At 65.9% G+C, this 841,549-nt stretch carries 797 protein-coding genes, 6 pseudogenes and 1 riboswitch (1 of these 804 cut by a window edge); of the genes and pseudogenes, 418 read left to right on the top strand and 385 right to left on the bottom strand.

Features of this window, described 5'->3' with window-relative positions; all coding sequences use genetic code 11:
* Positions 1 to 811: 811 nt before the first annotated feature.
* Positions 812 to 1,306, bottom strand: a complete 495-nt coding sequence (locus tag ACIP5Y_RS26520) for a class I SAM-dependent methyltransferase (RefSeq protein WP_400353905.1) — start codon at positions 1,304 to 1,306, stop codon at positions 812 to 814.
* A 389-nt stretch (positions 1,307 to 1,695) separates the two neighbouring features.
* Between ACIP5Y_RS26520 and ACIP5Y_RS26515 the strand changes: the two genes are divergently transcribed.
* From ACIP5Y_RS26515 to ACIP5Y_RS26500, 4 genes are all read left to right on the top strand, one after another.
* On the top strand, positions 1,696 to 2,244 hold the full coding sequence (locus tag ACIP5Y_RS26515) for a ferredoxin (RefSeq protein ID WP_400353790.1): 549 nt from the start codon (positions 1,696 to 1,698) through the stop codon (positions 2,242 to 2,244).
* Between the two features lie 164 nt (positions 2,245 to 2,408).
* Positions 2,409 to 2,870, top strand: coding sequence for a dihydrofolate reductase (locus ACIP5Y_RS26510; RefSeq protein WP_400353788.1), 462 nt, complete (start codon positions 2,409 to 2,411; stop codon positions 2,868 to 2,870).
* A 188-nt stretch (positions 2,871 to 3,058) separates the two neighbouring features.
* Positions 3,059 to 3,418: a hypothetical protein gene (locus ACIP5Y_RS26505; protein WP_400353786.1), complete on the top strand. Its 360-nt coding sequence runs from the start codon at positions 3,059 to 3,061 to the stop codon at positions 3,416 to 3,418.
* Between the two features lie 260 nt (positions 3,419 to 3,678).
* Positions 3,679 to 4,194, top strand: a complete 516-nt coding sequence (locus tag ACIP5Y_RS26500; RefSeq protein ID WP_400353785.1) for a GrpB family protein — start codon at positions 3,679 to 3,681, stop codon at positions 4,192 to 4,194.
* A 135-nt stretch (positions 4,195 to 4,329) separates the two neighbouring features.
* Here ACIP5Y_RS26500 and ACIP5Y_RS26495 read toward each other — a convergent pair whose 3' ends face one another.
* Both ACIP5Y_RS26495 and ACIP5Y_RS26490 read right to left on the bottom strand, forming a co-directional pair.
* On the bottom strand, positions 4,330 to 4,857 hold the full coding sequence (locus ACIP5Y_RS26495) for an AAA family ATPase (RefSeq protein WP_400353783.1): 528 nt from the start codon (positions 4,855 to 4,857) through the stop codon (positions 4,330 to 4,332).
* 21 nt (positions 4,858 to 4,878) lie between these two features.
* Positions 4,879 to 5,358 carry an AAA family ATPase gene (locus tag ACIP5Y_RS26490; RefSeq protein WP_400353781.1) on the bottom strand — a complete coding sequence of 160 codons (480 nt, stop codon included), beginning with the start codon at positions 5,356 to 5,358 and terminating at the stop codon, positions 4,879 to 4,881.
* A gap of 220 nt (positions 5,359 to 5,578) precedes the next feature.
* On the opposite strand from ACIP5Y_RS26490, the gene ACIP5Y_RS26485 reads away from it, so the two are divergent.
* Positions 5,579 to 6,964, top strand: coding sequence for an amidase (locus ACIP5Y_RS26485; RefSeq protein WP_400353903.1), 1,386 nt, complete (start codon positions 5,579 to 5,581; stop codon positions 6,962 to 6,964).
* A 595-nt stretch (positions 6,965 to 7,559) separates the two neighbouring features.
* On the opposite strand, the gene ACIP5Y_RS26480 is transcribed toward ACIP5Y_RS26485, so the two are convergent.
* The 4 genes from ACIP5Y_RS26480 to ACIP5Y_RS26465 form a co-directional block, all read right to left on the bottom strand.
* Positions 7,560 to 7,811, bottom strand: coding sequence for a hypothetical protein (locus ACIP5Y_RS26480; protein WP_400353779.1), 252 nt, complete (start codon positions 7,809 to 7,811; stop codon positions 7,560 to 7,562).
* Positions 7,812 to 7,868: 57 nt separating this feature from the next.
* A complete protein-coding gene (locus ACIP5Y_RS26475; RefSeq protein WP_400353778.1) occupies positions 7,869 to 8,789 on the bottom strand; it encodes a TY-Chap domain-containing protein in 921 nt (306 codons plus the stop codon).
* A 235-nt stretch (positions 8,790 to 9,024) separates the two neighbouring features.
* Positions 9,025 to 10,185, bottom strand: a complete 1,161-nt coding sequence (locus tag ACIP5Y_RS26470; protein ID WP_400353776.1) for an IS110 family transposase — start codon at positions 10,183 to 10,185, stop codon at positions 9,025 to 9,027.
* 768 nt (positions 10,186 to 10,953) lie between these two features.
* Entirely contained in the window at positions 10,954 to 12,408 is a 1,455-nt protein-coding gene (locus ACIP5Y_RS26465; protein WP_400353774.1) for an FAD-binding protein, read from the bottom strand.
* Positions 12,409 to 12,601: 193 nt separating this feature from the next.
* On the opposite strand from ACIP5Y_RS26465, the gene ACIP5Y_RS26460 reads away from it, so the two are divergent.
* Positions 12,602 to 12,856: a hypothetical protein gene (locus ACIP5Y_RS26460; protein ID WP_400353772.1), complete on the top strand. Its 255-nt coding sequence runs from the start codon at positions 12,602 to 12,604 to the stop codon at positions 12,854 to 12,856.
* Positions 12,857 to 13,358: 502 nt separating this feature from the next.
* Complete coding sequence (locus ACIP5Y_RS26455; RefSeq protein ID WP_400353770.1) at positions 13,359 to 14,099, top strand: class I SAM-dependent DNA methyltransferase; 741 nt, start codon at positions 13,359 to 13,361, stop codon at positions 14,097 to 14,099.
* Positions 14,100 to 14,178: 79 nt separating this feature from the next.
* Here the strand turns inward: ACIP5Y_RS26455 and ACIP5Y_RS26450 are convergent, their stop codons facing one another.
* Positions 14,179 to 14,820: a TetR family transcriptional regulator gene (locus ACIP5Y_RS26450; RefSeq protein WP_400353768.1), complete on the bottom strand. Its 642-nt coding sequence runs from the start codon at positions 14,818 to 14,820 to the stop codon at positions 14,179 to 14,181.
* A gap of 64 nt (positions 14,821 to 14,884) precedes the next feature.
* Here ACIP5Y_RS26450 and ACIP5Y_RS26445 point away from each other — a divergent pair, with 64 nt between their 5' ends.
* Positions 14,885 to 16,312, top strand: coding sequence for an FAD-dependent monooxygenase (locus ACIP5Y_RS26445; RefSeq protein ID WP_400353766.1), 1,428 nt, complete (start codon positions 14,885 to 14,887; stop codon positions 16,310 to 16,312).
* Between the two features lie 276 nt (positions 16,313 to 16,588).
* Here the strand turns inward: ACIP5Y_RS26445 and ACIP5Y_RS26440 are convergent, their stop codons facing one another.
* The 5 genes and pseudogenes from ACIP5Y_RS26440 to ACIP5Y_RS26420 form a co-directional block, all read right to left on the bottom strand.
* Positions 16,589 to 17,818: an alpha/beta fold hydrolase gene (locus ACIP5Y_RS26440; RefSeq protein ID WP_400353763.1), complete on the bottom strand. Its 1,230-nt coding sequence runs from the start codon at positions 17,816 to 17,818 to the stop codon at positions 16,589 to 16,591.
* A gap of 769 nt (positions 17,819 to 18,587) precedes the next feature.
* Positions 18,588 to 18,710, bottom strand: coding sequence for a hypothetical protein (locus ACIP5Y_RS26435; RefSeq protein WP_400353917.1), 123 nt, complete (start codon positions 18,708 to 18,710; stop codon positions 18,588 to 18,590).
* Positions 18,711 to 18,752: 42 nt separating this feature from the next.
* Positions 18,753 to 18,800, bottom strand: a pseudogene (locus tag ACIP5Y_RS26430) (Dabb family protein); the annotation flags it as partial.
* A complete protein-coding gene (locus tag ACIP5Y_RS26425) occupies positions 18,788 to 19,102 on the bottom strand; it encodes a hypothetical protein (RefSeq protein WP_400353915.1) in 315 nt (104 codons plus the stop codon). The pseudogene ACIP5Y_RS26430 and the gene ACIP5Y_RS26425, both read right to left, overlap by 13 nt.
* Positions 19,099 to 19,632 (bottom strand): hypothetical protein, encoded by a 534-nt coding sequence (locus ACIP5Y_RS26420; protein ID WP_400353762.1) that lies wholly within the window; start codon positions 19,630 to 19,632, stop codon positions 19,099 to 19,101. The genes ACIP5Y_RS26425 and ACIP5Y_RS26420 overlap by 4 nt, the downstream gene beginning before the upstream one ends.
* A 172-nt stretch (positions 19,633 to 19,804) precedes the next feature.
* Here ACIP5Y_RS26420 and ACIP5Y_RS26415 point away from each other — a divergent pair, with 172 nt between their 5' ends.
* Entirely contained in the window at positions 19,805 to 22,381 is a 2,577-nt protein-coding gene (locus ACIP5Y_RS26415) for a hypothetical protein (protein ID WP_400353760.1), read from the top strand.
* 817 nt (positions 22,382 to 23,198) lie between these two features.
* On the opposite strand, the gene ACIP5Y_RS26410 is transcribed toward ACIP5Y_RS26415, so the two are convergent.
* The 4 genes from ACIP5Y_RS26410 to ACIP5Y_RS26395 form a co-directional block, all read right to left on the bottom strand.
* Complete coding sequence (locus tag ACIP5Y_RS26410; protein ID WP_400353758.1) at positions 23,199 to 23,684, bottom strand: DUF4442 domain-containing protein; 486 nt, start codon at positions 23,682 to 23,684, stop codon at positions 23,199 to 23,201.
* A gap of 274 nt (positions 23,685 to 23,958) precedes the next feature.
* Complete coding sequence (locus tag ACIP5Y_RS26405; RefSeq protein WP_400353756.1) at positions 23,959 to 25,056, bottom strand: hypothetical protein; 1,098 nt, start codon at positions 25,054 to 25,056, stop codon at positions 23,959 to 23,961.
* 3 nt (positions 25,057 to 25,059) lie between these two features.
* Complete coding sequence (locus tag ACIP5Y_RS26400) at positions 25,060 to 25,224, bottom strand: hypothetical protein (RefSeq protein ID WP_400353754.1); 165 nt, start codon at positions 25,222 to 25,224, stop codon at positions 25,060 to 25,062.
* 263 nt (positions 25,225 to 25,487) lie between these two features.
* A complete protein-coding gene (locus ACIP5Y_RS26395; protein ID WP_400353752.1) occupies positions 25,488 to 25,973 on the bottom strand; it encodes a hypothetical protein in 486 nt (161 codons plus the stop codon).
* 224 nt (positions 25,974 to 26,197) lie between these two features.
* Between ACIP5Y_RS26395 and ACIP5Y_RS26390 the strand changes: the two genes are divergently transcribed.
* The 3 genes from ACIP5Y_RS26390 to ACIP5Y_RS26380 all read left to right on the top strand — a co-directional run bounded on the left by ACIP5Y_RS26390 (position 26,198) and on the right by ACIP5Y_RS26380 (position 28,831).
* The gene (locus ACIP5Y_RS26390) at positions 26,198 to 26,986 is read left to right on the top strand and encodes a hypothetical protein (protein WP_400353750.1); all 789 of its coding nucleotides are present in this window, start codon (positions 26,198 to 26,200) and stop codon (positions 26,984 to 26,986) included.
* A gap of 375 nt (positions 26,987 to 27,361) precedes the next feature.
* A complete protein-coding gene (locus tag ACIP5Y_RS26385) occupies positions 27,362 to 27,967 on the top strand; it encodes a dihydrofolate reductase family protein (protein WP_400353748.1) in 606 nt (201 codons plus the stop codon).
* 405 nt (positions 27,968 to 28,372) lie between these two features.
* Entirely contained in the window at positions 28,373 to 28,831 is a 459-nt protein-coding gene (locus ACIP5Y_RS26380; RefSeq protein WP_400353747.1) for an MBL fold metallo-hydrolase, read from the top strand.
* 54 nt (positions 28,832 to 28,885) lie between these two features.
* Here ACIP5Y_RS26380 and ACIP5Y_RS26375 read toward each other — a convergent pair whose 3' ends face one another.
* Entirely contained in the window at positions 28,886 to 29,926 is a 1,041-nt protein-coding gene (locus tag ACIP5Y_RS26375; protein ID WP_400353745.1) for an Lrp/AsnC family transcriptional regulator, read from the bottom strand.
* A gap of 95 nt (positions 29,927 to 30,021) precedes the next feature.
* Here ACIP5Y_RS26375 and ACIP5Y_RS26370 point away from each other — a divergent pair, with 95 nt between their 5' ends.
* From ACIP5Y_RS26370 to ACIP5Y_RS26355, 4 genes are all read left to right on the top strand, one after another.
* On the top strand, positions 30,022 to 30,732 hold the full coding sequence (locus ACIP5Y_RS26370) for an SDR family NAD(P)-dependent oxidoreductase (protein WP_400353744.1): 711 nt from the start codon (positions 30,022 to 30,024) through the stop codon (positions 30,730 to 30,732).
* A 117-nt stretch (positions 30,733 to 30,849) separates the two neighbouring features.
* Positions 30,850 to 31,344 (top strand): hypothetical protein, encoded by a 495-nt coding sequence (locus ACIP5Y_RS26365; RefSeq protein WP_400353742.1) that lies wholly within the window; start codon positions 30,850 to 30,852, stop codon positions 31,342 to 31,344.
* On the top strand, positions 31,334 to 31,723 hold the full coding sequence (locus ACIP5Y_RS26360) for a hypothetical protein (protein WP_400353740.1): 390 nt from the start codon (positions 31,334 to 31,336) through the stop codon (positions 31,721 to 31,723). The genes ACIP5Y_RS26365 and ACIP5Y_RS26360 overlap by 11 nt, the downstream gene beginning before the upstream one ends.
* 624 nt (positions 31,724 to 32,347) lie before the next feature.
* The gene (locus tag ACIP5Y_RS26355) at positions 32,348 to 32,845 is read left to right on the top strand and encodes a barstar family protein (protein WP_400353739.1); all 498 of its coding nucleotides are present in this window, start codon (positions 32,348 to 32,350) and stop codon (positions 32,843 to 32,845) included.
* Positions 32,846 to 33,080: 235 nt separating this feature from the next.
* Here ACIP5Y_RS26355 and ACIP5Y_RS26350 read toward each other — a convergent pair whose 3' ends face one another.
* The 3 genes from ACIP5Y_RS26350 to ACIP5Y_RS26340 all read right to left on the bottom strand — a co-directional run bounded on the left by ACIP5Y_RS26350 (position 33,081) and on the right by ACIP5Y_RS26340 (position 37,360).
* Complete coding sequence (locus tag ACIP5Y_RS26350) at positions 33,081 to 34,760, bottom strand: glycerol-3-phosphate dehydrogenase/oxidase (RefSeq protein WP_400353738.1); 1,680 nt, start codon at positions 34,758 to 34,760, stop codon at positions 33,081 to 33,083.
* 115 nt (positions 34,761 to 34,875) lie between these two features.
* A complete protein-coding gene (gene glpK, locus ACIP5Y_RS26345) occupies positions 34,876 to 36,402 on the bottom strand; it encodes a glycerol kinase GlpK (protein WP_400353736.1) in 1,527 nt (508 codons plus the stop codon).
* A gap of 127 nt (positions 36,403 to 36,529) precedes the next feature.
* Positions 36,530 to 37,360 carry an MIP/aquaporin family protein gene (locus ACIP5Y_RS26340; RefSeq protein WP_400353734.1) on the bottom strand — a complete coding sequence of 277 codons (831 nt, stop codon included), beginning with the start codon at positions 37,358 to 37,360 and terminating at the stop codon, positions 36,530 to 36,532.
* 253 nt (positions 37,361 to 37,613) lie between these two features.
* Here ACIP5Y_RS26340 and ACIP5Y_RS26335 point away from each other — a divergent pair, with 253 nt between their 5' ends.
* The 4 genes from ACIP5Y_RS26335 (at position 37,614) to ACIP5Y_RS26320 (ending at position 40,466) form a co-directional block, all read left to right on the top strand.
* Positions 37,614 to 38,405 carry an IclR family transcriptional regulator gene (locus tag ACIP5Y_RS26335; protein ID WP_400353732.1) on the top strand — a complete coding sequence of 264 codons (792 nt, stop codon included), beginning with the start codon at positions 37,614 to 37,616 and terminating at the stop codon, positions 38,403 to 38,405.
* A complete protein-coding gene (gene glpK / locus ACIP5Y_RS26330; protein ID WP_400353730.1) occupies positions 38,402 to 39,919 on the top strand; it encodes a glycerol kinase GlpK in 1,518 nt (505 codons plus the stop codon). Before ACIP5Y_RS26335 ends, glpK (ACIP5Y_RS26330) begins: the two co-directional genes overlap by 4 nt.
* 130 nt (positions 39,920 to 40,049) lie before the next feature.
* A complete protein-coding gene (locus ACIP5Y_RS26325; RefSeq protein ID WP_400353728.1) occupies positions 40,050 to 40,268 on the top strand; it encodes a hypothetical protein in 219 nt (72 codons plus the stop codon).
* Between the two features lie 57 nt (positions 40,269 to 40,325).
* The gene (locus ACIP5Y_RS26320) at positions 40,326 to 40,466 is read left to right on the top strand and encodes a hypothetical protein (RefSeq protein ID WP_400353726.1); all 141 of its coding nucleotides are present in this window, start codon (positions 40,326 to 40,328) and stop codon (positions 40,464 to 40,466) included.
* 370 nt (positions 40,467 to 40,836) lie between these two features.
* On the opposite strand, the gene ACIP5Y_RS26315 is transcribed toward ACIP5Y_RS26320, so the two are convergent.
* Entirely contained in the window at positions 40,837 to 41,754 is a 918-nt protein-coding gene (locus ACIP5Y_RS26315; protein ID WP_400353724.1) for a DMT family transporter, read from the bottom strand.
* Positions 41,755 to 42,274: 520 nt separating this feature from the next.
* Here ACIP5Y_RS26315 and ACIP5Y_RS26310 point away from each other — a divergent pair.
* Positions 42,275 to 42,703 (top strand): pyridoxamine 5'-phosphate oxidase family protein, encoded by a 429-nt coding sequence (locus ACIP5Y_RS26310; protein WP_400353723.1) that lies wholly within the window; start codon positions 42,275 to 42,277, stop codon positions 42,701 to 42,703.
* 148 nt (positions 42,704 to 42,851) lie between these two features.
* Here ACIP5Y_RS26310 and ACIP5Y_RS26305 read toward each other — a convergent pair whose 3' ends face one another.
* Positions 42,852 to 44,228, bottom strand: coding sequence for a serine hydrolase domain-containing protein (locus tag ACIP5Y_RS26305; protein WP_400353721.1), 1,377 nt, complete (start codon positions 44,226 to 44,228; stop codon positions 42,852 to 42,854).
* 333 nt (positions 44,229 to 44,561) lie between these two features.
* Positions 44,562 to 45,212, bottom strand: coding sequence for a Rossmann-like fold-containing protein (locus ACIP5Y_RS26300; protein ID WP_400353720.1), 651 nt, complete (start codon positions 45,210 to 45,212; stop codon positions 44,562 to 44,564).
* A 547-nt stretch (positions 45,213 to 45,759) separates the two neighbouring features.
* Between ACIP5Y_RS26300 and ACIP5Y_RS26295 the strand changes: the two genes are divergently transcribed.
* From ACIP5Y_RS26295 to ACIP5Y_RS26275, 5 genes are all read left to right on the top strand, one after another.
* On the top strand, positions 45,760 to 47,397 hold the full coding sequence (locus ACIP5Y_RS26295) for a flavin monoamine oxidase family protein (protein ID WP_400353718.1): 1,638 nt from the start codon (positions 45,760 to 45,762) through the stop codon (positions 47,395 to 47,397).
* A 42-nt stretch (positions 47,398 to 47,439) separates the two neighbouring features.
* Positions 47,440 to 48,216, top strand: coding sequence for a hypothetical protein (locus ACIP5Y_RS26290; protein ID WP_400353717.1), 777 nt, complete (start codon positions 47,440 to 47,442; stop codon positions 48,214 to 48,216).
* A gap of 50 nt (positions 48,217 to 48,266) precedes the next feature.
* Positions 48,267 to 49,235 (top strand): hypothetical protein, encoded by a 969-nt coding sequence (locus ACIP5Y_RS26285; protein ID WP_400353715.1) that lies wholly within the window; start codon positions 48,267 to 48,269, stop codon positions 49,233 to 49,235.
* A 54-nt stretch (positions 49,236 to 49,289) separates the two neighbouring features.
* On the top strand, positions 49,290 to 49,874 hold the full coding sequence (locus ACIP5Y_RS26280) for a GNAT family N-acetyltransferase (RefSeq protein ID WP_400353714.1): 585 nt from the start codon (positions 49,290 to 49,292) through the stop codon (positions 49,872 to 49,874).
* Positions 49,875 to 50,086: 212 nt separating this feature from the next.
* On the top strand, positions 50,087 to 50,536 hold the full coding sequence (locus ACIP5Y_RS26275) for a hypothetical protein (protein WP_400353712.1): 450 nt from the start codon (positions 50,087 to 50,089) through the stop codon (positions 50,534 to 50,536).
* A 108-nt stretch (positions 50,537 to 50,644) separates the two neighbouring features.
* Here the strand turns inward: ACIP5Y_RS26275 and ACIP5Y_RS26270 are convergent, their stop codons facing one another.
* On the bottom strand, positions 50,645 to 51,766 hold the full coding sequence (locus tag ACIP5Y_RS26270) for an FAD-dependent oxidoreductase (protein ID WP_400353710.1): 1,122 nt from the start codon (positions 51,764 to 51,766) through the stop codon (positions 50,645 to 50,647).
* Between the two features lie 168 nt (positions 51,767 to 51,934).
* On the opposite strand from ACIP5Y_RS26270, the gene ACIP5Y_RS26265 reads away from it, so the two are divergent.
* From ACIP5Y_RS26265 to ACIP5Y_RS26240, 6 genes are all read left to right on the top strand, one after another.
* The gene (locus ACIP5Y_RS26265) at positions 51,935 to 52,414 is read left to right on the top strand and encodes a hypothetical protein (protein WP_400353709.1); all 480 of its coding nucleotides are present in this window, start codon (positions 51,935 to 51,937) and stop codon (positions 52,412 to 52,414) included.
* Positions 52,415 to 52,637: 223 nt separating this feature from the next.
* Complete coding sequence (locus ACIP5Y_RS26260) at positions 52,638 to 53,372, top strand: multiprotein-bridging factor 1 family protein (RefSeq protein ID WP_400353707.1); 735 nt, start codon at positions 52,638 to 52,640, stop codon at positions 53,370 to 53,372.
* 35 nt (positions 53,373 to 53,407) lie between these two features.
* Entirely contained in the window at positions 53,408 to 53,830 is a 423-nt protein-coding gene (locus tag ACIP5Y_RS26255) for a hypothetical protein (protein WP_400353706.1), read from the top strand.
* Positions 53,827 to 54,645 (top strand): alpha/beta fold hydrolase, encoded by an 819-nt coding sequence (locus tag ACIP5Y_RS26250; protein ID WP_400353704.1) that lies wholly within the window; start codon positions 53,827 to 53,829, stop codon positions 54,643 to 54,645. Before ACIP5Y_RS26255 ends, ACIP5Y_RS26250 begins: the two co-directional genes overlap by 4 nt.
* A gap of 3 nt (positions 54,646 to 54,648) precedes the next feature.
* Positions 54,649 to 55,200, top strand: a complete 552-nt coding sequence (locus ACIP5Y_RS26245) for a hypothetical protein (RefSeq protein WP_400353702.1) — start codon at positions 54,649 to 54,651, stop codon at positions 55,198 to 55,200.
* Entirely contained in the window at positions 55,191 to 56,306 is a 1,116-nt protein-coding gene (locus tag ACIP5Y_RS26240) for an MAB_1171c family putative transporter (RefSeq protein ID WP_400353700.1), read from the top strand. Before ACIP5Y_RS26245 ends, ACIP5Y_RS26240 begins: the two co-directional genes overlap by 10 nt.
* Before the next feature lie 150 nt (positions 56,307 to 56,456).
* Here ACIP5Y_RS26240 and lspA read toward each other — a convergent pair whose 3' ends face one another.
* On the bottom strand, positions 56,457 to 56,993 hold the full coding sequence (gene lspA, locus ACIP5Y_RS26235; protein ID WP_400353698.1) for a signal peptidase II: 537 nt from the start codon (positions 56,991 to 56,993) through the stop codon (positions 56,457 to 56,459).
* A gap of 92 nt (positions 56,994 to 57,085) precedes the next feature.
* Between lspA and ACIP5Y_RS26230 the strand changes: the two genes are divergently transcribed.
* Both ACIP5Y_RS26230 and ACIP5Y_RS26225 read left to right on the top strand, forming a co-directional pair.
* A complete protein-coding gene (locus ACIP5Y_RS26230; protein WP_400353696.1) occupies positions 57,086 to 57,820 on the top strand; it encodes a TetR/AcrR family transcriptional regulator in 735 nt (244 codons plus the stop codon).
* The gene (locus tag ACIP5Y_RS26225; RefSeq protein ID WP_400353694.1) at positions 57,817 to 59,346 is read left to right on the top strand and encodes a glycosyltransferase family 39 protein; all 1,530 of its coding nucleotides are present in this window, start codon (positions 57,817 to 57,819) and stop codon (positions 59,344 to 59,346) included. The genes ACIP5Y_RS26230 and ACIP5Y_RS26225 overlap by 4 nt, the downstream gene beginning before the upstream one ends.
* Positions 59,347 to 59,433: 87 nt before the next feature.
* Here the strand turns inward: ACIP5Y_RS26225 and ACIP5Y_RS26220 are convergent, their stop codons facing one another.
* Positions 59,434 to 60,000 (bottom strand): TetR/AcrR family transcriptional regulator, encoded by a 567-nt coding sequence (locus tag ACIP5Y_RS26220; protein ID WP_400353692.1) that lies wholly within the window; start codon positions 59,998 to 60,000, stop codon positions 59,434 to 59,436.
* Positions 60,001 to 60,150: 150 nt separating this feature from the next.
* On the opposite strand from ACIP5Y_RS26220, the gene ACIP5Y_RS26215 reads away from it, so the two are divergent.
* Positions 60,151 to 61,620 (top strand): MFS transporter, encoded by a 1,470-nt coding sequence (locus ACIP5Y_RS26215; RefSeq protein ID WP_400353690.1) that lies wholly within the window; start codon positions 60,151 to 60,153, stop codon positions 61,618 to 61,620.
* A 201-nt stretch (positions 61,621 to 61,821) separates the two neighbouring features.
* Here the strand turns inward: ACIP5Y_RS26215 and ACIP5Y_RS26210 are convergent, their stop codons facing one another.
* Complete coding sequence (locus ACIP5Y_RS26210) at positions 61,822 to 63,201, bottom strand: ATP-binding protein (protein ID WP_400353688.1); 1,380 nt, start codon at positions 63,199 to 63,201, stop codon at positions 61,822 to 61,824.
* Positions 63,202 to 63,727: 526 nt separating this feature from the next.
* Complete coding sequence (locus ACIP5Y_RS26205; protein ID WP_400353686.1) at positions 63,728 to 64,111, bottom strand: hypothetical protein; 384 nt, start codon at positions 64,109 to 64,111, stop codon at positions 63,728 to 63,730.
* Positions 64,112 to 64,242: 131 nt separating this feature from the next.
* On the opposite strand from ACIP5Y_RS26205, the gene ACIP5Y_RS26200 reads away from it, so the two are divergent.
* Positions 64,243 to 64,680 carry a GNAT family N-acetyltransferase gene (locus ACIP5Y_RS26200; RefSeq protein WP_400353684.1) on the top strand — a complete coding sequence of 146 codons (438 nt, stop codon included), beginning with the start codon at positions 64,243 to 64,245 and terminating at the stop codon, positions 64,678 to 64,680.
* A 202-nt stretch (positions 64,681 to 64,882) separates the two neighbouring features.
* Here ACIP5Y_RS26200 and ACIP5Y_RS26195 read toward each other — a convergent pair whose 3' ends face one another.
* Entirely contained in the window at positions 64,883 to 65,392 is a 510-nt protein-coding gene (locus ACIP5Y_RS26195) for a hypothetical protein (RefSeq protein WP_400353682.1), read from the bottom strand.
* 198 nt (positions 65,393 to 65,590) lie between these two features.
* Here ACIP5Y_RS26195 and ACIP5Y_RS26190 point away from each other — a divergent pair, with 198 nt between their 5' ends.
* A complete protein-coding gene (locus ACIP5Y_RS26190; RefSeq protein WP_400353680.1) occupies positions 65,591 to 66,166 on the top strand; it encodes a chloramphenicol phosphotransferase CPT family protein in 576 nt (191 codons plus the stop codon).
* Positions 66,167 to 66,292: 126 nt separating this feature from the next.
* Here ACIP5Y_RS26190 and ACIP5Y_RS26185 read toward each other — a convergent pair whose 3' ends face one another.
* A complete protein-coding gene (locus tag ACIP5Y_RS26185; protein ID WP_400353678.1) occupies positions 66,293 to 67,267 on the bottom strand; it encodes a helix-turn-helix transcriptional regulator in 975 nt (324 codons plus the stop codon).
* A gap of 62 nt (positions 67,268 to 67,329) precedes the next feature.
* On the opposite strand from ACIP5Y_RS26185, the gene ACIP5Y_RS26180 reads away from it, so the two are divergent.
* Entirely contained in the window at positions 67,330 to 67,683 is a 354-nt protein-coding gene (locus ACIP5Y_RS26180; protein WP_400353675.1) for a YybH family protein, read from the top strand.
* 149 nt (positions 67,684 to 67,832) lie between these two features.
* Entirely contained in the window at positions 67,833 to 68,957 is a 1,125-nt protein-coding gene (locus ACIP5Y_RS26175; RefSeq protein ID WP_400353671.1) for an FAD-dependent oxidoreductase, read from the top strand.
* A gap of 363 nt (positions 68,958 to 69,320) precedes the next feature.
* Here the strand turns inward: ACIP5Y_RS26175 and ACIP5Y_RS26170 are convergent, their stop codons facing one another.
* The 5 genes from ACIP5Y_RS26170 to ACIP5Y_RS26150 form a co-directional block, all read right to left on the bottom strand.
* Complete coding sequence (locus ACIP5Y_RS26170) at positions 69,321 to 70,277, bottom strand: NADP-dependent oxidoreductase (RefSeq protein ID WP_400353669.1); 957 nt, start codon at positions 70,275 to 70,277, stop codon at positions 69,321 to 69,323.
* Positions 70,278 to 70,929: 652 nt separating this feature from the next.
* Positions 70,930 to 71,220, bottom strand: coding sequence for a hypothetical protein (locus tag ACIP5Y_RS26165; RefSeq protein ID WP_400353667.1), 291 nt, complete (start codon positions 71,218 to 71,220; stop codon positions 70,930 to 70,932).
* A 389-nt stretch (positions 71,221 to 71,609) separates the two neighbouring features.
* Positions 71,610 to 71,945, bottom strand: a complete 336-nt coding sequence (locus tag ACIP5Y_RS26160; protein ID WP_400353665.1) for a hypothetical protein — start codon at positions 71,943 to 71,945, stop codon at positions 71,610 to 71,612.
* Positions 71,946 to 72,035: 90 nt separating this feature from the next.
* Positions 72,036 to 72,332, bottom strand: coding sequence for a DUF6412 domain-containing protein (locus tag ACIP5Y_RS26155; protein WP_400353663.1), 297 nt, complete (start codon positions 72,330 to 72,332; stop codon positions 72,036 to 72,038).
* 490 nt (positions 72,333 to 72,822) lie between these two features.
* Positions 72,823 to 73,491 carry an alpha/beta fold hydrolase gene (locus ACIP5Y_RS26150; protein ID WP_400353662.1) on the bottom strand — a complete coding sequence of 223 codons (669 nt, stop codon included), beginning with the start codon at positions 73,489 to 73,491 and terminating at the stop codon, positions 72,823 to 72,825.
* A gap of 267 nt (positions 73,492 to 73,758) precedes the next feature.
* Here ACIP5Y_RS26150 and ACIP5Y_RS26145 point away from each other — a divergent pair, with 267 nt between their 5' ends.
* On the top strand, positions 73,759 to 74,616 hold the full coding sequence (locus ACIP5Y_RS26145; protein ID WP_400353660.1) for an ADP-ribosylglycohydrolase family protein: 858 nt from the start codon (positions 73,759 to 73,761) through the stop codon (positions 74,614 to 74,616).
* Between the two features lie 267 nt (positions 74,617 to 74,883).
* On the top strand, positions 74,884 to 75,243 hold the full coding sequence (locus tag ACIP5Y_RS26140; RefSeq protein ID WP_400353658.1) for a hypothetical protein: 360 nt from the start codon (positions 74,884 to 74,886) through the stop codon (positions 75,241 to 75,243).
* Positions 75,244 to 75,371: 128 nt separating this feature from the next.
* Here ACIP5Y_RS26140 and ACIP5Y_RS26135 read toward each other — a convergent pair whose 3' ends face one another.
* The 5 genes from ACIP5Y_RS26135 to ACIP5Y_RS26115 all read right to left on the bottom strand — a co-directional run bounded on the left by ACIP5Y_RS26135 (position 75,372) and on the right by ACIP5Y_RS26115 (position 78,874).
* Complete coding sequence (locus ACIP5Y_RS26135) at positions 75,372 to 76,199, bottom strand: hydrolase (protein ID WP_400353656.1); 828 nt, start codon at positions 76,197 to 76,199, stop codon at positions 75,372 to 75,374.
* A gap of 130 nt (positions 76,200 to 76,329) precedes the next feature.
* Positions 76,330 to 76,689, bottom strand: a complete 360-nt coding sequence (locus tag ACIP5Y_RS26130; RefSeq protein WP_400353654.1) for a hypothetical protein — start codon at positions 76,687 to 76,689, stop codon at positions 76,330 to 76,332.
* A 221-nt stretch (positions 76,690 to 76,910) separates the two neighbouring features.
* On the bottom strand, positions 76,911 to 77,654 hold the full coding sequence (locus ACIP5Y_RS26125; protein WP_400353652.1) for a VOC family protein: 744 nt from the start codon (positions 77,652 to 77,654) through the stop codon (positions 76,911 to 76,913).
* Positions 77,655 to 77,803: 149 nt separating this feature from the next.
* Positions 77,804 to 78,376 carry a DUF2867 domain-containing protein gene (locus ACIP5Y_RS26120; RefSeq protein ID WP_400353650.1) on the bottom strand — a complete coding sequence of 191 codons (573 nt, stop codon included), beginning with the start codon at positions 78,374 to 78,376 and terminating at the stop codon, positions 77,804 to 77,806.
* 84 nt (positions 78,377 to 78,460) lie between these two features.
* A complete protein-coding gene (locus tag ACIP5Y_RS26115; RefSeq protein WP_400353648.1) occupies positions 78,461 to 78,874 on the bottom strand; it encodes a MarR family winged helix-turn-helix transcriptional regulator in 414 nt (137 codons plus the stop codon).
* A 119-nt stretch (positions 78,875 to 78,993) separates the two neighbouring features.
* Between ACIP5Y_RS26115 and ACIP5Y_RS26110 the strand changes: the two genes are divergently transcribed.
* Complete coding sequence (locus ACIP5Y_RS26110; RefSeq protein WP_400353646.1) at positions 78,994 to 79,785, top strand: class I SAM-dependent methyltransferase; 792 nt, start codon at positions 78,994 to 78,996, stop codon at positions 79,783 to 79,785.
* Positions 79,786 to 79,795: 10 nt separating this feature from the next.
* Here the strand turns inward: ACIP5Y_RS26110 and ACIP5Y_RS26105 are convergent, their stop codons facing one another.
* On the bottom strand, positions 79,796 to 80,359 hold the full coding sequence (locus ACIP5Y_RS26105) for an SgcJ/EcaC family oxidoreductase (protein WP_400353644.1): 564 nt from the start codon (positions 80,357 to 80,359) through the stop codon (positions 79,796 to 79,798).
* A 382-nt stretch (positions 80,360 to 80,741) separates the two neighbouring features.
* Between ACIP5Y_RS26105 and ACIP5Y_RS26100 the strand changes: the two genes are divergently transcribed.
* Positions 80,742 to 82,373: an ABC-F family ATP-binding cassette domain-containing protein gene (locus ACIP5Y_RS26100; protein ID WP_400353642.1), complete on the top strand. Its 1,632-nt coding sequence runs from the start codon at positions 80,742 to 80,744 to the stop codon at positions 82,371 to 82,373.
* A 383-nt stretch (positions 82,374 to 82,756) separates the two neighbouring features.
* Positions 82,757 to 82,999, top strand: coding sequence for a helix-turn-helix domain-containing protein (locus tag ACIP5Y_RS26095; protein WP_397003959.1), 243 nt, complete (start codon positions 82,757 to 82,759; stop codon positions 82,997 to 82,999).
* Between the two features lie 64 nt (positions 83,000 to 83,063).
* Here ACIP5Y_RS26095 and ACIP5Y_RS26090 read toward each other — a convergent pair whose 3' ends face one another.
* From ACIP5Y_RS26090 to ACIP5Y_RS26075, 4 genes are all read right to left on the bottom strand, one after another.
* Complete coding sequence (locus tag ACIP5Y_RS26090) at positions 83,064 to 84,023, bottom strand: hypothetical protein (RefSeq protein WP_400353640.1); 960 nt, start codon at positions 84,021 to 84,023, stop codon at positions 83,064 to 83,066.
* A gap of 11 nt (positions 84,024 to 84,034) precedes the next feature.
* A complete protein-coding gene (locus tag ACIP5Y_RS26085) occupies positions 84,035 to 84,496 on the bottom strand; it encodes a hypothetical protein (RefSeq protein ID WP_400353638.1) in 462 nt (153 codons plus the stop codon).
* A gap of 193 nt (positions 84,497 to 84,689) precedes the next feature.
* A complete protein-coding gene (locus ACIP5Y_RS26080; protein WP_400353636.1) occupies positions 84,690 to 85,106 on the bottom strand; it encodes an acyl-CoA thioesterase in 417 nt (138 codons plus the stop codon).
* Positions 85,107 to 85,261: 155 nt separating this feature from the next.
* Positions 85,262 to 85,762 carry a cupin domain-containing protein gene (locus ACIP5Y_RS26075; RefSeq protein WP_400353634.1) on the bottom strand — a complete coding sequence of 167 codons (501 nt, stop codon included), beginning with the start codon at positions 85,760 to 85,762 and terminating at the stop codon, positions 85,262 to 85,264.
* A gap of 70 nt (positions 85,763 to 85,832) precedes the next feature.
* Between ACIP5Y_RS26075 and ACIP5Y_RS26070 the strand changes: the two genes are divergently transcribed.
* Positions 85,833 to 86,339, top strand: coding sequence for a MarR family winged helix-turn-helix transcriptional regulator (locus ACIP5Y_RS26070; RefSeq protein ID WP_400353632.1), 507 nt, complete (start codon positions 85,833 to 85,835; stop codon positions 86,337 to 86,339).
* A 380-nt stretch (positions 86,340 to 86,719) separates the two neighbouring features.
* On the opposite strand, the pseudogene ACIP5Y_RS26065 reads toward ACIP5Y_RS26070, so the two are convergent.
* Positions 86,720 to 86,836, bottom strand: a pseudogene (locus tag ACIP5Y_RS26065) (PadR family transcriptional regulator); the annotation flags it as partial.
* On the opposite strand from ACIP5Y_RS26065, the gene ACIP5Y_RS26060 reads away from it, so the two are divergent.
* Positions 86,789 to 87,451 (top strand): alpha/beta fold hydrolase, encoded by a 663-nt coding sequence (locus tag ACIP5Y_RS26060; RefSeq protein ID WP_400353630.1) that lies wholly within the window; start codon positions 86,789 to 86,791, stop codon positions 87,449 to 87,451. The pseudogene ACIP5Y_RS26065 and the gene ACIP5Y_RS26060 overlap by 48 nt on opposite strands.
* Before the next feature lie 172 nt (positions 87,452 to 87,623).
* On the opposite strand, the gene ACIP5Y_RS26055 is transcribed toward ACIP5Y_RS26060, so the two are convergent.
* The 3 genes from ACIP5Y_RS26055 to ACIP5Y_RS26045 form a co-directional block, all read right to left on the bottom strand.
* A complete protein-coding gene (locus ACIP5Y_RS26055; RefSeq protein WP_400353628.1) occupies positions 87,624 to 89,399 on the bottom strand; it encodes an amidohydrolase in 1,776 nt (591 codons plus the stop codon).
* Positions 89,400 to 89,479: 80 nt separating this feature from the next.
* Complete coding sequence (locus ACIP5Y_RS26050) at positions 89,480 to 90,046, bottom strand: TetR/AcrR family transcriptional regulator (protein ID WP_400353626.1); 567 nt, start codon at positions 90,044 to 90,046, stop codon at positions 89,480 to 89,482.
* Positions 90,047 to 90,295: 249 nt separating this feature from the next.
* Complete coding sequence (locus ACIP5Y_RS26045) at positions 90,296 to 93,088, bottom strand: aconitate hydratase (protein ID WP_400353624.1); 2,793 nt, start codon at positions 93,086 to 93,088, stop codon at positions 90,296 to 90,298.
* Positions 93,089 to 93,292: 204 nt separating this feature from the next.
* Here ACIP5Y_RS26045 and ACIP5Y_RS26040 point away from each other — a divergent pair, with 204 nt between their 5' ends.
* From ACIP5Y_RS26040 to ACIP5Y_RS26015, 6 genes are all read left to right on the top strand, one after another.
* Positions 93,293 to 93,844 (top strand): DUF6676 family protein, encoded by a 552-nt coding sequence (locus tag ACIP5Y_RS26040; protein ID WP_400353622.1) that lies wholly within the window; start codon positions 93,293 to 93,295, stop codon positions 93,842 to 93,844.
* Between the two features lie 226 nt (positions 93,845 to 94,070).
* Complete coding sequence (locus tag ACIP5Y_RS26035) at positions 94,071 to 95,492, top strand: NlpC/P60 family protein (RefSeq protein WP_400353620.1); 1,422 nt, start codon at positions 94,071 to 94,073, stop codon at positions 95,490 to 95,492.
* Positions 95,493 to 95,750: 258 nt separating this feature from the next.
* Positions 95,751 to 96,995: an MFS transporter gene (locus ACIP5Y_RS26030; protein ID WP_400353618.1), complete on the top strand. Its 1,245-nt coding sequence runs from the start codon at positions 95,751 to 95,753 to the stop codon at positions 96,993 to 96,995.
* Positions 96,996 to 97,228: 233 nt separating this feature from the next.
* Entirely contained in the window at positions 97,229 to 98,194 is a 966-nt protein-coding gene (locus ACIP5Y_RS26025; protein ID WP_400353616.1) for an amidohydrolase family protein, read from the top strand.
* Positions 98,195 to 98,212: 18 nt separating this feature from the next.
* Entirely contained in the window at positions 98,213 to 99,697 is a 1,485-nt protein-coding gene (locus ACIP5Y_RS26020; protein ID WP_400353614.1) for an aldehyde dehydrogenase family protein, read from the top strand.
* A gap of 70 nt (positions 99,698 to 99,767) precedes the next feature.
* The gene (locus ACIP5Y_RS26015) at positions 99,768 to 100,019 is read left to right on the top strand and encodes a hypothetical protein (RefSeq protein ID WP_400353613.1); all 252 of its coding nucleotides are present in this window, start codon (positions 99,768 to 99,770) and stop codon (positions 100,017 to 100,019) included.
* Positions 100,020 to 100,045: 26 nt separating this feature from the next.
* Here the strand turns inward: ACIP5Y_RS26015 and ACIP5Y_RS26010 are convergent, their stop codons facing one another.
* Complete coding sequence (locus ACIP5Y_RS26010) at positions 100,046 to 100,573, bottom strand: hypothetical protein (protein WP_400353611.1); 528 nt, start codon at positions 100,571 to 100,573, stop codon at positions 100,046 to 100,048.
* Between the two features lie 85 nt (positions 100,574 to 100,658).
* On the opposite strand from ACIP5Y_RS26010, the gene ACIP5Y_RS26005 reads away from it, so the two are divergent.
* Positions 100,659 to 102,038: an FAD-binding protein gene (locus ACIP5Y_RS26005; protein ID WP_400353901.1), complete on the top strand. Its 1,380-nt coding sequence runs from the start codon at positions 100,659 to 100,661 to the stop codon at positions 102,036 to 102,038.
* 31 nt (positions 102,039 to 102,069) lie between these two features.
* Positions 102,070 to 102,579, top strand: a complete 510-nt coding sequence (locus ACIP5Y_RS26000) for a hypothetical protein (protein WP_400353609.1) — start codon at positions 102,070 to 102,072, stop codon at positions 102,577 to 102,579.
* Here ACIP5Y_RS26000 and ACIP5Y_RS25995 read toward each other — a convergent pair whose 3' ends face one another.
* The 5 genes from ACIP5Y_RS25995 to ACIP5Y_RS25975 all read right to left on the bottom strand — a co-directional run bounded on the left by ACIP5Y_RS25995 (position 102,580) and on the right by ACIP5Y_RS25975 (position 107,353).
* Entirely contained in the window at positions 102,580 to 102,978 is a 399-nt protein-coding gene (locus ACIP5Y_RS25995) for a VOC family protein (RefSeq protein WP_400353607.1), read from the bottom strand.
* Positions 102,971 to 103,759 (bottom strand): phosphosulfolactate synthase, encoded by a 789-nt coding sequence (locus ACIP5Y_RS25990; protein WP_400353605.1) that lies wholly within the window; start codon positions 103,757 to 103,759, stop codon positions 102,971 to 102,973. The genes ACIP5Y_RS25995 and ACIP5Y_RS25990 overlap by 8 nt, the downstream gene beginning before the upstream one ends.
* Positions 103,741 to 104,955 carry an acyltransferase gene (locus ACIP5Y_RS25985; protein ID WP_400353603.1) on the bottom strand — a complete coding sequence of 405 codons (1,215 nt, stop codon included), beginning with the start codon at positions 104,953 to 104,955 and terminating at the stop codon, positions 103,741 to 103,743. The genes ACIP5Y_RS25990 and ACIP5Y_RS25985 overlap by 19 nt, the downstream gene beginning before the upstream one ends.
* Positions 104,952 to 106,481 carry a class I adenylate-forming enzyme family protein gene (locus ACIP5Y_RS25980; RefSeq protein WP_400353601.1) on the bottom strand — a complete coding sequence of 510 codons (1,530 nt, stop codon included), beginning with the start codon at positions 106,479 to 106,481 and terminating at the stop codon, positions 104,952 to 104,954. Before ACIP5Y_RS25980 ends, ACIP5Y_RS25985 begins: the two co-directional genes overlap by 4 nt.
* A gap of 104 nt (positions 106,482 to 106,585) precedes the next feature.
* A complete protein-coding gene (locus ACIP5Y_RS25975; RefSeq protein ID WP_400353599.1) occupies positions 106,586 to 107,353 on the bottom strand; it encodes an SGNH/GDSL hydrolase family protein in 768 nt (255 codons plus the stop codon).
* A gap of 237 nt (positions 107,354 to 107,590) precedes the next feature.
* Here ACIP5Y_RS25975 and ACIP5Y_RS25970 point away from each other — a divergent pair, with 237 nt between their 5' ends.
* The 4 genes from ACIP5Y_RS25970 (at position 107,591) to ACIP5Y_RS25955 (ending at position 111,612) form a co-directional block, all read left to right on the top strand.
* Positions 107,591 to 108,613 (top strand): alpha/beta hydrolase, encoded by a 1,023-nt coding sequence (locus ACIP5Y_RS25970; protein ID WP_400353597.1) that lies wholly within the window; start codon positions 107,591 to 107,593, stop codon positions 108,611 to 108,613.
* Positions 108,614 to 108,804: 191 nt separating this feature from the next.
* Entirely contained in the window at positions 108,805 to 109,569 is a 765-nt protein-coding gene (locus ACIP5Y_RS25965; RefSeq protein ID WP_400353595.1) for an ATP-binding cassette domain-containing protein, read from the top strand.
* Positions 109,566 to 110,606 carry an ABC transporter permease gene (locus ACIP5Y_RS25960; protein WP_400353593.1) on the top strand — a complete coding sequence of 347 codons (1,041 nt, stop codon included), beginning with the start codon at positions 109,566 to 109,568 and terminating at the stop codon, positions 110,604 to 110,606. Before ACIP5Y_RS25965 ends, ACIP5Y_RS25960 begins: the two co-directional genes overlap by 4 nt.
* A 31-nt stretch (positions 110,607 to 110,637) precedes the next feature.
* On the top strand, positions 110,638 to 111,612 hold the full coding sequence (locus tag ACIP5Y_RS25955) for an ABC transporter substrate-binding protein (protein WP_400353591.1): 975 nt from the start codon (positions 110,638 to 110,640) through the stop codon (positions 111,610 to 111,612).
* Between the two features lie 12 nt (positions 111,613 to 111,624).
* Here the strand turns inward: ACIP5Y_RS25955 and ACIP5Y_RS25950 are convergent, their stop codons facing one another.
* Positions 111,625 to 111,927, bottom strand: coding sequence for a hypothetical protein (locus ACIP5Y_RS25950; protein WP_400353589.1), 303 nt, complete (start codon positions 111,925 to 111,927; stop codon positions 111,625 to 111,627).
* Positions 111,928 to 112,394: 467 nt separating this feature from the next.
* Here ACIP5Y_RS25950 and ACIP5Y_RS25945 point away from each other — a divergent pair, with 467 nt between their 5' ends.
* The 3 genes from ACIP5Y_RS25945 (at position 112,395) to ACIP5Y_RS25935 (ending at position 115,469) form a co-directional block, all read left to right on the top strand.
* A complete protein-coding gene (locus tag ACIP5Y_RS25945; protein ID WP_400353587.1) occupies positions 112,395 to 113,999 on the top strand; it encodes a TROVE domain-containing protein in 1,605 nt (534 codons plus the stop codon).
* A gap of 94 nt (positions 114,000 to 114,093) precedes the next feature.
* Positions 114,094 to 114,879, top strand: a complete 786-nt coding sequence (locus tag ACIP5Y_RS25940) for an MBL fold metallo-hydrolase (RefSeq protein ID WP_400353585.1) — start codon at positions 114,094 to 114,096, stop codon at positions 114,877 to 114,879.
* A gap of 11 nt (positions 114,880 to 114,890) precedes the next feature.
* The gene (locus ACIP5Y_RS25935; protein ID WP_400353583.1) at positions 114,891 to 115,469 is read left to right on the top strand and encodes a hypothetical protein; all 579 of its coding nucleotides are present in this window, start codon (positions 114,891 to 114,893) and stop codon (positions 115,467 to 115,469) included.
* A gap of 30 nt (positions 115,470 to 115,499) precedes the next feature.
* Here ACIP5Y_RS25935 and ACIP5Y_RS25930 read toward each other — a convergent pair whose 3' ends face one another.
* The 11 genes from ACIP5Y_RS25930 to ACIP5Y_RS25880 all read right to left on the bottom strand — a co-directional run bounded on the left by ACIP5Y_RS25930 (position 115,500) and on the right by ACIP5Y_RS25880 (position 130,748).
* Positions 115,500 to 117,305 (bottom strand): dipeptide ABC transporter ATP-binding protein, encoded by a 1,806-nt coding sequence (locus ACIP5Y_RS25930; RefSeq protein WP_400353581.1) that lies wholly within the window; start codon positions 117,303 to 117,305, stop codon positions 115,500 to 115,502.
* 10 nt (positions 117,306 to 117,315) lie between these two features.
* The gene (locus ACIP5Y_RS25925; RefSeq protein WP_400353579.1) at positions 117,316 to 118,374 is read right to left on the bottom strand and encodes an ABC transporter permease; all 1,059 of its coding nucleotides are present in this window, start codon (positions 118,372 to 118,374) and stop codon (positions 117,316 to 117,318) included.
* Positions 118,371 to 119,327: an ABC transporter permease gene (locus ACIP5Y_RS25920; protein WP_400353577.1), complete on the bottom strand. Its 957-nt coding sequence runs from the start codon at positions 119,325 to 119,327 to the stop codon at positions 118,371 to 118,373. Before ACIP5Y_RS25920 ends, ACIP5Y_RS25925 begins: the two co-directional genes overlap by 4 nt.
* A 6-nt stretch (positions 119,328 to 119,333) precedes the next feature.
* Positions 119,334 to 120,962 (bottom strand): ABC transporter substrate-binding protein, encoded by a 1,629-nt coding sequence (locus ACIP5Y_RS25915; RefSeq protein ID WP_400353575.1) that lies wholly within the window; start codon positions 120,960 to 120,962, stop codon positions 119,334 to 119,336.
* A 5-nt stretch (positions 120,963 to 120,967) separates the two neighbouring features.
* Positions 120,968 to 122,596 (bottom strand): ABC transporter substrate-binding protein, encoded by a 1,629-nt coding sequence (locus tag ACIP5Y_RS25910; protein WP_400353573.1) that lies wholly within the window; start codon positions 122,594 to 122,596, stop codon positions 120,968 to 120,970.
* Between the two features lie 57 nt (positions 122,597 to 122,653).
* Entirely contained in the window at positions 122,654 to 124,435 is a 1,782-nt protein-coding gene (locus ACIP5Y_RS25905) for a gamma-glutamyltransferase family protein (protein ID WP_400353571.1), read from the bottom strand.
* Positions 124,435 to 125,028, bottom strand: coding sequence for a GTP-binding protein (locus ACIP5Y_RS25900; RefSeq protein ID WP_400353569.1), 594 nt, complete (start codon positions 125,026 to 125,028; stop codon positions 124,435 to 124,437). The genes ACIP5Y_RS25905 and ACIP5Y_RS25900 overlap by 1 nt, the downstream gene beginning before the upstream one ends.
* Positions 125,012 to 125,449: a DUF742 domain-containing protein gene (locus ACIP5Y_RS25895; protein WP_400353567.1), complete on the bottom strand. Its 438-nt coding sequence runs from the start codon at positions 125,447 to 125,449 to the stop codon at positions 125,012 to 125,014. The genes ACIP5Y_RS25900 and ACIP5Y_RS25895 overlap by 17 nt, the downstream gene beginning before the upstream one ends.
* On the bottom strand, positions 125,446 to 125,874 hold the full coding sequence (locus tag ACIP5Y_RS25890) for a roadblock/LC7 domain-containing protein (protein WP_400353565.1): 429 nt from the start codon (positions 125,872 to 125,874) through the stop codon (positions 125,446 to 125,448). Before ACIP5Y_RS25890 ends, ACIP5Y_RS25895 begins: the two co-directional genes overlap by 4 nt.
* Complete coding sequence (locus ACIP5Y_RS25885) at positions 125,871 to 128,738, bottom strand: nitrate- and nitrite sensing domain-containing protein (RefSeq protein ID WP_400353563.1); 2,868 nt, start codon at positions 128,736 to 128,738, stop codon at positions 125,871 to 125,873. The genes ACIP5Y_RS25890 and ACIP5Y_RS25885 overlap by 4 nt, the downstream gene beginning before the upstream one ends.
* A 603-nt stretch (positions 128,739 to 129,341) precedes the next feature.
* Positions 129,342 to 130,748 carry a purine-cytosine permease family protein gene (locus ACIP5Y_RS25880; protein WP_400353561.1) on the bottom strand — a complete coding sequence of 469 codons (1,407 nt, stop codon included), beginning with the start codon at positions 130,746 to 130,748 and terminating at the stop codon, positions 129,342 to 129,344.
* 255 nt (positions 130,749 to 131,003) lie between these two features.
* Here ACIP5Y_RS25880 and ACIP5Y_RS25875 point away from each other — a divergent pair, with 255 nt between their 5' ends.
* Positions 131,004 to 132,038 (top strand): NAD(P)-dependent alcohol dehydrogenase, encoded by a 1,035-nt coding sequence (locus ACIP5Y_RS25875; RefSeq protein ID WP_400353559.1) that lies wholly within the window; start codon positions 131,004 to 131,006, stop codon positions 132,036 to 132,038.
* Between the two features lie 80 nt (positions 132,039 to 132,118).
* Positions 132,119 to 132,889, top strand: coding sequence for a TY-Chap domain-containing protein (locus tag ACIP5Y_RS25870; RefSeq protein ID WP_400353557.1), 771 nt, complete (start codon positions 132,119 to 132,121; stop codon positions 132,887 to 132,889).
* Positions 132,890 to 133,257: 368 nt separating this feature from the next.
* Here the strand turns inward: ACIP5Y_RS25870 and ACIP5Y_RS25865 are convergent, their stop codons facing one another.
* Complete coding sequence (locus tag ACIP5Y_RS25865) at positions 133,258 to 133,845, bottom strand: TetR/AcrR family transcriptional regulator (protein WP_400353555.1); 588 nt, start codon at positions 133,843 to 133,845, stop codon at positions 133,258 to 133,260.
* A gap of 116 nt (positions 133,846 to 133,961) precedes the next feature.
* On the opposite strand from ACIP5Y_RS25865, the gene ACIP5Y_RS25860 reads away from it, so the two are divergent.
* Positions 133,962 to 135,041, top strand: a complete 1,080-nt coding sequence (locus ACIP5Y_RS25860) for a Gfo/Idh/MocA family protein (protein WP_400353553.1) — start codon at positions 133,962 to 133,964, stop codon at positions 135,039 to 135,041.
* Positions 135,042 to 135,097: 56 nt separating this feature from the next.
* Here the strand turns inward: ACIP5Y_RS25860 and ACIP5Y_RS25855 are convergent, their stop codons facing one another.
* On the bottom strand, positions 135,098 to 135,700 hold the full coding sequence (locus ACIP5Y_RS25855; protein WP_400353551.1) for a DinB family protein: 603 nt from the start codon (positions 135,698 to 135,700) through the stop codon (positions 135,098 to 135,100).
* 148 nt (positions 135,701 to 135,848) lie between these two features.
* Between ACIP5Y_RS25855 and ACIP5Y_RS25850 the strand changes: the two genes are divergently transcribed.
* Together ACIP5Y_RS25850 and ACIP5Y_RS25845 are read left to right on the top strand one after the other, a co-directional pair.
* Positions 135,849 to 136,685, top strand: coding sequence for a GNAT family N-acetyltransferase (locus tag ACIP5Y_RS25850; protein ID WP_400353549.1), 837 nt, complete (start codon positions 135,849 to 135,851; stop codon positions 136,683 to 136,685).
* Between the two features lie 68 nt (positions 136,686 to 136,753).
* On the top strand, positions 136,754 to 137,218 hold the full coding sequence (locus ACIP5Y_RS25845) for a hypothetical protein (protein WP_400353547.1): 465 nt from the start codon (positions 136,754 to 136,756) through the stop codon (positions 137,216 to 137,218).
* Between the two features lie 78 nt (positions 137,219 to 137,296).
* Here the strand turns inward: ACIP5Y_RS25845 and ACIP5Y_RS25840 are convergent, their stop codons facing one another.
* Complete coding sequence (locus ACIP5Y_RS25840; protein ID WP_400353546.1) at positions 137,297 to 137,878, bottom strand: dihydrofolate reductase family protein; 582 nt, start codon at positions 137,876 to 137,878, stop codon at positions 137,297 to 137,299.
* A 223-nt stretch (positions 137,879 to 138,101) separates the two neighbouring features.
* On the opposite strand from ACIP5Y_RS25840, the gene ACIP5Y_RS25835 reads away from it, so the two are divergent.
* On the top strand, positions 138,102 to 139,115 hold the full coding sequence (locus ACIP5Y_RS25835) for a sigma-70 family RNA polymerase sigma factor (protein ID WP_400353544.1): 1,014 nt from the start codon (positions 138,102 to 138,104) through the stop codon (positions 139,113 to 139,115).
* A 79-nt stretch (positions 139,116 to 139,194) separates the two neighbouring features.
* Positions 139,195 to 139,953: an SDR family NAD(P)-dependent oxidoreductase gene (locus ACIP5Y_RS25830; protein WP_400353542.1), complete on the top strand. Its 759-nt coding sequence runs from the start codon at positions 139,195 to 139,197 to the stop codon at positions 139,951 to 139,953.
* 83 nt (positions 139,954 to 140,036) lie between these two features.
* On the opposite strand, the gene ACIP5Y_RS25825 is transcribed toward ACIP5Y_RS25830, so the two are convergent.
* Positions 140,037 to 140,894, bottom strand: coding sequence for a helix-turn-helix domain-containing protein (locus tag ACIP5Y_RS25825; RefSeq protein WP_400353540.1), 858 nt, complete (start codon positions 140,892 to 140,894; stop codon positions 140,037 to 140,039).
* Positions 140,895 to 140,967: 73 nt separating this feature from the next.
* Positions 140,968 to 142,089 carry an alpha/beta hydrolase gene (locus tag ACIP5Y_RS25820; protein WP_400353538.1) on the bottom strand — a complete coding sequence of 374 codons (1,122 nt, stop codon included), beginning with the start codon at positions 142,087 to 142,089 and terminating at the stop codon, positions 140,968 to 140,970.
* Positions 142,090 to 142,766: 677 nt separating this feature from the next.
* Here ACIP5Y_RS25820 and ACIP5Y_RS25815 point away from each other — a divergent pair.
* From ACIP5Y_RS25815 to ACIP5Y_RS25805, 3 genes are all read left to right on the top strand, one after another.
* Positions 142,767 to 143,885: an LCP family protein gene (locus ACIP5Y_RS25815; RefSeq protein WP_400353536.1), complete on the top strand. Its 1,119-nt coding sequence runs from the start codon at positions 142,767 to 142,769 to the stop codon at positions 143,883 to 143,885.
* A gap of 405 nt (positions 143,886 to 144,290) precedes the next feature.
* Positions 144,291 to 145,127, top strand: a complete 837-nt coding sequence (gene erm / locus ACIP5Y_RS25810) for an ErmE/ErmH/ErmO/ErmR family 23S rRNA (adenine(2058)-N(6))-methyltransferase (protein ID WP_400353534.1) — start codon at positions 144,291 to 144,293, stop codon at positions 145,125 to 145,127.
* A 101-nt stretch (positions 145,128 to 145,228) separates the two neighbouring features.
* The gene (locus tag ACIP5Y_RS25805; RefSeq protein ID WP_400353532.1) at positions 145,229 to 145,579 is read left to right on the top strand and encodes a chromate transporter; all 351 of its coding nucleotides are present in this window, start codon (positions 145,229 to 145,231) and stop codon (positions 145,577 to 145,579) included.
* 2 nt (positions 145,580 to 145,581) lie between these two features.
* Here the strand turns inward: ACIP5Y_RS25805 and ACIP5Y_RS25800 are convergent, their stop codons facing one another.
* Both ACIP5Y_RS25800 and ACIP5Y_RS25795 read right to left on the bottom strand, forming a co-directional pair.
* Positions 145,582 to 146,304: an SMI1/KNR4 family protein gene (locus tag ACIP5Y_RS25800; protein WP_400353530.1), complete on the bottom strand. Its 723-nt coding sequence runs from the start codon at positions 146,302 to 146,304 to the stop codon at positions 145,582 to 145,584.
* 204 nt (positions 146,305 to 146,508) lie between these two features.
* A complete protein-coding gene (locus tag ACIP5Y_RS25795) occupies positions 146,509 to 148,464 on the bottom strand; it encodes a hypothetical protein (protein ID WP_400353528.1) in 1,956 nt (651 codons plus the stop codon).
* A gap of 317 nt (positions 148,465 to 148,781) precedes the next feature.
* On the opposite strand from ACIP5Y_RS25795, the gene ACIP5Y_RS25790 reads away from it, so the two are divergent.
* Positions 148,782 to 148,916 (top strand): hypothetical protein, encoded by a 135-nt coding sequence (locus ACIP5Y_RS25790; RefSeq protein ID WP_400353527.1) that lies wholly within the window; start codon positions 148,782 to 148,784, stop codon positions 148,914 to 148,916.
* Between the two features lie 758 nt (positions 148,917 to 149,674).
* Positions 149,675 to 150,415, top strand: a complete 741-nt coding sequence (locus ACIP5Y_RS25785) for a hypothetical protein (RefSeq protein WP_400353525.1) — start codon at positions 149,675 to 149,677, stop codon at positions 150,413 to 150,415.
* A gap of 74 nt (positions 150,416 to 150,489) precedes the next feature.
* Here ACIP5Y_RS25785 and ACIP5Y_RS25780 read toward each other — a convergent pair whose 3' ends face one another.
* A complete protein-coding gene (locus tag ACIP5Y_RS25780; RefSeq protein WP_400353523.1) occupies positions 150,490 to 151,428 on the bottom strand; it encodes a hypothetical protein in 939 nt (312 codons plus the stop codon).
* Between the two features lie 492 nt (positions 151,429 to 151,920).
* Here ACIP5Y_RS25780 and ACIP5Y_RS25775 point away from each other — a divergent pair, with 492 nt between their 5' ends.
* Complete coding sequence (locus ACIP5Y_RS25775; RefSeq protein WP_400353521.1) at positions 151,921 to 152,262, top strand: HD domain-containing protein; 342 nt, start codon at positions 151,921 to 151,923, stop codon at positions 152,260 to 152,262.
* Positions 152,263 to 152,359: 97 nt separating this feature from the next.
* Here ACIP5Y_RS25775 and ACIP5Y_RS25770 read toward each other — a convergent pair whose 3' ends face one another.
* Positions 152,360 to 152,827 carry an NUDIX hydrolase gene (locus ACIP5Y_RS25770; RefSeq protein ID WP_400353518.1) on the bottom strand — a complete coding sequence of 156 codons (468 nt, stop codon included), beginning with the start codon at positions 152,825 to 152,827 and terminating at the stop codon, positions 152,360 to 152,362.
* Positions 152,828 to 152,840: 13 nt separating this feature from the next.
* Positions 152,841 to 153,581, bottom strand: coding sequence for an XRE family transcriptional regulator (locus tag ACIP5Y_RS25765; protein WP_400353516.1), 741 nt, complete (start codon positions 153,579 to 153,581; stop codon positions 152,841 to 152,843).
* 116 nt (positions 153,582 to 153,697) lie between these two features.
* Here ACIP5Y_RS25765 and ACIP5Y_RS25760 point away from each other — a divergent pair, with 116 nt between their 5' ends.
* Together ACIP5Y_RS25760 and ACIP5Y_RS25755 are read left to right on the top strand one after the other, a co-directional pair.
* A complete protein-coding gene (locus ACIP5Y_RS25760; RefSeq protein ID WP_400353514.1) occupies positions 153,698 to 154,264 on the top strand; it encodes a hypothetical protein in 567 nt (188 codons plus the stop codon).
* Between the two features lie 62 nt (positions 154,265 to 154,326).
* Positions 154,327 to 154,953 carry a DUF5753 domain-containing protein gene (locus ACIP5Y_RS25755; RefSeq protein WP_400353512.1) on the top strand — a complete coding sequence of 209 codons (627 nt, stop codon included), beginning with the start codon at positions 154,327 to 154,329 and terminating at the stop codon, positions 154,951 to 154,953.
* Positions 154,954 to 155,080: 127 nt separating this feature from the next.
* Here ACIP5Y_RS25755 and ACIP5Y_RS25750 read toward each other — a convergent pair whose 3' ends face one another.
* Positions 155,081 to 155,395 (bottom strand): hypothetical protein, encoded by a 315-nt coding sequence (locus ACIP5Y_RS25750; RefSeq protein ID WP_400353510.1) that lies wholly within the window; start codon positions 155,393 to 155,395, stop codon positions 155,081 to 155,083.
* Positions 155,396 to 155,941: 546 nt separating this feature from the next.
* Between ACIP5Y_RS25750 and ACIP5Y_RS25745 the strand changes: the two genes are divergently transcribed.
* On the top strand, positions 155,942 to 156,961 hold the full coding sequence (locus tag ACIP5Y_RS25745; RefSeq protein ID WP_400353509.1) for a GlxA family transcriptional regulator: 1,020 nt from the start codon (positions 155,942 to 155,944) through the stop codon (positions 156,959 to 156,961).
* A gap of 76 nt (positions 156,962 to 157,037) precedes the next feature.
* The gene (locus ACIP5Y_RS25740) at positions 157,038 to 157,940 is read left to right on the top strand and encodes an aldo/keto reductase (protein ID WP_400353507.1); all 903 of its coding nucleotides are present in this window, start codon (positions 157,038 to 157,040) and stop codon (positions 157,938 to 157,940) included.
* 196 nt (positions 157,941 to 158,136) lie between these two features.
* On the opposite strand, the gene ACIP5Y_RS25735 is transcribed toward ACIP5Y_RS25740, so the two are convergent.
* Positions 158,137 to 158,721 carry a TetR/AcrR family transcriptional regulator gene (locus tag ACIP5Y_RS25735; RefSeq protein ID WP_400353505.1) on the bottom strand — a complete coding sequence of 195 codons (585 nt, stop codon included), beginning with the start codon at positions 158,719 to 158,721 and terminating at the stop codon, positions 158,137 to 158,139.
* 137 nt (positions 158,722 to 158,858) lie between these two features.
* Between ACIP5Y_RS25735 and ACIP5Y_RS25730 the strand changes: the two genes are divergently transcribed.
* From ACIP5Y_RS25730 to ACIP5Y_RS25720, 3 genes are all read left to right on the top strand, one after another.
* Complete coding sequence (locus tag ACIP5Y_RS25730) at positions 158,859 to 159,584, top strand: alpha/beta fold hydrolase (protein WP_400353503.1); 726 nt, start codon at positions 158,859 to 158,861, stop codon at positions 159,582 to 159,584.
* A 127-nt stretch (positions 159,585 to 159,711) separates the two neighbouring features.
* Entirely contained in the window at positions 159,712 to 160,494 is a 783-nt protein-coding gene (locus ACIP5Y_RS25725; protein WP_400353501.1) for a MerR family transcriptional regulator, read from the top strand.
* Positions 160,495 to 160,792: 298 nt separating this feature from the next.
* A complete protein-coding gene (locus ACIP5Y_RS25720; protein ID WP_400353499.1) occupies positions 160,793 to 161,821 on the top strand; it encodes a methyltransferase in 1,029 nt (342 codons plus the stop codon).
* An 82-nt stretch (positions 161,822 to 161,903) separates the two neighbouring features.
* On the opposite strand, the gene ACIP5Y_RS25715 is transcribed toward ACIP5Y_RS25720, so the two are convergent.
* The gene (locus ACIP5Y_RS25715; RefSeq protein ID WP_400353497.1) at positions 161,904 to 162,395 is read right to left on the bottom strand and encodes a hypothetical protein; all 492 of its coding nucleotides are present in this window, start codon (positions 162,393 to 162,395) and stop codon (positions 161,904 to 161,906) included.
* Positions 162,396 to 162,498: 103 nt separating this feature from the next.
* Positions 162,499 to 163,284: a TetR/AcrR family transcriptional regulator gene (locus ACIP5Y_RS25710; RefSeq protein WP_400353495.1), complete on the bottom strand. Its 786-nt coding sequence runs from the start codon at positions 163,282 to 163,284 to the stop codon at positions 162,499 to 162,501.
* A 163-nt stretch (positions 163,285 to 163,447) separates the two neighbouring features.
* Here ACIP5Y_RS25710 and ACIP5Y_RS25705 point away from each other — a divergent pair, with 163 nt between their 5' ends.
* The 4 genes from ACIP5Y_RS25705 (at position 163,448) to ACIP5Y_RS25690 (ending at position 165,414) form a co-directional block, all read left to right on the top strand.
* Complete coding sequence (locus ACIP5Y_RS25705; protein WP_400353494.1) at positions 163,448 to 164,032, top strand: flavodoxin family protein; 585 nt, start codon at positions 163,448 to 163,450, stop codon at positions 164,030 to 164,032.
* 208 nt (positions 164,033 to 164,240) lie between these two features.
* Complete coding sequence (locus tag ACIP5Y_RS25700) at positions 164,241 to 164,495, top strand: hypothetical protein (RefSeq protein WP_400353492.1); 255 nt, start codon at positions 164,241 to 164,243, stop codon at positions 164,493 to 164,495.
* Positions 164,455 to 164,871, top strand: coding sequence for a hypothetical protein (locus tag ACIP5Y_RS25695; protein WP_400353490.1), 417 nt, complete (start codon positions 164,455 to 164,457; stop codon positions 164,869 to 164,871). The genes ACIP5Y_RS25700 and ACIP5Y_RS25695 overlap by 41 nt, the downstream gene beginning before the upstream one ends.
* 273 nt (positions 164,872 to 165,144) lie before the next feature.
* On the top strand, positions 165,145 to 165,414 hold the full coding sequence (locus tag ACIP5Y_RS25690) for an SHOCT domain-containing protein (RefSeq protein WP_400353488.1): 270 nt from the start codon (positions 165,145 to 165,147) through the stop codon (positions 165,412 to 165,414).
* A gap of 87 nt (positions 165,415 to 165,501) precedes the next feature.
* Here ACIP5Y_RS25690 and ACIP5Y_RS25685 read toward each other — a convergent pair whose 3' ends face one another.
* Entirely contained in the window at positions 165,502 to 166,119 is a 618-nt protein-coding gene (locus tag ACIP5Y_RS25685; RefSeq protein WP_400353486.1) for a TetR/AcrR family transcriptional regulator, read from the bottom strand.
* 95 nt (positions 166,120 to 166,214) lie between these two features.
* Between ACIP5Y_RS25685 and ACIP5Y_RS25680 the strand changes: the two genes are divergently transcribed.
* The 5 genes from ACIP5Y_RS25680 to ACIP5Y_RS25660 all read left to right on the top strand — a co-directional run bounded on the left by ACIP5Y_RS25680 (position 166,215) and on the right by ACIP5Y_RS25660 (position 172,569).
* Positions 166,215 to 167,978 (top strand): CocE/NonD family hydrolase, encoded by a 1,764-nt coding sequence (locus ACIP5Y_RS25680; protein ID WP_400353484.1) that lies wholly within the window; start codon positions 166,215 to 166,217, stop codon positions 167,976 to 167,978.
* A gap of 9 nt (positions 167,979 to 167,987) precedes the next feature.
* Positions 167,988 to 168,770, top strand: coding sequence for a cyclase family protein (locus ACIP5Y_RS25675; protein WP_400353483.1), 783 nt, complete (start codon positions 167,988 to 167,990; stop codon positions 168,768 to 168,770).
* Entirely contained in the window at positions 168,767 to 169,744 is a 978-nt protein-coding gene (locus tag ACIP5Y_RS25670; RefSeq protein ID WP_400353481.1) for a fumarylacetoacetate hydrolase family protein, read from the top strand. The genes ACIP5Y_RS25675 and ACIP5Y_RS25670 overlap by 4 nt, the downstream gene beginning before the upstream one ends.
* 308 nt (positions 169,745 to 170,052) lie before the next feature.
* A complete protein-coding gene (locus tag ACIP5Y_RS25665) occupies positions 170,053 to 171,210 on the top strand; it encodes an epoxide hydrolase family protein (RefSeq protein WP_400353480.1) in 1,158 nt (385 codons plus the stop codon).
* 474 nt (positions 171,211 to 171,684) lie between these two features.
* On the top strand, positions 171,685 to 172,569 hold the full coding sequence (locus ACIP5Y_RS25660; RefSeq protein WP_400353478.1) for a hypothetical protein: 885 nt from the start codon (positions 171,685 to 171,687) through the stop codon (positions 172,567 to 172,569).
* 64 nt (positions 172,570 to 172,633) lie between these two features.
* On the opposite strand, the gene ACIP5Y_RS25655 is transcribed toward ACIP5Y_RS25660, so the two are convergent.
* Positions 172,634 to 173,329 (bottom strand): DUF1877 family protein, encoded by a 696-nt coding sequence (locus tag ACIP5Y_RS25655; RefSeq protein WP_400353476.1) that lies wholly within the window; start codon positions 173,327 to 173,329, stop codon positions 172,634 to 172,636.
* Between the two features lie 33 nt (positions 173,330 to 173,362).
* Here ACIP5Y_RS25655 and ACIP5Y_RS25650 point away from each other — a divergent pair, with 33 nt between their 5' ends.
* Positions 173,363 to 173,875: an SET domain-containing protein gene (locus ACIP5Y_RS25650; RefSeq protein ID WP_400353474.1), complete on the top strand. Its 513-nt coding sequence runs from the start codon at positions 173,363 to 173,365 to the stop codon at positions 173,873 to 173,875.
* A 21-nt stretch (positions 173,876 to 173,896) separates the two neighbouring features.
* Here ACIP5Y_RS25650 and ACIP5Y_RS25645 read toward each other — a convergent pair whose 3' ends face one another.
* Positions 173,897 to 174,406, bottom strand: coding sequence for a hypothetical protein (locus ACIP5Y_RS25645; RefSeq protein WP_400353473.1), 510 nt, complete (start codon positions 174,404 to 174,406; stop codon positions 173,897 to 173,899).
* Between the two features lie 144 nt (positions 174,407 to 174,550).
* Between ACIP5Y_RS25645 and ACIP5Y_RS25640 the strand changes: the two genes are divergently transcribed.
* The 4 genes from ACIP5Y_RS25640 (at position 174,551) to ACIP5Y_RS25625 (ending at position 178,869) form a co-directional block, all read left to right on the top strand.
* The gene (locus ACIP5Y_RS25640) at positions 174,551 to 175,891 is read left to right on the top strand and encodes a helix-turn-helix transcriptional regulator (RefSeq protein ID WP_400353471.1); all 1,341 of its coding nucleotides are present in this window, start codon (positions 174,551 to 174,553) and stop codon (positions 175,889 to 175,891) included.
* Between the two features lie 32 nt (positions 175,892 to 175,923).
* Positions 175,924 to 176,781 (top strand): phosphotransferase enzyme family protein, encoded by an 858-nt coding sequence (locus tag ACIP5Y_RS25635; RefSeq protein ID WP_400353469.1) that lies wholly within the window; start codon positions 175,924 to 175,926, stop codon positions 176,779 to 176,781.
* A gap of 126 nt (positions 176,782 to 176,907) precedes the next feature.
* A complete protein-coding gene (locus ACIP5Y_RS25630) occupies positions 176,908 to 177,549 on the top strand; it encodes a PhzF family phenazine biosynthesis protein (protein ID WP_400353467.1) in 642 nt (213 codons plus the stop codon).
* A 93-nt stretch (positions 177,550 to 177,642) separates the two neighbouring features.
* Entirely contained in the window at positions 177,643 to 178,869 is a 1,227-nt protein-coding gene (locus tag ACIP5Y_RS25625; protein ID WP_400353465.1) for an NAD(P)/FAD-dependent oxidoreductase, read from the top strand.
* A gap of 160 nt (positions 178,870 to 179,029) precedes the next feature.
* On the opposite strand, the gene ACIP5Y_RS25620 is transcribed toward ACIP5Y_RS25625, so the two are convergent.
* Together ACIP5Y_RS25620 and mqo are read right to left on the bottom strand one after the other, a co-directional pair.
* Entirely contained in the window at positions 179,030 to 179,902 is an 873-nt protein-coding gene (locus ACIP5Y_RS25620; protein ID WP_400353464.1) for an LLM class flavin-dependent oxidoreductase, read from the bottom strand.
* Between the two features lie 45 nt (positions 179,903 to 179,947).
* Positions 179,948 to 181,414, bottom strand: coding sequence for a malate dehydrogenase (quinone) (mqo, locus tag ACIP5Y_RS25615; RefSeq protein ID WP_400353462.1), 1,467 nt, complete (start codon positions 181,412 to 181,414; stop codon positions 179,948 to 179,950).
* A gap of 94 nt (positions 181,415 to 181,508) precedes the next feature.
* Between mqo and ACIP5Y_RS25610 the strand changes: the two genes are divergently transcribed.
* Together ACIP5Y_RS25610 and ACIP5Y_RS25605 are read left to right on the top strand one after the other, a co-directional pair.
* Positions 181,509 to 182,429: a LysR substrate-binding domain-containing protein gene (locus tag ACIP5Y_RS25610; RefSeq protein ID WP_400353460.1), complete on the top strand. Its 921-nt coding sequence runs from the start codon at positions 181,509 to 181,511 to the stop codon at positions 182,427 to 182,429.
* 74 nt (positions 182,430 to 182,503) lie between these two features.
* A complete protein-coding gene (locus ACIP5Y_RS25605) occupies positions 182,504 to 183,952 on the top strand; it encodes an MFS transporter (RefSeq protein WP_400353899.1) in 1,449 nt (482 codons plus the stop codon).
* On the opposite strand, the gene ACIP5Y_RS25600 is transcribed toward ACIP5Y_RS25605, so the two are convergent.
* Positions 183,843 to 185,081 (bottom strand): MFS transporter, encoded by a 1,239-nt coding sequence (locus ACIP5Y_RS25600; protein WP_400353459.1) that lies wholly within the window; start codon positions 185,079 to 185,081, stop codon positions 183,843 to 183,845. The genes ACIP5Y_RS25605 and ACIP5Y_RS25600 overlap by 110 nt on opposite strands.
* 90 nt (positions 185,082 to 185,171) lie before the next feature.
* Here ACIP5Y_RS25600 and ACIP5Y_RS25595 point away from each other — a divergent pair, with 90 nt between their 5' ends.
* Positions 185,172 to 185,516, top strand: a complete 345-nt coding sequence (locus ACIP5Y_RS25595) for an ArsR/SmtB family transcription factor (protein ID WP_400353457.1) — start codon at positions 185,172 to 185,174, stop codon at positions 185,514 to 185,516.
* A gap of 156 nt (positions 185,517 to 185,672) precedes the next feature.
* Here ACIP5Y_RS25595 and ACIP5Y_RS25590 read toward each other — a convergent pair whose 3' ends face one another.
* Positions 185,673 to 185,819, bottom strand: coding sequence for a hypothetical protein (locus ACIP5Y_RS25590; RefSeq protein ID WP_400353455.1), 147 nt, complete (start codon positions 185,817 to 185,819; stop codon positions 185,673 to 185,675).
* A 10-nt stretch (positions 185,820 to 185,829) separates the two neighbouring features.
* On the opposite strand from ACIP5Y_RS25590, the gene ACIP5Y_RS25585 reads away from it, so the two are divergent.
* Positions 185,830 to 186,183: a hypothetical protein gene (locus tag ACIP5Y_RS25585; protein WP_400353454.1), complete on the top strand. Its 354-nt coding sequence runs from the start codon at positions 185,830 to 185,832 to the stop codon at positions 186,181 to 186,183.
* 45 nt (positions 186,184 to 186,228) lie between these two features.
* Here ACIP5Y_RS25585 and ACIP5Y_RS25580 read toward each other — a convergent pair whose 3' ends face one another.
* Complete coding sequence (locus ACIP5Y_RS25580; RefSeq protein WP_400353452.1) at positions 186,229 to 186,639, bottom strand: DUF4345 domain-containing protein; 411 nt, start codon at positions 186,637 to 186,639, stop codon at positions 186,229 to 186,231.
* Between the two features lie 108 nt (positions 186,640 to 186,747).
* Here ACIP5Y_RS25580 and ACIP5Y_RS25575 point away from each other — a divergent pair, with 108 nt between their 5' ends.
* Both ACIP5Y_RS25575 and ACIP5Y_RS25570 read left to right on the top strand, forming a co-directional pair.
* A complete protein-coding gene (locus ACIP5Y_RS25575; protein WP_400353450.1) occupies positions 186,748 to 187,344 on the top strand; it encodes a TetR/AcrR family transcriptional regulator in 597 nt (198 codons plus the stop codon).
* 12 nt (positions 187,345 to 187,356) lie between these two features.
* Positions 187,357 to 188,544 (top strand): cation:proton antiporter, encoded by a 1,188-nt coding sequence (locus ACIP5Y_RS25570; RefSeq protein WP_400353448.1) that lies wholly within the window; start codon positions 187,357 to 187,359, stop codon positions 188,542 to 188,544.
* Here ACIP5Y_RS25570 and ACIP5Y_RS25565 read toward each other — a convergent pair.
* Complete coding sequence (locus ACIP5Y_RS25565; protein ID WP_400353446.1) at positions 188,532 to 188,996, bottom strand: NUDIX hydrolase; 465 nt, start codon at positions 188,994 to 188,996, stop codon at positions 188,532 to 188,534. The two genes, ACIP5Y_RS25570 and ACIP5Y_RS25565, sit on opposite strands and share 13 nt — an antisense overlap.
* A 256-nt stretch (positions 188,997 to 189,252) precedes the next feature.
* Between ACIP5Y_RS25565 and ACIP5Y_RS25560 the strand changes: the two genes are divergently transcribed.
* The 8 genes from ACIP5Y_RS25560 to ACIP5Y_RS25525 all read left to right on the top strand — a co-directional run bounded on the left by ACIP5Y_RS25560 (position 189,253) and on the right by ACIP5Y_RS25525 (position 196,272).
* Positions 189,253 to 190,479 (top strand): AAA family ATPase, encoded by a 1,227-nt coding sequence (locus ACIP5Y_RS25560; RefSeq protein WP_400353444.1) that lies wholly within the window; start codon positions 189,253 to 189,255, stop codon positions 190,477 to 190,479.
* 22 nt (positions 190,480 to 190,501) lie between these two features.
* The gene (locus tag ACIP5Y_RS25555; RefSeq protein WP_400353443.1) at positions 190,502 to 191,473 is read left to right on the top strand and encodes a DUF58 domain-containing protein; all 972 of its coding nucleotides are present in this window, start codon (positions 190,502 to 190,504) and stop codon (positions 191,471 to 191,473) included.
* Complete coding sequence (locus tag ACIP5Y_RS25550) at positions 191,473 to 192,498, top strand: VWA domain-containing protein (RefSeq protein WP_400353441.1); 1,026 nt, start codon at positions 191,473 to 191,475, stop codon at positions 192,496 to 192,498. Before ACIP5Y_RS25555 ends, ACIP5Y_RS25550 begins: the two co-directional genes overlap by 1 nt.
* Before the next feature lie 49 nt (positions 192,499 to 192,547).
* Positions 192,548 to 193,267 (top strand): 3-oxoacyl-ACP reductase FabG1, encoded by a 720-nt coding sequence (fabG1, locus tag ACIP5Y_RS25545; RefSeq protein WP_400353439.1) that lies wholly within the window; start codon positions 192,548 to 192,550, stop codon positions 193,265 to 193,267.
* A gap of 76 nt (positions 193,268 to 193,343) precedes the next feature.
* Positions 193,344 to 194,183 carry an NADH-dependent enoyl-ACP reductase InhA gene (inhA, locus tag ACIP5Y_RS25540; protein ID WP_397003846.1) on the top strand — a complete coding sequence of 280 codons (840 nt, stop codon included), beginning with the start codon at positions 193,344 to 193,346 and terminating at the stop codon, positions 194,181 to 194,183.
* 136 nt (positions 194,184 to 194,319) lie between these two features.
* Positions 194,320 to 195,306 carry a ferrochelatase gene (locus tag ACIP5Y_RS25535; RefSeq protein ID WP_400353897.1) on the top strand — a complete coding sequence of 329 codons (987 nt, stop codon included), beginning with the start codon at positions 194,320 to 194,322 and terminating at the stop codon, positions 195,304 to 195,306.
* Between the two features lie 64 nt (positions 195,307 to 195,370).
* Complete coding sequence (locus ACIP5Y_RS25530) at positions 195,371 to 195,610, top strand: hypothetical protein (protein WP_400353436.1); 240 nt, start codon at positions 195,371 to 195,373, stop codon at positions 195,608 to 195,610.
* Positions 195,611 to 195,690: 80 nt separating this feature from the next.
* Complete coding sequence (locus ACIP5Y_RS25525; RefSeq protein ID WP_400353434.1) at positions 195,691 to 196,272, top strand: hypothetical protein; 582 nt, start codon at positions 195,691 to 195,693, stop codon at positions 196,270 to 196,272.
* 27 nt (positions 196,273 to 196,299) lie between these two features.
* Here the strand turns inward: ACIP5Y_RS25525 and ACIP5Y_RS25520 are convergent, their stop codons facing one another.
* A complete protein-coding gene (locus tag ACIP5Y_RS25520) occupies positions 196,300 to 197,022 on the bottom strand; it encodes a hypothetical protein (RefSeq protein ID WP_400353432.1) in 723 nt (240 codons plus the stop codon).
* 96 nt (positions 197,023 to 197,118) lie between these two features.
* On the opposite strand from ACIP5Y_RS25520, the gene ACIP5Y_RS25515 reads away from it, so the two are divergent.
* Positions 197,119 to 197,550 (top strand): hypothetical protein, encoded by a 432-nt coding sequence (locus ACIP5Y_RS25515; protein WP_400353430.1) that lies wholly within the window; start codon positions 197,119 to 197,121, stop codon positions 197,548 to 197,550.
* A gap of 58 nt (positions 197,551 to 197,608) precedes the next feature.
* Here the strand turns inward: ACIP5Y_RS25515 and ACIP5Y_RS25510 are convergent, their stop codons facing one another.
* The 5 genes from ACIP5Y_RS25510 to ACIP5Y_RS25490 form a co-directional block, all read right to left on the bottom strand.
* Entirely contained in the window at positions 197,609 to 198,010 is a 402-nt protein-coding gene (locus ACIP5Y_RS25510) for a nitroreductase family deazaflavin-dependent oxidoreductase (RefSeq protein WP_400353428.1), read from the bottom strand.
* Positions 198,011 to 198,019: 9 nt separating this feature from the next.
* A complete protein-coding gene (locus ACIP5Y_RS25505) occupies positions 198,020 to 199,255 on the bottom strand; it encodes a serine hydrolase domain-containing protein (protein WP_400353415.1) in 1,236 nt (411 codons plus the stop codon).
* Positions 199,256 to 199,319: 64 nt separating this feature from the next.
* The gene (locus tag ACIP5Y_RS25500) at positions 199,320 to 200,582 is read right to left on the bottom strand and encodes an RNA polymerase sigma factor (RefSeq protein ID WP_400353413.1); all 1,263 of its coding nucleotides are present in this window, start codon (positions 200,580 to 200,582) and stop codon (positions 199,320 to 199,322) included.
* Positions 200,575 to 200,916, bottom strand: coding sequence for a YciI family protein (locus ACIP5Y_RS25495; protein ID WP_400353411.1), 342 nt, complete (start codon positions 200,914 to 200,916; stop codon positions 200,575 to 200,577). The genes ACIP5Y_RS25500 and ACIP5Y_RS25495 overlap by 8 nt, the downstream gene beginning before the upstream one ends.
* Before the next feature lie 83 nt (positions 200,917 to 200,999).
* Complete coding sequence (locus ACIP5Y_RS25490; RefSeq protein ID WP_400353409.1) at positions 201,000 to 201,866, bottom strand: MinD/ParA family protein; 867 nt, start codon at positions 201,864 to 201,866, stop codon at positions 201,000 to 201,002.
* A 346-nt stretch (positions 201,867 to 202,212) separates the two neighbouring features.
* Here ACIP5Y_RS25490 and ACIP5Y_RS25485 point away from each other — a divergent pair, with 346 nt between their 5' ends.
* Both ACIP5Y_RS25485 and ACIP5Y_RS25480 read left to right on the top strand, forming a co-directional pair.
* Positions 202,213 to 202,812: a hypothetical protein gene (locus ACIP5Y_RS25485; RefSeq protein ID WP_400353408.1), complete on the top strand. Its 600-nt coding sequence runs from the start codon at positions 202,213 to 202,215 to the stop codon at positions 202,810 to 202,812.
* Positions 202,813 to 202,822: 10 nt separating this feature from the next.
* Complete coding sequence (locus ACIP5Y_RS25480; protein WP_400353406.1) at positions 202,823 to 203,398, top strand: GNAT family N-acetyltransferase; 576 nt, start codon at positions 202,823 to 202,825, stop codon at positions 203,396 to 203,398.
* Positions 203,399 to 203,559: 161 nt separating this feature from the next.
* Here ACIP5Y_RS25480 and ACIP5Y_RS25475 read toward each other — a convergent pair whose 3' ends face one another.
* The 3 genes from ACIP5Y_RS25475 to ACIP5Y_RS25465 form a co-directional block, all read right to left on the bottom strand.
* The gene (locus ACIP5Y_RS25475) at positions 203,560 to 204,042 is read right to left on the bottom strand and encodes an acyl transferase (RefSeq protein WP_400353404.1); all 483 of its coding nucleotides are present in this window, start codon (positions 204,040 to 204,042) and stop codon (positions 203,560 to 203,562) included.
* A 273-nt stretch (positions 204,043 to 204,315) separates the two neighbouring features.
* Positions 204,316 to 205,554: an FAD-dependent oxidoreductase gene (locus ACIP5Y_RS25470; protein ID WP_400353895.1), complete on the bottom strand. Its 1,239-nt coding sequence runs from the start codon at positions 205,552 to 205,554 to the stop codon at positions 204,316 to 204,318.
* A gap of 249 nt (positions 205,555 to 205,803) precedes the next feature.
* Positions 205,804 to 206,637, bottom strand: coding sequence for an SAM-dependent methyltransferase (locus ACIP5Y_RS25465; protein WP_400353403.1), 834 nt, complete (start codon positions 206,635 to 206,637; stop codon positions 205,804 to 205,806).
* A 237-nt stretch (positions 206,638 to 206,874) separates the two neighbouring features.
* Between ACIP5Y_RS25465 and ACIP5Y_RS25460 the strand changes: the two genes are divergently transcribed.
* A complete protein-coding gene (locus ACIP5Y_RS25460) occupies positions 206,875 to 208,239 on the top strand; it encodes a serine hydrolase domain-containing protein (RefSeq protein ID WP_400353401.1) in 1,365 nt (454 codons plus the stop codon).
* Between the two features lie 165 nt (positions 208,240 to 208,404).
* Here the strand turns inward: ACIP5Y_RS25460 and ACIP5Y_RS25455 are convergent, their stop codons facing one another.
* Positions 208,405 to 209,067: a TetR/AcrR family transcriptional regulator gene (locus tag ACIP5Y_RS25455; RefSeq protein ID WP_400353399.1), complete on the bottom strand. Its 663-nt coding sequence runs from the start codon at positions 209,065 to 209,067 to the stop codon at positions 208,405 to 208,407.
* A 223-nt stretch (positions 209,068 to 209,290) separates the two neighbouring features.
* Here ACIP5Y_RS25455 and ACIP5Y_RS25450 point away from each other — a divergent pair, with 223 nt between their 5' ends.
* Positions 209,291 to 209,929 (top strand): hemerythrin domain-containing protein, encoded by a 639-nt coding sequence (locus ACIP5Y_RS25450; RefSeq protein WP_400353397.1) that lies wholly within the window; start codon positions 209,291 to 209,293, stop codon positions 209,927 to 209,929.
* Positions 209,930 to 210,460: 531 nt separating this feature from the next.
* Here ACIP5Y_RS25450 and ACIP5Y_RS25445 read toward each other — a convergent pair.
* The 3 genes from ACIP5Y_RS25445 to ACIP5Y_RS25435 form a co-directional block, all read right to left on the bottom strand.
* Positions 210,461 to 211,009, bottom strand: a complete 549-nt coding sequence (locus ACIP5Y_RS25445) for a YciI family protein (protein WP_400353395.1) — start codon at positions 211,007 to 211,009, stop codon at positions 210,461 to 210,463.
* Between the two features lie 82 nt (positions 211,010 to 211,091).
* A complete protein-coding gene (locus tag ACIP5Y_RS25440; RefSeq protein ID WP_400353393.1) occupies positions 211,092 to 211,778 on the bottom strand; it encodes a response regulator in 687 nt (228 codons plus the stop codon).
* Positions 211,775 to 212,875: a sensor histidine kinase gene (locus ACIP5Y_RS25435; RefSeq protein ID WP_400353391.1), complete on the bottom strand. Its 1,101-nt coding sequence runs from the start codon at positions 212,873 to 212,875 to the stop codon at positions 211,775 to 211,777. Before ACIP5Y_RS25435 ends, ACIP5Y_RS25440 begins: the two co-directional genes overlap by 4 nt.
* 45 nt (positions 212,876 to 212,920) lie before the next feature.
* Here ACIP5Y_RS25435 and ACIP5Y_RS25430 point away from each other — a divergent pair, with 45 nt between their 5' ends.
* Positions 212,921 to 214,120, top strand: coding sequence for a serine hydrolase domain-containing protein (locus ACIP5Y_RS25430; protein ID WP_400353389.1), 1,200 nt, complete (start codon positions 212,921 to 212,923; stop codon positions 214,118 to 214,120).
* Positions 214,121 to 214,190: 70 nt separating this feature from the next.
* Here ACIP5Y_RS25430 and ACIP5Y_RS25425 read toward each other — a convergent pair whose 3' ends face one another.
* Entirely contained in the window at positions 214,191 to 214,829 is a 639-nt protein-coding gene (locus ACIP5Y_RS25425) for an NADPH-dependent F420 reductase (RefSeq protein WP_400353387.1), read from the bottom strand.
* Entirely contained in the window at positions 214,826 to 215,641 is an 816-nt protein-coding gene (locus ACIP5Y_RS25420) for an inositol monophosphatase family protein (RefSeq protein ID WP_400353385.1), read from the bottom strand. The genes ACIP5Y_RS25425 and ACIP5Y_RS25420 overlap by 4 nt, the downstream gene beginning before the upstream one ends.
* On the opposite strand from ACIP5Y_RS25420, the gene ACIP5Y_RS25415 reads away from it, so the two are divergent.
* Positions 215,640 to 216,680 (top strand): LysR family transcriptional regulator, encoded by a 1,041-nt coding sequence (locus ACIP5Y_RS25415; protein ID WP_400353384.1) that lies wholly within the window; start codon positions 215,640 to 215,642, stop codon positions 216,678 to 216,680. The two genes, ACIP5Y_RS25420 and ACIP5Y_RS25415, sit on opposite strands and share 2 nt — an antisense overlap.
* Positions 216,681 to 216,694: 14 nt before the next feature.
* Here the strand turns inward: ACIP5Y_RS25415 and ACIP5Y_RS25410 are convergent, their stop codons facing one another.
* Positions 216,695 to 217,126, bottom strand: coding sequence for a pyridoxamine 5'-phosphate oxidase family protein (locus ACIP5Y_RS25410; protein ID WP_400353382.1), 432 nt, complete (start codon positions 217,124 to 217,126; stop codon positions 216,695 to 216,697).
* Between the two features lie 389 nt (positions 217,127 to 217,515).
* Here ACIP5Y_RS25410 and ACIP5Y_RS25405 point away from each other — a divergent pair, with 389 nt between their 5' ends.
* Positions 217,516 to 218,307 (top strand): SGNH/GDSL hydrolase family protein, encoded by a 792-nt coding sequence (locus ACIP5Y_RS25405; RefSeq protein ID WP_400353381.1) that lies wholly within the window; start codon positions 217,516 to 217,518, stop codon positions 218,305 to 218,307.
* Positions 218,308 to 218,346: 39 nt separating this feature from the next.
* The gene (locus tag ACIP5Y_RS25400) at positions 218,347 to 218,913 is read left to right on the top strand and encodes a PadR family transcriptional regulator (protein ID WP_400353379.1); all 567 of its coding nucleotides are present in this window, start codon (positions 218,347 to 218,349) and stop codon (positions 218,911 to 218,913) included.
* Positions 218,914 to 219,100: 187 nt separating this feature from the next.
* On the opposite strand, the gene ACIP5Y_RS25395 is transcribed toward ACIP5Y_RS25400, so the two are convergent.
* Positions 219,101 to 220,351 (bottom strand): PucR family transcriptional regulator, encoded by a 1,251-nt coding sequence (locus ACIP5Y_RS25395; RefSeq protein ID WP_400353377.1) that lies wholly within the window; start codon positions 220,349 to 220,351, stop codon positions 219,101 to 219,103.
* 116 nt (positions 220,352 to 220,467) lie between these two features.
* Between ACIP5Y_RS25395 and ACIP5Y_RS25390 the strand changes: the two genes are divergently transcribed.
* The gene (locus ACIP5Y_RS25390) at positions 220,468 to 221,949 is read left to right on the top strand and encodes a long-chain fatty acid--CoA ligase (protein ID WP_400353375.1); all 1,482 of its coding nucleotides are present in this window, start codon (positions 220,468 to 220,470) and stop codon (positions 221,947 to 221,949) included.
* 140 nt (positions 221,950 to 222,089) lie between these two features.
* Positions 222,090 to 223,412, top strand: a complete 1,323-nt coding sequence (locus ACIP5Y_RS25385) for a lipase family protein (RefSeq protein ID WP_400353374.1) — start codon at positions 222,090 to 222,092, stop codon at positions 223,410 to 223,412.
* Positions 223,413 to 223,466: 54 nt separating this feature from the next.
* Here the strand turns inward: ACIP5Y_RS25385 and ACIP5Y_RS25380 are convergent, their stop codons facing one another.
* From ACIP5Y_RS25380 to ACIP5Y_RS25360, 5 genes are all read right to left on the bottom strand, one after another.
* Positions 223,467 to 224,105: a TetR/AcrR family transcriptional regulator gene (locus tag ACIP5Y_RS25380; protein ID WP_400353372.1), complete on the bottom strand. Its 639-nt coding sequence runs from the start codon at positions 224,103 to 224,105 to the stop codon at positions 223,467 to 223,469.
* 42 nt (positions 224,106 to 224,147) lie between these two features.
* Positions 224,148 to 225,383 (bottom strand): FAD-dependent monooxygenase, encoded by a 1,236-nt coding sequence (locus ACIP5Y_RS25375; protein WP_400353370.1) that lies wholly within the window; start codon positions 225,381 to 225,383, stop codon positions 224,148 to 224,150.
* Between the two features lie 217 nt (positions 225,384 to 225,600).
* Positions 225,601 to 226,569 (bottom strand): TauD/TfdA family dioxygenase, encoded by a 969-nt coding sequence (locus ACIP5Y_RS25370; RefSeq protein WP_400353368.1) that lies wholly within the window; start codon positions 226,567 to 226,569, stop codon positions 225,601 to 225,603.
* Positions 226,570 to 226,646: 77 nt separating this feature from the next.
* Positions 226,647 to 227,762 carry a hypothetical protein gene (locus ACIP5Y_RS25365; protein ID WP_400353366.1) on the bottom strand — a complete coding sequence of 372 codons (1,116 nt, stop codon included), beginning with the start codon at positions 227,760 to 227,762 and terminating at the stop codon, positions 226,647 to 226,649.
* 320 nt (positions 227,763 to 228,082) lie between these two features.
* Positions 228,083 to 228,334, bottom strand: a complete 252-nt coding sequence (locus ACIP5Y_RS25360; protein ID WP_400353364.1) for a hypothetical protein — start codon at positions 228,332 to 228,334, stop codon at positions 228,083 to 228,085.
* Positions 228,335 to 228,669: 335 nt separating this feature from the next.
* Between ACIP5Y_RS25360 and ACIP5Y_RS25355 the strand changes: the two genes are divergently transcribed.
* The gene (locus ACIP5Y_RS25355) at positions 228,670 to 229,923 is read left to right on the top strand and encodes a cytochrome P450 (RefSeq protein ID WP_400353362.1); all 1,254 of its coding nucleotides are present in this window, start codon (positions 228,670 to 228,672) and stop codon (positions 229,921 to 229,923) included.
* A 117-nt stretch (positions 229,924 to 230,040) separates the two neighbouring features.
* On the opposite strand, the gene ACIP5Y_RS25350 is transcribed toward ACIP5Y_RS25355, so the two are convergent.
* Positions 230,041 to 231,111 (bottom strand): metallophosphoesterase, encoded by a 1,071-nt coding sequence (locus tag ACIP5Y_RS25350; RefSeq protein ID WP_400353360.1) that lies wholly within the window; start codon positions 231,109 to 231,111, stop codon positions 230,041 to 230,043.
* Between the two features lie 384 nt (positions 231,112 to 231,495).
* Here ACIP5Y_RS25350 and ACIP5Y_RS25345 point away from each other — a divergent pair, with 384 nt between their 5' ends.
* The gene (locus ACIP5Y_RS25345; RefSeq protein ID WP_400353358.1) at positions 231,496 to 232,194 is read left to right on the top strand and encodes a TMEM175 family protein; all 699 of its coding nucleotides are present in this window, start codon (positions 231,496 to 231,498) and stop codon (positions 232,192 to 232,194) included.
* Positions 232,195 to 232,420: 226 nt separating this feature from the next.
* Here ACIP5Y_RS25345 and ACIP5Y_RS25340 read toward each other — a convergent pair whose 3' ends face one another.
* Entirely contained in the window at positions 232,421 to 232,999 is a 579-nt protein-coding gene (locus tag ACIP5Y_RS25340) for a hypothetical protein (RefSeq protein WP_400353356.1), read from the bottom strand.
* A 579-nt stretch (positions 233,000 to 233,578) separates the two neighbouring features.
* Here ACIP5Y_RS25340 and ACIP5Y_RS25335 point away from each other — a divergent pair.
* The 5 genes from ACIP5Y_RS25335 to rocD all read left to right on the top strand — a co-directional run bounded on the left by ACIP5Y_RS25335 (position 233,579) and on the right by rocD (position 240,073).
* Complete coding sequence (locus ACIP5Y_RS25335) at positions 233,579 to 234,511, top strand: glucosyl-3-phosphoglycerate synthase (protein ID WP_400353894.1); 933 nt, start codon at positions 233,579 to 233,581, stop codon at positions 234,509 to 234,511.
* A gap of 35 nt (positions 234,512 to 234,546) precedes the next feature.
* Positions 234,547 to 235,962: a condensation domain-containing protein gene (locus ACIP5Y_RS25330; protein WP_400353354.1), complete on the top strand. Its 1,416-nt coding sequence runs from the start codon at positions 234,547 to 234,549 to the stop codon at positions 235,960 to 235,962.
* A gap of 10 nt (positions 235,963 to 235,972) precedes the next feature.
* Positions 235,973 to 237,637, top strand: a complete 1,665-nt coding sequence (locus ACIP5Y_RS25325) for an MFS transporter (protein ID WP_400353352.1) — start codon at positions 235,973 to 235,975, stop codon at positions 237,635 to 237,637.
* A 379-nt stretch (positions 237,638 to 238,016) separates the two neighbouring features.
* Positions 238,017 to 238,868: a dimethylargininase gene (gene ddaH / locus ACIP5Y_RS25320; RefSeq protein WP_400353350.1), complete on the top strand. Its 852-nt coding sequence runs from the start codon at positions 238,017 to 238,019 to the stop codon at positions 238,866 to 238,868.
* Positions 238,865 to 240,073: an ornithine--oxo-acid transaminase gene (gene rocD / locus ACIP5Y_RS25315; protein WP_400353348.1), complete on the top strand. Its 1,209-nt coding sequence runs from the start codon at positions 238,865 to 238,867 to the stop codon at positions 240,071 to 240,073. Before ddaH (ACIP5Y_RS25320) ends, rocD begins: the two co-directional genes overlap by 4 nt.
* Positions 240,074 to 240,129: 56 nt before the next feature.
* Here the strand turns inward: rocD and ACIP5Y_RS25310 are convergent, their stop codons facing one another.
* Positions 240,130 to 241,185, bottom strand: a complete 1,056-nt coding sequence (locus ACIP5Y_RS25310) for a LysR family transcriptional regulator (protein WP_400353346.1) — start codon at positions 241,183 to 241,185, stop codon at positions 240,130 to 240,132.
* A 135-nt stretch (positions 241,186 to 241,320) separates the two neighbouring features.
* Between ACIP5Y_RS25310 and ACIP5Y_RS25305 the strand changes: the two are divergent.
* Together ACIP5Y_RS25305 and ACIP5Y_RS25300 are read left to right on the top strand one after the other, a co-directional pair.
* A pseudogene (locus ACIP5Y_RS25305) lies at positions 241,321 to 241,572 on the top strand (alpha/beta fold hydrolase); the annotation flags it as partial.
* A 149-nt stretch (positions 241,573 to 241,721) separates the two neighbouring features.
* The gene (locus ACIP5Y_RS25300; RefSeq protein ID WP_400353344.1) at positions 241,722 to 242,330 is read left to right on the top strand and encodes an alpha/beta hydrolase; all 609 of its coding nucleotides are present in this window, start codon (positions 241,722 to 241,724) and stop codon (positions 242,328 to 242,330) included.
* 453 nt (positions 242,331 to 242,783) lie between these two features.
* Here ACIP5Y_RS25300 and ACIP5Y_RS25295 read toward each other — a convergent pair whose 3' ends face one another.
* Entirely contained in the window at positions 242,784 to 243,278 is a 495-nt protein-coding gene (locus tag ACIP5Y_RS25295) for a hypothetical protein (RefSeq protein ID WP_400353342.1), read from the bottom strand.
* A 369-nt stretch (positions 243,279 to 243,647) separates the two neighbouring features.
* On the bottom strand, positions 243,648 to 244,379 hold the full coding sequence (locus tag ACIP5Y_RS25290) for an SDR family NAD(P)-dependent oxidoreductase (RefSeq protein WP_400353340.1): 732 nt from the start codon (positions 244,377 to 244,379) through the stop codon (positions 243,648 to 243,650).
* An 803-nt stretch (positions 244,380 to 245,182) separates the two neighbouring features.
* Between ACIP5Y_RS25290 and ACIP5Y_RS25285 the strand changes: the two genes are divergently transcribed.
* The 3 genes from ACIP5Y_RS25285 (at position 245,183) to ACIP5Y_RS25275 (ending at position 246,671) form a co-directional block, all read left to right on the top strand.
* On the top strand, positions 245,183 to 245,527 hold the full coding sequence (locus tag ACIP5Y_RS25285) for a hypothetical protein (protein ID WP_400353338.1): 345 nt from the start codon (positions 245,183 to 245,185) through the stop codon (positions 245,525 to 245,527).
* Positions 245,514 to 245,888: a hypothetical protein gene (locus tag ACIP5Y_RS25280; protein ID WP_400353336.1), complete on the top strand. Its 375-nt coding sequence runs from the start codon at positions 245,514 to 245,516 to the stop codon at positions 245,886 to 245,888. Before ACIP5Y_RS25285 ends, ACIP5Y_RS25280 begins: the two co-directional genes overlap by 14 nt.
* Positions 245,889 to 246,089: 201 nt before the next feature.
* Positions 246,090 to 246,671, top strand: coding sequence for a WD40 repeat domain-containing protein (locus tag ACIP5Y_RS25275; RefSeq protein ID WP_400353335.1), 582 nt, complete (start codon positions 246,090 to 246,092; stop codon positions 246,669 to 246,671).
* Positions 246,672 to 246,761: 90 nt separating this feature from the next.
* On the opposite strand, the gene ACIP5Y_RS25270 is transcribed toward ACIP5Y_RS25275, so the two are convergent.
* The gene (locus ACIP5Y_RS25270) at positions 246,762 to 247,433 is read right to left on the bottom strand and encodes a GntR family transcriptional regulator (protein ID WP_400353333.1); all 672 of its coding nucleotides are present in this window, start codon (positions 247,431 to 247,433) and stop codon (positions 246,762 to 246,764) included.
* A 71-nt stretch (positions 247,434 to 247,504) separates the two neighbouring features.
* Between ACIP5Y_RS25270 and ACIP5Y_RS25265 the strand changes: the two genes are divergently transcribed.
* A complete protein-coding gene (locus ACIP5Y_RS25265) occupies positions 247,505 to 247,927 on the top strand; it encodes a VOC family protein (protein ID WP_400353331.1) in 423 nt (140 codons plus the stop codon).
* Entirely contained in the window at positions 247,924 to 248,685 is a 762-nt protein-coding gene (locus ACIP5Y_RS25260) for an SDR family NAD(P)-dependent oxidoreductase (protein ID WP_400353330.1), read from the top strand. The genes ACIP5Y_RS25265 and ACIP5Y_RS25260 overlap by 4 nt, the downstream gene beginning before the upstream one ends.
* Here the strand turns inward: ACIP5Y_RS25260 and ACIP5Y_RS25255 are convergent.
* Positions 248,668 to 249,246 (bottom strand): TetR family transcriptional regulator, encoded by a 579-nt coding sequence (locus tag ACIP5Y_RS25255; RefSeq protein WP_400353328.1) that lies wholly within the window; start codon positions 249,244 to 249,246, stop codon positions 248,668 to 248,670. The two genes, ACIP5Y_RS25260 and ACIP5Y_RS25255, sit on opposite strands and share 18 nt — an antisense overlap.
* Before the next feature lie 93 nt (positions 249,247 to 249,339).
* On the opposite strand from ACIP5Y_RS25255, the gene ACIP5Y_RS25250 reads away from it, so the two are divergent.
* Together ACIP5Y_RS25250 and ACIP5Y_RS25245 are read left to right on the top strand one after the other, a co-directional pair.
* Complete coding sequence (locus ACIP5Y_RS25250) at positions 249,340 to 250,575, top strand: MFS transporter (RefSeq protein WP_400353326.1); 1,236 nt, start codon at positions 249,340 to 249,342, stop codon at positions 250,573 to 250,575.
* A gap of 56 nt (positions 250,576 to 250,631) precedes the next feature.
* On the top strand, positions 250,632 to 251,018 hold the full coding sequence (locus ACIP5Y_RS25245; protein WP_400353324.1) for a nuclear transport factor 2 family protein: 387 nt from the start codon (positions 250,632 to 250,634) through the stop codon (positions 251,016 to 251,018).
* 28 nt (positions 251,019 to 251,046) lie between these two features.
* Here ACIP5Y_RS25245 and ACIP5Y_RS25240 read toward each other — a convergent pair whose 3' ends face one another.
* From ACIP5Y_RS25240 to ACIP5Y_RS25225, 4 genes are all read right to left on the bottom strand, one after another.
* Positions 251,047 to 251,565 carry a nuclear transport factor 2 family protein gene (locus tag ACIP5Y_RS25240; RefSeq protein WP_400353322.1) on the bottom strand — a complete coding sequence of 173 codons (519 nt, stop codon included), beginning with the start codon at positions 251,563 to 251,565 and terminating at the stop codon, positions 251,047 to 251,049.
* A gap of 394 nt (positions 251,566 to 251,959) precedes the next feature.
* Positions 251,960 to 252,343: an FG-GAP repeat domain-containing protein gene (locus ACIP5Y_RS25235; RefSeq protein ID WP_400353320.1), complete on the bottom strand. Its 384-nt coding sequence runs from the start codon at positions 252,341 to 252,343 to the stop codon at positions 251,960 to 251,962.
* Positions 252,344 to 252,348: 5 nt separating this feature from the next.
* Positions 252,349 to 252,522 (bottom strand): hypothetical protein, encoded by a 174-nt coding sequence (locus tag ACIP5Y_RS25230; RefSeq protein ID WP_400353319.1) that lies wholly within the window; start codon positions 252,520 to 252,522, stop codon positions 252,349 to 252,351.
* A gap of 220 nt (positions 252,523 to 252,742) precedes the next feature.
* Positions 252,743 to 253,522, bottom strand: a complete 780-nt coding sequence (locus ACIP5Y_RS25225; RefSeq protein ID WP_400353317.1) for a hypothetical protein — start codon at positions 253,520 to 253,522, stop codon at positions 252,743 to 252,745.
* A gap of 222 nt (positions 253,523 to 253,744) precedes the next feature.
* On the opposite strand from ACIP5Y_RS25225, the gene sph reads away from it, so the two are divergent.
* The 4 genes from sph (at position 253,745) to ACIP5Y_RS25205 (ending at position 257,475) form a co-directional block, all read left to right on the top strand.
* The gene (gene sph / locus ACIP5Y_RS25220; RefSeq protein WP_400353316.1) at positions 253,745 to 254,728 is read left to right on the top strand and encodes a sphingomyelin phosphodiesterase; all 984 of its coding nucleotides are present in this window, start codon (positions 253,745 to 253,747) and stop codon (positions 254,726 to 254,728) included.
* A 522-nt stretch (positions 254,729 to 255,250) separates the two neighbouring features.
* The gene (locus ACIP5Y_RS25215; protein ID WP_400353314.1) at positions 255,251 to 255,559 is read left to right on the top strand and encodes a hypothetical protein; all 309 of its coding nucleotides are present in this window, start codon (positions 255,251 to 255,253) and stop codon (positions 255,557 to 255,559) included.
* A 230-nt stretch (positions 255,560 to 255,789) separates the two neighbouring features.
* Complete coding sequence (locus tag ACIP5Y_RS25210; RefSeq protein WP_400353312.1) at positions 255,790 to 256,302, top strand: DUF3558 family protein; 513 nt, start codon at positions 255,790 to 255,792, stop codon at positions 256,300 to 256,302.
* A 585-nt stretch (positions 256,303 to 256,887) separates the two neighbouring features.
* Positions 256,888 to 257,475 carry a hypothetical protein gene (locus tag ACIP5Y_RS25205; protein ID WP_400353310.1) on the top strand — a complete coding sequence of 196 codons (588 nt, stop codon included), beginning with the start codon at positions 256,888 to 256,890 and terminating at the stop codon, positions 257,473 to 257,475.
* A gap of 109 nt (positions 257,476 to 257,584) precedes the next feature.
* Here the strand turns inward: ACIP5Y_RS25205 and ACIP5Y_RS25200 are convergent, their stop codons facing one another.
* Complete coding sequence (locus ACIP5Y_RS25200) at positions 257,585 to 257,926, bottom strand: DUF6188 family protein (RefSeq protein WP_400353309.1); 342 nt, start codon at positions 257,924 to 257,926, stop codon at positions 257,585 to 257,587.
* A 204-nt stretch (positions 257,927 to 258,130) separates the two neighbouring features.
* On the opposite strand from ACIP5Y_RS25200, the gene ACIP5Y_RS25195 reads away from it, so the two are divergent.
* The 3 genes from ACIP5Y_RS25195 (at position 258,131) to ACIP5Y_RS25185 (ending at position 260,912) form a co-directional block, all read left to right on the top strand.
* Positions 258,131 to 259,240: a hypothetical protein gene (locus ACIP5Y_RS25195; protein ID WP_400353307.1), complete on the top strand. Its 1,110-nt coding sequence runs from the start codon at positions 258,131 to 258,133 to the stop codon at positions 259,238 to 259,240.
* Positions 259,241 to 259,268: 28 nt separating this feature from the next.
* Positions 259,269 to 259,583 carry a DUF4189 domain-containing protein gene (locus tag ACIP5Y_RS25190; RefSeq protein ID WP_400353306.1) on the top strand — a complete coding sequence of 105 codons (315 nt, stop codon included), beginning with the start codon at positions 259,269 to 259,271 and terminating at the stop codon, positions 259,581 to 259,583.
* 474 nt (positions 259,584 to 260,057) lie between these two features.
* On the top strand, positions 260,058 to 260,912 hold the full coding sequence (locus ACIP5Y_RS25185; RefSeq protein WP_400353304.1) for an esterase/lipase family protein: 855 nt from the start codon (positions 260,058 to 260,060) through the stop codon (positions 260,910 to 260,912).
* A gap of 342 nt (positions 260,913 to 261,254) precedes the next feature.
* Here the strand turns inward: ACIP5Y_RS25185 and ACIP5Y_RS25180 are convergent, their stop codons facing one another.
* Positions 261,255 to 261,788 carry a hypothetical protein gene (locus tag ACIP5Y_RS25180; RefSeq protein WP_400353302.1) on the bottom strand — a complete coding sequence of 178 codons (534 nt, stop codon included), beginning with the start codon at positions 261,786 to 261,788 and terminating at the stop codon, positions 261,255 to 261,257.
* Between the two features lie 213 nt (positions 261,789 to 262,001).
* Between ACIP5Y_RS25180 and ACIP5Y_RS25175 the strand changes: the two genes are divergently transcribed.
* Positions 262,002 to 262,385 (top strand): hypothetical protein, encoded by a 384-nt coding sequence (locus ACIP5Y_RS25175; protein WP_400353300.1) that lies wholly within the window; start codon positions 262,002 to 262,004, stop codon positions 262,383 to 262,385.
* Positions 262,386 to 262,418: 33 nt separating this feature from the next.
* Here ACIP5Y_RS25175 and ACIP5Y_RS25170 read toward each other — a convergent pair whose 3' ends face one another.
* Positions 262,419 to 262,712, bottom strand: coding sequence for a hypothetical protein (locus ACIP5Y_RS25170; protein ID WP_400353298.1), 294 nt, complete (start codon positions 262,710 to 262,712; stop codon positions 262,419 to 262,421).
* Between the two features lie 457 nt (positions 262,713 to 263,169).
* Between ACIP5Y_RS25170 and mptB the strand changes: the two genes are divergently transcribed.
* From mptB to ACIP5Y_RS25155, 3 genes are all read left to right on the top strand, one after another.
* Complete coding sequence (gene mptB / locus ACIP5Y_RS25165; protein WP_400353296.1) at positions 263,170 to 264,867, top strand: polyprenol phosphomannose-dependent alpha 1,6 mannosyltransferase MptB; 1,698 nt, start codon at positions 263,170 to 263,172, stop codon at positions 264,865 to 264,867.
* 290 nt (positions 264,868 to 265,157) lie between these two features.
* Positions 265,158 to 265,559: a hypothetical protein gene (locus ACIP5Y_RS25160; protein ID WP_400353294.1), complete on the top strand. Its 402-nt coding sequence runs from the start codon at positions 265,158 to 265,160 to the stop codon at positions 265,557 to 265,559.
* 679 nt (positions 265,560 to 266,238) lie between these two features.
* On the top strand, positions 266,239 to 266,409 hold the full coding sequence (locus ACIP5Y_RS25155; protein ID WP_400353292.1) for a hypothetical protein: 171 nt from the start codon (positions 266,239 to 266,241) through the stop codon (positions 266,407 to 266,409).
* A gap of 144 nt (positions 266,410 to 266,553) precedes the next feature.
* On the opposite strand, the gene ACIP5Y_RS25150 is transcribed toward ACIP5Y_RS25155, so the two are convergent.
* The 5 genes from ACIP5Y_RS25150 to ACIP5Y_RS25130 all read right to left on the bottom strand — a co-directional run bounded on the left by ACIP5Y_RS25150 (position 266,554) and on the right by ACIP5Y_RS25130 (position 271,541).
* Positions 266,554 to 267,789 (bottom strand): MFS transporter, encoded by a 1,236-nt coding sequence (locus ACIP5Y_RS25150; RefSeq protein ID WP_400353290.1) that lies wholly within the window; start codon positions 267,787 to 267,789, stop codon positions 266,554 to 266,556.
* The gene (locus tag ACIP5Y_RS25145; protein WP_400353288.1) at positions 267,776 to 268,321 is read right to left on the bottom strand and encodes a flavoprotein; all 546 of its coding nucleotides are present in this window, start codon (positions 268,319 to 268,321) and stop codon (positions 267,776 to 267,778) included. The genes ACIP5Y_RS25150 and ACIP5Y_RS25145 overlap by 14 nt, the downstream gene beginning before the upstream one ends.
* A 146-nt stretch (positions 268,322 to 268,467) precedes the next feature.
* Entirely contained in the window at positions 268,468 to 268,938 is a 471-nt protein-coding gene (locus tag ACIP5Y_RS25140; protein ID WP_400353286.1) for a cupin domain-containing protein, read from the bottom strand.
* A gap of 725 nt (positions 268,939 to 269,663) precedes the next feature.
* A complete protein-coding gene (locus ACIP5Y_RS25135; protein ID WP_400353285.1) occupies positions 269,664 to 270,074 on the bottom strand; it encodes a DUF6086 family protein in 411 nt (136 codons plus the stop codon).
* A gap of 285 nt (positions 270,075 to 270,359) precedes the next feature.
* Positions 270,360 to 271,541 (bottom strand): helix-turn-helix domain-containing protein, encoded by a 1,182-nt coding sequence (locus ACIP5Y_RS25130; protein ID WP_400353283.1) that lies wholly within the window; start codon positions 271,539 to 271,541, stop codon positions 270,360 to 270,362.
* Between the two features lie 405 nt (positions 271,542 to 271,946).
* Here ACIP5Y_RS25130 and ACIP5Y_RS25125 point away from each other — a divergent pair, with 405 nt between their 5' ends.
* Complete coding sequence (locus tag ACIP5Y_RS25125) at positions 271,947 to 272,213, top strand: hypothetical protein (protein WP_400353281.1); 267 nt, start codon at positions 271,947 to 271,949, stop codon at positions 272,211 to 272,213.
* Between the two features lie 174 nt (positions 272,214 to 272,387).
* Here ACIP5Y_RS25125 and ACIP5Y_RS25120 read toward each other — a convergent pair whose 3' ends face one another.
* On the bottom strand, positions 272,388 to 272,855 hold the full coding sequence (locus ACIP5Y_RS25120; RefSeq protein WP_400353279.1) for a MarR family winged helix-turn-helix transcriptional regulator: 468 nt from the start codon (positions 272,853 to 272,855) through the stop codon (positions 272,388 to 272,390).
* A 149-nt stretch (positions 272,856 to 273,004) separates the two neighbouring features.
* Between ACIP5Y_RS25120 and ACIP5Y_RS25115 the strand changes: the two genes are divergently transcribed.
* The gene (locus ACIP5Y_RS25115) at positions 273,005 to 274,432 is read left to right on the top strand and encodes an MFS transporter (RefSeq protein WP_400353277.1); all 1,428 of its coding nucleotides are present in this window, start codon (positions 273,005 to 273,007) and stop codon (positions 274,430 to 274,432) included.
* 63 nt (positions 274,433 to 274,495) lie between these two features.
* On the opposite strand, the gene ACIP5Y_RS25110 is transcribed toward ACIP5Y_RS25115, so the two are convergent.
* The 4 genes from ACIP5Y_RS25110 to ACIP5Y_RS25095 all read right to left on the bottom strand — a co-directional run bounded on the left by ACIP5Y_RS25110 (position 274,496) and on the right by ACIP5Y_RS25095 (position 278,263).
* Entirely contained in the window at positions 274,496 to 275,251 is a 756-nt protein-coding gene (locus tag ACIP5Y_RS25110; RefSeq protein ID WP_400353276.1) for a hypothetical protein, read from the bottom strand.
* On the bottom strand, positions 275,248 to 276,351 hold the full coding sequence (locus tag ACIP5Y_RS25105) for a terpene synthase family protein (RefSeq protein ID WP_400353274.1): 1,104 nt from the start codon (positions 276,349 to 276,351) through the stop codon (positions 275,248 to 275,250). Before ACIP5Y_RS25105 ends, ACIP5Y_RS25110 begins: the two co-directional genes overlap by 4 nt.
* A gap of 157 nt (positions 276,352 to 276,508) precedes the next feature.
* On the bottom strand, positions 276,509 to 277,561 hold the full coding sequence (locus ACIP5Y_RS25100) for a polyprenyl synthetase family protein (protein ID WP_400353892.1): 1,053 nt from the start codon (positions 277,559 to 277,561) through the stop codon (positions 276,509 to 276,511).
* Between the two features lie 336 nt (positions 277,562 to 277,897).
* Positions 277,898 to 278,263 (bottom strand): hypothetical protein, encoded by a 366-nt coding sequence (locus ACIP5Y_RS25095; RefSeq protein ID WP_400353272.1) that lies wholly within the window; start codon positions 278,261 to 278,263, stop codon positions 277,898 to 277,900.
* 313 nt (positions 278,264 to 278,576) lie between these two features.
* Here ACIP5Y_RS25095 and ACIP5Y_RS25090 point away from each other — a divergent pair, with 313 nt between their 5' ends.
* Together ACIP5Y_RS25090 and ACIP5Y_RS25085 are read left to right on the top strand one after the other, a co-directional pair.
* On the top strand, positions 278,577 to 279,128 hold the full coding sequence (locus ACIP5Y_RS25090; protein ID WP_400353270.1) for a cysteine hydrolase family protein: 552 nt from the start codon (positions 278,577 to 278,579) through the stop codon (positions 279,126 to 279,128).
* Positions 279,125 to 280,054, top strand: coding sequence for a GlxA family transcriptional regulator (locus tag ACIP5Y_RS25085; RefSeq protein WP_400353268.1), 930 nt, complete (start codon positions 279,125 to 279,127; stop codon positions 280,052 to 280,054). The genes ACIP5Y_RS25090 and ACIP5Y_RS25085 overlap by 4 nt, the downstream gene beginning before the upstream one ends.
* 27 nt (positions 280,055 to 280,081) lie before the next feature.
* Here the strand turns inward: ACIP5Y_RS25085 and ACIP5Y_RS25080 are convergent, their stop codons facing one another.
* The 4 genes from ACIP5Y_RS25080 to ACIP5Y_RS25065 form a co-directional block, all read right to left on the bottom strand.
* Entirely contained in the window at positions 280,082 to 280,906 is an 825-nt protein-coding gene (locus ACIP5Y_RS25080) for a hypothetical protein (RefSeq protein WP_400353266.1), read from the bottom strand.
* Between the two features lie 218 nt (positions 280,907 to 281,124).
* Complete coding sequence (locus ACIP5Y_RS25075; protein ID WP_400353264.1) at positions 281,125 to 282,312, bottom strand: MFS transporter; 1,188 nt, start codon at positions 282,310 to 282,312, stop codon at positions 281,125 to 281,127.
* A gap of 80 nt (positions 282,313 to 282,392) precedes the next feature.
* On the bottom strand, positions 282,393 to 282,818 hold the full coding sequence (locus ACIP5Y_RS25070) for a nuclear transport factor 2 family protein (protein ID WP_400353262.1): 426 nt from the start codon (positions 282,816 to 282,818) through the stop codon (positions 282,393 to 282,395).
* 78 nt (positions 282,819 to 282,896) lie between these two features.
* Positions 282,897 to 283,772 (bottom strand): PhzF family phenazine biosynthesis protein, encoded by an 876-nt coding sequence (locus tag ACIP5Y_RS25065; RefSeq protein ID WP_400353260.1) that lies wholly within the window; start codon positions 283,770 to 283,772, stop codon positions 282,897 to 282,899.
* Between the two features lie 110 nt (positions 283,773 to 283,882).
* Between ACIP5Y_RS25065 and ACIP5Y_RS25060 the strand changes: the two genes are divergently transcribed.
* On the top strand, positions 283,883 to 285,373 hold the full coding sequence (locus ACIP5Y_RS25060) for a glycosyltransferase 87 family protein (RefSeq protein WP_400353258.1): 1,491 nt from the start codon (positions 283,883 to 283,885) through the stop codon (positions 285,371 to 285,373).
* Between the two features lie 12 nt (positions 285,374 to 285,385).
* Here ACIP5Y_RS25060 and ACIP5Y_RS25055 read toward each other — a convergent pair whose 3' ends face one another.
* The 8 genes from ACIP5Y_RS25055 to ACIP5Y_RS25020 form a co-directional block, all read right to left on the bottom strand.
* Positions 285,386 to 286,402, bottom strand: a complete 1,017-nt coding sequence (locus tag ACIP5Y_RS25055) for an aldo/keto reductase (RefSeq protein WP_400353256.1) — start codon at positions 286,400 to 286,402, stop codon at positions 285,386 to 285,388.
* Complete coding sequence (locus ACIP5Y_RS25050; RefSeq protein WP_400353254.1) at positions 286,399 to 286,677, bottom strand: MarR family winged helix-turn-helix transcriptional regulator; 279 nt, start codon at positions 286,675 to 286,677, stop codon at positions 286,399 to 286,401. The genes ACIP5Y_RS25055 and ACIP5Y_RS25050 overlap by 4 nt, the downstream gene beginning before the upstream one ends.
* On the bottom strand, positions 286,674 to 286,907 hold the full coding sequence (locus tag ACIP5Y_RS25045) for a hypothetical protein (protein WP_400353252.1): 234 nt from the start codon (positions 286,905 to 286,907) through the stop codon (positions 286,674 to 286,676). The genes ACIP5Y_RS25050 and ACIP5Y_RS25045 overlap by 4 nt, the downstream gene beginning before the upstream one ends.
* 64 nt (positions 286,908 to 286,971) lie before the next feature.
* The gene (locus ACIP5Y_RS25040; RefSeq protein ID WP_400353251.1) at positions 286,972 to 288,396 is read right to left on the bottom strand and encodes an MFS transporter; all 1,425 of its coding nucleotides are present in this window, start codon (positions 288,394 to 288,396) and stop codon (positions 286,972 to 286,974) included.
* Positions 288,383 to 289,081 (bottom strand): dienelactone hydrolase family protein, encoded by a 699-nt coding sequence (locus ACIP5Y_RS25035; RefSeq protein WP_400353249.1) that lies wholly within the window; start codon positions 289,079 to 289,081, stop codon positions 288,383 to 288,385. Before ACIP5Y_RS25035 ends, ACIP5Y_RS25040 begins: the two co-directional genes overlap by 14 nt.
* 18 nt (positions 289,082 to 289,099) lie before the next feature.
* Positions 289,100 to 289,624, bottom strand: a complete 525-nt coding sequence (locus ACIP5Y_RS25030; protein WP_400353247.1) for a GNAT family N-acetyltransferase — start codon at positions 289,622 to 289,624, stop codon at positions 289,100 to 289,102.
* A 1-nt stretch (position 289,625) separates the two neighbouring features.
* Positions 289,626 to 290,858 (bottom strand): MFS transporter, encoded by a 1,233-nt coding sequence (locus tag ACIP5Y_RS25025; protein ID WP_400353245.1) that lies wholly within the window; start codon positions 290,856 to 290,858, stop codon positions 289,626 to 289,628.
* Between the two features lie 34 nt (positions 290,859 to 290,892).
* Positions 290,893 to 291,540 carry a disulfide bond formation protein DsbA gene (locus ACIP5Y_RS25020; protein WP_400353244.1) on the bottom strand — a complete coding sequence of 216 codons (648 nt, stop codon included), beginning with the start codon at positions 291,538 to 291,540 and terminating at the stop codon, positions 290,893 to 290,895.
* Between the two features lie 112 nt (positions 291,541 to 291,652).
* On the opposite strand from ACIP5Y_RS25020, the gene ACIP5Y_RS25015 reads away from it, so the two are divergent.
* The 9 genes from ACIP5Y_RS25015 (at position 291,653) to ACIP5Y_RS24975 (ending at position 302,452) form a co-directional block, all read left to right on the top strand.
* On the top strand, positions 291,653 to 292,525 hold the full coding sequence (locus ACIP5Y_RS25015) for a LysR substrate-binding domain-containing protein (RefSeq protein ID WP_400353242.1): 873 nt from the start codon (positions 291,653 to 291,655) through the stop codon (positions 292,523 to 292,525).
* A gap of 116 nt (positions 292,526 to 292,641) precedes the next feature.
* A complete protein-coding gene (locus tag ACIP5Y_RS25010; protein ID WP_400353240.1) occupies positions 292,642 to 293,619 on the top strand; it encodes an aldo/keto reductase in 978 nt (325 codons plus the stop codon).
* An 869-nt stretch (positions 293,620 to 294,488) separates the two neighbouring features.
* The gene (locus tag ACIP5Y_RS25005; protein ID WP_400353238.1) at positions 294,489 to 295,466 is read left to right on the top strand and encodes a LuxR C-terminal-related transcriptional regulator; all 978 of its coding nucleotides are present in this window, start codon (positions 294,489 to 294,491) and stop codon (positions 295,464 to 295,466) included.
* A 380-nt stretch (positions 295,467 to 295,846) separates the two neighbouring features.
* Positions 295,847 to 296,113 carry a response regulator transcription factor gene (locus ACIP5Y_RS25000; RefSeq protein WP_400353237.1) on the top strand — a complete coding sequence of 89 codons (267 nt, stop codon included), beginning with the start codon at positions 295,847 to 295,849 and terminating at the stop codon, positions 296,111 to 296,113.
* Between the two features lie 148 nt (positions 296,114 to 296,261).
* Positions 296,262 to 296,384: a class III lanthipeptide gene (locus ACIP5Y_RS24995; protein WP_400353235.1), complete on the top strand. Its 123-nt coding sequence runs from the start codon at positions 296,262 to 296,264 to the stop codon at positions 296,382 to 296,384.
* 77 nt (positions 296,385 to 296,461) lie between these two features.
* Positions 296,462 to 299,182, top strand: a complete 2,721-nt coding sequence (gene lanKC / locus ACIP5Y_RS24990; protein ID WP_400353233.1) for a class III lanthionine synthetase LanKC — start codon at positions 296,462 to 296,464, stop codon at positions 299,180 to 299,182.
* Positions 299,182 to 300,459, top strand: coding sequence for an MFS transporter (locus ACIP5Y_RS24985; RefSeq protein ID WP_400353232.1), 1,278 nt, complete (start codon positions 299,182 to 299,184; stop codon positions 300,457 to 300,459). Before lanKC ends, ACIP5Y_RS24985 begins: the two co-directional genes overlap by 1 nt.
* 10 nt (positions 300,460 to 300,469) lie before the next feature.
* A complete protein-coding gene (locus ACIP5Y_RS24980) occupies positions 300,470 to 301,531 on the top strand; it encodes an LLM class flavin-dependent oxidoreductase (protein WP_400353230.1) in 1,062 nt (353 codons plus the stop codon).
* 399 nt (positions 301,532 to 301,930) lie between these two features.
* On the top strand, positions 301,931 to 302,452 hold the full coding sequence (locus ACIP5Y_RS24975) for a nuclear transport factor 2 family protein (protein WP_400353890.1): 522 nt from the start codon (positions 301,931 to 301,933) through the stop codon (positions 302,450 to 302,452).
* Here the strand turns inward: ACIP5Y_RS24975 and ACIP5Y_RS24970 are convergent.
* From ACIP5Y_RS24970 to ACIP5Y_RS24930, 9 genes are all read right to left on the bottom strand, one after another.
* Positions 302,366 to 302,869, bottom strand: a complete 504-nt coding sequence (locus ACIP5Y_RS24970; RefSeq protein ID WP_400353913.1) for a hypothetical protein — start codon at positions 302,867 to 302,869, stop codon at positions 302,366 to 302,368. The two genes, ACIP5Y_RS24975 and ACIP5Y_RS24970, sit on opposite strands and share 87 nt — an antisense overlap.
* A 10-nt stretch (positions 302,870 to 302,879) precedes the next feature.
* Entirely contained in the window at positions 302,880 to 303,200 is a 321-nt protein-coding gene (locus tag ACIP5Y_RS24965; RefSeq protein ID WP_400353228.1) for a hypothetical protein, read from the bottom strand.
* A 297-nt stretch (positions 303,201 to 303,497) separates the two neighbouring features.
* Positions 303,498 to 303,620 (bottom strand): hypothetical protein, encoded by a 123-nt coding sequence (locus tag ACIP5Y_RS24960; protein WP_400353226.1) that lies wholly within the window; start codon positions 303,618 to 303,620, stop codon positions 303,498 to 303,500.
* Between the two features lie 216 nt (positions 303,621 to 303,836).
* Positions 303,837 to 304,055, bottom strand: coding sequence for a hypothetical protein (locus tag ACIP5Y_RS24955; RefSeq protein WP_400353224.1), 219 nt, complete (start codon positions 304,053 to 304,055; stop codon positions 303,837 to 303,839).
* A complete protein-coding gene (locus ACIP5Y_RS24950) occupies positions 304,052 to 304,570 on the bottom strand; it encodes an anthrone oxygenase family protein (protein ID WP_400353222.1) in 519 nt (172 codons plus the stop codon). Before ACIP5Y_RS24950 ends, ACIP5Y_RS24955 begins: the two co-directional genes overlap by 4 nt.
* A gap of 223 nt (positions 304,571 to 304,793) precedes the next feature.
* Positions 304,794 to 305,039, bottom strand: a complete 246-nt coding sequence (locus tag ACIP5Y_RS24945) for a ferredoxin (RefSeq protein ID WP_400353220.1) — start codon at positions 305,037 to 305,039, stop codon at positions 304,794 to 304,796.
* Positions 305,036 to 306,298: an NADH-ubiquinone oxidoreductase-F iron-sulfur binding region domain-containing protein gene (locus tag ACIP5Y_RS24940; RefSeq protein ID WP_400353218.1), complete on the bottom strand. Its 1,263-nt coding sequence runs from the start codon at positions 306,296 to 306,298 to the stop codon at positions 305,036 to 305,038. The genes ACIP5Y_RS24945 and ACIP5Y_RS24940 overlap by 4 nt, the downstream gene beginning before the upstream one ends.
* Positions 306,295 to 306,858, bottom strand: coding sequence for a ferric reductase-like transmembrane domain-containing protein (locus ACIP5Y_RS24935; RefSeq protein WP_400353216.1), 564 nt, complete (start codon positions 306,856 to 306,858; stop codon positions 306,295 to 306,297). Before ACIP5Y_RS24935 ends, ACIP5Y_RS24940 begins: the two co-directional genes overlap by 4 nt.
* 4 nt (positions 306,859 to 306,862) lie before the next feature.
* On the bottom strand, positions 306,863 to 307,819 hold the full coding sequence (locus ACIP5Y_RS24930) for an FAD:protein FMN transferase (protein ID WP_400353214.1): 957 nt from the start codon (positions 307,817 to 307,819) through the stop codon (positions 306,863 to 306,865).
* A gap of 402 nt (positions 307,820 to 308,221) precedes the next feature.
* Between ACIP5Y_RS24930 and ACIP5Y_RS24925 the strand changes: the two genes are divergently transcribed.
* The 3 genes from ACIP5Y_RS24925 to ACIP5Y_RS24915 all read left to right on the top strand — a co-directional run bounded on the left by ACIP5Y_RS24925 (position 308,222) and on the right by ACIP5Y_RS24915 (position 310,741).
* Positions 308,222 to 308,905: a response regulator transcription factor gene (locus tag ACIP5Y_RS24925; RefSeq protein WP_400353212.1), complete on the top strand. Its 684-nt coding sequence runs from the start codon at positions 308,222 to 308,224 to the stop codon at positions 308,903 to 308,905.
* Positions 308,902 to 310,122 carry a sensor histidine kinase gene (locus ACIP5Y_RS24920; protein ID WP_400353210.1) on the top strand — a complete coding sequence of 407 codons (1,221 nt, stop codon included), beginning with the start codon at positions 308,902 to 308,904 and terminating at the stop codon, positions 310,120 to 310,122. Before ACIP5Y_RS24925 ends, ACIP5Y_RS24920 begins: the two co-directional genes overlap by 4 nt.
* Before the next feature lie 88 nt (positions 310,123 to 310,210).
* Positions 310,211 to 310,741: a hypothetical protein gene (locus tag ACIP5Y_RS24915; RefSeq protein WP_400353208.1), complete on the top strand. Its 531-nt coding sequence runs from the start codon at positions 310,211 to 310,213 to the stop codon at positions 310,739 to 310,741.
* Positions 310,742 to 310,790: 49 nt separating this feature from the next.
* Here ACIP5Y_RS24915 and ACIP5Y_RS24910 read toward each other — a convergent pair whose 3' ends face one another.
* On the bottom strand, positions 310,791 to 311,768 hold the full coding sequence (locus tag ACIP5Y_RS24910; RefSeq protein WP_400353206.1) for an NRDE family protein: 978 nt from the start codon (positions 311,766 to 311,768) through the stop codon (positions 310,791 to 310,793).
* A 41-nt stretch (positions 311,769 to 311,809) separates the two neighbouring features.
* Here ACIP5Y_RS24910 and ACIP5Y_RS24905 point away from each other — a divergent pair, with 41 nt between their 5' ends.
* The 3 genes from ACIP5Y_RS24905 (at position 311,810) to ACIP5Y_RS24895 (ending at position 314,808) form a co-directional block, all read left to right on the top strand.
* Positions 311,810 to 312,061 carry an AbrB/MazE/SpoVT family DNA-binding domain-containing protein gene (locus tag ACIP5Y_RS24905; RefSeq protein ID WP_400353204.1) on the top strand — a complete coding sequence of 84 codons (252 nt, stop codon included), beginning with the start codon at positions 311,810 to 311,812 and terminating at the stop codon, positions 312,059 to 312,061.
* A 556-nt stretch (positions 312,062 to 312,617) separates the two neighbouring features.
* Positions 312,618 to 312,971 carry a DUF190 domain-containing protein gene (locus tag ACIP5Y_RS24900; RefSeq protein ID WP_400353203.1) on the top strand — a complete coding sequence of 118 codons (354 nt, stop codon included), beginning with the start codon at positions 312,618 to 312,620 and terminating at the stop codon, positions 312,969 to 312,971.
* Positions 312,972 to 313,245: 274 nt separating this feature from the next.
* Positions 313,246 to 314,808 (top strand): cation:proton antiporter, encoded by a 1,563-nt coding sequence (locus ACIP5Y_RS24895; protein ID WP_400353202.1) that lies wholly within the window; start codon positions 313,246 to 313,248, stop codon positions 314,806 to 314,808.
* A gap of 49 nt (positions 314,809 to 314,857) precedes the next feature.
* Here ACIP5Y_RS24895 and ACIP5Y_RS24890 read toward each other — a convergent pair whose 3' ends face one another.
* Positions 314,858 to 315,433, bottom strand: a complete 576-nt coding sequence (locus ACIP5Y_RS24890; protein WP_400353200.1) for an NUDIX domain-containing protein — start codon at positions 315,431 to 315,433, stop codon at positions 314,858 to 314,860.
* A gap of 192 nt (positions 315,434 to 315,625) precedes the next feature.
* Between ACIP5Y_RS24890 and ACIP5Y_RS24885 the strand changes: the two genes are divergently transcribed.
* Entirely contained in the window at positions 315,626 to 316,075 is a 450-nt protein-coding gene (locus ACIP5Y_RS24885; RefSeq protein ID WP_400353198.1) for a DUF3592 domain-containing protein, read from the top strand.
* Between the two features lie 24 nt (positions 316,076 to 316,099).
* Here ACIP5Y_RS24885 and ACIP5Y_RS24880 read toward each other — a convergent pair whose 3' ends face one another.
* Both ACIP5Y_RS24880 and ACIP5Y_RS24875 read right to left on the bottom strand, forming a co-directional pair.
* The gene (locus ACIP5Y_RS24880; protein ID WP_400353196.1) at positions 316,100 to 316,912 is read right to left on the bottom strand and encodes an alkaline phosphatase family protein; all 813 of its coding nucleotides are present in this window, start codon (positions 316,910 to 316,912) and stop codon (positions 316,100 to 316,102) included.
* A 228-nt stretch (positions 316,913 to 317,140) separates the two neighbouring features.
* Positions 317,141 to 317,401: a hypothetical protein gene (locus ACIP5Y_RS24875; protein ID WP_400353194.1), complete on the bottom strand. Its 261-nt coding sequence runs from the start codon at positions 317,399 to 317,401 to the stop codon at positions 317,141 to 317,143.
* 196 nt (positions 317,402 to 317,597) lie between these two features.
* Between ACIP5Y_RS24875 and ACIP5Y_RS24870 the strand changes: the two genes are divergently transcribed.
* Positions 317,598 to 317,840 (top strand): acyl carrier protein, encoded by a 243-nt coding sequence (locus ACIP5Y_RS24870; protein ID WP_400353193.1) that lies wholly within the window; start codon positions 317,598 to 317,600, stop codon positions 317,838 to 317,840.
* A 7-nt stretch (positions 317,841 to 317,847) separates the two neighbouring features.
* On the opposite strand, the gene ACIP5Y_RS24865 is transcribed toward ACIP5Y_RS24870, so the two are convergent.
* Both ACIP5Y_RS24865 and ACIP5Y_RS24860 read right to left on the bottom strand, forming a co-directional pair.
* The gene (locus ACIP5Y_RS24865; protein WP_400353191.1) at positions 317,848 to 319,662 is read right to left on the bottom strand and encodes a fatty acyl-AMP ligase; all 1,815 of its coding nucleotides are present in this window, start codon (positions 319,660 to 319,662) and stop codon (positions 317,848 to 317,850) included.
* A gap of 29 nt (positions 319,663 to 319,691) precedes the next feature.
* Positions 319,692 to 321,899: a hypothetical protein gene (locus tag ACIP5Y_RS24860; RefSeq protein WP_400353189.1), complete on the bottom strand. Its 2,208-nt coding sequence runs from the start codon at positions 321,897 to 321,899 to the stop codon at positions 319,692 to 319,694.
* A gap of 351 nt (positions 321,900 to 322,250) precedes the next feature.
* On the opposite strand from ACIP5Y_RS24860, the gene ACIP5Y_RS24855 reads away from it, so the two are divergent.
* Genes ACIP5Y_RS24855 through ACIP5Y_RS24845 form a run of 3 tightly spaced genes read left to right on the top strand, consistent with a single transcriptional unit; the run spans position 322,251 to position 327,008 of the window.
* Positions 322,251 to 324,059, top strand: a complete 1,809-nt coding sequence (locus ACIP5Y_RS24855) for a 1-acyl-sn-glycerol-3-phosphate acyltransferase (protein ID WP_400353188.1) — start codon at positions 322,251 to 322,253, stop codon at positions 324,057 to 324,059.
* Complete coding sequence (locus tag ACIP5Y_RS24850) at positions 324,046 to 325,563, top strand: HAD-IB family hydrolase (RefSeq protein ID WP_400353186.1); 1,518 nt, start codon at positions 324,046 to 324,048, stop codon at positions 325,561 to 325,563. Before ACIP5Y_RS24855 ends, ACIP5Y_RS24850 begins: the two co-directional genes overlap by 14 nt.
* Positions 325,560 to 327,008, top strand: coding sequence for a wax ester/triacylglycerol synthase domain-containing protein (locus tag ACIP5Y_RS24845; protein ID WP_400353184.1), 1,449 nt, complete (start codon positions 325,560 to 325,562; stop codon positions 327,006 to 327,008). The genes ACIP5Y_RS24850 and ACIP5Y_RS24845 overlap by 4 nt, the downstream gene beginning before the upstream one ends.
* On the opposite strand, the gene ACIP5Y_RS24840 is transcribed toward ACIP5Y_RS24845, so the two are convergent.
* Positions 326,950 to 327,372, bottom strand: a complete 423-nt coding sequence (locus tag ACIP5Y_RS24840; RefSeq protein WP_400353888.1) for a helix-turn-helix transcriptional regulator — start codon at positions 327,370 to 327,372, stop codon at positions 326,950 to 326,952. The genes ACIP5Y_RS24845 and ACIP5Y_RS24840 overlap by 59 nt on opposite strands.
* Before the next feature lie 306 nt (positions 327,373 to 327,678).
* Here ACIP5Y_RS24840 and ACIP5Y_RS24835 point away from each other — a divergent pair, with 306 nt between their 5' ends.
* On the top strand, positions 327,679 to 333,576 hold the full coding sequence (locus tag ACIP5Y_RS24835; RefSeq protein WP_400353183.1) for an SDR family NAD(P)-dependent oxidoreductase: 5,898 nt from the start codon (positions 327,679 to 327,681) through the stop codon (positions 333,574 to 333,576).
* Positions 333,577 to 333,609: 33 nt separating this feature from the next.
* Entirely contained in the window at positions 333,610 to 341,052 is a 7,443-nt protein-coding gene (locus ACIP5Y_RS24830; RefSeq protein WP_400353182.1) for a beta-ketoacyl synthase N-terminal-like domain-containing protein, read from the top strand.
* 231 nt (positions 341,053 to 341,283) lie between these two features.
* Here ACIP5Y_RS24830 and ACIP5Y_RS24825 read toward each other — a convergent pair whose 3' ends face one another.
* Together ACIP5Y_RS24825 and ACIP5Y_RS24820 are read right to left on the bottom strand one after the other, a co-directional pair.
* Entirely contained in the window at positions 341,284 to 341,637 is a 354-nt protein-coding gene (locus tag ACIP5Y_RS24825) for a hypothetical protein (protein ID WP_400353181.1), read from the bottom strand.
* The gene (locus ACIP5Y_RS24820; protein WP_400353180.1) at positions 341,634 to 343,205 is read right to left on the bottom strand and encodes a peroxidase family protein; all 1,572 of its coding nucleotides are present in this window, start codon (positions 343,203 to 343,205) and stop codon (positions 341,634 to 341,636) included. Before ACIP5Y_RS24820 ends, ACIP5Y_RS24825 begins: the two co-directional genes overlap by 4 nt.
* Before the next feature lie 342 nt (positions 343,206 to 343,547).
* Here ACIP5Y_RS24820 and ACIP5Y_RS24815 point away from each other — a divergent pair, with 342 nt between their 5' ends.
* Genes ACIP5Y_RS24815 through hemC form a run of 3 tightly spaced genes read left to right on the top strand, consistent with a single transcriptional unit; the run spans position 343,548 to position 347,559 of the window.
* A complete protein-coding gene (locus tag ACIP5Y_RS24815; protein ID WP_400353179.1) occupies positions 343,548 to 345,182 on the top strand; it encodes a PfaD family polyunsaturated fatty acid/polyketide biosynthesis protein in 1,635 nt (544 codons plus the stop codon).
* A gap of 34 nt (positions 345,183 to 345,216) precedes the next feature.
* Positions 345,217 to 346,494: a cytochrome P450 gene (locus tag ACIP5Y_RS24810; protein ID WP_400353177.1), complete on the top strand. Its 1,278-nt coding sequence runs from the start codon at positions 345,217 to 345,219 to the stop codon at positions 346,492 to 346,494.
* A gap of 51 nt (positions 346,495 to 346,545) precedes the next feature.
* A complete protein-coding gene (hemC, locus tag ACIP5Y_RS24805; RefSeq protein WP_400353175.1) occupies positions 346,546 to 347,559 on the top strand; it encodes a hydroxymethylbilane synthase in 1,014 nt (337 codons plus the stop codon).
* A gap of 81 nt (positions 347,560 to 347,640) precedes the next feature.
* Here hemC and ACIP5Y_RS24800 read toward each other — a convergent pair whose 3' ends face one another.
* Positions 347,641 to 348,240 carry a GntR family transcriptional regulator gene (locus ACIP5Y_RS24800; RefSeq protein WP_400353173.1) on the bottom strand — a complete coding sequence of 200 codons (600 nt, stop codon included), beginning with the start codon at positions 348,238 to 348,240 and terminating at the stop codon, positions 347,641 to 347,643.
* A 512-nt stretch (positions 348,241 to 348,752) separates the two neighbouring features.
* Here ACIP5Y_RS24800 and ACIP5Y_RS24795 point away from each other — a divergent pair.
* Both ACIP5Y_RS24795 and ACIP5Y_RS24790 read left to right on the top strand, forming a co-directional pair.
* The gene (locus tag ACIP5Y_RS24795) at positions 348,753 to 349,202 is read left to right on the top strand and encodes an SRPBCC family protein (RefSeq protein ID WP_400353171.1); all 450 of its coding nucleotides are present in this window, start codon (positions 348,753 to 348,755) and stop codon (positions 349,200 to 349,202) included.
* A gap of 76 nt (positions 349,203 to 349,278) precedes the next feature.
* Positions 349,279 to 349,695: a nuclear transport factor 2 family protein gene (locus ACIP5Y_RS24790; protein WP_400353169.1), complete on the top strand. Its 417-nt coding sequence runs from the start codon at positions 349,279 to 349,281 to the stop codon at positions 349,693 to 349,695.
* Positions 349,696 to 349,743: 48 nt separating this feature from the next.
* Here ACIP5Y_RS24790 and ACIP5Y_RS24785 read toward each other — a convergent pair whose 3' ends face one another.
* A complete protein-coding gene (locus tag ACIP5Y_RS24785) occupies positions 349,744 to 350,472 on the bottom strand; it encodes an SDR family oxidoreductase (RefSeq protein ID WP_400353168.1) in 729 nt (242 codons plus the stop codon).
* A 69-nt stretch (positions 350,473 to 350,541) separates the two neighbouring features.
* Here ACIP5Y_RS24785 and ACIP5Y_RS24780 point away from each other — a divergent pair, with 69 nt between their 5' ends.
* The 3 genes from ACIP5Y_RS24780 (at position 350,542) to ACIP5Y_RS24770 (ending at position 352,655) form a co-directional block, all read left to right on the top strand.
* A complete protein-coding gene (locus ACIP5Y_RS24780; protein ID WP_400353166.1) occupies positions 350,542 to 350,916 on the top strand; it encodes a MerR family transcriptional regulator in 375 nt (124 codons plus the stop codon).
* A gap of 290 nt (positions 350,917 to 351,206) precedes the next feature.
* The gene (locus tag ACIP5Y_RS24775) at positions 351,207 to 351,794 is read left to right on the top strand and encodes a class I SAM-dependent methyltransferase (RefSeq protein WP_400353165.1); all 588 of its coding nucleotides are present in this window, start codon (positions 351,207 to 351,209) and stop codon (positions 351,792 to 351,794) included.
* Between the two features lie 45 nt (positions 351,795 to 351,839).
* Entirely contained in the window at positions 351,840 to 352,655 is an 816-nt protein-coding gene (locus ACIP5Y_RS24770; RefSeq protein ID WP_400353163.1) for an FAD-binding protein, read from the top strand.
* A gap of 143 nt (positions 352,656 to 352,798) precedes the next feature.
* Here ACIP5Y_RS24770 and ACIP5Y_RS24765 read toward each other — a convergent pair whose 3' ends face one another.
* Complete coding sequence (locus ACIP5Y_RS24765; protein WP_400353161.1) at positions 352,799 to 353,023, bottom strand: hypothetical protein; 225 nt, start codon at positions 353,021 to 353,023, stop codon at positions 352,799 to 352,801.
* An 849-nt stretch (positions 353,024 to 353,872) separates the two neighbouring features.
* Between ACIP5Y_RS24765 and ACIP5Y_RS24760 the strand changes: the two genes are divergently transcribed.
* Both ACIP5Y_RS24760 and ACIP5Y_RS24755 read left to right on the top strand, forming a co-directional pair.
* Entirely contained in the window at positions 353,873 to 354,661 is a 789-nt protein-coding gene (locus ACIP5Y_RS24760; protein WP_400353160.1) for a DUF5753 domain-containing protein, read from the top strand.
* Complete coding sequence (locus ACIP5Y_RS24755) at positions 354,658 to 354,846, top strand: DUF397 domain-containing protein (protein ID WP_400353158.1); 189 nt, start codon at positions 354,658 to 354,660, stop codon at positions 354,844 to 354,846. Before ACIP5Y_RS24760 ends, ACIP5Y_RS24755 begins: the two co-directional genes overlap by 4 nt.
* Before the next feature lie 330 nt (positions 354,847 to 355,176).
* On the opposite strand, the gene ACIP5Y_RS24750 is transcribed toward ACIP5Y_RS24755, so the two are convergent.
* The gene (locus ACIP5Y_RS24750) at positions 355,177 to 355,476 is read right to left on the bottom strand and encodes a hypothetical protein (protein ID WP_400353156.1); all 300 of its coding nucleotides are present in this window, start codon (positions 355,474 to 355,476) and stop codon (positions 355,177 to 355,179) included.
* Positions 355,477 to 355,838: 362 nt separating this feature from the next.
* Between ACIP5Y_RS24750 and ACIP5Y_RS24745 the strand changes: the two genes are divergently transcribed.
* Both ACIP5Y_RS24745 and ACIP5Y_RS24740 read left to right on the top strand, forming a co-directional pair.
* Positions 355,839 to 356,453 (top strand): TetR/AcrR family transcriptional regulator, encoded by a 615-nt coding sequence (locus tag ACIP5Y_RS24745; RefSeq protein WP_400353154.1) that lies wholly within the window; start codon positions 355,839 to 355,841, stop codon positions 356,451 to 356,453.
* Between the two features lie 40 nt (positions 356,454 to 356,493).
* On the top strand, positions 356,494 to 356,967 hold the full coding sequence (locus ACIP5Y_RS24740) for a VOC family protein (RefSeq protein ID WP_400353152.1): 474 nt from the start codon (positions 356,494 to 356,496) through the stop codon (positions 356,965 to 356,967).
* A gap of 72 nt (positions 356,968 to 357,039) precedes the next feature.
* Here the strand turns inward: ACIP5Y_RS24740 and ACIP5Y_RS24735 are convergent, their stop codons facing one another.
* The gene (locus tag ACIP5Y_RS24735) at positions 357,040 to 357,318 is read right to left on the bottom strand and encodes a hypothetical protein (protein ID WP_400353151.1); all 279 of its coding nucleotides are present in this window, start codon (positions 357,316 to 357,318) and stop codon (positions 357,040 to 357,042) included.
* 173 nt (positions 357,319 to 357,491) lie between these two features.
* Here ACIP5Y_RS24735 and ACIP5Y_RS24730 point away from each other — a divergent pair, with 173 nt between their 5' ends.
* On the top strand, positions 357,492 to 357,683 hold the full coding sequence (locus ACIP5Y_RS24730) for a hypothetical protein (RefSeq protein ID WP_400353150.1): 192 nt from the start codon (positions 357,492 to 357,494) through the stop codon (positions 357,681 to 357,683).
* A 60-nt stretch (positions 357,684 to 357,743) separates the two neighbouring features.
* Here the strand turns inward: ACIP5Y_RS24730 and ACIP5Y_RS24725 are convergent, their stop codons facing one another.
* Positions 357,744 to 358,319 carry a MarR family winged helix-turn-helix transcriptional regulator gene (locus ACIP5Y_RS24725; protein ID WP_400353148.1) on the bottom strand — a complete coding sequence of 192 codons (576 nt, stop codon included), beginning with the start codon at positions 358,317 to 358,319 and terminating at the stop codon, positions 357,744 to 357,746.
* Between the two features lie 68 nt (positions 358,320 to 358,387).
* Between ACIP5Y_RS24725 and ACIP5Y_RS24720 the strand changes: the two genes are divergently transcribed.
* Both ACIP5Y_RS24720 and ACIP5Y_RS24715 read left to right on the top strand, forming a co-directional pair.
* Positions 358,388 to 358,837, top strand: coding sequence for a carboxymuconolactone decarboxylase family protein (locus tag ACIP5Y_RS24720; RefSeq protein ID WP_400353147.1), 450 nt, complete (start codon positions 358,388 to 358,390; stop codon positions 358,835 to 358,837).
* A gap of 52 nt (positions 358,838 to 358,889) precedes the next feature.
* A complete protein-coding gene (locus ACIP5Y_RS24715; RefSeq protein WP_400353145.1) occupies positions 358,890 to 359,297 on the top strand; it encodes a RidA family protein in 408 nt (135 codons plus the stop codon).
* 65 nt (positions 359,298 to 359,362) lie between these two features.
* Here the strand turns inward: ACIP5Y_RS24715 and ACIP5Y_RS24710 are convergent, their stop codons facing one another.
* Both ACIP5Y_RS24710 and ACIP5Y_RS24705 read right to left on the bottom strand, forming a co-directional pair.
* Positions 359,363 to 359,722 carry a hypothetical protein gene (locus tag ACIP5Y_RS24710; protein ID WP_400353143.1) on the bottom strand — a complete coding sequence of 120 codons (360 nt, stop codon included), beginning with the start codon at positions 359,720 to 359,722 and terminating at the stop codon, positions 359,363 to 359,365.
* A gap of 161 nt (positions 359,723 to 359,883) precedes the next feature.
* Positions 359,884 to 362,271, bottom strand: a complete 2,388-nt coding sequence (locus ACIP5Y_RS24705) for a phosphoketolase (protein WP_400353141.1) — start codon at positions 362,269 to 362,271, stop codon at positions 359,884 to 359,886.
* Positions 362,272 to 362,579: 308 nt separating this feature from the next.
* Between ACIP5Y_RS24705 and ACIP5Y_RS24700 the strand changes: the two genes are divergently transcribed.
* Positions 362,580 to 362,924 (top strand): lipopolysaccharide assembly LapA domain-containing protein, encoded by a 345-nt coding sequence (locus tag ACIP5Y_RS24700; protein WP_400353139.1) that lies wholly within the window; start codon positions 362,580 to 362,582, stop codon positions 362,922 to 362,924.
* A 4-nt stretch (positions 362,925 to 362,928) separates the two neighbouring features.
* Here ACIP5Y_RS24700 and ACIP5Y_RS24695 read toward each other — a convergent pair whose 3' ends face one another.
* The gene (locus tag ACIP5Y_RS24695; RefSeq protein ID WP_400353137.1) at positions 362,929 to 363,585 is read right to left on the bottom strand and encodes a universal stress protein; all 657 of its coding nucleotides are present in this window, start codon (positions 363,583 to 363,585) and stop codon (positions 362,929 to 362,931) included.
* Positions 363,586 to 363,587: 2 nt separating this feature from the next.
* Positions 363,588 to 365,717, bottom strand: a complete 2,130-nt coding sequence (locus tag ACIP5Y_RS24690) for a glycosyl hydrolase family 65 protein (RefSeq protein ID WP_400353135.1) — start codon at positions 365,715 to 365,717, stop codon at positions 363,588 to 363,590.
* Between the two features lie 526 nt (positions 365,718 to 366,243).
* Here ACIP5Y_RS24690 and ACIP5Y_RS24685 point away from each other — a divergent pair.
* From ACIP5Y_RS24685 to ACIP5Y_RS24675, 3 genes and pseudogenes are all read left to right on the top strand, one after another.
* A complete protein-coding gene (locus tag ACIP5Y_RS24685; RefSeq protein WP_400353133.1) occupies positions 366,244 to 369,066 on the top strand; it encodes a cation-translocating P-type ATPase in 2,823 nt (940 codons plus the stop codon).
* Between the two features lie 97 nt (positions 369,067 to 369,163).
* Positions 369,164 to 369,544 (top strand): annotated as a pseudogene (locus tag ACIP5Y_RS24680) (ketopantoate reductase family protein); the annotation flags it as partial.
* Positions 369,545 to 369,637: 93 nt separating this feature from the next.
* Positions 369,638 to 370,081 carry a hypothetical protein gene (locus tag ACIP5Y_RS24675; protein ID WP_400353912.1) on the top strand — a complete coding sequence of 148 codons (444 nt, stop codon included), beginning with the start codon at positions 369,638 to 369,640 and terminating at the stop codon, positions 370,079 to 370,081.
* A 16-nt stretch (positions 370,082 to 370,097) separates the two neighbouring features.
* Here the strand turns inward: ACIP5Y_RS24675 and ACIP5Y_RS24670 are convergent, their stop codons facing one another.
* Entirely contained in the window at positions 370,098 to 370,433 is a 336-nt protein-coding gene (locus tag ACIP5Y_RS24670) for a three-helix bundle dimerization domain-containing protein (RefSeq protein WP_400353131.1), read from the bottom strand.
* Positions 370,434 to 370,593: 160 nt separating this feature from the next.
* Positions 370,594 to 371,745, bottom strand: a complete 1,152-nt coding sequence (locus ACIP5Y_RS24665) for an FAD-dependent monooxygenase (RefSeq protein WP_400353129.1) — start codon at positions 371,743 to 371,745, stop codon at positions 370,594 to 370,596.
* A 119-nt stretch (positions 371,746 to 371,864) separates the two neighbouring features.
* Between ACIP5Y_RS24665 and ACIP5Y_RS24660 the strand changes: the two genes are divergently transcribed.
* Together ACIP5Y_RS24660 and ACIP5Y_RS24655 are read left to right on the top strand one after the other, a co-directional pair.
* Positions 371,865 to 372,200 (top strand): ArsR/SmtB family transcription factor, encoded by a 336-nt coding sequence (locus ACIP5Y_RS24660; protein ID WP_400353127.1) that lies wholly within the window; start codon positions 371,865 to 371,867, stop codon positions 372,198 to 372,200.
* A 260-nt stretch (positions 372,201 to 372,460) separates the two neighbouring features.
* Positions 372,461 to 373,165, top strand: a complete 705-nt coding sequence (locus ACIP5Y_RS24655) for a methyltransferase domain-containing protein (protein ID WP_400353125.1) — start codon at positions 372,461 to 372,463, stop codon at positions 373,163 to 373,165.
* A 93-nt stretch (positions 373,166 to 373,258) separates the two neighbouring features.
* On the opposite strand, the gene ACIP5Y_RS24650 is transcribed toward ACIP5Y_RS24655, so the two are convergent.
* Complete coding sequence (locus ACIP5Y_RS24650; protein ID WP_400353123.1) at positions 373,259 to 373,471, bottom strand: hypothetical protein; 213 nt, start codon at positions 373,469 to 373,471, stop codon at positions 373,259 to 373,261.
* A gap of 227 nt (positions 373,472 to 373,698) precedes the next feature.
* On the opposite strand from ACIP5Y_RS24650, the gene ACIP5Y_RS24645 reads away from it, so the two are divergent.
* Positions 373,699 to 374,013 (top strand): hypothetical protein, encoded by a 315-nt coding sequence (locus ACIP5Y_RS24645; RefSeq protein ID WP_400353121.1) that lies wholly within the window; start codon positions 373,699 to 373,701, stop codon positions 374,011 to 374,013.
* Positions 374,014 to 374,057: 44 nt separating this feature from the next.
* Here ACIP5Y_RS24645 and ACIP5Y_RS24640 read toward each other — a convergent pair whose 3' ends face one another.
* The 6 genes from ACIP5Y_RS24640 to ACIP5Y_RS24615 all read right to left on the bottom strand — a co-directional run bounded on the left by ACIP5Y_RS24640 (position 374,058) and on the right by ACIP5Y_RS24615 (position 378,176).
* Positions 374,058 to 374,726, bottom strand: a complete 669-nt coding sequence (locus ACIP5Y_RS24640) for a DUF998 domain-containing protein (RefSeq protein WP_400353119.1) — start codon at positions 374,724 to 374,726, stop codon at positions 374,058 to 374,060.
* 211 nt (positions 374,727 to 374,937) lie between these two features.
* Positions 374,938 to 375,552 carry a DUF899 family protein gene (locus tag ACIP5Y_RS24635; RefSeq protein ID WP_400353117.1) on the bottom strand — a complete coding sequence of 205 codons (615 nt, stop codon included), beginning with the start codon at positions 375,550 to 375,552 and terminating at the stop codon, positions 374,938 to 374,940.
* A gap of 105 nt (positions 375,553 to 375,657) precedes the next feature.
* Positions 375,658 to 375,873: a hypothetical protein gene (locus ACIP5Y_RS24630; RefSeq protein WP_400353116.1), complete on the bottom strand. Its 216-nt coding sequence runs from the start codon at positions 375,871 to 375,873 to the stop codon at positions 375,658 to 375,660.
* A 96-nt stretch (positions 375,874 to 375,969) separates the two neighbouring features.
* Positions 375,970 to 376,125 (bottom strand): DUF6131 family protein, encoded by a 156-nt coding sequence (locus tag ACIP5Y_RS24625; RefSeq protein WP_400353114.1) that lies wholly within the window; start codon positions 376,123 to 376,125, stop codon positions 375,970 to 375,972.
* A 349-nt stretch (positions 376,126 to 376,474) separates the two neighbouring features.
* Positions 376,475 to 377,338, bottom strand: coding sequence for a YihY/virulence factor BrkB family protein (locus ACIP5Y_RS24620; protein ID WP_400353112.1), 864 nt, complete (start codon positions 377,336 to 377,338; stop codon positions 376,475 to 376,477).
* Positions 377,339 to 377,510: 172 nt separating this feature from the next.
* Positions 377,511 to 378,176 carry a chemotaxis protein CheB gene (locus ACIP5Y_RS24615; protein ID WP_400353110.1) on the bottom strand — a complete coding sequence of 222 codons (666 nt, stop codon included), beginning with the start codon at positions 378,174 to 378,176 and terminating at the stop codon, positions 377,511 to 377,513.
* A 171-nt stretch (positions 378,177 to 378,347) separates the two neighbouring features.
* On the opposite strand from ACIP5Y_RS24615, the gene ACIP5Y_RS24610 reads away from it, so the two are divergent.
* From ACIP5Y_RS24610 to ACIP5Y_RS24590, 5 genes are all read left to right on the top strand, one after another.
* Positions 378,348 to 378,908: a hypothetical protein gene (locus ACIP5Y_RS24610; RefSeq protein ID WP_400353108.1), complete on the top strand. Its 561-nt coding sequence runs from the start codon at positions 378,348 to 378,350 to the stop codon at positions 378,906 to 378,908.
* Positions 378,905 to 379,438 carry a hypothetical protein gene (locus ACIP5Y_RS24605; protein WP_400353106.1) on the top strand — a complete coding sequence of 178 codons (534 nt, stop codon included), beginning with the start codon at positions 378,905 to 378,907 and terminating at the stop codon, positions 379,436 to 379,438. The genes ACIP5Y_RS24610 and ACIP5Y_RS24605 overlap by 4 nt, the downstream gene beginning before the upstream one ends.
* Before the next feature lie 228 nt (positions 379,439 to 379,666).
* Positions 379,667 to 381,064: a wax ester/triacylglycerol synthase family O-acyltransferase gene (locus ACIP5Y_RS24600; protein ID WP_400353105.1), complete on the top strand. Its 1,398-nt coding sequence runs from the start codon at positions 379,667 to 379,669 to the stop codon at positions 381,062 to 381,064.
* Positions 381,065 to 381,135: 71 nt separating this feature from the next.
* On the top strand, positions 381,136 to 381,711 hold the full coding sequence (locus tag ACIP5Y_RS24595) for a hypothetical protein (protein WP_400353103.1): 576 nt from the start codon (positions 381,136 to 381,138) through the stop codon (positions 381,709 to 381,711).
* A gap of 118 nt (positions 381,712 to 381,829) precedes the next feature.
* Complete coding sequence (locus ACIP5Y_RS24590) at positions 381,830 to 382,666, top strand: SigB/SigF/SigG family RNA polymerase sigma factor (protein WP_400353101.1); 837 nt, start codon at positions 381,830 to 381,832, stop codon at positions 382,664 to 382,666.
* A 35-nt stretch (positions 382,667 to 382,701) separates the two neighbouring features.
* On the opposite strand, the gene ACIP5Y_RS24585 is transcribed toward ACIP5Y_RS24590, so the two are convergent.
* Both ACIP5Y_RS24585 and ACIP5Y_RS24580 read right to left on the bottom strand, forming a co-directional pair.
* Positions 382,702 to 382,893, bottom strand: coding sequence for a hypothetical protein (locus ACIP5Y_RS24585; RefSeq protein WP_400353100.1), 192 nt, complete (start codon positions 382,891 to 382,893; stop codon positions 382,702 to 382,704).
* Positions 382,894 to 382,947: 54 nt separating this feature from the next.
* Positions 382,948 to 383,121 (bottom strand): hypothetical protein, encoded by a 174-nt coding sequence (locus ACIP5Y_RS24580; protein ID WP_400353098.1) that lies wholly within the window; start codon positions 383,119 to 383,121, stop codon positions 382,948 to 382,950.
* Between the two features lie 188 nt (positions 383,122 to 383,309).
* Here ACIP5Y_RS24580 and ACIP5Y_RS24575 point away from each other — a divergent pair, with 188 nt between their 5' ends.
* On the top strand, positions 383,310 to 383,465 hold the full coding sequence (locus tag ACIP5Y_RS24575) for a DUF6131 family protein (RefSeq protein WP_400353096.1): 156 nt from the start codon (positions 383,310 to 383,312) through the stop codon (positions 383,463 to 383,465).
* A gap of 287 nt (positions 383,466 to 383,752) precedes the next feature.
* Positions 383,753 to 384,511, top strand: a complete 759-nt coding sequence (locus tag ACIP5Y_RS24570; RefSeq protein ID WP_400353094.1) for a DUF1206 domain-containing protein — start codon at positions 383,753 to 383,755, stop codon at positions 384,509 to 384,511.
* A 231-nt stretch (positions 384,512 to 384,742) separates the two neighbouring features.
* Here ACIP5Y_RS24570 and ACIP5Y_RS24565 read toward each other — a convergent pair whose 3' ends face one another.
* Together ACIP5Y_RS24565 and ACIP5Y_RS24560 are read right to left on the bottom strand one after the other, a co-directional pair.
* Positions 384,743 to 385,054: a hypothetical protein gene (locus tag ACIP5Y_RS24565; protein ID WP_400353092.1), complete on the bottom strand. Its 312-nt coding sequence runs from the start codon at positions 385,052 to 385,054 to the stop codon at positions 384,743 to 384,745.
* Positions 385,055 to 385,130: 76 nt separating this feature from the next.
* A complete protein-coding gene (locus ACIP5Y_RS24560; RefSeq protein WP_400353091.1) occupies positions 385,131 to 386,210 on the bottom strand; it encodes an agarase in 1,080 nt (359 codons plus the stop codon).
* Between the two features lie 191 nt (positions 386,211 to 386,401).
* Here ACIP5Y_RS24560 and ACIP5Y_RS24555 point away from each other — a divergent pair, with 191 nt between their 5' ends.
* The 6 genes from ACIP5Y_RS24555 to ACIP5Y_RS24530 all read left to right on the top strand — a co-directional run bounded on the left by ACIP5Y_RS24555 (position 386,402) and on the right by ACIP5Y_RS24530 (position 393,144).
* Entirely contained in the window at positions 386,402 to 386,857 is a 456-nt protein-coding gene (locus tag ACIP5Y_RS24555) for a nuclear transport factor 2 family protein (RefSeq protein WP_400353886.1), read from the top strand.
* A 571-nt stretch (positions 386,858 to 387,428) separates the two neighbouring features.
* Positions 387,429 to 388,625, top strand: a complete 1,197-nt coding sequence (locus ACIP5Y_RS24550; RefSeq protein WP_400353089.1) for a serine hydrolase domain-containing protein — start codon at positions 387,429 to 387,431, stop codon at positions 388,623 to 388,625.
* Between the two features lie 65 nt (positions 388,626 to 388,690).
* Positions 388,691 to 390,118 carry a glycosyltransferase family 39 protein gene (locus ACIP5Y_RS24545; protein ID WP_400353087.1) on the top strand — a complete coding sequence of 476 codons (1,428 nt, stop codon included), beginning with the start codon at positions 388,691 to 388,693 and terminating at the stop codon, positions 390,116 to 390,118.
* 161 nt (positions 390,119 to 390,279) lie between these two features.
* Positions 390,280 to 390,774 (top strand): hypothetical protein, encoded by a 495-nt coding sequence (locus tag ACIP5Y_RS24540; protein WP_400353085.1) that lies wholly within the window; start codon positions 390,280 to 390,282, stop codon positions 390,772 to 390,774.
* Positions 390,775 to 391,046: 272 nt separating this feature from the next.
* A complete protein-coding gene (locus ACIP5Y_RS24535; protein ID WP_400353084.1) occupies positions 391,047 to 392,246 on the top strand; it encodes a cytochrome P450 in 1,200 nt (399 codons plus the stop codon).
* 28 nt (positions 392,247 to 392,274) lie between these two features.
* On the top strand, positions 392,275 to 393,144 hold the full coding sequence (locus ACIP5Y_RS24530; protein WP_400353082.1) for a class I SAM-dependent methyltransferase: 870 nt from the start codon (positions 392,275 to 392,277) through the stop codon (positions 393,142 to 393,144).
* Between the two features lie 14 nt (positions 393,145 to 393,158).
* Here ACIP5Y_RS24530 and ACIP5Y_RS24525 read toward each other — a convergent pair whose 3' ends face one another.
* Positions 393,159 to 393,731, bottom strand: a complete 573-nt coding sequence (locus tag ACIP5Y_RS24525; protein WP_400353080.1) for a TetR/AcrR family transcriptional regulator — start codon at positions 393,729 to 393,731, stop codon at positions 393,159 to 393,161.
* Between the two features lie 89 nt (positions 393,732 to 393,820).
* Between ACIP5Y_RS24525 and ACIP5Y_RS24520 the strand changes: the two genes are divergently transcribed.
* The 3 genes from ACIP5Y_RS24520 (at position 393,821) to ACIP5Y_RS24510 (ending at position 402,921) form a co-directional block, all read left to right on the top strand.
* Positions 393,821 to 394,663 (top strand): NmrA family NAD(P)-binding protein, encoded by an 843-nt coding sequence (locus tag ACIP5Y_RS24520; protein WP_400353078.1) that lies wholly within the window; start codon positions 393,821 to 393,823, stop codon positions 394,661 to 394,663.
* A gap of 29 nt (positions 394,664 to 394,692) precedes the next feature.
* The gene (locus ACIP5Y_RS24515; protein ID WP_400353076.1) at positions 394,693 to 395,637 is read left to right on the top strand and encodes an alpha/beta hydrolase; all 945 of its coding nucleotides are present in this window, start codon (positions 394,693 to 394,695) and stop codon (positions 395,635 to 395,637) included.
* Between the two features lie 117 nt (positions 395,638 to 395,754).
* Positions 395,755 to 402,921, top strand: coding sequence for an SDR family NAD(P)-dependent oxidoreductase (locus ACIP5Y_RS24510; protein WP_400353074.1), 7,167 nt, complete (start codon positions 395,755 to 395,757; stop codon positions 402,919 to 402,921).
* Here the strand turns inward: ACIP5Y_RS24510 and ACIP5Y_RS24505 are convergent.
* The 10 genes from ACIP5Y_RS24505 to ACIP5Y_RS24460 all read right to left on the bottom strand — a co-directional run bounded on the left by ACIP5Y_RS24505 (position 402,910) and on the right by ACIP5Y_RS24460 (position 412,291).
* Positions 402,910 to 403,806 carry a methyltransferase domain-containing protein gene (locus tag ACIP5Y_RS24505; protein ID WP_400353072.1) on the bottom strand — a complete coding sequence of 299 codons (897 nt, stop codon included), beginning with the start codon at positions 403,804 to 403,806 and terminating at the stop codon, positions 402,910 to 402,912. The genes ACIP5Y_RS24510 and ACIP5Y_RS24505 overlap by 12 nt on opposite strands.
* Positions 403,807 to 405,036, bottom strand: coding sequence for a glycosyltransferase family 4 protein (locus tag ACIP5Y_RS24500; RefSeq protein WP_400353070.1), 1,230 nt, complete (start codon positions 405,034 to 405,036; stop codon positions 403,807 to 403,809).
* Positions 405,033 to 405,746: a 7-cyano-7-deazaguanine synthase QueC gene (queC, locus tag ACIP5Y_RS24495; RefSeq protein WP_400353068.1), complete on the bottom strand. Its 714-nt coding sequence runs from the start codon at positions 405,744 to 405,746 to the stop codon at positions 405,033 to 405,035. Before queC ends, ACIP5Y_RS24500 begins: the two co-directional genes overlap by 4 nt.
* The gene (folE, locus tag ACIP5Y_RS24490) at positions 405,743 to 406,336 is read right to left on the bottom strand and encodes a GTP cyclohydrolase I FolE (RefSeq protein ID WP_400353066.1); all 594 of its coding nucleotides are present in this window, start codon (positions 406,334 to 406,336) and stop codon (positions 405,743 to 405,745) included. Before folE ends, queC begins: the two co-directional genes overlap by 4 nt.
* Positions 406,337 to 406,340: 4 nt before the next feature.
* Entirely contained in the window at positions 406,341 to 407,117 is a 777-nt protein-coding gene (gene queE, locus ACIP5Y_RS24485) for a 7-carboxy-7-deazaguanine synthase QueE (protein WP_400353064.1), read from the bottom strand.
* The gene (queD, locus tag ACIP5Y_RS24480) at positions 407,114 to 407,563 is read right to left on the bottom strand and encodes a 6-carboxytetrahydropterin synthase QueD (RefSeq protein WP_400353062.1); all 450 of its coding nucleotides are present in this window, start codon (positions 407,561 to 407,563) and stop codon (positions 407,114 to 407,116) included. The genes queE and queD overlap by 4 nt, the downstream gene beginning before the upstream one ends.
* Positions 407,564 to 407,611: 48 nt before the next feature.
* Entirely contained in the window at positions 407,612 to 408,226 is a 615-nt protein-coding gene (locus ACIP5Y_RS24475; protein ID WP_400353060.1) for an HAD family hydrolase, read from the bottom strand.
* Positions 408,219 to 409,448 (bottom strand): MFS transporter, encoded by a 1,230-nt coding sequence (locus ACIP5Y_RS24470; RefSeq protein WP_400353058.1) that lies wholly within the window; start codon positions 409,446 to 409,448, stop codon positions 408,219 to 408,221. The genes ACIP5Y_RS24475 and ACIP5Y_RS24470 overlap by 8 nt, the downstream gene beginning before the upstream one ends.
* A complete protein-coding gene (locus ACIP5Y_RS24465) occupies positions 409,435 to 410,508 on the bottom strand; it encodes a polysaccharide deacetylase family protein (protein WP_400353056.1) in 1,074 nt (357 codons plus the stop codon). Before ACIP5Y_RS24465 ends, ACIP5Y_RS24470 begins: the two co-directional genes overlap by 14 nt.
* Positions 410,509 to 410,581: 73 nt before the next feature.
* Entirely contained in the window at positions 410,582 to 412,291 is a 1,710-nt protein-coding gene (locus ACIP5Y_RS24460) for a carbamoyltransferase N-terminal domain-containing protein (protein WP_400353054.1), read from the bottom strand.
* Between the two features lie 379 nt (positions 412,292 to 412,670).
* On the opposite strand from ACIP5Y_RS24460, the gene ACIP5Y_RS24455 reads away from it, so the two are divergent.
* A complete protein-coding gene (locus tag ACIP5Y_RS24455) occupies positions 412,671 to 413,909 on the top strand; it encodes a glycosyltransferase (protein WP_400353052.1) in 1,239 nt (412 codons plus the stop codon).
* Between the two features lie 152 nt (positions 413,910 to 414,061).
* Here the strand turns inward: ACIP5Y_RS24455 and ACIP5Y_RS24450 are convergent, their stop codons facing one another.
* The 8 genes from ACIP5Y_RS24450 to ACIP5Y_RS24415 all read right to left on the bottom strand — a co-directional run bounded on the left by ACIP5Y_RS24450 (position 414,062) and on the right by ACIP5Y_RS24415 (position 426,066).
* Positions 414,062 to 415,291 (bottom strand): DegT/DnrJ/EryC1/StrS family aminotransferase, encoded by a 1,230-nt coding sequence (locus ACIP5Y_RS24450; RefSeq protein WP_400353050.1) that lies wholly within the window; start codon positions 415,289 to 415,291, stop codon positions 414,062 to 414,064.
* Positions 415,292 to 415,308: 17 nt separating this feature from the next.
* Entirely contained in the window at positions 415,309 to 415,929 is a 621-nt protein-coding gene (locus tag ACIP5Y_RS24445) for an HAD family hydrolase (protein ID WP_400353048.1), read from the bottom strand.
* Positions 415,926 to 417,428: a GMC family oxidoreductase gene (locus ACIP5Y_RS24440; RefSeq protein WP_400353046.1), complete on the bottom strand. Its 1,503-nt coding sequence runs from the start codon at positions 417,426 to 417,428 to the stop codon at positions 415,926 to 415,928. Before ACIP5Y_RS24440 ends, ACIP5Y_RS24445 begins: the two co-directional genes overlap by 4 nt.
* A gap of 13 nt (positions 417,429 to 417,441) precedes the next feature.
* Entirely contained in the window at positions 417,442 to 418,191 is a 750-nt protein-coding gene (locus tag ACIP5Y_RS24435) for an SDR family NAD(P)-dependent oxidoreductase (RefSeq protein ID WP_400353044.1), read from the bottom strand.
* Positions 418,188 to 419,393, bottom strand: a complete 1,206-nt coding sequence (locus ACIP5Y_RS24430; RefSeq protein WP_400353042.1) for a sedoheptulose 7-phosphate cyclase — start codon at positions 419,391 to 419,393, stop codon at positions 418,188 to 418,190. Before ACIP5Y_RS24430 ends, ACIP5Y_RS24435 begins: the two co-directional genes overlap by 4 nt.
* Before the next feature lie 92 nt (positions 419,394 to 419,485).
* Positions 419,486 to 422,404, bottom strand: coding sequence for an AAA family ATPase (locus ACIP5Y_RS24425; protein WP_400353040.1), 2,919 nt, complete (start codon positions 422,402 to 422,404; stop codon positions 419,486 to 419,488).
* 134 nt (positions 422,405 to 422,538) lie between these two features.
* A complete protein-coding gene (locus ACIP5Y_RS24420) occupies positions 422,539 to 423,261 on the bottom strand; it encodes a hypothetical protein (RefSeq protein ID WP_400353038.1) in 723 nt (240 codons plus the stop codon).
* A gap of 138 nt (positions 423,262 to 423,399) precedes the next feature.
* The gene (locus tag ACIP5Y_RS24415; protein ID WP_400353036.1) at positions 423,400 to 426,066 is read right to left on the bottom strand and encodes a LuxR C-terminal-related transcriptional regulator; all 2,667 of its coding nucleotides are present in this window, start codon (positions 426,064 to 426,066) and stop codon (positions 423,400 to 423,402) included.
* Positions 426,067 to 426,571: 505 nt separating this feature from the next.
* Between ACIP5Y_RS24415 and cqsA the strand changes: the two genes are divergently transcribed.
* Entirely contained in the window at positions 426,572 to 427,738 is a 1,167-nt protein-coding gene (gene cqsA, locus ACIP5Y_RS24410; protein WP_400353034.1) for an alpha-hydroxyketone-type quorum-sensing autoinducer synthase, read from the top strand.
* Between the two features lie 9 nt (positions 427,739 to 427,747).
* Here cqsA and ACIP5Y_RS24405 read toward each other — a convergent pair whose 3' ends face one another.
* Together ACIP5Y_RS24405 and ACIP5Y_RS24400 are read right to left on the bottom strand one after the other, a co-directional pair.
* The gene (locus ACIP5Y_RS24405) at positions 427,748 to 430,411 is read right to left on the bottom strand and encodes a LuxR C-terminal-related transcriptional regulator (protein WP_400353032.1); all 2,664 of its coding nucleotides are present in this window, start codon (positions 430,409 to 430,411) and stop codon (positions 427,748 to 427,750) included.
* A 454-nt stretch (positions 430,412 to 430,865) separates the two neighbouring features.
* Entirely contained in the window at positions 430,866 to 431,501 is a 636-nt protein-coding gene (locus tag ACIP5Y_RS24400; protein ID WP_400353030.1) for a TetR/AcrR family transcriptional regulator, read from the bottom strand.
* Positions 431,502 to 431,524: 23 nt separating this feature from the next.
* Here ACIP5Y_RS24400 and ACIP5Y_RS24395 point away from each other — a divergent pair, with 23 nt between their 5' ends.
* From ACIP5Y_RS24395 to ACIP5Y_RS24375, 5 genes are all read left to right on the top strand, one after another.
* Positions 431,525 to 432,280 carry a DUF998 domain-containing protein gene (locus ACIP5Y_RS24395; protein WP_400353028.1) on the top strand — a complete coding sequence of 252 codons (756 nt, stop codon included), beginning with the start codon at positions 431,525 to 431,527 and terminating at the stop codon, positions 432,278 to 432,280.
* Entirely contained in the window at positions 432,277 to 433,047 is a 771-nt protein-coding gene (locus ACIP5Y_RS24390; protein ID WP_400353026.1) for an SDR family NAD(P)-dependent oxidoreductase, read from the top strand. The genes ACIP5Y_RS24395 and ACIP5Y_RS24390 overlap by 4 nt, the downstream gene beginning before the upstream one ends.
* A gap of 339 nt (positions 433,048 to 433,386) precedes the next feature.
* Positions 433,387 to 434,277, top strand: a complete 891-nt coding sequence (locus ACIP5Y_RS24385; RefSeq protein WP_400353024.1) for an alpha/beta fold hydrolase — start codon at positions 433,387 to 433,389, stop codon at positions 434,275 to 434,277.
* A 100-nt stretch (positions 434,278 to 434,377) separates the two neighbouring features.
* Positions 434,378 to 435,106: an alpha/beta fold hydrolase gene (locus tag ACIP5Y_RS24380; RefSeq protein ID WP_400353023.1), complete on the top strand. Its 729-nt coding sequence runs from the start codon at positions 434,378 to 434,380 to the stop codon at positions 435,104 to 435,106.
* A gap of 112 nt (positions 435,107 to 435,218) precedes the next feature.
* Complete coding sequence (locus ACIP5Y_RS24375; protein WP_400353021.1) at positions 435,219 to 436,253, top strand: aldo/keto reductase; 1,035 nt, start codon at positions 435,219 to 435,221, stop codon at positions 436,251 to 436,253.
* Between the two features lie 82 nt (positions 436,254 to 436,335).
* On the opposite strand, the gene ACIP5Y_RS24370 is transcribed toward ACIP5Y_RS24375, so the two are convergent.
* Positions 436,336 to 437,886, bottom strand: a complete 1,551-nt coding sequence (locus tag ACIP5Y_RS24370) for an FAD-dependent monooxygenase (protein WP_400353019.1) — start codon at positions 437,884 to 437,886, stop codon at positions 436,336 to 436,338.
* 44 nt (positions 437,887 to 437,930) lie between these two features.
* Here ACIP5Y_RS24370 and ACIP5Y_RS24365 point away from each other — a divergent pair, with 44 nt between their 5' ends.
* On the top strand, positions 437,931 to 438,407 hold the full coding sequence (locus ACIP5Y_RS24365) for a MarR family winged helix-turn-helix transcriptional regulator (protein WP_400353017.1): 477 nt from the start codon (positions 437,931 to 437,933) through the stop codon (positions 438,405 to 438,407).
* A gap of 131 nt (positions 438,408 to 438,538) precedes the next feature.
* On the opposite strand, the gene ACIP5Y_RS24360 is transcribed toward ACIP5Y_RS24365, so the two are convergent.
* Positions 438,539 to 439,141: a TetR/AcrR family transcriptional regulator gene (locus ACIP5Y_RS24360; RefSeq protein ID WP_400353015.1), complete on the bottom strand. Its 603-nt coding sequence runs from the start codon at positions 439,139 to 439,141 to the stop codon at positions 438,539 to 438,541.
* Positions 439,142 to 439,303: 162 nt separating this feature from the next.
* Between ACIP5Y_RS24360 and ACIP5Y_RS24355 the strand changes: the two genes are divergently transcribed.
* Positions 439,304 to 439,702 (top strand): nuclear transport factor 2 family protein, encoded by a 399-nt coding sequence (locus tag ACIP5Y_RS24355; protein ID WP_400353013.1) that lies wholly within the window; start codon positions 439,304 to 439,306, stop codon positions 439,700 to 439,702.
* A 290-nt stretch (positions 439,703 to 439,992) separates the two neighbouring features.
* Here the strand turns inward: ACIP5Y_RS24355 and trxA are convergent, their stop codons facing one another.
* Together trxA and ACIP5Y_RS24345 are read right to left on the bottom strand one after the other, a co-directional pair.
* The gene (gene trxA / locus ACIP5Y_RS24350) at positions 439,993 to 440,343 is read right to left on the bottom strand and encodes a thioredoxin (protein ID WP_400353011.1); all 351 of its coding nucleotides are present in this window, start codon (positions 440,341 to 440,343) and stop codon (positions 439,993 to 439,995) included.
* A gap of 162 nt (positions 440,344 to 440,505) precedes the next feature.
* Positions 440,506 to 440,943, bottom strand: a complete 438-nt coding sequence (locus tag ACIP5Y_RS24345) for a winged helix-turn-helix transcriptional regulator (protein ID WP_400353009.1) — start codon at positions 440,941 to 440,943, stop codon at positions 440,506 to 440,508.
* A 48-nt stretch (positions 440,944 to 440,991) separates the two neighbouring features.
* On the opposite strand from ACIP5Y_RS24345, the gene ACIP5Y_RS24340 reads away from it, so the two are divergent.
* Positions 440,992 to 441,921 carry an NADP-dependent oxidoreductase gene (locus ACIP5Y_RS24340; protein WP_400353007.1) on the top strand — a complete coding sequence of 310 codons (930 nt, stop codon included), beginning with the start codon at positions 440,992 to 440,994 and terminating at the stop codon, positions 441,919 to 441,921.
* Positions 441,922 to 442,004: 83 nt separating this feature from the next.
* Here ACIP5Y_RS24340 and ACIP5Y_RS24335 read toward each other — a convergent pair whose 3' ends face one another.
* Entirely contained in the window at positions 442,005 to 442,958 is a 954-nt protein-coding gene (locus tag ACIP5Y_RS24335; RefSeq protein WP_400353006.1) for an Lrp/AsnC family transcriptional regulator, read from the bottom strand.
* On the opposite strand from ACIP5Y_RS24335, the gene ACIP5Y_RS24330 reads away from it, so the two are divergent.
* Both ACIP5Y_RS24330 and ACIP5Y_RS24325 read left to right on the top strand, forming a co-directional pair.
* Positions 442,911 to 443,912, top strand: a complete 1,002-nt coding sequence (locus tag ACIP5Y_RS24330; RefSeq protein ID WP_400353004.1) for an SDR family oxidoreductase — start codon at positions 442,911 to 442,913, stop codon at positions 443,910 to 443,912. The genes ACIP5Y_RS24335 and ACIP5Y_RS24330 overlap by 48 nt on opposite strands.
* Positions 443,913 to 443,953: 41 nt before the next feature.
* On the top strand, positions 443,954 to 444,415 hold the full coding sequence (locus tag ACIP5Y_RS24325; protein ID WP_400353002.1) for a DUF6640 family protein: 462 nt from the start codon (positions 443,954 to 443,956) through the stop codon (positions 444,413 to 444,415).
* 81 nt (positions 444,416 to 444,496) lie between these two features.
* Here the strand turns inward: ACIP5Y_RS24325 and ACIP5Y_RS24320 are convergent, their stop codons facing one another.
* The 9 genes from ACIP5Y_RS24320 to ACIP5Y_RS24280 form a co-directional block, all read right to left on the bottom strand.
* Positions 444,497 to 444,661, bottom strand: coding sequence for a hypothetical protein (locus ACIP5Y_RS24320; protein WP_400353000.1), 165 nt, complete (start codon positions 444,659 to 444,661; stop codon positions 444,497 to 444,499).
* 4 nt (positions 444,662 to 444,665) lie between these two features.
* Positions 444,666 to 445,598 carry a LysR family transcriptional regulator gene (locus ACIP5Y_RS24315; protein WP_400352998.1) on the bottom strand — a complete coding sequence of 311 codons (933 nt, stop codon included), beginning with the start codon at positions 445,596 to 445,598 and terminating at the stop codon, positions 444,666 to 444,668.
* Between the two features lie 43 nt (positions 445,599 to 445,641).
* A complete protein-coding gene (locus tag ACIP5Y_RS24310) occupies positions 445,642 to 446,850 on the bottom strand; it encodes an acyl-CoA dehydrogenase family protein (protein ID WP_400352996.1) in 1,209 nt (402 codons plus the stop codon).
* A 37-nt stretch (positions 446,851 to 446,887) separates the two neighbouring features.
* Entirely contained in the window at positions 446,888 to 447,382 is a 495-nt protein-coding gene (locus tag ACIP5Y_RS24305; protein ID WP_400352994.1) for a flavin reductase family protein, read from the bottom strand.
* Between the two features lie 164 nt (positions 447,383 to 447,546).
* The gene (locus ACIP5Y_RS24300) at positions 447,547 to 448,887 is read right to left on the bottom strand and encodes a PucR family transcriptional regulator (RefSeq protein WP_400352992.1); all 1,341 of its coding nucleotides are present in this window, start codon (positions 448,885 to 448,887) and stop codon (positions 447,547 to 447,549) included.
* A 99-nt stretch (positions 448,888 to 448,986) separates the two neighbouring features.
* On the bottom strand, positions 448,987 to 450,261 hold the full coding sequence (locus ACIP5Y_RS24295; protein WP_400352990.1) for a DUF3500 domain-containing protein: 1,275 nt from the start codon (positions 450,259 to 450,261) through the stop codon (positions 448,987 to 448,989).
* A 17-nt stretch (positions 450,262 to 450,278) separates the two neighbouring features.
* Positions 450,279 to 450,767 (bottom strand): nuclear transport factor 2 family protein, encoded by a 489-nt coding sequence (locus ACIP5Y_RS24290; RefSeq protein WP_400352988.1) that lies wholly within the window; start codon positions 450,765 to 450,767, stop codon positions 450,279 to 450,281.
* Positions 450,764 to 451,513: an HpcH/HpaI aldolase/citrate lyase family protein gene (locus tag ACIP5Y_RS24285; RefSeq protein WP_400352986.1), complete on the bottom strand. Its 750-nt coding sequence runs from the start codon at positions 451,511 to 451,513 to the stop codon at positions 450,764 to 450,766. The genes ACIP5Y_RS24290 and ACIP5Y_RS24285 overlap by 4 nt, the downstream gene beginning before the upstream one ends.
* Positions 451,510 to 452,355 (bottom strand): hypothetical protein, encoded by an 846-nt coding sequence (locus tag ACIP5Y_RS24280; protein WP_400352984.1) that lies wholly within the window; start codon positions 452,353 to 452,355, stop codon positions 451,510 to 451,512. The genes ACIP5Y_RS24285 and ACIP5Y_RS24280 overlap by 4 nt, the downstream gene beginning before the upstream one ends.
* Before the next feature lie 293 nt (positions 452,356 to 452,648).
* Here ACIP5Y_RS24280 and ACIP5Y_RS24275 point away from each other — a divergent pair, with 293 nt between their 5' ends.
* Positions 452,649 to 453,536, top strand: a complete 888-nt coding sequence (locus ACIP5Y_RS24275) for a DODA-type extradiol aromatic ring-opening family dioxygenase (RefSeq protein WP_400352982.1) — start codon at positions 452,649 to 452,651, stop codon at positions 453,534 to 453,536.
* An 89-nt stretch (positions 453,537 to 453,625) separates the two neighbouring features.
* Positions 453,626 to 454,561, top strand: a complete 936-nt coding sequence (locus ACIP5Y_RS24270) for an NADP-dependent oxidoreductase (RefSeq protein WP_400352980.1) — start codon at positions 453,626 to 453,628, stop codon at positions 454,559 to 454,561.
* Positions 454,562 to 454,609: 48 nt separating this feature from the next.
* On the opposite strand, the gene ACIP5Y_RS24265 is transcribed toward ACIP5Y_RS24270, so the two are convergent.
* Positions 454,610 to 454,744 (bottom strand): hypothetical protein, encoded by a 135-nt coding sequence (locus ACIP5Y_RS24265; protein ID WP_400352978.1) that lies wholly within the window; start codon positions 454,742 to 454,744, stop codon positions 454,610 to 454,612.
* 124 nt (positions 454,745 to 454,868) lie between these two features.
* On the opposite strand from ACIP5Y_RS24265, the gene ACIP5Y_RS24260 reads away from it, so the two are divergent.
* Positions 454,869 to 455,825, top strand: a complete 957-nt coding sequence (locus tag ACIP5Y_RS24260) for an alpha/beta fold hydrolase (RefSeq protein ID WP_400352976.1) — start codon at positions 454,869 to 454,871, stop codon at positions 455,823 to 455,825.
* A gap of 94 nt (positions 455,826 to 455,919) precedes the next feature.
* Here ACIP5Y_RS24260 and ACIP5Y_RS24255 read toward each other — a convergent pair whose 3' ends face one another.
* A complete protein-coding gene (locus tag ACIP5Y_RS24255) occupies positions 455,920 to 456,492 on the bottom strand; it encodes a TetR/AcrR family transcriptional regulator (RefSeq protein ID WP_400352975.1) in 573 nt (190 codons plus the stop codon).
* A 130-nt stretch (positions 456,493 to 456,622) separates the two neighbouring features.
* On the opposite strand from ACIP5Y_RS24255, the gene ACIP5Y_RS24250 reads away from it, so the two are divergent.
* Positions 456,623 to 457,174 (top strand): cupin domain-containing protein, encoded by a 552-nt coding sequence (locus ACIP5Y_RS24250; RefSeq protein WP_400352973.1) that lies wholly within the window; start codon positions 456,623 to 456,625, stop codon positions 457,172 to 457,174.
* 199 nt (positions 457,175 to 457,373) lie between these two features.
* Here the strand turns inward: ACIP5Y_RS24250 and ACIP5Y_RS24245 are convergent, their stop codons facing one another.
* A complete protein-coding gene (locus ACIP5Y_RS24245) occupies positions 457,374 to 457,841 on the bottom strand; it encodes a MarR family winged helix-turn-helix transcriptional regulator (protein WP_400352971.1) in 468 nt (155 codons plus the stop codon).
* A gap of 312 nt (positions 457,842 to 458,153) precedes the next feature.
* Here ACIP5Y_RS24245 and ACIP5Y_RS24240 point away from each other — a divergent pair, with 312 nt between their 5' ends.
* Together ACIP5Y_RS24240 and ACIP5Y_RS24235 are read left to right on the top strand one after the other, a co-directional pair.
* Complete coding sequence (locus ACIP5Y_RS24240; protein ID WP_400352970.1) at positions 458,154 to 458,933, top strand: NAD-dependent epimerase/dehydratase family protein; 780 nt, start codon at positions 458,154 to 458,156, stop codon at positions 458,931 to 458,933.
* Positions 458,930 to 460,219, top strand: coding sequence for a M24 family metallopeptidase (locus ACIP5Y_RS24235; RefSeq protein WP_400352968.1), 1,290 nt, complete (start codon positions 458,930 to 458,932; stop codon positions 460,217 to 460,219). Before ACIP5Y_RS24240 ends, ACIP5Y_RS24235 begins: the two co-directional genes overlap by 4 nt.
* 130 nt (positions 460,220 to 460,349) lie before the next feature.
* Here ACIP5Y_RS24235 and ACIP5Y_RS24230 read toward each other — a convergent pair whose 3' ends face one another.
* Complete coding sequence (locus tag ACIP5Y_RS24230; RefSeq protein ID WP_400352966.1) at positions 460,350 to 460,547, bottom strand: three-helix bundle dimerization domain-containing protein; 198 nt, start codon at positions 460,545 to 460,547, stop codon at positions 460,350 to 460,352.
* A 175-nt stretch (positions 460,548 to 460,722) separates the two neighbouring features.
* Between ACIP5Y_RS24230 and ACIP5Y_RS24225 the strand changes: the two genes are divergently transcribed.
* Positions 460,723 to 461,169 (top strand): hypothetical protein, encoded by a 447-nt coding sequence (locus ACIP5Y_RS24225; protein ID WP_400352964.1) that lies wholly within the window; start codon positions 460,723 to 460,725, stop codon positions 461,167 to 461,169.
* Between the two features lie 482 nt (positions 461,170 to 461,651).
* Here the strand turns inward: ACIP5Y_RS24225 and ACIP5Y_RS24220 are convergent, their stop codons facing one another.
* Positions 461,652 to 461,954 (bottom strand): hypothetical protein, encoded by a 303-nt coding sequence (locus ACIP5Y_RS24220; RefSeq protein WP_400352962.1) that lies wholly within the window; start codon positions 461,952 to 461,954, stop codon positions 461,652 to 461,654.
* Complete coding sequence (locus tag ACIP5Y_RS24215) at positions 461,941 to 462,330, bottom strand: hypothetical protein (RefSeq protein ID WP_400352960.1); 390 nt, start codon at positions 462,328 to 462,330, stop codon at positions 461,941 to 461,943. Before ACIP5Y_RS24215 ends, ACIP5Y_RS24220 begins: the two co-directional genes overlap by 14 nt.
* Positions 462,331 to 462,561: 231 nt before the next feature.
* On the opposite strand from ACIP5Y_RS24215, the gene ACIP5Y_RS24210 reads away from it, so the two are divergent.
* From ACIP5Y_RS24210 to ACIP5Y_RS24200, 3 genes are read left to right on the top strand one after another with little or no spacing between them, the layout of a single operon-like run.
* Positions 462,562 to 463,443 carry a helix-turn-helix domain-containing protein gene (locus tag ACIP5Y_RS24210; protein ID WP_400352958.1) on the top strand — a complete coding sequence of 294 codons (882 nt, stop codon included), beginning with the start codon at positions 462,562 to 462,564 and terminating at the stop codon, positions 463,441 to 463,443.
* Positions 463,433 to 463,660: a DUF397 domain-containing protein gene (locus ACIP5Y_RS24205; protein WP_400352957.1), complete on the top strand. Its 228-nt coding sequence runs from the start codon at positions 463,433 to 463,435 to the stop codon at positions 463,658 to 463,660. The genes ACIP5Y_RS24210 and ACIP5Y_RS24205 overlap by 11 nt, the downstream gene beginning before the upstream one ends.
* Positions 463,657 to 463,869, top strand: coding sequence for a DUF397 domain-containing protein (locus ACIP5Y_RS24200; RefSeq protein ID WP_400352955.1), 213 nt, complete (start codon positions 463,657 to 463,659; stop codon positions 463,867 to 463,869). Before ACIP5Y_RS24205 ends, ACIP5Y_RS24200 begins: the two co-directional genes overlap by 4 nt.
* A gap of 126 nt (positions 463,870 to 463,995) precedes the next feature.
* On the opposite strand, the gene ACIP5Y_RS24195 is transcribed toward ACIP5Y_RS24200, so the two are convergent.
* The 5 genes from ACIP5Y_RS24195 to ACIP5Y_RS24175 all read right to left on the bottom strand — a co-directional run bounded on the left by ACIP5Y_RS24195 (position 463,996) and on the right by ACIP5Y_RS24175 (position 468,484).
* Positions 463,996 to 464,493, bottom strand: coding sequence for a DUF3558 family protein (locus ACIP5Y_RS24195; protein WP_400352953.1), 498 nt, complete (start codon positions 464,491 to 464,493; stop codon positions 463,996 to 463,998).
* A 167-nt stretch (positions 464,494 to 464,660) separates the two neighbouring features.
* Positions 464,661 to 465,158, bottom strand: coding sequence for a DUF3558 family protein (locus tag ACIP5Y_RS24190; RefSeq protein WP_400352951.1), 498 nt, complete (start codon positions 465,156 to 465,158; stop codon positions 464,661 to 464,663).
* Positions 465,155 to 467,680: a hypothetical protein gene (locus ACIP5Y_RS24185; protein WP_400352949.1), complete on the bottom strand. Its 2,526-nt coding sequence runs from the start codon at positions 467,678 to 467,680 to the stop codon at positions 465,155 to 465,157. Before ACIP5Y_RS24185 ends, ACIP5Y_RS24190 begins: the two co-directional genes overlap by 4 nt.
* Positions 467,677 to 467,982 (bottom strand): hypothetical protein, encoded by a 306-nt coding sequence (locus ACIP5Y_RS24180; protein ID WP_400352947.1) that lies wholly within the window; start codon positions 467,980 to 467,982, stop codon positions 467,677 to 467,679. The genes ACIP5Y_RS24185 and ACIP5Y_RS24180 overlap by 4 nt, the downstream gene beginning before the upstream one ends.
* An 85-nt stretch (positions 467,983 to 468,067) precedes the next feature.
* Complete coding sequence (locus ACIP5Y_RS24175) at positions 468,068 to 468,484, bottom strand: YbaB/EbfC family nucleoid-associated protein (RefSeq protein ID WP_400352945.1); 417 nt, start codon at positions 468,482 to 468,484, stop codon at positions 468,068 to 468,070.
* Positions 468,485 to 468,578: 94 nt separating this feature from the next.
* Between ACIP5Y_RS24175 and ACIP5Y_RS24170 the strand changes: the two genes are divergently transcribed.
* The 7 genes from ACIP5Y_RS24170 (at position 468,579) to ACIP5Y_RS24140 (ending at position 474,852) form a co-directional block, all read left to right on the top strand.
* Complete coding sequence (locus ACIP5Y_RS24170) at positions 468,579 to 468,920, top strand: hypothetical protein (RefSeq protein ID WP_400352943.1); 342 nt, start codon at positions 468,579 to 468,581, stop codon at positions 468,918 to 468,920.
* A 450-nt stretch (positions 468,921 to 469,370) separates the two neighbouring features.
* The gene (locus tag ACIP5Y_RS24165) at positions 469,371 to 469,535 is read left to right on the top strand and encodes a hypothetical protein (protein WP_400352941.1); all 165 of its coding nucleotides are present in this window, start codon (positions 469,371 to 469,373) and stop codon (positions 469,533 to 469,535) included.
* 61 nt (positions 469,536 to 469,596) lie between these two features.
* The gene (locus ACIP5Y_RS24160; RefSeq protein ID WP_400352939.1) at positions 469,597 to 470,673 is read left to right on the top strand and encodes a RimK family alpha-L-glutamate ligase; all 1,077 of its coding nucleotides are present in this window, start codon (positions 469,597 to 469,599) and stop codon (positions 470,671 to 470,673) included.
* A complete protein-coding gene (locus ACIP5Y_RS24155) occupies positions 470,666 to 471,739 on the top strand; it encodes a SagB/ThcOx family dehydrogenase (RefSeq protein WP_400352937.1) in 1,074 nt (357 codons plus the stop codon). Before ACIP5Y_RS24160 ends, ACIP5Y_RS24155 begins: the two co-directional genes overlap by 8 nt.
* A 5-nt stretch (positions 471,740 to 471,744) precedes the next feature.
* Positions 471,745 to 473,037 (top strand): MFS transporter, encoded by a 1,293-nt coding sequence (locus tag ACIP5Y_RS24150; protein ID WP_400352936.1) that lies wholly within the window; start codon positions 471,745 to 471,747, stop codon positions 473,035 to 473,037.
* Positions 473,034 to 473,618: a rhodanese-like domain-containing protein gene (locus ACIP5Y_RS24145; protein WP_400352934.1), complete on the top strand. Its 585-nt coding sequence runs from the start codon at positions 473,034 to 473,036 to the stop codon at positions 473,616 to 473,618. The genes ACIP5Y_RS24150 and ACIP5Y_RS24145 overlap by 4 nt, the downstream gene beginning before the upstream one ends.
* A gap of 7 nt (positions 473,619 to 473,625) precedes the next feature.
* Positions 473,626 to 474,852 carry a Dyp-type peroxidase gene (locus ACIP5Y_RS24140; RefSeq protein ID WP_400352932.1) on the top strand — a complete coding sequence of 409 codons (1,227 nt, stop codon included), beginning with the start codon at positions 473,626 to 473,628 and terminating at the stop codon, positions 474,850 to 474,852.
* On the opposite strand, the pseudogene ACIP5Y_RS24135 reads toward ACIP5Y_RS24140, so the two are convergent.
* The 5 genes and pseudogenes from ACIP5Y_RS24135 to ACIP5Y_RS24115 form a co-directional block, all read right to left on the bottom strand.
* Positions 474,764 to 475,039 (bottom strand): annotated as a pseudogene (locus ACIP5Y_RS24135) (Scr1 family TA system antitoxin-like transcriptional regulator); the annotation flags it as partial. The gene ACIP5Y_RS24140 and the pseudogene ACIP5Y_RS24135 overlap by 89 nt on opposite strands.
* Positions 475,040 to 475,136: 97 nt before the next feature.
* Positions 475,137 to 477,437 carry a carbamoyltransferase HypF gene (gene hypF / locus ACIP5Y_RS24130; protein ID WP_400352930.1) on the bottom strand — a complete coding sequence of 767 codons (2,301 nt, stop codon included), beginning with the start codon at positions 477,435 to 477,437 and terminating at the stop codon, positions 475,137 to 475,139.
* Positions 477,438 to 477,446: 9 nt separating this feature from the next.
* Positions 477,447 to 478,463 (bottom strand): hydrogenase expression/formation protein HypE, encoded by a 1,017-nt coding sequence (gene hypE / locus ACIP5Y_RS24125; protein ID WP_400352929.1) that lies wholly within the window; start codon positions 478,461 to 478,463, stop codon positions 477,447 to 477,449.
* Positions 478,460 to 479,044 carry an isochorismatase family cysteine hydrolase gene (locus ACIP5Y_RS24120; RefSeq protein ID WP_400352927.1) on the bottom strand — a complete coding sequence of 195 codons (585 nt, stop codon included), beginning with the start codon at positions 479,042 to 479,044 and terminating at the stop codon, positions 478,460 to 478,462. Before ACIP5Y_RS24120 ends, hypE begins: the two co-directional genes overlap by 4 nt.
* A gap of 14 nt (positions 479,045 to 479,058) precedes the next feature.
* Positions 479,059 to 479,814, bottom strand: coding sequence for a hypothetical protein (locus ACIP5Y_RS24115; protein WP_400352925.1), 756 nt, complete (start codon positions 479,812 to 479,814; stop codon positions 479,059 to 479,061).
* Positions 479,815 to 480,470: 656 nt separating this feature from the next.
* Between ACIP5Y_RS24115 and ACIP5Y_RS24110 the strand changes: the two genes are divergently transcribed.
* Positions 480,471 to 480,770 carry a hypothetical protein gene (locus tag ACIP5Y_RS24110; RefSeq protein ID WP_400352924.1) on the top strand — a complete coding sequence of 100 codons (300 nt, stop codon included), beginning with the start codon at positions 480,471 to 480,473 and terminating at the stop codon, positions 480,768 to 480,770.
* 11 nt (positions 480,771 to 480,781) lie between these two features.
* The gene (locus ACIP5Y_RS24105; protein WP_400352922.1) at positions 480,782 to 483,865 is read left to right on the top strand and encodes a (Fe-S)-binding protein; all 3,084 of its coding nucleotides are present in this window, start codon (positions 480,782 to 480,784) and stop codon (positions 483,863 to 483,865) included.
* A gap of 75 nt (positions 483,866 to 483,940) precedes the next feature.
* Here ACIP5Y_RS24105 and ACIP5Y_RS24100 read toward each other — a convergent pair whose 3' ends face one another.
* A complete protein-coding gene (locus ACIP5Y_RS24100) occupies positions 483,941 to 484,801 on the bottom strand; it encodes a haloalkane dehalogenase (RefSeq protein WP_400352920.1) in 861 nt (286 codons plus the stop codon).
* Between the two features lie 355 nt (positions 484,802 to 485,156).
* Between ACIP5Y_RS24100 and ACIP5Y_RS24095 the strand changes: the two genes are divergently transcribed.
* The 10 genes from ACIP5Y_RS24095 to ACIP5Y_RS24050 all read left to right on the top strand — a co-directional run bounded on the left by ACIP5Y_RS24095 (position 485,157) and on the right by ACIP5Y_RS24050 (position 497,435).
* Entirely contained in the window at positions 485,157 to 486,056 is a 900-nt protein-coding gene (locus tag ACIP5Y_RS24095) for a UbiA family prenyltransferase (RefSeq protein WP_400352919.1), read from the top strand.
* Positions 486,053 to 487,111, top strand: a complete 1,059-nt coding sequence (locus tag ACIP5Y_RS24090) for a pyridoxal phosphate-dependent aminotransferase (RefSeq protein ID WP_400352917.1) — start codon at positions 486,053 to 486,055, stop codon at positions 487,109 to 487,111. The genes ACIP5Y_RS24095 and ACIP5Y_RS24090 overlap by 4 nt, the downstream gene beginning before the upstream one ends.
* Entirely contained in the window at positions 487,099 to 490,341 is a 3,243-nt protein-coding gene (locus ACIP5Y_RS24085; RefSeq protein WP_400352915.1) for a thiamine pyrophosphate-binding protein, read from the top strand. The genes ACIP5Y_RS24090 and ACIP5Y_RS24085 overlap by 13 nt, the downstream gene beginning before the upstream one ends.
* Positions 490,342 to 490,372: 31 nt before the next feature.
* Positions 490,373 to 491,077, top strand: a complete 705-nt coding sequence (locus tag ACIP5Y_RS24080; RefSeq protein ID WP_400352913.1) for a class I SAM-dependent methyltransferase — start codon at positions 490,373 to 490,375, stop codon at positions 491,075 to 491,077.
* 11 nt (positions 491,078 to 491,088) lie between these two features.
* Positions 491,089 to 492,513, top strand: coding sequence for a cytochrome P450 (locus tag ACIP5Y_RS24075; protein ID WP_400352911.1), 1,425 nt, complete (start codon positions 491,089 to 491,091; stop codon positions 492,511 to 492,513).
* Between the two features lie 36 nt (positions 492,514 to 492,549).
* A complete protein-coding gene (locus ACIP5Y_RS24070) occupies positions 492,550 to 493,179 on the top strand; it encodes a class I SAM-dependent methyltransferase (protein WP_400352909.1) in 630 nt (209 codons plus the stop codon).
* A gap of 134 nt (positions 493,180 to 493,313) precedes the next feature.
* On the top strand, positions 493,314 to 493,979 hold the full coding sequence (locus ACIP5Y_RS24065) for an ABC transporter ATP-binding protein (protein ID WP_400353884.1): 666 nt from the start codon (positions 493,314 to 493,316) through the stop codon (positions 493,977 to 493,979).
* Entirely contained in the window at positions 493,976 to 495,139 is a 1,164-nt protein-coding gene (locus tag ACIP5Y_RS24060; RefSeq protein ID WP_400352907.1) for an ABC transporter substrate-binding protein, read from the top strand. The genes ACIP5Y_RS24065 and ACIP5Y_RS24060 overlap by 4 nt, the downstream gene beginning before the upstream one ends.
* 26 nt (positions 495,140 to 495,165) lie before the next feature.
* Positions 495,166 to 495,936 carry an ABC transporter permease gene (locus ACIP5Y_RS24055; RefSeq protein WP_400353882.1) on the top strand — a complete coding sequence of 257 codons (771 nt, stop codon included), beginning with the start codon at positions 495,166 to 495,168 and terminating at the stop codon, positions 495,934 to 495,936.
* A gap of 23 nt (positions 495,937 to 495,959) precedes the next feature.
* The gene (locus tag ACIP5Y_RS24050) at positions 495,960 to 497,435 is read left to right on the top strand and encodes an MFS transporter (RefSeq protein ID WP_400352905.1); all 1,476 of its coding nucleotides are present in this window, start codon (positions 495,960 to 495,962) and stop codon (positions 497,433 to 497,435) included.
* A gap of 345 nt (positions 497,436 to 497,780) precedes the next feature.
* Here the strand turns inward: ACIP5Y_RS24050 and ACIP5Y_RS24045 are convergent, their stop codons facing one another.
* A complete protein-coding gene (locus ACIP5Y_RS24045; RefSeq protein WP_400352903.1) occupies positions 497,781 to 497,981 on the bottom strand; it encodes a DUF397 domain-containing protein in 201 nt (66 codons plus the stop codon).
* Positions 497,978 to 498,880 (bottom strand): helix-turn-helix domain-containing protein, encoded by a 903-nt coding sequence (locus ACIP5Y_RS24040; RefSeq protein WP_400352901.1) that lies wholly within the window; start codon positions 498,878 to 498,880, stop codon positions 497,978 to 497,980. Before ACIP5Y_RS24040 ends, ACIP5Y_RS24045 begins: the two co-directional genes overlap by 4 nt.
* Before the next feature lie 686 nt (positions 498,881 to 499,566).
* On the opposite strand from ACIP5Y_RS24040, the gene ACIP5Y_RS24035 reads away from it, so the two are divergent.
* The 3 genes from ACIP5Y_RS24035 (at position 499,567) to ACIP5Y_RS24025 (ending at position 502,336) form a co-directional block, all read left to right on the top strand.
* On the top strand, positions 499,567 to 499,917 hold the full coding sequence (locus ACIP5Y_RS24035) for a hypothetical protein (protein WP_400352899.1): 351 nt from the start codon (positions 499,567 to 499,569) through the stop codon (positions 499,915 to 499,917).
* A 190-nt stretch (positions 499,918 to 500,107) separates the two neighbouring features.
* Positions 500,108 to 501,514 (top strand): nitrilase-related carbon-nitrogen hydrolase, encoded by a 1,407-nt coding sequence (locus tag ACIP5Y_RS24030; protein ID WP_400352897.1) that lies wholly within the window; start codon positions 500,108 to 500,110, stop codon positions 501,512 to 501,514.
* 144 nt (positions 501,515 to 501,658) lie between these two features.
* A complete protein-coding gene (locus tag ACIP5Y_RS24025) occupies positions 501,659 to 502,336 on the top strand; it encodes a TetR/AcrR family transcriptional regulator (protein WP_400352895.1) in 678 nt (225 codons plus the stop codon).
* Positions 502,337 to 502,404: 68 nt separating this feature from the next.
* On the opposite strand, the gene ACIP5Y_RS24020 is transcribed toward ACIP5Y_RS24025, so the two are convergent.
* From ACIP5Y_RS24020 to ACIP5Y_RS24010, 3 genes are all read right to left on the bottom strand, one after another.
* A complete protein-coding gene (locus tag ACIP5Y_RS24020) occupies positions 502,405 to 503,415 on the bottom strand; it encodes an alcohol dehydrogenase (protein ID WP_400352893.1) in 1,011 nt (336 codons plus the stop codon).
* A gap of 31 nt (positions 503,416 to 503,446) precedes the next feature.
* On the bottom strand, positions 503,447 to 504,196 hold the full coding sequence (locus tag ACIP5Y_RS24015; protein WP_400352891.1) for an SDR family NAD(P)-dependent oxidoreductase: 750 nt from the start codon (positions 504,194 to 504,196) through the stop codon (positions 503,447 to 503,449).
* Between the two features lie 177 nt (positions 504,197 to 504,373).
* Entirely contained in the window at positions 504,374 to 504,925 is a 552-nt protein-coding gene (locus ACIP5Y_RS24010) for a TetR/AcrR family transcriptional regulator (RefSeq protein ID WP_400352889.1), read from the bottom strand.
* 118 nt (positions 504,926 to 505,043) lie between these two features.
* Between ACIP5Y_RS24010 and ACIP5Y_RS24005 the strand changes: the two genes are divergently transcribed.
* The 3 genes from ACIP5Y_RS24005 (at position 505,044) to ACIP5Y_RS23995 (ending at position 507,226) form a co-directional block, all read left to right on the top strand.
* A complete protein-coding gene (locus ACIP5Y_RS24005) occupies positions 505,044 to 505,478 on the top strand; it encodes a nuclear transport factor 2 family protein (protein ID WP_400352887.1) in 435 nt (144 codons plus the stop codon).
* 199 nt (positions 505,479 to 505,677) lie between these two features.
* Positions 505,678 to 506,292, top strand: a complete 615-nt coding sequence (locus ACIP5Y_RS24000; RefSeq protein WP_400352885.1) for a TetR/AcrR family transcriptional regulator — start codon at positions 505,678 to 505,680, stop codon at positions 506,290 to 506,292.
* A gap of 46 nt (positions 506,293 to 506,338) precedes the next feature.
* Positions 506,339 to 507,226: an SDR family oxidoreductase gene (locus tag ACIP5Y_RS23995; RefSeq protein ID WP_400352883.1), complete on the top strand. Its 888-nt coding sequence runs from the start codon at positions 506,339 to 506,341 to the stop codon at positions 507,224 to 507,226.
* Here ACIP5Y_RS23995 and ACIP5Y_RS23990 read toward each other — a convergent pair.
* Positions 507,214 to 507,804 carry a TetR/AcrR family transcriptional regulator gene (locus tag ACIP5Y_RS23990; RefSeq protein WP_400352881.1) on the bottom strand — a complete coding sequence of 197 codons (591 nt, stop codon included), beginning with the start codon at positions 507,802 to 507,804 and terminating at the stop codon, positions 507,214 to 507,216. The genes ACIP5Y_RS23995 and ACIP5Y_RS23990 overlap by 13 nt on opposite strands.
* Positions 507,805 to 507,862: 58 nt before the next feature.
* On the opposite strand from ACIP5Y_RS23990, the gene ACIP5Y_RS23985 reads away from it, so the two are divergent.
* Positions 507,863 to 508,213 carry a VOC family protein gene (locus ACIP5Y_RS23985; RefSeq protein WP_400352880.1) on the top strand — a complete coding sequence of 117 codons (351 nt, stop codon included), beginning with the start codon at positions 507,863 to 507,865 and terminating at the stop codon, positions 508,211 to 508,213.
* A complete protein-coding gene (locus ACIP5Y_RS23980) occupies positions 508,192 to 509,208 on the top strand; it encodes an LLM class flavin-dependent oxidoreductase (protein WP_400352878.1) in 1,017 nt (338 codons plus the stop codon). Before ACIP5Y_RS23985 ends, ACIP5Y_RS23980 begins: the two co-directional genes overlap by 22 nt.
* A gap of 82 nt (positions 509,209 to 509,290) precedes the next feature.
* Here ACIP5Y_RS23980 and ACIP5Y_RS23975 read toward each other — a convergent pair whose 3' ends face one another.
* On the bottom strand, positions 509,291 to 510,145 hold the full coding sequence (locus tag ACIP5Y_RS23975; protein ID WP_400352877.1) for an SDR family NAD(P)-dependent oxidoreductase: 855 nt from the start codon (positions 510,143 to 510,145) through the stop codon (positions 509,291 to 509,293).
* Between the two features lie 82 nt (positions 510,146 to 510,227).
* Here ACIP5Y_RS23975 and ACIP5Y_RS23970 point away from each other — a divergent pair, with 82 nt between their 5' ends.
* Both ACIP5Y_RS23970 and ACIP5Y_RS23965 read left to right on the top strand, forming a co-directional pair.
* Positions 510,228 to 510,689 carry a MarR family winged helix-turn-helix transcriptional regulator gene (locus tag ACIP5Y_RS23970; protein ID WP_400352875.1) on the top strand — a complete coding sequence of 154 codons (462 nt, stop codon included), beginning with the start codon at positions 510,228 to 510,230 and terminating at the stop codon, positions 510,687 to 510,689.
* Between the two features lie 136 nt (positions 510,690 to 510,825).
* Positions 510,826 to 511,113, top strand: a complete 288-nt coding sequence (locus ACIP5Y_RS23965; protein WP_400352873.1) for a putative quinol monooxygenase — start codon at positions 510,826 to 510,828, stop codon at positions 511,111 to 511,113.
* Between the two features lie 102 nt (positions 511,114 to 511,215).
* Here ACIP5Y_RS23965 and ACIP5Y_RS23960 read toward each other — a convergent pair whose 3' ends face one another.
* On the bottom strand, positions 511,216 to 511,449 hold the full coding sequence (locus ACIP5Y_RS23960; RefSeq protein WP_400352871.1) for a hypothetical protein: 234 nt from the start codon (positions 511,447 to 511,449) through the stop codon (positions 511,216 to 511,218).
* 549 nt (positions 511,450 to 511,998) lie between these two features.
* Between ACIP5Y_RS23960 and ACIP5Y_RS23955 the strand changes: the two genes are divergently transcribed.
* The 6 genes from ACIP5Y_RS23955 (at position 511,999) to ACIP5Y_RS23930 (ending at position 520,002) form a co-directional block, all read left to right on the top strand.
* Positions 511,999 to 515,157 carry an FAD-dependent oxidoreductase gene (locus tag ACIP5Y_RS23955; protein WP_400352870.1) on the top strand — a complete coding sequence of 1,053 codons (3,159 nt, stop codon included), beginning with the start codon at positions 511,999 to 512,001 and terminating at the stop codon, positions 515,155 to 515,157.
* Positions 515,158 to 515,352: 195 nt separating this feature from the next.
* Positions 515,353 to 515,628, top strand: coding sequence for a transposase (locus ACIP5Y_RS23950; RefSeq protein ID WP_400352868.1), 276 nt, complete (start codon positions 515,353 to 515,355; stop codon positions 515,626 to 515,628).
* 220 nt (positions 515,629 to 515,848) lie between these two features.
* The gene (locus ACIP5Y_RS23945; RefSeq protein ID WP_400352866.1) at positions 515,849 to 517,429 is read left to right on the top strand and encodes a hypothetical protein; all 1,581 of its coding nucleotides are present in this window, start codon (positions 515,849 to 515,851) and stop codon (positions 517,427 to 517,429) included.
* 759 nt (positions 517,430 to 518,188) lie between these two features.
* Positions 518,189 to 518,545 carry a regulator gene (locus ACIP5Y_RS23940; RefSeq protein WP_400352864.1) on the top strand — a complete coding sequence of 119 codons (357 nt, stop codon included), beginning with the start codon at positions 518,189 to 518,191 and terminating at the stop codon, positions 518,543 to 518,545.
* A gap of 318 nt (positions 518,546 to 518,863) precedes the next feature.
* Complete coding sequence (locus tag ACIP5Y_RS23935) at positions 518,864 to 519,205, top strand: PLP-dependent transferase (protein ID WP_400352862.1); 342 nt, start codon at positions 518,864 to 518,866, stop codon at positions 519,203 to 519,205.
* 50 nt (positions 519,206 to 519,255) lie between these two features.
* Positions 519,256 to 520,002, top strand: a complete 747-nt coding sequence (locus tag ACIP5Y_RS23930; RefSeq protein WP_400352860.1) for an SDR family NAD(P)-dependent oxidoreductase — start codon at positions 519,256 to 519,258, stop codon at positions 520,000 to 520,002.
* A 31-nt stretch (positions 520,003 to 520,033) separates the two neighbouring features.
* Here the strand turns inward: ACIP5Y_RS23930 and ACIP5Y_RS23925 are convergent, their stop codons facing one another.
* The 3 genes from ACIP5Y_RS23925 to ACIP5Y_RS23915 are packed head-to-tail and all read right to left on the bottom strand — an operon-like array spanning position 520,034 to position 521,782.
* Positions 520,034 to 521,200 (bottom strand): epoxide hydrolase family protein, encoded by a 1,167-nt coding sequence (locus ACIP5Y_RS23925; RefSeq protein WP_400353880.1) that lies wholly within the window; start codon positions 521,198 to 521,200, stop codon positions 520,034 to 520,036.
* 34 nt (positions 521,201 to 521,234) lie between these two features.
* Positions 521,235 to 521,369 carry a hypothetical protein gene (locus ACIP5Y_RS23920; RefSeq protein WP_400353910.1) on the bottom strand — a complete coding sequence of 45 codons (135 nt, stop codon included), beginning with the start codon at positions 521,367 to 521,369 and terminating at the stop codon, positions 521,235 to 521,237.
* Positions 521,370 to 521,413: 44 nt separating this feature from the next.
* The gene (locus ACIP5Y_RS23915) at positions 521,414 to 521,782 is read right to left on the bottom strand and encodes a nuclear transport factor 2 family protein (RefSeq protein WP_400352858.1); all 369 of its coding nucleotides are present in this window, start codon (positions 521,780 to 521,782) and stop codon (positions 521,414 to 521,416) included.
* A gap of 159 nt (positions 521,783 to 521,941) precedes the next feature.
* Here ACIP5Y_RS23915 and ACIP5Y_RS23910 point away from each other — a divergent pair, with 159 nt between their 5' ends.
* The gene (locus ACIP5Y_RS23910) at positions 521,942 to 522,784 is read left to right on the top strand and encodes a MerR family transcriptional regulator (RefSeq protein ID WP_400352857.1); all 843 of its coding nucleotides are present in this window, start codon (positions 521,942 to 521,944) and stop codon (positions 522,782 to 522,784) included.
* On the opposite strand, the gene ACIP5Y_RS23905 is transcribed toward ACIP5Y_RS23910, so the two are convergent.
* The gene (locus tag ACIP5Y_RS23905; protein WP_400352855.1) at positions 522,773 to 523,615 is read right to left on the bottom strand and encodes a helix-turn-helix transcriptional regulator; all 843 of its coding nucleotides are present in this window, start codon (positions 523,613 to 523,615) and stop codon (positions 522,773 to 522,775) included. The genes ACIP5Y_RS23910 and ACIP5Y_RS23905 overlap by 12 nt on opposite strands.
* Before the next feature lie 315 nt (positions 523,616 to 523,930).
* On the opposite strand from ACIP5Y_RS23905, the gene ACIP5Y_RS23900 reads away from it, so the two are divergent.
* From ACIP5Y_RS23900 to ACIP5Y_RS23880, 5 genes are all read left to right on the top strand, one after another.
* Positions 523,931 to 524,476, top strand: coding sequence for a hypothetical protein (locus ACIP5Y_RS23900; protein ID WP_400352853.1), 546 nt, complete (start codon positions 523,931 to 523,933; stop codon positions 524,474 to 524,476).
* 55 nt (positions 524,477 to 524,531) lie between these two features.
* The gene (locus tag ACIP5Y_RS23895; protein ID WP_400352852.1) at positions 524,532 to 524,960 is read left to right on the top strand and encodes an alpha/beta fold hydrolase; all 429 of its coding nucleotides are present in this window, start codon (positions 524,532 to 524,534) and stop codon (positions 524,958 to 524,960) included.
* Positions 524,957 to 525,319: a hypothetical protein gene (locus ACIP5Y_RS23890; protein WP_400352850.1), complete on the top strand. Its 363-nt coding sequence runs from the start codon at positions 524,957 to 524,959 to the stop codon at positions 525,317 to 525,319. The genes ACIP5Y_RS23895 and ACIP5Y_RS23890 overlap by 4 nt, the downstream gene beginning before the upstream one ends.
* A 551-nt stretch (positions 525,320 to 525,870) precedes the next feature.
* On the top strand, positions 525,871 to 527,679 hold the full coding sequence (locus ACIP5Y_RS23885) for a ThiF family adenylyltransferase (protein WP_400352848.1): 1,809 nt from the start codon (positions 525,871 to 525,873) through the stop codon (positions 527,677 to 527,679).
* Complete coding sequence (locus tag ACIP5Y_RS23880; RefSeq protein ID WP_400352846.1) at positions 527,676 to 528,710, top strand: 3-oxoacyl-ACP synthase III family protein; 1,035 nt, start codon at positions 527,676 to 527,678, stop codon at positions 528,708 to 528,710. Before ACIP5Y_RS23885 ends, ACIP5Y_RS23880 begins: the two co-directional genes overlap by 4 nt.
* A 120-nt stretch (positions 528,711 to 528,830) precedes the next feature.
* Here the strand turns inward: ACIP5Y_RS23880 and ACIP5Y_RS23875 are convergent, their stop codons facing one another.
* From ACIP5Y_RS23875 to ACIP5Y_RS23860, 4 genes are all read right to left on the bottom strand, one after another.
* Complete coding sequence (locus ACIP5Y_RS23875) at positions 528,831 to 530,408, bottom strand: deoxyguanosinetriphosphate triphosphohydrolase family protein (RefSeq protein ID WP_400352844.1); 1,578 nt, start codon at positions 530,406 to 530,408, stop codon at positions 528,831 to 528,833.
* A gap of 149 nt (positions 530,409 to 530,557) precedes the next feature.
* Positions 530,558 to 530,752: a hypothetical protein gene (locus tag ACIP5Y_RS23870; RefSeq protein WP_400352842.1), complete on the bottom strand. Its 195-nt coding sequence runs from the start codon at positions 530,750 to 530,752 to the stop codon at positions 530,558 to 530,560.
* Complete coding sequence (locus ACIP5Y_RS23865; protein WP_400352840.1) at positions 530,749 to 532,323, bottom strand: M1 family metallopeptidase; 1,575 nt, start codon at positions 532,321 to 532,323, stop codon at positions 530,749 to 530,751. The genes ACIP5Y_RS23870 and ACIP5Y_RS23865 overlap by 4 nt, the downstream gene beginning before the upstream one ends.
* A 246-nt stretch (positions 532,324 to 532,569) precedes the next feature.
* Positions 532,570 to 533,820 carry an amidohydrolase gene (locus ACIP5Y_RS23860; RefSeq protein ID WP_400352837.1) on the bottom strand — a complete coding sequence of 417 codons (1,251 nt, stop codon included), beginning with the start codon at positions 533,818 to 533,820 and terminating at the stop codon, positions 532,570 to 532,572.
* Positions 533,821 to 534,037: 217 nt separating this feature from the next.
* Between ACIP5Y_RS23860 and ACIP5Y_RS23855 the strand changes: the two genes are divergently transcribed.
* Positions 534,038 to 534,829, top strand: coding sequence for an SAM-dependent methyltransferase (locus ACIP5Y_RS23855; protein ID WP_400352835.1), 792 nt, complete (start codon positions 534,038 to 534,040; stop codon positions 534,827 to 534,829).
* A 116-nt stretch (positions 534,830 to 534,945) separates the two neighbouring features.
* Positions 534,946 to 535,092, top strand: coding sequence for a hypothetical protein (locus ACIP5Y_RS23850; protein ID WP_400352833.1), 147 nt, complete (start codon positions 534,946 to 534,948; stop codon positions 535,090 to 535,092).
* Positions 535,093 to 535,147: 55 nt separating this feature from the next.
* Here the strand turns inward: ACIP5Y_RS23850 and ACIP5Y_RS23845 are convergent, their stop codons facing one another.
* Positions 535,148 to 535,978: a glycosyltransferase gene (locus tag ACIP5Y_RS23845; RefSeq protein ID WP_400352831.1), complete on the bottom strand. Its 831-nt coding sequence runs from the start codon at positions 535,976 to 535,978 to the stop codon at positions 535,148 to 535,150.
* Positions 535,979 to 536,071: 93 nt separating this feature from the next.
* Between ACIP5Y_RS23845 and ACIP5Y_RS23840 the strand changes: the two genes are divergently transcribed.
* Positions 536,072 to 537,316: a hypothetical protein gene (locus ACIP5Y_RS23840; protein ID WP_400352830.1), complete on the top strand. Its 1,245-nt coding sequence runs from the start codon at positions 536,072 to 536,074 to the stop codon at positions 537,314 to 537,316.
* Between the two features lie 19 nt (positions 537,317 to 537,335).
* Here ACIP5Y_RS23840 and ACIP5Y_RS23835 read toward each other — a convergent pair whose 3' ends face one another.
* Positions 537,336 to 538,562 (bottom strand): acyl-CoA dehydrogenase family protein, encoded by a 1,227-nt coding sequence (locus tag ACIP5Y_RS23835; protein WP_400352828.1) that lies wholly within the window; start codon positions 538,560 to 538,562, stop codon positions 537,336 to 537,338.
* A gap of 364 nt (positions 538,563 to 538,926) precedes the next feature.
* On the opposite strand from ACIP5Y_RS23835, the gene ACIP5Y_RS23830 reads away from it, so the two are divergent.
* The 3 genes from ACIP5Y_RS23830 (at position 538,927) to ACIP5Y_RS23820 (ending at position 541,193) form a co-directional block, all read left to right on the top strand.
* Positions 538,927 to 539,388: a hypothetical protein gene (locus tag ACIP5Y_RS23830; protein WP_400352826.1), complete on the top strand. Its 462-nt coding sequence runs from the start codon at positions 538,927 to 538,929 to the stop codon at positions 539,386 to 539,388.
* A gap of 136 nt (positions 539,389 to 539,524) precedes the next feature.
* Positions 539,525 to 540,433, top strand: a complete 909-nt coding sequence (locus tag ACIP5Y_RS23825) for a hypothetical protein (RefSeq protein WP_400352824.1) — start codon at positions 539,525 to 539,527, stop codon at positions 540,431 to 540,433.
* 376 nt (positions 540,434 to 540,809) lie between these two features.
* Positions 540,810 to 541,193 carry a VOC family protein gene (locus ACIP5Y_RS23820; protein WP_400352822.1) on the top strand — a complete coding sequence of 128 codons (384 nt, stop codon included), beginning with the start codon at positions 540,810 to 540,812 and terminating at the stop codon, positions 541,191 to 541,193.
* 99 nt (positions 541,194 to 541,292) lie between these two features.
* On the opposite strand, the gene ACIP5Y_RS23815 is transcribed toward ACIP5Y_RS23820, so the two are convergent.
* The 3 genes from ACIP5Y_RS23815 to ACIP5Y_RS23805 all read right to left on the bottom strand — a co-directional run bounded on the left by ACIP5Y_RS23815 (position 541,293) and on the right by ACIP5Y_RS23805 (position 545,296).
* A complete protein-coding gene (locus ACIP5Y_RS23815; RefSeq protein WP_400352820.1) occupies positions 541,293 to 541,706 on the bottom strand; it encodes a hypothetical protein in 414 nt (137 codons plus the stop codon).
* A gap of 232 nt (positions 541,707 to 541,938) precedes the next feature.
* Positions 541,939 to 544,740 carry a BTAD domain-containing putative transcriptional regulator gene (locus ACIP5Y_RS23810; RefSeq protein WP_400352818.1) on the bottom strand — a complete coding sequence of 934 codons (2,802 nt, stop codon included), beginning with the start codon at positions 544,738 to 544,740 and terminating at the stop codon, positions 541,939 to 541,941.
* A gap of 223 nt (positions 544,741 to 544,963) precedes the next feature.
* A complete protein-coding gene (locus ACIP5Y_RS23805; RefSeq protein WP_400352816.1) occupies positions 544,964 to 545,296 on the bottom strand; it encodes a hypothetical protein in 333 nt (110 codons plus the stop codon).
* Between the two features lie 285 nt (positions 545,297 to 545,581).
* On the opposite strand from ACIP5Y_RS23805, the gene ACIP5Y_RS23800 reads away from it, so the two are divergent.
* Positions 545,582 to 545,752, top strand: coding sequence for a CsbD family protein (locus ACIP5Y_RS23800; protein WP_400352814.1), 171 nt, complete (start codon positions 545,582 to 545,584; stop codon positions 545,750 to 545,752).
* Between the two features lie 439 nt (positions 545,753 to 546,191).
* Here ACIP5Y_RS23800 and ACIP5Y_RS23795 read toward each other — a convergent pair whose 3' ends face one another.
* The 5 genes from ACIP5Y_RS23795 to ACIP5Y_RS23775 form a co-directional block, all read right to left on the bottom strand.
* Positions 546,192 to 546,536 (bottom strand): hypothetical protein, encoded by a 345-nt coding sequence (locus ACIP5Y_RS23795; RefSeq protein WP_400352811.1) that lies wholly within the window; start codon positions 546,534 to 546,536, stop codon positions 546,192 to 546,194.
* A 123-nt stretch (positions 546,537 to 546,659) separates the two neighbouring features.
* Positions 546,660 to 547,154, bottom strand: a complete 495-nt coding sequence (locus ACIP5Y_RS23790) for a general stress protein (protein WP_400352809.1) — start codon at positions 547,152 to 547,154, stop codon at positions 546,660 to 546,662.
* Between the two features lie 355 nt (positions 547,155 to 547,509).
* Positions 547,510 to 547,689: a hypothetical protein gene (locus ACIP5Y_RS23785; RefSeq protein WP_400352807.1), complete on the bottom strand. Its 180-nt coding sequence runs from the start codon at positions 547,687 to 547,689 to the stop codon at positions 547,510 to 547,512.
* Positions 547,690 to 547,989: 300 nt separating this feature from the next.
* A complete protein-coding gene (locus ACIP5Y_RS23780; protein WP_400352805.1) occupies positions 547,990 to 549,012 on the bottom strand; it encodes a nitroreductase family deazaflavin-dependent oxidoreductase in 1,023 nt (340 codons plus the stop codon).
* A 670-nt stretch (positions 549,013 to 549,682) separates the two neighbouring features.
* Positions 549,683 to 550,672, bottom strand: coding sequence for a zinc-binding alcohol dehydrogenase family protein (locus tag ACIP5Y_RS23775; protein WP_400352802.1), 990 nt, complete (start codon positions 550,670 to 550,672; stop codon positions 549,683 to 549,685).
* Between the two features lie 517 nt (positions 550,673 to 551,189).
* Here ACIP5Y_RS23775 and ACIP5Y_RS23770 point away from each other — a divergent pair.
* On the top strand, positions 551,190 to 551,675 hold the full coding sequence (locus tag ACIP5Y_RS23770) for a cupin domain-containing protein (protein ID WP_400352800.1): 486 nt from the start codon (positions 551,190 to 551,192) through the stop codon (positions 551,673 to 551,675).
* 106 nt (positions 551,676 to 551,781) lie between these two features.
* On the opposite strand, the gene ACIP5Y_RS23765 is transcribed toward ACIP5Y_RS23770, so the two are convergent.
* The gene (locus ACIP5Y_RS23765) at positions 551,782 to 552,222 is read right to left on the bottom strand and encodes a cupin domain-containing protein (protein WP_400352798.1); all 441 of its coding nucleotides are present in this window, start codon (positions 552,220 to 552,222) and stop codon (positions 551,782 to 551,784) included.
* Positions 552,219 to 553,085, bottom strand: coding sequence for a fumarylacetoacetate hydrolase family protein (locus ACIP5Y_RS23760; RefSeq protein WP_400352796.1), 867 nt, complete (start codon positions 553,083 to 553,085; stop codon positions 552,219 to 552,221). Before ACIP5Y_RS23760 ends, ACIP5Y_RS23765 begins: the two co-directional genes overlap by 4 nt.
* A gap of 177 nt (positions 553,086 to 553,262) precedes the next feature.
* On the opposite strand from ACIP5Y_RS23760, the gene ACIP5Y_RS23755 reads away from it, so the two are divergent.
* The 5 genes from ACIP5Y_RS23755 (at position 553,263) to ACIP5Y_RS23735 (ending at position 559,778) form a co-directional block, all read left to right on the top strand.
* The gene (locus tag ACIP5Y_RS23755; RefSeq protein ID WP_400352795.1) at positions 553,263 to 553,667 is read left to right on the top strand and encodes a RidA family protein; all 405 of its coding nucleotides are present in this window, start codon (positions 553,263 to 553,265) and stop codon (positions 553,665 to 553,667) included.
* Between the two features lie 105 nt (positions 553,668 to 553,772).
* Complete coding sequence (locus ACIP5Y_RS23750; RefSeq protein ID WP_400353879.1) at positions 553,773 to 555,386, top strand: AMP-binding protein; 1,614 nt, start codon at positions 553,773 to 553,775, stop codon at positions 555,384 to 555,386.
* Between the two features lie 78 nt (positions 555,387 to 555,464).
* Positions 555,465 to 557,879 (top strand): bifunctional salicylyl-CoA 5-hydroxylase/oxidoreductase, encoded by a 2,415-nt coding sequence (locus tag ACIP5Y_RS23745; protein WP_400352793.1) that lies wholly within the window; start codon positions 555,465 to 555,467, stop codon positions 557,877 to 557,879.
* A gap of 85 nt (positions 557,880 to 557,964) precedes the next feature.
* Positions 557,965 to 558,870, top strand: coding sequence for an acyl-CoA thioesterase (locus ACIP5Y_RS23740; protein ID WP_400352791.1), 906 nt, complete (start codon positions 557,965 to 557,967; stop codon positions 558,868 to 558,870).
* Between the two features lie 23 nt (positions 558,871 to 558,893).
* Complete coding sequence (locus ACIP5Y_RS23735; protein WP_400352789.1) at positions 558,894 to 559,778, top strand: PaaX family transcriptional regulator C-terminal domain-containing protein; 885 nt, start codon at positions 558,894 to 558,896, stop codon at positions 559,776 to 559,778.
* 236 nt (positions 559,779 to 560,014) lie between these two features.
* Here the strand turns inward: ACIP5Y_RS23735 and ACIP5Y_RS23730 are convergent, their stop codons facing one another.
* Positions 560,015 to 560,602, bottom strand: coding sequence for a TetR/AcrR family transcriptional regulator (locus ACIP5Y_RS23730; protein ID WP_400352788.1), 588 nt, complete (start codon positions 560,600 to 560,602; stop codon positions 560,015 to 560,017).
* A 107-nt stretch (positions 560,603 to 560,709) separates the two neighbouring features.
* Between ACIP5Y_RS23730 and ACIP5Y_RS23725 the strand changes: the two genes are divergently transcribed.
* From ACIP5Y_RS23725 to ACIP5Y_RS23710, 4 genes are read left to right on the top strand one after another with little or no spacing between them, the layout of a single operon-like run.
* Entirely contained in the window at positions 560,710 to 561,855 is a 1,146-nt protein-coding gene (locus ACIP5Y_RS23725; RefSeq protein ID WP_400352786.1) for an FAD-dependent monooxygenase, read from the top strand.
* A gap of 18 nt (positions 561,856 to 561,873) precedes the next feature.
* Positions 561,874 to 562,542 (top strand): MBL fold metallo-hydrolase, encoded by a 669-nt coding sequence (locus ACIP5Y_RS23720; protein ID WP_400352784.1) that lies wholly within the window; start codon positions 561,874 to 561,876, stop codon positions 562,540 to 562,542.
* A 52-nt stretch (positions 562,543 to 562,594) separates the two neighbouring features.
* Positions 562,595 to 563,062: an ester cyclase gene (locus ACIP5Y_RS23715; protein ID WP_400353877.1), complete on the top strand. Its 468-nt coding sequence runs from the start codon at positions 562,595 to 562,597 to the stop codon at positions 563,060 to 563,062.
* 55 nt (positions 563,063 to 563,117) lie between these two features.
* Complete coding sequence (locus ACIP5Y_RS23710; protein ID WP_400352782.1) at positions 563,118 to 563,663, top strand: 2,4'-dihydroxyacetophenone dioxygenase family protein; 546 nt, start codon at positions 563,118 to 563,120, stop codon at positions 563,661 to 563,663.
* Between the two features lie 73 nt (positions 563,664 to 563,736).
* Here the strand turns inward: ACIP5Y_RS23710 and ACIP5Y_RS23705 are convergent, their stop codons facing one another.
* The gene (locus tag ACIP5Y_RS23705; protein ID WP_400352780.1) at positions 563,737 to 564,105 is read right to left on the bottom strand and encodes a hypothetical protein; all 369 of its coding nucleotides are present in this window, start codon (positions 564,103 to 564,105) and stop codon (positions 563,737 to 563,739) included.
* A 52-nt stretch (positions 564,106 to 564,157) separates the two neighbouring features.
* Here ACIP5Y_RS23705 and ACIP5Y_RS23700 point away from each other — a divergent pair, with 52 nt between their 5' ends.
* Entirely contained in the window at positions 564,158 to 564,694 is a 537-nt protein-coding gene (locus ACIP5Y_RS23700; RefSeq protein WP_400352778.1) for an oxygenase MpaB family protein, read from the top strand.
* Between the two features lie 391 nt (positions 564,695 to 565,085).
* A complete protein-coding gene (locus tag ACIP5Y_RS23695; RefSeq protein ID WP_400352776.1) occupies positions 565,086 to 566,159 on the top strand; it encodes a Fic family protein in 1,074 nt (357 codons plus the stop codon).
* Between the two features lie 348 nt (positions 566,160 to 566,507).
* On the opposite strand, the gene ACIP5Y_RS23690 is transcribed toward ACIP5Y_RS23695, so the two are convergent.
* The 3 genes from ACIP5Y_RS23690 to ACIP5Y_RS23680 all read right to left on the bottom strand — a co-directional run bounded on the left by ACIP5Y_RS23690 (position 566,508) and on the right by ACIP5Y_RS23680 (position 569,904).
* On the bottom strand, positions 566,508 to 567,851 hold the full coding sequence (locus ACIP5Y_RS23690; protein ID WP_400352774.1) for a DNA mismatch repair protein: 1,344 nt from the start codon (positions 567,849 to 567,851) through the stop codon (positions 566,508 to 566,510).
* 158 nt (positions 567,852 to 568,009) lie between these two features.
* Positions 568,010 to 569,641 (bottom strand): hypothetical protein, encoded by a 1,632-nt coding sequence (locus ACIP5Y_RS23685; RefSeq protein ID WP_400352772.1) that lies wholly within the window; start codon positions 569,639 to 569,641, stop codon positions 568,010 to 568,012.
* Positions 569,638 to 569,904 (bottom strand): hypothetical protein, encoded by a 267-nt coding sequence (locus ACIP5Y_RS23680; RefSeq protein WP_400352770.1) that lies wholly within the window; start codon positions 569,902 to 569,904, stop codon positions 569,638 to 569,640. The genes ACIP5Y_RS23685 and ACIP5Y_RS23680 overlap by 4 nt, the downstream gene beginning before the upstream one ends.
* 234 nt (positions 569,905 to 570,138) lie before the next feature.
* On the opposite strand from ACIP5Y_RS23680, the gene ACIP5Y_RS23675 reads away from it, so the two are divergent.
* The 8 genes from ACIP5Y_RS23675 (at position 570,139) to ACIP5Y_RS23640 (ending at position 590,877) form a co-directional block, all read left to right on the top strand.
* The gene (locus ACIP5Y_RS23675) at positions 570,139 to 571,149 is read left to right on the top strand and encodes a BPSS1187 family protein (RefSeq protein WP_400352768.1); all 1,011 of its coding nucleotides are present in this window, start codon (positions 570,139 to 570,141) and stop codon (positions 571,147 to 571,149) included.
* Between the two features lie 3 nt (positions 571,150 to 571,152).
* Positions 571,153 to 572,358: a hypothetical protein gene (locus tag ACIP5Y_RS23670; RefSeq protein ID WP_400352766.1), complete on the top strand. Its 1,206-nt coding sequence runs from the start codon at positions 571,153 to 571,155 to the stop codon at positions 572,356 to 572,358.
* A gap of 558 nt (positions 572,359 to 572,916) precedes the next feature.
* Entirely contained in the window at positions 572,917 to 574,248 is a 1,332-nt protein-coding gene (locus tag ACIP5Y_RS23665) for a lipase family protein (protein ID WP_400352765.1), read from the top strand.
* 1,647 nt (positions 574,249 to 575,895) lie between these two features.
* The gene (locus ACIP5Y_RS23660; protein ID WP_400352763.1) at positions 575,896 to 589,026 is read left to right on the top strand and encodes an amino acid adenylation domain-containing protein; all 13,131 of its coding nucleotides are present in this window, start codon (positions 575,896 to 575,898) and stop codon (positions 589,024 to 589,026) included.
* An 89-nt stretch (positions 589,027 to 589,115) separates the two neighbouring features.
* Positions 589,116 to 589,421, top strand: a complete 306-nt coding sequence (locus tag ACIP5Y_RS23655; protein ID WP_400352761.1) for a hypothetical protein — start codon at positions 589,116 to 589,118, stop codon at positions 589,419 to 589,421.
* 267 nt (positions 589,422 to 589,688) lie between these two features.
* A complete protein-coding gene (locus tag ACIP5Y_RS23650) occupies positions 589,689 to 589,841 on the top strand; it encodes a hypothetical protein (protein WP_400352759.1) in 153 nt (50 codons plus the stop codon).
* Positions 589,842 to 590,085: 244 nt separating this feature from the next.
* Positions 590,086 to 590,457: a hypothetical protein gene (locus ACIP5Y_RS23645; protein ID WP_400352757.1), complete on the top strand. Its 372-nt coding sequence runs from the start codon at positions 590,086 to 590,088 to the stop codon at positions 590,455 to 590,457.
* A 90-nt stretch (positions 590,458 to 590,547) separates the two neighbouring features.
* A complete protein-coding gene (locus ACIP5Y_RS23640) occupies positions 590,548 to 590,877 on the top strand; it encodes an ArsR/SmtB family transcription factor (RefSeq protein WP_400352755.1) in 330 nt (109 codons plus the stop codon).
* A gap of 59 nt (positions 590,878 to 590,936) precedes the next feature.
* Here the strand turns inward: ACIP5Y_RS23640 and ACIP5Y_RS23635 are convergent, their stop codons facing one another.
* Complete coding sequence (locus ACIP5Y_RS23635) at positions 590,937 to 592,706, bottom strand: hypothetical protein (protein WP_400352753.1); 1,770 nt, start codon at positions 592,704 to 592,706, stop codon at positions 590,937 to 590,939.
* 335 nt (positions 592,707 to 593,041) lie between these two features.
* On the opposite strand from ACIP5Y_RS23635, the gene ACIP5Y_RS23630 reads away from it, so the two are divergent.
* Genes ACIP5Y_RS23630 through ACIP5Y_RS23610 form a run of 5 tightly spaced genes read left to right on the top strand, consistent with a single transcriptional unit; the run spans position 593,042 to position 596,993 of the window.
* On the top strand, positions 593,042 to 594,994 hold the full coding sequence (locus ACIP5Y_RS23630; RefSeq protein WP_400352751.1) for a hypothetical protein: 1,953 nt from the start codon (positions 593,042 to 593,044) through the stop codon (positions 594,992 to 594,994).
* 34 nt (positions 594,995 to 595,028) lie between these two features.
* Entirely contained in the window at positions 595,029 to 595,481 is a 453-nt protein-coding gene (locus ACIP5Y_RS23625; protein ID WP_400352749.1) for a hypothetical protein, read from the top strand.
* Between the two features lie 10 nt (positions 595,482 to 595,491).
* Entirely contained in the window at positions 595,492 to 596,052 is a 561-nt protein-coding gene (locus ACIP5Y_RS23620; RefSeq protein ID WP_400352747.1) for a hypothetical protein, read from the top strand.
* 17 nt (positions 596,053 to 596,069) lie between these two features.
* Positions 596,070 to 596,525 (top strand): hypothetical protein, encoded by a 456-nt coding sequence (locus ACIP5Y_RS23615; RefSeq protein WP_400352745.1) that lies wholly within the window; start codon positions 596,070 to 596,072, stop codon positions 596,523 to 596,525.
* 6 nt (positions 596,526 to 596,531) lie between these two features.
* A complete protein-coding gene (locus ACIP5Y_RS23610) occupies positions 596,532 to 596,993 on the top strand; it encodes a hypothetical protein (RefSeq protein WP_400352743.1) in 462 nt (153 codons plus the stop codon).
* Positions 596,994 to 597,032: 39 nt separating this feature from the next.
* On the opposite strand, the gene ACIP5Y_RS23605 is transcribed toward ACIP5Y_RS23610, so the two are convergent.
* Positions 597,033 to 597,887 carry an SMP-30/gluconolactonase/LRE family protein gene (locus ACIP5Y_RS23605; protein ID WP_400352741.1) on the bottom strand — a complete coding sequence of 285 codons (855 nt, stop codon included), beginning with the start codon at positions 597,885 to 597,887 and terminating at the stop codon, positions 597,033 to 597,035.
* Between the two features lie 402 nt (positions 597,888 to 598,289).
* Between ACIP5Y_RS23605 and ACIP5Y_RS23600 the strand changes: the two genes are divergently transcribed.
* Together ACIP5Y_RS23600 and ACIP5Y_RS23595 are read left to right on the top strand one after the other, a co-directional pair.
* Positions 598,290 to 598,484: an RGCVC family protein gene (locus ACIP5Y_RS23600; RefSeq protein ID WP_400352739.1), complete on the top strand. Its 195-nt coding sequence runs from the start codon at positions 598,290 to 598,292 to the stop codon at positions 598,482 to 598,484.
* Between the two features lie 25 nt (positions 598,485 to 598,509).
* The gene (locus ACIP5Y_RS23595) at positions 598,510 to 598,977 is read left to right on the top strand and encodes a nuclear transport factor 2 family protein (protein WP_400352737.1); all 468 of its coding nucleotides are present in this window, start codon (positions 598,510 to 598,512) and stop codon (positions 598,975 to 598,977) included.
* A gap of 74 nt (positions 598,978 to 599,051) precedes the next feature.
* Here the strand turns inward: ACIP5Y_RS23595 and ACIP5Y_RS23590 are convergent, their stop codons facing one another.
* Positions 599,052 to 599,573 (bottom strand): hypothetical protein, encoded by a 522-nt coding sequence (locus ACIP5Y_RS23590; protein ID WP_400352735.1) that lies wholly within the window; start codon positions 599,571 to 599,573, stop codon positions 599,052 to 599,054.
* 202 nt (positions 599,574 to 599,775) lie between these two features.
* Here ACIP5Y_RS23590 and ACIP5Y_RS23585 point away from each other — a divergent pair, with 202 nt between their 5' ends.
* Positions 599,776 to 601,197: an MFS transporter gene (locus ACIP5Y_RS23585; RefSeq protein WP_400352733.1), complete on the top strand. Its 1,422-nt coding sequence runs from the start codon at positions 599,776 to 599,778 to the stop codon at positions 601,195 to 601,197.
* Here the strand turns inward: ACIP5Y_RS23585 and ACIP5Y_RS23580 are convergent.
* From ACIP5Y_RS23580 to ACIP5Y_RS23570, 3 genes are read right to left on the bottom strand one after another with little or no spacing between them, the layout of a single operon-like run.
* On the bottom strand, positions 601,184 to 602,065 hold the full coding sequence (locus ACIP5Y_RS23580) for a PaaX family transcriptional regulator C-terminal domain-containing protein (RefSeq protein WP_400352731.1): 882 nt from the start codon (positions 602,063 to 602,065) through the stop codon (positions 601,184 to 601,186). The two genes, ACIP5Y_RS23585 and ACIP5Y_RS23580, sit on opposite strands and share 14 nt — an antisense overlap.
* The gene (locus ACIP5Y_RS23575) at positions 602,046 to 603,281 is read right to left on the bottom strand and encodes a kynureninase (RefSeq protein ID WP_400352729.1); all 1,236 of its coding nucleotides are present in this window, start codon (positions 603,279 to 603,281) and stop codon (positions 602,046 to 602,048) included. The genes ACIP5Y_RS23580 and ACIP5Y_RS23575 overlap by 20 nt, the downstream gene beginning before the upstream one ends.
* A 2-nt stretch (positions 603,282 to 603,283) precedes the next feature.
* Entirely contained in the window at positions 603,284 to 604,159 is an 876-nt protein-coding gene (locus ACIP5Y_RS23570; protein WP_400352727.1) for a tryptophan 2,3-dioxygenase, read from the bottom strand.
* 99 nt (positions 604,160 to 604,258) lie between these two features.
* Between ACIP5Y_RS23570 and ACIP5Y_RS23565 the strand changes: the two genes are divergently transcribed.
* Both ACIP5Y_RS23565 and ACIP5Y_RS23560 read left to right on the top strand, forming a co-directional pair.
* Positions 604,259 to 605,350, top strand: a complete 1,092-nt coding sequence (locus tag ACIP5Y_RS23565; protein WP_400352725.1) for an alpha/beta hydrolase family protein — start codon at positions 604,259 to 604,261, stop codon at positions 605,348 to 605,350.
* Positions 605,351 to 606,050: 700 nt separating this feature from the next.
* Positions 606,051 to 607,661, top strand: coding sequence for a glycosyltransferase (locus ACIP5Y_RS23560; RefSeq protein WP_400352723.1), 1,611 nt, complete (start codon positions 606,051 to 606,053; stop codon positions 607,659 to 607,661).
* A gap of 74 nt (positions 607,662 to 607,735) precedes the next feature.
* Here the strand turns inward: ACIP5Y_RS23560 and ACIP5Y_RS23555 are convergent, their stop codons facing one another.
* Complete coding sequence (locus ACIP5Y_RS23555) at positions 607,736 to 607,852, bottom strand: ClpX C4-type zinc finger protein (RefSeq protein ID WP_400352721.1); 117 nt, start codon at positions 607,850 to 607,852, stop codon at positions 607,736 to 607,738.
* A 242-nt stretch (positions 607,853 to 608,094) separates the two neighbouring features.
* Between ACIP5Y_RS23555 and ACIP5Y_RS23550 the strand changes: the two genes are divergently transcribed.
* Positions 608,095 to 609,333 (top strand): AbrB family transcriptional regulator, encoded by a 1,239-nt coding sequence (locus ACIP5Y_RS23550; protein ID WP_400352720.1) that lies wholly within the window; start codon positions 608,095 to 608,097, stop codon positions 609,331 to 609,333.
* Positions 609,334 to 609,521: 188 nt separating this feature from the next.
* Here ACIP5Y_RS23550 and ACIP5Y_RS23545 read toward each other — a convergent pair whose 3' ends face one another.
* The gene (locus tag ACIP5Y_RS23545) at positions 609,522 to 610,673 is read right to left on the bottom strand and encodes a hypothetical protein (RefSeq protein WP_400352718.1); all 1,152 of its coding nucleotides are present in this window, start codon (positions 610,671 to 610,673) and stop codon (positions 609,522 to 609,524) included.
* 41 nt (positions 610,674 to 610,714) lie between these two features.
* Positions 610,715 to 610,840 carry a hypothetical protein gene (locus ACIP5Y_RS23540; RefSeq protein ID WP_400352717.1) on the bottom strand — a complete coding sequence of 42 codons (126 nt, stop codon included), beginning with the start codon at positions 610,838 to 610,840 and terminating at the stop codon, positions 610,715 to 610,717.
* A 390-nt stretch (positions 610,841 to 611,230) separates the two neighbouring features.
* Here ACIP5Y_RS23540 and ACIP5Y_RS23535 point away from each other — a divergent pair, with 390 nt between their 5' ends.
* From ACIP5Y_RS23535 to ACIP5Y_RS23525, 3 genes are read left to right on the top strand one after another with little or no spacing between them, the layout of a single operon-like run.
* The gene (locus ACIP5Y_RS23535) at positions 611,231 to 612,850 is read left to right on the top strand and encodes a PfaD family polyunsaturated fatty acid/polyketide biosynthesis protein (RefSeq protein ID WP_400352715.1); all 1,620 of its coding nucleotides are present in this window, start codon (positions 611,231 to 611,233) and stop codon (positions 612,848 to 612,850) included.
* A 21-nt stretch (positions 612,851 to 612,871) separates the two neighbouring features.
* Positions 612,872 to 619,291 (top strand): SDR family oxidoreductase, encoded by a 6,420-nt coding sequence (locus ACIP5Y_RS23530; protein WP_400352714.1) that lies wholly within the window; start codon positions 612,872 to 612,874, stop codon positions 619,289 to 619,291.
* 2 nt (positions 619,292 to 619,293) lie between these two features.
* Entirely contained in the window at positions 619,294 to 626,844 is a 7,551-nt protein-coding gene (locus tag ACIP5Y_RS23525) for a beta-ketoacyl synthase N-terminal-like domain-containing protein (RefSeq protein WP_400352712.1), read from the top strand.
* Positions 626,845 to 626,904: 60 nt separating this feature from the next.
* Here the strand turns inward: ACIP5Y_RS23525 and rfbC are convergent, their stop codons facing one another.
* A complete protein-coding gene (gene rfbC / locus ACIP5Y_RS23520; RefSeq protein WP_400352710.1) occupies positions 626,905 to 627,474 on the bottom strand; it encodes a dTDP-4-dehydrorhamnose 3,5-epimerase in 570 nt (189 codons plus the stop codon).
* Positions 627,475 to 628,047: 573 nt separating this feature from the next.
* Between rfbC and ddaH (ACIP5Y_RS23515) the strand changes: the two genes are divergently transcribed.
* Positions 628,048 to 628,896 carry a dimethylargininase gene (gene ddaH / locus ACIP5Y_RS23515; protein ID WP_400352708.1) on the top strand — a complete coding sequence of 283 codons (849 nt, stop codon included), beginning with the start codon at positions 628,048 to 628,050 and terminating at the stop codon, positions 628,894 to 628,896.
* A 19-nt stretch (positions 628,897 to 628,915) separates the two neighbouring features.
* Entirely contained in the window at positions 628,916 to 630,436 is a 1,521-nt protein-coding gene (locus ACIP5Y_RS23510) for an amino acid permease (protein ID WP_400352706.1), read from the top strand.
* Positions 630,437 to 630,553: 117 nt separating this feature from the next.
* Here the strand turns inward: ACIP5Y_RS23510 and ACIP5Y_RS23505 are convergent, their stop codons facing one another.
* Positions 630,554 to 631,402, bottom strand: coding sequence for a hypothetical protein (locus ACIP5Y_RS23505; protein ID WP_400352704.1), 849 nt, complete (start codon positions 631,400 to 631,402; stop codon positions 630,554 to 630,556).
* Between the two features lie 394 nt (positions 631,403 to 631,796).
* Between ACIP5Y_RS23505 and ACIP5Y_RS23500 the strand changes: the two genes are divergently transcribed.
* The 16 genes from ACIP5Y_RS23500 (at position 631,797) to ACIP5Y_RS23425 (ending at position 647,789) form a co-directional block, all read left to right on the top strand.
* The gene (locus ACIP5Y_RS23500) at positions 631,797 to 633,038 is read left to right on the top strand and encodes a methyltransferase domain-containing protein (protein WP_400352702.1); all 1,242 of its coding nucleotides are present in this window, start codon (positions 631,797 to 631,799) and stop codon (positions 633,036 to 633,038) included.
* Positions 633,035 to 633,823, top strand: a complete 789-nt coding sequence (locus tag ACIP5Y_RS23495; RefSeq protein WP_400352700.1) for a glucose-1-phosphate cytidylyltransferase — start codon at positions 633,035 to 633,037, stop codon at positions 633,821 to 633,823. Before ACIP5Y_RS23500 ends, ACIP5Y_RS23495 begins: the two co-directional genes overlap by 4 nt.
* Positions 633,820 to 634,470, top strand: a complete 651-nt coding sequence (locus tag ACIP5Y_RS23490; RefSeq protein ID WP_400352698.1) for a PIG-L deacetylase family protein — start codon at positions 633,820 to 633,822, stop codon at positions 634,468 to 634,470. The genes ACIP5Y_RS23495 and ACIP5Y_RS23490 overlap by 4 nt, the downstream gene beginning before the upstream one ends.
* Complete coding sequence (locus tag ACIP5Y_RS23485; protein WP_400352697.1) at positions 634,471 to 635,490, top strand: NAD-dependent epimerase/dehydratase family protein; 1,020 nt, start codon at positions 634,471 to 634,473, stop codon at positions 635,488 to 635,490.
* Positions 635,490 to 636,584: a class I SAM-dependent methyltransferase gene (locus ACIP5Y_RS23480; protein WP_400352695.1), complete on the top strand. Its 1,095-nt coding sequence runs from the start codon at positions 635,490 to 635,492 to the stop codon at positions 636,582 to 636,584. Before ACIP5Y_RS23485 ends, ACIP5Y_RS23480 begins: the two co-directional genes overlap by 1 nt.
* Positions 636,585 to 636,638: 54 nt before the next feature.
* Entirely contained in the window at positions 636,639 to 636,830 is a 192-nt protein-coding gene (locus ACIP5Y_RS23475) for a hypothetical protein (protein ID WP_400352693.1), read from the top strand.
* On the top strand, positions 636,830 to 637,669 hold the full coding sequence (locus tag ACIP5Y_RS23470) for a glycosyltransferase family 2 protein (protein WP_400352692.1): 840 nt from the start codon (positions 636,830 to 636,832) through the stop codon (positions 637,667 to 637,669). Before ACIP5Y_RS23475 ends, ACIP5Y_RS23470 begins: the two co-directional genes overlap by 1 nt.
* Positions 637,670 to 637,701: 32 nt before the next feature.
* Positions 637,702 to 638,769: a glycosyltransferase family 4 protein gene (locus tag ACIP5Y_RS23465; RefSeq protein WP_400353875.1), complete on the top strand. Its 1,068-nt coding sequence runs from the start codon at positions 637,702 to 637,704 to the stop codon at positions 638,767 to 638,769.
* The gene (locus ACIP5Y_RS23460; RefSeq protein WP_400352690.1) at positions 638,766 to 639,908 is read left to right on the top strand and encodes a glycosyltransferase family 4 protein; all 1,143 of its coding nucleotides are present in this window, start codon (positions 638,766 to 638,768) and stop codon (positions 639,906 to 639,908) included. The genes ACIP5Y_RS23465 and ACIP5Y_RS23460 overlap by 4 nt, the downstream gene beginning before the upstream one ends.
* Positions 639,905 to 641,188, top strand: a complete 1,284-nt coding sequence (locus tag ACIP5Y_RS23455) for a lipopolysaccharide biosynthesis protein (RefSeq protein WP_400352688.1) — start codon at positions 639,905 to 639,907, stop codon at positions 641,186 to 641,188. Before ACIP5Y_RS23460 ends, ACIP5Y_RS23455 begins: the two co-directional genes overlap by 4 nt.
* Complete coding sequence (locus tag ACIP5Y_RS23450; RefSeq protein WP_400352686.1) at positions 641,185 to 642,189, top strand: glycosyltransferase; 1,005 nt, start codon at positions 641,185 to 641,187, stop codon at positions 642,187 to 642,189. Before ACIP5Y_RS23455 ends, ACIP5Y_RS23450 begins: the two co-directional genes overlap by 4 nt.
* 30 nt (positions 642,190 to 642,219) lie before the next feature.
* A complete protein-coding gene (locus ACIP5Y_RS23445; protein ID WP_400352684.1) occupies positions 642,220 to 643,572 on the top strand; it encodes a hypothetical protein in 1,353 nt (450 codons plus the stop codon).
* An 11-nt stretch (positions 643,573 to 643,583) separates the two neighbouring features.
* Entirely contained in the window at positions 643,584 to 644,882 is a 1,299-nt protein-coding gene (locus tag ACIP5Y_RS23440) for a protein tyrosine kinase (protein ID WP_400352682.1), read from the top strand.
* Positions 644,879 to 646,237 carry a glycosyl hydrolase family 28-related protein gene (locus tag ACIP5Y_RS23435; protein WP_400352680.1) on the top strand — a complete coding sequence of 453 codons (1,359 nt, stop codon included), beginning with the start codon at positions 644,879 to 644,881 and terminating at the stop codon, positions 646,235 to 646,237. The genes ACIP5Y_RS23440 and ACIP5Y_RS23435 overlap by 4 nt, the downstream gene beginning before the upstream one ends.
* A gap of 42 nt (positions 646,238 to 646,279) precedes the next feature.
* Entirely contained in the window at positions 646,280 to 646,600 is a 321-nt protein-coding gene (locus tag ACIP5Y_RS23430; protein WP_400352678.1) for a hypothetical protein, read from the top strand.
* Between the two features lie 61 nt (positions 646,601 to 646,661).
* Entirely contained in the window at positions 646,662 to 647,789 is a 1,128-nt protein-coding gene (locus ACIP5Y_RS23425) for a glycosyltransferase (protein WP_400352676.1), read from the top strand.
* Positions 647,790 to 647,814: 25 nt separating this feature from the next.
* Here the strand turns inward: ACIP5Y_RS23425 and ACIP5Y_RS23420 are convergent, their stop codons facing one another.
* Positions 647,815 to 649,314, bottom strand: coding sequence for a sugar transferase (locus tag ACIP5Y_RS23420; protein ID WP_400352674.1), 1,500 nt, complete (start codon positions 649,312 to 649,314; stop codon positions 647,815 to 647,817).
* Between the two features lie 301 nt (positions 649,315 to 649,615).
* Between ACIP5Y_RS23420 and ACIP5Y_RS23415 the strand changes: the two genes are divergently transcribed.
* Positions 649,616 to 650,518: a DUF5995 family protein gene (locus ACIP5Y_RS23415; protein WP_400352671.1), complete on the top strand. Its 903-nt coding sequence runs from the start codon at positions 649,616 to 649,618 to the stop codon at positions 650,516 to 650,518.
* 20 nt (positions 650,519 to 650,538) lie between these two features.
* Here the strand turns inward: ACIP5Y_RS23415 and ACIP5Y_RS23410 are convergent, their stop codons facing one another.
* Positions 650,539 to 651,225: a helicase associated domain-containing protein gene (locus tag ACIP5Y_RS23410; RefSeq protein ID WP_400352669.1), complete on the bottom strand. Its 687-nt coding sequence runs from the start codon at positions 651,223 to 651,225 to the stop codon at positions 650,539 to 650,541.
* A gap of 1,108 nt (positions 651,226 to 652,333) precedes the next feature.
* On the opposite strand from ACIP5Y_RS23410, the gene ACIP5Y_RS23405 reads away from it, so the two are divergent.
* Both ACIP5Y_RS23405 and ACIP5Y_RS23400 read left to right on the top strand, forming a co-directional pair.
* Positions 652,334 to 652,495, top strand: coding sequence for a hypothetical protein (locus ACIP5Y_RS23405; RefSeq protein ID WP_400352667.1), 162 nt, complete (start codon positions 652,334 to 652,336; stop codon positions 652,493 to 652,495).
* Between the two features lie 60 nt (positions 652,496 to 652,555).
* On the top strand, positions 652,556 to 652,816 hold the full coding sequence (locus ACIP5Y_RS23400; RefSeq protein ID WP_400352665.1) for a hypothetical protein: 261 nt from the start codon (positions 652,556 to 652,558) through the stop codon (positions 652,814 to 652,816).
* A gap of 41 nt (positions 652,817 to 652,857) precedes the next feature.
* Here the strand turns inward: ACIP5Y_RS23400 and ACIP5Y_RS23395 are convergent, their stop codons facing one another.
* Complete coding sequence (locus ACIP5Y_RS23395) at positions 652,858 to 653,364, bottom strand: hypothetical protein (protein ID WP_400352663.1); 507 nt, start codon at positions 653,362 to 653,364, stop codon at positions 652,858 to 652,860.
* A 580-nt stretch (positions 653,365 to 653,944) separates the two neighbouring features.
* Here ACIP5Y_RS23395 and ACIP5Y_RS23390 point away from each other — a divergent pair.
* Both ACIP5Y_RS23390 and ACIP5Y_RS23385 read left to right on the top strand, forming a co-directional pair.
* Complete coding sequence (locus tag ACIP5Y_RS23390) at positions 653,945 to 654,289, top strand: hypothetical protein (RefSeq protein WP_400352661.1); 345 nt, start codon at positions 653,945 to 653,947, stop codon at positions 654,287 to 654,289.
* On the top strand, positions 654,249 to 654,491 hold the full coding sequence (locus ACIP5Y_RS23385; RefSeq protein WP_400352659.1) for a hypothetical protein: 243 nt from the start codon (positions 654,249 to 654,251) through the stop codon (positions 654,489 to 654,491). The genes ACIP5Y_RS23390 and ACIP5Y_RS23385 overlap by 41 nt, the downstream gene beginning before the upstream one ends.
* A 48-nt stretch (positions 654,492 to 654,539) precedes the next feature.
* Here ACIP5Y_RS23385 and ACIP5Y_RS23380 read toward each other — a convergent pair whose 3' ends face one another.
* Positions 654,540 to 654,767, bottom strand: coding sequence for an ATP-binding protein (locus tag ACIP5Y_RS23380; RefSeq protein WP_400352658.1), 228 nt, complete (start codon positions 654,765 to 654,767; stop codon positions 654,540 to 654,542).
* A gap of 132 nt (positions 654,768 to 654,899) precedes the next feature.
* On the opposite strand from ACIP5Y_RS23380, the gene ACIP5Y_RS23375 reads away from it, so the two are divergent.
* The gene (locus tag ACIP5Y_RS23375; protein WP_400352656.1) at positions 654,900 to 655,400 is read left to right on the top strand and encodes a hypothetical protein; all 501 of its coding nucleotides are present in this window, start codon (positions 654,900 to 654,902) and stop codon (positions 655,398 to 655,400) included.
* A 288-nt stretch (positions 655,401 to 655,688) separates the two neighbouring features.
* On the opposite strand, the gene ACIP5Y_RS23370 is transcribed toward ACIP5Y_RS23375, so the two are convergent.
* The gene (locus ACIP5Y_RS23370) at positions 655,689 to 655,913 is read right to left on the bottom strand and encodes a WhiB family transcriptional regulator (RefSeq protein ID WP_400353873.1); all 225 of its coding nucleotides are present in this window, start codon (positions 655,911 to 655,913) and stop codon (positions 655,689 to 655,691) included.
* 194 nt (positions 655,914 to 656,107) lie between these two features.
* A complete protein-coding gene (locus tag ACIP5Y_RS23365) occupies positions 656,108 to 659,920 on the bottom strand; it encodes a hypothetical protein (protein ID WP_400352655.1) in 3,813 nt (1,270 codons plus the stop codon).
* 363 nt (positions 659,921 to 660,283) lie between these two features.
* On the opposite strand from ACIP5Y_RS23365, the gene ACIP5Y_RS23360 reads away from it, so the two are divergent.
* Complete coding sequence (locus tag ACIP5Y_RS23360; protein ID WP_400352653.1) at positions 660,284 to 661,372, top strand: AraC family transcriptional regulator; 1,089 nt, start codon at positions 660,284 to 660,286, stop codon at positions 661,370 to 661,372.
* A gap of 26 nt (positions 661,373 to 661,398) precedes the next feature.
* Here the strand turns inward: ACIP5Y_RS23360 and ACIP5Y_RS23355 are convergent, their stop codons facing one another.
* From ACIP5Y_RS23355 to ACIP5Y_RS23345, 3 genes are all read right to left on the bottom strand, one after another.
* On the bottom strand, positions 661,399 to 661,902 hold the full coding sequence (locus ACIP5Y_RS23355) for a LysR family transcriptional regulator (protein ID WP_400352651.1): 504 nt from the start codon (positions 661,900 to 661,902) through the stop codon (positions 661,399 to 661,401).
* 120 nt (positions 661,903 to 662,022) lie between these two features.
* Positions 662,023 to 662,679 (bottom strand): serine protease, encoded by a 657-nt coding sequence (locus ACIP5Y_RS23350; protein ID WP_400352649.1) that lies wholly within the window; start codon positions 662,677 to 662,679, stop codon positions 662,023 to 662,025.
* Between the two features lie 11 nt (positions 662,680 to 662,690).
* Entirely contained in the window at positions 662,691 to 663,464 is a 774-nt protein-coding gene (locus ACIP5Y_RS23345) for a DsbA family protein (protein ID WP_400352647.1), read from the bottom strand.
* Between the two features lie 391 nt (positions 663,465 to 663,855).
* Between ACIP5Y_RS23345 and ACIP5Y_RS23340 the strand changes: the two genes are divergently transcribed.
* From ACIP5Y_RS23340 to ACIP5Y_RS23320, 5 genes are all read left to right on the top strand, one after another.
* Positions 663,856 to 664,368 (top strand): hypothetical protein, encoded by a 513-nt coding sequence (locus tag ACIP5Y_RS23340; protein WP_400352645.1) that lies wholly within the window; start codon positions 663,856 to 663,858, stop codon positions 664,366 to 664,368.
* 99 nt (positions 664,369 to 664,467) lie between these two features.
* Entirely contained in the window at positions 664,468 to 664,758 is a 291-nt protein-coding gene (locus ACIP5Y_RS23335) for a hypothetical protein (protein ID WP_400352644.1), read from the top strand.
* On the top strand, positions 664,748 to 665,326 hold the full coding sequence (locus tag ACIP5Y_RS23330; RefSeq protein ID WP_400352642.1) for a hypothetical protein: 579 nt from the start codon (positions 664,748 to 664,750) through the stop codon (positions 665,324 to 665,326). Before ACIP5Y_RS23335 ends, ACIP5Y_RS23330 begins: the two co-directional genes overlap by 11 nt.
* 17 nt (positions 665,327 to 665,343) lie before the next feature.
* On the top strand, positions 665,344 to 666,975 hold the full coding sequence (locus tag ACIP5Y_RS23325; protein ID WP_400352640.1) for a hypothetical protein: 1,632 nt from the start codon (positions 665,344 to 665,346) through the stop codon (positions 666,973 to 666,975).
* A gap of 298 nt (positions 666,976 to 667,273) precedes the next feature.
* On the top strand, positions 667,274 to 667,753 hold the full coding sequence (locus ACIP5Y_RS23320) for an SRPBCC family protein (RefSeq protein WP_400352639.1): 480 nt from the start codon (positions 667,274 to 667,276) through the stop codon (positions 667,751 to 667,753).
* Positions 667,754 to 667,775: 22 nt separating this feature from the next.
* On the opposite strand, the gene ACIP5Y_RS23315 is transcribed toward ACIP5Y_RS23320, so the two are convergent.
* Entirely contained in the window at positions 667,776 to 668,174 is a 399-nt protein-coding gene (locus ACIP5Y_RS23315) for a hypothetical protein (RefSeq protein ID WP_400352637.1), read from the bottom strand.
* Between the two features lie 578 nt (positions 668,175 to 668,752).
* Between ACIP5Y_RS23315 and ACIP5Y_RS23310 the strand changes: the two genes are divergently transcribed.
* The 7 genes from ACIP5Y_RS23310 (at position 668,753) to ACIP5Y_RS23280 (ending at position 686,185) form a co-directional block, all read left to right on the top strand.
* Positions 668,753 to 672,082: an MnhB domain-containing protein gene (locus ACIP5Y_RS23310; protein WP_400352635.1), complete on the top strand. Its 3,330-nt coding sequence runs from the start codon at positions 668,753 to 668,755 to the stop codon at positions 672,080 to 672,082.
* A gap of 108 nt (positions 672,083 to 672,190) precedes the next feature.
* Positions 672,191 to 673,402 (top strand): lipase family protein, encoded by a 1,212-nt coding sequence (locus tag ACIP5Y_RS23305; RefSeq protein WP_400352633.1) that lies wholly within the window; start codon positions 672,191 to 672,193, stop codon positions 673,400 to 673,402.
* A 143-nt stretch (positions 673,403 to 673,545) separates the two neighbouring features.
* Complete coding sequence (locus ACIP5Y_RS23300; RefSeq protein ID WP_400352631.1) at positions 673,546 to 675,048, top strand: acyltransferase domain-containing protein; 1,503 nt, start codon at positions 673,546 to 673,548, stop codon at positions 675,046 to 675,048.
* A gap of 9 nt (positions 675,049 to 675,057) precedes the next feature.
* Positions 675,058 to 680,931: an SDR family oxidoreductase gene (locus ACIP5Y_RS23295; RefSeq protein ID WP_400352630.1), complete on the top strand. Its 5,874-nt coding sequence runs from the start codon at positions 675,058 to 675,060 to the stop codon at positions 680,929 to 680,931.
* A gap of 1 nt (position 680,932) precedes the next feature.
* Positions 680,933 to 682,312, top strand: coding sequence for a cytochrome P450 (locus ACIP5Y_RS23290; RefSeq protein ID WP_400352628.1), 1,380 nt, complete (start codon positions 680,933 to 680,935; stop codon positions 682,310 to 682,312).
* Positions 682,309 to 684,777 carry an SDR family NAD(P)-dependent oxidoreductase gene (locus ACIP5Y_RS23285; RefSeq protein ID WP_400352626.1) on the top strand — a complete coding sequence of 823 codons (2,469 nt, stop codon included), beginning with the start codon at positions 682,309 to 682,311 and terminating at the stop codon, positions 684,775 to 684,777. Before ACIP5Y_RS23290 ends, ACIP5Y_RS23285 begins: the two co-directional genes overlap by 4 nt.
* Before the next feature lie 7 nt (positions 684,778 to 684,784).
* Positions 684,785 to 686,185 (top strand): flavin-containing monooxygenase, encoded by a 1,401-nt coding sequence (locus tag ACIP5Y_RS23280; RefSeq protein ID WP_400352624.1) that lies wholly within the window; start codon positions 684,785 to 684,787, stop codon positions 686,183 to 686,185.
* A gap of 19 nt (positions 686,186 to 686,204) precedes the next feature.
* Here the strand turns inward: ACIP5Y_RS23280 and ACIP5Y_RS23275 are convergent, their stop codons facing one another.
* Genes ACIP5Y_RS23275 through ACIP5Y_RS23260 form a run of 4 tightly spaced genes read right to left on the bottom strand, consistent with a single transcriptional unit; the run spans position 686,205 to position 691,137 of the window.
* The gene (locus ACIP5Y_RS23275; RefSeq protein ID WP_400352623.1) at positions 686,205 to 687,353 is read right to left on the bottom strand and encodes a hypothetical protein; all 1,149 of its coding nucleotides are present in this window, start codon (positions 687,351 to 687,353) and stop codon (positions 686,205 to 686,207) included.
* 9 nt (positions 687,354 to 687,362) lie between these two features.
* On the bottom strand, positions 687,363 to 688,136 hold the full coding sequence (locus ACIP5Y_RS23270; protein ID WP_400352621.1) for an acyl-[acyl-carrier-protein] thioesterase: 774 nt from the start codon (positions 688,134 to 688,136) through the stop codon (positions 687,363 to 687,365).
* Between the two features lie 43 nt (positions 688,137 to 688,179).
* Complete coding sequence (locus ACIP5Y_RS23265) at positions 688,180 to 689,310, bottom strand: YncE family protein (protein WP_400352619.1); 1,131 nt, start codon at positions 689,308 to 689,310, stop codon at positions 688,180 to 688,182.
* Positions 689,311 to 689,322: 12 nt separating this feature from the next.
* The gene (locus ACIP5Y_RS23260) at positions 689,323 to 691,137 is read right to left on the bottom strand and encodes a lipoxygenase family protein (protein ID WP_400352617.1); all 1,815 of its coding nucleotides are present in this window, start codon (positions 691,135 to 691,137) and stop codon (positions 689,323 to 689,325) included.
* A gap of 979 nt (positions 691,138 to 692,116) precedes the next feature.
* On the opposite strand from ACIP5Y_RS23260, the gene ACIP5Y_RS23255 reads away from it, so the two are divergent.
* Both ACIP5Y_RS23255 and ACIP5Y_RS23250 read left to right on the top strand, forming a co-directional pair.
* Entirely contained in the window at positions 692,117 to 692,830 is a 714-nt protein-coding gene (locus tag ACIP5Y_RS23255) for a hypothetical protein (protein ID WP_400352615.1), read from the top strand.
* Positions 692,831 to 692,924: 94 nt separating this feature from the next.
* Positions 692,925 to 693,839 carry a cutinase family protein gene (locus ACIP5Y_RS23250; RefSeq protein WP_400353871.1) on the top strand — a complete coding sequence of 305 codons (915 nt, stop codon included), beginning with the start codon at positions 692,925 to 692,927 and terminating at the stop codon, positions 693,837 to 693,839.
* Positions 693,840 to 693,855: 16 nt separating this feature from the next.
* On the opposite strand, the gene ACIP5Y_RS23245 is transcribed toward ACIP5Y_RS23250, so the two are convergent.
* Positions 693,856 to 694,128 carry a WhiB family transcriptional regulator gene (locus ACIP5Y_RS23245; RefSeq protein ID WP_400352614.1) on the bottom strand — a complete coding sequence of 91 codons (273 nt, stop codon included), beginning with the start codon at positions 694,126 to 694,128 and terminating at the stop codon, positions 693,856 to 693,858.
* A 249-nt stretch (positions 694,129 to 694,377) separates the two neighbouring features.
* Here ACIP5Y_RS23245 and ACIP5Y_RS23240 point away from each other — a divergent pair, with 249 nt between their 5' ends.
* From ACIP5Y_RS23240 to ACIP5Y_RS23225, 4 genes are read left to right on the top strand one after another with little or no spacing between them, the layout of a single operon-like run.
* Entirely contained in the window at positions 694,378 to 696,006 is a 1,629-nt protein-coding gene (locus ACIP5Y_RS23240) for an MFS transporter (protein WP_400352613.1), read from the top strand.
* 38 nt (positions 696,007 to 696,044) lie between these two features.
* A complete protein-coding gene (locus tag ACIP5Y_RS23235; RefSeq protein WP_400353869.1) occupies positions 696,045 to 698,387 on the top strand; it encodes a glycerol-3-phosphate 1-O-acyltransferase in 2,343 nt (780 codons plus the stop codon).
* A gap of 13 nt (positions 698,388 to 698,400) precedes the next feature.
* A complete protein-coding gene (locus ACIP5Y_RS23230) occupies positions 698,401 to 699,855 on the top strand; it encodes an HAD-IB family hydrolase (protein ID WP_400352611.1) in 1,455 nt (484 codons plus the stop codon).
* A gap of 29 nt (positions 699,856 to 699,884) precedes the next feature.
* On the top strand, positions 699,885 to 700,439 hold the full coding sequence (locus ACIP5Y_RS23225; protein ID WP_400352609.1) for a hypothetical protein: 555 nt from the start codon (positions 699,885 to 699,887) through the stop codon (positions 700,437 to 700,439).
* Positions 700,440 to 700,481: 42 nt separating this feature from the next.
* Here the strand turns inward: ACIP5Y_RS23225 and ACIP5Y_RS23220 are convergent, their stop codons facing one another.
* Entirely contained in the window at positions 700,482 to 702,542 is a 2,061-nt protein-coding gene (locus tag ACIP5Y_RS23220) for a CocE/NonD family hydrolase (protein WP_400352607.1), read from the bottom strand.
* A gap of 187 nt (positions 702,543 to 702,729) precedes the next feature.
* Between ACIP5Y_RS23220 and ACIP5Y_RS23215 the strand changes: the two genes are divergently transcribed.
* The 4 genes from ACIP5Y_RS23215 to ACIP5Y_RS23200 all read left to right on the top strand — a co-directional run bounded on the left by ACIP5Y_RS23215 (position 702,730) and on the right by ACIP5Y_RS23200 (position 706,422).
* On the top strand, positions 702,730 to 704,019 hold the full coding sequence (locus ACIP5Y_RS23215) for a fatty acid desaturase family protein (protein WP_400352605.1): 1,290 nt from the start codon (positions 702,730 to 702,732) through the stop codon (positions 704,017 to 704,019).
* Positions 704,001 to 705,080, top strand: coding sequence for a ferredoxin reductase (locus ACIP5Y_RS23210; protein WP_400352604.1), 1,080 nt, complete (start codon positions 704,001 to 704,003; stop codon positions 705,078 to 705,080). The genes ACIP5Y_RS23215 and ACIP5Y_RS23210 overlap by 19 nt, the downstream gene beginning before the upstream one ends.
* Positions 705,081 to 705,180: 100 nt before the next feature.
* On the top strand, positions 705,181 to 705,594 hold the full coding sequence (locus ACIP5Y_RS23205) for a hypothetical protein (RefSeq protein WP_400352602.1): 414 nt from the start codon (positions 705,181 to 705,183) through the stop codon (positions 705,592 to 705,594).
* A gap of 615 nt (positions 705,595 to 706,209) precedes the next feature.
* Positions 706,210 to 706,422: a helix-turn-helix domain-containing protein gene (locus tag ACIP5Y_RS23200; protein ID WP_400352601.1), complete on the top strand. Its 213-nt coding sequence runs from the start codon at positions 706,210 to 706,212 to the stop codon at positions 706,420 to 706,422.
* A gap of 232 nt (positions 706,423 to 706,654) precedes the next feature.
* On the opposite strand, the gene ACIP5Y_RS23195 is transcribed toward ACIP5Y_RS23200, so the two are convergent.
* Positions 706,655 to 707,797: an acyl-CoA dehydrogenase family protein gene (locus ACIP5Y_RS23195; RefSeq protein WP_400352599.1), complete on the bottom strand. Its 1,143-nt coding sequence runs from the start codon at positions 707,795 to 707,797 to the stop codon at positions 706,655 to 706,657.
* A 74-nt stretch (positions 707,798 to 707,871) separates the two neighbouring features.
* Here ACIP5Y_RS23195 and ACIP5Y_RS23190 point away from each other — a divergent pair, with 74 nt between their 5' ends.
* Together ACIP5Y_RS23190 and ACIP5Y_RS23185 are read left to right on the top strand one after the other, a co-directional pair.
* Positions 707,872 to 708,468 carry a TetR family transcriptional regulator gene (locus ACIP5Y_RS23190; protein WP_400352597.1) on the top strand — a complete coding sequence of 199 codons (597 nt, stop codon included), beginning with the start codon at positions 707,872 to 707,874 and terminating at the stop codon, positions 708,466 to 708,468.
* Between the two features lie 94 nt (positions 708,469 to 708,562).
* On the top strand, positions 708,563 to 710,086 hold the full coding sequence (locus ACIP5Y_RS23185; RefSeq protein ID WP_400352595.1) for an FAD-dependent oxidoreductase: 1,524 nt from the start codon (positions 708,563 to 708,565) through the stop codon (positions 710,084 to 710,086).
* Between the two features lie 4 nt (positions 710,087 to 710,090).
* Here the strand turns inward: ACIP5Y_RS23185 and ACIP5Y_RS23180 are convergent, their stop codons facing one another.
* Complete coding sequence (locus ACIP5Y_RS23180; protein ID WP_400352593.1) at positions 710,091 to 710,855, bottom strand: S1 family peptidase; 765 nt, start codon at positions 710,853 to 710,855, stop codon at positions 710,091 to 710,093.
* 125 nt (positions 710,856 to 710,980) lie between these two features.
* Between ACIP5Y_RS23180 and ACIP5Y_RS23175 the strand changes: the two genes are divergently transcribed.
* Together ACIP5Y_RS23175 and ACIP5Y_RS23170 are read left to right on the top strand one after the other, a co-directional pair.
* Entirely contained in the window at positions 710,981 to 711,472 is a 492-nt protein-coding gene (locus ACIP5Y_RS23175; protein WP_400352591.1) for a pyridoxamine 5'-phosphate oxidase family protein, read from the top strand.
* A gap of 89 nt (positions 711,473 to 711,561) precedes the next feature.
* Positions 711,562 to 712,311: a helix-turn-helix domain-containing protein gene (locus ACIP5Y_RS23170; protein WP_400352589.1), complete on the top strand. Its 750-nt coding sequence runs from the start codon at positions 711,562 to 711,564 to the stop codon at positions 712,309 to 712,311.
* 38 nt (positions 712,312 to 712,349) lie between these two features.
* Here the strand turns inward: ACIP5Y_RS23170 and ACIP5Y_RS23165 are convergent, their stop codons facing one another.
* Together ACIP5Y_RS23165 and ACIP5Y_RS23160 are read right to left on the bottom strand one after the other, a co-directional pair.
* Complete coding sequence (locus ACIP5Y_RS23165; protein WP_400352587.1) at positions 712,350 to 712,739, bottom strand: VOC family protein; 390 nt, start codon at positions 712,737 to 712,739, stop codon at positions 712,350 to 712,352.
* Between the two features lie 78 nt (positions 712,740 to 712,817).
* Positions 712,818 to 713,627, bottom strand: coding sequence for a hypothetical protein (locus ACIP5Y_RS23160; protein WP_400352586.1), 810 nt, complete (start codon positions 713,625 to 713,627; stop codon positions 712,818 to 712,820).
* 268 nt (positions 713,628 to 713,895) lie between these two features.
* Between ACIP5Y_RS23160 and ACIP5Y_RS23155 the strand changes: the two genes are divergently transcribed.
* Entirely contained in the window at positions 713,896 to 714,090 is a 195-nt protein-coding gene (locus ACIP5Y_RS23155; RefSeq protein WP_400352584.1) for a hypothetical protein, read from the top strand.
* Between the two features lie 4 nt (positions 714,091 to 714,094).
* On the opposite strand, the gene ACIP5Y_RS23150 is transcribed toward ACIP5Y_RS23155, so the two are convergent.
* Both ACIP5Y_RS23150 and ACIP5Y_RS23145 read right to left on the bottom strand, forming a co-directional pair.
* Positions 714,095 to 714,799 carry a gamma carbonic anhydrase family protein gene (locus tag ACIP5Y_RS23150; RefSeq protein ID WP_400353867.1) on the bottom strand — a complete coding sequence of 235 codons (705 nt, stop codon included), beginning with the start codon at positions 714,797 to 714,799 and terminating at the stop codon, positions 714,095 to 714,097.
* 81 nt (positions 714,800 to 714,880) lie between these two features.
* Positions 714,881 to 715,402 (bottom strand): PaaI family thioesterase, encoded by a 522-nt coding sequence (locus ACIP5Y_RS23145; RefSeq protein ID WP_400352582.1) that lies wholly within the window; start codon positions 715,400 to 715,402, stop codon positions 714,881 to 714,883.
* Between the two features lie 55 nt (positions 715,403 to 715,457).
* Between ACIP5Y_RS23145 and ACIP5Y_RS23140 the strand changes: the two genes are divergently transcribed.
* Positions 715,458 to 715,892 carry a winged helix-turn-helix transcriptional regulator gene (locus tag ACIP5Y_RS23140; RefSeq protein WP_400352580.1) on the top strand — a complete coding sequence of 145 codons (435 nt, stop codon included), beginning with the start codon at positions 715,458 to 715,460 and terminating at the stop codon, positions 715,890 to 715,892.
* A gap of 89 nt (positions 715,893 to 715,981) precedes the next feature.
* On the opposite strand, the gene ACIP5Y_RS23135 is transcribed toward ACIP5Y_RS23140, so the two are convergent.
* The gene (locus ACIP5Y_RS23135) at positions 715,982 to 716,161 is read right to left on the bottom strand and encodes a hypothetical protein (protein WP_400352579.1); all 180 of its coding nucleotides are present in this window, start codon (positions 716,159 to 716,161) and stop codon (positions 715,982 to 715,984) included.
* Here ACIP5Y_RS23135 and ACIP5Y_RS23130 point away from each other — a divergent pair.
* Positions 716,136 to 716,330, top strand: a complete 195-nt coding sequence (locus tag ACIP5Y_RS23130; protein WP_400352577.1) for a hypothetical protein — start codon at positions 716,136 to 716,138, stop codon at positions 716,328 to 716,330. The two genes, ACIP5Y_RS23135 and ACIP5Y_RS23130, sit on opposite strands and share 26 nt — an antisense overlap.
* A 30-nt stretch (positions 716,331 to 716,360) precedes the next feature.
* Here ACIP5Y_RS23130 and ACIP5Y_RS23125 read toward each other — a convergent pair whose 3' ends face one another.
* The 3 genes from ACIP5Y_RS23125 to ACIP5Y_RS23115 form a co-directional block, all read right to left on the bottom strand.
* Positions 716,361 to 717,542: a serine hydrolase domain-containing protein gene (locus ACIP5Y_RS23125; RefSeq protein ID WP_400352575.1), complete on the bottom strand. Its 1,182-nt coding sequence runs from the start codon at positions 717,540 to 717,542 to the stop codon at positions 716,361 to 716,363.
* A gap of 117 nt (positions 717,543 to 717,659) precedes the next feature.
* The gene (locus ACIP5Y_RS23120; RefSeq protein WP_400352573.1) at positions 717,660 to 718,436 is read right to left on the bottom strand and encodes a methyltransferase domain-containing protein; all 777 of its coding nucleotides are present in this window, start codon (positions 718,434 to 718,436) and stop codon (positions 717,660 to 717,662) included.
* Positions 718,437 to 718,541: 105 nt separating this feature from the next.
* Complete coding sequence (locus ACIP5Y_RS23115) at positions 718,542 to 719,285, bottom strand: class I SAM-dependent methyltransferase (protein WP_400352571.1); 744 nt, start codon at positions 719,283 to 719,285, stop codon at positions 718,542 to 718,544.
* An 83-nt stretch (positions 719,286 to 719,368) separates the two neighbouring features.
* On the opposite strand from ACIP5Y_RS23115, the gene ACIP5Y_RS23110 reads away from it, so the two are divergent.
* The gene (locus ACIP5Y_RS23110) at positions 719,369 to 719,899 is read left to right on the top strand and encodes a phosphoribosyltransferase family protein (RefSeq protein ID WP_400352569.1); all 531 of its coding nucleotides are present in this window, start codon (positions 719,369 to 719,371) and stop codon (positions 719,897 to 719,899) included.
* Positions 719,900 to 719,931: 32 nt separating this feature from the next.
* On the opposite strand, the gene ACIP5Y_RS23105 is transcribed toward ACIP5Y_RS23110, so the two are convergent.
* The 3 genes from ACIP5Y_RS23105 to ACIP5Y_RS23095 all read right to left on the bottom strand — a co-directional run bounded on the left by ACIP5Y_RS23105 (position 719,932) and on the right by ACIP5Y_RS23095 (position 722,104).
* Complete coding sequence (locus ACIP5Y_RS23105) at positions 719,932 to 720,207, bottom strand: hypothetical protein (RefSeq protein WP_400352567.1); 276 nt, start codon at positions 720,205 to 720,207, stop codon at positions 719,932 to 719,934.
* A gap of 152 nt (positions 720,208 to 720,359) precedes the next feature.
* A complete protein-coding gene (locus tag ACIP5Y_RS23100; RefSeq protein WP_400352565.1) occupies positions 720,360 to 721,064 on the bottom strand; it encodes a hypothetical protein in 705 nt (234 codons plus the stop codon).
* A 221-nt stretch (positions 721,065 to 721,285) separates the two neighbouring features.
* Positions 721,286 to 722,104 (bottom strand): MBL fold metallo-hydrolase, encoded by an 819-nt coding sequence (locus ACIP5Y_RS23095; RefSeq protein ID WP_400352564.1) that lies wholly within the window; start codon positions 722,102 to 722,104, stop codon positions 721,286 to 721,288.
* Positions 722,105 to 722,237: 133 nt separating this feature from the next.
* On the opposite strand from ACIP5Y_RS23095, the gene ACIP5Y_RS23090 reads away from it, so the two are divergent.
* Positions 722,238 to 722,825 (top strand): helix-turn-helix domain-containing protein, encoded by a 588-nt coding sequence (locus ACIP5Y_RS23090; protein WP_400352562.1) that lies wholly within the window; start codon positions 722,238 to 722,240, stop codon positions 722,823 to 722,825.
* A 77-nt stretch (positions 722,826 to 722,902) separates the two neighbouring features.
* Here the strand turns inward: ACIP5Y_RS23090 and ACIP5Y_RS23085 are convergent, their stop codons facing one another.
* Positions 722,903 to 723,727, bottom strand: coding sequence for a DUF3097 domain-containing protein (locus ACIP5Y_RS23085; protein WP_400352560.1), 825 nt, complete (start codon positions 723,725 to 723,727; stop codon positions 722,903 to 722,905).
* A 195-nt stretch (positions 723,728 to 723,922) separates the two neighbouring features.
* Here ACIP5Y_RS23085 and ACIP5Y_RS23080 point away from each other — a divergent pair, with 195 nt between their 5' ends.
* Both ACIP5Y_RS23080 and ACIP5Y_RS23075 read left to right on the top strand, forming a co-directional pair.
* Positions 723,923 to 724,354 (top strand): NfeD family protein, encoded by a 432-nt coding sequence (locus ACIP5Y_RS23080; protein ID WP_400352559.1) that lies wholly within the window; start codon positions 723,923 to 723,925, stop codon positions 724,352 to 724,354.
* On the top strand, positions 724,354 to 725,598 hold the full coding sequence (locus tag ACIP5Y_RS23075; RefSeq protein ID WP_400352557.1) for an SPFH domain-containing protein: 1,245 nt from the start codon (positions 724,354 to 724,356) through the stop codon (positions 725,596 to 725,598). The genes ACIP5Y_RS23080 and ACIP5Y_RS23075 overlap by 1 nt, the downstream gene beginning before the upstream one ends.
* A gap of 93 nt (positions 725,599 to 725,691) precedes the next feature.
* Here the strand turns inward: ACIP5Y_RS23075 and ACIP5Y_RS23070 are convergent, their stop codons facing one another.
* The 6 genes from ACIP5Y_RS23070 to ACIP5Y_RS23045 form a co-directional block, all read right to left on the bottom strand.
* On the bottom strand, positions 725,692 to 726,627 hold the full coding sequence (locus ACIP5Y_RS23070; protein WP_400352555.1) for a TauD/TfdA dioxygenase family protein: 936 nt from the start codon (positions 726,625 to 726,627) through the stop codon (positions 725,692 to 725,694).
* Between the two features lie 25 nt (positions 726,628 to 726,652).
* The gene (locus ACIP5Y_RS23065; RefSeq protein ID WP_400352554.1) at positions 726,653 to 727,999 is read right to left on the bottom strand and encodes an LLM class flavin-dependent oxidoreductase; all 1,347 of its coding nucleotides are present in this window, start codon (positions 727,997 to 727,999) and stop codon (positions 726,653 to 726,655) included.
* Between the two features lie 27 nt (positions 728,000 to 728,026).
* Positions 728,027 to 728,800: an ABC transporter permease gene (locus ACIP5Y_RS23060; RefSeq protein ID WP_400353865.1), complete on the bottom strand. Its 774-nt coding sequence runs from the start codon at positions 728,798 to 728,800 to the stop codon at positions 728,027 to 728,029.
* 289 nt (positions 728,801 to 729,089) lie between these two features.
* The gene (locus ACIP5Y_RS23055) at positions 729,090 to 729,929 is read right to left on the bottom strand and encodes an ABC transporter ATP-binding protein (protein ID WP_400352552.1); all 840 of its coding nucleotides are present in this window, start codon (positions 729,927 to 729,929) and stop codon (positions 729,090 to 729,092) included.
* Positions 729,926 to 731,002 (bottom strand): ABC transporter substrate-binding protein, encoded by a 1,077-nt coding sequence (locus ACIP5Y_RS23050; protein WP_400352550.1) that lies wholly within the window; start codon positions 731,000 to 731,002, stop codon positions 729,926 to 729,928. Before ACIP5Y_RS23050 ends, ACIP5Y_RS23055 begins: the two co-directional genes overlap by 4 nt.
* 294 nt (positions 731,003 to 731,296) lie before the next feature.
* Positions 731,297 to 732,022 (bottom strand): IclR family transcriptional regulator, encoded by a 726-nt coding sequence (locus tag ACIP5Y_RS23045; protein ID WP_400352548.1) that lies wholly within the window; start codon positions 732,020 to 732,022, stop codon positions 731,297 to 731,299.
* Positions 732,023 to 732,474: 452 nt separating this feature from the next.
* Between ACIP5Y_RS23045 and ACIP5Y_RS23040 the strand changes: the two are divergent.
* A pseudogene (locus tag ACIP5Y_RS23040) lies at positions 732,475 to 732,807 on the top strand (transglycosylase family protein); the annotation flags it as partial.
* A gap of 81 nt (positions 732,808 to 732,888) precedes the next feature.
* On the opposite strand, the gene ACIP5Y_RS23035 reads toward ACIP5Y_RS23040, so the two are convergent.
* The 9 genes from ACIP5Y_RS23035 to ACIP5Y_RS22995 all read right to left on the bottom strand — a co-directional run bounded on the left by ACIP5Y_RS23035 (position 732,889) and on the right by ACIP5Y_RS22995 (position 742,892).
* A complete protein-coding gene (locus ACIP5Y_RS23035; protein WP_400353864.1) occupies positions 732,889 to 733,671 on the bottom strand; it encodes an ABC transporter ATP-binding protein in 783 nt (260 codons plus the stop codon).
* A 113-nt stretch (positions 733,672 to 733,784) separates the two neighbouring features.
* On the bottom strand, positions 733,785 to 734,843 hold the full coding sequence (locus ACIP5Y_RS23030) for an ABC transporter substrate-binding protein (RefSeq protein WP_400352547.1): 1,059 nt from the start codon (positions 734,841 to 734,843) through the stop codon (positions 733,785 to 733,787).
* Positions 734,840 to 735,667 (bottom strand): ABC transporter permease, encoded by an 828-nt coding sequence (locus ACIP5Y_RS23025; protein ID WP_400353862.1) that lies wholly within the window; start codon positions 735,665 to 735,667, stop codon positions 734,840 to 734,842. The genes ACIP5Y_RS23030 and ACIP5Y_RS23025 overlap by 4 nt, the downstream gene beginning before the upstream one ends.
* Before the next feature lie 180 nt (positions 735,668 to 735,847).
* The gene (locus tag ACIP5Y_RS23020; RefSeq protein WP_400352545.1) at positions 735,848 to 737,398 is read right to left on the bottom strand and encodes a flavin-containing monooxygenase; all 1,551 of its coding nucleotides are present in this window, start codon (positions 737,396 to 737,398) and stop codon (positions 735,848 to 735,850) included.
* Positions 737,395 to 738,009 (bottom strand): SRPBCC family protein, encoded by a 615-nt coding sequence (locus tag ACIP5Y_RS23015; RefSeq protein WP_400352543.1) that lies wholly within the window; start codon positions 738,007 to 738,009, stop codon positions 737,395 to 737,397. Before ACIP5Y_RS23015 ends, ACIP5Y_RS23020 begins: the two co-directional genes overlap by 4 nt.
* A gap of 29 nt (positions 738,010 to 738,038) precedes the next feature.
* Positions 738,039 to 739,601, bottom strand: a complete 1,563-nt coding sequence (locus tag ACIP5Y_RS23010) for a flavin-containing monooxygenase (protein ID WP_400352542.1) — start codon at positions 739,599 to 739,601, stop codon at positions 738,039 to 738,041.
* Positions 739,598 to 741,148, bottom strand: coding sequence for a flavin-containing monooxygenase (locus tag ACIP5Y_RS23005; protein ID WP_400352540.1), 1,551 nt, complete (start codon positions 741,146 to 741,148; stop codon positions 739,598 to 739,600). The genes ACIP5Y_RS23010 and ACIP5Y_RS23005 overlap by 4 nt, the downstream gene beginning before the upstream one ends.
* Before the next feature lie 8 nt (positions 741,149 to 741,156).
* Complete coding sequence (locus ACIP5Y_RS23000) at positions 741,157 to 742,038, bottom strand: SDR family NAD(P)-dependent oxidoreductase (RefSeq protein ID WP_400352538.1); 882 nt, start codon at positions 742,036 to 742,038, stop codon at positions 741,157 to 741,159.
* Positions 742,035 to 742,892 carry an SDR family NAD(P)-dependent oxidoreductase gene (locus ACIP5Y_RS22995; RefSeq protein WP_400352536.1) on the bottom strand — a complete coding sequence of 286 codons (858 nt, stop codon included), beginning with the start codon at positions 742,890 to 742,892 and terminating at the stop codon, positions 742,035 to 742,037. The genes ACIP5Y_RS23000 and ACIP5Y_RS22995 overlap by 4 nt, the downstream gene beginning before the upstream one ends.
* 274 nt (positions 742,893 to 743,166) lie before the next feature.
* Here ACIP5Y_RS22995 and ACIP5Y_RS22990 point away from each other — a divergent pair, with 274 nt between their 5' ends.
* The 3 genes from ACIP5Y_RS22990 (at position 743,167) to ACIP5Y_RS22980 (ending at position 745,877) form a co-directional block, all read left to right on the top strand.
* Complete coding sequence (locus ACIP5Y_RS22990) at positions 743,167 to 743,838, top strand: TetR/AcrR family transcriptional regulator (protein WP_400352535.1); 672 nt, start codon at positions 743,167 to 743,169, stop codon at positions 743,836 to 743,838.
* Between the two features lie 50 nt (positions 743,839 to 743,888).
* On the top strand, positions 743,889 to 745,283 hold the full coding sequence (locus ACIP5Y_RS22985) for an ABC1 kinase family protein (RefSeq protein ID WP_400352533.1): 1,395 nt from the start codon (positions 743,889 to 743,891) through the stop codon (positions 745,281 to 745,283).
* Between the two features lie 117 nt (positions 745,284 to 745,400).
* Positions 745,401 to 745,877 (top strand): NUDIX domain-containing protein, encoded by a 477-nt coding sequence (locus tag ACIP5Y_RS22980; protein ID WP_400352531.1) that lies wholly within the window; start codon positions 745,401 to 745,403, stop codon positions 745,875 to 745,877.
* 31 nt (positions 745,878 to 745,908) lie between these two features.
* On the opposite strand, the gene ACIP5Y_RS22975 is transcribed toward ACIP5Y_RS22980, so the two are convergent.
* Both ACIP5Y_RS22975 and ACIP5Y_RS22970 read right to left on the bottom strand, forming a co-directional pair.
* Entirely contained in the window at positions 745,909 to 746,733 is an 825-nt protein-coding gene (locus ACIP5Y_RS22975; protein ID WP_400352529.1) for an MBL fold metallo-hydrolase, read from the bottom strand.
* 29 nt (positions 746,734 to 746,762) lie between these two features.
* Positions 746,763 to 747,152, bottom strand: coding sequence for a pyridoxamine 5'-phosphate oxidase family protein (locus ACIP5Y_RS22970; RefSeq protein ID WP_400352527.1), 390 nt, complete (start codon positions 747,150 to 747,152; stop codon positions 746,763 to 746,765).
* 135 nt (positions 747,153 to 747,287) lie between these two features.
* On the opposite strand from ACIP5Y_RS22970, the gene ACIP5Y_RS22965 reads away from it, so the two are divergent.
* The gene (locus tag ACIP5Y_RS22965) at positions 747,288 to 747,980 is read left to right on the top strand and encodes a L,D-transpeptidase (RefSeq protein ID WP_400352525.1); all 693 of its coding nucleotides are present in this window, start codon (positions 747,288 to 747,290) and stop codon (positions 747,978 to 747,980) included.
* A 12-nt stretch (positions 747,981 to 747,992) separates the two neighbouring features.
* Here ACIP5Y_RS22965 and ACIP5Y_RS22960 read toward each other — a convergent pair whose 3' ends face one another.
* Complete coding sequence (locus ACIP5Y_RS22960; RefSeq protein ID WP_400352524.1) at positions 747,993 to 748,721, bottom strand: TVP38/TMEM64 family protein; 729 nt, start codon at positions 748,719 to 748,721, stop codon at positions 747,993 to 747,995.
* A 170-nt stretch (positions 748,722 to 748,891) separates the two neighbouring features.
* On the opposite strand from ACIP5Y_RS22960, the gene ACIP5Y_RS22955 reads away from it, so the two are divergent.
* Genes ACIP5Y_RS22955 through meaB form a run of 3 tightly spaced genes read left to right on the top strand, consistent with a single transcriptional unit; the run spans position 748,892 to position 754,154 of the window.
* On the top strand, positions 748,892 to 750,751 hold the full coding sequence (locus ACIP5Y_RS22955; protein WP_400352522.1) for a methylmalonyl-CoA mutase family protein: 1,860 nt from the start codon (positions 748,892 to 748,894) through the stop codon (positions 750,749 to 750,751).
* A 2-nt stretch (positions 750,752 to 750,753) separates the two neighbouring features.
* A complete protein-coding gene (scpA, locus tag ACIP5Y_RS22950; RefSeq protein ID WP_400352520.1) occupies positions 750,754 to 753,051 on the top strand; it encodes a methylmalonyl-CoA mutase in 2,298 nt (765 codons plus the stop codon).
* Positions 753,048 to 754,154: a methylmalonyl Co-A mutase-associated GTPase MeaB gene (gene meaB, locus ACIP5Y_RS22945; RefSeq protein WP_400352518.1), complete on the top strand. Its 1,107-nt coding sequence runs from the start codon at positions 753,048 to 753,050 to the stop codon at positions 754,152 to 754,154. Before scpA ends, meaB begins: the two co-directional genes overlap by 4 nt.
* 1,301 nt (positions 754,155 to 755,455) lie before the next feature.
* Here the strand turns inward: meaB and ACIP5Y_RS22940 are convergent.
* The 3 genes from ACIP5Y_RS22940 to ACIP5Y_RS22930 all read right to left on the bottom strand — a co-directional run bounded on the left by ACIP5Y_RS22940 (position 755,456) and on the right by ACIP5Y_RS22930 (position 756,696).
* The gene (locus tag ACIP5Y_RS22940) at positions 755,456 to 755,743 is read right to left on the bottom strand and encodes a toxin (protein WP_400352516.1); all 288 of its coding nucleotides are present in this window, start codon (positions 755,741 to 755,743) and stop codon (positions 755,456 to 755,458) included.
* A 13-nt stretch (positions 755,744 to 755,756) separates the two neighbouring features.
* Positions 755,757 to 755,981 (bottom strand): hypothetical protein, encoded by a 225-nt coding sequence (locus ACIP5Y_RS22935; protein ID WP_400352514.1) that lies wholly within the window; start codon positions 755,979 to 755,981, stop codon positions 755,757 to 755,759.
* Between the two features lie 178 nt (positions 755,982 to 756,159).
* Complete coding sequence (locus tag ACIP5Y_RS22930; protein ID WP_400352513.1) at positions 756,160 to 756,696, bottom strand: hypothetical protein; 537 nt, start codon at positions 756,694 to 756,696, stop codon at positions 756,160 to 756,162.
* Between the two features lie 376 nt (positions 756,697 to 757,072).
* Here ACIP5Y_RS22930 and ACIP5Y_RS22925 point away from each other — a divergent pair, with 376 nt between their 5' ends.
* A complete protein-coding gene (locus tag ACIP5Y_RS22925) occupies positions 757,073 to 757,297 on the top strand; it encodes a hypothetical protein (protein WP_400352511.1) in 225 nt (74 codons plus the stop codon).
* Between the two features lie 3 nt (positions 757,298 to 757,300).
* On the top strand, positions 757,301 to 757,741 hold the full coding sequence (locus tag ACIP5Y_RS22920) for a GNAT family N-acetyltransferase (protein WP_400352509.1): 441 nt from the start codon (positions 757,301 to 757,303) through the stop codon (positions 757,739 to 757,741).
* Here the strand turns inward: ACIP5Y_RS22920 and ACIP5Y_RS22915 are convergent.
* From ACIP5Y_RS22915 to ACIP5Y_RS22890, 6 genes are all read right to left on the bottom strand, one after another.
* A complete protein-coding gene (locus ACIP5Y_RS22915) occupies positions 757,669 to 758,268 on the bottom strand; it encodes a hypothetical protein (protein ID WP_400352508.1) in 600 nt (199 codons plus the stop codon). The genes ACIP5Y_RS22920 and ACIP5Y_RS22915 overlap by 73 nt on opposite strands.
* Positions 758,269 to 758,636: 368 nt before the next feature.
* Positions 758,637 to 759,782: an FAD-dependent oxidoreductase gene (locus tag ACIP5Y_RS22910; RefSeq protein ID WP_400352506.1), complete on the bottom strand. Its 1,146-nt coding sequence runs from the start codon at positions 759,780 to 759,782 to the stop codon at positions 758,637 to 758,639.
* Between the two features lie 384 nt (positions 759,783 to 760,166).
* Positions 760,167 to 760,517, bottom strand: coding sequence for a hypothetical protein (locus ACIP5Y_RS22905; RefSeq protein WP_400352505.1), 351 nt, complete (start codon positions 760,515 to 760,517; stop codon positions 760,167 to 760,169).
* Between the two features lie 140 nt (positions 760,518 to 760,657).
* Positions 760,658 to 761,539: an amidohydrolase family protein gene (locus ACIP5Y_RS22900; RefSeq protein WP_400352503.1), complete on the bottom strand. Its 882-nt coding sequence runs from the start codon at positions 761,537 to 761,539 to the stop codon at positions 760,658 to 760,660.
* Positions 761,536 to 762,585 carry a nucleoside hydrolase gene (locus tag ACIP5Y_RS22895; RefSeq protein WP_400353860.1) on the bottom strand — a complete coding sequence of 350 codons (1,050 nt, stop codon included), beginning with the start codon at positions 762,583 to 762,585 and terminating at the stop codon, positions 761,536 to 761,538. Before ACIP5Y_RS22895 ends, ACIP5Y_RS22900 begins: the two co-directional genes overlap by 4 nt.
* A 146-nt stretch (positions 762,586 to 762,731) precedes the next feature.
* Complete coding sequence (locus ACIP5Y_RS22890; protein WP_400352501.1) at positions 762,732 to 763,943, bottom strand: FAD-dependent monooxygenase; 1,212 nt, start codon at positions 763,941 to 763,943, stop codon at positions 762,732 to 762,734.
* Between the two features lie 110 nt (positions 763,944 to 764,053).
* Between ACIP5Y_RS22890 and ACIP5Y_RS22885 the strand changes: the two genes are divergently transcribed.
* Positions 764,054 to 764,626, top strand: coding sequence for a TetR/AcrR family transcriptional regulator (locus ACIP5Y_RS22885; RefSeq protein ID WP_400352499.1), 573 nt, complete (start codon positions 764,054 to 764,056; stop codon positions 764,624 to 764,626).
* A 55-nt stretch (positions 764,627 to 764,681) separates the two neighbouring features.
* Here ACIP5Y_RS22885 and ACIP5Y_RS22880 read toward each other — a convergent pair whose 3' ends face one another.
* Both ACIP5Y_RS22880 and ACIP5Y_RS22875 read right to left on the bottom strand, forming a co-directional pair.
* Positions 764,682 to 766,244 carry an MFS transporter gene (locus tag ACIP5Y_RS22880; protein WP_400353858.1) on the bottom strand — a complete coding sequence of 521 codons (1,563 nt, stop codon included), beginning with the start codon at positions 766,242 to 766,244 and terminating at the stop codon, positions 764,682 to 764,684.
* Between the two features lie 149 nt (positions 766,245 to 766,393).
* On the bottom strand, positions 766,394 to 767,767 hold the full coding sequence (locus ACIP5Y_RS22875; RefSeq protein WP_400352497.1) for a CoA transferase: 1,374 nt from the start codon (positions 767,765 to 767,767) through the stop codon (positions 766,394 to 766,396).
* A gap of 37 nt (positions 767,768 to 767,804) precedes the next feature.
* On the opposite strand from ACIP5Y_RS22875, the gene ACIP5Y_RS22870 reads away from it, so the two are divergent.
* Positions 767,805 to 768,563, top strand: a complete 759-nt coding sequence (locus ACIP5Y_RS22870) for a thioesterase II family protein (protein ID WP_400352494.1) — start codon at positions 767,805 to 767,807, stop codon at positions 768,561 to 768,563.
* Positions 768,564 to 768,569: 6 nt separating this feature from the next.
* On the opposite strand, the gene ACIP5Y_RS22865 is transcribed toward ACIP5Y_RS22870, so the two are convergent.
* The 5 genes from ACIP5Y_RS22865 to ACIP5Y_RS22845 form a co-directional block, all read right to left on the bottom strand.
* Positions 768,570 to 769,277: an O-methyltransferase gene (locus ACIP5Y_RS22865; RefSeq protein WP_400353856.1), complete on the bottom strand. Its 708-nt coding sequence runs from the start codon at positions 769,275 to 769,277 to the stop codon at positions 768,570 to 768,572.
* A 38-nt stretch (positions 769,278 to 769,315) separates the two neighbouring features.
* Positions 769,316 to 769,693 (bottom strand): DUF2784 domain-containing protein, encoded by a 378-nt coding sequence (locus ACIP5Y_RS22860; RefSeq protein ID WP_400352490.1) that lies wholly within the window; start codon positions 769,691 to 769,693, stop codon positions 769,316 to 769,318.
* A gap of 358 nt (positions 769,694 to 770,051) precedes the next feature.
* On the bottom strand, positions 770,052 to 771,512 hold the full coding sequence (locus ACIP5Y_RS22855; RefSeq protein ID WP_400352488.1) for an SDR family NAD(P)-dependent oxidoreductase: 1,461 nt from the start codon (positions 771,510 to 771,512) through the stop codon (positions 770,052 to 770,054).
* Positions 771,513 to 771,616: 104 nt separating this feature from the next.
* Positions 771,617 to 773,149, bottom strand: a complete 1,533-nt coding sequence (locus tag ACIP5Y_RS22850) for a hypothetical protein (protein ID WP_400352486.1) — start codon at positions 773,147 to 773,149, stop codon at positions 771,617 to 771,619.
* Positions 773,146 to 773,361, bottom strand: a complete 216-nt coding sequence (locus tag ACIP5Y_RS22845; protein WP_400352484.1) for a hypothetical protein — start codon at positions 773,359 to 773,361, stop codon at positions 773,146 to 773,148. The genes ACIP5Y_RS22850 and ACIP5Y_RS22845 overlap by 4 nt, the downstream gene beginning before the upstream one ends.
* A 189-nt stretch (positions 773,362 to 773,550) precedes the next feature.
* Here ACIP5Y_RS22845 and ACIP5Y_RS22840 point away from each other — a divergent pair, with 189 nt between their 5' ends.
* From ACIP5Y_RS22840 to ACIP5Y_RS22830, 3 genes are all read left to right on the top strand, one after another.
* Entirely contained in the window at positions 773,551 to 774,249 is a 699-nt protein-coding gene (locus ACIP5Y_RS22840; protein ID WP_400352483.1) for a TetR/AcrR family transcriptional regulator, read from the top strand.
* A 99-nt stretch (positions 774,250 to 774,348) separates the two neighbouring features.
* The gene (locus ACIP5Y_RS22835; RefSeq protein ID WP_400352481.1) at positions 774,349 to 775,494 is read left to right on the top strand and encodes an acyl-CoA dehydrogenase family protein; all 1,146 of its coding nucleotides are present in this window, start codon (positions 774,349 to 774,351) and stop codon (positions 775,492 to 775,494) included.
* A gap of 1 nt (position 775,495) precedes the next feature.
* Entirely contained in the window at positions 775,496 to 776,134 is a 639-nt protein-coding gene (locus ACIP5Y_RS22830) for a TetR/AcrR family transcriptional regulator (RefSeq protein ID WP_400352479.1), read from the top strand.
* A 41-nt stretch (positions 776,135 to 776,175) separates the two neighbouring features.
* On the opposite strand, the gene ACIP5Y_RS22825 is transcribed toward ACIP5Y_RS22830, so the two are convergent.
* Positions 776,176 to 777,222, bottom strand: coding sequence for a saccharopine dehydrogenase family protein (locus ACIP5Y_RS22825; RefSeq protein ID WP_400352477.1), 1,047 nt, complete (start codon positions 777,220 to 777,222; stop codon positions 776,176 to 776,178).
* Positions 777,223 to 777,370: 148 nt separating this feature from the next.
* On the opposite strand from ACIP5Y_RS22825, the gene ACIP5Y_RS22820 reads away from it, so the two are divergent.
* Positions 777,371 to 778,252: an AraC family transcriptional regulator gene (locus ACIP5Y_RS22820; RefSeq protein ID WP_400352476.1), complete on the top strand. Its 882-nt coding sequence runs from the start codon at positions 777,371 to 777,373 to the stop codon at positions 778,250 to 778,252.
* 49 nt (positions 778,253 to 778,301) lie between these two features.
* Positions 778,302 to 779,138 (top strand): LLM class F420-dependent oxidoreductase, encoded by an 837-nt coding sequence (locus ACIP5Y_RS22815; protein WP_400352474.1) that lies wholly within the window; start codon positions 778,302 to 778,304, stop codon positions 779,136 to 779,138.
* A 20-nt stretch (positions 779,139 to 779,158) separates the two neighbouring features.
* On the opposite strand, the gene ACIP5Y_RS22810 is transcribed toward ACIP5Y_RS22815, so the two are convergent.
* Entirely contained in the window at positions 779,159 to 779,296 is a 138-nt protein-coding gene (locus ACIP5Y_RS22810) for a hypothetical protein (protein ID WP_400352472.1), read from the bottom strand.
* 83 nt (positions 779,297 to 779,379) lie between these two features.
* Positions 779,380 to 779,817, bottom strand: a complete 438-nt coding sequence (locus tag ACIP5Y_RS22805; RefSeq protein WP_400352471.1) for a hypothetical protein — start codon at positions 779,815 to 779,817, stop codon at positions 779,380 to 779,382.
* 99 nt (positions 779,818 to 779,916) lie between these two features.
* On the opposite strand from ACIP5Y_RS22805, the gene ACIP5Y_RS22800 reads away from it, so the two are divergent.
* A complete protein-coding gene (locus ACIP5Y_RS22800; protein ID WP_400352469.1) occupies positions 779,917 to 780,633 on the top strand; it encodes a hypothetical protein in 717 nt (238 codons plus the stop codon).
* 194 nt (positions 780,634 to 780,827) lie between these two features.
* Entirely contained in the window at positions 780,828 to 782,447 is a 1,620-nt protein-coding gene (gene murJ / locus ACIP5Y_RS22795; RefSeq protein ID WP_400352467.1) for a murein biosynthesis integral membrane protein MurJ, read from the top strand.
* Here murJ and ACIP5Y_RS22790 read toward each other — a convergent pair.
* Together ACIP5Y_RS22790 and ACIP5Y_RS22785 are read right to left on the bottom strand one after the other, a co-directional pair.
* Positions 782,433 to 783,254 (bottom strand): SAM-dependent methyltransferase, encoded by an 822-nt coding sequence (locus ACIP5Y_RS22790; protein ID WP_400352465.1) that lies wholly within the window; start codon positions 783,252 to 783,254, stop codon positions 782,433 to 782,435. The genes murJ and ACIP5Y_RS22790 overlap by 15 nt on opposite strands.
* A gap of 5 nt (positions 783,255 to 783,259) precedes the next feature.
* Positions 783,260 to 784,585: a diguanylate cyclase domain-containing protein gene (locus ACIP5Y_RS22785; protein ID WP_400352463.1), complete on the bottom strand. Its 1,326-nt coding sequence runs from the start codon at positions 784,583 to 784,585 to the stop codon at positions 783,260 to 783,262.
* 467 nt (positions 784,586 to 785,052) lie between these two features.
* Between ACIP5Y_RS22785 and ACIP5Y_RS22780 the strand changes: the two genes are divergently transcribed.
* Both ACIP5Y_RS22780 and ACIP5Y_RS22775 read left to right on the top strand, forming a co-directional pair.
* On the top strand, positions 785,053 to 786,060 hold the full coding sequence (locus ACIP5Y_RS22780) for a hypothetical protein (RefSeq protein ID WP_400352461.1): 1,008 nt from the start codon (positions 785,053 to 785,055) through the stop codon (positions 786,058 to 786,060).
* Positions 786,061 to 786,128: 68 nt separating this feature from the next.
* Positions 786,129 to 787,862, top strand: a complete 1,734-nt coding sequence (locus tag ACIP5Y_RS22775) for a hypothetical protein (RefSeq protein ID WP_400352460.1) — start codon at positions 786,129 to 786,131, stop codon at positions 787,860 to 787,862.
* Between the two features lie 75 nt (positions 787,863 to 787,937).
* Here the strand turns inward: ACIP5Y_RS22775 and ACIP5Y_RS22770 are convergent, their stop codons facing one another.
* The gene (locus tag ACIP5Y_RS22770; protein ID WP_400352458.1) at positions 787,938 to 790,970 is read right to left on the bottom strand and encodes an alpha-mannosidase; all 3,033 of its coding nucleotides are present in this window, start codon (positions 790,968 to 790,970) and stop codon (positions 787,938 to 787,940) included.
* Positions 790,971 to 791,062: 92 nt separating this feature from the next.
* On the opposite strand from ACIP5Y_RS22770, the gene ACIP5Y_RS22765 reads away from it, so the two are divergent.
* Positions 791,063 to 791,749, top strand: a complete 687-nt coding sequence (locus ACIP5Y_RS22765; RefSeq protein ID WP_400352456.1) for a hypothetical protein — start codon at positions 791,063 to 791,065, stop codon at positions 791,747 to 791,749.
* 158 nt (positions 791,750 to 791,907) lie between these two features.
* Positions 791,908 to 792,237 carry a hypothetical protein gene (locus tag ACIP5Y_RS22760; protein WP_400352454.1) on the top strand — a complete coding sequence of 110 codons (330 nt, stop codon included), beginning with the start codon at positions 791,908 to 791,910 and terminating at the stop codon, positions 792,235 to 792,237.
* A gap of 85 nt (positions 792,238 to 792,322) precedes the next feature.
* Here the strand turns inward: ACIP5Y_RS22760 and ACIP5Y_RS22755 are convergent, their stop codons facing one another.
* From ACIP5Y_RS22755 to ACIP5Y_RS22735, 5 genes are read right to left on the bottom strand one after another with little or no spacing between them, the layout of a single operon-like run.
* Positions 792,323 to 793,405, bottom strand: a complete 1,083-nt coding sequence (locus tag ACIP5Y_RS22755) for a DNA polymerase domain-containing protein (protein ID WP_400352452.1) — start codon at positions 793,403 to 793,405, stop codon at positions 792,323 to 792,325.
* Positions 793,402 to 794,484, bottom strand: coding sequence for an ATP-dependent DNA ligase (locus ACIP5Y_RS22750; protein ID WP_400352451.1), 1,083 nt, complete (start codon positions 794,482 to 794,484; stop codon positions 793,402 to 793,404). Before ACIP5Y_RS22750 ends, ACIP5Y_RS22755 begins: the two co-directional genes overlap by 4 nt.
* A 51-nt stretch (positions 794,485 to 794,535) precedes the next feature.
* Positions 794,536 to 794,934 (bottom strand): cold-shock protein, encoded by a 399-nt coding sequence (locus ACIP5Y_RS22745; RefSeq protein WP_400352449.1) that lies wholly within the window; start codon positions 794,932 to 794,934, stop codon positions 794,536 to 794,538.
* Positions 794,935 to 794,977: 43 nt separating this feature from the next.
* On the bottom strand, positions 794,978 to 796,084 hold the full coding sequence (locus ACIP5Y_RS22740; RefSeq protein ID WP_400352447.1) for an SPFH domain-containing protein: 1,107 nt from the start codon (positions 796,082 to 796,084) through the stop codon (positions 794,978 to 794,980).
* Positions 796,085 to 796,140: 56 nt separating this feature from the next.
* Complete coding sequence (locus ACIP5Y_RS22735; RefSeq protein WP_397014938.1) at positions 796,141 to 796,359, bottom strand: hypothetical protein; 219 nt, start codon at positions 796,357 to 796,359, stop codon at positions 796,141 to 796,143.
* Between the two features lie 169 nt (positions 796,360 to 796,528).
* Between ACIP5Y_RS22735 and ACIP5Y_RS22730 the strand changes: the two genes are divergently transcribed.
* Both ACIP5Y_RS22730 and ACIP5Y_RS22725 read left to right on the top strand, forming a co-directional pair.
* Complete coding sequence (locus tag ACIP5Y_RS22730; RefSeq protein WP_400352445.1) at positions 796,529 to 796,699, top strand: hypothetical protein; 171 nt, start codon at positions 796,529 to 796,531, stop codon at positions 796,697 to 796,699.
* 79 nt (positions 796,700 to 796,778) lie between these two features.
* Positions 796,779 to 798,332, top strand: coding sequence for a DHA2 family efflux MFS transporter permease subunit (locus tag ACIP5Y_RS22725; protein ID WP_400352443.1), 1,554 nt, complete (start codon positions 796,779 to 796,781; stop codon positions 798,330 to 798,332).
* Between the two features lie 102 nt (positions 798,333 to 798,434).
* Here ACIP5Y_RS22725 and ACIP5Y_RS22720 read toward each other — a convergent pair whose 3' ends face one another.
* A complete protein-coding gene (locus tag ACIP5Y_RS22720) occupies positions 798,435 to 798,740 on the bottom strand; it encodes a hypothetical protein (protein ID WP_400352441.1) in 306 nt (101 codons plus the stop codon).
* A gap of 416 nt (positions 798,741 to 799,156) precedes the next feature.
* On the opposite strand from ACIP5Y_RS22720, the gene ACIP5Y_RS22715 reads away from it, so the two are divergent.
* Positions 799,157 to 800,116 carry a hypothetical protein gene (locus tag ACIP5Y_RS22715; RefSeq protein ID WP_400352440.1) on the top strand — a complete coding sequence of 320 codons (960 nt, stop codon included), beginning with the start codon at positions 799,157 to 799,159 and terminating at the stop codon, positions 800,114 to 800,116.
* Positions 800,117 to 800,129: 13 nt separating this feature from the next.
* Here ACIP5Y_RS22715 and ACIP5Y_RS22710 read toward each other — a convergent pair whose 3' ends face one another.
* Both ACIP5Y_RS22710 and ACIP5Y_RS22705 read right to left on the bottom strand, forming a co-directional pair.
* Positions 800,130 to 800,810: a class I SAM-dependent methyltransferase gene (locus tag ACIP5Y_RS22710; RefSeq protein ID WP_400352438.1), complete on the bottom strand. Its 681-nt coding sequence runs from the start codon at positions 800,808 to 800,810 to the stop codon at positions 800,130 to 800,132.
* Positions 800,811 to 800,977: 167 nt separating this feature from the next.
* A complete protein-coding gene (locus ACIP5Y_RS22705) occupies positions 800,978 to 801,553 on the bottom strand; it encodes a hypothetical protein (protein ID WP_400352436.1) in 576 nt (191 codons plus the stop codon).
* A 214-nt stretch (positions 801,554 to 801,767) separates the two neighbouring features.
* Here ACIP5Y_RS22705 and ACIP5Y_RS22700 point away from each other — a divergent pair, with 214 nt between their 5' ends.
* The 4 genes from ACIP5Y_RS22700 to ACIP5Y_RS22685 all read left to right on the top strand — a co-directional run bounded on the left by ACIP5Y_RS22700 (position 801,768) and on the right by ACIP5Y_RS22685 (position 805,402).
* A complete protein-coding gene (locus tag ACIP5Y_RS22700; RefSeq protein ID WP_400352434.1) occupies positions 801,768 to 802,943 on the top strand; it encodes a cytochrome P450 in 1,176 nt (391 codons plus the stop codon).
* Between the two features lie 463 nt (positions 802,944 to 803,406).
* Positions 803,407 to 803,994, top strand: a complete 588-nt coding sequence (locus ACIP5Y_RS22695) for a TetR/AcrR family transcriptional regulator (RefSeq protein WP_400352432.1) — start codon at positions 803,407 to 803,409, stop codon at positions 803,992 to 803,994.
* 17 nt (positions 803,995 to 804,011) lie between these two features.
* The gene (locus ACIP5Y_RS22690; protein ID WP_400352430.1) at positions 804,012 to 804,788 is read left to right on the top strand and encodes an alpha/beta fold hydrolase; all 777 of its coding nucleotides are present in this window, start codon (positions 804,012 to 804,014) and stop codon (positions 804,786 to 804,788) included.
* On the top strand, positions 804,785 to 805,402 hold the full coding sequence (locus ACIP5Y_RS22685; RefSeq protein ID WP_400352429.1) for a carboxymuconolactone decarboxylase family protein: 618 nt from the start codon (positions 804,785 to 804,787) through the stop codon (positions 805,400 to 805,402). The genes ACIP5Y_RS22690 and ACIP5Y_RS22685 overlap by 4 nt, the downstream gene beginning before the upstream one ends.
* A 122-nt stretch (positions 805,403 to 805,524) precedes the next feature.
* Here the strand turns inward: ACIP5Y_RS22685 and ACIP5Y_RS22680 are convergent, their stop codons facing one another.
* The 6 genes from ACIP5Y_RS22680 to ACIP5Y_RS22655 all read right to left on the bottom strand — a co-directional run bounded on the left by ACIP5Y_RS22680 (position 805,525) and on the right by ACIP5Y_RS22655 (position 811,249).
* A complete protein-coding gene (locus tag ACIP5Y_RS22680) occupies positions 805,525 to 805,767 on the bottom strand; it encodes a hypothetical protein (RefSeq protein ID WP_400352427.1) in 243 nt (80 codons plus the stop codon).
* Positions 805,768 to 805,844: 77 nt separating this feature from the next.
* Positions 805,845 to 807,164 (bottom strand): nitrate/sulfonate/bicarbonate ABC transporter ATP-binding protein, encoded by a 1,320-nt coding sequence (locus ACIP5Y_RS22675; RefSeq protein ID WP_400352426.1) that lies wholly within the window; start codon positions 807,162 to 807,164, stop codon positions 805,845 to 805,847.
* 11 nt (positions 807,165 to 807,175) lie between these two features.
* The gene (locus tag ACIP5Y_RS22670) at positions 807,176 to 808,915 is read right to left on the bottom strand and encodes an ABC transporter permease (RefSeq protein ID WP_400352425.1); all 1,740 of its coding nucleotides are present in this window, start codon (positions 808,913 to 808,915) and stop codon (positions 807,176 to 807,178) included.
* Entirely contained in the window at positions 808,912 to 809,619 is a 708-nt protein-coding gene (locus tag ACIP5Y_RS22665) for an MgtC/SapB family protein (RefSeq protein WP_400352423.1), read from the bottom strand. The genes ACIP5Y_RS22670 and ACIP5Y_RS22665 overlap by 4 nt, the downstream gene beginning before the upstream one ends.
* Before the next feature lie 195 nt (positions 809,620 to 809,814).
* Positions 809,815 to 809,989: riboswitch (M-box (ykoK) riboswitch) on the bottom strand.
* A 141-nt stretch (positions 809,990 to 810,130) separates the two neighbouring features.
* Complete coding sequence (locus ACIP5Y_RS22660; protein WP_400352421.1) at positions 810,131 to 810,757, bottom strand: TetR/AcrR family transcriptional regulator; 627 nt, start codon at positions 810,755 to 810,757, stop codon at positions 810,131 to 810,133.
* Between the two features lie 78 nt (positions 810,758 to 810,835).
* A complete protein-coding gene (locus ACIP5Y_RS22655; RefSeq protein ID WP_400352419.1) occupies positions 810,836 to 811,249 on the bottom strand; it encodes a hypothetical protein in 414 nt (137 codons plus the stop codon).
* Between the two features lie 363 nt (positions 811,250 to 811,612).
* Here ACIP5Y_RS22655 and ACIP5Y_RS22650 point away from each other — a divergent pair, with 363 nt between their 5' ends.
* From ACIP5Y_RS22650 to efeB, 4 genes are all read left to right on the top strand, one after another.
* Positions 811,613 to 812,956 carry a ferric reductase-like transmembrane domain-containing protein gene (locus tag ACIP5Y_RS22650; RefSeq protein ID WP_400352417.1) on the top strand — a complete coding sequence of 448 codons (1,344 nt, stop codon included), beginning with the start codon at positions 811,613 to 811,615 and terminating at the stop codon, positions 812,954 to 812,956.
* Positions 812,957 to 813,097: 141 nt separating this feature from the next.
* Positions 813,098 to 813,727: a LysE family translocator gene (locus ACIP5Y_RS22645; protein ID WP_400352416.1), complete on the top strand. Its 630-nt coding sequence runs from the start codon at positions 813,098 to 813,100 to the stop codon at positions 813,725 to 813,727.
* Positions 813,728 to 813,805: 78 nt separating this feature from the next.
* Positions 813,806 to 815,869: an iron uptake transporter permease EfeU gene (gene efeU, locus ACIP5Y_RS22640; RefSeq protein WP_400352414.1), complete on the top strand. Its 2,064-nt coding sequence runs from the start codon at positions 813,806 to 813,808 to the stop codon at positions 815,867 to 815,869.
* Positions 815,870 to 815,895: 26 nt separating this feature from the next.
* Positions 815,896 to 817,131 (top strand): iron uptake transporter deferrochelatase/peroxidase subunit, encoded by a 1,236-nt coding sequence (gene efeB / locus ACIP5Y_RS22635; RefSeq protein WP_400352412.1) that lies wholly within the window; start codon positions 815,896 to 815,898, stop codon positions 817,129 to 817,131.
* A 72-nt stretch (positions 817,132 to 817,203) separates the two neighbouring features.
* On the opposite strand, the gene ACIP5Y_RS22630 is transcribed toward efeB, so the two are convergent.
* Positions 817,204 to 817,809 (bottom strand): TetR/AcrR family transcriptional regulator, encoded by a 606-nt coding sequence (locus ACIP5Y_RS22630; protein WP_400352411.1) that lies wholly within the window; start codon positions 817,807 to 817,809, stop codon positions 817,204 to 817,206.
* 73 nt (positions 817,810 to 817,882) lie between these two features.
* Between ACIP5Y_RS22630 and ACIP5Y_RS22625 the strand changes: the two genes are divergently transcribed.
* A complete protein-coding gene (locus ACIP5Y_RS22625; protein WP_400352409.1) occupies positions 817,883 to 818,845 on the top strand; it encodes a TauD/TfdA dioxygenase family protein in 963 nt (320 codons plus the stop codon).
* On the opposite strand, the gene ACIP5Y_RS22620 is transcribed toward ACIP5Y_RS22625, so the two are convergent.
* Entirely contained in the window at positions 818,782 to 819,819 is a 1,038-nt protein-coding gene (locus ACIP5Y_RS22620; protein WP_400352407.1) for a GlxA family transcriptional regulator, read from the bottom strand. The genes ACIP5Y_RS22625 and ACIP5Y_RS22620 overlap by 64 nt on opposite strands.
* A 74-nt stretch (positions 819,820 to 819,893) precedes the next feature.
* Between ACIP5Y_RS22620 and ACIP5Y_RS22615 the strand changes: the two genes are divergently transcribed.
* Both ACIP5Y_RS22615 and ACIP5Y_RS22610 read left to right on the top strand, forming a co-directional pair.
* On the top strand, positions 819,894 to 820,739 hold the full coding sequence (locus ACIP5Y_RS22615) for a dienelactone hydrolase family protein (RefSeq protein ID WP_400352405.1): 846 nt from the start codon (positions 819,894 to 819,896) through the stop codon (positions 820,737 to 820,739).
* A gap of 26 nt (positions 820,740 to 820,765) precedes the next feature.
* Positions 820,766 to 821,323, top strand: a complete 558-nt coding sequence (locus tag ACIP5Y_RS22610; protein WP_400352404.1) for a nitroreductase/quinone reductase family protein — start codon at positions 820,766 to 820,768, stop codon at positions 821,321 to 821,323.
* A gap of 12 nt (positions 821,324 to 821,335) precedes the next feature.
* Here ACIP5Y_RS22610 and ACIP5Y_RS22605 read toward each other — a convergent pair whose 3' ends face one another.
* Positions 821,336 to 822,115, bottom strand: coding sequence for a helical backbone metal receptor (locus tag ACIP5Y_RS22605; protein ID WP_400352402.1), 780 nt, complete (start codon positions 822,113 to 822,115; stop codon positions 821,336 to 821,338).
* 228 nt (positions 822,116 to 822,343) lie between these two features.
* On the opposite strand from ACIP5Y_RS22605, the gene ACIP5Y_RS22600 reads away from it, so the two are divergent.
* Both ACIP5Y_RS22600 and ACIP5Y_RS22595 read left to right on the top strand, forming a co-directional pair.
* Positions 822,344 to 824,389 carry a phosphocholine-specific phospholipase C gene (locus ACIP5Y_RS22600; protein ID WP_400352400.1) on the top strand — a complete coding sequence of 682 codons (2,046 nt, stop codon included), beginning with the start codon at positions 822,344 to 822,346 and terminating at the stop codon, positions 824,387 to 824,389.
* Positions 824,390 to 824,440: 51 nt separating this feature from the next.
* On the top strand, positions 824,441 to 825,442 hold the full coding sequence (locus ACIP5Y_RS22595) for a Gfo/Idh/MocA family protein (RefSeq protein ID WP_400352398.1): 1,002 nt from the start codon (positions 824,441 to 824,443) through the stop codon (positions 825,440 to 825,442).
* A 25-nt stretch (positions 825,443 to 825,467) separates the two neighbouring features.
* On the opposite strand, the gene ACIP5Y_RS22590 is transcribed toward ACIP5Y_RS22595, so the two are convergent.
* Positions 825,468 to 825,953, bottom strand: coding sequence for a MarR family winged helix-turn-helix transcriptional regulator (locus tag ACIP5Y_RS22590; protein ID WP_400352396.1), 486 nt, complete (start codon positions 825,951 to 825,953; stop codon positions 825,468 to 825,470).
* Positions 825,954 to 826,086: 133 nt separating this feature from the next.
* Here ACIP5Y_RS22590 and ACIP5Y_RS22585 point away from each other — a divergent pair, with 133 nt between their 5' ends.
* Together ACIP5Y_RS22585 and ACIP5Y_RS22580 are read left to right on the top strand one after the other, a co-directional pair.
* Positions 826,087 to 826,566, top strand: a complete 480-nt coding sequence (locus ACIP5Y_RS22585) for an SRPBCC family protein (RefSeq protein ID WP_400352395.1) — start codon at positions 826,087 to 826,089, stop codon at positions 826,564 to 826,566.
* A 26-nt stretch (positions 826,567 to 826,592) separates the two neighbouring features.
* The gene (locus tag ACIP5Y_RS22580) at positions 826,593 to 827,441 is read left to right on the top strand and encodes an LLM class flavin-dependent oxidoreductase (RefSeq protein ID WP_400352393.1); all 849 of its coding nucleotides are present in this window, start codon (positions 826,593 to 826,595) and stop codon (positions 827,439 to 827,441) included.
* Positions 827,442 to 827,470: 29 nt separating this feature from the next.
* Here the strand turns inward: ACIP5Y_RS22580 and ACIP5Y_RS22575 are convergent, their stop codons facing one another.
* The gene (locus tag ACIP5Y_RS22575) at positions 827,471 to 828,292 is read right to left on the bottom strand and encodes a helix-turn-helix transcriptional regulator (protein ID WP_400352392.1); all 822 of its coding nucleotides are present in this window, start codon (positions 828,290 to 828,292) and stop codon (positions 827,471 to 827,473) included.
* A 69-nt stretch (positions 828,293 to 828,361) separates the two neighbouring features.
* On the opposite strand from ACIP5Y_RS22575, the gene ACIP5Y_RS22570 reads away from it, so the two are divergent.
* Positions 828,362 to 829,435, top strand: a complete 1,074-nt coding sequence (locus tag ACIP5Y_RS22570) for a zinc-binding dehydrogenase (protein ID WP_400352390.1) — start codon at positions 828,362 to 828,364, stop codon at positions 829,433 to 829,435.
* A 71-nt stretch (positions 829,436 to 829,506) separates the two neighbouring features.
* Here ACIP5Y_RS22570 and ACIP5Y_RS22565 read toward each other — a convergent pair whose 3' ends face one another.
* The gene (locus ACIP5Y_RS22565; RefSeq protein WP_400352388.1) at positions 829,507 to 830,148 is read right to left on the bottom strand and encodes an FMN-dependent NADH-azoreductase; all 642 of its coding nucleotides are present in this window, start codon (positions 830,146 to 830,148) and stop codon (positions 829,507 to 829,509) included.
* A gap of 175 nt (positions 830,149 to 830,323) precedes the next feature.
* On the opposite strand from ACIP5Y_RS22565, the gene ACIP5Y_RS22560 reads away from it, so the two are divergent.
* Positions 830,324 to 830,662: a winged helix-turn-helix transcriptional regulator gene (locus ACIP5Y_RS22560; protein ID WP_400353854.1), complete on the top strand. Its 339-nt coding sequence runs from the start codon at positions 830,324 to 830,326 to the stop codon at positions 830,660 to 830,662.
* Between the two features lie 8 nt (positions 830,663 to 830,670).
* Here the strand turns inward: ACIP5Y_RS22560 and ACIP5Y_RS22555 are convergent, their stop codons facing one another.
* Complete coding sequence (locus tag ACIP5Y_RS22555; RefSeq protein WP_400352386.1) at positions 830,671 to 832,176, bottom strand: FAD-dependent oxidoreductase; 1,506 nt, start codon at positions 832,174 to 832,176, stop codon at positions 830,671 to 830,673.
* A 30-nt stretch (positions 832,177 to 832,206) separates the two neighbouring features.
* Between ACIP5Y_RS22555 and ACIP5Y_RS22550 the strand changes: the two genes are divergently transcribed.
* Positions 832,207 to 833,256, top strand: coding sequence for an Lrp/AsnC family transcriptional regulator (locus tag ACIP5Y_RS22550; protein WP_400352385.1), 1,050 nt, complete (start codon positions 832,207 to 832,209; stop codon positions 833,254 to 833,256).
* On the opposite strand, the gene ACIP5Y_RS22545 is transcribed toward ACIP5Y_RS22550, so the two are convergent.
* The 8 genes from ACIP5Y_RS22545 to ACIP5Y_RS22510 all read right to left on the bottom strand — a co-directional run.
* Positions 833,232 to 835,097, bottom strand: coding sequence for a Na+/H+ antiporter (locus tag ACIP5Y_RS22545; RefSeq protein WP_400352383.1), 1,866 nt, complete (start codon positions 835,095 to 835,097; stop codon positions 833,232 to 833,234). The genes ACIP5Y_RS22550 and ACIP5Y_RS22545 overlap by 25 nt on opposite strands.
* A gap of 78 nt (positions 835,098 to 835,175) precedes the next feature.
* Positions 835,176 to 835,496 (bottom strand): hypothetical protein, encoded by a 321-nt coding sequence (locus ACIP5Y_RS22540; protein WP_400352381.1) that lies wholly within the window; start codon positions 835,494 to 835,496, stop codon positions 835,176 to 835,178.
* A 20-nt stretch (positions 835,497 to 835,516) separates the two neighbouring features.
* Positions 835,517 to 836,260 (bottom strand): hypothetical protein, encoded by a 744-nt coding sequence (locus tag ACIP5Y_RS22535; protein WP_400352379.1) that lies wholly within the window; start codon positions 836,258 to 836,260, stop codon positions 835,517 to 835,519.
* Between the two features lie 31 nt (positions 836,261 to 836,291).
* Positions 836,292 to 836,894 (bottom strand): hypothetical protein, encoded by a 603-nt coding sequence (locus tag ACIP5Y_RS22530; protein ID WP_400352378.1) that lies wholly within the window; start codon positions 836,892 to 836,894, stop codon positions 836,292 to 836,294.
* A gap of 335 nt (positions 836,895 to 837,229) precedes the next feature.
* Complete coding sequence (locus tag ACIP5Y_RS22525) at positions 837,230 to 838,564, bottom strand: pyridoxal-phosphate dependent enzyme (RefSeq protein ID WP_400352376.1); 1,335 nt, start codon at positions 838,562 to 838,564, stop codon at positions 837,230 to 837,232.
* The gene (locus ACIP5Y_RS22520) at positions 838,561 to 840,018 is read right to left on the bottom strand and encodes a decarboxylase (RefSeq protein ID WP_400352374.1); all 1,458 of its coding nucleotides are present in this window, start codon (positions 840,016 to 840,018) and stop codon (positions 838,561 to 838,563) included. Before ACIP5Y_RS22520 ends, ACIP5Y_RS22525 begins: the two co-directional genes overlap by 4 nt.
* Positions 840,015 to 841,301 carry a heavy-metal-associated domain-containing protein gene (locus ACIP5Y_RS22515; protein WP_400352373.1) on the bottom strand — a complete coding sequence of 429 codons (1,287 nt, stop codon included), beginning with the start codon at positions 841,299 to 841,301 and terminating at the stop codon, positions 840,015 to 840,017. The genes ACIP5Y_RS22520 and ACIP5Y_RS22515 overlap by 4 nt, the downstream gene beginning before the upstream one ends.
* Positions 841,298 to 841,549, bottom strand: the 3' portion of a protein-coding gene (locus ACIP5Y_RS22510) for an aminotransferase class V-fold PLP-dependent enzyme (protein WP_400352371.1). It continues 1,023 nt past the right edge of the window; 252 of the gene's 1,275 nt are visible here — the last part of the coding sequence; its start codon lies beyond the right edge, outside the window; its stop codon occupies positions 841,298 to 841,300. The genes ACIP5Y_RS22515 and ACIP5Y_RS22510 overlap by 4 nt, the downstream gene beginning before the upstream one ends.

Here is an 841,549-nt window from a genome sequence, read left to right as displayed (position 1 = left end):
CCCGTCCGTTGTCCCGCAGGTCCTGCCCTGATCCCACACCCAGCGGATCGGTGAAACGGCCGCGCACCCCAGGGGTGCGCGGCCGTTCGCGTTCCAGGGAAACTCCCAGGCTGATTTCAACCATCTTTTCCCAGCCGGAGAGGTGTCCGCCCACTCTTGGTGGAGTTGTCAGCCGCCGCTGTGCATGACGTCGGCCGCGGCGGGCAAGCGGCAGCGCGGGAAGGTCAACGGGTCGAGATTATCTCGGCCCGGCGAACGTCCTGAACTGCCGAATGCGGGATATTCGGATGGCCGTCCGCATTGCAGAGACAACATCTCAACGCTAGTTTTTGCGCTAACGGAGACGGCGGGGCGGCGGCGGCGGACAATGATCACTGCACATCTCCTTCCCCCTTCCTGCACGGAGGTCAGACGATGGCCGAGCCCACCGATCCCAACGACGAGTTCCGAGCGAAGCTCGCGTCTCTCGGGGTGAACATCTCCATGTTGGGCGCCACGGGCTCCGTCCCGTGGGCTGATCGCGAAAGAGTCAACGGAGACGAGAAGCCGACAGACGGCGAGATACCGCCCCCAAGCTCAAAGTGAGGCCAGGCCAGTTCGCAAGCTGGTAACGGTCCGCGACGCCGCGCTCGGGAACGTTCGAATCTCCCGCGACCCGCGCGTTCCGGCGCGGTAGACAGCACTCCGCCGAAGACCAACGGCCCGAAGTGAACTCGGGCCGTTTCAGTGCGCGCTCATGCCGAATTCAGGACACCCAGGACAGCCGCATTGCTGATCTGGGCGGGGCATTCGACGCTGCCGAAACAGTGATTCAGTCGGCGATCTTGCGGCGCGCGAGGATGATCCCGCCGAGCGCACTCTCGGCCGAGGTCAGAGTTCTGTCGGCTTCGATGACGAAGCCGGCATCGTCGAGCCACGCGCGCATTCGGCTGTGCTGGCGGCGATGGACACGAAGATGCATCGGATGGCCTCCGTAGCCTTGGGTCCTCAATTGCGAATCGTCGCCAACATGGAAGCCGACTAGCAGCGGCCCGCCGGGGCGAAGCACTCGCTGGAAGTGGTCGAACACGGAGCTCAGCTCCTCATCAGGGACGTGGATCAGTGAGTACCACGCGACCAGGCCGGTGAGCGAGCTGTCGGCGAGAGCGAGGTTCGTCATGGAGCCGACCTCGAACCGGATGTCGGGGTGATCGCGGCGGGCCACGTCGATCATGCTGGGCGACAGGTCGATCCCGAATGCGTCCACATCCAGTTGACGCAGGTGAGCGGTGATCCGCCCCGCCCCGCAACCCACATCCGCAACCAGCCCCCGCCCTGGGCACGCACCACCTCGGCGAACGACGCCAAGGCTGAACGCTCTTCGGGTGTTTCGTCCAGGAGATGACGGGTGAGGTCCGCATACGAAGTCGCAACGGTGTCGTACGACATCCGTGTGTCATCCAGCCAGCCGTCACCGTTCGATCCCATTCCCACGATCGAAGGCTACCCAAGGGCCCGAGCGGAGTGCCCCTCAGTTCGGCGCTGGTCGCTTGCAGCACAGCCGATCCCAATATCGGCCCACGCCGCCCTTACGCAGCTGTTCGGACCAGCCAGGCCGCAGCCTGCCGAATGCACCAGCGTGCGCGCATACAGAGCGCGATGGCCGAAGACCGACACTCATCGCCTGCATACCGCGTAATAGGGAAAGCTGGTGACGTGAGCGAGCTACCGCAACGCTGGGATCCGATGACTTCGGTTCGGCGCGATCTCAACGATTCCGTCTACCACGGTGACAAGTGGGAGGATCGGCATTGGATGAACGTGCCCGGTCCCTTCTACACTGCGCAGACCGATACCTGTTGGACCGGAAGGATTCACGCGCCGCGCAACGTGCTCTACGGCGGTGAGTACTACAACGAGTTCGTCTATCGTCAGCCGACATCGCCGGTCGAGGTCGAATGCCTGCTGGAGGCAGCGGATGCCGACCCGTTCGACGGCTACGCTTGTGACGGGGACTCGCGGTGGACTCCCGCGGTCGTTCGTGCGTGGTGGAGTGGCCGCGGCAAGGTCGCCGAGCACCTTGCGCAGTTGCTCGCCGAGTACACGAAGGAAGGCGCTGGCACCTTGAAAGGCGAAGCGGCAGAGGGTGTCCGGGACTTCCTCACATACCTGGCCACCGACCTCGAAACCGATCTGCGGAGGTATGTGTTCAGATTGGAAAACGATCGATACCCGGCCGCCGACGACCCGCTGCCGAATCTGTAACAAGGTCCTTCCAGACATCCGCTGATACCGCGGACCGCGCTGACCGAACCGGCCAGTACCCGCCCTCGAAGATCAACGACCAGAGCCCATCTCAAGTCGTCGAAGTGCGCTGAAATGCCGAATGCAGCGCCTTCCCATCGCCGCTGGCAAGGCATGATGTACCGGTGACCTTGACGCTTATTGCATCGGTGGCTCAGAACGGCGTGATCGGCCGCAGCGGGGACCTGGCATGGCGTGACCGTGATGATCTCCAACGAGTCAAGCGAATGACTCTACGGCGGACGCTCGTAATGGGGCGTCGCACATTCGATTCCATCGGCCGACCGCTACCCGATCGGCGCACTATCGTCGTCACCCGCCGAAACGATTGGGCGCCAGACGGAGTTACGGTTGTAGGGTCGATCGACCAAGCTATTGCCGCAGCTGGTGACGGCGAGGTCATCTGTTTCGGCGGCGGTGAGCTCTATGCACAGCTCATCGATCACGCCGACCAGCTCGAGATCACTGAAATCGAGTCCCCGCTTGATGGTGATGTCTACTTCCCGCCGATCGACCCGACCCGCTGGGTCGAGACAGAACGATTGCACCGAGAAGGCTACAGCTGGGTCACCTACAGAACGCACTGATCTGCCGCTGACCGCGCTGACTGAACCGGCCAGTGCGGGGTGGCCGGAAGATCAAGGGGCCGAGGCGAACAGCCGTCAGCCGAACACGCTGACATGCCGATAAGGAGTTGCCAAAAACTCGCCACGCCGCGCCGCTCGTCGAGCATAGTGTTACGTATCACCTGTTCCTATCTGGCTAGGAGACCTCCGTGTCCGGATCTGATGGTTGGACTGCCAGCCCCATATATCTGAACAAATTGCCGAGTGGCCGCTTGGCCTCCATCGACGGGCGCGGGACAGCGCCGGCCACCGAAATCGGGAAGAACTACGAGCTATGGATTCGAGAGCCGGGTGTCACCGAGGGCAACGAGACGTCGTACAAGATTCTCATTGGTGCACCGATCAAGATCAATAATGATGGGCGTGGGGGCGGCATCTTCGAGTACAGCCAGAGTGTGTTTGACAAGCAGGCGAAGTACGGTGCCGACTACGACTACGAGATCGCAATCCGACCGATGTCGGGTCCTTACGTCGTCATAGGGACTGGCAAAACCAACGTCCGGTTCTGAGGCAGCCTGATTGCTGGCCTCTGACAACGAGTTTCGGGTCCACTCATGCCGCCCCAGCGCAAGCTTTATCGCACAGGACGGCGCGCGCTCATGCCGCGACCCGCGAGTTGGTCGGCCGCCCAAATTGGTTGGCCACCAGCGCTTCCAAACGTCCGCAACTGCCGGGACCCGCGTGGACCGGATCGGCCATCCGGCGGCTGGACAGCCGCACCGCACCCTCGATGTCGTATCGTTTTCTGCCTAGGATTGGGAGGGCGCGCGTGAACGATCGGGTGGAGATCGCCGAGTACGACCCGCAGTGGCCACTCACCTTCGACGAGATCGCCGGCGAGCTCGTCACCGCTCTCGGACCACTCGCACTGCGCATCGAACACGTTGGAAGCACCGCGGTTCCGGGCCTGGCAGCCAAACCGATCATCGACATCGATGTGGTCATCGAGTCCTGGAACCATCTTCCTCGCGTCACCGACGCATTACGGCCACTCGGCTACCAGCACGCAGGGAACCAGGGCATTGCACAGCGCGAAGCATTCACCACTCCGCCCGACCGCCGGGCCCACCATCTCTACGTGTGTGCGACCGACAGCCGCGAACTCGACCGCCACCTCACTTTCCGCAACACGCTGCGCAACCATCCCGACACTGCTCGCACCTACGCGCAACTGAAGAAGGACAACGCTCGCCGATTCGGCACCGACCGCGTCGCATACACCGAAGCCAAGTCCGCGTTCGTCGAGGACGTACTCACTCGGTCGGGCCGTACCAATCCGAGCTGATACAGCCGGACGGAGCTACATACCCACGCACGATAATGCCGCGTGGCGCGCTGACCGAACCAGCCAGCGAGTCGCGGCGGAGATTGGTGAGCGGTGTCGATCCGAGGCCGGCATGACGCACTGAACTGCCGAGCGTCAACTCTGTGTGGTGCGAAGTGCGTCGGCGGCGATGAGTGTGGCGACCTGGCTGGGTCGGAGGTCGGTGGTGTCGATGACGTGGGCCTCCTGGTGATGCCAGGCTCGGGCGTCGTCGTAGTCATCGAGGTGTTCCAGGCGCCATGTGGAGTTCGGCATGGTGGAGTCGGTTTCGATGCGCCGGAGAAGTTCGTCGCGGTCGGCGTGGAGAACGAAATGCCGTAGCGGGATGTCAGCGGTTTCGAGTCCGGCGCGGATTTCTCGCCAATATTGGTGGACCAGAACCGATTGGGGCACGACCAGGATCCCGCCGACGTAGTCGAGGATCTGTGTTGCTGCGGCGACGACCAGTCCCCGCCAGGGCTGCCAGTCTTGGAAGTCCCGGACGGGTTCGGTGGAGAGGACGTGACGGAGCATGACACCGACTTCTTCGGTGTCGAAGAGACGCGATCCGGGTAGAAGCGCGATCAATTCCTTAGCTGTGGTGGTCTTTCCGGCTCCGAAGGTCCCGTTCAGCCAGACGATCATGGAGCCGAGCGTAATCGGTTTTCACCTGGCGAAGGCCGCCAGCTGGGCGGTCACATCCGCGGGTGGTCTGCGGGTGTCGATCTCCACCGTGGCCGCGGCGCGGAGTAGTGGAACAACCTGAACAGTGTCAGCCGCGATCCGCTCGCGATCCTCGACAGCCTTGCCGAAGGGGTTGGTGTCACGAGCGGCAATCCGCGCGAGCATCACATCGATGGGTGCACTGAGCAAAACGACATGGTCGAACCGTGGATAGAACTTGTATTGGTTCCACACCGTTCCCCCGATGAACAGCAACTCGCCCGAACGCTCATGCTCGGTGAGGAGGGCATCGATGCGAGCTTCCCGCCACTGCCGTTCACCCCCATCGCCATCGGGTGTCGGCGCTTCTTCGATCCAGCCGCCGACATCGGTGTCTACCACCCGGAATCCCTGTTCTGACAGCAGATTCAGCACGGTGGATTTCCCCGTACCGGACATCCCCGTCACCAAGATCAAGGCCACAATCCCACCCTAGCGAGTCCCCCGCTCTCCATCGCCGCAGCGGACGGATGTCCGCGGCCCGGCAAACGCACTACCTTGCCGCTGAGCGCTTGGAGTGGGAACGGTCGGTTGCCTATCTGGAATATCAACGCGCCGAGATCATCTCGGCTTTTTGTGTTAGCCTGCGGGCCGGGGAATCGGGGAGGATCTTCGCGTGGACGAGCGGGTCAGTAGTGCGGGAATGGATCTGCAGCAGTGCAGTTCTGCCCTGGCTGGCAGTCAAATCAGTTCGGTGCGGTTGGTTGGTGAGGCGCTGGACCGGATCCGTGAAAGCCAGCCCACCGTCAATGCCTTCCGTCTGGTATGCCGGGCGGCTGCGCTGGACGAGGCCGCGGTCGCCGATCACCGTCTCGCGGCTGGGGAACGTCTGCCGCTGCTCGGAATCCCGATCGCGATCAAGGACAACATCGACATCGCCGGAGCGCCCACCGCTTTCGGCTGCGGCGGTGAGTTCGAACCCAAGGCGACCGATTCGGAGGTCGTGCACAGGCTCAAAGCCGCCGGGGCGATCGTGATCGGCAAGACCAACACTCCCGAACACTGCGAATGGCCCTTCACCCACGGGCCCGCGTTCGGCCACACCCGCAACCCCTGGCATCATGATTACACCCCGGGCGGATCCTCCGGCGGCAGCGCCGCCGCGGTCGCTGCCCGCCTGGTCCCGGCCGCGCTCGGCTCCGACAGCGGCGGATCCATCCGCGTCCCGGCCGCGTGGACCAACTTGGTCGGCATCAAGCCCCAACGCGGACGTGCACCTCTCGCTCCCGACAACAACGACTGGCACGGCGTCACCGCCGTCGGTCCCCTGGCCCGCACCGTCGCCGATGCTGCCTTGCTCCTCGACATCATCTCCGGCACCCACGGCTCCGATTCGCCGGTGCCGAGCTCGTTCACCCAAGCTGCCCGCCGAGACCCGGCCCGGGTGAAGATCGCTCTTTCCCAGGCCATTCCGTTCACCTTCTTCCCCGCCGCACTCGATCCGCAGGTGCGGCACGCGGTCGAAAAGATCGCGACAACCTTGCGCGAACTTGGTCACCAGGTCACCGCGGCCGACCCCGACTATGACCCACGACTGATCCTGTCGTGGAGTTCGCGATCCAGCAGTGGCATCGCCCGCGCACACCGCGACCTGCCATCGGCCACACAGATCGCCGGGCACACCCGCTGGAACGTGCGCTTCGGCCGCCTGAGCGGGTCGGTAGCCCAATGGGCCCACGAGGTCGTCGAACCGATACTCGCACGCAAGATCGGGAGGATCTTCGACAGGTTCGATGTGGTCCTCGCCCCAACCACCGCAACACCCCCACCAACCGTCGACGCCATCGATGGGGTATCGATCTACACCGCGTACCGCAAGGCCATCACCAGCTGCCCGTATACCTTCGCCTGGAACGTCCTCGGCTGGCCCGCCATCAACATCCCCGCAGGCTTCACCGTCGACGGCCTGCCCGTCGGCGCTCAGCTGATGGGCGGCCCTGACAGCGAAGCGACACTGATATCGATTGCCTCGCAACTGGAATCCCGACTGCAGTGGCACCGCCACCGGCCCAAGACCCTCCCGAATTAGCAGCGACCAGCCACGTTCAGCTCGTCCATCGGTTGTCTGAACCACCTGGGCAGTGGACGGCCATGGATAGCACTCACCTAACACACTCACCAGCCGCGACCCGGGCGTTCCGGACCGGCCGCGGGCTCGACCGGCGAGCGCACGCACATGCCGATTACGCGACGTATGGCCCGCTGTTCTGTGGCAGGTGCGTCATAGGGTGCCCCGGTAGTTCAGGGGCCGGGTCTGGTTCTGATTCAGTCTGGGTGTGCGGGTCGGGGCGGCCCGGGGGTCGCCAGCCGAGTTCGTCGGCGCGTAGGACAAGTAGGTCCATGCAGTCGTGAAGGTGTGGAAGAGGTTCGCCGAGATGTTCACGGGCCGAGCGGATGGCATGAACGGGTTTGCCCGACATCATCAGATGGTCGAATTCGGCTCGGGCCTGTCTCGACATCTGATCCCATAGTTGTTGAGGCGAAACGCGTCTGGTCACTTGGGCACATCACCACATCCTCGGCCGGATGGCCAATCAGTTTTGTCGACGCAACAACCTCGACTACCGAATGGTGGGTGCACTGCGTTACTCGAACCACGGCGGAACACGTCGGCGCACTGCGATTCAGTTCATGCTCGTGCAGCGCACCCCAGCGCGCTGGGCCAGCCGTTCGTTTCCGACGAACAGGTGCAGGTAGTTGGCCTCGTCGATCCTGCTGGCGTGGTCGAAGTCCTGCCGAGCCAGTCTCCGCACTGTCGCGCTGATTGTGCTGGCGAAGTTCTCGGGCCATCGGATGGTGCGTACGGCCACCACCGGTGCACGATCGACGTCGGCCAGGCCGACCGAAACCGCCAGATGCACCGAATCGGCGGGCACGAAAACTCGGAAAGCCAACGGGCACTGGGCATCCGACGTCCGGACAACTGCCGGGGACTACGGGGTGGCGGCTGTGTCGGGACGTCCGTCAGGCCGGCACGGAATGCCGAGTTCTCTGCTGATATAGGCCTGGCGGCCATTGACGACGACCGTCTCCGGTCCGGTGATGGCGAGGTCTTGTGGACTGTTCACGCCGAACACGGTGCGGAAGGTGTCAATCGTAAGTTGTGGGATCTTGTCGAGTCGGCGATCGAAAAAGCCGGCGCTCGAGCAGAAGGGGCCGTACCACCATTCGGTGTAGCCGGTTCCCTTGCCGTCCAATTCCTGCCAGCCGGTTGCGCGTAGTTGCAGGTCCAGGTTGTCGAGGTCAGGCCCGGTGACGGTGTCGAGCATGATGATCACCGCTTCCAGATCTCTCGCTTCCTGCAGGAATTGGATCGCGCTGAGGCCCTCCACCGCAGGGGCTTCGAGAGTCACGATGTCGTAGCCGGGCAGGGTTCGCAACACCCATTCCAGGCGCTCGGCGAAATCGGCCCAGTCGGTGCAGCGGTCGGGCGCACCACGTTTGGTGGGCTGTTCAGCGGTCAACACGTTACGCAGCGCCCACGGTCCGGTGTCGAACCCGGATTCGTCGCCGGCGGTGTAGCGGGTGCGCTGTAATTCCATGCCGAGCCCGTCGCGCATGACCGCGACGACCGCAGCCGATACCTCCCGAAGTTCGCTGGGTTCGGAATGGCTCGGGCTCCACCGGGTTTCGAAGCGTTGCTCGTTGTAATAGGCCTGAAACCATACCGGCTGGGTTTGTAGCACGCTCAGCAACCGCTGCGCGGCAACCGGATCCGGCGGGATCGTGACCGTGGCCTCGACTGCACCGCCGTTCTCATAAATCATGATGTCGGTGCCGGTACCGCTGTCACGCAACCGGACGAACGCCCATTTCTGGATCAGGTTAGCGTCATCGTCGAATTCGATGTCCACCAGCTCCGGAATCGTGGCGCGCAGCTCGTCCCAACCCTCAGTGGTCATGATCGTCCCTCCCATACTCTCTCTCACCGCAGAACGTATCCGCCGCCACCGACAACGCCGCCCCCCAGTAGGTCGCGATGACCGACAGTCCCGAATCTCACGCGAGCCAGAGCCACCATGCAGCAACACACCGAGATCTGGCACAAACCTGCCCGCAGGAAACGCACTCAACTGGCACCCCTCTATGTCAAGACGTCGGGGTGGGTGCGGGGCTAGCCTTGTGAGTGGGTCCGGGATGTGGCTTGTCCGAAGGGCTGGTGTGCGGGTTGGAGCCGGTCGCGCTGGAGTCAGTAGTCGTTCCCGATTGCCCTCCCGGGCCTGCTAATTCGCGCCTCCGATGATCGGTGAGCATCCGGGCGTAGACGACATTCGACAGTCGTCGTTTGAGGGCGCGCAGGGCTTCCATCGAGGTCTTCCCGCCGGTTTTGCGGCTGTCGTAGTAGAGCCGGCCCGGGGTGCGGTTGCGTAGTTGAACGATGGCCATGATGTGCAGGACTCGGTTGATCTTGCGGTTGCCGGCGCGGGAAAGCCGGTGTCGCTGTTGATCTCCCGAAGACGCGTCCAGTGGTGCGGTGCCGTTCCAGGACGCGAACCGGTCCCGGTCGGCGAAGCGGCGGATGTCGCCGGTGTCGGCCAACAGCCTTGCTGCGGAGGACGGTCCGATCCCGTGCAGGTCCATCAAGGTCGAACCACGGTCGGTGACCAGCTGCCGCAGTTCCTTGTCCGCGGCCCTGGTCTTGCGGTCGATGGTTTCCAGGTCCTCGATCAACTCCACCACCAGCCGCAGCCGGACCCGCGCTGCCGCATCTTGGGGGGTGATCGGGGCGATCAGCTCGCGGGCCTGCCGCGACGACAGGAAGGTCTTGGCGCCACCGGGAATCAGCTCCAGGAGCAGCCTGTGCATCCGGCACAGGGTTTCGGTGCGGGCGCGGCCGAGTTGGTCGCGGTGATCGGCGAGCATGCCCAGCACGATCAGATCCGGATCGGCCTCGACTCGTCGCAGATTCGGTGCGTGCAGTGCGGCGAGCGCGACCGAGTGGGCATCGACCGGGTCGGTCTTGCGTCCGTTGCCGGTCGCGAACACCCGCACCTGCGCCGAGAGCTTCGCCGGCACGTCGATGACAACTTCGCCGTCGTGGACCAGACGGTGCGCCAAGTGCCGTCCGATGCCGTTGCACCCTTCGACAGCCCAGATTCGGTCGGTGAATCGTTGTGCAGCCGTGAGCATTTCCGCATATCCGAGGTTGTCGGTGCTGTATCGACCGGTGGCCATGATCTTGCCTGTCGGGTCGATGGCTTCGATGGTGGCGGAGCGTTTGTGTGGATCCATTCCGATGATGACGGTCATCGCCGGTTCCTCCCGTGCTCGACATGGTGGTGTCCGTGCGGGAGGGCACCGCTAGTTCGAGCATGGGGCAGGCCCCTCTTCAGCCACTCCCTGCACGGCACCCGATGGGAGGCAAGCCAATTGAGAGCCACACCAATCCAGACGGCGGGCAGCCGCATAAAGGGAGCATCCCACCGGGCACCTGGATCAAATCCTGGCCGGGATCCGATCCTGACACCAGTCTCTAACTAGCCGCATGTCGCGCTCAGCGGACCGGCCAGCGCGGGCGCCGGAAGATCAAGTGGCCGTGTCCATCCGGGGCCGGCTGAACCCGCACCGATATCAGCGCGTCTGTGAGCTACCGCCCGGCCGATCCCTCGGGACCGGTTGCGTGTTGCTCTGGACTTCACCTGCTACGTGCCGTTGATCCGCGGCGCGTGGCATGCACGGGGAGTGTGCTTGGCCCGCAACCGATCCGACTTGGGCAGACGGGTCGAGGGGGCCGGGGAAGCGCTGCCGATGATGATTGCCGGACGTTGGGCAGCTCTTGTGGTCCGTCAGGCCCTGGAACGCGAGAATTCCCCGTTCGTATCATTGCGAATATCCGGTAACCGTCGCTCAGCTCCAGGCCGAGGGCCACGAGATCCGGGACGAAGACATCGCCCGGCTCTCCCCGCGAGCACTGCACCCTGAACCTGTTCGGCCGCTACAGCTTCGCAGCCATTCTTCCGGCCGCCGGCGCCGTGGAGGAGATGGATGTGGTGGGCGAAAGCGATGCTGCGGACGCGATCAGCGGTTCGGGGGGATGCTGAGTTTGTGGTGGAACAGGTTGGTGGGGTCGTATTTTCGTTTGAGTTCTGACAGGCGGACCAGGTGATCGCCCCAGTAGGCGGTCCAGATGTCGTCGGAGGTGGCGTTTTCGGCCATGTCGTCATCGCCGATGTAGCCGCCGACGCTGTACGGGCGGAAGACGTTGTAGGCCTCGTTCAGCCAGCTGTCATTGGCTTGTCCGGCCTGGATGAGGCTGTCTTCGTCGGGGAATTCCGCGAGCTCGAACCAGCTGGACATGCCCATCGCCCAGGTGGCGCCGCGGACCGGGATCGCGGTGGTCTCCAACAAGGGGCCGTCGTCGGGGTTCAGGCTGACCAGTTGGATTCGGCTGCCGGTCAACGGTTGTCGGGCGATGACCTCGGCGAGGTGGTCGATGCATTCGGAGTTGAGCGGTTCCCGGAGGAATCCGGCGCGGATGGTCATGTAGCGCAGGTGTTCGTCGCGTTCACGTTCAATGGCGCTCAGGTCGCTGTACCAGGGCGCCGAGGTTTGGGTCAGTCCGAAGTCGCGCACCGATTCCAGGAATGTGACCGCCTCGACCTGTTTGTCGGTGGTCGGCGGCAATGCGGCTTCCAGGTCCGCGAGCAGAGTGTCGCGGTCGGTTTCGGTATCGGTGAGCACGGCACCGACGAACTCCACCTCACCGAGCCAGACACAGATCCACGGGTTGGCGGTGCGCGGCATCGACAGCGCGTAGTGCTGTAACAGGGTGAAATGCTTCGAGAAGTCGATTTCGGAGCGTTTCCACTTGTAGGAGAACCGCGCCACCGCTCGTGGGGCCTTGGTCAGTTTGATCTTCGCGCGGGTGATGATGCCGAAGGAACCGGTGCCGTTGCCGCGGACGGCCCAGAACAGATCGGGGTTGGTGTTCTGGTCGGCCACCCGCAGTTCACCGTCTGCGGTGAGGATCTCGACCTGCAGGATCTGGTCGGTGAGGATGCCGGCGGTGCGGGAGTAGTGGCCGTAGCCGCCGCATTGCAGTTGTCCGCCGACCCCGACGGTGACGCAACTGCCCGCGGGCACCATGAATCCGCCCTGATTGAACGCCTCCCGATACAGGTCGCCGAGCAGAACGCCGCCTCCGACGATCGCTACCTGCTCTTCGGAGCGGATCTCGATTTCGTTGAATGCCGCCATGTCGATGACCAGGGCCTTGTCGTCCTCGCCGCCGAGACTCAACCCCTCGAACGAGTGTCCGCCTGAACGAGCCACTACCCGTGCGCCGGCACTCCCGCGCACAGTGTCGAGCACAGCCTGTATCTCTTGGACGGTCGTCGGCTGCACGATGCCCAGCGGCCGATAGCGGTTCCGCACGTTCCAGGTGGCCCGGGCCCGGTCGAAGTCGGGATCGCCGGGAAAACTCATCCGCGTCGTCGGCAGCTTGCCCTGAAGAAGCGTCCGGATCTCGGTCACGAACTCCCTCTCGTCGGTGATACACCCGTTCTCACCGCCAACAATGCAGGCCGATCGCCGCCGAGCCGTTCAGTTTGCCGCGCGTGTCGCAAGGGTATTCACCGCAGCCGTCAACTGTGAGGGCCGGAGTTCCAGGCCCCGCCTCCAGCCCTCCGGCCGGTGCTAACGTGTGGTCGGGGGAGGATCTGGTCCGATGCCGGATGTGGGGATGATCTACGAAGAGCGATACAGCTTCAACCCGAAGACATCCTTGTTTCTGCTGGTAGCCGGGGTCTTTGTGGCATGTGCGATCTTCACACCCGGAGGTTCGCTGGCTCTGCGGATCGCCGTTGCACTGCTGTTCAGCGTCGGCGGTCTGCTGGCGCTGGCGACCTCCCTGTCACGCAAGGTGGCGCTGCGCGTCGATGTAGCGGAGATCAACCGGCCGGACCGATTCGAGGTCGACTGAACGCACCATAGCGCCGATGGTGATGCCTTCGAAGTCCTCTGCTATCCGGTCTGGACTGCAATAATCGTTGTGGGGGAGCGGATCTGATTAGCGGAGGTAGTTCCGATGGGTAATGATCCAGCCGCCGACGAGAACGAACCGGTCACCGGCACCGAACTTGAAGAAGATGCTCAGGAACCCGAACAGCGGACTCCGCCGCCCCGTGTAGGCGCGGTTCCCGACTCCGTGGTGTTCATTCAGCCCCCGCCTGTCACCTAGGCTCGCTGCCGTCCATGCGGCGTTTTTCGTACCCCCGGGACGGAACGCGCTATTCCAGCCCGGTACTTCGGGCCTGGCTGCTTGATCGACGAAAAAGCTTGGGGGAGGGGCAAACTCCGCAATCTGCCGACCCACGCTGCTGCTGATGAACGCACCGTCATGCTGCGTGTCGCACGCTGTGATCGGGACGGGTGGAGGGAAATACGTCGACAGGCTCCCTCGGCCCCCGGCAGAGTGGCTGTCCGTGACCAGCAGTGAACTGTGGACCCGTGCGACTGCCGAGCGCTACGACGCCGAGGAGACCGAGATGTCCTCGGCCGCCGTACTCGGGCCGACTCTCGCGTTCCTCGCCGATCTTGCTGGAGCCGGCCGGGCACTGGAGTTCGCCATCGGAACCGGACGAGTGGGGGTTCCGTTGCGCGAACGTGGTGTGCCGGTTTCAGGTATCGAACTGTCCGAGCACATGGTCGCGGTCCTGCGTCGAAAGATCAACGAGAGCAAGCTCCCGGTGACCATCGGGGACATGGCCACCACCGTCGTGCCCGGCGAATTCGCCCTGGTTTACCTCGTGTACAACACCATCACGAATCTGCTCACCCAGGACGAACAGGTCGAGTGTTTCCGCAATGCCGCACAGCATCTCGCGCCTGGCGGCCGGTTCGTCATCGAGTTGGGCGTGCCGCCGCTGCGGTTCTTGCCACCCGGCCAGATCGCGGTTCCGTTCGACGTTTCCGACCGGCATCTCGGCTTCGACACCTTCGACGTGGTCGAACAGATTCTCGTCTCCCACCACTTCACCCGCGAGGGGGACGACGGCCGCTACCGTCGCAGCAGCTCTCGGCACCGATACGCGTGGCCGGCAGAACTGGACCTCATGGCCCGGATCGCCGGCCTCGAACTGGAACGTCGCGTCGCGGACTGGAACGGAGCGCCGTTCACCCAGGACTCCGCGAAGCACATTTCGGTGTGGCGCAAGCCAACCTGAGATCAACACTTGGCTGTCGTCCAAAGGTTGCCTGCAATCCCGAACGCACGTTAAGGGCCGAATCGAGCGCGGGTCGGGGTCAGATCCGGTCCGTTGGAAGGAATTCGAGGCCGTCGCGCAGGAGGTCGAACGCGTGATTGGTGGCGCGGATCGCTTCCGGGTAACGGTCCGCTGCGGACTCGCCGTCGACGAGGCTTTGATGATTCATGAGGGCGAGTTCGCGCTGTACCACGATCACCTGGGCGGCGGTGAGGCGCGCGGTGAGCCCATCGAAACCGTTCTCGCGCAGGGCATCGGCGAGTGTGTCCACCCCGCGTGCGGTGTAGCGCAGCAGCCTTGCCGCGAGAGTTTCGGTGCCGGAGACCAAGCACAGGAAGGCCATGATCTCGGGGTCGTCGTTCAGGCCGGAGTTGGGGTCGCGCCGCCGCAGCGCGTCCAGTTGCGCTTCTCGCAGCGCGTCCAGCGGCGGTTGCCCGCTTCGCCGTGCCCGGACCGTTCTGGCGGCTTCGTCCTCGTGGTCGGCGAACCGTTGCAGAACGAGATCTTCCTTGGTCGGAAAGTATGCGAACAAGGTTCGCCGGGAGACCTCCGCTGCTCGCGCGATATCGGTGATCGAGACCTGGTCGAATCCCGCTTCCAGGAACATGCGGATCGCCGTGGCCGCGATCGTCTCGCGCAGGCGCACCTTCTTGCGTTCCCGCAGTCCCATCGGTTCGGTCACGGCCTCATCGTAGCGCATTAGTAGATCGGGTATATTCTTGCACTAAGTCTACTTAGGGGATAGCGTGCGAACCGAAGTCATTGTGGTCGGAGCCGGGCCGACCGGCCTGATGCTGGCCACCGAGCTCACCCTCGCCGGAATACCGGTCGTCGTGCTGGAAAAGCAGCACACACGCAGTACCCAGTCCCGGGCAGGCGGACTGCAACCACGCACCGCAGAGGTACTCGACCTGCGTGGATTGCTGGACCCGCTGCTCGATCGCGCGCTGCCCCGCGGCGAGTTCGGTGGGCATTTCGCCGGACTTCCCGTCGAATTGGACACTCGACGGTGGCAGACCCGCCACCCGTACCCGGTCGCCATCCCACAGGCCCGGCTCGAAGCCTTCCTCGAACAGCGGCTCCTGGACCGAGGTGTGCCGGTGCTGCGCGGATCCGAAGTATCGGCCATCGAACAGGATTCCGACGGCGTCACCGTCGCCGGCATTCGCGCCAGCTACCTCGTCGCCTGCGACGGCGGGCACAGCACGATCCGCAAGCTGCTGGGTGTGCCGTTCCCCGGCACTGCGGGCACCACGTCCTCGGTGGTGGCAGACCTGACGCTCGCGGCCCGATCCGCGGCGGTCCCCAGCACGTCCGAACACTTCAGCCGATACATCAAGTCCGCGGGCGGATTTTTCAGCGTTCTGCACCCTATCGAGGGTGAGCTGTACCGGATGATATTCGGCACGCTCTCCGCGGAGGGGCCCGACCGCGACACCCCCGTCGCGGCCGAGGAAGTCGAGGAAGTCCTGCAGGTGGTATACGGGCCCGGAACGAAACTCGGTGAGTTGCGCGCAGCATCCCGATTCAGCGACGCCACCCGCCAGGTCGAGCGCTATCGCGAGGGACGAGTGCTCTTCGCCGGAGACGCGGCCCACATCCACCTGCCGATCGGAGGCCAGGGCGTGAACCTCGGCATCCAGGACGCGGTCAATCTCGGCTGGAAACTCGCCGCGACGGTTCACGGGTGGGCACCCGACGGATTGCTCGACAGCTATCACACCGAGCGCCATCCCGTCGCCGCGCGGGTACTGCGCACGACCCGCGCACAGGGCGTGATCATGAACCCGAACCAGGACGAGGACCTCGCCGCGGTCCGCGACCTATTCACCGACCTGCTCCGGCTCCCCGACACCAACCACGTCATCTCAGGCATGATGTCGGGCCTGGACATCCGATACCCCGGGGTCGGTCCACGCATGATCGACCTCGACCTGACCACTGCACACGGCCCGAGCCGAGTCAGTCGGCTGCTGCACTCCGGCCGTGGCCTGCTGCTGTGTTTCGACGACACACCACGGTCGATCGACCGCTGGACCGACCGGGTCGACCAGGTCATCGCCGAGACCGGCGACGACGCCACCACCGTCCTGATCCGGCCCGACGGCTACATCGCCTGGTCCGCGACCGATACCGAACCACTCGAATCCGCACTCACCCGATGGTTCGGCTGAACAGCGGCCGAACCGGCCAGCCCAGGGCATGGAAGATCAACTGGGACTGTCGATCCGGCGCCACTGAACGCACCATACTGCCGAATGGCGCGCTGATCGAACCGGCCCGGCGTGGTGGCCGGCACTGAGACAGACCGCAGCGCAGAACCATTCGTAATGCCTACTCGGGCAGGATCGACCGGCGCCGAACGACCCTGCGGTACCACGTGATCCTCGCCCGTCCGTGAGGGGAACCTTGCGGGTATCAGAGTCTCGCAGGGTTCCCCTCACGACCCGTCAGACCCGGCCGCGGACCAGGTCGATCAACCGCCCGAGCACGTGATCGCCTGCCGCGCGCAGGCCGTTGTGTTCGTACTCGTTGGTGATCCACGGTCGCAGCGTCGGGATCAACCGGGCGGTCTCCTCGGAGAACCTCCGCTCGACGTACATGTCGTTGGCGTAGATCGCGGCCGCCGCCGGGACCGTGCACTCGCGCAGCACGTCGGCGTCATACAGCCGCGGCCACTGGTGTGCGGCGAGCAGCTCGGCGGTCTGCTTCATCGGCCGGAGACCGTGGAAGTCGTCGAAGAGCCAAGGGAACACGTGTTCACCGGTGAACAGCGTCCGGTCGGTGCGGAACTCGTCCGGCAGCACGCGCTCGGCGGACCAGTGGGTGGCGAATCCGTCGGAGTAGGACGACTCGTGGATCACCGAGTACAGCGGATTTCGCGCGGTGAACGGCAGCGAGTTGGCGACGTCGTGCGCGAAGGCGGAGGACTTCGGGTCGCGTTCGAGCAAGTAGTGCAATACCTCCTCGCCGCCGCCGGCACCGAGGACATACCCGAGCTGCTGGAACAGCCGCGCGGTGAGCGGACTGCCGTCGGGCAGCACGACTGCCCCGTCGTCGAGCATCGGCAGCAGCGCCTCGACCCGGCCGCGATCGCCCGGATAGCGGCGGTAGTACTGGCGATTGCGCTCGATCAGATTGGCGAACGTCGCGGTGTAGACCTCGTCGGGATGCCGCGCGATCGGCGGCAGCCCCCCGGTGAAGAAGGCCTCGGCCAGGCTTTCGGGAGTGTGGGAAAGGTATGCGAGCGTGCAGAACCCGCCGAACGACTGACCGAGCACGCTCCACTTGTCGACGCCCAGCTGCCGTCGCACGAACTCCGCGTCGCGGACGATCGCGTCGGCACGGAAGTGGGTGAGGTATTCGGCCTGCTCGGCCGGAGTGCCGGACAACGTGCCGACCGGCGTAGACCGCCCGGTGCCGCGCTGATCGAGCATCAGCACCCGATATTCTTGCAACGCCCGCGGCAGCCAGCTCGGCGCCCCGCGCGACGGCCGCGGCGCCTCGTGCCCGGGCCCGCCTTGGAGGTAGACGAGAAACGGTCGGTCGCGCCCGTCCGGATCGGCGATCTCCCGAGCGAAGACGGTGATCTTCGGGCCGTCAGGGCGGGAATGGTCCAGGGGGACGGAGAATTCGTGCTCGGCGAGCACCAGGCCGGGGATGCACACGCTGGTTGACATACGCGCGATCCAACCAGACCGGACGCCAGGCCGGCCACGAGAATTCAACCCCGGGAGTCCATTGTATTCGGCCCGTTCGCAGGCGAGTCGGGCACGAACGATGGACGTACCATCCAGAACGCAGATCAGCAGACCACGCCCCACCTGCGCGGTTCATATCGGCCACACGGCAAGCTCGAAGATCAACGCGCAGAGATCATCTCGGCGAGTCGAACGTACACTCCTGCACCGCGGACCGCGCTGACCGGACCGGCCAGCGTGTCGCGGCGGAAGATCAACCGGCTGTGCCGATCTGACGCCGGACGGACGCGCCATATTGCCTCAATGCTGAATGGTCGTTAACGAGCACGAGGCCCCAGCACGCCGCGACTGAGGATCGTTAGGGACTGCTGCGGGAATAGGTGTCAACCTGATCTTGCAGCAGTCCCGTTCGTCACGGATGTCGACACCATCGCTGGTGCGGCCAATCTCATTCGGCGGTATGGCTATAAGGCTGACCCTGAAGGCATCAAGCTGCACAAAGCTCTTGCTGACCAAGTGCAGGAATTCGCAGGCTGGCTCGGCCTCGGCCTGGAGCGGTGAACGCACTGTGCCGATTGCAGGATGGGTTGGGTTGCCCCTGGTCGGGCGCACTCGGACCTGGCACGTGAGCGCGGAGACCGGAGCTTCCTGAAACATTCATTCGCACAATAGCTTCAGCCCGGCCCCCGGCGCGTCGTCAAGTTCGTGGCGAGTGCTCGCCGTGCCGTCCGGGCGCCGCGCTGCCCTGCTACTCGCCGAGATCGGTTACCAGTTGGGCGACTTCGGGGTAGTTGTCGTAGCGCCGCTGGTGCAGCGCGGCGATTTTCGTGCCCAACTCGGGGTCGGGATCGTCGGTGATGTCGAAGGACACGAACCTGTCCACCAGTGGAAGGCCGATGCGGTCGGTGTGCAGATGGGCCGGGTGGATGAGGTATTCCCAGTAACCCGCTAGATCGTCGATGACGTAGACCGCGCCGTAGTCGTATTCGCCGCCGAAGTCGGGTCCGAGGTGAAGTGCTGGACCGACGCAATCTGGCCGCCTCGGTTGCGCAGACTCTCCAGGGCTTCTTCGAGCTGTTCGCTCGAGACGCCGGGCTTGATGGTGAAGCGATTGCCGTGGTAGATCATCGATTTCGAGCCTTTCGGGTGGCGTTCTCGGGTCACGAATGCGGTAGCGGCCCAAACGAATCGAAAGATCGACGAGCCGAGGGTATCTCGCCAGCGCAGCGGCCCACCGTCATGCCGACCGATGAGCGCACTCAAAGGAAAGCCTCCAGAACGGTTTCACAGAAGGCGATGTCGACTGCATCGTCAGCGATGAACCGATCCGCCTCGGCCAGCAGAGCCAATGCCCGGTCTGTCACGTCCATGTCTACGAAATGGTCGAGCTCGAAACATGCCATGCCCTCCCAGATGAGCTCCTCAGCCCTGTCTCGGGGTTCGTGATCGCGGATGTGCCACCACATGCGGTCCAGACGCACTGTCGCCGTGAACTCATCGAGAATTCCGAGTCGCCATGAACGTCCGATCAGCCCGCAGACTGCACTCCAAAACCCCAATGCCGGCAGTTCTGCCAGGTCCTGCTCTGATTGCACCCGTAGATGGTGGACAGCATCATCGATGCTCGGGCGCCAGATCGAGGGCATGGCAGCCAGTGCGAGCGCGGCAGGCCAATCGCCTCCGAGCGCCACGACAGGCTTGGCGAGATCCATCCAGTCCACGTCGTCGAAACAGGCACCGAACTGTGAATCAGTCAGGGAGTGAACCACTTGCGCCAATCCAGCCCCACCCACCCGCCGGAGCGTAGCAGCGTCACGTTCTCGGACCTGAATCCGGGCGAATCACGATCATCTACATGACATAGCGGCAACATCCTCTTTCTGCACCGCAGACCGCGCTGGCCGAACCGGCCAGCGCGGTGCAGCGGAGCGCTGGATGTCAGTGCCCTTTGCGACAATTCGCTGCATGTCGATCTTGCTGCCGTCCGATCCGTTGAATTCGAGACTGTATTCGGACTGGGTGCGCCGGTTCGATTCCGGCATGATCGAGTCCGCCGAGGAACTGGTAGGCACGCTCGTGGTGCAATTCCGGAGGACGCAGAAGCCTGGTGCATTTGTCGATCAGATCGGTTGGCGGGCACGGGACCTGCCCGAGGCGCATCGTCCTTGGTTTTGGGACATGATCGGTCACTGGCTGAGTGCAAGCGTGGGTGATCGGTACCTGGGTAAGCGTTTTCGCACAGCGGCGATGACCGTCTACGGCCTGGCCAGGACCGCCGAACGGGAGCACTCCCTGCCGGTGCATGTGGATTACCACCGGGAAAACACGCTGCTGTTCGCTCGGGCGGGCGCACTCCCGGTCAAAGAGGTAACGGTCCACCAGCACTGGCTGGGCACAGTGGGATCCGCAGCGGATGCACACCACGAGTTCGTGCGACTGCTGGTAGCGCTTGCGCACGGCGGAGCAGCACTCGGTGCAGATCTGCATCGGCGCGTGCGGGCCTCGGCCAAGGCCGCAGGGCTCGGCGTGGATGAAGATGCTCGCGTGCTGCGGGATGTCCTCGCCGCCTGTACGTCCGCGAAGGTGCCGAACGGGCTACTCGACGGTGCGGCAAAGGTCTTCGCTCAGACACCGGTGGCCGACGCCGCACTCCTCCTGGATCTGTTCCCGGCGACTGCCACCGACGGCGCGGCGTTGCTGCGCATGCTCGATGCCGCCGGTGCAATCGCTGGCATGGCTGACGGAACACTCACGCCCGCAAGGGGGCTGGCGGGTTGGATCAGCCGGTTCTTCCATATGTACTGCTACGTCAAGGTGGCCTACGGCGGTATCACCATGCAGCAGATGCCTCCGGAACTGTTCGCCATGATCGAGCGAATCGGCCCACGACTGCGGGAATCCAGTGAGCGAATCGCCATGTCGTCAGGTCGATACAACTCCGCCTACATCGACGCCGATCTCGCCGACGCACTGGTATCGGTAGGTGTCGGCATAGACGGCCCACGCCATGGCGAAATGCACGTCTGGGGAGCGGCATCTCAGCGCGATCTGGTCGCCCTGGCCGCTGATCCGGTCCTGGGTCCGAAGCTCGAGGCCACCATGTACGCCGATGACAAAACCACGAGGTCCGTGATCGCCCGGCTGCCGGGGAATCCCGGAATCGAACGCTTGGTGCAAGCCAGGATCAGCGCTCTCATCGACCGAGTCGCGGCCGGCGGGCTCGTCGATGCCGAACTGGCCCTCATCGAACTCGACAAGCTGCTGGATCTGCCGACCGCCCAGGCACTCGATGGCATCGACGAAGCGCTGGCCGCCTTGGATGGCGTCGGCCCACTGCTAAACACACTCCGCGCGGGTATTCCCGACGAATTCTGTTGGCCTGCACTGGAAAACACCATTGCCGACCTGGGCGAGGTGCAGGGTGCCACGTCAACTTGGCCGCTGCTCACTATCTACAACGCGGACCGAGCCCTGGTAATCGATCCGCATGGACCGGTCGCCGACACCACCTTCACACTGCCTCCACACACGACCTCGCACGTAGTGTTCTACGCGGGCGGCGACTTCCTCGTCGGCTACACGCGCGGTAAAGGCCGCCCGGAGAAGGCGTTCTGGACCAGCGCACCCGCCGACATTTTCACTCCGGCCGAGACCTCCGGAATGACACCCTGTCGAGGCTGTTACGGCGGCGGCCTCGGGTACCAGTTCACAGCCCCCGGAGGGCGTCACGACGGTGCGGGAATCCTCCGCCCAGGTGATCGTCGCGGCATCGGAGAATGCCGGCTGCAGTTGAGCGACGGTGCGCGAGTGTGGAGTTACGCGGCATTCCGCACGGGACTGGACTACTGGGCGGAGGTCGACCCCGCGACCGGTGAACGTGCCGAATCCGGCTCGCTTCCGGACTTTTTCGCTGGCCACCCAATCCCCGATGGTAAGGAACTGGCGCGGTACGTCCAGTCCCACGCACGCCTGCCGGAAAGCATCCCCGACTCGCCGCTCGGCTCCACCGCGGGCGTAGTCGGGTATCGGATCACGCAGGATCGCCACGGCCCGACGGGATACCTACTCGAAGGCATCGACGGGCGCCGCGCCACCTACGCGGGCGGCCAGCGTACCGACGACCCGTGGGGAGTGATTCGCATGCCGGAGGGCGGTGCCGATCTGCTGCTGACCTATGGCGCGTGGACCGATCCGGTGCTGATCCGGGCGTATGACGGAGAGCGGGCCGTGTGGGAGGTGCGCACACTCGGCGACTCCCACACGAATATCACCGCCGGCCCGGAACTTCCGCCGATGTTTCCGCCGCCCGCCTTCTGGCACTTCCTCACACCGCGTGATGCCGAAGGCTCGCGGGTACTGCGCGATCTGGATACCGCCCATGTCAAGGACCTGCTCTCCACCGGCGCCCTTCCCCCCGGGATCCGCGACACCACACTCGCTACCGGCGTGCGGACGCAGGCCGCCCGGGCTTCCCGCCTGCTCCACCATCGCGAGCGAATCTCTCAGCGAGTAGCGATTATTCGATCGGGCGAGCCTGGGTGACTTGATCATAAGACATCCTCAAATGCCGCAGGCCGCGCTGTTCGGAACGGTCAGCGCGGGCCTGTGGATGATCAACCTGACTGTAAAGGGACACCGCGTAGCGGTGGAACTTGCCGGAGAATCCGGAGCAAGGTATCACTGGGAAGCTGTCTATGAATCGGGAAAACACCTGGTGGGCAAAGCGAGACGGTTCGGGGGGTGCTATGAACTCACATTTCTGGGGTGAAGCGCGTGCGGTAAGTGCAGTGTTGCTTGCTGTTAACTTCCTTGTCGGCGCAATGCTCATCGCTACCCGTCGCGGTGCCTGGTATCGGTATTGGCCGGCTCGCGATCAACGATCCCGCGCCACCCAACGGGTAGTGGTACTGACATACGGTGGCGCGGGGTGTCTCCTGCTGTTGTCGGCGCACTGGCCGCTGCTGGCATTTCCAGCGTTCGGAGGCCTCGGCGCTACTTTGTTCCTGACGGCGCGACGCCCGGAAATAGGTAATCGTGGGCGGCGCGGAATGAAAGGCGCGTAAGGCCACCGGTGACTTTCTTGGCGGGCACAGGGCCCGAGGCACACGGTCCCCACAGCTCCGCAGTCACTTGATCAATCCATTCTTGACCCACGAGAATCATTGCATCACACAATATCTGCTACTGCCGCTGATCGCTCGGTTCGAAGCGGCCACGAGTCGGCCTCGAAGATGAACGGGCCCACGGACTCCCGGCCGCGCACCGTATTGCCGAATTCCATGCAATTGCGTGGATTGTCCAACATGTGGCACGCGGTCGGGGCTCGGGTCCGTGACGTGCTATCAGGCCCGTGGCCGTACTACCGAGCAACAGATGGAGCATCCGCATCGGTACGAGCCGGACGGACATATAAGTCCTGGGTTGCGCGAGCGACGATCTTCCCGTCCGAATCATAGATCGTGGCAGTATGCGCGGTGATCGACTTTCCGCCGTCGCGGGTGACCTGACGGATCTCCTCGACCTGCGCACGGGTGAGTTCCATTGTGGTGGTGACAGTCCCGCGTCCAGGTGCCAGGAACTCGATACCGGCGGCGGTGTTCCAGACGCGGTATCGATCGCCGAGCTGTCCCTGTGGCATGAGCCCGAAGAACGGGTCGGTCATGGAGAACAGTGTGCCGCCGAATGCCGCCCCGTTGTGGTTGCGGTTCCAGAACCGGACTCGGAGTGCCACCCGGACCGAGGTCCAGTCGTCTGCGACATGCTCGACCCGCACACCAGCGAACAACAACGGCGGATATGCGCTCATGGCATACCGAAACACACGTGCCGAAGGCAGCCGCACCATTTCCCCAATTCTGGCCATACTGAGGCGTCTCCGGCCGGGCAGCTGTGCATTGTGCTGTTGCACAGCAGACTTGGGAGCCACCACGACCATCAGCAGAGTAGTTCAGATCCATAATGTGCGCTACGTTCACCGTAGCTCGCGGATAGCGCCAGCGCTGCCTAGTGAGGACATCGCGGAGGATCGCCGAACGCTGTGGTACCCAGATGCGAAACGCGGCAGCCCACTTTCTGCTCCAAACACGTATGGCGGGTGGAGATTCCGGGTGCCGAACGGGTCAGGCGCGCTGGTCCGGTTCGGTCTCCTCTTGTGCGTCGAGGCTTACGCGCGGCGCTGTGCTCGCCATCCCGCGCGCTGGCGTGAATTTATGGGCGTTGGCTTTGGCCCAGGCTCTGATCGCGTCGCTCTGTTTCGGGTTCATGCGCGGTGTCCAGCAGCCGATTCGAACGCTTTCAACGCCAATTTTCTGGCCGGTGAGAAGCTCTGAGAGCTGTTCGTACTGGGACGGTGTCACGAAGGTCAGGTAGTAGTCTCGGCCGGAATCCAGCGATGCCAAGACAGTGCCGAGGTCGAAGGCGTGCTCACCGATCTCTTCGAGGAACGCTTGGGTGTAACCGACGCGATCGTCCTCGGCATGCTCGGTCTCGAAAGCGGCGACCCAATCCCAGGGCAGCGCCGTGGGATGGGAGCTCAGCGATGTCAACTGCTCGCGGATGGACTCGGGGTCGGCCTCGTGGGAGATGACGGCCATGCCTGCGATCCCTTCCGGAGATTCGGCGTCGCCTGACGATTCGGCATCGGGGGTGAGGAGTGCCCGTTGTTGCGCCATGACGGCCCGCACTATGGAATCGAAAGCTGGTTGCTGGCGGGCATAGTCGTGGCTGTAGGCCGCAGCTTGCGAGGTCTGGCGCACTACGCGGTCCGGCTCGGGTGGGGAAGGCCAGAACTGCAGGAGGTAGCGGTCCAGTAGTGGCTCACCGTCGAGTCTGACGTCCTTCTCCCGCGCCTGGTCCATGCCCTGCGCGCAGTACCGTACCCGATAGTCGAGCCCTTCTCTCAAATCCAATTCCCAGCGGGCTTCGCCTGCCCATTGCACCAGGAAGCTTCGATCCGAGGCCGGGTAGAAGGAGACCTCCACGACGTCTTCCCATGCCAAATCCAGCGGGGGAGCCTGGTCGTGCACTTCGACGGTGAAGCCGACCTCGCCGGTGTGCAGCCCGGTGAGCAGGAAGAGCTTGCCGGGTACCGCGGCGCCGCACAGTCCTGACCGCTGCCCGGCGAACGCGTCGTGCATGCGCGAGTTGATGCCTCCTACAACACTTTCGACATAGACCTGACTGTAGGAGACACCGACTTCCTTCTCTAGCCTGAACACTTCTCACACCATCCCGACCGGCGAGAGCTCGACATCGTCGGGCAGCGTCGTGCGCAGTGAGAGACCAGATGACGAGGCGGCAGTGCTCTCAGCGGGATCGGTGCCGACCAGGTCGAGGGCGAAGGGGGCGACCGATATGTAGTGCGGGCTGGTCCGGGAACAGGTCATGCGGGCAGCGTAGAGAAGCCCACTGACACAACGACTCCCGAAACCTTGCGGCACGAACAATCGGAACCGGTTCACAGAATTCGAACCTGCGCGGTGCGCGCAGGCGGGCACCGCTGCCGAATGAGGTCCGCGCTGATGCGCTGCAAGCGCTCGGAGTCTCGGCTTCGAACGTACTATGCCGCGGACCGCGCTGACCGAGCCGGCGGATGGTAGGCGGGTTTCTGTGGGGAAGGCTCGGAGTCGATCGCCAGTGTCAGGTGGTGTTATCCCATCGGTTCCACGTCGTCGGTGTTCCCTCTCGTGGCTGGGGTGATGTTGGCGATCGCGTGCATCAGCCGTGACGCCGCTTCGCCGGGGTCGTGAATCGATAAGGCCTGGTTGACGATCAGCCAATCCGAGATGTCGTCACCGCGGACGTGCTTGCGATAACAGTTGTAGACCGCGTAGTAGGCGTACTCGATGGGATCGGGGAAGCTCAGATCGCCGTCTTGCAACGCGGTAATGGGCTCGAGATAGCGGTTGCCGATCTCGGCAAGATCCACCCCTGCGCGAGCGCAGTGAAGGGCATCGGCTGGAAGCGTGCTATCCACGGTGTGCCGCATCCCGACAACCGAGTCGCGGTAACGAAGTGAGGCAGGCTTTTTCTGGACGTAGTCGATCCAGCTCGCCAGGGCATCCTCGCACAGCGATAGGTGAACCTGCCGTCGCTGATCGGCCAGCAGTTGGAGGAAGAGTTGGTCCGGCGCCACGAGCGATTCTAACGATCGGTAAGAACCCAGCCGACAACGTGCACGGCGGCGGAGGAGGACCCACGCGGTCGAAGGCCGCAGGGGAAGCCTTCGAAAGGTTAACGAGCCGAGACGGTCTCAGTTCGCCGGATGCCCTGAGCCGAATTGAGCGTGTCGAACTGGACTGGTGGCATGCGGTTTGGTTGATGAGCGAGTGTGTCGGACAGGCCTTCTAGGATCACGTCATGCCCGACCGGTCCATCCAGGCCGTCCTCAAGGACGGGCTGATCAATCACAGCCACATCATCGAAACCACCGGATCGACACTGGAAGCAGACCCGCTGCTCGCGGAGCTGGCCACGCTGATCGAGGACGCCGACGATGCCGACGTGCGGGAGGCGGTGCTGTGGGCACTGAACTCTCCCGAGTGTGAGCACGTCGGCGAAGCACTGCAGTACTTCGGGCACGTATTCAGGTGGGAGTGGCTGCGAACCGAGATCCAGCAGCGTTTCGACGAGGCGACCTCCAGGCACGACCTACGAGCGATGCGCAGCCGGGAATGGGTTCTCGAGGCCTTCGAAGACGATTGGGAAGACCTCGAGCTGTATCCCTCCCTCGAAGCCCGTGCCGCAGCTCATCTCGTGTTGGTGCCCCGAGGCAACGTTCGGTTCTTCACTGGCGCAACACCGGTACTGGTGGTGGCAGGAGCGCCCATACACGAGGCACTGCCTGTGCTGACCATGTCCGACGGTGTGGCCTCGCGATGCGACGGATGGACCCTGCGGTCACTGATGACCGTGTGCGTGGTGGACGGACCGGGCGATCTCGGCTGTGCGATTCAAACCGCGATCGACCCCCGCGATCTACACGACGCGGATGTACACGAAGCGGCAACGTGGTGCGACGACGTCGATGCTGCCGGTGGTGCGCTCGTCATATCGCTGCCGGATCTACCCGCATCCTTTGATCGGGATCGGATCTACTCAGCAGGATTCGCGCGGGGCGGCACGATCCGAAATGCTATCGGAGCGTAGAACAACCCAGCGCACCGCACCACAAACGTCCTGTCTTGCCGCATGTCGCGCTGACCGAACCGGCCAGCCCTGGGCCTGGAAGGTCAACTGGGACTACTGATCCGGGGCTGACCGAACGCACCATATCGCCGATTTCAGGCTCGCATCAATGTGGTTCGGCGACCGCCGAGAGTTGAGCGGGCGGGGCCGGCGGACCGGCACGGTCAGCGTCTCGACGTTCCTGCGACCAGCAGCGCTTGCCACGCTGTCTCCCACTCCTCGGAGGAGACGATCGTGGTCAGCGTCATGGGGTTCCTCGTTACCCCACAGCGCGGCCGATGAGTTTGTGGCTCCTGGCCGGTCAAGGCTCATGACATTCTAGGAAAGGACACCGCCATGTCGGAGCTTCTCGTCGACTTCATCACCTCCCTCGACGGCTACGCATCGGGAGAGGGATGGCCCGGGTTCTGGGGCCTCGAGGGCCCGGAGTACCTCGCGTGGCTCGGCGAGCAGCCCGAGGCCACCCATCTGATGGGAGCGAACACCTACCGCCTCATGTCGGGCTTTGCCGCCGGCGAGGTCCCGAATGGCCAAGACGAGTTCAGGCCCGAAGAAGAGGCGTCCGTCGACGAGCTCACCCAAGCGTCGAAGGTGGTGTTCTCCTCTTCACTCGCGGAGCCACTGACGTGGGCCAATTCCACGCTCGTCCGCGACGACGCCGTCGAGGCGGTCCGCGCCATGAAGTCGAGTGGCGCGGGGCTCCTCAGCACGATCGGCAGCCTGAGCCTGTGCCGATCCCTGCTACGAGCCGGACTCGTCGACCGGTTCCGGGTCGTGATGTTCCCGGTGATCACCGGTGCCACGGGCGCAGAACGCATTTACGACGGCTATCCGGATGTTGCGCTCGAGATGATCGAGCACCGCACCTTCGACGGCGGCATCCAGCTGGTCGAGTACAAGGCCCGGGTGCTCGAGCACCCGCCGCTCGGCGCTCCTGCGTGACGTCGCCCATCCGCCGGTCTGGACCGAAGCGATGCTGAACGCATGAACTCATGAGCCAAGCACCCGACGCACTGTTATGCCGCGGACCGCGCTGACCGAACCGGCCGGCCCTGGACCTGGAAGATCAACCGGGACTGCTGATCCGGGGCCGACCGAACGCGCCGTATTTCCGATGGGGCAGTCCCGATCGACCGTGTGCCAGACGCTGTGTTGTCGATTGTCTGGTCTGTTCGGCATGTGAGACTCGAGCAGTGATGCGACGTGTACGGGTCCTTGGAAGTTGCGGCGCGTATCCGGAGCCAGGCCGGGCGTGTAGTGGATTCCTGATCGAATGGGATGGCTTCCGACTCGTGCTCGACCTCGGTTACGCGACGCTGCCGCGTCTTTTGTCGCATTGCCCGGACGGTGTGGTGCACGCTCGAACCCGACACCGACCTGCGGACCGTGTTCGATGTCTTCGAGTTACCCGGCGCTTATCGAGTCGGTCCGTTCGAGCTCACGGGTGTGCTGCTGCCTCACTATGTACCCAATGTGGGGGTCCGGTTGCAGGCCGGCGAGGTCGCTCTCGCCTATACCGGCGATACCGGTCCAGATCCGCTTCTTGCCACGCTCGGCCGCGATGCCGATGTGTATATCGTGGACGCGACAGACCGCGAAGCTGAACTCCTCCAACCCGATCGGAACCTGCTCACGGCGACCGAAGCCGGATATTGGGCAACCCGTGCGGGGGCGCGCAGACTCCTGCTCACCCATTTCTGGCCGGGCAACGACCGCGAAAAAGCCGCGGCCGAAGCACGATCCGTATTCGACGGCGAGGTAATCATCGCCGAGGAAGACCTCGATATCCCGCTCCCCGCACACTGACCACCCACTCGCCGGGCCTTCACCCGCCTCCACAGTTGACGCTGTGGGGTCGGGTCACGGGGAACACTTCACCACAAGTCGATCGCCGGACAGGAGCGTGCCCGCCTGCTTGACGTGTTGGAGTATCGGCGAGACTTCCATGCTCTGCATTCCCGGGAGGGATCCGATACGGTCGGTGGTGAATTCGAACAGTTCGTCGAGGTCGCGGCAGTGGGCCACCGCATGGAGGTTGTGAGGACCGGAAACGGCGGCGACGAAGGCTATTTCGGGCTCCTGTGCCAGGGCGCGTCCGACGCTTGTGATTGCCGATGGGTGCACTCGCAGCCACAGGTTCGCCCGGGCTCGGTAACCCAGTGCGGCCGCGGCGATTTCGACATCGATATGGACCACACGGCGTTCGAGCAGGGTGTGTAGTCGGCGTGCCGCGCGCCCGGGCGTGAGATCGGCTGCCGCGGCGAGATCAACGAAACCGGCGCGACCGTCCGCGGCCAGGAGATCGAGCAGCTTCTCGTCCTCGGCGGCCAGCCGGACCGGATCCCGTACGACGACAGGGGATTCGGCGAAAGGCGTGCCGGGGTCTGCGAGCATCGCTTCCTGCTCCGGAGTCAGCACACCACGCAACGCCGCCCAATAATGACCGCGGCCACCGAGAAACTGACGCAGTACCACGGAGGCGTTGATGTCGAGCACGGCCGATGTGCGCGGCAATCGCCGCCCGAGAAGATCGTCGCGCTGCTGCTGCGTGCGGGACCGGACCGCGCACGTGATTTCCGAGCCCGCGGCGCCGAGGGAGATCCAGCTGACGTCGTCACGCTGCGCGAGCGCGTCGGCGATGGCGCCGACACTGCCGGGGCGGCAGCGCAATCGCACCATCCACCGGCTCTGTCCCAGCGCCCCCGGATCGACGATGCCCGCGACACGGATCACCCCGTCGGCACACAGGCGCCGATAGCGGCGGCGCACGGCCCCTTCGGACAGCCCGACCGCAGCCGCGATGGACGCGAAGGAGGCACGTGGCGCGGCTTGAAGTGCCCGAATGATTCGCACATCATCAACCTCCAGATCAATGGATTCGGCCACTTTCGCGTCTGTCATGAGCGCAATCGTACAAATCTGAGCATCACACTCGCATCGACGGACGACATGGCGAAAGACTGGACGCACCTCCCGGACGAAAGGAGATGACGCGAGTGTCATCAATCAACCCGGACCGGCAGACCGCCCTCGTCATCGGGGCGTCGCGCGGTCTCGGTCTCGCGCTGGCGACCGAATTCTTCGACAGGGGATGGGACGTCATCGGCACGGTCCGAAACGCCACTGTACGAACACAATTGCACGATCTCGCGGACCGCTCCGGCGGCCGCGTCAGCGTCGAGCACCTCGACATCAACGAACCTACCCAGTCGGCGCTCCTGCACGACCGTCTCGCAGGCCGCGACATCGACCTGCTCTTCGTGAACGCGGGAACCACGAACAACGAACAGACGCCGATCGGTGTGGTGCCGACAGCCGATTTCGTCGATGTGATGATCACCAACGCACTCAGCCCGATGCGCGTGATCGAAGCCCTCCAAGACCTCGTGACCCCTACCGGCCTCATCGGTGCGATGTCCTCCGGCCAGGGCAGCATCACCAACAACACGAACGGTCTGCGCGAGGTCTACCGGGGCAGCAAAGCAGCTTTGAACATGTTCATGCGCAGCTTCGCTGCCCGCGGGTCGGAGACCGACCGCGCATTCGTACTCATGGCGCCCGGCTGGATCCGCACGGACCTGGGCGGGCCGGAAGCGCCATACACCATCGAGGAAAGCGTCCCACCGATCGTCGACGTTCTCTTGTCGAGACTGGGAAAGCCCGGGCTCGAATACCTGGATCGCTTCGGCCACACCGTGCCGTGGTGAGACGGCACGACCGGACCGGACCGTGACGGTAACGTCCGCTTCCGCCACCGGGCCGTCGACGGTCATTTGTCGAGATCAGTTGCCCGGCAAGGTCTTCGGACACACTCCTATGGCTCTGTGAGTGTGTCGGAGGCCTGCCCGTCCGCGATACTGGCTTTAGCCCAGGGTAATGCCGCGTGGCGCGCTGTACGAGACGGCCGGAGCGGCGCCGCGGAAGATCAACGGGTCGCGGGTATCTGGTGCCGGCCGAGCGCACGCTACCAGCCGAGGAGCGAAGATCTGTCGGTGGCGGGGGTTACCGTCGAGCCTGTGTCGGTGAATATCAATGTCTCGTTTTCGATTCGGGAGTTGCGGGTCGAGCGTGAGCGGGCGGGTGTGGCTGTGCTGCTCACCGATGTGCTCGAGAGTGAGGGTTTGAGCAGTGAAGTGTTCGTTACGTTCGGTGGGGACGGGGAGAGCTTGTCCGTGACAGTGGATTCCGACCGGCCAGTGATCTTCAGTAGGTTCTACAGCTGGCAGGACCCGTTCGAAGCGATGCTGACCAGCCGGGTGACCGCTCTCCTGCCGCATGCCGAGCTCGTATTCGATTGGGAGTACGCCGATGAGGACTGACCGTGGAGCCGCTGGTCCCTGGAGCGATGTGCTGCCGGCCGAGGCGCCGGTAGCGCACCGGAACTTGGAGGTGAATGTCGGTGCCCGGGAATTCACCACCCTAACCCGTGACCACCTGCGCTACTGGCTGACCAAAATGCCGTATGTGAACGGCGGACCGTTCATGACCGTGGCGCGAGCCGGGCAAGCCGGTTTCATTCAGACCTTTCGAGACGACGCGACCGGCTACGAGCTCGAGGTGCATTCCGGTGCGGGAGACGGGCAATACCTGCGGACCAGGGTGGACAGCCTCGACCGGGTCGCGCAGTTGATCTGGGATTGGTTGGAGGACGAGCGGGTTCGCCTCGACGAGATCGATTGGGAGCATTGCTCGTTCTAGCGGTCACGCCGACCGGGTAGCTGTCGGTCACCTTCTAGCTCTGGGAGTTTCGATTTTTCTGCACTATCCGCTGCCGGTGCGACACCCCATCGGCCCATCGGAAGATCTCGATCCGCTCCACCGCCACTCACGCCCCAGCAACACACGACTATGCCGCTCCCGTACTGGCCGAACCGGCTGGCGCGGGATCGGCCAAGTCAACTGTCCGTGCGGTTCCAGGATCAGCCGAACACGCACCCGTGCCGATGGCGGCTGCCGACATGTTCGTCAGTACGACATGTGGGCAACTACCAGGCCCATGAGTTCGTACAGCACGAATGCGAGCGGGGCCAGAATCAAACCGGTCATCAACACAAGTCCCAAACGAACATCCTCAATTGCCGATGACCGAGTGGTACCTGAGCGTGAGATTCGGGGGGGTGGATCTGACGCTCAGGTACCACTCGGCCACGCCGTCCATCACGCGCGAGACGACGAGAAGTACACGGCCGTGGCCGATTCGGGCAAATACCCTCGGCAGTGTGCTGATGATCTTTGCCGCGCCTCGGCCACATCCGGCGAACATCCAGAATTGTCGCGTTTCGTGCCGGTTACCCGGTGAGTTGGTAGGTAGTGTCCGCTGCGATGGAGGACTTCATTGTCGAGTTCGTGGCCTCGAGCCTCGTCGAGATCAGCCGAGTGCAGATCGGACTGATCGAGGCAGGGTTCCGGGCGATCCATGTCCGCGGAGATCGGATGGCGACTACGTCGGGCCTGTTCGACGAGTTCTCTGCGGCTTTTCAGTTCCCCTATTACTTCGGTCGTAACTGGGCTGGCTTCGCCGAATGCATGAGCGATCTCGACGAGTGGCTGCCTGCCGGCCGAGCAGGCTATGCGTTGCTCATCTGGAATTCCGGCACCGTATTGGCTGCCGAGAGCCGTGACGAGTTCGCGGTCTTCGTGAAGGTCTTGCAGCACATACGCACTGAGCACGTAGCCCGTACCGGGCTGATCTCCACCGGGGACGGAAAGGCTGTCGTGCCCGATCCGAGGGAGTTCCGGATCGTACTGCACAGCGAGCAGGACGAGGCTACCGCGACCGCCGGAAAGTGGACGGACGCGGGGGCTCGGATCCAGGTCTAACCGAGACTCGCGCTGAACGAACCGGCCAGCGCGGCCTTCGGCGGGATCGGAAGGTGGTCCATCCGAGAGCATCTCGGATGGACGAGCGCACTGAACTGGCTCATTGAGAGCGAAGGCGGTCGGGTATCTGGGTGATGTGCTTCGGAACGCGGGTACGCTTGGGTCTCTCGCTGAATGCTGTTGGTGCCCAAGATACTTCGGTACTCACCGCTCGCGCGGCGAGGTGGGGGAGGGGTCAGGCTACGGTGCGCAGGCGGGCGGCGTTCGCGGAGATATCGTCGTCGGCGGCGTTGGCGGCCAGCTCGGCCTGCACGCGATCGAGGTAGTCGGTCAGTTCGCGGGCGGTGGTCGCCGGGTCCCAGCCTTGGTGCGGGGCGATCAGGGTGGCGATGTGGGTGGCGGCGATTCGGCCTCGGTCGGGGACCTCGATGGAGATTCGGGTGCGGCGGGTGAGTATGTCCTCGAGGTGGAGGGCGCCCTCGTGGGTGACGGCGTAGATGGCCTCGGCGGCGAGGTAATTCTCGGCGCCGGGGATGGGGCGACCCAGTCCGGGATCGGCGGCGATCATGTCGAGCACGTCGGTGATGGCGGAACCGTATCGGCCGAGCAGGTGTTCGATGGTTGGCTGCGGCAGGTGGTGCTCTTGCGCGAGGCAGTCGATACGGTCTGTCAGCTCCTCGTATCCGACGGCACCGAGGATCGGGAGGTGCTCGGTTACCGACGGTGCGACCGCCCGGCCCAGTCCGTGCGCGGCGGCGTCCACTACGTCGGCGGCCATTACGCGGTAGGTGGTGTATTTGCCGCCGGCGATCACGAACAGGCCCGGAACCGGTTCGGCCACAGCATGTTCGCGCGAGAGCTTGGTGGTTTCGCTTGCGGCGGTGCCGGACAGCAGCGGGCGCAACCCGGCGTAGGTGCCGACGATGTCGGCCTCGGTCAGCGGGTCGAGCAGCAACGCGTTCACCCGGTGGAGGATGTACTGGATGTCGGCGCTGCTGGCGGCCGGATGATTCTTGTCCAGCGCCCAGTCGGTGTCCGTGGTGCCGATCAGCCAGTGCCGGCCCCACGGGATCACGAACAGCACGCTCTTCTCGGTGCGGATGATCAATCCGGTGCCGAGGTCCAGCCGCGGCCGCGGCACCAGGATGTGCACGCCCTTGGACATGCGCACCTGGAACGGGAATTCGACGCCGGTCAGCTCGCGCATCTCGCCGGTCCACACGCCGGTCGCGCTGATGACGCTGCGTGCCCGCACGGCGTGTTCGCGCCCCGATTCGAGATCGACGACCTGCGCGCCCACCACTCGCTCGCCATCGCGCAGCAAGCCGGTGACCCGGGCGCGGGTGAGTACCGTCGCGCCGTGCCGGGCGGCGGTGCGGGCGACCATCATGGTGTGGCGGGCGTCGTCGACCTGCGCGTCGTAATAGCGGATCGCGCCGATCATCGCGTCCGGCCGCAGCGCGGGCGCGAGCGCCATGGCACGGGAGTGCGACAGGTGCCGGTGCATCGGCAGCGCGCGGGCCCCGCCCAGGGTGTCGTAGAGGGCCACGCCCGCGCCGATATAGGCGCGTTCCCAGGTGTGCCGCAACGGGAACAGGAACGACACGGGGTGCACCAGATGCGGTGCCAGCCTGCGCAAGAGCAGGGTCCGCTCCTTGAGCGCCTCGCGAACCAGCCCGAAGTCGAGCTGCTCCAGGTAGCGCAGGCCACCGTGGATGAGTTTGCTGGAGCGGCTGGAGGTTCCGGCGGCGAAGTCGCGTGCCTCCACGAGGGTGACCGACAGGCCACGGGAGGCGGCGTCCAGGGCCGCTCCGGCGCCGACCACGCCGCCCCCGATGACCAGGACGTCGATCTCGTTGTCGCCCAGGGCTTCCAGCGCGGCGGCACGGTAGGCGGGATTGAGGCGGGCGGACATGGTGGTGCTCCTGCAGGGGTGGATGCGGGCCGGGTCTGGACATGGCGGCGGAAACCCTTGCGGCACAGTCCGATACGGTGCTGTGCCGCAAGGGCGGGGTTACCGGCTCATCGGATCAGTCCCGCTCGTCCTCGTCGATCCAGTCGAGCGTGCGGTTGACAGCCTTCTTCCATCGGCGGTAGCCGCGCTCGCGCTCGTCCACGCCGAGATCCGGGTGCCAGCGGGTCGACTCGCGCCAGTTCTTCTCCAATTCATCTGTGCTGCTCCAGAATCCGACCGCCAGCCCGGCCGCATAGGCGGCCCCGAGCGCGGTCGTCTCGGCCACCACCGGGCGCGATACCGGCACCCCGAGGAAATCGGCCTGCAACTGCATGCAGAGCTCGTTGGCGGTGACGCCGCCGTCGACACGCAGCACATCCAGGGTCACCCCCGAATCGGCCTGCATCGCCTCCACCACATCGCGGGTCTGGTAGCAGATCGACTCCAGGGTGGCGCGGGCCAGATGCGCGTTGGTGCTGTAACGCGACAGGCCGACGATCGCACCACGGGCGTCGGAGCGCCAGTAGGGGGCGAACAGCCCGGAGAAGGCGGGCACGAAGTACACCCCACCGTTGTCGGACACCTGGCTCGCGAGCGATTCGCTCTGCTGCGCACCGGAAATGATGCCCAGCTGATCACGCAGCCACTGCACCGCCGAGCCGGTCACCGCGATGGAGCCCTCCAGCGCGTACACCGGTTTGTCGCTGCCGAGCTGATAGGCGACCGTGGTGAGCAGCCCGTGCTGGGAGCGCACGATCTCGGTACCGGTGTTGAGCAGCAGGAAGTTTCCGGTGCCGTAGGTGTTCTTGGCCTCGCCGGGCCGGAAGCACACCTGGCCCACGGTGGCGGCCTGCTGGTCGCCGAGCACGCCACTCAGCGGCACCACGCCGCCGAACGGTCCGTCGGCACGCGTGCTGCCGAACAGGCCCGGGTTCGACGACGGCGCGATCGCCGGCAGCATCGCCCGCGGAATGCCGAAGATGCCCAGCAGTTCGTCGTCCCAGTCGCAGGTTTCGAGGTTCATCAGCATGGTGCGACTGGCATTGGTGGGGTCGGTGACGTGGACGCCGCCGTCGATACCGCCGGTGAGGTTCCACAGCAGCCAGGTATCGGTGGTGCCGAAGATCGCGTCGCCGCGTTCGGCGTCCTCCGCCACGCCGGGGACGTTGTCGAGGATCCAGCGCAGCTTGCCGCCGGAGAAATAGGTGGCCGGCGGCAGTCCGGCCTTGTGGCGGATGGTCGCGCCGTGACCGTCGCGCTCGAGGTCGGCGGCGATCTTGTCGGTGCGGGTGTCCTGCCAGACGATGGCGTTGCAGTACGGCCGGCCGGTGTGCCGGTTCCATACCACCGTGGTTTCGCGCTGATTGGTGACGCCGACCGCGGCCAGATCGGCTGCGGTGAGACCGGCCTGGGTGAGCGTGGTCTGGACGACGGCGCGGGTGCGCTCCCAGATCTCGGCCGGGTTGTGCTCGACCCAGCCGGCGCGCGGCAGGATCTGCTCGTGTTCGAGCTGGTAGCGGGCGATCTCATTGCCGCCGTGATCGAACACCATGAAGCGTGTGCTCGTGGTGCCCTGGTCGATGGCTCCGACGTAGCGGGTCATCGGCAGTCCTTTCGGGTGGTGCTGCGGGAATCGCAGTGCAGGAGAAGCGAGTCGGTAAGGGGCTGCCGGGTGGGCGCCCGCGAGAGGAGCGGCTCGCGGTGGCGAGCGGCTCGTAACGGCCGGTGGCTCAGAACAAGTGGGAGACGATACCGGCGAGCGCGCCGCCGACCAGCGGGCCCGCGACCGGCACCCAGGCGTAGGACCAGTCCGAGCTCTTGCGCGACGGTGCGGCGGTGACCGTCCGCTCGCCGGCGAGCTCGGCGAGTTCGCCTCCTGCGCCGCCACCGACCGTCGCGGCTACGCGCTCCGGCTGAGCGGCCCGCGTGCCGCCCGTCGGCAGCACCGCGTGCGCGATGCGCGGCCCCAGGTCACGGGCGGGGTTGATCGCATAGCCCGTCGGACCGCCCAATGAGGCGCCGATGCCCACGACCAGCAGCGCGACCGCCAGTGGGCCCAGGCCGCTCGGGGTGTGGCCGAACGCGATGATCACCAGCACCAGCACGAAGGTCGCGATCACCTCGGTGAGGAAGTTCCAGCGGTAGGAGCGGATCTCGGGACCGGTGGAGAACACGCCGAGCTTCTTACCCTCGTCGGGTTCGGCGTCGAAATGCTGCTTGTAGGCGAGGAAGGCGGCGCAGGCGCCGAGGAAGGCGCCGATCATCTGGCCGGAGAGGTAGGCGATCGTGTTTGCGGCGTTGACCGGAATACCCGGCGCGAAATCGTGTGCGCCGCTGAAGATCAGCCCGACGGTGACCGCCGGGTTCAGGTGGGCGCCGGATTTGTAGGCGACGTACACGCCCGCGAAAACACCTAGGCCCCAGCCGAATGTGATCAGTAGCCAGCCGCCGTCGAGCCCCTTGGACTTTGCCAGCAATACATTGGCTACCACACCGGCGCCGAGCAATATCAGAATGCCTGTGCCGAGCGCCTCGCTCAGGACGATGGATCCGAAGTTCACCGTTGAACCTTCCTCTATGGTGCCGGCCACCCTCATTGGCCGGCGGATTCGACGGTAGGGCTGCGTGAACTGCCTGAATACCTGGACCGTTCGACAACGTCGAACGGTGTCGATGGATATTGCGCCCGAATGGCACTATCGTCCGACTGCCGTGGAGGGACATATGCCGCAGGTCACATCCGCTTTCGGTGATGCCCTTCCGCCATGACAAAGCCGTTCGGCATTGTCGAATGATGAACAGATAGGTTGCTTCATGCCCGGCCCCATCCAGTCGATCGAACGTGCAGCGGCCGTATTGCGCTTGCTGGCCCGCGGCTCCGGACCCATCGGCGTCGGTGAGGTGGCCGGCGCGCTGGGGCTGGCCAAACCGACCGTGCACGGCATCCTGCGCACGCTGCAGGGCGTCGGGTTCGTCGAACAGGATCCGAGCAGTGACAAGTACAAGATCGGGCAGGGACTGCGCACGCTGAGCACCGGAACCCTGGACGCCAACGAGTTGCGTTCGCGCGCAATCAACTGGGCCGACACCCTCGCCGCGCGGACCTGCGAGTCGGTGCGCATCGGCACCCGCTCCGGTGACTCGGTCGTGGTGATCCACCACGTCTTCCGGCCGGACAAGACCCAGCAGACCTTGGAAGTAGGGGAGCACCTGCCCGCGCAAGCCACCGCGTTGGGCAAGGTGCTGCTGGCCTACGATGCCGGGCTGGCCGCGGTGGTCGGCGGCGGCGAGCTGCCGGCATTGACGCGCCGCACCATCGTCGATCGCCCCACACTGACCCGGGCGCTCACCGGCGTGCGGCAGGCCGGATGGGCCGGGCAGATCGAGGAATTCCGGCCCGGATCCGCGTGCATCGCCGCGCCGATCCGCGCACTCGGCGGCCTGGTGGTCGGCGCGATCGGCATCAGCGGACCGGTGGAACGGATCTGCGATGCGCAACTCAAACCCCGGCCGTCGCTCGTGACTCAGGTGCGCGAGGCCGCCCACGCGGTCTCACGCGATCTCGGCGGCGAACGCGGTCCGTCTCGACAGGAAGACGACCTGTGACACAGCGCTATGTGCTGGCTATCGATCAGGGCACAACCTCCACCCGGTGCATCCTGTTCGATCAGCGGGCCCGCCTGGTCGGCGTCGCCCAGCAGGAGCATCAGCAGCACTACCCGCGGCCGGGCTGGGTCGAACAAGACGCCGGTGAGATCTGGCGCAATCTGGAGCGGATCCTGCCGCGGGTACTGCGAGATTCCGGGGTGAGCGCGGATCAAGTTGCGGCACTGGGAATCACGAACCAGCGTGAAACCACCGTGGTGTGGGACCGGCGCACCGGAGTACCGATCCGCCGCGCCGTGGTGTGGCAGGACGTGCGCACCGAGGAGCTGGTGCGCGAGTTCGAAGCCCGGCCCGGCGCCGCCGCCCGCATCCGCGAACTGTGCGGGCTGCCACTGGCAACCTACTTCGCCGCGCCCCGGCTGCGCTGGATGCTCGACATCACGCCCGGCCTACGGGAGCGGGCCGAGCGCGGCGAGGTGCTCTTCGGCACCATGGAGACCTGGCTGATCTGGAAACTGACCGGCGGGCCCGACGGTGGCCTGCACGTCACCGACGTGACCAACGCCAGCCGAACCCTGCTGATGAACCTGGCCACGCTCGGCTGGGACACGGAACTGTTGGAATTCTTCGGCATCCCGGCGGCGATGCTGCCGCGCATCGAACCGTCCACCGGCAGTTACGGTTCCACCCGAGAGGTGGTGCCGGGCATCCGGATCGCCGCGGCGCTCGGCGACCAGCACGCCGCACTGTTCGGTCAAACCTGTTTCGCGCGTGGGGAAACCAAGTGCACCTACGGCACCGGCGCGTTCCTCATGATGAACACCGGCCGGGAACGAGTGCAGTCCGAGCACGGCCTCCTCACCACCATCGGCTACCAGATCGATCGCGAGCCGGTCTACGCACTGGAAGGCCCGATCGCCATGACCGGAGCCCTGGTGCAATGGGTGCGCGACAACCTCGGGCTGGTGGCCAGCGCACCGGAGATCGAAACCCTCGCACGCACAGTGGAAGACAACGGCGGCTGCTACATCGTGCCCGCCTACTCCGGGCTGTACGCGCCGCACTGGCGCAGTGACGCCCGGGGCCTGATCATCGGCCTGACCTCATACGTCACCAAAGGACACCTGGCACGCGCGGTACTCGAAGCGACAGCCTGGCAGACCCGAGAAGTGGTGGACGCCATGAACGCCGACTCCGGACTACAGGCCAGCACCCTGCGCGTCGACGGCGGCATGACCTCGGACAACCTGCTGATGCAGGTGGTGGCAGACGTACTCGACGTACCGGTGGTGCGGCCCTTCGTCGCCGAGACGGTGTCCCTCGGCGCCGCCTACGCCGCCGGCCTGGCGGTCGGATTCTGGCCGGACCTGGAAGGGCTGCGCAGCAATTGGCGGGTAGCCGCAGAGTGGCTGCCGCGCATAGACCCCCGCCGCCGCGCCGACGAATACGAGCGCTGGCAGCGCGCCGTAGAACTCACCTTCGGCTGGATGCACGCCGACCGGGCCGCGGGCTGAGCCTGCCCGAACGGTCGTCGCTCGAGCGCCTCGACCGTGGTGGCCCCGTCCACCGCAGCTGCGTTCGGTACGCCACTGCGCAGTCGAGGCGGATCCGGCGCTCGATGCGGCGCTGCGCGACTATCTTTCGGTGCCGACCACCAGCTACGACCGGCCGTTGCCACTGCTGCAAGGTGTTTCGGACACGGTGCAGCCGATGCCCACCACCGTGTTGCTGCAGCAGGAATTCCAGCAGGGTGGCGCGCAGAGCCGGTTGCGGCTCTATCCGTCGGCCACCCATTTCACCGTGCTGCGCGAGTCCGCACCGGACGCCGACGCCTTCCTGGTCGGCGTGCTGCCGAGCCGGTAATCCGATAGCCGGCGCGGTCGCCCGGCGAAATATCCATCCGTTGAATGAATCTCGCGATTGAAAGAAGACGCGATCCGCGAGTACTCCCGGCGCGTCGCGGAATCACCACTACGGCTGGAGGAGGAATACGAGGTTGAGGAGCTCTACCAGACCCAAGACCCGGAGGTGGTGATCGGGGATCCGCGTCCGGGAAGCTGACATGGATCGCGCAATTCGCGCGGAGACAACGGAATCGGCGCCCGACCCCGCTCGCGTCTGATTTCGTGTCGATCACTTCGAGATAGTGGCGGTGGCGGCCCGCTCGGTCAGTCCCTGGATGTCGTCAGCGTCCACGACCCGGTGGAGGTCTTCGGGCGAGCCGCACCGCGAACTCGATGCGGGCACCCACCCGCGACAGTCGATCCACAGCGTCCTGACTTGTCACGGATCACGTGGACCGCAGTCCATGTCGCTTTCCAGAACGAGCCGGAGTTGACAGGCCGGAGTCAACAGGTATGAGAAACACCTAAGAAAGCCCGCACCAGCACGGCATTCCACTACTGCACTATTCTCCCGAGTGCGGTGCGGTCTAACGGGGACGTTCCGACGTTTCTCGATACGTCGACGGTGGGTTGTCGTCGTGTCGCGGCGGTCGGTTGTCGATCGTTCGTCCCCAGTTCGTTCCAGTGAGGACCAGCAGGCCGCCGACGGAGCCGACCAGGGTGAGGTGGTCGCCGCCGACAAGGACGCCGCAAAATGCTGCCCAGAGTGGCTCGGTGCCCAGTAGCAGGCTGACTCGTGCGGGCGAGGTCCGACGTACTGCCCACATCTGGATGAAGAAGGCAAACACGGTGCAGGCCAGGGCAAGATATGCCGTCAGCAGCCATCCGGTGCCACTGAGGTCACGCGCGGTCCGGCCGAGACCCGCCCCGTTGACTGTGGCCAGCGCTGTGGAGATGACCAGCACGGTGGCGAGTTGAACCAGCGTGACCCGGCCTGAATCGACCTCTTTGCCGTGTGACACATGCGAAATCACGGTCACATGCACCGCACGGGTGAGCGCGGCCAGCAGGATCAGGACGTCGCCCATGCCGGGGCGCGACAGCCCGGCGTTCTCGGTCAGCAGCAGGACCCCGACCACGGCCATCGCGGCTGCGCCGTGGAAGGCCCGCGGTAGCACGGTCTTACGGATCAAGCTGTCCAGCAGCGGAGTGATGACGATGGTCAGGGAGATGATCAGTCCGGCGTTCGACGCGGAAGTCTGTGTGACGCCGAAGGTTTCCAGCACGAGGATCCCGCTGAGGATCAGCCCGAACGCCACGCCGCACGCGAGTTCCCTCCGGGTGAACCGGCGCAATCGCGGTGCCAGCAACAACGCCAACATAGCGACCGCGAGTCCGAATCGCAGGGCAAGGAACCCGAACACGGTCTCGGTCGTGGCGACCTTACGTGCAGCCAGATAGCTCGACCCCCACGTCATCGCAACCACGAGCAGCGCCCCGTCCACGGCCCACCGGCTGCCTGAAAGTGGTGCGGTGCTGAGTCTTCCGCTGACCGATCGCGATCGATGAGCCGTCGCCATCCGGCCCCCTCCACCTGTATCCGCCACATTCGATCTTGTGGTGGAGCTGATCCTGTCAGGCAGATTCAAGTAGAACCATCGAATCTTTTCGGCAGGAACTATGTAGTAGCACTTAACAATGCGGGACATCGTCGGCGTGACGGTAAACGCACTACGTTGCCGCATAGTGGGCCGACCGAACCGGCCAGCCAGACGCGGCGGAAGATCAACTGGCCGTGCCGATTAGAGGCCGGCAGGATGCACCAAATTGCATCGAGTTCCGGATGTTGTACGCGGCTGACAACACGATGGGCTATGGCAGTTGCGCGGCGACCGATGAAATCCAACCGCCGATGGCGTCTGTCCAGGTAACAAGACCTGGAGACCGAAGGAGCCATCGATGCCAACCGGCATACTGAATCCCGATTTCAGCTCACCCGGCACGGCGCCCGTCGAGTGGTCCGCCGTGGAAGCGGTGCTCGACAGCGCAGGAATCTTCTGGCTATCTACTGTGCGGAAAGACGGCCGTCCACACGTCACTCCTATTCCCGCGATCTGGCACCGGAACCGCCTGCACATCGCGACCGGAGTTCACGAGCAAAAGGCGAAAAACCTTGCTGCGGAACCCCGTTGCCTCCTCACCACCGGCACGAACCAGTTGGACAGCGGCCTCGACGTGGTGGTCGAGGGCACGGCGCACCGGGTCGTCGATCCGGCGGTCCTGCAAACACTCGCACGACTGTGGAAGTCGAAACTCGACTGGGATTTCACGGTGCGCGACGGCGGGTTCGGCGATGCCGAGGGGCGCGTCGCCCATGTCTACGCCGTCGCCCCGGACAAGATTCTCGCTTTCGGCAAAAGCGACGGATTCACCCAAACCCGCTTTCGCCTTTGACCTGCCCCAACCACTCCCAACCGAACACGAGCACCCGACCGGGTGAAGCAAGCGGCCCGAACGCGCTGTAGCCGATTACAGAGTGTCATTGCTGCCGCTGCACTCTGCCCGGCGCGGACGCGAGAAGGTCGCCGGTAGGGTCCTGGCTCTAGAGCCGCTCGCAGGCGATATCGCGCCCGTTCTGGATGAACGTGAGAGTGCTGCCATCCAGGCGTAGCGTCGTGTCGGTCGTGATCGAGGTGAACATCGGGGCCTGGTCGCCGTTCATTCCCATGAACGTGAACGTCATTGACGGTTGCCCGTCGAACGTGACTTGCAGGTCGTCGCGGACTGTTGTGATCGACAGCTCGAGTCCTGGACGCAGCCGGTAGCGGCCCGTGAACCTCGCGAGCGTTGACTCGGCGGGCAGGTCGGGATCGGTTACCTCGATCGGGCAGTCCGGCCAGTCGTGTGCCTTCGCAATCGCGGCGAACATGCGTTGCACCGCATAGGTTCCGAGGTCGCTGTTGGTCATCACCGCCGCGCCGGCGCCGATGTCTCGATAGGCCAGCAGGTGGCACCGGAAGCCTGCGTTCCCGCCGCTGTGCCCGAACCTCGCAGGCCCGCTGACGGAGAGGAACGGCCCGAGACCGACCGCGTCCAGCCCGCCGATCTGATCTGTCGTGGTCGTAAGTATTTGCGGGGTCAGCATTTCGCGCGCGCGGCGCTGCGGGATCAGCGCGCCCGGCGCGCCCGCGTAGGCGGCCTGCACCGCGAGGGCATACCTGCACAAGTCGCTGGGCGTCGTCCACAGCCCGGCGGCGGCCATCTCTGGGTAGACGTGCCAACCGCCCGTGACGACATCACCGGTCACGTTGTGCCCGGACGCCATCACGCCGTGCAGCTCCCTCGGCGGCGGCTGGGTGTAATCGCTGTCGGCCATGCCGATCGGGTCGAGCACGAGCTCGCGCATCAGCGCCGGGAACGGTGTACCGGTTACCTCCTCGAGCAGCAGCTGTATGGCAAGCGTTCCACCGCCGGAGTAACGGAACTGTGTGCCGGGGACAGTGTCCACACGTACGCCACACGTATTCGCCGGAGACATCCCGCGCAGGATCTGCACGGTGGTCGGCAGGTCATCGGCGCGCTTATACCCCGGGAACCCCGACATCGTCAGGCCCGCAGAGTGGCTCACCAGCTGGCGTAGCGTCACGACCGGCTGCCAGTCGTCATTGCGCGGCAGTCGCCATGAGCGAAGCGTGGTGTTGATGTCGGCGTCCAGGTCGAGCACGCCGCGATCGACCAGCCGCAGCATTGCCAGCGCCGCAACGGGTTTGCTGATCGAGCACGCCTGAAATCTGGTCGTGCTTGTCACCGGCCGCGCCTCGCCGGCCGTCTGGACGCCGGACACTCCGGCCTGTGCGATCTCGCCGCCGACGATCACCGCCCAGCTGGCTCCGGGCACGCCGAACTGCGCGAGCGCTTCGTCGAGGGCAGCATCGTAGGTGGGCTCACTCATACCGGGGTCTTCTTCGGCAGCTTGCATCGCCGACATCATGCGGTCAGCCGGGGCATCAGATCAAGGACATTTCGGCCCGGCCTGTACGTCGCCGATCAGGGTTACCCGCCGCGCACTCGATATCCAGGCGATTGCGTGGGCTGACCACAACCGCCGCATGAGTGCACGGAAGTGCCGCTGATCGCGCTGGCGTCACCAGCCTGTGCGGCTTGGTGCACGCCCTGCTTCGTTCACCCGTGAGACGGCAGCCCGACGGTTGTCTCGAATCGGTCCTGGGTGGCATACAACTGCCAGGAGGCTTCGGCGAGAGCGGCAGGGTCGAGGGGGCCATAGCCGAACGGCGCACGTAGCCGCCAACTCTCAGTTCCGATAGAGAATCCCGAGTTCGTCGGCGACGAACGTCGAGCCCCGATTGCGTGCGACCCACATCTGGCCGAGGTCGATATTGCGCACGTGCACGAGTCCGGCCTTCGTGCCGTATTCGGCGGCGAAGCTCGGGACCTCGAGCTGCATACCCGTCAATCGCAGATCGCCCTTGGGGTTCTTGCCGATATAGGGCCAGCCGACGGCGGTGATCAGGACCTGCCCGTTGGGGTTCAGGATCTTTCGGGAGTTCGCCAGCGCGGCCATCAGCAGCCGCTGATTGTCGGTGCTCGACACCAGATACGACGACATGCCGGGGTCCTGACCGTTGCCGTAGGTCCCGGTGTGCGGATTGCGGAAGACGATCAGATCGAATTGCCCGACGGAGTAGTGGCCGGTGGCGTCCATTTCGAATCCGACTGCGACACCGGCACTTCCGAGAGCCTGGACATTGGTGGCGACCACGTCGCCGTACACCTTGCGCAGTTCGTTCTCGCTGCGTAGCTCGGTGGCCAGCACATCGTCACTGGGATCGGCATGCGCCGCATCGACCGGCTGGAAAGCCGCGTACCCCAGCTGTTGCTTGATGAAGGACAGGGACTCGATCACATTGGAGAAGTCGCCGCAGCCGTAAAGAAGGATGCGCATGGTGATTTACCTGCGTTTCTGCATATTGTGCACGCTCCGGCACCGCGCCGGAAACTGCCCGCTAATTGTAGAAACGAATCACGTTGTGCCGCAGCGAATTCGGAGCCGCACGGCATAACGGCCGGTCGGAATGCCGCCGCGGCGACTCGACCTCACGCCGCGGCACCGTGCGGACCTCGCAGCCGTGGCCGCCCCCTCGAACCTGATGTCCATCGGACGCTTCTCCGCGCTAAGCCGAATTAAATGGCGCAAATGCCCGATCAGGTGATGTTCGGCGGGTCCTTGTGGCGTGTGCACATGCAGTTTGCGAAACATTTGCTATAACTCCTACTTGTACGCGCCGGATCCTCGTCTAGCTACTTTTCGGACTGGAAGGACTCGCAGAGGTATGTCGGAACGCACGATCGGGCGACGTAAGTTCCTCGCGTCTGCGGGCGCGCTCGCCGTCGGTGTAACCGCAGGTAGCCTTCGCACGCCATCCGCGTATGCCTTGCCGGCCTCAGCCACCGGAAATGCCCGCGGCACCTGCGAGGAATTAGCTCGTGAAATGCTGCAGGTGGGTGACAACAACTCGGATCTGACCTTGGACTACCTGAAGGTCCTCATCGACCACGGGTTGCCGAAAGCCACCGCTCCGAAGAAGGTGATCGTGGTCGGCGCCGGACCGGCCGGACTGACGACCGGCTGGCTACTGAAGAACGCCGGACACGAGGTGACCGTGCTGGAGGCCAACAGCAATCGCACCGGCGGGCGGGTCAAGACATTCCGCGGACGCTTCGACGACAAGCGACTCTACGCCGAGGCCGGAGCGATGCGACTGCCGGACAGCCACCCACTGGTGCTGGCCCTCTGCGACAAACTCGGCGTGAGACGCAGGCCCTTCTACAACAGTGACGTGCTGCCCGCCACGCCGACTCCTGCTGCCCCGCCACCGGTTTCGTACAGATCCTTCACCGGCGAGACATGGACCAATCACACCGGCGGACCTGCCTACCGCTCGCCCGACGCGGCCGGGCATACCCTGATCCGGGTCAACGGCGACCGGGTGACCCGCGCCGAATACGCCGCCGACCCGGCTCGGATCAACAAGGGTTTCGGCGCGTCGTTCACCACGACGACCCGGGCGGCCTTGGACGCCGCGGTCGGAAAGTACGCGGTACCCACCGACCAGCCGATCGACAAACAGATCAACGGCTGGACCTCGATGTTCACCGACTACGAACCGCTCTCGACCCTCGAGTTCCTGCACCACCAGGGCTGGGAGCTGCCGCAGATCCAGGCCGTCGGCACCCTCGAGAACCTGACCTCCCGGCTGCACTACGGCGTCATCCCCATGCTCGTCGACCATGCCTTGATCCGGCCCGACGCGACCTACTGGGAACTCGAGGGCGGCACCGCCACGCTGACCGATGCGCTGACCACGGCCCTCGGGCCGGCGATCCAGATGGGCCGGCTGATGACCCGACTGGAACAGACCGGCGCCGGAGTGCGGGTCACCACCGTCGGCGAGTACGACCAGGACGACGTCCCCAGCGGCGTCCCCGACTCCACCCAGACCATCGACGCCGACTACGCGGTCGTCGCGATCCCGCTCAGCGCCATCCGCTTCTGCGAATTCCAACCACCCCTGTCCTATGCGAAGCAACGCGCGGTCACCGCGACCCACCAGGACGCCGCGACAAAAGTGTTGCTGGAGTTCAAGACTCGATTCTGGGAACAAGGCGAGCGAGGCTTCCGTGGCGGCGGCTGCGTCACCGACAATCCCAACCGATTCACCTACTTCCCCTCCCATGTCGACGCACCCGACGGCGGCGACCAACCCCCGGGTGGTGTGGTGCTCGCCAGCTACACCTGGTCCGACGATGCCATGCGCTGGGACTCGCTCACCCAGGACGAACGCGTAGACCATGCCCTGCACGGAATGTCGGACGTCTTCGGCACCGACACGGTGCTGCGGGAGTTCACCGGAGTCGGGCTCTCGCAAAGCTGGATGCAGGCCCACTACGCACTCGGCGAGGCAGCCATTCCGATGCCCAGCCAATTGAGCGAACTGCACCAGGCGACCCGCACCGTCGAGGGCCGGGTGCACTTCGCCGGCGATCACACCACCCTCAAACCGGCGTGGATCGCGGGCGCACTGGAAAGCGCCGTACGGGCCGCGCTCGAGGTACACGCGCATAACTGACCGAAATCGGTTTCCAACGACGTTGACCGGGAACGGAATCAGATGACTCAAGAGTTGCTCGTTGCCTGCTGCGCGGCGGCGATCACGGTGGTGCTCTTCCTCGTCGGAGACCGGCTGCGACCGAAATCCTCGCGGCGAATCAGCGATGAATCCTCGGGCACACTGCCCCTCGACCTGGCCAAGACCTTCTTCACCGCGGTGGTCGCCTTCGTCTTCGTGGTCTGCTGGCAAGCACACCAGAGCGCCCACGACCACACCGTCACCGAGGCGAAGGGCCTGCTCGACACCTATCGCGCCGCCGCCGTCCTGCCTACGCCGGACCAGCAGCGGATACAGGATCAGGTGCGGAACTACGTAGGTCAGGTGCTCGACACCGAGTGGCCGATGATGCAGCATCAGAGCCGGCTCAGCGACCCCGCCGACAGCACACTCCTCGCGCTGCGCGGCACGGTGGCATCGCTGCGCTCCCCGGATTCTGTCGTCACCGATGCACGATCACGAGCGCTGGCAGGACTCGATCAGGTCGCCCACGCCCGCCACGACCGCGCCCTCGACCAGAACCGCGATATCCCCGAATTCCTCTACATCACAGTGTGTTTCGGCGCGGCGCTGGTGCTGCTGAACCCCGCCCTGTCCGGCATCGCCTTCACCCGGCGCAGCGTCGCGATGACCGCACTGCTCGGCGTCGTGGTCGGTTCGGCGCTGTTGGCGCTGCACGACATGGAGCGGCCGTACTCCAGCGTTCTCGGCATCTCGAACGACGCGTTCGTCTACGCCCGGTCCGAATGCCGGGACATGCCCGGCATCAGCACAGAATGAAGCCGCCGCAGCTTCGCCGCAATCGTCGAATACTCAGGATTGCAGCGGGTTTGGTGATAACGGGTGCGTTCCTACCGGCGGCGGTGCTGTCCGGGGGAGAGGCTGCCGCCGACTCGGTGGCGCCGGCTCCGCCGTTCATCGGCGATATCGCGACCGGGAGTACGGCACCGCCGGCCCCCGACAGCGGCAGCGCCGCACCGGCAAGCCCGCTCGCGCTGGGACCGACACCATTCTCTCTATCACTGCTCGAAACCGGAAGCACCGGTGGAACTCTCGAACCCACCGCAGCTCCGATCTCCAACGGTCCGATCGCGCTCGGCCTCGACGAGGGCGCACTGCTGGCCGCGTGCGGCGGCGTCGCGGCGGCGGGCGGCTCGGCGCTTCTGCTCGGCTCGGCCACCGGCAGCGGCCTGCTCGGGTCGGCGCTGCTCGTTCCGGGTTCGGCCGGTTGGGGATTGGGCTCGGCCGTACCCGGATTGCTGGGGTCGGCGGCTCCGGCGGTGACCGGCTCGGCTACCGCAGAAATGATCGGCTCCGCGACGGCCGCACTGCTCGGCTCGGCCGGCTCTGCCATGACCGGCTCAGCGATACCCGCACTGCTCGGTTCCGCAGTAGCGGCCACCGGCTCGGCCGCAGTCACCTATTCCGGAGCCACCGGGTCGGCCCTGACAGGTTCCGGTCTCGGGAGTGCCGCAGTGGGCAGCGCGCTTACCGGCAGCGCTCTGCTCCTATGCCTACTGGCCGTGCCGGTTGCCCCGCCGACTCCCGGAATCCCGCTCACCATCCCGTCGCCATCCGCCGCGGCGCCCGGCGCACCGTCACCCGTTCCCGCGTCCGCACCCATGGCCCCGATAGGCCCCGAACCCGACCCTGCGACGATCGCGCCGATCCTCGCCGAAGCCGAACTCACGCAACCGATCACGTGGGACACCCTGGAACTCATCACCGTGCTGATCTTGACCATAATCGCTGCCGCCTCCACTCCCTCGGCCGCAAACCGCCTGAACCCGCCCCGCTGATCGCACAGACCGAAACGCTTGCGGCTGTACCAGGACAGTGGCCACGATCCTGGCATGCGGAAAGGACGGTCGGCTGCCATTAAGCCCGGGATCACACCACCGGAACGGATCGAACTGGGTGATCTGCTGTTGCGTCGATGGCAACCAAAGGACCTCGTGCCGCGCTGGGAGGCGATGCTTACCTCGCTCGAGCACCTGAGCGCGTGGATGGATGGCATCGCCGAACTCGCGACCATCGAGGGCCAACGTGCCTACAGTGGCATCGTTTCGGACTGGCCCAACGCCGACGGCGACTACCGCTACGGCATCTTCGACACTGCCGGCAATGTCCTCGGCGGCATCACTGTGCACGATCGTCTCGGCTCCGCCGCTGTGGAACTTGGCTACTGGTGCCATGTCGCGCACTCCGGTCGCGGCATCATCACCCGTGCGGTAGCAGCATTGACCGAGACAGCGCTGAAGCTGCCCGGGATCGATCGCATTGAAATCCACTGCGACGCAGCCAATCGTCGCAGCGCGGCGGTTCCGCGGCGGCTCGGATACCAACTCGACCGAACCAAGCCACGCGAAAGGTGCACCCCCGCCGAATCCGGCGAGGAAATGTGCTGGGTCAAGAACGGCCCCATTACACACTCGTAGCGTTGATCTCGCACCAACGCACTGAACTGCCGCTGGTCGCGCTGACCGAACCGGCCAGTGCGACCGTCCGGTCATCTTCGTCGGACATGCGGCCCCGTCCACGCCGTGACGGAAATTGTGCCGCCCCAACCAAACTGACTTCGCAAACGATGCCCGACGCCTTCACAAACCACCGCAAGATCAGCCCACCGACCCGTGGAACCATCCGTTAAGTGGAATCCATAGACGTGTACGAATACGTGAGCCCCGAATGGCTCGACGCCGTGAGGTTGATTGTCGCCGACCTGCTGCAAGGCCAGGACCTCGGCTCTCTTGACTACGTCATCTGCGAGGACCTCGCGAGCCCACCACCCGGCCGGGCCAATACAGCCGCCGGCACACTCAGCTGGTACCTCCGCATCCGCGGCAACAACGTCGAGGTCCACGAAGGATCCGTCGACGACGCCGATCTTCGCGTCGTCGCCGATTATGCGACGCACCAAGAGCTTTCGCGGCGCATGTGGGCAGGCAACCCTGAAGCCATCGCCGCCTCTCAACACCAGCGCCAACTCGCGACAGCCAGTGGCAAACTTCGAATCGACGGTGATCTCACCGCCGCGCCGCCCGTCGTGCTGGAGTTGATCGCCCAACTCCACGACCCAGTCGCCGCGATTACCGCGTAGCCGCCACGCGCCACGCAAGATGCCTGGCTACAGCTAAGGCGAGTGAGTGCTCATGCTGATGTGCGTGTATCAATCCGCCGATCGGTTGTCGCGGATCCTGGGTTCGTATCAGGACCTGTCGCGTAGTTCGGCGAAGGTCGCGAATGCCTTTGCCGCAGTGGCGCGACCGAGCGCGGCGTTGTCGCACATGGTCGATTCGTAGGCACTCAAGGCTGGGATCAGGTCGGTGCCTCCGTCGCGGACATCGATCAGCTTGTGGCACAACAGCTCACCGTCCATCAACGCGAGATTGGCGCCGAGTCCGCCTGGCGGCGCCGGGTGCGCGGCATCACCGAGCAGTGTCACTGCCCGTGTCGGCCACGGGTGCACCGGGTCGCCTTCCCGGATCGGTCCGATCTCGCTGTTGGCCACGTCCGCTTGTCGAAGCAGTTCCCGCAGGTCGGTATCCCAGTCGTGGATCAGATCGAGGACCGGTGCAAGTGCGGTGTTCTGCGGTACCGCACCCGGCAGCATGAGCACCCAGCGCACATAGCTGGGTGTGTCGGGCAAGGTCACGTCGGGCGCAAGCTGGGCGGCCGCCTCGGCAGGTGGGCGTCGGAACACCATCTTGCCCAGCATCAGTTGCACGTCGCGAGTGGTGACGATCGTGCTCCAGCCCGGAATCAACGCAGCGAACCGATCGTTCATCGGAGTACGCCCGATCGCCCCGTACGTCGGCAGTTCGTGCACCTGGATTGCGGGCAGCAACTGTCTGCGGACCGTCGATCCCATGCCGTCGGCACCGACGACGACATCCGCGATCGTGATCGTGCCATCGGCGAAATGCAGTCGTACCCGGCCGTCCGGCAGCTCCTGATAGCGATCGAGCTTCATCCCGAACCGAACATGTCCGGCCACATCGCTGAACAACAGGTGCCGCAATACGTTTCGGTCGAACATGCGGCCCTCGTCACGAGGCTCGATTTCGCTGATCTGGTTCAGCCACGGGTCCACCACCCTGCCGGTCCCACCGACGAGCCCACTTACCGCGTCCAGCAACGGGTGCAGCCGAGTCGGCACGGCTCGTCGCAGCGCGGCCAAACCCGGTCCTTCGAAACCGATCCGGTAACCCTGACAACGCGCCGTGATTCCGTTGTCGCGCTCATAGATCGTTGTGTCGAATCCTTCGCGGAGTAGCCGCTGGGCAAGTCCGAGTCCACCCAGGCCGGCTCCGACGATCGCTACCCGCATTCCACACCGCCTGCTGTCCATACGAGCCGACCACCGACGAGTCGGAGACCGGCGATTACTGAACGATCTAGCCTCATGCCTGCACCTTGCGAGAGACGGCTTGCGTCGACCTTGCACACCGCTGTCGCCGAACAGATCCGGTGGGAATCGCGGTGGAGAATCGGGCAAGTGAGCAGATTCGCTGAGGTCATCGTTCTCGCCCGAGATGCCGAACATGTCATGCACCACTTGACCATTCACGATGAAGAAGACAGCTGCTTCGGCCTTTGGATGACCTACGACGGCAAGCTCACCGAGGTTCCGATGCCATGCGGCCCAGCGAACGGGTTTGTGCTCGTTGAGGATTCGTTCCGGAGCTACGGCGATGCGATGTCGCCGGGCGAAGGGGGGAGTTGCCCGGCGACATCGACAAAGAACGCGGTCAGCGACTCGCAAGACCCGAATGACCACCGTTATGGGCCAATTCTGTTGGGGGGTGAACAGCTGGCCCGCACAAGATCTTACGGGTACGTCCTGCCTGCAATGCAACCCATTCAGAAGCATTGTGAGAAAGCCGATTCCGCACCCGCCATCCTGGGATGGTCGCTCACCGGCCAGCCGTGGGGTGTCGACCCCCCTTCGGACGACACCCACTCGGATGGCCGGTGAACTGCTCATTTCCTCGGCCACCTCGTCGCGGAACAGTGCACCGGACTTCACTCACCGTCTACCGTTTTGAGGTGCTGTAAACATATCATGAGTCCCAATTGAGTGGACAGTGAGTACTTTTCGGCTCAGGCTGAGGGTTCTGTGAGTGGTAGGTGACGTCGTTGTTGTGAAGCCGAGGGTGGGAGGGAAGATCATCGAGGATGGGACGCATAAGGTTTGGCCCGTGGTGACGCAGGAACTGCAGGAGCGGTTCGGTCGGATTGTGGCCGAAAGGCGCGAGGAGCTCGGGCTCTCGCGGCCGGACGTGCGCATGGCCAGCGGACCTTCCGTCGCGACGATGGCACGGATCGAGAACCCGCAGTCGAGTACCGCACCGCCGAGTCCGGCAACGCTGCGCCTGCTCGACGTCGGCCTGCGATGGACCGAAGGCAGCGCAGCGAGAGCGCTCCACGGCGGCGACCCGATGAAACTGGGTGAACAGTCCTCGGTAGCGGATGGTCGCGGATCGCAGCCTCCAGGAAGAGGTGAACACGATCCGCTCGACTTCCGCGCGGTGGAGCTCGATGTCGAACTCGTGGATGCACTGATCGCCGCCGCGGATCGTTGCTTCCAGCTCTGTGACCGCGCCGATCTCCCCGATGCGGCTCGGGAAGCGGCACAAGCGGTGAAGGCGCAACTCGGAGTCGCCGTCGGCAGGCTCGCGGCCGCGCAGGCAACCGAAGTGCTGGAGCGGGCGGGAGGTCCGGGTAACGCACTGCCCAAGAACATCGAGAGACTCATCGGTGCGGTGCTGGCGTCGCCACCGACGGCCACAGGTGTCGAACGGGAGAACCAGCAGTACCGGCGCTGGCTCGCAGGCACTGCAACAGACTTGGATCCGATCCTCGTCGACAGCTTCTTCAGACGGTGGCGGTCTAAGCTGAACCGGATCAGTCTGATTGAGGGAGAAGGCGGTTGAGTCCGAGCAGCGGAGTCGTCCCGTTGGAGGAGCGGGTGAACCTACTGTTCGCCACCATCATTGACAACGATGGTGGCGAGGTTAGCACACTGACTGTGGCTCAGGCTCTTTCGAAATCCATGGGTCGCCAGGTGGCCGAGGAGGATATCGAGGCCCTTCGGCGCCCGGGGGCGCGGAGACCCAGCGACAGCCTGCTCGGTGGACTGGCGGGCTACTTCGATATGCCGGAGAGCTTCCTTTCCGACGAACCCGAGCAGTACTACAGTATGTTCTTGCAGCTGAGTTTGCTGATCATGCAGCGCGACAAAGGAATTCCGTTCATTGCCCTTCGTCCGAATTCGGATCACCTGGACGACAACGCGTTACACGTATTGACGCGCTACCTTGAATACCTCGACGAGAAGGCGTTGACGCCGTCACCGTTGGATTCCAAGCCAGACAAGGAGAAGACGACTTGACCGACTCTCATTCCGGGACGGTGCCGGTACCGGGCGGCTCGCTGTACTACGAGGTCCAGGGAACCGGCTGGGATGTCTTGCTGATTCAAGGCGGGATCGGCGACGCCAACGCCACCGGGCAGTTGGTCGAGCAGCTTGTCGGTGACGGTGCGCGCGTAATCACCTACGACCGGCGCGGACTGGGCCGCTCCACCGTGGACGACACATCGACCACCACGATCGGCCTTCACGCCGCCGACGTCGCCGCGCTGCTGACGGCAGTCGCCGGGGAACCAGCCGTCGTGGTGGGTGCCAGCATCGGCGCGGTGATCGCGCTCCAACTGGCCGTCGATCACCCAGACCTGGTGTCCGCGCTGATAGCGCACGAACCGCCCTTGCCGGACGTGCTGCGTGAACCGGATCGCGAACGCGAACTCGACCACGTGGCCGAACTCGCTCGCACCGACGTGCGCGCGGCTATCCGCCACATGGCCGGCCTCGCGGGCGAACAGCCCGAACTCGAACCCGGCGCCATGCCGGGCCGACCGCGCGGGGATATCAACGCCACACTGACCCGGTTCTTCGCCCATGACTTTCCGGCGGTGCGCACCAGCGGTGTCGACGCCGATCGGCTCCGCCCTGTCACCGCGAAGGTTCCCATCACCCTGACCGGCGGAACCGGCGGCAGCGAACGCTGGGAGTATCGCTGCGCCCGCACACTCGCCGGGGACCTCGGCGTCGAGTTCGTGCGCATCGATGGCGGCCACGAAGCCCCCGCAACTCACCCGCGCAGCACCGCGGCGGCAATCAGCAAACTCGCCGGGGTCCGGAGGTGACCGGTGCGCGCCGAGAACACCGGTCGCCGGCACTGGCGTAGCGAAGCGCACCTACGCCGAGGCGTGAAGCAGTTGCTCCGGCAACTCGACATCGGTGCTCCCCTCGATGTGCGCTTGCTGTGCGAGCGGCTGTCTGAGCACCGGGGCAGGACGATCAAACTCGTTCCCTACCCGCTGCCGACCCCCGGTGCCTTCGGGCTGTGGATCGGCACGCACACCGATGATTACGTGCTCTACCAGCGCGACACGACCCCGGCGCACCAGGAACACATCATCCTGCACGAACTCGGCCACATCATCAGCGAACACGGCGGCGACGAGGATGACGACGACCTGTGGGGGCAGATCTTCCCCGACATCCCCACCCGCGTCGTGCAGCGCATGCTGCGCCGGGAAGGCTACGGCGTCGTCGCTGAACGCGAGGCGGAGATGGTAGCCACCGTGATCAAGGAATGGGCTGTCCTGCTCGACGAGCTCGGTGCCGGAAGCCGGCCCACGACTGCGGCGGGCCGACGGCTCGGTGGCGCGTTCGACGCTCACCAGGGATGGCTATAGCGATGATCGTGCTGGGGATCATGTGGTGTGCGGCGGCCATGGCGGCGGCGTGGAAAGGATCGCAACTGGCCAGGATCCCTCACGATCGCGGCTTGCAGATCGTCACCACGTGCACGGTGCTCGTGCTCGCCGCGCTCACCGCCCAGCTGGTGGTCGCCCTGCCGGGCACCCACTTCCCTCGGCAAACGCCGGTACTGATCGAGTTCATCCTGCTCAACTTCTTCTTCGTGCTGCTGCTGGGTTTGTTGCGCACGACGGGAGGACGGTTCGACATCTCTCGCCGTCCCTTCCTCGCCGACCTCGGTTTGGCGATCGCGGCCGGTGCCATCCTGGTCATCACCTTCGTGATCACCGACCCGTCGAGTTCGAGCGCCAACTACGGGGACTACACGGAGGCGTCCGGGCCGGCCGGAGTGCTCGTCTTCCACCTGGTCGGCAACCTGTTCATGGCCTACGCCACCGCATGCGGCGCCTACCTCGCGTGGACGGCGGCACGGCACGCCCTCGCCCACACCCGCAAGGGGCTTCGGGTCGCCGCCGTCGGGCTGGCCATTGCATGTCTCGGCAACCACGTACCCCGAGTGGTCGCCGAGACCGGGCGCCTCACCATCGACGCACCCATCCTGCCCGCCACAGCGACCTGGACACCCGGTCTGCTCGCGGCGGGCGTGGCCCTGTTCTTCCTCGGCGTCGGTTATCCCGGTGCTCGCACCGCGATCGTCAAGATCCGCCTGTGGGTGCAGGCCAAGCGTCGCTACCAGGAACTCCGGCCACTGTGGGAGATCTTGTACCGCGAGTTTCCCACCATCGCCCTGCTTCCCGGCCGCAGCCCACGACGCGACTGGTTCACTGTCCGCCGGATGCGTATGCGCTACTACCGGCGTGTGATCGAGTGCCGTGATGGGCTCGTCTGCCTGAGCCCCTACATGTCGGTCTCCGTACTTTCCACCCACACCCCGGCAGAACAGGCAGCGCTGGTCCGCGTGGCCATCGAACGCCGCGCCGATGCCACCGCCCCCACCCACCCCACGATCATCGCCCCACCCCAGGAACCGGGCATGGAAGGCGATACTCGAGCCATCATCGCGCTCTCTCGCGCGCTGTGAGCGGTGGCAGAGCTCTGCCCGAGCAATGCGATCGTCGCGCCGAATCGGCCAATCCGGCCGATGACGCGGAAGCCCCCGAGTCGGGTGAGGTTCGCTGCCGTGGTCCGACGCCGCTCTGTCCGATCCGCGAGTCGACTGGGCCACGGCTGTTCACGCCGACTGTTCGAGATGATCGCGTTTACCGACAGGTCGGCGCGCTTGGGTAGATGCCCAGATCGCTAGGACGGCGCCGCAGCTGATCGCCCAGTCGGCGAGGTTCATGACGCTGAAGCCGCGGACGGCGATGAAGTCGACCACCGCGCCGGACAGGTCGCCCGGAGAGCGGAACACTCGGTCGGTGAGGTTGCCGAGCGCTCCGCCGAGCAGCAGTCCCAGCGCCAGTGCCCACGATCGGCTGGTCAACCGGCGCGACAACCGCACCACGACAACAGCCACGACTACCGCGAGTACAGAAAACACGATGGTGGCTGCCGAGCCGATACCGAATGCCGCACCGGGATTGCGCTGGACTCGCAGTTGCATCCAGGTGCCGAACACCGGCACCGCGGGCCGCCCCTCCAGTTCGGCTACCACCGCCGCTTTGCTCGCCAGATCGATCAGATAAACGACCACGGCCACGATCCGCAGCAGCCGAACCTGTTTGCCGCCCGAACCCGCGCTACTCGGTGTCTCGTCCACTGCTGCCACCGGCGCCTCCTCACTATCGCCCACCGAAGGTTGACCGATTACAGCACGCCGGGCCATGATTGACTGACCAAGTCAGTCAATCATGGGGTGAGATGATGCGTGGGCGTGTGGCAGCGCGGCCGTTGGCCGATATCGCTGATGCGGCGTGTCAAGTGTTCGCGGACAAGGGATTCCGCTCGGCCGGGATATCCGACGTAGCCGCGGCCCTCGGGCTCAGCCACGGCGCGCTGTATACCTATGTCGAGAGCAAACAGGCTCTGCTGCACCTTGCTCTGCTGCGGGCGCTGCGGCCCGGCGAGGTCGACATTCTCACGTTGCCCGTGGCCGCCGTTGCGCCGCATCGGCTTACCGAGATGTTCGATTCCTGGATTGCCGATCAGGCCGGCTTGCCGATCCTCGCGCAGTCCGCCGCCCGTCTGTCGGATCGACCGGTCGAGCAGGAGCTCGGCGAAATCATCGACGAGCTATACGAATTCATCGATCGCAACCGACAGGTCCTCGACCTTGTCGAGTGGTGTGCGAGCGAGTTGCCCGAGCTGGCCCAGACGTATTTCGTGCAGCGGCGCCGGGCAATGCTCGAGCAGCTGGGGGAGTTCTTGCAATCGCGAATCCACGCGCGCCGACTGCAGCCGGTTCCCGACGTCGGGGCGGCGGCCAGGTTCGTGGTGGAGACGATCGCCTGGTTCGCCATGCACCGCCACGGCGATCCCGACTCGGCGATGCTCGGCGACCTGAGCAGCCGCACCACAGTCCGCCATCTGCTGATGGCCGCGTTCGTCCCGGCCGCCCAGCCCGGGCCGGCGACACGGGGGAGGCGACACCGATGACCGAAATCGACCCTGCGGCAGCACAGTACAGTCCGGTCCCGTCACCTCGGTTCGAGCAGCGTCCGTACGGTCGCCCAGCGGTGGCCTGGCGCCCGGTGCTCGGGGTAGCCGCGGTGACGGCGATGGTGCATCTGCTGGTGGCCACTCGCTTCGGCTGGCATCGCGATGAGTTCTACTACGTCATTTCCGGTCGGCACCTGGACTGGGGGTATGTCGATCAGCCGCCACTGGTGCCGCTGCTGGCACGGTTGGCCGCCGACCTTCCGGGCGGGGTGCTGCCGCTGCGGCTGCTGGCGATCGCCGCCGAGATCGGGTGCGTCCTGTTGGCATCGGTGCTCACGGCCGAACTCGGCGGCCATCGGCGAGCCCAGATCCTGGCCGCGGCAGCGGTCGCCGCATGCCCGGTATTCGTTTCCGCCGCACTGTTTTTCGGCACGACGGTCGTCGATCAGCTGGTGTGGGTGGCCGTGCTCGTGCTGACAGCCAGAGCGCTGCGGCGATGTTCGACGCGAGCCTGGCTCGCCGCGGGCACGGTGGCGGGTCTCGGATTGCAGGCCAAGGACACCCTCGCGGTGCTGCTGGTCGGCATCGCGGTCGGCGTGCTGTTGTTTCGCCGCGACGCGCTGCGCAGCCGCGGCCCCTGGCTGGCATGCGGGGCGGCCGTCGTGATCGCCGCACCGAACATCATCTGGGATATGCGACACCAGTGGGCGAATCTGCGCATGGCTCGCGAACTCGCCGAACAGCAGGGCGGTGCACTGGGCGCGCTGACCCACGTGCCGGTACTGCTGGTGGTGCTCGCCGGCCCGCCGTTGATCGTGTTGTGGTATGCCGGTGTGCGCCAACTGATTTCGCGAGCTGGGTCCGAGCATCGCTGGCTCCTGGCCGCGACGGTCACGGTGGTGCTGCTGTTCACCGTCAGCGGCGGCCGGGTCTACTACGCTGCCCCGGCACTGGCCGCTCTGTTCGCGGCCGGAGCGGTACGAGTCGAAACCGCCGCGACCGCCCGCGGCCGATTCGGCTGGCCGGCCGCGGTCGCCACCACCGCGATCATCGCGCTCGTGATCGGATTGCCGGTACTCGGACCACGCGCATCGACAGAACTACGGCCGATCAACGCGCAGCCGATGGAAACCTACGGCTGGCCCCGATTCGTTGACCAGATCGCCCGCGCCGCAGCACCATTACCGGCCGATGCTCCTATCTTCGCCAGCAACTACGGCGAAGCCGGCGCGGTAACCATCCTCGGCCCCGCCAGGGGACTGCACCGGCAAGTCCTCAGTGGCCACAACAACTACCTGCTCTGGGGACCGCCACCGGGCACTCCCGACACCGTGCTGTGCGTGGGCCAATGGGACATCACCTACCTGCACCGCTTCTGGTCCAACGTCACCGAGATCGCACCCATCACGCTGCCGACCGGCCTGACCGACCAGGAAACCGCCCAGCACGCCGCCATCTACCTGTGCACCCAACCACACGGCACCTGGGCGCAACTCTGGCCCGGCCTACGACACCTCGACTGACAGCCGGTGGCTGGCCCAGTGCTCGCATTCAGCAACCAGGACAGCCAGGCATCTGCCACAACGCACTGAATTGCCGAATGCCGGCGGTCACAGTAATCGGTCGACCAGCCTGTCGATGTAGTCCGTGGTAAGCGGGCCCATGCCGAACAAGACGCGGATGTACATCGGGGCCAGGATGTGATCCAGCACGTCGAACGCGTCGGGTGCGTGCTCGCCGCGGTCGCGGGCGCGATCGAGCATGGACTGCAGTTGCCGCGTGCGTTCGGCGCGAAGGTTCTCACTAGCCTGCAGGCCCTGCTCGCCGTTGCTGGACAGGGCGACGGCTAGATGCAGCACCGCCGGGCCGTCGGGTCCGGTGATCTCGCGGGCCACTTGGGCCGCGTACGTGCGCAGGTCGCCGTCCAGGCTCCCGGTGTCGGGCATCGGTGACACTGCGTTGAGGCGGGTGAGCGCCACATCGCTGAGCAGAGTTTCCAGGTTGCCCCACCGGCGGTAGATGCTGCTGTCGGCTACGCCCGCGCGGGCTGCGATCTCACCGACGGTGAAGTTGCCGTAGCCGCGCTCGCCGATCAGGTCGGTGACGGCTTGGTGTACCGCCGCGCCGACGCGGGCGGCGCGGCCGCCAGGTCGCCGGACTCGTTGTCGCTCGTTCACACCCTTCACTTTAACGCAGTCAGGACTTGCGTTTGTGAGGCGCCATCCTTACAGTCATCTAACGCAGCCATTGGCTGCTTTAGCCCGCCCAGGTGTGCGCCACCCGCGTCAACCTCGGCTGGGCGAGACCAACGATTGAGAGGAATCCCCGTGACTCCATCGCATGCGGCCGTAGGCAATCGATCAAGCCGGGCCGTGCTGCTCGCGGTGACCTGTCTCGGCCAGTTCATGGTCCTGCTCGACAACACGATCGTCGGAGCAGCACTGCCCGATATGCAGCACCGGCTGCACACCGGCTTGACGGGTCTGCAATGGATCGTCGACGCGTACGTGCTGCTGGTCGCCATGCTGCTGCTGTCGGGCGGCATCTTCGCCGACCGGTTCGGCCGCAAACGGGTCTACCTGATCGGCGCGGTGGTGTTCACCGCCGCATCGGTGCTGTGCAGCCTCGCGCCCTCGCTCGGCTGGCTGGTCGCCGGCCGGGTGCTGCAGGGCATCGGGGCCGCGGCGCTGAGCCCTGCCTCGCTGGCCCTGCTCGTCGCCGCCTATCCCGTGCCGCAAGAACGAATCAAAGCTATCGGTCTGTGGGCCGGATTCAGCGGAATCGGCCTGGCCGCGGGCCCGGTGGCCGGCGGCGTGCTGACGGATGCCTTCGGCTGGCCCGCCATTTTCCTGGTGAATCTGCCCATCGGCGTGGTCCTGCTGCTGGTCGGTCTGTACAGCCTGGAAGAGACCCGCAATCCGAGCGCCCCCGCGATCGATATCCCGGGGACGGTGCTGTCAGTTCTGGGGGTGGGGGTGCTGACCTACGGGCTGATCGAGGGTGGTGCCCGCGGCTGGACGTCGCCGGTAATCCTGGGCAGCTTCACTACCGCGGTGATCCTCCTCGCCGCCTTCGTCGCCGTCGAAGCTCGTCGTTCCGCACCGATGCTGCCGCTGCGGCTGTTCCGGCAACGCCTGTTCACCGTGTCCAACACCGCCATGATCGTGGTGGGGTTCGCGCTCATGGGTTCGTCGTTCTTCTTCTCCCAGTTCTTCGTGTCCGTCCAGGGCAGCTCGATCCTGCGCGCCGGCCTGCAGACCCTGCCGGTATCCCTCGCCATGGTGATCGTCAGCCCGTACGCGGGCCGGCTCGCCGCCCGGTACGGCTTCCGAATCGTGGCAACCACGGGTCTGGCCCTGGCCGGCCTGGGACTGCTGGCGCTCGGCATGGTGCACGCCGACACCGGCTACGAGAACGTGTGGTGGCGGCTGGGCGTCGCCGGCATCGGCTTCGCCCTGACCATGTCCCCACTGACGGGAGCCGCCATCCAAGCAGTCAGCCCGCAGGAAGGCGGCCTCGCATCAGGCATCAGCAGCACAACCCGGCAGATCGGCGCGGTGCTCGGTGTGGCGGTGCTCGGGGCCATCGTCCGCGCCCGCCAATCCGGCGGCGCCTCCTTCGAAACCGGCCTGGACAGCGCCTTCGTCGCGGCCGGCGCCATAACCTTGGCCACCGCCGTGTTCACCGGCCTGTGGCTGGTGAGGTCCAAGCCCGCGGAAGCCTCCGCAGCGCCGCAACATTCCATCGACCCAGATACGGTCATCACGTCGAACGTGGCATCCACGAGCAGCCGTTGACAACAACCGGCTCGCCAGGCCTGTTCGTCGATCACTCCGCCGGGATGCACGTTGTCTTCCGCGACCCGTGTTGTCTCAAGCGGCCAGCGCAGGCCGCGGAAGATGACTGGCCGTACTCATCCGTGCTCGGCCGATGCCGTTTGGTGCGACGAGCGGCTCGGTAGTGCTGATGGATGGTTCCGCGTTCTGATCGGAGAACGACTATGTTCTTCCTTCGTTCCAGCGGCCAGGTTCTCCGGGTAAGACGATGCGGATCAAAGTGCCGTCGCGTTCGGAACCGTCGATGCTGATCGTCCCGCCGTGCTTGGTGACCACCTGTTTCACGATTGCCAGACCCAGACCTGAACCGGGCATGGACCGTGACTCGGTGGTCCGGTAGAAGCGTTCGAACACCAACGCGCGCTCTGCGGGTGGGATGCCCGGCCCGGCGTCGTCGACCTCGAATTCGAGCAGTCCGCGGCCGGTCTCACGCATGGTCACGAACACCTTCGCAGCAGCGGGGCTCCACTTCGCGGCATTGTCCAGCACATTCAGCAGGGCACGTTCCAAGCCCGCCGCGTCCCCGCGGACGATCCACGGCTGCATAGTGGCCTCGAACTCGATGCCGGTGTGGCGGTGCCGAACTCGTTCCAGCGCGCGTTCGGCCACGTCGGCGATGTCGACCTGCTCGTACACCGTCTCGGGCGCGTCCTCGCGGGCCAGGTCCACCAGATCGCCCACCAGCGTGGACAACTCCTCGATCTGAGCCATGACGTCGGAGCGCAGCTCGGCCATATCCTCGTCAGGCATCCGGGGCACGCTTGACCGGGAGGCAGCGATGAGCAGCTCCATATTGGTGCGCAAGGAGGTCAGTGGGGTCTTCAGCTCATGGCCGGCGTCGGCCACCAATCGGCCTTGTCGGTCCCGGGATTCGGCCAGGGCGCGCAGCATGGTGTTGAAACTGTCTGTCAGTCTTGCTTGTTCGTCGTCGCCGGTGACGGGTATCGGGGTGAGGTCGTCGGTGCGGGCCACCCGTTCGGTGGCGGTGGTCAGGCGGGCGATGGGCCGCAAACCGGTGCGGCCCACCGCGGTTCCGGCCGCGGCGGCCAGCATCACCCCGCAGCCGCCGACCACGAACAGCAGCCACGCCAGCCGGCCCAGTACCTCGGGGGAGGGTTGCAGGCGCTGGGAGACGACCAGGGCGGACCCGGAGTGGGTGCGCCGCGCCAGCACTCGCTGATTGTCGACGGTACGGAGCGAGAAGCCGATTTCACCACGCGCCACCGCCAGCTCTTGGGTGCCGATGGGCGGGTTCGTGCTCTGCGGCACCATGTACTGGGTGAGGTCCGGGAAGATCAACGCTACGCGGACGTCATTGGAGTACAGCCCCGCCAGCGCGATCGACTGGAAGCCGAGGCTGTCGAAGTTGTTGTCGATCATCAGCGAGGCCCGTTCGCGCAGTTGCGAATCCACATCGGAACGCAGCGAGCGCGCTTCCATCTCATAGGCGGCGATGGATGCGAAGGCGACGACCACGGACACCACCGCGGCGACAGACAGCGTTACCCGCCAGCGCAGCGGCACCGCCCGAATCACCTGCATCGATGGTCGGATCTGCCGCTTCAACGGACGACCGAGTGAGGCGATAACCGTCGATTCTGGTACGGACCTATCCACGAAAACCCTGCCCCATCCACCCCTTGAAGCGGCGTAACCACCAGCGTCACGGCGTGGATCGACGCCTAATCGTCCACTCCCCGAGCACACACCGGGAAGTATGCCGACCCGGACTGAGACCGGGCTGAGAAGCCCAGCCAGTCCACGTCTCGAGCTAGACAACCAACCGAGGCTCGCTCTGCACGTGGATCTTCTAACGAGCCAGTACTTTCGAAGGGTCTGGCGCAGAAGTGAAGACGTCGCTGGGTGCGGCGGCTGGTACGTCTGGAAGGGGCCGGTACAGCCTGTCGCGATGATGGACGGCGCTTTCGGAACTTACGAAGCAGCACAAGGCGATCGGACCGAGAGTCCCGGGTCTGCCTGCCGCTTGAAGTCGAACGCACTAGCCGCGGACCGCGCTGACCGAACTGATCACGGCACCTTCTGGCGGGCGCACATCAGGTCTCGTGTACTAGCCAGCCGACGCTTGATCGGCGTGGTAGGTGGTGCAGACACCCAATGTTTCGTTGTCGAGCGAGACGTGGTTGAGCTGGGGAATGTGTTGCACCAGTTCCTGGTACAGCCACCTGGTGACGAACTCGAACGTCGGGTGAGGATCGAACAGGTCGGTCCACTGATTGCCGGAGAGACGGGCCGCGTAAGTATCGAGAAGGTGTTCGAGAGTGTCGGTGTCGACGAACCGCTCGTTCTCATCGAGTTGGGTATCGGAGAAGGTGAAACCAACCCGCATGATCACGCTGACGACGGTGACCGGTGCGCGGCCGGACTCCCGCCACACCGGTGATGAGAGGCCCTGGCGGGCGTCGAAACGCCGCCTCATCTCGACGTTGAACACTGACCGACGATACCCACGACGTCGGCGCCGAGCATCGTCAGCGGGTAGCCGGAAACGCATGGTGCGACGAACGGGCATCACTGACTGACTCGAAAGCGGCGGCACGCGAGGGTAAGCAGTACAGTGCCGAGGTGCCTGTCACCGTGGAAACACTGACCGAGGTCGACGACGAAATCGTCGAAGCTTTCGACCGGCTGCTGCCCCAACTGTCGCAAACGGCGAATCGGTTGGACCGAGAAGCCTTGGCGCGGTTGGCCGCTACGGAATCGACCACCGTCTTGATGGCACGAAGTGATGGAAAGATCGTCGGGACACTGAGTTTGGTGATGTTCGCGATCCCGTCGGGCTTTCGAGCACGGGTCGAGGATGTGGTCGTTGACGACTCTGCCCGCGGTCATGGCATCGGTGCGGCCTTGATCGAGGAGGCGAAGGTTCGCGCCGGCGTTGCCGGTGCGCGGACGTTGGACCTGACCTCGCGGGCTTCTCGGTCGGCAGCCAATCGCCTCTACGAGAGGCTCGGATTCCATGCGCGCGAATCCCGTGTCTATCGCTTGGCGCCAACCGACTGATCCCGCACCGCCCGACCATCGGAACGCACTCTTATCAGCCGTATGGCGCGCTGACTGGTCCGGCCAGCGCGGGACGGCCGAAGATCAACGGGTCGCGCTGAATTGAGGCCGGCGGAGCGTTCGCTCCTGCCGAATTTTGCGCGCCTGGCGGGTAGGCGGACTTGGGTCGCGACTCCGAACGCCAGTTCGGACGAAGGCGCTGCTACGGCAGCGGGATCTTGAAGTCCAGACCGCCCTCGAGCGGTACTACGAACGGCACCAAGCCTGCTGGAACGGCCGCGACCTCCAGATCCGAGAAGATCAGCGAGAGGTTGTGGCCGTTGGTTTCGACCATTGCCTCATAGAAGGGCAGACCGAGTTGTCGCGACCAAGTGGAGGCTTCCTCGGAGTCAGGTCGAAGGGTGGCGCCCGGGTATAGGTTCTGCCAGCGCACACCCCACACGTAACCATTCATGTCGCGGCCCGTTTCGTTGTCGACGAGTCGCTCGTCGAGGGAACGGGCCCAGATTTCGGCCGTCAGCGCCGTCGTGGCTGTGGCACGGACGCAGTATTTGAAGCGATATCGCAGGTACTCGGGTGGTATGCCGGTCCGGGGATCAGCGGTCGCATAGATGAAGATGTCGTAGTCGCGCATGTAGTCGGCGTAGGCGTGAAACACGATGGCCTGGTCGCATACGTCCTCCAAGGCCTGAGCGATCTGCGCGGCATCCACCGAGTCATTTTCTGATGTTTGGTGCGGACCGCACTTCAGACACGCGCGCACCGCGCTGACTGAACCGGCCGGCCCCGGACTTGGAAGAACAACTGGGACTATCGATCCGGGGCCGGCCGAACGAGCCCCACTGCCAAGTTCCGTGTGACCGGATCAGGCTTTGGCGCACACGATGCGTCGACGTTCTACCGTGGGATCATGATCGCGGCCCCGAATGACGTTGTGCCTGGGCAGGTCATCCTGCTCAACGGTGTATCGAGTTCCGGTAAGACCAGCCTCGCCCGTCAGCTGCTCTGCGACCTCGATCGGCCGTTCTTCCATATTGGGGTCGACATGATCGGCGCGATGCGCTCCGAACCGCAGACCGATCGACTCGACCAGGCTGCTCTCCAGCAGGCGCTGTATCGGACCCGGGCCGGGTTTCATCGCGCTGTCGCGGGAATGGCCTTGGCGGGCAACGATATTGTCATGGACCACGTGTTCAGTGAACCGTGGCGGCTCCAGGATTGTCTGGTGGTCATGACCGGAATCGATGTGGTGCTTGTCGGCGTCCATTGCTCGGCGGATGAGCTGCTGCGCCGCGAGAAGCAACGGGGCGACCGCACGGTCGGTACAGCAGCCGCGCAGCTGGCCAGCACACATATCCACGGCATCTACGACTGCGAGATCGACACCAGTGCGCAGAGTTTGACCGACTGCTCGGCCGAGATTCGGCGGTGTGCCCGTGGCCCTGTGGCTGCTCGCGCCTTCGGTCGGCTCCGCGGTGAGCTGTAATTTCGGTTCCGAAAATCGTCCACAATTGCCGCGACCCGGGCGTTCGTGCCCGGCTGGCCAGGACCCGATCCTGACAGCAAGTGTCTAACTAGCTGGCGAGCGGGTGGTTCGCAGAGTCGGTAGCTCTCAGGATGATGTGCCGTACCAGGTGGCGATTTCGGTGGCGTGGTTACTCAGGGAGGTGCGTAACCATTGGGGTGCAAGGGCTTCCGCGTTGGTCGCGAGTTGCCACAGTGCCCATTCGGCGTGTCTGGGATCTTGGAAGGTGACCTGTAGTCGCAGCCAGCCGTCTGTGTCGGTTTCTTCGCTGCGGACGGCGAGGGCGGTGCTCAGTAGTTCCTCTCGCCGTGCCGGGTTTACTCGTACCAGCACGGTGAGGTGGTCGCCGCTCGTGCGGAACTGTGTGCTGCGTTCGTGCCAGGCCTGGTCCAGGTCGACCCGGTGGGGTCTTTGTGCGGGTTCGGGGAGCTCTTCGGCGGCCAGGATCCGCGAGAGCCGGTAGGTGCGGTCCGCGCCGGATCTCGTGGCCAGTAAGTAGCCCCGCTCGCGTACGGTGACCAGGCCGATCGGGTCTACTGTGCGCCACTTCGGGGCCTGGTCGACCGCCGCGTAATGGATGCGCAGCTTGCGTCCGGCCAGTACTGCGCGCCGAACTTCGGTCATGATGGCGTCGGGCACCTGCTGGGCCGCCAGCGGGAGCGAGAAGAGGTCGGTCGCTGGGTCGATGAGCAATCGCTGGGCCGAATCGGTTGCGGTATCGAGAGAGTTTTCGGGCAGCGCATCGACCACCTTGCGTATGGCCGAAGCGAGCGCCGAGCCGAGTCCGAATGTCTGTGTGCCGCGCCGTGATCCGGAGACCAGTAGGGCGAGTGTCTCGTCGTGGTTGAGTCCGGTGAGCTCGGTGTGGAAGCCGGGTAACAACGCGAAACCGCCGTGGCGGCCGCGTTCGGCGTACACCGGGATTCCGGCCGCGGAGAGCGCCTCGATATCGCGCAACACGGTGCGGGTGGATACCTCCAGCTCGCGCGCCAGTGCGGGCGCGGACAGCCGACCGTGCCGGCGCAGCAGCAGCACCAGTGAGACCAGTCGGTCGGCGCGCATACGAAAACCTTTGCAGCGATACATGACACAGGATGTCGTGATTCATTGGGAGCCTTGTCAGTATGACGAACAAGATCACGGCCACCGAGCCGAACGACCTGGGCAGGTACTTCATCGAGCGCGCCAACGCGGGCGACGTCGACGGGCTGGTCGCGTTGTACGAGCCCGATGCCGTGCTGGCGTTCCCGCCGGGCAGCCAAGCGAACGGACATGCACAGATCCGCAAGGTGTTCGAGCAGCTCGTCGCGGCCGCGCCGGTGCTCTCGCCGGGTAGGCAACATCCAGCTCTGGTGAGCGGAGATCTGGCGCTGACAGCGTCCACGCTGACCACCGGTCAGGTGAGCGTCGAGATCGCGCGTCGCCAGGCGGACGGGTCCTGGTTGTGGGCCGTGGACCAGCCGACACTCGTGCCGTAGCGGGCCGGTGTGACCGAGCCTCCGTCGGCGGCACGTATGGAGAAGTGTGCAGTTCAGCCGCCTGAAGCTTGACACGAACTTTGTTCGTCGAGTAGAACTTAGATCGTAGATAGTGAACTTAGTTCGTAACGGTGTCTCGGAGGTTTGTGATGCGAGTTTCGGTTATCGGAGCCGGTCTGGGCGGCCTGGCTCTCGCGCAAGGCCTGCGTGGCGGCGGGATCGAGGCCGACGTATTCGAGCGCGACCCGGGGATCGTCGCACGGTTCCAGGGCTACCGGCTCGTGTTGAACCCCATCGGTTTTCAGGCGGTACGCGACTGCCTGCCGACTCGCTGGCACCCGCTGCTGGACGAGATCGTCATGCACGCCTCCGCCGAGCAGCTGATCCTGGACCCGCAGCTGAACGAGATCGGCAAGCTCGGCGCGGGGCGCACCGGCATCGTCGTCGACCGGCAAGTGCTGCGGCACCTGTTGCTGACCGGCCTCACCGTGCACACCGACGCCGCGCTGACCAGCTACGACGTGCTGCCCGACGGCCGGGTCCGAGCCGAATTCGCCCGCCGCGACCCGGCCACCGCCGACCTGCTCGTCGGCGCGGACGGCATCACCTCCGCGGTCCGCGGGGCGTTGTCACCGCAGACAACCCCGACCGACACCGGCGTCCGTTTCGTCATCGGCCGCACCCCGTTGACCGACGAGTTCGCCGACCTGTCCAAGGCCTACGGCTCGAAGATCGCCGGCGACGGCGTCAGCTTGCTGCTCGGCGCGATGATCTTCCCGACTCCGCCGAAGCAGGCCGCCGAGCAGCTGGCCCCCGAAGTCACGCTGCCCGACATCGGCGACTACGTGCGCTGGGCCATGATCCTGCCGCCGAACGGCTCACTGGAAGACCTGACCGCACAGGACGCAGTGCTATCCCGAATGGAAGGCTGGCATCCGCAGCTACGCGCACTGATCGAGCAAGCCGACCCGGACAACAGCACACTGCTGTCCATCCGGGTGGTCAAGCCTGGTGAGCGTTGGGCATCCGGCCCGGTCACCCTGCTCGGCGACGCAATCCACGCCACGTCCCCGACCGGCGGCAACGGCGCGAACACCGCGCTGCGCGATGCCGACCTGCTGCGCCGCTGCCTGATCGAGGCCAACGAAGGCCGCCGAGATCTGCTCAGCGCGGTCGACGATTACGAGCGGCAGATGTTCGAATACGGCACCGACGCCGTCCGCAGCAGCCTCGAGAAACTGCCTGCCTTCGCTCCCGAAGCAAAACTGTCCTGAAGCCGAGACTCACCTCGCCCGCGACCGGATAGGTCCGGTCGCGGACACACTGATCCCGTGATCGGGCACGCCGGTTCCCCTGCGCTGCATGGCCACGGCGGCCTGTCGGTACGTAATCAGGCTCCAGCCAAAGGAATTCATTCGCCCGCCACCAGTTACGCCGTGAGCGGGACCCGGCGCCGGCCATGGCGCGCCGCAGCAAAGGCACGAAATTGATTGCGCTCGAGGCTTACCGTCCGCTGGATCGGCCGGGCCGGAGTCCGCCTCGTGCGGATGGGCGTTGTCGTCTCGGGGTGATCAGCGATCGGAGGTCCGCGTGCATCGGCGGCATCCAGAGTCCGGTTCGTGCGCTCAGTGCCGCGGTCAGAGGTCGATCACGACCTTGCCGCGGACGTGTCGGGCCGCCTGCAGCTCGACTGCCGCACGGATGTCCTCGACGGGGAAGGTCGCGGCGATGGGTACGCGCAGACGGTCGGATGCGACAAGGCGCGCGATGTTCTCGAGGGCATCGGGCGCGGCGTTGGCTCCGTTGGCGGCCGGGATCCCGTCGACCACCGCAGCGATGGTGCAGATGCGACTATCCGGAACTCCCAGCTCGCGTGCGACGTGCACAGTGTCTGTCCCGTGCAGGTCCAATGCCGCGGTGACAGGGCCAGCGTCGAGGTCGCGGACCCTGGCGATCAGGCCGTCGCCGTATGCGACCGGTTCGGCGCCGAGGCTTCGCAGATACTCCGCTGTCGACGGAGAGCCGGTCCCGATGACTCGTGCGCCCGCGATTCGGGCCAGCTGGACAGCGAACACGCCGACCCCGCCGCCCGCCCCGCCGACCAGCACCGTGTCCTCCGGACCGAGGTCGAGGACATCGAGAGCAGCGGCCGCGGTACTGCCCGCGATCGAGAGCGTGGCGGCGGTGCGATCATCGACCTCGTCCGGAGTGTGGTGAGCGATGCCGCTCGCGATGTTCCCGTTCGCGTCGACCACGACGAAGTCGGCGACGGCCCGGGACAAGGCCGCTCCGAATACCCGGTCGCCGACCGCGTAACCGCTCGCACCCGCACCGATCTGGTCGACGACTCCCGCGTAATCAGTGCCGAACCCGGCGGGCAGGCGCAGGCCGAACCTTGCCGCGGTCCCGGCGTCCGCGGTCATGAACCAGTCCATGGGGTTCAAGCCGGCTGCGGTGACTCGGACGCGGATCTGCCCATCGCCCGCCTGGGGTTCGGGCACGTCCTGGACGGTCAGTACTTCAGGGCCGCCGAATGATTCGAGCCGGACCGCCCTGCTCGTGCCGGCTCGGAGTCCGCCGTTGTGTTGCTGCATCTTTGCTGTCTCCTCGTGTTCGTGGAGCCATCCTGAAACGGGCTTTCGCTTCGCTGACAAAAACTTCGCAGCGTCAGGTGGTAGCCGAGGATCGTCGACGGCGCCGGGCTGCCACCGGAATCCGACTTCGGTCGGACCTGAGCCGCTCTCACCGGCATCGATCATTGCAGGATCGACCTCTCATCAACAAAGGCCACGGCAATCAGTTAGCAACTTGATATCACGCGCCTCGGAAGATCAACGGACCGCACGGATCTGATTCCGCTGCGGTCGTTGAAATCCGGTTGAAACTTGGTGCAGCACCGACAACTGCCTGGGCGGATCCGACCCGCAAGCCCCCGACGAGGGCCTCGGCGATCCGGACCGCTCGTGGGGAGTGAACCCGCGTATCGGGGAAGGACAGCAGGGCCTCACTCACTGCCACGTTCGCTGCCCGCGCTGAACCGGCAATTCAATAGCAAGCTGATCCGACGGTAGCCGGATTTACTGCGCACCATCCTAGGAGCCGGACCGGGGGACCGGCGAGCGACCATGCCGCCGCCTCGCCGACCGATCACCGCAGGTCGGCCACCAGGTCGTGATCGCTGCGGACGGTCGGATGCGTACAGCACACGACGCATCCGACCGCTGTCATGGATCACCGAGCCTGGAACTATTTGACGATGGTGCACTTCAGCGACTTGGATCCCTGCTGGCCGTCTTTGGTGGTGATCGTTACACCCACCTCCGCGATCCTGCCGACAAGATCGGCAGTTGCGTTGAACTGGGTCTGCTTAGCGTCTGCGGGCCACTCGTAGCCGTCGGGGTAGGTGGGCAGCCAATCCGGCCATGTCCAGGCATAGGTCGCGTCCATCGGCTGCACGGGCTGGCCGCTATCGTCCGTTGCAATCGCTGTGATCATGGCGGGTTTACCTACGGCAAGGGTCGCCGCGTCGTCGCTCACGCCTGCACCACCGAGAAATTGGATCCGCATTGTTCGCTCCGTCCATCCTTGATGAGATTTTCCACTCCGCCGCTGTGCAGGTGCCCAGGTAGCCGGCGAGTGTCGGTGCGCACGAAATGCCCGGCACCACTTCATGATCCGCTCGACTCGTGCATCAAGTCTCGGATATCCGCAAAGTTCGTCAGTCCGGGTTCGGACTCGCCTGGGTGCCGCGCCGCGCCATGATCACGCGCCTTGCGAGCGGTAATACAGTGGACGAATACGTGGGGCAGCCGCAGTCGTGAAAGCTCCCCGGGTCGGGTGTTTCCTAGACATCGAAAACCGCTCGGGCATGGAGGCTCGGCATCGGATCCGTACGGCTCGCTGGCTGTCATCGGTGAAATGTCTTGTCACTTGGCTGACTCGCGGTGCCGTCGTCGGCGGTACATGTAGACCCCCGCCATCACAATCACGATCAGCACAGCCCATTCCGGTGCAACGAGCGCGACCGTCGTGATCACATCCAGGCCGACGGCGATCTCGGCAATCGGGATCGCTACCAGCAACAACGCACCGGCCCACAGGATCACCGACGAAATCGCTTGCGCGGCAGAGAAGTAGGTCAGGGAAATGTATCCAGTGACTCGCGAAATTGCAGTGCGCAGACACTGCGCAGATCGCGCAAAGAAAGACATGATCGACAGAACCATCGAAACAACCCCAGGGACGTGCACCACGGCAGACATGCCGATACTCACCAGAGCAGGTGCGGGACAACAGGTACGGAAACGAACCTGGCCGGCGCCAATCCCCTCCGAGATCCTGCTGGAGAAGGTCTAGGCGGCCGCGATGCTCAGTCCTGGGGCGCGCGCTCGAACATGCCCGGCGGCACCGGGATCACTGTGCCTGCACGAGAAGGTTGTCAGGCCGCGGTTGCGTTGGTTGACCAGCGAGTAGCCCGTCGACCGTCCCGAACCACCGATCAGCGCGACCGCGACTGCCACCACAAGCACTACAACGGCCGCGGCCATCGCCTGTGCCGCGCTCCCGATGGTGACCGGCAGCATGAACAGCAGGATCGAGGCAGCGAGGAACTTCAGCACCAGAGCTTGGTCGCTGAAATCTATCGGCACACCACAAATGCTACAGAACCCACAGTCTCCCAACACAGCTCGTACCATCTCCGGTCTGCAGTGGACCTTTCGATATCGCTCGGAGGCTGCACCTAGCACTCCGGCGGAGGTCGACACCGGAGTACTGTCGGCTCTGCTGTCGGAATCCCTATCAAAGATGGCGCTTCCGCCACTGATCTGGCTGCTGGTCGCAGCCCTAAAGTCGCTGAGTGCCGGGGAGGATCCCCGGTCCCCACCCTGAACGCGCGAGCTACGCATCGTTCGTCACGTTCAGCGATCCCGACGGTAATGAGTGGCTGGTCCAGGAGATCACCGAGCGGGCACCTGGCCGAGACTGATACGACATTCTGAATCCGCTGCGCCACAACGACCTCCGCACACATGCCTCGTGTGCGGAGGTCTCGCAGTGCATGCCTCGACCTGCGCGAGGCATGGTCCGCAGCTGCCAGGCGCACGACCGGATGCCCCGTGATGCTGTTGCGGGCCTACGTCAGAGGTGGTCGCGGACTATGGCCACGACGTCGGCGGGCCGGCTCAGGAACGGGCAGTGACCGCCCGGCCAGGTCACGGCGGTGTCGCAGCGTTGGGTGAAGTGGGCGACCATTTCGGGCAGGATCGCCCGGTCCTCGGTCGTCGCGATGTAGGTCGAAGGGGTGTCCTTCCACGCCGCGTGTGCGGGTGAGTCGCTGAAGATCGAAGCAGGCTCGGGGCGTAGGAGTTCGATCGCTTGGTCCGCGACTTGGGTTGTGCAGTCGGCGAATAGGCCTTCGCGGGCACCAGCCGGATCGAGCCGGGTCATGCCCGCGTCATCGACGGTCAGTGGCAGCGGGGCACCTTGGCGGCCGGTCTCCTGTTCGATCCGCGCGATCCACTGTTGGGCGTTCTCGCCGACATCGAAGACGAAGCTCGACAGATACAGCAGGTGCGAGATGCCCTTCAGACCTGTCGCAGTGACCCCACCGAAGGAATGGGCCAGTACCACCGGCGCCTCAGCCGCTTGATCGACGAGTTCCTGGACAAGTAGGGTGCTGTCGGCGAGGGAATGGCCCGCCAGATCAGGCACCGTGACAGTGACCCCGTCGCCGCGCAGACGCTGGGTGACCTCATCGTAGTGAGCCGGTTGCAGCCAGGCACCGTGCAGGATTATCAAGGGGCGCATAATCATTCGTTATACACGCCGCGACATAACTCCCGCGTCAGAGCTGGATTCGGCAACGTCTGCTCGGCCACCAACGGCCCAGTGAGGCCTGAGCTCCGCACACCACGTAGTTCGCTTCCTCGAGGATATCGAACACTGCCACACTTCGACTGACGCGGCGGAGGCGATGGTTGCCCGGCCATTGCGGAAGTCGATCACGGTTGGCAGTATTGCCCTGGTATGCCGCAACTTCCCGATATTGCTCGTGACAGCCTCGATGGTTTGTCCGTGGGCGACGCACTCGGCGCCCAATTCTTCGTACCCGGCAGCTCGGTTCCCGACCTTCTCGCCGGCCGACCACCCGCCGGACCATGGCCCTGGACCGACGACACCGAAATGGCGTGCTCGGTGCACACCGAGATCCGTACCAGAGGCAGCATCGACCGCGGCGCACTCGCGACTGCCTTCGCCGACCGCTGCGAGCCCTATCGCGGCTACGGCGCCGGCACAGTCGTTGTGTTGCACCAGATCCGCGACGGGCGCCCCTGGGCCGAAGCGGCCGCGGCCGCATTCGACGGACGCGGTTCCTGGGGCAACGGCGCGGCCATGCGTGTCGCACCGCTCGGAGCCCATTTCGCCGGAAGCCCGGATCGGGCCGCCGCTGAGGCCGCCCGCTCGGCCGAAATCACCCACCGTCATCCCGAGGCCATCCTCGGCGCTATGGCCGTGGCGGTCGCGGCCAGCCACGCCGCGGCCACCCGCGAAACAGGCTGCACACCAGCAGAACTGCTCGGCGCCGTTGAGCCTTACTTGATCGACGGACATACCGCCGCCGGTATTCGCCGAGCCCGGGAACTGCTGGGTCACACGGTCGCCGCGGCCGCCTACGAACTCGGCAACGGTGCCCGGGTCAGTGCCCAGGACACTGTTCCGTTCACCCTCTGGGCCGCGGCCACCTACCTGCACGACTACCCGGCTGCTATCACCGCTTGCATCCAAGCAGGTGGGGATGCGGATACCACCGCCGCCATCGTCGGCGGCATCGTGGCCGCCTATACCGGTGTCGGGAACCGAGCCGACGTCAAAGGAATACCGCGAGAATGGCTTTCCGTCAGAGAGCCTCTCCCACAATGGATGATCCACTGAGTCGACGCCCCTTGCCTCCGTAGCGAACGGGCGATCGACGATACGGAATACACCCTTCTCGGGCTGCCGGAACCGGTCATGGTGCTGTCAGCCGAGCGTCTACTACTGCGGAGCCGATGCGAATTCCGGTGGCACGGTTCATCGCGACTGCTATGAAATGCTGGCTCGATGCGGTTGATCGATAGCGACGGATACGGAGTGGAGCTACGGGTTGCGGGCTACCAATTCCCGGATGCTGTCGACCCGCGAATGCGGCGGAGCTGGCTCATGATCGAAGGGACTGCCTACTCCCCGCAGGGCGACTGGTCCTTCCGCTGGCAGGCGCTGACACCACCGGAGGCTATGGCCTTGGGCCAGTGGCTTCAGCAGGCTGCGCAGGTGCCGGTCGCCAACGAACCCCGAATCACGCAATTGACGTTCACCGAGCCGAATCTGGTCTTCTCATTCTCCACGACGGATACGGAATTGATCGAGTTGAACATCAGCTTTGATCTGGAGTTCTCGCCACCGTGGCGACGGCACACTCGCGCAGGCGACCCGTACGTCGTCTCCTGTTGTCTCACAGGAGACTCCGTTTCGGCGGCGGCGACCGAGTGGGCCACTGAAGTCGAACCGTATCCGGGATGACAGGCAGCAAGCAGTTGGGAGCAAGGCTGACTTCCGTTCACACCGCGGACTGTGCAGTCTGCACCGGCCACATGAACCGGTGCAGCACAGAACATCCTGTATTGGCCGATGAGGGGCCGTTTCTGTGGTCAGCCGAGGTGGTCGTTGGCGCCGCTGACCCAGGCGATGTAGCGCTCGGCTGACCGCTGGACCGCGGCCTTGGCGTCGGCCGGGATCGTCCCGCCGAGCAAGCTGTAGAGACGTCCGAACTGATACGGCTCGAGCCGGTCCATGATCTGGCGTACCAGCCCGGCGGAGAGCGGGATACGGTTCGGATAGCTACGCATGAACGTCACCCACCCCTTGGCGGGTACCGGCAGGATCGTGTCGCCGGTGAGCAGGGTGCCCCGGCCATCGGACCCCGTGGCAATGTGTGCGACCGCGGCACCAGGGAAGTGTCCGCCGGCGGCAATGATGGTGACGCCGGGCAGGATCTGCTCGACGCCGCTCCATTCCCGGATGACCGGGTCCTCCCGCTGCACCCATCGGCGGTCCGCGGAGTGCACCAGCACGGGGATGTTCCCGAGTCGGTGACTCCAACTGACCTGTGAGCCGTACATGTGCGGATGACTGGCGACGATCATCGCGGCTCCGCCGAGCCCGCCGATCGTGTCGACCAGCCGCTGGTCGAGATGGTTGGGCGGATCCCATAACAGGTTGCCCTGTGGGGTCTGCACCAGATGCGTCCATTGGCCGATGGCGAACGAGGGTTCGCGGTTGAACCGGTGGAGGCCCGGTTCCAGCTCCTCGTGCACCAGTTCGTGACCGTCGGCAGCGAGTTTGTCCAGTGTCGTCCATACCTGACCGGTCTCGGGCACCCACTGTCGCTCGTCGGCGCAGATCTGGCAGGTGGTGGCAGGGGGCTGTTCGGTGTCGGGATGCTCGACTCCGCACGTTCCGCAGATCCAAATCGTCATCAGGCCAGTCTGAAACCTGCAGTCCGATTGAGGTCAAGTCCGGTGGCGCGCAAGCCGAAAGCGCAAAACTTCGGCAGCACCCCAACCCGGCCGCGAGCGAAACACAGCCAAAAACGTACTCTCCCTGCGTTCAGCAGTGGGCGCTCTTCCAGCTGACGAGCTTGTCGAGGTTGGCCGTGACCACCACCGCGGGCGGGTCCGGCATCGTGTGCTCCAGGTGGTCGACGATGATGGTTTCCATCTGCGAGTAGTTGAGGCTGATCTCGCTCGGCGCGTTCGGCCGGAAACTGCTGAGCCGCTGGATCTCTCCCCGCGGATTGCTGGGCGTTTCGCCTTGCTGCAGGGCCTGCGCGAGATCGATCTCGTGCTGCACCTCGTTGCACGCTTCCTTGGTCGATCCCGGCTTCGCGGCCGAACTGTCGGAGTCGCAGGCGCTCATCGTGACAGCTGCGGCGAGCAGAACAAGGCAGGCGCTGCCGACGCGCAACACGATGCCCCCCTGGAAAATTCGATCGGACTCTGCGGATTCGGTGCGACCTTACTGGGATCTATGAATTTCGTCTTGTTGAACCTGCGGGTTGAGGCGGTTGTCGCAACACTTCATGGAGTGCTTCTGCACCGATGAGCGAGCACTTAATCCGGTATACCTGATCTGCTGCCCAAATCGGACTCACCCTCGACGCTGAACCTCCATGACCGGACCCTGACCTTTCAACCTTTGTGAAGGTCGAATTGCCCTGGCGCGAGACTGCGGGACAGGCAGAATTCATTGCCCTCGGGATCGGCCAGCACCACCCAGGTCCGACCGTCGCCCTGACCGACATCGACTTTCGCCGCGCCGAGCGCTTGCAGCCGGTTGAGCTCGGTTTCCTGGTCGCTGTCGATCGGGCAGATGTCGAAATGCAGCCGGTTCTTGCCGCTCTTCGGGTCCCGCACTCGGACGAACATCATGTTCGGCACTGCGGGGCCGCCGCGCAGTTCGGCCAGCCGCTGGTCGTCGGGCACCTCGGGATCCGGCCCGATCTCTACCGTGCTGCCGTCCTTGTCCTGGTAGACAACGTAACCGAGCACGCCGCACCAGAATTCGGCCAGCCGCCGCGGGTCGGCGCTGTCCAGCGTCAGTCCTTCCAGCCGACTCGTCATCCACGCTGTCCTTTCACCAGGAAGAATTGCGGTGCCAGCAGCCGCCAGACGCCGGTTGACCTGCCCCTCGGTGTAGACGACCTCCGGCTCGAAATACGTGCGGGCGATATGGCTGAGCAACGCCTCCCGCAACGCGCGCCTGCGGGCCTTCATCGTTGGCATCGATACCAACCGGCCATCGCGATAGAGACGGTCGATAGCCGGATCGCTACTGCCGCTGCCGCCATCGGGCCGGGACCGAACCGGGATAACCCCCTTGCTCATGCTCCCACTGTCGCGCCCCGCCGCGTGCGGTCGCAACGGGATTTCCAACCAGCCATGTCAAAGTCCACGGCGACCGGCAGGCAGGTCGGAAGGACGGATACGAGGATGATTTCCCACTACCTAGGAGCGATCGCTGCGTGTCCGGTTCGCTGATCATTCGCCGAGTTCTCGGTCGCAGGCATGGAGTGCGGGCCCGATCATCTTTCTGATTCCGGCGGTTCGACTCGTGCCCGGGTGTGAAACGGCGTCGAGACGAGAACCGGGATGATCCGCTTGTGGAAGGGCTTGACCAGTGCGAAATAGGCACGTCCGATTCTGTCGGAGAATTGCACCTCGGTGCTGAAACTGCCGCGCTGCTGCACTGGGTCGACCTCGAACAGCGCCCGGAACACAAAATGCTTGTCGGTATTGCCGCACACCACCAGCTCCGGCGATACCGACTCGACGAGCAGCGGCCCGAACTTGCGGCCCACCTCCAGATGGACCGGCTGGCCGTAGTTCCGCTGCTGAGTGTTGAACCCGAACGGACCAGCGACCCGGTCGCGCAGGGACAGCACCAGGTCGAGCCAGCGCGGTGCGGACTCCAAAATCAGTGCGCAGAACCGGGGTGCGTCCATCGGTTCGGGGAGCGCGACACTGTATTTGTCGGCGTAGTCGATGCGGCCGAGCGGGCTTGTTGTCATGGCTGGGGACCCTTCCGATTTCGAAAAACAATTCGAGAGCGACTCGCGCAGGCGGCAATGCATGTCATCGTTGCGCCACCCGAGCATGATGCACCTTGCAAGCCGGTGTATTGAGCACCGCCGCCTACGTGCCGAATTCCCTGCGGTAACCCTGGTTTTCAGGTTTGGGGTTCATCGGATCGTTTCGTCGGCGAGGCGTTGCAGGTAGCCGGCGAATCGGTGGCGGTCGGGTTCGCTCCAGGTCGCGGTGAGCTGGTCGAAGCAGTGTCGCTGCCAGTCGTGTGAGGCAGTCAGGAGATTGTTTCCGTCGCTGGTGAGTTGGAGGACGACCCGGCGGCGGTCGTGGGTGGAGTCGAGGCGTGCGAGGTGTCCGGCTGCGATGGCGTCGCGGACCATGCGACTGGCGCCGGAGTGGTCGAGACCGAGTTGTTCGGCCACGGTGGTGACGGTGGCCTCGTCGCCGGTTCGCAGGGCGGCGGCGACGGCTTCCACGACCTGGATGTGCTGCACGCGCCGTAGTTCGCCGTCCGGCCCGGGGGCGCCCGGGGTGGGCGTGGCGTCTACGTACGCGACCCTGACGGCCACAGCTACGAGCTGTTCACGGCTTGAATAAGCCTGGGGGAGAGGCGGACTCCGCAATCTGCGCGTCGCCGACAAACAGAAAATCTGTTGCCGCCGCGTCCTGTGAAAGTTCAGCATGCTGTATGACTTCCGATTTCGTTCAGCAATATTCCGATCTGTCCGAACGTGACCGCCTGTCGAGATCCCCGCACGGCCGCCTGGAATTCCTTCGCACTCGAGAACTGATCCGGCGAGTTCTGACAACGCCGATGAGGGTGCTCGACATCGGTGGCGGGACCGGGGTTCACGCCGAATGGCTGGCGGGAGACGGCCACTCGGTCCATCTCGTCGACCCGATACCCGAACATGTCGAGGAGGCCGCGGCCCGGCCCGGGATCACCGCCGAGGTTGGTGATGCTCGGCGATTGACTGCCGCCGATCACAGCGTCGATGCCGCCCTGCGACTCGGGCCGCTATATCACCTCACCGAATCCCGAGACCGTGCAAGGGCGTTGGGTGAGGCAATGCGCGTCCTTCGCCCCGGCGGCATTCTGATCGCGGCCGCGATAAGCCGCTATCTCTCGGTCCTCGAAACCGGTAGCAACGGCAGGCTCGACGACACACTCACGCCTGCGGTGCGTGAGGCAATCGTCACGGGCAACTACGACGGTCATGTCGGCTTCGTGCAGACGCATTGGCACACGGCCGATGAACTGCGTATCGAGCTCGAGGCCGCAGGATTCGGGCACGTCGAGGTGTACGGGATCGAAGGTCCGACCTGGCCCACCCTCGATCGTGCCGGCCTCGACAACTTTCCGGCCCTCTTGCCGGCAGCGCTGCACTGCGCGCGACTGCTCGAACGGGATCCGCTGCTGATCAACACGAGCGCACACCTACTCGCGATCGCACGAACCGAACGCTGCATGTCGGAGTGATCCCGATGCGTCATCGTGTCAGGTCGTCGAGGCCGTTGAGCCGGGTGTTGTGCGCTGCCCGGATCAACCAGCGACCTGCCCGCTCGACGAGTACCAGAGTGATGAGACCGCGGCGGTTCTCACCGGTGGAAGCGCCAGGCAGGACGTGGTCAGGCCATACCCACTCGGTGTGAACGAGCGCGACTGTGGGGGCGATGGACTGGATGTCGAGGATGGTCTGACTGTAGTTCTTCTTCTGTGCAACAACGGATTCCGGCACATCTTCGTGGCCGCGCACGTTGTCCTCCCGTGATCGCCACCACAGGCCGCGGTGTGTGATGAAGTCGCAGTCCTCGGTGAACAACCGCCCCCACTCCTGCATCTCGTGCGCTTTCCAGAGTTCGGTATAGCGATCGAGCAGTTCGCGGATCGCAGTGGTGTCGGCATGCATGCAGCGAATTCTCAGACCACAACCGCAGTTGAGGTCAAGATGGCAGGTCGGTGAGCGAGGGGTGGGTGGAGCCTCCGGCCGCGTGGTGTGGTTGTGAATTGACGACAATGCGCAACCACTGCGCGCCCACGTCGAACCGATCATCAAGCGATCCGCCTCCGTCGTGATCGGCCGGGTATTCGGGACCTCTTACCGGACCACCCTGTGGGTGCTGCTGGCACTCACGACAACGGTCGGCGTGGCTATCCTGGGATTGCCGGCCGTGATCGGCAGGCCGACCGTCGAGTCAGTCGCCGATCATGGCTGGGGTGAGCGTCTGGTGGCCGACGGTCATGGATAGGTGCGAGCGCTCGAACGTCCCTGTCTGCCACGGTGAATCCGGTGTCCGGGTCGATCTCGATGCGGGATGGTGCCCCTGACCTTGGGCTCCGGGCGGTCTGAGATAAAATCGGTGGTTCTTGTGTGTCGAGGGGACGCACAATCGACCAGTTAATGACCGGCTTACGCCTGCACCGAGGAGACACTTGTGATCACCGCGACCGACCTGGAGGTCCGGGCCGGAGTCCGCACCCTGTTGACGGCTCCCGGCTCGGCGATGCGGGTGCAGGCCGGTGACCGGATCGGGCTGGTGGGACGCAACGGCGCCGGCAAGACCACTACGCTGCGCATTCTTGCCGGTGAGGGTGAACCTTACGCCGGGGCCGTGATCCGTTCGGGCGAAATCGGATATCTGCCGCAGGATCCGCGTGAGGGCGATCTGGACGTGCTGGCGAAGGATCGGGTGCTGTCGGCGCGTGGACTGGACAAGCTGCTCCGGGACATGGAGAAGCAGCAGGTGATCATGGCCGAGGTCGCCGATGACAACGAGCGGGACAAGGCCGTGCGCAAGTACGGGCGGCTGGAGGAGCGGTTCTCGGCGCTGGGCGGCTATGTCGCCGAGAGCGAGGCGGCGCGTATCTGCAACAGCCTGGGACTGCCCGAGCGGGTGCTGGCGCAGTCGCTGCGAACCCTGTCCGGTGGTCAGCGGCGCCGAATCGAGTTGGCGCGCATCCTGTTTGCCGCCTCCGACGGCAGCGGCGGCAAGTCCGACACCACGCTGCTGCTGGACGAGCCCACCAACCACCTCGACGCGGACTCCATCACCTGGCTGCGCGGGTTCCTGCAGAACCATGACGGCGGGCTCATCGTCATCTCCCACGATGTCGAGCTGCTCGCGGACGTGGTGAACAAGGTGTGGTTCCTCGACGCCGTGCGCGGGGAAGCCGACATGTACAACATGGGCTGGAAGAAGTACCTCGACGCCCGCGCGACCGACGAACAGCGGCGCGTGCGCGAGCGGGCCAATGCCGAGAAGAAAGCGGCCGCGCTCAAGCAGCAGGCCGCCAAGCTCGGTGCGAAGGCCACCAAAGCCGCTGCCGCGCACCAGATGGTCCGGCGCGCGGAGCGGATGCTGGCCGAGGCCGATGATGTGCGCGTGTCCGACAAGGTGGCGCGCATCAAGTTCCCCGAGCCCGCCCCTTGCGGCAAGACGCCGTTGATGGCGACCAACCTGACCAAGCTCTACGGCTCGCTCGAGATCTTCACCGGCGTGAACCTGGCCATCGACAAGGGCAGCCGCGTGGTGATCCTCGGCCTCAACGGCGCGGGCAAGACCACCATGCTGCGGCTGCTGGCGGGCGTGGAGACCCTCACCGCCGGGCAGATCGACCCGGGCCGCGGTCTGAAGATCGGCTACTTCGCTCAGGAACACGACACCCTCGACGATCAGGCGACGGTGTGGGAGAACATCCGGCATGCGGCTCCCGATGCGGGAGAACAGGATCTGCGCGGTTTGCTGGGCGCGTTCATGTTCTCCGGTCCGCAGCTCGAGCAGCCCGCGGGCACCCTGTCCGGTGGTGAGAAGACGCGTCTGGCGCTGGCCGGTCTGGTCTCCTCGGCCGCGAATGTGCTGCTGCTCGACGAGCCCACCAACAACCTGGACCCCGTCTCGCGTGAGCAGGTCCTCGACGCGCTGCGTAGCTACGCCGGTGCTGTGGTGCTGGTGACCCACGATCCGGGTGCTGCCGAGGCACTGAACCCGGAGCGCGTCATCATGCTGCCGGACGGCACCGAGGACCACTGGTCGCAGGAATACCTGGAACTCATCCAGCTCGCCTGACCGGCGAGAGTCGTTTCACCACAGCGGCGCCGCGTGTTCGACGCGCGGCGGCTGGCTGTGGGCTTCTCGAGAGTTTGCGGTCGCTCGAGTGTGCCTGCCGCGTTGCGGCGAAGGCCGAACCCGCGGCTCCTGTCGTTTTCGCGCGTGCCCGATCTTCGACGATATCGACTGTCTCGCAGCAGATTTGGAGACCCCCGCGGCCGACGCTACCCGCACGATCCGGATCCGGTCGCTATCGTAGATCGGGTGGGGATTTCCGTTGTCCGCGGGGCTGGGCGTCACAACCTCGGTACGCTGGTGATTCTCATCACAATGATTCGTTGATCACAGCCGTCCGAGTCTCTAACCTTGAATGAGGCGCCCACGGCGACTCGGAGGAAGCCATGAGTGACAGGCCCGCACAGGGTAAAGCCGTATTGGGTAAAGGCACGCGCGTCACCGGAAAGTCGCGGGATCGCTTGCAGACCCAACTGAAGAAGCAATACGAGGCAGGAGCCAGCATCCGCTCCCTGGCCCGGGAGACGGGGCGATCGTATGGCTTCATCCACAACGTGCTCGTGGAGTCGCATGTGCAGCTCCGCAGCAGAGGCGGTGCGAATCGCCGGAAAGCCGCGAAGAGCAAGTAGCCGCATGTGAGGCACGGTCGCGACCGGCGAAAGCCGGTCGACGACTTGCGGGTTCGCATGTGACCTAGCGGATGACGGTCCCGTCGCCGAAGACGAGCAGATTTGCGAGACTCTCGAAAATCGGTAGACCGGTCTTGATTTCGAGATAGGCGAACTGCCCTTGGGGGTTCACCTCCAGGAAGTAGAACTCGCCATCGAGGCCCACGCGCAGGTCGAGCACGCCGAAGGCCAGTCCCAGCGCCCCCATCAGGGTCGTGAGGGACTTGCTCACCGAGGCGGGCAGCCGATCCGCGGTGAAGGCGACGGATGTGTCCAGGCGCGAATCCACCCGTCCCACACCGGATTGCGAGTCGATCCGCACCACCCACTCGATGCCGTCCACCCACACGATGCGCAGATCGCATTCGGCGTGGATGTAGCTCTGGAAGATGGTGGGGGAGTTGCGGATCGTGCCCAGGCGGCCCAGATCGCCCGGCGTCACCACGCGCGTCTCGGTGAAGGCGCCACGGCCGGTGCCGGTGCGTTTGTAAACCACTGGGCCGGGCCGGGATTCGATGAACCCGCGCGCCTCGTCGGCATCATTGGTGACGAGGGTCTCGGGGACCGCGAAGCCGGCCCGGTACGCGGTCTCGAGCTGCACGATCTTGCGGTTGGCGGTGCGGTCCGCGCCCGGATCGTTCACCCACAGTGCGGGAATCGACCACAGCAGGCCCTGCAGGAAGCCGTCGCATTCGGCGCGGCGGTAATCGTTGTCCTCGGTGCTGGCGCCGGCGGGCACGCCGCTCGGGTGCGGCCGTCGCCACCATACCGAGGTGACATCGTCGAGGCCCATGATGTGGGACAGGCCGCGGTAGCTGCCGTCGCCGCCGAGCCGGAAAGTGCCGTTCTCGCGCGGGAAGTCGCGCATGTCCAGGCGGATGGCGTTGTGTCCGTGATATTTCCGCAGGGTGGCGGTGAGCGCGTCACCGTGGAGGTCGTCGGCCTCGGTGACGATGAGCACCGATCCTGTGGTGCGGGCGGCCATCGGCGTACCCGTCAGTCCAGGCTGTCGCAGGCCGTGCCGTCGTCGCTACCGTGGTGCGACCGGGTCTGGCAGCAGGTCATGGTGGCGCCGCCGACTCCGGGGTCGGGGGTGAGTTCCAGTCCGCGGGCCCAGGTTTCGGTGAGCCGGGCCAGTTCGTCGTCGCCGCGGACGGGGCTGTGATCCTGCGGGAGGGTCAGGGGGCGGTCGGTGAGCTCGATGCGGCGGCGCTGTGTGAAATCCGCGGTGGCGCCGTTGCGTATCCGCACCAGGACCGGGCGGCCATCGCAGATTCCCTGTGCGGCCGCAACTTCCCAGTCGGTGAGGTCGAGGATATCGGCCCGCCGGAATGTCCAGGTCCCGTCGCTCACGCGCACGCTGATACTTCGCTCGGTGGCTGCGACGAGATAGCCGGGTAGCGGTGGCGCGGTGGTCGCGATGGCGTTCGACCCGGGTCGGTGCAGGGCGCCGGTCATGCTGAACTCCGATCTGCTCGGGATTTGCTGCGGGGCCGAGCGTGATCTGAATCATATCCCGCGACACCGTCGATCCGGTCCGCAACGAAAGAATTCTGCCGCCCCGGCAAACGATGCGGGGGCGGCAGAAAGCGTTAGGGCCGAATAAAATTCGATGAATAACCGGGTGCCGTAATGGGTACCGACCGGGCGGTCAGAGACCGAGCGCGTCCGGTGAATCGGACAGTGCTCGCAGGGCGCCGGCTGGATCGGCAACCAGCTTGCGCGCCTTGAGATCCAAGATCCCGGTGACCACATCCACCTGCGCGGATACCGTGCCGTCCAGTTTTAGGATCTGCTGCCGAATCGTGAAAACCTTGCCGCCGGACCACTCGAATTCGCAGCTCACCGTGACCTCATCACCCAGATGCAGTTCCCGGAAATACTTGATGTTCTGTTCCAGCACCACCGGACCGATCCCGGCCGCCACCAGCTTGTCGCCCGGCAGCCCCGCCGCGCGCAGCAACTCCCATCGCGCGTGCTCGGCGTACTGCACATATACGGCCTGATTCAGGTGACCGTTGATATCGAGCTCGTACCCGCGCACGGTGATCGGAACAGAGAAAACCATGAACCACACAACGACGCTCGCGATCGCGCCCATCCCGGAATCGCAGTGGTATGACGCACAATCACGGCGATTGCCGGGCTACCGGCAGAGAAACCGTTCGGAAGGGTATTGCCGCAGGTTGGCGTGACCGCATCGGCGCAGGTCGACCGGCTTGTTCAGGCGCGGTTGGCATTGCGCTCGGCCCACCACTGAGGAATGTCGAGAAAGTGGTTGTCGTAATCCTGCTGGGCCTGTTCGATATCCGCGGGCGTGGCCTGGCCGAGGGCGAGGCGTTCCAGGAAACGGAAATAGCCGTGACGCTCGACGCCGGGCATGAGGGCGATGAAGATCCGGGCCGGGCTGTCGGGCGCCGCGCCGAAGGCGTGCGGCATGAACTTGGGCACCACGAGCGCCCCGCCCGCGCCCACGGTGACGATCTTGTCCCCGGCCCATACCTGCAGTTCGCCGTCGGCCACATAGAACAACTCGTCGGAGAGCGTGTGGTAGTGCGGCGTCGCACCGTCCGCGCCGCGCGCCATGGTGACCTCGACCGTGCTGCTCGAGCCGCCGGCCTCGTTGGAATCGATGAGCAGACGCACCGAGACCGGCTTGTCGGCGCCGATGGTGACGGAGTCCTCGGGGCGGCGGACGGCGGCGGGACGGGAAGCGGTGTTCATGACTATCTCCGAACTATTCGGTGATTGATAATTCGCTACCGAACTATATGGCATCGAATAGAGTGTGTCCATGGGTGAGAAGGACGCCGACGCGGTGGACATGATCGAAGCGCAGTGGCGGCGCGAACGGCCCGACCTCGACGTGGAGGCCATGGCGATCATCGGCCGCCTGGGCAGGCTCTACCTGATCGCCGGCCGGCAGATCGAATCCGTTTTCGGCGCACACGGACTGCAGCGCGGCGAGTTCGATGTGCTTGCGGCACTCCGTCGTTCGGGAGAGCCCTATGAGCTCAACCCGTCGGTGCTGGCCGACACCCTCATGGCCTCGCGCGCCGGGATGACCGGCCGCCTGGACCGGCTGGAGAAGGCGGGCCTGGTGCGGCGCAGCGCCGATGCGGGTGACCGGCGCGCGGTCAAGGTCGCGCTCACCGACCGCGGGCTGGAATTGGTCGACGTGGTGGTCACCGAGCATGTGGACAACGAAACCCGCATCCTCGCAGCGCTTTCCGCGCCGGAGCGCAAGGAGCTGGACCGTATGGTGCGGGTGCTCCTCGCCGGGCTCGGGGACCTCGACTGATCTCGGTGCTCTACCGGGCGTCCGCCGCGCGTTGTTCGAGGTCGGCGATCTCCGCGCGACAGCCACTCCTTGTCGGCCGTGCTGGTGGCCGCGGCCATGGTGAGCATCCCGCGCCGGAAGCGATCGGGCATCTCGGCGGCCTTCAGCGGCCGCCCCTGTTCGTAGAAGTAGCTCGCGGGCTCCTCGTGGAACGCCAGCCGGCGGCGCAGCACGGTGAGCTGGTCGGCCGGATCGGGCAGGAAGCGCAGGAACGCCAGCAGGATGAAGAAGTTGTTGCGGTCGGTGATCTCGACCGGGGCCGGATCCCGCAGCCGGCGCAGCAGATCCGCGCGCCCGGCCGCGGTGAGCGTGTAGACCTGCCGCCCGCCGTCATCGTCCTTGGTGAGCAGTCCCGACGTCTGCAGCCGTTTCAATGCCGGATACAGCGCGCCGTCGCTGACCGGCTTGATGTGGCCGGACAGTCCCGAGATGCGCTGGCGCAACTCGTACGCGTGCATGGGCTGCTCGAACAGGAACCCCAGGATGCTCACCTCCAGCATGCCGCCTTCATCGAGAAACTCGGACTCGGACCCGTAGCGATCATCGGTCACTCGCTGGGCGCGATCAATGCCTACCAGCTGGCCGCGCAACGCCCTGATCTGGTGGAATCCTTTGTCGCGATCGACTTTCCGGCCGAGGCGGGGGACTTCACCAACTCGTGGCTGGACGAACTACCACGACGGTTCGCGAGCCTGGGCCAGATGCACGCCACGATCCAGCGGCTGGCCTCGATCGGAGAACCGTTCCACTTCCTGGAGAGCGCGGTGCAGGACGCGGACGGCTGGTACTTCCGATGGCATGCCGAGGACATCCACGCCAGCAAGCGCGGCGTCATCGGCAGCTGGTGGGACGACTGGACGGGCAGCGCGTGCCCCGCATTGCTGCTGCGCGGTGGGGACAGCGCCGTGATTCCGCCGGAACACGCGCGAGAGATGGTGCGGCGCAGGCCGAATACGGAACTCGTGACCATTGCCGGGGCCGGTCACGACATGTATATCAGCCACCTGGACGAGACCGCCGCGCACATCGGCCGCTTCCTCTCCTCGGCCGCTACTCGCCGCGTTCCGTCCTGACGGGCCGTTTCTCGCCGCGTTCCAGCTGACGGGCGGCTCCTCGCCCCGGCCCGTCTTGAGGGCTACTACTCGCCGTGTTCCGTTCTGGCGGGTCGCTTCTCGCCGGTTCCGGCCCTGACCCGCTTACTCGCCGCTTCGTCCTTGCTGCGTGCGGCGTTCTGTACTCGCGCGGCTATTTGCGGCGCACCCCGCCCACCCAGGTCTGCTGGACCTGGATGGCGCCGAGGTCGGCGGAGCGCGGATCCGCGTCGAGGACCGTGAAATCCGCGAGCAGGCCGGGGGCGAGGCGGCCGCGGTCGGCCAGGCCGTGCTGGCGCGCGGCCTCGCTGGTGTACGCGGCGAGCGCTTCCGTCGGCGTAATGCGCTCGTCCGCGCCGAGCACGCGGCCCGAGGCGGTCCGGCGTTCGACGGCGTCGCGCATGGTCAGCAGTGGGTGCAGCGGGGTGACGGGGGCGTCGTTGTGCAGTGTCACCGAGACGCCGTGGTCGATCAGGCTGCGTGCCGGATCCATTCGCGCGGCGCGCTCCGGGCCCAGGAACAGTTCCACGTGCCGGTCGCCCCACACGTAGATGTGGCGGGCGAACACCGATGCGGCGATGCCCAGCGGCGCCAGGGCGGCGATCTGGTCGTCGCGCAGCACCTGGCAGTGCTGCATGAGCACCGGGACTGTGCTGCCGGTCTTTTCGCGTGCGGCGCGGGTGGCGGCGATGACGGCGTCGGCGGCCGCGTCGCCGTTGGCGTGGATGGCGGCGGGCAGGTTGCGACCGAACGCTTCGACGATGAGGTCGGTGAGTTCGGCTACCGAGGAACGCAATCGACCCGCCGGGCCTTGGGGCGGACCACCCTCGGGGAAGGTGTGATACGGCTCGGTGAGGGCGGCGGTCCAGCCCTGGATGGAACCGTCGGCGAAGCCCTTGACGCCCAAGGTCTGTACCCACGGCGCACGGTTGGGGGCCTTGTCGGCAGCCGTGCGCAAGGCTTGGAGGGTGTCGCCGTTGACCCAGAGTCCGACGCGCACTTGCAGATACCGGACTTGGGCGAGGGCGTTGTATGCGGTGACCAGCGCCGGGGTGGCCGCGGCATCGAGTGCGGTGGTGACGCCGACGGACAGGGCCGCGGAGGTCGCGGCGTCGAGCACGCCCAGCAGAGCGGTCGGATCCAGCGTCGGCAGTGCGGAATTCAGCGTCGCCGACGCGGCGGTCTCGTAGAGGATGCCATTCGGAGTGCCGTCGGGATTGCGGCCGTACTTGCCGCCGGCCGGATCCGGAGTGGCGGCGGTGATGCCGAGTTTGGCCAGGCCACGGGAATTCACCATGGCCAGGTGGCCGGAATCGTGCACCACAAGTAGCGGTCGGTCGGGGACGGTGGCGTCGAGTTCGGCCAGGGTGGGGAAGCGGCGTTCCCGGATGCCGGTGTCGTCGAACTGCTGCCCGAGCACCCAGACCAGATCGCCGATACCGGGATGGGTCGCCGCCTGCGTGCGCAGCCGGTCGAGGACCTCGGCGATGGAGTCCACCGAACCCAGCGGTGGCGCAGCCAGATTCGCGGTCAGTGTGCCCACGCCGATACCCAGGAAATGCCCGTGCGGATCGATGAATCCCGGTGTGGCGACCTGCCCGCCGAGATCGGTGACCTCGGTGCCACCGCGCTGCCGCAGTGCATCCTGCACCTCGGAATCGGTGCCCAGTAAGGCGATTCGATCGCCTTCGAGCAGCATGGCGGTGGTATCGGGTTGTGCGGGATCCATGGTGACGATGGTTCCGTTGATTACGGCGCGGACCGATGCGGGCGCGGGATCGAGCGCGCGAGGTTCGGCCGCTGCCGTGGCGGGACGCAGGGCCGCTGTCAGCCCCGCGGTCGCGGTGAGCGCGCCGGCGAAGCGGAGGGCGTCGCGGCGGGTGAATCGATCGGCCCGGAACCAGGGGAGCGGCTCGCACCCGTCACACATAAATCCCTACCTCCCAGCTGCAGTCTCACTGCAACTTAGCAAGCAAAGGTAAGGACCACGGCGGCGGGATCTCCGGCCGATCAGTTCCGGCGGCGGATGGAAGCTTCCACGAGATCGAGGACGGCTTCCAGATTGTCATTGGCGTGACCGGAAGCGATGCGGGCGATGAGGCCGTCGAGCACCAGGTCCAGGAAGCCGAGCAGCACCTCGGTGGGGACGTCGTCACGCAGGGCGCCCGCGGCCTTGCGGCGTTCCAGGCGGGCCACGGTGGCGGCGGTGAGCTCCTCGGAGCGCTCTTCCCAGTTGGCCCGGAATTCGGGATCGTTGCGCAGGCGGCGGGCGATCTCCAGGCGGGTGGCGAGCCAGTCGAAATCCTCTGGGCGCGCGAGCATGTCACGCATGACCTGGATCAGGCCCTGGTTGGCGGCGACCTCGGCCATGCGGGCGGCGTCTTCTTGTGCGAGCGCCAGGAACAGGGCGTCCTTGTCGCGGAAGTGGTGGAAGATCGCACCCCGCGACAGACCTGTCGCTTCTTCGAGGCGGCGCACGGTGGCGCCCTCGTAGCCGTATTCGGCGAAGCAACGGCGCGCGCCATCGAGGATCTGGCTGCGCCGGGCGGCGAGGTGGTCGTCACTGACCTTGGGCACTGGGCTCCTCCGAAACGTGTTGTGCGGGTTCTCCATAACGATCATGGGACCGAAACGGAGAACCCGCACTTGCGACGAGCGAAGCGATCCGCGAACGGATCGCGTGGTAGGTGAGGGCCGAGTCCGGGGACTACAGCCATCCTCCGCCACTTCGTCCCGGCTTCGAAACAGCCCTTCGATAGCCGGGACGCTGCGGTTTTTTCTAGCCGCGCATCATGGGGATCATCCCCGCGCGTGCGGGGAACGGCATCAGCCGCGGATCATGTTGCGCAGCACGAACTGCAGGATGCCGCCGTTGCGGTAGTAGTCCGCCTCACCGGGGGTGTCGATGCGGACGACCGCGTCGAACACGACCTTCTCACCGTTCACCTTGGTGGCGGTGACCTTCATGGTCTTCGGAGTCACACCCTCGTTCAGCTTGGTGATGCCCTCGATGTCGAAGGTCTCCGTGCCGTCCAGCTTCAGCGACGCGGCCGACTCTCCGGCCGGGAACTGCAGCGGGACAACGCCCATGCCGATGAGGTTCGAGCGGTGGATGCGCTCGAAGGACTCGGTGATGACGGCCTTGACGCCCAGCAGGCGGGTGCCCTTGGCGGCCCAGTCACGCGAGGAACCCGAGCCGTACTCCTTGCCGCCCAGCACGACCAGCGGGATGCCCGCGGCCTGGTAGTTCTGCGAGGCGTCGTAGATGAAGGCCTGCGGGCCACCCTCCTGGGTGAAGTCACGGGTGTAACCGCCCGAGACGTCGTCCAGCAGCTGGTTGCGCAGCCGGATGTTGGCGAAGGTGCCGCGGATCATCACCTCGTGGTTACCGCGCCGCGAACCCAGCGAGTTGTAGTCCTTGCGGGCCACACCGTGCGAGTCCAGGTACTGCGCGGCCGGGGTGCCCGGCTTGATCGGACCGGCCGGGGAGATGTGGTCGGTGGTGACCGAATCACCCAGCAGTGCAAGCACGCGCGCGCCCTTGATGTCCTCGACCGGAGCCGGATCCATCGACATGCCGTCGAAGTACGGCGCCTTGCGGACGTAGGTCGACTTCTCGTCCCACGCGAAGGTGTCGCCCTCGGGGGTGTTCAGGCCCTGCCAGCGCTGGTCACCGTCGAAGACGGTGGCGTAGGAGCTGGTGAACATGTCGCGGCTGATCGCCGACTTGATGGTGTCGTCGATCTCCTGCGGGGACGGCCAGATGTCCTTCAGGAACACATCCTTGCCGTCGGTGTCCTGGCCCAGCGGGTCGACCTCGAAGTCGAAGTCCATGGTGCCCGCGAGCGCGTAGGCGATGACCAGCGGCGGCGAGGCCAGGTAGTTCATCTTCACGTCGGGGGAGATGCGACCCTCGAAGTTGCGGTTACCCGACAGCACGGCGGTGACCGAGAGGTCGTTGTCGTTGATCGCGGCCGAGATCTGCTCGGGCAGCGGGCCGGTGTTGCCGATGCAGGTGGTGCAGCCGAAGCCACCGACGTAGAAGCCCAGCTTCTCGAGGTACGGCCACAGGCCGGCCTTCTCGTAGTAGTCGGCGACGACCTGCGAGCCCGGGGCCATGTTGGTCTTGACCCACGGCTTGGACGCGAGGCCCTTCTCGACCGCGTTGCGGGCCAGCAGCGCCGCGCCGATCATGACCGACGGGTTCGAGGTGTTGGTGCAGGAGGTGATGCCCGCGACCACGACGGCGCCGTGATCGAGCACGAAGTCACCGCGCTCGGGATCGGAGACCTTGATCGGCTTGGACGGACGCCCGGCATTGCCGTTGGCGGCGTTGGGAACCCGGGTCTCGTCGTTGGCGGTGCCCGAGGCGACCGGATCGCTGGCCGGGAAGGACTCCTCGATCGCCTCGTCCAGCGCGGTGTGCGGGACCGGGTCGTTGGTGTAGGTGCGGATGTCCTTGCGGAAGGCGGGCTTGCTCTCCGACAACAGGATCCGGTCCTGCGGGCGCTTCGGGCCGGCGATGGACGGCACCACGGTGCTCAGGTCCAGCTCCAGGTACTCCGAGTACGCGGGCTCGTGGTCGGCGTCGTGCCACAGGCCCTGTTCCTTGGCGTACGCCTCGACGAGCGCGAGCTGCTCATCGCTGCGGCCGGTGAGGCGCAGGTAGTTGATGGTCTCCGCGTCGATCGGGAAGATCGCTGCGGTGGAACCGAATTCGGGGCTCATGTTGCCCAGGGTGGCGCGGTTGGCGAGGGGCACCTCGGCGACGCCCTTGCCGTAGAACTCGACGAACTTGCCGACCACGCCGTGCTTGCGCAGCATGTCGGTGACGGTGAGCACCACGTCGGTGGCGGTGACGCCGGGCTTGATCTCACCGGTCAGCTTGAAGCCGACGACGCGCGGGATCAGCATGGAGACCGGCTGGCCGAGCATGGCGGCCTCGGCCTCGATGCCGCCGACGCCCCAGCCCAGCACGCCCAGGCCGTTGACCATGGTGGTGTGCGAGTCGGTGCCGACGCAGGTGTCGGGGTAGGCCTGGCCGTTGCGGACCATGACGGTGGGGGCCAGGTATTCGATATTGACCTGGTGGACGATGCCGACGCCCGGCGGGACGACCTTGAAGTCGTCGAAGGCGCCCTGACCCCAGCGCAGGAACTGGTAGCGCTCGCCGTTGCGCTGGTACTCCAGGTCGACGTTGCGCTCGAGGGCGTCGGCGGTGCCGAACACGTCGAGGATGACCGAGTGGTCGATGACCATGTCGGCGGGGGAGAGCGGGTTGACCTTGCTCGGGTCGCCGCCGAGGGCGGTGACGGCCTCACGCATGGTGGCCAGGTCGACGATGCAGGGGACACCGGTGAAGTCCTGCATGATCACGCGGGCGGGCGTGAACTGGATTTCGGTGTCGGGCTGGGCGTTCGGGTCCCAGTTGGCGATCGCGCGGACGTGATCTGCCGTGATGTTCGCGCCGTCCTCGGTGCGAAGCAGGTTCTCGGCGAGGACCTTGAGGGCGTAGGGCAGCTTCTCGGTGCCGGGGACAGCCTTGAGGCGGAAGATCTCGTAGGAGTTGCTTCCGACCTCGAGGGTGCCTTTGGCGCCGAAGGTATCGATACTCGTCACGTTCAGCTCCACTCGTCTGTGAATGGGGGCCACCGGCGGGGCTGTGCCGATGGCTCTCGTCGGGGCGCGAGGCCCCGTCCGGGTTCCGACCCTAACAGTACGCTTGTCCTGTGAGCACATCGGGAGGGGGTGCGACCGGGGTGACGGGCAACTTCTGCGTGGCGCGGTGAAGTGATACGACAAGTTGTGCCGTACTGTGCCTTCGTGACCGTCTCGCACACCTCGGTTTTCACGCCCATGAAGGCGGAACTACCGCCGAACACCGATCTGAAGGCCATCATCGCTGATCTGGCCGAGGATCACGTGTCTGCCCCCCAGGGTAAGAACAAGGATGGCCTCGTCGCCATCGCCACTGACGCGCGCGAGCACGGTATCCCCCTGGACATCATTGTCGTACAGGGCAATCCGGGCATCGAAGCAAATCTGCGTGATCTCGCGACCGAGGTCGGTACGACCGAGCACGGCACCGTGGTCGTCTTCAGTGACGACTGGGTCGGTACCTACAGTGATCAGTTCACACGGGCGCGGCTGGAGTGGGCCGAGGACAAGGCCAAGTACCACGGGCCCGATCACACGACGGATGCGGCGCGGACCTTCGTGGACCGGCTCGAACAGCCCGAGGGCGTGTCGTGGACGGTGATCGTCCTGGTGCTTCTCGGTGTGCTGATTGCCGTGATCGGTGGTCTGTACGTAGTGAAGTCGCGGCGCGCGGCGGCGGGGTCGACCGCCGGCGGCCCGCATTCTCCGGTCGCCTGACCAAGTTTCGTTCGCTGCACCCTTGCTGACACCCGGAAGGTTTTCCGGGTGCTCGGCTGTCGTGTCGTGCGGGAATTCGCTGCGCGAGCAGGCAACATGATGGCTATCCACGAATTACACGAATGTGATTGTGGCGTGGCGATCTCTCCCTATCCTTGACGTGCCGTACGGTTTCGCGTTGGCACGGTTGGGGATGAAGTGCCGGATGGGACTCCAGGGAGGTGCGATGCGACAACCGATGATGCGGGGACGCCGCTCGTTACGGGTCGCTACAGAGTTGCTCGTAGCGGTAACGGTGCTGGCCATAGGAATTGCCAGCGGACATGCCGTGCCACCGCCGCCGCCCAACCCCAGCGACAGCGACCTCAACAACGCCGGCGCGCAGGTCGACGCCGGAGTCGGAGAAGTGGGCGCGCTCATCAACCAGGTCGCCGCCGCCGAACAGCAGCTGCAGCAACTCGACGACGCCGTCGCCGCGCGCCGCGAAGCGGTCAACAAGGCACTCGTGGACCTACAGGTGGCCCGCGACGCCGCCGACGCCGCCGCGCGCACCGTCACCCAGTGCAAGACCGACCTCACCGACGCGGGCACGAAAGTCGATGCGGCGCACCGCGACTTCAACAAATACGTGGCCCAGGTCTACATGCGCCCCGGCTCCACCTCGCTGATCAACTACATGGCCGCACCGACCCCCGAAATCGCACTCAACCGCGCACAAGTACTGGTCATCGCCTCCAAGAGCCAGCAGCAAGTAGTGGACGGCCTGCGCCACGCCCAGGTCGACCAGGCCAACAAGACCTCCTCCGCCAAACAAGCCCAGCAGGCCGCCGACGCCGCCGCAGCCGACGCCGAAGCCAAGAAAGCCGACGCCCAGAACGCGGTAGCCGCCGCCCAAACCGCCTTCGACCAGCAAGCCTCCCAACGCAACAACCTTGTCTCCCAGCGCGATTCGGCCCAGCAACGCCTCGACACGGCCCGCGCCACAGTGGTCGGCCTGCAGAGCCAGCGCGATACGTTCACCGCCTGGGATCAGCAACGCCGTGCCGAGCAAGCCGCCGCCCGCGCCGCAGCCGCCGCAGCCGCCACCCGAGTCAAAGCCGACCGCGATTCCGCCGAACGCGCCTCCGGCCTCGCCCAGGGCCAACGCCCCCACACCCAGCTCGACAACGCACCACCACCCACAACCCCCCGCGGCGGCACACCGAACCGCCCCAGCGGCAACCGCTCCGACCTCGTCGAAATAGTGGTCGACCGAGCCATGTCCGAACTCGGCGTCGACTACGCCTGGGGTGGCGGCGACGAGGACGGCCCCACCCTCGGCATCCGCGACGGCGGCGTAGCCGACCGCAACGGCGACTACGCCAAATCCGGCTTCGACTGCTCCGGCCTCATGATCTACGCCTTCGCCGGCGTAGGCGTCTCCCTACCGCACTACAGCGGCTACCAATACAGCATGGGCACAAGGATTCCCGTCGGCGACCGCGAACGCGGCGACATGCTCTTCTGGGGCCCCGGCGGCAGCGAACACGTAGCCCTCTACGTCGGCAACGGCAAAATGGTCGAAGCCCCCCAATCCGGCGACGTAGTCCGCGTCTCCTCCGTCCGCGAAGACGGCATCATGCCCTACGCAATCCGCATCATCTCCTGACCGGCCACAAATCGGCTTCGGCCGGCACAACCAGCCGCTGTCAGTTGTCGGCGACGACGCCCGCATCCACATCGACATCATCACCGCCGACACGACCATCCATTTTGACGACGGTCGGACTGTCACCTTGGTCCGACTCGCGTCCAACCCTGATATCGCCCACCCTGTACTGGTGTGCGACAAGGACATCACCGGTGACTGCCGCAGCTCCGGCTGCGCGCGCGTCACCATCGACACCCGCAATCTCGGTATAGATGCATGACCGTCACTGATGTGGGCCGGGCGCCGTTGCGGTTGTATCTGAGCTCCAGGGCCCTTGCGCTGACCGGCGGTTCGGTTGCCGAGGCGGTGATTCCGCTTGTCGTGGTCCTCACCCTGGGCGGAGGGACCACGGCGGTGGGTGCGGTCACCGCGATCACGCTCGTCGTCAGCCTGGCAACCCGCATCCCGATTTCGGCGTGGGTCGATACCCGGCCCCATCAGATCCGGCTGCAGGCATACAGCCAGCTCACCGCGGCAGCGACTGCGGCGGTGATCCCTGTGTTGTGGTGGACTGGGGGGCTGTCGATCGTGACCCTGCTGGTCGCGGTGGTCCTGGTCGTGCTGGCGAAAACGCTCGTCTCGGCCTGCGGGCACGGCACTGTCAACCAACTCGTCCCCGTCGCCGATCGAGTGCGTGCCATCGGCACCCTCAACAGCTTGTCCAGCGCGGCAGATATCGTCGGTCAAACTGGTGGCCCGGCACTGCTGAAGCTGTTGCCGGCGCCACTGATTCTGCTGGCCGACAGTGCCATGAATGCGACCTCGGCAATCCTGGTCCGTCGGCTCGCGCGATTCGAGACGACCCCACCGCTGCATTCAGCCGACACCGACCTCGACGCAGACGGGCCGCCACAGAGTTCGCTCATACAGATTGCGCGTCAAGTCATTTCGAGCGGCCCGGTCCAGCTGTTGTGGCTCTCGGGCATCGCGGGCTCGGTCATCGCCCCGGTGACTCTCGTCTATCTCATCCGCACGCTCGGCGTCGATGCCGCGCTGGTCGGTGTCCTCTACGCTTTCGGCGCGGTCGGCGGTATCGGCGGCGGTCTGCTCGCGCATCGAGTCTTGACTCGGTTGCAGATGTGGCCACTCATCGCAGTGTCGAGCTTGCTCTCTGCCGGGGCTGCAGGCTCCCTATTAGCCGCCTCGCACCTGCCGTACCTGGTTTATCCACTGGTCATCGTGTTCGAACTATTGTCGGCGTTCGCCGGAACCCTGCTGGTGGCAGCGGTTTACGGTACCTTGCAGACTCGCACCGGCCACACACAGATCGCCCGCGTCATGTCGATCGCCAGCACCGGCATGGAAGGACTCGCCCTGCTCGGCATCGGCGCCGGCACCCTCATAGCCGCACGATGGTCCGAACATGCCGCGATCATGACCGCGACCATCGGATACCTCGCTATCAGCCTGATGGCGCTGACAGCTGTCTTCGGTACCCGCATCGATCCCGAGACCCCCTGAGCGCAGAACCCACCCATACGATATCGGTGACTTGACTGCGCTCGCAGTCATCTACCTCGTCTCGCGACGGGGCGATGAGCGCAATCCGCATCATCTCCTGACCATGCCGCTCGATGGGGTCTCAGTTGCGATGGATTGAATTCTGTTGTCGCATAAGTGAGTTCACATGCGATCCGGAATTCACCGGAATCAGGTGACGCTGGTTCACCGGGTCGGTCGCGACTCTGGAGGGCATGACCTTCACCGTGGATCTGCATCATCATGTGCTGCCGGACTTCTTCTGGCAGGCGACCAATGAGGGCGAGCATCCGGTGGGGGGTATCGCGCCGCCGGTGTGGACGCGGGAGGGGGCGCTGTCCTTTCTCGACGATGCAGGCATCGATATTGCGGTCACGTCCATCAGTACGCCGGGGGTGCATCTTGGTGATGATGCGGCGGCGCGGGGGTTGGCTCGGCGGTGCAATGAGTTTGCTGCCGGGCTGATTCGCGATCATCCGGATCGGTATGCGGGTTTTGCGTGCTTGCCGTTGCCTGATGTCGAGGGTGCGCTGGCTGAACTGTCCTATGCGCTGGATGTTCTCGAACTGGATGGTGTGATCCTGTTCAGTAACAGTCGCGGGATCTATCTCGGGGATCCGCTGTGCACACCGATTTTCGAGGAGTTGCAGCGGCGGCGGGCGGTGGTGTTCGTGCATCCGAATCCGTCGCCGGACAGCAGTGGGCACACCTCGATACTTCCGGATTCGCTCATCGATTTTCCGGTCGACACCACGCGTGCGGTTGCGCGACTGCATTACAGCAATACTTTCGCCCGCACTCCCGACGTCAAGTTCATCTTCTCGCATGCCGGGGGAGCGGTGCCGTTTCTGGCGGGACGGTTCGCGATTGTCGATGCGATGAATGTCGTTGCGGGAGCCGAGGAACGGGGGAGCGCGGCCGACACCTTTCGGCGCGTGTACTGGGATACGGCGCTGTCGTGGGGTGATCCGGTGTTGCGGATGCTGCGTGAGGTGGTGGGGATCGATCATGTCGTGTTCGGTTCCGACTACCCCTATCTGCGCAGGGATCTCGCGGTGCAGTGCCGTCAGGCCCTGGAATCCACGTCCGAACTTACTGCCGCCGAACGGAGCTCGGTGTTGAGTGGCACGGCGCTCGAGCTGCTCCCGCGGCTGGCGAAGCTTCACCCGGCCCAACGATAGTGATTTGGAGAGTGTTTCATGACCGACATTGATCAGTCCGGTTCATCGGCTGGTGCGGCTCGCAGTTATCGGTGGTATGCGGGCGGTGAGTGGCGTGATGCCCCGGATGTCTTCGACGATTTCGAGCCTTACACCGGCAAGGTCTTCGCCCATGCCCCGAATTGCGGGCCCAAGGAAGCGAAGATCGCGATTCAAGCCGCCGCCGAGGCGTTCCCAGCCTGGGCCGAGACTCTGCCGGTGGAGAAAGCGCGGCTGTTCTTCAAGGCCGCGGAGATTGTCCGCCGCCGGCGCGATGAGATCGCGATGATTCTCGCCCGGGAGACCGGTAGCACCTTGCCTTTCTCGGTATTCCAAATGGATCTCGTGGCCTCCACTTTGGAGCCGGCGGCGAATTGGGTGTATCTGCCGAAGGGTGAAGTGCTGCAGACGAATCTGCCTCGGACGCATTCGATCGGCATCCGGCGTCCGCTGGGTGTGGTTGCGAGCTTCACGCCGTGGAACGGCGCGAATATCCTGTCGTGGCGGGCGGTGCTGAATCCGCTGGCCGCCGGCTGCACCGTGGTGGTGAAACCCTCCGAGTACGCGCCGATTTCGGCGGGCGTGATGGTGGCGGAGGTGGCCGATGAGGCCGGTTTCCCACCCGGGGTGATCAATGTGGTCCCGCACGCGCCGGGCGCCGCCGCCGGAATCGCCGACGAGTTCTTCGCCAGCCCCGAAGTGCGGGCGATCAACCTTATAGGCGGCGTGAACACCGCCCGTGTGCTAGCCGAGCGGGCCGGTCGCACCCTCAAGCGCACTGTGCTGGAGCTGGGTGGCTACAACCCGATGCTCATTCTCGATGACGTCGACGTCGACTATGCCGTCCGCATGGCGACTTTCGGCTCGTTCTTCCATCAGGGCCAGATCTGCCTGAACACCCGGAAGATCATCATTCAACGCGGCATCTACGAGGAGTTCCTGGAGAAGTTCGTCGCGCGCACCGAAACGCTCCCGTCCGGCGATCCGCTGGATCCGCGCACGATCATCGGCCCGCTCGTGCATCAGGGTGCGGTTGACTTGATGGACAAGCGAATTGCCGAAGCGGTGGCGCTGGGCGCGACAATCCGGACAGGCGGGACACACGACGGGCTGGTCTATAAGCCGACGATCCTGACCGGAGTGCCCTACGAGGCGGCGGTGTCCAATGAGGAGACGTTCGGCCCGCTGGTGATCGTAGAACCCGTCGATACGCCCGAAGACGCCGTGGCAGTAGCCAATCGCGTCCAGTACGGCCTCACCTCGAGCATCTTGGCGGGCGACACCTACAAGGCGTTCGAACTGGCCCCGAAGATCCTGCACGGCATCGTGAACGTCAATTCCCCGACCGTGAACGACGAGATCCACGCCCCCATGGGCGGCGTCCGCGACAGTGGCTGGGGCCGTACCGGTCCCGACAGCATTGCCGACTTCACCGATGTGATCTGGATCAACGCCACCACCGCCGAACGCCAATTCCCCTTCTAGCGCCCGCCCGCACACGGCAAACTGGGACCGGTCACCCTCTCGAGCCTCGACCCGAACGGAGACCGGCCCCATGTCCGATGTCAACAAGCACAACCTGGTGTACTTCGAAAACCCGTCCATGCGAGGCCTTTACGACACCATCGAGGAGTGGCAGCAGTCCAACAACCGCCGCTTCCTCTCCCTGAGCGTCCAGCAGGACCGCGGCAACTACTGCTGCATAGCCCTCACCAACCCCGCCGAGGTCGTCATCACCAGCGTCGACGGCCACAATCACGCCAGCGTCAACCGTTTCGGCCTCCTCGCGGTGGACACCCAGCAATAACCTGTCGGGCCGACCGCGCTGTTCGGCTACAACCAGCCTGCGGCGCGGCGAACCTGTCGCGCTACGTCGACCGGTGACAGGCCGGACGTATCCACCACGACATCGTCGAGGGCCGCGGCATCCAACACTGCCGACAGTTCGCCGAATCGCGCCAGATGCCATGCCAGTCCCTCGGGGTCACCGGCGTGCCTGCGGCGCAACCGTTCCTCGGCTTGTGCGGGGTCCAACGTCAGCCGGGCCACCATCAAACCGTCGGCATTGGTCGCCTCCACATACCGGCTGACGTCGTGCGGTCGTTCGATCACGCCGGCGAGGATCAGGCGTTTCGCCCCCGCCGCACGGTAATTCGCTGCCATCGCCGCGAGGTTCGCCAGCTCCAGCTCGAGGTTGAACGGGTCATGGGCGGGGGCGGGCCAATACTGGCGAATGAAATCCAGGTCGATTACCGCATGCGGGGTGTGTGCGGCTTCTTCCAGTCCCGCAATGGCTTCGGCGACCGTGCTCTTGCCGACGCCGACGGTGCCGTTCAAGAACACTGTGTCGATAGCCGTCATGGCCGCGATTCTTTCATCGAGTGTGGTGGCGGCCCGCAGCGGTTGAGGCTAGCGTGGCGGCGTGAATTTCATCAGTGGGGGATCAGTGATCGATGAACGTCCGTTGGCCGGGTGGGGGCGGACCGCATCTTCTGTGGCGCAGGTGCTTTCGACACCCGATGTCGAGGTGGTCGCGAAAGCGGTGAGCGCGGCGGGTCCTCGTGGAGTTATCGCGCGCGGTTTGGGGCGCAGCTATGGGGATCCGGCGCAGAACGGCGGCGGCCTGGTCATCGATATGACCGCTTTCGACCGGATTCACAGCATTGATCCGGACAGTGGCATTGTCGATGTCGACGCAGGCGTCAGCCTGGACACCTTGATGAGAGCCGTGCTGCCGCAGGGACTGTGGGTTCCCGTGCTGCCGGGTACGCGGCAGGTTACCGTCGGTGGGGCGATCGCCTCGGATATTCATGGCAAGAACCATCATTCGCACGGCAGTTTCGGCAATCACGTAGTGTCGATGGATCTGCTGACCGCCGATGGCGCCGTGCGCACGCTCACCCCCGAGGGTGCCGAGTCCGAGTTGTTCTGGGCCACGGTCGGTGGCATGGGGTTGACCGGGATCGTGGTGCGGGCGCGAGTGCGCATGAAGCACACGGAAACCGCCTATTTCATCGTCGACAATGACCGCACGAACAACCTCGACGAGACGATGGAGCTGCTTACCGGCGGTTCGGATGACGGCTACGAGTATTCGATGTCCGTGCCGGACACCATCAGCATCGATGGCAAGCTCGGTCGAGCCGCCTTCAGCCGCGGCTCGTTGGCGAAGCTGGATCAGTTGCCGCCGAAGCTGCGCCGCGATCCGCTGAGATTCGATGCACCGCAACTGTTCACGGTGCCCGACATTTTCCCCAGCGGCCTGGTGAACAACCTCACCATCCGTCTCGCCGGCGAGGCGGCATACCGGTTCTATCCGCAGCATGCGCGCGGCAGTATCCAGAATCTGACGCAGTTCTACCACCCGCTGGACCTGCTGGGCGAGTGGAATCGCGCCTATGGCCGCCGCGGTTTCCTGCAATACCAGTTCTCCATGCCCTACGGTGCCGAGACGCAATTGGCCGCCGCCGTCAAAGCCATCGCCCATTCCGGCCACCGTTCGTTCCTGAACGTGTTCAAGCGCATGGGTCCCGCCAACCCCGCCCCGCTGTCCTGGCCGCACCCCGGCTTCATGCTCAGCCTCGACTTCCCCCTGAAGCCGGGCCTGGGCGAGTTCTGCGCCCGCCTCGATCAGCGCGTCCTCGACGCGGGCGGTCGCCTCTACTTCGCCAAGGACTCCCGCACCACCCCGGAAATGGTCCGAGCCATGTACCCCCGCCTCGAGGAATGGCGCCGCACCCGCGACGCGGTGGACCCCGATCGCATCTTCGTCTCCGACCTCGCCCGCCGCCTGCAACTCATCGAGGACGCCGGTAAGAGTCACTGAGGCGGGGCAGGGGTCGGCTATTGTCGGTTCGATGGAGCGAATCCGCAGGCTGGGATCGATCGGGGTGAGTGTCGGTGTCGCGCTGGTGGCGATCGGGTGCACCTCGGAACCGCATACCACCCCTGCCAAGGCGACGCCGGATCCTGTCACCTTCGTGACAACCGATGTGCCGCAGCCTGCCTCGCCGGTGCAGACGGTGGCGCCGCCACCGTCGACCACCAATCCGCCCGCCGTGAACGATGGCGACCCGGTGTATACCGTGCGCCGTTACCTGTCGCGGTGGACGGGGCATCCGCTGCAGCCCGACGACACGGAAGGCCGGTATCCGCTCGTGTGCCCCGCGTCGACGCTGGCGAACAACCCCGGACGGCTCACCGGCACCCTGTCTTTCGCGGCGGACAACATGACGTCGAACCAGGGTGCGTCCGGTGAGGTGGAAGTGTCGGTGCCGGTGACGAATTCGTCCTCGGTCACCACGACACTCACCTTCGATGTACGGAAGGGTCCGCAGGGCTACTGCATCGCCGATATCACCGGGTGATCAATACATCATCCGCGGATCCAGATAGTGCTTGAACTCCAGCAGGTTGTTGGAGGGGTCGCGCAACACCATGGTGAGGTGCTCCTCGACCAGTCCCGCGAATCGAGTGGTCGGCTCGGCGAAGAATGGCAGCTTCCGGGTCTCGGCGAGCCGCACGAGCCGGTCGAAATCGTCCTTCTCCCGGAAGGTCACGCCGAAGTGGCGCGGATACATTTCCGGATCGGTGTCGATGCGGTCGGACAGGTGGCACACCACTTGATCACCGAAGAAGTCGAGGGTGATGCGGTCGGCGTAGCGGCGGGCGAGTTTCGCGCCGAGCCCGCGGACATAGAATTCCTCGGCGGCGTCGAGATCCTGGGCGGGGATGGCGAGATGGAAGGCGTCGCGGCTCTCACGCATGGGCGGATTCCTCCGTACCGGGGAAGTCGGTGAGGGTGTCGGCGCGCAGCCCGAGACGCAGTGTCTCCAGGCCGATCACGTCACCGGTGTGGATATTGCCGAGATTCACCTGCGGGCCGAGTCGGCGCAGCAGATAGATCTGCAGGTCTTTGGTCGGCGCCTCGAACATCAAACGGTTGGGGTCGATGGGAGATTCGGCGATCTCCTCGATGAGCCCGTAGCGCAGTTCGCCATTGGGCCGGCAGATGCCGCTGCGGCCACTCTCTCGAGCTTCGGCGATCACCAGGTGTGCGCCGGCTTCGAGATCCTGCTGGATGTATTCGATCCAGCGGGCAGGGGAGAGGGTCTCGGAGCGGACGGGATCCTTGAATCCGACCTCGGACAGCACGGTGAACTCGTCGGCGAACCGACGGATGTACCCGGCCTTCTCGGTATTGGACAGCGGGATGGCGCCATTGGAGATCTCCACCACGGTCGCGCCCGCGTCGCTACAGAGCTTGTACCATTCGTCGACGCGATTGTTCAGCACGAACTTCTCGAAAAGCGTGCCACCGAAATAGAATTCGATCCCGTGCTCGCGGGCTGCCCGCGTCTTGCGGAGAATGTCCGGGGTCGCCAGGCAGGTGCCCCAGCCGAATTTGACGAAGTCGATGAGGTCACCGTAGCTGCTCACGATGTCGTCGAATTGCCTGCTCGGCAATCCGGGATCGATCACCATGGTCAGACCGCGCGTGCGGGGTTTGGCGTCGCGGCCGGGCAGGTTCAGGGTGTGGGTGAACATACGACCTCCTTGGAAGCGCCGTCGCTGGGCGCCGGACTGCGGAATCGCCGGGGGATGAGAATGGACGGGTCGGTGCGCAGCATGGGGCGTCCGGTGAGCCAGAGGCTGCCCGGAATGCGCCGCAGCACTTCGGTTGTGGCCAGTGCCAGCGCCACCACGGCGAGGTACAACAGAATGGTTTTCCACGGCTGCGGCCACGATGCGGGCAGTTGTGGCACCAGGATCTCGATGAACAGCGGATGCACCAGGAAGATCCCGAACGAGCGATCCGATCCGTAGCGGATCACCCGCGCCAGCACATGGTTCTCCTGCCGATGTATCGCCCAGCGGGTGCCGAGCAGATACAGGCCCGCGCAGACGGCCAGGAACCACACCGTCAAGGCCGGCAGGAATACATCGCTGGCCGTCCACGGCGGTATGCCGGTATGCACGAGATGCAGGTAATACCATTCGGCCGCAACGCCTGTCACGACCACCGCCGCCACCACGACCCCGCCGTACTTGCGCAGGAATGCGTGCACGGCCTCGATATGCCACGCGGTGATCGCACCGATCAACGTGAAGAACTGGTACGGCAGGAAACTGGCCGGCAGATGCGTCCAGATCTGCCCCGGAATCCCGGTCGAGAACGGCGGATTATGCAGATACCACAGCACGACCACATGAATCACGGCACTCACCGCGAGCACCCAGCGATGCCGTCCCGCGGTGGCCTGCAACAGTTTCCGCAGCAGCGGGAACAGCAGGTACACCTGCATGGTCACCAGCAGGAAGTACAGATGGTAGTACGCGGTGCCCCACACCAGATCCAGCCCGAGTCGGCTCAGCAGCCAGCCGATGGTCCCGTAGTTCTCGTGCAGGTAGATCGAATAACCCCAATACACCACCGACCACACGACATACGGGATGCCGACGAGCATGAACCGCCGCCGCCAGAAGCTGCCCGCCCGGAACCGATCCCCGGCGAATTGATACACGAGCACGAATCCGGTGAGCGCGAAGAACGCATTCCGCGTGAAATGCAGCAGCGTCAGCACGCCGTGCGCGGAGACGCTGCCCGGATTGTTGGCCTGGTCGATGACATGCACCGCGATCACGCACGCGAAGGTGAGCACCCGGAAAAGGTCGACCTGATAAAGATGCGGTCGCGCGGTCCGGCGGGGCGTCTCGGTTTCGCGAAGCGTGTCGCCGGTCATGATGCGGCTGCGTCGTCGCGCAGCAGATGTCGTCGGACCTTGCCGGTGGGGGCGCGCGGGAAGTCGTCGACGAAGCGAATCTCGACGGGACGCTTGTAGGGCGCCAGCTGGCGTGCGCACCGCTCGTGCAGGCGCTCGGACAATGCGGTCGTATCGTCCAGCGGCGATGTGGGAATTGCGAAAGCCATTGGCACACACCCGAGAACCGGATCGCTGCGCCCGACCACCACCACTTCACGCACGCCGGGATCCGGAAGTAGGACCTCCTCGATCTCTCGAGGATAGAGCAATTCGCCGCCGCGGTTGATGACATCGTCGCCGCGTCCGGTGAGATACACGAATCCGGAGGTGTCGAGGCGCCCGAGATCGCCGGTGTCGAGCCAGCCCTGCGCATCGAAGCGTTCGCGGTCGCGCCCGCCCAGGTAGCCGGAGATCACGCCCGCGCCCCGGATGTGCACGCGCCCTATGTTTCCCGGCGCCAGCACCGACCCGCGCCGATCACGCACCTCGAGCTGTACGCCGACCGGGCGCCCGCAGGATCCCGCGGGGGCGAATCCGTTCAAGGGGGTGGCGGTGATCTGGCTGGCGGCCTCGGTCATGCCGTAGCTCTCCACGATCGGCACGCCGGTGAGGTCGCTGATCTGCCCGCGCACGGCGTTCGGCAGCGGGGCCGAAGCCGAGCGGATGAACCGCAGTTCCGCGCCGCCGGGTGTCCCTTCGGCGGTGCCCAGCACCGAGAGCTCCGCGGTGCCGAGCACCGACAGCATGGCCGGCACGGCATTGAGCCAGGTGATGCGCTTATCGCTGAGCACCTGCCAGAAGCCGGAGGCATGGAAGCGCCGATCCAGTACCAGGCAGCCGCCCGCGATCGAAGTCGCCAGCAACGCAACGACTTGCGCATTGATGTGGAACAGCGGCAGGCAGTTGTAGCCGCGGTCCTGGTCGGTGAGCCGATTGTGCCGGGCCACCGCCCCGGCCACGTGCAGCAGCTGAGTCTCGGTCAGACGCACCGACTTCGGTTCGCCGGTGGACCCCGAGGTCGACAGCAGCACCGCGCCGTGCCCGGCATACGGGATCGCCTCGGAATGCGTTGCGACCGAGCCGGATTCCGGCGACAGCAGCGGAACGCCGAGGGCCGCGGCGAGTTCGGGCCGCGCGCCCACCACCGCGGCGGGCGCGATCGTGCGCAGCGTCCGGCGCAATTCGTCCAGGGGTGCGCGCGGGTCGACCGGCATGACGCAGCGTCCGGCCGCGATGAGCGAGAGGAACACGGTCGCGAACCGCAGCGGATCGTCGAGATCGACGACCACGACAGCGCCCGGACCTGCGCCGGTCGTGTCGAGCCGGCGCGCCCAGCCGGTCATGGCGGTCCATAACTGCCGGTAGGTGATGACTCGCCCGTTGCGCGCGTCCTCGGCGAAGGGCCGCCCACCGGACGTGTGGGATCGCTCGGCGACCATCACCGCGAGCGTGCCCGCCGGTGAGGGTTTTTCGCCTGGCTCGGGGAACTGGGCGATCGCTTCCATCTCACCAGCGTGAGCGTCGAAGCTGTGACATTTGCCCCTCATTTCTGTGAGGTTCCTGTGCGGCGCCGCCGAACGGGTGATCTAGCGCCGGGCGTCGCCCGTCGCTAGCTGTGCGCGGTGCGTACTGCCGGGACCGCTGCGGGATCGTGCAGCAACCCGTCGGCTCGCAGTCCTGATGCGAGCTGACCCGCTATCCAGCGATGCCCCGCGTCGGTGGGGTGCAAACCATCGGCGAGCCGTGGGAAATGCCATTTCGACACCAGCGGGTCGAAGACGAAGGTGTGCGGGTCCGCGGCCCGCGCCGCCGAGACGATGACCGAGTCGGTGTCCCACACGGCTTGGGCGGGGTGATCTCCGGTGGGGAACACGGTCAGCACCGCGATCATCGATTCGGGTGATTCGACGCGGATCTGCCGGATCAGGGCCTCGACGCCGGCGCGCAGTCGCGGCTCGGGCTGGCCCACGTCATTGTGACCGGACTGGATGATCACCAGGGCCGGATGCAGGTGCGGCAGATCGAGTTTCGGCAGCAGTCGATCGAGGGGACCCAAGGCGTGCGCTCCGCCGGCGATGAATCCGGCGCCCGGATCGGCGCTCACCACCGCACGCCAGCCGAGGGCCGAGGCCAGTACCTCGGGCCAGGCCTGCGCGGGGGAGCCCGCGCCCGTGCCGTAGGAGAACGAGGCGCCCAGCACCGCGAGCACGGGACGATGCGCATCGTTGATGGCGCTGTCGAGGATCGGCCCACGGACCTTGCCGGCGGCCGGGGCCGGATGGGATTCGGATCGGGTCACGGCCATATCGCATGTCACGAGGGACAGCGTCAGCACGGCGAATCCGGCGGCGAGCCAACGCGACAGGGTGCGATGCACGCGCTATTTCTATCGGTCGGCGGTGACCATGGTCAAGGTTAGTGGCCTCGACAACCTTATCCGCCGGCGTAACGGGCCGGTCGCCGGAATCGATCTTGTCCAAAGTGCCCCCGGAAATGCCCGATTGTTGAGTCTGTCGCAGCTGACGTAGCGTGTCGGGCAGTCGGGGCAATACGGACACGAACCAGCTCCGAGCAAGTTGCGCGATACGAAATTTCGAGGACCGAGGACTATTGGATGAAGGTTTCTGCACTACGTAGGTTTGCCGGTCTGCGGGCCGGAGCGGTGGCGCTCACCGCCATGCTGGGGGTCGCGTTGGCGGGTGGGACTGCCGCGGCCGATGATTCGGCCAAGCCGTCGTCGATCACCTCCATCACCAAGGACGGGCGCACCTGGCACCTGCAGGTGTACTCGGCCGCCATGGGCCAGAACATCCAGGTCGACGTGCAGCGTCCGGTCGATGAATCCCAGCCCGCGCCCAACCTGTGGATGCTGAACGGTCTCGACGGCGGTCTGGGTACCGCCAGCTGGAACGCGCAGACCGATGCGCTGAGCTTCCTGCAGGACAAGCAGGTCAATGTGATCCAGCCGATCGGTGGTCGCGGCAGCTATTACACCGACTGGCTGCGCCCGGATCCGGTGCTCGGGGTGAATCAGTGGAAGACCTTCTTCACCGAGGAACTGCCCCCGCTGCTCGATGATGCCCTGCACTCCACCGGGCTCAACGCACTGGCCGGTCTGTCCACCTCGGGTACTTCGGTGCTGCAGCTGGCCGAGGCCAAGCCCGGCCTGTGGAAGACCGTCGCCGCCTACAGTGGCTGCGCGCAGATCGCCGATCCCGCGGGCCAGGAGTTCGTGAAGCTCGCCACCAACACGTGGGCCGGCGGCAACACCGACAATATGTACGGTCCGTCCGACAGCCCGCTGTGGGCTCAGAACGATCCGGTCATCAACGCCGAGAAGCTGCGCGGCACCACGCTGTACGTCTCCGCCGGTAGCGGCATCCCTGTGATGAACGACGTCAATTACTACCTCAACGCCGCTCCCGGCCCCGCCGGTGGCGTCAACCTGGCTCTCGGCATGATCATCGAGGGCGCGGTGAACCAGTGCACGCACAACCTGAAGACCAAGCTGGACGGGCTGAACATTCCGGCCACCTACCGTTTCGACCCGGTCGGCACGCATTACTGGCCGTACTGGCAGGAAGCCCTGCACGATTCGTGGCCGCTGCTCGCCCAGGGCATGAACGTCCCGGCCTGATAGCTGTCGCGGCCTGACGGTCGCCGTGCGCGCCCCGTAGCGGAATCCGCTACGGGGCGTGTCGCGTTCGAAGCCCCCAATTCTGGTGTCGGCGAGCTTTCTTCGTATCGGCACGAAAAATTGGGGTGCGGACGTACTCTCGGCAAGCGGACCGGACGTCCGTTCAGTCAATGTTGCCGAGGTGATCGCCGATGTCTGCCGTGGTGCTGGAAGCCGAGGGGCTGGTCAAACACTACGGTGGCGTGGAGGCCTTGCGCGGCGCCAATTTTCAGGTGTTCGCCGGGGAAGTCGTCGCGCTCATCGGGGACAACGGGGCCGGTAAATCGACTCTGGTGAAATGCCTTTCGGGCGCCGAGCAACCCGACGGCGGGCGAATCCTTTTAGATGGGAACCCGGCTCGGATGAGCACGCCGACCGCGGCGCGGCGCCTCGGAGTGGAGACCGTCTACCAGGATCTGGCCGTAGCGCCCGACCTCGATCCGGCGGCGAATCTGTTCCTGGGCCGTGAACTGTTCCGGCGCGGAGTGCTCGGGCGGATCGGGATGCTCGATCGGCGGACCATGAAAAGCCAAGCCGCCGAACACTTCCAGCGACTCGGCGTGGTGCTGCCACGCGCCGATGTGCCGATCGGTTCGCTCTCCGGCGGGCAACGCCAGACGGTGGCTGTCGCGCGGGCGGTCATGTGGGCCAGCAAAGTGGTGTTCATGGACGAGCCCACCGCCGCACTCGGGGTGGTGCAGCGCGAGCGGGTCCTGGAAGTCATCGGCCGGGTGCGTGATCAAGGGATCGCGGTCGTGCTGATCAGCCACAATATGCCCGAGGTGCTGGCCGTGGCGGACCGCATCGAGGTGCTGCGCCTGGGACGGCGGGTCGCGCGATTCACCGCGGCCGACGCCACCCTCGAACAGTTGGTCGGCGCCATGACCGGCGCATTGAACACCGAGGACGCCGCATGACCGCGACCGAGAACGGGTCCCTCGACACCCCCGCACTGCCCACACCGACGTGGTGGCAGCGGCTGGCCGGGGCCGGGACGGTGTGGATCGGGCTCGTGCTGGTCGTGCTGTACGTCGCCTTCAGCATTGCGCGCCCGGACGCCTTCCCGACCCGATTCACCTTGCAGACACTGCTGATCGAGACCTCGGTGCTGCTGGTGTTGTCGATCGGGATGACCTTCGTGATCATCACCGCGGGCATTGATCTGTCGGTGGGTATGGTGCTGATCTTCTCCGGAGTGATCGCGTCCAAGACCATGGAATGGCTCAGCCCCGGTGGCGACGCCACCAACGCCGGCTGGGGGCTGATCGTGCTCGGGCTGGTGATATCGCTTGCGGGCGGGGCGCTCTGGGGCCTGATCAACGGATTCCTGGTGGCCAAGGCCAAGATTCCGCCGCTGATCGTCACTCTGGGTTCGTTCGGTGCGGCGCTCGGCGCCGCCCAGCTGATCACCGGTGGCGTCGACACCCGCACGGTGCCCGACAAGCTGCGCAACTCACTGGGTTTCGGCACCCTGGCGGGCGGGATCCCGGATCTGGTGCTGGTGGCCGCCGCGGTCACCCTTTTCGGCGCCTGGCTGCTGCACACCACACGCTTCGGCCGCTACACCTACGCGATCGGGTCCAGCGCCGAAGCGGCGCGCCGCGCGGGCATCAGCGTCGACCGGCATCTGATCCTGGTCTACCTCATGGCCGGATCGTTCTCGGGCCTGGCCGGTTTCATGAACTTGGCGTATTTCGGCACCACCACCATCGCCGGGCACGGCACCGACAATCTCGACGCCATCGCCGGTGTCGTGATCGGCGGTACCAGCCTGTTCGGCGGGGTCGGATCGGTGCTGGGCACGGTGATCGGCGTGTTCATTCCGTCGGTGCTGCGCAAGGGCTTTGTCATCGCGGGAGTGCCGGTGTTCTGGCAGCCGATCGCGGTGAGTGGCGTGCTCGTGGCCGCCGTGTGGTTCGACCAGATCCGCCGGCGGTCACGGGACCGGAAATGATCCGATGCATGTCGAAGGTGAGGGCCTGACGATGAGGACACGACGAGCGGCCGTACTGGCCGCGGTGACCGTGACAGCGACGGCGCTGGTGGCGGGTTGCGGTGGCTCGGTGAGTAGTTCGGGCAGCACCCACACGAAGAATCTGGTGCTCATCCCCGGCGTCGCCAACGAGCCCTTCTACATCTCCATGCAGTGCGGCGCGCAGGACGAAGCCAAGACACTCGGCTACACCCTCGACACCCAGGCGCCCACCCAATTCGACGCCTCCCTGCAGACGCCGATCGTCACCGGCGTGATCGCCAGCAAGCCCGGCGCGATCCTCATCGCCCCCACTCACGCCACCGCCATGGTCGCGCCCATCAAACAGGCAAAAGATGCCGGCATCAAGGTGATCGAGGTCGACACCGCACTCGACGACACCTCCATCGCCCTGTCCTCCATCTCCTCCGACAACGTGAAGGGCGGCCAACTCGCCGCCCAAACGCTCTCGAAGTTGGTGGGCGGCAAGGGATCCGTCCTGGTGATCAACACCAAGGCCGGCACCTCCACCACCGACCAACGTGCCCAAGGCTTCGAAAACGAACTCAAACAAAACGATCCGGGCATGACCTCCCTCGGCGTCCAATACAACAACAACGAAGCCGCCCAAGCGGCTTCGATAGTCACCGCCACCCTGGCCGCCCACCCCGACCTGGCCGGCATCTTCGCCACCAACCTCAGCTCCGCCGAAGGCGCCGCCACCGGCCTCCGCAACGCCGGCAAACTCGGCCAGGTCAAGGTAGTCGGCTTCGACGCCAGCCCCACCCAAATCCAAGACCTCAAACAAGGCACCGTCCAAGCCCTGATCGCCCAAAACCCCGCCGCCATCGGCAAAGACGGCGTAGACCAAGCCGCCGCCGCCCTCGAAGGCAAACCCGTCACCCGCAATATCAGCACCGACATGATCGCCATCACCCAGGACAACATGGCCAGCAACGAACAGTACTTCTACAAGTCCAAGTGCTGAGCAGACGCAAGTTCAACCGGTAACCGTCAGCCCGGCGAGTATCTCTCGCCGGTGGGCCAGGAACTCCAAACCGCCGACCTCTCCTGCCACGGCATCGGTCAGGGCCGACACTTCCCAGTACTCACCTCGAGTAATGGTCGGCCCTTCCACATGCAATGCAGCCAGCAGATTGTCTGCGCACTCCTCCCATTCGCCACCGACGATCATGGACTCGCACGCCTCCACGACATCCGGACGCAGGCGGTCGGACAAGCCGCGCAGGACGGCGGTGGCCCGGGACTCCCAATCCGACGCTTCCCATTCCGGTGCAAGCATTTCACTTCCGTTCTTCGTAGTCGGTGTCGGTTCAGTGGGTTCATCATTTCTACAGAAGCCGGGCCGGTGAGCTGTTGAAATATCGGTTCGCGCGTCGTTAATTCGGTGGCGTCGTCCGCGCGCACTCACCTACAGTTTGATCAACACAGCGAACGATGGTGTGAGCGGGCCGGATTCGGTCGGTTACCACTTCGGATGGGACGGTTGCGGGTTCGAACCCCGTCGGAGGCAATGCTTCCGTAGCTCAACCGGTAGAGCATCAGTCCGGTCGGAACACACACGACCGCTCACCCACGTTCGCTGCGACGAGCAGGACGGGCCGAAGCTCGGCCGGTTATCGGTTTCCAAGGTTCAACTCCTTGCCGGTGTGCGGGGCAATCCGCGCGCCGGTCCGGTCGGCACACCCATGCCCGTCCTCCCGCACGCCCCGCCAAGGGGCCGAACAATGAACGATAGAGGTGATGACCATGGACGTTTACGCAGGTGTGAATCTGCGCGCAACGCAGCAGTCGCAGCCGGCCGACTCGCGCCAGGTCAGCAACAATGCCGGCGGCTTCACCTTCGAAGTGACGCCCGAGGTGCGGCTGCGCCGCTTCCTGGTACTCGGCAGCGAGGCCGGAACGTACTACGTCGGCCCGGGTGACCTGACCAAGGAAAACGCCGCTGTCGTTATTGATTTCGCGCAGCACCGTACCCCTGACCTGGTCGCCGAGATCGTCGCGATCTCGACCGGCGGTCGCGCGCCCAAGCAGAACCCGGCCCTGTTCGCCCTGGCGGCCGCGGCCTCGCTCGGCGATGTCGACGGCCGCCGGATCGCGCTGGACGCACTGCCCCTGGTGGCCCGCACCGGAACTCACCTGTTCCTGTTCGCCCGCTACATCGAGCAGTTCCGCGGCTGGGGCCGCGCCCTGCGCCGCGCGGTCGCGCACTGGTACGCCGACAAGTCGATCGACGACCTCGCCTACCAGGCCGTGAAGTACCGTCAGCGCGAAGGCTGGACCCACCGCGATCTGCTGCGTCTGTCGCACCCGGGCACCGACGAGGATGAGCGCCGCCGGCTCTTCGACTGGATCTGCGGTCGCGAGGCCGCGCTCGACGGTCTGCGCGTGATCGAAGGCTTCCACCGTGCCCAGTCGGCCCCGCTGCACCAGATCCCCGATCTGGTCAGCGAATACCGGATGTCCTGGGAAATGCTGCCCGACACCGCCCTGAACGAGGCCGCGGTGTGGGAGGCGTTGCTGGACAACGGAATGCCGCAGACCGCCCTGATGCGCCAGCTGCCGCGGCTGACGCGCCTGGGTCTCCTCGCTCCGCTGGGATCGCGCACGCAGGCCGTCGCCGAGCAGCTGGCCGACCGCGACCGGCTGCGGAAGGCGCGAGTGCACCCGGTGAATGTGCTTGTCGCACAGCGCACCTACGCCGCAGGCCGCTCGGTCCGCGGTGAGAGCACGTGGGATCCGTCGCGTCCGATCGTCGATGCTCTCGACGCAGCCTTCTACGCCGCGTTCGGAGCAGTCGAGCCGACCGGCAAGCGACACCTGCTGGCCCTGGACGTCTCGGGCTCGATGTGCGCGCCGATCGCAGGGACGCCCCTGACCGCACGCGAGGCATCAGCCGCACTCGCCTTGGTCACCGCCTCGACCGAATTCGCCTACGACATTGTCGGATTCGCCTCGTCGAACGGCCACGGCGCACACAGCGGCCACGGCTTGACGCCCCTGCCGATCAGCCCGCGTCAGCGCCTGGACGATGCGATCCAGGCGGTGAGCAACCTGCCTTTCGGCGGCACGGACTGCGCCCTCCCGATGCAGTACGCGCTGCAGCGCAAGCTAAAGGTCGATGTGTTCGTGGTACTGACGGACAGCGAGACCTGGGCGGGCGGTATGCATCCGCATCAGGCGCTGCAACAGTATCGCCGCGTGATCAACCCGGAGGCGAAGCTGATAGTGGTCGGCATGACGGCGACGCGATTCTCGATCGCGGATCCTGCCGACCGCGGGATGTTCGATATCGCAGGCTTCGATTCTGCCGTACCGCAGCTGATTTCGGAGTTCGCTCTCGGCCGAGTCTGACGTGGTGCGAGCAGGTCGAACCGGTGCGAGCTCGCTCTTCCGTGTGTTCTCATCACTCCTGCACGAGCAGGAGTGATGAGCGGAGGGGATTTCGATGAAGGTCCACCATTTGAATTGCGGCACCATGCATTTGCCGGGTTCCGACCTGGTGTGTCATACGCTGCTGATCGAGGCTGCGAATGGCCTGGTCCTGGTGGACTCGGGTTTCGGGACGGCGGATATCGCCGACCCGGTCGGGCGGCTCGGATTCTCGCGCCGGATGAACCATCCGGCGCTGGATCCGGCCGAGACAGCGGTGCAGCAAGTGCAGCGCCTGGGCTTCGACACCGCCGACGTCCGCCACATCATCGCGACCCACCTCGATGCCGACCACATCGGCGGCTTGTCGGACTTCCCGACTGCGGTGGTGCATACCACCGCAGCCGAAGCCCTCGGTGCCATACACAATCCGACACGATCCGAGCGCACCCGATTCCGCCCGATCGCATGGGCACACCAGCCGACCATCGTCGAACACTCCTTCGGCGGCGAAAGCTGGCGCGGCTTCGCCGCCGCCACCGAACTGACCGAGATCGCCCCCGGCATCGTCTTGATCTTCCTCCCAGGCCACACCCGCGGTCATGCCGCGGTGGCCGTCGACGCCGGCCACCGCTGGGTCCTCCACTGCGGCGACGCCTTCCTGCACCGCGGCACCGTCGACGGCCGCACCCGAGTCCCCACCCTGATGGCAGGCTTCGAGAAGCTAATAGCCTTCGACCGCAACCAGGTTCGCAACAACCATGCTCGCCTCTCCGAGCTCTACCGCCGCAACGAGCCGGACCTCCTGATGGTGTGTGCCCACGACCCGGTCATGCTCGAACACGCCCAATCCACCGCGTAACGAAAGGTTCTATGGGACTCGACTACAGCTATGAGGTGTACGTCCACCGGGATTCCGCGCGTGGACTGTTGGAGACGCTGAAAGCGAACTGCCCGGCCAGGCCCGATAGGACTACTACCGTCGAGTTTCCGGACGGCCAGGTTGTCATGCCGTTCACTTCCCATTTCGCCTCCGGCACCACCGTCCGCTTCGACCCCGCCACCCTGCAGCGCGGCAGCCTCCTCGACCTGGACTTGTCGATCTCGTTCGAAGCGGACGATGAGCTGCTGGAGTGGGTGGACCGCGACCTTGCGCTGCGTATCGATGCGGACGGTCGCCGACTCTGCGACGTGGGCTACATCTACCTACATGTATGGCAGGCGTCGACGTTCCTGCCGGACCATCTGTGCTTCGATTTCATGGCGGCAACCACCCGTATGAGTCGCCTGTTCGCCCGCTCTGCATCAATTCGAAAGTGGTTCGTGGACTTGACCTTCGACCACGGTGGCCCACTGTGCCTGCTCGACCTCGAAGAGAAAGGTCGTATCACGATCACACTCGGGTCCACCGACTGCCAATACAACGTCGATTGGGCCGGGCTATATATCTGACGGCCCGGCCAGGCTCTGGACCTCGAGCTATTACGCGGATTGGCGGGTTTCTGCTTTCGCGGTGTTTTCGGCGCCGGGGATGGCTTCCAGGAGGCGGCGAGTGTAGGGGTCGGTGGGGGTGGTGAGGATTTGGTGGGCGGGGCCCTGTTCTACTACGTGGCCGTCCTTCATTACGACTACGTCGTGGGCGAGGGCTTGGACGACGGCTAGGTCGTGGGAGATGAAGAGGTAGCTGATGCCGAGGCGTTCCTGGAGGGTGGAGAGAAGGGTGAGGATTTGGTTTTGGACGAGGACGTCGAGGGCGGAGACGGGCTCGTCGCAGATTACGAGGCGGGGTTCGATGGCGAGGGCTCGGGCGATGGCTACGCGTTGGCGTTGGCCGCCGGAGAGTTCGTTGGGGTAGCGGTGGGCGAGGGTGGTGGGGAGGGCTACCTGGTCGAGGAGTTCGGCTACTCGGGTGCGGCGGGTGGATTGGTCACCGGTTGCGAAGGCGCGCAAGGGTTCCGAGATCAGTTGGGTGACGGTCCACATGGGGTCCAGGGAGGAGTAAGGATCCTGGAAGACCGGCTGCATGGCGCGGCGGGCGGCGCGTAGGCGGGCGCCCTCCAGGCCGATGAGGTCGACGCCGTCCAGTCGGATGGTGCCGGTGGTCGGGGGGACGAGGCCCAGGACCATGCGGGCTGTGGTTGTTTTGCCGGATCCGGATTCGCCGACGATTGCGGTGGTGCGGCCGCGGCCGATGGTGAAGGAGACGTCGTCGACTGCGCGGAGTTTGTCGGCGCGGCCGCGGATTCGGTACTCCTTGCCGAGGTGCGCAACCTCCAGGACCACCGGGGCGTCGGCAGTCTCGGCGCCGGATGCCGCTGTCGCCGAGTCGGTTTCGGACTCTGCCGCGACAGCTGCGGGTTCCACCGGGACCGGTTTGGTTTCGGGGCCTGCCGCGACGGCTGCGGGTTCGACCGCGACCGGTTCGGTCACCGCGCGCAGGGGTGCGATGCGGGCGGGAGCGGCCGCCACCAGTCGCTGGGTGTAGTCCTCCTTCGGATCGGTCAGCACCTCGCGCGCCGGGCCGGTCTCGACGATCTTGCCGTCCGACATCACCAATACCCGATCCGCGCGCTCGGCGGCCAAGCCCAGATCGTGGGTGACCAGCAGGAGTGCTGTGCCCAATTCCCTGGTCAGCTCGTCCAAGTGGTCGAGGATCTGCCGCTGGACTGTCACGTCCAGCGCGGAGGTGGGCTCGTCGGCGATGAGGAGGTCGGGGCGGCAGGAGAGGCCGATGGCGATCAGGACGCGCTGGCGCATGCCGCCGGAGAGTTCGTGCGGGTACTGGCGTGCGCAGCGGGCCGGGTCGGGGAGGCCGGCTTCGGCCAGCAGTTCGATGGCGCGGTCCCGCGCCGCACGCCGCGCCGCGATACCGTTTCTGAGGTTTGCCGCGAAACCGGTCTGGCGGCCGGCCCCGGTTTCGTCCTGCGCCACGATCCCGTGCGCCAGCAGCGTTTCCGAGACCTGGACGCCGACCCGCAACACCGGATTCAGGTTCGACATCGGGTCCTGGGGGACCGAGCCGATCTCCTTGCCGCGCAGGCCGCGCAGCCGGCGCTCGTCGGCGTGGGTGATGTCCTCGCCGCGCCAGCGGATGACGCCCTCGGTCACCCGGCCGGAGCCGGGCAGCAGGCCGGTAATGGCATGTGCGAGCGTGGATTTACCGGATCCGGAGGCGCCGACCACCGCGACTCGTTCGCCGGGCGCGATGACCAGGCTCGCGCCGTCCACTGCGCTCGTGTCGCCGTAGGACACCCGCAGATCGTTGATCTCCAGCAGTGATTCGGTCATGACAGCCCTTTCAGCGGCTGGTCTTCGGGTCGAGCGCGTCGCGCAGCGCATCGCCGAAAAGGTTGAATCCCAGGCAGATCAGCAGCAGCGCCACGCCGGGGAAGACACCCGGCCACGGTGTGCGCAGCAGATACTGCTGGGCATCGGAGAGCATGATGCCCAAGCTGGGCGCGGGCGGCTTGATGCCGAGGCCCAGGAAGGACAGGATCGCCTCGCCGAGGATGGCGGTCGGCATGATCACGGTGGCCTGCACGATGATCGGTGCGAGGGCATTGGGCAGGATGTGCTCGGCCAGGATGCGCCCCGACCCGACATGCATGGCACGGGCCGCGAGCACGAAATCGGTTTCCTTGAGCCGCAGCGTTTCCGCGCGCACCACCCGCATCATGACCGGCACCTGCGCGATGCCGAGCGCGATGGCGGCCTGCGTGAGTCCGCCACCGTAGATCGCGGTCAGCCCGACGGCGATCATCACGAAGGGGAAGGCCAGCAGCACATCCGCGAGCCGCGATAGCACCGCATCCAGCCACCGCCAATACCCGGCCAGCAGGCCCAGCGGTACGCCGATGACCACCGCGCACAACACCGACAGCGCACCCACCTCGAGCGAGGCCCGCGTGCCGTACAACACCCGGGACAGGATGTCGCGACCCAGATCATCTGTGCCCAAAGCGAATCCGACAGTGCCGGGATGCTGGAACGGGGTCGCGAAATGCACCGCGGAGGGCGAATACGGCGCCAGCAGGGGAGCGAAGACGCCGATCACGATCACGATCAACAGCAACACCGCGCCCACCATGCCCAGCCGATTGCCGCGCAACCGGCTCAACACGCGGCTACGAACAGCGCTCAGTGGCGCGGGCGCCGAAGTGGAAACTGCCACGGCAACAGCGGAACCGGCAACTGGTGTCGAAACGGGTTCGTCGACAGTGGAACCGGACTTTGGAGTCGAAACCTGCTCGGCAGCCGTGGTCGAATCGGCGTCCGTCGCGGCCGGCTTGCGTCCGGTCTTGTCGCTGTCCGTGCGGGCGTTGTCCCGTACGGGCTCTGTGTTCTCCTGGACACTCATTGCGCCCTCCCGGACACTCGCACGCGCGGGTCGATCACCGAATACAGCACGTCGACCAGCAGGTTGATCACGATGTAGGACAATGCGACCACCAGTACGACCGCTTGGACCACCGGATAGTCGCGGGAGAACACCGAATCCAGGGTCAGCTTGCCGATGCCCGGCAGGCTGAAGATGCGTTCGGTGACGACGGTGCCCGCGATGAGCAGGCCGAGCTGCAGCCCGATGACGGTGGTCACCACGATCAGGCTGTTGCGCAGCGCATATCGCACGATCACCGCGCGTGGCCCGAGTCCCTTGGCTCGCGCCGTGCGGACGAAGTCGGTGCTGAGCGTTTCGACCATCGCCGAGCGTGTCTGCCGCTGCACCACGGCGGCGTGGGTGACGCCCAGGATCAGCGCGGGCAGCGTGAGGAAGTAGAGGCCGCGTAGCGGATGGTCGAACGGGGACACGTACCCCGAGGCAGGGAACAGTCCCAGCCCCACCGAGAGGTAGAGCACGGCGAGCAGGCCCAGCCAGAAGGTGGGAACCGACAGTCCGACCAGGGAGAACCCGTTGGCGGCCCATTCCGGCCAGCGCCCCCGGTACACCGCGGCGAGCACACCGCCGAGCACTCCGGCCAGCACCGCGATGAGCATGGCGTAGAACGCCAGTTGCAGGGTGACCGGCAGCGTCGTGCCGATCATGTCGCTGACCGGTGTGCCGGTGCGGATGGACCGGCCGAAGTTCCCGGCCAGGGCGTGCTTGGCGAAATCGAAGTACTGCACCACAAGTGGCCGGTCGAGACCTAGCTGAGCGCGGACGGCGGCGATGGTGGCCGGGTCGGCCTGTTCGCCGGCCATGACGGTGGCCGGATCACCGGGTAGCGCCCGCACTCCGGCGAAGACGACGATCGAGACCAGCACAAGGGTGACAGCGGACTGCCACACTCGATGAAAGAGATACTGCACCATGAGTATTCAGCTATTCCGATCCGAGACGAACGCGGCCTTGCCGAGCCGCACGGCGCCGTCGGCGTACACCTCGATACCGGTGACCCGGTTGGAGTGCACGGTCAGGTTGCGCAGCCGGTAGGTGTAGATGTAGGGGTTTTCCCGCCCGATGAGCCGCACCGCTTGCTCGTAGAGGGCTCCGCGGCGCGCCGGGCTGGTGGTGTGCGCGGCCCAGGCCAGCACCTCGTCCATGGCCGGATCGCTGAATCCGCTGTAGTTGCCGGTGGATCCGGTGGAGAGGAAGCGCGCGATATTGCCGTCCGGATCGAGTCGCCCCGACCAGCCCAGCAGCAGCGCTTCGTAATTGCCGCTCTTCTGCGCCGCTAGCAGCGCCGAGTATTCGGTGGGCACGATCCGCAGATCGAAGCCGCCCGCGGCGACCATGGTCTGCAACTGCTGCGCGTATGCGAGCTGATCGGCGACATTCATCACCTGCATGGTGATCGGATACGGCGTCTGCACACCGGCGTCGGCGAGCAGTTTGCGCGAGCGGTCCGGATCGAAGAGCGGGCAGGCCGTATCGGCGGTGGTCGCGTAGGAGGTGCGCGGGGCGACGGGCGTGCACGCGGGTTCGTACCAGCCCTTGAAGGCCTTGTCCACCAACGCCTGCCGGTCGATGCTGAGCGAGAGCGCCAACCGTACCCGGTCATCCTTCGCCAGTGGCGTCTCGAGTGGTTTCACGGGTTTACCGGCGCCGTCCGCATTGCCGATATTGATGTAGAAGCCCTGGAAACCGAACGATCCCGACACCAGCAGATGCATCTTCGGGTCGGCCTTCAGCGCGTCGGCGTCCTGCGGGGACATGGTGTCCGCGACCTGGATCTCACCGGCGCGCAGGGCCGCCGCCCGTGCCGTGGCATCGGGCATGATGCGGTAGGTGATGGTGTCGAAGTGCACGTTCTGTGCGTCGTAGTACAGCGGATCCCGTTCCACCACAATGGAACTGCCCACCGTGCGCTGCTGGAACTTGAACGGTCCGACGCAGACGGGGTGGTCGCCGAAGTCCTTGCCTGCGTCCTTCAGCGCGGTGGGGGACATGATCATCCCGGCGCGGTCGGCGAGCGCGGCGGTGATCGGCGCGAACGGCGTGCTGTAGTGCAGGATCACGCTCTGGCCGTCGCTGTCGATGCCGGTGATCGGGCCCATCTCACCGGTGCGCTGCGATCCGTCCATGCTGAGGTGCCGTTGCAGACTCGTCTCGACCGCGGAGGCGTTGAACGAGGTGCCGTCGGCGAACTTGATGCCCGAGCGCACCGGAATGGTGACCGTCAGCCCGTCCTCGGAGAACTTCGGCAGATCCGATGCCAGCTGCGGCACCAGATTGCCGGAAGAGTCGTTGTCGTAGAGCTTCTCGCAGATCGTGCTCATGACGTAGCGCATGTAGAGCGAGCTGGAAGTGGTCGGGTCGAGGCGGTCCGGGTCGTTGGACAGCCCCATCACCAGGTCGCCGCCTTCGTGCACCGGCTGTGCACCCAGTGGCTGGCCGTAATCGTCGGCGTGCGTGGTGATCTGGACGGGCGCCTGCGCCTGCGAGCAGGAGGCCACCGCGACGGCGACGACGCCCAGCGCGAGCGCCCGGAACAAGCGGTAGCGCATCGGCGTCAGCTCCTGTCCGTGAGGTATGCGGCCTTGCCCAGCCGCACCACACCGTCGGGGTACATCTCGACGCCGGTGACCTGCGTGGAGTGCGCGGTCAGCAATCGCTCGCGGTAGGTGTAGAGGTAGGGGTTGTCCTTCTGGATCTGTTGCACCGCTTGGGCGTAGAGGTCCGCGCGTTTGGCGGTATCGGTGGTGCGGGCGGCCTGCCCGAGCAGATCATCCGCGATGGGGGAGCTGTATCCGCTGTAATTGCCGCTGGACTTGGTAGTCATGAACCGGGTGATATTGCCGTCCGGATCGATTCGCCCCGACCAGCCGAGCAGCATGGCCTCATAGTTGCCGCGCTTCTGCATATCCAGCATCGTGGAGTACTCGGTGGGCACGATCTCGATATCGAATCCGCCGGCCGCGGCACTGGCTTGCATCGCCTGCGCATAGCGCAGCCGGTCCTGAGAGGTCTGCACCGCCATTTTCACCCGATAGGGGAGTTGCACGCCCGCCTCGGCCAGCAACTGCCGCGACCGCTGCGGATCATAGGTGGGGCAATTGTTCACCGTGGGTGTCGCGAAGGTGCTCTGCGGCACGATCGGCGAGCACATCGGCTCGTACCAATTGTTGAACACCGTATCGACCAAGGCGCTTCGATCGATGCTCAGCGACAAGGCCTCCCGCACCCGGGCATCCTTCGCCAGCGGGGTGTCGATCGGCTTCGTCGGTTTTCCGACGCCGTCCACATTCCCGAGGTTCAGATACACGCCCATGAATCCGAGCGACCGCGTCTGCAGCAACCGCAGTTTCGAATCCTTCTTCAGCGCATCGGCATCCTGCGGGGAGATGTAGTCGGCGACCTGAATATCGCCTGACCGCAGATTGGCCGCGCGAATATTGGCGTCGACCATGATCCGGTAGGTGATGGTCTGCAGGTGCACCTGTTTCGCGTCGTAATACAGCGGATCGCGTTCCACCACGATGGAGGTCTGCGGCACCCGCTTCACGAACTTGAACGGGCCCACACACACCGGATGGTCACCGAAGTTGTCACCGTTCTTGGCCAGCGCGGCCGGCGACATGATCATGCCCGCCCGGTCGGCCAGCGCGGCGGTGATGGGCGCGAACGGCTTCTTGTAGTGCAGCACCACTTCCGAGTCGCCGGTGGCCTCGATGGATTCGATCGGACCCAGTTCACTGGTTCGCTGCGAGGTCTTCATGCTCAGATGCCGCTGCAGGCTGGTCCGCACCGCGGCGGCGTCGAAGGAGGTGCCGTCGGCGAACTTGATGCCGTCGCGCACCGGAATGGTGACCGTCAACCCGTCCTCGGACACGGTCGGCAGCGCCGTGGCCAGTTGCGGGACGAGATTGCCGGAAGAGTCGTTGTCGTAGAGCTTCTCGCAGATCGAGCTCATGACATAGCGGGTATAGAACGAGCTCGACGTGGTCGGGTCGAGGCGGTCCGGTTCGGAGGACAACCCCATGACGAGATCGCCGCCGTCGCGCACCTCCTGGGTGCCCACCGGTGTGCCGAAATCGTCTGTATGGGTAGAGGTTCGGTCCGGGTACTGCAGTTGCGCACAAGAAGCGAGCGTCACGGCGACCACGGCGAGCCCAAAAAGCCTGGAAAGGCGAACGAGCATGCGCAACAACCTACTTGAACGTTGCAGGGATTTCGCCCCGCAAGACACACTTTGACGTTATCGCCCCGAGGCGTAACCCTGCATTCCCCGGGGGTTTGCTCCAGCCGACAGCACACCGGTCTCGGGATCTCGTGCGACAGCGCACAATCGGCCCTCCGACCAGGCGCCACCGACCGTCACGCGATGGCCTCGGCGTTCGAGCTCGCCGATGACCTCCGTGCCGATCCGCGATTCCACCACCACCGCACCCGGATTCGTCACCCGTGGATAGAACGATCCCGGGAAGCTCTCCTGATGCCAATTGGGGGCGTCGATCGCACCCTGTAGATCCAGGCTGCCGCGCACCTGCTCGCGCAGGGCGACGGCGAGTAGGAAATGCGTATTCCACTGATCCTGCTGATCACCGCCGGGCGTACCGAAGGCCATGACCGCCTCACCGTCGCGCAGCGCCAGGGAGGGGCTCAGCGTGGTGCGCGGGCGCCGCCCGGGCGTGAGCGAGTTCGGCAGATCCGGCTCCAGCCATGCCATTTGCAGGCGGGTGCCGAGCGGGAAGCCCAGTTCCGGGATCACCGGATTGGATTGCAGCCAGCCACCGCTGGGCGTCGCGGCGATCATATTGCCCCAGCGGTCCACCACGTCGAGATGACAGGTGTCACCGCGGGTGGCGCCATTGGAAGCCACGGTCGGTTCCCCGGCGCCGATCGGAACCGCCACGGCCCCAGCGGAGTTGGACTTCGCGTACGCGCTCAGGCGCGGGGATAGTCCATCCGGGCTGCCCGGTCGCAGTTCCGCCGACGCCTGCGGGCCGATGAGCGTCCGTCGCTGCTTGTTGTATTCCGGGGACAGCAGCGTTTTCAGCGATGCCTGCGGGTTGTCGCCGTACCAGGCCTCACGATCGGCCATGGCGAGCTTCGAACCTTCGATGAGCACGTGGTAGTACTCCGGCGTGCCGTACTCCGGAACGACGTCCAGCAGTGCGAGCTGCTGGAGCAACGCCGGGCCTTGACTCCACAATCCGGGCTTGGCGATGGTCCACCCGTTCCAGGTGTAAGTGGCCGGATCCTCGTACGTGGCACGGTAATTCACCACATCGTCGGCGCTGAGGGTGCCCGCGTGCCGGGCGCCGGAGGTATCCATGGCGGGGCGCGCCGCCGCGGCGACGAGCGCCTCGGCGATGAAGCCCTCACGCCACACCCGCCGCGCCGCCTCGATCTGCGACTCGCGGTCGGTTCCCGCCGCTTCGGCCTCGGCCAGCACCCGTTGCCAGGTCTGCGCCAGCACCGGATTGCGCAGTAGCGCACCGGGAGCCGGCGGTTTGCCGTCCTTCAGGTAGACCGCCGCGGAGCTGGTCCATTCGGTTTCGAAGAGTTCCGCGACTTCCGCCACGGTCTGCCCGATCCGCTCCACCGCCGGAATCCCGTGCTCGGCATAGCCGATGGCGTACGACAGCACCTCCGACAGCCGCTTCGAACCGTGATCGCGCAGCAGCAGCATCCAGGCGTCGAACGCGCCGGGCACCGCGGCCGCCAGCGGCCCGGTACCGGGAACCAGCTCGAGCCCCAGTCCGCGATAGTGCTCGATGGTGGCGCCGGCCGGAGCGGGGCCCTGCCCGCACAGCACCTGCGGCGCCGCACCGGCGGGCGCGAGGATGATCGGCACCTCGCCGGCCGGGCCGTTGAGATGCGGTTCCGCCACATGCAGTACGAACGCCGCGGCGACGGCGGCGTCGAAGGCATTGCCGTCGGCCTCGAGCACCGCCATGGCCGTGGCCGAGGCGAGCCAGTGGGTGGACGACACCATGCCGAAGGTGCCCTGCAGGGTGGGACGCGTGGTGAACATCAGCGGACTCTCTCCGATACGCCGAGGCGGTGGAAAACCACCTGTTCCAACAGGGCCACGAGCGCGTCGCGCACCGAATTCCGGTCGCGCGCATCACATTCCAGCAGCGGGATCCAGTCCTCGAGTTCCAGGGCCTCCCGGACCTCGGCCAGGTCGTGCGCCGGTTCGTCCTCGAAGCGGTTGACCACCACCACGAACGGCGTCTGCTTGTCCTCGAAGTAGTCGAGCACCGGGAAGCAGTCGCGGACCCGCCCGGTATCCACCACGATCACCGCGCCGAGCGCGCCGTCGACCAGGTCGTCCCACAGGAACACGAAGCGATCCTGGCCGGGTGTGCCGAACAGGTAGAGCACCAGCGACTTGTCCAGGGTGATGCGGCCGAAGTCGAGGGCCACCGTGGTCTGCGTCTTCTGCTCGTGATGACCGGGATCGTCGACATCGACGGACGCCTCGGTCATGGCCGCCTCGGTGGACAACGGCTCGATCTCGGAGATCGCACCGATGAAAGTCGTCTTACCGACGCCGAATCCGCCGCTGATGACGATCTTCACCGACGACGGCGGAGCGGGGCGCGTGTCAGAGTGCCCGGACAAGGTCTCTGATCCTCTCGATGGCAGAAATGGAAAGTTCGGTGGCCTCGCGCACGGTGAGGTGCCCGGCGGCGGCGAGATCGCTCACGATCACCTTGGCGACACCGACCGGAATATTCAGCGCGGCACCGATTTCGGCGATGGACCGCGGCTCCTGGCACAACTGCACCACGGCGCGTTGCTCGAGCTGTAAGGGGGCTTGCATCGCCGCGCGCGGCGCCTGCACCATGGTCTCGATGCGCAGACCGTCGACCACCGGCGTGGTGCGGCCACCCGTGACGATGAAGGGACGGACGAAGTCGTCCTCACCCTCGGCCGCATGCTCGGCGGGCAGCGGGCGGAGGCGGTCGCGCTGGAACCAGCCGAAGTCGTGGTCCGGGTCCGGGCCGTGATGCTTCCCGTACGGGGGTTCGGAATCTCTCATCGGCGCAAAGTCTCCCGCAATTCGGACACCAGCGCCGGATCCAATAGCGATCCGGCGCGCTCGGCCAGCACCGACATCTCGTAACCGAGCAGGCCCACATCGCAGTTGCCGTCGGCGATGACGCCGAGGCAGCTGCCGCTACCCATGGCCGAGACCAGCAGGAAGCCGCGCTTCATCTCGATCATGATCAGCTTCAGGCCGTCGAACGAGTAACTGCGCGAGGCGCTCTTGGCCAGACTCGACAGGCCCGACACCATGGCCGCCAGCCGGTCGGCCGCGGTGCGGTCCAAACCGTCGGACATGGCGATGAGCAGACCGTCCGAGGAGACCGCGACGGTCTCCCGCACGCCCGCGGTATTGCGGACGAAATTGGCCAGCATCCAATTGAAGGAATGGATATCGGTGCTGGGCAGATTTGTCGTCACCAGTTCTCCTCTACGGTCGTCGCGGGCGTCCCGGGATGCGCCGGATCGGCTGTGCGCGAATAAGTTTCGGGAGCGTCAGGATACGGCGCGGCCGATGGTGGACCCGCCGCGGCACCGCGTTCGTGCCCTGCGCGGAAGGAATTCAGCATGCTGCGGGTCGCCTCCGGAGAGCGGTCGGTGACCGGCGCGGGCGGTGACATCGGATTCGGGCGGGGCTCACGATTGGACTGCACTGCGGGCGCGGCCCCGGCGCGAGCCTTCTTGTTGCGGCGTTCGAGTCCACTGCGTGTGGTGAGCGCGGTGCCACCTCGCGGGTCGGGCGTAGCGCCGCCTCGCGGGTCGGGCGCGCTGCCGCCTCGCGCGGTGGGCGCACTGCCGCTGCCGCGAGGCGTGAGGTCATTGCCGCTGCCGCGCGGGGTGAGGTCATTGCGGCCGCCCCTTGAATTGAGGTCATTGCCGCTACGTGGGGTGAGATCACTGCCGCCGCGTGGAGTGGTGGCAGTGCGGTCCGGAGCGGCGGTTCCTGCGCCTCGACCGGGCGCGCCTCCCACACCCTTGGCCTCCGAAATCATGGCTTCGTAGCTGCCGGTGCGCGGGCCGGACTCGGCGAATCCCGTGTTGGCGACGCCGAATCCGATCACCCCCGCGTCGGCGGTGGCGGGCCGCATGCCGATTCCGGTGTCGTAGCCACGCTCGCCTGTACCGGTGGTGGACGGCGGTTCGGTGACGAGCGCGTGCCGACCGGTGGTGTAGGGCGAGGGCAGGGCAGCGGTCTCGTGCAGTGACTCCGCCGGTGCCGGAAGGCTTCTCGCTTCCGAATCCGAACCCCAGGCCGGTTCCATCCCGGTAGCGGGCAGCAGCGCCTGCACCGTGGTCGTCGGCAGCTGCTCATCGTGCGCCGTGGCCAGCAATGCGCTGGGCAGCGTCATCCGCGCGACGATACCGCTCACCGGCGAGGTGGTCAGTTCCACCTCGATCCCGAGCCGCTGCGCGAGCTTGCCGACCACGTAGTGGCCCAGATAGCGCGTCGGCGCCACGATGAAATCGTCCTCACCGCGCAGCTTCGCATTCGACTGCGCGAGCGCCTCCGCGGACATGCCGACACCGTGGTCGACCACCGCGAGCAGATACCCGTGCGAGGCCGAACGGCCGTAGATCTCGACCTCCAGATCCGGTGGCGAGAAGGCGAGCCCGTTCTCGATGAGCTCGGCGAGCATATGGGAGAGCTCACTGGCCACCGAACCCACGATGAGTACATCCTCGACGCGGCGCAGCACCACGCGCCGGTAGTCGTCGACCTCGGACATGCCCGCGCGCACCACATCGATCAGGGTCACCGGGCGCGCCAACCGGCGCGGGCTGCTCTCGCCCACCAGCACCAGCAGGCTCTCGGCATTGCGGCGCATGCGAGTAGCGAGATGATCGAGTTCGAACAGGTTGGCCAGGCCCTGCGGGTCGAGTTCCTCCCGCTCGAAGGCGCTGATCAGCGCGAGCTGGCGGCGCACCAGATTCTGATTGCGTCGTGCCAGGTTGCCCATCGACTCGGTGGTATTGCGGCGCACCAGCGCCTGCTGCGAGGCGAGTTCGAAGGCGGTGGTCTGCACGCGGTCCAATGCGCCTGCGACAGCGGCGATCTCGGCACTGGACCCGACGGGGGTGCGCACCGGCGCCGGCGCCTCGGGCTGGCTCTCCTCGGCGTGCGACCAGGCGTCGATGACCTCGGGTAGTCGGCGCGAGGCCACATCGTCGGCCTCTTCGGCCAGGGTGTGCAGCGGTCGCACCAGGGCGCGCACCGAGGCCAGCACCAGCGCGATCATGGCGAGAATGGCGATGGCCGCACCTACCAGGAAGGCGATGAGTTCGGTCTCGGCGCTGCCGCGCAAATCCTCGGCGCGGGACTGGATATCGCTACCCACCGACTTCTGCACGGCACGCTGCGCATCGATGACGCCGGTCATCTGCGTCCACCAGGACGTCGCATCCACCGGGCGCGCCAGCGGCCCGTCTCCGGAGGCGAGCGCGACGCTCTCGGCCTGATCGGCCTGCGCGGCATGGTCGCCGCCCATCGCGGCGTCCAGATCGGCCTGGCGGGTCTTGTCGGCGTAGCGGGAGAACGATTGCAGCGCATCCTGTTTGGCGGCGCGGATCTCCATGAACTGCCCGTACTCGCCGCCGGAGAAGTGCCCGACGACGAAGACGCCGTTGAGGAAGCCGCGCTCCTTGTCGAACTGCGCTTTCGCCGCACCGAGTGCATAGAACGCCTGCAGGCCGCGTTGCAGTTCCGGGTCATTGGCCTGATCCAGGCCCAGTGTCAGCCGGTTCAGGGCGCCGACGGCATCGTTGTAGAACTGGAGCACGACGGGCCGGCTGATGCGGCGCGTATCGACCTGCGTGCGCGTATTGGTCAGCAGATTCAACTGTGCGAGCGCCGCCCGGACCTGGTCCGCTCCCGGCGCATTCGAGTCGGCCGCGCCCTTCACCGCATCGAGCGTGGCATCGACACTGTGCCGCTGCGCGAGCAACTGCTGCTGCAGACTGCCGTCACCGCTGAGCAACCCATTACTGAGGCCGAGTTCACGCTGGATCTGGTCGGTCAGATCCTGCACTCCGAGGGCCAGCGTGACCGCGCGCGTCGTGGCGTCGGACTCGCGATAGTCGGCGTACGCCCGCTGGACTGTGGCCGCCAGCAAGACCAGCACCAGGATCAGCGCAAACGCCAGAATTCGCGACAGCTGCCCGCTGATGGTGCGCGCTCGCAGGAACCCGCCCATGACGAAGTCGAGCACCCGATTCACCGCTGCAGGCCGTGCGGGCGCCGAATCGGTGCTGTCCCCGGACTTTTCCTGCCCTAGACGTAGACGCACTACCTGCCGCTCCTCCGAAAGACCAACCCTTTGTGCATCGAGCACACGTGAATCCGGGAGAAAACTCCCACATGCCCAATCCGCAGTCAACTCGGACGGTACCCAGGCCCAAACCCCCCACCCACCAGCCTCTCTCGCTCCTCGCGCATCGCCCGGCATCGCCGCTCAGAAGTTCACCGGCAACCCATACTCTTCGCATTTCCGCCAATTCGGGCGCCTTCCAGGTGAAGATCCGGTAGTCCCAACCCAAACAACTGGTCGGTACGAGTATTCTGCCCCGCCCGCGATGGTTTACATGACTACTATTTTAATTGCAGCGCAACTGAATTGCAGTGCAACGGCAATAGCTACGGTTGGCGACCGCAGAGCGTGGATGTCCAAGCTGTCGGCACACAGGCCGAACCGGCATAGAGTGTGTCGGCGTCGGGAGCCGACGGCTGGTCCGACTCAGCTGCCGGACGGGGGAGCGGGGTGGCGGTGAAAACCCCCGGACTATGCCCCCGAAAGTAGGGGCTTCGGTAAGCACGATGACAACAGGATTCGTGCTGGGCGCATTGGCTGTGAAGTACTGGCTTTGACGAAATACGTGCAACCCTGGTCGACTCAAAGCTCGGCACTGAGCGTTTCGCGGGGGACCGCGTGGGGTGGGTGCCAGAAGGTGGCGGCGAGCCCGTACAGGATGGCCGAGACCACGCCCGCGACCACCGGCAGCGGCAGGACGTTGTAGAAGAAGCTCGGCAAGAACTCATCACCCCAGAAGCCGAGGGCGAACCCGACGGCGACCGCGACGATCGCGGTGGGAACCACGCGTTCGTGCAAGGTGCGTGGAGGGTCGAAGAACGCGGTCGCGGGCGTGCGGCGGCGCTGCACGTACAGCCAGTCCACCAGGATTACGAAGATGAATGGCGTGGTGATGTCCCCGGCGTCGGTGATCAGCGTCTCGACATGGTTGAGGATGCCCCAGATCGCCAGGGCCGTACCGAGTATGCCGAGGCCGATGGTGGCTAGTGGCTGCTCCCAGCGGGTCGGCTTGTGGACGTTGTTGATCGCGACCAGCAGGCTGGCGGTCGAGGGGTAGAGGTTCATCGCGTTGGTGTGGATGACCGCCAGAGCGGCGCCGAGGGCGGCCACGAAACCCCATCCGCTGATGTGCGCGCCGAGCAGCGCGATGTTCCAGTCGCCCGTAGCCGACTGGGAGTACGCGCCGAGGACGCCGAACACCAGGACCGCGAGCATGATTCCGACCGAAGGCGCCAGGAAGTACGGAATCTTGGCGCGTCCCTTCGTCTTCTCCCACGGCACCGCGAACCGTGTCGTGGTGGCGAGGCTGTAGATCCAGCCGAGCACCGAGAAGGTCAGCACCGTGGTCAGCGCCATTCCCCAGTTCATCGGCGCGGTCTGGCCGGGATAGTGCAGCGTGTAATGCGTGACCAGATAAAAGGCGAGGGCCAGGTAAGCGGCGACCAGCAGCAGTGCGGTGTAGCGGTAGAACCGCTCCAGCCACTTCATGCCGAACAGCACCAGGATGATCTGTACCCCGCCGACGATCACGTCCCACATGTACACCGAGGAATGCGTGATGGCGGCCAGGATTTCGGCGCCGATCTGCGTATTCAGCCCGAACCAGCCGAAATTCACGACCGTGAACAGGATCGAGAACAACAGCGACCCGTCCCACCCGTAGGTCTTCCGGGCAACCACCAGCGTGTTCAACGGAACCTGCCGGCCCATCTCGGAGGTCAGCCCGGCCGGAATGAACGCGATCAGCCACGACACCACAATCGCGGCAATCATGTACGTCAGCCCGTACTGAAACAGCAGCGCCCCGATCAGCGGGGTAGTAGCCGACGCCGACGCCATCAACCAGACGATGAAAATCTTCCACGACGTCTGCGTCCGCTGACTCTCCGGAACCGGCGCCACCCCAACGGTCTCGATCTCGCCGCCGATCCTGCGCCCGAGCCCCGCCGAGCCCTCCGTCCCGCCCGTCCGACGTCTGATCTGCACCATGACGAAGACCCCACAATCACTGCGTCACTTGAGAATCCGGCAAGCCTACCAACCATCACGCACCGGGCGAGGCAAGATCACGCAGACCACCTGATCAGCGGGCAAGCACCCACACGGGTTGGCACGAGCATCGTGAGGCAGCCGAGCGATCCCGTGGAGCAGGTCCACGGCGGGCGATTCCTCGAGGGGAATTGTTGGGTGTCTGCGGTGCGGCGCAGGATCGTGTCCGATCGCTTCGGTGAGAGGAACACGACAATGAGCGAAGAGAATGCCCGAATGCGTTGCTATCGGCTGGATCCGGGGCGCGGGCTTAGTGGGCTGACACTGCAGGATCATGAGGTGCCGCGCCCAGGGCGTGGGCAGGTGCTGGTACGGATCCGTGCGAATGGGCTGGGCTACCGAGATTTGCTGGTGTTGGAGAACAACTATCCGTTGCCCATCACGCCGGGCGTGATCCCTGGATGTGAGGGAACCGGTGAGGTCGTGGCGGTCGGCGCAGACGTGACCCGGGTCCTGCCCGGTGATCGGGTGGCCGCGACGGTGTTCCCGCGCTGGCTCGACGGCCCGTTCCGGTTCGAGAATGCCGCTCAGCTCGGCACCATGATCGACGGTGTGCTCGCCGAATACGCGCTGCTCGACGAGCAGGGCTTGGTTCGTATCCCCGATCATCTGTCGTATGAGGAGGCCGCGGCGTTGCCGCTGTCCGCGGTGACCGCGTGGCATGCGGTGACCGTCGGCGGGCCGCTGCGACCGGGGCAGACGGTGCTGACGTTGGGATCGGGATCGGTGTCGCTGTTCGTGCTGCAATTGGCCGCATTGACCGGTGCACGCGTCATCGCCACCACCTCCAGCGTCGAGAAGGCGGAGCGATTGCGCGCGCTGGGCGCCGACGAGGTGATCGACTATCGCCGAAACCCCGACTGGCACACTCATGTTCGCGAGGCGACCGGTGGAGCCGGGGCCAACCTTGTCGTCGATTCGACAGGTCCGCTGCGGAAGTCGTTGCAAGCGGCTGCGCGGGGTGGCGAGATCGCGGTTGTCGGGTACTGGCTGTCCGGTGACGCGGGCACCGAGCCGATCGATCCTGTGACGATCTTCAGCAGCGGCGCGGTGTTGCGGCCGATCGCTACCGGCAGTCGTGCCCATTTCGACGCGCTCAACCAGGCTGTCGACTTCCACCGACTGCGCCCGGTGATCGATCGGACGTTCTCCTTCGATCAGGTCCCGGAAGCTTTGGGCTACATCGAAACCGGAGGTGGATTCGGCAAGGTGATCATCAGCCACAGTTGAGGCGCGGGCGACATCCGGGAGACGGCATCGTCAACCGGCTTCACCAGGTGGTGTCGGAAGGTGTTGGTACCGTTCGAATCGTGTCTATCAGTGTCGATGTCTGTTTCACCGTGTACGGATTGTCCCCCGGCCATGCCGAGGCGGTCGCTGCGCTGTTCGAGCAGGTGATGCGAGAGGAGCGGCTCGAGAACGAAGCCGTTCTCATTCAACGTGATTCGGTGATCGGGGCGGGTGTCGATGTGCGGGTGGAGTCCCCGGATCCGGTGATCTTCAGTGGCTTCAGCCGATGGCAGGACGATTTCGAGCCGCAACTGCAGCGGCGGGTCGAGCAAGTTGCGCCGGGTGCGAAGGTTGAATTCGAGTGGGAGTTCAGTTCCGAAGAGCAGTCAGCATATCTGGCACTGGCCTCGGAACCCGCTGCGCCACCGGCCACTTGGGCAGAATTCGCTTCGCGCCTCGCCATCGTACTGGAGGCCATGACCGAGCAGGCAGCAGTGACACTGGGAACGTCCGAAGGTTCGTGTATTCAGTTCCTGGGCCGCGGATTTGCGGACACAGGATCCGGATTCTCCTCCGTCAGCGCAAACGTCACCGCCGAGCAGGACCGCCTCCTGGCCGCTGCCGGATGGGTCATCGACCTGCCGGGAATCGGGGAACCGAATCGGTACCGCTGCTTCAGCGTCGACCAGGGGCATTTCCCGTATATCGCCGCCCGGGCCGTCGAGGCGATGACGGAGGTGCTTCAGATCGGCTCACCCTCCCAACTCACCGTCGACTCCTTCACTTACGCCAGCGGCGAACCCGATCCAGCGGTCGCCGCTCTCGGTTTGGAATCCACTTCGCGGTCGTAGACCCCTGCGAAGAAGTAGGGCAGCACATGTGTCGCTGCTGGTAGGGACTTCTACTGAGCCTCATTCGGATCCGGGTGAGGCTCAGTCGTTTCCGCGGCGCAGGGCGAGAGTGGATTCGACGCCGAAAAGTCTGTGCAGACGCTGTTCTCGCGACCGGAAGTAGCGCGTCGCTACCGAGTTGGGAATCACCGCGGGCTGAGCGACCTTGTAGGCATGATTGCCGATGACCAGCGTCGCCGAACCCGCGGCGAGAACGTTCTTCAGCCAATCGGTGCGTTCGCCGGTTGCTCCGGGGCGATATGGCGGGATTTCTGTGGAATCCCCTCCGTAGAGGCGTTGCGAGACAATAGAGTTCGCCGTTACGTGGCCTATTGTCCTTCGTCCAGGAGGGCATGCAGCGCCACGTTGGCAATCTGCCGTAGCTCATCGTGGCTGCGCCCGGCTGCGGCCTGGACGGCGATGCCGTCCGAGATGGTGTGGACGAGCGCGGCCAGGGCGGCGGGTTCAGGGTGGGAAGGCAGGTCGGTAGCCTGCTCGAGGCGCCTGCGCAGCGCGGTCTCGCTGGCTTTGCGTACCGCGACGGCCTCGTGCCGTACAGCATGAGAGTTGGGTCCGCAGGCCTGAACGGTCTTGACGCACAAGCAACCTTGGGGCGTGGTCTCGCCTGCGGTCAGGTCGACGGCGCCGAGGATCAACCGCTCGATGACTTCGCGCGCGGTGGACGCGTCCAGCGCGTCCGCGGCGTAAGCGCCGGGACCGTCGAGGTAGCGGGTCAGGACTTTCCCGAACAGTTCGTCCTTGTTGCCGAAGGCGGCATACAGGCTCGGTTTGTTGATGCCCATCGCGGCGGTCAGATCGGTCAGCGAGGTGCCTTCATAGCCGTTGCGCCAGAACACCTCCAACGCGCAGTCGAGCGCGGTGTCTGCGTCGAACGAGCGTGGGCGTCCGCCTGGCATGCCGTTCTCCCGTACTCTCTCCAGGTTTTTTTACCTATCGGTACATTACCTCTTGCATGCCGGAGCGGCGCCACCTAGTTTCTTACCAAACGGTACATAACTAGGGAGTGGTGCACATGATCCGAGTCGGAGTTGTCGGGGCCAGCGGTTGGGCAGACAGCTCGCACCTGCCCGCACTCACAGCGCTCGAGCAGTTCGATGTCACTGCGGTCGCGACTACAAACCAGGCCAGCGCGGACCGGGCGGCCGCCGCCCACGGCGCGCGGTATGCCTTAGCCGACTGGCGAGAACTCGCTTCACACCCTGAGGTCGACCTCGTCGTCGTTTCGGTGAAAGCATCAGGGCATGCCGCGGTGATCAAGGCAGCGCTCGCCGCGGGCAAGCACGTCGTGTCCGAGTGGCCGCTGGGCATCGACGTCAATGAAGCTGCCGAGCTGACCGAGGCCGCCATCGCCGCCGGCGCTGTTCACGCGGTCGTCCTCCAGGGCCACCACTCCCCGAGCGCCCACTTCGTCGCGGATCTGTTGGCCGATGGACGGATCGGCGCACTCGAATCAGTCACGCTGGTAGCGGAAGGTACCCCCTTCGGCGGCAGCCGGATATCGCCGGATCTGGTGTTCAGCCTGGATCCTTCAGAAGGAACCAACATTCTGACCGTCATGGCCGGTCATTTCCTGTCCGCACTCGAGCGGATCGCGGGCCGACTGACCGAAGTTTCCGCTCGCCTACCCCGCACACACGATCACGTGCTCGTCGCCGGGACCGAACAGACGGTGCCCAATGCCACGCCCAGCCATGTGCTCCTGCACGGACAGCTCGCCAACGGCGCGACAGCCTCCGTCGCCGTGCACGGCGGAAACGGGCCCGCCCGGGACGGATTCGTCCTCAGGCTCATCGGCAGCGACACAACCCTCACCGCCACACCGGCCCAGCCCGGGACATTCATCCACTGGGGCGAATGGGACATCCGGATCGACGAGGAGACCCTGCCCGTGCCCGACGCCTATCGCACCGTGCCCGCCAGCGTCCGGTCCGGCCCACCGGCCAACATCGCGGCCCTCTATCGGGAAGTTGCCCAAGCCATCACCGAGGCCAGGCAACCGCATCCCAGCTTCGAGACCGCCCTACGCCACCACCGGGTCCTCGCCGCCATCGAACAGTCCGCAGCCGATGGAATCGCCCGAAGCATCTCGTAACCGACACGCGGCGCAACCGAAATGCTTTGGCGGGCATCCATTTAAGGAGGCCGGGATTACTGAGTCTGCAGGAGCCCGGCGGCCTGTTTCGCGGTTTTCTCGAGCTTGTCTCGATAGTGCTGCCATTGGGTCGAGTCGCTGGAGGGCATGTTGTCGTTGCCGTCGACCAGGCCGGCGGCGCCGTCGATGAGCTCGCGGACGATGTCGGCGTGTCCGGCGTGCCGATGGGTTTCGGCGATGACGTGCACCAGGATTTGATGCAGGGTGACGGTGCGGTGCTCCTCGGACCACCAAGGGACCGAGCCTTCGGCGGTGAGATCGAGGCTGTCGATCGTGGTGTCGGCGTGCGCCCATGCTCGGCGGTAGAACCCGATGATGTCTTCGCGCGACTGTTCCGCGGTGGCCCACATATCGGCCGTTGGATCCGCCTCGAAGTCGTATACGGCCAGGGGTTCATCGTATGGGCGGGAGAAGGTGTCACCGAAGTAGCCGAGTTCGACGCCGCCGAGGTGTTTGACCAAGCCGAGCAGGCTTGTGCCGGTCGGGGTCATGGGGCGACGTACGTCGTACTCGGACAGGCCGTCGAGCTTCCACAGCATGGCTTCACGGGCAGAACGCAGGTAACGATGCAGATCCGCTTTGGGGCCGGGGACAGTCATATCGAACACTCTGCCAGGACACTCGCCCACCCTCGATCGACTTTTCTTCTCAGCCCGAAGCATTCACTCGATCTAACCGGTTGCTGCCGTGGGAGACTCGCAATCAATTGGGATGCGCCTCGCGCCTCGTTTCGGCAGCATGGGTGCCATGGGCTGGAACTTCACCGAAGATGTCGAGCAGTTTCTGGGGGCGGCCGGAGAGTTCCTGCGGTCTCGGCCTGCCGAGCACAATGTCGCGTTGACCGTGAGCGCGACCGTTGCCGCCGGCAATTCGCCGGGGTATCCGAACCCACCACTATTCGGTTGGTTGACGCGCGACGGTCAGGTCTTCGGCGCGCTCGTGCATACCCGGCCGTTCCCATTGGGCCTGTTCGGACTTGCCGCCGCCGACGCGGCCGAATTGGTCGCGGCACTGCACAACGCCGGTCACGATGTTGACTATGTTGTCGGCTCGGTCGATGTCGTGCGAGCTTTCGCCGAGGCCGCGCAGCGTGGATCCGAAGTCGTCGACCACCAACTTCTCTACCGACTGAGTCGCCTGGTGGCACCGCGCCCGACGGCCGGGCAGGCCCGGCTTGCCCAGCAGTCCGACCGGGAGGTGCTGGAGGATTTCACCAAGGTGTTCACAACGGAGGACACCTCGGCCGCGTTCGATCAGGTCGGTGAACGGCTGTCCTACAACGGCTTCTGGCTGTGGGAGGTCGACGGGCAGCCGGTGTCGGTCGCCTCGCTCTCGCGCAGCGTTGCCGGGATCGTACGGGTCGGCATGGTGGCCACCCCACCGGAACATCGCGGACACGGCTACGCGGCGGCGGTGACGCACCATGTGTCGCAAGCCGCGTTGGACGCAGGGAACCGTGAGGTTCTGCTGTTCACCGACAGGTCCAATCCCACGAGCAACGCCATCTACCAGCGGTTGGGCTACGAGATAGTCGAAGAGCAGATCCAGATGCAGCTCGGCGCACTCACTGTTCGCGAGCACTGAGGTCGCCGGTCGGCGCGTCGTGGAGACCACGAAGGTGAACACGATCGTTCTGTCCTAGGTTGCAGTGCATGACCCGGTACCAGGTGTTTCGTGCAGCGCACATCGCAGGCCATGCCTTGTGGTGGGTCTTCGTGGTGGCCACTATGCTGGCCGGAGGCATCACCTGGTTCAGCGATGGCGAGCAAGACGACTTCGGCTGGACCGCGTATACGCCCCTGCTGGATGTGCCCCGGCGGTATACGGATTACCTGCCGTCGGACGGGTTCGATCAAATCGATGTCATGTCGCTGATCGGGTTCTGCCTGCTGGTGCTGGCGACGCTGGTGGAAGCCGTGACTGTCCGGCGGCTGATCGCCGGAATCATCACCGTGGCAGTGCCGTTCGCGGCGGCGGTGCTGATCTGGTGCGCATTGCCGCGCGGGCATTGGAACTTCCACCTCGAGCCCCTCACCGCTCTGGCGGTAATCCTTGTGGCGGTGGCGATCCGGGAGATACAGGAGCGCCGGCTCGCCGCCACAGTCGTTCGAACATGACCAGCCGAGAAGATTCGAGAACGCACTGAATCCGCGGCCAGTTCAGTGCGTTCGGCCGGTGAAGGGGATCGACCTTCGTCACCGCCCGATTCCGTACACCATGCTCAGCCGACCTTCGGGGAGTTGCTCGACCTTGTGCAGCTCCATCGCGTGCCGCGCCGACGACGAGAACAACGCCTTGCCCTCGCCCACGATCAGCGGATAGACGATCAGGCGCAGTTCGTCCACCAGACCGGCGTCGATGGCGGCACCCGCAATCGACGCGCCGCCCATCAGGTAGATGTCCTTGCCATGTTCCTGCTTCATCGCCGCCACGGCGTCCAGGTCCGCCAGGATCCGGGTGTTCGGCCACGTCACCGACGTCAGCTTGCTCGACACCACGTAATGCGGGGTCTTCGAGGCGAACTCGCTCCATTCGACCTCCGCCGCCGTCGGCATGTTCCCGCTCAGTGGGTGAATCTCGTTCGGCGCGTCCAGGACCCGTGTCCAGTACTGCTCGTACAGCGGATACATCTGTCCACCGAGCACACACGCATCGATCTCCGTCGTCAGCCACGAACCGTACTCGTCGGGCCAGCCGTTCACCCAGTCCGGATATCCGTGCGGCGCTGCATATTTCCCATCGGCCGAGATCTTGAAAGCCGCGATGACCTTACGCATGGTCGTCTCCTGTTCGTGCACGCGGCCCGACACAGACCGCCGATATGAATACCTACGAACCACCGGCGCGGACCCGACTCGGACCGCCGTCGGCAGACCAGGCTGCCTTCGACCTTGCCCTTGACGAGCTCGATACCGTGTTCGTTGTAGTGATCCGAGCGATCGCGAAAACTCACCGCCAAGCGGAATCCGAGCCGCCTGGGAGTCCAGTTCGGAAGAGGGCGTGGCCGTGTCGATCGATAGCGAGGAGTTCGCGATCCTGTTCGCGCCGCACCGCCGGGAGTTGCTGGTGCACTGCTATCGCATGCTCGGCTCGGTGCACGACGCGGAAGACGTGGTTCAGGAGACGTATCTGCGGGCCTGGCGCTCGATCGGTGACTTCGAGGGCCGATCCCAACTGCGGCATTGGCTTTACCGGATCGCTACGAACGCCGCGTTGCGGGAGCTGGAGAAGGGCCACCGCCGCTCACTGCCATCCGGCTTGGGCAATCCGGTCGAGGAACCCACCGACGACCCCACACTCGAACGTCAGGATATTCCGTGGTTGGAACCGATCCCGACCGCTCTCCTGCACCCGACATCGGAACCACCGGATCCGGCAGACATCGTTGCGCAACGACAGAGCATCCGGCTGGCGTTTGTCGCAGCACTTCAGCATCTGCCGCCACGCCAACGCGCTGTATTACTGCTGCGCGACGTGCTGGCGTTTCGCGCAACGGAGGTCGCAGGACTGCTCGACATCAGCCCTGCGGCGGCCAACGGTTTGCTGCAGCGCGCCAGGGACAAACTGGCAGCAGCCGCACCAACAGAGCAAACAGTCAGCGACACACTCGAACCCGATCAACAGCATGTTCTGGATGAATACATCGCCGCGTTCGAGCGCGCCGATATTCCGGGCTTGCAACGCATGTTGCTGGCCGACGCATCCCTGGAGATGCCGCCACTGTCGGCCTGGTTCTTCGGCCGCGCCGCCATCATCGGCTTCTGGAAGTCACTGATTCTCACCGGGCCTGGCCGATTCCGAGTGGTCGCCACCTCCGCCAACGATCAACCTGCCGCCGCTGTTTATGTGCGGCACGCCGACGGTTCCTATCACGCCGACTCGCTCCACGTGCTCACGCTCGTACCTGGCGGGATCGCGCGAATAGTCGTGTTCCTCCAGTCCACGGTATTCGAACTGTTCGATCTTCCGATGACCATCGACCATGAAGGATCTGCTCACGACATAGCCCGGTGACGCCTTCGGCGGTGAGTTTTCCAGCTCGGTGGGATCAGTACCTGTGAGACACCGGTCAGCACTCACCCTTGGAGGAACAATGTCCACCCGAACCGCCATAGTCACCGGAGCAAGCCGTGGATTCGGGCGTGCAACGGCAATCGCCCTGATCAAAGCGGGTGTTCACGTCATCGGTGTCGCTCGCGACCAGGAACGGCTTGATGCCGTACGCGCCGAGGCCGGCGCCGAGTTCACACCCATTGCGGCCGACGCCGCAGACCCTGTCACCGCTGGTCGACTCGTCGACACCTATCGCCCCGACATCCTGGTCTTGAACGCAGGTGCGCAACCGCTGCTTCGGCCCGTGCACAAATACAGCTGGGAGACGTTCAGCAGCAACTGGGAAGTCGACGTCCGCCACGTATTCAACTGGACACGTGAGGCGCTGCTGGCTCCCCTGGATCCGGGGAGCGTGGTGGTCGCTGTCTCCAGCGGTGCAGCACTGCAGGGGTCCTCGATCGGCGGCGGATACTCCGGAGCAAAGGCAACCATCCTGTTCATAACAGGATTCGCAGCGGAGGAATCGAGCCGCGAGAAACTCGGTATCAGATTCGTTTCGGCAGTGCCCGGACTCAACCCGGGCACAGCCCTGGGCCACGCCGCAGCCACCGCACATGCTCAGCGCGAAGGAGTTTCGCTCGACCGCTTCTTACAGCACCTCGATCCCACACTGACCCCCGAGCGAGTCGGTCAGGAAATCGCCGCCCTGGCAATCGGCAGCGAATTCGATTCCCGCGCCTACCGGATCACGGCCACGGACTCACACCTGTTGACTGATCCACGATCCGACCGAGCATAACCTGGGTATTGGGAACGACTGTGGCGCAATCAAATCCGAGTCGCGTTGACGCCGTCTCACTGACATCGTTGGGTAGTCTGCTCTTATACCTCGCCTATTACGAGCGGCCTGCCCGCGCAGGCCGCGGCGAGTACATCGAGGGCCTGGGCGGATTCGCTGCCGGGCGGCGCGGTGAGGACGATGAGGCGCAGGTCGGTGCCGTGGGTGGTGAGGATGTCGCAGTCGAGCTGCAGCAGGCCCAGTTCGGGGTGGTCGATGGTCTTGTGTTCCTGCTCGTAGACGCCGACGCGATGGGTGTCCCAGAGGCCGCGGAATCTCGGGCTGGCTTCTCGCAGATCGGTGATCAGCTGGGTGAGGCGCTGGTCTGCCGGGTATCGGCCGGAGCTCGAACGCAGGTCGGCGACGATGGATTGCTCGAATTCGCGCTGCTCGTCAGGGGTCCGCAGGATTTTGGTGGGCAGGCCGTTGAAGTAACGCCACGCCATATTGCGTTCACGTCGGGGTCGGGCGAGAGGATCGCCGATCACATTGGCCCACAGTGCATTCCAGGCTATCGGGTACCAGCGCAGGTCGTAGACCGCTGCCGGGCTCGACGACAGTTGCGCCAGCAGTCGGCGGACGCTGTCGGGCAGCGTGTCGTGAACACGTCTATCGCCGGGAACCAGTTGCCCGGCCAGCTGGAACAGGTGGGCGCGTTCGGCGTCGGTCAGGCGTAGGGCACGCGCAAGCGCAGCCAATATCTGCGGTGAGGGCGCGGTCGCCCGGCCTTGTTCGAGCTGCACTAGGTAGTCGGGAGACACACCGGCCAAATGAGCCAGTTCTTGGCGGCGAAGCCCGCGCGCACGGCGGTTCGCATCGGTCGGCAGCCCGAGCTCTTCGGGGCTCAACCGGTCGCGCCAGCTGCGCAGCGTTGCTCCGAACTCGTTGATCGAAGTCGCCATGGCCCCGATCCTATGGCGCGCCGACCTCGGTGAGGTGCAGGCCGACGGTCTCGTAGCCATGGCACTCCTCGGATCACAAGTGCTCAGCGAACCAGTCGGCGATCAGTTGCCGGGCGGGATCGGGGTCATCGGCGTTGCAGTGCTCCACGCCGCCGTCGCCTGCCGCTACGGTGAACACTCGCAGTTCTTTGTCGCTGGAGCCTGCGGCGTGAAATGCCTTGCGCGCGTCGGAGAGTGGGATGGCTCCGTCGTCTTCACCGTGCACGATCAGCAGCGGCTGAGTGAGATGCGGCAGGGCGTCGGCGAGTGTCCACTGCTGGACCCGCTGCAGTGCCTGTTCCATGGTCTCGGTGCCCATCACCCAGGGCAGCTGCCAGAACGGCACCGACGTGGTCTTCGACCGGGTCGCCCAGCGATGCTGCCAGACTGCGCCGTAATCCCACACCCCACCCCATGCGGCGCACGCCTTGATCCGGTGCTCGAACGACGCGCCGCGCGGTGCGTAGTAGCCGCCGAGGCTGATCCCGAGCAGACCGATTCGCGTGCGGTCGATGTCGGGGCGCGTCTCGAGGTAGTCGACGATCGCGGCGGTGGGCACCTCGTAGTCCGGGCGGGAAGCGACATTACGCAGCCGCAGCGGCTCGCCGGTGCCGGGAGTATCGATGACCAGACAGGCAATGCCGCGGTCGGAGAACTCCTCACCGATGAACCCGTAGAGCAGTTCCTTGGTGACGTCGAAACCGTTGTAGAAGATGACGATCGGCGCCGGACCCCGCCGATCGCGGGCTGGGATGAGATAGCCGGGCAAAACACCGTCGGGCGAATCGATCTCGACCCGCTCGAGCGGTCGCGGCATGTACTCCACGGCCTTCGCGAAGGCAGTCAGCCCACACTGGTAGCTGTGTATCTTCGCCGGACCCGGCGGCGTCTGCCGCTCACCGGTCAGATAGTAATTCGACGCCCGCAGATAGCGTGCGCTCGCGCTGCGCCGATACCCGCGGCGCAGATCGTCCTCGGCATGCTCGACCTGCTGCGCACCGGCACTGTCCCACGCTTTGGTCCACCCATCGACATCCGTGTCGGCCTCACGTAGGGGAGCGAGCCAGCGGTCGATCTGTCCCAGATCCCCGCCGGCCATCAGCGACAACATCACTGCGGAAGACCACATGTAATTGCCCGGAAAGTAGTTGAACACAGCATCTCCCTTCCACACCTCGCTCTAACCCGACCGGAACGAGCCTAAGCCCGGATTACGCAGCTCAGACCGCTCAGAGGTAGTGATGTCAGTACCACCCACACTCCTGGTCGCAATGCTGAGACGACAAGAGGCGCGAAGTGTGGCCGGTGCGCTCGGATGCGGCGATACGGCTTAGCGTCCGGTGGCGATACCAATGGGGGGATCACGTGAGCCCCGCACATTGACACTCGGTACATTCGCGGGTCAGGCGCTTCGTTGCAGTAGGTCGACCGTATGCCCGTCATCGCTTCGATGCCGTACGTCTGAGCAAGTGAATCGGCGTAACTGGAGGACTCATGCGAGGCGACTGGTCAGGACGAGACGAAGAGCGTCGGCGGCCGGTGAATCCCGGCGTCCCGCCGCCGCGTCGGCCGTCGGGACCACCTGCGGGAGCACGACGGCAGCCACCGGTGAACCCGCCGATGCGGCGACCGGTGAATCCTGGTGTCCCGCCGCAGCGTTGGCCGTCGGGACCACCTGCGGGAGTGGGTCGGCAGGCGCCGGTGAATCCGCCGATGCGGCGGCCGGTGGATCCCGGCGCTCCGCCGCCGCGTCGGCCGCCGGAGGAACCCGCCAGCTCGCGGCGACGTTCTCCGCGGCGGTGGTGGCGGACGATCCGGCGGATTCTGGTGCTGGTGATCGTGCTGGTGTTGGCTCTGGCCGGGTATTACATCTACCTATTCGCGAGCATGTCCAGCAAGATGGCTTCCTCAGGTGCTCTCAGCGGCGCGCCCACCTCGTCCAACGGTACGAACGTCCTGCTGATGGGCCTGGACACCCGCAACGATCAGAACGGCCAGCAACTGCCGGCCACGATCCTGTCCCAACTGCATGCCGGGGACGGTGATCAAGGCGGTTACAACACCAACACCCTCATCCTCATCCATATCCCGTCGGGCGGCGGTAAGGCACAAGCGTTTTCGATTCCTCGCGACGACGCGGTGGAGGTGCCCGGCTACGGCATGATGAAGATCAAGGAGGCGTACGGGAATGCCAAAGCCGACGCCGAGCAGGCCGCGCGCAAACAGGGTGTGACGGACCAGCATCAGCTGGAGACCGTCGGCCGTGAAGCCGGACGCAAGCTGGAGTTGGCGACTGTCCGCAACCTCACCGGCGTATCCATCGACCACTTCGCCGAGATCAGCCTGTCCGGTTTCTACGATCTCGCCAACGCCCTGAATGGTGTCCAGGTCTGCCTGAACCAAGCGGTCGACGACTCCGACTATTCCGGCGCGGTGTTCCCGGCAGGCACGCAGAAGCTCGACGGCGCGCAGGCGCTGGCGTTCGTTCGGCAACGACACGGGCTTCCCAACGGCGACCTCGACCGCACCCACCGGCAGCAGGCATTCCTGTCGTCGGCATCGCACAACGTCCGTGGCGTCGGCACGATCCTCAACCCGTTCAAGATCGCCAACATGACGGACGCCGCGAAGCGGGATGTCGTCATCGACGATCGGTGGAACGCGCTGTCCATGGCATGGGAGATGCGCTCCCTCACCGGCGGCAACACGGTCTTCCAGACCCTGCCGATCGAAGGCTTCTTCACCCTGAACGGCGAAGACGCCAACCGCATCGACCCGGCCACGATCCGCGGAATCATCCAATCGACCTTCTACGGCAAGAGTTCGGCGCCCAGCACCAGCGCCGGTGCCCCCAGCAGCGACCCCGGCACCGGAACCGACGCATCCGCTCAAGGACCGAGCGGTGCTCCGGTGAAATCGGATTCCGACGGCGGCGTGCCCTGCGTCAACTAGAGCTGCCCTTGGGGGTTACGGCCGTGGTCTCGACTGCTGTAGGTGGTGCCGTTTCCTGCTGAGGGGGTTGGTTCTGGGTTGGGTTGGCGGACCGCGCAGCGGTCACACCGGTGCTCGTACCGCGCGGTGCTACGGCGCTGGTGGCAGCGATGGTCGGGTTGAGACGCTTGTCGATCCACGTCCCGAGGTAGTACACGCACATGGCCGGGCACCGGAAATCGATTGCGGGACCGGGTCGTTGTTCCTAGGGTGACGATCATGTGTTGCCACTTCTTCGTGCGTGTGCGTCGTAGCCGGGCGCTGGCCCGCTAGCCGTCGCAGGTAGTTCGTACCGGCGTCGGCAGGCGCGCTCAGGGCCCTTCGAGAGTCGTATTTCCTTCTCGAGGACCCGAAAGGGCAACTGCTGTGACGCAGAATCATGTTTCTCGTAAATCCGGATACCGGGACTATTCCCATACTCAGGGCAAGGTCGGCAAGGCCGCGGGACGCACCTCGCGAGACCGGGCACGCCGCGAACTGTCGCAGAACTTTCTGGTGGACAGCGACGCCGTCGAATCGATTGTGCGGGTGGCGGATCCGAACGGACTCGTGTGGGAGCCCGGTGCGGGCGAGGGAGCGCTCACCATCGCACTGGCGCAGCGTGGAGCGCACGTCATCGCCTACGAGATCGATCCGCTGCCGGCCGGCAGATTGGCGGCTCGCACTCGTGGCCACACCGGAATCCGGGTGGTGCGAGGCGATTTCACCAGGGCTCGGCCGCCGCGAGAACCCTTCGCGGTAGTGGGAAATATCCCGTTCTCAGCGACGGCCGAGATTGTGAACTGGTGCCTGACCGCACCCGCGCTCACCTCGGCGACGCTTCTCACCCAGCGCGAGTACGCGCGCAAACGCACAGGCGACTACGGCCGGTGGAGCCTGGTCACCGTGGCCACGTGGCCGTGGTTCACCTGGGAGCTGCGCGGCCGGGTGGATCGCACCGCGTTCCGTCCCGTGCCGGCGGTGGATGCGGCGATCCTGCGCATCGATCGCCGACCACACCCGCTCGTGGGAGATCGTGAGACCTTCAGGGCGCTGGTCGAATTGGGCTTCTCCGGGGTGGGCGGTTCGATCGGGGCGTCGCTGCGCACTCGTTTCCCGAAGGCGAATGCAGCGCTCGCGGCCGCCGGAATCGCACCGGACACCGTCGTCGCATATGTGCACCCCGACCAGTGGATCGCATTACACGCGGCGATCTTCGGGTAGCCCAGGACCGGCTTGGGCTCCCTCCGAACGGGTCTCGACGAACGCGGTCCCGCGTCCGTGGCCGGTTCGGTCATGACTCACCGAACCGAACATCACCACTCATGAGCGCAGAAGTTCGGCTGACAACGATCGCTCGGGACCGGGGACGCATCGGCTGCATCGGGTTCGGCGGCCCACCCACACACATCGCGCTGCTGCGGAGGTTGTGTGTCCGGGCCCGAAAGTGGTTCGCGGCCAGCGAGTTCGAGGACTCGATCACCGCCGGCCCGCCGCCGGCCGCCCTTTCCGAACGCGAATGCGCCGTGCGGGTCCTGCACTACGGACACGACAGGACCCAGGCCGACCTCGCCCGCCTACTGGGCATCTCGCAAATGTCGGTGTCGCGGATCAACTCATTTGGACGGCCGATCAACGCGCGGGTTGCGGCTTTATCGTTCATTCGTTTCGAGTGAAGTCAGCATGGAAAGGTGCGATGCGGAACGTCTTGCGCTGATTGCACGGCGTCGGGTATTTGGTTGGTGAGTTCGGCTTCGCTTCGGTCCAGCCACCGCCGATACCACTGGGCAAAGCCCAGCCTGGCTCCGGCGCCATCGACCAAGGGCTCGAAACCACGATCGTCGGCGGTGTTGTCGGCCCACATCTGCCCTCGCGCCTGCCCACTCACCACGAGCACTTCGCGTTGTGCGCAACCCACATGGCACAGATACAGCAGCCCGACCGAATGCTCTGGCCGGTAGACGATCTCGTCGTGCCTCTTCCTATACGCGTCCTCGGCAGTGTTGAAGGTTTCGACCGAGTCGAAGTCCTGCTCGTCGGGAGGATCGGGGAGCTCATCTGCCGGATTGAACGCCACGACGTACGGAAAGGGTTGCGCGAGCGTGTCCACCGCGGTCAGATCCGCGCCGTCACCCTCCCAACACCACCGCCCCTCCCTCCGGCCGAGGGTGAACAGCCCATAGGCCGGCCCGGCCCCACCGCGGCCGACGGTCAGCAGAAACGCGCGATACTCGTGCGGCAGTACCACCCCCACCTGGCTCTCGACCTCACCTAACTCGGCGATACTCAGCGGCGCCTCGAGAGACCACCGATGACCTTCCGCCCCGAAAACCTCGTGCACGCCAGCCGCTTCCGCAAGACACGCGATCCTGCGAGGGACATCCGACCAGTCATACGTCATGAACCGCACCGTATCCCGGGGAGCAGAACGACAGCTTGTCCGGGGAATTCGAACCGCCCGGGGCGGGCGATATGGGGCGTTCGGTCGGCCCCGGATCGACAGTCCCAGTTGATCTTGTAGAGACTTGATCATCCTTGCGACCCGCCGCGAATAGTGTTGCCGGCGCCCACACAATGACGTCGGCAATGTCATGATCCGCAACACCTAGGCCATGTTCTCCTGCAGCGCGCGCCGCCACGCCTGTTCGAACAACGCGGGCATCGCGAGCCATGGGATCGGATGGTTGGGCGTGGCCAGATTGGGTTTGTGCACAGGCAGATAGAGCGGCCACTTCCACGTCTCGAAACCGGGTTTCGCGGTCCACGGACCGGGCAGGAACACACTCCGCCCGGCTCTACGTCCGGCGTCCTCCACGACGAGCCCGGCGGCGAGCAGCATCGCCACGGCTTGCCGGTGTCGTGCGGGTTTCCACCGGTTCCAGGTGCGGACATTGCGGTCGGTGGGTGCGGGCAGCGCCAGGATCTGGAGGTAGAGCGCAGCCGCGTCGGAGTCGATGTCGAGTGATTTGCTCACGGTGGAAACCAGTTGTGGCGCACTAAGTGTCGGATCGGTCTCGTAGCTTCCGGCCGGGAGGGCGTCCGGCGCGCAGCGGGCAATCATCTGGTCGGCGTCGTCGCCGAACAGCCAACCCAGGAACTCGCGCGCCGGGCGTCCCTCCCTTGGGGAGAGTGGAATCACCTGGTCGTCGAATTCGGTGAGGCGTGCAGGCCGATAGGTGAGATTCCAGTAGCTCGTCCGCGTGTCCCGAAACGGCCAGGCCACCAGCACTCCGTCGTCGTATAGCCCGCCGGACAGCGGGTCCGGATGACTCGAATCCATTGCGGCATGCCGCAACCGATCGATTCGCTCAGTGTCCGACGTACCCGCCCGTATCAGCAGGTCCTCGTTGCGCATGCGGGCGCGGAGGAGTTCAAGGGTGCGCGGGATCCCGGCGCGAACCAGATCGCCGGCGGGGAGATTGCCGTATGCCCAGCGGCACGTGGTGATCAGCGGCTGCCACAGCCGAATCAGGTCGTCGTAGATCATGTCATCGGTGCTAGTGACGAGCTTGCCGTGGTCGGTGCGGAACTCGGGTGCGGTGCGCACATCGACAGTCAGGGCCGCGAGCTCGTCAGGAGCCGCCAGAATTCGGCAGAGCCGGGTCGGCGCGATGCCCCATTGACTGGAGCCGGGAGCGTGCAAGGCGGCTGTCACGGATACGGCTGCCCTGCAGGTGGATTCCGGGAGCGCCAGTTGTCGGCCGCACTGTTCGATCCAGGCGGCGGCCAACCTTTCGGCGAGGTCCCGCATCGCATGGGGTTTCCAGAGTTCAGCCGGGTCGGCGGGCAGCAGTCCGGTGTAGAGAGCCGGGACGGCACCGGGCCTGCCGTGGCCGTGTAATTCCGAGAGATCGGATACAGCGTCGTACGCCTCGGCCGGGGTCATTCCCTGGACAACGTATTTGTGTTTGTGCCGGGGCGCGGTCCCGATATGACCCCACAGTGCGAGTCTCGCCGCACGCGATGTCAAACCCGTTCTGCGGCTGAGGAGTTCGACGGCGTCGAGATCCTCGGTGACCGGTCCGTGCTCGTCGACCAAGGCGAGTACTGCGCGTAGCTGCTCAGCGTCACCCCAGTGCAGTGGCCGGGGAGCAACCTGGCCGACCACGCCCAAGGGTGGTGGGCCGAGTGCGCCGGTCCGGCGGTCGACGAAGAGCCAAGTTCCGGAATCTCGCGGGTCCAGCCGCACGCTGTATCCACCTGCGGTCCCGGCCACGACGTCCTGTGCCGCGACCGTGCCCACCCGTAACTCCGCTGTCCGATCGGCGAATATCGTTCCGGCCCAAGTCTCGAGCAGGGACAGCAGACCAGTCCGGTCGAGATCGGTGGTGATCGGCGCGACAGCCCGCACCGCGGCGACCTCGATGCGGCCGATCAATGCCGCCCAGCGGAAGCTGCCCAGCGAGTGCGGATTCCATTCGGCCACTTCCGGAATAGAGCCGGTGTATAGCGCATCCGACACGGTGCGGATCGCAGTCAGCATCCCGCCGTGCCCGCGCCCGGTGGAGGGTGCGGCGGCAACGCCGTCCAGTGCCTCCAAAATTCGATAACTGGGGTCCACAGATTCCCTTTCCGGCGTGGTGCCGCTGGTCTCCGCGGCGACACGGAAACGGATGATGTCACAGAGGACCGACGCGGCTCCGGACGTCGTGTTCGGGTGGTATCGAACCAGACTGAGGCGGGGTGGCCGGTGCGTTTCACACGAACGCGTTCGCCAGCGCGTTCGAAGTCAGGCAGGGTGCGGTTGAGGTTGCCCGAATCGGGTCTGCGGCGGTGGGGCGATGCTTAAGTGACCCATATGCGGCATATGTAATGCGTTTCGGTCGGCTGGAAATGCCGCACCGGCGATAGGTCGGAGCCTGCTGTTACGTTGCGATCATGCTCGCGCTTGTAGACCTGCGCGGCTTCCATTGCCTGCACGTCGAACAGTGCCGGGGCATCGGCGAGCACGCCCTCAACGACGACTTGTATGCACTTCGATCCGCAGTCGGTCTCCCGCATCCGGACCGCTGATCGCCAAGACGAACTGCCACTGGTCTCCGCAAGTCTCGGGCTTTGCCGTGGTAAGCGTAAACCGTTCGACACGGGTGCTGGAGTTGCCGTTTGATTCCGCTATGGGATTGGCGCGGAAAAGCACTCGGATCATCCATGTGGACGGAGTGGGCTATCGGTGGGTTGTACCCCCTCCCGACGAACCTGGGCTGACTCTCGTCGTCGAAGCCGCCGACGATCCGGCACAGCGCGTGGTCATCTCGTTCGACGAGGGCACGGTGATAACCCCGGGTCTGGTCGTAGAAGTGATTCGAACCTCGCTCCGCCGGGGATGGACACCCCATCAACGAGCAGTGCAGGTGACTTACCGGTGGGATCCTCTGGCCGCGTCGACCGATCGGGTCACAGCATGAGCGGATGTGACAGCCGCCAGTCAGCGCGATCGCGGCGATAGATCTGGGCGCAGCGATCAACCAGCGCCCCTGGACAGAGTGGTCTATTGAGGACTTGACGATCTATAGGACTATCGCAAGTCGATGGCTGCTGGGCTTCCCTCGCTGGGTGGACGAGGCTGATCGAAATTGATAGTGCCTATTCGACGCGAACGCTGCCTGGCTCCAACTCGCCTGCACCGCACGCCTTCTCGTATCTGACTGTTTGTGAGAAGTGTGTGTCTCCGTCTGGCTACGCTAGATGTCGGGCCCTTTCCGGGGCGGCTGTTGGTCTGCCACCCGGGGCGTGGGCCTGGGGCACCTGATGAGCGTGACGAGGAGTCTGTGATGCCGGCTGCCGACCCGAACATAGTGGCCTGGAGCCATGTCGTCGGAGATGCCACAGCTACCGGGACAGCCTCGCTGGGCGAGCCGTACACGCCCGAAAACCGTTCCCACACGGTGGTGAAAGAGACCATCAGGGGACGGTTGTCCGTCGCCGAGAACGCTTCAGCCACCTACGCTGTCGGCAGTCGCATGGCTTTCGAGGCCGTGCGCACGGACGTGATACGCAACCCCGGATCGGTGGTGGAGGCGTTGAGGCGGAAGCCGTACATCGCCGTCGCGGGACCGGGTGACACTGTCGATTGGTCCGATGACGAGGAAGCCATGCGGATCAGTGGTGTCGACGGGGACGGCCGGCCGCAGCTTTTTGCCGACGTCACCATCGTGATACTCGACCTCACTGATATCGGGAGCAACTCGGACGCACTGGGATACGGGGAGCAACGGGTCGTGTTCCCGCGTGCGGCGGCAACACCGACCGCCCGGATCACCGGGCGCGACACCCGGGAATGGGGAAGGGACCGGAGCGGCAACCTGTCGGTCACCGGCCTCTACCGTGTCCGCGGTACCGAACTGCGGATCAGCAAGACCGACTCGATCAGCCAGAGGATTACCTACCTCGTCGGCAGCACCTACCGCACCGGCACGTACCGCAAAGGCAGCACGCAGGCCGTGTACTACACGTGGTATCAGGTCGAAGACACCGGTGGCTACATCCGCAGCGACTGGTTCGACTGGCTGTAATCCGTCTCGGGATTTCTGATGGCGGAACAAGCGCGATCGTTCAGTCCAGGGCGATTGGGGGGCGCCTGCCCAACTCACTCCAGGTATTCCGCCGAGGCGGTGGGGGCGGAGACCGGTACGCCCCATCTCTGTGTCGCCACCTCCATGGCGGCAACGTAGTCGGGGCTCGAGGGCGGGTTGTGGCTTGAGTTGGCGTATTTCCAGTGCGTGAGATCCTCAGGGGCGGACTGGAAAGGGGTCAGGTAGCGGCGGTAGAGGCATTTGCCCAGGCGCTCTGGATCCTGATCGGGAAGGGCGCGGATTTCGGAGATCAGGCCGACCATGCGGGCCCGCGCGACCGGCTGTGCCGAAAACCACCTCGTGGACCAGTCCGGATAGCATTCGTCGTACCGGTAGCCGAGATGCACGGCATCGGCCAGGACGATGTGCGCCTCCTCCAGCATGTCCTGCAACAACATCGAGGGGTGTTTGGGGCGGTCGCTCAGGCCCGTCGCCGCTCCGGGTAGGTAGTAAAAGGAGGTCGAGTAGGGGCTGACATCCAGCAGCAGTACGCGGCCGGTGGAATCCACCAGCCAGGCGTGCAGGTCTATCACGGGTAGTTTCGACGGGATCTGGTAGGGGCACCAGTCCGAGGAATGGATCGGGTCGCCCACCATCGAGTGCAGGGACTGCCATACCGAGTAGAGTTCTGCGAGCTCCCGCTCCTCGGGGGAAAGCGGCTTCGGCGGCTCGGCCGGGGTGACCGGGATCGGCGGGGTGACTGGGATCGGCGGGGTGACCGGGATCGGCCAGCTGCCGACGGCTCGCAGCTCGCGCGCCGACCTATTCCATACCGAATACCCCGGCGTGACGAACCCGAAGCTCTGCCCCCGCTGGGCTTCTCGCTCGCGGTCATGCAGCAACCGGTCCTGCTGCAGCCACTGCTGTTGGTGGTACTGCTGCTGATAGTGCTGGTTGAGATGATGGTGTTGCTGATGGTGCTGGTGGTAGTGCGGCTGTGGATGGTGCCCCATCCCTTCATGGTGACACTTCGAATTCGATAGGCCCACTCCAATATCGGGAAGGTGCCGATGTGTGCATTCATTGGGATCGTTCAGTATGAGTCGACCTCCAGCAATACCATCCGCCCGCGGTCAGGTCGTCTGGCTCACACCGGATCAGGGCGGCCGCTCGTCCGGGCCGCCGCGAACACCGGTCGATCAGAACTGCGCCGCAACAGCATTCATGCCACTGCACGTGTACACATCGTCCGGTCCGGCACTGTTCTCATCATCACGGAAGGTCCGCGCCCGGTCGGCTACTTTCACGTGACCGAAGTCCTCGACACAGACTCACCCACTCACCCTGCAATCGCCACATAATCGGCAGTCCCAGTTGATCTTCCAGGCCCTGGGCTGGCCGGTTCGGTCAGCGCGGGATAGGCAGTTGAGTGCCCGAGGGTTCGCCGTAGGGCCAGCTCAAAGGTTCCTCCGCCAGGTGGTGATTCGAGGCAGTATGGTCGCGTGATGGTCGATCACGAATCGTCTTGGGCGTGGTGTCTGGCTCGGGGTGAACTGGAATTGTCGCTTCCGCAGCGATGGGCGCATTCCCAGGGTGTCGGGCGAGCGGCGATCGAGGTTGCGGCGAAGCTGGATTGTGACTCGGAATTGCTTGTGGCATCGGCGATTCTGCACGATGTCGGCTATGCGCCCAGGCTCGCGATGACCGGTTTTCACCCGTTGGATGGTGCGCGCTTCTTGCGTGACGAGTACCGGGCCGAGCAACGGCTTACGCAACTGGTCGCCAACCACACCTTTGCTCTGCCGGCATGCCGACCAGCGCAGCGGACCGTATACACGAAATCCTGACCCGCTACGGCCGGGACACGGTGGTCGGGCGGTTCATGCAGCGTGCTGCGGCAGACATCCTCGCGGCAGTCTTCCGCACCGAGGAAGCGCTGGCCGCTCAGCCCAGGTAGGGGTAGTTCCCCGACAGGAAGTGGGCGATCTGCTGACGCATGCTTGCGTGGATGTCGTACTGGTCGAGGTCTTCCGGGCGAACGAAGGCCACCCCGTCGGCTTCGTCGTTGATGGTCGGTTTTCCGCTGACTGGTCGGCCGATATAGCAGTTCTCGTATTGCTGGCGAATCTCGCCGTCGGTGTAGGCCACGATGTGGTTCGGATTGCTGTACACACCAAGGAAACCGGTGATTTCGGCGATAATCCCGGTCTCCTCCCGGCATTCCCGGACTGCGCATTCGGCGGCTGTTTCGCCCAGGTCCATGGCTCCGCCCGGTAGTGCCCACTGGCCGGTGTCGCGGCGGCGCTGAAGCAGAATCGCCCCGGAGTCGTCGGTGACGAGCAGATTGCAGGCCACTACAAGGGAATTCGGCTTGGGAGCTTTCGGGTCGTTGTAGTACTCGATTCTGCCCATGATCTGCCTTTCGTCAGGGTATCCAGGGCTGAGCGCGGGTCCAGATGGCTTCGAAGCTGTCGGAGTAGCTGTCGAACCAGGCGGAGTTGTTGACACGCTCGAGCTGAAATACCGGGTTCGCACTGGCGGGCTGCCCCCAGATATGAGGGTTGACCATAAGATTTCCGTCGTAACGAAACAGCGAGCTGTAGAGGGTCGTGTCATGCAGCCGGAGCTGGCAGCGCTCCTGGGAAAGTAGCGGGCGGTAGTAGCTCAGGGAGGCACGGATTTTCGCCGACGGGGTGTCGCCGATACCTTCCTCGTGGCCACGGGCGTCGACTGCCTGTCCGTTCGGGTCTCCGAAACACAGGCGAACCATCGTCCCCTTCTCTGCCTGTTCAGCAAGCATCTTCACGACCAGGGGGTTGGACTGGACGATGAATGTTCCTGAGAAGACGAGTATGTCAATCTGCTCGGAAGCGTTTCGCAGCAGCGACATCCATATGTCCCGGGGTACCTCGGCGCGGTTGGGATAGGTGGCAACCAGCTCGACGTTTCTGGGCACCGCGGTTGCCTCCGGAATCGGCGGCCACAGGAACTCCTCCTCGATATGGAGGTGCCGAGCGACGCTGCGACGGTGTTTCGGGTGCGGCACCCTGCCACCGATCCATCTGCTGACTGTCTTTGGGTCCACCTCGCACACGTCGGCCAGCGTCTCGGGGCGTATGCCTCGCTGGAGCAGCACGCTCTGTAGCCGCAGGTTCACAGTGTCCATGGAAGCCGACGCACCGCAGGTCGGCAAGGAAATCGCTGCGGGACGCCGGAAACGTCCCAGGACGTCTGCGGCGCGCTTGCAAACGCGGTTACAAGATCCCTTTCCTCGCCGCCACGATGGCTCTGAGCAGCGATGGAACAGGGGCCGAGATGACGTGGCGTACACGAATCTTCAAATTCACCGGCGGCGTGTTCGAACTCCAGAGTTACGGCGACGAGGCCGAGCACTACGCCGGATTCTACTTGGAATTCCTCGGATTCAGCGAAAACGATGGCGAGTACGGACTATCGCAAGGGGCGAATATGCGTTATAAGCCAACAGCATTGGGCTACCTCAGGACCGATGTGTCCGGGATGAGCAAACTCTGGGACGAATCGCAGGTCCGCAGACTGGCCGCCCGACTCGGCTACGACTTCACCGACATGGTCATATACGACCCGAACACAGGACGACCGCCCTTGGCGCGCCTGAAAGCGCAAGTAACCCGCTTACACGCCGAAGCCGTGATCGTTCCCAGCCCCGAGCACTTCGAGGGCGGACAGGTACCTGGATCGCTGGTGCGGCAACTCGACGTGATCACCGTCCACCCCGAGCAAACCTACGCGCGGTGCTCTTCGCCGCCGCTGAGAGACCAACCGACCATCACAGCCGACGGAGACCGAGACCGCCCGTGGTCCCCGTAGCGCAAATGGAGACAATTCGAAACATGCTGTTGCTCAGCGGCTTACGATCGAACAATCGCATAATGGCCGGCACACGCGAGGTGGAACAAATGCAGTACTCCCCTTGGCGGCGAACCTGCGCGACAGGACTCGCCCCCTTGCAGCGAACCATCCTCGAGGAGGAATCAGGCACCCGGCTGAACCGAACGTGGTTACCGGACCTGATCATCGGCCTGCTGCAGACCGAGGGATACGCGCGAGCGGTTCTGAGCGCCTGCATCGACGTGCTCGGTGTCCCGAACGACCTCGACGAGGTCACCAAGACGCGGATGCAGCGGCAACAGGTCCTGGACCATGACGGCCACGAGTTCCGGTTCCTGATCGGTGAAGCGGCCCTGCGTCGAACGGTCGGCACGCACAAGATCATGGCCGAGCAACTGGCCCACCTGCTCGCAGTGATGGACAACCCGCGTATCAGCCTCGGAATCGTGCCGCTGGACGCCGAATTCCGCGCACCCGGTGCAGGATTCGTCCTCCATGACGATTCGGAGGCTTCGACCGAACTGGTCGGCGGAGAAATCGTGATCGACGACCCGGAACAGATCGCTTTGCATGCGAAAACCTTCGACATCCTCGCCGGGCAGGCGAACTACGGAGACGAGGCAAAGCGGTTGATCGAAACGGCGCTGGAGGCGCACCGATCCCGTTGACCCGGTGCGGATCAGGAACTGGACCAGGCGCGTGATCCTGTCGGGCATGATGGGTCCGGTTATGGATAACACCAGTTCCAGCAGCGCCACGCGCCAGATGAGTGCGTTCGCCCCTGGCGTCGGATTCCTAGTCCCACGGAGGGTGTGGTGGATCGCCCTGGCCTTGGTCTTCGAAGATGAACTGATAAGCCCTGCTCAGGAACTCGTACAGCGCGTCATCGTCTTCGAAGTGGATGCCGGTCAGGTCGCTGTAGTCAAACTTGGTGAGGGGCCTGGTCCTGAGCAGCTCGGCGTACTGTGCTTGGACGCGGGCTGGGAAGTCTGGATTGAGCTCGCGGAACCGTCCGGAAGGGTTCGCAATCTGCTCGTGTGCAAGCGCTGACCACTCGTAGAAGAGCTCGTAATCCATCATGCCCAGCAGATACTCGAGCTCCTTTTCCATAGCAGTAATCGTAAGTTGCACCTCGCTGGTACTTGACGCGGTGGTGCCCGATCGCCCCTGTTCTCGGCATGGGCGCGCGTTGGAACTGCTTGCTGGCAATCGGTTTGGACAGTCCGTCAACGCGCGCCCGGTGGTATTTGCAGGATGTTCGCGTCCCGGCCGGGGTTTAGCTCTAATGACGAAACAAGCTGAAAGCTGCGGTGGTCGGGGGCGGGCTCGGATAGTAAGAATGGGTACGTGTCGGAAGATGTCGAGGAGGGCGCCCCTCGCGCGCGTAACCGATCGAGGAGGGCGGGTGACTGCGCCGCGAGATCCTCACCGCGGCCAGCCGGTTGCTGTGCGAGCTCGATTGGGAGGATGGGCTGAGCATTCATAGCGGCTCCGCGCCGCCGCGTCAGAGGCCATCTCCGGTCGATGATCGGGCCGGATGGCTCCTCAGCCGACGCGCCGACATCGCTTGCCGGCCAACGCCAGAGTTCACCGACAACCGATGTCAAGATCACCAGCGTAGCCACGTCCTGGCTCTGATCCGAAAGGTGCGAACTCGTGCGGGAAGAGGTTGTGCCGTCACCGGAGGCTGCGCACCGCGTCGCGGTCCTGAGCTTCGATGGCATCGGGGCGTTCGAGGTGGCGGTAGCGGTGCAGGTCTTCGCCTCGGCGAACGATAACGCGGGCACCGAACTTTACGAGGTCGCCGTGGCCGGACCGGCCGGGCCGACGGTCACCCGAACCGGGCGCGCCAGCAGCTATGCGCTGCTCCCGGACCGGACGTTGGCGTGGGCCGAGTCGGCGCACACCGTCGTCGTGCCCGCTGCCCCAAGGATTTACGATCCACCACCGGAGGTCGCCGCGGCCATGCTGCGCGCGCGAGCCAACGGTGCCCGCATTGTCGCGCTGTGCCTGGGCACGTTCCTCGTAGCCGCGACCGGTCTGCTCGACGGCCACCAAGCGACCACCCATTGGCATTGGGCCGACCAACTCGCCACCGCCCACCCGAAGATCCACGTCCACCCCGAGCGCCTGTTCGTCGCGGACGGTGAGATCTTCACCTCCGGTGGCGGCACCGCGGCAATGGACCTGCTCCTGCATCTGATCGAATGCGACCACGGCTCGGCGCTCGCGACCGAGGTCGCCCGGTTCCTGGTCGCGCCGATCCGTCGCGACGGCGACCAAGCCCAGCGGGCAGGCTGGGACGTTCCCGAGCCGCCCCGCTCCCTGACCGACACCTTGTACTGGGCCGAAGATCATCTCGCCGAGACCCTGACCGTCGCCATGCTTGCCCGGCACGCCGGGATGAGTGTGCGCACCTTCGCACGGCAGTGCCGCGACGCGCTGGGTATCCCCCCGATCGAATGGCTGCAGCGAGCCCGTGTCCGGCGTGCCCAAGAGTTGTTGCAGCGCACCACCTGGACCGTGCAACGCGTCGCCGAAGCCAGCGGTTTCGGCTCCGAATCGGCATTGCGTTACCACTTCACCAGACTTGCCGAGCTGACCCCGGGCGAGTACCGCAGCCGGTTCGGCGCAGCGCGGGGCAAGCGGCCCGCGACGGAGGACGTGGTGACCTGACCGGTGGCCTGATGTTGAACATCTGTGGCCGATAACGAGGCAGCGCATTTGTGGCGCGGTGCTCGAGAATTCGATCATGACTGACGCACTGACCACGATCGGTACCGCAGGCGAGGTCGAACTCGGCGGCAAGAAAGTGTTCCGGATGGCCTTCGGTTCCATGCGCCTGGGCGATCCCATGATCTGGGGGCCACCGGCGGACCGGGAGCAGTCGATCCGATTGGCCCGGCGCGCAATCGAACTCGGCGTCAACCACATCGACACCGCCGACAGCTACGGCCTCGGGACGGTCGAGGACATCCTGCGTGAGGCCCTGCACCCGTACCCGGACGACCTGCTCATCGCTACGAAGATCGGACAGGTGCAGCCGCGGCCCCTCGAGTGGGTGCCGATCGGCCACCCGGCCCTCCTGCGTCACCAGTGTGAGATGAGCCTGCGCCGGCTCGGCGTGGACCGGATCGACCTGCTCTACTTGCATCGCGCCGACCCGAACGTGCCCTTCGCCGACCAGGTGGGCACGATGCGAGAGTTGCAGCAGGAGGGCAAGATCGCGCACTTCGGGCTCTCGGAGGTCACGGTCGAGCAGATCGAAGCCGCGCGGTCGATCATCGATGTCGCTGCCGTCCAGAACATTTACAACCTGACCGTCCGCGGCTGGGACGCCGTCGTCGATTACTGCGCCCGCGAACACATCCCGTTCGTGGCCTGGTGGCCGGTCATGAGCGGCGCCCTCGCGCAACCCGGCGGTGTCGTCGCCGAGATCGCGGCACAAACCGGATCATCGCCTGCGCAGGTCGCCCTGGCCTGGTTGCTGGCCCGCTCCGACATGCTCTGCCCGATCCCCGGCACGTCCTCGATCGCCCACCTCGAGGAGAACGTCGCCGCGGCCGCGCTACGCCTGACCGACGAACAGATCGCCGCCCTCACGGCAGCAGGCAGATCGGACGGCGACTTCACCGGCCCGTATGTCGTGGTGTGATCGGCGCCTTCGAACGCTCGCACCGGAGGCTGGGACGGTCCTGAGTCAAGGGCCGTCGTCCTGCCACAGTCGGTGGAAAACGCACGCAGGGACGGCCTTTCGACCGCGGTGATGGCGCGGATCTTGGATGGATTCCTGATGTCCCAGGCGACTGCTGATCATGGTCGGACTCGACCCATACGACTCGAGTGGATGATCAGCGGCACAAACCCGCGATGAGTAGGCGGACCAGTCGGCGGGCGTTGTAGCGGGGATTGGCGCCGGCGCCCGCGCATAGGCCCCCGACACCGCGCATGAGTTCGTAGGCGTCCTGGCCTGCGGAAATCTCGCCCGATTCGGCTGCGGCATCGAGTAATTGGGTGCACACCGGCACGAGTCGCTCGAGGAAGTAGGAGTGCAGGGGGTCGAAACAGGGGTCGTCGGATTGCAGTACGGTGGCGAGGCCTTGTTTGGTGATCACGAAATCGGTGAACGCCTCGATCCAAATCTGCAGCGCCGCATAGGGACTCGCGCTGTCTGTGAGCAAGGCGGGGCCGGTCTCGGCGAGGGATTCGACCTGATGTCGGTAGACGGCGACGATGAGATCCGCGCGCGTCGGAAAGTGGCGGTAGATCGTCGCCGTCCCGACACGGGCCTGCGCCGCGATGTCGCGGATCGGCGCCTCCACGCCCGAGGTGACGAACACCGTAGCGGCAGCGTCGAGCAAGGTCTGCTCGTTGCGCCGCGCGTCCGCCCGTTTGGGTCGGGTCGCATGTTCGGCGGCCGCTTCGCTGTCTCGCATTGAATCCCTCTCTCCGCTACCGCGATTGATAAACGGGACAGTGTCCCGTATCTTCAACCGGGACGACGTACCGTTTATTCGATGAGTGTAGACGCAGCCGCCGTCGACCCAGTGGAACACCGAGGGGAGTACGAGCCATGTCGACATATCTGCTGGTACACGGAGCCTGGCACAGTGGTCAGTGCTGGGTGCGGGTGGTGCAGCCGCTGGCCTCGGCCGGCCACCGGGTCAGCACACCGACACTGACCGGCTATGGCGACCGGCAGCATCTGCTCGGCCCTCAAGTAGGGCTCGACACCCATGTCGAGGACATCGTCACCCTCCTCGTCGAGGAAGATCTCACCGAGGTGATACTCGTCGGGCACAGCTATGCGGGCCTTGTCATTTCGGCCGTCGCCAACCAGGTACCCGACCGCATCGCGCATCTGGTCTACCTGGACGCCATGGTCCCCGAAGACGGCGAGACCGCCGTCGACGTCCTGCCCGTCACCCAGAGCTTGATCGACCTCGCGCTGCAGTCCGACAACGGCTGGCGAGTCCCGCCGCCACCCGAGCTGCCGCCTCCCGCAGGCCTTTTCGGCGTCACCGACCCCACGGACATCGCGTGGCTACGCACCATGCTCTCCGATCAGCCGGTGCGCTGCCTTCAGCAAGCGGTCCGCCTGGACAACCCCGCCGGCCACTCGATCCCTCGAACCCACATCCACTGCACCGCACGCACATCACAGAGCCCGGACCGCCGCCCAGTCCCGACGACACAACCCAACGGCACTCCGGCGCAGGTCTGGGAACTGCCAACCGGCCACGACTGCATGATCACCATGCCGCTGGAACTCACCGAACTACTCCTGAAACTCAGCTGACCTCATGCCACCAGCGCTGTTGTCGCGAGATTCAGCAGGAAGTTTCGGCTTGCTCCTGACGTAGCGTCAGGTCCTAGCGTCGGGGGTGCCGGCGCGAGGTGCGTCGGTGGAAGTGAGATGGAAGCGGATGGGCGAGACCGGAATCGAGCAGGTGTGGAAGGTCGGTGAGCTTGCGGCCGAGGCCGGATTGACGGTTCGGACGTTGCATCATTACGACCGCATCGGGTTGGTGCGCCCGGCCGGGCGCACCAATACCGGTCACCGGCTTTACACCGAAGCCGATGTGCAGCGCTTATATCAGGTTTTGGCATTGCGCCAGCTGGGTCTGGGATTGGACCAGATCGCGAATGTGCTCGCGGGCACGGTGGCAATGGCGCGAGTGCTGGCCGCGCATCGCGATTATCTGGCTGCTCAGCTGGTTGCGACGCGGGACCTGCATGCCCTGGTAGCGGGGCTGGCGACAACCGCGGAGAACCGGCCCGACATCTCCGCAACTCACTTCCTGGGATTGATCAGGAGGACTGTCATGGTCGACGACACCGTCACGCAATACTTCAGCCAAGAGAATGCGACGGCTTTCACCACCCTCTACTTCGCGCAGCTCGCGGCCCAGCAACGCGCACTGGAGCTTTGGTATGCCGAAGATGCGCAACTCACGGTCGAGGACACTCCGTACGTGGGCACGACGGCGATCTTCGAGCAGCTCGTCCGATTCCCGCAGGCTGGGTACAACGTCAACGCGGTTGAGGTCCAGTCGGATACCGATATCTCTGCGCTCTTTCGGGTGACTGGCAATCTCATGGTGGACGGAGTTCCAGAGGCTCGTCCGTTCGAGATGTCCTTCACGCTGAACCGATACTCGGTGAACGACGCTTACGTTATCGCCAGCCAGACCTTCCAAGGCATCTGAATCGCGATTCGATGATCCCGCCAGCTCGTCGCGTCACGCCATGCCACGAATTGGCTGCAGCCGGTTGATCGTTCGGCGCGCAATCCCGCCCGTTTCGAACCGTGAGGCAGCGCGCGGCGACGGCGTCGGTGAAGTGCCGCGGTTGGTCGGAGTTCGGAATTAGGTGGCCGCGTGGTCTACGTAGTTTTCGCCGACGCGAAGACCATCTCCACGAGGGCATTGTCGGTTCCAGCACAGCGATGCTGGCGAACGCGGCGACAAAGGAGCCGCGCCGATATGTCCGAGGAGTGCAAGCGAAATGACCGAGACCGAGATTATTGCGGGACCGCCGCCGAGTGCGGTGATGGTGCAGTTGTTGGGTGGTTTCCAAGTGTCCCAAGCCATCTACGTGGTCGCCGACCTGGGAGTGGCCACGATCCTCGAACAGGAGGGACCGAAGACCATCGCCGAGCTCGCCGAACGCACCGGCGCCCAGCGTGATCCGTTGCGCCGGCTCCTGCGGGTCCTCGCTCCGCTCGGAGTCTTCACCACCGAAGGCGAGTACGTGGACGTCACGCCGGTCGGCGCCACGTTGTCGGAGAAGCACCCGCAGTCGCTGCACGGCATGGCTCGTATGTGGATGGAAACCCACTACCTGCCTTTCAGCGAGCTCGGCCACAGTGTGCGCACGGGCAGGCCCGGCTCGGACAAGTACCTCGGCGAGCGGTTCTTCGACTGGGTCGCCGCCGACCCGCAGCGAGAAGTCCTGTTCAGTCGGGCGATGGCCGACATCACCGCGAGCCTGCGCACCGGCATGTTCGACGGCTATCAACTCCCGGCAGGGCGCACCGTCGCAGACATCGGCGGATCCGACGGCAGCGTACTTGTCGAACTGCTCACCCAGGACCGCGACGCCGACCGTCGCGGCATCCTGTTCGATCGGCCCACCACCGTGGCCGCAGCTGACCGCACATTGGCCGCCGCCGGCCTCACCGACCGGGTCGAGGTCGTCGCCGGTGACTTCTTCACCGAGGTCCCCGCTGCGGACATCTACGTCCTGAGCTACATCCTCCACGACTGGGACGACCAGGAGAATCGACGCATCCTGGCATCGATCGCGGCCGCGGCTGTCCCCGGAGCCCGCCTGCTGATCATCGAGGGCGTGGTCCCCGACGGCGATGAACCGCACCTGACCAAGGCCATCGATCTGACGATGCTGGGCATGTTGACGGGTAAGGAGCGCACCGAGCAGGAGTATCGCGATTTGCTCCACAGCAGCGGCTTCACCCTCGACCGCATCGTCTCCACACCCAGCCCATTCTCGATCCTCGAAGCCACACTGCGCTGAACCGCGCACCGCGTCATCGAAAGACGGCGTGGGGCGGGACCGGTCGACCGGTCCCGCCCCACATCGCTGAGCAGTAAGGGACTCATTCACTGGACGTGGGATCGGGTTGACCCGCTGTTTCACCGGCTGTATCGGGTTCCGGGATCGCTGCCGCTGCGGTGTGCTGCGGACTGAGCGCGGTGATCAGGCGCTCGACCGATTCGATGGATGTGTCGGCCATTTCGATCGTTGTGCCATCGGGCAGAAGAACTTTCAATGACTTGATCCGGTAGCGGAGGACCCAGTCCCGCAAGATCTGGACGAGCATCTTCACTGCCCCGCCCGCACCCAGTGCTCCGAGTATCAGCCCGGTCATCTCCATCGCCGGGTCGGGCGGCCCTTGCAGAAACCACTCGTCTTTGATGAATGCGCCATTGCCCAAAAGCTTTGTGCGAGTCCAGAGATCGTCCCATAGTGTGTCGCTGGTGCGGTCGTCCGCCCAGTACCTGACCCGCAGTGAATCCTCGACCACGACGAAGCTCGCCGCGATATCGTGCTCGGCCTGTTCCGGCTGGCCCCCGCCGATCGTGCTCACGCCCAAAGCCTGCCACCGTCGACGCGATACCGCCCACCATAGGAGATCCCCCGGTGGTTTACGAGACCGAGCCAGGCTGAAACATCCACCGCGGCCGAACCATTCATTCGGGGAGCATTGTTCCTCCGGTCGTGGACCGACCGGATCGGTAGGCCCCGTCGAGTCGTGTGAGCCATTCGCGCAGCAGGCCGGCTTCGAAGACGCTGAAGCCGGCATCGGTCACCGGGTCGGCGTTGCCGGCGGGGGTGATGATTCCGAGTAGTGACTGCGCACGGTCGGCGATGGGGGAGTGGTCGTCGGCGCGGGGTGTCGGTGGCTCGGTGAGGGCGTCGAGCACCATGTCGCGCAGTGGCCGGATCAGCTGGGCGTGCCGCGCCTGTTCCGGCTGGGTCAGCAGGAGCAGTACCGCGCCTGTCGTGGACGCTTCGATGGCCACCGCGGCCGCCTCGACGGGTACCCGGAGCAGGCCTTGCGCGTTGGCGCGTTCGAGCATGCCGCACAGGATGGCCCGGTTTTCGGTTGCCGCCGCGGGCTGCTGGCCCGGCCGCACGTTTGCGTACATCAGCGTGTAGATGGCGGGGTTGGACAACCCGAACGCGACGTGCGCTTCCCAGCCTCGGCGCAGGTCCTCGATCGGGTCCTCGCTGGGCTCGAACGCGCGTTTTTCGGCGAGGTAGCTCTCGAAGCCGAAGCTGGCGACGGCGTCGAGTAGTCCGTCCTTGTCCACGAAGTGCCGGTACAGCGTGGGTGTCTGAACTCCGGCCGCTGTGGCGACTGCTCGGGTGGACAGCCCGGATGGTCCGGCGGTGGCGAGCAGTTTCACCGCGGCGCTCAGGATGTGCTCGCGTTGATCGTCCGACCCGCCGCTGCGTCGATCGTTCGGTGGCATGGGCCGATGATAACGGCATTCTGTTGACGTTGACAATGACAGTGTCACGGTTCTAGCGTTATCGCTGTCAACAATGTGCGGGGCGGAAGGGTCCGCCCGACATGACCGAGACCGCAGGCTCGCGCGAATTCCCCACCGGCCCTGCATGACCCAAGGATCTGACATGCCATTCGTTCACGTCGCCATCGCCTACTACTCCGGCTACGGCCACACCCTCGAGCTCGCCAGGGCCGTCCACGCCGGTATCGAATCGGTGCCCGAGGCTCGCGCCGACATCGTCGACGTAGCCGAGATGACAGACGCGAAATGGGCCATCCTCGATGCCAGTGACGCGATCATCTTCGGAACACCGACCTACATGGGATCGGCATCCGGGGCGTTCCACGCCTTCGCCGAAGCGACCTCGAAGCGCTGGATGACCCAGCAATGGCTGGACAAACTCGCCTCCGGTTTCACCAACTCCGGATCGATGAGCGGCGACAAGCTGCACACGCTGCAGTACCTGGCCCTGCTGGCCGCGCAGCACGGCATGCACTGGGTCAGTCTGGGTCTGCTGCCCGGCTGGAACACCACCACCAGCAGCGAACACGATGACAACCGACTCGGCTTCTACCTCGGCGCGGGCGCCCAAACCTGGAACGACCAAGGCCCGGACGCCGTCCACAAGGCCGACCTCACCACCGCACGCCACCTCGGAGCCCGGGTCGCAACCCAAGCCCTGCGTTACCAACATTCGGTCGCGTCCTAGATCTGCAAAACTCTCGACAACGGTGGGTTCGGGCGGCCCGGATCGGCAGTCCCGGCCCGCCGCCATCAGGGTCGCTGTCCCCGAAGCAACTCTTCAAGCTTCCCGACTCGTGGGGCCCGCCGGGTCCTCGACGATCGGCAGTGTCGCAGACCTGCTCGCTTTCGGACGCACACATCTCTGCGATGGTGTGGCTCCTTCCGGAAAACGGGTGCTGTCAACGGAATCGACGGCCCGCATGCAGACCATCACCCAGAGCATGGGCACCGTGCACGTGCCGCCGATCGGGCTGGGCTGGTTGCTGATGCCGTTCGGGGACATCACGGTGCTGCCGCACTCGGGCGCCTCCCCGGGCGGGGTGACGGTGCTGGTCGCGGTGCCCGGCCACGATCTCGTGTTCGCCGCGTACGGCAATGGCGCGCGCGATGGCGCTGTTCGACCGAATCCTGTTGTCACTCTTGCGTGATCGGCTCGGCGTCGCCGTGCCCGACCTGATCACCGGGCCGATCGAAGTCGCGGACCTGACCCCGTATGCCGGCACCTACCGGTCGAATCAGATGCGCGTGGACGTCCGGGTGGTCGACGGCGAGCTCGAGGAGACCGCCACCTACGAACCGGCCGACGAGGTGCAGCGCGGGATCTTCACCGCATTCGCCGGCGGCAGTGTCCCGTCCATGGCACGCCGGTTCGTTCCGGTCGGCAAGGACCTGTTCGCCCCGGCCGGATTGCCGCTGGAAATGTTCACCGGCTACTCGCGCCAAATGCTGTTCTCCTACCACGACATTCGCGAGGTCCAGGCCCGCTACCGCTCGGCCGGCGGCCGAATGACCCGCAGGGCATGAGAGCGGCCGGGGGTCTGCGGATTGGTGACGTTGTGCCCGTGGTTCCGGTCGTTGGCCCCTGTCGATGACCGGTTCCCGAGAGGGATTGTGGGGCAGTGGACGCAGACAGTCCCGAGTCGAGGAGGTGGGTGTCGTGAACATGCAGTCGCCGATGATGCAGATGTGCCACGCGATCATGATGTGGCTTCAGGCCCAAGGGATCTGCCCGCCCATGACGATGCAGATGTGAAGGTGCCCGACGCGGCGATATCCGTCGCGGAGAGGTGAACAGCCATGATGTGGAATGACGGTTACAGCTGGGGCTGGGGTGGCTGGGTCGTGATGGGCGGGATGATGATCCTGTTCTGGGCCCTCGTCATCGTGATCGGCCTCGCTGCCGTGCACTACCTGCGCACCACTGGCAGCGCCGGTCGATCCGATATGGGCGGCGGGAGCGGCCCGGGGTCCGGCGAGGCGTTGCTGGCGGAGCGGTTGGCGCGCGGTGAGATCGACGAGAACGAATACCGCAAGCTGCTCTCGGTATTGCGCGAGACCAAGCCCTGACCGGGCGCCGGAAACTGTTGCGGTTGCGGGACTTTCCGGGATCAGCCGCGCCGGATTGCGTTCGATGGTCTCGCCTATTTGCGAGTATTACGCCGTCGAGCTGTGCCTGCCGAAGGTGCCGTGGCCGGCGAGTCCGCCCAAGAGTGCGTCGACGAGGCGTCCGGGCAGGTCCGGGTCGAGTGGTTCGCGGGTGAATGCGACCTTGAAATGTATTGGGGCGACCAGCATTTCGATGGCGAGACGAACGTCGGTGCTCGCCGGCAGCTCGCCTCGTTCGATCGCCCGCTTCACGATCTGGCTCGAGTGTGCGAAGCGGGTGGTCCAATACCGATTGCGCGCTTCGCTGGCCGCGGGGTCGTCGCCTGCGGAGGCCAGTGCTCTGTCGAAAGCCGCGCCGACCGGGCTGCTCAGGTAAACCACGAGGTGGTCGGCGTAGGTGATCAGGTCCTGGCGAAGGGATCCGGTGTCCGGTATCGGGGCCAGTCCTTCGGCTTCGTCGAGTAAGGCATCGATCATGAGGTTCTCTCGTGTACCCCACCGTCGGTAGATCGAGGTCTCATGCACCCCCGCCCGCGCTGCGACGTCGGCGATTGTCAGCGCGTCCATGCCGTGTTGGTGCAGTACCTCGAGAGTGATGTCGAGGACCGCGCGGCGGATGCGAGCGGAACGACCGCCCGGGCGGCGGCGGATTCCTTGGTCGCTCATGAATTCACTCTAACGCTAGGCACTTGCGTTAGAGGCGTGACCCGGCTCATACTGCGCTAAAGCAAGTTACTGGACTTTAAGAAGGCGGATCGGCCATGAGATCGCAACCCAGTGCGCAGATCATCGAACGCAGCGAGACGGCGAACGGAATACACATCGGGTGGGACGTCTCCGTGCCGATGTCGGACGGCACGGTCCTGCGAGCCGACGTGTTCCGCCCCGACGACGAGGGCGTATATCCGGTTCTGATGACGCTCGGCCCGTACTCCAAAGGCCTTGCGTTCCAAGAAGGTTTCGCACCGATGTGGCACCAGCTGATCAGCGCGCACCCGGACGTGGCGGCCGGTTCGACCAACCGCTACCAGGTGTGGGAGACCGTCGACCCGGAGAAGTGGGTGCCCGACGGATACGTCTGCATCCGCGTCGACTCCCGAGGCACCGGCCGCTCGCCGGGACTACTCGACATGCTCAGCGAACAAGAGTCCCGCGACTACTACGAAGCAATCGAGTGGGCGGGCACCCAGGATTGGTCGAACGGCCGAGTGGGCCTGCTCGGGATCTCCTACTACGCGGCCAATCAATGGCAGGTCGCTGCCCTGCGGCCACCGCACCTGAGAGCCATCTGTCCATGGGAAGGTTTCACCGACTTCTACCGGGACCTCAACCGGCACGGTGGCATCCTGACCCGCTTCGGCCAGGCCTGGCAGGAACACCAGATTTTCACCGTGCAGCACGGAGTCGGCGAACACGGGCGGCGTAACCCCAACAACGGTGAGCTGGTCGCCGGACCACCGACGCTGACCGCCGGCGAACTCGCGGCGAACAGAGTCGACTCGATCGGAGAAGGCAAGCGCCGGGAGCTGATCGACGAATTCAGTTGGGCTCGAACACCGGATCTGACCCGGATCGAAGTGCCGATGTTGTCCGCGGCGAACTGGGCGCACCGACTGCACACCCGCGGCAACTTCGATGCCTGGGCCAAGGCGTCCTCACCGCAGAAATGGCTGGAAGTGCACGGTCACGAGCACTTCGCCGAGTTCTACACCGACTACGGTGTCGACCTGCAGAAGCGATTCTTCGGCCATTTCCTCAAGGATGAAGCGACCGGCTGGGAAGACCAGGCCCCGGTGCGGCTGAATGTGCGCCACCTCGACGGCTCGTTCGAGGGCCGCGACGAACAGGAATGGCCGCTGGCCCGCACCCGGTGGACTCGGTTCTACCTCGACGCCGCCTCCGCAACCATGAGCCCGACCGAACCGCTCACCGAGGACACAATCGAATTCTCGGCGCTGGGATCAGGTGCCGAATTCTGGACTGTGCCGCTGAGTGAGCCATTGGAGATCACCGGACCGGCCTCGGCCCGGGTTCGCCTCGCCTCCTCGACCACCGATGCGGACCTGATCGTCACTCTGCGAGTTCAGGATCCCGACGGGAACGAGATCTCGCTGCAGGACGCGATCGATCCGCACGGCGTGCTCGCCGTCGGCTGGCTGCGTGCATCGCATCGCGAGCTCGACGAGAAGGCCAGTCTCCCGTACCGCCCGTGGCATCGGCACACGAGCAAACAGCCGCTCATTCCAGGTGAGGCCGTCGATCTCGATGTGGAGATCTGGCCTACCTCCCTCGTCGTCCCGCCCGGCTATCGGCTCGGTGTCACGCTGGCCGGTCGCGACTTCGAAATGCCAGGCGACGGACCGTGGCCGGTGGTCTACGGAATTCAGATGCGCGGCAACGGATTGACCCCGCACGACGACCCGGACGACCGTCCCGCCGGAATCTTCGACGGCACGACAACGGTGCACACCGGCCCGGACTCGCGAACCTCACTGCTGCTCCCCGTGATCCCCATCCAGAAGTAAGGCCTCATCATGCGACGAATCATCGACCTGTCGGTCACCCTGCAAACGGGCATCGCCTCCGACCCGCCCGGGCATTTGCCCGAGATCGAGTACATCGACCATCAGCACACGAGGCAGGACCTGCTGCAGAGCTTCCCCGGCGCGCAGGTCGAGGACCTGCCCGACGGCGAAGGCTATGCCTTCGAACGGATTCGGCTGTCCACTCACAACGGCACGCACCTCGATGCGCCCTATCACTACGCGTCCACCATGGATGGCGGCAAACGAGCGATCACGATCGACGAGGTCCCGCTCGACTGGTGCTTCGGGCGCGGCGTCAAACTCGACTTCCGGCATTTCACCGACGGCTATGTCGTCACCCCCGACGATATCGACCGTGAACTCGACCGGATCGGCCACACGCTCGCCCCACTCGACATCGTCCTGGTCAACACCGCCGCCGGCGCCCGCTACGGTTACGACGATTATGTGAATACCGGCTGCGGCATGGGCCGCGAGGCGACGCTGCACCTGCTTGGTCAAGGCGTCCGGGTTACCGGCACCGATGCCTGGGGCTGGGACGCGCCATTCGTCTACACCGCCCGGCGATACGCCGAAACCCATGACGCGAGCATCATTTGGGAAGGTCACCGCGCCGGACGCGAAATCGGGTACTGCCACATCGAGAAGCTCGGCAACCTGGAAGCGATTCCCGCACTGGGTTTCCAGGTGGCCTGTTTCCCGGTGAAGATTCATCAGGCGTCGGCCGGATGGACCCGCGCGGTGGCGATCTTCGACGAGGAGCAGGCATGAAAATCGGTTCCCTGCTCGTCGACGGCGTCCAGCGCTACGGCATCGTCGACGGTGATCGCATCGACCTGCTGACACAGTCCGCCGACCTCTTCGAGGTCCTCGCGAGCGGTACCGCCGAGGATGCGACGGACGGTCGATCACTACCCTGGACCTCGGAATCGGCTGTGGCAGTGCCGGTTCCGATCGCAAGCATTCGTGATTTCATCACCTTCGAACAGCACACGGCAGGCTCGCTGCGTGCCGTCACCGGGGCAGGGGAGATTCCGCCCGCCTGGTACGAGGCGCCGGCCTTCTACTTCAGCAACCCCCATGCGGCGATCGGTTCGGGCACACCGGTTCCGATGCCGCCGGGGTGCGAGGTGCTGGACTTCGAGTTGGAAGTCGCCGCTGTGATCGGCATCGCGGGCTACAACCTGACGGTGGAGGAGGCCTTCGATCACGTCGCAGGATTCACCATCTTCAACGATTGGTCCGCACGCGATCTGCAGGGACGCGAAATGCGGGTGGGCATGGGGGCGGTGAAAGGTAAGGACACCGCCACCACCCTCGGTCCGGTCCTCGTCACCCCGGAGGAGCTCGCCGACTACCAGGTCGGTGGTCACTTCGACCTCGCCATGGAGGTCTTCGTCAACGGCACCCGCATGGGCGGCGACACCCTCGCGAACATGGCCTGGAACTTCGCCGAACTGATCTCCTACGCCAGCCGGGGCACCTGGGTGCGACCCGGCGACGTACTCGGCTCCGGCACCTGCGGCGGCGGATGTCTCGCCGAACTGTGGGGATGGGCCGGTGAGCGGCAACCGCCCCCGCTGCGCATCGGCGACACCGTGACCATGACCGTGGCAGGGATCGGCACGATACACAACACGGTGACCGCCGGCCCACCCCTGCATCCGGTTCCCCCGGCCACCCGCAGGCCCGTCTCCGCACCACCCGACAGCCTTCGCCCGCCCGGACAGGACCGCGGGCAATGAACGCGACCTCCGCCGATACTGCAGCGGGGCAGGCGAATCCGCAACCGGCCGGGACGCGGCGATGGCCGGCAAGTCTCAGTGGGTGCCGTCGCCGGCCGATATCGCGAGCGCGCAGATCACCGAACTGATCTGGCCCGGCGCGGCCCCGCGATTCGACCACCTACTGACCTGAAATGTCCCGATCCTGCCCTGGTTCGTCGATCGAGAAGCCTGTGAACATCACGTCTGTGTACCAGAACGCTGCAAGTTTGCCTGAGATTAGCGAGGTAGGACCGTAGTTGTCCTAGATCGATTTTAGGTTGGCGATCATGACCGAATCAGTGAGTCCTTTCCGGATCGATGTACCTCAGCACCAACTCGATGAGTTGCAGGCACGGTTGAGCGCGATGCGCTGGCCGCGGGCGTTGCCCGGCGACGACTGGGACAGTGGGGTTCCGGTCTGGTGGTTGCGGGAAATGGTCGAGTACTGGCGTACCGGGTACGACTGGCGTGCAATCGAGAAGCAGCTCAACGCCTATCCGGGGTTCATCACCGAAATCGATGGGCAGCGCATCCATTTCCTGCATATCCGCTCGGCCGAGCCGGACGCGCTGCCGCTGATCCTGACTCATGGCTGGCCGGGGTCGTTCGTGGAGTTCCTCGACATGATCGGGCCGTTGACCGATCCGGCCGCGCACGGCGGTGACCGCAGGGATGCGTTCCATGTCGTGCTGCCGTCGCTGCCCGGGTTCGGATTCTCCGGGCCCGAAGTGGTGCCCGAGTGGGACAACTACCGCACCGCTCGCGCCTGGGTCGAGTTGATGACGCGCCTGGGCTACGACCGGTTCGGGGTGCAGGGCGGCGACGCCGGTGGCGCGGTGAGTCCGTTGGTCGCGCAGGCGGCGCCGGATCGAGTGGTCGGCGTGCATCTCAACGGCGCGCCCGCACCCATGGCTCCCGGACCGCTTACCGCCGCCGAGATCGCGCAGTTGTCGGATCAGGAACAGCAGATCATCAAGGGGATGGGGGAGGCGATGGCGTTGGGCGCGGGCTACATGGCCGTGCAGACGACCAGCCCGCAGACCCTCGCCTACGCGTTCACCGACTCCCCGGTCGGGCAGCTGGCGTGGATCATGGAGAAGTTCAAGGCCTGGACCTTCCCGGAAGAAGCATTACCCGACGAGGTGATCGACCGCGACCGCCTGCTCACCAACGTAATGCTGTACTGGCTCAACGCCGCCGCGGGTCCATCGGCGTATCAGACCTACCATCAGCGCGGTGGATGGGGCTCGGAACCGAATTCCGGTATACCGACCGGCGTCATCCAATTCGCGGTCGATTGGGGGATCCGCAAGGTCGCCGAAACCTCCCACACCATCGTCCGCTGGACCGAAATACGTGACCGCGGAGGCCATTTCGCCGCACTCGAAGAACCGGAACTACTCACCACCGACATCCGCGCCTTCTTCGGCCCGCTCCGCAACTGATCCACCCGCCTCTCGCCGAACATCGACGGTCTCGTCCTGCGTGACGGGAAAGCGGTTGTCCGCACGAACCACTTCGATCCGCTGCCGATCTTCGCCACGGTTGCCGAACATCCCTCGGTGCGGTGGGCCACCGTCTCCGAGGGCTCCCAGTGCAAGACCTCGGTAGGTGACAGCATCCGACCAGTGATGACATCCGACCGTTGATCAGACAGCGACAACCCTGTTCCTTCCGAGAGATTCACGCACCGCCGCCAGTCTATGACGGCTCCAAGCCACCACAGCTATTGCCCAGCATCCCAAATATTGCAGTGCTCCCGGCCGGCCTGCACGGTTGTACGTTCGGCACAGGAATTCCCGACGGTCATCGAGTCGGGTCGAGGTGACACTGTGATCGGCCGGGAATGCTGTGCTGCGTTCGGCCGAATTTGGTTGACTGGAAACGTTTTCCGATGCCGGGATGAGGGAGAGCGTGTGATGGATGACAGGGCCGGCGATACGGTCGTCTCAGGCCAGACGGCGATGACACCCTTCGACGACATCTACGACCAGCCAGATCCTCGCGCCTACTTCCGGGCACTCGAAGCGTACGAGTATCGGACGCCCCATCACGCCCAACCGATCTTCCGTCGCGCGGTCACCGCCCGCGCGGGGGCCGGAGCCGGTCAGGGTGTGGAGCCGACGGCGGTGCTCGACATCTGTTGCTCCTACGGCATCAATGCCGCCCTGCTCAATTACGAGCTCACACTGGACGATTTGTATGCGCACTACCTTTCCCCGCGGGCATCCGCGCTGGGGACCGCTGAGCTGATCGAATGGGACCGCAGCTTCTATGCGGCCCATCGACGCCCTGATGCAGTTCCGGTTTTCGGACTCGACATGGCGGCCAACGCCATCGCCTACGCACGCGCCGTCGGCCTGCTCGACGAGGGGTTCGCCGAGAATCTGGAGACCGCGCCGCCGACCGCGGCATTGCTGGACGCCGCGCGACGTACACGATTGATCACCATCACCGGTGGGGCCAGTTTCCTGTCCGCCCGCACCTTTCAGTCGCTGCTGGTCGCCGAAGAGTCGGTGTGGGTTGCCGCGTTCGTGCTGCGCACCGGCTCCTATGGGCAGATCGCCGAGTATCTGGCCGAGGCCGGTCTGATCACCGAAAGGGTTACCACGCCGACCTTCCCACAGCGCCGTTTCACCAGTGCCCACGAACGCCGCTACGCCATCGACGCAGTGATCTCAACCGGCGAGGCCCCACACGGCAAGGAATCCGACGGCTACTTCCACACCGCGCTGCACCTGTCCCGCCCTGCGGTAGACGCCGGCCGGCATCCTGTCTCGGATCTGGTAGCCGAGGCGGTCTAGGCGGCTGGATGTCGTTGAAGCACTGTTGTTGTGACGTTCGTTCGGGCGCGGGGCTCCTTGCCGGTCAGTCGTGTTTGACGAGTACGCATTCGTCCAGGTCGGCAGCAGCCCGATACAGCCTGGCGTACTCGGCCAGCAAATCTATGAGGTAGTCGAGATCCCACGGTGCCTTGTAGACACCGGCCGCTTCCATTGCGTCCGGGTCGAACAGTTGTGGAGCGATCTCTCGCATGTCGTCCACATAGGTAGCCACGGTGCGTGCTGTGGCTGGCCGAACAAACCGAAGCGGAATCCCCTGTGTCGCAGTTGCACCCGACGCGAAGGGCTCCGCCCCGAATACTGCGATCTCGGCCAATCCGATTGGATTCCGCCCTTCCTGCTTCCGGCGGTTGGGTGCAAGCAGCCAGTACGCGGCGTCCCACGCCCGCGTGGAGAAAGTCCGGTCCAGAATGCCGGGCCGCTCCCTCACGATCTGACGAGCGACCGGGGCCAGCTCCAGCCAGATCGGATCATCCCAGTACGGCGAAGTCGCGACATCGTCGGTGGCCAAACTGCTGAAGAACTGGATAGCGTCCTCGGCGGCCTCGCGATCCCGCATCGCGCGTTCCAACAGCGGTTCGTAAGGAATTGCCCGATATCGAGCATCGATAGCCATCCCAAGATCATAGTTTTTGGCTATCAGATCAACTGATCCCCGCATCGTGTAACCGGCATGTGCGCGCTCAACCGACGGCCGGAAGGCACTCTGTCCGTTGCTCATCCGGAGAGCCGTGCCGCTGGGCAGGATGGGAAGATGGTCGAATCCTGGATCACTCCGAAGGCCGCCAAGGGCGTGGACAGCAGCATCGCCGGCCGCGGTCTCGTCGCCATCGCGCCGATCGTCGCGGGTGAAACCGTCGCGGTCAAGGGCGGACACATCGTCACCACCGACGAGCTGCACGAGCTGTCGGAACACTTGCAGAATTCGGAGATCCAGATCGACGACAACCTGCACCTCGTCGCACGCACCGACGAGGAGTACGAACGCGTGATGCTGTTCATCAACCACTCCTGTGCGCCCAACGTCGGATTCGCCGGGAACATCCTGCTCGTCGCCATGCGCGACATCGCCGAGGGCGAGGAACTGACCACTGACTATGCGCTATTCGACGACTACGACGGTTCGATGGATTGCTCCTGCGGTCATTCGACGTGCCGCCGGATGATCGACGGCCACGACTGGCAGCGCCCCGACCTGCAGGCCCGATATCACGGCTACTTCTCCCAGTACCTCGCCCGCCGCATCAACTCTGCGTCACCGGCGTAACAATCGGAGTGGCGTCGGCGGCTACGCACCATCTGCCTGGAGGGATGACGAGTCCCGGAGTGGTGGCATGGCGCGGCGGGCATAAGTTTCCTCGGGGTGCACGGTGATGACGTCGAGTTGCCGAACCAGCGATCCGGGGATCTGACCGTTCTCGAAGTGCTCAGGGCCGGGAACTACGACGGCCTCTGCGCTGAGTCGGGTCGCCTGGGCCTTCAAGCGGGCCAACGGCGGCCGTCCTGACCTCGGGTCGTAGAGGATCATTCCGGAGAAGTCGTACCCGAGCCTTGCCGCTAGTTTCCGCACCTGGGATTCGTCCCAGAGCTGGCCTGTTCCGGACATGTCTGTCCGGAGATACCCCAATGCCGTTGGCTTATAACGCATCGCCGCCCCTTCTCGCGGGAACTCGTGCTCGGCCTCGTTGAATTCGAGAAGTTCCAGATAGAACCCTGAATGGTCCTCGGACTCATCCCCGGTGACCTGAAGTTCGAACGCACCCCCGGGGAACCTGAACAGCCTGTTACCTCGATTCATCACAACTCCCTCGCCACTGGGGTGCGAGCCGGCTGATCGCGGCATCGCCACAACGAGCAAATCGCCGCGCCGGCGAGGCAAGAAAGATGGCAAGTCACACGAAAGCCGACTTGCCATGCCCTGGCGGTGGACCAGAATGGACCCATGAGCAGGGGGCCGACTGACTACCCGACCACCGAACTCGATCGGCAACCGCAGTCGGTCGCCGACGAGCTGGCACGTGAGATCAAGCGCCTCCGAAAAGGGGCGGGCATGTCTCAGCGCGTACTGGCATCCAAGATCGGCTACTCGCGCCAGTACGTCACGATGACCGAGTGGGAGGACTCGAATCTCCCCTCCTGCGAGCTTGTTGCCGCAATTGACAAGGCCCTTCAAGCAAACGGCGCACTGATCGCGCTTCGGGGCCAGGCCAGCAACGATCAGCAGGCGAGACGGCGTACGCACCCGAGCAAGCCGGATACTTCAGATGAGCCTGGTAAGGCGCTGACTGCCAACGTGTTCAGCCCGTTCAACCTGGAGTCCGTTCCTGCGAGCTACGCGCCTGATTCGTGCTCCGCCACAAGCATCGAGTGGTCCGACGTCGAGGAGGTGAAAGAAGCCACCCGCCGCGCTGCGAATGCTGAGAACCTTCATGGTGGAGGATCGGCGAAAACCATTGGCAGCGAACAGTTGTACAGGTTCGCGCCGCTTGTTCGTGGAAGAGCCGCGTCCGAGACCCGGCGGGCGTTGTTGGAGGCTGTCGGCAACCTGAGCGGCGTCGCCGCCTTCGCTGCCTTTGATGACGGCGACTTCTCCACCGCCGAGCAACACTTCCGATTCGCCCTCTGGTGTGCCGACTCCGCCGGATCGTGGGAGCTCCGAGCGAGCGTGCTCGCCGACATGGCTCGCGTGACGGCCTATACGAACGGCGCGGACGATGCACTCTCGTTGATCGAACTTGCTCAGGTTCGGTCCGACCGGCTGTCCGCTACGACCCGCGCAATGCTCGGTGCATTGCGTGCCCAGTTGCTTGCCGCGCTCGGTCGCAATGATGACGCCCTGAACCAGGTCGCGCGCTCGGACGATGACTTCGCCGACAGCGTGCCCGGCGAAAACGCGCCCTGGATGTGCTACTACGACGAAGCCGAGCACCTGGGTAGCACCGGCAAAGCACTGATCCCTGTTGCACTGGCACGGAATCAGATAGATCTCGCCGCACTCCGGATCAGCCAGGCAATTCGGAGACAGGGCCACGGCTACCCGCGGTCACGTACATTCTCGCTGACACGACTTGCCACCTTGACGATGCGCATCGGTGACCCTTGGGAAGCGGCCCATCTCGGTTTGCAAGCCGCGGGCGAGGCGAAAGAACTTCGGTCCCAACGTATACGCGATGAATTGCAGGTGCTGACACGGGCGTCAATAAAGCACCTTCGCATCCCCGAGGTTTACAGACTTTACAGCGTCCTCACGGATGACCCCGAGGCGATTGAGGTGCCCTTGTGAACCCTGCTGGACCCAAGACTACGGCCCACGAGGTGCTTTCCAGAGCGGCGAGAATCAGCAACATTGACGCGTGCGGCGCTGTGCCGATTCGCGACGGCTCGCACGCGATCTTCGAGTTACCGAATGGGATCGTGGCGCGGATCGGCAAACCTGACAGCTACAGGACGGCGCGTCGGGAACTGTATATATCGCAGTGGCTGAACCAAAATGGCATCGCGACAGTGCAAGCAGTGCACTCGATTCCGCAACCGACAGTGGTGAACGAACGGCCCGTAACCTGGTGGACCCTGATTCCGGACCACAGGTCGTCCACACCTGAAGAGCTGGGCAGGATGCTTCGGCGGTTGCATGCGCTGACGCCTCCAACTGACTTCCCGCTGCCGAGCTACGCACCATTCGACGGACTACGAGAACACATCGAGTCAGCGACCACGATCGATGAAGACGACCGCTCTTGGCTTCTGACGCAGTTCGTGAGGCTGCGGCAACAGTATGACGAACTTGACCATCCGTTGCCGCCGTGCGTGATACATGGCGATGCCTGGCAAGGCAATCTCGTCGTCCCGCGCACTGGTGATCCCATCGTGCTCGACCTCGACAAGGTATCCGTGGGTTGGCGAGAGTGGGATCTCGTTCAATTGGCGGTCGACTACACCGACTTCCAACGGATCACCGACAGCCAATACCAGAGCTTCGTCGACGCCTACGGCGGCTACGACGTAACTCAATGGCCGGGCTATCGAGTACTCGCCGATATCCAGGAGCTCCGATGGGTCGGATTCGCGCTCGGCCGATCGGATACCAGGAAAGCAGCAGCGATCGAAGCCACCCATCGCATCGCATGCCTGCGTGGAGTGATGCCGAAGCCCTGGACTTGGCAGGCACTCTGAGCAGGCTGCGGTAGTAAGTTTCGCTGTGTCAATCGATTTTGCCCTGCTCCCCGGTACCCGGTCGAGTCAGCTCGGCAGGCGGCCGGTTAGTCGCCGAGCAAGCACGATGTGCGGTTGACTTGTTCGGTGATCGACTACGAAGTTGTGCGCGTATTCTGCGGTCCCGGCGGGGAGTTCGGTAATCGGCTCGGTGTGGTTCGCGATGGCGCGGCGGTCGCGGAAGATACGGATCGGCTTGCGCTTGCGCGTCGGCTCGGGTTTGCGGAGACGGTGTTCGTTGATGACGAGATCGATGGAGTCATCGACATCTGGACGCCGTCGGTGCGGCTGCCGTTCGCTGGGCATCCCTGTGTGGGAGCCGCCTGGTTGCTCGGGTCGGCGGAATTGACGACTCGGGCCGGTCGGGTCGAGACTCGTGCTGATGGCGAATTCACCTGGATCACAGCGCAATCCGATTGGGCTCCGCCTCGTACTTTGAAGCAGTTCGATTCGGCCGCTGAAGTGGACGCGCTCGAGGTTCCACCGCCGGGGGAATGGATCTACGCGTGGGCCTGGCAGAGCGAGCCTGACGGTCGGATCCGGGCTCGTGCGTTCCCCGGCCGTGGCGACGGGATCGACGAGGATGAGGCGACAGGTGCTGCCGCGATGCTGTTGACCGCTGCGCTGAACCGTCCCTTGACTATTCGGCAGGGCCGCGGCTCGGAGATCGTGACGACTCCCTGTCCGGGTGGACGGATCGAGGTCGGTGGTCGCGTTCAGCGGTCATAACGATCCTGGCTCGACCATCGGTAATTCGGCTGTCGCCGATTAATTTGGCTCGCCCGACGTGTCTGTATTAGAAGGACCGTTGAGGGGGTGCCTGTGGCACAGGATGACTATGACGTGGTGATCGTCGGCGCGAGCTTGGCCGGGTGCACTGCGGCGCTGCTGTTCTCATCGATGGGTGCGCGGGTTGCGCTGCTGGAGAAGCGGTCGTCGATGGATGTGTACAAGGTGTTGTGTACCCATTCGCTGCATGCCAGTGCCATGCCGGTACTCGAGCGGCTCGATCTGGTGGAAGCGTTGCGGGAGGCGGGCGCGGTACCGAATTATGCGTCCTGGTGGGCCGAATGGGGGTGGATCACACCGGATCACGACGGGACGGTGCCATTCGGCTTGAACCTGCGCAGAGAGACTCTCGATCCGCTGTTGCGTCGGCGGGCAGCGGCCGCGCCCGGGGTCGACCTCATGTTGGGCAGTGCCGTCACCGCGATGCTCGAGCGTGACGGGCGCGTCTGCGGGGTGCGAGCTACTCACGGCAGCAAAGAGATCGAGCTGACCGCACCCCTCGTTGTCGGCGCCGACGGCCGCAATTCCGCGGTCGCCGCGGCAGCAGGTGTCCGGACCAGGGAATCACGCAATCTGCGATTCGGGTTCTTCGCCTATTTCCGCGACTTCCCTGACGATGATGGCCTCAGCCGCGCTTGGTACATGGGCTCGGACTGCGCCTTCTCGTTCATCAATGAGGACGGAATCCGCGTCATCGTCGCGACGCCGAACAAGGCCGACCACCTCGCCGCCTTCAAAGCCGATCTCGCAACATCGTTTCGCGACTACATCCGCGCACTCCCCGACGCGCCCCATATCGAGGACGCCCAGCAGATCTCGAAGTTCATCGGCGTCACGAACTTCCCCCTGTTCCAGCGGAATCCATCGCGTCCCGGCCTGGCCCTCATCGGTGACGCCGCCCTGGCCACCGACCCGGTATGGGGGATCGGAGGTTCCTGGGCCCTGCTCTCCGCCGAATGGCTCGTCGACGCCGTCGCCAAGTCCTTGGACAACGAGCGCGAACTCGACGCCGCGCTGGGCCGCTACGGCGCCCGCCACACCCGAGAGCTGCGCGGCCATCAAGCCCAGATCCGCCGATACGCCCGATCCCGACGCTTCAACTTCGCCGAACGACTCATGTTCTCCGCCGCCGCCCGCGACCAGCAAACCGCCACGCACCTCTACCGATTCGGTACACGCCTCATCACCCCGACCCAACTGCTCACTCCCCGCGCCGTGCTGCGAGCCGGCAAGGTGAACCTGATGCACGCGACGCACTGATCCACCGAGAGAGGGAGCCGGTGTGGCGTTTGGACTTCGATGGGACGCCGAGCGGGAACTGGTGGTGGGCTGGCACGGCGTGTCGCCGACACCAGTTCCCGGTCGCTGTTGTCCCGGTTGTGAGAGGCCCGGGTCGGTACGTGGTCATACCGATTGGAAGTCAGGGGATGAGTGGGCGGACCTGCTCTGCGACGAAGCGGATGAAGCCGGCTGGGTCCGGTTCGTCCGAGGTGGGTTGGAGGACAACGGTGGTGGCGCCTGCTTCGGACCAGCGGAGGACGGTGTCGGCAATCGCGCGGGCGTCGCCGGCTACGCCGACGTCGGGGATGGTGTCGCGGTCTTGGGTGCGGAGGTCGGCGGTGAGTCGGTCGGCGGCGTTGGGGCCGGTGGCGGCGAGGAGGTTCACGACGATTGGGAAGGGGTGGGGTGTGGCGGTGGCGGGGCGGGCGGCGTGGAGGATGTTGGAGGCGGTGCGGATGCCGTCGGCGGGGGTGGCGCTGGTGAGGATTGCGCCGTCGGCGGTTGCGCCTACCAGTTCGAGGGTTCGGGGGCCGGTGGCGGCGGCGAGGATCGGGGGTGCGGTGACGGGTGGCCAGTCGAGGGCTACGTCGTCGAGGTGGATGTAGCGGCCCTTCATGGTGATTCGGTTGCCGGCGAGCAGGCCGTGCAGGGCGTCGAGGTATTCGCGGAGGAGGGTTATCGGGGACGGGACTCGGGCGCCTACCTGGCCCATCCAGTCTTGGACGCCGTGGCCGACGCCCCAGACCGCTCGGCCGGGGAACATGCGTTCCAGGGTGGCGATTTCCATGGCGGTGAGGGCGACATTGCGCAGGGGGACCGGGAGGACGCCGATTCCTATGCGGATTCGGTCGCTCCAGGCGAGGGCGGCTGCGGCGGTGGAGATTCCGCCTTCGAAGAAGCAGTCCTCCCACAGCCACAATTCGTCGAGTCCGGAGTCCTCGGCTGCGCGAACGACCTCGCGCAGCCGCTCCGGAGGGTTCTGTGGCCTGAACACCGCACCGAGCGTCGTCATGCCTTCAGGATTACCAGACGGTACCGACAAGGTCATCACCGCTGTTCAGGATGCCAGTTGGTCGTTCGCGGCGCTGTAGCGGCCCGGCATGAGCTGGCGCAGCGCTGGATCCCAGTGCGAAAGGTGTTGCGGGAAGCAGCGATCCAGGAGGTCGGCCATGATCGCGGGGGCGGTGGAGGCGCCGGGGGAGGCGCCCAGTAGTCCGGCGATGGTGCCGTCGGCTCCGGTGACCAGTTCGGTGCCGAAGGTCAGGACGCCGAGGTGGTCGGGATCGGGCTTGACCAGTTGGGCGCGCTGACCGGCTTGTACGGGGTACCAGTCGGCAGGATCGGCCTCGGGGTAGAAGCGTTGCAGCTGAGCGAATTTGCGCCGCCGCGTCGAGAGTAACTGGCCGATGAGATAGCGGACCAGCGACAGATTCTGCACCCCGGCCGCCAGCAGCGGCAGGATATTGCCCGGCCGCAGGGTGGTGAACAGATCGGTGAGCCTGCCGTGCTTGAGCAAGCGGGTGCTGAAGGTGGCGTAGGGGCCGAAGAGCAGGGACGGTTCGCCGTTCACGATCCGCTTGTCCAGGTGAGGGACCGACATGGGCGGTGCGCCGAGAGCTGCTTGGCTGTAGACCTTGGCCTCGTGCCGGGCGACGATGTCGGGATTGTCGGTGCGCAGGAACTGCGCGCCGAACGGGAAGACCGCATAGCCCCGGACTTCGGGAATCTGGGCCTTCTGCAGCAGTTTCAGCGCATAACCGCCGGCGCCGACGAAGACGAATCTGGCACGGAGGGTGAAGCGGCGCTGCGTCTTTCGCGAGCGCCCACCACTGCGGTCGCGTCCGGTGATCGTCCAGAGGCCATCCGAATCGCGCCGCAGCCCGGTCACTTCATGTCGAAGCGCCACGCGCGCACCACTGTCGGTCATGGTCTGCACCAGTTCGCCCGTCAGCGCGCCGAAGTCGACGTCGGTGCCGCTCTCGATCCGGGTGGCCGCCATCGGTTCGGACCGGTCGCGCCCCGCCACGAGTAGCGGCGCCCACTGGGCGATGGTCTGCGGATCCTCGCTGTACTGCATGGCCGAGAACATCGGCAGCGCCTGCAATGTCGCGTAGCGCCGCCGCAGGTAGGCGACATCGCGTTCACCGAAGACGACGTCCATGTGAGGTGTCGGATTGACGAAACCCCCATCGGGGCGCGGGAATTCACTACGCGCTGCCAGACCTGCCCAGAACTGCCGGGACAGCTGGAACATGCCCGCGATCTCGGCGGCCTTGGCCGGGTCGCCGGGGTCGGGCATGTAGTTGAGTTCGCAGAATCCGGAATGCCCGGTACCGGCATTGTTCCAGGGGTCCGAGCTTTCGCCCGCGATCCGGTCCAGCCGTTCGAGCAGCGTGATCGACCAATCCGGTTGCAATGTGGCGATCAGCGCGCCGAGTGTCGCCGACATGATGCCGCCGCCGATCAGGACGACATCGAGAACCTCTGTCTGCGTGCCGGTTTCGGCGGCGGGTTGCGTGTTCATCGGGGCGTCCTCCTTGTTTTTCGCTGGTCCTGTCATCGTCACGCCGCACCGATTCATCCGTCCAATGTCGAATTCGACCGGATATGATCCAGATATGGATGAAATGTCATCAGCCCAGGTAGAGGCCCTGGTTCCGCTGCTCGCCGCCTTCGAAGCCGCGGCCGGTGAGGGCCACATCACACGCGCGGCCGAGCTGCTCGGAGTCCCGCAATCCTCCCTGAGCCGGCGTTTGAAAGCGGTCGAGCAGACCATCGGCGTGCAGCTGTTCCAGCCGGTGGGCCGCCGCGTCGCGCTCACCGCCGCCGGGCACGAGTTGTTCGAGCGCACGCGTGGTCTGGTGCGGTCCCTCGGTGATGCCATCGACGTGGTGCGCAGCAATGCCGACCCCGACAGTGGTCTGGTGCGTTTCGGTTTCCCGCTCACCCTCGGACCGGTCAGCATCCCCTCACTGTTAGCGGACTTCCATGCCGGCGCACCCCGCATCCGCCTGCACCTGGTGCAGGCGCACGGCAGCGCGCTGGTGGACATGCTCGGCGACGGACGCCTGGACCTGGCCGTCATGATCCCGGTCCCGGCCGAGCTGCCTTCGATCATCTTGGGCCATCAGCCGATTCACCTCTATGTCGCGCGCACTCATCCGCTCGCGGCCCGTACCGAGGTCGAGTTCGGCGACCTTGCCGGTGAGGAGTTCATCGCCAATCCGCCCAGCTTTCACCTGCGTCGACTGTTCGATTCCTGGTGTGCCGAGGCCGGATTCACCCCGCATGTCGCGTTGGAGACGACCGAATTCGAGACCCTGCGCGCCTTCGTCGCGCATGATCTGGGCATCGCTGTCCTGCCCGCCCCGGAGACCCCGCATCCGGACCTGGTCAGGATCGATCTCGCGGGTGAGCATGACCGCAGCATAGGTTTGGTCTCCGGTAATCATCGCCCGACTCCGGCGGTGGCGCGGCTGCGCGAGCATGTTGCCGCGCATGCCATGTCGTATCTGCCTCGCACCGATAAGACCGTCTAGTCTGGTTCGAGGCGCTGCGGCTCCTCGCGCCGAACTTCCACGGGCAAACCGATCCGGGGGGACAGGAGGCCGCAATCACGGCACCGGACACTGCGACAACGAGCGGGCGGCAGCCGCGCAAGCGACTGGTGCTGGCGATCTGCTGCACCGCGGTGCTGATGGCGAATCTCGACACCACCGCACTCAACGTCGCACTGCCGTCCATCGGCCGTGAGCTGCACGCCTCGGTCTCGAGCGCACAGTGGGCGGTCGCGGCCTACACGGTGGTGCTGGCGTGTCTGCTCATGCTGTTCGGGTCGATCGCGGATCGCATCGGCCGCCGCACCGTGTTCCAGGCCGGGCTGGTGGTCTTCGGCACCGGCTCGCTGCTGTGCAGCCTCGCGCCGAGTCCGGGCTGGCTGGTGGCCTTCCGGATGGTGCAGGCCGTCGGCGGGGCCATGCTCAATCCGGTCGCCATGTCGATCATCATCAACGTGTTCCCCCGGCCCGCCGAACGCGCGCGGGCGGTGGGCGCCTGGAGCGGCACCACAGGCATCAGCATGGCCGCGGGCCCGGTCATCGGCGGCGCGCTGGTGGATGCGATCGGATGGCGGGCGATCTTCTGGATCAACGTGCCGATCGCCCTGTGCGCCTTCGTACTAACCACGCGATTCGTGCCGCAATCGAGGGCCGCGGTGGCGCGGCGGCTGGATCCGGTCGGGCAGCTGCTCGTCATCGGGCTGCTCGGCCCACTGGTGTTCGCGATTATCGAAGGGCCGCACCGGGGTTGGGGTTCGCCGGTGACGATCGGGTGCCTGCTACTGAGCCTGGTGTGTGTGGTGGGACTGCTGAGTTACGAACCGCGGCGGACCGATCCGCTGATCGAGGTGCGGGCCTTCGCTTCGCCGCCGTTCGCGGGCGCGGTGGTGATAGCGATCTGCGCGTACATCGCCATGGGCGGATTCCTGTTCCTGAATACCTACTTCCTGCAAGGGGTTCGCAACGATCGGCCGTTGGTGGCCGGCCTCGAGCTGTTGCCGATGGCCGCGGCGATGCTGGTGGCGGGCCCGCTGTGGGGTCGCAGCACCGCTGAGCGGGGGGATCGCCTCACCCTCACCGTCGGCGGTGCGCTGACCACATTCGCTGCCGTCCTGCTCACCTTCACCTTCGACGGCGGCAATCAGGTGCTGCTGCTGTTCGGTTATGCCGTCTTCGGTCTCGGGATCGGCTACCTGAATACGCCGATCACGACCATCGTCACCTCGGGTTTGCCGCGTTCGGAGGCGGGAGTCGCCGCCAGCATCGCCACCACGTCCCGCCAGATCGGCCAATCGCTGGGTGTCGCGATCATCGGTTCGATTCTGGCCGCGACCCCGGGCGCCCTGGACTCGGTCGCGGCCTTCCACACACCGGCTCGCATCTGCTGGTCGGTGCTCACGGGTGCGGCACTGACGGCTCTGCTCGTTGCCCGCGTCGCACCAGCACGATCAGCATCCCCGCGCACGACATCGCGACGACGGCCGAAAACCACTGCACCGCAGTGAGCAGCCCCGCCGCGGTGGCGAGGAATCCGACGCCGATCACGGGGAGTCCGACGCCGAGGTAGGCGATGACATAGAAGGTCGACACCACCTCGGCATGCCGATCGACCGGAGCGGCGTGATTGATCGCGGTCAGACCACCCAGGAAGACCGATCCATGGCCCGCCCCGGCCGCGACAGTGGCTGCGAGCAGCATGGCAAGGGAAGAGATCTGACCGGCGATCGCCAGCAGGACCAGCCCGCCGGCCAACAGGGGCAGACCCGAGAGTTCCAGCGTGCGTGCGGGTTTCCCGTAACCGGCCAGCTGCGTCAGTGCCGAGCACGCCAGCAGCAATGCGACCGCCGCTCCGGCGACGGCCAGATTGTGGCTGCGCGACAGCGAGGTGACATAGGTGGGGATGAGGGTCAGGAACACCCCGACCACGGCGAAGCCGAGGAAGGTGACGGTCCCGCTGAAGGCGAAGATCGGTCCCATGCCCGCCGGAATGCTGGGCCGGCGCGGTCGCCACCGCACGTTCGGCCGGGTCTCCGGAGTGGTCGCGATGATGAACGCCGCAGGTACCAACAGCGCGATCTCGACCACGAACGGCACCACATGCGGGGCCGGAAGGTATTGCGCGAGAACACCTCCCAGCAGTGGCCCCGCACCGAGCCCACCGGCGGACGCCACCGTGGAAACCAGTGCGGCACGCCGCCGGTTCCCGGTCGGTTCGAGTTCGGCCAGTGCGGCAGTCAAAGCGCCGGAGGCTGCGCCCAGTGCAATGCCCTGCACTATGCGGGCGGCGAACAGCCACACCACATTCGTCGCCAGCGCGAATCCCAGCGCGCCCAATACCGCCAGCGCGGTGGCGGGCAGCAGTACGCGGCGGCGTCCGATCGCATCGGAGAGCGGCCCGGCCACCAGCAATGACGGAATCAGCACTGCCACGTAGACGGCGAAGATCAGCGTGACGACCAACGGGGAGAACCCGAAACGCTGCTCGTAGTCGCGATATAGGGGAGTAGGCAGGTTCGTTCCGGTCAAGAGGATCAGCAGCGTGTAAGCCGTGGCCCAGAATCGCCATCGGCCACGCGAATCGGGTTGCGGGGTAAGGAGATCGGTGCGCGCGGTATCGGCGTATGCGAGTCGCATGATGCAGCTCCAGACAGGAATCCATGTTCGGACTTCTCGAACATAGCATCATGTTCGAGAAATATGAACATGATGATTTAGAGTGGACCCATGGCAAGCCGAGCCGCCACCGCACTGGTGCACCCCGACCGCGAGGACATCCGATTCACCAATGTCCTGTCCGCCCTGGGCGACCCGGTGCGGCTGGCCATCGTCGCCCGCCTCGCCGAGGCCGGACCCGGTGAGGAACTGGCCTGCACCACCTTCGCGCTGCCCGTCAGCAAGTCCACGCAGAGCGGACATTTCAAGTACCTGCGCGAAGCCGGCGTGATCCAGCAGCGCGACGAGGGCATCCGGCGCATGAACAGCCTGCGCCGCGCTGACCTCGACGCCCTGTTCCCCGGCCTGCTGGACATGGCCATCGTGCAGGGCCGCGAGGTGATCGCCGGCTGGTGACCGGATCCGGGAAGCACCCGAATCTCTGTGACCCTCCTCAGAGTTCCTTGAAAGTCGGCGGGTAGGTTGGGGCCACTCGTGCGGAAACTGCCGGTCGGGTAGTGATGTGCGGGTGCAGAGCAGGCCAAACGACCGGAGGGATGAACATTTGAAGCTTCAGATGACCGGACGCGTCGCGGTCGCCGCGCTGGCTGTCGTTGCCGCGCTGAGCTTGTCGGCGTGTGGTAGCGGCAGCAAGACTTCGTCGACCGCCTCGTCCACCACGCATTCCGCCGCGACGACCAGCGCAGCGCCCTCGTCCAACGAGCCGCCCGTGCCTTCCGTCGCGGAACTGAATCAGGAACTCCAGCAGGTGCTGGATCCCAACGTGCCGGACAGCACCAAGGTCGGATACCTCGAGAACGGCGCGCAGGCGCTGCAGAAGGATCCGCAGATGATCGACAAGCTGGTGCAGGCCTACCAGCAGAACAATGCCAAGATCGATGTCACCGACGTGACCTCCCTGGGTGATTCGCTCTCGGCCACGGTGAACTTCTCCATCAACGGCGGCGCACCCAATGTGGCGACCGTTCCGTTCGTTGCGCAGGACGGCAAGTGGGTCCTGCAGATGAGCTGGGCGTGCAACGCCCTGCAGAACCTGAGCCAGAGCTCGCCCGCGTGCAGCTGAGCTGACCGGAGTGCGCCGGCATCCGCGTGGTGCGGATGCCGGTCCTCACCGGCTCGGCGCGACCAGGTCCGCGGCCGGGGTCCGGCCCGTAACGCGTTGCAGCAGTGGTGAAACCACCAGCGGCAACGCGAGTTCGAACACGATCATGGCCTTGAAGAAGGCATCCGGCCAGCCGACGTAGGCCACGGTCAGCAACCTGACCAGCCCGCCGACGAAGAACACGAGCATGAGCAGGTGAATCAGCCCTGCGTGCCGGTCGAGATCGCGCGCGGCCCAGATGCAGGCGAGGCCGTAGGCGAGGAACACCACCATCGCCATCCGAATATCCCCGTCGAGGCTCGGATTGGGCGTATTCGCGCCAGGAATGGTCTTCGGTCCGATGAATATGTGCGCCAAGGCGATTGCGCTGCACCCGATGCCGAAAACGATCAGGATCCATTGCACTGCGGTACGCATGACTGCTCCCTTCCCCCGAAGTGACACCACCCTTAGTGGATATGTGTCTACTAGCGTGCGGACAAGCCTACGACCGGTAGTAGACACGCGTCAACTAGTCTTGGGCGCATGCCACCCCGTCGCCGGCTCACCCCCGACCAGCGCCGAGCCGAACTGCTCGCCGCCGGAACGCAGCTGTTCGCCGAACGCCCCTACGACGAGGTCCAGATGGACGAGATCGCCGCCCGCGCCGGCATCTCCCGCGCCCTGCTCTACCGGCATTTCCCCAGCAAACGCGTCCTGTTCGCGGCGATCTACCAGCAAGCGGCCGACACCCTGGTCTCCGGCATCGAACTCGACCCCGCCGTCTCACTGCCCGACCAGGTCGCCGCCGGCCTGGACGCGCACTTCGACTACTTCGAGAACAACCGCCACACCGTGCTCGCCGCCAACCGATCCCTGGCCGGCGACCCGGTCGTGCAGGCGATCATCACCGCCGAACTCGCCTCGCTGCAGCAGCAGATGCTCGACACCACCGGCCTGACCGGCGCATCGCGCGAGATCACCGCCGCGATCCTGCTCGCCTGGCTGACCTTCGTCCACACCCTGTGCCTGGACTGGCTCGAAAACGACACCATCACCCGGGACCAACTGCGCGCCACCTGTATCGGCGCCCTGGCCGGCGCCCTCGGGGCCGCGCACGAATCAGCCGGAGACATTGTCTGACAAGATGACCGAGTGATTGCCTCGATCATCGTTGTAGCGGTTGTGGTGGCCCTTTGGGCTTTGCTGGCGGCTCGTTTGGAGCGCTGGCGGATCAGCGCACCCATGATCGTGGTGGCCGCCGGCATGGCCATGGGCCTGACAACGCACAACACCATCGGCGAGACCCTCAATACCCATGTCGCGCTGAAGGCCGCCGAAATCATCCTGGCGATCCTGCTGTTCGTCGACGCGACCGAAGTGCGCGGCGGCATGCTCGGCAAGGAACCCGGCGCCGCGCTGCGAGTGTTGTTCCTGGCCATGCCATTGAGCATGGCCGCGGCCGTGGTGCTGGGCTGGTGGCTGCTACCCGGAAACGGCTGGCCCGTCCTGCTGGTCATCGCCTGCGTCGTGATGCCCATCGATATGGCCCCCGCTGCCGCGCTGGTGCGCGATCGCCGCATCCCCGCGCGAGTTCGCAACGTGCTCAATGTCGAGAGCGGCTACAACGACGGAATCGCCTCTCCCATCATCCTTTTCGCACTCGCGCTGGCCGCCGACAATCCCGGCGGCAACACCCCCTGGGACGCGCTGGCCTCAGCGGGCCCGTCGGCCTTGAAAGCGATTGCCGTGGGCCTGGTCCTGGGCGGCGCGCTGGCCTGGTTGGTGAGCCGCAGCGAACGCGCCGAGCTGATGAGCGCGCAATCGAAACGCCTGGCGCTGGTGGCCGCACCGCTGCTGTCCTACGGCGTGGCCGTCGCGCTGTCGGGCAACGGGTTCGTCGCCTCGTTCGTGTGCGGATTCGTTTTCCACTACGCGCGCCGCGAGGCCGAGAACCACCGCGATCTCGAACTGCTCGACGATATCGGCTTCCTGCTCACGGTCGTCATGTGGTTCGTCTTCGGCAATACCATCGTCTTCGCGCTGTGGGGCGGGGTGAGCTGGCGCGTGGTCGTGTTCGCCGCGGCCGCCCTGACCGTACTGCGCATGGTCCCGGTCGCCGTGTCGCTGATCGGCTCCGGGCTCAAACGCGTCGAGGTGCTGCTGATCGCGTGGCTCGGGCCGCGCGGCACCACCTCGATCGTGTTCGGCCTGCTCTCGTTCAACATGCTGCACGATGCCGACGCGGACCTGGTGTTGTCCGTCCTGGTCGTCACGGTGCTGGGCAGCGTGCTGGTGCACGGCATCGGCTCGCCACTGACGATGCGCACCTATTCGCGGTAGTGCGTCAGGATCTCCCGGATCGACTTGGTGACGGGCAGTTCACCATCCAGCGGAACCCACCGGTACGCGGCGTAATTGGACAGCCGCACCGGCGCCGCGGCCGCCACATCGACCGCGAAATGCTCGCGCCGCACCGTTTTTCCCGCATTGTCCAGATAGTCGAAGCTGCCCAGGTGGCGCACCACATCGGCGACGGTCAGCCCGGTCTCCTCGCGCATGGCACGCGCCACCGCGGCAGCCAGAGGCTCGCCGGCGCGCACGATGGTGCCGGGTAGATAGAGCTGTTCGCGCACGGCCGCGTGATCGTCGCGGTCGAGTAGCAGTACCGCACCGTCGCGTTCCAGCACGACACCCACTCTGAGCGCGACCCCATCGGCCTCGGCCTGCTCCTGCAATTCGGACAGAACCGATTCACCGATGGACTGCTTCGGTGAAACCTCGAAATCCCACACTGCACACCACATCCCATAGGCCGGACGCCGTCGACCGGCAGTACTACCACGCTACTTGGGTGCAATCGGCCCGCGGCAGGGGTCTGTACGGAATTCGGTGCATCTCCACCGAACCGAGCCACAACCAGGAAATTCTTCTCAATTTGGACACGCCGAACCAGGGCCCCAGCCTTTTTGACCAGACCGGTTGCGGCAATCACGGCAGATACCTGGAATAGTTGGGGCTGCACGCACAGAGACCGAGGCGAAAGCGGGGATGTTGGTGACTTCGACTGACGGTGTGAGCGGGGTAAGCACGGTGAAGGAGACGCCGTCGCCGGCACCGAGCACCCTCGATCGCGATGTCCAGGTTCTGGAGAAAGCGATCTATGAAGTCAAGCGGGTGATCGTCGGCCAGGACCGGCTGGTGGAGCGACTGCTCGTCGGTGTACTCGCCAAGGGCCATGTACTCCTCGAGGGCGTGCCCGGTATCGCCAAGACCCTGGCCGTGGAGACCTTCGCGAAGGTCGTGGGCGGCAGCTTCTCCCGAGTGCAGTTCACTCCCGACCTGGTGCCCACCGACCTCGTCGGTACGCGCATCTACCGCCAGGGCCGCGAGGAATTCGACACCGAGCTCGGCCCGGTGGTCGCGAACTTCGTGCTCGCCGACGAGATCAACCGTGCACCCGCCAAGGTGCAGTCGGCGCTGCTCGAGGTGATGGCCGAGCGGCACGTGTCCATCGGCGGCAAGACCTACCCGATGCCGAACCCGTTCCTGGTCATGGCGACCCAGAACCCCATCGAGAGCGAAGGCGTGTACCCGCTGCCCGAGGCGCAGCGTGACCGCTTCCTGTTCAAGGTGATCGTGGACTACCCCTCGGTGGAGGAGGAGCGCGAGATCATCTACCGGATGGGCGTCACCCCGCCGGAGGCCAAGGCCATCCTCGATCCCGAGGAACTGGTGCGCCTGCAGAACGTGGCCGCCAGTACTTTCGTGCACCACGCGCTGGTCGACTACGTGGTCCGCGTCATCGCCGCCACCCGGAAGCCGCTCGACTTCGGCATGCAGGATGTGGCCGGCTGGATCTCCTACGGCGCCTCCCCGCGCGCCAGCCTCGGCATCATCGCCGCGGCGCGTGCGGTGGCGCTCATCCGCGGCCGCGATTACGTGGTGCCGCAGGACGTCGTCGAGGTGATCCCGGATGTGCTGCGCCACCGCCTGGTGCTGTCCTACGACGCGCTGGCCGACGAGGTCTCGCCCGACGATGTGATCCGCCGGGTACTGCAGACCGTGGGTCTGCCGCAGGTGGCCCCGCAGGCGGTCGCCCCGAACTCCGCCGCGCAGGCCGCGCCGGCGCTGGCCGCGCCGCCGGTCATGGGTCCGCACGGTGCGCCCGCGCCGGGTCAGCCGGTCCCGCCGCAGGCGCAGGGCGTTCCGTCGCAGGGCATCCCGCAGCCGCCGAACGGTCAGCCGTCCGGAATTCCCGGCCAGCCCCAGAAGTGAGGCGCCGGAACAGGTTGCGCCCGTGACTATTCCAACTCCCAGCGCTGCGTCGCACGCCCCGCCCTCCTTCGCGTCGGGGCAGTTGACCGACCCGAGGTTGACCGCGGCGTTGAAGACGCTCGAACTCACCGTGCGCCGCCGCCTGGACGGGGTGCTGCACGGCGACCATCTGGGCCTGATCCCGGGCCCGGGCTCCGAACTCGGCGACGCCCGCGAATATCAGCCGGGTGATGATGTGCGCCAGATGGATTGGTCGGTGACCGCGCGCACCACCCATCCGCACGTGCGGCAGATGATCGCCGACCGGGAACTCGAGACCTGGCTGGTGGTGGACCTGTCCGCCAGCCTCGACTTCGGTACCGCCCTGTGCGAGAAGCGGGATCTGGTGGTGGCGGCTGCGGCCGCGATCACCCACCTGACCAGCGGCGGCGGTAACCGCATCGGCGCGGTGGTGGCCAATGGCCAACAGCTGATCCGCATTCCGGCCCGCAGCGGCCGGGTGCACGCGCAGTCCATGCTGCGCAAGATCGCGACCACCCCGCACGCCCCCGACGGGGTGCGCGGTGATCTGCGCGGCGCCATCGAGGCCCTGCGCCGGCCGCAGCGCAAACGCGGCCTGGCCGTGGTCATTTCCGACTTCCTCGGCGAGATCGATTGGCAGCGTTCGCTGCGGGCCATTTCCGGCCGCCACGACCTGCTCGGCGTCGAGGTGCTCGATCCGCGCGATCTGTCGCTGCCGGATGTGGGGGACGTGGTCCTGCACGATCCGGAGACCGGTCATACCCGCGAATTCAGCGTGACCCCGTCGCTGCGTGCCGATTTCGCGCGCGCCGCGCAACAGCATCACGAGGAGGTCGAGGCCGTGCTGCGCAGTTGCGGCGCGCCCGTGATGACGCTGCGCACCGATCGGGACTGGATCACCGACGTGGTCCGCTTCGTGTCCACCCGGCGCCACACCTTCGGCGCCCCGAACTCCGGACGGGTGTCGCGATAGTGAGTATTTCCGGAACACCTTTCAGCATCTCGGGTTTCACCTCCGCGCTGTGGCTGGGCTTCATCGTCGCACTGGTCATCATCGCGTTGATCTATGTGCTGGTGCAGCGGCGCCGGCGCAAGCACATGCTGCGGTTCTCCAATATGGAGCTGCTCGAACAGGTTGCGCCGGTGCGGCCCAAGCCGTGGCGGCATGTGCCTGTGGCGCTGACGCTGGTCGGTTTGCTGTTCCTGACCATCGCCGCGGCCGGACCGACCGCGGCGAAGAAGGTGCCGCGCAATCGCGCGACTGTGATCCTGGTGATCGACGTGTCGCTGTCGATGGAGGCGACCGACGTGCCGCCCAGTCGCATTCAGGTGGCCCGCAAGGCCGCCAAGCAGTTCGCGGACGGGCTCACCCCGGGCATCAACCTGGGTCTGGTCACCTTCGCGGGTACCGCTTCGGTGCAGGTCTCGCCGACGACCAATCGTGAGGCGGTGAAGGCGGCCATCGACAATATGAAGCTGGCCGAGCGCACCGCGACCGGTGAAGGCATCTTCACCGCACTGCAATCGGTGGACACGCTCGCCTCGGTGCTCGGTGGCGCGGAGACGCCGCCGCCCGCGCGGATCGTGCTCATGTCCGACGGTAAGCAGACCGTTCCCGATGATCAGGATGTCGAGAATCCGCGCCACGGCTTCGTCGCCGCACGACTGGCGAAGCAGAAAGGCATTCCGATCTCGACGATTTCGTTCGGTACCACGTGGGGCACCGTCGATATCCCCGATCCGGACGGTAAGGGCTCGCAGCGGGTGCGGGTGCCGGTCGACGATGACGCGCTGCACGAGATCGCGAATCTTTCCGGCGGCGAATTCTTCACGGCGTCCTCGCTCGAGGAGCTGAGCAGCGTGTACGCCAAGCTCGATGAGCAGATCGGCTACGAGATGACGATGGGCGATGCGAGCCGGCCGTGGCTGTTGCTCGGTTTGCTCGTGACCGCCGCGGGTGTGACCACCGCTCTGGTCTATCGTCAGCGTCTGCCGTAACTCGGTACCGCGCGCCGACTCCCGAATACGAACAGATAGGTTTGCCTCTATGTCGAACATCACATCCCGGTCGGTATTGGTGACTGGTGGTAACCGCGGCATCGGCCTCGCGGTCGCCCAGCGCCTGCTCGCCGACGGACACAAGGTGGCCGTGACCCATCGCGGGTCCGGCGTGCCCGAGGGCCTCTTCGGCGTGAAATGCGATGTCACCGATAGCGAATCGGTCGATCGCGCGTTCACCGAGGTGGAGGCGCACCAGGGTCCGGTAGAGGTCATCGTGGCGAACGCCGGCGTCGTGGACAACACGCTGTTCATGCGCATGAGCGAGGAATCGTTCACCAAGATCATCGACGCCAACCTCACCGGTGCGTGGCGAGTCGCCCAGCGGGCCAACCGCAACATGCTGAAGAACCGCTGGGGCCGGGTCATCTTCCTGGGTTCGGTTGTCGGCCAGGTGGGTGCGCCCGGTCAGGTCAACTACGCGGCCGCCAAGTCCGGTCTGATCGGTATGGCGCGCGCCATCACCCGTGAGGTCGGCAAGCGCAATATCACCGCGAATGTGGTGGCGCCGGGCATGATCGACACCGATATGACCCGCGACGAGATGACCCCCGAGATGCGCAAGGCCGCCCTCGACTTCATCCCCGCGGCCCGCATCGGCCAGCCCGAGGATGTCGCCGCGGCGATCAGCTTCCTCGCCTCCGACGACGCCTCCTACATCTCCGGCGCGATCATCCCCGTCGACGGCGGAATGGGCATGGGCCACTGAGCCTTCGGCTCAGTTAGGCTCTGCGTTCTGAACTCCCCTGGCCACGCACTTTTCAACGAGGAGAACCGACCAACCCATGGGTGGATTGCTCGAAGGCAAGACCGTACTCATCACCGGCATCATCACCGATTCCTCCATCGCCTTCCATGCGGCCGCCAAGGCGCAGGAGCAGGGCGCGAAGGTGATCATCACCGGTATTCCGGAGCGGCTGCGGCTGATCGACCGGATCGCCAAGCGGCTGCCGCAGGAGGTTCCCCCGGCCATCGGCCTCGATGTGACCAATGAGGAGAACCTGGGCGAGCTGGCCGACAAGGTCCGCGAGCTGGCTCCCGAGGGCATCGACGGTGTGCTGCACTCGATCGCGTTCGCCCCGCGCACCCTGATGGGCCCGGAGGCCCTGCCGTTCCTCAACGGCCCGGGCGCCGACGCCGCCAAGGCCTTCGAGATCTCGGCCTGGTCGTATGCCTCGCTGGCCCGCGCCGTGCTGCCGGTCATGAACGAGGGCGGCTCCATCGTCGGCATGGACTTCGATCCGCGCACCGCGATGCCGTACTACAACTGGATGGGCGTGGCCAAGGCCGCGCTGGAGTCGGTCAACCGTTACGTGGCGCGAGAGGTGGGCGAGGCCAAGCGCATTCGCTCCAACCTGATCGCCGCGGGCCCGATCAAGACCCTCGCCGCCAAGGCCATCGCGGGCACCGCCACCGATGACGCCAAGCAGCTCAACATGCTCAACACCTACTGGGACGGCGCCTCCCCGATCGGCTGGGATGTCGACGACCCGACCGTGGTCGCCAAGTCCGTGGTCACCCTGCTGTCGGATTGGCTGCCCGGCACGACCGGCTCGATCATCTACGTCGACGGCGGCGCCAGCCACAACACCTGGTTCCCGGCGGACGGCTTCGGCGCCAACTGATCCGGACCCGGTACGAGTTGTAAGGAGGAGAGCAGTGGCCACCCGGTTGCAACCAGGTGAAGGGGAGCCCCAGGCTCGTGAAGTGGACGCCCTGCTACTGCTGTCCTTCGGCGGTCCCGAGCGCCCCGAGGACGTGATGCCGTTCCTGGAGAACGTCACTCGGGGCCGGGGCGTACCGCCCGAACGCCTCGCCGAGGTCGCACAGCATTATCTGCACTTCGGCGGGGTATCACCGATCAATGCCTTGAATCTGGACATCATCAAAGCCATCGAGGCCGAATTCGCTACCCGCGGCATCGATGTGCCGGTGTATTTCGGCAATCGCAATTGGCATCCGATGGTGGAGGACACCGTCGAGCGCATGCGCGCGGACGGAATCCGTTCCGCTCTGGTGTTTCCCACTTCCGCATGGGGTGGATATTCGGGGTGCAAGCAGTATCACGAGGACATCGCACGCGCCCGTGCCGCGGTGGCCGATGCCCCCGAATTGGTGAAACTGCGCCAGTATTTCGATCATCCGCTGCTGATCGACGCTTTCGCCGACGCCATTCGCGCCGCGGTGGCCGAACTACCCGCCGAGCGCCGCGAACGTGCCCGGCTGGTTTTCACCGCGCATTCCATCCCGGTGTCGGCCGACAATGCCTCCGGTCCGCCGGGGGAGCAGGCCCTCTACAGCCGGCAGGTGACCGAATCGGCGCGCCTGTGCGCCGCCGCAACCGGATTCGACGACTATGACGTGGTGTGGCAGTCACGCTCGGGCCCGCCGCAGGTGCCGTGGCTGGAACCCGACATCCTCGACCATCTCGACGCGCTCGGCGAGCGTGGCGTGGATGCCGTGGTGCTGTGTCCCGTCGGCTTCGTCTCCGACCACCTCGAGGTGATCTGGGATCTCGACAACGAAGCCAAGGAGCGCGCCGGCGAACTGGGCATGGCCTTCGCCCGTGCCGCCACCCCGGGCCCGGATCCGCGTTTCGCGCGCTTGGTCGCCGACCTGGTGGGCGAATACCGCACCGATGCGAAACCGCTGCAACTGAGCGATTTCCCGAGCCTGGGCTGCACCGCCAACGGTGTCACCTGCGTCGTCGGCTGCTGCGACATGCCCGCCCGCCCGCGCCGGTCATGAGCCTATTGCACCCCTCGACGAGCGCGTCGCTCCGGCGAAATGTAGTCTCGCGCCGGTGAATAGAGTGAGCAATGCTTCGGGGCAACGCAGGCAGGCCGGCTATTCGGGCGGGTCCCGCAGTGGCGGTGCGGCCGCCCAGAAGCGGATGTTCGGTAAACCCGACTGGTTCCTGGTCTTCCCGCTGCTGGGACTGTTCCTGGCCGCCTTCATCTGTGCGGTGCTGGCTGCCTCGACGATCATCGCCGTGGTGCTGGTGCTGATCGGTGTGGTGCTGGTGGTCGCGGACAGCTGGCTCAACCGCTGAGACCGGCTGCGGCCTCGATTCCATATCCGGGCGTTTCACCCGTTAACATCGCTGTGCAGCACAGACGATGAGGGGGAAGCGTGACCGCGCCTGGAAACGAGCCGCAGCCACAACGGATTCCGATCCGGGGTCCGATCATGGCGGCGTCGATTGCCAGTGCCGTGGCTGTGCTGGGAATCGGCGCGGCGATCACCTTCGGCGTTCTGTATTCCGGTGCGCACGATATTGCCGCCGACCGGGATTCGACGGTCGCCCAGCTGCAGCAAGAGGTTTCCGACAACGGCCGCAGCAAAGCAGCCACCAAAGCAGCCTGTGATTTCGCGGGTCTGGTCGGCACCTATGACGCGGAAAACCTCGACACCTACTTCACCGCGGTGATCAATGCCTCGACCGGCACCTGGCGCAAGAACTTCTCCGACGGCTCCGATGCGCTGAAGATCCAGCTCACTTCGCTGCAGGCGCGCAGTCAGGTGGCCGAAACCCATTGCGGGCTGGCCGCACTCGATGCGCACAGCGCGCAGGTCGTGGTGATCGTCAAGCAATCGCGGACGAATTCGGCGGTGCCGAACCCGGACGCGCTCACCGTCCCCATGGTGCTGACCCTCGATGAGCAATCCGACGGCCGCTGGCTGGTCAGCGGGTTGTCCTCGCCCGCGCTGTGAGGCGTTGCCGCAGGACAGGCCGCGGGGCTATTTCAGGACGTTCACCGCACGGGCGATGACCAGGCTCACCGTCACCAGCGAGATCGCGGACTGGACCATCATCAGCGTCTTCGCCCACCGCGACATCGGCATCACATCGGTGGGGCTGAACGCGGTCGCGTTCGTGAACGACAAATACAGGTAGTCCGGAAACTGCGGTTCCCAATTCGGGTCGGCCAGATCCTGGTTCTGCATCTGCACGAACAGGAAATCCGGATACGGCTTGCGCACATGAGCGCGCGCCGCCGGCCCGCCGCGGTCGAAATCCCAATACCAGAGCGCGAATACGAGCACATTCGACAGCCACACCCCGCCGCCCGACATCAGCAGGCCGGCCGCATTGTCACTGATACGGCCATCGATCAAGGCCCGGACCAGGTGAATGACCGACCAGATCATGGCGAAACCGAGCAATGCCATCAGCAGCAAGCCGATACGGCGCAGCCACGTCTCCTCGCGATCGAGGCGGAAGGGACTGGCGATGACCAGGACGAGCAGCATAGCCAACCCGATCGCCGGGACCAGCCAGCGCGGGCCTGCCGTGAACCCGGCGGGTAGATAGAACTGCAGGATCAAAAAGCCCACCATGGCCGCGGTCGCCCACCAGCGGGATTCACCGGCGGTACGCCGCGCCCATGCAGGTACCTGATCATCACTGTCGGGCGTATTGCTGTCGGGGGCGTCGCCGTTCTGGCTGTCCGTGGCGGTCACCCGAGCAGTATGCCCGTCTGTTCAACGCGATCGTTGGATGCGAGGATCATGAACATCCCACCCTTCAGAAGATCAGGTATCGAAAGGAGGACCCGCATGTTCGGTCATCGGCTCATCGCTCCGCTGCTGTTCACGACGGCGGCCACCTGCCTGGCACTCGTCCCCGTCACCGCCTCGGCCCAGGCCCCCGCCTCGATCAGCGTCGACTCGGCCCTCACCTACAACGTCACCACCCTCGCCATCGACGGCACCGCGACCTGCACCGGCGGCGGCACCGCCGGAGTCACGGTCGTGAACGCCTCGCTCGCTCAAATGTTCCAGGGCGGCGTCGGCGGCCCCATCGCCATCCAGCTCAACGGCCCGGTCATGGTCAATTGCGACGGCACCCAGCAAAGCTGGACCGGCCAGCTGGTCGCCCCCGGCCGCGCCCTGCCCAACGACTCGGGCGGCACCCTCACCGTCACCCTGGCCCAGGGCTCCAGCACCATCGCCACCACCGGCCCCCAACCCGTGCACATCACCACCTGATAGCGCCGGGTGACCTGAAATCGGCCGGGGGAGCGGCGATTTCAGGTCGATGGTGACCTCAGTGGATGGGTGCGATATCCGCGACGAACAGTTCGAGTCGCCGCCCGGCGACGCGCGCGGCGAGCGGCAGCCCCGGACCGGCCGACGCGCGGTCGACGACGCGGGGGTTGACGAGGTGATACTGCCGGAAGGCCGAGCGGGTGTCGGCTTCACCGGCGGCGAGGATGTTCTTCACCCAGTCGGTGCGGCCGTGGCCCAGCGCCACGTAGAACTTGTCCCCGGACCGGAAGGCGTTGACTGGTGTGGCGAAGGGGCGTCCGGATTTGCGGCCGTGATGCTCGAGGACGGCGAATCCGGGCAGGTAGGGCGCGAGCGGGCGGATGACCGGGTTCATGTACTTGGTCTGGAAGCGATCGAACCACGCGGGAAACATGCTGACTGGGCGGTCGGTTGTCGACATGTCGGCACCCTACGCCGCGGTCGTGCGCGCGGGAAGCTCCGCGGCGGTCCGCGCGGATCTGACGATGCTCGGAACGAGCATGGCCAGCAATGTCATATCGAGGGGCGCCCAGACCGCGGACATGCGATTGTGCACGAATCCCACGGAGACGCCGGAACCCGGATCGGTCCATCCACCGGATCCGAACGCGCCCAGATGGCCGTAGCCGTGCAAGGCCCGCGGTGCCGGGAAGGTGTGGAAACCCAAGTGCCAGAACGGAACTGCTAGGGCACGATCGAGCTGATAGGTCTCGATCTTCGCCGTCGCACGCACCGTATCGGTGGAGAGAAACGGCTTCCCGTCGACGAGGCCGTAACAGGCGTACGCGCCATACATCTTCGCCAATGCCCGGGCGGTACATACACCGTTGCCGGCAGGCAGTTGGGTCTGATGCAGGATCGGCGGCTGGTCTCCGGCGAAAATGCTTTCCAGGCCGGGCACGTAGATCATGCGCAGTGGTGCGCGGGTGGGTCCGGGCAGGGCGCGCGCGAACCCGGCCACGGGTGTGGCGAGGCGGCTGGTCATCACCGGTCGCGCAGAACCGACGAGATCCGCTCCCTGGGTGCGTGATCCGGCGGGCGGATATCCGAGATGGATGCCGTCGACCCCGAGGGGCTCGGCGACTTCGGTACGGTACAGCTCGCGCATATCCTTCCCCGTGACAGCGCGTGCCAGCCCGGCCATCAGCCAGCCGATGGTGAGCCCGTGATAGATCGGCTTGCCCAGCAGGTGATCCGGTGTCGCCGCCGCGAGCCGCTCCTCCATGAGGCGGTGATCGAGCACCTCGGCCGCCGAGCGTGCGGGTATCGCCGAGAGCCCGGCCCGATGGGAAAGCAACTGCCGCACCGTGATCGAGCCCTTGCCGCCGGCAGCGAACTCGGGCCAGTAGTCGGCGACCGGTGCGCTGTAATCGATCAGTCCGCGATCGGCGAGGCGGTGAATGACGGTGGCGCTCACACCTTTCGACGCGGAGTAGATCATGGCGCCGGTATTGCCGGTCCATGGCGTCCCCGCCTCGTCCGCGGCGCCCGCCCAGATATCGAGAACCGGTTCGCCGTCCCGATATACGGCCAATCCGGCGCCGTTGCCGGTCCGCCCGCCGAACAGCCGGGCAAAAATCCCGACCGCCCGCTGGTATTCGGGCCGGGCGAATCCGCTCACGCCGGAGGGGAGAGGCAGCGTTGCACTCTGCGGTGTGGTTTCCATCCTTGGAACGGTAAGCGCTGTGGGCCACCATGGACAAGAGTTGTCCCAGACAGATCGTCAACCGTCATCGATATGGACGGTTCGCAGTGCCTGTGGCCGTGACCGATAGCCGCCGCGCCGTCAGAAACTCGCGCTCGACCTCGTTGTGAGCGAGATCGATGGCGGCATCGTAAGCGATGACGGCCTCGGCGCTGCGACCGAGCCGACGCAGGAAATCCGCGCGAACAGCGTGGAAAAGCTGACTTCCCGGCAAATCCAGCCCGTCCAGCGCAGCGAGCGCCGTCTCCGGCCCAGACACTTCCGCTAGGGCCACCGCTCGATTGAGCTGCACCATCGGGCTGGGCGCAATCGCCATCAGATGGTCGTACAACTGCAGGATCTGCACCCAATCGGTATCGGCGGCCTCGATCGCGTCCGCATGCACCGCGGCAATGGCCGCCTGAAGCTGGTACGGCCCGGGCCGATTGCGCCGCAGGCATTCTCGCACCAGCACCTGCCCCTCCGCGATGAGCGCCCGATCCCATTGCCGCCGGTCCTGCTCCGGCAGCGGCACCAGCCGCCCGTCCACGGTGGTACGCGCCGCGCGGCGCGAATCGGTGAGCAGCATGAGCGCCAGCAGCCCCATGACCTCCGGCTCCCCGGGCATGAGTTCGGTCAGCAACCGCCCCAGGCGAATCCCTTCCGTGCACAGGTCCGTCCGGATCAATTGCGCACCGACGGTGGCGGTGTGCCCCTCGGTGAAAATGAGGTAGACGACGGCCAGCACAGCATCCAGTCGCGCGGGCAGATCAGCGTCGGCGGGCACCCGATAGGGGATACGCGCATCGCGGATCTTGCCCTTGGCCCGTGTGATGCGCTGCCCCACAGTGGTTTCCGAGACCAGGAAGGCGCGCGCGATCTCCGGCACGGACAACCCGCCCAGCAACCGGAGCGTGAGCGCCACCTGCGCCGGGCGAGCCAGCGCGGGATGCGCGCAGGTGAAGATCAGCCGCAGCCGATCGTCGGCCACCGCGCCGTGCTCGTCGCGTTCCTCGTGAGCGTGCAGAAGCGCGGCCTGGGCGTACTTGTCCTGGCGGGCGGCCTCGCGGCGCAATCGATCCACCGCCCGATTGCGGGCCGTGGTGATGATCCAGCCCGGCGGGCTCGGCGGCACACCGTCCTCGGGCCAGCGCTGTATCGCGGTGGTGAACGCGTCCTGCACCGCGTCCTCGGCAATATCGGCATCGCCGAAGATACGGATCAGGCTGGCGACGGCCCGGCCGTAATGCTCGGTGAACACGCCTTCGATGGCGGCGAGATCCATTCCGCCCGAACTCGACTCAGCCATCCTGCAGCGGCCGCACCTCGATCGGCAGCGTGATGATGCGCGCCATCCGCCGCCCCCATTCGAGGGCCTCGTCCAGGTCGGCGGCCGCGATGACGGTGAATCCGCCGATATGCTCGCGTCCTTCCGCGTACGGCCCGTCGGTGATGAGCACGTCCGCGCCCTTGGCCCGCAGCACGGTGGCCGTGCTCGGTGCGTGCAACCCGGCGGCGAACACCCACGCCCCGGCCGCCCGCATCTCGTCGTTGAGCTGTTCCAGCTCGCGCATGATCTCGTCGATATTCGCCGGCGGTGCGCCGCCATCCGGCTGATAGATGCTGATCAGGTACTGCTTCACTACGAGTCCTCCGTTCCGCGATCACCCGGCGGCGAGCCGGGCTCACCTCCTATACGAACGGGCGCAAGCAGATACGACAGTACTCAGCGCATCAGATTGACGACTTGGCGATAGGCGGCCCGGGTGGACTGCGCCATCCGCGACCAGGTGACGGGCCCGCCCGCGGCGAGGTGGGTGTCGTAGGGGATTTCCGCCACCGCGCGCACCACATCCTCGAGGTAGCGGCGGGCGTGGTTGGCGACGGTCGGCCCGTCCGACGGATGTTGCCTGGTCACGACGATGACCGAGTCCGCCAGATGGTATTGGCTGTAATTGTCGTCGAGCCAGATGAGGGCGGGTTTGAGCCGATTGATCGCGTCCGCGCGCGCGGCCACGGTGATCACCAGCGCGATCCGCGAATCGCACAGTAGCGGCGCGACCATGCGATTGGTGACATGCGCGCCACCGTCGTAGACGGGCAGGCATCCGGCCTCGCACAGATCGCGGTGGACCGAGGAGTAGCTCTCGCGCCGGGGCAGCGCTTCCGGGCCGCGTGGCAGGACCCCGACGCTGGCGCTGTTCTCGCCGCAGGCATCGAGTACCGCCGAGGGCAGGCTGCGATGGCTCATATTGAGCCAGCTCTGCACCGTGCCGGCGGCGTCGATGATGTCGCAGCCGCGGCGGGCCAGGTCACCGCCGGTCGGGGTGGCATCGACCACGACGGGGGAGTGTTCGCCGTAGTCGTAGGCCGCGGCGGCCGCGAGGCCCAGCGCGGTGGTGGTGGTTCCGGCGCCGCCGGAACTGCCCAGGACGAGCACGGACGGCAGGTCGGCCCACAGCAGGAACCCGTTGCCGCCGTGTAGTCGTACCCGGTCGGTGGGCGCCCCGGGCGGCGCGGAGCGCAGCAATAGGGCGAGATCGGTTGGCGTGGCGGAAAGCTCGGCTGGATGATCCGGGAAAATGACAGACACTCGAGATTCCTTCGTGCGGGCATCGTTCGGTTCTGCGGATCGGGTCGATCACCGCTTCGCACCCACACCGTGCCGGCGAGCTTCCCCTGCGCTACGACATGTTCGATGAATTCCTTCGATAACCTGCCCCCGCAAACCCCCTGCGTTCGCGTCGATACGGAACTCAAACAACTTGTGTTGCAACATATTCGAATGTCGCACGATCGTACACTGATCTTGGTGTCCGTGATGTCTCGATCGCGAATCCTGTTATACCCCTATCGCAACCCCCTACCGGGGTGGTCCCGCGTTAACCACCGGACCCCCATCGAGCGCGGAGTATCGTGCGCCTATGCAGCTCGATCACGTGTTCTGCCTGGTCGATCCGGCCGATGACTGGGCGGACCGGCTCGCGGGGGTGGGGCTCGAACTGGACGCGGGCATGCGCCATACCGGGCAGGGGACCCGTAATCGGCGGCTGCATATCGGGTCGATCTTCCTGGAATTGTTGTGGGTCTGTGACAAGGGAGAAGCGCAGCGCAATCCCCTGCGATTGGATCGGCGGGCCGATTGGGTGCGCTCGGGCGCCAGCCCATTCGGAGTGGGTCTGCGTGGACATCTTCCCGAGGAGCTGCATGACCATTACCGGCCCTACGCCGACCTGGGTTTCCCCATTTGGGTCCCGCGTGACGATCAGGATGCTCCCGAACGTCCCCTGGTGTTCGTACTGGACCCTCCGGCCAGACCGGTCGGAACTCTTTCGCGCGCAGATGTTTCGGGCGAAGAAAAGATCCATACCCTCTGGCTCGGGACTACATCGATGGCGGACATTCCCCTTTATGACGGTCCAGCGATCATCCAGGAAATAGGTGCCGTGCGCTTGGATGTGTTCCGCGACAGCGGACCCGAGGTGATCGTCACCGATATCCTCGCGCTGCACGGCCCCGATTCCACGGCCGATCATTAAGTTCGAAGTCATGGATATCGAAGTGTCACCGGCACTCTCACCCGGCATCACCCCGCCACAGCGAATCGAACTGGGAGATCTGCTACTTCGCCGCTGGGCGCCGGCAGATCTGATCCCGCGATTCGAGGCGATCACCGCCTCCTTCGACCACCTGCATCAATGGATGGATTGGGCCGCCCACCCGATCACCCTCGAACAGCAACGCGAATTCGACGCCGCCATGGGCGCGAGCTGGCCCAGCGCCTCGGGCAGCTTCAACTACGGAATCTTCGACACCGCGGGCACGGTACTCGGCGCCATCGGCATCCACGATCGCGTCGGCCCCCGCATGCTCGAGATCGGCTACTGGTGCCACGTCGACCACACCGGCCGCGGCGTGATCACCCGCAGCGCCGCCGAACTGACCCGCATCGCCCTGCACCTGCCCGGCGTCGACCACGTCGAAATCCATTGCGACGCAGCCAATACCCGTAGCGCAGCGGTTGCCGAGCGGCTCGGCTACCGCCTCGAACGCATCGCACCACGCCCGAAACTGGCTCCCGCCGAATCCGGGCAGGGCATGTGGTGGGTGAAAACCGCGAGGTAGCGTGAGTGTCAGCAGACCGGTCGGGGATTTCCGGCAAGGAGGCTATCGAATGTACGCGCGGATACCAGCAATGTTGGCGCGGAAGATCACAGGAGCCGGCCCGGCCGGCCGATCCGCGCCGGGAGTCCGAAGCAAGCGTCAACGCGGGGGTATCGAGTGGGTCAGTTCCAGGTTCCGCTCTCGACAACCCAGATGCCGTGACTGCCTTGCGTCACCGGTTGGACACAGTGCACGGCAACCTGACTGCCGTCCGGACCGGTGACGATAACGAAAGCCGCCACAGGCCCGGTCCTGGCCTGCGCGTCGGCCCATCCGAATCGCGCTTGCACGAAGGATTTTGCGACCTGGAGCTCATCGAGGCGCCAGGGTTGATGACCGTCGTTCACGGCGTTCTGCAGATCGGAGGCCTGTTGTGCGGTGAGGCCTTCGCCGGGGAAAGGCGTGCCCGCAACAGGATGGTCTGCGGTCGGCGCCGCGGCAGTCGTCGTGGGCACCGACGTAACCGGTTGCGGATCAGTTGTTTCGGCGGACATTGGCACGCTCGGAGATTGTGCCTGCGACGGCACCGCCTGATCGCCGGACGGGCCCGGCGCGCCGTTATCGCGCGACGGAGCGACGGTGACCGAGCTGGTGCTGGAGGCCACCGACGAACCAGGAGCCGATGTTGTCGCCGAGGTCGAGCACCCACTGATCGCGGCCACGCCGGCAAGCACAGCGAGAGCCATCACAGCCCGGACTCGTGAGGACCGATGGCATGCCTTCGGAGCGGGTCTGAACATGGATGATCCCCAATTCGGTGTGCTCTACAGCGGTTTCGCTGGATCGTCGTCTTGATGTCGCCCCATCCGACCGTATCGTTAACTCGCTCAGCGAAATTCACGTGCCATCTCCGGAATTATGGTCGATCATCGGCTTTGTCAGATGCTCCGGGCAGCAGCCCGTCTCACACGTGGGCCGGTGGCTGCGATGACTTCGCGGGTCAGTCGCGGTACCCAGGAGAGTTTGCCGGTGTCGAGAGAACTCCAGCGCGGAGAGACGAGCTTGACCCCGGTGCCGAGGCGGTGATGCATCGCGGTGGTCGGGTCGTCGATGTCGGCATCTCCGGGGTTGTAGACGATGCCTGAATGGACCCTGATCGGGGTGGCGGCGGCAATGCCGGGAATGAATTGCTCTGCACCGTAAAGGATTTCATCTACAAGCTGGTGGGAGTCCGCCACGGACCTGCGCAAGTCGGCACCATCGGAGAATTCGGCGTAATCGGCAGCCAGGGTCGTGGCGGGTGCGTAATCGAGCAGGCCGGTGCCGTCTCCGTGGTTGGCGAAGACAGCGTAGGGGCCGTGGATGACCATGCAGGACGGATGGTTACGCAGCACGGCGGGCAGCCGCACGTGCAGGAAATCCTTGCGGCGGTAGGCCGCAGGCGGCTCGGGCAGAGCTGCACGGCAGTGTCGAGCCATCACCTCATCGAGCTTCGCGCGCGAGGCCCAGGCGGCATTGACCACGCCGTGCGCGCGGATCGTGCTCAGGCTGCCATCGACGCGGCGCACGGTGATCAGAACCGGGGAATCAGGGTCGCCGAGTGTTTCGGGACGGGCATCGATGACCTCGTGGCCGGTGCGGATGCTGACCCTTCGGTGCCCTCGAGCGCGCGCGATGACGCGGGCGGCCAGCGCGTCGAGATCGACGAACGGTTCCAGTGTGCTCGCTGCCGCCACGATCTGATCGGAGTCGAGATAGGGGGTCCAGTCGGCGGGTTCGAGCGGGCGGAAGAATTCTTCGGCCGGGCCGAAGGTGGTGGCGCGTCGGTCGCATTCGGCGGCATAGTGCGCCCGCATCACTTCAGCACGGGGCAGAAGTTTGTCCCAGGATGTGAACGAGGTGCCCGCCACCGCGATCCACGAGGGGGGTCGTGTGCGCCGCGGAGCCAGGTGCAGCAGGTCACCGAATTCGTCGAGGAAGTCGAAGGCCGAGGAAATCGATTCCAGCGCGGTGGCCAGACTGCCGGCGAAATGCCAGCCGTGATGGATCCTCCCCCAATTGTGGCGACTGGCCCCGCTCATCAAGGCTGAATCGCGCTCGAACACCACCACCCGACATCCGACATCGGCTAACGCCGCCGCGCAATGCAATCCAGCGAACCCCGCGCCGATAACCACCCGATCGAATTCATCTGCCGCGTCGATGCCAACCTCCTGCGCTCGGTCACAACCGCGTCCACCACCAGGCACGTTAACTACTCGGGATGATCTCCTGGGCGCGACACACCCCGTCGGCTACACACACCATCGACAGGTCGAAGCACTCGGAGTTCGGCGTGCGTTCGCTGGTGGCCATGAGATGCTCGGTCCGTTTTTGGAGAGTAATCCGCTGGTGGGCTACCCGGTTCTGATGGCTGGAAGCTGCGCCTAGCGTTTCATGCCGACGCCACCCAGGATGCAGTGGCGAACGGCGGAGAGGGTGCGCAGGCGCGGGCCGTCGGGCCACCAATTGTCACAGAGAACCAGGCCGGGCTCGATCATGGACAGGTCGCCGAAGAGGGATTGAATCTGTGCGCGGGTGCGGAAGCGACCCGAGCCCATGGGGCTGTGGACGAATTTGTCTTCCATTGCGCGGGCCAGCTCACTGTATTCCGGGAGTTCCGGATCGTAGAAGTGGGCGATGGCCACATACGAGCCGGAGGGCAGCGCGTCGATGTAGGTGCGCATCAGCGTGTCCGCATCCTCGCCGAGGTAGTGGTGCAGGGTGCCGATCTGGAACAAGGCCAGCGGGCGACTGAAGTCGATTCCCTCTCGGACCTCGTGGTTCTTCATCACCTCGAGGGGCCGGAAGATGTCGGCCTCCCCGATGTCGGTGTTCGGATGCCCGGCCAGCAGCGCCCGGGCGTGAGCCAGCACCATGGGGTCGTTGTCGACGTAGACGACCGCCGAATCCGGATTGATCCGCTGCACGACCTGATGGGTGTTTTCGGCGGTGGGCAGGCCCGAGCCCAAGTCCAGGTACTGATCGATACCTGTCTCCCTGGCGAGGAAGCGGCTCACTCGAATGAGGAAATCGCGGTTGGCCCAAGCCAATTCGGCTACGCCGGGCGCCACGGTCCGCACCTGATCCAGCACTGCCCGATCGATGTCGAAGTTGTCCTTGCCGTTCAGCGCCGCGTCATAGACGCGCGCGATGCTGGCGCGAGTGATATCCACCCCCACCGGCGCCACGCTCGGATAGCTGGACGAAGGCTCGGGCATGACGATCTCCCCTAACGTATGTGGCTCGATCTCGAACTGCCCCCAGTCTCCCGCAGTTTCGTCGATTCGGGTCGACATCGTCCTAAGTAACGACGTTTGCCGCTCGATCTGCCCTGGCGGCGCAGAGGCGGCGCCGCAAGCGTCATGATCCGGTTCGAGACTCGTCAATACCTTGTGCAGCATGTCTTCTCAGCGTGGCTGGTGGCGGTGCCGTGAGGAAGAGCGATGATGCGAACAATGAATCTGTCCGCATCGGCGCTGTGTGAGATGCTGGTCGGGGTCGGGGAGGGGCATATGGACACCGATTTCGGGTCGGAGCTGGCAGCTCGCGTCGCGCGTGAACAGTCCGCGAATCGTTTACCCGGTCTCACCGTTGCGGTCGGTATCGGCGGAGTGCCGGTGGCCGAGGCATCGGCAGGCTTCGCCGATCTCGAGAACGGTGTTCCCGCCAGCAGTGAGAGCTGCTATCGCATCGGCTCGATCACCAAGACCTTCACCGCGGTACTCGCCTTGTCGCTGTGGCGGCAGGGCGATCTGGATATCGACGCCCCGGTCGGCCGATACCTCACCGGGATCCCGTTCGGTCACCTTCCGCTGCGGATGCTGCTGTCCCACAGCGGTGGGCTGCCGCGGGAAGTCCCGGTGGATATGTGGGAGAGCATGCGTGGACCGTCCACCCGTGAACTGTTCGAGGCTTTCGACCGGGTCGAATTGGTTGCCGAACCGGGGCAGCGGTGGCATTACTCCAACCTGGGGTACGCCGTAGTCGGGCAGATTATCGAACACGTCACCGGCCGGTCCTGCGAAGCCGCTATCGAGCAGACGCTGCTGGAGCCATTGGACTTGACCCGCACGAGCTGGACCACGCCAGCCGATGCCGCTGTCGGTTACCGTCTCGATCCTTATGCCGACATGGTCTACCGTGAGCCGGTCATGGATCTGGGCGCAGTCGATGCCGTTGGTCAAATGTGGTCCACGCCAGGCGATTTACTGCGGTGGGGGCACGCACTGTGCGGCGGCGAACCCGGTGTTGTTCCGCTTGCGGTGATCGATGCAATGCATACCTTGCAGGTCATGGTGGACACCCGCACCTGGAAGCGTGGCTGGGGATTGGGACTGATCCTCGACCGGCACGGCGATCGTGTGCTCAGCGGGCACACCGGTTCCATGCCGGGATTTCAGGCAGCGGTGAGTATCGACCGGACCAGTGCCACGGTCGTCGTCGCGGCCGCCAATTCCACTCGCGGCATCACTCTCAGCGACCTCGCTGCGGAGATCACGCTCGACGCGATCGCTGCGCGACCCGCACCGCCGGCACCTGTGTGGCGACCCGCACCCCCATGTCCGGAGGAGATGATGGCGCTGCTCGGCGGCTGGTGGTCAGAATCGGAGGAGGTCATCTTCCGGTGGTGTCACGACGGCCTGCACGCCCACCTTGCTTCCAGTCCGGCCACCACCGATACCCGTTTCGCCGTCGAGGCACCGGGACGGTTGCGTGCCGTCGCCGGGCGCCTGCAAGGTGAGCTGCTCGTCGTGACGAGCTCGCCGGACGGTATCGAATTGCGTTGGGCGACCTATCCACTCACACGTGCGCCACGATGAAATCGTAGGGCCGGTCCCGGATGGCGCAGAGCGCGTCGTCTGGACTGGCCGTGCGTAGCTTCGGATCGGCCGAGCGGAGCACGCGGATAACGGGGGCTGGCGAGGACGAAACACTCAACGCGACAGGGGAGTGTGTTCGGCTGCATCGGATGCCTCACGGCCCGTTCATCTTCCGTGATGTTGCACCGACCCCAGTGGGTCCGAATCTTCGTCTGTGTTTGCTCCGAGTACGGTGGCCGCGATCCCGGTGATCACCGGGACGGCGTCGAACAGGTCGCCGTCCGGTCCGGCCATGGTGTCGAATGTCTCGAAGCTGGTGAGTGCCAGCAGGATACGTACCTGTTGATCGGTGCTTTCTTCCGGCGGGTTCGTGCCGGCATTGATGAAGGGGGCGGACAATACCGCCAAGCCTTCGCGGCGCCGCTCGTCGCGGGCGCTGATGACGGCGTGGACTTCGGCGTCGAGGGCGGCGAGGGCGCGAAGTCGTCGCATGGCGGGGCGGTCGGCCTGCCAGAATCGCGCGAAGCAGGCGATGAATTCGGCGAGCGCCGCGAGTGGTGCGGGATTGGTGAACGCTTTGACCAGTTCGGATAGGCCGCCCGCTACGCCGAGATCATCGCAGACCGCTTCCAGCAGGCCCGTTTTCGACCCGAACTGGTAGTAGACCGTGGCGCGGGAGACGTCGGCGCGCTTGGCTACCGCATCCAGGGTGAATCCGGTGTAGCTGTCGGCCTCGCCCAGCAGTGCCCGGGCGGCATCGAGAACCTGCCGGCGACTCTGCTCGATCTGGGCGGTGCGCTTTCCCAGGTTGTATTGGCGTGGGCTCATGGCCTTGACAGTACCTGGCGAAGCTGATTTATTCATACAGTCAGTCTGACTAAATTAAAGGGCGGTCGGGATGAGTCGCCATCCGGCCAAAGAGCTTGCGCCGCTGCAGGTTCGAGTCAACTACGCGTCGCCTGTCACGATCGAGCACGAGCGCGGTCATGCCGTGAGCGGGCGGCTCTGAACATGCAGTAGCCCAAAGAGTTTCAACGAGAACGGTTTGCAGATGACCATGAACAGCCACAGACCAACCACGACAATCGACTTCTTCGGAATGTATCTGGCCCACGACGCCTGCATGCGCGACCTGATACGCCTCACGGCCGCCGCCTCCGAGGGCCGCCTCGCTGAGCCGTCGGTGCGGATCGGATGGGAGACGTTGCGCCGCCAGCTCGACCGGCATCACAGCACCGAGGATGCCGCGCTGTGGCCGCTGGTGCGTGCAGCGGCCACCGACCCGGCAGACCTGGCGATTCTCGACGATATGGAGACCGAACACGAGGGCATCGAGGAATTGCTGGCCACGGTGGAATCCGGCATCGCCACCTCCAACGGCGGCCAGGGCTTGCGGTCCGAGGTGGACGCCCTGGCCGCAGCCCTCGATACGCACTTCACCCACGAGGAACAGGTGGCGCTACCGCTCATCGATCGCACCGTCGGCGGGCCCGGATGGGCGGCATTCGGCACGGAAATGCGCAAACGCAACGGACTTCGCGCCGTAACCGAGTACCTACCGTGGGTGCTCGACGACGCACCCGCCGACGCACAGGCCAAGATGCTCGACTTCCTGCCGGCCCCGATTCGTGCCATCTACCACTACGTGCTGAAACCCCGCTATGCGCGCCCGCGCCGAGGCTGGTTGTAGCCCGGCGATGATGGGGAGAACAAGTTGAGCCCAACTAGAGAGGGTGCAAGCCGACACAGACCGAACAGCGCGTCCAGTGCTCGGGAATCGGGTGCGACCAAGGGAATCCGTGGGGAAGGAGCTTCTCGGCACCGCAGTCGGGTCGGCTGCTTCCGGGGGCGACGGCGTGGGCTACGGGCGGCCCGTCGTCAATAAGCTTGAAATTCGAGTACGGGTTGAGGGGGTCCGCTGGAAGTGTCGGGTCTGCAACCACTACCCGGATGTTCCCCCAGAACCACGTTTCATACTCCACCGCTTGATCGTATCCAGTTCAGCCGTCGATCATGATCTTCGGCTGGAATACCAGACGCGCATCTCTTCAGTGCTTACCGTTATCCGACCGCGAACACGAGACGTGTTGGGCAGGAGAGGTTTCGACGAGAACTGCCGCAGCACTGCGGCCGCTCCGAAAGAGTGACCGCAGTGTTCGGACGCGGAGCTGTTCGATCAGCTCGGCGAGCCCGTCTTGATGCTCTTCTCGGACGACGTTTCCTAAGGCCGTCCACCGAATTGCCAGTTGTGCACCTCGATGTCGGCGTACCGATCGGGTGTCAGGATGGCGCGTGCCGTGTCCGGGTCGGGCGCCCGGATCAGCGCCGCCGTTCCCAGCCAGGTGGTGTCGTCGTCGGACAGCAGCGGCCCGTAGGCGATCAGCTCGTCCTGGCCGGGTGGCACGGCGAGGTCGGCGGCCTTCCCCGTGCCGAGGCCGAGCACCAGGTACCGGTTGCCGCCGGTCCGGCCGCCGGGGAAGTCCCACATGGTTCGCCCAAGCGTGTTGCGCCACCGGCGCAGCAGCACATCCCGGTACGCGCCGGCCTGGTAGTTCGGCTCGTCGAAGGCGAACGCGCGGGCGGCGACGGGATCGGGCAGGTCGACGATATGCACGCTGCCGGTGGGGATGTCGCCGTCGTCGGCGAAGGTCGGGCCCCGCGCGATCATCGTTTTCGCGTACCGATCCATATAGGACCAGTGCTTTTCTCCCAGATCGTGGCGCAGTGCTACGGAGCCGGGCCGGTCGCGGTGATAGCAGAAGAACTCCATGCCATAGTCCTAGCCCACCTCGGCCTGATGACGGCTCTGAATTTCGGCGACATGCACCCAACCCACTGAGTATTTTCGTGATCTATGTGTGGCGATGGCCGGTCGGTGGGGAAGGGGTGATCAAGCCGCTCTCGTAGGCGGCGACGACGACTTGTGCACGGCTGGACAGACCGAGTTTGCCCATGACGCGCTTGACGTGGGTTTTGACGGTGGATTCGCTGAGGACCAGGCGTTGCGCGATCTGAGCATTGGTCAGGCCGTTGCCGATCAGTCGCAGCACCTCGGTCTCGCGGGGAGTGAGGTCGGCCAGTCGGGGGCCTGCGATGGCTCTGGTCCGGTGCTGGTGTGCATAGGTTTCGATCAGTCTGCGGGTGATCGAGGGTGAGAGGAGCATGTCACCGGCGACGATGGCCTGTACGGCGGTGATGATTCGCTGCGGCGGAGCGTCTTTCAGTAGAAATCCGGACGCTCCGGCGGCGAGTGCGGAGTAGACGTATTCGTCCAGATCGAAGGTGGTCAGGACGATCACCTGCGGTGGGTCGTCGTGCGGAGCGGCCAAAAGCTCTCGGGTTGCGGCGATTCCGTCGAGGACCGGCATGCGGATGTCCATGAGGATCACGTCCGGAGCGGTGTGGGCGGCGAGGTCGATCACCTGGCGGCCGTCGGCGGCTTCGCCCGCGATCTCGAATCCGGGTGCGGCGATGAACAGGGCGACCAGGCCGGCACGAATGAGGGCCTGGTCGTCAGCGATGAGCACGCGGATCGTCACTGGATCCCGTTCGTCGGCAGCCGCAGTTCGACGGCGAATCCGCCGCCTGTGCGCGGGCCCGCGGTCAGGACACCGCCGTAGAGTTCGGCGCGTTCCCGCATGCCTGCAATGCCGTGCGGGACAGTGGATTTCGTCGGCGGTCCGTCGGCGCTGCCGTTGTCGATCACCCGCATTGTCAGCGTATTTTCACCGTAGTCGAGATGAACCCGCGCGGTCGCAGGACCGGCGTGCTCGAGGACGTTGGTGAGCGCTTCCTGAGTCACCCGGTAGGCGCACAGGTCCGCTCCCGGCGGTAGGGGCCGGGCTCGCCCGGTGCGGATGAGTTCAACGGGCAGACCGGCTGCGCGGATGCGGTCGGCCAGTTCACTCAGCTGCGCCAAGCCCGGTTGCGGGTGGTAGTCCGCGGTGTCGTCCGGGTCGGTCCGCAGCACCTCGAGCATCCGGCGCATCTCGGCCAGCCCCTGGCGACCGGAATCGGCGACCGCGGCGAGCGCCGTCCGCGCGGCCTTCGGATCGGAATCCAGCACGTACTCGGCCACTCCGGCCTGCAGGGCGATGACCGCCATGTGATGGCCGACGATATCGTGCAATTCCCGGGCGATCCGTGCCCGCTCCTGCGCGGTGGCCTGCTCGGCGCGCTGGTCGGCCCGCTCGGCCCACCGCCGGAACGCATCGCCCAGTGCCCATGCGGCCACGGTCTGCAGTACCGCGTTTACCACATCCGACCACGCCAATCCGGCCGCGGTGGGCAGGTACGCGAGTATCACCGCGGCCATCGTCAGCACCCAGACGATCGCCACGATCCGCGTGGGTCGATGCCGTGCCACGCTGAACATCCCGACCAACAGCCCGATCCCGTAGATCGGGAAATCGCCGCCGTAGCCCAGCAGCAGATAGACGACCATCGCACCGCTGATGAGCAGCATGCATGCCACCGGCGCGTATCGGCGCACCACGATCGGTGCTGTCGACAACATCGCCAACACCACAGCCGGCGCGCTCATCCGATCCGACATCGGCATGCCGACCAGGGTCAAGGCCGTCAGTGTCGCCGCGAGCAGCGCGTCGATCAGAAATGGCCGAGGATTTGCCCACACTCGCCACACGATATCCACTCGGATCGGACACGTCGCCACTCGTGAGTGGTATCTCGCACTACCCCTGTGGGGGTAGCGACAATTCCCGTTCCGGGGCGACGACAGACAGTGTGCCGAGTTTCTAGCGTCGACGACATGAAGCGAGCTCTTATGTTTGTGGGTGCGGCCGTCGTTGTCGCGATCTCGGCTGTCACGGCGTGCGGCACCGGTGGAACACCGGATCGGGCGCGCTCGCTCCAACAGGCGTTGGATGCCGTTGTCCACACCGGTTTTCCCGGCGTGCAGGTCGTAATCAGCGAACACGGAAGGGACTGGACCGCGAGTGCAGGCGTAGGCGATGTCGCGACCGGTACGCGCTTTCCCGACGACGGCTACATCCGGATTGCCAGTATCACCAAACCATTCGTCGCCACGACCGTTCTTCAACTGGTATCGGAAGGGAAGGCTGACCTGGACGCGCCGCTCGACCGATATCTGCCCGGTATCGTCCGCGGCAACGGCAACGACGGCACCCGAGTAACCGTCCGAAACCTGTTGCAGCACACCAGCGGGCTACCCGACTACATAGAACTGCCCGAATTCCGGAGCGATATCGTTCAAGCAATGCAGCTGCGGTATGAGACCGCCGACCTCGTGGCCCGGGCGATGACCATGCCCTCGCATTTCCAGCCGGGAGAGAAGGTCGAATACAGCAGCACCAACTATCTGCTGGCCGGCATGCTCGTCGAGCGGATAACCGGGCAACCGGTCGATTCGGAGATCACCCGGCGCATCATCGAACCACTCGGACTGCATCACACCTACTACCCGGTCGCCGGTCAGCGAGCTCTGCGCGACCCACATCCGAGGGGGTACGCCCTCGATGCCGGACAGCGCATCGATGCCACCGAACTGGACCCGTCCCTGGGCGGTCCAGCCGGAGCGATCGTATCCACCGGAACAGACGTGAACCGGTTCTTCATCGCACTATTGGATGGCAAGCTGTTGCCTCCCACTCTGCTGAGCGAGATGAAGCAGAACAGCGTAGGCAAACAATCGCAGGGGCTAGGCTTGGGTCATATCCCAGTGCCCTGCGGCAACGACGTATACGGGCATTCCGGTGGAATACCGGGCTTCGAAACCTTCGCCGCCGCAACCACAACCGGGCGGGCGGTGACCGTGACGGTCAACCAATGGCCCGCGAACGATGAGGTTGAAGCCGCAGTCCGCAAGGTGTTCGATACCGCCGTCTGCACAGCACCCTGATCGCTTCGGGACCGAGCGGGAGCCCTGCTCGGGGCGGTCGTCTGGACCAGCCGTCGGAACGGCTTTCGCGTCACTTGTCGCTGCCGGCGATGGTCAGTGCGAAAGGTTTCATGCCGCGGTTGCGGACGATCGACGGCACCAGCAGCATCAATGCCTCGGTGCCGCGGGCGGTGGTGATGTCGCCGAGGTCTTCGATCCACTCCTTCGGCCAGCCCAGGTCGGACAAGAGGTCACCGACTGCTGCCTTCGCCTCGGCGTCGTTGCCCGAGAGGAAGGCGGTGGGCGGGGTGGCCAGGGATCGGGGCGCGGTCATGACGGTGAACAGCATCGTGTTCAGTGTCTTCACGACGTGGGTGCGGGGGAGTGCGTGCTGGATGCGCTCGGCCAGGCTGGCGTCAGTGTAGAGCAACCCGTTCGGCCGGCCTTCGTCGTCGCGGACGGTTGCGTTGGCGACATCGATGAGGATCTTGCCGGTGAGAACATCGCGGAGTGTGGACAGCCGCTCCACCGAGCCTGCGCCCGGGGTTGCGTTGATGACGATATCACCGGCACGGGCGGCTTGTTCCAGGCTCGCGAATGCGACCTGTGGTCCCGTCCAATTGTCAACGGCGCCACGGGTTCCGACGGTCACCTGATGCCCCGCTTCGACCAGTTTGCTCGCCAGGTTCGCCGAGACACGGCCTGCTCCGAGGATTGCGATCGAGGTCATCGCAGTGCCTCCGTCAGCACCTCGACCGCCGCCGCGTGCAGCGTCGGGGTGGCTGCCAGGAAATCCGGGCTGGCGGTGGTCCACGGATTGCCGGCGATATCGGTTACCGTGCCACCGGCCTCGGTGACCAGCAGCGCGCCGGCCACCAGCCCCGAGCGCACATCGCTGTGCTGCCAGAACACATCCATCCGACCGGCGGCGACCTGGATCAGCTGCAGCGTGGCGGGCACCGAAACCCGGGTCACCAGGGCTTTGTCGAGCATCGCTGTCACGGTCCGGCCGATCCGGAGGAAGGTGTCGCGGGTTTCTCCCGGCTTGGCCTGACCGGTGCCGACCAGCGCCGAGTCCAGCCGGGTCTTTGCCGAAGTCCGCAGGCGAGTCCCGTTCAGGTAGGCGCCCTGGCCGCGGATCGCGGTGTAAATGTCATGGGACAGTGGCAGATACACCACGGTGAGCACGGGTTCGTTGTCGCGCACGAGGGTCGCCGTCACTGCCCACTCGGTCATTCCGTGTACATGGTTGATATTGCCCTCGGCGGGGTCGGTCACCCACCATTCGCCTGCGGGGAGGGCGCCGCCTGCCAGCTCGTCCTCGGCCCATCCGGCGCCCGGGCGTGCAGCTTCCAGCGGGGCGCGCAGCAGGTCGAGCACTGCGGCGTCGTTGGCGTGGATCGCGGTGACGATTTCGTTCAGATCGGCTGAGCGCGTGTCGATGTCGAATCGCTCGCGTAGTCGGGCACCGGCGATCCGAACCGCGGCGATGACTTCGGGTAGCAACTGTTCGTCGGTGGCAACGGCAGCATGTGTGGACATGGTTTTTCCGGCCTTCGTCAGGGGAATTGGTTCGCGAGGCTCATTCGGTGCCGCGCTGACCTCAACGCTAGAAGCGGAAGTAGCTAACTTCAAATGCATGTTCGTCAGATCTAACATGACTGGCATGCATGTTGATCTGAATCTGCTCAAGGCGCTGGATGCATTGCTGGAGGAAGGCAGTGTGGTGGGCGCCGCCGATCGGCTGCACCTGACACAGCCTGCGATGAGCCGCGCATTGGCCAGGATTCGGCGAGTGATGAACGATCAGGTCCTGGTCCGCAGCGGCCACACCATGACGCCGACTCCGCGCGCGGTCGCGGTGCGCGAACAGGTCCATGCGCTGGTCCAGCAGGCACAGGCGATCCTGGCGCCCGAACACGAGATCGACCTGACCACGATCGAGCGCACCTTCACCCTCAGCTGGCACGACGCGATCACCACGGCGATCGGCCCGCGCGTGCTGGCGGCGATCACTCGGCAGGCGCCGGGAATTCGGATGCGCATGCTCGCCGAATCCAGCACCGACACCAGCGATCTGCGTCACGGCCGAGTGGATCTCGAAATCGGCGCCGCCATCCCGGACCAGTCTGACATCACCCACACCACCGTCGCTCACGACCGGCTCGTGGTCGTGACTCGACGCGACCACCCCATCACCGAGCTGACCCTCGAAAGCTACACCGGCGCACAGCATCTCACCGTGTCACGCCGCGGAGGCCTGCACGACCGCATCGACGACCTTCTCAGCGAGCACGGCCGGCACCGCGATGTAGTCGCGGCCGTCCCCACCAGCACCTCGGCGTTGCACTTCGTTCGACACAGTGATCTGCTGGTCGTCGTCCCAGAATCGATGTCCCGACCCATCATCGAGGACCTCGACCTGCTCGTTCGGCCGCTACCGCTCGACCTTGCGCCGGTACCGGTGATCATGGCATGGCATCAACGCTACGACGGCGATCACGCCCATGCCTGGCTCCGCGTACAAGCAGCAGCGGCGCTCGAACAGGTCTGCCTCGACCCCAGTAGCCATTCGCTATAGGGACTGAGCGGCTTTCAGAGCTCGCCGGAGTAGTCCTGGGTGATCCAACGGTCGGGGCGGATGGTGAACAGGACGGATTTGATGCCATCCATGCGGTCAGCGAAGGCGCGAGCGGCTTCCGGACCGAGGTAGCGGGTGGCGATTGCCTCTCGTACTTCTTGCGGAGCGGGAGTGGTGGTGTCGATGACGGTGCCCTCGACGATGACGTACTGGTACGGCAGCTCTTCGCGTTGGACGGTCAGGGTTACGACGCCGGCCTCCTGGATGAGCCTGGCCTTGCGTCGCCCGGCACCGGTGTTGATCCTGATGTCACCGCCGGGGCTGTAGTCGTACCAGATCGGGACGGACGCGGGCGGGCGCCCGTCGGTTGCCGCGACTGACAGGACGGCAACGTGCTTGCCCGCGAGGAATTCCTGGCGTTCGACCTCTGTGAATGGTTTCGGCACGCGGTTTCAAGCATTCCGGCCGGTGATGATATTCCCGCACTCCGCTGAAACACACTCGGTAGCCAGTCGATACGAGTGCAAGGGTTGGGTCCCGGCCAGGATTCGGACCAACCGCGGGGATCGGCATCGCTCGCCAGATCCCTACCCGCGCAGTCATTTTTGCTCGAACTGTGAACTTGCACGGTCGTTCGGCGTACCGGTCAGAAGCATCCGCGTCCGCCTTCATGGGGGCGCGGTCCTACGATCATGCGACTTTTGGCGAGGTGCCTATTCAATTAGTTGCCTATCCGGTCGTTCCGGCTTACTGTCGATCGGAGGGCGCTTCGAGCGCGGCGGACGAGCGGAAGCGATGGCTGGATGTGACTGGTACCTATTCCCGCTATGTTGCCTTGGGAGACAGTCAGACCGAGGGCGTCGGCGACGGTGACGATGCCACCGGCCTGCGAGGTTGGGCTGATCGGCTTTCCGAGCGCCTGGCGACCGCGAATCCCGAGCTGCGGTACGCGAACCTCGCGGTGCGTGGTCGGCTGGCCCATCAGGTCCACGAGGAGCAGTTGCAGGCCGCGCTGGATTTGAACCCGGATATCGCTACGGTCGTGGCCGGGGCCAACGACATACTGCGCCCCCGTTGCGATCTCGGGGTGGTCGTCGGTCACCTCGAGTCCATGTTCGCCGCATTGACGGCAAACGGGGCAGTGGTGGCGACCTTGACCTTCCCCGATCTGTCGCGGATCACGCCGCTGGCCCGGCCGGTTCGGGGCCGGATCGTCGAGCTGAACGAACGCATTCGAGTGGCTGCTCGACCCTACGGTGTCTACGTCGCCGAAATCGCCGGACACGACGCCGGTCTGGACCCGAGGAATTGGAGTTCGGATCGGTTGCACTGCAGCCCCATCGGACATCAGCGCATCGCCGACGCGATGGCTGAGGCATTGGGCCTGGCAGGTAGCGACGATGCCTGGACGCGACCGCTCCCGCCCGGCCCCCGCGTCGGCGCCCTGCATACGGTGACCACCGAACTGCGATGGGCGGCCGGCTTCCTCGGACCATGGCTCGGCCGCCGCGCACTCGGTCGTTCTTCGGGCGACGGACGCCAGCCGAAGCGACCGACCCTCTCGCCCATTGCAGGTCCGACAGTGAATTCCACTGCGAGTGCACCCTCGCTCCGGATAGGTAAGTAAGCAATTTATTGACCAACACCGCTCTGATACTCTCCGGCCATGGCGCTACGCAACGCGGTGCTGGCCGCGCTTCTGGACGGTGAGTCCTCCGGCTACGACCTGGCCAAAGGATTCGATGCGTCAGTAGCCAATTTCTGGATGGCCACACCCCAACAGCTCTACCGCGAGCTCGACCGCATGGCGATCGACGGACTCATCACAACCCGGGTGGTGCAGCAGGAACGCCGACCGAACAAGCGCCTGCACGCACTGACTCCCGCCGGCCGAGCCGCACTGCATGAATTCATTGCGGCACCATCCAAGCCGACAGCCATCCGTGACGAACTGATGGTCAAGGTGCAAGCAATGACTATCGAAGACAATCCCGAGGTGCGGACCTCGGTGGCCGGGTTCGCAGAGCGGGCGACCGCGAAACTGGCACGCTACGAACGCCTTCGGCTTCGCCTGCTCGACGGCCGCAGTGAGCAGGCCTTCTTGTCCGAGGCCGAACGTATCGGCCCCTACCTGACCTTGCTGCGCGGCATCGCCTTCGAACAAGAGAACGTCCGCTGGGCTCAGTTCGCACTCACGGTCATCGATACTCGGGCGGCCTCACAGCTCGAGTAGCACCGACAGCCCGCCAGGAGGTGCCGTCGCCCCCTTCAGGTCCCGGTGCCCGGCCGAGCGCGCGGGCCTACTACTGATCATGACTAGCGTGAGACGGGTAAGCCCCTCACCCACCAAGCGCCCCGGGCGTACGGGGGCTACTCGTCGGTGAGATCACTGGAGGGTTCGGTGTCCGGTCAGTCGGCCATTACGGGGTGTTGCCGCCGGGTAGCAGTGGGCGGTGGTCCAGAAGGCGTATCGCGATGAGGATTTCGAGGACGTCGCTGACGGCGCGTAGGTTGCGGCCGGTTTTGGTGGCGATTCGGTCGAGTCGGTTGTAGGCGGTGTTGACGTGCAGGTTCAGTTGGTCTGCTGCGTCCTTCGCGTTGAGGTCCGCGGCGATATAGGCATGGAAGGTGTCGATCAGGGTGTGTCCGGAGGTGATGTCGTTCTCGATGAACCGTCGTAGGTCCGGTTGTACGAGGCGCCGCACGGTCGGGTCGTCGCGCAGTATCAGGTAGTCGAAGGTGGATAGGTTCGAGAGCGCGAGAATGCCTGGGGTATCACGTAATCCACGTCGGACCTGGCAAGCTTCGGTATAGGCCGCAGCGATCTCGTCGGGCCCGGTGTGTACGGTGCTGACACCGACCGCGAAGCGTGACCCCCGCCCCGCCAGCTCGGCGAGCGTTCTGGTGAGGTTGCGGATGGTCGATTCGGTTGCGGCGCCGATGAATACGGCGACGATCTCTTCACGAAGAACCACGGCCAGACCGGAACCGGCTGATCGGATCGCCATCATCGATGCGGTCAGCGACTGTTCGTCGGGTTCGGCTCCGATCTGCATCACCGAGGCCACGATCAGCTGGGTGGACGTGGTGATGCCCACGGAACGGAGCAATGTCGCTCGCGAATCGGTCAGCGCGCGACCGGCGAGCAGGTCCTCCACCAATTCCCGCTGTCTGCGGTCGATTTCGGTGAGCTGATGTTGTTGTGCGGTCAGATATGCCTGCGCGGCAACCGAAGTCGATGTCTCTACGAACTGGAGCAGTGGTCCTGCGGTCGCCAGAGTGATGTCGGGGGAGATCGATTCACGGCGCGCGATCTTCTGCACCGAATCCCAGATCGACATCTGCCCGACCACGAAGGCTCGCAAGAAATCGGGCAGTTCGATTCCTTCCCGCAGTCGGTGTTGGGCCGCTGTGGCGGATGCGGCGAAATGCTCACTGCGTATCGGTCGTGCGTCGGACAGGACAGCGAGAAACGAGTCCAGGAGATTGTGGACGTGCTGGATCGTGTCGGCGTGGACGTGTGACTCGGCGGCAGTGGCGTAGGCCGGAACCTGCGACCAGATCGCGCCGACCGCATCGGCCACTATGTCGTCGATCGACTGTCGCAGCATCGTGACGAATGTCGTCAGCTGCGGATTCGTCGGACAGTTGTCGTCGACCATCGCGTTCATCCGCTCCCGCCTTGTGGTCGAACCACAACGTTCACCTGTTTCGACCCTATACCGGTCATCACTTGCCGCCGATAACGTGATTGCTGCCACAGATCGGTTTCCTCAGAAGGGTGCTCGTGAATCTCGCCGAACATCTCGAGCGCACCGCAGCCGCTCGACCCGACCACATCGCCATCAAACTCGACGATGCGACGCTCACCTACACCGAGCTCGACGCGGCATCACAGCAGATGGCCGGACTGCTCGCCGAGCGCGGGATCGGTCCCGGCGATCGAGTCGCGCTCATGGCGCCCAACGTGCCGCAGTGGGCGATCGTGTATTTCGGTGTACTGCGCGTGGGCGCGATTGCGGTGCCGATGAATCCACTGCTCAAGGAGCGTGAGGTCGCCTATTTCCTCACCGATTCCGGCGCCGGCCTGATGTTTGCCTGGCACGGCTTCCGCGACGAAGCCGAAGCCGGCGCCGAACTGGCCGGTACGGAAGTCATCGTGATAGATCCCGCCGAGTTCCCGGGGCTCCTGACGGCGACCACGCCGGTCGGCGGCGTCGTGGCACGCGAGGACGCGGATACGGCAGTCCTGCTCTACACCTCGGGCACCACCGGTGCACCCAAGGGCGCGGAGCTGACGCACGGAAACCTCACGCACAATGTCGAACTCGCGGTCAGCGATCTGCTCCATGCCACCTCCGACGACGTGATCTTCGGTGGTCTGCCGTTGTTCCACGTCTTCGGGCAGACCTGCGGCCTGAATGTGGCCGTCGCGGCGGGCGCGACACTCACCCTGCTCCCGCGGTTCGATCCCGCCAAGGCGTTGGAGGTACTCGTCCGCGACGGCGTCACGATCTTCGAAGCCGTGCCGACGATGTACACCGCCTTGCTGAACTATCCGGCACGCGCCGACTACGACCTGTCGAGTCTGCGAGTCTGCGCCTCCGGCGGTGCGGCCCTGCCGATCGAGGTGTTGACCGGTTTCGAGAAGGCCTTCGGCTGCCCTGTTCTCGAGGGATACGGTCTGTCGGAAACCTCGCCGATCGCCTCGTTCAACCTGCGTGACAGCCGCAAGCCGGGTTCGGTCGGCATGCCGGTCGCCGGAGTCGAGATGCGAGTCCTCGACGAGGACGGGACCGATGTCGCCGAGGAGGCGGTCGGTGAGATCGTCATCCGGGGCAAGAACGTGATGAAGGGTTATTGGGGCAAGCCCGAGGCGACCGCGGCGTCGATCAAGCAGGGCTGGTTCCACTCCGGTGACCTCGGCTACCGCGACGAGGACGGCTTCTATTTCATCGTCGATCGCAAGAAGGACATGATCATTCGCGGCGGTTACAACGTCTACCCGCGTGAGGTCGAAGAGGTCCTGCACGAGCACCCGGCGATCGCCGAGGCAGCGGTGCTCGGCACGCCGCACGCCGAGTGGGGTGAAGAGGTCTGCGCCGTTGTCTCGCTCAAACCGGGAGCGACAGCAGCGCCGGAGGAGATCCGCGAATTCGTGAAGGCCCGCATCGCCGCCTACAAATATCCGCGCATCGTCCAGGTCGTCGCGGCGCTCCCGAAGGGCCCGACCGGCAAGATCCTCAAACGCGAGATCTCGATCGCCTGAATCCCCAGCGGGACAGAAGATCTCGATTACATCTCAACGGAGAGATAATGATGAATATCGCAGGCCGCGAGTCTCGCGGCTTCCACTGGCGATGGATCTTTGTCATATCGACTATCGTCGCTGCCGTTGCCTGCGGTGTCGTGGCGGTGCCATCGGTGAACGCGGCGCCGCCACCGGACTCGTTCTACGACGCCCCGCCGGGATTCGAGACAGCGACACCCGGCACCATCCTGCGTAGCCGTGCGGTGACGGTCAATGCGTTGCAGGCGTTCCCGATTCGGGTGCAAGCCTGGCAATTGCAATATCGCACAACCGATTTCCACGGTGCTCCCTACACTGCCGTGACCACAGTGATGATTCCGGAAGGACCGGCGAAACCGCGACCGCTGCTCTCGTACCAGGTAGCGATCGATTCGGTCACCCACGCCTGCGCGCCGTCCTACAGCCTGCAGGACGGGAAGCTGGCCGACTTCACCGATCCGACCGGGCCGGTCACGGCGGGCACCGCGTCGGTCGAGATCGTTGCCGCGGCGGCGGCGCTGGCCCGCGGCTGGGCGCTGGCGGTTCCTGATCACGGCGGCGCCGACAACCGGTTCTTCACCCCGCGCGAACCCGGCTACGTCGTGCTCGACGGGATCCGCGCCGCCGAACAGTTCGCGCCCCTCGGACTCGCGGGCGTGAACACCCCGGTCGGAATGTTCGGCTATTCCGGCGGCGGCATCGCCAGTACCTGGGCCGCCGAAATGCAGCCGAGTTACGCACCCGAACTCGACATTGCCGGCATCGCCGCCGGCGCACCCGTCCCCGACCTCATCGCCGCACTGAAGAGCGTCAGCGGCCGTCTGACCGGTGGGCTCATTCCGGCAGCATTCGCGGCAATGGGTAAGGATTCCCCGGCCTTCGCAGACCGGCTCGACGGCTACCTCACCCCGGAAGGCCGGGCGGCCGTCACTGATGCGGCACCGCGGTGCGTGGCGCAGTCCGTGCTGTCGCGTCCATGGCTGGATATTCAGAAATACCTGACGGTTCCACTCGACCAAGTGATCGCCGATCCGGTCATTCACGCCACCATGGTCGAACGCAACCGCGGTACCGCTGCGCCCACCGCGCCCATGTATCTCTACGACGGTGTCACCGAGGAAGTCAGCCCGATCGCCGGCGTCGATGCGCTGGCCGGCTTCTACTGCTCGCATGGCACACCGGTCACCTACCGCCGCGACGAATTTCCCGATATTCCGGTAATCGGCACCACCCATGGAACCCTCGCCGTACTCGGTCTGCCAGGCGCTTTCGCCTGGCTCGACCAACAACTCGCCGGCACCGCTCCGAGGCCCGCTGGATGCGATATCCGAACTGTGTCCTCGACCCTGCTCGAGCCGGGTGCGTTGTCCGCCCTCGGTCCGGATTTCGTTGTCACTCCACTGCTGACTCTCCTGGGCCTGCCCATCGGCTCGGGCCACTGAGCCGGGCCGCGCTGGATTCGGCTGCTGGATCTGCATCGGTTTGTAAAAGGGGCTCTAGCCTGCGTCGATCGGTGTGGCCATGGTGCTGAGCAGGGTTTGGGCGAACTGGCGGTAGCGCTCCGGGGTGAACCGGTCCGGCTGTGAGATGACCAGTCGCGCAGCCTGTTCGCCCATGGCCAGGAGGGAGATCGCCGTCAGTTCCAGGTCCAGGTCAGCGAGGCCGCGGCGTCTATCTCGTCCCCATTCCAGTAGGTCGGTCAATCGGGAGAGGGCGAATCGGCGTCCGGTTTCGAAGCGCTCGCGAATCTGGGCCGGGGCGTCGCCGACGGGGAGGATCAGCAGTCGCCATGTCTCGGGGTTCGCGGCGACTGCTTGTAAGAGGTTGGTCAGTGCCGTCACCAGGATCTCGTCGAAACCGGTGCTGTCTTCGAATGCGGGCATGGCATCGGCCAACGCCGTCAGCGCGCGCTGTTCCTCGCGGTCGAGCAAGGCCACCAGCAGTGGCTCCAGGCCCGGGTATGCCGCGTACACACGGGGTTTGGCGAGGTTGACCTCTTTCGAGACGGCCTCCATGGTGAGCGCCGCGTACCCGTGCTGATTCAGCAGCCGCAGGGTGGCGTCGAGGACCTGCTCGCGGCGGACCTCGAGCAACATCCTGGGCTGCCGGGGGCGCTTTGCGGTTGGTGAGCTCACCCGTCCCACGTTAGTCATTCTGATTTCCGGCAAAGATCGCGCTCAGTAGAAGAGGCTCGATTTCGACGCTCGCAGGCGCGGCAGCTTGAGTTGGACCCCACCGTTGGCGAGCCAGAAACCGGCGGGCCAGACGACGGGTGCGAGGTGCGCGGCGATGGTGCGCTGTACACGGGTGAGCTGGTCCGCACCCCGCATTCTCCGCAGTCCTGCCGAGGACACGGCGCGGTTGCGCAACCCCCAGTCGCGACGGTCGGTGGCGCAGCGTTCGATCACCTTGCGCGCCTGCTCACGATCGGGTGCGCGCAGCGCCTCGGCGATGGCGGTGGCGGCGTCGGTGGCGTCGAAGACTCCGGAGTTGAGGCCGCGTCCACCCCAGGGGGCGAACAGGTGTGCCGCTTCACCGGCGAGGATCACTCGGCGATGCGGGTCGGTGTAGGTGTCGGCGACGACCTGGTGGAAGCGGTACATCGAGATCCATTGGATGTGCTCGGCATACCACGGGTCGACGACCTTGCCGACCCATTCCCGCACTCCTTCGGGGCTGGACAGGTACTCGGCATCGTCGCTTGGTTTGCACTGCAGGTCGACTCGCATTCCACCGGCGAAGGGCATGTACATGACATTGCGTCCGTCGAGTTCGGGGCGGTTGTACTGGAAGAAGATCGATTTGAGCGGGGTCGACCCGTCCGGGTGCTCATCGACATCGACGATGATGAACGGCGTCGGGTCGGTGTGACCCTCCATCGTGATGCCGAGCGCTTTGCGTACGACAGACCTCGCCCCGTCCGCGGCGATGAGATACGGGGTGTTGATCTGTTCCCCCGACTCCAATTCGATTGTGACTCCGTCACTGTGGGTCGTGACGCCGGTAACGGGTGTGGCCCAACGGAACTCGACCCCGAGTTTGATAGCCTCGGCATACAGAATCGCCTCCACCTTTTTCTGTGAGAGGGTCCGGGCGAAGTGCTTCGACAGCACCGGGTTGACCCGAATTGTGAAGACTCGCTTGTCGCCGTAGTAGGCCTCCCCACCGGCCAGCACGTTGCCCGCCTCGGCGATCGAATCGCCCATTCCCGGGCGGATCTTCTCCCATCGATTCACCGTGGGAATGAGGAAGGCGATCGCCCGGCTGCCCGTGCGGAGTCGGTCCTGTGGCTCGGCCTCCAGCACCAGTACCGGAAGACCCTTGCCGGCCAAGGCCACCGCGGCGGTGAGCCCGACCGGTCCGGCCCCGACGACAACACAAGGATCCTGCTCATCAGCTGACTGTGACGACATGGCTGCCTGCTTTCACTCCGGTTTCACCGCCTGTACGTGCGGTCCCGCACCGTTACTGCTCTAGCTACGATATCGTAACTACGGCTCCGTAACTAGATTGGCGCGATATATACCCCTGCAGAACTACGACACGGCGAATCTTCCCGGCGTCGATGACCAGGCGGCCACGATCAACGCCCCTGCCGCAGTGGACAGTCGCGCTCGGCTCACTCGGTCATCAACGAGTCAGCACGTAGCCGTCGTGTGGCCGGTGGTCGCGGGAGCTGCGCAGGTCGGCGATGGCGAAGGTGCGTTGTACCCAGCGGTCTGCGCCGTCGTAGCGGGGCTGGAAAGCGGTGCGGCCGTGGACGGTGACCCGATTGTCGAGAATTGCCATATCGCCGGGTATGAGGCGCGTGATGCGGGCGACGGTGTTGCAGGCTCGGCCGAATTCGGCGAGTGCGGCCTCGGCCCGTGGGGTCAGTGCCGTGGTGGCGATCGTGGCCATCCGGACATCCGGGTCCTCGACCGCGCCGGACAGCACCGCCTGTGGAGCGCGAATTCCCTTGTCCGAGGGGAAAGATGGCGGCGGGGCGGTAATGAACTCCGGCGCGAAGAGCACCTCCCGGCTCGTTGTCGTGAGTAGCGGCAGCGCTTCGCGCAGGCAGGCGGTGCGCAGACCGGCGATTCGGTCGTGGTCGGCGCGCAGGCACAGCAGCAGGACATAGTCGGGTTCGTGGCGGTGAAATGCGTTCTCGTTGTGGAAGGTCAGCAGCACCGAGCCGGCGTTTCCCGAGAACGTCTCCTTTCCGCGGACCGGCACGACATCTTGTACGAGGGCGCCGGACTTCTCGGCCAGATACGCGGCCGGATCACCGAGTCCGCACGCGAGCATGGTCAGCAGCGCCGCGGAGACAGTCGCCGTGCGCTGCACCGAATCCGGCGTGGACGGGGTAGCGGGCAGTGTCGCCGCATCGACCGGCAGGCCGTGCAGGACCAGCAGGCCGCGCGGGCCGGAGTGCCTGCGGAACCGGCGTACACCACGACGCAGCTCCAGCGGAAGCTCATCCCAGCTGTACCGGGCGCGCGCTACCCACTCGGGGGAATCCACCGGGTCCCGGCCGTCGGCGCACACCGCGCGAGCGAGTCGATCGACTTCGGTGCTCTCGGCTGGGCCCAACTCCAGGTCGGCGATCTCTTGAATCACGGCTTACTCCTGGTCCGGCGCTCCGGCTTTGATGGTGCCTGCTCGGAAATGTCCTGCCTGCTAATCGATTCCGGCTGCTATCCGTGTCGCAGAGCCGATACGGCATCGGCGATGTAGTGGTCCCCGAACTGGATCAGCGACGCGTATTGCGCCGCGCGCCGGTGCCGCATCCGCCGCAGCTCGCCGACGGCATTGTCGGGGCCGGTGGGCATCTGCGCGATGGAACGGCGCAACCGCACCATCGAATAGGCGAGCGTGACATGACGTTCGCTGTCCACGAGATCGGCCTCGAGCAGAGCGCTGCGGACGGCGGCGAGCTCCGGATCGCGGGCATTCAACTGCTCGTAGGAGTCCGGTACGACCTTCAGTAGCTCCTTCATCGCACCGCGGAAGGTCTTGTAGCCGCGATGTTGGCGTCCGCTCAACGGGATCGCCACGTCCGGAGGCTGCATCGTGGGGCGCACGGCCGCCATGTAGTAGTCCACCGGGATAGTGCTGGCGTGGGTCATCGCCGCGGGGAACCCCCGCACATACGTGGTGGCATGCGCGAGTCGTTCCAATGCCGCATCGGCCGCGCCGTCGCGGAGATGGTGCACGGCATCGGTCACCGCGACCGCCGCACAGATATTGAACAGCACATGGACCTGATGCCCGACCAGCCATCGCGCCGTCCACTCGCGCTCCAGCGAGACTTCCTCTGCCGGTGCGAATTCGGGGAAAGTGGTCTGTGATGGTTCGTCGATGGCCCCGGTGCCGGTGAGGTCGAGCGCGGCCTGCCGCATGCCCGCGACCTCCACCGCCAAGTCGGCCCCTGACAACGGTGCTCTGCACAGATCCTGTAGGCCGCGATGTATGACCAGGACGCCGTGCAGGGCCGCCTGCTGGTCGGATAGATCCACCTCACGGACCCGGAAGAACGACTGGCTCACCGAGTCGGCGGGCAGATCCTCACCGACGAGAGCCCTCGCCTCCGCCGACAGAGCGCGCACGAGCTCGCCTGCCGCTACCCCCGCTCGCTGTAAGGCGGCAGTGCGGTCCACCGGACCGGCATGAGTCGGTATTTCGGCCAGCACCAACGCGGTTCGCTGCGCCTCGGCCCGGACACGAACATCCAGATCCGGGACGGCACCCCCGACCCGCAGTCCCCTGAACACGGCCACTGGCGGGTGCGGTACTGCGACCGAGGTGCCCATGCCACAACGGTATCCCCGGACAAGGCCGCACCGCAGACATCTGACCAGGTTCGCCTGCGACGCCCCAAAAGGTCTGTCGAGATTGGTATTCCGGAACCAGCAGATACTGTTCGGTGGCTGCCATCTGAACCGCGACATCCGAGGTCTGCTCTCGGCCGCGGGGTTCGAAATCCGTGAACTGCACTGCTTTTACGAACAATCCGCGCCGAAGTTCTTCGCCGCATTGAACCTCGGTGTCGCCGTCTCTTCCTGATCGCTCGACCGGCGGCCCACGGACGGCCCGCGCGGGTGATCGGACCACGAAATTGCGGTGGGGACGTTCAGAGCATGGTGCAGCCTTGGGTGAGTTTCGGCTGTAGTGCGCACAGCACTAGGCTCCACAGATTCGAGAGTTCGGGGGAGTTGGCTGAACCGCTCGCGGATGATCCGGAATTGTCGCCGGCCGTGATAGGGGTCGACGCGGTCGGGGCCGGATTGTTCGGTGCAGCCTGCGCGGTGCCGGTGACGAGGGCGCCGAGGATCAGGGAAGCGGCCAATGTGGCTGGAAGCTGTTGTCGCAGTATCGATTTCATTGTCAATCCTAGTGGTTGGTGTTTGCGCAAGACTCTAGAAGGAGTTCGTTTCCTACGCTGCCGCAATTTCTGGGGGCCCGGAACAGCGGCGCTGCTCCGGATATCGCGCAATCGTATTCCGATATGGGCATGCGTCAACCCGGCGAGACTCGGGTCTTGCTGGATGGCGATCATGACGTACCTCTTCGGCTGCGCCTTCGTGCCGCGGCCTCCACCAATCGCTGCTTGGTGCTGTTGCCGGGCGCATCTCGACCGCAAGGCCGACCGGGGAGCTGTCACCACGAAAAGCCTAGTCACATCACATATTTGGCACCCACTGTATAGCGTGTATGGGCATGGCTGTATCACGCTCCTCTGCGGCGTTCTCGGCGGTGGATCTCACCAACCTCGACAACTTCGCCGCAGGCTTCCCACACGAGGTGTTCGCCGCGCACCGTGCCGACGCCCCCGTCTACTGGCACGAACCCACCGCGCATACGCCCGACGGCGAGGGATTCTGGTCGGTGGCCACCTACGCCGAAACCAAAGAGGTGCTGGGCGACCCGGTGACCTACTCATCGGAGACCGGCGGCGATCGGCCCTATGGCGGCACCGTACTGCAGGATCTGCCGGTTGCCGGCTTGATGCTGAACATGATGGACGACCCGCGACATGCCCGAATCCGGCGGCTGGTGTCGAAAGGCATGACCCCCAGGATGATTCGGACACTCGAGGAGGATCTGCGGGCGCGCACCGCGCGATTGCTCGACACCATTGTCAACGGCGCGGAACACGACTTCCTCACCGAGATCGCCGCGGAGCTGCCGATGCAGGCGATCTGTTTCCTGCTCGGCATCCCCGAAGCCGACCGCCACCGCCTGTTCGGTCTCCTCGAGCACGTCTTCGACATCCCCGAGGGGCAGGACTACCTGACGACGACTCCTCAACGGACCGCGGCGATGGCTGAGCTCTATGAATATGCGCTGGCTCAGATCTCCCAGCGACGCGAAAACCCCGGCGCGGACATGCTTTCGCTCGTCGTGCACGCCGAGATGCCGGATGAGGAACCGCCACGGCTCTCGGATGAGGAACTACGGTCTTTCTTCAATCTGCTGTTCTCCGGTGGCGCGGACACCACCCGCAATGCCATCGCTGCCGGACTGCTTACGCTCATCGAAAACCCGGCGCAACTGGCCGAATTGCGCGACGATCCAACGCTACTGCCCACCGCCATCGAAGAAATCGTGCGCTGGACCGCACCCTCACCGTCCAAGCGACGTACCGTCACTCGCACCACCGAACTCGCCGGGCACACCCTGGAACCGGGCCAGAAGGTGCTCGTGTGGGAAGCCTCGGCCAACCGCGACGAACGCGCCTTCGATCACGCCGGCACTTTCGACATTCACCGAAACCCCAACCCGCACCTCGGTTTCGGGCAAGGCGTGCACTTCTGCCTCGGCGCGCACCTGGCCCGGCTGGAAATGCGGGTGGTGTTCGAGGAGCTGTTCGCCCGCTTCGACGTTTTCGAACAGGCCGGACCGCCGGAGTGGACGCGCGGCAACCGTCACACCGGACTCCGTCATCTTCCATTGCGCCTCACCGCGCGTTGATTCACCCGCGCCGACAACGAGCACATCGCCCGAATGTCCCTGTACTACCGCCAAGTACCGCAATAACTCTCGGACGGGGTGTACGTCGATTCGACGCGCCACACCGACCGGATCGCGTCAGGCGATCCGTCGGTGGAATGCTTCCGTCGCGCCGCCGGCGGCGGGGTCGACCGTGAGGACGCGGAGATCAATTGCGTCGGTGGTGATGTCGGCGACCATATAGCCGAGCTGGTTGTAGGTTTCGAACAGCGTCTTGTGCCGGCCGGATCCTGAGCTCGTACCGTCGACCTTGGCGGCCGCGCCGCAGACGATCTGGCGAGTCCCCTTCGATTCCGGGGTCGCATCGAGCACTTGCAGACAATGATCATGGCCGGACATGAGGATATGGCACTTACCGATCACATGATCTTCGAAGAACTGTTTGGCATACACGCCGTTCATGGGGGCGACGGGTATCCCGTCGTAGTTTCCGGCATCGCCGGTCGGCCCATTGCTGAGGTAAGGGTGATGCGTGCACGCTATCTTCCACTTCGCCGGTGATTCTGCGATGGCCTGATCCAGCCAATTGCGTTGATCGTTCATGAACTGCCCGTCGACGGACCAGTACGGGGACAGAAACGGCGGGATATAGGCGGCCAGCGGGTTGATGTCGATGACGAAAAACTCGACCACCGGGATTTTTTCGGGAATCCGCACCGAATAGTAGCGACTCGGCATCCACCATCGCGGGGAGTTCGCGTGATACTTCACCTCATAGTTGCCCCGGTCCAGCCAGCCGCCGTCGCCGGGGGCCACCGCACTGTTGTCGTGGTTGCCCAGGGTCATCACCCAGGGGAAGTCCAGTCCGTCATTGGGCTTTTCGAATTTCTCCGCGAATTGCGGATCGTCGGCGTCGTCCGGCCCGTACTCGTAGATGTTGTCGCCCAGGCCGAGCGCGACCGATACCGGTTCACGACGGTGGAGATCACGTATCGCATCGGCGACCGCCCACTGGCTCCGTGTGCCGGTGCCCGCATCGCCGGTGATCAGCACCCGCAATGCGTCGCCGTCCGGGAACGGAAACTTGGTCACGCCCTGTGCCACCGGTACCGCATGGGCCGGTGACAGGCCGACCAGGGTCGCGCCCGCGGCCACGGCCGCCGCACCGATCAATAGTTCACGACGCCTGATATTCGATGCGCTGCTCATGCCTTGCCTCCATCATGTCGACGAAACCAGTTGCAGGACAATCCTGCTCGTCGCAACTGCACATCATGGGAACCTGGCTGGGCAAGCGTCGCCTCGACTGGGGATGCGCGGCAACCTATTTCGACACCGAGAGTTCATCGAGGCAAATCCATGGCGGCTCGGGCAGGGCTGCCGGGCAACGACTTTCGATATCGATTGGTCCGTCGTTTCTCGAATATCAACGTGCCGTTAGTTTTATATGTCGGGTGATTCCCCAGTTGAATGGAGAGCGTCGGTCCGCCTCGCCGCGGTCGGCCCGCCGCGGTACGTGTCGTCCAGCAGATGTCTGAATTGTCCGGTACGGTACTGGCGCGTACACGCCCATGGAGTCAGGAGTTCGAGATCGTGACCAGCCAGGAAACCTCCCGCCACGCACCTGTCGACTTCAGCGCTCAACGCATGGGAGCCTCCGCTGATGCGGTGCTGGCCATCGCTATCACGTTGCTGGTCATCGAGATCAAACGCCCCGAGGGCGACCAGCTGCACAGCACACACGCACTGGCCGAATTCCTGTGGCAGGAGAAGGCGTCGTTTCTGGCCTTCGTGCTGGCCTTCGGCGTGCTGTGGTCGGTATGGCGCCGCCATCACATGCTCATCGACAATGTCGATCGGCTCGATCGGGCCTCGGCGAGCTGGCATGCGCCGCTGCTGCTGTTCGCGGCCTTCTTGCCGTTTCCGACCGCCATGTTCGGTCACGCACCAGGCAACGAGCTTGCCGTGTGCCTGGACGCATTGACGGTGGCGGGGTTGTTCGGCAGCGAGGCGATAGTGAAGGAATTCGCCTGGCGCCGAGCAACATTGGCGCCAGGTGCGGATCCGGCCCAGATCCGCACCAGCGCCGACGGCTCCGCCGCTGTCGCCGTGTTCTTCCTGGCAAGCGCGATTCTGGCCTGGCTGACGCCATGGGTCTGGTTCGCCTGGTTCGCGGCCCCATTGGCCGCTCATTTCGGCGGAAAACTCATCGCCCGCCTGCGTCCCCCGCGACGTGGCAGCCCGCTCTGCTCTGCCGTCAAGATCGCCCGTCGCGCAGAGTCGGTCGGCTGATTCACGAAGAAGCCCTGCGCCAAGGCCGCTCGACATCCAGCACTGCCGACGATGGGCCATCGAGATCGTCGCGGTACTGGCCGCGCACCGCGACCTACCCGCCGCCGAGCCCGCCGACTAGGTCGCCACCCGCGCCTACCGCCCTACCCGGCCGTGCAGACAACGCACTGCCACTTCATTCGAGGCAACCTCCATGCGGGTGTTTCGGCCCGGGTGAGACGCCGATCTAGCGGAAAGACCAGCGTTGACCCGGCGCTCCCTTGGGTGCGCCCGTGAGATTCCCGTCGGTCAGTGTCAAATACAGCTGAGGTCCGGACGTGCCGTCACCCACCCAGAGGTAGGTTCCGTCGGTTTGCCACGTCTCCCCGCCGTCTCCCTGCGCCATGCCCACTCCGTATGTCCTCGGCGGCGGCGTCGAGGGAACCGAGTCGCGTTCCGGGACAGCGCCTTCCTCGATCTCGAGGATGTTTATGGTGGTGTCCTTCGGCATCATGGACTCGATCTCGGCGGCGGTGAGCCCGGCGAACAGACTCACCGACCAGCGGCCGAGTTTCCGCTGATCGACGGCGTAGCTCGTGATCTGCCCCTGATCGGGGCCGGAGGCGGTTCTGCGGAACCACAGCTCGTACACCAGCCCTGCGGGTGGGCGGACGATGACACCCGGATTCTCGGTGGTGGTGGTGTATTCGTAAGCGTTGCCGAGTCGGTAGTCGGCCCCGGTCTCGTATTTGCCGAGTGTGGCGTACAACGCGCCGCCGGTCTCGGTGTTGATGATTCGGAAGTTGCCGTCGGGAAATCCACCCATACCAGGCTCCTCTCGAGCGCCGCCGATCGTGAAACATGTTTGCGTCCAAGTGATTCGATCACTCGTGGATCAAGCGGACGTCGTCAAAGCTTAGCTGTTGCGCCGACCGGGCGCGGCGATTCGCCTCGCTTCCGGCCGGCTCGGTTATTGCATCAACATCAAAATCAAACCGAACCAGCGGACGGTGTGGTCAGCACTCGAAGTGCGTGAGCTGAGGCCGCTGCGGGTGGAACGTACGACCGCGAAGTATCTGTGAACCGTTGTCGTGGATCCGATTGGCTGTCAACATATTCGGGCGGGGTTCCGTGGTGCGCAGAATGAGCGATTCGCGCAGAATATTTGGATCCTTTCAGCCGTGGCTAATGCTCTGTTACTTCCATCTCAAAGTGTTTTCAGGTGTCGTCGGTTGTTGAATCTCGTTGTACCGTCTGCTCATCGCAGCGTTGCGGTACTGAAATCTCGACAATTCCTGAACTTCGATGGCGGGCGTTTGTGCGTTCTCGACGCAGCCGCCTTCGCGCACCGAGCGATTCGGCTGGAGCGCGGTATCCGAGGCCCAACTCTCGATAGGTGATCACTGTGGTTGATCTGTTGGCGAACGAATCTCGCGGCGGTATCCGCACGTGGTCGGAGCCGTACTGGAGTGCGGAGGATCTGATCGCCGCCAAGGGGAGGAGAACGGTGTCGGTGGTGCTTCCCGCGTTGAACGAGGAAGCCACCGTGGGGAATGTGGTCGAGGCCGTGCGGTCGTTGCCGGACGGGCTGGTCGATGAGCTGGTCGTGATGGATTCCGGGTCGACGGATGCGACGGCGCGGGTCGCGGCGGCCGCCGGAGCGACCGTGGTCAGGCGTGAGGACGTGCTGCCCGAGCATCCCCCGGTACCGGGAAAAGGGGAGGTGTTGTGGCGTTCGCTGGCAGCGATCTCCGGCGACATCGTGATGTTCATGGATTCCGACCTGATCGAACCCGACCCGCAGTTCGTGCCGAAACTCATCGGTCCGCTGCTGCTCGACGAGTCGGTCGTGTTCAGCAAGGGGTACTACCGCCGCCCGCTGCTGGTGGGCGAGACATTCGACGAATCCGGTGGGGGACGGGTGACCGAACTGGTGGCCCGGCCGCTGCTGGCGGCATTGCGGCCGGGGCTGCGGCATGTGGTGCAGCCCTTGGGCGGTGAGTACGCGGCCACGCGGGCGGCGCTCGAACGATTCTGGTTCGCACCGCATTACGGCGTCGAAATCGGTTTGCTGATCGATGTATTCGACCATTACGGCGCACATGCCATCGGCCAGGTCGATCTGGGCGTTCGGAAGCACCGTAACCGTCCATTAAATGAACTCGGGGTTATGAGCAGGCAAATCGTCGCCGCCGCGCTCGAACGCTGCGGGGTGCCGGATTCGGGCGCCGGAATCATTCAATACCCGCTCAGCACGGAGGGATTCGCGGCCCGCGAATTCACGCTGCACACCGAGCATCGTCCGCCCATGGCCTCGCTGCTCGAAATCGCTTCCTGAGCACACTTTTCGACAAAAGATGAGGGATCACCATCATGATGCAGAGCGGACTCATCGACGACTGGCGGCCCAAAGGTGGCCGGCTGACCGTCATCCGCCCCAGCGAGAGTGCGCGCGCGGCCGCCATCCGCGCCCCTATCGATGCCACCCCACCGTCGTTTCAGCAGGACGCCTACCTGGAAATGGCGCGCACGGCCAAACGTGACGGCCGCCGATTCGACCGGCTCATCCTGTGCGCCTTCACCCTGCAGGGCGCGCCCGATATCCCGGCGCTGGTACGCGCCCTCACCATCGTGGTGCGCAGGCACGACTCCTTCCACAGCTGGTTCGAGATCGACTCCGATCTCGGAGTGCAGCGCCGGGTGCTCGCCGCCGAGGATATCGAGCTGGTCGCCGACTCCTGGGGTGAGATCGACGGCCCGCTGGTGAGCCGGATCCTGCAGCGAGTCACGCCGGGGCCCAGTAGCTGGGACTGCTTCACCTTCGCGATCATCGACCACGGCGGGACGTTCACCGTCGTCGTCGCCAGCGATCACATCGCCTGTGATGCGGTGTCCGGCGGAATCATCAGCGCAGAGCTGACCCAACTGTATTTCGACCCGACCGCCACGGAGCGGCTGGCGAGCGCGCCGGCGGGCAGTTACCGCGAGTACTGCGAGGGCGAACGCTCCCGGGCAGCGGAACTGGAGGCCCGGTCACCGCAGATCGTGGCGTGGGCCGATCACATCGAGGCAAACGGCGGTCGGCTGCCGAGTTTCCCACTGCCACTGCGTGACCCCGATACCCGGGACACCGCGGCGGCCTCGGGCCGATGGGTGCTGCTGTCGGGCGCGCTCGCCGACCGGTTCGAGCAGGAATGCGCACGGGCCGGAGTCCGGCTGGTGGCAGGTATATTCGCCGCCGCCGCACTGGCCGAGTACGAGATCACCGGGCGGACAAGCTATTTCAACCTGTCGCCGAAGAACACCCGATCCACCGCGGGCGAACGGCGCTCGGTCGGCTGGTATGCCAGCCTCATCCCGATCGCGTTCGACTTCGATCCCGCCGAAGGCTTCCTCGACGTGGCCCGCCGCGCCGACGACGCCTTCGCCGCGGGCAGGTCGTTGTCGGCGGTCTCGCTGCACCGTGTCGTCGAATTGCTCGAATCCCGGGAAGGATTCGAGGTGCGGCGCGGCTGGGTGGCGCCCATGCTGTCGTTCCTCGATCTGCGCAAGGTGCCCGGCGCGGAACTGTTCTCCGCCATGGATTTTTCGTTCTTCGGCAGCCGTGGCACCTCCGAGGAGGTCTACACCTGGGTGCAGCGCACCGACGACATGATCTGGATGGCCTCGCTGTTCCCCGACACCGAGGTCGCGGCGGGATCGATGGCACGCTACAGCGGCCTGCTCACCCGGACCATGGAATCGATCGCGCGAGCCGGTTCGCCCGCGCTCTCCTGCGACGTGGCATAGCGGGCCCGCCATGAGCACAGTCGGAATACCACGGGAAACCGATGTCCCACAGGGGAATTCCTCCGGGGCGTGGGTGGGTTTGGCGGCGGTGTTCATCGCCGTGTTCATGCAGATGATCGACGCCACCATCGTGACCGTCGCCGTTCCCGATATCGTGCGTGACCTCGGCGCCAGCGCGGCCGAATCATCGCTCACCCTCACCGGATACACGGTCGCGCTGGCGTGTTCGCTGCTACCGAGTGCCCGGCTGGGCATGCGGTGGGGGCGCGGCGGGTTCTTCATCGGCGCGCTCGCCTTGTTCGTCGTGGCGTCGGTGCTGTGTGGCCTGGCACCGACACCGCTGGCGTTGATCGCGGCGCGGGTGGTGCAAGGCGCAGCGGCAGGCGGGGTTTCGGCCCAGCCGATCGCCTTGATCACCGCGCGCTTCGCCGACACCCGGCGCCGGAATCTGGCCTTCGCGCTGTACGGGGCGACCGCCGGCACCGCCGCAATGCTCGGTCCACTCGCCGGCGGACTGCTGCTGGGCTCCGATCCGCTCGGCCTGTCCTGGCGTTCGATCTTCTTGGTGAACGTGATTCCCGGCGCGGTCGCACTGCTGCTGGCCTTCCGCTACCAACGCCGATCGGTCGAATCCCAGCGCTGCCCACTGGATGTCACCGGTGCGGTGCTGGCGGCCACCGGACTGTTCCTACTCGTCTACGGCCTCTCGATCGGGCGCGAGCACAGCTGGTCACCGCCGATTCTCGCCATGCTGATCGCCGCCGCGGTAGTGCTGACCGGTTTCGTCGCCCATGAACGACGCCTCGCCGCGCGCGGCGGATCACCACTGATCGATCCCGCACTGTTCGTCTCCGCACGCTTCGGCTGGTGGATCCTGGGATGCCTGGTGGTGTACGGCATTTTCGCGGCTTACCTGTTCACCATGTCGGTGTCCCTGCAATTCGGACTCGGCTACACCGCGCTACGCACCGGAGTGGCGACGCTGCCCTTCTCCGTGGGCGCGGTGATCGGTGCGATATCCGCACCCAGGCTCGCGGGATTCGGGAACCGTTCGATCGGCGTGGGCATCGCCCTGTTCGGTGTGCTGCTGGCAGGCTGGCTGCTGGCAGTGAATCCGGACTCCACCGAAGTGTCCTGGCCGATCCTGCTGATCCCCTTGATACTCGGCGGATTCGGAGTCGGAGTGGCCGCTGCACGACTGCAGATCGCAGTCGTCGCAGCCGTACCGCCCCGATCCGTCGATTCAGCATCCGGTCTGGTCCCCACCGCCCAACAGGTCGGCAACTCCCTCGGAGTCGCACTGATCGGAATACTGTTCTTCCACTCCGTGGCATCAGCCGCCCCCGCCGCCGTCACACCCGAACAAACACGCCTGAAGCAAGAACTCGTGGCCGTCACCCCCTTCGCTCCCGCCATCTCCAACGAGTTCGCCCGCTGCGCCACCCTCCAACTGCAATCACCCACCCCCGAACGCACACCCACCGGCTGCAGCCACTCCACGACAGACGGCCCCGGCAACGCCGCACTGCGAAAACAAGTGACCATCGCAGTCGCCGAATCTGCCCGGCGGGTGGCTGCAAACGTCTTCGTGGTCGCGTTCCGCCACTCGACAGCAGTCCTGCTGACGCTGGTGGCCGCCGCACTCGCAGCAGCCCTGTTCCGCCGCCGTCGGTAAGTTGCGAGGCAAATTCGAGACGACTCCGCTGTCGACTCCAACCGGATTGCCATCTGGGCATTCGCGGGCGGTGAAATGCTCGCCACACCTTGGGTTTCCAACTCTCCACAGTGGCTGCGCTGCGTGTGTCTGAGTTTTCTGGTCCTGGCCGATCAAGCACCGGACTCGACGGCCCCGGCTCCGTGTGACCTGCTGGAGCCCGGACGGCCGATGTGACTGAATGGCGAATTGTATTGCGGGGGTTCGAGAACGAACGCCACTGATTAATGAATCACCGAAATCAGGGGCATCTGCGCAACAAATCGCTCTGTCGGCGTTCATATCTTGAAACATATCGTGGGCTCGACACGTGAAAGCAGCACAGATCATGAGGAGAGCGATGTCTTCGATGACCCTGCCGGTGGGCCATGCGTCCGATCGGCGCGAGCGCAGCGCGTCCCCCCGCCGGCTCGTGATGTGCCGACCGGATTTTTTCGAGGTCAGCTATTCGATCAATCCGTGGATGGACCCCGCCGAGCCTGTCGACCGCGGTCGGGCCATCGATCAGTGGGAACGGTTGCGGGAGACCTACCTCGACTTCGGGCACACCGTTGACACTGTCGCCGCGGTGCCGGGTTTGCCGGACATGGTGTTCGCGGCGAACGCGGGAATCATGTTTGGCGACAAGGCGATTGCCGCCCGATTCACCCACGCTGAACGCCGCGGGGAGACCGCCGCCTACGCGAGCTGGTTCCGCAGCACCTGCCCTGGCCCGGTCATCGAAGCCGCCGACACGAACGAGGGCGAGGGCGACTTCCTGCGGGTCGGCAATCTGATGCTGGCGGGCACGGGGTTTCGGACCTCCGTCGATTCTCATCACGAGGTCCGGCAGTTCTTCGGCCTACCGGTCATCTCCCTGGAGCTGGTGGACCCGCGGTTCTACCATCTCGACACCGCACTGGCCGTGCTCGATTCGGCGACGGTGGCCTACTACCCGCCGGCGTTCAGCGCCACGAGCAATGCCCTGCTGCGACAGCTGTTCCCGGACGCGATCCTGGCCACGGACGCCGATGCCACCGTGTTCGGCCTCAACGCCTTCTGCGACGGCCTCAACGTCTTCCTGACCGCTGCCGCGACCGCACTGCACGCCGCGCTGCGCGAACGTGGTTACAACCCGGTCGGAATCGAATTGTCGGAACTGCTGAAGGCCGGTGGAAGCGTGAAATGCTGCACCCTGGAGGTCCACTCATGACCACGACCACCGCGTCACTGACCGACCGATACGTCGCACACAACTACAATCCGCTTCCCGTGGTCGCCGAGCACGCACAAGGGGTGTGGATCACCGACACGTCGGGTCGTCGCTACCTCGATATGCTCAGCGCGTACTCGGCCATGAATTTCGGGCACGGTCATCCCGATCTCGTTGCGGCAGCACAGGATCAACTCCGGCGGATGACCCTTGTCAGCCGGGCCTTCGACCACAATCTGCTCGGTGGCTTCGCCGAAGGTCTGACGGCGCTGACGGGCACCGACATGATGATTCCGATGAACACCGGCGCCGAGGCCGTCGAGACCGCGATCAAACTGGCCCGCAAATGGGCCTACGAGAACAAGGGCGTGCCCGACGGCCGCGCTGAGATCATCGTGGCCGCGGGCAACTTCCACGGCCGGACCACCACCATCATCGGCTTCTCCGACGACCCGGACGCACGCAATGGATTCGGGCCCTACACACCGGGTTTCGTCCGCGTGCCGTATGGCGATGCCGACGCTCTCGGTCGCGCGCTGACCGCCGATACCGCGGCCGTGCTCCTCGAGCCGGTGCAGGGCGAGGCCGGGGTGATCATCCCGCCCGATGACTATCTCCCGCGGGTCCGTGAGCTGTGCTCGGAACGCAATGTGCTGCTCGTCCTGGATGAGATCCAGTCCGGACTCGGCCGCACCGGAACCACTCTGGCGGCCGAGCGCGTCGGGGTGGCGGCCGACCTGGTCATTCTCGGCAAGGCCCTCGGCGGCGGCATCGTCCCGGCCTCGGCCGTGACCGGCCGCAGGGAGGTGCTGGAGACTCTGCGTCCCGGCCAGCACGGCTCGACCTTCGGCGGCAATCCGCTCGCCTGCGCGGTCGGCAGCGCGGTGGTCACCCTCCTCGCAGACGGCCACTACCAGCAGCGCGCCGCCAGCCTCGGACGGGTGCTGGCCGAACGCCTCGAAGCACTACACGGCCGTGGCGTTCTCCGGACCAGGACGGTCGGGCTGTGGGCAGGCATCGATATCGACCCCGCGCTCGCCACCGGACGGCAGGTCTGCGAACGTCTGGCGCAGCGCGGCATTCTCGCCAAGGACACACATGGGTCGACCATCCGCCTCTCACCGCCACTGGTCATCGAGGAGGACGAATTGACCTGGGCGATCGACGAACTCGACGCCACCCTTCAGGAACTCCGACGCCGCTGAGGTCCGGATATCCGGTGGTGGCAGTCGGGTCACAGGTCGGGAATCGTGGGCGGCCGTTACATAGCCTGCTTCGGTTCGGTCAATGGAATCGGACGCAGTCTCTGTGCGATATGGTCGGCGAAGCGGCAAGCGGCCGGGCTGGCCTGGCCGCGCGGTAACAGGGCCAGGTCGAGACGCCGGTGGAAATCCAGGCCGGTGACCGTAATCGCGTGCACCAGCGGCGGGTTGTAGACAGGGTCGACCAATCCCCGTGGCACAAAGGCGATTCCGAGCCCGGCGGCGACCAGCTCGACGACCATCGGCCAATCGCTGACCTCGCACATGACGATGCGAGTCAGACTGGCGGCTGCGAACATCCGATCGGTGTAGACGCGGGTCGCCCATGTGGGTTGGGTCTCCACGAAGCGTTCCCCGTCGAGCTGGTCCAGCGTGATTTCGGTCGTCGTGAACAGTCGATGCTGTGGGGGGCAGATCAGCACCATCGGTTCGGAGGCCAGCGCCAGCAGCTCCAGGTGGTCGGGGTAGCCGGAGAGCGGCGTGACGACGGCGCAATCGAGGTCGCCGTCGGCGACCATCTGTACCATCTGCCGACTCGGCAGCCGCTGTACACGGATGCTCAAATCCGGATGCTCGGAACCGAATTCGGCGATCCATTCAGTCAAGGGCACCAGGTGCTGGGTACTGAAGTACGTGCCGACCCGCAGCGAGCCGGCAAGGAGTCCGCGAACCGCGTGGATCGCGTCGTAGGCGGCCGTTGTCGCATCGAGTATGCGTCGCGCAATAGGCAAGAGCGCCTCACCTTCCGCCGTCAATCGAACCGGGTGTGAGCCACGGCGATACAATTCCGCACCGACGTCCTTCTCCAGAGCGCGAATCGTGGAGGAGAGCCCCGATTGCACGATGTATTCACGCGCGGCGGCACGCGCGAATCCGCCCTCCTCTGCAAGGGCCACGAAACGACGCAGCTGACGGATCTCCACTTTGCTATTTTCTCTCGCGCAGATGAGTACAGTCCACAATTCATGTGTGTGAATTGGCAGATAGTTCGGTTTTCGAGGTTCGTACCGGCCTGGGCCACTTCGGTTTTCACGGTCATCTGCGGTGTAACTCATCGGCGGTCGCATCGCAGCAAAGAGGACTCGATGAGCAAGAAAAATGACATTTGCGACGGCATTTCGTGAAGATGTGCGCCACCCGCTTTGGTGGCATGTAGCGTTGATTGTGGGAAGTTGTCCGAAGGAGTGCATATGCCCGTCGGTTTTCCAATATCAAACGGTTCTGCTTTCGCTCGCCGTGCCGCGCTACGGTCGCGGAACTATGCCACCACCGGCCTGAATCCCGTTCCGTTTCCCGAGATAATTCCTGTCACCACCGCTGACGGGGCTCGGTTGCGAGTACACGCCTGGGGTCCCGCCACCGGGGATGTAGTTGTGCTGATCCACGGCTGGTCGTGCTGCATCGAATACTGGAACCCGCAGATCAACGCGTTCGCGGGGGAGTACCGCGTGGTCGCCTACGACCAGCGTGGACACGGCGAAAGCGAGCGCGGTACCGCGCGTTCGGGCCGGAGCAGCTCGCCGATGACCTGGCCGACGTACTTGACGCGGTGCTGGCGCCCGGACGGTGAGCGGTGCTGGTGGGCCACAGCATGGGTGGCATCACCATCCAGGCCTGGGCGCTGCGCTATCGCGAGCAGGTCGCCGAGCGTGCCTCAGCGGTGCTGCTCGCGGCCACCGCCGCGCGCAAGATTCCGACGCGGTCCACGATCCTTCCGATTCTCGACACGAGGTTCCCGGGCCGGGTACTGGAGGCTGAGGCGATATTCGGGGCACCGGTGCCGATACCGGGTACGGCCGCGATGCACCGGCTCTTCAAGTCGTGTGTCATGAGCCGGAACGCCAGCGCCGACCAGGTCGATTTCGTTCTGTCCATCGTCCGTTCGTGCTCACCCAGGGTGCGTGCGGCCACGGCTCGGGTTCTGGTCCGGTTGGATCTCGGTGACGCCGCTGCGAATCTCAGCGTGCCGACGAGCGTGATCGCCGGCGAGTTCGACAGGTTGTTGCCGCGAGTGCATTCCGAGGAGATCACCGCAGCGCTCGACAAGGCGGGGACGCTGGACCGTTTCACGATGCTGCCGACCGGGCACACGGTGAATATCGAAGCGCCCGAGGCGTTCAACACCGAGTTGACCCGGGTGATTCAGGTCGGAGCGGCGGTGTCTCGCGGTCTCCGGAAGCCCGGAATCACAGCGTCGTAGCCTCGGACAGGCCAAACGTTGTCCAGTACTACGTAGGCGACGCTGCTTGGTCCGAATTACCTTGTGGCGCAGGTAACTTGAGCAGCTCCTCGGCGTTGAGGTGGCCGATTTTTCGCGGTCGTCGCGGCTGATCGGCAGGCTGTCGAAGAAGGCCATGGCTTCGAGGTTGTCGCTGTAGGGGTAGTCGACGGAGAGCGCGATGCGGTCTGCGCCGATGGTGTGCATGGCGGCGGCGAAGAGGGCGTAGTCCCAGAAACCGCTGATGGTCACGTGGAAGTTCGTTCGCGTTCTCCGCCTCGATCGCGGCGGAGGCGTAGTGCTCCTCCAAACCGATGATCTTCATGCGGGAACTCCTTGGGGTGCGAGTGCGACGAAAGATGAGGACACCCGCGGCTTTACGGGCGCCCCCGCCGGCCGGGGCCGGCGGAGGTGCCTATCGCGTGACGATTCGGCTCAGCTGATGGTGATGCTGTTGACGGGCAATTGGATTGAGCGAGCCGCGTCGGCGACACACGGGCCGACGAGGCCGCCCGGGGTTGCGATGGCCTGCTGATCGACCACCAGCGTCCGGCCCGCGCCCGCGCCGCCGGTGATGTTGAGTCGATTGACTTCGGGTGCGCCGGTGGTGCCGCCGGGCACGTGGAACATGCCCGAGACATCGCTGGTGTCGCCGCCGGGCCAGCCGACGGTGCCATTGACTAGTGCGCGAACGTCGAAGCAGTTCGCGTTGTCCGCGGTGAAGTTCACATTGACCTGGCAGCCACCGATATTGCCGGACACGGTGCCGTTGGCCGGCGCGGCTGCCATGCCGATCGGGCTGGTATTGATGTCGAGCGTGCCGCCCGTGCAGGTACCGGGGTCTGCTGAGGCCGGGCTCGATGCCGCTATCGGGGCGACGACTGCTCCCAGCGCACAGGCGCCGGCCAAGAGCATTCGGTTGATTGCCATTCGAGCATCTCCTTCGATCGGGGGGTGATCTAGTGACGCAACTTCGGCAGCGATAACAATACGGCTCGTCCGAACCAGCCGATACTTCCGCCCTGTTCATGGCGCGCCTGTTGGCCGGAGATCCCGGCCGATGCCATGGCTCGGTACACCGTTAGGCCTAGCGATACATCGCCTGGATCAGCGGCGTCAACGACCACTCGGCTGACACTCAGCGGTCGATGCCGGCCATGTTCGCCTCGTCATGACGGGCACCGACCGCCGGTGTCAGCCGGTCGAGCCGCACGATCTGATCAGAACTGCGCACAGTAGTGCGTTCGTCGAGCCGGGATGATCTCTGAGTGTTTGATCTTCCTGGTGTCACGGTGGCCGTTACCAGGGCACCACGCCGTCTCGGCCGATGAACGAGCCGGAGAGGGCGTCGACCTTCAGCATCGCGGCTTCGATCACGGGCTCGGCGCCTTGTGCGGCGGTGAGTGGTGCCTGCGCACGGTTGATGGGTGAGAAGTCGGTTTGCACGAATCCCGGATCAACGGAGAACACGGTGATGTTCGTGTCCGCGAGCACCTTCGACAACGTGATGGTCAGGCTGTTGAGTGCCGCCTTGGAGGCTTGGTAGGCGGGCACCACCATATCGGCCGGATCGGCTTGCGCCTGCAGGGTCAGCGATCCCATGAACGACGACACGTTCACGATCCGGCCCGAGTCACTGCGTCGAAGCAACGGCAGCAAGGCCTCCACCGTGTGGAACACCCCGATCACGTTGGTCTCCAGCGTCCGGCGCACCGACTCCGGATGCGCGTATCGACTGGGACTGGGCGCATCCCATTCGGCGGCGATGCCGGCATTGTTCACCAGCACATCCAGTCGCCCGTGGTCGCGTGTGATGGTGTCGGCGAGGCGCTGCACCGATTCGAACGAGGTGACATCGAGCGCGTGGCCGTGCGCGTCGACACCCCGCTCGCGCAGTTGCTGCGCCGCTGCGATGGCGGCTTCCTCGGAGCGGCCAGTTACCAGGACCGTATATCCCGACAAGCCCAGTCCCAGCGCCGTCTCGAACCCGATACCACGAGTCGAGCCCGTCACCACTGCAATATCCGCCACACCGATTCCTCTCCGGATGCCTTGTCTCGAAAGACCTTCTCTCCCAGGATGGTGTGCAAGCACCGTCTGGCACCGGCGGAAAACCGACGTGACGCTCCATTGTTCGCGTAGTTCCGCCCATACGTCGGCCGGCTTCGGAGGAGTAGGAAACGTCCCCGTTTGCGGGTTCACCGAGCATCCAGTACAGGGCACAAAATGCATACAAACATCAATAACAACAGAGGATTTCAGCCAACAGTCGCTGCGCACTCGTCACCACCGCCTGGGACTGCCAGCATCAGGTGTGGTACCAGCGGAGTCGCTATCCCTGCGCTACTCGAAATATTCGATCGGATCCGACTCTGAGACGTCTCGCACTGCTTGAAAAGTGGTGATGCCAGTGAAGTCCCGATAAATTCGCGCGTCGATCCATCGGGGTGGCTGATCGGTCCCGGTCTCGACCTTGCACCTGACGAAGTAATTATGGCCGGCCACGACCTGCGTCCGATACGACCTTACCCAAACGGTCGCATCAGAACTGACCTCCATCTCTTCGACCAACTGGGGTTTGAACCGGTCAACCAGGTCTCGGATCAGCTCGTCGGAGGCATGCTCATGGCTCATAGCGCCCGGGCTGCCTAGATCGCCACGATTGGGCATGACAGTTTCCAACCTCGGGGCGAGTAGAGAAGAATCAGTTGACCATAGCAGCCTGTTCGGGCAGCGTCCGAGATAACGGCAAAATTGCTATGCGTCCCAATGGATTCCGCTGAACCCGTACCCACGAAGACTCCGAGATGAACTGGGGCCGCAGCTGGTTCCAAATGGATCTGGTCAAGCGGAGAAATGCTCTGGCACCACATTTTCCACACTCCCCGCGAGGCTCGTGCCGCGCCTATGGAGGCACGCTCGCCGCCCAGGGCGACGATGATGCCGAACTGGTCGGCGTGACGATCGCCGAACCGCTCATTGATTCCACGGAAATCGGCATGATGGGTGTAATCGGGCGGCCCGCGGCGTGGCCTCGCCCGAACAGCCTTGTAAGCGGTGCAGGTTCCGTGCGTCTCCCTGCATGTAAGCCGTTGCTGCACAGGATCGTTGGTGCTCGGATAGGCTATTCGGTGGCAAATGAGATCTCGATCAAGGGGAGTTCGGATGAGCCTGACTGAAGTAGAACTGATCGGCGCGACGGGGCTTTTCCTTCAAGCTGATCGGCGGTCCAGTGAGGAGTCGCGCACCGGCGAGGTGACCTACCGGTTTCGTGGCGTCGAGCTGAGTGATGAGACACCGGTCGCGCATGTGACGTTCGTGGCGTCGGCTGCGGGAACAGTGGTCGTGGAAGTCATCAACGAGCGGCGTGACGGCCATGGCGAGAATGAGACGTTTACTTACGAGGTCTCCGCAAGCGAGGTCGGGGAGAAGGTGACGATCTATAGGATCGCGGAGTACGTGAAGGTAGTCGAGCTGCCCGACGGCAGCCTGGACTTCAATCCAGCTCACGTTTTTGACGTGAAGGTCACAGTGTCATAGGACCCCTGGGGTGGAGTGTCCGCTATTGGTAGCCGCTGATCGCGCTGACCGAACCGGCCAGCGTTGACAGCGAAAGATCAACCGGCCGTGCTGATCTGTGTCCAGAGGGTGTGGAGCTACACAGGCCCCGATCACCCCGGACCGCTCAGCGCACCGGTTGTCATTACCTCACCGCGGCTGGGCGAAACCGGGATCCAAGCCGTGGCCAGCCTCGACGGCAAGGTTGCAGTCGTGCTCACCAGCAAGCTCGACGTGTGGGATTCCTCCCGCGATGGATCGCCCGCACTGCTGGGCAGCGTCCCCGCCACCCGGGCTTCGGGACTGTATGGGCTCGCAGTCAGCGCCGATCATCGCACTGCCGTCGCGGGAGTAGATTCCGGCACGGTAGCGCTCTGGGACATCAGCGACCCCGCCCGGATTTCGCAGCCCAGCGTGCTCCCGGCCACCAGAGGCGCCGTCTCCTCGGTCGGCATCAGTGCCGACAACAAATACCTCGCTGCCGGCGGGAGCGACTCCACCGTTCAGCTGTGGGACCTCTCCGACCGGACCCATCCCACGCCCTATGGCGAGTCACTCGCCCCATCCGGTACTGCGAACTGGAATATCACCTTCCACCCCAAGACCAACTACCTGATCGGCACAGCCGACCAGGGCATCCTGCGTCTCTGGGACCTCGACCCCGGCCGTGCCGAACAACGCATCTGCACCATTACCCGAGCCACGATCGCTACGGATCTTCACGTCTATCTGCCCGGACAACGTCTTCCGCCGCTCTGTAACTGACCACGCCGCCGACGCCCTTCCCGGACCCGAAATTCTCGGGAATCGTTGCTGCCCAAGGAATCTAACAACTAGGCGTCGGCTCTCGGGGTGTCACATACTCAGGTGGGCGAGGAGATTGCGGCGGGCGGTGTCTACGTGTTGCTCGGCGCAGCGGGCCAGCGACTCGCGATCGGCGGAGCGTAGCAGTGCGATCAGTTCGCGGTGTTCGTCGACGACCCGCTCGCGGTAGTGCTCGTATCCGGTTGTGACGCGGCGCATTTGGAACAGGTATACCTGCGAGCGCACGGCTTGCCAGGCCTGGCGGAGTCGTTGGTTGGCGGCGGCTTCGTAGATGTGGTCGTGGAATTCGATGTCCAGGGCGAGCAATCGTGGTCCGAAGGCCTCGCCGGCGAGTTCGTCAGCCATTGCCGTGACGAGTTCGTCCAGTTGCGTCAGCTGTTCGGGGCTGATTAGCGCTTGGGCGCTGAGCGCCGCCAGCCGATCCAGCGCACCGCGGAGCGCGTATACCTCCTCGACGTCGTGGGCGGTGATCTCGATGACGTTGCTGCCGCGATGCCAGCCGCCACGGACGAGGCCCTCGCGTTCCAGAAGTGCCAAGCCTTCGCGCACCGAACCTCGGCTGATGCCCAGCGCGGCCGCGAGTTCGACCTCGCGCAGCGGCGCGCCGGCGGCGAACTCGCCGGCGAAGATCGCCGCGCGGATGGCGTCGGCGGCGTCGTTGGCCAGTCCGCGGCGGGCCACCTTGGGGAGCGATGCAGTCATGTATGAATGTTGACATTCCGACATCGGCGGCGGCAAGGTGGGGGCACAGCTGAAGTGAAGGAGTGCCGATCATGCCTGCCCGCCCTTCCGTACACCTGGCCATTCCGGTCGACGACCTCGCCGCTGCCCGGCAGTTCTACGGCGAGGTCCTCGGGCTCGAGCAAGGACGTTCCACCGATCATTGGATCGACTGGAATCTGCACGGTCATCAGTTGGTGACACACGTCGTGCGTGGGGGAGCCACCGCGGTCGGGACCAGCGAGGTGGACGGACACAACGTGCCGATACCGCACTTCGGTCTGCTGCTGGCGCCCCGGCAGTTTCACGTGCTGGCTGAGCGTTTACGCACGGCGGGAACGCAATTCGTGATCGAGCCCTACTTGCGGTTCCCGGACCAGCCGGCCGAGCAGTGGACGATGTTCTTCCTGGACCCCGCCGGTAATGCGTTGGAGTTCAAGGCATTCAGCGACGAAACGCAGGTGTTCGCGCGATGAGACGAGTGCTGGTGACCGGCGCCTCGCGCGGGATCGGGCGGGCCGTGGCGATGCGCTTCGCCGAGAGTGGTGACCGGGTCGCGGTGCACTACGGCAGCGATGCGGAGGGGGCGGCACGCACGCAACGAATGCTGGCGGGGGACGGGCATGTCGTGGTGTCGGGTGACCTGGGCGATCCGGATGCGGTGCAGCAGGTGGTCGACGCGACGGTACGCGAGCTCGGCGGCGTCGACGTCCTGGTCAACAATGCCGCCGTCGCACCATCGGCCGGGACTCGGCATGCAGTAGCAGAGGTGGAATATGCGCAGTGGCAACAGATCTGGCATCAGATGCTCGACGTCAACCTGCTCGGTGCGGTGAATCTGACCTACGCTGTGGCCCGCCACCTCATCGACCGCGGCGCAACCGGCAGCATCGTCAACATCGGTTCGCGCGGTGCCTTCAAGGGCGAGCCGGATTTTCCGGCGTACGGCGCGAGCAAAGCCGCACTGCACGCCTTCGGGCAGTCGATGGCGGTGGCATTGGCTCCGCATGGAATCACCGTGGCGTCCGTGGCGCCGGGATTCGTCGGTACCGAGCGGCAGGCGGACAAGCTGGCGGGCGCCGATGGTGCGGCAGTGCGTGCGCAGAGCCCCTTCGGTCGCGTCGGGACGCCCGAGGAGGTTGCCGCCGCCGTGCTCTACCTGGCCTCGGCCGAGGCCGCGTGGGCCTCGGGAGCCGTGCTGGACCTCAACGGCGCCTCATACCTGCGGACCTGACGGGGTGCCGGACAAGGTTCGGACTGCCGAGGACACCGCGGTGCGGAGCTGGTCGAGGGTGTAATCCGGTCCGAGGACCATGCGCCGCAGTTGTGGCATGGCCAAGCTCCAGCCCACCAGGCCCATCGTGAAGAACAGCAGCGCTCGTGGGTCGTCGGTGCCGGTCGCGGTGGTTTCGGTCGCACGGAGTTTGTCGAGGTAGTGCTGGGTGCGGGCGTCCTCGTCGGGGACCTGGTCGGCACCGAACTCGAGGGCTTCCCAGAGCAGCAGCCGCAGGGCTTCAGGGTGCGTGCGGTGGTAGTCGTACAGCGTGGCGGAGTAACTCCCGAGGTCGGCATCCGCATCGGGTGGGACCGCTTCGGCCAGGTCGGCCATCAGCCGTTGCAACACGGCGGCGAACAGGGCGTTCTTGTCGCCGAAGTAGTCGTAGATGGCCCGCTTGTTGGCCTTGGCATTGGCGGCGATGCGGTCTACCCGGGCGCCGGCGACGCCGTAGGCGGCGAATTCGCTCGACGCCGCGCTGAGAATGCGTTCCTTGGTTGCCGTTGAGTCGTATGCCACGCCCGCAATTGTAACGAACCAGTTCGTTTGACAGCCTGACGTCCCGCCTCCTAGCATCCGAACTAACTAGTTCGATCGCTCTTGGAGATGGTGATGAACACGACCGAAACCCCACAGATATCCCAATCCCCGGCCGACGCCGGACGTTCGGCGCGGCCGCTGCTGTTCGCGCTGATGGCTATCTGCAGCGGCGTGACCGTGGCGAACGTGTACCTGGCCCAGCCGCTGCTGACCCTGTTCGCCCACAGCCTCGGCGTCGCGCCCTCGGCAGCCGGGCTCGTGGTGACGTGCGCACAGTTCGGGTACGCGGCCGGGATCCTGTTCCTGGTGCCACTCGGCGATGTGCGCCGACGCCGTCCGCTACTGACGGTGCTGCTGGCCGCGACGGTGATCGCACTGCTGCTGGCCGCGCTCGCCCCTGGCCTGTCGCTGCTGGCGGCGGCCGCGGCGTTGGTGGGCGGGTGCACCGTGGTCCCGCAGGTGCTGGTGCCCTTGGCCGCCGAGCTGGCCCCGCCGCAGCGGCGCGCCTCGGTCGTGGCGGGGGTGCAGATCGGGTTGATGACCGGCATCATCGGCTCGCGCGTGATCGGCGGTGCGGTGGGTGAGCTGTTCGGGTGGCGCGCTGTCTATATCCTCGCTGCCGTGCTGACCGCGGCGTCGGGACTGCTGACCGTGGCCCTGATACCGCGAGAACCCGTCCGCGCCAACGACATCGGATATGGGCGACTGCTGGCGTCGCTACCGCGGTTGCTGATCGAGGAGCCGGCGCTGCGCCAATCGTGCCTGCTGCATGCGAGCCTGTTCGGCGCCTATAACGCCACCTGGACCTCGCTGGTGCTGGTCATGACCCACGAGCCGTACCATCTCGGCACCGCGACCGCAGGGGCATTCGGTGTACTCGGGCTGGCGGGCGCGATCGCCGCGCCATGGGCCGGGCGGTTCATCGATCGCCGTGGCGCACTGCCCATTATCGCCACCGCGCTGGTGCTGATGCTGGCTTCGGCCGGGATGTACGCGCTCGGCCGGACCGCACTCGCGTTCATGATCGTGGCGATCATCGCGGCCAACATCGCGGTGCAATGGAGCCAAATCGCCAACCAGGCACGGAATTTCGCCTATCTACCCGACGCCCGCAGCCGCGCCAACACCGTCTACATGGTCGCGGTCTTCCTCGGTGGCGCGACCTGCGCGGCACTCGCGGCGGCCTGCTACAGCGGCTATGGATGGCTCGGCGTGTGCGTACTACAGGCCGCCCTCGCACTCGCCGGCCTCACGGTCCTGCCCTTCGCTCACCGATACGACCGACGCCGTCGCGCCGTAACACCGTGAGCGCCAACCCCTTTCCCGAACTCCCGTCACCAACCCTCAATATCAGGAGACCTTCGATGACCATGCCCGCGATGCCCGCTGCCGTGACCCAGTTCTTCACCGCCTCCCAAACCGGCGACGCCCAGGCCTGGGCGGATGCCTTTGCCTCCGAGGGCATCTTCCATGATCCGGTCGGGCAACCTCCGATCGTCGGCCGCACCGCCATCCACGCCTTCATCGCCTCGGTGCTGCCGAGCTTCAGCCCCTTCCTCGGCCTCACGCCCCGAGAGGCACACGTCGTCGGAAACTCCGTCGCTGTGTCCTGGAGCGGCGCAGCCGTCACCACGACAGGCACACCTGTGAACTGGTCCGGAATCAACGTCTACGACCTCGATGAGGACGGCCTCATCGCAGAAGCACGCGCATACTTCAACCGCGCCATCTTCCAAGCCCAACTCGGCTGACGAGGCCGCAGTACCCTGTCGGGCCAGTTCACGCAGCTGGTCCGGCAGGTTGGTCATTGGGCAGGTTCGTGACGACGTGTTTCATTTCGCGTTTCGGCGCGGTGCGCAGGGTTCCGCCGGCTTGTAGCCATTCGCCGACCACGCGAGGGGCGTCGCGGGCCGGGTTGTAGACGTCCTCCTCGGAGGAGAACAAACCGCTGCCGGCGTAGACGAGTCGGGTGATATTGGGGAAGCCGAAATGGATTCCGGGGTCGGTGGGGTGATCGAGGACGTTGCTGATGCAGATAACGACGGCGTCGTGGTCGTCGTCGAAGGCGGTCCAGCGGTGTTCGAATCGCATATGAGGGAACGGCGCCATGACATCGAGGATCCAGGCACGGACCTCCTCGCGGCCGTGGAAGGTGCCGTAGGCGTGCTCGATGTACTCGACGTCCTCGGTGAACAGGTCGGCGAAGGGGGACCATTCGCCTGTCTCGGAACACTTTTCGACGACCGTGTTGTAGTTCGCCAGCGCCTCTTCCAGTTCCGCGCGTTCGAATCGGCCCATTGCTGCCCTCCGTTGATCTGGAACAGGTTCCTGCTTCGGAATCGTATGTTCCAGGCCGAGGCGCGCCGGCGTTTTCCGAAATCCTTCGACGGAATCGGTTGTCCCGCAATGCGACGCTGGGTGCCGCTGATACTCGTTGCCGGCACGCCAACATGACGGTGCCGACGACCCCGCCGATAGCTCCGGCGCCTACGGCGGTGCCGATGGGTCAGCTGCGGTTCAGCGGTCGCTCGGCTGGGCGGTGTTCGAGGTAGTGAACTGAGGAGTTGCTGTCGAGGTCGTTTGCGGTGCTGAGTCGTCGGTGAAACGTTCCGGCTCGGCGGAAGCAGTAGACGTGGTGGTGGGTGTCGCAGTAGACGTGATTGTGGGCAGGGAAGGAGAGGCCGATCCCGGCTCATCGGCGCTGGACATACTCGCCAGGACTACGACGGCGCCTCCCACCAGCGCTGTACCGCCGAGTACGGCCAGGGTCTTTCGAGCGCTGCTTGGGGATACCACCATGCCCGTCGCCGTAGAGCACGTTCACCACCACGGCGAACCCGGAGGCGACGGCGACGTCGAGATTGCCGTCACCGTCGAAGTCTGCGGCGGTGACCGCGTCGGGCGCTATCCCGGTGAAGAGGTAGCGCGGCGGATCGAAGGTGCCATCGCCGCGGCCGTGCAAGAACTGGATGCCGAAACCGCATTCGTCGGTGACCACGAGATCCACCTGGCCATCGCCGGTGAAGTCCCCGTGCGCGATCGCCTCCGCGGTCGGGGAGACACCACACACGGTCACCGGGATCAACCGGCCCGGACGTACATCGAGCCCGAGTTCAGGGCGGAACCGGTATCCGGTGCGGCGTGGGCCAACCCGGCCACGAGCAGGGAGACGACCGTGGCAAGGATTGCCGCCGTGACGCCCCGCCCATGCGAGGAACGCTGTGGACGAGGACGCCAGGCCGACACGAACGTCATAGGCCGACTGTAGGTTTCCTGTCCTGCGGCCGATTCTCCTCGGACGCCAGGCTATTGGCACTGCGCGACAGGCTGGACAACGACCGCCACGACGACCTCATCAGCATGAGCGCACTATCCGAATCCGCCGCCGTGCTGCGCAACCGTATTCCACTCGATCCCGATGCAGGACAACAGAATCGATAACGACCCGCCCAAGGCTTCTTGGCAAGTTATGTGATTACCGGCCCGTGATATATTCATGGGCCTTTCGTAGATAGCCTTTCAGCATGTGGGTGCCGTCTGTCATGGCTTGTTCGAGCTGTCGCTCAGGGATGGGCAGGCCCGCGTTGCTCAGCAACGTGGTCATGGCTCGGTAATCCAGGCATCCGTGGAATTGTGTGCAATATATGCGGGGGAAGCCATGGCTATAATCGCGCGACGCGATTATGGCCGGTATCGATTGGCCTGCCTGGAGGCGTTCCGGCGAACCGTGCGCAATGATTTCGAGGTGCGGGAACTCTTTCTTTTGATTCTGTGCATCGGGCAGCTGCGGTAAGAGTCGGTGGAATTGAAAGCCGACCAGGCCGTCTTCGGTGTACATGTACGACAAACGCCTCCTTGCTGCCGTTGTCGGAACCACCGAGCATGGGCCGACTTCTCGCGCCCAGGCAAGGTCGGGGAGTAGCCGGCCTCCGGCAGCCTCGACGGCAATCTGCATTCCGGAGCACTCGCCGTAGAAGATCTTTTCGTTCGCGGGATCGGATGTCGACGTCAACGCTTGCCGGGTCAGCTCGATGAGGCCGGGAAAGTAGGCCATCTGCTGTGCATTCGGATCGGCCACACTACCGGGAACCATCAGGCCGACATATCCCTCGAGGCTGGTAGGGAGATCACCCAGCGTTCTGGGGCGCACGACATCGCAGTCGAACCCCGCATCCTCGGCGAAATCGACGATTCGATCGACCGGATAATAATGGTCGTGCTCCAGAACGAATAGCTTCGGCTTCCGTTCCGCCATGTATACACCGTAGTTGCAGTGCGCCGCGTCCTGGCCTTGATCGCCTGACTGTTGGCCACTGAGCCTGGATACGGACATATGGGATAATTCGGACAAGAGTCATCGCCCGGAAACGGGGCAATCATCTGGCGGTCATCTGTAGGTCGATCGGGCCGATTTCTATTCCCGCTGACCCGTCCGAGATCCGGGCGGGTGTCGTGTGGATCGAAGTAGGAGAACCGGATGCCGCTTGTCGGATGCAAGTCCGCTCGAACCCTCGTCGTCGCCGCTACCGCGGCGCTCGGCCTGGTCCTGCCACACTCGGCGCAAGCTATCGCCGCACCGGCCGCACCGGAGCTGAAAGTGTTGACTTACAACACTTTTCTGATGAGCACGAGTCTGTTCCCGAACTGGGGGCAGGAGCACCGAGCGAAGGCCATCGTGGCCGCGGACTTCTTTCAGGGCAACGATATCGTCGTGCTGCAAGAGGCCCTGGACAACGATGTGTCGGAGGCGCTGAAAGCTGATGCGGCGGGGCAGTACCCGCATCAGACGCCGGTTGTCGGGCGCAGTAAGAGCGGCTGGGATGCCACCAGTGGCAAGTACTCCAACTTCACCGCGGAGGATGGCGGCGTCACCGTACTGAGCAAATGGCCGATCGTGCGCAAGGAACAGATCCTGTTCGAGAACGGCTGCGGCGCGGATTGGCTGGCCAACAAGGGATTCGCCTATGTGGTGCTGAACGTCGGTGGCGCCACCGTGCACTTCGTCGGCACGCATGCGCAGTCGACCGACTCCCGCTGTCGGGCCGGTGAGGCGGTGTCGGATCGCGCCAAACAGTTTCGTCAGATCGGGGCGTTCCTGAGTGCCAAGAACATTCCGGCCTCCGAGGAGGTGATCGTGGCGGGCGATATGAACGTCGACTCGCACAGCCCGGAGTACGCGTCGATGCTCGAGAACGCGGGGCTCGACGCCGCTGATCAGCGCACCGGTCACCCGTATTCCTTCGATACGAAGAAGAATTCGATCGCTTCGTACCGCTATCCGAGCGATCCGCAGGAGGACCTCGACTACGTGCTGCACCGTAAGGGGCATGCCCGCCCGTCCGAGTGGAAGAACACGGTCCTCGTCGAACAGTCCGCCCCGTGGACCGTCACCAGCTGGGGCAAGAGCTACACCTACACCAACCTCTCCGACCATTACCCGGTGATCGCCGGCACTCGATAGATCGCACCAGGGCCGATCAGCGACCCGATCGCCGCGACGCGGCCGGGTCGCTGATCGGTGCGAGCGGCGAAAACCGTTGCCGGGCATCGGCTTGTCCCTCGGTGCGTGCCACCGTTGTCGACGTTGTGATGGTGGTATTGAAGCCCTGGCTACAGCATGAATATGTCCGACCAAGCTCGCGCGCTACGACCGGATAGTGCATCAGCGACCGCGACGCGTGTCGGGTTGTCGCTTGCCAGCGTGAAGGGGCCACCACGTTGCCAGTCGTGGGACTACCGGAAACGAATGCCCCTCCAGGGGAACGTGTTCCAGATTTGCCGTGCAGGCCGATCATGGCGACGGCGGTCCGGACATCCCATATTGCCGAATATCGGACACCCGATCGTCGCGCCAACCCTCACTTGTCCACTGGTCACAGGCGCGAGGGGTCTTGTCCGAATCGACCTCACTGGTATGCCATTCCGCAGAAGGTGGCGGTGACGACCGGCCGAGGTGTCGTACCGACACGGTAGGTTCCATCACGTGTCTGCGAACTGCGATCTCTACGCCACGGTTGAAGGCCTTGCCGATCTTCATGAAGCACAGTCTGTGAAGACTGCGGTCGAGCAGCTGTTAGCGGAGGAGTTCCAAGGTGGTTGGGACTTCAACGTGGAGGTCAAGCAGCGAAGCGATACCGAGGTCTACGTGGTGATCGAATCGCTCGATACGGTGATTATCAGCGGAAACGGCTCGTGGACAGACATATTCGATGACCTTCTCGCAGAGCGTGTTTCCGCCGTTGCGGCCCACGCCAAGACGGACACCGAGTGGACCTGGCCCGACTACCGCTAGCCGAGGAACAGAGCCGCTGCCGAGAACAGGGTCTTCCTGAGGTCAGCGCGCTATGCCGCATGCCGCGCTGGCCGAACTGCCAGCGCGGCGGGCGGACGGCCAGAGCGCCTGCGGGGCAGGAACATTCGCCGCCGCCGGCGTTCGTGGATCTGCGTGGTGGGTACAGTTGCGCCGGGTCGACTATGGTCAGTCCAAGATTGTTGGGCGAGAACCTGATTTACGGGGGATGTATGCGGGCGCCGCTGTCCGGTGTTGTCATTGCCGCACTCGCGCTGTGCGCGGTGAGCGGATGTTCAGCTTCCTCACCCAAGCCGACAGGAGCGTTCGACCCGTGCAAAGAAATCACGGACAGCACGATTCGTAACGCCGGGTTCGATCCGAATACGAAGAAGACCGTTCAGACCGTCGCTAATTACACGGTGCGTTGTGAGATCTCCTCGGCAGGCGGGCTCGGCACCCTGTATCTTGAGCACCCCAACGTCCTTGCTCCCATACAAACCTACGACGCCTATCTCGCATCCGCACGATCGGTCGTCGGCCAGCCCGGCGGAGAGGCACCTACCGTCACCACCATCAACGGCCGCGACGCCTACGTCGGCCCCCACACGATGCTCGGATGCGACGTCGCCCTACGAACCGCCATCAGTGTGATGATCGTCCAGGTCCGATACTCCGACGAGACCACCTGCGCCAGTGCGCAACAGGTTGCAACCCTCCTTGAGCCGAGCATCGGCAACCGCTGACCTCACCCCTGCCCGCCCAAGAAACCGAAACCACCACCAACATTTCTTTGTCGATAGACATCCTAAAATGCCGCGACCCGCGCGTTGGACGGCCGTCTAAACTGGTTGGCCGCCAGCGCTTCCCATCGCGCGCTATTGCCGATGAGCGCTCGACTATGCACTCACCTGAAAGCGTTGTCGGAACCAGACTGGGTGTACTTGGGGTTTGTTGCTCCGGTAACGATCTGCGATCCAGAAGTGCGAACTTTGGGCTCGGCGGGTTGAGCGTCGGGAGTTGGCTCAGGTTCGGCGTTAGCGTCGTCGGCAGGCTTGCCCTGGCTGGATTGGCTAGTGGTCATCTCGTGCCTCCTGAGAGTTGTGGCCAATGCCGTCAATCTATAACCCTGCACGCGTCCGGAGAACGGTTTTGCCAACGGGCTGAGTGGAGAGCGAGAAGGTCACCAAGCAGGGCGTATTCAACCACCCGATGAATATCCGCTACTGCCGCGGATCGCGCGGGCCCGGATCGCTATGGTGGCGGGAGTAGAAGACGCCACCATGGCGAATGTCGGCAAGGCTGACGAGCACTACCGTTAGGCTCGCCGGATGGCTATCGACGCCAGCTACCAGGCACTTCCATACGAGCCCTTGATCGAGCGCGCGATGCATGACCCGGGCACCGCTGAGGCTCTGCAGTTCTTCGACACGATAGCGACTGCCGACCTCGCACTGACTCCCTACCACGATGACCCGCTCTGGCTCGAACTCGCTCCGATCGCGCGACGGCTGGCCGACGAGCGCCCTGGCCTGCTCGAACGAGCCCTCGTGACCCGTTCCTGGGACGCCGTCTACTGGATGCTGGCACCCAATCGTCGAGCACGAGCCGACAGGAACCCGCAAGGGCTCGCCGAGATTGCTGTGTTCGGTGCCGAACCGTACCCCTGTAAAGCGGTTGCTACCCAGGGTGTCCTGTACCGCCTCGTCCGACCGGACACCGCGGCGGCGGTCGCCGATTACATCGAGGTCATGCTCGCCGATGCCCCGGCGCTGTTCGACGTGCAGGCAATGGAAGCCGCGCAAGTTTACAAGCTCCCCCACAACCGCGACCACGTCGTGAACCTCCTCAACGACTACGCGCGGTTGTATCGGCAGGCCGCAGAGATGGACGAATGGGTCCTCGTCACCCGAGACTGAACGCCTCCGAAAACGCACTATACTAGCCGCATAGTTGGCGGATCGAAGCGGCCACGAGAGACGCTCGAAGATCAACCGGCGAGGTCGATCTCACGTCTCCCACACATCGTCAGCGGGCTGACCAGATAGCGAGTTCGCCGCCGGGCATCGAGACAACGAGATATCCGCGGGGACCAGTGAGCGTCCACGCCTCGTAGTGCAGATCCGCCGGAACGCAGATTTGTTCTCCGCTGGTGAAGTCGATACGGAGGGTCTTGGCGTCATCGACCAGGGCCGCGCTGATGGCACCGGGCAGTCGCTGTGGCATCCCAGCGCTCCAGTCGCCGGCCGCTGGCGTGAAGAACGGTTGATCGGCGCCGGTGGTCACCCAGAATCCGGTTTCGATGCGAAAGCTGAACTCGCTGTCGGTGTTGATCAGCAGTGCGTAGTTCTCGATCTCGAGTTCGGCCATCGCGCCGATGATCGGCAACTCCATGTTGCGAGATCGTAGCGGCGCGGATCGCGACCAGCCGGTAATGCCGCATCCCGCGCGGTCGACGGCGGCCGAGCGCGCCTGTTGGGACGCCAACGGGCCGAGATCATCTCGGCCCTCAGGACGCCCTGAATTGCCGAATGCGAGACATTGTTCTGTGCAAATCAGTTGTGTCGAGGTTGGGTGACAAGCCCGGCGAAACAAACTCCGCGGTCACTGACGGTGAATGCCAGGTCTGTGGGAATCGCTGGGCGCGAGAGGGATTCGGATCAGACTGAGAAACACCGGCGCGGTGTCGGCGTGCGCGCGAGTCAGGACGAGACGATGACCTCCCCGAAAGAAACCAGCAAGAAGACAGCAGAATCCACCGAGCAAACAACAGTCACCGAGGAGACGGCCTCCGACGCGCCACCGCCACCGCCGATGGACGCGGAGCCGTCACCGTCCGAGGTACGCGCGAAGAGGCTGGCTTTGCTGGAGCCGGAGTACGACGACTGCGTGAAGGCCGGGCGTCGACGCGCCGACCTGATGGCGAAGGCGGCAGCGCTGCGCGGCAAGAAGCCGGACGAAGCCAGCGTCAAATCGCGCGAAGGCAAATTGGCGATTTTCCAGAAGGAGTACACGAACGAACCGAAGACCGAGAAGGTCACCGACGGACCGTACGTGGCCTCGTGGAATCGCACCACCAAAGAACACAGCTACTACGAGAACACACCCGAACCCAAGAACAATCGCATCCTGTGCTCGACGATCAACCGCTACGCGGAGAAGTCCACGGCGGAAAAGCCGATAGAGAATCCCATACAGGAGCCGCTGCGCAGCTCGGACATCTTCTACTTCCAGTATCTGGAGTCCGTGGGAGGGCAAGGTGCGCTGTTGACCACCGGCTTGCCGCAGTTGAAGACTCTGCGCCAGTCAGGTGTCGCCTCGGGCTCCGGCGCGGTGGTGGCCCTGTATCTGGCCGCGAAGGAGAACACCTTGGGGCTTCCCGCGGGCCGTTATGAATACGACTCCGAGGTCTACTACGCGCTGTTGGGCACCGAAAACGGCAGCGGCCCCACCTATCTCGTCGTCGACTGGACTCGCGAGCTGGGCATCACCGGCATCAGCGCGATCGAGGTCGACAGCGCCCTGAACATAACCTTCCATTTCACCCTGGCCACCGATACCGCTTGGTCCTCCTCGATGTCGAGTACGACATCGTCCTCTTCACCCTCGTCGACCTCCTCGAGTTCGAAGTCGTCGTCCTCGTCGTCTTCCTCCTCGAGTTCGAGCAGCTCGAGCTCGTCGTGATTTAGACCACCGGACTTCCGTTGCGGTCGTGGGAATCCGGCGTGTGGCCTGGAACTCTGCGAGTCAATCGGCTGCCGAGAGTGCCGCACTCAGCCAATGCGGTGGGGGCTCGTGTCAGGTGATCGTGAGCTGGTCCGACGGATGTGGCTCCGTCGTGGGAGGCGACGGTGAATCGGTCGTTGCGGGCGGTGTCGGTGCAACACCGGCGGAGGCCGAGCAGAACGCGATCGCCAACATCAAGATCAAGGATCCCGTTCTCTTCACGCCGCAACCGGCGACGGGAAGTGTTGCGGGCACGCCCGGAATGACACCCCACGTCCTCGTCACCAAGTGCACCGGTTAGGTCTCAGCCCTCTCTCTATCTGCCTGTCCTGGAAGGGAACCGGGTGGGTGTCGGCGGAGGGTGAAGATCCACACTCAACCTGGCAGTAGCCGCCAGAACGCACTATTTTGCCGCGGACCGCGCTGACCGAACCGGCCAGCACGGCGCTGCGGAAGATCAACCGGCCGTGGCGATCCAAGGCCGGCCGAACGTCCGCAACTGCCGAGTTTCGTACGGTTGGCCCCACCGCTGGAGCGGTGGCCTACGCGCGGAAAGGTAGGTAGGCGTGAGTGGTGTCGCGGGCTGAAGTGGGCTGTCGCGTACGCCAACTCGTGGCGCCTCGGCCTGGTCCTGCGGGCGCCGGTTTTCTGCACTCGTTGTATCGTCCTTTGCTGGTGCGGAACTCGCACGCGGTCGGGGGATCACAAAGATGATGCCGAGGGAGTTGCTCGAGAGATGAAAACCGCTGCGAAGTTCACAGCCGGGCTGATCGGGGTGGGCGTACTGGCGATAACGGCTGTTGGGCCTGCGGTGGCCGCGCCGGAAACCGGTTCCGGATCAGCAGTTATTCCGGCTGGTAGCACGATCGAACCGCCCATCGACTGCGCTCCTGATACCGCGCACCCGCATCCGGTCGTGGTGCTTCCGGGCGGTGACGGAACCACAGCCGACACCGCGACCCAGTGGGACACCATGCTGAGCACCTTGCGCGGGGCCGGCTATTGTGCGTTCTTGTTCCAGGGTGGAATCATCAACGGCAACCGCTGGACCGGTGACATTCCCAGTGCCGCACAGCAGGTCGCGGATTTCGTGACGAAGGTTCGTCAGACCACTGGCGCCGATCAGGTCGATATCGTCGCGCATTCGGCCGGAACGCTTGTCAGCAATTATTTCCTCAAAGTCCTCAGTGGCGCCCCGTCGGTCGCCGATGCGGTCCTACTCACGCCGGAAACACGGGGCTGTGACGGTGCCGGTTTCCTGGCCGCGTACGGCATCAAGAACCCACCCATCACACCGGTTCAGGTCGTCGCCGCCCTGCCCTTCCTGGGCACTGTCCTCGCGGCTATCGCCCCAGACAAGGCCAATCTCGTTCAGATGATGCCTTCCTCGCCGGTCTACCAGTCCGTCTTCAACGGTCGGGTCACCCAGCCCGGTGTCCGCTACTCAGTGCTGTCCACCCGCAATGACGAGCTCGCGACACCGGCGACGGTCTGCACACTGCTCGACGAGCCAGGGGTGAACATGAACTTCTATGAGGACCTGTTCCCCGGCGCCACACCGGTCGGGCACTCCAGCCTGCGATCGAGCCCCGACACTGCAAACTGGGTCGTCCAGCAACTTCAGTCCTGAAACAGATTGACATTCAACCGAATCGTCTGTGCACCTCTGGATCTGGCGGCGCTTATACCGATCGTCTACCCACACAGGGGTACCCATGACGGCCAGCGCTTATATGCATCGACTTCATGGGAGTTTCCGTCCATATCGGCAGCCGCGTCGAGCGCGTTCTTCGAGAAAGCCGTCTCCAACACGTCGTCAGCGGGTTTACCAGATAGAGAGTTCGCCACCTGCGCGCGCAGCGACCATCCGGTCATGCCGCTGACGGCTCGGTTCGGAGCGGCCGCGGCACCCACCGGCGAACGTACGGATTTCAGCCGAGTTGAGAGCGAACACCGCGAAGGTGCTTGGTTCTCAACGGACCGGCCATTCAAGGCCCAGAGCGTTGAACCATGGCATGAATGGGGTGCCCACTCGTCCTTGCGACTGCACCATCTCATCGAATCTTGATTCCACCGCTGTGGTCGCTGCAGGGTCGGCGTTCCAGAGATGGGCCATCTCAACCGCAGCGTCCGCGCCAGCGCGAGCGCTGGACGCCAACGTCGGATCTACGTTGCCCCCGGGAGATGAAAGGTACTTGCGGTAAACGATCGTCGGTTCGGAGTTCTCGATTTTCCAGGCTGTCCACACAACACCGAACTCATCCATATCGTCCGCGACCACCACACGGGCTGTCTCGGCTCCAGTGAACAGGCCAGTTCCGAGCATCTCCGCGACCGACATTCCGACGTATCCGCTTGCTCGCCACCATGATCCAACAGGCGTAACCGGATTGAGCGAGTGCCGGTCGACTGTCATCGCCGCCAGGGTCTTCAGGTTCGCGATCATGGCCTGTGCCTCGGCTTCGGTCGCAGTGTCGGCAATCACCGCTGTCCCGTATGTGCTCATGGTCCGATTGTTCGACACGACCGAGCCCACTCCGCCGTCGACACGCTGACCTGGATGGGGCGACCATCCGCTATGCCGCGGAGCGCTCGGTTCAGGACCGCGGTGGTGTCCGCTGGCGAACGCATTGATCTGCCGCGTCCCGCGCGGCTCTAACCGGTGCAGACACTACTTGGGCTGGGCGGATCTGCATTGGCGGCCGGGTAGGTTGGGCGCATGACCGAAGGGTGGCGTAATGGTCGTCTCGCTGAGTTCGTCGGTGCCCTCCGACGAGGAATAGAACCTCAGGGTGTCGAGGTCTACAGCTTCCAGGGTCTTGGAGAGTTCACTGCCAGCTACGAAGCCCATGAATACCAAGTCACGATAGTGCCAGTGCCGGTCAACAGACAGCCAGCGCCCTTCGACCAGACCGCCTACGACCAGCAGATCGCAGAGTACGGACGACAGTTCGTCACCGATGTCGACACCATCGCTGCCGCAGCCAATCTCATCCGCCGATATAGCCATAAAGCTGATCCTGAAGGCGTCCGCCTGGACAAGGCTCTCGCTGACCAAGTGCAGGAATTTGCAGACTGGCTGGGCCTGGGCCTTGAGCGATGAACGCACTATGCCGATTTCAGTGCATTGAGCTGTTTATTGTTCGAGCGGTGGCCAGATCATGAATTGGGCGTCTTCGATGCGGTACGTCATCTGCCGACCGCGCCGCTTCGGAGTCCATCCGTTGTCGAGGGCTTTGCGAATGACTTCCGCGACCGCACCGGGTGTGATGACCGTTCCGTGGTCGACCCAGGTGACCATGCGCTGCCCTTGGCCTTCGGCTATCTCGACAACGATGGCGAGACCGGGCTCGTCATCAGGTGCGACGACCCATCTGAAGCGCTCGCCGTCAATGTCCAGAATCCGCGTTCCCTTGCGTGCTAGACCCATCACCCCACTCAACACGATGACGCACCAGAACTCGAATATCCGCTACTGCCGCGGACCGCACGTTGGTCGGCCGTCCAAACTAGTTGGACGACAGCGCTTCCTGGTTCATCCGCGCCGGATCGTTTCGGCATGAGGTGAAACGCAGATATGGGTTGTCGTCCAGCGACGCCTTCAGCGGGAATTACGGTCGTGCGGTAGGTAACCCGGCCGGACTTCCTACTGTGCGCCGGCCCGTGGATCGGCCGCACCGTCGAGGTCCGGCACCTCGCCCCGGTCGGCTGGTCAGGCCCGGGTGTTCGTGATCGAGGCTGTGGCAGTGCGTGTGCTGGATCGGATGCTTTCGTCCTTCGTCCGGAACGTGGAGAAGCTCTCGAACCACTGACCCGCGGGTCGGCACCGACCTGACAAAACCAGGGGCAACCAACGCACCGATGTGGTGCGGCTAGGCTCGGGCGCTGTGGGGGTAGGAGAAAGCTTGCGGCGTGAGAGCACTGACCTGGGACGTCGAGTCCTCGGTCTGGACACAGGGCACGCCGATCGCACCGTGACCGCTCTGCACAGCGGCGAAGCAGAGACGCCGGGGTTGGATCGCCAGGAAGTTGTACAACTCAGGCGGATCCGGATACTCGGTGCCACGGGAACAGTATTGATGGCGATCAGTGCGCTGGGTGTGGGCGCTCAGCCGGTGCATCAGAACCTGGTGTCGGGCGTGCGGGTGATGGGATTGTTCGCGCGGATGCCGACATCCATGCTGGCGATGTGCATGATCGGCACGGTCGCCGTGGTGTTGGCATGGCTGCTGCTGGGCAGATTCGCGGTCGGCGGCAGCGGTATTGCGCCCGTGCGCCGGATCAGCCGTTCCGAGCTCGACCGCACTCTGTTTCTGTGGATCATTCCGCTGGTGATCGCGCCACCGATGTTCTCCAACGACGTGTATTCCTATCTGGCACAAAGCGAAATCGCGCAACGTGGCATGGATCCCTACGTGGTGGGCCCGGCAACCGGGCTCGGCCTGGACAACGTGCTCACCAACAACGTTCCCAACATCTGGCGTGAGACACCCGCCCCATACGGCCCGTTGTTTCTCTGGATCGGCCGCGGCATCGCTGCGATCACCGGCGACAACATCCTGCTCGGTGTGTGGTCGCATCGGCTGCTCGAACTCGGAGGGATGGCGCTGATCGTGTGGGCGTTGCCGCGATTGGCGCGCCGCTGTGGGGTGGCCGCGGTAAGCGCATTGTGGCTGGGCGCGGCCAACCCGCTGGTGCTGTTCCACCTGGTCGCCGGAGTACACAACGACACGTTGATGCTCGGACTCATGCTTGTCGGGCTGGAGTACTGCCTTCGCGCGCTCCCCACCGAACCCGGGTTGAATACCGGTTCCCCTCTGTTGTTGGACGCCCATGCCTGGGCACTGATGGGGTTCGGGACGGTGCTCATCACCCTCGCGGCCATGGTCAAGGTTCCGGCGATCATCGCGCTGGGGTTTGTCGGCGTGGTGCTGGCTCGCCAGTGGGGCACGGGTATTGGGCACATGCTTCGTGCCGCGACCGTGCTCGGTGCGATCGCCGCGGTAACCACCCTGTTGGTCTGCTGGGGTAGCGGACTCGGCTTCGGATGGATCTATACCCTCGGCACCGCCAACGCGGTACGCAGCTGGATGTCGCTTCCGACTGCTCTGGGCATCACAACCGGATTCGGCGGCGTACTCCTGGGATTGGGCGACCACACCACGTCGCTGCTGGCACTCACACGTCCGCTCGCACTAGCAGTGGCCGCCTTCCTGAGCCTGCGCATGCTGGTGGCCGCGTGGACCGGGCGCCTGCATCCGATCGGTGCGCTCGGCTTGTCGGTGGGTGCGATCGTGCTGCTCTCATCGGTGGTGCAACCGTGGTATTTACTTTGGGCAATCGTGCCGTTGGCCGCCTGGGCAACTACCCCAGCATTCCGGGTGCCGGCGGTGGCATTCTCCGTGGTGGTAGGAGTTTCGGTGATGCCGCGTGGTGCCGAATTCGGGGTCCTGCAGATCGTCGAGGCCGCCTTCGCCGTCGTCTTTGTGGCGGTGTTGTTCATCGCACTCACCCGCAACACGTTGCCGTGGCGAACAGGCTCGGGGATAGCTCGTCGGTCCCGAAGGCACTGCACCCCAGCATGAAAGAACCGTTCCCGCTGCTGGATCTCCAGAAACCCTAAAGCAGGCACACTGACGGTCACGGTCAGGAACGAGGCATGTCCATAACTGGATGAAGGCGCGAAGCGCCGTGGCGGTCCAGCATCCGGTCATAGCCGCGTTGCGCGCGGTTCGAACCGGCCCACACGGAACGTCCAAAGATCAACGCACAGAGATCATCTCGGCTGGCCGAACGCACCATCGCCGATGAGCGAAACGGTCCGGCCCATCTGTACCCGATGCACGACCGGCTTCGCCAGTAGGATCAGATGTCCATGACCATGGATCCGCCGCCAGACCTTACTGATCTCATCTGGCTGTTCCAAGCCGAGCCTCGATGGCCGCACCTCGAGGGGTTGTCGGGTCCGTACTCCGATGCGAGTTACGAAGCGGAGTTGTGGCCGTTCACAGCCGCTATATTCCGCCTGCAGCGCGGAAATACATGGGTAGAGATGGAGATCCACCCCGACCACGACCACGTGCGCCTGATAATGGGAGTGGGCAATGATCGGCTGGCTGATCTCGAACTCGACAGTGTGCGAACGGTGGCCGTCGAGAAGTCCTCGAGTTGGGAACGGCTTCGGACCGATTTCCGCGATCATACCCTCGGCAAAACGCTTCGGCTTCAAACCAAGCCGGACATCAGCCTGCGATGGACGGCTGACACCGAGGTGTGAGAAGCGCTGGCGTACGCACGAACATCTATTCCGCGACCTGCGCGCAAGGCGGCAGCCGGATAGTTCAGTCGTCTGCTCGAGCCGAAGGCGAGTTGTCATGCCGACTGCCCTGATCGGAGTGACTCTCGGCAGGAGCGCCTTCGGTCGAGTCGTAGCCCGAGACCCATACGCCGCCCTCTTTTTTCAGGGGCCGGTTGGTCAACTCGCCACGCTGTTGCTTGCCCCTGATTGCGTGCAAAGCCCACCAACAGGCGGCCAGCAGGGCCGCTGGCAATCCGATGACCAACACCAATTCCACAAGCGGTGAGCCTAGCTCTGCATCGCGGTGACCTCGATCAACGCGGCGGCAGGCTGCCCAGCCAGTTTCACCCGGCCCGAACATATCGGCCTGGCCACGAACGCACTGTCATGCCGCATACAAGTCGTTCGATAACGCGGCACCGGCCGATCGACCGTTGCGAGAACCTGTTCCACTACTGTGCTGTCGCCGGTGGTCCCACGGCTGGCATCCGTCTGGTGTGGTGACGCGAGTATCGGGATCAGAACTCGGTAGCCGGCCCAGGCTTGGGGCGTCTGCCGTCGGGAACTTCTGAGATCGTCCGCAGGTGCAGTCGCGTTGCGGGACGATTGAGAAAGCATGCTTGCGGCCACGCGAGCGGCCTCGACGGAAGGACCTGAAATGGCCGAAGACAAGATCTTGAACAACATGAACGAAGTGGTGGAATTCGACCGCAGCAAGAATCAATACGGGCTGAATTATGATGAACGCCCCAAGACGGAATCGGGCAGAACTATCGATCCACAGACTCTCATGGACGGGGCCGTTGACTACAAGCCCAAGCAGCCGTAAATCGGTGGAGGCGTACAGCAAAGTCCGACCTCTTCAGCTGCGGAGGGTACGGCGGCGGCGGGGGTTTCCGCCGGGGCTGTACCCCTTGGCGTGAACGAATCGTGGTCGGGTGAGCGATGGCCCACCCGACCACGGTCTTCCGACTCACGCCGACAGGCATTGCGCCGTGACCTCGGGCTCGCTCGCGGCCCGCCGGACCGCGGGCACCGCGACCGTCGCCAGACTGGCGGCGACCGCCACCGCCGCCATCGCCACCATGCCGGTCCGCAGCCCGAGGTACCCCGGCAGCTGACCCATCACCAAATAGGCGACGGGCGTCAGCAATGTCGATCCGAAGTCGTCGATCGATCGAACCCGCGACAGCACCGCCAGCGGTATCCGTTCCTGTAACAGGGTGCGCCAGTACACCATCGCCATCGACACCGCCGCCCCGGACAGCGCGCTGTAGGCCCCGACGGCCGGCAAGCCGAGACCGCTGACCAGCATGCCCGGCCGGGCCGCCGCGACTGCCAGCAGTGCCGCGCAGGCCGCGGCGGGTCGGGCGAGCGCGATCCGCAGCGCGACCGCGCTGCCTGCCACGGCCCCGGCGGCGAAGGTCGCCATGATCACCGCCCAGCCGTCGGGCCCGCCGAGATCCCGCTGTGCCACTTGCGGTCCCAGTACCAGGACTGCGGGCATGGCAACCGCGCCGAAGACAGTGAAGTTGGCGATCGACGCCCACAGCCAGGTCCGCGAACGTACCTCTCGCCAGCCCGTCCGCAGCGCGATCATCAGCGGCTCTCGCGCCACGCATTCGATCGCGGCGGGCCTGCGCACTCCCAGCAACGCTATCGCGCTGACCGCGAACGTCGCGGCGTCGGTGATCACTGCCGCGCCGGGCCCCGCCGCCGCGATGAGCACCGCGCCCAGCGCTGGACCGAGCACGCGAAACAGGTTGCTGGACAACGCCACCAACGCATTCGCCGCGCGCAGCGACGCCGCGGGCACGAGCTGCGGAAGGATGCCGCCCAGCGCCGGTTTGAACAGCGCCTCCGCACCGCCGTAGATCGCCTGCAGCACAACGACCTGCCACAGCTGCGCCGTCCCGGACAGGAACAGCACCGCAAGCACGGCCTGTGCGACCGCGCGCGTCGCATCCGAGACGATCATCAGCTCTCGGCGCGGAAACCGGTCGGCGAGAACGCCGCCCAGCAACAGCAGTCCGGTGAGCGGCACGAACCGCGCCGCCAGCACCGCGCCCAGTGCTGCGGGCGATCCGCCGAGGCCCAGCACGACGAATGTGATCGCCAGCATGGCCGGGGCGTCCCCGGCCATCGACGTCGTCTGCCCGATGAACAGCAGCAGGAAATCGCGCTGCCGCAACGGTTTACGCGCGTCCATCGAGCCACTCGTCGATGATGACGGCCGCCTTGTCCGGCGGAACCATCGAGACGCCGTCACCGCGCGCCCCGCGCCACATCTCGTACACGATGCGCGCCTCGGGTTCCACGACCGTCTCACCGGCCGCGCGCAGGGTCGCCACGTGCCGCTGGGTCACGGGCTTGTCCCACATCACCTTGTTCATGTGCGGGAACCACAGACACGGCCCGGGCGCGGCCAGCAGCGTGGTGGTCGCGGGCGTGGACGCCAGTCCCATTGCGCCCGCGGCCACGATATGCGCGGTCGCCGGCAGCACGACCAGGCCGTCGGAGGTCAGGGCGAGTTCGACCGGATTGAGCGTCGGATCGTCGGAGGTGATGACCTCCTCGGCCAGCCAGCCCACCACCTCACGCGGCACGAAGCGTTCCGCGCTGCGCGTGAGCAGGACGACGATCTCGCGCTGTTGTCGTTTGCGAAGCTCGGTCAGATACAGCGGCAGGACCAGGGATGCGCTGGCGCCCGCCGCGATCACCACGAGCGCACCGTGGCGCATGGCTGATCTCCTTGGAAGGGAATCGGAGGTGGGGATCGCCCCGAGGGGCGCTCCGGGCGATCCCCTGGGTTTTAGCAGGTGGGTCCGTCGTCAGGTGAAGTATCGACCATGGTGAACACCTCCTTTCGATTGTGTGGGAAGCGATTTCAGAACCGGCAGTTGCCGGGGTCCGGTGCGCTGACGCCCGAGGGCTGCCCGGAGGGGGTGATGAGGACGACGTCGAGGATCAGCGGCTTGTCGGTCTCGTTGTGCACGGTGTGTACGTGGTGTGGATGCTCGACCCAGCCTTGGCCGCGCCCGAACGAGGCCGGGGCGCAACGCGGGTCGTCGGCCTCGTAGCGGGTGGCGGTGCCGTCGGCGATGTTCACCAGCACATCGCCGGAATGCCAGTGCCAGCCGACGCTGCCGCCGGGATCGACCGTGAGCACGGTGAATTGGATGTCGACGGGGCCGTCGGGCGCGATGTGGACGTCATCGACAGTCGCGGTGCTCATCGGTTGGGCGCTTACGCCGACATTCGGCGTGGCCGCGGCGGGCAGCGTCGCGGAGGTCAGCGACACCGCCACTGCGGCCGCCGCCACCGTGCCGCCGAGCAGTCGCCTCAATGTTCCAGACATGCTGAAAGCATCGGACTTCGAACTTTCAGTCGCCTTACAGCCGTACTTCACGCGGCGGTGAAATCTCTTGTGGCAGAAACACACACGAACGTGCAGATTCAGTCGCGATACCGGCATCCAGCGACGACCAGGACACCCAGATCACCGCCTACGGCCAACCCGTCTGGCTATGATCTTCCCATCTATGTCGCGCGGCGTCCTATTCGGCGACGGTCCGCTCGACGTACGCGAGAACTGCTCGAACAAACCAGGCTCGCGATCCGACGATCTCCAACGAACACTGCCTCGGCTCGCCACGACCTCGAACCAAACGCGTTCAATTCGGCAGATCAGTGCGTCCGGCGGGCCGAGATGATCTCGGCGCGTTGATCTTCGGGCCGCTCGATTGACCGTCTCCGAACCGCCCTGGATGCGGCTAGTAGGACAGTGCGTTCGTAGCCAGGCCGATATGTTCGGCCCGCGTGAAACTGGCTGGGCAACCTGCCGCCGCGCTGATCGAGGTCACCGCGAGGCACAGCTAGGCTCACCACTTGTGGAATTGGTGTTGGTCATCGGATTACCAGCGGCCATGCTGGCCGCCTGTTGGTGAGCTTTCCACGCGATCAGGGGCAAGCAACAGCGTGGCGAGTTGACCAACCTGCCCCTGAAAAATAGAGGGCGGCGTGTGGGCGTGCCCGCCGTCGCTCCGGAACGCCCGGGCCGCGGCATAGAAAGACGTTCGAGCACTACTGCACGGGCAGCATCGACCAATAGTTCGCGGTCGCTTGGTCATGGCGGTCGAGCCACTGCATCCACCAATGTCTGCGCCGCTCAGGGTGTGGATCATGGCCGTAATCCGGTTCTCGGACGGTACCGCCGGAGCGCTCCAGCAGTATCCACGCGGTCACGATGTATCCGGGCATGAGGTTGTGCCAGAACCAGCTTCCGGTCCGGTAATCGTGATCGAGTAGCGCGTTGACGAACGTCTCGAACACTGGGACGTCGATTTCGCAATCATCGTTGTCCATTCCGCTGAGCCCGCTGGGCACCCTCAGCCGACCAGCGATGACCTCGGCCATGGAAGCGAACAAGGTCCCGTCGATCAGACCGGGTGAGTTCCACACCATCTGTTCGCCGGCGTTGAAGTATTGGCTCATGCAGCAATTATGGATTGGCGTATTCCCGCGCCTGCCGAGAGGTTCTGGGCAACTGTGCGTTGTCGCCCGGCGCGCAGATTTCGAGTTCTTCTGCTCGGGACGGACCTTCCGAAGGCGAATCCATCGCGACCACATAGGGTTGTGGTGCGCCGGTCCCTTCAAGACACGATCATCGCCAGAAGCGGGCGTTCGGCCGGCCGCGAATCAGGCACCGCCAGTTGATCATCCGCTGTCCTGCGCTGGCTGGTTCGGTCAACGCGCTATGCGGCATGACACGTCAAAGTATCAGGTTTCACGCTCTTGAAACGGGTGGTCACTATGTCGGTAGGTGTCTCGGAACGCTTCGCGAACCGTCGCGGCGTCCTCCGAGTCCCGATGCTCGATACCGGAAACCACCTCGGACACGCGCCAGAAGTTCGACGGCACCAAACGCCCGGATTCCACCGCCGTGAGCGCGACATGGGCCGCCTCATCCGGTTTGTCGGCAGCGACCAGCGCCAGCCCGAGATCCAGATTCGCGGAGGCGATCCGACGCGGCCGGACCGACACCGCCCCTGCAAGATCTCCGAGCACATGGCGCGCGTAAGACTCCGCCGCCGGGTCGCCCAGCCATGCCAGCGTGGTAGCAACGTAGGCATCCGATTTCGCTGGGTCGTATCGGAAATGATGCTCCGGTCGGTCTGGAACGTGCAGCCCGGACACCAGTCTGGCGACTCGCCGCAGGGCTGCGTACGTTCCCTTGCTGTCACCGAGCCGCGCCAGTGCGCGCCCTTCTTGGGCAGTGGCTTGAATGAACACCGAACTCCCTTCCGGTGCAAGGGATTGCGCGGCTCGGGACAGTTCCGCCGCCTCCGCGAACTCGCCTCCGGTGAGTTGCTGCCACGCGCGTGTCTCGAGACACCAGGCGGCGATCTCTCGGTGCCCCGCTTCCTCGGAGAGTTTCCACGCCAGGTGGCCGCGCGCCGCAGCGTCCGACAGTTGACCCATATCGACATGGCAGGTGCTCGCCAGCAGCGAGAGCCATCCAACCGAGACGAGTAATCGGCGGTGCTGGGTGAGGGTCTTCCGACTGTCCATCAGGCGTCCGGCATATCCGAGATGCTGCCGGATGCGCACCAGGAGTTCACCCGGTGGCGTGGTCGGGTACGCCGACGCTAGGTCGTCCACGGCCGACTCGAGGCGATCCAGGGTGTCTCCACCGGTGTCGGACGCTGTCGCCCGCTGTATCCACTCAGCCGCTGCCCGTCCACCGTCGGCCGGTTCGACGAACAGCACCGACCCGACCCCCAGCGCGTCGGCGTACGCGCGTACGTGCTCCGCATTGATCTGGCGCTCCCCGGTTTCCAGAAGTCCCAGCAGCGCCTTGCTGTAGTGCGTCCGCGCGGACAGGGCGGACAGGCTGAGTCCGGCCGCTTCCCGAGCAACGCGAAGGCGCTCACCTGTGACGTTCTCCCCACGGGGCTCCATGGAAACCACGGTAGCCGGACGTGCCCTCCGTTGTAGACGGTTGTGGACGGCCAAGCGGTTACAGGCTGGAAACCGCACGCATAGCGTGGTTTTCAGGCATCCGGACAAGCGAGTCAACGGCTCGCCGGGCGACGGATGCTCCTACAGGCGCACAGCGATCCAAGGAGGACCGATGGCGGCCGGAAGCATGGCGGAGGCGGCGGTACTACATGTACTCGTTCCGGGCGGGGCTCTCAGCGTCACACAGATCAGCGAACAGGCACGGATCACAGAGTGGTCGGCTCGCCGGGCGATCGGGCAACTGGAGTCGCGCGGCCTGATCATGGCCGCCCCGTATGCCCCTCGTTGGTCGATCACTCCTCGGGGCCGCGCGGCTTGGACCACGAAGTTCCGGCGGGGCGCGCAATGACCACGCCGGAGGAACCGGGAATATCGCCAGTAGCGCAGTCCGGCATGTGCTACATCGAGATTGGAGGTAACTACCTTCAGCACTCGGATGGGACGTGGTCTGTCGTCGGCGCGGACGGGTGGCCTACGCCGCTGGAGACGTACCTTGCTCAGCCTGCGGAACTGGAGACCGACCTATCCACTCTCGCGCCGCTGGGCGTGACCGTGATCAACGTGGAGCCTGAGAGCGTGCGAGACGTCCCGGTCCGCCGGGAACTCGAATGAGCGGTGGTGGATAGTGCTGATCCAGCCGTACTGTGCGTCCGCGCCACCAGTGCCCGTGGCTGAAGGAGGCCATCCATTCGCTCGGCATCCCGCCGGAATTCACGACTTGTCCGGCCTGGTCACCTCGCTGAAGCACCCGAGGGCGAATGGCGCAGTGGGCTATGGGCTTACGAATCACTGGCCGACATCGGGCCGGGTGTGGGGCGGCCGTGGCCAGGGTCGTCCGGTCAGCCTCTCGATGTCGGTGTTGAAGCGTTCGAGGTAGGTCGCGAAGGTGGTCACGTCTTCGGGGGTCCAGTCGGCCATGATTACGTCGAGGTCGTGCACGCTGTCGGTGCGGTCGCTGTCGAGTAGTCGTTTGCCCTCGTCGGTGACGCGGAATCGGCGTGCCATGCCGCCGTCGGGGTCTGGGATTCGTTCGATCAGGCCGTCGTTCATCATGGCAGTGGTCTGGCGGCGCAGGGTCGAGGCCTCCAAGCCGAGTGTGTCGCTGAGTTGGTTGATGGACATCGAGTCTGCACCGCTCAGGCGGCTGAGCAGGGTGTAGGCGCTGCGGTCCAGGCGGCGCTTGGTGCGCGTGACAAGGCTGTAGCGGCCGAGCAGCATCGACTCGAATTCGATCAAATGGGTGGGTTTTTCCATCCGGATCCTCAGCTCGGGGCCATTTACCTGCAGGTATATCACGCGATGCGTGTATGAACCACTCAGTGTGTATATTACACGCGACGTGTATGTTACACGCTGCGTGTGTTGCACACGTGCATCGGTTTGCTCGATCTAGGGAGAAACACGTGGACAGGCCCCCACCCACCATCCGGCCGAACGGCATCCTCGCCGTGCTCGCGGCAGCAGGCATCGTCGCCGCGCTCATGCAGACGCTGGTGGTTCCGCTGATCGGCGACCTGCCGCGACTGCTGAACACCACCGCCTCCAACGCCACATGGGCGATCACGGCGACACTGCTGTCGGCCGCGGTGGCCGTGCCGATCGCGGGGCGGCTCGGCGATATGTACGGCAAGCGCCGCATGCTGCTGATTTCCACGTTTCCGCTGATCGCGGGATCTGCGTTGTGCGCCATGGCTTCCGGTATCGTGCCGATGATCGTCGGGCGTGGTCTGCAGGGGGTCGGGATGGCCATCGTTCCGCTCGGTATCAGCGCCATGCGCGATCTGCTGCCGCCCGAACGTCTGGGATCTTCGATCGCGCTGATGAGTTCGTCGATGGGTATCGGCGGGGCCTTCGGTTTGCCGCTCGCGGCGGCGGTGGCGCAGAATTCCAGTTGGCGCGTGCTGTTCTGGGCCGCCACCGTGACCTGCGTCGTTGTCGCCGTACTGATCTGGATGTTCATCCCCGCCACCGAGCTCACCACCGCGGCCGGCCGCTTCGACTATCTCGGCGCGCTCGGACTCGGAATCGGCCTGGTTTGCCTGCTTCTCGCGATTTCCAAGGGTGCTGTCTGGGGCTGGTCGAGCGGGACCACCCTGGGGTTGTTCGCGGCCGCGGTCGTGATGTTGGCCGTGTGGGGTTGGTGGGAGCTGCGCATCACCGCGCCGCTGGTCGATCTCCGGGTGACCGCGCGGCCGCAGGTGCTGCTGACCAATGCGGCTGCTGTGGTGGTCGGCTTCGCGATGTACGCGCAGTCGTTGATCGTGCCGCAATTGATGCAGTTGCCGAAGGCGACCGGCTACGGGCTCGGGCAGTCCATGCTCGCGATGGGGCTGTGGATGGCGCCGTCGGGGCTGGTGATGACGGCGGTCGCGCCGTTGGGTGCTCGGCTGTCCGCGGCTCGCGGGCCCAAGGTCACACTGATCGCCGGATCCCTCGTTATCGCACTGGGTTACGCGTCCTCGCTGGTGCTGATGGGCTCTGCGGCAGGGCTGGCGCTGGTGACCTGTATCAGTTCCGCAGGGATCGGCATGGCCTACGGAACGTTGCCCGCGTTGATCATGGGCGCGGTGCCCCGGTCGGAAACCGCTGCTGCCAACAGTTTCAATACGTTGATGCGCTCCATCGGAACCTCGACGGCGGCCGCGGTTGTCGGCGTTGTGCTTTCGCAGATGAGTATCCACATGGGTTCGCACACACTGCCGTCGGAGAACGGGTTCCGTGTCGGCCTGCTGATCGGTTGCGGTGCCGCGCTTGCCGCTGCGGCCATCACGGTCGCCATCCCGGTTCGCCGCACCGCGGCTCCGGAACCGCGGTCTATGTCTCGGGTCTGAGCACGCGCCACCAGCCATATCCCGGTGCCCGCCGCCCGTTGACAAGCGTCGAGACAAGGCGGCTCACCGGGACGGCTGTCCAGCGCTGAGGCGGGCGCTGGTTGTGGCTGGGCGGAGCAGGGTGAGTCCGGTGGCGGCCATCCATAGGTACGCCGGCCCTGATCCCACGCAGAAGGCCCCGACGGAGATGGGTGACCAAGGGCCGGTGGGGACGAAGATCGAGGCGAGGCTGGCCCAAGAGGCTACTGCGGCGACCAGTGCGCCCGGTCCTGCCAACATGTGGGGCAGTACCGGATGGGCGCGGTTGGCGAAGTGAACGGCAATGAGCACTATTCCCAACGGGATCGAGCCCATAGCCCACAACACATTCGTCAGCTCCCAAAGTGTCTCTGCCAGGCGCTGATCCGACGGGCTGGCACCGAATCCCGGGTAGCCTCGGGCGATCATACCGATCATCATGTACACGCCGTCGCTCGCGAAACCGACTGCGGCCCACACGATTACTCCGCAAAGCATGAACCATCCCGGCAGCGAGCTGCCGCTCGCTCGATGTGTGTAGACAAAGGCCAGCAGCACGACGAAAGCGAGCCAGCAGCCGATGAACGCGATGGTGGCGAGGGTTTGGAGCTCGACGGCGTAGTGCGGCAGGGTGTAGTCGAGATAGACCCGGCCATCGACGCCGTCGTCGGGGTAGGGGAACGGGCGGATGGCCAGCAGCCCTGCCACGATCACAGGGCCGAACGGACCGATAAACCCCGCCCATCGCAGATACCTGCGCTCCTGTGTCATGGCCTCTGCACGGTCCGTTATCGCGGTCACGACTCGCTCCTGTGCGGGAACTTGTCGTGCATGTCCGGCGAACTGTCGGCGGCGGCGTGGTCCCCGTTCGCGGGCGTGAATTCAGTGCGGTCGGTGTGGAATGTGACCATTGCTTCGAGGTTTCCGTCCCAGACGAAACCGGGCCCATGATAGCGACTGCTTCCACGTTCGAAGGCGACGCTACCCAAGATCAGATAGCCCAGCTCCCGCAGATATGCCGCGATATCCGGGCGGCGGCCTCCCCATACGCTGATCAGTTCATCGCGAAGGGAGCAGAATTGCGATTCCAGGTCATCTGCGTGGCGGCAGACCTTGTCCACGGCGCTCTGCAGCGATAGCCCTTCGTTGCGTGCCGCAGTGATCACATTGGCCATCCAGTCCCCGGCGACGCATTCTTTTCGATAGGAGTACACGTCGTTGACGATCGCGGTTTGGGCACCGAGTATCCACGAGAGCTCTTCGAAACGCCGATCGCTGGTGAGCTTCGCGGGTATTTCTATGTTCATGGCATATTCGGTCAGCACCGCAAATGCGCGAGTGTGAATCGTTTCGCACCGAATACGAACCAGGGCATCGTAGTCGAGCAATTTGCCGTTTCGAAGATTGTCATGCTCCGCCGTGACGTGTCCACGGCATGCGCCGAGTAATTCCTTCCATCGCTCACTCACGCCCGGCGAGATGCGTGCTCGCATTCGGTTCCACAGGTCAGCGTACATTTGTGCGAGTGGCAGGTCGTCCGGGCAATGCTCGGCGCTGCCCGTGGTGATGATCCGTCCCAGCACCTCGCGCGCCATCTTGGTATCGGCGAAATCTCGTCCGGTGGAATTTGCATTCGGTTCGGAGTCCCGAACGGCGTCCCTTGTGAACGCGTCGTCGATTGATGTCAAACATTGAGCCATATCGGCTACATCAAGTGTTCTCGCGAGGCTGCCGTGTGGATAGCACACGGCGGCCCACCAGGCGCATAGCTGTTCCGTGAATAGTGCCGGCTCGCGGTCGTTGCGGAAATGGCGTGTCAGCCAGCTCGTAGTCCAAGCGTTGGATGCGAGTACTATCTGCGGTGCTGCGATGTGGTCCTCGATGGGAATCGTACGAGGCATGCTGGGAAGATAGTGTTGTACACCCTCGACCTCCTGCCTTTCCCATTGTTGCAATGCAGTTGCACTCGCAGCTCGTAATGCTCGCGGTTCTTTTTTGGCATACATATCGATTGCCTTCGTTACCGATACTGGCGAGGACGTCGCATGCATCGTGGCCTCACCGATTGCGGTGCACGGCAATGCGCGCCAATGCCGCGAGGTCGCCGGTGCGGGCGTGCTCGGGTAGAGCCTGGAGCGCGGCCGCCGATCGTTGTTCGGCCCAGCGGCGGGTCAGCTGCCTACCTCCGGCGGCCTCGATCAGCGCCCGCGCCCGCGCCACCTCCGACCCCGTCAGGGGGCCCGGTGACCTGTACAGTTCGGCCAGCTCGGCCGCGGTGCCTCCGCCGGATTCGACCGCGGCCGCCACGGGTAGTGTCCATTTGCGCCGGACCAGGTCACTGCCGACGGGTTTGCCGGTCACCGCGGGGTCGCCCCAGATGCCGAGCAGGTCGTCGGCGCACTGGAACGCCACCCCGAGCTCGCGACCGAACCGGTCCATCGCCGAGATCGTGTCCTCGGCGGCGCCCACGCACAGCGCACCCAGTGCGCACGCACACCCCATCAACGCCCCTGTCTTACCCGAGGCCATGGCCAGATACTCCAGCACACTCACCCGGTCGTGGGTCTCGAAGGCGCAGTCCTCGTGCTGGGCATGGGCCAGCTCGATCGCAGCCGACTCCATCCGGGCCACCGCGTCCACCGCCACCGCTGGTGGTAGCCGGGTGGCCAGCACCTGTAGGGCCAACGCGTGCAGGGCGTCGCCGAGCAGGATCGCGGCGGTGTTTCCCCACACCCTCCACACCGTGGTGCGGCCCCGCCGCAGCGGATCGGCATCCATCACGTCGTCCTGGACGAGGGTGAAGTTGTGCAGCAACTCCACCGCCGCCGCGGCCGGAACTGCCACCCCGGTGTCGCCACCGCACGCCCCCGCGGCAGCGATCGTCAATGCCGCCCGCTGCATTTTCCCCGATCCCGCCCCGCCCGCAGCGCCCGCGGTGCCCGCCTGGTCCCACCAGCCCAGGTGGTAGCCGGCCATGCGGCGCAACGGATCCGGCAGCAACGCCACCGACTCCCGCACCACCGGCTCGGTGACGCGGCAGGCATCCGCCAGAATCCCCGCGGCACTGCCGACCCTGATCGAGGATGCATGTGTCGTGACAGCCACTGCGATCAGCTCCACTCGGATCGAACACCGCAGGGCGCGGGAAGGACGGACCTGCACCCGATCCAGCGGCGCGGCGGCCGGGCCCCGATGCGTCGTCGAATCGCACAGGCCGAGCCTTGGAATTCGACCACAAGCTTTGCGGGGGTAGGCGCCGCCCGAACCAACTCCGGTTGCCTCAAAACCGAACGGGCGCCTGGAAACCAACTGGGGTTGGACCGGCTCCGAGGCTGCTCGGCCGCGGTGCCGGCGCCGAAACCGCGGCAGGCGCAGTGGGATTCGAAGACGCCCGCATGCTGCGCCGCCTTCGCACCCGCACGACAGTCGACAATGCGCTTCGATAGATTATTGGCCGAGGATGCTGGGGGAGGGGGTGGGTTGGGGGCCGCCCGGGAAGTTCGGTGAGGTGCAACTCAGGTTTGGGTTGCCGGCGACGTAGAGGTTGAGGGTGTAGCCGTCGGGTGGGGTGGCGTGGGTGTCGGGGGCGGAGTTCGGTTGCCAGCCCAAGGTTTGCCAGGCATTCTCGGTGGCCGATACGGCAGTCTGCTTGGTGTCGTCGGGTAGGCCCTGGAGCCAGTAGGCGATGTCGTAGAACGCGTCTTCCATGAATGCGCTGCCGGAGGGGCCCATCGGGACGGCCACCCCTGGGGGGAATTCGCTGCCGGGTAGGCCGCCGGGCACGTCCGATGTGAGGTATGTGCCTTGCGGCATGGCCCGGATGGTCTGTACGAGGTAGCCGATGCAGGTGTCTTGTGCTTGCTGTGCATTCGCTGGTGGAGCGGCTTGAGCTGGGGGCGCTAGTGCGGTGATCGTTAATAGCACACCGAGCACTGGCAGTGATCTGATAACAAGATTTTGCATAGGAACCACATCCTGAAATCCTGCTTGCTAAAAAATTGCTGATACGGAGTGTATCACCAATTTGGTTAGCGGCAAGAGCGGCGAGATGAGGTGACCGGATCGTTCCGCTATCAGGCCGAATCGGGTCTTCATCGGCGGATCATCCGTTGCCAGGATGTATTTCATGAAGCGAGCCCTGATCGTGATCGATGTCCAAGAGTCCTTCCGCGCACGCCCGCTGTGGGCGGAAATCGCCAACCCGGACATCGCGGAACCCGTCAACCGGCTGGTCCGGCTTGCCCGCGTCCACGGTGATCTGGTGGTGTGGGTGCTGCACTGTGAACCGGGCAGTAACGATGTGTTCGATCCGGCTTTGGGGCACGTGCGTCTGCTCGATGAACTGGAGCGGCCCCGCACCGGGGAACCGTTGCTGCACAAGACATCTCACAATGCTTTCACTACCACCAATCTGCAGCAGCTTCTCACCGAAGCGGGTGTGCGCGAACTGGTTGTCTGTGGCATTCGGACCGAACAGTGCGTGGAAACCACCACTCGGATAGGCGGCGATCTCGGCTACGACATGACCTTTGTCATCGACGCGACCACCACCAACCCAGTCGGCGGGATAAGTGCCGACGCCATCATCGAGCGCACCGAAGCGGTGTTGCGTGACCGGTTCGCTCGCATCACCACCGTGGCGGCGCTGGAAACCGAGCTGGGAGCATCGCTGGTGTGAGTCGTGTCGTCTTCGTACTGCTTCCCGGATTTCATCTGCTCGATATGGCCGGGCCCGCCCACGCCTTCTATGCGGCCGCGGCGTACGGGTATCGCTACGAGCTCTGCTATGTCGCCGAACAGGAACAGGTAGGCAGTGCGCAGGGCGTGCCGGTGACCGCCAAAACATCGTGGCCGCAGCTGACATCCGACGATCTGGTCGTGGTACCGGGCGGGTGTGTGCAGACCCTGAAGGATGGGCCGGCACTCCCGCCAACCCTGCAGGAGCACTTACGGGCGCACTATGCGGCCGGAGGTTTCGTCGTGAGCGTGTGTTCGGGAGCTGATGCGCTGGGCCAAGCCGGATTGCTGAACGGACGCAGGTGCACCACTCACCATGAGCTTCAGGACGAGCTCGCCTCCCGATACCCGGCGGCGACGGTGGTGCGAGATGTGCTGTACACCATCGACGAACGGGTGGCGACCTCGGCAGGTATTGCCAGCGGGATCGACCTCTCACTGCATCTGCTGGCAGTCCGGCATGGTCCGGCGGTTGCCAGCCGGGTGGCGCGGGAGATGGTCGTGTACCTGCGTCGCAATGGCGACGAGCTGCAAGCCAGTGCCATGCTGCGGCACCGCTCCCACCTCGATGACGTTGTCCACCGCGTACAGGACGTCATCGAGGCACGTTTCGCTGAATCGTTGCCACTGGCTTACCTGTCCGAGTCCGCCGGCGTCAGTGAACGTACGCTGACGCGTCTGTTCAGCCGTGCCACCGGCGGCCTCACTCCGCTGCGTTACCAGCAGACGCTACGACTCGAGCGAGCGGAGCATCTGCTCAGCCACGGTGCCACAGCCGAAACCGCGGCAGGCGCGGTCGGATTCGAAGACGCCCGGATGCTGCGCCGCCTCCGTGCACGGACGACAGTCGATACTGCACGTCGATGAGCAGCCGACCGTCCCGGCGCTGCGAGGTCAGTCTCGCAGTGCCGGGTTCTCGTGATGGGGGATCTCTGTCCGGACCTGCTGTTGGACATCGGATTTGGTGACGGACAGGTAGGCGACCAGCGCCACGATGAGCGCGCCGAGCACGGCGACGACAGGACCGTCGCCGAGCCCGACACCGTTGTGCTTGGACAGCCAGTCGGCCACGGAGGCGCCCAGCGGGCGGGTGATGACGTAGGCGGCCCAGAAGGACGCGATCGGATTCCAGTTCAGCCAGCGGTAGCCGGCGGCCGGGATCAGGATCGACACCGCGAACAGCGCCGCCGAGGCGGCATAGCCGAAATGCAAGGTGTAGGCGGTGAAGTCGCCCAGCGCGGTGCCCAGGGCGAAGGTGGCCATTACCGCCGCCCAGTAGAACAGCTCCCGGCGAGGGGTGTCGACGGCGTGAATCGACAGCGTGCCCTCGATGCGATACCAGAGCACGAACACCGCGGCCAGCGCGGCGGCATAGAACAGCGTGGAGATGGGGTAGGGGACGCCCAGCGCCACGTGCATCACGTCCGCGGCCATGGTGCCGAAGATGCCGACCATGACCACCGTGAGCCAGTACCGCCACGCGATGTAGCGTCCCGCGCGCAGCTGCAATACCAGGGAAGCGATCAAGGCCAGCAGGCCGGCGGCGACGGCGATCGGCGGGTCGATGGTCGTGACCAGCAGGTCGGAGCTGGATTCGCCCATGGCGGTGGACAATCCCTTGACGATCCAGAAGGCCGCGGTGATCTCGGGGACGCGCAGCGCGCCCGCAAGGGTCGGCGCGGACGGGGACGAATTCGGTCTACCGAACGTGGCACTCAACGGATCACCTTTGCGGAGTCGACGGACGCACACGGCTCTCGACACCGTGGACGTGCGCGAGTGTTCTCTCTCACCGCTGAGAGCACGCTGAGAAGGCTTGCGGCGAAGGAGTTGCCGACGATCGGAGAGGCTGCGCTCCGAACCGCGCGGGCTCGTTCGACACCCGTGCGCGCGTTGCGTCGGGATCGAGCATCTCCTCGGCTTTGATCGGCATGACCTCATCTCACTTGCGCGGTGTCGGGCACGCGCACGGTGGCGCTGCGGATCGGCCTGCGCAGCAAGGTAGCTGCGATCGTGGCGGCGGCGATTCCCAGCACCGCCGCCACGACGAAGGCGACCCGATAGCCCGCGGTCACCGCGAGTACGCCGCCGATCGGACCGGCCGCCAGAATCCCCAGATCCCAGCACGAGGTGACCGTGCCGACCACCGCACCCGGACGCGTGCTCGTGGTGCGGCGCAGGGTGACCGCCACGGTGGACGGATACATCAGTGCCAGACCGGCGCCCGCCAAGGTCGCCCCGACCAGCACCGCGGATTCGGACCGGATCAGACCCGCCAGCAACAGACCCGATCCCTCCACCGCGAGCGACCAGGTCGCGATCACGACTCCGCCGAAACGGTCGACCAGCGGACTGCCCGCGAATCGCGTCACCAGGAACGCAATGGCGAACAGCGAGAGCACTACCGCCTGGCCACCGCTGTGGAAGCTGCGCAAATACAGCACGGCCAGCGCGGACACGGTGCCGTAGCCGTAGGCCGAGAGCCCGAATGTCAAGCCCGGCAACCCGATTCCTGCGGGCGCCACATCGGCCAGGCCCCATGGCGGGATCGTCTCGGACGCCCGGTGTTGCTGGTTCGGGGTGGCGGCGGTGAGCCCGGCCGAGAACACCCCAAGTGCCACCACCATCCACCAGACGCCGTGATAGCCGGACGTGGAGTCCACCGCCGCGCCCAGCACCGGTCCCGCTGCCAGTCCACCCCACATCGACAGCCCGAACCACCCCGCTACCCGGCCCTGCCGAGCCGGATCCGCACCCGAGAGCACCCACGGCAGGGCACCCGAAAACAGTGCAGCCTCCCCGGCTCCCATGACCAGCCGGGACAGCAGCAGCACTGCGGGATCGGGTGCCACCAGGTGCCCGAGCCCGCCGAGCATCGTCAGGATCCCACCCAGCATCACCACTGCACGGGCCCGGCCGTGATCGGCGGCCGCGCCGGCGAAGGGCCGTCCCACGGCAGTGGCGAGGAATGCGATACCCACGGCGGTCGCACTCAGCACTGGGCCGCCACCGAACCGGTGTGCCACGAACGTAGGCATCTCCTGCAAAGTGGCGCCCAGTGCCAGATAACCCGCCAGCACCGCGAGCCATAGCCGAATCAGCGGAACCTTCGCTTGCGCAACCATTCTGAGACGATAACGATCGTTACCATCTCGGGTCAACCGTCGCCGACTAACACCCTGACCGGATGCTTTGGGGGCAACCGCTATTGGGTCGAGGGCTGGGATGCCGGGGTGATCTGTGTGCCCTGCGCAGAGACCAGGCGCCATCCGGCGACATCGTCGTAGCTGAAGACGTGGGTGTAGCGGCTGGCTGTTGTGAAGGTGGTGCCATCGGGATTGGTGAAATTCATGCTGGTCCGGCCCACGACGATGGCGACCTCGGCGATTCGGCGGACTATGGCCTCTGCGGGGTGGGACTCGATGGCCGGGAATCGTAGTGTCCCCGAGGCCATTACGGCGAGCAGGTCGGCTTTGGTGACGGTCGCGCCATCGTTGACGGCGACCAGGATGAAATCCTCGGCCAGCAGCTCGTTCAGGCTGTTGGTATCCGCGGCGACCAGGGCGTCGAAGAAACGCTGGTCTTGCTCGAGCAGGGATGTGCGGTCATCAAGGTTGGCGATGATGGTCACGAAGGTGTCCGTTTCTGCGATTTCACGACGAGTTGGCAAGACGTTTTCGGTCCTTGATGCGGCGTGCGCGGCTTCGGATCAATCGGGAAGTGCCACTGCGGCACCGGTGACTCGTACTCGCGAATCGCCGGCCCGCAATTCGACGCCGAGCACTCCTGGGCGACCGAGGTCATCTCCTTGATGCAGGGTCAGTTCGGCGGTCGAGCCGACCAAGCCCAGTTCGCGCAGGTAGCCTCCGAACGCGGCCGCGGACGCGCCGGTGGCCGGGTCCTCGACGATCCCGCCAACCGGAAACGGGTTTCGAACGTGGTAGACCTGTGCCGATTCCCGCCAGACCAATTGCACAGTGGTCCAATCTCTTGCCCGCATCAGTGCGGCCAGTCGGTCGAAGTCGTAGTGGAGGTCCGCAAGCCGGGACCGGGTCTTGGCGGCCAGCACCAGATGATGCGCACCGGCATAGGCGATTCGTGGTGGCAACACCGGATCCAGGTCAGTGGCAGCCCAATTCAGTGCGGCGAGCGCTTCGGCGAGATCGCCGTCGGTGACCGGCGCGACGGCGGGCTCGACACTGGTCAGGGTCGCGCGCAATTGGCCGCCCTCGTCTCGCGTGACCTCGACGGGCACGGTACCGACGGAGGTCGCGAAGACCAGTTCTCCGGGGCCGATCCGCTCCGCCAGTGCGACAGCGGTCGCGATGGTTGCGTGCCCGCAGAACGAAACCTCGGCTTTCGGGCTGAAATAGCGAACGGTGAATGCTCTGCCGGGGGTGCCGAAGCCGGGCGGCGGGGCCGTGAGGAACGCGGTCTCGGAGTAGCCGACCTTGTCCGCGATCGCGAGCATCGCCGCCTTGTCGAGTCCTTGGGCGTCGAGCACGATTCCCGCGGGGTTGCCCCCGGCCGGGTCGGTGGTAAAAGCCGCGTAGCGCAACACATCTGTGCCAGTCGAAGCAGTCATATCCGCTTTTGAACGCGGCTGGGTACCGTTCCCTTCCCGGGAGGCACTCGCGATCGGATTTACCCGTGCCGACGTCGCTCGGTTTCGATGACCCCGGTTATCGTGATCGGATGCATTCTGCGGCTGAGGAGAGCTCCATTACCGGTCTCGACCGCGATGTCGCGCCGCCCGAGGTCCGCTGGGACGGTGCTGATTCCGATGCTCGTTCCGAGGTGACCGGCCGGATGCTGCTCGTCGGGTTCGGGCTGGCGGTGGCGGTGCTCGTATGGCACGTGTACGGCATTCCCATCGGCGATCGGTATTACGGGCTGTTCAACAATGGTCTCGACCTGCAGGTGTATCAAGCCGGCGGGGCGGTGTTGCGGAGCGGGGACGGCCTGTACGACGGGCCGGTGGTGTTCGGGATGGAGTTCACCTATACGCCGTTCGCGGCGATGGTCTTCATTCCGCTGGCCGTGATTTCCTCGGTCACGGCGAAGGCGTTGTGGTGGGCGGCGACGATGGTGGCGCTGGTGGTACTCATCGGATGCTGCCTGCGCTCACTGGGTTACCGGAATTCGATGCGCACCTGGGTGTTTGCGGTGCCGGTCGCGGTTATCTGCACTGCCCTCGAGCCGGTGCGCACGACCCTCTGGCTCGGGCAGATCAATATCTTCCTCGTCTTGGCGATCACCTGGGATCTGCTTCGCCCGCCGTCGGCCAGACTGCGTGGCGTCGCGGTCGGGATCGCGGCCGGGATCAAGCTGACGCCCGCCTTCTTTCTCCTCTATCTGGCGTGCACCCGGCAGTGGCGCGCCCTGGGTGCGGCGAGCGGGGCGTTCGTGGCGACTATCGCGCTCGGCTTTCTGATGCGCCCGCACGACGCGTATTCCTATTGGAGTCGGCAGGTCAGCTCCGCGGGACGAGTCGGGGCCGTCGATTCGCCGGGTAACCAGTCCGTGAATGGTTTTCTCGCGCAAATGTTGCGGTTCCTCGAGGTGGATCGCTTCAAATCGAACGTGTTCGGAATGTCCGTGTTTCAGCCACCGACGTGGATGTGGCTGCTCGCGCTGCTGCCGGTAATCGGACTCGGGATCACTGCGGCGGTGCTGGCCCATCGCGCGGGTCGGGAACTGCTGGCCATCACTGTCACGGGTATGACGGCTGCGTGTGCGTCACCGTTCTCCTGGGGGCACCACTGGGTGTGGTTCGTGCCGTTGGCGATTCTCGCCTGGCAGCACGCCCGCACCACACGGACCTGGTGGGCTCGCCTGGCCGCAGTGCTCGTCTTCGGTGTCGGCTTCTGCTGGTGGTGGACCTTCTCCGACCGCTCACCCATCGAGGGCGCAGCGCACCCGATCGGGATCGGGTTGTTCATGTTGCCGCGTGCGGACAGCTCGGTGTGGTGGGCTTACATCACCGTAACCACCTATGCCGGAGCCTTTCTGCTCGTACAACTGGCGACCAGTTGCTACACCATCCACCGCTTCGGTCGATTCCCTTCAGGCGAGAAGTTGGTTGTCGCCTCGGCGAGCCCTGCTCGTCGGATCCACGAAACCGCACGCGGACAAGACAACCGGCCTCGCTATCCGAGTCGATGGGTTCGAGATCGAAGCACCTGAGCGGGGACGGAGTTACTCCCGTCCGGCGGAGGCGAAGGCCATATCGGAGTATCGGGTGCCGGCAACCCGGCTCGCGATCGGCTCCAGTGCAGCGAGTTCGTCGTCGGTCAGCTCGATCGTCGCCGCAGCCACATTCTCGATGACGCGTGCACGATGTCGGGTGCCGGGGATCGGCACCACCGACAGTCCGTGGCGGCGGGCCCGAGAATGCACCCAGGCCAAGGCGACCTGCGCGGTCGTGATCCCGCGTGCCTCGGCGATCTCGCGCACAGGGGCGAGTAGCTCTGCATTGGTGCGTGCGTTCGCGCCGATGAAGCGGGGGAGCGTTCGGCGGATATCGCCTGCGGGTAGATCGTGTTCGGCGATGATGTTGCCGGCGAGGAATCCGCGGCTCAGTGGCGCGTAGGCGACGAAGGTGACGCCCAGCTCCGCCGCCGCCGGCACCGCGGTGTTCTCCACGTCTCGGGAGAACAGCGACCATTCCGACTGGACGGCCGCGATCGGATGCACTGCGCAAGCTGCGCGGAGTTCGGGGCCGGTCACCTCGGACAGGCCCAACTGCCGTACCTTGCCTGCTGCCACCAACTCGGCCATCACCGCGACGGTGTCTTCGACAGGAACTCCGGGCTGTTTGCGGTGCATGTAGTACAGATCGATGACATCGATCCCCAGACGTCGAAGGCTGGCGTCGACCGCCTTGCGGAGGTATGCCGGTGAGTTGTCGATGCCGCGATAATCCGGGTCGTCGACGCGACGGACCAGGCCGAATTTCGTTGCCAACAGCACACTCTCACGGTGCGCCCGGATAAACGGGCCAACGAATTGATCGTTGTGCCCGATACCGTACGCATCGGAAGTGTCGAACATCGTGATGCCCAGGGACAGGGCCTGTTCCAAGGTGGCGCGGGCCTCGGTGGAGTCGGTGGGTCCGTAGAACTCACTGATTCCCATTGCGCCGTAGCCCTGTACGGACACGCGAGTGCCGTCCGAGCCCAGTGCCGTCGTCGGCAGGGCGGATGAGGTTGTCATTTGCGAAACTCCTTGTGTGGTACGGGGAGCCGTACCGTTTGTGAAGAGAACATCTCGTCGGGTGGATCGCCGAGGGATTCGGAGAACTTGCGGAGGAGGGGGACGAGGGCTTCGCGGTCGGCGGGAGAGAAGCCAGCGAGCAGGCGTTGCTCATTCGCCGTGTGTAGCGGGAGGATTCGGTCGATCAGGCTCCGACCGGAATCGGTGAGGTGGACGCGGATGGCGCGGCGGTCGGCGGTATGAGGGACACGTTCGACCCAGCCCTTGGCGGTCAATCGGTCGATGCGGTTGGTGATTTGGCGCCGGAGGTGCGCAGGGCGGCCTTGTACAGAGCGCCTGCGCTGAGGCCGGATTCGTTGCCTGAGCGGCGGAGGGTGCTCAGGACCTCGTACTCCCAGCGCTGGAGGCCCTGTGCGCGGAAGAAGTCGGACAGCTCGCGGTCGATGATGCGGGCCAGGTGCGAGATGCGGCCGAAGATCTCCGCGCAGGTGGCGTTGGTGGTCATTCGAATTCTCCTGCTTTACAGTCTTTTTCGGTGAAAGCTCGCCGATCTGTCGGTCGTGCCCGGGTCAATTACCAGGCGGGATGGCGGGTCGATCTGCCGGCAGAATCGCCGAGGCCGCCACCATGATCAGCGCCATGACCGTGACGCCGATGAATACCAACTGCACCGCGGAGTTCAGCGCCGCCGGAGTCGGGTGATCGTCATGGCCGATGTGGGAGTTCACCACTGCACCGAATACCGCTACACCCACTGCGCTGCCGATGTTGCGGGCGAAGGAATTCGCCGAGGTCACCACCCCACGTTCCGACCATTCGGCGCTGGATTGCGCCGCGATCAGGGTGGGGGTGGCGATGAGGCCCATGCCCATGCCGACGAGGAAACAGCTCGCCGCCACTCGGGGGAGCGTGGACGCTGCGCCGACCAGCAGTAGTGAGGCTGCCCCGAGGGCGGCCATCGAGCTGCCGATCAGGGCGGTCTTGCGGAATCCGATGCGCAGGTACAACTTTCCGGCCTGCGAGGCCGAGACCGGCCAGCCCAGTGTGAGCGCCCCCGAGGTGAGGCCGGCGACGAGCGCCCCGCTGCCGCGCACGCCTTGCGCGAAGGCCGGCACATAGGAGGTGAGCCCGAGCAGCACCGCACCGACGAGCAGGGACACCAGACTGGAAGCGACGATGATGCGGCGGGTGAAGATCCGCGGCGGCAGAATCGGATTCGCCGCATGCTGCTCGACCCAGCCGAACACCGCCAGTGCCGCCGCACCGCCTGCGAACAGCGCGATGCTGGTCATCGAGGTCCACGGCCAGCTTTGCCCGCCCTGCAGCAATGCCAGAATCAGCGTGCCCGCGCCGACGGTGAGCAGTCCCGCACCGAGGTAGTCGATGCGATGTCGTTGTCGTGGTGCGCTTTCGGTGAACCTGCGCTGGATCATCCACGCGGCCGCTGCCGTCAGCGGCAGGTTGATCAGGAAAATCCAGCGCCAGCTGATGTATTCGGAGAATATCCCGCCCAGCAGCGGCCCCAGTACCGAGGAGGCTGCCCACACGCCGGCCAGGTAAGCCTGTACCTTGGCGCGCTCGTGCAGGGTGTAGATATCGGCGGCGATGGTCATCGACATCGAACCGACCGCGCCTGCCCCGATGCCCTGCATGGCGCGAAATGCGATGAGCCCCACCATGCTCGTCGCCACACCGCACAGCAACGAACCGAGCGCGAAAACCGCGATACCGAACAGCATCACGGGCTTGCGTCCGAGCATGTCGGCCAGCTTGCCGTAGATCGGAACGGTCACCGCCTGCGCGAGCAGGTAGATACTGAACAGCCATGGGAATTGGGCGAATCCCCCCAACTGGTGGGTGATGGTCGGTACCGAGGTGGCGATGATGGTCGAATCCAGCGCCACCAGGGAATTCGCCAGCATGATCGCGGCCAGGATCGGCCCGCGTTCCGAGCGCAGGCCGATCGATCTCGCCTGTGTCTCAGTGGAGCGCATCGCGGAGGAATTCGAGGGTGCGCTGCCAGGCCAGGTCGGCGTGGGTCTGGTTGTAGTTGCCCGAATGGTTTTCCTCGTTGGCGAAGGCGTGACCGGCCGGGTAGAAGTACAACTCGACGGTGCTGTTGGATTGATTGCGTACAGCCGACGCCAGTTGCCGGGCTCGGTCCGGTGTCACCGAGGTGTCGTGTTCGCCGAAGTGACCCTGCACTGCCGCACGCAGCCCCGAGAAATCGGGATTCGCACCGGCATCGGCACCGTAGTAAGGGACAGCTGCGGCGATCTTGTCACCGGCCGCGGCGGCGAGCGCGATGACGAAGCCTCCGCCCATGCAATAGCCGATCGCCCCGAGCGTCTCGCCCGTCACGGCGTCGGAGGCGAGTAGATAGTCGACGGCGCTCGACAGTCGTGCGACGCCGCGTTCGATGGGCAGTTCGGCCATCCACTTGTGTGCGTCGGCGGCCTTGTGGGTCACCCGGCCGCCGAACAGATCCGGCGCCAGCGCGACGAATCCCTCGGCAGCCAACCGGTCGGCCACGCCGGCGATCTGGTCGGTGAGCCCCCACCACTCCTGGATGACCAGCACGCCGGGACCGCGTCCGCCCTCGGGTACCGCCAGATAGCCGTACCCGTCGCCGCTTTCAGTGGGGAAGGTGACGTTCTGCCGGAATGTCGCGGTACTCATCGAGTCGGATTCCTCTCGTCAGTGCTGGGGGTCGCTCGGATTCGACGGCGACGGAGGGGTTTCGGGCGGTCGTGGATCGAGAAGTCCCTTGCCGATGGCGGTTTCGGTGTCATGCCAGATGGCCATGGCGGTGGTCATCGGCAGGAAGCCCAGCCGCCGGTAGAAGTCCTCGGTGCCCGGGTTGGCGTACAGCAGGATCTTGCGGTGCCCACGACAGCGTTGGACCAGACGGTCGATGATGTCGGTGCCCAGTCCGTGTCCTTGATGACCCGGGTGGACCGCGATATCGGCGATATAGGCACAATCGAGCCCGTCGGCCAGCACGCGACCCGCGCCGACGAGCGTGCCCGCGGAGTAGACGAAGCTGACGAACCTGCTGTTGCCGAAGACGGTTTCCAGGATGTGGGGTGGTTTGTTGCCGAGCGGGGCGATCCGGTAGAGATTCGACAGCTCTGCCAGATCGATATCGGCAAGGTCATCGACCCACGAGTAGCTTTGTGCGGCAGTGCTTCCGACTCCCGCTGCGAGGTATCGGTCGTCCATCTCACGCCTCGGCAACCGCGTCGACGTGGTCGGCGGCCTGGTTCGCGACACTCGTGTCACCGCGCTTGCCGGCCTTGCGGCCCAAGGCGATGGTGAGCAGCAGCGAGGCCGCGGTCAGCGCCACGCCGAACCAGAGAGCGCTTCTGACCCCGAGGTTATCGGTGAGCAGTCCACCGAAGAGCGCACCGAGGGCGATGGACAGGTTGTAGCCCAGGGTGTTGATCGACATGGCGGCTTCGAAGGTGTCGGGTGCGGCGCCGAGCGTCAGGTTGATCTGGCACAGGTTCGCGGCGCCGAAAGAAACACCCCAAAGAGCCATGGAGACAATCGCTCCGGCCGGTGAGTGACCGATCGTGAGCAGCAACAGCAGCGACACCGCGAGCCCGCCGCATGCGAGCATGAAGTTGACTCGCGGATTCTTGCCCGCCATGTGGCCGGCGAGGAAATTGCCGACCGCGCCGCCGATGCCGTAGATGATCAGCAATCCGGTGATGAAGCCGGACGAGGCGGAATCGGTTTTCTCGAGGAAGGGCCTGATGAAGGTGTAGGCCCCGAAATGGCCGAGCACGTACAGGATCACCGTGAACATCACGGCGCGCAGCTGTGCATTGCGGACCGGGAGCGCGAAGACTTCCCGGACCGAGGCCGCGTTCTCCGAAGGCAGCGAGGGAATCGTCGCGAGCACCGCCAGCACACTCAGCGCGCTCCAGAGGAGAAACGTTGTGCGCCAGCTGGTAAGGCCACCGATGAGAGTGCCCAGCGGAATACCCGCCACCGTCCCGATCGAGATGCCCGACAAGGCGATCGCGGCCGCGCGACCGGCATGGCGTTCGGGAACCAGTCGCATGGCCATGCCGACGGCAATGGCCCAGAACATGCCGTGGGCGAATCCCATCACCAGTCGTGTCAGCAGTACCAGCGTGAAACTGGGAGAAACGGCGATAACGAGATTTCCCAGCGCCATGACCGCCAGCAGAATGGGCAGCAGCGCACGGCGATTGACATGCCGGGTCCAGGCGACCAGGAACGGGACGCCCAACCCGGCCGATATACCGAACAGCGTCACGATGAGCCCGGCGGTGCCCACCGCTACCTTCAAGCTCGAGCTCAACGGGGTGAGCAGCCCGACGGGCATCAATTCGGTGGTGACGAAAGTGAACAGACTTGCGGTAATGACAGCGACGCCCAGCCACGACCTGAATGGCGAGAGCGTAGGTGTACCGGGTGAAGACATGTTTGTTTCCGATCTTTTCGGGTTTGTCGGCCGTTTACGCCGCGTCGAACTTGGGGTCGCGGTTGCGGGCGCGCTTGAGTTCGAAGAAGCCGTCGGTGGCGGCCATGGCGAGCACGCCGTCCCACAGCCGTCCTGCCGCTTCACCGCGTGGGGCGGGGGAGAGCACCGGGCCGAAGAAGGCGATCGGTGCGCCGTCGGCGATCGGTACGTGGATGACGGGCGTGCCGACAGCGTCGCCGACCAGGTCCATGCCGGCGTGGTGGCTCGTGCGTAGGGCCTCGTCGTAGTCGGTCACGTCCGCCGCAGCGGCGAGTTCCGCGGGCAGACCTACCTCGGCCAGGGCGGAAAGGATCATGTCGCGGCCCAGCCCCGCCTTCTCATGGTGAATACGGGTGCCCATGGCCAGGTACAGCGGCCGCAGCACCTGCGGGCCGTAGTGCTGTCGCGCCGCTATGCACACGCGCACGCAGCCCCAGCCGTCGATCTGGCCCTGGCGGTACTTCTCCGGCAGTTCCCGGCCGTCGTTGAGCACCGACAGGCTCATCACATGGAAGTGCGTCTCGATGGCGCGCACCTGCTCGACCTCGAGCAGCCATTGCGTGGCGATCCAGGCCCACGGGCAGCGCGGGTCGAACCACAGGTCGATCGCGGTGACTGCCTGATCGGGTGAGGGGTTGGTCATTTCGGAAATCCTTTGTGCTGCTGGACTTTTGATACTCGAAGTTTCGCCCGCACCCGATCGATGAGTCCAACACATGTTTGTCAGCACATCAATCGTGATTCAAGATTGATCCATGGAGCTTCAGCAGATGCGGTACGTGCTCGCCGTCGCCGAGACCAACAGTTTCACCCGCGCAGCCGAGCGCTGCCTGGTCGTGCAATCCGCGCTCAGTCACCAAATCGCCCGCCTGGAAAGGGAACTCGGCGCGAAACTCTTCGAACGCACCAGCCGCCGGGTGCGGCTGACACCGGCCGGGGCGGCCTTCCTGCCCGCTGCCCGGCAATGCCTCGACGCCGCCGACCGCGCGGCCGCCGAGGTCGCCGCCGCGGTCGGCGAGATCCGCGGGCGCCTGGCAGTGGGCCTGATCCCCACGGTCGCGGCGGTCGACGTCCCGGCCGCGTTGCGCGAATTCCGCTCCCGGTATCCACACGTGCGCATCGGCCTGTGTGCCGGTGCGAGTGAGGATCTCATCGAGAAGGTCAAGGCCGGTGCCATGGACGTGGCCTTCCTCGGGCTACCGAGCACCGCGCGCCCGCAAGGCGTGCGCACCCGTGTCCTGGCTCGCGATCGTCTGGTCGCGGTGGTCGCCCCGGACCACCCGCTCGCGTCGGAATCCGCTGTCGACCTTGCGCGGCTCTCCTCGGAGGTCTTCGTGGATCTGCCGGCCGGGACGGCGGGACGCATCCAATCCGATCAAGCCTTCGCCGCCGCCGGCCTCACCCGCGATGTAGCCTTCGAGGTCACCACCGCCTACCTCATCTCTCGCCTCGTCGAGCAGCGCCTCGCCATCGCCATGCTCGCCTCCGCCTACGTCCCCCAGCTCACCGGCGTCGCCACCGTCGAGGTCACCGACGCCCCCACCCGCGTCGAATACATCGCCTGGAGCGGCGAGAGCAGCACCCCGGCCGCGACCGCCTTCCTTCGAATCCTGGACATTCCGAGCTAATGCGTCAGCCAGGCGGCTTACCAGCATCATCGAGTGGGTGAGAAAGAGGTGATGACAGCCAAAAGCCTTGGTGAGAGGCTTGACTTGGAGCGCGCTCCACGTCTTAGCCTCGAATTGTGAAGTACATCAAGGTGGGGGACCTGGACGTTTCCCGGATCGGCTTGGGCGCCATGGGGATGTCCGCCGCATACACCGGTGCGGGCACCGACGACGCCGAGTCCATCCGAACTGTCCACCGCGCGTTGGAACTTGGCGTCACCTTGATCGACACCGCCGAAACGTACGGGCCGTTCATCAACGAGGAACTCCTCGGCCGCGCCATCAAAGGTCACCGCGACGAGGTCGTCCTGGCGACCAAGTTCGGACGTATCTCCCACGCGCGCAACGGCGCTCGCATCCTGGACAGCAGCCCGGCGAACATCCGCATCGCTGTCGAAGGCTCGCTCCGGCGCTTGGGCACCGACCACATCGACCTGTACTACCAGCACCGCGTCGACCCGGACACTCCGATCGAAGACACTGTCGGCGCGCTGGCCGAGCTGGTGACCGAGGGCAAGATCCGCCATATCGGCCTGTCATCGGCCGGGGCTGGAACGATCCGCCGCGCCCACGCCGTGCACCCGATCGCCGTACTGCAGTCGGAATACTCGCTCTGGACCCGCGACCCCGAGCCGGAGGTGCTGACGCTGACGCGGGAACTCGGCATCGGCTTCGTGGCCTACTCGCCACTGGGCCACGGCTTCCTCACCGGGAAGATCCGCTCCACCGAGCACTTCGACGACGGCGACTGGCGTAAGAACAACCCGCGCTTCACCGGCGAGAACTTCCAGCGCAACCTGCGGATCGCGGACGAGGTGGAAGCGGTCGCGGCCGACGCCGGCGTCACCCCGGCCCAGGTGGCCCTGGCCTGGCTGCTTGCTCGAGGCGAGGACATCGCCGCTATCCCCGGCACCAAGCGGGTGTCCCGCGTCGAGGAGAACACCACCGCCGACGGCATCGAACTGACCACCGAGCAGATCGACAAGCTCGACAACTTCTCCCCAGCCTCCGGCAACCACCACGAAGACGCGGACATGCGGCTGCTCGGCCGTTGACCTCACCGCGCTCTACAGCGAAGGCGCGATCTGGCCACGACGCCTGGTGCGGTGGACCGAGCAGGTATGATGTTTGATTCGATCAAGCCTTCGCAGCTGCCGGCCTCGCCCGTGATGTCGCCTTGGAGGTCATCCGCCGCCCCCACGTGCGTCGAATACATCGTGTGGAGTGGCGACAGGCAGCGCCCCCGCCGCCTTTGTTCGAATCCTGGACATTCCGAGTTAGTTTGTCGGCCAGCCGGTTTGCTGGCATACGAGCATCCTCGAGTGGATAAGACCGCGTCGAACAGTCGACGAGCATCTGCCTGCCGGGCTGAGTAACCTATGGCGCCATTCCAGTTGTAGCAAGGAACTCGGAACGCGGCGTGAGGGTCGTGGAGGAGTTTGCGGGCGTTGGTGGTATAGCACCTGGCGGTGGACTCGTCGAGGCCGAAGGCCGCCGCCAGGTGCAATGGGTCGCCGCCGTAGACGAGGGCTTCTGTGAGTTGGCGGTCGATGCGCAACTTTTCCAGGTTCGTCGGCGGGGTGTGCCGGGCCCGAAGCTATTTGGCGCTGACTGGAACGGTCTGCAGCGCAGCATCCTTGCTGATGAGCAGGTGCAGGTTGGCGGTGCGAGGCCAGCGGCGGCGGTGGTCGAGCCATCCAGTGAGAATGCGGTGTTCGAATCTGGAAACCGAATACAGAGTCTGTCCGGTCAGGCACTGATACAGCAGACAACGCCAGCCGCTACATATGCGTGCCCGCATCGGCGTCGCCGATCGAGGGCCGTTCGGGCGCCGTTGACGCGAAGATGAGCGGGAGATGAGTATGTCTTGACGCGCCACCAGGCATAATCGAGCACTTCGATATTTGTCTGAGGGGATGCGTTCATGAAGGATATCGTGGGGCAAATTGGCCTGGACGATGATGTAGTAAGGGTCTACCAAGCCGTGGCTCAGTACCCCGACTGGGGGAGTGCGGATTTGAGTGCGCATCTCGAAGTTTCTGAAATCGATATTATTGCCGCATTGGATGTTCTCGTTGACTTGACACTGGTGCGTCGGTCGGTTGACAAAATGCAATGGCGCGTGATCGACCAGAAGTCGGCAGCACGGATAATGCTGGGCCGTTGCCGAGAAGAATTGTCGCGGCTGCAGCGGACTTTATGGACGATAGAGACCACCCTGATGCGTTTGGCCATCGATTCTGAATCTAATCAACCTGCCGATGCGGAGCGGCTACTCGGATTCGATTCCGTTCACACATTCCTCGAACAGATTGCAACAGAAGTCCGTGCGTACTGGTGGGCTTCCACGCTTACGGCGGTTCCCTCCGAGGCTATGCTGGAAACAATTCTGCAGCAACATATCGAAGCACTCAACCGCGGTGTCCAGCTGCGGAAAATCGTTCCGGATAGCGCCCATCGGGATCGTGCCACACGTCGTTATGCGGCGTCGATGGTCGAGACCGCAATCCAACTCCGTGTCACGCCCACGCTCTCGGCTCAAATGGTTGTAATTGATTCCACCATTGCACTGGTCCCGTTGAGTACGGGGGAGCTCTGGCACGGAGCCTTGGTATTGCGTGAGTCCACGACCGTGGCGGCCCTGGCTGCATGCTTTGAGCAGATGTGGGCACTCTCGACGCCGTTTGCTGAAGTGGCACTTGACGACAACATCGGGCTAACCGTACAGGAACGGCAACTGTTGCGCTTCCTCGCAGAGGGAATGACCGACGACGCGATCGCCAAGCGATTGGCGGTGTCAGCGCGGACCGCTCGACGGATCACCGCCAACCTCATGCAACGACTGGGCGCGCACAGTCGATTCGAGGCGGGGTTCAAGGTCGCCCGGCGCGGTTGGGTCTGACGCTTCGGGCCAGTGGACTGATCAGGCCATGTCCTAATCAGTCCAGTTCGATTTTGTTCACTCTCGGTTGAGCGACTGACATCATGATCACGGCGAACTGAAACGATTAGTGGCTGAAAGTTAGCGGAAAAAGCTGATTCCTTGGCCATGAAAAGAGGTGTACCTGAATCGACAGAAATCGTTAGTTATAACATATCGCCAATCGCCCATATCTATCGGCGATCTATGGGGATCTATGCGAAGAGTCTGGGGTCGTCGGACTTGAGAAATGTGAAGATATCGGAGATGTTCCAGAGCGACTCTATTTACCATCCATAGAGGCCCAATCTGCCGTCCGGAACGGCGTTTATCTCACGGGGGAGAAAAAGAGATTCCGAAAAGTGCCAATCAATGACATTGGGAACCCTATTTCAGCGCTTTCGCAACGTGAACGCGAGGTCCTCGCCCACGTTGGCGCAGGCCACACCTATGTACGGATATCTCGCTGCATGAATCTTAGTGTGCATACCATAGACACCTACCTTCGGCGGATACGCAGCAAGACTGGTGTCACTAATCGTGCGGAACTCGTGTCGCTCGCATTGCAGCTCAAGCCGTGTGACTCCGGCCGAGGTGCCAATGCGCAGTTCGGTACCGGAACCTCGTGACTGGTGGACGCATGGCCCACCGTAGCAGAGTTGTCCCTGCTGGCGGGAACAAATTCCGGCGGGTCGCCGAGGTTCAGGGAAAATTCCCGAGGTTCAGTGGTGACTGCTCGCCCGCAATCCGCAAACCAGTAGTGAAAGGAGGTGAATCATGTCCACGATCCTGAATTTGCAGAAGCTTGAGACTCGCAATGGCGGCTCCGGCACTGACGCCCTGAGCTGTACTTCCTGTGATAGCCAGAGCTGCGGCAAGGGTAGTACCCAGTTCGCATAGCCGGTTCCTCTGTTGGGCCGGGGGATGGTGCCCCCGGCCCGACAGACGCCGAATTTTTGGTGGAAGGAGAAGGGAAAATGCACGCCTGGGACAAGATTGACTCCTACAGCCAACACAGCTCACGATGGTTCGAGCCGGCTAGCCTGCGAGACGCTGGGGTGGAGCACCTAGCGGCGTTTCGGGCGGTTATGCCCGCGTCGTGGCGGCTGCGCCGCAGCGGGCTGTGGCTGGTCGCCGAGCCGCCAGACTCTGATATCCCGCCGCAGGGTTGGAAGCTGCACGTGAGTGCTTGCGCTGAGCGGAGTGTCGAGGTGTTGCGCGCGGTTCTGCCGGTGCTGCGGGACCGGACGGCAGTCCACAAGTTTTTGCTCGACTCCGCGTGTGTCTCGCAGACCACAGGCAAACTCTGGCCACGCGGCTCCAGCGGGAAGTTCATCACCGTCTACCCATCTGACGACACCGAGTTCATGGCACTGTCTAGGGAATTGACCGCGGCCCTGGACGGGTTCGATGGGCCCTACATCTTGTCCGACAAGCGGTGCCCTGGCTCCCGGGTTGTCTATTACCGCTATGGCGGGTTCGCGAGCATTCCCTCGTTGCGTTCCGATGGTATTCAGCAACTCAATGTTGTAACCCCGGGCGGTGTGCTCGTCGCGGACGACCGATTGCCTTATTGGCATGTGCCCGAATGGGCCAGCGACCCCTTCGAGACCAAGGATTCCCCCGACGGTGACCTGCTGCTTGGCGGCCGGTTCACAGTCGAGGAGGCAATTACGTTCTCTAACCGGGGTGGCGTGTACCGGGGCACGGACCGGGAGACTGGCGTGCCCGTCATTATCAAGGAAGCCAGGCCCTATGTTCGGATGAGCAGGGGTGGCGTGGATGCGATCGATGTCCTCGCCCGAGAGCATCGGCTGTTGACCAGGCTCGCGGACACCGGATACTTCCCCCGCCCGCTGGCGTTCGTACGCGAGTGGGAGCATGCGTTCCTTGTAGAGAGCGTGATCGACGGCGACAAGCTCAGCACGGACTCGATCAGCGCCAACCCACTGATCACTCTCGAACCCGATGGCGAGGCTACCCGCGCCTACTTCCTTCGTATGCGGTCGTTGTGGCGACAGATCGCTGAGGCAATCGCCGCCGCTCACGAGTGTGGTGTGCTGCTTGGTGACCTGTCATTCACCAATATCTTGGTCACCGACGACGGCCAGGCCCGGGTGATTGACTTGGATGGTGGGTTGGAAATCGGGGTTGACGACTATCTCGGTTTGTATACGCCGGGCCTCAGCAGCCCGCGAGCGGTGCGGGAATTCGATTACACAAGGGCGGATGACTACTACACGTTAGGTGCGCTGATATTCGGGTGCCTGATGGTCGTCAACACCGCAGTGGCTGCCGAGCCTGCGCTGATACCCCGTTTCCTGGGCGCGGTGTGTGCCGACCTCGCTGTCCCCGCTGAACTGCCGGCCCTCATCACCGACTTGATGAGCCTGGGGACGTCCACGCCGGACGCCGTTTTGATCCAGAAGCGGATTAGCGAGCTACCTTTTGGCGACCACACTGCATGGAGCAAGCCCATCCCCGCTGGGTGGCAGTTCAATTCTGCGCAGGTGCGCGACGAGGCGGCGGAGACTGTCGCTGGGGTGACCCGCTATCTTCGGGAAGTCGCGAGCCCTCAACGGTCGGACCGGCTGTTCCCCGCTGATCTGACTGTGTTCGAGACGAATCCGCTAGCACCTGCTCACGGTGCGACCGGCGTGTTGCGCACTCTGCACCAAGTAACCGGGGCACGGCCTGAGCAGCGGTTTCTTTCCTGGGTGTTGGGCCAGGATTTCGACGCGGATCGAGTTCCGCCGGGGCTGTATGTCGGCCAATCTGGGATCGCGTGGTCACTAGCAGACCTTGGGTATCAGGAGGTTGCCGAGCGGCTGCAGGACTCCGCCGCCGAGCACCCGCTGTTGTGGCAGGCCACGGGACTCTATTCAGGCTGTGCCGGGGTTGGGCTGGCTGCCCTGCGGTTGTGGCAGTGCTCAGGGCAAGACCGGTTCCTGGACACTGCAATCCGTATCGGCGAGCGGCTGCGCTCCACGGCCAGGCCCTCTCCTGCCGGGCCGCATTGGCCCGATACAGATGGCAAGGTTCCGATCGGATACGCCCATGGGGCGAGCGGGATCGCGCTGTTCCTGCTTTACATGAGTCTGGTCGCCGACGATCCAAGTTGGTGTGAGTTCGGCCGTGCGGCACTGGGGTTCGACCTGGCCCAACGCCGCCGCTACAACGACTATGTGGTCGCTTTCCCCGAACGAATCGACTCGCAGGCCGACGACGAGCAGGAGAGACAAACTCTGCGCGCTTATTGGGACGCGGGCACCGCGGGAGTGATCACCTCCTCGCTGCGTTACCACATTGCCACAGCTGATGACGAGCTGGTCGCACTGCTGCCCCAACTGCTGCCCGATATCTGCCGGAAGTACGCCGTGATGCCGCAGAAGTCCCACGGGCTGGCGGGGCTCGGGCAAGCGGTGCTCGACGCGCACGAGTTCACCGGGGACTACCAGTGGCTCACGGCGGCGGAGCGGACCGCCGCAGGCGTGCTGTTGTTCCGGTTCGATCGGCCCGAGGGAACCGCCTATCTCGGCGAGCAGTCTCTGCGGGAGTCGGCCGACCTCGCTACCGGCGCGGCTGGCGTTGCGCAGTTCTTGCACCGGCTCCCTGTGGCGAAGCCAGGCGGGCGAAGCAACCCGGACTTTCTCCTCGACGATCTTCTGCCGGCCGGCACCCGATCCCTGCGAATGTGATGAACGAGGGACTCGGTCAGCATCGACGACGTCGATGGGCCGCATTGGCCGGCAAGCGTGATTTCCGTCTTCTTTGGATCGGCAGCGCCACCTCTGAGCTCGGCTCGACCATCACCGGGGTCGCCCTCCCATTGCTGGCGCTGCACTTGACGGGTTCTGCCCTCGCCGCCGGGCTGCTCGGCACGGCGAGCAGCTTGACGGCATGGCTGGCAGCGTTGCCTGGCGGCTATCTCGCCGACCGTTACGGCAGCAGGGGCGTGATGGTTACCGCGGACGCGGTACGCGCCACAGTCCTGCTGGTCTTCACAATTGGGGCAGTCGCCGGTGTCATGCCCACATGGGCCATGGTGGTCGGCGTCGTAATCGCCTACGCGGCGGCAATGGCGTACCAGCCGGCTTCATCGAAAGCGCTGAAGCAGGTTACAGGCGAGTCGCTGGGTGAGGCGATCGCGGTCAACCAGGCACGGTCCTACACCGCCAGCATCATTGGGCCACCGATTGGAGGCATCCTGCTTGCCGTGTGCCGCCCACTGCCATTCGCTGTGGACACGCTGACGTTCTTGGTGTCGTTGGGCTGTGCTCTGGGAATACGTACACGGCTGTATCCGGGAGCCACTTCCGTTACCACAGGCCGCCTCTTCCCAGTCATGGGCAAAGGATGGTCGGTGCTCTGGCATGACCGGCTGCTGCGCGACCTCACCTTCTATTCCACCGCGATGAATTTCGCGGTCTCGACCGTGTTGTCCATCCTCGTTCTCGGCATTGGGCAGCAATCGCACGGGAGCATCGCCGTCGGAGTCGGGCTCAGCCTCTCCGCCGCCGCCGGTATTCTCGGCTCCCTACTCGCTCCCGCCGTTCTGCGCTGGGCGCGGTTGCGGTCCTTGCTGTTTACTATCGCCCTCGGTCGCGCCGTTCTGGTTTGCGCGGCGGCCGCGATCGGTAACGCCATCGCAGTGATCCTGGCGATGGCCTCGATCATGCTCATCACCCCCATACTGCGGGCAACTGCAGCCCGGATCCAGCTCGAGCGAGTGCCCGAGGATGTCCTCGGCCGCAGCGTCGGGGCCATCTCATTGCTCGGCGGAGCACTCCAACCTGTCGCCCCGATGACTGCAGGTGCGTTGACCACTTGGATCACCGCAGCACACGCCCTGCTCATCCCCGGGCTGCTCTGCCTCATCCCCGCCGGCCTGGCCTGGAGATCCCGCGCTCTCGAGCAGAAGCCATCAAATCCGACCGCCGATACCACCACACCGAACTCGCCCGTCCTCCCGTGAGGTGACCTCGATGACAAGCACGCCAAGGCTCTCCATACTCGACGCAACCCCTATCAGTGCGGGTGTGCCCGCAGAGCAAGCCCTCAGATGGACCACCCAAGTTGCCCAGGCCGCCGAAATCCTGGGCTACCACCGACTCTGGGTTGTCGAGCACCACGCGATGCCCACCATCGGTGGCAGCGCGCCCGCGGTGCTGATCGCCCACCTGGCTGCCAACACCGCTACTTTACGGATCGGTTCCGGCGGAGTCATGTTGCCCAACCATCCACCGCTGGTGATCGCCGAGCAGTTCAGCACCTTGCATGCCCTTTATCCTGACCGCATCGACCTCGGTATCGGGCGGGCCAACGGCGCACCCCCTGCGGCGCTCAAAGCGTTACGTTCCGATTCCGAGGGCCATGGAATGGCCGCATTCGCCGGTCAGCTCGACGACCTGACCGGGTTCCTCACCGACTCGCTACCCGCACAGCACCCTTGGGCCAACGTCCATATCTCCCCCCACACCTCGCCCCCACCGGTCTATCTGCTGGGCTCCAGCACCGCCAGCGCTGCCTTCGCTGGCCAGCGAGGAATGCCTTTCGCCTTCGCCCACCACCTCACGAAAGAGTTAACCCGCGAGGCGCTCGACGTCTACCGCGCGACGTTCGTTCCCTCGCAAGCCGTCCCAGAACCGTATGTCATGGTTACCGTCGGCGTGGTCTGCGCCGCCACAGACGAACACGCCCGACACGCTGCCACCGCAGCGACCCTCTACCGACTCCGCGCCGCACGTGCTCGGCACGACAGCCGTTCCATTGACGCCGAAGAGCTTTGGGATCCGACTTGCAGCGACAACGACCGCAGGGAGGCCGACGAAGCCCTCGCCGCAGGAAGATTCCTCGTCGGTGATTCCGTGAAGGTAACTAACGGACTTGCCGACCTGGCCAAGACAACTGGAGCAAACGAACTCATGCTGGCCAGCATCGAGTTCGACGGGCCAGCACGGATTAGGACCCTGGCCTCAATAGCCACCTCATGGCCTTGGGATAAGATCGGTCTAGAGCTGATTCACGATCATGCGAAATATGACTAGAGTGCGCGGATTTCAATACATCTGTCCCGGAAGTCGTTGCCGTACAGCAATTGTCTCGGGTAATTCCGTTGCGGAACGACTTCCGGGGCCGACTGAGAGCGGCGTGGGGACTTTCCTAAACGGTGCAGTCGGCTATACAGATATGCGAAGGCCACCCGACTCTGACCTTCGGCCCGGTGCACTCATTGTCCGTCTTCTGAAGGGGTACGGGAGGTTTTGTTTGCGATCGGTGAACTCGCCTATGCGAGTACGGAATACCTCTCATGCGAGATTCTCGTTGGTCGCGCGGCTGGACTGTCCGTAGTTTCGCTGGTGGTGAGCACCGTCGAGAACAAGACACTGATCCGCGGCATCTTCGACGAACTGGCCCAGGGCAACGGGCGCGCCCTGACCGACGCCATGTCCGAGGACTGCACTTGGACCTTCCCAGGCGAGTGGTCGCGGTCGCGCAGCTGGGGCGCGAAATCCGCTGTGGTGGGCGGTCTTTTGCGTCCGTTGATGGCCCAGTTCGCGAGTGATTATCGGATGGTGGCAGACCTGATCCTGGGCGATGCCGATCGCGTGGTGGTACAAGTGTACGGTCGGGGCACCACTGTCGACGGCACGGCCTACCCGCAGACCTACTGCTTCATTTTCCGGATCGCCGATGGCCGCATCGCCGAGGTCGTCGAGCACTGCGGCACCGCTCTGGTCGAGCAGGTATTGCACCCCCTGCCTGCGGCGCGACCGCCGAGGCTGGTTAGCGGGCGGTGGAATCGGGCTGAGCCCAAGGTTAATTCGACATCTTCCACGAATACATGCCCGGATCGCTCCAGGTATTCAGCAGACGCTGGGTTACGCCCATGGGACGCCGGAGCTGGAAGGCCCCGAGTAGCTGCACGTCGGGGGGCGGGGCGGATATCCGCAACCGTCGTCGGGTGAAACGTTGGTCGGCACGCAGTACCCGCCGGTGAGTTCCGCACCGTAGCGCACCCATACCGCAGTCAGATTCACTGCGTCGGTGGTGCATTGCACTGCGGACATGGGTTGATCCAAGTGCGTGCGGTCGTAGGCCAGGCAGTCACCGAGGCCGCTGCGCAGTTCCAACATCGGGCCATGGTCATCGATGATTATCCGGTCCCATTCCTGGTTCGCCGCGATATGCCCGTCCGCCCCGAAGTTGCACGCTTCCAGCGCAACCGAAGAGTCCCCACCCCGATCGGTGACACACCAGTCGGAGTAGAAGTTGTTCCGCAGGTAGGTGCCGGTCTGCCCAGCTGCCGAAGCCTGCGGGACCAGGACCCCGCACAGCCCGAGCATTCCGGCAACAATGCTGGAATATCTTGTGTGCGAGCGCATTCTCACTCCTTTATCCGCCCATGTTCCACTCGACCATGGCCGGCTGGTAATACTCGAGATGGTCGGCTTCGTCGGCCGTCACCTGCATCGGTCGGCTCAGTTGATAAGGTTCGAGCACGACGGTCTTCCCGCCGGGGACGCACTGCTGAGTCCACGAATACAGGCAGATCATCTGGCCGTTGGCAATCCATATGGTTCGCACAGTGCCGGCGCCGAGTTGCCTGGCCGCGAGCGGGTCTCCATACTTCCCCGAGGCGCCGACACCGAGCTCCAAGCTGTCGCCGAGCCCGCTGACCAGCTGAAAGTATCCCCCGCTGTTCGGCACGGGCACGCGTGCCCAGCGGATCCGGCCCTCGGAATCGAATTCGCACGCCGTGAGAGCAACAGTGACGCCGAGTCCCCGATCGGTAACACACCAGTCGGAGTACAAGCCGTTCTGCAAGAACGGTCCTGCATTATCCGCATTCGCCGAGCCCGCTGCCGCAGTTGTCACCAACACGGCGGCAACAGCGAATTGTGCTGCTCGTACCGCAAGTGGTGATGATATTCGCACGGTTTCCCTCCCCGATATCCCGCACGGCCCTATCGAGCATCGTCGATCACGCCGATTACAACGGGCTTACACGAATCAGCTGCCCTGATTCCAATATGTCATGGCGGGCTCGTAGAAATCCAGCGTCGTCGGGTCGCCGAAGGTGAGTTGCATCGGGCGGCTGTGCTGGAAAGGGATCAGGTAGTAGCTCGCCTCCATGGTGCAATCCCACTGCTGCTGCACGTAATTGCATGACCCGACCCGGAGGCGCTGACCGTCGGCCGTCCAGGCCGTCGTGGGCGTGAGAGTGCCTGCGTCGCATGTCTGTGCGTGCAGAGGGCCGGAGGGACTCGGACCGTGATCCGATTCCAGGCATCGGCCCTGACCACTGACCAGGACGAAAATCCCGGCTGCGCCGGGCACGGCGACGTGGTCTCAGCGCTGGTTCGAAGTGATGGCGCCGTTGGTGTCGAAGGTGCACGCCTGCAGCGCTGCCGTCGCGCCCTCACCGCGATCGGTGACGCACCAGTCGCTGTAGTACCCGTTCTGCAGATACGGGCCGGTGTCGGTGGCGTGTGCGAGGGGAGGGACTGCGTAGACGGTCGTCGTGGCGCACAGGGCGAGGAGGAGAACGATGCTGTTGGCGCTCTTCATCGGATCCGCCGCGGCGTGTCGAGGGCGGTGCGGGCGATGAGCAGGCTCGTGAAGGCGGCGACCGCGAATGCGGTGCGCAAGTCGTGCCAGGCCAGCCAGTGCGAACGAATGGTTTCCCAGTCCGCGGGTGGGTTATCGGGATCCCATGAATTCGCTTGGTGGTTCAGCGGTTCCATCCGAGTCACGGTCACCAGGATCGCCGCGCCGATCAGTGTTGCCGCGCCGAGTTCGAATATCCACACACGTCTTCCGTGCCGAGCGCCCATTGCGGCGCTCGCCACCACGGTCGCGAGGCAGGTGAGCAGCAGGATCGGCATGACCCGGCCGTAATCGTGGTTTTCCGCCTGCCAGAAGCTGATGTACGCGTGCGCGTCGAGATGGGTCACCGACGGGGCGAGGACGAAGCACACCACGCCACCCATGTATATCCCGACCAGCAGCAGGCCCAGATTCGCGATGACCTGCTCGGCCAACGCCGTAGTTCTGGTGCTCGATGTGGTGGCGATCGAGTTCATGGCGCTCCTCGAACGTTGTCCGCCATCCGATCCTCATGCGTGGACCGGACCTGATACCCAACTGTGCCGGTAGCCGATTTCATCGGCCTTACAGCCCATTACGGCGCGCCTCACCGGGACCGAACTTCTATTGCGCGGCGGGAAATATCGTCACGGTGGCGCTGATCGATGAATGCTCCGATCCAGGATCTGCTGTGCTGGTCGAAGCGGTTCCGCTCGGCAACTATTGGTGCCGGGGAGGGATGAGGGTGAGGGCGAGGCGGGGGCACAGTTCGACGGCGTCGCGGGCGGCGGTGAGTTGGTGTGGGGTGAGGGTGGGTTTGCGGGGGTGGTTGCGGGGGATGGGGTAGCCCCAGTCGTCGCGGTCGAGGACGTCCGGTAGTAGTTCGTTGCAGAGTCCGCGGCCGTCGCATCGGGTCCAGTCGATGCGCAGTTGCCATGTGGGGCTGCTGGATTCGGATCTGGTCACCGCATGCTCCCGGTTGCGGCCCTTGCGTGGATTACTTGGCAGGTGCCGCGTAGATGAAGTGATACGTCGTCGGCGAATACGGTGAGTGCCGAGCGTACGAAGCGGGCGGTGCCGTCGGGGTGGTGGCAGGCTCCGCGGCCGTCGACGAGGTGGGCCAGTCGCGTGATCTCGGCGGGATCGCCGGATCGTCCGTAGGCCAGGGCTTCGAGGGTGTCGGCGAGTTGGGGCAGGCCGTTGAGGCACGGACCGCATTGGCCAGCGCTCTGTGCGGCGAGGTAGGCGGTGATGTCGGCGCTGGCACGGAGTCCGCACTCGCGCAACGGAAGTACCCGCACGAGCCCGGCACCCGGTGTGGCGCGCAGTGGCCACAGCGCCTCGGTCGACAACGCAGCCCGAGGCAGTGCGCCGGCGGGGATCCAGGTGCCGTGGTATCCGCCGATCAGCACCGCCCGGACCGTGGCGGGGTCGGTTTCGCCTGTGCGAGTGAGCAGATCGAGCAGTGTGGTGCCGAAGGGCACCTCGACCACGCCCGTCCTCGTGGTGCCGGTGAGGGTGACGAGCATCGTGCCGGGCTCGTCGTGGGTGCCGACGCTGCGGAACCAGCGGGGTCCGTAGCGGGCGATCAAGGCGATGTGCGCGAGGGTCTCGACGTTGTGCACCAGTGTTGGTCGGCCGTGTAATCCTTTGTGCGACATGCTCACCGGTTTGTCACTCGGCAGGGCCGGACGTCCGGCGATGCCGTTGACGACGGCGGACTTCTCACCGGAGAGGAAGGTTTCCGGCGCTGCGGTGAGCTGGATGCGGTGCCCGTCGAGTCCCGCGGCATGACGTTCGGACAGTGCGCGGCGCACCGAGGCGAGCGCCGTTTCGGGGGCATAGAGATGACATTCGTGTGCGCCGATCGCGTCGGCGGCCAGCATGAGGCCGTCGAGCACCAAGTGCGGGGCGTGCGCGAGAAGCACTGCGTCCTTGCTGCTTTCGGGCTCTCCCTCGGCGCCATTGGCGATGACGATCGGCTTCCGGCCCGCGCCCGCGGCCGTCATCTTGCGTGCGGTGGGGAATGCGGCGCCGCCGTGACCGCGCAGGCCGGCGGCGGCGACCATGTCGATGAGCGCCTGTGGATCGGTGAGGGCGGGCAGCGGACCGTAGCAGGCGGTGTGGGCGTCCAGCTCCGGGCCGGTGGCGGCAAGTAGTCGGCGTGTGCCACCGGGCGGGGCGCTGACCGTGTCGTGGGTTGCCCGGCGGGCGGGTGCGCTCATCGGATGCTCCTCACCCGCCCGTATTCGGCGAAATCGTTGCTGATCCGCCAGATCGCGGTGACGATCACTCCGAGAACGCATGCGGCGGTGAACGCGAGCATCCACGGGTGCGTGACATCTGTGCCCGCGCCGAGTGCGTGTATCAGCGCCGCCGGCCACAAAACGTAAGTGGCCCAATGGACTACGCGAAATGCTCGCGGGCCCAGACGGTGGCGCAGCAGGGCGGAGACGATGATGGCGGCGAGCAGGTCCACCGCGACGGTTCCCAACCCCACCCACAACGGGCGGTAGTGTCCCGCGAACGGCACCAGCGCGTCGAGCAGGCGCAGCTGCGAGTCCGGGTCGGCGAGCAGGCTGAGGACATGCAGGCAGACCAGTGCGGTCGCGATCAGCGCGACACCGCGGTGCAATTCGGCCAGACCCACCCGCGGTAGCAGCAGTGTGCGTCCGGAGCGGGCGATGATTCCCACGATCACCGCCAAGCTCAGCATGGCCAGCGCGATTATGCCGCTACCGCGGCCGAACGCCCACAAGGCCTGGTCCAAGCTCGTCTGTCCCATCCGGTCATGCTCCTTGCTGCTCGGCGGGCCAGTGGCCCACAGTGCTGATCCGCCCGGCATGATCGACCAGCCGGGCGGGCAGCCCGCCGCGGCGCAGCTCCGCGACGGCGCCACGGCCTCGCACGATGGCGGCAGTGCTGGCGGCGTTGGCGGCCAAACACGATTGCGCGGCAACCGATACCGTGCGCCACACCGGATCGGCCGCGGCCGCGGTGCGTGGATCGACGATGTGATGCACGAGGCGCCCGCCGCGGGACCACCGCCGGCGCAGAGTGCTCGATGTGGCCAGCGCGGCCCCGGCCGGCAGCTCGACCTGGCAACTCGGTTCGGCGGGCCCGTCGCACACCTCGATCTGCCATCCGTTCGCCGGGGCCGGTCCCGCAGTGGCGATATCGCCGCCGAGAGATATCAGCACCCCGCAGCCGAGCCGGTCCGCGACCACGTGGGCGCAGCGGTCCGCGGCCATTGCTTTGGCAGTGGCGCCGAGATCGAGCAGCACGCCCTCGGGCACCGCCACAATGCGATCTTCGAGGGTGACCGACGACCAATCGGCTCGGCGGGTAACCACAACCGGCACAACGGTTTCGGCGGTGCCGATATCGGTGAGGAGTGCGAAGTCGCGGTCGTAGCCCAGATCGACCAGCATGGCCCCCACGGTCGGGTCTACGGCGCCGTCGGTGGCCTTCGCGACCGTGAGCGCGGCGTGCAGATACTCGGCCAGCAGGGCGCTGACCTGGACGGGCCGACCGCCGTGGCCGGCGAGCCGGACGATCTCGGAGTCACTGCGAAACCGGCTGCAGGCGCGATCGACCGCATCCAGATGGTCACAGACCAGCCGACGCGCCGCGACCAGGGCATCCGGTTCGGTGACGACCAGCCGCGCAGTAGTGCTCCACACGGGCCAGTCGACAGCAAACACCTGCCGCGCAGGTGTCGTGCCGAGCTGAAGGCGTGCAGTCATCAGGATCCATTCGATCGCGCATGCGAAGGGCCCGACCCGGATCCGAGTTGCGGTGTTGTGCCACCGGATATTCCATCGGAACCGGGTGAATCCGACGAGCCGGTGCCGAGCGGCGCTTGCGCCGGGGGAGCGGTGTGCGTGTCCGCGTAGGCCAGCGCGGAGGCGCCGATCGTGCCCACCACAGTCAGTGTCAGCACCACTTCGGTGGCGGTACGTCCCGCCCGGCGGCCTTGCGGTGATGACACCATCGGGTACCTCTCAACTCGGTGAAGGCGTTGCCGTCGGCGCGGACGGGAGCGCTGAACCACATCCTGCTCACCCACTCTTGGAACGCTCTGAGAATCGGCATCCCGACCGCTGCGAGCGGGGCCGCACCACGGCATTCGGTGGCAGGCTGGCAGCATGCTCGTTACCGACCCGGATGGACCCCGCGTACTACTGGTCGAAGACGACCGCCAACTCGCCGAAATGGTGTCGATGCTGCTGGTCGAGGAGGGATATCGGGTCGAAATGGCCCGCGATGGGCAGCAAGGGCTGCATCAGGGGTTGACCGGGGAGTTCGAGGTGATGATCATCGACCGCGGACTGCCGGTATTGGAAGGATTGGATCTGCTGCGGACACTGCGCGAGCGGGCCGTGCAGACTCCGGCGCTGATACTCACCGCGAGGGGCGCATTGATGGACCGAGTGGAAGGTCTCGACGCCGGAGCCGAGGACTACCTGGTCAAACCCTTCGAAATCCCGGAATTGCTGGCCCGCATCCGGGCACTGCATCGTCGCCATCTGGCCGCCTCGGGATCGCTTCCGGTCGGCGCACGCCGGCTACTTCCGGCCACGCGTACGGTGAGCGACCCCGCAGGCGTGCAGAGCGAAGTGCTGTTGTCCGAGCGCGAGTGTGAGTTGCTCACGGTGCTGGCGCGGTCACCGCGGCAGGTGTTCACCCGAACTCAGTTGCTCGACCTGGTTTTCGACCGCGCCGACACGGTCGGCACCGTGGACACCTACGTGCACTACCTGCGCCGCAAACTCGGCCGCGAGGTCATCGACACGGTTCGTGGTCTGGGCTATCGGCTCGGCAGCCGGTGAAGCTTCGCCGCCGCGGGCACCCGGCCGCGATACCGACCGAATTGACCGTGCTGCGCCACGCCGCGCGGACGGCCGCCATACAGTCGGCGCTCGCGCTCGCGGCGATGCTGGTCATGGTCGGCGCCGTGCTCTACGTCGTGGACTCACACATCCAACGCCACCAGATCGACGACCAGCTGTCACAGGTCGTCGCCACCGTCAACGACATCGACGACCCACCCCCGGGAATGGCGATCGGCATCGCCGAACACGGCCGGATCGCCGTCAGCGCACACGCACCCGCACCGACCGCCACCCTCGTTACCGGTCCGACCGGGTACCGGGATGTGCGTGCCGGCGATGTGGAGTATCGGGCACTGGTGGTCGACCACTCCGGTCGGCGCATCGCGGTGCTGCTGGATCTGACTCCCTGGCAGGAGGGCAGGCAGCGGCTGGTGGCAGCGCTACTGGCCGCGGAACTCGCGGGCCTGGCCGCGGCCGCCGGTGTCGCCGTGGTGCTTTCGCGTCGCGCGATCCGCCCGTTGGCGGCCGCGCTGACATTGCAGCGCCGATTCGTCGCCGACGCCTCCCACGAACTGCGCGCACCCTTGACCGTGCTGCACACACGCGCCCAATTGCTCGCCCGCCGCACCGACCTCGACGAAGACTTGACCACCCAACTGCACGGAATGGTCGCCGACACACGCGCGCTCGCCGATGTCGTCGACGACCTACTGCTGGCGGCATCCGCTCAACACGAACCCGACCGCCGCGAACGGGTCGACCTGTTCGAACTCTGCCATCAAGTGCGTGAAAGCGTTGCCGCACAAGCAGAGTCGCGCGGCATCACCATCGAGGTGACCACTGCGTCACCGACAGCGCAACTCGTCGTCGACGGAGTCCGCCCCGCACTGCGCCGGGCGGTGTTCGCACTGCTCGACAATGCACTGAACCACGAGCAGCCCGGCGGAACCGTCACCGTGCGCATCGCGCGGGCCGCCGCCGAGGTGAGCGTGACCGTCGCCGACACCGGTACCGGCCTCGACCCCTGTGACGCCGAACGACTGTTCCTGCGGTTCGCGCACGGCGACGGGCACAGTGCCGGAACCCGCGCGCACGGGATCGGATTGGCGCTGGTCCGCGAGATCGTCGACGCCCACGACGGCCGCATCACCGTCGACGGCGCACCCGGGCACGGCGCGACCTTCACCCTGCACCTGCCCGCCGCGGATCGATGAGTCCCCAAAGCTCCCAGAAACTTCCAAGAACCGGCCCATACGCTGCGCTCGACACACCCGCGCACCGCCACCGAGGAGCCGAATCATCTTGGGACCGACCACGATCAACGGGCTACCCGCCCACGTACTCCTGGTTCACATCGTCGTAGTGATGGTTCCGCTGACAGCGCTGCTGCTGGCCCTGTCGGTGCTCTGGCCCGCCGCACACCGCCGCCTCGGCCTCATTACTCCGCTCGCGGCATTCCTCACCCTCGTATCGGTACCGCTGACCACCCACGCCGGTGAGTGGCTCGAACACCACACCAGCCGCGACCCCTTGACCCGGCTACATGCCCACATGGGTGATCAACTGCTGGTCTGGTCGGCAGGGGTGTTCCTGCTGTCCGCCCTGTGGTGGGCCCTGCACAACGAGCAGATACGCACCCGCCTCACCAGATCGGTCGAACGCTCGAAAAGCGTTGGCGCGAACCGAATCATCGCCGTCGCGCTAGCGGTGCTCGCCTTGGGCGCATCGACCGGTTCCGTGGTAGAGGTCTACCGCATCGGCGACAGCGGCGCGAAAGCCGCATGGCACGACCGGACCACCGCGACCGTACCCGCACACAGCAACGGCAACTGAACGGGCAGGAGCACTCGCAAGGCTGCTGGGAATCGGGTCACGGCCGCTCTCATATGACAGTTGGATCCTCGTGGGTGCCCGTGTCGATATGGGCTCGGATGCTGGTTTCGCCGGTCTTGCGTACGCGGCCGAATCGACGTTCGGTCATATCGATTTCTCCTGAGCGGCGGATTCGAAGGACCGTGCTGGCCCGGGTGCCGTAAAACCCGGCGCGGATCATCCGGGGCGAGGACAACTTCCGCAGCGGAAACACGACGTCGATGTCGGGCAGGGGCGGCGCCGGGGCCAGGCGCCGAGCAGCCCGCCCAGACATCACCTCGAGGTAGTCATCGATCCAGCGGTCGGCACCGTCGTCGGCGTGGAAGACACGGCCGAAATCGGCTGCTCCACCAACCACTTTCGGCCATGACGGGTTGATCCGAGGCAGGATGCCGAGCCCATGCACACCCTCGGTCAGGGCCTCGGTGCGGCCACCGGATCGGTTGGAGGTCCACCACAGCTCGCCCGTGCGAAGGTCCCCGATCAGCAGATTGAACCCGTCGTACCTGACGCCATCGTCGGCGAGTCGTCGCGCGTACTGCGCGGGTGTCACGCTGGAGGCGAGAAATTCGGGAATCAGCTGCCCCCGCGAGCGGGTGCCCGGCTGGGCCGTGGGCCACCCGTTGCGAGTGGCGACGACGTCGGTCAGAACACCGAATCGTCCCGCGCCCGAAACACCCATCCACGTGCCGCCGCTGCCCACATCGAGCCCGCACAGCATCCGGACACCACCGATCTCGCGCCACGCCAACGGTTCGGTGGGCCTGCCGTACAACTCGTCACGGTTAGCCGCGATGACCAAGGCAAAGACCGGATGCAGCTGCCACCCAACGAAGACCAAACACATCGCAACCCCCTTGCGCAGCCCCATATTCGGAGTATGGCTCAGCATAGTAGGACGGGTGCTCTCTTGATCCGCTGCTCCAGCGGGTCCAGTTGCCGCTGTGACGCCGATGGCGGCGAGCTGCGGAAAATGCGCTTCGGACAACGTCTCTCACTATCCTTGCCGCGGGGATGAAAGGAGAAGTCTTGGACGCGATTGCTCGTTTGACATCGAAAGGCCAGCTCACGGTGCCGAAGGCGATTCTGGATGCGCTCGAACTGCATATCGGCGACAACGTGCTGTCTCGGGTCGAAGGTCGGTCTGTGGTGCTGGCGCGACCTCCGGACCTGCTCGAGCTGGCTGGCAGTGTGCCGGTGCCGTCACAGGTCCGCGGACAGTCCTGGGAGGAGATCCGCGACGCCGCATGGGCATCGCGATGGCGAGAAGGTGAGGCATGACGGCCAAACTGGACACCGATAAACCTTCGATGCCGATGCGGGAGCTGCCGGGAACTCTGATGCTCGGGATGCAGCTGTCGTCCAGGGCGAGCTCGTTGTATACAACACCGAGGACGGCCGCACCGAAGTGCAGCTTCGTACTGTGATGGAGGCAACTATTCGGAAATTCCGGATAGTTCGCGGAGCGGTCGATCACGAGATCGAGTACTTCAACCTCGACGTCATCCTCGCGGTCGGCTACCGCGTTCGTTCGCTGCGGGCAGATCAACGATCAAATCCATTTCTGGAGCATCGGTAGCCCCGACTCGGGGCTCACGTCGACACTCGTGGTGAGGCGAGGCGAACGGATAGTCGGAGTCGGGGCATGCAGCGGGCGAGTCGATCTCGCCGCCGATCACAGCGCATCCGGGAATTGTCGGCTGAGGTTACCCGGTCTGCGACCGGTGACGGATCGCTCCTCGCTCCGTTCCCGTAAAGATGCCGTGGGGACGCTGACATCGAAACCGAGGAGTAGCAGAGTTGCCATCGGTGGTGCGCCTCGGAAAGGGTGAGTTGGATGCGGGTGGCGGGCAAGGCATTACGGTTGACGGTCTTCATCGGCGACGGTGATACCTGGGGGCGTGAACCGGTGTGGCGGGAGATCGTGCGGCGCGCTCGTGCGGCGGGGCTGGCCGGCGCGTCCGTGTTTCAGGGGGTGGAAGGCTATGGGACACATCATCGGGGCCGCCGACGGCGCTTTCTGCCGCCGTCGAAGGATCTGCCGGTTGCGGTCGTCATTGTCGATGCCGAGGACAGCATCCGCGGCTTTCTTCCGCAGATCGACGAAATCGTCCCTAGTGGTTTGGTGACCCTCGATCCGGTCGAGGTGTTGATCCACTGCGTCGCTGACCGCCACGACGTGGCGCACTGACCTCGGGCGTCAGTCACGTTCGGCCGGGTGATCCGGACAGTCCCAAGCTGACTGGATTACCCCGTTCGATGCTGTGTATGCGTCAATAGACCGTTAAGGTTGGTACAGGTGTGCCGGGAAGTCTGGTCGGCGGTATGAGTGGTCGTTCGCTGCAACCAGGAGGGATACCCGTGCTGATGTGTGATGTCCGAGAGATTGACGACCACCCCGACCAGGTGTCTGTCCGCAGCGCGTGGTGTTGGATCCGTCATCCGGGCCGGTTGCTGTGAATGATGTGACCTCCTTTGCGACCGCATTGTTGATCGTCGCTGCGGTCGGGCTGGCCGCAGTGCTGTCGCATCGATTGGGTGATCGGTTCCCGGTCCCGGCGCCGGCGTTGTTCTTGTTGGGTGCGGCTGCGACCTCGGATGTATGGCCGCGGCTCGAGGCGGTGCCGGTCGATCAGGTGGAGCGGGTGGTCACCGTCGCGCTGGTGGTGATCCTTTTCGACGGGGGCATGCAGATCGGCTGGCGCAATGTTCGTGCCAATGCCGGGGCGATCGTGTGGATCGGTGTCGCGGGCACGCTGCTCACCGCGGTGGCGCTGGCGGTTGCCGCGCACCTGCTGTTCGGGCTGGACTGGCGTATCGCGCTGTTGCTGGGTACCGCGTTGTCGCCGACCGACCCGGCCGTGGTGTTCTCGGTGCTGGGGCGCCGCCAGATCAAAGGGCGCAGCGGCGTGCTGTTGCAAGGGGAGTCCGGCGCCAATGATCCGGTCGGGATCGCGCTGTTGGTGGTGCTGCTGGGCACAACCCATTTCGGCATCGCGGCAGTGGGTTCGGTGGCTGCGGCGTTCACGCTGCAACTCGTCGTCGGCGCGGTGGTCGGGGTCGTCGGCGGCATGGGATTGCTGTGGTTCATGCGCACCGTGGAATTGCCTGCGGCGGGACTGTATTCGCTGCGGGTACTGATGTGTGTGGTGGCGATTTACGCGCTCACCACGCTGGCGCACGGATCCGGATTCCTCGCGGTGCTCGTCGCCGGGATCATGGTCGGTGGCCAGCGTGCCCCGTACCGTGTCGAGATCGAACGATTCCATTCGGCCTTGGCGAACCTGGCCGAAATCGTCGCATTCGTCATGCTGGGCTTGACCATTCAGCTCACCGGCCCGCACGGCATCACCGAGGGGCATGCTCTGTGGATCGGGCTCGCGTTGGCGGCGTTGCTGGCGATCGTGATTCGCCCGCTGCTGGTGGGTGCGCTGTTGTGGCGGGTGGACCTCACGCGTGGTGAACGGCTGTTCGTGTCGTGGACCGGTCTCAAAGGCGCGGTGCCGATCTTGCTGGGCATGTTCATCCTGCAAGCCGGCGTACCCGACGCGAAACTCGCCTACGAGATCATCTTCGTGGTGGTGGCGTTCTCGGTCATCGTGCAGGGCGGCGCGGTGCCTGCACTGGCACGCCGACTCGGAATCCCTTTGCACACAGTCAATCCGCGACCGTGGGGGATGAACGCCCGCTTCGAGGAAGAACCCGAGAGCCTGCACCGCTTCATCGTCGCGCCAGGCTCGGCCGCCGACGGCACCACGGTCGCAAACCTCCCCTCCGACGATCTATGGGTCAGCGTCATCATCCGCCGAGGCCGCCTGGTCACCGTCACCGCCGATACGGTGGTGCGCGTAGGCGACGAAGTCCTCGTCCTCGCCGAACCCGACACCGATGTGGCATCGATATTCACCCGCACCGACATACCAGGACCCCCGCCCGCGCCGTCGGCCCGGCCACCTCACGCAACATCGAGCCGACCCAACTGGCTACGGCATGCACCGATGCGAGCAGTACTGCGAATGCGCCGATAAAACAGGCAGGTGCCACCCGGTTCGATTCAGCCCATCATGACCAGCATGCTCACACTTGGGCCTCTGCGAGTAGCACGCTATCGAGCTTGCGCACGAATCGGGACAGGTGTGGATCGGTCTCGGGCAGTCCATACGGATCGAGATCCCACCACTGTCCACCGTCGAATTCCACAGGGTCGAGCGAGTATTCACGGCCGCGATCGCCGCGGATTACGTGCCACAACGAGACGTCGACATGTCCTGCGGTCCGGCCGACGGTGGTGGTCGCGGTGAGGAAGAAGGGTTGTTCGCCGACCACGTCGAACGCGGGATCGATGCCCAGTTCCTCGCCGGCCTCGCGGCGGGCAGCAGTCAGCGGGTGCTCGCCGGGCTCGACATGCCCACCCATGGGCAAATGCAGTCCTGCCATCCGATGCCGCCCGAGATACACGCCACGAGCATCGGGATCAACCAACACGACATAGGCGACAAGGTGTGGTGAGGGGGTCGCCGGTTTGGCTCGCCGGAAGATGTCGTCGGTCGATTGGAGCCAACCCAAAGTTGTTGCGATGTGGTGTCGTTCGAGGTCATCGAAGGGGGAGATTCCCTCGACGATGTCGGCGACGACCGCAGTGGCAGGCTGCATAGCGGCGTACCTTACCGAAGCGGTCCGACAAGTTCCGCGTGGGAGGAGTTCACGGCTCGGTCGTGTCGATCGAGTGGCGATGATGATGCGTGACCGGTCCAAGGCTCGGACGACTCGGTGTCCGAATCGGGCTGAGCGCTGTCCGGTCGGTGGCGGTTGCCTCGGCAACGGTCCGGGATCACACTCGAACTCATGGGGACGGTCGGAAGTGTCATTTTTTGCTTGCTGCTGCTGTTGTTCTCCTTCGGATGTCTGGGCGTGGGCGCGGTTGGTATCCAGGAAGGCAGGAAGGAGAGATCCACGTGGAAGGCTGCACCGGGAACCGTGAAAAACAGCCAACTCCGCATCCAGAAAGGCAGCGCGCTCCCGTTCTATCCGACACGGGATCAGAAGTCCTACACCAACACCGTCGAATTCACCGCGGTCGACGGGCAGGCGTTCACTGTGGACCCGCACAATGGCGGCAAGGCGCTGCCAGCGAATCAATCCGTCACTATCCACTACGATCCGAAAGATCCCGAACATACCGCCAGGCTCGCCTCCCCGGCGGGAAGGCAGGCGTCCGGGTACGCCTTGCAAGTCCTCAGCGTGGTCCTCCTGCTCGCTGCCGCAGGAATCGGGTACGTCTCCTTCTTCGGATAACCGTCTCCGGCAGAAGGGGTTCGGTCAACGTTGCCAGATGTCGGTAATGGGCGTTCGCTGCGCATCCTCGCCGATGGGGGAGAGGCCATAGAGTGCGCCGAGTGTTCGGAGGAGTCGGTAGTGGTCCAGTAGTTCGGGGTAGCGGCCGGGCTGGACGCCCGCGCCGGTGATGATGGTCGGGATGTGGTTGTTCGCGCTGTTGTCGTCCTCGTCCCAGGTGATGATGAGCAGGCTGTCGTGGGTTCGTGCCCAGCCTGCGTAGTCGGAGAGGTTGGCGCGTAGCCAGTCATCGCCCGCGCTGACGGTGCCGTTGTGCATATCGTGGGCGAGGTTCGGGACTACGAACGATACCGTCGGCAGCGTGCTGTAGTCGTGTGGGAAGTCGGCCCAGGTGCGGTTCGCGGCGGCGGGCAGAGCGGGGAAGTTCGACCACGGGTTGTGCTTGCGGGCGTAATCGCCGCTGCCGCAACCGGCGAACCCGGTCGACGGCATCGATTCGGAGTATCCGGCGAAAGTGGCTCCCGCGGTGAGAAGTTCGGAACCGAGGTTCGGTCCGGTGAAGCTGTGCGGACATGAATCGTCGGTCAGGTTCTGTGTGGAACCGGAGAACAATGCAAGGTAATTGGGCTCGCTCGGATGGGCCACGGCGTAGGAGGCGGTGAACAGCGCCCCCTGCCCGGCCAGAGCGTTCAGATACGGCGCGCCGGAGGTGTCGATGATGTCGGAGTAGGAGTGGTTCTCCTCGACCACGACGACCACATGTGCCGGGCGTGGCAGCGCCACCGGACTGGACGGGTTTGCGGAGGTGTCGAGCTGTGCCGCCAGAGATTTCGCCACATCGGACGGTTCGGACGGCCCGCCGGACGAGCATGCGGTGAGGGGCAGTAACAGGAGCGCTACAGCGACGACTGCACCTACGGCTCGGGCCGAGCCTGTACGGTGCCGCGTCGAGGGTCGCGGAAGCATGGGGCCAGTCTGCCTCGGCCACAGCGCTCCCGATAGATGGTCGTCGGGGACAGTCGGGCGCGGCCACAGCGCGAGGCCACCGCCGGATCGGACTGTGAACTACGGTCTGCCCATGGGGAATCCGGGCTGCTGCACCGGCGCCCACCGTTGATGGCCCAGTTCAGGGGTGATTATCGAATGATGGCAGACCTGATCCTTGGCGATGCCGATCGAGTGGTGGTATAAGCGCACGCTCGGGGCACCACTGTCGACGGCGCGGCCTACCAGCAGACCTACTGCTTCATCTTCCGGATCGCAGATGGCCGGATCGCCGAGGTCGTCGAGCACTGCGACACCGTTCTGGTCGAGTGGGTATTGCACCCCCGGCCTCCGGTCTGACTGCCGAGGCGGCTCGAACCGTATGTGCGTGGAGCTGACCACGATTCGCCGCCATTCCGATGTGCACTGATACTTTCGATCCGGCCCTTTGGTGCTCTCGCCTATCGGATCGACTCTTGCAAAGATTCAAGCAGGCGCCGTTTTCGGAATTTCGTATCACATCGTGAGGAGAGCGGAAATGGGTAAAGAGAACACGGTGTGGGATGCGATCGCCGATGTCATCAGCAGACATTTTTCTATACCTCGAAATCGGATCAGGCCGGAGCTGACCTTCGCGGATCTCGACCTGGACTCTGTGGCACTGGTCGAGTTCGCCGTCGTTCTGAAGGAAGAACAGGATTTCGATGTGACCTATGTCGACTTCGTCATGGAGGACAGCCTGGGGCGACTCGCCGAACTACTCGCTGCCAGGCCGAGATAGGGCGAGGTCACGGGGTGGCTGAGGACTGCAGCCCGGAGGCCCCGGCCCCGCCCACGGTGATCGCGTCCGAGACCTCGCCGGCCAGATACATCGCCTTGCAGGTCTGTCGTCGTACCTTGCCGCTGGTCGTCTTTGCCACCAAACCGGGCCTGCCCACCACGATGGCCTCACAGGAGAGTTGATGATCCACGCGCAGGCATTTGCGGATCGCGCCGGCGATCTCCTCTGCCAGCGTTCTCTCCGGCGGTTCGGTCGGGTTGCCCGCGCCGGTTTCCACGAACATCACCATGTGCTCGGCAGCGCCATCGGGGGGAGCCACGGAGAAGGCTGCGATGCCACCGGGACGGATGAGTGGATGGCATTGGCGGACACTCTCTTCCAGGTCCTCGGCATGGTAATTGCGGCCGCGGACGATGATCACATCCTTGAGCCGGCCCGTGACGAACAGTTCACCAGCGGCGAAAAAGCCCATATCTCCCGTGCGTAGATAGCCCCGCGAATCGCGGCCGTCGGCCACCTTCGCGTGGAAGATCTTCGCCGACTCGCTCGCACGGCCCAGATAACCGGCCCCCTTGCTGGGGGAGTCGACCCAGATTTCTCCGACCTGGTTTTCCGGACACGGCAGACGGGTCTCCGGATCGATGATTCGGACGCGCGAGCCGGGCTTGGTTATCCGGCCGCAGCCGAAGTAGGTGGCGGCACGACGGATCGGGCGCTCGTCGATCGGATCGACAGGGACCACCGAGCCCGCGGCCAGTTCGTCGGCGTCCACGGTGAGCCTGGTCCTACCCCAGGAACTGACGCTCAATGCCGCTTCGGCCAATCCATACGTCGGGCAGAATGCCTGCCGGCGGAGCCCACAGACGGCGAATTCGTCGAAGAAGCGGTCGACGCTCCTGGGCAGGATCGGTTCCCCGGCGGACATGACCAGCTCCACCCGGCTGAGATCCCACTGCCGTCGCTGATCCGGGGTGGTGCGGCGGACCGAGAGATCGAAGGCGAAGTTGGGTACGGGGATGGCGGTGGCGCCCACTCTCGATGCCGTCTCGAACCAGATCGAGGGAGACCGGATGAAGTCCACGGGCGACATCAGATACATATGCCCGTGGCCGCTGAGCCCATTGAGAATCACGGCGATCAGTCCGAAGTCGTGATAATGCGGCAGCCACGAGACCCCGACGGTTTTCGGCCCCATGCCGTAATCGCTTGTGTTCGAATCCATCTCGGCCAGCAGTCCGCGATGGGTCATCACCACGCCACGAGGTGTGCCGGTAGAGCCCGAGGTGTACTGCAGGATCGCGGGCGCGTCACTGCTCACCGGTGAGTACCACCGCAGATCTCGATCGCCGGCGGAGTCGATGAACTGGTCGGTGGGGTACCACGGCACGTCGGGCCAGCGCAGTCCGCCGCGTGTCAGTCCACCACTCGTGATGACCGACCTACGGAGCTTGTCATACGCGGTACAGGTGAGCACGGCACGAGCCTGACAGTCCTGTACCGCGGTGATGAACCCCGACTCGCTCCCGCGACCGTGAACGGGGCCGGGCGGTAGCACCGGAGCGGGGACCACACCGGCCATGAGGCACGCCACCAGCGCAACTATGAATTCGGGCCCGTGCGGAAAGGCCAGGACCGCGCGATCCCCCGGAGTCAGCCCCGCGTAATCCAGCAGTCGGCGCACCCGCATCGCCTCGACGGCCAAGGAGTCGGGGGTCAGGACGAGTTGATCGCCTCCTGTCTTGTCCACGAAAGTGAATAGCGGCCGATCCGGATTGCGCTCACGATCCGCGGCGAACAGATCGAGAATCGAACCAGACATCATGCCTCCTGATGTATCGATGTCGGTGATGGTCAGGTAGTGAGCGGGGCTCCCGCCCCGATCCGCGACTGAAAGCCCCGGGTGGACAGACAAAGCAACGGTCGTGCGCCATTGAGCCCCAGCTCACGCAAGCGCTGAGCGATCGGCTCCTGCGACGGGCCGATGTGCAGCCGGGCCAACGACGCCGGATGCGCCCAGATCCTGCCCTTGATATCCATCTGCGAACGCTGGACGATTCTGCCGAGCCGTGAGTAGAACACCAGGTCGCGGGCCGGATACGGCACACTCGGGCCCAACAGGCCGGTCATGCCGAGGACCTGCCCGTCCTCCGCGTATGCGGCGACGGAAGCTCGGAGCGGTCCCACCGTGACCGTCACGTCGGCACGCAACGACGGATATCCCCACACCTCACGGTTGAGATCGTCGGCCTCCGCGGTCGTGACCATCATGCCGAGCGGGCGAATGCCGATCCCCCCTTGATCGGCGCTGCCGAGCAGCTCGGTAAGCGTGTGCCAGCCCGACTTCCAGGGGCCGGGCACCACCAGGCCGGCAGCGATACACCGGAACGGCGCAAGACTGCCGTCGCGCTGGTCCAGCGCCAGCATGGCCGCCAGCACCCGGCCCGGTCCGACCGGCACGAGCTTGCCCAGATCCCTGCTATCAGGCAGTGCCACAGCGGCTTTCGCCTCGGCCGCGAAGAAGGCGATCAGACCCCGACCGTCACTGCAGACGACCGGCAGCTGGACCGGACCGGATGTGGTCGAGATCGTTTGTGTCGGCACCGCGAGGAACGGGTAGCCGGGCGGTCTCGGTGGCTGGTCGTAAGTCTGGTAGAGCTGTGTCCTGCTCACCTCGCCGTGATAGGGGGCGAACTGCTCCTCCAGGTACTCCACCGCCTCCGGCAGGAGATGCTCCAGATCGTGGAGATAGTGTGCGGGGCTGTGACATTCGGGGAACTGGTGCGAGGGTTCGGTGTAGCTGACGATGCACCAGTCCGGGTGCAGGTCGAAGCAGCTCCCCGCACCCAGCCCGTCCAGTGACGGGACGATATCGTGCTGATTGGTGATGGAGGCCACCCACGTTTCAGGATCGGCGGGGTGCTTGTGGCTCACCGGGGAACCGATCGCGACGGCGTGCGTCACCCGGAAGCGCCTGCAGAACTCCGTTTCCTGAGTGAGATTCATGATGGCCGGCCCGCCCGCGCTGTGCCCGATCAGCGCGATCTCCGCGCCGTCCGGGATGCCGTACTGGTCGATCGCACTGTGCAGGGCGCCGCTATAGGTGGATTCGTTCTTCAGCGTGGCGGTGAACGCGCCGACCAGATCCTGCGGTGACTCGTTACGGGCTCGTCCGGGCCGCATCCCCGGCACCTGGACCACAAATCGCTCGACACCGTCCTTGGCCCGGATCGTCTGGATGACGATGCGCCCGTCATTGCCCAGCAGCACGATGTTGCGGAGGAATCCCAGCAACGAACCTTCATCGGCAAGGGCGGTCGATACATGGGGCCCGGCATCGATCGGCCTGGCCCCGCCCGCTCCCCGGTCGAGCCGGGTCATTACCGCGGTCGAGACCCCGAGGAGCAGTCCCGCGGTGGGACCCGCTTTCCCCGACGCCACACCCCAGGCCGAGACATCGTTCAACGGATTCTTGTCCTGCAGCGCCTTCACACAGAGGATCTCCGCGAACATCGGGGCCAGACCACTCAACCCGGTAACCGCCCCGCGATCCTTGAACAGCATCTGCAGGGCCTCGATGGTCTCGATCTCGTTGCCCGCGAAGGCCGCGTCGATGAACCTGACGAGTCGGGGATCCTCGGTGAGCTCCGGATGTATCAGCTGCAACGCCGCCAGCCGCAGGCTCAGGGAGCTCACCATGATCTGGACCGCGAGACTGGTCTGTCCGAACACGCCGCCCAGTGCGCCGGTGAGAGCGCCGACCAGACCACCGGTGAACGCGAAGCCGAGCCCTTTGCTGTTCGTCAGCGTCCCGAGCAGCCCGTATGTCATCGCCAGTCCCGTCTGCGGAGCGAACAGCGGCGGCGGTTGTCCTGCCAAGGACGTCGTGCGCTGAGACACCTCGCGCACGTTCTCGGCAATCCGGACCAACTCCAAGGCGGCGGCCTTGAGCTGTCGAATATCGTCCTCGTGTTCCCGCTCGTGCGGTGAGATGAACCGTGGCGGCCGCTCGCGGACAGTTTGGCCGTTCGGTTGCGCGACCGAAATCTTGCCAGTCTTCATGGCATCTCCTGCGAGACTTTGGAATTAAAGCTTCGGAGATAACGCTAATTTAATCGAGACTCCTCGGTCAATGGATTTCGGCTGGGTCGATAGTTGCAGGAATCGATCGTCTGAATCGTATGGGCTGATTCGTCGAACGGCGAAATGCCTTGGTGTATGCGGCATCAGTTCGCTTGCTACCGGCTGATATCCACCTTCGGTCGTGAATCGAATTACTCAGGGCATCCACGCGGGTCGTTCGAATATCCTGTCTTGGGAAAAGGCGGAACGGGTGAAAATTTTTCCGTTTCGAGGCGAGGATGGTGAACTCATGACATCTGCCCGGACGTCGAACAACGAAACAACGCACTCATGAACGCAATCGATCTGTCGTGGCTGGGTCCCGGCAGCCACCGTCGGGCGCGGACCGCAGTGGCGATCGCCCACCGATGGGTCGGGAGCAGAGAGATGGTGCGGCTGTCGGCCACGACGCACCTGCCCGGCCCCGAGGCCGAGCGGCTCTTGATCCATGACCTGCAAGGGCTTATCGCCGGGGGAGTCGGCGATCGGCAGTGGGCGCGGCGACTGTTGGCCGTTCTGCTGCATCCGATCGCAGGGACCACTTGGCAGCTACAGAACGACCCGGCCGGGCTGGCGCGAGTCCGGAAGCTCAGCGGGCGTTACCCTTTGGTCTTCCTGCCCGCACATCGCTCGTACGCGGACTCTCCGATTCTCGGCAGCGCCTTGCGGGATGCGGGATTCGCGGGCACCTACCGGCTCGCCGGCGACAACCTGTCGTTCTGGCCGCTGAGCGCGCTCGGCCGACGCGCCGGAACCATCTTCATCAGACGCGATTTCGGTCGCGATCCGACCTACCACCTCGCGGTCCGCGCATACCTGACCCAGCTACTCGAGCAAGGCGTGAACCTGGAGTGGTACCCCGAAGCGGGCCGGACGCGCACCGGGCGATTACGCCGGATCCGTCCGGGGCTGCTGCGAATCCTGCTCGATGCCTTCCGCGACGCTCGGATCGATGATCTGTACCTGGTACCGGTCTCGATCACCTACGACCTGTTGCCGGAGGCGCAGGCACTGGTACAGGAGGACCGGGACGGGACGAAGCAGCCGGAGGGATTATCCGCGATATTCCGTTACTACCGCCGCAATCGAGTCGCACGCGGTGGTACCGCTCGGCTGATCGTGGGCGAACCGATATCGCTACGGCACCAACTACTCTCGGCGGCGGGGGCCGGGGATTGGGCAGTGGTGGAGACCATCACGCGGGAGCTGGCGCATCGGCTCGACGCCGCGACGCCGCTCACGGTCGAGTCGGCTCTGACTCTGGTGCTCGCCGAAGGTGAGCGGGGTCCGCAAAACGTAGGGCAGATCAATCGCGCCCTCGAGCCACTGCTCGCCTTCGCCGCGGATCGTGGAATTCCGGTGACCGGTCTGAACCGGCTCCACGGGCCACGAGGTGTTCAGACTGTTCTCGACCGGTTGGTGCGCGCCGGAGTCGTGACCGCTGTGGAGGGGCAATTCCAGCCCAGCTACCGGATCGGTCCGGACCAGCACCAGCTGGCGGCGTTCTACCGCTATTCCGGCAGTCACTGGCTGATCATGCGTGCGATCGCCGAGCTGGCTCTGATGTCCGCGGCGGACTGCGGCGACCCGATCGTTCCCGCGATGCGCCTGCGCGGGCTGCTCGCCCACGTGTTCGTGTTGCCGCAGCCGGCGCAGTACACCGAGGCCCTGCGCGGCGAAGTGGCCGACCTACTGCGGCGCGGTCGGCCCGAGGATCCCAGCTCGGCAAGCCTCGTCACTCAGTCCTTTCTCCTGGCCCCGCGACTCCTCGGCCCTGTGCTGGAGGCATTTCACCGCGTTGCCGTATGGCTACGAGACGCTCCTGGGCCTCTCCGGGATCGGCGTCGCTGGTCGTGCCTTGAGGTGTTCGCAGACACTTCCGAGGCGCCGGTCCGTTGGCCGGAGTCGCTCTCGCGTGAACTGTGCCGGGCCGGGCTGGCCGCTGCCGCACAAGAGGGACTGCTGCAATCCACGCCTGCCGCCGCCGCGGCGCGCGCGGAATATGCCGACGAGCTGGCCGAATTCGTCGACCAACTGGCCCACCTCGTCCGATTCGACACCGTACCCGGCCTGCTGAGGGGATTGGATGAACGCCTCTGACTCACACGTCGAGCACATTCTCCGTGGGCAGAAAGGCCCTCAAACAGCGGCGTTCTTCGATTTCGACGGCACATTGGTGGACGGGCAATCCATCACCGCCTTCCTTTCGGTAGTGCTGCCGAATCTGCCCACGGTGCTGGCTCAGCGGCTGCAAGTCCCCGGGATCTCCTCGGCAGGGTTGCTGCGCGAGTGGTTCGAGACCGGATTGCCACTGTTCCAGCGGCTGATGCCCGCTTGGCTACGCGGCCCCGAGAGCGGCGAGGACATCGAGGCGGTCTATCGAATGGCGTTGCAGCTCTGCGCGGGTCGCCGCGAACAGGAACTTCGACTGTTGGGCGAGCAGGTCTTCGCGGAAACTCTCGCGGGCCGGTTGCGCGCTGATCTCTGGGCGCAGGTGCAAGCACATCAGCGGCGCGGTCACACCGTCGTACTGGTATCGGCCGCAACCCCGTATCAGCTGCTGCCGATGGCCAGGGCACTCGGTATCGACCATGTGTTGTGCACACAAATGGAGGTGGTGGACGGTGTGGTCACAGGTCGCCTCGCGGGTCCACCGCTGAACGGCCGGGCCAAAGCTGTCGCGGTCCAGGAATTCGGTGACGCCCATGGCATCACCCTCGCCTCCAGCTACGCCTATGCCGACTCCGTCGACGATGTGCCGTTCCTGGCGAGCGTGGGCAATCCGTGCGTAGTGGGTTCGGGGACAGAGCTTGTGGCTGAGGCGACCGCACGCGGCTGGGACGTGCTGCGGCCGGACCCGGAATCCCCGTCCGCGGCACTGACCGCCGTGCGTTCGGCAGCCGCCTACGGCGGACTCCTCGCCGGGGTGAGCACCGGCTTGTTCGTGGGGCTGCTCGGTGCGGACGGCCGGCGCGCGGCCGAACTCGGCGTGATGCTCGCGAGTGACACCTACCTCGGTCTCGCCGGTGTCCGGTTGCGGGTGACGGGCGCCGCGCATCTGCGGTCGCGGTGGCCCGCGGTGTTCCTGTTCAACCATCAGAGCCCGCTCGATGTCGCGATCATGATCAAACTGCTGGGGCAGGACTACACCGGATTCGCCAAGGCCGAACTGGCCGCGGCACCGGGTCTGGCACAGCTGGGCAGGCTGATGGATGTCATGTTCATCGATCGCGGGGCGCGCCGGCTCGCCCCGGACTTTCTCGTACCCGCGCTGGATTGTCTCGCCCGCGGGCTGTCACTGGTCGTCGCTCCGGAGGGAACCAGATCGCGGACTCCCATGCCGGGACCGTTCAAGAAAGGCGGGTTCCTTATCGCGCGCAAGGCGGGAGTCCCGGTGGTGCCCATCGTTATTCGCAATGCGGGCCGGCTGATGGCGCGCAATGGCTGGACAGTACGGTCCGGCCTGATCGACGTCGTAGTCCACGAGCCCATCGACGTAGGCACCTGGAAACTTCGTGAACTCGAGACCCGGATCGAGGAGGTCCGCCAGTTCTACCTGGACACCCTCATCGGCGTCCCCACCTCCGGGCCGGAGAACAGATGACGACGAGACTTTCCGGCCAATTCGGCGCCGGCGCCTGGAATCTTCCCCGGCAGCTGAATGCACTGGATTCCCTGATGTGGCGGTGCGAAGCCAACCCGAGGCTGCGTTCACCGCTGATCGGGCTCTTCTTGCTCGATCGGGCGCCGGACTGGGATCGGCTGCTCGCGGGCCATGACTGGGCCACCCGGATGGTGCCCCGGTTGCGGGAGCGTCCCGTGACTTCGTTACTGGTTCCCGCATCCCTCATATGGACAGCCGATCCGGAATTCGACATGAGTCACCACCTTCGCCGGGTTCGGCTTCCCGGGCCGGCCGGACGCCGTGAACTTCTGGGACTCGTCGAGACCATGGCCGCGGCTCCGTTCGACCCGAATCGACCACCGTGGGAGAGCGTGTTCGTCGAGGGCCTGCGATGGGAGGGCAAGTCGTGTGCCGCGGCCTGGATCCTGCGATTCCATCACAGCATGGCCGACGGCCAGGCCGCCGTCGCATGGCTGACGGCGCTGCTCAGCCGCGGACGTGAACCGAGGCACGACAAACCACAGCCGCCGATACCCCCGGTGTCGCGACCACCGTCGTCGTTAGCGTTGCTGCCCTCGCTTCTCGGGGTGGACCTCGGCTCCGCCGAGCTGACCCGGCTGGCGGAAGAGGCGTTACGGGCGGCCTTACGGCCACGGCATGCGGCCGTGGAATGCGCGCGGATGCTGTGGACGGCCGTGAACCTGGCGCCGCGGCCGGTCGGTCAGCTGTCGCCCTTGCTGAGCGCACGCGGAACCACCCGACAGCTCGACCTCATGACGGTGCCACTCGATGGTCTCCGAGCCGCGGCAGGCGCCGCGGGGGTCTCGGTCAACGATGCCTTCGCTGCCGCCATGCTGGGTGGTCTGCGCCGCTACCACGAGCTATATGGTGCGGTTCCCGAGACTCTGGCGATGGCGATGCCGATACAGGTCCGCGGGCGGCATCCGATGGCAGGCAACCGATTCGGTGGGATGCGGGTAGCCGGGCCGATGGCGGAAAAGGATCCGCTCGTCCGGCTTTCTGCTGTTCATCGTGTCCTGGCGGCGGCGCACGCAGCTTTCGACCCCGCCGGCCTGGACCTCGTCACGAATCTTCTCAATCGGCTACCCACCCCGTTGGTACTGGAGATTGCGCGAAGGATCGGGTTGAGCTTCGACCTGCAGCTGAGCCAGATTGCGGTCTTCGACCCAGGGTTCTATGTGTCGGGCGCGGCGATCGAGGACTTCTGGTGCTTCGGGCCGGTACCGGGATGCGCCGTTACCGCCATCATGATCTCCCGGCGGGCGGGTGCCTCGATCGGTGTGACGGCGGACGCGGCGTCGGTGACCGATCTTCCCGTCCTCATGGGGTGCATGGAAGAAGGATTCAAGGAGTTTCGAGAGGGCCGGCCCCGGCGCCGCGGCCGCTCAGGATCATTGCGATGACCTGTGCCCGCCCAGTGACCTTGAGCTTCATGAAGATCGAGTGCAGATGATTCTTCACTGTCGCCTCGGCGATACCGAGGGTTTTCGCGATCAATCTGTTGGTGAGCCCCTCGATGAGTAGACCGAGCACCTGCTGCTCGCGCTTGGTCAACCCCGAATCGGGGAGGTCTATTTCGAAGCGCGGTCGAGCAACCCCGTGTTCGCCGGGCCCGAGAGATATGTGGAGCATTTCATCTATTCCACGATGGCTGGCAGATTCCTCGAGCTTTTTGAGAATATCGATCAATTTGGATAATTGAGAGGATGCCTCCCGGGCCAGTTCAATGGTTGTGGCACTGCTTTCGAGAGGTTCGCGCATGGGCATCACGGTGTCACTCCTCCATTCCGGGACTGCACCATAGGGTGGAGGGGCGCGAAGGCGGATCATGGAGACTATGACTTGCGCACTATCACGGCATAATGACGAAAATATTGCGACGCTGTCACGATCAGCAATCTTGGCCAAGTAACCCTGAAATAGCAGTCGTCCCTTTGCGTACCGAACTGATTCTAAGTGTCCAGCTTGCTCAGCGGAAGCTATTCGACATGACTAGATAGCCTGGATAAGTCGCAGTCTACATCGTTCGGCCTAGTTCTCATTTCGCATTGTCCGAAGGATCGTCGGCTCGTTATGTTGCAAATCGTGAAGAACGCTCCTTCAAAAGACAAGGGTTCGCGCGGATCGAAGGCGCACCGTCTCGCCGTGGCGGTGACGGGTGTCAGTTCGTTGATGCCAGGCTCGGCCGACGTCCCCGGATTCTGGCGGGACGTTCTGGCCGGCCGCGACCTGATGACCGAGGTCCCGCCCAGCCATTGGCTACTCGCCGACTACCACGACCCTGATCCCCAGGCGCCCGACAAAACCTATGCTCGCCGGGGCGCGTTTCTGTCACCGACCGCCTACGACCCGCTCGCGTACGGCACCCCGCCCGCCACCCTGCCCGCCACCGATGTCGCACAGCTGCTGGCACTGCCCGTGGCCGAGCGCGCGCTGCGCGACGCGGCGCACGGCGGTGAGTTGTCTGCCGCGGTACGTGAACGCACCGGAGTGATCATCGGCACCGGCGCGCTCGAGCTGCTGCTGCATATGGCCTGTCGATTGCAACGACCGATCTGGCGGAAAGCACTGCGGGAGAGCGGGATTGCCGATATCCAGGCCGACAGGATCTGTGATCGCATCGCCGATCAGTACGTGCCGTGGCAGGAAGCGAGTTTTCCCGGACTGCTCAGCAATGTGGTGGCCGGGCGTATCGCAAACCGGCTCGACCTGCATGGCCTCAACTGCACGATGGACGCGGCGTGCGCGAGCTCGCTGGCGGCGCTGTCGACGGCGGTCAGCGAACTGGAGCTGGGCCGGGCCGATCTGATGCTCGTCGGCGGCGTGGACACCCTCAACCACATCACGATGTACATGTGCTTCAGCAAGACTCCTGCGTTGTCGCCGTCGGGTGATTGCCGCCCGTTCTCGGACCGGGCCGATGGGACGATGCTGGGCGAGGGCCTGGTGATGTTCGCGCTCAAACGGCTCGACGACGCGGAACGCGACGGTGACTCCATCTACGCGGTGTTGCGCGGGCTCGGCACCTCCTCCGACGGCCAGGGCACCGCGATCTACGCTCCGGCACCGGAAGGTCAGGCGCGTGCGCTGCTTCGCACCTACGCCATGGCCGGCTATTCACCGTCGACCGTCGAGCTGGTCGAGGCCCACGGCACCGGGACCAGGGCGGGGGACACGGCCGAAATGGCGGCGCTGGCCGGGGTCTTCGCCCAGGCGGGACAGCCGGATCAGCGGTGGTGTGCGGTGGGCTCGGCCAAATCCCAGTTCGGGCACACAAAGTCGGCGGCCGGTGCGGTCGGGCTATTGAAAGCCGTGCTGGCACTGCAGCATCGGGTGCTGCCGCCGACGATCAAGGTGGATCGTCCCAACCCTGAACTGCATCTCGAGGACGGGCCGCTCTACCTCAATACGCAGGCGCGGCCGTGGGTGCGGGGTTCGGATCATCCTCGCCGGGCTTCCGTGTCCAGCTTCGGCTTCGGCGGCAGCAACTTCCATGTGACGCTCGAGGAGTACGTGCCCGCGCAGGGCGGCCGGTCCGCGAATCGGATGTACCCCCTGCCTTCCCGGCTCGTCCTGTGCAGCGCCGGTTCCACCACCGAACTGGCCGACCGGATTCGCGCCGGTTCCACGGAAGAATTCGATTGGACCGATCCGGTACGGCTGGCGCTGGTAGCGGGCCCGGACCAGATGGCCGAATCCGTCCGTGAGGCCGCGGAGCGCCTCGCCGCTGATCCGCCCGAGTCGTTCGCCACCCCCTCCGGCATCCGATGCCGGATCGGTCCGGCCGCACCGGGCAGGATCGCTTTCTTGTTCTCCGGGCAGGGCTCCCAGTACGTCGGTATGGGAGCGGATCTGGCGATGGCCTTTCCCGAGGCCCTCACGGCGTGGGACGAGACGGCCGATCTGCGGTTCGCCGATCGGCCCGTGCATGAAATCGTCTTCCCACACCCGGTTTTCGAGAACGCGGATCGGCAACGGCTCGAGGAGGCGCTCCGTGCGACCGAGTGGGCACAGCCGGCGCTGGCGGTGCAGTGCGCGGCGCAGCTACGGCTGGCGGCGATGTTCGGACTGCGCGCGGATCTGTTGGGCGGGCACAGTTTCGGTGAACTGGCCGCGCTGCACGCTGCGGGCTGTTTCGATGTCCAGACCTTGGTACGGCTTGCCAGGCGGCGTGGTGAACTGATGCGTGCGGCCGCTGATCGGCCCGGCGGCATGCTGGTGCTCGCCGGCGATGCCGCGCTGACCACCGCCCTCATCGGTGACGTGGCCGAGCTGTGGACGGCCAATCTCAACAGCTCGGACCAGACCGTGGTGTCGGGAACCCTGGAGGCATTGGCAGGACTCGAGCAACGAGCGGCGGACCGCGGCCTCACCACCCATCGGCTGAATACCTCGACGGGCTTCCACAGCCCGCTGGTGGAACGTGCGAGCGCCCCCTTGCGAGCGTTCCTGGACGAGTTGGAGATCGAACCGCCGCGAGTTCCCGTGTACGGCAACAGCGATGCCGCCCTCTATCCGGGAGAACCGTCGGAGATCCGCAATCTACTGGTCCGCCAGCTCAGTTCACCGGTCCGCTTTGCCGAGCAGATCGAGGCCATGTACGACGCGGGGGCCCGCACGTTCGTGGAATTCGGTGCGGGCAGCGCACTCACCGGCCTCGTGGACCGGATCCTGGGGTCTCGCGATCATCTGGCCGTGGCTCTGGACCGCAAGGGGCACAACGGAGTCACCACGTTTCAGCATGCTCTCGGCGCGCTGGCTGTCCACGGCGTGGCCGTGAATCTCGCACAGCTCCCCGCACCGGCACGTGTCGAGGCACGGCCGCGCGAGAACCGGATGACGGTCGAGCTCCTCGGCACCAACTACGGAAAGCCTTATCCCGAGCCCGTCGACGAAGTGGAGATCCTCATGCCGAACCATCAGGCCGATCCGAACCCGACCGGGACGATCGGGCCGCACCCGGACAATGCCGGTACCCGCCCGATGGTGTCGTCGCGGACCGCGGCCGAGCCTGTCGACTGGCTGGAGGCACTCCAGGAGATTCAACGGCAAACCAGCGAGGTCCACTCGTCGTACCAGCGTGCACTGGCCGACGGTCACGTCGCCTACCTGCGGACCAGCGAAGCCACCCTGCACGGAATGATCACCGCGCTGGGCGGAACTCCGGTCGCCGAACATGTTGCCGCACCGGTCCACGAGCCGCCGTACACGCCCGCCGCGCTGGCGGCCGCCCCACCGGTGCCCGAGAAAACGGCCGGCAACGGCCACTCCACGTACATCCCGGCAATTCCGGCCCAGCACCGCGTGCGGGATCTTCCGAAATCCCCGGAACCGATGGCGGCCCCCGCAGCCGCCGGTCCGATGGCGCCAGCAGGCGCTGCCGTGGCCGGCGCTGCGGAAGATCTCGAGCAGATATTGCTGTCGGTCGTGGCCGAGCTGACCGGCTATCCGGTCGACATGCTGGGTACCGACATGGATCTCGAACACGATCTGGGTGTCGACTCGATCAAGCGTGTGCAGATCCTGTCCGGTATGCGTCAGCGCGTGCCTACCTTGCCGAAGGTGGATCCGGCCGATCTGGCTCGGTTGCGGACCCTCGGGGAGATCTCCGGCTACCTGCGCAGGCCCGAAGCAAGCCGCCAATCCGCCACCCGCGGCGGCGGCGGAGGTCGCAGCGGCGGGCACGATGATGAGGAGGGCGACGCAGCTGCCGGTCTTGCGCGATTGACGCCCGAACTGATTTCCGTCGCACCTCCCGGTCTGGCATTACCCGGCTTGCTGCGGGGCACGGTGGCCGTGACCGACGACGGCGGCGGCGTCGCGGAGGAGCTGATCGCCCAGCTCGGACAAGCAGGTGTGACCGCTGTGCTGTTCACCGCCGCGGACGCCGACACGGTCGTGTTCCTGGACACGGTCGTGTTCCTCGGCGGACTGCGTCGTTTGTCGACCCGAGAAGACGGCATGCGGGTGAATCGCGAGGCATTCCGGTGCGCGCGGGCGGTGGCGGCCCGCATGACGACCACCGGTGGGTCCTTTGTCGTCGTGCAGGACACCGGTGGCGATTTCGGGCTCAGCGGCCGATCCCCCGAGCGGGCATGGGCGGGCGGGTTGGCAGCTCTGGCCCGCACCTGTGCTCGCGAATGGCCGGCCGCGACCGTCAAAGCCATCGACTGCGAGTGTGCGTGGAGGACACCGGCCGCCGTCGCGCGAACAGTGGCCGCCGAACTGCTCGGCGGCGGATCCGCTGCGGAGGTGGGACTGCGTGCCGATGGTGGCCGAACCCGGCTGCAGCTGCGGGCGAGCCCGTTGGTTCCCCGGCATATCGACGACGAGATCATCGGCTCGGACTCGGTGATCGTCGTGACGGGCGGTGCCCGGGGAATCACGGCGGCGTGCGCTCATGCTCTCGCTCGCGCACGCCGGCCGCGACTGGCGCTGATAGGGCGGACCGTGCTCGGCGACGAGGCCCCGGATCTGGCGGCCGCTGCCGGTGCGAAGCAAATCCGGGAGGCACTCATCGCGCGTGCTCGCCGCGATGGTAGCCACCCGACGCCGGCGATCATCGACGACGAGGTCCGCCGCGTGCTCTCGGCCCGAGAGGTCCGCTGCACAGTGGACGAGCTGCGAGCCGCCGGCTCGCCGGCCCGCTATCTGGCCGCCGACATTACCGACCCGACTGCTCTGCGCATGGCGCTGAAGGAGATTCGCGCGGAGTGGGGGCCCATCACCGGTCTGGTCCACGGGGCGGGTGTGCTGGCCGACCGGTTGATCGGTGACAAGACCGACGAGCAGTTCGATGAGGTGCTGGGCATCAAGGTTGCCGGTTTCGGGGAGCTGTGCGAGCAGCTCGAGGCCGATCCGGTCCGGCTGGTCTGCGTTTTCTCCTCCGTCGTCGCCAGCTACGGCAACCCCGGCCAGTGCGATTACGCCATAGCCAATCGGATCCTGGAACACCTGGCATCACGCTGGCGTGCGCACGATCCGGGGGCCTCGGTGAAATCCCTGGCGTGGGGTCCCTGGCGTGGCGGGATGGTCGGCGCGGATCTCGCCGCGGAATTCCGCCGCCGCCACATCGAATTGATCCCGCCCGGGGTAGGGGCCGAATCCTTCGTTGCCGAGCTGACGTCGGGTACGCCCGAGGTGCGGGTACTCATGGCGGCAGGAGATCCCACCGCCATGGATCCCGCACCGGACGAAGTCACCACCGAGATCGCGCTCAGCGACTCATCCCACGCTCAGCTGCGCGATCACATGATCGCCGGACGTCGAGTGGTTCCGTTGGCGATGATGCTCGACTGGTTCGTGCGGGCTGCCGTCGATGCGTGCGCTGACGTGGCGGACCGCGTGTGGGTGCTTCAGGACGTGCACGTGCTCGCGAAAGCCACGGTGCCGGATGCGGGCCGGGTGGTGCTGATCGTGCGGACTCGCCGGACAGCGGGGGAGAACCTGCAGATCGAGCTGACCGGGCAGTACAGCGAGCGACACTGCCGGGCGACGCTGTTTCCCGGCACCATGGCCCGGCCGTCGTACCCCTGCGAGAGTCCTGCCGGGCTGACCCCGATCGACAGCACCGCCGTATATGCCGGGGCAGCACTTTTCCACGGCCCGCGATTCCAGGCGATCGCCGAGATCGAGGGAGTGACCGCGGCAGCGGCTGTCGGCACGGTCCATGGCGTGCGCCGCCTCGGCTGGGCCAGTGAGCCCTGGCGTATCGATCCGGCCGCCGTAGACGGCGCTTTTCAACTCGCGGTGCTCTGGGCCGAAAAGGCGCTCGGCACAACGACTCTGCCGATGTCGATTCGCAAGTGCCGTCTGAATTCCGGCTCGCCCGGCGATGAGCAATTGCGCTGTGTCGTGCGAGGAGTCGCGGTCAACGAGGCCGACGCGATCTGCGACATCGTCCTGCTCGGCGTGAATGGCGCGACGGTGGCCGAGTTCTCCGGGCTGCAACTGGTCGCACGTCCTCGCTGAGCGCTCCATCATCCATTCCTCTGGAGGTCGAGGATGCCTTCCTTTCCCGCCGTCGCGATCGTCGGGCGTGGTTGTGTCCTGCCCGGCGCGCTGTGTTCGTCCGAGCTGTGGGAGTTGGTGATCTCGGGGCGGACGAGCCTGGCCCACATCCCGGACGGCCGGTGGCGAGTGCCGCCGTCCGCGATGTCGACGCCGGGCTCCGATTTCGCCTGGCATGACATCGGTGGCTATGTCACCGGTTTCGACGAAATCTTCGATCCGACCGGTTTCGCGTTGCAGCCCAAGGATTTACACGCCTTCGATCCGGCCGTCCGCTGGGTCCTGGAAGCGGCGCGGCAGGCCTTGCGCGAGGCGGGAGACGTGCCGCTGGAACATGACCGGCGGGGCATGGTGCTCGGACACCTTGCGCTCCCCAGCACGACCATGGCGCGCTACGCCGAAAGCATCTGGCTCCGCGATGGATCCGCGCTCGACCCGCGCAGCCGGTTCTGGCCCGGTCTGACCGCGCATGTCCTTGCCCGCGCACTCGACTTGGGAGCCGGCGCGTTTGCACTCGATGCGGCATGCGCCTCGTCGATCTATGCGGTGAAGCTCGCCTGTGATCGCCTGCACGACGGCCGCGCCGATCTCATGCTTGCCGGTGCGGTGAACAGCGCCGATGCTTTGTTCCTCCAAACAGGTTTCACCGCGCTGGGGGCTCTGAGCCCCACCGGCAGGTCGCGGCCGTTCGATCGGGACGCGGATGGGCTGATACCCGCCGAGGGCGCCGCACTGGTGGCATTGATGCGCCTGCAGGACGCCGTCGATCGAGATCTTCCGATCCTCGGAGTGATCCGCGGAGTCGGGCTCGGAAACGACGGACGCGGGAACGGATTGCTGGCTCCCGACGAATCGGGACAGGATCGGGTGATGCGATCGGCTTATGCCGCAGCAGGATTCGGCCCGGAGACGGTATCGCTGCTGGAGTGCCATGCCACCGGAACGGCGATCGGGGATCGGGCCGAAATCCGCAGCACGGCTCGCGTCTTCACGGCGTCGGCGGATCTGCCGGTGGGCTCCTCGAAAGCGAACTTCGGTCATCTGATCACGGTGGCAGGGGCCGCAGGTCTGCTGAAAGTACTGGGCGCGATGCAGGCCGGCGTCCGGCCGCTGACCCCGGGAGTGGAACGGCCACTGTCCGCACTGGATGGAACGCCGCTGCGGGTCGTGCGGAGCAACGAACCCTGGAACGGTGCGCGCCGGGCCGCGGTGAGCGCGTTCGGATTCGGGGGAAACAACGCACACCTGATCGTCGACTCATGGGCGCACGGTCCCGATGACCTGACCGCCCGCACGCCGGCGCGTCCCCGTGGAGCTGAAACGCCGGTACGAAAGTCGCGGAGGCAGGTGGCGGTGGTCGCGCTCGGCGCCCGGGTCGGCGACGGCCGCGACACTGCCGATTTCACCGAATCCCTCCTGACCGGTATCGCACCATCGGCCGCCAGGCAGACCGTCGAGATGCAACTCGACGGGCTGCGATTCCCACCTGCGGACCTCGGCGCCGCCCAGGCCCAGCAGTTGCTGATCCTGGAGGCCGCTCGGGAGGCCGCCGGTGGCATCCGTCTGCCCCGCGATCGGACCTTGGTATTGATCGGGATGGGTTGTGACCCAGAGGTTTCCCGCTACATCCTGCGTTGGCGGGTGCTGGCTGGATTGCCGGGTATCGCCCCCGAATCGGCGGACTCGGTCGCACCGGCGCTCAGTGCTGCCGGTGTGCTCGGCTGTCTGGCCAATGTGGTGGCGAATCGGATCAGCCGGCAGTTGGATCTGCAGGGTCCCAGCGTCGCGGTGTCCGCCGAGGAGGCATCCGGACAGGTCGCACTGCAGTTGGCTGCGCGGGCCATCGGAGCCGGTGAGGCAGATGCTGCCCTGGTCGGGGCTGTCGACCTTTCCGATGAGCCGGTGCATCGCGCGGCCACCGCCGCGTTGGGGCTGGATCGCGAGCCCGGCGACGCCGCCGTGGTGATCGCGCTGAAGAACCTCGATCTCGCTCGTCGTGATGGCGAGCCGGTGCTGGCGATCCTGGATCCGGACGAGTCGCAGGGAGCCGGGCTGGTGCTGGGGTCGCAGATCGGGGCTGTGTTCGGCTCGGCGCATGCCGCGCAGGGGCTGGTGTCGGTGGCCGCGGCGGTGCAAGCGCTACACCATCGGGCCCGGCCATTTGCCGGTGCTCCGGCTCAGCCGTGGCTTGCGGGTGCTGCTGTGGAGGTGACGACGGGCCCGATCGCGGCCGCGCCCATCCGGACGAGTGTGCGGGTCGGGGAGGTATCGGGCTGGCTGCAACGGCCCGCTCTACGACCGTTTGTGTTCTCCGGCGCCGATCGAGCCGATGTCATCGCCGCTCTCGAGCAAGGCCGTCGGTCGAGTGCAGGCCCTGCTCGGCTGGTCATTCTCGCCGAGAATCCGGATCGGCTCGTCGATCGGCGACAGCGGGCGGGTCACTGGTTGCGCGGGGAGACGCCACAGCCGGACTGGGCGGTATTCCGTGAGCAGCCCCTCTCGGGCGAGATCGCGTTCGTCTATACCGGTGGCGCCGCCGCCTACCCGGGTATGGGGCGAGAACTCACCCTCGCATTTCCGCACGCGGTAGGTGACCTGATTGCTCGCTGCCCGTCGCTGCCCGAGGCGATCTCCTGGCTGTACGACGGGAATGCGCGGCCCAGCGATGCGGTACTACGGATCTGCGGGGCGACCTACCTGAGTCATCTCCACACGCATATCACGCGTGACGTTATGGGTGTCGCACCACATGCGGCCCTGGGCTATTCGTCGGGGGAGAGCGCGGCGCTCACTGCGCTGGGAGCGTGGCCCGACCTGATGGATCTGATCCGCGATTTTCGGGAATCTCCTTTGTTCACAAGAGAACTCGCCGGAGAGTTCGAGGCGGTACGCCGGGTATGGCGGCGTGCGGGCATCACCGGTACGCGATGGGTCGCGTATCTGGTCGCCGTGGGGCCCGAGCAGGTGAGACAAGCTCTGCAGGACGAGCCGGCGGTCTATCTCATGGCGGTCAACTCACCCGTCTCCTGCACCATCGGTGGCGAACCGGCCGCCTGCGATCGGGTGCTGGCCCGGCTCGATCCCGACTACGCGCTCCCGCTGGACTATGAGCTGGCAGTGCACGCGTCGGTGCTGTCGGAGGTGCACGACGAGTGGCGCGCGCTGCATCTGCGCCCGACCGCGCCGGTGCCCGGCGTCCGCTTCTACAGTTGCGGCCGCGGCGACTGGTTCAGCGCCGATGCCGACGCGGCCGCCGATGCGAGCGTCGCTCATGCCCTGAACGGTGTGGACTTCGCCGGCACGGTCGAGCGGGCCTGGGCGGACGGCGTCCGGATCTTCATCGAGCACGGCCCGCGGGCCATGTGCACCGAATGGATCGGCCAGACACTCGGCGACCGCGAGTATCTCGCGGTGGCACTGGGCGGAACCGGCCGGGACGAGATGGACCAGCTGGCCCGATGCGTGGCGGAGTTGATCGCCGCCGGAGTGGACCTGAACGTCGATGCCCTCTACTCGCAGCTGACGGCGTGTAGTCCGGAACCCCGAGACGGGTCGGATCGGTTGCTGCGCTTCACAGCACATCCCCCGGCCATTGCGCTGTCCATCCATCCCGAGCCTGCGGCGGCTGCGCCCTCATCGATCATCGAAGGGGTGCGACCGCGAACCGATGCGAGGCCGGACCGGTCGGGCGTGGTGCTCGGTGCGGCGCTGAGTGCACACCACGCGTGCGTCAGCCGGGTCCATCGGGATTTCGTTGCCCTGCAACATGATTTCCAGCATCGGTTCCTCGCTCATCGAGTGGCGGCGACTGCTCTGCTTCGATGCGAGCCGCGAAATGGGGTGCTGTACAAGGGGTTCAGCGGCGCTGTCATCGACAGGCAACAGTTGGAGTTCCTCGCGACCGGATCGGTCTCTGCCGTATTCGGGCCGATGTTCGAACCGCAGGACGGGCATCGACGGCAGACCAGGATGCCTGCGCCGCCCATGCTCCTCGCTGATCGGGTCGTGCGGATCGATGCGATACCGGGCTCGATGGGCACGGGGACCATATGGACCCGAACCGATGTGCGGCTCGACTCCTGGTATCTGGACCCGGCCGGCCGGATGCCCGGCGGAATCATGATCGAAGCCGGCCAGGCCGACCTGCTGCTCATCAGCTGGCTCGGCGTGGATCTGCGAAATGACGAGGAACGGGTCTATCGGCTGCTCGGCATGGAGCCGACCTTCCATGGCAATCCACCCGTGCCCGGTGAAACGCTCACCTACGAGATCACCATCGACGGCCATGCCGACACCGATGGGGTGCGGCTGTTCTTCTTCCACTACGACTGCCGGGTGGATGGTGAGTTGCGGCTCAGTGTCCGCAACGGCCAGGCCGGCTTCTTCACCGACGAGGAGCTGCGCAATTCCCGGGGAGTGCTCTGGACTCCGGCCGAGCTCACCGCATCGGCGGAGCTGTCCGATCCGCCTGGCGTCCGTACCGGGATTCGCACGTTCGGCCCCGACCGCGTGGCCGCGTTCGCCGCAGGCCGGCTCGGGGATTGTTTCGGTCTGTCGTGGGCGAAAGCCGGTGCCCACGTGCGTACTCCCAGGCTGATGCGGCCCGGATTGCGACTGTTCCGGACAGTCTCCGACTTCGATCCGGAGGGCGGGCCGCACGGCCGCGGCTACCTCCGCGCGGAGCTGCCCATCACGGCGGACAGTTGGTTCTTCGAGGGGCACTTCGAGAACGACCCCTGCATGCCGGGGACGCTGATGCTGGAGGGCTGTCTGCAGGCCATGGCCTTCTACCTCACCGCGCTGGGACACACCCTCGAGCGGGACGGCTGGCGATTCGAGATCGTACCGGACCGGAGCTACCGTATGCGCTGTCGAGGACAGGCCACTCCTGCCAGCCGGAATCTGGTCTACGAAGTCTTCGTCGGTCACGTCACGGTGGATCCTCATCCCACCGTGACCGCCGATCTGCTGGTCAGTGTCGATGGAGTCAAGGCGTTTCACGTCGGCGGCCTGGCCTTGCGGCTCGTCCCGGACTGGCCACTCGATCACTGGCGTCACCTCGGTACCCCCGCGGTGCAGGACACCGGTGTACTCGTTCCGGTGTCTGGGCTGGGAGGGCTGCTCGGATACGAGGAGGCCGGGAACGTCGCCGTGATCGACGGTGTCGCACTCGGATACGCGTCACTGCTGGCGTGCGCCTGGGGTCGCCCCGCCGAGATGATGGGCGGGAGGCTCGCCCACCTGAACGAAGGCACCCGGCACGCCAGACTGCCCGGACCGCCCTACCACTTCATGTCCCGGATCACCGATCTCACCTGCGCACCGGGCGAACGGGCGATCGGCACCAGGATGATCGCCGAGTACGACGTTCCCCCGGTCGCGTGGTTCTGGACGGCGAACGGTGCCGGCTCGATGCCGTTCTGCGTGCTGCTGGAGGTCGCGCTGCAGCCGTGCGGCTGGCTGTCGCTCTACACCGCTGATCTTCCGCCCGGCGCGGCCGAACTGTTGTTCCGCAACCTCGACGGGCACGGGACTCTGGACGGGAAGATCACGTCGGCCACCCGAGTGCTGCGGACCGAGATCGAACTGGTCGATCTCTCCCGGACCGAAGAGATGATCATCGACTCCTTCGAGGTCCGCGTGTTCGCCGACGACCGTCCGGTCGCCGCGCTGCACTGCGTCTTCGGGTTCTTCCCGCCGGAGGCCTTCGCCGGGCAACCGGGGCTGCCACCGTCCGAGGGAGATACGGCCCGGTTGATGCAGCCGACAGCCGTCGATCTCACCGGTCTGCCCACCGGTCTGCCCCGGCCTGCCGGCTCGATGCTGTCGATGCTGGACCGCATCACCGGCTATTGGCCCGAGGGCGGCCGAGCCGGGTTGGGCAGGCTGCGCGCCGAGAAGACGGTACGTCCCGACGACTGGTACTTCCGTGCCCATTTCTTTCAGGACCCGGTCCAGCCGGGCTCGCTCGGGCTGGAGGCCATGCTGCAACTCCTGCAGTGCTACCTGACCTACGCGGGCATGACGGCACAGGTGGCCGAGCCCTGCTTCGAGACATGGCTGGACGAACGCCCCGTGACCTGGAAGTTCCGGGGTCAGGTCGTCCCTGATGACGGCATCGTCACCGTGGAACTCGAGGTCGTCGAGACCGGAACCGATGACCGAGGCCCGTTCGCGATCGCGGACGCCTGGCTCTGGGTCGACGGCCGCCGGATCTATCACGCCACCAACCTCGGTATGCGGGTCGCCTCCGGTGCGGGTTCCGGGAACGCGACGGCTCCGATCGAGGAGGTGCTCGATCCCGAGATCGATACCTGGCTGGCGGATCACCGTCCGATCTGGACAGTCCCCGCACTCCCCATGATGTCGATCCTCGATCGGATCGCGCGGGCGGCAGCCGAGTACGGCGGCAGGCCGGTGGCCGGATTGCGTGATGTCCGGGTTCATCGATGGGTAGTGGTCGACCGGCCGGTGCGGTTGAGCGCAACGGTGGCCGCCTCACCCGATGACGTCGATCGGTTACAGGTCGAACTCCGTTGCCGCCGTGCAGGATCCACCGACGAGGAAACGGTCGCGACGGGAACGGCACTGGTGGGCGGCCCGCCGCCGCTGCCGCCGCCGCTGCCCCCGATGACCTCGCTCCGCAGTGTGGAGCTTCCCTACGAGCGGGGGAGGGTCTTTCACGGGCCGGCGTTTCAATATCTGGCCGAGCTTCAGGAAGGCCCGTCGGGGGCGTCCGGTGTACTGAACGCGGATCTGGGCAGCGTTCCCCGCGGCCATCTTCATCAGGGATTGCTGGACGCCGCGATCCACGTCATCCCGCATACCGATTTATGGATGTGGTCCGAGCGGATCGAACGTGGCCGGGTCGGCTTCCCGCACAAGGTGGTGACCGCGGACTTCCATGGGCCGCTGCCCGACAGCGGGACGCTACGGGTGGATGCGCGATTCGCCGGATTCGACCGAGACAACGACCTGCTGCCCATGTTCGATGTCCGGATCTTGTCGGAGGACCGGCCGCTGATCTGCTTGCGGCTGGTGGAGTTGCTGCTGCCGATGGGGCCACTGGCCCGATCCGCGCCCGACGACAGGAGAGCGTTTCTGCGCGATCGCCGCCACATCCCGGGATTCGGGCTGTCGACCTTCGACGGCGACACGGCACACCTGGACCTCGGGGATCTCGAGAGTCTGGACTGGTTCCCCGAGACGATCGCAGACGTCTACCGCCTGCCGCCCGGCTGCGATGGGTTGCGACGACTTGTCGAGGTCGCGGTCCGTGACCATGTCGCTCAGCGCGCCGGCGTTCATCCCAGCGAGGTGCTGCCCGCCGCCGATATGCGATCGGCGCGTATCGAAAACCGCTCCGGCGAGCCATTTCTCGTGCAGGCCGAGGTATCGGGCCACAGCGTGATCGTGCGTCGGAGGCAATCCGTCTGAGCGCGCTCCGGCTCGACCGGACATCGATGCGGTCGAGCGGAGCGGCAGTAGCACGGTCACCGGGCAACGGCGCCCGGCACGGGCCCGGGTTCGACAATGACGTCGGCCCGGGCCCGGCAGTACACGCCGCAGCGCGACATCATCGGCTGCAGCGCAACATTATCGGCAGCGTGCATGACCGAGCGAGCCCCCGAATCTCGGCACGGATTCGGGGGCTCGCTCGGCCTTTGATCAATGTTCGTCTGTATCGGGCGGGACGTAGGCGGTAGACGACGGTCGGCCCGGGATGGGAAGACGATTGATGGCGAGCTGCGAGAGCTGCCGGAGCGTCTGTATGCCGGGTGGTGTGGGCAGCGGCCATGCTGCCCCGGCTGTGGTCTTACCTTCGAGCAGGGCAGCGATCTGCCCGAGTTCCTTTGCCGCAGTACGGCACCGGGCAGCGTAGGTGGTCATGAACGCATAGAACTGGGAGGAGACTCCAGTGGCCCCGTGCAAGCGGGTACCGAGTTCCTCGAGCCGGGTGGCGCAGTCTTCGAGGGTCGCGGCGTCGGCGGTGAGGCTCCGGGCTTTGTCGGTTGTGGTCATCGAATGTCCTGGCGGCTCATGGTCACCAGCCGGGGCTGGGGGTCCTCGGGCATATTGCGGTGCAGTACATCCGACAGGGTCCGGGTGGTAGCGATGACCTCCATGCCGAGTTCGGAGAATGTCGCGGTGTTGAAGATGCGCGGCGCCACCAGCGGATTGGTCAGCGCCTGCGAGAACGCGTCGATCGCGATGATCTTGGTGAGGAGTGGCCCCAGGATGGCCACGCCCGATCCGCGCTCTTCGGCGAAGAGCCCGACGTAGAGGTCGATGTCGTCCACGCTCTTGTACAGATCTCGAATCGCGTTGCTCACCTTCGGATCACTGGAAAGCTGCCGGAAGTCGTGGATCGGGCGCATCCGCAGGTGCCGGCGATAGGCGTTGTACGGCGCGAGTTTCAGCTGACGGGATCGGACGATGCTGGCGAGGTCGGTGGGTACGAGCGAAGCATCGGTATTGAACAGGCCGATCTGTCCTGCCGTCTGCCGTGAGGCATCTTCGAATGTCCTGCCCAGACCGACCTTGGGCAGTAGCTGACCGGCGTAGAGGGTTTGTGTGACAGGTATTTCGCGCCCGCCGACATCGAGGATGGAGGGAATAAGGCTGTGCCAGCGATAGACGAGATTGAACTCCACCGACGCCCAGTTCTGCCGCTGCCAGGGTGAGTCGGCGACGTTGCGGCTCAGCTGCGGGGTCAGTTTGAACTGGAAGTGGTAAGGCGTGATGTGGTTGATGTACTCCTCGAGCACGAGCTTGAGCAGCACCACGATGAGGGTGTTACGGCTCGTTTGGAACAGCCGTTCGTCATCCCAGTCGGGATGCTCCTCGGCCATCAACCGCGCCAGTCGATTGTGCTCGCGCAGGAACAGCACCGTAAGCATGGTGAAGCCGATCTGACTGTTGCCGCGGTCGCTGCCGGTAGCGAACAGGGTGTCACGCTGGGCTTTGGTGAGCTCGCTCCAATGGACTACCCCGAGTGCCGAGAACTCCGCCTTGATCTTCCCCTGTTCACAAAGGTAGGGCGGGAATTCGCCGCTGTTGATGAATTGGCTCTTGAGTCGGCCGCCCTCGAAGGCACGCAGCTGGGCGGTGGCCTGGTCGTTGAGCCCGTAGAGCTGGTTGAGGTCGATGCTGTGGTTGGAGGAGTTCTTGCGGGGATCCGGCGGGACGTGGCTGTCGCTGCGCAGAAAACCATCGGTGAACCACTGGGCGAAATACGCCAGCATCACTGTCGAGCGCCGGCACGGAATCATCGGACCGGTGCGGGTGAACAGGCTTTCGGTCGCCTTGACCGAGGGTCTGCCGGTCTCGGCGTCGTCGATCGGCGGCAGATGTCGCCCGCTGTAGGTGCGGTCGTTCAGTGAGGACCAGGAGGTGTACGGGGCCATGGTGCTCAACGGCTCGGGCCGGGGCGGCATTTCGCGGATCGCGTGATCGATCAGGTAGGTATTGAGGCCTTCCCGCACGGGTGCGACGCGCTGGGCAAGATCCCACACCGCTCGACCGTTCGTCAGGGCCAGATACCTCAGCCGGTTGGCTGCGCCGTCGGTGGCGATGCTGCGGGCTTTCATTTCACCATTCCTTCTTCGGCGACCCGATCTGTTGTCGACTGCCGGGTCCTGCTCTGAAGTACGTCGCGAGAATTATCGAGTAAATTCATGCGCCTACGCCTCCTTCCTGAACGCGCGATCCATTGTTTATCGAATATGAGCGCCATCGCCGTGACAACCATGCAACGCAACAAGTGTGAACACCGTCCGAGGAGCCGGTCAATACGTGTGAGCTGCAACTTTCGTATTCCATCCCATGGATCACGGACCACGACCTTCTTCTCATAGAAGAGGCGATATTGTCGGCCGAGAATTGTTCTCGGACATATTCTGTCCGGACGCCCGACAGCGAAGGCCGCGTGCATGAACACCGAAGTGCTGCCCCGAATGGATTGGCCCGCCGGTATCACGCTCACGTGGTGCCCGGGCGAAATGTCGCCGGTGTTCGACGGGACCGGGATCGCCGGACTCGCCGCGCGCATTCGTGAGCCGCTGTACCTGCTGGCGGCCGGCGGTGGGGCGAACACCGGTGTAGGAGTCGGCGGCACGATCACCGCATCCGGAGCAGGTTCGTACCGGGTCGTGGGGCTACTGCCGCCGTTGTATCCGGAATGGCTGGGCGACCGGACCTTCGGTGAGACGCACGGAGCCCGCTTTCCTTACGTCTCAGGCGAAATGGCCAACGGGATCGCCACCACGTCCTTGGTCATCGCCATGGCACGGGCGGACATGATGGGTTTCTTCGGCGCCGCGGGCCTCGCGCCCGCGCGCGTGGCCGAGGCTGTCGCGGAACTGGGAGCGGCGCTGCCCGAACGTTCCAACTGGGGGGTGAATCTCATTCACTCGCCCGCCGAGCCGGACACCGAAGCGGCAGTGGCCGACATACTGCTGGCCCGGCGGGTCCCGGCGGTCTCCCTCTCGGCGTACATGGAACTCACCCCCGCGGTGGTGCGGGTCGCAGCGAGCGGGCTGACCTGCGATGCCCAGGGCAGAATCCACCGTCGGCGCAGTGTCTTCGCCAAAGTGTCGCGGCCTGAAGTGGCCGCTCATTTCATGGCTCCCGCACCCGGGGAACTGTTGCGGGAGTTGGTCGATCGAGGTGAGCTCACCGCGCAGGAGGCGGAGCTGGCCGCGCGGGTTCCGGTTGCCGAGGACATCACGGTGGAGGCCGACAGCGGTGGCCATACCGACAACCGCCCGCTGACCGCGATGCTTCCGGCCGTACTCATGTTGCGCGACAAGATGATTCGCCACTACGGATACGATCGGCCGATTCGGGTGGGCGCCGCGGGTGGGCTCGGTACGCCCGGGTCGGTGGCTGCGGCCTTCTCCCTCGGCGCCGCGTACGTGCTGACCGGTTCCATCAATCAGGCCGCAGTCGAGTCCGGGCTGTCCACCGACGGTAAGCAGCTGCTTGCCGGCGCGGGTGCGGCCGACGTGGCCATGGCGCCTGCGGCGGACATGTTCGAGCTGGGGGTGAGACTGCAGGTACTGCGTCGCGGCACCTTGTTTCCCTTTCGCGCCGAGCGGCTCTATCAGATCTATTCGAGCCATACGTCGTGGGCGACCGTGCCCGAGCCGGTTCGCGTCAAGATCGAGAAGGAGTGGTTCCGGGCATCGTTCGACGACATCTGGGCCGGCACCCGCACGTTCTGGCAGGCGCGCGAGCCCGCACAGGTAACCCGAGCCGAACGGGACGAGCATCATCGAATGGCCCTGGTCTTTCGCTGGTATCTGGGCATGTCGAGCCGATGGGCGATCCAGGGGGTGGGCGCACGCCGTGGTGATTACCAGATTTGGTGCGGGCCGGCCATGGGTGCCTTCAATCAGTGGACCGAGGCAGGTTTCCTGGCCGATCCGGCCAACCGTTCCGTCGTTCAGATAGCCCGGAATCTGCTCGAGGGTGCGGCCGTATTCACCAGAGCTCAACAATTGCGCAGTTACGGGGTCGCGGTCCCTGATGCGGCTTTCGCATTCTCCCCGCGTCACCTCCCCTGAAACCCGACTGACCACAACACCCACGGATACAACAATGGAGGTCGATCCCATGGCGGCGAACGAGGCAATTTCGGAAAGCTACTTGGATCGGTATGACGCGGCCACCGCAACCGATCAGCTGCAACTTCTACAGAAATGGTTCGTGACCGATTCGCAGGGCTTGTTCGCCGAACTCCGCGAGCATCGCCCGATCCTGGTGACTCCCGCCTTCACGCTGGTGACCAAATTCGCCGACGTGACCGAGGTGCTCTCACGGGAGATGGTCTTCAACTCCCGCTACGACCCGGCCCTGTGCACCGCGCTGGGGGGCCGGCACATTCTGGCCACCGACGGGGATGTCATCAACTGGCGGGAGCGGTCGCTGCTGCAGGTCATGCTCGCCCCCGAGGACGTGCCCCGGCTGCGTGAGGTGGCCGGTCGTTACGCGGACGAGGCCCTGGACGAGGCGATGCCCACCGGCCGCATCGATGCCGCCGGGGGTCTGGTCCGGAAGGTGATCATCCGAATATGCATGGAGTATCTGGGTTTTCGGGGAGCCGACCCGAACGACCTATCGCATTGGGTGCGGCCCATTCTGATCGATATGGTGACCAATTTCGCCAACGACCCCGAGATGCGGAAGGAGACCGAACACGCCGGCGGGGAAATGATGGGCTGTATGCGAGATCTGGTGGCGCAGCGGCGGGCCGGGATCACCGTCCCGCACCGTGATCTGCTCACCAGATTGCTGAACAGCAATATCGGTGCCGGGCTGGACATGGACGACGAGCGGATCTCGATCAACCTGGCCGGCATCCTGCTGGGCTACGTGGAGAACGGGATGGGTTCCGCGACGCATCTGGTGGAGGAATTGCTTCGCCATCCGGAGCTGCCGTTGCGCGATCTCGCGGAAGACGCGGATCGATTCGACCCGTACGTGTGGGAGGCGCTGCGGCTCAATCCCTTCTTCAAGATGCTGTCGCGAAAGTGCGTGAGCGACTACGTTCTTGCGGGCGGCACACCACGGGAGACGTTGATCCCCGCGGGCGCACTGGTGCTCACCTCTATCGAATCGGCGATGTCCGATGAGGACCAGGTATCCGAACCGGCCGCCTTCCGCCTCGATCGGCCCGCCCATATCCTCCAGATGCATTTCGGCTTCGGCCACCACAACTGTGTCGGCTGGCGGCTCGGCCAGGCGACGGTCGCCGAGTCCGTACGCAGACTCTTCCTGCGTGACCCGTGGCCTCTCCCAGCGCCGGAGGGGGAGATCAGGCGGGGACCGGAAGGCTTCCCGCGGCACCTCGTGGTCGGCCTCGGGAGGCGGCCGTGACCACCGTGGTCGGTCATGACCTACGGCGCGCTGCGCCTTAGGGAGCGGATCATGTCGAAGTCGCGCATCGTTCGAATCGCCACCCGATCCAGCCCGATGGCCCTTGTCCAGGCCGAGCGGGTCGCCGGCGGGCTCGCCGACATCGACGCCGATGTCGCTACGGAACTGGTCAAGGTCACTTCTGCCGGGGACCGCTGGATGGGCGATCTGTCCCGGCTGGGTGGCAAGGGCGCGTTTGTGAAGGAGATCGACGACGCATTACTGGACGGACGGGCCGATCTGGCGGTGCATTGCCTCAAGGACATACCCGGTGATATCCCGCTTCCCGCTGGGCTGGCCTTCGCAGCCTACCCACCCCGCGAGGATGTCCATGACGCGGTGATCACCCGCACCGGTATACCGCTGGCGGACATGCCGGAAGGAAGCGTGGTCGGCACCAGTTCCGTGCGGCGCACCGCCCAGCTTCGCCTGCACTACCCGCATCTGCGGGTGAAACCGTTGCGCGGCAACGTCAATACTCGGCTGGCGCGCCTGGACGAGGGGCAAGTCGACGTACTGATCGCGGCGGTATCCGGGTTGCACCGCGTCGAGCAGCAACACCGGATCACCGAAACACTGCCGATCGGTCTCATGTGTCCACCGATCGGCGCGGGGATCATCGCCCTGGTCTGCCGGGCCGACGATAGTGAGCTGCTCGGGCTGGGCGGCGGGCTCGACGATCTGCACACTCGCCGACAGGCGGAAGCCGAGCGTGCCTTGCTGCATGCCCTGCAAGGGCACTGCAATTCACCCATCGCCGGCATATGCACCATCGACGCGGCCGGGCGGCTGTCGTTGCACGGCAAGGTATTCGAGCTCGACGGTTCGAGATGGCTCGACTCCCATCATTGGGGGGTGCCCGAGGATCCCCGAGCGCTCGGCTTCTTCGTCGGCTCCGACCTGTTGCGTCAGGGTGCCCGTTCGATCATCGACTCCATTCCGCATCGCGGGCCGGTGGCGGGTCAGGACATCCCGAACATCTCGCCGGCTCACCCGGATCTGTCACCCGAAGTCAGGGGGATCTGAACGGAATGATCGAGTTTCTGGCCGAGGACGCGGCCGCATATCCCGGACGGTCGGCGCGAGGAGGACTCGAACCCCTTGGTTCTACCGTCGTCCGTCTTGGGTGAGTATGCGATGCGCGGCAGTGATGGTGGTATGAGTCGCGGAGGTGGGGCCGTGGTTGATGATGTGATGCGCGGCGGTGGTGAGGGTGTGAGCCAGCGTCTTCAGGACCGTCGGGTGTAGCCCGCCTAAGGGGCTTCCATCATCGGTTGTGGCCGTTAAGGTTTCGGCCTGTTCGGCGAGTGCGGTGAGACGGTCGGCGGCGTGGTACAGGGTCGCGATGTCGGTATAGCGCTGTTTCCAGCGTTGAGATCCATTGGATTCGCTGCTGTCCGGGTGGCTGCCCTCGTCGTGGGCGCGGGTACCCAGCTCTTCGGCGGTGGTGGCCGTTCGAGGCGATGCGGTGTGCAGCAGTGCAGTGGTGAGGTAAACGCCTCTGCCGGGTTGGGTGGTGGTCAGTCCATGGTCGCGAAGCTTGCGGAGGGCCGCGGCTGCGGTAGCCATGGCGACGCCGTATGTGGTCATGAGCTCGGTTTGGGAGGGGAGTTTGTCTCCCGGCTGGTAGTGCCCGTTGTGGATGGCGGTGATGAGATCGACTGCGATCTCGGCGGCAGTGGCTCGGTAGGCGGGTTCGGTGGACACACCCGAGGACTCTAATTCAAGCGATCTATAGGCATTGAATTAGCCTGATTCGGAGAGCTTCTCGGAGTGAAATTCCGGTGCGAATGAGACAAATCAGGTTCATGGGTTCGCTGTGTCAAAGGCCCCCTACCAGCAATGCTTCATTGAACGATCAACGGTAGGGAACCTTCGCTCAGTGCCGGCGCTCCCGGCGATCGCACCGCTCGCATCTGTGCCGGTAGATCAAGCCACTCCTGCCGCCGGCGTGTCCGGCCCCGATCCGGCCGGTGTGCGGCTGTGGTCCCGATGCTCCGTCTCGATATAGCAGTCCATTCGATTCAGTCATTCAATTATTGCGACGTTCGGACCAGCTGTAATCCATTGACTGTTGGGTCGCGGCCGAATTACCGTGAATGTCAGACGCTCGGACAATATGAGAATTCCGAATCCCGCTTTCTTCTGACACTGTGTGTCCGCTGTCGGCCTTGCGACTCCTGTTTCTGTTATTTCGGCCTTGCCTGAGGAGAATTGACATGACTTACCCTGATCACGCCGACACCGACGCCGCGGTCGTCATCCGGCTGGGCACCCGGGTTTCCGCGCCGATCGAGCGGGTTTGGGCCTTGCTCACCGACATCGACGGCTGGAACACCTGGCGCCCTGACATCGTCGAATCTCGGATGGCTGAACCGCTGGCACCCGGCTCGACCTTCCATTGGAGTACCTCCAGGCTGGCCGTCGACTCGACGATCTATGACGTCGAAGCTCCGCGCCGAATTCTCTGGGGCGGATCTGCACACGGGATCACCGGCATACATCTGTGGACCTTCGAGACCGATGGTGCCGCCACCCTGGTGAATACCGAGATGTCATGGGATGGCGTGCCGGTTCGGGCCGACCTGGAGAACCAGCGCGCCGGACTCACTCAATCGCTGACTCTGTGGCTCGAAAAGCTCTGTGAGACAGCGGAAGCCGCAGCGTGATCGCCCTACTCGTTTCGTTCATCCGTGGCGTGATGTCACGCCGCGTCGCAGATCATTTTTCAGAAAGAGGTGCATTGTGAGTGCGGAGTCCAACATCAAGACAGTCAATTCCCTTTACGCGGCTTTTGTTCACGGTGACGTGCCCGGCCTCCTCGACACGTTGGGCGAGGACATCGACTGGGCAACCGAGACCACGTCTACGGTGGCGCCGTGGTACGGCAAGCGTCACGGCAAGGAAGCGGTCGCATCGTTCGTCCAGCAACTCGGATCGACGATGGAGGTACAGGACTTCACACCCGCCTTGTACGCGGTCGCGGACTCCGATGTGCTCACCGTAGTGCACTTCCGCGGGCGCAACCGCGCCACCGGCGTTTCGGTGGTGATGGATGTCCATCACCGGTTCACCTTCCGCGGAGAAAAGATCGTCTACTACCGCGGCACCGAAGACACCGCACAGATAGAAGCCTCCTTCCACCCGTCCGGCAAGGGCTGAACCGCCGCAGTTGGTGACACTGGCAAGTCGAGGAGAAACCGCACTTCGTCACCGTGGAACTCGAGCGCTTTCTCGGCGGACGAGTTGCGGATAGAGCAGCGCCGGATCCTCGCCGAGGCGCGCCTTCCAGGCCACAGTCTGCGCATCGGCCAGCACCTCGAAGGCGCCTGCTCGCACACCGTCGAGTGCGCGGCGCGCGATCAGGGCCGGGTCGGTCTTGTCGACGTCGATACCGGCCATCATGTCGGTATCGACGCTGGCCATGGCCAATCCGGTGACCTGGGTGCCCTGATCGGCGAGTTCGACGCGGATGCCGTTTGTCAGCGCCCAGGCCGCAGCCTTGGAGGCGGAATAGCTGTTGGAATGTTCGTAGGCCATCCAGGCCATCACCGACAGCACATTGAGCACCGCGCCACCGCCGTTCGCGGCCAGCACCGGGGCGAAGGCGCGGACCATGCGCAAGGTACCGAAGTAGTTGGTCTCCATCTCCTGCCGGATATCGGGCATCGCGCCGTCCACTAGTTTCGCGTACGTCGACATACCGGCGTTGTTGATCAACAGCGTCACGTCACCCGCCGCTGCCGCGGCAGCCGTGACGGACGCATCGTCGGTGACATCCAACCGGATCGGTACCACCCCGGGCAGATCCACATCCTCCGGATTGCGGGCTGCCGCGTAGATCTTCGCTGCACCCCGGCTCTGCAATTCGGTGACGAAGCGTCGGCCGATGCCGCGATTGGCGCCGGTCACCAGTGCGATCGAGTTCTCGAGTTCCATGACCGCTACGCTAAAACCTAACGTCGGCGTGAGAGGCAAGCCGATCGAGCGTGAAAGACGGCACATCTCATGCGAATCGGAGAACTCGCCTACCGCGCGGGTGTCAGCGTGCGCGCCCTGCGGTACTACGAGGAACAGGAACTACTCATCCCCGAGCGCACCGCCTCCGGTCAGCGCGTCTACACCGAGGAAGCGGTCGAGCGGGTACGTATCTTCCAGCTGTTCTACGCGGCCGGACTCGGCAGCCGCACCATCGCAAAGCTGTTGCCTTGCATCGACACCGGCCGCACCACCCCCACCCAACGCGACGAACTACTCGCCGAGCGCGGCCGCCTCGCCGGCAACATCGCCACCATGACCAACGCCCTGCACCGCCTCGACGACCTGATCACGGCTGCCGACCAACGCACCGAGATACTAGCTGCCGGCACTGGGCTGACCTGAGGGTCTCGAATCGCGTCCTGACTGACCAGCAAAAGCTCGCCGCCCGAATCCTCCTGTCACTGACCGCAACTGACGAAATCATCCACCAATCAGCTAGCGGGGCGCGGAATCTCGAAGCCGTGGCCATTTGGCCGCCGTGAGGTGGGCTCAGCGGTACTCTCGGGGTCCGTCGGAACAAGGGGTGTGGGTTACGAATGGTTGATCGTCTGCCAGATCCATCATCGAGTGCTAGTCGTGCACCGAGTCGTGGGGCGCAGAGGCCCTCGCAAGCGGTTGTCTTCGATGAACTTGTGCAGCGCTATGAGACGGCGTACTCGGATCGGCCCGAGCAGGTTCGGGCTGTTGCGTGGCTCGCCGAGCGCGTCGGCGCCGGTGCGCGGGTGCTGGACGTCGGTTGTGGAAGCGGAGTCCCTACTGCTCGCCAGTTGGTGGACACCGGGATGCAGGTTGTAGGTATCGATATCTCGCCTGCGATGGTCTCGGCTGCCTGCGCTGCGGTGCCCGAGGCTGTTTTCCATAACTGCGATGTCTTGGATTTCGCCGAATCAGGGTTCGATGGTGCGGTCGCGTTCTTCTCATTGCTGATGCTGTCCCGATCCGACATATCGCGGGCACTATCGGTGCTCCGTGGGGCGATCGAGCCGGGTGGATATCTGTTGCTCAGTATGGTTGAAGCGGATCTGGACGACGCGCCGGTGAAGTTTCTGGACACCGATGTTCGGGTCAGTGGTTACCACCGTGAGGATCTTCATCGAGTGGTCGAGCAAGCCGGCTTCGTCGTCCTCGAAACGAAGGTTGTCTCCTACATCCCGGCGATCGACCCAGCTGATCCCGAGATCCACCTCTACGTATTTGCCCAACGTCCTGTGCAGGGATAGCAAGCAGGTAGCGAGCTACCTCGGCGCCGGTCCGACAGTCTGGCTATGGCGGATGCGGGCGTTCGTGGCGCGATGCGTGATTTCGGCGGAGTCGCTTGCTGTACGCCAGGATTGGTCGTTCGCCCAAGCTCTGCTGCGGAGATCGCTACCGTCGTTCAAGACGCTCGGACCCGTCCGTTTGCGGATGTGGTCGCGCGCGGCTGCGGGCACTCGTCTCGTGGTGAGTCTTTGACCGATGGCGTTGCTCTGGACATGCGCGGAATGGCGACAGTGCACCAGATCAGTGAGGATTGCGTCGTCGTGGATGCGGGGGCGACCTGGCGGGAGGTGTTGAGCGCGACACTGCCGTTCGGGCGTATGCCGCCGGTACTGATCGACTACCTCGATCTGACCGTTGGCGGGACGCTCTCGGCCGCCGGCATCGGCGGTGCGTCGCATATTCACGGAACTCAGGCGGCGAACGTAATCGAGCTCGAAGCGGTGACGCCCGCCGGGGAAGTCGTCACATGCTCGCCGACTCGCCGTTACCAGCTTTTCGATTCGTTGCGCGCCGGGATGGGGCGGCGTGGCGTCATCACCAGGGCGAGCCTCCGCCTGATCGCAGCGCCTGAGCGGGTGCTCTCCTGTCGTGCGCGGTACACCTCGGCCGCCGAGCTCATTGCTGCCCAGGGCTGTATCACCGCGGACCACATCTCTGGTCAGGTGAAGTCGTCCGGATTCGAGCGCCAGCGTCATGCAGCGCACCTCACCAGCGGCACGCATCCTGTCATGCCCGGTGAGCAGTCTTCCGGATGCGGTTGCGCACGTCGTACTTCTCGAAATAGGTTGTGTCGTCGTTCCTTCCACGGTGGAGATGCGTGAGCGCAAAGCGCTCGCCGTTCGACAGGACGATCCCCCTGTCGCTGACGCGATCGATGCGGCACTTGATTTCGCCGTGCCTGCTTGCCCAAAAGCGGACTAGCGCATCTATTTTGGCCCACGAGGGCAGCCGATTCATGGACGAGTTACTTTCTCTCACGCTGTCCGCGCAGGCTCAATAGATAGAGTCGCAGCTCGCAGCCGGCCGCTTGGCAGGCGTCGTTGTCATGGGCTTCGAGGAGGGAGTCGATGTCCCGGTCCGAGAACACGGCATGCATGGGCGGTTTCGCGTGCCAGGCCGGATGCTGGCGGATCGAATCCTCGGGATAGCGTTTCGGAATATCTCCCGGGGCGATATAGGGGTGGGTCATGGTCGTCTCCTGTGGCGGCAGCAGGGTGAATGGGAAACAGTCCCAACGGTGGGCAATGGTGTTCAAGGAGGCCGTAGGCGGTGGGACGGTGGTGCATACGGGCCACGTCCATCCGTTGGCATCGCGGATCTCGAGCAGTTGGGAACGGGCGCTGCAATCGTGGCTCGTGTGGCCATGGCCGGCGGTGCAGCCTGCGTGCCGAGCCAGAAGCAATCGGACCTCCAGCGACGTCAACGGTCGCGTCAATGCGATCCTGTAGTGCGAGACAGCGGAATACATGCTGTCAACTTGCGCGGTGTCTACCGCGTGAACGGTGTCTGTTATGGAGCGGAACCCGGTCCAGCTCGACGTCACCGACCACGAGAAATCGATCGCACCCAGTCGGTGGAGTCGCGGAGCGGTCACTACCTACGCACCAATGGATACCGGCCACGAGGAGTAGGCAGGCCATGGCAATGGGGGCAAATGTCCATGCGTCCAAAGGCATTACGGCATCTCCTTGAATGCTGGTTCTGATCTTGGTTTGAAATCCCCGGCAGCTGCTCGCGTGATGGCGCCGCTCGGTTCCATCTGCCAGTAGACACCCAAAATCGCCAAAGTGTGCGCTCACTGTGCGCTACTCACGAAATATGATGGGTGCACACGATGAGCGTGCACACTTTGCACCTGCTCGCTGTGTGCATGCTCGCCATGAGGTCGCACGCCATGAGCAACTCATAGATAGTGAGGTTTACTAAGATGGCCGGATCGACGGTATCTCGCAGAGCATTCGGGAACTTCTTGCGCGGAATGCGGGAGGGTGCTGGAAAGACGGCGCTGGCGGCCGGACTACAAGCCGAGACTTCTCGTATGACCATCGTGCGGTTGGAAGACGGCATGCTGACCAAGATCACCACGATGCAGCTCAAGTGCCTGCTTGATTTTTATGAAGCTGATGAGCGCAGTCGTGCGGAGGCGCTCAATCTGTGGGAGGAAGTGAGAGAGCAGGCGAAAGCCGATAAGCTGCAAGGGAATTCGAAGGGATTCTGGCAGCCGTATGCGGACCAGTACGCCTCTCATTTCCCGCACTATCTGCGCCTGGAGTCTGCGGCCGACCATATGACGACGCATCAATTGGTGTTGGTGCATGGGCTGTTGCAGACAGCTGACTACCGTCGCGCGGTAGCCCGATTGGATGCGCCTGATCTGTCGATTGTCGATACCGAACGCCGGATCGAGCTGACCGCGCGGCGTCAGGAACGCCTCGATGAGACGGGCTTCCGGATGGAAGTTCTTCTCTCGGAAGCCGTCTTGCGTCATCAGCCGGCCGATCCGGCGGTGATGGCTCAGCAAATGCGCTGGCTGGCTGAGGTGGGCGAGCGCGACAACATCAGCATCCGTGTCGTCCCGTTCGGTGTGGGCCCGCACCGTGGGCTGGTGATGCAGTCGTTCACCCTGCTCGAGTTCGCGAGTCTGGGGAACCGGCTGAGCGAGCCCCCGGTGGTATATCTCGAAGGTGCAATCGGGGCGCTCTATCACGATCGGGCGGATGTGATCGAGCGGTATCGCGGGGCGATCGCCGCCCTTCAAGCGGTAGCGTTGAGTGAAGATGACACCCGAAGCATGGTGTTCAGGATGGCGAAGGAGTACGCGGCGTGACCAATCCGCCTGTCCGCAAGTGGTACAAGTCGAGCAGAAGTGAGACGTCGAACCAGTGTGTCGAGGTTTACCAGGACAATGACCGCGTCGGTGTCCGTGATTCCAAGAACCCTGACGGGCCAGAGTTGTTCTTCGCGGCTGGTGAGTGGGACAGCTTCCTAGCCGGTCGTCTCTGGGAACGCTGATCCATCCCCCGAACCTCGAAGGTGGTTAGGGGACGACTTTCCCCGCGTTCACCTTCGACGGTACCGGCGTCACCTGGCCTCAACGACACGCCTGCGGAGTTCACGGTCGGGGCTGTGCAATTGCGATGGTCCCGGCAACCCACTTCGCGGGCGCGAACGGTGGCATCGCCGTCTTCGACCGAGCCCTGACCAGCGACCAAATCCTGCTGATAGCAGAGCACCGCTCATGCTCGGTGGAGCTACGCCGTACTCCCGACAACACCTGAAAACCTTCCGAGCCTTGGCTCTTAGCGCTCGAGGGCATGCAGTTGGCATGCGTTCCAACGGGTTTCAGATCTGGGCTGTTCGATTCAACGGCCTGCCGATGTAGAAGTGGACCGGCTCGCCGTTGGTGAAGGCAACCCAGACACTGCAATCCACTCGCATGATCTCGCCTGTTTCCAGGTCGCGTAGCAGTTGGTAGGAGTAGGGGCGCTGCACATCTGGATTTCCTCGTTCGTAGATCGCCTGAAAGGCGGGGGACTGGTTCACGCACTTGCGCAGAATCGCTCGTGCCTCCCCGTGGCGAGGATCGGCTGCCGCTTGGCGCAGCGAGGTCCCGAGCAGCTCGGTTTCCAGCTCCCATTCCACGAGTACTTCGCGTGGACGTGATGAATCACGGTTCCCCTCCTGATATCCATTGCAGGACAAGCGTACTGTTTGGCGTCGGATATCGCCCGCTGAAAGGTCTGGAACCAGCCGCGGACCGCGCTGACCGAAGCGGCCAATGCGGCAGCTCGGAAGATCAACGGCCCGAGATCATCCCAGCCTCGGCGACCACCTAGGCCGCCGCGTGCCTTCGGGGCATGGGTTCCTCGGCGCGAGGTTTCAGGGTCAACCGGCCACCGCGCTTCGGATGGCCGGTAGCTATCTCATAGCTGAGAGTTTGCGAAGGTCTGGACATGCGCGTGGCCGAAGTATATGTTGAGTGTTCGTTCAAGAAATGAGGCGGGATGGCCGAACGAGGACGACCGCGCAGCTTCGATCGCGAGGCTGCCTTACGTGGCGCGATGGAATTGTTCTGGACTCATGGCTACGAGGGCACCTCGATTGCCGATCTTGCTGCGCTGATGGGTATTCGGGTGGCGAGCCTGTATGCCGCTTTCGGCAGCAAGGAGGAGTTGTTCCGCGAATCGGTGCAGCTGTATTCCCGGACCGTCATGAGGTCGGCGGCCGAGAGTTTCGCCGCGGAACCGTGTGCTCGTAGCGCTGTCGAGCGCTGGCTGCGCCTGAGCGCAGAGGTGTTCACCGACCCAGAGACTCCGAGCGGTTGCCTGGTGACACTGTCTGCGATGACCACCTCGGCGAAGAACGACCCGGTGCGCACCTTTCTCACCGACGTGCGCAGACAGATGCAAGCCGGGATCGGCGCGCGATTGGACCGGGCTCGCCTCGGGGGAGAGCTGCCGGAAACGGTCGACACCGCAGCCCTGGCCGGCTACTACATGACCGTTGTGCTCGGTATGGCGATCCAGGCCCGCGACGGCGTCGGCACTGTTGCCCTCGAGCTGGCAATCGACTGCGCGATGGCCGCGTGGGACCGGCTGGCGGAACCAATCCCGCACTGAAACCGCATGTTCGGCTACATCACCTGGAAGGAAGTATGAAATGGCTACCCTTCTCCCGGCTTACCACATCGGCATCGTCGTCGCCGACCTCGAGCGCGCCATGCTCGAGATGAGCGAAAACCTTGGGGTGGAATGGCATACGCCGTTCAATGCGCCTACACAGATACTCGCCGACGGTGAGGTCGTCAAAACTGTTTCACCGCGGCTCGTCTACTCCAAGCAGGGCCCGGCCTACCTGGAACTGCTGGAACAAGTTCCCGACACCATCTGGGACACACCAGGTCTGCACCACATCGGACTGTGGTCCGATGACGTGCCCAACGAATCGGATCGGCTCGTTGCGGGTGGGTTGCCGCTGGTGCAGAGAGATCTGGACATGGCCACCGGCGCGACGATTTGCTATCACCACACCTCGGACGATCTTCGCCTCGAAATTACTGACATCGGCCGTGGAGGGCCGAGCGTTGCCAACTATCTCAGCGGGGCGTACGACCAACTCCTTCTCGGCAAGTGAACTCGCTTCGCTGTCTCACGCCCCGATCCACGGGCGCGCCGGCCAGATTCCGGGCCGCGCGCCCGCGCCCGGCTATCCCAGTTGGGCGTGTGCGAGGAACTCTCCTACCCCGACTCCGAGCCGGTCGGTGACTGCCGACAGCGCGATCTCCAACGCCTGTCCCACGTGGGGCGAGATCGCCTGCAGGCGAACGAGGCCGCCGCGCTCCAAACCGTCCAGGACGATATCGCAGCAGTAGTGTTCCTCGCCGGTTGGGCCATTCCGGCGCGGTACGCCGATAGTGACGTGGACATCGCTGTCCTGGATTCGCAGTCGCCGAGTGACCAGTAACCGACCCGCCTCGAGTGTCATAGCGAAAGACTATGGGCCAGTGTGGTTCATGCAGCGAACCCTGCTGCGCGTGGCGCAGGTCCGTCCGTGTCGCCGCTTGTGCCCGGCCACGCAGGAAAATCCGATTCCGCCCCCACGCCGGCGGGGGTATTGGAACCTCGCAGAGCAAATCGGCAGCGAATATCTTGCGCGCCATGCACATTGCTGTCACCCCCGCGCTGGAGGAATGGCAGCGTCGTGAAGCGCATCGAAGCGACCGCACGGTCGGCACCGCCGGCCTCGAAGATCAACGGGCCCAAGACTTCCGGCTGCCGGCAGCGCGCCATATTGCCGATGCGGCGCCTTCCATTGGGGTTGGTCCTGCTTCATGGAGGATGTGGAAGTAGTGTGCCACAGTCGATTTGATGACATCGACTGTCCGCTCTGGGCCGAGTCGCAGCGTTGTGTCAACTGCTTGTGCCGGTTGTGATCGTGTTATTGACGGGGCAGTTGCCCTCGTTGCGGCCGCATGCGGTGAAGTCGCAGAGGCGGCACAACCAAGGTTGTGGGCGGTCGGTGGTGCGGGCGGAGCGTTCCTCGGCTCTGGTCCGGGTCACCGTGGTGAGCATCGTGTCCAGCGCTGCCGCAAGGTTGTCGATCTCGTCCGGGGGCAACGCGGACAGTGCGCTCGCCAATGACTTCTCGCGCGCTCGAAGTATCCGTTCAGCCGTGCCCCGGCCATCCCGGGTCAAGACCAGAGAGACGGCCCGCCCGTCCTGTGCTTTGACGCGCTCGGCGAGGCCTTCGGCGACGAGACGGTCGACGAGGCGGACGGTGCCCGAGTGGGTCAGGCCGAGCACCGAGCTCAGCTGCGTTACCGATGCGCCGTCGAGGAACTCGTGCATGGCGGCGAGGGCGGCCGGGGCCGACGGGCCGAGCGTCGCGATCGCTTCGACGGCGGTGTTCATCCGGTCGGCGACTGCGAGGCTCAAAGCGCCCAGGACGTTGGCGGCGTGCTGGTGGCTTGACGGGGTTCGAGACATGGTCCTAGTTTATATGTATGAGTCATACACAGACCAAAAGGGAACACAGCGAGTCGACGGTGGAACCCGTGGAAGCACGGATGAAAAGCGTGGCGAGTCTGGACTTGATCACCGGGATCGAGCATCTCCAGAAGGCGATTCACGCCGGGGGCGTCGACCCGCTCGTGCTCGAGCTGGTTCATCTGCGGGCCAGCCAGATCAACGGCTGCAGCCCGTGTGTGTTCAGTGGCGTCCAGTCGGCGAAGAGACAGGGCGAGACCGAGGAGCGGCTGCACAGCGTGGTTGCCTGGCGCGAGACCCCGTTGTTCACCGAGGCGGAGCGGGCAGCGCTCGCGCTGACCGAGGCCGCCACCCGGATCCAGGACGGTTCGCCGGGCGTGACCGACGAGATTTGGGATGCTGCTGCCGCCCACTTCGACGAGAAGCAGATCTTTTCGATCACCCTGAACATCGCGATCACCAATTTCTTCAACCGGATCAATCACACGATCCGGGAGCCGGGCGGCAAGACCTGGTGAAGCCGGATCTGCCACCCACAGACCACGGCCTGACGCTCCAACGGAGGCTTCGATGCCAGTGACCACGATCAACCCACCGGGGCTGCCCACCCCGAAGGGCTACGCCCACGTCTCAGTGGCGACAGGTGCGCGACTGATCCATATCGCCGGGCAGGCCGCCCACGACCCCGACGGCACGATCGTCGGCCCAGGAGACCTCAGCGCTCAAACCGAACGCGCGCTCGGCAACGTGGCGATCGCGCTCGCCGCGGCCGAAGCCACCTTCGACGACGTTGTGAATCTGACGTTCTATGTTCCCAACTGGGACGAATCCAAATACCCGGCTCTGGCCGAAGGCATCCGAGCCGCAGCAGTCGCGCTGGGCATCAACCCGATCAAACCCGGTGCCCTCATCGGTGTCGCCGGCCTCGGCCGTCCCGAATGGCTGATCGAGATATCCGCCGCCGCCGTGACTACATAACTGGTCTCAGCGATGGCGGATCCGAGTGTTATTGCGGCGCTGGCAGGTTCGTGTGCGAATGCGCGTCATCGTGAGCTGACGCTCCGGACGATGACGACGGCATTTCCGTTGGGATTGGGGTCGAGCTTGCAGTGCTGGGACGGATCGTCGAGCAGCGACGCGAGGTCGAAGGTGACGGTCCCGAGCAATGTGGCCGGCTGCTGCGATCCGCGGTCGTTTTGGACTTCGGCATCAAGTCGGATCTGTTCGCCGCTGTTGACCCAGAATCGGTAGGTACCTGGCCAGTCCGGATTGCTGTTGTTTGCGATGATCGTGGTCTTGGTGAGCGGCGCTCGGGTGTCGGCGCGAGTGAGATAGATGTCGAGATAGCCGTTGGTGCCGGCAGGAAGATTTCGAGCAGCGAATTGCAGATCGAGCGCGGGCACGGGCGACTCCGTTCAGCGGAAGGATCCGAACAACCTGTCGCCACGACACTATGCGGAGCGGCCCGCCTGTGTACGCCAACTGGAGCGGAAATGGCCGAGGAGCGGTTCGAGCCTGCGGGGCCGCCTGCGACATCACAGCAAAACGTCCTGTAGCTGTGCCGTTATGGTGCGGGGGTCCAGGTCCAGTTGCGGATTTCGGGGAGGTCCTGGCCGTGGGTGCAGATGTAGCGGCGGTGTTCGACGAGTTTGTCGGCCATTGTCTGGCGGAGGTAGTCGCCGGTGGCGCCGAGTTGGGGGAGGCGGTCGAGGACGTCGGTGACGAGGTGGAAGCGGTCGAGTTTGTTCTGTACGCGCATGTCGAAGGGGGTGGTGATGGTGCCTTCTTCGTTGTAGCCGCGCACGTGCAGATTGCGGTTGGTGCGGCGGTAGGTGAGGCGGTGGATCAGGGTCGGATAGCCGTGGAAAGCGAAGATGATGTGTTTGTCGGTGGTGAACAGGGCGTCGTAGTCACGGTCATCGAGGCCGTGTGGGTGCTCGCTCGCCGATTGCAGGCGCATCAGGTCCACGACATTGACTACCCGGATCTTCAACTGGGGCAGGTTTTCTCGCAGGATCGATACCGCTGCCAGCACTTCCAGGGTGGGGGTGTCGCCGCAGCAGGCCAGCACCACGTCCGGTTCGGCGCCGCGGTCGTTGCCTGCCCACTGCCAGATCCCGATGCCCTCGGTGCAATGCACGACTGCCTCGTCCATGGTCAGCCACTGCGGCATCGCGCGCTTGCCGGCCACGATCACGTTGACGTAGTGGCGGCTGCGCAGGCAGTGATCGGCCACGGAGAGTAGGCAATTGGCGTCCGGCGGCAGATAGACGCGCACGATGTCGGCCTTCTTGTTGACGACGTGATCCAGAAAGCCGGGGTCCTGGTGGGTGAAGCCGTTGTGGTCCTGTTGCCAGACATGGGAGGCGAGAAGATAGTTCAGCGAGGCGATGTCGTAGCGCCACGGCAGGGTCGCGGTGACCTTGAGCCATTTGGCGTGCTGGTTGAACATCGAGTCGACGATGTGGATGAACGCCTCGTAGCAGTTGAACAGTCCGTGCCGTCCGGTGAGTAGATAGCCTTCCAGCCAGCCTTCGCTCTGGTGCTCGCTGAGCATCGAATCCAGCACTCGCCCTGCGGGAGCCAGTGATTCGTCGCCGTCGACGATGCGGGCATCCCACTGGCGGTCGGTGACCTCGAAGACCGCGCCGAGCATGTTCGACAGGGTTTCGTCGGGGCCGAAGATACGGAAGATGCGATGCTCGTCATTGAGGGCGACCACGTCGCGCAGGAAGCCGCTCAATACCCGGGTGTCCTCTGCCTGCGTCGCGCCGGGCGACGCGACCGCCAACGCGTAGGCGCGGAAGTCGGGCATCCGCAGATCACGCAGCAGCACTCCGCCATTGGCGTGCGGGTTGGCGCCCATTCGTCGCGGGCCCTGTGGTGCGAGTGCGGCCAGGTCGGGCAGCAGGCGCCCGTTGTCGTCGAACAGTTCGCCGGGTTTGTAACTGCGCATCCAGCTTTCGAGTTCCGCCACGTGCTGGGGGTGTTCGGCATCGACGAGCAGCGGTACCTGATGGGAGCGGAACGTCCCCTCGATCCGGAGGCCGTCGACGATCTTCGGCCCGGTCCACCCTTTCGGGGAGCGCAGCACGATCATCGGCCATGGTTGTCGGGTCGCGTCACCGGTCGTGCGGGCATCGGTCTGGATCCGGTGGATCCGGTCGATGACACGGTCTACGACGATGGCCATCAGTTCGTGCATGTGGTGCGGGTCGTGGCCCTCGACGTACTGCGGCGCCCACCCGCAGCCGCGCAGGAACTGGTCGAGCTCCTCGTGCTCGATACGGGCGAGCACGGTCGGGTTGCTGATCTTGTAGCCGTTGAGGTGCAGGATCGGCAGCACGGCCCCGTCGCCGATCGGGTCGAGGAATTTGGTCGACTGCCATGCGGTGGCCAAGGGGCCGGTCTCCGCTTCACCATCCCCGATGACGCAGGCCACGATCAGATCGGGATTGTCGAACGCGGCGCCGAAGGCGTGACTGAGCGAGTAGCCCAGCTCTCCGCCTTCGTGAATCGACCCCGGGGTCGTGGGGGCGACATGACTGGAAATGCCTCCGGGAAAAGAGAATTGGGTGAACAGCTTCTTCAACCCGGCCTCGTCGCGGCTCACGTCCGGGTAGATCTCGCTGTAGGTGCCTTCGAGGTAGGTGTTGGCGACCAGTGCTGGTCCACCGTGGCCGGGACCGGCGACATAGAACATATCCAGGTCGTATTTCTTGATGGCGCGGTTCAAATGCGCGTAAATGAAGTTCTGGCCCGGCGTCGTACCCCAATGCCCGACCACCAGCGGCTTCACATCCGCCAGTGTCAGTGGCCGTTTCAGCAGCGGATTGTCGTAGAGATAGATCTGCCCGACCGACAGATAGTTCGCTGCCCGCCAGTAGGCGTCGATCAACTGCAGTTCATCCTTGTGCAGGGTCGGGTTATCGATGATGTTGGTGGGTTGCATAGCCGACTCCTGAGAGCGGTGAGTGAGGGGCCCGCCGCTCATCGTTGGCGCGGGGGACACACCGCGACGTCACCGCGGGAGGTCGGCCGGCAGATCCGCCGACGGCGCTCGAGACGATCGATCCGATGATGACGATCACGGCAGCTCCTGTAGAGCGTGATGAAGTCAGCCTAGAGCAGTTCCACGGTGCATGTCTACACTGTAGGTCTACAAGACTTCGCTGCGCGGTGATGGCTGGGTCACTCCTCGACCCAGGCCGGAGTAGCGTGAAAAGCGGGGCCTCTCATAGTCACCGGAGGAGGCACGTCATGACCGATTCGCCCGACGCGAGTTCGGCACCGCTCACACCTGGACCGCCGATCCCTGATGAGGATCTGGCGCAGGTCCCCGTCGATCGCAATCCGCTGCGGGCCACCCGCACCGGAAATACGTGGATCGGGATCGTCGTCTTCGGTCTTGTCCTGGTTTTGCTGGTGATCTTCCTCTTGCAGAACACCCAGTCGGTGAAGGTCTCCTACCTCGGCATGAGCGGGCACCTGTCGCTGGCGGTCGCAATGCTGATCGCCGCTGTCGCGGGCGTATTGCTGACCGCGACAACCGGATCGCTGCGCATCTGGCAACTACGCCGACGGGTGCGCCGCTCGACGCGTTGATCAGTTACGTGACAATGGATGTCGGGATCAGCATGACGGGGACCGAGGTCTCCTCGACGATCTTTCGCACCGTTTGTGCTCGTCCGGGCTCCGGCCGCTGTGACCAGCCGAGGATGACCAGATCCATCTGGTCGTCCGCCACCTCGACGACGCTTTCGCCGGGTGCGCCGCTGCGCAGGGTCAGGGTGGGCGCCGGGCCCGGCAGATGTGGCGTGCAGTAGCGGGCCAGGAATTCGTCCTCCCAGGCCGCACGGGCGTGCGCGGCCTGATCCCAGTACGCGGGTACCGTCGAGCTGTCGAAGACGTGCAGCACAACGATTTCCGTCCCCGCGGCACGGAACAGCTGCACTGTTTCCGCGACCGCGTGCGCCGACTCGTCGGTACCGTCCAGCGGCACCAGGACCCGCTTGATCGCGCCACTCGGGCAGGCCTGTTCGGGCACCAGTACGAGCGGCTTCTGCGCACGCTGCGCGATCCGCAATCCCGCACCCTCGAGGGCGATGACGCCGAGCAGCACATCCGGCTCGGTGAGGGCGCGCAGATATTCGTCATCGGATCGGTTCGCCGGCTCCGCGCGCACCGACGCCTCGGTGATATCGGCAAGAGCTCGGGCCACCGCCCGTGACTCTTCCGTCGGGTGGATCAGATAAATATGGGGCATTTCTACTCCTTCCCCATTGTGGGCCACCAGGATTCGCCGGAAACGACGACCGTGGCATGGGTGCCGACAGACACCGGAATCGGTCCGTCGGTGTGCATCGCGACGCCGCCGGTCGTGAGATCGAGCCGGATTTTTCTTCCGAGGCAGTGAAAGCGCAGGCTCAACCGTCGCCAGCGGCGGGGGAGCAGCGGGCGCACCGACAGCACGCCACCTCGCACCCGTATGCCGCCGAACCCGAACAGCATTGCCTGCCACGCCCCGCCGAGGGTGGCCATGTGCAGCCCTCCGGCGGAGGTCGCGGTGCGATCATCGAGATCCAATCGCAGTGCGGGCTCCAGCATGTCCAGGGCCTCCTCGGCCCGCCCGGCGCGGGCCAGGAGTGCCGCGATGGGCGCCTGCGACAACGAGGAGCCGTGCGTGGTGCGCGGGCCGTAGAAGTCCAGGTTCACTGCGAGCGAGCCCGGCGCGACCTCCTCGGGAATCATGTGGTGCAGCATCAGCACATCGGGCTGTTTGATCAATTGCGAGCCGGCGACGCGGGCCTGACCGAGCAGCACATCGGCGGCCATCGGCGGAGGGGCGACCGAGTCGGCGGTCAGCGACTCCAGGTCGAAATACCCGGTGAACTGCTCATAGCGGCCGTCGGGCCGCAGTTGGTCCACGATCCGCTCGGCAAGGTCGCGCCATGCAGCGAATTCGGTTTCCTCCGAGGCTGTTTCGGGCGTGAGCCGCGCCGCGCGGCGCAGGTTCCAGCGGGCCATCACATTGGTGAAGGCATTGTCGTCCACCGATTCGTGGTATTCGTCGGGACCGATCACGCCCTCGATATGTCCGTGTCCCGTCGTATCCACCCGCACCCGCGACGCCCAGTAGCGGGCGGTATCGGTGAGTAACTCCCGTGCGGCACCGGCACCGGTCCATTCCGCGTAATGGTCTGCCGCCCAGGCGATATCGGCGGTGATGTGTTCCTCCATGGTGCCGGTCAGGATGGGAACGGCGGTGCCACCGAGGAACCCGCTGCGCGGGGTGACATCGGTGCCGTCGGCGGCGGACTCCCAGGGGAACCGCGCGCCGGCGCGGCCGTCGGCGGCAGCCCTGGTGTGCGCGGCGGACAGGCGTTTCCGCCGATAGGTCACCATCGCGGCGGCCGCTGCCGGATCGAGGCTCACCATCGCGGGCAGCACGAAAACGTCGGAATCCCAGAACACGTGGCCGCGATAGCCGGAACCGGAGACGCCGCGGGCGCCCACCGCCGACTCGCCGTGCCCACCGGCATTGCACCACAGCTGGAACAGCGCGAAACGCACCGCGAGTTCCGTTGCCGGGTCATCGGGCAGGTCGATGCCGGCGTCATCCCAGCGGCGCGCCCATGTTGCGCGCTGCTCCGCCAGCAGCCCGTCGACACCCCGCGTCCACGCCCGCCGAAGTTCGCGCATCGCCTGCCCGGCCGAGCCGACCGTGTATACCGCCACCCGATCCAGCCGCCCGTCCACGAAGCGCTGGGCTGCGGCGGCAGTCACCGTGCCGATAGCGGAAACCACACGTAGGCAGCGGGTTTCGACACCGGGACCGAATGACGCCATCGGGGCGTCACTCACCCGCGCGTCCGGATCGGCTGCGGGTGCCCGCAGCGGAGGCCCTGGCAGCAGCCGGGAATCACGCGCCCGCACCCGCATTGCGAAGACACCCGGGCGGTCGGCGCAAGCGAACCGCAGACTGTGAAAATCTCGCTCGCCCAGCGTTTCCGCCCGCGAGAGCACACCGTCGGCCAGATTCAGGCACCACCGCGCGGTCGCGGGCGGCGGATCGATATCGACCCGGGTCCACACCGGCCCCTCCAGCAGTTGCTGCTCGGGCCCGGTGCCGGTATACGCGCCCGCCACCAACACACCCGCGGTGTCGCCATCGAGCTCCTCGGGCGTGCCGCGGGTCGCGAACCCGCCGGAGCCGACCGTGAACACCGACGCATCGGAAACGCGGTGCCGCGCTGGATCTTCCCGGACCGCCCAGCGTGGATCGATGCCGGAGTCGCCGTCGACACTCTGCTGCGCCCGCGAAGCCCTCACATCGTCATCGGCCTGTGCGTCGTCCGGCGCGGGTTCGGCACCGGTTCGTATCCTGTCACCGTTCATCGCCTGCAGTCTCGTTTCCGGTGCGCTGGAGGGCTTTCTCCGTGGAGAGTGCGCCACCGCCGGGCGCCACGGCTTGGTGAGTTCAGTACACACCCCTGCGAACAGCGTTTCAACACCGTAGGCCTACGTCTCGAGCGACATGCCGGGTTGCCGCGACGCCATCGCGTATCGTCCTCGGCTCGAACAACTTTCACAGCCCGGCCCGCGCGCTGGATGATGGGCGAAATCGCTTGCCCGGGTTCGTACTCCTCAGTGATCCACTCGGCTCACTATCTGCTGATGATGGGAATTCACGCTCGAATGCCCTGAGCATCATTGTCGAGACATCACTGTTAACATACAGCAGAGAACTACGCTGTAGACCCATGCTTGAGCAGCTGATAGTCTCGTAGTCGTTGCTCGAGACCCGGCGGCACCGATATTTCGGCCCTCGGAAGGATCAGCGCTTTGCCTCTCCTCTATTTGTCGATCACGCCATGACGATCCTCGACAGCGCTGACCACGAACTTCGTCAATCGACGCGACCATGACCGGCGTGCGGCCCGCCAGTGTTGCCACAGAATCCGGCAACGGTGCGAGTCTCGTGCCGTCGACCACCCCTGACGGGCTTTCCGGCGAAGCCAATGCCGAAACTCCGCAACTGCTGTTCCGCGACCTCCGCAGTTCCGCGGCCGGACTCAGTGGCCGTGACGCCGCGGACCGGCTCGTCGTCTACGGCCCCAACAAGCTCACCCGCCGCAGCAAACGCCAATGGCCGCATGAACTTCTGGCCCAGTTCACCCAGCCGCTGGCCCTGCTGCTGGTCGCGGCCGTCGTGCTGGCGGCCGTCAGCGGGAGCCTGGTGCTGGCGGCCGCGATCGTCGCGGTCATCCTGCTCAACGCTGTTTTCGCGTTCTTCCAGGAACTGCATGCCGAGCATGCGGTGGAAGCGCTCGCCGCGTACCTGCCCACACAGGCAAGAGTGTTGCGCGACGGTGCAGCGCTGGACATTCCGGCCGCCGATCTCGTTCCCGGCGACATCCTGCTGATCGAGGAGGGTGACCGGATCAGTGCCGACGCCCGTCTGATCGCCGGAGCCGTCGAGGTCGACCTGTCCACGCTGACCGGCGAATCGCAACCGGTCGACCGCACCACCGGGCCGGGCGATCCGGCCGTTGCCTTGCTGCAAGCCGAAAACATGCTCTTCAGCGGCAGCGCCTGCCTCTCGGGGGAGGCCCGCGCGCTGGTCACCGCCACCGGCATGCACACCGAGATCGGCCGCATCGCCGCCCTGTCCGAGCGCGTCGGCGGCGACAGCAGCCCCCTGGAGATCCAGGTCCGCAAGGTCGCGAAACTCATTGCGCTGGTGTCCATTGCGGTCGCGGCCGCGTTCCTGCCGCTCGGAGCGGCCGCCGGACTCTCGATCACGGCCGCGATCAGCTTCGCCATCGGAATGCTGGTAGCCAATGTGCCGGAAGGGCTGTTGCCGACCATCACCCTGGCACTGGCCGTCGGAGTCCAGAACCTCGCGCGGCGTGGCGCGGTGGTCAAACGTCTTTCCGCGGTCGAGACCCTGGGATCGACCACCGTGATCTGCACGGACAAGACCGGCACACTGACTCAGAATCGCATGCAGGTCACCGATGTATGGACCCTCGCAGGCGCCGCTACTTGCGCGGACGGCGGGGAACTCACCTGGCCCGAGATCACCGCCGGCGCAGCCGATCCCTTGGCCGGGCTGCTGAGCGCCACGGCGGCACGGTGCTGCACCGCTACCGTGTCATCGACCGCTGTGAGCGGGGATCCGACCGAAATCGCCTTGATCAAGCTTGCCGACGCCCGCGACTCGGCCGCGCGCCCCGCGGCCGGTGCCGGTCGCACGGCCCTGTTCCGGTTCGACCCGCGTCTACGGCTGATGAGCACCATCGACACCGACCCCGATACGCCGGGCCTGTGGGTCGACACCAAGGGCGCCCCGGAAGCTGTTCTCGCGCTGTGCACCCGGGTGGCGACCGGCGTCGATCAGGATCGCCTCATCACTGCCGAAGACCGGGCGGCGGTCACCCGCGCGGTCGAGAACTACGGCCGCCGCGGACTCCGGCTGCTCGCGGTGGCCCGACGCCCGCTCACCCGTGGTCGGCCGGTCCCGACCGATCGTCAAGCGGTGGAACGGGATCTGTGCCTGCTGGGCCTGATCGCCATGCTCGATCCGCCGCGCCCGCAAGCGAAGGACGCCATCGAACGCGCCCACCGCGCAGGTATCCGGGTCCTCGTCGTCACCGGCGACAACGGTGACACCGCAACCGAAGTCGCGCGCCAGGTCGGTATCGGCACCGGCCCGGCCGGCAGCCGCACCATCACCGGCGACCGCCTCGATGCGATGACCGACCCGCAACTCGACGACATCCTGACATCGCCGCCGGAGATCGTGTTCGCGCGCTCGTCGCCGGAAGCGAAACTGCGCATCGCGTCGGCGCTGCGCAGTCTCGGCGAAGTCGTGGCCATGACCGGCGACGGCGTCAACGACGCCCCTGCGCTGCGGGCCGCCGACATCGGTGTCGCGATGGGCCGCTCCGGCACCGAGGTCGCCCGCCAAGCCGCCACCATGGTCCTCACCGACGACAACTTCGCCACCATCATCGATGCCGTCGAAGAGGGCCGGCGCGTCTACGACAACGTGCGCAAATTCATCCTCTACATCTTCACCCACGCGGTCCCCGAGGTCGCGCCGTTCGTGCTGTTCGCGCTCTCCGGCGGTGCGATCCCACTGCCCATGACCGTGATGCAACTACTGGCCATCGACCTCATCACCGATACCCTGCCCGCGCTCGCACTGAGCCGCGAACCCGCCGAACCTGGCGCCATGTCACGGCCGCCCCGGCCGAAAACCGAAGGCGTCATCCAGCTTTCGCTGCTGGCACGAGCATGGGGATTCCTCGGCGTCATCTCCGCCGCCCTGGTGCTGACCGGATTCTTCCTCACACTGCACAACGGCGGCTGGCACCTCCATGCCGCCACCGCGGACGGTGCACCCCTGCACCACCTCTACCAGCAGGCCACCACCATCGCCTGGCTGGGCATCGTGGCGTGTCAGATCGGCACCGCATTCGCCGCCCGCACAGACCGTGCCTCGCTCCGCACGATCGGCCTGACCACGAACCCGTTGCTGCTCGGCGCTATCGCCGTCGAGCTGGTCCTCGTCGCCGCACTGACCTACCTGCCGTTCCTGCACCCGATATTCGGCACCGCCGCACCGACACCCAGCCAACTGATCCTGGTACTACCCTTCCCCTTCATCGTCTGGGGCGCCGATGAAATCCGGCGATGGATTCAACGGCGACGACACCCCGCCGAACAGCCCACGAGGTGAATGGTGCTGCCGCGCAAGCCCTGACGAGTTCACGACGCCGCACATTTGGCCGGCTCGATAACGCTCCGGCCTGGTGCGGCTGCCGTCAGAATTAGGGATGGCCGCATTCCGGGTTCTCGTCGTCGGTGCCGGTGTCATCGGGCGAGTTCACGCTTGCCTGTTGGCGGCGGGTGGGCATGATGTCACGGTGCTCGCACGCGGTGCGACTGCGGATCAGCTTGCGCGGGAAGGCATCACGATTGCCGAGCGGTCGCGCACCGTCACACGGCAAGTCCGGATTATCACGGAGATCGATGCGGAGACCTACGACATGGCGCTGATTGCGGTACGCCGGGATCAACGTGACGGGGTGCTGCAGGTGATCGATCGAGTCGATAGCGGAATCGTCATACCGATGTTCAACAATCCGCTCGGCCTTGCACCGCTGCGGGATCGGTTCGGTGCAGACCGGATTGTGGGAGCGTTTCCAGGGGTCGGCGGATACTTGGAGGCCGATGGTTCTGTGAGGTACACCCGGATCCGGCAGCAACCGACCACCATCGAAGGCAAGAGCGGCCGGGAAGGACCTGTGGTGCAGGTCTTCTCGGATGCCGGATGCTCGACTTCCGTCGTCGAGGACATGGATGGGTGGCTCGCGACGCACGCGGTGTTCATTGTGGCGGTCTGCGCGGCACTCGAGCGCGCCGGCAATTCGATTGAGCGGCTCACCGGTAACCGCGAAACCATGCGAACGATGGTGCGAGCTGTACGTGACGGATTCACGGCGCTGGCGAATCGCGGTGTGGCCGTGGCGCCGAGCGGACTGCGGTTCATCCTCACCGAAGTCCCAGTCCCCGCCGCGGCGTTGTACTGGCGCTGGGCGTTGCGAGGTCCGGTGGGCACGGTGGCAATTGCGCCTCATGCCCGCGCAACACGCGACACGGAAATAGTCGCGCTACGTGCGGATCTCGCATCCCTGATCCCACCGGGCATCGCCCGCGAATTCGACCGGCTGGTGCGCGCGGACGATCGGTGAAACCGCCATGGCGGGTCTATCGGGTGCGGCTCGCGGCCAGTTCGATGTTTGCGCGGCGTTCCACGAGCAGGGGAACGAAGTTGCGAACCCTCGCGCCGGCGAGGGCATCACGGGACCGATCGACGATCGCGGCGATTGCGCTCGGTGAGATCTCGGGGTGGTGCCTGGTGAGCTTTTCCAGAACGGATTGGATTTGCGTGGCTTCATCATTCAGCACAAGACAATGGTCCTCGCTCTGAGCAGGAGAACACAGCGCGGTACTGCGGCGACCGCTCGGCCCGCGCGTGTTGTCGGCGAGGTTCGGGCCGATGAGCTCCGAGGTCCTGGCTGTCAGTTCGGCCTGAGCCGTCATGCACTACGTGCCGCAGGTTCTCGCACGAAGCCGTCAAGCCGGCTGGTAGGAGATGATCAGCCGGCCGCGCTCTGGCTGGTCCGACCGGCGCGTGATATGTCCAGTCGGAGAGGAGGTTTGGGCGCACCGGCTTCCTCATTCCGGAATCTGGTGTTGGCTGCTACACGGTCGTTCCGTTTGCGGTTTCGCGAGAGGTGATCCGGTTCGCGCGACCGATCGCGCGGCTCACCGTGTTGCGTACCACGAGGCCTGGTCGGGTGCTGGGCACCATGAGTCTGGAGAGCAGGCCGACGCGTCGCTGCCGCGGTCGCACTTCGCGTCGGAGCCGCGACTCGTAGGTGGCGAAGGCGCGGGCGTGATCGCCGTGGTGGGAGGCGAGTTCTTCGGCAAGGGCATACGCTCCTGCCGTCGCCATGCTGGACCCGTCGCCCAGCAGGGCTGTGGCCGCCGCCGCGTCCCCGAGTAGCACTACCCGTCCGCGGGACCACGAGGGCATCCGGACGGTCGTCAGGGGGTCGAAGAACGGGGCTGGGTGGTCGAGGTAGGCCGCCACGAGTTCCGGTGCCCGCCAACGTACGTCGGCGTAGGCGTCGGCCACGGTTTGCTTGTGGAGAGCGATGTTTTTGCGGTCGTGGGGCGCCGGCCGTGCGGCCCGGAAGGTGAAGATCGCGAGCGGCGTGGTGCGCGAGGGGTGGACGACCAGCATCCGGTTCGGCACGGTCAGCATCGTCAGCTCGCTCGGGTCGTCGATGGCGTCGGGTTCCAGCGGGACGGTCGCGCCGTATAAACCCAGGTCGCTCACGAACTGCCGCTCGGGCCCGAACACCAAACGCCGTATGGCGGAGTGCATCCCATCGGTACCGACCACCAAGTCGAAACGCCGTGGCGCGGACCGTCGAAAGGTGACGTCGACCCCGCCTTCGTCCTGATCGAGTGCGGTGACCGTGTCGTCGAACACGAACTCGGCATCGCCCCGCACCGACCGGTGGAGTACCTCGGACAGGTCGGCCCGGGTCACCTCGACCGTCGGCGACCCTCCCGAGGAGGAAGGAAGTCGCAGGACTGGTTTGCCGGCCGGGTCGAGCAGGGTCAGCGACCGATTGCGGGTGGCGAGCTCGCGCAGCTGCGGCAGGATGCCCATACGCTCGGCGACCGGTATCGCGGGCCCCTTCACGACGATCGCGCTGCCACCGGAGCGCAGCTGCCGGGCATGCTCGACGACGGTCGGCCGGTATCCATTCCGGGCGAGCCAGTACGCGAGCGCGGGCCCGGCGATTCCGGCACCGACTATCAGCACCTCGGGCTTCTTCATGACAAGACCTCTCGGAGCGCGGACGGCTACATGCCCGGCCGTCTAGGTACGATCGATTTCGTACTCGAGTAGAACACGCCTCAGAGGTACGATGCAAGACGTACCTGAAGGAGGTGTCCGTGGCCGGAACGAACCTGGTCGGTCCAGCGGTCGATGCGCTCGAGCTGGGCGTGGTGCTTCGCGCTCTCGCTGACGAGCACCGTCGTTCGGTGATGACGAAGTTGGCCGCCGACCGCACCGACAGCGAGCGAGGCTGTAACTCGTTCGATCTCCCGATCTCGAAGCAGACCCAGACCCACCACTTCCGGGTCCTGCGCGAAGCAGGCCTCATCGACGAGATCGACTACGGCAACCGCAAGGGAATCCGCCTACGACGCACGGACATCGAGACCCGATTTCCCGGACTGCTCGCACTCCTGGAAGCCGAACACCAGGACGGTACTGCTCCTCGCTGAACAGAGCCCTCGTCTCGCGGCCAGCTGAGCTGAGCTCGGTCGTTCCACCACGAGCGTTGTGGCCAGTGGCTGTGAAGACGTGGCCAAGCCTCGCTGCAGCAACGAACGAACCGATTACTCAACCAAAGCGTGATCGGATCCAGAGCCGCATCGTCGACACCACGACCCGGGCGGCGTCTACTGGGAGTATCAGCGGATCGATACCCGGCGCTGCGTGTACGGGGCTCGATCCGCAGCATTCGTGTGAGTAGGACTGTCCGATGCGCAACAACGTCCAACCATCCAATCTGTCCCCGGACCCGCGGGCCGACCTGATGGTTGCACTCAGCACCGACCAGCGCGAGCACTGGCAGCACGCCTACGGTGCCCATCCGCACATGTACGGTGACCAACCGTCCGCGCCCGCGCTGCATGCCGTCGAGGTGTTTCGCGCGGCCGGCGCGCGCGATGTCTTGGAACTGGGCGCCGGGCAGGGCCGCGACAGCCTGTACTTCGCGCAGCGCGGATTCACCGTGCAGGCCACCGACTTCAGCGATGTCGGCCTCGAACAGCTACGAGATCGCGCCGCCGCGGAAGGCCTGAATACTCTGCGCACAATGGTGGTCGATGTACGCGACCCTCTCCCGCAGGCGGACGCGTCCGTGGACGCGGTGTTCGCGCACATGCTGCTGTGTATGGCACTGTCCACCAACGAGATCCACGCGCTGGTGAGCGAGATCCGTCGTGTCCTGCGCCCGGGCGGCACTTTCATCTATACCGTGCGCCACACCGGCGACCCGCACTATGGAGTCGGAATCGCACACAGGGACGACATTTTCGAGCATGACGGCTTCGCCGCGCACTTCTTCTACCGCTACCTCGTCGTCGAGCTCGCCGAGGGCTGGCACTTACGCGACATCCGCGCGTTCGAAGAAGGCGAACTACCACGCCGCCTGTGGCGAGTTACTCAGAGCCTGACCGGCTGAGGCGAGCCGGGATCGGACGAAGCTCCGCGCGTCATCGAAAGCGTTGTCTCCCAGCGCAATCCACCGGCGTGGTCGAACCTCCGACCGTGGCGGCTACTCGTGCCGGTCTCGCCAGCTCGGGTTGGTGCGGATATGTCGTGAGCCGCCGGCGTGTTCGTCGAGGTCCCGCTGGACTGCTTTGCCCTCGGTGTGCGGTTGACCCGATGGGCTCGCCGGGGCGGTGGGTCGGACATCGGGCTGGTGGCGGTTCAGTGCAGCCATTCCGACTGCGCCGAGGACGATTCCGGCGATCAGAGCGATGAACATGATGAGCATGGGAAACAACTGATTTCGGTAGTGCATGAGTGTCACGAGGGATCTGGGGATCGTTGATGAGAGCGCGGCGACGGCGTCGATCGTCGCGCGGGGCGATCCTCGGATCTCTACGTTCCCTTCAAGTAGACGCCGCTGGGCACCTGATGTCAACAATGTAGGACTACACTTGAGAACTACAGCGTTATTCCGTCAACGATCAAGATCCGATGTGAACTTATATGAGCACCTATCTGGACTCGCCCAGCCTGCCCTTCCGCCTGCAGTTCTCCGCCGACAAATCCGCGGCGGTGGCCATCGCCGCCCGAGCCTGGGTCGCGCACGGGCAGATCTTCACCATCGCGCTGACCAACCAGTCGGGGAAGGTCGAAAACCGGTACCTAGTAGTGAATTTCGGTGCCATGACCTGCCTGACCGTGCACGACCAGGAGAAGCTCGACGAGCCCGGTCAACAGCGCATCACCTACGCCGCGTCGCTCACCGAAGGCGGCGACCTATCCGTCGAAACCCGATCGCTGTCCGCCCACACCGGTTGAGGCGAACCTGGAATCGGATGCCACCCAATCGCATCCGGTCGGGGTCAGGGTGTCAGTACAGCTAGGCTGCGGTGATCTTGCGGCGGGAGGATGCCGGTGAGGTCGTGGAGTTCGGTAGGGCGCGGCACTGATCGGTGCCGCCGTAGTACCGCGTTGCGCAGTGGGGTGAGGATGATGGCGGCGCCGGTGACGGCCATCCAGGTCGGGAGTGGGTAGAAGACGAGTCGTTCGGTGATGCCGACCTGCAGGCCGAGGGTCAGCAGAACCGTGCCGGTGAGACCGGTTGTGGCACAGAAGGCCGACCATATGGCGGCGAGGCGGCGTTGTTTCCACAGCCAGATCGCGAGCAGGATCAGCACGATGTGGCGGGATACGAGGGCCGGCATGACGGCCAGGCCGTGGATGATGATGCCGTCGTTGGAGGGGAAGAATCCGGTGGCGGCGGTGCTCGCGCCGATGATGGCGGACAGCGCGATGGTCGCCCATTGGCGGCGTCCGTGGGGGATGTAGTCGCAGAATCCGATGGCGCCGAGGATGGTGAGCAGTCCGAGGGCTACGAATGCCGCGTTCATGAGCAGGTGCAATGGTGAGCACATGTTCGGTGTGCAGGCGGTGGCGCCGAGGTCGCTGATGGTGTCGTGGCGGAAACTGTAGCCACCTTGCCAGTCGACGGCGGTCACGATCTCGGCGGCCAGATATGCGAATGCGAGCATCCACGCAATCCCGGCGATGGTATGCCGAAGCTGTCTGACCTTCGCCCGCGCGATGTGATCGCTGGTGTTCACGGGGTGGCGTCTATATCGTGAGGATCGACAGATCTGAGCGGAGGCCGGGGTGTCGCCGTGATTGTCATCTTCGGGCTCGGGACACGCGAATATGCCTTCCGCAGTGGGGGATTCGTTCGGAACGAGGATGTCGGGCCGTTTATCCGGGCGCTTGCTGTTGCTCGTCGTCCGCGGTCAGGTTGAGCCAATAGCACCAGCTGCCGAGCATTTCGGCGCGGTGAGCGAACATGGAGTAGGCGTGGAACAGGCGGGCGCCTTCACGTTGGAAGACACTCCGAAGAGATTGCGCGCCGCTGCGGTAGCGGTCGTCGAGTCTGACATGGAAGTCGTAGTCGAAGTCGCTACCGAAGCAGGAATACCAGGGAAACTCCCAACCTCTGCGTGCCTTGCACTCCTCGATCATGGCCAGCGGCGCGTGAGAGACCGCGACGAAGGCGGTGTCTCGACCCCGCAAGCGGGCGAGCAGATCGTTCGAAACCTCTTCGGCGGCGGCGCTGCAACTCGCGCATTCCGGTGAACCGCTCGGATCGAGCAGGAAATGGCAGACCAGTAACCGGCGCATCCCGCCGAACAGATCCGGCAGCGTGCAAGGGCCGCGGGGCCCGTCGAAGGCATATCCCTTGTCCAGCTTGATCATCGGCAGCCGCTGGCGTTGCGCCTGGACCCGGCCGCGTGCACGAGTGTCTGCTCTGTCCTGGGCCGGGACCTGCAGTGTGAAGGGACGGGTCGCGTCAATTGTTCGCGGTGAACTCATCAGGGCGGTCCATAGGTGTCGAGATTGCGGAGGAGATGATGCGCAGGACCGTCACGACGTCATGAGGTTCGAGCTCCGTGCGCGGGTGCGCACACCGCCTGGCGATTACGGACTGGGTTGGGGCACGTTCACATGGCAGTCGGCGACCTTCGGATTCACGCCGAAATAGTTGAGTGGCCCGGCGATTATGGTGACCGCGATGGTGCTCGTGCTGGCGCAATTGGTCGGTGCGCTGTCGTAGTAGTGGCGTTGCCCGGCGGCGACGGCGCCGATGATCAGCCATATGAGCAGCAGTACTGGGACAAGGCCGCCGATCCTCATGGTCGAACGACTCCTTCCGCGCATTCTTCGGTTTTCGTTTGCATATGTTCTCATCTTCTAATTCCAGGGTTGAATTGTGTAGTGCTGGTGCAGGTTTCAGAAGTAGTGGCTACGGCCACCGACCGCATGGCCGGTCCTGCCCGCCACCATCAGCACCAAGCCGATGACCGCGACGATGATGCCGACGGTGACCAGGATGGGCATGCCGATGATGAGTCCGACGACGAGGAGGATCACTCCGAGAATGATCATGAGTAAATACCTGATTTCGGGAGACGTGAGGTGTCACGCGGTAAGTGGGCGGGTTCGCCGATGGGAGCGCAGTTATCGACTTTGATCGCCACGTGGGCGCAATCGAACGGGTGACTCGCACCGCGTCCACGCGTCGCGGGGCGGTTCGTCAGCTCCCTGCCCGGCGTCCTTGCCGGGGTCATCGGCCGGAGCATCGGCGCCGGCGGTGCAACCGGACCAAATGGGGTGGTTGTGTTGCGTGCTCATCGTCGGCGCCTGTGCTCGGATCTATTGCTTCTATAAGTAGACTCCGCCCAAAACCTACTGTCAACACTGTAGCTCTACATGGGATAGCTACGTTGTATCCAGGTTACGGGTCGGTGCGAGGAGGCAGTGGCTCCTGCTCGGCAGGCTGGCCTTGTTCGATGGCACGCCCGCGGGCCAGCTCGGCGTTGAACGCAGCGCCGAGCAGCACCGCGACGTTGGTGATCCATAGCCACACCAGCAGGATGATCGCGCCACCGAGGGAGCCGTAAAGCTTGTTGTAGGAACCGAAATTGGCTACATAAGCGGCGAATCCGGCCGACGTGGTGATCCACAGCAGCACCGCGAGCACGCAGCCCGGCGCCAGCCACCGGAAGCCCGGCTGTCTCGCATTCGGCGCCACCCAGTACAGCAACGCGATCGCGAGACCGATCAGCACCGCGAGCACAGGCCATTTCGCGACGTCCCAGAACGTCACGACCGTCGAGCCGACACCCAGCCAGTGCCCGAGCCGCACCGCCACCGAACCGGTCGCTACCACTCCCAGCGCGCACAGTGCCACCAAAAGCACCATCGCCACGGTCAATCCGATGCGCAACGGCAGCGTCTTCCACAGCGGCCTGCCCTCTTCGGTCTCGTAGATGACGTTCGCGGCCCGGATGAACGCACCCATGTAGGTGGAAGCAGCCAACAGCGCGAAGATCACACCGAGGATCGCCAACGGCCCCGCCAGCGACCGTGTGCCCTGCAACGCCTTGATGGCATCGACCAGGAACGCCGTACCACTGCCGGGGCCCATATCCCCGATGGTGCTGATCAACGATTGTGTGGCCGAGGGCGGCAGCAGCCCCAGCACCGAGGTGAGCACGATGATCCCGGGAAAGATCGACAACATGCTGTAATACGTCAGTGCCGCAGCCCAATCGGTCAGTTTCTTGTCCTTGAACTGCCTGACGGTGCCGCGCAACACGGCCCACCATGAGCGCCTCTTCAAGTCCGTCGGCCCTGCCGGATTCGGTGCCACCATATCTGCGGACATACCTCGACCTTCCGATCGAAGTCCGCCATACCCGGTAACCACTGGCGCTAATCGCCACCACTGATCGATTCACCGGTGCGCCCGGTTGCGAGGAGGACCGCGGTCAATCCGCGCGGCGGCGCGAAGTCCCTTCGGCCACAGGCCGACTCGAAGCGGTCAGCTCGTGCGACACGTCGCTGGTCTTCGTGACGAGTGTGCTGATCGCCGCGCCGATCTCCGATAGTGGTAGCACGAAGTCGACAGCTCCCGTAGTTACTGCCGCTCGGGGCATGCCGTCGAATGCCGCGGTCGCGGGATCCTGTGCGATGACGATGCCGCCGTGAGACTTCACCGCGCCCACTCCGATCGCGCCGTCGGCACCGGTGCCGGTCAGCACGCAGGCGATCGCCCGTGGACCGTAGGCCTCGGCGACCGAGACGAAGAGCAGATCCGCCGACGGTCGCAGAAAGTGGACGCGCTCGCTGCTCGACAGTCCGAGATGGCCGCTCGGTCCGGCCAGGATGTGCCGATCCGGTGGTGCCAGATACACCGTGCCTGCCTCGATAGGTTCTCCGTCCTCCGCCAGCTTGACGGTCAGGGCGGTAGCGCGGGCGAGGACTCGGTCCAAGATGGTCGGATGGCGCCGGTCAAGGTGCTGGACAACGAGTACCGGTACCGGAAGGTCTCCGCCCAGCGCGCCCAACACCACCTGGAGGGCTTGGATGCCCCCGGCCGAAGAGGCGAGGGCGACAACGTCATAGCCCTCCGGTAAGTGCTGCTCGGGCCTCACACGATGAGCCTATCCCCAGACCGGTGATCCCCCTGGCCGACCGTTCGACAGGCCCGCGAGGTCGCTCACGCTCGCGCTGCGGTGCCGCGTCAACGGGTATGGCGCGGGTTTGAACACCTCGTGGTGAGTCATTACCGGTGCGACCGGACTGGCTCGTCGAAGGAGGACCCGGTGTCTGCTACAGGTTTGGTGATCGTTGTGCTGGTAGTGGTGGTGGTCGCGGCGGCCGCGCTGTTGTTGCGGCCCATGCTGCGCAGAAGACGGCTGCGCGAGAAGTTCGGCCCCGAATACGACCGTGCCGTCGACGCCGCGGACGATCGCCGGTCCGGCGAACGCGAACTCATCGAACGCGAGCACCGGCACGCGGATCTCGAGCTGCGGGAGCTGTCACCGCAGCAGAAACAGCACTACCGCACGCAATGGGCAGGGGTGCAACAACAGTTCGTCGACAATCCAGCCGATGCCATGACAGAGGCCGACGGGCTGGTGACCACGATGATGGCCGACCGCGGCTACCCCACCGAGAACTACGACCAGCAGCTCGCCGACCTCTCCGTCGAACACACAGCGGCTCTCGGTCACTACCGCACCGCCCACGACATCGCGACGCAACCCAACGGCGTCGACGTATCCACCGAGGACATGCGCACGGCGATCGTGCACTACCGGGAGTTGTTCCAGGACCTGCTCGACGACGACACTCCCAACCAGAAGAAGGACGCAATGTCATGAGCATCGAACCCGACCGCACCTACGAACTCCCGAATCATGCAGCACTCGCCGATGATTCGAACCCCACAGAAGCCGCTGACGAGAATGTGCCGGAGCGCGAAGAAGCGCCCAGAACATGGACAGCGCCAGAGAGCCCGACCCGGCCGCACATCAACTCCGAAGCCGTCGCCACCCCCGAGGCGAGCAGCCGCCCCCAGCCCGTCGCCGAACCGGAGCCGGCTGCCCGGCCCGATCGTGCGACCCGCCCCGAGAACGACGACACCACCGCGATCTTCGGCGAAACCGACCTCGAGCGATTGCGGGCGCAGTGGCATGACTTGCAGGGCGACTTCGTGGACGGCCCCCGCGACGCGGTGACGCGTGCCGATGCCCTCCTCGCCGAGACTATCGACCAGCTGACCAACACCTATATCCAACACCGGCAGGCATTGAACAATGAATGGTCACACGATCAAGGCGACGACACCGAGAAGCTGCGTCAAGCGTTGCGCCACTACCGCTCCATGTTCAACAAACTACTGACAGCGTGACTCCGGCATGTTCTGACGCGAAACGCTGCGCCACAAGGCCATTGGCGGATGGCGCCCGGGCTTGCCGGGCGTCATCCGCGGGGCCGCCCGCGGTCATAGCCGGACGGTGCGTCGAAACATCTGGCGCGCCGCAGGCTGCCTCCCCGGAACCGCTGAACCATCCACCGCGTCTTCGAGAGTCCGAGTCGATGGACGTGCCCCTGCACACTTCGATCTCAGGTATCAGTCATGACTGAACTACATCCCCTGGATGCGGGATTCATCGAACTCGAGGACTCCGACCGGCATATCAGTCTCGGAATCGGTGCTGTCGCGATCATTTCCGGGTCGCCACCGGATCATTCGGCGTTCGCCGAAGTTCTCGGCGGACGAGTGGACAGCAATGCGCGCTTGCATCAGAAGCTGCGCCGTGCACTGCTGGATCTGTCGGCGCCGGTGTGGGAGGAGGACTCGAACTTCGATCTGGCGCACCACATCCACTGGACCGCGCTGCCCGAGCCGGCCGACGACGCGGCACTGTTCGACTTCGTCGCGCAGGAGCTGGAGAAGCGTCTGGATCGCGACCATCCCCTGTGGCAGTGCATCGTCGTGGAACGGCTCACCGGCGACCGCTGGGCGCTGTTCGTCAAGGCGCACCACAGCCTGGTCGACGGCGTCTCCGGGGTCACCCTGTTCGGGACCTTCTGCGACGGGGCTGACGCGGTCCCGGAGACTGACGAATCCGACGGCGTGGATGGCGAGCACCCGTTGGCGAACTGGCTCGGCTGGGCGATGAAAGGTATCCGGTTGCCGTTCGAGGTACCCCGGCACGCGGTAAGCATCGTGCGCGGACTCATCCCGGTCGCCGCTGCCGCCGTCGCGCCGGCCAGCGGGTCATCACTCAACGGCGTCATCGGGCAGCAGCGCCGCTACGTCGCTGCCAGGACGTCGCTCACCGAGGTCCGTCAGATCGGCAAGACCTTCGGTACGACCGTCAACGATGTGGTGCTGGCGGCCGTGGCGTCGGCCTATCGCGAGTTGCTCCTGAAACGCGGCGAGAAACCCGCGGACGACACTCTGCGCATCCTGGTGCCCGTCTCCGTGCGCCCCGCCGACGCGAAATATGTTCTGGACAACCGGGTTTCGGTGATGCTGCCGACGTTACCCGTTCACCTCGAGGATCCGGTGCAGCGTCTCTCGGTCATTCACGAGCGGATGGCCGCGCACAAGTCGCGAGGCGAAGCACAAGCCGAGAAGTCGATGATCGCCATGACCGAATGGCTTCCCTTCGCTCCCGTGGCATGGACTCTGCGCTTGCTGTCCCACATCCCGCAACGCGGAATCACCGCCCTGGTCACCAACATTCCCGGCCCCCGCCACCCCCTCACCGTGCACGGCCGCCAGGTCTTGGCCTTACTTCCCATCGTCCCCATCGCAATGCGCCTGCGCACCGGTATAGCCGTCCTCAGCTATGGCGACCAACTGAACTTCGGCATCACCGGCGACTACGACACCAACCCCGACCTGCATCTCCTGGTCGACGGAATCCACAACGCCATCGCCGACCTGCTCACCGCTGCCCGCGCGCACCGAGATTCCCGCCCCGCCGACCCGATCATGCTGCACCCGCACACTTCTCGACCCTGACGCGGATGCTGGTGGAGTGATGGGATGCTTTGTGGTGCAAGTGATTATGAGCCAGTGCGACCGGAGGAATCATGGCCGAGAACTATCGGGAGAATTTCCAAGTCGCACCGCAGTACCTGAATCAAGCAGCGTCTCTCGCTGATGTTTTCCAGGGTGCCATCCATCCCACCGACCTCAGCTTCGACGTCGAGAAGGCACTGCAGATCGCCCGAGATATCCCCCAGAGCTCTGTCCTTCAGGCGTTCGACCAGTTGGTGTTCAGTCAGATCACTCAGGTCAGCGACATGGTGGACGAACTCACCGAGACCGTCCGGACCATGTCCGAGCTCGCGATCGGTTCTCCCACTTTCTGGGCCCAGGTCGCAAGCGCGATTACCGACGTGTTCACCAACCTCTACACCCAGGAAGACGCGATCTGGATCTTTTGGCGCAGAGGGGCTTCCATGAGCACGAGCTACGACTACAACGTGCTGTTCGCGATCCAGAACGAGGAGACCGGCGCTGCCATGGCCGTCCTCCCCATCACCTTCGAGGTGAGTGTCGAACTCCCCAAAGACGAGGTCATGTTCATCACGCTCAACGGCAGTGCCCAGTATGAGGTCCGCATAAAGGCCCTCACCCTCGTCCAGACGCTGCAATCCGGGTGATTACTCCACCGGAAAATTCTCTGTAGAACGTCACTGTAGTCCTACAGTGTTGACACCAGGGTGAGTACGGCGTGTACTGAAGGCGTAACAGACCCGAGCGAATGCTTCGAGGATCGCCATGAGCATCACCATCGACCACAGCACGTCGCGTCAATCGGCTCGGACTGTCCGGGTGGGAGCAGCCCGCCCGCATCGCCGCCCCGACAGCTACGACCATATCGAGCCGTTGTTCGCCGAGTTGGCGGCGCTGGATGCGGCGGATCCGCGCCGGAAAGCGTTGCGGGAGGAGTTGATCGGGCGATGCCTGCCGTTGGCTGCGAACATCGCTCGCAAGTACGCCGGTCGTGGGGAGAACTTCGAGGATCTGCTGCAGACCGCGCGGGTCGGGATGGTGGTCGCGATCGATCGTTTCGACGTCGAGTACGGGGTGCCGTTTCTGTCCTTTGCGATACCGACGATTCTGGGTGAGGTCCGTCGCCACTTCCGTGATTACACCTGGGCGGTGCAGGTGCCGCGGCAGCTCAAGGAAATCCAGGTCCGGATCGGTCCGGCGGTCGACGGGCTGATCCAGCGATTGGGTCACATGCCGACGGTCACCCAGATCGCGGCGGAACTCGGCGCCGACCGCCTCCTAGTCACTCAGGCCCTGATCGCCCGCAACGCCTATCGCAGTTCCTCGCTCGATGCCTGCCTCGAAGACGACCGCCCGCCGCAGTCACTGCTCGATTCCCTCGGTATCGAAGAAACGCAGTTCCGCACGGTGGAGGACCGGATGGCGGTGCGCCCGTTGATCGCAGCGCTGTCCGAACGTGACCGCCGGGTATTGGCCATGCGGTTCTTCGGCAATCAGACGCAGGCCCGGATCGCCGAATCCGTCGGTGTATCGCAGATGCAGGTCTCACGCATCCTGTCCCAAACGCTGAACATGTTGCACGAGAAGGCATTACGCGACTGAAGACCGCCGCCGCCCGCGACGGCCCGCTGCTCGGTTCAGTTCGCCGCCACACCAACCTGCTGGATCAGATCCCGCACCTCGCCGTAGCTGAGATTGGTTGTTACAGTGGCCGTTTCGGTGGACTGGTCGATAGTTACATAGTCGATTTCGTTAATGCCGCGTAATTGCTGCTCGACGGCGGCAGCGCCTTCGCGCGTGACATTGGGCAAAGTGATGGTGTACGTCATATACAGCACATAACCCGTCAGACAGGGTTGAAACCGCCGCTCCTCGCGAAGCGTTCAGAGGGTTTCGGTGTGCTCCATCCGGTGGGCGGGTGCGAAAAGTGACAGCGCGACGTGGGAGGCGTCGCCGATCAGTAGATCGAGATTGTCGAGTACTCCGGTGGTGACCGCGTGGACTTCGGCGAGGGCATGTTCGTCCCCGGCGACCGCCGCGTGCTCTCCGGGGTTCATCGAAATGCCGTCAGAGGCCGCGGGAACGGGTTCGGGTCGGATCTTGTCAGAAGCCGGAAGAATCACTGTAGTCATCTGGTGTAGTACTACGCTGTTGACACCGGGTGGTCGGCGGCGTGTACTTGAAGGAACGGCGATCCGACGGTCCCGCGCGACACCTCATGTACTACCGAAATCAGTTGTTTCCCATGCTCGTTATTGGAGTTGCCCTCCTCATTGCCGGATATTTTCTCGGCATCCCGTTACTGACCATCGCCGGAATCATTGTGCTGGTTCTCGGCGGACTACTGATGGTCGCGGGCCGGACCGGACACGCTGTCGGCGGTCGCCGGCACTACTACTGAGCGCTCCGGGCGTGACCGGCCGCAGGCTGGTGCACCGGAATTCGCCCCACAGTCACGAGATCCCCACAATCCGGCCCGTGAACCGTCATGTCACATCAAGGGAGAGGCGCATACCGATGAGCTTTACGCGCAACAGAACCGGATACCGACGCCGGAACCGCTACGCCGAGGACGAGACCCACGCCAGGCGCCGAGGCTGGGGTAGACGCACGAAAGGGAATCGGCGACAACGTGATTCGAGGTCGCGCCGAGCCGGGCGAACCAGCGGGCTCGAAATCTTCGCGCGGGTGGGTTTCGTAGCCCGTGGCATCGCTTACATCGTCCTCGGTGCCATGGCGATCATGCTGGCATTCGGCGTTGCCAGGCACGAGCCCGATGCCGCCGGAGGCCTGGAGGCGATCGCCACCAAGCCGCTGGGATATCTGCTGCTGTGGGTACTGGTCCTCGGATTCGCCGGGCTCGCCGCCTGGCGACTGACCCAGGCCGCCACCGCGCGGCAACGCGAATCGAGCGGCCACCGCCTCTACGCCCTGGCAGCTGGAATCGCCTACGCCATAGCCTTTTTCAACACTCTCATGTTCGTGGTGCACGGCCGGACGCCGGCCTCCGGGGACGCCACAGCACGCGATCTGACCGCCCGGATAATGAGCTGGGACGGCGGGCGGGTGGTCGTGGCCCTGATCGGCCTGGCCATCGTCGCCGCCGGTCTCGGCTTGGCGCTGCGCGGGCTGCGGATCGAGTTCACCCGGGATCTGCGGATGGGCTGGATGACGCGATCGACCCAGGACATGGTGGTATGGCTGGGCCGCATCGGCTATGTCGCGCGCGGTGCGGTGGTCGTTGGTATCGGAATCGCCGCGCTCGTGGCCGCTTACACCTACAACTCGGCACAAGCCAAGGGCGTCGACGGAGTCCTCCGCGAGTTCGCCCAGACCGCCTTCGGCCCATGGATTCTCATCCTCGCCGCACTGGGCTTGATCGCCTTCGGCATCTTCTCGTTCCTCGAGGCCAAGTGGCGCCGAACCCTCGGCGGCATCCCGGTCTGAATCCCGTTACAACCGATCCCACCTCACCACACGCCTCGATCCACATGATTCCTGCTTCGAGATACGAGTCGAGCGCACGATCGGCAAATACTGGGCGGTCGTATTCCGTGCAGAAAGCACCTGCTCCGGGATGGGCAGCGAGTTCCGGCCAATTTCCCCGAACCGTACAGGCACCGACTACAGTCGATGCCGACAATCGGGTCCCGAAGAGCGGCCGAGTCTCGCCCCCGCCTACCCCCGGGAACCCAGATGACTTCTGCCGCGCCCCTGAGCGCCGGTGACCGATCCGCACACGATCAGCGATTGCGTGGCAATACTGCCGAGCCGGGCAGTGGACCCGCAGATCGCGACGTGGTCGAGGAATTGAGCGATCACCTGATCGACCGCATATTCGCCATCGGGCTGCGAATCCACAACGAGCTGGTGCGTTCGCGGCGTGCCGCCGCGGCGACCGATCGCAGGCACTGCGACACCGTCCCACTCCAGTGCGCGATGGACGAACTCGACCAACTGATCCGCAAGACCCAAGCGTCCGTCGACCAACTCGGCGAAGGTCGGACCCCGCCCCCTGATCAGCCCCCCGTTGGCAACATCGCTCAATAGCCACGGTTGTGAGGGCTCATGTCGAGGGTGTCGCGGTTATTGCCTCGGTCCAGCGGCGGTTGGTTTGCTGGGCTGTTGTTACCAGTTCGGTGTAGGGCTCGTCCCAGGGGTCTTTGAGGCCGAAGCCGCGGTGTGGGTTTTCCAGCCAGCTGCACCAGTGCCAGCCCAGGCACCAAGGGCGGGCTGCGAAGGTGTCGGCGATCATGCGGTATCCGCGGGCGCGGTCGGCTTGGTCGTGGGCGGATCCGGTGCGGTCGGGGCTCATGCGGGTCGGGCACCAGTTGCCGGTGTCGGCGACGAGGATCGGCAGGCCGGTGCGCTGGTGCCAGGTGTCGAATCGGTCGGCCACGGCCTCGATCGCGGTGGGGTCGACCGCGGGGAAGGTTTGCAGGCTCAAGACATCGACGTGGGCGGCGGCGGCTTGGAGGACCGGTTCGGGGATGCCGGCTCGGGTGCCGTAGCGGTCTCCGAGGATCAGGTGGTTCGGGTCGTGGCGGCGAATGGCTTCGGTGGCGACCCGGTAGTAGGCTTCGGCGATTTCGGCCAGTTCGCCAGGGGGATAACCGGTTCCGGTCGGGTGTTGTGCCCAGGCCGGGGCGTCGACCAGGAAGTAGCCGATCAGGTTCGGGTCCTCGGGGCGGCATCGGGTCCGGGCCAGGTGGTCGCACCATTGTGCGAATGCCGGCGAGCGGGGGTCACGGTAGGCAGGGTGGCCGTTCCAGTGTTCGATCTCGGCGATCCGCAATGACAGGGTGTAGGGCAGGCCGCAGTCGGCGACGTCGTCGTCGGGCAATCCCTCGGAGTGGCCGAGATCGACGACGTCATGGGTGGCCGAAAGGCCGCTGCCGCTGATGTATTCGCTGGTCCAGCCGAGTGTGTTGAATCCCCACGCGCGTAGTTCCGGTACGAGTCCCTCGTGCAGCCAACGCCGTCGTAAGGATCCGTAACGGTCGGCGAAGAGGTCGGCGTTGTGGGGGTAACGCAGATTGGTGTCGTCGGCGTGGACGACGCCGATGGACAGGAACGGCTGGCCTTGCGGTGTCAGAAACCGCCAGCGGTCCGAGGTGTCGAGGGCGAAATATCCGTCCGCGGCCATGCTGCCCCTTCTCGATCGCGTACCCGATGGCGCTCCGCCCCACAGAGTACGGACCGCGAATTTGGTGGAACCACCATGGCCAAGCTGACCGTGGGTCGCGAGAACAGCGATACCACCCACATCTACGACGAAGACCACGGCAGTGCGGGCCGGGCTCATTCGGGCACAGCGGTCGCTTACCCTTGCATTTCATGAGCGCTGCCACGGATACGACCGCTGTGATGAATCTGATCGCGAGATACGCGGAATTGGTCGATGACGGGGATTTCGCCGGTGTGGGTGCGATGTTCGCGGACGGGGTGTTCGGCGGCAGCGGGGGCGGTTCGGTCAGGGGTGCCGCGGGGATCGAGAAGATGTTGCGCGGCATGGTGATTCTCTACGAGGATGGAACGCCGCGCACGCATCATGTCACGACGAATATTGTCGTCAACGTCGATGCGGAGAGGAAAACGGCGGTCGGCCGATCGTATTTCACTGTGTTCCAGGCTGTTTCGGATTTTCCGCTGCAAGCGGTGGCGGCGGGGCGCTATGACGATCGGTTCGAACGCTGCGACGGCGAGTGGCGGTTCGCGGAGCGGCGGGTGGATATCCGGTTGACCGGTGACACGAGCCGTCATTTGCGGGTGCGCCCGCCGGCTGCGGAGTGAACACGGGACAGATGGGTGGAGCGTAGATCGGGTGGTCGTTTCGGTGACCACCTGAGCGGCCAGTTGCGTGCCGGCGAGGGTGTGCCGGCGAAGGTCGAGGTAGCGCTCCTGCCCAATGCTCTGCAGGTCGGTGTGGGCATCCAAGAGCACAACCGGTCGGTGGGCTGCGGTCCAGTTCGGCCAGGTCGTTCGCGGGGAACGGTGCGGTGTTCGAGCCCGGCGGCTCGGCCGGCCAGGCGGCGACGCCGTAGGCGAAACACACCAGCGGCATCCACATTTCGGCGAAGTTGCGCGGATCGGGCGCGATTTCGAGGACCGCGAACTGCTCGCCGGCGAAGAACAGTGCACCCAGCCGGTAACCGGCGGGAAGCCATCCTATGGCTAGCCCTACCTCGGGTGGGGTAGCCAGCGGGATTCCCGCTGCGACGCGTCGTCTCGATGATGGTGTCCGAGCCTTTTCACACCTGTCTCGGCGCACTGCGGTTCCTGTGTTCCGCTGTGCCGCCGTGCCTTGCTTTGTGCGCGATCGGAGAGAACGATGTTGCGACCCCGGAAAACAATATTGCCGCGCGTGCTGGCCACCGTGGTGCTGGCGAGCCTGGCGACGGCGTGTGCGCCCGGTCCTGGTGCTCACCCCCGCGCGAGCAGCGCACCGCCTTCCACGTCGGGCACGGCCGCACCGAGTGATACCACCGAACTGCAGCGCGACGCCGACGCGATTCGCGATGTCGGCGTCACCGGCGTACAGGTGAACCTGGTCGCCGCCGACGGCAGCAATGCCGTGGTGACCAGCGGCGTCGCCGATATCGCGAGCAAGAGCCCGGTTCCTCCGGACGGGTATTTCCGGATGGCAAGCGCCACAAAAACGTTCACCGCCACCGTGATATTGCAGCTGGTCGGTGAGGGCAAACTCGCCCTGGACGATACGGTCGACAAATGGTTGCCGGGTGTGGTGCAGGGCAACGGTAACGACGGCACGAAAATCACCGTGCGCCAACTGCTCAACCACACCAGCGGAGTGTTTTACGCGCCACCGTTCGACCTGTCCTCGCCCACCGATTACCGCCAGCACGCCGACGATGCCCCAGCCCCGGCGGAGGTGGTGGCCGCTTCCATGCAGCACCGGCCGACCTTCGCCCCGGGAACCGGCTGGAGCTACAGCAACACCGGCTACCTGCTGCTGGGCCTGATCATCGACAAGGTCACCGGCAAGCCGTGGTTCGAGGAAGTGAACAGCCGAATCATCACCCCGCTCGGCCTGAAACACACGAGCTACCCCGGGGCGGCGACCACGATCCCCACCCCGCACGCCACCGGATATACCCAATGGCCTTCGGGCGGGCTGGCTGACACCACCGACGGCCGGATCGGTCAATTCGCGGATTCGGCAGGCGCGCTGATCACCACGACCGCTGACCTCAACACGTTCTTCCGGGCATTGCTCGGCGGCAGGCTGCTGCATCCCGAACAACTCGCCGAAATGAAGCAGACTGTCGACACCGACGACGAGATACGGTCGGTCTTCCCGGGCGCACGCTACGGCCTGGGCCTGTTCTCGGTGGAATTGTCCTGCGGTGGAAGGTATTGGATGCACGGCGGCGACATCACCGGCTACAAGACCAGGGACGGCGTCACCGACGACGGCACCCGCAGCGTCGTCATCTCCATGTCCACCCTGCTGCAGGACACCGAGGAACATCAACTCGCCCAGGAGAAAACCGCGGGCACACTCATCGATCATGCGCTGTGCCATACCGCAAAGAACTGACCTCCCGACACAAGCCGTTCAGCTGAAAGTTCCGTCGGTCCAGATGGTTGTGGGACAGTCTGGGTGTGTGGTGGATCGCGGTCGCGTTCACAATCGGGCTCGGTGCGTGCTCCGATCGGTATGGATATCACCGTGACGAGCTGTATTTCCTTGCGGCAGGGCGGCATCCGGCATGGGGATACCCTGATCAACCGCCACTGACTCCGATGCTGGCGCGAGCGATGTCGGCGATCGACCCGAATTCCCTGATGTTGCTGCGTGTTCCGGCGATCGTGGCGGCCACGCTCGTGGTGCTCTGCGCGGGCTGGATGGCCGCGGAATTCGGTGGCGGGCGCACGTCGCAGGCACTGGCATCGGGGGCGGTGGCGGCGGGCGAATTCGTCATGGGGACCGGGCATCTGTTGAGTACCGCGACCTTCGACCTGGCGGCATGGTCGGTGATCGTGTTGCTCGTGCTGAAGTTGTTGCGTGAGCACGCTGATCCGCGCTGGTGGCTGGCGGTAGGACCAGCTGTGGGCATTGGATTGCTGAACAAAGCACTGCTGGTCCTGCCGGTGACGGCGCTCGTGGCGGCATTGCTGGCGGTGGGGCCGCGAAAGATCTTCGCCAGCAAGTATTTTTACTTGGCGGTAGGCATCGCCGTATTGATGTGGCTGCCGTACTTGTGGTGGCAGGCTCAGCACGGCTGGCCACAATGGCGGCTCAGTCGCTCGATCGCGGGTGGCTCGTCGGGCACATCCAGCACCCGAGTTCAGTTCGTGCTGTTGCAGTTCGGCCTCATGGGGCCGCTGCTGGTCCCGCTGTGGGCATCGGGGTGGTGGCGGTTGTGGAAGCAACCGCGCTGGCGTGCCTTTCCGCTGACCTACGTGCTGTTGTTCATCGGGTTCCTGGCGGCCGCAGGTAAGGCCTACTACCTCGGTGGGATGTACCCGGTGCTGGAAGCGGCCGCGGCCGTGCCGGTGGCCGACTGGCTCATCGCTCACCGAAGGTACTGGCCCGCAGCGGTTTCGGTGGTTGCCGTGAGTGCCGTGGTCGCGGCGGTGTTGTTCCTGCCGGTCCTGCCCACGAGAGCACAGCGCAGCCCCATCCTGCGCGCGGTGAACTACGACGGCGCCGAAACCATAGGCTGGCCGACATATGTGCGCGAGATCGCCGACGCCCGAAACCGCTACGCCCCCACCGCGGGACTGCTCACTGCCAACTACGGTGAAGCAGGCGCCATCGAGCGCTTCGGCCCCCCGTACGGCCTCCCGACCCCGCACAGCGGACAGAACTCCTACTGGTACTGGGGACCCCCGCCGGGATCGTCCCAAGTACTCACCATCGGACTTCCACTCCCCGCAGTGGAACGGATATGCATCGACCCCACTCCGGCGGGCCACCTCGACAACGGTCTCGGCATCCACAACGACGAACAGCACACACCCCTGTTCGTCTGCACTCCACGCACGTCCTGGACTGAGATCTGGCCACACCTGCAGCGCCTCGGCTGAACCTCGCTCGATCCCTCTCACCACGAGAGTGAAGCCCGGTTGAACGCTGCGTGTAGCTTTTCGCCCTTGTCGACGGGTCCGGCCCCGCGCCACGATGGTCTGGACCCCGGCGGCGTGTGCCGTCGCGATGGAAAGTATTTGTCCGAAAGAGATTTCACCTCGTGCCTGAATACGATATTGCCGACACCGCACGGCGCTCCGGACTGCTGACCCTACCCGCCCTGGGCTTGGCGATCATCTCGCTCCTGCTCGCTCGCACAGCGCACCGGCCCGCGGTGACCCGCCTCGCTATCGCCGCCGGCCTCATCGCGGCGGTCATCTCATTGACTCAGTGCCTCCTCGGATTTCTACTGTCCGACACCACCGCCCCCGGTACCGCGCACGCGCTGTTCGAGGCGCTCAACAGACTCGATGGCGTGAAGATGTTCGCCCTTATCGGTCTCGCCACGGCCGCCGCGATCTCGGGTCTGCTGCCACGGTGGTTGCGCTACATGTCCATCGCGTTGACTGTCGCCATCGTGGCTTCCGGCATCGCTTACCTACTGATGTTGCAGCCGCTGGCTTTCCTCGCCGACATTTCCGGTGTCCTGTTGCTGATCGTCATCGCTGCTCTCGGCATTGTGCTCGGCCTCCGCGAGCGAGGCGCCGCGTCGTAGGCGAGCGAAAGATGGTGTCCTCCGCGCGATCCGCTGGTCTGGGCGATGACCACGCCGTGGGCGGCGGTGATCAGGAGGTTTCGTGTCGGGGATAGGTATTTGGTCAACCACACGGGGCGAGAGTGCGTACCGTGTGGAAGTGGGCTTTTCGGCGACTGCCCGGCCGGTCCGTCGCGATCGGAAGCCGCTCGGCAGCAGCATGTTTCGCTGCGGTTCCCGCTGAATCGACGCCACGAGCCCACGAGAGGACTTCGACCACGGGATGGTGCCTGGTGCCCAGTGATGCAGGGGAGCGTCGCTACCCTTTCGCCGCAGACGGTCTGGATACGAATCCGATCTATGCGAAACTTCGCCGAGAGGAACCGGTTTCGCGGGTCCGACTGCCCTATGGCGGTGCAGGCTGGCTGGTCACTCGCTACGAGGATGCGAAGCTGGTCCTCGCCGATCCACGCTTCAGCCGGGCTGTCACGGTCGGTCGAGAGGATACGCCGCGGGCGACGCCGCAACCGCCGCAATCCGCTTCGCTGCTGAGCATGGATCCACCGGAGCACAGTCGATTGCGCAAGCTGGTCGCGAAGGCCTTCTCCAGCCGCCGAGTGGAGCGGTTGCGCCCGCGCGTTCAGCAGATCGTGGACCGGCAATTGGACGAGATCGTACGGTGTGGCCCGCCGGCGGATCTGGTGCAGGGCTTGGCATCGCCGCTGTCGCTCACCGTGATCTTCGAGATCCTCGGTGTGCCGCCGCAGGGACAGCGCCGGTTCCTGGAACTGGCCGACAGTCAGATGTCCACCACCGCGCACACCCGCGAGCAGCGCGACGCCGCGCGGGCGGAACTGGAGGAGTATCTGGCCGAGTCGGTGGCCGAGCGCCGCGAGCACCCTACCGACGATCTACTCGGCGCGCTGGTCTGCGCGCGGGACGACGACGACCGGCTCACGGAGGCCGAAATGGTGGATCTGGCCATCTTGCTGCTGGTCGCGGGGTACGAGACCACGGCCAACCAGATCGCCAACTTCACCTACACGCTGCTCAGCGATTCGAAGCAGTGGGAATCGCTGTGTGCGCGGCCCGAATTGGTGCCCGGCGCGGTCGAGGAGTTGCTGCGTTACGTCCAGCTCGCCTCGGGCGCACTGTTCCCGCGGGCGGCCGTCGAGGATGTGACCGTCGGTGGCGTGGTCGTGCGGGCGGGCGAGACGGTGTTCGTCGATACCCAGTCAGCGGGTCGTGACGAGGCCGTCTACGAGCATCCGGAGGAACTGGATCTCACCCGAGAGCATCACCCGCACATGGCCTTCGGCTACGGCCCGCACTACTGTGTGGGCGCCCAGCTGGCCCTGCTGGAGTTACACGTCGCGATGAGCTCGCTGCTGCGGCGGTTCCCGGGATTGCACCTTGCGGTGCCGCCGGCCGACATACCGTGGAAGCCCGGCCTGTTCTTCCGTGGGCCGCAGGCACTTCCGGTGAGCTGGTAGAGGAAAAGCGAATCAGGGAGAACGTATCGTGTCGGAACTGAGCTACCCGTTCGTCGTCAACCATGGCAGTGCGGGGTTGACGGTGACAAGCCTGCAGGACCGCGAGGCGGTCCGAAATCGAACTGCTCCGGACGATCTCGTGGCGTTGTGTCGCTCCTTCTATGATCAGGTTTCCCGAACTCTCGACTCGTCCGAGCTCGGCGAGGTGTTGTTCTTCCTGGACTACGGGTACGTCGAGGTAGACGGAAACAACGAGTCCCGGTACGAGATCGCCGAGAACGTGCCCTACCGCGAGGCCGTACGGCTGGCCTACGAACTCCTGGGGTCCACTGTCATCCGCGGCCGCACTGTGCTGGATATCGGTTGTGGCCGTGGCGGACTCTGCCGCGTGCTGAGCTCGGAGTTCGACGCCCGAGTCACCGGCGTGGACCTGTCACCGGTGGCAATAGAGTTCTGCCGGGCGCGGCATGGAGCGCAGCCGAACACCACCTTCCTGGTGGGGGACGCCGGGCATCTACCGCTGGCGGACAACACATTCGATGTCGTCACCAATCTGGAGTCGTCCCATTGCTACGCGGATATGGCGCAGTTCTTGCACGAGGTTCGCCGAATCCTCAGGCCCGGAGGTACTTTCCTGCATGCCGACCTGCTGGAGCCGGGATCCTGGCAGGAAATGCGAACCGAGATGAGCAAACTCGGCCTCATCGTGACCAGCGACCGCGATATCACCGCGAATATCGTGGCGGCTCGGGATCGAGCCGCGGTCCTCGAAGCCCAGGCACCCCGCGAACGCACGCAACTGATGAAGAACTTTCTCGGCCTGCCCGGCTCACTGACCTATCGCCTGCTGCGTGACGGTGCGCTGCAGTATCGGCTGTCGAGGGCGGTTGCCGGTTGAGTGCCCGCCCCTCGTCATGGGTGTCGGCGGATGCCGCGTAGGTATGTGTCGAGCAGGCGCCGGCACCTGGCGTCCCAGTCGGGATCGGCCTGCTGCGGTTGGGCCAGCATCGAGCCGAACACGACGATGTCGCGGGGGATGACGCCGGGACGCAGTGTCCCCTCGGCGATGCCACCGTCGATGATCCGCTGCACGATTGCGTGAATCCGATCGCGGAGCACCGCCGTCTCGGCAGCGGTGACAGGCGGTCCGCCGTGCAGTGGCAGCACCAGGTCATTACGTTGGCGGATCGCGGCATCGATGAACAATCGCAGGGCCTCCGCAGCGGTCGCACCGTCCCGTTCGGCGGTTTGCGCGTTGGCGAGCACCTGCTCGAAGGAGCGGTGCGTCAGATGGTTCAGCAGGTCTTCGCGGGTGGGGAAGTGGCGGTAGAGGGTCCCGACCCCGACGCCGGCCTCGGCGGCGATCGTGGCCATGGGCACGCGTAGCCCGTCGCGATGGAATGCCGTGGTCGCGGCACGGACCAGTTCCTGTTGGTTGCGTAGTGCGTCGCTGCGCAGGTCGCGGGGTGCGGTGGCGTCGGGCATGTGCTCATTCAACCGCTTCCGCTGCGGAAAACGGGAACCTCGGTACACTGAAACGGACGAAATCGTCCGATTAATTCGGGGAGTGCGACGTGCAGGTATTGGCTATCGGGGCGACGGGGCAGTACGCCGGTCTGGTCGTTCCGGCATTGGCGGCCAAGGGATTACAGGTTCGGGCACTCGTGCACGATCCGGCCAAGGCGGATCGGGTGAGCAACCTGGAAGGGGTGCAGATCGTCGGCGGTGATCTGCGTGACCGCGCAAGCATCGATGCCGCGCTCAAAGGTGTGGATGCCGTCTTCCATGTGACACCGGCCTTCGCGGCGGACACCGTCGAACTCGGTGTCGGCATGGTCGAGGCAGCAACCGCCGCCGGGGTCGGGCGATTCGTTTTCTCCAGTGTCTACCATCCCTCGCTCTCACTGGTGAATCACGCGAGCATGCATCCGATCGAGGAGGCGCTGTACCGGTCTCCCTTGGCGTTCACCGTATTACAGCCCGCCATGTTCATGCAGGGACTGGCAGGCAGCTGGGCCACGGCGCGCGAACACGGGATCTTCACCGCACCGTATTCGAAGGACTCGCCGATGAGTTTCGTGGACTACCGCGATGTCGCCGAGGTTGCCGCGATCGCCTTGTCTGGTGATGAACTCGCCTACGGCACCTTCGAACTCGCCGCCGGAGGCGTGGTGACCCGCACCGAGATCGCGGCAATGATGAGCCGCCACGCCGGCCGCACCGTTGTCGCCCAGGATGTCGATCCCGAAGTGGCCCTGGCGAATATGCCCGCAGGGGCGATGCGCGACGGACTCACCGCGATGTTCCGCGATTACACCGCGCACGGCTTCCGTGGCGGCAACAACCTGGTGTTGCGCACCATCCTGGGCCGCACCCCGCGCACGCTGGACGACTATCTCGGCGAACTCGCCGCGTGATCCCTGACCCCCGATCACGGAGAACCCCCATGACTTTCGCGCTCGACCCCGAGATCGCTGCCGCGCTCGAAGCCTACGGTGAGCCGCCGGCGACCCCGCCGATCGGCGATGTGGAAACTCGGCGCACCGAACTCGACGCCATGCTGAATCAGGCCAACAATGTCGCGCAACCGATTGCCGCGCAGGTCGAGATCATCGACCACAAGGTGATCGTCGAGGACGGCACCGCGATTCGAGCCCGCTGGTATCGTCTGCCCTCGAGCGAGAGCCGGGCCGCGGTCGTGTACTTCCACGGCGGCGGCATGATCCTCGGCTCGGTCCCGATCTTCGACGGGCCCGTCTCGCGCTATGTCGCCCACACCGGCGTGCCGATGCTGTCGGTCGAATACCGGCTCGCCCCCGAACATCCGCACCCGACCCCGGTGGAGGATGCCTACGCGGGGCTACTCTGGCTGGCCGGCCATGCGTCCGAACTCGGCGTCGATCCGGACCGCATCGCGGTCATGGGCGACAGTGCCGGTGGCGGTATCGCCGCGGCCGTCGCCATCCTCAGCCGTGATCGCGGCGGCCCGGCGCTCACCCGCCAGATCCTGCTCTACGCGATGCTGGATGATCGCACGACAACCCCCGACCCGTATATCGTGCCGTTCGCGGGCTGGACCTATGACGACAACATCACCGCATGGAACGCGCTGCTCGGCGAACACGCCGACCGGTCGGCGACAGACCCCGCCACCGCGCCCGCCCGAATCTCGGACGCCACCGGCCTCCCGGCCGCCTACATCGAGGTCGGACAACTCGATATCTTCCGCGACGAGGACATCCGGTACGCACTGACCTTGAGTCAGGCGGGCGTACCCGTCGAGCTGCATGTACACCCCGGCGTGCCACACGAATACGACGCCCTCGCATTCGACGCCGACGTGTCACGACGCGCCCTCGCCGACCGTCATCGGGTGCTGAAAAGCCTGTAGGGCAGCTGTTCTCGCGTTGCCCGGTAGCCGGTTCGGGCGCACTATCGAAAACAGGCCTGCCCACCGGTTCGTTGCGGGCCGCGACGTGGAAGGTCCACGTCCGATCGGAGGCGCGCTATGACATTGCCCGCGGAATCCGTTGACACCGTGGCGGATCCGGCCGCGCCGCAAGGAGGATCACCGGCCGTGACGCCGATAGCGATTATCGGGATCGGCTGCCGCTTCCCGGGCGGAATCGACGGTCCCGGCAGCTTCTGGAATCTGATCGCCTCGGGAACCGATGCGATCGGCGACATTCCGGCCGACCGGTGGAGTAGCGGGGACTTCTTCGATCCCGATCCGGCCACTCCGGGACGAACCTTCGTCGAGCAGGGCGGATTTCTGGCGGGACCGATCGACGAATTCGATGCGCGATTCTTCGGCATGTCACCGCGCGACGCCGCGGCGCTGGATCCGCAGCAGCGAGTACTGCTCGAGGTCACCTGGGAGGCGTTCGAGGATGCGGGAATTCCGCTGAACTCCACGGCCGGTGCCGATATCGGCACCTACATCGGCGGGTTCACCTTCGACGCCGCGAGCCTGCAACTGGCCGATGCCAACCAGCATCTGCTCGGCACCTCGACACCGGCCGGAGTCAGCATGACCATGCTGTCGGCCCGGTTGCCGTACACGTTCGACTGGAACGGACCGTGTTTCACCTTGGACACCGCCTGTTCCTCGTCGCTGGTGGCATTCCATCAGGCCTGCGTCGCGCTCGAACGCGGCGAATGCGAGATGGCGGTGGCGGGCGGGGTGAACGTGATGTTCCATCCCGTCGCGACGATCGTGATGTCCAAGGGACAGTTCCTGTCCCCGGACGCGCGCTGCAAGCCGTTCGACCATCGAGCCAACGGGTACGTGCGCAGCGAGGGCGCGGGAATCGTTGTCCTCAAACCGCTTCCGGCAGCCGAGCGGGACGGCGATCATATCTATGCGGTCGTGCGCGGCACCGCGGTCAATCACGACGGGCGCACGCCCGGAACGGCGGTGCCCAGCGTCGACGCCCAGCGGGCATTGATCCGGCAGGCCTATCGGACCGCGGGGATCGAGCCGGACTCGGTGGGCTACTACGAGGCGCACGGCACCGGCACCCCGGTGGGAGATCCCATCGAGGCCACCGCGATCGGCGACTCGATCGGCGACTCGGACCGCACACACTGGATCGGCTCGGTGAAGTCGAACATCGGCCACACCGAGGCCGCGGCCGGGGTGGCGGGGGTGATCAAGGCCAGTCTGTGCCTCGAGCGCGGACTCATCCCGCCGACCCTGCACTTCCAGCGGCCGAATCCGAACATCCCCTTCGATCGGCTGCCACTGCGCGTCGCCACCGAGACCGTGCCGTTCCCACGCTATTCCGAGCTGCGTCGCGCCGCGGTGAACTCCTTCGGCGCGGGCGGCACGAATGCGCACGCCATCCTCGAACAGGCGCGACCACAACTCCGCGCATCCAGAGCGGGCGAGCAGTCACGGACCGGGACCGAAGCGCCGTGGGAAAACAGGCAGGTCCGGACCGGGCCCACAGCAGGTAGCGAGGAGGGGCGACCGCAGACCGGGACCGAAGCGGGTCATCAGGACGGGCGACCGCAGCTGCTGGCCTTGTCCGCGCGCAGCCCGGAGGCATTGCGCGCGTTGGCCGACGCCTACGCGGGCCTGCTCGAGGCGCCGGACGCCCCGGACTTCGCACGGATCTGTCGCGCTGCCGCCCGGCAGCGTGACCACCACCCGATGCGCTCCTTCGTGGTCGCCGACGGCGCGGCCGACGCGGCGCGGCAATTGCGCCTGCTCGAGGTCACCGCACAACGCGCCGGACGGCCCTCGATCGCGTTCGTCTACACCGGGATGGGTCCGCAATGGTGGGGTATGGGCCGCGAATTATCGCAGGACGAACCGGTTTTCGCCGAGGTCGTCGCCGCATGCGATGAAGTTCTGGCCCGGTTCGGGCTGTCGATGGCGCAGGAATTCCGCCGCGACGAGCCCGAATCGCGGCTGACCCGAACCCTGTACGCGCAGGTCGCCAACTTCGTTGTGCAGGCCGGGCTCACGGCCCTGTGGCGGGAATGGGGCATCGAGCCCGCGGTCATCGCCGGGCACAGCGTCGGCGAAGTGGCCGCAGCCTACGCGGCCGGGGTGTACACCCTCGAGGACGCACTGACCATCAGCTTCCATCGCGCGAATCTGCAAGCGCGCCTGGCCGGTCGGGGCGCGATGGCCGCGGTCGCCCTGTCCGCCGCCGAGGTGACGCCCCACCTTGTCGACGGCGCCGAGGTGGCCGCGATCAACGGCGCGACGGCAATCACCCTGGCCGGTGACCCCGACGCCGTCGAGCTGGTGTCCGAACGGTTGCGGGCCACCGGTGCCCGCGTGACGGCACTGCGCGTGGAGGTGGCCTACCACAGCGCCCAGATGGATGAAATCCGCGCACCGCTGGTCGCGGCACTGGCCGGTATCCGGCCCCGTCCGGCGCGAATCCCCTTGGTGTCCACCGTCACCGGCGGGCCGATCGAGGGCTCACACCTGGACGCGGACTACTGGTGGAGCAATGTGCGCCGGCCCGTGCGATTCGCCGACGCGATACGGCGCATGCTCGACCACGCACCGTCGGCGGTGCTGGAAGTCGGCCCGCATCCGGTGCTGGCCCCCGCCATGGACGAGGCCCTGGCCGCATATCCGCGAGAGGTCGCGCTGCTGGCCTCGCTGCACCGCGACCGGCCACCGCGCGCACACCTGCTGACAACACTGGGAGCATTGTATTGCGCGGGCGCCGAACCGGATTGGGCACGGGTGCATCCCGGACCACGCGAACATCTCGGCCTGCCCCGCTATCCCTGGCAGCGCGAACGGCACTGGATCGAGTCGGCCACCTCACAGCGCACTCGGCTGGGCGCGGGCGGTCTCGCGCTCGGCGGACGGCCCGTCGCGGCGACGACACCCGTCGCCGACATCGAACTCGCCCCGGTGAAATTCGGCTACCTCGCCGACCACCGGATCGGCGAGGATCTGATCTTCCCCGGCGCCGGATACGTCGAGGCCGCCCTGGCCATGTTCGCCGACGACACGCCCTGCTTCCTGGAAGACATCGTCTTTCACCGCCCACTGGTGCTCGCGCCGTCCGTGATCACGACCCTGCGGGCCGGCTACGACCCGGCACGCAGGCAACTGCGGCTACACGCCACCACACAGCCCGACGAGCCCGTCTGGACCCTGCAGACCGGCCTCCGGCGCGCCTATCTCGCGGCGCCACCGATCCCGGCGCCGCGTGCCGAGACCCTCGCCGACGCCACCGCGGACCTGCCCAGCATCGATCACGACCAGGTCTACGAGATCCTGGGCGTCGGTAACCTGAACTACGGCAAGACATTCCGGGCCGTCGACGAGCTCTGGTATCGACGGGAGACCGGCGAAGTATTCGCCGAAATCCGCACCGCCACCATCGATACGGCGGGCTACCGCCTGCATCCGGTGCTCCTCGACGCCGCCCTGCAATCCGTGTTCGCCGGCGCACTGCTGCTCGGCGGCGCCGACGCGGCCGGAACCTACGTGCCCGCCCGGATCACCGAACTCCGGTTCTACCGTCGCCCCGGCCGGCAGCTGTGGGTGCACGGGCGCGACCGGCACAGCACGATGCCCGGACGATTCGACTGCGATCTGACACTGATCACCGATGACGGAGAGATCGTTGCGGAGGTCATCGGCCTGCGCGCCCAGCGCGTCGCAGCCGACAGCGACGCACGGCCCTCGCACGCCGAACGCCTCTACTACGACCATGCCTGGCAGGCAACAGAACTCGACCCGACCGGGGACCTCGCAGGCAGCTGGATCCTGATCGGATCCGACCGGATCACCACCGAACTGCACCAGCGACTCACCGACTCGGGCGCCGCGGTCACGCGGGTGACCCCGCAGGCGCGGCATTGGCTCGCACAGGTCACTACCGCACTCGCCGCCGATGCGGCCTGCCGCGGTGTGGTCTACGTCCAGGACACCAAGACCGCCACCGGTCCGGTGTGCACACCGATCACCGAACCGCTGCGCCTGATACAGGCCCTACCGGCCGCCGGGGTGTCATTGTTCCTGGTGACGAGTGGAACCCAGAGCATCGACGCCGGCGACGTGATCACCGACCCGTTCGCCGGTGCCCTGTGGGGATTCGCCCGGGTCGTCAACGCCGAACGCCCCGAGTTGCGTTGCAGGCTCATCGATCTGGATGCCGAGAACCCCGACCTCGACGCACTCGCCGGCGAATTGGCGCACGACGGGCTCGACGAGGTAGCGCTGCGCGGCGGCACCCGCCACATCCGCCGGATCGAACCGGCCGGGGACCGTTCCCCCGCACATCAACTCGGCGTCACCACCGACCGCACCCCGGTCCGTCTCGGCATACACCGCACAACGGTGGACTCGCTGCGCTTCGCCGCCACCACCCGGCGCGCACCCGGACCCACTGAGGTCGAGATCGAAGTCGCTTACGTCGGAGTGAATTTCAAGGATGTGCTGAAGGTGACCGGGCTCATCACCCCGCAGGCCATCGAGGGCAGCCACTCGGGCGAGGCACTCGGGCTGGAGTGTTCGGGCACGGTCATCCGGGTCGGCTCGCAGGTGACCGAGCTACGGCCCGGCGACGAGGTGTTCGCGCACAGCCGCGGCCTGTTCGCCTCCCATCTGACCCTGGACGCGGTGCGGGTGGCGCGCAAACCCGCAGCGCTGTCACTCGCCGAGGCGGCCTCCTTGCTGCCGGTGGTCACCGCGCACCAGGCGCTGGTCCGCCTGGCCGGAGTACGCACCGGGGATCGGGTCCTGATCCATTCGGCCGCGGGCGGTGTCGGGCTGGCCGCGGTGCGTATCGCGACCGCACTCGGCGCGCAGGTGTACGCGACCGCCGGAAGCCGGGCACGACGGGACTTCCTGCGCACCGAAGGCGTTGCGCACGTGGCAGATTCGCGGAGCACCTCTTTCGCCGACGAGATCCTCGCCTGGACCGGCGGCGCGGGCGTGGATGTCATCGTCAACTCGCTGCCCGGCGACATGCTGCACGCCAGTCTGCGTGTGCTGCGCACCTTCGGCAGATTCGTCGAACTGGGCAAACCCGCCGACACCGGTGACGACGGCATCCGCACCCACTCCGTACTGCGGGCGATGTCGTATCACTCCTTCGACTACGACCAGATGATGGCCCTCGAACCGGAATACGTGCAGACCTGTATGAAGGAGACTGCGGAGCTGTTCGAACAAAGCATCATCACCGCGCTGCCGGTCACCGAGATTCCCGCCGAGTCCGTCGACAAGGCGTTCCTCGCGATGGGCGGCCCGGAACACCTCGGCAAGATCGTGGTGCGGATGAGCGGTGAACGCGTCACGGTTCCCGCCGCCTCGCTCCCGCAATCACCGCTCCGCCCGGACGCGACCTACCTGCTCACCGGCGGCCTCGGCGGACTGGGACGCACTGTGGCCCAGCGGTTCGCCGAGCGCGGCGCCCGCCATCTCGTGTTGGCCGGACGCCATGGCGCGGCCTCCGAAGAGGCGGCGCGCACGGTCGCGGAACTGACCGCCGGCGGCGTCACCGTGCGCGTCGAACAGGCCGACGTCGCCGACCGGAGTCAGGTTGCCGAACTGCTGAAGCGGGTGCGCGCGGACATGCCGCCGATTCGCGGGATCATCCACGCCGCAGCCGATTTCGACGACATCGTACTGTCCGAGACCGATCCCGGCCGCCTGCTGGACGCCACCCGGCCCAAGGCTGACGGCGCGTGGAACCTGCACCTGGAGTCCGAACCCGACGACCTCGACTTCCTGGTGTTCTTCTCCTCTGTCGGAGCGCAACTCGGCTCGGTCGGCCTGGGCGCCTACGCCACCGCGAACGAATTCCTCGACGCCCTCGCCCGCTACCGCCACGGCCTGGGACTGCCCGCCACCAGTGTGGGCTGGGGCATGATCGACGAGGTCGGCGTGGCCGTCAGCGGCAATGGCGAGGTGGGCGCGTACCTGCGCCGCAGCGGCCATATCGGCCTGTCCCCGGAAACCTTTGCCGCCGAACTGGAAACGCTGCTGCGCACCCGGCCGGTGGAGGTGTCGGTCGCCGATATCGACTGGCCGCGCTGGGCCCGGGCCAATCCGCAACTGTCGGCCCTGCCCCGATTCCACAGCGTCGCACCGGCCGACACCGCCGACGCCGGCCCGGGCCTGGCGAGCCTGCGCCTGCACGAAGCCGATCCGGGCGAACGTGCCGCCCTGCTGGCTCCGCTGCTGACCCCGCTCCTCGCACAGACGACCGGGTTGACCGAACATCAGCTCGGCGACGACCAGCCCATCGATATCGACTCGCTCACCGCTGTCGGGCTGCGGGTGCTGCTACAGAAGGAACTCGGGGTCTCCGTCCCCGCGGTGAAACTGCAGACCAACCTCACCATGACCGGGCTGGCGGGTCTGCTGGCCGAGGAGCTCGCGCAGGCACCGCTGGATACCTTTGTGCCGGAACGGGATCTGACCGTTCACGAATTCGAGGCGGTGGACGGCCTGACGGTCTACGGTCATCTGGCCGTGCCTGCCGGGCCCGGACCGCATCCGGCGGTCCTGATCTGCACCGCGGGCCCGGGCGGGGCACTGGCCGTGAGCGGCGACTATGCGCAGATCGCTGAGCATGCGCCGCTACACGAGGCCGGTTTCGCCACCTTCACCGTCGATCATCGCGGCGCGCCCGGACACGGTGCGGAATTCACCGACCGCGCCGAGATGGGCGGCCGGGAGATCGACGACATCCTCACCGCGGCACGGTATCTCGCCCAGCGACCCGAGATCGATCCCGGCCGCATCAGCATCGCGGGCACCAGCCGCGGCGCCTATTCCGCACTGCTGGCCCTGGCGCGCAACGAGTTCCGCTGGCATCGCGCCGCCCTGCTGATGGGCCTGTACAGCCCGGAACCGCTCGTCACCGCGGAACGCGCCCACCCGGGATCGTTCCTGCCGCCACACGCGGGGATAAGCCCGGACGACATCGCCGAGCATTTCGCCCACCCACAACGGCAGCCACTCACCATGCTCGACGCGGTGAGCGCGCCCCTGCTCGTCGTGCACGGCGACGCCGACGACATGATCCCGGCGGTCCACGCCCGCGACCTGACCACCCGCGCACAGCAGGCCGGCCTGCCGGCCCGCCTGCACATCGTGCCGGGCCTGGCCCACGACAGCGCCTTCACCGACCCGGCGTGGACCGACCTGTGGCCGGAGATCATCGCCTTCCTACAGGAGTGACCCGGCCCGGGTGCGAGCCATCCCGGCCGGGCGCGCCACCAGCACGGTGGCCTGATCGCCGATCGCGTGCGGCCGGTGCGCGAAATGCTCGCTCAGAGCCGGTTCCAGCGCTCGGCGGATCTCGGCCGACCGCGGATGGCCCTCGAACCAGAAATCGGCCAAAGTTGTTGCCGCGGCGGCGATTCTGTCGTACTGGGAGGTCTCCCGGAAGTGCAGCGCGGACTCGGTGCGCAGCAGTGAGAACTCCGAGAAACCGTGCTCGGCGAAGACCCGGGCGGCCTCGGCCAGGAGGAAACCCTGGTGATCGGGCTCCTCACCGGCTACCGGAATGCCCACGTCGTTGAGCAGACGGACGAGTTCATTGTCGGGTGCACCGCCGATGATGACGATGGCCGCGTCGGGATCCTCGTTGTCACACACTCTGGCGATCTCGTGCAGCGCGCCCTGCAAGTCCTGCGCGTAAGGCAAAACCCATGCGGCCAGCACGAAGTCGAAGGTGCGGTCCGCGAACGGCAACGCCTCGGCCTGGCCGGGATGGACCTCCACGGCCGAGCCGGTTGCCATTTCATCGAGCACGGCAACCCGGTCACGATGGGGTTCGACTGCCACACAACGTCCGGCGTGCGCCGCCACGGCGGCGGTCAACTCGCCGGTACCGCCTCCCATGTCGAGTGCGTGCGCGCGGCCGGCGGCGAGTGCGCGGACGAGGGAGATCTCTTCACCTCGTTCCAGGCGTTCGGTGAAGTTGGTCCAGCCGTCCCGCGACAGCTGGTGCGGGCCGCGATACTGCCGGGGGTGCGTTTCGGCCGGGCCGCACCAGGGATGGGCCACGACAGCCTCGACGTCGAGCTTCGAAGTGGGAACGGACAGATCAGCTGGCCACATTCAGTGCTCCTCGGTGTCGTGCGGACCACCGTGCGGGGTCCGAATCGGGACTCGGCGGTCCGGATGCCCGGTGCCGATCACACTCAGGAAGATGTCGGCCACCAACGCCGGCTCGTACAGTTGTACCTGGTCACGAGCCAGATCGGAGGCCGCGTGGTAGGCGTCGTGGTCGGCGAGAAGGTTCGTGGCGGCCGACCACAAGCGGGTGAACGCCTCGGGCGCGCCCGGAGGCTCCGCGGTCGAATCCGTGACCCCGCCGATGTGCTGCACTTCGTTGCTGCGGTCGAGTTCCACCAGGCAGCCCGCTCCACCGACGAGAACGGGCAGATTCCCGAGCTGGAAACCCGCGACCGGGGTGCCTACCGACAGCGCTTCCGCGGCGACATTGCCGAAGGTTTCCGGCCACACCGACGGGACCATCGCCAGCGCGGCGCCCGCCAGGAAGCCTTGCGCTTCGTCCCACGGCATGGCCGGCAAGATTTCGACCTCGGGCCGTTCTTCGGCGATCGCGAGGCATTCATCGCGGACGGCCTGCTGCATACCGTCCCACAACTCGAAAGCAGCGTCCGCCAAAGCGATCTGCACCGGACGTCCGAGATCGGGCGGCAGGCTGCGAAGCAGCCCGCTCATCCCTTTCACCGGGTCTGCCCTCGTCAACGTTCGAATAGGGCCGTTGAGCCGCAACCACTCCCGAATCTGACGAGACGGCGGAGTGCCGCGCCGGGGGAGCGGATTCGGAAGGACCTGCCAACCGCGCGTGTCGACACCGACGCGCGCATGCTCCTCGATGACGAAAGGACTGACGGCCAGCACCGCGTCCGGCTTGTGCGCCAGACTTTCGTGGATCGATGCGTCCGCCCGGATCAGGTGGGCCATGAGCACCGTGCGCACACCGGCCGGTGCCGGGGCGAGGTAGCCGAGACCCGCCACCGCGTCGGTCCAGCAGACCAGGTCGATGTCGTGCTCGACCAGGATGCGCTCGACCTCGCCACACAGCGCCGCGGGACTCGTGAGCAGCCTCGGAAGATCATCGAAAAGCATGGGGCGGGGCAGCTCGATCGTGTCGAGCCGGACGAGGTCCGCATCATCGGCGCTGGTTGGCGGTCCCGCGGCGATGATGATCGCTCGATGACCACGTGCACGCAGGCCCGCGGCGAGTGCGGCGACGCTGCGTTCGATGCCGGCGGGCTCGTCGGGACCGTAGGGGAGTAGAACGAATGCGATCTTCATCGGTTTCGCTGCCTTTGCCGGTCGTCGAACTGTTGCCACCCGGCCGCCCTGGTCATACAGGATGGGCAGCGGCCGCATCCGTATCCCCAGTCGAACCGCGTGCTGCGGTCGCCGTGATAGCAGGTGTGGGTGTGTTCGACGATGGCGTCGAGGCACTGCAGCCGCTGCGCGAGATCCCAGGTGTCGGCCTTGGTGAGGTTGAGCAGTGGCGCCTCGATCCGGAACTGCGGTTCGTCGAGGGCATGCCGCAAGGCGATTTCGTAGGAGCGAACGAAATCGATTCGGCAGTCGGGATATCCGGCGTCGTCGGTCGAACAGACACCGGTGACGAGGGTGTGGGCGCCTCGCGTCGCGGCGAGCGCCGCGCCGTAGCCGAGCAGCACGACATTGCGTCCGGGGACGAACGAGGAGGGCAGGCCGTGTGCGGCGGCGTAGTCATTGCCCGTTCCCGTGGCGTCGGATCGTGAGTCGATCGATTCGTCGGTGAGCGAGGAGCCACCCAGCTGCCGAAAAGCGGGACCGAGCCCGAGCACGGTGTGGCGGATTCCGGCCCGGGAGGCAAGTCGCGAGGCACAGTCCAGTTCGACCTTGTGGCGCTGGCCGTAGTCGAACGAGACCGCCTCGACCTCGTCGTACTCGGACAGCGCCCAGAAGAGGCAGGTTCCGGAGTCTTGCCCGCCCGAAAGCGAGACCAGCGCTTTACGTTTCATCGCGACCTCATTCCGATTGCCGATACCGCTTCGGCGCGAGTGCTCTGTTGTTCGCGGATAAGCCCGCGCGCAGCCGTGGTGAGGGTCGTCGTGCCCGGAGCCTGCACGCCGCGCACTGTCATGCAGAGATGCTCGGCTTCGAGCATCACCAGCAGACCGGCCGGCGCCAGGTACTTTTCGATCGCGTCCGCGATCTCGATGGTCAGGCGCTCCTGCACTTGCAGGCGGCGCGCGAACGTGTCCACGACTCGCGCGATCTTGGAAAGGCCGACTATCCGACCATCCGGAATGTAACTCACGTGCGCCGTGCCGATGAATGGGAGAAGGTGGTGCTCGCACAACGAGTAGAGGGGGACGTTTCGAACCGTCACCATTTCCTCGTATCCGGCGGAGTCGAATGTCGTGAACAGCTCGTTCAAGTCGGTTTCGTACCCGCGGGTGAACTCGTCGATTGCTTCGGCGGCACGTCGAGGAGTATCGGCAAGCCCCTCCCGATCGGGGTCCTCTCCTTCGATGCCGGCCAGTATCGATCGGAAGGCAGAATATCGCGGGTTGGCTGTCAGGGTCTTGTCATGGTTTTCGATCAGCACAATGTTACCGTCCTTTCTCGTTGCCCCATGCGATAACGTGCAATTGGGGTAGAACTTTGCAGTCTTTTGCGCGCGGATCACCGGCGACCAGTTCGCACAGCCACCGGAAACGGCTCGCCACTCCCGGCAGGGGTAGCGAAGATCCGATATCGGTTCCGGAGGACAGGAAAAGCGGAAGTAATGTTCCATCGGCGCGTCGATGATGCTCTCTGAAATGAAACGCGAATTCGACATCCGCAGAGTCGAAGCAGACCACTTTGAGATAGATATCGCGTTTCTCGAAGTCCGTCTGCGTAGCCGCCGACATGAATCTCGCGGACTGACTCACGGCCGCCGGCGTGGCCATTCCACTCGAGGGCGGTTTAGGGCTGATCACCAGCCGGTCGACGTCGCGCAGCCACTCCTTCCAGAGTGACCCTTGGGTTTCGACGCTGACCCGCATACCGGCGTCGTGCAGTTGGTGGACCAGGAATCCCAGTTCGTGCATTGCCGGATTGCCGCCGGAGAGGACCACCAGCATGCCGGTGGGGTCGGATACCTGCTGCCGCAGTTCGGCGACGATATCGGCCTCGTCGAGCCTGCGCGCCTCCCGCCGGACCGTCGCCGGGTCGACCGCGTGCATGGAGTCGCACCAGGTACACCGGTAATCACAACCACCGAATCGCACGAACAGGCAGGGCATGCCGGCATCGGGGCCCTCGCCCTGAATGGTCGGACCGAAGAGCTCGATCACCGGGTGATGGCGGATACCGGGACGCCGGTCGGTCGCGGCGGCGGTCACGACAGCCGCCAGTGGATGGTCGCGCGTGATGTCGGAGTTTCCCAGAGAGAAACCGAGGTGATGGCGATCCCGTTCTTCTCGAAAGTCTCGCCGATCCATCGGACGATGTTTTCCGCCGTTGTCGGCCAGCAGCCCAGTTTCCCGATGCTCTCGTTCAAGTTCCGATGATCCAAGTATGGTTCCACCGACGTTTTCCATACTTGCGACAGATCGGCGAAGTCGAGGACCATGCCGTCGTCCGAACGTCCACGGTCCGGCTGTACCGGGCCACTCACCGCGACTTCCACGGTGTATGTGTGACCGTGCTCGTTGCGGCATTTTCCGGCATGATTGGGCAAATGATGTGCCGCGTCGAACGTCCATTTCTTGCTGATTTCGACGAACTGTTCCACGGCTGCGTCACGGCGTTCCGGTAAAAAGATATCCTGTGTCTTCTCGTCGTTCATCAAGAGATTTTCCTTCGGGTCGAATATGAATAACTGGAAGCAGATCCGTCAACGGTGTGAGTCGGCGAGAAGGCGGACGGTTCTGATGTCCACGACCTCCGCGCCGGCGCGACCGGCGGCCTCGATACCGGCGTCGCTGTCCTCCAGGACGAGACACCGAGTGGCAGGTACGCCGAGACGTTCTGCGGCAAGGAGAAACAGATCGGGGGCCGGTTTCCCGGCCGAGACGTCGTCGAGTGAGACGACTGCGCAGAACAGCCCGGCCAGGCCGACATGGTTCATGGTTTCGGTGATGATGCCTGCGGTGCTGTTGGAAGCCACCGCGAGAGGCTTGCTGCCGTGCCGGTCACGTGCCAGGTCGGCGACCCAGGTGATCTCCCGGACGAGGTCCAGGTGCTCGAGATAGCCGGCATCGCAGCGGGCAACGAGTTCGTCTGTCGGAGTAGCGAGAAGGACGCCTTGATCCTCGGCGAGCCAGTCGATCTCTTGCCTGGTGGACATGCCAGGGCTCGACGTGTACCACCCGTAATCGACAGTGATGCCCTCCGGGGAAAGGGCGTCACACAGCGATCGATAGTGTGCGGCGTGGCTGTCGACCAGCGTTCCGTCCCAATCGAACAGGATGGCCGAGGCCCTATCGAAGGCATTGGACAGGTTATGCACGGTGCTTCCTAACTATTACTTTCTCGTGCGGGGCATTCGGCAGCGGCTTGTTCTGCAGCACGAAAATCAGCGCGGCGCCGAGAAGTAATGCGGGTACCAGGAGAAAGGCCGGATGTACGCCCGTGCGCTGGGCCAGCGCGCCGAGTGCCAGCGGCCCGAGCATCGCGGCGCCACCTTCGCCGAGCGCGACCCATGCCATCGCCTGGTCCGGGCGCCCGCCCGAGCGGGCGATGACACGGGAAACCGTGAGCGGGAACTGCATTGCCATGCCGAGGCCGCACAGCACGATGCCGATCCCTGCCACCATGGGCTGCCGCACGGACCAGAAGAGAACGAAACCGGCCAGGTTCACTACCAGGCTGCCGGCCAATAGCGTGTCCTCGCCGGCGATGCCGGTCCAATGCGCACCGAGGAGCCGCCCGCCCGCCATCCCGGCAAGCATGAGCGTCACTGTCATGGTCGCTGCCGACTGCGAGAGGCCGTCGAACTCGGAAAGATGCTGCGATGCCCAGAACGTCATACACAGCTCGACGACGGTGCACAGGAAGAACAGCCACCACGCGGTAGCGAAGCCGCGGGGGAGTCGTCCGAAGCGAGTGTGGGGTTCGCGCGGTGCGGGCAGTGGATCCACTGTTCCCAACCGCACCTGTCGTGACCAGAGCAGGACGGCGAGGGTGAATGGAACAACAACGAGCAGGCCTGTGCGCCAACCCGATCCGAGCAAAGCAGCAAGCCCCAATGAGAACGGCGCGAATACACCGACTCCCACACTGATTCCATTGGCCTCGCTGATCGCTGTGGTCGCCCTGTCACCGTGATGGTCGGCAAGGGATGCCGCCGTCATATTGACCACGACATTTCCCCCGTAACCGGCCATCAGTGCGCCGGTCAACGTTGTCGGCAGGGAACGGCCGGCGCAGTACACGCACGCTCCGGTCACGAGAAAAAGCAGTGCCATCTGCTGCGAACGAGTGCGGCCGAGCAGGCGGGCGAGGCGTGTGTTCGACAGGCCCGCGACGATGGCACCGGCCGCGAAGGTCGTGCCGTGCAGCGCTGCCACACCGTCGGGCAGCGCGAGATCGTGCCCGAGCAATGGCACAGACGGACCGAAGCCGTAGAGGAAGTAGGCGAAGGCCGAGAGTTGCGCGTAGAGGGTCCAGGTTCTGCGGTCCCGTATGAAATCCGAGATCGGCTCAACTGGTGGACATTCAGTCGCTCCCATCGCCCTGACCTCCGGTTTCGGGTCGATATGCCGGGCCGGGGTGCACGGCATCGGCGCCCACGAACGTGTAGTTCCCGGCGAGGAGCCGCTCGATGATTGCGGGCAGTGCTGCCACCGTCTGCGAGCGGTCGCCGCCGCCGTCGTGCAGCAGCACGATCGGTCCGTCGTGCAGCCGGGCGGTGACCCGCTCGGTGATCGCCGCGGCCCCCGGCGCGGCCCAGTCCCGGCTGTCGTTGTCCCACAGCACACAGGTCAGGTCGCGTTCGGTGAGCCAGTCCAGTACTTCGGGCCGGCCGGCCCCATAGGGCGGGCGCACCAGGCGGGGCCGCGACCCGGTGGCCGTGGATATCGCGGTGGCGGTCGCCTCGATCTGGAAGCTGAATTCGTCCGGGCCGAGGTCGGGCAGAAAGGGATGTGACCAGGTGTGATTGCCCAGCGTGTGCCCCTCCTCGGCAATGCGCCCCACCGTGGCCGGGTAGCCGGCCGCATTCAACCCGATACAGAAGAAACTGGCCGTTACCCGGTAGGACCGCAGAATGTCGAGGATCCGGTCGGTATAGGGCGGGCACGGGCCGTCGTCGAAGGTCAGCGCGACCCGGCGTGGTTGCCGCGCACCGTATTCCGGCTGTCTGTCACCGGGAGTGCCATGTCGCGGGAGTCGGGCGGGTATGTGCAGGTAGTGGTCGGGCGCGTCGGTGCGACCGCCGAGCGTGCCCGAGGACAACGCCAGTCGGGTGATCGCGGCCGGGTCGTGGGCAGCGGCCTTGGCCAGCGTTGTCGCGGGCACCGAACCGTCGACCGGCCGGGTGGGCAGCAACCACGGATCGGCGCGGTACACGACCAGACCCGCGGTGAGCAGATGCAGGTCCAGTGTTCCGTTGGTGCTGTCGATGACGCAGCACAACTCGTCGTCGGCGCTCGCCGCGTGTGCGCGCAGAAAGGCGATCAGGCCGTCGAGCGGACCGGGCGGGAAGTCCCGGGCGAAGATCTCCTCGCCTGCCGCGTCCACTCCGGCGGCGCGGTATCCCACCGGTCCCCAGGAAATTCCGCAGAAAAGCATCGAGTCCTCCAGAAAGCACTGCGGGGCAATGGAATTCACTGACCTGACCGATCGATTGTGCCGGTCTCGTCGGTCAGCTGGTGTGGCGTTGGTAGAGCGTTCCGGCGCTCCAGATGCGGTCCACCTGTCCCCATTGGATGGCCGAGACCACGTCCGGGAAGAATCCGCAGCCGTTGAGATTGGCGCTGGTATTGCACAACACCGGAATCCCGCTGAGCCGTCGGTACTCGAGGAGCACCTCGCCCAGTACCGGGTCGTCGGCCGGGTCGACCGTCTGCAGCCGGGCGCTGCCGTCGAGGTGCACGACCGCCGGGATGCGGTCCACCCAGTCCGGGCGCACGTTGTGGTCGAAGAGCATGTAGGGGTCCGGGACACCCGGGTCGAAGATCTCGGGGGCGGCGTCGACCAGGCAGATCGGGGCGACCGGACGGTAGGGCTCGCGCGCCTTGATCCGGTTGAGTTCGTCCTTCATTCCGGGATCGATCGGCGCGGCGAGGATACTGCGCCCGCCCAGGGCCCGCGGCCCCAGCTCGGCGCGCCCGTCGAGTACCACCACCGGATCGCCGGTCTCGTGTAACAGCCCGGCCAGTTCGGCCGGTGAGCAGACGGTTGCCGACCAATCGGCCGGAATGTCCAGTGCGGGAAGCAGTTCGGGACCGAGCCGGGTGGACCAGTCGATGGCCGACAGTCCGTCGTGCGCGATCCGGCCCAGGGCCGCGGCGCCGATGGCCGAGCCGGAGTCATTGGGAAACGGGGGCACCCACATTTCGCGGACGGCCGGCAGCGCGCGTAATGCGCTGTTCCACTTGATGTTCAACGCGCAACCGCCGGTGAAGCACAGGTTGGCCGGGCCCGTCGCGCCGGCCGCGCGCAGCGCGCCCGTGATCCGCTCGCAGAGCAGGTCCTCGAAGAACTGGTGGATTCCGGCCAGCACGTCCTCATCGGATATCGCGGCCGGATCGATCCGGTTGCGTACCGCGGCGTAGAACTCGTGCACCGGCGGCACGGAAGGTTCGAACGGGCTGCCGAATCCGCCGGTGTTGCGCCGATATTCGACTGCCTGGTCCTGATCGCTTTCGAAAATGCGGTGGAACTCCTCGCGCAACACCGCGAGCACCGGTTCGCGGGGTGTGCCGAGCGCGATGTAAGCCATGAGTTTCCCGGCGACCGTCAGGTCCCAGTCATCGGCGTCGCCGGGTTTACGGAACGGGCCGAAATGCTGGCCGGCGATCGCATAGGCGTGTCCGAGCAACGGGAACAGGTCACCGAGATTGCGCACCCCGGTGTCGGGATGCACCAGATACAGGGCCGGAAACAGGCCGCCGTCCCACACGAGCACGAACGCGGGCTCCCCGCGCTGGGCGAAAGGGCTGGTGCAGTAGGTGCTGGACACGTGCCCGGCGGCGTGTGTGTAGCTCGTGTAGCGGTGACTGTTGCCGTCGATGGTGAACTCGCCGGAGTAACCCGGCGCGAGCAGGTCCGGGCAGGCCTCGCACTCGCGGTACGGCGCGACGATGACCTCGACCGGATTCCCGTTGTCGAGCGGGGCGAAAAACAGCGGCGCGGGGCGGTCGCCATCCCAGCCGTCGATCACCCACTCGTCCACATCCTCGGGTTTGTACCCGAAATCGGCGAGTACCCCGGGAATGACGCCGAGGTCGCCGATCCAGGTGTAGCGCTTGCCATTACCGATTTTTTCCATCTCGACGCTGAACACCAGCCGGTCACCATCGATCAGCGCCACGGCGCCGTCGTGGGTGAGCTTGAGCCCGCAGATGATCATGATTCCGCTCCTTGTGCGAGTTCGTGGTGTTCGGCAAGAGTGGCCGCGACCACGGCGATCAGGCAGTCTCACGCCGTCGCCACCGGCCGGTATCCATGGTCGAGGCGCAGCGCGCCGGCCACATCACGGCATGACCCGAAGTGCCGGCCGGCGAGCACCGAGATACCTGGCCAGCAGTGGGCCGACCGACCTTCGGGGGCCTGCCGGCTGTATCTCGGTGCGGGCCGTGATGTGCGGCCGCCTCCACAGCCGCACTATTGGTCGACGAGGTCCGGGGAGTTTCCTGCGCGTGACCGTAGGCACCGGCGGTATCGATCGGCGCTCGATGCGCATCGGGCACGCAGGGGTCGGCCAACCACAACATTTCTTGGGAGCAGCGATGTCACCGCAACGCGAGGACCGGCCGCGGATCGCGGTCGTGATCCCCACCTACAATCGATCCGCGCTACTGCGCAGCACGCTCACGGCACTGGCGAGGCAGCGGATTCCGGTGAGCGAGTTCGAGGTTGTGGTCTCCGACGACGGCTCCAGCGACGACACCGCCGCTGTGGTCGCCGGCTTCGCCGACACGCTCCGGCTGACGTACCACTTCCAGGAGGACCTCGGCTTCCGGGCCGCAGCCGCTCGAAACGCCGGGGCCCGGCGCACCTCGGCGCCGATCCTGCTGTTCCTCGACGCGGGCGAGGTGCCGGGGCCGGACTTCCTGTCCGCCCACCTCGCCGCTCAACTTTCCGGTTCGGCCGTGGTCGGGTACATCTTCGGCTACCAACACCAACCGGACGGCCCGGTCGCCGCACTCGACGACACCGCTTGGACGCTGCCCCCCGAACAACTGGTCCGGCAGTACGGCGATTCGCCGGAGTTCCGGGATGTCCGGCACCTCGCTTTCGAGCGTTTCGCCTTCGATCTGGGTCGCTGCATCGTTCCCTGGCAGTGGTTCTGGTCGGGGAACTGCTCGGTGCGCGCGGCGGACTTCTGGGCGGTCGGCGGGTTCGACGATGACTTCCGCAGCTGGGGTGGCGAGGACACGGAGTTGGCATACCGGTTGTTCAGGCACGGCGCGCGATTCGTCGTGAGCCGCGCCGCGTGGGCCATCGAGATGCCCCACCCCAGGACGACCGTGGCGAACCTGGACAGCGGCGGCGTGAACCTGCTGAGGTTCCTGCACAAGCACCCGGACACCGTGGTCGAACTCTGGTGGGCCTGGTTCGCCCGCGAACAACCTACCCACTTCCGCATCCGGCACGAGTGGAACGTCGAGGACGAGTACCTGCTCGTCCTCGACGCGGTCGCCGCCGCCCGATCGATCGATGTCAGCGGCGAACTGGCGAAGCTGCGTCAGGTCGCGGGAAATGCCCGGATCGCGGTGCTGGGCTGCGGCGACGACGTGCCGGATTGGCTGGCCGGCGCCGCGCTGTTCGACTTCGACCGCGAGGTCGTCGAGAACGCCGAGCACAAGGTGAGCCATGCCATCGGCGTGCGCACCGCCCTGCCGGACAATTCGGTCGATCTCGTCTTCGTCACATCGAGGCTGCGGACATTGTGGGACCGGTGGGGGAGCGAAATCCGGGCCGAGGCGCATCGGATCGGCCGTGATTTTCTCAGTGCCGCAACGTGACTCGGGTGAGTAGCCGGCCTCGACGTCTGTCGGGGCCGGTCTCCTTTTCAGCGCAATGATTCTCGATGCCGCGAACCGGACCGGGGTGAGCATCGGCAAAGATGATGCGGCCCTACCGGGCCCGCCGGAAGCGGACCGGTAGGGCCACCTTGCTACCCGAGTACCTTTTCGGCCGCGCGGGTGAATTGTTCAGCGGCGGACTCGATTTCGGTGGCGGTGCTGCGGACGGTGACACCGAAACCCGCGCCCAGGTAACTGTCGGAGACCCCTACGGACACGGCCACGCTGCGGGCCAGGATGTCGTCGGTCAGCGGCAGACTACCCACCCGGTAGTCGGGTACATCGGTGCGTGCCCGACCGTGGAACGGTATGGACGAGCCGTCGGACAGTCCGGCGAGTTGCGGCATATTGCCGTAGTAGTGCCGGCCCGACTCCACCAGCGTGCGGGTGCCGAGCGTGGCGGCGAGTTCCGCGGCGGCGGTGGCTGTGGGCAGCTGGTAGACCAGCAAGGTCCCGCATTCACCGGCGGGATCGTGCAAGATCCGCCGCTGCAGGCCCGGTAGCTCGGGGATCAGGCCGACCAGACGCTGCTTGGTCGCGCGGACGGAGTCCAGCACGGTGTCGAGCTTGGCGAGCTGAGCTGAGCCGACCGCGGCCGTCAGCTCGCTCATCCGCAGATTGAGTCCGAACAGGATGTCCCCGCCGGTGTTGTCGCGGTCGGCGCGCAGCACCGACCACCCTTGATCCTGAAAGGCGTAGGCCCGCTGGTAGAGATGGCTGTCGCCGGTGAGGAGCAGTCCGCCCTCGCCGCTGGTGATCACCTTGAACGGATTGAGCGAGAACGCGCCCAGCCGGCCGATCGTGCCGAGCCGATCACCGCGATAGCCGGCGCCGCAGGCCTGCGCGGTATCTTCCAGCAGCGCCAGCTCGTGCCGGTCGGCGATCGCGCGCAGCGCGTCCATATCGCAAGGGGCGCCGAGCATATGGACGGCCATGATCGCGCGCGTGCGCGGGGTGATGCGCTCCTCGACGTCGCGGGGATCCAGGGTCAGCGAGGCGTCGACCTCCGCGAGCACCGGGGTGGCGCCGCTGTGCACGATGCTGCCGATGGAGGCGATGAAGGTGTAGCCGGGCACGATCACCTCGTCGCCGGGACCGACGCCGAGCGCGGCGAGGCCGGTGAGCAGCGCCGAGGTACCGCTGTTCACGGCGATGCAATAGGGGGCGCCGAAGATTTCCTGTGCGGCCAGTTCGAGTCCGCGCACGAACGAGGTCTTGTCCGGGACGTCGTAGGCGTACCGGGTCAGATCCCAGCTCTGCAGTACCTGCTCGACATTGGCTTGCTCTTCTGCACCGAGAAATGCGTATCCGGGTCCGGGCATGGGAAGGTCCCTTTTCTTCAGGTGTTATCGGTTTTTCGGATTTGTTCGGATCGGCGGACGTCGACCGCTGCCATTCCGGCGCGCGCCGCGGCCAGTAATCCGTCGTCACTGTCTTCGAACACCAGGCAGCTCTGGGCGGTCACACCCAATTCGCGTGCGGCGCACAGGAATATGTCGGGTTCGGGCTTACCGCAGCGGACATCCTCCCGCGTGATCACGCAATCGAAGATGTCGCTCAGTCCCAGCTGTCGCATCGTGGCCTCGATGCTCTTGCGAGTACCACCGGAGGCCACCGCGATCGGCAGGCGGCCGCTGATCGTGCGGGCCAGATCGGCGACCCAGCCGATTTCCCGTACCCGCTCCAATTGCCGGAAATACGATAATTCGCAGCGTTCGACGACGTCGGCAACCGGTTCGGTCAGTTCGATACGTTGCTCCCGAGCCAGCGCGAGCACATTTTCTTCCGCCGAACGCCCGTTTCGGCCGGCATACCAACTCCAGGAAATCCGCATGCCCAACGGCGCGATCGCGTCGCCGAGGGCATGAAAATGCGCGTCATGGCTGTCGGCGAGCGTGCCGTCCCAGTCGAAGAGCACCGCGCTGTATCGAGAGACGATATCTTCGCTCGTATCGATCATCCGGCGTCCTCCCTGAGGAATTCGGCCGCCCGCTCGGCGATCGCAGCCACGGTGGAGTGAATGTTTCCGGTGATCATGGTGGGCATGATCGAGGCGTCGGCGACGCGCAGGCCGCGCAATCCGTGCACCCGTAATCGGGTATCGACCACTGCATCGGAATCGGTGCCGAGGCGGCAGGTGCCGACGGGGTGGAATTGGGTCTGGGCATTGGCCCGCACGAATGCCTCCACTTCGGTACGGGTGGGACTGGACGGCAGTGGCGCAGGCCCGCTGCGCAATCCGGCGAGCGGCTCGGTCGCGGCGATGTCGAGGGCGATGCGCACGCCTTCCACCAGCACGTCCAGGTCGTCGTGGTGTGTCAGGTAGCCCGGATCGATACGAGGCGGGATATCGACATCGGAGGATGCCAGGGTGAGTCGGCCCCGGCTGCGCGGCCGGGTGACCGCGGGCCCGATCGTGAAGCCGTAGCCGAGCCAGGCGGCATTGTTGAGATCCTTCATCGGCGCGAACGACAGCTGGATGTCGGGTGCGGGGGAGTGCGGGTACAGCGTGACGAATCCGCCCGCCTCTCCCAGATTGGAACGCTCGGAGACCGGGTGCCCGCACACGGTGTCGAAGACCAGGGAGACCTGCAGGTGATCGTGCAGATTCTCCCCTACCCCCGCAAGCGGATGAATGCTCGGAATGTCCAGTGCGCGAAGCTGTTCGGTGGGCCCGATACCGCTGGCCAGCAGCAGTTGCGGGCTCGCCACCGTGCCCGCGCAGAGCACGATCTCGCCCTCGCATCCGATGACCGTCGCCCCGACGCGCACCCCGATCGCCCGACCACCGCGGGTCACGATGCCACCGACGGGGGCATCGGTGACCAAGGTCAGATTCGGTCGTTCGAGCGCCGGCCGCAGGTAGGTGCGCGCGGTATTGGCGCGCCGTGCCGGAGCACTGGTGCGAGTGGTGCGATACAGGCCGACACTGTCGGGCCGCTCGACCCCGAGGTCTGGATCGTAGGGCAGCCCGAATTTCTGCCCGGCCTGCACGAACGCGGCGGCGAATGGATGTGGTGCGGTGTTCTCTGCGACCGGGAGCCACCCGTAGCCGCCGCTCGCGGCCGGTGTCTCCAGCCGCTCGAGATAGGGCAGCATCGCCCGGGCACTCCAGCTCTCGCCGCCCCACCGCTGCCAGGAATCGAAATCGGTTGCCGCGCCGCGGATGTGGACCATCGCATTGATGGCGGCCGACCCGCCCACGACCCGCCCACGCGGCCACGACAGGCAGCGGCCGTTCAGCTCGGCCTGCGCCGTGGTGCGGTAACCCCAGTCCAGCGCGGATCCGAGCAGCGCCGGCCAGGAGGCGGGCCGCCAGATGCGCGGGTCGGTGTCGCGTGGGCCCGCTTCCAGCAGCAATACGGTGCGGTCGGGGTTCTCGCTGAGCCGCGCGGCCAGCACGGATCCCGCCGCGCCCGCCCCGACCACGATGTAGTCGTAACTGTGTCCGATATTCATTCGTCTGCTCTGTTCATGTCGCCAGAAACCCGCCGTCGACGCCGATCACCTGGCCGTTGACGTAGGACGCGGCCTCGGAGAACAACCACAGCGCCACCTGTGAAACCTGTTGGGGGGTACCGATTTTCCCGGACGGGATCCGAGTGCGCCAGGCGGTGGCCCCGCCGACGGCGGCCTCGGAGGCGGTGAGCATGTCGGTCTCGATCGGGCCCGGGGCGACGGCGTTGACCCGGATGCCCTCGCCCGCATGCTCGAGCGCGGCCATCCGGGTCAGCGCCACCGCCGCGTATTTGGAGGCCACATAGGCCCCGATCCCGGGGAAGACCGTCCGCAGCCCGTGCACCGAGGTGTTGTTGACGATGCTGCCGCCGCCCTGGGCGCGCATCAGCCGTAGCTCTTCGCGCAGGCACAGCCACAATCCCCGCGTGTTGACCGCGAACGCCTCGTCGAAGGCCGCCGTGGAGAGCTCGGTGAGGCGGCCGTCACCCGGGATTCCCGCGTTGTTGAATGCGTAGTCCACCGCGCCGTATCGGTCCAATGCCCGCTCGAACAGCGTCCGGACCTGATCGGGATCGGTGATGTCGCAGCGCAGGAAGCACGCCTCGCCGCCGGCACCGCGGATCTCGTCGACCGTGGCGTTGCCGCGTTGCTCGTTGCGCGCGGCGATCACGACGCGCAAACCGGTGCGCGCGAACTCGACGGCGGCCGCCCGGCCGATGCCCGAGCTCCCGCCCGTCACGACGACGGTCCGGTCCGCCGTCATCGCACGAGTCCTGCGGTGCGGGTGATGGTTTCGGGGCGGGGCAGTAGTTTTCGCATGTACCCGCAGGCGAGTTCCACCTCGTTGCGGGAGATGTCGTCGAGAAACACGACCCGGCCGATCCCGGTGAGGATGGGCAGGTTCTGCCGGCCGTCGCGGTGGCGCACGGTGTCGGCCAGCGCTTCCATCAGCAGGTCGCTGTCGCAGAACAGCGGATGCGCCGGTTGCAGGCCCAGGCGTCGGGCCACGGCCACGATGCGTTCCAGTTCTGCGTCGCCGATCAGACCGCGCTGTGCCGCCAGGACCGCGGAGAATATGCAGTCCATGGCGACGGCCTCGCCGTGCAGCAGTTCGGGCAGGGCCCGCATCTCGACCAGGGGTGAGAACGAATGCCCGTAGTCGACCGAGCGCCGCAGATCCTTCTCCCACAGATTGGGTTCCAGCTCGGCCGCCATTCCGGCGATCGCCCGTCCGATCACCTCATCGGCGATCGATGCGGCGATGCGCCGGTGACGCAGCGCCTCATCGGAGAAGCGGGCCTCGATGAGATCGGCTCCGTACTCCTCGAGCAGGCCGAAAAGCCGCTGGTCCTTGATCAACGCCATTTTGAAGATCTCGCCCATCCCGTTGCGCAGCTGGCGGGGCGGTACCGTCGCGAGGAACTGGCGATCCACCAGCGTCCGCGGCGGCGGGCCATAGCTGCCGAGCCGATTGCGGTAGCCGCCGTAGTTGACACCGGTTTTGGCGGCGATACTCACATCCACCTGGGCCAGCAGGGTCGTCGGTACGCGGACGAAAGGAATTCCGCGCCGGTACAGGCTCGCGGCCAAGCCGACCACATCGGCCACCACTCCGCCCCCGATGACGATGGGTGGCGTGCTCAGCCGATTCGTGCCGATGTCATTGAGCTTGCCGACGACTTCCAAGACGCGTTCGATGGATTTGTTCGTTTCCGAACCCGGCAGAATCAGATAATCGACGGATACTTTGTTCGCATCGAAATAGGCGCGTATTCGCGGCTCGTAGATTTCGGCTATTGCATGGTCGAGTACGACCAGGCGAGTGCCCGAGCCGCGGTTCCCGTCGGGAAGCGTGAGTAGTTCATGATTTTCCGGGTTCAGTAACCCTGGAGTCTCGACGACTTCGTATTCGATAGGTAGGTGTGTGCGCACGGACCAACTTCGCGCGGTAGCACGATAATTCACTGCGCTCTTCCTTTCGTGAATGGCACAGTACGAGTCTGGCGGTGATATCGCCGCGGAACATCACGGTCCAACCCCGAAGGATTCCCGGCGATTCACCGAAACACCGAGTCATTGCGCGAGGACCACGAATCGCCCACCTGTATCCGCCGATCGGCGACCGGGGTGCCGTCGGAGAGCAGTGTCCACAGGCCGGGATTGCTGAACACCAGGGGAAATCCCTCGCGCCCGGAGATGCCCAGCTTGCGGTAGGCACTGGACAGATGCAGTTCCACCGTGCGGCTGGTGATCTTTCGGATCGTGGAGATCCGCCGGTTGGTCTGGCCGCGCATGGCGTCGATGAGGATCTCGCGTTCCCGCGCGGTCAACGACAGCACACCGCGCAACGAAACATGTTGTGTGGCACGCTCGTCCATGGCGAGAAGCTGCTGGCGGGCCTGCTCACCGAGCGCACCGGCAGCGCACTGTTCGGCGTGCCGCATGGCGGTGGTCAATGCGACGACGGCCTCGTCCTGGCGTTGCTGCTGGATCAGCACACTGCCCAGATCGGCGGTCGCGTGGATGATGTCCAGCCCGCCGGGCGCCGACTCGAGCAGGGCAATCGCCTCGCGGAGCATCCGCTCACGCTGTGGCAGTGGAGACACCCGGCCGAGCGCGCGTAGTGCCCGGCCCTGCTCCAGCGCGGACCCGGTTCTCTCCGCGAACCGAACCTGTTGCAGCGCAAGTCGATTGGCTCGCTCGTGCTGCCCGACCTGATCGAGCAGTGCGACACCGTACATCCGCCAGCATGCGGTCCCGGCTGTCCGCAGGCCATTTTCCTGACCGCGTAGCCGCAGTTCCGCCAGGTCCCGGACAGTGCCTGCGAAGTCCCCGCCGGCGGCCCGCAGGCGTGCCCGGGCCAGCAAGACGTCCCCGTAATGCCAGTCGAACGGCAACTCTTCTCCGTAGCGGTGGCGTCGTAGCAGCGCTTCGGCGGCGGCGTTGTCGCCCGTGCTGAGCAGCACGTGGGCCAGCAAACCGATCATCTCCGTGGCCAGCGGCGTGTCCGCGCCGGTACGGTCCTCGTCGCCGATGTGGTCGGTCAGCAATCTCCGTGCGGTGGGCAGGTCACCGCGCGTGAACGCGATCCGCGCATCCAGGTAGGCGATGTCCGCGCGATTGCCGTCCGCCGCGCCATGGCCGGACTCATCATCGAGCCGGCGCAGATATATCGCCGCTTCCTCGGGATGCCCGGTGTCCACCAGGACGGTGAGGGCTGCCGCGAGTGCCAGTGGCTGCGTGTCCAATTCGTCGGGCTGCCGTTCGAGTGCCGCGCGCGCTGTGCGCAGTGCCTCGGTGGGGTCGTCATCGACAAGGTGGCGGAAGAACGCCGCGAATGCGCTGGTCGGGCCGAGTAGCGCAGCACTGTTCAACGGGAGATCGGCGGGCAGGTTCTCGGCGAATTCCGCTGCTTGCGCGGGTGACATCCGCGCGAGCCGTGAAAGGGCGTGGTGCAGTTGGCCCCAACCGTGGAATTCGGTGCCGGCGAGCGCCGCGGCGGTGGCGTTGCGCAGCCGCCGGCGATCCGAGGACACCGCGGGATGGCACAGCGTACGGCCGATATCGCCGAGCAGCCGCCGCCGCACGACAGGGTCGGTGGTGCGTGCCAGCATCGCCACCACGGCCGCCAGTCCGCTGACCGGATCGGTGCGCAGCCGCAGGTCTGCGAGTTCCAGCACGGCCCGGCGCTGCGCGACTCCCGCCTCGGCTACCGCGGCCAGTTCCAGGTATCGGCCTGCGGTGTCGTCCAGGTCCGACTCCCGCGCCACGTCGGCGGCCCGCAGCAGTACCTCGGCGGGCCAGGATCCTGGTTGGGCCACCGTCGACGCACTGAGGTGGCGGGCGACCGATTCCACCGGCGCGTCGTGTGCGTAGAGGTAGTCGGCGATGCGCAGGTGGGCCGCGTTGCGGGCCATCAGCGTCATCCGTGCGAGTATCGCGTTGGCCAGCAGCGGATGTCGTAGCGCGAGTTCGTCGCTGTCCGAAACGATGCCCATCCGGGCCAGCAGATCCAGAGTCTGGAGAGTGTCCACCAGGCCGAGATCGGACAGGTGCGCGACGAGCGCGGCGCCCGTGGTGGCGAATCTGCTTGCTACCGCGATGGCTTCGACCAGTTGGCCGGCGCGTGGATCGACGCGGATGGCCCGCTCGACGAACTGATCGACCACGCTGGGCACGACGAGGGCGTTCATCGCCACCGGCGCTGGAAACTCGTCTGCTTCACCCAACCGCCGGGCCAGTTCCGCGACCAGGAAGGGATTCCCGGTGGTCAACCGGTGGCAGGCCGAGATGACCGCCGCGCCGACGCCGTGCCGCAGCCGATCGCGCAGCACGACACCGGTTTCCGCCTCGGTGAGGCCCTCGAGAGCACACCGGTGAGCATCGACCGACAATCCGGCGAATTCGGCAGGTGCGCGGGCCGGTTCACCGGAGCGCACAGCGAGCACCACGACTACCGAAAGTCGAGCACACGCGTCGATGAAGCGGCGCAACATATCTAGCGAGCGGGCCGACGCATGGTTGGCATCGTCGACGGTCAAAACCAGAGGCGCATCGTGGCACAGCTGCGATACCGCGTTCCGTACTGCGGTCAGCAACAGCGGGAATTCCGCGGAGACCGTTCTTTCGGACAGCGAGGTTTCCTCGGGTGCTGTCTTTTCCCGCTGCCACCCATCCACCAACGCGGCGCCGTCGGGGCTGTCCGCGGGCAGCCGGTCGGCGAGCGCCTCGATGAGATCGTCCACCAGTGCGCCACACTCACTGCGATTGTCCGAATCCCAGGACAACGAGATCACCTCGCTGCCTCGCCGTGCGCATTCGCTGGCCATCGCCTCGAGTAGCGCGGTCCGCCCGATTCCCGGTTCCCCGGACACCACACAGCGCACCACACCATGAGTCGAACTGTCCTGCCACGCTCGGGAAAACACTCGCAGCTGCTCGGCCCGGCCGACAAAACGCCACCTAGTCACATTCATTCGAACTGCTCCGTTCGCCATGCCGCTGATCTGTTGCCGGTCATTCCGCTCGCCTCGGCCGGTATCCGCACCGGTGAAGCCTGATCATGGCGCTGGATCGGCGAGTACGACGTTGCCGCACAAGGCGAGATCGCTCATGGTTTCTCCCGAGGGGCCGCGGCATTGCGGACCGGCACGTCGTAGGCGTTGAGCAGGGCACCCAAGATCAGGCAGTGGATGGTGAGGAATACGACGGCGTCGAAGCCCTCGCGGCCGAACCGTGCCACGGCCGTGTCGTAAAGCGGCCCGGGCACCGCACCGCCGCGGGCCAGGGCGAGCGCGACATCGGCCGCCAGCAGCTCGTCCTCGCCCAGATCGGCAGGGCGCGCGCCGACGCTGAGCGCGGCGATCTGGTCCGAACACAGTCCAGCGCGCGCGTCCGGGAACACATGGGCGGATAACCGGTCAGCGACACCGAAGTGTGCGCCGACGGTCAAGATGACGACCTGACGTACTCGCTCGCTGAGCCCGGGCAACCGTGGGGTCAAGGCGATGAATTCACTCAGTGGCCGGGCCAGGTCGGGAAAGCGGAGTAGCACACTCCACGGCCCGACGAATGCACCGTCGGAATCCGTCGCCTCGGGGCCCCGGTATTCCTGTGTCTCGCAACAGCACACCTCGACGAGTCCGAGTCCGAGCGCCTCGATCGCGGCGAGGACGCCGAACAGTGCTGCCTGGTCGGCCAGCTCGCCCGCCAGCACGGTGTCCGCGCCGACCGTCCGAGGCTCGAGGGCAGGGAAAGCAGAGGAAATCGTCGCACCCAGGTGTCCTCGAACACGGATCCGGTAGTAGTGGGGTTCGCAATGGTGACTGGGCATATGTACCTCTGTTGTCCGACGAGCTCGGCGCCGATGTCTTGCGCGTGACGACGCTGTCTCGCGGGGGCCGGTCACTGTCAGAGTCGGCCACGACAGGATGAGCCGACCTCACCCGATCGGGGTGATCGCCGCGGATGGTCAGCGGCGCCGGGTAGCGGGTGCGAGCAATCCGAGGGCGCGGGCATGGCCGATCGCCTCGTCGCGGCCGTGTACGCCGAGCTTGGTGTAGAGGTTGCGCAGGTGGCTCTTGACGGTGTTCCGCGAGACCGACAGCTCGCGGGCGATCTCCGGGGTCGACAGGTGGGTCGGCAGATACCGCAGTACGCGAATCTCGCTGTCGCTCAACGCTTCCACAAGCGGCCGCGGCGTTGCCACTGGTGGTTGATGTCCGGCGAGCAGGTTCTTGATCTCGGCGATGAGCACAGTGTGGCCGGTGCCGTGCTGCACCCGGCGATCGAGCAGCTCGGATACGGGGTACAACAGGAACCACAGCACCGCCCCGCTGGGTGCCGCCGTTTCGAGCGCGCGTTCCACCGCGGCCTCGGCGGCGTCGGGTTCGCCGAGCGCGTCGCGGGCGGTCGCTTCCAGCAGATGTCCCTGGGTCAGCCAGCCTCGCCAGAGCACCGGCAGCGAGCCGTCGAGCACCGGCGCCAAGGCTGCGATTGCCGCATGTGGCGCACCTTCCGCGATGCGCAGCGCCGCCAGCGCCAGGTGCATCGGCGCGCTGTGCTGCTCGGCGGCGTCGAATTCGTCGAAACCCGCTGCGGCGGTTTCGGTCCGGCCGAGACGCACGAGGGCTTGCAGCCGGAACGCCCGCAGGGCGGTGACCATCAAGTTCGGTTCGGAGAGCCGGGCAGCGAACCGTTCACTGGCTTGGAAGTAGGCCAGCGCTTCGGTGTTGCGGCCGCGCCCCAATTCGAGAATCCCCTGGACGACGCGGATCGACATGCCGGTCGACGGCTGCGCCTCCCATCGCAGCGTGCGGTCGGCATGCTGGAGCCAGCGGTCCGCCTCGGCCAGCCGGCCCTGCCACGTTTGCGTGCCTGCCAGTGCCGCGCAAGCGATTCCGGCTGCGGGCTCCTCGGTCCAGCCATGCCGGCGAGCCAGTTCCATTGCCTGCTCACCGAGTTCGATCGCCAGTGTGAACGAGCCGAACATCCGCGCCTGCGCCTGGTAGGCCAGGCTGGTGAACTCGAGGTAGGGCCGCCCGATCCGACGCGCCAGCGCGGCACCCATTTCGAGATGCCGCACCGCGTCTTCGAGGTGGCCGATGGTGCCCTCGGTGGTGCCGAGGCCGACCAGGGCCAGTGCGCGCAGGTCGTCGCCGAGGTCGGGAATCATGCCCGGAGCCTGGGCGGCGGCCCGCTTCAGCTCGTGCACCGCCGCGAACGCCCCGCGCAGATTCCATCGATGCCGAGCCAGTAGTAGCCGCGCTATATCGAGGACCAGCCGCGCGTGGGCTTTCCGTTCGGCAGGCACCGACGCTACGGCGCGTTCGGCGAGGTTCAGGTAGTGCTCTTCCGTCTTCTCGTGGGACTGCCGTAGCTCGTCGGCCGCGGATATCACCATGAGTTCGCCGTCGGCCGTCACTACGGCGGCAGGAAACCCGGCGAGCAGCTGATGCACCGTGCCGATCTGCCCGTCCATCAGCAGACCGGGCCAGTGGTCGGCGAGCAGGCGGGCGGCCAGGTTCCAGTCCTGGGCTGCTTGGGCGTGCCGAATCGCTGCTGCCGGAAAGCCTTGTTCGGCAAGCCGATCCGAGGCGGCTCGATGCAGTCCGGCGACCTCGTCCGGTGCGCTGCGCCGCAGTTCCAGTTGCAGTAGCTCGGCGAACATCTGGTGGTAGCGGAACCATGTGCGTGCCGGGCCCACCGCGGTCACGAAGGCGTTGGCCCGCTCGAGATCCTGCAGTACCCGCTCCCCGCCGATATCTCCGGTCAGCAGGTCGGCGAGCTCGCCGCTGACCCGCTCCAGTATCGAGGTGCGCAGCAGGAGCCGTCGTACGTGTTCGCTCTGCCGCTCGAGCACCTCGGCGATCAGGTACTCGGCCACCGTCCGTTCGCTGCCGGAGAACTCGGCGGCGAACCGGCCCGGATCCGGATGACCGGCCAGCGACAACGCCGCCATCCGCAACCCGGCTGCCCACCCCTCGGTCCGCTGCTGCAGAGTCACCAGCGCAGGTTCGGGCAACCGCACTCCGGCGAGTTCGAGGAGCACTCTTGTCTGTTCGCGGGTGAATCGCAGATCGGCGGGGTGGATCTCGGTCAGTTCGCCTTCGACCCGCAATCGGTGCAGGCCCAGCCGCAGATCGTGACGGGTCGCCAGCACGAACCGCAGCGCGGGCGGTGCCCGCATCACCAGCAATTCCAGCTGACGCAAGGCCTCCGCGGAACCCAGCTCGTGCACGTCGTCGATCACCAGCCACAGTCGCTCGCGCAGCGGAGCGAGATCCTCGAGCAGCCGTTCCACCAGTGCCCATCCGTCGAGATCCGGTGCCGCCGAGACGGACTGAACCAGCTCCGCTCCCGACGTCGTGCGGCGCAGCGCGGCGAACACCGACAGCCAGAACCGTTGCGGGTCACGCTCGTCGGGCTGCACCGGGACCCATGCGGCGCGGGCTGCCAGATCCGTCTCGCAGATCCACGACCGCAGCAGAACCGTCTTTCCGCTCCCGGGCGGAGCGGACACGACCGTCACCCGTGAGGCTCCGAGCCGCTCGGACAACCCCGGCCGGGAAACGAGCCCGACGGCATCGAAACGAGCGCCGTACTCGGACTCGAAGCGCAGACCGTCGCCGGATCTCACACACCGAATCATCCCACAGCGCCGCATCGAGCGGCCGAATTGCATGCTGCGGCAACACAAACCGCTGAGTTTGTCGTGATGGCTTGGGGGAGATGGCGGACCGTCCATCCTCGCCCGGGCCATGCTCGCGGCCGGAACCGGCCGCCCACCTGCGCCACCTCGTCGCGGCCCGGCCTGAGCAGTCGGCCGCGAGGACATCGGGTGCGCGGCTGGACAGGTGGGGTTGCAGCATAGGGCCGGCGTCGTTGGCGGCCTGCTGCCGGGCGTCGTTGCCCGCGGCCGGCCGGGCTCGCTCGAGCTGCTCGCCCGGGATCGGGCCGATACCCGAGACTCCCGCGTGCCAGGGTGAGCAGCACTCGCCCGATCGGGGTTATTTTCCGGGCCCGCGGGCTGCCCGAGGCACCGCCGCCCGTCACCACCCCGATCGGGTGATGACCGCTCATACCGATGCGGTCCAAGCTCGATGTGACCCGAAAGTGAGATGTTTCGAGAAGGAGGGATCTGGTTGGCTACCACGGTCGCCACACGCCTGCAGGACCGGATCGACCACTTTTATCAGGATCGAGTCGCCACCGAGTGGGGGCATCGGCACATCTTGCGCGGACGGGATCCGGCCCCGGACAGCGTGCTGCTCAACAGCAACGACTACCTTGCGCTCAGCGGTCATCCGCGCATCGCCGCGGCGATGACCGACGCGCTCACCGGGCGCAGCCGGATCGCTTCGGGCGCCTTCCTCCACGGCGAGCATCCGCAGCTGCGACTGGAACGAGCGCTGGCTCAGCACCTGCAGGCGCCCGGCGGCATCTTGTGCCAATCCGGCTGGGACGCCAACGCCGGTCTGCTGCAATCGATTGCGGACCCGAGCACGCCGGTATACATCGACCAGATCGCGCACATGTCGCTGTGGCACGGCGCCCGCAACGCCGGGGCGCCCGTCCACGCGTTCCGGCACAACGCGCCGTCGCATCTGCGTGAACAGATCGAGCGGCACGGCCCGGGCGTGATCGCCGTCGATTCGATCTACAGCACCAACGGCAGCCGATGCCCGCTGCCGGAACTGTGTGAACTCGCGGAAGATACCGGCTGCCTGCTGGTTGTCGACGAATCGCATTCGCTCGGCACCGACGGGCCCGCGGGAGCGGGGATGGTGGTCGAGCAGGGGCTCACCGGGCGCGTGCACTTTCGCACCGCCAGCCTGTCCAAAGCATTCGCCGGTCGTGCCGGCTTCGTCGCCGCCGACTCGCCCGAATTCGTCGACTACTTCAAGATGGAGTCCTATCCGGCGGTGTTCTCCTCGACCTTGCTGGCGCACGACATCGCCGGGCTGGCAACGACTCTCGAGGTCATCCAGCAGGATGATCACCGCCGCCGCCGGCTTCGCGGAGTCTCTTCGATCATCCGCACGGCACTCCATGACCTGGGTTTCGATGTGGAAGGCAGTGACAGTCATATCGTCCCGATACTCACCGGCACTGATTCCCGCGCGCTCGCCGTCCGTGACTTCCTCGAAGAGCGTGGCATTTTCGGTTCGGTGTTCTGTCCACCCGCCACCGGTCACCATCGCACTCTCATCCGGTTGTCCCTGCATGCGTCGCTGACCGATGCGCAGGTGGATCGAATCATTCAGGCGTGCACTGATGTTCGTGACCACTTCGGTGCCGTCGCGGCCTGATCGGACGGGTCAGCGGCGATGTGCGGGTGCGAGCAGCCCGAGCGCGCGGGCGTGGCCGACGGCCTCGTCGCGGCGGTGCACGCCGAGCTTGATGTAGAGGTTGCGCATGTGGGTTTTGACGGTATTGGGGGAAACGGACAGTTCGCGGGCGATGTCGGGGGTCGAGAGGTGGGTCGGCAGATAACGCAAGACGCGGATCTCGCTGTCGCTCAACGCTTCCAGTGGTGGCTGCAGTGCTGCCGGCTGTGGTTGACGTCCCGCGAGCAGGCTCTGGATCTCGGCAATCAGCGCGGCATGACCGGTGCCGTGCCGCGCCCGGCGCTCGAGCAGGTCGGACACGGGATGCAGCAGGAAGCACAGCACTGCGCCATCGGGCTCGGCGGCATCCAGCGCGCGTTCGACCGCGACCTCCGCGGCCGCCGTGTCACCCAAGGCCTCGCGGGCGATCGCCTCGAGCAGAAATACCTCGGCCACGCGCCCCGGCCAGATGACCGGCAGCGAGCCGTCGAGCACCGGCGCCAGGGTGGCGATCGCGAGATCCGGCGTGCCCTCGTCGATCTGCCGTGTCGCCAAAGCCAAACGCACCCAGGCGCTTTCCCGGACTTCGGGGTCGAGCGCGGCGAAGGCTGCGGTGATGCGTTCGGCGTCGCCGAGGCGTACCAGGGCGAGCAATCGGAACCCCCGCACGATCGTGACGAACTGATTCTGCGCGGAGAGTCGGTCGGCGAAGAGCTCGGCGGACCGAAAGGCGTTCAGCGCCTCGGCATTGCGGCCGAGCGCCAATCCGAGCAGGCCCTGCGAGCAGCGGATCGCCATGCCCACCGCGGGTTCGGCCGCCGCGCGCAGCGTGCGCTCGGCATCGTGCAGCAACGACTCCGCCTCGGCCAGCTGTCCCCGCCACACCAGCATCGTCGCCAGCGCTGTCGCGGCGATTCCGGCGGTGGGCTCGTCGGTCCAGTCGTGCCGGCGGGCCAGCTCCATCGCTTGCTCGCCGAGCTCGGTGGCTGGTGTGAACGAGTCGAACATGACCGACGCGGACTGGAAAGCCAGGCTGACGAACTCGAGGTGTGGTCGCCCGATCTGGCGGGCCAGCGCGGCACCGAGTTCGAGATGCCGTACAGCGTCCGCGAATCGGGCGATCGTGTACTCGGTGGTGCCGAGCATGATCAGGGCCATTGCACGCAAGGCGAGGTTGCCGCCGGGCATCGACGCGTTCGGTGCATCCGTCGTGATCCCGAGGCGCCGCGCCGCGCAGGCCGCTGCCGGTAGATCCCAGAAATGGCGGGCCAGCAGCAGCCGGACTATCCCGAACAGCAGCTGTGCGCGGGCGCGCCGTTCGGGCGGCACCGACTCCAGCGCGCGATCGGTGCGGTCCAGGTAGTGCTGTTTCGAATGCTCGGGTGCTTCTTTCAACTCGTCGGCAGCGGCCATCAGCGCGAGTTCGCCGTCGGCGGCGAGGACGGCGTCGGGGAAGCCGATCAGCAACTGGTGCACGGTGGCTCGTTGCCCGTCCACCAGCAGGCTGGGCCAATGCTCGGTGAGCAGCCGGGCGCCCAGAGCCCAGTCCTCGGCGGCCTGAGCTTGCCGGATCGCCTCCACCAGGTATCCCTGCCCGGCGAGCCACTCGGCGGCGGTCCGATGCAGCGCGGTGATCTCACCCGGCGCGGTCCGCCGCAGTTCCAGTCGTAGCAGATCGGCGAACATCTGGTGGTAGCGAAACCACGAGCGCGGCGCATCCAGGGAGGTGACGAATGCGTTGGTGTGCTCGAGGTCTTGCAGAATCCGTTCCCCGCCGCTGCCGCCGGTGAGCAGGTCGGCCAGTTCGCCGTTGACCCGATCGAGGATGGACGTCCGCAACAACAGCCGCCGTACCTGTTGGTCTTGTCGCTCGAGCACCTCGGCCAGCAGGTACTCGGCGACCGTCCGCTCGCTGCCGGAGAACTCCGCCGCGAAGCGGACCGGATCCGCAGATCTGGCCAGCGACAACGCTGCCAGCCGCAGGCCTGCCGCCCATCCTTCGGTCCGTTCGTGCAGCGCGGTCAGCGCCGCGTCGGGCAGTTCGATTCCGGCGCCGGCGAACAGTTCTCGGGCTTCGGCCTGATCGAACCGCAGATCGGCCGCACGGATCTCGGCCAGTGCACCCTCCACCCGCATCCGGTGCAGCCCCAGCCCCAGATCGTGCCGAGTAGCCAGCACGAACCGCAGTCGGGACGGTGCCCGCATTATCAGTAACTCCAACTGCCGCAACGACTCCGCGGTATCGAGTTCGTGGACGTCGTCGATCACCAGCCATATCCGCTCCTGCAGCGGCGCGAGATCCTCGAGTAAGCGCTCGACCAGCGCCCACCCGTCCAGTTCCGGCGCCGCCGTTGTCGCCTGGACCAGGCCGGAGCCCACGGCGGTGGCGCGCAGCGCGTCGGCCACCGATAACCAGAACCGCTGCGGGTCCCGCTCACCCCGGCGTACCGGCACCCATGCGGCGCGCTCAGCCAGATCAGAGGCACAGATCCACGACCGCAACAGCATCGTCTTGCCACTCCCGGCCGGCGCCGACACCACGGTCACCCGCGCGGCCCCCAGCTGCTCGAACAACCCTCGGCGCGCGACAAGCCCGGCGCCCTGGATCCCGACGTTTCGCGTACCTCCCGAGCAGACGACCTCATCAGCTGCCACACGCTGAATCATTGCACAGTGGGCGCGTGCCGTGAGAGGCGAGTATGTTGCTGCAGCAACAGGATTGACATTCCGGACCGCTCGAGGGTAGTAGTGGGTCTCCGGTGCCTCCTGCCGCAGCGTGGGCGAACCGGCCATTCCGATTTCGGTTGGTGCCGATCCGGTTCCAGCGAGACGGCCGCTGATCAGGTGTTCGAATTACTGCATCCGCCTGAGGCATTCATCCGAACCGCGTCGCCTCAGCAACTGAGCAGTCCGGACGGTGCCCCGGTCGCTCGGTCCGATGGATTGCACAGACTCGGATGGCGTTGGACAAGTTGATATTCGGGATTATGGAACCGGACGCCGATTACGGGACCGGTGGAGGACGGTATGGTCCATGACGGTCGTTGTCGACCACAATTGGGCTGCCGAGGGGTTGCCGGTGGGCACGTCCTGTCGCTGGAGTGCGTCGTCAGCCCTCCTTTTCAACGGCCATGACACTTCCCGGTGCCTGACCTTCATGGCCGTAGCTGCGCAGTAGTGCGAGGGCTTGATTCAGGGCATGGGTGAGGTGCTGGTGAGATCCGGTGGCTTTGTCCATCACGGCGCCACCTTGCAGCGCTGCGACGAAGGCGGATGCCAGCTCTGTCACAGGGGTATCCGGGCGTAGCAGACCGTCCCGCCGCATGGAGTCGAGTTGCCGGCCGAGTTGCTCGATCCAGCCTTCGTACATTCGGCCGACCAGTTCGCGGGTGAATTGGTCGGTATCGAGGGCCCTGCCCGCGAGGGCGGCGATCTCGCACGCGTCGTTGATCGTCTGCTGGTCGTGCACGCGAAGGATTTGCTCGATCCACGCCTCCCAGCCCTGCCATGACGTGAGTGCGACTGTGGGGGCGTCGGTTTCGGCGATCCGTGCCAGGTGGCGTTCAGCGGCTGCGCGTCGCAGTTCGTCCTTGCCTGCGGGGAAGTAGTGGAACAGTTGACCTTTGCTTGTGCTGGTCAGGCGCATCACGTCGTCGAGGTTGACGTCGTTGCCTCGTACGAGCAGGTCGGTGGCGGCCTCGAGGATGCGCGCTTTGGTCGCTTCCCCTTTTTTGCGTGTGGTCACCCTCGCACTCTAAGTTTCTGGACTTGAAAGTCCAAAAACTTGGTGTCAGCCTGATGGACGTGATAGTCCAAAAAGCAACTGTGCGTATGCGTTTCGCAGGCGCGCTGCTACTACTGGCCGGGGTGCAGTACGTCGTGCTGGAGTACGTCGCGGCCGCCGCGTGGCCTCACCCCGGCTACAGCTACGTCGTGAACTTCATCAGCGACTTGGGCAACCCGGTCGCCGACGACGTCTACGCCGGCCGGCTGATCGACTCGCCTCACCACGTAGCGATGAACATCGCCTTCGTCGCCCAGGGCGCGTTGTTCCTCATCGCCGGCGTGCTGCTGCTGACCTCAATGATCCGAGGGCGACTCGACCGGCTACTGCTCGGTCTGGTGATCGCCCATAGCGTGGGGGTGATCCTGGTCGGGTTCTTCCATGAATCCTCGGCCAACGAGCACAACGGCGTTCTGCTGGTTCACGGTATCGGGGCGGCCGCCACCATACTGGCCGGCAACATCGTCGCGATCGTCGTGGGTGTGCAGGGCGCGAAATTCGGTGTCGCGCAAGGACTGCGCTGGACCTTCGGCGCAGTCGGGATTCTCGGGCTGGCCTCGTTCGTCCTGTTGCAGGCCGATCGGCCGCTCTATGACTCGGCCGGCGGGGTGCCCGAGCGAGGCGCGGTCTACTCCATCCTGCTGTTCGAGATCGTGCTCGGGACAGCGCTTCTCGTCCGCGGCACCTGCCACGCTCCCGTCTCCTCTGTGCAATCCGTTCGAGAAAGGCTCACATCATGACCCTCACCACTGTTCAGCCCCTGACCGGCCGTCGCGCGCTGGTGACCGGCTCGACGTCGGGGATCGGGCGCGCGATCGCGATCGCCCTGGCCCGCGAAGGCGCGAACGTCGTGGTGTCCGGCCGCGGCAAGGACGCCGGCGGCGCTGTCGTCGAGACCATCCGCGCCGCCGGCGGCGCGGCACACTTCGTGCGCGCGGACCTGGCCGAATCGGGCCGCGCCGCAACAGAACTCGCGCAGGCCGCCACCGACGCCCTCGGTGGCCCGGTCGATCTGCTGGTCAACAATGCCGCGCTGCTCATCCCCGCCCAATCACTGCGCGAGGTCGACGAACGCCTCGCCGATCTGGCCCTGGCCGTGAACGTGAAGGCGCCGGCTCTGCTGACCGCCGCGGTCGTGCCCGCCATGATCGAGGCCGGCGCGGGCGTGATCGTGAACACCGGCTCACTCAGCGGCCTGGCCGGAAACGCCGTCTCCGCGTTCTACGGCGCAACCAAGGCGGCACTGCATTCGCTCACCACCTCCTGGGCAGCAGAACTCGCACCCAAAGGCATCCGCGTCAATGCCGTGGCCCCGGGCCCGACCATGACCCAGGAGAACGCCGCCTACCACGAGACCCTGCGCAGCCTGGCAGCCATCACCCCCGACCGCAGGCCCGGCACCGCCGCGGAGGTCGCCGCCGCTGTCGTGTTCCTGGCCGGCGACGACGCGGCCCACATCCACGGCGTGATCCTGCCCATCGACGGCGGACACCAGGCCGTCCGCTGAAACACCGAATCCCGGGGCCCGAGTCTGCACGGCGGTCGGCTCCGAGTCGCCGGCGATCGGCTCGTTCGCACCTGAGCAGGCCGGCGGGTATCTGTCGCTTGTTCCCGCACCGAGAATCACGAATATTGCGATACCCCTCACCATTCGCGTTCCGAATCCATCTTCCACTCGAAATCCGAACAGGCGCACGGACGTAACGTTCACTGTGTTCGTGACCGAATTCGCAACGGCAGGAACGGGTCTGGGGCCGGACCATCGATCGCATCGGACATGAAGACACGCGCCAGACCCCGCGCCCCCCTCGACCTCATCCGTACACAGAACGAAAGTTTCGTAGCCATGAAATACCGTGCTCGTTTGGCCGGCTCGGCCACTGCGGTGACCGCGATTGTCAGCATCTCGAGCGTCGTGCTCACGTCGTGCTCCACTGAGACGACCTCCCACGACAATGCCGCACCGTCCTCGTCCTCGATCGCCACTCCGAATCCGGCGCTCGCCCAATGGCATGGCGACAAGCCGACGATCGTGCTGGTGCACGGGGCATGGGCGGATGCGGCCGGGTGGACGCCGGTGATCGCCGACCTGCAGAAGGCGGGCTTCCCGGTCAAGGCTCCGCCGAACCCGTTGCGCGGGCTCGACTCCGACGCCGCCTACCTCTCGACTGTGCTGCACCAGATCAACGGCCCGATCATCTTGGTAGGTCACTCCTACGGTGGCGCGGTGATCACCAACGCGGCGGCGGGAGATCCGCAGATCAAGGCCCTGGTATACATCGCTGCGTTCGCGCCCGACCAAGGGGATTCGCTCGCGAGTCTCAACTCGAGTACGCAAGGCAAGGAGATCCCCGCGGTGCCGGCGACTCCCTCGTCGTACCCGCAGGACGGTGGCGGCATGGGCACGGAACTGACCATCGACCCGTCCAAATACCCGGATGTGTTCCTGGACAACGAGTTACCACCGGCTCAGCAGCAGGCGCTGGCGGTCGAGCAGCGGCCGTTGAGCCTGGCCGCGGCAACCGGAGTGTCCGGTGTGCCGGCGTGGAAGACGCTCCCATCCTGGTACCTGGTCGCCGATCAGGACCACGCGATCTCGCCGAGCCTGGAGCGGTATATGGCGACGCGGGCGGGGGCACACACCGTCGACGTGGACGGTCCGCACCTGATCATGCAGACCAACCCCGACGCGGTCGTGAACCTGATCGAGCAAGCCGCCGTCTCGACCTGCCAATAACGCCGATGAGTTCCCAAAGCGACTGTTTACCAATGGAATTCATCGTGACTACCAGTTTGTCAGCACAATAATGAACAGATCCGAAGGCGGAGGAATTGCCATGTCCGATCCGACAAAACCGACCGTAGTGCTGGTGCACGGGGCGTTCGCGGACGCATCGGGGTTCACCGGTGTGATCGAAGAACTCTCAGCGTCGGGTTTGGCCGTGCTCGCACCCCCGAATCCGTTGCGAGGGCTGGGACATGACGCCGATGTCGTGCGCTCGGTGGTGAACGCGATCGACGGCCCCGTGGTGCTGGTAGGCCACTCCTACGGCGGTGCGGTGATCACACAGGCCTCGGCCGGGCCGGAGAACATCACGGCGCTGGTGTACCTGGCAGCGTTCAGCCTCGAGATCGGCGAAAGCTGTGCCGAGGTGCAACAACCGTTCGCACCGTCGCTGCTGGCCGAGACGGTGCGACCGACACCCTACGACGCATCCGGCGCCGCAGGCGGCCCGGACCTCTACATCGATGCGGATCGATTCCGCGAGACATTCTGCGCAGACGTCCCTGTCCAGGTGGCACAGGTCATGCGCGCCGCCCAACGGCCGCTTGCGGCAGCCGCGTTCACCGAGCCGGCCACCCGCGCCGGCTGGAAACAGATCCCATCGTGGTACCAGGTGGCCCGCCACGACAACGCCATCAACCCCGAAGCACAGCGATTCATGGCCAAACGCATGAGTGCGACCATCGAGGAAATCGACGGCTCCCACACCGCATTCATCAGCCGGCCCGTCCGTGCCGCCGAACTCATCAAAGCCGCAGTCGCGCTGAAGTTCTCGGCATAGCTCCGAAGATGGCCTGGAGAAGCGGCCACAGGCTGACCGCTTCTCCTGCGACTGTGGTCCCGTGCCACGTGGGGCGACCCGCACGTCGCCAGATCATCGAAGGAAACAGCGTATGCAGACCCGTCCCCTCGGCCGCACCGGAATCCAGGTCAGCCCCTACTGTTTGGGCACCATGATGTTCGGCCGGGCCGGAAACCCCGACCATGACGATTGCGTCCGGATCATCCACCGCGCACTCGACTCGGGCATCAACTTCATCGACAGCGCCGATGTGTACGGCCCCCACGGCATGTCCGAAGAGATCGTGGGCGCGGCGCTGAAAAGCCGACGCGACGACATCGTGCTGGCCACCAAGGTCAACGGCTCGATGGGGGACGACCCGAACCGGCGCGGCAGCTCACGGCGCTGGATCGTCACAGCGGTCGAGCACTCGCTGCGGCGCCTGCAGACCGACCGCATCGACCTCTACCAGATCCACCACCCCGACCCCCGGACCGACATCGAGGAGACGCTCTCCGCCCTGAACGATCTCGTGCGAGCCGGCAAGGTGCGCGCCATCGGCACCTCCAACCTCCCGGCCTCGGAGATCGTCGAGGCGCAGTGGGTGGCCGAGCGGCGCGGACTGCAGCGCTTCCGCACCGAACAGCCCACCTATTCCATCCTCAACCGCGCCATCGAGCGCGAGATCCTGCCCATCTGCCAGCGCTACGGCATGGGTGTGCTGGTGTGGAGCCCGCTGGCGATGGGCCTGCTCACCGGCCGCTACCGCAAGGGCCGGCCTCCGGCGCGGAACGCGCGGATGAACTGGGTGCCCCGGCACCTGACCGACGAGCGCAAACTCGACACCGTCGAGCAGCTCCTCCCTCTGGCCAAGGAGGCCGACCTGTCGCTGACCCACCTCGCGATGGCCTTCACCATCGCGCACCCCGGTGTCACCTCGGCCATCATCGGCCCCCGCACCATGGAACATCTGGACGATCTCCTGGCCGGCGCCGTGGTCACCCTGGATGACGAGGTCCTCGACCGGATCGACCGGATCGTGCCACCCGGCACGGACATCAGCCCACTCGATGTGTCCTATGTGCCACCGGCCATCGAACACGCGGCGCTACGCCGTCGATCGGCCGACGAACGCGCCGCGGTCTGACCGGTGACCGTGCTGGATACCGGGCACTCGACCGCGCGACGCTGGCTCGGGACGAGTGCTCGGGTCTGCCGTCCGGGGCGGCTCAGTGGTGGACGGCCACCGTACGGTCGGCGATGCCCAGCCATTGACCGAGGGCAGCGTCCAGGGCGTTGCGGGCGAGGGTCGCACCGGCGGGGTTGACCCAAGCCACATGGCCATCGGGTCTGACGAATACCGCGTCACAGGCGGGGACGTCACCGAAGACGGGCAGGTCCCAGCTGTTTGTGGAGGCCGCGGGATCGAGCCGGGCCTCGATGTAGTCCACGCGGTCCGTCCACGGGGCGGGGGTGCCGGTCAATTCGTCGGCGCCGAGGTTGATCAGCAGCGGACGTGCATGGCGCAGCAGGCCGAACACCGAAGTGGTGCCCTGGTCGGTGGTCAGGGTCAGGTCGGGCATGCGGCGGCCGAGCAGGGGATGGGTGTCGCCGAGCGGGTAGCGCAGATTCAGTCCGCTGAGAATCCCGCTGAGCCGCAGGCAGGTTTCGGGCTCTGCGAGCATGTCCGCTACGACGCTGCGAAGTGCATCCGTCTGAGCGCCGGGCTTGATCAACGCCGTCTGTGCCTTGGTCAGTTGCAGCACGGTGGCTGCGATCGGGTGTCGCTCCTGGTGATAGGTGTCGAGCAGCGAGTCGGGCGCGGCGCCGTTCAGTACGGCGGCCAGTTTCCAGCCGAGGTTCACTGCGTCCTGGATGCCGAGGTTCAAGCCCTGCCCACCGATCGGTGAATGGGTGTGCCCGGCATCGCCCGCCAGGAAGATCCGGCCCTGGCGATAGTCGGTGATCTGACGGAACCCGTCGGAGAATCGGGACATCCAGCGTGCCGCGCGCAGGCCGTAATCGGTGCCCAGGCCGTCGCGCATGACCTCGCGTAGTTCGTCCAGGGTGACCGGTGCGGTCCGGTCGGCCGGCGGGGTGGCCCGCATCAGGCTCAGGCGGAACCAGCCCGGTTCGGCGCGCGAGATCTGGTAGGTGCCGATTCGCTCGTTGCGCCCGAAGACTCCGTTGCCATCGGGCGGGCAATCCAGCTGCACATCGCCGACCACCCAATAGGAGACGGGTTCCTCCCCGGGGAACGGGATCTCGCAGATCCGGCGTACCGCGCTGTGGCCACCGTCGCAGCCGACGAGATAGTCGGCACGGATCGCGGCCGGGCCCGCGGGCCCCTCGACGAGCACTCCGACCCCGTCGTCGTCCTGGTGCAGGTCCACTACGGCTGTGGCCCAAAGGAATCGGACGCCGAGTTCGACGGCCCGGGCGGCCAGGATCCGCTCGGTCTGGTGTTGGGGCAGGATCAGGGCAGCGGGCCAGCCCGGGTCGAGATCGTGTGGGGCCATGGGGATTCCGGAGAACAGCACCCCCGGCAGGACCTTGCCACGGCTGAGGAATTCGTCGCCCAGCCCACGCTGGGTGAGAATCTCGACGCTGCGGGCGTTGATGCCCGGCGCGCGTGATTCGCCGACGGTCCCGGCCGCACGCCGCTCCACCACGATGACGTCGACGCCGCCGAGCCGCAGTTCGGCGGCCAGCATGAGGCCGGTCGGACCGGCCCCGGCGATGACGACTTGGGCTTCCGATTCCGGAGAGTTAAAGTTCATAGGCTCCTATATAACGCTACATAGGAACCTATGTAAAGGATGATATGGACCCGATCACCGCACCCAGCCTGGCCCAGCTGATCAACCGCGCCTCCCGCGCGCTCGCACGCGACGGCGACAACACCCTCAAGCCCCTCGGCCTGCGCTACGCCCAGGTGCCCGTACTCGCACTGCTGCGCGAGGGCGCCGAACTGACCCAGAAAGACCTGGCCGAGGCCACCGGCATCGAGCAACCCTCGATGGCTCAACTGCTCGCCCGCATGGACCGCGACGGCCTCATCCACCGCACACCCCACCCCCGAGATGCGCGCAGTCAGGCGATCGCACTGACCCCCACAGGCGGCGCACGGGTCACCGACGCCCACGACCGGCTCGCCGCCCTCGACAGCCGGGCAGTCGCCGGATTTACCGCCGACGAGATCGGAATCCTGCGAGACCTGCTGACTCGGGTCGGCAACAATCTCGACCGGACAAACGGCACCCTCACAGACGAACCGGCTGCTCCGCGTTCCAATGACTGACCTTCTCCCGCTGCCCGCGCCCGCGTGGTACCACGGGCGTCGAGCGTGGGGGGGTTGGCAGTGGAGAAATCGATTCGAATACGGTGTCCTGCTTTGAAACCCATGCTGTCGGCCCGGGCTGGTGGCAGCTCCTAGGGCCGGAGCGCTTTGATGGTTCGTGTGCGCCATTGATCGATGCGCCGAGGGAAGTCTTCGGCCGGGTCCACGGTCCAGAGGAACGCGGAGCCGACGCCTTCGACGACGATCGCGTGGGCGGTGGCCTCGGCGTCGAGGTCGCCGCTGATGCTGCCGTCGCGCTGTCCCGCGCTCAGGGCTTCGAGGATGTCGCCGCGGAGCCGGCCGATCCAACCGGCGGCACGGACGGCCATGCCGGATCCCTTGCCTGCTGCCTGGAATTCGACGGCGAACAACATTCGAAGCAGTGCCGGGTTTTCGTCGATGAGCCGTCCCATAGCGTCGATGCGGGCGAGCACCCGCTCCATGCCCGTCGCCGACCCGGGCAGGGGGACTGTCAGCGGCCCCTCGTACGCGGCCCGGATCACGGCGTCGATGAGCTGCTCTTTCGAGCCGAATCGCGCGCGCACCATGGACCGGCTGTAGCCGGCGCGGCGCCCGATCTCGGCGGCGGACGCCGCGTCGTAGCCGCCCTCGGCGATCAGCGCGGCCGCCGCGTGCAGCAGTCGCTGAGTCGATTCGTCGACGCGTTCCTGCTGCGTACGGCGGGGTTGGGGCATGGTGTGCATCCTACGGCAAGTTATTTTCCATCGACAACTAAGTGTGTATGGTGGTCGGCGAAGGTAGCGACGCGCTCGGCAGACCCCGCAGCGCGCAGAGCAGCCTTCGCGCGACGCGATGCCGCCCGATGCGCGACGTCGACTTCAACGAGGAGATGGCCCATGAGTGCCTCGGTAATCCAGTTCTTTTACGACGCAATGAAATCGCAGGACCCAGCCGCAATAGCCACGTCACTCGCCGACGACGTCGTCATCACCGAGCCCTCGGCACTGCCGTACGGCGGGACGACCACGAGCCGCGACGAGTTCTTCCAGAAGGTTCCCGGCTGGCTGGATCAGTTCTCGACGTGGCAGTTCATCGAGGGAGAGATCTTCGGGGACGGCGATCGGCTCGCCGGCCTCTGGAGCGCGGTCTTCACCGCGCGCGCCAGCGGTGAGACCTTCCGCTATCAGCAATTCGAGCGCTACGAGGTGAAGGGCCGCGCGATCAGCAAGGTCGACGTCTACCAGTCCGACACACAAGGGCTGATCGACTTCTTCGCGAAGAACGGCCCGGCCTGAATGTCGGTGTAATCGCTGCCCAGGACGCGCTTCTGATCGGCGAGGCTGCGCGAGTGCCTGGGCGCCCGTACGGCGCGAAACCGTCTGCAGCGCAGTGCGATCGAAACACGCCCATGCCGCGTCGGCGGCAGGGGTTCCGCCATTGAGGTTCCACCGGATTTCCGACTGTCCGGAAATCCGGTGGAACCTCGGACAAGCCCCGAGACCCAGTCAACTGATCTGGGTTCGCCGACATCAGCTGCCGCTTGGCGACCTGCCGCGAGGTTCGGGGGTGTTGCTGGACAGGCCGCTTATTCGCTCAGCGCGGCATCCAGTTCGGCTAGAATCCGAGCCTTCGGCCGAGCTCCGACGATCGTGTGGATCGGCAGACCGTCGCGAAACAGCAGCATGGTCGGCATCGACATGATGTGGTAATCCCTTGTGACACTTGGATTTGCATCGGTGTCGATCTTGCAGATGATCAAGGTACCGGTGCGCTCACGAGCAATGTCGGCCAATACCGGCGCGACCATGCGGCAGGGCGGACACCAGTCGGCCGTGAAATCCACCAGCACGGGCCCGACGGCTTCGAGCACTTCTCGTTGGAAGGTTTCCTCGGTGACGACGACTATGCCGGAATAGGTTTCTTTCGAGATGGTCATCAGCATCCTTCGATTAGCTTGTGCGCCAGATTGTCTCGCGCCTCGGAACCACGCCGCCGCGTGCTCGGCAAGCCCTGCGATTGGTAGAACTTCACAGCGCCGGTTGTCGTCCGGGCCAGCTCGCCATGGTCATAACTCTGACCGTAAACATTGACCTCGGCGTCAAGGCAAGACCGCCCGTTCCACCGAACCGGGCTGCGGCCGTGCGGTGCCCGCGCTGCGCTCGCTACCGGCAACCGGCTCGGAATCGGCGTCGAGCGCCTCGAGCACGGCGTCGCCGTTCGCCCGCGCCCACTCGGTCAGTACGTGGATCGGATCGATCAATGTTGCTCCGAGCGGAGTGAGCTCGTACTCGACGCGAGGCGGCACCTCGGCGTAGGCGTGGCGGCGGATGAGTCCGTGCGCCTCGAGCCGTCGCAGCGTCTGGGTGAGCATTTTGCGGGAGATGCCGCCGATCAGTGCGATCAGTTCACCATGGCGCACCGGGCCTTTGCTGAGGCCGTACAGCACGACCACCGTCCACTTGTCGGCGATCAGCTCGACCGCCAGACGCGCCGGACAGTCGGCGAGAAAGGGATCACCGGGTCCGAAACCGCTCATGGCGCCAAGGTACCTGGAGGTTCCTATCGGAAACCTAGCGTGGGAGTCATGCGAGTCATCACCCAGCAGACGTTCGGCGGTCCCGAAGTGCTCACCATCGTGAATGCGCCCGAGCCCCAGCCCCTTCCGACCGAGGTCCTCGTCCGTGTCAAGGCGATCGGGCTGAATCCGCTCGAGGCGCTACTGCGCGCCGGCGAGTTCCCGCTGATCGGCAAGCCGCCGTTCATCCTCGGCTGGGACATCAGCGGCGTCGTCGAAAAGTCGCCCCAGACATGGCGATTCAGACCCGGCGACGAGGTGTTCGGAATGCCGCTGTTTCCCCGGGCGGCCAATGCGTATGCCGAGGTCGTGTCGGCGCCGGCATTGCATCTGGCACACAAGCCGGCGTCGCTCTCACACATCGAGGCGTCGGCGCTGCCGGTCGTCGGGCTGACTGCCTGGCAGGGCCTCGTCGACCTCGGCGCCGTGAGCGCGGGTGACCGCGTCCTGGTCCACGGCGGCGGTGGCGGGGTCGGCCACGTCGCGATCCAGATCGCGAAAGCGCTCGGCGCGTACGTGATCGCGACCGCCGGCAGGAGCAAACGGGAGTTCGTCGAAAGGTTGGGCGCCGACGAGGTGATCGACTACACGACGGTCGACTTCGCCGAGTCGGTCCGTGACATCGACGTCGTGCTCGACACGCGAGGCGGCGAGACCGCAGAGCGGTCGCTCGGAGTGCTCCGCCCAGGAGGTCACCTGGTGACCGCAGTCGCCGAGGAGGATTCGAAGCTCGCTACCAAGCTCGAGGCGGCCGGTATGCGCTTCAGCGGCATCGCGGTCGACCCGGATCCGGTCGCCCTGCGCGGTCTGATCGAACTCGTCGAACAGGGCAAACTGCGGGTCCACGTGCAGGAGACGTTCCCGTTCGAACGCGTCGCCGACGCGCACCGGGTGCTCGACGGTGGTCACCTCCAGGGCAAGCTCGTCCTCACCGTCTGATCCTCGCGTGGCGCCTCGTGTACTTCGCGTGCGACCAGGCCGGTGACGAGGCGCCGGATCAGCGTGTCCGCGGGAGTGCCGGTTCAGAGGTTCTTGAGCGTCTGGATGACGGGGGCGGTTTCCATCACCTGGATGGCGGGCAGGGCGGCGACTTTGGTGGTGAGGTAGGTGAACAGGGCGGCCGGGTTCGGGCTGAGCACGCTGGCGTAGAGGTTGGTGGACCCGGTGGTCGCGGCGACGAAGGGGACTTCGGGATGAGAGGCCAGGGCTCGCCCGGTGGTGAGTATCCGGTCCGGGGCCACTGACAGCCAGAGCATGGTCTGGCTGATCATGTCGAGGTGGCGGTAGTCCAGGTCGATGTCGAAGTAGAGGGCGCCACGCGCGGTGAGTTCGGCGAGGCGGCGGCGCACGGTGGTGGCGGGGCGGCCGGTGGCTTCGGACAGTGCGGTGAAGTCCATCCGGCCGTCGCGTTCGAGTAACGCAATCAGGTGCCGGTCGTCCTCATCGAGCGCGACGGGTTCCGTGGTCGCGGCGGCCGGTGGTGGCGGTTGGAGCCACGCGATCTGCTCGGGGGAGAGGGCATCGACGATGCCTTGAGGACCGCCGAAGAAGACATGCAGCAAGCAGTTGGCCTTGACGTCGATGACGTGTGGAGTGCGCGGAAGCTTCTCCAGCAGCAATGTTTCGCTGTCGTGGCTGGTGGATGCCCGGACGACGGTGACGATCTCGGTGCCGCCGGAGGTCAGCTTGACCCATGAGGTGTCGGGGCGCCGAGCCAGCGCGGCGCCGACGGTGCGGGCGACGTCGGGGGTGCATCGGACTCGGACGAACCACGAAACCTCACCCACCCGCTCCGGATCGGTACGACCGGTGACCCGGATCTTCTTGGTCGAACGCAGGCGGGTGTACCGGCGGGCGACGGTCTGGTCAGACACCCCCAGGACTTCCGCGATCTTGCTGAACGGCGCCCGGCCATCCAGCTGCAGCGCGTGGATGATCTTCAGTTCCAGATCGTCGAATACCTCGGAAGTCGCCACTTTTCACCTGTATTTGTCGAATGCCGCCGTCTGAGTCGCGTTTTCTGGGCATTATCGTGCCCCGAGCCGAGCATAGATCTCATCCACGGTTTCGACGAATGTCCAAGGGGGACAACGATGACAACACTGGTGATCGGGGCGCGCGGCAGCATCGGGCGCGAGGTACTGAACCGGCTCCTCGCAGCCGGGGAGCCGGTGCGAGCATCGGCTCGCAATCCCGCGGCCGCAGGGCTGCCCGACGGCGTCGCGGTGGTCGCCGCCGACCTGACCGAGCCCGAAACCCTGTCTGCCGCACTGGATGGTGTGACCAGAGTTTTCCTGTACGCGCCCACCGGCGGCGCCGCCGGCTTCATCACGGCCGCCCGCGACGCTGATGTACAGCGCATCGTGCTGATGTCCTCGGGCAGCGTGCTGTTGCCGGACGCGGTAGGCAATACGATCGCCGAGGAGCGTCGACGGGTCGAGCAGGCACTGACCGATTCGGGCTTGCCCTGGACACCGGTCCGGCCCCTCGTCCTGGCGAATAATGCTCTGCACTGGGCCGAGTCGATCCGGACCGAAGGCGTTGTGCGACTTGTCGATCCCGAAGCGATGACGGCGCCGATTCACGAGCGCGATATCGCCGCGGTCGCGGTCGCCGCTCTGACAGATAGCGCCGGCGCCGCGTCCGATGCCATGTTGACCGGTCCCGAGTTGGTCTCACAGCAGCGTCAGGTCGAGTTGATCGCCACGGCGATCGGCGCCGATATTCGGATCGAGAAGCTGTCGAAAGCGCAAGCACGCGAACGGTTCGGCCGGTTCGAGAGGCCGGAGATCGTCGAGGCGATCCTCGATTTCATCAACGCCGCGGCGCATGGCGGATCGCCGATGACCGACACGGTGCAGCGGGTGCTCGCGCGACCTGCCACATCGTTCGCGCAGTGGGCACACGAGCATGCCGCCGATTTCCGTTGATGACGCAATCCATTTCACGACAATGGTTTCGGGAGATTCTCATGACCACGATCAGTACCGGTAAAGTCCTGCTGAGCCTGAGCTCGTTCTGGTCGGCCTACGGCTGCTATCACTTCGACTGGAACGAAACCCACATCTACAACCCGCAGTGGCCACCACACGCCAAGTTCCACAACGCGCAAACCATGAGTACCGGCGCTGTCGTGGGAGCCGCCGGCCTCTATCTACTGTGGGGCCGGCGCGGCGCATGGACGAGGGATCGGCTGCAGCTCACTGCCGCTGCCGCGTCGGTCTACTGGATCACGCAATTGTCGGCGATCTTCTACCCGGGTACAGCCTTGTTCGACCACCCACAGCACCCGTCCGCGTCCGGCGCCGTGACTGCCGCGGCCGGTCCGCCCAAAGTCCTTGGCCCGCAGACCGTTGTCGCATCGGTCGCCCTCGCGATCAACGTGCTGGCCTACGGCCTAGAGATCCGGCGACTTGCGCGAAACCCGGCATAACACCCCCTGCCTGATTCTGCATGTTTGCGGCTCGACTCAGAAAGCTCGCCTCGTTCGATCGCACGTTGTGTCCGGAGTCGATCAGGCGCGGATGGCGCTGCTCGGCGGCGAGCCGGCCCTCGACGTGGCCATTGCGAGCAGTTGCTGGGCGACGACGACGCCGTGCGGCGCTGGTTCGGCGCCGGAATGCTCGACAACGTGGTCGCCGTGCTCGGTCTGGCCGACGTCGATGAGCCGTGGGCGCACGTCCTCACTGCCCGATGACGTCGATTTCGGAGTCGATGTCGAGCGAGTCGACGATCGATCGCACGCTCGCGATGAGGGCCGCGATGGAATCAGTGCGTGCCTCGGTGTGGCTGATCGCGCAGATCCGGACGCTGTCGGAGGCGTCGGCGATCGGACGGAACACGACGGAGGGCACCGGGTTGGTGAACACGATCGACCCGGGGTGGATACCCACGTGGCCGCGGGTGGCCACATGCACGGCGAGCTCGTCGTAGCGCGTTACCTCCTCGATGTGGGTGTGAGAGATGCCGGCCCGGACGGTATCTGCCCGCAATTGGCTGTCGAGGTAAGGGTTTTCGCTACGCGGAGTGATCAGGATCTGACGGGTGCGGAGCTCAGCGAGAGTCACCGTCCGGCGACCGGCGAGTGGGTCCGTCGCCTGCAGCACGGCGACCAGCGGGAATTCACCGAGCACGGTACTGGTGATTCCGGGTTGCTGGGGGACCGACCAGCACAGACCCACGTCCACCGTGCCGTCCGTCACGGCGGCGAGTTGTTCGGGAGTGTGCATGGGGACCGGACGCCACCGGCCTCGAGTCTCGTTGTCGGCAGTGGGGTCGGGCCAGGCGTCGACCAGGCTCGGGAGGATCAGCTGTCCCAGTTCCGGAGTGTGGGCGATGACCAGGTCACGATGGTGCACCGAGCGCAGGCGCGCGGTGCGGTGCGCCTGGTGCAACGCCTCGATGGGTGGGCGGATCGCGGCGGCGAACTCGGCACCGAAGGGCGTCAGTCGCACCCGCCGGCTCGTACGCTCGACGAGCCGGCAACCGAGGCTGCGTTCCAGGCCGGCGACGGCCTCGCTGACACTGGGCGCAGCCAGGCGCAGACGGTCGGCGGCCCGCCGGAAATGCAGCTCGTCGGCCACCGCGAGGAAGCACTCCATCTGACGCAGGTTCACCGCTGTCCTCCCGTCACTCCGCACCGCTCGAACGAAACTCGTTTCACACCATCGTGGTTACCGTGCCCTGGATGCCGAACAGCGATTTCCCGTAGATCTCGGCGGCCACGTCGGGGTTGAGGACCGCATGCCGGCTCGCGGTCTCGACATCGCGCCAGATGCGTTGCACCGGATTGGATTCGCCGAAGGTCGAAGCCCCCTGGGCCGAGCACACGATGCGGACCGCCGCCCGCGCGTGCACCGCCGCCATGCCCGCGTCCATCCGCATCCGGGCCCGGGCGGCGTAATCGGGGAATACCCCGGCGGCGTCGTCGATGTCGGCGGCCGCGCGGTAGGCGTGCAATTGGGCGGAGTCGGCGAGCGATGCCGCGTTCGCGGCGGCGAGCTGGATCGTGGGCGCCTCGGTCTGAGGGGCATAGCTGGTCATGGTCAATCCTCGGCGCGGGGCATTCTCCCTCAGGAGATCGACTGCGGCGGCGGCCAATCCGAGCTGGGGTCCGGTCAACACGAGTGCGGCGGCCGGTACGAACGGCGCCCGGTAGAGCACCTCGTCGGTGAAGGGTGTGGCATAGCGACCCTCGACGGCGTCGGGGATGGAGTGGAAGCGGTGTGCGGGCACGAACAGGTCCTCGCCGAGGAGCGTGTTCGACGCGGTCCCGCGCATGCCCGCCACGAACCAGGTGTCCTCGATGGTCAGCTCCGACATCGGTGCGAGCACGATGCCGACGGCATCGGCGGTGCCCTCGGCATCCGGCCGGGTGACCCCCAGGACCGCCCAGTCGGCATGGGCGCACCCGGAGGCGGGGGCCCAGCGCCCGCTCACCCGGTACCCGCCCTCGACCACACGCGCGGTACCCGAGGGGGTCACGACGCCGGCCACTCGGGCGTCGGGGGTGTGGGCCCAGACGTCGTCCTGGGCCCGAGCGGGGAACAACCCGACGAACCAGGCATTGGCATTGAGCAGTGAGGTCACCCAGGCGGTCGAGCCGCACGCGCGCCCGACTTCGCGCCCGACCTCCAACAGGGTGCGGAAGTCGGTCTGCAGACCGCCGTAACGCGCAGGCTGCAGCAACGACAGCAGGCCCGCCTCGGCCAGCGCATCGATGTTCTGCGCGGGTACGCTCCGCTCGCGGTCGGTCAGATCGGCGTTGCCGGCCAGCAGCGGTCGCAGTTTGGCGGCTCGCTCGACGAGGTCGGCGCGCAGGGCTCGCGCGGTGTCGCTGGTGCGGGGGGCGTCCATGATGATGCTCATCGTTGTTACTCCGGTATCGAAGGTCATGGGGTCGGGGTCAGCTCGCGACAGCGAGCTGGGAGTGTGTGCCGAAGACGCGGCGCGCGTAGATCAGTGGGGCCATGGAGGTCGATTCGGCTTCCTCGACGGACACCACGAGAAGGACATGGTCGCCGCCGTCCACATGGCGTTCGACGCGTCCCGCGGTCCAGCCGGCGGACTCGGGCAGATAGGGCAGGCCGGCGCGGACGGTCCAGGTGACGCCGTCGAACTTGCGACCCGGTCCCCGGTGTCGACGGGCGAACGTCGACGCCAGTTCCTGCTGGTGGGCGCCGAGGATATTCACCCCCACCCGATCACCCGGCCGCAGGTGGGCCAGCAACCCCGAGGCGCGGTCGAGCGCGAAGCTCACCAGCGGGGGGTCGAGTGAGAGCGAGGCGAAGCTCGACACGGTGCTGCCGTGCGGGTGCCCGTCGGCGGTCGTGGCCGTCACCACCGTGACCGGGGAGCATACCCCGCTCATCAGCTCGACGAAGGTCTGTCGGTCGATCATCGTGCGCCTCCTGTTGTGTCCGAGTTCGTCTGTCGGATAGGCGGTTTCGTGGATCACCGCGTCCGACATCACGAGTAAACGCTCGATCTCGGGGCACTCGCTTGGTCTGCCGGCCCAGAATTCCGGTCGCCCGTTGGTCTGACGGCTCACGATTGCCCTCGGGCTCACCGCTCGATGTCGCGCGGCAGGAGCACCGCGTCGCCGAGTTCTTCGGCGAGTGCCAGCGCCGTGTGCAGGGTGAAGCGGCGGTCGTCGAGGTCGTGTCCCAGCACTTCCTGGGCCCGCTTCACGCGGTAGGTCACCGTCCCCCTGGCCACATGCAGGCGGCGCGACACCTCCGCGATGCTGCGCTCGGCGCCGATGTAGTGATAGAGCGTGGTCCGCAGCGCCGCCATCGATGCGTTGCGGGCGGCGAGCCCGCCGAGTTCACGGCGCACGAAGTCACCGGCCGCGTCGAGATCGGCGGCGAGCAGTGCGACGGTGGCGACGTCGGCGTAGGCGGTCGCATGCCGCGGATCTCGCCCGGCCTCGCGCCGTAGTCGCTCGACGCGCTCCGCGCGCTCGGCCTCGCGGTGTGAACGGCGAAAGCCCGCGACGCCGGCTCCCGGTGTCCCGAAGGCGGCGTGTAGCCGCTGCCGGGACAGTGCCGCCGCGATGGTCTCCCATGAATCGGGCCGGCCGGTGCGGTCGGGATGTACAGTGCCCCACGCCCACAACCGCCCCGAGCCTACCGGTATGACCAATGTGGTTGTGGCGCCGAGGGTTCGGAGGGCCTCGAGCGCTGCCGCCGGGAGCGTCGAACTGTCGCTCGGCGTGTCCGACCACACCATCACCGCCTCGTGGGTCCGGCGCAAGTCGTAGCCGAGGGCGCGCGACGCCTCGTCGAGGTCGGCCGGCGAGGCAGCACTCAGCAGGGAACGCACGATATCGGCCCGTGCCGCGGCGACACTGGTACTCCACACCTCGTGCTCCGCGAGATAGGTGCGAATCATGGTGTCGGACAGGTCATCTACGAAGGAGAACAGCTCGCGGGAGATCGTCGTGACCTCATCGACCGCCGCCTGCGGGTCTACGAGCTCGACGCAGGCCCGCAGGAACGCTTCGGTTGTTGCGGCATGACCGATGCGCACGCCCTGCAATACCCGTTCGAGCGGTGTGGCCCGGTGAACGAACTCGCGAATGCCCTCCAAGGTCGCCGCTTCGGCCGGCGGGATGGACGCCGGGCCCATCATCAGCGTGAACAGCGCCCGCAGGGTGGTCGCTTCATTGCCGCGGCGAAGCAGCTCGATCGCGGCCGGGCTACCACCGAGGGCCGGTACTTCATCGATGATCCGCTGCACGACAATGGAATTCAGTTCGATCGCCCAGCGTACGGGGTCCGCACCGACGCGCGCGACGACCTCCTCGACGAACGCGCGCGGGCAGGCCGCGGCGCCGATGTCGATCTCACCCTGCGGAATCAGTCGCGCGATCCAGGCTCGCTGCCGCCGATCGATTTCGGTCACACCGCCCTCCCCCGGGTTACTCGGCCACGGGCTCGCGGCCGCAAACCCGCTGGCCGGCCGGAGTTTCCGGGGACCGGCACGCCCGCTCGTCGTGCGACGTCAATCGGCCCCATGACCGCCGTGGTGAACATGACCGCCGTGGTGCGCGTGACCGCCGTGGTGCAGCCGATAGTGCTGGGCGAGCAGATCGCGCCCGTAATCGTTGCCGTTGGGCGCCCGCACAATGGTGTGGACGTGGTAGCGGGCGGGCTCGGGATTGCTGAGGAACACACCGGGATGGTTGTCGTACTCGACCAAGAGCACGGGGGAGTGGATCCGATAGTAGAAGGCGCATTCATCATCGTGGCCGCCGCGCCACGAGAACCGCGTCTCGTCGAAGTGCGCACGGACATCGGCCAGGGTGCGCTCGGCCTGTGTCCGCGGGAGGCGATCGAGATAGACCCGGATCAACTCGACCAGACCGTCGCGCTGGTCGGCGGGCAAGCTCGCCGCGACGATCCCCTCGGCAGGCAGGATCAAGTTGTCGCTGCCCGCGCCGGCGAGATGGCGGCCGTTCCACGGACCGGCGAGCTCGGGCGGGAGGTCGCGCGTGCGCAGCGAGGATCCCATCAGAAACTCGTTCTCCCGGTGGGGATCCAGGGTGCGGCGGAACGCGAGCGCAACCTCGGTCTCCTCGCCGAAGGCCTGGATGCCCTCGAATCGCCCTGTCCCAGTGGTCGGTTCGGCACCCAGGAACACCGGGGCGAGCACCACCTGCCCGCCGACGAAGACACAATGCAGGTCCACGTGATGACCCATCAGCTGCCAGCCCCAAGGGGTGTCGCGCGCGGGAGTCCCGAAAACCGTGAACCAGTAGGCGAACTCGGTCAGGGTGTCGCGGTAGTCGTCGATGAGCTCGCCGAGGTTCGCGTTGAGCGCCATCGCCGCTCGTACCTGGGCGTAGCCGGCCGGGCTCAGACTCGCCTCGACGACGTCGAGGGCGCGGTCGCGGTCACGTTCGGCGAGCCGTTCCAGGCGCATGCCCTTCGGATGCCAGGTGGGGACGGCGTTCGTCCACAACCGCCATTCCGGGGCGTCCATCGGCAGGGCGCCGACCGCCCTCTGGTGGGGCGCCAGCCCATCGAGGTAGGCCCGGGCCGCCGGCACAGCCGAATTCGGGGACTGCCCCGTACCGTCGAGCCGGTAGAGGCCCGGGCGCGGTGTGCCGTTCTCGGTGATGCCGACGTAGGGCTCGAGATGGCGGCGTAGGCCGGCGGTCAGCTCGAAGGCCGCCACCGGGGGGAGCAGGTCGTCGAATAGATGGGAGTCGACGATCGGAAGCTCGCCGCGGGCGGTAGGCAGGGGAAAATCTCCCGGATGGTGCTGGTGAGACATCGGCGTCTCCTTACTTATTACTCGGTGGGAACAGCGAGGACATCGCCCGGTACGAGGAAGCGGTTTTCGATCCGTCGGGAGGCGATGAGCCAGCTGCCGGCCTCGCCGTCGGGCGTACCGACGCGGGTGAAGCGGTCGAAGACGTCGGCGACCAGCACCGGGGCGGTTGCCGGTATGGGAGGCGTTCCGTCCTGCGCGTAGAGCACCAGTGCGGATACCGCCTCGACGAGATCGGTGTCGTGGCGCAGGATATGGAAGTTGGACATGAGGTGACGCGAGACTCGCGGACCCCGTGCGGTGCGTTCGCGGTACACGCCGTCGATCTCGTCGGTGCCGCGAAAGGTCTTGCGCGAGAACGTCAGTTCGGCATCAGCCGTGAAGAAGCCGGAGGCCGCCGAACCGTCGCCGTGGTCGATCTCGAACCACAGCGCCGTCACCAGCATCGACAGATCGGTGTGTACGCGGGCGAGGGATTGTCCGCCGACGGCGCGGTCATCGGCGGTCATCGGCCGACCGCCGGTGCGTCGCTACGTGCACCGCTGACCAACGCGTGTCCGCTCTGGCGCAGCATCGTGGTGTCGGCGCCCAGAACGAGGAAGTCGTATCCGCGATCCAGCAATGCGGGCGCATTGCCAGAAGCCGTGGTGCCCAGGGTGATTCGGTGCTCGGCGCAGCGTCGTTCGGCCGCCGCGACGAGGTCTGCCAGGCTGCGGTCATCGTCCCGGAGCCCGCTGGAGACCGCGAGATCGGTCGGGCCGATGAAGACCGCGTCGACGCCGGCGACCTCGCCGATCTCGACGATCGCCGAGAGCGCTTCGAGGCTTTCGGCTTGGACCACGAGGCGAACCTCCTCATTACCGGTCCGCAGATAGTCGCCGAGCGCCTCGAGCCCCCACCGCCCGGCCCGCCCGGAGGTGCTGGCCCCGCGTCGGCCGAGCGGAGGAAACCGTGTCGCCCGCACGGCATCCAGCGCCGCGGCAGCGTCGTCGACCTGCGGGACGAACAGACCCGCCGCCCCCGCGTCGAGTGGGGCCTGGACGTCGCGTGGTGCGGTGTCCGCGACCCGGACGAACGGTGCGATCCCGCAGCCACGGGCCAGCCCGATCATGGTCGACATCGTGCGGATATCGATCGTGCCGTGCTCGGTGTCGATCACGACGAAGTCGAAACCGGCGAGGGCGAGCAACTCGACGCTCTCCGGCGCGGGAAGCTTCACCCAGGCTCCGAGCCGAGGGAACGGATCGTCTGTCATGATCGGGCTCCCTGATATTCGCCGGCGTTGAGCACCCAGCCCTTGGCGAGGAAGTCCTCGCGCGGCGGGGCGAAGACGTCGATGAGCGTGTGCGGGCCGGCGCCCACCGCGCGGGTGGTGTGCACGACGGTCGGCGGGATCAGTGTCATCGAGGGGCTACCGACCTGAACGTGCTCATCGTCGCGCCACTCACTCATCCGCGGAGTCCACGGGACCCGCAGGTGATGGACGTAGTTCCCGAGCAGGGTCACCGACATCTGCTCGAAGTCCTGGTGGGAATGCGGTGAGAGCCGTTCGGTGTCGCGTGGTCCCTCGTGCACTGGAAACCAGTTCACCATCAGCGATTTCGTGCGAAAGATCCGGCCGAGGCGTCCCGGTTCGTCGGGTATCTCGCGCAGGCGATATATCCGGATATCGTCGCCGTCGCCCGCGGTGGGCTCCGGTAGCGGTGTGGCCCGGAGGTCGGCTTGCGCGGCATGGTTGGCCGCGCGCCTCATCTGCTCCTCGCAGCGTGCGGTGAACACCCGAACCACCGTGATCGGCAACGCCGCGTGCACAGTACTCGTGCCGGCCGGTACGACGACGAGTGCGGGCTCGGCCACCGACACCGGTGCCCGGCCTTCGTGTTCCACGACCACCGCGTCGTCCTGGACCAGCAGCACATACTCGTCGGGCAGGTCGTGTTCGGTGAGACGATCACCCGCTTCGAGCTCGGTGATCGCTACGACGAAGTTCCGCCCGCACACCGACCATGTCCGGCTGCCTGCGGCGGAGACCAGGTCCGGATCACGCCCCGAGACCTCGAGGACGACGGGGGCTCCTGTGATTGCAGCGATGCTCATCGGACCTCTCCTGTGATGCCACGGACGACATGAGCTTCCCGCCGGCCCGGTAGGGGAACAATCGGGAGTTTCCGATCGCATCGTTCGGTTGAGCCGAACGATGCGCGGCACTCACTCTCGATCCAGGGTGACGGGGTGTCCATGAGACTCAGCATACTTGCCTGGGCAACTTATGTGACTTGCCAAGGCAACTAATTGAAGATACTTTCAACTTGCCAAGGCAAGTGATCCGATGCCTTCGGAAAGCTGACACCACGACGCTGCCAGCGGGTTCACATCAGAGAGATAGAACGATGACGATCGGCCACCTCGAACACCAGGACGACGTTTCCGCCAACGCGCATCGCCCTGCCGGAGCATACGACGACCACCTCGCCCGGGTATTGCCACGGGCACGCGAGCAGCGCGTATGGAGTCCCTCCGACGGGCCCCTGCCCAGTCTTTTCGTCAGTCACGGGGCCCCGTTCACCCTCGACGACCCGCAGTGGATCGCCGAGCTGTTCGACTGGGCTCAGTCGATGCCCAAACCCAAGGCCATCATCGTCGTCTCGGCGCACTGGGAACACGCGCCGGTCGCGATCTCCGGAGCCGCCGCCGGCACCCCGCTCTACTACGACTTCAGCGGCTTTCATCCCCGCTACAAGACTCTGCCGTACGCGACTCCGGACGCCACCGACCTTGCTCGGCGGCTCACCGGCATGCTGAGCCCGACAGCGGTACACGAGTTCACCGATCGCGGCCTCGACCACGGCGCTTTCATCCCGCTCATGGCCATGTATCCCGCGGCCGACGTCCCGGTCGTGCAGCTCTCGATGCCCAGTCTCGATCCTGGCGCCCTGCTCCGGCTCGGGGCGCGCCTGCAACCACTGCGCGACGAAGGCATCCTGGTTCTCGGCTCGGGCTTCATGACGCACAGTTTCGCCGTCTTCCGCCGCCCGGGGCTCGCCGCGCACACCGCGGCCTTCGACGCATGGGCCGTCGACGCCCTCGCCCGAGCCGACGTCGACGCCCTGGCTGATTACCGCAGCAAGGCACCCGGTGTCGAGGTCGCCCATCCGACGCCCGAGCATTTCGTCCCCCTGCTGCTCACCGTCGGCGCGGCCACCGATCCCGGCAGCGCCGTGAGCGCCATCGACCGCATGGTGATGGGGAACTCCACCCGCTCGGTGCAGTTGAACTGACAGCCTCGACCGGCTCGCGCACATCGATTCGCTTCAAACCCTTTGTCCCAGAGCGTTATCCCGTATCGCCACACACTGAAGGAAATGTCATGAAAGCAGTGCGCTATCACGAGTTCGGCAGCAGCGAGGTTCTGCGCTACGAGGACATCGAGCGTCCGGTCCCCGGCGCGGGGCAGATGCTGGTGCGGGTGGCGGCCACCTCGTTCAATCCGGTCGACGACCACATCCGCGCCGGTGTCCTGACCGAGATGATCCCGATCAGCCTGCCGCACGTGCCCGGGATCGACCTGGCGGGCACCGTCGCCGAGCTCGGCGCACAGGTCACGGGCCTCGAGATCGGGGACCGCGTCATAGCGATGTTGCCGCTGGGCGCCGGCGGCGGTGCAGCCGAGTACGTACTCGCCCCGGCCGAGAGCCTGGTCATCGCACCACGGACGATCGAGCTGGCCGACGCCGCCGCGCTGCCCCTGGTCGGCCTGTCGGCCTGGCAGACGTTGTTCGAGCTCGCCGAGCTGAAACCCGGACAGTCCGTCCTGGTCAACGGGGCAGGAGGCGCGGTAGGCAGCCTCGCGGTCCAGCTCGCCGTCGATGCGGGAGCACACGTGACCGCGGCGGCCGGTCCGCGGCACGCCGACCGCCTGCGGACCTACGGTGTCGACCGCGTCGTCGGCCACCTCGATCTCACCGAAGGACCAGGCAGCGTGGGTGGTCCGTTTCAGGTCCTGCTGAACATGGTGCGCATGACCCCCGACGAGGCCGCGCAGCTGTCGCGCTATGTCGCCGACGGTGGGGTCGCCGCCTGCTCGGCTACCCCGGTCCCCGAAGACCCGGCCCGGTCGGTGCGCGCGGCGAGTCTGTTCGTCCGCAGCGACGCCGCCCAGCTGGCCGAGCTGGTCGCCAAGATCGATGCCGGCCGACTCCGGATTCACGTCGCGGACCGGCGCCCGGTGATCGAACTGGGTGCGGTGCACGAGGCAGCCGGTGCGGGGCAGCTACTTGGCAAGACTGTCCTGATCGCTCCCTGATCGCGCCCGACCCGCCGCGACCCGAACCTCGTTGAGGCTGAACGTAATTCAGTGCTCGGCGAACAAGACCTCGGCCGCCTCCATGAGCCGCAACCGAGTTGCCTGCCCGCCGGCGTTCCCGTTCGCCCCACGCCGGGCACGGTGCCCGAGCCGGTCGGGCTCATTGGGGGAGTCGGACGTCATAACCGAGCAGCCTAGGCCTACCGAGTGATGGCACAAAAGTCCCATCACCTGTTACGGTGAGACGAGTGACGGGACAAAGGTCCCATCACGAGACTCTGCGATCGCTACACGAGGAAACGCTCCCATGACATACGGACCGCACAATCCAGGGGCCACCTACGTCACGCACGACTACCCCGAGCATGGATTCGACACCGGTGAGGTGATGCTCAACTACGCCACGACCGGATCACCCGAGAACCCCGCCCTGCTGCTCATCCCGGCGCAGGGGGAGTCCTGGTGGGGATACGAGGCGGTGATGAAACTGCTCGAAGACGACTTCGAGGTTTTCGCCGTCGACCTGCGCGGACAGGGCCGCTCCACCCGCACCCCCGGTCGCTACACACTCGACAACATGGGCAACGACCTGGTCCGGTTCATTTCCGGGCGCATCCGGCGCCCGGTCATCGCCTGCGGCCTCTCCTCGGGCGGCGTCATCGCCGCATGGCTGTCGGCCTACGCACCGCCCGGAGTGCTACGAGCGGCCTACTACGAGGACGCACCACTGTTCTCCTCGGAAATCCGACCCGCCTACGGTCAGGGCATGAACCAGGTCATCGGCCCGTGGTTCGAATTGATGAACAAGTACCTCGGCGATCAATGGTCGGTCGGTGACTGGCCGGGCCTGAAGAAAGCCCTCCACACCGACCTGCCGCCGGTACTCGCTCGCGGCCTTGCGGCGATGGGCGACTTCTTCGGCGGGGACGAACCACCCCAGACATTCAAGGAATACGACCCCGAATGGGCCCGCGCCTTCGCCAGTGGCTCGGCGAGCGCCGCGGTCGACCACGCCCGCATGCTCGCGGCAGTCAAGGTCCCGGTGCTGTTCACCCACCATTTCCACCACGTCGACGAGGAATCGGGCCGACTCCAGGGCGCCATCTCCGACCTGCAGGTCCGCCAGGCGCGCAGGCTGATCACCGAAGCCGGCCAGCGGTTCGACTACCACTCGTTCCCGACCGCGGGCCACGTCATGCACGGCAGCGATCCGCAGCTCTATAACCGGACTCTGCGTGAATGGATCGCCACACTCGACGCCTGACTTCGCAAGTCCCGAAAAGCTTTTCGGCGATCCTCGGCCCTCGTCAGTCAAGGTGGGACCCGCTCGTGGTCCGGCAGAACCGAAACGGCGACCGTCAGCAGTTCGGTCGAAGGCCGCGCAGGAATGTCGTGAGCAGACGGCGACATGTGGCATCCCAGTCGGGGTCGGCGGTGCGAGGCTGTGCGAGCAGCGCACCGAAGGCGATGATTTCGCGTGCCGTGAGGTCCGGGCGCAGGGTCGCGTCGGCAATTCCGCGGTCGAGAATCCGCTGCACGATCTCGTGGACCTCGTCGCGCAGGGTGGCCGTCGCTGCCGCGGTGACTTGCGGGCCGCCGTGCAACGGCAGGACGAGTTCGTTGCGCTGACTGATCGCGGCGTCGATGAACAGTCGCAGACTGTCGGCGGGTGTCGTTCCGCTGCTCTCGGCTGCTCGGACATTGGCGAGTATCTGTTCGAACGAGCGATGGGTCAGGTGGCTCAAGAGCTCGTCGCGGGTGGGGAAGTGCCGGTAGAGGGTGCCGACGCCGACCCCGGCGTCCGCGGCGATCGTCCCCATCGGGACGCGGAGTCCTTCGCGGTGGAAGGCCGCCGTTGCCGCGCGCACCAGTGCTTTCTGGTTGCGCACGGCGTCGCGGCGTGGGTCGCGCGAGTCGGTTGCGTCTGTCACCCGCCTATTGAACCGCTTCCGCCGACGAACCGAGCGCAACGCTGCTACATTGAAACGGACGAAATCATCCGCTTCAGGATAGTTGCGAAATCGTCTCTGACACTGTCGAACTCGCACCCGAGGAGACGTCATGACCGACGAACCGAACCAGCCCGCGCCCGCGTCGATCCCGCCGGACGACCCCACCCGCACGCTCACCGTCGCCCGGCCCGACGAGGATGACCAGCTGCCGCACCTGGGCCTGGTGGGCGATACCTACACGATCCTGGTCAGCGGCGCGGACACCAATGGCGCCTACACCCTCATCGACATGCATGTCCCGCCGGGCGGCGGTCCTCCGCCGCACCGCCACGACTTCGAGGAAATGTTCTCCATCCTGGAAGGCGAAGTCGAGATGACGTTCCGCGGTGAGAAACGGCGCCTGAGCGCCGGCGAGTCGGTGAACGTGCCCAGTAACTCCCCGCACGGATTCCACAATGTCAGCGATCACCCGGCGCGCCTGCTGTGTATGTGCACTCCCGCGGGCCAGGACGAATTCTTCACTCTCGTCGGTCAACCAGTGAAGACCCGGACCGAAGCGCCACCGCCGCTCGATGCCGCGGCCCAGGGCGCCTTCATCGCCAAGGTCCAGGAGCTGGCACCGCGGTTCCGCACTGTGCTACTGCCGCCCGAAACTGATTGAGAGCCAACCAGTTCCATGACTTTCGCGTTGGACCCCGAGGTTGCTGCTGCCCTCGACGCGATGGCCTCTACCAGCAGACGCTTGCCTGGGCGCAGCTCTGAACGGGCGCTGACTGGCGGAGCATTGGACTGCGGGCGGGCCATCGATCCGGGGTTCCGGTAGCAATGCCTGTGCCGCCCCGGTTTTCGGTCGAGACCGGCTATGGGCGTTGCGGTTTCCGCATTTTCGTCAGTAGCGCGAGCAGGGTGTCCTGTTCTTGTGTGTCGAGGCCGGTGAACAGGCCGGAGGCGTGCAGGCGCGTTCTCAGCGTTTCCCATAGTTCGTGCCCGTGTTCGGTGAGGACCAGGGTGCGCTTGCGGCCGTCGTCGGGGTGGGGCTGGCGGGCGATGAGTCCGGTGCTCTGGAGTTTGTCGGCGGCGAGACTGACCGTGGACGGATCGACGCGCAGGCGCGCCGCCACCTCCCGCATCGTCGGCGGTTCGGTTCCCGGGGCAAGCGCCCACAGCGTGCTCGCGACCGACGACGGGACACCGAACTCACTGAGTACCTGAGCCACGACCGCGTCCGCGCCGTTTGCCACTTCCATGAGAGCGCGGACGATTTCGGCTTTCCGCTCGACGTCCGCGCGGTGAGCCGCCGATCCCTCCACGCCACTGCCCAAAGTCATGCGACGATGATACGCTCCAAATATCAATGAGAAACTCAATGATATTGGAGAAGTAAATGAACGACGACCACGCTGGCGAGACAGTCCTCGTCACAGGCGGAACCGGCTACCTGGCCGGCTGGGTGATCGCGGGCCTGCTCGAGCGCGGCTACCGGGTGCGCACCACCGTGCGCGGCCTCGGCAAGGCGGAACAGGTGCGCGCTGCCGTCGGCGAGCAGGCCGGCGGCCGGGCGGCCAGGGTTCTCGAATTCGCCGCTGTCGATCTGCTCCGCGACGACGGCTGGGGACGAAGCCCTCGCGGGTGCCGACTACGTGCTGCACACCGCCTCACCGATGCCCTTCGGCTCGGGCGTAGACCTCATCACCACCGCACGCGAGGGCACCCGCCGCGTCCTGGGTGCTGCCGCACGTGCCGGAGTACGCCGCGCCGTGCTCACCTCTTCCGGTGTCACAGCCGACGCCGCCGACCCGAAAATGCCTGCGACCGAGGCGATGTGGACCGCGCCGTCGGGTACCCCGTTGCGCGCGTACCCCGATTCCAAGATCCTCGCCGAGCGTGACGCCTGGGACCTCGCCGCCGCGACCGGGCTCGAACTGACCGCCGTCCTCCCGACATTCATGCAGGGCCCCACGCTGGGCGCATCCAACAGGCCGGGAACCGTCGACATCCTCCGCCGCCTGCTCACCGGCGCGATCCCCGCCGTGCCGAACATCGGATGGAATATCGTCGACGTCCGCGATATCGCCGAACTGCACATTCTCGCCATGACGAGCCCGGCCGCCGCCGGCGAGCGCTTCCTCGGCTCGGGCAACTTCCTGTGGTACCGCGACATAGCCCGCATCCTGCGCGAGCAGTTCCCCGACGACGCCACCAAGGTGCCCACGCGGGCCATGCCCGACTTCATCGTCAAACTAGTCGCGCGACGGAACCCGCAGCTGGCGATGCTGCGCCCCGAACTCGGCCGCATCCGCCTCGTCGACAGCGGCAAAGCACGCACCCAACTCGGCTGGCACCCCCGCCCCACCGAACAGACCATCATCGACACCGCCACCGCGCTCATCACCGAATCACGACAGGGGTTGGCAGCATGACACTCTCACCGACGCAACGCATTTCGACAGGGCTGGACACGCGCCCTTCCGTTCCCGTCTACTCACTGGCCGAGCGGGACAGGCGCTGGAACCTGGCTCGCAGCTTCATGGAAGACGAGGGTCTCGATGCTCTGATCGTCTTCGGTGAAGGAGACGCAGGCCCTGCCCCCTTCGCCTTCGACAGCTGGTTCACCAATGATCGACCGGGCGTCCTACTCGTCTTCCCTCGCGACCGGACACCGATCGCGCTTGTGCCGATCCCGACCTTTCTCTTCGACCATCGAGAAGCAATGCACAGAGGCGACGAACTGTGGCTCGCCGCAACCGATCTGCGTCTGGGCCGCCAATCCCATCAACTCGTCCAAACCTTGAAGGATCTGGGTCTCGGCAACGGCGCCATCGGGGTCATGGGCCTCGACCCGTACCTTCCCGCGCATCCCGAAGGGCGAATCCCTTACCCGTTCTGGCACGCCGTGCTGAACCTGTTGCCCGGCACCGATTTCCGCAATGTCGGGCACGCGTTCGCCCGCCTCATGATGCCGCTGAGCGAGGAGGAGATCGCTGTGATGCGTCATGCCGCCCGCATCGGCGACGCGATGGCCGAGGCCATGGTGACCACAGCCGCACCGGGCGTCTCCGAAGCCGACGTGTACGCCGCGGCAATGGCCACCGCCTACCGCCACGGCACACTGGCACCCCACATCCACTTCTGCTCGGGCCCGGCCCCATCGGCCTCCGGACAGCCCGCATGGGGTTACCGGCCGCAACCACCGCGCATCCTGGCCGAAGGCGACCTCATCGCCACAGAGATCTTCAGCTACTTCGGCGGCCGTCAAACCCAGCATCAAGCGGCAATCGCTATCGGCGAGGTGCACCCGATGATCGAGCACGTCGCCCGGATCGCGAACGAGTGCTACGCCGCCGGTCTGGCGACGCTGCGCACGGGCGCGACATTCGGGGAAGTCTCCGAGGCCATGCTGGCGCCCGCCGAGGCAGTCGGTGCATGGTTGCGTGGCCCGCAAATCCACGGCCTCAACCCGTATGGCGCCTTCAGTCGTATCCCCGGGGGACTCATCCAGGCCGAAGGCGGTGACCTGTATCCGATAGCAGCCCCACGGCCGGCGACGTTGGCCGACATGACTCTCGAGCCTGGAATGTCCTTCGCCTTCGAACCGAGCTGCGGAATCGGCGACCATATGGTCACCCTCGGCGGCACGGTCCTCGTCGGCGAGGGTGACCCGATCGAACTCAACCCACTGACCGCGAAACTGCTGCGGGCCGGATAACGTCATCGGCTCGATCCTCGAGCGCGTGATCGGGACTCCCTCTGCCAGTGCAGATCACGCCGGTGCCGACTCCCGTGGCCCGGACGGGATGGCATCGACCCACTCGGATTTCGAGCGTGGTCGGTGAGCGTCAGGTGGCAGCGGCGGTGAGTGTTTTTGCGGCGATTCGTTCCACGAGCAGTGGGATGAAGTCGCGGATGTGGCTGTCGGAAAAGCGTTGATGTGCCTCGTGAACAACCCGGGCGACGGTGTCGGCGGCTACGGCGGGGTGGCGATTCGCCAGTCGTCGCACAACCTCGTCGATCTGATGGGCTTCATCGTTTGCCATATTTCATGGTGGTCGCGCGGGCGTGCGGTCGTCAATCAACCTCTGCGGCAGCGCTCCGGCCGTTCGTATGACCATCTCGCTCTCCTCGAATCGCCTCAGCGCGTCTGAAGGTGGGGTGCCCCCAAAAATAGGAAACTGGTTGCCGAGTGGAAACCTGCTCCCGTACGGTCGGGTCATGCACGACGAACAGACTCCACAACAGGCACTCGACATCGCCGCCGCGGCAACTCGCCGAGCACACGAAGCCGCTCGCGTGCCCGGTTGGGCACCCGCGTCGGCTGGTGTGTTGACAGCACTGGTTTTGGTGCTGATAGACGTCGCGATCGGGTCGGACCTGGGTCTGGTGATCAGAGCGATTGCTGCGATCGCCGGCATCGCTGCGGGCATCGCTCTTTTCAAAGTTATGTCGTGGATACGCGCCACCCGGCGTACGCGAGGCGTCCTGCCTCGCCCGGCGTCGCGTCGGCAGAACGGCGCCATATGGTGGCTACAACAGCTCGTGCCGTTCCAATGGGCGGAGATACTGATCGATGTGATTGTGGGCGCATGGATCTGGTACACCGAGTCGCGATTCCACACGCCGTGGAAGAGGCGACCGCGGACCGCACCGAAGAAGAACTGAACGAGCTCTTCGCCTCCCTGCCGCGCATCGAACTCGTCGCATTCCTCGACGGCTGCGCCGAATCCGTACGCCCTGCTTGATCGACCCAGCCGGTACCGGTGAGGTGGATCGTCAGGAAGAGGTCATAGTGCGGTGCGGCAGCGACGAACGCTGAGGCAACCAGCCCGGGTGGTGGCGTGGTGGGGGCATTGCACCGGAACGGTCTATCCGCCGCCTCGCCGGTAAGTGGTCATATCGGGGCTTCGAGGACGAGCCCCCTTGTTGGGCGGCCTTTCACGCGATCGGTTGGCCTCGATCCCGATGATCGGGCAGTGTTGGCGCGCCTTCGCTGGGTCTCGGATAGTTGAGGCCCAGATCCGAGAACATTGTTGCAGCTCAGCGGCTTTCGTGAAGAGGTATCTTCCTTTCGGTGTGTCGACACGCTTTGAAGTGGGCCGTCCTCGAAGGGACACCGTCCGTGGGATACGACAATCAATCAAGGATCAGTTCACGTTCACGGTGTGGTTGGTGATGGCATCGTCGACCGGTTGGACGGAGGCGGGGTTCGAGGGTTCGGTGCCGTCGAAGATTGCGTCGAGGATCTCGGCGCCGTCGAGAGTGAGGGGGAATCGGTGTGATTCGCGTGCGCTGACGACGACGGCCAGCAGCACGGTTGCGTAAACCCGGAAGCGTGGCACGGTCAGCTGCCACCCGCGTCGTTCGCGCTCGCGCAGACGTGCTTCCACTGTGTCGAGGACGTCCTGGATGACCTGCAACTCGATCTGGTCGTGTTCATCGGAGAGCATGGCGACCACCGAGAAACAGCGCGCTGCAACCGAACACTGCGGCTTGCAGTAGGCCGAACAGAGACTTGCGGGCAGCTGCAGGCGCCCGGGTTGCGCGCGTGTCGAGAACCATCTGCCCGGCCGAGACCAACGTGTTGCGCGCCCGCGACCGGACCCTACAGGTGTGTACGCCGCATTCGAGATGTAGCTGCATCGCAATGTGCGCCTGTGTGGCGGTCAACTCGCCGGGATCACAGGAGCACGACCACAATCCGCGCACCGAATACCTAGCGGCCGGTTTTTTCGACGTCACACACCCGACTTCGGCGGCTTGCTGTCCTTCCCTTTCGATGCGTTCGGTGATCGCCTGCACTGACCAAAGACTGTTGCTGGACATGGTTGCTGCGCTCCTTCCGCTCGTCGGCGTCGGTACGTTCCCGGCTATCGGTCCGGATTCGTAACCAGCACACCGCTGAGCGCCGCAGCTGGACAGCAGAAAATGGATAATCCATGAGGATTGATCCGAAAGCCAAGCGACGGGTTCGTGGATTCGGCGACAATCATCCACACCAGGCAGCAGCGTCATCCAAAAACCGTGGATGTGTCATCCGATCGGGGGGAGATAGTCATGGCTGAAACCGAGTCCACAGTCCCGCGTCGCCAGCTGGGTCGTTACCTGCGCGAACTGCGTCAGCAATCCGGGATGACGATCGCCGAGGTCGCCCGTCGGATCGAGCGGGGAGCAACCACGTTGCAGCGGCTCGAAACCGGCTCAGCCGACCGTATCCGCTTGTGGGACATCGAAGCCCTGTGCCAAGTTCTCGGTGCCAGTGAAACCGAGACCGCCGCGCTCAAAGGACTTGCCCAGCAAGGTAATACCAAGAGCTGGTGGCATGAGTACGGTGATCTCATTCCGGCGAACTTCGATGTCTACATGGGCCTGGAATCCGCAGCCGAGTCGTTGACGTCGTTTCAAGAGCTGGTGCCAGGGCTGGCACAGACGCCCGAGTACGCTCGCGTGCTGATCCGCTCGGTGCACGCCGGTCAGCCGGAAAGCGAGATCAGCCGCAGGGTCGAGATGCGCATGCACCGCCAAATACTCATCACCCGCAGGGCGCAGCCCGCGACGCTCGACGTGGTCCTCGATGAGTCCGTGCTGCACCGTGTGATCGGCAACCCCAAAATCATGGCCGCCCAACTGCGTCACCTGGCAGACCTCGGTACTCGGGCCAACATCGCGATCCGGGTGCTTCCGTACTCGGCCGGTATCCCGCTGGGTGAGTTGACCGGGCCGTTCACCATCCTCGATTTCGGAGAGGACGACCGCCAGCCTGTTGAGCCGTCGGTGGTCTACATCGAAAGTTACACCGGTGCAATGTACTTCGATGACCACCTCAGCATCGAACGCTATCGGACCGCACACGAAGCCATGCGGCGGGTAGCGTTGGACGCGCGTCAAAGTCGGGACCTGCTACGGCACGCAGCAAGGGAGCATGAGCATGAGCGTTGACCTGTCCGAGGCTCGCTGGTTCAAGAGCAGCTACAGCGGGGGCAGCCAGGACTGCGTAGAAATCGCGCACCTGCAGGCGGGCATGGTCGGTGTTCGCGATTCCAAGCACCCGACCGGGCCGGCCCTGGTCTTCACTCCCGGGGAGTGGGATGCCTTCACTGTCGGCATCGTCTCTGGCGAGCTCGGCACGGCGGGTGACGAAGCAGTCCGGGCGTGACCAGTATCGGCCCGTCTGGCGCCGGGTGGTTCAAGAGTAGTTACAGCGGTAGTCAAGGCGACTGCCTCGAGGTCGCCTGGCTGCCGGAAGGCACTGTCGGCGTACGTGATTCGCGGAATCCAACCGGCCCGGCGCTGGCCTTCACCCCTGATGAATGGGAATCGTTCACCACGGGTGTCGTTGCTGGCGACCTGGACTTGCCTCGCTAACCACCACGGATAACTCTGCCCGCCGTTAGCGGAGTTATGGTTGGGGTTGCTGGCGGACGTGTCGCGTCTGGCGAGCAGCGGCTCTTGAGCCGGGCTACCCTCTGGGGGAACAGCTTCGAGACCACATCATTGTGCCGGGGGTAGGTACTTCTCCAATCCGTTCGCCACGCGGCTCGCGAACGTACAAGGATCCTCGTCCTGGTAGTTCGTATTGGTCACTGTGAACACGACATTGGCCTTCTTGGTCGCGAGCTGGAGCGCGCACATGAACGGGTGACTGTTGCCCTTGACATGGTAGGTGTGCCCGTCATAGCTACCGACCGTGACCTTGGACGGGTCCTCGGGCCCGGTCCAGTCTGCGAATCGGCTCATGGTCCGGTAGGTGACCTCCACGTTGTAGCCGGACCCGAGCTTCGCCCACCCGCAGGTATGGCCATGGAGTTCGGTCTTAGCCTTGTAGTCCAGCCCGAGTTCTTGAAGCGCAGAGCCGGGGAAGGCGGTACATGGATCCCAGGCCGGTGCGTCGTCGCTTTTCGTAGCGGAGGTTCTGCACCCGCTAGCCGCGAGCGCGGTCGAGGTGGCGGCTGCCAAGATCAGTGTGGCTTTGCGGAACCGGTTACTCATAGGGCCGCTCCATCCCAGCTGTTGATGGTGAGAAGTGCCGCTTCGGGGCGTTCTACACCACGCCACGACGCCAGGCTCACCGAGTCCCGTGCACCGGGCCAGCTTTCGCTGTTCAAGAGCCCTCGTTACCCTGGTCAGCCTTGAAATCTGCGCAGTGACGTCGGAAATCACGGAGCAGCGGGGAGGTAGTCCTTGAGTCCGGTGGCGATCCGTGTGGCGACAGCGCAGGGGTCCTCGTCCTGGAGCAGGGAGTTCGTCACTTCGAATGTGACGTCCGCGCCTCGTGTTTCGAGCTGGAGCCCGCACAGGTAGTTGCTGTTTTCACGGGCATCATGAAATGTGTGCCCGGCGTAGGGGCTGATCTTTATGGAGGTGATGTCGGTATGGCCGAGTTGCCAGTTCGCACCGCTGGCCTTGGTCAGGTATCGGATATCCACCCTGTAGTGGGTCGACCCCGACCAACTACACATGCCGGGGATTCTGTCTTGGGTCTTAGGGTCCAGTCCTGCATTCTGCAGGGCGGATTCAGGAAATGCGGTGCAGGGGTTCCATGCCGGTGCGGCCGGTGTCGAGTTCGTCTTTCCTTCGCAGCCGCCCGCGAGCAGCGCAACGACGACTGCCGCCGAGACGGCGGTCGCGGCTCGGGCGGCGGGGGCGGTGATCATTGTGCATCCCAACTGTCGGCGGCCGATGGTGCTATCCCCGCGCGTAGCACCGGAACGTAAAGCTCACTACCCGGCTGAACGGAGTCGCCGCCGAACACTACTTGACGTACAACCTGGCTCGAGATGCTCGAGTGGTTGACGTAGTCCTCTACGTCCACATTTATCCCGTTCTTTTGGAGTATGTCTGGGATGTGGATGGCGGTGGTGCTCTTCACCTTGTCGAAGGGAAGCAACGATCCGTTTGTGGCGAGGTCGTCCGGCAGTACATGAGCGTCGATCCGGTGGTTGTCGACCAGCGTTTGAAGCATGACGTATCGCTGAGCTGCGTCGCGCCTTTCCTGGGTCTGGCCGGGACCAGGATCGGTGGCGTGCCCGTCAGGCTTGTTGGCCTCGAGGACAGGGTAGGAAAGTCCCGTCTTGTCGTTGATCGCGTTGACGGTCGGGTCCTTGAGGAAGGCTTCGATGGAGTTGGCCAGCGGCACAGTGTATTTATCGCCGGGCAGCAGCTTGATGCCCGTATTGATCCACTCTTTGGCGGTCATGAAGCCGGCGCCGTAGGCGTCCTTGCGGTGCGCACCCAAGGTTTGGTCGTCGTAATGGTTGAGTCCGATCTCGGCGGCCAGTCCACCGGAGACCAAGCCTTGCAGGCGTCCTGAATAGAGAGCGTTCTCGGGGCCGCTGTCGCCGAGGGCGTAGGCGCGGTCGAACTGGTATCCCTGGGCGATGGCTGCGCCGTTGAGAAGTTCTGCCGCCTTGGGGTTTTCGTTCATGAGGGCGAACACCCGGGTCGCTTCGACGGGGTTGAGGGTTCCGAATCCGTGTGTGCCGACCAGGTTTTCAGGAGCATCGACCATATTGCCGACGTACGGTGTGAGTGCGGCGGCGACATAGGGCAGTGCTTGGCTGTTGTGTTTGAACAGCGAGTCGAAGTTGTTGAGGCCTTCGGGTGATTTGGTGGAGGAGATAATGTCGGCCAAGGCGCGGGCGGAGTTGCCGGCTTTGGTGGCTTCCGCGAGTTGGTGCTGGTAGCCCTCGTCACCGGGCGATAGCTCGACATGGGCATCCTTGTACATCCAGTCGAGCACGTTTTTCATCGGCGATTTCTCGATGCCATCGGGCCAGTTGTGCTCGAGCAGCGACACGACAGCGGGGTCGCGGTGGTAGCCGGAACCGAGCTGGTCGGGGGTGCCTTGGCCGGTGAGGATGACCGAGGTGGCGTCGGTATTGCGAGAGGCGATATCGACGACGTTGCCGATGGTGTTGTTCAGCGCAGCCGGGTCGTGTGGCAGTGCGGCGGTGCGACCATCGGTCTGGATTTCCGATAGGAATGCGCCTTGCCGGTACAGCTCGGTGCTGAGTTTGGTGCCGGGGGTGTAGCTGGGGTCCGCGAGGTCGAGGGCGCTGGATAGTCGCGATAGGTTCTGGTAGTGGTCGCGGCCGGCCTGGATTTCGCTTTCGCCCTTGGGGTTTTCGTATTTGAAGGAGTTTCCGTCCCAGATGTAGCCGGGCATGCCGGGCTGGGAGCCGGGCTGCTCGACGACTCGGTTGGAGATGATGTCGCGGTAGGACTGGGGTAGCGTTTCGTAGCCGCCGTCGATCTGTTTGCCGCTTGCCTCAACGCCTTTGATGTTCTGGTTGGACAGCACCATGAACGACTGCGCCAGCTCTTGGGCCCGCTTCTCCCCGTCGGGTCCCTGCGCGCGCAGCTGTTCGCTGAGTTTCTCGAACCCTTCCGGGCCGGCGCTATCGAGGAGCTTCTGGGTGAATTCCAGCGTGGACGCCGGCACGACCACCGTGTCCCCGGCTTTCAGCTTGGCCTTGTCATCGTCGGAGAGCTGGGTCTCGTCGAGCACCTGATCGACCTGCGAGAGCACCTCGGGCGGGATCTGATCCGAGTCCTTGATCTTCTTGCCCAGATCCTCACCGGAGGCCGCGGTGATCGGTACCGGCGCGGCGCCGTCGACGCCGTTGGGCAATTCACCGAACGCCTTGGTGATGGCGATCGCTACCGTTTGCGCGGCGTGTCCGGCGTTGTACAGGTAGGTCCGCATCCAAGTTTGGAAGTCATCCGCACTGCGTTGCAGCGCAGCGAGTTTGGTTGCCCCGTTCTTGCTGTCGGACAACGCATTCGCCACCTGCGACAGCGACAACACCACTCCGCCGTCCTCGGCCAGCATGAAACCCTGGCCCGTGATGATGGCTTTCTGATTGATCACGGCTTGTTGTGCCGTCTGCATTGGCGCGATGCCGCCCGACACCGCGGTACCGGCATCTTCGAGGGCGCCCGCGACCTTGTACCCCTCGTCGCGCACCGTGAGTGTCTTGTCGCGCAACGCATTACCGAACTTGCCGACGATATAGTCGCCCGAATTACCGACATTGTTGTTCACAGTGTCGAGTTCGGTCTTGAGCTTGCCTGCTTGCTGGGTCCAGTAGGTGCCCTGCTCGGCAAGGACTCCCAGCTGCCAACTGGTCACCTGCGCCACCGTCGGGATCGAAGACAGCGGCGGGCCGTCGCTCATCGGGGACCGGCTTGGGTGATGTGAGTGGCATTTAGTCGATCTTGGGTCTCGAGCTCTTTCAGACCGGTATCGGTGCTGACCGCGAGCACCCGGACCTTCTCGGCCGTCGCACTCACCGCGGTGGTGGCGCTCTGCGACCCCTTGATACAGGCGGCCTCGACGCCGGTCCCCGCCACGATGCCCGCGATCGCGAGCACTTTCTCGTCCGCGCGCACCGCCGCCAAGGTGTCGGCCGAGGTGTTGACGGTCGAGATCAAGGAGCGAGTGCGCTCCGGGTCGACGTAAATATCGTCGTTGGCCACCGCTGATCCCCCCTTGGGTCAGTGTTGATCGAGATACTGCGTGGAACTCTACTTCAGAGCCTGAACAAGAATGTTCCAGGCGGAATCAATCCGCCGCGATCCGCGATCTGGGCCGCCACGGATCGTCGCCCTCTTCATCCCAGGGCTCAGCCACCTGCGACGCAGACTGCAAACCACGCTCAGGCGCGTCGCGGATCTGCTCTACAACGCTGGCGACACGTGGATCGAACTGGACCTCACGCACAATCTGCTCAACCTGCTGCTGCGCTTGTTCACGCGCCCTGTTGATCAGATCAGTGATCAACGGGCCGAGTCCGGCGTGGTCCGCGATGGCTTCCTCGTCGATCGCGACGGCGCGAACCTGACCATTGGCGTACACATCGACATACACCCCACCTTCTCGAAGCGAGGCACGGCTATCGCACAGTGCGTCGGTCAGCCGGTCCATCTTCGTGGCCAGCGACTCGGTGTAACCGAGCGGACCTGATTGCGGTGAACTCACCCAATCCCTCCTGCCAAGACGACGTGAACACCGATCCTGCGGACCTACGACCCTGCCACGCGGCACCCCCGTAAGCCAGTTGGAAGCTGCCGACATGGCGAACTCCAACGCCAAGATCAACCCGCTCGGCGTCACCCGCTCCTCACCGGACCCCGCCCAACTCCATTTCGACAACTCCCGCACCTACGCGCCGGCACAGGAGCTGCACCAGATCGCGCAGGTCCGGCAAGGGCAAGACGGCACCTTGGCGCACGGTCCGCGGTACTCCAACCAGTGCGACAGCAGTGGCAAACTCAGGGCTACAACGACGCGGTCAACATCGCCGCAGGATCCGACCGTTCTGAAACCGAAGGTGGAGAACCTCATCAAGGCCTACCACGGGGAGTCATGCACGAACACATGCAAGACTTCCTCATCAAGATCATCAGAGGAGTAGGCAACTGCGCGCGTCACCGTCGCCCTATCGGATGTGACGGGATCCCGTGGTTTGGTCCCGGACCGGAAATCTGGGGTCAGATCGGAACGCTAGTCGCGACTTTCGTCGTGACTGGCCCTCGCGGGCCGTGAAATGTTTTTGAAAGGTCGGGCCAGCATCATCGGTGTGCTGGTCGGTTCGTCAGTATTCCAGCTGAACGACTATGCACGACAACCGATCTCCGACGACACCCTCACTACGCCCACCTACTGTGGCCGCGGATCGACTGCTTTGGCGGGCGCCGGGTTCGGTTGAACGCTCAGGCCGACCACGACGTGGTAACCCCACGAGATCCATGCCGCCCCCGCAGATCACCTCGCGTGTATCGGCGACTCGGCACCATCCCGGGCAGTACTGCTGTCACCGCAAAGGGGACAACGGTTGGTTCATGAGGAGAGGAGGTGAATTCTGATGAGTTTGGAGCAGATGGCGCAGTCGCTGATCGCCCTGACCGAGGAGGACGAGGTTTCGTTGCGTTCGTGGTCGGCGATCGAGGACGCGACGTTCGCTGCGTATGCGAGCGCGTACGTCGGTGAACTCGCGTTGGTGTGCAAGGGATGTCACACCAATAGCTGATGGAGTAACCAGCTGGGGGCGTTACGGCGCTCCCAGCCCCCGAGTCCGGAGCCGTTCCAGGATGAGTACGACCGACCTGCCACTTCTACTGCGTACGCAGCACTTCACCACCACGTTGTCCAACTCGTGCAAGGACTTTCAGTCTCGCGTCGGTCGCCCCGCCGCCGTCGACTCCGACGGCGTCACACCCTGCGTCGTCGTACTGAGCCGGGCGGACGACCGGGAAATGGACTACTTGTCCTTGGGCCTGGCGGCCCGAGGAATTCCGATGCTCCGCATGGACAGTGACCGCTGTGCCGGCACCCAGCTGTGGTGGGATCCGGCGACCGGCACGCTGTGCTGGGACGGTCAGCGGTTTCGGCCGCGGGTCTGCTGGCACCGCTATTTCGACCTCGAGGCAATGCCGTTCACCGGCGTCCCGGCGTCCGGGGTGCTCACCGGCTACAGCCGCGCCCTGTGGTCGGCCTGGGCCACGGTACTGCGCAGCGACAACAACATTCGCACGATCAATGCGGCGGCCCGCCCCGGCTGGCCGGATCGCCTCACCCAGCTCGCGGCGGCGCGACGCGTGGGCCTGGCGACGCCGGCCACCGTCGTCACCACCCGGCCATCCGATGCGGTCGAGTTGCTCTCGGGGCGTGGGGATTTGCTGGTGAAGAGCCTCGGACCGCACGCTGTCGAATCCGAACCAGGCAGTGTGCGTGGCGTGTTCCCGCAACGGATCGGTCGGCAACAACTGTCCGCCGAGAACGGCGTCGAACAGGCACCGGTCATCGTGCAGGAGTACGTTTCCGCGCCGAGCGAGCTGCGAATCTATGTGGTGGGCGGACGATTCTTCGGATATCGGATCATCAGGCCGACCCCGGACGCGCCGTGGACCGCCCCGGACTCGATACAGGTGCGGCCCTGGGAGGTGCCCACGCGGCTGAGCACGGCACTCGTACGCCTGACCGATCTGTTCGGCCTCGACATCTGCGCCTTCGACCTGCTGGATACGGCGGACGGGCCGATATTCCTCGAGGTCAACCCCGAATGCGAATGGCTGTGGTCGGAGCGTCCGGTGGGGTCGGCCGCCGTCTCGACCGCGGTCCGCGACCTCATTGTCGGCTGGTACGAAGAGGAGCCGGGCAGTGTCTAGGCTGAGGGTCACCGAGTGCGGAATCATGTTCTGGGACAGTGGGACTCTGGTCTGGGACGATTACGTTCGCCATCGCCAATTCGGATTGACCGAAGACAGCGCGCAGGTGTTGCGCTGGTTCGCTGGCTGGCGTGAGCCCGAGACCGTCGACGAGCTCGGTGCACGGTATCGAGCGATCGCACACCGGCTGCTCGCCTCTGGCATTCTGATCCGCGAGCACTCCGCCGAGCACGAGGCCGAGCAGCATCTGCTGGCGGAGTGGCAGGCGTGGGGGCCGGCCACGCGATGCCATCACTTCGCCGCGCGCACTCCCGAGGACACGCAATACCTGGCGCTGTCGGACGACGTCGCCCGCTCCGCGCAACGAGCCGAGCACGATCCACCGCCACCGCCCGCCAAATCCTATCCGGGGCGGCCACTGATCCCGTTGCCCACCGACAGACCGGTCGACATCGATTGGCCGCGCACAACACTGCTGGACGTGCTGTATGCCCGCCGATCCACCCGCGAATTCTCCTCGGCGCCGGTGAGTTTGGAGCTGCTGGCGGCGATGGTGCGGATCGGCGGGGGAGCGGTAGAGATCCTCCAGCACCCCGATATCGGTCCCGTGCTGTTCAAGACCAGTCCGTCCGCCGGGGCCCGGACTCCGCTGGAGCTGTACGTGTATGTCAATCGCGTGCAAGGTCTTTCGGCCGGGGTCTACCATTTCGCGCCGCTGTCAGGGGGATTGGAGGATCTCGGCCGCAGCGCCGGGCGTGACGAACTGCTGACCGCGGTGGGCGGCCAGCCTTGGCTGGCCGACTGCGCTTTCCTGCTGATCCATACCGCGGTGATCGCCCGGACTCGCTGGCGTTATCGCAGTCGGCGCGCCTACCGGGACATCCTGATCGAGGTCGGCCATGTCAGCCAGACCCTGCTGCTGACTGCGACCGCGATGGGACTGGGCGCGGTCACCGCGACCGCCGTTCGCGACGAGCTGGTGGAGCAACTGATCGGCTGCGACGGCATCGCCGAGCCGGTGCTGGCGGTAACCGCGGTCGGCGTGCCCGCCTCCGGCAGCCGGTGATCGCGATGGCACGTGATGTTCTACTGCGGCAGCACCGCGACTTCACTTTGTTGTTCTGGGGCCAGGCAGTCTCACAGTTCGGCAGCCGAGGCTACGGGATGGCGATCCCACTGTGGACCCTGTCGGTCACCGGTTCTCCGGCGAAAGTTGGCCTGATCTCCTCGATCACGCTCGTCGCCTATACCCTCGCGACCCTGCCGGCGGGCTGGCTGACCGATCGATTCGATCGTCGGCTGGTCATGGTCGCCGCGGACACGGGGTCGGCCCTCGCCGCCGGATCCTTGTCGATGGTCGCCTGGTTCGGGGCATTTCAGCTGGGCTACGTGCTGCCGGCGGTGGCGGTGCTGGGGGTCGGCTGGGCCGTGCGCGGAACCGCCGAGCAGGCCGCCCTGCCGAACGTGGTCTCGAGCGCGGAAGTGCCTGCGGCCGTGGCGATGGTCACCGGTCGGGGGTACGCCACCGGCGTCGCCGGCCCGCCGGTGGCCGCCGCACTGTTCGAAATATCGCCCTGGCTGCCTTTTCTCGTCGACGCCGTCTCCTACTGCGTCGCGGGTGTGTGCGCGGCGGCGATCCGTGCACCACTGCGCCGCACCGCAGCTGATCAGCACCGGTCCGAGCCGGCCGAATCACCGTTGCGGGCGGTCCTGGAGGGGCTGAACTACTTGCGCCGCAACCCGTTTCTACGCACGACGGCGGTGCTGGCCGCCATCGGCGAGTTCGTCGTCAACGGCACCGGAGCGGTGCTGCTGATCGTGTTCGTGCACGCGCATGTCGCGTCGTATCTGCTGGGGTTGGCGATCGCGGTCGCCTACGCCGCCGGATTCCTCGGCACGGCCCTGGTTCGACTGGCCGGCCCGCGACGCGCCCCGCACACCCTGCTCGTGATCGCCCGCGCCGCAGGCACAGCCGCGGCGATCGGGCTCGCGATCGGATCGCCGATCGTGGCGGCCGCCTGCTGGGCGGCCCTGCTGCTGGTCCGGCCGATCCCGGAGGTATTGGTGACCACCCGCTGGATAGATCTGGTGGACGACCGGATTCGCGGTCGCGTCGATGCCGCGATCGAGGTGATATCCGCGGTCCCGGTCACGGTGGCGCCCTCGGTGATCGGAATCCTGCTCGCCGGACCGGGAATTCGACCGACCGGCTTGATCCTGGCTGTGCTCATGGCCGGGGTATGCGCCGCCACGGCAGTGAGCCCGTCGATCCGGCACACGATTCGCCGGCCGAATCCGCTGCCCGGCACCGACGTTCGAACATCCGGCGAACCCGTCGCCGGTGAGGAATTGGAAATGTCATGAACACCGAACCCGCGCCCCCGCCCGTCTCGCGGCTGCGCAAGCTCGCCGCCCTGATCCTCGCGACACCGCGTCGGCGCCGGCTGACGGCCGCCGCGGTGGTGGTTCTCGCGCTTGCCGTGGCGGCGGTCGTCACCATCAACCAGCTCACCCGGCCGACGGCCTCCGGGGACAGCCTGCACGAGTTCCACGGCGGCCAGCACGCCCCGTTCCTGGCCCTGGCCGACTACAAACCGATTTACGATCGCCACGACCCGGGCTATGTGCTGGTCGATGTCCGCCCAGCGGCCGTGCGCGCCGAATCCCATATTCCCGGCGACATCTGGGTGCCACTGGCCGACGCACCCACGACCGGATGGCAAACGCTGCAACAGTATCGGGGCAAGGCCGTGCTGGTGCTGTACTGTGATTGCCCGTGGCAGGAGGCCGCCAACGAGTCGGTGATCCTGCGACAGCACGGTTTCACCGACGCCGACATGCGAGTGCTGCACGAGGGCATTCCGGCCTGGGAAGCGGCCGGATATCCGGTAGTGCGCGGCACCGACCCGTGCGCCGACCGCAAATGGCCGCTGGCATGCAGCTGAAACCCGCATGAACAAGCCGATCTCTCGAATCGGCCGACGCCGATTGCTCGGTGGCGCCGGTGTACTCGGGGTGGGAGCCACCGCGGCGGCGCTGACCGCGACGCTGCAGCCCGGACCGGACGCTGTCGACCGGCAACGGGCAGACGCCCTGGCCTCCCGCAGGTTCATCGGGACGCACCAACCAGGCATCGCCGATCGCGCCCCAGCCCACCTGGTGTTCACCGCCTATGACCTACCCGCTGACACCGGCCCCGCGACCCGTTCCCGACTGCGCGCCCTGCTGCGATCCTGGAGCACGACCGCCGGCACCCTCATGGACGGCCACGGCACCGACGATGGTCTTGCGGCAGGTCTCGGACCGGCCGGACTGGTCGTCACCATCGGGATGGGCGCCTCCGCGCTGTCCAAAGCCGGACTCGATACCGCGATCCCCGCGGCGCTGGCACCGCTGCCCACCTTTCCAGGCGATGCGCTGGATCCGGCCCGCAGCGGCGGCGACCTCGGCGTGCAGGTCTGTGCGGAAGACCCCGTCGTCGCCTACACCGCCGCGCACGCCCTGACCACCGCGGCAGCCGATGCCGCCGAGGCACGACCGCGATGGTCACAGCGTGGGTTCCTGCGCACCGCCGCCGCGTCCACCCGACCCGACGCCACACCACGCAACCTGATGGGCCAACTGGATGGCACCGACAACCCCACGCCCGGCGATCAGTACTTCGATCAGGCGGTCTGGGCGAGTGACCCGGCTTGGCTGCACAACGGGACCTACCTGGTCTGCCGGCGAATTCGCATGTTGCTCAAGCAGTGGGAACAACAGCCGGTCCATACTCGCGAACGCATCATCGGGCGCACCATCGACACCGGCGCACCACTGTCGGGCGGCATCGAACACACCACACCGGACTTCACGCGACATGACAGCACAGGCCACCCACTGATCCCCGCCGACGCGCATATCCGACTGACCCACCCCGATCTCAACGGCGGCGTCCGCATGCTGCGTCGCGGCTACTCCTACGACGACGGCTACGACGCCACCGGCGACCCGAATGCAGGCCTGTTCTTCCAAGCCTTCCAAGCAGATCCACACGCCGCCTTCGTCCCACTGCAGCGCCGCCTCGCCGAACTGGACGCACTCACACCATTCATCCGGCACGAATCCAGCGCGGTCTTCGCCGTTCCGCCCGGCTGCCAGGCCGGCGGCTACATCGGCATGCAGCTACTGGAAGGGTGACCCCCTCGACGTAGACGACCGGTGACTCCATCACATTGCTGCTCAGTCGCGGGAACTGGAGGAAGGTGAACGACTGGATGGTCAGTCCCCGGTGGGCTCGCGTACCGAACGGGATGACCCTGATGCTGATGTTGTCCTTGCGGCCTACGTCGGCCAGCCAACGCAGTTGTGCGGCCATGACATTCGGTTCGGTCGGTTGGTCGCTCCTCGAGACGGGCCGACACCTCGCAGTCCCGGCCGGCGGAGGAGCCGGATGATGGCACCGGGGCCGGCATCGGGTGGACTCAGGGCGGGGGCGCGTCGGCCGCGACCAGCAGCTGGCCGAGGGCTAGTCCGCCGTCATTGGGGGGCACCTGGCGGTGGGTGTGGACGTCGAACCCGTCTCGGCGGAGCAGGACCAGACAGTTGACCAGCAGGAATTCATTGAGGAACACGCCGCCGGAGAGCACGACCCGACGGATGCCGGTGGTGCGGGAGATCTCGCGGCAGCGCTGCCGGACCATGGCGACCACGCCGGAATGGAACCGACGGCTGATCTCCGGGACCGGTACCTCGGCGGCCAGCTCCTCCGCTATTGCGCGGATCACCGGCCTGAAATCGACTTCGGTTGTGCCGTAGTCGAATGCGTATCCTTCGACCGTGCCGAGGTCGCGCTCGAGCAGGCCCTCCAACTCGATCGGGCCCTGCGCCTCGTACTCGGCGTGCGAGCACACGCCCAGCAGTGCCGCTACACCGTCGAACAACCGGCCCATGCTCGATACCTCGGGTGAATTGATGCCGCGCGCCCACATTGTCGAATACACGTGCCTGCGGTCCTGATCGAGTCGGGAGAGAGCCGGAAACGCCTTGACGGCCGAGTCGATATCGCCGAAAGCGTCCAGCGCCAGGGATACCCCGGTCCGGATGGGTTCGTGCACCGCCCGGTCACCGCCGATCAGCACCATGCGCCGCAGATGCGCTGCCCGCGTGAAGCTTTCGAAGCCGCCGATCAGGAACTCGCCGCCCCAGATGGTGCCGTCGACACCGTAGCCCGCGCCGTCGAAGATCACGCCGATGGCCGGTCCGGAGAGCTGATTCTCGGCCATGCACGCGGCCATGTGCGCGTGATGGTGCTGGACGAACACGGGATCGCCAGGTTCGCCGATGCCTTCGCGGCCGCTGCTGGTGCGGAACTGCGGGTGCATGTCGTACACGCCCGCCGCGGGCCGCAGGTCGTAGAGCGCCGCCAGGTGCGCCGCCGTCTTGCGGTGGGAGGCAAAGGTTTCGTCGTTCTTCAGGTCTCCGATGTGCTGGCTCAGGTACACCCTCGAGCCGGCCGACAGTGCGACCGTTGTCTTGAGTTCGGCCCCGTAGGCGACCAACGGGGCCAGCGGGCGGCCCACGTCCACCGGATATGGTGCATAGCCGCGCGCGCGGCGCAGGAATGTCGGTAGGGGAGCGTCCAATTCGGGATGCGCGGACAGTCGGACGACGGAATCGTCGACCCTGATCTCGATGTCGCGGTCGTGGTAGAGGATCACGTCCGCGATGTCGAAGAGCTGGCCCAGCGCGTCCTCGTTGCGGTGGACGATGGGGTAGCCGGAGATGTTCCCGCTCGTCATGACCACCACGTCCAGCCCGGATTCGTCCAGGAGCAGGTGGTGGTGCGGGGCCGAGGGCAGCATCAGGCCCAGGTTCGGATTCCTCGGTGCCACGTTCTCCGGCACCGCGCCGGAATGCTTGCGGGCCAAGAGAATCGGCCGCGCGGGCGACCGCAGCATGTCCTCCTCGGCCGCGGACAACTCCACAATCCGATGCGCGACGGTCAGATCGCGGATCATGACGGCGAAGGGTTTCGAATCGCGGCGTTTGCGGGCGCGGAGCAGGGCCACCGCTTCGGCGTCGGTGGCATCCACCGCGAGATGGAAGCCTCCGATGCTCTTGATGGCCGCGATCCGCCCGCTCGCCAGTGCTCGAGCGCATTGCCGCAAGGCCTCCTCGCCCTCGACGGTCGTCCCGTCCCGCTCGGCGAGGGACAGGCGGGGTCCGCAGTCCGCACAGGCATTGGGCTGGGCGTGAAAGCGGCGGCTCATCGGATCTCGGTACTCGCGGTCGCAGCGCTCGCACATCACGAAGGAGCGCATGGTCGTCTGCGACCGGTCGTAGGGGAGCGCGCCGATGATCGAGTACCGCGGACCGCAATTGGTGCAGTTGATGAACGGGTAGCGGTACCGGCGGTCGGTGGGATCACGCAATTCGGCCAGGCAGTCGGCGCACACGTGGGTATCGGCGGGCACCAGGGCCGCCTTCGCCCCGGAGTGCTCACTGGCCACGATGTCGAAACCGCTGTCCGCCAACGGCTCCGACCGGTCGAGGACGACGACGCCGTCGACCTTCGCCAATTCCGGTGCCCGACTGGCCAATTCCTCGCTGAACAGCCGCAGCACGGACTCGTGGCCACTCGCGGCTATGAGCACGCCCTCCGGATCATTGCGCACCCATCCGGCCAATTCCCGTTCCAGGGCGAGCTTGTAGACGAACGGACGATAGCCCACACCCTGCACGACGCCGGTGACCCTGATACTCCAGGTTGCTTGTTCGGTCATGGCGCGGGGTCAGCACAGTCGCGGCAGCTCTGCGCCGCGCAGCGGCTGCAGAGTCGATTCACTGCCCTGGGCATCCCGGAGAATGACCGCGGCACCGTCGCTTTCGGTGATCTCGCCGATCGCCACGGCGTGCCGCCCGTATCGGTGCCCGCGCAGTGCGGCGAGCACGGCATCGGTTGCGTCGGGGTCGACGAAGACGGCCACACAGCCTTCGTTGGCGCAGTGCAGGGGGTTGATGCCCAGCATGTCCGCCGCCATCGCCGTTTCGTGCTGGATGGGCAGCGCCGGTGTGTCGATGACGATGTCCTTGCCCACCGTGCCCGCGTACTCGTGCAATACGGCCGACAGACCGCCGCGGGTGACATCGCGCATCGAGCGGATCGAACCGGCGGGCACGGCGTCGAACAGTCCCTCGATCATGGTGTTCAGCGGTGCGCAGTCGCTGAGGACCCGGCTGTCGAAACCGAGACCCTCCCGGATCGACAGCAGGTGCACCGTGTGGTTCCCGATGGGACCGGACAGGATGACCGTGTCCCCGGGCCGTACGGCCGCCATCCGCAGGGGCTCCCTGGAGAAGAAACCGACCCCACTCGTATTGAGGTACAGCTGATCCGCTTCTCCCGTGCGGACCACCTTGGTATCGCCGCAGACGATGTGCACGCCCGCCTCGCGGGCGGTCTCCCGAATGGAAGTCAGCACCCGGTGCAGATGGTCGAACGGCAGCCCGGTCTCGAGGATCAGCCCGAGGGTGAGGTAGCGCGGGGTCGCGCCGGAGACCGCGAGATCATTGACGGTCCCGCAGACGGCGATCTTCCCGATGTCGCCATTGCCGAAGAAGGGTGGATCGACCACGAAGCTGTCCGTGGTCATGGCGATGCGGCCGCCCTCCACGGGAAGGATCGCGCTGTCCTCCATCTCGCCGATGTAGACCTCGCCCAAGGTCTCCGCGATAAAGCCGACGAGTTCGCCGGACAGGGTCGCGCCGGTGCCGTGGTCGAGCTGGATCTGCTGGGTCGCCAGAGTCACGGTGTCTTGGTCTCCTTCCGGGGGAGGCCGCCGTTCTCATCGATGATCTTCAGAATTTGCTCGGAATCGGCGATGGTGGCGCAGTAACCTTCGAGCCATTCGAGCGCCCGCTGCCGGTCGGCCTCGGCCGCGGAGAACACGCAGTCGCTCGGAACGCCGACAATGTATCCGCGAAAGAATGCGTCGGCCGCCGTTGTCTGGATACAGATCTGGGTTTGCAGACCGATGAGGATCAAGGTCTCCACGCCGAGCGCTTGGAGCCGCTCGTGCAGATCGGTCTCGTAGAAGCCGCTGTCCTTGCTCCGCTCCTGAATGATGTCGTCGGGGTCCAGGAACTCGCGAATCACCTCCGCGCCGGGGGTGCCCCGCAGCGCGGGGACCCGGCCGTCGTACCGTTCCGCGAGCGGATCGTCGGGCGTGTTGAGCAGCTGCAGGTGAAAAACGGGATGGCCGCGTTCACGCATGGCCGACAGGAATCCGGTGACATGGGCGGTGGCCGCGGTGATCGCCGCCTGACGCTCCGGATTCTTGCCGACGATATCGTACTGCAAACCGCTGGTAAGGACTGCGATCTTTGACATGTCGCCTACTTCGCTTAATTGGCCAATTCGGCTGCGCCCGCGAGGGATTGCAATTCCCGGGCGAAATTCGACCAGTTGTCCGCGCATTGTTGCGCGAATTCGATGAGGTGTTTTCGGGTATGGGGGAGAATGGTTTCGGCTATCTTCTCGATATCGCTGCTCCGCACCGCGCGCAGATGCAGCCAGCGCAGCAACTCGCGGCCGCTGTCGGTCATGCGCAGGGCTGGATCGCGGGACAGGAGATCCAGGAGGGCGCCGATATCCGCGGGCTTCTCGGGCTGAGGAGAAGGGGCGGGCCGATCCGCGGTGTCCGGGATTTTTCGCTCCGGCTCCGAAGGTGGACGGGGAGTTCTGTTTTCATTCGAATGGAGGAGGGGATCCTCCCCACTTCTCAGGCGGGTGCGGACATCACGAATCGTCGACGGGGACAGGCCCACCTCCTGCGCGATGCTGCGCAGCGACGCGTCCGGGCGGGCCAGGATCAGTTCGGCGGCGGTGCGCCGCGCCGAGGTCGTATCGACCGGCCGGAGGCGGCCGTCGGTGCCCAGACGATGGCTGGCCGGCCCATGGCCGTCGACGCGATGCCGAATCGAGGCCACGGTCTTGGCGGACAGGCCCGCGGTGGTCGCGATCGAACGATCCGACCAGTGCGGATGGGTTCGTATGATCCGCTCGGCGGCCGCGCGCCGATCGGTCAAGGACAGCGGCAGGCCGTGGGTCGTGTTCTCCCGGACCCCGACAATGAATGCGAGTTCCTCGGAACCATCCACCAGATATGCGTCAATATGTGTGAATCCCTTCAGTCGCGCAGCGGATGTACGGTGGAATCCGTCGATAACTCGCAGGGTGGGCCGATGGACAAGAATGGGCGGCATAGGCCATTCGGCCTCGACCAATCGTTCTATGTGGGAATGATCCTCACCCTCGGATCTGGGCGATCCGACAGTTACCAGCGATGCAATCTCCAGGGATGTTCTGACGCGGTTCAATTCGAGCATGGCTCCAAATGAGTAGTGCCACTTGGACTTTCAAGATCAGAGAACGAAAAGTACCGCAGCCGTGTGTTTTCGGCAAGGGGGTTTTGAATGTGCGGTGTGGCCACTGTGCTCTGCCATCGTCGCCTGCCTACGAGGATGTGCCGATCCACACCCGGTACGTCGACTCGCGGACTGTGCAACTAGGTCAAAGTCGCAGTTGCACAGCATTGTTCGAAGGAACTTCACAGGTTGGCGCGCCTCGCGGTGTGCGATTTCGCACACCTTCCGGGCTCACCGCCGGACGCCTCGGCCGGTGAGCTTTATAACGCCGCGTGTGCCCTTGTCGGCGGACCGGCATGTGCGGTAATGCCGTGCCCGAATACTGTTGATGTATACGTAAATTGCGGTAGATGTAAATCGGATTAACAGAGTCCACTCGGGGGAGTCGAATGAGCTATGCCAGTACATATCGGGTCTTGCGCGAGTGGAATCCGGACGGGTATGTGAACGCCGATGCCACGCCGGAGATGGCGGCGCGCGCGGTGGACCTGCTGCGCGCCGACGCCCTGCAGGTGCACGTCAACGCGGTCCAGGAGATCGTGATGCCGGAAGGGGATCGGGACTTCTCCGCCTGGCCGCGCAATCTCGCCCGACTGGGGGAGTCGCTCGGGGGGTTGTTACCGACGGGTAACTTGGAGCATATTATGATGCGACGAGCGACGAACGACATTGCGTCCCTTAGTAAGTGAAAGGCCACCGCATGAGCCCCCTGCAATTGACGCTGGGCATCATCTCCATCCTGATAGGTGTCCCCGCGTGGGCGGGGTTTGTCCTGGCGATCCGCAGAATGGTGCGCACCATCCGGCTGGGGCAGCCGGCGCCCGACCGCTTCGGGCCGTTCCTGCCGCGATTCGGCACCATGGTCAAGGAATTCGCCGCGCACACCCGCATGGTGAAGTTCCGGACCGTCGGCTGGGCGCACTGGCTCGTGATGGTGGGCTTCCTGATCGGCTTCGTGACCGTCTTCCAGGCGCAGGGGCAGATCTTCAGCCCCACCTTCACCTGGCCGTGGATCGGTGACACGCTCGCCTACCACCTGGCCGACGAGCTGCTGGGACTGGGCACCATCGTCGGTGCGGTGGCGCTCATCATCATTCGGCAGCGCAACCACCCGCGCCGTCCTGCCCGGCTGTCGCGTTTCTCCGGCTCGAACTTCCTGGCCGCCTACTTCGTCGAGGCGGTCGTGCTCGTCGAGGGCATCAGCATGGTCGGGGTGAAGGCGCTGGTGGAGGCCTACACCGGCGAGCACCACGTGGCCAGCGACTTCGTCAGCATGAATATCGCCCGGCTGCTGCCCGCCAGTGCGGCGGCGGTTTCGGTGTTCGCGTTCTTCAAGCTGATGTCAGCGCTGGTGTGGGTCGTGGTGGTCAGCCGGAATATCGACTGGGGTGTGGCGTGGCATCGGTTCGCGGCGTTCTTCAATATCTATTTCAAGCGTGAGGCCGACGGCTCGGTCGCACTCGGTGCGTTGAAGCCGATGCTGTCGCAGGGCAAGCCGATCGAGATGGAGACCGCCGACCCGGACAACGACACGTTCGGTGTCGGCAAGTTCGAGGACTTCTCCTGGAAGGGCATTCTCGACGTCACCACCTGCACCGAGTGTGGTCGCTGCCAGTCACAGTGCCCGGCATGGAACACCGGTAAGCCGCTCTCGCCCAAGCTGTTGATCATGTCGCTGCGCGACCACGGTTACGCCAAGGCGCCTTACCTGCTGGCGAATGGGAATGAGCGTGCGCTGGCCAGGATTTCGGAGGAAGCCCGCGCGGAGGCCGAGCGGCCGCTGGTGGGTGGTGAGGATGTGCACGGCATCATCGATCCGGAGGTGTTGTGGTCGTGCACGACGTGTGGTGCATGTGTGGAGCAGTGCCCGGTGGATATCGAGCATGTCGATCACATCATCGATATGCGCCGCTATCAGGTGTTGATCGAGTCGGAGTTCCCCTCGGAGCTGGCGGGGTTGTTCAAGAACCTGGAGAACAAGGGCAACCCGTGGGGTCAGAACGCCAAGGACCGCTTGAATTGGATCTCGGAGGTGGACTTCGAGATTCCGGTGTTCGGTAAGGACACCGACTCCTTCGACGGGTACGAATACCTGTTCTGGGTGGGCTGTGCGGGCGCCTATGAAGACCGTGCGAAGAAGACCACCAAGGCCGTGGCCGAACTGCTCGCGACGGCGGGGGTGAAGTTCATGGTGCTGGGTCAGGAGGAGACCTGTACCGGTGACTCGGCGCGCCGCGCGGGCAACGAGTTCTTGTTCCAGCAGTTGGCGATGCAGAACATCGAGTTGTTGAACTCGGTGTTCGACGGTGTCGAGCAGGCCAGGAAGAAGATCGTGGTCACGTGTGCGCACTGCTTCAACGCACTCAATAACGAGTATCCGCAGGTGGGCGGCAATTACGAGGTCGTGCACCACACCCAGTTGCTGAACCGGCTGGTGCGGGCCAAGGCGCTGATCCCGGTGTCGCCGGTCGCGCAGAACGTCACCTATCACGACCCGTGCTATCTGGGCCGGCACAACAAGATCTACAACGCGCCGCGTGAGCTGATGGAGGCCTCGGGCTCGACTTTGGTCGAGATGCCGCGCCATGGTGAGCGTTCCATGTGCTGTGGCGCCGGTGGCGCACGCATGTGGATGGAAGAACAGCTCGGCAAGCGCATCAACATCGACCGCGTGGATGAGGCCCTCGATACGTTGAAGGGCGGTAACGAGCCGTCGATGATCGCGACCGGCTGCCCGTTCTGCCGGGTGATGCTCACCGATGGTGTCACCGCTCGTAAGGATGGTGGCGAGGTCGGTCAGGGTGTCGAGGTCGTCGACGTCGCCCAGTTGATGCTGCAGTCCATCGACCGCATCGACTCCTCGGTGCTGACCGAGAACCTGAAGGTCATCCAGCAGCCCAAGATCGAAGAGCCCGAACCGGTCTCGACCGCCGAGCCGGTCCAGGCCGAGGCCGCGGTGGCCGAGGCGCCGGCCGAGTCGGCCACGAAGGCTCCGGCCGGTGGTGGCCTGGGTATGAAGGGCGGCGCGAAGGCCCCCGGTGGCAAGGGCCTGGCCATGAAGGGCGGCCTGAAGGCACCGGGCGCAAAGGCCGCGGCCCCCGCCGAAGCGGCCCCGGCCGCCGAGGCAGCCTCCGAGGCGACCGCGGCGCCGGCTCCGGCCAAGGGTCTCGCCATGAAGGGCCCCGCGAAGGCTCCGGGCAAGGGCCTGCAGATGAAGGGCGGCCTCGAGGCCCCCGGCGCAAAGGCGGCCGCCGACGCGACAGCAGCCGAATCCGCTTCGGCCCCGGCCGAATCCGCGGCGGCGGAGACCAGCGCTCCCGCGGCCCCGACCGCCAAGGCGGGCGGCCTGGCCATGAAGGGCGGGCTCAAGGCGCCGGGCGGCAAGGGCCTGCAGATGAAGGGCGCAGCCAAGGCGCCGGGCGCCAAGCCCGCCGCCGAGGCTGACAGTTCTGCGTCCGCGCCGGAAAACGCTGTGAGCGAAGGTGTTACGGGCGCATCGACTGCCAAGAGCGAGGCCAAGCCGTCCATCGCGCCCAAGGGCCTGGCCATGAAGTCCGGCCTCAAGCGTCCCGGGCCGAAGGCTCCCGGTGCCGCTGCTCCCGCCGCTCCGGCTGCGGAAGCGCCTGCCGCCCCGGCTGGTTCGGCACCGCAGGCACCGGCCGAACCGGCAGCCTCGCAGAGCAATGGCACCTCGGAGGGCAATGGCACCGCCACACCGCCCGCCGCCAAGCCGGGTGGCCTCGGCTTCAAGTCGGGCATGAAGGCTCCGGGCCGGAAGAACTAGGCCGGCCCGAAACTCGGGGCGGTCGAAGCTGATTGATACGGGCGGCGTCACCCACGGGTGGCGCCGCCCTTGTTGTCAGGGGAAGCGTTTGGTGATGGCGGTGGCGATGGCTTCGGGGGCGTGTTCTTGGATGAATTGGCGGGCTTGGGGGAGCTCTACTACCTCGACGTCGGTGAATGTTGCCCGCATGCGGGGGATGTGGGCTTTGGGGCGGTAGACCGGGTCTTTCATACCCCAGACCAGGAGGGTCGGCTTGTTGCCGAGGTGGGCGGGGACGTCTCGGGCGAGTTGGTCCAGGAGGGGGCGGGCGTCGACGATCTGCTTGGCCATGACGCCGAGGCCGTGGCGGGCCTCGGGGGTGGGCTGGACGAGGCGGTAGTGGTCGGCCTCTGCGGGGGTGAGTTTGCGGCCGAGCTCCCCGAGGAGGAATCCCTCGATGAGGAAGCCCTTGTCGAGTACGCGACGCTGCATCGGGCCGGTGCGGATGAGCCGGCCGAAGACTCGGTTGGCCAGGGCCTCGGGCGGCCAGAACAAGGTATTGCCCAGGACGATGCCGCGCAGGCGGTCCGCGCGGGTGGTGACCGCACCCAGGCCGATGGGGCCGCCCCAATCGTGCCCCATCACCAGGAAGTCGTCGAGTTGCAGGTGATCGATGAGCTCGCCCAGGACGGCGGTGTGCTCGGCGACCGTGAAGCCGAAACCCGCTGGGCGTTCGGACAATCCGAAACCCAGATGGTCGACCGCGATGCAGCGGTACCGGCCCCGCAGTTCCGTCACAATGTGGCGGTACAGGAAGCTCCACGTCGGGACACCGTGGCAGAACAGGATTGTCGGTCCGGACCCCTCGTCTATGTAGTGCACCCGGCCCGCCGATGAGTCGAACCAGCGGGACTCGAAGGGATACAGGTTCTTGTCGGGAACGAAGTCGATCAGCATGGGAACCTCTCTGCGATACAAGACGATGTCTGATATACCCCGGCCACTCGTAATCCCGTGAATCGCACTGCGATGGAATTGCACAAGATGGTGTGCAACTGATGAATGCGGCGGTTGGACACCGTTGGGGCACAACGCATTTAATGTATGCTCGCTGAGGATCACTGATACGCCGTATAGGGATTGATGGGGCGTGGCTGAAACTATTTCGATACCGACGCTCGATGAGTTTCTGAGCAGGTCGGCGGAAGACAGAATTGATTGGGTAAATTCTTCCGAGGGGCATACCAAGGGTTTTCTGGGGCGAGTCGGGCTTTTTCTTTCCTTCGCGCGTCCGCGCACGTGCCTGCCCGGGATGCTGGCATTCGGCCTGTCCTGCAAGCTACTCGGGCAGGCGATCGATGCGGATGTGCTGATCGGCTTGGTGATCACCTTCCTGTACAGCGCGGTCGCGAATCTGTTCAACGGTTACTCCGATGTAGCCGAGGACAATGAGAATCTGCCTGCCCGCCTGTATCTGCTCGGCCTCTTCGGTCGGCAGCGGTTGCTGCGCAGTGCCTACGCGGTGTGTGCGATCATGCTGGCGCTGGCGGCCCTCGTCGGCCCCGTTTTCCTTGCGCTGACGGTGATTTGCGTGCTCATCGCGCACCAGTACTCCCTACCGCCATTCCGGGTGAAGGAGCGGCCGGTGTTGTCGATCGGCCTCTTCGCCTTGGACGTCGCCTTCCCGTTCCTCATGGCTCCTGCCGTGGCGAAACACGGACCGGCAATAGTCGGGAATTGGCAGTTCATTCTGATGGCCGCCTATCTGTTCGTGTGGTTCGTGGCGAAAGGGTTGGTGAAGAACCTGCCCGACTACCACGGCGATCGGAATGCCGGTCTGAAGACCTCGGCGACGATCCACAGCACCCGCCGGCGCGCGGCGGTGGCGGCCGCGGCCGCGACCATCGCCGTCTACCTGGGCCCCGTATTCCTGGTGGCCAGTGGTCATTTCGCGGACAAGTACCTGCTGACCCTGGTGTGGTTCCCGGTCGTCTGCGTGCAGGCCGCGCGCATGATCCTGCGCGCGGACAGCCAGTCGGCGAACAACATGCTGCGTTTCGACATGGTGGTCTCGACGGGATACCTGTCGACCTGGGTGCTGGTGGCGGATCCGTCGCTGTCCTCGATCAGCCTGGTCGCCGGGTCGCTGATCGTCATTTTCCTGATGGACGCGCTGAAGCTCGATACCCGCAGAAAGAAGGATGTCGCGTGATTCCGACCGAGTACCGCGCGGATGAAGAGAGCACCTGTTCGACTGTCACGCTGGACCTTTCGAACAACGCACTGCCCTTCGCGCCGCTGCCCAGTGTCCGCAAGGCCATCGAGGCCGAAGTGGATCGCGCGGCGGATTACCCGCCGGCCGCCTATGGCGCGCTGCGGGCGGCCATCGCCGACTTCGTGGGCTGCGGACCCGACCAGGTCATCGTGGGACCGGGTAGCGTGGGCGTGCTCGGATACGTGATGCGCCGGGTGGCCGGTAGCGGCGGCCGGGTCGTCTACGCGGTCCCGGCCTTCGACGCCTACGAGCGCGTGGTGGTGGACGCGGGTGGGACGCCGGTGCCGGTGTGGGGCACGGGAATCCGCTGGCAGTCGCCGGCGGCCATGGTGGCCGCGGCCGGGGACGACGTGGCCGCGATCCTGATCTGCACGCCGCACAACCCGACCGGCGAGCGGATGGGTCCCGACGAGATCGAGATGATCCTGTCGGCCGTTCCACGTCACACCGTTGTCGTGGTGGACGAGGCCTATATCGACTTCGACCATAAGGCGGACGCCGCGGCAAGCCTCGGTCTGACCCGTATGCATCCCAATCTCATTGTCATGCGGACCTTTTCGAAGGCGTACGGTCTCGCGGGCCTGCGGGTCGGATACGCCGTCGGCGACGCCGAGCTGATCGGCGCGTGCCGGACCGCCGCCCTGCCCTTCGGTGTGAACCGGCTGGCGGTGGCCGCGGCCATCGCCTCCCTGGACGTGCGCGACGAGCTCGCCGGCCAGGTCGAACTGGTCGTGCACGGCCGCGCGCTGCTGACGGAATCGGTTCGCGCGCAAGGACTCGCGGTACCCGAGTCGTACGGCAACTTCCTGTGGTTGCCGACGCGAAACCCCACGCCGCTGGTGAATCGCTTCTCCCGTGGCGGGATCGCGGTGCGGGCATACCCGGACCTCGGCGTCCGGATCACCGTGCCCGCCCTGGAACACCTTGATGACGTCGTTGCCGCATTCGCGGAGGGATACAGCCGGATGGAGGCAAGCGCATGCCACAGATGAATCCGCACCTGGGGGCCGATCTGTTGGGTCGTCCACGATTCGCGGACGCGCTCGTGGATCGATTGGTCCGCAATAACGTGCGATACCTGTTCGGGATGCCCGCGGAGTCGGTCAACTGCCTGGTGGACGCGGTCGGTCGGCGCGAGGAGATCGGCCTGATCGCGGTCCGCCACGAGAGCGCGGCCTCCTGGATGGCGGTCGGCTACGCTCGGGGCTCGGGCACCGTCGGGGTCTGCTTCGGCACGGCCGGTCCCGGTGCGACGCACCTGCTTCCGGGCGTATACGACGGGCTGTACGACCGCGTGCCCGTGCTGGCCATCTCCGGGCAGGTGCCGCTGGCGGGCATCGGCACCCGGTCGTTCCAGGAGATCGATTCCGCGCGGCTGTTCCGCGACGGCACGTGGCGGTCCTCGGACATCATGTCGGCCGACCAGATCGGCGTCTTCGAGCAGATCGTGTTGGCCATCCGGCTGGAGCAGACCTCGGCGCACGTCGCCATCCCGTCGGACCTGCTGCACGCCCCGATCGACGACGCGGAACAGCCGAGCCCGTACCGGCTCGATCGCCGGACCGCGGCCAAGGTCGACAAAAAGCGCGTCGAGGATCTCGCCGATCACCTGTGCGCGAACCCGGCGGTCATCGTATTGGGTTCCGGCAGTCAGGAATCGGTCGATCGCGCCCGCGTCCTGGCGGGCGCGCTGGACGCCCGGCTGGTGGCCCTACCGGAGTCGGGAATTCCGGAAGCACTGGTGACCCCGGTCGAGAACGAGGGCGTCGCCGACGGGAGCGTGCTGTTGATCGGCCGCCCGACGGTCGGTGTGCGACGGCACTTTCCGGTCGTGCGGAACCTGATCGAAATCACCGATCTCGCCACATCCGGGTTCGACACGGGCGCTCGGCGCATCGGCATCGCCGGTGACATCCCCGCGATTCTGGAATCGCTGGCCGCCGCGGTGTCGAGTCGACGCGGCGCACCCGCGCAGAATTCGGGGGACACGTCCGTGATACCGCGCCACGAGGACCTGCCCGACGGCTGGGCGGTGCTCGCCCAGCGGCTGGAGGGGGCCTCGGTCGCCGTGGATCCCGGTCCGGTCCAGCGGCTTTCGCGCCGATTCCTCAGTGCGCACGCGGATATCCACAGCGCGTGGAACCTGCGGGCCGAGGGCTCGGCGCTGCCGATGGCGATCGGCCTCGCCCTCGCGGCCCAGGACCGGGCCTACGCGCTGACCGAACTCGCGGCACTGGACCAGTACATCTCCGAGCTGTCCACCGCCGTGCGCTACACGGTGCCCGTCACCGTCGTATGCGCCGCCGAGTCCGGTGCGACGGCCCGGGATCTGGCCACCGCCTTCGGGATTCAGGTCTTCTGGGCGGACAGCCCGGACGAGTTGGCCGCGCGGCTGGACGAGGCCGGACGGATCGAGGGGCCGGCGGTCATCCTGACTTCCGTCTTGGAGATGGAATCAGCACCGGTCGAGGAGACACCCGCGGAGGTCGTGCGGTACACGAATGATCTGCTCGAGGCGATCACGGCCCATGGCATCGGCGCGGTGTACCTCTCACGAACAGGTTGCGCGCGAATCGGTCTCGCGGATGAAGTGCCTTCCAATCTCGACCTGCATGTGGTCGCCGATATCCAGGCGGCCGCCATGCGTGCCACCGCGGCCTTCAAGGCCGAGGGGCAGACGGCCTGCGCCCTGGTCACCTCGCCCGCCGAACTGCTCGGACAGCTGAACGGCCTCTACGACGCCGCGTTCGACAGCGCGTCGGTGCTGCTGATCTCGATGGAGATCGACCGATGGTTCCTGGATCCGGTGGACCTCCTGGGGGAGATCTCGGCGATCTCGGTGGTACTGGACGGCGGCCCCCAGGACTCCGCGCGCCTGCGCGACGCCTTGCGGACCGTCGCCGGTGGCGGCAAGGGCGTGACGCACATTCACATCACCGCGTCGGCGATCGCGGCGGGCAGTAGCTCGGCGCTCGTGGAAAGCGCACGTGCGCTGGGAATTCCGGCCTCACTGATCGGACTGCCCGGCAGTACCGTGGCCGCCCACGACGAGATCCTGCGGGCCGCCGAGCTCCTCGGCGCGGCCGAGGACGTCTCGATCATCGTCGGCCGCGGGGCGTCCGGCGCCCGGCGCGAACTCCTCGAACTGGCATCCCGGCTCGGCTCTCCCCTGTACTGCACCATGGGCGCGTTGGCCGCGAATGTGGTCGGCGAGCATTGCGACGGCCTGGTCGGCACCTCCGGCCACGACGAGGCCATGCAGCACATCCGCCGCAGCGACCTCGTCATCCTGGTCGGCGTCTCCTGGCGCGGTTCCGCCTTCGAACTCGTCGGCAACGCGCCGGTGATCTCGGTCAACGCCGATCCGCTGACCTTCCTGCGGCTGCCGCCGGAATCGATCGGCCTGCTCGGCGACGCCCGCGAAATGCTCGAGGCCCTGATCGGCTGCGCGAAAGAGCCTATCGCCGTGACCGCTTCGATCCGGACCGACGCCAGCGTGCGCCGGCGACCACGGGAGAATGCCCGGCAGCTGCGGGCCGCCACGGTCGCGCAGATCATCGATCATGAACTGGCGCAGTCGAAGAGACGCTCCACCCTGAGCGTGGACGTCGGCATCAATACGCTGTGGGCCTACCGCTTCGTTCGCTCGGCATCCAGGTATCTGTGGACCGCTTCGTTCGCCACCATGGGATTCGCGGTCCCGGCGGCGATCGATGTCGCCGAGCGCAATCCCGCCGACATCTCCGTCGCCATCGTCGGCGACGGCGGCATCGGCATCACCCTGGCCGAGCTCCGCAATGCCGCGCGGCTCGAATCCACCACGGTCATAGTCGTTTTCAACAATGGCGCCCTGGCCGCCATCAAGTTCGAGAGCTGGATCATGGGCTGGCCGGACACCTCCTCGGAGTTCGCCCCCTGCGATTTCGCGAGCTTCGCGCGCCACTGCGGGGTTCCCGCGGTCACGGCGCGAACCTCGGAGGAATTCGGCATTGCCTTCCGGTCCGCGCTGCGCACCGACGGCCCGACCCTCATCGACGCGCGCATCCCGGCGGTGGAGGCCCCGGCGCTCGCGGGCCGGATCCATCTGCGCCAGGTGATCGGATTGGTCTCGGGCTGGCTGCGTGACGGCAAGTCCGCGCGCTCCGGCGCCTGGTCGATGGTGAAGGCGGTCGCCGCCGACGCGGCCGTGCAGGCAATGCGCCGGGTGGGGCCGCGCGAATGAAGTGTCCGGGCAACAAGAGAGGAGGCCGCGCATGACGGGGACCCGTCCGGCCACGCCGCAGGCCATGTTCACGAAGATCGCGCCACGCTATGACCTGGTGAATTCGGTCATGACCCTGGGCGGCGACACCAGGCTCCGCCGCCGGGCGGTGCGCATGCTGCGGCTGCGGCCCGCTTCCCGGGTGCTGGATCTCGCGGCGGGGACGGCGGCCATCGCGACCGCGCTGGCGGCCGAATACCGTTTTCCCGTCGCCTATTTCGGCGTCGATCTCAATGAGCAGATGCTGGAGGTCGCCGAACGCAAGCTGACTCGGCTGCGGCCGGAACACCCGCGCAGCAGCTGGGATGCCATGCGCGGCAGCGCGGAAGACGTCAGCTTCGAGTCATCGTCCTTCGACGCCGTCACCATGTGTTTCGCGCTCGACGACATGGACGATCCGGCCGCCGCGCTGTCGGAGACCGTCCGCGTGCTCCGCGATGACGGACGCTTTCTCCTGATAGAACTCGCGATGCCCGACAACCCGGTGCTGCTCACGCTGATGCGGCTGCGCTTGGCGGTGACCCGCCGGATCGCCGGCCTTTTCGGTCTGGATCCCGTCGCCCACATGACCGAGGAAGTGGCGTCGGATCGCGGTGCGGACTACACCATCTCCCGCTGTGAGAACGCGGGCCTGACGTTGGAGACAGAGGCCCGGTACCACGGTGGCCTGGTCCGTGCGTACGTCTTCCGTAAGTAGAAGGATTCCCCATGGCCGATCAATGCCCGCATCTCGCGGCACCGAAGGTGCACTCCGTCACCAGCATCACCAGCCGTCGCCTCTCCAACAGGCACCTGCCCGGTCCGCCCGGCCGCGGCCTCATGGGCTCGTATCCCGAGTACTCGAAGGATCGCAACAAATTCCTGCGCGAGGCGGTCCGGCAGTACGGGGACGTCGTCCGAATCAAGCTCCCGCTGCGCGACCTCGTCGTCCTGGGCAATCCGGAAGACGTGCACAAGGCAATGAGCGACACGTCCGGGGACTACAGCAAATTCGGCAATTATCATCCGGCGCTGGCCAAGCGGCAGAACGGTCTCTCGTTCATCGAGGGTGAGATCTTTCGGGAACGCCGGCGCATCGTCAGTCCGCTGGTCACGCGCGACGGCCTGAAGAACACCTTCCAGGCCAATGTCGACGCCTACCTGCAGACCCTGGACGCGAATATCGCCGACGCGACCGACGCCGACGGCGTCACCGACTTGCAGGAGGTGATCTTCCAGACCCTGCTGCGCGGTGTGCTCGCGCAGACGTACACCGATCCCTTCACTCCCAAGGAGATGAAGGAACTGCACGAGGGCATGGCGACTTTCACCAAATTCCTGGGCTCGACGCTGAAGATCGCCGATCCGCCGAATCTGGTGCGACCGTGGGGTCCGTACAAGATTCGGCCGTGGACGGTGTACTCCGCGGCGATGATCGTCAAGAATCGCGTTGTCGAGCGGCAGAATTCACCGGCGCTGGGCACCTACGGCGATGTCCTGGACGGCATGGTGCTCGGGTACAAGAAGCTGAAAACCCCCATGACCTTCTGGGACCTGTGCTTCGACGTGGCGACCATGACCAGCGCCTCGTACGGCACCACCGCCGGTGCCATCACCCAGACCGTCGTGCGCACGCTCCTCGATGCCGAGGCGACCGATCGCCTGGTGCAGGAGTGCGGCACCGTCGACCTGTCGCAGCCGACCATCGACTCGGTGCGCAGCCTGCGCTGGGCGAAGGCCTGTTTCGAGGAATCGATTCGGATGCAAGGCTTTCCGCTGCTGCTGCGATTCACCGCGACCGGCGCGAATTTCCAAGGGCTCGACATCGCGCCGAACACCATGCTGGGAGCGCCCATCTCGACGATCCACCGCGATCCGCGCTGGTGGACCGATCCCGACACCTTCGATCCGAATCGGTTCTACGACCAGAGCAAACGGGTCGATCAACCGCGCCTGCTGCACTTCCTGGCGTGGGGCGCGGGCCCGCACCGATGCACCGGCGCCCAACTCGGATACCTGATCGCCCCCTACCTCGTCGCGCTGATCCTGAGCCAGTACAAGGTCGAAATACCGCCGGATTTCACGCTGCGTGAGGACACCGGCCTGGCGCCGACCATCAAGGGCGGCTTCCGAGTTCGATTGATGCGACGTTGAAAGCCTTCAGCCGGAAAGAATCTGAGAGAGGACTTGATGAAATTGGCAGAGCGGTACGATATTGCGGCCCCCATCTACGACCGAACCGCGTGGGTGCTGTCCCTGGGCGGGATCGACAAGCTGCACCCGGCGCTGGTCGCCGATCTGGACCTGTCCGGTAAGACGGTGGCCGATCTCGGATGCGGTACCGGGCTCGCCTTTCCGGCGCTGATCGAGGCGATCGGCCCGTCGGGCCGGGTGATCGGGTTGGACAGCAACGCGGCCATTCTCGCCAAGGCGGAAAAGCGGGTGGTGGCCAACGGGTGGAGCAACGTGAAGCTCGTGGTCGACGATATCGCGACGACGCCGCTGCTCCAGGATGTCGACGTGGTGTTCAGTTGCATTGCGATGAGCTGTGTTCCGGACCCGTCGGAGAAGCTGAACGAACTGCTCGCGAACCTGAAGCCCGGCACTGTCGTCCGCATTATCGATGCCCTGCCGCGCACCTCGGGCTTCGGGTATCAGGCCATCAACGGCTACAACTTCCTGAAGTCCTTCATCGTCGGGTCGCACTACAAGAAGCTCGAGCCCTTCGCTCGGGTCTTCACCGACCAGTTGAGCGACGTGGTCATCGACAGCGTGCACGGCGGCATGTACACGCGCCTCACGGGTGTCAAGGGCGCATAGCGCGAATTCCGGAAGCGAGGCGAGCGCCGCCGCGGGTGTGCGGCGCGCCCGCTCGATTCCGCTCACGAAGGTGTCCTGGTTTGCGAAATGAATTGACCCTCGATGGCGGTACGAAGAGGTTCGCCGGCAATCTCGTGCTGGACAACGTGGGCCTGTCGATAGATCGCGGTGAATTCCTCGCGGTGCTTGGGCCGAGCGGCAGCGGCAAGTCCACCCTGCTGCGGGTGCTGGCGGGCCTGGAGCAGCTGACCGCGGGAACCGTGCGCTGGAGTGCGGACGGCACCCGCCCGCGCACCGGTGTGGTGTTCCAGCAGGCCCTGCTGCTGCCCTGGCTGACCGTCATCGAGAACATCTCGGTGGCCCGGCGCTTCAGCGCTCACCGGCAGGACTTCGACCGGAAGTATCCCGAAACCCTGTTGCGGCGTTTCGGTTTGGACGGCCTCGCGGACCGCTTTCCGAACGAGCTGTCGGGCGGTCAGGCCCAGCGCGTGGCCGTGTTGCGGGCGGCCGCGACCCGGCCGCGGCTGCTGCTGCTCGACGAACCGTTCAGCGCGTTGGATCCGGCGACGCGAATCGACCTGCGGCAGTGGCTGTCCGAGTTGGTCGCCGACCTCGCGGCGACGGTCGTGCTCATCACCCACGACGTCGACGAGGCGATCGCATTGGCGGATCGGATCGTGCTGCTCGATCGGGGCCGGATCCGGCGCGAGTGGAGCGAGGTGCGCTCCGGCGGCGAAACGTCGGCGCTGCGGGCGGACATCCTCGGGCAGTATCACCCGGTCGAGGTCGTGGTGTCGTGACGGCCTTTTCGAGACGGCACCTGCTGGCCGGCGCCACCGGGCTCACCGTGGCCGCCGGGCTCTTCGGCACCGCGGACCTCGCGCGCAGCGCCGCCACCGCGGGACAGCGCCGGGAGACCGCGCTGCGCATCGGCTACCTGCCGATCACCGACGCGGCCCCGCTACTGGTCGCGCATGCGGCGGGCCTGTACCCGTCCGGGGTGAGCAGCGGCAAACCCGTGCTGTTCCGCAGCTGGGCCGGACTGGCGGAGGCTTTCGTGTCCCGCCAGATCGATGTCGCGCACCTGCTCATGCCGATGGCGCTGCAACTCCAGCGGGTCCTCGGCGCGGGGGTGCGGGTGCTGGGCTGGAATCACACCAATGGCTCGGCATTGACCGTGGCACCGGACATCACGGACCTGGACCAGCTGGCCGGAACCCAGGTCGCCATCCCGTTCTGGTGGTCCATCCACAATATCGTCCTGCAACAGCTGCTCCGGGCCCACGACATTACGCCGGTGGTCCGGCGCGGCGCCTCGCGATCGGGCCGCACCGTCGAACTGATCGTCATGAGTCCGTCGGATATGGTGCCCGCCTTGGCGAATCGCTCGATCGCGGGCTACGTGGTGGCCGATCCGTTCAACGCCATCGCGCAGATCAAGAAGATCGGGCGGATCCACACCTTCCTCGGTGACGTGTGGCGCGATCACGCCTGCTGTGTCGTGGTCACCCGCGACGACGTGATCGCCGACCGGCCCGCCGCGGTGCAGGCGGTCATGGACGCCGTGGTGTCCGCGCAGCTGCGCATCACCGCGGACCGGAATCGCGCCGCCGACACCCTGACCTCCGGAAGCTATCTGCCCCAGCCGCTTCCGGCGGTACGCACCGCGCTCACCTACCCCGCGCCGCCCTACCCACTGCGGCACCCGGAGTGGTCGCCGCAGCTGGTGGGATTCCAGCCGTACCCCTACCCGAGTTTCACCCGCAAGCTCGTGGAGGCGATGCACGACACGGTGGTCGACGGCGACCGCGGCTTCCTGGACGACCTGGATCCGGGCACGGTGCACGGGGAGCTGGTGAACGACTCCTTCGTGCTGAATTCGATTGCGGCACACGGCGGAACACAGGCCTTGGGGCTGCCCGCCGACCTCGTGAGAGCTGAACAGGTGAACCTGCTGTGACTGCTACCTTCGTTCGATCGACGCCGATTCCGCAGGCCGCGTCCCGGTCGGTTCTCGCCAAGGCCTGGCCCCCGGTCGCGGCCATCGTGCTCACGGTGTTCCTCTGGTGGCTGGTGACATCGGTGCTGTCGCCGGAGCATTCGCTACTGCGCCAGACCGCGCCGCAGCGGGCGCTGCCCGCGATCGCCGACCTGTATCAGCGTGGCGTGCTGGTGTCGGATTCGGCGATCAGCCTGTGGCGCTTGCTCATCGGCCTGGCCATCGCCATGGTGATCGGAGTGCCGGCGGGCCTGCTGATCGGGCTGAGCACCCGGATCCAAAGCGCGGCAACGCCGGTCATGCAGTTTCTGCGCATGATCTCCCCGCTGTCCTGGACTCCGATCGCGGTCGCGCTGTTCGGGATCGGCAATCAGCCGGTGTATTTCCTGGTAGCGGCGGCGGCCGTCTGGCCCATCCTGCTGAACACGGTGTCCGGGGTGCACGCGATCGACCGCGGGTTCCTGGATGTGGCGCGGTCGTTTCACGCGACCCGCCTGGAACAACTGCGGGTGGTGATCATTCCGGCGGTCCGCGATCACGTGCGGACCGGCCTGCGCCTCGGGCTCGGCACCGCCTGGATCGTGCTGGTCCCGGCCGAGATGCTCGGCGTGCGCTCGGGCCTGGGCTACCAGATTCTCAATGCCCGGGATCAGTTGGCCTACAACCAGGTTGTGGCCATCATCCTCGTCATCGGCGTGCTCGGCTCCGCGGTGGATTTCGTGGCGAGCCGCCTGCCCGGGCGGACCTTCAACAAGTGAGCTCGACGAATCCGGAGGGGTACATGTCCGAAGAGCAGGTGGCGTCCGACCGTCGCTGGTGGGCGCTGGTGGTCCTGTCGATCGCGCAGCTGATCGTCGTGCTGGACGCGACGATCGTGACGATCTCGCTGCCCTACGCGCAGGCCGACCTCGGCATCGCCGACGCCGACAAACAATGGGTGTTCACCGCCTACACCCTGGTATTCGGCGGCCTGCTGCTGCTGGGCGGCCGCCTGGCCGACTATGTCGGGCGGCGGCGGATCTTCCTCATCGGTCTCACCGGGTTCGCGGTGGCCTCGGGGCTGGCGGGCGCGGCGGTGAGCCCGGGCATGCTCTTCGCGGGCCGGGCGCTGCAGGGCCTGTTCGCGGCGCTGCTGGCACCCGCGGCGCTGTCGCTGGTGTCGGTGACCTTCACCCGCGCGCAGGAACGGGCCCGCGCCTTCGCGGTGTTCGGCGGGGTGTCGGGAGCCGGATTCGCGTTGGGGCTCATCGGCGGTGGCGCGCTGACGCAGTACGCGTCCTGGCGCTGGTGCCTGCTGATCAATACCCCGATCGCGCTCGCCACCGCGGCGGCGGCCCTGCTGGTCATCGTCCGGGATGTGCCCGTGCGGCGGGAAGGCGGCTACGACCTGCCCGGCGTGCTCCTCGTGACGGCGGGACTGGCGAGCGTGGTCTACGGCTTCAACCGCGCGGCGCAGGTGGGCTGGGGCGCGGCCAGCACCCTCACGCTGTTGGTGGTCGGCGTCGGCCTGCTGCTGGCCTTCGTCGCCGTCGAGGGACGGGTCGCCGATCCGCTGCTGCCGCTGCGCATTCCGGGCGAGCTCAACCGCGCCGGCTCATTCCTGGTCGCGCTGCTGGTTCCGGTGGCGATGTACGCGGTCTTCCTGTTCCTCAGCTACTACTTCCAGCAGACCCTCGGCTATTCACCGCTGCGGGCCGGAATCGCCTTCCTGCCGTTCCCGTTCGGCATCGTGGTGTCCGCGGGCATAGCGAGCAAGCTGCTGCCGCAGGTCGGCCCGCGCGTGCTCATGTTGGCGGGTGCGCAACTCGGGGTGGTCGGGCTGATCTACCTGGCGCAGTTGAAGGTCGGCTACTCCTACTGGGCGGCGGTATTCCCGGCCGAGATCGTCATCGCACTCGGCATGGCGCAGATCTTCGTGGCCATGCAGGCCACCGCGCTCTACGCTATCGACGACCGCGACGCCGGCGTGGCCAGCGGACTACTGAACGCGGTGCAGCAGATCGGCGCGGCGATCGGCACCGCGCTGCTCACCACCATCGCGGTACAGGTCTCCACCCGCTACGCGCACCATCACCCGCCCACCCCCGCCCTCCCGGCCCACGCGGCGGTCCACAGCTATGACGTCGGATTCTATTGGGGCGCCGGCTTCTTCGTGATCGCGGCAATCGTGGTCGCCATCACCATCCGGGTCCGCAAACTGGACGCGGTCAGCGCGGGCGATGAATTCGGGCGGGTCGCGTCGTCACAACGGGCATGACCTACCGAATCGGCTGATAGCGCATCCGAATTGGTGTGACCGGACTCGGCTCATCGTTGGCTGCGCGAAAGCCGAGCGGGTCATGCCGCCAAGCACCAGCAGCGAAGTGCTCGGCCGCAGTCATCCGGATCGCTTCCCGCCGCGCCCGCCCACCGCCGACACTCCGCCACCCTGTCCATACCGCTCCCGAAACGCACACTCCCACAAGATGATTGATCACCAGACCTGTCAACCGCCGTCAACCATTAATGATCAGTAGGAAGCCAGAACAGCTCCATTCGTTTCGCGGTCCCCTACGTTTCGAGGTAGTGAGGTCTCCGAAGCTACCGGGCAATTTTCTGTGGGTCAGTGCTTCCAGACGCCGCTGGCGATGAAGTCATCCCAAACCTCGCCTGGGAAAACGAGAGCCGGGCCGGCTGGATCCTTGGAGTCGCGGACGCCTACGTTGTCGGTGTGGTCGCCAAGGAATGCGACTTCGACGCAGTCGCCGCTGGGTTGGCTATGGCTGCTCTTGAACCAACTTGCACCGGATAGATCGATCCTCACGCTGTGTACTCCTTCGCCGTCCTTCGCACCAGCGCCCTGGTGTCGTCCTCGCTCAACGCTAACCGCTGAATGTCGTTGATCGCCTGGCGATATCGGTCGATCACCGCTTTCTGCTCGAGATAGAGCGCGCCTTCGTAGCCCTCGACGTAGACGACGGGCGGCTCGACCAATCTGCTGGCCAGCGGTGGGAACTCCAGCAGAGTGAACGATTGAACCATGAGCCACAGCGGGCTTTCCACATCCAACGGAACAACGCGAATAGACATGTTCGGTTGTCCTGACACCTCTGCCAGGTGTGCCATCTGCTTCGCCATGACATCGGACCCGGCGGGCCTGCTGCGAACCGCGGCCTCGGACAGCAGCACATCCATCCGAAATGCCATGTCTTGCAGCCGCTCCTGTCGTCGGGCGGACAGCTCGACTCGGCGCTCGACATCGACGGGCGACAGTTCGGGATAGGCGGTGCGGATCATTGTCCGCCTGTAGTCGGGGATCTGAAGGAGGCCCGGAAGCAGGGTGAGTTGGTGGGTCGTCAGGTGATTCGCGGCGGCCTCCAGGCTCAGGTAGTGATCGAAGTGCGCGAAGTATTGGTCGCTGTACGATCTCCACCAACCCTTGGTGGTTCCAGCGGTTTTCGCGGCTTGGTCCTGCTCCTTGACCTCCTTCCACAGACCGAGAACCTCGTCGCGTTGCTCGGGGTCGGTGACCTGGTAGAGATCGAGCAGGTCCTTGATCTGAGAGGTCGCGATTCTGATCTTCTGGCCATCTTCGAGTCGGCTGATGCTCTGCGGTGAAATTTCAGCTGCGACTCCGGCCGCTAGCTGACTCTTCGCGCCACGCTCGCGGTATCGGCGAAGGGTCCGCCCGAGTGCCCTACGGGGAAGCGATGATCCGGCCATTTTCTTAGCCTCGCTATCTGGATGTCTCCGTGCTGGAATGCCCCGTGCTGGATAGCGCCTAGCTGAGCACCCACCATTTTGCCTGAGAACGCCCTACTGAGTGTTCCAGTTCGACGATTCTGGATGTCTAAGGAGAAATAGCACCGGGCGACGACAGCGCGCAGCCGCCGGTGGGGGATCAGGCCAAGTTCAGCGATGAGCATTCAAGGGAGATGCCGTAATGCTTTGGGACACATGGGCGCTGCTGTCGATACTCGGACTCTGCCTCGCCGTCATCGGGTGGGCTATCTGGGGTTTCCACCGTGATGCTCACCCTGGAGGTGATGTCCGGTCTCTTCTACTCCCGCTCCTCGAGACTGGCCGACACCTCGCAGTCCCGGCCAGCGGGGGAGCCGGACGGTGGCACCGGGGCCGGCATCGGGCGGCCTAGCGGGAAGGACTGACCGATGCCGACGACGTACTCGCGGGTGAGCCACTACCGGCTCCCGCTTTCTGGGTCGATGCAGTACTCGAACGGGGTGAAGATCTTGCTCTGGCCACACCGGTCCTGCCGTGAAGGCGATGGCTGCCAAGCCAGTTCGTGCAGTGCCCGCAAGCAACTCCTGGATATCGCTCGGGCAGCCGGGTGGTCCTGGGTCGACGACATAGCTGATAGCCAGCACCGAGATTCGGATAAGTGATCAACTGTGGCTCTCTATATCGCCGCGGCCGATGGGCCGCGCATCGACCATTCCGTCCCCGGCCAGTCGCCGGAGTCGTTCAGCAGCAGCGATATTCGTGCGATGCTGCTGCTACACGGCGAGAATTGCTTGAAGGGCGAGTGCTCCCGCCGGGCGTTCTTCGTGGCATTGCGTGACGACCGAGAATCCGAACGCCGTGTCCGCCAAGGTCGCGAACAGGGCCACCGTTTGCCGCAGGAAGCGCGTCCTGCTGGGCGCCTTGCAGGCGGCGAGGGGAAGGCCCCGGCAAATGTCATTGCTCTCAAACGACGCATTCGGGACGCCGAGGAGAACGGGACACTGGGAACAACGGTGTAACTCCGAAACAGGGAGCGGCACAGGAACTCTGATGTGGTGATCGGCGAGTTGGTCGATACTGACGTGGTGGCTGGACCCAGGAAACCGAAGGGGATGGCTCTTCGTCGGGGACGGTTGATAATGCCGCGAGCAGTGAGCGCAGCGTGAGGATGGCCTCGGCGCCGCCACCGCAGCATGGAAAGGACTCCCGATGGGATACGTGCATGAACAGGTGGGCGCCGTCGCAGCGACGGTGTCCTCGGGTGTCCTGTTCTACTTCGGCACGGGCCTCACGCCGGTTGCCGCGCTGACCTGGCTGGCGCCGTTGCCGGTGTTGCTGCTTGCGACGCGGGCGCATGCCCGGACAGCGCTTCCTGCCGCGTTCCTTGCCTATCTCGGTGGGACGGCGAACATCTGGGCGTGGTCGCTCCGTTCGCACGACCTTCCGTTACTGCCTTGGGGGTTGGTGGTCAGTGTCTGCCTATCCGCGACGTTCGTGCTCGCCGTGGCGCTGTTCCGGCGCCTGGTGCTGCTCGGGCACGCGTGGCTGGGTGCGCTCGCCGCATCGGCGGTCTGGACCGGTGTGTTGTATCTGGTGACCTTGCTCAATCCCAAGGGCCTCACCGACACCTTCGCGACCGCCCAGGCCGATGTCCCGGTGGTGGTTCAGACCGTTTCGATCACTGGATCGTGGGGGCTGGAATTTCTTGTATTGCTGGTCCCAGCGGCGGCCGCGGCTGTCCTGGCGCCGACGGTACGCAGGGTGGCACGAATTCGCACCGGCGCGTTCATCCTCGGTGTGACTGCTCTCGTGCTGATCGGTGGTGTGATCCGCTTGACATCGGAACCCATTGCGCCACAAAGGATGGCGGTGGTGTCGGCCAACATGCACGGGTGGGCCGCAGACGTCGGAACGCCGGCGGGGAAAGCGCTTGTCGACAGTTACGTTCACCGCATCGCGGCCCTCCCGTCCGGGGTTCGGACGATCGTTCTGCCCGAGGGCACATTTGGTGCGACCGAACCGAGCCCGCCGGTCCTCGTCGACCGGTTCCGTGCGCTCGCGCGGGACAGGCAGGCGGTACTCGTCGTCGGGTACGCGCAGTGGGCGAAGAACGCAAAGTACAACTACGCCTTGGTCTTCCCGGCCGACGGCAGTGCCCCGCTGCGGTACCTCAAACACCACGACGCGGTCAGCCCGCCCGGCCACGACCTGGTTGTGCACGACGACACCGGAGTCGAGATCTGCCTGGACGTCAACTTCGCCGAGCCGAGCCGCGACTACGCCACGGCCGGGGCGACGCGACTGGCGGTGCCCGCATCCGACGAAGGCGACGACGGGTGGCTGCACAGCCGCACAGCACTATTGCGTGGCGCGGAGAACGGCCTCCCGGTGGTGTGGGGTGGCCGGCAGACTCGTCAAATGATCTCCGACGGCTGGGGCCGAGTTGTCGCGGACGTCCCGAGCGGCGTGGATCCGTCGGGCTTCACCACGCTCGTCGCCGAGGTCGGATCGGGCCCGGGCCCGACCTGGTATACGCGACTCGGTGACTGGTTCGCCTGGCTGTGCCTGGTGGTCTCGGCGGCCGGGATGGCCGTGGCAGTGCGTGTACGACGCTGAAGCCGGTTCTGGCTGCGAGCTGGTAATCGCCGCCATCGCAGTCGGAACCCTGAGTCGACGCCCACAGCCTATAGCATTGCTATATCGAATATAGTAGCGGGTGTGACAGATGGAGCGGAGTCGCCCGGTTCGACCAGGGCCAAGTTGCTGGAGGCGGCGGCTCGGCTGCTGGCCGAGTCCAATGGTGCGCCGATCACGACGCGGGCCATCTGCGATCTGGCCGGGGTGCAGGCGCCGACGCTGTATCACCATTTCGGGGATAAGCAGGGGCTGCTCGATGCGGTCGCCGCGTATGGATTCGAGCGATACCTGAAGGTCAAACGTACGCAGGTGCCGTCGGCGGATCCGATCGATGACATCAGGGCGGGCTGGGATCACCATGTGGCCTTCGCGTTGGAGAATCCGTCGTTCTATGCGGTGATGTATGGGCAGGTGGCTCCGGGTAAGCGCCCGGCTGCAGCCGCCGATGCCGAGGCGATGCTGTTGTCGTTGCTGACGCGAGCGGCGGGGCACGGCCGGTTGGCGGTGGCTCCGGAGGCGGCGGGGCCGTTGATCCTCGCTACGAATGTGGGTGTGGCACTTGCTCTGATCACCACACCACCCGGTGATCGCGATATCGCGATTTCCGAGCGTGCGCGGGAGGCGATTCTGGCCTCGGTGGTTCGGTCCGACACTGCGCCTGCATATAACGGCGGTACAGAGAACGCCGTCGCGGTGGCCGCGATCGCATTGCGCGCGGCTTTGAATGAGGACAAGCAAACCCGGCTGCAGTCGAACGAGGTTGCGTTGCTACAGGATTGGCTGCGCCGCCTGTCGGAGTGATCGAGCAGAACAGCCCGGATGCGCGGTCGGGAGAAGTTCCCGACCGCGCATCAATTCCGCTGGTTCGCTCAGAAGGTCAGCACGTTGCGGTAGCGCGCCTTGCCCATATTCTGGAAGGCCGTCTCGGCCTCTTCGAGCTTGTAGGTCTCGATGAGCGGGCGAATTCCCTTGAGGGCGGCGAACTCCATGGCTTCCTCGCTGTCCTTGGCGTGCCCGCTGTACCAGCCCGACACCTTGCGGCGGCCGAAGACCAGCAGGTCGGGGGAGACCTCGATGGGCTGGTGGTCGCTGGCCACGATGACCAGATGACCGTTCGGCCGCAAACCTTGGATGAGGTCTGCCTGCGCGGGGCTGGATCCGACAGTGGAGAACACCACGTCCGCGCCGCCGAGCCGCTCGACGGCTGCGCCCAAACCGCCTGCCTCGCTGTCGATGTACTCATCGGCGCCGAGTTCGCGCGCGATGTCTTCCTTGGCCCGGCCGCGATTCACCGCGATGGTGCGGAAACCCATTTTCGCCGAGTACTGCACGGCCAGATGCCCGAGTCCGCCGACGCCGTGGATAACCACGGTATCGCCGGCCCGCGCGCCGGAGTTGCGCAGTGCGTTGAACGAGGTGATGCCCGCGCACATCAGCGGCGCGGCCTCCTCGTAGGTGAGCGCCTCGGGGATGCGGGCGAGCGCATCCTGGGGTGCGACAGTGTATTCCGCGTAGCCTCCGTCATAGGACAGGCCGACGATGGTGCGGTTCACGCAGTTGGTGAAATCTCCCTGGCGGCACGGCCCGCAGGTGAAGCAGCTGCTGCCATGCCAGCCGATGCCGACGCGGTCCCCGACCTGCCATGCGGTCACGCCGGGACCGACCGCGTCGATGTCACCGGCGATCTCGTGTCCGGGCACGCGCGGCAGCGTGACACCGAAAAGCCCGAGCCGAGGGACGTTTTCACCGCCGCACACCCCGCAGGCCCGCACCCGCACGCGGACCTGCCCGCGGCCGGGCTCGGGAATCGGGATCGTCACGTTCTCGAACGGTGCACCGGCGGTGACCACCTGGACGGCGCGCATGGTTGCTGAACTCATAGTGGTAGCCCTTCCGAACTTTGTTGTGGAATCAATTGCTGGAGCCGCCGTTCATCAGGACTTCTTCGCCCGTGATGAACAGCGATCGGTCGCCGGCGAGGAATTCGGCGAAGTCGGCCACGTCTTGCGGGGTGGCGAGTCGTCCGATCGGGACCGAGTCGAGCAGTGCCTTCTTGTAAGGGTCGTCATCGGGTACCCCGGTGAAGATTCCCGCGCCGTCGATCGGGCCGGGAACGAGGGAATTGACGGTGATGCCGCGGGCGCCCAGCTCCAGAGCGAGGACCTGGACCAGGTACTTCGGTGCGGTCTTGCTGGTGCCGTAGAGGCCGAGTCCGGCCTGCGGGCGCACCGTGGAACTGGAGGCGATATTGATGATGCGGCCGCCATCGGCAATGTACTTCGCCGCGGCTTGCAGGACGAAATAGGGGCCCTTGGTATTGATCCGGAACAGCAGGTCGAAGTCCTCCTCGGTCACCTCGACCACCGGCACATTGACCTTCTCGATGCCGGCGTTGGCAACCACGATGTCGAGCGTGCCGAACTCCTCGAGCGCGGTGCGGAACAGGCGATCGATCTCCCCGACATCGGAGGCATCCGCCTGTACCGCAACGGTTTTCATGCCGAAATCGGCAACGTCGGCGAGGACTTTGTCGGCGGCGTCCTTGTCGCGCGAATAGTTGATCACCACGTTCGCGCCGCGTTCGGCGAAGCGCAGTGCGATCGCTCTGCCGATGCCCTTGGACGATCCGGTGATCAGCGCGGTTTTTCCTTCGAGACTCATCGAACTCTCCTGGTGGACCTCATCGGTCGGTCGACGGAACTACCGACTATAGCGCTGCTATAGAGATTTGCATAGCGAAAGAATAAGACTTGTCGCTGCACAAATCCGGGTTGGGTGACGCGGGTTCAGCTATCCAGGCGTGCGGACTGTCCGGCGGCAACCGGAAGGCCTGGTGGGTTACTCGCAACGCCGCGGCGACAGTCCGTCCAGCACGATGTCGACCGCCCTGTCTACGACAGCCCGGTCACCCCGGGCATTGGCCAGTGCCCTGATCAGCACGTAGACCTCGTCCACCGTTGCGTCCGCGCGCACCTCACCGGCTTGCTGGCCCCGGGACAGCAACACCTCGACGGCGTCCCGCAACACAGAGGCCGCACTCTCCACCTCATTGGTGGCGCCCGCCGGATCGGTGGACTCCTCCAGTAGCGCGACGAGCGCGAGCTTCGCCGGTGCGCCTGAGACCATCTCCCGGAACGTCATCCGGAAAGCCGCCCCGGCCTCACCGCCTTCGCCTCGTGTCCGCGCCGTGTCGGTGAGCAGGCTCAGGTGTCGCACGATCGTGGCCTCGACCAGCAGCTGCTTGGTCGGGAAGTGCCGGAACACGGTGCCGATCCCGACGCCGGCGCGGCGTGCGACCTCCTCGGTTGAACCGGCTTTGCCGGACTCGCCGAATACCTCTTCGGCTGCGGCCAACACCCGGTCCCGATTTGCCTGCGCGTCGCTTCGCATCCGGCTATTTTCCCTCCCCGGATCCCTCGCTCTCTCGGGCCCGTGATCCATCCTTGCGATCCGGAGTGAAGACTCCGTATATTTCGGAGTGAAGACTCCGATTAGAAGGGAAATCATAATGCGAACCCCCGAAGAGACCTTCCGCGCCATGCTCGACGGCGCCTGCCGGCTGCAGAACGGTGACCGCGATCAGGTCGACAAGCTGGCCGAGTTCTACGCGGAAGAAACCGACGTGCGACACCCGATGGCCCCGCTCGGCGACACCCCGCTACTCAGCCGCGAAGAACTCCGGCAGCACTTCGCCACGGCCGGGCCGGCCGGCTTGGCGGGGTTCCGCGTCGAGGACGTACGCGTCCACCACACTGTCGACCCCGAGGTGATCATCGGCGAGTTCACCTACCGCGGCGACGCGGGCTGGGCCGCGCCGTGCATCATCGTCTTCCGGATCCGCGACGGGCTGATCGTCGAGTCGCGGGACTACATCGACCACCTCGGACTCGCTCGTGCCACCAACGCGGTCGACGCCCTCTGCGTGCAGCTGACGAACGTTTAGACACAACGTCACTCAGGTGAGTGGGTGCCGGGGCGCATCGTCGCTATCGGTGAGTCCCCCTTTGCGGCAATGACTTCAGCGACCGCGAGTCAGTCTGGAGCGAGCATCGCCGGCGGGGCGCGCTTTGACCCGACCAGAGGCTCTGGCTGCAATTTACGAAACGCTACCGTAGCGTTTTGTAAATTGAGGAAGCGGGCCCGTGCCGATATCGCGAGAACCGACCACTGCCGAAGGCGCGGCTCCGCGGGGGCGACCTCGCGACGCTGGACGTGATGCCGCGATCCTCGACGCGGCACTGCAGGTCCTGACCGAGGTCGGCTACGACCAGATGTCGGTCGAATCGGTCGCGGCGCGCGCCGGGGTCGCCAAGACGACGATCTATCGGCGCTATTCGGATAAGGCCGCCGTGGTGGTGGCGGCGGTCGAGCACCGCGCGCCGGCCTCTGTGCCGAGGGTCCGCTCCGATGATCTGCGCGGAGCCCTGCTCCAAGTCGTGCGATGGCTGGCGCGCGAGATCGCCGAGCAGGAGGTCGGCCTGCTGGGCGCCCTGTTCGCCGGGATGCGCAGCGATCCCGGGCTCGCGGCGGGGATGCGGCGTCTGCTGCATCGCGACGAGGCCGCGATGGCTGATACCTCGTTCGGCAAGGTCCTCGCACGTGGCGATCGGCTGACGCCGGGCGCGGCCGAGTTGTTCGCCGAGATCGCACCCGCCGTCATCGTGCATCGGATCGTGGTCACCGGGAAACCTTGCGACCCAGCGTTTCTCGAGCATCTCGTCGACGACATCCTGCTACCGCTGTTCCAGCGGAAATAGCGACAGCCCTGCCCGGGCCGTACATATCTACAAGGAGGGCTCGACCATGATCGTCATCACCGGCGCCACCGGCGCACTCAACGGCGCCACCATCGAGCATCTGCTCGAACGCATCCCTGCCGAGCAGATCGGTGTCAGCGTGCGCGATACCGCGAAAGCACAGCATCTGGCCGACCGTGGCGTGCGGGTACGCCGCGGCCCCTACGATGATCCGGTCGCCCTGCGCCATTCGTTCGAAGGCGCCGACCAGATCCTGCTGGTTTCGCAGAACAGTCCGCATGTCGACGGAATCAGTCTGCACCGCAACGCGATCGAGGCCGCGGTCGCTGTGGGAGTCGAGCAGATCCTCTACACCAGCCATCAGGGCGCGGGCAGCGACAGCCCGTTCCCTCCGGCGCGTGAGCACGCCGCGACCGAGGCACTCCTCGCCGACTCCGGTCTCGCGTGGACTTCGCTGCGCAACGGCTTCTATGCGCACAGCCTCGACTGGCTCCTCGCAAACTGGCAGCAGACCGGCGCCATCATCGCACCGGAAGACGGCCCGATCTCGTGGACCGACCGCGGCGACGCCGCCGAAGCCGCCGCCATTATCCTGAGCGGCGACCGCCCGCTCCACGGTCCCGTCACCCTCACTGCGCGTGCGGCGGTCACCTTCGACGACATCGCCCGAATCGCCTCCGAACTCACCGGCCGGAAAATCGAACGCATTGTCATGAACGACGAGGAGTGGATTGCCCGCCAAATCGAGCGCGGCGTCCAGGAATTTATGGCGCGGCTGACCCTCACGACCTTCCAAGCTGCGCGAGAAGGCCGCTTCGCGGGCGTGGACCCACTGCTGGGCAACCTTCTCGACCGCGAACCACGCACGGTCGGCGACCTACTCGAGGCCCGCCTCGCCGCCCACGAGAGAGCCCGGGAATCTCACGCGATCTGAACCGGGCAACCGCCGCCGCCGCGAAGAATCGAGTTCAGTTGTTGCCGTATAGCTTCCGGCATCACGGGTTGTAGTTGCTGCTGCACGATGGTGCCCAGCAGCCAGGACAGGAGCACGCGGGATGTCGTGGCCGGATCGTCGACGCCCAGTTCGGCCGTGAGGTCGTGCAGCAGTGTGTCCATGTCGTTCAGGGTGGCGGCGACGGTGTCGGACGATCGTCGCCGGCCGGCATCGATCCAGTACTCGAACCACAGGTACGCGGCGTTGGGTTGCTCGGTGAACGTCGACAGGTAGGCACATACCACCGCCCACAACTTGTCGGCCGGATCGGATTCGGCCGCGGCGGCTCGGCGCAGCACCGCGACCGTTGCCGTCACGTGCTCGTGCATCGCGAGGTCCACGATCTGGTGAATGTCGTCGAAGTAGTAGTGCACCGCGCTCTTGCTGAGCGGGCCGGCCTCCGCGACGGCGCGGGCCGTGCACGCGGCCAGCCCGTCGCGGGCCAGGACCTGCTTGGCAGCCTCGACGATCTGTTCGCGCTTACCGCGCCGGTTGCCTTCGATCACGGGTCTGGTCACGGCCTCAATTTACCAACACCGTTGCCAAGTTGGGACAGCCGACCTAATGTTAGGACGCATGTCCCGAGTTTTCGTTTTTCACGACGTCCGCACCACCGACCCCGCTGCCTCGCGCCGGTTCTACACCGAAATGTTCGGCTGGCCGGTCACCGAATCTCCTGCCGGGCCACTGCTCGGTGACGACGAGGGCGTCTGGGGCGGGTTCACACCGCTTGCCCCGGGCGATTCACGTCACCCGCAATGGATTCCGTACGTTCCGGTGCCCGACGTGGACGCCGCGGCCGAGCAAGCGGTCGCGCTCGGAGCGCGAATCGTCAAGCCCCGCACCGACCTGCCGCCGGGATCCGTGGTCGTCATCGATGAGCCCGGTGGCGCCACGCTGGCGCTGTGGCAGGCGGCGGAGCGGTAGACGTCATGCGTTTGTCGTGTGCCCTGCCGCCCTCGGCGGCGATTGCCGAGTATGCCCGCCACGCCGAGCAACTCGGCTATCACCGGCTCTGGGTGTTCGAATCGCCTGGGCTGCATACGGATCTGTGGATCGCGCTGGCGCAGGCCGCGGCGGCGACCGAACGCATCGGGCTGGGGGCCGGTGTCGCCGTCGCCGGTCTGCGTCACCCGATGGTGACGGCGTCCGCGGCCGCGTCGGTCGCCGAGCTCGCGCCGGGACGACTGACGGTGGCGTTCGGCACCGGCCATACCGCGCGCCGGGTACTCGGGCAGCGGCCGGTTCGGGTCACGGATCTGGTCGACGAGGTTCGTCAGGTGCGGTCGCTGCTGGCCAGCCAAGTGGTCGATATCGACGGAAAAGCCTGCCAGATGCGTCAATTGCCCGGGTTCGGCCCGGTCCGGCCCATCGAGGTGCCGGTCTGGCTGGCAGCCTCGGGTCCGCGTGCCATCGCGGCCGCGCGTGACCTCGAGGTGCCGGGCGTACTGGTCACCGGTACCCCCGACCGTCCCTGGCACGAATGCGCTCTGCTGCGATTCGGGACCGTGCTGCGTCCCGGCGAGGATCACACCACGCCCCGCGTCATCGACGCCGCGGGACCGGGCTGGGCCAGCATCGTGCACGCGATCTGGGAGCGCTCACCGGACGCTGTCGACGATATCCCCGGCGGCCACCGCTGGCGAGACGACCTCGAGACCCGCCGACCGCCGGGACAGCGCCACCTCGACGTTCACCAAGGCCACCTCACCACCCTGACCGACCGAGACCACGAACTCGTCACCGCCGCAGGCCCGGCACTGCTCACACCCGGCTGGACCGGCACTCCCGAACAGCTCCGCGACCGGGCAACCCATGCGGCCGCGTCCGGTGTGACAGAGATCGTCTACGCGCCCGCCGGGGGTGACATCACCGCCGAACTCTCCGCCTACGCGAAAGCGCTGACCACGGCCGATAGTTAGTTTCAGCCACTCTCGGATCTCTGCGAGTGTGATTCGTTGCCGGACAACGAATCAGCAGTTCCCAGCTCCGAACGGGCAGGGCTCAGCGCACCCAGGCGTCGGTGAGTGCGAGGACCGCGGAGCCGTCGGTATCGGCGAGCTTGACTCCGGTGAACTGGCGTGCCGTGTCGGAGGTTTGCATCCGTAGCACGGGCCGGTCGGTGGTGAGGGCCTCGATGATCGTGGCGGCGGCCTGGTCCGGTGTCTGTGCGTTGCCGAACGCTTGCCTGGTGCGGGTGATGTAGGCGTTCAGTGCGGATGCGTATGGTCCGGCCTGTGCTGTCAGGGTGTCGAAATCTCCGACGTTGCTGACGAATTCGCTCGCCACCGCGCCGGGTTCGACCACGGTCACCGTGACTCCGACTGTGGCCGCGACCGGTGCGAGGGATTCCATGAAACCCTCGACCGCGAACTTGGCCGCGCAGTACGCCTCGTTGAAGGGCTGCCCGACGATGCCGCCGACGCTGGTGACGGTGATGACCCGCCCGCCCGTCGCCCGCAGATGCGGCAGTGCGGCGCGGGTGGTCTCGACCACGCCGAAGAAGTTCACTTCCATGGTGTCGCGAACTGCCTGTGTGCCGCTTTGTTCGATGGTCCCGACGCGACCCGCGCCGGCGTTGTTCACGAGCGCGTCCAATCGCCCGAACTCGGTGATCACGCCGTCGAGGCAGGTCGAAATGCTTTCCGGTTCAACCACATCCAGGGTCCGGATATGAATCCGGTCGGCCACCTCGGCCTTCTCCGCGGCGCGTCGCAGCTCATCGGCCTTTCCAGTGTTCCGCATGGTGGCGATGACGTTCCAGCCTGCCTGCGCCGCGCCGATAGCGGCCGCCAGTCCGATGCCGGAGGAGGTCCCGGTGATCAAAACGGTCCGTTCGGAGTTCTCGGTCGATCCCATGGCCAGCCCTTTCGGAAAGTTACGTGTACACACACATAACCATAGATGTGTGTACACGCACAAATCGACTAGGCTGACGTCCATGTCGCGCTCCACCAACCCCTTCGGTGATCTGGCCGCTCGCGACCACGCCTTCTACGGCCTGGTCTGGGCCAGTGCAACCCTCAGTGCCCGGGTCGACCGCGCTCTGCGGCGTGCGCACGATCTCCCGCTCTCCTGGTTCGAGGTCATGCTCTGGCTCAACACCCAGGACGATGTCCTCAGTGCGTCCGACCTGGGCGCGAAAACCGTCCTGAGTCGCAGTCAGGTTTCCCGGGTCCTCGACTCCCTGCAAGCACGCGGCCTGGTCGAACGCGCCACCGCCCCGCACGACGCCCGTTCGGTTCACATCGTCCTCACCCCGACCGGCCGCACCATCTTCGCCGCCGCCGACACCACTCGCCGCGAAGCCCTCGCCGAGGTCTTCGACGACCGCCTCGACGACACGGATATCGCTGCCTTGGAAGCCATTTGGGCCAAACTCAAACAAGACCCGGTGCCCTAGACCTGATCGACGAGGTGCGTTCAGGCCAGGGCCGCGGCCGATCTCGGATCCAGTGAACTTACTGCCGTAGCAACCTGCCCGGCGGTCTCGGCCACTTGCCGAGACAGGTACCGTCGGACGGAAAAGGAGAGAGATCATGATCGCAGTCATCGCCGAAGTGACCGTCAAGCCCGGTGGGGGTGCGGAGTTCGAATCCGTCGTCACCGATCTCATCGCACAGATCAAGGCCCACGAGCCGGGAAACCTGACCTACCAGCTCGTGCGTTCACGGACCGATGCCGATCACTACCGGTTCTTCGAGCTGTATTCCGACGATGCGGCTGTCGAAGCCCATGGCCGGTCCGAGCATTTCCGTGCCGCGGGTAAGTTGATGGCTCCCTTGCTGGCGGCTGCGCCGAAGATCGAGTACTTCACCGCAGTCTGAGTGCCGCACCGCCGGTTGGGTCCCGCCGGCCTGGCTGGCGGGGTTCTGTGCTCGGAACCACCTGTGCGGCACCGGGAATTCCGGTGCCGCACAGGTCGATAGTCAGCGGGAGGGCGGGCCCTGCGGCGGCTGACCATCCGGCGGGGGCCCCTGCGGTGGCTGTCCTGGGCCACCCGGCCCCGGCTGGTCGCCGGGCGGCGGGAACTGCTGGGAGGGAGCCGAGCTCCCCGACGGGGCCGGGCCGGGATCTGCGCTCGCCACACCGGCCCCGATGCCGAGCAGGGCGACGCTGATCACGCCGGCCGCGGCGATCCGCGCGAACCTCGAAGAAGCCATGTGCAGTCCTCCTGTATCAGTATGCGAATTCGCATGTTGTCCCGCGTTTTCGGGCCAACACCAAGATCGTGACCTCGCAGGATGGGACCAGCATTGGCGTAAGTTACTGTAGGTGCGCGCTGTGGACACCGACGGCACACATTGCGTGACGCGGCCTGCGCGAGGCGATCCGTGAAGACGGAAAGCGCAGTGCCGGTGTAGCTTTCGGTCGCCGGGCCGACTTCATGCACTTCGGCCTCCTCGGCCAACTCGGCGCCACCGCCAACTGGCACCGCATCGCCCGCGAGTGGCTCTTCGGAGATCGGCCTGTAACCGGGATCGGGTGAGTGCTGACAACGTGGTATTCCGACCCTGTGAACGGATAGTGTGGGCTATCCGGAATTGCGGTATGTATCCCCATATTGGGGATTCTGTTATTGTGCGAAGTCTTTGTCCGCCCGGGCCCGTAATGGATGATTGCAGGTGCGTTCAGGGGCGGCACACCGCGCCGAAGATTTGTCGCCCCTGATCGCGCAAGGCTTTATGGAGTCGGCCGATGAGGAATTTGTGATGGGTGAGATCGACGTCAATTACGGCCGATGTGGTGAATTGGCCGATGAATTCGACACCTTGGAGGCGCAGCGAATGCCCCGGCGGGTGGTGGGCGGGCGGCGGTTCCGGCGGCGACGGGGGATCTCGGGTGGGCGGCCGGCGCTCGAGATCCGGGAACCAGGGCGGGCCGGGCGGCGGGTCACGCTCACCGGGGCGGTCACGATCGGGCGGTCCCATTTCGGGATGCGGGTGGCCGATCCGGCGGTGTCGGGGGAGCATCTGCGGCTGGTGCCCAGTCCGCTGGGGTTGTCGGTCGTGGATCTCGGCAGTCGCAATGGGACGTGGGTGAATGGGGTGCGGTTGACCGGGCGGGTGACGCTGGCGGCGGGGGATCGGATTCAGGCCGGCGATACCGTGATCGTGGTGCTGGACGCGCCGAAAGCCGATCCGGATGTCGGTGAGCCGGACTCGGCCGGGACGGCGAGCACTCGGCCGGCCGCGCGGGAGCGGGCCGATCCGGATGGTTGGCTGTTCCTGGCTGATCGAATTCTGGGCATCGATGCCACCGGACGGCGAAATCTGTTCCCCACGTCCAGTGAGCTGCCGACGCGGCTGCCCCCACGACTGTGGCGGTATGTCCGATTGGTGAGTATGGGGATCTACGCGGCCGATATCGTCGCGATGTTCTGTCGCCCGGCGATCGGATTATTCGTCTTTTTTGGCATTGTCGTGCCCATCTTGCCGGGACTGTTTCTGCTCGCGCCCGGCATATGGCGGAACAGTTGTCCGTTGGCGGCGGTGAATCAAATTCCGCGGGAGCGGAAATTCACCCGCGATAGACCACCACCGGCCTGGCTGTATTCGCGCGGCTATCCGATTTCGGTGTTTCTGTTCTTCGGAATCGCGGGCGCGCGGCTGGCCGGTTTGGATCGCAGCGGCATCGCCGCCGGGACCGTGCTGTCGCTGGTGCTGATCGCCGCCTTCACCGGGGGCGTGCTGTACAAGGGCAAGAGCGGCTGGTGCAGCAGCATCTGTCCCTTGTTCGCGTTGCAGCGGTTGTACGGGCAGACGCCGTTCGTGACGGTGCCCAATTCTCATTGCCGGCCCTGCGTCGGGTGCGCGAAGAACTGCATCGATCTGCAACCGCGCGGGGCGTATCAGGCGGACCTCGCCGAGCCGGTCGCGTGGTGGACCGGACCGCGCCGATTGTTCGCCGCGGCGCTGCCGGGATTCGTGCTCGGGTTCTTCATGCTGTCCGGGCACACCGAACTGGGTGTGGTGCACCGGTATTCGCTCCTGCTGGTGTTCATGGTGGTGGCGATGGCGTTGTACTTCTTTGTGGACGCGATGACGCCGTTGAGCGCGGCCATGATGAACGTGGGTTATGCGACGATCGCGCTGAACATCTTCTACTGGTATGCCGCAGTCACTCTGGTGCATTCGATCGCGACCGTCACAGGTGTCGACGTGTCCTGGATGCGCTGGCAGATCCGCGTCACCGTCCTGATCGCGACACTGGTGTGGATCGCCCGGACCCGGGTGGTGGAGTTGCAATTCCGGCTACACACAGGAGACCGCCGGGAACCGGTGCTGCTGCCGCTGCCGCGACGCCCCGCGCAGGCACCGGAGACGCCGGCGGTGTCGGTCACCTTCGACCCGCACGGCGCGACCGTCACCGCCGAACCGGGATCGAGTCTGCTGGAGATCGCCGAGCAGGCCGGTCAGCGCATCGAGGCCGGATGCCGCATGGGCGTCTGCGGGGCGGACCCGGTGGCGGTGCTCGCTGGGGCGGACGCGCTGTCGGCACCGGGGACCGATGAGCTGAACACCCTGCGCAGGCTGGGTTTCGGCGACGACACCCGAATGGCGTGCTGCGCGCGCATCGAATGCGGCACAGTACGAGTGTCATTGGCGCCGCGAGCCGGCGGCGGCCGGATCGCCGCGCCCATCGACTTCGATCGATCGATCGTCAATATCGTCGTGTTGGGCAGCGGCATCGCCGGGGTGACGGCCGCGGACTTCAGCCGCCGCGGCCATCCCGACTGCGACATCCACCTGGTCGGCCAGGAACCGCACGGCCCGTACAACCGGATGGGGATCTCCCGGCTGGTGTACGGCCGCTCCGCGATGCGCGGACTGTCACTGCTGCCCGAGGGCTGGTACGACGAACACCGCATCACCACCTGGCTCAACACCCTGGCAACCGGCATCGATGTCGCCGCGCAACGGGTGCTGCTCGCCACCGGGCAGGAACTTCCCTACGACCGCCTGATCCTCGCGACCGGTGCCCGCGCGCTCGTGCCGCCGATCGACGGGCTCTGGCTCCCAGGGTGTTTCGTGATCCACGAGGCGGACGACGCGCTGCGGATCCGGTCCTACGTGCAGCAGTTCGGCTGTGCGGAAGCGGTTGTCGCGGGCGGCGGACCACTGGGTATCGAGATCGCCTGCTCGCTGCACCGGCTGGGACTGCGGGTGACGCTGCTGACGCGCGGCGCGCACCTGCTGTCGAAACATATCGACGCCCGGTGCGCGCGGCTACTCACCGAGCATCTGCTCGATACCGGGATCCGGGTGTTGAGCCATGCCGAATGCCTGCGGGTCGCAGGCGATCCCGCGGTGCACGGTGTGCGGCTGGCCGACGGGCGGCGGCTGGATTGTGATCTCTTCCTGACCGCCACCGGAATTCTGCCGAACATCGATCTTGCCCGTGCTGCGGGCATTCCGGTGCGGCGCGGCGTACTCGTCGACGACCGAATGCGTACCGCCGCACCGCAGGTGTACGCGGCCGGCGATGTCACCGAGCACCGCGGGCAGGTGTCCGGACTGTGGCCGGTCGCGGCGGAACAGGGGGAAGTGGCGGCGGTGAACGCGCTCGGCGGAGAGCGGGCCTTCCTCGGCGGCGCGTCTGCGGTGCTGCTGAAAGACGCGGGGTTGGAGTTGTTTTCGCAGGGGCCGGTACATCCACGGGCTGGTGGAGCGGCCATCGTGGTGCACGGTCCGGGGTCCTATCGGCGGCTGGTGGCCGAGCAAGGGCGAATCGCGGGAGTGACCGTGCTGGGCCATCATCCGGGGGATATCGCCGCCGCACAGTATGCAATTCGGACAAAGATGCCAATTTCCGGCGAGGACTTTCGTGCATTGTCTGCGGGGGATTGGTCCGTTTTGCGGCAGAGCTGAGTTTATCCCGGACCGACCGGTCGCTGTTGTTTTCTGCGGACGCTCCAAATACTCTAAAATTCTTGACAGCAATAACACAGATACCTATCGTGTAGGTAACGCTTACGCGTAGAAGTTATCAAGCTTTGATTGCGAATCCGCATCTGTGGGCCTACTCCCCGGTGAATAATTTGCTCTGCCGAAAGAGAATTCTTCATGCCGAAGCGCTATTCCGAAGATATCCGCCGAAAAGTACTCGAACTGGTCTCCACCGGCCGCACGGTCGCACGAGTCTCCGCTGACCTGGGCATTGCCGAGCAGACCATCTACAACTGGCGCCGCCAAGAGCTGCTCGCCAGCGGTCATGCCCCGCTCACCTACACCGGATTGACCGAACTCCTGGAAGCTCGCCGGCGGATCACGGAACTCGAACGTGAACTATCCCGACTACGAGGGGTTGGTGAGCAGCTACCGCACGCCGTATCCCGGTAACGGGCGGCGTAGCTCTCCCATTTCACCAAGACTCCGGCAGCCGCAATAGATTTCGGCGCCGGATTTCGGGCGGTATCGATACTCGGCGGGCATTTCCTGCCTTCTTTCGGCTGCCCGGCGATCGACGCATTGGCGCGGGTGTAGATCGATCAGATTCACCGATCGCTAATGTCTCGAGGAGAATGCTTTGCTTGGAAGTCACCGAAGCAGCGTCGATCGCATGGTGAATGCGGCCACTGCGGCCGCTGCCGCCATCACCGTACTGGTGGGTGCCGGGGTGGTGATCATCGACGACGTGGGCCCGGCCACCGCGGATACCGCTGCGCCGGACCCGAATTGCACGCTGATCGTGCCTGATGACCCCCTGTCCGCCAGAGGGCTGGCGACGCCGTACCAGCTGGTCGCCACCGACGCGGCGGCCGGGCCCTGCAACGAAGCCGATGTCAACCAGTCGGCCTTCGTCGAAGCGGCGATCCTGTCCGGGGACGGCAAACTGTCCACCTACGACCCGCTGGTCATCGACCAGGGCACCCGCCCCGCCGCCCAGACCGTGCCCGCCCGGGTGGAACCCGGCTCGACGGTGGCCATCTGGTTCGGCTTCAACGGCACCGCCCTGACCCTGAAATCCTCGGGCAACGGGGACGCGCTCGCGGATGCGCACTGCGTCAACGGATTACCGGCCGGCACGATCTTCGGCCAGTTCGCGTACTGCAATGCCGTGAAGTTCTTCCAGGACGCGAACCGGCGAATCACCGGCCACACCTTGGCGGTACCGGCCAACGGCACCGCCAAGGACGGGCTACCGTGCCCGACCACCCGCGACTTCTCCGTCGTCGACCAGGACCAGAGCGACAATGTCGTCACCCACTACCTCGCCACCGCCAACGGCCAGACGGCACAGAACAATCCGGCCAACCAGGCGAAACTCACCAACACCACCGACCTGCGGAACCTGCCGAGACATCGACGGAAACCGCCCGCCCCCACCACGACTCCGGTCGTCGATCTCGCGAACGGCAGCGACAACCTGCTGCTGAGCGAATTCATCGACCCGGCGCTGGGCTGCACCCCTTTCACCGCACCGGACCAATCCAGCGGTGACCAGGCGTCCGCGGCGCTGTCCTTGGACGAATTGTCCGCCGCCGCGAATCAGCAGGCCCCGATCGCCCTGGTCCCGCTGAACGATCCGATGACCCTGGACAACGGCGCGAACAGCCCCGACAAGACCAACCTCTACCGCCAGGGCGTCGACCAGTCCGCACTCGGCGGCGCCGACAACGGCGACGGCGCGACCTACTGCACCAACATCTTCACGAATGCGGCAGGCATCCAACGCGTCTTCCAAGACCAGGCCTTCTTCGCGGCCGCGCCATCCGTGGATCCCGCCATGGCCACGAATCTGTTCACCTTCCTGGCCGTGCGCGCCCAGCAGTCGTTCGGAAACCTCAACTGCCAGGCCCTGACCGCCCTCACGAACCCCATCACCCTCACCACCGACAACAACGGAGTGGTCACCGCCGCCACCTTCACCGCCGCCGGCACGCCAACCTCGACGACGCCGATCGACCCCACCACGACGGACACCACGACGACAGACCCGATCACAACCACAGACCCGACCACGGCGACAGCCCCGGCCACCACAACGGATCCGACGACCACAGCAGATCCGACAATCACGACGGCCTCGACGATTCCGACCACGAGCACGGTCCCGACAATTCCGACAACAAGCGCGCCGCCGATCACTACGGCGCCGATGAGAAGTATTCCGGTGCCCACCCGCCACCGGCATCACTGACCCCGGATACGCGGCGAGCCGGTCCTCCCGGACCGGCTCGCCGAATTCTTGTTCGCCAGGTATCAATGCATGCCGAAGGTCTTCAGCAAAGTGGTGATATTGGCCGCCAGAGAGGTGACCGTGTTCGCCAGATCCAGTGCGGCGGAACCGAAATTGAGGAGAGGCATTGCAATCTTCTTTCGCAGTGAATATTGGAAGTACCGCGAAAGCCACGATAGTTACCTCGCAACGCATCCGGAACCATCATTCGGCCTTGCTGGAAAACACAGAAACAATTGCAGTCGCCCGCAAGGATTTTCAACCGGATCGAATGGCCGCTCGCCGGGCAGTCGGCAATACCCCACCGATCGCCGTCACCCCGGCAGTTGGGGCCCGCCGTTCCACGACTCGAAGATGATGTGAGTGTGGACGCGATCGACTCGTCCACGACCTACCTCCCGCGCGACAGTCGGGGCGAGGCGGCTCGGCTGGACGTGTTCATGCTGGCTGAGAGGCTATCCAGTACTGGCGTATTCGCTTGTATGCTCTAGGGCGGGTTCTCACTTTCGCGACGACGTTGCCGAGTCCGTGTACCTTCACGACGTCACGAAGGCCGAGGTCATGCAGGCATTGGCGTTTGGGCGGCGGTGGCCGCAGCGGATCGAGTCGAAGGTCGACGCGCGGGTGTTGCAGATCTTCAGCCGCACGGTCGAGGGTCGCGCTGTGGCGGCCCCTCGAGGTGGACGAGAACGCTGAATACACCGTTTGGGAGGCACAGCAATGAGTATCGAACGTCGAATCGAAGAACTGACCGCGCAGGCCGCTGACGCGGATCTTATGGGCGATTTCCTGGGCGGGCGGCTGGTTCGCAGCAGTGAACCGGCTGATATGTCGGAGTTGCCTGTGCCGGATGCTGCCGAGGTGGAGTCGGCGGGGTTGATTCCGACGACGGTCCGGTTCTCGCAGGTGCAGAAGGAAAAACTCGTCAAGCTGGCGAAGGAACGCGGTACCGACGTGTCGAGCCTGCTGCGGGAATGGGTCGATCACCAGCTCGAGGCGACCGAGCACCCGGAGCGGCAGATGATCACCGTCGATGAGGCGATCCAGGCGTTGCGGAACCTCCCGCACTCCGCCTGATCTATTAGACGGCGCAGTGCAGCCGGCTCAGCGACCCGCTCACCCTCGCGCCGCTGGTGCCGAGTTGATTACACCTACACGGCATTCCGAAGAACTGATCACGCGCGCCCCGAAAGCGTTTGCGCTGCGGCCGATTCGCGGGCGCGACCGTGGCTTTACGGCGAGGGGAGCGCACCGCGGTTCAATAGGGAAGCCCAGAGCGGTCACGGGTGCCGGAACGTCTTGTGCGTGATCCGCTGGTTGTGCGTCCCCGGTCAGGCGGTTCGGGAGTTCCTCCGATAGATATGCGACAGCGCGGCGGGGTGTGCCCGGGTCGCCATGAGAGAGCGCGGAGCGATCCTCTCCTTCGAACCAATCAGCAACCCGCACACCGCGATCGCGGGAGTCAACCTGATCACGCAAGCGGTAAGTCTGGGGAGCGTCGACACCCTGATCCAGCACCCCGCCTCACTTAGCCACCACATCGCGAACCTGTGCGATCGCGTAGCCGCAGGCATCAACGACCAACTCCTGCGCCTCTCGGTCGGCCTGGAAGACGTCGAGGACCTGTGTCAAGACGCGAACTGGCACTCCCGCCGCGCTGACCCAACCGGGCTGCTGCTCGACTCGAGGCCGTGGGTGGGACAGGCCGGCCCTGGCTGCAGCCGGCCGGACACGTGATTCTGGTCCAGAAGCCCAGTGCACCAAGCACTTCGAGGAAGGACCTGATCATGACGCTTACTGAAAAAACTGCTCTGATCACCGGAGCGACCGCCGGGATCGGTAAGGAGACCGCCCTACTCTTTGCTGCGGCCGGCGCCGACGTGATTGTGTCCGGCCGCGATATCGCCCGCGGGGCCGCCACGGTCGATGCCATCACCCGAGCCGGCGGGAAGGCACGATTCGTCGCAGCCGACCTGACCGATCTCGACTCGCTGCGTGCACTCGCCGATGCGGCCGGCGCGGTGGATGTGCTGGTCAACAACGCCGGCGCACAACCCCTCTCACCGACCGTCTCCCAAGATGTCGACGGGTTCGACACCGCGGTCGCGGTAAACCTGCGAGCCCCCTACTTTCTGACCGCGGCGATCGCACCGAAGATGATCGCCCGCGGCTCGGGCGCCATCGTCAACATCAGCTCGATGACAGCGACGGTCGCCATGCCCGGCTTCTCCGTCTACAGCGCGACGAAAGCGGCACTGGAATCGCTGACCCGCACCTGGGCCGCGGAATTCGGCCCGGCCGGGGTCCGCGTCAACGCGGTATCCCCGGGCTCGACTCGAACCGAAACGGTGCTCACGGCAGTAGCCGAGGTGCTGGGTGAGAGTGGCGAGCAGCAACTTGCCCAGCTCAGCTTGCTCGGCCGGATGGCCGAACCGCGCGAGATCGCCGAGGTGATCCTCTTTCTGGCCAGCGAGCGTTCCAGCTACCTCACCGGAGCCGTGATCGCGGCTGACGCAGGTCGCACCGCGGCCTAGCTGCTACCCAGATGCACTGTCCCCGAAGACATCACACACGAATCGACTCGGATACGAGAGCGCGCAGCCCTGCGCGCACCTCCGCGACGAACTCGGCAGGAGCCTCGTAGGCAGCGAAATGACCACCCCGCTCAGGCCTGCCGTAGTAACGCAGATCGGTATACCGGGTCCGCGCCCAGCGCTCGGACAGCGCCACGTTGTCCGCGGGAAAGCGAGAGTACGCCGAAGCCGCGGGCACCTCCTCGAATCTCCCCACGCTCGACGCGAACGAGTGCCAATACAGCCGGGCCGAGGAGGCGGCCGCGGCACACACCCAATAGACCATCACATTGTCGAGCAGCTCGTCCTTCGTGAAAGAACTCTCCAAGTCATCACCGCAGTCCGACCAGGTCTTGAACTTCTCGACGATCCACGCGAGCTGACCGACCGGCGAATCGGTCAAGCCGTATCCGAGTGTCTGCGGCTTGGTGCCCTGCTCGATCGCGTACCCGCCCTCGGCCACGCTGGAATGCTCGAGCCACGCGAGGTATCGCTGCTCCTCCTCGGTCGGCCCGCCGAGCTCCACGAGCTTCGCCGGGTCGGCAACCGCCCAATTGAGATGGATCCCGATCAGCTTCGCGGGATCGGCCAGCCGCCCGATCGCCGAACTGACCAGCGCTCCCCAGTCGCCGCCCTGTGCTACCCACCGCTCATAGCCGAGCCGGTCCATCAGCTCGATCCAGGCCTGCGCGATCTTCTCGACGTTCCATCCGGTCACCGTCGGCTTGCCGCTCCACCCGTGGCCCGGCAGCGACGGGATCACGAGCTCGAGCGCGTCGGATGCCTTGCCGCCGTGACTGATCGGATCCACGAGCGGATCGATCACCTTGATGAATTCGATCACCGACCCCGGCCAGCCGTGCGTCATGATGCACGGCGTCGCCCCCTCGACAGGTGAACGGACGCGCAGGAAGTGGACGTCGACCCCATCGATCGTCGTCATGAACTGCTCGTAACGGTTCAATTGATCGGCAACGCTCTGCATCTCGTAGGACTGCGCCCAGTACCCGGCAAGCTCCCGCACGTAGGCCAGTGGGATCCCCATCGACCAATCGTCGACGGGCTCCTGCTCCGGCCATCGCGTGCGCGCCAGCCGCTTGTGCAGGTCATCGATCACCGCGTCGCTGATCTCGACGCGGAATGGACGTATCTCGCTCATGTCGCTCCCCGTAAGTAGGTGTCGTCTTTCGGCTTCAGTCGCGCAGGATGCGGATCTGTTGGCAGCCTTCGTGTTCGAGGCTTTCTCCGAGGATGTCCAGCAGTAGTTGCGCGACGTCGTCGCCGCGGCCGGGCCGGGCAAAGAACTCGGTGGTGACGAATGCGCCCATGGCGAAATGCCTTTCTCGGACGGTGCCGCCGCCTGTCACTGCGCTCAGTACGGGGACGGCTGGTTGAAGATGACGGTCAGGCTGGTGATCCTGCCGTCGCGCAGGGCGAAGTAGCTGGTCATGACCAGCACGTCGGGCAGGTTGGTCTTGTCGTAGTCGCCGTCGTACTCGGCGCGCACGATGATGTCGCCGTGGTGGTCGATGACCTCGCGGACCTGCATCGTGACGTGGTCGCCGACGAACTCCTTCGCCATGAACCTGCCGATCGCATCGGCACCCCAGATCTCGCGACGGTTGTCGTTGACGTACGCGTCGGGGGCGAAGGTCGCCACGATGCGTTCGGTATCGAACGCGTTGACCGCGGCGATGTGTTCGGCCACCACGGCGGGCAGAGTGGTTGTCACGCTGGACATTTCGGAGATCCTCTCGATCGGCGGTAAAGCTGTTGTGAGCAGCGGCGGACCATCCTGACTCGTTCCGCCATTGCCCATGCTCAGCGCTCTCACGAGGTGAGGGTCAAGGCCGCGAGGTCGCGTTGACCCTCACACAGCTGGAGGGTTGAGAATGACCCGATGAGCCAAGCGCTGACGATCGGTGACTTCTCCAAGGCGACGCACCTGAGCATCCGAACGCTGCGTCACTACCACCAGATCGGCCTCCTGGAACCGACCGGCGTCGACCCGGACACCGGCTACCGCAGTTACACGACCGAGCAGATCCCGGCAGCTCAGGTGATCCGCCGGTTCCGCGCCTTGGACATGCCGCTCGACGACATCCAGGCCGTGCTGTCCGCGCCCGACCTGCGGACTCGTGACCACCTCATCGCCGCCCACCTCACCCGTATGGAGGCCAGCCTGTCCCGGACACAGCAGGCCGTCGCGTCACTACGCGACCTGCTCGAACACCGGGCCGCACCGGCCACGATCGGGCACCGCAGCGTCCCTGCCACGCCCGCCGCGGCGATCAGCGAAAACATCGACGTCGCCGACGCCCTGCTGTGGTACCCGGGCGCGCTCGGAGAACTGCACGCCACGCTGGCAGCCCAGGGCATCCGAGCGGACGGCGCCGCCGGCGGAATGTTCGCCGACGAACTCTTCGCCGACGAGCACGGCCGCGCGACCATCTTCATTCCATGCCACGGCCGGGTCCGGCCAATGGGCCGCGTCACGCCCACGACCGCGCCCGCCGTCGAACTGGCCACCATCATCCACGCCGGTCCGCACGACGAAATCGACCGCGCCTACGGAACCCTCGGCGCCCACGTCGCCGAGCACGAATTGGCGCTCGACGGACCATTGCGCGAGTACTACCTGGTCGGCCCCGCCGACACCGCCGACGAGGGAGCCTGGCGCACCGAGATCGGCTGGCCGGTCTTCGCCACCGGAACCACCGGCTCGCCGATGTCAGTGTCGTAGCTGCTGATTGCCTATGACGGTCAATAGCTGGAGCTTTCCGTAGCTTTCGGTGCCCGGAGTGGCGGTGAACACCAGCAGTGTCTGCTCCTGGTGGGGGTCGAGCAGCGTCTGGCAGTGCAGCTCGATGATGCCGACCTCGGGGTGCTGGAATCGCTTCTGATCGGTGAATTCGACACCGATTTCGTGATCACCCCACAGCGCGGAGAATTCGGTACTGCAGCGCAGCAGGTGGTCGGCGACCATTGCCGCGCGCGATCCAGGGCCTTTCTCGGCGACGTCGGCGCGCAATTGTGCGGTGTAGATCCGGCTGTGCGCCGCATGATCGCTCCCCGGATACAGGAGCCGTTCGCCAGGATCGGTGAACCATCGATGGACGATGCTGCGCGACAGCCCGGTGAACCGGGTCTGGTCACCGAGAAGCGCACGGGCAGGCGGGGTTTGGCACAGGGTCTCGCCGGGACCGCTCATGATCTGGGCCGGAGTATCGGCGAGCCGGTCGAGCACCCGCAGGAGTCCCGGACTCACGTGATCGCCGCGCAGCGCAAGGTCGGGTGCCCGGTGGTCGGTGAGCAGGAACAGGTGATCTCGTTCGGCCAGCGACAGTCTCAGACCCCGGGCGATGGCCGCGGCCATCTGCGCGGACGGCTGCGGCCCATTGCCGCGTTCGAGGCGTGCGTAGTAGTCGGTGGACATGCCGCACAGCTCGGCGACCTCTTCACGGCGCAACCCACTGGTACGCCGGCGAGGACCCCGCGACAGCCCGACGTCCTCGGGCTGCAGCGCCTGACGGCGGGTGCGCAGGAAGTCAGCGAGCTCGGGCCGATTCACCATGCTCACCACTGTCGCGTGATCGGCCGCCGTTAGCCACGGTCTGCTGATCCACCCCTGAGACCCACCGAGACGCTGACCGCCGATCAGTGGATGAGCACTGCCTTGTCGGCGTGTTCCGCACCGACTGCACTGGATAGCGCTACGAGGTGAAACACCGCGCACAGTAATCGATCCCAACATCAGGGGAGTAATCATCATGACTCGATGGACCACAGCCGACCTACCCGATATGACGGGAAAGACCGTCGTCGTCACCGGAACGCCGGAATCATGGACGTGCCTTTGATCAGAACCGCCGATGGATTCGAATCCCAAATGGCGACAAACTATTTCGCCCATTTCGCCTTGACGAATCTACTACTGCCGCACCTCACCGACCGCGTCGTGACGGTATCTTCACAGCTGCACCGCAGGGGAAACCTACAGTTGGACGACCTCAACTGGCAGACCCGCCGCTACAACGCCCTGAGCGCCTACGACGATTCGAAACTGGCGTTACTGCTGTTCTCCTACGAACTGCAACGCCGCCTCACCGCCGCGGGCAGCCGGCTCCGTTGCATCGTCGCCCACCCCGGCATCGCCACCACCAACCTCGCTGCCCACTCGAGCTCGGGCCGCATCAACAAACTCGGGTTCCTGCTCAACGACCCCGAACACGGCGCCCTGCCTTCGCTGTTCGCAGCCACCGAAGACATCCCCGGCAACTCCTATGTAGGGCCTGACGGCCTCGCCAGCATCAAGGGTTACCCCACCGTCCGAAAGCCCGCCGCGAAGGCCCGCGACAGCCGCACCGCCGCCGCTCTCTGGGACCGCACCGCCCAGCTCACCGGCACCGGCTCACCACTGCACACCGTCGCATGACCCCGCACCGCCGACCACCTGAACCCGAGCACAACTGCAGCGAAGGAACGAAATCATGAAGTACCTCGAGGCCGAGGATCACGCGGATATCTTTGTGCCGCACGCCTACCCGGAGCAGACCGCCGATCTCGGCGAGATCCGGATGAACTACGCCGTGACCGGGGAACCGAATCATCCGGCCCTGCTGCTGATCCCGGCACAAGGCGAGTCCTGGTGGGGATACGAACACGCAATGCCGCTGCTATCCGCCACATTCCAGGTCTTCGCGGTCGACCTACGGGGACAGGGACGCTCCACCTGGACCCCGGGACGGTACACACTCGACAACTTCGGCAATGATCTGGTGCGGTTCCTCCGTGCGGTCATCGGGCGTCCCACGATCGTGAGCGGACTGTCCTCCGGCGGCACCGTGGCGGCGTGGTTGTCGGCCTTCGCCGAACCCGGCCAGATCCGCGCGGCCGTCTACGAGGCCTGGCCGACATGATGCCGAACGACGGCACACCACCATCGACGCTTTCCCAGTCCCTTCGGGAATACGATCCCGAATGGGGGAGGGCGTTCGCGACCGGTACTGCCACCGCCGGATGCGACCATGCGAATATGCTTGCCCACGTCAAGGTCCCGGTGCTGCTCACCCATCACTTCCGCCGTGTCGATGAAACCACGGGCCGGCTGATAGGCGCCATGTCGGACCTGCAAGCCGACCGGGTCCGCGCGCTCGTCACGGCCACCGGCGAGCAAATCACCTACCGATCCTTCCCCGAACAACCGCACGCAATGCACATGGCCGACCCGAAGCTCTACGCGGCAACCGTCACCGAATGGGCCGCGTCATTGGAGTGAACCCGTCCGCCGGCCTTACAGCGACGCGAGCCGCCGGGGGACAGCGCCGGATGACGAAGGCGGATGCTGACGGCATCGGTCAGGGCATGACGACGTGATTCAACTGTGGTCGCCATGCTGCGTGGCGGGGCGCTTAGTTCCCAAGGCGGGCACACCATGTCGGTGCAGCGAACCGAGCCCGACCGGTTGCCGCCGCAATCTGTCGCCCTCGGCCTCGCGCCTCGAATCTGGAGCTGGAATGTGCTCGGTGGTGAATCCGCGTGCCTGTGCAGGGCCGGTGGCGAAATGTCCGATTAGTTGAACGACCGACTTATAGCTACTATCTAGCTATCGCTCTTCCTGGTTGTTAGATCACGAGGATCTCCTTGCGTTGCTGGGAGATTCCCGGGTTATTGGCGTTGTCATTTCGACCGTCGAGTGTGCCCAGCACACTTCCAACAACTCTCTGGGAAGGATCCATGTACGTGTCGGTGTCGGGCGGGTCTGGCATGCCTGTGAACGGGTGTGAGATCCGGCGCCGCAATCACGAGGTGTCGTGGCATGTTTCAGCGGTGCGAGTACCGCGAGCGGAAGCCGGTCATGCCGATCTGGTGAACGGATTACGGGAGCTGCGGGCCCGGATCCTCTACGACCACGGCCGCAGGCCGGACTTCCGCGCAGCGGACGGCTCGCACGTCGATGATCAGGATTTGGATTACGGCGCATGGCATTTCGTTGCCCGCCGCGAACCGGGCGGCCCCCCGCTCGGCTATATCAGGCTGTCGACCCCGGCGACCGGTGACCTGTTCCAGTCCCGGGCCTACCTGGGCGAGGAGGCCTACGAACGACTGCTGCTGAGCGAAGGCGCCGAGCCCGGCGAGACCTTCGAACACAGCCGCCTGGTGGTGGAGCACCGCGCCCGTAAGCTCGGCCTGGGCGTATATCTGAACACGGTCGCCATCGGCGCCGCACATCATCTCGGCGCCAAGATCATGGTCGGCACCTCGGGAACCAAGGACGGCCAGCACCATTTCCACGGGCGCTTCGGATTCCGGCCCGTCGCGGGCACGCGCCGCTACGTCGAGCACTACACCGAAGACGTGGTCCTGCTGGTGCACCGCACCGCGGAGGGCGCCGGCGAATACACCGACCTGGTAGCCGAGATGTGCTCCCAATTCCCGGCATTCGCGGCCGAGCCGCTCACCCTCCCCACCGCGCCGCACCTCGATCACGGCGCCGCCCCGGCGGGCCTGCACCCGGCGCAGGTCCCCGATCGCGAGATATGGCGACCGGTGGTTTTCGAGCCGGTCCATGCCGCGGATTACGCGGCACTGACCGCACTGCTGGAATCCGATGCGGTGCAGGCGGTCCACGACACCATCGATGCCCAGTTGATCGAACTGATCCGATGCCGGGAGCCGGGTCGCCGCTTCGACCCCACCGAACTGGCGGCGAAGGTGGCCGAGCAGCTCGCCGGGACCGAGACCTGGGCCTACGGCACCTGGGTCTGGTATCCCTGGTCGGGCCGACTGGTACACCTGTTGCCCTGCGACGAGTTCCGACTCGTGCGCACCGACCGCAACCGCGAGAAGATCCAGCGCCCGCAGCAACGCCGGCTGCTCGACGCCAGGATCGGCATTGTCGGTCTGTCCGTGGGCAATTCCGCCGCGATCACCTTGGCGCTCGAAGGTGTCGCCGGCGCATTCCGCCTCGCCGACTTCGACGAGCTGAGCCTGTCCAACATGAACCGGCTGCGGGCCGGCGTGCATCATCTCGAGCTCGGCAAAGCGGTCCTGTGCGCACGCCAGCTGTACGAGATCGACCCCTACCTCGACATCGAGATCATGCCGGCCGGGCTCACCGACACCACCATGACCGAGTTCTTCCAGGGCGCCGGAACGCCGATCGATCTGCTGGTCGAGGAGTGCGACACCCCCTACGTCAAGATCGCCGCCCGCGAACATGCTCGCGCCCTGGGCATTCCGGTCGTCATGGACTGCAACGACCGCGGCATGCTGGACATCGAACGATTCGATCTCGAACCGGATCGCCCGCTGCTGCACGGGCGCATCGGCGACCTACGCGCCGCCGATCTGCCGACGCTCACCGATCAGGCCAAGGCCGACCTCATCCTGCAGATGGTCGACCCCGAGCGGATCAGCCCCGCACTCGCCGCCGCATTCGGAGAAATCGGCCGGACCTTGTGCAGCTGGCCACAACTCGCCTCGGATGTGGCGCTGGGCGGAGCCCTCGTCACCGAAGCCGCGCGCCGCATCCTGCTCGGCCTGCCGTGCGAATCGGGACGCTTCTACATCGATCTCGACACGCTCATCGCACCCGAGCACAACACCGCCGCCCTGCCCGCGGGGGTGCCGGCATGACCACCCCGTCAGCGGTGCAGAACCCGCCGCAGGCCGCACTCGCGCGCACAATCCTGCCGATCATGGTGTCGGGCACCGGTATTCACCTGCCCGAGACCATCGTCACCAACGAACAACTCGCCCGCACCCTCGACACCTCCGACGAGTGGATCGTGGCCCGCACCGGCATCCGGGAACGCCGCCGGCTCGCACCCGAGCTGGCCGTCTCCGATATGTGCGTCGAGGCCGCGCGCTCGGCGCTGGACAGCGCGGCAATCGGCGCGGCCGACCTCGACGCCGTCATCATCGCGACCTACACCTACGACCAGCCACTCCCGTCCACGGCGCTGATCGTCAAGGAACAACTCGGCGCACACCGGGCACTACCCCTCGATATCACCCAGGCCGCGTGTGCCAATGGCCTGCAATCGATCCTGCTCGCCGCCCACCTGCTGCAGGGCCGCGCCCGCACGATCCTGGTCGTCGCCGCCGACTGCGCGTCGCGAGTCACCGATCCCCGCGACCGGACCACCGGCGTCTTCTTCGGCGACGCCGCAGGCGCCATCGTGCTGACCCGCACCGAAACACCCGGCGCCGGGCTGCTGTCCTGGGACTTCGGCTCACAACTGTCCTACGACGTGGAGATCCGCGCCGGCGGCTCGCGTCTGCCGACCAGCGACCGCACCGTCGCCGACCGCGACCACTACCTGCGGATGGACGGCCGCGCGGTGTGGTCGGTCGCCACCACCCGTCTGCCACAGAGCATCCGCGCCGCCGCCGACCGGGCGGGCCTGCCGCTCACCGGCATCGATCACTACTTCCTGCATCAAGCCAACCTCAACATCCTCACCGCGGCCATGACCGACCTCGGCATTCCGATGCACCGCGCACCCATCACACTCGACACCCTCGGCAACACCGGCTCGGCCGGCGTCTTCACCGCCCTGCACCAAGCCCACTCACACCACCGCATAGCCCCCGGTGACACGTTCCTACTCTCCGCGATCGGCGCCGGATTCCAATGGGGCACACTGTGTTTCCGCCACGCATGACCCTCGTTCCGGCAACCGGATAGATCACAGCCCGGAACCGATGAGCGACCCGCTCGCCACCGCGCGGCCGGGTCGCTACCGGAGTCGAAGAACCGCAGCAGGTGTCATCGAAAACCGTAGCTACAGCACGAAAATATCCGACCACGCTTGCGCACTACGACCGGACAGTGCATCGAGCAACGTCGTGGCCTGGCCGTCGGTCAATGCGGCGACGAAGTCGATTACCGCACGTCCGCGCGCCAGTTTGCGGATCCCCACCATGCCTTGCGGGATTTCCTCCGTCATCCCGATCAAGGGGTACAAGTCAGTAGATTCCAGCGTGCTGTATTCCTCCTCGGCGCGTTCGATCAAGTCCTGCAGTCGATGTGGTATCCGGTTTGCCTCGTAGCGATCGCCGAGCCAGAGGTCGAGCGCCTCTACCAATGAGGTGATGAGTTGTGCCTGGCCGCGCTGGTGGAGCGCGAGATCCGGTCGCAGCAGCACGAACTGCTTGTGCACGAACTTGAGCACCTGGACTTCATGCCACTGCGCGGGTGCCAGCATCACGTGTCCGGATCGGGCCGGTGGATCCAGGACCGCGCAGATCCCGGACACCAACCGTGTGGTCCAGCCGGCGGAAAACCTGCCGACTGCTTGTTCGGCTTCCGCCGAGCCATCGAACGGCATCGCGAGCAGACCATCGACCAGCTCCGAACACACCCGCGACACCGCAGCCGCGAACGCATCGTCATCCACGATCCATGAATCTCTGTGGTGGAGGCGGCGGCGCAGTAGCTCGAGGGAGTACCCCGGCCGGCGCGACCACTTGGTGAGTTCCGCATCGTCGAGACCGGCGAGTTCCCTTGCACTGGAGCGCCAATGGCCGAGCTCGGCCGCAATAGGCGCGTGCTGCAGCACACCGATATGGTGGAAGTCCTCGAGGTCGTGAATGGCATAGGCGATGTCATCCGCGATGTCCATCACCGAAGCCTCCACGGTCTGTTGCCAATCGGCCAGCTTCTGATTGAACGGTGCCCGCGCCTGTGCCATCTCGTCGAGTTCGGTGATGTACACAGAGAACTTGCTCGACCCCGTACCCGGCGACTCGGGCGGTTCGGACGCGCCCCGTGGCGGATTGTCCATGTGGCGAGGATGCGGGTCGGGAAACGACAGCCGAGTCCACGGATATTTCAGTATCGCCGCGCGAGCTGCCGCGGTCAGGTCGAGTCCAACGCCGCCGGGTCCTCCGGTATCGGTCTTGGTGACAATCCGCAGGCTCTGCGCGTTGCCCTCGAAACCGTCCGGCAGGCCGAACCGGTGCCGCGCGAGCCGATCCAGCACCTGCTCACCGAGATGCCCGAACGGCGGATGACCGAGATCGTGCGCCAGCGCAGCGGCCTCGACCACGTCGGGATCGCAGCCACCGAGGGCGTCCAGCACCGGCACCACCTGATGATCGGCCGTCAGCCGTTCAGCGATCGCCCGCGCCACCTGGGCGACCTTGAGACTGTGGGTCAATCGGTTGTGCAGCAGGTTGGAGCTGCTCGGACTCACCACCTGGGTGACCCCGCCGAGCCTGGCGAAAAACGGCGACGCCACTATCCGATCCCGATCCACCCGATACGGGCTCGCCGCGAGATCAGCAGTCGTCCGGTGAGCCGGATCGACGAGGCCCTCCCACCGCCGAACTTCCCGAGGATTCGCGCAGTCACCGATCATGGCCTCGACCTTACTGTGACGGAGTGGTTGCTGCGTCCGTTGCGACCGGGCGTTCCAACACAGCACACCCCGAGTTCGGATTGGGAGCAGAAAACGGCCCCTTACCAGCAATTTGGTAAGGGGCCGAATCCGTATTCCGGTCCGATGGCTCACATCTTGTGGTGGCCGGAAGTATTCAGCGGGGTGGTCGTCGCTGAGTCTGCTTTGCCGGCCCTCGTCCGACCGCCGCGTTGCTCGGCGCGCGTCGTAGCCGGTTCGCGGGCGTCGAACGCGGCCTCTTCGACCAGGCGCCGGATGTAGCGGAGGGTGTTTCTGGTCAGCGGTCCCTCATGGCCGGTGGTCATTTCCGATCGCCTTGTCCGAATGGCCAGTTCGGCGTGCTCTCGGGAGCCTGCACACCCTGGTTCTGCCGCTTGGTGAGAGTTTGCTGAAGGCTGCCGGGGTAGAGGTACTCGTCGGCGGGTTGTTGGGTTCCGTTGAGCCATGCGTCGAAGAAGCCGTCCAGGTTCACGGAGCTACGCGATTGGATGAACTGGCGGAACTCCGGGATCGAAGCATTACCGAACTTGTGGTCCTGCACGAAATCTCGGACGGCGGTGAAGAAGGTGTCGTCGCCGATGGTGCGGCGCAACGCATGCAGGAACAGGGGGCCGCGGGTGTAGACGGTGGTGAATTCCTTGCCCTTGCCCGGGTCGTACAGCGGAGTCGACCAGATGTCTTTCTGGCCCGCTTTGGCGAGGGCGTCGAGGTAGATCTGGTCGGCATCCTTGTTGTCGGTGCGTTCGGGCCACAGGATGTCGGCGGTGTAGCTGGCGAAGCACTCGTTCAGGCAGACGTCCTTCCACTGCTTGACCGAAACCGAGTCACCCCACCACTGATGCGCGTTCTCGTGAACCACCGTGTTGAGGTCTGTCCACGGAGCGTAAATAGGCCGTGTCTCGGTCTCGAGGGAGAACTTCAGATCGGTGTCGACGTAGATACCGCCGCCGGATTCGAACGGATATGGTCCGTACAGCTGTTCTTCGAAATCGAGGATATCCGGGAGCCGCTTCTCGAGATCCTGCTTCTGCTCGGCCGCGCCCTTGGCGAAGAAGCTCTCCAAAGGTGTTCCGTCGGAACGCTGCTGACTCAGGTGTGTGAACTTGCCGATCGCGACGGTTGTCAGATAGCCGACAATCGGGTTCTTCTCGTCCCAGGTGACGGTGTGCCGGTCGGTGCCGGAAGGGACATCGGAGGTGAGGGTCCCATTCGATGCCACGTCCCAGCCGGTGGGCACGGTCGCGTGCAGGCTGAAGGTGGCCTTGTTCAGCGGCGTGTCGTTGAGCGGGTACCACGTTGTCGCCGAATGCGGTTCACCGGCCGCGAATGCTCCGCCGGACGGCGTATATGTCCAGCCGTTTCCGCCGGTATCGGCCGCGGTTCCGGAGTAATCGACCGTGACCGTGAACGACTGCCCCGAAAGCAGTGGCGCCGAAGGAGTTACGACGAGTTCGTGTTCGCCCTGATGCTGAGAACCCGCGGCCTGACCATTCACGGTGACGGATTGGACCGGGGGACCGGCGAAGTCGAGATTGAACGACGACAGGTCCTGAGTAGCTGTCGCCGTAATAGTGGTCTTGCCGGTCAGGTTATGGGTCGGCGGGTCGTAGTCGATGGCGACGTCGTAGTTGCCAGCTGTATAGCCGCCGTTGCCATCCTGCGGATAGTACGGGTCGCCGGTGCCATCCGAGCCCGGCGACGGGGCGGCCGAGCCCGAATTCGAACCGTCGGCGCCCGTTGACGGCGCCGCCACCGCGGGAGCGCCGGCCGTCAGACTCAGCGCAAGAGCCAATGCGGGCACGACAATCGGCCGCCGCCGCGATCTCGAAACGGCACGGGACGGATTGAGCACATCCGCCGAGCGATCAATCTTCATGGAACACAACTCCTGTGCTGGAAGAGTCGGAAAAGAGCACAATCGTGCGATGCATACCGGAGCCGTGCCTGTGCGTAATCGTCTGTAGAAAAGGCGAATTCGGCGATATGCGTGTAGCTGTTCCAGATTGCCTATCGGCTGACCTTGTTGTCCAGCACACCCGAAGTGGGGACGCGAGTGGGGATCACGAATTCTGGTGCGAGGCCGCACATATCGCCGGACCGGGCGAGGGTGCGGATCGAGACCTCAGCGGTTCTGCTGATGTCCGAGCCAAGCGAGGGCCGCCGCGGTGAAGGTGGTGACACCATGGTCGATCGTGGGTTCGGCGAGCGGCGCGAAGTAAGGCGAGTGGTTCATCGGGATATCGCGGTCGACAGTGCCTTGCTGTTGTGCCGCCGCGACTTTCGCCCGATCCGCACCACCGAAGAACCAGAAACACAGCGGCGCACCGGCGGCCTCGGCAAGGATGCCCACGTCCTCGCTGGCCGGGAAGGCCCCCATCTCCAGGACCTGCTCGACGCCCAGTGCATCGCGCAGCGCTACGCATGTCTTATCCAGCGCCGCAGCATCATTGACGGTGACAGGCAACCGGGTCAGGGTCTCGATCGTCGGCGCCCGGTCCGCACCCGCGGCCTCGGCCTCCGCGCGCACGATCCGCCGCACCGCCTCGAGCACCTTGTCGCGCAGCTCGGGGGAGTAGGTCCGAATGCTGAGGCCGAGTTGGGCCTCATCGGCGATGATGTTCTCCTTGGTACCCGCGTGCAGCGTGCCGACGGTGATGACCGCTTGGTCCGTGGTGGCGATCTCGCGGGACACGATGGTCTGCAGCCGCATCACGGTGGCGGCGGCCATCACGATCGGATCGACGGTCGCCTCGGGACGGGAGCTGTGCCCGCCGCGGCCGTGCAAGGTAATGAGCAAGCTGTCGTTGGCGGAGAGGATCGCGCCCGGCCGGGTCGCCACGGTACCCACCGCGATCGGCAGGACATGCTGTGCCAGCACGACTTCCGGTGTCCCGAAGCGTTCGAACAGTCCGTCGTCGACCATTGCCTGCGCACCGCGGCCGACTTCCTCGCCGGGTTGGAAAACGGCCAGCACGGTGCCGGACCACTGATCACGCGCACTCGCCAGCGCCTCGAGCGTGCCGAGCAGGCAGATGACGTGCATGTCATGGCCGCAGGCGTGCATGATCGGCCGGCCGCTGTCGGGATCGGTGGCAAGGGAGGCATACGGCAATCCGGTCTGTTCCAGCACCGGCAGCGCGTCCATATCCGCGCGCAACGCGACCAGCGGGCCGGGCCCGTTCGCCAGCCGAGCCACGACACCCGTCCCGCCGACACCTTCGGTCACCTCGTAGCCGAGGGACTTCGCGCGCTGAGCGACGATGGCCGCGGTGCGGTGCTCGGCGAAGGATAGTTCGGGATGTGCGTGCAGGTCGCGGTACAGCTCCGTGAGATCGGCGGTGGCCCGGGCGACACGACTGTTGATCGACGGCACAGCGCCAATGATCCACCGCACAAGGCAAAACAGGACGATTTCCCCGTTTTTGTTGCTTCCGAACGAAATAGAACCGCGGCCGGGCGTCTACCACACCCAGAGTTGCCAGCAAACTCGAAGCATGTACCTTGGCCCGAAACCGCTCGTTTCCACGGCTGGAAGGACTACCCTGTGCGGAAAGCTCTTTGCGTGACCAAGCAATCGAAGCGGTGATGGGATGGGCAAAGAAATCCTACTGGACCAGCCACAGACCTCTCGCATATACGACTATTTTCTGGGCGGCAAGGACAACTACGAGGCCGATCGGGTGGCCGCGGAGGAGATCTTGAAGGCCTGGCCGGATATTCGCCTCGCTGCCCGGGTCAATCGCCAGTTCATGCACCGCAGCACCCGGTTCCTGGCCGAGTCCGGGATCCGCCAGTTCCTCGACATCGGCACCGGCATCCCCACCGAACCCAACCTGCACCAGATCGCCCAGGAGACCGCACCGGACTCTCGCGTGGTCTACGTCGACAACGACCCGGTGGTACTGGCACATGCGCGCGCACTCATGGCCGCCAGCGCACAAGGCGCGACGACCTACATCCACGGCGACGTCACCGACCCGAAGTCCATCCTGAACGCCCCGGAACTGACCGAGATCCTCGACCTGACCGAGCCGGTCGGATTGAGCATGATCGCGCTGCTCCACTTCGTCGAGGCCAGCGTCCCCGACATCGTCTCGGCCTTCCTAAACGCCCTCGCCCCCGGCTCCTACCTCGTAATCTGCACCATCACAGCCGATTTCGCCCCCGAGCAGGTATCCGCCGCGCAAGACGTCTACCGCGTCCGCAAGCTCCCCGCACAGGTCCGGACACGCGACGAGGTCACCGCATGGTTCACCGGCCTCGACCTCGTCGACCCGGGCGTCGTGCCACCACACCGCTGGCGACTCGAGGAAACCACCGAGCCTTCTTCATCCTTCGACGCGAAGGTCTCCTGCTACAGCGGCGTAGCCCGCAAGCGCTGATCGAACTGTGCGAGCGCACCAACCTCGCCAAGGACGCCGGCCTCCCGCTCGGCCCACGGAGCCCAGGCGAGCTCAGCCTCGGCATCCCCGCCGAATCCCAGGAGGAGGTAGACAAAATGCTCGCCCTGGTCGAAGCCGTCGGCGGAACCCTGACCGCCCCTGCCCACATGCGCCCGTTCGGCGTCTACTCCGGATACTTCGCCGACCCCGACGGCCACCTCTTCGAGATCGCCTGGGACTCCGGAAGAAACACCGAAGGCTGAGATCTGGAATGCGCGGAATCTCTCGGAAGAGGGTTCCCGTACATGTCCGAGCCTGTCACGCTTGCATTGGTTGCTGCTCGGGTACAGGGCTTTCCGATGCGCGATCCCAGTCCTCAGAGTGAGGCGGTAGGGCAGGACGCCAGGAGGGGCCACGTCGGAGCAGTGCGGTGCGTTGCCGAACAAGCGTAATTTGCTCCCCCCCCCCCCCTACGAATCCTGAGCTTTTCTTGGAGCGTTGGGCTCGGTGACGCCTGTACCGGAGGGTCGGTGTGTCGATCAGAACTCCCTCACACAAGGCGGACGCGGCCATGAGTAGTCCGGTGTCCTCCATGTCGGACATGGCGCTCCACCCGCCGAGTGCGAGCAGTAGGTCCCGCCGCCACATCACACCGGCCGGATGCACCGGCACGCGGTAGTCATCGGAAGTGGTGATCCAAGCGTCCACCAGCGCCCCCCGTTGTAACCTGCCGGGCTCGAGCGGAAGCGGAAAGTCCACCAGCGCACCGGAAGACAAGAGGTCGCGTGCAGGCCCCGCCGCATACCCCGCCGCGGGATGATTCTCCAAAGCCTGTGCCAGCGCCGCGAGTGCGGTCGGCTCGAGTTCATCGTCCGCGTCGAGGTTCTGGATCAACGCGGCGCTCGACCGCCCAAGTGCGACGTTTCGGGTGACGGCCGGGCCCTCCTGCGTGCCGTTGGCGGCTATCTGCACTCTCGAATCGTCCGATGCGCCACAGGCGATCAGGGCGTTGCGCACGGCGGTGCCCTTGCCGTCGCATTGGACCAGCCAACGCCATGCGGTATGGGTCTGCGCGTTCAGTGAAAGCCAGGTCGCGGGAAGGAAATTGGCGTAGGCGCTGTGCGCCGCCGTCACCACATCCACCCGCATACCCGGCGAGTCTGCCAGATCTCGACAGTGTCCGCTACATTGTGGTAAGCCAGTCATCCGGTGCTGTATGTCGTTGACGGACAAGGGGAAAGCGTGGATCACGCGACCATCGAGGCCGCGTTGACGGCCCTGCGCGGGGAACCGTCTCGAGCATTGGATCGTGACTGCGATATTCTTGCGAATCGCCTCGCCGACACCGGGGTCGAGCCGCAGTTCAAGGTCGGTTCGGCGGATTTCGCGGCCGATCCATTCCTGATCTGCGCGGACGCCTACTGGAGACGACGTCACCTCGACGAGCCGACCCTGCGCACCGCGGTCGAGTGCGCGGGCTGGCTGGATGAGCATGTGGACGCCGAATTCCAGCGTGCCATTCGTGAAAAATGGTCCCTGGGGTACGGATTCATCACCCGCGACACAGTGCAGTCGGCGGGCGAGATCGCCGACCTCACCGCCGACGTTCTCGAGGGCCGCGACCCCGACTGCAGCAGAGCATATTTCGCGGTCCTCTACCACGCCGGCAAACTGCGAGCCAACCTCTGCTTCGACGAACTCCATCAGTTCCTGGAATCGTCACCGCTGGCGTGGGCGGCCGGACCGTTTCGCGATGACGCGCTGTTCACCGCCTTGCTCTCGTTTGCGGCGTTCGGGAGCCACCGAATCACCGAGGCGCGTGCGCGAGAGCTGCTCGATCATGCCTGGCACGCCCCCGCCCGCACCTTTGCGGTGATCGATGTGGCGCTCAACGGTTTAGCGGTGAGCGCGCCCTTTCCAGCACAGGGTGAGCTGCTGACATCGCGCGCCGGCGAGGCGCTTGCCGAGTTCCCGGAAGCGTTTCTGTTCCACCAGCGTCTGGCGCTGGGCCGATACCTCCTCGGCGAGCACGACGCGGCGTTGGAGAGCATCGATCGCGCACTGGCCCTGCTGCCCGCCACCGGCTGGCGCAGCAGCCAGAAACTGATACTGGAACAATTCATCACCCAGCGCGAAGCGATCCTCAGCGGCAGAACGGTAGCGCACCTGACCGCCACGGTCGAGCAGCTCTCCGCCGACCAGCGCCGGCAACTGCGACGTCACCGGCAAGCCATGGCCGCGCTGGTCTCCTCGGTGCGCCGCAACATGCTCCGATCCGTCGAGCTGGTCACCTTGTTCGCCGCGATCATCGCATTCGCCGTCGGCTCCCTGAACGTGACATTGAACGGCAACCTTGCACTGCACGACCGGATCTGGATCCTGGTCGTCTCCGGCGGCATGCTCTTGCTCTTCGCCCTGACCGTCGTCGGCGGCACCTGGCTCATCACCCGATCCCTGCCCGACCCCGACATCGAATACGAGGAATGACGAATCACGCCTCCGGTGGTCATCCGGTGATATCGCGTCCTATCAGCTGGCGGGCGATGACCCATTGCAGGACTTCGTTTGCGCCTTCGAAGATTTCGAGGATCTTGGCGTCGCGGTAGATCTCTTCGAGGCGGTAGGTTTCGCCGGTGGCGCTGACCTGCCGGGCGGAGCCGTAGCCGCCGTGGATTTGCAGGGCGTCGCGGGCGAGGTCGTTGGCCAGGCGGGTGGCGTAGGACTTGGCCATGGAGGCTTCGGGTTCGCCGGAGCGGTCGCCGCGGTCCAGGCGTACCGCGGCCTTCTGGTACATGGAGCGGGCGGCTTCGAGTTCGGTGGCGCGTTCGGCGAGTTTGTATTGCCAGTACTGCATTTCGCCGAGTTTGCGGCCGAACAGTTCCCGGCTGCGCAGCCGCTGGACCGCAAGATCGAGGGCCGCCTGGGCGATGCCGACGCCCGCGGCGGCGATGCCGACGCGGCCGGCTGCCAAGGATGCGAGAGCGGTGGCCAGGCCGCGGCCGGGTTCGCCCAGGGCGTGGTCGGCGGGGACGGTGACATGGTCGAAGACGATGTCGGCGGTGATCTGCCCGCGGTGGCCCATCTTGAGGTCCGGGTCACCGACGGTGACGCCGGGGGAGTGCATGTCGACCAGCAGCATGGTGGCATTGTCGGTGTCCCCGTCGCGGCACAGCACGCAGACCCGGTCGGCGACAATGGAATTGGTGATCCAGCGCTTGCGGCCGTTGACGATGAATCCGTCGCCGGTGCGGGTGGCGACGGTCTTCAGTGCGGTCGGGGTGAGGTCGCTCGAAGCATCGGGTTCGGTGGTCGCGAAGGCGAATACCAGCTCGCCGGAGATCAGTCCGGGCAGCACCGCCTCGCGCACGTGCGGCTGGGCGAAGGTCAGGGCACGAGCGTTGAGGATGCACTGACCGTCGTATACCCCTGCCAGGCTGGAGCTTTCGTACGCGATCTCCTCGGTGACCAGGCAGGTGGCGAGCATCCGGTGTTCGAGTCCTGCGCCGAACGGCTTCTCGAACGGCACCGCATACAAGCCCGCGCCCGCCAGCCCCTTGAACGCACTCCACGGGAACGCCTCGACCGATTCCTCGCGCTGCGCGATCTCCCGCGCGACCGGCGCGAGGTGCGTGGCAACCGCGGTGCGGGCCATTGCCCGCACATGCGCGACGTCCTCGGGCAGGAAGACGTCGTGCCAGATGCGGTCGCCGGTGCGGGCCAGGGGGTCGGTCATGAATTCCTTTCGTCCGGAAGTCCACGGTAGGTACCGGTGTCACGAGTTCCGAAGACAGCTACGGTCACAAGATCCGTATTTTCGGCCATGCCCAACTCATCCGCTTGCTCGGCGGCACCTGGCTCATCACCCGATCCCTGCCCGACTCCGACATCGAATACGAGGAATGACTAATTGCGCATCTGGTGGTGATCTCGTAACGAAATCAAGGCCGCCGCCACGCTCGGATACACAGATATCTGTGATGCGCGTCACATGCACTGGCGGTCGAAGTCCTAGCGAATAAGAGTCAGTAATCCGACTGAACGGTTTTACCCAGTCCGAGCCCATGCCTGCGTCACAGATCTCCACCGAAGGAGTGGACATGCTGGAGAAGACGACAAGAATGTTGCTGATTGCCGGGACGGCCGCAGGCGCCGTCGCCGCAGGAGCCGGAACCGCGAACGCCGACGTCACCACCAGTGGTTACGGCATCACCGCGACGGTGTCGCACATGCAGCTGATCCAGACCGCCCTCGGCGACCGCCGGGTTTCCTATCTGCCGGACGACGTCGACTCCGCCGACCCGACATTGCGCATCGACATCACCCGTGAGACCGTAAGCGTCGTAATACGCGACCGTACGGTTCTGGTAACCGACAACATGGTGGCTCCGAGATACCGCCACTCGTTCGGCACCGACTACGAGTGCCGCACCGACCGCGCCAACGCAAACGGATGGGGCCTTCTCGGCCTCGGCTGGCTCCTCACCACCTGCGATTTCGATCCGGTGGACAACAGCTGGTACTACGTCCCCATAGAGCAATTCCCTTATCACGGAAGCTGACTCGACGCGTGTCCGCAAAGTTCGCGGTCAAGGGTCGCGCGTTCGATATCTCAATGGACGCGCGGAGATTCGGACAATGTGGGCAGGTCTACATGGATCGAGAACATCTGTTCGAATCCACGGTTACCGTCTGTTCGTGCCGTCCATCCGACATGAGATTCCGCTGCAGTTGTTGCGCAACCGTCCAGAAGTCGCGCCTCAGATCGCTCGCACGGTGCTCGGCTTGGCGGTGCCGGACCTACCGTGCTGGCGGCCGGGCCCGGAAACGGTCACCTTGTTGTCGCCAGGTGAGTTGCATCTGGATATCGTGCTGGTTGGCACAAAGGCTGTCGATCCGGAGTATGCGATCGTGCATGAAGTCCAGAACTCCTGTGGGGCAACGGAGCTGGAACGGATCGCGCTCAGCTGGCCCGCCTATGTCACCCACGTACGGCAACGGTTGGGGTGTCCAGTGGCGTTGTTGGCATTCTGTCCTGATGAGCCGACCGCTCGGAAGGTCGCGAGTCCCGTCGAAACTGGCCACCCCGATTTCGTGTTCCGGGCTCGTACGTATTGGCCTGGCATGCTGCCCGCGATCACCACTGTTGCCGAGGCGGATCATTGGCCGGAACTGGCGCTGTTGTCGGCACCAGGTCATTTGGGTGATCCCGAGCGGCACGCCGTCCTCTCGATGGTGCTCGAGGCGATGCAAAAACTCGAGCCGGACATGCGGGTCCATTACCATGACTACATCAGCAAATGTGTACCGGCCAGGTACCGGAAAGAGTGGGAGAAGCTCGTGGCCATGGCGATCGAGAACTACCACTGGGAGAGCGATTTTGCGCACGAACACCAGGAGATCGGCCGGGTGGAAGGCCGGGCTCAGGCGTTGGCAGGGTCGGTGCTGCGGATTCTCGAGCGCCGCGGACTGCCTGTCGACGATTCCGTTCGTACGCGGGTGACATCCTGCTCGGACTCCGATCAGCTGACGCGTTGGCTGGATCGGGCGCTCGTTGTGTACTCCGGTGAGCAGATTTTCGAGGGTGACCCGCGCCCGCAGGCTTGAGCGGCCCAGTAGTTCAGGTGTGTGCCGGCTATAGCGGCGCGTCGGTGCGCCGGAACGAACGTGCCGAGTTCGATCACGCCGCATCCTCATTCGCGATCGGCGGGTAGCGGGCGGATCCGACACACGCCGCGCGTGGTGGCCACCACTACGCCGGAGGCGTCAGTACCACCGCGATCTTCCCTCTCGCACACGGCAACATTCCGAAACGAGAGTGGAACCGCATCACCGTCGCCCTCAGACCTGCTCGACCGCGCACCGACCGAGGCTGCCGCACGAGTGTCAACGCATCGGTGATCCACCTCACCCGTTGTCACGTTTTGCCGAGCCGGCTGGTCGACAGAGCAAGACCACGACAACGGTAAGAAAAGAGAAGGTCATGACTCTGCAGGTGACCACCATCATGCTGGCGGTACAGGACATGGAACTGTCCAAGAAGTTTTATGTCGAGCTCGGAGCGAAACTCGGCCAGGACTATCCGCACTTCGCCTCGTTCGAGTTGACCGGTGGTTCGGGGCTGGGCATCTACCCGGTGGAGTCGGCGGCGGCCGATGCTGGAGTGTCGCCGGAGGGCAGCGGATTCCGCGGTGTGTCGTTCCATCACATTGTCGATACCACCGAGCAGGTGGACGACACGATTGCCGCCGCGGTTGCGGCCGGGGGTGCGATCGTCAAACCGGCTGCCGCTGCCCGGTGGGGTGGATACTTCGGCTACATCGCCGATCCCGACGGCTACCTCTGGAAGATCGCCTCGGCTGCCTGATCGGGTGAACCTGTCCGGCACCAGCAGCGAACGCACACCGAAGGCCAGCGGATCGAGATCATCTCGGGCCGTTGGCCTTCGGGCGTCTACGCGGCGGGGTCAGCCGCCACACTGCTGGGCTTGGGCGGAGGTGCAGAACAGTCCGATCTGCTGGTTGTTGACCGACCATTGGATGGTCTGTCCCCAGGATTGTGTCTGTAGCGTGGCCGTCACCGGCTCGCCGACGCTGTAGGCGCCGGTATCAGAGCTGGCGCTGATGGTTCCGCTGGCCACGCTGCCCGAAACCGTGGTCAGGGTGAAGTTCACGGTGCTGCGCGGTACGTTGGCCATCGCACAGCTGGGACAACTGTGGAAGTCCGAATAGTCGAAATGTCCTGTGCCACCGCTGTCGATGACGACATCCTCTCGCATGCCGGACCAGGTCCCGGCGAAAGAGCCCAACCCGGTGTCGGCGCTCGCGGGTACGGCGAAAAGTGCTACGGCGAGCCCGATGCCAACCAATGCGATCCTCATTTTGTGTCCTTACCGATCAGAACGAACGTCCGGCCGTCACTTGGTCGCATCAGGGTGGTGAGAGTGTGGCGGTGCATCCAGTGTGAGCGCAATGCCGGCGCTGGACCATGGGCTGAAGTCCGGCATCGGAGGGGCTTTGGGTAGTCGCTCGACTGGCGGGAGAGGTCAATCGAGCGGCAGCAGAGCCCGAAACTCGCTGCCCATCAGGCCGGCTCGATGATCTACCCAAGACCTACTTGCCTGTCGCCATCAGCTGATTCCAGGTGCTGAGGGTGGCGTCGAAGTCGGGGATTCGGCTGGCGGCAGCTTGATAGCACTCGGCGGCCTCGTCGATGCGGCCGAGGCGGTGCAGAGCTGTGTAGCGGATCAGCATGTTGTAGGTGTGGGCGACCGCGCCGGTGCGGGCGGAGTCGCGAGTGGCTTCGGCGCGTTCGGCTTGTTCGGCGGCTTGGGCGAGTCTGCCCGCGGTGAGGTGGGCCATGGCGGCTCGGGCGTGGACGGCGGATTCGAAACGCGTATTGCCCGCGCGGCGAGCCGTGGACAGAGCGACGTCGAACAGGCGGGTGCTGAGCTCGCCGTCGCCCTGCCGGCTCATCACCCAGGCTGCCTCGGTCAACGCGAAGACGACATTGCGGCGGGTGCCCGCATGGCTGCCGCCGACCACGGCGCGCGCGGCGGCCGCGAGCGCGTCACGGTTGCGACCGGCAGCCGAATTCGCTTGTGCCAGCCATGCATACGCCATGCGCACGCATTCCGGGCTGCCCCCGCGGCGGTGGAGGGCCAGGGCGGTCGAGAAATGTGTCAGCGCGCGGGCCGGGTCACCTTCGTGGAGAGCGAGAGTGCCCGCCATACCATGGGCCGAGGCGCCGATCCATGGATCGGCGGCGGGATCGACCTCATTCAGTAGGCGCTGGACCTGACCGCTCGCGCGCTGCGGCTCGCCGAACTCGGCGACCTGCGCGAACACCAATGCCAGGCGAGTGCGGCAGGCGCCCAGCGCATTACCGTCGGCCTCGGCGCCACGGATGAGCTCCTCGAGCGCCCTTTCGATATCGACCGTGGCATCACCGGCGAGCGTCGTCTCGGCTACCAGCAGGGCCAGATCGGTGGCGAGAGCGCGATGTTGGGGCCGCCCCGCCGCAGCCAGCCGGTACAGCGTCACCAGATTGCGGCGCTCGATGTTGAGGAAGTCCCGGGTAGCGTCGAGGTCGGCCAGCCGTGCGCCTGGATGCGCGGTCGGTGCCAGTCTCAGACGCAGTCCCGGATGTCTAACGCGCAGCACGGTTTTCATGGTGGCGAGGTAGTAATCCAGCAATCGCATGGTCACGTCGACATCGGCGTTGTCGCCGCGGCAGCGCAGCGCGAACAGGCGCATGAGGTCGTGATAGTGGTAGCGCCCGCGCCCGACTGTCTCGAGCATGCCGCGGTCCACCAGCTCCTCGCAGAGGTCCTCGGCCAGCCGCTCGGTGGTGTCGAGCACGGCGGCTGTGGCAGCCAAAGGCATATCCGGTAGATCAGCCATCGCGAGTAGCCGGAACGCGCGGGCCGTGGCCGACGGCAACTGCTCGTATCCCGCCTGGAATGCCTTGGTCAAAGTCAGATCACCCGTACGGAAACGATCCAGATCATGCCGCGAGGTGGCAAGGAGGTCGGCCTCGGACCGAATAGTCCACTGCGGCCGGGCCGCCACCCGCGCCGCCATGATCCGAACCGCGATGGGGAGCAGGCCACACAGCTCCACTATGTCGCGGGTCGCGTCGGGTTCGGCGGCCACGCGCTGGGCGCCGGCGATGCGCGTGAACAGTGCCACGGCCTCGTCAGGTTCGAACACCTGCAGCGCGGTCGGATGCACACCGGGCAGCGCTGTGAGCGGACGCCGTGCGGTCACCAATACCGCGCAGCCGGGTTCGCCGGGGAGCAGCGGTAGGACTTGGGCCGTATCGCACGCGTTGTCGAGTACCAGCAGCATGCGTCGGCCGCTGATGGCAGACCGGAACAACGCCGCCCGCTCGGCGATGGAAACCGGGATGTCTCTGTCTCGCACGCCCAATGCCCGCAGGAATGCGCCGAGCACATGCTCGGGTTCGGCGGGCTCGGCGCCGGCGCCATACAGATCCGCATAGAGCTGGCCATCGGGATACTGACCCCGAAGCCGATGCGCCACATGCAAAGCCAGTGCCGTCTTGCCGACACCGCCCATGCCGGAGATGCTCACAATCGATGTGGCAGTGTCCACGAGCCAGGCGCACAGTCCCTCGGCAAGCTCCTGACGGCCGGTGAAATCGGCTGTGTCCGGAGGTAATTGGGCCGGGGTAGGGGCGATTGCGGCAACCGGGGTGGTGACGACCGACAAGACAGGAAGATCGTCGGCGAGAATCTGCTGGTGCAGCTTCAGCAGTGCCGGGCCGGGTTCGATGCCCTGCTCGGCGACGAGCAGTCGCCGAATGCGTTGGTATTCCTCGAGCGCCTCGATACGCCGCCCCGCCCGATACAACGCGGTGATCATCAGCCCGCGCAGCCGCTCACTGTGTGGATCGCTGGTGATCAAGGCTTCCAGGTCGGCGATAGCGCGCGAATAATCGCCACGCTCCACGGCAAGGTCGACGAGGTCTTCCCACAGCGACTGACGCATCCGCCGCAGCCGCGCACGTTCGGCGGCGGCCCATGGTCCCGGCACGCCACTGAGCGGATCACCACGCCACTCGCGGAGCGTCGCTCGAAGCGCCGTGTCGGCCTGCTCGCGGAGGTGAGCTGCGCGACCTCGAGCGACCTCGGCGCGGTGCCGCTCCACCCGGTCGACATCCAGTTCGAGGGGACCCTTGAGTTGGTACCCGCCCGGCTCCGAGCACAACTCGACGGTTCCTGGCCGTGTGGCCAGGCATTTGCGCAGCGCGTAGGCGTAATTGCGCAGAGACCCGACCGCAGAACGGGGGCGGTCGACACCCCAGATGCCATCTACCAGCTCTTCGGCCGACACCGTGCGCCCGCGGGCACAGGCCAGCATTACCAGCGCGGCTTGCTGCTGGGGCGGCATCGGCGAGGTGGGCACCCCATCCGAGATCAATTCGACCGGTCCGAGAACCGACAGTTGCCAAGAAATTGCGATCCACCTCATCGAGCCGCGGGCCGCTGCCGGGCGCGGAAGCTGCCGTTCTTCCCGTCATCGTTTCATGTCGGGTGTCCGAGCTGCGACTCAGCATGCACCGCTATCCCCGCGCGCGAGCGTCTCACATGCTCCGAGCCTCGCCGAGGCGTGTTCAGGCACTGCCGAACATGGACGGTGCCGGTGCGTTATAGCTGTCGCGATGCCACTGCCACTGCCCGTCGCGGTCATTCTGTTGCCAGTGACCGTTGGAGTTGTCGCAGTCGCTCCATTCCCAATTCCCGCGATTCTGCTGCCACATCATGTTTCCGGTGTGGTCGCAATCGTTCTGCCACCTACCGTCGTTGTTGTTGTAATCGGCAGGTGTCACTGTCGCGGCGTTTGCGGATACGGCGATCAAGCCGAATGGCATTGCCGCGAACGCCCCGGTGATGAGAAGTATGGCGAGTTTGCGGCCTGTGATGCCGCTGATTGACGTGATATTCATGTCGTTCGATCCTTGGTATCGATATCAGCGCGGTCTGCGAGTTCGGAACTACCCGAAACCCGGTGCCGTCCAGATGTTTTCGATGATTTTGTCATTGCCTCGCCGCAACGTGCGCGCGCGTCAGCTCGTGGCTGCCGCAGTGTCGTCGGCGCTTTGATATCTCCAGTAGACGCCACCTGCGCACTCATGTCAACACTGTAGGTCTACACAGCGTTGACAGCGTCTCGTCGAGGGCGTGTACTTGAGCTCTGCCGGGGTTCGATCCGGCGAGATGGGAACACTGAAATGAGCAACGACATGTTCGCGCAGAAAGCCAAGTCCAGAAAGGGCATGATCAAGAAGCTGTTCGGCAGAATCTCCGGAAACTCCCGTATGGAGACCAAAGGTCGCATCGATCAGGTTTCCGGCGACGTCGGACAGGCCGCCGACAAGGCGAAGAACGCCTTCAAACCCTGATCCGGATGCCCTTCCCTGCCGGGACCGGTCCAGCCCGGAAGGGCTTCATGAACACAAAGCAACCAGCGTGCCGGCTCGGGCCGGGCGCATGCCCGGCGAGCCGGATCGGACTCGTCTCGATCGATAACGGGACCGCGGTGCCGATGATCTGCCATGTGCTGCCCGGCGGCGACGTGGTTGTCACGGCCGCCTCGGGTCACGCCTGGGTGGAAGATGTCGCCGGGCATATCGTTCGGATCGAATTCACTGCATGCGACAGTGCGGACTGCCGACCGTTGGTGGTGAGCTCCGGTGACCGGGCAGTACGCGTTGTCGCGGTGGTCCATCGCCGTTGGTCCCTGCACACCGATATGCTGATAGCCACCGATCCGGTCAACAGTGCTGTGCGCGAGCAGGGTTCGTCACGAGACCCAGCGTCTGCCCGGCAATAGATCACTTCTCAACCCAGGCCGTTGGCGTATTTCCAGTGCACGAGCTTTTCTGGGGCGGATTGCAGCGGGGTCAGGTAGCGGCGGTAGAGGCGTTTACCCGAGCGCTCGGCGTCCGGATCGGGAGGAAGCGGGCGGATTTCGGAGATCAGGCCCACCATGCCGAGTTCGGAGGGCTCGCGTAGGGAGGTGCGTTCCACGGCGGCATATACCCCGGCGGGTAGGACCCAGGACCCGAAGCCCTGTTGCCGCTGGGCCTCTCGTTCGCGGTCATGCTGCAACCGCTCCTGCTGAAGCCACTGCTGCTGGTGATAATGCGGCTGCGGACTATGGTGCCCGATCGGACTGTGCCTCATCCCTCCGTGATGACGGCTCGAACCGCTACGCCCATCCGATATCGACGCGCGTAGGAGATCGATCCTCGGGACCGAGGCTCCTCACGACGTGCGTTCGCGCTCGGGGCAGTTGGAGCGCAGTGTTCAGACGATCGCGAGCACCGCAAGGAGATCGCGGGCTCGTTCGGCGGTGGTGGGCTGGCAGAGCACGTCGTAGTGGCCCGCGACGATCTGCATGGCCGAGGAGAAGTCACGTTTTCCCTTGGCGGCACTGTAGGGGAGCGCCGTGCGCATCAGGCCGAACGTGATACCCATCGTCAGGCCGAGCACCAGTGGGGCGAGAAACACGTGCGCGAGCATTCCGAGCAGGAGGCCGACGAACACGCCGACCCAGATCCCGGACATGACGCCACCGGCAAGCACTTTCGACCAGGTCAACCGGCCCAGGATCCGCTCGACCTGGATCAGGTCCCGGCCCACGATCGTCACATCTTCGACCGGAAATTCCTTGCGGGACAGGTATTCGACGGCGCGCTCGGCTTCGGCGTATGTCGGATACGAGCCGATCGGCCAGCCGGAGGGCTGCGTCGGCAGCCGCGGGATGGCCGGCGGCCGGTGTGGTGCGGAAGTGGTTGACATGATGGTCCTTTCGGTGCGGCGACTGCCGCTCGTGGGTCGGCCCTCGGTCAGCTCGATTCGTTGCCGACGATGGCCGACACGACCCTGAGGGTGCGGGCGACTATTCGCATGACATTTCCTCGATGGATTGTGCGCAAGACAGATATCCGGCTCGAGAAAATGGCCGGAAATAAGGATGGCAGAACCGAAATCCGGTGCCGGATCTGCTCGGGCACAAAATGTCCCGACAACTCGACCCTACTCTCACCGTGTGAACATTCCGGCTTCGTCAATACAGCACGCCATACCGATATCGAGACAAAGGCCTCTGGACGGCGGTGCTGCGCCGCTTCTATTGGCGAAAGCCGTTGTGACTCTACTCACTCCGGCTGCGGCCGAAGAAGGTGGCGAGCGCCCGAATCACCGCGGGCCGCTCAGCTGAGGGGACGTCCTTCAAGGCGTAGATGGTGATCGTGATGCGGGTGATCGTCCAGGCGCACGCGGTGATGACGGCGGTGGCCGTTCCGGCGTGAGTGATGTCGGCAAGCAGCGCCATGGCTTCTGGTTCCTTCTCTGCGTACTCCCAGAAGCGGCGTACGGACCGGTCGGTCCTCCCGCTTAACGTCAGTCAAGGAACCGCTGCCCCGGCTTGCCGGTAGCGGGTGGTGCCCGACCCCTCAGGCGCCACATCCTAAACGGTAGCGCGACGCGCTATGTAGCTCCAAGAATCGCAAAGGGGACTTGACCCAATTCGGCCGGCTTACTTCGGTCCACGGATGCGGGGTGTCGATGGCGCTGGGTCCGGCGCAGATACCGTGGCTGGGGGTGTCGTCGAAATCCCAGGCAGCGTAGGCCCTTACGAGGCGTCCATGAGGTCGGCGACGAGCACCTTGACCACGCGGGTGAACAGGCGCGCCGGTTCGGGTAGCGCGGTGGCCGTCGCGGCATCGACCACACGCGGATTGGCGAACTTGTGGGTGTGGCGGCGGAAGGTGGCGGTGCCGCCGCCGGCCGCGAGCAGGTTGCGCACCCAGTCGGCGCGGTCACCGTAGCCGAGCGGCACGATGAGCAGACCTGCACGCCGGAAACCGATGACCGGGGTGTCGTAGGCGCGGCCGGTCTTGCGGCCCGCATGATGAATCATGGTGTAGGGCGGCAGATTTCCGGCGGTGAGACCGGCAATGCGGTTGATGACCAGGCGGTTGAAACGTGGCAGCCACGCGGGCGCGAGGCCGTCGCCGGAGTCGCTGTCGCGGATCCAGCGCAACGGGCCGCGGCGCCACATCTCCGGTTCCGGCTCGATGCCGTGGGTCTTGAGCAGCATGGCCAGCATCTCGTAGTGACCCACCAGCATGCACAGATCCACTATTTGCGCCGCGGTCAAATGCTGAGTGAGGACTTCCCACGTGTCGTCGTGAATCATGCGATCGGAATGCAATTCGTCGACCGCGCGTAGCAGGTATCGCTGCTGGTCGGTCCACTCGGCAGCCTCGGAACCCTTGGCGACTCGTTCGACCGTCTCCACGGACAGACCGCTGAGGCGGGCCGCATAAACGTGGTGATGCCACTCGTAGCGGGCGCCCACGTTCCAGGCCGTCCGTAGCGTGGCGAGTTCACAGTCCACGCGCGACAGCGACGTGCCGGGCACCACGCGCGCGCCGAGCGGGATGTACCCCCAGAACAGGCCGCCACTGCGGCCCATGGCCTCGAGCACCTTGATCCGTCCACCGCCGCCCAGGAATCCACCCAGCCGGCCCACCAGCCAAGTGCCCGGCTCGGTGCGCCGCAGTGACCCGAGATCGGGAATCCGCTCCTCGACGGCAGCACGCCAATGCGTGGACGAGTCCGTCTTGGCGGCGACATCGGGCTTGACCTGCATGGCTTCCTCCCCAGAGACGGTTCGTGGCGACAGTGCCCGAACCATCGAATACTGCTGTGCGCCAGTCGTTCCGCAGCACCGCCAGGCAGTGCCGGGCGACTGTTATCGGTGATGCTAAAGGCCTCGTGAGGTGGCGGACATGATGCAGGCTGCCAAAACATTGACCCCGAGCGCCACCGCAGGCTGAATTCCAGTTCTGGGCATGGTTGTGTGATCGCTCCGCGATGGATTGTCAACGGAGACGTGATAACTGGCCATCTCCGACAGCGGCGCGGGGTCAGGGCCCCGTGAGTGCCGAGATCCTTCCCGTCCACTCGGGCCATCCGAGACAACAGCATCCGCCGCCGTGAGCAAGGGTGACCGAGAGATCGGTCCCAGCGGAACTGCGGGCATGACAAGCCCGAGGCGCCTGCCTACTGTTCGGTGGCACCCGGCTGATTGCCGCCGGCGGATAGAAAACGGATAAACACCATGGACTTCATTTCAGCGATCGCCGCCCTGTTCCCGGTGGCATCGACCGGCAGCTTCAACCCACTCTGCTGGGAATCCCCGTCGACGACTCCGATGGGTTGCGGCTCGGCCTAGCGCTGACTCGACCGACATGTGAAGCGGTCCGGCTCTTCTCCGAAGACCGGACCGCTTTTCGTCAGTAACAGGCCACGATCCGCGTTCAGAGGACGACGACGAGTTTGCCTGTAGCGCTATCGGATTCCATGTAGGCGTGGGCTTCTTGGATCTGATCGAGGTTGAAGAGGCGATGGACCGGCACCGTTACTGTTCCGGCGGCGACGGTATCGAGAAAGGATTGCAGGACGTCGGCGGGGAGGTCGCCGGCGTCACCGCCGTAGGCCGCGAGGCGGACGCCTCGGGGCAGGTAGGCGATGGGGTAGAAGTTTTCGACGGTCCACTGGTTGGACAGCATTCCGGTGAAGCAGACGACGCCGTGAATCCGGGTGGCGCGCAACGTGTCCGGCAGGGTCGGAGTGCCGATGAGTTCGAGGGCAGTATCTACACCGGCGGGGATGATTTCACGGACCTGCGGGGCGATTTCACCGGTATCGACGATGGTGTGGTCGACACCGATCTTGTGCAGGGCAGCGGTTTTGGCCGGGTTGCGGGTGGTGGCAAGGACCGTCATGCCGCGCTGCTTGGCGAGGATCGCGGTAGCCATGCCGACGGAGGACGTCCCGCCACGGATGAGAATCGACTGACCGGGCTGGGCGTCCAGGCCGACGGTCAGCGAGCCGTAGGAGGTTTGCAGCATCTCCGGAATCGCACCGAGGGTGGCCCAGTCCAGCTCACTGGTGAAGGGAATGACCTGGCTGACCGGCACGCAGGTGTATTCGGCATACCCACCGTCATAAGTGCGCCCCATCCCGCCCATCATCGCGGCCACCTGCCGCCCGACGGGCAGCTCACCGCCGGGACAGTCGGCGACGACACCGACGGCTTCGATACCCAGCACCCGGGGGAAAGTGACCCCTTGGGCCAAGCCCAGCCGAGTGTGCAGTTCGGATCGGTTGAGCCCGAAGGCTTTCACGCGAAGGAGGACTTGGCCGGGTTCCGGAGTCGGAACAGGCAGGGTGCGCAGGTGTAGCGCCTCGGGCGGGCCGGGGGCGTCCAGCACGACCGCGCGCATGGTATCCGGGTATTCGGGCATGGTGCACCTCTCCTGGTCGGTCCGAGTCCGCGCCGACCGGACCCGGCGCTGCCGCCCATGATCATCCCACGGTCGCCTGAGCAACCCGGTGAATCTGCCGCCGGGCTCGAGCCGCCACGGACGATTCTGTAGCGATCACCAGGGATTCACGGTGATCTGTTCTCGCAGTGCGCGTTTGCGGATCGTGCCGGATGGGTTGCGAGGGAATCGGTCAGACATAACTGCCCCCGAACAGCTGGCCGAAGACCTGATGAACCTGTCCCTGCACGGCCGCTACTGGGCAACAGGATTCGCCAGACCACGCACCCCCGACAACGAGTGAGTGAGACCCTCGCCGAGGCTGGGGGCAGTTGAGCGGCTCTCAGCTTTCATAGGTGGAGCGAATCGCGTCGAATGCTTCACGCTGTCTGCCCAATGTGCCGGTCATGATCGAAAACTGATTCGTCGCTGACGGCGATGCGGTGTCCTCGTTGTGGGACGAGATGGCAATCCCACAGACGAGAGAGAGGACGCCACAATGGTTTACGCAGGTCCCGTCGGAGTTCGAGCACCGTGGACCCAGCCGGAAATCCGCTACTACGGCGGCAGTTTCGAGCAGGTGCTCTCGGAGCAGGACACCGCGAGCGCGCTGACGGTCATGCGGGCCAAGGCCACCGCGGAAGGGGCGCCACCGTTGCACTATCACACCCGGGAGGACGAATTCTGGGTCATTCTGTCCGGACGGGTCCGCTTCTGGATCGGTGGATACTCCTTGACCGAATGCGTCATCACCGAGGCGGGTCCCAGTACATTCGTCTACGGCCCGCGCAACATTCCGCACACCTTTCAGGCCATCACCGAGGAGAGCGAAGTCCTGGTCGGTAATACGCCGGGCGCGATCGAGGGCTATTTCAAGGGCATCGGCGCGGCCGAGGCCCGAGAAGACGACAAGCATGTCGACTTCCTCGAAAGCTACGGAGTCACCATCGTCGGCCCGCCCCCGATCTGGTCCGACTGGAACTGATCCGCCAAAACCCTGAGGAGCATTGCGCGAGCCTCGATCCGCGTCGAGTCGATTGCATGGCCTCGGGAGTCCGCAGGACACCCGAGGCCCCGCGTTGGCTCGAATCTCACGCCCGCCGATAGCCGGCCAGGGTGGAATCGTCGACATCGGGCAGGTTGACGACGATATTGTCCGGAGTGCGGCAGGTCAGCCAGACCAGCATCTCGGTGGTGCTCATATTCACCTCGACGTGCGGCATGAACGGTGGGACGAATACGAAATCGCCTTCGCTCATATCGACATACTGTTCATAGTTCTCCCCGTAGTAGATGCGTGCCTTCCCGGTGAGGACATAGCCGCCGGTCTCGGCTTCGCCGTGGTGATGGGGCAGGGAACGGTAGCCGGGTTCATTGGTCACCTTGCCGTACCAGATCTTGGTCGCCGGGGTGTGCTGCGGGCTCACGCCCGAGATGCGTACCGCGCCACCGGACTGTGCCGTCTCGGTGTATTCCGCTCCGGTTTTGGTGACGATCGGGGCGACCTGGATGGTGGAGTCGCTGGTCATCATGATTCCTTTCCGTCCCGCGAGGCGGGCTCGATCTCACTGGGGGACAGGGTGATTCGATTGCGTAGCAGGCCGATGCCCTCGATTTCGGTCTCGACGACATCGCCGGCACGCAGGTAGCGTGGCGGATCTGCCGCGATGCCGACACCCCCGGGAGTGCCGGTCAACACGACGTCACCGGGACGCAGCACGGTGAACGCGGAGATGTACGACAGCAGCGTCGCCGGGTCGAAGACAAGGTCGTCGGTGACCCCGGTCTGCTCCTCGGTGCCGTTGACTCGGCAGACGATGCGGAGGCCATCGGCAGGGTCGGCCTCGTCGGGTGTCACCAGATCAGGACCCAGCGGAGTGGTGGCGTCGAATGCCTTGCCTTGCAACCACTGCGAAGTCCGCCGCTGCCAGCCGCGCACCGAGAAGTCGTTCGCGACGGTGTATCCGGCTATGGCTGCCCGCGCCGTGTCGCGATCGGCCCGGCGCAGGGTGGCGCCCACGACGATCGCGAGTTCGGCCTCCCAATCGAACAGCACTTCCTCGGCCGGGCCGGGTAGCACGATATCGGCATCCCAGGCGGTGAGGGTGTCGGCGAATTTCGCGAAGAGCGTGGGGAACTCGGGCGCGGATCGACCCATCTCGGCGATGTGGGCGCGGTAGTTGTGGCCGCAGCACACGATCTTGGCCGGCGCTGTCACTACGGGCGCCGACCGCCCGGGTGGCGGCTGCTCGCCGGTCAGTGGCCGGACCGAGCGCCAGTTCCGGTCCGAGAGCAGTGCGCCGACGTCCGGGGCCGTTGTCGCGTACCACTGCCCATCGTCACGGACTTCGGCACGACTGCCGTGGTCGTCGCGGAGAACTGTTCGCAAACGCATCGCTGGAGACTCCAGGAATTCGGCCGGGTTGCCCGCGGCGGCTTCGAACGTGACGAGCGCAAGCTCATATGTAGCGTTCTATTGACGCTGATGAATTTAACACCATACTCTGGTCCGAGCCACCCCGATTCCGTTCGGTTCGCCGCCCCGGTGGGTCCACGTGAGAAAGAGGCGATCATGCTCGTCGAACACATCAATCCGCCCGAGCTGGCAAAGCCCTCCGGGTTCGCCCACGCCACGCGGTATCGCGACATTGTTCATCTGGCAGGCCAGACGGCCCTGACACCCGAGGGGACGATCGTCGAGGGCGGGATCGTCGCTCAGTTCCGGCAGGCGCTGGCCAATGTGATCGCGGCGCTCGAGGCCGCGGGTGGAAAGCCGCAGAATCTGCTGTCGGTGACCATCTATCTGCTGGACATTCCCGGCTATCAGGCAAACGCCAAGGAAATCGGCCGGCTCTGGCGTGAGTCGGTCGGCGAGGTGTACCCGGCGATGGCCGGCATCGGCGTCACCGCGCTCTGGCAACCCGAAGCGCTCGTGGAGATTCAGGCCGTCGCCGCGCTGGGCTCCGAACAGGCCTGATGTCACCGGCTCGGTGCGGCCTCGGAACGCGGCGCGACATCGACGGCGCTCAGCTGGAATTGATCAGAATATATTGGCCTCACCAGTTCGAAAGGGCCGAGCGTGATGCTCACACCCTCCGCGCACAAAGACACCTTCTGCCGGGACAATCTCCCGCCCGAAGCCGACTGGCCCGATCTGGTCTTCGACCTGCCAGGGTTGCGCTATCCCGATCGACTCAACTGCGCGAGCGCCTTGCTCGATGCGACGATAGCGGTCCACGGCCGGGCCAGGCCTTGCCTGCACTCCGAGTCCGAAACCTGGACCTACGGCGATCTTCTCGACCGTGCGAACCAGATTGCGCAGGTGCTGGCCGACGATTACGGCCTGGTTCCCGGGAACCGTGTGCTGTTGCGCAGTCCCAATACCCCGTGGCTGGTCGCCTGCTGGTTCGGTGTCGTCAAGGCGGGCGGGGTGGTGGTGACCACCATGCCGCTGCTGCGCGCCCCCGAACTGACCAAACTGATCGAGCTGACCCACCCGGCGCTGGCCGTATGTGATCACCGGCTGCTCGACGAACTGTCCGCGGCCGACACGGCCTTGCGTATCGTCGCGGTCGGCGGGCCGTGTGACGACGACCTGATCCGCAGGGCGGCGGCGAAACCGGTCGGTTACGCCGACGTGCGGACCAGTGCCGACGACGTGGCTCTGCTTGCGCCGACTTCGGGTACGACCGGAATGCCGAAGGTCGCCATGCACTTCCACCGCGACGTGCTGGCCATTGCCGACACCTTCTCCGCGCATGTGCTGCGACCCCACGACGCTGATGTCTTCATCGGAACACCGCCTTTGGCCTTCACCTTCGGCCTCGGTGGGCTGGTGATGTTCCCGCTGTCCGTCGGCGCGTCGGTCGTGCTGTTGGAGAGACCCGATTCGGATGCGCTCGTCGCCGCGATCGAGAAGTTTTCGGTGACAGTGCTTTTCACTGCGCCGACCGCCTACCGGCTTTTGATCAAGCGCGACGATCCGGAGCGCCTGAAATCTCTGCGTCGGTGCGTTTCGGCCGGTGAGCATCTGCCTGAGGCCGTTTTCGAGCGGTTTCACGAACGGACCGGGCTGAAGATCATCAATGGTCTCGGCGGCACCGAGTTGCTTCATGTCTTCATCTCGGCGGCCGACGACGATATCCGCCCCGGCTCCACCGGCAGGGTCGTGCCCGGATTCCGCGCCCAGATCCAGGACGACGACGGCAGTCCGGTGCCGGATGGCACTCCCGGCCGACTCGCGGTGCAGGGACCGACCGGGTGCCGGTATCTGGCCGATCCCCGTCAGCGTCAGTATGTACGCAATGGCTGGAACCTGACCGGCGACACCTACACTCGCGACGCCGACGGCTATTTCTGGTACCACGCCCGCAGCGACGACATGATCGTCTCGGCCGGGTACAACATCGGTGCGCCGGAGGTCGAGGCGGTCCTCGACCAGCACCCGGATGTGGTCGAGAGCGCCGTGATCGGGGTTCCCGATGCGGACCGCGGCATGATCGTCCACGCGGCGGTGGTGCTCCGGCCGGGCGTCGCAGACGACGCGGCGAAGGCTCGGGAGCTGCAGGACTTCGCCAAAAGTACTGCGGCACCGTACAAATACCCGCGCAGTATCGAATTCGTCGACAGTCTGCCCCGCAATCCCAGCGGCAAGCTACAGCGGTTCAAGGTGCGCGAGAACTGGGACAAGCGATGACCGGCATCGGCTCGGCCGAGTCCGACCGGCAGCCAACCGAATTCGACCCGACTTCGACCCGAAGGGTGTGAGGCTTTCATGCGTATCGCCGTCATCGGCGGAGGGCCCGCGGGGCTGTACTTCTCCGCCTTGATGAAACAACTCGACCCCACCCACGACATCACCATCTGGGAGCGCAATGCCCCCGACGACACCTTCGGATTCGGTGTGGTCTTCTCCGACGAGACCCTCGGCGGCATCGAGCATGCCGACGAGGAGATCTATCGTGCGATGAGCGAGCAATTCGCCCGCTGGAGCGACATCGATATCCACTACCGTGGTGAGGTCCGCACCTCCGGCGGCCAGGGGTTCGCGGCGATGAGCCGCAAGAAGTTGCTGCGTATCCTCCAGCGGCGATGCGCGGATCTGGGTATCACCATCCACTTCCGCACGCTCGCCCCGGATGTGGAGGAGTTGTCCGCCACCCACGATCTCGTGCTTGCCGCCGATGGTCTCAACTCCGTGGTGCGGACCCGTTTCGCGGAGGTGTTCGCCCCGGATCTGGATCGGCGGCACAACAAGTACATGTGGCTGGGCACAGACCGGGTGTTCGAGGCATTCGAATTCTTCATCAAGCACACGCCGTACGGGGTCATGCAGGTACACGGCTATCCGCTCAGTGCCGAGCAGAGCACATTCATCGTGGAGATGCACGAATCCGTCTGGCGGAACGCCGGTTTCGACGCCTTCGCCGACCGCGTGTTCTTGCCCGGCGAGAACGACGAGAAGTCCGTCGCGCTCCTGGCGGAGATCTTCGCCGACGAGTTGGACGGCCACGGTCTGCAGGCCAACAACTCGCGGTGGATCGAATTCACCACGGTCCGCAACCGGACGTGGCGGCACGGCAATGTCGTGCTGATGGGCGATGCCGCCCATACCGCGCACTTCTCCATCGGCTCGGGCACGAAGCTGGCCATGGAAGATGCCCTCGCGCTCGCCGCCTGTCTGCACGAAAACGACTCCGTTGCAACGGGTCTGGAAAAGTACGAGGAGGAGCGACGGCCGGTCGTGGAGTCCGTTCAACGGGCAGCCCAGGCCAGCCTGGAATGGTTCGAAGCAATCGGCAGCTACACCGATCAAGCGCCGGACCAGTTCGCCTTCAATCTCCTCACGCGCAGCCGCCGCATCACCTACGACAATTTGCGGCTGCGCGACAACGGATTCGTGAATCGGATCGACGGGTGGTACCTCTCGATCCAGGACGATACGCCACGGGCCGCGGCCGTGATCGGCGACGACACTCGTCCGCCGATGTTCTATCCCTTGCGGCTCAAGGGAATCGAGCTACCCAACCGGATCGTTGTCTCGCCGATGGACATGTACTGCGCCGTCGACGGGGTGCCCACCGATTTCCACCTGGTGCATCTCGGCGGCAAAGCGCTCGGCGGTGCCGGGCTGGTGATGACCGAGATGGTGTGTGTGTCGCCGGAGGGGCGCATCACGCCCGGGTGCGCGGGGCTGTACACCACCGAGCAAGAGCGGGCGTGGGCGCGGGTCGTGGACTTCGTACACGACAATTCCCGCTCGAAGATCGGTGTGCAACTGGGGCATTCCGGCCGCAAGGGCGCTACCAAGGTCATGTGGGAGGGCATCGACGACCCGCTGGACACCGGCGGCTGGGACACCGTCGCCCCGTCGGCGATCCCGTACGGACCCGACAGCCGCACTCCGCGCGAGATCACGTGCGAGGAGATGGACGAGATGGCCGAACAGTTCGCCCGGTCGGGCCGGGCAGCCGCCCGTGCCGGGTTCGATCTGCTCGAACTGCACTGTGCGCATGGATATCTGCTGTCTTCCTTCCTCTCCCCGCTGGCCAATCAACGCACCGATGACTTCGGCGGCTCACTCGAGAACCGCTTACGCTTCCCGCTGCGCGTCTTCGATGCGATCCGAGCTTTCTGGCCAGCGGATCGGCCACTGTCGGTGCGCATTTCGGCCACCGACTGGGCCGAGGGCGGTAACACCGTCGACGACGCGGTCGAGATCGCTCGGGCATTCGCCGAACACGGAGTCGATGTGTTGCACGTGTCCTCCGGCCAGGTGGTCAAGCATGAGAAGCCGGCGTTCGGGCGCAGCTATCAGACACCGTTCGCGGACCGGATCCGGCAGGAGGTCGGTGTGCCGCACGGCATCTCGGTGGTGGCGGTCGGCGCCATCTCCTCCTACGACGATGTCAATTCGGTCCTGCTCGCCGGGCGTGCCGACCTGGTGGCGATCGGCCGTGCTCATCTTTGGGATCCGCAGTGGACACTGCATGCCGCGGTGGATCAGCAGTATGTCGGCGAGGCGGCGGAATGGCCCGCGCCCTTCCGTGCTGGTAACCGCAAACCGCCCAACGGCCGCACCGACGGTCCGCCCCCGCGTCTTCAGCTGATCCGCGCTGCCGAAGGCGCAACGTCCCTCCAGCGGCGCTGGCAGCCGCCGGACATCAGTGTGCCGATTTCGACAGTGTAGATTCTTTGTGACGATCGAAATGCTGACACTATATAACTGCTCCCGCAGCTCGTACCTGCGGGCCACGCTCCGAACGGATGGATCGATGCAGACCGAAACCCCGACCACATCCACGATCTTCACCGCGGCGGTCACGCTGACACCGACCGAGCCCCAGCACTTCGATGTGGCCTTCGACGCCACCACTCAGCCATGTCCATGGCCCAAGGCCTATGGAGGCGATCTGGTGGCCCAGGCCGCCGCGTCGGCGATGCGGTCCGTGACCGATGGCAAGACGCTGCATTCGATGCACAGTTACTTCCTCCGCCCCGCGGATATCGGGGCGGTAGTTCGCTACGAGGTGGAGTTGCTGCGAGATGGACGCGGCTACAGCACCCGCCAGGTTCGGGGATACCAGAACGATCGGCCGGTCTACGTCTGTCTGGCAAACTTCGCCGCCGGCGAATCCGGCGGCACCTTCGCCGGGCACATCGCGACTCCCGTCCCCGATCCGGACGAGTTGCCCAGCTCCGCGCGCTATCTCGCCGACCGTCACGACGGGACCATGACCGAGGAGTCGAAAGCCTATTGGTCCGCAGGCCGAAGCTTCGACATGCGCCACGTACCGGGCCCGGTCTATCTGACGGTCGAAGGAAAGCGGGCACCGCACCAGGCGGTGTGGGTGAAACCTTTCGACCCGCTGCGACCGGTCGACGGTCTCACCGATACCCAACGCGACCTCGCCGCCCTCGCCTACGTCTGTGACTACACCATCCTCGAACCCGTCCTGCGCGTGCTCGACCTGCCATGGGCCCGGCCCGGCCTGGTCACCGCCAGCCTCGACCACGCGATGTGGTTTCACCGCCCCGGCCGGGTCGGCGACTGGCTGCTCTACGTGCAGGAAGCAGTTGCCGCGGACGCCGGGCGCGGCGTCGGAATCGGTCGCTTCTATGACCGCGACCAGCGTCACCTGGCAACTGTCTTGCAGGAGGGAATGATTCGCGCCTCGTGATTCAAGGGACGTATGGTGCAAACATGACGACAGAGCTGGAAGTGGTGCCGAATGCGCGCGGACGAGAAGCTCGCCTCGCTCAGTTGATCATCACCATCTTCGGTCTGTGTGCGCGTGCCGAGGGCAACTGGCTGTCCACGGCGTCGGTTGTCGCGCTGATGGCAGATCTGGGTGTCGATGCCCAGGCGGTCCGATCCTCCATATCGCGGCTCAAGCGTCGCGGCGTGCTGGTGAGCGAGCAGAACGCCGGTGCGATCGGATACTCCCTTTCGGAATCGACGCTCGAGGTGTTGGCCGAAGGCGATGTGAGAATCTTCCATCGCGTCAGGGCATCCGAGGAGGACGGTTGGATCCTGGTCGTTTTCTCCGTGCCCGAGTCGGAGCGCGAGAAGCGCCACGCGCTCCGATCGAGCCTGACCCAGCTCGGCTTCGGCACCGCGGCACCGGGAGTCTGGGTCGGCCCGGGAACGCTGGTCCGGGAGACCCGTCAGATGCTGGACCGTCGCGAGTTGTCCGGCTACGTAGACATGTTCACCGGCCGTCACCTCGGATTCGGTGACGTACGTGCAAAGGTGCGTCAATGGTGGAATCTGCCTGAGCTCGCCCAGCTGTACACCGACTTCCTGCAGCGATATCGACCCGTCCTCTATCAGGTGACCGCGACGAATATCGCCCCGCAGGAAGCGTTTCAGCTCTATGTCCCGATGCTGACCGAATGGCGCCGGCTGCCGTACCGCGATCCCGGTCTCCCATTGTCGCTACTGCCCCCGGCTTGGAACGGGGAGGCCGCCGGTACCTTGTTCGACGAACTGAACGAGGCCCTCGCCATACTGGCCCAGAAGCACGCACTGGCCGTAATTCATGGGCAGCGCGGAAAGAAGCGGGGCCCGGCGCGCAAGGAGGGCTGAGCCCCGACACCGGTCGATCCGGATGTTGGGCTGCCGCATCACAACCGGACGCAAAGCCGGCCGGACACTGTCGCCGTCCTGGGTGCTCGCGCCGGTCGCCAGCGCAACCAGCAGCAGGCTCGAACAGTCGACGATTCGTGGCGTCTGTGGCCGGCCATTTTCCTCCCTGCGTCGAAACCGGGTGGCGCTGCCGACAGTTCGGCGGTGCGGCTGACGGTGTGACGACAGCAGAATGCCTACAGATGCCAGGTATTCAGCACTCGCTCCAGCCCATGGCGGAGGGGAGTCAGGTCGTCGGGTGCGCGTGTGAATCGATCGAAGATCAGACCGTCGAGCAGTGCGACGATGATGCGGGCGTCGTGATCGGGGTCGTCGGAACCGGCCGCCACGGCGATCGGCCTGACCGCACGCCACATCGCGGCGGCGCCGCTGCTGACGGCGGCTCGAACCGCAGGATTTCGGGTGCCTTCCAGTAGTACCTCGTACCTTGCGATTTGGTGGATCGGGTCACTGTCGATCCATTCGACGAGAGCTTGCTGAAGCGAGTCGTAGTCCGGCTCAGGCGAGCGGCTAGCCAGTACCAGCATCAGCTCGTGCATGAGGTCGGTCAGGCGCTTCTCGTCGAGTTCGGCGAGGCGCTCGACTGCGGCTACCACCAGATCGCTGCGGGTACCGAAGTAGTAGGTGACAGCCCCATGCGGTACGCCGGCGGCCTCTTGCACCGACCGATGTGTGACCGCTGCGAGGCCCTTCGTGCCGATCACCTGTATTGCGGCATCGAGCAGGCGGGCACGGCGGTCGATGACATCTGAACTCTGTCGCATGAGGTCAGTATCCCATCCACTCTTGACAGCCTGAGTAAGGAGGGCTACAACTGTAGCAATATCTACTACAGTTGTAGCAAAGCGGGCTGGGCGATAAAGGAGTATCAATGGCGATACCGCAGAGGATCTTGATTGTCGGTGGCGGGATTGCCGGATTGACGTTTGCGGCCGCTTTGCAGCGGCACGGCGCTTCCGCCGATGTGATCGACCTCGCGCCTGAATGGCGCCCGGTTGGTTCTGGAATTGCGATCGGATTCAACGGCGTTCTGGCGTTGAACTCTATTGGATTGGGGAGTGCGGTCCAGGAGCGTGGGGTTCCGCTCAACAGCGTCGCTCTTCTGGACTCCGATGGCAACCGCATGAACGGATTCCGGTTCGATTCCGTGACGGACGTGTACGGAGCTTCGACAACCGGGATACACCGCGGGGCCCTGCATGACGTTCTCGTCGGCTCGCTCGGGAATAGTCCGCGACTCGGGACTACCGTGACCGCATTGAGGGAGATCGCCGAGGGTGTGGTTGCAGAATTCAGCGACGGGACCAGCGCGGAGTACGACCTCGTCGTCGGGGCGGACGGGCGAAATTCAAAGGTCAGGAAACTGGTTTTTGGAGAGATTGATCGCCAATATGTAGGATACTGCGCTATTAGAGTGGTTATCCCGCGGCCGCTGGGGTTCGAAGGCATGTGCGAACTCTGGGGTAGTGGTCGCAGAATGGGGATACTTCCAATTGGTGAAGATCTGCTGTATTCGTACTCTACGTTTCTCTCGGCTCGAGGTGCTGTGCGGGATCCGTCGGAGAATGTGAATCTACTGCGTGAGCTGTTCGGCGATTTCCAAGGACCGGCCAGATATGTCGTGGATTCGAATCCGGATGAGGATTCGATTCATTACGGCGATATCGAAGAGGTAATCCTTCCCCGGTGGATCTCGGGGCGAGTGGTCCTGATCGGGGACGCCGCGCACGCCATGTCCCCAGACCTCGGGCAGGGCGGTTCCATGGCAATCGAGGATGCGATCACGCTGGCTCGAATTCTGGTCGACTCGACTGAAATTGCGGGCGCGTTACATCGCTTCCAGGCCAGCAGGTACAAACGGGTCCGGAACATGCAGCGTAAATCTCGTCAGTATGGATGGATAGTTCACAGGCGCACCGCACCTGCTCTTGCCGTACGTCGAACTGTTGTCGAGAGGCTCGCATCGGAGCACCTCGCACGCACCACGGTTGCCGACTTGATAAATCCGGTAGCCTGAATTCTATTAGGAATAGCGATGATCATCGAACTTGCCGAGGATGTATACCAAATTTACGGATATCCAAAGTGCTCTATCAATTCCTACGTAATAGACGGCATTCTGGTCGATGCCGGAACCAGGTACAGTGGCCGGCGCATACTACGTGATATAGCGCAATTGGACATTCGGGCGCACGCGGTAACGCATGCACATCCCGATCACTTCGGTGCAAGTAGGCGAATTTGCCAGGAATTGGGAGTCCCTTTATGGGTCGGTCACGCTGATGCTGCAGCGGTCGAGACGCTCGGGCTGATGTACGACCGACTCCCGGATCATCCTGCTCCTCGGATATTGAGCCGCTTGCAGGGCGGTCCGCCGGCGGCGGTCGACAAGCGGCTTCGTGAGGGTGATCGAGTCGGGAGTTTCGAGGTCCTCGAAGTTCCGGGGCACACAGTTGGCCACCTGGCGTTCTGGCGCGAGTCGGACCGAACGCTTCTGCTCGGCGATGTTGCGAGTGGCCACCATCCGTTCACGGGAGCCCGCGGATTGCGGGAACCGTTCGAGTTCTTGACGGCGGATCCACGAGGCAATCGGAAGTCCATTGCCAGACTCGCCGGGCTCGGTCCGGATTTGGTCTGCTTCGGGCACGGGCCGGTATTGCGTGACGCCGACAAGTTCGCCGATTTTGCGGCCGCCCTCCAATAGCAGGAAAGAATTATTCGCAGGGAAGTAGGTTGTGACGTTGAATATCCAAGAGATGAACAAGGATGTAGTGGTGCGCCTCATGGAGGCATTTTCTGTCGCAAACCACGGATTGCTCGACTCTCTCATGTCGGACGACTATATCCAGCATAATCCGACTCCCAACGGTCGAGAGCCGGTCAAGCGTATGGCGGACATCCTCCGGACTGCATTTCCCGATGGCCGAATGGTGATCAACGATATTGTTGCCGAGGGCGATAAAGTTGTGGCCAGGATTTCGATGAAAGGTACGCACACGGGACCACTCATCGGTATACCTCCTACCGGCAAGCATGTCGAAATGACTTCGATTGATATCTGGCGGATGGAGGACGGAATCTGTGTAGAGCACTGGGACGAGATCGACCGGGTTGGTCTGCTCCGTCAAATTGGCCTGAAGGCTGTTATCCGCGCAGTCCTGAAGAGCGACAGCCGCCGCCAGATACTCTCTTTCGCACGTGAGCAAGGGATCATGCGTCACTGAAACGGAACTGGATTGCACGGGTATTCATTATCGAGAAATACAAGAGAGGTCGAACATGAACTTTCCTGGTCCCATCCGGACATCCAGCGGAGCGCTCCTTCCCTTTGTCGCCCTGCCTCAGACGGAGATTCTGACAGTAAACGTCAGCGGAACACCGCTGATCAAGAATGCCCTAGGCCCGGGGGTGCATTTCCAGCCGCTGCGCCTGGACGTGGAAGCCGGTGTATGGCTGGTACTGGCGACCTTTTCGCCCGGAGCTGTGATCCCGCTCCACTATCACACCGGTATTGCTGAGGTATATACACTGTCGGGCAAGTGGTATTATCTCGAATATCCGGAACAGCCACAAACAGCCGGCTCCTACCTTTTCGAGCCCGGAGCCTCCACGCATACCTTCGTCTGCCCTGAGTCGAACACCGAGGATACAGTTATCCTCGTGCGTGTCGAGGGCGCCAATATCAATTTCTCCGAGGATGGAAGCTACCACTCGATCCTTGATGCCGCGGCGCTCCGTTATCTGACTGCGGAACTGGCCGAGGCTCAGGGTTTGGGACCCGTGGACTTCATCTCAGGGGGTACCGCCGAGAATGCCCTGAAATAGGGAGCCGATAGTAACCTCGATTTCGCGCCGGGCCTTCGGTCCGGCGCGATCGGGTTCAGTTTCGGAGCGCTGTTCAGTGCAGGCGTACGAGTGGGAGCAGGACACGCCGCGCGTAGTCGCGGGCGGCCTCTTCGGAATCGAGAGGCTGGTTCATGCGCGGTGTGAGGATGAGTGACTGGCAGAGCCGGACCAGTATCTCGGCGGTTTCGTAGGGGTCGAGGTCGGTGAGACCGTTTCCGGAGCGTACGTAGGACCTGATATGTTGCGCCAAATAGTCTGTGGCCCATTGCACTCCGGGTGTGGCGCCGGTGGTGATGGCGGGTAGTACGGTCTCGGGCTCGGTCTCCAGAAGTCTGCCCAGCAGTGGGTGGGTATGGAAGAACCAGTAGATCGTGACGAAGCCCTCGACCAGCTTCTCCTCTGCGGATTCGAACCGTGCCACGCGCTGGTCGCCCTTCGAGCGTGCGCTGCGCTCCGCGGCAGCGGATCGGCTGGTGTTCCAGAACGCCTACACCCCGATCACCGGCGAGGAGCTCTCCGATGCGCAACGACAGTCGTTCTACGACTTCCTGCTCGAGAAGTTCGCCTATCTTCGACTGCCGGGCAAGAATTCTCAGTTGCCGGACCGCTACGAGGATCTGATCAGCTACTACGACGAGCTGATCAACCGCAAGGGGGAGTCGAACATCGCCGTCGAAAGCGCGGTGAACACGCTGCTGCACGCACCGCTGCCGCCCTTCCTCCCCGCGACGGCCAAGCCGGTCTGGACCCCGCTGGCACGCGTCGCAGGTCAGGTCGCCGCCGTCTGCTCCTTCGGCATAATGCACCCGAAAACCCGTGAGCTGACCGGCTTCCGGTGGACCCGCCGCCACGATCTCGCGTTCGGTGTCGCCACCAGAGTGCTACCGATCGCGTACTCGAAACTCCCGCCCCGCCCGACCCTGAGCCCGATGGCCTACCACCGGTGGCGCTACGAGAAACACGCCGCGCTCTACCGCTCCGCAGCCCTGCAGTCCTTCGCCCCGGCCTGATGGCCCGGGTCGGGTAGTGCACCCGGGACAGCGAGGGCGAGAACGAGCGGAGTCGCACCGACACCGGCGATGACGAAACCCGGTGGCGTGATGGACATGTGGCTGGTCGAGGACGGCAGTGTGATTGCGATGGCGGTAGCAGCCTGGCAGTGACCGTGGCAACCGCGGAAGCATCGCCACCGCCCCCGTCGTCGACCTTTTGCGGCTGATCAAACTGCATCCCCGACAACTGCGTTGTTGATCTGCACTGAAATCGTGAGGCTTTGTCCCTGAGTAGCGAACGAGGAGCATCCTTGACGTAATGATTGAGTCATCTTATTGTTGCGTCATGCTGTTCCCTACGCCGTCGCTAGCCGCCGCAGATGTCCGCGTCCTCGCTGACGTGGATCGGATGCGTGACGAACTACGCCATGAACTGCAGGCTAAACCCGGTAAGTGGGCAGGGGGACTGCGCAAGTTCCTCACCGCGGATGCGGTTGCCGCGTCGAACTCGATCGAGGGATTCAAGGTCTCCACCGTCGACGTGGAAGATCTGATCGCAGGAGAACGGGACGTCGAGGTTTCCGAGGAAAACAAGGCCGAGACGCTTGCCTATGAGCGGATGATGACCTATCTGCAAACGCTCCACGATGTCGACGACTTCGCCTACAGCAAAGGCTTTCTCAACGCGCTGCACTGGATGCTGCAGGGCCATCGGCACACCGAACGTCGCCCGGCCGGACAGTGGCGGCCTGGCCCCGTGTACGTGACCGACGCTCGCGACCCGAGTATTGCTGCCTATACCGCCCCTGATGCCGATCAAGTGCCGACATTGATGGGAGAACTTGTCGACTGGCTCAACACCGATGACGGCACACATCCACTCGTGCGCGCGGCAATGGCACACCTGCACCTTGTATCAGTTCACCCCTGGGCCGACGGCAACGGACGCATGTCCCGCTCGCTGCAGACGCTGATGATCGCCCGCGAAGGCGTTCTCTCCCCGGAGTTTTCATCGATCGAATCATGGCTCGGCAGGCCCGGAAACATGTGGGAGTACTACCAGGTGCTGGGCCGGCGGGGGAGCGCCTATCGGCCGGATCAGGATGTGTCCGAATGGATTCGATTCAATCTGACCGCCTATCACCAGCAGGCGCAAACCGTGCATGCCCGATGGGTTCGATCGGGTGCGGTGTGGGCGGAGCTCGACCAGTATGTCGGAGGAATGCGCCTGGATGAACGTGTCGTCAGCGCATTGCACGATGTAGCGATGTCGGGCAGGGTTCGCCGGACCCGTTACGAACAATCGGAAGGGTTGAGCATGCAACAAGCGCAGCGCGATCTACGCGATCTTGTTGCGCTCCGCGTGCTCGAGCCAGTTGGCAAGACCCGAGCCCGCTTCTACACCGCCGGCGCAGCCTACCCGGCAGCGGCGTTGGATATCGCTCATACTCCAACGACCCTCGATGATCCTTACGAGCGGTAGAGGGCCGGCTCTGGATCTGTGGTCTGCTCAACCCGGGTGATCGGTGCGGCCGGGGGTCCGGCAAACCGCCCGGGACGGCGAGGGTGAGGGTGAGCAGGGCCGCACCGATGCCGGCGATGACGAAACCCAGTGGCGTGATGGACATGTGGGCGGTCGAGGATAGCAGTGTGATCACGATGGAGGCCAGGTTGGCGCATTGAGGATGTTCTGGTTGCCGATGTTGTTGAAGCCGTTGGGGATTCCGAGGAGCGCTGAGATGCCGAGTAGGGCGAGCAAGGAAGCGGAGGCGCCGCTGGTGGGCGCCGTGCCCTCGCGCTGCGTAAGTGAAAGCCGCTGTGATAGAAGCGATTACATCCGATTCGATCCAGAATCACTGTCGGGTCCGAAGGTTCGCTCATAGATGTCTATGGCGTGGCTCGATGTCGCTGGCGCACCGGGTTCCAGGCGGAAGGTTCGCGAACCGTCGGATAGCCGCTGCGCGCGAAGGAACAGGTCGGTTGCTCGCCGGTGCTGGGACAGTGCGGACGCGAAATCGTACAGGTGCGTCACCACAAGCACTTTCACGCCCGAGTCGAGGAGGGCCTGCGTGATCGGGGCCAGGATTTCGGTGGCCTCTCGCTCACTCGTGGAGGCGAACGGTTCGTTCCACAGCACCATGGATGCCGGGTTTATCCGATTCGTCAGGTCGTGCATACGCACGAGCTCCTCCTCGAGCCTGCCGTAGGTCATCGAGGAGTCGTCCTGGATACGGAAATGGGTGAAGATTCCGTCCCTGATGTCTGCTTCATAGGCTTCGGCAACGACGAACATGCCCGCCTGCATCATGATCTGAGCGGTACCTAGACTGCGTAGGAAAGTAGACTTGCCGCCGCTGTTGGCGCCCATGATGACGGTCAGCAGCTTGCCCCGGCCGTCGATCGAGTTCCCCACGACCGTCGGCGTCGTTGACAAGCACAGCGCGGGGTCTCGCAACGAGCGGAAGGTGAAAGACGCGCCACTGCCTTGCGCTAGAGCATGCGGGAAACACACGGCATACCCGTCACCTTGTAGCCGGCGGGAGAGGTGCACGCAACCGACGAGGAAAGCCAGTTCGGTACGCAGAGCTTGGAAGAAGTCGACGATCGCATCGGTGGCATGGGCGACGACGTCGGCGACGCGATCGAGGCTGTTTCCGGCGAGGCGCCAGATGAACTTCTTGGCGCTCTCGTCGGTGTCGGAGACCTTCACGACGTGACGCTCCCGGCTGCCGAACAGGGATTGCCGGCCTGGAGGATGCTTCAGTGGCTGGTGCAGTACGGGGTTTGTAATCCGGCCGTCGGAGCCGAGTTCTGCGGTGATCTCGTAACCGTGTTCGAACTGAAGGATGTGGAGGTGGTGTTCGACTTCGGCCAGATACTCTTCCCCGAAGGTGCCGGTGAGCCTTTCGCCCAATCTTGCGAATCCCTCGGAGGTGAAGTGCGAGGAATACGGTTCGTAGGTGGATCGCAGCAGCCGCAAGAAGCCGATGAGCTTGGTGAGTGGCTCGAGGGATAGGTACAGCTTTCCCCGTGCGCCGCGATCGTGGCCGACCATCCACCGTCGTGCGCCGGCAGCTTCGGTCGCGATGGCGTAAAGCTCTTGCAGCAGTTCCGGATTCGCGCAGCTGTCGATCACCACCCGCTGCCGGTACGCGATGGCATCGGGATCGTTCAAGGATCTCGGAACCAGGTCGGTGACGACGGTGCGGATGAACTCGTCCCCGGCTGCCATCGCACCGTACATGGTGGACAGTTCGAGATCGTCGGCGACGGTTCCGCCGTTCTCCCTGACCTGGGACAGACCCCACCCGTCCGGACCGAGGAGATTCACCCTCACCGTGCCACTCTCCCGACAATGGCGTCATAGGACAGGTCGAACTGATCTGCCAGGGCCATCGCATACGCCCGGCCGTCGGCCGGTTTTCGTTCCAGCCGGAACGTCCGCAGCGTCGCGTCGCCGCCGATGCCGGCAACCATGCTCACGACGCCGTCCAGCCCCGATAGTTCGTCGAGGAACGTCACGAAGACCGCGATGGATTTCCGCTCCGATATTTTTTGCAGGACTTGCCGGCCGATATACAGGGCGTCCACCGTTGTGGTGGAACTGAAACTCTCGTTCAGAATGATGATCGTTCGCTCGGTCGAGTGGTCGAGAGTTTCTTTGATCGCCGTGAGCTCGCTCTGGAGTTTTCCTGCCGCGTCGGACGCTTGCTCACGTCGCTCGAAGTGGGAAAATACTCCGTCGGTGAGCATCATTCTCGCTCGATTCGCCGGAACGGGACAGCCGAGGGTGGCGAGATACGCTACTTGGCCGAACGTTCGGGCGAAGGTGGTCTTGCCGCCTTGGTTCGGGCCGGTCACCACGATGATGCGTTCATTTCCGGCAAGGTGATAGTCATTGGTGACAGGCACCTCACCTTGCCCGATGCACTTCAACGCGAGCGCCAAATCGTACGCACCGTGTACTCGGATGCCGTCGAATGAATCGGTGACCTCGGGAAGGCAGAACTCCATGCCATGTGCTGACAATTTGTCGACCAGGCGCAGATAGGAAAAGTAGAATTGAAGCTCGCTCCCGACACGATCGATCACCGGATCCATGAAGTCACTGTAGGAATTCGAGTGCTCCATCATCCGGTGAAACGGAAGCGGAAATAATCGAACCAGCTCGTCGAGAACGAGCTCTTCGACCGGATGCACGCTCGCGGACCACGGAACGCTGTCCTGGGCAGCGGGCGCCCAGCCGTGCGTGAACGGCTGGAACAACCCCTCGACGGTCGCGGCGTAATCGGGCGCTCCACTGGCCTTCACCACCACTATCCGATGATCGTCGAACCGCATCGAGTAACGGATCTCCCCGAAGTCGGCAAGTGCCGCTTCACATCCCGAGACGAGCCCGGTGAACGCGGCCCGAGTGACGTAGGCGTTCAAGTAGTCCCGCCACGACGCCAGTCCCCGCGACTCGAGGACAATGCCATTCAGACCCTGATGCAGCGAAAGTACTGTCTGGCAATAGGAATGCAGGACGTCCAAGCGGAGCCGGCACCTGAGGGTCGAGTGGCTGACTGTCGCGAGTTCGAGAAGATGCCGACGGATACTGGTGATCGACTGCGAAAACGCCTCGAGCTGTGCACGCAGCGTCGGTGATGAAAGGTCGGCGAAGACCTCCCGCCGGTACTCGACATCCTCGCTGTGCAGGAGCGGTGCTCGCAGCAGCCGGTCCACTGTTTCGCTGCTATCCGACGCCGTGATCTCGGCAAAGATGCGGTCGAGATTCAAGTCCGAAATCAGCGCTGGATTGGCCTGTCCGGTGATTCGGTGCTCCGCATCGCGCCACAGAAGGCTCGGCAACCGCACCATCGGACCCCCTCCCGCACCTGCATCCAGCGGACGCATCATGCCTTCCTTCCCCAGGCTACTGCGCAGCCCGCGATCGTCTCCCGGTGCGCCCGGCGCGACGGTCACCGTGCTCGGATTTGCATGGTGCCGCCCGGCGGCAGATCCGGATGCTTCGATCGGTAGTGCCGAATACTGGCGGCTTCCGCCTCCGATTCGGACAGCCACGCCGATTGATGGCTGCACTCTCCGCAGTCGGCACGATATCTATTGCTCGCCTTCTGGTTCGACATATAGATGAGCAGCGCCACGACTCCGACGACTACCAGAATGCAGACGAATCCGCCGTCCATGTCCTTGTCCCCCTTCGACTTCCGAGGTCGTTCCTCCACCTCTGAAGCTAGGAGACGGCCCGGGTAGCCGAGTAGCTGCCCGCCCGAAAATGGCGACGTTATGGCTGGTCATGGGGTTTCCGCAGTTTTCCGGATCGGAATCTCGACGGAGGCCTGCGAGGCGCGGGTTGCTGCGGTGTCGGTCACCCTTTTCGTATTCAAGGTCGATCCCTGGTACCTTACTATCCAAATGATACTATCGAAACGATAGTTTCCGATCTGGAGGGTAGTGCCATGAAGCGTTCGCTGGTGTGGCTGCTCGTTCTCGGGCTGGTGGTGGCGGGCATTACCGCGTGCACGCATGGGCGCGCCGCGGCGAATCCGGTGGATCTGCGGCAGATCGCCCCGTCGTCCACCGACCCGGCCATCTCCTCGCCCGACAATCCGCATCTCGTGGCGCCTGTGCAGCCGGGGCCCGCGAGCGGGCTGCTGTTCGTCAATCTCGGGGGTAGCGGTTCGACGCCGAACGACTACACCGAGCTGGTCGGGCAGGCGGCGAGCCTGGGCTTTCACAGCATCGGCCTGAGCTATCCCGACAAACCGACGGTTGCGCAGCGCTGCGGCAAGGACCTCGATTGCTATGGGCCGTTGCGGCAGAACGTCTTCGATGGCGCCCCCGACCCACACAGTTCGGTCGATGCCGCGAACTCCATTCAGCACCGACTGGTCGCATTGCTGCAGACCTTGCAGCAGCAGTACCCGGCCGAAGGGTGGGGTGACTTCCTGGGCCAGGACGGTCTGCCCGTGTACGACAAGATCGTGTTCGCGGGTCACTCGCAAGGCGGGGGAGAGGCCGCCTATATCGGTAAGCTCCACCGGCTGGCCGGTGTGGTGATGTTCTCCTCCGTGGTGGACAGCAACGCCGCCGAGAACCCGGTGGCCGACCCCACTCCCGCGTCCTGGGTGAACGCCGACCATCTCACCCCCATCGCCAATTACACCGGGGTGGTGAACGTGGGGGATCCGTTCGTGAAGAGTATCCGCGCCGACTGGACCGCACTCGGATTGGATTCCCTGGGTGCACCCGCGCAGGTCGGTGCGGTGGCAGCGCCTTTCGGCGGCACCCATGAGCTGGTGACGAAGGAAGGCCTCAACCTGGATCCGCTGCGCAACCATCTGTCACCGGTCGTGGACCAGGCAACACCGAAGTGCCCCAATGGAACTCCGGAACTGGCACCGGCCTGGACATATCTGATGCTCACGGCGGCCGGGCTACCCGTGCCCGATCTGTCGAATGCCTGCTGAATCGTGCGTATCACGACCAGTCGGCGCGCCATCCTGACCACGGGCCTGGCCGGACTCGCGCTACTGCCCTTCGCCGGCCGGGCGCGCGCCACCCCGCAGGACCTCGGCGACCGACTGTACGACCTGGTCGGCCGATACGGCAGCCACCCGACGCATCGGACCGGTTCACCGGACGACGCCGCGACCACGGCATGGCTGTGCGACGAATTACGCACGCGCGGAGCCGAAATCGAACTCGAATCGGTTCCCTTCCAGCGCTACGACTGGACCGGCGAAGTGCGCATCGCGGGCCGCGAGGTTCCCACCATCCCGTACTACTACGAGAGCACCGGCCCGATCACCACGACCACGCCGTTCGTCACGCCCGTCACCATCCGCGACGGACTCGGTGACACACAGATCGAGACGGCCCTTCGCGAAGCGGCCCGATCGGGCGCCGCGGCCGCCGTGCTCGCCACCACGAACCAAGTCCTCGGCACGCGCTACGCGGACTTGGTGGCGGTCAACAGCAATCCCGCGCGCACACCCAGCGGCATTGCGACACTGCTGATCTCGGGCACCGAAGCGGACGCCGCTCAGCGAGGTCCCGTCAGTGTCCGGTTCGATGCCCGCCGATCCGACGCCGTCTCGCACAATGTGCTCGGCTGGTTCGGCCCGCGCTCCGCGGAGCCCATCCTGATCACCACTCCGCTGACCGGCTGGTTCGGCTGCGCCGCGGAGCGCGGCTGCGGTGTGGCGATCGCCCTCGAACTGTGCCGGGAACTGTCACAACAGTATTCGGTGCTGTTCCTCGGCACGGTGGCCCATGAACTGCAATACGGCGGACAGCAGGTTTTCCTGCGGCGCGGGATCCGGTCCCGCGCGATCCTGCATCTCGGCGCGTCTCTGGCGGCCGCGGCGGACTCGCCGATCGGTACCGTCCTCACCCCGGCCCGGATCGCGAATTACCGTGTGCCGCAGGCAGGGAAACTCGCGGGGTTGCTCGCCGAACTCACTCCTGCGGGGTTCCTGCCCGTGCCGGTGGCAGGCGGCGAGGGAGCGCTCTGGGAATCCGGCACCGACCCCGCGACGCCGATGGTGTCGCTGACGGGAACCTTCCCGCAATTCCACACCCCCGCCGATACCGCCTCGGCCACCACGTCTCCCGTCTACCTCGCCCAGGTGTATAGCGCGGTCTCGCGAGCGGCTCGCCTGCTGGTCACCGACTGAGGCCCGATAGCGGGTGCGGTGGCGAGTGATTCGGCGGCATCGCCCAGAATCAGGGAGGGACCATCCGGACGTGACCCGGATGGTCCCTCTTTCATGCGTTCTGCCCTAAGCGAATGGGGGTGTGATCACCCTCAGTAGTGCACCTCGGGGACGAACGGGTGGAACAGGTTGAAAAACGGGTGAAACACATTGAAGAGAGGGCCTGTAATCATGGGTTTGCCTCTTTCTCTCGTGCGCACCGAACGGTGTGCCCTTAGTTAGTAGCGATGAGCTACTAACTAAACGCTACTATCGCGGAGCGTGACGTGTCCAGTACGGAAGCCTGAGGGTTTGCTGAAGGGATGCCTGTCAGCGCCGACCTGTGGCGTGGTTCACATTCATATGCTCAACTGGGCGTTTGACCATGTAAAGCCGGGGGAGGCTTTACCTCCGCTTTGTAAAGGGCGCAAATTCGCAGTTAGCGTCCCCTTTCGTGGAAGTCGGGGTTCGGAAGGTTGTGCCTGAATGAGATACCTGCGCAGTGCTGCCGTGGCAGTCGCGGTCGGTTGCTTGATCACGATGGGAAGGCTGGATACCCGCGCCGCCGCGGATCCGACACCCGAGAACGGCTACCGCCCGGGCGCCGCGAATCAATCCGAGATCCAGAAGTGGCTGGATTCCATTGTCCCGGAACCCAACCTGACCGATGAACCCAGCCGGTCGGTCCCGCCCGGCACGCTTGCGCCCGATCTGGCGGCGCTGTGGCGAGCGGTGCAGCCCACTCCGTCGGGGGACGCGTTCTTCGACGAGTGGCCGGCCGACCTGACCCGATACGCCCCGGGCGATGTCATCGCTCGACGCGACGTCACCGCGGCCGCCGCACCACAGCTCATGGCGCCGATCCGGAGCGCGGTGCTACTGAAGTACCGCACCGCCGACTCCGCCGGCGCGCCGTCGTTCGCCACGGCCACACTGCTGGAGCCCGCCGCGCAGTGGACCGGCACCGGCACCCGCCCGGTACTGGTCAACGCCTTACCGATCAATTCCCTCGGCCTCACCTGCACGCCGGGATACGCGATGGCGCACGGTGATTCAGGCCAGCTCAACGGCCTGGCCACCATTCCGCCCACCAACGCCACGGCCCTGTCGCGCGGCTACGCGGTACTTCTTCCCGATCACGAGGGTCCGCGCATGGCCTACGCCGAACCGACGGTCGCCGGGCATGCGATCCTCGACGGCATCCGCGCGGTGCGCGCGGCGTTCCACGACGAATACCGTGACAGCCGCTACGCGCTCGCCGGATACTCCGGTGGCGCCATCGCCGCCGCCGGCGCCGCCATGTCGCTCGACGAGTACGCACCCGAGCTGAAATCGGTCCTCGTCGGCGCAGCGGTCGGCGGCCTGATCACCGATACCCGCCGGATCGCCCGCTCCTTCGATGGCGGCATCGAATCGGGCATCCTGCTGTCGGTCGTGCTCGCCCACGCCCGCGAACATCCCGAAATCCTCGGGGCGATGAACAATCTGGCGCAACAGGTCGCGACCTCCCCGCTGAAGAACATCTGCGGTTCCAGCCAGGGCATTCTCGGGGCGGTCGGTATTCCGCTGGAACTGGGCGCCACCCTTGCCGATCCGCTCACCAGCCCGCTGGCCGACGCGATCTTCGAGCGAACCGATATGCAGGACAAGAAGTCCGGGATACCGCTGTACATCTATCACGCGGCCGACGACCTGTGGGTCCCCGCCGACGGTGCACGTGAACTCCACCGCAGGCAATGCGCCCTCGGCGTGCCTTCCACTCTGCGGCTCGACCCGGGTGAGCATGTCACCGGCCTCCTCACCACCTTCCCCGGTGCGATGAGCTGGCTCGATCAACGCCTCCAGGGCGTCCCCGCACCCAACGGCTGCTGAAACCCGGCGACAAGGTCACGGCGTGCTGATCCCGAGAGCCCAGTGCGGGTCGGGGCGAGATCGCCGTTGACCGAAAGCCCTGACCGGCACTGAGCGGTTCGACGTCCTCCGCTGCATACGGAACGGAGGTGCTTGCGAGACCGATGGGGCTCGCAACAACGGCCACATACTCGGCGGGTACCTCGCAGACAAGGCGGGCAACTCGGTACCCGTCGGTATGTGACGATTTGAATGTAACGCCGAATCCGCTGGTGACAGTGGTGGATTCGCAGACTTTGCAAAGTAAAAGGCCGTCAGGTCGGTTGACATCGCGATCGGACGCGAGCCGTCGGCCGGCAGTGCGCCGCGGACGAGAGCTCCGCAGCGCTATCCGCCTTGACGCATGGGCGCCGCGATCGGGCGCAAACGTCATGGCCCCGAGATCGCGAGCGCCTACCGTTGAAGCTGGATTGTTCTACCGGAGCCACGTCGCAATTCGGTACTGCGTCCCGAAGCGTGAGCAGGGAAGGGCAGGCCCGATGATGAGCAGCAATTGGTGCAGGGCGTATGCGGTGATCGTGGCGGTAGGTTCCCCTGCTGTGATGGCGCTGGGTATGCGGTGGCAGCAAGCCGTGGCCCTGGTACCGAGCCTTGATTCGCCGGGGCTGCGGGCGTGGCTGAGCCGCCAGCGTCAAGCCGGTGGAGCCGACGACGGCGCTGTGGTAGTCGCGGCCAACCATTGTCCGGACGGGATATCGCGCCTGGCGCACCGTGAGGTATGTGTGCCTGCCGGCGAGTACGCCATGTTCAGTGCCGCCCTGCCGCCACTGTGCCCCGGTACATGAACTGGATTGAAGCAGCAGTGATTTCATAGCAAGCGCGTATCCTGATAGGCAGTTCTACCGAGTCCCGAAGCGCGGCTGCCGGTGAGCCTTGGTTCGACTCGGGAGGTGTTCTTCGGTGTTCGCTGCGTTGCCGACTGCCTGTGCTGCCGATGTGGCTCGAGCATTCGAGATGTCACGATCTTGTCCCGACTCGCCTCAATTCACGCGCACTTCTGCGGTGCTGAGTCGATCGGCGACACTGATTCGGCGTGTTGTGAACTTTCTCGTCGGCCTATTCGTAGTCTTATGAAAGAGTAACGGAGGCAACGAATAGTGAGCATCTGTCCATGCTGGTCGGATTGTTTCATCAACGAATCCGACTGCCTGGAACGGCCGATCGGCAAACTGTGAACTGGGCGAACGAGTTTCGCAACGGGTAACCAATCTTCAAATCCCGTGCAGCCAGCGGAAATCGGGTTCACAGAAGGCTTATCAAGCATTTCGGGTGCTACGATGAATTTCATCGATAATGCTTCAGGGGGCCTTGTGGGACAGGCAATTCCAGTACTCGTATGACTCGGCGACACGGCCGCTGTCGGGGGCTGTATCACGGTAGGCGGTGTCGTCCTTTTGCTGCGCTTTCGGACGGCGGTGTCTCCAACCCTTGGGTGTGGATAACCCACCCTTGGAGCGTGCGGTCGAGCGGTGGGGTCGCTATCGAAACGCCTTTCCGGCGACGACATTTGAAATATGGCCGCTATCGCCGATTGTGAACCGGCCTATGCCGGGTCACGGCGCGCAACATGGCCCGGCATCCTCAGTGCGGCCAGAACGTAGGACTTCCATGCAGACATCCCTTTCGCCGACCGAGTCGAGCCAGGGTTTCCCCGACGATGCGTTTCCGCTGTCGGCAGCGCAACGCGGAATCTGGTTCGCCCAGCACCTCGCAGGCGAAATCCCGTTCTCCATCGCCCAGTACGTCGAACTGGTCGGACCGCTCGATTTCGGGCTGCTGGCACCGGCGGCACGCCAGGCGGGGCGCGAGTTCGGTACCGGCTATCTGCGCCTGATCGAGATCGGTGGTTACCCGTACCAGTTCGTCGATACCGAGCTCGACGACCGCTTGGTCGTTGTCGACCTGCGTGGCGAGCCCGACCCCGACGCCGCGGCGCACGCCTGGATGCGCGCGGAATACTCTGCGCCACTGAACCTTACGACCGACCGCCTGGTCTGCGTGCGGATGCTGCGACTCGCCGAGGACCGCTGGTTCTGGTACTCACGCATCCACCACATCGTGCTGGACGGCATGGGCGCACTCGCCATGGTGCAGCGCACCGGCGAGCTCTACAACGCCGCCCTGGCGGGACGAGAACCACCTGCCGCCAAAGCCGAAGACCTACGCCGGATCATCGACGCCGATCTGGCCTACCGCAGCTCGGAGCGCTTCATCGCCGACCGGGAATACTGGCTCGAGCATCTGGCCGGTGCCGCCGACCCGGTGAGCCTCGCCGGGCGCGCCGCCGATATCGACGCCCATCCGCGTCGTGTGGCCGGAACCTTGGCGCCGGACACGGCGGAACTGCTCGAATCCGTCGCGACCGCGGTGTCCTCCGGGGTGGCGCCCACCGTCGTCGCGGCGTTCGGCGCCTACCTGGCGGCCATGACCGGTGCACCGGAAGTATCGCTGAGCCTGCCGGTGTCGGCGCGCACGACGGCGGCACTGCGGCGTTCGGGCGGGATGATCGCCAATGTCGTTCCCCTGCGCCTGCGGTTGGCGCCGGCCACGACGGTCGGCGCGGTCATTCGCGCGGCGCAAGGTGAGCTGACCGGCGCGCTGCGCCGGCAGCGATACCGCCAGGAAGATATTCTGCGCGATCTGGGCCGGGTCACCGAGGAGACCGCCTCGTTCGGTCCATCCATCAACTTGATGATGGTCGATACCCGCATCCAACTGGGCCCGGTCACCGGCCGACTGCATGTGCTGACCTCCGGACTGATCGAGGATCTGTTCGTCAACTTCTATCCCGGCGTGGGCGGCCAGAGCACACACATCGATTTCCAGGGCAACGCGAACCTCTACAGCGACACCGAATTGGCCGCACACCACAGCCGGTTCCTGCGATATCTGCACAAGTTCCTCGTCGCGGGACCCGATACACCGCTGGCCGAGGTGCCGGTCGTCTCCGACACCGAATACGCCTCACTGGTTCCTGCTCGCGGCCCGGCGGACATGCCACCCCGGACACTGCCCGAGCTCCTCGATCTCGGTGCGGAGCAGAAGACCGATGCAGTGGCGATCCGCGCCGGCGCGACTTCGCTGACCTACCGCGAGGTCGACGAGTACACCAACCGGCTCGCACGGCTGTTGATCACCCACGGAGCCGGACCCGAACGCACGGTGGGGATTTCGATACCACGCTCGATCGAATCGGTACTCGCCATGCTCGCGGTGGCCAAGACCGGCGCGGCCTTCGTCCCGATCGACCCGGCCTATCCCGCGGACCGGATCGAGCACATGGTCACCGACAGCGCCATCGTCACCGGCCTCACCGTCACCGCGGCCGCCCGACCGCTGCCGAACCGAGTCGACTGGCTGACCCTCGACAGCGCCGACACCGACCGGCGCAGCGCCGCCCAGGACGCGGGCCCGATCACCGACGCCCAGCGGCGGGCGCCGCTGCGGCCCGACCAGATCGCCTACATCATCTACACCTCGGGTTCGACCGGGCTGCCCAAGGGCGTGCTCGTGGCACACCGCGGACTGGCGAACCTGGTCGCCGGGTCCGGCGCCGGATTCGGGATCACCGCCGAATCGGTGATGGCGCACGCTGTTTCACCCAGCTTCGATATCTCGGTCGAGGAAATCCTGGTCACCCTCGCCGCCGGCGCGACCCTCGCGATCGTCCCCCCGGACGCCTACGCGGGGCCCGAACTGGCCGCGGTGTTACGCGCACACCACGTCACCCACCTGAATGTCACACCGGCGGTGGCCGGTTCGCTGGAACCCGCGGAACTGCCGGATCTGCGCACGGTGATCGTCGGCGGGGACAGCTGCCCACCGGACCTGGTGGGGAAATGGTCCGGGCACGTACTGCGCAACGGGTACGGGCCGACCGAAACCACCGTGACCGTGACCTTGAGCGATCCACTCGTTCCCGGCGAGGCGATCACCCTGGGCGGACTCGCCCCGGGTGTGCACGCGCTGGTGCTCGACGCGTGGTTGCGCCCACTGCCGATCGGGAGCATCGGCGAGCTGTATCTCGCGGGTGCGGGCTTGGCGCGTGGCTACCACCGCCGCCACGGACTCACTGCCGCACGGTTCGTCGCCGACCCCTATGAGCCCGGTCAACGGATGTACCGCACCGGCGATCTGGTGCGCTGGATCGTGCGAGACGGTGGGCTCGAGCTGGAGTATCAGGGCCGCAGCGACTTTCAGGTGAAGATGCGCGGCTTCCGCATCGAACTCGGCGAGATCGACGCTGCCCTGCAACGACATCCGGCGATCGACTTCGCGATAACCGTCGGCGCGCGCACCCCGGCCGGAGCCACCACGCTGGTCTCCTACGTCGTGGCCGCACCGGTTACCCAGGTGCATCCCGAGGCGCTCAAAGCAGCTGTCGGTGAGAGCCTTCCGGCGTACATGGTGCCAGAGCTCGTCATAATGCTCGACCGCGTACCGCTGACGCCCATGGGCAAGGTGGATCGAAAAGCGCTCCCCGCACCGGATTTCGGTTCCCGCACTGTTGAACGCAGGCTGCCGTCGACACCGCGCGAGAGAACTCTGGCGACACTGTTCGCCGACGTACTCGGACTCGACACGGTCGGCATCGACGAGAGCTTCTTCGCGCTCGGTGGCGATAGCATCATGTCCATCCAACTGGTGGCCAGAGCACAGGCCGCCGGCCTGCGATTCGGTCCACGTGAGGTGTTCGAACGCAAGACCGTCGCCGCGCTGGCCGCGGTCGCGACTCGGACCGGCCCGCACAGGCCCGCCGAACTCCTCGGCGGCGGAAGTGGTCTCGTCGCACTCACACCCGCGATGCACGCCCTGCTGGACCGCGGCGAGGGCTATCGGCGTAGTGGCGAGGCGATCTTGATCGCACTGCCGGACATCGCGGATCGCGCACACATCGGCGCTGTCGTGCGGACCCTGCTCGACCATCACGACATGCTGCGGTCCCAACTGCGGCGCACCGAACACGGCTGGGAATGGGTTGTCGCCGAGCGTGGCTCGGTCGACACCGCGACAGTGCTCGAGGTGCCCGCAGGGCCCGGTGTCGACCCCGATAACGAGCTGGAACGCGCACGCGAGCTGCTGGACCCGCAGTCCGGCGTCGTGCGCTTCGTGCTGTTGGAACGCGGCGACGAAGGCCCGCTGTGCGGGATCGTGCTGCACCGGTTGGTGGCCGACGAGGTCTCCGTGCGCATCCTGCTCTCGGACTTCGCGAGCGCAGTCGCAGGTAAGGCGCTGGAACCGGTCGGCACGTCGTTCCGGCGGTGGGCGCAAGGTTTGATCGAGCACTCGGCCGAGCGCGGCGCCGAACTGCCCTACTGGCAGCACATCCTGTCGACACCGGACCCGGCGCTCGGATCGGCTGAACTGGATCCCGCACTCGACACGACCGCCACCGCCGCGGCGATCCGCACCCGCATCGATGCGGGCCGTGCGGAGACGATCCTCACCGCGATTGCGCAGCGATTCCATTGCGACGCTGAAGAGGTGCTGATCGCCGCGGCCGCGCTGGCGGTTAGTCGCTGGCGCACACGCAAATCGGTACTGCTGACGCGCACCACCGATGCGCGCGAGGCGAATGTAGTGCCCGGCGCCGACCTCGTGCGCACCGTCGGCCCGCTCCACAGTGCCTTTCCGGCCGTTGTCGACCTCGACGGCATCGATCTCGACGAGGCGTTCGCAGGCCACGCTGCGGCAGGCGCGGTGATCAAAGCTGCCAAAGAACAACTCCGACAGACACCCGGCCATGGCGTTGGCTTCGGCATGCTGCGCTATCTGAACGGTGACGGCGCGGTCGTGCTCGGGGAGGCCCCCAGCCCGCAGATCGAGCTCCAATATCGAGACCGTCGGATGCTCGGTGGGAAAACGGTACGGCTGGATCATGGTTCGCCTGCCAACGAGGAAGTGCTAACCGCCGTCCTCTCGGTCGATGTCGTTCACTCCGGCAATGGCTTGGAGGTGAACTGGGTCTATGCCTCCCGGCTGCTGCGCGCCGCCGATGTCAGGGAACTGGCTCGAATCTGGGCCGATGCGTTGTGCGCTCTCGGCGACCACGCGACCGCCCGCACGGCGGACAGTCACACGCCCTCGGACTTCGACCTGCTCCCGGTGACCCAACCCGATATCGACGGATGGGAACACACCTACCCGAATCTCGCGGACGTATGGCCGCTCTCGCCTCTGCAGTACGGCATGTTCTTCCACACGCTCTACGCCACCGACACCGCTGATGTCTATACGGTGCAGTCGCTGCTCACCTTGGAGGGCAGTGTCGACGCGGCACGTTTGCGTGCCGCCACCGAATCCTTGGTGGCCCGACACGAGAACCTGCGGGTCGCGTTCGTCGAATCCGGCGACGGGCCCCGCCAACTCGTCCTCGCCGAGGTCGAGATTCCCTGGCAAGAAGTCGATCTGAGCACGATGGCCGACGAGGACGCACGGGCGGCAGCGCTCGAGCAACTGCTCGCACTCGACGCCCACACCCGCTTCGACCTGACCCGCCCGCCGCTGTTGCGTTGCACCTTGATCCGAACCTCCTCGAGCACCTACCGTTTCGTCCTCACCAACCACCACATCCTGCTGGACGGCTGGTCAGGGCCGCTGCTGGTGCGCGAGCTGCTGGCGCTCTACGCCACCTCCGAGCCCACCGCCGCGCTGCCGCCCGCACCCGGCTATCGCGAGTTCCTCTCCTGGCTGCGCGACCAGGACGAAGCCGCCGCCCTGGCAGCCTGGACACAGTCGCTGGCCGGAATCGAGAGCCCGACCCGGGTCGCCTCCGCCCCGGCCGAGATCGAATCGGGCGAAACCGCAACCATTTCCCTCGATGTATCGCCTGCGCTGGTCACCGCATTGGAGCGGACCGCGCGCGCATCCGGTGCGACGGTCAACACGATGGTGCAGGTGGGATGGGCGCTGCTGCTGGCCATGCTCACCGGTAGCACCGATGTGGTGTTCGGTGGCACGGTCTCGGGCCGCCCGCCCACGCTGCCCGGTGTCGAAGAGATGGTCGGGCTGTTCATCAACACCTTGCCGGTACGGGTACAACTCGATCCCGCGGAACCGGTGATCGACCTGCTGGCGCGCATACAGCACGAGCAGGCCGCTCTGATGGACTACCAGTACGTCGGACTGGCCGCGATTCAGCAGGCGGTCGGTCTCGCCGAATTGTTCGACACGCTGGTGGTTTTCGAGTCCTACCCGATCGACCGAGCGGCGCTGTCCCAAGCGCTCGACATCGCCGATATGCGGGTGCTCGATGCCGACACCACCGATGCGACGCCCTACCCGCTGAGCCTCATAGTCGTTCCACTGCCAGGGGAGAACGGGGCGCACACACTGCGCATCAGCCTGAAGTACCTGGCCGGGCACCTGGAACCAGCCGTGGCACGCTCGTACCTCGATCGGTTCGTCCATGTGCTCGGCGAACTTGCCGAGCATCCGAATACTCCGGTGTCACGACTGCACAACTGCGACGACGCCGAACGCGGCGCGCTGCTCGCCGTGCGTGGCCCAGTAGCCGCGCCGCCGCGCACCCTGCCGGAAATCCTCTGTGCCGGTGCGCAGATCGACGCCGGCGCCATTGCGGCCGGTGTTGGCGAGTCGACCATCACCTTCGGTGAACTCGACGCCTGGTCCAACCGCTTCGCTCGCGTGCTGCTGGCCCGCGGTATCGGCTCGGAAGTGTTCGTGGCGCTCGCGCTCACCCGGTCACTGGAAGCGGTTGTCGCGGCTTGGGCCTTGGCCAAGACGGGGGCGGCCTTCGTGCCGCTGGATCCCGGCTATCCGATCGAACGCATCGAATACATGCTCGCCGATTCGAAAGCGCCGATCGGGGTCACGGTCACCGAAATCGGTGAAACGCTGCCCGCCGGCATCGACTGGCTACTGCTCGATGACCTCACCACCCTGCGTCGGGTCATGACGGTCTCGGACGCACCCATCACCGACGCCGAACGCGGCGGTCCGATCGACGTCGACCAGATCGCCTACCTGATCTACACCTCCGGATCCACCGGCAAACCCAAGGCCGTCCTGTGCAGCCACCGCGGGCTGGCCGATCTGGTTGCGGCACAGCGGGAAACACTCGACCTGGACCGCGAGGCCCGCACCCTGCAGGTGGCCTCACCCAGCTTCGACGCCTCGATATTCGAACTGCTCATGGCCCACGCGGTCGGCGCCCGACTGGTGGTGTCCCCACCCGAGGTCTACGGCGGTGCCGAGTTGGCGACGCTGCTGCGCACCGAGCAGGTCACCCACGCGGTCATCACACCGTCCGCGCTGGCCACCATGGAACCGGGCGGACTCGAGCGGTTGCGGGTACTCGCGGTCGCGGGCGAGGCCGCCACGCCGGAACTGATCGACCGCTGGTCGGTGGGCCGGCGGATGGTGAACCTGTACGGGCCCACCGAGTTCACCATCTGGGCGACCGGACCTGGTGAACTCGTCGTCGGCGAACCGATCACGCTCGGCACGCCGATTCGGGGTGCGTCGACGGTGGTGCTCGACAGTTGGTTGCGTCCGGTGCCGGTGGGCGTGCCCGGCGAGCTCTATCTTGCGGGGCCGGCCCTCGCGCGTGGCTACTTCGATCGATTCGAGCTGACCGCGAGCCGATTCGTCGCCGATCCCTATGGTGCGCCCGGGGAACGCATGTATCGCACCGGCGATATGGTGCGCTGGATCGCCGGGCGCGACTCCGGATACGAACTGGAGTACCTGGGCCGCAGCGACTTCCAGGTGAAGATCCGCGGCCTGCGCATCGAACTCGGCGAAATCGATGCGGCGCTCTCGCATGACGAGGGCGTCGAATACGCCGTGACCATCGGCCGAGACGGGCCCGCGGGGGAGACCGTGCTGGTTTCCTACATCGTGCCCGTCGCGGGCATGGAGATCGACATCGAGCACCTGCGTGTGCGAATCGCGGCGGAATTGCCCGGATACATGGTGCCCAGCCACCTCATGGTGCTGGACTCCATCCCGCTCACACCGGTCGGCAAGCTGGACCGCAAGGCCCTTCCGGTACCGGACTTCTCGACGGTGAACCGGCCCTACCTCGCACCGCGCACCGCCGACGAACAGGCGATCGCGCAGGTGTTCGCCGAGGTGCTCGGCACGCCACGCGTCGGGATCGACTGGTCCTTCTTCGAACTGGGCGGCAACTCCTTGAGCGCCACCAAGGTAGTGGCGCGGGTCAATGCGGCACTGGACTCGGCCATCGCCCTGCGCGACCTGTTCGACGCGCCGACTCCGGCGCAACTTGCGTTGCGGGTCATCCCCGCCGCGGACGGCGTACTGGGCAGCCGTGCCCTGACCGCGCGGACCCGGCCGGACCGAATTCCGTTGTCTCCTGCCCAACAACGGATGTGGGTGCTCAACCGGCTCGATCCCGCCTCACCCGCCTACAACATCGCCGTCGCGCTGCGGCTGACCGGCGAACTGGATACCGATGCACTGCGATCGGCACTCGCCGATGTGATCGGACGGCACGAAAGCCTGCGCACCCGCTACCCCGCCGATGCCGAGGGCCCACACCAGGTGATCGACCCCGCAGCTGTAGTGGCCCTGCCATTGATCGACATCGAAGCCGGTGCGCCGCTGCGGGATCGGATCAACGCGCTGGCCGGCACGGGATTCGACCTCGCCACCGAGTCGCCGGTACGCGCCGGACTGTTCCGGCTCGGCTCCGATACGGTGCACGTCGTAGTGCTCGTGGTGCATCACATCAGCGCAGACGGTGCGTCGATGGGGCCGCTGGCCGCCGACCTGGCCGCCGCCTACTCCGAGCGCTCCACCGGCAACGGCACCGCACGCTCGCCGCTCGCGGTCCAGTATGCGGATTACGCGCTGTGGCACCGCGAAGTGCTCGGCAGCGAATCCGAGCCGGAATCGCTTGCCGCGCAGCAGATCCAGTACTGGTCGAACGCGCTCGCGGGTGCACCCGATGTGCTCGAGCTGCCCGCGGATCGTGCACGCCCGGCCGTGCAGACGATGCACAGTGCCGAGTTCACGTTCGGTATCGATGCCGACATGCATCGGTCTCTGACGGAATTCGCGCGCGTGCACAATGTCAGCCTGTTCATGCTCCTGCACTCCGCGCTGGCGGTGCTGCTGGCCCGGATGGCAGGCACGGCAGACGTTGTCATCGGTACCCCGGTCGCGGGTCGCGGCGAGCAGGTCCTCGACGAACTCGTCGGCATGTTCGTCAATACGCTGGCACTGCGCACACCCATCGACCCCGACGCCGGATTCGAGGACTTCCTCACCACCGTCCGGTCGACGGATCTGGACGCATTCGCCAACGCCGACATGCCCTTCGAACGCCTCGTGCAGATCCTGAATCCGACCCGATCCACCGCGCACCACCCCGTGTTCCAGGTGACGCTGACTCTGCACAACTTCACCGAACCGGTACTCGAGCTGCCCGGATTGCGTTTCGAGGTCGAAGAATTCGACCGCGACACCTCGCAATTCGACCTGACCCTCGACCTGCGCGAGCGATTCACCGGCACACAACCGGCCGGGCTGGAGGCGGTGCTGACCTACGCGACCGATCTGTTCGACGCCACGACAGCCGCCAGTCTCACCGACCGGTGGCGGCGCGTGCTCGCCACCGTCCTGGCCGATCCGGCAGTGCGTGTCGCCGACATCGACCTTCTCGACGACACCGAGCGCACACTCCTCGTCCCGGTCCGCGGCCCCGACACCACGGGAACGACAACCCTCGTCCAGCTGCTCACCGATACAGCGACCCGCCACCCACACCGTCCGGCACTGATCGTCGGCGGAAAGACCACCACCTACCTGCAACTCGACACACACTCCGATCGCCTGGCGCAGATGCTGATCGAGGCGGGCCTCGGTCCGGAAACCGTAGTGGCGCTGGCCCTGCCACGCTCCGCCGAACTGCTCACCGCAATCTGGGCCGCAGCCAAGACGGGCACAGCATTCCTGCCCGTCGACCCCGGATATCCGGCGGACCGCATCGATCACATGCTCGCCGACTCCGGCGCCGCAGTCGGGCTCACCCTCGCCGTGCACCGGCCACACCTGCCCGGCCACACCCGATGGCTGATCCTGGACGACCCCGCTTTCGGTGAATCCTGGGCCGCGGATCGCCTGCTCGATCACCGGCCGGCAGCCCTGATCCACGCCGAAAACCCAGCCTGGATGATCTACACCTCGGGCTCCACCGGAATTCCGAAGGGCGTCAGTGTTTCCCATCGCGGTCTCGCCGATCTGATCGCGGCACAACGCGAGTCACTGCAACTCGACGAGACATCGCGGGTCCTGCAGATGGCCTCACCGAGCTTCGACGCATCGATCTTCGAGGCACTCATGGCATTCGGCTCCGGAGGCGCCGCAGTGGTCTCTCCGCCGCAGGTATCCGGCGGCAGCGTATTGGCCGACCTCATCGACGCCGAGCAGGTCACCCACCTGGTGATCACGCCCTCAGTGCTGACCACTCTCGACCCCGTTGCCCTGTCGAGCGTGCGGGTGCTCGCGGTGGCGGGCGAGGCGGTCAGCCCCGAACTCGTCGAACGGTGGGCCACCGGCCGCACCATGGTCAATCTGTACGGACCGACCGAATTCACCATCTGGGCAACCGGTTCCGCGGCGTTGGTCCCCGGCGAGCCGGTCTCCATCGGCACACCCGTTCGCGGCGCATCGGTCCTGGTGCTCGACGATCGACTGCGCCCGGTCCCGGTCGGGGTGGCGGGGGAGCTGTATCTGGCCGGTTCCGCTCTGGCCCGCGGCTACCATGCCCGCCCCGCCCCGACCGCCGCCCGCTTCATCGCCAACCCCTTCGGGGCGCCGGGTGAAATCATGTATCGCACCGGTGATCTGGTGCGCTGGAGGCGCACGGATGCCGGGGTCGAGCTGGAGTATGCCGGCCGCACCGACTTCCAGGTCAAGGTGCGAGGCCAACGGATCGAACTCGGCGAAATCGATGCGGTACTGGGCCGTCTGCCCGGCATCGACTTCGCGGTGACACTGGGCGTGCCCGGTCCCACCGGCGCCACCGCACTGGCCGCGTACCTGGTGTGCGCACCAGGCGCCGAGCCCGATCTCACACAGGTACGCATCGCCGTCGCTGCCGCCCTGCCCGCCTATATGGTGCCGGCCGCCTTCGTCGTGCTGGACGCGATCCCGCGCAACGCCGTCGGGAAACTCGACAGGAAGGCTCTTCCCGCACCGGATTTCACCGCCGAGCGCGCGGAATACCGGGCGCCGTCCACCCCCGTCGAACACGCGCTGGCCGCATTGTTCTCCGGCCTGCTCGATATCGAGAAGGTCGGAGCCGACGATTCGTTCTTCGCGCTCGGCGGCGACAGCATCCTGGCCATTCAGCTGGTATCCCTGGCCAGACAGCAGGGCCTGGACTGCACTCCGCTGCAAGTCTTCGAACACCGCACCGTCGCCGCACTCGCCACCGCGATCGAGGCGGCAGATACGACGATCACACTCGAAGAACTACCCGGCGGAGGCGTCGGCGAGCTACCGCTCCCGCCGATCGTGCACTACATGCTCGAACGCGGCGGCGACTACCACCGCTTCGCCCAGGCCGCCGTGCTGGAACTGCCGCCCGGCATCGACCACAGCGGCATCATCGCAACCCTGACAGCCGTGATCGACCGGCACGACATGCTGCGATCCCGGCTGATCCGGACCGACGAGGGCGAGATGCGGCTGCTGATCACCGAACCCGGCACGGTCGCCGTGAGCGCACTGCTGCAACGCGTCGAGATCGACGCCGGCGATCCTGAGGACCTGCGCGAATACTTTGCGACGCTGGTTGATTCGGTAGTCGACCGGTTGAACCCGGCCGACGGCACAGTGCTGCAGTTCATCTGGCTGAACCCTGTCGACCACAGTGGAGTCGATCGCCTGATCGTGATCGCACACCACCTGGTGATCGACGGCGTGTCCTGGCGGATCCTGATCCCCGACCTGATCGCGGCGTGGGTGCAGGTGTCGGCCGGCGAGTTCCCGATCCTCGCCGAGACGGGCACCTCCATGCGACGGTGGGCGCACGCACTCGACGACGAATCACGAACAGAGCAAAGAGTTTCCGAACTCGATTACTGGCGCGGCGTCATCGAGGGCCCGGACCCGCTGATCGGCTCCCGTCCACTGGATCCCGCCATCGACCAGGCGCACACCTTGGCCACGATCGACCGAGAGATCTCCGCGGAGGTCACCACCGCACTGTTGACCACCCTGCCCGGACTCTTCCAGGGCAGCGTCGAAGACGCGCTGCTCGCCACGCTGGCCCTGGCCGTTGTGCGCTGGCGGACCGATCGTGGCATCACCGAGGCCACGACATTGCTGCGACTGGAAGGCCATGGCAGACAAGAGGAAATCATCCCCGGCGCGGACCTGTCCAGAACCCTGGGCTGGTTCACCACCCTGTACCCACTTCGGGTGGATCTCGACCGCATCGACCTCGACGATGCCCTCGCCGGCGGTCCGGCCATGGGCACGGCGATCCGCGCGGTGAAACATCACCTGCGCGCCGTGCCCGACAAGGGCATCGGCTACGGCCTGCTGCGCTACCTGAACCCCGATGCCGCCGCACGACTTCCTCGGCAGCTACCCGGACAGATCAGCTTCAACTATCTCGGCAGATACTCCACGACCGACATCCCCGCCGAGCTGGAAGGTATCGGCTGGTTGCCCACCGATGCCCTCGGCGATCCGACTCCCACCGAAAGTCCGGACGTCCCACTGCAATCCGCAATCGATGTCAACGCCGTGGTCGTCGGTTCCCGGATGCGGGCGACCTTCGGCTTCCCCGAAACCGTGCTGCACCACGATGAAGTGACAGCCCTGGCCGACCTGTGGATCACAGCACTCGGCGCCGCCGCCTCGTACGCCTCCACACCAGCCGCGCGGACCGCCGCCGACCAGGAAGCGCAGTCCATCGCGACAACCACCCAGAACGCCTCCCCACCAACAGGACTCGGCCTCGACGTGCTGTTGCCCATCCGCCCCGGCGGCACCGAACCTGCCCTCTTCTGCATCCACCCTTCCTCCGGAGTCTCCTGGACCTACCTGGGATTGGCGGAAGCCCTTCGCCCCGGCCGCCCGATCTTCGGCCTGCAAGCCCCGGACCTCACCGGCCACGAACCCGCACCCCGCTCCATCGAGGAATTCGCCGACCGCTACATCCGCGAAATCCGCGCCATCCAGCCCACCGGCCCCTACCACCTGCTCGGCTGGTCCTTCGGCGGCCTCATCGCCCACGCCATGGCCACCGAACTCCAACAGTCCGGCGCCCTCGTCGGTACCGTCGCCCTCCTCGACGCCGACACCACCGACATCGACGGCGCCACCATCGAACCCCTCACCGCCGGCAGCTTCGTCAACTCCTTCGGCTCCGTCTTCGGCATCGACGACGTCCCCGCGGACGCCACCGCAACCGAAGCCGCCGAACTGATCCGGCAACGAACCGGCGGAATCTCCCTCATCGACGCCCCAACCCTCGACCGCCTGGCCGCATCCTTCAACGCCGCCGCCCACACCCGAACCGCCTACCAACGCCCCATCTTCACCGGCGACATCGTCTACTTCAGCGCCACCATCGACACCTCCGACATCTTCGGCCCAACAGGCTGGCGCCCCTACGTAACCGGCACGATCACCAACCACGACATCGCCGTCACCCACCTCGACCTGACCGGCCCCCACGCTCTCCCGCTCATCGCCGCCATACTCGACGACGAGCATCTGAAAGGGACCCAATGATCGGCCAGCTGGCAGCCATGACCCAATAACCTTCAGCAACTGGGGTTTTACTGGTCGACTTCCTGCCGGACGCCACGCACGCCGTACTCATGCAGCAGCGCTGGCACGGCCTCGGATTCCTTTCGCCGGTGCCGGCCTCCGGCACCGGGTATCGGGACAGAGACCGTTGGCAGGACGGTCGTGGGGGAGTCGAGCAAGGCACGCAACCGGTCGCAAAAGGCATCGACACTGCCATAGCGCTGCAGGACCTCGCCAAGCAGCTCACCCACCGCGGTGCCCCGGACCATCTCGCCCATCTCGCCCCCATCGAGGTCGACACCGTCACGTCGGACGGTTCTACCCCGGCATTCTGCACGACAATCCCGAATCGACAGCTACTTTTGAGATACCTGTGACCCATCCAGCCGTCCGCGCCTCGATCCGTGCCAACGAATCGGAATTCAACCAGCTCGGACACGGTCCGCGCCAAGTCCTGCCGAGGATGATCGGGAAGCGCCTCGTCCTGCGCAACCGAAAGGGTTATCACACCGCATCTTCTGTTCCCCTGCATGCGCGGCGCATCGCCCTCATCGATGGGGAGTTCGTTCACGGCGGGTCGGCGCGAGCATGGATACGGCGCATAACATGTGGCGCATCCGGGCCATCGTGAAGGGAAGCGAGCAATGGGTGCGTTGACGCAGGAACCATGGCGCGCACGCAGGGTCGAGCTGACCCCCGAACAGATCGAGGCCAACCGCCGCGAAACCGAAGAACTGCTGGGCCGCAAACTCCCCCCGCGCCCCGCCCCGGCGACCGCCGGGAAAGACGCGCAGTAGCCCCCGTACCGCGAAATCAGAGCCGCTCCACAAGGCGATCGGGCCCTGTCGGCCGGTGGGAGAAAGTCGCGGGAAAGCCGGCGGCAAACCGACTGGTGGGCAATGTTTTACGGTTTGTTTGATTGCAGAATTCTTGAATTGCGTACCTTGCGGAATTCTTCAGCAATCTCGGGTATTCCGTGTGGGGTGTGGGTAGCGTCTCGCCTCGCCAAGTCGCCCATCGGGCGTGCGAGAGAGGAAAACCATGGCGGATCTGGAAATAACGTTGAAAGACATGATGATGCTCGACGGTGCGCTGGGCGCGGCCGTCGTCGACTACAACAGTGGGATGGCGTTGGGCGTGCTCGGCGGGTCGCGAGATCTGAATCTCGAGGTCGCTGCGGCGGGGAATACGGAACTGGTGCGCGCCAAACTCCGCACGATCGAGCAGCTCGGGCTCGAGGAGGAGATCGAGGACGTACTCATCACTCTCAGTGGTCAATACCACTTGATCCGTCCGGCGCGCGCCCGCAAGGCGAGGGGTCTGTTCCTTTATCTCGCTCTCGATCGTGAGCGTGGCAACCTCGCTCTCGCCCGGCATCGGTTGAAGGCCATCGAGGAGGAAGTCGAAGTCTGAAAAGGCCGCACTGGTCAGGTGATTGCCCTATTGTCGACGTCGCTGGATCGGTCGGGGCCACAGGTCACCGATGAAAGGGAGTGGCACGGGATGCCGGGAATGCAGAGGCCGCTCTATCAAATGAAGGCCGACTTCTTCAAAACCCTCGGGCATCCCGTCCGCATCCGCGTCCTCGAACTACTCAGTATGCGCGAGCACGCCGTCTCGGAAATGCTCGACGAAATCGGTGTCGAGGCAGCGAATCTCTCCCAGCAACTGTCCATCCTGCGCCGCGCCGGCCTGGTCACGGCCCACCGCGAAGGACTGTCGGTGACCTACGCCCTCACCTCGCCGCAGGTCGCGGAGCTGCTCGCCGTCGCCCGCGCCATCCTGACCGGAGTGGTGGCCGGCCAAGCCGAAGTCCTGGGACAGCCTGCCTGACACCACCTACCTCACCCCGCAAGCCTTCGTTTCCGCAGCCGAGGGGTCAGCGGACGCGATTACGGGTTGAGTGGAATCGGTTGTCCCGCAATGCAGTCCTGAGGTGCGGGTTCGCCGTATAGGCCGGACAGGAAGGTCTTGAGCGGACCGAGCAACAAGGTGACCAGTTGCTGCCGATCCGGTGTGGTCATGCAGTAGCTGGGCCCGGCGGGGCCGTTGGGGGATACCTCGGCGGCCACCGCGCGGGAGAGTCCGGGGACCGCGGTGGTGACCCGCGTGCAGGCGTCGCCGTCGTGCTCGATATTGCAGTCGAACCAGTCGACGCCGTAATCGATGGAGTTGCGCCAGGATTCGAGCGCGCGCGGGAATATCGTACCGACCCCGACGGTGTCGAAGTGGCTGCCGCCCTCGAGGGTGAGGAATTGCAGTGGTGCGGTGTCCTTGGCGTTGCGCCGGACCCAGTCGTACCAGGACTTACCGCCGAGCGCGCCGTCGGTGGGGTCGAAACCCAGGTGCGCACCGAACAGGTCGAGGTCGTTGACCGGGAACACGCCGCCGCTGGTCAGGCCGGGGATATCGAGGTCCGCGGTCTGGATCTGGGTGGGCACGTTCGCCAGTGACGGTTCGAAACCCGACATGAGTACCGCCGCTGCCGGTTTCGGGACCGGGCGCCCGTCCATGCCTTGGCCTTGGCCCACGTCCCACAGGTAGTGGCTGGTGGCAATGGATCCCATGGACTGTCCCCAGACGCCGATGTGGTCGAGGTCGATCAGATCCAGGACGGGGTTGCGGATATTGTCGCCGCCGGGCCCGTAGCCGGGGTTGTACTGCTTGCCGATGCGCGGGAGATGCACGGTATTCCAGAAGTCGGCGAAGCTGGAGAAGTCGGCGAGCGTGGTGTGGGTGCTGGGTGCGGGCAGGATGTCATCGCCGACCACCCAGTGCATGACGTCCTCGAGATCGCGGCAGGGTCCGGAGGCGAAGCAGTGCGGGGTGTTGTAGGGCACGACGAGATCGAGAATCGTTCCGTCACTTGCCCCTTGACCCGCTTCATCCCAGGTGAGCGCGATGTAGCCGCGGCGTACCGCGTTCATCGTCCACGCGTAATAGGTGGATTGGGCGGCGACGGCGCCGTCGGTGAACACCGTCATCGGGAACTTCTTGTGGGTCCCCGGATCCAGGGCCTCTTCGGGCAGGAAGATCGTTGCGGCCAGTCGCATCCCGCGGGAGTTGACGATCTGGATCTTGCGGGCCTCGCCGAGCTTGAAGTCGGCGCCGGGTGTATCGCCGGGAACGCAGTCGCCGCCGCGGGTTTCGTACTCGACCACATCGCCGGGCATGGTGCACGGGTAACGGAACTTCGCGGTGAGACCGACATTTCCCGCCCGAGTGACATCGAAATTATCGCCATCGAGGGCGTCATCGGGCTGCTGATCCCAGACGCCACTGTGTGTCCAGTTCGGCAGGTACCGCCGGTCCGCGGGCTGCAACGCCGCCCCGGCCACGGTCGGTAGCAGGTGGACTTCCTCGTCGATGACCTTTTGTATGTTGTCGCGCAACCGTTGCCGGCCGTCGGGCCCCTGGTACTGGCTCGGTTCGAGCATCGCGGCCAGCCCCTGCAAGCCGCGGCCGGGCAGACTGAGCAGGTGCTGCACGAAGTACTGCAGGTTGGCCGGATCGGTGAGATCGTGCTGGTAGCCCTGTAGCAGCATGAGCATGTTCTGCAGCACATAGGCCGGATCGGTCTGGGTCGCGACCGTCGGTGTATCCGGTGCGGGCGGCGGGTCGGCGAGCGCGGTGGTCAGGGTGCCGGTGAACATCACTGTCACAGCGGCGAATACGCCGAACCCACGGAGACAGCGTCGAGTCGATGCGAGCATGGGAATCCCTCTTGATGGATGAGCCGGAACGGTACGTCGCCGTACTCGAAGGTATCGAGGACGAGGGCGGATCACCGTGACCCGACCGGCCACGAAGGTGGCGTGATTCGTCATGGACACGGCGGGTGCGCGCACTATGACCTAGGTCACTTCCGAAGGGTGCACAACTTCACGCGTGCATGTACTCTCCAGTTACTCAATATGTACCCGAGCGTACACGCGACCGGATCTGCACTTCGACCTGGGATCGCGTCGATTTCGCGTGCCAATTTTCTGGAGGACCGATGCGTACCGGACACCGACGTCCCAGTGCTCGATTTGCCCCGTGGATCGGGTTCGGCCTGGTGCCGGCCATTACCGCGAGCACGCTGATCGCGGTTGCCGGGACCGCGCTGGCCGACCCCGACGATGTCACCCAGGTCGACCCCGCCGACCGCACCGAACAGGTCCTCGAGGTGACCGACGGCGTCCAGGTCAGCAAGGTGACCTGGCACGACCCACTGCCGGCGAGCGCCGGACCGCACCCGGACGCGTGCGACTACATCGGGTTCTACCGATTCAAACCGGTCGACGGCCCGGACAATGCGGTCGACGCCGATTCGGTGGTCTCACTACTGCCCGGCCTCTACGGCAATGCCGGCGACTTCTACCGTCAATCGATCAATGTCGTGCGCGAAATGGAACGCCGCGGCAAGAAGACCGAGTACTGGTCGACGGCCCGGCGGACCGAATGCGTCAAGGACAACACCGGCATGCAGGCCGCCGCCGATGCCGGTGACGAGCAGATCGCCTGGGACTACTACTACAAGGGCCGCGAGGTGAACGGCCGCAAGTTCGCCGGGTTCGGTTCCTGGCTCGACAATCGGGTCCTCGCCGACATCGGGCTGGCCCAGGAACTCAACGACTGGCACTTCATCAACGATCATGAAATGCCCAGTCATGCGATGCGGCAACAGAAACTGTTCCTCGCCAGCCATTCACTCGGCGGACCCGTCACCGCGCTGTACCTGTCCACCGACTTCGGACCGGCAGCGACCCAGCAGGACAACACCTTCGGTGACCGCTACGCCGGATACAACGACTGCGCAGGCTGGTTCGCCTACGACGGACCGATCATCCCGTTCAACACCAAGGTCCTCACCAACCTGATCCCCGGCCTGCAGCAACTCGGTGACGCCCTCGCCGGACCGGTCGGCAATCTCAGTGACGCGATCTTCAAAATGGGGCTGTTGCCGGGATCGGCGAACGTGACCAGCGAGCTCAGCTTCTCTTACTACCTGCGGATGCTGAATGTCTTCGGCCTTGCCGCGCGGTTGCACCCGGACGAGCCGAGCAAACTGCTCGCCCAGATGCCGGAGAACCCGCAGGCGAACCTGCTCGAGAACCTCGCCGGCTCGATCGCACGGCGCGTGCTGTTCGCCAAGGACTATCAGGATTTCTTCACCGGCCAGCCCGACGTGCGCACCTTCCATATGACCAACATGGCCGCACTGGGAGCGCTGATCAACAACAACAGCCTGCCCACCTGGCTGAACTACGGCATGGGCAGCCTCGACGGCGGGCCGGTCGCGGAGAAGACGTTCCCGCTGCCCGGATCGATCTTCGGCTGGCTGCCCGCCCAGATCTCACCACTGGTGGTCAACACGCTCACCGTGGTGCCGCGCGAAGCACCCACCGATCCGAGCAAGTTCTACACCTGGCGCGACTACGACAAGGTCGGCGAACCCTACGAATACCCGCAAACCGATCTGCTCGGCCAGCCCATCGCCAAACCCGAATACTCGGTCACCGCAGCGAAAGACGCGGCATGGGCGCTCGGTAGCCCGGACTACGACTTCACCGAGTACTACTACTCGCTGAAATCCCTGGTGGACATGGCGTTCGGCTACAGCGGCACCGCGGGCTCGGGAATGCGGACCTGGCACACCGACTTCGGCGGCAAACGACCCAACGCCGCGGTGCTGACCCGCGACGGCTTCGGCATCTTCAAGGTCGGCTTCGATCTCGTCGATCTCGTCCCGGGCGTGAAGGGCCTGCAGGACCTGATCGCCAAGGATGTCATGCCCGCCAACAGCGCTGTCGCCGAAGGCTATTCACACATGGACATCGGTAACGCCGCCGAGAAGCAGAACAACGGCAAACCCGAGATCGCCACCATGATGATCTCCAACCTGATGGAGAACACCCTCGACGGCGACGGCTACAAGATCTACACGCCGTACTCCTTCGGCCGCTGACCCACCCTTCGGAAACACGTGAAAGTGATTGCTCGTGAAACTGAGTCGTCTCTACGCGGTGTCGAGCACCGCGATCGGGATCGGATTCCTCACCGCGGCCGGCGCACTCGGTGGGGCCGGTGACGCGGCCGCCGAACCGGTGGCCAACTTCGGATTCAACGTCGGCGGTACCGGGATCGACCACTGGACGCTGCTGCCCTCGGGCGCGTTCTACGGCGGTGACCTGCTGACCTTCACGCCCGGAACCACCGGATACTATGCCGGACTGGTCTTCGACCTGAACCCGTTCTCCGGGCACTGCGTCACCGGGAAGATCACCTTCTACACCCAGGACGGCACCGCCGAGGAACACCGGACCGGCGCGGCATGCGGACTTCCGGCGGCATTTATCGGCACCACCGACCGGCCGACAGGCGACTACACGGAGTTCTGCCCCGAAGTGACCGTGGACCAATACCACACCCGCTCCTGCTTCCCGCGGAACTAGGGGAAAGCCCATGTCAGACACAGTGATTCGACTGACCACCCAGATCGCCGGGCTACTCACCGCCGCATCGATCTGCACCGCCCTCGCCGGGCCCGTCGGTGCCGCACCCGCACCGTATGTGCCACCGCCGGTCGACGCGCAGCCCGCACCGGCACCGCCGCGCACCGATCCGGCACTGCCATCCCGCGATGCCCCGGAAAACGCCCCGGCGATGCTGCCGCCGATCGGCGCGCACGCGGAACTGTTCGGCGCCACCTTCGACCACGTCAACCTGTTCCCCTACGGGGTCAGCCAGGACACCGCGGTATGGGGACTGATTCCCTTCCTGCCCGCACTGACCATCGGCTGGCTGGCCGACCTCGCACCGGGCACACCGGGATGCGCGCAGAGCACGCTGGCGTTCATCCGCCGCGACGGCACCCAGGAAACGCATCAGATCCAGAACCAATGCGGCGGCGCCGAACTCTACGGAACCCTCACCGAACGCCCGATCAGCGAATACGTCGGTGTGTGCGCGACAGCCCACCACGACACCGACGGTGGGCAGCGCGCCTGCTACCGATTCAATTGACCACGAAGGGAATCGGCGTGCGAACACCGATGAACAGAACCCTGCTCCGGCTGGCGGCGTGTACGGCCGGCGCAGCCGTGACCGTACTGTGCGGTGAAAACGCCACGGCCAGTGCGGAACCCGCGGTGACATTCAACCTCGACATCGACGGACTCGGCGGCAGCCACACCACCCAGTTCTTCCCCGGCGGCATCTTCGACTCCGACGTCCTCGATCTCACCAAAGGCGCGGTGCCCTACATGGTCGGAGTGATCCTGGACTGGCCCTTCGACGGCAACTGCACCACCGGCCGCGTCATTCTGCAACCCAAAGACGGCGGACCACCCGAGATACACGAGGTCGGAGCGGCGTGCGGCCTGCCCGCCGTCTATCTGAACACCGGCAACCGGCCCGGCGGCGACTACGCGTGGATCTGCTTCGAAGGCCACTCCGGCCAAGCCGAACCCGTACGGACCTGCTTCCCGAGAACCTGAAAGACGATGGCAGACAAGCACATGCGCAAAACAGTCAGAAACCGGCTGGCGGCTGCGGCGTTGGGGGCCGCAGCCGCCACCACGGCCTTCGGCGCCGGCCAGGCCCACGCCGACCCGATCATCAACTACGGCGGCTCCCTCGGCGACCTGTCACTCGACCATTACAACGAGTTCGCCCCCGGCGCCTTCCTCGGCGGCAACCAGATCCGATTCGGCAACGACCTACCACCGGTCTACGCGGGTCTACTCGTCGACCTCGCACCCTTCGACCAGACCTGCGTGGACGCGAAGATCGTCGTACACCCCGACGCCGCACCCGACCGCGATATCCCACTCGCCCGCAGCTGCGGCCTACCGACGCCATACCTCGTGCTCGGCGACCGCCCGGCAGCCGAATTCCGAACAACCTGCCCCACAACGGATATCAACGGAGCCGAGGCCGCACGAACCTGCTTCTACCATCAGTGAGGCAGTGACCGAACAGCCCGCAGCCTGGCCACACCGCATTCACTGCAGATGAGCCCGCAGGACGTCACCGGATTCGGTGCTCAGCAGCAGATCGCCGCTCGGAGTCGGCAACACCGAGGTCATCGGCTCTCCCGTGTACACCACACAGGAGCTGCCGGTGGCCGGGTCCACGCGGAAGAGCCGGCCGAGTGCGGTGGCAACATAGAACATTCCGTCCGGACCGACGGCGAGATCGTCAGGGAATGCGGGCAGCGCGAGCGGGCCGGGATCGAGCTGCGCGGCCAGAGTCGCGCGCGCGGGATCATCGATCGGTATCCGCAGGATCTGCCCACCGAGGCTGGCCGTCACGGTGACATAGAGGTCCCCGCCGACCACGATGATGCCGTTGGCACTGAGCGCCATGACGCGCGAGGTCCATGCGGTATCGATCGAACCATCCCGGCGGATGCGAGCCACTCCCGAGGTCGTATCGGTGACATAGAGGTAGCCCTCGTTGTCGAACGCGGCGCCATTGGCCATATTCGTGCCGCTCGCGAAGACCTCCGGCCGCGGAAGTTCCGCTGTGGGATCGAACCGGACGACGCCGTTGGTGCCGACTCCCGGTGTCGGACTGCTCAGGGCATCACCGTAATTGACATAGAGCAGGCCGTCGGGGCCGAGCCGGACCGCACCGGGGGAGCTGACGGGCACCGTCGCCGTAATCTGGCCGGCCCGGTTATAGCGCTGCACGACATTTCGATACAGGCGAGTCACCCAGAGATTGCCTTGCTCGTCGTAGCCCAGGTTCTCCGAGTAATCGAATCCGGGTATCTGAAAGGCGATCTCGGTGGTGACGCTCGCGGTGCAGCCGTGGCTCTGGGCAACCGCGGGTGCGGCCGGAGCAATCGCGCCCACGGCGACCATGATCAGTCCGGCGCCATAGCGCAGGACCCGTGAACCGGCGCCGAAGGCTCAGTAATTCTCAGCCATGAACCGAAGCTATCGGTGCGCAGCGGACCACGGAACTCCGCGGCGGACGTGGTTGCCGCTCAGGCGTGGAACGTCATTGAATCGGCGGATTCTGCCGGAAATCCGGGCTATCGGGCCGACTCTCGAGCTGCCCTCGGATGCGAGGGAGCATGCGGTGTCGGTGTAGCTGATTCGGCAGTGAAAACCCGGCGCCTATATGACCGGCACAGTCCAGGTCCTCGGCGGCGTCCCTTCTCGTCCTGAGAACGCCGATGTACCGCGGGTGTAGTCTGAGAGGCGTCAGCACTGTCTGTCCACGATGTAGACCAACTGAGGTGATCAGGCATTATGTCTTCGAATGGATCCACTGCCCCCGTAACCGACGCACCGCCTGAATCCTCTTGTGCGGCATGCTCGCACTCCTGGGAGGCGCATGACTCGATAGGAGTCAGGTACTGCTCCGCGACCGCGGCGGGTGGGCTGGATCGAGAATGCGCCTGCGCCCGGCCGGCCGAGCACGGGAAGACCTACTACCGCCGCTAGAAGCCGTCATCTGGGAGTCACCGCCGTGGCGGATTCTCGCCAGCGCCGCTGGGTGGTGTTGGCGAGGATCGTGATCATGACGATGGATGCGATGGCTTCGCTGGAGGGCTTCTACGCGGCTGAGGCCGCTTACCTCACCGAGGGGGCTGGATTCGCGGCGATGGCACGCTATCTCGCCGCGGATGTTGTGATGTATCAGGCGCCGAGCCTGCCTTATGGCGGTGAGTGGCGCGGGCATGACGGATTGCGTGGATTCCTTGCGGCCATGGAAGCCCATTGGGATGGGTTGTGGTTCGATGAGCAGCGATTCCTGTGCGAGGGCGATCAGATCGTGGCCTACAGTCGGGGTCGTCTGCGCGCGAGAGGCAGCGGACAGGTGCTGGAAACCTCACTGTTGCAGTGGATCAGCTTCCGCGACGGACTGATCACCGAGTTCCGGCCGTACTATCACGACACCGTGGCGGTAGTGGCCGCGTTGACCGAAAACTCCTGAACCTGCTCCGAATTACGTTGTGTCCCTTGCGATTGCGCAGGGGACACACCGCTATGATGCTAGGGATCGGGGTGTCATCGGCTCTGTTGTTCGCGCGGTGGGCGGACGCAACCATCGGCGAGGATCCAAGGGGTGCCGTCGGTGTGCGCGCCGGCGAGGCCGTCGAGATGGTGTGCGCCAACCAATTCCAGCGTGTCGCGGGCGGCAAGGGCAGCGGTGACGAGCGTGCGACGCGCGCTCCAGGTGGTCGACCACAGCAGTCGGCGGGTCATCTGCGCCCAGCCGGTCGCCGGCCCGGTCATGACCCACAGATCGGGGTCGGTGGCCGCGAAGCGGGTGGCCTGACGCAACCAAGAGGCCGCGGTCTCGGGCCAAGTGATCGTCGCCGCTACCTCTCCACCCTCGTGCTGCCAACGGTCTGCGAGGGTCTGGGAGGTGACCAGGGCAGCAGAGGTGCGGCCCGAACCGATCGCGATGGTGTGGGCGCCACGGCGACGGGCAATACCGATGATCACGTCCAGCTCGACAGTGGTGGCGGTGGGGTCCTCGTTGTTACGGGGTGGGGTGAGTAGTCGTGGTGAGGTCAGGGCATACATCGCTCGGCTTCTTTCCAAGGATCGGGTCGGTCCCGGCACAGAGATGATGCGCCGATTCGATAGCGAATCCCGTTGCTTCACAGTAGCTTTGCCAGCCACTGTATTCGCTGTAAGAGTGGTCCTTCGGCGGGATTCGGACGTCGCATACGCGGCGGCCGATTGCCGCCAGCCACCACCGGTGGAGTCCCGGCACGCTGACCGCATGAACTCCGCCACCCGATGGGGACTCGCGGCCATGCTGAGCATGTCCTTCCTGTATCAGGCCGACGCCACCATCGTGAATGTTGCACTGCCCGCCATCCGTGCCGGACTCGGCGCCTCGAGCGCCCAACTGGAACTCGTGATCGGCAGCTATATGCTCGCCTCCGCAGCCCTGCTCATTATCGGCGCTCGCCTGGGACATCTGCTGGGCTATCGCCGGGTCTTCCTGGCGGGGGTCGCCCTCTTCGGAATCGCCTCGCTGGCTTGCGGTCTCGCGACCGGCCCGGTGATGCTCATCATCGTGCGGGCCGTACAGGGCATCGGCGGCGCGCTCGCCATCCCGCAGGTGTTCACCGGGATCCAACTGCAGTTCCCGGCGGGGCCGCAGCGCATGCGCGCGCTGGGACTCAATGCGATCGCGCTCTCCGGTGGCGCGGTGGCCGGGCAGCTCCTCGGTGGTGTGCTGGGTTCGATGAATCTGCTCGGCCTGCACTGGCGTTCGATCTTCCTGATCAACGTGCCGATCGCCGCGGCCATGATCATCGCGGGGCTGTTGGCGATTCCCGCGCAGCGCAACACCGATCCCGCACAACGCCTCGACGTACCCGGCGCCGCGACATTGGCCATCGCCGTCCTGCTGCTGGTGCTGCCGCTGACATTGGGCCACGACGCCGGCTGGCCCGCCTGGACCTGGCTGTCCCTGGCCGCCGCGATTGCCTGCGCGGCATTGTTCTTCGCGGTGGAATCCCGCCGCACCCGGGTGGGGCGTTCACCACTGTTCGACATGGCCCTCATCGCGCGACCCGCCATCGCCTGGGGACTGTCGGCGCAGGCGCTCATGACCGCGACCTATTACGCGCTGCTGTTCACCCTCGCCCAGTATCTGCAGCACGGACTCGGCCGCGGTGCACTGTTCTCCGGGCTCGTTCTGATCCCTTGGGTGCTGGCCTTCGGACTTCCCGGACGGCTGCTGCATCGTGTGCCCGGCCGCCGGCAGCATCTGGTGTCGGGTCTCGGCTGCGCGATCGTGGCCTTCGCCTACACCGCCCTGGCCGTGACCTTGTTCAGCGGTCTGCTGTCCACACCCGTCATGCTCATCCTGCTCGCCCTCGGCGGCTTCGGGCTCGGCGCCAGCTACAGCGCCATGATCGTCCACCTCACCACCGTGGCCACCCCCGGCCACGCGGCCGACATCAGCGGCGTCTTCACCACCGCACTGCAGATAGCCGGTGCGATCGGCGTAGCGACTTTCGGTGCGTTCTACCCGAATTCGGGCGTCCGCAGCCTCGCCGAACACCAATTCGGTTGGCTGTGCCTGGCATTCGCCCTCACCGCACTCCTCGCAGCGTTCGCGTCGGCGCTGTCGACCAGCTCGCGCGCCGGTGTGAAAGACCCGGTACCCGTTCCGGTCATTCCCTGTTGACCAGTGCGCGTACCCATTTGCGGCTCGGCTCCAAGTAGCGTCGTCGCGATTCGGCGAACAATTCGAGACCTGCGCCGCCGGGCCAGTCGGCGGGCAGCATGGCCGCTGGCAGGCCCGGGTCTATATACGGAATGATCCGCCATTCGTCCAGGACGGGAACGAATCGTGTGAAGGCCGCGTGCCCGTCGGGATCGCCGTCAGGGTCGAGGCTATGGCCGTGATGGTCGAGGAAGGTTCGATATCGGTCGGCGAGGCCCCGCAGGTCCCACCACTGGGTGGCTGCTTCTCGGATTGTGCCGGGAACGGTGAGTTCTGTTGCGCGGAAAGTGGTTACATAATCGTCGAGGCCCAGAGTGGTGACGATGGCGGCGGCCTCCGCAGTCAGATAGTCGGGGCAGATCCACAATCCGGCCGACACGATGCCGCAGCCGATCGAGGTGAGCCTGCGCCGAAGCTGGTGCCGCGCGGCGCGTTCGGATTCCGGGATGCCGAAGGAGATCAACCGCCACGCGTCGTCCGGGGCCATCTGCCGGAATCCGTAGATGCGTGGGTCGCCCCGCTCGAACATCGCTCCCGCCTCGGCGGTCAATCCATACCCGTTGCGGCCGTTGCGGCTCTCCGAGAACAACACTCCTCTGCTCTTGAGCCGGGTCACTGCGGACCGGGTGCTCTGCTCGGGTACGTCGAGCATCGAGAGCAGAGTGGTGAAGTCGGAGATGGCGATCCACCCGCCGAGGTCGCGCACATATGCCCCGAGCACCGTGCGGGCCAGTGATGTGGCACTGCCCGGGCGCGAATCGATGTCATCGAGCACAGCATCCGACGCGGCGACCGGGCCCGGCGCGGTGTCAGGGGTTAGCGAACTCATCACGGATCACCGCCAGCCCGGCCAGCAACTCGGTGAATGTCGTGCTCAGCGGGCTCGGACCGAGACGCAGGCCTGCGGGCCCGCGGAAGTCGGGTATGACGCCGCGTTCCCAGAGCCGGGGGAGCATCCCCTGGAAGGTCGGATGGTCGATGGTCACGTGGCCGCCACGGCGGGCCGGATCGAGCGGCGACGACACCGTGACGCCCCGCGGAACCAGCCAGGACCGCACCACGTCGAGCGCGAATTCGGTGAGCGCGACCGACTTTGCCCGGATCGCCCGGATACCGGCTTCCTCGATCATGTCGATAGTGTCCTGGATCGGGAGCATGCCGAGAATCGCGGGGGTGCCACTGATCACCCGGCGAATTCCCGGGGCGGGCCGATAGCCCTGCGCCATCTCGAAGGGCGCATCCCGGCCCATCCAACCCCAGATCGGCTGGACGAACTCATCGAGATGTGCCGCGGCGACATAGGCGAATGCCGGCGAACCCGGGCCCCCGTTGAGATATTTGTATGTACATCCGACGGCGAAATCGACTGCCCACGAATCGAGTTCGATCTCCACCGAGCCGGCCGAGTGACACAGATCGAGCAGCAGCAGGGCGCCCGCGTCGTGTGTCACGGTGGCGACAGCGGGGGAGTCCAGCAGGTATCCCGACCGGTAGGCGACGTGGCTGAGCGCCACCAGGGCGGTGCGCTCTGAGACGACCTCGGCCAGATCCGCGGCGGTCACACCCGCACGCAGATCCGGCTCGAGCCACCGCAATGTGTACCCGAGATCGGCGGCGATCGACTCGAGAACGTAGCGGTCGGTGGGGAAATTGCCGCGGTCGACCACGATCTCGGTGCGGCCGGGCCGCAGCGTCAGCGCACCACGAGCCAGCTTGTACAACAAGACCGTTGTCGAATCGCCGATCGTGGTCTGCCCGGTTGCGGCGCCGAGTACCGCGGCGCCGAGCCTATCGCCCAGTGTGAGTGGAAGATCGAACCATTCCTCGTCCCACCGGCGAATCAGCCGGTGTCCCCAGTCCTGCGCGAGGAAGGCCGAGATCCGTTCGCTGGTCGCGCGGGTGGGCCGGCCGAGGGAGTTGCCGTCCAGATAGGCGACGATTCGCGGGTCGTCACTGCCCAGGAAGCGGGCGGGATAGTCGCGCAGGGGATCGGCGGCATCCAATGCCGCGGCGCGGGACGCGAACTCGGTAGCAGTGACGGTCATGATCAACGCCCGACCTGCGTACGGATCGCGAAGAGTTCCGGGAAGAAGGTGAGGTCGAGTGCACGTTCCAGAAACGGGATACCGCTCGAACCGCCGGTGCCGGTTCTCATTCCGATGGTGCGCAGCACGGTGCGCAGATGCCGGAACCGCCACAGGTGAAAGTTCTCTTCGAGGTCGACCAACTCCTCGAAGGCCTCATAGACCGACCAATGAGCCTCGGGATTCTCATAGATCTGCTTGACCAGCGGCAGCAGGTTCGGATCGAGCACATGGGCGCGGGTGACGTCGCGGTCCAGTACGGAAGCGGGCACCTCGAGCCCGGTACGTGCGAGGTAGTGCCAGAAGGCGTCGTACAGGCTGGGCTGGTGCAGCAACACTTCCAGTTCGCCGCGGGCCACCGGATCGGAGTCGAACACCGCGAGCATGTCCGCGTTCTTGTTCCCGAGAATGAACTCCATTGCCCGATATTGATATGACTGGAACCCCGACGAGTGTCCGAGAAAGCCCCGGAACTGGGCGTACTCCGAAGGAGTGAGGGTCGCGAGGACCGACCACTGTTCGGTGAGGGTCTTCTGGATGTGCTTGACACGGGCGATGCACTTCAACGCGAAGCCGATGTCGTTGTCGTCCAAGGCCTGCCGGGCCGCGTCGATCTCGTGCAGCGCGAGCTTCAGCCATAGTTCGGTGGTCTGGTGTTGAACGATGAAGAGCAGTTCGTCGTGATGTACGGGACGACTGAGGGGGTGCTGGGCACTGAGCAGCGTGCCGAGGTCGAGGTAGGCGCCGTAACTGAGTTGCGCGGAGAAGTCGGTGACGACAGGCGCTTCCAGAGCGCGGGTGTTGCCTTCGACCGCCGGTATCGGTTCGTGGTCCTTCATGTTTGTCCCAATCCGGTGTCCTGCAACGGCCGAATCCTCCGCATCTCGCCCGCCGGACACCATGTTTAAAAATCGTGACGACCGCTACTCTAATGTCATATGAGCGTCTCCGCAGCCGGCTTCGATAACCTGGTCGTCGTGTTCGGCCCCGATGCCGTCGCACACCCGCCCACCGCCGAGGAGTTGCTGGCGCAAGCAATGACCCGGCGGGGAGTGACCGGCGAACTGGTCCGGACGGCCGACACAGCCGAATTCCGGTCCGCCGTGCGCGCGGCGCCCACGGATTGTGTTGTGGTGCCGGGCTTCTCGAACCTCCCGGAGCTCTCGGGTTCGACAGTGATACGCGTGGACTTCGACACCCGCGCTCTCGATCTCGCCGCCGGCGTCCGAGCACACATTCGCGGGCGCGGGCTCGACGGTCTCCGTTTCGCCGTGGACAGCTGGTACTTCCACCGCGCCCACCCCGCAACGGTCCGGCCATACGGCGAGCATCCCTGGCAGCGAATCGAACTGCGGATCCCGCCCGGCCCGGGCCCCTTCCCGGTAGCTGTACTGATCCACGGCGGCTACTGGAAACGATGGTGGGACAGCGACCTGATGGACGCCCTGGCAGTCGATCTCACCGCACGCGGCATCGCCACCTGCAATGTCGAATATCGACGCCCCGCAACGCACGGTTGGGCAGCGACCACCATGGACGTCACCACGGCATTCGGCGTGCTCGCTTCGATCCCAGCACTGGATCTCGACCGCATCGTGGTGTTCGGCCATTCCGCGGGCGGCCAGTTGGCACTGCGGCTGGGCGCGGACACGGCCCGCGCCACCGTGCGACCGTCTCTCCTGGTGAGCCTGGCCGGAGTCCTCGATCTCCGAATCGCGGACCAGCGCTGGCTCGGCGACGGAGCGGTATCCGCGGCACTCGGCCACCGCTACTCCCCGACATCCACCGCAGCAGAGATCTACCGGCAATCATCGCCCGCCGAACGACTCCCGATCGGTATCCCCCAACTCGTGGTGTGCGGCCGCGACGACGATCCCGACCTCCGCGAGATCAGTAACCACTACGCCCTCCGCGCAGCCGCCGCCGGCGACCGGGTCCAGACCCTGGAAGTATCGGGAGACCACTGGTCCGTGATCGATCCCGACAGCGAAATCTGGTGCCGCATACGTGAATACGCCTCGATACCCTGAACCTGGCCGCGGATTCGGCCGACTACCTCATCAACGCCCCAGCTGGAGCAGAGTCGTCGACGCAGTGACGGCGAATTCTTCCGGCGGCGCGCCGAGTCCGAAGCCTTTGCCGGGCCGCCGCAGTCGGAGTTCCGCCAGTCCGTGCAGGCGGCAACCTCTCACCGAGCTTCTCGGATGGAGCCAGCATCAGGGGCTTTGCCAAGAGGCCGGCGTTGCCGCGCCGGCGCTCCGAGGTTCATGAGAACTCTCGCTCTGCCGACGGGTCGCGAGGCGCTGATGCGGCGAGCCGGTCAGCATGCGGGGACGATCGAAGCGCTGTGACTGTCCAGCGATTGACCTGTCATCAACGGCATGTTGCCGCGGCTGGTGCACGATAGCCGATTATCGTGTGAGCGCACGGTTTTCCTGCAATTGATGACTGCCTGACGAGGGCTCGGCACGCTCTGATCGTGTCGGGGGCAGTGCCGACCCGTACCTGTTGATATCGGCAGGGTCACCTTCCCCATTTCCTCTTTCGCCAGGAGTGTTCATGAGGCAGTTCGCGAAGTCCGTTACCGAGGCACGGCTAGGTACGGTTCGCAGCAGTACGACGGTCGCGTCACGCAATTCTGCGCGGATCAACGAATACGCGCGGTGTGGCGAACGGACCGGCCCGCTGACCACGCCGACGTCGGCCGCGGGGCCGGTGCGGTTTCGGCGCATGGCTTCCAGGCGGCAGCGAGTGGCCATCTGCGTGCTGGGGGTGCTGAACGTGGCGATTGGTTTCGCGTTCATCGGATGGCTGCTGCCGGGGACCGCTGGCCTGGATGGCTGGCGTGCGTGGGCGTTCCTCGGCGTGCACCTGGTGGCCATCGCTGCGGTCGTGGCGAGCGTGATACCGGCGTCGGCGAACTGGATATTTGCCTACTACGCAAAGGATCCGGTGCCATGGACCCCGCAACCCGGGTTGCGGGTTGCCCTGCTGACCACGATCGTGCCCGCCAGGGAACCGCTGGAGATGCTCGACCGGACGTTGACAGCGATGATGAAGGTCGAATACGACGGCCAGATCGATGTGTGGATTCTCGACGAGGGCGATGACGATCGGGTCAAGGCAATCGCCGAACGCCTGGGTGTGCACCACTTTTCACGAAAAGGCAGGGCGGAATACAACCAGCCCGAGGGCGCCTTCCGTGTCAAATGCAAGGCCGGTAACCACAATGCGTGGCTGGCCGCGCATGGTCTGCCCTACGACGTCGTCGTGCAGATGGATCCCGATCATGTGCCATTTCCGTGGCTGCTCGAGCGGTGCCTGGGATATTTCCGCGATCCCGATATCGCCTTCGTCGCGATGCCCCACGTGTACGGAAACCGGCACGACAATTGGGTGACCTACGGTGCGTCGGCGCAGATGATTCCATGGAACTCGGTGACACTGCGCGGTGGCAACGGGCTGCGAACTCCGATACTCGAAGGTTCCAATCACGCGTACCGCCCGTCGGCCTGGCGATTGATAGACGGCTACCAGGACGCCCTGAGCGAAGACCGGCTGACGAGTATGCGGATCCTCGGAACAGTCAACCCCGCCACGGGAAACCTGTTCACCGGCGTATACACCCCCGACGTGCTGACCGTCGGCGAAGCACCGTCCACCTGGACCGACTGGTTCAACCAGCAGAAACGCTGGTCCTACGGGCTCTGGCAGATCTACCTGACACCCCGGATGCGCCCGCTTATCCGCCACAATTTCCAGCAGATCCGCACATCGGTCGGCTTCGCCTGTCACGACTTCTGCAAACCCGTCCAGGTCCTCTGGGCGGTCATCTTCGGGCTGCTCACCGCGGCACATCTGCTGCTGGGCACCACGGTCATGGGGCAATGGTCGGTAGCCATGATCGTGTGGGGCGCGACTCAGATCGGCTTTGCGCCATTGCAACTGTGGCTGCGCCGTTTCTACGCCACTGCCCACGAACAACGCCGCTACGGTCTGCGCGGCATCGCGCTGATTCAAGTGACCGCGCCCATCATCGCCGCCGCCGGATTCTCCGCGCTGCTCGGACGGCCACTGACCTATGTAGTGACCGCCAAGGGGCGCCTGAAATCCGTCGACCTGCTCGCCACATTCCGACTACATCTGTGGTTGGCCGCCGTACTCGCCATACCCCTCGCCTACATGGTGTGGGCCGACCGAGCCGCCCTCACCGTGCGCATCCTGCTCACGATCTGCCTGGCCACAACCCTGACACCGCCACTGGCATGGCTGACTTCCCGCAGCCTGTACGCCCGGTCCGGTCGGAGTATCGCCGACACCGAGATGATCTCGGCCCGTTGAACTTCCAGGGTGCCGCTGGCCGGTTCGGTCAGCGGCACCCTGTAAATGTCGACTACGGGCCGGCGGTGGAGTCACTACGGGAGTTCGATCGGCGGAGTGAGGACGGCGGGACCGGCGACGATGCGTCGCACGGCGTTGGCGGGCTTGGAGCAAAACGAGCACGCCAAGATGTGATCGGTGGCGGGGGACATGCCTTCGCGTAGATGAAGATCCGCTCACTGCGGCCGCGGTTCGTGCCGGGCTCAGCGATTTCACAGCGACCGCGATGCAGAGTGAACCCCGGACAATCCGGTGGAAGCCGCGGAGAAGACCCGCGGTCGTGTACGGCGCCCCGCTGTGTCAGCTCCGCTCGACCGGATAACTGTGTACAGACACCTACTTGTTGAGGACATTTATGGTTTGGTCGCAGGCTGGAGTTCATCGCCGTCCGGACGTGTCCGCTGATCAGGCTATCGCCCCTGGTCAGTGCATGATGCCGTCAGCTCCTCCTTCGAGCTGGTCGCCGATATTTGTCCGGTACGAACGTTCGCGCGGGCGAGGGTTTCGTCGATTGATGTGCGCTGCGCGATCTCGGTGGGTGATGGTGCGTGGGTTCCTGGGCTGGGCCGTTGTCATCGTGAGTTGCTACTGGCTCGCCGAGTTCGCTGGGGTTTTCGGGGTGCCGGCTGCGGAACTCGTCGTTCCGCTGGTGGCAGGAATTGTGTTGGCGTTGACCGGTCTCGTGCGTGCGCATTTTCCGCCGCGCGCCAGTCGGGCCGTACAGGCCATGGTCGGTGTCGTGATGGGTAGCTATCTGCAATTCGATGCGCTACGGCTGGTCGCAGGTGCGAGTATGCCGCTGGTTGTCGTGACGATCGTGTCGATCGCCTGCTGTTGCCCGGCTGCGCTCTGGCTCGCGCGAACTCCGAAGATCCCGCTGGTGGACGCCGTTCTGGGGATGGTTCCCGGCGGGTCGGCCGGCATCATCGCCTGCGCTCACGACCTCGGGGCGGACGCTGGGCGCGTGGCCTTCGCACAGTTTTTGCGGGTGGGCGCGATCGCGCTCACCGCTCCGTTGATCGTGACCATGGCCGGAGGGCACAGCGGCGGCTCCTCATCATCGCTGGGGTGGCCCGCTTTCGCGCACTGGGTCGAGCGGCCGCAGGGCATTTCATCGGCCTTGGTGCTGGTCGCGGTGTGCCTATTGGGAATCAGAGTGGGGCGGCTGATCAAACTGCCGGCACCGGTGCTGCTCGGCCCGATGGTGGTTACCGCTGTCGTGACCATGACTGGGACGTGGTCGGGACTCGCGCCGGCCGGGCCGCTCAAGGACGCCTTGTTCGTGGTCGTAGGGCTCGAGATCGGGCTGCGGTTCACTCGGTCCGCCATCCGCGGTGTCGCCTCTGTGCTGCCCCGTTTGCTGGTCGCGATCACAGCGGTCTGCCTGCTCTGTGCGGGACTGGCGTGGGTGACCGCGGCGATCACCGGCCTCACTTTCGTGGAGGCCTACTTGGCGACTACACCGGGCGGCATCAACGCGGTTCTGGCCACCGCTGTAGCCAGCGGCAGCGACGTCACGCTGATCTCGACCGTGCAAAGTATGCGGCTGTTCTTTGTTCTGTTGGCCCTACCACCTCTGATCCGCTGGCTCGGCACCCGCACCGCCGCACCACCATCCATCCGCCTCGACTAGGACCGTCCCGAACTCTGGCCGGACGCATCCGACGACGGCCGCTGAGATTGCCGGCTACACGTCCATGTCCGGTCCGAGCCTCGATCTGGAGGGCCTGTGGTTTCGACGGGTTGTCGACGACCCGGACAAGTGGCTCGCAGGGCTCGATCAAGGTCTGCACTCGAGGTGACCGAGCGCTGACGAATCGGTCAGCCAGGGTAGATGCCCGCGACGAGTGCCCCCTTGGCCGAATACTTCCGGATCGGTTGCAGGGTCGTCGTGTCGTAGGTGGTGAGCGAACCGTCGAGATTCATGATATTCGTCATGAGTGGCTCCCATGCCTGTTGCTTCGCGTGGTACCAGCCGGCCAGGGGATGCCAATACGGCAGCGGAACGCCGTCCGAAATGCCGGAGAGGTAGGCGATTTTGCCGTCCGGCGAGAATCCCACGTAGACGGCCCCCTCACCGGGAGTGCCGAAGCGTCTCACCTCCGCGCCCGTCTGGGCGTTGAGCACGACCACCTCGTCGGAGTTGTACATGCAGACCCACAATTCCTTGCCGCCCGGCGTCAGGGTCGCCGAGATCGGTTCGTCCCACAACCCGAAGAATTTGGTGGTGCGCACGGTCCAACTCGGGACGTCGACGATCGCGACACCGGAGAAGAAGTTGATCGCATACAGGGTGTTCCCGTCCGCGGACATCGCGCCCCAGCCGGTCGAGTTTCCGTTGAGGAACAGTACCGGCGCCGTCACCGCGCCGGTCTCGGTGTCGTATTTCGTCAGTGTTCCGAGGGACGACATGACATAAAGCGATTTGTTGTCAGGGGAGACCTCGATATGCCCGGGGATAGGCGGTAGCGCCACCGGTATGGTGCGCACGACTTCGAGCGTCTGTGTGTCGATCACCTGTGTCAGCAACAACGAGGTCGGTACGAACAGATATCTCGCATCCTGCGACAGGATGAAGGTCGCGTATGGCGCGCCCACTGTCGGAATCCGATCGACGACTTTGCCGCTCGGGATATCGATCACCGTGATGTACCAGTTGAGCGGGTTGCCCGGGCCGAAGTTGCCGACGAACATCCGTTTGCCGTCGGGCATTGCCTTCATGACCAGGGGATGGTCGCCGACGGCGGGTATCTCCTGTTGGAGCTGGAGGGTTTCGGGATCGAGTTCGACGACCGAGCCCTTGCTGTAGTTCGGTAGCCAGATCGAGCCGCCGGGTCCGCTGGACGAACCCGAAATCGTCGGGTTCGCCGAGGCGGCACCGGAAGTCGAGAATATCGCGATTGCGCAGCAGACGGCGACGACCGTGGCGCGTCGAAGCTGGGGGAAACCGAATCGGTTGATGTCCTTGAACAAAGCCAACTCACTTGGTCGCGGGGAGAATTCGGTCGGATCGATCAGCCGATGCCGGCACTGCCGGTCGCGAGCGTGCCGAGGGCGAACCCATGCGCCTGGAGTGCGGCCAAGCCGGACATCATCACCTGGAGGTAGGTCAGCGGACTATCGAGAAAAATTGTTTTCACCTTTCCTTGTGGGAACGTCCAAAACGAGAACGCCCCAAAACTAGTCGTGGTCCGTTGGACCTGTCGCCCGCTGCAGTGAACCTGTCCGCTACTCCCCGGCAACGGCTGTAAATGTCCCCCCCCTCGCCGTCGGAGGCAGGTGTGCGTGGTGGGAGCGGACCCGGTTATTCGCGGACAATGTCGGGCATTATCGGACAAACTCGCCGCACGGCGGTCGGCGGTATCCCCAATCTGTTTGAGCGCCTGGGGAAATCACAAAAGATTGCTTCATATTGACCGTGGTCGAGTGGATTCTGCTAACTTTCGGAAATGCCGCTACCGGACGGTAGGCTTCTATCCGGAATGGCTTGTCGGCTCGAGGTTTTCGCGCGAATATCCGAAAGGTGCCCGATGACAGTCGAATACCGGAGTGCAGTCGCCGGGACGGATCTGCGCTGGTGCGGCGAGGCGGGGGAGTCCGCTTTTCGGGCCCGCGCGATTGTCGAGGCGATCCGTACTCCGCGTGTCGCGGCGTATGTGATCAGTGCGGGGCCGGGCCTGCGTCCGGGAGTCGGGATCGGGGGGCAGCTCAATGCGTCCGGTGAGGGATTCGAAGTGGTGGGTTTGCTGCCGCCGATATTTCCGGAACACCTCGGCGATCCGAGCTTTGCTGCGACGCACCAGGTCCGGTTTCCGTACGTCGCGGGCGAGATGGCGAACGGCATTGCGACGACACGCATGGTGATCGAGATGGCGCGTGCCCGGATGCTGGGGTTCTTCGGTGCCGGAGGGCTGCACCTGGGTGCCATCGAGAATGCGGTCGGCGAGCTGGTGCGCACGCTGGGGCCGCTGCCCAACTGGGGAGTCAACTTGATCCACACGCCGGGTGAGCCGGGGCATGAGGATCGAGTGGCGGATCTGCTGATCCGGGCGGGGGTCGTCAACATCTCGGCGTCGGCCTTCATGGATCTCACGCCCGCCGCGGTGCGGTGTGCTGTCGCGGGTTTGCATACCGACGCCGCCGGAGTCATTCAACGGCGACATCGCCTGTTCGCCAAGGTTTCTCGCACCGAGGTGGCCGCCAAGTTCATGGCGCCCGCACCGCCCGAGCTGCTGCAGACTCTGGTGAGCCGCGGGCAGATCACCGAAACCGAAGCACGTCTGGCAGCCGCGGTGCCGCTGGCCACGGACGTGACGGTCGAGGCCGACAGCGGCGGGCACACCGACAATCGTCCGCTGACCGTTGTTCTCCCCGCGGTGATCGCCCTGCGAGACGGCTTGACGCGTCGCGGCGGATACCGTGAGCGGATACGGGTCGGTGCCGCAGGCGGTTTGGGTGACCCCGCCGGTGTGGCCGCGGCGTTCGCGGCGGGCGCCGACTATGTGGTGACCGGGACCGTGAACCAGCGGGCCGTCGAGGCGGGCCTGTCCGACGACGCCAAGCAGATGCTCGCGACGGCGTCGTTCGCCGACATCGTCATGGCGCCCGCGGCGGACATGTTCGAGTACGGGGTCAAGGTGCAGGTGCTGCGGCGCGGCACCATGTTCGCCAACCGGGCGGCACTGCTCTACGACACCTATCGCGACCACGACGATCTACGAGACATCCCCGCCGTGGTGCGCGGCCGGATCGAACGCGACATTCTGCGCACCTCGTTCGATGAGGCCTGGGCGCAGACGAGGCAGTTCTGGCTGGACCGCGACCCGGGTCAGGTCGAGCAGGCCGAGCAGGATCCCCGGCATCGGATGGCACTGGTGTTCCGCTCCTACCTCGGCAGGTCGAGCCGCTGGGCGATCGAAGGTGATGCCGAGCGGCGCGGCGACTTCCAGATCTGGTGTGGGCCGGCGATCGGTTCGTTCAATCGGTGGATCGCCGACAGCCCCCTCGCAGATCCCCAGGCCTGCACCGTTGTTCAGATCGCGCGCAACCTGCTCGAAGGCGCGACCGTGCTGGCCCGCGCCCAGCAGTTGCGCACGTTCGGTGTCGCGGTGCCGGGCATAGAGCTCTTTCCGCCCCGTCTTCTGTCGTAACCGAAAGTGCTGGAGGTCTTTATGAGCGACGCAGGCCGCGTCCCCGTGGCGATTGTCGGTATGGCAGCCCTCATGCCGGGATCGCCCGACGTCGGCGCTTTCTGGGAAAATATCGTGCGCGGCCGTGACCTGATCACGGATGTGCCGAAATCCCACTGGCTGATCGAGGACTACTACGATCCCGATCCGGCGGCGCCCGACAAAACCTATGCCAACCGAGGCGCGTTCCTGCCGGAGGTCCCATTCGACCCCATGCGCCACGGCCTTCCGCCGCAGCTCATGGAGGCCACCGACCCCGGCCAGCTGCTCGGCCTGACGGTCGCCGACGCCCTCCTCAGCGATGTGCTCGACAACCTGACCGGGCCCATCGACCGCGAGCGCACCGGGGTTATTCTGGGCAACGGCGGCCTGGGCCTGATGGGCACCATGGACTCGCGCCTGCAGCGGCCGGTATGGCTGAACGGCCTGCGGGAGAGCGGAGTTCCCGAGGACGAGGCGCAGCGCATCTGCGACCGGATCAGCGCCGGGTTCGTGCCGTGGCAAGAGGCGAGCTTTCCGGGGCTGCTGTCGAATGTGATCGCCGGACGGATCACCAACCGGCTCGATCTGCACGGCACGAACTGCACGGTCGACGCGGCCTGCGCCGGATCACTGGCCGCGCTGACCGCCGCGGTGAACGAGCTGTCCCTCGGGCAGGCCGACCTGATGTTCACCGGTGGCGTGGACGCCCTGAACACACCGCTGATGTTCGTGTGTTTCAGCAAGACTCCGGCACTGTCGCCCTCGGGTGACTGCCGGCCGTTCTCGGCGGAGGCCGACGGCACCTTGCTCGGGGAGGGGCTGGGTATGGTCGCGCTCAAGCGCCTCAGCGACGCCGAGCGCGATGGCGATCAGATCTATGCGGTGCTGCGGGGAATCGGCAGCTCGTCGGACGGCAAGGGGAATGCCATCTACGCTCCGGCGCCGGCCGGTCAGGCGCGAGCGCTGCGGCGCGCGTATGCCGCGGCGGGCTACGGTCCGGAGACCGTCGACCTGATGGAGGCGCACGGCACCGGCACCAAGGCCGGTGATGCCGCCGAGTTCGCCGCGCTGTGTGAGGTTTTCGGCGAACAGAGCGATGGCGGGCCCGGACAGTGCGCACTCGGTTCGGTCAAATCCCAGATCGGGCACACCAAATCGGCGGCGGGTGCGGCGGGGCTCATCAAAACGGTGCTGTCCCTGCACAATACGATCCTGCCGCCGACCCTCAAGGCCGAGCATCCCAATCCCGCCCTCGGAATCGAAGCCAGTCCGTTCTACCTCAATGGGTCCGCCCGGCCCTGGATCAGCGCCCCCGATCGGCCGCGGCGCGCCTCGCTGTCGAGTTTCGGGTTCGGCGGCAGCAACTTTCACGCCACGCTCGAGGAGTATCGCCCGGCGGGAAACGGCCGCAAGCCACCACTGCACCGGACTTGTCCGGCCGAGCTGATGCTGGTCTCCGCGGACGATCCGGCGGGTCTGGCCGCCGCGGGGCGCGAGCTACTCGAATCCGGTTCGGCGAGTGAGATCGCCCGCGTCGCGCAGGCCCGATTCGACCGCGGTGCCGGTATGCGCTTGGCGGTGGTCGGGGCCGACGCCGACGAGCTTCGCAAGCAGTTCGACACGGCCCTGGCCACGATTACCGAAAATCCCGGCCGCGCTTTCTCGATCGGCACCATGAGCTACGCGTCCGGTCCGGCGGTCGATGAACACTTGGCTTTCGTGTTTCCCGGACAGGGCGCGCAATACGTCGGCATGGGCGCGGACGTCGCGATGACATTCCCTGCCGCACGCGCGGTGTGGGACAGCGCGACCGCGCTGTCTTTCGACGATACCTCGCTGCCGCGCGTGGTCTTTCCGCCGGTCTCGGCGGATCCGGAAGTGGTTCGGGCGCAGCAGGAAACGCTGACCGACACCCGCTGGGCACAACCGGCCTTGGCGACACACAGCCTGGCTCTGCTCGCGGTGCTGAACGAGCTCGGCGTCACGGCACAGTGCATGGCCGGGCACAGTCTCGGTGAACTCGTCGCACTGTGTGCCGCGGGTGCGTTCGGCGAGGCCGATCTGCTTCGATTGGCCCGTCGCCGAGGCGAACTCATGATTTCGGACACCGCCGAACCGGGCGCCATGCTGGCGGTGGAGGCGACCGGAGACCGGACCGCGGCACTCATCGCAGGGTCGAGCGAGCTCTGGCTCGCGAATCTGAACCGCCCACTGCAGACGGTGGTGTCGGGAACGCGCTCGGCGATTGCGGATTTCGCGGCGAAGCTCTCGGCCGAGGGCATCACCGCACGGCGACTCGACGTGCACACCGGGTTCCACAGCCCGCTCGTCGAATCGGCGACCGACCCGTTGCTGTCGTTCCTGCGGAATGTGGAGGTGCGCACTCCGCGCGTCGAGGTCTACGGAAACACCGATGCGCGACCGTATCCCGGTGATGTCTCGGTCATCCGCGAACGTCTCGCGCAGCATGTCGCCGCGCCCGTCCGGTTCGTCGACGAGATCGAGGCGATGTACGCCGCGGGCGTTCGCACCTTCCTCGAGGTCGGCGCGGGATCGTCGGCGACCGGGATGATCGGCGCCATCCTCGGCGACCGTCCGCACCACGCGATCGGGCTCGATCGGCGCAATCAGAACGGTGTGACCGCGCTCGTCACCGGGTTGGGCCGGCTGGCCGTACTGGGGATTCCGATGGATTTCACCGCGATGTGGACACCCCACGGTGACGGCCGCGACGACGAGCGACCTGCGGCCGCCATGACGATCCCCCTCAACGGCGCCGCATATCAGCACCGCTACCCGCCACAGGACGGTGTGCTCGCGCCGCCGAACCCGGAGCGACCCACCGTCGCACCGGTATCCGCGCCGGTCGCACCGATAGGAGCGCCGGTCGCACCGACCGCCGATCGGGTCGCACCGATATCCGCTCGACCGGGAGGTGCTGTGGCGCAATCCAACCCGGAGCCGCTCAGCGTCTCGTCAACCCCTGCCCGTCTCGACAATCCGGGAGCGATCGTGCCTACCGAACCTCAACCGTCGCCCGTCACCGCGACCTCGTCCGGCCGTTTCGTGAACGGCGACTCCGCCTGGCTGGAACTTGTAGCGGACACCCAACGGCAGACCTCCGACGCGCACGCGTCCTTCCAGGAGGCACTGCTCTCCAGTCACCAGGCGTTCCTGCAGATGGCCGAGCGCACACTCGGGCGGCTCGCCGGTGTCGCCACCTCGGACGAGTGGACTCCCGCGCCGAATCAGCGCCTGGTCGCGATGCCGCCGGTCGCCCAGGCGACCGAAATCGGCAGCGCCGTCGCGCCTCCGGTCGATCACGAGGTCATCGCACCGGCCGCCTCGGCACTCACCGAGACTGTGGGTCAACCGGACCAGCTGCCCGCGGTCGCTCCGACACCTCGTATCGAGACGGCGAGAGCCACCGCATCTCCGACGACGGCACCGGTGGAACCCACTGCGCCGGAGCCGAGTCGTGCGATCGCCGGTGGCGGGCCGGTGGTGTCGGTGCCGTTGATGCTGGAAGTACTGTCGGCCAAAACGGGTTACCCCGCCGAACTGCTGCGCGGGGATATGGATCTCGAATCGGAACTGGGTGTGGATTCGATCAAGAAGGTCGAGTTGTTGTCGGCGGTGCGGCAGCGTGTTCCGGGGTTGCCTGCGTCGGATTCACCGGAGATGGCGGAGATGTTGAAGTTGCGGACCGCCGACGCGATCGCCGCGGCATTATCGGCCGCCGCGGGAGGTGGGTCCGAATCCGGTGCGCCGGCAGCAGGTGCCGCAGTCGCTGTGGTGAACGGAGCTTCGCCGACGGATTCCGCGACTGCCGCTGGCGGTGGTGGTGCGGTGGTGCCGGTGCCGTTGATGCTCGAGGTGCTGGCGGCCAAAACGGGTTATCCGGTCGAGTTGCTGCGTGGGGATATGGATCTCGAGTCCGAGTTGGGTGTGGATTCGATCAAGAAGGTCGAGTTGTTGTCGGCGGTGCGGCAGCGTGTTCCGGGACTGCCCGCGTCGGATTCTCCCGAGATGGCGGAGATGTTGAAGTTGCGGACCGCCGATGCGATCGCCGCGGCGTTGACGGCCGCTGCCGGGGGCGGCGGCGGAGGCGGAACCGAGCAGGCGGAGTCGCGCACCCCTCGTGGCTCGGCACCTGATCGCGAGCCGGCGCCTGATCGCGAGCCGACTCCGTTGCGGCGGCTTGCTGTTCGCGCGGTTCCTGCACCGGCCTGCGGTCTGGCCATGGCCGGCCTGGACGACTCCACGGTCTGTGTCGTCGACGGTGGCAGCGGGATGGCCGCCGCGGTGACCGAGGCGTTCATCCGGCGCGGGGTCAAGGCCGTCACCGCGAGCGGTGCGGCGAAACCCGAGGGCGCCGTGGTCCTGCTGGGCGGATTGGCCCGGCATGCCGGGCCCGAACGCGGCCGGGATCGGCTGCGTGAGGCATTCCGGTGGGCTCGCGCGGTCGCGCCAGTGATGGAGCGCGACGGCGGGTTGTTCGTCACTGTCCAGGACACCGGTGGCAGCTTCGGAATCGAGGCGGCCGACCCGGACCGGGCGTGGCTGGGCGGATTCGCGGCACTGGCCCGCACCGCGGGCCGGGAGTGGCCGGCGGCGGCGGTCAAGGCCATCGATATCGCTCGCGGGCAACGGGATACCGAGAGCATTGCCGAAGCGATCGTGGAGGAACTGATAGCCGGTGGACCGACCGTCGACGTCGGGCTGGCGGCAGACGGCGCTCGCTCGACGCTGACGCTGACCGAAATCCCGGCCACCCCGACGGCCGACGCCGCCCTGGGCGACAATGCGGTGCTGGTCGTCAGCGGCGGCGCCCGCGGCGTGACCGCGGCCACGCTGCGCGATCTGACCCGCCGGACTCGGCTCCGATTGGCGATCCTCGGCCGCACCGCCCTCGCCGAGGAGCCGGCCGAACTGGCCACTGCCACAACCGAACAGGCGCTCATCGGGGCGCTGGCGGCCTCGGCCGCCCCGGGGGCGACGCCCGCGCAGCTCGCCGCCCGTGCCCGGGAAATCCTGACCGCTCGCGAGGTCCGGCAGAACCTGGCGGACCTGCGTGACAGCGGGTCGCAGGTGCGCTATATCCCCGCCGACATCACCGACGCCGACGCCGTCGAGGCGGCACTGCGGGAGATCCGGCAGCAATGGGGACCCATCGAGGGCATCGTTCACGCGGCAGGTGTCGTCGCGGACAAGCGCATTGCCGACAAGAGCGACGATCAGTTCGAGCAGGTGATGGCGACCAAGGTCGACGGTCTCGAGCTGCTGCTCGACGCCACGACCGCCGATCCACTCGCCTTGATCTGCGTGTTCTCTTCGGTCGCAGCGCATTTCGGCAATGTCGGCCAGTGCGACTACGCCATGGCCAACGAGGTGCTCGATCAGGTCCTACGCGCCCAGCAGCTCGCGCGACCCGAATGCCTGGTGCGATCGATCGCCTGGGGCCCCTGGGACGGCGGCATGGTCAATCCGCAACTCGCCGCGCATTTCGCGGCGCAGGATGTCGCGCTCATTCCCTCGGCCGCCGGAGCCTCCGCGTTCACCACGGAGCTGTACACCCGGGACGGCCTCGCGCATGTTCTCATCACCGCCGGCGACAAGTCGCTGCCCGCGCCGGCCGGCGGCATTCGTGCCGGAGTCCGGGTGGACGTGTCACTGTACGAGCCGCTGGCCGATCACGCGATTGCCGGAAAACCGGTACTGCCCTTGGCATTCGCCATGGAATGGTGCTGCGCCATCACCGCGGCGGCACAGCCGGACGGCGGGACCGTCGTGCTGCGGGACCTCTCGGTCCTGCAGAAGGTGGACACCTCCGCCGAACCGCTGCTCACCGTCGAGGCGGAGCCGGTGGCCGAAGGTCTGTCGTTGACGCTGCGCTCCACTCGTCCTGCCCCGCACTATCGGGCTTTGTCGCCCTTCGCCGGCGCGAGTGCCGCGGTGCCTTCCTGGTCGATCCCCGGGGGGCTGCCGATCGACCCCGCCACGGTCTACGACGGCACCCTCTTGTTCCACGGTCCGCGCCTGCAGGCCTTGCGCGGCGCCATCAACGTCGGCACCGACGGCGCTGTCGCCGACGTGACCGGCGCCCGGGAACTCGGCTGGCCCGCGGAGGATCACTGGCTGAGCGATCCCGTCGCGGTGGACGGTGTGCTGCAGCTGGCCGTGCTCTGGGCCGAAAGGACCTCGGGTCTCATGACTTTGCCGATGGGAGTCGGCGAGATCCGGCTGCACCGGCTCGGGGCGGCCGAGGGTCCGCTGCGGTGTGTGCTGCGCCGTGGCACGCGTGATGGCGACCGTTTCGAATGTGACGCGGCGCTGATCGATGCCGCCGGAACGGTGCGCCTGGAAATGCTGGGCATCGTATTGATCGCACGGCCGTCGCAGCCGAAGGGCAAGGCGTGACCGTGACGAGCTTCGAGCCGATAGCGATCGTGGGGCAGGGTTGTGTGCTGCCCGGTGCACTGTCGCCCGAAGAACTGTGGTCCGGAATCGAAAAGGGACAGGTATCGCTGACCCGGGCCGATCCCCGGCAATGGCGACTGCCCGACGACTGGTCCGAACTCGAGGCGATCGAAAGGATCCCCGGGACAGGCGGATTCGTCCACGGCTTCGATGACGTATTCGATCCGGACGGGTACCTGGTTCCCGGCAGCGAGGTCCGAACCTGGGATCCGGCCGCGCAGTGGCTGCTGCACGCTGCGCGGTCCGCCATGGCGCCGGTTCCGGACGGGATCGCCTCCGAGCGGCGCGGCTTGACGGTCGGTTGGCTCGGCTACCCTTCGCGCAGCCAGGCGGATTATGCCGAACAGGTCTGGCAGGCAGGGTTTCCCGAGCATGCGAGAGTGATTCCGGGGTCGGGCGACGCGGATCCCAGCGGCCGGTTCGGTGCCGGTCTGCTGGCGGGCCGGGTCGCGCGGGCACTCGGGTTGAACGCCGACACGGTCGCCTTGGACGCCGCCTGCGCCTCGGCGCTGTATGCGATCAAACTCGCCTGCGACCGCCTCCAGGACCGCAGCGCCGATCTGATGGTCGCCGGCGGGGTGAGCGGTTCGGACGGATTGCTGATCCATCAGGGCTTCGCCGGATTGGGGGCATTGAGCCCGAGCGGACGCAGCCGCCCGTTCCATCGCGAGGCCGACGGCCTCGTACCCGCCGAGGGCGCGGCGGTCGTCACCCTGATGCGGCTGGACGACGCGCGGCGCGGCGGCGTCGACATCCTCGGCGTGATTCGCGGGATCGGCCTCGCCAATGACGGGGCCGAGGGCGGCTTCCTGGTGCCGATCCGAGACGGACAGGAAAGAGCGATGCGCGCGGCTTACGCTGCGGCGCAAATAGATCCGGCCACCGTCACGCTGCTCGAATGCCACGCGACGGGAACACCGGTGGGCGACGGTGTCGAGTTGGCAAGTGCGGCGGCGGTATTCGCCGACGCTGCGGATCTGCCATTGGGATCACTCAAAGGAAATCTCGGACATCTGCTGACAGCCGCGGGTGCTGCCGCGGTATTGAAGGTCGTCGCCGCGATGCGGCACGGTGTCCGTCCGTCGAGCGTCGGCGGCGACGAGCCGCTGTCCGCGTTGCGGGACGGGCCGTTGCGCCTGCTGCACGCCAGCGAGGCGTGGCCGGCGCCACGCCGGGCCGCGATCAACGCATTCGGGTTCGGCGGCAATAACGCTCACCTCATTCTCGATGCCCCCGACATCGACGTGCCACGCCGTGCAGAACCGGCGCGGCGATCCACCTCCGACGCCATCGCGGTGGTCGGGCTCGGCGCGCGGGTCGGTGGCGGCGAATCTCTCGGAGACCTGCAACAGGCGCTGCTGACCGGCGTGGGCACCACGCAGCGGGACGAGGTGTCGGTGCGGCTGGACGGATTGCGGTTTCCACCAATGGATCTGCGTCGCGCCGCGGCTCAGACGCTGGCGCTGGAAGCCGCCCGGGAGGCCGCGACGGATCTCCGGCTACCGCGCAACACCATGGTGCTGGCCGGTGTGGAGTGCGATCCGGAGGCGGCGCGCGGGCAAGCCGCCGCGCGGCACGCCTGCTGGGCCGCCCACTACGGATCCGAATCCGTCGTGGACGCGGGTGCGGACTTCTCCGCCGCGCAGATCACCGGGGCGATGGCCAATATCTACGCCAATCGCATCGGTACGCATTTCGACTTGACCGGACCGGCATTCGCGCTCTCCGGTGACGAGGCATCCGGGGCACTGGCGTTGGCGGAGGCGGCTCGGGCCCTGCGGCACGGGGAGGTCGACGCCGCGATCGTGGCGGCGGTGGACCTGTCGGTGGAACCGGTTCACGCTGCCGCTCTGCGTGCGATGGGTGATTCGGTGCAACCGGGTGACGCGGCTGTCGTCCTCGTGCTCCGCCGCCTCACGGATGCCCGGGCAGCAGACGAAGAGATCTGGGCCGTCCTGGATTCGGACGCTCCGGCCGAGGATGCCGACCTGCGCATCGGGCCCGGCACCGAATTCGACCCGGCCGATCTGTTCGGCAGTGCGCATGCCGCGCGCGGGCTGACCGGCGTCGCCGCCGGTGTACTCGCACTGCGGCATCGGGCCCGGTTCCAGGTGGCGGCGGCGGCGTATCCGGCGCTCGCTGCCGAGACGGCGGATATCTCGATACCGCGACTCGGGGGGACGCCACAGCGACTCCGGCTGCGACGCGGCACCCGCGCCCCCGGCGTCGCCACCCGGCCGGAGTTGCACGTATTCACCGGTAGCGACGCCGCCGAGGCGCTGGCAGCGCTGGCGGCCGGTCGGGCCGGTGGCTCCGGGCCGGCGCGGCTGGCGGTGGTCGCACCCTCGATGGCGGCGGCCGTCGAGCGCGCGCCCGCGGCGCGACGGTGGTTGCGCGAGAACGGAATACGGCCGCCGGGAATGGCATTTCGCGCGGCCCCGATCGAGGGTGATATCGCGTTCGTCTTCACCAATGGATCGGCTGCTTCGCCCCGGATGGGCCGCACACTGTTGCTCGCCGCGCCCGGGATCGTCGATGGCGTCGCGGATCGATTCGGTGACTTGTCGAAGGCGATCGGCTGGGCGTACCGGGGCACCGGGCGACCGGATGACTCGCTGGATCAGATCCAGGGCGTCACGGTGGTGGCTGCCGTGCAGGCCGCGATCACGGGCGAGGTCTTGGGGCTGAAACCCGCAGCGGCGGTCGGGTATTCGTCGGGGGAGTCCACAGCACTGCTGGTGATGGGTGCGTGGACGGAACCGGCACGGATGAACCGGCGCTTCCGGGCCACCGAGATGTTCACCCGTGATCTCGGCGGCGAACTGCGTGCGGTGCGGGCGGCGTGGGCGCGGCTCGGGGTGACCGGGACGCGCTGGGCGACCTATCTGGTGAACGCCGACGCGGGACGCGTGCGCGCCGTGATCGAAGGGCAGCCCGCCGTTCATCTCATGACGATCAATTCGCCCGAAACCTGCGTGGTGGGCGGGGAAGCAGAGGCCTGCGCGCGAGCCCTGTCCGAATTGGGCGCCGTGGCGATACCGGTCGACTACGACCTGGCCGCGCACGCACCGGAGCTCGAGCTCGTGCGCGACGAGTGGTATGACCTGCACTTGCAGCCGGCGCGGCCGGTGCCGGGGGTTCGTTTCTACAGCGGAGCGATCGGGGAGCCCTACGAGCCGACCTCGGATCGGATCGCTCAGGCGATCACCGATCAGGGCCTGGGCACCATCGACTTCGTCGCGCTGATCGAACGGGCCTATGCCGACGGCGCCCGGGTGTTCGTCGAGCACGGGCCCGCGGGGCTGTGCACCGGCTGGATCAAACGGATACTCGGCGACCGTGAGCACGTCGCGGTCGCGCTGGACACGAATCCCGACGACGCTGTCACCGGCCTGTACCACGCCGTGAGCGAACTTGCCGCGGCCGGTGTGGAAATGGATACGGCGGCCCTCGCCGCACTGTTGAGCCCGCTCACGTCCCGCGAGCCGGAGGATGCGCGCCGCCTCGTGACGCTGCCCGCGCATCCGGCGCCGGTGCGGTTGATGATGCGGACGATGACCGAAACCATGATGGCGGCACCGGCATTGAGCGATATCGACATCGACCAACCTTCGGACCGTGCACCGGTCGTCGCTGCTCGGGTGACCGCGGCGACGGTGGCCGCACCCGCCGGCCGAAGCGGGACGACGGTGGCCACACCCGCCGACCGAAGTGGGACGCGGGCACTGATCAAACATCAATTCGGCCTGGTCGCTTCGGCGCACGCCCGCCACCTTGCCCTGTTGGGCTCGGCCCAGACGGACTACCTGAACCATCGGGACCGGCTGCTCGACATTCTCTTCCTGCAGCGCAATGGAATACCCGCCGAACCGGTCACAGTCGAACCGCCGGGCGTCGACCCCACGCCCGACGAGAGCCTCGACGAGGCGCCGAGCGAGGTCCAAGTCTTGCGGCCCGGCCCGAAATTCGACCGCGCACAGCTGGAATACCTTGCCACCGGCCGAATCTCGGCACTGTTCGGCCCGGCTTTCGCGGTGCAGGACGACGATCGACGCCAGACCCGGATGCCCGCGCCGCCGATGCTGCTGGCGGACCGGATCACCGGCATCGACGCCGAACCCGCCACCATGGGGACCGGCACGATCTGGACCGAAACCGACATCACCACCCGGAGCTGGTTTCTCGATCACGTCGGCCGCATGCCCGCGGGCCTGCTCATCGAGGCCGGTCAGGCGGATCTGCTCCTGATCAGCTGGCTCGGCGCCGATCTGCAGAATCGTGGCAACCGCGTCTACCGGCTCCTCGGCTGCGATGCGACCTTCCACAGCTCACCCCCCACCGCGGACACTCGCCTGGACTTCGAGATCCGGATCGTCGATCACGCCGCGAACGGGGCGCAGCGGCTGTTCTTCTTCGAATACGACTGCCGCGCAAACGGACACCGGCAACTGTCCGTCCGCAACGGCCAGGCCGGCTTCTTCACCGACGAAGAGCTGGCGAGCACCGGCGGAGTGCTGTGGGACCCGGCCGATGACACTCCCGAGGGCACAGTGGATCCCGCCCCGCTGCGCAGTGGACGCACCGCCTTCGACGCCGGCGAACTCGCGGCCTTCGCGGCGGGCAGGGCGGACGAATGCTTCGGGCCCGAATGGGTGATGACCCGCACGCACGTGCGAACTCCGCGGATACCCTCCGGGGAAATGCTCCTGCTCGGGCAAGTCACCGCCTACGATCCGGACGGCGGTCCGTGGGGCCGCGGCTATCTGTGCGCCGAAACGACTGTCCGGGAGTCGGATTGGTACTTCGGCGGCCACTTCCACAATGACCCCTGCATGCCGGGAACGTTGATGTTCGAAGGCTGCACGCAGGCCATGTCGTTCTATCTGTCCGCCGCGGGATTCACCGTTTCCCGCGACGGCTGGCGATTCGAGCCGGTCCCGGAAAAGCCCTACACCATGCGCTGCCGCGGCCAGGTCACGCCGGCCAGCCGCAATGTGCGCTACGAGGTCTTCGTTTCCGGCCTGTCCGCCGAGCCCTATCCGACACTGACCGCCGACGTGCTGGTCACCGTGGACGGTGTCAAGGCGCTGCACATTCGCGATCTGGGAGTGCGCCTGGTACCCGACTATCCGCTGAACCACTGGCAGCAACTGGGATCGGCGATCACCCAGCAGACCGGGGACCCGATCCCGCTGCCCGCACTCGGTGGCCTGGTCGGCCATCGGGAGAAGAAGCCGGTGGCCGAGATCGACGGCTTCCCGGCCGGATACCACTCACTGCTGGCCTGTGCATGGGGACGCAGCAGCGAGGCGCTGGGACCGGCCTGCGCGGTCTTCGATGACGGACTGCGGCGCGGGCCCCGGCTCCCCGGGCCGCCATACCATTTCATGACCAGGATCCACGAGGTCGACGGCCCGTATGCCGGATTCACCGTGGGCAGTAGCGCGGTCGTCGAATACGACGTGCCCGATCAGGCCTGGTACTTCACCGAGAACCCGGGCACGGTCATGCCGCTGTCGGTGCTGATGGAGGTCGCGCTCCAACCGGCGGGCTGGCTCGGCGCCTACGTGGGCAGCATGCTGCGCAGCGACATCGAGACCTTCATCCGCAACCTCGACGGCGACGTCGTGGTTACCGCCGAGGTCACCCCGGCGGCACGCACCATCAGCACACGGGTCGAACTGGTGTCGGTATCCGAGCTCAACGGCATGATCCTCGAATCGTTCCGGATCGACTGCCACGTCGACGGCACACCACTCCTGCACGGCACCACCGCCTTCGGATACTTCACCTCCGCCGCCCTCGCCCAGCAGATCGGAATTCCGCCCGCACAACAGGATCTCGACGCGATCACCGTCCGCGGTGACCTCGAGCCGGCGGCACGGCCGGGACTGCCGGGGCCGATGCTGCTGATGCTGGACGAGATCACCAGCTGTCGACTGGACGGTGGTAGAGCGGGCCTCGGCCGGATCATCGCCCGCAAGGAGGTCGACGCCGGCGAGTGGTTCTTCAAGGCCCACTTCTTCCAGGACCCGGTCATGCCGGGGTCGCTGGGCGTGGAGGCGATCGTGCAGGCCGTTCAATGGCTCATGCTCGCGCGCGGTCTCGATGCGGGGATGAACGATCCGCGATTCGAGGCCGTGGCGCTCGATCAGCCGTTGCGGTGGAAATACCGTGGCCAGGTCATCCCGACCGACGGCACCGTGACCGTCGAGGCGGACCTCCTCGAGATCGTCGACGACGCCCCGCACTCCCGGACCGCGTACGCGGAAGCCTGGTTATGGGTCGACGGCCGACGCATCTATCAGCTGCCCAGGATCGGTGTCCGGCTCAAACCCGCTGACCCGCACCGGCGTTCGTTCGAACACCTCGATCTGACCACCGACATCTGGCTGCGCGATCACCGTCCGACCTACACCGTGGCGACGCTGCCGATGATGTCGATCGTGGACCGATTGTGCCGTGCGGCAACCTCGTCCGACGCGGCCTCGACCATTCACGTTCCCGAGGTCACCCTCAGCCGGTGGGTGCCGGTCGCACCGACGGCCGTACTGTGCACCGACGTCGACATCGAGAGCGGTATCCCGACAGTGACGCTGTCGGCTTGGCGCAGTGCCGCCCGGCACGAGCTGTCACGCTTCGAACCCGTGGTGACCGCGAGCATCCGCACCGACCCGGGACCGCGACCGGACCCGTTCCCGGCACTGACGGATGCCGAACCGGTCCCGGACCCCTACGAGACCGGCGAACTGTTCCACGGACCCGCGTTCCACTACATGAGTGAACTCGTCGTCGGATCCTCCGGTGCCACAGCGGTTCTGGACACCCACCGCGGCACCGTTCCGCCGGGACTCCTGTCGCAGGGCATACTCGACGCCCTCACCCATGTCATCCCGCACGCGGGTCCCTGCCGGTGGAGCACCGACATCCCCGCCGACACCGTCCGATTCCCGCAGCGCATTCTCGACCTCCGGGTCTTCGAGGCGATCCCGGCGGACGGCGGGTTCCGCGCCGAAGCCCGTTTCGCCGGATTCGACAACAACGATCCTGCCGTAGATCTGCAATTGATCCATGAGGACCGGGTCATTCTCGCACTCCGCTTGGTAGAGCGAGCATTTCCACTCGGCGCGCTCGCCCGGGCCACAGCCGCCGAACGACGCGCGTTCCTGCGGGACGCGGACCCCGCCGGTGGAGCGGGCCTGTCCCGCACCGACGCCGCCGGAATCACCGAACTGGACACGAATACCGTCCGAGCGTGGGATTCCCTGGTAGCCACCGTGGAACAGGTATGGGCCCTGCCGCCCGGACTCGATCCGGACGACCGCGCCGCCGCGATCGCCATGAAAGAACACGTCGCCCGCCTGACCGGCACGCATCCGCGGAATGTCCACTGCGATATCCGAAATGGCTGTTGCGACACGGACGGCAGCAACTTCGTCCTGCACATCGACAAGCAGCCGGGAATCGTCCGAGTGCGCAGCATCGGAAGTTGAGCCGACTTCCGACCACCGCGGAGTTCGCGGACTCCGGGGGAGGGCCGGGGCGTGAGGCGTTCAGGCCCGGGGCGTGAGGTGATGGGCGGCGAGCAGCTGCTGCCAGGATCCCGCGCGTGCGTCCCGCTCCGACACGACGGTGATCGGCTGCGGCCACTCGATGGCCAGATCGGGATCGTCGTAGACCACGCCGAGATCCTCGGCGGGATCGTGCGGGCGGTCGATCCGGTAGCAGACATCGGCCACCGAGGTCAGCGCCTGGAAGCCGTGCAGGAACCCCGGCGGCACGTAGAGATGACGGAAGTCCTTGTCGTCCAGCAGGAATGCCTGTTTCCGGCCGAAGGTCGGGGAGTCCGGGCGGATGTCCACCAGCACGTCGTGTACCGCGCCGTGCGCGCAGCGCACCAGTTTGGCCTCACCGCGCCCGGCCCGGCCGTGCATGCCGCGCACCACGCCGCGGTAGGACCGCGACTGCGAATCCTGCACGAAGGTCGCGGACAGGCCGGGGATCCCGAGATGCTCGTCGAAGACGCCGGCGTCGAAGGTCCGGGTGAACAGTCCGCGCTCGTCCCGATAGGGCTGCGGCGTCAGCAGCAGGACATCGGCCAACTCGGTCGGTTCGATACGCACCAGGTCATGGTGCCTCACCCGATTGCACCGATTCGCAGAGGACGGCGCGAGTCGCGGATGCGTACCTGCCGTGAGCGGCAGGCGGGGACATCCGCGGACGAATCAGGGCGCCGGCGGCCAAGACCTGCCCGGGGTCGTGGCCGGGGGCAAATCGGGGTTACGTTGTTGTCAGGTCGGCAAACGAAACCCCGCCGGCCTCGGCCTCGCAGCCAGCATTGGGAGCATGACTGCAGCCTTCGCCAGTGCCGCCAGGATCTCGCGCTCCTGGCGGCACTGCCGTGTCGAGGCCGGTGCTGACAGGCTGTTCGGCGGCTGATCGGCTTTTCGGGGTGAGAGTGGGGCCGTTTCGCGGCCACGAAGGTGGGGTCGCCGGACATTCCGGTTTTGTGCGTATTTCTTCGTCGTAAACACCGAGGGCCGAAACGATCGGCTGGGTCGAAGGTGACTTAGGCTGGCGGTCATTCGTAATCAGTATCGGCGAAATGTGTTGCCGTGCAGGCTATTCCTTATGGACGAGTGCGGTTGTGGCGCGCTCGGGCCGGATGTCGTTCGGACGATGGGAGGGAGCATTGAATGCCGCCAACAACTGCCGAGGGCGAATTCGTGGACGGTCGCAGGATTCGGGTCGCTCAGCCGCTTCGGTTCATCATGTGCCGGCCCGATCACTTCGAGGTCAGTTATGCCATCAACCCCTGGATGGACCCGGGCGCACCGGTCGATCGCAGAGCGGCTGTCCGGCAGTGGGAGCGACTCCGCGACACCTACCGGGAATACGGGCACACGGTGGAGACCGTGGCGGGTGTCGCGGGGCTGCCCGATATGGTCTTCGCCGCGAATGCCGGGATCTGTGTCGGAGACAAGGTGATGGTCGCACGGTTCACCCATCCCGAACGGCAGGGGGAAACGGTCGCCTACGCGAACTGGTTCCGGGCCGCCGGATACCGCCGGATCGTGCAAGCCGCCGAGGAGAACGAGGGGGAGGGCGACTTCCTGATCGCCGGGGACATCATGCTGGGGGGCACCGGATTTCGTACCTCACCCGCCTCCCATCAAGAGGTGACCAGGTTCTTCGGTCTACCCGTGATCCCGCTCGAGTTGGCGGACCCGCGGTTCTACCACTTGGACACGGCGCTGTGTGTGCTGGACGCATCGACGGTGGCGTATTACCCACCGGCATTCAGCACGGCCAGTACCACGCTGCTGCACAGGCTTTTTCCCGACGCGATCATCGCCACCGACGCCGATGCGGCCGCGTTCGGGCTCAATGCCGTGAGCGACGGGCGGCATGTATTCTTGCCCGCCGCCGCAAGACATTTGCACGCGGCACTGCGCGAGCGGGGATTCCATCCTGTCGGTATCGACCTGTCCGAGCTACTCAAGGCCGGCGGCAGCGTCAAATGCTGCACCCTGGTGCGGCACTGAACGGGAGAGGACACTGCCGGTGATCGCGGAGAATCCATTACACAGCGCACAGGTCAGGGACTTCACGGACGAGGAGTCCGGCTACAGCAAGGGGCTCACCGCACGGCAACTTCAGATGATCGCGATCGGCGGCGCGATCGGCACCGGCCTTTTCCTCGGCACCGGAGGATGGCTGGCGCGCACCGGACCCGCACTGTTTCTCGTGTTCGCCGTGTGCGGCGCTTTCGTATTTCTCATTCTGCGGGCGCTCGGCGAGCTGGTGCTGCATCGCCCATCGTCGGGTTCGTTCGTCTCCTATGCCCGCGAGTTCTTCGGAGAGAAAACAGCCTTCGTCGTCGGCTGGACCTACTTCATGAACTGGGCCATGACAGCCATCGTCGATGTCACCGCCATCGCGGCCTACATGCGCTTCTGGGGCGCGTTCCACGCCGTACCGCAGTGGGTGATCGCACTGGTCGCACTCGCCGTCGTGCTGATCATGAATCTGGTGTCGGTGAAAGTGTTCGGGGAGCTCGAATTCTGGGCAGCGCTCATCAAGGTCGTCGCGCTGGTCGCCTTCCTGATAGTAGGGACGGTCTTCCTGGCGTGCCGGTTCGAGATCCAAGGCCAGCGCACGGGTGCGGGTGTCATCGCGGATTCGGGCGGGTTGCTGCCGGCCGGGCTACTCCCGCTCGTGGTCGTCACGTCGGGTGCGGTGTTCGCGTACTCCGCGGTCGAGCTGGTCGGCACGGCGGCGGGAGAGACGGAGAATCCGGCGAAAGTCGTTCCGCGAGCGATCAACTCCGTTATCGCTCGCATCGCCGTGTTCTATGTCGGTTCGCTCATCCTGTTATGCCTGCTGCTGCCTTACACCGCTTACCGGGCCGGGGAGAGCCCGTTCGTGACCTTCTTCGCCAAGCTCGGTTTCGACTGGGCCGGGACGGTCATGAACGTCGTCGTGCTGACGGCGGCCGTGTCCAGCCTCAACGCCGGCCTGTACTCGACGGGCCGAATACTGCGGTCGATGGCGATGAACGGCAGCGCACCGGTCTTCACCGCCCGGATGTCCCGGAACGGCGTCCCCTACGGCGGTATCGCGCTGACCGCCGTGCTCGCGCTGGCGGGCGTCGGGCTGAATGCTGTGGTGCCGGAACAAGCTTTCGAGATCGTGCTCAATATGTCGGCCTTGGGGATCGTCACCTCGTGGGCCGCGATCGTGGCCTGCCAGCTGCGGCTGCATCGATTCTCGGAAGCGGGGACCCTCCGCCGGCCCAGGTTCAGAATGCCGGGCTCGCCCTACACCGGCTACCTCAGTCTGGGATTCCTTGCGGCAGTGGTGATCCTCATGGCCGTCGACTACCCGGTCGGCACGTGGACGGTCGCCTCCGCGGTCTCGGTGGTCCCGGCCCTTGTCGGTGGTTGGTATCTCGTTCGCGGTCGGGTGATGGCGATCAAGGACGAGAGGCTCGGGTATACCGGAGAATTCCCGGTCATCGCCAACCGGCCGTGGGCTTCCGGGCTGCCGCCGATGGTTCACGACCAGGACGAGCCTCCGTGCTGACGGCGTCCTCGCCGGTGGATCGAGGGTCGGATAGCGGACACACCGCAATCGGATAGCGGACACACCGCAAGGCGGGTTCGGCGCCGCGCTGCGCCGAACCCGCCGCTCATGCGGAAATCAGAACGCGGGCAGCTGGACTCCGAACGCCGCGGCAAGATCGGTGCCCGCCGTGTTGATCTGCTGGACGGCGGCTGCGATCGGGTCGGCCTGCACGGGCGCGTCGGTGTCGGTCACGAGCGACGAAACACCTTGCACCGCAGCGGATACGGGCGCCGACACCTCCTTGGGCGTCAGCTCGTCATTGGCGTAGAAGTCGGCGGCACCGATGGCAGTGCCCGCCAGCGCGCCCACTCCGGCGCCGACCAGGGCGCCGACTGCCGCGCCGAGCGGGAAGGCGATGGGCGCGGTCGCGGCCGCACCGGTCGCGGCACCGAGAATCGCACCGGTGGTGCCGCCGATGGCCAGGCCGATGGGGAACCCGAGCGCAGCGCCGATGGGGGCGCCCACAATGCAACCGACCCCGAAGTACGGCAGGCCGACCAGGCAGCCGACGCCGGCGCCGATGGCCGCACCGGCGAGACCGCCGGCCGCCATACCCACCAGTCCTACTCCGCCGGCACCGACGATGGCGCCCGGCAGTGTCCCTGCGGCGCCGCCGACCACGGCGCCGATGGTGCCGCCGATGGCGGCGCCGCGGGCGGCACCCGCGCGAGCCGCATTGTCGATGGTCACAGGCTTGGTCTTGACGTCGGTCCGCAAGTTCTGGGTCGGATCGGCCGCGGCAGCCGCCGGGAGGACGACGATACTCGGCTGCGCGACGGCGACAGGCTGCGCGGCGGCGACCGGTCGTTCGATGGCCGTGATGGGGGCAGCGCCGGCCGCAGGTGCGGTGGCAGCACAGACCGCGAGGGGAATCGCGGCGGCGAACATGGCCACAGTGACCAATTTCGGCGTGGTGATGCTCATGAGATTGTTCCTTCGAGTGATGCGCCGTAGGCGCGCTGATGAACGCAAACCAGCATGCGGATCAGCAACCCGGTCGCTCAACGCCGTTCGGTCGGAACGCCGGAATTTCTGCAGGCCAGGGCGGGCAGTCGAGAATTCCGGTGCGGAAACTCGTGAGTGGAGAAAGTGGCCCGGGTCTCCTGGAAAACCTGTCGCAAATATGCGCCTCGATCCGGGATCTGCATGGCGATGGTCTGTCGCGTCCGCGCCGGGAAATGACGACTACGGCTCCCTGATCGCCCGGCGGGAAATGTCCGGAGATGCCCCGCCATTGGTCTGCTCCGCCCGTTTTTCCGATCGCGCTGATCTGATTCAATCCATCGGGTGGGCGAGAATCCGATGAAAGGTGGATCGGGTGCGATGCCGATTATGTGACTCCGGACGGATGGCGAGCATCGTGGATCTCGGTGCCACTCCACCCTGCGAGAAGTTCCTCACGGTAAGGGAATTGGATCTGCCGGAGCCGACATATCCACTGCATGTGCGGCTGTGTGAGGAGTGTCTGCTGCTGCAGCTGCCCGCACTGATCGCGCCCGAGGAAACGTTCACCCGCTACGCCTATTACTCGTCGTATTCCGACAGCTGGGTGCGTCACGCGCATGCGTTCGTCGATGCGGCGGTCTTCCGGTTGGGTCTGGATGCTGACTCGCTGGTGCTCGAGGTCGCGAGCAACGATGGCTACCTGCTCCAACATCTGGTGCGAAAGGGCATCCGCTGCTTGGGGATCGAGCCGTCGGTGAATGTCGGCGCCGCGGCCCGTGCGAAGGGGCTACCCACGCTGACCGGGTTCCTGGACCCGCGGCTGGCGGAGCAGATCACGGCCGTGTACGGGCCCGCGCGTCTCGTTGTGGCCAACAATGTGTATGCCCATGTTCCGGATGTCCGTGGCTTCAGCTTCGCACTGCGTGAATTGGTCGCAGATGACGGCTGGGTGTCCATCGAGGTGCATCATGCGCTGAACTTGGTGCGGTTCGGCCAATTCGACACGATCTACCACGAGCACTTTCAGTATTACACCCTGATCTCGGCGCAGAAAGCCCTGGCTACAGCCGGTTTGGCCGTCGTGGACGTGGAATTGCTGCCGACGCAGGGCGGTTCGATGCGGATCTGGGCACGTCCCGAGGGAGTCGGGAGACCGAGCGCGGCGGTGGAGGAGGTGCTGTGGGCGGAGATGGACGCCGGGCTGTACGACGTGGCGGGCTATCGCTCGCTCGGCGAGCGGGCGGTGGCGGTCCGGCAGGAGTTGCTCGGTTTTCTGCTCGAGCAGCGTGCGGCAGGTAAGCGGGTGGTCGGTTACGGGGCTCCCGGCAAGGGCAACACACTGTTGAACTATTGCGGCATCCGTAGCGATCTGCTCGCGTACACCGTCGACCGAAACCCTTTCAAACAGGGGAAATTCACTCCGGGAACACGCATCCCGATCCATTCGCCGGAGCGTATCGACGCGGACCGGCCGGACGTGGTGGTGGTGCTGCCGTGGAACCTCCGCGAGGAAATCACCGCGCAGCTCGCGCATATCGCGGCGTGGGGCGGCGAGCTGGTGTTCCCACTGCCGGAGTTGCAGCGAGCGGGACCCGGCACCGGGGGACTGCGATGAAGGTCGTGCTGTTCTGCGGGGGTTACGGAATGCGCATGCGCAACTACCGCGACGATATGGTGCCCAAGCCGATGCAGATGGTCGGCCCGCGTCCGCTGCTCTGGCATGTGATGCGGTATTACGCCCACTTCGGGCACAAGGACTTCATCCTCTGCCTCGGCTTCGGTGGCAGCTACATCAAGGACTATTTCCTGACCTATCGGGAAGAAGAGTCGAACGATTTCGTGCTCCGCGAGGGCCGGGTGGATGTGCTGAGCTCCGATATCAGCGATTGGACAATCACTTTCGTCGACACGGGAGTGGATTCGTCGATCGGCGAGCGGCTACGCCGGGTCCGGCCGCATCTGGCGGGTGAGCCGTATTTCCTGGCCAACTATGCCGATGTCCTCACCGACGCGCCCTTGGACGTGATGTTCGAGGAGTTCCTGGCCTCCGGTGCGGCAGCGGCGATGACCGTGGTGCCGCCGCAGTCGTCGTTCCACTGTGTGGACATGAACGGCAAGGGTGAGATCAAGGCGATCATGCCGGTGGCGCGGATGCCGGTCTGGGAGAACGGTGGCTATTTCATCATGACGCAGGCGGTATTCGACCTGGTGCCGCCCGGGGGCGATCTGGTCGAGGATGCGTGTGGTGCGCTGGCCGCGGAGGGGCGGTTGTTCGGATTCCGGCATCTCGGATTCTGGAAACCTGCCGATACCTTCAAGGAGCGAGCCGAGTTGGACGAAGGCTATCGCCGGGGCGAGCGGCCGTGGATGCTGTGGAACGAATCCGGGACGCCGGCATGATCGATCTTCGCTGCGGTGGTATCTCCCAGATCGCGGTGCTCGGCGCCCACTGTGATGACATCGCCATCGGCATCGGCGGCACCTTGCTGACGCTGGCGAAATCCTGTGCGCCACTGCGGGTTCGGGGATTGGTGCTGAGTGGCGCCGGGTCCGGCCGGGCCGATGAGGAGCGAGCGGCCTTGCGCGCGTTCTGCCCCGGCGCGGATATCGACCTCACGGTACTGGATGTTCCGGACGGCCGCGCGCCCGCGCACTGGGACCGGATCAAGCAGGCGCTGTTCGAGTTCCGCGTCGCGGTCGATCCACAGGTGGTGTTCGCGCCACAGTGCGGTGACATGCACCAGGACCACCGCCTGCTGGCGGAGCTGGTCCACACCGAGTTCCGTCACCACCTCGTGCTCGGCTACGAGATTCCGAAATGGGAGAGCGATATGCCGCGGGCGACGGTGTTCCATCCCCTCGATCGGAAAACCGCGCAGGACAAGGCCCGGTTGCTCGTCGAACACTATCCCTCCCAACGCGATCGCGACTGGTTCGATGCGGACACCTTCCTGAGCCTGGCGCGGCTGCGCGGCGTGCACTGCCGGTCGGCGTTTGCGGAGGCGTTCGTGCTCGACAAGGCGACACTCACATTCGAGGGAAGCTGAATGCGCGTGCTGGTCACCGGCAACCAGGGCTACCTCGGCACCGTCATGGTTCCGGCGCTGCGGAAGCACGGCCACGAGGTGGCCGGCCTGGATATCGGATACTTCGCCGACTGCGTGCTGGGATCCGCGCCGGCGGACCCGCCGACGCTGCGCACCGACATCCGGGATGTCACGGTCGGCAACCTGACCGGATTCGACGCGGTGATCCACCTCGCCGCGCTGTCGAACGATCCGCTGGGTGCGCTCGCGCCGCGGCTGACCCACCGGATCAATCATCACGCCTCGGTCCGGCTGGCGCGGCTGGCCAAAGCGGCGGGCGTGCGGAGGTTCCTGTATGCCTCGACCTGCTCGGTATACGGCGCGAGCGGCGAGGACCCGGTGACCGAGGACGCGCCGATGCGGCCGGTGACGGCGTACGCCGACAGCAAGGTTCGCGTCGAGGACGATGTCGCGGCGCTGGCGGATTCCGATTTCACTCCGGTGTTCCTGCGCAACGCGACCGCTTTCGGATACTCCCCCCGCCTGCGCGCCGATATCGTGCTGAACAACCTGGTCGGCTGTGCGGTGTTATGCGGCGTGATTCGAGTAGTGTCCGATGGCACGGCGTGGCGGCCCCTGGTACATGCCACCGATATCGCCGACGCCTTCGCCGCCAGTTTGACCGCTCCGAGTTCGGTCGTGCACTGCCGGGCATACAACATCGGCAGCGCATCGAACACCGTGCCGGTCGCCGAAATCGCACGGACGGTGGCCGGCGTGGTGCCGGGCTCACCGATTCTCGTCACGGGGGAGACGGGTACCGACCCGCGCTCCTACCGTGTCGACTTCTCCAGGGCGGAAAGGGAATTGGGCTTCCGGGCGCAATGGGGGATCGCGGATGGCGCTGCCGAGCTGTTCCATCGGTATACCGCGCATGCGATCACGACCGGTGACTTCTCCGAGCGATACACCAGGCTGGCCCGACTGCGCGCGCTGCGCCGAAGCGGGGTGATCGACAGCGAACTGCGCAGGGTGCCCTGATGGCGAGCGCGCGCCCGGCACGATGCCGCGCATGCCGGGCGGCCTCGCCGGCCCCGGTGCTGGACCTGGGGGAAGTCGCTGCCGCGGACGCGTTTCCGCCCGCGACGGCACCGGTCACGGCGGCGGAGACGGCCAACCCATTGGTCATGGTGGTGTGCGGCTCGTGTGGACTGGCCCAACTGGCGGATGACCGGACGGTTCCCGCCGAGCCGCGCGGCATCGAGCCTCTGGCCTTGCGTGCGCAAGCCGCCGCTGCCGTCGCGCGGGTGGCGGCCGCGGGCCTGCTCACCGGAAGGACGGTGCGTGAGTTCGGAAGTCCGCACGGCGGGAGCTGGCTGCCCGCACTGGAAGAACGCGGCCTCGGTGTGACGGCGGGCGCCGCGGATGTCGTGGTGGACAGCTTCGGTTTGATGCACGAGCCCGACCAGCGTGCGGCCATCGCGCGCCGCGTCGCGGCGACGGCCCCGGAGGGGGTGCTGCTCGTCCAGTTCCACTCGTTGCTCGCCATCGTGGCGCGGGGGCAGTGGAATGTGCTGCGGCACGGCCACTTCGGCTACTACTCGCTGACGGTGCTGCGCCGGCTACTGCGGGAGGCCGGGATGACCGTGCTGACGGCGTGGGAGTTCGACCTCTACGGCGGCACGGTTCTCCTGGCGGCCGTGCCCGGACCGCGCAGCCCCGATCCGCTTGTTGCCCGGATCCTGCACGCCGAGCGAGGACTTGCGGATCCCGGCGTGCTGCGGCGGTTGCAGCGAGCCGCCGACGACGATGCGCGCGGCTTACACGCATGGCTGGCCTCGGAGGCGGCGGCAGGCCACCGGATCTTCGCCTACGGTGCGGCTTCGAGGTCGGTGGCGCTGTTCCATCGAGCGGGCGTCGATCGCCGCCTGCTGCGGGCTGTCGCCGACGCGTCACCCGCCAAACAGGGGCGGCGGATGCCCGGTACCGATATCCCTGTCATCTCGCCGGAGGAACTTGTCGCGGCGCGCCCTGATCGAGTATTCCTGACATTGCCCGAGCTGCTGCCGGAATTGATCGAACAATATGGTGAATTGAGTGAGGAGTGGGTGGTTTCCTGGCCGGATGCGGGGTAGACGCGGACAAGAGAGTAATTACCCTGAATACGGTTCAGGCAATTCGAGTCTTCGGTGTCCTACGATCGAGAGGCGGTACGCGACGATCGATTGGGTGATGAAGATATGGCTGTCGAGAAAATCATCGGGGTGATTGCTGCCACAATTATCGGGCTCGTCGCGATAATTGCATTCCCCGATACCGAGGCCGATTCCGGAATGGGCGATCACACCGTGGCCGTGCATGAATACGTGCAGGCCGAGTGATGACGAACCTCTCGATCTGTGTGCCCGCATACAACGCCGAGCGCACGATCGGCGCGACCCTACGGTCGATCCTGAGCGCTGACGACGACTTCGAAGTGGTCGTGCTCGACAACGCCAGCACCGACGAGACGCATGCGATCGCCTCCTCGTTCGCCGATCCGCGGCTGCGCGTGCTGCGCAACGATGAATTCCTGGCCATCGGAGGCAACTGGAATCGGGCGGTCCGGCTCTCGACCGGGAAGCTCGTGAAAATCGTCTGCGCCGACGATGTGTTGCTTCCAGGGTCATTGCGGACACAGCTGGACGTCATGTCGGACCCGTCGATCGCGGTGAGTTCCGGAAAATACCACGTGATCGACGAGCACGGCGGCCTGCTGGAATCCGGGCTCGGAATCCATGGTCTCGAGGGACGGAGAGCGCCCGCAGATCTGATGCGCGTCCTCGTGCGGTCGGGTCCGGCGCACTTCGGCCCGACGGCCGCCGCGATGTTTCGACGCGCCCATTTCGATCTGGTCGGCGGGATCCGCGGCGACGTGGTGTTTCCGATGGACGTCGACCTGTTCGCCAGGGTCGCGTCGTTCGGCGTCTTCCACGGAATTTCCGCGCCGTTGGCGGCATGGCGGAATTCTCCCTTCAACCTCTGCAGCCGGACGTCGACGGCGAGCAAGCTGGCGGACCTGGTCCGCTTCCAGCATCGACTGCGCTCCGAATACCCGGGCTGCGTCGACCTCGCCGATGTGCTGGCGGGTGATGGGCGGGTGCTGCGCACGGGGTTGCATCGCCTCTCCGTCCGGGGCCGTGCGGTAGCGCGCGTCGCGCTCGCCCGGAGGCACACATGACCGAACAATCGCGAAATCGGTTACGTATCCACATGACCGGGGCCGAGTGGTTCGCCACCGCCCCGGGAGGTCTGAATCGCTACTTCACCGACCTCTACACGGCGCTGGCGCGTCGCGGCGACGCCGACGTCTCGGCGGCTGCCTTCGGCCGGCCGGTCGCGGGCGGCCGTTCGTGGGGGCCGGGGAACGGCTCGACCGTGCGCCGGGCGGTGACGGCCTTCGCCGATCGGACGAAACCCACCGCACCGATGATCCTGGACCGCCACTTCTGTCTCTACGGCCCGCCCGCGCCGCGCGCATCGGCCGCGAGCCGGCTGGTGGTGCATTTTCACGGGCCGTGGGCCGCGGAGAGCCGTGCGGCCGGTGCCGGCGGCCCCGAGATGCGCGTGAAGTACGCGCTGGAGCGGCTGCGCTATCGCGGGGCGGACGCGTATGTCGTACTGTCCGAACACTTTCGGGATCTGCTGGTTTCCGACTATCGCGTCGACCCCGCACGGGTGCGAGTGATTGCGCCGGGGGTCGATCTCGACCGTTTCGCTCCGACGCCACGCGACGTCACTCGTGCCGAGCGCATGGTGCTGTGTGTCCGGCGGCTGGAACATCGGATGGGTATCGACACCCTGCTGCGCAGCTGGTCCACGGTGCGAAGCCAATGCCCGGAAGCGCGGCTGGTGATCGTCGGCACCGGTGCCGCCGAGGCGATGCTGCGTGGCCTCGCCGAGTCCGGCGGTGCGGCCGAGTCGATCGAATTCGCCGGGCGGGCAACGGATGCCGAACTGGCCGCGCTGTACGCGCGATCGGACGTCACGGTCGTGCCCTCGGCGACGCTGGAGGGCTTCGGATTGATCGCCTTGGAATCGCTGGCGGCCGGGCGGGCGCCGATCGTGACGGACTGCGGTGGATTGCCGGCGGCGGTCGCGAGCCTGGATCGGTCATTGGTCGTCCCGGTGGGCAATGCCGCCGCGCTCGCGGCGCGGATCGTGTCGGCACTGCGTGGCTCGGTGCCGACGGCCGACCGGTGCCGCCGGCATGCGGAGTCGTTCTCCTGGGAGGCCGCCGCGGCGCGGCATGTGGCTCTCTATCGGGAGCTGTGCGGATGACGCGCGCCGTGTTTCTCGCTCACACCGCCGCACCATCGGGTGCGGAATTGGCGACGTCGCGCCTGCTTTCGGCGCTACACCACCGCCGGTTCGCGGTGACGATGATCTACACCGAGCCAGGCCCGATGGTCGAGTCGATGCGCGATCGCGGTATCGACACCCGGGTGGTCGAAGGGCCGTTCCGAGCACGCTCGTTGACCATCGGCACCGCCACCGTGCGCGGATTGCTCGCGGCGAGCGTGCACCTGGTGCGAACCGGATGGAAAGTCGGTGCCGCCGTCCGGGATTCGGGCGCGACGGTCCTGGTCGCGCAGAGTACGAAGGCCATGGCGATAGGGGCGGTCGCGGCCCGGCGCGCCCATGTTCCGCTCGTCTGGCAGGTGCACGATCGAGTGTCCGCCGAATACTTCGGGCGCCCGCTCGCCTCGGCTGTGCGCTGCTTCGGCTGGCTCGTCAGTAGCGCGTACCTCGCCAACAGCAGGTCGACCCGGGCAACCCTGATCCGCTGGCGCCGGCCCGCCGCCGTCGCCTATCCCGGGCTCGACATCGACTGTGCGCCCTGCACGGACAGGCCCGCGCAGCGCCCACCGGCGGACACCGTCGTCGTGGTCGTCGGCCGGTTGGCGGCATGGAAGGGACAGCACGTCTTCCTGCGGGCCTTGGCCGAGGCGAGGATTCGCCCGCGAGAGGTGTTGCTCGTCGGTGGCACGTTCTTCGGCGAGGAACAGTACCGCGCGGAGCTCGAGCGGATGGCGTGCGAGCTCGATCTGACGGTGACGTTCACCGGACACGTCGACGATCCCGGCGAATACCTCTGCCGCGCCGATATTCTCGTGCACTGCTCGGTGCTCGCCGAGCCCTTCGGGCAGGTCGTCGTCGAAGGAATGCGTGCGGGCTGCGCGGTGATCGCGACCCGGCCCGGCGGGCCGGAGGAGATCATCGAGCCCGACGTGTCGGGCCTGCTGGTGGACGCGGGTGACCAGGCCGCCCTGACCCGGGCGCTGGACAGGCTGATCGCGGACCCCGCTCTGCGCGAACGCCTTTCCGTGGCGGGACGACGGCGGGCACGCCGATTCGACATCGCCGAGACGGCGACGGTGGTCGCCGACCTGTTGGACCGGATCGGCGCCTCGACATGACCGGGCGGCCAGAGGCGGTCCGGAACGCGCTGTCCGGCAAGGGAATCGGAGGAATTCTCCGCGACATCGGCTACGTGAGCTTCGGCAAATACGGGCAATACCTGGTCACGGTCGTCACCTTGCCGTTGGCCGCCCGAGTGCTGGGCGCGGCGGGTCTGGGACTGCTGGCCGTCGGGATGTCGGCCTACTTCGTCGGCACCCTGCTGGTCGATCTCGGGATCACGGCGTTCCTCGCGGCACGGGTGCACGAGGCCGACCACGACCGAGCGATGATCAACGATCTCCGCGCCAGCTACGCGGCGATCCGGATCGCCATCCTCGGCGGAATCGGGCTCCTGGGGGTGATCGGCTTCTCGCTGAACGTGCCCGCCCACGCGGGCATGATCCTGCTCGGCTTGTTCGCGGGCGGGTTCTGGTCGCTCTCGGAGGACTGGCTGCTGATCGGCCGGGGCCGGTTCGGCGCGTCGATCGCCTACCAGTCGGTCGGGCGCGCGGCTTACCTGCTGCTGCTCGTGGTGCTGCTGCCCCGGCATCCGACCGCCGCGATGGCATTGGGATGCCTGCTCGGGTCGTCGGTGCTGACCGTGGGGCTGACCTGGCTGGACGGCTTCCGCACCTTCGGCCCGTTGGTGGCCCCGCACCGCATCCGCTCCGTATTGCGCACGGGTGCACCAGTTCTGGCTTCACGCCTGTTGACCTCGAGTTACGGGCAGGGCGCGGCCGCGGTCTACTCGGGAATTCTGAGCGCGACCTCGCTCGGTGTTTTCTCGGCGTCGGATCGGCTCGTGCGCGCCCTGCAGTCACTGCTCGACCCCATCGGTTTCGCCTTGCTGCCGCGGATGGCGCGGCGCGGCGCGGAGGCCGGGTTCTGGCGGCGATCGATGCGGGCGCTGAGCGCCGCGGTCGCCGCGGCCGCGGTGGTCACCTCGGGCACCTGGCTGCTCGCACCGGTGATCATCCCGCTGATCTTCGGCGGTGACTTCGCGAATGCGGTGTCACTGCTGCGGGTGGAGGTGCTCGTGCTCCCCGCGACCACGGTGACCTCCTACATCACCACCGCGGTGCTGCCGGTGCAGCAGGACACCGCCGGTGTGCTGATCGGTGCGGTGCTCGGAGCCGGCGTCGGCGCGGCGGCCGTCCTCCTGGCGCTGCGTTCGCATTCGGTGTGGACCCTGGTCGGCGGCGTGGTCGCCGCCGAATTCTCGGTCGCCGGTTGGTATCTCGCTCGCATGTGGCAGCTCTCGCGGCGTGCGGCCCGGACCCGGGAGGCAGTGCTGTGAAGATCCTCTTCGTGGGCGACGACTGGCCGGGCAGCAACGCGCGATCGCTGGCCGACGGGTTCACGCAGGCCGGGCATCAGGTGGTGGTCGTCGATTCCACACCGGTGACACTGCCGCCCAGACTGTCCGTGCCCTGGACGTATTCGAAGCTGGCGCACCGCAGGGCGCCCTGGCAGGTCGCCGCCGTGCACGAGCGCATAGAGGCGATCGCCGCGGGATTCCGGCCGGATCTACTGTTCGCCTTCAAATCGGTGCATCTCGACCAGGGCCGGCTGCTGACGACACCGGCGGCGCGCCGGGTGCATTACAGCCCCGACGATGTCGGCAATCCCTACAACACCACCGCCGATTACCTCACCCACGAACCGGAATGGGATCTGATCGTCACCACCAAGTCGTACAACGTGCCCGAGTTGCGCGCCCGCGGCGCGCGGTCGGTCGTATTCGTGCGCAGTGCCTACGATCCGACTCTGCACTACCCCTGCGCCCGCCGCGGCAGCCGCCGCTACCTCGTCGGGTTCATCGGTGCCTGCCGCCCGGATCGGCGTGGCCCGCTGGTCGATCTGGCACGGTACTACGGCGATCGGATGCTGGTGCGTGGTCCGGGGTGGCGGCGGGTGCCCGCGCTGCACCGGACCGGGGCGATCGTGGGCGGACCCGTCTACGGCACGGACTTCTCCGCGTCGGTGGCGGCGGTGACCGCCAATCTCGTACTGCTCAATTCCGACAACCGGGATACACACACCTGCCGTACCTTCGAAGTGCCCGCCGCCGGCGGACTTTTCGTCGGCGAGCGCACCGGCGAGCACGCCGCATTGCTGGACGACGGTCGCGAGTGCTTCCTCTTCACCGAACGGGCGGAACTGGACGCCATCCTCACCCGGTGTGCGGCCGATCGGGCCCTCACCGAGCGGGTGGCGGCGGCCGGGATGCGCCGGATCACCGCCGGCCGGCACCGCTACGTCGATCGGGCCGAGGAGATCGTCGATGCGCTGGTATAGCCGCCGCGAGCGCCCGGGGCGGTGTGCGTGATGGACCCGTACGCCGAGATCGCCGCGATATCAGCAGGTTTGGTCGTCCTGGCGTGCTGCGCGTGCCTGCTGCCCGGTGTCATCCGGGTGTTGCTGATCGGACAGAGCGCCTACTGGGCGATGTCGTATATCGCCCGCCCCCTGGTACTGCTGACGACTCGGCCCGAACCGCGTTTCGGCGACAATGTCGCCGACCCCCGGCTCGCCGCCATGGGATACGACCGTGGCATCGCCGCGGCGCTGCAGCCGGTCGCGTACGGCATCCTCGTGTACGCGGGACTGGTTGCCGCACTGACGGTCTGGGCTCGCAAGCGGCGGTGGGCGGCGTCGGATTCGCGGATGGCGGGACAACCCGAGCTCATGGCGACACTGGGCGTGATCTACCTGATCGGTTCGCTGGGCCGAATCGCCTCGATCCTCACCGGAACGGTCGCACGCGCGGGCGAGGTGCAGACGGCCAGCCCGGCACTCTCGCTGATCACCCTGCTCGCCTCCATCGGGTCACTCGGACTGATCGTCCTGATCCGGCCGGCCCGCTCGTGGCAGACGGTGGCGGTGATCGCCGGCCTGACCGTCGGTGAACTGCTGTGGACCGTGGCCATCGAATCCAAGACACCGATCATGGGGGCTGCGCTCGCCATCGCGATCAGATTCGCGATGACAGGGTGGAATCGAACCAAAACCATTGCCGTGGTCACCATTGCCGTGGTCGCCATCGGTGCGTTCGGCGCGCTGCAGTCACTCAAGGAGACGCCCGAGCTGAAAGCCCAAGCAGCATCGGCCAACTCGGCCTACCCGCCCTCCGTACAGCCCTTCCTCGGTCTGCTCCGCCGATTCGATCTACTCGAAGCCGCGACGGACGCCTGCTTCGCCGGGCCGGGCTCGTGGCTTTCTCCCGGTCAAGTCCTTTCGCACGGTGTGGCGAGCCTGCTGCCCGCGCAGGTGCTCGGCTCGTCCAAGATGCAGGCCGGGACGGCGTGGGCGGAGCAGATCCGCGGCGGCTCGGTCGACATGAGCGAGGTCTCGGTGTCGTTGGCGGAGGGGAACATCAACGAGGGCTATGTACTGGGCGGCGCCGCCGGAGTCACCGTGGAGGTGATCTTCACCTTCGTGATCCTGCTGCTGTGGGCGGCCGCGCTGTCCGGCCGCCGGATCGTGCCGATCGTGCTCGGCCTGGCGCTGAGCGAGAACCCCGTGGTCTTCGAACGCGGAATTCTCGGCACGTTCGAGGTGATCGGCAAGTACCTGCAAGCCGTGGTGCTCATCTGGATCATCCACCTGGCGGTGGTGGAATTCCAGCACCGGCGCGCGGTCCTCGTCGCCCCGCCCGTCCCCGCCGCGGTGGCGAAATGAAGGACGGGACAATGCGATTGAGCGATTACCTGCGGATAGCGCGGCGGCGGTGGCCGATCCTGGCCGCCGGACTGCTCATCGGAGTGGTCGCCGCCGCGGGCTCGTCGCGGGCAACCGCGCCGACCTATACCGCGTCGAGCACCGTCTACATTTCGATGGCCACGGGCACCTCGGTGAACGATTCGTATCAGGGCGGCCTGGCCGCGCAGCAGCGAGTCCGCTCGTACCTGGAGTTGGCCCGCAGTCGCACCGTCGCGGAACGCACTCACGACGAGCTGGGACTGCGGGAATCGGTGGACGCGGTGCGCAGCAGGATCAGCGCGGTGTCGCCGCCGGCCAGTACGTTGATGGTCATTTCGGCGCGCGACGGGACACCGGACGGCGCGCGCCGCCTCACCGACGCCGTGGTCGCCCAATTCCGGCGCCTGGTGGACGAATTGGAGACGATCGAGCGCGGTCAGGCGCCCGCGGCACGGGTGACGGTGGTCGACGACGCGCAAACGCCCACGGCGGCCGGCGGGCCGCTGCGCCTGATGGCGATGGGCGCGTCGGCCGGGCTGATGCTCGGATACCTGGCGGCGTTCCTCCGTGACCGGCTCGACCGGCGCATGCGGACCGACCGCGAGGTGGCCGAGGCCCTGCCCGTTCCGGTGCTCGCGACCGTGCGGGCCGACGACGCGGCGTGCGCCGGCGAATTACGAAAGGCTCGGAATCAGCTGCTGCACAACAATTCGCGAGTCGAGACGGTACTCGTCACCGGACTTACACCGGAGCCGCCGCCCACGGTGGCGGTCGGTATCGCACGGTCGTTCAGCGACCTCGGCGCAGCGGTGGTCCTGGTCGACGCGGACCCGAGTGGACACGGGGTCTCCGCGCTCGTGCAGCGAAAAACGACACCCGGCCTGGTCGAGGTGATGACCGGGGACAGCACCGTGGCGGACGCGGTGACAACCTGGCCCGAGGCCGGCGTCTGGGTGCTGACCATCGGTGCGCCCGGCCCCGGGACAGCGGATCTGCTCGTGTCCGAACGGTTCTGCGAGACGGTGGCGGAACTGCGGGAGCAGTTCGATCACGTGGTGATCGTCGCGGCGAGCAGCGGCGCCGCGGAGCTGCCGATCCTCGCGGCGCGCTGCGATCAGGTGCTCGCCACCGTGAATCTCGCACGCGCCGACCGGATCGCCGTGAGCGCCGCACTGGCCGCCCTCGACCGGGAACCGGCGGGTGCGGTCGTGATCCGTGCACCCGAAACCCGTGCGAGACGGCTTTGCGAGCAGCTGCGGCAACGGCTTCCGAGAAGGGCACGGAGATGAACGACAAAATCGTGAACCGCCGGAATCTGATCGCCGCGTCACTGGGCGCGGCGGCGGTCCCCTTGCTCGCGAGCTGCTCGAGCGGCTCCCCGCGTGCGGGCGACTTCCGGTCGCCCCGGGTGACGGATGCGCCGTCCGCGCGCAATGTGCGCGATTTCGGCGCGGTCGGTGACGGTGTCGCCGACGACACGGCCGCGTTCGCCGCCGCGGCGACAGTAACGGACCGGCCACTCGTGCTGTACCTTCCGGCGGGCACCTACCGTGTCCAACGGGTGCCCGAGCTACCGGATTTCAGCACCGTGCTCGGTGACGGCGGGGACGTGTCCACCCTCCTCTACGAGGGTGATGACACGCTGCTCGCATTGACGGGGCGGCAGCGAGTGCGGTTCGCGCGATTCGCTGTCTTCGTCACCGGTCCCCGCGCCACGGCGGTATCCCTGTCGGGGTGTTTTCGATGCTCGTTCGACTCGGTGGTGATTCGCGGCAATCACCTCAGCAGCAACCATCCCCGCTATCTCGAACAGCGCGGAGTGGTGCTGGACCGGAACACCGGGGGGACCACCTTCACCAACTGCGACATCAACAACTTCGGCTACGGGATCGTGACCTCCTGCATTCAGAACTACGTCACCGCCTCCAAGCTGACCAGCAACTACATCGGCGTCCTGGGCTCCGGCAACGACCACAATGCCGGATTGTCGCTGGCCAACGTGGAATTCGTCTCCGATAAGGACCCGCGCACCACGGATCGGCACCTCCGGGTGGACGGCGCGGCCAACGACTGGTGGCTGACCAATGTGTGGTTCGAAGGCGCGGAAACCGCCGTATCGGTGGGAGATTCGGTACGGGGTGGACCCGCGCAGTTCGGCATGGTCAACTGCAAAGTGGCCGCCCGGTCGGTGTGCCTCGACCTGATCTACTGCCGCCAGCCCTACCTGGCGAACATCATGTTCGACGCGGAGCGGAACACACAGCCGCCCACCCCGATTCGGATCGACGCCACCCACTGCCCGGACGGCACCGCGATCAACCTGATCTCCGGCTTCGGCGACGATATCGACGCACGCGGTTTCCCGAACGGCTGGCAGGTGATCGGATGCGGACGCGGCGGGGGCGACCGATTCGCCGGAACCGTCGTCGCGCGGGCCCGCCCCGACGGTGGCGACCTGCTGCAGGCGCAAACCTCGGACGGTGAGCCCCTCGCTGCCGTATTACCCAGTGGCGCATGGCTTTCCGACCGAAGCGACGGAGGCGTGATCCTCAAGGACGAACGAAACGGGTATTGGCGGCTGACGGTCGGTCCCGACGGTGCGTTGACGACGGTCCCACTCGGCCGCGGCCGGCCGGGACGGTGACGGCCTCGGTGCACAAGGGCGTGGAAGCGTAAGGAGACGGACTTGCTGTACGGACACGGACTCGGTGAGGTGCGAGACTTCACGCGCAGCAATACATTGCAACGCATCCTGCACGAGATGGTGCCGGGCGGCGCCCATACCTACGCGCGCGGACCCGACCAATACCCCGAGGGCATGGCTCCCATCGTGATGCGGGGCCGCGGATGCCGGGTCCAGGACTGCGGCGCGCTGCTCGTCTTCGACGAGATGATCACCGGATTCCGGTGGGCCACAGGCGGTGCGCAGGAGACCTACGGGGTCGTGCCCGACCTTTCGTGCTGGGGCAATGCGACGTCGCGGGGTCGCTCGCCGGGCCGCCGGTGACGCCCGCGCTGCGCCGGCGCGCGGAGCCCCGGAAAATCCGATCCGAAGCAAGGGAGACGTTGTGAGCGCACCGCGATTGGCGATCGTCCACGAACGGCTGACAGAATTCGGGGGCTCGGAGGCGGTCGTCGCCGAATTCCTGAAGCTGTGGCCGGACGCGGAGCTGTTCGTGCCGCTCGCCGACACCGACGGAACGAGCGCATTGCGGGCAGCCGCGGGCGGCCCGGTGACGATCCACGACAGTCCGCTCCGCCGGATACACCTTCGGTCACACGCGCCGCTGCTGCCGCTGGTGCCCGCGACGATGCGCCGACTGCCACTGCGCGACCGCTTCGACGCCGTGCTGATCAGTCACCACGCCTTCGCGACTCAGGCCGCGTTCGCGACCGATGTGCCCGCGATCGCCTACGTCCACAGTCCGGCGCGCTGGGCCTGGGATCCCTCCTTCCGAGCGCAGGAGGCAGGCGGCCGGGCCGGACAGCTCGCACTCGCGGGCCTGGGAAATCTGGCGCGCCGCAATGAGCGCCGCGCCGCACCGCGGCTCGCGCACGTCATCGCCAATTCGACCGCGGTCGGCGACCGTATCCGTGACCGGTGGGGTCTACCAGCGACGGTGATCAATCCGCCTGTCGCCGTGGACCGATACACACCCGACCTGTCCATCCCTCGCGAGGACTTCTACCTCTACGCAGGCCGCCTGGTTCCCTATAAGCGAGCCGACCTCGCCATTCGCGCGGCACAGACCGCGGGCTGCCGTCTCGTCATCGCGGGAGAGGGCAGATTCCGGAGTCAGCTCGAGTCCATCGCCGGAGCCGAGACGACGTTTCTCGGGGCGGTGCCGGACCGGACGCTGCTCGATCTGTACCGCCGCTGCCGGGCGCTGCTGATGCCCGGGATCGAGGATTTCGGGATCGTCCCGGTCGAGGCCATGGCCTGCGGCGCAACGGTATTGGCGGTGGGCAGCGGCGGTGCGCTCGACACCGTCCTGCCGGGGATCACCGGCGAATACGTGTCGAGCGGTTCCGACAACCTGGTCGTCGGGGAGCTGGCGGAGCTGCTCGGCGCACACAACCTCGAACGATACGATCCCCGCCAGGTGCGTGCCCACGCACTGTCGTTCAGCGCCAACACATTTCGAAGCCGGATCGCCACGGTGGTCGGCGACACGCTGCGAGGTTCCACGCGGTGATATCCGTGATGCGTGGCGTCGAGTCTCAGTAGGCGCCCGCACCCGTGCTGACGGTGCGGAGGGTCCTGGCGATGATCGACACGTCGAGCCGCATCGACCAGTTGTCGACGTAATAGGTGTCCAAGCCGATCGATTCGGCGGGCGATAGATCCGACCGCCCGCTCACCTGCCACAATCCAGTGATTCCCGGCTTCACCAGCAGCCTCCGGCAGGCGACGGCGTCATAGACCGCGACCTCGCGGCGCACCTGCGGGCGCGGCCCGACCACGCTCATGTCGCCGCAGAGCACATTGAGGAACTGCGGCAATTCGTCGAGACTGTACTTGCGGATCAGTCGGCCGATCGGCGTGATCCGAGGATCGTCTCTGATCTTGAAAAACAGCGGCTGCGAATCGGTCTCGGCGATCAGCGATTCGGCGTGCGTCTCCGCGCCGACCCGCATGCTGCGGAATTTGATCATCCGAAACGGTTCGCCACGCAGTCCGATCCGCTCGGAGAGGTAGAACACCGGGCCCTTGCTGGTGAGTTTGATAGCTGCCGCGATGGCCACCATGAACGGAAGGGTGATCAGCACGGCGACGGCTGCGAAACAGCGGTCGAAGACGGCCTTGCGCAGCGACAACGCATGGCTGTAGTTCGGCTTGTCGACCTGGATCACCAGCAGATCCGATACGATCTCGTCGGACAGGCGGTCTCGAGGAACATCCGTAATCCCCGGCGCGACAAGCAGTCCGGCGGCGACCGCGTCCAGATCCCAGACAATGCGACGGAAATCGGTCGTGACGGATGCGTCCGTCGCCAGCATCGCCACCATATCGGCGCCGGTTCGGACCACCGCGCCCTGGAGGGAATCGTTGTCGCCCACCACCGGAATGGTTCGGCCCGCGACACAGATCGTGGGGTTCCCGCCATCGCCGCGACCATCCGGGGTGCAGGCGCCGACCACGCGATAACCGGTGGTGCTGTCCCTGGCAAACTCGTGTGCGAGATTGCGGGTCGCTTCCGGGCTCCCGACCAGCAGTACGGAGGTGAGGCAATGACCGTCCGCCCGCCGACGGGTCAGATAGCGGCGCGCCGTCCAGCGGCCCGCGATCAATCCGGCCGTGCCGAGCGGCAGAGCGATACCCAGATAGTCGCGCATCCCACCGATCTGGAGGATTTGCGAGCCGATCCCCACAATGCCGAACAATGCGAGGGTGGCCAAGAGGACGGCGCGCTCCTCGGCGCCGCGGTGTCCGACGATGGCCTTGGACCGTGCGCCCCATAGGGTGAGGGATACCACCCAGCCCGCTGTGATCATAAGTGACGCAACAATATTGCCGGATTTGCAGGTCAGCGACCACCGGAGGGGGTTGTGGGTCGGCCCCGCGATGTGCAGGTAGTGCCCTGCCAGTAGGGCGAGGGACACCGCGGTGAGATCCGTGACGAACAACAACTTCGCGAATCTCGACTGCCATGGGACGCGGGCCGCTGGGTCGAGGATGCCGACCGGGACGCCGGGAGAAGCGTGGAATCGTTTTTCCATTGTGGGCCTATCGAATTGATTTCGCTGAGATAGGGCAACACGGCGTTTGGGATCGATAATGACAGAAGTTTTCCAGGAGTTTTCTGTGTGAGTGGCATTTGAGACGGGATTCACATTCCTGGGGAGGGGGCATCAATCCCTGACAGATCGAGGTGCCGAAAAGCCAAGGGGGCGGGTGAATTTGAAACCATTGTTGATAATTGATGACCTGTCCGGATAGACCCTCAGGTCCATCGCCTTGTTCGCCATAACGTAACCGCTGATACGGAATGCCTTTCGTACGAACAGGGAGTACTGCACGATGACGAAGCGGCCGGCCATACGGAAGTCGGCAGTCGCCGCGGCGGTATCCGTCGCCCTGATGCTGCCCGGAGCGGCGGTCACAATGGCCGCGCCGCCGACAGCGGCCGCGGCGGCGTGCGGGACACCGCTGTCCGCCGACGAGCTGAATGCCATTGCGCGACTGTCTGATACATCCGATATCGCGGAGGATTCGCTCGCACGGTTGCGGACCGGGGTGGCGCGGCTGCACGAGATCACCGGAATTCTCGCGGACCACCGAGATCGGCGTGGACTGTTCGGCATCGGGCTCGACGCGGTGGAACAGGCCGCGGTCATGCCACTGCAAGAGGACCCGTCCGCGTTCCAGGACCGCGAGTACGCCCACCGGATCAGCCTCGACCTGCTGAATCGGTACCTGGACAATCTGCATGCCGAATTCACCGGCGGTGCGGTCGCGCCGCAATGGGCGCGATACTTCGACCTCGCCGCGCAGTGCGACACGTCCGGGGCCCGAGCGACCATGGAGGGCTACGCCGCACATCTCGTCGTCGACCTGCCCTACACGGCCGCCGCGGTCGGCACCACGCCCGGCAATGCGCCGGACTACTTCAAAATCGTTGCCGCCATAGCGAATGCGGGCGATCGGATCATCGAACGTACCAAGACCGTGTACGGCGCGGACATCGGTCCACTCTGGCGGTTCTACGGTGTCGGTGCGAGCCTGGATCTACTGGCGGGGGAGGGGGTAGCCACTCGCCCGCTACTGGTCTGCGCCGACCTCGGCGCCAACGTGGTCATCCTCGGAAATGGCCTGGCACTACAGAATCCCGCGCTACACGACGCGACAGCCGCCGAAATCTGGGCGATGTTCGACACCACCGGCACCGCCTTCGCAGCCCTGGCCCAGGCCCGCGCCCTCTAGCTGCCGGTTGTCCTACGGAGTCAGGCGGCGTCGGGTTTCGACGCGGCCGCACCGGGCCGGCCGAAGGTATTCGAGACACCGAGGTGCACGCCGAGGTCGGCCAGTAGGGCGATGCGGTCGGCGGCGAGTGTGCCCGCGCGGACGCTGTTACGGCAGGCGATCAGCCAGCGGCCGAGGTGGTGTCCATCCGCGGTGATGTGGGTGGCGGGTATGTCGGCGTGGCCGTGGTCGAGGATATAGGCGGTCAGCGCCGCCACCCACTCTGTCCACCGGTAGTGCTCGTCATGAAACTTCCGGTCGAAATCGAGGCCGCCATCGAGGGTGATCAGGTCGCCATACCGCGCTTTCGACGTTCTCGGAGCCGTGAACACCTGGGCGTGGCCTCGCGCGGCAAGAAAAGTGAGCAGATGTTTCTGCGGCATCGGCATTCCCGCCAAGTGCCCGGGAAGGGTCACCACCTCGCGCACGTCGGAGTCACGGCATGCCCGCGCGAGCTCCAAGAATCCCGGTGGCAAGAAGGGCAGAGAAGTGGAACTCGGCGGCAAGGTGGACGGGTTCGTGGCTGGTTCATGAAACACACCCGCCAGCTGGTACCCGTGCTCGGCGGCAAACGCCTCCAGCTGTGCCTGGCTCTCGTCGACACAACCGGTGATCAGATCCAGTCGTAGGTAGCCGTACATCAACCGCGGGCTCGGTGTACTCATCATCGATCAACTCCTCCGCCAATATTCGCTACATGGAGTAAATCTCGGCGATCCCTGATGCCCGGTCAATCGACATCGGCGCTCCACGAACCAGAAACTGCAGGTAGAAGCGTTGCTGCGAGGTGTCCGGCCCGGAATATCGACGTGCAATCGCAATGCGCTACTTGTTGCGAATCTTCCGCCGCGTGTGCTGCGGGGTGCGGTCGTTGACGCAGAGCCCGATCCGCTCCTGGCCGCCGGGCCGACCGTGATTCGCGTTTCGTATCGCAGGCGTGCACCGGCTACCACCGGAAAAGGTTCGGCGACACCTTCTTACAGATTTTCGTTGTGAATTGTGGTGATTGCTGCGGTGGGGTCTGTCTGAAGAGGATTGTTGCTCGAGTTGCTGTCGGGCACTCCTGCAGCTAACGTTTCAAGCGTTCGTCCGGCAGGATCGATTGTGAGCCGGACCGTGAATGTGTAAGGGCCCCGGGTTGATTCGTCTGCAATTCGGGTGAGACCTCTATTGGTAGATCGTGCCGCAGATACCCGACCAGAAGTTCTGGATGAAAGGTGTTCTCGATGAGGTCCGACACATTGTTTCTCGGTATGGGGGCGTTGATCGCGGCTCTGCTGTCGCCCTTGCTCGCCGCCGGCAGTTCGGCCTTCGGTGGTCTCGTCGGGCCCGGCTGATCCAGCAGGGGCGGCGGTTTCGGCAAAGGCGGTTGCCGGGCTTGCGATTTGCCGCTGTCGAGGATCACAAGATTTTCCAATCGGCGATTCGCGGCGACCGCAGATTACATTGGCAACCCATCAATAGTCGTTCTGGCGGCACTACGTATGGACTCGGCAGGAGACGCATGAGACATAACACGTCGGCCGCTGTCGCGGCTCTGATCGGTGCTGTCGCGCTCGCGACTGCGACGGTGCCCGCGTAAGCCGCTCCCGCCGACGCGCCCGGAACGATCGCCGAAGTTACCGAATTGGCTGTCGGCCAGCGGATTCCCGGCAGCGCCGAGGCCGAGCGCGTGGTATATCGGACCCGGGACTCGCTCGGCCGTCCGGCACTGTCCTCGGGTGCGCTGTTCGTCCCAGAAGGGACGCCACCGGCAGGTGGGTGGCCGGTGGTGGCGTGGGAACACGGCACCACCGGCCGCGCGGACACGTGCGCGCCCTGGACTACCGTGGCGCGGTGGCGGTGGCACCCGCCGCCGCCATCACCGACCTGATACGGCTGCTCCGCCCCGAGATCCCCGACCTACTGCAGGCGCCGGCGAAAACCTACATCAGCTAACTACTGGGCGGTCTGCGGACCGCACGTCCGGGCTTCGATCTCGACTCCTATCTCACCCCGTTGGGGCGCCGCATCGTCGCCGAGGGTGAACAGCTCTGCTACGACGACCTGACCGCACGGCTCGACAACATCCCGATAGGCGCCTTGATCGCCAAACCCTTCACCGAAGGCGATTTCGAACCCGTGGCACGCTCGGTGTTCGACGTGCCCACCGCCGGCATCCCCGTCGACCTGCGCAACTACCCCGGCTACGACCACATGCAAGCATTGGACGACACCACCGTCGACACCAACCTCTACCTCCGAAAGCTCTTCCGATAGAGGCCGACTCGGTCGTCGGATCGTGACCGGAAGGGTAGTGCTCACCAGCGTGGGCGGTGCTCGTCGCTGATCGGGCGGTAGTCCTGAAAGCTGTCGAAGAGGAGATTTTCGCTGCGGCGCATATGATCCGCGAGAGTGGCGAGCTCGGTGAGAGTCTGTTCGGACAGCCCCGCCGCGGCGCACACCAGGCTGCGCAGTGGTTGCTGCTGGAACTCCGCGGCCAGCTGCGCATCCGACCTCGGTGCCGGGCCCGCCGCACCGGGCGGATGGAGGAAGTAATCGGCGGGGACTTCGAGCGCGATTGCCAAAGCTGTCCGCAGCCGAGCGGACGGATCGGCACGGGTGCCGCTGCGGAGCTGCGCCAGATAGCCATGAGAGATGCCGTGGCCCCCGGCGGCCAGCAGTGTCGCCAGTTGCTGGCTCGGCAGCGGCTCGCCGTGCCGGACTTCCCAGGCGGCGATCGCCGTGTTCAGCAGTCTCGCGAAGGATCCCGGCGGATGGGCGGCGGCCGGAGCGCGTTGGCGAGGTGTTCTGGACGATCTTTCCATACTGGACAGTCTGTTTCGGCTCGGCGCGATTGAGGCGGAACCACATCGGATCGGCGTGGCGGGGCGCTCCGACAACACGGAGTAGTGATCTGGTCGTAGCGGGAACCGACGACTGTGTACTCGATACCGGGAACGGTGTCACCGTTCGCATTCAGCCGGGTGACGATATCGGAACCGACTGTCTGCTGAATGCCTGAGCGGCTGAACAGATATACGGAGGGGTCGAGCACGTCGAGCCCGGCGTTGGTGATGGCTCGGCCCAGGGCTGCCAGTCCGGCGCCAGCACGGCGGCGAAGCGTCCTCGGTTCGAACTCGGCCGGATCAAGAAACGAAACGGCATTCCACTCGGGTGGGGGTGATCTGCCATGCCACCAACCCGCTGGGGCAGGCCTGTTGCTCCTGGCTACCACCGGCACACTCGTTGTACAGGGCTGACATCCCTGATGCGAGCGCAGACCGGTCTCCGTCGCTGCACGAACTCGCCGGTGCCGGTTGTGCTTCGGCGGCGCCGGGCGCGACCACCGCACTCGCGAGGGCGGCGATGCCTGCGGCTATTCCTGCCAGAGTACCGAGGTATTTCATGCTGATCTCCTCGCTGCTGTGTCAACTGCACGATAATTGCGAACTCGAAAACATTGTTCCAGCAACAAAATTCATTGATAAGACTGAAATTGATAAGACTGAAGCAGCGCATCGAATCGACGCAGCGCATGGCGATCGAGTGGAAGTCGGCCGCACTTATGCCCGAAGCTCGGTTTTCGAGTATCTCGCCGAAACCTTGCGGGCGCTGCACGGCGACTTCACCGGTGGCCCAGTCGATTACCAATGGCAGAAGTACTTCGGACTCGCCCGCGTATATCGACCGCATCCATCGCGACTACGGCGTGAACATCGCGCCTGCCTGGCGGGCATCCTTCGTCCGTGACGCCGTCGACTCGGCCGGCGGCGCAGGAACGTACGGCCGACTGCTGTCCATTACCTCACCGCCGATAGCGCTGACCATATTCGGCTACAGCCTCGCACTGCAGAACCCCGCCCTGCACGACGCCACCGCGGCCGCCATCGCTACCCAGTGGTCCGCGCAGAATGCCGTTCTCGAAGGCTTGGCAGCCGCCCACGCCTTCTGACCGATACTCGCGGACCGCAGCATGCGGGGCCGACCGCCGCGGATCTCATCACTCGATGCAATCCGGCCGCGGCCGAGGTGCCACGTGCACGCGAACAGGAATCGTTGCGGTGAAGACGGTGGAATCGCCGCTTCGGCAGTAGGTGACATCGCAGCCCAGGAGCTGGGCGTTTTCCTTCGCGATGGCCAGGCCGAGACCGGCTCCGCCCGTTCGGGTTCGCGATTCGGTGCTCATAGGGCGATGTCGAGGGCCGGACGCCTCGGGAAGTCCGCTCAAACACCCGTTACGTCCACGAAAGCCCGCTATATAAAAGGTTCTGTCTCAATAATATGGCAACTCTGTAGCAAAATTGTCCGACCTCATGTCGAGGTCCGCAGCCAGCATCTGTCGAGAGGTGGTGCCGTTACGATGCGAGTCGTCGATCTGGATATGGAACGGCCGGCGGATTGGGTCGTGCGGATGCTGCCCGCCGCCGCGTTGCGGGGCGCCGGTATGGCCGGCGAGGCTGCGCGGCTCGTCCGGCGGCCGCCGGTGACGGGATGTGCGCTGGCCGGCCGGGGTGGGCTCGAACGACACCGAAAGGTGCTGGCGAACACCATCGAAGCGGTGGCCGCGAACGCACGAATGTGTGGGCCGGGCATGGAGGCGTGGCGACCGAGCTGGCAGATAGAGGCACAGGTTTACGCCGAAATAGGTTCAGCATGTATGGATCTGGCGTTCCAGGTCGAGCATATGCTGCTCGCCGGCGGCAGGGATGATGGGCAGCTGGCGATACGGCTGGTGCACATGGCCTTTGCTCTGGGCGGGTTCCGGGGGGCCGGCAGCGTTGCTGCGGAAGTCAGGCGCAGCTACCACGAGCTGTTCGACGCCCTGGTGCTCGAGGGCCGAGGCCGGTTGATGTCGGCGTGACCTGAGCGCCGGGGCGCAGTCGACCGCACGCGGGGTGCGTGCGGACAGCTTGCGGCAGGGCACGGTCGCGCAATAGCGGCACCTTCGAGGCCTCCCGCGCCCCCGCAGCGGCCCGCGAGCACATCGAAACCTCCCGCACCCCCGCCGTGCCTCGACGCGAACGGTCACGGACCCGACAATGCGGTGCCGTGCCCGCCGGGCCTCGAAACCACATATCAAGACCGGCAGCAATCGGGCCGCATCCGATACCGCCCGACCGCGGCCACGCCGCAAGGCTCGAAACTCGAGCTAAGAAGGGTGGTTTCCGTAGCGCCGCCGTTCACGTGCGGTCATACCACCCCATACGCCGAAGCGCTGATCATTGGCCAGAGCGTACTGGAGGCACTCGTCTCGCACGTTGCAGGACAGGCACATTCGCTTCGCGGCCCGAGGGGAGCTGCCCTTGCCGGGGAAGAACGATTCCGGATCGGTCTGGGCGCAGACAGCGTACTGGTGCCAGAGTTCGGAACGGATTGCATGCGATTCGGAAAACGAATTCTTGTCAGCTGCTTGCATATTCGGGTCAACACTTTCGGTAGAGAGTTGATCGGAGTGCAGGATGCGATGAACCTACAGCGATAGCTATCTGTTGGCAATCTGAAGATCTACCTTTGTTGAATCAAATATCCGCCGCTGTACCAAGTTCCTTGTCTGATCAATTCTCTCGATCAATGGGGGCATAGTTCGATACGTGGATCCAACTCGGACGCCTCGGCCCGGTCTCCATTGCCGGGGCCCGCCAGCGAAGTCCGGCAGAGTTGGGCCGCCACCTCGGCCGGGTCGGTGGTCCATCGTTCCGAGGCGAGATCGGAGATGCCGAGGACGCGACTCTCCTCCGTTCCATCGAAGCGCACGAACCAGCGCGAGCCGAGGTTGACGGAAATCGATCGGCCGAGCGGCCGTAGCCGGGTGGGGTCGCTGACGTCCCAGAGCCGGACGGACTGATCCACGCCCGCGGACACCAGCCGGTGACCGGTGCGATCGAGCGCCAGGTCGAGCACCGATGCGGTGTCGACCACCGCCGTGGTCGCCGGAAGACCGGCGGCAGCCTTGTCCAGATCCCAGCTGCGAAGAGATTCGTCATCGCCCGCGCTGAACAGGTGCCGCCCGTCAGCGGCGAAGAGCAGGCTCGAAACCGGGCCCTGATGCCCGGTGAGCCGTGCCCGCACGACCGGTTTGCGGCGATCGCTGATATCCCACAGGTAGATGGTGGCGTCCCCGGCTCCGGTCGCGGCCATCCTCCCGTCCGGTGAGATCGCGAGCGACCGGAACGAACGCTTGGCACCCGCCGATGCGGCGCCCAGCGGCTGCGGTGCGGCCGCGTCGCTCACATCCCACATCCGAATCGAATAGTCGTCATCGCCGGTGACGAGCACTCTGCTGTCAGGCGTGAACGCCATGCGCGTGAAGTACTGGGTGCGGGTGGTCAGCGGAGTCCCGAGTGGCGTCGGGCGGGTGGGGTCGGTCAGACTCCACAGTTGCACGGCGCCCCCCGCCGAATCGGCCGTGGCGAGCACTGAGCCGTCAGGCCGGATCTGCACCACGACACCGTGATACGGCCCCACCGCCGCCTGTACGTCGGCGGCGGGCACAACATCCTCCCGACCCACCGCCCAGGTCTGAAAATGGCCGTCCCCGCCACCGGTCACCATCAACGAACCCGCGGCGTCGAGCTCCACCGAGGTGAACTGCGCCGGCGTCGCCACCGGAATGTCGGCGACCGGCCGGGTCCAGACGCGTACTCGCCCATCGTCTCCGGCGGAAATCAGATGAACGTCGGTCGTCAACCCCAGGCTCGAGATCGCACCGCGGTTACCGCCGACCGGTCGTCCGAACGGCTGGAAGCCGAAATCCGTTTGCTGCCAGAGACAGACCGTCCCATCAGCACTGCCGGACGCCATTTGACCGGCAGGGCCGAACAGCAGCGCATTGACGGCGGCGCTGTGCACGGTCTGCGGCAATCCGAAATCCTTGGGCGCCGCCGGATCCGTGAGCGACCACATCCGCACCGTCCCCTCCTCAGTCCCCGCCACCAGACGACTGTCCGGTCCCAGCGCCAGGGATTTCACCGCGGCAATCGTGGTAAGGGGTCCGCCGAGAGGGCGGAGGCGGTCCGGCTCGGCGATACTCCAGATCCGGATGGTGTGGTCATCACTTCCACTGGCCACCAACGACCCGTCAATGCTCACCGCCACCGCGTTGATCGCATCGGCATGAGCCGCGACCTGATCACTGATCCGAGGGGCCGCCGGATTCGTCACATCGACCAGCGTCAGCTGCCCGTCCGCGCCCGCCGCGACGACCGACCGCCCGTCCAGCGTGTACACGATCGAGAGCACCGCGTCCGGGGTCCCCACGACACCCAGCGGCCGAGGCGCTTTCGCATCCCGGATGTCCCAGAGCCGGACCGTCTTGTCATAACCCGCGCTGGCGAGAATGCCGCCGTCCGGAGCGAACGCGACCGAAGTCACCGCACGCTGATGACCGGACAAGCCGGCACCCAGCGCCGTGGGTTGACCACCGCCGGACAGCGCCCACAGGCGAACGAGCCCGTCGTCGCCGGCGCTGGCTACCATCCGGCGGGCCGAGTGATACGCGAGCCCGTAGATCTTTCCGGCATGCCGCTCCGCCGACGGGATGATCACCGGATAGACCTGGGTGGTCACCAGGCGCGCCCGGGTTTCCGGGTCGTCCGGCCGGATTCGATAGGCTGCCAAGGCCATTCGCTCCGACTCCGGCGGATCGAAGTTCTCGATGCGCTGGGATTCGTGGATCAGCGCCGCGACCTGGGCATCGGTCCGCTCGCGTTGGATCGCGCGATGCTGCGTGGTCGCCAGCACCGCCGCCAGCAACGCCACGACGCACAGCAGCGCCGCGGCCGACCGCAAAGCGCGGCGCCGAGACGACATGCGGCGCTGGTGCCGAATCGATTCCGCGACGAACTCCTGGGCGATACGGTTGATCGACCCCCCATCGCCGGTCACCACGTCGACGGTCTCCAACCGCCTCGCGTCATAGAGCATCGACTGAGGCTTGCCGTCCGCGAACCAGGTCCGTGCGTCATCCTCGATGCGATGGCGGGCCGGGCCGAATTCCTTTTCCTCCGCGACCCATTCGGCCATCCGCGGCCACACTCGCGGCACCGCCTCGTGCAGCAACTCGACCTCGTCGTCCTGCACCACGACCAGACGGGCGTCGACGAGCAGGGCGAACACCTCCTCGGCCAGACCCGGATCGGTGGATTCGTCGACCATGACCTGGAGAGGCACCCGATTCCGGGTCACCGACCGCGGGCCGACCACGGTCAGCGTCATGAGAATCGAGCGGGCGAAGCCCTGCTGTTCGGGCGTGAGGCGGCTCCACGCCTGCTCGGCGGTTGTCGCGACCGAACCCGCCATCCCACCTGCTGCCCGATAAGCCTCCAGCGTGAGCGTGCGGCCGCGGCGGCGGCCCCAGGTGGCGTCGAGGACATGGGACAGCAGCGGCAGCAACGCCGCCTTACCGTCCTCGGAAGTCGCGGCATCCAGATCGCGAAGCACGATGTCGATCAGCGCGGGCTCGACCTTCAGACCGCACGCGTGCGCCGGACCGACGATCACCTCGCGCAGCTCTTCCTCGGTCATCGCGCCGACGATGACCGAGGAGCGCTTGATCGCCTCGGCCAGCAGCGGGTACTGAATGACGTCATTGAAGAAATCGGAACGGATCGCCATCACCGCGGTGACCTTCCGTTCCGCCCCGGGTGCGGTGAGCTGCTGCAATTCGTCGATGAAGGTCCGGCGGCCCGCGCTGTCCGTGCACAGCGTGAACAGCTCTTCGCCCTGATCGAGCAGCAACAGCACGTCAGCGTCGGTGGGCGTACGGTCGATCGCGGCCCGCAGCGCCTGATCCGGCCGCGAGCCGGGGCTCGTGAGCACGGGCGTTCGACCCTCGGCATGCGCCGCCAGCCCGGCGGCGAGCAGTGACGACTTCCCCGCACCGGAGACCCCGACCACCAGCACCAGCCTCGGCAGGCCACCGTCCTCCTCCACCGCGGCGATCGTCTCCGCGACCGCGTCGCGGGCGCTGTCGCGACCGAAGAACAGGTCGGTGTCCTCGGCGCGATACGGGGACAACCCCCGGTACGGGGGATGACTCGGCTCGCGCACGCGCAGGGCGGAGATCCCGGGATCGTTCTTCGCCTGCCTCCAGGCAATCCGCCAGCGACCGAGGTCGAGCAGACTCTTGTCGAAACTCTCAGGGTGCGGAAGGGACTTGGCGTCACCGATCAGGACGGTGAGCACCGGAAGCACGGACTCGAAGGTGGCGGGCACGGTCCGGCCGCGCCGCCAGTCGCTGTACCGCTGCCCTGTGACCGGGATCGCACCCGGGACGCCGCGTGAATTAGCGCGGCGCACAACCGATTTGATGACAGGCGAGCCGGCGAGTTCGGACAGCGCGGTCAGCCGCTCGGCGAAACGCTCACGCGCACCTGCTACCACGTGCAGACTCCTGGAAGATCCGGCGAGCTGGCTCGAACGGTTACTCCGGCAACACCACAGAACCGAAGGTAGCAGGTCCGGAACGACGATCGAGCGAATTTACGGCATACCACACACCGTGTGGCTGTGGCGGTGGAGTGTCCCAGGTCATAGGCGTGGGGTGTACCCCTATCCGCCGAATCGTGCGGCGGCGCGAACGTCAACCGATTTTCAGTAACAATCCAGTTAATCCGTTCCGGTCCGGATTATTGGACCGGACGATCTACCTGCATCGACGCTGAATGTGCCGCAACAGCGCTTGGTTGCCAACCGCCTACGGGAAAGAATTACTTCCATTCGGCAGCAATGTTAGGAGTCGTCCGAATGGACATTTTCGATCCCGAGTTCAGCGCGGCCACCGTCCCACCGACGATCCTGGTTCGCCTCTGCGACGTCGCGACCGAACGCGGCGTGGACACCGAGCCATGGTTCCTCGGTAGCGGAGTTTCGCCCACACAGCTCGACGAATCGGAGGCGCGGGTGTCGTATCGGCAGGCGACGGCAATCCTGCGCCGCGCTCTACGGGCAATGCCGGAGGGGCCGATCGGCCTCGCTGTCGGCTCGCGCAATGCCGTGGTCGGATTCGGTATGGTCGGATTCGCGATGCGGTCCTCCAGAACCCTCGCGGACGCGTTAGGCCTCGGCATGGAGATGCACCGGCTGACCGGCAGCCTGGTGGACTTCGAACTGAGCCACCACGGTGAACTCAGCGCGATACGGCTCTTCGAGCGCCTGCCCGATGACGAACTCACCCGATTCCTCGCCGAAGAAGCAATGGCCGCCGTGCTCGCATTCGGTCGATCACTACTGAACACGAACATCGACCCGGTCCGGCTCCGGCTGGCATACCCGGAACCGGCCTGTGCCGCGGAATATCGCCGCTACTTTCGCTGTCCCATCGAATTCGACTGCGCGGACACCGAATTGGTCATCGCCCGTAAAGTGCTGCATCGGCCGATCCCGACCTACAGCGAGGCCAACCTGATCGTCGCGCGGGAAGCCTGCGAACGGATGCGCGGCGACGACGCGCCCCGCCACGACATCGCGGCATCGGTGGCGTCGATCCTCGGGGAGAGCCTGCGCAGATCATTGACGATGGCGGAGGTCGCCGAGCGGCTGTTCGTCACGGAACGAACTTTGCGCAGGCATCTGCAGGCCGCGGGGGAGAAGTTCAGCGATATCCGTGATCGAGTGCGGCAGCAGCGTGCGCTGTTCCTGGTACGGGAGACCACGATGACCGTCACGCAGATCGCTGCGGAGACGGGCTTCAGCGATGCCCGCGAATTCCGGCGTGCCTACGTTCGCTGGAACGGCGAGCCGCCGAGCCGCACTCGGAGTTTGGTCGGGTTGCCTTGGGACGATGCGATGGCAACACCGGAGCCCGCGGTCGTCGCCGGACGCATCGCCTCCTGACGCAAAGGCGGGCCGGCGCACCCCGATCAGATCAATGGTTGGGGTGCGCCGGCCTGCCGGGTCTGCACCCTCACCTCACGCGAAACCATCAACAGGGTGCGGGAGCCGTCGCGCAGCGTCCGGCCGGCCCGAGTGAGCGCTACTCGCCGCGTCGTCCGCTCGAAAAGCGTGACACCGAGCTCCTTTTCGAGGCGTCGCACCGAGGTGCTCAGTGCCTGTTGCGTGATGTGTAGTTTGCGGGCCGCGCGGGTGAAGCTCAGCTGTTCGGCCACCTCGAGGAACTGTGCCAGCCGATAGAGATTGAGTGGTTCTTGGGTCGGCGGTAGCTGACTCGATTCCATTGCGTGACCTTTCTTGCGTCCCCGATCGGGGTACTGCAGTGCTGCTTCGACTTGCTTTGCGGCGGAACGCACTTGAAGGATGACGCCCGTAATTGCCGAGAGAATGCTCAGGACCAGCAGCGACTGCCAGGCACCGTTGGCCGGCCGGACCAGCGGACCACCGGTAACTCGTAGTTCGCTGATTGTCATGGCCGCAGCCTATTTCGGCGATATACCACCAAGGTAGGGGATTGCTGGCCGAAAGGGTGCGCTCTCCGGACTACCCGCCCGCTCCCGGCATCGGTTTCCGGGCTGGGGCAGATTTCCGGTCTAGATCGGTCGGAAGCCGGAGCCGATCCCGCCCCGCGCGTTCAGATCGCCCATGATCGCCGACATGTTCGTTCCCACCTCGGGGCCGGCGCAGGGGACGCCCAGATAGGCGTTCACCATGCCGACGAGTGTGGACCCGACCACCACCGGAGCACCGGAATCGCCTTCCACCACGCACATCTGGGTCCACGTCTCCGTCGTGACGCCGAAGACGTCACCCCAGGTGACCCCGCAGGTGTTGCCGGTGGTCCGTCCCTCCTTGCATGCCACCGCCGGGAAGGCCGGCGGCGCTCCGATCCCGCTGATGGTGACGCCACCGACGCGGGAGACGGGGACGATCGCCGCCGGATCGAATTCGATGATCGCGTAATCGAGATCGGCATTGCTGACGGCGATACGCCCGATCCGCCCGGCCCCGCGATCGGCCTCGGCGGAGATCGACGCGCCCGCACCCCCGCAGTGTCCCGCCGTCATTCCGACCAATCGGCCTTGGGCGTCGTGCCCGACCGAGGTGACGGTACACAGCGATCGGTCGTCGATGACGATGCCCGAGCCACCTCCGATCACCGGCGGACCCGGTTGCGCGTTGCCGATTCCAGCACCGGAACCGAGTACGAGTGCGCACAGGGCGCCGATGGCGGCTGCGGCGATTTTCATGGGTTTGACGGTCATTTCACTTCCGATTTCGGGTTGGATTGCTCGACTTGCCTGGCTGTGGCGGCACGAACGGCCGCGTCGATCCCCTCCGGGGTCAGGTTGGTGACCGGTGAGGTGCCGATCCGCACGGCCGGAGCATGCGTCAGTTTGGCCGCGATCGCCTTCTCGGTCTGATTCGCCACATACGCGCGATAGCGATGGGTCGTCACACAATCGGTGAGCTGAGGTGTGGGGGTGATGCCGATGCGGGCGGCGAGGTCGATCAGGTCCTGATCGCTCGGCCCCGGCGAGCCTTCGGCCGGAACCTGATTCAGCAGTTCTCGTCGCCACACCGGCCATTTGCCGATATCCGCCGCGGCAACGCAGGCGCCGGCATTGGCCGCACGGCTGGAGTACGCGGTGGTCGAGCTGCGGTCGCGAATCGCTACCAGGTCGTAGTCGACGCTGACCGCATTCTTCGCGACCAGCGCGTCCAGGGCGGGGCCCGTGGCCGACTCGAACGACCGGCACAGCGGGCACTGCGGGTCCTCGACGACCGTGACGACCACCTTCGCATCCGGGCTTCCGACTCGGACCAGGCCGTCCTTGGTCATGGTGGACGGACCCGCGACTGCGGTGGCCGCCTCGGCGGCGGCCCGGTCGCGATCCTCGATGCGGACCACGAGGCCGAAAACGATCGCGGCGGTCAATATCAGCAGGACGGCCGCGCTCGACAGGCGGCCGGCAAGGCCGACACGCCCCAGCTGATCTGCCCTGGGGAGCCGGACCTTCCGGGTTTTACGCATGGGTGGTGTCTCTCCGACGTGATGGGCCTCGAGGCCGCAAGGTTCCTCGACGAGTGCGAGTAACCGCAAGCTAGCAAACAGTTGGCAACCAGGCAATAAGCCATATATGTCAAGTGCCCGCTGGAGAATGTTGCGTAACAAAATTCCGGTCCGGGAACTTTGGATCGGGTATTTTACCTGCGCTTATGCCTGTAAGTGGGAGTAACTGTCATTGACTCACATCATCCAGCGCCGGACCATACAGCGCGTAGGCAATCGATCAGTTACTAGCTGGTCGATACGGGGGTATCCGGGTTTCGACCGCAATGCGCACATCCGACGCACGACCTCGGATCGACCGTCGTGCGCAGACCTCGGCTCGAAGTCCCATGACAGAGAGAAAGAAATCGGCATGAGTGATCAAGCAACCCTGCACCTCGAGTACCTGTACGGACCGCAATGGCAGAACGTGATCGCCATCGTCGAACGGGCGGCGCAGCTGACCGCCGAGGAACGTGAGCGCCTGAACGCGGCTGCGGCCGGGGGCGTGGAGACGCAGCTGAAGAACCTGCAGAACGCTATGGGCAATGGGGGCGGCCTATCCGGTCTGTCCGGACTCCTGTCCGGCCTCGGTCAGCAGACCGCGCCGCAGGCGCCGCAGATCGCCGCCCAGGTCGCCAAGGAGTTCGGCCGCTTACGCAACACCCAGGTCGCGACGAGTGTCGTCAGCCAGGCGTTGTCACCCGGCGCCGGCGCCGGAGACGTGGCGGGCATCCTGCAGTCGCTCGGTTCCATCGGCGCTGTCAGCGCGGTCGCGCAGGCAGTGACCGCAGCGGTGCTCGGTGATCTGGTCGGCCGCGGTGACTTCACACAGAGTGTCTACGACGAGCTGATGCGGTCATGGCAGGAGAGCATCCAAGCCTGACCGCAAGCACGGGTGGCCTGTTCCTACGCGGGCTGCCCGGATTCCGGACTGCATTTTTCTCTGAAGGACTTCTCGTTTCTCTGAAGGATTCTTCGAACAATGAGCATCACAAGCCGGCAGGGCCAATTCCCCGCCAATGGTTCGGCGCCGTCATTCACCGACATGACCGACCTCGGTTCCACCGAGGTCAGTTTCGGGTATCACCAGGAGGATGTCGCCGAGGGGCAGGCCGCTGTAGAACACAACAAGGCCGAACGACGTGGTCCGATCGGCTGGTGGAACAGGCACAAGCTGCTGACCATGGGCGTAAGTGCCGCGGTCGCAGCCAATCTGGCGTTCCTGCCCATGGTGCAGAATGCGGCACTGGTGGTGCTCGGACATGTCCTATAGGCGCGACCACGCGAAATGGCGGCTGATCGGATCGGGCGGAACAGTGCTCCTCGCGGTGCTGCTCACGGCCTGCGGCGGCAATGACGCAGGCTCGCAGGCGTCGACAACGAGCGCCGATTCCGCGGATTGCGCGAGCGGGGCGGCCGTGACCAGCAATCTTCAGCCGGCAATTCGGCAACTCACCGACAGTCTGAACGCCGTCGGGCCCGCCTCGGAACGCAACGATCGCGAAGCGGTACTCGCGCAAATCGACGGCGCCCGTCGATCCGCCGACCAGATCAGCGCCGGGCTCGGTGCGGCGGCAGGCGCGATGACGGCAACCTCGCTGATTCGAACCGAGTTTCAGAATGCCTCCGCATCCGGGGCCGGGTTGCGCGACTCCCTCGACCAGTTGCGCGCCGTGGTAGTCGGTGGCCCTGCACAAGGCGATCCCTCGGCGCAACTCCAGAATTCGGTGGCGTCCTTCAACGCCTCGGTGGAACGACTGTCCCTGGCCTGCTCGGCCAACTTCTCCGGCTCGACCGTGGAACCCACCACCACTGTCGCCCCCACTCGGACGACGAGATAGGTGACGGTAGGTAACAAGTGCCCAGAGAAGTATTCGCGAACCGCCTCACCAGGCTGTACCTGGCGGCGGGTTCGCCACCCAGCAAATCCGTTGTCCGACGGGTCAACCTGCGATCCAAGCCGGGATCGAAAACCTTCAGCGGCCAGCGCCTGAGCGACTGGCGGCTGGGCCGGAGCGTCCCGGCGAAGTTCGATTCCGTACTGCCGGTGTTGTCCGTACTGATAGAGGAGGCCAAGGCACGAGCCGGCACCGGTCCCGTAGATGTCACTCTCTTCGATCTGAACGACTGGCACGCCGTGTGGTCCCGCGCACGCGACGCGGTGCCGGCCGCGCCGAACGCCGACCGGCCGCCGTATCGGGGCCGGGAGTCGTACCGGGCCGAGGACGCCGTCATCTTCGCCGGCCGTCGTCGGGTGCTGACCGACCTGGAACGTCTCATCTCGTCCGCGCGGCAGGAGCGTAAGCGGCGGCTGGTGCTGTTGCTCGGCTTCGCGGGTTCGGGTAAATCGTCGCTGTTGGCGGCCGGATTGCAGGGCGCGAAGGACGAAAGCCGTTCACAGTCGATCCGTTTGGACACCTTCTCCCCGTCCGAACTGCTGCGTGCGGTGGCCGAGCTCGGCGACGACGACGGCGAGCCCGTACTCCTGCTCATCGATCAGGCCGAGGATCTGTTCGATCGCTGCCCGGATGAGGTTGTGCGACAAAGGTTTCTCGATGAAATCGACCACATCACCCTCGACCCCGCGCGGCCGAATCTCACGGTCGTCATGGCATTTCGGGCCGAATATGCCGCGGAACTCCGCAGGCATCCATTGTTCGCCGAGACACTGGAGGAGCGATCGCTGACGCTGGGCCCATTGACGGAGGACGAGCTGCGTGAGGTGCTCGTGCGCCCGCTGGTGGAGCTCGGATGGCAGATCGAACCGGCCCTGGTCGAAGTGGTACTGCGTGACATCGAACTACTCGGGCTGCAGGAGGAGACCGCCATCCTGCGGTTTCTCGCCCCGGTGCTCGGTGCGGTCTGGGAACGGCGCGTCCGCCAGACGTCGACATTGGCGTCCTATCAATCGATCGGCGGCATCGAAGCCGAGATCGCGGCCAACGCGGAACGCGCCTGGGCGGAACTGACCGACTACGAGCGGTCCGTGGCGAAGTGGATTCTGGTGAGCCTCGTGGTTCCCGGCCCGCGGTCCGCGGTCCGGGATCGGGTTCCCCGCGAGGTCCTGCTGGACGAGGCGCTGAATCCGGGTACCGCGGACGTCCTCATCGATCGACTGGCGGCGGCCGGCGTACTGACGGCCGCCACGGACGGTGTGGAACTGCGGAACGGCGCGCTCCTGACGGGGTGGCCGCGCCTGAACGATTGGCTGCAGAACGAACAGGAATTCGCGCTCCTGCGGCGTCGCATCGAGGCGGACGCCAGGGCCTGGGCGGCCGGCGATCGTTCGAAGGGGCTGCTCTATCGAGGAGCCCGACTGCGAGAGGCGGCGGACATGCGCGCGCGTGGGATCGGCTGGAACCGAACAGCGAACGAGTTCGTGCGGGAGTCCGAAGTATGGCGGGTCCGCCGGCTGTGGCTGCGGTCGGTGGCCGCGCTGGTCGCGATTGCCGGCCTCCTCATCGTGATAACGCACTGGATCGCCGGATGATCGCCCGGCATCGGACCTTACGAGTACGCCGAGAATGAAAAAGGAAGTCGCATGCTGGAATACAAGGGCCCACGCCGATCGGACTCACCACTGGTGTTCCGATCGCAGAATCATCGTCCGGCGAAGAGGCGAGAGCGCTCCGTACCGGTGGTCGTGGTCGCCGGCCTCGCGATTGCGTACACCATTCTATGGTCCGCCTGCGCGGTAATGGCAGCTGTGTGGCTCTGGGGGTTGCTCGCCTAGTCCGGGGTGGCTGTCGCACCGAAACAACCGACCCATCGATCGTCAGAGGAGTCTGATGCAGATCGTCACGGTTCAGCGAATTATTGCCGCACCGCCCGAAGCGGTGTTCGATTGGTTGCTCGATGCTCCCAGTCATGGATTGGTTCCGAAATCACGGCCAGGTCGGCTGATCACACCGGGCATTCCGGGGCGCAATGGTGTCGGCGCCGTCCGTGAGGTTGTCCGGCGAGGGCTCCGCCGTCGGCAGCGCATCACCTATTATGATCGGCCCCGGGAATTCAGATACCATATGATCGAATCCGCCGGCAAGGTCCGCCACGACGGTGCGAGCGTCCGGGTCAGCGCGATTCCGGGCGGCACGGAAGTCATTTGGACCACCGTATTCGAAATCACTCGCGGTCCGGGTTCTTCGCTTCTGACCCGCGCCTCGGCGGCTTTGCTGAGCAAGGAATTCGATAGTGTGCTCCGCGCCGCCGAGGAAGACCTCATCCGGACCGGCGAATTGCTCTCCGGCACGACCGGCGGAACGGTATGACCGGTTGGATATCCAGGGGCCGCTATGGGCACGCGGCGGGGAACTCGCGCATCAAGGTGCAGATCACCAGGATGTCGATGGAAATCACCAGCAGTGCGAACAGTGGACAGAAGGATGCGAACACGAAGCTGTCCGCGGCACTGATCGCGGCCATACCGATACCGGCCAGGTAAGCCCACGGCTTCTTCGCGAGTATGCCCACGCCACTGATGATTACGAGTACTCCGATCAAGGCGAGGAACCAGCTCCAGCGTGTGATGTCGAGCGGGTGGACCGGGTTCTGTGCGATGAGAAGGCCACCATTGCCCGCGAGAGCGGCTGCGGCCGCGACCAACTGCAGGACCCCGGTCGACAGAATCAGCACGCCCGAGAACGTCGGCGAACGGGTGGGTGCCGGATCGGCCTGGAGGGTACTGCTCATAGGATCACTCCTTCAAAAGACGGAAGGATCCTTCATCAGGGTTCGATCTGCATTAGGTGTGTAATTTCCAATCTACCGACGGCGCGGTGGGCATGCCAGATCCGGTTCATCACTCATTTTTGTATGGAAATCTATCTCACATGGATTGTCGTAGGATTTCAGGGTGGGGTGGATAGAATGTCGCTGAAATACTCCGAGTTTCTGAAGTATTCCGCCGATGGCAAGCGTCTTCCCGTTACGAGAAGATAACGTTTCTCCGTTCCGGTAAGCCTGAGCAGTGTATTCAGCTGGGATCCGGAAGAATCGTCCGAATTTCGATTTGACGCCGATGCAAGTGGCCGCAAACGTTAGCGCGTATACGTAAACCAGCAATTCACTACCTCGAATTGTCAATCGTCCGAGCGGTAGTGGGTTACCTCATCGAAAGGCAAAGGCGAGACGTGCACCAAGAAAACGGCTACATACCGGGCCTGAAATCGCATGCCACCAAGGCATCCGGCCGGCACCGAAGAAGAAATGCCAGAAATCGGCGAGGGCTGTACGCGGCCGCCGCGTTCGCGTCGGTCGCGACTGCCTCGTTGGGCGCGGTCGGCACGGCCAATGCCGATACCGTGCCGATCACCGACGGTGGCGGGCTACTCGGTCAGTTGGGGACGGCGGTCGGGGCGAACCTCGACCCGGCGGCCCGCTCTCAGATGGAGTCGGCGCTGGCGGGAGTGTCGTCGCTGGCACAGGGGAGTCCCCTGGCAGCTCCCATCGACACGTTCGCCAAGGCCGCTCGAGGGCCGGTACCGGAGGCCGGGCCCGTCGATGTCGGGGCGCCGGTGCCGGCTGCTTCGCCGTTGATCCGCCCGGCGGTACAGGCGGTGGAGGGTGACAGCCCGGCGATAGCCACCAACGGCGGCACCGGTCGTGCCCCCGCGGCCGTGGAAGAGATCGCCGGCGCGGTCACCCAGATCGTGAGCTCGGGACTGAATTTGACGCAGATCGGTGCGTGGGCCGAACAGGTTCCGGCCGGACCGTTGCAGCAGCCGGTGCAGGATCTGCTCGCCTTCGTCCGCGACGCCACCGAAATGGCCGGGGCTCGGCGCACCGATCCCGGCGCGAACGCGATCGATACCCTCATCACTCAAGCGCGCGAAGTTTTCGATTTCCCGCGCGGCGGAGACGATCCCACCAAGGCGCTCCGTGAGTTGTTCGCACCGATCATCGGCGATGCGGCAGGCGCCGACTGGTCGCCGGTGCTCGCGCAGATCGCCCCGGCCTTGCGCGATGTCGCCTCCGGGGTGGACATCAAGACGGTCCTGACCGATCACCTGACGCCGCTGCTGCAATCCGGTCCGCTGGCCGATGCGGTGCGTCCGGTGATCATGCAGTTCGCTCCCGCCCTACAGGAGGTAGCGCCGACCCTGACCGCCGTCTCCGCGGGAGTACTGCCGGCAACTGCGCTGGTCGGGGCGTTCGAGCAGGTGTTGCGGTCCGGCACGCTGGCGGCTTCGCTGGCACCCTTCGCCGGGTTCCTGGCACCTCTGCTGAGCGCCGTGGCGGACCCCGGTTCGGCGTTCGCTCCGGTGCGGGACACCCTGCTGGAAGCGGTACGCGCGCTGTTGCCGGCGCAGCTGCACGACACTACGTTCATCCTGCCGGTGATCTTGCCGTTCCTGGCTGTGCCGGTGTTCCTGGCCGTGCTGGCCATGCCCATCGTGGGTGTCGTGGTGCTCGGTCTCGCGGCCGCGGCGCTGGTCGCGGTTGTCGCGGGAGTGGTCGTCGTCGGCGGTCTCGTGGCGGCGGCGCTCGTCGGCGTGCTGGTCGTGGGCGCGATCGTGCTGGCCCCGGTCCTGCTGGTCGTGGGCATCATCGCGCTGCCGGTACTACTTGTCGCTCTGGTCGCCTACCAGTTCGTGGCGCCGTTCATTCTGGCCGGTCTGCTGGCCGCGATCGTGGTGGTGGCCGTCGGCACGATCCTGGCCGGCGCCGCCGCGCTGATCATCGGCGTCGTGGTGACCGCGATCGCGTTCGTGATCGCGGGGCTCGCGGCGGTCGTCATCACCGCGCTGCTTCCCCCGCTGGCACTGGTCCTGGGGCCGCTGCTGTTCACCCTCGCGCTCGCGGTTGGCGTGCTGGGGCTGCTGGTGACGGCCGCCGTGGTGTTCGGGCTGCTGCTGCTCGGTGGTCTGGCGATCGCCGCGTTGGCCCTGGTCACCGGTTTGCTGTCGCTGCTGACGCCGTTCGGGCTGTTGGCCTTGCCGATCCTGGCGATCCTGCTGGTGCTGGCGGTGGGTCTCTTCGGCGCGGGCGCGGTCATCGCGCTCGGGGTCCTGGCGGTCGTATTCGTCGCCGGTTTGGTGGTTCTCGGGATCGCGGCCGGTATCACCGTTACCTGGCTGCTGCTACTGGCCCTGGTGGCGTTGGGAATCGGGTGGGTCGCTGGTGTCATCCTGGGCTTCCTCGTCGGCACCGCCGCGAAGCTGCTCGCCCTCGGTGGCGTCATCGCTGCCGCCGGCGCGGTGGTGTTCGGGACGATCGCGGCGGCATTGCTCGTCTTGGCGCTCCCGATCGTCGGCCCGTTCCTGGCGCCGCTGCTGTTCCTGGGTCTGGTCGCGCTGCCGGTCGCCCTGACGCTGGGCTTCGCTCTGGTGGGTCTCGCGGTGGGCATGCTGCTGACCGTGTTCTGCGTTGCCGCCGGGCTCGCGCTCCTCGCGGGCCTGACCGGTGCGGTGCTGGTGGGTTCGCTGATCCTGATGGTGCTCATGCCCTATGCCATCCCGATCATCCTGGTCGCGGATCTGCTGTTCGCCGGGATCATGGGTGCGCTCCTCACCCTCGTCACCGCGAGCGCCACGCTGCTCATCCTGATCGAAGGTGGCGCGTACACGCTGCTGGTGTTCGCTGCCGCGATCATCGGCGTCGCGCTGTTGTTCGTGAGCGGATTCCTGCTGGCAGTGGTGGCCTTCTTCGGATTCATCATCGCCGCCGCGTTGCTGATCATCTTCTGCCCGCCGCTGGCATTGCTGGCATCGCCCCTCATCTTCGGCGGGATGCTGCTCAGTCTGCTGGCAATGATCGGGACGACGATGGTGGTCGGCAGTGTGGTGGCAATAGGCGTGGCAATCGCCGCGCTCGTGTTCGGTGCCATCTGGGCCGTCTCGATTCTGGCGCTGGCTGCCACGTTCGTGCTGGTTTCGTCGTTGTTCCCGCCTTTCTGGCTGGTGACGATCCCGGTTGCGCTGGCGGCCATCGCGATCATCTTCGTGGCCACCGCGATCGCCGTGGCGGTCGCGCTGGCGCTGACCGCGGCGGTGTTCGTGCTCGGCAACGCTTTCGGTGTCGCCCTCGCGGTCGTTGCGGTCGTGGCCATGGCGGCGCTCGCGGTGATCGGAGTGGCCTTCGCGGCGATTCTGTCGGTGCCGTACCTGCTGTTCCTGCCGATCGCCGTGTTCGCGTTCCCGCTGGTTGCGATCGGGCTGCTGGTGCTGGCCTCGCCGTTCCTTGTCGTCGGGCTGGTGCTGGCCGGGGTGGCGACACTGATCATGGCCGCGTTTACGGTCGGCGTGCCGATCATCGCGGTGGTCGGAGCGGTGGGTCTGATCGTGGTCGGATGCGGTCTGTTCTTCGGAGCGATCGCGCTCGGTCTGCCCCTCACCTTCTCGTGGCCGCTGGTGCTGGTCTCGAAACAGGTTGACGCTCAGCCCGGTCGAACGGCCGGCGGGGTGCGTAACGGACGGCGCGAGGGCTCGGGTGATCTCACCACCGAGCAGGTCGTCGCCGGATTGCGGGACCTGCTGAGTCCCGAGCCGGCCACCGTGGCGGCGGCCCCGGCCGCGGCCGGTGTTCCGACGGTCGGAGCGGGTGTGACCGACGGTCCGGTACGCGATTCGAGCAATCGTCTCGTGTCGGTGTCGCTGTGATCTCTTGATCGCGGCGCCGGGTCCGGCCCGCACGATGGTGTGGGCCGGGCCCGGGTCTATCTTCGAAAATGCCTAGGAAGAAACATGATTCGCTGTACGCCCCGCCTGATGACCAGACTGTTCCATACTTTCCTGCTGGTCTCGGCGGTGATCGCGGGCAATTCCGCACCGGCGCCGGCGGCCATCGCCGAGCCGGTGCCGCCCGGCCTTCCCGCGGTGCCCGCGGCGGATCCGTTCTATGCGCAACCCGCGTCGTTCGACGGCTCGAGGATGGGCGAGATCGTCGCAAGCCGGGTCGTGGACGTGCGCGACATTCCCGCGCGGGCGCCGTTGACGTCCTGGCAGGTGAAGTACGTGAGTCAGGACAGCGGCGGGACGCCGTGGACGACGGTGGCGACGATCATCAGGCCGGCCGGCGGGGCGAGAACCTCAGAGCTGGTGGCATTCGACCCGTGGATCGACGCGCTGGACGCGCGGTGCAATCCGTCGTATCAGTTGCGTGCGGGCGCGGCTTACCTGGCGTCCACCGGGATGATCACGGAAATGACGAGTCTCGTCGCCTTGCTCGATCATGGCTACACGGTCGTCGTTCCCGATTATCTGGGACCAGAGAATCAATTCACGGCGTCCTATGTCGAGGGCCGCAATACGCTGGACGGTATCCGTGCCGCATTGAATTTCGCTCCGGCGGGATTGTCGCAGGTGACACCGGTGGGGATGTTCGGTTTCTCCGGTGGCGCCCGCGGTACGGAGTTCGCGGCGGAGTTGGCGCCGGACTACGCGCCGGAATTGAATCTGGTCGGGTCGGTTGCCATTGGATTGCCGGTAGATTTGTCGAACTCTGGTAGACGAATGAACAAAAGCATATTCACCGGAATCGACGTTATCTCGGCCTTCGCCCTGGATCGGGCCTACCCCGACTTGAATACTTCCGCCATGTTCAAGGATCCGGGTCTGGGCAGCAAGGTCGGCGGCATGTGCAACGTGGAGGCCGAGGCCGCGTTCGCCTTCGCGGACGGTGCGGACATGACCTTCGGCCGGCTCTGGCCGCTCGACGATCCGAAGGTGGCGGCGGTCGTCCAGACCCTCAGGGCCGGCCGGTTGGGGACGCCGCGTGCGCCTCTGTACCTCGCTGTCGGCGTCAATGACCAGGTCGCACTGCCCGATGACAACGACCGGTTGGCGGCGGACTACCGCGACCGCGGCGTCGATCTCACCTATGTGAAGCTCCCGGTTGTCGAGCATGTGACGTCGATCGTCGTGGCGGCGGCGCCGGCGATGGACTGGCTGGCCGAGCGTCTCGATCGCGCCGGGACGTGAACGGGGTCCTCGCGGACAATCGTGCCCGGCGACAGCATATTTACTGAAATTTGTCTCTATTCTCATGGTGAGGCTGGGCGTATATCCGTCTGGTTCAGCTGTGATTCTTCTGGAATGGTTCGAGTTTCTTGAGAGGTTTTTCGATGACGGTGAAAAGGAGCGCTGCACTTTTCCCCGGCCAAGGCGCGTACTTTCCGGGCGCCCTGGCGTCTGTGAAGAATGACACCGAGATCCGCGACATTCTTCGCGAAATCGACGAGGTGACGCAGCGGCTGTCGGGGGACACGGTGTCGGAGCTGTTACTCACGGCGGATGCTCCGTCCATCGACGAGCTGTTGGAGTCGAATCCGGACCTGCTGCAGATGGCGATCTACGGCACCTCGGTCTCCGCTCATCGCGTGCTGCGTGCGCGGGGGGTGCGCCCGGATGTCCTGGTGGGGCACAGCTTCGGCGAGATCGCCGCGCTGGTGTGTGCGGGCGGGTTCTCTGTCGGCTCGGGTGCGGAGATCGTCGGTCACCGTAATGCCGCTCTGCGTGCGGTCGGTGAGCTCGACGGATACCTGCTCGCGCTGAGTGCCGACGTGGTGGAGTCCCAGCAGATTCTGGAATTGGTCGGTGATCCGCAGACCGTGATCGCGGTGGAGAATCACGATCGGCAGACGGTCATCGCGGGTCCGCGCGCGTCGGTCGATACGGCGGCCGCGGTGGCGGCCGCACTTCGTCTCGGTGCGGTGCCGCTGAAGTCGCCGTATCCGTTCCATGGGCCGATGCTGCGGGACGCGGCATTCGACTTCGCTTGCCGGATGCGGCATTTGCCGCAGGGTCGGATGGACGTCGAGGTCTATTCGCCGATCCTGGGGCGCGCGTATCAGGACACCGACAAGTTGACGGCCGTGCTGGCCGGTCATCTGACGCGGCCGGTACGTTTCGCGACCGCGCTGCGCGCACTCGGTGACGCCGGAGTCGATTCCTTCGTGGAGTGCGGGTCTCTCGACACGTTGACCAAGATCACCAGCCGCGTGCTCGGCGCGGGCCCTTCCCTCGTGCCGCTGCTGCGGCCGGGAGCGTCTCTGGCGGAGTTCGACGCGGATTCGATTGTCGCCCAGTCGAGTATGCGCGACGCGGACGGGCTCGAGGCGGTCCGGAGGGGGCTGGCTCCGGGTCTGGCCCCGGCGGAGTTCGAGCGGCTGTGGAGGTCCTGTGTGGAGCAGATCGTGCGCTTCACGATCAGTGAGTACTCCGCGGCAGCGAATGCTCCCGCGCTCACCGGGCCGCCGAATCACGATCCCGTGGGCGGCGCCGAGCCCGGCACGGTCAGCCTTGCCGAAGCGTCGCGGCCGTTGCCCGAGCCTTTGCCCGAAGTCCCGCCGCCGGCCGAAGTCCCGCCGCCGTTGCCCGAAGCGCCCCCTCGGGACGTGGTCTTTCATGAGCTCGTGTCCCTCTATGCGGATGCCTTGGAGTACCCGCCGGAGGTCTTCGACGAGGACACCGATCTCGAGGCGGAATTGGGCGTCGATTCGGTGAAGCAAACCGAGCTGTTGCGGCGGGTCGGTGAGACGTTCCGGCTCGGCCCGCTGCCCTCGGATTTCAAACTCGGCGAGCACAATACGCTGGGACGTATCGCGGACATGATCGCCGCGGTATAGGCACCGGAGATGGCAGCGAAACTCGATGGAAAGATCGCGTTGGTCACCGGTGGCGCCCGGAGTGTGGGACGCGCGATAGCCCTGCGGCTGGCCGCCGACGGCGCGCTGGTCATCATCAACCACTTCCGCTCGCCCGTCGAGGCGCGGGCGACGAAGGCCGATATCGAGGCGGCGGGCGGCAGTGCCCACATCATCCGCGCCTCCGTGGCGAATACGGTGCAGCGGAATCGGATGTTCGACGAGATCGCCACGGAATTCGGCGCGCTCGACATCCTGGTCAACAGCGCGGCGGACGGTCGCCTGGCCCGCAACGCCGAGGTCGACGAGTCGATGATCGACCGGGCGATCGACACGAATCTCAAAGGCGGACTGGGATGTTCGCGCCGCGCCCTGCCGCTCATGAAACAGCGCGCGGGTGCGAGCATCGTGAACGTCTCCACGCTCGGCGGCGGTCAATTCGTGATGGCCGACTACCTGGCCTGTGGTCCGGCGAAGGCCGCGGTGGAGGCGATGACCCGCTATCTGGCCGTCGAATTCGCCGAATTCGGCATCCGGGTGAACACGGCCGCCGCCGGAATGCTGGAAAGCCCCGTGGCGGACCAGTTCCCCGATGCGGCGGCAATGCGCCGGGCGATCATCGCCGCGACGCCGCTGCATCGGCTCGGGACACCGGAGGAGCTGGCCGCCATCGTCTCCTTCCTGGTCTCGCCGGACGCCAGTTGGGTGACCGGGCAGGTTTTGGTGGCCGATGGTGGCCTGTCGACCGGCGCCGCACTGCTGTCGCCGCCGCGTGACCCGGCCGTGCCGCCGGCGCCGCCCGCCTCGACCGAGACCGTGCCGGAGGCGCCGGAAATCGATGTGGTGCCGCCGCTTCGGCGTGCGGTGGCGGACGGGGACGATGCGGATGCCATTGCCATCGTCGGCATGGGCATCACAGTCCCGGGGGCCAATGACTCGGACGAGTTCTGGCGTGAACTCCTTTCGGGCGGTGACCGTTTCATGCGGGTGCCGCCCGGGCGGTGGGAGAATCACAGCTTCTATTCGGCGGACAGGACGGCCGAAGACAAGTCCTATTCCGATCATTCGGCGTTCATCACCGAGTTCGTCCCGCATCCGGCGCTGGCCGCGGAGCTCACCGCGGCCGGAAAGAGAACGGACGAGGTCGAGTCGACCACACTGTGGTTGCGCAATTCGGTGTTGCAGGCGATGGATTCGGTGGTCCGGCGTCCGTCGGACAGGTTCGGCTTTCTGGTGGGATACACCGCCGACGGTAATCAGCACGCCGAAGAGGCGACGGTGGTCGCCGGTATTCTGCGGCGGGCGCGAAAAGCGTTGCAGGGGAGTGGCGTCGACGATATCGATGTCCGATTGGCGGCGATCGAGGCGCGCTTGCGCGTGCGCTATCCGCGCAGTGCCGTCGATCCGCATCGGGTGGTCCCGCATCAGGTAGGGGCGGGTGCGATGGCGGGTCTGCTGCCTGCCGACAGTGAGCTGTTGATGGTCGACACGGCGTGCTCCTCCTCGCTGTACGCCGTGGATCTCGGTATCAAGGGGTTGCTGGAGGGCCGGTACGACATCGCGGTCTGTGCGGGCGCGTTCGCGGTCGGCCCGCGCGGATCGGTGCTGTTCGCGAAACTCAACGGGTTGTCGCTGCGGGGTGAGGTGCGCAGCTTCGACAGGACCGGTGATGGTGTGCTGTTCTCCGACGGAGCGGCCACGGTGGTGCTCAAGACGGTGCGCCGTGCCCGGACCGACGGCGATCGTATCCTCGGCGTGGTCAAGTCTTTCGGTGCTTCCTCCGACGGCCGGGGCAAGGCGATCTACGCGCCGAATGCCGCCGGTCAGGAGTTGGCGATCCGGCGTGCGCAGGCCCGGCCAGGGATGTCGGGCGTGGTCCCGGACTGGGTGGTCGCGCATGCCACCGGTACTCCTGCCGGGGATCTCGCGGAGTTCACGACATTGCGGACCACCATGTCGAGTAACCATCCGGTGCGGGTGACTTCGAACAAGTCCGTGATCGGTCATACGGGGTGGGCGGCGGGGACCACTTCGCTGGTGCAGGTGCTGCTGGGGTTCGCGCACGGGCTGATTCCGCCGCAGCACCGATTCGACCAGGCCCCTGCGGAATTCATGATCGATGCGAGCAATGTGGAGATTCCGAAGACGGCGGTGCGCTGGCCCGCGGGCGGGAAGACGCCGCGGGTCGCGGCCGTATCCGGCTTCGGCTTCGGCGGCACCAACGCGCATCTGGTGATCGAGGAACCATCCGCGTCCGCCGGAAGTGCCAGGGAGGCAGTTCGTTCCGAGCCCGTTGTGCCCGCGCCTGGCCGGTTGGCGGTGGTGGCTGTCGCGTCGCACCTGCCCGGTGCGGTTTCTCTGGAGGAGTGGCTGACTACCGCGGAACCCGTGACCTCGTTCGGCGATCGGTACCCGCTGCCGACGATCGACGAGGTGAGGCTGCCGCCGGGGCTCATGCGGGCGATCGACCGATGTCAGTTGATGGTTCTGGCCTGTGCGCGTTCGATCCAAGCCGGGCTCGGCGAGTTCTGGACCGAGAATCGGTCCGAGATCGGTGTGATACTCGGTCATTTCGGCGAGACGAGGAACGCCCTGCTGTACGCGTCGCGCTGCTATCTCGACGATGCCGCCGCCGCGCTGCGCGCTGATCCGAGTCTCGCTGACGAACCGTGGTTGGACGGGGTGCTCGCCGATATCGCCGCGGATATTCGTGATTCGGTACCGCCGGCGACGGAGAACACTTTTCCCGGCATGATGCCCAATGTCATTCCCGCCCGGGTGGCCAACTACTTCGGGCTCAACGGGTTGAACATGACCGTCGACACCGGTTTCACCGCCGCCGCGAGCGCAATCGATGTGGCCGCACGCTATCTGCGCACCGGTGAGCTGCGGATGGTGTTGGCAGGCGGGATCAATGGCAACAGCACCGAGGAGCAGCGGGTGTTGCTCGGCGGTCTGCTGCCGCCTGGAGCCCGTATCGCGGAAGGTGCCTTCCTGCTGGCGTTGACGACGGAGGAGACGGCGCGGGAGGCCGGGCTCCCGGTGATCGGCTTCGTGGAGTCGGTGTCCGCCGATATCGCCGCCGATGTCGAATGCGGTGCGTGCGATGACGCGGAGCGGCCGAATTTCCTGGGTGGCGAGGGTGCGTTCGGGATCGTTTCGGCCCTGGACGCTGTCGCGTCGGGTGGTTCGATGGTGGTTCGGTGCCGTGGCGAGGAGGGCGCGCGGGATGCCGTGGTCCGGGTCAGTGGTCCGGATCCTGCCGGAAGGTCCGTGCTTGCCGGGGATTTCTCGGATCGGGAGACCTACCGGGATGACTGTGGCGCCGCGGTGGCGACCCGCGTCGACGGTCACGCGTGGGGTCTGGAACCGGAGCCGGGCGTCGCGGTTCGCCCGTCGATCGGATTTCTTCCGGATGCCCCGACGTTGCTGCTGGTCGAGGGACCGGAGGTGTTGCGCGGCATGGTCGTTCCGGAGTGGGTCACCGTGCTGTCGGTGCGGCCCGGGCCGGGCGTGGTCCAGGTGCCGGAGGCGACCCCGGAGGTGGTCGCGGATCTGCTGGCTCGATACGACTCCGCGGCGGAGGTCCGGCACGTGCGCTTGGTCGCGGATCTGTCGAGCGATGTTCATGCTGATCGGACGAATGCGCTGCGCGTGCTGCATGATCTTTTCTTCCTGACGCTGCAGCGATGTTCCGCCACGCTGGTCGAACCGGGTTCTTCCGTCGTGGCCCTGCTGGTTCGTGCGATGGATTCGACCACGCCGAAGCCGTATGTGGGCCTGTTCACCGGGGCGATCAAGGTTGCCGCGCTCGAATCACCGCACAGCACGATCTTCGCGCTGGTGACCGATGGTGATGTCGCCGGGGGCGGCGCGGCCGTCGCGGCCGAGTCGGTGCTCGATCGTCCGCTGCCGGTCGCCTACTACGCGGGCGGTGTCCGATACCGCTGTCGTCTGACCCGAGTCGATGACGAGCCGGGCGAAACTCCGCGGCTGGACCGGAATCCGGTGGTGGTCGCGGCCGGTGGTGGTCGCGGCATCACCGCGGAGCTACTGGTCGCCGTGGCACGGAATTACGGCGGCCGGTTCTATGTGCTCGGCAGCAGCGAGCTCGATGCGGTGCCTCGGCGCTATCTCGACCTCACCGATGCCGAGTTCGCCACGGCCAAGCGGGAGTACATGCGGCGTCGGCGGATCGAGGCGCCGGCGGCGACGCCGCGGGAGTTGAATGCCGAATTCGAGCGAATGGCGAACGCGCGCAGGACGATCCGGAATCTGCGGCGAATCGGGGATGCGGGTGCTACGGCCGTGGAGTATCTCGCGTGTGACGTCACGGACCGCGTGGCGGTCGAGCGTGCGATGGAGCGGGTGCACGCCGAGGCCGGCCGGATCGACCTGTTGCTCAATGCGGCGGGCCTGAATCGTTCGGCGCCGATCGTGGCGAAGGATTTCGCCGAGTTCCGCCGTGTTCGCGATCTGAAGGTGCTGGGCTACACCAATCTTGCTGCCGCGCTGGCGAAGCGTCCGCCGCGGGTGTGGTGCAACTTCGGTTCGCTGCTCGGTGTCACCGGTCAGATCGGTGAGGTGGATTATGCGTCGGCGAACGATTTTCTGGGGACGGCGGCGCTGGCCGGGGCCGGTGCGGGGCGGGACGAGTTCACGATCGGCTGGACGCTGTGGGGTGAGGTCGGTCTCGGTACGAACGCCTTGACGAAGGCCTACTTCGACAAGACCGGTCAGTACTCGAACATGTCGACCGCGGAGGGCGTGCACCATTTCGTCCGCCGGTTGCAGGCGACGCGGCGCAGTGCGTACCTGGCGCATCTCGGCCTCGCGGAGTACGGCGCTGTGGATGCCCTGCTGCCGGGTTTCCTCGGCCCCTCACCACGCTCGTTCTATCTCGACCGCCGGGTGGCGGGCGGGATGACGGAGGGGCGTGCGTGGGCGGTGCACGAGCGTGCGTTCGACCTGGAACGCGACAGTTACCTGGCCGATCACCGGGTCGGCGGGGTGCCTACCGTGCCGGGTGCGTTCGTCGCGGAAATCGCCTTGGAGGCGGCGTGTGCGCTGGTGCCGGGCAAGCGGGCATATGCCATGGAGGACTTGACGTTTCATCGCTTCCTCAAGGTGTATCCGGGGAATCGCCCGGCGCTCAAGCGGATTCGCGCCGCGGTGCTGGAGGAGCGGGCCGATCTCGGTCAGGTGCGGGTCGGTGTCGAGGTGACCGGTGATGTCGTCGCGCCGAGCGGGGTGTTGCTGGCGCGGGACATGGTGCATTTCAGCGTCACCGTTCTGATGGCGCCGGCCATGCCGGCGGCTCCGCGCTGGCGGCCGTGGTATCCGGCGGTGGAGCAATCGGTAGTGGATCCCTACCATCTGGACGGCTCCCCGGTGCGGCTGACCGGTGTCTTCGAGTCGACGTCCGATACGAGGCTGCATCCGCTGGGCAGGCGTTCGACCTATAGTCTGCGGCTCGCCCCGGGTGACCCGACCTTCTCGCGCTTCCGGGTTCCGGTCATCCTTCTCGACGGGCTGCTTCGGACCGGTGTGCTGTCCGCCGGTGACGACGAGGGTTTCGTGCCGATCGCCGCGCCGCTGCGGATCGATCGGCTGGACCTGTTCGAGCACACCAACGACGCGCTCGTCGCCGATTCCGGGCCGATCGATCTGTACGCGGTGGCGGGCGCTGCCGGGCACGGGGAGACCGGCTCGGCGAATCTGTTCGTCGCGGTCCGGCCGGACGGCCGGATCATCCTCGCGCTCAAGGGTCTCGACTCGATCGTGACCGGCCGGCTGCCGTTGGGCGCCGGTGTAACCATCCCGCTGGGCGCCGACCCGGCGGGTGCAGGAAAGAGGGCCGACTGACATGGCCGCCATCGATACCGGTACGTCGTACCGGCTGCCCCCGGGACCCCGGGGCGCACACCGTATTCCGCTGAACGTGCGGGCATTGCGCAGCAATGCGCCCGGCTTGTTCGAGGCGCTGCGCCGCACCTACGGCGATACCGTGCGGTTGCCGCTCGGCCTGTTGACGGCCACGCTGGTGTTTCATCCGGACGGCATCAAGCATGTGCTGCAGGACAACAACGCGAACTATGTCCGCGGCATCGGCTACGACCGGTTCAAGATCTTCATGGGCAACGGGCTGCTGACGACCGACGGCGATATCTGGCGGGAGCGGCGCCGGTTGATGAACCCGCTGTTCCATCGGCCCGCGATCGACGCGATGGTGGACACGATGGTCTCCTCCACCGCCGAGGTGCTGGATCGCTGGGATCGTCGCGGGGATGTCGGGTTCGCCGGTGATGTGCTGCCGGAAATGATGCGAATCACGATGGGCGCCTTGGGCCGGATCATGTTCGACACGAATCTCGACGACGATCGGCATCGTATCGGTGCGGCCATGGATACGGCCGTCAAGGCGATGGTTTTTCGCGGTACCGTGCCGGAATTACTGCCGCCGTGGTTGCCGTTCCCGTCGAATCGGCGCACCGCCCGCGCGCGGGACGCGATGTACGACGTGGTGGGCCGGATCATCGAGTCGCATCGTTTCGGCGCGCATGCCGGCCGTCCGGACCTGGTCAATCTCTTGCTCGCGGCGACCGATGCTGCGGCGGGTCCGGCGCTCACCGACGAGGATGTGCGCGACGAGTTGATGACGATCTTCATGGCCGGTCACGAGACGACCGGAACGGCCTTGGCGTGGGCGCTGTTCGAATTGGCGAGGGCGCCCGAGGTTCAGCAGCGGGTGTTCGAGGAGTCCCGGCGGGTGTTCGGCGGCCGCGATCCGGTGTCGACGGATGTGGCGGAACTCTCCTACACGCGGATGGTGGTCGACGAATCGCTGCGGTTGCATCCGCCGATCTGGGTGTACCCGCGCGCCGCGGTGGCCGTCGACGATATCGCGGGTCTGCATGTCCCGGCCGGGGACTGTGTGTTCCTGAGTCCTTTTGTGACGCAGCGCCATCCGGACTTCTGGGTGGCCCCTGATCGCTTCGATCCGGAGCGTTTCACCGAGACCGCCGCGAGGAACCGGCCGAAGTACACTTTCTTCCCCTTCGGCGGCGGCCGACGCAAATGCGTCGGCGAGTCGATGGCGCTGACTCAGATGACGCTGACGCTGGCGATGCTGGCGTCCCGCTTCACGATTCACTCACTTCCCGACAGCAGCGTGGAATTGACGACCGCGGTTTCCCTGCGCCCGGTCGGCGGTGTCACGCTGCGCATCACCCCGAGGAATTCATGACAGGCGCAGTGCGAGACAGTTCGACCGAGCCGGAGGAAGCGGCTGAATCGTCCGGCGGCCGTCATCGGGCCGATCGTTCGGTGCTGCCGGTGGGCCGGTTCGTCTGGCGGCCGCTGGAGGTCGCGCCCCTGCCCGAGGTCCCGAGTCCCCGGCTGCTCGGGCGCCGGGTCGCGGTGGTGGGCGGGAGCGGCGAATCGGCGGATCGGGTGATGGCGGCGTTGCGTGCGGCGGGTGCGGCGCCGTCGCGGTTGCTGCCGCCGCACGAGGGTGGTGACGCTGCCGCGTTCTATGAGGTCGCCGGTCCGATCGACGGCATCATCGACCTGAACTACGAACGGCCCATGAGTCTTTCGGATTCCGGCGGCTGGGAGGCGCACCTGCTGCAGACCATCGCCCTGCTGCAGCGGTGCTACGCGGACTGGCGTGCGGAAACGGGCTCCGAGCGGCTGTTCTACGTCGCGGTGACCAGGATGGACGGCAGGCACGGGTATTCGGGGGAGTGCGTCGCGCAACCGCTGGGCGGGCTGTGGGCGGGCTTGGCGAAGGGCCTGCCGCGCGAATTCGACAACGTGAATGTCCGCGTGCTCGATTTTCCGGCCGAGGGCGCGGTGATCGAAGCGCTCGACGCCGAGCGGGCCGCGGTGCTCTGCCGTGAGCTGTACCGCTGGGGTCGCTTCGAGATCGGATATCACGAGGGTCGCCGGTTCACGTTGGTGGCCGACCGGCAGGAGGTGCCCGGCCCCACCGTCGAGCTCGGGCCGGGCGATGTGATCGTGATGTCCGGCGGCGGTCGCGGGATCGGTTTCGCGCTGGCGCGCCGCCTGTGCGAGCGGCATCGTTGCCGCGTGATCATCAGCGGTAGAAGGCCGCTACCGGATCCCGGCGATCCGGTTATCCGATTGTCGGACAGCGGTTTCCGGGAGTATCGCGATCGCAGACTGATCGAGGCGGCCCGGCAGCGGACGCTGGCGCGGACGCGTGCGGAGCTGTCCAGTGAGGAGTGGAGCAGGCAGCTCGCGGCCCGGCTGGATTCCGCTCGGGCCGACGGGCTCGATATCGTCTACCGCCAATGTGACGTCACCGACCCGGAGCAGGTGCGCGCGCTGCTGGCCGCGGCCGGACCGGGCCTGGCCGGCGTGGTGCACAACGCGGGTGTCGACGCTCCGGTCCGGCTGCCCGCCAAATCGTCGGAAGTCGTCCGCCGTACCGTCGGCGTGAAGGTGACGGGCCTGGTGAATCTCCTTGCCGCACTGGCAGAACGGCCGGCGATTCGTTTCTTCAGCACGGCGGGCTCGCTCGCCGGTCGGTGGGGTGGGATGGTCGGGCAGCTCGAGTACGGCGCCGCCAACGACGCGCTGAGCAGGATCGGGTTGTGGGCGGCAGCCGAGCGCGAGCAGCCGGGTCGTGCGGTGCGGGTGCCGGTGGCCACGATGTGCTGGCCGACGTGGGAGCGGCTGGGCATCATCACCAATTACGAAGCGACCCTTGCTTATATGTCGGCGATGCGAGTCGAGGAGGGCTTGGGTCACTGGGAGAGTGAGATCCTGGCGGGCGGTGCGGGGGAGTTCACCTTTGCCGGTGAATTCGGCAAGGCGCTGCTGCCGTCGCTGTTGCGTGGATATCCGCCGGCGACGGGCTTGGCCGGGATCGAACGCCTCGCGGATCGCCTGCTCTTCCTGGGTATTCCGATTCGATACGCGAGCGGTTCGACGCTGGAGACCGAGATCGACTTCACCGCGGATCTCGCGCCCGCGTGCGGCGACTTCCGGGTGGACGGCAGTCCGGCGATTCCGCTGAGCGTGCTGCTCGAGTTTGTGCGGTCCCTGGGTGATTGGGTCCAGCCGGAGGGTGATGAGCAAGCACTGTCCGCTATCCGTGAGGTGTGGATCGACCTGGCCGCGGTCCATGTCCACGGTCTCGGCGCCCGGCTACGGGCGACCGCGGAAGGCCGGTGGGCGGAAGGCCGGTGGGCGGAGGACCGGATCTGGGAGGTCGGGGTACGCGTGCGGCGCGGCGCGGTCCCGGTGGCCGCGGCGACCCTTCGCTATGGCAAAGGATCCGAAACTACCGCACTGCCACCGGATTACGAGGACGAGGCGCTCCTGGACACGGATCGTTCGGTGCGCCGGTTGCAGTGGAACGGCCAGGTGTTCCGGCTCGGTCGCTGGTCGCCGGGCGAGCGGTCGGCCGAGGTGGAAGCCGATCGGGTGCGGGATCTGGTGCTGGGTGTGCCGGCGCCGCTGCCCGAGCTTCCGCTGAACCAGCTGGAGACGGTATTGCGGGCCGCGTACCTGCGCCAGGCGCCCGAATCGGTGCGGCATCTCACCATCGACTCGATCGATATCTCCGGCCCGCTGTCCGGTTCCGCGGGCCGGGTGGAGGCCGGGGACGGCACGGCGACCGTCTACACCCCGGCCGGAGAGCTACGCCTGACCGCTCATGGAATTCTGTACGGGAAAGGATGATTCGACTGTGGACACGCTGCTGGAGCCGGTTGCCGCCGGGGCCGCGATCGAGGATCGCGGCGATCGGTACTGCGTCATCGGGGCGGGCGCCGCGGGCCTGACCGCCGCGAAAAATCTGCTGGAGTACGGCATTCCGGTCGATGTGATCGAGCGCGCCTCCGAGGTCGGTGGCACCTGGAATCCGGACTGCCCGACCGGCGCCGCCTACCCGTCCATTCATCTGATCACCTCGAAACCGTTCATCCGCTACACCGATTTCCCGATTCCGGACGAGTATCCGACCTACCTCGGGCAGCGCCACATCATGTCCTACCTGCGCTCCTACGCCGAACATTTCGGCGTGCGCGAGCATATCGAGTTCGAGAGCTCGGTGGAGTCGGTGCATCGCGTCGATGGTGGACCGGAATGGATCATCCGGGTCCGCACGTCCGGTGGCGTCTCGGAGCGAAGGTACGGGGGAGTGGTGATCGCGAACGGCCACAATTGGTCGCCGCGGCAACCGGAGTTTCCGGGCGTCTTCGACGGATTGTCGATGCACTCCGCCCGATACAAGGGCCCCGAGGTGTTGCGGGGCAAGCGGGTTCTGGTGGTCGGCGCGGGCACGTCGGGGTGCGATATAGCGGTGGACAGCTGCCATGTCGCGGAGCGCACCGTGCTGAGCGTGCGGCGCGGCAATTACATCTGGCCGAAATACATGTTCGGGATCCCGACCGACGTCTACTACGAACTGGTGCTGAAGTTCCACCTGCCCAGGCCGCTGGTGCGGGCCTTCGGTAAACCGTTGCTGCGCTTGAACAGCGCGGGCAGCCCGGTCCGATACGGTCTGCCGCGGCCCGAGCACAAACTGCTGGAAGAGCATTTCGTGATGAACTCGACCTTGCTCTATCACCTCGGGCACGGCGAGATCGCGGTCGCGCCGGAGATCGCCGAATTATGCGGTGACCGGGTGCGTTTCGTGGACGGGTCGGAGCAGGAGATCGATGTCATCGTCTACGCGACGGGCTACCGCCAGGCCGAGTTCCCGTTCCTGGACCGCGAGTACCTGAACTGGTCCGACGGCCCGATCCCGGAATTGCATCTGCACGCCTTCCATCCGGAGTACGACAATCTCTTCGTCATCGGATACTTCCAAACCTCCACCGGCACTTGGCCGATCATGGATTACCAGTCGCAGATCATGGCGAGGTACCTGTATCTGATGAAGACCGATCCGCAGCGTGTCGCACGGTTCCGCGCCGCGAAGGCGAATCCCGTCTGCGGATCGAAGCTGAACGGCGGTATCGATTTCTATCGTTCCGAACGCCATTGGTTGCAGGTCGAGCATGTCTCGTATCGGAAGACGTTGCGCAAGCTGGCGAAGCAGCTGGCGGTCGAACCGCCGCGCTCGGCCCTGCGAGCGCGGCGGTAGCCCGGAAACGGTGTTCGACTCAGCCGGGGTAGACACCGGCGACGAAGGCGCCCGGCTCCGTATACGAACGGAGCGGTTGCCGTGTCGTGGTGTCGTATGCGGTGAGTGTGGCATCGAGGCCCGCCAGGTTCCACATGAACGGGTCCCATGCCTGCTGCTTGGCGTGGTACCACCCGGCCAGCGGGTTGAAGTACGGCAGTGGCACGCCATCGGAGATGGTCGACAGGTACGCGGTTCTGCCGTCCCCGGAGAAGCCCGCATAGACCGCTCCGCCAGGTGTTTTGAAGCGGTTCACCTCATCGCCGCTCTGGGCGTCGAGAATGATCACCTCGTCGGTGTTGTACATGCATACCCACAGCTGCTTGCCGTCCGGCGTCAGGGTCGCCGAAATGGGTTCGCCCCAGAAGTCCATGAAAACGGTCCTGCGTACCGTCCAGGTCGCGACGTCGATCATGGTCACACCGGCCCAGAAGTTCACCGCGTACAGGGTTTTCCCGTCGGCGGACAGCGCGCCCCAGCCGGGCGTGGATCCGTTGAGGAACAGCGGCGGCGCCTGGATCGCGCCGGTGTAGGCATCGTATTTCGTCAGGAGTCCGGTCGCCGCCATGACGTAGATCGATGAGCCGTCCGGGGATACCTCGATGTGAGCGGGGCCGGGCGGAAGCAAAATCGGCAGCGTACGTACGACTTCGAGGGTCTCGGTGTCGATCACCTGGGTCACCGACAGCGCGGTCGGCACGAAGAGATAGCGCGCGTCGCGCGACAGGATGATGGTGGCGTAGGGCGCGCCGAGCGTGGCGATTCGTTTGACGACCCGGCCGCTCGGCATGTCGATCACCGAGACATTCCAGGTGAGGGGATTGCCCGGGCCGAAGTTGCCGACGAACATGCGCGAGCCGTCGGGCAGGGCCTTGATGACCATGGGATGGTCACCGACATCCGGTACGGTCTGTTCGACCGCCATGGTGTCGGGATTGACCCGCAGCACCGACCCCACCCCGTAGTTCGGTATCCAGATCGGTCCCCCGGGGCCGGTGGAGGAGCCGGAGATCGATGGATTCGCCAGCGCCACACCGGAAGTCCCCAAGACCGCGGTAGTGCAGAGGACGAGGATGACAATGGTGCGCCGGACCAGGCCGGACCCCATTCGACGGAAGTGCTCGGACAAGGCGGAAACTCACTTCTTCGGATCGGCCGGATGCGGGATCGAGCTGATCCGCACGGCCGCGCTGATGGATTCCCCGGCCAGCAACCACAGGTGCAGCCCGGTCGGACGGAGCTCCGGCCGGATACGCAGGGTTTGCTCGGCCGTGATGGGCGCGTTGTACTCGAAGATCGCGCGGTGCGGCCCGGTGATCACCTCGGCAAAGCCGGGCAGGACCTGCTCTACGGCCTGCCAGTACGCGGCGTTGTTCATGTGCTGCAAGAGGTCGATATCCACTGCCCGGATCGGGTACGGCAGATCGTGATCCGAGTGTTCCGGCGGCTTTTCGCCGACCATCGGGGTCCATCGCAATCGGTGGTGGTCGGTGGTGGCGGCCAGGTGCGCGAAGCCGGCGTCGCTGATCCGTGCTGTCGTGCCGGTGTTTTCGTCGACGTTGATCCAGAACGCTTCGGTCTCGACGAGTCCGCCCGCGTCGCTGGTGATTCGTACGCGCATGTTCGCCCACCGGCTCGAGACGCCGGAACACCAGCGGCGCAGTGTGACCCGGTCGGGCCAGCGGATCGGCCGGATCACGTCGAGCACGGTGCGCCGCACGATCCAGGTCGGATCGGAGTCGGCGAATCCGCCGGCGTTCAGGTCTTCCCAGGCGATGTCCTGCAGATAACGCGCGATGGCGTCCAGCCGGAGCCGGCCGTTGCGATCGACGTCACCGGCGCGCACCGGCCAGCCCGTCGCATAGCCCGCGTCCTCGAAGGGCGGTGGGGGCAGCGCATGTGTACTTGTCATCGGACCTCTGTCTGCGTGAGGGTTGCGGCGGACTGCGCTGCGGCTACTTCATGTTCGGGAGCCACGCCGGAACGCCGGGCCCGATTTTCATCGGAATCGGGTCGCCCACAACCTGATCGGTGCGAGGATCGAAGACGATCACCTGTCCCGGCCCGAGCCCGGCGCCCGCGGTCACCAGGTTCAGGAACAGGACCGGGTCGAGGATCGGGCCGGGGTAGGCGTTCGTCGACGGACCCAGATCGGTGATGTAGCCGCGGGTGCCGTCCGCACTGAACATGACGGCGGTCGACGCGCCGGAGGTCGGGATGCGCCCGATTTCTTCGTCTTTCGCGGTGTCGATGACGATCACGTCCTTGCCCCCGAAGACCGTGACGTACAGCTTGCTGCCGTCCGGGGTCAGGGTCGAGACGAAGGCGCCGGGATTGCCCGGGTAATAATTGCCGTCCGCACTGGTGTGCAGCAGCTTGGTCACACGCCAGTCCTTCAGGTCGATGACGCTGATCGTGTTGACGGAGTTGGCGTACAGCTTCGATCCGTCCTTGCTGAAGCTGTACCAGAAGGTTCCGATACCCCCGACTATCAGTGGTGGCCGGACGACCTTGCCGCTGATCGGATCGATCGCTTCGATCATGCCGCTCTGCATGAACCCGACATAGAGGAGGCCGTCGGGACCTTGGATCGCGCCCGCCGGTATCTCCGGATGCCGTCCGGCCGCGAGGTCCGGGTAGGGGAAACGCCGCACGATCGTGTCGGTGGCGACGTCGAGTACCTCGATCACGAAGCCCACTTCGGGGATGTAGACCTCCTTGCCGTCGTTCGACGTGAAGATCCCCAGCGGAGGGCTTTGGACCGGAACGGATTTGGTGGTGTTCGACGGTCGCTCGATGATGGTGACGCTCGGGGGCTGGAAGCCGAAGTTGTCGACGTAGATCTTCTTACCGTCCGGGGTCGCGGCCAGGACGCCGGGTTTGGTCGCGGGTCCCGTCGGTATCCGCTGCTTGACGGTGTTGGTCGCGGTATCGATCACGGCGACGTCGTCGGCTTGTACTTCGGGCACGTACAGCTCACCGGCAGGGCCTGCGGGCTGCTCCGCCGGCGGTGCGGCGTGGGCGGTCCCGGCTGCGACACACAGCGCCAGCACCGAGGAGATACCAAGGCGGCCAATGCTTCTCATGTTTGCCTTCTCTCAGACGTTGATGCTGGTGGGAATGCCGCTGGGCAGCAGATAGACATACGGTTCGCGCCGCGTGTTGCGATCGTCGATCGTGTTCTCGGCCTCGCGTAACGCGGCGCGGAATCGGTCCAGCGGCCCGCCCGGGCCGACGATCCGGGGATCATTGATGGCGTTCGCGAAAGGGAAGGTGTTCGTGCGGTAGTCGCCGAGCGGCCGATAGTTGACACTGCCGAGAATGTCCAGAACAAAGAGCTGGGCCACTGATGTCAACAGACATGGCAGCATTCGAACCCAGTCGGACTCGGTGTGCCCGGCCGTGCCGGAGGGCGCGGGCGCCGCGGTCATGCCGCTGTAGAAGGGCATGAACTCCATCAGATATTTTTGCGGGAAGTTGACCGCGGCATGCTGAGCACTGGCGGTGAAGATGATCATCGCCACGACGTCGACCAACTGATCGACGCTGTCGATCCTGCTGAAGCCCTTGATTTTACCGACCTGAGCGATCTCGTCGGCCCATGCGACCAATTCGAAGTCGCCCTGCACATCGGCATCGGATGGATAGTAGGTGCGCACGTACTCGCCGGCCCAGCCGCGGATGGCATCCCAGATCAACAACGCGTCGTCCCGGTACGGGTACTGCAGGTGCTTGTCGTCCACGCCGCGCTCGGCAAACTCTGCGGGCGGCATTTTCTCGTAGAAGTCCCAGCTCAGCCGCGCTTGTCCGGTTGCCGCGATCGAGTCCTCGAGCAGCGAGGCGAAGATCAGATCACCGGTGGTCTCGGGCGCCAGGATGAGGTAGGTGGCGAGTTGGTTGATCCACAACGATCCCTCGAAATGAGGCGTCAGCAGGACGGCGAGGGGATGGTTGGCCGCCAGATGGCGGCGGGTGGCCACCGAGAACGCCTCGGACACCAGGTGTGTCCGTGCCAGGTGGGAGAACATTTCGTGGTGGTTGAAATCCGCTGTGTGCACAACTGTTTTCGCCATCTGCCAGCCCCAGTAGCCGTCGGTATCGCCGGGGCCCGGTCGCAGGAACATGACATGCTTGGCCGGATCCTGACCACATTGGATTGCCACGGGCTCCAGCTCGCCCCCTCCGGCCGGGACGGCGAACGCCGCCAGCGGTGCCGTGTTGTGGCCGGGCCCGGTCAGCAACTTGTACGTCGCGGACTCCGATGCCGCGGGGCCGAGCTCCGCGTAGTCGACCAGGTACAAGCGCCCCTGCGAGATCGCCCCACTCAGACTGTCACCGGCTCCCATCACCGATTGGTAGCCCTTGTTGTCGAGCGGGAAGTTCGCCGGTAGGGCGCCGCTCACCTTCCGCAACACCATGGGGTTCGGACCGGCGACCCGCATACGTGCGAAAACCAGATCGTCGTGGAAGCTGTCGGCGATTGCCGGCACCGGCATGGTGGCGTACAGCTGCCGGTAGCGCTCCACCCCCTCCACGGTCCCGAAATTTCCCAGGCCCGGACTATCGAACATCTTCCGCAAAGCCTTGAAGATGTCGTCACGAATCTGATCGAGCGTTCGCAGGGCAGCGTCGAGGGTTTGCACGAGGAGATGCTCGACGCCGCGTGCGGCGGGGTCGAGCGGCTGAGCCACCGGGCTCTTCAGGATAGGCTCTGCGACTCTGAGAACGTTGTCGACCGTGTTCTTCAGACCGGCCAATTGATCCACCAAGGGCTGCAGCAGGTTTCCCGCCAGGTGGTTGAAATCCCTGCTCAGGGCAACTGCGATGTTCGAGACCACTTGATATTCGGCGTCGACGAACATCGTGAAGTATTCGAGCGTCGGGTTGTCCTCGATCGACAGGGATTCGGCCATGGGAACGCCGTGGACGTAGTTGGCGTTCTCCGACCATACGTACTTCGATTGCAAGCGGCCGAGCTCGGCGGCACGCGCGCCGGGGTTCGGGTCGAACTGGGGCAGCAGCGGGTTCGCCGGTCCCGCCGGCTGTGGGTCGCCGAACGGCATCGGAAGGTCGAACGGCGGTGCACCGTTCGCGGCCCCCGCGGCCGTCAGAGTTCCCGCGACCGACGCTCCGGCCGCCACCGCCGAGGTTTTGAAGAATTGCCTACGATCCATCATCGAATCCTGACCAGTCTTTCGCTTTTCACCAGGTAAAGCCGTATTTCGCTGAGTTTCGCGAGCATCCGGATCAATTTGTCCGGCAACTTTCTGGCAACCATAACTACAGGTGATGCAAGCTCCAATGTGTTGTGAACCACGTCACTTTCACGGCTGGTGGTGTAACAGGAGCGAAAACGCGCCGATAACTGATTGGCATTTTTATGTCGCTCACCGTCATCGACGCAGCCTGCCGGTTCTGCGGTAGGTCGGTGCCACTCGTTTCGTCCGTGCTCAAATAGCCGCTAGCACAACCGTGTTCGCGACAACGCCGGCCTCTTGCCGGTATCTGTGGCCGCGCCGTAAGGCCGCGTACCTCCGCCTTGTCGGATCGAAAACACTCGTCTCTGCCAGAGAAATATTCCGACCGGATAAACCACCCGTATGGCCGGTTGCGCCCTACTTCTCTTCACGGTTGTAAACAGGCGATAAGCGATATATCCATGTTGTTTTCCAATACGCAGCTACTGTCGTCTCGAAGCGAAGCCTGAGGCACGAAGGGGGTTGATCGACCATTGTGGTGGGCTCTCGGGACATTCGCGCGGAGGGGTCATTCATGACGCATTCCCGGGAAGTCCCGGCAGTAATGTAACGCCCGGTCAGAGGTCTGGCCGAAATGACCCCGAGCAGCTCCGGACAACGGTGTCGCGGAAACATCTGATGAGGAGCAAGTCATATGAGGGCTAACAAGATTGCTGTCGCTTCGGCACTGCTGGCCGGTGCCGTGGGTTTCACGACGGGGGCGGTCGACGCATCGGCGGCATCGCCCGACGACAAGGAATCGGTCGGCTTCACCGCGCGGGCCACCGACACGCAGTCGATCATCACCACGGACGCGGGTTCCCTGGTGGTGGAGGGCGGCGTGTTGAAGATCGAGGCCGACAACGGCACCGTCCTGGCGGGCACGCCGCTGACATTCCGGATCGACGACTTCGAATTCCCCATTGCCGCAGAGATTTCCGGCCGCACGGCCACCCTGACCCCGCAGGTGGATATCGCGCACGCCAGCTATCGTCCGGTCGCCCTGCCGTTCGAGGACCAGGCCCCCTTCAAGACGCCGTACGACCGGGAGCAGGCCGCGTGGGGTCGCTTGAACAGCACCATCGGGCTGGGGGCCACCATCGGCACCGCGGTGGGTGTGGTGGGTGGCGCCGCGGTCGGTTGCGTCCTCGGCGGATTGGCGGGTGCGACCGTCGCTTCGGCCACCCTGGTCGGGCTCTTCGGGCCATTCCTTCCGGCGGCCGCGATCGGTTGTCTCGCGGGCATGATCGCCGTCGGTGCGCTCGGCACGGTGGCCGGCGAGATCTTGATTACCGCTCCGGTCGCTATCGCCGCGGCGATTCAGTACTTCGTGACCATCAATGCACCGTTTCAAGCCCCGGCCAAGTAGCGGCCGGAGTACGTGAGGCTCGGATTGCCGTGGTGCCGCGGGAATGTCTGCGGCACCTCCGGCGCCCCGGGCAAAGGAAGTGTTTGTCTTGCTGATTCGAAACAAGTGGCTGTCCACCACAACCCGTGTCATCGCGGCGTCGGCGATTGCCGCCGGGCTCCCGGCCGTGACCGGGGCGCCGCCCGCTGCTGCGGCACCGGGTGATTGCCCGGCTCTGAATGTGATCGCGGTCCCCGGCACGTGGGAGACCTCCCGCGAGGATCCGCGTCAGGGCATGCTGGCGCAGGTCACGGTCGGCCTGCCGGACACCGTGCGCACCGATTACGTCAGCTATGCCGCGACCGCTCTGCCATGGGAGGGCGAGGTCTACGGCCGTTCGAAACGGGAGGCCGTGGACAACGCTCGTTCCTTGCTCGCTGCCATGGCGTTACGTTGCAGTGCAACGCGTTTCGCATTGATCGGCTACAGCCAGGGCGCGGACGCGGCGGGGGATCTGGCCGCGGAGATCGGTACCGGCGCGGGTGTGGTTCCGCCGGATCGGGTCGCCGCCGTGGGTCTGCTGTCGGATCCGCGCCGTTCCCCTGCCGATGTACTCGTGGGCCCACCGGTGCCGGGCGGTGGGGTGAACGGTGCCCGCCCGGGTGGTTTCGGCTGGCTGAGCCCGAGGGTTCGCACCTTCTGTGCGACAGGCGATCTCTACTGTTCGGTGCCCGATGACGATCTCGCCGGGCGCCTGGCCGGTTTTCTGACCCAGCTGTCCGCTCCGGACCCCTCGCAGGCCGGCAACTACGCTCGAACTCTGCAGGACATTCTGAGCGACGCCTTACTGCCGGGTTGGTCGGCCACACTGACCGCCCCGCCCGGCGATCCGGCCGCCGAGCAGTGGGCCCAGCAGGCGCAGCAGTTCCTCACTTCCGGTGTGCACCAGTCCTATCCGAGCTATGTGGTGGGCGGCAACGGTGTCAGCGCCACCGCATGGCTGCACAACTGGCTCGCCGAGGTCTCGTGAAGAATTTCCGGGTGTCCTATCCATGCGTCTCGGGGCGGCGGAATTGCTGGCGTTCACGGGGAGTCATTCCGCCCCAGATGCCGAAGATCTGACTGTGCGTCAGTGCGAAATCGAGGCATTGCTCACGCACGTTGCAGGAGACGCATATTCGTTTCGCCGGCAGGCTCGACCTGCCCTGCCTGGGAAAGAAGGTCTCGGGATCGAACCGGGCGCACGCGGCTCGCCCGCGCCAGGGCGGCGTATCGATCCACGGGGAGTCGGTCCACGATCGCTTGCCGATTCTCGCCATTTCAGCTCCATACCGTCGAACGGTCCGTCGGTGGATCGTATTCTCCGGGGATTGCTCGTGCTGTGACGGAGAGCATTTATCGAAAAGGCTTTGCAACCAACGTGATACGCCCTCGCGCGACCGAAACCACCGTATATATCGCAATAATTTGCTGATGGTCTTCCAAATGATCGCACCCGCTAATTTGGATACATGCCATTTGTATCCGATGGACCTCATTCGTAAAGCAGCGCTGGGCAGGAGAATTAGATGGCGGCATTGGCGACGGGCTACCGGTCTGCGCTGTACGGGTCCGTCGCGCTGCGGCTTCGAGTCCTCGCGCTGATCGCGATCTGCCTGGCGGAGCAATTGGTGGTCGTGGACAACACCCTGGTCAATGTCGCGCTGCCGGCCATGGCGGTGGAGCTGCAGGCACGGATGAGCGGGTTGCAGTGGATAGTGGACGCTTACACCCTCGCGTTCGCCGGACTGCTGCTGGCACTGGGACATCTCGGTGATCGATACGGGCGGCGGCGGGTCATGATCATCGGTCTGGCCGGAGTCGCGGTCATGTCCGCGGTCGGCGCGCTGTCCACGTCGTTACCGGAGGTGATCGTGGCCCGTGCCGGAATGGGAGTCTTTGCCGCCGCGGTGTTTCCGGCGACGCTCGCCTTGATCATCGGCCTGTTTCCGGGCGGGCGTGGCCGGGCCGCCGCCATCGCGGTGTGGTCGGCCATGGCCGGTATCGCGGTCGCGACAGGACCGCTGGCCGGCGGCTTCCTGCTGAGGTACTTCTCGTGGCACGCGGTGTTCTGGATCAATGTGCCGATCGCCCTGATCGCCGTCACCGCGGTGCTGCTGATGGTGCCCGAATCACGGGCCGAGCACACAGGCCGGCTGGACGTGGCGGGCGTTGTCCTGTCTCTGATCGCGGTGATCACGCTGGTCTGGACGATCATCGAGGCGCCGAAGCAGGGCTGGCTGTCGAGCCGGAGCGTCGCGGGCTACGCGATCGCGGCGATTCTGCTGGTTGTCTACGTGGTGTGGGAGCTTCGGGTCGAGTCGCCGGTACTGAACGTTCGCCTGCTCGGCATCCGCCGATTCTCGGTGCCCGCCTTGGCCATTACCGTCTCGTATTTCTGTGCGTTCGGGTTCACCTTCCTGATCACCCAGTACTTCCAGGGTGTAAGGGAATACAGCGCACTGGAATTCGGCATTCGGTCGCTACCGTTCGCGGCCGCCGTCGGGGTGGGCGCGGCAGTCGGGACGATGGTCGCGCGGCGGATCGGGACCACCGCGACAGTGATCGCGGGTCTGGTGCTCCTCGCGGCCGGGATGTATGCGGCGGGCCGGATCGCCGTCGACAGTTCCTATCTCGGCCTGATCCTGACCACCATGCTGCTGATGGGAGTCGGGTTCGGTGCGGTGCAGGGCCCGGCCACCGAATCGATCATGGGCTCGGTCCCGCTCGCGCAGGCGGGCGCCGGGTCGGCGGTCAACGATACGACCCGCGAGGTCGGCGGCGCGCTGGGCGTCGCGGTGCTCGGCTCGATCCTGACCTCGGCCTACACCGCGCGTGTCGGTGCCCGCATCGATGCGGTTCCCGGCACGCTGATGAACTCGGCCCAGAAGAGCATCGCGCGCGAGTCCCCGATCAGCGTGCTCGAGATGGCGAAGGCGCCGGTCGGCCCGTTTCTCGCGAAACCCAAGGCCGACCTGATCGATGCCATGAAAGCCGCGGCTGTCGCCGGCTCTCAGACGGCCTCGCACATCGCCGTCGGGGCATTGCTGGGGTGTGCCGCCCTCGTCGCCGTGCTACTGCCCTGGCGGCCGGAACGTGCTTCGCCGGGGCGATCCGACCGGCAGTCGGCTCAGCAGGCGATCCAGGAGAAGGCGTAGACGTGTTGAAGCACATGGCAATCGACCGCCGCCCGGATATGCCCGCCGATATCGTCGCCGAGGACCGTCCGTGCCCGGTGGTCGTATTGGTGGACGCCTCCTCGGTGGTCGAGCGGGAGCTGATCGACGGCTGGATCGCCGAGGGTGGGCCGGCGGCGGAGTACGGCTTCGATACGCCGGTCGTCCAGTTGGCCATGGATGCCTTCGCTGTTGCCTCGCGTCTGGTCGGGCGGCGCGACGACCCGGTGGTGGTGCCGGTCCGGGTCATCTGGTTGCCGCCGGAGCGAGAGGGTGTGCGCCGCACTACTTTTGCTGATCTGGCCACCCTGACCGACCCGCGCAAGCCGCGCCGGTTCATGCAACGCCGGCTGCTCGCCAAGGCTCCGGATCGTCATCTGGTGGTGGCCGGTCGGCCCGCTCGTCTCAGTGAGCTGCGCGCGAGAAACCTGGTGGTAGCGGGGGCTACCGAACTTTTCGCGCGCGCCATCGTCCGGGACGGCATCGTGGCTCTGGAGCGCGCGCAACGGGCGGCGATCGGCAACCGATACAAGGTGCCGAGGTTGATCGCCGAGGAGGTCCTGGACACTCCGGAGTTTCGAGATCGGCTGGAGGCCATTGCGGCGGACACCGGTGCCGAGGTGCGAGAGGTGTTCGGACGGGCGGAGGAGGCGTTGCGGGAACTGGTCGCCGGCCAGAGCCCGCTGGTCTCCGACCTGTTCACCCAGGCGATGCGGCCGCTGCACGCGTCGGCGTGGAAGATCGACTGCGACCGGTCCGGTCTCGCGGGTCTGCGTGAACTCAACAACCGCCATCCCTTGGTCTTCCTGCCTTCGCACCGCTCCTACATGGATCCGTTCGTGCTCGGTGATGCCCTGGCGCGCAATGACTTTCCGCCCAACCACGTGGTCGGCGGCGTGAACCTGAGCTTCTGGCCGATGGGCGTGATCGCGCGCCGCACCGGAAAGGTGTTCATCCGGCGGAGTTTCGGCGACGACCAGGTGTACAAGGCCGCCGTCGAGGCGTACTTCGCCTATCTGCTGGCCAAACGTTTCAATCTGGAGTGGTACTTCGAGGGTGGCCGCACCCGCACCGGCAAACTGCGCCAGCCACGGCTGGGGTTGCTGAATTATCTCGCGGCCGCGATCCGGGCGGGCCGGGTCGACGACGTGATGCTGGTGCCCGTGTCGATCACCTATGAACGGCTCAACGAACTGGATGCCATTGCCACCGAACAGGTCGGTGGCGTGAAGAAGCCCGAGGGGCTGGCCTTTCTGGCGCGCTACCTCCGCAGCCAACAGCGTTCGGCGGGGCATGTCTACGTACGATTCGGGACTCCACAGTCGGCGCGCGGCCGGCTCACCGCGCACGGTGATCCACAGTGTCCGGGTCCGGGGCCGGTCGTGGCATGTGCCCCGTCCGAGCAGGGCCAGGAAGCTGTGCGGCGCTTGGCTCGTGACGTCGCCGTCGGCATCAATGCCGTCACGCCGATCACCGTGAACGCCCTGGCCACCCTGGCCCTGCTGGGGGTGCACGAGTGCGCCCTGACCCTCGGTGAGGTGCGCCGCGTGGTCGAACCCGTGCTCGGATACATCGCTCACCGCGGCCTTCCCCAGGGCAAACTGGACACTCTGCGCGATGATCGTGGCCTGGCCGGGGTGCTGGAACAGCTGTCGATGGCACGGGTCGTCACCGTCTACCGCGAGGGTGTGGAACCGGTGTACTCGATCCAGGCCGGCGCGCACCTGAAGGCGGCGTTCTATCGCAACAGCGCGGTGCACTGGTTCGTCAACCGCGCGATTCTGGAGCTCGCGGTGCTGGCCGCCGTGGAGGCGCCCGAAGGCGATCAACTGCGCGCCGGGCGAGCGGCGGCGTACCGGATGCGCGAACTCCTGAAGTTCGAGTTCTTGTTTCCCGGACGCGCCGAATTCTCCGCTCAGCTGGCGTCGGAATTGCTGCTGGTGGATCCGCAGTGGCTGCGCCGCTCCACGACCACCGGCGCCGACGTCCTCACCGCACTGTCCCGCACCGGTTTCATCATGGCGCACAGGGTATTGCGCTCCTTCTTCGACGCCCAGTTGGTGCTGGCCGAACGGCTGGCGGCCCGGGACCCGGCGGCACCCGTGGATCGGACGCTGCTGATCGACGAATGCGTGAGCGTCGGACGGCAGATGTTCCTGCAGCAGCGGCTGCACAGTCCGGAATCGGTGTCCTCGGAATTGTTCGCGACCGCACTGCGGTTGGCGGACGATCTCGGTCTGCTCGACGCGGAACGCGCCGATGTCGGCCCGCGGCGGCAGGCGTTCGCCGAAGAGCTGCGCACTATCGGCGCACGCATCGCCCGTGCGGCGGCCATGGATCCCTCCACCCCCGAACAACCGTAGAAAGCAGGGGACTATGAACATCACCGAGGTGATCGCGGCTGTCCGATCCGGTCCGCAGGGCCCCCGGATCGCGGCCGTTTTCGATTACGGGGGCACGGTGGTGCACGGCTACCCGCTGCGGCAGCCGGCACCGTGGCGGCGTGACACGCGCCGCGATCCGGCGACGACGTTGCTCACGAGCATCCGTGGCGCGCGCGGTGAGGGTGAGTTCCATCGGTTTCTGCTGCGCGCGGCGACCGCCTGGGCCGGACATCCGGAAGTCGAACTCGACACGCTGGGCGAGAAGCTGTTTCACCGCACGATCTACGGACACCTGTATCCGGAGGCGTGGCAGTTGATCCGTGCGCATCAGGCCGCCGGGCACACCGTCGTGCTCGTTACCTGCCTGGCCCGGTACCAGGTCATGCCCGCCGCCCGGGAACTGGGCATCGAGCACGTGCTCTGCACTGCCATGGAAGTGCGCGACGGCGTACTGACCGGACACGTCGACGGAGAACCACTCTGGCGCCGGCACAAGGCAGATGCGGTGCGGAAGTTCGCCGCGGCCCGGGGACTGGACCTGTCGGCCTCCTACGCGTATGCCGATGCCGCCGTGGACATTCCGCTCCTGGCGTCGGCCGGACACCCGTGCGCCGTGAATCCCGACCCCGGGATGGTGGTCGCCGCCACCGATCGGAACTGGCCGATGTTGAAGTTCCCGGCCCGCGCCGAAGCCCGGGCGCGTGATATCGCCCGCACCGCAGCGAGTTTCGCGGGTCTGCTCGGCGGCTCGGCCTTCGGGATCCTGCGCGAAGCCGGCACCCGGGACCGCCGTCGAATGGCCTACTCGATGCTGCGCCACGCCTCCGGCGCGATCCTGCTCGCGAGCGGTGTGCGCGTCCGGGTGAGCGGCGCCGAGCACGTCGAGGCCGCGGGCACCGCGGTGGTCATCTTCAATCACCAGAGCTCGTTCGACATGGTGGCGATCAGTACGGCGCTGCGCGGCAGGCTCACCTGCGTGGTGAAGAAGGAACTGTTCCGCAACCCGGTCTTCGGGCCGCTCATGCGCTTCGTCGGGGCGACGTTCATCGACCGATCCGGTGGTGCGGATGCCAGGGCCGAGCTCGCGCCGGTGGTGGAGACGCTGAAAGGCGGAGTGTCGGTGGTGATCTCACCGGAGGGCACCCGCTCGGTGACACCACGGGTCGGCCCGTTCAAGAAGGGCGCATTCCACGTGGCGCTGCAGGCCGGTGTGCCGATTCTGCCGATCGTGGTCCGCAACTCCGGCGGCATCGTGTGGCGGAACGGGACGGTCGTGCACAAGGGCGTCGTGGACGTGCTGGTGCTGCCGCCGATCGACGTGAGTACCTGGGATCCGGATGACATGGATGCCGAGATCGAGCGAGTGCGACAGAGTTTCGACGACACCCTCGTCGATTGGCCCGCGCCGGACCCGGATTCGGCGGTGTCCGAGACGCGGCCGCGATGAACACCCGATCGCAACTCAACGGCCTGGTCGTGCTGTTCGCCTCACTGCAACGAATATTCGTCTACGACAAGGTGATTGCCAGAGTACCGGGCATCGGTCCGGCACCGGCCCCGGTGGCGGACCTGCCTGATCTGCTCGACCGGAGCGGCACGGCGATCCGCGATTTCGATCCGGCGGTCGGTCTGTCCGAGACGGAGGTCACCGAATTCGAAGGCATGCTCGAGATCGTTCGGGGCGCGATGGCGGAGCGCACTCCGCGCCGTGATGCCCCGCTGCGTGAACGCCTGGCTGCCATCGCGAGCAGCCGCTACTACGACCAGCATCTCGTCGATGGTCTGGCGCACTGGGGCAGCCTGTTCAACCCGGACGTCGCCGACTACTACCGGCAGCAGGCGCTCCCGGCCCGCAACCACGCCCGGATGCTCTCCACTCTGGTAGCGGCCGGCGGCAACCATACCCTTACCGCAGGTGATGTTGCCCGCCTCGACGCCTGGTACGGCGTAGTCGTCCAGGCGGCGAGGCGAATCCCCGGCGATCTGGCCGGCGCGGCCGACATGTTGCGCGGACGTTCGCGCAAACGCTGATCTCTGCCGGACGATAACGTCACTGTTCTGGTAGTCCGCTCTTCACCAGCCGCTGTCGCCGCGAACCGGCAGGTTGACGAAGCTGGGAGCGCCCGGGTCGAGTTGGACGTGCTCAGGTTTGAAGCCGGTGTCGAGCAGCAGAGGGAAGGCCGGGAGGCCCTTGGGGAAGTTGCCGGCGAAGACGTCCAGGCGCAGGCGGTGGCCGGGAGCCAGCACCGCGCGGGTGGCGGGCATGGTGATGTCCAGCGTTGTCGGCTGGCCCGGGACGGTCGGCTGGCGTTTGTCCAGGGAGACGTAGGGTCGCGGGTCGATGTAGTCGCCGTTGGCGGAACGGGAGCTGCGCTCCTCATCGATCTGCCGCAATGAGGCCATCAGTTGCCCGGAGGACAGCACCGTTGATCGACCGTCGGGGGCGACGTCGTTCACTGTGACCGTCCAGTATCCGTCGGCGGCGTCTTGAACGGTGTTGAGATGCACCGCAAGTGGGCCCGAGATGGTTGTCTCACCGGCCACCGGGGTGCTGGTGAAGGTCAGCGCATTCAATTCCGCGATCCGTGAATCGGTGGCACATCCGACGATGATCGCAGCGGCACCGGTCGACGATTCCGCCGTGTCGTTGGAACAGATCGTGGTCAGGCCGGGCGCGATGGTGAGGCGGTCGGTGTCATTGGTGCCCTGCCCGGTCAGGGAACCGTCGTATGCGCTGTTCGCGGTGCCGGATCTACTGGCGGACAGATACATTCGCCGATACGTCCCGGCGTCCTCGGCGGGCGCCGAGGGGCCGAAACCGCTCGTGGTGATCCAGCCGCCGCCCTGCTCGCGCAGCGTCACCGGGCCGTAGGTTTCGATGCCGTTGTCGATGCCTTTGAGCCAGTGATCGAACCATGCGCGCTGGAGTACGTCCAGCCGTGGCGGCAGGCCCGGTGCGCCGCTCTCGCTGCCCGAATTGACGTGGTAGGTGTTGCCCATGAGCAGCTGCTTCTGCCCGGGCGGCAACGGAATCTGGTTGTAGATCTTCGGTTGCGAGTACTGGAACAGATCGTGCCAGCCACCGACGATGAAGGTCGGCGCCTGAATCTTGCTCGGATCCCCGAGGACGCCCTGGCGAATGGCGCTCGAGTCGGTGAGCAGATCCCGCGTCTTGGGATCCAGATCCTCCAGGCGCGGACTGGTGTAGGCGCTCAGCAATGCTTGCAGGAAGCTGGCCGGGGCGCCGATGCGATCCTGCAGCCATTGCTGGTCGAATCTGCCGGCGAGGATGGACTGTACGTCGGGTATCCACTTCAGGGCGTTGACGCCCATGAGCCACGGCAGATAGAAGAGCGGAGGAAAGCCGCCGCCGCCGGGGTTGAGCACGTCGTCGATCAGGTCGTTGCCCGGCACGACCGGAAAGATCGCTTTCAGTGCCGGCGGGTTGTGCTCGGCGGCCTGCACCTGAGTGACGCCGGCGTAGGAGAGGCCGTTCATACCGACCTTGCCGTCCGCCCACGACTGGTTGGTGACCCAGTCGATCACTTCGGTGGTGTCCTGTTGCTCTCGCGCGTCCAGGACGCCCCATTCTCCCTGGGAGAAACCGGTTCCACGGACGTCGACCACCACTTCGGTGTAGCCGCCCTTGATCAACTGCCGGTCGACGCCGAAGAAACTGCGCAGCACCCCGCGGCCGTAAGCCTTTGTCAGATCGGTGACTCCGGACAGTGCGGTGCCGCTGAAGTCGACCTGCCGCAAGATGTCGAGGAGGGCGTCGGACAGCACGGGGATCGACTGCGCACTGTCGACGACATTGGACAGCAGCTTCGTGTAGGGGGTGAAGTTGACGATCGTGGGCGTCGGCGTTTCGATCGGGCGACCGTTCGCGTCGGCCGGGCGATACACATTGCCCTTCAATACGACGCCGTCACTCATTCGGATCGGTACGTCCCAGTCGATCGACACATTCGGATATTGCTGCGGCCCATCCTCTGCGGCGGCCCACGCGGTGCCCGCGGTGCCGCCGTCCGGTCCCGTCGCCACCTGGCCCGCTGCGGCGGTGGTGACGGCGATGAAAGGGACGACGACGCTCGCGGCAATCATCGCCACGGCGACACGTGACGCTTTCCTCATGCGATTTACTATTCCTCTTTTCGGCCGTACCTGGCGGGAGAAACAATCGATGTAGATAAGTCGAGTTACAGTAATCAAACTGGTTTTTATATCAGGTGATCGATGTCACTTGCGCCTTGGCCGTGGCGGCATGACATGCAATCGTCTCTGCCATGGGCATCGGATCCGGCGGTCAGGGTGTTTACGAATGGCGATAAGGAATATCGAACGTTACTCGCACTTGACCCGCGATGATATTGATGAGCTCGGGCAACGGCTGGACCTGATCCGGAAAGAGGTCGAGGATTCGCTGGGCGAACGTGACGCCCGCTATATCAGGCGGGCCATCGCGTTTCAGCGGTCGTGTGAAGTAGCCGCACGTATCGTATTGCTGGGCAGCGCCAAGCGCCCCCTCTGGCTTCTCGGTGCCGGTCTTCTTGCGCTCTCGAAGAGTATCGAGAACATGGAGATCGGCCATAATGTGATGCATGGCCAGTGGGACTGGATGAACGATCCGGATATCCACTCCGCGTCGTGGGAATGGGATCACAGCATGCCGGCCTCGCATTGGAAGGAGGCTCACAACTTTCAGCACCATGCGTTCGCGAATGTGCTCGGTATGGATCCGGACGAGGGCTACGGCCTGCTGAGAATCACCCGCGACCGGCGCTGGCGCCCGTATCATTTGGGAAATGCGCTCTACCTGGTCCCGATTTCGCTACTCTACGAATTCGGTATGTGCGTGTATCACCTGGAGATCGACAAAGTTATTTCGGGAATGAAGGATCGGTCCGAGTTCGAATCGAAGTGGCGAGAGATTTCACGGAAGGCCGCCAAGCAGCTACTGAAGGATTATGTCGTCCATCCGGCTCTGACCGGCCGCGCGTGGCAGACGACCTTGACGGCGAACGTGACCGCCACGTTGATCAAGAACGTCTGGGAGCAGATCGTCACGTTCTGCGGTCACTTTCCGGACGGCGCCGAGAAATTCACCAGGCGTGCCGTCGAGCGCGAGAGCCGCGGCGAATGGTATCTCCGCCAATACCTCGGGAGCGCAAACCTCGACGCGGGCCCTGTCCTGGAGTTCCTGACCGGACACCTGTGCTACCAGATCGAACACCACCTGTTCCCCGACCTGCCCAGCAATCGCCTCCGCGAGGTCGCCGAGCGTGTCCGCGAAGTCGCCCACGACTATGACCTCCCGTATACGACGGGTTCGCTGCCCCGCCAATACCTGCTGACGCTCCGCACGATTCTGAAGCTTTCGCTTCCCGACAAATTCCTCATCGCAACGTCCCACAATGCGCCGGAAACATCGTCGGAGCGCCGGTTCGAGCGAGCGCCCCGGCGTCAGGATATCGGGGGAGGCAGCCCTCGCCGACGCGGCCTCGCGTCCGCATTGGCGGAGACCAGCAGTGCTGTCACCCTGCGCAATGTCATTGCGCGCCAACGTATCGCTGCCATGAGTTCGGACGAAGAATGCGCTCTGCAATCTTGAAGGTCACCGAGAGTATTGCCGGGATCCTCGCCACCCCACTCCTGCCGAGCGACTACCTGCAACACCTGAATCCCCTCTGGTCGACACGAGAGATGCGCGGCCGGGTGGTGTCGGTGCAGCAGCTGACCGACGATTCCGCACTCTTGCGTATCAAGCCGGGCCGCGGCTTCGATTTCGACTACAAGCCTGGTCAGTACGTGGGAATCGGCGCCCTCGTGGATGGACGCTGGTGGTGGCGGTCCTATTCGATCATTCCCTCGTCGGCCGGTTGCCGGCCGGGCAACGCGGACAAGCACATCTCGATCGCGGTGCGGGCGAAGCAGGGTGGATTCATTTCCGGACACCTGGTGTCCACCATGGCTCCCGGGTCGATCGTGCGACTCGCGACGCCCGCCGGCGATTTCTTCCTTCCGGATCCGACGCCGGACCGGCTGCTGCTGATGTCCGCGGGCAGCGGTATCACGCCGGTCATCGCGTTGCTGCGGGATCTTGCCGGGCGCGGGGTGCTGTCGGATGTCGTCCACATCCACTCCGTCCCCATGCTCGCATCGATGATGTTCGCTCCGGAGCTCGAAGCCTTGCGGCACGACGTCCCGGGATTGCGAGTCCACGTGCGGGAGACCCTGCGCGAGGGCAGATTCGAGTTGGCGGCCCTCGGCGCGGTCTGTGGTGACTGGGCCGAACGGGATACGTTCGTCTGCGGGCCCGTCGGATTCGTCGGCACCGCCGAGAAGCATTGGCAGCAGCACGGAATCCGCGACAGGTTGCGAGTCGAACGCTTCGAAGTCCAGCGGACCCGAGTGGGAGGCGGCGGCAGGGTGACGTTCGGCAGGAACCGCCGTTCCGTAGTCGTGGATGGCGCGACGACCTTGCTGGAGGCATCGGAGCAAGCAGGCGAGCCACTGCCGTACGGCTGCAGGATGGGAATCTGCCGAACATGTGTGGCGACGCTCGACAGCGGTAGAGCAGTGGACATCTGCACGGGATCTATTCATGGAGCGGGTGAGCGAATCCGAACATGCGTCTGCACACCGACGGAGGATTGCGTTGTCAGGGGATAGCCACTCCGTGTGCCTGGCGGTCCGATACAGACCGGACGGGCTGGTGCGATGACCGGCCATCCGCGATTTCGACCCCGAGGCGGGGCTCTCCGCGGCGGCGGTGGCGGAGTTCGAAGCGGTACTCGACACGGTGCGTATCGCGATGTCTGCCCGTGCCGCCCGCCCCGACGCTCCATTGCGCAGTCGACTGGCCGCCATCGCCGGAGAGCGATATTACTTCGAACACCTGATTGCCGGCCTGGTCGACTGGAGTAGCCGCCTGCATCCGGCTCTCAGTGGCTACTACATGCAACAGGCGCTTCCGGCGCGGAACGATGCGAACTCGATCTCCGCCTCGATCTCCGCCGCTGTCTACGGCGCCTTGGCTCCCGTCGATATCATAAGTCTGAACGCTTGGTACGCCGCCGCTCTCGAAGCTGCCGCCGAGATCGAAAACGACATCGCGCTCACGGCCGACCTGTTGCGCGGCCAGGTGCCGAGATATCGCGGTCGGCTTGTTGAGGTCGTCCGGTGATTCGATGAGATGTATTGCGGCGAGCGCGATTCCCCGGGAACACGCGATCCCCAGCCGCAATGCGAGGCGCAACGCAATGAGTTCGGACGGCCGGTCGGTCTGCATCCAGTTCAGCGACCCCGGATCCCACCCCTCGGCAGCGGCGATGGTCAGCAATTCGCCGGCAATATCCAGTCGCTCCAGCTGGTGGTCCGGTCGAATCAGGTGTGACACAGGCCATCTGGTGGCAAGGCGTCCGGTCTGCCCCAGTGAATGTTCGCGACGACCCTCTTCCTCGGCGCGGCGGGCCTTATGGGACATCCGGGTACCGGGTTGCCCAGTATTGTGCGGACTCTTCGCCGATGAAGGGATACAGGGCAAGGAAAATGAGCATGGACATGGCTTCTCCCCTCGATGGATGGATCGTCGAAATTGTATTCACCCGATCAAGTCGAATCGGAGGACGTTTACGGACATGCCGAGGGCCATTGCGGACACAAGTCCGCCGAGGTGCAGACAGAGCGTTGTGAGGACGCCCACTACTGACCTTTGACGGTTGATGGCGGTTGACAGCCCCGGTGATCAATCACCGTGCGGGATTACGCCTTTCGGGTGAGGTGCGGACAGGGCGGTGGGGTGTCCGCGTCCGGGCGGGCGCGACGGGAAGCGATCCGGATGCTCGCGGCCGAACGCCTCACCCCCGGCGATAAGACCGCCGATATCGCCGCGGACCTGCGGATCGGGATACGGCAGGTGGAGAAGTGGCACAGCACGTTCAACCACGGCGGGATCAAGGCGTTGCGGTCCAAGGGCCCGCACACGGTTTCGAGGACCAGCGCTGGACGTTGAAGCGGATCGCGGCGCTGATCGGGCGGCTCTTCCGTGTCTCCTACACCGAGACAGCCAGCGCAGATTCGCCGCCTCCACCGGCTCCAGCTCGCCGACGCGCCGATGCCGTCCAGCCTCGACCGCGCACGAGCGGCGATCGACACCACGCTCGGCCGGATCGATTCGCCGACGGCCTACAGACGGCCTGGACGGGTGAATCGGGCGGTCGCGCGGCCCCTGCGCCCGCGGAGAATCAGTCGTTTGCCAAGCTCCGGGCGATGACGAGGCGCTGGATCTGGTTGGTGCCCTCGAAGATCTGGGTGATCTTGGCTTCGCGCATGTAGCGCTCGACGGGGAAGTCCTGGGTGTAGCCGTAGCCGCCGAAGACCTGGACGGCGTCGGTGGTGACCTTCATGGCGGCGTCGGTGGCGATGAGTTTGGCGACGCTGGCCTGGCGGGAGTAGGGGAGGCCGGCGTCGCGGCGGCGGGCGGCGTCGAGGTAGGTGGCGCGGGCGGAGTCGACGGCGGCGGCCATATCGGCCAGCACGAAGCCGAGGCCCTGGTGGTCGATGATGGGGCGGCCGAAGGCTTCTCGCTGCTTGGCGTAGGCGACGGCGTCGTCGAGGGCGCGCTGGGCAATGCCGGTGGCGACCGCGGCGATGCCGAGGCGGCCGGCGTCGAGTGCGCTGAAGGCTATTGAAAGGCCCTGTCCGGGTTGGCCGATGAGCCGTTCGGCGGGCAGGAAGGCGTCGTCGTAGGCGGCGGAGGTGGTGGGTACCGCGCGCAGGCCCATCTTCTCCTCGGGCTTGCCGAAAGACAGGCCGGGGGTGTCGGCGGGGACCAGGAAGCTCGAGATGCCGCGCGAGCCCTCGCCGGTACGGGCGAACAGCGTGTAGTAATCGGCCTTGCCGCCGTTGGTGATCCACGCCTTGGTACCGGTGATCCGGTAGCCGCCGTCGGCTTCGACCGCGCGGCAGCGCAGTGCGGCGGCATCGGAGCCGGCGTGGGCTTCGGACAGGCTGTAGGCGCCGATCAGGTTGCCGGACAGCATTTCCGGTAGCCAGCGCTGCTTCTGCTCGTCGGTCCCGTAGGCGAACAGCGGATGGCAGGACAGGCTGTGCACGCTGACCGCCACCGCGACGGCGGCCCACCGCGCGGCGAGCTCCTCGAGCATCTGCAGGTACACCTCGTAGGGCTGGTCCGCACCGCCGAACTCCTCCGGATACGGCAGGCTCAGCAGCCCCGCGGCGCCGAGCGCGCGGAACGCCTCCTCCGGGTAGCGTTCCTGCTTCTCGAATTCGACGACCGAGGGTTCCAGGACCTTGTCGGCGATATCGCGGGTCAGCTCGATGAGGTCGCGGGCCTCGGGCGTGGGCAGCAAGCGGTCGACGGGCATGCCGACACAGTACGACCGACATCCAATTGCGTGCAAGACAGCACGCAATTTTCCTTGCCGGTTAGACTGACCTCGTGGTTTCCGCCCTGCCCCCGAACAAGCATCAGGAGAAGAGCCTGCGCACGCGGGCGCTCCTGCTGGATGCGGCCATCGACAGCCTGGCGGAGGTCGGCTACGCGAGCGCGTCGATCGCCGATATCACCGCGCGCGCCGGGGTGACGCGAGGCGCGCAGTTGCACCATTTCCATACGCGCCAGGAGTTGATCGCCCAGACCATCGACCACCTCACCGAGCGGCAGCGCGAGGCTCTACAGCGGCGGACCAGGACGCTGGCGGCGACGGCGTCGGCGGGCGAGGTGCTCGTCGAGTACGTGACCGCACCGTTCGCGGGCAAGCTGGGCAAGGCGAGCGTCGAGCTGTATGTCGGGATCGCGAACGATCGAACATTGCGGCGCAATATGCTTCGCGTGCAACACGATCTGACCGTGGAGCTCCTGGACGCCTGCGCCGAGCGCGTCGAAGTCTCGCGTGAGCGGCTGGAGGCGGCGTTCTGGCTCACCATCAACCTGGTGCGTGGTGCGACACTGGACGAAATGGTGGGCCGAGATCGGCTGCGCCGCAAGCAGGTTCTCACCGAATGGACTCGGCTCGCCGACAGCATGTTGAGCTGAAACACCGCATCCCGGGCTGAAACGGCCTGCTCTTCCTCCGCGATATGTGAACGTACAAGCTTCGTGTCACAAGCCTCGGGGGAGGGGCGCCTGCATGGCGATGGATCGGCGGACGGTGTTGCGCGCGGTGGGATTCGGGGTAGGTGCGGCCGCACTCGGCCTGAGTTCGGTGGCCTGCACGCCCGCGGAGAAGGCGGCCGGGGGACAGCCGGATCCGACCGGAACCCCGGCGGATCCGCCTGGGGGCCAGATGGATTGGAATGCGCTGCGCAAGCGGCTGACCGGCACACTGAACCTGCCCCCGGACTCCGGTTATGATCAAGCCAAGCTGGCCTTCAACCCGATGTTCGACACTCGCCAGCCCGCGGCGATCGCGCAGTGCGCCAATGTCTCCGACGTACAGGCCTGTGTCGGCGCGGCCGCCGCCGCGGGGATACCGATTGCGGCCCGCAGCGGCGGGCACAGCTATGCGGGGTATTCGACGCCGGATGCGGGACTCGTCGTGGACGTGGGCGCCATGAATACCGTGGATGTTCACGCCGACGGCACGGCCGTCATCGGTGCGGGCGCGCGATTGATCGATGTCTACTCCGGCTTGGCCAAGGCCGGTCGTGCCCTGCCAGGCGGATCATGCCCAACGGTCGGTATTGCGGGTCTCACCCTCGGCGGCGGTATCGGCGTACTCACCGGCAAATACGGATTGACCTGCGACAGCGTGGTGTCGGCGCAGACCGTCACCGCGGACGCGGTGCTGCGCACGGCAGCCGCCGATTCGGAACCCGACCTGTACTGGGCGCTGCGCGGGGGCGGCGGCGGCAACTTCGGCATCGTCACCTCCTTCACCTTCCGCACCGTGGCCGCGCCGCAATTGACGGTCTTCCAAGTGCAGTTCCCCGCCGGATCACTCACCGAGGTGCTGGGCGGCTGGCAATCGTTCACCGCCACCGCCCCGGACGAATTCTGGTCCACCTTGGGAATGTCGGCGGGATCTCCACCGACCTGCCGCATCAATGGCTGCTACGTCGGCCCGGCCGGAGATATGAATGCCCTGCTGGACAAGCTGATCGCCGCGACCGGATGCCAACCCGTCAATAGATTCGCCCTGAACAAGGACTATCTCGCCGCCATGATGTACTTCGGTGGCTGTGCGAACTATTCGCTGGCGCAATGCCGTCCGAGCTGGAACGGCGGCGGTGTGCTCGGCCGGGAGTCCTTCACGGCCTCGTCGCGAGTGCTCACCAAGCCCCTGTTGGATCCGGGGCAGCTCACCGCGCTGCTGACCGGGCGTCAGGGCATGGATATCCTGCTCGATTCGATGGTCGGCGCCCCGGCCCGAATCGCGGCGTCGGACACCGCATTCGCCTATCGCGGCGCCCTGGCGACCGCTCAGATCTACGTCGGAGCGACCACGTCGGCAGCGCGCACTGCGGTCGACGAGGTGCGCGATGGGCTCGGGAACCTGACGGGCGATACCGGTTTCGTCAACTACATCGATCCGGGCATCAAGAACTGGGCGAGCGCCTACTACGGCGGCAATGCCAGCCGGCTACGCAGCGTCGCGCAGCACTATGACCCGCACAGCGTGTTCAGCTTCGCCCAGTCTGTTTCGAAGATCTGACCGGTCAGAACGGTTGCGGCAGACGGGCATACACGCCCGGATATCCGGGTTGCGCCGTTCCGCGCGCCCAGGAGGTGATGCCGACGACCTTCCCGTCGACGATCAGCGGTCCGCCACTGTCGAATTCGCCGGTATCCGCCGCGGCGGAGCCGGCGCACACCATATCCGCAGGATCGAAGGCGGCCCCGTAGGCGGCCGCGCATGCGGTATCCGGAACCAGCGGCACGCTCGCTTCGTGCAGGCGCGTGTTCGACAGATCGGTGTCGTCGGTGCTGGTGCCACCCCAGCCGAGGATGGTGGCGGAATCACCGTGTGGTGCGGTCAGATCCACGGTCGGGCCCGGCTGCGGACTGCTGAGTGTGAGAATGGCGAGGTCGTGATGGTAGACGTCCACGCCGTCCACGGTCTCCACGCGGAATCCCGGGTGCAGGCGGATGGAGGTGACGCCGACGGTGGTGCCATCCCCGGAGGCGAGTTCGCTGCGGCCGAAGGTCACCTTCATCATCGAGGCGGGAAATGCGACCGGCACCGGCCCCGGCAGTTGCAGACAGTGCGCCGCGGTCAGCACCTTGTCGGGTGCGATGAGCATGCCGCCGCAGAACTGTCCCGAGGCGCGGAGCACGAACAGCGGGCTGCCGACCGCCGCGAGCCACGGATACGAGGTCGCGGGCGCTTCGGTGCCACCGACCACGGCGTCGGCGGGAGCTGCCGCGGCAGCACAGACGAGGACAGCCGCGGAGACCGCGACGAAACGGCGGGGGAGTGACACAACCGCACCTTCCGTAACCGACCGAACGAATTCGATCATTCAAACAGATGACGGCCGTTGCGGGAGGCCAGGATGCGAGTGCTGGGCGGCCGGAATGTGTCGGACCCCGGGCGTACCGTCACGGCATGACCTCCTGGACCGAGTTCACCGCCGCCGCACCCCATATCTCGGAAGTCTTCGTTCGCCGTCACGCCGCCACCGGCAATCTGTGCATGTTGTCCACCCTGCGATCCGACGGTTTCCCCCGCATCAGCCCGCTGGAGCCGCGCATCTTCGAGGGTCAGCTGTGGCTGGTCGGCATGCAGGGCACCACCAAGTTCCTGGATCTGCAGCGGGACCCGAGGTTCTGCCTGCACACCGCCACCACCGATACCCAGGTCGGTGACGGCGATGCCAAACTGTTCGGTGTGGTCCGTGACGTGCGGGACGAGGCGCTGCAGCAGCGCTGGGCAGACGCGCTCTACGAAGAGAGCGGGTTCGATCTACGTGGCGAGAAGTTCGATCCCTTCTACGCGGCGGAGATCACCGGCGCGTCCTCGGTCGAGGTCATCGACGATCATCTCGACATCACCATCTGGAAGCCGGGTGAGCCGGAACGGGTGGTGCGCAAGCACTGATGGGAACCAGCCGGGGAGGGCAGTTCATGCAAGATTGCATCGAGTGCAAGTGTGCACGACATGCTTTCGTGCACGAACTGCCTAACAAGGTGTCTTCCAACGGCTTTCACGAAGAGTCTGCACCCTCCGAGCCGGAAATCCATGCACCACACGGCTATCGGGAGCGTCCATCGCGCCTCGCGGGAGCGACGATCTGGACCCGCACCGGCGTTGCCGACTCCGACATCCCGGTGCTACCCGACGGTTCCATGGATCTGATGTGGACCGAGGGCCGGGTGTTCGTCGCGGGCCCGGACACCCGTGCCTATCACCCGCCGGTCGACAACGCCGCCGAGTTCGTGGGCATCCGCTTCTATCCGGGCACCGCGCCCACCTTCCTCGGCGTCCCGGCTCACGAACTCCGTGACAGCCGAGTCGAACTCGCGGACCTGTGGAGCCCGGCCGACACGCGCCGCGCCCTCGAACTGATCGCCAGCGCGCGCACTCCGGCCGCGGGCTTGGAAGCCATTGCCCAATGGCGTGCCGCACGGACCGATCCGGTCGACCCGCTCCTGGGCCGGATAGTGCACTCCCTGCGCGCGGGCGCGACCGTAGCCGAGGCGGCCGACGCGCTCGATCTCGGCGCCCGCCGGCTACATCGAATGTCGCTGTCCGCGTTCGGCTACGGCCCGAAGACATTGGCGCGGGTGCTACGCATGCAGCGCGCCCTCGCCCTGGCCCGCACCGGCGTCCCGCTCGCGGACACCGCCATGTGCACCGGATACTCCGATCAGGCGCACTTGACGAGAGATTTCCGCGAGCTCAGCGGGCTGTCACCGAAACAACTGCTGGACCGCTGAGCCCGCGTGATCACACGTGGCGGGAAGGCTATCGACAGTCAGAGCGCCGCGTAGAGGTCGACGCCATTGCCGTCCGGGTCATGCACGACTGCGTAATGCTGCCCCCAGAAGGCATCCCAGGGCTTCATCCCCGCCTCGTATCCCGCGGCAATCAGCTCCTCGAATTTGGCATCGACCGCGGCAGGCGATTCACATTCCGCAGCGAGCCCGAGCCGCCCCGGGCTCGTCGGCCGCTCCCACTCCGGCATGAAGGACCGGATGGTCTCCTCGGTATCGAACAGCAGCCGCACACCCCCGCCGAGCTGCGTATCCACGTGCGGTTCACTCGCGGATCCTGGGGGAAACTCGACGCCGAGCCGCTCATAGAAGGCAATGGAGGCGGCCATATCCGACACCACGATCTGGATCACATTTACTTTCACCGTCATACCTGAACCGTAGGTGTGACACCGCCCGCTGGTCTTGAAGAAATCGGACACCCACTGCCGCGACCGACGACCCTCGCGTCAGCGAGCGTGCACCGCGGCCAGCCGCGCCGACCGAATCGCATTCCACAGCGGCCGCAACAATGCCTCCTGCGCCGCTGCCACACTCGACGAAGTGGGCGCGGAAGCCGGTTCCCGCTCGGCAACGGTCAGAATGGCGGCCACCTGGTCCGCGGTATCGAGAATCCGTCGCGCCCGCAGCGGCATGGAATCCGGATATCGATGCTTGGAATGGCCCGCGAGCTCGGCCTCGACCAGCTCCCGCGGCCCCACCCCGCCCGACCCCAAGCGCGTGGTCTGCAACTGCTGCAACGCATCGGCGGCATCGCGCACCGCTTCGCGCATGCTGTACTCCGCTTCCCCCAACGGCATCTCCGGCTCGACCGCGACCGGAATCGGCGTGGCATAAACCCGCCACTGCAACGCATCCTCATCGGTCCACACCGGCACCAGCCCGGTCCCGGCCTGCCCGGCGACCCCGATCAAGAGTCCTTCCCCCGCTTCGGTTGCCGCCGAGGCGAATTCGGACCCCACGGGTAGCCCCCGCACATCACCCGGCACCGGCAACACCAGCCGCACCTGCGCCCCGTCCCCACTGAGCGCCTCCCGAATAACCTTCAGCAGCACCATGATCCCGGCCCCCGCCACCGCATCGGGTTCCTCATCCGATGCCCAAGGCAGTCCGGTGTGCCCACCCGCAACCGGATCCCCCGCCGCCACACTCTGCCGAGGCGCCCAAGCCCGCAGCGCGTCCAGCACATCGTCGGGCGCGCTACGACCGGCCAGCCAGGAGCCGGCCCATACCGTCAACGTCGCGCTAGGGGAACTCAAATCTAAGAAACCTCACATTCCAGAAACCGGCCTCCACCTGCACCCCCGGATAGCCGAGACATGGCCGGTGGCTCATATCGAAGATAGCCGACCCAACCCACCTAGCGCAGGCGACGCAGCACGCGACGATTCGATACCTCCGCGGGAAGCGGAGATGGCCCGCGGCCGTGACCGCACCGACCCCGCCGGCGCCACCGAACGGTCGGCCACGTAACACCGCACCCTCGGCCACGATTCACCTGACGCCGGTCCGGCGATGGGAGTGCAGATGAGCGAACCGCGACGACGGCGGCTGTGGTGGGTGCGCCCGATCGCCGGCGCGGTAGCGGCGTTGGCGCTGGTTGTCGGTGGGTTGGCGGCATTCACGTTCAGCGATTCCGGGCAGCAGGCGCACCCGCGCCCCGTGACCGAGGTGCCCGCGGTGACCTCGCCCTTGCGCCACTGGCCGGGCGCCGGGAATTGACCCGCTAAGTCCGCTCGCGCGGGCCATCACCGCGGCGCAGCTCGTGCAAGGGAGCCGATACCTCGCGGCCGGTGCCGAGCCGGGGCCGGTCGGCCGGGATCTCGGTAAGCGGCACAGTCTCCCGCATGGAGGTCAGGGACCTCTTGGCCAATTCCTGATAGACCTTCACGCCGTTGGCCTTCCATCGCAATGTCTGCGCATCCAACGGCCGGATCTCCGTCACCGGATTGCCAACGGCGAGATGCTCGGCAGGAATTACCATCTCCGCCCGAACCACGCTGCCGGCACCGACGAAGGCCCGCGCCCCCACCCGCGCACCGTCCATCACGACCGCGTTCATTCCGACCATCGCCCCGGACTCGATCACGCAACCGTGCAATACCGCACCATGCCCGATATGGGATTCGCGCTCCAGCAACAACTCTCGCCCGGGGAACGAATGCAGCACGCACCCATCCTGAACGTTGGATCCCGAGGTGATGACGATCGAGCCGAAGTCGCCTCGAATGCTGGCGGCCGGGCCGATATAGCAGTCGGTTTCGATTACGACGTCCCCGATGAGAACCGCCGACGGGTGGACGAACGCTCCGGCGGCGACGATCGGTACCACTCCGTCGATTTCGTAGCTGGGCATACCCACTCCAATCCGGTGGCGGCACCACAGGGAACGAGACTCGAGGTCTGCTGCCGCCGGCCCCGCCACGATCATCAACGACACCCGCGACGCCGGTCAATTCTCGGAAGATGTTGGGACCACCCAAGTTCCGGCTTGAATGTGGGGCAGCGACGCCTAGCCGACGAGGGGAATGACCAGGCAGCTGCTTGTCGCGGTGGCCAGGATGGTGCCGTTGGCGTCGCAGAGGTCGGCTTCGGCGAAGGCGACGCGTTTGCCGGGTTTGGTGACTCGTCCGCGGGCGAGGATCTCGCCGGTGTGGATGTGGATGGGGCGCAGGAAGCTGACCTTGATTTCGATCGAGCTGTAACCGAATCCGGCCGGGAGCGTGGAGTGCACCGCGCAGCCGGCGGCGGAGTCGAGCAGGGTGCAGGCCAGGCCGCCGTGCACCATGCCGATCGGGTTGTAGACGGATTCGTCCGGGGTGCAGGCGAACACGACTTCGCCCGCCTCGACGCCCACCAACCGGCTGTTCACCAGCGCACAGATGGGCGGCGCGGGTACCTCGCCGTGCAGCCAGGCGGTGAGGAATTCCAGTCCCGACCTGCCGCGGCCTGCCGTGGCGGTGTCCTGTGGATCGTGCCAGGTCACCGTCTTGCTGCGGAGTTCTCCGGTGGGCGGAGTGTCGGTGGATGTCATGGTTTCGGATGCTATCACCCTGAGTTCAGAACACAGACTTAGGTAGGATGAGGCAATGGCGAGAGAATGCTCGGTCGCGGCAGCGCTCGGGGTGGTGGGAGAACAATGGTCGCTGCTGATCCTGCGCGAAGTATTCCTCGGCGTACGCCGCTTCGACGCGATCCAGCAGGCAACCGGCGCCTCACGCGCCATCCTGGTCACGCGCCTCCGCGGACTCACCGAAACAGGCGTACTCGAACGCGTCGACTACCGAGAATCCGGAGCCCGCACCCGCCAGGAATACCGCCTCACCCCCGCCGGCCGCGAACTACAACCGGTACTCACCGCCCTGATGCAATGGGGCGACAAACACCTGACCGGCCCAGCAGGACCGCCCCTGACGATAACCCACACCGATTGCGGCGCAACGGTTCGCGCCACCCTCCGATGCGAACACGGCCACCTACTCGCCGACACCGGCCACGGACTCACCGTGCACCACAACCGATGAGGCCTTCGTCTCCCAGCGGATCGCCCGAGACCGGTCTCGATGTTCTGCCCGTTCTGTTCTTCAGGGCCAGTGACTCGGCACCGCCGGTGTCAGGACCAGGCGATCTCGCCATGGTGGTTGATGAAGTGTCCGGTGCCGGCGACGGGGTCCTCGGTGACGAGGGTGACGATCGCGTCCGTGCCCTCGGTGAGGGTCTGGGAGCCGCTGTGACCGTTTATGTCGGTGCTGTGGGCGACGGGAGAGGTGACCGCGAACCGCGAGGTCCGCAAGACGGTCGACCACCCGTCGGTGGGCCCGGTCACGGTGGACTGCGGTGTCCTGACCGACGGCGACACCGAGCTCGGGATCGTCATCATGACCGCCGCGCCGGGCAGCGAGGACCAGACCAAACTCCAGCTCACCACCGTCGTCGGCCCACCAGCCGGCACGCGCAACTGATCCGCCCCGCGCGTCGGGATTTCCTGTACCTCAACTACTCACACCGTAGCCCGAACACAGTGCGTGGTCGATCAGGACGCTGGCGGCGTTCTCCTGACCCAGGATGTGGTCGGAACTGTCACCGCGAGCCTCGGACATGGAGACCACGGCGCTTCGCGTGCCGTTGTCGGTGACGCCGTTGAGGGTGATGTAGCCGCCGTCCCCACCCTCGTGGCTCCAGTAGCTCCCACCGCAGCTCAGCGGGCGTTCGACGAGACCGAGCCCGTATCGGCCACCGGGCCACAGCTTTTCGACCTCCGCACTCACCGGGACGGTCTGCTTCATCTCGCCCAGCTGCCGCGCCGGTAGCAGGCGGCCCGCGAGCAGCGCACGGAAGAAAGCGTTTTCGTCCTGTGTGGTCGTGACCCACGACAGGTTCTGGTAGTCCACCGGTATCTGGTCGGTGACGTCCACCCGGGATTCGGGGCCGAAAAGCTGATAGGCCTGGGCGTGCGGCTCGGGCAGGGTGGGGGAGGCGTCCATCGTGCGGGTGTGCTCGAGGCCGAGCGGATCCAGGACGCGGTCTTCGATCTCCCGGTGGGCCGCGTGACCGCTGACCTTCTCGATGATCATGGCGAGCAGGACGTAACCGGTGTTGGAATACTCCCAGCCCCCTCCCGGAGGAAAGTCCGGCGCATGAGCCATCGCCCGGGCAACCAGTTGCCCAGGACTGTAGACGTTGTGCCGCTGTTGGTAATACTCTCGCGGCGTGGTGTATCCGGGCAGGTCGTCGTGGATGCCACTGGTGTGCTGGAGCAGTTGTCGAACGGTAATGCGCGTACCGTCGTTTCCATTGCCCTGCACAACTTCTGGCAGCCAGTGGTCGACTGTGTCGTCCAGAGACAACCTGCCTTCGCCCTCCATTTGGAGAACTACGGTGGCGATCAGCGTCTTGGACGTGCTGGCCATGCGGAACCAGCCATCAGAAGAGACTGGCCGACCGGTAGCCAGATCGGCGGTGCCACTGGTGGCAACCGATTGCCGACCGTCGGATCCCACCACGCGTGCCTGCACCCCGCTGACTCCGAGTGCGTGGATCGCCTCGCTGTCCCTGCGCAACTGCTCGACAGGGGAGGGATCGCCCGGCTGCGCGACGGCAGTGGCGGCCTCGGCGACGAGCAGTAGTGCGACACCGAATGCCGTGGCGAGATGTTTTCGCAGTGTCGAAGTCATTGACTGAACGCTAGTTTCGCCCTCCGCGGGGTGCGTCCGGGCGCGGCCCCCAGATCGGCCTGGGGGATATCCCCGAGTGCGGGTAAGGACCTGTGCGTGGCGGTGACGATCCTGACGTTAGGGCATCCGCGTGACGGTCACGATGAACAGGGTTACCGACGCGAAGAACGGTTCGGTGGTGAGGCCGCGGAGCCAGTTGTCGGCTGCTGCGCGAGCCAGGTAGCCGGCGTCTACGGCACGCGCGCAGACTCGTTCGAAGCCCAGGACCCGATCTGCGGTACGCGCGTCGCGAAAAACGGTTGTAATGGGCAACACGTCGCGAATGTCGAAGCCGGATCGCAGGGCGAGGGCGGGCAGTTGCCGGCCGATCCCGCCGTTGCGGATCACGACATCGGCGACGAAATGGGTGTAGGAGCGCGCGAGTTCGCGGTCGTGGTGGTCGATCACGAGGGTTTCCCAATCGGGTTCGGCGAAGACCGCCGTGGCGTGGGGCCGGAGAATCCGATGTATCTCGTCCAGGGCGGCCGCAGGCTCCGCCACATGCTGCAGCACGCGATCCGTGCGTGCGCGATCGGCACTCCGGTCAGCGAGGACGAGCTGATGGATATCGTTGTGGTGCACTGTGATCCGTGGGTCGGCCCCGTGTTCGGCGGACGCCTCGCCGACGGCCGCGGCATCGACATCTACCCCGATGACAAGCCCATCGGGTCCGACCGTATCCGCGAGTACTGCCAGATCGGCTCCCGGACCGCATCCGAGATCGACGACGGTATCGCCCGGCCGCACTCCCAATTGCTCCAAGGCGATCATCTTGTAATGGCGCCCGATATCGGAATCGGCGAGACGACGCAGATAGTTGCCCGGGCGGTGTGTCTCGAACAAGGTGTCTTCCACCGCGTCGAGGCTACGTACCGTGCAACGACGACAACACCGTTCACGATCATCCTCCACCACAGCTCCACGAAATCTTCACCGAGCAATCAGGCGGTGTCGGCTGGATCAGCCCGCCTTGCGCAGGGAGGCAACGCGATACACCGGGTCCGGGCGCGCTCGATCCTGATCCGGCAGCGCAGCGACTCGCGTCGAGAGGTCGCTGGCCGTAGGGTCGTCCAGCTGTTGATACCAACCGAGGGATGGCAGCGACCGGAGCAGATGCTGGGGTGACCATCCTTGACCGTGTCCGATGTAGGTGGATTCCCCTGCTGGCTCGAGCCCGGAGAGGCGCCCGAATCCAGCGAATGTTGCTGGGGCGTCGGGGTTCTCAGCCATCTGGGCTCGATGAACGGGCTCGATCACCGCCGCCAGATCGCTCGGCACCCCGTACATGGCGAAGTTTTTGTCGACCGTGGCCACCAATACCCCGCCCGGCCGCAGCACCCGGGCGGCCTCGGCCACGGCTTGTGCGGCAACTTGCGCTCCCACCAGGTGCAACAGCCACATGAAGAGCACCGCGTCGGCCGTCGAATCGGCGATGGGAAGCCGCGTCGCATCCGCGCGCACCACCCTCCCGTCGAGTCGCGGCTGCGCATAGTGCAGCATGCCCGCCGAGGTATCGACCCCGACCACGACACGTCCCGGCTCGCGCAACCGTGCACTGACGATCCCGGTCCCGCACGCCACATCCACCAGCGTCCGCGTACCCGTGGGCAGCAGTATCCGCACCGCTCCAGCTGCCGCTTCCGCTCGCTCTTCGCCACCACGGGTCCGGTCGTAGATCGCGGCCTCGGTGTCGTAGTCGAGCATGATCGGTACGGTACCCCCGGATCACCGGTTCTCATCCGAAACCTGCTCGCATCGTGCAGCCGGTCAAGCGAGAATCGTGCCTCGTGACGATCTCGGCGCGTGACGTGCTGCTGAAGCGGTTCCAATGGGTCGACGGCCATGCGGATATGTGGCCGGTATTTCGGGATGGCGACGCCTTCAAGGCGATCGTGCGGGCGCTCGTGGCACCGTTCCGAGATGAGGGCATTACCGCTGTCTGCGGTATCGAATCCCGGGGCTTCCTGCTGGGTGGGGCATCGGCATTGGAACTCGGCGTCGGATTCGTTGCTGTCCGAAAGGCCGCCGGCCTGTTTCCGGGAGACAAGCTCGTGCGGGAAACAGAACCCGACTATCGCGGAATCCGCCACGAGCTGAGGATCCAGAGCGCATCCCTTGGCCCGGCCGACCGCGTTTTGCTGGTAGACGATTGGATCGAGACGGGAAGCCAGGCTGCAGCAGTGCGAGCGCTGGTAGCAGCTTCAGGTGCGGAGCTGGCCGGCTGCGCTTTCGTCGTCGACGAGATGCGACCGGACCTACGGCCGCGGCTGGGAAGAGTTCATGCGCTCGTGACCAGCGATCAGCTACCGGATCATTGACGAGCTTGTCGCACTACAGCGGGGAAGTCGGTTCAGATCACGTGTGCGTCGTTGTGGAGCAGCAGGTGCCAGTATTCGCTGCGAATCGCATCCCACAGATCGGTGAACTTGCTGAATCGCTCACGGGCCCAGCACAAGTCGTGACAGGAATTGTCATCGAAGGCGATGGTGTCGGGTGGGCGTGCGGTGCTCGTCACGGTGAGTGCGAGGATTTCGATCGTGCTGCCGATCATCCGCCACGCGGCCTGCTTCCCGTCGACGGAGGTATAGCGGGTCCGGTGTGTGCGTTGTGAGGGAGCTGCTGACATTTATCGCATCCGGGGTGGGGAACACGTGAGCCTCCACTGTCTCCCGGCGGCACCCTTGCGATCAATCGGGGAGGGATCCAACCCCCTACCCGGTGTCGCCGCATCGGATTGGATGTTCCTACGGGCCGCGCGGCCGGTTGAAACCGCCACTTTCAGCGATCGAACCCCTGGTCACCGAGCCATCCGATCATGGCGTCGAACCCGTCGGCGCTGTTGAGTTCGTGCGCGATGCTGTGGCCGGCATTGCGCTGGACGTAGGTGCTCAGTGCTGCTTGCGGGGTGAAATACATTCGTTGGGTCTGCCGCACGGTGGTGGCGTCGCATGGTTGATGCTCTGGGGGAGTGCAGAAGAGGAAATCGCGTTCGCCCAGCACCAGAAGCGCAGGTACCGCAATCGGGTTCGTGGCCTGTACGAGCGTCACCAAGGCGGGAGTGGCGACTTCGCCGATGGTGTCCGTACCGCGGCGTTGTTCCTCTGCGGCGAATACCTGCGGATCGACATTGTCCTGCTGGTGAAAGATCGCCATCCCGCCGGGCCGCATCGTCAAATAGCCTGGCGGCAGTGGTTGTTCGCCGAGGTGATCGACCGGCTCGTGCCGTGTCATCAGTTCGGCGGAGGGGAGTAGCCCAGGCATGTTCACCCAGCCGGTGCCGATGATTCCGTCGACATCGCGATCGCTCGCCGCCTCTATCTCGGTGACGACAGTGCCGTAGGAATGGCCGACGGTGACGATCCGCGCCCAGGGATGCTCGATATCGCCACGGCGCGCGGCCTGCACGATCTGATGCAGGACATCCGCATTGGACAGCGCCGTGACATCCACGCCTGCCAGCGCTGCGGCCGTCACGACGGCCATTCGCCCCACCCCGATATCACGGCGTCCTCCCTCGCCCCGGCCCCAGCCACAAAACGGCTGCCTATCGCGCCAGAATGTAACACGTTCTACCGCAGGTGAACTCGCCGTCGGCCGTTGGATCGCACACGCGCCGAAGGGATTCTGAAGATTCATGCGCCGTGCGATCCTCCGTGCCCGCGCAAACAGGCGGCCGCTGATTATCTGGCCGAGGGGCAGCTCGATCAGCCGATCGGTGGTGCTAGGTATTCCAGCGAATAGCCATTGCCGGAGGGGGTTATGCGGGCGATGCCGGGGGAGTCGAGGTGGGCGCCGGCTATGAAGTGGTGGGGGCGGGTCAGTTGGGTGAGGAGGGTTGCTCGTGCGGTGCGGGCCTGGGATTGGTTGCTGTCGAATTCCCAGGTCACGTTCGGTCGATCGAATTGCAGGGTGGGGACGTGGACGGTGTCGCCCCAGGCGAGTAGGTGGCCGGTGGTGCTGTTGATGTCATAGATGGTGTGGCCGGGTGTGTGGCCGGGGGTTGGGATGGCGGTGAGCCAGTCGTTGATTGCGACCTGTTCCGAGACCGGGACGACTCGGTCGCGGATCGGCTCGAGGCGGCCTGTGAATACCGAGGTGTCGCCTGCTCCGATCCATACGCGCTCGAGTTTTGTGAATGCCTCGGAGCCGTCGGGCGTGATCAGGCCGCTCACGTGGTCTTCGTGGTTGTGGGTGATGGCGACGTCGGTGATCTGGGTGGGGTCGATTTTCGCTTCGGCGAGGGCGTCGTAGATCAATCCCATGGTGGGGTCGTGCCAGTTGTCGGAGGCGCCGGTGTCGATGAGAACGGACCGGGTGCCGTCGGTGACGAAGAAGGCGTTGACCGACAGGCGTAGGTTGCCGCCGGCCAGCGGTACGCCGGTGGGCAGCTCATCGAAGGTGCATCCGTCCTCGTCGCGGAGGCGGGTCGGCGGCATGTCGATGTAGCCGTCTCGCAGCGAGGTCACCTGCAGGTTGCCGAATTCGAACGTGGCGTGGTGCCGGCCACTCGAGATCAAACGCATGGAATCTCCGTCGTGTTGAGCGCGTATCGCGTGTCTTCGATAGAAGACTGTATCTTCTTTAGGAGAATACATACACTGTGGGCGGCAAGATACCCATCGATCGAGGAGCACGGTGGTCGAGCAAGACGAAAACGTGGCCGAACCGCAGCACGGTGACGACCTGGCCGGCGCGTTCGGCGCCAACGTGCGGCGCTGCCGTGAGGAGGCGGGCCTGACGTTGGAGCAGCTGTCCACGCAGTCGTCGGTCAGCCGGGCGATGCTGTCGAAGGTCGAACGCGGTGAGAAGAGTCCGACAATCGGCGTCGCGTCCCGGATCGCCCATGCGCTCGACGCATCGCTGTCGGACCTGATCGGTGGTCCGGCTGCTGCGGCGTCCGGTGTGGCAGTTGTCATGCGCGAGAACGAACGTCCCGTTTTCCGTGACCCGGAAACCGGCTTCGAACGGCACATGGTGTCAGCGGCCCCGGGCGTGGGACGAGGCGAGATGATCGTCCACTATCTCCCCGCGCAGGTCTCTACCGGGCTGCTGCCCGCGAATCCGCCGGGGACGGAGAAACAACTCGTGGTGCTCGACGGCACCCTCACGGTCTTGATCGGCGGAATCAGCGAGACCCTGAACGCAGGCGACTCGCTGTTCCTCCAGGCCGACGTGGACCACGGCTTCGCCAACCGAACGAACGCTCCCTGCGAATACATCATGGTCATCTCGCGCAGAATGTAAAACGCTCTACCGCAGGGAATCTCGCTCTCGGAAGAGCGTCCACATGTTCACACGCCTGCCGCGGGTGAGTGTTTCGCCTACTCCGGCTCGGTGACGAAATCGATCAGTCGTTCGACTGCGCCGATCAGCGGGGTTTCCAGGTCGCGGTAGGAATCGACGGCGTTGTAGACGCGGCGCCACCCGTCTCGGGGTGTGCCCCAGCGGAGGCGTTGGCAGATACCGGTTTTCCAGTCCTCGCCGCGGGGGACATCGGGCCAGGCCGCGATGCCGACGGCCGACGGGCGGACGGCTTGCCAGACGTCGATGTAGGGGTGACCGGTGATCATGACGTGTTCGCCCAGGCCGGTGGTGAGGTTGGTTTCTTTTGAGCCGGTGACCAAGTGGTCGACGAGGACGCCTACGCGGCGGCCCGGGCCGGGACGGAATTCGGTGAGGCGGGCGGCCAGATGGTCGAGGCCCTCGAGTTGTTCGACGACCACGCCTTCGATGCGGAGGTCGTGTCCCCATACTCGTTCGACGAGGGCGGCATCGTGGACACCCTCGACCCAGATGCGGCTGGCCTTCGCGACTCGAGCTTTGACGCCCTCGACGCGGGTGGAGCCGGAGGCCGAGCGGGTCGGCTGCTGGGGTGCGGTGGCGGTGGGCTTCACCAAGGTCACGGGTTGACCGTCGATGAGGAAGGCGGCTTCGCGCATGGCGAACAGCCGGACTCGGCCCTTACCGTCCTCGAGTTTGACGAATTCGCCGTCGTAGCTGCGGTCGAAACCGACTACGGCGCCGCAGAATCCGGTGGCGGCGTCCTCGGCGACGAGGTCTCGTTCGGCGATCACGCGCGGTACTTCCCGCTTCTGCTTGCGTGTATGTCCGGAATAGATGTCGCCGTACCTTTGGTGCCCGCTCACGGATGGCAGGTTACCGCCGTCGCGGGGCAATTCCGCTCTCGCCGCGCCCATTCCACGCGCGTTGTGTGCGCCACGCCGCAGTACAGGGCGAGTCCGTATGGGTGCGGGCGGGGTAGTTGGGCGCGCCGCGCCGGTGAGCCGCAAGGTGATCACGAAAAGCGGCCGTAACCCGCCGGTACGGCTACTGTGGGGGATGTGGCCGCAATAGTCTGGCTGGTCGCGGGGATACTCCTCGCGGCAGCGGAGATGCTCACGGGCAATCTCGTGCTGATCATGCTGGGCGTCGCCGCGCTCGTGACCGCGGGCGTGAGTGGCGCGACCGGGGCTCCGATCCTGGTGGATGCGGTGGTCTTCGGGGTTTCTTCGATTGCACTGTTGGCTTTGGTTCGCCCATTCCTGTTGCGGCGCTATTCGATTGCCCCGCCGCATCAGACGGGTGTGGACGCCCTGCCCGGTAAGACCGCCCGCGTGCTGGAGGCGGTCGACGAGCATGGCGGCCGGGTGAAGATCGACGGCGAGGTCTGGAGTGCGCGTCCCTTCGACGACTCCGAGTCCTATGCCGAGGGAGTGACCGTGTACATCATGAGGATCGACGGCGCCCACGTCGTCGTCTGGAAAGGGCCGTGATGGCTGTACTGATTGTTGCCATCGTTCTCGTCCTCTTGGTCGTGGTGGTGGTCTTCAAGTCGGTGGCGCTGGTGCCGCAGGCCGAGGCCGCCGTCATCGAACGGCTGGGCCGGTATTCGCGCACCGTGTCGGGGCAGCTGACGTTCCTGGTGCCGTTCGCGGATCGGGTGCGCGCCAAGGTGGACCTACGCGAACGAGTGGTGTCGTTCCCACCGCAACCGGTGATCACGCAGGACAACCTGACCGTGCAGATCGACTCGGTGGTGTACTTCCAGGTCACCAGTCCGCAGGCCGCGGTCTACGAGATCTCCAATTACATTGCCGCCGTGGAACAGTTGACCATCACCACGCTGCGTAACGTGGTCGGTGGCATGACGCTGGAAGAAACCCTGACCTCGCGCGATCAGATCAACAGCCAGTTGCGCGGCGTCCTCGACGAGGCCACCGGCCGCTGGGGTCTGCGCGTCTCGCGAGTCGAGTTGAAGGCCATCGATCCGCCCCCGTCGATCCAGGAATCGATGGAGAAGCAGATGAAGGCCGACCGTGAGAAGCGCGCCATCATCCTCACCGCGGAAGGCCAGCGAGAAGCCGCGATCAAGACGGCCGAGGGCCAGAAGCAGGCCTCGATCCTCTCCGCCGAAGGTGGGAAGCAGGCCCAGATCCTGTCCGCCGAAGGTGAGCGCCAGTCCCGCATCCTGCGCGCCCAGGGTGAGCGCGCCGCCGCCTACCTGCAGGCGCAAGGCCAGGCCAAGGCGATCGAAAAGGTCTTCGCCGCCATCAAGAACGGCAAGCCGACCCCGGAACTGCTGGCCTACCAATACATGCAGACCCTGCCCCAGGTGGCCAAGGGCGACGCCAACAAGGTGTGGCTGGTGCCCAGCGACTTCGGCAAGGCCCTCGAAGGATTCGCCCGCAACTTCGCCAAACAGGGTGAGGACGGGGTCTTCCGCTACGAGGCCGCGCCCGACGGTTCGGGCGAAGACCACGTCGAAGACGACGCCGACGAGGTAGCCGACTGGTTCCAGACCGCGACGGACCCGGCCACTCAGCGGGCCGTGCGCGCCGCGGAGGCCGATGCGCGCACGCCCGTCGAACCGGCCGCCTCACTGCCGCCGGTGACCCGGACCCGCCCGGATCCCTCCACCCAGCAATTGCCTTATCAGCCGCCGCAACCGCAGCAGTACCGCCCCGATCCGGACCAGCGCCGGGATCCGCCTCCGCCGCCGCGCCCGCTGGGCCGCTGACCGGAGCCGATCGAGCAGGGCGACAAACGAATACGGGATGCAGGACTCGGTGGCCGTCGTGATGAACACGACGGCCACCGAGGCGTTTGCTGCTCAGTCGGCGGAGCCGACGAACTTCGCACCGGCGATGGAGCGGGATGGCTCACCGTCTACGCCGACCGGGATATCGCCCTCCAGGGTGGTGCGGTAGAGCACTCGGGTCACGTCGAGATGAGCGAGGTCGCTCGGCGCGAGGTGGGCGGTGGCCCGGTTGTCCCAGAACGCGAGACTGCCCTGCTGCCAACGGAATCGGACGGTGTAGGCCGGGTCGGCGAGTTCGGCGTACAGGAGTTCGAGCAGGGCGTCGCTCTGGCGCGGGGTGAGTCCGATGATGCGGGTGGTGAAGCCCGGATTCACGAACAACACCCGCTCGCCGGTCACCGGATGCACTCGCACCACCGGGTGCTCGGTGACCAGCGGGGCGGCTTCGACGCGCTTGGCGTAGGTGCTCTCCGGATCCCACAACGGCTGCTTGCCGCCGAAGCGGTGCTCGGCCCGCAGGCCGTCCAGGAACGACTTGAGTGAATCGGGCAGGCCCTCGTAGACGGCTGCGAGGTTGGTCCATTGGGTGTCGCCGCCGCGTTCCGGTGCGATCTCGGCGCGCAGCAGTGAGGCGGCCGGCGGATTGATCAGTGCGGAGACGTCGGTGTGCCAGCGATTGGTGTAGCTGTATTTCCGCTTCCCGAAACGCTTTTCATACAGCCGGCTGTCGACAGCCAGGATCTCCGGAGCCTCGGTGGGCGCGTCTTCGTCATAGGGATGCGAAGGCGTCACCGCACCGAACCGTCGTGAGAAGGCGATCTGCTCGGCGTGCCCGATCTGCTGATCGCGGAAGAACAGCACTTTGTATTCGTGCAAGGCCGCGGTGAGCACGCGGATCTGTTCGTCGGTGAACTCGTCGCGCAGATCGATACCGGTGATCTCGGCCCCGATATGCCCGGCGACCGGTTCGATACGGAATGTGGTGACCGGGTTTTCGACTGTGGTCATGGAGATTCCTTCCTGTTTCCTGCGATCAGGCCGTGGCCTGGGTCCGGGTGGGCGCGAACTGGCTTTCCACGGGGTCGAGCCCGTAATGCCCGCGCAGGGTGGTGGCGGTGTAGTCGGTGCGGAAGAGCCCGCGCTCCTGCAGAATCGGCACCACCTGATCGACGAAGTCCTCCAGTCCGCCGGGCAGATACGGCGGCATGATGTTGAATCCGTCGGCCGCGCCCTGCTCGAACCAGGTCTGCAGTTCATCGGCGATCTGCTCGGGCGTGCCGGCGAAGGTGCGGTGCCCGCGACCGCCGCCGAGCTTGCCGATGAGTTGGCGCACGGTCAGCTCTTCCTTCTCGGCGAGTTCCTTCACGAGGGTGAATCGGCTCTTGCCGCCTTGGATTTCGCTCTCGGCGGGCAGCGGAGGCAGGGGCGCGTCGAGGGCATGCTCGGTGAGATCGATGCCCAGCAGATTCGACAGTTGCCGCAACGCGTAATCGGGGGAGATGAGGTCGGTGAATTCCTGTTCCAGCGCCCGCGCCTCGGCTTCGGTATCGGCGATGAACGGCACCAGCCCCGGCAGCACCTTCAATTCGCCGGCCGAACGCCCGTACTTGGGCAGTCGCGATTTGAGGTCGCGGTAGAACTGTTGTCCTTCTTCGAGGGTGCGCTGCGCGGTGAATACGGCCTCGGCATACTGGGCGGCGAATTCCTTGCCGCTCTCGGAGGATCCGGCCTGCACCAGCAGCGGCCGCCCCTGCGGGCTGCGCGGCGAGTTCAACGGCCCGCGCACCTTGAACCGTTCGCCCTGGTAGTCGAGCGTGTGCACCTTGTCGGGGTCGGCGAAGATGCCGGTCTCGGGATCCAGCACCACCGCATCGGATTCCCAGCTGTCCCAGAGCTGAATGGCCAGGTCCACGAATTCCTGGGCGCGTTCGTAGCGGCGGGCGTGCTCGGGAATCGAGTCGTAGCCGTAGTTGAACGCCTCGTCCTCACTGCCGGAAGTGACGATATTCCAGCCCGCCCGGCCATTGCTGATGTGATCGAGCGAGGCGAATTTGCGGGCGAGCGTGAACGGTTCGTTGTAGGTGGTCGACGCGGTGGCGATCAGTCCTACGTGTGCGGTGGCGGTGGCGATCGCCGAGAGCAGGGTGACCGGCTCGAAGACGGCGAGTGCATTGCGCTTGATCCGCGGTCCGATCGCCAGTCCGTCGGCGAAGAACACCGAATCCAGCTTCCCGCGCTCGGCAATGCGGCCCAGCTCCCGGAAATGCTCGACATCCAGCACCCGATGCTCCTCGGTGCGCGGATGCCGCCAGGCGGCCTCATGATGCCCGACGCCCATCAGGAAGGCATTGATATGAAAAGTCTTGTCCGACTGCGACATGGAGATGTGTATTCCTTCTGCGGTGTGTTACCGCTGCGTGCGCCACCGGGACAGGCGGCGTTCGATGGCGACGAGCACGCCGTTATAGGCGAGCCCCACCAGGGAGATGGCGAGAATCCCGGCATACATATCCGGAATCTCGAAGTTCTGCTGTGCCGCGGTGATGAGATAACCCAAACCCGAGCGCGCACCGGCCATTTCGGCGGCGATGAGCACCAGAATGGACGCCGACGCCGCCATCCGCAGACCGGTGAAGATCGCGGGCACCGACGCGGGCAGAATCACCTTCTGGAACAACCGGAGCGGTGAGAATCCCAGCGACACCGCGGATTTGATGAGCAGCGGTTCGACGGTCCGGACACCGCTGATGGTATTGAGCAGGATCGGGAAGAACGCCGCATAGACCACCAGCGCGATCTTGGAGGTCTCACCGATACCGAGAATCAGAATGAACACCGGCAGCAGGGCGAGCGCGGCGGTATTGCGGAACAGCTCGAGCACCGGATTCAGCAATTCGGCCACCGGCCGATACCAGGCAATGGCCACACCCGCCGGCACCGCCACGACCAGTGCGATGGCGAACCCGGCCAGTGACCGCGTCAGACTGGTGGAAATGTGCTCCCACATCTGCCCGTTGCGGATCAACTCCCACGCGGCCTGCACCACGGTGGAGAACGGCGGCAGAAAGATCGGATCGACCAACCCCACCCGCGGCGCCACTTCCCACAGCGCGAGGAAGGCCGCGATCACCAAGGTGGGCTTGAGAATCCGCCACCCGAGCCGCCCGATAGCCCGGGCAATCCGTGCCGCGAACGCTGCACGGCTCACCCGTTCGGAGGTCGTGTCGTCCGCATTGCCCGCGTCGCCGGTGGCGCTGCCTTCCGGTGAGGGCCCTGCGATCTCGGTCGGTGCCGCCGCAGCGCCGGCTGTTCCGGTCGGGAGCGCTGCGGCCCGAGCCGATTCGAGATCTGCCGCGGCCCCGGCGATGCTTGACGCCTGCTGGACAGCTTCGGGTGCGGCAGTCTCGGCTGCCGCCGAGACTGCCGGATCGGGCAGCAGCCGGGGCGTTTCCGCGTCGATGTGCAGTGCGCTAGACATGGGGGGACCTCCTGTCGGTGGCGGCCAGGGCGGCCTGCTCCAGGTCCTGGGCGCGGGCGACCTCGTCGTGCAGCAGCGTCCAGATGTGGTGGCGGATCTCGCGGAAGCGTTCGCTGGAGCGGATGTCCTCGGTGGTGTCGCGGTCGAGGTCGATATCGATCACGGCCTTGATCCGCCCGGGTCGCGAGGTCAGCACGGCTACGCGCTGGCCGAGGTAGACGGCCTCGTCGATGCCGTGGGTGATGAACAGGATGGTCTTGCCGGTGGTCTGCCAGATGCGGAGCAGTTCGTCCTGCAACGATTCCCGGGTCTGCGCGTCCAGCGCCGCGAACGGCTCGTCCATCAGCAGCACCTCCGGATCGAAGGCCAGGCTGCGGGCGATGGCGACACGCTGCTTCATCCCGCCGGACAATTCGTGCGGGTAGCGGTCGCCGAATCCGGCCAGGCCCACCAGTTCCAGATAGTGTTCGGCGATCCCGCGCCGCGCCCGCCGGCGAATTCCCTTGGCCTCCAAGCCGAATTCGATATTCGCCCGTGCGGACCGCCACGGCAGCAGCGCGTACTGCTGGAAGACGATCCCGCGATCCAGCCCGGGTCCCGTCACCTGGACGCCGTCGAGCAGGATCTGCCCGCCGCTGGGCTGGGTCAGCCCGCCCAGCAGATCCAGCAGGGTCGACTTGCCCGAGCCACTCGGCCCGACCAGTACCAGGAATTCCCCGTCGCGCACGTCCACGCTGATGTCGTCGAGCGCGGTGAACGCGCTCTTCTCCCCGCGGACCCGGAATTCCTTGCGGACCCCGGTGAGCGCGAGTTTGATTGCGGTATCACTCATTTCGCGATGTCCTCACCGCTCGGACCGCTGGTGGGCGGGTAGGTGCCGTTGGCGTAGGGGTTGAACTTGTTGGTGTAGATGTCCTTGGCGGCGATCTTCCCGGCGGGCAGCTGGCCGTTGCGTACGAGCCAGTCGATCCAGATCTGCAGTTCGCGGTCCTGGATCACCGCACCCGGCACCGGGACGCCGTAGGACTTGTAGTACTTCAGGAGATCGGCGTTCTCATTGCGCCCGCGCTTCTGGATGATCGAGGTCATCCGCGCCACCACCTCATCGTGCGGAGTCACCTGCAGCCAGCGCGTGGCCCGCGCGGTGCCCTGCACGAAATCGGCCACCGCGTCCGCATGGTGCTCGAGGTAGTCATTGCGGAAAACGTAAGTGCCGTAATCGAATTGCCCGAACAGATCTTTGTCGGTGTAGAGCGTGTGCACCCCGCCGCGCGCCACGGCGGTGTCCTGGAAGACACCGCCCAGCGCCGCCACGTCGATCTGGCCCTTGCGCAGCGCGTCCTCGGTATTGGCCGGCGGCAGCACCACCAGTTGCACCTGTTTGATCTCGTCATCGCTGAGGCCCTGATCGTGCAGCCACTGCCGGGTGACGAATTCGTGGTGCGCGCCCAGGGTATTGACGCCGACCTTCTTGCCGATGAGGTCGCGGGCGGTCTTGATGCCGGAGTCGTCGCGCACGAAGTAGCCGGTGAAGTTCTGCGCGTCCGCACCGTAGGAACTGAGCACCGAGGTCACCGGCGCGCCCCCGGTGATCAGCTTGATGACCGCCCCGTTGAACGCGCTGCCGAACTCGACCTGCTTGGTGGCCGCGGCCTGGATATTGGCCGGGCCACTGGTGGTGTCGCCCTCCCACTTCAGTTGGATCTTGGTGAAATAGCCCAGGTCGGCGGCCAGTTCGTAGGCCTCGACCTGGCCGGTGGTGCCCTGGTAGCGGACCACGGTCTTGCCGTCGGCGGTGGTGCCGGCGTCGGTTTTCGCGCAGCCGGACAGCACGGCCACGGCGGTGGAGACGGCGAATACGGCGGCCAGGGCGCGCCGCCGGCGCGGTCGGGTGAGGGAGTGCATGTGGACTCTTTCGATGAATACGTCTGTCGAGCAACGTGATTCGGGCATGGAGAGGCACAGGAAAGCCGCGGGGGCGTCCTGGTCTCGGTGAGCGGGCCGGGGAATTCGGCGCCGAATCAGGCGCGACAGCTACCGGGCGCGACGCGCATGAGGTCGACCGCGCGGCGCCGCGTGAAGGAAATGAAGGGGATCATTCCAGGTCCTTTGCAGGAGTACGGAAGTGGTAATGATCAGGTTGTTCTCATGGTGCGGTGCCCCGCGCCGCGGGGCAACCGCCATTTCACGATGTGGAAATCACCGTGAGCGTAATTCGGCCGCCAGTACCGATTCGAGATCGGTTGTGACGCCGCCGGTTTGGAACAAGGGCGCGATCCGGCCCGCGGCGATGCGCATGGCGGGCACCACGCTGCGCAACAGCTCGTCATCGAGCCGCGCCGAACGCGCCTGCACCGCCAGCGCGCCGCGCACCCGCCGATCACGGCCGAGGATCGGCACCGCGACCGCGCGGATCGGATCATCGGTCGGAATCAGCTCGGAGGCGAACCCGGTCCGGCGGACCCCGTCCTGATTGAGCAGCGCCTGCCCCGCCGCGCTGCTCCGCAGCGACTGCCGCGCCCGCGGCACTTGGTGATGGCAGAACGAGACCGGAGGGCGGGCCTGGAAGACCGTGACCGCATCGCGATGCTCGACCATGCTGACGCTGACGGTGATGCGGATCCCCGCGGCCAGCGCGAACAGGTGCGGGGCGGCCGAGTCCAGGCCCAGGCGGGTGAGGGCGGGCCGGGCGAGCGAAGCCAGGGTGTGTCCGACGCGGTAGCGGTCGGTCGCCGGGTCCTGTTCGAGCAGTCGCCCGCGCAGGAGGGCCTGGGCGAGCCGGTGCGTGGTGCTCAGCGGCAGATCGGCGAGCTGGGCCAGTTCGCTGAGGGTCAGCTCGGGATCGTCGCCCTCGAAGCAGGTGAGCACCGCTATTGCCCGGTCGACGGCGCGGGCGCCGGAACGTGGTTCATCGGTGGTGGTCATGGTGCCTCCTGCGGGCCCGGAAACGACGTCTCCGGAACTATCACCAGCTTGCTGACCTGGGGCAATGGTTGTACGCAAGGGGATCCGAGGGGTCTGCTCCGCACGATCGTCGCGTAAAGGTTCTGTATTACGCGATGCGGATCACGCATTTCTCGTGACCTCCGTCACAATTTCGCGTGCTAATTCCAGAACTGTAATTCGTGCGGCGTTCGATGCTATCTGCGAAAACTCCATAAGTATGGTCGAGATCGATTTGTCAACCCGCTGTGATCGCCCCGTGATTCAACGTGATTGTTCCGTTACCGTCGTTCTCGGCTCGGATCATGCCGAGCCCGAAATCGAATCGCCGAACACCGGCTAACCCGTCCCGCGATTCGAACGCAACCGACATCCCTGGGGACGGGAACCCGTGAGATTCACGGCGGGCGGTGGGCGCAGGCAGGGAATCCCATATGCATCGCAACCGGAAGCTCACCACCCGCATGCTCGCCGCCACCGCGGCCATCGGCGCACTCGTGTCGGTCCCGTTCGCGCTGTCCACCGCGACCGCCTCGGCCGCCGGACACGACTGGGACGCCGTCGCAAACTGCGAGAGCAGCGGAAACTGGGGCGCCAACACCGGCAACGGTTTCTATGGCGGCCTGCAGTTCACCCAGAGCACCTGGAACGCCTACGGCGGTAACGGTAGCGCCTCGAACGCCAGCCGTGACGAGCAGATCCGCGTCGCGGAGAACGTGCTCGCCGGCCAGGGCGCGGGCGCCTGGCCCGTCTGCGGCGCGTACCTCTAAGGCGCTCCGCTCGCATCACGAGCAAATCAATGGGCCCGCTTCGCCATCAGCGAAGCGGGCCCATTGCATTTCGAAAACCTATTTGTACGCGTCGTAGATCGCCTGCGCCAGTTCGGACTTCACCGACTGGAATTCGGGCGTCGCGATCACTCCGAGATCTCGCACGGCCTCGTCCCCGTCACCGGGGAGTTCGATGCGCCGATCGACGATGACACGTCCGGGCCGGGCGCTCATGACGAGTACCCGGGTCGAGAGGAATACCGCTTCCTCCACCGAATGGGTCACGAACACAATGGTTTTGCCCGCATCCCGCCACAGCCGCAGCAGCTCCACCTGCAGGCGCTCCCGAGTCAACTGGTCGAGCGCCCCGAAGGGCTCGTCCATGAGGACGATGCGCGGATCGTTGACCAGTACGCGCGCGATCTGCGCCCGCTGCTGCATACCGCCGGACAGCTCATAGGGCTTCTTGTCGCCCACATCGGCCAGCCCGACCAGCCGCAGCAGCCGCTCGGCCGCCACACGACGCGTCCGGCGGTCCACGCCACGGCATTTCGGGCCGAACTCGATATTGCCGCGCACCGACAGCCACGGATACAGCGTCGGCGACTGGAACACCACACCCCGATCCGGACTCGGCCCGGCCACCGGATCCGCACCCACCAGCAACGCACCGGTGGTGGGTTCGAGAAATCCGCCCAGCAGCTGCAGCAGCGTGGTCTTACCGCACCCGGAGGGCCCGACGATGCTGACGAACTCACCGGGTTCGATGACGAGATCGGTGGGGGCGAGCGCGACCGTATCACCGGTCGGCGTCACGTAGGTCTTGGAGACCTCCCTCAACACCACCCGATCATGCCGCACCGGCCCGGCGGACGCCGGGCCTCCGCTGGTGGTGGTCGTCGCTTGCTCACCCGCGCCGGCCGTCCGGCCGTCACGGGTGGCCGCTCTGGTCGTTCGGCCGGCTCGGGTGGTGATCACTTCGCGCTCACCGTGGTGGCGGCGTCGGCGTAGACCGCGGCCGCGTACTTGTCCGGGGTCGCGAGGCCCTGGATCTGGCCTTGGCTCAACAGGAACTGTGCCGTGCTCTGCAGATCCGACCCCAGCTGCTTGCCGAGGTAGGGTGCGCCGGCCTGGGCGGCGGCATCCAGGTAGGTGTATCCGGCGAGCTGCGCGCGGACCTCGTCGACGGGGACGCCGAGCTGTGCGGAGATGTGGGTCGCGGCGGCCTGCGGATCGGAGGTGAGCTGATGCACGGCCCAGTTCTGCGCTGCCGTCCAGACCGCGAGGAACTTCGGGTTGGCGGTCACGAACTCGGTGCGTGCGCCCTCGAGATCGTAGGTGGGTTTGCCGCCCTTGGCGGTATCGGCCGCGGTGGTCACCACGTGTCCGGTCTTCTGCAGCTGGGCCAGCGTCGGATCCCAGACGAAGGCCGCGTCGATGCCGCCGGTCTGCCAGGCGGCGAGGATCGCGTCGGGCTGCAGGTTGACCAGTGTCACGTCGCGTTCGATCCCGGCCGCAGCGAGCGCCGCCAGCAGGCTGTAGTGCGAGGTGCTGGCGAACGGCACGCCGATCTTCTTGCCCTTCAACGCCGCCACCGAGGTGATGCTCGCGTCCTTGGCGATCAGCGATTCGGCGGGCCCGATCACATCGTGGATCCACACGGCCTGCACCGGCAGGCTCAGCGGCGGCGAAACCGCCTGCGCCACAGCCGCACTGCCGAGCAGGCCCAGGTCCAGTGATTTGGCGCCGAACGCCTGCACGACCGTGGCCCCGGATGCGAACTTCGACCAGCTGATCTGGGCCTTGGGCAGGCAGGTTTCCAGCAGCCCGGCGTCCTTGACGATCAGATCGCCATTGGGAATGTCCTGGTATCCGATGCGCACCGCACCGGTGAAGCTGTCGTCCACCGCGACCGGGCAGTCGGCCTTGGCGCCGGTGCCGCTCGACTGATCACTGCGCCCGGACGACACACATCCGGCCAGGGCCACGGTGAGGACTCCGGCTACCGCCAACGCCACGAAACTGCGCTTCACGCTCTACCTTTCCACGGCACGAGGACCGCGCCTATCCACTTGATGACCGCGTCCAGAGCGAGCGCGGTGAGACCGATGACGATGATGCAGGCCACGGTGAGCGGCGTATTCAATTGCTGCCCCGCCAGATACGCGAGCCCGCCGATACCCGGAATGCCATTGTTGAGCTCGGCGGCGACCACGGTGGTCCAGGCGAAACCGACCGCCACCCGCACACCGCCGATGATCTCGGGCAAGGTGGACGGGAACAGCACCCGCGTGATCACCTGCAACCGGTTCGCGCCCAGGGAACGGGCCGCATTGATCCGATCCTGCGAAACACCCTGCACCCCTGCGACGGTCGAGATGACGATCGGCGGGAAGGCCGCGAGGAACAACAGCCAATCCTTGGAGGTGTCACCGATACCGAACCACACGATCAGTAGTCCGATATAGCCGAGCGGCGGCAGCATGCGCAGAAAGTTGAGGTACGGTTCGACGATCGCGCTGACCGCGCGGGAAGTGCCGAGCAGGAATCCGACCGGCGGCCCCAGCACTACCGCGGCCCCCGCCCCGATCCCGATGCGCTGCAGGCTCGCGACCAGATGCTCCCAGAGGAAGTAGTTCTGCTCCCCGCGCACCTGACGCGGCACACCCGGGGCGAGTTCGTGCTGGCTGTTGGCGCGCACGAACGCGTGCCACACCGCCTGCGGCGTCGGAAGGAATTGTGCGTCAACCAGTTTGGCGGCGCTGACCGCCCACCAGAGCGCCACGACCGCGACCAGTGAAACCAGCCGCACCACCAGCCCGCGCACCCGCACGCCACCCCGCCCGACCCGGAACACTCCGGACAGACGAGCCGAGGCGAGCGGCTCGCCGGTGACGGCAACGGTCGGTGATGGCGTCACGGTGCGCACTCGTCCTGTCTGCTCGGATAGCGGCGATCCCAGGCCGAGACCGTCCGGTCCGATCCTGGCCGCCGCGCCCCGCCAGGACGAGGTTCACACTCACCGTGATCGCAACTCCTACCGATACCGGTAGTCGTCCCGATCGAAACGCACCGCACGCCGATAGGTCTTCAGCAACGACCACGGCCGGATATAGGGCGACTTACCCTGCGAATTGACGAAGTAGCTGTTCGAGCCCTCGCAGCGAGTCTCCAGGTAATAGGCCAGATTCCGGCCGCTGCGCAGCATGTTGCGGTGGAACTCCTCCTGGGCCTCGGCCCGCACCTCCACCGACCGCGCCCCGCGCCGCCGCGTCTCGTCGATCACCGCGGCGATATGACGCATGGAGTTCTCGACGAAGTAATGGAACGCGGTACCCGTCCACGAATACGGGCCGATCATGATGAACCGATTCGGTATACCGGCCACCGAGGTGCTGTAGTACGCCTTCAACTCCTCGGTGTTGTAGAACAGGCCGAGGTCGAAGCCATTGCGGCCCAGTACCGTCCCCGGTTTGTAGCTCTCCGGATCGGAGAACACCTCGTATCCGGTCGAGAGCACCAGCGCGTCGATCGGCCGTTCGGTCCCGTCCGCGGTGCGGATACCGTCGGGCGTCACCTCCGCGATGCCGCTGGTGATGAGGTCGACATTGCCGCGATTGAGCGTCGGCAGATAGCCGCCACCGCAGCCGCCGCGAATGCAGACGATGCCGAATCCGGGCCGCAGCTTGTCGCGGGTCTGCTTGTCCTTCACCTTGATTCGCACCCAGCCCGCATACAGCTGCCGCCCGGCGGCATCGATACCGCGCGCACCCAGCCGCCACAACGGGTGTGGTGTGTAGACGGCGACGCGCAACAGCGAATCGATCAGCACCTGCGCGACGCCGTTGGCTGCGGCCGAACCGCCCGGCAGTGCCAGCAGTTGCTGCATCCATTTGCGCAGCACGAAGTCGGGTTTCGGCAGGTACACCTGTGGTGTGCGCTGGTAGATGTCCAGGCTCGCGACCTGCGGTGCGAGCTGGGGTGCGATCTGCATGGTGCTCGCACCGACCCCGATGATGGCGACCCGCTTTCCGGTGAAGTCGTAGTCGTGATTCCAGTCCGAGGGATGCATGGACACACCCTCGAAGGAACCGAGCCCCGGAATGTTCGGCGACAGTTTGGGATTGATGTAGGCCCCGACCGCGCTGATCACGAACCGCGCCGTGAGTACCTCACCGGATTCCAGGTGCAGCCGCCACAGGTCGTGGGTGTCGTCCCAGACCTCCTGCACGACATTGACGCCGAAACGCATGTGCCGCGGCAGGTCATGATCGGCGGCCACCTCTCGGAGGTACTCCAGGATCTGGTCGCGTTTGGCGAACAGCCGGTCCCAGTCGGGTTTGCGGGCGAAGGAGAACTGATAGGTGGTGGTGGGGATATCGCAGCCGGCATCGGGATAGTGGTGGCTGTACCAGGTCCCGCCGAGCCCGCCGACCCGGTCGACGATCAGGAAATCGTCGATCCCGATCTCCTGCAGTTTCACTCCGGCGCAGATGCCGCCGATACCCGCACCGATCACGATGACCTCGTGTTGCGGCGTTTCGAGGGTTTCGGCGAATTCGGTGTCGGCCGTCGAGGTTCGGGTCATCGGCCCTCTCCAGTGGTCGAGGTGGCCGCTGCACGTGCGCCGTTCGGTGGCACGGGGGTGAGGGTGGGTTGCCCGGCGGCGAGCGCGCGCAAGCGCTTGCGCATCCCCGGCCCGAACCCGATGTGATAGGCGAGTTTCCAGGCGGGCGGGAACCAGGTGGCGGCCCGCAATGGACCGCGTGGTGTGACCGCGACGGTCCACACGAGCTTGGTGCCGCCGCCGTCGATTTCGTCGAAGGTGACGTCCTCGGCGTATTGGCGCACCAGCAGGTATTGGCTCCAGTTGCCGCTGACCACCCCGAAGGTGATGCGCTTGTTCGGTTCGTACCGCCAGAAGTGTTCGCGTTCGATCCAGCCGAAGCGCCACGGATCGAACACCGATCCCATTTCGCGCACGACGCCCACCCCGCGCGCCGGTGAGTCGTAGCGCACGCCGACGCCGGGGAAGGGCAGCCACTTCCAGGCGTGATCATCGTCGAGAGCGGTCCAGACCGCGCTCGGAGGTGCGTCGAAACGGTATTCGGTCTTGAAAACCAGTGCGGCCGTGTCGAAGACGGAATCGTCGAGGGGCGTCGCGGCGTGCTGAGTGTGCAGGAAGGAGGTGAGTGGCATGGGAATCTCCGTTCGAGTGGGCCCAGCGGTCAGCGGCCGGCCGGAACCTGCGCAGCGGCGCTCCGCGGGGCGCCGCTGCGCAGGTTGGTGGTGTAGCTGTAGTGGTCGAGCGGGAAATGCCGGTTGCTCCACGCCATTGCGGCTTGCGTGGTGGCGCGGAAGGCGGGCCCGTCACCCTGATAGTTGATGTAGTAGGTGCGCGATTCGGCGCAGCCCTGCTGGAACAGGTAGGTGTTCTTGTTGCGGGCGTACATGCGCGCGAAGTAGTCATCGTGCGGTGCCTGGCGGATCTCGGCGCGGGTGGCGCCGCGCCGCCGCGATTCCGCGATGACTCGCGCGCTGTGCGCGGCCGTGGCTTCGATCAACGGGATGACCGAACCCGGCGCGTACCCGTAGGGCCCGAAGATATGGAACATGTTCGGGAAACCGGGCACCGAGACACCCTCGTAGGCCTGATAGAGCCGGGTGTCCCAGAACTCGCCGAGTTCGACTGCGCGGCAGCCGAATACCGGATACGGCGGTGTCGCGCCCTTGGCCATGACCTGGAACCCGGTGGCCGCCACGATCATGTCGAAGTCCCTGCCCCGACCGTCCTCGGTGACGATGCCGGTCTCGGTGAACCGCTGGATCGGGGTGGTGATCAGGTCGACGTGCGGTTGAGTGAAGGTCTTGAAGTAGGCGTTGGAGATGGAGGGCCGCTTGCATCCCAGCCGATAGGTCGGTGTCAGCCGCGCACGCAGGTCACGATCACGGATCTGCGTGAAAAGGTAGGCCTTCAAGAAGGTTTCGCCCGCGCCCAGCGCACCGGAGGTGAGTCGCGGATAATCCGAGAGCGCCAGCCCGAGACCCAGGAAGGCATTGACGGCCAGATTGCCGACCACCCGTACCGTCTGCTGTGCGGGCGCGAAGTCCAGGACCCGGTTGAGGCCCTCGCCCATGGCGAAGTCCGGCTTGGGCGCGACCCAGATGGCGGTGCGCTGGAACACCGTCAACTGCGCCACCTGTGCGGCCAGTTGCGGAATCACCTGCAGCGCCGTGGCTCCGGTGCCGATCACCGCGACGCGTTTACCGCGGTAGTCATAGGAGTGATCCCAGCGCGCGGTGTGCATGAGGGTACCGGTGTAGTCGCCGATCCCCTCGATATCCGGGGCCTTCGGCTGCTCGAGCACACCGACCGCGCTGATGACGTAGCGGGCGGTGATCTCCTCACCCGCCTCGGTGGTCACCCGCCACAGATCGGCGTCCTCATCGAACACCGCCTCCCGCGCCGCGCAGCCCAGCCGCAGCTTCGAGCGCAGGCCCTGGGCATCGGCGACCTCCTCGGCATAGCGCTGAATCTCGGTGCCGGGCGCGAAGAATCGCGACCAGCGGGAACGCTGCTGAAAGGAGAAGTTGTAGATGGGGGAGGGCACATCCACGGCGACACCGGGATAGGTATTGGCGTTCCAAGTGCCGCCCACCCGATCCCATTTGTCGATGATGAGGAAGTTCTCCACGCCCGCCTTACGCAGCGCGGTGCCCGCCCCGAGACCGCCGAAACCGGCGCCGACGATCAGCACCTCGTAAGTGGGCTGCGAGTTATCCGAACTCATGAATACTGCCTGTTCTGGGTCGGGGTGCGGGTTTCGTAGCGGTAGTCGTCGAGCGGAAAACGGCGATTGCCGCGCCGCGCCTCGAAGAATCCCGAGGGCCGCACATAGGTGGTGTCGCCCTGGGAGTTCCGGTAATAGGTAGGCACGTGTGCGTTGAGTTCGGCCAGGTAGTAGCGCAGGGAGGCGCCGCGCCGGTAGATCGTGCGGTGATAGGCGTCGGCGGCGTCCTTGCGGATCTCGCACACCGCGGCACCGCGGCGGCGGGTCTCGGTGATGGCCCGCACCGCGTGATCGGCGGTCATCTCCACGAAGGCGTGCCAGCCCGATCCGGTCCAGGAATACGGGCCGACCAGCGTCCACCGGTTCGGCAGGCCCGGCACCGAGACGCTCTGGTAGGCCTGCAACCCTTCCTCGCTGTAGAACTTGGCGAGGTCGAAGCCATTGCGGCCCAGAATGGTTCCCGGCCGATAGGTTTCCGGATCGGAGAACACCTCGTACCCGGTCGCGAGCACGAGCGCGTCGAAGCCGTGCAGCGTGCCGCCGGTGGTGCGCACGCCGGTGCGGGTGATCTTCTCGATCGGTTCGGTGATCAGATCGACGTTGTCGCGGTTGTAGGCCTGCAAGTAGCTGTTGGACATGGTGGGGCGCTTGGCGAGCACCCCGAAATTCGGTGTGAGGCGCTGCCGCGTGCGGGGATCGGTGACCACCCGGGCCAGGTATCGGCGGTAGAGGGCCTGGCAGGCGGCGTCGAACCGGTCCATGAGCGGATGCATGACGCCACCCGGCAGACCCACCACCGCACGCAAGGCGAGATCGATGACCACCAGCGCACTGCCGTGCACCGCGGGCTGCACGCCCGGGATGCGCAGGATCCGCTGGGCCGCCGCCGGTATCGGGAAGTCCGGTTTGGGCAGCGTCCACACCGGTGTGCGCTGGAAGACGGTGAGATGGCCGACCCGCGGTGCGATAGCCGGAATGATCTGCACCGCACTGGCTCCGGTGCCGATGATGCCGACGCGCTGACCGGTGAGGTCGTAGTCGTGATCCCAGGAGCTGGGCCGTTGCACCACGCCTTTGAACGAGCGTGCCCCGGGAATGCCGACGTCTTCCTTCGGCCGTACGAAGGCGCCGACGGCACTGATCAGGAAGCGGGCCGTGACCACGTCCCCGTCGGCGAGATGCAGTCGCCAGCAGCCGCCGTCCTCGTCCCACTCCTCGCGGTCGACGCGGGCGCCGAAACGCACCCGCTCGTGCACGCCGAAGCGGTGCGCCACCTCCACGTGATAGCGCTTGACCTCCGCGCCGAGCGGGAACATGCGGCTCCAGCCGGCATTGCGGGCGAAGGAGTATTGGTAGGCCAGCGCCGGAATATCCACGCCCAGACCGGGATAGTGGTTCTCGTGCCAGCTGCCGCCCACTTCGTCGGCGCGTTCGAGCACGACGAAATCGTCGATGCCGGCTTGGCGCAGCTTGACCGCAGCGGCGATGCCGCCGGGGCCCGCGCCGATCACCGCCACCTCGAAGTGCGGGTCGGATGTGTCGTTCATCGGTTGCCTCACTTGGTGATTCGATTCAGCAGTGGTTGCACGCGCGGCAGCAGCGGTTGCACGCGCGGGAGCAGCGCATCGGCGAGTGCGAAGCTGCCCAGCCGACCGGCCAGGCGCATGGCGGCGGGGGAGAGCCGGAACAGGCCGTAGGCCAGCCACGCTTCCGGATTCACCGGCACCACCGCGCTGTCGCGGCGCACCGCGCGCTCGATGGCACGGGCCACCTTGTCCGGGCCCGCGAACGCCAGCTGCTGCACGCTGCCGGTGCCCGAACGCCAGGCCGCCTGCTCGGAGTCGCTCAGACCGGCGCGTTCACCATGGGCGAGCAGATCCGTGCGGATGGCGCCCGGGCAGATGGCGGTGACGCCGATCCCGTGGCGGCGCAACTCGACTCGCAGTGACTGCGAGGCCATCAGCACCGCCGCCTTGGCGGAGGCGTAGGCCGGAATCAGCCGGGCCGGGAAGAAGGCCGCGGCGGAGGACAGGTTGACGATGTGGCCGTGCACGCCGGCATCGATCATCTGCCGGGCGAAGACCCGGGAACCATGGACGATGCTCATAAGATCGATGTCGATCGTGCGTTGCCACTGGGCCGCGCTGGTCTCGGCGAAGCCGCCGGTGTCCATGACTCCGGCATTGTTGACGAGGATGTCGGCGGGCCCGAACTCGCGTCCGCACCAGTCGGCGAATTCCTGCCAGCGGTCTTCGTCGGCGACGTCGAGACGGTAGGCGTGGGCGAGGCCGCCGGCCGCGGTGATCGCGGCGGCCACGACGATCGCCGCGGGTTCGTCGATATCGGCGATGATCACTCGATCACCCTGTGCGGCAAACAGTTCCGCGGTAGCGCGCCCGATGCCCGCGGCGCCGCCGGTCACGATCACGGTTCTCATCGCCGCCCGCCCAGCACTCGATCCGACAGGGCGACGGCCTGTTCGGCCAGCGGCATGGCGAGCAGGCCGCTGATTCCGCGCACGAGTTGCGGGGACAGCCGCGAGGCATACCAGCCGGCCCAGGCCTCGATACCGACCGGCACGGTGGCCAGGTTCCAGCGCACGGCGCGTTCGACCGCGGCTGCCACCCGGTCGGGGGAGCGGCCGAAGAAACGCTGGGCGCGATCGAGTTTCGCGGCCCAGGTCGCCTCGGCGGCGTCGTCGGCTCCGGCGAGAGTGCCATTGGCCGAGAGCGCCGTGGAGATGAGGCCCGGGCAGACGGCGCTGACTCCGATTCCGGCGCCGGCGAATTCGGCGCGCAGCGCCTGGGTGCCCATCCACGCCCCGGCCTTGGCCGTCACATAGGAGGGGGCCAGCGAGGTCGGCAGGAAGGCGCCGACCGAGCAGATGTTCACGATGTGCCCGCGGACGTGCGCATCGGCCATGCGCTGCACGAAGACTCGGGAACCCAGCAGCGGGCCCAGCATGTTGATGGCGATCATGCGCCGCCAGTCGGCGCCGGATTGTTCCAGGAAGCCGCCGGAGATGAGGATCCCGGCATTGTTGACCACCACGGTGGGCACGCCGTGATCTCGGCAGATGCGCTCGGCGAACTCGTCCCAGGCCTCTGCGTCGGCGACATCGAGGCGGTGGAATTCGGCGCGCCCGCCGGCCGCGCGGATCTGCCCGACCGCCGAAATGCCGGTGCGCTCATCGATATCGGCGACGATCACGGTGTGCCCGCGGCGCGCGAAGCGCAGTGCGATGGCGCGGCCGATACCGCTGCCCGCTCCCGTCACCACTGTTACCGGCATGGCCATGGCCTCCGCGAGGTGCGAGCGGACGGAGATTGCTGGGTCATGTGGTGACTCCCTTGTCGGACCCGGAAACATGCGTCTCAGACGATTACGCGGGATCTATCGATCACGGAAACTGGTGAGCATATGGAAGTTGTGACCGTGGGCTGGGCCTGCGGTCAATTAGATGACGGCTGTGTCAGCTAAAGTACACCCGTCTGGGACGGCTGGGCAAGAGCTGTCCGGCTGTCGCCTGCGTCCGTCGGGGCTTGTGCCGCATACGATGTGCTGGATGACCGAAGCAGCCAAGCCCGCTCGCGGCCCCGGCCGGCCGCGGGACGAACGCAACTCCGAGCGCCGCCGCCGCGAACTGATCGAGGCCGCCTACCGGGTGTTCACCACCAAGGGCTACGCCGCGGCCACCGCGGCCGATATCGCCACCGAGGTGGGCGTCGGCTACGGCACCTTCTACCGCTACTTCGACAGCAAACGCGCCATCCTCGACGATGTCGTGGACTACGGACTGGACCGCATCCTCAGCGAAATCGTCGGCGACCTGTTCGAACCCGGCCTCGCCGATCTCGAGATCACCCTGGAATCGCTGGTGGGAGCGTGGGTTTCGGCCGTGGACCGGATGTGCCACATCGCCGAATCCGAACCGGCGCTGATGCGCGCGCTGCTGTTCGACCTCACCGGCATCGACGACGACCTCAATGCGCGGCTGCTCGGCATGGGCGGGGTGCTGGGCGCGACACTCGAACGGCTGCTGGCCCGGGCGGTCGACGCCGGTGTGCTGCGCGCGGATCTGGATGCGGCCAATGTGGCCTGGATGTTGATGGCGCTCACCATCCCTCCGGTCATGCGGACCCTGCAGGGTGAAGGCGAACTCGACCGCCGCCGCTACGCCGATACGGTGGTGGCCGTGCTGTCGCCGGGGCTGCGGGTCACCACGAATCCGGATTAGCCGACATCCACGTCTGTTAATCTCGGCCGCAGCAGAACAGGGGTGTTCCGATGTCGGACGAGATAGTGACCTCCCGCGTACTACGCGGCGCCAAACTCGGTAAACTCGTTGCGGGCCAGGCCGTCCGGGGCGCCGGCGTCACACTGTCGGTGGTCCGCGCGGGCGAGGAGGAACGCACCGCCCGCACCGAACGCGCCCTGGCCGCCGCTGCCGAGGACATCGTCACCGTGCTGGGCAGTATGAAGGGGCTGGCCATGAAGGCAGGCCAACTACTGTCCATGTTCGATCCACTGGCCGTCCTCGGACGCACCACGATCCCGCCGGAACAGCGAGAACGCTTCCAGCGCAAGCTCGCCGAACTCTACGATCGCGCACCCCAAGTGTCCTTCGAACGCATGCGCGCGGTCATCGAAACCGACTACGGCCGCCCGCTCGGCGAGATCTTCACCGACTTCGAGGCCGAACCCATCGGCGCCGCCTCCATCGGACAGGTCTATCGCGCCCGCCTGACCGACGGCCGTACGGTCGCGGTCAAGGTGCAATACCCCGGCATCGATGTCGCCGTGCGCGCCGACGTCAAGAACCTGGCCCTGCTCATGCGCATGATGCGGGTGCTCACACCGGTTTTCGACGATCACGTCCTGTTCCGGGAACTGTCCACGCATTTCGTCGCCGAGGTCGACTACCGCATCGAAGCCGGGAACCATCGCATCATCGCCGACATGTACCGCGGCCACCCCTTCATCCGCATCCCCGAGGTGATCTCCGAACTCTGCACCACCCACGTCCTGGTCACCGAATTCGCCGAGGGCGCAGCCTTCGACGAGATCGCCGCCATGCCCGCTCCGGTCCGAGACCGGGTCGGCGAAATCGTCATGCGCTTCTACGCCGGCTCCATGCTGCGCTTCCGCCGCTTCACCGGCGACCCCCATCCCGGCAATATCGTCCTCGCCCCCGACGGCACCGTGGTCTTCCTCGATTTCGGCCTCTTCAAACACATGGACGACACCGCGGTCGAATTCGAAATGGACTGCGTCCGAGCCGCCGCCGAATACCGCGCCGCCGACCTGCGCGCCCACCTCGTCTCCTACGGCGTCCTCGACGCGCACGCCCCCGCCACCGCCGACGAATGCCTGCGCATGTTCCACGAAATCTCCGGCTGGCTCCTCACCGACGCCGACATCCGCATCCCCGCCGACGCCGCCCCCACCGCCGTCTTCACCTGGGCAGACCCCCGCCGCGACTACTTCGACCACTGGCGCGACCAACGCGCCCCCGCCGAACACGCCTTCGCCCGCCGCGTCGAATACGGCACCCTCGCCCTCCTCGGCAAACTCCACGCCTCCGCCAACTGGCACCGCATAGCCCGCGAATGGATCTACCACGCCGACCCCCACACGGAACTGGGCCTGCTGGAACAGCAATGGCTCACAGAACACGCTTGACCTGTGCCAGCGGCAAGGGCCCGGCTATCCGGCAAGTCCGTGTCGATAGGCACCCTGGGCAGACGGCCTGCGCTCGAACCCAAGTGGCGGACCGGACAACACACATAGCCTGAGCGGGTGGACAGAATCGAATACCTCGCATCCCTGCCCCGCAAGCGAGCCGCCGCGAGCGTCCTGTTCTTCGACGAGTCGGACCGAATCCTGCTGGTGGAACCCACCTACAAGAACCACTGGGAACTACCGGGCGGCGTAATCGAAGCCGACGAATCCCCCCGCGCAGCAGCAATCCGCGAAATCGCCGAAGAACTGTCCCTGACCATCTCCCCGGACCGCCTGCTCGCCGTCGACTGGGTCCCACCGACCCCGCAGCGAACCGAAGGCCTGATCTTCGTCTACGACGGAGGCGCCCTGACTCCCGCGCAACGGGATTCGATCCGCCTCCCCGCCGACGAACTCCGCTCCTGGGCGTGGTGCGACGACCATGAAGCCATCGCACGCCTCACGGACCTGTTGGCGCGCAGAGCCATTGCCGCCCGGCATGCCCGCGCCGCCGGTTTCACCACCTACCTCGAAGATGGCTTCCCACCCGCCTGACGCATCCCGGAGTATTCCGGCAGGGGTCGCCTCAGTTGCTGACGAAGCGGCGCTGGCCGCCGGTGGTGATAATCCGGCCGAATTGCAGGTTCGGAAAGTGCGCGGCGACAACGAGATCGTCGGTATCGGCGCATTCGTCCGCTATGCGATTGCGTGCCGTGCCGGCTGCTCGCGGATCGAAATCCCAGATGACTTCCCAGTCCCTTTCGCCGAGTTGCACGACCGAATGGACGACATCGCCGAGGAGCAGGGCGCGTTCGGTGCCGGAGGAGACCACGTAGACCGTGGTGCCGGGCGTGTGGCCGGGTGTGTGGACCGCATCCAGGCCGGGCGCCACGGTGTGGTCGCCGTCGAAGAGTTCGACCTGGCTCTCGACTGCCGTCATCGTGTCGGCGATGTGCCGATCGGCATCGTGTGCCGTGACGAAGTATTCCCAGTCCGCGCGGTGAACGCGATAGGTCGCATTCGGGAAGAAGGCCTGCCCTCGATGGCTCGCCCATCCGATGTGATCGAAATGTAGATGGGTGAAGACGACATCGCTGACATCCTCCGGAGCGATCCCATTGGCTCGCAAGGCGTCCGGTAGCCCGCCGCCGGCGTACTTCCCATCGTCGTATGCTCCGACCCCGGCGTCGACCAGACTGACCCGTCCGTCCCGTCGGACCGCGAAGCCGCCGAGCGGTAGGGAGATGGTCCCATCGGGCCCCAAATGCTCGTGGTAGCAATGCCACGCATCGGAAACCCCGGGCCGCCCGAGGATCTCGCGGGCAACCTCGACCCCGAACCCGTCGAGCAGGGGAATGATCTCGATATCCCCGACCCTGATCGCCCCGGCCGCCTCTCGCACATTCGTCATGCCCCTCGCCAACCGTCGGCGCTACAGGTTCATTCCATCTGGAACGAACCTGGTTGTGCGGTAACGGGTAACGGGTGGCAGTCGCTGCCGCAAGCGTTCACGTTCTGGCTGTTCTCGGTCGCGGCGCGGTGTTGCACTGCTCGGGTGACCACGATTTCGATGCCGCGGTCGGTGAGGGTGGCGAGGCCGTCGACGAGGAGGGTGTAGCCGCCGGGTTCGAGTGGTGGCCACAGGAGGGTGACGGTGTTGCGGTCGCCGATATTGCGGCGAGTGCTGTTGCCGGCGTCGGTGACAAGGAATCGGTGTGAGTCCAATTCCGCTCGCACCTCGATGGCATGGGGCCGGATATCCGCGCCGATGGTGATCAGGTAGGCGTTCCCGTATCCGGTGAGCGTCTGCTCGAGCTCGCCGGATGCCACGACTTGACTGATCGCCCCAGCGTACCGAGCGAGGCGGGATACCTCGCCCGGATCGGTACGCCGCTGCGCCGGTCGCAGGCGTGCACCCTGCACCGATGCGAGGACTGCCAGGTTCATAGGCCAGACTTGTTCGTTGTGCCTCGAATTCGCCATGTCGGCAGTGTGCTGGCCGCGGTAGCGGTCTTCTTTGCGGTTTCTGCCTGTGGCGGCGGACGGAACAGCGGGCCGGTTACGGACGCGCTACAGCCCTCGTATCACGGTCCCGCACAGCAGTTGATCACTGTCGTCTCGGGTTCGCCGACGCATACCGCCGGTCGCTTGACGGCATGGCAGCGCAACGGCGATCACTGGACGCGGGTCTTCGGTCCGCTGCACGCGGATCTGGGCGCCGATGGGATCGGCGTCGCGAACGAGACCACTGCCCACACTCCGGCCGGGACCTGGCCGTTGACCGAGGCCTTCGGCATTCAGCCCGATCCGGGCACGCGGCTGCCCTACCGGCAGGTGACCGACAAGGATTGGTGGGTATCGGATCCCACGTCGCCTTACTACAACACCCACTACACCTGCGCGCCCGGCACATGCCCGTTCAAGGAAGAGGACGGTGAGGATCTGGGTGAGGCCGGTCCGGCCTACGACCACGCGGTGGTGATCGACTACAACCGCTCGCCCGTCGTACCGGGCAACGGTTCGGCGATCTTCCTGCATGTGGGCGACGGCAATCCGACGGCCGGTTGTGTGACCGTCCCCGGTCCGACACTCGTCGACATCATGCGCTGGCTCGACCCGGCCGACAATCCGGTCATCGACATCTCCGTCGCCGAATAACGGCGCCGGGACTCAGCCCGCGACTTCCGGTTCGGGGTCCGGCACGCCGAGGCGGGTGTCGATCGCCAGCCCGATGATTCCCACCGCCAGACAGGCGACGGTGAGAATGATCTGCCCGGGCGAGGTGCGATTGGTCAGCGCATCACCCAGCAGCACCGTGCCGATGGTGCCCGGCACGATGCCGATCAGCGTCGCGATCAGATACGGCGTCATGCGCACGGATGACAGCCCCGCGCAATAGTTCACGATCGAGAACGGCGCAAAGGCGATGAGCCGCAACGACCCGACCGCCAGCCACCCGCGCCGCGCCAGCCGGGCATCGACCGCCTGAACGGTCGGATGGGTGAGCCGTGCGCGCACCCGTTCATGATCGACCGCGCGCACCAGCAACAGCGCCAGCACCGCACTGAGCGTGGTGGCCGAAATGGCAAGCGTCAGGCCCAGAACCGGCCCGAACAACATCCCCGCACTCAACGTGAACACGGTGCGCGGAAACGGTGCGATGCAGATCAGCGTATGCAGGACGAAGAACACCAGCGGTAGCAACGGCCCGACCGAATCGGCCCAGTGCCGGATCTGCACCGGCCCCGGATGCGGCGCGAAAGCCGCCAGCGCGAACAGGACAACACACAGCAGCACCACGGCAAGCACCCGCGGCCGGCGCAGGCGGCGGAGCTGCTGGAAGAGTCGGCTGCGCGGTTCGGAGGCGCTGGTGAGCGGCCCGCGCACGGTTGTTGGCACCGCGCCAGGTTACCGGCTGGTAGTGAGACTCAGTCGACTGTATCCGGAAACGTCCCGCTAGCATCAGGATAAAGACGATGAATGCTCGTTAACCGAAGTGGCTGCTGAGCTGGGCGAATGCCCAAGAAATCGGCTATGTGGTCAGTGAGTGGAAGAAGGAAACAGCAGCTATGCCGATTGCTTCCGACCCGGGCACCGATCCGGTGCCCGAGTATGCCGCCTGGCGCAAGGGTGTCGCCGGGGTGCTGGCAAAGGCCCGCAGGGTGGATGTGGCCGATTTGCCGGACGAGCCGGAGAAGCTGCTCGCGGTCCAGACCTACGACGGGCTGACCGTCAATCCGCTCTACACGCGTCGCGACGAGCTGCCCGAGCAGCCGCTGCCCGGCGCCTTCCCCTTCGTGCGCGGCGGTGACGCCCAGCGGGATGTGCACCGCGGCTGGTTCGTGAGCCAGCGCTTCGGCGGCCGGGATGCCAAGGCCGTCAATGAGCAGATCCTGTTCGCGCTCGAGAACGGCGTGAGCGCGCTGTGGCTCGGCGCAGGGGAGCGCGGCGTACCGATCGCCGATCTTCCGGTGGCATTGCGCGGCCTGCTCTTCGAGCTCGCACCGCTGACCCTGAATGCGGGTACCGAGACGGATGCGGCCGCGGCCCAGGTGTTCTCGATCCTCGACGGCTACCAGGTAGCCGATCGCACCGGTATCCGCGTGCAACTCGGCGCCACACCGTTGACCAGCTTGTTCGCCGGTAGCGAGGCCATCGACCTGGATGGCGCGATCGCACTGGCACAGCAGGCGGTGGCGCGGCCGGAGTCGGTGCGCGCGATCATGGTGTGTGGCGTGGCCTTCCATAATGCCGGCGCCTCGGATGCGCAGGAGTTGGGTGCGGCCGTGGCCGCGGGCCTGGAGTACCTGCGTGCTCTGACTGCGGCGGGTGTGGATATCGCGGAGGCGCTGGGACAGCTGGAATTCCGTTTCGCTGCCACCGATGACCAGTTCGAGACCATCGCCAAATTCCGTGCCGCACGACGCGTGTGGGCGCGGGTGGCGCAGGTGTGCGGTGCCCCGGAGTTCGGTAATGCTCCGCAGCAGGCTGTTACTTCCCCGGCGATGATGAGTCAGCGTGACCCGTGGGTGAACATGCTGCGCACCACCTTGGCGGCGTTCGGTGCGGGTGTGGGTGGTGCAGACATCGTGACCGTGCTGCCTTTCGATGATGCCTTGCCGGGCGGGGAACTCGATGTCTCGCAGGCGTTCTCCGAGCGCATGGCCCGCAATACGCAGTTGCTGTTGCTGGAGGAGTCCCACCTGGGTCATGTGCAGGATCCGGGCGCGGGTTCCTGGTTCGTGGAGTCGCTCACCGAGGAACTCGCCGCGAAGGCGTGGGAGTTCATGCAGGAGATCGAGAGAGCCGGTGGCTATCTGGCCGCGTTGCAGGCGGGTTTGCTTGCCGAGCGGATCGCCGCGACCAAGGCCAAGCGTGATTCGGATGTGGCACATCGCAAGACGGCGGTCACGGGTGTGAACGAGTTCCCGAACCTGGCCGAGAAGCCGTTGTCGGAGGCCGCTCGCGCCGCGAGTTCGGCTGCGGCGTACGGTGCCGCGTTCGAGGCGCTGCGTAATCGCTCCGATGCTTTCCTCGCCGCGCACGGTGCGCGGCCGAAGGCGCTGTTGGTGCCGTTGGGTCCGGTGTCGGAGCACAATGTGCGTGTCACCTTCACCGCCAACCTACTGGCGTCCGGCGGCATCGAATCGGTCAACCCGGGTGCCCTCGATCTCGCCGGAATCAGCGCGGCGGCAACCGAGTCCGGCGTGCACCTCGCGGTGCTGTGCGGCGCGGACGCACGTTACGGCACCGAAGCGGGTGGGGCCACGGACGCATTGCGCGCCGCGGGCATCACCACGGTCCTGCTGGCAGGCCCGGAGAAGGCAGTGGCGGACCTGTCCGGCGCACAGCGCCCCGATGGATTCGTGACGGCGCGGATGGATGCGGTGACGGCTCTGTCCGGCCTGCTCGAGAAGCTGGGAGCATAGCGATGAGCGATATCAAGCATCTGATCGGCAGTTTCGCCGAGGTCCCGCTCGGGGAACCGGAGACCGCGCCGGTGCAGCCCGCGCAGGTCGATGCCTTCGTCAAGGAGGCGGCCCAGGCCAACCACTATGCGCCCGAACAGCTCACCTGGTCGACCCCCGAGGGCATCGAGGTGCCCCCGGTGTTCACCAAGGCCGACCGTGACGGCATCGTCGAGCAGGGTTACCCGCTCGACAGCGTGCCGGGCCTGGCCCCGTTCGTGCGTGGCCCGTACCCGACCATGTACGTGAATCAGCCGTGGACGATTCGGCAGTACGCGGGCTTCTCGACCGCCGCGGACTCGAATGCCTTCTACCGCCGCAACCTGCAGTCGGGTCAGAAGGGCCTCTCGGTCGCCTTCGACCTGGCCACCCACCGCGGCTACGACTCCGATCACCCGCGGGTCACCGGTGATGTGGGTATGGCCGGTGTCGCCATCGACTCCATCCTGGACATGCGGGAACTGTTCGATCAGATTCCCCTGGACCAGGTTTCGGTGTCGATGACCATGAACGGCGCGGTGCTGCCGATTCTGGCGCTGTATGTCGTCGCCGCCGAGGAGCAGGGCGTCAAGCCCGAGCAGCTGGCCGGAACCATTCAGAACGACATTCTGAAGGAGTTCATGGTCCGCAACACCTACATCTACCCGCCCAAGCCCTCGATGCGGATCATCTCCGACATCTTCGCCTTCACCTCCGCGAAGATGCCGAAGTTCAACTCGATCTCCATCTCCGGCTACCACATTCAGGAAGCCGGCGCGACCGCCGACCTGGAGCTGGCCTACACCCTCGCCGACGGCGTGGAGTACATCAAGGCCGGTATCGACGCGGGCATGGAGGTCGACAAGTTCGCGCCGCGCCTGTCGTTCTTCTGGGCGATCGGCATGAACTTCTTCATGGAGGTCGCGAAACTGCGTGCGGGCCGCCTGCTCTGGAGCGAGCTGGTCGCCGAGTTCGAGCCCAAGAGCGCGAAATCGCTGGCGCTGCGGACCCATTCGCAGACCTCGGGCTGGTCGCTGACCGCGCAGGACGTGTTCAACAATGTGGCGCGTACCTGCGTGGAGGCCATGGCCGCTACTCAGGGCCACACCCAGTCGCTGCACACCAACGCTCTCGATGAGGCGCTCGCGCTGCCGACGGACTTCTCCGCCCGCATCGCGCGTAATACTCAGCTGCTGATCCAGCAGGAGTCCAACACGACTCGCCCCGCCGACCCGTGGGGCGGCTCCTATTACGTGGAGTGGCTGACCCATCAGCTGGCCGAACGCGCCCGCGCCCACATCGCCGAGATCGAGGCGCACGGCGGTATGGCACAGGCGATTTCGGAGGGCATCCCGAAGCTGCGCATCGAAGAGGCCGCCGCGCGTACTCAGGCGCGTATCGACACCGGGCAGCAGCCGGTCATCGGCGTAAACAAGTACCAGGTCACCGAGGACACCCCGATCGAGGTACTCAAGGTCGACAACACCCGCGTGCGCGCCGAGCAGAACGCCAAACTGGTGAAGCTGCGCGCGGAACGTGATCCGGCCGAGGTCGAGCGTGCACTGGGTGAATTGACCCGTGCCGCAGGTTCTTCCGAGGGCGGCATGGGCAACAACCTGCTCGCGCTGGCCATCAATGCCGCGCGCGCCAAGGCGACCGTCGGTGAGATCTCCGACGCCCTCGAAAAGGTGTACGGCCGCCACCAGGCCGAGATCCGCACGCTCTCGGGCGTTTACCGCGAGGAGGCCGGCAAGGTGAGCAATATCAGCAAGGCCATCACGCTGGTCGAGGAGTTCGCCGAGGCCGAGGGCCGCCGCCCCCGCATCCTGGTCGCCAAGATGGGCCAGGACGGCCACGACCGCGGCCAGAAGGTGATCGCCACCGCCTTCGCCGACCTCGGCATGGACGTCGATGTGGGCCCGCTGTTCCAGACCCCGGAAGAGGTGGCACAGCAGGCGGCCGACAACGACGTGCACGTCGTCGGCGTGTCCTCGCTGGCGGCCGGTCACCTCACGCTGGTGCCCGCCCTGCGGCAGGCACTGGCCGATGTCGGGCGCCCCGACATCATGGTCGTGGTCGGCGGCGTCATCCCGCCCGGCGACTTCGACGAGCTCTACGAGGCCGGGGCGGCAGCGATCTTCGCACCCGGCACCGTCATCGCCGACGCGGCCATCGACCTGATCAAGAAACTGGGCGACGCGCTCGGCCACGAGATCGGCGGCGGCGCAGGCGAAACCGCCCCGGCCGCGAGCGGCGAGAACGGTACCGGCGGGGGCGAATGAGCGAGGCCGGACGCGCGAGCGAGGGTGGGGAGCTCCACCCTCGCCTCGGCACCACCGCCGGTGTGACGGCATCCGGTGGCCCCGCACCTCGTGGCGGCGTGCGCGCCGCCAAGCGGGTCATCGATGTGGATCAGCTCGCCGAGTCGGTCCGCACCGGCGAGCGCGCCGGTTTGGCGCGCGCGATCACCCTGGTCGAATCGACGCGCGGCGACCATCGGGAGCTGGCTCAGCAGCTGCTGCTGAAGCTTACTCCCGAGGCCGATCGCATCGATTCGAACCGGGTCGGCATCACCGGCGTTCCGGGCGTGGGTAAGTCGACCTTCATCGACGCGCTGGGCATTTCGCTCATCGAACAGGGTCATCGGGTCGCGGTCCTGGCTGTCGACCCGTCCTCCACCCGCACCGGCGGTTCCATCCTGGGCGACAAGACCCGCATGGCCCGCCTGGCCGCCGAACGCGACGCCTTCATCCGCCCGTCCCCGACCGCCGGCACCCTGGGCGGGGTCGCCAAGGCCACCCGCGAAACCATCGTGCTGCTGGAAGCCGCGGGCTATGACGTCATCCTCGTGGAGACCGTAGGCGTCGGCCAGTCCGAAGTGACGGTCGCCAATATGGTCGACGTCTTCTGCTTCCTGACCCTGGCCCGCACCGGAGACCAGTTGCAGGGCATCAAGAAAGGCGTCCTGGAGTTGGCCGACCTGGTCGCGGTCAACAAGGCCGACGGCCGCCACGAACTGGAAGCCAAAGCCGCCGCCCGCGAACTGCAGGGCGCCATGCGCCTGATCCACCCCCGCGACTCCCTGTGGCGCCCACCGGTCCTCACCATGAGCGGCCTCAACGGCACCGGCCTGGGCGACTTCTGGGACACCGTCCTCACCCACCGCCGCGTCCTCACCGAAGCAGGCGAATTCGCCGAAAAACGCCGCCGCCAGCAAGTCGACTGGACCTGGACCATGGTCCACGACAACCTACTACGCCGCCTCACCGACAACCCGCACGTGAAATCCATTCGCGCCCAGGTAGAAAAAGGCGTCCGCGACGGCTCCCTCACCCCCGCCCTCGCCGCCGAGGAAATCCTGCGCGCCTTCGACGACCGGAATTAACCTCCTCGGGCAGGGTCGCCCGAGGTAGTCGAATACCGCAGTGCTGGGCGGTGTTTCGGGGTTACGGAGTCGCCGAAAATCCGATGAAGTTCGGGATGTGCCCTGGTATGCGGAGATTCGCCAGTTCCGGGTGCAGGGTGGGGCGGTGACCGACAAGAACCCTGGCCTGTGCGCCGGTCCGCACATGACGAGGTTGTTCGGACCGGCGCTCACGAATCCGCATTCAAAGACCGGAGTACCAATCAGCAGGGTTTTGGTTCGAGTCCGAATAGCGTGGACCACGAACACACGTTGCCTGACCGGCATAAGTTCGTGGTCACTGAACAAACCGATGAGCGGCTCCAGACACCCCGGCAGGTCACCTCAAACTCGACAACTACCTCGCGCTGCTCAACATCTTTCTCGATGCCAAGGGCAACTTCGACCAACTCTTGTTCAAGCCGGACGGCACTTTGAAGAACTACTTCGACAGGAACCGCTCCGCATACTCACGAACCCTCCGCCTCTGCAGGACGGCACGCCGTGATGTCACCGGACAAGCCCTATGCCGACAGAATTCTCGGTGACCACATCGTGCGGGGCCGATGGACCGACCGACCGATGTCGCTCACTGACGCGACGCGCAGTGTCATCGAGTTCGCTACCGGGCTGGCACGCATCCATCCGGCCAGTACGACGAGGGGCGAGCGCTCGGCAACTTCGTCTCACTCGGGTTTCCCGAGCCCGACCAGGTCACGCCCGAGATGAGGAAGCTGTATCGGCGCGAGATCGCCGAGGCTGTCACGAGACTACTGACCGAGATCTGGGATCCCGACTATGCACTGTGGACCGGGTTCGGCACCATCGATGCCGTTCGGGACCCCCCGCCCGAAGGTCCGCCTCGAACTCGGCAGATGGAAACGCGCAGTTCAGCGGGGCGAAATCCCCCAACCGCCGCGCCCGTTGGGTTGGGAAACCTACTTCCACACCGATATTCCCGCCGTCGACTCCTCACTGCTGCCCGAGGCGGCGCACGTCGAGCAGTTCCATCGCGGCATTTTGATCCGACTCGGCGACGACCCTCTCTCCGTGTCGAGAGACATGGTCGAGCAAACCCGGCTCGCGATCGGATACCCCCGCTTCCGCCGCCCTCTTGAGCCGACGGTGGTACAAGTTGTGCACAACTCGTGGTGTTGGGGTCTGCCCAACACCACGTCACGGGAACGTGGAGTGCGGTGGGGAGAGTCCACTGTCCGAACCGTGGATCCTCGCTGCCGGCCCCTACACAGCCGCCCGCTGCGTGGCCCCAAACTGCTTGCAGGTCAGCGGAACAGCGCGCCGACTGTGCGCAGCAACTCCGGCATGTCGGCAACCAGGCCGGCCACCTGGCCCAGTCCCGACTCGGGGATCCAGTGAATCAGATCCGGCACTGCGACCCCGATCGTGTCGGTGCCCTTTTCGTCGCGATAGCGGACTCGGTGCACGCTCGTGAAGTCCTCGGGCACCACGCCGGGCACGACCCGGCACACCACCACCCGGCCCTTCTTCGCGGCCAGATACCGCGGCCCCGACAACACCACCACATACGCCGCAGGCGACCCCGCATCCATACGGGGCCGAATCTCACCTTGCTGCACGCGTGACCCGTTCCACCGCCACCTGTTCGGCCGCCAGCCATCCCTCGTCGATGCCGAGCAGCGCATCGGTCTGCTTGGACTGCTCCCACATCTGCCGTTCCAGCTTGTCCTCGATGGCTTCGAGGACCCACGCCGACACGTTTCCGCCCGCCGCAGCCCGCAATCGCGCATCCAGCTCGTCGGGTACTTTCACTGACAGGTTCTGGCTCATACATGCAAGACTACCGCCGGTAGCACCGCCCGTAGCACCTTCGGCGAATGTTGTGTTCACCCTGTCCGGAAAAGGTGGGCGTGATGCAAGCCGCTGGTCGGCACGCAAAGTCGTGATCGTGACACGCGCGGTCCGCGCTGCACGGACGATGCCGGGAGCAGATGAGCGGGGGAGAACGCTAGCGTTCGTAGCCGATGTCGCGGCGCTCGGTCCTCGGCGGCCGGTAGGTCGGCGCGTCGCGCTCGGCCGTTGAATGGCGAGAGTTGTCGAGGCTTCGGGTGGGTGAATCGGCCTGGCGCTGGGAGGCGAGCTGGAACAGCCGCCGTGCGTAGGCGAACAGGCTCATCAGGGCCGATCGCAGCGCGGATTCGGGGGCGAGTGCTTCAATGCGGGAATGTGCCTGGGCCAATGCACTTGTCGGGAGGTCCACGTCGACGCTGAATTGGGCGCGCCGGAATCCGTGGATGGCCCCCAGTAGCTGGGTCTCGATTTCGGCGTGCTCGCGCCGTATCCCGGCGGCCCAATCGTCGACGTTCGTGCGGCTGGTGTAGTCGAGATAGTCGTAGAGCCCGCGCACCGCGTCTCCGACGGGCAGGGCCCGCGCGCGGGGCGCCAGCGCAAGGACTGCGCCGCGTAGTCCTTGCGCCTCGTCGGGGTCGTGTGAGCGGTGCAGTGTGTCGGCGAGGGCGAGTAGTTCGTTCTCGAGATCGGCCATGGCCTGCTCCTGGAGGTGTGCGAGAGCGGCACCGACAGGGGTGCAGGTGCCGGTATCGAGTATGCCGGGCAGGCAGGACAATTGGTGCCCTCCCGCACTGCTGGTGCGGATCGAATTGCCCTGGGCCAGTGGCGTATTCGCGTGCGATGCGCAGTGTTTGTCGGTGGCGCGCGGTAGCCTCGCTGTCTACGGGAAACCGACATATCAGGGGATTCTGATATCGAAAGGCCGCCGCAATCGCGAGAAACGTGCCACCGCAGCCGTTTCAGCTCGACCGCAGTCCGACCCGCTCGCACCGGTAGATGCGGGTGCAGCGATGCGGGTCCGCCATGCCGCCGACGCCGGTGAGCTAGCCCAACTCGAGAGGTGGGCTGATATGGCGGGGTGCCGGGGCGGGCCGGTCACCGCGCGCCGGCTCGTGCAGGCGCACGATGACGGGTTCTTGGCCACAGCCCTGGACTTCGCAGCGGGCAACGGCGCCAATGAGCGGGCCTACCGCGGTGGAGGGCTCGAGGCGTTGGTGTGGGCGCACACCTTCGCGCTGGTCGCGGTCGATGACGACGGTGTGCTCGGGGGTCTGCTGGCCGGTCCCTCGGAGTAGCTGTTGGCGCGACTGCCGCCGCGGACCGGGCTGCAGGCGGTGCTGAACGGGATCCTGCGCACCTCGAAACTGCACTTCGTGTCCGTCGATGAGAACAATCGGCGCGATGGCGCGGGGGCCTCGCTGGTGCGCGAGGCGATCGAGATTGCCCAGCGCTCGCAGGCCGACCTGTTCTACGGGCATTTCGAAGCCAATGGTCCGGGCCTGGAACGGTTCTACCGCGAACTCGGACTCACCCTGCACCCCACCGGAGCAGAGCTGGACTTCTCGGCGATCTTCGGGAACCCCGGCGGGCCCTCACCCATGCCCAGCGAGCGCTTCTTCACCAGCCAGTTCCGGCGATCTGCACACTCACCGCGGCCCAGGATTGGTCAGCGAACCTCGATGATCTCGTCCAGTGCGATGCGAGCAGCATGGAGGAGCTCGAGCCGGGCGGCAAGATAGCGTTCACCGATCTGGTCGATCGCCTGCTGGCGCATATGTAGGTCGTCGGCTGAATTCGCGTGGGCCTCTGCAAAATCGCGGACTGCTTGCACGAGCCGGCCGAACTGCAGAATCAGCTCCTGTGTCGTCGTGGCAACCTGATCCGGGCCCTCGAGCAATACGAGATCGCCTACCTGCTCGGCATGCTTGAACAGACTGCGGATCTCGGCGATCCGTTCCACAGCAAAGGGTTCCGGCGTTGTTGCGGCTTTGACAGTGCGGAATTCTTGCTGATTGGCGCGATCGGCGGCGGCCATGGCCTGGAGAAAGTCGAGATAGGCGGCTTGGCGGCGCTCACGTCGCCAGCGGAAGTGCTCCATCCGTAGCTCGAGAATCTGAGTGTCCTTCTGCGCCAGCTCCTTACGAACCTGCTCCCGCTCGAGAGCGGTTTGGCGTCGATTCTCGGCCCTGGCCGCGATGACGGCGGTGAGTCCTGCGCCGAGAGCTGTCCCCAGCACCCCCACTGCCGCAACGAGAACACTGATCATCACTATCTCCGAAGCGGAACGACTCTGCGCAGCGGCTCGATGTATCGCCGTACACGGATTATCGGCGGGCACAGGCCCGGTTGTGGCGCATTCGTCGAGCAGCTGCTGGAACCCTGCGACCCGCGACCGGGGATGACGGTGGACGTGACGCAGGGCCGGACGTTCAGACGCGGTGCTGGTCGACTGTGAAGGCAGCCTCACCCGCGACAAGATGCGCGGGTCTTCGCGGCCGAAATCCAATGCCGGTGCTCTGAACCGGAGGCCATTGAGCACCACAACGAGATCCGCGAGAACCGAGCCTGCGCCACCGCAGCGACCACAACCGACTGCTGAACGCCCACACAGCCATCCGCGTGGCACAGCTGTAACTACACCGAGGCAGGCAGCGGGTCCTGGCCGAGGAATCGCGTGCCGTTCTCCGCACCCGCGCGGACGGCCGCAAATCCGTAGTCGATCATCTCTCGCTCGTATTCGCCCAGCGCCTCGCGCAGATCACGGCCGTGCGCGGCCTGCACGAGTGCGTCGGTGAGGTGGGCGGCATCGCGCAACGCGGTGCAGGCGCCGGACCCCGACGCCGGACTCATGGCATGAATCGCATCGCCCAGCAACGTCACCCGGGTCGTGGACCAGGCGGGGATCGGCACGCTGGTTCGCAGAGGGAGTGCGAAGAGCGAGTCCGGATCACTGTGGGCGACGATCTCGCGCAAGCGCGGATGCCAGGTCCGTACGGCGGTGGTCACCAGGTCGTGTAGTTGCGTGCCGCCGAGATCGCGCACGGAACCGGCCCGGTTATCGAACCATTCGCTGCGCGCGCCGAACGAACAGGTCATGTAGTCCCGCAATCCCGTATCCGCCGGGAACTCCACGGGCGCGACGCCGACGAAGGTGCCCTCGGGCCCGGAGATGGCTGTGAAAATGCCGAACATGCTCTCGTCGAACAGCTTCCGGGTTTCCGCGGTGAGCGGAACGGCTCCGTAGACCTGCCACACGCCGGACTCGGCGACGCGCGCCTGCGGCAGGTACTGCTGGCGCACCACGGAGTTGATGCCGTCGGCCGCCACCAGCACATCGGCAGAAATGGTGGCGCCATCGCCGAGACGCACCACGAGCCTGCCGTCCTGACCCGTGTCGTACCCGCCGACGCCGGTTCCGAAGACGACGGAATCCTCGATGCCGGACAGCAGGATTCGCCGCAGCGTGAGCCGGTCGACCGCGTAGGCGATATCGTCGGATTCCTTGGTTAATAGTTCGCGCAGTTCATGGTCGAGCAGTGTGAACCGCGGCCGCGGGGTCCCGGAAGTGGCGTGGAACAGGTCGGCGAGCCGTGGTGGCAGCGTCCGGTGCAGCGCATTCTCCGCCGTGCCGTCGAGGTGCAGCCGATAGCCTTGCCGGCGCGAATCCAGCGCGGCATCGCGTTCATAGACGGTGCAGTCGATTCCCGCGCGCAGCAGCCCCTGTGCGAGGGCGAGTCCGCCCAGGCCTGCGCCTGCGATGACAACGGTGAATCCAGCCATGACGAGTCCCTTCGAACATTCGGTGAATGGAAGGGACGCCCAGGTCGCACCCGGTGGGTGTGGTGTCTGGCGCGGTGCGCCGCCGGGACTAACCGATACCCGAGCTGTGTCTTCGCGCGTCCGACGGCCAGTGTAGTCACGGTTAGGGGGTCGTTTTCGGGGTTCGATGATTCCGGTCGGTCGACTTGGGCATACCGTAGATGTCCCATCCTGCTGTGACCAGGGACGGGACGCGGCTCGAGGTCGTGAATAGGGGAGGGATTGCCGTCGTCAGGCAAGGAGATGAGTGACGATGGATCCGGAACGAGTATGGGCCATCATGTGGATTCTGCTCGATCGCTATGGATTGCTACCCCCGATGTCATTACGCCCCTGACCGGGATGTCATTGCGCCGCTGACAGCTCCGCCGCCTCGAGCTGCTCGATCCGCCGCAACCGCAGACTCAGGTGCAGCACGAACAACAGCGGGAAGACCAGGCAGGCAACCCTGGTCGGCGTCGGCAGCGTATCCGCGAGCACCGCGGCCAGCGCCGTGATCGCGGCAATGATCGACGCCGCGCCCAGCGCGGCGTGGTGATCGCGGCGGCGCTCGGTCAGCAGCGCCATCCACTCGTCGGGATCGGCGAACCCGGGCCGTTCTCCGGTGTTCACCGCATGCTCGAACGAACGCCGCAGCCGCGGCTCACGCGCGAGCAGTGGGCGGCCCCAGACCCCCGCCGCCCAGATCAGCGGCACGAGGCTGCTCCCGGAAACCAATAGCCACACCATAATTCGGATCCGTTCACTCTGGACAGACGCTGTCCTCGAGTGTGCGTACCCGCGCACGGCGATTCCACGCACCCCAGGGGTGGAAAACGCGTGACCCAGGTGGTGGCCTAGAGGCCGAACTCCCGCGCGGCATTGTCGTGACAGACCTGCCGCAGCCAATCCTGGCCCAGGTCCAGCCGTTCCAGCGCGGTCAGGGCGTGATCGTAGGTGTAGGGGATGTTGGGGAAGTCGCTGCCGAACAGGATGCGGTCGCCGAGTTCCAGCAGGCGTCCGCGTTCGGTTACCGGGAACGGATCGGCCGCTTCGAAGAAGTCGGTGAAGTTCATAGTGGTGTCGAGCATGACGTTCTCGTGCGCCTGCACGATATCCAGGAACGCGCCGTAGTCCGGCGCACCCATATGGGCGATGATCAGCCGCAATCGCGGAAACCGCTGCAGGAGCGCGGCGATCGGCTCGGGACCGGTGAAGTCGGTGGCGGTGGGCGCGGATCCGCAGTGGATCAGCACCGGTACACCCGCGTCCTGCAACAGCCCCCAGACCTCGGTGAGCAGCGGGTCGCCGGGATGGAAGCCGCCGACCTGTACGTGCACCTTGAAGATTCGCGCCCCTGCCTCGACTGCGGCGTCGACGTAGCTGGCCGCGTGGTGCTCGGGGTAGAAGGTCGCGGTGTGCAGGCAGTCCGGGGTGCGGGCGGCGAAGTCGGCGGTCCACTCGTTGAGCCAGGCGGCCATATCCGGTTTGTGCGCGTACACCAGCGAGGTGAAGGCGCGAACGCCGAAGCCGCGCAGCGTCTTCAGCCGTACCTGCTCCTCGTCGCGGTATTCGATGGGCCAGCTCCGGCCGATCAGCGGCCCGGCGGAGTCGAAGTACTCCCACACCTTGCGCATGACCCGGTCGGGCATGAAATGCGTATGGATGTCGATGATTCCGGATAGCCCTACCCGTTCACGGAACGCGGCGACGGAATCATCGTCGGCCTGATCCGTCACTGCGGGCTCGTTTCCTGTGGGTACGCGGCCGCTGCCAGTGCCGCGATCCGGTCGATCAGCCGCTCGAAGAACACGTCCGGGTCGGTCGCGACCACGATGTCGGCATTGGGTTCTCGCCCCCACATGCCCGCCCAGTCGGCGACGGTGGTGGCGCGGGTGATGGTTCCGCTCAGCTCCACGTCCACCGTCGCGGGTTTGGTCACGGCCAGATCGGGATCCAGCGCCACCGCCGCCGCGAACGGATCGTGCATATGCGCCAGATAGCCTTGGTCGTAGAGCTTGTGGAAGTCGAAGTAGAACCGCACCGCATCGGTGAGGAATCGCACCAGCGGATTGCTGGCCTGTGAACGCGCCTGTGGCGGATCGATTTCCGACACCAGCTCGACCGGTGTGCTGCCCGCGCGTTGTGCCAGCAGCGCCAGGTGCGCGGGCTTCATCTCGATCGTCTCGGTGATGTCGAGCGCGCAGATGAGCGGTCGCCGATCGGCCGGCGCCGCGGCGAAAGCGTCGTACACCGCCTTGGCGGCCTCCGGATCGACGTGCACATTCCATTCATTGGTGGGCGTGGTGTTGCCGGGATGGTTGAACGCGCCACCCATGATCACCAGCCGGCGCAGCAGCTGGGGGAGTCGCGGTTCGATACGCAGCGCCAGCGCGAGATTGGTGACCGGCCCCGTGCACAGCCCGACGATCTCACCCGGGTGTTCCCTGGCCAGATCCACCCACAGCTGCGCGGCCGATCGCTCCGACAGCGTCCGCCGCGAGGCCGGCAGCAACGCATACCCGACACCCTGTGGCCCGTGGGTGTCCTCGGTGGTGCGCAGCGGAATCGCCAGCGGCTCCGCGGCCCCGAGCGCGACCTCGATATCGGGCGCCCGGCACAGATCCAGCAGCGCCAGATTATTGGCGGCGACCTGCGCGGCGGGCACATTGCCCGCGCTGGAGGCGATTCCGACGATCTCGGCCTCGGGGGAGGCCAGCAGGTACAGCAACCCCAGGGAATCATCGATCCCGGTGTCGTTGTCCATCAGAACCTTCACTGGCATGAGCGCCTCGCATTCGTCGAGTTCCCGGCTCATTAGAGGTACCAGACCGGAACGACCACACGTTCTCGGGCCATCGTGAAGGCATATGGACGGCCCCGGTGCCGAGCATATGCCCGGCACCGAGGCCGCGAGTTACGTCCCGGCTGTCAGTAATTCGGCAGGCTGTAGTCCTTGGTCTTGGGCTCGAACATCTTCTTGGTCAGCGGCAGCATCACCTTGGAGGTGACCATCCGCATGCTGAACCGTCCCATGGCGACCCCGAACTTGTTGGTGGGCAGCATGTACTTGATGCCACCGCCCGGCAGTTCCTTCGCGCCCTCCAGGAATGGGATGAGCCGCTCCTGATAGCGAGCCTGTGCCCCGGTGAGATCATGTGGCGTGGCGGCGATTTCACCGGCCAGCAGGTAGGCGCCGACGACGGCCATGGCCGTGCCCATACCGGAGAGCGGGGATCCGCAGTAGCCGGCGTCGCCGAGCAGGGTGACCCGGCCCTTCGACAGGTCCGCGACATCGATGCGCGCGAGCTGATCGAAGTAGAAGTCGGGGGTGTCGTCCATGGCCTCGAGAATGCTCGACGCCTTCCATCCCGCCCCGGCGTAGGTGTCGCGGATGAACTGCCGTTGCGCGGCCGGATCGCGGTGCAGGACCGGGTCGTAATCGCGGCGCACGGTGAGGATGGCCTTGGAGGTCGCCGGATCACGATCGGGGCGGATGGCGAACATGGCGCCCGGGATATTGCAGCCCGTCAGCCAGCCTTCCTTGGCATCGGCGGGGGTGGGCATGGAGAAGAAGGCCATGTATCCGCCCAGGTGGGTGGCGAACTCCTCTTCGGGCCCGAAAACCATGCGGCGCGTGGCCGAGTGGACGCCGTCGGCGGCGATGACGAGGTCGAAACGTTCGGTGCCACCGGAGGCGAAGGTGACGTCGACTCCGCGCGCGTCCTGGTCCAGGCGCTCGATCCAGTCGCCGTAGCGGTAGTCCAGCGGTCCGTCGGTTTCGGCGATGAGGTCCAGCAGCACCTGGTTGAGATCGCCGCGGGAGATTTCGATCTCGGCGGCGGGGCCGTTGCCGTCGAACGCGTGGACCGGCAGTTCGGCGTACTGCTTGCCCTGTTCGGTGACATAGAGCCAGCCGCGCTCGTCGAGCTGCAGCTTGCGCACGCCGGGCATGAGGCCCATGCGCTCGGCGACTTCCCTGCTGGCGGTGCGCAGGTCCACGGCTTGTCCGCCGGGGCGGGGAGTGGCGGCGCGTTCGACGACGGTGGTGGCGATGCCGGCGCGAATCAGTTGCAGCGCAACGGCATTGCCGGCGATGCCGCCGCCGGCGACGAGGATGCGGAGGGTGGAGGTGGTGCTCATCGTGGTTCCCCTTGTGATGCGGCTTGGTCGTACCGTCTAAGACAAATGTCTAACACATGGCTGGCACGCCTGTCTAGAACAAATGTCTAAGACGCTGGTAGGGTGGGGTCATGGGAAACCGAGAAGACCTGCTGACGGGCGCACGCCGGGCCGTCCTGGACCGCGGCCTGGCCAAGGTGACCGCCCGTGACATCGCCAATGCCGCCGGCGTGAGCCTGGCCGCCATCGGATACCACTTCGGATCCAAGGACCGCCTCGTCATGGAGGCGATCACCGAGGGCATCGGCGACGCGGTGGGCGACGGCATGGAGGCCGCGATCGTCGATGCGGGGGAGGGCCACTCGCCCCGGGAGGCGATCGGGCCCACCTGGAACGGCCTGATCGACGTCATCCGGCAGAATCGCGAAGCGCTGTTGCTGAGCACCGAGAACGGTGTGCAGATCGCCCGCGACCCCGAAGCCCAGCAGTTCATGATCGAGGCAACCGCCCAGGCGCACGGCGGCATCACCGCCGCGGTCCACCGCGCCTATCCCGAGATGTCCGAGGCGCAGGCCGAGGCGGTGGCCAAGCTCTATTTCGTTCTGTTCCAGGGCTTCGCGGTGCAGTGGCTGATCGCGCCGGACGCGCCACTGCTCGACGGCGACGGACTGGTGACAGCCATCGAAGCCCTACGCGGACAGTAACTCCCCGCGCGGGCACGGACCCGCTCCGCGGGCACCGAGTTCGGCCCCGGGCAACTCATCCCGGCGGCACATGCCGCAGCCGCGTCATCGCGATCAGCGCCAGCAGCAACGCCGCGCCCGCCGCGATGGCCGAGGTCAGGTGCATCCCCATGAGGAACGCCTGCTTGGCGGCCTCGGCCACCGACGAGCCGAGCTTCCCGGGCAGCGTCCCGGCGACTTGCAATGCCGCGCCGAGCGTGTCGCGGGAGTTGTTGGTGTCGGCGTCACTGAGCCCGAAGGGCAGGGTGGTGGACAGCTGGCCGCGGTACAGCGCGATGCTGATACTGCCGAGGATCGAGATGCCGAGCGCCCCACCGAATTCGGCCCCCGTCTCCGACAATCCGGAGGCGGCCCCGGCCTGCTCCGGCGGCGCGGTACCGACAATGAGTTCGGTGGTGATCCCGAAGACCGGCGCCAGCCCGAACGAGACGAGCAGCGAGGCGGCGATGGTGAGTTCCACGCCGCCGCTGGCGGTGATCCTGGTGAGCAGCAGTAGTCCGGCCGCGGCCATGGTCATACCCACGCCGATCATGTAGGCCGGCCGCACCACCTTCATGATCCGCGGACCCAGCTGGGAACCGATCATGAACCCCAATCCGGCCGGAATGGTGGCGATTCCGGCCCGCAACGGCGACATCCCCAGCACCAGCTGGAAGTACTGCCCCACGAACAGGAAATATCCGAACGCCACGAAGATCGCGACCATATTGATGGTGAGCGCGGTGCGGAAACTACCCAGCCGGAACAACCGCAGATCCAGCATCGGCTCCTCCGCGGTGAGCTGGCGGCGCACGAACACCACCCCGACGATCGCCCCGATCACCAACGCCCCCACCGAGAGTGGCCCCGGTCCGTTCTGCGCGACTTCCTTCATGCCGAACACCAGCAGCAGCACCCCGAGGATGCACAGTCCCGCACTGATCAGATCCAGTCTCCCCGCATGCGGATCCCGATACTCCGGCAACACCTTGGGCGCCAGGATCAGCAACAGCACCATGACCGGAACCGCCAGCAGGAACACCGATCCCCACCAGAAATGCTCGAGCATGATGCCGCCGGCCAACGGCCCGACCGACCCGCCGACCGAGTAGGACCCCACCCACACGCCGACCGCGACGGAACGCTGATGGGGATCGCGGAACATGCTGAAGATCAACGAGAGAGTGGACGGCGCGAGAGTGGCTCCGGCCACGCCGAGAATGGCGCGACACCCGATCAGGATGGGCGCCGACGGGGCGAAGGCCGCGATGACCGACACCACCGCGAAGGCGGCGGCGCCGGTCATCAATAGTCGTCTGCGCCCGATCCTGTCGCCGATGGTGCCCATGGTGAGCAGCAGCCCGGCGACCATGAACCCGTAGACGTCGATGATCCAGAGCAACTGGGAGCTGGTGGGGTGCAACCTCTCACTGATCTGCGGTACCGCGAGGTGCAGGACGGTGAGGTCCATGGAATACACCAGGCATGCCAGCGCCAGGACCGCTAAACCGGTCCACTCGCGGCGTGTCACTGCAAGACGACCTCCATCGTCGGCGGCAGTAAACAAAGGGGCAGGTGTGTCCACGATGACGTCCTCCATCCGCATACCGGCAACCGCCGGCATAAATGATGTCGGTTTCAGGATCTCATCTATTAACGGCACAAAAACCCGTATGCCGGAAGGCAATTCACATTATTCGCTGATGTACTTGCGAGTGTGCGTGCACTTGAAGCTCAAACGTTTTCTGGTTATCTCGAACCGTCCGGTCTGGGCAGCCAGGCGGGTCCGTCCTCGCCGTATGGCGGTGCGGGCCAAGGATGATCGGGATACTCGGCGAGCGCCGGGCGCGCCGTGGCGACCGCACCGTGCGTGACGGCATATCGCTGGTCCGGATCCTGCGCGGCTGCATGATCCGGCGTCCGGCCCGGCGCCGACAGCAGCCAAGATCCCGTGCGAGCCAGCGCAACTCGCACCTCCCGGCCCAGACCGTCGCCCTCGCGGGCGTGCAACGCGTCGAGCAACCCGGCCGCCAGCAGGTAGCCACTGGCATGGTCGAGAGCCTGCGCCGGCAGCGCCCCGACCCGCGACGCATGCGGTGAATTGCCCGGCATGCCTTCGATGAGCGATATTCCGGAGGCCGCTTGCACGATGCTGTCGAAACCGCGTCGATCACCCCACGGACCGCGCTCACCCCATGCCGAAACTCGGCCGTGAACAATTCCCGGACTAATTTCCGAGGGTTGCACACCGAGTCGTTCCAAGGCGCCCGGTCGGTAACCCGTGACGAGAATGTCCGCATTGCTGATCAATTCGCGAAAAACAGGAAGATCGGTGTGCAAATCGAGTAGTGTGGTCCGCTTACCTTGGCACGTGTCCAGATACTGCCAGTGGATTTCGGGTAGCTGCGGAGGATCCACCCGCAGCACATCCGCGCCCAGCAGCGCCAGCGCGCGCGTGGCTATCGGTCCCGCGATCACCCGCGTCAAGTCCAGTACACGGATCCCGCGCAACGGCAGCAGCTGGGTTGCCGCGGAACGAGATCGGATCACGCCCTCATCGGCGCGCGTCTCGACGGCGACGAGCGGCCCCGACGCGGCCGCCTTGCCCTGCGGGCTGTCCGCCCATTCGGTCTCGGCGCGCACCCGCACCGCGATCGCACCGGCCTCGTGCGCCCGCGCCTCGACCTCCGCGGCAGGCAGTGCGGCAAGCCGACTTTCGAGCGCCGCGCGAGTGGCGTCGCCGGGCAGCTCCAGCGCCGCCAGCAAGCGAACGCGATGATGCGGATAGTTGGCATGCGTACGCACCCAAGCGTCCGCAGCCCGGAAAAACCCAGAAAATTCTGCGAAGCCCACGGCGGGCAAACCGTTCCGGCGGAACAACCGATCACTCGCGAAGGCCGCCGCCACCCTACCCGGATCCGGAACGCTCACCAACGGCGTCGATCCGTAGGCGACGCGGCGCCGATCGGCCGCCGCACCGAACGCCGCGACCGCACCACCCGACAGAGCCCACACGGGCAGCGTCGCAGCCAGATTCGCGCCCGGATCGACGGCGGGCATACTCGTTCGGGTGACCCCGACCCCGGACTCGTAATCGTGGACCAGCGCCTCATACGTACCCACGAGTCCGACACTAACGCTTGAAGGAGGACCCGCCGTGGTGGCAAATCTCACCGGCACAGACTGGCTGCGCGCCCTGAAACCGGCCGCCGACCCGGCGATCGCCCTGGTGTGCCTACCACCCGGCGGCGGCTCGGTCACCGCCTACCGGGCCCTGGCGCAGCGATTCGATTCCGGCACCGCGGTATTCGGCGTCCAATATCCGGGCCGCCAGGACCGCCTGGGCGAACCCCTCGTACCGGTGCTCACCGACCTCGCCGAGCAGACCGCCCGGGACCTGCTGACGTGGCCCCGGACCCAGCGCCTCACCCTCTTCGGCCACAGCATGGGCGCCACCGTCGCCTACGAAACCGCCCGCCGCCTCGAAGCCGCGGGCCGACCGGCGGCACACCTGTTCGTATCCTGCCGCCCGGCACCCGATTTCGACGAGACCGGCACCTTCCACAAGGGCTCGGACAGCGACCTCATCGGCCAGCTCGAGCTCCTCTCCAACGACCCGGAATCGGTCGGCATCCTGCGCGCCGAACCCGGCCTCGCCGAAGTGGTGCTGCCCGCGGTCCGCAACGACTACGAAGCCGTCGAGACCTACCGCCACCAGCCGGGCGAGCCGCTGAGCACCCCGATCACCACCCTGCTGAGCACCGCCGACCCGACCACCACCGAAGCGCAAGCGGGGGAGTGGCGCCGCTTCACCAGCGGCGACTTCGAACTCGCCACCTTCCCGGGCGGCCACTTCTACCTGGATCTGCCCGAAAACCAGCCGGCCATAGCCGAATTGATCACCCGCCGGCTCGGCTGACGGCACTCAGCCCAGATACTCCGACTCCAACACGAGATCCTCGAGCAGGGACTGGTATTCGACGTGGGTGCGGTGCTCCACTGTGCGCCAGTCCTTGCCCTCGTGCCGGCGCATGTACCGCAGATAGTCCGGAGCGCCGGGCACCCCGACATTGTCCGCGACCACGATCGCGCCCGGCCGCAGCCACCCCGCCGCCAGGATCGACTCCAGGTCGGCCAGATAGGCCTCTTTGGTGTGGTCGAGGAACAGGAAATCGTCTGCACCCGGCCCGAAATCGTGGTCGACGGCCAGCCGGCGCAGCGTCGCGCCCCCGTCGCCGATGGTGCCGACCACCACGCTCACGCGATCGGCGAGCCCGGCATGGGCAATGATGGCCCGCGCGATTTCCGCATTGGGGGCACTGAATTCGACCGACACCAGTCGCGCGGCCGCCGGCATGACGCGCCCGATGCGCACCGCGCTGTAACCGCAATAGGTCCCCAGCTCGAGCAGCAGCCTCGGCTGCGCCTTGCGCACCGCCGCATCGAGGATCAGCCCCTTCTCATCCCCGACATTGACCAGCATGCTGCGGTGCCGGGCGAAATCATCCATGGCCGCAAGCACACTCGCGGGATCGCCCGATATCGCGTTCGCGAGCACATGATCCCGCACCGCCGCCTCCCGGCCGTCACCCCACTGCCCGGTGCGCATGAAAGAGCGGTATCCGCGCGCCATCCCGATCGCGGACTTGACGAGATACGGGATCCGATCCTTCATGCCGCCCGCCGCACTGCCTGCCGCCGGCGCCGCAACCAGTAGAAACCGAACCAGGACACCACAACACAGATGGCGACCAGGACGCGTACGAGGTCGAGATCGCTGCGGGGATAGAGCACCCCGGTGATGTAGTGGTCGATGAAGCCGCTCGACGGCAGTCCGGCCTCGCCGGCCTTGTGCCGCGCCCAGTTCTCCAGCTCGGTCAGCGGGCAATCGACCTTGAACAGCACCGTGCCGAAGCCCCAGACGACAGCGGCTATGTGCAGCCAGATGGTCCAGCGCCACCGCCACGCGATGAATCCGCCGACCACCACGTAGATGACGAACGCGAAATGTACGACCGCCGTCGCATCGGCCAGCAGCCGGTACCACATCACCCCAGCATAGGCCCCGGCGTAGGGGAGAGGCAGTAAGTTCCATATCCACACGCAGATATGCGCATCTATCTATGTGTCCCGGGTTTGGTTGCAGCAGTGGGGGAGTAGGCCGGCCCACCTTGCGCCCCGCGAGCCTGGGAGGGACGCCGGTCCTCGCCGTGGTGGCGGGGAGTGCCGTCCGCGGAGTCGCTCCAGGTCAGGTCCACTCCTTATTAATTACATATCTATACAGGGATATGCGCATCTAAGCATGTATTGCGCTTACTCTCATCCGTCCGGTCAGAACGAAAAAGAGCTATTCAAAACCGCAAGGAGGGGACGGGGCCCGGCTCGGAAGAGGCTGGGCCGCAGGCGGTTACCAGTTGGAGGGTTCGTAGTCCTTGAGGAAGCAGCCGTAGAGGTCATCGCCGGCTTCGCCGCGGACGATGGGGTCGTACACGCGGGCTGCGCCGTCGACGAGGTCGAGGGGCGCGTGGAAGCCTTCCTCGGCGAGGCGGATCTTGGTGTAGTGCGGGCGCTCGTCGGTGATCCAGCCGGTGTCGACGGCGGTCATGAGGATGCGGTCGGCCTCGAACATTTCACGAGCGCTGGTGCGGGTCAGCATGTTCAGCGCGGCCTTGGCCATATTGGTGTGCGGGTGACCGGCGCCTTTGTAGCCGCGGGCGAAGACGCCTTCCATGGCGGAGACGTTCACGACGTACTTGCGGCGGGAGGGTGAGGCGGCCATGGACGGCCGTAGTCGAGAGATGAGGATGAACGGCGCGACCGAATTGCACAGCTGCACTTCGAGGAGTTCGGTGGCGTCGACCTCGGCGACGGTCTGCACCCAGCTGTTGGTGTGTGCGAGGTCGGGGACCAGGCCGCCGGCGTCGATGGCGACGCCTTGTGAAATGCGTTCGGGCGTGGCCGATCCCGCGACGAGGGCGAGGTCGGTGATGTCGGCGGCGGTGAGGCCCGGGGTGAGGGATGCGGTGAGCGCGGTCGGGTGGGCCTGCATGGTTTTACCGAAGGTGAGGACGTCGGGCAGTGCGCCCGCGGGCAGTGGCCCGTTCTCGGCTTCGACGAGTGCGCTGTAGGCGCCGGTGGAGCGGCGTACGGTCTGCGCGGCATTGTTGATGAGGATGTCGAGGGGGCCTTGGGCCGCAACATCATCCGCGAGGGCGACGACCTGGGCGGGATCGCGCAGGTCGATGCCGACGATGCGCAGCCGGTGCAGCCAGTCGGCGCTGTCGTGCTGGGCGGCGAAGCGGCGGACGGCGTCGTTGGGGAAGCGCGTGGTGATGGTGAGATGGGCGCCGTCGCGCAGCAGGCGCAGCGCGATGTACATGCCGATCTTGGCGCGGCCGCCGGTGAGCAGGGCGCGGCGGCCGGTGAGGTCGGTGCCGGCGTCGCGTTTGGCGTGGCTGGTGGCGGCGCAGTCGGGGCAGAGTTGGTGGTAGAAGGCGTCGACGCGGGTGTAGCGCTGCTTGCAGATGTAGCAGGGCCGCGGGCGCAGTAGTTCGCCGGCGCTGCCGTCGTTGGTGCTGGAGCTGATGGGGATGCCGGCGGTTTCGTCGTCGATGCGGTTGGGTGATCCGGTGGCGGTGGCGGCGACGACCGCGCGGTCGTTGGCCTGTACGGCGTCGCGGGCTTCGAGGCGTTTGCGCCGTTTGAGTTGTTTGAACATGTGGCCGACCGCGCGCTGGACGGTGAGGGAGTCCGGATCGTCCTTGTCGAGCTGTCCGGCGCGTTCGATGACGCGCAGGCAGATGGCCAACTCTTCGGGATCGATGGTCGAGGAGTCGGTCGGGTACGCCGGGGTGCTGTGCTCGGCCATCGGAAAGCGGGGTGATCCTTCGTGCGGGGGCAGTTGACCGAGTCATTCTCTCATTGCGTTGCCCCGGTGTTTGCCGCCCCCGTCCGCGGGCCGGGGTGGTCCGGCTATTCGGCGGCGGCGCCGACGGGTTGGAGTTGGCTCGCGTCGTGGTCGCGGCCGAGTTGGCGAGCGCGGTCGGTGAGCAGGGTGAGGAGTCCGTCCGGGATTTCGGTGCGGACCTGAATCAGGGCCTGCCACACCGTATCCGGGGTGTCGGTGGTGAGGGCGGCGAGGAATTCCTCGCGGTCGTCCATGCCATCGATGAGTGCGAGGACGCGGGCGCGGCCGCTGTGCTCCTGGGTGAGGGCGATGTCGACGAGGGTGTGGATGTTGTCGCTGCGGGAGGCGGCGAGTACTGCGGCGAGGAGTTGTTCGCGGGTGAGGTCACCGACGCAGTCGGCGAGGGTGGGTTTGGCGGTGTCGGGGAGTGCGTCGACGAGGGGGAGTGCTTGCGCCCAGAGGTCGTGGTCGGCGGTGGCGGTGATGACGGCGCGCAGTACGTCGGGTTCGTTCATGACGGGTAGTGCGGCCATGCGCCGGCGGTTGTCGGCGGTGAGGGCGAGTGCGACGGGGATCATGGCTTCCCAGAGTCCGCTGAGGTGGGCGTCGCGGATGAGGTCTTCGAGGTGGGCGTCGTCCTGGTCGCCGAGGCGGGTGGCGATGAAGGTGAGTTGTGCGGCGGGCAGGTGGGCGGCCAGGGGTAGCAGGTTGGTCCATTGGCCGCCGTCGAGTGCGCTGTCCATGATGGCGGCGAGGACGGTTTCGTCGTGGACGGGTGGTCGTTCGGCGAACAGGCGCAGGCTGTGGTGGCTCATGGCGCTGGTGATGGGTAGCAGGGTGGTCCAGGCGTCGAGTTCGGCGACGGCGGTGATGAGGGTGTCGAGGACGTCGCCGCCGAGGCCGGCGGCGGTGTCGCCGATCCAGGCGCGGTTGTGGGGTGCGATGGAGTCGAGCAGGTCGATGCCTTCGGCCCACATGTGTTGTTCGGCGGCGGCGCGGATGACGCCGGGGACGCGGTCGGCGACGATGTGCAGGACCTTGTCGATGGCGGATTTGTCTTCGAGCAGGAAGGCGATGCGCAGCAGGTCGGTGTCGCTCATGACGGGTGCGGCGGCGCGCAGGGCGGGTTCGGGGACGACGTGTACGAAGCGGCCCATGGTGATGTGGTCGCCGCGGGAAAGTAGTTCGCGCGCAACGTCGGTGATCATGCGGGGTGGGACGGCGGCGATGATGGCGGCGGTGCGGCGCGGGTCGAGTCCGGTGGCGCATTCGGCGAGGAAGGGCCCGGACAGGGATTTGGCGATGTCGACGGCGCGGGAGGGTTCGACGGCGCTGGCGACGGCGGCGCAGAGGATGGGTCCGAAGGCGCGTTCGGCGATCTTGGCGCTGATGGCGACGGGCACGATCTTGCTGGCGGTGGCGATGGCGCGCAGGCGTTTGGTGTCGCGGTCGAAGAGCCGGTCGGTGACGCGTTCGCGGTATTCACGGATGGCGGCGGGTGGCAGGTCGACGAGGAAGTCGAGTTCGGTGGGGTCGGTAACGCCGAGCAGGCGTGCGAGTTTGGTGGTTTCGGCGACGGCTACCAGGTGTTCGCTCACAGTCCGAGGGCTTTCTTGACGGCCGGGCGCATGAGGCGCGGGACGAAGTCGAGGGAGGTGGACAGGGCGGCGTCGAGGGTGTCGCGCCGGCGGTCCATGGCGTCGGTGAGGAGCCGGTCGAGTTCGGTGAGGTCGGCGTCGGTGAGCTGCGCGAAGGCGTCGGGCAGGGGTGCGCGCAGGGTGGTGCTGAGCTGACTGGCTGCGTCTGACATCGGTGTCTTTCCGGTTGATCGTACTGCCGGTACGGGTTCCGATACTGGCAGTACGTTTGGTGCGAAAGCAATGTGCTTCTGATGCGCCGGGCTGTGGTATCTGTCACTTGACGTGCCGGTAACCAAGCGGTTTGTGCGCGCTGGTGAGGGCAATCCAGCGCGTACCGGCGGTACGTGTATGCTTCGCCCGTGGCTCGTAGCAGTGCCGGGTCTGCCCCGCGGACAGTGACCCGCGACGACATCGTGGATGCGGCGATCCGGGTGATCGATCGCGACGGCCCCCGACCCAGCATGGACGACATCGCCCGCGAGGCGAACATCACCAAACCCCGGCTGTATCGGCAGTTCGCCGACAAGGGGGATCTGTTCACCGAGATCGCGACACGCATGTCGCGGCAGGCCTTCTCGGCCACCGGTAGCGATATGACGCTGATGTTGCAGCCGCCGCGCGCCGCGTTGCGCCGGGTGTTCACCGACTACGCGCAGGGAATCCTGGAGCACCCGAACGTCTTTCGCTTCCTGGGGCAAGGGCAGGTGGTGCAGCAGTCGGGTTCGGGTGTGCTGCAACTGGATCTGGGCCGCCAGGCCGCGGCGCGATTGAGCAAGATGGCGCGCTCGGTGGCCGAGGCGGTGCCGCTGGAGACCTCGGGGCTGGACTATCTCTCGCGCGCGCTGATCGGGCTGCTGGTCTCGATCACCGATCTGTGGCTCAGCGACTCCGATACGCCGAGCACCGAGCAGACCGCGGAGTTCATCGATCAGGCCACCGAGCTGGCGTGGGGGCTGATCGACGGGTATCTGCGCCGCCAGCACGTCGAGGCCGATCCGGACACGCCGATCTTCACTACGCTCGCCGAGGTCAATCAGGCCCGGTCCAGCGGCCTGTGACGCCTTGTTGACAGCGCGCCAATAGCCGTGCACCCTTGTGGGCAAGACGCGCAGGACCGGCAACGGCGCCGCGCGTGGGCACGACGTGAGGGATTGACGATGGCACGCCCCGCATGGAGCGACGACGAGGTCGAGGCGGTACGAGGACTGGCGAGCACCTTCTTCGAGAAGGAGGTGATCCCGCACGAGGAGAAGTTCATCGCCCAGGGCCATCCCGACCGCGCCCTGTACAACCGGGCCGGCGAACTCGGCCTGCTGTGCGCGGCGATCCCGGCCGAATACGGTGGCGGCGGCGGCACATTCGCCCACGAGGCCGCGATCATCGAAGCCCAGGCGCACCTCGGTGACGGGTCACTGGGCATGTCGGTGCACTCCTCGATCATCGCGCCCTACATCCGCGAATTCGGTTCCGAGGAACTGAAACAGCGCGTACTGCCCAAGGCCGCCAGCGGTGAGATGGTGCTGTCCATCGGCATGACCGAGCCCGGCACGGGCTCGGATCTGCAGAACATCAAGACCCGCGCGGTGCGAGAAGGCGACGAGTACGTCATCACCGGGTCGAAGATCTTCATCTCCAACGGCTGGCTGTGCGACGGCATCATTCTCGCCTGCAAGACCGACGCGAGCCTGGGCGCGGCCGGTGTCTCGCTCATCTTCGCCGAGGTCGGCGACGACGTCGAAGGGTTCAAGCGCGGCCGCATCCTGTCCAAGATCGGCGGCAAGGCCCAGGACACCGCGGAACTGTTCTTCGACGGCCTGCGGGTGCCCGCCTCGAACCTGCTGGGCACGGCCGAGGGCCAGGGCTTCTATCAGATGATGCAGATGCTCGCCCAGGAACGCCTGGTCACCGCGATCCTGGCGGTGGCGATGATGGAGAAGGCCGTCGAGCTGACCGTCGACTACACCAAGGGCCGCGAAGCGTTCGGCAAGCCGCTGTTCGCGATGCAGAACACCCGATTCGAGCTGGCCGAGTGCGCGACCATCGCGACGGTGAGCCGGGTATTCCTGGACGATTGCATCAGCAAGCACCTGCGCGGGGAGCTCGATATCCCCACCGCGGCCATGTCGAAATACTGGTTGACCGACCAACTCGGTATCGTGGTGGATCGCTGCCTGCAGTTCTTCGGTGGCTATGGCTACATGACCGAATACCCGATTTCCCAGTTGTACACCGGCGCCCGGGTTCTGCGGATCCTCGCGGGCGCCAACGAGGTGATGAAGGACCTCATTGCCCGCTCACTCTGACATGACGATCGAGCCGGCCGCCGGCGACGACACCCCGTCGCGCCGCCGCCGGCTCGAACCGGACGAACGCCGCGCGCAGATCTTGTCCTGCGCCATCGACATGTTCGGCGAACGTCCCTACGCGGCCGTGTCCACCGCCGAGCTCGCACAGCGGGCCGGGGTGGCGCGCGGCCTGATCAACCACTACTTCGGCAATAAACGCGACCTGTACCTGGCGGTCGTGCGCCGCATGGTGACCCTGCCGCGCCCCGACCACATGCGCGCGCCCACCGGCACCCTGCCCGAACGCGTGGACGGCAGCGTGAACTGGCTGCTGGACACCATCGGCGAGCACGGCACCACCTGGGTGAAGGTCACCGGTCTGGAAGGCATCGGCGACGACCCACAGGTGCAGCGCATCCTCGACGAGGCCGACAATGCCGCCGCCGAGCGCGTGGTGGCGATGATGGGCCTGTCGGACTCGCTGCACAGTGCCGAATTACGGGCTCTGGTGCGGTGTTACGGCGGACTGGTGAAAGCCGCGGGCCGGGAATGGATCGTGCGCAAGTCCCTGACCCGCGCCCAGGTGCACGGCCTGCTCACCGATTCCTTGCTCACCCTCATCGGCGATACGTTCCCGAAGATCAACGACCCGAACTGAACCCGAGCGGGCCGCAACGCCCGCGACGGGTCCCTCGGCGGTCATACGGTGGCGGTGGTTTCCACCGCCCAGTCGACGCCTTCGGTGGTGAGGTAGTCGAGGAAGTCGGCGGGGTCGAAAGCCTGTGCGGGGGTGAGGGCTCCGGCCGGGGCGGCGCCGGTGGCCAGGCGGCGGGCGGCTTCCACCGCGATGACGGCGGTGTGGCGGTAGCCGTCGATGCCGGTGACCCAGCCGCGGGCGCGGGTGCCGTCGGCGGCGGTGGCCTCGGCGAGCATGAGCCAGCGGGAGGCGTTGCGGGCGTCGAGGTCCGGGACTTCGGGGATGGAATCGACCACCTCGGGGGTCAGGGCCGCGAACAGGTCGCCGGCTTCGGCGCGCATGGCATTGCGCACGCGGCGCGCGGTCACATGGCGGGGGATGGTGGCGATGCCGGGCAGGGCGAAGGCGCTGACCGGGATCGGGGTGGTCTCGCCGGGCGGGGTGAGGGGTGCGAGGGGTGCGCCGTGGCCGAGATGCCAGGCGCCGTCGCTGAATTCCAGGGCCGGGCTGTCCAGGATCGCCGCCATGGATCGTGCCGTGCCGCGAGAAGCGCCGCCCGCGACGGGGATCCGCAGGTCGGCGATGAGGAAATCCTCGACCGGGGCACCGAGGCGCGCGGCGGTCAGGGCGGCGATCAGGTCACCGGGTCCGCCGTCATCGGCCATGGCGGGCACGATCGTGATGCCCGCCTGTTGTGCGGCGCCGCCGAAGGTTTCGAGGACGCGGTGAATGTAGCCCTGTTCGCCGGCGGTGTCGACATAGTGCACGCGCGCGGCCAGCGCGGCGCGGATCACCGGTTCACCCCACAGGGTGAACGGGCCGGCGGTATTGAGCACGGCGTCGCAGTCGGCGAATGCCGCTGTCAGAGCATCGATATCGTCCAGGGTCGCGACGCGGATCTCCGGGTCGGGGAGTCCGGCGGCCTCGGCGGTGCGCGCCAGCCGGTCGGCATTGCGCCCGACCAGAACCGGGACGAATCCGCGCCGGTGCGCCTGGGCGATGGCCAGGGAGCCGGTGAATCCGCTGGCCCCGAAGACGGCAATTCTCATGGTCGGCAACTCCATTGCTGGTGGGGGTGGAGCCGGGAAGCGGCCCGCACACCACGCTATGGACTGCGCGCAGGACGATAAATGCTCGATACTCCGGTGCAGATGTCCGATCGTCCGACGGCAGCGCATCGCTGGGTACGGTGAATGGATGGATCTGCTCAGTGATGCCGTCGCTGCCATGCGCACCGGCACCCCGCATTCCAATCGCAGCGAGAACCGTGCCCCCTGGCAGCAGTCGTTCCCGGCGCAGCAGGGTGCGGGATTCCATGTGGTGCTCCAGGGTTCGTGCTGGCTCATCCCGAGCGCGGGCGACCCGATCCGGTTGCTGGCCGGCGATGTCGCCTTCCTGCCGCGCGAACGCGGTCACACCATCGGCGACAGCCCGCACCCCGATCATCGCGACAGCACGGCGGGCACGGCCGTGATGTTGTGCGGGGCATACCTTCTCGATCAGAGTCGCGCGCATCCGCTGCTGGCCGAACTGCCCGATGTCATCCATCTTCCGGCGCGCGTCGGGCACCACACCCCGCTGCGCGGCGCCATCGAGCTGCTCGGCCACGAACTCGACACCGACCATGATTCCGGCGCCATCGCGCCACTGCTCGAGGTCCTGCTGCTCTACATGCTGCGCGCCTGGTACGACGACCATCCCGCCGACACCGGCTGGTCGGCCGCCCTGTACGACCCGGCCATCCATGCGGCCCTGACCGCGGTGCACCGCGCGCCGGGCGCGCCGTGGACGGTGAAAGCCCTTGCCGCACAAGCGGGTCTGTCGCGCTCGGTGTTCGCGCAGCGTTTCACCGCGACGCTCGGTATCGCGCCGCAGTCCTATCTCACCTGGTGGCGGATGACCCTGGCCGCGCGCATGCTCCGCGATACCGACGCACTGCTGCGGGTGATCGCCGAGAAATCCGGTTACACCTCCGAATACGCCTTCGCGAAGGCGTTCAAGCGCGAATTCGGTGTCGCTCCGGGTCGTTTCCGGGCCGCGGACCCTGTGCAGGTATCGCTGATCCGCGCCACCGCATGATCCGGGCTGGCCGGGAATGCGGGTCGATCGCGGTGTGTTGGCGCTCGATATGGCAAAGGATGGCTTGGGACGCCTCGGCGTATGGATCCACTACGCATCACTGACCCCGCAACTGCTGGGGGAGGTGGAAGAACTCGGCTACGGGACGGTCTGGCTGGGTGGTTCACCGCCGCCGGACTGGGACGGCCTGGAGGCCCCGCTGGCCGCGACGAACTCCATCGTCGTCGGCACCAGCATCGTGAATGTGTGGGCAACCCCGCCCGAGCAGGCCGTGCAGGGCTTCCACCGATTCGAGGACAAGTTCCCCGGCCGCTACTTCCTGGGCATCGGCGCCGGTCACCGCGAACACACCGGCACCTACGCCAAACCCTATGACGCCCTGGCCGCCTACCTCGACGTCCTCGAAGCCGGTGGCGTACCGCGCGAGCGCCGCGGCCTGGCCGCCCTGGGCCCGCGGGTCGCGACGCTCGCCGCCACCCGCAGCGCCGGCGCGCTGCCCTACCTGACGGTCCCCGAGCACACCGCGAGCCTGCGCGAACTGCTCGGTCCCGACGCGCTCATCGTCACCGAGCACAAGGCCGTCCTCGACGAGGACACCGAGCGCGCCCGCGCCACCGCCCGCGCCCGCGTCGGCTTCTACCTGGGCCTGTCCAACTATGTGAGCAACCTGCGCCGCTTCGGCTTCACCGACGAGGACCTGACCGAGCCCGGCAGTGACCGTTTCGTCGACGCCGTGGTCGCCCACGGCAGCCCCGAACAGGTTGCCGACGGCCTCACCGCGCATCTGCGCGCGGGCGCGGATCAGGTCGCCGTGCAGGTCCTCGCCGAGAACCCGCTGCCCGCACTGCGCACGCTGGCTCCGCTGCTGGCCGCGCGCGCGAACTGACTTCCCGTGGTGCCCGGAACTCACCGGGCACCACGCCACGCCTCCTGGGCGACCCGCCGGTAATGCACCTCGGCTCGTTCGGCCGCTCCGATGCGGCGCGCGCGCAACATCTTCTCCGACAGGTGGCGTGCGTTGCTGAGTCGTTCGTGGATGCGCATGATGGGCCTTCTTTCCTTCTTGCCGGGCACCCGGTCGGCGCCTCCTATCAGGTAAGACGGCACAGCGCAGGGAAATTCAGCGCTCAGGACACGAATTGGTGGCTGCTGCGCACGCGGCCGTCCTCGGCGAAGGTGAGCACATCCAGCCCGCCCCCGACCACGCTGCCGTCACTGCGTGAACGCATCACCCAGGTCAACGCCACCGTCGCACCGGCGTGGCGGACCGGCTCACCGTCGCGTTCGAAGGCGAATTCTCCTGCGGCGATGAACCTTTCATAGGCTCGGGTCACCCGCGCGAAAAGCGCCGTGTGCCCGCGGATCTCGACCTCGGGCCACGGCATCCCGAACTCGTCGGCGTTATCGCGCATGGCCTGTGGTGGCCGGACCAGGGTCTGATATCCGTTCTCGGCCCACACGGCCCGGATCAACCGCCGCCGCTCCTCGGCGTCGGGTTCGTTCCACTGCGCGACCCACTGGTCGATCAACTGCTTCAACTCGATGTCATCAGGTTCATAAGTCACCTGCACCAGCGTGGTCACTCGGCGCCGCAGTGGCGATTCCCTGCAGGGAATGACCCGCACGCACCGCATCGGCGCGGTCGCCTCACTACCGTGGACCCCATGACGGTGCCCGGTGGGCGACTCGACATCGAATGGGACTCCGGCAGCGCCGCCGGTGACGCGGTCGTCGACCTGCCCGCCGGCGCCCGGCTGTCACTGATGATCGCCCGCGGCAACACCGACGTGCTGGCCGCAGTCGCACCCGACGCCCTCGACTCGCTGCTGCTGTTCGACACCCCGGTCAGTGCGCCCGACGTGGCCACCATCGCACAGCTCACCGGCCTGAGCGCGCTGATGTTGTTCGACACCGGTATCGGCGCCGACGCTATCGCGCAGCTGTCACAGCTGACCGGATTGCAGCAGTTGAGCATCGAGTCCATGAATCCCGACGGGGGCACACCACCGGATGCCGCCGTGGGCGCCGAGGCGTCGGAGGCGATCACCACGGTGCTGCAGGCCGAGCGCCGCGCTCGCGACCGGGTCAGCGCCTACCTCACCGTCCGCATCGGCGACGGCTACCACCTCTACGCGCCCGACGCCGCGGCCGAACAACCCCTAACGATCAGCACCGATACCGAAAGTGGCTGGGAAATAACGAAAGTCGTGGCCCCGGCCACCAGCGACGGCCACCTCACCGGCACCACCTTGCTGGCAATCGAGCTCACCGGCACCGCAAACGCACTGACCCTGCACCTGCGCGCCCAAGCCTGCCGTCCCGACAGCTGCCTGCCCCCGACCACGCTGCACGCTCACACCGAGGTTCACGCCGCACACTGACACGCCCCGCCGCACGCTGAAAGGTCGCCGAGCGGGAACTGGTGGTGGAGGGCTCTCGACGTTTGCCGCGATCAGTTCCCTCTCGCGTGTGCGTAGCCTGGGTGAGACTTCTGCGATGAGGGGGCGTGTTGCACGACTACGGCAGTTTTCCGACACTACCGTTACCGATCCAGCATGCGACGCCACGCGCTAGCGTGCCGGTCAAGTTCAAAGGTGTTGCGGCAGAACAGGGATCGCAGGCCGTCGGATTGGCTCGGGCGAGCCGGGCGGTGGCGCTGGCCGGGGTGACCAGCCGCCTCACCGGGCTCGCCAGGACACTGGTCGTGGCCGCGGTACTGGGGGCCGGTGCGGTGGGGGATGCCTACAACGGGGCGAACAATCTGCCGAACATGGTCTACGAGCTGCTGTTGGGTGGTGTGCTGGCCAGTGCGGTGGTGCCCGTGCTGACGCGGGCACGACGGCGCGGACGCAAGAACTCTCGTGAATTCACCCAGCGGGTGATGATCGCGACACTGCTGGCACTGGCCGTGATCACCGTGGCGACCGTGGTGTGCGCGCCGTGGATCGTGCGGGTGTTCGTCGCCGATTCCGGGGAGCGCCATCTTGCGACGTGGCTGGCGTATCTGCTGCTGCCGCAGATCTTCTTCTACGGGGTGAGCGTCGTGGCAGGGGCGGTGCTCAATGTGCGCGACAGTTTCGCCGCGGCCGCATGGGCGCCGGTGCTCAACAATGTGATCGTGCTGGCCACGTGTGCGGTGTTCCTCGCGCTGCCGGGGCCGGTGACGCTCACGCCCACCTCGATGACGTTCGCGCAGATCCTCACCCTCGGTGTGGGCACCACCGCCGGCATCGCGGGTCAGGCGGTGTGGGTGGTGGCGGCATTGCGGCACCACGGTTTCGAATGGAGCTGGCGGGCACGACCCGTGCCGTATACGTGGCGGCCGGTGCGGGCGGGGCTGCCGATTCTGGGCTGGCTGGTGGTGTATGCCGCGATCAGTCAGATCGGGGTGGCGGTGACGATGCGGGTGGCCTTCGACCACGGCGGCGTCTCCATTTCCGGGTACGCCGAACTGCTGTTCCAGGTTCCCTACGGCATTCTCGCCGCCTCGGTGCTGACGGTGCTCATGCCGCGCATCTCCCGGGCCGCCGCGGCCGGTGACGATGCGGCCGTACTCGCCGACCTCTCGCGCGGGGCCCGCTACCTGTCCGCCGCGCTGATCCCGGTGGCCATGGCCATGACGCTGCTGGCGCCCGGCATGACCGCGCTGCTGTTCACCGGTCGCGTCGATCCCGCGGCCGCGCACCTGATCGGGCTCGCGGTCGCCTGCTCGTCGTTCGGGTTGGCGCCCTTCGCGCTGGTCATGCTGCAGATGCGAGTGTTCTACGCCCACAACGACACTCGCACACCCACGCTCATCAATGTCGTCATGGTCGCGGTCAAGGTCGCCACCCTGGTGATTGCGGCGGCGACCCTGCCCACGCACGCGGTCATCGTGATGCTCAGCGTCGCAGGCTCACTGGCCTACACCGTCGGCGCGCTCACCGGTCACCTGCTGCTGCGCCGCCGCCACGGCCTGCTCGGCTTCGCCGCGGTCGCCGCCTCCGCACATCGGGTGCTGTGGGCGACCGCCATCGCCGGCGCGTGCGCGCTGACCGCGATCGTGGCCACGCACGCCACGATCGCCGCCCCCACCCTCGACCGGTCCACGGCGCTGCTCGCCGGTGCGGCCACCGGCACCGTGGTCTTCCTGCTCGCCGCAAAACTCATCGGCATCCCCGAAATCCGCACGGCCCGAACGCTACTGCGGCGTTGACGCCGCGGGTAGGTGCCCGATGCCGGCGTAGCCGTCGAACGCACGGACCTCGACGACATCGCCCGGATCGGGCCGCCACTGCGACAGATACACCAGGCCGGGATCCACGAGGTCGAAACCGTCGAGCAGTGCGGCGATCTCGGCGCGTGAACGCAGCACCATCGGGGTGGGTGTGCGCCGATACAGCTCCAGCGTGGCGCTCATCTGCTCGGGCGGGCCCTCATTGCCGGCGTGCGACAACACCAGGTAGCTGCCCGGCGCCATCGCCGCACGCAGCCGCGCCAGCGTATCGGCCGGGTGCACCGCATCGGGCATGAAATGCAGCAACGCCACCGCCAATACCGCGACCGGCCGGTCGAAGTCGATGAGTGCGGTGACCTCCGGGTCGGCGAGCACGGCGTCGATGGCACTGAAATCGCCGCGCACCGCGGTCGCGGCGGGAGTATCGGCGAGCATGCGCCGGCTCATCGCGATCGCGACCGGGTCGATGTCCACGTAGACGACGTGCGCGTCCGGATTGTGGGTGTGCACGACCTCGTGCACATTGCCGACCGTGGGAATCCCCGAACCCAGGTCCAGGAACTGGGTGATCCCGGCCTCGGTGACCAGATGCGTGACCGCGCGCCGCAGGAACGCCCGGTTGGCGCGGCCACTGCGCGGCACATCCGGTGCGAGCGCGGTGATCTGCTGCGCGAGGCGCCGGTCGCTGTCGAGGTGATGAACCCCGCCGAGAATATAGTCGTAAACACGTGCACTGCTGGGAATTTCGGGGTCGATATCATCGGGTGCCCAATCCGGCAACGGCATGGCGGTCAGCCTCTCTGTTCAGGGTCGAGATGCAGGGCGAGCGCGCCCTCGCGAAGATCGTGCCGGCGCAGCACCCAGCGCCCCTTGCCGTCGGCTTTGGCGCGGAACAGGGCCGTATCGGCGGCGTCGAGCAGTATTTCCGCCTCCGCACCGGCCACCGGCGCGACCAGCGCGCCGATACTGGCCGAGACCTGAACGCTGGTCTCGCCCAAAAGAATCGGGTCGGCCAGCGCCGCGAGCAGCCCCGCCGCGACGGCGGTCACGCGGTCGGCGTCGGCGGCCGGGATCAGGGCGACGAATTCGTCCCCGCCGATCCGCGCGAGCAGCGGCCGATGCTCGCGCACCCCCTCGCGCAACCGGATCGCGACCGCGGTGAGCAACCGATCCCCGACACCGTGCCCGTAGCGGTCATTGACGTGCTTGAAGCCATCCAGATCGAGAAAACACAACCCCACCTGATCCTCGCCGCCCGCATGCGCGATCAACGTGTCGAGCTGCTCGACCAGATACCGCCGATTCGGCAGCCCCGTGAGCAGATCGTGACGGGCCTGACGATGCAGCTCGTCCTGCATCCGGTGCCGCTCGGTGACATCCTCACCCACCGCGAGCAGATAATCATGCTGCCCGCCACCACCTTTGACGAAAGTGATAGCGAAAGACGCCCACCGGCAATGCCCATCGGTGCGCTGAATCCGCAACTGTAACTTCGCGGTACCCTGCCCGGCCGGCACCAGCTTCTCATAGATCACCGCCCGCATCTCGGCGCGATCATCGGGATGGGTGAAGTCGTACACCGACGCCCCGCGCAGCCGCTGCACCGGCACCCCGATCATCTCGGCCAGCCCGCGATTGGCATCCACCAACCGCCCCTCGGTGTCCCCGACCGCGATGGCGACCGCCGCATTGTCGAACACCACCCGGAACCGCTGCTCCGCGGCGCGACGCGCCTCATCCATCCCCTGCTCGAGCGACAGCCGCCCCCGATGCTGCACCTCATGCAACGCCGCCCCATAGCCGCGCCCGAAACACGCCAGCACCACCGCCATCCGCTGCGACACATCAGGCCGATGACAGAACTGCGCGAGTGCGGTCAGCGCCTGCGCCGACACCGGCAGCACCTCGGGATCGGTCAGCTTCGCCTCCACCAATACCCGCCCCGCTGCCGCCGCCCCCGCGGAATCGACCGGATCCCGATCCAGCGCCGCCGCGAGATTGCCGAGCACCCCCGCCAGCAGTCGCTGCGCCGCCCGCGCGGGCATCGGCACATAACAGGTCTGGGCCAATGCCCGCCACCAGCCGTACGCCACTTCGCCGCGCTCGTGTTCCTCCACGACGCCCCCTCACGCTCTGCCCCGCCCGGACAACCCCTCTCCGCGCGGCCTCGAATACGCGGGTGATCCTAACAACGTCGGATTGACCCCGTGCACAACAGTTTTCGAACCACCCACCCGAAGCGCAGTGCCGGGGTCGCTAGCCGGTTGCACAGACTGCGGTGTCGAAGGCCTTGTGCACGACGGCATCCACCATGGCGTCTCTCACCGCGCCGACCGTGTGGAAGAAGTCATGGTCAGGACGCTCATGCGCGCACCGCCCGGCGCGCATCACCCGAACCGCTATCGCACGGTCATTCCCGCGGCGTAGCGCGGATCCGGGAGAACCCTGTGCCCGCCTGCACGGAACCTTCACAAACTCTGCACCATTCGACGCGAACCGGCGGGTGCGCGGGTCGTAATGTCAGGGCATGAGAGTCGGTGGTGCGATCCGGGCGCGATGGCGCCGGCGCACGCGATGGCAGCGAATGTCGATCGCATCGGTATTGGTGCTGTGTTTGCTCGCGACCCCTGTGGCTGCCATGGCGGCGGCCCTGCGACTGGAAGGCTCCGGGCAGGTGTCCGCGCAGGCGCGGACCCGCGGGCGCGATGCGTACTGGCTCGGGCATGCCTGGGTCGACGGCCGCAAGACCGACGCCGACGTCGCCGGGCTCGCAACAGCCTTGGCCGGCAGCGGAATCAAGGACCTGTTCGTGCACACCGGCCCCCTCTCCGATGACGGCACCCTGCCCGCAGCCCTGCACCCGCAAGCGAGCTGGTTCACCGCCGCCGTGCACCGGCTACTGCCCGGCGTGCGGGTACAGGCATGGCTCGGCGATTTCGTCGCACCCGAACACGACGCACTGCACCTCGAGGATCCCGCCGTCCGCGATCGCGTCCTCGATTCGGTGAATCAGGTCCTGGATCTCGGATTCGACGGCGTCCACTACGATCTGGAACCCGTGCGCTCCGGCTCGCCCGCCTACCTGACCCTGCTGGACCGCACCCGCTCCCTCACCACCACCCGCCACGCCCTGCTGTCGGTCTCGGCGCCCCAGGTCGACCCCCTGCCCGGCCTGCACTCCCTCGGCATCGCCCTCGTCGGGCACGGAAAGTTCTGGTCCCAAGCCTATTTCGGCGAGGTGGCCCGCCGCGTCGACCAGATCGCCGTCATGTCCTACGACACCTCCATGCCCACCCGCCCCCTCTACACCGGCTACGTCGCCCAGCAAACCACCCTCGCCCTCCAGGTCACCCCCCAATCGGTCGACGTCCTCATGGGTGTCCCGGTCTTCTGGGCCGAGGACTACGGCCACCACGGCGACGCCGAAACCGTCGCCGCCGCCGTCCGCGGCATCCGACTCGGCCTGGCCCGCACCGCCCCCCACCGCGAAAGCTTCGGCGTCGCACTCTATGTCGACTTCACCGCCACCCCACAAGACCTCGACACCTACCGCCACGACTGGTGCCCACCCGGCGGCCCCTACAACGGTTGAAAACCGCGAGCCGTGACAGGCCCATGCCGACTTGCCCGCGACCAGGTCGGTCTACAACCATGCGGGACATGCGTGTTCGATTGCAGTACGAGATATTGCTCGGGGCGGCGGCGACCTGGCTGGTCGGTGTGGTGCTGTCGGTGTGGAGCGTTGCACACCTCGATCCGCACGCGGTCGGTCCGGCCAAGGGCGCGATGGTTTGCCTGGGGTGGGTGTTGCCGGTCGGGCTGATCGCAGCATGGGCCGCGGTCGCGGCGGGGGTACGGGCGACCGCTCGGGTGCGGTGGGCGGCGACGGCCACTGGACTGGTGGCGTTGGCTGCCGCGGCGACTCCGCCGCTGGCGGCACATGCGGTGTTGCACGCCGACAAGTATCGGGATTGGGCGGTGCCCGCCCACGCATGGTTCGGATCGCCGGACCAGCTCCCGGTGCCGCATTCGGTGGGATACGTGGTGCTGTGCGCCGCGCAGGCCCCGCTACTGCTGGTGGCGTTGATCCAGACGGCGGTGACAGCACGGGTACTGCTCACCGGTGTCCGATCGGCGCCGGTGACCAGGCGGCGGATGGTGAGCGGGGTAGCGCTTCTGATGGTGGGGGCTGCGGTCGCGGCCGGGGTGATGGTCGCGGTGCGACCGGTCGGAGCGCTCACCGAGATTCGGACCGCCGCCGCACGCAATCTCCCGATCGACACCGTGCCACGGCTCGATATCGCGCGGACCCAGCGGTGGCACGGTCCGAAATTGTCAGGGGCACAGTCGGATCCGGCCGGCGTGCACGGATGGATCGAGTCCGGCGACCGCGTGCGCGCCACGGCGACCCTGGCCGGGTTCGATCCGCTGACCGGAGCCCGGCGCTGGTCGATCATGCGGCCCGGCCTGGACCTGGGCGACGGCGGGGATCCCCGAGGGGCCGCGAATTACAGCGCCGATTTGGGCCTGGTGACGTGGGTGCGATGGCACGCCATGGATCCCGCCGTGATCGAAACCGTGGACACCGACACCGGCACCCCACTGCGCCGGATGGATGCCGGGCATATCGGCCAGAAATGGTTCGGCTACGCCGATCCCACCGGATCCGAGGTCTCGGCGTTCCTCCACGAGGATCTGCGCACCGGCAAGCTGTTGTGGAGTATCGACCCGGTGTCGTTGGGCTGTCCGGGCCGGGTCGGCGCACAGCTGGCTGCGATGGACGACGCGACGCTGTTCTCGTGTCCCACGACCGCGGGGACCGACGACCTGGGGGCGGATTACCTGGTCGGCGGACTCGACGAGCGAACCGGCAGCGTGCTGTGGAAACGCCGGATCCAGGGTAGCCGGTACGTCACCACCGACCTGCACGGCGACGCCGTCGTGGTTCAGCTGCAGGGTCTGCAGTCCCAACTCACGATCGATGCCCGCACCGGCACGGACCTGGGCACCGCACCCCTGTGCGACTTGAAAGATTCTCTGGCGGGCGGTAACTGCCTCACCAACGATCACGACGACACCATGATCCTGCGCGGTCCCGACGGGACGATCCGGTGGCGCCTATCGGGTTTCGGTGACGAGTGGCGGCGCCGAGTGCTTGCCACCGCCGATACCGTGCTGACGATCGTGACCACCGACGGGCCGGGAACCGGCCCGTGCTGGCTCGTCGCCTACGACCTGGCATCCGGAAAACGCACAGTGGTCGCAGGACCGCAGCCCCTGGCCGGGCAATCGCCGGTGATCACCATGCCCGTGCCCGACGCACCGCTGTACCCGCAATCCTGGGGCGTACTCATCGGCAGCGGCGACGAACTGGCCGTGATACCGGCCCGCTGACGGGCCTCGTCTCTGTGGTGGGCGGCGCTGTCGGACCGGAGTGTGTGAGGCGCGGCCGAGCGGCCCATCGCAGGTTCAGTCGGCGAGGGGTTCGGGGGAGTGGGTGAAGCGCAGGGTGACGAGTTGGAAGGGGCGCAGGTGCAGGCGAAGTCCGAGAGTGTGTGCGGCCGCGGTGGTTTCGGCGGGGAGGGGGCGCTCGAGGAGGTCGCAGACTTCGAAGCCGGTGGTGGGGAAGGCGGGGGTTATGAGGGCGGTGGCGCGGCCGCCGTGGGCCTCGTATACGCGCAGGATGACGTCGCCGCTGGCGTCGTCGGCGAGTTTGATTGCGCTGGTTACGACGGCGTCGTTGTCGATGGTGAAGAGCGGGGTGACGGGTTCGGCGACGGTGGGGCGGGGTGAGGTGAGGTTGATGCGGTAGCCCTCGCGGACGGCATCGGCGATGGTGGCGCCCGGGAGTAGGCGGTGGCGGAAGAGGTGGGCGCCGTGGTCGGTGTCGGGGTCGGGGAAACGTGGGGCGCGCAGTAGGGAGGCGCGCAGGGTGGTGGTGGTTCCACCGTCGGGGCGGACGGTGCGGGTGAGGTCGTGGCCGTAGGTGGAGTCGTTGACCAGGGCCACGGCCCAGCCGGGTTCGCCGAGGTGGATGAAGCGGTGGTTGCAGGCCTCGAACTTGGCGTATTCCCAGCTGGTATTGGTGTGGGTGGGGCGGTACAGGTGGCCGAACTGGGTTTCGGCGGCGTAGCGGTCGGCGTGAATGTCGAGGGGGAAGGCGAGTTTGAGGAATTTCTCGGTTTCGAACCAGTCGACAGCGGTGTCGATATCCAGGGCGCGGGCGCCCGGGCGCAGGGTCAGGGTCTGCTCGGCCTTGGAGGAGCCGAACGAGCGGCCCACCCGCACCACCGCCGAACCGGACGAATCCAGCTCCGCCACCACAGAATCCGCCTCGATCAAGTCCGTGACCCGGTTGCGGTAGAACAGGTCCACATCCCAGGCGTCCCAGGAGTTCGGCAGATCCGGGTGCAGTTGCAGCAGGTTCGCGACGGTATCCGGCGGCAGCGTCTCCCGCTCCTGCGTGAGGTCGAACACCGATACGATCAGCCCGCGCTCGTCGACCGCTACCCGCAAGACGTTGTTGGCGAGCACGAATCCGCCGCCGGCCCGCGGGGATACCGTGGCCGGGTCACCCACCGCCACCGGGGCCGCCGCACCGGCCGGCACCGAATCCTGCGCATGCGGCGCCGCATTGAAGACGTTCACACCGGCCCGCTCGCCGCCGAGCACCCATTGGGCTTGCTCGATCAGCGCCGTCAGCTCCTCGGCCACCGCAGCATAGGTTTGTTGCGCCTCCCGATGCACCCAGGCGATCGAGGAACCCGGCAGAATATCGTGGAACTGGTGCAGCAGCACCGTCTTCCACAACCGGTCCAGCGCCGCGTACGGATACTCGGCCTGCTTGCGCACCGCCGCGGTGGCCGCCCACAGCTCGGCCTCCCGCAACAGATGCTCACTGCGCCGATTGCCTTGCTTGGTGCGAGCCTGCGTGGTCAGCGTCGCACGATGCAACTCCAGATACAGTTCGCCCACCCACACCGGCGGATGCTCGTATTCGGCCTCGGCGCGGGCGAAGAAACCGGCGGGGGTGTCCCACACCACCTTCGGTGAACCCTCCAGATCGCGCATGCGCGCGGCCTTGGCGATCATCTCGCGGGTCGTGCCACCGCCGCCGTCGCCGAAACCGGTCGGCGCCAGCGAATGCGAGGCCCGCCCCTTCTCCTTGAAATTCCGTGCCGCATGCGCCATCTCGCTGCCCTGCATGGAACAGTTGTAGGTGTCGATCGGCGGGAAATGAGTGAAGATACGGGTGCCGTCGATACCCTCCCACAGGAAGGTGTGATGCGGGAACTGGTTGATCTGACTCCAGGAAATCTTCTGTGTCAGCAGCCATTGCGAGCCCGCGGCCTTGATGATCTGCGGCAGCCCGGCCGCGAAACCGAAGGTGTCGGGCAGCCAGGCCTCGCGGTTCTCCACCCCGAACTCGTCGAGGAAGAACCGTTTGCCGTGCACGAACTGCCGCGCCATCGCCTCCGATCCGGGCATATTGGTATCGGATTCCACCCACATGCCGCCCGCCGGCACGAACCGCCCCTGCGCGACAGCCTGTTTCACCCGCGCGTACACCTCGGGCCGATGCTGTTTGAGGAAATCGTATTGTGCCGCTTGCGACATCGTGTAGACGAACTCGGGTTCCTGCTCGAGCAGCGCGGTCATATTGGCCGCGGTGCGCGCCACCTTGCGGACCGTCTCGCGCAGCGGCCACAACCAGGCGGTGTCGATATGCGCGTGCCCGACCGCGTGGACGGTGTGCGCCGACGGAATCGCCGGCCGCGCCAGCACTCCGGTCAGGCAGGTGCGCGCCGCGGCGGCGGTGCCGTTCACATCCTGCAGGTCGACCGCGTCCAGGGCGCGTTCGATGGCGCGCACGATGTCATAGCGGCGCGCCGGATCCTCGGGCATCTCGTGCATGAGCTCACCGAGCACCTCGAGATCCTGCACCAGCCCCCACACCTGTTCGTCGAACACCGCCAGATCCATGCGGCCCAGCCGGTATCGCGGCGCGCTGCCCGCGGTGGCCTTCTCGCCCAGAGTGGTCGGTGCGAAGAACCCGATGGCCGGATTCGAGGCCGCCTCCACATGCAACAGCACCTGTTCACCGCCGACCGCCGGGTCCGCGATCCGCACCCACTGACTGCGCGGATGCAGTCCCTTCACCGGCGTCCCGTCCGCGCGGTACACCAGTCCCTCGCACTGGAATCCGGTCATGGTGGCGTCGAATCCGAGGTCGATGATCGCCTCGACCGTCCTGCCCGCCCACGCCGGCGGCACCGTGCCCGCCACGGTGAGCCAGGTGGTGCCCCACGCCGCCCCCCAGCGCGCACCGGGCTCCACGGGCGTGCGGGGTGCGGCGATCCCCTCCGCGACCGGCACCGGCTCGTCCGGGGCCACCCACATCGACGCCCGCAGCGGCACCGATTCCGGGTAGATCGCCGGCGCGATCCGCTCCGAGAGCACCCGGGCCAGGCGTACCTCGATCAACCGACGGTCATCGTGCATGGCGGTGTCTCCTCGAGCCGGTGACGTGATCGACCAACACGCCCATTCTGCGGCAACCACGACCTGTCGGGGCGGATCGATACGCTGCCGACATGGTCAGTCCGGAGTCGGCGGTGCGCCGCCTGATGCGCGAAACGGGAAAGTTGCTGCAGCCCTACGGGTTCGACAGCGCCGAAGCCAACGGCACCCGAGCCGAATCCGGCTGGACGCGAGTCGAGGACGCCGGAGTGGCGTCGGTGACGCGCACCCGCACCGTACGCAACTGGACCGGCGGGCAGCAGGAACTCCGGTTCGGGCTCGCCCTCGATGCCACCCCGCTCGCCTGGTGGGAGTACCGCAACTGGCGCAACACACAATTGGGCCTGGCGGCCCTGCCGCGCGAACAGGCCGAAGGACCCGGGCTGCTCGCAATGTCGGGGCTGCCATCGCACGCGAGCGAGCCGTGGTCGCTGCGCCTGGACCCACAGCAGCCCGGCCACGCCCTGCAAGCCGATATCGACGTCATTCGCGCCCAGCTGCCGCGGCGCGTGCACCTGTACGCGCGCCGCGCGCTACGCCTGCTGCAACCCGGCGTCTATCTCGATGAACTACTGGCACAACCGGATCCGGGCCTCGACACCTGGGTGGCGATCGTCGTGCTCCTCGGCGCCGACGGCCCGGGGAGCCAACTCGACCACGCGTGCGAACAATTGCGGTTATTCGGTGTACAACACGATGCCGCGTCCTACGCGGGCGACGTCATCGATTACGCCCACGGTCAGGCCGCGGCGGTTCATTAACTCGCCGGTTACGACCGCACGCCGTGGCGGTCACGAAATTCCCGAAACGACAATCGGAAACGGTCATATCTGGTACGCATGAATGAGCTGTTCAGCTGCTCCGAGAAAACCGATATGCATTCTCACCAGTCAGGTTCACTTGCACGGGAGAAGGAGCAATGAAAATCAATCGATTTACAGCAGCCGCCGTGCTCGCAATCGGTCTCACGGCGACCACGGTCGGCGTGGCGGGTGCGGAACCGCTCGATCTGACCCCGGAGCCGGGCCCGAGTGTCACCGCCCCGGTCGATGATCCGGACACCACCATGCATCAGTGCAACGCCATCATCGGCGCCCTGGCCGGCGGGCTCATCGGCGGTACGTTCAGCGCGCTACCCGGTGCGCTGATCGGTGCCGGCATCGGCGCCCTGATCGGATGGTCATTGCTCTACCCGCCGGGACCGCCGCTGGCCTGCTGGCAGCCACCGCCCCCGGCGCCGAACCCGTAGCCGCGCGAACCCTGCTGGAGGCGTCCTCGGTCACGCTCGCCCGAGGACGCACCAGCACGCCGCAACCCCGTTGCGCGAGCAGCGATCACCGCGACTCGCCGGAATCCTTCTTGCTCCCGGTGGCCTTGCGGGAAGGCTGCACCCGGGGCGGCTCGTTGGGCATCTTCGGATAGACCGGCGGCCAGGGCGCATCCATGAGCCCGGCGGCCAGATCCTTCTCCGACATCTCCAGCAGCACCTGAATGGACTGCGGGACCCGATCCGCCCACGGGTCACCGGCGGCGGCGACCCGCGCGGGCACGGTCGCGATGGTCAGCTCATCGGGCACGATCTCGGCCAGCTCGTCCCAGGCGATCGGCGTGGACACCTGCGCGCCCACCTTCGGGCGCACACACCAGGCGCCGAAAACCGTTTTGTGCGGCGCATTCTGGTTGAAGTCGAAGAACACACGCGACCCGCGCTCCTCCTTCCACCACTGCGCGGTGATGCGCTCGGGATGGCGGCGCTCGAGTTCACGCGCCAGCGCCACCGCCGCGGCACGCACCTGATAGCCGTCCCAGCGCGGTTCCAGCAGCGCATACAGGTGCAGCCCGCGCGAACCAGACGTCTTCACCCGCACATCGATACCCAGTTCGGTGCACAACTGCCGCGTCAGTACCGCGGCCTCGCGCAGTTCCTCGAATCCGATACCGGGGGAGGGATCCAGGTCCACCCGCAGCTCATCGGTCACCCCGGTGGGCGGCAGCAGCGCCCCGGCCGCGTCGTACACCGGCGGCGCCGAGATCGCCGGATCGCTGCCGGCATGGGTGGGCCAGACGTGAAAACCCAGGCAGCCCAGGTTCACCGCCCACAGGATGTGCGCCATATCGGCGGCGACCAGCGCCTCGCTGGTGGTGCCGTTGGGGGTGGAGACGACGGTGGTCTGCACCCAGTCCGGGGTGCCCTTGGGTACGCGCTTCTGGAACCATGATTTGCCCGCGGCGCCATCCGGGTAGCGTTCCAGCAGCAGCGGCCGGTCCTGGATGGTGTTCATGATCGAATCCGCAACGGCGAGATAGTAATTCGCCAGATCCAGTTTGGTTTCCCCGCGCTTGCTGAAATAGACCTTGCCGGGATTGGTGAGCGTGACGGTGTGCCCGTCGACCTCGAGATCCACCGCTTCGCTCATCGCCGCGCCTCGTCGAAGAGGGTGTCGAGCTCGGCCGGTGCGACCTCGTCGAGCTGGGCGTAGGTGCAGGATTCGGGCGTGCGGTCGGTGCGGAAGCGCACCAGCCGCCCGCCGTGGCGTAATCGCCCCGCCATCACATGCTCGTAGCGGACCTCGGCGACCAGTTCCGGGCGCAGCGGCTCCCACGAGAGGTCCTTGCCGCCGGTCCAGCGGCTCACCCCGCCGGGCATCTTGCCCTCGGCCTTGGCCTGTTCGGCGGCATCGGCCCAGCTGCGCCAGGGATGATTCTCGAGCGCGTTGTGCCGCAACGGTTCCAGTTCGGTGACCAGTTCGGCGCGGCGCGCCGCGGTGAAACTCGACGCCACCCCGACATGGTTGAGCCGCCCGTCGGCGTCGAACAGGCCCAGCAGCAGCGAGCCCACGCCCTGACCGTCCTTGTGCCAGCGGAACCCGGCGATCACGCAGTCGGCGGTGCGCTCGTGCTTGATCTTCAGCATCACCCGCTTGTCCTGCAGGTAGGGCAGATCCGCGGCCTTGGCCATCACCCCGTCGAAGCCCGCGCCCTCGAACCGGGTGAACCAGTCCTGCGCGGTATCGGGGTCATCGGTGATCGGGGTCAGGTGCAGGCGCGGAACGTCCTGGCTCAGCACCGTTTCCAGCACCCGCCGACGTTCGGAGAACGGCTGCTCGGTGAGATCGTCGTCGCCGAGCGCCAGCAGATCGAAGCCGACGAAGCTGGCCGGAGTCTCCACCGCCAGCTTGTTCACCCGCGAGGCGGCCGGATGCAGCCGCTGCTGCAGCGTGTCGAAGTCCAGGCCGTTCGCGGTGACCACCACGATCTCCCCGTCGAGCACACAGCGCGGCGGCAGCGCCTTGCCCAGTAGTTCCACCAGTTCGGGGAAGTACCGGGTCAAGGGCCTATCGTTGCGGGAACCCAGTTCGATCTCCGCGCCGTCGCGAAACACGATGCAGCGGAAGCCGTCCCATTTCGGTTCATAGCGCAGCCCCGGTTCGCGGGGCAGCTCCGACACCGATTTCGCCAGCATCGGTTTGATCGGTGGCATGACGGGCAGATCCATCGGACCTCCTCGGCTCGCGGTTGACCCGGGAACGATCCTAATCCGAACCGGTCAGTTTTCGATCCATCCGTGCTGATCCGCGAAGGTGGTGAGCCGATCCCGGATGGTCACGATCTCCCCGGCCGTCAATGCCGGGGAGGCATCGAGCAGCAGCTCGGTGATCAGCCGGCGATGCTCGGACGCACTGAGCAGACCGCCGGGGCGGTCACCACGCTCCTTACCTTTGTGCCGTGCCGGGGCGGGCTGTCCCGCCACCAAGGCCAGATTGATCGCCTTCGGACCCCGGTCACCCTCGGTCACATCGAATTCGAACACTCGCCCCTGCCGCAACTCGTCTTCGTCCAACCCGATGTCGTTGACATGCACGAACACATCCGGCCCGCCGTCCTCCGGACGAATGAAACCGAAACCCCGAGAGCTGTCGAACGACACCAATTTCCCGATGGACACCTAAACACCCGCTCCTCGTCGCCGCGTCCCTCTTGCGGTCACTTTAGTCCGCAGGCTGATCATTGTTGGAAGAAAGTGCCTTTTGCAATGAATTGAACACGGTCAGGCCCTGACCGACCATGCCGTTGACGATCTCGCTGACCCCGTCGGGGCCATTGAGCACGGTCAGGTTCGCCTTCGACAACCCCAGCGAGGCCTGCTTCACGATCTCCGGAAGCTGTTCGATGAGCAGCTGATCCAGCGCGATGCGATTGTTCGAGGCCGCGGCGTCGGCCTGGATGCGGGTACGGTCGGCCTCGGCCTCGGCCAGGATGCGCACCCGCTCCGCCTCTGCCATAGCGGGTTTGACGACCTCGGCCTGCAGCTGCTGCTCACGCAGCTCGGCCTGCTTGCGCGCCTGCACGGCCTGCGCGGTGAGCACCTCCTGCAGGGCGGTGGCCTGCGCGAGCGGACCCGCCTGCGCCGCTTCGGCATTGGCCTTGTCGATATCGCGCTGGTACTGCGCGCGCAGCAGCGAGGTCTCGCGCTGGTATTCGGCCTGACGGCGCTGGGACTCCTGTTCGGCCTGCGCCGCGGCCTGGGAGGCGGCGGCCTGCGCGATCGAGGCATCCCGCTTGACCGCGGCATTGTGCGGGGCGGCCAGGGCGGCGATGTAGCCGAGATTGCCGTCGTCGATGGACTGGATCTGGAAGGAATCCACCCACAGCCCGATATTGCTCATCTCCACCTTGGAGGCGACCAGCACCTCATCGGCCAGCTTCTGGCGTTCGCGGATGATCTCCTCCACCGTCATCGAGCCCACGATCGAGCGCAGATGACCGGAGAAGATGCGCCCGGTCAGCACCGACATCTCGCGCTCCTGCTCGGACAGGAAGCGTTGCGCCGCATTGACGATGGAGGCGGTGTCGTTGGCGACCTTGAAGGCGATGACGGCGCGCACGTCGAGCTGGATGGCCTGCTTGGTGACGCAGCGCTCGCCGATCTCGGCCTCGAACATGGCCAGCGACAGGTAGCGCACCTTGCGGAAGATCGGCAGCACGAACACCCCGTGCCCGATCACCACCCGGAACGGCGAACCCTCGCTCTTACCGCCGCGCGACCCGCTGACCAGCATGGCCTCGTCCGGATCGGGTACATGGAAACCCAGCATCGACTCGTCTCCCTCAATGAATTGGATGCTTGAACTGGAATGAATGTGGCGCTATGTCAATCGCCGGGAAAGGGCACCCACGCAACAACATCGACGATGCGTCCCGGATGCACGGCCACGACCAGCACCGACGTGCCTGCGGCCAGTGGTTCTTCGGCGCGCGCGATGTACAGCTCGGTTCCCCCTCGTATGGCGACCAACACCTCCCCGAGCGTTCCCGCGCCACGGATCGGCGTGGTCAGCGTACCGGTCAACCCCAGTACCGGGTCGGACATCTCGCCCAACACCTCTCCCTTACCCACCTGAAACCGCCAGCGTACGCGCGGGTCGGGCCGTACCGGCGCGAGGCAATACACCCCCCTTTGGTTGCCCGAGATTTGCTATCACTCGGTACGATAGGGCACCGCGCTCGATACCCCCGGCCGAGGGATGAGAGGACTTCTCATGGGCAAGGATGCAATTCCGGTCGATCCCGTCGATTCCACGGGTAAACAGACTGCGCCGCAACCGGATCCGGGCGATCCCTCGGAGTTCGACCTGCGGGCCGAGGCGCTCGCCGACAGCGAGGCCCACAACTTCTACGACAACGACGACGGCTGGCCGCCGCCCGCATGAAGGGTGCTCGAGAGATGCCGATCATGGCCGAGAGAAAAATGTGCTGGTTTCGTTACCAACCGGCTGGCAGGCTGAACCGGTGACAACCCCTCCGGATATACAGGCGGCCGATTCGGCCGACGACAAGCTGGACGCTCGGGTCTTCAAGATCGCGGGCGTCGTGGTGCTCGGCGCCATCATGTCGATCCTCGACGTGACCGTCGTGACCGTCGCAATCCCCAAGTTCCAGCAGGAATTCTCCACTACGTACGCCATCGCCGCCTGGTCCATGACGGGCTACACCCTGGCGCTGGCCACCGTCATCCCGCTCACCGGGTGGGCCGCCGACCGCTTCGGCACCAAACGCCTCTACATGATGGCGCTGGTCTTCTTCGTGCTCGGCTCGGTGCTGTGCTCGACCGCCTGGAACATCGAGTCCCTCATCGGTTTCCGCGTCATCCAGGGCCTGGGCGGCGGCATGCTCATGCCCTTGGGCATGACGATCATGACCCACGCCGCGGGCCCGGCCCGCATCGGCCGCGTCATGGCGGTGCTCGGCGTGCCCATGCTGCTCGGGCCCATCTGCGGCCCGATCCTGGGCGGCTGGCTCATCGACTCCTTCAGCTGGCACTGGATCTTCCTGATCAACGTGCCGATCGGCATCATCGCGCTGATCCTGGCCTTCGTGGTGTTCCCGCGCGACAATCCCGAACCCTCCCAGTCCTTCGACTTCGTCGGAATGCTGCTGGTCTCACCGGGTCTCGCCGCATTCCTCTACGGCGTGTCCTCCATCCCGGGCGAGGGCACCGTCGCCTCGGCCAAGGTCCTCATCCCCGCCGGGGTCGGCCTGGTACTGATCGTGGCCTTCATCTTCCACGCCCTGCGCACCGAGCATCCGCTCATCGATCTGCACCTGTTCCAGAACAAGTCGCTGCGCTATGCGGTGCTGACCATGACGCTGTTCGCCATGGCGTTCTTCGGATCGGGTCTGCTGCTGCCGTCGTATCTGCAGCAGGTGCGCGGGGAATCCACGCTCATGGCCGGTCTGCTCATCGCCCCGCAGGGCCTGGGCGCCATGCTCACCATGCCGGTCGCGGGCCGGCTGGTCGACAAGATCGGGCCCGGCAAGATCGTGCTCACCGGCATCGTCATCATGTGCGCGGGCCTGTCGGTGCTGACACAGGTCGGGGCGCACACCTCCTACGCGCTGATCCTGGGCGCGCTGTTCGTGATGGGCCTGGGCATGGGCTGCACCATGATGCCGACCATGACCGCCGCCATCCAGACCCTGACCTACGCGCAGGTCGCGCGCGGTTCCACGCTGATGAACATCGTCAACCAGACCGCCGGATCCATCGGCACCGCAACCATTTCCGTGGTGCTGACCAGTCTGCTCAACCGCGGCCCCGCCGGCCCGGGCGGGCACTCGCTGGCCAATACCGCCACCGCCTCGCATTTCAGCCCGGAAATCGCGAAACTGGTCCCGCCCGAAGTGCTCTCGCACGGCTTCGACCTGGCCGCCACCGCCTTCGCCCACACCTTCGTGGTCGCGCTGTGCATCCTGGCGGTCACGCTCATCCCGGCGTTCTTCCTGCCCCGCGCCAAGCCCGCCAACCCGGAACTGGCCGACGCCCCCGCCATCATCGCGCACTGAGCGCGCGCCGGCGCAGCCCGGCACCGAGGGGTAGCACGGCACCACCCGAATGCGCCCGCACCGGAATCCCTTCCGGTGCGGGCGCATTCGTTTGCCCGACGGTCAGCGCCTGTAGCCGACGATCTCGGTGTGCGCGCCGATACCGATCACCAGCACCGCGCCCGGGACGGCCAGCACCGTGCAGCGGTCGACCGCTTGGCTGAAATGCAGATCCGACGAGGCGAGCGGGGCGCCATCGGCGCGATCCCAGGACTCCACGCGGTAGCCCGGATGCTGATCGGTCCCGTTGTCCTGCACCGCGACGAGCTCGCGGGCCAGGAAGGTGGCGCGGTGCACCGTCGAATCCGAGCAGGCGAGAGAGTCCAGGCCCGGCCGCCACCACCGCGGAGGTGCGATCGCTCCAGCCATTCGGCACCGTCGCCACCGTCAGCCGATACCGTTCGCCGCCGAGTCGATCCGGCACCGCCGACACGCGCGCGGACGGCCCGAACATCTCGTTTCTGCTGGATCGCTGCCCGAAGTCGCCGCGCGTAGCGAAGAATCGGCTGAACACCGCCAGCCCCGTCCCGCCGATGATCAACCCCGCCCGAGCACACCCGCCGCGGCGAAAATCCGTGCGCCCCAACCCGTGTCACCGGCACACCCGGTGTCGATTCCTGTCATGGCTCCCGTACATCCCCTGCCGAAAACGCTGCCCAGCCTACGGCAGCGCGGTACTCGACGGGCCACCTGGGGCCCGGGTAGTAATCGCGTGGCAAATCGACTGTGGCGCAATGGAGCTGGGGATTGCGGTGTCGATACCGGTTGTGATTAGTCTTGTGCGCGTGCGGTTTCCGAAGACCTGGATATGCGTGGACGTCCTCGCCACGCGGCTCGCCCGGGGCGACATCGTCCTCCACAGTGCCGGTGGTCTGCGCGTGGCCAAGAAGTTACGCCGCGAGGGCATGGCGCTGGGCTTCAATCTCGACGCGCGGGTGCTGTTCGAAGGACTCGTCGAGGACGCCCTGGCCTCCGGTGTGCACGCCGATCGCGAATCCACCCGCGACGGTATCGAATACCGCGCCCACTGGATGCTGACCCCCGATCAGGTACCGGTCGGCCTGGTGGTGTGGCTGGGTCCCGGACCGGTTCCGCCGCGGCCCACCTACAACACGTGGATCCTCGATATCGAGGCGGTGGCGACCGCGAGTGCCGGGGATGATCTGTCCAGCATCGGCGATGGTCGCGCGGTGGGTGAGTACCGGCCGATCCGCGACCTGCTGCAGTTCATGAATCCCGATGACGTGCAGGAATTCCTGTCGCTGTACTACGCCGCGCGCACCGGCCCGAAAGGCACGCGCGCCGAAGCGTATTGGTCGCTGCTACCCACCGGCGCCGCCGGGTTCACCCATTTCTGGTCCTCGGCGATGGTGGTCGAGCCCGACGCGACCCACGTGCACGGCCTCACGGTGAAATTGCCCTCTCGCGACTACCTCTCCCAATCCACCCGCGCGATGATCACCGCGGGCTCGACCCTGGTGATCGTGGACCCGGGCACCCGGGTGACCGTCACGGTGTGGGGCAAACTGCGTGCCATGTTCGCCGACGACCGGGTGGTGCGTGACCTGTTGGGCCAGCTCGACCTCGATGCGATCTCCGCGGCCCGCTCGGCGTTGATCGGCACCACCGTCACCCTGGCCGGCGCGGTGTTCCACGCGTCGGCGTTCCTCATGCCCACCGAAGGCCGCAAACCGGTGCGGCCCTTGGCGGTCATGCTCTACGCCGCGGACGGCGCGGACCGCTGAGGCCGGCCCGTGTTCACCGTTCGCGGCGCGGATAGCGGGCCACCCACAGCGCCATCGACCCACGCGTCTGGATATCGACGGATTCGAAGGCCCGCTCGAGTGCGGCGCGCAGCCCGGCAAGGTCGTCGGTGCTGTTATGGAAGACGCCCTTGTCGTTGAACGCGCGGGCCGTGGCGCGCGACAGGAAGGTGTCGGGCACACCGGCGGTCAGCACCGTCGCCCCGAAGAACACACCCGATCCGACCAGGACGTCGGCGATGTGCCCGAACGCTTCACCCTTGCCGGCCCAGCCGCCGGGCACACAGTGCATCAGCAGATTCGCTGCCGCCGAACCGAACCGACGCGACTCGACCGGCAACGGGGACAGCACCGACCCGATATGGGTGTCGGCGGCGATACCGCGCACGCGTAGTCGCTCCGACGCCGCGGTGAGCGCATGCTCGTTCAGATCGACCAGGGTGACCGACGGATGCGTGTTCGGGAAGGCGGCGCGATGCAGGAAATAGCCGGTACCGACCCCGATATCGACATGATCGGCGGCGATGTTCGCATCGTAGAGCGCCTGCAGATGCCTTGTGGGGCAGCGCCAGACGAGATGATTGTTGAATCCGAGAACATAGAGATCGTAGATGCTGAGCCCGCGGCGCGAATACACACGCGCACCATCGATCTCAGCCGTGGTGACAGCTGCCATGGCAGTGAACCTTCGAACTGATTGCGGCACAACGCCGCTCGGCACAGGAACTCTGCCTACGGCTCGGGAGACCTCTCACCGGCCCTACGCGGACCCGAGCATAACGGTGCGCCACCCCGACACGCTACGGGGATCATCGCGGCCGGTAGATATTCCGGTGCCGAGCGTCATACCGTCGGCCAATACGTCCACTGCTCCAAGGGAAACCGGACAGGTTTCGCGCGCACCGGATCCACGTCTGATCCGTTGAGCACCCGCGCGAGCTCGAAGGTGCGCGTGTTGCCGAGATCGGCGCCGCGCCCCGCCACCCCGAGAATGTCGACGGCCCACGTTCCGGGCGCGGGCCGCGCACTCGCATCCGACCATTCCGTGCGCCACGGCGACAGATTCACCGTGATCGACGGGCGCAGCCCCGCCTGCTCGAGGCGAACCCACATGCTGCTCAACTGTGCCGTGTCCGGGGCCGGATGGCGCAACACCAGCAGCCCCGATAGCTCGGCCACCACCTCGTGCCATCTGATCGGCGCGTGGACCTCGCAGGTGGCCAGTTCACCGGCCCCGGGCAGCGCCAGCCCGTACGGGTCACCGGTGGCCGGGGCCGAATCATCGTGGTAGCGGCGCGGACGCGTGGTCCACGGCTCGATCACCGCGAACAGCCGCGCCGGCATCACCGCGCGGATCTGCCCGACCAACCGGTCCAGATGTGCGGGAATCAGCTCCGGCTGGAATTGGGTCAGTTCCACGTTCGTTCGCCCCTCATCAGCATTGCCGCACCAGACCTGTTGCCCGACAACAAGATCGTTGCACACCGCGGCGAATGCCGCCGGAATTGCCGCACCCTCATCGGATCGGCTCGGCTGCGGCGCAGCGTGTTCGACGCGCCGGGACGGGTTGACACCCCGTGAGCGGCGGGCGCACCATCAGCGCAGCCTGCGCGGGACTGCGAAGGAGTTTGCCGTGACCGAGAGCCATCAGGAATTCTTCGATCATCTGGACTGGTTCGACGGACGCGACTGCGCGCGCCTCGACGAGCAATTGAGGTGGGCGCGCGGGCACTGCCCGGTGGTGCGCACCGGATTCGGTGGCGGCATGCACGTGGTGACGCGCTACGAGGACCTCGTGCGGGTCGCCGCGCACCCGGAGATCTTCAGCTCCACCATGCCGGGACTGACCACGGTGCCGGTGGCCTTGCCGCCCATCGATACGGATCCGCCGCTGCACAGCGACTTCCGGGCCTTTCTCAACGGGCCGTTCTCGCGCACGGCGCTGGAACGCTATGCGCCGGTGGTGGAACGGCTCGCCGACGAACTCATCGACGGGTTCGCCGCGGCCGGGCAGGTCGAATTCGTGAGCGAGTTCGCGATCCCGTTCACCGCGGGAGCCCTGGCGAAAGTGGTGCTCGACGACGACAACGAGGCGCGGCTGCGGCGCGCGATCGACGCCGTCACCCAGGTGTCGGTGCAGAACACACCCGAAAGCTTCGCCGCGGTCGCCGCACTGGCCGCCGAGCTCATGGCCGAACGCGAAGCCGCACCCCGCGCGGATCTGCTGCAATCCATCGTGGACGCGACCGTCGAGGACGGGCGCCGGCTCACCATGGAAGAGCGCCTGGGCGTGGTCACCGTGCTGCTGCTGGGCGGGCTCGACACCACCCGCGGCGCCCTGGCCTACATCGCCCAATTCCTCACCGAGATACCCGACCTGGAAGCGCGACTGCGCGAACCCGATTGGGCCGCACGCGATCTGGACGAACTACTGCGCTACACCTCCACCGTCAGCGTCATGGGCCGGCTGGTCGTGGAAGACACCGACCTGCTGGGCGTGCCGATGACCAAGGGCGACCGCCTGGCTGTGCACTGGCGCTCGGGCAATCGCGACACCGCCCGCTTCGACGATCCCGACCGCCTCGATTTCGACCGCAATCGCAACCCGCACCTGGCTTTCGGCATCGGTATCCACCGCTGCCTGGGCCGTCACTTCGCGCGCCAGCAACTCGAGATCGCCATCACCCGGCTGCTGGCCCGGCTCACCGGCTTCCGGCTCGCACCCGGCACCGAGATCGACCGCTCGGTCGGCATCAGCGTCGGCGCACCCCGAGAACTGCACCTGCACTTCGATTCCCGCACACCCTGACCCGCCGGATCCGCCCGAGCGCCGACGCCGGCACGACGACGGAGGCACTGCGAGGCCGCGGACGCGGGTTTCATGAAAATTCTTGCGGCACTGCGCATCCTCGCTCGCCCCGCACGGCCTCTCGCAGAACTCCCGCACCTGTTCACTGGTGAGAATTGCGCGTCAGATCGTCAGCCGCGATGTCGTCGGCCCACTCTCCGAGGCCGACCATCGTGGGCACCTCTTGCCTGATGGTCAGCATCGACTGAGCATCGAAACACGCATCTCACCTGCCGGAAATACCTCAGCGCAGTCGGTCGAACGATGTTGCGGGTCGATCCACCATGCGGTAGTTTACGTGTCGTAACGTAAAGGAGGGCATGGTGGACCGCACCACACTCGAATCGCTCGTGGAATCCACCCAGCGACCGGGCTGCATGAGCGAGCACGACGGTCCGACCGATCGGGATCGGGCGGTGCGGTCATGACCCCCTCGCTGGGCCGCCCCCGCGAGGGCACGCACGAGGTCCGTGTGCTCGACAGCGCCAGCGAACTGCTGCTGGAAGGCGGTGTGGCCGCATGCACCGTCGAGGCCGTCAGCCGGCGCAGTGGCGTCAGCAAGCCGACGATCTACCGGCGCTGGCCACACCGCACCGCACTGGCGATCGATGCCTTCGCCGCCCGCATCGACCAACAGGCACCGCTGGTCGAGACCGGCGACGCCGCAGAAGATCTCGTACAGGCGGTGGCGCGCCTGGCCGAGCAATACCAGGGCCGCGACGGAGTTGTCTTCGCCGAACTCATCGCCGCCGCGGTGCTGGAACCCGGCACCGCCGAACTACTCAACGACCACTTCTTCGCCCCTCGACGCGCCGCATTGCGCGCGCTGTGGGCCCAAGGCGTCAGCCGTGGCCAACTCGACCCGCACGCCGACGCCGACGCCATGATCGACCTGCTGTTCGGGCCGACGACATTTCGCCTGCTGCTGGGGCACGGACCGACCGACGCACCCGCAGCCGTTCAGCTCGCCCGCGCAGCGCTGCGCGGATTCACTCTTACTCCACCGCACTGACATTCGGAGGATCACCCATGCTGCCCATCACCGACACTCCGCAGCGGGAGAACGCGGCACATCCCGGCCGCACCCTGGTCGCTTCACACTCGTTCAGCTTCGCCCGCCGCGAGTGGATCGAGGCCGGCGCCCTACTGTCCGAACAGTTCCGGGTCGTGGCCGTGGACGCCCCCGGTCACGGTGAAGCGCACGACATTCCCGGCTACACGATGGCCGAGATGGCAGCCCAGTTCGCCGCCACCATCAACGAACTCGGCCTGACCGACTATGTGCTCGTCGGGCACTCGATGACCGGCAAGATCATGCAGATCCTCGCCAGTCGCGCGGGCGCCGAGCTGGGACTGGCGCACCCGCCCGCGAAGATGGTGCTGGTCACCCCGACACCGCTCGGCTGCGAAGTCGGCGGCCAGGAGCTGCGGGACTCGCTGTTCGCCAGCCGCCGAGACCGCGCGGACGCCGAAAAGTTCGTCCGCGACCGCACCGCGCTGCCCCTGCCACCCGAGGTGTTCGAGCGCTCCTGCGAGGACTATTCGCGGATGAACCGCAAGGCCTGGGACGCGTGGATCACCGAGGGCGTCAACGAGGACTGGACCGAGCGTGCCGCACCGATCGACGTCGAGACCCTGCTGATCGTGGCCGACCAGGACCCGGTCTGGGGCCTGGACATGCAACGTGAAACGACGATGCCCAACTTGACCCGTGCGAGGATCGCATCGATCGACTGCGGGCATCAGGTGCCGATGGAGGCGCCGCACGCCCTGTCCGAACTCATCACCTCGTTCGCCGCGTCATGACCGCCGTTGCGAGGCCATCGTCCGGGGACGAGAACTGGGGTGGACGCCTTCCCCTCGCCCGCTCGGGTCCACTGGACCGGGACCAGCTCGCACTGGCCGACGAGCTGCACGCGCAGGTCGTGCCGTGGGCTCGGCGATCGGGATTCCGCGCGGTCAGCGCGGAGGGGGACCTCATCGGGCCGTTCAACGCGTTCCTGCACCGCCCCGGCCCGGGCAAGCGGTACCTGGACTGGGTTCGCGCCGACCAGGCCGAATCAACGTTGGCTGCTCCGCTTCGCGAGATCATCATCCTCACGATCGGGGTGGCCTGGAACTCCGGCTATGAGATCTATGCCCACGCGGCAGTCGCCCGGCACGTCGGCATTGCCGAACCGGTGATCGCCGCGCTCCTGCACGGAGAACCGGCCGAGCAGCTCTCCGCCACCGAAGCCGCCGTGCACCGCTTCACCGACGAGCTGGTGAGCGCCCGATCGGTCTCCGACGACACCTACCGCCTCGCTCTCGAGGCGGTAGGGCAGGCCGGCGTGCTCGACATGGTGAACCTGATCGGTATGTATCTGGCAACCTCCGCGCTGCTCAACGCCTTTCAGATCCCCGCGCCGCCCGGAGAGTAAGCACACGACAGCGACCGCACGATAGGTGGCCCTGTGGTGATTCCCCCTGCCGATCAGAACAGGGTGTCTCCGGAAAATGAAAGCCATGGGCATATCGGGGGACTCGGCGGTTCGATGCCGAATCACCAAGGGTGGCAGCGGCCGTCGGGGTGACCCCACTGGTCGCCGTCGTCGTTGTGCCAGAAGCCGCGGTGGTCGCAATGGCGGTCGGTGCCGGGCGGCGCGCCGGGATCGCGCCAATCCGCGCCGTCGCTCTGATGCATCGGGATCACCACCGCGGCGGCCGCCGTCCCCGCGACCGAGGCCGTCACCATCACGGCTGCGGCCACCGCCGCGAGTACGTGTCCGATTACCTTGCGTCTCACGACGATCACATCCAGTCGTTCGAACCAGCAACGATCTGATTCGACCGTCGCTTCATCGTAAGGTCCGGACCCGTGGTTCAGGAGGCCTGCAGGTCGGCATCCTCGTCGGCGGTGATGCGCCCGGAATCGGTGTCGTAGTCATACAATTCGCCGTACCGGCCCCAATCGATGGCCAGTTCCAGCTGCCGGCGCGCATCATCGTCGGAGAATCCGCGCTTGAGCAGATCGAGAATGAAATCCGCGCGCACCGACTTGTCCCCGTTGCCGACCAGCGCCCCGCAGATCGTGCGCACCAGCGGTGCGCGCCGGCGGGCCTGACTGGCGAAAATGGCTTTACTGCGCTGGATATCGGCATTGGTGAAATTCGAGCCGATATTGGTCAGGATGACATCACCGGAATCGGCCAGCAGGAACCCCAGCAAGACCGCGGCATCGACGAGCGGCATCAGATCGTCGAGTTCGAAATTGAGCTCGTCGGCGATCACCGGCAGGTCCGCACGACCGCCCTTGCCGTACACCAGTTCCAGCAGACCCGCGATCCCGCCGACCGAGGCATCGGGCAGGGGAGTGGCGAACGGGGTGGCGGACTCGGTGGCCACCGCCGGCTGCACCTCGTCGCGGCCGGTGAGCAGACCGTAGATCTGATCCACCAGCGCCACGAAGCCGGGCGCGCGCTTGTTACGCGGGCGCGGCTGCTCCACCGGCACCTCGGCGATGATGCGGCCCGGATTCGAGCCCAGCACCACCACCCGGTCGGCCAGCAGCACCGCCTCCTCGATATTGTGGGTCACGATGCACACGCATTTGGTGGGGAAATCGTCTGTGTCCCACAGGTTCACGAGCTCGGTGCGCAGATTCTCCGCGGTCAGCACGTCCAGCGCCGAGAACGGCTCGTCCATGAGCAGCAGGTCCGGTTCCAGCACCAGCGCGCGAGCGAAACCGACCCGCTGGCGCATACCGCCGGACAGCTCCTTGGGATAGGCCGACTCGAACCCGTCCAGGCCGATCCGGTCGATCGCCTGCAGGGCCTGCTCGGCGCGCTGCTTGGGCGGCACCCCGCGCGCGGCCAGACCCAACTCCACATTGTCCTGCACCGTCAGCCACGGCATCAGCGCGAAGGACTGGAACACCAGCGCCGCACCGGGATTGGAACCCGTCAACGGCGTGCCCCGATAGCGCACCTGCCCGCCGGTCGGCGCCAGCAGGCCCGCGATGATCCGCAGCAGCGTGGACTTACCCGAGCCCGAGCGGCCCAGCAATGCCACGATCTCGCCCTCGCGCAGTTGCAGATTCATGTGCTCGAGAACATTGAGGCGTTCCCCGGCCGCACCGGTGAACGACATGTCGACATCGTCGATGTCGATGAGGACCTCTCCGGTGGTCACCGAGTTGGTCATAATCCTCCGTCCTAGAGCGAATAGCGGCGTTCTGCCAGCCCGTAGAGGCGCCGCCAGAAGAACCGGTTGAAACCGACGACGAAACAGCTCATCACGAGCACGCCGACCAGAATGCGCGGCGAGTCACCGGAACTGGTGGCCTCGGCGATGTAGGCGCCCAGACCCGTTGCCGTCAACGTGTGATCACCGAACTTCACCACCTCGGCCACGATCGAGGCATTCCACGCGCCACCGGCCGCGGTGATCGCGCCGGTGACGTAACTGGGGAAGATGGCCGGCAGGATCAGCTTGCGCCACCACAGCAGCCGCGGCAGCCGCAGATTCGCCGCCGCCTCGCGCAGATCGTTGGGCACCGCCGCGGCGCCCGCGATCACATTGAACAGGATGTACCACTGCGCACCGAGTGCCATCAGCAGCGTGCCCGCCCACTGCAGGCTCGCACCCGTCGCGATCAGCACCGCACCCACCAGCGGGAACAGGAAGTTGGCGGGGAAGCTGGCCAGCACCTGCACGATCGGCTGCGCGATACGGGTCACCTTGGGGTTCAACCCGATCCACACCCCGATCGGCACCCACACCGCCGTCGCCAGCAACAACAGCACCACCACGCGGATCAGCGTGATCCCGCCCAGCCCGAAGGCATGCCCGATCTCGCCGAAACCGGCTGTGCTGCCGATGTAGTGCAGCATGTGATAGCCGCCGTAGATCAGCGCCGCGAACACCACCAGCGTGAACACCACATCGGCGGCGCGCCGGCGCGCCGGCGGCACGTACAGCGGATGCTCGGCCAGCCCGAACACCCGCATCGCCCGATCCACCGGGAAGATCAGCGGCCCGAACACCCGGCCCAGCAGTCCGGGAATGTGGCTGCGGCGCAACAGATCCAGCACCAGGCTGCGCGGCCCGTCGGCGGATTCGCTGTCCTCCACCCGGAATCGTTCGGCCCACACCGTGATCGGCCGCCAGAACAGCACATTCAGCCCGATCACCATGATGATCATGACCGCGATGGCCAGCAGCACCTTGCCGGTCGCCGAATCCGCGGTCGCCGACGCGACATAGGAACCGATGCCCGGCAGCGCGTAATTGCGGTTGTTGACGCTGATCGCCTCGGCCGCGGTGAGGAAGAACCAGCCACCACCGAAACTCATCATGGCGTTCCACACCAGCGGGAACATGCCCGAGGGCACATCCACCCGCCAGAACCGCTGCCAGCGCGAGAGCCGCAGATTGCGGGCCGCCTCATCCAATTCGCGCGGCTGCGAGAGCAGGCTGTGATGGAACGCGAAGGTCATGTTCCAGGCCTGCGAGGTGAAGATCGCGAAGATCGACGCGCACTCCAGGCCCAGCGAGGACCCCGGGAACAGGGCGATGAACCCGGTCACCGTCACCGACAGGAAACCCAGGATCGGCACCGACTGCAGGATATCGAGGGCCGGCAACAGTACCTTCTCCGCGCGCGGCAGCCGCGCGGCCGCCTCGGCGTAGACGAAGGTGAACACGATCGACACCCCGAGCGCGATGAACATGCGCAACAGCGAACGCGCCGCGTAATAGGGCAGTTTCGCCGGATCGGTGGAGATATTGGTGGCCGCGGTGGCCTGATCGAAGGGCACGTGCATGCCCGCCGACACCTTGACGATGATCCAGATCAGGATGGCCGCACCCAGGAACACGGCCACATCCGCCCAGCGCGAGCGCGGGCGATCCAGCGCCCCGCGCGAGGGATAGGAGCGCAGACCGGCGGTCATTCGTCGGCCACCGTGGGCTGCGCCACCGTACGCCAGCCGACACTGGTCACCGACGGTTCCAGGCTCAAACGGCTGACCGCGGCCTCCATCTGACGATCATCGCGGCGGTCACCGGTGAGTTCGGCGCGCACCTCCACCCGGCCCGGCTGGGTGTCATGACTGGAAATCGACACCAGCCGGAAATCGGTGCGGGTCAGCGACTGCACCAGCAGTGCCCGCACATGGGCCTCGTGTGAATCGTCGGTCGCGGCGGTGAAGGCGTACAACGCCTCGATGTCGTGGGATTCCTGCGGGCGGTCGACCGCGCGCGCCGCGGTGCGCAGCGCGGTGTTCACCACGACCACCGCCACCGTGCCCGCCGCGGCCGTATCGAACATGCCCGCACCCGCGAGCGAACCCACCGCCGCCGAACACCACAGCGTCGCCGCGGTATTCAGCCCGCGCACCGTGAAACCCTCGCGCATGATCACACCCGCGCCGAGGAAACCGATACCCGAAACCACCTGCGCCGCAACACGAGTCGGGTCGGCGTCGCCACCGTGGAACCCGTGCGCGGACAACAGCACGAACAAGGTCGAACCCGCGGCCACCAGCGTGTTCGTCCGCAGCCCGGCCATGCGGGCGCGGTACTGGCGCTCGAACCCGATCACCGCGCCCAGCCCGACACCCGCGCCGAGCCGTAACAGCATCTCCAACGTCGACATGACGCCCTTCTCCCAGCTAGCGTCGGCGCACTCGAAATCGCACGCTACCGCCCGTGAGGTAGCGGAAAGCGGATTGTGTCGGTGTCGCCGAGTGAACGATTGGCTAACGGACCTGTGTCCCCATCGGGCATGCCGACCACCTCCTCGTTCCACCGCGCACGCGCCGGGGAGGGGCCCGGCGGACGCGCCGGGCACGGATACCACCCTTCGTAAGACCTTCAGCACTCCACGGCGTGAACCCGCTACGACAGCGGGAGCCGGTCGGGGCCACCCCTTAGTTCGGGGCGGCCTGTCCTGACCTTGGGCGTCTCTCGACGTTCGGGGTCGCCGGCCTGTATCCGTGAAGGAGCCTCAGCTAACGACGGCACCTTGCGCCAGCGAGTTAACACCGCGCCAACCGTTTCGGCAACTCGATGTGAGCGCGGTCCCAGGCGACCGGGCGGGCGCCGGAACGAGTTGCCCACTGCCGCAATCGCGCCGGTCGCGGGGGATCGGGCTCGAAGCCGACAGGTCAGCTGCGATACATCGTGCGGTAGGCGGCGATGGTCGCGACCAGGTGATCGACCAGCTGTTCGCGGCTGGCGCGCAGGGTGCCGTTCAGCCACGCGGAGAACATGCCCGCATTACCGCTGGCCATGGTCACCGCCGCCAGTCGCCGCCGCACCGGATCCTCGATGTGCGCGAACAGGTGATCCTGGATGAGGCGAGTGAAGGCGGGCATGACCGCGATCGTGGTCTGGCCCAGGCCCGTCGACGAATAGGGCTCGACCAGGAACAGCCGCGACTTGCGCGGATCCGCGAGCACCTTGTCCAGCAACACTTCCGACAGTGCGCGGTCGCGGCTCGGGTCGTCGACGACGGCGAACGCGGTCATCGGCTCCAGGAACTCGTCGGCGACCAGGCGATAGAGCACATCGAGCAATTCGTCACGGCTGGTGAAGGATTCGTAGAAATAGCGATCGGTCAGGCCCGCGCGCCGGCACACCGCACGCATGGTGACCGCCCCCGCGCCGGACTCGCCGATCAGGTCCAGAGCGGCCTCCAGCAGCGCCGCGCGCCGCACCTCACGGCGTTCGGTGAGGGTCGTGCCGCCCCAGATACGGGGTTCGGCGTCGGGGGAGGGCTGCTCGGTGTGCACCTCCTGAAGACTAATGCCCGGCACCGGGCGCCCACGCGCACCCGGCGCCGGAGCGGGCCGAAACGCCCGCGCCCGTGCTCAGCTGGTGACCACGCACGCGCTGCCCAGATCCAGGCCGCTGCCGACCTGCTCCCAGGCGAACTGCGGCCCGCCGCGCCACGACCAGGCCGTGATCACATGCGTTCCGGTCGAGGTCGGACTCCACGTGGTGGAGGCGTTCCCGCTGTTGTCCAGGCGCAGCTGCTGCTGACCGAAGCTCGCGCCATTGCTGTCGTTGAGATACACGTCCTCGTACGGACTGCCGTTCACCTGGACCGTGTACGAGCAGCCGGTACCGAACCTGTCGACGCCCAAACTCAGGCTCGTGCCCGTCACCGTCACGCTGTTGACGTCGGCGGCCGCATCCGGTGCGGCCAACACCAGCGACGTCGCCGCCGCGGCGAGCGCGGCAGCGGCGACAATCGATTTGCGATGCCGGATCATGTCGATCATCTCCCCATGAAGATTTCGAACCGATACATGCGTCGTGGATGGCGCATATACGCCAGTGTCGGCGTTCAGGGGCAGCGACACGCCCGTATCGGACCACTCACTCGGTAATCGATGCGGTGCCCCACCGCTCCACGATCAACGGCTACGGCTCGGCTACCGAGAGCGCCCATGGCCTGCCCAGACCAGAGCCACCCGGCACGCCGGAAGCGGGCCTGGTGGCCCTGGATGGCGACGCTCGCGGCTGGTCGAATCGAATCCGGGGGCGCTGCCGTACCGTAAGTGCAGGTTCTCGACGTCCGAAGTCGCTCCGGATCCGTTCCGGCAGCTGTTCCCACCGTGTCCGTGCTCGCCACCGTGCCGGGGGTGAGGTCGAATGGTCAGGAGAATCGTTTGTCGCTGATGCTGCGGGGAATCGGCTGGCTCGGGTTGTATGTGGCCGTCGCGGTGCTGCCGCTGGTGTTCGCGGTGGCCGGCACGCAGTCGGCACACCGCGGGTTCTGGATCGAATTCTCCGTCGCGCTCGGGTTCGTCGGAATGTCGATGCTGGGTATGCAGTTCGCGCTGGTCGCCCGCTTCCAGGCGATGGCCGCGCCCTTCGGCGAGGACGCGCTGGTGCAGTTCCACCGCCAGATCTCCTATGTCGCACTGGCATTCATCCTCGCCCATCCGGTGCTGCTGCAGGTGGGTGGCGTGGACGTGGCGCGGCTGCTGAATCTCGCGCAGGCGCCGTGGCGGGCCCGCTTCGCGGTCACCTCGGTCGTGCTGTTGCTGGCACTCGTCGCAACCTCGGTGTGGCGCAAGCGATTACGGATTCGCTACGAGGTGTGGCAGCTCCTGCACGGGGTGCTGTCGGTGCTGATCGTCGGCTGCGCGTTGGCGCATATGCTGCTGGTCGGCCACTACCTCGGCGAGACGTGGAAGAAGGCGTTGTGGGTGGTCATGACCGTGGCGCTGGTCGGGCTGCTGGTGTGGGTGCGGGTGATGAAACCGATCCGGCGGTTGCGGCGGCCGTGGCGGATCGCGAAGGTCACCGCCGAGCGCGGCGGCGCGCACACGCTCAGCTTCGAACCGGTGGGGCACAAGGGCTTCCGATTCCAGCCGGGGCAATTCGGCTGGCTGGTGATCGACCGGTCACCGTTCACCGTCAGCGCGCACCCGTTCTCGTTCTCCTCGAGCGCCGAACACGCCGACGGGGTCGATATGACGATCAAGGCACTGGGCGATTTCACCGCCACCATCGGGCAATCGACCTCCGGAACCCGCGCCTACCTCGACGGCCCGCACGGCGTGTTCACGCCCGATCGCTACGAAGGACCGGGCTTCGTGCTGATCGCCGGCGGTGTCGGAATCACGCCCATGGTCAGCATTCTGCGCACCCTTGCCGACCGTGCCGATCCCCGCCCCTGCACGCTGTTCTACGCCAACCGCGCACTCGACGACGCCACCTTCGCCGACGAGCTGGACGCACTCGCCGACCGCATCGACCTCACCGTCGTCCACATCCTGGAAACGACCCCGCCGAGCTGGGACGGTGAACGCGGCTTCCTCGACCAGCGCATCCTCGCCCGCCACCTCCCACCTCGCAGCGAATACCTGCAGTACTTCCTGTGCGGCCCCGGCCCGATGGTCACCGCCGTCGAGGATGCCCTTGCCACCCTGGCGATTCCGCCCGACCGAGTCCACACCGAACGCTTCGATTTCGTCTGAGCACTTCGATTTCGTCCGAGTACGGAGGCAGAATGCGCCACACCTACACCACCCGCGCCGTCGTGGCGATCACGATCATCCTGCTCGCCGCCGCAGTCTGGTTCGGCTTCGCCTGAGCGGGCCCGCGTCTACCCTGTGCCCATGCTGCACGCCGTGCTGTCCTTCGCCGTCGTCGCGGGCCTGCTCACCCTCGTTCCCGGCCTGGACACCGCCCTCGTCCTGCGTGCCGCGGTGAGTCGTGGCCGCCGCCACGCCTTCGCGACCGCGCTGGGCGTCGGCTCCGGCACGCTGGTGTGGGGTGCCGCGGCCGCGGCGGGCATCTCCGCCCTGCTGACCGCCTCGGAACTGGCCTACACCGTGCTGCGGATCGCGGGCGCGATCTACCTCGTCTGGATGGGAATCGGCATGGTGCGCGAGGCCTTTCGCGCCCACCTGTCCGTCACTACCGCGTCCGCGGACGCACCGCAGACCGTATTCGCCTCCTGGGCAAAAGGATTGGGAACGAACCTGCTCAACCCGAAGGTCGGCGTCTTCTATGTCGCCATGCTCCCGCAGTTCCTGCCTCCCGGCGTCCCGCACCTGGTCATGGGCTGCGCCCTCGCGGTGGTCCACAACATCGAGGGCATGGCGTGGTTCACCCTGATCATCTGCGCCGCCGGCGCCGCCGAGGCCTGGCTCGCCCGTGACAGCGTGCGCCGCGCCATGGACGCGATCACCGGAACCGTCGTGGTCGCGTTCGGCCTGAAACTGGCCTTCACGCGTCGATCGTGACGACGGAGATACGTAACCAGGAGGTTTCCGAGGGGGGTGCGCTGGACCTGAGAAGTAGGTATGCCTTACCTTTACGGCGTGAGTTGGGCCGAGGCATTACCGAACCTTCTGATCTGCTTGCGGGAAGGCCTCGAGGCCGGTCTCGTAGTGACGATCCTGCTGGCAGCCGTGCGCAAGGCGTCGACGGCCGAGCGGCCGTTGTCCGCGACACCGGTCTGGCTCGGGCTGCTCGGGGCGGTGTCGGTGGCGGCCAGTTTCGCTGCCGTGCTGACCTATTCGACCAGCGTGATGTCGAGTTCGGCGCAGGAGACCGTCGGCGGCGTGCTGAGCGTGCTGGCGGTCGCACTGGTCACCTGGATGGTGTTCTGGATGCGCCGCACCGCCTCGACCCTGTCGAAGCAGCTGCGCGGTGAGGTGACCCGGGCCGCGGCCATCGGGGCGGGCGCGCTGGCGGTGACCGCGTTCCTGGCGGTCGGGCGTGAGGGCCTGGAGACGACGCTGTTCGTGTGGACCGCGGTCAAGGCCTCCGGCACCACGCTGGCGCCCCTGGTCGGCGCCACCATCGGCCTGATCGCCGCGATCGTGCTGTGCTGGCTGCTGTATCGCCAGAGCGTGCGGCTCAACCTGGGCGTGTTCTTCAGCCGCACCGCGCTGCTGCTGATCGTGATCGCCGCGGGCGTGCTGGCCTACGGGCTGGGTGAACTGCAGAATGCGGGCCTGATCCCGGGTGCGCAGTGGATCGCCTTCGATCTGAGCGCCCATATCGACGCCAACTCCTGGTGGGCCTCGCTCATCACCGGTATCACCGCGCTGCAGCCGAAGATGACCGTGCTGCAGGTGGTCGCCTGGGCGGTCTACCTGGTCGTGGTGCTCACCATGTTCGTCCGCGCGGGCGCCACGGCACCGCAACCGGCGCCGAAGCCCGAGCCGGCCGAGGAGCACGAGCATGTCAGCGACTGGTTCGAGCGGATCGCGGGCAAGCGCCTGGCGGTGGTGAGCGCGGCCTTGGTGCTGGTGCCGGCGCTGGCCGCGGGCCTGGCCATCGCGCTGCTGCCCTCGGCGAGCGAAGGCTCGATCCAGGCGGTGTCGATCACCTCGAATTCGTGTGCGCCGGAATGGAGTTCGGGGCGTTCGGGCAGCCAGACCTTCTCGGTCAAGAATGACAGTGGCAAGGCGGGGGAGATCACCCTGGTCAATGCCGACGGCGCGATCGTCGGTGAGATCGAGACCATCGGCGCGGGCACCACGGCCGATATGACCGCGACCCTGAGCCGCGGCAGCTACACCATCAAGTGCGCGATGTCGGGCCAGGCGGTGACGAGTTCGGCCACGGTGCAGGTCAGCGGTACCGCGGACGCGCCGCCGGCGGTGAAACCGGTCAGCCAGGTCGACCTCAAGCCCGCGAACGACGCCTACCAGGCCGCCGCCGCGCAGGCGCTCGGCCAGCTCACCGGGACGCTCGGCGCGATCCGTAACGACCTGCGCGCGAACAATATCGCCGCGGCGCAGGCGGATTGGCTGACCGCGCAGGAGCAGTGGGAGCGGGTCGGGGCCTCCTACAACAGTTTCGGTGCGGCGGGCACCGCCGTGGACGGCCTGCCCGCCGGTCTGCCCGACGGGGTGAACGATGCCGGCTTCACCGGCCTGCACCGCCTCGAGTACGGCCTGTGGCACGGACAGGGCGCCGCGCAGCTGCTGCCGGTGCTGGACAAGCTGGGCGCCGATATCGCCACCGTGCAGCAGAACCTGTCCTCGACCGACCTGGCCGGTGACCCGACCAACCTGCCGATCCGTGGTCACGAGATCCTCGAAGACGCACTGCGCGACCATATTTCGGGCATGGACGACCTGGGCGGTGGCGCCGCCTACCCGCTCACGCTGGCCGATATCGATATCACCCGCACCGTGATCGCCGGCCTGGGCCCGCTGCTCGATGAGCGCGCGCCGGACCTGCGCGCGACCATCGCCGCGCGCCTGGACACCTTGCAGCGGGCGCTGCTGGCCACCCAGGACAACGGCAGGTGGCGTCCGCCCGCCCAGACCCCGCATGCCGCACAGCAGTCCGTGAAGGCCGCACTCGGCGGCGCCCTGGAAGTTCTGGCCCGGGTTCCCCGGTTGCTGGAAGTTCCCGCCGCCCACTGATCCTCGACACGTAAGGCATCCCTCCGATGAACCTCAGCCGACGCAGATTCCTCTCCGGTGCCGCCGCCGGTGCGGCCGGAACGGCCCTCACCGCGGGACTCGTCGCCGAAGGCGCCCGCGTGGACGCCGCGTCCGCGGCCTCGGGCACGCCCTCGGCTGCCTCGTCCTACCCGTTCCACGGGGTGCATCAGGCGGGCATCCTCACCCCGGGCCCGGCGGACAAGCAGAACGCGTCCTGCTACGCGTCGTTCGATGTCACCGCCTCGGGCAAGGCCGAACTGACCGAGCTGATGAAGACGCTCACCGGGCGCGCGCGCTTCCTCACCGCCGACAACACCCCGCCGGATCTCGGCCTGGGACAGCCGCCGTCGGACAGTGATGTGCTCGGCTCGGATACGCCCGCCGACGGGCTCACCATGACCACCGGTGTGGGCGCGAGCCTGTTCGATGACCGGTTCGGGCTGGCCGAGCTCAAGCCGGCGCATCTGACGCCGATGAAGATCTTCCCGGACGACTCTCCGGAGGATGCGTGGATGCACGGCGATGTGATGGTGCAGTTGTGTGCGCATCACCCCGACACCGTCCACCACGCGATCCGCGACATCACCCGCCAGACCCGCGGTGCGCTGCAGCTGCGCTGGAAGATCGAGGGCTACAACTCCCCGCCGCGCCCCTCGGGCACCGGCCGCAACCTGCTGGGCTTCAAGGACGGCACGGCCAATCCGACCGGCACCGACGCGGAATCGCTGATCTGGACCGATGATCCCGCCGAGCCGGCCTGGACCCGCGGCGGCACCTATCAGGTGGTGCGGCTGATCCGCATGCTGGTGGAGTTCTGGGATCGGGTCTCGATCAACGAGCAGGAGAACATGTTCGGGCGTCGCCGGGATTCGGGTGCGCCGCTGGACGGCAATCAGGAATTCGACACCCCCGACTACGAGCGGGATCACGACGGCACGGTCATCCCGTTGACCTCGCACATCCGCCTGGCCAACCCGCGCACCCCGGATACCGCACGCCAGCAGCTGGTCCGGCGTTCCTACAACTACGACCTGGGCATGGATCCGAACGGCAATATGGCCGCGGGGCACATCTTCACCTGCTTCCAGCAGGATGTGCAGCGTCAGTTCGAGCAGATTCAGACCCGGTTGGCCGGGGAGCCGCTGACCGACTACGTGCAGCCGTTCGGCGGCGGGTATTTCTTCGTGCTGCCCGGCGTCACCGACGTGAACGACTGGTACGGGCGCGCATTGCTGAGCTGAGAGATTTCCGTAGCGGTAGAACGGCCGGGATGACTTGTCATCCCGGCCGTTTCGTTTCCCGCACAGCGGGTTTCATTTCTGACCGGCCGGGCCGTGCGGTTGCAGCATGCCGGTGGCGCGCTCGGTGATCGCTTGGCACAGTTCGGTTTCCGGTGTGTCCTGCAACCCGGTGGCACTGCGCAGGAACGGCCCGAACAGTTCCCAGCCGAGGATGAGCGCACCGATGTGGGCGGCGGCGAGGGCGGCCTGCTGCTCGTCGGGGTATGCGCTGCGCGCGACGGTGACGAGCCGTTCCATGGTGGGGAAGCGCTGCTGTAGTTCGCCGACGGGATAGCCGTCGAGCAGACATCGGGCGATCACGGTCCAATGCCGGCGCAGCCGCGGATCGTCGGTGCCCAATCCCGCGTGTTCGACGTGGGCTTCGGTGTCGGTGCCGAGGTATTCGAGGACCTGGCCGACCAGTTGTTCCTTGGCGCCGAAGTGGCGGAAGACCAGCCCGTGGTTGACCCCGGCGCGTTCGGCGATATCGCGGATCGAGGTGGCGGTGGGTCCGCGTTCGGCGAACAGGTCCGCGGCGTGGTCCAGGACGGCCGCGACCACGGCATCGCGGCCTGTCGGCGTCGCATCGCGGCTGGTGGGGGCCGTCTGCGAAGTTTTTGTTGCCCGATGTGTAGTCACGTGACTACGCTAGCATCCGGTTGCTGTAGTCGAGTGACTACAGCCCCTTCGCTGCCGTCGAAAGGAAACCGGAATGTCCGAAACCACAGGCACCGCCGTGCAGGATCCGTCCACCGGACTGCAGATCGGCGTGATCCGCCTACCCGGCCAACCGCTGGTCTCGGGCCCGTTCACCCATCTCGCGGCCGAACGCGACCGTCTGGCCGCCTTGCAGTGGCAGCACTTCGACGCCCGCCAGGCCGGCGCCACCCTCGGTGCGGAGATCAGTGGCGTGGACCTGACCACCGCACAGCCCGACGCGGTGATCGCCGACCTGCGCCGGGCCCTGCACGAGTACAAGGTGCTGTTCTTCCGCGATCAGCCGCTCACCTCGGCCCAGCACGTCGAATTCGCCCGGCGCTTCGGCGATCTCGAAATCCACCCGGCCATTCCGTCCAACACCGGTCAGCCCGAACTGGTGCGCTTCGAGAAGAGCGCTCAGGTCGCGGGTTTCGAGAACGCCTGGCACCACGACGTGACCTGGCGTGCACAGCCGTCCATGGGCGCGATCCTGCACGCCATCTCGGTGCCGCAGATCGGCGGTGACACGCTGTTCTCCGATATGTACGCCGCTTACGACGTGCTCGACGAGGAGACCAAGGCCGAGATTGAAAACCTCGACGCCGTCCACGATTTCACCCGCGTCTTCGGTCACGCCGCGCCCGAGGAGCAGCGCCGGCAGATGCGCGAACGGTTCCCGTCCGTGGTGCACCCGGTGGTCGCCACCCACGCCGCGACCGGGCGTAAGCACCTCTATGTCAACCGGGTCTTCGCCGAGAGCATCGTCGGCCTGGACCCCGAGGCCGGGCGTGCGCTGATCGACCGGCTGTGCCGTCAGGCCGATTACCCCGAGCATCAGGTCCGCCTCACCTGGCAGCCGGACACGGTGGCGTTCTGGGACAACCGCGCCGTGCAGCACTACGCCTCGAGCGACTACTGGCCGCAGATCCGCGTCATGGAGCGAGCCTCGATCGTCGGTCCGCGCCCCACGCGCTGATCGCTCGCCCGGGTCCGGGTGGCGGTCGGCGCCTCCCCGGTATGCCTGCGATAGATGCGCCGGAATGCCGCCGGATCGGCGTAACCCACCGCGTTCGCGATCGCGTCGACGGGTTCACGCGTGGTCGCGAGCAGGGTGGCCGCGTGACCGACCCGCAGGCGATGGACGTATTCGGTGGGTGAGAGGCCCAGGCGGTCGCGCAGGCGCCGGGCCAGGGTCCGCGGGGAAACCGCTGCGGCCGCGGCCAATTCGTCCAGGGTGAGCTGGCGGGTCAGGTTGGCGTTCACGTGCTGTTCCACCGCGCGCAGTACCGGGTCGGTGGCCCGCAGATGCTCGAGCACCATGTAGCGCGACTGCGACATGCGCGCATCGAGCACCAGATAGCGGGCCACCTGCTCGGCCAGCTCGCCGCTGCCGAGGCGGGCGACCAGCGCCAGCAAGAGGTCGGCGTGGGCGAAAGCGGCGCCGGCGGTGAGTATTTCGCCGCTGTCCACGACCATGTGATCGGCGTGCACGACGACATCGGGGAAGCGGCGAGCGAACAGCGGTGCCAGCCACCAGGTGGTGGTCGCCGCGCGCCCCGCCAGCAGTCCCGTCGCCGCGAGGACGAAGGTGGCCGAGCACGACGCGGCCACCGTCGCGCCGGAGTCGGCGGCCCGGCGGATCGATTCGACGGCCCGCATCGTCTCGGGCCGGGCCAGCAGGTCGTCGACGCGCGACTCACTGGACGCCGACGGCCCCGGGATCACCAGCACGTCACCCGGTCCGAACGCCAATGACCCGAGCGGGCTAGCGATGTCGACGGTGAGGGATCGCCCGCCCCCGGATCGGACCGGCCCGCCGTCGAGTGAGACGACGCGCTGCTGCAGCCGCCCGCCCGTGTCACCGGCGAGACCGGCCGCCGTATCGACGATGTCTAGTCCGATGCCGAGTGCACCCTCGAGCACACCGTGCAGCGCGAGGTGGAAAATCATCTGGCGAGATTAGACCGAAGGGTGGCGATCTCGTCAATAGCGGAGTCCTTGCTCGCTGCGGCAAGGTTTCGGTTGTGCAGCAATCTCTCCCGCGCGATGCCCGCGACGACGACCTCGCCGACTTCACGTCCCGCTCGATCACGCTCGAAGGCGCCACGCGCACGGTGCGTGTCAGCGGCACGGGACCGGCGGTCATCGTGCTGGCGGAAATGCCCGGCATCAGTCCGGATGTGGCGCGCTTCGCGCGCTGGGTGCGCGACGCCGGGCTCACCGTCTACCTGCCTTCGCTGTTCGGCCGCGATGGCGCCTACCCCGACACCGCGGCCGGGGCGGAGGTGTTCAAACGCGCCTGTGTCAGTGCCGAGTTCCGGGCCTTCGGCGCGGGGAAGTCGAGCCCGGTGGCGAGCTGGCTGCGCGCCCTGGCCTCGCTGGCTCATGGCGAATGCGGCGGTCGCGGCGTCGGCGCGCTGGGTATGTGTTTCACCGGCAATTTCGCCCTCACCATGATGCTCGAGCCCGCGACGCTCGCGCCGGTGCTGTGTCAGCCGTCGCTGCCGCTGGACGAGCCCGGCGGACTGGAGATCTCGCCGGCGGAGCTGGCGGCCGTGCGAGAACGCATCGACCGCGAGGACCTCGTGGTGCGCGCCTACCGCTTCGAAGGCGACCGCTTCTGCACCGAACAGCGTTTCGCCGCCTACGCGGCGGCGCTGGGCCCGCGTTTCGAACCGCGGGTACTGCCCGCGGCGGCGGCGAATCCCGCACCGCCGCCGTTCTTCTCGCAGTACATCGGCTGCCCGCACAGCGTGGTCACCGCGCATCTGATCGATGCGGCGGGGGAGCCGACCCTCGCGGCCCGCGACGAGATCATCGCCTTCCTCGTGAAGCGGCTCACCGATGCGGTGGACGCTCCGCTACAGTGACGGCGTGTCTACTGAGTGGGCCCGGCGTGAACGAGCGCCGTGGCCCGCTGCGTACAGTGGGGCGCACCGATCCGCTGACGCTGGGAAAAGATATGGCCGCCAATGCTTCCGGAACCGATCGGCTCACCGCCACCGGACGGTTCAACCACTACGCGAGCACCTATCTCGCCCCCGTCGCACGGTTCTACGGCCGCCTGCACGCTCGCCTGTACCGGCTGTTCGGCGGTACCCGCTTCACCACGCTGTCGGGTGCGCCGGTGTTCGAGCTGACGGTGGCGGGCCGCAAGTCCGGTGAGCCCCGCCCGGTCATGCTCATGCTGGTGCGCGACGGCGCGGACTTTCTGGTGTACGGGTCCAACGGCGGGCATCCCGGCACCCCGAACTGGTGGAAGAACCTGGCGGCGGCGGGCACCGCGCAGGTACGCGTCGGCCGCGAAACCCACACGGTGACCCTGCGCGTGGTCACCGACGAGGACGAGTACGAAAAGCGCTGGCGCGCACTGCTGGAGGTCTATCCGCATGCGGCCGCCTACCGGGCACTGAGCAGCCGGCAATTCCCCATCGGAGTCCTCAGCCCGCAGTGACCGGGCGCATCTTCACGCCCGCAGGGGATGTGCCAGCTGCCGGGTCAGCAGCTGGCGGGCGGTGACCAGTGACGGGCCGTACCAGGTGAGGCTGCGCCCCTCGACGAGCGCCACATCGATGCCGGGAAACGCCTCGGGCCCATCGGTTTCGGTGAAGACATAAGGTTCGTCCGGCAGCACGGCCAGGTCCACGCCCGCCGTGAGTGCCGATATCGGCACCGTCGGATACCGCTCGGGTAGTGCCGCGTGGACGAGCCGCAGTCCCAGCCGGCGCGCCAGATCGCCGGTGAAGGTGTCGCGCCCGACGACCATCCACGGGTCACGCCACACCGGAATCACCGCGGCGCGCAACGGTTCCGATGGTGGTTGCGCCCATTGCGCCGCGGCCTGCCGTAGCCATTCCGGCGCCGCGGTATCCAGGGCCACGGTGAACAGTCGACGCATGGATTCCAGGGCCTCGTCCAGCGTGCGAATCCGGGTCACCCACACCGCGATTCCCGCCGCGCGCATCCTGTCGACGTCGATGCGCCGGTTCTCCTCCTGATTGCACACCACCAGATCCGGTGCGATCTCGCCGATCCGGCGCACATTCGGATTCTTGGTCCCGCGCACGCGCTCGACCGGTAGCTCCCGCGGATGCGTACACCAATCGGTCGCGGCGACGAGCAATCCCGGACAGGTGACCGCGATGGCTTCGGTCAGCGAGGGCACCAGTGACACGACCCGCGCGACCGGTCGTCGCAGCGCCACGGACGCCCCGAGATCATCGACCACCCCGCCGCTGGGATCCATCCCGCCAGCCTAGTTCCTCCGTGCGGCGAATACGGATTCGAGCCGGTCGTTCAGGTGGGGAAATTCACCAATAATGCGATGCGCACATCTCGGACCGCTCGCGTTGGGCTGCACGTCACGAGGGATTCATGGCGTATTTGATTCCGGCCGGAAATGTCTCGGTACTTTCTTCCCTGCGGACATTCTTCACGCTGCTCGACAATCCAGGTCAGATCGAGAGGAAATGCTGTGCCCCAAAAAGGTTCGGGTTTACCCAGGCGTCGATTCATCGGTGGCGCGCTCGGCGCGGCCGCATTGACCGGCGGGCTGCAGCTATTACCGTCCGGTATGGCCGAGGCGCTCGCGGCGCCGAGCCGGAAGGGCGCATTGAGCGATGTCGAGCACGTGGTTGTCCTGATGCAGGAGAATCGTTCCTTCGACCACTATTTCGGCACCATGCGCGGGGTGCGCGGGCTCGGCGACACGTCCGTCGTGGTCGAACCGGGCGGGCGGAACATCTACTACCAGCCCGATGCGGGTCGTACCGACGGCGGTTACCTGCTGCCGTTCCATGTGGACACCACGCAGGTCGACGGCCAGGACCTCGGCGATCTGCCGCACGGCTGGACCGATCAGCACCGGGCGATCAATGGCGGCTGGAGCGATGGCTGGACCTCGGCGAAGGGGGAGATGACCATGGGTTATTTCACCGATGCCGATATCCCTTTCCATCGCGCGCTCGCCGATGCGTTCACCGTCTGTGACCATTACTTCTGCTCGGTACTGGGACCCACTACACCTAATCGGCTCTATCACTGGACCGGAACCATCGATCCCGCAGGACAATTCGGCGGACCGGCGATCAGTAACCCGGCCGACTACAACCCGGTGTACCGATGGACGACCTACCCCGAACGATTACAGGCCAAGGGAATCACCTGGAAGGTCTACTCCAACGACGAGGTAGGTGATGACGGCGCGCACCCGTTCGTCGGTGATTACGGTGACAACCCTTTGTGGCTGTTCAACGCCTACCACGATCCGAAGAACACCGAACTCGCCACGCGGGCGAAGGTATTCGGCGTCCAGAACTGGAAGCCCGATTCCGGGCAAGGCAAGGACGTCGGCCATGTGCTCGCCGATTTCATCGCCGACTGCGCCGGCGGGAACCTGCCACAAGTGTCCTGGGTGGTGGCGCCCTACGGATACAGCGAGCATCCCGCAGCGCGCCCGGTCGACGGCGCCGCCTACACCCAGGCCGTACTGAAGGCGTTGTGGGGCAACCAGAAGCTGTGGAACTCGACCGCGCTGCTGATCAATTTCGACGAGAACGACGGCTTCTTCGATCACGTCCCGCCACCGATGGCGCCCGCGGGAACGCCGGGGGAATTCGTCAACGGTCTGCCCATCGGCCTCGGACCGCGCGTGCCCATGCTCGTGATTTCGCCGTGGAGCCGCGGCGGCTGGGTGAATTCGCAAGTGCACGACCATACTTCGGTCATCCGTTTCCTCGAGCAATGGACCGGAGTGCAGGAGCCCAACATTTCCCAGTGGCGCCGATCCATCTGCGGGGATCTCACCGGATGCTTCGATTTCACCGAGCCCGACACCACCATTCCGATGCTGCCCGACGCCGATGCCCTCCGCAAACAAGCCGATGCGACCCAGAGTTCACTGCCCGCACCGGCCCCGCCCGCCGATCAGCAGCCGCCCGAGCAGGAACCGGGGACGCGCCCCGCGCGCCCGTTGCCCTACGCCGTCGTCGCGAACGGAACTCTCACCGCCGCAGGCGCATTGACCACGACATTCACCAACACCGGTGCCGCCGACCTCCAGTTGGGCGCCTACCGGGCCGACGGGCGCACCGACGGTCCCTGGCCCTATCTGGTGAAAGCGGGCGCCTCGGTCAGCGACACCTGGAACGTGCAGAACTATGCCGACAAGAAGTACGGCATCGCGATCCACGGCCCCAACCGGTTCCTCTGGCGGATGACCGGCACCTCCACCTCACCCCTGGAAGTGACGGCGTCCTATGCCTCCGGCAACAAACTGCAACTGTCGATGACGAACAAGGGAAAAGCCACGGCCACAGTGACAGTGCAGGCCAACGGCTACCGCACCGACGGTCCGTGGACCTACACGATCAAGGCCGGGCAGACGACGACCGATACCTGGAATCCCTTGCGCTACGGGAACGGCTGGTACGACCTGTCCCTCACCGTGGACACGGACCCGGACTACACCCGGGACTTCCGCGGGCACATCGAAGACGGCCACGCCAGCGTCACGGGCTGAGGTCACCTCGAATATGCCGCCCTTTGCGGGCAAGGCGCTAGATTCGTGAGCATGATCAGCAGCGCCCCGGTACGCATCGGGATTCTCGGAGCCGCCAATATCGCGCCCAATGCGCTCATCCGCCCCGCGGCGGGCAACCCCGAAGTGGTCGTGGCCGCGGTCGCCGCCCGCGACGCCGCCCGGGCCCGCGCCTTCGCCACCAAGCACGGCATCGACAAGGTGCACGACTCCTACGAGTCCCTGCTGGCCGACCCCGACATCGACGCCATCTACAACCCGCTGCCCAACGGCCTGCACGGCGTCTGGACCCGCGCCGCCCTGGCAGCGGGCAAACACGTCCTCTGCGAAAAGCCCTTCACCGCCAATGCCGCCGAGGCCAAGGAAATCGCCGCCCTGGCAGCCGATTCCGACCGCGTGGTCATGGAAGCCTTCCACTACCGCTACCACCCCCTGACCCACCGCATCGAAGAAATAGTCGCCTCAGGCGAACTCGGCCGGCTCACCCGAGTGGAAGTGGCGTTCTGCTTCCCCCTGCCCAAGTTCTCCGACATCCGCTACAACTGGTCCCTGGCCGGCGGCGCCCTCATGGACGCCGGCTGCTACGCCCTGCACATGGCCCGCACCTTCGCCGGCGAAACCCCCGAAGTCGTTGCCGCCCAAGCCAAACTCCACAACCCGCAAATCGACCGAGCCATGACCGCCGCCCTCCGCTTCCCCAGCGGCGCCACCGGCAACATCCAGTGCTCGATGTGGTCCTCCGATATCCTCCGCATCTCGGCCCGTCTCACCGGCGACAAGGGCACCCTCCACGTCATCAACCCCGTGGCCCCCCAATGGTTCCACCGCTTCACCGTCAAAACCGCGAACGGCAAACGCGTAGAACACTTCACCCGCCGCCCCACCTACAACTTCCAACTCGACGCCTTCGCCGGCGCCGTCCTGCACGGCGAACCCGTGGCCACCCCACCCGAAGACGCGGTGATCAACATGACCCTCATCGACGCCGTCTACTCGGCAGCCGGCCTCCCCGTCCGGGAGCCGACCATCCGCTAGAAACCCAACATCTCGGCCGAACCGGCTAGGCACCGCCCAGGTCGCGCTCGGCGACCTGGGCGAGCGTGCTGAGCACCAGCTTTCGCCGAGAATCGGGGACGCCGTCGAACGCGCGGGCCTCGGCAGCGTCACGGGCCACCGCGAATTCGGCGTGCATGCGCTTGCCGGCGTCCGTGATTCGCGGGATCCGGACGCGCCGGTCTGTCGGCGCCACCGTGCGAGTGACGAGTTGCTGCCGCTCGAGGCGATCGAGCACGCTGATGAGCGTCGACTTGTCGACGCACACGATGCGGCTCAATTCGAGCTGATTCGCATGCTCGCTGTCCGCGAGCGCGGCGAGTACGAGCCAGTCCCGCATGTCCTTCAAACCGACCTCGACCGCGGCGCGATCGAGGTGATCTGCCATGCGCGCGTTCGCCGCATGCAGCAGGAAGGCAAGGTCGTTCGGCCGGTTGGGCGTATCGGAGGCCTGACCGTTCGCCGTGACATCGGGCGGTCGCGAAGTCTCCATGACAGGCAGCGTAGTCCGTCCCGCGATCTGGATCCAAGTTCAGATCATTTCAGACGAGAACATCTTGACTCAAACTATCTGGACTCGTAATGTTCGGGCCTGTCATGAAGTGACGCTCTGCCGAAGGACTCCGATGAGCACAGCCGCCCGTTCACTCCGGATCTCACGCGATATCGTCATCGCCGCACCGCCGTCGGCGGTGTTCGCGGTGCTCGCAAATCCCCACCGCCACGCCGATTTCGACGGATCCGGCACCGTGCGGAACGCGATCTCGGGACCGCAGCGGCTGAGTATGGACGCCACGTTCCGGACCGCCATGAAGCTGTTCGGCGTGCGCTACCGGATCCTCAACACGGTCGTCGAGTTCGAGGCGGATCGGCGCATCGCCTGGTGTCACCCCGGCAAGCACCGCTGGCGCTACGAACTCGACGAGATCGACGGCGGCACCCGGGTAACCGAAACCTTCGACCTGTCCACCTCACCGGTGCGTGGCCTCCTGGTCCGTACCCCGTGGCCCCGCTGGAACGCCGAAGGCATCGAGAAGACCCTGCCCCGGTTGAAAACGCTGGTAGAGAACCACATTCGAAGCGACCGGCCGAGCCGCCACCGATGACATCCCATCGCAGAAAGGAATCGCTCGTGCGGATCGGCATCGGAGTTCCGAATCAAGTGCGCAACCTCACCGCCTCCCTCATCCCGACCTGGGCGGCGCGAGCCGAGGAAGCCGGGTTCTCCACGCTCGCCACAACCGGGCGTTACTCGTACCCGGGCGTGAGCGACACCGTCGCGCTGGCGGCCGCGGCGGGAGCGACCACCAGGATCGGCCTGCTCAGTGCGGTTCTGCTGGCCCCGACGTGGCCGGGTGCCTTGCTGGCCAAGGAAATCGCGGGCATCGACGGTGTCTCCGGCGGCCGCCTCACCCTCGGCGTCGGGGTCGGATCACGCGAGGACGAATTCACCGTGCCCGGACTCGGACTCCCCGGCCGCGGCGCGCGTCTGGAATCGGACCTGGCGATCTACCGCGACACCTGGGACGGCAAGCCGGTCGGCAACGGACCCAACCCGGCCGTGCCGTCGGGAACCCGGCAAGTCCCGATACTCTTCGGCGGGTACAACACTCCCACCCTCAGACGCATGGCGCGGTGGGGCGAGGGCTATATCGGCGGCGCGCTGCCGCCGGCCATGACGGCACCGAGTTTCGAAGCGGCGAAACGCGCCTGGCAGCAGGCGGGCCGCCAGGGCGCCCCGAAACTCGTCGTACTCGCCTACTTCGCGCTGGGTGACGCCGCGACCGGTCGTGCGAACATCCGCGACTTCTACCGGCTGGCCCCCGAACACCTCGCCGAGAGCGTAGTGCTCTGCACTACCCCGGAAATGGTGAAACAGTCCCTCGCGGACTACACCGACCTCGGCGTCGACGAGATCATCTTCGTCCCGGCTACGGACGATCTCGACGACATCACTCGACTCGCCGCGATCGTCTCGTGAATCCGGCTGCCCCACAAGGATATTCAGAGCTACGGGATCGAGTAGACAACCAGGACCTGGTCGGGGGCGTCGGTGACGGTGAGGGCGGCGTGGGTGAGGGTTAGTTCGCCTCGGGTGGGGTGGCGGATTTGTTTGGCGCCGGAGCGGTTGGTGGCTATGTCGTAGCGGGGCCACCAGGCGGCCGCTTCGGGGCTGGCGGTGCGGAGTTGGTGGGCGAGGGTGGGGAAGCGGGGGTCTTCGGGGTGGTGGGCGGCGTTGGTGCGGAGACGGGCCAGGACGGTTTGGGCTACTGCGGGCCAGTCGACCAGGAGGTCTTTTGCGTTGGGGTTCAGGAAGATCCAGCGGGCCAGGTTGGGGGTGGCGCCGGGGGCTTGCTCGATGAGGGAGGGGAAGAGTTGGGCGGCGGCCTCGTTCCAGGCGAGTAGGTCGGTGGTGGCGCCGGTGATGTAGGCGGGGGCCGGGTGGAGCAGGGCGGGGATGGCCGCTACCGCGGGGGCGAGATGCTCGGGCTCGGGAGTGCGGGATGCCGGTGCCGGGCGGGTGAGTTCGGGGGTGGGGTCGGCGAGGGAGTGGAGGTGGGTTCGCTCCGGGTCGGTGAGGCAGAGGGCATCGGCGATAGCGGCGAGGACCTGGCCGGAGGGGCGGACATTGCGGCCCTGTTCGAGGTAGGTGTACCAGGTGGTGCTGACGCCGGCCAGGACGGCGAGTTCCTCGCGGCGCAGGCCGGGAGTGCGCCGGCGAGGGGAGCCGGGCAGGCCGACCTCGGCGGGGGTGGTTTGCTCGCGGCGAGCGCGCAGGAAGGCGCCGAGTTCTCGTCGGCGAGCGCGGGCCGGGTCGTCGTCGGCGCTCATCCTGGCAGTCCTGGTTCCACGATCACACGGCTCTGGATATCACGTCCGGCTCGGAGTGAGCTGAGAGGCATGAAGGCTTGGCAGATAACCACACCCGAAAGCGGCCTGCGGCTGGCCGAATTGCCCGATCCGGAACTGCGTGGCGGTGGCGCGACGCTCGATGTGCTCGCGGTACAGATCCCCGCCTACACCGCTGATCTGGTGGCGGGCGGCCGTGGCGGCTTCCCGCTGCCGATCGTGCTCGGCGCGGCCGGAATCGGGCGCGTGACGGCGACCGCGGACGATGTGTTCGGTGTGCGGCAGGGCGATATCGCCGTCGCCACCGGCCTGTTCCGCTCCGGCCGCGCCGCCGAACCCGAGGAAGCGCTGCTGGGCTGGACCGGAATCGGCGGCGACGGCCGCCCGACCCCGACCACCGACCGCATGCGCGATGTGTGGCGCGACGGGCTGTGTGCGGAGCGGGCCTTGCAGCCCGAGCGCACGCTCCTCGCCTTGCCCGGCGCGGAAACCTACAAGGCCACCGAGCAATTGGCCTTCCTGCCGTGGCTGGGCATCGCGGGCGCGGGCATCGAGCGCGCCGAGGTCCGCGCGGGCCAGACCGTCGCGATAGTCGGTGCGACCGGTCAACTCGGCTCGGCCGCGGTCCTCGTCGCCCTCGCGCGCGGCGCGGCGGCGGTGGTCGCGATCGGCCGCAACCGTGACGCCCTCGACGCCCTCGCGGGCCTCGACCCGCGCGTGATTCCCGTGGCGCTCACCGGAGATCGCGGCGTCGACGGCCCGGCCATCCTCGCGGCCGCCGGGCCGGTCGACGCCGTCATCGACACGTTGGGTGCGGCACCGACACCGGAGCCGACCATGTCGGCCTATCAAGCAATCCGCACCGACGGCCGGTGGGTCCTGGTCGGCGGTGTGCGCCAAGACCTTCCGATCCCTTACGGGGACTTCATGCACCGCCGCCTGACCCTGCGCGGCTCCTGGATGTGCAGTGACAGCACTATCCTGGACCTGTGGTCGATGGTCCGCACCGGCGTCCTCGACCTGTCACTGCTCGACATCCAGATCGTCGGCCTCGACGATCCCGCCGCCGCACTGACCGCGGCCTCGCACCGCCACGGCCTGGAAATCGTCGTGCTCATGCCCTGAATCGCGCTGCGCCCGACCAGGATAGACGGGCCGCCCTGCGGCGCAGCGTGATCGGTGCTTCTCGGGGCGGGTCAGGCGGCCCGCCGGTCGAGGGTCTCGGCCAGTCGGCGCGCTTGCTCGTGGGCGGCGGCCAGGGACTTCTCGTGCAGCGGAATGAGATCGGCCATCGCCGGGATGTCGGGAACCATGGTCAGCTCGGGAATCACCGAGGTCACGTCGAGTCCGAGGGTGTGGGACCAGCCCAGGATGGTCTCCAACGTGGGGATCAGATGGTCGCGGCCCTCGTTGGGGGCTCCGGGGCCGTAGCCGCCACCGCGGGCGGAGATCACCACGGCGGGACGCCCGGCGGTAGGGGCGCTGTCGGTGAAGCCGAGAGTGCGGCCGACGACCATGATCTGGTCCAGCCAGGCTTTGAACACCGACGGCATCGTGAGGTTGTACAGGGGCACGGTGAACAGATAGGCACCGGCGCCGAGGAATTCGGTGATCAGTTCGTCCTGGATCCGCGCGGCCTCGCCCTGTTCCGGGGTGTGCCGGGCGGGGTCGGTGTGCCGGGCGGAGATGCCCGCCGCGGTGAGGTGGGGCACGGGTGAGACCGCCAGGTCGCGGTGGACGACCGGGCCCCGCCACGCCGCGCGGAACGAGCCTGCGACCTGTCGGGAGATCGAGGCTTCGCCGAGCGAGGAGGCGTCGATGTGCAGCAGATACGACATGGGTTCTCCAATTCCTACTATTTGTGCGTAGCACCATGATGGAGCAGAATTGGAGGCCGTACAAAAGGCACATCGGTGTGCGTGACGGAGAGGAATGTGCGCCATGGAGGTCGCAGCACCATCGGACATCACGACCACCCGCCGCGGCCCCTGCGCCGGAATCCCCGCCGAGCAGATGCTGTTCATCCGCCAAGTCCTCGACCGCGTCGGCGACAAATGGAGCCTGCTGGTGATCGCCGTCCTGGAATCGGGCCCACTGCGCTACACCGACCTGCAACGCGAGATCCCCGGCATCTCCCAGCGCATGCTCACCCTCACCCTGCGCCAACTGCAACAAGACGGACTGCTGACCCGCACCGCCTACGCCGAGGTACCCCCGCGCGTCGAGTACTCCCTCACCCCGCTCGGTCGTGGCCTGCACGAGATCGTCACCTCCCTGATCGGCTGGGCCACCGAGCACCACAACGAGATCCGGGAGAACCGAGCCCGCGCAGCGACCACGACCGACTCCTGAGCTCCGACCTATCGGGTCAGCGCCGTCTCGGCGGTGAGCCTGCTGTTACCGAACCACTGCGCGAGGACGGACTCCATTGCCGCACAAGACTCGGATGAGGGTGCGGCCCAGCAGATATAGCCGTCGGGACGCACGAGCAGCGAGTGAGGAACCGGCGCAAGGACGATATCGACCCGATCCGACCAGCCCTGCGCCGCCGCGGCGACCGCCTGATTGCCCGCGACGAGAACGCCACGGCCGGTACGCAATCGGACGAACAGTCGTCCTTCCGGTAGCGCGAGATCGAGCACGGGACGCCCGAGGAGCGGGTGATCGGGCGCCGCGGGCATCGAATAGCGGATCGCTTGACCACTCAGCATCCCGGCCAGATAGTTGCGAGTGTCGGGCAGCGTGACCAATTCGGTGAAGAGCGCCCGCAATTCATTGATATCGCTGTCGGCCGCACCGCGATTCATGAGCGCGCCCTGCGCCCGGACATTGAACAGCACGCGGCCCGCGACCGGGTGGCGTTCCTGATCGTAGGTATCGAGCAGCTCGCTCCCGGTGCTGCCGTCGAGGACGGCGGCGAGCTTCCAGCCGAGATTGAATGCGTCCTGGATACCCGTGTTCATGCCCTGCCCGCCGAAGGGCGGATGCACATGCGCCGCATCACCGGCGAAGAACACCCGCCCTGCCCGATAGCGGCGCAGCTGACGCGTGGAATCGGTGATCCGGAAACGGTCGCGAATGTCGAGGACTTCGATGCCCGCACCGAAAACGGCCAGACTCGTCCGGATTTCGTCATCGGTGACCGGCAGGGTGCGATCCTCGGGATGGCCGGGTCCGCCGAACCCGACCCGGAAGTGATCGCCGAACGGCAGCATCATCGCCCAGTTGCCCGCGTCGTCCCAGCGCCAGTGGGTGCCGTCGGCGCGGAACTGCGCGGCGCCGGAGAGCCACACATCGGCGCCCGCCGAGATATTGGTGGCGGAGGTGCCGGGGAATTCGATGCCGAGCAGCGATCGGGCGGTGCTGTGGGCGCCGTCGGTGGCGACCAGATAGGAGGCGCGAACCTCGTAGCGGCGTTCGCCGTGCGCGATGGCGGCGGTGACACCCGCCGAATCGGCGGTGAGCCCGACCAGTTCGTGTCCGCGCTGCACGGGCGCGCCGGCCGCCGCGAGCTGCTCGGCCAGCATGCCCTCGATAATGTGCTGCGGCACCAGCCGCCCGACCAGCCTGTCGTCGAGGTCCCCGGCATCGAGCCGGATCCCGGCGAAATGCCCTGCGTTCGACGGATAGTGCCCGGTAGCCAGCAACGGCTCCAGCAGCCCGCGCTGATCGAAGATCTCCAGCGTGCGGGACTGCACGCCACCGGCGCGTCCGCTCTCGCTCGGTGCGGGCCGCCGCTCGACGAGCAACACGTCCACCCCCGCGAGCCGCAGTTCGGCGGCGAGCATCGAGCCGGTCGGGCCGGCGCCGACGATCAGCACATCGGTGTCCATCAGGTCCTCCTTCGATCGGTTTGCATGCTCCACCCTGCGCGCGGAGACTCGAGGAAGCTCGGAATGCGGTGCAGGATGGTGGATTTCGGAGTCAGGGGACCGGTGGTGGCGAATTCCGACGGGTACGACGAGCTGGACCGGCAATTGGTGCACGCGCTGCACATAGACGGGCGAGCCCCGATGAGCACCCTGGCGGCGGTGCTGGGTGTGTCCGACAAGACCCTCGCGCGCCGCTATGCGCGGCTGCGCGCGTGCGGTGCGCTGCAGGTGGCCGGTGTCGTCGACCCCTTCGCGGTGGTCGGCCAAGTGGTGTGGTTGCTGCGGATACGTTGTGTCCCTTCGGCTTCCGCGGCTGTCGCGGAAGCCTTGGCGCGGCGGCCGGACACCCTGTGGGTGAGTCTCACCTCGGGCGGCACCGAGATCACCTGCCTGGTCCAGCCCGAGCATGAAAGCGACGGCGACGCACTGCTGTTGCAACAGCTGCCCCGCACCTCGCGCATCGAATCGGTGACCGCGCACTATCTGCTGCACCGATTCATCACCCGCGCGGAGGGTTTGGTCACCAAACAGGGCCCCTTGACCGCGGACCAGGTCGCGGCCCTGCGGCCCGAGGTCACCGCCGGTGCGCCCACCGTCCTGGAGGCGCCCGATCGCGCACTACTGGCGGTACTGGCGGCCGATGGTCGTGCCGGATTCGCCGAACTGTCGGCGGCCAGCGGCCTGTCGGCCTCGGCGGTGCGCCGGCGCCTGCACCAGTTGCGGGCGTCGGGCGCGCTCTACTACGAGGTCGATTTCGATTGGCGCATACTGGGTATCGGAATACGTACCCTGCTCTGGCTGGCCTGCGAACCGGCGCGCATCGTCGCGATCGGGCGCGAACTCGCCACGCATCCGGAGATCGCCTTCGCCGGCGCCACCACCGGCCCGACCAATATCTTCGCCAGCGTGTACTCCCGTGACCAGCAGGCGCTCTACTCGTATCTGACCGAGCGGCTGGTGAATTCGCCGGGCCTGCTGTCGATGGAGAGCGCCCCGGTGGTGCGGACGGTGAAAAAGGTCGTCCACCAGCCCGGCGTCACCCTCCGCGGCTACCCGAGCAGTTCGTCCAGATAGCACCAGCGCCAGGATTCCCCCGGCTCGACACTGCGCATGACCGGATGACCGGTGTTGTTGAAATGCTTCGTCGCGTGATTGCCGGGGGAGGAGTCGCAGCAGGCGACATGCCCGCATTCCAGGCACATCCGCAGGTGCACCCAGACCAGGCCCTCCTCCAGGCATTCGGTGCAGGCGTCGGGGTGATCGGGGACGCGCACGCAGGGCGCCTCGCGCAGATGCTCACACCCACCGGTGACGGGCGCGCGCAGTGGGGTCCCGTCGTCCTCGTCGGCTTCGGAGATGCGGTCGATGGTGGATTCCTCGAGGTCGAGGTTGGCCAGCACCGCCTGCAGCACCTCCTGGTCGATGGCGCCCGAATCGCGTACACGCAGCACGACTTCGCGTTCGGCGGCCAGCATGACCAGGCGTAGTCGCCGGTATTCGCCACTGGGGGTGACCCGCTGGGATTCGGAGCGCCCCAGCAGTTCCCAGGCCGTACTGGCCCGGCGCGCGACGCGGCCCCGCAGCAGATCGACGACCTCGGGCGGGGTCTCCGGCACGATATTGGCCTGCAGCGCCTCGAGTCCGGCGCTGGTGGCCTGCTGCAGCAGATTGGCTTCCTGCAGCAGGTCTTCGGCGCGACTGGGCCCGCGCAGACGCAGCACCCGCACCAGCATCGGCAGCGAAAGCCCTTGCAGCAGTAGGGTTCCGGCCACGACCACGACGGCAAGCAGGATCAGCACCGAGAGATCGGGTGTGTCCAGCGGCAGCAGCAGCGCCGCGGCCAGCGTCACCACGCCACGCATACCGGCCCACGACACCACCGCCGGACCGGTCCAATGCGGTTTGGGTTTCCCCTGCCGCTTGCCCTCCACGGCCCAGGAGAAGAAGGTGGCCGGGAACACCCAGATCGGGCGCACCACAACCACGGTCGCCAGCACGGCCGCGCAGGTCAGCACCAGTGTCGTATGCGGCAGGTCGCTGTGCCAGGCATCGTCGACGATATGGCGCACCTGCAAACCGATCAGCAGGAAGACCGCACTCTCCAGAATGAATTGGATGGTGCGCCAATTGGTGTGCTCGGCAATGCGGGAGGCCGCGCTCTGCCAGCGCGGCGCCTCGTGCCCGAGGATGAGCCCGCAGGTCACGACGCCGATCACCCCGGAGGCGTGAATGGCCTCGGCGGGCAGGTAGGCGACCCACGGCGCCAGCAGCGTCACACTCGTATCGAGCACGGGATCGGTGATGCGGCGCCGCAGGAAGATCAGCACCAGCGCCGCGGCCACACCGATGAGGGCGCCACCGCCCGCCGCACCGAGGAAACTCGCCCCCGCCTGCCAGATGGTGATGCTGCCGGCCATGGCCGCCACCGCCGTGCGCAGGGCAACCAGTGCGGTGGCATCGTTGAACAGCGATTCGCCCTCGAGCAGGGTCACGATGCCGCGCGGCATCCCGACCCGCCGCGCGACCGCCGTGGCCGCCACCGCATCCGGCGGCGCCACCACCGCGCCGATGGCCACCGCGGCCGAGAACGGCACCGGCAGCATCCAATACACCACCGCGCCCACCGAGAACGCGGTGAACAGCACCAGCCCCACCGACAGCAGCGTGATCGACACCTTCTTGGGCCGGAAGTCGATCAACGAGGTGCGCACGGCCGTGGTGTACAGCAGCGGCGGCAACAACCCCAGCAACACCAGTTCGGGCGGCACATCGATCTCCGGCACGAACGGCAGATACGACCCGATCACACCCGCCACCGTGAGCACGAACGGCTCACCGACCCCGAGCCGGCGTGCCCCGGCGGCCAATGCCACCGCCACCGCCACCAGCAAGACGAGTCCGAACGCCCACTCCACCCGCCTATAGTGCCAGGACCGGGGCGTAAAAACCGCATTGGCTCGCGCAGGGCGAACATCCCCGGCAGTGGGGTGGGGTCAGCTCAGCTTGCTCAGTACGTTCTTCGCGAGGGCGACCGCGGCATTCTCGGCCTCGGGCGTGGACGCATAGCCCTTGGCGTCGACGAACGACGGGAGTGCGGCCGGCGCCGGTGTATTGGTGCCGGAATGCTTGGTGCTCACCGCGATCACCACCCCGACGATCACCAGTGCGACCACACCGGCGGCGCCTGCGATCCACGGCCACCGCTGGCGCGGGGCCGGGGTGTTGCCGCCGTAGGGGAATCCGGTGGGCTGCCCCCACTGCTGATTCGGGTCCGGCGGCCATTGCTGTTGCGGTGGAAATTGCTGCTGTGTCACTTCGTCCCCCTCGATGGTTTTCAGGCCTCGAGCTTGGCCATGCCCGATTTCGCGATGGTGGTCAGCATTGCCAGCGCATCGGTTTCGGATGGAATGGTCGCGTTGATCTCGTCGCTGCCGCGTTCCTCGAAGAAGGTGAGGGAGTACACCATCCAGCCGTCGCGGACGAACAGCTTCACGTCGGTGCGCGGAAACTGCTCGGTGTCGGGCTGGATCACCTGGTAGGCGTCGTCGGCGAGCCCCGGCACCCGGGTGACCTTCGATTGCGGGAAGTCATCGGTGAAGTCACCGGTGACCTGCGACTGATAGGCGGCGGCGAATTCCGGTCCCGGATCAGCCTGTTTGTGCAGGGCCGCGCTGATCCCGACGGACGCGGTCACCGGATACTCGGCGTCCTTGCTGCCGGGCACGATGAAGGCGATATCGCATCCCATTTGATCCAGCGCCGCATGACGGAAGGTCGCCGCGGAGGGATTCTTCGCGCCGTCCTCGCCGGGACTCACGGTGAAACCGAGGCCGGTCAACGGCGCGAAATCCGTTGCCGTACACAGGTCGTCGACGGCGTGATAGCCACGCAGGTCCGCTCTGGCCGTAGCGCCGGAGGCGCGATGGCCCGCCACCGCGATCACCACGCCCCACACGAGGGCCGCCACCACGACCGCGACGAGGGGCCACAGCCAGCGGCGCCCCTTGCGTGGCTGCGGATTCGGCGCACCGTATCCCTGACCCGGTGCTCCGTAACCGGGCGGGACGGGGGCGTACATATTGTTTCCTGGCATCATCGGTGTGCCCCCGCTACTTCCGCAGCCGCGGCAGGGTGCCTGTCGCGATCGCCGTCAGGACGTTCTTCTTGTCGTCCTTGTTGATATCGGTGTCCTTGGTGACCTGATTGCTCATCGGCTCCCAGTTCACCTCGAACACGGCCCAGCCGTCGCGCACCCACAGGGTCATCGGCTTCTCGTCGGTATCGGTGTAGACCGTGTATGCCTCGTCGCCGAGCCCGGTCACCGGCTCGACCTCAGCGGTCTTGCCGTCGGCGGCAGGCTGTTTCGCCGCGTCGAAGTCCGCTCGGAATTCCGGCAGCGGATTGGTCTGCTTGTGCACCGTGAAGTTGGTCTCGACGAATACCGTGCCACCGCCGCGGACCGAATAGGTCGTATCGCAGGAGGCGGAGTCGACGGCCGTGTCCCGCGAGGTGATCGAGCGTGGTTTCGCGAAGTCCTCGGTGTCGGGTTCGAAGCCCGTTTTCGCGATCACGCTGAAATCGGCGGTGTCACACAGTTTGTCGACCACATGGTAGCCGCGATCGTCGGGACTGCTGCTCGACGCCGAATCGGTCGAGCCGCCGGAGCGCAGCGCGAACAACGCGCCGGCACCGATCACGGAGGTGACCAGCACCGCCGCCAGTGGGAGCACCCAGCCGCGGGACGCCGTGGGTTTCGTCGGTGGCGGCGCCCATTGCTGTGGCGGCTGCTGCGGCCATTGTGGCGGCTGCTGGTCCGGCCATTGTTGTTGCGGTGGATATTGTTGTTGCGCTGGATACTGTTGTTGCGGTGGATATCCGTACGGTTGTTGTTCCGGCGAATACCCATACGGCGATTGCCCCGGTGGCTGTTGCGGCCCCGGTGGCGGCCCCCCATGCACGGCTGTGTTCTCCCGCCCCTCACGCGATTCGAATGCTTCGCGATGCTAACAGGCAGATGACCACGACGCGTGCCCGGAGTGAACGGCAATCAGCCGGTGCGAGGGGCCGACTCCATGGGTTTGCGGCTGTCGCGCCACGCGTTGATACCGCCTGCCAGGCTCGACGCGTCGTAGCCGGCGCGGCGGGCCAGGGCGGCGAAGCGCAGTGAGACCTCACCGACCGGGCAGACGAAAACCAGTGGGCGCGAGCGGGAGAAGGGGATGCCGTGAGTGAGCATGTCGTCGAGCTGATCGTCGCGGATATTGAGGGCGCCGGGGATATGGGCGATGCGGTAGGCCATAGCGCCGCGGGTGTCGACGATGGTGGGGCGGGCGGTGCGGTCCAGCTCCTCGAGCTGATCGGGGGACAGTGCGGGGGTGGCGGCGAGTTCGGCGGCCGAGGGTGGCTGGGCGCGACCGGGTTTGCCGAACAGTTCGGGGCGGCGTTTGCGAATGTAGGACAGGTAGGGCTCGATGCGGTCGCAGACGATGAATACCGCGACGATCGGGCGCTCCGGCGGCGAATCCGGTAGCGCGGCGAGGTATTCGAGGGCGGCGGCGTAGGTGGCGCCGCTGGTCGGGCCGGCGAGCACGCCGTGACCGGTGGCCAGTTCCAGGGTCGCATCGACCGCGCGCCCGGCCTCCACCGCGATGATGCGGTCGTAGAAGTCGGGCTGGAACAGCCCCACATCCCACATCTCGGTTTCCGAGCGGATGCCCGGAATGAAGTCGCTGCGCTCGGAGACCACCGCGACGGTCTTGAGCTCGGGATTGTGCTTGCGCAGGAAAGTGGCCGCGCCACGGGTCGATCCGGTGGTGCCCAGACCGCCCACCAGATAGTCGACGCGGGTGATGCCGTCGCGGGTGAGGTCCTCGTGGATCTCGCGCCCGGTGCCCTCGTAGTGGGCCTCGATATTCTTCTCGTTCGTGTATTGCGAGGGATGGAACCATTCGCCCGGCGCTTTCGCCATGGTCGATTCGATCACCGAGTACACATCGTTCGGCGCCGTCGGGTCCGGGCATTCCGACAGCCCCGGTAGTTCCTCGATCTCGGTGCCGAACAGCTGCAGCAATTCCCGCACCTCGGCCACCTTGATGCGATTGGTGACCGCCCGTAGCCCGACCCCGTGCAGGGCGCCCAGAATGCGCAGCGCCTTGGCGGTATTGCCGCTGGAGGCTTCGATGAGTGTCTGTTCGTTCGCGACGATATCGTCGAGTTCGTCGCGGATCATTCCCCATGCCACCCGGTCCTTGACCGACCCGAACGGGTTGTAGAACTCGAGTTTGGCGTAAAGCTCGATATTCGGCAGTCCGTGCACGGCCGGATCCAGGCGCAGCAGTGGCGTATTGCCGATGAGTTCGGTGATGTGGTCGTAGCGCATCATTGCACCTCGTGCCGTTCCGGGGCGGGTTCGTAATCGTGATCCCGGCATACCTGGAAACTCCCGTCGTGCTGGGTGACAGCGAGTTTCGGTGGCAGTGGGTGCATGGATGCGGTCGCTGCCGATAAATCCATGTGGTAGGCGGCGGTATTGGGGAAGACGATCACGTCGCCGGGGCCGGGCCGCCGCGGCAGCCACACCTTGTGATTGGTGATGAGATCGCGTTCCAGGCACAGTCGCCCGGCCAGGAAGACCCCGGCGGGACCGGAATCCGCCGTGGCCGTAGCGGAATTCGCCGCCGGGGCCAGCAATATCGGATCCACCATCACCTCCTGATCCGCGGGGGTGACCGTGTCGCGGCTGACATCGAGGTTGACCAGGATGCTGCCGTCGGCGGTCTCCTTGACGAACTCCACGCGCGCCGCGGTGATTCCGGCATGATCGACCAGCGCCTTGCCCGGTTCCAGCCACAGTTCGAGGAGATTCTCGTCCGCGATGCGGGCGACGGTGCGCCCGCCGTGTGTCTCGAGTCCGGTATCGAGCAGGTCGGCCAGCATGCGGTCCGCGGGCACGGTATTGGCGTACTTGTGAAACACCGGTGTGCCGTGCACCGCGCCGCCGTCGAGGTGATAGCCGAAGGTGTTCCCGCCCCACGCCATCGGTTCGCCACGGCCCAGCAGTGATTCGCGCAGCGCGATCACATACGCGTCGAAGGCTTCGGGGTCGGCGGTGAACACCTGCCGGAATCCGCCGCCGATATTCAGCACGGTGGGTGCCAGCCCGTGTTCGTAGGCGAGTTCGGTCAGCGCCAGGCAATTCTCCACGGCCCGTACCCGTTCCACCGGTTCGCCGGAGTCGAGGTGGAAGGCGAACCCGCGGAAGTCGATCCGATCCCGGTACGCGGCGAGAATCTCGAAGGCCTCGCCGAGTTGCCGCACCGGCACCCCGAACCGGCTGACCGGCGTGCCCGGGAATCCGGAGACCCGCAGCAGCACCGGCACTCCGGCATTGTCCGCACCGAGCTCGGCCAGTCGCCGCAGCTCCCACAGATTGTCGACATTGATGGTGGCCCCGCTGCCGATCAGCGTGCGCAGGAACCCTTCTCCCTTGGGCCCGGTCACTTCGATACGGGCGGGCCCGAATCCGGCGCCGACGGCACCGGCCAGCTCGGCCTCGGAGGCCACATCGATGGCGAGGCCGGCGCGTTCGGCGGTGCGCACGAACGCCCGCGATTGATTCACCTTGTGCGCATAGCAGATCCGGAACCCGGTCAGGCGCTGTTCCAGCACGCCCTGCAGTCGATGCAGGTTGGCATCGAACACCTGCGGGAACACCAGATGCGCGGGGGAGCCGTACTGCAACAATGCGTCCTCGACCGCGCCGGGGGCATCGAGGAACGCGCGCACCAGCGGATGCAGATAGGCCGGGAGGATCGGCGGCGCGGAAACCTCCGTCATACAGCGGTTTCCGTGGTGGCGGGCCGCGGCAGGGTGGCGGTGGCGGGTTCGGTGCGCTCCGCGGTCGGGTTGTAGCCGCTGTCGCGTAACGCCTCGAAGGCCCGATGCCGATTGCGCGGACTGCGGAATTCGGCGATGACCCGCTTGCTGGTCAGGTCGACGTCGCGCACCCCGATGCTCATGGATTCCAGCACGCCGGTAATGGTGCGCACACAGTGCTTGCAGCTCATGTCCGGCACGTAGAACACCTGGTCCTCGGCGGCGAGTTCGCCGGTCTCCGAGCCGGTGTCGGCGGCGACCTCGGCCACCGTCACCGTCGGCACCACGGCGGTGAACAGCTCCGTGAACTTGTCCACCACCACCGGCAGGATGCTGTAATGCGCGCCGCCGAGCTGATGCGGCATGGCGGCCAGGCAGGCCGGCCGGGTGCCGGGCGGCAGCAGCGCGTACTGGCGGGAGATCACGTCGAGTTCGTCGTGGTACTTGGTGATGGCATCGGCCACGCTCAAGCCCTCGACCTGGGTGGCGCGCCGCATGGTGCGGTGCGCGTCCTCGATGGTCATATCCTTCATGGCGCGCAGCGTGGCAACGGTCTCCGCGGAGTAGCGGATGGTGCCGTCGGGTTGCGTGCACAGCGTGACCGCGATCATGCCGCGCCGGTAGCTGGAAGCCTGCAGCTCCCAATACCAGCGGGTTGCCACCGCGGAGTAGATGCCGGAATCGCGCATGCCGTGCGCGAATTCGGCGGGCGTGCGATACGGCGTGGACCGGGCAAGCAGCGCATGCTGGGCCAGCGCCCGCCCGCAGGCCTCGATGCCGACGCGGAAGATGTCCATGGGGTCGTGATCGGTGGTGGTGCCTTCGAGCACCGCCTCGTCGCGCGGGGTCAGCTCGGTGACGCGCAGGGCGAGGCCAGTATCGGCTTGCAGCGCATGCCAGAGCGCCAGCACGGTCTCCCGCATGGCGATGGGCACGACGGGACCCAGTCCGCCGGAATGGAAGTGCCCGGTATTGGGGATACCGTCGCTGTCGGTCCAGGTCATGCGGTGGGTCGCACTGGTCACCTGGTCGGCACGGCACGGGCGCATGAATCGTTCCAGGTACAGCCGCTGCGACAGCGTCAGGTGCGATCCGGCCTCGGGACGCAGTGGCGCACTGGTGTATTCGATGCGCCGTGGCGGCGGGACCAGCGCGGGCGTCCCGAGCCCGGGGCGCGCCAGGCCCGCCAGCACGCGGGAGGCGGCTCGGCGGTCGTAGCGGGGTTGGTGGCCGTTCATGGTCATGTGACCTCCTCGGCTATCGTCGCGACACACTCGGTGAACCGGTCGATCTCGTCGAGGGTGTTGTAGAGGTGGGTGCTGACCCGCACCGAATCCTCGTCGGCAGGCGAATTGTCGGTGGGAATGCAGTGGGCGCCGGTGCGCACCAGGAATCCGAGTTCGCTGAGCACGAACCCGAGATCGGTGGCGCTGATCCCGGCAAGGGTGAAAGACACTATGCCGTAACCGGTTTCGCATGACGCATGCGCGGG

This window comes from Nocardia sp. NPDC088792 (assembly GCF_044750615.1).
Classification (GTDB): domain Bacteria; phylum Actinomycetota; class Actinomycetes; order Mycobacteriales; family Mycobacteriaceae; genus Nocardia.
This window is presented reverse-complemented; position numbering and strand designations above follow the sequence as displayed.

Coding starts and splice junctions, on each gene's coding strand:
- ACIP5Y_RS26495 (WP_400353783.1), bottom strand. CDS start 4,857: ATGATCGTCTGGCTGAACGGGACCTTCGGAGCCGGAAAGACCACCACA.
- ACIP5Y_RS26485 (WP_400353903.1), top strand. CDS start 5,579: ATGGATCTGCAGCAGTGCAGTTCTGCCCTGGCTGGCAGTCAAATCAGT.
- ACIP5Y_RS26470 (WP_400353776.1), bottom strand. CDS start 10,185: ATGACCGTCATCATCGGAATGGATCCACACAAACGCTCCGCCACCATC.
- ACIP5Y_RS26460 (WP_400353772.1), top strand. CDS start 12,602: ATGCCGGATGTGGGGATGATCTACGAAGAGCGATACAGCTTCAACCCG.
- ACIP5Y_RS26440 (WP_400353763.1), bottom strand. CDS start 17,818: ATGTCAACCAGCGTGTGCATCCCCGGCCTGGTGCTCGCCGAGCACGAA.
- ACIP5Y_RS26415 (WP_400353760.1), top strand. CDS start 19,805: ATGTCGATCTTGCTGCCGTCCGATCCGTTGAATTCGAGACTGTATTCG.
- ACIP5Y_RS26410 (WP_400353758.1), bottom strand. CDS start 23,684: ATGGTGCGGCTGCCTTCGGCACGTGTGTTTCGGTATGCCATGAGCGCA.
- ACIP5Y_RS26400 (WP_400353754.1), bottom strand. CDS start 25,224: ATGACCTGTTCCCGGACCAGCCCGCACTACATATCGGTCGCCCCCTTC.
- ACIP5Y_RS26390 (WP_400353750.1), top strand. CDS start 26,198: ATGCCCGACCGGTCCATCCAGGCCGTCCTCAAGGACGGGCTGATCAAT.
- ACIP5Y_RS26385 (WP_400353748.1), top strand. CDS start 27,362: ATGTCGGAGCTTCTCGTCGACTTCATCACCTCCCTCGACGGCTACGCA.
- ACIP5Y_RS26375 (WP_400353745.1), bottom strand. CDS start 29,926: ATGACAGACGCGAAAGTGGCCGAATCCATTGATCTGGAGGTTGATGAT.
- ACIP5Y_RS26360 (WP_400353740.1), top strand. CDS start 31,334: ATGAGGACTGACCGTGGAGCCGCTGGTCCCTGGAGCGATGTGCTGCCG.
- ACIP5Y_RS26355 (WP_400353739.1), top strand. CDS start 32,348: ATGGAGGACTTCATTGTCGAGTTCGTGGCCTCGAGCCTCGTCGAGATC.
- ACIP5Y_RS26350 (WP_400353738.1), bottom strand. CDS start 34,760: ATGTCCGCCCGCCTCAATCCCGCCTACCGTGCCGCCGCGCTGGAAGCC.
- glpK (WP_400353736.1), bottom strand. CDS start 36,402: ATGACCCGCTACGTCGGAGCCATCGACCAGGGCACCACGAGCACACGC.
- ACIP5Y_RS26335 (WP_400353732.1), top strand. CDS start 37,614: ATGCCCGGCCCCATCCAGTCGATCGAACGTGCAGCGGCCGTATTGCGC.
- ACIP5Y_RS26305 (WP_400353721.1), bottom strand. CDS start 44,228: ATGCAAGCTGCCGAAGAAGACCCCGGTATGAGTGAGCCCACCTACGAT.
- ACIP5Y_RS26300 (WP_400353720.1), bottom strand. CDS start 45,212: ATGCGCATCCTTCTTTACGGCTGCGGCGACTTCTCCAATGTGATCGAG.
- ACIP5Y_RS26295 (WP_400353718.1), top strand. CDS start 45,760: ATGCTGCAGGTGGGTGACAACAACTCGGATCTGACCTTGGACTACCTG.
- ACIP5Y_RS26290 (WP_400353717.1), top strand. CDS start 47,440: ATGACTCAAGAGTTGCTCGTTGCCTGCTGCGCGGCGGCGATCACGGTG.
- ACIP5Y_RS26280 (WP_400353714.1), top strand. CDS start 49,290: ATGCGGAAAGGACGGTCGGCTGCCATTAAGCCCGGGATCACACCACCG.
- ACIP5Y_RS26270 (WP_400353710.1), bottom strand. CDS start 51,766: ATGCGGGTAGCGATCGTCGGAGCCGGCCTGGGTGGACTCGGACTTGCC.
- ACIP5Y_RS26240 (WP_400353700.1), top strand. CDS start 55,191: ATGGCTATAGCGATGATCGTGCTGGGGATCATGTGGTGTGCGGCGGCC.
- ACIP5Y_RS26230 (WP_400353696.1), top strand. CDS start 57,086: ATGATGCGTGGGCGTGTGGCAGCGCGGCCGTTGGCCGATATCGCTGAT.
- ACIP5Y_RS26225 (WP_400353694.1), top strand. CDS start 57,817: ATGACCGAAATCGACCCTGCGGCAGCACAGTACAGTCCGGTCCCGTCA.
- ACIP5Y_RS26210 (WP_400353688.1), bottom strand. CDS start 63,201: ATGCAGGTGATTCGGGCGGTGCCGCTGCGCTGGCGGGTAACGCTGTCT.
- ACIP5Y_RS26190 (WP_400353680.1), top strand. CDS start 65,591: ATGATCGCGGCCCCGAATGACGTTGTGCCTGGGCAGGTCATCCTGCTC.
- ACIP5Y_RS26185 (WP_400353678.1), bottom strand. CDS start 67,267: ATGCGCGCCGACCGACTGGTCTCACTGGTGCTGCTGCTGCGCCGGCAC.
- ACIP5Y_RS26180 (WP_400353675.1), top strand. CDS start 67,330: ATGACGAACAAGATCACGGCCACCGAGCCGAACGACCTGGGCAGGTAC.
- ACIP5Y_RS26175 (WP_400353671.1), top strand. CDS start 67,833: ATGCGAGTTTCGGTTATCGGAGCCGGTCTGGGCGGCCTGGCTCTCGCG.
- ACIP5Y_RS26170 (WP_400353669.1), bottom strand. CDS start 70,277: ATGCAGCAACACAACGGCGGACTCCGAGCCGGCACGAGCAGGGCGGTC.
- ACIP5Y_RS26160 (WP_400353665.1), bottom strand. CDS start 71,945: ATGTCTGCCGTGGTGCACGTCCCTGGGGTTGTTTCGATGGTTCTGTCG.
- ACIP5Y_RS26150 (WP_400353662.1), bottom strand. CDS start 73,491: ATGCGCCCCTTGATAATCCTGCACGGTGCCTGGCTGCAACCGGCTCAC.
- ACIP5Y_RS26140 (WP_400353658.1), top strand. CDS start 74,884: ATGATCGAAGGGACTGCCTACTCCCCGCAGGGCGACTGGTCCTTCCGC.
- ACIP5Y_RS26135 (WP_400353656.1), bottom strand. CDS start 76,199: ATGACGATTTGGATCTGCGGAACGTGCGGAGTCGAGCATCCCGACACC.
- ACIP5Y_RS26120 (WP_400353650.1), bottom strand. CDS start 78,376: ATGCTCGGGTGGCGCAACGATGACATGCATTGCCGCCTGCGCGAGTCG.
- ACIP5Y_RS26110 (WP_400353646.1), top strand. CDS start 78,994: ATGACTTCCGATTTCGTTCAGCAATATTCCGATCTGTCCGAACGTGAC.
- ACIP5Y_RS26105 (WP_400353644.1), bottom strand. CDS start 80,359: ATGATCGGTTCGACGTGGGCGCGCAGTGGTTGCGCATTGTCGTCAATT.
- ACIP5Y_RS26095 (WP_397003959.1), top strand. CDS start 82,757: ATGAGTGACAGGCCCGCACAGGGTAAAGCCGTATTGGGTAAAGGCACG.
- ACIP5Y_RS26090 (WP_400353640.1), bottom strand. CDS start 84,023: ATGGCCGCCCGCACCACAGGATCGGTGCTCATCGTCACCGAGGCCGAC.
- ACIP5Y_RS26085 (WP_400353638.1), bottom strand. CDS start 84,496: ATGACCGGCGCCCTGCACCGACCCGGGTCGAACGCCATCGCGACCACC.
- ACIP5Y_RS26080 (WP_400353636.1), bottom strand. CDS start 85,106: ATGGTTTTCTCTGTTCCGATCACCGTGCGCGGGTACGAGCTCGATATC.
- ACIP5Y_RS26075 (WP_400353634.1), bottom strand. CDS start 85,762: ATGAACACCGCTTCCCGTCCCGCCGCCGTCCGCCGCCCCGAGGACTCC.
- ACIP5Y_RS26070 (WP_400353632.1), top strand. CDS start 85,833: ATGGGTGAGAAGGACGCCGACGCGGTGGACATGATCGAAGCGCAGTGG.
- ACIP5Y_RS26055 (WP_400353628.1), bottom strand. CDS start 89,399: ATGTGTGACGGGTGCGAGCCGCTCCCCTGGTTCCGGGCCGATCGATTC.
- ACIP5Y_RS26035 (WP_400353620.1), top strand. CDS start 94,071: ATGCGACAACCGATGATGCGGGGACGCCGCTCGTTACGGGTCGCTACA.
- ACIP5Y_RS26030 (WP_400353618.1), top strand. CDS start 95,751: ATGACCGTCACTGATGTGGGCCGGGCGCCGTTGCGGTTGTATCTGAGC.
- ACIP5Y_RS26025 (WP_400353616.1), top strand. CDS start 97,229: ATGACCTTCACCGTGGATCTGCATCATCATGTGCTGCCGGACTTCTTC.
- ACIP5Y_RS26020 (WP_400353614.1), top strand. CDS start 98,213: ATGACCGACATTGATCAGTCCGGTTCATCGGCTGGTGCGGCTCGCAGT.
- ACIP5Y_RS26015 (WP_400353613.1), top strand. CDS start 99,768: ATGTCCGATGTCAACAAGCACAACCTGGTGTACTTCGAAAACCCGTCC.
- ACIP5Y_RS26010 (WP_400353611.1), bottom strand. CDS start 100,573: ATGACGGCTATCGACACAGTGTTCTTGAACGGCACCGTCGGCGTCGGC.
- ACIP5Y_RS26000 (WP_400353609.1), top strand. CDS start 102,070: ATGGAGCGAATCCGCAGGCTGGGATCGATCGGGGTGAGTGTCGGTGTC.
- ACIP5Y_RS25995 (WP_400353607.1), bottom strand. CDS start 102,978: ATGCGTGAGAGCCGCGACGCCTTCCATCTCGCCATCCCCGCCCAGGAT.
- ACIP5Y_RS25990 (WP_400353605.1), bottom strand. CDS start 103,759: ATGTTCACCCACACCCTGAACCTGCCCGGCCGCGACGCCAAACCCCGC.
- ACIP5Y_RS25985 (WP_400353603.1), bottom strand. CDS start 104,955: ATGACCGGCGACACGCTTCGCGAAACCGAGACGCCCCGCCGGACCGCG.
- ACIP5Y_RS25980 (WP_400353601.1), bottom strand. CDS start 106,481: ATGGAAGCGATCGCCCAGTTCCCCGAGCCAGGCGAAAAACCCTCACCG.
- ACIP5Y_RS25970 (WP_400353597.1), top strand. CDS start 107,591: ATGAAGGTTTCTGCACTACGTAGGTTTGCCGGTCTGCGGGCCGGAGCG.
- ACIP5Y_RS25965 (WP_400353595.1), top strand. CDS start 108,805: ATGTCTGCCGTGGTGCTGGAAGCCGAGGGGCTGGTCAAACACTACGGT.
- ACIP5Y_RS25960 (WP_400353593.1), top strand. CDS start 109,566: ATGACCGCGACCGAGAACGGGTCCCTCGACACCCCCGCACTGCCCACA.
- ACIP5Y_RS25955 (WP_400353591.1), top strand. CDS start 110,638: ATGAGGACACGACGAGCGGCCGTACTGGCCGCGGTGACCGTGACAGCG.
- ACIP5Y_RS25950 (WP_400353589.1), bottom strand. CDS start 111,927: ATGCTTGCACCGGAATGGGAAGCGTCGGATTGGGAGTCCCGGGCCACC.
- ACIP5Y_RS25945 (WP_400353587.1), top strand. CDS start 112,395: ATGGACGTTTACGCAGGTGTGAATCTGCGCGCAACGCAGCAGTCGCAG.
- ACIP5Y_RS25940 (WP_400353585.1), top strand. CDS start 114,094: ATGAAGGTCCACCATTTGAATTGCGGCACCATGCATTTGCCGGGTTCC.
- ACIP5Y_RS25935 (WP_400353583.1), top strand. CDS start 114,891: ATGGGACTCGACTACAGCTATGAGGTGTACGTCCACCGGGATTCCGCG.
- ACIP5Y_RS25930 (WP_400353581.1), bottom strand. CDS start 117,305: ATGACCGAATCACTGCTGGAGATCAACGATCTGCGGGTGTCCTACGGC.
- ACIP5Y_RS25925 (WP_400353579.1), bottom strand. CDS start 118,374: ATGAGTGTCCAGGAGAACACAGAGCCCGTACGGGACAACGCCCGCACG.
- ACIP5Y_RS25920 (WP_400353577.1), bottom strand. CDS start 119,327: ATGGTGCAGTATCTCTTTCATCGAGTGTGGCAGTCCGCTGTCACCCTT.
- ACIP5Y_RS25915 (WP_400353575.1), bottom strand. CDS start 120,962: ATGCGCTACCGCTTGTTCCGGGCGCTCGCGCTGGGCGTCGTCGCCGTC.
- ACIP5Y_RS25910 (WP_400353573.1), bottom strand. CDS start 122,596: ATGCTCGTTCGCCTTTCCAGGCTTTTTGGGCTCGCCGTGGTCGCCGTG.
- ACIP5Y_RS25905 (WP_400353571.1), bottom strand. CDS start 124,435: ATGTTCACCACGCGTCCCACCCTGCAGGGCACCTTCGGCATGGTGTCG.
- ACIP5Y_RS25895 (WP_400353567.1), bottom strand. CDS start 125,449: ATGAGAGATTCCGAACCCCCGTACGGGAAGCATCACGGCCCGGACCCG.
- ACIP5Y_RS25880 (WP_400353561.1), bottom strand. CDS start 130,748: ATGGTGCAGATCAGACGTCGGACGGGCGGGACGGAGGGCTCGGCGGGG.
- ACIP5Y_RS25875 (WP_400353559.1), top strand. CDS start 131,004: ATGAGCGAAGAGAATGCCCGAATGCGTTGCTATCGGCTGGATCCGGGG.
- ACIP5Y_RS25865 (WP_400353555.1), bottom strand. CDS start 133,845: ATGCCAGGCGGACGCCCACGCTCGTTCGACGCAGACACCGCGCTCGAC.
- ACIP5Y_RS25860 (WP_400353553.1), top strand. CDS start 133,962: ATGATCCGAGTCGGAGTTGTCGGGGCCAGCGGTTGGGCAGACAGCTCG.
- ACIP5Y_RS25855 (WP_400353551.1), bottom strand. CDS start 135,700: ATGACTGTCCCCGGCCCCAAAGCGGATCTGCATCGTTACCTGCGTTCT.
- ACIP5Y_RS25850 (WP_400353549.1), top strand. CDS start 135,849: ATGGGCTGGAACTTCACCGAAGATGTCGAGCAGTTTCTGGGGGCGGCC.
- ACIP5Y_RS25845 (WP_400353547.1), top strand. CDS start 136,754: ATGACCCGGTACCAGGTGTTTCGTGCAGCGCACATCGCAGGCCATGCC.
- ACIP5Y_RS25840 (WP_400353546.1), bottom strand. CDS start 137,878: ATGCGTAAGGTCATCGCGGCTTTCAAGATCTCGGCCGATGGGAAATAT.
- ACIP5Y_RS25830 (WP_400353542.1), top strand. CDS start 139,195: ATGTCCACCCGAACCGCCATAGTCACCGGAGCAAGCCGTGGATTCGGG.
- ACIP5Y_RS25825 (WP_400353540.1), bottom strand. CDS start 140,894: ATGGCGACTTCGATCAACGAGTTCGGAGCAACGCTGCGCAGCTGGCGC.
- ACIP5Y_RS25805 (WP_400353532.1), top strand. CDS start 145,229: ATGAGCGCAGAAGTTCGGCTGACAACGATCGCTCGGGACCGGGGACGC.
- ACIP5Y_RS25800 (WP_400353530.1), bottom strand. CDS start 146,304: ATGACGTATGACTGGTCGGATGTCCCTCGCAGGATCGCGTGTCTTGCG.
- ACIP5Y_RS25790 (WP_400353527.1), top strand. CDS start 148,782: ATGCTCGCGCTTGTAGACCTGCGCGGCTTCCATTGCCTGCACGTCGAA.
- ACIP5Y_RS25785 (WP_400353525.1), top strand. CDS start 149,675: ATGCCGGCTGCCGACCCGAACATAGTGGCCTGGAGCCATGTCGTCGGA.
- ACIP5Y_RS25780 (WP_400353523.1), bottom strand. CDS start 151,428: ATGGGGCACCATCCACAGCCGCACTACCACCAGCACCATCAGCAACAC.
- ACIP5Y_RS25775 (WP_400353521.1), top strand. CDS start 151,921: ATGGTCGATCACGAATCGTCTTGGGCGTGGTGTCTGGCTCGGGGTGAA.
- ACIP5Y_RS25770 (WP_400353518.1), bottom strand. CDS start 152,827: ATGGGCAGAATCGAGTACTACAACGACCCGAAAGCTCCCAAGCCGAAT.
- ACIP5Y_RS25765 (WP_400353516.1), bottom strand. CDS start 153,581: ATGGACACTGTGAACCTGCGGCTACAGAGCGTGCTGCTCCAGCGAGGC.
- ACIP5Y_RS25760 (WP_400353514.1), top strand. CDS start 153,698: ATGGCTCTGAGCAGCGATGGAACAGGGGCCGAGATGACGTGGCGTACA.
- ACIP5Y_RS25755 (WP_400353512.1), top strand. CDS start 154,327: ATGGCCGGCACACGCGAGGTGGAACAAATGCAGTACTCCCCTTGGCGG.
- ACIP5Y_RS25750 (WP_400353510.1), bottom strand. CDS start 155,395: ATGGAAAAGGAGCTCGAGTATCTGCTGGGCATGATGGATTACGAGCTC.
- ACIP5Y_RS25740 (WP_400353507.1), top strand. CDS start 157,038: ATGACTGACGCACTGACCACGATCGGTACCGCAGGCGAGGTCGAACTC.
- ACIP5Y_RS25735 (WP_400353505.1), bottom strand. CDS start 158,721: ATGCGAGACAGCGAAGCGGCCGCCGAACATGCGACCCGACCCAAACGG.
- ACIP5Y_RS25730 (WP_400353503.1), top strand. CDS start 158,859: ATGTCGACATATCTGCTGGTACACGGAGCCTGGCACAGTGGTCAGTGC.
- ACIP5Y_RS25725 (WP_400353501.1), top strand. CDS start 159,712: ATGGGCGAGACCGGAATCGAGCAGGTGTGGAAGGTCGGTGAGCTTGCG.
- ACIP5Y_RS25720 (WP_400353499.1), top strand. CDS start 160,793: ATGACCGAGACCGAGATTATTGCGGGACCGCCGCCGAGTGCGGTGATG.
- ACIP5Y_RS25710 (WP_400353495.1), bottom strand. CDS start 163,284: ATGCCACCGAACGATCGACGCAGCGGCGGGTCGGACGATCAACGCGAG.
- ACIP5Y_RS25705 (WP_400353494.1), top strand. CDS start 163,448: ATGCCATTCGTTCACGTCGCCATCGCCTACTACTCCGGCTACGGCCAC.
- ACIP5Y_RS25695 (WP_400353490.1), top strand. CDS start 164,455: ATGGCGCTGTTCGACCGAATCCTGTTGTCACTCTTGCGTGATCGGCTC.
- ACIP5Y_RS25690 (WP_400353488.1), top strand. CDS start 165,145: ATGATGTGGAATGACGGTTACAGCTGGGGCTGGGGTGGCTGGGTCGTG.
- ACIP5Y_RS25685 (WP_400353486.1), bottom strand. CDS start 166,119: ATGAGCGACCAAGGAATCCGCCGCCGCCCGGGCGGTCGTTCCGCTCGC.
- ACIP5Y_RS25680 (WP_400353484.1), top strand. CDS start 166,215: ATGAGATCGCAACCCAGTGCGCAGATCATCGAACGCAGCGAGACGGCG.
- ACIP5Y_RS25675 (WP_400353483.1), top strand. CDS start 167,988: ATGCGACGAATCATCGACCTGTCGGTCACCCTGCAAACGGGCATCGCC.
- ACIP5Y_RS25670 (WP_400353481.1), top strand. CDS start 168,767: ATGAAAATCGGTTCCCTGCTCGTCGACGGCGTCCAGCGCTACGGCATC.
- ACIP5Y_RS25665 (WP_400353480.1), top strand. CDS start 170,053: ATGACCGAATCAGTGAGTCCTTTCCGGATCGATGTACCTCAGCACCAA.
- ACIP5Y_RS25660 (WP_400353478.1), top strand. CDS start 171,685: ATGGATGACAGGGCCGGCGATACGGTCGTCTCAGGCCAGACGGCGATG.
- ACIP5Y_RS25655 (WP_400353476.1), bottom strand. CDS start 173,329: ATGAGCAACGGACAGAGTGCCTTCCGGCCGTCGGTTGAGCGCGCACAT.
- ACIP5Y_RS25650 (WP_400353474.1), top strand. CDS start 173,363: ATGGTCGAATCCTGGATCACTCCGAAGGCCGCCAAGGGCGTGGACAGC.
- ACIP5Y_RS25645 (WP_400353473.1), bottom strand. CDS start 174,406: ATGAATCGAGGTAACAGGCTGTTCAGGTTCCCCGGGGGTGCGTTCGAA.
- ACIP5Y_RS25640 (WP_400353471.1), top strand. CDS start 174,551: ATGAGCAGGGGGCCGACTGACTACCCGACCACCGAACTCGATCGGCAA.
- ACIP5Y_RS25620 (WP_400353464.1), bottom strand. CDS start 179,902: ATGACGACGCTCGGTGCGGTGTTCAGGCCACAGAACCCTCCGGAGCGG.
- mqo (WP_400353462.1), bottom strand. CDS start 181,414: ATGAACACGCAACCCGCCGCCGAAACCGGCACGCAGACAGAGGTTCTC.
- ACIP5Y_RS25610 (WP_400353460.1), top strand. CDS start 181,509: ATGGATGAAATGTCATCAGCCCAGGTAGAGGCCCTGGTTCCGCTGCTC.
- ACIP5Y_RS25600 (WP_400353459.1), bottom strand. CDS start 185,081: ATGCGACTCGCATACGCCGATACCGCGCGCACCGATCTCCTTACCCCG.
- ACIP5Y_RS25595 (WP_400353457.1), top strand. CDS start 185,172: ATGGCAAGCCGAGCCGCCACCGCACTGGTGCACCCCGACCGCGAGGAC.
- ACIP5Y_RS25580 (WP_400353452.1), bottom strand. CDS start 186,639: ATGCGTACCGCAGTGCAATGGATCCTGATCGTTTTCGGCATCGGGTGC.
- ACIP5Y_RS25575 (WP_400353450.1), top strand. CDS start 186,748: ATGCCACCCCGTCGCCGGCTCACCCCCGACCAGCGCCGAGCCGAACTG.
- ACIP5Y_RS25560 (WP_400353444.1), top strand. CDS start 189,253: ATGTTGGTGACTTCGACTGACGGTGTGAGCGGGGTAAGCACGGTGAAG.
- fabG1 (WP_400353439.1), top strand. CDS start 192,548: ATGTCGAACATCACATCCCGGTCGGTATTGGTGACTGGTGGTAACCGC.
- inhA (WP_397003846.1), top strand. CDS start 193,344: ATGGGTGGATTGCTCGAAGGCAAGACCGTACTCATCACCGGCATCATC.
- ACIP5Y_RS25535 (WP_400353897.1), top strand. CDS start 194,320: ATGCCGTTCCTGGAGAACGTCACTCGGGGCCGGGGCGTACCGCCCGAA.
- ACIP5Y_RS25515 (WP_400353430.1), top strand. CDS start 197,119: ATGTTCGGTCATCGGCTCATCGCTCCGCTGCTGTTCACGACGGCGGCC.
- ACIP5Y_RS25510 (WP_400353428.1), bottom strand. CDS start 198,010: ATGTCGACAACCGACCGCCCAGTCAGCATGTTTCCCGCGTGGTTCGAT.
- ACIP5Y_RS25505 (WP_400353415.1), bottom strand. CDS start 199,255: ATGGAAACCACACCGCAGAGTGCAACGCTGCCTCTCCCCTCCGGCGTG.
- ACIP5Y_RS25500 (WP_400353413.1), bottom strand. CDS start 200,582: ATGGCTGAGTCGAGTTCGGGCGGAATGGATCTCGCCGCCATCGAAGGC.
- ACIP5Y_RS25480 (WP_400353406.1), top strand. CDS start 202,823: ATGGATATCGAAGTGTCACCGGCACTCTCACCCGGCATCACCCCGCCA.
- ACIP5Y_RS25465 (WP_400353403.1), bottom strand. CDS start 206,637: ATGCCCGAGCCTTCGTCCAGCTATCCGAGCGTGGCGCCGGTGGGGGTG.
- ACIP5Y_RS25460 (WP_400353401.1), top strand. CDS start 206,875: ATGAATCTGTCCGCATCGGCGCTGTGTGAGATGCTGGTCGGGGTCGGG.
- ACIP5Y_RS25455 (WP_400353399.1), bottom strand. CDS start 209,067: ATGAGCCCACGCCAATACAACCTGGGAAAGCGCACCGCCCAGATCGAG.
- ACIP5Y_RS25450 (WP_400353397.1), top strand. CDS start 209,291: ATGACCATGAACAGCCACAGACCAACCACGACAATCGACTTCTTCGGA.
- ACIP5Y_RS25445 (WP_400353395.1), bottom strand. CDS start 211,009: ATGGAGTTCTTCTGCTATCACCGCGACCGGCCCGGCTCCGTAGCACTG.
- ACIP5Y_RS25425 (WP_400353387.1), bottom strand. CDS start 214,829: ATGACCTCGATCGCAATCCTCGGAGCAGGCCGTGTCTCGGCGAACCTG.
- ACIP5Y_RS25415 (WP_400353384.1), top strand. CDS start 215,640: ATGGTTTTTCCGGCCTTCGTCAGGGGAATTGGTTCGCGAGGCTCATTC.
- ACIP5Y_RS25420 (WP_400353385.1), bottom strand. CDS start 215,641: ATGTCCACACATGCTGCCGTTGCCACCGACGAACAGTTGCTACCCGAA.
- ACIP5Y_RS25400 (WP_400353379.1), top strand. CDS start 218,347: ATGGCGCTACGCAACGCGGTGCTGGCCGCGCTTCTGGACGGTGAGTCC.
- ACIP5Y_RS25395 (WP_400353377.1), bottom strand. CDS start 220,351: ATGAACGCGATGGTCGACGACAACTGTCCGACGAATCCGCAGCTGACG.
- ACIP5Y_RS25375 (WP_400353370.1), bottom strand. CDS start 225,383: ATGTCGTCACAGTCAGCTGATGAGCAGGATCCTTGTGTTGTCGTCGGG.
- ACIP5Y_RS25365 (WP_400353366.1), bottom strand. CDS start 227,762: ATGGGCACCTCGGTCGCAGTACCGCACCCGCCAGTGGCCGTGTTCAGG.
- ACIP5Y_RS25360 (WP_400353364.1), bottom strand. CDS start 228,334: ATGAAATCGATACTGCGACAACAGCTTCCAGCCACATTGGCCGCTTCC.
- ACIP5Y_RS25355 (WP_400353362.1), top strand. CDS start 228,670: ATGGCTGTATCACGCTCCTCTGCGGCGTTCTCGGCGGTGGATCTCACC.
- ACIP5Y_RS25350 (WP_400353360.1), bottom strand. CDS start 231,111: ATGAGCAGCGCATCGAATATCAGGCGTCGTGAACTATTGATCGGTGCG.
- ACIP5Y_RS25340 (WP_400353356.1), bottom strand. CDS start 232,999: ATGGGTGGATTTCCCGACGGCAACTTCCGAATCATCAACACCGAGACC.
- ACIP5Y_RS25330 (WP_400353354.1), top strand. CDS start 234,547: ATGATGCAGAGCGGACTCATCGACGACTGGCGGCCCAAAGGTGGCCGG.
- ACIP5Y_RS25325 (WP_400353352.1), top strand. CDS start 235,973: ATGAGCACAGTCGGAATACCACGGGAAACCGATGTCCCACAGGGGAAT.
- ddaH (WP_400353350.1), top strand. CDS start 238,017: ATGTCTTCGATGACCCTGCCGGTGGGCCATGCGTCCGATCGGCGCGAG.
- rocD (WP_400353348.1), top strand. CDS start 238,865: ATGACCACGACCACCGCGTCACTGACCGACCGATACGTCGCACACAAC.
- ACIP5Y_RS25310 (WP_400353346.1), bottom strand. CDS start 241,185: ATGAGTTACACCGCAGATGACCGTGAAAACCGAAGTGGCCCAGGCCGG.
- ACIP5Y_RS25300 (WP_400353344.1), top strand. CDS start 241,722: ATGGGTGGCATCACCATCCAGGCCTGGGCGCTGCGCTATCGCGAGCAG.
- ACIP5Y_RS25295 (WP_400353342.1), bottom strand. CDS start 243,278: ATGGCAATCAACCGAATGCTCTTGGCCGGCGCCTGTGCGCTGGGAGCA.
- ACIP5Y_RS25285 (WP_400353338.1), top strand. CDS start 245,183: ATGGATCTGGTCAAGCGGAGAAATGCTCTGGCACCACATTTTCCACAC.
- ACIP5Y_RS25280 (WP_400353336.1), top strand. CDS start 245,514: ATGAGCCTGACTGAAGTAGAACTGATCGGCGCGACGGGGCTTTTCCTT.
- ACIP5Y_RS25270 (WP_400353333.1), bottom strand. CDS start 247,433: ATGACTGCATCGCTCCCCAAGGTGGCCCGCCGCGGACTGGCCAACGAC.
- ACIP5Y_RS25265 (WP_400353331.1), top strand. CDS start 247,505: ATGCCTGCCCGCCCTTCCGTACACCTGGCCATTCCGGTCGACGACCTC.
- ACIP5Y_RS25260 (WP_400353330.1), top strand. CDS start 247,924: ATGAGACGAGTGCTGGTGACCGGCGCCTCGCGCGGGATCGGGCGGGCC.
- ACIP5Y_RS25250 (WP_400353326.1), top strand. CDS start 249,340: ATGAACACGACCGAAACCCCACAGATATCCCAATCCCCGGCCGACGCC.
- ACIP5Y_RS25245 (WP_400353324.1), top strand. CDS start 250,632: ATGACCATGCCCGCGATGCCCGCTGCCGTGACCCAGTTCTTCACCGCC.
- ACIP5Y_RS25240 (WP_400353322.1), bottom strand. CDS start 251,565: ATGGGCCGATTCGAACGCGCGGAACTGGAAGAGGCGCTGGCGAACTAC.
- ACIP5Y_RS25230 (WP_400353319.1), bottom strand. CDS start 252,522: ATGACGTTCGTGTCGGCCTGGCGTCCTCGTCCACAGCGTTCCTCGCAT.
- ACIP5Y_RS25225 (WP_400353317.1), bottom strand. CDS start 253,522: ATGGCGGAACGGAAGCCGAAGCTATTCGTTCTGGAGCACGACCATTAT.
- sph (WP_400353316.1), top strand. CDS start 253,745: ATGCCGCTTGTCGGATGCAAGTCCGCTCGAACCCTCGTCGTCGCCGCT.
- ACIP5Y_RS25210 (WP_400353312.1), top strand. CDS start 255,790: ATGCGGGCGCCGCTGTCCGGTGTTGTCATTGCCGCACTCGCGCTGTGC.
- ACIP5Y_RS25205 (WP_400353310.1), top strand. CDS start 256,888: ATGGCTATCGACGCCAGCTACCAGGCACTTCCATACGAGCCCTTGATC.
- ACIP5Y_RS25200 (WP_400353309.1), bottom strand. CDS start 257,926: ATGGCCGAACTCGAGATCGAGAACTACGCACTGCTGATCAACACCGAC.
- ACIP5Y_RS25180 (WP_400353302.1), bottom strand. CDS start 261,788: ATGAGCACATACGGGACAGCGGTGATTGCCGACACTGCGACCGAAGCC.
- ACIP5Y_RS25175 (WP_400353300.1), top strand. CDS start 262,002: ATGACCGAAGGGTGGCGTAATGGTCGTCTCGCTGAGTTCGTCGGTGCC.
- ACIP5Y_RS25170 (WP_400353298.1), bottom strand. CDS start 262,712: ATGGGTCTAGCACGCAAGGGAACGCGGATTCTGGACATTGACGGCGAG.
- ACIP5Y_RS25160 (WP_400353294.1), top strand. CDS start 265,158: ATGACCATGGATCCGCCGCCAGACCTTACTGATCTCATCTGGCTGTTC.
- ACIP5Y_RS25155 (WP_400353292.1), top strand. CDS start 266,239: ATGGCCGAAGACAAGATCTTGAACAACATGAACGAAGTGGTGGAATTC.
- ACIP5Y_RS25150 (WP_400353290.1), bottom strand. CDS start 267,789: ATGGACGCGCGTAAACCGTTGCGGCAGCGCGATTTCCTGCTGCTGTTC.
- ACIP5Y_RS25145 (WP_400353288.1), bottom strand. CDS start 268,321: ATGCGCCACGGTGCGCTCGTGGTGATCGCGGCGGGCGCCAGCGCATCC.
- ACIP5Y_RS25140 (WP_400353286.1), bottom strand. CDS start 268,938: ATGTCTGGAACATTGAGGCGACTGCTCGGCGGCACGGTGGCGGCGGCC.
- ACIP5Y_RS25135 (WP_400353285.1), bottom strand. CDS start 270,074: ATGAGCCAATACTTCAACGCCGGCGAACAGATGGTGTGGAACTCACCC.
- ACIP5Y_RS25130 (WP_400353283.1), bottom strand. CDS start 271,541: ATGGAGCCCCGTGGGGAGAACGTCACAGGTGAGCGCCTTCGCGTTGCT.
- ACIP5Y_RS25125 (WP_400353281.1), top strand. CDS start 271,947: ATGACCACGCCGGAGGAACCGGGAATATCGCCAGTAGCGCAGTCCGGC.
- ACIP5Y_RS25120 (WP_400353279.1), bottom strand. CDS start 272,855: ATGGAAAAACCCACCCATTTGATCGAATTCGAGTCGATGCTGCTCGGC.
- ACIP5Y_RS25105 (WP_400353274.1), bottom strand. CDS start 276,351: ATGCCTCGTACGATTCCCATCGAGGACCACATCGCAGCACCGCAGATA.
- ACIP5Y_RS25095 (WP_400353272.1), bottom strand. CDS start 278,263: ATGCCGCAAGGCACATACCTCACATCGGACGTGCCCGGCGGCCTACCC.
- ACIP5Y_RS25090 (WP_400353270.1), top strand. CDS start 278,577: ATGAAGCGAGCCCTGATCGTGATCGATGTCCAAGAGTCCTTCCGCGCA.
- ACIP5Y_RS25075 (WP_400353264.1), bottom strand. CDS start 282,312: ATGGTTGCGCAAGCGAAGGTTCCGCTGATTCGGCTATGGCTCGCGGTG.
- ACIP5Y_RS25065 (WP_400353260.1), bottom strand. CDS start 283,772: ATGACTGCTTCGACTGGCACAGATGTGTTGCGCTACGCGGCTTTTACC.
- ACIP5Y_RS25060 (WP_400353258.1), top strand. CDS start 283,883: ATGCATTCTGCGGCTGAGGAGAGCTCCATTACCGGTCTCGACCGCGAT.
- ACIP5Y_RS25055 (WP_400353256.1), bottom strand. CDS start 286,402: ATGACAACCTCATCCGCCCTGCCGACGACGGCACTGGGCTCGGACGGC.
- ACIP5Y_RS25045 (WP_400353252.1), bottom strand. CDS start 286,907: ATGACCACCAACGCCACCTGCGCGGAGATCTTCGGCCGCATCTCGCAC.
- ACIP5Y_RS25040 (WP_400353251.1), bottom strand. CDS start 288,396: ATGCGCTCCACTGAGACACAGGCGAGATCGATCGGCCTGCGCTCGGAA.
- ACIP5Y_RS25035 (WP_400353249.1), bottom strand. CDS start 289,081: ATGAGTACCGCGACATTCCGGCAGAACGTCACCTTCCCCACTGAAAGC.
- ACIP5Y_RS25030 (WP_400353247.1), bottom strand. CDS start 289,624: ATGGACGACCGATACCTCGCAGCGGGAGTCGGAAGCACTGCCGCACAA.
- ACIP5Y_RS25025 (WP_400353245.1), bottom strand. CDS start 290,858: ATGTCTTCACCCGGTACACCTACGCTCTCGCCATTCAGGTCGTGGCTG.
- ACIP5Y_RS25020 (WP_400353244.1), bottom strand. CDS start 291,540: ATGACCAACCCCTCACCCGATCAGGCAGTCACCGCGATCGACCTGTGG.
- ACIP5Y_RS25015 (WP_400353242.1), top strand. CDS start 291,653: ATGGAGCTTCAGCAGATGCGGTACGTGCTCGCCGTCGCCGAGACCAAC.
- ACIP5Y_RS25005 (WP_400353238.1), top strand. CDS start 294,489: ATGAAGGATATCGTGGGGCAAATTGGCCTGGACGATGATGTAGTAAGG.
- ACIP5Y_RS24995 (WP_400353235.1), top strand. CDS start 296,262: ATGTCCACGATCCTGAATTTGCAGAAGCTTGAGACTCGCAATGGCGGC.
- lanKC (WP_400353233.1), top strand. CDS start 296,462: ATGCACGCCTGGGACAAGATTGACTCCTACAGCCAACACAGCTCACGA.
- ACIP5Y_RS24985 (WP_400353232.1), top strand. CDS start 299,182: ATGAACGAGGGACTCGGTCAGCATCGACGACGTCGATGGGCCGCATTG.
- ACIP5Y_RS24980 (WP_400353230.1), top strand. CDS start 300,470: ATGACAAGCACGCCAAGGCTCTCCATACTCGACGCAACCCCTATCAGT.
- ACIP5Y_RS24975 (WP_400353890.1), top strand. CDS start 301,931: ATGTCCGAGGACTGCACTTGGACCTTCCCAGGCGAGTGGTCGCGGTCG.
- ACIP5Y_RS24970 (WP_400353913.1), bottom strand. CDS start 302,869: ATGCGCTCGCACACAAGATATTCCAGCATTGTTGCCGGAATGCTCGGG.
- ACIP5Y_RS24960 (WP_400353226.1), bottom strand. CDS start 303,620: ATGGAGGCGAGCTACTACCTGATCCCTTTCCAGCACAGCCGCCCGATG.
- ACIP5Y_RS24955 (WP_400353224.1), bottom strand. CDS start 304,055: ATGAAGAGCGCCAACAGCATCGTTCTCCTCCTCGCCCTGTGCGCCACG.
- ACIP5Y_RS24950 (WP_400353222.1), bottom strand. CDS start 304,570: ATGAACTCGATCGCCACCACATCGAGCACCAGAACTACGGCGTTGGCC.
- ACIP5Y_RS24940 (WP_400353218.1), bottom strand. CDS start 306,298: ATGAGCGCACCCGCCCGCCGGGCAACCCACGACACGGTCAGCGCCCCG.
- ACIP5Y_RS24935 (WP_400353216.1), bottom strand. CDS start 306,858: ATGGGACAGACGAGCTTGGACCAGGCCTTGTGGGCGTTCGGCCGCGGT.
- ACIP5Y_RS24930 (WP_400353214.1), bottom strand. CDS start 307,819: ATGACTGCACGCCTTCAGCTCGGCACGACACCTGCGCGGCAGGTGTTT.
- ACIP5Y_RS24925 (WP_400353212.1), top strand. CDS start 308,222: ATGCTCGTTACCGACCCGGATGGACCCCGCGTACTACTGGTCGAAGAC.
- ACIP5Y_RS24900 (WP_400353203.1), top strand. CDS start 312,618: ATGCGGGTGGCGGGCAAGGCATTACGGTTGACGGTCTTCATCGGCGAC.
- ACIP5Y_RS24890 (WP_400353200.1), bottom strand. CDS start 315,433: ATGCAGCCTGCCACTGCGGTCGTCGCCGACATCGTCGAGGGAATCTCC.
- ACIP5Y_RS24885 (WP_400353198.1), top strand. CDS start 315,626: ATGGGGACGGTCGGAAGTGTCATTTTTTGCTTGCTGCTGCTGTTGTTC.
- ACIP5Y_RS24870 (WP_400353193.1), top strand. CDS start 317,598: ATGGGTAAAGAGAACACGGTGTGGGATGCGATCGCCGATGTCATCAGC.
- ACIP5Y_RS24865 (WP_400353191.1), bottom strand. CDS start 319,662: ATGATGTCTGGTTCGATTCTCGATCTGTTCGCCGCGGATCGTGAGCGC.
- ACIP5Y_RS24860 (WP_400353189.1), bottom strand. CDS start 321,899: ATGAAGACTGGCAAGATTTCGGTCGCGCAACCGAACGGCCAAACTGTC.
- ACIP5Y_RS24855 (WP_400353188.1), top strand. CDS start 322,251: ATGAACGCAATCGATCTGTCGTGGCTGGGTCCCGGCAGCCACCGTCGG.
- ACIP5Y_RS24850 (WP_400353186.1), top strand. CDS start 324,046: ATGAACGCCTCTGACTCACACGTCGAGCACATTCTCCGTGGGCAGAAA.
- ACIP5Y_RS24845 (WP_400353184.1), top strand. CDS start 325,560: ATGACGACGAGACTTTCCGGCCAATTCGGCGCCGGCGCCTGGAATCTT.
- ACIP5Y_RS24840 (WP_400353888.1), bottom strand. CDS start 327,372: ATGCCCATGCGCGAACCTCTCGAAAGCAGTGCCACAACCATTGAACTG.
- ACIP5Y_RS24835 (WP_400353183.1), top strand. CDS start 327,679: ATGTTGCAAATCGTGAAGAACGCTCCTTCAAAAGACAAGGGTTCGCGC.
- ACIP5Y_RS24830 (WP_400353182.1), top strand. CDS start 333,610: ATGCCTTCCTTTCCCGCCGTCGCGATCGTCGGGCGTGGTTGTGTCCTG.
- ACIP5Y_RS24825 (WP_400353181.1), bottom strand. CDS start 341,637: ATGACCACAACCGACAAAGCCCGGAGCCTCACCGCCGACGCCGCGACC.
- ACIP5Y_RS24820 (WP_400353180.1), bottom strand. CDS start 343,205: ATGAAAGCCCGCAGCATCGCCACCGACGGCGCAGCCAACCGGCTGAGG.
- ACIP5Y_RS24815 (WP_400353179.1), top strand. CDS start 343,548: ATGAACACCGAAGTGCTGCCCCGAATGGATTGGCCCGCCGGTATCACG.
- ACIP5Y_RS24810 (WP_400353177.1), top strand. CDS start 345,217: ATGGAGGTCGATCCCATGGCGGCGAACGAGGCAATTTCGGAAAGCTAC.
- hemC (WP_400353175.1), top strand. CDS start 346,546: ATGTCGAAGTCGCGCATCGTTCGAATCGCCACCCGATCCAGCCCGATG.
- ACIP5Y_RS24795 (WP_400353171.1), top strand. CDS start 348,753: ATGACTTACCCTGATCACGCCGACACCGACGCCGCGGTCGTCATCCGG.
- ACIP5Y_RS24785 (WP_400353168.1), bottom strand. CDS start 350,472: ATGGAACTCGAGAACTCGATCGCACTGGTGACCGGCGCCAATCGCGGC.
- ACIP5Y_RS24780 (WP_400353166.1), top strand. CDS start 350,542: ATGCGAATCGGAGAACTCGCCTACCGCGCGGGTGTCAGCGTGCGCGCC.
- ACIP5Y_RS24770 (WP_400353163.1), top strand. CDS start 351,840: ATGGCGGATGCGGGCGTTCGTGGCGCGATGCGTGATTTCGGCGGAGTC.
- ACIP5Y_RS24765 (WP_400353161.1), bottom strand. CDS start 353,023: ATGACCCACCCCTATATCGCCCCGGGAGATATTCCGAAACGCTATCCC.
- ACIP5Y_RS24760 (WP_400353160.1), top strand. CDS start 353,873: ATGACCATCGTGCGGTTGGAAGACGGCATGCTGACCAAGATCACCACG.
- ACIP5Y_RS24745 (WP_400353154.1), top strand. CDS start 355,839: ATGGCCGAACGAGGACGACCGCGCAGCTTCGATCGCGAGGCTGCCTTA.
- ACIP5Y_RS24740 (WP_400353152.1), top strand. CDS start 356,494: ATGGCTACCCTTCTCCCGGCTTACCACATCGGCATCGTCGTCGCCGAC.
- ACIP5Y_RS24735 (WP_400353151.1), bottom strand. CDS start 357,318: ATGACACTCGAGGCGGGTCGGTTACTGGTCACTCGGCGACTGCGAATC.
- ACIP5Y_RS24730 (WP_400353150.1), top strand. CDS start 357,492: ATGCACATTGCTGTCACCCCCGCGCTGGAGGAATGGCAGCGTCGTGAA.
- ACIP5Y_RS24725 (WP_400353148.1), bottom strand. CDS start 358,319: ATGTCTCGAACCCCGTCAAGCCACCAGCACGCCGCCAACGTCCTGGGC.
- ACIP5Y_RS24715 (WP_400353145.1), top strand. CDS start 358,890: ATGCCAGTGACCACGATCAACCCACCGGGGCTGCCCACCCCGAAGGGC.
- ACIP5Y_RS24705 (WP_400353141.1), bottom strand. CDS start 362,271: ATGCAACCCACCAACATCATCGATAACCCGACCCTGCACAAGGATGAA.
- ACIP5Y_RS24700 (WP_400353139.1), top strand. CDS start 362,580: ATGACCGATTCGCCCGACGCGAGTTCGGCACCGCTCACACCTGGACCG.
- ACIP5Y_RS24695 (WP_400353137.1), bottom strand. CDS start 363,585: ATGCCCCATATTTATCTGATCCACCCGACGGAAGAGTCACGGGCGGTG.
- ACIP5Y_RS24690 (WP_400353135.1), bottom strand. CDS start 365,717: ATGAACGGTGACAGGATACGAACCGGTGCCGAACCCGCGCCGGACGAC.
- ACIP5Y_RS24685 (WP_400353133.1), top strand. CDS start 366,244: ATGACCGGCGTGCGGCCCGCCAGTGTTGCCACAGAATCCGGCAACGGT.
- ACIP5Y_RS24670 (WP_400353131.1), bottom strand. CDS start 370,433: ATGACGGCTCAGGCCGAACTGACAGCCAGGACCTCGGAGCTCATCGGC.
- ACIP5Y_RS24665 (WP_400353129.1), bottom strand. CDS start 371,745: ATGAAGAAGCCCGAGGTGCTGATAGTCGGTGCCGGAATCGCCGGGCCC.
- ACIP5Y_RS24655 (WP_400353125.1), top strand. CDS start 372,461: ATGCGCAACAACGTCCAACCATCCAATCTGTCCCCGGACCCGCGGGCC.
- ACIP5Y_RS24650 (WP_400353123.1), bottom strand. CDS start 373,471: ATGTTCATCGCTCTGATCGCCGGAATCGTCCTCGGCGCAGTCGGAATG.
- ACIP5Y_RS24645 (WP_400353121.1), top strand. CDS start 373,699: ATGAGCACCTATCTGGACTCGCCCAGCCTGCCCTTCCGCCTGCAGTTC.
- ACIP5Y_RS24640 (WP_400353119.1), bottom strand. CDS start 374,726: ATGCTCGCATTCGCATATCTGGCCGCCGAGATCGTGACCGCCGTCGAC.
- ACIP5Y_RS24635 (WP_400353117.1), bottom strand. CDS start 375,552: ATGAGTTCACCGCGAACAATTGACGCGACCCGTCCCTTCACACTGCAG.
- ACIP5Y_RS24630 (WP_400353116.1), bottom strand. CDS start 375,873: ATGAGGATCGGCGGCCTTGTCCCAGTACTGCTGCTCATATGGCTGATC.
- ACIP5Y_RS24625 (WP_400353114.1), bottom strand. CDS start 376,125: ATGATCATTCTCGGAGTGATCCTCCTCGTCGTCGGACTCATCATCGGC.
- ACIP5Y_RS24605 (WP_400353106.1), top strand. CDS start 378,905: ATGAGCATCGAACCCGACCGCACCTACGAACTCCCGAATCATGCAGCA.
- ACIP5Y_RS24600 (WP_400353105.1), top strand. CDS start 379,667: ATGACTGAACTACATCCCCTGGATGCGGGATTCATCGAACTCGAGGAC.
- ACIP5Y_RS24595 (WP_400353103.1), top strand. CDS start 381,136: ATGGCCGAGAACTATCGGGAGAATTTCCAAGTCGCACCGCAGTACCTG.
- ACIP5Y_RS24590 (WP_400353101.1), top strand. CDS start 381,830: ATGAGCATCACCATCGACCACAGCACGTCGCGTCAATCGGCTCGGACT.
- ACIP5Y_RS24585 (WP_400353100.1), bottom strand. CDS start 382,893: ATGACGTACACCATCACTTTGCCCAATGTCACGCGCGAAGGCGCTGCC.
- ACIP5Y_RS24580 (WP_400353098.1), bottom strand. CDS start 383,121: ATGAACCCCGGAGAGCACGCGGCGGTCGCCGGGGACGAACATGCCCTC.
- ACIP5Y_RS24575 (WP_400353096.1), top strand. CDS start 383,310: ATGCTCGTTATTGGAGTTGCCCTCCTCATTGCCGGATATTTTCTCGGC.
- ACIP5Y_RS24560 (WP_400353091.1), bottom strand. CDS start 386,210: ATGGCCGCGGACGGATATTTCGCCCTCGACACCTCGGACCGCTGGCGG.
- ACIP5Y_RS24555 (WP_400353886.1), top strand. CDS start 386,402: ATGAGCGCTGCCACGGATACGACCGCTGTGATGAATCTGATCGCGAGA.
- ACIP5Y_RS24525 (WP_400353080.1), bottom strand. CDS start 393,731: ATGCCCGACGCCACCGCACCCCGCGACCTGCGCAGCGACGCACTACGC.
- ACIP5Y_RS24515 (WP_400353076.1), top strand. CDS start 394,693: ATGACTTTCGCGCTCGACCCCGAGATCGCTGCCGCGCTCGAAGCCTAC.
- ACIP5Y_RS24510 (WP_400353074.1), top strand. CDS start 395,755: ATGACATTGCCCGCGGAATCCGTTGACACCGTGGCGGATCCGGCCGCG.
- ACIP5Y_RS24505 (WP_400353072.1), bottom strand. CDS start 403,806: ATGTGGCCAGCTGATCTGTCCGTTCCCACTTCGAAGCTCGACGTCGAG.
- ACIP5Y_RS24500 (WP_400353070.1), bottom strand. CDS start 405,036: ATGAAGATCGCATTCGTTCTACTCCCCTACGGTCCCGACGAGCCCGCC.
- queC (WP_400353068.1), bottom strand. CDS start 405,746: ATGAAACGTAAAGCGCTGGTCTCGCTTTCGGGCGGGCAAGACTCCGGA.
- queD (WP_400353062.1), bottom strand. CDS start 407,563: ATGAACGACGAGAAGACACAGGATATCTTTTTACCGGAACGCCGTGAC.
- ACIP5Y_RS24470 (WP_400353058.1), bottom strand. CDS start 409,448: ATGGGAGCGACTGAATGTCCACCAGTTGAGCCGATCTCGGATTTCATA.
- ACIP5Y_RS24465 (WP_400353056.1), bottom strand. CDS start 410,508: ATGCTTTTCTGCGGAATTTCCTGGGGACCGGTGGGATACCGCGCCGCC.
- ACIP5Y_RS24460 (WP_400353054.1), bottom strand. CDS start 412,291: ATGATCATCTGCGGGCTCAAGCTCACCCACGACGGCGCCGTGGCGCTG.
- ACIP5Y_RS24455 (WP_400353052.1), top strand. CDS start 412,671: ATGTCACCGCAACGCGAGGACCGGCCGCGGATCGCGGTCGTGATCCCC.
- ACIP5Y_RS24450 (WP_400353050.1), bottom strand. CDS start 415,291: ATGCCCGGACCCGGATACGCATTTCTCGGTGCAGAAGAGCAAGCCAAT.
- ACIP5Y_RS24445 (WP_400353048.1), bottom strand. CDS start 415,929: ATGATCGATACGAGCGAAGATATCGTCTCTCGATACAGCGCGGTGCTC.
- ACIP5Y_RS24440 (WP_400353046.1), bottom strand. CDS start 417,428: ATGAATATCGGACACAGTTACGACTACATCGTGGTCGGGGCGGGCGCG.
- ACIP5Y_RS24435 (WP_400353044.1), bottom strand. CDS start 418,191: ATGACGGCGGACCGGACCGTCGTCGTGACGGGCGGGAGCTCGGGCATC.
- ACIP5Y_RS24425 (WP_400353040.1), bottom strand. CDS start 422,404: ATGAATGTGACTAGGTGGCGTTTTGTCGGCCGGGCCGAGCAGCTGCGA.
- ACIP5Y_RS24420 (WP_400353038.1), bottom strand. CDS start 423,261: ATGCCCAGTCACCATTGCGAACCCCACTACTACCGGATCCGTGTTCGA.
- ACIP5Y_RS24390 (WP_400353026.1), top strand. CDS start 432,277: ATGACCCTCACCACTGTTCAGCCCCTGACCGGCCGTCGCGCGCTGGTG.
- ACIP5Y_RS24385 (WP_400353024.1), top strand. CDS start 433,387: ATGAAATACCGTGCTCGTTTGGCCGGCTCGGCCACTGCGGTGACCGCG.
- ACIP5Y_RS24380 (WP_400353023.1), top strand. CDS start 434,378: ATGTCCGATCCGACAAAACCGACCGTAGTGCTGGTGCACGGGGCGTTC.
- ACIP5Y_RS24375 (WP_400353021.1), top strand. CDS start 435,219: ATGCAGACCCGTCCCCTCGGCCGCACCGGAATCCAGGTCAGCCCCTAC.
- ACIP5Y_RS24370 (WP_400353019.1), bottom strand. CDS start 437,886: ATGAACTTTAACTCTCCGGAATCGGAAGCCCAAGTCGTCATCGCCGGG.
- ACIP5Y_RS24365 (WP_400353017.1), top strand. CDS start 437,931: ATGGACCCGATCACCGCACCCAGCCTGGCCCAGCTGATCAACCGCGCC.
- ACIP5Y_RS24360 (WP_400353015.1), bottom strand. CDS start 439,141: ATGCCCCAACCCCGCCGTACGCAGCAGGAACGCGTCGACGAATCGACT.
- ACIP5Y_RS24355 (WP_400353013.1), top strand. CDS start 439,304: ATGAGTGCCTCGGTAATCCAGTTCTTTTACGACGCAATGAAATCGCAG.
- trxA (WP_400353011.1), bottom strand. CDS start 440,343: ATGACCATCTCGAAAGAAACCTATTCCGGCATAGTCGTCGTCACCGAG.
- ACIP5Y_RS24345 (WP_400353009.1), bottom strand. CDS start 440,943: ATGAGCGGTTTCGGACCCGGTGATCCCTTTCTCGCCGACTGTCCGGCG.
- ACIP5Y_RS24340 (WP_400353007.1), top strand. CDS start 440,992: ATGCGAGTCATCACCCAGCAGACGTTCGGCGGTCCCGAAGTGCTCACC.
- ACIP5Y_RS24325 (WP_400353002.1), top strand. CDS start 443,954: ATGACCACGATCAGTACCGGTAAAGTCCTGCTGAGCCTGAGCTCGTTC.
- ACIP5Y_RS24310 (WP_400352996.1), bottom strand. CDS start 446,850: ATGAGCATCATCATGGACGCCCCCCGCACCAGCGACACCGCGCGAGCC.
- ACIP5Y_RS24305 (WP_400352994.1), bottom strand. CDS start 447,382: ATGATCGACCGACAGACCTTCGTCGAGCTGATGAGCGGGGTATGCTCC.
- ACIP5Y_RS24295 (WP_400352990.1), bottom strand. CDS start 450,261: ATGTCTCACCAGCACCATCCGGGAGATTTTCCCCTGCCTACCGCCCGC.
- ACIP5Y_RS24290 (WP_400352988.1), bottom strand. CDS start 450,767: ATGACCGCCGATGACCGCGCCGTCGGCGGACAATCCCTCGCCCGCGTA.
- ACIP5Y_RS24285 (WP_400352986.1), bottom strand. CDS start 451,513: ATGACAGACGATCCGTTCCCTCGGCTCGGAGCCTGGGTGAAGCTTCCC.
- ACIP5Y_RS24280 (WP_400352984.1), bottom strand. CDS start 452,355: ATGAGCATCGCTGCAATCACAGGAGCCCCCGTCGTCCTCGAGGTCTCG.
- ACIP5Y_RS24275 (WP_400352982.1), top strand. CDS start 452,649: ATGACGATCGGCCACCTCGAACACCAGGACGACGTTTCCGCCAACGCG.
- ACIP5Y_RS24270 (WP_400352980.1), top strand. CDS start 453,626: ATGAAAGCAGTGCGCTATCACGAGTTCGGCAGCAGCGAGGTTCTGCGC.
- ACIP5Y_RS24265 (WP_400352978.1), bottom strand. CDS start 454,744: ATGACGTCCGACTCCCCCAATGAGCCCGACCGGCTCGGGCACCGTGCC.
- ACIP5Y_RS24260 (WP_400352976.1), top strand. CDS start 454,869: ATGACATACGGACCGCACAATCCAGGGGCCACCTACGTCACGCACGAC.
- ACIP5Y_RS24250 (WP_400352973.1), top strand. CDS start 456,623: ATGACCGACGAACCGAACCAGCCCGCGCCCGCGTCGATCCCGCCGGAC.
- ACIP5Y_RS24245 (WP_400352971.1), bottom strand. CDS start 457,841: ATGACTTTGGGCAGTGGCGTGGAGGGATCGGCGGCTCACCGCGCGGAC.
- ACIP5Y_RS24235 (WP_400352968.1), top strand. CDS start 458,930: ATGACACTCTCACCGACGCAACGCATTTCGACAGGGCTGGACACGCGC.
- ACIP5Y_RS24230 (WP_400352966.1), bottom strand. CDS start 460,547: ATGGCAAACGATGAAGCCCATCAGATCGACGAGGTTGTGCGACGACTG.
- ACIP5Y_RS24225 (WP_400352964.1), top strand. CDS start 460,723: ATGCACGACGAACAGACTCCACAACAGGCACTCGACATCGCCGCCGCG.
- ACIP5Y_RS24220 (WP_400352962.1), bottom strand. CDS start 461,954: ATGCTCTCCGATGAACACGACCAGATCGAGTTGCAGGTCATCCAGGAC.
- ACIP5Y_RS24215 (WP_400352960.1), bottom strand. CDS start 462,330: ATGTCCAGCAACAGTCTTTGGTCAGTGCAGGCGATCACCGAACGCATC.
- ACIP5Y_RS24210 (WP_400352958.1), top strand. CDS start 462,562: ATGGCTGAAACCGAGTCCACAGTCCCGCGTCGCCAGCTGGGTCGTTAC.
- ACIP5Y_RS24205 (WP_400352957.1), top strand. CDS start 463,433: ATGAGCGTTGACCTGTCCGAGGCTCGCTGGTTCAAGAGCAGCTACAGC.
- ACIP5Y_RS24195 (WP_400352953.1), bottom strand. CDS start 464,493: ATGAGTAACCGGTTCCGCAAAGCCACACTGATCTTGGCAGCCGCCACC.
- ACIP5Y_RS24190 (WP_400352951.1), bottom strand. CDS start 465,158: ATGATCACCGCCCCCGCCGCCCGAGCCGCGACCGCCGTCTCGGCGGCA.
- ACIP5Y_RS24185 (WP_400352949.1), bottom strand. CDS start 467,680: ATGAGCGACGGCCCGCCGCTGTCTTCGATCCCGACGGTGGCGCAGGTG.
- ACIP5Y_RS24170 (WP_400352943.1), top strand. CDS start 468,579: ATGGCGAACTCCAACGCCAAGATCAACCCGCTCGGCGTCACCCGCTCC.
- ACIP5Y_RS24165 (WP_400352941.1), top strand. CDS start 469,371: ATGAGTTTGGAGCAGATGGCGCAGTCGCTGATCGCCCTGACCGAGGAG.
- ACIP5Y_RS24160 (WP_400352939.1), top strand. CDS start 469,597: ATGAGTACGACCGACCTGCCACTTCTACTGCGTACGCAGCACTTCACC.
- ACIP5Y_RS24150 (WP_400352936.1), top strand. CDS start 471,745: ATGGCACGTGATGTTCTACTGCGGCAGCACCGCGACTTCACTTTGTTG.
- ACIP5Y_RS24145 (WP_400352934.1), top strand. CDS start 473,034: ATGAACACCGAACCCGCGCCCCCGCCCGTCTCGCGGCTGCGCAAGCTC.
- ACIP5Y_RS24140 (WP_400352932.1), top strand. CDS start 473,626: ATGAACAAGCCGATCTCTCGAATCGGCCGACGCCGATTGCTCGGTGGC.
- hypF (WP_400352930.1), bottom strand. CDS start 477,437: ATGACCGAACAAGCAACCTGGAGTATCAGGGTCACCGGCGTCGTGCAG.
- ACIP5Y_RS24120 (WP_400352927.1), bottom strand. CDS start 479,044: ATGTCAAAGATCGCAGTCCTTACCAGCGGTTTGCAGTACGATATCGTC.
- ACIP5Y_RS24110 (WP_400352924.1), top strand. CDS start 480,471: ATGAGCTATGCCAGTACATATCGGGTCTTGCGCGAGTGGAATCCGGAC.
- ACIP5Y_RS24105 (WP_400352922.1), top strand. CDS start 480,782: ATGAGCCCCCTGCAATTGACGCTGGGCATCATCTCCATCCTGATAGGT.
- ACIP5Y_RS24100 (WP_400352920.1), bottom strand. CDS start 484,801: ATGCTGATCGACTTCGTTCCCGACAAGAACCTGTATCCCTTCGAGTCC.
- ACIP5Y_RS24095 (WP_400352919.1), top strand. CDS start 485,157: ATGCTGGCATTCGGCCTGTCCTGCAAGCTACTCGGGCAGGCGATCGAT.
- ACIP5Y_RS24085 (WP_400352915.1), top strand. CDS start 487,099: ATGCCACAGATGAATCCGCACCTGGGGGCCGATCTGTTGGGTCGTCCA.
- ACIP5Y_RS24080 (WP_400352913.1), top strand. CDS start 490,373: ATGACGGGGACCCGTCCGGCCACGCCGCAGGCCATGTTCACGAAGATC.
- ACIP5Y_RS24075 (WP_400352911.1), top strand. CDS start 491,089: ATGGCCGATCAATGCCCGCATCTCGCGGCACCGAAGGTGCACTCCGTC.
- ACIP5Y_RS24070 (WP_400352909.1), top strand. CDS start 492,550: ATGAAATTGGCAGAGCGGTACGATATTGCGGCCCCCATCTACGACCGA.
- ACIP5Y_RS24050 (WP_400352905.1), top strand. CDS start 495,960: ATGTCCGAAGAGCAGGTGGCGTCCGACCGTCGCTGGTGGGCGCTGGTG.
- ACIP5Y_RS24040 (WP_400352901.1), bottom strand. CDS start 498,880: ATGGCCGGATCATCGCTTCCCCGTAGGGCACTCGGGCGGACCCTTCGC.
- ACIP5Y_RS24030 (WP_400352897.1), top strand. CDS start 500,108: ATGGGATACGTGCATGAACAGGTGGGCGCCGTCGCAGCGACGGTGTCC.
- ACIP5Y_RS24020 (WP_400352893.1), bottom strand. CDS start 503,415: ATGAGTTCAGCAACCATGCGCGCCGTCCAGGTGGTCACCGCCGGTGCA.
- ACIP5Y_RS24015 (WP_400352891.1), bottom strand. CDS start 504,196: ATGAGTCTCGAAGGAAAAACCGCGCTGATCACCGGATCGTCCAAGGGC.
- ACIP5Y_RS24010 (WP_400352889.1), bottom strand. CDS start 504,925: ATGCGAAGCGACGCGCAGGCAAATCGGGACCGGGTGTTGGCCGCAGCC.
- ACIP5Y_RS24005 (WP_400352887.1), top strand. CDS start 505,044: ATGCGAACCCCCGAAGAGACCTTCCGCGCCATGCTCGACGGCGCCTGC.
- ACIP5Y_RS23995 (WP_400352883.1), top strand. CDS start 506,339: ATGATCGTCATCACCGGCGCCACCGGCGCACTCAACGGCGCCACCATC.
- ACIP5Y_RS23985 (WP_400352880.1), top strand. CDS start 507,863: ATGTCCCGAGTTTTCGTTTTTCACGACGTCCGCACCACCGACCCCGCT.
- ACIP5Y_RS23975 (WP_400352877.1), bottom strand. CDS start 510,145: ATGGGATCGACCGAGAACTCCGAACGGACCGTTTTGATCACCGGGACC.
- ACIP5Y_RS23970 (WP_400352875.1), top strand. CDS start 510,228: ATGTCGCGCTCCACCAACCCCTTCGGTGATCTGGCCGCTCGCGACCAC.
- ACIP5Y_RS23965 (WP_400352873.1), top strand. CDS start 510,826: ATGATCGCAGTCATCGCCGAAGTGACCGTCAAGCCCGGTGGGGGTGCG.
- ACIP5Y_RS23960 (WP_400352871.1), bottom strand. CDS start 511,449: ATGGCTTCTTCGAGGTTCGCGCGGATCGCCGCGGCCGGCGTGATCAGC.
- ACIP5Y_RS23955 (WP_400352870.1), top strand. CDS start 511,999: ATGGGTGAGATCGACGTCAATTACGGCCGATGTGGTGAATTGGCCGAT.
- ACIP5Y_RS23950 (WP_400352868.1), top strand. CDS start 515,353: ATGCCGAAGCGCTATTCCGAAGATATCCGCCGAAAAGTACTCGAACTG.
- ACIP5Y_RS23945 (WP_400352866.1), top strand. CDS start 515,849: ATGGTGAATGCGGCCACTGCGGCCGCTGCCGCCATCACCGTACTGGTG.
- ACIP5Y_RS23940 (WP_400352864.1), top strand. CDS start 518,189: ATGAGTATCGAACGTCGAATCGAAGAACTGACCGCGCAGGCCGCTGAC.
- ACIP5Y_RS23935 (WP_400352862.1), top strand. CDS start 518,864: ATGAGAGAGCGCGGAGCGATCCTCTCCTTCGAACCAATCAGCAACCCG.
- ACIP5Y_RS23930 (WP_400352860.1), top strand. CDS start 519,256: ATGACGCTTACTGAAAAAACTGCTCTGATCACCGGAGCGACCGCCGGG.
- ACIP5Y_RS23925 (WP_400353880.1), bottom strand. CDS start 521,200: ATGAGCGAGATACGTCCATTCCGCGTCGAGATCAGCGACGCGGTGATC.
- ACIP5Y_RS23920 (WP_400353910.1), bottom strand. CDS start 521,369: ATGGGCGCATTCGTCACCACCGAGTTCTTTGCCCGGCCCGGCCGCGGC.
- ACIP5Y_RS23915 (WP_400352858.1), bottom strand. CDS start 521,782: ATGTCCAGCGTGACAACCACTCTGCCCGCCGTGGTGGCCGAACACATC.
- ACIP5Y_RS23910 (WP_400352857.1), top strand. CDS start 521,942: ATGAGCCAAGCGCTGACGATCGGTGACTTCTCCAAGGCGACGCACCTG.
- ACIP5Y_RS23905 (WP_400352855.1), bottom strand. CDS start 523,615: ATGGTGAATCGGCCCGAGCTCGCTGACTTCCTGCGCACCCGCCGTCAG.
- ACIP5Y_RS23900 (WP_400352853.1), top strand. CDS start 523,931: ATGGCGACAAACTATTTCGCCCATTTCGCCTTGACGAATCTACTACTG.
- ACIP5Y_RS23895 (WP_400352852.1), top strand. CDS start 524,532: ATGAAGTACCTCGAGGCCGAGGATCACGCGGATATCTTTGTGCCGCAC.
- ACIP5Y_RS23890 (WP_400352850.1), top strand. CDS start 524,957: ATGATGCCGAACGACGGCACACCACCATCGACGCTTTCCCAGTCCCTT.
- ACIP5Y_RS23880 (WP_400352846.1), top strand. CDS start 527,676: ATGACCACCCCGTCAGCGGTGCAGAACCCGCCGCAGGCCGCACTCGCG.
- ACIP5Y_RS23875 (WP_400352844.1), bottom strand. CDS start 530,408: ATGATCGGTGACTGCGCGAATCCTCGGGAAGTTCGGCGGTGGGAGGGC.
- ACIP5Y_RS23870 (WP_400352842.1), bottom strand. CDS start 530,752: ATGACCACCGGCCATGAGGGACCGCTGACCAGAAACACCCTCCGCTAC.
- ACIP5Y_RS23865 (WP_400352840.1), bottom strand. CDS start 532,323: ATGAAGATTGATCGCTCGGCGGATGTGCTCAATCCGTCCCGTGCCGTT.
- ACIP5Y_RS23855 (WP_400352835.1), top strand. CDS start 534,038: ATGGGCAAAGAAATCCTACTGGACCAGCCACAGACCTCTCGCATATAC.
- ACIP5Y_RS23850 (WP_400352833.1), top strand. CDS start 534,946: ATGCTCGCCCTGGTCGAAGCCGTCGGCGGAACCCTGACCGCCCCTGCC.
- ACIP5Y_RS23845 (WP_400352831.1), bottom strand. CDS start 535,978: ATGCGGGTGGATGTGGTGACGGCGGCGCACAGCGCCTACGCCAATTTC.
- ACIP5Y_RS23835 (WP_400352828.1), bottom strand. CDS start 538,562: ATGACCGACCCCCTGGCCCGCACCGGCGACCGCATCTGGCACGACGTC.
- ACIP5Y_RS23830 (WP_400352826.1), top strand. CDS start 538,927: ATGCTGGAGAAGACGACAAGAATGTTGCTGATTGCCGGGACGGCCGCA.
- ACIP5Y_RS23820 (WP_400352822.1), top strand. CDS start 540,810: ATGACTCTGCAGGTGACCACCATCATGCTGGCGGTACAGGACATGGAA.
- ACIP5Y_RS23815 (WP_400352820.1), bottom strand. CDS start 541,706: ATGAGGATCGCATTGGTTGGCATCGGGCTCGCCGTAGCACTTTTCGCC.
- ACIP5Y_RS23810 (WP_400352818.1), bottom strand. CDS start 544,740: ATGCCGCCCCAGCAGCAAGCCGCGCTGGTAATGCTGGCCTGTGCCCGC.
- ACIP5Y_RS23805 (WP_400352816.1), bottom strand. CDS start 545,296: ATGAATATCACGTCAATCAGCGGCATCACAGGCCGCAAACTCGCCATA.
- ACIP5Y_RS23800 (WP_400352814.1), top strand. CDS start 545,582: ATGAGCAACGACATGTTCGCGCAGAAAGCCAAGTCCAGAAAGGGCATG.
- ACIP5Y_RS23795 (WP_400352811.1), bottom strand. CDS start 546,536: ATGAGGCACAGTCCGATCGGGCACCATAGTCCGCAGCCGCATTATCAC.
- ACIP5Y_RS23790 (WP_400352809.1), bottom strand. CDS start 547,154: ATGTCAACCACTTCCGCACCACACCGGCCGCCGGCCATCCCGCGGCTG.
- ACIP5Y_RS23785 (WP_400352807.1), bottom strand. CDS start 547,689: ATGGCGCTGCTTGCCGACATCACTCACGCCGGAACGGCCACCGCCGTC.
- ACIP5Y_RS23780 (WP_400352805.1), bottom strand. CDS start 549,012: ATGCAGGTCAAGCCCGATGTCGCCGCCAAGACGGACTCGTCCACGCAT.
- ACIP5Y_RS23775 (WP_400352802.1), bottom strand. CDS start 550,672: ATGCCCGAATACCCGGATACCATGCGCGCGGTCGTGCTGGACGCCCCC.
- ACIP5Y_RS23770 (WP_400352800.1), top strand. CDS start 551,190: ATGGTTTACGCAGGTCCCGTCGGAGTTCGAGCACCGTGGACCCAGCCG.
- ACIP5Y_RS23765 (WP_400352798.1), bottom strand. CDS start 552,222: ATGATGACCAGCGACTCCACCATCCAGGTCGCCCCGATCGTCACCAAA.
- ACIP5Y_RS23760 (WP_400352796.1), bottom strand. CDS start 553,085: ATGCGTTTGCGAACAGTTCTCCGCGACGACCACGGCAGTCGTGCCGAA.
- ACIP5Y_RS23755 (WP_400352795.1), top strand. CDS start 553,263: ATGCTCGTCGAACACATCAATCCGCCCGAGCTGGCAAAGCCCTCCGGG.
- ACIP5Y_RS23750 (WP_400353879.1), top strand. CDS start 553,773: ATGCTCACACCCTCCGCGCACAAAGACACCTTCTGCCGGGACAATCTC.
- ACIP5Y_RS23745 (WP_400352793.1), top strand. CDS start 555,465: ATGCGTATCGCCGTCATCGGCGGAGGGCCCGCGGGGCTGTACTTCTCC.
- ACIP5Y_RS23740 (WP_400352791.1), top strand. CDS start 557,965: ATGCAGACCGAAACCCCGACCACATCCACGATCTTCACCGCGGCGGTC.
- ACIP5Y_RS23735 (WP_400352789.1), top strand. CDS start 558,894: ATGACGACAGAGCTGGAAGTGGTGCCGAATGCGCGCGGACGAGAAGCT.
- ACIP5Y_RS23730 (WP_400352788.1), bottom strand. CDS start 560,602: ATGCGACAGAGTTCAGATGTCATCGACCGCCGTGCCCGCCTGCTCGAT.
- ACIP5Y_RS23725 (WP_400352786.1), top strand. CDS start 560,710: ATGGCGATACCGCAGAGGATCTTGATTGTCGGTGGCGGGATTGCCGGA.
- ACIP5Y_RS23720 (WP_400352784.1), top strand. CDS start 561,874: ATGATCATCGAACTTGCCGAGGATGTATACCAAATTTACGGATATCCA.
- ACIP5Y_RS23715 (WP_400353877.1), top strand. CDS start 562,595: ATGAACAAGGATGTAGTGGTGCGCCTCATGGAGGCATTTTCTGTCGCA.
- ACIP5Y_RS23710 (WP_400352782.1), top strand. CDS start 563,118: ATGAACTTTCCTGGTCCCATCCGGACATCCAGCGGAGCGCTCCTTCCC.
- ACIP5Y_RS23695 (WP_400352776.1), top strand. CDS start 565,086: ATGCGTGACGAACTACGCCATGAACTGCAGGCTAAACCCGGTAAGTGG.
- ACIP5Y_RS23675 (WP_400352768.1), top strand. CDS start 570,139: ATGAAGCGTTCGCTGGTGTGGCTGCTCGTTCTCGGGCTGGTGGTGGCG.
- ACIP5Y_RS23665 (WP_400352765.1), top strand. CDS start 572,917: ATGGGAAGGCTGGATACCCGCGCCGCCGCGGATCCGACACCCGAGAAC.
- ACIP5Y_RS23660 (WP_400352763.1), top strand. CDS start 575,896: ATGCAGACATCCCTTTCGCCGACCGAGTCGAGCCAGGGTTTCCCCGAC.
- ACIP5Y_RS23655 (WP_400352761.1), top strand. CDS start 589,116: ATGCAGCAGCGCTGGCACGGCCTCGGATTCCTTTCGCCGGTGCCGGCC.
- ACIP5Y_RS23650 (WP_400352759.1), top strand. CDS start 589,689: ATGGGTGCGTTGACGCAGGAACCATGGCGCGCACGCAGGGTCGAGCTG.
- ACIP5Y_RS23645 (WP_400352757.1), top strand. CDS start 590,086: ATGGCGGATCTGGAAATAACGTTGAAAGACATGATGATGCTCGACGGT.
- ACIP5Y_RS23640 (WP_400352755.1), top strand. CDS start 590,548: ATGCCGGGAATGCAGAGGCCGCTCTATCAAATGAAGGCCGACTTCTTC.
- ACIP5Y_RS23630 (WP_400352751.1), top strand. CDS start 593,042: ATGCGTACCGGACACCGACGTCCCAGTGCTCGATTTGCCCCGTGGATC.
- ACIP5Y_RS23620 (WP_400352747.1), top strand. CDS start 595,492: ATGTCAGACACAGTGATTCGACTGACCACCCAGATCGCCGGGCTACTC.
- ACIP5Y_RS23610 (WP_400352743.1), top strand. CDS start 596,532: ATGGCAGACAAGCACATGCGCAAAACAGTCAGAAACCGGCTGGCGGCT.
- ACIP5Y_RS23600 (WP_400352739.1), top strand. CDS start 598,290: ATGTCTTCGAATGGATCCACTGCCCCCGTAACCGACGCACCGCCTGAA.
- ACIP5Y_RS23590 (WP_400352735.1), bottom strand. CDS start 599,573: ATGTATGCCCTGACCTCACCACGACTACTCACCCCACCCCGTAACAAC.
- ACIP5Y_RS23585 (WP_400352733.1), top strand. CDS start 599,776: ATGAACTCCGCCACCCGATGGGGACTCGCGGCCATGCTGAGCATGTCC.
- ACIP5Y_RS23580 (WP_400352731.1), bottom strand. CDS start 602,065: ATGAGTTCGCTAACCCCTGACACCGCGCCGGGCCCGGTCGCCGCGTCG.
- ACIP5Y_RS23575 (WP_400352729.1), bottom strand. CDS start 603,281: ATGACCGTCACTGCTACCGAGTTCGCGTCCCGCGCCGCGGCATTGGAT.
- ACIP5Y_RS23570 (WP_400352727.1), bottom strand. CDS start 604,159: ATGAAGGACCACGAACCGATACCGGCGGTCGAAGGCAACACCCGCGCT.
- ACIP5Y_RS23565 (WP_400352725.1), top strand. CDS start 604,259: ATGAGCGTCTCCGCAGCCGGCTTCGATAACCTGGTCGTCGTGTTCGGC.
- ACIP5Y_RS23560 (WP_400352723.1), top strand. CDS start 606,051: ATGGCTTCCAGGCGGCAGCGAGTGGCCATCTGCGTGCTGGGGGTGCTG.
- ACIP5Y_RS23555 (WP_400352721.1), bottom strand. CDS start 607,852: ATGTCCCCCGCCACCGATCACATCTTGGCGTGCTCGTTTTGCTCCAAG.
- ACIP5Y_RS23535 (WP_400352715.1), top strand. CDS start 611,231: ATGACAGTCGAATACCGGAGTGCAGTCGCCGGGACGGATCTGCGCTGG.
- ACIP5Y_RS23530 (WP_400352714.1), top strand. CDS start 612,872: ATGAGCGACGCAGGCCGCGTCCCCGTGGCGATTGTCGGTATGGCAGCC.
- ddaH (WP_400352708.1), top strand. CDS start 628,048: ATGCCGCCAACAACTGCCGAGGGCGAATTCGTGGACGGTCGCAGGATT.
- ACIP5Y_RS23505 (WP_400352704.1), bottom strand. CDS start 631,402: ATGAGCATCACCACGCCGAAATTGGTCACTGTGGCCATGTTCGCCGCC.
- ACIP5Y_RS23495 (WP_400352700.1), top strand. CDS start 633,035: ATGAAGGTCGTGCTGTTCTGCGGGGGTTACGGAATGCGCATGCGCAAC.
- ACIP5Y_RS23490 (WP_400352698.1), top strand. CDS start 633,820: ATGATCGATCTTCGCTGCGGTGGTATCTCCCAGATCGCGGTGCTCGGC.
- ACIP5Y_RS23485 (WP_400352697.1), top strand. CDS start 634,471: ATGCGCGTGCTGGTCACCGGCAACCAGGGCTACCTCGGCACCGTCATG.
- ACIP5Y_RS23480 (WP_400352695.1), top strand. CDS start 635,490: ATGGCGAGCGCGCGCCCGGCACGATGCCGCGCATGCCGGGCGGCCTCG.
- ACIP5Y_RS23470 (WP_400352692.1), top strand. CDS start 636,830: ATGACGAACCTCTCGATCTGTGTGCCCGCATACAACGCCGAGCGCACG.
- ACIP5Y_RS23465 (WP_400353875.1), top strand. CDS start 637,702: ATGACCGGGGCCGAGTGGTTCGCCACCGCCCCGGGAGGTCTGAATCGC.
- ACIP5Y_RS23460 (WP_400352690.1), top strand. CDS start 638,766: ATGACGCGCGCCGTGTTTCTCGCTCACACCGCCGCACCATCGGGTGCG.
- ACIP5Y_RS23455 (WP_400352688.1), top strand. CDS start 639,905: ATGACCGGGCGGCCAGAGGCGGTCCGGAACGCGCTGTCCGGCAAGGGA.
- ACIP5Y_RS23445 (WP_400352684.1), top strand. CDS start 642,220: ATGGACCCGTACGCCGAGATCGCCGCGATATCAGCAGGTTTGGTCGTC.
- ACIP5Y_RS23440 (WP_400352682.1), top strand. CDS start 643,584: ATGCGATTGAGCGATTACCTGCGGATAGCGCGGCGGCGGTGGCCGATC.
- ACIP5Y_RS23435 (WP_400352680.1), top strand. CDS start 644,879: ATGAACGACAAAATCGTGAACCGCCGGAATCTGATCGCCGCGTCACTG.
- ACIP5Y_RS23420 (WP_400352674.1), bottom strand. CDS start 649,314: ATGGAAAAACGATTCCACGCTTCTCCCGGCGTCCCGGTCGGCATCCTC.
- ACIP5Y_RS23415 (WP_400352671.1), top strand. CDS start 649,616: ATGACGAAGCGGCCGGCCATACGGAAGTCGGCAGTCGCCGCGGCGGTA.
- ACIP5Y_RS23410 (WP_400352669.1), bottom strand. CDS start 651,225: ATGATGAGTACACCGAGCCCGCGGTTGATGTACGGCTACCTACGACTG.
- ACIP5Y_RS23395 (WP_400352663.1), bottom strand. CDS start 653,364: ATGGAAAGATCGTCCAGAACACCTCGCCAACGCGCTCCGGCCGCCGCC.
- ACIP5Y_RS23390 (WP_400352661.1), top strand. CDS start 653,945: ATGCTGATCTCCTCGCTGCTGTGTCAACTGCACGATAATTGCGAACTC.
- ACIP5Y_RS23375 (WP_400352656.1), top strand. CDS start 654,900: ATGCGAGTCGTCGATCTGGATATGGAACGGCCGGCGGATTGGGTCGTG.
- ACIP5Y_RS23360 (WP_400352653.1), top strand. CDS start 660,284: ATGGACATTTTCGATCCCGAGTTCAGCGCGGCCACCGTCCCACCGACG.
- ACIP5Y_RS23355 (WP_400352651.1), bottom strand. CDS start 661,902: ATGACAATCAGCGAACTACGAGTTACCGGTGGTCCGCTGGTCCGGCCG.
- ACIP5Y_RS23350 (WP_400352649.1), bottom strand. CDS start 662,679: ATGAAAATCGCCGCAGCCGCCATCGGCGCCCTGTGCGCACTCGTACTC.
- ACIP5Y_RS23345 (WP_400352647.1), bottom strand. CDS start 663,464: ATGCGTAAAACCCGGAAGGTCCGGCTCCCCAGGGCAGATCAGCTGGGG.
- ACIP5Y_RS23340 (WP_400352645.1), top strand. CDS start 663,856: ATGAGTGATCAAGCAACCCTGCACCTCGAGTACCTGTACGGACCGCAA.
- ACIP5Y_RS23335 (WP_400352644.1), top strand. CDS start 664,468: ATGAGCATCACAAGCCGGCAGGGCCAATTCCCCGCCAATGGTTCGGCG.
- ACIP5Y_RS23330 (WP_400352642.1), top strand. CDS start 664,748: ATGTCCTATAGGCGCGACCACGCGAAATGGCGGCTGATCGGATCGGGC.
- ACIP5Y_RS23320 (WP_400352639.1), top strand. CDS start 667,274: ATGCAGATCGTCACGGTTCAGCGAATTATTGCCGCACCGCCCGAAGCG.
- ACIP5Y_RS23315 (WP_400352637.1), bottom strand. CDS start 668,174: ATGAGCAGTACCCTCCAGGCCGATCCGGCACCCACCCGTTCGCCGACG.
- ACIP5Y_RS23305 (WP_400352633.1), top strand. CDS start 672,191: ATGACCAGACTGTTCCATACTTTCCTGCTGGTCTCGGCGGTGATCGCG.
- ACIP5Y_RS23300 (WP_400352631.1), top strand. CDS start 673,546: ATGACGGTGAAAAGGAGCGCTGCACTTTTCCCCGGCCAAGGCGCGTAC.
- ACIP5Y_RS23295 (WP_400352630.1), top strand. CDS start 675,058: ATGGCAGCGAAACTCGATGGAAAGATCGCGTTGGTCACCGGTGGCGCC.
- ACIP5Y_RS23290 (WP_400352628.1), top strand. CDS start 680,933: ATGGCCGCCATCGATACCGGTACGTCGTACCGGCTGCCCCCGGGACCC.
- ACIP5Y_RS23285 (WP_400352626.1), top strand. CDS start 682,309: ATGACAGGCGCAGTGCGAGACAGTTCGACCGAGCCGGAGGAAGCGGCT.
- ACIP5Y_RS23270 (WP_400352621.1), bottom strand. CDS start 688,136: ATGACAAGTACACATGCGCTGCCCCCACCGCCCTTCGAGGACGCGGGC.
- ACIP5Y_RS23265 (WP_400352619.1), bottom strand. CDS start 689,310: ATGAGAAGCATTGGCCGCCTTGGTATCTCCTCGGTGCTGGCGCTGTGT.
- ACIP5Y_RS23260 (WP_400352617.1), bottom strand. CDS start 691,137: ATGGCCGAATCCCTGTCGATCGAGGACAACCCGACGCTCGAATACTTC.
- ACIP5Y_RS23255 (WP_400352615.1), top strand. CDS start 692,117: ATGAGGGCTAACAAGATTGCTGTCGCTTCGGCACTGCTGGCCGGTGCC.
- ACIP5Y_RS23245 (WP_400352614.1), bottom strand. CDS start 694,128: ATGGCGAGAATCGGCAAGCGATCGTGGACCGACTCCCCGTGGATCGAT.
- ACIP5Y_RS23240 (WP_400352613.1), top strand. CDS start 694,378: ATGGCGGCATTGGCGACGGGCTACCGGTCTGCGCTGTACGGGTCCGTC.
- ACIP5Y_RS23235 (WP_400353869.1), top strand. CDS start 696,045: ATGCCCGCCGATATCGTCGCCGAGGACCGTCCGTGCCCGGTGGTCGTA.
- ACIP5Y_RS23230 (WP_400352611.1), top strand. CDS start 698,401: ATGAACATCACCGAGGTGATCGCGGCTGTCCGATCCGGTCCGCAGGGC.
- ACIP5Y_RS23220 (WP_400352607.1), bottom strand. CDS start 702,542: ATGAGGAAAGCGTCACGTGTCGCCGTGGCGATGATTGCCGCGAGCGTC.
- ACIP5Y_RS23215 (WP_400352605.1), top strand. CDS start 702,730: ATGGCGATAAGGAATATCGAACGTTACTCGCACTTGACCCGCGATGAT.
- ACIP5Y_RS23210 (WP_400352604.1), top strand. CDS start 704,001: ATGCGCTCTGCAATCTTGAAGGTCACCGAGAGTATTGCCGGGATCCTC.
- ACIP5Y_RS23195 (WP_400352599.1), bottom strand. CDS start 707,797: ATGCCCGTCGACCGCTTGCTGCCCACGCCCGAGGCCCGCGACCTCATC.
- ACIP5Y_RS23185 (WP_400352595.1), top strand. CDS start 708,563: ATGGCGATGGATCGGCGGACGGTGTTGCGCGCGGTGGGATTCGGGGTA.
- ACIP5Y_RS23175 (WP_400352591.1), top strand. CDS start 710,981: ATGACCTCCTGGACCGAGTTCACCGCCGCCGCACCCCATATCTCGGAA.
- ACIP5Y_RS23165 (WP_400352587.1), bottom strand. CDS start 712,739: ATGACGGTGAAAGTAAATGTGATCCAGATCGTGGTGTCGGATATGGCC.
- ACIP5Y_RS23155 (WP_400352584.1), top strand. CDS start 713,896: ATGAGCGAACCGCGACGACGGCGGCTGTGGTGGGTGCGCCCGATCGCC.
- ACIP5Y_RS23150 (WP_400353867.1), bottom strand. CDS start 714,799: ATGATCGTGGCGGGGCCGGCGGCAGCAGACCTCGAGTCTCGTTCCCTG.
- ACIP5Y_RS23145 (WP_400352582.1), bottom strand. CDS start 715,402: ATGACATCCACCGACACTCCGCCCACCGGAGAACTCCGCAGCAAGACG.
- ACIP5Y_RS23140 (WP_400352580.1), top strand. CDS start 715,458: ATGGCGAGAGAATGCTCGGTCGCGGCAGCGCTCGGGGTGGTGGGAGAA.
- ACIP5Y_RS23125 (WP_400352575.1), bottom strand. CDS start 717,542: ATGACTTCGACACTGCGAAAACATCTCGCCACGGCATTCGGTGTCGCA.
- ACIP5Y_RS23115 (WP_400352571.1), bottom strand. CDS start 719,285: ATGCTCGACTACGACACCGAGGCCGCGATCTACGACCGGACCCGTGGT.
- ACIP5Y_RS23105 (WP_400352567.1), bottom strand. CDS start 720,207: ATGTCAGCAGCTCCCTCACAACGCACACACCGGACCCGCTATACCTCC.
- ACIP5Y_RS23100 (WP_400352565.1), bottom strand. CDS start 721,064: ATGGCCGTCGTGACGGCCGCAGCGCTGGCAGGCGTGGATGTCACGGCG.
- ACIP5Y_RS23095 (WP_400352564.1), bottom strand. CDS start 722,104: ATGCGTTTGATCTCGAGTGGCCGGCACCACGCCACGTTCGAATTCGGC.
- ACIP5Y_RS23075 (WP_400352557.1), top strand. CDS start 724,354: ATGGCTGTACTGATTGTTGCCATCGTTCTCGTCCTCTTGGTCGTGGTG.
- ACIP5Y_RS23070 (WP_400352555.1), bottom strand. CDS start 726,627: ATGACCACAGTCGAAAACCCGGTCACCACATTCCGTATCGAACCGGTC.
- ACIP5Y_RS23065 (WP_400352554.1), bottom strand. CDS start 727,999: ATGTCGCAGTCGGACAAGACTTTTCATATCAATGCCTTCCTGATGGGC.
- ACIP5Y_RS23055 (WP_400352552.1), bottom strand. CDS start 729,929: ATGAGTGATACCGCAATCAAACTCGCGCTCACCGGGGTCCGCAAGGAA.
- ACIP5Y_RS23050 (WP_400352550.1), bottom strand. CDS start 731,002: ATGCACTCCCTCACCCGACCGCGCCGGCGGCGCGCCCTGGCCGCCGTA.
- ACIP5Y_RS23045 (WP_400352548.1), bottom strand. CDS start 732,022: ATGACCACCACCGATGAACCACGTTCCGGCGCCCGCGCCGTCGACCGG.
- ACIP5Y_RS23020 (WP_400352545.1), bottom strand. CDS start 737,398: ATGACCCGAACCTCGACGGCCGACACCGAATTCGCCGAAACCCTCGAA.
- ACIP5Y_RS23015 (WP_400352543.1), bottom strand. CDS start 738,009: ATGCCACTCACCTCCTTCCTGCACACTCAGCACGCCGCGACGCCCCTC.
- ACIP5Y_RS23010 (WP_400352542.1), bottom strand. CDS start 739,601: ATGAGTTCGGATAACTCGCAGCCCACTTACGAGGTGCTGATCGTCGGC.
- ACIP5Y_RS23005 (WP_400352540.1), bottom strand. CDS start 741,148: ATGAACGACACATCCGACCCGCACTTCGAGGTGGCGGTGATCGGCGCG.
- ACIP5Y_RS23000 (WP_400352538.1), bottom strand. CDS start 742,038: ATGAGAACCGTGATCGTGACCGGCGGCGCCGCGGGCATCGGGCGCGCT.
- ACIP5Y_RS22995 (WP_400352536.1), bottom strand. CDS start 742,892: ATGCCGGTAACAGTGGTGACGGGAGCGGGCAGCGGTATCGGCCGCGCC.
- ACIP5Y_RS22990 (WP_400352535.1), top strand. CDS start 743,167: ATGACCGAAGCAGCCAAGCCCGCTCGCGGCCCCGGCCGGCCGCGGGAC.
- ACIP5Y_RS22985 (WP_400352533.1), top strand. CDS start 743,889: ATGTCGGACGAGATAGTGACCTCCCGCGTACTACGCGGCGCCAAACTC.
- ACIP5Y_RS22975 (WP_400352529.1), bottom strand. CDS start 746,733: ATGACGAATGTGCGAGAGGCGGCCGGGGCGATCAGGGTCGGGGATATC.
- ACIP5Y_RS22955 (WP_400352522.1), top strand. CDS start 748,892: ATGCCGATTGCTTCCGACCCGGGCACCGATCCGGTGCCCGAGTATGCC.
- scpA (WP_400352520.1), top strand. CDS start 750,754: ATGAGCGATATCAAGCATCTGATCGGCAGTTTCGCCGAGGTCCCGCTC.
- meaB (WP_400352518.1), top strand. CDS start 753,048: ATGAGCGAGGCCGGACGCGCGAGCGAGGGTGGGGAGCTCCACCCTCGC.
- ACIP5Y_RS22940 (WP_400352516.1), bottom strand. CDS start 755,743: ATGGATGCGGGGTCGCCTGCGGCGTATGTGGTGGTGTTGTCGGGGCCG.
- ACIP5Y_RS22935 (WP_400352514.1), bottom strand. CDS start 755,981: ATGAGCCAGAACCTGTCAGTGAAAGTACCCGACGAGCTGGATGCGCGA.
- ACIP5Y_RS22930 (WP_400352513.1), bottom strand. CDS start 756,696: ATGGCCGATCTCGAGAACGAACTACTCGCCCTCGCCGACACACTGCAC.
- ACIP5Y_RS22925 (WP_400352511.1), top strand. CDS start 757,073: ATGGCGGGGTGCCGGGGCGGGCCGGTCACCGCGCGCCGGCTCGTGCAG.
- ACIP5Y_RS22915 (WP_400352508.1), bottom strand. CDS start 758,268: ATGATCAGTGTTCTCGTTGCGGCAGTGGGGGTGCTGGGGACAGCTCTC.
- ACIP5Y_RS22910 (WP_400352506.1), bottom strand. CDS start 759,782: ATGGCTGGATTCACCGTTGTCATCGCAGGCGCAGGCCTGGGCGGACTC.
- ACIP5Y_RS22895 (WP_400353860.1), bottom strand. CDS start 762,585: ATGCCAGTGAAGGTTCTGATGGACAACGACACCGGGATCGATGATTCC.
- ACIP5Y_RS22890 (WP_400352501.1), bottom strand. CDS start 763,943: ATGAGCACCACCTCCACCCTCCGCATCCTCGTCGCCGGCGGCGGCATC.
- ACIP5Y_RS22885 (WP_400352499.1), top strand. CDS start 764,054: ATGGGAAACCGAGAAGACCTGCTGACGGGCGCACGCCGGGCCGTCCTG.
- ACIP5Y_RS22880 (WP_400353858.1), bottom strand. CDS start 766,244: ATGGAGGACGTCATCGTGGACACACCTGCCCCTTTGTTTACTGCCGCC.
- ACIP5Y_RS22865 (WP_400353856.1), bottom strand. CDS start 769,277: ATGGCGCGCGGATACCGCTCTTTCATGCGCACCGGGCAGTGGGGTGAC.
- ACIP5Y_RS22860 (WP_400352490.1), bottom strand. CDS start 769,693: ATGTGGTACCGGCTGCTGGCCGATGCGACGGCGGTCGTACATTTCGCG.
- ACIP5Y_RS22855 (WP_400352488.1), bottom strand. CDS start 771,512: ATGGCCGAGCACAGCACCCCGGCGTACCCGACCGACTCCTCGACCATC.
- ACIP5Y_RS22845 (WP_400352484.1), bottom strand. CDS start 773,361: ATGTCAGACGCAGCCAGTCAGCTCAGCACCACCCTGCGCGCACCCCTG.
- ACIP5Y_RS22835 (WP_400352481.1), top strand. CDS start 774,349: ATGGCACGCCCCGCATGGAGCGACGACGAGGTCGAGGCGGTACGAGGA.
- ACIP5Y_RS22830 (WP_400352479.1), top strand. CDS start 775,496: ATGACGATCGAGCCGGCCGCCGGCGACGACACCCCGTCGCGCCGCCGC.
- ACIP5Y_RS22825 (WP_400352477.1), bottom strand. CDS start 777,222: ATGAGAATTGCCGTCTTCGGGGCCAGCGGATTCACCGGCTCCCTGGCC.
- ACIP5Y_RS22820 (WP_400352476.1), top strand. CDS start 777,371: ATGGATCTGCTCAGTGATGCCGTCGCTGCCATGCGCACCGGCACCCCG.
- ACIP5Y_RS22815 (WP_400352474.1), top strand. CDS start 778,302: ATGGCAAAGGATGGCTTGGGACGCCTCGGCGTATGGATCCACTACGCA.
- ACIP5Y_RS22810 (WP_400352472.1), bottom strand. CDS start 779,296: ATGCGCATCCACGAACGACTCAGCAACGCACGCCACCTGTCGGAGAAG.
- ACIP5Y_RS22800 (WP_400352469.1), top strand. CDS start 779,917: ATGACGGTGCCCGGTGGGCGACTCGACATCGAATGGGACTCCGGCAGC.
- ACIP5Y_RS22790 (WP_400352465.1), bottom strand. CDS start 783,254: ATGCCGTTGCCGGATTGGGCACCCGATGATATCGACCCCGAAATTCCC.
- ACIP5Y_RS22780 (WP_400352461.1), top strand. CDS start 785,053: ATGTCGATCGCATCGGTATTGGTGCTGTGTTTGCTCGCGACCCCTGTG.
- ACIP5Y_RS22775 (WP_400352460.1), top strand. CDS start 786,129: ATGCGTGTTCGATTGCAGTACGAGATATTGCTCGGGGCGGCGGCGACC.
- ACIP5Y_RS22770 (WP_400352458.1), bottom strand. CDS start 790,970: ATGCACGATGACCGTCGGTTGATCGAGGTACGCCTGGCCCGGGTGCTC.
- ACIP5Y_RS22765 (WP_400352456.1), top strand. CDS start 791,063: ATGGTCAGTCCGGAGTCGGCGGTGCGCCGCCTGATGCGCGAAACGGGA.
- ACIP5Y_RS22760 (WP_400352454.1), top strand. CDS start 791,908: ATGAAAATCAATCGATTTACAGCAGCCGCCGTGCTCGCAATCGGTCTC.
- ACIP5Y_RS22755 (WP_400352452.1), bottom strand. CDS start 793,405: ATGAGCGAAGCGGTGGATCTCGAGGTCGACGGGCACACCGTCACGCTC.
- ACIP5Y_RS22750 (WP_400352451.1), bottom strand. CDS start 794,484: ATGGATCTGCCCGTCATGCCACCGATCAAACCGATGCTGGCGAAATCG.
- ACIP5Y_RS22740 (WP_400352447.1), bottom strand. CDS start 796,084: ATGCTGGGTTTCCATGTACCCGATCCGGACGAGGCCATGCTGGTCAGC.
- ACIP5Y_RS22735 (WP_397014938.1), bottom strand. CDS start 796,359: ATGTCCGACCCGGTACTGGGGTTGACCGGTACGCTGACCACGCCGATC.
- ACIP5Y_RS22730 (WP_400352445.1), top strand. CDS start 796,529: ATGGGCAAGGATGCAATTCCGGTCGATCCCGTCGATTCCACGGGTAAA.
- ACIP5Y_RS22720 (WP_400352441.1), bottom strand. CDS start 798,740: ATGGCTGGAGCGATCGCACCTCCGCGGTGGTGGCGGCCGGGCCTGGAC.
- ACIP5Y_RS22710 (WP_400352438.1), bottom strand. CDS start 800,810: ATGGCAGCTGTCACCACGGCTGAGATCGATGGTGCGCGTGTGTATTCG.
- ACIP5Y_RS22695 (WP_400352432.1), top strand. CDS start 803,407: ATGACCCCCTCGCTGGGCCGCCCCCGCGAGGGCACGCACGAGGTCCGT.
- ACIP5Y_RS22690 (WP_400352430.1), top strand. CDS start 804,012: ATGCTGCCCATCACCGACACTCCGCAGCGGGAGAACGCGGCACATCCC.
- ACIP5Y_RS22685 (WP_400352429.1), top strand. CDS start 804,785: ATGACCGCCGTTGCGAGGCCATCGTCCGGGGACGAGAACTGGGGTGGA.
- ACIP5Y_RS22675 (WP_400352426.1), bottom strand. CDS start 807,164: ATGACCAACTCGGTGACCACCGGAGAGGTCCTCATCGACATCGACGAT.
- ACIP5Y_RS22670 (WP_400352425.1), bottom strand. CDS start 808,915: ATGACCGCCGGTCTGCGCTCCTATCCCTCGCGCGGGGCGCTGGATCGC.
- ACIP5Y_RS22665 (WP_400352423.1), bottom strand. CDS start 809,619: ATGTCGACGTTGGAGATGCTGTTACGGCTCGGCGCGGGTGTCGGGCTG.
- ACIP5Y_RS22655 (WP_400352419.1), bottom strand. CDS start 811,249: ATGATCGACATGATCCGGCATCGCAAATCGATTGTCGCCGCTGCCGCG.
- ACIP5Y_RS22645 (WP_400352416.1), top strand. CDS start 813,098: ATGCTGCACGCCGTGCTGTCCTTCGCCGTCGTCGCGGGCCTGCTCACC.
- efeB (WP_400352412.1), top strand. CDS start 815,896: ATGAACCTCAGCCGACGCAGATTCCTCTCCGGTGCCGCCGCCGGTGCG.
- ACIP5Y_RS22625 (WP_400352409.1), top strand. CDS start 817,883: ATGTCCGAAACCACAGGCACCGCCGTGCAGGATCCGTCCACCGGACTG.
- ACIP5Y_RS22620 (WP_400352407.1), bottom strand. CDS start 819,819: ATGATTTTCCACCTCGCGCTGCACGGTGTGCTCGAGGGTGCACTCGGC.
- ACIP5Y_RS22605 (WP_400352402.1), bottom strand. CDS start 822,115: ATGGATCCCAGCGGCGGGGTGGTCGATGATCTCGGGGCGTCCGTGGCG.
- ACIP5Y_RS22595 (WP_400352398.1), top strand. CDS start 824,441: ATGATCAGCAGCGCCCCGGTACGCATCGGGATTCTCGGAGCCGCCAAT.
- ACIP5Y_RS22590 (WP_400352396.1), bottom strand. CDS start 825,953: ATGGAGACTTCGCGACCGCCCGATGTCACGGCGAACGGTCAGGCCTCC.
- ACIP5Y_RS22585 (WP_400352395.1), top strand. CDS start 826,087: ATGAGCACAGCCGCCCGTTCACTCCGGATCTCACGCGATATCGTCATC.
- ACIP5Y_RS22575 (WP_400352392.1), bottom strand. CDS start 828,292: ATGAGCGCCGACGACGACCCGGCCCGCGCTCGCCGACGAGAACTCGGC.
- ACIP5Y_RS22570 (WP_400352390.1), top strand. CDS start 828,362: ATGAAGGCTTGGCAGATAACCACACCCGAAAGCGGCCTGCGGCTGGCC.
- ACIP5Y_RS22565 (WP_400352388.1), bottom strand. CDS start 830,148: ATGTCGTATCTGCTGCACATCGACGCCTCCTCGCTCGGCGAAGCCTCG.
- ACIP5Y_RS22560 (WP_400353854.1), top strand. CDS start 830,324: ATGCTGTTCATCCGCCAAGTCCTCGACCGCGTCGGCGACAAATGGAGC.
- ACIP5Y_RS22550 (WP_400352385.1), top strand. CDS start 832,207: ATGCGGTGCAGGATGGTGGATTTCGGAGTCAGGGGACCGGTGGTGGCG.
- ACIP5Y_RS22535 (WP_400352379.1), bottom strand. CDS start 836,260: ATGTACGCCCCCGTCCCGCCCGGTTACGGAGCACCGGGTCAGGGATAC.
- ACIP5Y_RS22525 (WP_400352376.1), bottom strand. CDS start 838,564: ATGATGCGCTACGACCACATCACCGAACTCATCGGCAATACGCCACTG.
- ACIP5Y_RS22520 (WP_400352374.1), bottom strand. CDS start 840,018: ATGACGGAGGTTTCCGCGCCGCCGATCCTCCCGGCCTATCTGCATCCG.
- ACIP5Y_RS22515 (WP_400352373.1), bottom strand. CDS start 841,301: ATGACCATGAACGGCCACCAACCCCGCTACGACCGCCGAGCCGCCTCC.